Annotated in this window: 687 protein-coding genes, 7 tRNA genes, 1 other RNA gene, 3 pseudogenes and 3 riboswitches; of the genes and pseudogenes, 325 read left to right on the forward strand and 373 right to left on the reverse strand. The window is 65.6% G+C overall.

All coding sequences use genetic code 11. From position 1 onward, the window contains the following. Positions 1–42: 42 nt before the first annotated feature. Both FHW97_RS04670 and FHW97_RS04675 read right to left on the reverse strand, forming a co-directional pair. Positions 43–750, reverse strand: a complete 708-nt coding sequence (locus FHW97_RS04670; protein WP_171798231.1) for a DUF4276 family protein — start codon at positions 748–750, stop codon at positions 43–45. Further along, positions 747–2081 (reverse strand): AAA family ATPase, encoded by a 1335-nt coding sequence (locus FHW97_RS04675; protein ID WP_171798232.1) that lies wholly within the window; start codon positions 2079–2081, stop codon positions 747–749. Before FHW97_RS04675 ends, FHW97_RS04670 begins: the two co-directional genes overlap by 4 nt. A 262-nt stretch (positions 2082–2343) precedes the next feature. On the opposite strand from FHW97_RS04675, the gene FHW97_RS04680 reads away from it, so the two are divergent. Beyond that, a complete protein-coding gene (locus FHW97_RS04680; protein WP_054130459.1) occupies positions 2344–4434 on the forward strand; it encodes a bifunctional (p)ppGpp synthetase/guanosine-3',5'-bis(diphosphate) 3'-pyrophosphohydrolase in 2091 nt (696 codons plus the stop codon). Positions 4435–4441: 7 nt separating this feature from the next. Here the strand turns inward: FHW97_RS04680 and FHW97_RS04685 are convergent, their stop codons facing one another. After that, positions 4442–5383 carry a peptidylprolyl isomerase gene (locus tag FHW97_RS04685; RefSeq protein ID WP_171798233.1) on the reverse strand — a complete coding sequence of 314 codons (942 nt, stop codon included), beginning with the start codon at positions 5381–5383 and terminating at the stop codon, positions 4442–4444. A gap of 74 nt (positions 5384–5457) precedes the next feature. Here FHW97_RS04685 and FHW97_RS04690 point away from each other — a divergent pair. Together FHW97_RS04690 and FHW97_RS04695 are read left to right on the forward strand one after the other, a co-directional pair. Beyond that, positions 5458–5548: transfer RNA gene (locus FHW97_RS04690), tRNA-Ser, on the forward strand. A 207-nt stretch (positions 5549–5755) separates the two neighbouring features. After that, on the forward strand, positions 5756–6994 hold the full coding sequence (locus tag FHW97_RS04695; protein WP_256378181.1) for a site-specific integrase: 1239 nt from the start codon (positions 5756–5758) through the stop codon (positions 6992–6994). Positions 6995–7120: 126 nt separating this feature from the next. Here the strand turns inward: FHW97_RS04695 and FHW97_RS22025 are convergent. After that, positions 7121–7318, reverse strand: a pseudogene (locus FHW97_RS22025) (SDR family NAD(P)-dependent oxidoreductase); the annotation flags it as partial. Positions 7319–7457: 139 nt separating this feature from the next. On the opposite strand from FHW97_RS22025, the gene FHW97_RS04700 reads away from it, so the two are divergent. The 7 genes from FHW97_RS04700 to FHW97_RS04730 all read left to right on the forward strand — a co-directional run bounded on the left by FHW97_RS04700 (position 7458) and on the right by FHW97_RS04730 (position 17079). Continuing rightward, positions 7458–8357 (forward strand): LysR family transcriptional regulator, encoded by a 900-nt coding sequence (locus tag FHW97_RS04700; protein WP_171798235.1) that lies wholly within the window; start codon positions 7458–7460, stop codon positions 8355–8357. Positions 8358–8782: 425 nt separating this feature from the next. After that, entirely contained in the window at positions 8783–10918 is a 2136-nt protein-coding gene (locus tag FHW97_RS04705; protein ID WP_171798236.1) for a TonB-dependent receptor domain-containing protein, read from the forward strand. A gap of 17 nt (positions 10919–10935) precedes the next feature. Beyond that, complete coding sequence (locus FHW97_RS04710) at positions 10936–12468, forward strand: dienelactone hydrolase family protein (RefSeq protein ID WP_253941601.1); 1533 nt, start codon at positions 10936–10938, stop codon at positions 12466–12468. Continuing rightward, the gene (locus FHW97_RS04715; protein ID WP_171798237.1) at positions 12465–13772 is read left to right on the forward strand and encodes an alpha/beta hydrolase; all 1308 of its coding nucleotides are present in this window, start codon (positions 12465–12467) and stop codon (positions 13770–13772) included. The genes FHW97_RS04710 and FHW97_RS04715 overlap by 4 nt, the downstream gene beginning before the upstream one ends. Next, the gene (locus FHW97_RS04720) at positions 13769–14851 is read left to right on the forward strand and encodes a hypothetical protein (RefSeq protein WP_253941602.1); all 1083 of its coding nucleotides are present in this window, start codon (positions 13769–13771) and stop codon (positions 14849–14851) included. Before FHW97_RS04715 ends, FHW97_RS04720 begins: the two co-directional genes overlap by 4 nt. Before the next feature lies 1 nt (position 14852). After that, positions 14853–16034 (forward strand): cytochrome P450, encoded by a 1182-nt coding sequence (locus FHW97_RS04725; protein ID WP_062785910.1) that lies wholly within the window; start codon positions 14853–14855, stop codon positions 16032–16034. Positions 16035–16077: 43 nt separating this feature from the next. After that, entirely contained in the window at positions 16078–17079 is a 1002-nt protein-coding gene (locus tag FHW97_RS04730) for a LacI family DNA-binding transcriptional regulator (protein ID WP_168351762.1), read from the forward strand. Positions 17080–17205: 126 nt separating this feature from the next. Here the strand turns inward: FHW97_RS04730 and FHW97_RS04735 are convergent, their stop codons facing one another. Beyond that, on the reverse strand, positions 17206–18051 hold the full coding sequence (locus FHW97_RS04735; protein ID WP_171798575.1) for a PepSY-associated TM helix domain-containing protein: 846 nt from the start codon (positions 18049–18051) through the stop codon (positions 17206–17208). Positions 18052–18065: 14 nt separating this feature from the next. On the opposite strand from FHW97_RS04735, the gene FHW97_RS04740 reads away from it, so the two are divergent. Beyond that, complete coding sequence (locus FHW97_RS04740; protein ID WP_253941603.1) at positions 18066–18443, forward strand: hypothetical protein; 378 nt, start codon at positions 18066–18068, stop codon at positions 18441–18443. A 40-nt stretch (positions 18444–18483) separates the two neighbouring features. Here the strand turns inward: FHW97_RS04740 and FHW97_RS04745 are convergent, their stop codons facing one another. After that, positions 18484–19467, reverse strand: a complete 984-nt coding sequence (locus FHW97_RS04745; RefSeq protein WP_370526617.1) for a hypothetical protein — start codon at positions 19465–19467, stop codon at positions 18484–18486. A gap of 21 nt (positions 19468–19488) precedes the next feature. Next, positions 19489–19803, reverse strand: coding sequence for a hypothetical protein (locus FHW97_RS21945; RefSeq protein WP_183533770.1), 315 nt, complete (start codon positions 19801–19803; stop codon positions 19489–19491). Positions 19804–19972: 169 nt separating this feature from the next. Between FHW97_RS21945 and FHW97_RS04750 the strand changes: the two genes are divergently transcribed. Together FHW97_RS04750 and FHW97_RS04755 are read left to right on the forward strand one after the other, a co-directional pair. Then, on the forward strand, positions 19973–20794 hold the full coding sequence (locus tag FHW97_RS04750) for a FadR/GntR family transcriptional regulator (protein ID WP_253941604.1): 822 nt from the start codon (positions 19973–19975) through the stop codon (positions 20792–20794). Then, a complete protein-coding gene (locus FHW97_RS04755; protein ID WP_171798238.1) occupies positions 20784–21860 on the forward strand; it encodes a hypothetical protein in 1077 nt (358 codons plus the stop codon). Before FHW97_RS04750 ends, FHW97_RS04755 begins: the two co-directional genes overlap by 11 nt. A gap of 24 nt (positions 21861–21884) precedes the next feature. Here FHW97_RS04755 and FHW97_RS04760 read toward each other — a convergent pair whose 3' ends face one another. From FHW97_RS04760 to FHW97_RS04790, 7 genes are read right to left on the reverse strand one after another with little or no spacing between them, the layout of a single operon-like run. After that, a complete protein-coding gene (locus tag FHW97_RS04760) occupies positions 21885–23960 on the reverse strand; it encodes a beta-galactosidase (RefSeq protein WP_253941605.1) in 2076 nt (691 codons plus the stop codon). Between the two features lie 31 nt (positions 23961–23991). Next, the gene (locus tag FHW97_RS04765; protein WP_171798239.1) at positions 23992–25044 is read right to left on the reverse strand and encodes a Gfo/Idh/MocA family protein; all 1053 of its coding nucleotides are present in this window, start codon (positions 25042–25044) and stop codon (positions 23992–23994) included. After that, the gene (locus FHW97_RS04770) at positions 25041–26234 is read right to left on the reverse strand and encodes an extracellular solute-binding protein (protein ID WP_169041157.1); all 1194 of its coding nucleotides are present in this window, start codon (positions 26232–26234) and stop codon (positions 25041–25043) included. Before FHW97_RS04770 ends, FHW97_RS04765 begins: the two co-directional genes overlap by 4 nt. Further along, on the reverse strand, positions 26231–27343 hold the full coding sequence (locus FHW97_RS04775) for an ABC transporter permease (RefSeq protein WP_171798240.1): 1113 nt from the start codon (positions 27341–27343) through the stop codon (positions 26231–26233). Before FHW97_RS04775 ends, FHW97_RS04770 begins: the two co-directional genes overlap by 4 nt. Beyond that, positions 27340–28851 carry a sugar ABC transporter ATP-binding protein gene (locus tag FHW97_RS04780; RefSeq protein ID WP_171798241.1) on the reverse strand — a complete coding sequence of 504 codons (1512 nt, stop codon included), beginning with the start codon at positions 28849–28851 and terminating at the stop codon, positions 27340–27342. Before FHW97_RS04780 ends, FHW97_RS04775 begins: the two co-directional genes overlap by 4 nt. Further along, positions 28845–29858: a sugar ABC transporter substrate-binding protein gene (locus FHW97_RS04785; RefSeq protein ID WP_171798242.1), complete on the reverse strand. Its 1014-nt coding sequence runs from the start codon at positions 29856–29858 to the stop codon at positions 28845–28847. Before FHW97_RS04785 ends, FHW97_RS04780 begins: the two co-directional genes overlap by 7 nt. Before the next feature lie 4 nt (positions 29859–29862). Further along, on the reverse strand, positions 29863–30315 hold the full coding sequence (locus FHW97_RS04790; protein ID WP_022674682.1) for a MaoC/PaaZ C-terminal domain-containing protein: 453 nt from the start codon (positions 30313–30315) through the stop codon (positions 29863–29865). Positions 30316–30435: 120 nt separating this feature from the next. Here FHW97_RS04790 and FHW97_RS04795 point away from each other — a divergent pair, with 120 nt between their 5' ends. The 5 genes from FHW97_RS04795 to FHW97_RS04815 all read left to right on the forward strand — a co-directional run bounded on the left by FHW97_RS04795 (position 30436) and on the right by FHW97_RS04815 (position 42268). Further along, entirely contained in the window at positions 30436–31551 is a 1116-nt protein-coding gene (locus FHW97_RS04795) for a carbohydrate ABC transporter substrate-binding protein (RefSeq protein ID WP_171798243.1), read from the forward strand. 110 nt (positions 31552–31661) lie between these two features. After that, on the forward strand, positions 31662–33275 hold the full coding sequence (locus FHW97_RS04800; RefSeq protein ID WP_216647659.1) for an alpha-L-fucosidase: 1614 nt from the start codon (positions 31662–31664) through the stop codon (positions 33273–33275). A 57-nt stretch (positions 33276–33332) separates the two neighbouring features. Next, positions 33333–35927 carry a TonB-dependent receptor gene (locus FHW97_RS04805; RefSeq protein ID WP_171798244.1) on the forward strand — a complete coding sequence of 865 codons (2595 nt, stop codon included), beginning with the start codon at positions 33333–33335 and terminating at the stop codon, positions 35925–35927. Positions 35928–35993: 66 nt separating this feature from the next. Further along, positions 35994–39470, forward strand: a complete 3477-nt coding sequence (locus FHW97_RS04810; protein WP_171798245.1) for a glycosyl hydrolase — start codon at positions 35994–35996, stop codon at positions 39468–39470. After that, positions 39470–42268 (forward strand): alpha-L-rhamnosidase, encoded by a 2799-nt coding sequence (locus FHW97_RS04815; protein WP_171798246.1) that lies wholly within the window; start codon positions 39470–39472, stop codon positions 42266–42268. The genes FHW97_RS04810 and FHW97_RS04815 overlap by 1 nt, the downstream gene beginning before the upstream one ends. Positions 42269–42289: 21 nt before the next feature. Here the strand turns inward: FHW97_RS04815 and FHW97_RS04820 are convergent, their stop codons facing one another. Both FHW97_RS04820 and FHW97_RS04825 read right to left on the reverse strand, forming a co-directional pair. Continuing rightward, the gene (locus FHW97_RS04820; protein WP_054130435.1) at positions 42290–43507 is read right to left on the reverse strand and encodes an SGNH/GDSL hydrolase family protein; all 1218 of its coding nucleotides are present in this window, start codon (positions 43505–43507) and stop codon (positions 42290–42292) included. Positions 43508–43515: 8 nt separating this feature from the next. After that, on the reverse strand, positions 43516–44481 hold the full coding sequence (locus FHW97_RS04825; protein WP_171798247.1) for an IclR family transcriptional regulator: 966 nt from the start codon (positions 44479–44481) through the stop codon (positions 43516–43518). 213 nt (positions 44482–44694) lie between these two features. Here FHW97_RS04825 and FHW97_RS04830 point away from each other — a divergent pair, with 213 nt between their 5' ends. The 3 genes from FHW97_RS04830 to FHW97_RS04840 all read left to right on the forward strand — a co-directional run bounded on the left by FHW97_RS04830 (position 44695) and on the right by FHW97_RS04840 (position 46408). Further along, a complete protein-coding gene (locus FHW97_RS04830; RefSeq protein ID WP_253941606.1) occupies positions 44695–45894 on the forward strand; it encodes a CaiB/BaiF CoA-transferase family protein in 1200 nt (399 codons plus the stop codon). Between the two features lie 4 nt (positions 45895–45898). Beyond that, complete coding sequence (locus FHW97_RS04835; RefSeq protein WP_022678519.1) at positions 45899–46174, forward strand: hypothetical protein; 276 nt, start codon at positions 45899–45901, stop codon at positions 46172–46174. Positions 46175–46252: 78 nt separating this feature from the next. After that, entirely contained in the window at positions 46253–46408 is a 156-nt protein-coding gene (locus tag FHW97_RS04840; protein WP_156306329.1) for a hypothetical protein, read from the forward strand. Between the two features lie 476 nt (positions 46409–46884). On the opposite strand, the gene FHW97_RS04845 is transcribed toward FHW97_RS04840, so the two are convergent. Beyond that, positions 46885–47829, reverse strand: a complete 945-nt coding sequence (locus FHW97_RS04845; protein WP_253941607.1) for a LysR family transcriptional regulator — start codon at positions 47827–47829, stop codon at positions 46885–46887. A 253-nt stretch (positions 47830–48082) separates the two neighbouring features. Here FHW97_RS04845 and FHW97_RS04850 point away from each other — a divergent pair, with 253 nt between their 5' ends. Beyond that, a complete protein-coding gene (locus FHW97_RS04850) occupies positions 48083–49447 on the forward strand; it encodes an aminotransferase (protein ID WP_022678521.1) in 1365 nt (454 codons plus the stop codon). An 89-nt stretch (positions 49448–49536) separates the two neighbouring features. Further along, the gene (locus FHW97_RS04855; protein WP_168351775.1) at positions 49537–50724 is read left to right on the forward strand and encodes an MFS transporter; all 1188 of its coding nucleotides are present in this window, start codon (positions 49537–49539) and stop codon (positions 50722–50724) included. A 124-nt stretch (positions 50725–50848) separates the two neighbouring features. Here FHW97_RS04855 and FHW97_RS04860 read toward each other — a convergent pair whose 3' ends face one another. Then, on the reverse strand, positions 50849–51652 hold the full coding sequence (locus tag FHW97_RS04860; RefSeq protein ID WP_171798248.1) for an SDR family NAD(P)-dependent oxidoreductase: 804 nt from the start codon (positions 51650–51652) through the stop codon (positions 50849–50851). 34 nt (positions 51653–51686) lie between these two features. After that, positions 51687–52457 (reverse strand): 2-keto-4-pentenoate hydratase, encoded by a 771-nt coding sequence (locus FHW97_RS04865; protein ID WP_171798249.1) that lies wholly within the window; start codon positions 52455–52457, stop codon positions 51687–51689. Positions 52458–52666: 209 nt separating this feature from the next. On the opposite strand from FHW97_RS04865, the gene FHW97_RS04870 reads away from it, so the two are divergent. From FHW97_RS04870 to FHW97_RS04935, 14 genes are all read left to right on the forward strand, one after another. Continuing rightward, a complete protein-coding gene (locus FHW97_RS04870) occupies positions 52667–54193 on the forward strand; it encodes an aldehyde dehydrogenase (RefSeq protein WP_171798250.1) in 1527 nt (508 codons plus the stop codon). A gap of 62 nt (positions 54194–54255) precedes the next feature. Continuing rightward, entirely contained in the window at positions 54256–55290 is a 1035-nt protein-coding gene (locus tag FHW97_RS04875) for a glycosyl hydrolase (protein WP_171798251.1), read from the forward strand. Continuing rightward, complete coding sequence (locus FHW97_RS04880; protein ID WP_022678527.1) at positions 55277–55756, forward strand: VOC family protein; 480 nt, start codon at positions 55277–55279, stop codon at positions 55754–55756. The genes FHW97_RS04875 and FHW97_RS04880 overlap by 14 nt, the downstream gene beginning before the upstream one ends. A gap of 62 nt (positions 55757–55818) precedes the next feature. Next, the gene (locus FHW97_RS04885) at positions 55819–56424 is read left to right on the forward strand and encodes an amino acid synthesis family protein (protein WP_022678528.1); all 606 of its coding nucleotides are present in this window, start codon (positions 55819–55821) and stop codon (positions 56422–56424) included. A 2-nt stretch (positions 56425–56426) separates the two neighbouring features. Next, positions 56427–57359, forward strand: coding sequence for an alpha/beta fold hydrolase (locus FHW97_RS04890; protein ID WP_171798252.1), 933 nt, complete (start codon positions 56427–56429; stop codon positions 57357–57359). 1 nt (position 57360) lies between these two features. Continuing rightward, the gene (locus FHW97_RS04895) at positions 57361–58965 is read left to right on the forward strand and encodes an acetolactate synthase large subunit (protein ID WP_168351779.1); all 1605 of its coding nucleotides are present in this window, start codon (positions 57361–57363) and stop codon (positions 58963–58965) included. Further along, positions 58962–59750, forward strand: coding sequence for an SDR family NAD(P)-dependent oxidoreductase (locus FHW97_RS04900; protein WP_171798253.1), 789 nt, complete (start codon positions 58962–58964; stop codon positions 59748–59750). Before FHW97_RS04895 ends, FHW97_RS04900 begins: the two co-directional genes overlap by 4 nt. 26 nt (positions 59751–59776) lie before the next feature. Further along, positions 59777–60346, forward strand: a complete 570-nt coding sequence (locus tag FHW97_RS04905) for a cytochrome b (protein WP_054130425.1) — start codon at positions 59777–59779, stop codon at positions 60344–60346. Positions 60347–60372: 26 nt separating this feature from the next. After that, positions 60373–61800, forward strand: coding sequence for an NAD-dependent succinate-semialdehyde dehydrogenase (locus tag FHW97_RS04910; protein ID WP_171798254.1), 1428 nt, complete (start codon positions 60373–60375; stop codon positions 61798–61800). Between the two features lies 1 nt (position 61801). Then, positions 61802–62239 carry a carboxymuconolactone decarboxylase family protein gene (locus FHW97_RS04915; RefSeq protein ID WP_171798255.1) on the forward strand — a complete coding sequence of 146 codons (438 nt, stop codon included), beginning with the start codon at positions 61802–61804 and terminating at the stop codon, positions 62237–62239. 147 nt (positions 62240–62386) lie between these two features. Then, positions 62387–64453 carry a TonB-dependent receptor gene (locus FHW97_RS04920; protein WP_216647660.1) on the forward strand — a complete coding sequence of 689 codons (2067 nt, stop codon included), beginning with the start codon at positions 62387–62389 and terminating at the stop codon, positions 64451–64453. Between the two features lie 124 nt (positions 64454–64577). After that, positions 64578–65042 carry a DUF6644 family protein gene (locus tag FHW97_RS04925; protein ID WP_054130421.1) on the forward strand — a complete coding sequence of 155 codons (465 nt, stop codon included), beginning with the start codon at positions 64578–64580 and terminating at the stop codon, positions 65040–65042. Positions 65043–65095: 53 nt separating this feature from the next. Continuing rightward, the gene (locus FHW97_RS04930) at positions 65096–65599 is read left to right on the forward strand and encodes a DUF6644 family protein (protein WP_054130420.1); all 504 of its coding nucleotides are present in this window, start codon (positions 65096–65098) and stop codon (positions 65597–65599) included. A gap of 25 nt (positions 65600–65624) precedes the next feature. Then, positions 65625–65999 carry a DUF6152 family protein gene (locus FHW97_RS04935; RefSeq protein ID WP_133726793.1) on the forward strand — a complete coding sequence of 125 codons (375 nt, stop codon included), beginning with the start codon at positions 65625–65627 and terminating at the stop codon, positions 65997–65999. 55 nt (positions 66000–66054) lie between these two features. Here FHW97_RS04935 and FHW97_RS04940 read toward each other — a convergent pair whose 3' ends face one another. Then, on the reverse strand, positions 66055–67554 hold the full coding sequence (locus FHW97_RS04940) for an aldehyde dehydrogenase (RefSeq protein ID WP_171798256.1): 1500 nt from the start codon (positions 67552–67554) through the stop codon (positions 66055–66057). Between the two features lie 31 nt (positions 67555–67585). Continuing rightward, positions 67586–69040, reverse strand: a complete 1455-nt coding sequence (locus FHW97_RS04945) for an APC family permease (protein ID WP_171798257.1) — start codon at positions 69038–69040, stop codon at positions 67586–67588. Positions 69041–69246: 206 nt separating this feature from the next. Between FHW97_RS04945 and FHW97_RS04950 the strand changes: the two genes are divergently transcribed. Then, the gene (locus tag FHW97_RS04950) at positions 69247–69813 is read left to right on the forward strand and encodes a hypothetical protein (protein ID WP_148291880.1); all 567 of its coding nucleotides are present in this window, start codon (positions 69247–69249) and stop codon (positions 69811–69813) included. A gap of 26 nt (positions 69814–69839) precedes the next feature. On the opposite strand, the gene FHW97_RS04955 is transcribed toward FHW97_RS04950, so the two are convergent. The 7 genes from FHW97_RS04955 to FHW97_RS04985 form a co-directional block, all read right to left on the reverse strand. Further along, a complete protein-coding gene (locus FHW97_RS04955) occupies positions 69840–70622 on the reverse strand; it encodes a cyclase family protein (protein ID WP_022678542.1) in 783 nt (260 codons plus the stop codon). Further along, positions 70619–71875: an SDR family NAD(P)-dependent oxidoreductase gene (locus FHW97_RS04960; protein WP_171798258.1), complete on the reverse strand. Its 1257-nt coding sequence runs from the start codon at positions 71873–71875 to the stop codon at positions 70619–70621. Before FHW97_RS04960 ends, FHW97_RS04955 begins: the two co-directional genes overlap by 4 nt. Continuing rightward, positions 71872–73053, reverse strand: coding sequence for a thiolase family protein (locus tag FHW97_RS04965; protein WP_062785844.1), 1182 nt, complete (start codon positions 73051–73053; stop codon positions 71872–71874). The genes FHW97_RS04960 and FHW97_RS04965 overlap by 4 nt, the downstream gene beginning before the upstream one ends. Beyond that, positions 73050–74693 (reverse strand): AMP-binding protein, encoded by a 1644-nt coding sequence (locus FHW97_RS04970; protein WP_171798259.1) that lies wholly within the window; start codon positions 74691–74693, stop codon positions 73050–73052. The genes FHW97_RS04965 and FHW97_RS04970 overlap by 4 nt, the downstream gene beginning before the upstream one ends. Before the next feature lie 40 nt (positions 74694–74733). Then, entirely contained in the window at positions 74734–76005 is a 1272-nt protein-coding gene (locus FHW97_RS04975; protein ID WP_370525343.1) for an NAD(P)/FAD-dependent oxidoreductase, read from the reverse strand. A 35-nt stretch (positions 76006–76040) separates the two neighbouring features. Then, complete coding sequence (locus FHW97_RS04980; RefSeq protein WP_022678547.1) at positions 76041–76463, reverse strand: Rid family hydrolase; 423 nt, start codon at positions 76461–76463, stop codon at positions 76041–76043. 63 nt (positions 76464–76526) lie between these two features. Then, positions 76527–77714 carry a tyramine oxidase subunit B gene (locus FHW97_RS04985; RefSeq protein ID WP_370525342.1) on the reverse strand — a complete coding sequence of 396 codons (1188 nt, stop codon included), beginning with the start codon at positions 77712–77714 and terminating at the stop codon, positions 76527–76529. 123 nt (positions 77715–77837) lie between these two features. On the opposite strand from FHW97_RS04985, the gene FHW97_RS04990 reads away from it, so the two are divergent. Further along, the gene (locus tag FHW97_RS04990) at positions 77838–78959 is read left to right on the forward strand and encodes an AraC family transcriptional regulator (RefSeq protein WP_253941608.1); all 1122 of its coding nucleotides are present in this window, start codon (positions 77838–77840) and stop codon (positions 78957–78959) included. A gap of 28 nt (positions 78960–78987) precedes the next feature. On the opposite strand, the gene FHW97_RS04995 is transcribed toward FHW97_RS04990, so the two are convergent. The 6 genes from FHW97_RS04995 to FHW97_RS05020 all read right to left on the reverse strand — a co-directional run bounded on the left by FHW97_RS04995 (position 78988) and on the right by FHW97_RS05020 (position 86048). Beyond that, positions 78988–79437 carry a MarR family winged helix-turn-helix transcriptional regulator gene (locus tag FHW97_RS04995; RefSeq protein ID WP_171798262.1) on the reverse strand — a complete coding sequence of 150 codons (450 nt, stop codon included), beginning with the start codon at positions 79435–79437 and terminating at the stop codon, positions 78988–78990. Between the two features lie 116 nt (positions 79438–79553). Next, on the reverse strand, positions 79554–81125 hold the full coding sequence (locus FHW97_RS05000; RefSeq protein ID WP_216647661.1) for an indolepyruvate oxidoreductase subunit beta family protein: 1572 nt from the start codon (positions 81123–81125) through the stop codon (positions 79554–79556). Continuing rightward, complete coding sequence (locus FHW97_RS05005; RefSeq protein WP_171798263.1) at positions 81122–83296, reverse strand: indolepyruvate ferredoxin oxidoreductase subunit alpha; 2175 nt, start codon at positions 83294–83296, stop codon at positions 81122–81124. Before FHW97_RS05005 ends, FHW97_RS05000 begins: the two co-directional genes overlap by 4 nt. Positions 83297–83376: 80 nt before the next feature. Beyond that, entirely contained in the window at positions 83377–84696 is a 1320-nt protein-coding gene (locus FHW97_RS05010) for a DUF4185 domain-containing protein (RefSeq protein WP_216647662.1), read from the reverse strand. Positions 84697–84771: 75 nt separating this feature from the next. Next, positions 84772–85578, reverse strand: a complete 807-nt coding sequence (locus FHW97_RS05015) for a hypothetical protein (RefSeq protein ID WP_022678554.1) — start codon at positions 85576–85578, stop codon at positions 84772–84774. 89 nt (positions 85579–85667) lie between these two features. Further along, positions 85668–86048 carry a DUF6152 family protein gene (locus FHW97_RS05020; RefSeq protein ID WP_062785832.1) on the reverse strand — a complete coding sequence of 127 codons (381 nt, stop codon included), beginning with the start codon at positions 86046–86048 and terminating at the stop codon, positions 85668–85670. Positions 86049–86378: 330 nt separating this feature from the next. Here FHW97_RS05020 and FHW97_RS05025 point away from each other — a divergent pair, with 330 nt between their 5' ends. After that, positions 86379–87752 carry a hypothetical protein gene (locus FHW97_RS05025; RefSeq protein ID WP_171798264.1) on the forward strand — a complete coding sequence of 458 codons (1374 nt, stop codon included), beginning with the start codon at positions 86379–86381 and terminating at the stop codon, positions 87750–87752. Positions 87753–87854: 102 nt separating this feature from the next. Beyond that, positions 87855–89342 (forward strand): serine hydrolase, encoded by a 1488-nt coding sequence (locus FHW97_RS05030; protein WP_171798265.1) that lies wholly within the window; start codon positions 87855–87857, stop codon positions 89340–89342. Between the two features lie 11 nt (positions 89343–89353). On the opposite strand, the gene FHW97_RS05035 is transcribed toward FHW97_RS05030, so the two are convergent. Together FHW97_RS05035 and FHW97_RS05040 are read right to left on the reverse strand one after the other, a co-directional pair. Beyond that, a complete protein-coding gene (locus FHW97_RS05035; protein ID WP_370525341.1) occupies positions 89354–90001 on the reverse strand; it encodes a flavin reductase family protein in 648 nt (215 codons plus the stop codon). After that, positions 89998–90975 (reverse strand): carbon-nitrogen hydrolase family protein, encoded by a 978-nt coding sequence (locus FHW97_RS05040; protein ID WP_171798266.1) that lies wholly within the window; start codon positions 90973–90975, stop codon positions 89998–90000. The genes FHW97_RS05035 and FHW97_RS05040 overlap by 4 nt, the downstream gene beginning before the upstream one ends. Positions 90976–91104: 129 nt before the next feature. Between FHW97_RS05040 and FHW97_RS05045 the strand changes: the two genes are divergently transcribed. Both FHW97_RS05045 and FHW97_RS05050 read left to right on the forward strand, forming a co-directional pair. Further along, positions 91105–92232, forward strand: a complete 1128-nt coding sequence (locus FHW97_RS05045; RefSeq protein ID WP_169049057.1) for a cupin domain-containing protein — start codon at positions 91105–91107, stop codon at positions 92230–92232. 28 nt (positions 92233–92260) lie between these two features. After that, positions 92261–93181, forward strand: coding sequence for a fumarylacetoacetate hydrolase family protein (locus tag FHW97_RS05050; protein WP_107716614.1), 921 nt, complete (start codon positions 92261–92263; stop codon positions 93179–93181). 51 nt (positions 93182–93232) lie between these two features. Here FHW97_RS05050 and FHW97_RS05055 read toward each other — a convergent pair whose 3' ends face one another. From FHW97_RS05055 to FHW97_RS05065, 3 genes are all read right to left on the reverse strand, one after another. Then, positions 93233–93652 carry a thioesterase family protein gene (locus FHW97_RS05055; RefSeq protein WP_107716613.1) on the reverse strand — a complete coding sequence of 140 codons (420 nt, stop codon included), beginning with the start codon at positions 93650–93652 and terminating at the stop codon, positions 93233–93235. Further along, positions 93649–94185, reverse strand: coding sequence for a MarR family winged helix-turn-helix transcriptional regulator (locus tag FHW97_RS05060; protein WP_022678564.1), 537 nt, complete (start codon positions 94183–94185; stop codon positions 93649–93651). The genes FHW97_RS05055 and FHW97_RS05060 overlap by 4 nt, the downstream gene beginning before the upstream one ends. Positions 94186–94278: 93 nt before the next feature. Next, positions 94279–95622, reverse strand: a complete 1344-nt coding sequence (locus FHW97_RS05065; protein WP_171798268.1) for a helix-turn-helix domain-containing protein — start codon at positions 95620–95622, stop codon at positions 94279–94281. Positions 95623–96150: 528 nt separating this feature from the next. Between FHW97_RS05065 and FHW97_RS05070 the strand changes: the two genes are divergently transcribed. Further along, positions 96151–98571, forward strand: coding sequence for a TonB-dependent receptor (locus tag FHW97_RS05070; protein WP_171798269.1), 2421 nt, complete (start codon positions 96151–96153; stop codon positions 98569–98571). Beyond that, positions 98571–99350, forward strand: a complete 780-nt coding sequence (locus FHW97_RS05075; protein WP_171798270.1) for a hypothetical protein — start codon at positions 98571–98573, stop codon at positions 99348–99350. Before FHW97_RS05070 ends, FHW97_RS05075 begins: the two co-directional genes overlap by 1 nt. A 178-nt stretch (positions 99351–99528) precedes the next feature. On the opposite strand, the gene FHW97_RS05080 is transcribed toward FHW97_RS05075, so the two are convergent. After that, entirely contained in the window at positions 99529–100110 is a 582-nt protein-coding gene (locus FHW97_RS05080) for a cytochrome c (RefSeq protein WP_171798271.1), read from the reverse strand. Between the two features lie 222 nt (positions 100111–100332). Then, the gene (locus FHW97_RS05085; RefSeq protein WP_253941609.1) at positions 100333–101547 is read right to left on the reverse strand and encodes an acyl-CoA dehydrogenase family protein; all 1215 of its coding nucleotides are present in this window, start codon (positions 101545–101547) and stop codon (positions 100333–100335) included. Between the two features lie 345 nt (positions 101548–101892). Between FHW97_RS05085 and FHW97_RS05090 the strand changes: the two genes are divergently transcribed. The 3 genes from FHW97_RS05090 to FHW97_RS05100 all read left to right on the forward strand — a co-directional run bounded on the left by FHW97_RS05090 (position 101893) and on the right by FHW97_RS05100 (position 106541). Further along, positions 101893–104325 carry a TonB-dependent receptor gene (locus tag FHW97_RS05090; protein ID WP_253941610.1) on the forward strand — a complete coding sequence of 811 codons (2433 nt, stop codon included), beginning with the start codon at positions 101893–101895 and terminating at the stop codon, positions 104323–104325. After that, positions 104322–105929, forward strand: a complete 1608-nt coding sequence (locus FHW97_RS05095) for an alpha/beta hydrolase domain-containing protein (RefSeq protein WP_253941611.1) — start codon at positions 104322–104324, stop codon at positions 105927–105929. Before FHW97_RS05090 ends, FHW97_RS05095 begins: the two co-directional genes overlap by 4 nt. A gap of 426 nt (positions 105930–106355) precedes the next feature. Continuing rightward, positions 106356–106541 carry a hypothetical protein gene (locus FHW97_RS05100; protein WP_171798272.1) on the forward strand — a complete coding sequence of 62 codons (186 nt, stop codon included), beginning with the start codon at positions 106356–106358 and terminating at the stop codon, positions 106539–106541. Positions 106542–106892: 351 nt separating this feature from the next. Here FHW97_RS05100 and FHW97_RS05105 read toward each other — a convergent pair whose 3' ends face one another. The 7 genes from FHW97_RS05105 to FHW97_RS05135 all read right to left on the reverse strand — a co-directional run bounded on the left by FHW97_RS05105 (position 106893) and on the right by FHW97_RS05135 (position 111926). After that, positions 106893–107372 (reverse strand): group 1 truncated hemoglobin, encoded by a 480-nt coding sequence (locus FHW97_RS05105; protein ID WP_054130404.1) that lies wholly within the window; start codon positions 107370–107372, stop codon positions 106893–106895. Positions 107373–107400: 28 nt separating this feature from the next. Then, positions 107401–108405: a DUF3034 family protein gene (locus FHW97_RS05110; RefSeq protein WP_171798273.1), complete on the reverse strand. Its 1005-nt coding sequence runs from the start codon at positions 108403–108405 to the stop codon at positions 107401–107403. Between the two features lie 177 nt (positions 108406–108582). Beyond that, positions 108583–109143, reverse strand: a complete 561-nt coding sequence (locus FHW97_RS05115) for a fasciclin domain-containing protein (protein WP_107716606.1) — start codon at positions 109141–109143, stop codon at positions 108583–108585. 286 nt (positions 109144–109429) lie between these two features. Then, positions 109430–110140 (reverse strand): anti-sigma factor domain-containing protein, encoded by a 711-nt coding sequence (locus FHW97_RS05120; protein ID WP_062785810.1) that lies wholly within the window; start codon positions 110138–110140, stop codon positions 109430–109432. Further along, positions 110127–110660, reverse strand: a complete 534-nt coding sequence (locus tag FHW97_RS05125; RefSeq protein WP_253941612.1) for a sigma-70 family RNA polymerase sigma factor — start codon at positions 110658–110660, stop codon at positions 110127–110129. Before FHW97_RS05125 ends, FHW97_RS05120 begins: the two co-directional genes overlap by 14 nt. Before the next feature lie 165 nt (positions 110661–110825). Further along, a complete protein-coding gene (locus FHW97_RS05130) occupies positions 110826–111566 on the reverse strand; it encodes an EthD domain-containing protein (protein ID WP_171798275.1) in 741 nt (246 codons plus the stop codon). A gap of 99 nt (positions 111567–111665) precedes the next feature. Further along, positions 111666–111926, reverse strand: coding sequence for a hypothetical protein (locus tag FHW97_RS05135; protein ID WP_171798276.1), 261 nt, complete (start codon positions 111924–111926; stop codon positions 111666–111668). Between the two features lie 39 nt (positions 111927–111965). Between FHW97_RS05135 and FHW97_RS05140 the strand changes: the two genes are divergently transcribed. The 7 genes from FHW97_RS05140 (at position 111966) to FHW97_RS05170 (ending at position 121116) form a co-directional block, all read left to right on the forward strand. Further along, positions 111966–114419, forward strand: a complete 2454-nt coding sequence (locus FHW97_RS05140; RefSeq protein ID WP_171798277.1) for a TonB-dependent receptor — start codon at positions 111966–111968, stop codon at positions 114417–114419. 132 nt (positions 114420–114551) lie between these two features. Next, complete coding sequence (locus FHW97_RS05145; RefSeq protein WP_171798278.1) at positions 114552–115673, forward strand: FAD-dependent monooxygenase; 1122 nt, start codon at positions 114552–114554, stop codon at positions 115671–115673. A gap of 79 nt (positions 115674–115752) precedes the next feature. Continuing rightward, entirely contained in the window at positions 115753–116709 is a 957-nt protein-coding gene (locus FHW97_RS05150; protein WP_171798279.1) for a LysR family transcriptional regulator, read from the forward strand. Positions 116710–116862: 153 nt separating this feature from the next. After that, positions 116863–117858: an ornithine cyclodeaminase family protein gene (locus tag FHW97_RS05155; RefSeq protein WP_216647663.1), complete on the forward strand. Its 996-nt coding sequence runs from the start codon at positions 116863–116865 to the stop codon at positions 117856–117858. 4 nt (positions 117859–117862) lie between these two features. Further along, positions 117863–118873 (forward strand): dihydrodipicolinate synthase family protein, encoded by a 1011-nt coding sequence (locus FHW97_RS05160; RefSeq protein ID WP_107716600.1) that lies wholly within the window; start codon positions 117863–117865, stop codon positions 118871–118873. 11 nt (positions 118874–118884) lie between these two features. Further along, positions 118885–120354, forward strand: coding sequence for an NAD-dependent succinate-semialdehyde dehydrogenase (locus FHW97_RS05165; RefSeq protein ID WP_171798281.1), 1470 nt, complete (start codon positions 118885–118887; stop codon positions 120352–120354). Positions 120355–120459: 105 nt separating this feature from the next. Beyond that, a complete protein-coding gene (locus tag FHW97_RS05170) occupies positions 120460–121116 on the forward strand; it encodes a FadR/GntR family transcriptional regulator (protein WP_022677560.1) in 657 nt (218 codons plus the stop codon). A gap of 36 nt (positions 121117–121152) precedes the next feature. On the opposite strand, the gene FHW97_RS05175 is transcribed toward FHW97_RS05170, so the two are convergent. The 4 genes from FHW97_RS05175 to FHW97_RS05190 form a co-directional block, all read right to left on the reverse strand. Then, positions 121153–122703: an FAD-binding oxidoreductase gene (locus tag FHW97_RS05175; protein WP_171798282.1), complete on the reverse strand. Its 1551-nt coding sequence runs from the start codon at positions 122701–122703 to the stop codon at positions 121153–121155. Further along, complete coding sequence (locus tag FHW97_RS05180; RefSeq protein ID WP_171798283.1) at positions 122700–123191, reverse strand: hypothetical protein; 492 nt, start codon at positions 123189–123191, stop codon at positions 122700–122702. The genes FHW97_RS05175 and FHW97_RS05180 overlap by 4 nt, the downstream gene beginning before the upstream one ends. After that, on the reverse strand, positions 123188–123580 hold the full coding sequence (locus FHW97_RS05185) for a cytochrome c (protein WP_216647664.1): 393 nt from the start codon (positions 123578–123580) through the stop codon (positions 123188–123190). Before FHW97_RS05185 ends, FHW97_RS05180 begins: the two co-directional genes overlap by 4 nt. Before the next feature lie 157 nt (positions 123581–123737). Next, entirely contained in the window at positions 123738–124826 is a 1089-nt protein-coding gene (locus tag FHW97_RS05190; protein ID WP_171798284.1) for an aromatic ring-hydroxylating dioxygenase subunit alpha, read from the reverse strand. Between the two features lie 101 nt (positions 124827–124927). Between FHW97_RS05190 and FHW97_RS05195 the strand changes: the two genes are divergently transcribed. Beyond that, complete coding sequence (locus tag FHW97_RS05195) at positions 124928–125830, forward strand: LysR family transcriptional regulator (RefSeq protein WP_171793488.1); 903 nt, start codon at positions 124928–124930, stop codon at positions 125828–125830. A gap of 52 nt (positions 125831–125882) precedes the next feature. Here FHW97_RS05195 and FHW97_RS05200 read toward each other — a convergent pair whose 3' ends face one another. Further along, positions 125883–126902: an AraC family transcriptional regulator gene (locus tag FHW97_RS05200; protein ID WP_171798285.1), complete on the reverse strand. Its 1020-nt coding sequence runs from the start codon at positions 126900–126902 to the stop codon at positions 125883–125885. Between the two features lie 91 nt (positions 126903–126993). On the opposite strand from FHW97_RS05200, the gene FHW97_RS05205 reads away from it, so the two are divergent. After that, positions 126994–128013 (forward strand): aromatic ring-hydroxylating dioxygenase subunit alpha, encoded by a 1020-nt coding sequence (locus tag FHW97_RS05205; RefSeq protein WP_171798286.1) that lies wholly within the window; start codon positions 126994–126996, stop codon positions 128011–128013. Between the two features lie 26 nt (positions 128014–128039). Here the strand turns inward: FHW97_RS05205 and FHW97_RS05210 are convergent, their stop codons facing one another. Further along, positions 128040–128984, reverse strand: coding sequence for a LysR family transcriptional regulator (locus FHW97_RS05210; RefSeq protein ID WP_171798287.1), 945 nt, complete (start codon positions 128982–128984; stop codon positions 128040–128042). Positions 128985–129083: 99 nt separating this feature from the next. On the opposite strand from FHW97_RS05210, the gene FHW97_RS05215 reads away from it, so the two are divergent. After that, positions 129084–130133 carry an aromatic ring-hydroxylating dioxygenase subunit alpha gene (locus FHW97_RS05215; RefSeq protein ID WP_062785784.1) on the forward strand — a complete coding sequence of 350 codons (1050 nt, stop codon included), beginning with the start codon at positions 129084–129086 and terminating at the stop codon, positions 130131–130133. Positions 130134–130204: 71 nt separating this feature from the next. On the opposite strand, the gene FHW97_RS05220 is transcribed toward FHW97_RS05215, so the two are convergent. Beyond that, complete coding sequence (locus FHW97_RS05220) at positions 130205–130654, reverse strand: DoxX family membrane protein (protein WP_171798288.1); 450 nt, start codon at positions 130652–130654, stop codon at positions 130205–130207. After that, entirely contained in the window at positions 130654–132753 is a 2100-nt protein-coding gene (locus FHW97_RS05225) for a TonB-dependent receptor (protein ID WP_171798289.1), read from the reverse strand. Before FHW97_RS05225 ends, FHW97_RS05220 begins: the two co-directional genes overlap by 1 nt. A gap of 418 nt (positions 132754–133171) precedes the next feature. Here FHW97_RS05225 and FHW97_RS05230 point away from each other — a divergent pair, with 418 nt between their 5' ends. The 3 genes from FHW97_RS05230 (at position 133172) to FHW97_RS05240 (ending at position 137828) form a co-directional block, all read left to right on the forward strand. Beyond that, positions 133172–134224: an aromatic ring-hydroxylating dioxygenase subunit alpha gene (locus FHW97_RS05230; protein WP_171798290.1), complete on the forward strand. Its 1053-nt coding sequence runs from the start codon at positions 133172–133174 to the stop codon at positions 134222–134224. Continuing rightward, on the forward strand, positions 134221–135303 hold the full coding sequence (locus tag FHW97_RS05235) for an amidohydrolase family protein (RefSeq protein ID WP_171798291.1): 1083 nt from the start codon (positions 134221–134223) through the stop codon (positions 135301–135303). The genes FHW97_RS05230 and FHW97_RS05235 overlap by 4 nt, the downstream gene beginning before the upstream one ends. A 128-nt stretch (positions 135304–135431) precedes the next feature. Beyond that, positions 135432–137828, forward strand: a complete 2397-nt coding sequence (locus tag FHW97_RS05240; RefSeq protein ID WP_171798292.1) for a TonB-dependent receptor — start codon at positions 135432–135434, stop codon at positions 137826–137828. Positions 137829–137880: 52 nt separating this feature from the next. Here FHW97_RS05240 and FHW97_RS05245 read toward each other — a convergent pair whose 3' ends face one another. Further along, the gene (locus FHW97_RS05245; protein WP_171798293.1) at positions 137881–138786 is read right to left on the reverse strand and encodes a LysR family transcriptional regulator; all 906 of its coding nucleotides are present in this window, start codon (positions 138784–138786) and stop codon (positions 137881–137883) included. A 263-nt stretch (positions 138787–139049) separates the two neighbouring features. Here FHW97_RS05245 and FHW97_RS05250 point away from each other — a divergent pair, with 263 nt between their 5' ends. From FHW97_RS05250 to FHW97_RS05260, 3 genes are all read left to right on the forward strand, one after another. Further along, positions 139050–139871: a VOC family protein gene (locus FHW97_RS05250; protein ID WP_370525340.1), complete on the forward strand. Its 822-nt coding sequence runs from the start codon at positions 139050–139052 to the stop codon at positions 139869–139871. Between the two features lie 38 nt (positions 139872–139909). Then, positions 139910–140986 (forward strand): fumarylacetoacetate hydrolase family protein, encoded by a 1077-nt coding sequence (locus tag FHW97_RS05255; protein WP_168351823.1) that lies wholly within the window; start codon positions 139910–139912, stop codon positions 140984–140986. 240 nt (positions 140987–141226) lie between these two features. After that, positions 141227–141688 carry an Lrp/AsnC family transcriptional regulator gene (locus FHW97_RS05260; RefSeq protein ID WP_051146429.1) on the forward strand — a complete coding sequence of 154 codons (462 nt, stop codon included), beginning with the start codon at positions 141227–141229 and terminating at the stop codon, positions 141686–141688. Positions 141689–141722: 34 nt separating this feature from the next. On the opposite strand, the gene FHW97_RS05265 is transcribed toward FHW97_RS05260, so the two are convergent. Then, on the reverse strand, positions 141723–144062 hold the full coding sequence (locus FHW97_RS05265; protein WP_171798295.1) for a transketolase: 2340 nt from the start codon (positions 144060–144062) through the stop codon (positions 141723–141725). A gap of 342 nt (positions 144063–144404) precedes the next feature. On the opposite strand from FHW97_RS05265, the gene FHW97_RS05270 reads away from it, so the two are divergent. After that, positions 144405–144857, forward strand: a complete 453-nt coding sequence (locus tag FHW97_RS05270) for a carboxymuconolactone decarboxylase family protein (RefSeq protein ID WP_028658206.1) — start codon at positions 144405–144407, stop codon at positions 144855–144857. Then, a complete protein-coding gene (gene sigJ, locus FHW97_RS05275) occupies positions 144854–145696 on the forward strand; it encodes an RNA polymerase sigma factor SigJ (protein ID WP_084390959.1) in 843 nt (280 codons plus the stop codon). Before FHW97_RS05270 ends, sigJ begins: the two co-directional genes overlap by 4 nt. A gap of 66 nt (positions 145697–145762) precedes the next feature. Here sigJ and FHW97_RS05280 read toward each other — a convergent pair whose 3' ends face one another. After that, complete coding sequence (locus FHW97_RS05280; protein WP_171798296.1) at positions 145763–146518, reverse strand: SDR family NAD(P)-dependent oxidoreductase; 756 nt, start codon at positions 146516–146518, stop codon at positions 145763–145765. A 121-nt stretch (positions 146519–146639) separates the two neighbouring features. On the opposite strand from FHW97_RS05280, the gene FHW97_RS05285 reads away from it, so the two are divergent. The 7 genes from FHW97_RS05285 (at position 146640) to FHW97_RS05315 (ending at position 157897) form a co-directional block, all read left to right on the forward strand. After that, positions 146640–147527: a LysR family transcriptional regulator gene (locus tag FHW97_RS05285; protein ID WP_171794606.1), complete on the forward strand. Its 888-nt coding sequence runs from the start codon at positions 146640–146642 to the stop codon at positions 147525–147527. Positions 147528–147620: 93 nt separating this feature from the next. Next, positions 147621–148517 (forward strand): ABC transporter ATP-binding protein, encoded by an 897-nt coding sequence (locus tag FHW97_RS05290; RefSeq protein ID WP_022677584.1) that lies wholly within the window; start codon positions 147621–147623, stop codon positions 148515–148517. A 20-nt stretch (positions 148518–148537) separates the two neighbouring features. Further along, positions 148538–152131 (forward strand): aminopeptidase, encoded by a 3594-nt coding sequence (locus FHW97_RS05295; protein WP_171798297.1) that lies wholly within the window; start codon positions 148538–148540, stop codon positions 152129–152131. Positions 152132–152278: 147 nt separating this feature from the next. Beyond that, positions 152279–152893 carry a hypothetical protein gene (locus FHW97_RS05300; RefSeq protein ID WP_169049089.1) on the forward strand — a complete coding sequence of 205 codons (615 nt, stop codon included), beginning with the start codon at positions 152279–152281 and terminating at the stop codon, positions 152891–152893. An 87-nt stretch (positions 152894–152980) separates the two neighbouring features. Further along, entirely contained in the window at positions 152981–153193 is a 213-nt protein-coding gene (locus FHW97_RS05305; RefSeq protein WP_062785763.1) for a hypothetical protein, read from the forward strand. Positions 153194–153351: 158 nt separating this feature from the next. Continuing rightward, positions 153352–155496 carry a catalase gene (locus FHW97_RS05310; RefSeq protein ID WP_171798298.1) on the forward strand — a complete coding sequence of 715 codons (2145 nt, stop codon included), beginning with the start codon at positions 153352–153354 and terminating at the stop codon, positions 155494–155496. Between the two features lie 121 nt (positions 155497–155617). Further along, positions 155618–157897 carry an FdhF/YdeP family oxidoreductase gene (locus FHW97_RS05315; RefSeq protein ID WP_171798299.1) on the forward strand — a complete coding sequence of 760 codons (2280 nt, stop codon included), beginning with the start codon at positions 155618–155620 and terminating at the stop codon, positions 157895–157897. Positions 157898–157918: 21 nt separating this feature from the next. Here the strand turns inward: FHW97_RS05315 and FHW97_RS05320 are convergent, their stop codons facing one another. Both FHW97_RS05320 and FHW97_RS22340 read right to left on the reverse strand, forming a co-directional pair. Next, positions 157919–159016: a catalase family protein gene (locus tag FHW97_RS05320; protein ID WP_171798300.1), complete on the reverse strand. Its 1098-nt coding sequence runs from the start codon at positions 159014–159016 to the stop codon at positions 157919–157921. 14 nt (positions 159017–159030) lie between these two features. Next, on the reverse strand, positions 159031–160032 hold the full coding sequence (locus FHW97_RS22340) for a molybdopterin cofactor-binding domain-containing protein (RefSeq protein WP_370525346.1): 1002 nt from the start codon (positions 160030–160032) through the stop codon (positions 159031–159033). Here FHW97_RS22340 and FHW97_RS22345 point away from each other — a divergent pair. After that, entirely contained in the window at positions 159929–160255 is a 327-nt protein-coding gene (locus FHW97_RS22345) for a hypothetical protein (protein ID WP_370525349.1), read from the forward strand. The genes FHW97_RS22340 and FHW97_RS22345 overlap by 104 nt on opposite strands. Here FHW97_RS22345 and FHW97_RS22350 read toward each other — a convergent pair. The 3 genes and pseudogenes from FHW97_RS22350 to FHW97_RS05335 form a co-directional block, all read right to left on the reverse strand. Beyond that, positions 160163–161284, reverse strand: a pseudogene (locus FHW97_RS22350) (xanthine dehydrogenase family protein molybdopterin-binding subunit); the annotation flags it as partial. The gene FHW97_RS22345 and the pseudogene FHW97_RS22350 sit on opposite strands and share 93 nt — an antisense overlap. 5 nt (positions 161285–161289) lie before the next feature. Next, a complete protein-coding gene (locus FHW97_RS05330; protein WP_171798301.1) occupies positions 161290–162261 on the reverse strand; it encodes a xanthine dehydrogenase family protein subunit M in 972 nt (323 codons plus the stop codon). Continuing rightward, complete coding sequence (locus tag FHW97_RS05335) at positions 162258–162779, reverse strand: 2Fe-2S iron-sulfur cluster-binding protein (RefSeq protein ID WP_253941613.1); 522 nt, start codon at positions 162777–162779, stop codon at positions 162258–162260. The genes FHW97_RS05330 and FHW97_RS05335 overlap by 4 nt, the downstream gene beginning before the upstream one ends. Positions 162780–162927: 148 nt before the next feature. On the opposite strand from FHW97_RS05335, the gene FHW97_RS05340 reads away from it, so the two are divergent. Next, positions 162928–164322 (forward strand): nicotinate phosphoribosyltransferase, encoded by a 1395-nt coding sequence (locus FHW97_RS05340; RefSeq protein ID WP_171798302.1) that lies wholly within the window; start codon positions 162928–162930, stop codon positions 164320–164322. A gap of 124 nt (positions 164323–164446) precedes the next feature. Here the strand turns inward: FHW97_RS05340 and pncB are convergent, their stop codons facing one another. From pncB to tkt, 5 genes are all read right to left on the reverse strand, one after another. Next, positions 164447–165751 (reverse strand): nicotinate phosphoribosyltransferase, encoded by a 1305-nt coding sequence (gene pncB / locus FHW97_RS05345; RefSeq protein ID WP_171798303.1) that lies wholly within the window; start codon positions 165749–165751, stop codon positions 164447–164449. Positions 165752–165829: 78 nt separating this feature from the next. Further along, positions 165830–167383 carry an aldehyde dehydrogenase (NADP(+)) gene (locus FHW97_RS05350; protein ID WP_171798304.1) on the reverse strand — a complete coding sequence of 518 codons (1554 nt, stop codon included), beginning with the start codon at positions 167381–167383 and terminating at the stop codon, positions 165830–165832. Positions 167384–167468: 85 nt separating this feature from the next. Next, on the reverse strand, positions 167469–168536 hold the full coding sequence (locus FHW97_RS05355; RefSeq protein WP_216647666.1) for a PLP-dependent cysteine synthase family protein: 1068 nt from the start codon (positions 168534–168536) through the stop codon (positions 167469–167471). 183 nt (positions 168537–168719) lie between these two features. Then, on the reverse strand, positions 168720–169706 hold the full coding sequence (gnd, locus tag FHW97_RS05360) for a phosphogluconate dehydrogenase (NAD(+)-dependent, decarboxylating) (protein WP_327195994.1): 987 nt from the start codon (positions 169704–169706) through the stop codon (positions 168720–168722). A gap of 53 nt (positions 169707–169759) precedes the next feature. Beyond that, complete coding sequence (tkt, locus tag FHW97_RS05365; RefSeq protein ID WP_171798306.1) at positions 169760–171859, reverse strand: transketolase; 2100 nt, start codon at positions 171857–171859, stop codon at positions 169760–169762. A gap of 152 nt (positions 171860–172011) precedes the next feature. On the opposite strand from tkt, the gene FHW97_RS05370 reads away from it, so the two are divergent. Genes FHW97_RS05370 through FHW97_RS05385 form a run of 4 tightly spaced genes read left to right on the forward strand, consistent with a single transcriptional unit; the run spans position 172012 to position 176843 of the window. Next, a complete protein-coding gene (locus FHW97_RS05370) occupies positions 172012–173412 on the forward strand; it encodes a glycoside hydrolase family 130 protein (protein ID WP_253941614.1) in 1401 nt (466 codons plus the stop codon). Positions 173413–173457: 45 nt separating this feature from the next. Next, complete coding sequence (locus FHW97_RS05375; protein WP_253941615.1) at positions 173458–175242, forward strand: chloride channel protein; 1785 nt, start codon at positions 173458–173460, stop codon at positions 175240–175242. Positions 175243–175257: 15 nt separating this feature from the next. Continuing rightward, positions 175258–175707 carry a MarR family winged helix-turn-helix transcriptional regulator gene (locus FHW97_RS05380; RefSeq protein ID WP_171798307.1) on the forward strand — a complete coding sequence of 150 codons (450 nt, stop codon included), beginning with the start codon at positions 175258–175260 and terminating at the stop codon, positions 175705–175707. Positions 175708–175736: 29 nt separating this feature from the next. After that, positions 175737–176843 carry an HPP family protein gene (locus FHW97_RS05385; RefSeq protein ID WP_370525339.1) on the forward strand — a complete coding sequence of 369 codons (1107 nt, stop codon included), beginning with the start codon at positions 175737–175739 and terminating at the stop codon, positions 176841–176843. 149 nt (positions 176844–176992) lie between these two features. Here the strand turns inward: FHW97_RS05385 and FHW97_RS05390 are convergent, their stop codons facing one another. Further along, complete coding sequence (locus FHW97_RS05390) at positions 176993–177907, reverse strand: LysR substrate-binding domain-containing protein (protein WP_171798308.1); 915 nt, start codon at positions 177905–177907, stop codon at positions 176993–176995. 90 nt (positions 177908–177997) lie between these two features. Between FHW97_RS05390 and betC the strand changes: the two genes are divergently transcribed. The 8 genes from betC to maiA all read left to right on the forward strand — a co-directional run bounded on the left by betC (position 177998) and on the right by maiA (position 185854). Beyond that, the gene (betC, locus tag FHW97_RS05395) at positions 177998–179515 is read left to right on the forward strand and encodes a choline-sulfatase (RefSeq protein ID WP_171798309.1); all 1518 of its coding nucleotides are present in this window, start codon (positions 177998–178000) and stop codon (positions 179513–179515) included. Positions 179516–179573: 58 nt separating this feature from the next. Beyond that, positions 179574–180755: an MFS transporter gene (locus FHW97_RS05400; RefSeq protein WP_171798310.1), complete on the forward strand. Its 1182-nt coding sequence runs from the start codon at positions 179574–179576 to the stop codon at positions 180753–180755. 51 nt (positions 180756–180806) lie between these two features. Then, on the forward strand, positions 180807–181541 hold the full coding sequence (gene hutC / locus FHW97_RS05405) for a histidine utilization repressor (protein WP_022677598.1): 735 nt from the start codon (positions 180807–180809) through the stop codon (positions 181539–181541). 44 nt (positions 181542–181585) lie between these two features. Beyond that, positions 181586–182053 carry an Lrp/AsnC family transcriptional regulator gene (locus tag FHW97_RS05410; protein ID WP_054130365.1) on the forward strand — a complete coding sequence of 156 codons (468 nt, stop codon included), beginning with the start codon at positions 181586–181588 and terminating at the stop codon, positions 182051–182053. A gap of 153 nt (positions 182054–182206) precedes the next feature. Further along, positions 182207–183313 (forward strand): 4-hydroxyphenylpyruvate dioxygenase, encoded by a 1107-nt coding sequence (gene hppD, locus FHW97_RS05415; RefSeq protein ID WP_022677600.1) that lies wholly within the window; start codon positions 182207–182209, stop codon positions 183311–183313. Next, positions 183313–183912 carry a VOC family protein gene (locus FHW97_RS05420; RefSeq protein ID WP_370525337.1) on the forward strand — a complete coding sequence of 200 codons (600 nt, stop codon included), beginning with the start codon at positions 183313–183315 and terminating at the stop codon, positions 183910–183912. Before hppD ends, FHW97_RS05420 begins: the two co-directional genes overlap by 1 nt. Beyond that, entirely contained in the window at positions 183909–185210 is a 1302-nt protein-coding gene (gene fahA / locus FHW97_RS05425) for a fumarylacetoacetase (RefSeq protein ID WP_171798312.1), read from the forward strand. Before FHW97_RS05420 ends, fahA begins: the two co-directional genes overlap by 4 nt. After that, positions 185168–185854, forward strand: a complete 687-nt coding sequence (maiA, locus tag FHW97_RS05430; protein ID WP_171798313.1) for a maleylacetoacetate isomerase — start codon at positions 185168–185170, stop codon at positions 185852–185854. Before fahA ends, maiA begins: the two co-directional genes overlap by 43 nt. Here maiA and FHW97_RS05435 read toward each other — a convergent pair. Further along, positions 185845–186135, reverse strand: coding sequence for a hypothetical protein (locus tag FHW97_RS05435; protein ID WP_054130362.1), 291 nt, complete (start codon positions 186133–186135; stop codon positions 185845–185847). The genes maiA and FHW97_RS05435 overlap by 10 nt on opposite strands. Before the next feature lie 63 nt (positions 186136–186198). Next, on the reverse strand, positions 186199–186369 hold the full coding sequence (locus FHW97_RS05440; RefSeq protein ID WP_158442017.1) for a hypothetical protein: 171 nt from the start codon (positions 186367–186369) through the stop codon (positions 186199–186201). Between the two features lie 20 nt (positions 186370–186389). On the opposite strand from FHW97_RS05440, the gene FHW97_RS05445 reads away from it, so the two are divergent. Next, positions 186390–188054, forward strand: a complete 1665-nt coding sequence (locus FHW97_RS05445) for a tannase/feruloyl esterase family alpha/beta hydrolase (protein ID WP_216647667.1) — start codon at positions 186390–186392, stop codon at positions 188052–188054. Here the strand turns inward: FHW97_RS05445 and FHW97_RS05450 are convergent. From FHW97_RS05450 to FHW97_RS05470, 5 genes are all read right to left on the reverse strand, one after another. Then, a complete protein-coding gene (locus FHW97_RS05450; RefSeq protein WP_216647668.1) occupies positions 188000–189496 on the reverse strand; it encodes an efflux transporter outer membrane subunit in 1497 nt (498 codons plus the stop codon). The two genes, FHW97_RS05445 and FHW97_RS05450, sit on opposite strands and share 55 nt — an antisense overlap. After that, positions 189496–192687 (reverse strand): efflux RND transporter permease subunit, encoded by a 3192-nt coding sequence (locus FHW97_RS05455; RefSeq protein WP_171798314.1) that lies wholly within the window; start codon positions 192685–192687, stop codon positions 189496–189498. The genes FHW97_RS05450 and FHW97_RS05455 overlap by 1 nt, the downstream gene beginning before the upstream one ends. After that, complete coding sequence (locus tag FHW97_RS05460; protein WP_171798315.1) at positions 192684–195848, reverse strand: efflux RND transporter permease subunit; 3165 nt, start codon at positions 195846–195848, stop codon at positions 192684–192686. Before FHW97_RS05460 ends, FHW97_RS05455 begins: the two co-directional genes overlap by 4 nt. Beyond that, a complete protein-coding gene (locus FHW97_RS05465; protein WP_171798316.1) occupies positions 195845–197122 on the reverse strand; it encodes an efflux RND transporter periplasmic adaptor subunit in 1278 nt (425 codons plus the stop codon). The genes FHW97_RS05460 and FHW97_RS05465 overlap by 4 nt, the downstream gene beginning before the upstream one ends. 106 nt (positions 197123–197228) lie before the next feature. Next, complete coding sequence (locus FHW97_RS05470; RefSeq protein ID WP_171798317.1) at positions 197229–198032, reverse strand: Crp/Fnr family transcriptional regulator; 804 nt, start codon at positions 198030–198032, stop codon at positions 197229–197231. A gap of 158 nt (positions 198033–198190) precedes the next feature. Here FHW97_RS05470 and FHW97_RS05475 point away from each other — a divergent pair, with 158 nt between their 5' ends. Together FHW97_RS05475 and FHW97_RS05480 are read left to right on the forward strand one after the other, a co-directional pair. Beyond that, a complete protein-coding gene (locus FHW97_RS05475) occupies positions 198191–198511 on the forward strand; it encodes a hypothetical protein (RefSeq protein ID WP_171798318.1) in 321 nt (106 codons plus the stop codon). Between the two features lie 16 nt (positions 198512–198527). Further along, a complete protein-coding gene (locus FHW97_RS05480) occupies positions 198528–199106 on the forward strand; it encodes a CinA family protein (protein ID WP_370576907.1) in 579 nt (192 codons plus the stop codon). Positions 199107–199147: 41 nt separating this feature from the next. Here the strand turns inward: FHW97_RS05480 and FHW97_RS05485 are convergent, their stop codons facing one another. The 4 genes from FHW97_RS05485 to FHW97_RS05500 all read right to left on the reverse strand — a co-directional run bounded on the left by FHW97_RS05485 (position 199148) and on the right by FHW97_RS05500 (position 202647). Beyond that, positions 199148–199732 (reverse strand): DUF4142 domain-containing protein, encoded by a 585-nt coding sequence (locus tag FHW97_RS05485; protein WP_171798320.1) that lies wholly within the window; start codon positions 199730–199732, stop codon positions 199148–199150. Between the two features lie 39 nt (positions 199733–199771). Further along, positions 199772–199966, reverse strand: coding sequence for a hypothetical protein (locus tag FHW97_RS05490; RefSeq protein ID WP_171798321.1), 195 nt, complete (start codon positions 199964–199966; stop codon positions 199772–199774). Positions 199967–200069: 103 nt separating this feature from the next. Continuing rightward, positions 200070–201065, reverse strand: a complete 996-nt coding sequence (locus tag FHW97_RS22355; RefSeq protein WP_171798322.1) for an HWE histidine kinase domain-containing protein — start codon at positions 201063–201065, stop codon at positions 200070–200072. Positions 201066–201156: 91 nt separating this feature from the next. Beyond that, positions 201157–202647, reverse strand: coding sequence for a hemerythrin domain-containing protein (locus FHW97_RS05500; RefSeq protein WP_253941616.1), 1491 nt, complete (start codon positions 202645–202647; stop codon positions 201157–201159). Between the two features lie 307 nt (positions 202648–202954). On the opposite strand from FHW97_RS05500, the gene FHW97_RS05505 reads away from it, so the two are divergent. After that, positions 202955–203608 carry a Crp/Fnr family transcriptional regulator gene (locus tag FHW97_RS05505; protein WP_158441934.1) on the forward strand — a complete coding sequence of 218 codons (654 nt, stop codon included), beginning with the start codon at positions 202955–202957 and terminating at the stop codon, positions 203606–203608. Positions 203609–203676: 68 nt separating this feature from the next. On the opposite strand, the gene FHW97_RS05510 is transcribed toward FHW97_RS05505, so the two are convergent. Next, on the reverse strand, positions 203677–204597 hold the full coding sequence (locus tag FHW97_RS05510) for an SDR family oxidoreductase (protein WP_171794593.1): 921 nt from the start codon (positions 204595–204597) through the stop codon (positions 203677–203679). A 293-nt stretch (positions 204598–204890) separates the two neighbouring features. Here FHW97_RS05510 and FHW97_RS05515 point away from each other — a divergent pair, with 293 nt between their 5' ends. Further along, complete coding sequence (locus FHW97_RS05515; RefSeq protein ID WP_133726787.1) at positions 204891–205643, forward strand: Crp/Fnr family transcriptional regulator; 753 nt, start codon at positions 204891–204893, stop codon at positions 205641–205643. A 65-nt stretch (positions 205644–205708) separates the two neighbouring features. On the opposite strand, the gene FHW97_RS05520 is transcribed toward FHW97_RS05515, so the two are convergent. The 8 genes from FHW97_RS05520 to FHW97_RS05555 all read right to left on the reverse strand — a co-directional run bounded on the left by FHW97_RS05520 (position 205709) and on the right by FHW97_RS05555 (position 212986). Next, positions 205709–206077, reverse strand: coding sequence for a PRC-barrel domain-containing protein (locus tag FHW97_RS05520; RefSeq protein ID WP_171793452.1), 369 nt, complete (start codon positions 206075–206077; stop codon positions 205709–205711). Between the two features lie 214 nt (positions 206078–206291). Then, positions 206292–206654 carry a hypothetical protein gene (locus FHW97_RS05525; RefSeq protein ID WP_022675202.1) on the reverse strand — a complete coding sequence of 121 codons (363 nt, stop codon included), beginning with the start codon at positions 206652–206654 and terminating at the stop codon, positions 206292–206294. Positions 206655–206909: 255 nt separating this feature from the next. Further along, positions 206910–207893 carry a fumarylacetoacetate hydrolase family protein gene (locus FHW97_RS05530; protein WP_062785967.1) on the reverse strand — a complete coding sequence of 328 codons (984 nt, stop codon included), beginning with the start codon at positions 207891–207893 and terminating at the stop codon, positions 206910–206912. A 5-nt stretch (positions 207894–207898) separates the two neighbouring features. Continuing rightward, the gene (locus FHW97_RS05535; RefSeq protein WP_054130353.1) at positions 207899–208678 is read right to left on the reverse strand and encodes a cyclase family protein; all 780 of its coding nucleotides are present in this window, start codon (positions 208676–208678) and stop codon (positions 207899–207901) included. A gap of 83 nt (positions 208679–208761) precedes the next feature. After that, positions 208762–209919 (reverse strand): S9 family peptidase, encoded by a 1158-nt coding sequence (locus FHW97_RS05540; RefSeq protein ID WP_062785707.1) that lies wholly within the window; start codon positions 209917–209919, stop codon positions 208762–208764. Between the two features lie 5 nt (positions 209920–209924). After that, entirely contained in the window at positions 209925–210827 is a 903-nt protein-coding gene (locus FHW97_RS05545; protein WP_022675207.1) for a VOC family protein, read from the reverse strand. A 34-nt stretch (positions 210828–210861) separates the two neighbouring features. Next, positions 210862–211977: an FAD-dependent oxidoreductase gene (locus FHW97_RS05550; RefSeq protein ID WP_054130351.1), complete on the reverse strand. Its 1116-nt coding sequence runs from the start codon at positions 211975–211977 to the stop codon at positions 210862–210864. 100 nt (positions 211978–212077) lie between these two features. Then, positions 212078–212986, reverse strand: a complete 909-nt coding sequence (locus FHW97_RS05555) for a LysR family transcriptional regulator (RefSeq protein ID WP_171798323.1) — start codon at positions 212984–212986, stop codon at positions 212078–212080. A 194-nt stretch (positions 212987–213180) separates the two neighbouring features. Between FHW97_RS05555 and FHW97_RS05560 the strand changes: the two genes are divergently transcribed. The 4 genes from FHW97_RS05560 to FHW97_RS05575 are packed head-to-tail and all read left to right on the forward strand — an operon-like array spanning position 213181 to position 216840. Then, positions 213181–213546, forward strand: coding sequence for a cytochrome c (locus FHW97_RS05560; protein WP_253941617.1), 366 nt, complete (start codon positions 213181–213183; stop codon positions 213544–213546). Then, positions 213543–215168 (forward strand): FAD-binding oxidoreductase, encoded by a 1626-nt coding sequence (locus tag FHW97_RS05565; RefSeq protein WP_022675211.1) that lies wholly within the window; start codon positions 213543–213545, stop codon positions 215166–215168. The genes FHW97_RS05560 and FHW97_RS05565 overlap by 4 nt, the downstream gene beginning before the upstream one ends. Next, complete coding sequence (locus tag FHW97_RS05570; RefSeq protein WP_171798324.1) at positions 215168–215917, forward strand: SDR family NAD(P)-dependent oxidoreductase; 750 nt, start codon at positions 215168–215170, stop codon at positions 215915–215917. The genes FHW97_RS05565 and FHW97_RS05570 overlap by 1 nt, the downstream gene beginning before the upstream one ends. A gap of 32 nt (positions 215918–215949) precedes the next feature. Then, positions 215950–216840, forward strand: coding sequence for an MBL fold metallo-hydrolase (locus FHW97_RS05575; protein ID WP_171798325.1), 891 nt, complete (start codon positions 215950–215952; stop codon positions 216838–216840). A 116-nt stretch (positions 216841–216956) separates the two neighbouring features. On the opposite strand, the gene FHW97_RS05580 is transcribed toward FHW97_RS05575, so the two are convergent. The 4 genes from FHW97_RS05580 to FHW97_RS05595 form a co-directional block, all read right to left on the reverse strand. After that, positions 216957–218807 (reverse strand): DUF885 family protein, encoded by a 1851-nt coding sequence (locus tag FHW97_RS05580; RefSeq protein WP_171798326.1) that lies wholly within the window; start codon positions 218805–218807, stop codon positions 216957–216959. Positions 218808–219024: 217 nt separating this feature from the next. Then, positions 219025–220392, reverse strand: coding sequence for an amino acid permease (locus FHW97_RS05585; protein WP_171798327.1), 1368 nt, complete (start codon positions 220390–220392; stop codon positions 219025–219027). 2 nt (positions 220393–220394) lie between these two features. Beyond that, positions 220395–222599 (reverse strand): PQQ-dependent dehydrogenase, methanol/ethanol family, encoded by a 2205-nt coding sequence (locus FHW97_RS05590; protein WP_171798328.1) that lies wholly within the window; start codon positions 222597–222599, stop codon positions 220395–220397. Positions 222600–222764: 165 nt separating this feature from the next. Beyond that, a complete protein-coding gene (locus FHW97_RS05595; protein ID WP_253941618.1) occupies positions 222765–225173 on the reverse strand; it encodes a TonB-dependent receptor in 2409 nt (802 codons plus the stop codon). 550 nt (positions 225174–225723) lie between these two features. On the opposite strand from FHW97_RS05595, the gene FHW97_RS05600 reads away from it, so the two are divergent. From FHW97_RS05600 to FHW97_RS05625, 6 genes are read left to right on the forward strand one after another with little or no spacing between them, the layout of a single operon-like run. Beyond that, positions 225724–228231, forward strand: coding sequence for an FAD-dependent oxidoreductase (locus FHW97_RS05600; RefSeq protein WP_171798330.1), 2508 nt, complete (start codon positions 225724–225726; stop codon positions 228229–228231). 5 nt (positions 228232–228236) lie between these two features. Then, entirely contained in the window at positions 228237–229472 is a 1236-nt protein-coding gene (locus FHW97_RS05605) for an SRPBCC family protein (RefSeq protein ID WP_107716550.1), read from the forward strand. A gap of 1 nt (position 229473) precedes the next feature. Beyond that, positions 229474–230727: a sarcosine oxidase subunit beta family protein gene (locus tag FHW97_RS05610; protein WP_022675220.1), complete on the forward strand. Its 1254-nt coding sequence runs from the start codon at positions 229474–229476 to the stop codon at positions 230725–230727. 22 nt (positions 230728–230749) lie between these two features. Continuing rightward, positions 230750–231022 (forward strand): sarcosine oxidase subunit delta, encoded by a 273-nt coding sequence (locus FHW97_RS05615; protein WP_062785691.1) that lies wholly within the window; start codon positions 230750–230752, stop codon positions 231020–231022. Next, a complete protein-coding gene (locus FHW97_RS05620; protein ID WP_171798331.1) occupies positions 231019–233901 on the forward strand; it encodes a 2Fe-2S iron-sulfur cluster-binding protein in 2883 nt (960 codons plus the stop codon). Before FHW97_RS05615 ends, FHW97_RS05620 begins: the two co-directional genes overlap by 4 nt. Further along, positions 233894–234424 (forward strand): sarcosine oxidase subunit gamma, encoded by a 531-nt coding sequence (locus FHW97_RS05625; protein WP_171798332.1) that lies wholly within the window; start codon positions 233894–233896, stop codon positions 234422–234424. Before FHW97_RS05620 ends, FHW97_RS05625 begins: the two co-directional genes overlap by 8 nt. 18 nt (positions 234425–234442) lie before the next feature. Here the strand turns inward: FHW97_RS05625 and FHW97_RS05630 are convergent, their stop codons facing one another. Further along, positions 234443–235426: a PAS domain-containing protein gene (locus FHW97_RS05630; RefSeq protein ID WP_171793440.1), complete on the reverse strand. Its 984-nt coding sequence runs from the start codon at positions 235424–235426 to the stop codon at positions 234443–234445. A 151-nt stretch (positions 235427–235577) separates the two neighbouring features. Further along, entirely contained in the window at positions 235578–236528 is a 951-nt protein-coding gene (locus tag FHW97_RS05635) for a LysR family transcriptional regulator (protein WP_171798333.1), read from the reverse strand. Positions 236529–236703: 175 nt separating this feature from the next. Here FHW97_RS05635 and purU point away from each other — a divergent pair, with 175 nt between their 5' ends. Genes purU through FHW97_RS05660 form a run of 5 tightly spaced genes read left to right on the forward strand, consistent with a single transcriptional unit; the run spans position 236704 to position 241135 of the window. Then, a complete protein-coding gene (purU, locus tag FHW97_RS05640; RefSeq protein ID WP_216647686.1) occupies positions 236704–237555 on the forward strand; it encodes a formyltetrahydrofolate deformylase in 852 nt (283 codons plus the stop codon). After that, positions 237552–238046: a prolyl-tRNA synthetase associated domain-containing protein gene (locus FHW97_RS05645; RefSeq protein ID WP_171798334.1), complete on the forward strand. Its 495-nt coding sequence runs from the start codon at positions 237552–237554 to the stop codon at positions 238044–238046. Before purU ends, FHW97_RS05645 begins: the two co-directional genes overlap by 4 nt. Then, positions 238043–239434 carry an L-serine ammonia-lyase gene (locus tag FHW97_RS05650; protein ID WP_171798335.1) on the forward strand — a complete coding sequence of 464 codons (1392 nt, stop codon included), beginning with the start codon at positions 238043–238045 and terminating at the stop codon, positions 239432–239434. The genes FHW97_RS05645 and FHW97_RS05650 overlap by 4 nt, the downstream gene beginning before the upstream one ends. 22 nt (positions 239435–239456) lie before the next feature. After that, positions 239457–240203, forward strand: coding sequence for an electron transfer flavoprotein subunit beta/FixA family protein (locus FHW97_RS05655; RefSeq protein WP_171798336.1), 747 nt, complete (start codon positions 239457–239459; stop codon positions 240201–240203). After that, on the forward strand, positions 240203–241135 hold the full coding sequence (locus FHW97_RS05660; RefSeq protein WP_171798337.1) for an electron transfer flavoprotein subunit alpha/FixB family protein: 933 nt from the start codon (positions 240203–240205) through the stop codon (positions 241133–241135). The genes FHW97_RS05655 and FHW97_RS05660 overlap by 1 nt, the downstream gene beginning before the upstream one ends. 133 nt (positions 241136–241268) lie before the next feature. Here FHW97_RS05660 and epsC read toward each other — a convergent pair whose 3' ends face one another. Together epsC and FHW97_RS05670 are read right to left on the reverse strand one after the other, a co-directional pair. After that, positions 241269–242219 carry a serine O-acetyltransferase EpsC gene (epsC, locus tag FHW97_RS05665; protein ID WP_051146401.1) on the reverse strand — a complete coding sequence of 317 codons (951 nt, stop codon included), beginning with the start codon at positions 242217–242219 and terminating at the stop codon, positions 241269–241271. Positions 242220–242358: 139 nt separating this feature from the next. Next, positions 242359–243216, reverse strand: coding sequence for a shikimate 5-dehydrogenase (locus tag FHW97_RS05670; RefSeq protein ID WP_171798338.1), 858 nt, complete (start codon positions 243214–243216; stop codon positions 242359–242361). Positions 243217–243363: 147 nt separating this feature from the next. Here FHW97_RS05670 and FHW97_RS05675 point away from each other — a divergent pair, with 147 nt between their 5' ends. Continuing rightward, the gene (locus FHW97_RS05675) at positions 243364–244128 is read left to right on the forward strand and encodes an alpha/beta family hydrolase (protein ID WP_171798339.1); all 765 of its coding nucleotides are present in this window, start codon (positions 243364–243366) and stop codon (positions 244126–244128) included. On the opposite strand, the gene FHW97_RS05680 is transcribed toward FHW97_RS05675, so the two are convergent. Further along, complete coding sequence (locus FHW97_RS05680; protein WP_171798340.1) at positions 244111–245022, reverse strand: LysR family transcriptional regulator; 912 nt, start codon at positions 245020–245022, stop codon at positions 244111–244113. The two genes, FHW97_RS05675 and FHW97_RS05680, sit on opposite strands and share 18 nt — an antisense overlap. 132 nt (positions 245023–245154) lie before the next feature. On the opposite strand from FHW97_RS05680, the gene FHW97_RS05685 reads away from it, so the two are divergent. Further along, positions 245155–245871, forward strand: a complete 717-nt coding sequence (locus FHW97_RS05685) for an SDR family NAD(P)-dependent oxidoreductase (protein WP_171798341.1) — start codon at positions 245155–245157, stop codon at positions 245869–245871. A 12-nt stretch (positions 245872–245883) separates the two neighbouring features. Here the strand turns inward: FHW97_RS05685 and FHW97_RS05690 are convergent. After that, positions 245884–245960: transfer RNA gene (locus FHW97_RS05690), tRNA-Arg, on the reverse strand. Positions 245961–246022: 62 nt separating this feature from the next. Here FHW97_RS05690 and FHW97_RS05695 point away from each other — a divergent pair. Next, positions 246023–246826, forward strand: a complete 804-nt coding sequence (locus FHW97_RS05695; RefSeq protein ID WP_022677252.1) for a queuosine precursor transporter — start codon at positions 246023–246025, stop codon at positions 246824–246826. A 42-nt stretch (positions 246827–246868) separates the two neighbouring features. On the opposite strand, the gene FHW97_RS05700 is transcribed toward FHW97_RS05695, so the two are convergent. Both FHW97_RS05700 and FHW97_RS05705 read right to left on the reverse strand, forming a co-directional pair. Next, a complete protein-coding gene (locus FHW97_RS05700; protein WP_022677251.1) occupies positions 246869–247099 on the reverse strand; it encodes a PspC domain-containing protein in 231 nt (76 codons plus the stop codon). Then, positions 247096–247236, reverse strand: coding sequence for a hypothetical protein (locus FHW97_RS05705; protein WP_158271977.1), 141 nt, complete (start codon positions 247234–247236; stop codon positions 247096–247098). Before FHW97_RS05705 ends, FHW97_RS05700 begins: the two co-directional genes overlap by 4 nt. A 525-nt stretch (positions 247237–247761) precedes the next feature. Between FHW97_RS05705 and rimP the strand changes: the two genes are divergently transcribed. From rimP to infB, 4 genes are read left to right on the forward strand one after another with little or no spacing between them, the layout of a single operon-like run. Next, positions 247762–248364 (forward strand): ribosome maturation protein RimP, encoded by a 603-nt coding sequence (rimP, locus tag FHW97_RS05710; protein WP_107718619.1) that lies wholly within the window; start codon positions 247762–247764, stop codon positions 248362–248364. A 3-nt stretch (positions 248365–248367) separates the two neighbouring features. Beyond that, complete coding sequence (nusA, locus tag FHW97_RS05715) at positions 248368–250014, forward strand: transcription termination factor NusA (RefSeq protein WP_168350830.1); 1647 nt, start codon at positions 248368–248370, stop codon at positions 250012–250014. Beyond that, complete coding sequence (locus tag FHW97_RS05720; RefSeq protein WP_168350831.1) at positions 249995–250774, forward strand: DUF448 domain-containing protein; 780 nt, start codon at positions 249995–249997, stop codon at positions 250772–250774. The genes nusA and FHW97_RS05720 overlap by 20 nt, the downstream gene beginning before the upstream one ends. Before the next feature lie 5 nt (positions 250775–250779). Continuing rightward, complete coding sequence (gene infB, locus FHW97_RS05725; RefSeq protein ID WP_171798342.1) at positions 250780–253440, forward strand: translation initiation factor IF-2; 2661 nt, start codon at positions 250780–250782, stop codon at positions 253438–253440. A 175-nt stretch (positions 253441–253615) separates the two neighbouring features. On the opposite strand, the gene FHW97_RS05730 is transcribed toward infB, so the two are convergent. The 3 genes from FHW97_RS05730 to FHW97_RS05740 all read right to left on the reverse strand — a co-directional run bounded on the left by FHW97_RS05730 (position 253616) and on the right by FHW97_RS05740 (position 256572). Then, positions 253616–253951 carry an RcnB family protein gene (locus FHW97_RS05730; protein ID WP_054131219.1) on the reverse strand — a complete coding sequence of 112 codons (336 nt, stop codon included), beginning with the start codon at positions 253949–253951 and terminating at the stop codon, positions 253616–253618. A gap of 105 nt (positions 253952–254056) precedes the next feature. Then, positions 254057–255439, reverse strand: a complete 1383-nt coding sequence (locus tag FHW97_RS05735; RefSeq protein ID WP_171798343.1) for a cytochrome P450 — start codon at positions 255437–255439, stop codon at positions 254057–254059. Continuing rightward, positions 255436–256572, reverse strand: coding sequence for a hypothetical protein (locus tag FHW97_RS05740; protein ID WP_062788468.1), 1137 nt, complete (start codon positions 256570–256572; stop codon positions 255436–255438). Before FHW97_RS05740 ends, FHW97_RS05735 begins: the two co-directional genes overlap by 4 nt. 41 nt (positions 256573–256613) lie before the next feature. Between FHW97_RS05740 and FHW97_RS05745 the strand changes: the two genes are divergently transcribed. From FHW97_RS05745 to pnp, 9 genes are all read left to right on the forward strand, one after another. Further along, positions 256614–256916, forward strand: coding sequence for a hypothetical protein (locus FHW97_RS05745; RefSeq protein ID WP_233253927.1), 303 nt, complete (start codon positions 256614–256616; stop codon positions 256914–256916). 46 nt (positions 256917–256962) lie between these two features. After that, complete coding sequence (gene rbfA, locus FHW97_RS05750) at positions 256963–257391, forward strand: 30S ribosome-binding factor RbfA (protein ID WP_171798344.1); 429 nt, start codon at positions 256963–256965, stop codon at positions 257389–257391. A gap of 27 nt (positions 257392–257418) precedes the next feature. Then, positions 257419–258021, forward strand: coding sequence for a thymidine kinase (locus tag FHW97_RS05755; protein ID WP_022677129.1), 603 nt, complete (start codon positions 257419–257421; stop codon positions 258019–258021). Next, entirely contained in the window at positions 258018–258563 is a 546-nt protein-coding gene (locus FHW97_RS05760) for a GNAT family N-acetyltransferase (protein ID WP_171798345.1), read from the forward strand. Before FHW97_RS05755 ends, FHW97_RS05760 begins: the two co-directional genes overlap by 4 nt. After that, a complete protein-coding gene (locus tag FHW97_RS05765; protein WP_171798346.1) occupies positions 258560–259252 on the forward strand; it encodes a site-2 protease family protein in 693 nt (230 codons plus the stop codon). The genes FHW97_RS05760 and FHW97_RS05765 overlap by 4 nt, the downstream gene beginning before the upstream one ends. A gap of 117 nt (positions 259253–259369) precedes the next feature. Beyond that, entirely contained in the window at positions 259370–259750 is a 381-nt protein-coding gene (locus FHW97_RS05770) for a DUF6491 family protein (protein ID WP_171798347.1), read from the forward strand. 56 nt (positions 259751–259806) lie between these two features. Continuing rightward, on the forward strand, positions 259807–260706 hold the full coding sequence (gene truB / locus FHW97_RS05775; RefSeq protein ID WP_171798348.1) for a tRNA pseudouridine(55) synthase TruB: 900 nt from the start codon (positions 259807–259809) through the stop codon (positions 260704–260706). A 22-nt stretch (positions 260707–260728) separates the two neighbouring features. Beyond that, a complete protein-coding gene (gene rpsO / locus FHW97_RS05780; protein ID WP_022677134.1) occupies positions 260729–260998 on the forward strand; it encodes a 30S ribosomal protein S15 in 270 nt (89 codons plus the stop codon). A 299-nt stretch (positions 260999–261297) separates the two neighbouring features. Continuing rightward, positions 261298–263613, forward strand: a complete 2316-nt coding sequence (gene pnp, locus FHW97_RS05785) for a polyribonucleotide nucleotidyltransferase (protein WP_054131217.1) — start codon at positions 261298–261300, stop codon at positions 263611–263613. A gap of 61 nt (positions 263614–263674) precedes the next feature. On the opposite strand, the gene FHW97_RS05790 is transcribed toward pnp, so the two are convergent. Both FHW97_RS05790 and FHW97_RS05795 read right to left on the reverse strand, forming a co-directional pair. After that, positions 263675–264817: a GGDEF domain-containing protein gene (locus tag FHW97_RS05790; RefSeq protein ID WP_171798349.1), complete on the reverse strand. Its 1143-nt coding sequence runs from the start codon at positions 264815–264817 to the stop codon at positions 263675–263677. Positions 264818–264913: 96 nt separating this feature from the next. Next, positions 264914–265660, reverse strand: a complete 747-nt coding sequence (locus tag FHW97_RS05795) for a GcrA family cell cycle regulator (protein ID WP_054131216.1) — start codon at positions 265658–265660, stop codon at positions 264914–264916. A 91-nt stretch (positions 265661–265751) separates the two neighbouring features. Between FHW97_RS05795 and FHW97_RS05800 the strand changes: the two genes are divergently transcribed. Continuing rightward, positions 265752–266672, forward strand: coding sequence for an ABC transporter permease (locus FHW97_RS05800; RefSeq protein WP_171798350.1), 921 nt, complete (start codon positions 265752–265754; stop codon positions 266670–266672). A 70-nt stretch (positions 266673–266742) separates the two neighbouring features. Here the strand turns inward: FHW97_RS05800 and hspQ are convergent, their stop codons facing one another. Next, positions 266743–267135, reverse strand: a complete 393-nt coding sequence (gene hspQ / locus FHW97_RS05805; RefSeq protein WP_022677885.1) for a heat shock protein HspQ — start codon at positions 267133–267135, stop codon at positions 266743–266745. Between the two features lie 161 nt (positions 267136–267296). Here hspQ and FHW97_RS05810 point away from each other — a divergent pair. Both FHW97_RS05810 and FHW97_RS05815 read left to right on the forward strand, forming a co-directional pair. Continuing rightward, a tRNA-Ser gene (locus FHW97_RS05810) sits at positions 267297–267386 on the forward strand. Positions 267387–267994: 608 nt separating this feature from the next. After that, entirely contained in the window at positions 267995–270229 is a 2235-nt protein-coding gene (locus FHW97_RS05815) for a bifunctional diguanylate cyclase/phosphodiesterase (protein ID WP_171798351.1), read from the forward strand. A gap of 15 nt (positions 270230–270244) precedes the next feature. On the opposite strand, the gene FHW97_RS05820 is transcribed toward FHW97_RS05815, so the two are convergent. The 3 genes from FHW97_RS05820 to FHW97_RS05830 all read right to left on the reverse strand — a co-directional run bounded on the left by FHW97_RS05820 (position 270245) and on the right by FHW97_RS05830 (position 273693). Next, positions 270245–271138 carry a Gfo/Idh/MocA family protein gene (locus FHW97_RS05820; protein WP_171798352.1) on the reverse strand — a complete coding sequence of 298 codons (894 nt, stop codon included), beginning with the start codon at positions 271136–271138 and terminating at the stop codon, positions 270245–270247. 85 nt (positions 271139–271223) lie between these two features. Further along, a complete protein-coding gene (locus FHW97_RS05825; protein WP_171798353.1) occupies positions 271224–272432 on the reverse strand; it encodes a PAS domain-containing sensor histidine kinase in 1209 nt (402 codons plus the stop codon). Then, positions 272422–273693: a sigma-54 dependent transcriptional regulator gene (locus FHW97_RS05830; protein ID WP_171798354.1), complete on the reverse strand. Its 1272-nt coding sequence runs from the start codon at positions 273691–273693 to the stop codon at positions 272422–272424. Before FHW97_RS05830 ends, FHW97_RS05825 begins: the two co-directional genes overlap by 11 nt. A gap of 157 nt (positions 273694–273850) precedes the next feature. Here FHW97_RS05830 and FHW97_RS05835 point away from each other — a divergent pair, with 157 nt between their 5' ends. Genes FHW97_RS05835 through FHW97_RS05850 form a run of 4 tightly spaced genes read left to right on the forward strand, consistent with a single transcriptional unit; the run spans position 273851 to position 279463 of the window. Further along, complete coding sequence (locus FHW97_RS05835; protein ID WP_171798355.1) at positions 273851–275086, forward strand: efflux RND transporter periplasmic adaptor subunit; 1236 nt, start codon at positions 273851–273853, stop codon at positions 275084–275086. A 14-nt stretch (positions 275087–275100) separates the two neighbouring features. Further along, positions 275101–275781: an ABC transporter ATP-binding protein gene (locus FHW97_RS05840; protein ID WP_168350924.1), complete on the forward strand. Its 681-nt coding sequence runs from the start codon at positions 275101–275103 to the stop codon at positions 275779–275781. A gap of 12 nt (positions 275782–275793) precedes the next feature. Continuing rightward, the gene (locus tag FHW97_RS05845) at positions 275794–278211 is read left to right on the forward strand and encodes an FtsX-like permease family protein (protein WP_171798356.1); all 2418 of its coding nucleotides are present in this window, start codon (positions 275794–275796) and stop codon (positions 278209–278211) included. Next, positions 278204–279463, forward strand: coding sequence for a TolC family outer membrane protein (locus FHW97_RS05850; RefSeq protein ID WP_171798357.1), 1260 nt, complete (start codon positions 278204–278206; stop codon positions 279461–279463). The genes FHW97_RS05845 and FHW97_RS05850 overlap by 8 nt, the downstream gene beginning before the upstream one ends. Positions 279464–279540: 77 nt before the next feature. Here FHW97_RS05850 and FHW97_RS05855 read toward each other — a convergent pair whose 3' ends face one another. The 3 genes from FHW97_RS05855 to FHW97_RS05865 are packed head-to-tail and all read right to left on the reverse strand — an operon-like array spanning position 279541 to position 281712. Continuing rightward, on the reverse strand, positions 279541–280068 hold the full coding sequence (locus FHW97_RS05855; protein ID WP_171798358.1) for a carboxymuconolactone decarboxylase family protein: 528 nt from the start codon (positions 280066–280068) through the stop codon (positions 279541–279543). Positions 280069–280106: 38 nt separating this feature from the next. After that, on the reverse strand, positions 280107–280871 hold the full coding sequence (locus FHW97_RS05860) for an SDR family oxidoreductase (protein WP_022676597.1): 765 nt from the start codon (positions 280869–280871) through the stop codon (positions 280107–280109). A gap of 40 nt (positions 280872–280911) precedes the next feature. Beyond that, positions 280912–281712: an SDR family oxidoreductase gene (locus FHW97_RS05865; RefSeq protein WP_171798359.1), complete on the reverse strand. Its 801-nt coding sequence runs from the start codon at positions 281710–281712 to the stop codon at positions 280912–280914. Positions 281713–281837: 125 nt separating this feature from the next. Here FHW97_RS05865 and FHW97_RS05870 point away from each other — a divergent pair, with 125 nt between their 5' ends. Continuing rightward, positions 281838–282779, forward strand: a complete 942-nt coding sequence (locus FHW97_RS05870) for a GlxA family transcriptional regulator (protein ID WP_028657931.1) — start codon at positions 281838–281840, stop codon at positions 282777–282779. A 44-nt stretch (positions 282780–282823) separates the two neighbouring features. Here FHW97_RS05870 and ligD read toward each other — a convergent pair whose 3' ends face one another. Then, positions 282824–285337: a DNA ligase D gene (ligD, locus tag FHW97_RS05875; protein WP_171798360.1), complete on the reverse strand. Its 2514-nt coding sequence runs from the start codon at positions 285335–285337 to the stop codon at positions 282824–282826. Between the two features lie 4 nt (positions 285338–285341). Continuing rightward, positions 285342–286199 (reverse strand): Ku protein, encoded by an 858-nt coding sequence (locus FHW97_RS05880; protein ID WP_171798361.1) that lies wholly within the window; start codon positions 286197–286199, stop codon positions 285342–285344. Positions 286200–286399: 200 nt separating this feature from the next. Between FHW97_RS05880 and FHW97_RS05885 the strand changes: the two genes are divergently transcribed. The 4 genes from FHW97_RS05885 to FHW97_RS05900 all read left to right on the forward strand — a co-directional run bounded on the left by FHW97_RS05885 (position 286400) and on the right by FHW97_RS05900 (position 289927). After that, entirely contained in the window at positions 286400–287578 is a 1179-nt protein-coding gene (locus tag FHW97_RS05885) for a diguanylate cyclase (protein ID WP_171798362.1), read from the forward strand. Between the two features lie 173 nt (positions 287579–287751). Next, a complete protein-coding gene (locus tag FHW97_RS05890; RefSeq protein WP_107718392.1) occupies positions 287752–289137 on the forward strand; it encodes an MFS transporter in 1386 nt (461 codons plus the stop codon). Then, complete coding sequence (locus tag FHW97_RS05895; RefSeq protein ID WP_171798363.1) at positions 289134–289532, forward strand: nuclear transport factor 2 family protein; 399 nt, start codon at positions 289134–289136, stop codon at positions 289530–289532. Before FHW97_RS05890 ends, FHW97_RS05895 begins: the two co-directional genes overlap by 4 nt. Beyond that, complete coding sequence (locus FHW97_RS05900) at positions 289529–289927, forward strand: nuclear transport factor 2 family protein (RefSeq protein ID WP_171798364.1); 399 nt, start codon at positions 289529–289531, stop codon at positions 289925–289927. The genes FHW97_RS05895 and FHW97_RS05900 overlap by 4 nt, the downstream gene beginning before the upstream one ends. On the opposite strand, the gene FHW97_RS05905 is transcribed toward FHW97_RS05900, so the two are convergent. From FHW97_RS05905 to FHW97_RS05930, 6 genes are all read right to left on the reverse strand, one after another. After that, entirely contained in the window at positions 289909–291522 is a 1614-nt protein-coding gene (locus tag FHW97_RS05905) for a tannase/feruloyl esterase family alpha/beta hydrolase (RefSeq protein ID WP_171798365.1), read from the reverse strand. The genes FHW97_RS05900 and FHW97_RS05905 overlap by 19 nt on opposite strands. Then, positions 291519–293111, reverse strand: a complete 1593-nt coding sequence (locus FHW97_RS05910; RefSeq protein WP_171798366.1) for a carboxylesterase/lipase family protein — start codon at positions 293109–293111, stop codon at positions 291519–291521. Before FHW97_RS05910 ends, FHW97_RS05905 begins: the two co-directional genes overlap by 4 nt. 77 nt (positions 293112–293188) lie before the next feature. Next, positions 293189–296128, reverse strand: a complete 2940-nt coding sequence (locus tag FHW97_RS05915; protein WP_171798367.1) for a TonB-dependent receptor domain-containing protein — start codon at positions 296126–296128, stop codon at positions 293189–293191. A 92-nt stretch (positions 296129–296220) separates the two neighbouring features. Next, a complete protein-coding gene (locus FHW97_RS05920; RefSeq protein ID WP_171798368.1) occupies positions 296221–296715 on the reverse strand; it encodes a DUF3237 domain-containing protein in 495 nt (164 codons plus the stop codon). A gap of 3 nt (positions 296716–296718) precedes the next feature. Continuing rightward, the gene (locus tag FHW97_RS05925; RefSeq protein WP_171798369.1) at positions 296719–298392 is read right to left on the reverse strand and encodes a CocE/NonD family hydrolase; all 1674 of its coding nucleotides are present in this window, start codon (positions 298390–298392) and stop codon (positions 296719–296721) included. Then, the gene (locus FHW97_RS05930) at positions 298392–298889 is read right to left on the reverse strand and encodes a DUF3237 family protein (protein WP_054131201.1); all 498 of its coding nucleotides are present in this window, start codon (positions 298887–298889) and stop codon (positions 298392–298394) included. Before FHW97_RS05930 ends, FHW97_RS05925 begins: the two co-directional genes overlap by 1 nt. A 151-nt stretch (positions 298890–299040) precedes the next feature. Between FHW97_RS05930 and FHW97_RS05935 the strand changes: the two genes are divergently transcribed. Further along, on the forward strand, positions 299041–299610 hold the full coding sequence (locus FHW97_RS05935; protein WP_171798370.1) for a MarR family winged helix-turn-helix transcriptional regulator: 570 nt from the start codon (positions 299041–299043) through the stop codon (positions 299608–299610). Positions 299611–299748: 138 nt separating this feature from the next. Continuing rightward, a complete protein-coding gene (locus tag FHW97_RS05940) occupies positions 299749–300837 on the forward strand; it encodes an MBL fold metallo-hydrolase (protein WP_171798371.1) in 1089 nt (362 codons plus the stop codon). An 18-nt stretch (positions 300838–300855) separates the two neighbouring features. Here the strand turns inward: FHW97_RS05940 and FHW97_RS05945 are convergent, their stop codons facing one another. After that, positions 300856–301728, reverse strand: a complete 873-nt coding sequence (locus FHW97_RS05945; RefSeq protein WP_171798372.1) for an MBL fold metallo-hydrolase — start codon at positions 301726–301728, stop codon at positions 300856–300858. Between the two features lie 184 nt (positions 301729–301912). Here FHW97_RS05945 and FHW97_RS05955 point away from each other — a divergent pair, with 184 nt between their 5' ends. The 5 genes from FHW97_RS05955 to FHW97_RS05975 all read left to right on the forward strand — a co-directional run bounded on the left by FHW97_RS05955 (position 301913) and on the right by FHW97_RS05975 (position 306485). After that, positions 301913–302437: a rhodanese family protein gene (locus FHW97_RS05955; protein ID WP_171798373.1), complete on the forward strand. Its 525-nt coding sequence runs from the start codon at positions 301913–301915 to the stop codon at positions 302435–302437. Between the two features lie 2 nt (positions 302438–302439). Further along, the gene (locus FHW97_RS05960) at positions 302440–303219 is read left to right on the forward strand and encodes a sulfite exporter TauE/SafE family protein (RefSeq protein ID WP_171798374.1); all 780 of its coding nucleotides are present in this window, start codon (positions 302440–302442) and stop codon (positions 303217–303219) included. Positions 303220–303360: 141 nt separating this feature from the next. Continuing rightward, positions 303361–303558: a hypothetical protein gene (locus FHW97_RS05965; protein ID WP_171798375.1), complete on the forward strand. Its 198-nt coding sequence runs from the start codon at positions 303361–303363 to the stop codon at positions 303556–303558. A 67-nt stretch (positions 303559–303625) separates the two neighbouring features. Beyond that, complete coding sequence (locus FHW97_RS05970) at positions 303626–303895, forward strand: hypothetical protein (protein ID WP_022676576.1); 270 nt, start codon at positions 303626–303628, stop codon at positions 303893–303895. Between the two features lie 286 nt (positions 303896–304181). Continuing rightward, complete coding sequence (locus FHW97_RS05975) at positions 304182–306485, forward strand: TonB-dependent receptor (RefSeq protein ID WP_171798376.1); 2304 nt, start codon at positions 304182–304184, stop codon at positions 306483–306485. A 45-nt stretch (positions 306486–306530) separates the two neighbouring features. On the opposite strand, the gene FHW97_RS05980 is transcribed toward FHW97_RS05975, so the two are convergent. Then, a complete protein-coding gene (locus tag FHW97_RS05980) occupies positions 306531–306947 on the reverse strand; it encodes a MarR family winged helix-turn-helix transcriptional regulator (RefSeq protein ID WP_171798377.1) in 417 nt (138 codons plus the stop codon). Positions 306948–307066: 119 nt separating this feature from the next. Between FHW97_RS05980 and FHW97_RS05985 the strand changes: the two genes are divergently transcribed. Then, complete coding sequence (locus tag FHW97_RS05985) at positions 307067–308893, forward strand: tannase/feruloyl esterase family alpha/beta hydrolase (RefSeq protein ID WP_171798378.1); 1827 nt, start codon at positions 307067–307069, stop codon at positions 308891–308893. A 104-nt stretch (positions 308894–308997) separates the two neighbouring features. After that, the gene (locus FHW97_RS05990) at positions 308998–310260 is read left to right on the forward strand and encodes a glycoside hydrolase family 6 protein (RefSeq protein ID WP_253941619.1); all 1263 of its coding nucleotides are present in this window, start codon (positions 308998–309000) and stop codon (positions 310258–310260) included. Between the two features lie 22 nt (positions 310261–310282). Here the strand turns inward: FHW97_RS05990 and FHW97_RS05995 are convergent, their stop codons facing one another. Next, entirely contained in the window at positions 310283–311290 is a 1008-nt protein-coding gene (locus tag FHW97_RS05995) for a LacI family DNA-binding transcriptional regulator (protein WP_309805731.1), read from the reverse strand. Positions 311291–311517: 227 nt separating this feature from the next. Here FHW97_RS05995 and FHW97_RS06000 point away from each other — a divergent pair, with 227 nt between their 5' ends. Both FHW97_RS06000 and FHW97_RS06005 read left to right on the forward strand, forming a co-directional pair. After that, a complete protein-coding gene (locus FHW97_RS06000) occupies positions 311518–313989 on the forward strand; it encodes an exo 1,3/1,4-beta-D-glucan glucohydrolase (RefSeq protein WP_253941620.1) in 2472 nt (823 codons plus the stop codon). Between the two features lie 93 nt (positions 313990–314082). After that, the gene (locus tag FHW97_RS06005; RefSeq protein WP_168350947.1) at positions 314083–316725 is read left to right on the forward strand and encodes a TonB-dependent receptor; all 2643 of its coding nucleotides are present in this window, start codon (positions 314083–314085) and stop codon (positions 316723–316725) included. Between the two features lie 79 nt (positions 316726–316804). On the opposite strand, the gene FHW97_RS06010 is transcribed toward FHW97_RS06005, so the two are convergent. From FHW97_RS06010 to FHW97_RS06035, 6 genes are all read right to left on the reverse strand, one after another. Next, entirely contained in the window at positions 316805–318787 is a 1983-nt protein-coding gene (locus FHW97_RS06010; RefSeq protein ID WP_171798380.1) for an alpha/beta hydrolase domain-containing protein, read from the reverse strand. Then, a complete protein-coding gene (locus tag FHW97_RS06015; RefSeq protein WP_171795918.1) occupies positions 318780–319088 on the reverse strand; it encodes a hypothetical protein in 309 nt (102 codons plus the stop codon). Before FHW97_RS06015 ends, FHW97_RS06010 begins: the two co-directional genes overlap by 8 nt. Then, positions 319088–320413, reverse strand: a complete 1326-nt coding sequence (locus tag FHW97_RS06020) for an acyclic terpene utilization AtuA family protein (RefSeq protein ID WP_171798381.1) — start codon at positions 320411–320413, stop codon at positions 319088–319090. The genes FHW97_RS06015 and FHW97_RS06020 overlap by 1 nt, the downstream gene beginning before the upstream one ends. Before the next feature lie 11 nt (positions 320414–320424). Beyond that, positions 320425–321768, reverse strand: a complete 1344-nt coding sequence (locus tag FHW97_RS06025; RefSeq protein WP_171798382.1) for a CitMHS family transporter — start codon at positions 321766–321768, stop codon at positions 320425–320427. Then, positions 321768–322658 carry a LysR family transcriptional regulator gene (locus FHW97_RS06030; RefSeq protein ID WP_168350951.1) on the reverse strand — a complete coding sequence of 297 codons (891 nt, stop codon included), beginning with the start codon at positions 322656–322658 and terminating at the stop codon, positions 321768–321770. The genes FHW97_RS06025 and FHW97_RS06030 overlap by 1 nt, the downstream gene beginning before the upstream one ends. A 143-nt stretch (positions 322659–322801) precedes the next feature. Next, the gene (locus FHW97_RS06035) at positions 322802–325693 is read right to left on the reverse strand and encodes a TonB-dependent siderophore receptor (RefSeq protein WP_171798383.1); all 2892 of its coding nucleotides are present in this window, start codon (positions 325691–325693) and stop codon (positions 322802–322804) included. Between the two features lie 275 nt (positions 325694–325968). On the opposite strand from FHW97_RS06035, the gene FHW97_RS06040 reads away from it, so the two are divergent. Then, the gene (locus tag FHW97_RS06040; protein ID WP_171798384.1) at positions 325969–328179 is read left to right on the forward strand and encodes a TonB-dependent receptor; all 2211 of its coding nucleotides are present in this window, start codon (positions 325969–325971) and stop codon (positions 328177–328179) included. A gap of 73 nt (positions 328180–328252) precedes the next feature. Beyond that, positions 328253–329152, forward strand: a complete 900-nt coding sequence (locus tag FHW97_RS06045; RefSeq protein ID WP_171798385.1) for an alpha/beta hydrolase fold domain-containing protein — start codon at positions 328253–328255, stop codon at positions 329150–329152. Between the two features lie 11 nt (positions 329153–329163). Here the strand turns inward: FHW97_RS06045 and FHW97_RS22035 are convergent, their stop codons facing one another. Then, on the reverse strand, positions 329164–330363 hold the full coding sequence (locus tag FHW97_RS22035) for a hypothetical protein (protein WP_022676562.1): 1200 nt from the start codon (positions 330361–330363) through the stop codon (positions 329164–329166). A gap of 177 nt (positions 330364–330540) precedes the next feature. Next, a complete protein-coding gene (locus FHW97_RS06055; RefSeq protein WP_171798386.1) occupies positions 330541–331602 on the reverse strand; it encodes an SDR family oxidoreductase in 1062 nt (353 codons plus the stop codon). Between the two features lie 127 nt (positions 331603–331729). On the opposite strand from FHW97_RS06055, the gene FHW97_RS06060 reads away from it, so the two are divergent. Then, entirely contained in the window at positions 331730–332116 is a 387-nt protein-coding gene (locus FHW97_RS06060) for a helix-turn-helix domain-containing protein (protein WP_054131189.1), read from the forward strand. A gap of 14 nt (positions 332117–332130) precedes the next feature. Here the strand turns inward: FHW97_RS06060 and FHW97_RS06065 are convergent, their stop codons facing one another. Together FHW97_RS06065 and FHW97_RS06070 are read right to left on the reverse strand one after the other, a co-directional pair. Beyond that, positions 332131–333042 (reverse strand): ketopantoate reductase family protein, encoded by a 912-nt coding sequence (locus tag FHW97_RS06065; protein WP_171798387.1) that lies wholly within the window; start codon positions 333040–333042, stop codon positions 332131–332133. Positions 333043–333142: 100 nt separating this feature from the next. Next, on the reverse strand, positions 333143–334039 hold the full coding sequence (locus tag FHW97_RS06070; RefSeq protein ID WP_171798388.1) for a LysR family transcriptional regulator: 897 nt from the start codon (positions 334037–334039) through the stop codon (positions 333143–333145). 88 nt (positions 334040–334127) lie between these two features. On the opposite strand from FHW97_RS06070, the gene mdlC reads away from it, so the two are divergent. The 4 genes from mdlC (at position 334128) to FHW97_RS06090 (ending at position 338406) form a co-directional block, all read left to right on the forward strand. Then, positions 334128–335684 carry a benzoylformate decarboxylase gene (mdlC, locus tag FHW97_RS06075; protein ID WP_171798389.1) on the forward strand — a complete coding sequence of 519 codons (1557 nt, stop codon included), beginning with the start codon at positions 334128–334130 and terminating at the stop codon, positions 335682–335684. A 20-nt stretch (positions 335685–335704) separates the two neighbouring features. After that, entirely contained in the window at positions 335705–337051 is a 1347-nt protein-coding gene (locus tag FHW97_RS06080) for an SRPBCC family protein (protein ID WP_171798390.1), read from the forward strand. Beyond that, the gene (locus tag FHW97_RS06085) at positions 337048–337542 is read left to right on the forward strand and encodes an aromatic-ring-hydroxylating dioxygenase subunit beta (RefSeq protein WP_062784563.1); all 495 of its coding nucleotides are present in this window, start codon (positions 337048–337050) and stop codon (positions 337540–337542) included. Before FHW97_RS06080 ends, FHW97_RS06085 begins: the two co-directional genes overlap by 4 nt. 90 nt (positions 337543–337632) lie before the next feature. Next, positions 337633–338406 carry an enoyl-CoA hydratase-related protein gene (locus FHW97_RS06090; RefSeq protein WP_370526616.1) on the forward strand — a complete coding sequence of 258 codons (774 nt, stop codon included), beginning with the start codon at positions 337633–337635 and terminating at the stop codon, positions 338404–338406. Positions 338407–338418: 12 nt separating this feature from the next. Here FHW97_RS06090 and FHW97_RS06095 read toward each other — a convergent pair whose 3' ends face one another. Both FHW97_RS06095 and FHW97_RS06100 read right to left on the reverse strand, forming a co-directional pair. Then, positions 338419–339771, reverse strand: a complete 1353-nt coding sequence (locus tag FHW97_RS06095) for a HAMP domain-containing sensor histidine kinase (protein WP_253941621.1) — start codon at positions 339769–339771, stop codon at positions 338419–338421. Then, the gene (locus FHW97_RS06100) at positions 339768–340439 is read right to left on the reverse strand and encodes a response regulator transcription factor (protein WP_171798391.1); all 672 of its coding nucleotides are present in this window, start codon (positions 340437–340439) and stop codon (positions 339768–339770) included. Before FHW97_RS06100 ends, FHW97_RS06095 begins: the two co-directional genes overlap by 4 nt. A 108-nt stretch (positions 340440–340547) precedes the next feature. On the opposite strand from FHW97_RS06100, the gene FHW97_RS21950 reads away from it, so the two are divergent. Further along, entirely contained in the window at positions 340548–341186 is a 639-nt protein-coding gene (locus FHW97_RS21950) for a hypothetical protein (protein ID WP_183533767.1), read from the forward strand. A 45-nt stretch (positions 341187–341231) separates the two neighbouring features. Here FHW97_RS21950 and FHW97_RS06110 read toward each other — a convergent pair whose 3' ends face one another. Further along, entirely contained in the window at positions 341232–343343 is a 2112-nt protein-coding gene (locus tag FHW97_RS06110; protein ID WP_171798392.1) for a TonB-dependent siderophore receptor, read from the reverse strand. Between the two features lie 86 nt (positions 343344–343429). Here FHW97_RS06110 and FHW97_RS06115 point away from each other — a divergent pair, with 86 nt between their 5' ends. Then, entirely contained in the window at positions 343430–344593 is a 1164-nt protein-coding gene (locus FHW97_RS06115) for a PepSY domain-containing protein (protein ID WP_171798393.1), read from the forward strand. On the opposite strand, the gene FHW97_RS06120 is transcribed toward FHW97_RS06115, so the two are convergent. Beyond that, positions 344572–345477, reverse strand: coding sequence for a LysR family transcriptional regulator (locus tag FHW97_RS06120; RefSeq protein WP_062784553.1), 906 nt, complete (start codon positions 345475–345477; stop codon positions 344572–344574). The two genes, FHW97_RS06115 and FHW97_RS06120, sit on opposite strands and share 22 nt — an antisense overlap. Before the next feature lie 90 nt (positions 345478–345567). Between FHW97_RS06120 and FHW97_RS06125 the strand changes: the two genes are divergently transcribed. After that, positions 345568–346518, forward strand: a complete 951-nt coding sequence (locus FHW97_RS06125; RefSeq protein WP_171798394.1) for an NAD-dependent epimerase/dehydratase family protein — start codon at positions 345568–345570, stop codon at positions 346516–346518. A 48-nt stretch (positions 346519–346566) separates the two neighbouring features. Here the strand turns inward: FHW97_RS06125 and FHW97_RS06130 are convergent, their stop codons facing one another. After that, positions 346567–348765, reverse strand: coding sequence for a TonB-dependent receptor (locus tag FHW97_RS06130; RefSeq protein ID WP_171792191.1), 2199 nt, complete (start codon positions 348763–348765; stop codon positions 346567–346569). Between the two features lie 159 nt (positions 348766–348924). Here FHW97_RS06130 and FHW97_RS06135 point away from each other — a divergent pair, with 159 nt between their 5' ends. Next, positions 348925–350295, forward strand: coding sequence for a histidine kinase (locus FHW97_RS06135; protein ID WP_171798395.1), 1371 nt, complete (start codon positions 348925–348927; stop codon positions 350293–350295). After that, complete coding sequence (locus FHW97_RS06140) at positions 350295–350909, forward strand: response regulator transcription factor (protein WP_054131177.1); 615 nt, start codon at positions 350295–350297, stop codon at positions 350907–350909. The genes FHW97_RS06135 and FHW97_RS06140 overlap by 1 nt, the downstream gene beginning before the upstream one ends. A 22-nt stretch (positions 350910–350931) precedes the next feature. Here FHW97_RS06140 and FHW97_RS06145 read toward each other — a convergent pair whose 3' ends face one another. The 3 genes from FHW97_RS06145 to FHW97_RS06155 all read right to left on the reverse strand — a co-directional run bounded on the left by FHW97_RS06145 (position 350932) and on the right by FHW97_RS06155 (position 354945). Continuing rightward, entirely contained in the window at positions 350932–352662 is a 1731-nt protein-coding gene (locus FHW97_RS06145; RefSeq protein ID WP_171798396.1) for a phospholipase D-like domain-containing protein, read from the reverse strand. A 190-nt stretch (positions 352663–352852) separates the two neighbouring features. Then, on the reverse strand, positions 352853–353551 hold the full coding sequence (locus FHW97_RS06150) for a VIT family protein (RefSeq protein ID WP_168350964.1): 699 nt from the start codon (positions 353549–353551) through the stop codon (positions 352853–352855). Between the two features lie 149 nt (positions 353552–353700). Next, positions 353701–354945, reverse strand: coding sequence for a GTP-binding protein (locus FHW97_RS06155; RefSeq protein ID WP_253941622.1), 1245 nt, complete (start codon positions 354943–354945; stop codon positions 353701–353703). 139 nt (positions 354946–355084) lie between these two features. Between FHW97_RS06155 and FHW97_RS06160 the strand changes: the two genes are divergently transcribed. Next, positions 355085–355753 (forward strand): hypothetical protein, encoded by a 669-nt coding sequence (locus FHW97_RS06160; protein WP_171798397.1) that lies wholly within the window; start codon positions 355085–355087, stop codon positions 355751–355753. Between the two features lie 144 nt (positions 355754–355897). After that, positions 355898–357208: a chromate efflux transporter gene (gene chrA, locus FHW97_RS06165; protein ID WP_171798398.1), complete on the forward strand. Its 1311-nt coding sequence runs from the start codon at positions 355898–355900 to the stop codon at positions 357206–357208. Between the two features lie 17 nt (positions 357209–357225). Here chrA and FHW97_RS06170 read toward each other — a convergent pair whose 3' ends face one another. The 7 genes from FHW97_RS06170 to FHW97_RS06200 all read right to left on the reverse strand — a co-directional run bounded on the left by FHW97_RS06170 (position 357226) and on the right by FHW97_RS06200 (position 365375). Next, on the reverse strand, positions 357226–357876 hold the full coding sequence (locus tag FHW97_RS06170) for a DUF6445 family protein (RefSeq protein ID WP_370525332.1): 651 nt from the start codon (positions 357874–357876) through the stop codon (positions 357226–357228). A gap of 10 nt (positions 357877–357886) precedes the next feature. Next, complete coding sequence (locus FHW97_RS06175) at positions 357887–358603, reverse strand: SapC family protein (RefSeq protein ID WP_022675901.1); 717 nt, start codon at positions 358601–358603, stop codon at positions 357887–357889. A 21-nt stretch (positions 358604–358624) separates the two neighbouring features. Beyond that, complete coding sequence (locus FHW97_RS06180) at positions 358625–360175, reverse strand: tryptophan halogenase family protein (RefSeq protein ID WP_171798399.1); 1551 nt, start codon at positions 360173–360175, stop codon at positions 358625–358627. A 113-nt stretch (positions 360176–360288) separates the two neighbouring features. Next, positions 360289–363408 carry a TonB-dependent receptor gene (locus FHW97_RS06185; RefSeq protein ID WP_253941623.1) on the reverse strand — a complete coding sequence of 1040 codons (3120 nt, stop codon included), beginning with the start codon at positions 363406–363408 and terminating at the stop codon, positions 360289–360291. 159 nt (positions 363409–363567) lie between these two features. Next, the gene (locus FHW97_RS06190) at positions 363568–364575 is read right to left on the reverse strand and encodes a FecR domain-containing protein (protein WP_171798400.1); all 1008 of its coding nucleotides are present in this window, start codon (positions 364573–364575) and stop codon (positions 363568–363570) included. Next, positions 364572–365081 (reverse strand): RNA polymerase sigma factor, encoded by a 510-nt coding sequence (locus tag FHW97_RS06195; RefSeq protein ID WP_211183156.1) that lies wholly within the window; start codon positions 365079–365081, stop codon positions 364572–364574. The genes FHW97_RS06190 and FHW97_RS06195 overlap by 4 nt, the downstream gene beginning before the upstream one ends. Positions 365082–365183: 102 nt before the next feature. Next, on the reverse strand, positions 365184–365375 hold the full coding sequence (locus FHW97_RS06200; protein ID WP_171798401.1) for a hypothetical protein: 192 nt from the start codon (positions 365373–365375) through the stop codon (positions 365184–365186). A gap of 54 nt (positions 365376–365429) precedes the next feature. On the opposite strand from FHW97_RS06200, the gene FHW97_RS06205 reads away from it, so the two are divergent. From FHW97_RS06205 to FHW97_RS06215, 3 genes are read left to right on the forward strand one after another with little or no spacing between them, the layout of a single operon-like run. Then, positions 365430–368090, forward strand: a complete 2661-nt coding sequence (locus tag FHW97_RS06205; protein WP_171798402.1) for a TonB-dependent receptor — start codon at positions 365430–365432, stop codon at positions 368088–368090. Then, positions 368090–369217, forward strand: a complete 1128-nt coding sequence (locus FHW97_RS06210) for a Ca2+-dependent phosphoinositide-specific phospholipase C (protein WP_171798403.1) — start codon at positions 368090–368092, stop codon at positions 369215–369217. The genes FHW97_RS06205 and FHW97_RS06210 overlap by 1 nt, the downstream gene beginning before the upstream one ends. Before the next feature lie 48 nt (positions 369218–369265). Next, positions 369266–369976 carry an HAD family hydrolase gene (locus FHW97_RS06215; protein ID WP_062784528.1) on the forward strand — a complete coding sequence of 237 codons (711 nt, stop codon included), beginning with the start codon at positions 369266–369268 and terminating at the stop codon, positions 369974–369976. On the opposite strand, the gene FHW97_RS06220 is transcribed toward FHW97_RS06215, so the two are convergent. Next, positions 369973–371124, reverse strand: a complete 1152-nt coding sequence (locus FHW97_RS06220) for an MFS transporter (protein ID WP_171798404.1) — start codon at positions 371122–371124, stop codon at positions 369973–369975. The genes FHW97_RS06215 and FHW97_RS06220 overlap by 4 nt on opposite strands. Before the next feature lie 110 nt (positions 371125–371234). On the opposite strand from FHW97_RS06220, the gene FHW97_RS06225 reads away from it, so the two are divergent. Beyond that, positions 371235–372206: a LysR family transcriptional regulator gene (locus tag FHW97_RS06225; RefSeq protein ID WP_253941624.1), complete on the forward strand. Its 972-nt coding sequence runs from the start codon at positions 371235–371237 to the stop codon at positions 372204–372206. A gap of 39 nt (positions 372207–372245) precedes the next feature. On the opposite strand, the gene FHW97_RS06230 is transcribed toward FHW97_RS06225, so the two are convergent. Both FHW97_RS06230 and FHW97_RS06235 read right to left on the reverse strand, forming a co-directional pair. Next, complete coding sequence (locus FHW97_RS06230) at positions 372246–373064, reverse strand: hypothetical protein (protein WP_169047777.1); 819 nt, start codon at positions 373062–373064, stop codon at positions 372246–372248. A gap of 131 nt (positions 373065–373195) precedes the next feature. Beyond that, the gene (locus FHW97_RS06235; RefSeq protein WP_253941625.1) at positions 373196–374545 is read right to left on the reverse strand and encodes a S8 family serine peptidase; all 1350 of its coding nucleotides are present in this window, start codon (positions 374543–374545) and stop codon (positions 373196–373198) included. 17 nt (positions 374546–374562) lie between these two features. Here FHW97_RS06235 and FHW97_RS06240 point away from each other — a divergent pair, with 17 nt between their 5' ends. Further along, a complete protein-coding gene (locus FHW97_RS06240; protein ID WP_171798603.1) occupies positions 374563–375051 on the forward strand; it encodes an RNA polymerase sigma factor in 489 nt (162 codons plus the stop codon). Then, the gene (locus FHW97_RS06245) at positions 375048–375764 is read left to right on the forward strand and encodes an anti-sigma factor (RefSeq protein WP_171798405.1); all 717 of its coding nucleotides are present in this window, start codon (positions 375048–375050) and stop codon (positions 375762–375764) included. The genes FHW97_RS06240 and FHW97_RS06245 overlap by 4 nt, the downstream gene beginning before the upstream one ends. A gap of 63 nt (positions 375765–375827) precedes the next feature. Here the strand turns inward: FHW97_RS06245 and FHW97_RS06250 are convergent, their stop codons facing one another. The 4 genes from FHW97_RS06250 to FHW97_RS06265 form a co-directional block, all read right to left on the reverse strand. Then, positions 375828–378113: a TonB-dependent receptor gene (locus FHW97_RS06250; protein WP_171798406.1), complete on the reverse strand. Its 2286-nt coding sequence runs from the start codon at positions 378111–378113 to the stop codon at positions 375828–375830. 64 nt (positions 378114–378177) lie between these two features. Continuing rightward, positions 378178–379437 (reverse strand): MFS transporter, encoded by a 1260-nt coding sequence (locus tag FHW97_RS06255; RefSeq protein ID WP_171798407.1) that lies wholly within the window; start codon positions 379435–379437, stop codon positions 378178–378180. Positions 379438–379516: 79 nt separating this feature from the next. Further along, a complete protein-coding gene (locus FHW97_RS06260; RefSeq protein ID WP_370525330.1) occupies positions 379517–380578 on the reverse strand; it encodes an LLM class flavin-dependent oxidoreductase in 1062 nt (353 codons plus the stop codon). Further along, positions 380575–381483 (reverse strand): aldo/keto reductase family oxidoreductase, encoded by a 909-nt coding sequence (locus tag FHW97_RS06265; RefSeq protein ID WP_062784786.1) that lies wholly within the window; start codon positions 381481–381483, stop codon positions 380575–380577. Before FHW97_RS06265 ends, FHW97_RS06260 begins: the two co-directional genes overlap by 4 nt. Before the next feature lie 30 nt (positions 381484–381513). Between FHW97_RS06265 and FHW97_RS06270 the strand changes: the two genes are divergently transcribed. Beyond that, positions 381514–382602, forward strand: coding sequence for a Gfo/Idh/MocA family protein (locus tag FHW97_RS06270; RefSeq protein ID WP_171798409.1), 1089 nt, complete (start codon positions 381514–381516; stop codon positions 382600–382602). 80 nt (positions 382603–382682) lie between these two features. Here the strand turns inward: FHW97_RS06270 and FHW97_RS06275 are convergent, their stop codons facing one another. The 4 genes from FHW97_RS06275 to FHW97_RS06290 form a co-directional block, all read right to left on the reverse strand. Further along, positions 382683–382952, reverse strand: coding sequence for a hypothetical protein (locus FHW97_RS06275; RefSeq protein WP_054131276.1), 270 nt, complete (start codon positions 382950–382952; stop codon positions 382683–382685). Between the two features lie 80 nt (positions 382953–383032). Then, a complete protein-coding gene (locus FHW97_RS06280; RefSeq protein WP_171798410.1) occupies positions 383033–384466 on the reverse strand; it encodes an efflux transporter outer membrane subunit in 1434 nt (477 codons plus the stop codon). Positions 384467–384471: 5 nt separating this feature from the next. Then, complete coding sequence (locus tag FHW97_RS06285) at positions 384472–387642, reverse strand: efflux RND transporter permease subunit (RefSeq protein ID WP_022676747.1); 3171 nt, start codon at positions 387640–387642, stop codon at positions 384472–384474. A 6-nt stretch (positions 387643–387648) separates the two neighbouring features. Then, a complete protein-coding gene (locus FHW97_RS06290; RefSeq protein ID WP_171792208.1) occupies positions 387649–388827 on the reverse strand; it encodes an efflux RND transporter periplasmic adaptor subunit in 1179 nt (392 codons plus the stop codon). Between the two features lie 107 nt (positions 388828–388934). Here FHW97_RS06290 and FHW97_RS06295 point away from each other — a divergent pair, with 107 nt between their 5' ends. After that, positions 388935–389624, forward strand: a complete 690-nt coding sequence (locus tag FHW97_RS06295; protein WP_171795946.1) for a TetR/AcrR family transcriptional regulator — start codon at positions 388935–388937, stop codon at positions 389622–389624. 305 nt (positions 389625–389929) lie between these two features. Then, positions 389930–390304, forward strand: coding sequence for a DUF3459 domain-containing protein (locus FHW97_RS06300; protein WP_171798411.1), 375 nt, complete (start codon positions 389930–389932; stop codon positions 390302–390304). An 18-nt stretch (positions 390305–390322) separates the two neighbouring features. Here FHW97_RS06300 and FHW97_RS06305 read toward each other — a convergent pair whose 3' ends face one another. After that, positions 390323–391801 carry a sensor histidine kinase gene (locus FHW97_RS06305; RefSeq protein WP_171798412.1) on the reverse strand — a complete coding sequence of 493 codons (1479 nt, stop codon included), beginning with the start codon at positions 391799–391801 and terminating at the stop codon, positions 390323–390325. 236 nt (positions 391802–392037) lie between these two features. Between FHW97_RS06305 and FHW97_RS06310 the strand changes: the two genes are divergently transcribed. From FHW97_RS06310 to FHW97_RS06325, 4 genes are all read left to right on the forward strand, one after another. Beyond that, positions 392038–392724, forward strand: a complete 687-nt coding sequence (locus FHW97_RS06310) for a response regulator transcription factor (RefSeq protein WP_171798413.1) — start codon at positions 392038–392040, stop codon at positions 392722–392724. Further along, complete coding sequence (locus tag FHW97_RS06315) at positions 392693–394081, forward strand: FecR domain-containing protein (protein ID WP_253941626.1); 1389 nt, start codon at positions 392693–392695, stop codon at positions 394079–394081. Before FHW97_RS06310 ends, FHW97_RS06315 begins: the two co-directional genes overlap by 32 nt. Further along, on the forward strand, positions 394078–396330 hold the full coding sequence (locus FHW97_RS06320) for a CHASE2 domain-containing protein (protein ID WP_370525328.1): 2253 nt from the start codon (positions 394078–394080) through the stop codon (positions 396328–396330). Before FHW97_RS06315 ends, FHW97_RS06320 begins: the two co-directional genes overlap by 4 nt. Positions 396331–396413: 83 nt before the next feature. Continuing rightward, complete coding sequence (locus FHW97_RS06325) at positions 396414–397118, forward strand: hypothetical protein (RefSeq protein WP_171798414.1); 705 nt, start codon at positions 396414–396416, stop codon at positions 397116–397118. A gap of 799 nt (positions 397119–397917) precedes the next feature. Here FHW97_RS06325 and FHW97_RS06330 read toward each other — a convergent pair. After that, complete coding sequence (locus FHW97_RS06330) at positions 397918–398178, reverse strand: hypothetical protein (RefSeq protein WP_062784780.1); 261 nt, start codon at positions 398176–398178, stop codon at positions 397918–397920. A gap of 149 nt (positions 398179–398327) precedes the next feature. Between FHW97_RS06330 and FHW97_RS06335 the strand changes: the two genes are divergently transcribed. Next, positions 398328–399404: a putative zinc-binding metallopeptidase gene (locus FHW97_RS06335; protein ID WP_171798415.1), complete on the forward strand. Its 1077-nt coding sequence runs from the start codon at positions 398328–398330 to the stop codon at positions 399402–399404. On the opposite strand, the gene FHW97_RS06340 is transcribed toward FHW97_RS06335, so the two are convergent. The 3 genes from FHW97_RS06340 to FHW97_RS06350 are packed head-to-tail and all read right to left on the reverse strand — an operon-like array spanning position 399397 to position 405088. Continuing rightward, positions 399397–400188, reverse strand: coding sequence for a GDSL-type esterase/lipase family protein (locus tag FHW97_RS06340; RefSeq protein ID WP_370525327.1), 792 nt, complete (start codon positions 400186–400188; stop codon positions 399397–399399). The two genes, FHW97_RS06335 and FHW97_RS06340, sit on opposite strands and share 8 nt — an antisense overlap. After that, positions 400185–401657 (reverse strand): carboxylesterase/lipase family protein, encoded by a 1473-nt coding sequence (locus FHW97_RS06345; protein WP_171798417.1) that lies wholly within the window; start codon positions 401655–401657, stop codon positions 400185–400187. The genes FHW97_RS06340 and FHW97_RS06345 overlap by 4 nt, the downstream gene beginning before the upstream one ends. After that, positions 401657–405088, reverse strand: a complete 3432-nt coding sequence (locus FHW97_RS06350) for a LamG-like jellyroll fold domain-containing protein (protein ID WP_171798418.1) — start codon at positions 405086–405088, stop codon at positions 401657–401659. The genes FHW97_RS06345 and FHW97_RS06350 overlap by 1 nt, the downstream gene beginning before the upstream one ends. A 215-nt stretch (positions 405089–405303) precedes the next feature. On the opposite strand from FHW97_RS06350, the gene FHW97_RS06355 reads away from it, so the two are divergent. After that, on the forward strand, positions 405304–406593 hold the full coding sequence (locus tag FHW97_RS06355; protein WP_171798419.1) for a sugar porter family MFS transporter: 1290 nt from the start codon (positions 405304–405306) through the stop codon (positions 406591–406593). A 68-nt stretch (positions 406594–406661) separates the two neighbouring features. Here the strand turns inward: FHW97_RS06355 and FHW97_RS06360 are convergent, their stop codons facing one another. Then, a complete protein-coding gene (locus tag FHW97_RS06360) occupies positions 406662–409232 on the reverse strand; it encodes a glycoside hydrolase family 3 protein (RefSeq protein ID WP_216647670.1) in 2571 nt (856 codons plus the stop codon). A 228-nt stretch (positions 409233–409460) separates the two neighbouring features. Between FHW97_RS06360 and FHW97_RS06365 the strand changes: the two genes are divergently transcribed. Next, entirely contained in the window at positions 409461–410651 is a 1191-nt protein-coding gene (locus FHW97_RS06365) for an ROK family transcriptional regulator (RefSeq protein ID WP_107716300.1), read from the forward strand. An 81-nt stretch (positions 410652–410732) separates the two neighbouring features. On the opposite strand, the gene FHW97_RS06370 is transcribed toward FHW97_RS06365, so the two are convergent. Continuing rightward, the gene (locus FHW97_RS06370) at positions 410733–412283 is read right to left on the reverse strand and encodes a tryptophan halogenase family protein (RefSeq protein WP_253941627.1); all 1551 of its coding nucleotides are present in this window, start codon (positions 412281–412283) and stop codon (positions 410733–410735) included. A 106-nt stretch (positions 412284–412389) separates the two neighbouring features. Next, the gene (locus FHW97_RS06375; protein WP_169047793.1) at positions 412390–415407 is read right to left on the reverse strand and encodes a TonB-dependent receptor; all 3018 of its coding nucleotides are present in this window, start codon (positions 415405–415407) and stop codon (positions 412390–412392) included. 30 nt (positions 415408–415437) lie between these two features. Here FHW97_RS06375 and FHW97_RS06380 point away from each other — a divergent pair, with 30 nt between their 5' ends. Then, entirely contained in the window at positions 415438–415716 is a 279-nt protein-coding gene (locus FHW97_RS06380; RefSeq protein ID WP_171798421.1) for a hypothetical protein, read from the forward strand. Here the strand turns inward: FHW97_RS06380 and FHW97_RS06385 are convergent. Together FHW97_RS06385 and phhA are read right to left on the reverse strand one after the other, a co-directional pair. Further along, the gene (locus FHW97_RS06385; protein ID WP_171798422.1) at positions 415697–415999 is read right to left on the reverse strand and encodes a 4a-hydroxytetrahydrobiopterin dehydratase; all 303 of its coding nucleotides are present in this window, start codon (positions 415997–415999) and stop codon (positions 415697–415699) included. The two genes, FHW97_RS06380 and FHW97_RS06385, sit on opposite strands and share 20 nt — an antisense overlap. A gap of 9 nt (positions 416000–416008) precedes the next feature. After that, entirely contained in the window at positions 416009–416875 is an 867-nt protein-coding gene (gene phhA / locus FHW97_RS06390) for a phenylalanine 4-monooxygenase (protein ID WP_171798423.1), read from the reverse strand. A gap of 189 nt (positions 416876–417064) precedes the next feature. Here phhA and FHW97_RS06395 point away from each other — a divergent pair, with 189 nt between their 5' ends. Beyond that, the gene (locus FHW97_RS06395; protein ID WP_171792216.1) at positions 417065–417535 is read left to right on the forward strand and encodes an Lrp/AsnC family transcriptional regulator; all 471 of its coding nucleotides are present in this window, start codon (positions 417065–417067) and stop codon (positions 417533–417535) included. Here the strand turns inward: FHW97_RS06395 and aguB are convergent. From aguB to FHW97_RS06420, 5 genes are all read right to left on the reverse strand, one after another. Beyond that, positions 417532–418395, reverse strand: a complete 864-nt coding sequence (gene aguB / locus FHW97_RS06400) for an N-carbamoylputrescine amidase (protein ID WP_171798424.1) — start codon at positions 418393–418395, stop codon at positions 417532–417534. The two genes, FHW97_RS06395 and aguB, sit on opposite strands and share 4 nt — an antisense overlap. After that, the gene (locus FHW97_RS06405; RefSeq protein ID WP_216647671.1) at positions 418383–419444 is read right to left on the reverse strand and encodes an agmatine/peptidylarginine deiminase; all 1062 of its coding nucleotides are present in this window, start codon (positions 419442–419444) and stop codon (positions 418383–418385) included. The genes aguB and FHW97_RS06405 overlap by 13 nt, the downstream gene beginning before the upstream one ends. A 144-nt stretch (positions 419445–419588) precedes the next feature. Beyond that, on the reverse strand, positions 419589–419909 hold the full coding sequence (locus FHW97_RS06410; protein ID WP_171798425.1) for a hypothetical protein: 321 nt from the start codon (positions 419907–419909) through the stop codon (positions 419589–419591). A 43-nt stretch (positions 419910–419952) separates the two neighbouring features. After that, complete coding sequence (locus tag FHW97_RS06415; protein ID WP_022675354.1) at positions 419953–420393, reverse strand: OsmC family protein; 441 nt, start codon at positions 420391–420393, stop codon at positions 419953–419955. Between the two features lie 106 nt (positions 420394–420499). Continuing rightward, complete coding sequence (locus tag FHW97_RS06420; RefSeq protein ID WP_022675355.1) at positions 420500–421198, reverse strand: pirin family protein; 699 nt, start codon at positions 421196–421198, stop codon at positions 420500–420502. A 118-nt stretch (positions 421199–421316) separates the two neighbouring features. On the opposite strand from FHW97_RS06420, the gene FHW97_RS06425 reads away from it, so the two are divergent. Further along, the gene (locus FHW97_RS06425) at positions 421317–422261 is read left to right on the forward strand and encodes a LysR family transcriptional regulator (protein ID WP_022675356.1); all 945 of its coding nucleotides are present in this window, start codon (positions 421317–421319) and stop codon (positions 422259–422261) included. Here the strand turns inward: FHW97_RS06425 and FHW97_RS06430 are convergent. Next, positions 422225–423085, reverse strand: coding sequence for a LysR substrate-binding domain-containing protein (locus tag FHW97_RS06430; protein WP_054131159.1), 861 nt, complete (start codon positions 423083–423085; stop codon positions 422225–422227). The genes FHW97_RS06425 and FHW97_RS06430 overlap by 37 nt on opposite strands. 129 nt (positions 423086–423214) lie before the next feature. Between FHW97_RS06430 and FHW97_RS06435 the strand changes: the two genes are divergently transcribed. Further along, positions 423215–424183 carry a bile acid:sodium symporter family protein gene (locus FHW97_RS06435; RefSeq protein WP_171798608.1) on the forward strand — a complete coding sequence of 323 codons (969 nt, stop codon included), beginning with the start codon at positions 423215–423217 and terminating at the stop codon, positions 424181–424183. Here FHW97_RS06435 and FHW97_RS06440 read toward each other — a convergent pair. Next, positions 424159–424788, reverse strand: coding sequence for a DUF1826 domain-containing protein (locus FHW97_RS06440; RefSeq protein ID WP_171798426.1), 630 nt, complete (start codon positions 424786–424788; stop codon positions 424159–424161). The two genes, FHW97_RS06435 and FHW97_RS06440, sit on opposite strands and share 25 nt — an antisense overlap. Positions 424789–424953: 165 nt before the next feature. On the opposite strand from FHW97_RS06440, the gene FHW97_RS06445 reads away from it, so the two are divergent. The 9 genes from FHW97_RS06445 (at position 424954) to FHW97_RS06485 (ending at position 434947) form a co-directional block, all read left to right on the forward strand. Further along, on the forward strand, positions 424954–425232 hold the full coding sequence (locus tag FHW97_RS06445; RefSeq protein WP_171798427.1) for a hypothetical protein: 279 nt from the start codon (positions 424954–424956) through the stop codon (positions 425230–425232). Between the two features lie 123 nt (positions 425233–425355). Next, positions 425356–425445 carry a K(+)-transporting ATPase subunit F gene (kdpF, locus tag FHW97_RS06450; protein ID WP_022675158.1) on the forward strand — a complete coding sequence of 30 codons (90 nt, stop codon included), beginning with the start codon at positions 425356–425358 and terminating at the stop codon, positions 425443–425445. A gap of 13 nt (positions 425446–425458) precedes the next feature. Continuing rightward, on the forward strand, positions 425459–427174 hold the full coding sequence (gene kdpA / locus FHW97_RS06455; RefSeq protein WP_062784480.1) for a potassium-transporting ATPase subunit KdpA: 1716 nt from the start codon (positions 425459–425461) through the stop codon (positions 427172–427174). Positions 427175–427203: 29 nt separating this feature from the next. Next, positions 427204–429201: a potassium-transporting ATPase subunit KdpB gene (kdpB, locus tag FHW97_RS06460; protein ID WP_171798609.1), complete on the forward strand. Its 1998-nt coding sequence runs from the start codon at positions 427204–427206 to the stop codon at positions 429199–429201. Between the two features lie 12 nt (positions 429202–429213). After that, positions 429214–429825, forward strand: a complete 612-nt coding sequence (gene kdpC / locus FHW97_RS06465; RefSeq protein ID WP_171798428.1) for a potassium-transporting ATPase subunit KdpC — start codon at positions 429214–429216, stop codon at positions 429823–429825. Further along, a complete protein-coding gene (locus tag FHW97_RS06470; RefSeq protein ID WP_171798429.1) occupies positions 429825–432482 on the forward strand; it encodes a sensor histidine kinase KdpD in 2658 nt (885 codons plus the stop codon). The genes kdpC and FHW97_RS06470 overlap by 1 nt, the downstream gene beginning before the upstream one ends. Next, the gene (locus tag FHW97_RS06475; protein WP_171798430.1) at positions 432479–433168 is read left to right on the forward strand and encodes a response regulator; all 690 of its coding nucleotides are present in this window, start codon (positions 432479–432481) and stop codon (positions 433166–433168) included. The genes FHW97_RS06470 and FHW97_RS06475 overlap by 4 nt, the downstream gene beginning before the upstream one ends. A gap of 61 nt (positions 433169–433229) precedes the next feature. After that, positions 433230–433700 (forward strand): Lrp/AsnC family transcriptional regulator, encoded by a 471-nt coding sequence (locus FHW97_RS06480; RefSeq protein WP_171798431.1) that lies wholly within the window; start codon positions 433230–433232, stop codon positions 433698–433700. Positions 433701–433777: 77 nt separating this feature from the next. Continuing rightward, positions 433778–434947, forward strand: coding sequence for a pyridoxal phosphate-dependent aminotransferase (locus FHW97_RS06485; protein WP_171798432.1), 1170 nt, complete (start codon positions 433778–433780; stop codon positions 434945–434947). Positions 434948–435052: 105 nt separating this feature from the next. Here the strand turns inward: FHW97_RS06485 and FHW97_RS06490 are convergent, their stop codons facing one another. Further along, entirely contained in the window at positions 435053–435721 is a 669-nt protein-coding gene (locus FHW97_RS06490) for a pyridoxamine 5'-phosphate oxidase family protein (RefSeq protein ID WP_171798433.1), read from the reverse strand. A 100-nt stretch (positions 435722–435821) separates the two neighbouring features. Here FHW97_RS06490 and FHW97_RS06495 point away from each other — a divergent pair, with 100 nt between their 5' ends. Then, positions 435822–437252, forward strand: coding sequence for a PLP-dependent aminotransferase family protein (locus FHW97_RS06495; RefSeq protein WP_171798434.1), 1431 nt, complete (start codon positions 435822–435824; stop codon positions 437250–437252). A 5-nt stretch (positions 437253–437257) separates the two neighbouring features. Here the strand turns inward: FHW97_RS06495 and FHW97_RS06500 are convergent, their stop codons facing one another. Together FHW97_RS06500 and FHW97_RS06505 are read right to left on the reverse strand one after the other, a co-directional pair. Further along, entirely contained in the window at positions 437258–437419 is a 162-nt protein-coding gene (locus FHW97_RS06500; protein WP_022677979.1) for a hypothetical protein, read from the reverse strand. A gap of 142 nt (positions 437420–437561) precedes the next feature. Further along, positions 437562–437975 (reverse strand): group II truncated hemoglobin, encoded by a 414-nt coding sequence (locus tag FHW97_RS06505; RefSeq protein WP_062784462.1) that lies wholly within the window; start codon positions 437973–437975, stop codon positions 437562–437564. 65 nt (positions 437976–438040) lie between these two features. On the opposite strand from FHW97_RS06505, the gene FHW97_RS06510 reads away from it, so the two are divergent. The 10 genes from FHW97_RS06510 to FHW97_RS06555 all read left to right on the forward strand — a co-directional run bounded on the left by FHW97_RS06510 (position 438041) and on the right by FHW97_RS06555 (position 453385). Continuing rightward, positions 438041–438721, forward strand: coding sequence for a response regulator transcription factor (locus tag FHW97_RS06510; protein WP_022677977.1), 681 nt, complete (start codon positions 438041–438043; stop codon positions 438719–438721). Continuing rightward, complete coding sequence (locus FHW97_RS06515; protein WP_171792230.1) at positions 438711–440105, forward strand: HAMP domain-containing sensor histidine kinase; 1395 nt, start codon at positions 438711–438713, stop codon at positions 440103–440105. The genes FHW97_RS06510 and FHW97_RS06515 overlap by 11 nt, the downstream gene beginning before the upstream one ends. 154 nt (positions 440106–440259) lie before the next feature. After that, a complete protein-coding gene (locus tag FHW97_RS06520; RefSeq protein ID WP_171798435.1) occupies positions 440260–443514 on the forward strand; it encodes an efflux RND transporter permease subunit in 3255 nt (1084 codons plus the stop codon). Beyond that, the gene (locus FHW97_RS06525) at positions 443504–444706 is read left to right on the forward strand and encodes an efflux RND transporter periplasmic adaptor subunit (RefSeq protein ID WP_022677974.1); all 1203 of its coding nucleotides are present in this window, start codon (positions 443504–443506) and stop codon (positions 444704–444706) included. Before FHW97_RS06520 ends, FHW97_RS06525 begins: the two co-directional genes overlap by 11 nt. Continuing rightward, a complete protein-coding gene (locus FHW97_RS06530; RefSeq protein WP_171798436.1) occupies positions 444699–446159 on the forward strand; it encodes an efflux transporter outer membrane subunit in 1461 nt (486 codons plus the stop codon). Before FHW97_RS06525 ends, FHW97_RS06530 begins: the two co-directional genes overlap by 8 nt. A 69-nt stretch (positions 446160–446228) precedes the next feature. Then, complete coding sequence (locus FHW97_RS06535; protein ID WP_171798437.1) at positions 446229–447521, forward strand: sensor histidine kinase KdpD; 1293 nt, start codon at positions 446229–446231, stop codon at positions 447519–447521. Then, positions 447518–448189 carry a response regulator transcription factor gene (locus FHW97_RS06540; protein ID WP_253941628.1) on the forward strand — a complete coding sequence of 224 codons (672 nt, stop codon included), beginning with the start codon at positions 447518–447520 and terminating at the stop codon, positions 448187–448189. Before FHW97_RS06535 ends, FHW97_RS06540 begins: the two co-directional genes overlap by 4 nt. 102 nt (positions 448190–448291) lie before the next feature. Continuing rightward, positions 448292–450748 carry a TonB-dependent receptor gene (locus FHW97_RS06545; protein WP_171798438.1) on the forward strand — a complete coding sequence of 819 codons (2457 nt, stop codon included), beginning with the start codon at positions 448292–448294 and terminating at the stop codon, positions 450746–450748. A gap of 179 nt (positions 450749–450927) precedes the next feature. After that, the gene (locus FHW97_RS06550) at positions 450928–452697 is read left to right on the forward strand and encodes a diguanylate cyclase (RefSeq protein ID WP_253941629.1); all 1770 of its coding nucleotides are present in this window, start codon (positions 450928–450930) and stop codon (positions 452695–452697) included. Positions 452698–452812: 115 nt separating this feature from the next. Beyond that, a complete protein-coding gene (locus FHW97_RS06555; protein WP_216647672.1) occupies positions 452813–453385 on the forward strand; it encodes a TetR/AcrR family transcriptional regulator in 573 nt (190 codons plus the stop codon). On the opposite strand, the gene FHW97_RS06560 is transcribed toward FHW97_RS06555, so the two are convergent. Beyond that, entirely contained in the window at positions 453374–453814 is a 441-nt protein-coding gene (locus tag FHW97_RS06560; RefSeq protein ID WP_062784446.1) for a DUF2141 domain-containing protein, read from the reverse strand. The genes FHW97_RS06555 and FHW97_RS06560 overlap by 12 nt on opposite strands. Before the next feature lie 188 nt (positions 453815–454002). Here FHW97_RS06560 and FHW97_RS06565 point away from each other — a divergent pair, with 188 nt between their 5' ends. Further along, positions 454003–455190, forward strand: coding sequence for a hypothetical protein (locus FHW97_RS06565; protein ID WP_171798439.1), 1188 nt, complete (start codon positions 454003–454005; stop codon positions 455188–455190). Further along, entirely contained in the window at positions 455187–456500 is a 1314-nt protein-coding gene (locus FHW97_RS06570) for a lipopolysaccharide biosynthesis protein (protein ID WP_171798440.1), read from the forward strand. Before FHW97_RS06565 ends, FHW97_RS06570 begins: the two co-directional genes overlap by 4 nt. Here the strand turns inward: FHW97_RS06570 and FHW97_RS06575 are convergent. The 4 genes from FHW97_RS06575 to FHW97_RS06590 all read right to left on the reverse strand — a co-directional run bounded on the left by FHW97_RS06575 (position 456497) and on the right by FHW97_RS06590 (position 459889). Beyond that, positions 456497–457258, reverse strand: a complete 762-nt coding sequence (locus tag FHW97_RS06575) for an NTP transferase domain-containing protein (protein WP_171798441.1) — start codon at positions 457256–457258, stop codon at positions 456497–456499. The genes FHW97_RS06570 and FHW97_RS06575 overlap by 4 nt on opposite strands. After that, complete coding sequence (locus FHW97_RS06580) at positions 457255–458148, reverse strand: hypothetical protein (protein ID WP_171798442.1); 894 nt, start codon at positions 458146–458148, stop codon at positions 457255–457257. Before FHW97_RS06580 ends, FHW97_RS06575 begins: the two co-directional genes overlap by 4 nt. Then, positions 458145–459146 carry a diacylglycerol kinase family protein gene (locus FHW97_RS06585; protein WP_171798443.1) on the reverse strand — a complete coding sequence of 334 codons (1002 nt, stop codon included), beginning with the start codon at positions 459144–459146 and terminating at the stop codon, positions 458145–458147. Before FHW97_RS06585 ends, FHW97_RS06580 begins: the two co-directional genes overlap by 4 nt. Positions 459147–459331: 185 nt before the next feature. Then, positions 459332–459889, reverse strand: coding sequence for an SOS response-associated peptidase family protein (locus tag FHW97_RS06590; protein WP_022678514.1), 558 nt, complete (start codon positions 459887–459889; stop codon positions 459332–459334). Between the two features lie 265 nt (positions 459890–460154). Between FHW97_RS06590 and FHW97_RS06595 the strand changes: the two genes are divergently transcribed. After that, entirely contained in the window at positions 460155–460610 is a 456-nt protein-coding gene (locus tag FHW97_RS06595; RefSeq protein WP_171798444.1) for a GreA/GreB family elongation factor, read from the forward strand. A gap of 45 nt (positions 460611–460655) precedes the next feature. Here FHW97_RS06595 and FHW97_RS06600 read toward each other — a convergent pair whose 3' ends face one another. From FHW97_RS06600 to FHW97_RS06610, 3 genes and pseudogenes are all read right to left on the reverse strand, one after another. Further along, a complete protein-coding gene (locus FHW97_RS06600; RefSeq protein WP_171792241.1) occupies positions 460656–460934 on the reverse strand; it encodes a hypothetical protein in 279 nt (92 codons plus the stop codon). A 38-nt stretch (positions 460935–460972) separates the two neighbouring features. Beyond that, positions 460973–461266, reverse strand: a pseudogene (locus FHW97_RS06605) (HU family DNA-binding protein); the annotation flags it as partial. 199 nt (positions 461267–461465) lie between these two features. Further along, positions 461466–461711, reverse strand: a complete 246-nt coding sequence (locus tag FHW97_RS06610; RefSeq protein WP_171798445.1) for a hypothetical protein — start codon at positions 461709–461711, stop codon at positions 461466–461468. 265 nt (positions 461712–461976) lie between these two features. Between FHW97_RS06610 and FHW97_RS06615 the strand changes: the two genes are divergently transcribed. After that, positions 461977–462738, forward strand: a complete 762-nt coding sequence (locus FHW97_RS06615; RefSeq protein WP_022678509.1) for a GntR family transcriptional regulator — start codon at positions 461977–461979, stop codon at positions 462736–462738. Positions 462739–462745: 7 nt separating this feature from the next. Here the strand turns inward: FHW97_RS06615 and FHW97_RS06620 are convergent, their stop codons facing one another. The 15 genes from FHW97_RS06620 to FHW97_RS06690 form a co-directional block, all read right to left on the reverse strand. Then, the gene (locus tag FHW97_RS06620) at positions 462746–463888 is read right to left on the reverse strand and encodes a diguanylate cyclase domain-containing protein (protein ID WP_370525325.1); all 1143 of its coding nucleotides are present in this window, start codon (positions 463886–463888) and stop codon (positions 462746–462748) included. An 88-nt stretch (positions 463889–463976) separates the two neighbouring features. After that, a complete protein-coding gene (locus FHW97_RS06625; protein WP_253941670.1) occupies positions 463977–464426 on the reverse strand; it encodes a BLUF domain-containing protein in 450 nt (149 codons plus the stop codon). Beyond that, a complete protein-coding gene (locus FHW97_RS06630; protein ID WP_022678506.1) occupies positions 464416–465096 on the reverse strand; it encodes a response regulator transcription factor in 681 nt (226 codons plus the stop codon). The genes FHW97_RS06625 and FHW97_RS06630 overlap by 11 nt, the downstream gene beginning before the upstream one ends. Before the next feature lie 478 nt (positions 465097–465574). Further along, positions 465575–466207, reverse strand: a complete 633-nt coding sequence (locus FHW97_RS06635; protein ID WP_022678505.1) for a TetR/AcrR family transcriptional regulator — start codon at positions 466205–466207, stop codon at positions 465575–465577. A gap of 74 nt (positions 466208–466281) precedes the next feature. Further along, complete coding sequence (locus tag FHW97_RS06640) at positions 466282–468075, reverse strand: hypothetical protein (protein ID WP_171798446.1); 1794 nt, start codon at positions 468073–468075, stop codon at positions 466282–466284. A gap of 11 nt (positions 468076–468086) precedes the next feature. Beyond that, positions 468087–469196 (reverse strand): chemotaxis response regulator protein-glutamate methylesterase, encoded by a 1110-nt coding sequence (locus FHW97_RS06645; protein WP_054131145.1) that lies wholly within the window; start codon positions 469194–469196, stop codon positions 468087–468089. Between the two features lie 4 nt (positions 469197–469200). After that, the gene (locus FHW97_RS06650; protein ID WP_309804459.1) at positions 469201–470070 is read right to left on the reverse strand and encodes a protein-glutamate O-methyltransferase CheR; all 870 of its coding nucleotides are present in this window, start codon (positions 470068–470070) and stop codon (positions 469201–469203) included. A gap of 4 nt (positions 470071–470074) precedes the next feature. Continuing rightward, the gene (locus tag FHW97_RS06655) at positions 470075–470575 is read right to left on the reverse strand and encodes a chemotaxis protein CheW (RefSeq protein WP_107716196.1); all 501 of its coding nucleotides are present in this window, start codon (positions 470573–470575) and stop codon (positions 470075–470077) included. Beyond that, positions 470572–472410 carry a methyl-accepting chemotaxis protein gene (locus tag FHW97_RS06660; protein ID WP_169047824.1) on the reverse strand — a complete coding sequence of 613 codons (1839 nt, stop codon included), beginning with the start codon at positions 472408–472410 and terminating at the stop codon, positions 470572–470574. The genes FHW97_RS06655 and FHW97_RS06660 overlap by 4 nt, the downstream gene beginning before the upstream one ends. A gap of 51 nt (positions 472411–472461) precedes the next feature. Next, entirely contained in the window at positions 472462–473010 is a 549-nt protein-coding gene (locus FHW97_RS06665; RefSeq protein WP_171798447.1) for a chemotaxis protein CheW, read from the reverse strand. Continuing rightward, a complete protein-coding gene (locus FHW97_RS06670) occupies positions 473007–474944 on the reverse strand; it encodes a methyl-accepting chemotaxis protein (protein WP_171798448.1) in 1938 nt (645 codons plus the stop codon). The genes FHW97_RS06665 and FHW97_RS06670 overlap by 4 nt, the downstream gene beginning before the upstream one ends. A 107-nt stretch (positions 474945–475051) precedes the next feature. Beyond that, positions 475052–475555, reverse strand: coding sequence for a chemotaxis protein CheW (locus FHW97_RS06675; protein ID WP_022678498.1), 504 nt, complete (start codon positions 475553–475555; stop codon positions 475052–475054). Positions 475556–475559: 4 nt separating this feature from the next. Further along, positions 475560–477599 (reverse strand): chemotaxis protein CheA, encoded by a 2040-nt coding sequence (locus FHW97_RS06680; protein WP_171798449.1) that lies wholly within the window; start codon positions 477597–477599, stop codon positions 475560–475562. Further along, positions 477596–477964: a response regulator gene (locus FHW97_RS06685; protein WP_022678497.1), complete on the reverse strand. Its 369-nt coding sequence runs from the start codon at positions 477962–477964 to the stop codon at positions 477596–477598. Before FHW97_RS06685 ends, FHW97_RS06680 begins: the two co-directional genes overlap by 4 nt. Beyond that, the gene (locus FHW97_RS06690) at positions 477961–478272 is read right to left on the reverse strand and encodes an STAS domain-containing protein (RefSeq protein WP_022678496.1); all 312 of its coding nucleotides are present in this window, start codon (positions 478270–478272) and stop codon (positions 477961–477963) included. The genes FHW97_RS06685 and FHW97_RS06690 overlap by 4 nt, the downstream gene beginning before the upstream one ends. 200 nt (positions 478273–478472) lie before the next feature. On the opposite strand from FHW97_RS06690, the gene FHW97_RS06695 reads away from it, so the two are divergent. Next, the gene (locus FHW97_RS06695) at positions 478473–479411 is read left to right on the forward strand and encodes a DMT family transporter (RefSeq protein WP_028658446.1); all 939 of its coding nucleotides are present in this window, start codon (positions 478473–478475) and stop codon (positions 479409–479411) included. Here the strand turns inward: FHW97_RS06695 and FHW97_RS06700 are convergent. From FHW97_RS06700 to FHW97_RS06715, 4 genes are all read right to left on the reverse strand, one after another. After that, positions 479377–479841, reverse strand: coding sequence for a MerR family DNA-binding transcriptional regulator (locus FHW97_RS06700; RefSeq protein ID WP_022678494.1), 465 nt, complete (start codon positions 479839–479841; stop codon positions 479377–479379). The genes FHW97_RS06695 and FHW97_RS06700 overlap by 35 nt on opposite strands. 83 nt (positions 479842–479924) lie before the next feature. Continuing rightward, a complete protein-coding gene (locus FHW97_RS06705) occupies positions 479925–481547 on the reverse strand; it encodes a long-chain fatty acid--CoA ligase (RefSeq protein ID WP_171798612.1) in 1623 nt (540 codons plus the stop codon). A 153-nt stretch (positions 481548–481700) separates the two neighbouring features. Next, entirely contained in the window at positions 481701–483002 is a 1302-nt protein-coding gene (locus tag FHW97_RS06710) for an OmpP1/FadL family transporter (protein WP_054131142.1), read from the reverse strand. A gap of 85 nt (positions 483003–483087) precedes the next feature. Then, positions 483088–483513 carry a DUF2147 domain-containing protein gene (locus tag FHW97_RS06715; RefSeq protein ID WP_054131141.1) on the reverse strand — a complete coding sequence of 142 codons (426 nt, stop codon included), beginning with the start codon at positions 483511–483513 and terminating at the stop codon, positions 483088–483090. Between the two features lie 265 nt (positions 483514–483778). Here FHW97_RS06715 and FHW97_RS06720 point away from each other — a divergent pair, with 265 nt between their 5' ends. From FHW97_RS06720 to FHW97_RS06730, 3 genes are read left to right on the forward strand one after another with little or no spacing between them, the layout of a single operon-like run. Beyond that, positions 483779–484912 (forward strand): thiolase family protein, encoded by a 1134-nt coding sequence (locus FHW97_RS06720; RefSeq protein ID WP_168351026.1) that lies wholly within the window; start codon positions 483779–483781, stop codon positions 484910–484912. Further along, positions 484912–487245 (forward strand): 3-hydroxyacyl-CoA dehydrogenase/enoyl-CoA hydratase family protein, encoded by a 2334-nt coding sequence (locus tag FHW97_RS06725; protein ID WP_171798450.1) that lies wholly within the window; start codon positions 484912–484914, stop codon positions 487243–487245. The genes FHW97_RS06720 and FHW97_RS06725 overlap by 1 nt, the downstream gene beginning before the upstream one ends. A gap of 15 nt (positions 487246–487260) precedes the next feature. Further along, complete coding sequence (locus FHW97_RS06730) at positions 487261–489051, forward strand: acyl-CoA dehydrogenase C-terminal domain-containing protein (protein ID WP_022678488.1); 1791 nt, start codon at positions 487261–487263, stop codon at positions 489049–489051. A gap of 112 nt (positions 489052–489163) precedes the next feature. On the opposite strand, the gene trmFO is transcribed toward FHW97_RS06730, so the two are convergent. From trmFO to gyrA, 3 genes are read right to left on the reverse strand one after another with little or no spacing between them, the layout of a single operon-like run. Continuing rightward, the gene (gene trmFO / locus FHW97_RS06735) at positions 489164–490501 is read right to left on the reverse strand and encodes a methylenetetrahydrofolate--tRNA-(uracil(54)-C(5))-methyltransferase (FADH(2)-oxidizing) TrmFO (RefSeq protein ID WP_171798451.1); all 1338 of its coding nucleotides are present in this window, start codon (positions 490499–490501) and stop codon (positions 489164–489166) included. A 3-nt stretch (positions 490502–490504) separates the two neighbouring features. Then, a complete protein-coding gene (locus tag FHW97_RS06740; RefSeq protein WP_171798452.1) occupies positions 490505–490855 on the reverse strand; it encodes a DUF952 domain-containing protein in 351 nt (116 codons plus the stop codon). Next, positions 490852–493629 carry a DNA gyrase subunit A gene (gene gyrA / locus FHW97_RS06745; protein WP_171798453.1) on the reverse strand — a complete coding sequence of 926 codons (2778 nt, stop codon included), beginning with the start codon at positions 493627–493629 and terminating at the stop codon, positions 490852–490854. The genes FHW97_RS06740 and gyrA overlap by 4 nt, the downstream gene beginning before the upstream one ends. A gap of 308 nt (positions 493630–493937) precedes the next feature. Here gyrA and FHW97_RS06750 point away from each other — a divergent pair, with 308 nt between their 5' ends. Beyond that, positions 493938–495284 carry a lipopolysaccharide assembly protein LapB gene (locus tag FHW97_RS06750; protein ID WP_171798454.1) on the forward strand — a complete coding sequence of 449 codons (1347 nt, stop codon included), beginning with the start codon at positions 493938–493940 and terminating at the stop codon, positions 495282–495284. An 83-nt stretch (positions 495285–495367) separates the two neighbouring features. Here the strand turns inward: FHW97_RS06750 and FHW97_RS06755 are convergent, their stop codons facing one another. Then, positions 495368–496021, reverse strand: coding sequence for a carbonic anhydrase (locus FHW97_RS06755; RefSeq protein ID WP_022678483.1), 654 nt, complete (start codon positions 496019–496021; stop codon positions 495368–495370). A gap of 67 nt (positions 496022–496088) precedes the next feature. Between FHW97_RS06755 and lipA the strand changes: the two genes are divergently transcribed. Together lipA and FHW97_RS06765 are read left to right on the forward strand one after the other, a co-directional pair. Further along, positions 496089–497036 (forward strand): lipoyl synthase, encoded by a 948-nt coding sequence (gene lipA, locus FHW97_RS06760; RefSeq protein ID WP_022678482.1) that lies wholly within the window; start codon positions 496089–496091, stop codon positions 497034–497036. Between the two features lies 1 nt (position 497037). After that, positions 497038–497484 (forward strand): type II toxin-antitoxin system RatA family toxin, encoded by a 447-nt coding sequence (locus tag FHW97_RS06765; RefSeq protein ID WP_062784405.1) that lies wholly within the window; start codon positions 497038–497040, stop codon positions 497482–497484. Between the two features lie 45 nt (positions 497485–497529). Here FHW97_RS06765 and FHW97_RS06770 read toward each other — a convergent pair whose 3' ends face one another. The 3 genes from FHW97_RS06770 to FHW97_RS06780 are packed head-to-tail and all read right to left on the reverse strand — an operon-like array spanning position 497530 to position 499831. Next, the gene (locus FHW97_RS06770; RefSeq protein ID WP_171798455.1) at positions 497530–498057 is read right to left on the reverse strand and encodes a CinA family protein; all 528 of its coding nucleotides are present in this window, start codon (positions 498055–498057) and stop codon (positions 497530–497532) included. Positions 498058–498077: 20 nt separating this feature from the next. Further along, entirely contained in the window at positions 498078–498659 is a 582-nt protein-coding gene (locus FHW97_RS06775) for a hypothetical protein (protein WP_171798456.1), read from the reverse strand. Next, the gene (locus FHW97_RS06780) at positions 498656–499831 is read right to left on the reverse strand and encodes a bifunctional 2-C-methyl-D-erythritol 4-phosphate cytidylyltransferase/2-C-methyl-D-erythritol 2,4-cyclodiphosphate synthase (protein WP_171798457.1); all 1176 of its coding nucleotides are present in this window, start codon (positions 499829–499831) and stop codon (positions 498656–498658) included. The genes FHW97_RS06775 and FHW97_RS06780 overlap by 4 nt, the downstream gene beginning before the upstream one ends. A 128-nt stretch (positions 499832–499959) precedes the next feature. On the opposite strand from FHW97_RS06780, the gene dusB reads away from it, so the two are divergent. The 7 genes from dusB to hflX all read left to right on the forward strand — a co-directional run bounded on the left by dusB (position 499960) and on the right by hflX (position 509467). Then, entirely contained in the window at positions 499960–500976 is a 1017-nt protein-coding gene (gene dusB, locus FHW97_RS06785) for a tRNA dihydrouridine synthase DusB (RefSeq protein ID WP_062784399.1), read from the forward strand. Continuing rightward, entirely contained in the window at positions 500973–502091 is a 1119-nt protein-coding gene (locus FHW97_RS06790) for a nitrogen regulation protein NR(II) (protein WP_022678476.1), read from the forward strand. The genes dusB and FHW97_RS06790 overlap by 4 nt, the downstream gene beginning before the upstream one ends. A 4-nt stretch (positions 502092–502095) precedes the next feature. Beyond that, on the forward strand, positions 502096–503541 hold the full coding sequence (locus FHW97_RS06795; RefSeq protein WP_171798458.1) for a sigma-54 dependent transcriptional regulator: 1446 nt from the start codon (positions 502096–502098) through the stop codon (positions 503539–503541). A gap of 74 nt (positions 503542–503615) precedes the next feature. After that, the gene (locus tag FHW97_RS06800) at positions 503616–505883 is read left to right on the forward strand and encodes an ATP-binding protein (RefSeq protein ID WP_022678474.1); all 2268 of its coding nucleotides are present in this window, start codon (positions 503616–503618) and stop codon (positions 505881–505883) included. A 56-nt stretch (positions 505884–505939) separates the two neighbouring features. Beyond that, complete coding sequence (locus tag FHW97_RS06805) at positions 505940–507325, forward strand: sigma-54 dependent transcriptional regulator (protein ID WP_022678473.1); 1386 nt, start codon at positions 505940–505942, stop codon at positions 507323–507325. A 217-nt stretch (positions 507326–507542) separates the two neighbouring features. Further along, on the forward strand, positions 507543–508133 hold the full coding sequence (hfq, locus tag FHW97_RS06810; protein WP_022678471.1) for an RNA chaperone Hfq: 591 nt from the start codon (positions 507543–507545) through the stop codon (positions 508131–508133). Then, on the forward strand, positions 508130–509467 hold the full coding sequence (gene hflX, locus FHW97_RS06815; RefSeq protein ID WP_171798613.1) for a GTPase HflX: 1338 nt from the start codon (positions 508130–508132) through the stop codon (positions 509465–509467). The genes hfq and hflX overlap by 4 nt, the downstream gene beginning before the upstream one ends. Here hflX and mazG read toward each other — a convergent pair. Further along, positions 509429–510247: a nucleoside triphosphate pyrophosphohydrolase gene (gene mazG / locus FHW97_RS06820; RefSeq protein ID WP_171798459.1), complete on the reverse strand. Its 819-nt coding sequence runs from the start codon at positions 510245–510247 to the stop codon at positions 509429–509431. The two genes, hflX and mazG, sit on opposite strands and share 39 nt — an antisense overlap. 143 nt (positions 510248–510390) lie before the next feature. On the opposite strand from mazG, the gene FHW97_RS06825 reads away from it, so the two are divergent. Both FHW97_RS06825 and FHW97_RS06830 read left to right on the forward strand, forming a co-directional pair. Then, positions 510391–510837, forward strand: a complete 447-nt coding sequence (locus FHW97_RS06825) for a hypothetical protein (RefSeq protein WP_171798460.1) — start codon at positions 510391–510393, stop codon at positions 510835–510837. 2 nt (positions 510838–510839) lie between these two features. Then, entirely contained in the window at positions 510840–511160 is a 321-nt protein-coding gene (locus FHW97_RS06830; protein WP_107716185.1) for a transcriptional regulator, read from the forward strand. A 77-nt stretch (positions 511161–511237) separates the two neighbouring features. Here the strand turns inward: FHW97_RS06830 and FHW97_RS06835 are convergent, their stop codons facing one another. The 9 genes from FHW97_RS06835 to FHW97_RS06875 all read right to left on the reverse strand — a co-directional run bounded on the left by FHW97_RS06835 (position 511238) and on the right by FHW97_RS06875 (position 519450). Then, entirely contained in the window at positions 511238–511414 is a 177-nt protein-coding gene (locus FHW97_RS06835) for a hypothetical protein (protein WP_022678466.1), read from the reverse strand. Between the two features lie 21 nt (positions 511415–511435). Continuing rightward, entirely contained in the window at positions 511436–512203 is a 768-nt protein-coding gene (locus FHW97_RS06840; protein WP_022678465.1) for an MBL fold metallo-hydrolase, read from the reverse strand. Further along, positions 512200–512985 carry a TatD family hydrolase gene (locus FHW97_RS06845; protein WP_171798461.1) on the reverse strand — a complete coding sequence of 262 codons (786 nt, stop codon included), beginning with the start codon at positions 512983–512985 and terminating at the stop codon, positions 512200–512202. The genes FHW97_RS06840 and FHW97_RS06845 overlap by 4 nt, the downstream gene beginning before the upstream one ends. Further along, entirely contained in the window at positions 512985–514553 is a 1569-nt protein-coding gene (metG, locus tag FHW97_RS06850; RefSeq protein WP_168351037.1) for a methionine--tRNA ligase, read from the reverse strand. Before metG ends, FHW97_RS06845 begins: the two co-directional genes overlap by 1 nt. Positions 514554–514570: 17 nt before the next feature. Beyond that, positions 514571–515551, reverse strand: a complete 981-nt coding sequence (locus FHW97_RS06855) for a DNA polymerase III subunit delta' (RefSeq protein ID WP_171798462.1) — start codon at positions 515549–515551, stop codon at positions 514571–514573. Continuing rightward, positions 515530–516180, reverse strand: coding sequence for a dTMP kinase (gene tmk, locus FHW97_RS06860; RefSeq protein ID WP_022678461.1), 651 nt, complete (start codon positions 516178–516180; stop codon positions 515530–515532). The genes FHW97_RS06855 and tmk overlap by 22 nt, the downstream gene beginning before the upstream one ends. Beyond that, positions 516177–517292 carry a D-alanyl-D-alanine carboxypeptidase family protein gene (locus tag FHW97_RS06865; protein WP_171798463.1) on the reverse strand — a complete coding sequence of 372 codons (1116 nt, stop codon included), beginning with the start codon at positions 517290–517292 and terminating at the stop codon, positions 516177–516179. The genes tmk and FHW97_RS06865 overlap by 4 nt, the downstream gene beginning before the upstream one ends. Before the next feature lie 108 nt (positions 517293–517400). After that, positions 517401–518450 (reverse strand): SPOR domain-containing protein, encoded by a 1050-nt coding sequence (locus FHW97_RS22265; protein WP_305082207.1) that lies wholly within the window; start codon positions 518448–518450, stop codon positions 517401–517403. Then, on the reverse strand, positions 518434–519450 hold the full coding sequence (locus tag FHW97_RS06875; protein WP_171798615.1) for a lytic transglycosylase domain-containing protein: 1017 nt from the start codon (positions 519448–519450) through the stop codon (positions 518434–518436). Before FHW97_RS06875 ends, FHW97_RS22265 begins: the two co-directional genes overlap by 17 nt. A 417-nt stretch (positions 519451–519867) precedes the next feature. Here FHW97_RS06875 and FHW97_RS06880 point away from each other — a divergent pair. Beyond that, positions 519868–519957, forward strand: a tRNA-Ser gene (locus tag FHW97_RS06880). Positions 519958–519971: 14 nt separating this feature from the next. After that, positions 519972–520247, forward strand: coding sequence for a hypothetical protein (locus FHW97_RS06885; protein WP_171798464.1), 276 nt, complete (start codon positions 519972–519974; stop codon positions 520245–520247). A 680-nt stretch (positions 520248–520927) separates the two neighbouring features. On the opposite strand, the gene FHW97_RS06890 is transcribed toward FHW97_RS06885, so the two are convergent. The 6 genes from FHW97_RS06890 to FHW97_RS06915 all read right to left on the reverse strand — a co-directional run bounded on the left by FHW97_RS06890 (position 520928) and on the right by FHW97_RS06915 (position 530160). After that, a complete protein-coding gene (locus tag FHW97_RS06890) occupies positions 520928–522310 on the reverse strand; it encodes a uracil-xanthine permease family protein (protein ID WP_253941630.1) in 1383 nt (460 codons plus the stop codon). A gap of 15 nt (positions 522311–522325) precedes the next feature. After that, the gene (locus tag FHW97_RS06895; protein ID WP_370525324.1) at positions 522326–523693 is read right to left on the reverse strand and encodes an 8-oxoguanine deaminase; all 1368 of its coding nucleotides are present in this window, start codon (positions 523691–523693) and stop codon (positions 522326–522328) included. Next, the gene (locus tag FHW97_RS06900) at positions 523690–524829 is read right to left on the reverse strand and encodes a purine nucleoside permease (protein WP_253941631.1); all 1140 of its coding nucleotides are present in this window, start codon (positions 524827–524829) and stop codon (positions 523690–523692) included. The genes FHW97_RS06895 and FHW97_RS06900 overlap by 4 nt, the downstream gene beginning before the upstream one ends. A gap of 56 nt (positions 524830–524885) precedes the next feature. Next, positions 524886–527354, reverse strand: coding sequence for a TonB-dependent siderophore receptor (locus FHW97_RS06905; protein ID WP_107716181.1), 2469 nt, complete (start codon positions 527352–527354; stop codon positions 524886–524888). Between the two features lie 96 nt (positions 527355–527450). Further along, positions 527451–529055, reverse strand: a complete 1605-nt coding sequence (locus FHW97_RS06910) for an adenosine deaminase (RefSeq protein WP_216647674.1) — start codon at positions 529053–529055, stop codon at positions 527451–527453. Further along, positions 529039–530160 (reverse strand): purine nucleoside permease, encoded by a 1122-nt coding sequence (locus FHW97_RS06915; protein ID WP_370525323.1) that lies wholly within the window; start codon positions 530158–530160, stop codon positions 529039–529041. The genes FHW97_RS06910 and FHW97_RS06915 overlap by 17 nt, the downstream gene beginning before the upstream one ends. Before the next feature lie 167 nt (positions 530161–530327). Here FHW97_RS06915 and FHW97_RS06920 point away from each other — a divergent pair, with 167 nt between their 5' ends. Both FHW97_RS06920 and FHW97_RS06925 read left to right on the forward strand, forming a co-directional pair. Further along, positions 530328–531245 carry a LysR family transcriptional regulator gene (locus FHW97_RS06920; protein WP_022676735.1) on the forward strand — a complete coding sequence of 306 codons (918 nt, stop codon included), beginning with the start codon at positions 530328–530330 and terminating at the stop codon, positions 531243–531245. A gap of 93 nt (positions 531246–531338) precedes the next feature. Continuing rightward, complete coding sequence (locus tag FHW97_RS06925; RefSeq protein ID WP_168351044.1) at positions 531339–531860, forward strand: phosphoribosyltransferase; 522 nt, start codon at positions 531339–531341, stop codon at positions 531858–531860. Positions 531861–531875: 15 nt separating this feature from the next. Here the strand turns inward: FHW97_RS06925 and FHW97_RS06930 are convergent, their stop codons facing one another. From FHW97_RS06930 to FHW97_RS07020, 19 genes are read right to left on the reverse strand one after another with little or no spacing between them, the layout of a single operon-like run. Continuing rightward, positions 531876–532988: a nucleoside hydrolase gene (locus tag FHW97_RS06930; RefSeq protein ID WP_084390841.1), complete on the reverse strand. Its 1113-nt coding sequence runs from the start codon at positions 532986–532988 to the stop codon at positions 531876–531878. Further along, the gene (locus FHW97_RS06935) at positions 532969–533985 is read right to left on the reverse strand and encodes an adenosine deaminase (RefSeq protein ID WP_171798465.1); all 1017 of its coding nucleotides are present in this window, start codon (positions 533983–533985) and stop codon (positions 532969–532971) included. Before FHW97_RS06935 ends, FHW97_RS06930 begins: the two co-directional genes overlap by 20 nt. Further along, positions 533978–535300 carry a guanine deaminase gene (gene guaD, locus FHW97_RS06940; protein ID WP_216647676.1) on the reverse strand — a complete coding sequence of 441 codons (1323 nt, stop codon included), beginning with the start codon at positions 535298–535300 and terminating at the stop codon, positions 533978–533980. The genes FHW97_RS06935 and guaD overlap by 8 nt, the downstream gene beginning before the upstream one ends. After that, complete coding sequence (gene xdhC / locus FHW97_RS06945) at positions 535293–536246, reverse strand: xanthine dehydrogenase accessory protein XdhC (RefSeq protein ID WP_171798466.1); 954 nt, start codon at positions 536244–536246, stop codon at positions 535293–535295. Before xdhC ends, guaD begins: the two co-directional genes overlap by 8 nt. After that, the gene (gene xdhB / locus FHW97_RS06950) at positions 536243–538561 is read right to left on the reverse strand and encodes a xanthine dehydrogenase molybdopterin binding subunit (RefSeq protein WP_171798467.1); all 2319 of its coding nucleotides are present in this window, start codon (positions 538559–538561) and stop codon (positions 536243–536245) included. Before xdhB ends, xdhC begins: the two co-directional genes overlap by 4 nt. Then, positions 538554–539990, reverse strand: a complete 1437-nt coding sequence (xdhA, locus tag FHW97_RS06955) for a xanthine dehydrogenase small subunit (RefSeq protein ID WP_171798468.1) — start codon at positions 539988–539990, stop codon at positions 538554–538556. Before xdhA ends, xdhB begins: the two co-directional genes overlap by 8 nt. 1 nt (position 539991) lies before the next feature. Then, positions 539992–540318, reverse strand: coding sequence for a hydroxyisourate hydrolase (gene uraH, locus FHW97_RS06960; RefSeq protein WP_062784738.1), 327 nt, complete (start codon positions 540316–540318; stop codon positions 539992–539994). Beyond that, entirely contained in the window at positions 540315–541769 is a 1455-nt protein-coding gene (locus FHW97_RS06965; protein WP_171798469.1) for an FAD/NAD(P)-binding protein, read from the reverse strand. Before FHW97_RS06965 ends, uraH begins: the two co-directional genes overlap by 4 nt. Continuing rightward, positions 541766–542206, reverse strand: a complete 441-nt coding sequence (gene uraD / locus FHW97_RS06970; RefSeq protein WP_171798470.1) for a 2-oxo-4-hydroxy-4-carboxy-5-ureidoimidazoline decarboxylase — start codon at positions 542204–542206, stop codon at positions 541766–541768. Before uraD ends, FHW97_RS06965 begins: the two co-directional genes overlap by 4 nt. Continuing rightward, positions 542203–542583 carry an oxalurate catabolism protein HpxZ gene (gene hpxZ / locus FHW97_RS06975; RefSeq protein WP_022677848.1) on the reverse strand — a complete coding sequence of 127 codons (381 nt, stop codon included), beginning with the start codon at positions 542581–542583 and terminating at the stop codon, positions 542203–542205. Before hpxZ ends, uraD begins: the two co-directional genes overlap by 4 nt. Then, positions 542580–543476 carry an allantoinase PuuE gene (gene puuE / locus FHW97_RS06980; protein ID WP_171798471.1) on the reverse strand — a complete coding sequence of 299 codons (897 nt, stop codon included), beginning with the start codon at positions 543474–543476 and terminating at the stop codon, positions 542580–542582. The genes hpxZ and puuE overlap by 4 nt, the downstream gene beginning before the upstream one ends. Beyond that, positions 543473–544666: an alanine--glyoxylate aminotransferase family protein gene (locus FHW97_RS06985; RefSeq protein ID WP_171798622.1), complete on the reverse strand. Its 1194-nt coding sequence runs from the start codon at positions 544664–544666 to the stop codon at positions 543473–543475. Before FHW97_RS06985 ends, puuE begins: the two co-directional genes overlap by 4 nt. A 43-nt stretch (positions 544667–544709) precedes the next feature. Continuing rightward, positions 544710–545942 (reverse strand): allantoate amidohydrolase, encoded by a 1233-nt coding sequence (locus FHW97_RS06990; RefSeq protein WP_171798472.1) that lies wholly within the window; start codon positions 545940–545942, stop codon positions 544710–544712. Next, on the reverse strand, positions 545936–547525 hold the full coding sequence (locus tag FHW97_RS06995) for a gamma-glutamyltransferase family protein (protein ID WP_171798473.1): 1590 nt from the start codon (positions 547523–547525) through the stop codon (positions 545936–545938). Before FHW97_RS06995 ends, FHW97_RS06990 begins: the two co-directional genes overlap by 7 nt. A gap of 8 nt (positions 547526–547533) precedes the next feature. Further along, a complete protein-coding gene (locus FHW97_RS07000; RefSeq protein WP_171798623.1) occupies positions 547534–548469 on the reverse strand; it encodes a 5'-methylthioadenosine/S-adenosylhomocysteine nucleosidase in 936 nt (311 codons plus the stop codon). 8 nt (positions 548470–548477) lie between these two features. After that, on the reverse strand, positions 548478–549791 hold the full coding sequence (locus FHW97_RS07005) for a solute carrier family 23 protein (protein WP_022677263.1): 1314 nt from the start codon (positions 549789–549791) through the stop codon (positions 548478–548480). Positions 549792–549799: 8 nt separating this feature from the next. After that, complete coding sequence (locus FHW97_RS07010; protein ID WP_168351052.1) at positions 549800–551152, reverse strand: AtzE family amidohydrolase; 1353 nt, start codon at positions 551150–551152, stop codon at positions 549800–549802. Continuing rightward, positions 551149–551370, reverse strand: a complete 222-nt coding sequence (locus FHW97_RS07015) for a hypothetical protein (protein ID WP_062784342.1) — start codon at positions 551368–551370, stop codon at positions 551149–551151. The genes FHW97_RS07010 and FHW97_RS07015 overlap by 4 nt, the downstream gene beginning before the upstream one ends. A 46-nt stretch (positions 551371–551416) precedes the next feature. Then, the gene (locus FHW97_RS07020; RefSeq protein WP_171798474.1) at positions 551417–552658 is read right to left on the reverse strand and encodes a dipeptidase; all 1242 of its coding nucleotides are present in this window, start codon (positions 552656–552658) and stop codon (positions 551417–551419) included. A gap of 52 nt (positions 552659–552710) precedes the next feature. Here FHW97_RS07020 and FHW97_RS07025 point away from each other — a divergent pair, with 52 nt between their 5' ends. Together FHW97_RS07025 and FHW97_RS07030 are read left to right on the forward strand one after the other, a co-directional pair. Further along, positions 552711–554348, forward strand: a complete 1638-nt coding sequence (locus tag FHW97_RS07025) for an NAD(P)/FAD-dependent oxidoreductase (protein WP_169047856.1) — start codon at positions 552711–552713, stop codon at positions 554346–554348. Between the two features lie 462 nt (positions 554349–554810). Further along, the gene (locus tag FHW97_RS07030; RefSeq protein WP_022677267.1) at positions 554811–555665 is read left to right on the forward strand and encodes a bifunctional 5,10-methylenetetrahydrofolate dehydrogenase/5,10-methenyltetrahydrofolate cyclohydrolase; all 855 of its coding nucleotides are present in this window, start codon (positions 554811–554813) and stop codon (positions 555663–555665) included. A gap of 189 nt (positions 555666–555854) precedes the next feature. On the opposite strand, the gene FHW97_RS07035 is transcribed toward FHW97_RS07030, so the two are convergent. Further along, entirely contained in the window at positions 555855–557168 is a 1314-nt protein-coding gene (locus FHW97_RS07035) for an MFS transporter (protein WP_107716167.1), read from the reverse strand. Positions 557169–557336: 168 nt separating this feature from the next. Here FHW97_RS07035 and cyoA point away from each other — a divergent pair, with 168 nt between their 5' ends. The 7 genes from cyoA (at position 557337) to FHW97_RS07070 (ending at position 564293) form a co-directional block, all read left to right on the forward strand. Then, positions 557337–558539 (forward strand): ubiquinol oxidase subunit II, encoded by a 1203-nt coding sequence (cyoA, locus tag FHW97_RS07040; RefSeq protein WP_022677269.1) that lies wholly within the window; start codon positions 557337–557339, stop codon positions 558537–558539. A 71-nt stretch (positions 558540–558610) separates the two neighbouring features. Continuing rightward, on the forward strand, positions 558611–560656 hold the full coding sequence (gene cyoB, locus FHW97_RS07045; protein ID WP_054131256.1) for a cytochrome o ubiquinol oxidase subunit I: 2046 nt from the start codon (positions 558611–558613) through the stop codon (positions 560654–560656). Continuing rightward, complete coding sequence (gene cyoC, locus FHW97_RS07050; protein ID WP_062782950.1) at positions 560653–561309, forward strand: cytochrome o ubiquinol oxidase subunit III; 657 nt, start codon at positions 560653–560655, stop codon at positions 561307–561309. The genes cyoB and cyoC overlap by 4 nt, the downstream gene beginning before the upstream one ends. Further along, positions 561306–561713: a cytochrome o ubiquinol oxidase subunit IV gene (gene cyoD / locus FHW97_RS07055; protein ID WP_022677272.1), complete on the forward strand. Its 408-nt coding sequence runs from the start codon at positions 561306–561308 to the stop codon at positions 561711–561713. Before cyoC ends, cyoD begins: the two co-directional genes overlap by 4 nt. A gap of 2 nt (positions 561714–561715) precedes the next feature. Beyond that, entirely contained in the window at positions 561716–562429 is a 714-nt protein-coding gene (locus FHW97_RS07060; protein WP_171798475.1) for an SURF1 family protein, read from the forward strand. Continuing rightward, complete coding sequence (locus FHW97_RS07065) at positions 562426–563727, forward strand: ATP-binding protein (protein WP_253941632.1); 1302 nt, start codon at positions 562426–562428, stop codon at positions 563725–563727. Before FHW97_RS07060 ends, FHW97_RS07065 begins: the two co-directional genes overlap by 4 nt. 2 nt (positions 563728–563729) lie before the next feature. Next, positions 563730–564293: a response regulator transcription factor gene (locus tag FHW97_RS07070; RefSeq protein ID WP_171798476.1), complete on the forward strand. Its 564-nt coding sequence runs from the start codon at positions 563730–563732 to the stop codon at positions 564291–564293. Between the two features lie 130 nt (positions 564294–564423). Here FHW97_RS07070 and FHW97_RS07075 read toward each other — a convergent pair whose 3' ends face one another. Together FHW97_RS07075 and FHW97_RS07080 are read right to left on the reverse strand one after the other, a co-directional pair. Further along, positions 564424–566466, reverse strand: coding sequence for a M3 family metallopeptidase (locus FHW97_RS07075; RefSeq protein WP_171798477.1), 2043 nt, complete (start codon positions 566464–566466; stop codon positions 564424–564426). 72 nt (positions 566467–566538) lie between these two features. After that, positions 566539–567441, reverse strand: coding sequence for a LysR family transcriptional regulator (locus tag FHW97_RS07080; RefSeq protein ID WP_216647677.1), 903 nt, complete (start codon positions 567439–567441; stop codon positions 566539–566541). Positions 567442–567545: 104 nt separating this feature from the next. On the opposite strand from FHW97_RS07080, the gene FHW97_RS07085 reads away from it, so the two are divergent. Next, entirely contained in the window at positions 567546–569048 is a 1503-nt protein-coding gene (locus tag FHW97_RS07085; protein WP_171798478.1) for a CoA-acylating methylmalonate-semialdehyde dehydrogenase, read from the forward strand. 4 nt (positions 569049–569052) lie between these two features. Here FHW97_RS07085 and FHW97_RS07090 read toward each other — a convergent pair whose 3' ends face one another. Together FHW97_RS07090 and FHW97_RS07095 are read right to left on the reverse strand one after the other, a co-directional pair. Next, entirely contained in the window at positions 569053–569556 is a 504-nt protein-coding gene (locus tag FHW97_RS07090) for a GNAT family N-acetyltransferase (RefSeq protein ID WP_171798479.1), read from the reverse strand. Beyond that, positions 569538–569831, reverse strand: coding sequence for a DUF1778 domain-containing protein (locus FHW97_RS07095; protein WP_171798480.1), 294 nt, complete (start codon positions 569829–569831; stop codon positions 569538–569540). The genes FHW97_RS07090 and FHW97_RS07095 overlap by 19 nt, the downstream gene beginning before the upstream one ends. 111 nt (positions 569832–569942) lie before the next feature. Between FHW97_RS07095 and FHW97_RS07100 the strand changes: the two genes are divergently transcribed. From FHW97_RS07100 to FHW97_RS07110, 3 genes are read left to right on the forward strand one after another with little or no spacing between them, the layout of a single operon-like run. Beyond that, entirely contained in the window at positions 569943–570686 is a 744-nt protein-coding gene (locus tag FHW97_RS07100) for an ImuA family protein (protein ID WP_171798481.1), read from the forward strand. A gap of 31 nt (positions 570687–570717) precedes the next feature. Further along, positions 570718–572151, forward strand: coding sequence for a DNA polymerase Y family protein (locus FHW97_RS07105; protein ID WP_370525322.1), 1434 nt, complete (start codon positions 570718–570720; stop codon positions 572149–572151). Next, a complete protein-coding gene (locus FHW97_RS07110) occupies positions 572148–575324 on the forward strand; it encodes an error-prone DNA polymerase (RefSeq protein ID WP_171798483.1) in 3177 nt (1058 codons plus the stop codon). The genes FHW97_RS07105 and FHW97_RS07110 overlap by 4 nt, the downstream gene beginning before the upstream one ends. A gap of 182 nt (positions 575325–575506) precedes the next feature. Here FHW97_RS07110 and rpoH read toward each other — a convergent pair whose 3' ends face one another. After that, positions 575507–576421, reverse strand: coding sequence for an RNA polymerase sigma factor RpoH (gene rpoH, locus FHW97_RS07115; RefSeq protein ID WP_022675464.1), 915 nt, complete (start codon positions 576419–576421; stop codon positions 575507–575509). Positions 576422–576536: 115 nt separating this feature from the next. Continuing rightward, on the reverse strand, positions 576537–577481 hold the full coding sequence (locus FHW97_RS07120) for an RluA family pseudouridine synthase (RefSeq protein ID WP_171792695.1): 945 nt from the start codon (positions 577479–577481) through the stop codon (positions 576537–576539). A gap of 93 nt (positions 577482–577574) precedes the next feature. On the opposite strand from FHW97_RS07120, the gene FHW97_RS22360 reads away from it, so the two are divergent. From FHW97_RS22360 to putA, 5 genes are all read left to right on the forward strand, one after another. Then, positions 577575–578366 (forward strand): Mov34/MPN/PAD-1 family protein, encoded by a 792-nt coding sequence (locus tag FHW97_RS22360; protein ID WP_370525321.1) that lies wholly within the window; start codon positions 577575–577577, stop codon positions 578364–578366. A 77-nt stretch (positions 578367–578443) separates the two neighbouring features. Further along, positions 578444–579085: a histidine phosphotransferase family protein gene (locus FHW97_RS07135; protein WP_171798484.1), complete on the forward strand. Its 642-nt coding sequence runs from the start codon at positions 578444–578446 to the stop codon at positions 579083–579085. Positions 579086–579101: 16 nt separating this feature from the next. Further along, entirely contained in the window at positions 579102–579806 is a 705-nt protein-coding gene (locus FHW97_RS07140) for an N-acetylmuramoyl-L-alanine amidase (RefSeq protein WP_171792289.1), read from the forward strand. A gap of 10 nt (positions 579807–579816) precedes the next feature. Continuing rightward, positions 579817–580236, forward strand: an RNA gene (gene rnpB, locus FHW97_RS07145) — RNase P RNA component class A. Between the two features lie 186 nt (positions 580237–580422). After that, complete coding sequence (gene putA / locus FHW97_RS07150) at positions 580423–584067, forward strand: trifunctional transcriptional regulator/proline dehydrogenase/L-glutamate gamma-semialdehyde dehydrogenase (protein ID WP_171798485.1); 3645 nt, start codon at positions 580423–580425, stop codon at positions 584065–584067. A gap of 19 nt (positions 584068–584086) precedes the next feature. On the opposite strand, the gene FHW97_RS07155 is transcribed toward putA, so the two are convergent. Together FHW97_RS07155 and FHW97_RS07160 are read right to left on the reverse strand one after the other, a co-directional pair. Further along, on the reverse strand, positions 584087–584554 hold the full coding sequence (locus tag FHW97_RS07155) for a hypothetical protein (protein ID WP_054131119.1): 468 nt from the start codon (positions 584552–584554) through the stop codon (positions 584087–584089). A gap of 43 nt (positions 584555–584597) precedes the next feature. Next, on the reverse strand, positions 584598–585530 hold the full coding sequence (locus FHW97_RS07160; RefSeq protein WP_084390744.1) for a LysR family transcriptional regulator: 933 nt from the start codon (positions 585528–585530) through the stop codon (positions 584598–584600). Positions 585531–585639: 109 nt separating this feature from the next. Between FHW97_RS07160 and FHW97_RS07165 the strand changes: the two genes are divergently transcribed. After that, positions 585640–587967: a TonB-dependent receptor gene (locus FHW97_RS07165; RefSeq protein WP_253941633.1), complete on the forward strand. Its 2328-nt coding sequence runs from the start codon at positions 585640–585642 to the stop codon at positions 587965–587967. Positions 587968–588049: 82 nt separating this feature from the next. Here the strand turns inward: FHW97_RS07165 and FHW97_RS07170 are convergent, their stop codons facing one another. Next, the gene (locus FHW97_RS07170; RefSeq protein ID WP_054131118.1) at positions 588050–589162 is read right to left on the reverse strand and encodes an S-(hydroxymethyl)glutathione dehydrogenase/class III alcohol dehydrogenase; all 1113 of its coding nucleotides are present in this window, start codon (positions 589160–589162) and stop codon (positions 588050–588052) included. Positions 589163–589262: 100 nt separating this feature from the next. Between FHW97_RS07170 and FHW97_RS07175 the strand changes: the two genes are divergently transcribed. Beyond that, positions 589263–590180 carry a LysR family transcriptional regulator gene (locus FHW97_RS07175; protein WP_022678292.1) on the forward strand — a complete coding sequence of 306 codons (918 nt, stop codon included), beginning with the start codon at positions 589263–589265 and terminating at the stop codon, positions 590178–590180. Here the strand turns inward: FHW97_RS07175 and FHW97_RS07180 are convergent. Further along, entirely contained in the window at positions 590146–591441 is a 1296-nt protein-coding gene (locus FHW97_RS07180) for an MFS transporter (RefSeq protein ID WP_216647678.1), read from the reverse strand. The genes FHW97_RS07175 and FHW97_RS07180 overlap by 35 nt on opposite strands. A 143-nt stretch (positions 591442–591584) precedes the next feature. Between FHW97_RS07180 and FHW97_RS07185 the strand changes: the two genes are divergently transcribed. Together FHW97_RS07185 and FHW97_RS07190 are read left to right on the forward strand one after the other, a co-directional pair. After that, the gene (locus FHW97_RS07185) at positions 591585–593918 is read left to right on the forward strand and encodes an aminotransferase class III-fold pyridoxal phosphate-dependent enzyme (RefSeq protein WP_171798487.1); all 2334 of its coding nucleotides are present in this window, start codon (positions 591585–591587) and stop codon (positions 593916–593918) included. Positions 593919–593938: 20 nt separating this feature from the next. Next, complete coding sequence (locus tag FHW97_RS07190) at positions 593939–594667, forward strand: glutamine amidotransferase (RefSeq protein WP_022678289.1); 729 nt, start codon at positions 593939–593941, stop codon at positions 594665–594667. Here the strand turns inward: FHW97_RS07190 and FHW97_RS07195 are convergent. The 12 genes from FHW97_RS07195 to FHW97_RS07250 form a co-directional block, all read right to left on the reverse strand. After that, the gene (locus FHW97_RS07195; RefSeq protein WP_171792296.1) at positions 594658–595671 is read right to left on the reverse strand and encodes an alcohol dehydrogenase catalytic domain-containing protein; all 1014 of its coding nucleotides are present in this window, start codon (positions 595669–595671) and stop codon (positions 594658–594660) included. The genes FHW97_RS07190 and FHW97_RS07195 overlap by 10 nt on opposite strands. Next, positions 595671–596510: an SDR family NAD(P)-dependent oxidoreductase gene (locus FHW97_RS07200; protein WP_171798488.1), complete on the reverse strand. Its 840-nt coding sequence runs from the start codon at positions 596508–596510 to the stop codon at positions 595671–595673. The genes FHW97_RS07195 and FHW97_RS07200 overlap by 1 nt, the downstream gene beginning before the upstream one ends. A 32-nt stretch (positions 596511–596542) precedes the next feature. Further along, a complete protein-coding gene (locus FHW97_RS07205; protein WP_183537997.1) occupies positions 596543–597637 on the reverse strand; it encodes an aromatic ring-hydroxylating dioxygenase subunit alpha in 1095 nt (364 codons plus the stop codon). 16 nt (positions 597638–597653) lie between these two features. Then, positions 597654–598190: a 2,4'-dihydroxyacetophenone dioxygenase family protein gene (locus FHW97_RS07210; RefSeq protein WP_171796026.1), complete on the reverse strand. Its 537-nt coding sequence runs from the start codon at positions 598188–598190 to the stop codon at positions 597654–597656. Positions 598191–598204: 14 nt separating this feature from the next. Next, a complete protein-coding gene (locus FHW97_RS07215; protein WP_022678284.1) occupies positions 598205–598741 on the reverse strand; it encodes a 2,4'-dihydroxyacetophenone dioxygenase family protein in 537 nt (178 codons plus the stop codon). A gap of 17 nt (positions 598742–598758) precedes the next feature. Then, complete coding sequence (locus FHW97_RS07220) at positions 598759–599292, reverse strand: 2,4'-dihydroxyacetophenone dioxygenase family protein (protein ID WP_107716152.1); 534 nt, start codon at positions 599290–599292, stop codon at positions 598759–598761. Positions 599293–599353: 61 nt separating this feature from the next. Continuing rightward, positions 599354–601912 (reverse strand): TonB-dependent receptor, encoded by a 2559-nt coding sequence (locus FHW97_RS07225; protein WP_022678282.1) that lies wholly within the window; start codon positions 601910–601912, stop codon positions 599354–599356. Positions 601913–602090: 178 nt separating this feature from the next. Then, positions 602091–603020: a helix-turn-helix domain-containing protein gene (locus tag FHW97_RS07230; protein WP_062782881.1), complete on the reverse strand. Its 930-nt coding sequence runs from the start codon at positions 603018–603020 to the stop codon at positions 602091–602093. A gap of 29 nt (positions 603021–603049) precedes the next feature. Continuing rightward, complete coding sequence (locus FHW97_RS07235) at positions 603050–604324, reverse strand: MFS transporter (protein WP_171798490.1); 1275 nt, start codon at positions 604322–604324, stop codon at positions 603050–603052. Beyond that, the gene (locus FHW97_RS07240) at positions 604321–604893 is read right to left on the reverse strand and encodes a VOC family protein (RefSeq protein ID WP_022678279.1); all 573 of its coding nucleotides are present in this window, start codon (positions 604891–604893) and stop codon (positions 604321–604323) included. Before FHW97_RS07240 ends, FHW97_RS07235 begins: the two co-directional genes overlap by 4 nt. Positions 604894–605025: 132 nt before the next feature. After that, a complete protein-coding gene (locus FHW97_RS07245) occupies positions 605026–606060 on the reverse strand; it encodes an NAD(P)-dependent alcohol dehydrogenase (protein WP_253941634.1) in 1035 nt (344 codons plus the stop codon). A 70-nt stretch (positions 606061–606130) separates the two neighbouring features. Continuing rightward, a complete protein-coding gene (locus FHW97_RS07250) occupies positions 606131–607003 on the reverse strand; it encodes a helix-turn-helix domain-containing protein (RefSeq protein ID WP_370525318.1) in 873 nt (290 codons plus the stop codon). Between the two features lie 137 nt (positions 607004–607140). Between FHW97_RS07250 and FHW97_RS07255 the strand changes: the two genes are divergently transcribed. Genes FHW97_RS07255 through FHW97_RS07275 form a run of 5 tightly spaced genes read left to right on the forward strand, consistent with a single transcriptional unit; the run spans position 607141 to position 612559 of the window. Next, the gene (locus tag FHW97_RS07255; RefSeq protein WP_171798492.1) at positions 607141–608388 is read left to right on the forward strand and encodes a Tm-1-like ATP-binding domain-containing protein; all 1248 of its coding nucleotides are present in this window, start codon (positions 607141–607143) and stop codon (positions 608386–608388) included. A 19-nt stretch (positions 608389–608407) separates the two neighbouring features. After that, on the forward strand, positions 608408–608881 hold the full coding sequence (locus tag FHW97_RS07260) for an acetyl-CoA carboxylase biotin carboxyl carrier protein subunit (protein ID WP_216647679.1): 474 nt from the start codon (positions 608408–608410) through the stop codon (positions 608879–608881). A gap of 11 nt (positions 608882–608892) precedes the next feature. Beyond that, a complete protein-coding gene (locus FHW97_RS07265) occupies positions 608893–610245 on the forward strand; it encodes an acetyl/propionyl/methylcrotonyl-CoA carboxylase subunit alpha (RefSeq protein ID WP_171798494.1) in 1353 nt (450 codons plus the stop codon). Continuing rightward, positions 610242–611714 (forward strand): biotin carboxyl carrier protein, encoded by a 1473-nt coding sequence (locus FHW97_RS07270; protein ID WP_169047875.1) that lies wholly within the window; start codon positions 610242–610244, stop codon positions 611712–611714. Before FHW97_RS07265 ends, FHW97_RS07270 begins: the two co-directional genes overlap by 4 nt. Beyond that, positions 611711–612559, forward strand: a complete 849-nt coding sequence (locus tag FHW97_RS07275; RefSeq protein WP_370525317.1) for an HAD-IIA family hydrolase — start codon at positions 611711–611713, stop codon at positions 612557–612559. The genes FHW97_RS07270 and FHW97_RS07275 overlap by 4 nt, the downstream gene beginning before the upstream one ends. Here FHW97_RS07275 and FHW97_RS07280 read toward each other — a convergent pair whose 3' ends face one another. The 8 genes from FHW97_RS07280 to FHW97_RS07315 form a co-directional block, all read right to left on the reverse strand. Continuing rightward, positions 612560–613033: an EF-hand domain-containing protein gene (locus FHW97_RS07280; RefSeq protein WP_022678297.1), complete on the reverse strand. Its 474-nt coding sequence runs from the start codon at positions 613031–613033 to the stop codon at positions 612560–612562. 77 nt (positions 613034–613110) lie between these two features. Next, the gene (locus tag FHW97_RS07285; RefSeq protein ID WP_171792308.1) at positions 613111–613692 is read right to left on the reverse strand and encodes a hypothetical protein; all 582 of its coding nucleotides are present in this window, start codon (positions 613690–613692) and stop codon (positions 613111–613113) included. 34 nt (positions 613693–613726) lie between these two features. Beyond that, entirely contained in the window at positions 613727–615100 is a 1374-nt protein-coding gene (locus FHW97_RS07290) for a pyruvate dehydrogenase complex E1 component subunit beta (RefSeq protein WP_171798495.1), read from the reverse strand. Between the two features lies 1 nt (position 615101). Further along, on the reverse strand, positions 615102–616181 hold the full coding sequence (pdhA, locus tag FHW97_RS07295) for a pyruvate dehydrogenase (acetyl-transferring) E1 component subunit alpha (RefSeq protein WP_369974042.1): 1080 nt from the start codon (positions 616179–616181) through the stop codon (positions 615102–615104). Between the two features lie 502 nt (positions 616182–616683). Then, positions 616684–616760, reverse strand: a tRNA-Arg gene (locus FHW97_RS07300). Positions 616761–616817: 57 nt separating this feature from the next. Next, positions 616818–616894, reverse strand: a tRNA-Arg gene (locus FHW97_RS07305). Positions 616895–616949: 55 nt separating this feature from the next. Next, positions 616950–617026: transfer RNA gene (locus tag FHW97_RS07310), tRNA-Arg, on the reverse strand. A 50-nt stretch (positions 617027–617076) separates the two neighbouring features. Continuing rightward, positions 617077–617547 carry an NUDIX domain-containing protein gene (locus FHW97_RS07315; protein ID WP_171798497.1) on the reverse strand — a complete coding sequence of 157 codons (471 nt, stop codon included), beginning with the start codon at positions 617545–617547 and terminating at the stop codon, positions 617077–617079. Between the two features lie 112 nt (positions 617548–617659). On the opposite strand from FHW97_RS07315, the gene FHW97_RS07320 reads away from it, so the two are divergent. After that, positions 617660–617842 carry a Flp family type IVb pilin gene (locus FHW97_RS07320; RefSeq protein WP_062782854.1) on the forward strand — a complete coding sequence of 61 codons (183 nt, stop codon included), beginning with the start codon at positions 617660–617662 and terminating at the stop codon, positions 617840–617842. A 98-nt stretch (positions 617843–617940) separates the two neighbouring features. After that, positions 617941–618123: a Flp family type IVb pilin gene (locus tag FHW97_RS07325; protein ID WP_022678268.1), complete on the forward strand. Its 183-nt coding sequence runs from the start codon at positions 617941–617943 to the stop codon at positions 618121–618123. Between the two features lie 164 nt (positions 618124–618287). Here the strand turns inward: FHW97_RS07325 and FHW97_RS07330 are convergent, their stop codons facing one another. The 4 genes from FHW97_RS07330 to FHW97_RS07345 are packed head-to-tail and all read right to left on the reverse strand — an operon-like array spanning position 618288 to position 622338. Further along, on the reverse strand, positions 618288–619235 hold the full coding sequence (locus FHW97_RS07330; RefSeq protein ID WP_022678267.1) for an acetyl-CoA carboxylase carboxyltransferase subunit alpha: 948 nt from the start codon (positions 619233–619235) through the stop codon (positions 618288–618290). 49 nt (positions 619236–619284) lie between these two features. Continuing rightward, the gene (locus FHW97_RS07335; RefSeq protein WP_370525316.1) at positions 619285–620178 is read right to left on the reverse strand and encodes a tyrosine recombinase; all 894 of its coding nucleotides are present in this window, start codon (positions 620176–620178) and stop codon (positions 619285–619287) included. 10 nt (positions 620179–620188) lie between these two features. Continuing rightward, complete coding sequence (locus tag FHW97_RS07340; protein ID WP_171798498.1) at positions 620189–622081, reverse strand: hypothetical protein; 1893 nt, start codon at positions 622079–622081, stop codon at positions 620189–620191. Then, the gene (locus FHW97_RS07345) at positions 622078–622338 is read right to left on the reverse strand and encodes a hypothetical protein (RefSeq protein WP_054131104.1); all 261 of its coding nucleotides are present in this window, start codon (positions 622336–622338) and stop codon (positions 622078–622080) included. Before FHW97_RS07345 ends, FHW97_RS07340 begins: the two co-directional genes overlap by 4 nt. 59 nt (positions 622339–622397) lie before the next feature. Here FHW97_RS07345 and FHW97_RS07350 point away from each other — a divergent pair, with 59 nt between their 5' ends. Together FHW97_RS07350 and aroB are read left to right on the forward strand one after the other, a co-directional pair. After that, complete coding sequence (locus FHW97_RS07350) at positions 622398–622979, forward strand: shikimate kinase (protein ID WP_022676393.1); 582 nt, start codon at positions 622398–622400, stop codon at positions 622977–622979. Further along, positions 622970–624076 carry a 3-dehydroquinate synthase gene (gene aroB / locus FHW97_RS07355; RefSeq protein ID WP_171798499.1) on the forward strand — a complete coding sequence of 369 codons (1107 nt, stop codon included), beginning with the start codon at positions 622970–622972 and terminating at the stop codon, positions 624074–624076. Before FHW97_RS07350 ends, aroB begins: the two co-directional genes overlap by 10 nt. Positions 624077–624194: 118 nt before the next feature. Here aroB and FHW97_RS07360 read toward each other — a convergent pair whose 3' ends face one another. From FHW97_RS07360 to zwf, 6 genes are read right to left on the reverse strand one after another with little or no spacing between them, the layout of a single operon-like run. Next, the gene (locus tag FHW97_RS07360; RefSeq protein ID WP_171798500.1) at positions 624195–624644 is read right to left on the reverse strand and encodes a DUF488 family protein; all 450 of its coding nucleotides are present in this window, start codon (positions 624642–624644) and stop codon (positions 624195–624197) included. After that, complete coding sequence (locus FHW97_RS07365) at positions 624641–625012, reverse strand: tRNA-binding protein (RefSeq protein ID WP_022676390.1); 372 nt, start codon at positions 625010–625012, stop codon at positions 624641–624643. The genes FHW97_RS07360 and FHW97_RS07365 overlap by 4 nt, the downstream gene beginning before the upstream one ends. Before the next feature lie 52 nt (positions 625013–625064). Beyond that, positions 625065–626033: an ROK family protein gene (locus FHW97_RS07370; RefSeq protein ID WP_107716085.1), complete on the reverse strand. Its 969-nt coding sequence runs from the start codon at positions 626031–626033 to the stop codon at positions 625065–625067. A gap of 27 nt (positions 626034–626060) precedes the next feature. Continuing rightward, positions 626061–627884, reverse strand: coding sequence for a phosphogluconate dehydratase (gene edd / locus FHW97_RS07375; protein WP_171798501.1), 1824 nt, complete (start codon positions 627882–627884; stop codon positions 626061–626063). Next, a complete protein-coding gene (locus FHW97_RS07380; protein ID WP_062782834.1) occupies positions 627881–628510 on the reverse strand; it encodes a 6-phosphogluconolactonase in 630 nt (209 codons plus the stop codon). The genes edd and FHW97_RS07380 overlap by 4 nt, the downstream gene beginning before the upstream one ends. Beyond that, the gene (gene zwf, locus FHW97_RS07385; RefSeq protein ID WP_171798502.1) at positions 628503–629951 is read right to left on the reverse strand and encodes a glucose-6-phosphate dehydrogenase; all 1449 of its coding nucleotides are present in this window, start codon (positions 629949–629951) and stop codon (positions 628503–628505) included. Before zwf ends, FHW97_RS07380 begins: the two co-directional genes overlap by 8 nt. Before the next feature lie 309 nt (positions 629952–630260). Between zwf and FHW97_RS07390 the strand changes: the two genes are divergently transcribed. Next, on the forward strand, positions 630261–631190 hold the full coding sequence (locus FHW97_RS07390; protein ID WP_171798503.1) for an ROK family protein: 930 nt from the start codon (positions 630261–630263) through the stop codon (positions 631188–631190). A 118-nt stretch (positions 631191–631308) separates the two neighbouring features. On the opposite strand, the gene FHW97_RS07395 is transcribed toward FHW97_RS07390, so the two are convergent. Beyond that, positions 631309–633783 carry a TonB-dependent receptor domain-containing protein gene (locus tag FHW97_RS07395; protein WP_171798504.1) on the reverse strand — a complete coding sequence of 825 codons (2475 nt, stop codon included), beginning with the start codon at positions 633781–633783 and terminating at the stop codon, positions 631309–631311. A gap of 323 nt (positions 633784–634106) precedes the next feature. Between FHW97_RS07395 and FHW97_RS07400 the strand changes: the two genes are divergently transcribed. Then, complete coding sequence (locus FHW97_RS07400; RefSeq protein ID WP_253941635.1) at positions 634107–635075, forward strand: substrate-binding domain-containing protein; 969 nt, start codon at positions 634107–634109, stop codon at positions 635073–635075. 27 nt (positions 635076–635102) lie between these two features. On the opposite strand, the gene FHW97_RS07405 is transcribed toward FHW97_RS07400, so the two are convergent. The 3 genes from FHW97_RS07405 to FHW97_RS07415 form a co-directional block, all read right to left on the reverse strand. Beyond that, a complete protein-coding gene (locus FHW97_RS07405) occupies positions 635103–636263 on the reverse strand; it encodes a glycoside hydrolase family 68 protein (RefSeq protein WP_171798505.1) in 1161 nt (386 codons plus the stop codon). 68 nt (positions 636264–636331) lie between these two features. Then, a complete protein-coding gene (locus FHW97_RS07410; RefSeq protein ID WP_171798506.1) occupies positions 636332–638434 on the reverse strand; it encodes an alpha-galactosidase in 2103 nt (700 codons plus the stop codon). Next, the gene (locus FHW97_RS07415; protein ID WP_171798630.1) at positions 638431–639753 is read right to left on the reverse strand and encodes an MFS transporter; all 1323 of its coding nucleotides are present in this window, start codon (positions 639751–639753) and stop codon (positions 638431–638433) included. The genes FHW97_RS07410 and FHW97_RS07415 overlap by 4 nt, the downstream gene beginning before the upstream one ends. A gap of 373 nt (positions 639754–640126) precedes the next feature. Between FHW97_RS07415 and FHW97_RS07420 the strand changes: the two genes are divergently transcribed. From FHW97_RS07420 to FHW97_RS07430, 3 genes are all read left to right on the forward strand, one after another. Then, a complete protein-coding gene (locus FHW97_RS07420) occupies positions 640127–640903 on the forward strand; it encodes a winged helix-turn-helix domain-containing protein (RefSeq protein WP_210426742.1) in 777 nt (258 codons plus the stop codon). 211 nt (positions 640904–641114) lie between these two features. Further along, positions 641115–642686 (forward strand): hypothetical protein, encoded by a 1572-nt coding sequence (locus FHW97_RS07425; RefSeq protein ID WP_171798507.1) that lies wholly within the window; start codon positions 641115–641117, stop codon positions 642684–642686. A gap of 101 nt (positions 642687–642787) precedes the next feature. Next, on the forward strand, positions 642788–644287 hold the full coding sequence (locus FHW97_RS07430; RefSeq protein WP_028657883.1) for a CpaF family protein: 1500 nt from the start codon (positions 642788–642790) through the stop codon (positions 644285–644287). Between the two features lie 3 nt (positions 644288–644290). On the opposite strand, the gene FHW97_RS07435 is transcribed toward FHW97_RS07430, so the two are convergent. Next, positions 644291–644536: a hypothetical protein gene (locus FHW97_RS07435; RefSeq protein WP_169047892.1), complete on the reverse strand. Its 246-nt coding sequence runs from the start codon at positions 644534–644536 to the stop codon at positions 644291–644293. A 90-nt stretch (positions 644537–644626) separates the two neighbouring features. Between FHW97_RS07435 and FHW97_RS07440 the strand changes: the two genes are divergently transcribed. Next, on the forward strand, positions 644627–645538 hold the full coding sequence (locus FHW97_RS07440) for a DMT family transporter (protein ID WP_171798508.1): 912 nt from the start codon (positions 644627–644629) through the stop codon (positions 645536–645538). Between the two features lie 107 nt (positions 645539–645645). Continuing rightward, on the forward strand, positions 645646–645783 hold the full coding sequence (locus FHW97_RS07445; RefSeq protein ID WP_022676376.1) for an entericidin A/B family lipoprotein: 138 nt from the start codon (positions 645646–645648) through the stop codon (positions 645781–645783). Between the two features lie 90 nt (positions 645784–645873). On the opposite strand, the gene gcvPB is transcribed toward FHW97_RS07445, so the two are convergent. The 13 genes from gcvPB to FHW97_RS07510 all read right to left on the reverse strand — a co-directional run bounded on the left by gcvPB (position 645874) and on the right by FHW97_RS07510 (position 657175). After that, on the reverse strand, positions 645874–647427 hold the full coding sequence (gcvPB, locus tag FHW97_RS07450) for an aminomethyl-transferring glycine dehydrogenase subunit GcvPB (RefSeq protein ID WP_171798509.1): 1554 nt from the start codon (positions 647425–647427) through the stop codon (positions 645874–645876). Then, positions 647424–648782 (reverse strand): aminomethyl-transferring glycine dehydrogenase subunit GcvPA, encoded by a 1359-nt coding sequence (gene gcvPA, locus FHW97_RS07455; RefSeq protein WP_171798631.1) that lies wholly within the window; start codon positions 648780–648782, stop codon positions 647424–647426. Before gcvPA ends, gcvPB begins: the two co-directional genes overlap by 4 nt. A 4-nt stretch (positions 648783–648786) precedes the next feature. Continuing rightward, on the reverse strand, positions 648787–649158 hold the full coding sequence (gene gcvH, locus FHW97_RS07460) for a glycine cleavage system protein GcvH (RefSeq protein ID WP_022676373.1): 372 nt from the start codon (positions 649156–649158) through the stop codon (positions 648787–648789). Then, entirely contained in the window at positions 649158–650327 is a 1170-nt protein-coding gene (gene gcvT, locus FHW97_RS07465; protein ID WP_171798510.1) for a glycine cleavage system aminomethyltransferase GcvT, read from the reverse strand. Before gcvT ends, gcvH begins: the two co-directional genes overlap by 1 nt. Before the next feature lie 32 nt (positions 650328–650359). Continuing rightward, positions 650360–650485, reverse strand: a riboswitch (glycine riboswitch). Between the two features lies 1 nt (position 650486). Further along, positions 650487–650594, reverse strand: a riboswitch (glycine riboswitch). Between the two features lie 38 nt (positions 650595–650632). Beyond that, entirely contained in the window at positions 650633–651325 is a 693-nt protein-coding gene (locus FHW97_RS07470; protein WP_171798511.1) for an NAD(P)H-binding protein, read from the reverse strand. After that, positions 651318–652481: a deoxyguanosinetriphosphate triphosphohydrolase gene (locus FHW97_RS07475; RefSeq protein WP_171798512.1), complete on the reverse strand. Its 1164-nt coding sequence runs from the start codon at positions 652479–652481 to the stop codon at positions 651318–651320. The genes FHW97_RS07470 and FHW97_RS07475 overlap by 8 nt, the downstream gene beginning before the upstream one ends. A 5-nt stretch (positions 652482–652486) precedes the next feature. Continuing rightward, positions 652487–653182, reverse strand: coding sequence for an aspartate/glutamate racemase family protein (locus FHW97_RS07480; RefSeq protein WP_171798513.1), 696 nt, complete (start codon positions 653180–653182; stop codon positions 652487–652489). Between the two features lie 123 nt (positions 653183–653305). Continuing rightward, positions 653306–653629 (reverse strand): hypothetical protein, encoded by a 324-nt coding sequence (locus tag FHW97_RS07485; RefSeq protein ID WP_171798514.1) that lies wholly within the window; start codon positions 653627–653629, stop codon positions 653306–653308. 49 nt (positions 653630–653678) lie between these two features. Next, positions 653679–655091, reverse strand: coding sequence for an NAD(P)(+) transhydrogenase (Re/Si-specific) subunit beta (locus FHW97_RS07490; protein ID WP_062783051.1), 1413 nt, complete (start codon positions 655089–655091; stop codon positions 653679–653681). A gap of 56 nt (positions 655092–655147) precedes the next feature. Next, positions 655148–655432, reverse strand: coding sequence for a proton-translocating transhydrogenase family protein (locus FHW97_RS07495; RefSeq protein ID WP_022676366.1), 285 nt, complete (start codon positions 655430–655432; stop codon positions 655148–655150). Positions 655433–655435: 3 nt separating this feature from the next. After that, entirely contained in the window at positions 655436–655849 is a 414-nt protein-coding gene (locus tag FHW97_RS07500) for an endonuclease domain-containing protein (protein WP_082209119.1), read from the reverse strand. A 69-nt stretch (positions 655850–655918) separates the two neighbouring features. Further along, positions 655919–657037: an NAD(P) transhydrogenase subunit alpha gene (locus tag FHW97_RS07505; RefSeq protein WP_028657878.1), complete on the reverse strand. Its 1119-nt coding sequence runs from the start codon at positions 657035–657037 to the stop codon at positions 655919–655921. Between the two features lie 15 nt (positions 657038–657052). Further along, positions 657053–657175 (reverse strand): aa3-type cytochrome c oxidase subunit IV, encoded by a 123-nt coding sequence (locus FHW97_RS07510; RefSeq protein ID WP_022676364.1) that lies wholly within the window; start codon positions 657173–657175, stop codon positions 657053–657055. 143 nt (positions 657176–657318) lie between these two features. Here FHW97_RS07510 and FHW97_RS07515 point away from each other — a divergent pair, with 143 nt between their 5' ends. Continuing rightward, positions 657319–658737, forward strand: a complete 1419-nt coding sequence (locus FHW97_RS07515; RefSeq protein ID WP_062782799.1) for a sigma-54 dependent transcriptional regulator — start codon at positions 657319–657321, stop codon at positions 658735–658737. A gap of 103 nt (positions 658738–658840) precedes the next feature. Here the strand turns inward: FHW97_RS07515 and folP are convergent, their stop codons facing one another. From folP to FHW97_RS07530, 3 genes are all read right to left on the reverse strand, one after another. Next, a complete protein-coding gene (gene folP / locus FHW97_RS07520; protein ID WP_171798515.1) occupies positions 658841–659950 on the reverse strand; it encodes a dihydropteroate synthase in 1110 nt (369 codons plus the stop codon). A 142-nt stretch (positions 659951–660092) separates the two neighbouring features. Further along, positions 660093–661232 carry a site-specific DNA-methyltransferase gene (locus FHW97_RS07525; RefSeq protein ID WP_062782793.1) on the reverse strand — a complete coding sequence of 380 codons (1140 nt, stop codon included), beginning with the start codon at positions 661230–661232 and terminating at the stop codon, positions 660093–660095. Positions 661233–661450: 218 nt separating this feature from the next. Continuing rightward, positions 661451–662080 (reverse strand): ribonuclease HII, encoded by a 630-nt coding sequence (locus tag FHW97_RS07530; protein ID WP_171798632.1) that lies wholly within the window; start codon positions 662078–662080, stop codon positions 661451–661453. A 10-nt stretch (positions 662081–662090) separates the two neighbouring features. Between FHW97_RS07530 and FHW97_RS07535 the strand changes: the two genes are divergently transcribed. From FHW97_RS07535 to FHW97_RS07570, 8 genes are all read left to right on the forward strand, one after another. Next, positions 662091–663257, forward strand: coding sequence for a PQQ-dependent sugar dehydrogenase (locus FHW97_RS07535; protein ID WP_171798516.1), 1167 nt, complete (start codon positions 662091–662093; stop codon positions 663255–663257). An 81-nt stretch (positions 663258–663338) separates the two neighbouring features. Further along, positions 663339–664016 (forward strand): pyrimidine 5'-nucleotidase, encoded by a 678-nt coding sequence (locus FHW97_RS07540; RefSeq protein WP_022676358.1) that lies wholly within the window; start codon positions 663339–663341, stop codon positions 664014–664016. 71 nt (positions 664017–664087) lie between these two features. Then, on the forward strand, positions 664088–664924 hold the full coding sequence (gene dapD / locus FHW97_RS07545; protein WP_171798517.1) for a 2,3,4,5-tetrahydropyridine-2,6-dicarboxylate N-succinyltransferase: 837 nt from the start codon (positions 664088–664090) through the stop codon (positions 664922–664924). A gap of 90 nt (positions 664925–665014) precedes the next feature. Next, complete coding sequence (locus FHW97_RS07550) at positions 665015–665233, forward strand: hypothetical protein (RefSeq protein WP_022676356.1); 219 nt, start codon at positions 665015–665017, stop codon at positions 665231–665233. Positions 665234–665251: 18 nt separating this feature from the next. Beyond that, entirely contained in the window at positions 665252–665614 is a 363-nt protein-coding gene (locus tag FHW97_RS07555) for a hypothetical protein (protein WP_022676355.1), read from the forward strand. Positions 665615–665694: 80 nt separating this feature from the next. After that, positions 665695–665997, forward strand: coding sequence for an alkylphosphonate utilization protein (locus FHW97_RS07560; protein WP_022676354.1), 303 nt, complete (start codon positions 665695–665697; stop codon positions 665995–665997). A gap of 64 nt (positions 665998–666061) precedes the next feature. Beyond that, positions 666062–666490, forward strand: a complete 429-nt coding sequence (locus tag FHW97_RS07565; RefSeq protein ID WP_022676353.1) for an OsmC family protein — start codon at positions 666062–666064, stop codon at positions 666488–666490. A 245-nt stretch (positions 666491–666735) separates the two neighbouring features. After that, positions 666736–667029 carry a hypothetical protein gene (locus FHW97_RS07570; RefSeq protein WP_022676352.1) on the forward strand — a complete coding sequence of 98 codons (294 nt, stop codon included), beginning with the start codon at positions 666736–666738 and terminating at the stop codon, positions 667027–667029. Between the two features lie 110 nt (positions 667030–667139). On the opposite strand, the gene FHW97_RS07575 is transcribed toward FHW97_RS07570, so the two are convergent. Then, positions 667140–667643 (reverse strand): glycine zipper 2TM domain-containing protein, encoded by a 504-nt coding sequence (locus FHW97_RS07575; protein ID WP_168351106.1) that lies wholly within the window; start codon positions 667641–667643, stop codon positions 667140–667142. Positions 667644–667780: 137 nt separating this feature from the next. After that, positions 667781–669646: a phosphomethylpyrimidine synthase ThiC gene (gene thiC / locus FHW97_RS07580; RefSeq protein ID WP_171798518.1), complete on the reverse strand. Its 1866-nt coding sequence runs from the start codon at positions 669644–669646 to the stop codon at positions 667781–667783. Between the two features lie 64 nt (positions 669647–669710). After that, positions 669711–669832: riboswitch (TPP riboswitch) on the reverse strand. A gap of 171 nt (positions 669833–670003) precedes the next feature. Here thiC and FHW97_RS07585 point away from each other — a divergent pair. The 8 genes from FHW97_RS07585 (at position 670004) to FHW97_RS07620 (ending at position 679321) form a co-directional block, all read left to right on the forward strand. Further along, entirely contained in the window at positions 670004–672130 is a 2127-nt protein-coding gene (locus FHW97_RS07585) for a TonB-dependent siderophore receptor (protein WP_171798519.1), read from the forward strand. A 5-nt stretch (positions 672131–672135) separates the two neighbouring features. Continuing rightward, positions 672136–673386, forward strand: a complete 1251-nt coding sequence (locus FHW97_RS07590; RefSeq protein ID WP_171798520.1) for a PepSY domain-containing protein — start codon at positions 672136–672138, stop codon at positions 673384–673386. A gap of 93 nt (positions 673387–673479) precedes the next feature. Next, positions 673480–674676 (forward strand): lycopene beta-cyclase CrtY, encoded by a 1197-nt coding sequence (crtY, locus tag FHW97_RS07595; RefSeq protein ID WP_169047908.1) that lies wholly within the window; start codon positions 673480–673482, stop codon positions 674674–674676. Continuing rightward, positions 674677–676155 carry a phytoene desaturase gene (locus tag FHW97_RS07600; protein ID WP_054131092.1) on the forward strand — a complete coding sequence of 493 codons (1479 nt, stop codon included), beginning with the start codon at positions 674677–674679 and terminating at the stop codon, positions 676153–676155. Then, entirely contained in the window at positions 676152–676733 is a 582-nt protein-coding gene (locus FHW97_RS07605) for a TIGR00730 family Rossman fold protein (RefSeq protein ID WP_107716063.1), read from the forward strand. Before FHW97_RS07600 ends, FHW97_RS07605 begins: the two co-directional genes overlap by 4 nt. 4 nt (positions 676734–676737) lie before the next feature. Beyond that, the gene (locus FHW97_RS07610) at positions 676738–677718 is read left to right on the forward strand and encodes a phytoene/squalene synthase family protein (RefSeq protein WP_171798521.1); all 981 of its coding nucleotides are present in this window, start codon (positions 676738–676740) and stop codon (positions 677716–677718) included. A gap of 65 nt (positions 677719–677783) precedes the next feature. Next, positions 677784–678578, forward strand: coding sequence for a cytochrome b/b6 domain-containing protein (locus FHW97_RS07615; RefSeq protein ID WP_233250935.1), 795 nt, complete (start codon positions 677784–677786; stop codon positions 678576–678578). Next, positions 678575–679321 carry a molybdopterin-binding protein gene (locus tag FHW97_RS07620; RefSeq protein WP_171798522.1) on the forward strand — a complete coding sequence of 249 codons (747 nt, stop codon included), beginning with the start codon at positions 678575–678577 and terminating at the stop codon, positions 679319–679321. The genes FHW97_RS07615 and FHW97_RS07620 overlap by 4 nt, the downstream gene beginning before the upstream one ends. On the opposite strand, the gene FHW97_RS07625 is transcribed toward FHW97_RS07620, so the two are convergent. The 3 genes from FHW97_RS07625 to pgi form a co-directional block, all read right to left on the reverse strand. After that, a complete protein-coding gene (locus FHW97_RS07625; RefSeq protein WP_216643450.1) occupies positions 679318–680343 on the reverse strand; it encodes an NAD-dependent epimerase/dehydratase family protein in 1026 nt (341 codons plus the stop codon). The genes FHW97_RS07620 and FHW97_RS07625 overlap by 4 nt on opposite strands. Positions 680344–680443: 100 nt before the next feature. Next, positions 680444–681802: a glutathione-disulfide reductase gene (gene gorA, locus FHW97_RS07630; protein WP_062782751.1), complete on the reverse strand. Its 1359-nt coding sequence runs from the start codon at positions 681800–681802 to the stop codon at positions 680444–680446. Between the two features lie 120 nt (positions 681803–681922). Further along, positions 681923–683449 carry a glucose-6-phosphate isomerase gene (gene pgi / locus FHW97_RS07635; RefSeq protein ID WP_022676339.1) on the reverse strand — a complete coding sequence of 509 codons (1527 nt, stop codon included), beginning with the start codon at positions 683447–683449 and terminating at the stop codon, positions 681923–681925. 160 nt (positions 683450–683609) lie between these two features. Here pgi and lepB point away from each other — a divergent pair, with 160 nt between their 5' ends. The 6 genes from lepB (at position 683610) to FHW97_RS07665 (ending at position 689650) form a co-directional block, all read left to right on the forward strand. Then, entirely contained in the window at positions 683610–684503 is an 894-nt protein-coding gene (lepB, locus tag FHW97_RS07640; protein WP_253941637.1) for a signal peptidase I, read from the forward strand. Next, positions 684458–685177, forward strand: coding sequence for a ribonuclease III (gene rnc / locus FHW97_RS07645; protein ID WP_370525344.1), 720 nt, complete (start codon positions 684458–684460; stop codon positions 685175–685177). Before lepB ends, rnc begins: the two co-directional genes overlap by 46 nt. A gap of 109 nt (positions 685178–685286) precedes the next feature. Beyond that, complete coding sequence (gene era / locus FHW97_RS07650) at positions 685287–686231, forward strand: GTPase Era (protein ID WP_022676336.1); 945 nt, start codon at positions 685287–685289, stop codon at positions 686229–686231. 41 nt (positions 686232–686272) lie between these two features. Further along, positions 686273–686461 carry a hypothetical protein gene (locus tag FHW97_RS07655; RefSeq protein ID WP_171798523.1) on the forward strand — a complete coding sequence of 63 codons (189 nt, stop codon included), beginning with the start codon at positions 686273–686275 and terminating at the stop codon, positions 686459–686461. Positions 686462–686485: 24 nt separating this feature from the next. Continuing rightward, a complete protein-coding gene (locus tag FHW97_RS07660; RefSeq protein WP_171798524.1) occupies positions 686486–687940 on the forward strand; it encodes a glycosyltransferase family 39 protein in 1455 nt (484 codons plus the stop codon). A 300-nt stretch (positions 687941–688240) separates the two neighbouring features. Continuing rightward, positions 688241–689650 carry a glycosyltransferase family 39 protein gene (locus tag FHW97_RS07665; protein WP_253941638.1) on the forward strand — a complete coding sequence of 470 codons (1410 nt, stop codon included), beginning with the start codon at positions 688241–688243 and terminating at the stop codon, positions 689648–689650. Positions 689651–689691: 41 nt separating this feature from the next. Here FHW97_RS07665 and topA read toward each other — a convergent pair whose 3' ends face one another. From topA to plsY, 3 genes are all read right to left on the reverse strand, one after another. After that, on the reverse strand, positions 689692–692310 hold the full coding sequence (gene topA / locus FHW97_RS07670; protein ID WP_171798525.1) for a type I DNA topoisomerase: 2619 nt from the start codon (positions 692308–692310) through the stop codon (positions 689692–689694). A gap of 116 nt (positions 692311–692426) precedes the next feature. Then, entirely contained in the window at positions 692427–693563 is a 1137-nt protein-coding gene (gene dprA / locus FHW97_RS07675) for a DNA-processing protein DprA (protein WP_171798526.1), read from the reverse strand. Beyond that, a complete protein-coding gene (gene plsY / locus FHW97_RS07680; RefSeq protein ID WP_171798527.1) occupies positions 693563–694174 on the reverse strand; it encodes a glycerol-3-phosphate 1-O-acyltransferase PlsY in 612 nt (203 codons plus the stop codon). The genes dprA and plsY overlap by 1 nt, the downstream gene beginning before the upstream one ends. Positions 694175–694258: 84 nt before the next feature. Between plsY and murI the strand changes: the two genes are divergently transcribed. Continuing rightward, the gene (gene murI, locus FHW97_RS07685) at positions 694259–695089 is read left to right on the forward strand and encodes a glutamate racemase (RefSeq protein ID WP_171798528.1); all 831 of its coding nucleotides are present in this window, start codon (positions 694259–694261) and stop codon (positions 695087–695089) included. 312 nt (positions 695090–695401) lie between these two features. Continuing rightward, complete coding sequence (hemA, locus tag FHW97_RS07690; protein WP_171798529.1) at positions 695402–696628, forward strand: 5-aminolevulinate synthase; 1227 nt, start codon at positions 695402–695404, stop codon at positions 696626–696628. 141 nt (positions 696629–696769) lie between these two features. Here hemA and katG read toward each other — a convergent pair whose 3' ends face one another. Continuing rightward, complete coding sequence (katG, locus tag FHW97_RS07695) at positions 696770–699037, reverse strand: catalase/peroxidase HPI (protein WP_171798530.1); 2268 nt, start codon at positions 699035–699037, stop codon at positions 696770–696772. A 503-nt stretch (positions 699038–699540) separates the two neighbouring features. On the opposite strand from katG, the gene FHW97_RS07700 reads away from it, so the two are divergent. Both FHW97_RS07700 and FHW97_RS07705 read left to right on the forward strand, forming a co-directional pair. After that, complete coding sequence (locus FHW97_RS07700; protein WP_253941639.1) at positions 699541–702597, forward strand: TonB-dependent receptor domain-containing protein; 3057 nt, start codon at positions 699541–699543, stop codon at positions 702595–702597. Positions 702598–702610: 13 nt separating this feature from the next. Further along, positions 702611–702772 carry a hypothetical protein gene (locus FHW97_RS07705; protein WP_157088840.1) on the forward strand — a complete coding sequence of 54 codons (162 nt, stop codon included), beginning with the start codon at positions 702611–702613 and terminating at the stop codon, positions 702770–702772. Between the two features lie 33 nt (positions 702773–702805). Here FHW97_RS07705 and FHW97_RS07710 read toward each other — a convergent pair whose 3' ends face one another. From FHW97_RS07710 to FHW97_RS07720, 3 genes are all read right to left on the reverse strand, one after another. Then, complete coding sequence (locus FHW97_RS07710) at positions 702806–704011, reverse strand: type III PLP-dependent enzyme (protein WP_054131081.1); 1206 nt, start codon at positions 704009–704011, stop codon at positions 702806–702808. Between the two features lie 237 nt (positions 704012–704248). Continuing rightward, positions 704249–705445: a carboxynorspermidine decarboxylase gene (locus FHW97_RS07715; RefSeq protein WP_171798531.1), complete on the reverse strand. Its 1197-nt coding sequence runs from the start codon at positions 705443–705445 to the stop codon at positions 704249–704251. Between the two features lie 142 nt (positions 705446–705587). Next, positions 705588–706793, reverse strand: a complete 1206-nt coding sequence (locus FHW97_RS07720; protein ID WP_022678258.1) for a saccharopine dehydrogenase family protein — start codon at positions 706791–706793, stop codon at positions 705588–705590. 202 nt (positions 706794–706995) lie between these two features. Here FHW97_RS07720 and FHW97_RS07725 point away from each other — a divergent pair, with 202 nt between their 5' ends. Together FHW97_RS07725 and FHW97_RS07730 are read left to right on the forward strand one after the other, a co-directional pair. Then, positions 706996–708252 (forward strand): DUF3419 family protein, encoded by a 1257-nt coding sequence (locus FHW97_RS07725; protein WP_253941640.1) that lies wholly within the window; start codon positions 706996–706998, stop codon positions 708250–708252. Beyond that, positions 708249–708902, forward strand: coding sequence for a class I SAM-dependent methyltransferase (locus FHW97_RS07730; protein ID WP_253941641.1), 654 nt, complete (start codon positions 708249–708251; stop codon positions 708900–708902). The genes FHW97_RS07725 and FHW97_RS07730 overlap by 4 nt, the downstream gene beginning before the upstream one ends. Before the next feature lie 82 nt (positions 708903–708984). On the opposite strand, the gene FHW97_RS07735 is transcribed toward FHW97_RS07730, so the two are convergent. The 7 genes from FHW97_RS07735 to FHW97_RS07765 all read right to left on the reverse strand — a co-directional run bounded on the left by FHW97_RS07735 (position 708985) and on the right by FHW97_RS07765 (position 717139). After that, positions 708985–710193: a class I SAM-dependent RNA methyltransferase gene (locus tag FHW97_RS07735; RefSeq protein ID WP_168351122.1), complete on the reverse strand. Its 1209-nt coding sequence runs from the start codon at positions 710191–710193 to the stop codon at positions 708985–708987. Then, the gene (locus FHW97_RS07740; RefSeq protein ID WP_169048299.1) at positions 710190–711614 is read right to left on the reverse strand and encodes an NAD(P)H-hydrate dehydratase; all 1425 of its coding nucleotides are present in this window, start codon (positions 711612–711614) and stop codon (positions 710190–710192) included. Before FHW97_RS07740 ends, FHW97_RS07735 begins: the two co-directional genes overlap by 4 nt. Next, on the reverse strand, positions 711595–711990 hold the full coding sequence (locus tag FHW97_RS07745; protein WP_169047923.1) for a hypothetical protein: 396 nt from the start codon (positions 711988–711990) through the stop codon (positions 711595–711597). The genes FHW97_RS07740 and FHW97_RS07745 overlap by 20 nt, the downstream gene beginning before the upstream one ends. Further along, positions 711990–713846 (reverse strand): dihydroxy-acid dehydratase, encoded by a 1857-nt coding sequence (ilvD, locus tag FHW97_RS07750; protein WP_171798532.1) that lies wholly within the window; start codon positions 713844–713846, stop codon positions 711990–711992. Before ilvD ends, FHW97_RS07745 begins: the two co-directional genes overlap by 1 nt. Before the next feature lie 87 nt (positions 713847–713933). Then, on the reverse strand, positions 713934–714680 hold the full coding sequence (locus FHW97_RS07755) for an N-formylglutamate amidohydrolase (protein ID WP_171798533.1): 747 nt from the start codon (positions 714678–714680) through the stop codon (positions 713934–713936). Then, positions 714677–715474, reverse strand: a complete 798-nt coding sequence (locus FHW97_RS07760) for a 4-(cytidine 5'-diphospho)-2-C-methyl-D-erythritol kinase (RefSeq protein WP_171798534.1) — start codon at positions 715472–715474, stop codon at positions 714677–714679. The genes FHW97_RS07755 and FHW97_RS07760 overlap by 4 nt, the downstream gene beginning before the upstream one ends. A gap of 18 nt (positions 715475–715492) precedes the next feature. Continuing rightward, positions 715493–717139, reverse strand: a complete 1647-nt coding sequence (locus FHW97_RS07765) for an electron transfer flavoprotein-ubiquinone oxidoreductase (protein WP_022675289.1) — start codon at positions 717137–717139, stop codon at positions 715493–715495. A gap of 149 nt (positions 717140–717288) precedes the next feature. Between FHW97_RS07765 and FHW97_RS07770 the strand changes: the two genes are divergently transcribed. From FHW97_RS07770 to FHW97_RS07785, 4 genes are all read left to right on the forward strand, one after another. Further along, positions 717289–718065 (forward strand): hypothetical protein, encoded by a 777-nt coding sequence (locus FHW97_RS07770; RefSeq protein WP_171798535.1) that lies wholly within the window; start codon positions 717289–717291, stop codon positions 718063–718065. Then, positions 718065–719840, forward strand: coding sequence for a lytic transglycosylase domain-containing protein (locus tag FHW97_RS07775; protein ID WP_171798536.1), 1776 nt, complete (start codon positions 718065–718067; stop codon positions 719838–719840). The genes FHW97_RS07770 and FHW97_RS07775 overlap by 1 nt, the downstream gene beginning before the upstream one ends. Before the next feature lie 15 nt (positions 719841–719855). Further along, positions 719856–720383 carry a molybdenum cofactor biosynthesis protein B gene (gene moaB / locus FHW97_RS07780; protein ID WP_022675286.1) on the forward strand — a complete coding sequence of 176 codons (528 nt, stop codon included), beginning with the start codon at positions 719856–719858 and terminating at the stop codon, positions 720381–720383. A 65-nt stretch (positions 720384–720448) separates the two neighbouring features. After that, positions 720449–721519, forward strand: coding sequence for a PA0069 family radical SAM protein (locus tag FHW97_RS07785; RefSeq protein ID WP_171798537.1), 1071 nt, complete (start codon positions 720449–720451; stop codon positions 721517–721519). A gap of 133 nt (positions 721520–721652) precedes the next feature. Here FHW97_RS07785 and FHW97_RS07790 read toward each other — a convergent pair whose 3' ends face one another. From FHW97_RS07790 to FHW97_RS07835, 10 genes are all read right to left on the reverse strand, one after another. Next, positions 721653–721940 (reverse strand): hypothetical protein, encoded by a 288-nt coding sequence (locus FHW97_RS07790; protein ID WP_054131069.1) that lies wholly within the window; start codon positions 721938–721940, stop codon positions 721653–721655. Then, entirely contained in the window at positions 721937–722257 is a 321-nt protein-coding gene (locus FHW97_RS07795) for a YbjQ family protein (RefSeq protein ID WP_022675283.1), read from the reverse strand. Before FHW97_RS07795 ends, FHW97_RS07790 begins: the two co-directional genes overlap by 4 nt. Further along, positions 722254–723888 carry a long-chain fatty acid--CoA ligase gene (locus tag FHW97_RS07800; protein ID WP_171798538.1) on the reverse strand — a complete coding sequence of 545 codons (1635 nt, stop codon included), beginning with the start codon at positions 723886–723888 and terminating at the stop codon, positions 722254–722256. The genes FHW97_RS07795 and FHW97_RS07800 overlap by 4 nt, the downstream gene beginning before the upstream one ends. 48 nt (positions 723889–723936) lie before the next feature. Next, positions 723937–727530, reverse strand: coding sequence for a DNA polymerase III subunit alpha (gene dnaE / locus FHW97_RS07805; RefSeq protein ID WP_171798539.1), 3594 nt, complete (start codon positions 727528–727530; stop codon positions 723937–723939). Between the two features lie 66 nt (positions 727531–727596). Then, positions 727597–729456, reverse strand: a complete 1860-nt coding sequence (locus FHW97_RS07810; RefSeq protein WP_253941642.1) for a DUF885 family protein — start codon at positions 729454–729456, stop codon at positions 727597–727599. Positions 729457–729677: 221 nt separating this feature from the next. Beyond that, positions 729678–730181: a glutathione peroxidase gene (locus tag FHW97_RS07815; RefSeq protein ID WP_171798540.1), complete on the reverse strand. Its 504-nt coding sequence runs from the start codon at positions 730179–730181 to the stop codon at positions 729678–729680. A 96-nt stretch (positions 730182–730277) separates the two neighbouring features. Beyond that, the gene (locus FHW97_RS07820) at positions 730278–730544 is read right to left on the reverse strand and encodes a hypothetical protein (protein WP_022675278.1); all 267 of its coding nucleotides are present in this window, start codon (positions 730542–730544) and stop codon (positions 730278–730280) included. 86 nt (positions 730545–730630) lie between these two features. Then, complete coding sequence (locus FHW97_RS07825; RefSeq protein WP_171798541.1) at positions 730631–731305, reverse strand: ABC transporter ATP-binding protein; 675 nt, start codon at positions 731303–731305, stop codon at positions 730631–730633. Between the two features lie 7 nt (positions 731306–731312). Beyond that, complete coding sequence (locus FHW97_RS07830; protein WP_171798542.1) at positions 731313–732554, reverse strand: lipoprotein-releasing ABC transporter permease subunit; 1242 nt, start codon at positions 732552–732554, stop codon at positions 731313–731315. A 137-nt stretch (positions 732555–732691) separates the two neighbouring features. After that, on the reverse strand, positions 732692–734494 hold the full coding sequence (locus FHW97_RS07835; RefSeq protein ID WP_171798543.1) for a diguanylate cyclase: 1803 nt from the start codon (positions 734492–734494) through the stop codon (positions 732692–732694). Positions 734495–734772: 278 nt separating this feature from the next. On the opposite strand from FHW97_RS07835, the gene purF reads away from it, so the two are divergent. The 3 genes from purF (at position 734773) to FHW97_RS07850 (ending at position 737483) form a co-directional block, all read left to right on the forward strand. After that, positions 734773–736251 (forward strand): amidophosphoribosyltransferase, encoded by a 1479-nt coding sequence (purF, locus tag FHW97_RS07840; RefSeq protein WP_171798544.1) that lies wholly within the window; start codon positions 734773–734775, stop codon positions 736249–736251. Positions 736252–736253: 2 nt separating this feature from the next. After that, complete coding sequence (locus FHW97_RS07845; RefSeq protein WP_171798545.1) at positions 736254–736985, forward strand: SDR family NAD(P)-dependent oxidoreductase; 732 nt, start codon at positions 736254–736256, stop codon at positions 736983–736985. Between the two features lie 147 nt (positions 736986–737132). Then, on the forward strand, positions 737133–737483 hold the full coding sequence (locus tag FHW97_RS07850) for a PilZ domain-containing protein (RefSeq protein ID WP_171798546.1): 351 nt from the start codon (positions 737133–737135) through the stop codon (positions 737481–737483). A gap of 34 nt (positions 737484–737517) precedes the next feature. Here the strand turns inward: FHW97_RS07850 and FHW97_RS07855 are convergent, their stop codons facing one another. Further along, a complete protein-coding gene (locus FHW97_RS07855) occupies positions 737518–738885 on the reverse strand; it encodes a deoxyribodipyrimidine photo-lyase (RefSeq protein ID WP_171798547.1) in 1368 nt (455 codons plus the stop codon). A gap of 108 nt (positions 738886–738993) precedes the next feature. On the opposite strand from FHW97_RS07855, the gene FHW97_RS07860 reads away from it, so the two are divergent. Both FHW97_RS07860 and FHW97_RS07865 read left to right on the forward strand, forming a co-directional pair. Continuing rightward, a complete protein-coding gene (locus tag FHW97_RS07860) occupies positions 738994–739959 on the forward strand; it encodes an alpha/beta hydrolase (protein ID WP_233253892.1) in 966 nt (321 codons plus the stop codon). Positions 739960–739976: 17 nt separating this feature from the next. After that, positions 739977–740465 carry an RNA pyrophosphohydrolase gene (locus FHW97_RS07865; protein ID WP_062782662.1) on the forward strand — a complete coding sequence of 163 codons (489 nt, stop codon included), beginning with the start codon at positions 739977–739979 and terminating at the stop codon, positions 740463–740465. Between the two features lie 135 nt (positions 740466–740600). Here the strand turns inward: FHW97_RS07865 and FHW97_RS07870 are convergent, their stop codons facing one another. From FHW97_RS07870 to FHW97_RS07885, 4 genes are all read right to left on the reverse strand, one after another. Further along, positions 740601–741107, reverse strand: coding sequence for a tetratricopeptide repeat protein (locus FHW97_RS07870; RefSeq protein ID WP_107716256.1), 507 nt, complete (start codon positions 741105–741107; stop codon positions 740601–740603). 65 nt (positions 741108–741172) lie between these two features. Beyond that, positions 741173–742354, reverse strand: coding sequence for an RsmB/NOP family class I SAM-dependent RNA methyltransferase (locus FHW97_RS07875; protein ID WP_171798548.1), 1182 nt, complete (start codon positions 742352–742354; stop codon positions 741173–741175). Then, positions 742351–743808 carry an IMP dehydrogenase gene (gene guaB, locus FHW97_RS07880; RefSeq protein WP_028657618.1) on the reverse strand — a complete coding sequence of 486 codons (1458 nt, stop codon included), beginning with the start codon at positions 743806–743808 and terminating at the stop codon, positions 742351–742353. The genes FHW97_RS07875 and guaB overlap by 4 nt, the downstream gene beginning before the upstream one ends. Positions 743809–743874: 66 nt before the next feature. Beyond that, entirely contained in the window at positions 743875–745455 is a 1581-nt protein-coding gene (locus FHW97_RS07885; RefSeq protein ID WP_253941643.1) for a M28 family metallopeptidase, read from the reverse strand. 220 nt (positions 745456–745675) lie between these two features. Between FHW97_RS07885 and FHW97_RS07890 the strand changes: the two genes are divergently transcribed. Both FHW97_RS07890 and FHW97_RS07895 read left to right on the forward strand, forming a co-directional pair. After that, positions 745676–746584: a neutral zinc metallopeptidase gene (locus FHW97_RS07890; protein ID WP_171798550.1), complete on the forward strand. Its 909-nt coding sequence runs from the start codon at positions 745676–745678 to the stop codon at positions 746582–746584. Between the two features lie 68 nt (positions 746585–746652). Further along, complete coding sequence (locus FHW97_RS07895; RefSeq protein ID WP_171798551.1) at positions 746653–747258, forward strand: hypothetical protein; 606 nt, start codon at positions 746653–746655, stop codon at positions 747256–747258. A gap of 63 nt (positions 747259–747321) precedes the next feature. On the opposite strand, the gene FHW97_RS07900 is transcribed toward FHW97_RS07895, so the two are convergent. The 4 genes from FHW97_RS07900 to sdhC all read right to left on the reverse strand — a co-directional run bounded on the left by FHW97_RS07900 (position 747322) and on the right by sdhC (position 752251). Next, the gene (locus FHW97_RS07900) at positions 747322–749433 is read right to left on the reverse strand and encodes a calcium-binding protein (protein WP_171798552.1); all 2112 of its coding nucleotides are present in this window, start codon (positions 749431–749433) and stop codon (positions 747322–747324) included. A gap of 163 nt (positions 749434–749596) precedes the next feature. Beyond that, on the reverse strand, positions 749597–751402 hold the full coding sequence (gene sdhA / locus FHW97_RS07905) for a succinate dehydrogenase flavoprotein subunit (RefSeq protein WP_054131060.1): 1806 nt from the start codon (positions 751400–751402) through the stop codon (positions 749597–749599). Between the two features lie 3 nt (positions 751403–751405). Next, a complete protein-coding gene (gene sdhD / locus FHW97_RS07910) occupies positions 751406–751789 on the reverse strand; it encodes a succinate dehydrogenase, hydrophobic membrane anchor protein (protein WP_022675380.1) in 384 nt (127 codons plus the stop codon). 36 nt (positions 751790–751825) lie between these two features. Continuing rightward, positions 751826–752251 carry a succinate dehydrogenase, cytochrome b556 subunit gene (gene sdhC, locus FHW97_RS07915; RefSeq protein WP_022675379.1) on the reverse strand — a complete coding sequence of 142 codons (426 nt, stop codon included), beginning with the start codon at positions 752249–752251 and terminating at the stop codon, positions 751826–751828. A gap of 134 nt (positions 752252–752385) precedes the next feature. Here sdhC and bla point away from each other — a divergent pair, with 134 nt between their 5' ends. Together bla and FHW97_RS07925 are read left to right on the forward strand one after the other, a co-directional pair. Continuing rightward, the gene (bla, locus tag FHW97_RS07920; RefSeq protein ID WP_253941644.1) at positions 752386–753324 is read left to right on the forward strand and encodes a subclass B3 metallo-beta-lactamase; all 939 of its coding nucleotides are present in this window, start codon (positions 752386–752388) and stop codon (positions 753322–753324) included. After that, positions 753321–754277 carry a 50S ribosomal protein L11 methyltransferase gene (locus FHW97_RS07925; protein ID WP_171798553.1) on the forward strand — a complete coding sequence of 319 codons (957 nt, stop codon included), beginning with the start codon at positions 753321–753323 and terminating at the stop codon, positions 754275–754277. The genes bla and FHW97_RS07925 overlap by 4 nt, the downstream gene beginning before the upstream one ends. A gap of 124 nt (positions 754278–754401) precedes the next feature. On the opposite strand, the gene FHW97_RS07930 is transcribed toward FHW97_RS07925, so the two are convergent. The 3 genes from FHW97_RS07930 to recN all read right to left on the reverse strand — a co-directional run bounded on the left by FHW97_RS07930 (position 754402) and on the right by recN (position 758927). Then, positions 754402–755028: a LysE family translocator gene (locus FHW97_RS07930; protein WP_171796092.1), complete on the reverse strand. Its 627-nt coding sequence runs from the start codon at positions 755026–755028 to the stop codon at positions 754402–754404. Between the two features lie 6 nt (positions 755029–755034). Next, positions 755035–757128 (reverse strand): NAD-dependent DNA ligase LigA, encoded by a 2094-nt coding sequence (ligA, locus tag FHW97_RS07935; RefSeq protein WP_171798554.1) that lies wholly within the window; start codon positions 757126–757128, stop codon positions 755035–755037. A gap of 134 nt (positions 757129–757262) precedes the next feature. Then, the gene (gene recN / locus FHW97_RS07940) at positions 757263–758927 is read right to left on the reverse strand and encodes a DNA repair protein RecN (protein ID WP_171798555.1); all 1665 of its coding nucleotides are present in this window, start codon (positions 758925–758927) and stop codon (positions 757263–757265) included. A gap of 148 nt (positions 758928–759075) precedes the next feature. Here recN and FHW97_RS07945 point away from each other — a divergent pair, with 148 nt between their 5' ends. The 6 genes from FHW97_RS07945 to FHW97_RS07970 all read left to right on the forward strand — a co-directional run bounded on the left by FHW97_RS07945 (position 759076) and on the right by FHW97_RS07970 (position 765808). Continuing rightward, the gene (locus FHW97_RS07945; protein WP_253941645.1) at positions 759076–759981 is read left to right on the forward strand and encodes a UDP-2,3-diacylglucosamine diphosphatase; all 906 of its coding nucleotides are present in this window, start codon (positions 759076–759078) and stop codon (positions 759979–759981) included. Then, complete coding sequence (locus tag FHW97_RS07950) at positions 759981–761039, forward strand: glycosyltransferase family 1 protein (RefSeq protein WP_171798556.1); 1059 nt, start codon at positions 759981–759983, stop codon at positions 761037–761039. Before FHW97_RS07945 ends, FHW97_RS07950 begins: the two co-directional genes overlap by 1 nt. A gap of 98 nt (positions 761040–761137) precedes the next feature. Further along, positions 761138–762622 carry an alpha-amylase gene (gene amyA, locus FHW97_RS07955; RefSeq protein ID WP_171798557.1) on the forward strand — a complete coding sequence of 495 codons (1485 nt, stop codon included), beginning with the start codon at positions 761138–761140 and terminating at the stop codon, positions 762620–762622. 135 nt (positions 762623–762757) lie between these two features. Then, positions 762758–763054, forward strand: a complete 297-nt coding sequence (locus FHW97_RS07960; RefSeq protein ID WP_054131054.1) for a hypothetical protein — start codon at positions 762758–762760, stop codon at positions 763052–763054. A 34-nt stretch (positions 763055–763088) separates the two neighbouring features. Next, the gene (locus FHW97_RS07965) at positions 763089–763829 is read left to right on the forward strand and encodes a TonB family protein (RefSeq protein WP_171798558.1); all 741 of its coding nucleotides are present in this window, start codon (positions 763089–763091) and stop codon (positions 763827–763829) included. A gap of 353 nt (positions 763830–764182) precedes the next feature. Beyond that, complete coding sequence (locus FHW97_RS07970) at positions 764183–765808, forward strand: toll/interleukin-1 receptor domain-containing protein (protein ID WP_171798559.1); 1626 nt, start codon at positions 764183–764185, stop codon at positions 765806–765808. Positions 765809–766164: 356 nt separating this feature from the next. Here the strand turns inward: FHW97_RS07970 and FHW97_RS07975 are convergent, their stop codons facing one another. The 4 genes from FHW97_RS07975 to FHW97_RS07990 all read right to left on the reverse strand — a co-directional run bounded on the left by FHW97_RS07975 (position 766165) and on the right by FHW97_RS07990 (position 771506). Beyond that, positions 766165–766974 (reverse strand): outer membrane protein assembly factor BamD, encoded by an 810-nt coding sequence (locus FHW97_RS07975; protein ID WP_022677032.1) that lies wholly within the window; start codon positions 766972–766974, stop codon positions 766165–766167. Between the two features lie 201 nt (positions 766975–767175). After that, positions 767176–767616 carry an Rrf2 family transcriptional regulator gene (locus tag FHW97_RS07980; RefSeq protein WP_022677031.1) on the reverse strand — a complete coding sequence of 147 codons (441 nt, stop codon included), beginning with the start codon at positions 767614–767616 and terminating at the stop codon, positions 767176–767178. 102 nt (positions 767617–767718) lie between these two features. After that, positions 767719–769260 (reverse strand): carboxylesterase/lipase family protein, encoded by a 1542-nt coding sequence (locus FHW97_RS07985; protein ID WP_253941646.1) that lies wholly within the window; start codon positions 769258–769260, stop codon positions 767719–767721. Between the two features lie 5 nt (positions 769261–769265). Then, positions 769266–771506 (reverse strand): glycoside hydrolase family 3 C-terminal domain-containing protein, encoded by a 2241-nt coding sequence (locus tag FHW97_RS07990; RefSeq protein WP_171798560.1) that lies wholly within the window; start codon positions 771504–771506, stop codon positions 769266–769268. A 131-nt stretch (positions 771507–771637) separates the two neighbouring features. Between FHW97_RS07990 and FHW97_RS07995 the strand changes: the two genes are divergently transcribed. Further along, complete coding sequence (locus FHW97_RS07995) at positions 771638–772759, forward strand: LacI family DNA-binding transcriptional regulator (protein WP_171798561.1); 1122 nt, start codon at positions 771638–771640, stop codon at positions 772757–772759. A 22-nt stretch (positions 772760–772781) separates the two neighbouring features. On the opposite strand, the gene FHW97_RS08000 is transcribed toward FHW97_RS07995, so the two are convergent. The 3 genes from FHW97_RS08000 to FHW97_RS08010 form a co-directional block, all read right to left on the reverse strand. Further along, the gene (locus tag FHW97_RS08000; protein ID WP_253941647.1) at positions 772782–776255 is read right to left on the reverse strand and encodes a glycosyl hydrolase; all 3474 of its coding nucleotides are present in this window, start codon (positions 776253–776255) and stop codon (positions 772782–772784) included. 124 nt (positions 776256–776379) lie between these two features. Further along, positions 776380–777672 carry an L-rhamnose catabolism isomerase gene (gene rhaI, locus FHW97_RS08005; RefSeq protein ID WP_171798562.1) on the reverse strand — a complete coding sequence of 431 codons (1293 nt, stop codon included), beginning with the start codon at positions 777670–777672 and terminating at the stop codon, positions 776380–776382. Positions 777673–777694: 22 nt separating this feature from the next. Continuing rightward, positions 777695–779890, reverse strand: coding sequence for a bifunctional rhamnulose-1-phosphate aldolase/short-chain dehydrogenase (locus FHW97_RS08010; protein ID WP_253941648.1), 2196 nt, complete (start codon positions 779888–779890; stop codon positions 777695–777697). A gap of 126 nt (positions 779891–780016) precedes the next feature. Here FHW97_RS08010 and FHW97_RS08015 point away from each other — a divergent pair, with 126 nt between their 5' ends. The 3 genes from FHW97_RS08015 (at position 780017) to FHW97_RS08025 (ending at position 783422) form a co-directional block, all read left to right on the forward strand. Next, positions 780017–781444 (forward strand): FGGY-family carbohydrate kinase, encoded by a 1428-nt coding sequence (locus FHW97_RS08015; RefSeq protein WP_171798563.1) that lies wholly within the window; start codon positions 780017–780019, stop codon positions 781442–781444. A gap of 35 nt (positions 781445–781479) precedes the next feature. Beyond that, a complete protein-coding gene (gene rhaT, locus FHW97_RS08020; protein ID WP_171798564.1) occupies positions 781480–782544 on the forward strand; it encodes an L-rhamnose/proton symporter RhaT in 1065 nt (354 codons plus the stop codon). Positions 782545–782633: 89 nt separating this feature from the next. After that, positions 782634–783422, forward strand: coding sequence for a DeoR/GlpR family DNA-binding transcription regulator (locus tag FHW97_RS08025; protein WP_022677024.1), 789 nt, complete (start codon positions 782634–782636; stop codon positions 783420–783422). A 7-nt stretch (positions 783423–783429) separates the two neighbouring features. Here FHW97_RS08025 and FHW97_RS08030 read toward each other — a convergent pair whose 3' ends face one another. From FHW97_RS08030 to ahpC, 5 genes are all read right to left on the reverse strand, one after another. Further along, positions 783430–783831 (reverse strand): cytochrome c family protein, encoded by a 402-nt coding sequence (locus tag FHW97_RS08030; RefSeq protein ID WP_022677023.1) that lies wholly within the window; start codon positions 783829–783831, stop codon positions 783430–783432. A gap of 113 nt (positions 783832–783944) precedes the next feature. Continuing rightward, a complete protein-coding gene (locus FHW97_RS08035; RefSeq protein ID WP_022677022.1) occupies positions 783945–784427 on the reverse strand; it encodes a MarR family winged helix-turn-helix transcriptional regulator in 483 nt (160 codons plus the stop codon). A gap of 118 nt (positions 784428–784545) precedes the next feature. After that, a complete protein-coding gene (locus FHW97_RS08040; RefSeq protein ID WP_171798565.1) occupies positions 784546–786018 on the reverse strand; it encodes an ATP-binding protein in 1473 nt (490 codons plus the stop codon). 176 nt (positions 786019–786194) lie between these two features. Further along, positions 786195–787751 carry an alkyl hydroperoxide reductase subunit F gene (gene ahpF / locus FHW97_RS08045; RefSeq protein ID WP_168351157.1) on the reverse strand — a complete coding sequence of 519 codons (1557 nt, stop codon included), beginning with the start codon at positions 787749–787751 and terminating at the stop codon, positions 786195–786197. A gap of 199 nt (positions 787752–787950) precedes the next feature. Next, a complete protein-coding gene (gene ahpC, locus FHW97_RS08050; protein ID WP_062782590.1) occupies positions 787951–788514 on the reverse strand; it encodes an alkyl hydroperoxide reductase subunit C in 564 nt (187 codons plus the stop codon). A 493-nt stretch (positions 788515–789007) separates the two neighbouring features. Here ahpC and FHW97_RS08055 point away from each other — a divergent pair, with 493 nt between their 5' ends. From FHW97_RS08055 to FHW97_RS08075, 5 genes are all read left to right on the forward strand, one after another. Then, positions 789008–790165 carry an HlyD family secretion protein gene (locus tag FHW97_RS08055; RefSeq protein ID WP_084390734.1) on the forward strand — a complete coding sequence of 386 codons (1158 nt, stop codon included), beginning with the start codon at positions 789008–789010 and terminating at the stop codon, positions 790163–790165. After that, positions 790165–791772 carry an MDR family MFS transporter gene (locus FHW97_RS08060; protein WP_171798566.1) on the forward strand — a complete coding sequence of 536 codons (1608 nt, stop codon included), beginning with the start codon at positions 790165–790167 and terminating at the stop codon, positions 791770–791772. Before FHW97_RS08055 ends, FHW97_RS08060 begins: the two co-directional genes overlap by 1 nt. 20 nt (positions 791773–791792) lie before the next feature. Next, entirely contained in the window at positions 791793–793232 is a 1440-nt protein-coding gene (locus FHW97_RS08065) for an efflux transporter outer membrane subunit (protein WP_253941649.1), read from the forward strand. A 113-nt stretch (positions 793233–793345) separates the two neighbouring features. Beyond that, complete coding sequence (locus FHW97_RS08070) at positions 793346–793615, forward strand: hypothetical protein (protein ID WP_054131044.1); 270 nt, start codon at positions 793346–793348, stop codon at positions 793613–793615. Then, positions 793569–794288: a TetR/AcrR family transcriptional regulator gene (locus FHW97_RS08075; protein ID WP_231627559.1), complete on the forward strand. Its 720-nt coding sequence runs from the start codon at positions 793569–793571 to the stop codon at positions 794286–794288. The genes FHW97_RS08070 and FHW97_RS08075 overlap by 47 nt, the downstream gene beginning before the upstream one ends. 54 nt (positions 794289–794342) lie before the next feature. On the opposite strand, the gene FHW97_RS08080 is transcribed toward FHW97_RS08075, so the two are convergent. Beyond that, positions 794343–795638 carry a cytochrome b/b6 domain-containing protein gene (locus tag FHW97_RS08080; RefSeq protein ID WP_171798568.1) on the reverse strand — a complete coding sequence of 432 codons (1296 nt, stop codon included), beginning with the start codon at positions 795636–795638 and terminating at the stop codon, positions 794343–794345. Between the two features lie 241 nt (positions 795639–795879). Here FHW97_RS08080 and FHW97_RS08085 point away from each other — a divergent pair, with 241 nt between their 5' ends. Further along, entirely contained in the window at positions 795880–796713 is an 834-nt protein-coding gene (locus tag FHW97_RS08085; protein WP_171798569.1) for a TIGR00266 family protein, read from the forward strand. Between the two features lie 107 nt (positions 796714–796820). Here FHW97_RS08085 and FHW97_RS08090 read toward each other — a convergent pair whose 3' ends face one another. Continuing rightward, positions 796821–799289, reverse strand: a complete 2469-nt coding sequence (locus FHW97_RS08090) for a TonB-dependent receptor (RefSeq protein WP_171798570.1) — start codon at positions 799287–799289, stop codon at positions 796821–796823. A gap of 156 nt (positions 799290–799445) precedes the next feature. Beyond that, positions 799446–799637: a YezD family protein gene (locus tag FHW97_RS08095; protein WP_062782575.1), complete on the reverse strand. Its 192-nt coding sequence runs from the start codon at positions 799635–799637 to the stop codon at positions 799446–799448. Between the two features lie 578 nt (positions 799638–800215). On the opposite strand from FHW97_RS08095, the gene FHW97_RS08100 reads away from it, so the two are divergent. Together FHW97_RS08100 and FHW97_RS08105 are read left to right on the forward strand one after the other, a co-directional pair. Beyond that, complete coding sequence (locus tag FHW97_RS08100) at positions 800216–802372, forward strand: RNA degradosome polyphosphate kinase (RefSeq protein WP_171798643.1); 2157 nt, start codon at positions 800216–800218, stop codon at positions 802370–802372. 7 nt (positions 802373–802379) lie between these two features. Further along, positions 802380–803861 carry an exopolyphosphatase gene (locus FHW97_RS08105; RefSeq protein ID WP_171792381.1) on the forward strand — a complete coding sequence of 494 codons (1482 nt, stop codon included), beginning with the start codon at positions 802380–802382 and terminating at the stop codon, positions 803859–803861. Between the two features lie 3 nt (positions 803862–803864). On the opposite strand, the gene FHW97_RS08110 is transcribed toward FHW97_RS08105, so the two are convergent. The 5 genes from FHW97_RS08110 to FHW97_RS08125 all read right to left on the reverse strand — a co-directional run bounded on the left by FHW97_RS08110 (position 803865) and on the right by FHW97_RS08125 (position 806117). Then, positions 803865–804122 (reverse strand): hypothetical protein, encoded by a 258-nt coding sequence (locus tag FHW97_RS08110; protein ID WP_022677084.1) that lies wholly within the window; start codon positions 804120–804122, stop codon positions 803865–803867. A 123-nt stretch (positions 804123–804245) separates the two neighbouring features. Continuing rightward, positions 804246–804374: a hypothetical protein gene (locus FHW97_RS22205; protein WP_255352173.1), complete on the reverse strand. Its 129-nt coding sequence runs from the start codon at positions 804372–804374 to the stop codon at positions 804246–804248. Positions 804375–804407: 33 nt separating this feature from the next. Further along, entirely contained in the window at positions 804408–804617 is a 210-nt protein-coding gene (locus FHW97_RS08115) for a hypothetical protein (RefSeq protein WP_171798571.1), read from the reverse strand. An 86-nt stretch (positions 804618–804703) separates the two neighbouring features. After that, positions 804704–804910 (reverse strand): cold-shock protein, encoded by a 207-nt coding sequence (locus tag FHW97_RS08120; RefSeq protein ID WP_022677081.1) that lies wholly within the window; start codon positions 804908–804910, stop codon positions 804704–804706. 337 nt (positions 804911–805247) lie between these two features. Beyond that, positions 805248–806117, reverse strand: coding sequence for a LysR family transcriptional regulator (locus FHW97_RS08125; protein WP_171798572.1), 870 nt, complete (start codon positions 806115–806117; stop codon positions 805248–805250). Between the two features lie 104 nt (positions 806118–806221). Here FHW97_RS08125 and FHW97_RS08130 point away from each other — a divergent pair, with 104 nt between their 5' ends. The 3 genes from FHW97_RS08130 to FHW97_RS08140 all read left to right on the forward strand — a co-directional run bounded on the left by FHW97_RS08130 (position 806222) and on the right by FHW97_RS08140 (position 808001). After that, positions 806222–806932 (forward strand): CoA transferase subunit A, encoded by a 711-nt coding sequence (locus FHW97_RS08130; protein WP_022677079.1) that lies wholly within the window; start codon positions 806222–806224, stop codon positions 806930–806932. After that, positions 806932–807570: a CoA transferase subunit B gene (locus FHW97_RS08135; protein ID WP_022677078.1), complete on the forward strand. Its 639-nt coding sequence runs from the start codon at positions 806932–806934 to the stop codon at positions 807568–807570. The genes FHW97_RS08130 and FHW97_RS08135 overlap by 1 nt, the downstream gene beginning before the upstream one ends. 158 nt (positions 807571–807728) lie before the next feature. After that, positions 807729–808001 (forward strand): hypothetical protein, encoded by a 273-nt coding sequence (locus FHW97_RS08140; RefSeq protein ID WP_022677077.1) that lies wholly within the window; start codon positions 807729–807731, stop codon positions 807999–808001. Positions 808002–808096: the final 95 nt, after the last annotated feature.

Below are 808096 nucleotides of genomic sequence, written 5' to 3' on the forward strand. Positions count from 1 at the left end.
GGTCAGGACATGAAGCGGGGGCGGTGCCATGGGTAGTTTGAATCATCGCCTGCCCCCACGCGCAAGCCCTTTTTGCCAACCACCTGAGCAGTTACAATGAATGCAGCCTAGCCCTATCATCGCTCGCGCGAGTTCGTCTTCGAATTGCCTAAAGGACAGGGAAGCTCTCAACCTATCCAGTCTTTGCCGCTGAGCGATAGCGGGAATTATTTGATGCACGTTTGGCGGAGACCTCCTCCCACGCACGTCGCGGATGGCCCGGTCAAGCGTTGCTTTTGGGTCAGCAAGTCGTTCAGCCTCGCGCGCATTGGCAGGCAAACCCAGCGCACCCAAGTCACCGTTGTATCCCAATGCTGCACCGACTGCTTCCCGGTCCGCAAGCATCCATGCTTCAGTTTCATGACGCGGAGCGATGATTACGCAACGCTCTAGGGGAAACCCGCACAAAGCAAATGCGGCCTGCCGGTATGCTTCAGAACGATGCTCTATATTGGCCTCCAAAGCCCGGCCGCCGGTGTCAGCGTGTATGAAGGCGATGTGGAAAGCAGCGCGCTCGCGGCACAGTTGATCGGCGACCTCTGATACCGCTCTACCGGACTTTCCAAGGTCAATTGCTGAAGCAAGAGGCACTGTAACGTTACGAACTCCCCGCGTGCGTACAAGGTCTTCCATCAGCAGTGGAATGACAATGTCAAAGTAAGCCTTATCAGTTGCCCCCTCATGCATGGCTGCCCAACTGAGATAAGTCATGCTGCATCAACTGAGCGTTGCAGGAGTGTTTCAATCTCTGCGCGTACCAAATGGCGCTCAGGATCGTAAAGGTCTCCTGACGGTTGTACGCCTGTACGCATACGCGTTCGTACCATTCTCTTATTTGTTTTTGGTGCGACGATTGATACGACGTCAGCTGCAACAATTTCATTATCTTTTAGGTAGGTCATAACTTTTGGGGAATGAGTGGCTATCAACACCTGAAACGATGGTGTTTCAGGATTTCCTGAAACGGTCGCAGATTGCCGTAAGAACTGGACCAGCGCCGGAATGCGTCCCTCGTGGACACCATTTTCTGGCTCTTCGAAGCAAAGGGTCCCTTGTCGCTCAGGATCATTGAGGAGGGTCAGCAAAGCTAGCAAGCGAAGCGTCCCATCGGAAATAACGCGCGAACTGAATGACAAATCGTCAGTGAAGCAAATGTTGTACGCGTACTGACGCTGTGCAACGTTGCTGAGACTCTCCAGACGCGAGACCGACGGGATCAGTGAAGCCAAATCAGCAGCAATGTCGGCCAAAACTCCATCGGGACGGTCGTGACTACCGGTCTCGTCTTTTAAACGTGCAAGAACAGCCGCTAAGTTCGAAGCGTCTGGCTTAAGGCGAGGCTCATCAAACCTATCGTTGTCTAGCCTTGCGGCTTGCGGATTAATTTCCAGGAAACTGATATTGGAAAGCGCTTCGCGCACCGCATAAAGGTGCGGAAATTCTGCGGTCGTGATGGTAGAAAGTGCGGTGCGAGACGCCTCTTTCAGTGAAAGAGTGACAGGGCGGCCGTGCTTTTGCCGTCCGTCTTGCTTCACCTCAATTGCGTTCTTTTCCTCATTCATTCTAATGAATGGTGATACTCGAGTATAGTTGATCTTGATAGATCTAAGGAAAGCTCGGGCTCTATCCTCGCTCTTCGCGATTGGCCTACAAAACTCTCGAACCACCTGAACCCGCCTCGGTGTTCCGTCGCTGCCCATAAGGATACCGAGTTCAAGCTCATAACGCAGTCGTTGGGCGGGGACTTCGTATTCCGTGCCGAATGCATCTGACCCCCTTCTAGGGACAAGAACCTCGACGGCGAAGGTCATTCTGTCGGCCGCGCCTTCAGGCGTTCGCCGGAACAATTCTTCCGGCTCACCCCTCAAGCCCTGCATTGCGTGTCGGATGTCGTGCTTCGCCAGGAGAGACACGAAACGGAGGGCGTCAAACAGATTGGATTTTCCGCTCGCATTCGGCCCCACGAGCGCGGCGAAAGGCTGAAGGTCAACTTCAAAGTTTTCAAAGGTCTTGAAGCCGCTGATTTCCAGTCGAGTGATCATGCGACAATGGTAAGGTTGGGCCGCACACAACGCAATCCTAGATGTCTGCTAATGGCGAGACCCACTGTTCAACTCGTCACCCCGTAAGCGCAGCAAAATCCCAATCCATGCCGGTCAAAGCTGCGCTTGTGACGGGACGCGCATACAACCTCATAGCGCTATGGCAGGTCGCTCCCCTACACCCCCAATCACCCCAACCCCTAAAATTCCCCAGCCTTTCCCCTTGCCCTAGGCCGCATTTTTCCCCCATTTAGGGCGGGTAATGCTCCGCCAATATGAACTTGTCGAACGTGTGCTGGCCTATGCTCCCCAGGCGGACGAGGCCATGCTCAACCGTGCCTATGTCTATACCGTGCAGAAGCACGGGACGCAGAAGCGTGCCAGCGGGGATCCCTATTTCTCCCACCCGGTGGAGGTGGCGGGCCTGATGACCGAGCTCAAGCTCGATCAGGAAACCATCGTTACCGCGCTGCTCCACGATACGGTGGAGGATACGCTCGCCACGGTGGACGAGATCGAGCGGCTGTTCGGGCCCGATGTGGCGCGGCTGGTCGATGGAGTGACCAAGCTTTCCAAGATCGAGACGATGACGGAAAGCGAGCGCGCGGCCGAAAACCTGCGCAAGTTCCTCCTCGCCATGAGCGAGGATTTGCGCGTGCTGCTGGTCAAGCTGGCAGACCGGCTGCACAATATGCGCACCTTGCATTTCATCAAGAGCGAGGACAAGCGCCGCCGCATCGCGCGCGAGACGATGGAAATCTATGCCCCGCTCGCCCAGCGCGTGGGCATGTATGAATATATGCGGGAAATGCAGCTGCTGGCGTTCGAGCAGCTGGAGCCCGAGGCCTATGCCACGATCACCGGCCGCCTGGCTGCCATCCGCAGCGAGGGTGGGGGCGAGGTGGGGGACATTGCCCTGTCGATCAAGCAGGCCCTGGCCGAGGCAGGCCTGCGCGTGGAAGTGGCCGGCCGCGAAAAGCATCCCTATTCGATCTGGAAGAAGATGGCCGAGCGGCACGTGTCGTTCGAACAGATTTCCGACATCATGGCATTTCGCGTGCTGGTTGACGATGTGGGCGATTGCTACAAGGCGCTGGGTGTGCTGCACCAGACCTGGCAAATGATCCCCGGGCGGTTCAAGGACTATATCTCCACGCCCAAGATCAACGGCTATAAAAGCCTGCATACCTCGCTGATCTACAACAATGCGCGCCGGGTCGAGGTGCAGCTCAAGACGCGCGAGATGCACCACCGCAACGAATATGGTCTGGCCGCGCACTGGGCCTACAAGCAGGGTGGGGAGCCCGATGGCCAGGTCGGCTGGCTGCGCGACCTTGTCGAAATTCTTGACGCCAGCCACGATCCTGACGAGCTTCTGGAAAACACCAAGATGGCGATCTATCAGGATCGCATTTTTGCCTTCACTCCCAAGGGCGCGCTGTTCCAGCTGCCCAAGGGCGCCACGCCGATCGACTTTGCCTTTGCCGTGCACACCAACCTGGGCGGGGCGGCGGTGGGCGCCAAGATCAACGGCCGCCATGTGCCGCTGCGCACGCCGCTGGGCAATGGTGACGTGGTGGAAATCATCAAGAGCCGCAATTCCGAGCCGCAACTGTCGTGGCTGGGCTTTGCCGTGACGGGCAAGGCGCGCGCCGCCATCCGCCGCGCCGTGCGGCAAAAGGAACGCGCCGAAGTGGCCCTGATCGGCCGCAAGCTCTATGAGGAAATCACCGAGCGGCTGCCGACCCAAGTGGGCAAGAAAGCCCTGGCCGATGCGATCAAACGCCTGAAATTCAACAGTGAAGAAGACCTCATGGTGGCGATCGGTTCGGCCAAGCTGGACGATCGCCAGGTGATGGAGGCGCTGGTGCCCGGCAGCACCGCCAACCTGCCCAACCCGGAGGATTGGCCGCGCCAGCAGCGCGCCATCGCCGTGCGCGGTCTGACGCCGGGCATGGCCTTCAAGCTGGCCGAATGCTGCCACCCGGTGCCTGGCGATCGCATTGTCGGCCTGCGCCGCCCGGGCAAGGGCGTGGAAGTGCACGCGATCGATTGCGAGAAGCTGGCCGATGGTGTGGACGCCGACTGGATCGACCTGTCGTGGGACAAGCGCACCGATGGTGCGGTAGGCCGCTTGCGCGCCGAGCTGTATAACCGCCCTGGTACACTGGCCGAAATGGCGGGTATCTTTGCCAAGAACCACGCCAACGTGGTCAACCTGGAAATGACCCAGCGCGAAAACCCGTTCCACACCTATCTGGTCGATCTGGAAGTGCGCGATCTGGCGCACCTCACCCGCATCGTCAGCGCGCTACGCGCCAGCGACGCGGTGGCCCAGGCCGACCGCATCTAGGGTGCCGTCACGGCTTCTGGCGGATGGGCACCGGCACGTTGCAGATGTCCACCCCGCCGGCCGGGCGCACGTAGAACGGATCGCGCCGGTTGGCGCGGGCATCGGCATAGCGGGCAAAGCTGGCGCTGGCGGTGGACAGATACTGCCACGTCGGCAGGCCCGGCACCGCATCGCCCAATCGCACGCGCTGGATCGGCGTGCGCTCGGCAGTCTGGCGATAGAAGCCCATCTCACCTTTGCCGCGCGGCAGGCTGGATAGCCATTCCATCCCGGCAATCACCCGGCCGACCACCGCGATGTTGCGATCAAGCTGGCGCGGCGCATCGCCGATCACAGCATAAAGCTCGGCCCCGCTGCCGGCGTCGGGCGGCATGTCGCGCCCCACGCCCACCGTGCCATAGCAGTGCACCGGCCAGGTTTCTGGCGCCTCGCCCGGGCCCGTGGCGATCGGCCAGCCGTGATAGAACCGGGCCTGGGCGGCATAGATGCCATCGGCAATACGCGGCCCCTCCAGCGCCGGCGCGGCCCCGGCGGTAAGGGTATAGGCGCCCTGCGACACGCTCAGCAGCGACGGGGGCAGGGGCCGCGCCTTGGCCTTGTCCTCCGCGTCGGGATCGCCCCATTGCACGACGTAGCCATCCTGCACGCGGGTGATCGCCGTGCCATCCCACCAGTGCGCCGTGGCCAGCTTGCGGATATTACCCACCCAACCTTGCGACCAGGGCGCCGGCAGCAACTGGATCACCACCTGCCGCGCGGCGCCATCCGCCGCCGGCGCCAGGTCCATCACCAGCAGATTCTCGGGCGCGATCGCCACCCAATCGGCCGCCGGCGCCGCGCCCACGATCTCCGTCGGAGTGGGCGGAACCGGGGGCGCAGGCGGCTGCGCCTGTGCATAACTTGCAGCCGTAATGGCCAGGATCAGCGAAGCGGCGGGGCGGATCAACATTTTGCCGTTGTGATCACCAAACCGCCCTTGCGCAACCCCACACAGGCGGCTAGGGGGCGCCTTCCAGTGCATGCGGAGCGGTGGCCGAGTGGTCGAAGGCGCTCGCCTGGAAAGTGAGTATACGTCAAAAGCGTATCGAGGGTTCGAATCCCTCCCGCTCCGCCATATGCCCCCTCCGGCAGCACGCTGGGCTACCCTAAAATACGATCCAAAGTGCGGAAAAAGAAGCGTTTTTTCCGAACCCCATATTTTTGCTGGGCGATCCGTTAAAGCGCGAAGTGTGGGCTAGAGTGTGGGCTAGCGCAGGGACGGCCGGTTTGAAACCGGGCCCTCCGGTGATAGATTCCGGGCATGGGAAAGCTCACCAACTCCATGGTCAACGCGTTGACCGAACCTGGTCGCTATGCTGATGGCGAAGGGTTGTATCTGCGCATCTCGCCTGCCGGTGGCAGGAGATGGGTGCTGCGGATTCAGATCCATCACACACGCAACGACATTACCATCGGCGACGCTCGGCACATTTCACTGAAGAACGCGCGCCTCGAAGCGGCCGCTCTGCGTGCACAAGTTGCAAAGGGCGGCGATCCCGCTGAGGAGCGGCGCAAGGCCAAGAAAAAGGTCCCTCGGTTCGAGGAGGCAGCCCGGCGGGCCCATGCCGAGATGTGCAAGGGCTGGAAAAACGGCAAGCACCAGCAACAGTGGATCGAGACCTTGGAACTCTATGCCTTTCCCAAGCTGGGCAAGCGCACAGTCGACAAGATCGATGGGCCGATGATCCGCGATGTCCTGGCTGAAATCTGGCTGGATATTCCCGAAACCGCGCGCCGCGTGCGGCAGCGGATCGGTGCGGTGCTGGACTGGTGCTGTGCCAAGGGTCTGCGCGACAGCGAAGCGCCGATGCGCTCGCTCGCGCGCGGCTTGCCCCGCCAACCCAAGCGCAAGGGGCATTTTGCCGCGCTCCCCCATTTCGAGGTCCCGGCCTTTCTGGATACCCTGCGCGCCAAGCCGATGAGTGCCGGCACGCTGGCACTGGAACTGTTGATCATCACTGCGGTCCGTTCGGGCGAGGTCCGGCATGCGCTGTGGTCGGAAGTGGATGATGACCTGACGATCTGGACCATACCGGCCGAGCGCATGAAGATGGGGGTCGAGCATATCGTCCCGCTATCCCGCCAGGCAGCCGATGTGCTGCGGCGTGCCAGGCAATTGTCGATCGATGACAATCCATACATCTTTCCTGGCCCGATTTCGGGCGCGGCCCTGACGGATATGGCGTTGCTCGAACTGGTGCGCGGCATGGACGTGCCTGTGACGGTCCATGGCTTTCGCTCGAGCTTTCGCGACTGGGTCGCCGACGAAACCGACACGGCCGATGAAGTGGCCGAATCTTGCCTTGCGCATTCCGTCGGCAACAAGACCAAGGCAGCCTACCTGCGCACGGACTTCTTCCGCAAGCGGCGCGCGGTGATGCAACTCTGGGCGGACCACTGCCTGCCGCCGGCCCGTATCGTGGCCATGCCGGCGCAGCCTGTCGCGACGATCCAGCAGACGCCCGTGCCTGTCCGCAATGCGGCGACGCTCCCACCATTGCGGCGGCATGCCTATCGTTGACGCTGTGTCGGATCTGCCATCGCCGGATGCGGTCGAGAGTGGTGGTTGGTGGGCGGCGCCGTGTCTGCGGTGGTGAATTGCTGGGAGAGGGAAGGGGGATTTGGGGGGCTGAAGCCCCCCGGGAGCCAGGGCATCGCGGTCCGCGCTGTTTGCCTGGATGGCCGTGGCGCCCGTGTCTTCGGCAAGCTTGGCGGCGGCATCGCGTGATCCGGCATAGGTGAAAGCCACTGAGGCCGCACCCTCGCTGAACCGGCGGACGATGGCGGCACCGATGCCACGGCAGCCGCCAAGCACGAGAACATTCTTTCCGATAAAGTCGTTCATGTCAGTCTCCTCTGGATGGGAGCAGCGGGACCGGCCCAGAAGAGGCAGGCCGTCGCGCTGTCTGGACGGGAAGATGCCGATCAGGCAGCGTTCGCACCAGCTATCCAATTCTGGTTTTGATCGACGGGAAATCCGAACAATGATGAAGCTCGACGGCATTACAGCCTTCGTCGCCACGGTTGACCAAACCTCGATCAGTGCCGCAGCGCGACGCCTTGGACTGGCAAAATCGGTGGTCAGCGAGAGGCTGGCAGAGTTGGAGAGGGCGCTGGGGGCAACGTTGCTCCAGCGTTCCACCCGGCGCCTGACATTGACCAGCGCGGGCGAAGCGTTCTTGCCGCGTGCGCAACGCATCCTGCGCGAAATGGAGGAAGCCGCAGCAGAGATCGACGCGAGGAGCGGCAAGCTGGCTGGGCCGCTGCGCATATCGGCGCCCGTGGGCTTTGGCATTCTTCACCTGGGGCCGGCGATTGCCCGCTTCCTGCAGGAGCACCCGGGGATCGAGATGTCTCTCGACCTGGACGATCGCTTTGTCGACGCGGCGACCGGCGGGTTCGATGCCGTCCTGCGACACGGCGCCATCGGCGATGGCCGCCTGATCGCGCGACGGCTGGCGACCAGTCGACGCCTTCTGGTGGCTGCGCCTTCCTATCTTGCGGAGCATGGCAAGCCCACTTCGCTGACGGAGCTGGAAGGTCACACGGCCATTCTTTACGCCAACAGGTCAGGTGGCTGGCGCTTCGCTGCGGGGTCTGGCTGGACTGTCGTGCGGCCGCGAGCGGCGCTGCGGGTCAACAACGGGATCGTGATGCGCGATGCCGTCTTGGCCGGCCTTGGGCTTGCCATGTTGCCGACATTCTTCCTGCACCAGGAAATCAAGACCGGGGCCCTGATCGAAGTGGACATAGGCTGGCCTGCGGAAGGCGCGGAACTTTTCCTGACATATCCGCGCGATCATGGTGCCGCGAGCAAGATACGCGCGTTCGGGGACAGTCTGCGCCGTAGCTTTGGCGATCCGCCCTACTGGGAGCAGCCCTGATTGCGCATCAGTTATTCCCTTTGCGTGAGGCCCATCGGCAAGATCCGGCGTGACGGGGTCGTCCCTTCAGCCTTTCCTCATGTAAACGCTTACTCCGGAATTTGCCGAGTGCGACGTCATTCAATCCACGGACGGTGTCGGCTGGGGTTGATGTTGGTTACGTTAGCAATTTGGCTGGCGTGATACGCTGGTTGCCCCATTTCGAGCGGACATGCCGATCTTGATGGGGTCGGGTCCGAACGGTCTTCCGTCAATGAAAGCGCTTGCATAAAGAGCGGGAACGGGGCTATGCGGTGCTTCAAGGCGCGCAAGGCCTGTGCGGACCCAGATGCAAAATCAGAATGCGGGCCAGCTTCATGCGGCGGGCAGTGTCCGATATCGGGAGAGGGGTATCCAATATGAGGTATAAGCACTGGATCGCAGGCGTGTTGCTTGCTGGAACGTCGGCTCCTGCATTTGCGCAGGCCGAAGGCAGTGGTGCGGCCGCCGACGAAGGCGCGGCGGCCCCCGGCATCGTGGTGACCGCCGAGCGCCGCAGCCAGAGCGCGCTTTCCACGCCGATTTCCGTCGTGGCGCTCAATGCCGACATGCTGAAGGCCCGTGGCGTGAGCGATATCAACAGCTTGCAATCGCAGGTTCCGTCGCTGAGCTTTGCTGACTACGGCAACGTCAAGTTCGTCAACATTCGGGGTGTCGGCATTTCCGAAGGGGCGCCGAACCAGTCGGTTGGCGTGGCGATCCATTGGGATGGCACCTATGTCGCCCGCGAATTCGTCTACGGGGACTCGTTCTTCGATGTTGCCAGCGTGGAAGTGTTGCGCGGCCCGCAGGGCACTTACACGGGCCAGAATGCCAGCGGCGGCGCGATCTACATCAGTTCGGTGCGGCCCGATTTCAACGGAACCAGCGGCTTTGGTAGCGTCACGTTGGGCAATATCGGCCGCAAGCAGGTCGAGGCAGGCGTCACCACGCAGTTGAGCGACAAGCTGGCCGTCCGCCTGTCGGGCCAGGTCGAGCGGCGCGGTTCGGCGTTCACCAACCTGGGGCCGACCGGGGCGGCGCAGCCCGTGCGCTATGGCAACCAGCCGGGCAACCTCAGCCGTTTCCTGGGCCGCGCCCAACTGCTCTACAAGCCGACCGATGACCTGGACCTGCTGCTGATCCACCAATACAGCGACCGGCGGACCGATGGCCTGCCCACGCAGAGCTTTGCCCAGGCCCCGGTGGGCAATCGCACGATCGCCTATGACACCGACCAGGCGCTCAACACCATGTACAACCGCACCACGGCGGTGCTCAACTACAGCGGCATCGATGCGTTCAAGGTGCGCGTGCTGGGCACCTATCAAACGACCGACCAGCTCTCGGTGCGCGACAACGATTATTCCACCGCTGCCACCGGAACGTCGAGCAAGATCACCATTCACGATCGCTATTACACAGGCGAAATCGATCTGATCTCTCCTGACAATCGCCCGTTCACCTGGACGGCCGGCGCGACCATGCTCAATTATCGCCAGCCGGCCTTTACCGTGCCGAACATCGCCAAGGGCGCGCCATACGAGCAGAGCCTGACTATCTTCACCGATGCACGGCGGCGCAACGAGGCCGTCTTTGCCGAAGTCGGCTACAAGCTGGGCAATGGCTTGGAAATGAAGGCCGGCGGCCGCTACAGCTGGGACCACGTGGGCTTCATCGACAGCTACATTGCCCCGGCCGGCCCTTCGGGCTTCCGCATCCCCCTCAATCCCGGCATTCGCGACTTTTCCGAGTTCACCGGCCGCGTCGCGCTCAACTGGCAGATCGATCCCAGGCTGTTCATCTATGGCACGATCAGCAAGGGCTACAAGCCGGGAGGGACGACGCCGTTTGGCATCAACTACGATGCCGAGCGCGTCATCAACTATGAAACCGGCGTCAAGGGACGCCTGTTCGATGATCACCTGACCGCTTCGGTCAGCGGCTTCTACATGACATACCAGAATTTCCAGGCGACCTACGCGGCCGACATCAACAATCCCGCGACCGCGATCACCCGCAACGTCAACGGCACCAGGATCAAGGGTGTCGAAGGGCAGTTCGACCTGAAGGTGGGGGGCTTTGCGGCGGATGCGTCCTTCTCGGTGCTGGATGCAAAATATGGCCAGTTCGAGATTGTCCAGCCTGCGGGCCTGTTCGGCAATGGGCTGCCGGCACAGCCCGAACTGATCAACCTTGCCGGGCGCACCATTCCCTTTGCTGCCAAGTTTTCGGGCGCGGCGGGCGTGTCCTACGTCTTCGCCCTGGGCAAGGGCTCGCTGACCCCGTCGGCCCGCATCAGCTACCAGGGCGCACAATGGGTCAACTTCTTCCAGGCGCCCTATAACCGTCTCCCCGCCCGGACGCTGGTTGGCGCGCGCCTCACCTACAAGGCGTCCGACAACTGGTCGCTGGCAGCCTATGTCGATAACCTGCTGGACAACAATTACATTGCCAGTGTCGACCAGGTTACCGACGGCATCGGGTCCTATATCCTGGGGCAACCGCGCGAGTTTGGCGCAACACTGTCGTTCCGGTTCTGATCGTGAAAGTCCCCTCCATGAACAGCGTTTTGCGCAAACCCGGTCTGCTTCGTCTCCTCGCGGCGGGCCTGCTGCTTGCGGGAGCGAACGACGCGGTGCTGGCGCAGTCGGCGGTGCCGGGTGCGGCTGCGGCCGCCAATTCAACCGCGGTCGTGCGGCGCTTGCCGCTGTTCGTGGGGGGCACCACGCTGCAAAGTTGGATGCGGATCGATCCCGCGCTGTTCGACTTCCCCGGCCTTGGCACGGTCCTGACCGGAAAGGGCGGTCTTGCCGCAGGGGAAGCCGCCGTGCGCGCGCAGATCGAAAGCGGCCGGTACCAGGTCTTGCACCTTCAACCGGATCACCTACTGGACGGCAAGGGCCAACTGGAAGCCACGCGCAACGCCGCGGATCGGCTGGCCCGGGCGGCGCAGGGGGCGGGGCTGAAGGTGGTCCTTGCACGGCCGCTCGGCCTTGCGGCCGGCGCGTCGCGCGATGACGAGGCGTTGGCGCAGTGGATGCAGGATGCCGCCCTGGCACGCGGGTATCGCTATGCGGATTACAACCACATCGATTTCCATCCCGAGATCAAGGTGGATTCGCCGGCACGGCTCGCGCTGGTCAGCAACACCGTGCGCGGCGCGCTCGACGCGGCGTTTCGCGCGGTGCCCGGGTTGAGCGACGAGGCCGTCCTTCAGCGTGAACGCGAACACCTCAACGGCCTGCCCGACGAGCCAGGCAGCGGCCCTTATCCCGCGATCCGCGCGATCGAGCCCGCCTTGCCCGGCGCCGTGCTCTACCGCCCGGCAAATCTGGCTCTTTTCGAGCAGGCCAAGCTGCCGGTGCTGATCTTCGGCAACGGCGGCTGCATGGCCGATGCCAGCAACGCGCGCCGGCTGCTGACCGAAATTGCCTCGCACGGCTATGTCGTTATCGTGCCCGGTGCCATGCTGGAGGGCCCGGGCGGCTTGCGCAACTATCCGCAAGGCGCCGTCCTGGCGCCCGATCGCCCCGGCCAAGGCGTAAGCCCGGCAGACATGACCCGCGCCCTCGATTGGGCCAGCGCCGATGCCGCCGGCAATGGCGGCTGGGCCCGCTATATCGACAAGGCACGGATCGGGGTTGCCGGTTGGTCGTGCGGCGGCTTGCTTGCGCTGAGCCTCTCGACCGATCCGCGCATCCGCGCCACGATCGTGTTCGATTCCGGGCTTTTCCCGGCGGGTGGTGCCGGCATGCCGGGCCTGGCGGTGGACAAGAGCCTGCTCGACCGGTTGCATGCGCCGATATTGTACATGTTGGGTGGCATGACCGACGTGGCCTATACCAATGGCACCGATGATTTCGCCCGGATCCGTTCGGTTCCCGCGGTGCTGGTGAGCCGCGACGTCGGGCATTCGGGCACGTTCTTCGAACCGCGCGGCGGGCTTTGGGCCATCGTTGCCCGGCACTGGCTCGATTGGCAGCTCAAGGGCGAGCGTGCCGCCAGCGCGGCGTTTGTCGGCGCGGATTGTCGGCTGTGCCGCGATCCCGACTGGACCGTTCGCCGCAACCTCCGGGTGGTGGCGCCATGAAAGCCATCGCCACCCTTGCCATGGCCATGGTCATGGCGCCGACCTCCGGTGTCGCCCCGGCCCAACCGGTACCGTCCACCGACCCGGTTCCTGCCGACGTGCAGGTGCTTTCGGGCACGCTGCCTGGCGGCGGGCGGTGGCACGCGATGGTTTCCGGGCATTGGAACGGTACGTTGCTCGTCTGGGGGCGGGGGTACGAACCGCAGGCGGTGTTGCCGGATCCGGCGCCCGCCGGGTTGCGTGACACGCTGCTGGCGCGGGGATACGCGCTTTTGGCATCGGATTATGCGTCGGGCGGATGGTCGCTGGCGCAGGCCGTACCGGCGCAGCGCGCTGCCATTGCTGCCTTTGCCGCCCAGCATGGGGCCCCGCGTCGCACCATCGCCTGGGGGGCTTCGATGGGCAGCCTCGTCACCATTGCCTTGGCCGAGCAGACCCGCGGCGGACCCGATCGTATCGATGGCGCGGTGGCGCTGTGCCCGTCCATCGGCGGCGCTGTCGGCATGATGAACATGGCTCTGGATGGCGCCTTTGCCTTTCGCACCTTGCAGGCGCCGGGCGACGGCATCGTGTTGACGGGCGTTGCCGACGATGCGGCCAACAGCATGCGGGTGCGCGATGCGGTCAAGGCCGCCATGGCGACACCGCAGGGGCGGGCGCGGCTGGCGCTGGCCGGTGTGCTGGGCGGCATGCCCGGATGGACCGCGCCCGATCAGCCGGAACCGCGCGCCGACGATGCCGATGCCCAGGCTGCCAACATCGCGGCGACCTTTGCGATGGCGGTGTTCCCGCCGCGCCACGACCAGGAAACCCGCGCCGGTGGGGCGTTTTCCTGGAACACGCAGGTGTCCTATCCCCGTCAACTGGCGCTTTCGGGGCGCCGTGCATTCGTGGCCAAGCTCTACGCGCAGGCCGGCTTGAACCTCAATGCGGATCTGGCCCGCCTCGATGCGGTGCCGCGCATCCCGGCCAAGCCGGCAGCGGTGGCTTACATGATGCAGCACTACACACCCGACGCGCGCCCACGCGTGCCGGTCGTCTCGCTCCAGGCCGAGGGGGACGGCATCACGTCGCCGTCCTTGCAGCAGGCCTATGTCGACGCGGCCAGGCCTGCGATGGTCAAGGGCCTGTGGTATCGCGGTGCCGGCCATTGCCGGTTCCCGCCCGAGGCGCTGCTGGGCGCGCTGTCGACCTTGGAGGCGCGGCTCGACCGCGCGCGCTGGGTTGTGCCGAAAGGCCCGTTCGTTGCCCATCGCCCGGCACCGATGCTCCGCCCGTGCCTGCGAGGAAAACCCTGCCGATGACCAGGCCTGCTCAATCCGCGCCCACCTCCGCGACCGGCGGCATGCCGATGGAACTGCTGCTGCTGGGCTATCTCCTGTCCTATCTGCCCAGCATCATGCTGACGCGGTATCTCGCGACAACGTCGATCGTGGCCCTGGGACGTCCGCTCACCGGCCTCGAACTCCTGCCCGGCTCGCTGATTCTCAACCTGGTGATGACTTATGCCTTCATCTGGCTGTCTGGCTGGCATCGGCAGGCCAACCGCCTGGCAATCGGTCGTTGGAGCGTGCCGTTTCCCCGCCGTGCGACGTTCCTTTCGGGGCTGGCGACCTCGCTGGTGCTGTTTACCGTGCCGTTGTCGCTGACGTTCAAGGGCGTCAGCATCCCGTTCATCCAGCTGATCATGCGCGGTGACATTCTGATCCTGGCCCCGCTGGTCGACGTGCTGTTCGGGCGCCGCGTGCGGTGGTGGAGCTGGCTGGCCCTGGCCATGGTTGCATTCGCCCTGGTGATCACCCTGACCGATCGGGGTGGGCTGCGGCTGCCTCCTCTCGCGGTGCTGACCGTGGTGCTTTACACGCTTGGCTATTTCCTGCGCCTGGTGGTGATGACGCGGGTGGGCAAGACCGGCGATCCACAAACGGTCAGGGCCTATTTCGTCGAAGAAAAGATCATCGCGCTGCCCATGTCACTGGTGGCCCTGGCGGCCATTTCCACGCTCGGCCTGGGTGGACAGGCCGATGAACTGGCGCGTGGGTTCATCGGCATCTGGCGCCTGGGCGTGATCTGGCCGCTGGTGGGCATGGGCGTGACGCTCACCGCCGTGTCCATCCTGTCGATTCTCATCCTACTGGACCCACGCGAGAATTCCTACTGCGTCCCGCTGGAGCGGGCGGCCAGCCTGATCGCGGGTGTCGTGGCGGCGCTGCTGCTCGCCTGGATCTGGGGCATGCCGGTGCCACGCCCTGCAGAATTGGCCGGTGCGGCGATCCTGATTGCCGCGATCGCCCTGCTTTCGCTCGCCCCCCGCCTTTCCGCCCGTGCCGCGCACGGCGTCATGCCTGCGCGCGCCATGGCCAGCCCTGACAAGGACCACTGAGATGACCGCAATCCCGTCGGACTTCGATCCCGAGGCGCCCGAGGATTTCGACAGCGCCCATCGCGAATATGCCCGGCTGCGCCGGGAATGTCCGGTGGCCCATACGGACGGGCTTGGAGGTTTCTGGGCGCTCAGCCGCTATGAGGATGTGCGCCGCGTTGCCAGTGATTGGGCTTCGTTCTCCACCGAAACGCAGAACGTGATCCCGAAGGTGGCGTTCACCGGCCGGCGCCCGCCATTGCACCTCGATCCGCCCGAACACACGCCTTTCCGCCAGGCGCTCAATCCCTTGCTGTCGCAGGACAAGGTGCGTCGCCTCGAAGCCGATACCCGGCGCTTTGCACGCGAAATGCTGGCGCCGATGGTGGAGCGCGGTGGTGGCGACATCTGCACCGATTTTTCCTCGTTCTTGCCGGTGCGGGTGTTCGGCCTGTGGATGCGCATGCCGCCCCAATGGCTCGATACGCTGCATGATGACGGGCGTGCTTTCGTTCTGGCCGTACATCGCAACGAGCCGGAACTGATGAAGGCCACCAGCCTGCGCCTTTACGACATGGCGCGTGATCTGGTGCGGCTGCGGCGCGAGGCGCCCGAAGACCCTGCGATCGACCCGACGAGCGCCCTGCTTGCCGCTGTCCACGGCGGGCAATCCTTGCCAGAAGACCTGCTGATCGGGGCCGTGCGCCAGGTCTTGGTGGTCGGCATCGTAGCCCCGATGGTGCTGGTCGGAAGCATGGCGGTGCACCTGGCACGCGACCAGGAATTGCAGGCGCAGTTGCGCGCAGACCCGGCGCTGGTCCCCGCCGCCGTCGAGGAATTCCTGCGGCTCTACACACCCTATCGCGGGTTTGCCCGTACCGCCGTCAACGACACGGTGGTGGGTGCGCGCGCGATCAAGGCCAACGATGCCATCGCGCTGCTATACTGCTCCGCCAATCGCGACGAGGCGATCTTCCCCGATGGCGACCGCTTCGTGCTTGATCGCCCCAACATTGCCGAGCATCTTGCATTTGGCCGTGGACCTCACAACTGTCCGGGGCTGCACCTGGGGCGCATGGAACTGTGCGTGGCGCTGGGCGAACTGCTGGCTGCCACGCCGGGTGGTTTTACGCTCGACGGGCCGATCACGTTGAGCCGCTGGCCAGAAATCGGGCCACTGACTGTGCCGTTGCGGTTTGGATGAGAACGCTTGCATCTTTCCGGCAAATTCGGAAAGGGTGGCAACCATGGTCCGTCCTTCCACGCGCAATCCCAAACTCGATGATGTCGCCGCGCGGGCCGGAGTATCAACGGCCACGGTCAGCCGCTTCCTCAACAACCCGGACATCGTGGCCGCCGGCACTGCGGTGCGAATCCGTGCCGCGATCGAGGAAATGCAATACGTACCCAATCTTCTGGCGGGAGGATTGGCGTCGTCGCGCTCCAAGATGGTTGCGGTGCTGATCCCCCATTTGGTGGACTCGTTGTTCGACCGCACGATTGAGACCATGGTGGAGGAATTGAACGCTGGCGGCACCATGGTCATGCTAGCCTTGACCGGGACAGCGGCGGGCCGCACCGAAGCGATGATCCGGGCCGCCATGGGCCGCCAGGTGGACGCGATCGTCTCGACTGCGCCCCTCAGCGCCGAAACCACGGCGCTCATACAGCATTTTCCGGGCCTCTTTGTCCAGATCTGGGATCTTCCGGCGGAACCACCGGGCATCGCGGTCGGTTTTTCCCACGTCGAGATCGGGCATGACCTTGCGCGCTTCATCTATGAACGCGGTTATCGCCGGCCGGCGCTGGTCTCGGCAGAACTGGGCCGGGCCCGCCTGCGCCGCGATGGCTTCGTACAAGGATGGGAAGCGCACAGCGACACGCCCGTCAAGGAAATCGCGGTCGACAGTCCTTCCCGCTTTGGCCACGCCAGACGTGTCTTTGCAGAATTGCGCCGGCAGCCGGAACGCCCCGATGTGGTCGTCTGTGGCTCGGACTCGCTGGCCCAGGGCATCATCGTGGAAGCCAATGCCGCAGGCCTGAAGGTTCCTGATCAGCTTGCTGTCGTCGGTTTCGGCAATGCCAGTGTTGCCAGTGACATGCGCCCGACAATCACGACCGTCGAAATCGACGGGGCGCAGATTGCGCGCGAGGTCAATGCCGCGGTGCGGAGCCATGTCTCGGGCGTGGCGCCGAAACAGCGTTCGGTGAACGTAGGATTTCGCATCATTGCCCGCGAGAGCGCTTGATTGGATACCCGTCCTGAGGGGGCATAAGGCGGCAGGTCCTGGTTGCGGCGCCAGCGGCTAAGCCCAACCGGCCGCGGTGCCGGCCTGCCGCCGGGAACGCGCCTTGCGTTTGGCGCGTTGGCGTGCCTACCAGAACCACACGCCGGTGATCGCGAAGAAGGGCAGGCCAAGGCTGGTGACGAACAGCACGATCTGTCCCGCCCTGCCAAAAAAGGCGCCGCGATGAATCTCGAACATGCTCGCCAGGATCTGCCGGCCCGGCTTGCGCGTGGCGATGAAGTCGGTCAAAAGCACCTTGCCCGAGGCGCCGTCGATCACCACCGCATCGTCGGCCCGGTTGTGCCGGGCATCGACCGGGATGGCGCGAAAACGCAAGGCGGCGCCCTTGTCCGGCACAATCAGGGTGATCCTGCGATAGGCATGGCCGGCGGTGGTCGCCTCGAACACCTGCCAGCCCAGCGCGAAATCGACCTTGCCGCTGGCCTTGGCCATTTTCGACTGTTCCGCGTCCAGCAGTGCCTCCACGCGGCCGCGATACCATGCGAACGACCACCACAAGCCGGTCAGCGCACTCAGCAGGTAGGCCCCCATCATCAGTCCGCCCAACAGCAAGTGCAGTTCACGCCACCACCAGCGGCCCTTTCGGCCGCGCGGAATGGTCAGCCATGCTCGCCAGTTCAGGGGTTTGGAGGGCCAGCGCAAATAGAGCCCGCCCTGTGCCAGCGCGATCAGCAGTATTGCGCAGTTGCCCGTGATCAGGCGCCCGGGCCCCTTGCTGCCCCCCGGCAAAGCCAGCCAGCGGTGCAGGCGTTCGATCGTATCGAAGAACCTTGCACCGGGCACCGGGCCGATCAGATGCCCATCGCGCCGGTCATACAGCCAGGTCTCGCGCCCCTTAGCCTTCGCCCCCGGGTCGCGGAAGCCGATGCGTGCGGGGATGGCCGGGTCCGCGTCGATCTGAAAGCGGACGATGGCCTGGTCGGGCCGTGCAGTGGCGGCACGGGCGCAAGCTGGGGGCGGCGCGAAACATCGGCCTGCGGCTCAACGCCTATGGCTCGCATGTGGAAATGCCGATCAATGGCGTCAACGGCTATCGCTATCTGGCGAGCGGGGCCTTCGACTGGCAGGCCAGCGAAAAGCTCTCTTTCAAGATCGACGCTGAACATCACCGCCGTGCCACCGACGAGCCGGGCGGCATCACGCTGCCCGCCGCAATCAACGGTTTGATCACCTTGCCCGCGATTCCCGATCCGCACAATCGCTATGCCCCGGTCAATGCGCCCTACCGCACCTGGGTTACCAATGCGCTGGGCCGGGTGGATTACAGTCTGGGTGGGACATGGTCGGTGCGGGCCGAAGCATAGCGATTGCGCTCGCGATCGAGGCCGAAGCCGCCGATCAGGGTCAGGCGGTCGGCCACGCGCCAGCGCGCGTCGCCAAACAGCGCCATGGTCTCGACCCGCTCCGGCTGCGAAGCGGCATAGGCAACCGGGATGACCGGCACACCTGGGCATAGGCAGTGGCGATCGTGGCGGCGCTCGTCGCCCCCACGTAGGGCGTGAGCAGGTTGGTGATCGTGCCGGTGGGCGTGGTCACGTTGATCTGGCTGCGCGCGGTCAGCCCGCCGGTGCGGCGATAGTACCATGCGCCGAGCAGGGCGCTGAGCCGGTCGCCTTCGTAATTGATGCGAAGTTCCTGCGTCACGGTCTTGAAGCGATAGAAATTGTTGATCGTCGAGAGATTGGCCGCCGTGTTGTCGGAGTGGGCCACCGATTTCACGCGGGAGCGGTTCCACGACGTCGCGCTAGACAGCTTGAGGCCGTCGGCCAGCGGTACGCTCAGCCGGAACAGGGCGATGTCGCTGGCCACCCAGCCGCGATTGGGCTGGTCAGCGGTGGAGGTGCGGTTGTCATAGTAGTCGGGCACGTCGGTGCGGGCATAGTGGTAGAGATAGCCCCCTTCGCGACGCACGCGGTTGTAGCTGGCCACGGCCTCCACGCCGGGCATGGCGCTGGGCGTCCATTTCAGCTTGCCGCGAAGGTTGAGCGACTCCATCGCGTCGTCATAGCCGCCGCGCGTGACGTTGCGGATCACGCAGCGGTTGGCGCGGCGCTCGGCCGACAGGCGCAGGCCGAGTTCGTCGGCGATGAGTGGGCCACCGAGCGCGGCGGAAAAGGTGCGGTCGTTGCGATCGGTCCACAGCACGCGCGCGTCGCCGGTCCAGCGATCGAGCGAGGGATCGCGCGTGGTGATGACAATGCCGCCGGCCAGCGCGTTGAGGCCCTGGATGGTCGATTGCGGCCCGCGCAGCACTTCCACCTGCTGCACGTCCCACAAGTCGGTAGGGCCGCCATAGAGCGCCTGGCGCAGGATCGGCGCGCCATCGATATAGACACTGGCGGTATCCGCCTAGCCGCCGCCCACGCCCGAATTGGTGATGCCGCGAATGGTGAACCCGGCCGAACCATACGTGTCGCTCAGGTTCGCGGTGAGGGCATAGACATCCTGGATCGACAGCAGGGTTTCGCGGGTGATCTTTTCCGGCGACGTCACGGCGATGCTGGTGGGCGTGTGCTGAAGCGTGCGCGCGGCCTTTTCGCCGGTCACGACGATCTCGCCCGGCGCAATCGTCCGCGGCGACTCGGCGTCTTCGGCGTGCAGGCCAGGAGAAGCGAGGAGCGCGGCGAGGGCACTTCCGGCGAGCAAGGCGTGAAATCGGGTCAAATGCGGAGCCTCCCTGTTACGGGACGGCAACTGGCTTAAACAGTAATGAGAGGCAATCGCATTAGCAGGAGGATTGGCAATTTCGTCTGTTGGGTGAGGTTTGGCATAAAATCATATAATAATATAAAATGACTATTCAGGTTTGCGCGTTCTGCGTAAAACTATCGCCATGGCGATTCCCGGTTTCCTGTCTGCCTCGGCCCCATCCGGCCCGCTTCTGTCCGCTCATGGCCGATCCGCCATGGCCGGTGGCGTGCGGCAGCCGGGCTTGCGCAACAGCCATGATCGCGTGGTCCATGGCATCGGCAGCGCGATCGTCGCCGGCGCGTTTGCGCAAGGAGGCACGCTGCCGAGCGAAGAATTGCTGCTGGAGCGCTTCGCGGTGTCTCGCACGGTGCTGCGCGAAGCGTTCAAGACGCTGGCGGCCAAGGGCCTGGTCGTGGCGCGCACGCGCGTGGGCATGCGGGTCTGTCCGCGTCAGCAGTGGAACCTGTTCGATGCCGACGTGCTGGCCTGGCACGTGGGCGAAGGCGTTGAAAGCCGCCTGCGCGAGGAACTGGCCGATTTCCGCCTGGCGATGGAGCCGGCCGCCGCCGCCCTGGCAGCGCGCCATGCCACGCCCGCGCAGATCGCGCAGATGTGCGGGCTGATCGCCGCGATGGGTGAGCCGGGCCTGTCTCGGCTGGATTTCGCAAGGGCGGACCTCGCCCTGCATAAGCTGATCGGCCAGGCTTCGGGCAATCGCCTGATGGCCGGGACCGAAGCGGTGATCGAAACGGCGCTGTTCGCCGCGTTCACCCTGAGTTCGCCGGTAGACGATGCGGCAGAGCACCAGGCCAGCCTGCGCGGCCATGCGGCCATCGTCGAAGCGATTGCCGCGCGCGACGGCGTTGCCGCCGCAGAGGCGGTGTGTGGCGTGATCCGCCACGGCCAACAGAGAATCGACGCTGTCGAACAGCGCGAAGGGGAGATCAGGAACCATGAAGGATAGTCTTTCCCGCCGGGCCATGCTGGCGGGTTCGTCGGCTGCGGCCGGCACTTTGCTGTTGCCCGGCAACGCCCTGGCCAATGGGCATGGCGCGAGCGATCCGGTCGCGCCGTTCCGCACGCCCTACAAGCTCGGTCGGCTGATCCTCGGCGGCTCGAAGGTGGCGGGCAGTTTTGACGAAAAGGCCGTCGATTGCCCGTTCGTGTTCCGCCACGAGGGCCGCTTCTACCTGACGTACGTGGGCTTTGACGGCACCGGCTACCAGACGGGCATCGCCGTGTCCGACGATCTGGTGAACTGGCAGCGGCAGGGCGTGATCCTGGCGCGCGATCCCAGCGATCCGGTCACCCGCTTCAACGTCGCCTCGGCCTCGATCCTGCGGGAAACCGAGATGCATGCGCCCGGCGAACTGATCCGGGTGAACGGCGAATATGTCTGCGCCTGGCACGCTTATCCCAGTCCGGGATACGAGGAAGGACCGGCGGTGATCGGCCTGGCGTTCAGCCGCGATCTGCGCACCTGGCGGCGCGGGCCGCCGATCCTGCGCGCGCAAGATGGCGCGGCGTGGGAGCGGGGCGGGCTGTACAAGCCCTACCTCGTCAAGCACGGCAACCAGTTCCTGCTCTATTACAACGCCAAGACCGCCGAGAAGGACTGGCACGAGCAGACCGGCGTGGCGGTGTCCACCGATCTCAAGACCTGGCGCCGCCATCCGGGCAACCCGATCCTGCGCAACGGCGCACCGCCCGCGCCGGACTCCCGCTTTGCCAGCGATCCGGTGGTGATGACGCATCAGGGGCGCTGGGCGATGTTCTACTTCGGCCTGTCGGGCACTGACTACAAGGCGCGCGACCTGCTCGCGCTGGGCCGCGATCCGTTCACGTTCCACAAGGTGGACGAAGTGATGATCGATGTCGGCAAGCCCGGCTCGGTCGACGATGGATATGCCCACAAGCCCTCGGTGATTTTCTGGAAGGGGGACCTCTACCACTTCTACACGGCGGTCAGCGGCCCCTATCCCAATGATGTGCGGGGGATTTCGGTCTGCCGGTCGCGCCCCTGGAGCTGATCGAACGGGGTGGCGGCGCAGCCCTCAAGGCAACTCCGCCACCAGCACGCCATGCCCGCCGATCTGTCCGCCCGGTGCCGCGCCGATCAGCGGCCGGGCGCCGGCCGGCAGGGCCAGGGCGCGCGCTTCATCGCCATGGTTGATCGCGATCAGCAGGGTGCGGCCCTGGCCGCGTCGCAGCCCGATTTCCACGTCCGCCGCTGTGCCCGGCAACACCGGGGTAACCCCGGCCTGGGGCACCAGGCGCGCAGCGAGGCGTGACAGCGCCTCCGGCTCCAGCCAGGCGCCGACATAGACGATCCGCCCGCGCCCGACCTGGCGGGAGACGACCGCCGCCTTGCCATCGAGCCAGCCGCCGGGCTGGCGATAGCGCGCCAGGATCTCGGTTTCCGGTGCATCGGGCACCAGCGCCTCGGCCCAGATGGCGGCCTTGCCCTCGCCCAGCGGGCCGGTGATCGCCACGGTGCCGTCCTGCACATAGAATTGCTCGACATGCGCGCCCAGCGGCGTGCGCAGCGGCCCAGGCTGGCGCGCGGCCCACAGCGCGTTGGCATCGTCCTTCTGCCCGGTGCGCGGGCCGAGTACGAGCGTGCCGCCGTTCTGCACATAGGCGGTCAGGTGCTGCGCCTGGGCAGCGGTCAAGACGTTGAGACTGGGGGCAACCACCAGCTTGTAGCGCGCCAGGTCCGCTTCGGGCGCGACCACGGCGGCGCCTTGCGCGGCGAGGCGGAACGGGCGGTAGAAGTCGGTGAACTGGCGCACCGGGTCGAAATCCTTGTGCATCCGTTGCAGGTCGATCGCCCAGCGACTGTCGTAGGAAAACAGGAAGGCCATGTCTGCCACCGGCTCCGTGCCGGCCAGCGCGGCCGAGGCCTTGGCCAGTTCGCCGCCCAGTCCGGCAATTTCGGCAAAGATCGGCGCGGGCGCACCGTCTGCGGCCAGTAGCGTGCCATAGTTGGTTTCCTGGCCATTGGGCGCGGGGCGGAATTCCCAATAGAGAATGGCATCGGCGCCGTGCTGCACGGCCTGCCAGCCCATTTCGCGCACTTGGCCCGGGCGCATCGCGCGGTTGACCGGCGCCCAGTCGATCCGCCCGGCCTGGGTTTCCATCAGCCAGAAATTCTTCTGCTTGTAGCCGCGCACGAGATCGTGATCGGCACCATTGGCGATCCAGTCCGGCTCGGCATCCTGGATATAATTGTCCCAGGCGGCGATATCGAGCCCCTGGTGCAGCGCGAAATGATCGAACCCGTCGTTCCAGAACATCGTGTTGGTGGTGATGAACTGGTGCGGATTGGCCAACGCGCGGATCGCGTCGGCCTGGTTCATCACATAGCTGGTCCAGGTGCTGGTGAGGAAATGGCGGTAATCGAGCAGCAGGCCAGGATTCTGCTGCCCACCCAGGTGCATCGGCACCTGGTCGAAACGCTGGTAGGTCTGGCTCCAATAGGCGGTGGCCCAGCGATGGTTGAGCGTGTCGATCGTGCCATAGCGCTGCGCGAGGAACGCATGCCACAGCCGCGCGGCTTCGGCATCGAACGAGGGCAGGCCGATCTCGTTGTCGATCTGCCAGCCGATCACGGCGGGGTTGTGGCCATAGCGGCGGGCCATTTCCGTGGCGATGCGCCGGGCAAACTGGCGGTAGCGGGCGCTGGCGAACGAGAAGTGGCGGCGCCCGCCATGGCCGGCGCGGCTGCCGTCTTCGTCCACGCGCAGGATTTCGGGATAGCGCTCGCTCATCCAGATCGGCGGGGCGGCGGTGGGCGTGCCCAGCACCACGCGCATGCCGCGCCGCGCGGCAGCGGCGATCGCGCGATCGAGCCAGGCGAAATCGAACCGGCCTTCCTCCGGCTCCATCCGGCTCCAGGCGAATTCGGCGATGCGCACGGTGTTGATATGGGCCTGCTGCATCAGCGCCAGGTCGGTGTCCCAGCGCGCTTCGGGCCATTGTTCGGGATACCAGGCGGTGCCAAAGGCAATGCCCGGCGCGGCCGTCGCCTGCATCGGTGTCGGTGCCGAAGCGGCCAGGGCCGGCAGGGCCGTGGCGCTGGCCGAAAGGCAGAGGCAAAGCGCCAGGGCGCGGCGGGAAAAGCGCATCATGGAAAGTCCCCTTGCAGGCGGAAGCCGCCGATCAGTCTTGCGGGATGGGAAAGGCGCGCGCGCGCGCGGCGGCATAGCAGGCCTCGACCAGCGCCATGGTCTGCCAGGCATCGTCCACGTGCGTGGCGAGATGGGTGTCCTCGCCGCTGGCGAAGCGCTGGAGATTGCACATCGGGCCGAGGAACGCGTCGGGAAACCAGTGCCCTTGCAGCGGCACCTGCTGCCACTCGCTGCCGCGCCGCACGATCCACAGCTCGTCCGGCTCACCCACCGGATAGTCGAGCAACAGGCCAAGCTTGACCAGCGCGGCGCCTTCGGTGCCTTCTAAGCGAAAGCTGGCATCCTGGAACTGGCGCGCGAAATCGTGGTGGTGGTTGATCGACAGCGTGACGCGCAAGGGCGCCGGGTAATCGAGCAGGATCGTGGTGCGGGTATCGGCCAGCGGGCTGCCGGGATAGCCGAAGCTGCGTGCAAAGACGCCGCTCGGGTTGCCGGCCAGGGCGCGGATCGTGTCGAGATAATGGATCGAGTGGGACACGATCTCCACGCGCGGATTGGGGATCAGGTGCGGAAAGAGGTGCCAAGGCGTGGCCAGGTTGAGATGCACCTCGATCTCCAGCAGCGTGCCGAGATCGCCGCGCGCCAGGCAATCGGCCAGCGCCAGCATCATCGGCGAATAGCGCAACTGGAAATTGACCGCTGCGGTCTGTCCGCGCGCATGCACCGCGTTGCGGATGGCGCGCGCGGCATCGAGATCAAGGCCCATCGGCTTTTGCAGCAGCACGCTGGCGCCGCGTGGCAATGCTTCCAGGATGGCAAGATGCGCCACCGGCGGCGCGGCCACGTCGAACACCGCATCGGCTTTTGCCGCATCGGCCAGCGTGGGGAAGACGGTGCCAATGCCGAACGCATCGGCCAGGGCGCGGGCGCGGTCCTGATCGGGATCGTAGACGCCGTAGACCGGCAGGTCGGCCTTGCGATAGGCGGGCAGATGCGCGTCGTGGGCAATGCCGCCGGTGCCGATCAGCACGATCGGACGGGGCTGGGCGGGGTGGTCCCAGGCCTGGCGCAGCGGGGCGGTCATGCCAGTGCCTCCGCCTGGCGCTGGGCTTGCGCCAGCAGGTCCGCCGTGGTCTGCTCGCCGGTCACCGCCTGGCCCAGCACATCGTCGATGATGTGCGAAAAATCGGCCAGGCGCGTGGTGTGCGGCAGCGCGCGCGCGGACTGGTGCAGCCAGTCGAGGCGGTGGTAATAGGGGATGGCGGCATTGACCGCCGGATCCGCCCAAGTCGAGCGGCGCGTGCCGATGGCACCATGGGTGGTGGTCAGGCGGTCCATCTCGGGCCGGGTGCAATGGCGCAGGAAGTCCCAGGCGAGATCGCGGTGCCTGCTGCCACTGCCGATGCCCAGCACCCAGAACACGTTGAGCGATACCGTGCCACCGCCCTCGCCAGCGGGCAGCGGCGCCACGTCCACCAATCCGCGCACGGCGCTGTCGGGCGCGGTATCGGCATAGGCGGCAAAGCCGAACCAGTTGGCCATCATGGCCACACGTCCGGCGGCGAACAGCATGCCCGATTGCACGCTGTCGGTCTCGCGCGCGCCCGGCGCGATGGCCTGTGTGTCGCGCGCCAGCGTGCGCAGGAAATCGAGCGCCGCATGGGCCTGCGGCGAGGCGAAATCGGGCCAGCCGGCGGGCGTGAAAGGCTCTCCGCCGCGCGACCAGATGTGGATGCAGAAATCGTAGAACCCGTTGTGGCCATCGGGAAACAGCGCCAGCACCGTGCCGCTGACGCCGCTGGCCGGATCGTGCAGGCGGCGGGCGGCGGCGTGGTATTCCTCCCAGGTGCCGGGCACGGCCAGGCCGGCGGCGGCCAGCAGATCCTTGCGATAGACCAGGCATTCCGGGCCATCGTGATAGGGCAGGCCCCAGACGCCGCCGGCGAAGGCCTGCATGGTGGTCAGCGAAGGGCTCCAGCCATGGGGATAGTCGCTGGCCGGCCGCTGCGCGAGCAGAGGCGCCAGATCGGCCAGTTGCCCCATGGCCTGGGCCTGCGCCAGCCAGTCGGTGCACAGGAACGCGATGTCATAGTCGCCGCGCGCCAGGCCGCCTTGCGCAATCGCCTTGTGGTGCAGCGTGTTGAGATCGAGCACGTCCAGCTCGATCCGGGCAGAAACGCCGGTGTGCCGCACGAAATCGGCGAACTGGGCGGCAATGGCGCTTTCGAATGGTGCGAATTCGCGCACCGCGATGCGCAGGACGGTTTCGGTCATCGTGTTTCCCCGCGCTTGCGGTTGCCCAGGGTGTAGATCGCGGCGGCAACGATGATCACCGCGCCTTCGATGATGCCCTGGTAGTTGGCTCCCAGGTTCAGGATGTTGAACCCGTTGGTCAGCGTAAACAGGATCAGCGCCCCGGCAACGGTCTTGATCACGCTGCCTGCTCCGCCATAGAGCGACGTGCCGCCCAGGATCGCCGCGGCGATCACGGTCAGTTCCGCGCCCTGCATGGCCGTGGGGTTGATCGCGCCCAGGCGCGAGCCGAACAGCGCCCCGGCAAAGCCCGCCGCCAGGCTGGAGAGGATGAACGCGCCGAGCCGATAGGCGCGCACGTTGATGCCCGAAAGGCGCGCCGCCTCGGCATTGCCGCCTACCGCCTGGATACGCCGGCCGAGCACGGTCCGCTCCATCACGAACCAGGCGGCGGTCGTGAACAGCAGCAGATAGACGACAGGGGCCGCCACGGTGAAGCGCGGGCCGACCAGGCCGGCCAGCGCCAGCAGCCCCAGGCCGCCCAGCGCCGGAGCAGGCGCCCGGCGTAGCGTCGCGATCGCCAGCGCCACGGCACCGAGTGCGAAGAGCGGCCAGAACAGCGGCACCCGCGCGCTTTCGAACGCCAGCATTTGCGCCAGCACCTGCGGGTCTTCGACCATCAGCGAGCGCCCGTCGGTGACCACCAGGACCAGCCCGCGCACCGCCGTAAGCGTGCCGAGCGTGACGATGAAAGCGTTGATCCCGACGAATTCGACGATCACGCCATTGAGAATGCCGATCATCGCCGCCGTGCACAGCGCGCAGAGCAGCGCGGGAACGAAGCCGATCTGCCCGGCCAGCCCGACCAGCACTGCCGCCGCAAGGGCCGCAACCGATGCCACGCTGAGATCAAACGCGCCGGTGATCAGCATGATCGTCATCGCCACGGCCATGATCCCGACGAGCGAGGCTTGATAGGCGATGTTACCCAGGTTCGCCGGCGCCAGATAGGGCGGCAGGCCGCGGCTGGCAGCGAGCGCCGCCAGAATGCCGAGCAGCGCCAGCAGCGCATAGAATACGCCGGCCTGGCGCAGGCCCAGGCTTTGCCGCCAGGGGATTGAGGCGATCATGCAGGAACTCCATCGCAAGCCGGTGCGCTGCCGCTGGCCAAAAGGGTAAGGTCGATCTCGCTGCTGGTGGCCGGGTCCACGTCGGCCACCACGGCGCCTTCGCGCAGCACCAGGATGCGGTCGCTCAGCGCCAGCAGTTCGGCGAAATCCGAAGAGACCAGCACGATCGCCAGCCCTTCGTCGGCCAGGCGCCGCACCTGTTCGAGAATGTCGACCCGCGCGCCGATGTCGATGCCGGCGGTCGGTTCGTCCAGCAGGAGGACGCGGGTCTGGTCGGTGAGCCACTTGGCCAGCACCACTTTCTGCGCATTGCCGCCCGAAAGGGTGCCGACCGGGCGCTGCGCGTCTTCGGTCTTGATCGCCAGGGCGGCAATCGCGGCCTCGGCCTGTTGCCGTTCGGTGGCGTGATCGATCAGCCAGCCCCGGCGGGGCAGGGCGATGTTTTCGGCCACGCTGAATCCGGCCACAAAGCCCTGGCGCTTGCGATCTTCGGGCACCAGCGCCAGCCCGGCGGCGACGGCGCTGCCGGTATTGGTCACCACGCCCGGCCCCAGCACCGGCGTGCCATCGACCAGCACCGCGCCGCGCGCGCAGGGATCGGCGCCGAACAGGGCGTGCAGCAGCTCGCTGCGCCCGGCGCCGAGCATGCCCGCCAGGCCCAGGATTTCGCCGGCGCGCAGATCGAACGAGATTGGCGCCAGGCCAGCCGGGGATGCCAGATCGCGCACCGCCAGGCGGACGGTTTCGCCGATGCGGCGCGCCCGGCGGGTCAGCCGCGCCACCGCGCGTCCGCTGATCGCGGCGGCCAGAGCGGCTTCGTCGAGGTCTTCGGTGCGGCGGTGAAGCACGTCACGCCCGTCGCGCAGGATCGTCACGCGGTCGGTCAGTGCCAGGATCTCGTCGAGAAAGTGAGAGACGAACACGATCGCCTTGCCTTCCTGGTGGGCCAGGCGGCGCACCACGTCATAGACCGCCTGGCGGTCCTGCGCGGCGAGCGAGGCGGTCGGCTCGTCCATCACCAGCACTTGTGCGCCATCGAGCAGCGCCTGTGCCAGGCTGACCATCTGCCGCGCGCCGATCGGCAGGTTGGCCACCAGGGCATCGAGCGGGAAGGGATTGCCCAGTTGCGCCACGACCGCTTCGGCGCGTGCGCGCTGTTGGCCATCGCGGCGCTGCCAGCCCGGCGCGCCGAGCAGGAGGTTGTCCAGCGCCGACAGCGTCGGCACCAGCGGGATGTGCTGGTACAGCGTGGAAACCCCGCCGCGCCGTGCGTCGGCCGGCCGCCGCCAGCGCACCGGGGCGCCGCGCCACAGGATCGCGCCTTCGGTGGCCGTGGTCGCGCCCGAGAGAATGCCGATCAGGGTGGACTTGCCCGCGCCGTTGGCGCCGAGCAGGCCATGCACTTCACCGGCGCGGATTTCCAGCGAGGCGTCTACCAGCGCCTGCGTGCCGTTGGGATAGCGCTTGGCGATGTGCCGCAGCGCGAGCAGGGGCGGGACGGTCACCATTGGCCAGTGCACCGTTGCGCGCTGGCGCGCGTCACTGCCGGGATCGGGTAGGTGAGGAAGCGCGGCGTGCCCGGTGCGGGCGGATGGGCCAGCGCGCGGAAAGCCAGCGCGCCGAGCGCTTCGGGCTGGAAGCAGACGGTGCCGTCGATCGCCCCGGCCTTGAGCGAGGCCATGGCCAGGCGCGAACCGCCCACGCCGATCAGCCGGGCATGCGATCCGGCCGCGCGCACGGCGCGGGCGCAGCCGATCACCATGTCGTCCGCCTGGTTGAAGAACAGGTCGATGCGCGGGTCGGCTGCCAGCATGTTCTGGCAGGCGGCCTCGCCCCCGTCCGGTGTCCAGTTGCCGGGCTGTGCGGCCACGATGGTGTCGCGCCGGCCGCTGGCGGCAAGGCTGGCGAGAAAGCCACGCGTGCGCTGATCCACTTCGGGAAATCCGGCGGCCCCTTCGACAATTGCGATCCGCGCGGGACGGTCGGCGGGCAGCAGTTGCGCGGCGAGTGTGCCGGCGGCGCGGCCGGCGGCGACTTCGTCTTGCGAAACCAGCGCGGCCAAGCCGGGATAGACATCCTGCACCGCGCGCGTGCGCGGGTCGCCCACCAGCGCGGCCACCGCCACCACCGGCACGCCGGCGGCCTGGGCGCGCTTGACCCAGCCTTGTGCCACGATCGAATCCAGCGGCATGATCGCCACGCCGCGCGGGTGCTGCGCGATCAGGTCATCGATGTCGTTGGCCTGCTTCTGGATATTGGCCTTGCCGTCCACCACCAGGCCTTCGGCACCGGCTTCGCGCGCGGCCTGGCGAAAGCCCTTGGCGATCGCGGCGGCAAAGGGAAAGCTCAGGCCCACGGTCGATAGCGCATAGCGCGGCGCGCCGGGTGGCAGCGGGGCGCCGGCGGCGGCGGCAGCCCCATCGCTGCCGTGGCGCGCCAGCGCAACGAGCGAGAGGCTGCCCACGGCCACGACCAGGGTGGCGGCCAGCAGGGGAAGGGGGCGGATCGGGCGCATTGCGTCAGGCCGCCGCCGAACGGCGATCGACCAGGTAGAGATGCTCGCAGGCGAGCACGGTTTCCTCGCGCTGGTTGCGGATGTCCACCGTCTCGGTCACCACGCCCTGGGCGGTCCGCTTGGGATGGTCGCGCTTGTCGGCAATGCGGGTGATCGTGGTGATCGTGTCGCCGATGTGCACCGGGCGGATGAAGCGCAGGCGATCATAGCCATAGGACATGGCGCGCGGGTTGATCACCGTTGCGGTGAGGCCGATGCCGATGCTGAACACCAGCGTGCCGTGGGCGATGCGCTGGCCAATCTCCTGCGTGGCGCACCAATCCGCATCCATGTGATGCGGAAAAAAGTCTCCGGTGTGGCCTGCATGCACGACGAAATCGGTCTCGGTAATAGTTCGGCCAAAACTTCGCCGTTCCGATCCAAGAACATAGTCTTCGAAAAACTGTTCGATGATCATCGCAGATACCTCTCCGAAAAATCTGCAATAGTATTTTTATATGATTTATATTATTGCTAAGCTGTGATGATCCCGGAGTCAACCGGTGTTGTTCGCCGCGCAGGCAAGAAGGAGGATGGGATGAGCGAGACGACCTTGAAGGGCATGACGTGGGATCACCCGCGCGGTCACGAGCCGCTGGTGGCCGCTTCGCGCGAGTGGGCGCGGCTCACCGGAACGGCGATCGAGTGGGAGCGGCGCTCGCTCCAGGCGTTCGAAACCCATCCGGTGGAAGACCTTGCCCGCGCCTATGACCTGGTGGTGATCGATCATCCCCACGTTGGCATTGCCGCGCAGTCGGGTGCGCTGCTGCCGTTCGCGGGCGGCGATGCCGATGCTGCGGCCGGCAGCGTTGGCGGATCGTATGAAAGCTATGCCTGGGATGGCCGGCAATGGGCGCTGCCGATCGACGCGGCGGCACAGGTCCAGGCCTGGGTGCCTGGTCGCCTGCCCACGCCGCTGCGCGATTGGGGCAGCGTGCTGCGCCACGCGGAGGCTGGCGGCATCGGCCTGCCGCTGCGCGCGCCGCACAGCCTGATGAGCCTGATGACCCTGTGCGGCCTGATGGGCCTGGAGCTGTGCCCGGCGCCGCGCGTGCTGTTTCCCGATGCGGCGGCCGTCGCGGTGAAGCGGCTTTACGCCTTGGCCGAACGCGCTGCCCCAGGCGCGGCCGAAAGCGATCCGATCGCCGTGCTCGAAGCGATGGCCCGCGCGGATTCGCCGCTGGTCGCCGCGCCTTTGATCTATGGCTATGTCAGTTATGCGCAGGACGGGTTTCGGCCAGTGCGGCTGGCGTTCGCCGACCTGGCTCCATGGCAGGGCAGCGCTCCGCGCGGTTCGGTGCTGGGCGGCACCGGCATTGCCGTCTCGCGCCTCGGCCGCGATCCGGAGGGCGCCATGGCCTTTGCCCGCTGGCTCGCCAGTGGCCCAGTGCAGACCGGTATCGTTGCGGCAAATGGCGGGCAACCGGCCCACGCCCAGGCCTGGGCCGACATACCGACCAATGCCGCCACCGGCGACTTCTACCGCGCGACTCGTGCCACGCTGGACCACGCGTGGATTCGCCCGCGCCACGCCGGCTACATGCCGTTCCAGGACGAGGCCTCGGGCCTGATCCTGGCCGCCATTGCGCGCCAAATGCCTGCGGAATCGCTGGTTTCCACGCTCAACCGGGCCTTTGCCGCGAGCGTTCCGTAACGATTGGCAACGCACCAAAGTGTGTTTGTTAAAAAACATCTTGTTCATATACGAACAATCTGCCACATAGTCCACAGCCCTCGCAGAGGGGCGACGAAAGGATTGAGGATATGGCTGCGGCCATGAAAAGCCTGTCTTGCATCATGCTTGCCTGCGCTCTTGCCGGAGGGACAGGCCTGGCCGCACCCGCCGGTGCGCAGCCCGGCATCTCGTCCGATCCCAAGGCTGCCGCCGCGCAGATCGCCCGGATGGATCGTGAGGTCGCCGGGGGGCGGTTCAAGGCGGACTGGTCGTCTCTGGCCAACTATCGCGTGCCGGAATGGTACCGCGACGCCAAGTTCGGGATATTCGTCCATTGGGGCGTGTATGCGGTGCCGGCCTCGGGCAGCGAATGGTACTCGCGCAACATGTATGTGCCGGGCCACGCCGATTTCGTGCACCAGCGCGCGACCTATGGCGATCAATCCGTCGCCGGTTACAAGGACTTCATTCCCCAGTTCCGCGGCCAGCGCTTCGATCCGGCGGCGTGGATGGCCTTGTTCAAGCATGCCGGCGCGCGCTACGTCGTGCCGGTGGCCGAGCATTGCGACGGCTTCTCGATGTATGGCTCGGCGATCAACCGCTGGAATGCCGTGGCGATGGGGCCGCAGCGCGACGTGGTGGGCGAGATTGCCAAGGCCGCCCGCGCCGCCAACCTGCACTTTGGCCTGTCTTCACACCGCGCCGAACACTGGTGGTGGTATGGCCAGGCGCCTGCCGGCAGCGACGTGTGGAACCCGGCCTATGCCGATCTCTATGGTCCGGCCTCGCCGCGCACCCTGCCGGGCAGCGATGCCAGCGCGGAGCCCGATCCCAACCATCTCGAACAGTGGAACCCGCCGTCCAAGGCCTTTCTTGACGATTGGCTCGCGCGCACGGGTGAAGTGATCGAGAAGTACAATCCTGAATTCGTCTATCTCGACTGGTGGATCAACCAGCCCGCCTTCGCGCCTTACTTGCAGCGTCTTGCCGCCTATTACTATGACAGCGCGGCACGGCGCGGGGTCGGCCCGGTGCTGGCCTATAAGGAAGAGGCGTTTCCCGCTGGTTCGGCGCTGTTCGATATCGAGCGCGGCCGGCTCGATGCGCTGCGCCTGCTGCCCTGGCAGACCGATACCTCGGTCAGCATCAACAGTTGGGGCTATGTCGAGAACGACAAGTATCGCACCGCTGCCAGCCTGGTGGCGACGCTGGCCGATGTCGTTTCGAAGAACGGCAACCTGCTGCTCAATGTCGGGCCCAAGGCCGATGGCACGATCCCGGCCGAAGCGGCCAGGGTGCTCGACGAAATCGGCGGCTGGCTGTCGGTCAATGGCGAGGCGGTCTACGGCACGCGGCCGTGGGTGATGTTCGGGGAAGGACCCACGCGCAACGCGGTCGGCTCGCTCAAGGAAGGGGGCGATCCCACCTATACCCCGGCCGACATCCGCTTCACCACGCGTGACGGGCGGCTCTACGCGCTGGGTCTGGCCCATCCGGCCGACGGCGCGGTGCGCATCGGCGTGCTCTATGCCGGCAATCCCTATGCGCCGCCGGTCAAGGCCGTGCATCTGCTCGGCAGCACTGCGCCGCTCGCCTGGCGCCAGGAGAAGGATGGCCTGCATGTCACGCTGCCGGCCACCGGCGCCAAGGCCGACATGCCCTATGCGCTGCGCATCGAGTTTTCGCCCCCGAACAAGACGTGACGGGGCACTTGCACACCACAAGCTGACACAAGTTTGGGATAATGGGGAGGTTTAGCAATGAAGAACGTGGGAGCCTATCTCTGCACCGCCGCGCTCGGTGCCCTGGTCATGCCGGCGGGCTCCGCCCTGGCGCAGACCGCGCCGGCAGCGGCCAAGGCGACGACTGACGCCAAGGATGAAACCGTTGCCGACGCCATCGTTGTCAGCGGGGTCCGCGCCAGCTTGCGCAGCGCGCAGGATCGCAAGGCAAATGCCAGCCAGATCGTGGATTCGATCGTGGCCGAGGATATCGGCAAGCTGCCCGACCAGAACACCACCGATGCGCTGCAGCGCGTGACGGGCGTGCAGATCGAGCGCGACTATGGCGAAGGGTCGACCGTCTACGTGCGCGGCCTGGCCCAAGTGAACACCACGCTCAACGGCCGCGAGATCTTCACCGCGCAAGGCGCCCGTGGCCTCAACCTCCAGGATATTCCGGCCGAACTGCTCGCCGGGCTGGATGTCTACAAGTCGCCCTCGGCCAACCAGATCGAAGGTGGCCTGGGTGGCCTGATCGACTTGCGCACGCGCCGGCCGCTCGATTTCAAGGGCCTGACCGTGGCCGGCAACATCCGCGGCATCTATTCCGACCTGGCCAAGGAACTGACCCCGGCCGTCTCGGGCCTGATCGCCGATCGCTGGGACACCGGCGCGGGTGAGATCGGCGCGCTGGTCAGCGTGTCGTACCAGGAGCGCAAGTTCCGCTCAGACCTGATTTCCACCGGCACCCCGGCCAGCAGCACCACGATCGTGCCCGGCCAGACGGTGGTCGCTCCCAACGGCGCCTATGACGTGACGCCCTATGGCGATCGCCGCCGCCTGGGCATCAGCGGCACCTTGCAGTGGAAGCCCACGCCCAACCTCGAAATCTATTTCGAAGGCCAGTACGCGCGCTTCAACAACCTCAACGACAACTACGGCGCTTCAGTTGGCCTTGGTGGCTTGACCGCAGAGCCGGGCGCGACGGTGGCCGCCAATGGCGACGTGACCAAGGCGACCTATCTCAACGCCCCGCTCACCGTACTGTCTTATGCCTATGACACGCGCGACCGGATGACCCAGTTTGCCGGGGGCGGCAAGTGGACCAACGACAAGCTGACCGTGTCCACTGACATCAGCTATACCAAAGCCACCGGCAGCGTGGTGTTCAACAGCGGCTTCACCGGCGCCACGATCCCGCGCTTCTCGGTGGACAACACCGCGTTCGTGCCGGGTTCGAGCGCTAATGGCTATGACCTGCTGAGCCAGTCGAACACCAACTTCCAGTTCCTGCTCTACCAGGGCACGCAGAACAAGGCGGACCAGTTCGCCGGCACGCTGGATGCGTCCTATGCGGTGGACAGCGGCTTCCTCAAGTCGATCGACGTCGGCTTCCGCTACGGCAACCGCACGGCGCAATCCAACCAGACCAGCTTCTTCCTGTTCAGCGGCGCGCCCGGCACCGCTGCGCCCTCGATCCTGGCTGCCAACCCGGCCGGCGATTTCTTCAGCAAGTCTTCGCGCGGTACGCCGCTGCTGTCCAACTACCTGGTCATTCCCGTGCCGCTGCTGCGCGATCATCTGAGCGAAGTGCAGACCGCGCTGGGCTTTGACGCCACCGATCCGGTGAACGGGCCGCTGGCGTTCTATCGCGTCAGCGAAAAGACCACCGCGCTCTATGCCATGGCGCGCTTCGGCTCGCCCAGCGGGCTGGTCGATGGCAATGTCGGGTTGCGCTATGTCCATACCCAGACCGCGCTCAACGGCAACCGCACGCTGTCGGGCGGCGGCGTCGGGCCGATCCAGGTCAATTCCAGCTATGACGACTTCCTGCCTTCGGCCAACATCCGCTTCAACCTGACCGACAAGCTCAAGCTGCGTCTGGCCGCGTCCAAGGTCGTCACCCGCCCGAACTTCAGCGATCTTTCGCCGTCGCTGACGCTCAATTCGGTGCAGCAGAACGGGTCGGCCGGCAATCCCTACCTCAAGCCGCTCAAGGCCGACCAGCTCGACGCGTCGCTGGAATACTACTTCGCGCGCGGCAGCTCGATCTATGGTGCGCTGTTCTACAAGAAGGTGCGCAACTTCATCTCGGTCAATCCCTCGGTCGAGGTCTACGACGGCATCACCTATACGATCAGCCGCCCGGACAACAACCAGGGCGGGGAGATCAAGGGCGCCGAAGTGGGGTATCAGCAGTTCTTCGATTTCCTGCCCGGCGCGCTGTCGGGCCTGGGGATCCAGGCGAACTATACCTACGTGGACAGCAAGACGACCTCTTCGATCGTCGGCCAGACGACCCCGCTCCAGGGCTTGTCGAAGCACACCTACAACCTGGTGGGGATGTACGAGAAGTACGGCGTTTCGGCCCGCGTCGCCTACAACTGGCGCAGCACCTACTTCGACAGCACCTATCTGTTCAACGGGGTGGGGCAGCCGAGCTTCCGCCGCGGCTATGGCTGGCTGGCCGCTTCGCTCAGCTATGACGTGACGCCCAACGTCACGATCAGCCTGGAAGGCAACAACCTGACGCGCGTGATCCGCCGGTCCTATTACAACAACATGGATACCCGGCCGCACGAAACCCAAATCGACGATCGCCAGATCATCTTCGGGGTTCGCTTCAAGTTGTGATGCCTCCGCGCATCGGGCAGGCTGGCATCCGGCCGGCCCGATGCGCGGCCCAGACAAAGGCCTGCCATGCCGTCCAAGCGTGACTTCGATGCTGTATTTCCGGGCCTGATGGTGGATCGCCGCTCGGCCCTGCTGGGCGGATCGGCGGCACTGTTGTGCACGGGCACCGCGCCTGGCACCGGCCACGCCGCGACGGTCGATCCGCAAGCGAGCGCCTGGGGCGAGGCATTCGACCGCCCTCCGCCCGAGGCCGGACCGGGTGTCTACTGGTACTGGCTCGATGGCGCAGTCAGCGCGGCCGGGATCACGGCCGATCTTGAAGGCATGCACGCCAACGGCATCACCACGGCGATGGTCTTTGCCATTGGCGCCTCGGCCAAGCCGCCGCTGGTCGATCCGCCGGCCGATGCACTCACGCCGCAATGGTGGGGCCTGATCGATCACGCCGTGGCCGAGGCGGAGCGGCTGGGGATTACGCTGTCGCTCAACATCTGCGATGGCTGGGCTACGGCGAGCGGCCCCTGGGTCACGCCCGACCTGTCGATGCAGGTGCTGACCTGGTCCGACACGCGCGCCACGGCCGGGCAGGGCGCGATCCGCCTGGCCACCCCGCCGATGCGGCGCAACTGGTATCGCGACGTGGCGGTGCTGGCATTTCCCTGGCCGGAAGCGCTGGACGAGACGAGCGCACGGCGCCATCCGCGCGTTTCCACCACCTTGCCGCTGGCCGGGCCACCGCTCGCGCGCCTGCTCGATCCCGGCAACGACGAGGACGTGTTCGACACCACCCAGGCCGGCCAGATCGACGTGGCTTTCGACCAGCCGTTCACGCTGCGCTCGGTCACCGTGCGCACGCCGTCGCCCTGGGGCTATTCCCCCGGCGTCTATCGCGCGGCCAATGCGCTGCGCGTGGAAGCAAGCGAGGATGGCGTCACGTTCCGTCCCGTTGGCCGGCTGGAATATCCCCAGCATGGCTGGCAGACCGACCTGACCACGCTGACCCACGCCTTGCCCGAAACCACCGCGCGCGTGTTCCGCTTCGTGCACGAGCCGCAGGCGCCCGGCCCCTATTTCGAGAATTACGATTTCGGGCAGGACGTGCGCCTGCGCCTGTTCAGCCTGGAGCTTTCGTCCCGGCCGGAAATCCACCAGATCGTGGGCAAGACGGCGGCGCAATGGTCGATCAGCCGCCGCACCGATGCGCGCGACGTGCCCGATGCGGTCTGCGTCGATCCGGCCAAGGTGCTCGACCTGACCGACAGGCTGGCGGCCGATGGCACGCTCGACTGGACTCCACCGCCCGGCCGCTGGCGCATCCTGCGCCTGGGCCACACCAGCAATGGCCGCGAGAACTCCGCCGCCGGGGGTGCGCAGGGGCTGGAAGTCGATCGCTTCAACGCGGCGGCAGTGACCATGCAGTTCGATCGCTGGTTCGGCGCCGCGCTCGATCGCATCGGCCCGGCGCGCGCGGGCAAAGTGTTGAACACGGTGCATGTCGATAGCTGGGAAGCCAGCGGGCAAAACTGGACGGCGGATTTTCCTGCCCGGTTCCAGGCCTTGCGCGGCTATGCCCTGCGCGTCTGGCTGCCGGTGCTGGCCGGCGTGCCGGTCGGCAGCGCAGAGCAGAGCGAGGCGGTACTGCACGATTTCCGGCAGACCGTGGCCGATCTTACGCAAAGCGCGTTCTTCGAAACCATCGCGCGCCTGGCCCATGCACGCGGCTGCCGCTTCAGCGGGGAGCCGGCCAGCCCGACCTATGCCGTGGACGGCTTGCGCTGGGCAGAGGCGACCGATGTGCCGATGGGCGAATTCTGGCTGCGCACGCCGCGCAACGACAAGCCGACCGATGTGGCCGATGCGGTTTCGGGCGGGCGCATCTATGGCAAGCGGATCATTGCCACGGAAAGCTTCACCGAGAACGACATTCTCTGGGACGAGCACCCCGCGATGCTCAAGCCCTTGGGCGATCGGCACTATTGCCGGGGCATCAACCGCTTCATGCTGCACGTCTATACCGCGCAGCCGTTTCTCGATCGCTCGCCGGGGCTGACGCTCAACGGTATCGGCACGATGTTCAGCCGCACCCAGACCTGGTGGAGCCAGGCGCGCGGCTGGTTCGATTACCTGCGCCGCTGCCAGGCAGTGTTGCAACGCGGCCTGCCGGTAAGCGACGTGGCCGTGTTCACCGGGGAAGACATTCCCAACCGCGCGCTCTTGCCGCACCAGTTGGACGCGCCATTGCCGGCCGGCGTGGCCTATGACTCGATCAACCGCGATGCGCTGGTGCGCCTGGCGCGGGTGGAGCAGGGCGCGATCGTACTGCCCGGCGGCATGCGCTATCGCCTGCTCGTGCTGCGCGCGGGAGCGCGCTATTCCAGCGGCTTCCTCGCCGCACTCGAACGCCTGGTGCGGGCGGGCGCCACGGTGCTGGCACCGCCGCCGCTTGGTGCCGTCGGGCGAGAAGCCGATCCCGCGGCGTTCGTTGCGCAGTGCCGCCGGCTCTGGCTGGATGCCGGACGTCAGGGCGAAACCCGGCTGGGCGCTGGGCGCGTGGTCTGGGGGCAAAGCCCTGCGCATGTCCTGGCCAGCCTGGGGATCGCGGGCGATCTTCTGGCGAACGATGCGGCGGGGCTCGAATGGACTCATCGCCGCGAGGCGGGGGTCGATGTCTATTTCCTGGCCAACACCGGCGGTGCCGCGCTCGATACCGAAGTATCCTTGCGCGTGACCGCGCGCGCCGTGGCGCTGTGGGATGCGCTGGAAGGGCAGCGCCTGCCGGCACCCGCCTGGCGGAATGTCGCCGGGCGCACGGTCCTGCCGCTGCGCCTGGCGCCGGGGGAAAGCCGGTTCATCGTTCTGAGCGACGGCGGCGTGGCACCGCATCTCGCACAGGCCCATCTCGCGGCCGGGCAAAGCCTGGAATGGCGCGGTGAGCGGCTGGTCATGGCCGGGGCTGGAGAAGCTCGGCTGCTGCGCAGCGACGGGCGCCGCCTGGCACCGGTGGCGCTGGCCATGCCCCCGGCAATCGAACTCGACCAGCCCTGGACGCTCAGCTTTGCCGGTTGGCGCGCCCCGCCCGAGCGGCTGACGCTGAAGCAGCCCGCGCTGTGGAGCGACCTTGCCCCCGATCGCGTGCGCTTCCATGCCGGATCGGGCACCTATGCCACGCAGATCGACCTGCCGCGCCACCTACTGGTGCGCGATATCCGCCTGATGCTCGATCTGGGCGCAGTGCATGCCATGGTCGAAGTCACGGTCAACGGGCGCTTGGCCGGCCGGCGCTGGATCGCACCCTTCCGGCTGGACATCACCGCATTCTTGCGGCCGGGACGTAACACGATCGCCATCACCGTCACCAACACCTGGCACAACCGCCTGGTGGGCGATCGCGTCTTGCCCGAAGCGGAGCGGGTTGCCTGGGTCTATCCCAAGCTGCGCGGCACCAAGGACTGGCTGCCGGCCCGCGATGCGCCGCTGCTGCCGGCGGGCCTGGCCGGTCCGGTCCGGATCGTGGCTGAGCCACTTGTGGACATTCCGGTCTAATGAGGCTGGACCGTCGCACCGCGCTGGCCGCGATCGGCGCGACGCCGCTGGTGGCCGGCGCCGGCAGGGCGCATTCTCTGCCACCGGGTGATCTGCTGGCGCAAGACTTGCGCGTGGAAGGGGTGGCCGAGCCCGCGGGGCTCGACCTGCTGCGTCCGCGCTTTTCCTGGGGCCTTGCCGCGCGCGATCCAAGCGCGCGCGGCCTGGTGCAGCGCGGGTTCGAACTGATCGGCGGCACCGATCGCGCCCGCGTGGCTGCTGGCCAGGGCGCCCGCTGGGCCGGATCGCCCGCCGCCGGCGGGCAGACTCTGGTGGTGCCGACAGCGGACTTGGCGCTCGACAGCCACCGCCGCTATTGGTGGGCGGTCCGCGTATTCGATGCGGCGGGGCGGCCGGGCGCCTGGAGCGCGCCCGCCGCGTTCCTCACCGGGGTGCTCGAGCTGGCGCGCTGGCCCGACCGCTGGATCGCGGCGGAGCCCGACCCGGTTCTGCCGCCGCACCGCCAGGGGCAGGCGAGCCCAGCCATGGTGCCCGCCCGGCCGCTGCCGATCCTGCGTCGGCCCTTGCGCCTGGCGTCGCCGCCGCGCCGGGCCGTGTTGTCGGTCTGCGGCTTGGGCCAATATCGCCTGGCGATCAACGGGCAGGCCGTGGTGCATGCGGCGCTGACGCCGGGGTGGACCAACTACCGCCGCCGCGCGCTTTATGACACGCACGATGTCACGGCCCTGCTGCACGCTGGCGACAATGTCCTGGCGCTGATGCTGGGCAACGGCATGTACAATGTAGAGGCCAAGGAGGGCCGCTACACCAAGTTCCTCGACAGCTTCGGCCGGCCCAAGGCGATTCTGGCGATGACCATCGAGCATGCCGATGGCCGGATCGAGCACATTGCCAGCGATGGGCAATGGCGTTGGCGGGAAGGGCCGATCCGCTTTTCCTCGATCTATGGCGGCGAGGACTGGGACGCGCGCCTGGTGCCGCCCGCTTGGATGGAACCTGGCTACGACGATCGCGACTGGCAGCCGGTAGTGGCCGTGCCGGGGCCGGGCGGGATGCTCCGCGCCGGGCTGGTGCCGCCGGTGGTCGCCGCGCGCACTCTGGCGCCGGTGGCGATCACGGCCGTGGCGCCCGATGTGCTGCTGGTCGATTTCGGCGTCAACTTCGCCGGTCGGCCCCGCCTGATGATCGAGGCGCCGGCCGGTGCCACGCTGACCATCCTGCCCGGCGAGACGCTGGACGAACAGGGCCGGGTCAGCCAGCGCAGCTTCAACGCCGGGCCGGGCAACCGCGTGGCGTTCACCCATGTCAGCACCGGGCGCGGGGTCGAAGCGTTCGAGCCGCTGTTCAGCTATCACGGCTTTCGCTGGCTGGAATTGCGCGGCCTGCTGCGCGCCGCGATCCATGCGGTCGAAGGCGTGGTGCTCCACGCCGATCTTGCGCGCGTCGGCCGGTTCCAGGCCGATGATCCCTTGCTCAACGCCATCCATGGGCTGATCGACCAGGCCGTGACCAGCAACATGGTTTCGGTCCTCACCGATTGCCCGCACCGCGAAAAGCTGGGCTGGCTGGAACAGACCTATCTCAACGCGCCCACGGTGCTCTACAACCGCGATGCCGCGCCGCTTTATGACAAGCTGGTGCACGACATCGCCGAGGCGCAGCAGGCCGATGGCATGGTGCCGGGCATCGCGCCGGAATATGTCGCCTTCCAGGACGAGCAGGGGCAGGACCAGGTCTGGCGCAATTCCCCCGAATGGGGCGCGGCGGCGGTGCTGGCACCCTGGGCGGCCTATCGCTTTTGCGGCGACGCCACCGTGCTGGTGGCGGCCTGGCCGGCGGCGCAACGCTATTGCGCCTATCTCGCGCAGCGGGCGCGGGATGGCATCGTCGATTTCGGCATGGGCGATTGGTACGATGTCGGCCCCAACGATCCGGGCGAGGCGCAACTGACCTCGCGCGCGCTGGTCGGCACGGCCACTTATATTGCCTGCTTGCAGACGATGGCCAAGATCGCCGCGCGGATCGGGGCGGTTGCGGATTACGCCGCACTGGCGGTGCAGGTTACGCAGCATTTCAACGCGCGCTTTCTCGATCCCGCCACCGGCCGCTACGAACGGGGCAGCCAGACGGCGCAAGCCATGCCGCTGGCGCTCGGCCTGGTGCCCCAGGCGCAGCGTGCCGCGGCGCTCGACCGGCTGATCGCGGCGATTCGGCGCGAAGGCAATGGCGTTACCGCCGGGGACATCGGCTATCGCTACGTGCTGGAGGCGCTGGCTGCGGCCGGGCGTGACGATGTGATCCTGGCCATGCTGCGGGTGCGCGATCGCCCCGGCTATGCCCTGCAACTGGCGCGCGGGGCCACCGCGCTGACCGAGGCGTGGGACGCCAATCCCACCAAGTCGCTCAACCATTTCATGCTCGGCCATGCCGAGGACTGGTTCTATCGGCGCCTGGGCGGGCTGGACATCGATCACGCGCGAGGCGGGGACGCGGCCTTGCGCCTCGCGCCGCAGATGCCGGCCGATATCCCGGCGGCCGAGGCCAGCTATCGCCTGCGCGAGGGCGTTCTGTCCTGCGCCTGGCGACGCGAGGCAGGCCACCTCGCCGTGACCGTCTCCGTGCCGCCGGGGCGCCAGGCGCGGCTGGTCTTGCCGGGGCTGCCCGCCAGCGACTGGCGCGAACAGGGCCTGGCCCCGGCGCGCGTGCCGGGCGTGCTCGGTTTCGCGAGCGAGGAGGCCGGCCAGGCCATCACGCTCGGCTCCGGCCGCTATCGCTGGACCGCCCACGACCCTGGTTGAGTACGCGGGCGGTTCGCGGCATCAGCGACGGGGCGCTTCGAACAGGCTGGGCGAAACGGCGGCCGCCAGGGCGGCATAGCCGGCATCGTTGGGGTGGAGATGGTCGCCCGGCTCCAGACGGGGATTGATCCGCGCCGGGTCGGCGGGATCGGCCGCCGCCTTCTCGAAATCGATCACTCCATCGAACAGCCCGCCGGTGCGGATGAAGGCGTTCACCGCCTGGCGCATCGCCTCGCCCTCCGGCGTGAAATAGACCGCGCCCTTGTAGGGCAGGATCGTCGCGCCGATCACTTTCACCCCGCGCGCATGGGCGCGGGTCACGATCTGGCGATAGGCCTCGATCACCTGCGCGGCGGTCACGTCGCTGTCGGGCTTGTTCCACCATCCGATGTCGTTGATGCCTTCCAGCAGCACGATATGCGTGACCCCGCTGACCGCCAGGGCGTCGCGGTCCAGCCGCGCCAGGGCGGGCAGGCCAAAGCCTTCGTGCAACAGGCGGTTGCCACTCATCCCCGCATTGACCACGCTCCATCCGCGATAGCGCGTATCGGCGGCAAGCCGCTTGGCGAACTGTTGGGGCCAGCTCATGTCCTTGCCGGGGGTGGAGGCGGCGCCTTCGGTGATCGAATCCCCGAACGCCACGATCACCGGGCCGCGCTGGGGCCGCGCCACTTCCACTTGCGACACCACCGCCGGGCCGCGCAGCGGGCGAGCGCCGGCCATGGACGCAGCCGCCAGTTGCTCGCCGGGCGCCACCACCAGATCGCCATGATGCGCGGCGGGCATCGCGCTGTCCTTGTAATAGACCGAGATCGCCAGGTGTTGCAGCGCCTCGATTGGCAGCGGCACGGCATCGCTGAGCAGCGGCGCGCCGGTTGGAATCCAGGCTTCCGCGCCGCCGGCAAAGGTTACCGCGCGGTCGCTGCCCGGCACCAGGCGTCCGTCTGCATCGACCAGCGCCACGTGCACCCCGGCGATCCGCACCGGGGCGATGCCCAGCTCGTTGGTCAGCTTGAGGCGGATGGCATTGCCAGCGGTGTCCACGCGCAGGATCTGGCGCACCGTCTGGTTGGCAAAGATCGCCGGGGTGCCGCCCGGCTGGCCGGCAATCGGCGCGAACGGCGCGCTGAACCAGCCGGCCGCCCAGTTGCCATTCCCGTCGCCAGCCGCAGGCGGACTGGCCGCCATCAGTAGGGGTGCCCCAAGCAGGGCGAGCGCGGCGATGGGCCTGGCAATCATGATCTCTCCTATTTTGTGGTCTTGCGGGTTCTTGCCGGCTTGGCCGGGGCAGGGGTGTCCACCGCGCTACCCAGCGGCCCACTGTCCAGCCCCAGGCCGGCGGCCTGGCTGATGGCGGCGGCCGTGCGTTGCAGCGGTTCGAGCAGCGGATCGAGCCGCGCGTCGCCATTGGCGTCAATCAGCGTGGCGATGGTCAGCGCGGCGTTGAGCGGCGCGCCCGGCGTGCCCACCAGCACGCCGATATCCGCCCCGCCCAGGAAGCGTTCGCCCAGCGAGCGGGCATGGCCGCGCGCGCGCACGTCGTCGATGCGGGCGAGCAGATCCTGCCGTGCGGCCGGCGCCATCGCCTGCCATTCGCGCGAATGGCCCAGCCAGGCATCAAATGCGGCGGGCGCCAGGCCGGCGAGCAGCAGGCGCCCCGAATTGGTGCGCAGCGGCGAATGGGTGGAGCCGACTTCCACCGACAGGCGGAACGGGTTGGGGCTCTCTTCCTGGGTGAGCACGAGCACCTGGTTGCCTTGCAACACGGTCAGGTGGCAGCTTTCGCGCACGTCGTCGGACAGCGCGCGCATCAGCGGGCGCGCCGCCGCGATCAGCGTTTCATAGGGCGAGTGAATGCGAGCGAGCTGGAACAGCTTGAGCGTCAGCGCATAGCCGCCGTTGGTCGGGTCGCGCCGCACATAGCCGCGCCCTTCCAGGCAGGCGAGCATGCGGAACAGCTCGCCCGGCTGGCGGTTGAGCGCGCGCGCCAGTTGCGATTGCGTCATCGGCACGGCCTGGTCGGCCAGGTACTCGACGATATCGAGGCCCTTTTCCAGCGCCGGCACGGCATACTTCCGGCGGCGCTCGTCGCTCGACAGGATGCTTTCCGCCAGCATGCCCTCTGACCGCCCGTCGAGCGGGCCGTCGCCCAGGTCCGGCATGTCCGGCGCAGGGCTGTCTGCCTGGGTGGCTGATTCGGGGCGCGCATCCATGTTCTGTCCTTCCGCGGCTGGTCTGGCGATCGGGCGGCTTGCGTAACCCATGGCGGCGCGAAGTGCCATCATCGCCTGCCGCTTTGCCCGCCAGCACGGGCGCGCGCCGGGCTGGCCGGGGTGATAGCGGAAGAGGCGCGTGGAATTTGCATTGATTGTTTATATAGAGAATGTATGTTAGCCTGTAAACAATGAGTGATGTGGAGGACGGGATTGGAACAGCGGCTTATCCGCACGGATTCGGCAACGGACACAGCGTCGTCTGCGGCCAGTCCCGGCCCCCTGTCCGATCTGCTGGTGCTCGACATGGCCCAGTTCCTCGCCGGTCCTTCGGCCGCGCTGCAACTGGCCGATCTGGGTGCGCGCGTGATCAAGATCGAGCGGCCGCAGAGCGGTGACCTGTGCCGCGATCTTTATCTGAGCGATACCGACATCGCCGGCGATTCCACGCTGTTCCACGCGATCAACCGCAACAAGGAAAGCCTGGCGGTCGATCTCAAGGACGCGGGCCAGCTTGCGGAACTGCGCCGCCTGGTCGCGCGGGCCGACGTGATCATCCAGAACTTCCGCCCCGGCGTGATCGAGCGGCTGGGGCTGGGCTATGAAGACGTCAAGGCGATCAATCCCGGCCTGGTCTATGCCAGCGTCTCGGGCTTTGGCAGTGCCGGCCCCTGGGCCAAGCTGCCGGGCCAGGATCTGCTCGCCCAGGCGCGCTCGGGCGTGATGTGGCTGACCGGCAGTGCCGACCATGGGCCGATGCCGATCGGGCTTTCGGTGGCAGACATGCTGGCCGGCCATGTTCTGGCCAAGGGCATCCTGGCCTTGCTGGTCCGCCGCGCGCGCACCGGGCTGGGGGGGCGGGTGGAAACCAGCCTGCTCGAAGTGCTGGTCGATTTCCAGTTCGAGCTGCTGACCACTTATCTCAACGATGGCCGCCGCCCCCCGACGCGCGCCGCCGCCCATGGCGCCAATGCCTATCTTGCTGCGCCCTATGGCGTCTATCGCACAGCAGATGGGCATCTTGCCCTGGCGATGACGCCGCTGGCCCGGATCGGCGAATTGCTTGATCTGCCGGGCCTGAGCGAGAGCGGTAACGGCTTTGACGGGCGCGACGCGCTGCTTGACCGCATCGCGCAGCGCCTGGCCACGCGCACCACGCAGGAATGGCTGGCCGTGCTGGAGCCGGCCGGCATCTGGACCGCGGCCGTGCTCGATTGGGAACAATTGTTGGAGGCCGAAAGCTTCCGCGCGCTCGACATGCTGCAATCGATCGGCGGCCGGGGCCGCAGCATTCTCACCACCGCCAGCCCGATGCGAATCGATGGGCAAAGGCCGGCTTCGGCGCGCGGTGCCCCGCGCGTGGGCGAGCACAGCGCCGCCATCGCCGCCGAATTCGGCCTGGCACTGGCCTGAGGCGATGCGCGCCCGCACTTGCCTTAGCGCCTTGGCGCTGCTGCTCACCACAGCGGCCAGTGCCCAGACGATCAGGGCCCAGCCGCCCGGCCGGCAAGCGCCCGCCTTGCCACGGATCGCGGCGCCGCATGGCCGCCCGGCGCTGTTCGTCGACGGCGCGCCGTTCCTTGTGCTGGGGGCGCAGGCCAACAATTCCTCCAACCATGCCAGCGTCTTGCCGCAAGTGTGGCAGACGGTGGAGCAATTGGGCGCCAACACCCTGGAAATGCCGGTGGCCTGAGCCCGGGCCGAGCCGCGCGAGGGGCAGTTCGATTTCGCCTTTGTCGATACGCTGCTGGCCCAGGCGCGCCAGCACCGCGTGCGCCTGGTGCTGCTGTGGTTCGGCGCGTTCAAGAACGGCGGGCCGGGTTATACGCCGGTCTGGGTCAGGGCCGATCTCGCGCGGTTTCCGCGCAAGCTCGATGCGCAGGGGCGTCCGCTCGCCGCTCCGCCAGCGTTCCCTGATTTTGCTTGATACGATTCAAGCGCGGTCCTCGCTTTCCATAGCCGTCCCCGATAGCGCGCTTGCAGGAAGCCGAACGCGACGGGACAATTCGCTCGAAAGTGCTGGCCTAGTGTCGTCAGCCTTTTCTCAGCAGGTCATCCAGGACCGCGTTGTGTAACGTGGTATCAGCCAGAGGCCAGTTCAGCTTTCCGTTCTCGTCCTGCAATTGCCTAACCGACGGACATCGGAAACCTCCGTGGCGTCGCACTTTGCCTTGCGCACGAGGGACTTTTGGCGGGGCAGGTCACGGCCTTCACCAAATGGCTCCCTCGACGCAATTGCGAAACGATGATCGCTCAATGCCCTGGCGGAGCGAGGAGCTGTTGCCGCACTGAACTCCATGCGCTGGCGGAAACGCAGATACGCCAGATCAGGCCGCTTTGTCAGGTGTCGCTCGGCCTGCGATAGAGTGGTGTCTTCCTCGCGGCCGCCGATCGGCGCGGTGATCAGATCGCAGTCGCCAGCCCCAACATCGGCGCGGCGGCGCCCTCTTCCTGATCGGCCATCTCTGCGCGCACGAAATCGACGAAAGCGCGCACCTTGGACAACGCGTAGTTGCCGCGTGGGAATACCACATGCAGTGGAATCCGCTCGTTCACGAGGTCGGGCAGCAAGACCTCGAGGCGGCGGGCGGCGATGTCGTCCTCGACGAGGAAGCGCGGCAGGTAGCTGATGCCCAGGCCCTGGAGCGTGGCCTCGCGTGCCATTCGTACCGAGTTGCTGGTGAGCGGTCCGCGGTTGACGGCAACGGTGGTGTCTTCCGACAGGCGCCACTCGCCAACCTTGGAGATATGCGTTTCGACGATGCAGGTGTGCACCTTGAGGTCGTTGGCGGCCGAGGGGCGCCCGGCGCGGTCGAGGTACGAGCGCGCGGCGACGAGTGCCATAGGATAGCTGCGCAACTGCACCGATTCCAGGCTGGAATCAAAGGTGTCACCCATCCAGAACACCACGTCGAAGCGGCCCTTGAGCAGGTCCACCTTGCTGTCCGACAGGTTCACGAACAGCCGCACGTCAGGATAGGTCTGGAGGAAGCGCGGCAGGATCGTGGTGAGATCGAACAGCGAGGATACCACCGGTGCGTTGACCTTGAGCTCGCCACGCGGCTTGGAGAGCATCCCGGTCATCACCTGGTTGGCTTCGTTGACTTCCTCGACGATGCGGGCGCAGCGCGCATACATCTCGCGTCCCGCCGGTGTCAGTGTCACCGAGCGTGTGGTGCGGTCGAGCAGGCGCACGCCGATGCTCTGCTCAAGCTTGGCAATCTGGCGGCTGACTGCGGCCTTGGAATACCCCAGCATCGTGGCAGCGCTGGAAAAGCCCCCCGTGCTGACCACCGCAGCGAACGACATCATCGCCATCACGTTTCCAAGATCGGGTCTGTCGTCCATGCCTGCTCCCTCTGCCACACGCGTGCCCGGGTCAATGTATCCCGTCACCGTCACGGGCACGTTGGCCCACCATAGCGATCCCGGCGCGGCCTGTCTGCACCTGCTGCGTGCAATTGTTGTTTAAACGAAAAAGATATCTCAAATTCAGTATTACTGTTGCGTTTATGAAGCCTTTCGGCGAGGACGTGCTACGCCACATGGGCGCTTGATTCGCGGCGCGGACCGCGCAAGACGCAGACAAGGGAGAAATTCGATGGTCAGCCAGCTTTCCCAAGCGGCCCTGCGCGACCAGCGCAGCCAATTCCACCCGTTCACCGCGATCACCGATCTTATGGCCGAAGGGCCCACGGTCATGGAAAGTGGTTCCGGCATCCACGTGCGTGACGTTGATGGACGCGAATACATCGACGGGATGGCCGGCCTGTGGTGCGTCAACCTGGGCTATGGGCGCCGCGAAATCACCGAGGCGATCGCCCGGCAGAGCGAGCGCCTGTCATTCTTCCACACGTTCAACGGCATGAGCAGCGACGTCGTCGCCGAATGCGCCGAGGCCCTGCTGCAACGCGCGCCGGTGCCGATGTCGCGGGTGTTCTTCGGTGCCTCGGGCAGCGATGCCAACGAAACCCAGCTCAAGCTCGTGTGGTATTACAACAACCTGCGCGGCAAGCCCGAGAAGAAGAAGATCATCGCGCGCTGGAACGCCTACCACGGTTCCGGTGTGGCCACGGCAAGTCTCACCGGGCTGCCGGGCATGCACACGCTGTTTGACCTGCCCAAGGGCCCGATCCTGCACGTCAGCGCGCCCTACTACTATCGCAAGGCGCCCGAGGGCATGACCGAGCGCGCGTTCTCGCAGCAGCTTGCCCAGGAACTCGAGGATCTGATCGAGCGTGAAGGCGCCGACACCATTGCCGCGTTCTTTGCCGAGGCAGTGATGGGCGCTGGTGGGTTGATTCCGCCGCCCGAAGGCTATTTCGAGGCGATCTGCCCTATCCTCAAGAAGCACGACATCCTGCTCGTCGCCGACGAAGTGGTATCTGGCTTTGGTCGTCTCGGCACCTACTGGGGCAGCCAGACCTATGGCTACGAGCCCGACCTCATCACCTCGGCCAAGGGTGTGACCTCGGGCTACTTTCCGATGTCGGTCTGCTACATCTCGCCAAAGGTCTGGGACGTGATCGAGAGCGAGGCAGGCAAGGCCGGGCTTTTCGGCCACGGCTATACCTATTCGGCGCACCCGGTCGGCGCGGCCGCCGCGCTCGCCGCGCTCAAGCTGATCGATGAGCTCAAGGTGGTGGACAACGTCGCCGACGTTGGGCCCTACATGCTCCAGGCGTTGCGCGACCGGCTTGGTCAGCACGCCCATGTTGGCGATATTCGCGGCAAGGGACTGATGCTGGGAATCGAACTGGTGCACGATCGCGGCACCAAGGAAGCGCTGCCCATGGCCAACCGCACCGGTCGCCAGGTGCTCAAGGCTGCAGCCAATCGCGGGCTGATCACCCGCGCGCTGGGTGATACCCTGGTCTTTGCCCCGCCATTGGTGATCACCCGCGCCGATGCCGATGCTATCGTCGATCGCTTCGGTGCTGCGGTGGAGGACGTGTTGCCCGGCTGAACCCAAAGACCAACCCGGCGCGGGCGGTGGTGCATGGTTTGATGCATTGCCGCTCGCGGCGCAGTTCCACGTCGTCCAGGGAGGGGCAGATGGAATTCAACACCGCAATCGAGGGCATGGCGCAGGCCGAACGCGGCACGCGCCGGTTGACCCCGGCGGGGCAGATCAGCGCGGTGCTGGTCGGGCTGATCGGCGCCTTCGTGATTTTCGTGACGCCCGGCTTTCTGGCGGTAATCGCGCAAAAGACCGGGTTCGACAACGACCAGCTCGGCTATCTCGCTGCGTTCGACATCAACGCGATGGGCGTGACCATCGGCCTCAGTACGTTCCTTTTGGCGCGGGTGCCCTGGCGTCTTGCCGTGAGCATCGGCCTGGCGCTGGTGATCGCCGGCAATATCCTGACCGCGCTGGCCACGGGTTTTGCCGGGATGGCCGCAGCGCGTGTGGTGGCGGGAGCGGGCGAGGGGATTGCGGTGGGCTTTGCCTTTGCCGCGCTTGGCCGCGCCGCCAACCCGGACCGCGCATTCTCGATCTATCTCGTGGTTGGCGCGCTGTGTAGCTCGGCGCTGCTCTACAGCCTGCCCGCCCTGCAGGCGGCGGTCTCACCCGCGACGTTGTTCCTCGCCAATGCGCTGGTCGTGGTGCCAGTGGCGTTGGGCGTACGCTGGTTCCCCGAAGGCAGCATCGACGAAACCGACATCTTTGCCGGGGCCGGCCGGCTCGACATGCGGCTGGCGAGCGGGGCCCTGCTTGGGGTCTTTCTGTTCTTCTTCGCGCTGGGGGCGATGTGGAGCTATTCCGAGCGGATCGGCATGGCCCACGCCATTGCGCCTGGAGTGATCGCCACTGGTCTTTCGATCGGCACGATGGCGGGCGTTGCCGGCGCTGCACTTGCCGGCATGCTGCCGCGCCGGTGGGGCCGGGTGTGGCCGTTGCTGCTGAGTGGCGCGGCGGGTGTCATCAGCTTCCTGATGTTTGACGGGCGGGTCGAGGCGACCGGCTTCGTGGTGGCAGTCGTACTGTTGCAGTTCTGCTGGAACTTTGCGCAGCCATTGCTGTCGGGCATCTGTGCCGAGGCGTGCCTGCGCGGGCGGGTGGTATGCGCAATGGGCTCTATCCAGACATTCGGCACTGGCCTTGGCCCTGCAGCGGCCGCCGCCACGCTGGCCAGCGGCTCGTTCGCACCGATGATCTATGCCAACAGCGCGATTCTGGCGGCGAGCATTGCCGTTACCGTGCTGACCATTCGCGCTGAGCGGCGGCGGCGCCCTGCTTGATGAGCCATGGGCCTGCTGGGCAATCGGTGGCTCGGCCGCGCGGCTTTATTTCGGCGACATAATCGGGTGAAGCTGGGTGGGGGGGCGGCGACAGGCCGCACCCCGCATCCTTATCGCAGCTGCATCAGAGGAACACCGCGCGCGATAGGCCGCCGTCCACCGCGATCGATTCGCCGGTGATGCCGCTGCCCAACTGCGAGCACAGGAACACGATCGGGTCGGCCACTTCGGCAACTTCGAGCATACGCTTTACCGCGGCGGGGCCGGCGGCCTCGCGCTCGACGATGGCCTCGAACGTGGTGCCTTCCTCGGCCGCCATCTCGGCAAACCATTCCTCGATATGTTCGGTGCGGGTAACGCCCGGATGGATGATGTTGACGGTGATGCCGTCGCGTCCCACCTCGTCAGAGAGCGTCTTGGTGAAGTGGACCAGCGCCGTGTTGCGCATGCCCGACAGCGCCTCGGTGCAGCGCGCCGTCAGACCGCCGACGTTGACGATGCGGCCCCACCCGGCCTTGCGCATATGTGGCACGCAGGCTTTTGCCGCACGGAAATAGCCGAACAGCTTGGTGTTGAGATCGAGCATCAGCGCGTTCTCGTCGGCCAGCTCGATCGCGTTGCGCACCAAGCCGCCTGGTGCTGCGGCGCAGTTGACAAGGATATGCACACCGCCAAAGCGCGCCACGGCGGCCGCGACGAGGGCCTGGACCGACTCCCACGAGGTTGTGTCGGTGGGCACGGCAATGATCTCGCCGCCGGTCGATTCGCGCAGTTCGGCTGCGGCCGCTTCGAGCTTGGCTGCAGTACGCGCCGCGATCACCACTTTGGCGCCGGCCAGCGCCAGCTTTCGCGCGGTTTCCTTGCCGATACCCACGCCGCCGCCGGTGATGACGGCGACCTTGCCTGCAAGGCCCAGTTCCAGGTTCATGTTCAATCTCCTCGTGAAATGCATGATGATGGGATCAGGCGGACAAGACCACCCTGGCGATCCCGGCTTGGTCGAATGCGGCGACGATCGTGTCGCCGCGATGGATTTCCGTGACCCCGGTACAGCTACCGGCCGCCACGAGTTGCTCGGCGCGCAGCCCGCCCTCGCCATGGGCACAGAGCCAGTTGGCGAGCCAAACCAGCGCATCGAGCGGATCGCCCATGACGCGATCGGTCGATCCCGCCACCGGTGCATCCGCGTCGATCGTGAGCGTAACCGGCATGGCGGCAAAGCGCGCTTCCCAGCCCGTCGCGAGACGATCGCCCAGTACCAGGCCATAGCCCATGACGTTGTCTGCGATCAGCAGGCCGAGCGGCAGGTCACTGTGTTCGAAGCGGGTGCGCACGATCTCGATGCCGGCCCACACGCCCTTGAGCGCGGCGGCAACCTCTGCGCGCGTGTAGGCCTTTGCGCGCGGGGGCAAATCCTCGCCCAGTTCGAATACCAGCTCGGCCTCGGCGAACATCTCGTCGCCGCAAAAATCGATGGTGCCGTGGTTGCAGAAGATGTCGCTGGCGCGCAGCCGGCCCACTGCCGGTTCGTGTGCGCCATGGGCCATGCGGGCACCCTCGCTGGTCAGCCCCAGCTTCCACACCATCACCGGCAGCATCAGCGCCACATGGACGGCGCGCTGCGCGGCATAGGCCTGGGCCACCGGCACGTCATCGGCAGGCACTGCGGCAGGGCTGGTGGAGCGGCGCGCGGCAAGCAGGGCCTGCGCCAGCGAAAGGTCGCCTATCGGCATGGAGTTCTCCCGGGGCGGTCGGACTCGTTTTGCCGCCGCCGCTTCATTGTCGCGCATATGCAACAACAAACTTTGAAAATCTAGTATTGTTTACGCAATGAAGTTGGGTTAGCTCACGTCCAAGCCGGATTCGCCTGGTTGGTCACCACGCCGCTGCGGGTCTGCTGCATCACACTATCGCCGCGAGAGGCGAGACCGAGGGGAGTATCATGTCCAGCCAGCCCACCGCCCCCATCGCCGAGACCGCACGCCAGACGGCAGACCGCCTGGCCGCCGCCCTCGCGCCCGCTCCGCGCGGCCTCATCATCGATGGGCGCGCAGTGCCTGCGCTTTCCGGCAAGACCTTTGCCACCGAGAATCCCGCGACAGGCGAGACGATCTGCCAGGTTGCTGAGGGCGGGGCGGCCGACGTCGATGTCGCTGTCGCGGCTGCGCGCCGCGCGCTGGTCAATCCTGCGTGGGCGGGGATGAGCGCCTACGATCGCGGGCAGTTGCTCTATCGCCTGGCCGACCTGATCGAGCGCGAGGCCGACGAACTGGCGGTGCTGGAATGCATCGACAACGGCAAGCCCGCCTCGCTGACGCGCTGGGTCGAGATCGAGGGTTCGATCAAGACATTCCGCTATTTTGCGGGTTGGACCACCAAGTTCGGCGGAGAGACGCTGCCGGTTTCGCCGCGCAGCGGGGCGCGCATCCTCAATTACACCACGCGCGAGCCGGTCGGCGTGTGCGGTCTGATCGTGCCGTGGAACTATCCGATGTCGATGGCGGCATGGAAGGTGGCGCCCGCGCTTGCGGCGGGCTGCACAGTCATCCTCAAGCCCGCCGAGCAGACGCCACTGACCGCGTTGCGCCTGGCCGAGCTGGCGCTCGAAGCGGGCATTCCGGCGGGCGTGTTCAACGTCATCACCGGCTTTGGCGAAGCCGGTGCGGCGCTGGTCGCGCATCCCGGCGTGGACAAGGTGGCCTTCACCGGATCGACTGAGGTGGGCAAGGCGATCGTGCGCGGCGCCACCGGCAATCTCAAGAAGGTCAGCCTTGAACTGGGCGGCAAGTCGCCGCAGATCGTGTTGCCCGATGCCGATCTTGGCGCCGCCGCAGCCTCAATCGCGGCAGGCATCTTCTTCAACCAGGGCCAGACCTGTACTGCCGGCTCGCGCCTCTATGCCCACGCCGCGATCCACGACGAACTGCTCGATCGCGTCGCTGCCGAGGCCGCCAAGCTGACGATCGGCAACGGCCTTGATGCGGGCGTGAACTTCGGGCCGCTGGTCTCCCAGGAGCAGTGGGACCGCGTGGCCTCCTATGTCGAGATCGGCCAGGCAGAGGGCGCCGAGGTGATGATCGGCGGCGGCCGGCCTGCGGCCCATGGCGAGGGCTTCTTCTTCGAACCGACAATCCTGCGCGGCGCCGGGCGCGACATGCGCGTGGTCCGCGAGGAAATCTTCGGCCCGGTGCTGAGCGCGCTGTCATGGAGCGATGCCGACGACTTGGTGGCACAGGCCAACGATTCCGACTTCGGCCTTTCGGCGGGCATCTGGACCAACGACATCCGCCAGGGCCACCGCCTTGCCGCGGCCGTCAAGGCCGGCACTGTCTGGGTCAACTGCTTCAACATGGTCGATAACGCCACCCCGTTCGGCGGCTTCAAGCAGTCGGGCTGGGGCCGCGAGCACGGGCGCCAGGCCATGGAGCTCTACAGCGAGACCAAGAGCGTGTGGGTCAACCTCAGCTGAGCAGAGGTTCAGCTCCACCCGCACGCTGCGTCAATTTCACGTCTTCAATCAGGGAACCGACCATGGGCAAGACTCTCATCGTGAGCACCGACGGCCAGGCCGTCATGCGCAGCCACGACAACGGCAAGTCGTGGTATCGCATCAACATTGGCCAGGATCTGGAATACGACGATCGCGTACGCTGCCTCTTGGTCGACGCGCGCAATCCCGACGGTATTTTTGCCGGAGCGGAAAAGGGGCTGTTCTACAGCGCCGACTGCGGCGTGCACTGGAGCCGCATCGACTGCGCGCTGAACAGTCTTGCCGTGTGGAAGCTGGTGGTCAGCGAGAGCAATCCACTGGTGATGTATGCCGGCACCGGCGCCCCGTCGCTGGCGATCTTCTTCCGTTCGCGCGATGGCGGGCAGACCTGGGAGCGCACCAGCCTGGAAATGCCCGAGTTCTGCGCCGGGGTTAACCGCCCACGCATGCTGGCGCTGGCGGTCGATCCGCGCGATGCCGACGACGTCTGGGCGGGTATCGAGGAGGGTGGCCTCTATCGCAGTCGCGACGGCGGCGACAGCTGGACGCGCATTGATAGCACGTGGTCCGAATTCGGTGGCAACTCAGACCTGCACGACATCATGATCCTGCCGCAGGACGACGGCAGCACCGTCCACCTCGCGCTGACGGTCATCGCCCTCTACCGCTCGACCGACGGCGGCCAGACCTGGACGCGTCAGCCGGCCAAGGAGACCTGGGGCCTGCGCTATTCGCGTGTGCTGTTGCGCCGTCCAGGCAGCAACCGCCAACTGGCCGTGGGAATCGGCGATGGCACCCCGGGCACGACGGCGGCGATCCTGCTGTCTGACGATGCCGGCGAAACCTGGACCAGGGCCGCGCTCGATCATCCGTCGAACTCGTGCATGTGGGCGTTTGGCTCCCATCCCAGCGATCCCGATTTCCAACTCGCCGCGAGCAAGTTCGGCTATCTGTACCGCAGCGTTGACGGCGGCCGCACCTGGGCCAAGGAATGGCGCGAGTTCAACGAGATTACCGGCCTCGCCTGGCTGCCGTCCGTTCCCTCCGACCTGGGGTTGCCGCATGTCACCCATTAACGTCGCGCGGATCGCGCATATCGTTTTGTTCGTAAAGGATCCCGAGGCCTCTGCCCGCTGGTATGCCGAGATCCTCAACATGAAGATCACGGCGCGCGCCGGCGATGGGCCGTACAAGGGTGGGGTGTTCCTCAGCTTTGGCCTGAGCGATCACGACATCGCGCTGTTCCCGGCGGCGGCCGATACCGCCATCGGCAAGGAGGCCAAGGGCCGCGAGTTCGAGCACATCGGCCTGGCCATGGCCGGGTGCAACATGGAAGACCTGCGCGCCAACTACGCCTTCTTCCGCGAGCGCGGCGTCGAGATTGCCGAAATCCTCGATCATGGCGTTTCGGTGGGCATCTATTTCTATGATCCCGATGGCCACATGCTCGAGGTGTTTTGCCAGAACGTCCCGCTCGAGGGCGGCGCGTCGCAGGCCGAGCTCAACCGTAACGAAGGCCAGGCGAACCCGATCACACTGTGACCGCAGCGGCCGAGACCTGAACCGGGCGATGCCCGCAGACACAAAAATCCAGGGGAGTTGTCATGACCAGATACGCCGCCAACTTTGGCGCCTTCCACATTCGCAAGTGGTTCACCCAGGTCGAGGAAATCCTTGCAGGTGAGACTGGTGCCGCCGCCGACGGCGCGCCGCTGATCAAGTACATGATCGGTGCGTGCATCAAGAACCCCTATGCCGGCAACTATGTCGAGGATCTCTCGGCGTGGATCGAGGCTTCCCCGGTGCTCGGCGTGGAATTCGGGCGGCGTATCAATGCGCTGACCGGCGGGGCGCCAATCGAAAGCTATGGCAAGGCGATCCTCGTGGGTATCGATGGCGAATACGAGCACGGCAACGCGCTGCTCACTAATCCGGCGGCGAACCCGATCCGCGATGCGCTGGGCGGCGGGGCCTCGTGGGTGCCCTCTACCGGCAAGCGTGGGGTTCCCGGAACCATTCTTGACGTACCGTTCGGCCACAAGGACGCGCTCTATGTGCGTTCGCACTACGACACGATGAGCGTCTCGTTCGACGATGCGCCCAACCGTGACGAAGTGATCGTGTGCTGGGTCTTCGCCACGCGCGGCCGCCTCAACGCGCGGCTCGGCGGGCTGCGTGCCGAAGACGCCGAAGGCAACGGGCTGACCTGACCATGACGGCGGATCTCATCCTGGACGATGCGCCGCCCGCGCCGGTGGCGCTGCTGCCTGGCGAGCGCATGCGGCGCGTCGCGCGCGGTGGCGTGTCGCTGTGCGTGCGCGAATGGGGCGATGCCCAGGCCCCCGCGATCGTGCTGCTGCACGGTCTGCGCGGCTATTCGGGAACCTGGCGCCCGCTCGCCGCGGCGCTGGCTGACCGCTATCGCCTGATCGCTTTTGACGCGCGCGGGCGTGGTGAAAGCGACTGGGACGAGGGCCGCAACTACTACACCGATGCCTACCTCGCCGATCTCGAGGCGGTCGTGGCCGAAGCCGGTCTCGATCGTTTCGTGCTGGTCGGGCATTCGATGGGCGGCACCACCGCCTATGCCTATGCCGCGCGGCACCCGGCACGCCTTCACGCGCTGGTGGTCGAAGACATTACCGCCGGCTCGTCTGTCGGTGGTGCCGGGTTCGAGCGCATCGTCGCGGAAATGAAGGCACTGCCCGTGCGCTTTGCCGACTGGGCCGAGGCGCGCGCCTATTGGCGCCGGTTGCGGCCCAACGTGGGCGAGGCGGCGATCGAGGAACGGTTGTGGGAAAGCATGACTGCCGACCCGGCAGGCGGGGTGCGCTGGCGTTATGATGCCGAAGGCATCGCCGCCACGCGCATCGCGCCCGATCCCGCCCGCGTGATCGACCTTTGGCCGGTGATCGCCGCGATCCGCTTGCCCACGCTGGTGATCCGCGGCGGACGTTCAGACTTTTGCAGCCTTGAGGCGGTGCGCCGGCTCGAAGCGCAAAACTCGCATCTGGCCCATGCCAGCGTGGACGGTGCCTCGCACTACGTCCACGACGATGCCCCCGAGGCGTTCCGTCGTCTGGTCGAGGGTTTCCTCGCCGGCGTTACGGTGCGCGCGCACGAGGACCACGATGATGGCCAATGACATGCCTGCCGCACCTGCACCATCCGACGATGCGGTGATCCGCACGGGGGCGGATACGCTGTTCGACGCGCTCCACGCTGGCGGTGCGCGTATCTGCTTTGCCAATCCCGGCACCACCGAGATGACCATGGTCACCGCGCTGGCCCGCCATGGTGGCATCCGCCCGGTACTCAGCCTGTTCGAGGGCGTGTGCACCGGCGCGGCGGACGGCTATGCGCGCGTATCGGGGCAGGTGCCGCTAACGCTGCTGCATCTTGGCCCCGGATTTGCCAACGGCATCGCCAACCTGCACAACGCCCGGCGTGCCGGTTCGCGCATCGTCAACATCATCGGTGATCATGCCACCTGGCACCTGCCTTATGACGCGCCGCTGACCTCGGACATCACATCGCTGGCATCGCCGGTCTCGCGCCAGGTAATCCGCATGGCCGAGCCTGGTGCCATCGCGCACGATGTCGCCACTGCCTTTGCCGCGACGCGGGTGGCCGAGGGCGGTGCGGCGACGCTGATCGTGCCGACCGACGTGATCGACGCGCGCGAGGAACACCAGGATGCGCTGCCTGGCAGCGCCACGGTTGCCCCATGGCAGGGCGCGCGGGTAGATGACGCGGCGGTTGCCGCCGCCGCTGCCGCACTGGAAAGCGATCAGGGCGCCATCGTGCTGCTGGGCGGGAATGCCTTGACCGAGGCGGGCGTGCGCGCAGGTGCCGCACTCGCCGCGCGGCTTGGCGGCCGCCTGCTGATGGAACCCTATCCGGGCATCGTGACCTTGGGCGGTGATCTGCCTGCGGTAGAGCGGCAGGCCTATTTCCCCGACGACGTGATCGCGCAAATGGGCACGGCCCGCGTCGTGCTGGCCGGCGCGCGCATGCCGATCAGCTATTTCGGCTACGAGGGCTGGCCCAGCCAGCTGGTTGCAGAGGCCAGTCTGGTGCGCCTGGCTGGGCCGGAGCACGATGCGATCGACGCGCTGGTGCGCCTGGGTTCGGCGCTGGGCGTAACGGGTCCGGCTGGCGCCCAGCCGTTCACGCCGGCCACTGCCAGTGCCAATGACCCCACTGCTGCGCTGACGCCGGCGGGCGTGGTCGAGGAATTGCTGGTGCAACTGCCCGAACATGCGATCATCTCGCTCGAGGGCTCGACCTTGGGTGGGCCCTGGCTGCGCAATGCGCATCGTGCGTGCCGGCATCGTGTGATGACCAACACGGGCGGCGCGATCGGCCAGGGGCTGCCCTGTGCGGTGGGGGCGGCGCTCGCTGCGCCAGAAGCGCGCGTGGTTTCGCTCCAGTCGGACGGTAGCGCACAATATACGCTCCAGGCCCTGTGGACGATGGCGCGCGAGAAGCTGCCGGTGACGGTGATCCTCGCGGCCAACCACCGCTACGCCATTCTCCAGACCGAACTGGTGCGCGCCAACGCGCCGCTGGGCGATGCCATGATCGAGGCGCTGACGCTGCTGGACAAGCCGAAGGTGGATTGGGTTTCGCTGGCGCGTGGCTATGGCGTGGAGGCGGTGCGCGTCACCACCTGCGGCGAACTGGCCGAGGCACTGGCGCAGGGGCTCGCGCTCGACGGGCCGATGCTGATCCAGGCTGAGTTGCCATGAGCGCTGCGGCAGTGAGTTCCGGGCCGCCCGTGGCGATTGTCACCGGCGGCAGCGGCGGAATGGCACCGGGGATCGTGCGCGGCCTGCAGGGCGCCGGGTTTGCCGTGGTCATTACGGCGCGCGATGCGGGGCGGCTTGCGGCTGCGGCCGAAGCGATCGGTGGCGATTGCCTCGCACTTGCGTCGGACGCGCGCGATCCGGCCTCCATCGAAGGCCTCGCCGCCGCCGTCCTTGCACGGCATGGTCGGATCGATGTGCTGGTCAATGCCGCCGCCAGTTCCACCCCGATCGGTGGGGCGATCGAGAACGTCGATGTGGCCGCGCTGATTGCCGATCTTGACGTCAAGGTGGGCGGCTATCTCCGCTATGCTCAGGCGGTCGTGCCAGCCATGAAGCGGCAGGGGCGGGGCCATATCGTCAATATCGGCGGGCTGACCGGCCGGTCGAGCGACACCTTGAGCGGCCTGCGCAACGCGGCGGTCTCGCACCTGACCAAGGTCTTGTCCGACGAGCTTGGCCCGGGTGGTATCACCGTCAATGCGGTGCACCCCGGCATTGTCCGCACCCCGCACCTGGCCGAGCTGTTTGCCGAAATGGCCCACACCGAAAACACCACGCCCGCCGCGATCGAGGCGCGCTTCGTTGCCGAGATACCCACGCGCACGATCCTGACGCCCGACGATGTCGGCGGGCTGGTGGCGATGCTGGCGGTTGCCGCGCGGCCGACCATTACCGGCCAGTCGCTGACCATCGATGGCGGCTATTCGCGCGGTATCTTCCTGTGAGCGCGCGTGCGGGCAAGGAGAGGGCGATGCGCGATGAAACCGGCGGGGCGCGTACCCGCTATCCGCTGTCGATGCGCCTGCTGCACTGGCTGCGCGCCATATTGATCATCGGCATGATCTGGTCGGGCTGGTTCATGACCGGCCTGCCTGACGAGGCGACGGCCAAGTTCGCGGTGTTCTATCCCAATCACAAGCAGTTCGGCGTCCTGGTCTGGCTGCTCGCGCTGGTCCACCTGGGCCTGCGCTACCAGCACCGCCGCCACCTGCCGCACCCGCCGGTGGGGCTCAGGCCCTGGGAGCGGGTGCTTTCGCATCTGGTCCACCGTGCGATCATGGTGCTGACGTTGCTGACCCCGCTGCTGGGCTATGCGATGTCGGCCAGCTTTACCCAGAGTGATGGCGTGCCCTTCTTCGGGCTGGGTCAGGTACCTGAACTGTTGCCCAAGAACGACAAGGCCTTCGCGCTGTTCGACACGCTGCACGGGTGGAGTGCCTATACGCTCGCCGTGCTCGTGGTGCTTCACGTGGCTGGCGCGCTCAAGCACCGGCTGCACGATCGCGGCGGCGATACCGACGTGCTCGCACGGATGGTGTGATCGCCCCTTCAACGAAAGATCCTGCCATGACCAACCCTGTCCACCACCTGCTGCATCCCGACGCCTTCGATGCGGCGGGCCTGGCCGTGACCAATCCGGCCGATGGCAGCATCGTCGCCACGGTGCGCCGCTATGACGTGGCTGCACTCACCGCGATCGTCGAGGCCGCTGACGCCGCGCGCCATGCCTGGGCGGCGCGCACCGCCAAGGAACGCAGCGACGTGCTGCGCGCCTGGTTCAACGCGATGGTGGAAAACGCCGAGGCGCTGGCGCTGTTGATGACGCTTGAAAGCGGCAAGCCGCTCGAGGAGTCGCGTGGCGAGGTGCGCTATGGTGCGGGTTACATCGAATGGTTCTCCGAAGAGGCGCGTCGCGCCTATGGCGAGGTGATCCCCAGTTTTGCGCCGGGCAAACGCGTGCTGACGCTGCGCCAGCCGGTGGGGACGTGCGCGGCGATCACCCCGTGGAACTTCCCGCTGGCGATGATAACCCGCAAGGTCGCGCCGGCACTGGCAGCAGGCTGCTCGATCGTGGTCAAGCCGGCTGAGGCTACACCGCTGTCCGCGCTCGCGCTGGAGGCGCTGCCCCACCGCGCCGGGGTGCCGCGCGACCTGTTTCGCGTGGCCCCGGCCGTACGTTCGTCAGAGGCGGGGGACCTGTTCTGCAGCCATCCGCTGGTGCGCAAGATCAGCTTCACCGGCTCGACCGAGGTGGGCAAGGTCATCATGGCCAAGGCTGCTGCCCAGGTGAAGCGGCTCAGCCTTGAGTTGGGCGGCAATGCGCCCTTCGTGGTGTTCGACGATGCCGACATTGGGCGCGCGGTTGACGGTGCCATGGCCTCGCGCTTCCGCAACGCCGGGCAGACCTGCGTCTGTGCCAACCGCTTCCTGGTGCAGGATGGCGTGCATGATGCCTTTGTCGCTGCGCTCACCGCGCGGGTCGATGCCTTGCGCGTGGCCGATGGGCAGGCTGTGCCGGGTGCGATGGGTTCCCTGATCGATGGCAAGGCGGTCACCCGCGTAGCCGGGTTGGTCGAGGCCGCAGTGGGCGAGGGCGCGCGCGAGGTCAGCCACGGGCACGATGGCCCTGCGCGCGGTGCCTTTCATCGTCCAGTGGTGCTGGCGGGGGTGACCCCGGCCATGGCCATCGCGCACGAGGAAATATTCGGCCCGGTAGCGCCGGTCATCCGCTTCACCGACGAGGCTGACGCGCTGCGCATCGCCAACGATACGCCGTTCGGCCTTGCCGCCTATGTCTATACCGCCGATGTTGCACGCCAGTGGCGCATGATGGAGGGCCTCGAATACGGCATGGTCGGGGTGAACGACGGGTTGATCTCGAGCGAGGTGGCACCGTTCGGCGGGGTGAAGGAATCAGGCTTCGGCCGCGAAGGATCGAGCCACGGCCTCGCTGATTACATGTCCATCAAGTACTGCCTCGTCGGCGGGCTGTAACATGGAGCAGAACTCCCCCGACCCTCTGGCCGACGGCACCGACGATCCGGCCTTCGTGCGCGGTCTGGCACTGCGCAAGGAAGTGCTCGGTGCGGCCTATGTCGAGCAGGCCATGGCCGGCGCGGACGATTTCTCGCGCCCGATGCAGGCATTGTCGACGCGCTGGTGCTGGGGGGAGACCTGGTCGCGCCCAGGGCTTACCCGCCGCGAGCGCAGCCTGCTCAACCTCGGCATGATCAGCGCACTCAATCGCCCGCACGAGCTGCGGCTCCACGTCAAGGCGGCACTGCGCAACGGCCTGACGCGCGAGGAGATTCGCGAGGCCCTGCTCCAGGTGGCTGTCTATTGCGGCGTGCCCGCTGGCATCGATGCCACCCGTATCGCGCGCGAAGCCATCGCCGAATATGACGCCGAGGTCACCACCGCTGCCGCGCAATAGGGTCGGCTTTTGACCCCGGGTAACGGCACCTTGGGTAACCGTTGCGCGCAGCCGTTGCGGGGCGCTGCGCTAACCGTCGCGTAACTTGTGCGGGCCGGGCCGCTGCGCTTCCTCCTTTGTCGAAGAACAGACGAGGGAGGAAGCGCCATGCGCCGCACATCGATCATGCTTGCCGCCATCAGCGCACTGGCGCTTGCCACTGGCACGGTCCGCGCCGCCGAACCTGCCGCCGCTTCGCCCGATGCACCGCCGCAAATCGTGGTTACCGCCTCGACGCAGGACGTGCTTGGCACCGCCACCACATCGAGTGAGGGCGCGATCACCCGCCAGGAAATCCAACGCCGGCCGGCCTATCGCGTCGGGCAGTACCTGGAGGCGATCCCCGGCTTGTCGGTCACCTCGCACAGCGGCGAGGGCAAGGCCAACCAGTACCTCCTGCGCGGGTTCAACCTCGACCACGGCACTGACTTTGCCACCTTCGTCGACGGCATGCCGGTCAACCAGCGCACCCACGCGCACGGCCAGGGTTATACCGATCTCAACTTCCTCATGCCCGAACTGTTTGGCGGGATCGCCTTTACCAAGGGGCCCTATTTCGCCGCTGCCGGGGACTTTGCCGCCGTGGGCTCAGCGCGGCTGAGCCTGGTCGACAGCTTGCCGCCCACACTCTCGCTCTCCGCCGGCACGGTCGGCGATCGCCGCGTATTCGCGGGCGGATCGGTGGCCCTGCGCGGGGGCACCACACTGCTTGGGGCGGGGGAATACTTCCACCTTGATGGCCCATGGGACAACCCCGATAACCTGCGCCGCTTCAACGGGGTGGTGCGCCTCTCGCATGGCACTGCCGAGGATGGGTGGTCAGCCACGGCAATGGCCTATTCTGGACGCTGGAACGCCACCACCGACCAGCCCCTGCGCGCGGTGGAGCAGGGCTTGATTGGGCGCTTTGGTTCGCTCGATCCCAGCGATGGGGGGATATCGCAGCGCATGTCGCTGTCGCTGCGCTACGCCCGGCCCTTGTCCAGCGCCGACCAGCTCACCACGGAGATCTATGGCGTGCGCCAGCATCTGACGCTGTGGAGCAACTTCACCCATTACCTCGATGACCCGGTCAACGGAGACCAGCACGCGCAGAACGATCGTCGCTGGATCGCGGGCGGCAGCCTGGCACTGGCGCACCGCTTCGCCACCGTCGGGATCGAGCAGACCCTGACCCTCGGGATCGATGGACGCTTTGATGCGATCCGCGTCGATCTGGCGCACACCCGCCGCCGCGCGGTGCTGAGCACCGATCGCGACGACCAAGTCGAGGAGGCAAGCCTTGGCGCTTATGCGGAACACAAGGCGCAATGGCTTTCTTGGCTGCGCACCGTGCTTGGCCTGCGCGTCGATCGCTTCCACGTGGCCGACCACGACCTGGTGCGTGCTGAGCGCGGGCATGAGCATGCCGCGCTGTGGCAGCCCAAGGGCAGCGTAATCCTCGGCCCTTGGGCGCGGACCGAGTTCTACGTCTCGGCGGGGCGCGGCTTTCATTCCAACGATGGCCGCGCCGGCCTCGTCACCGCGGACGATGGCAGTACAAGCCTGGTGCGCCCACCGCTGCTGGTCGGCGCCACCAGCATGGAGGCGGGGCTGCGCAGCAATCTCATGCGCCAGCTGACGCTTGCGGCCACCGTGTTCCAGATCGATTTCGCCTCCGAACTGACCTATTCGGCCGATGCCGGGCAGACCGAGGCGGGGCGGCCCAGCCGGCGTCGCGGCCTGGAACTGAGCGCCCAGTACCGCCCGCTGCCCTGGCTCGAACTCAATTCCAACCTCGCATTCAGCCATGCGCGCTATCGCGATGGTGCCCCGGCCACCCGCTTTATCGAGGATGCGCCCGGATTCATCGGTGCCGCTGGCGTGCTGGTCGACAATCTCGGGCCTTGGTCGGGCGCGCTCACCTGGCGGCGGCTCGGCCCGCATCCGCTGACCGAGGACAACAGCCAACGCTCGCCTGGCTATGGCGAGATCAACCTTTCGGCGGGCTATCAACTGACGCCGCGCGTCAACCTGCGTGCCGATATCTATAACCTGCTCGGCAGCCGCGACGATGCGGCAGACTACTACTACGTCAGCCGGCTGCCCGGCGAGCCTGCCGCCGGCGTGGCCGGAATCAACGCCCATCCGCTGGAACCGCGTTCGCTGCGCGTGACGCTTTCGGCCACGCTGTGACGGCGTTGCGCGCGCTCTGTTCCGGTATTGCAACGGTTTCGAACGTCCCGGCGCCCAGCCTGACGGCTAGGGCGGGGGAATAAACAGACCTGAACGTCCACGCATCGAGGGGAGACCTTGCGCCATGTCCATCCAAACCTTCGGCGATTGGCTCTATGCCACGCCGATCTCGACCACGTTCCGTGACACGACGTGGATCATCCCCACGGTGCAGAGCGTGCATATCCTGGCGATCGCGGTGGTCGTGGGCTCGGCCCTGGTCTCGGAACTGCGCCTCGCCGGCGTGCTCGCTACTGACGAGAGCCCCGCGCGCGTGGTTCGGCGCTATCTGCCGTGGATATGGTCGGCGCTGGTCGTGCTGCTGGCCAGTGGCACGCTGCTGATCGTGGCCGAGCCGGCGCGTACCCTGGGCAATACGGTGTTCTGGGCCAAGATGGCGCTGGTGCTGCTGGCCTTCCTGGCCACGCTGCTGCTGCGCCGCCCGCTGTTGCGCGACGATGCGCGGCCTGCGGCCAAGACGGTGGCATGGCTGCTGCTGGTGGTGTGGAGCGCGGTCATCTTCTGTGGCCGTTTCATCGCCTACACCTGAACGGCGCCCCGTCACCGTCACGACCAAACAGCACAACCGGGGGAGCCCAACCCATGACCCTGCAAACCACGCTGCAAAGCATCTATGACCTGCCGCTTTCTAACGCCATTCGCGAGAACGCCAACGCCTTCCCGGTGCTCGAATCGCTGCATGTGCTGGCGATCACGCTCGTCTTCGGCACGATCCTGATCGTTGACCTGCGGCTCGTCGGCTATGCCGCGCACCGGCGCAGCGCCAATCGCCTGATCACTGAACTGCTGCCTTTCACATGGGGCGCGTTCGTCGTCGCGATCATCACCGGCAGCCTGCTCTTTGCCTCCAACGCGGTGGCCTATGCCGCCAATACCGAGTTCCGGCTCAAGCTGCTGGCGATCGTGGCGGCCGGCATCAACATGGCGATTTTCCACGCCACCACCCAGCGCACGATCGCGCAGTGGGACGAGACCGCCGCGCCGCCCTTTGCCGCGCGTGCCGCCGGCGTTTTGTCGCTGGTGCTGTGGACGCTGGTGATCTTCCTTGGCCGCTGGATTGGCTTCACCCTTGATGTGCTGTTCTGAAACCCACTCCCAGGAGCGTCTGCCCGTGACCCCAACTCTTCGTACGATCATGCTTGCCGCCTCGGCCGCTGTGACAGCGCTGGCTCCGGCCGGATCGGCCCTGGCCCACCATTCGTTCGCGATGTTCGACCAGACCAAGCAGGTTGAACTGCGCGGTGTCATGGTGAGCAAGTTCACCTGGACCAACCCCCATGCTTTCGTCGTCGCGCAGTCGGGCGGGACGACCTATGCACTCGAGTGCAGCAGCCCCAACCTGATGACGCATGCTGGCTGGAGCTTTTCGACGCTCAAGGCGGGTGACCAGGTTGATATCGTGTTCTACCCGCTGCGCAACGGCAAGCCGGGGGGCATGCTCAAGACCGTCAAGCTGCCGGGCGGCAAAGTGTTGAGCGGTTGGTAAGCGCAGCCCGCAACCCAGCCTGCCCTCAGGGTGGCGGGGTTGCGGGCGGGCGATTTTAGAATCCCGCCCTGGCTCGATCCAGCCGAAGGCATACCGCGCGCGGTTCGGTGAAGGCCTGCAGCGCCTCGCTGCCGAACTCGCGCCCTACGCCTGACAGCTTGCTGCCGCCGAACGGCATCGCCAGGTCGAGAACGTTGTGCGTGTTGATCCACACCGTTCCCGCGTCGATCCGCTCAGCCAGGAGGTGGGCCGTATCGATGTCCTGCGTCCACACGCTGGCGGCCAGACCATAGGGCGTGTCGTTGGCAATGCGGACGATGTCGGCGCGATCGGTGATTTTCACCGCGCACACCACTGGCCCGAAGATTTCCTCGCGCATCACGCTCATCCCGGCCTCCACCCCGGCGAGCACGGTCGGCCGATAGAACCAGCCCGGACCGCTGGGTATGGCAGCGCCTTCCAGCGGATGCGCGCCTTCGGCAAGCCCCGCTTCGACCAGCGCGGCCACGCGATCGCGCTGGCGGGCGGAAATCAGCGGTCCCATCTGCGTCTCGGCAGAAAATGGCGAGCCCAGGCGTAGGTCGCGTGCGATGCGGCAGACCCCGTCGATCACCGCGTCATGGACTGGCGCCTCGACCAGCAGGCGCGAGCCAGCGGTGCAGATCTGCCCCGAATTGGCAAAGATTGCGGCTGCCGCGCCCGGGATCGCGCGGTCGAGATCGGCATCGGCCAGCACGATCGTGGGAGACTTGCCCCCCAGTTCGAGCGTGACGCGCTTCATCGTGCGGGCCGCCTGGGTCAGGATCGCCTGCCCGGTGGCGTTTGAGCCGGTGAACGCGATCTTGCGCACCAGGGGATGCGCCACCAGCGGGACGCCGACGGCGGCGCCGGTGCCGGTGACGATGTTCACCGCCCCGGCCGGAAAGCCCGCCTCGAGAATCAGCTCACCCAGCCGCATTGCGGTGAGCGAGGTTTCCTCTGACGGCTTGAGCACCACCGTGCAGCCGAACGCGATGGCCGGCGCGATCTTCTGGATTGCCTGGCCGATCGGGAAGTTCCACGGCGTGATGCCCGCTACCACGCCGACGGGGCGGCGTTGGGTGAACGCGCGGTAGAGCGCCGCCTCCTCGACCAAGGGCGAATGCGTGACGGTCTCCCCCGCGATCTTCGAAGCCCAACCGGCGAAATAGCGCAGCCCATCGATGGTGAACTGCAGGTCGATTGCCTGCGTCACCGCGAGCAGCTTGCCGCTGTCGAGCGTTTCGAGCGCGGCGAGATCGTCCCGCTCGCGCTCGACCAGCAGGGCCAGCCGCTCGAGCAGGCGGCCGCGGTCGAGCGGGCGCATCGACTGCCAGGCTGCGCTTTCGAAGCAGCGATGCGCGGCGCCGACCGCACGATCCACGTCGGCGATGTCGCAGGCCGGTACCTGCATGATCACCCGCCCGGTGGCCGGATCGATCGCATCGAATGGGGCGAAAGTGCCGAGCGGCTCGACCAGTGCCCCGTCGATCAGCAGTCGACCGGTCGGGAGAGTGGGGGAGAAGGGTGCGGTCATCGGTGGCTCCGAACGGAGAAGAGGGGCACGGTCATTCGCCGACCGGGCCTTCGACGTGGGTGGACCCGACGCCGGCGTAAATCGCCGGGCGGCAGCGCCGGAGGTAGGTGCCATGGGCGAGGCCTGCGGCGGCGATGGCGATGAACAGCAGCGGCAGGCGGTTGATCACCGGCAACGTGGTGCCGGTCAGCGTGGCGTAGTTGGCCAGCGACAGCCACGTCGCCACCGCGATTATCACCCCGCTCAGTAGCGGCGCCAGGGTCTTGCCCGCCGAATATTCGCCGCGCCGCGCGAAGAACAGCGGGATCGCCAGCGAGGTGGCGGTGAGCAGGATCTCGAGACCCACTGCACCCATCGACGACAGGCTGGTGGCGAGCGAGAGCAGCGGATCGAGCCCGGCCAGGGCGAACAGCGCGATCACCAGCGCGAGTATCCCGGCGAGCGCGAGGCAGGCCATGTAGGGTGAGCCGTGGCGCGGGTGGACGCGGCCGAGCACGGCGGGGATCAGCCCATCGCGCGAGAGGGCGAAAAAATAGCGCGCGATGTTGTTGAAGAAGCCCAGTGCGGCGGCGAACAGGCTGGTGATCGTCAAGAGGCTGAGCGCGTCACGCCCGAATTGGCCGAGCGTGCGAAACGCGATGCCCGAGACGAGGTGGCCGGGATCGGCAGCTGCCACTGCCTTGATCTGTGCCGGGCCGACCGCCAGCACCAGGCACCACGACGACAGCACGTAGAAGGTGCCCAGTACCAGCACTGCGCCATAGGTAGCGCGCGGGATGGTCACGGCGCGGTTGCGCGCTTCTTCCTGATAGATCGCCGTTGCTTCAAAACCGATGCAGCCGTTGATGGCATAGATGACGGCGATGCCAAGGCCGGGCGCAAAGATCGTCGCGGGGGCAAAGCTGCCGAAATCGAGCCCGGCCCAGCCGCGTTGCCACAGGATCAGCGCGTCGATCACGGCGATGAGCCCTACCTCGAGCAGCAGTGCCGCGGTCAGCACCTTGGCCGCCATCGTGATCCTGTGATACCCGAGCCAGGCGATCGCTGCGATGCTGGCGGCCGCCCATAGCACCCACGAGGTGGCGATGCCGGTCAGTGTAGCGAACAGATCGGCAGCGAAATAGCTCATCGCTCCCAGCACCGACGCGGCGGCACAGGTGTAGGCGACTACGGCCGTATAGGCCGCAGCGATGCCGGCCTCCTTGTTGAGGCTGGCGGCAATATAGGCATAGAACGCGCCGGCATTGCGCACGTGCGGGATGATCCGCACATAACCCACCGCGAACAGCAGCATGACCGCGCACATCGCGAGTTGCGCGCCGGGCATCCCGGCGCCGTTGCCGAAGGCGAAGGCGAGGGGGATAATTCCGGCCAGCACACCCATCGGTGCGGCGCAGGCGAGGATCATGAAAATGATGTCGCCGGTCCCCAACATGCCGGAGAACAGGCCGGGCTCGGCGGCGGCGTCTTGGTCGGATCTATGCATGAATGCTCGATTGTGGGGGGCGGGGTGCATCGCCAGCACCCGATGATGCAACACTGGCAGGTTTGCCACCACACGGTATTGCACTTGCGCCGGGATACCTTGTATTTTCGGCCAGGCCCCCGGTGCACAGGGCCTGCCTGCTTGCCAGCAAGGCAGCATTGGGCAAGCCTGTGCCGATCACGACCATGATCAGGGAAGCCCCGCCGATGACGACCATGACGCCGACGTTCACGCGCCGGAAATCAGCCCGGGCCGCCGCGCTTGCAGCACTCGCGCTCGTGCTGGCCGCCGTGCCCGCGCAGGCAGCAGATACCACCGTTGCGGCATCACCCCCTGCCGCGGAAAAGGCGCCTGATCCGGCTGTCGCCGCCGCCGTGATGCAGACCGTGCACCACTATGTCGACAGCCTTAACCGAGGCGACAACGCCGGCGTCATCGCCAGCTGCGCACGCGAAGCCGCTATTGTCGACGAGTTTGCACCGTACGAGTGGCACGGCGCCGATACCTGCGCCCACTGGCTGGCTGCGCTCACCGCGCACAATGCCGCCATCGGGCTGACCAAGGGCGTCAACACGCTGCGCAAGCCCCGCCGTGTCGACGTGACGGGGGATCGCGCCTACGTCGTCGTCCCGGCCGACTTCCGGTATACCCTCGGCGGCCAGCAAGGTGCCGAGGTCGACGCCACGTTCACCGTGGCGCTGCACAAGGAAGCCGCTGGCTGGCGCATCACCGGCTGGGCCTGGTCTCGCCCCGAGTTCGACTTCGACTATTGAAGGCAGCGGGCGGGTTCGCCTCCCGCTCATGCCTCCGGCATCAGCGCGATGACGCGCAGCGGGCTGCCCGAGCCGCCCTTGATCTTGAGCGGGGCGGCCACGATCACGCTGCCGAAGGTCGGCAACTGGTCGAGGTTGGTCAGGCACTGTAGCCCGAAACGGCCATTGCCGTGGAGGATCGAATGGGCGGGCAGCGGTTCGGCAAAGTGGCTGGCCTGCCCGGCATCGGTGCCGACCGTCTCCACGCCCAGGCCCACGCAGTCGCGCGCGTGGACGAGGAAGCGCATCGCATCGGCATCGGGGCCAGGCGAATGCGCGCCATCATCCTGCAGGTTGAGATAGGCGAGGGTGCCCACACGCTTGGACCAGTCGCTGCGCAGCAGGATCCAATGGCGCGGCGGGATAGCGCCGTGTCGAGACTCCCAATGCTCGAGGAAGGCGCGTGTCACCACGAAGTCGGCGTCGGCGGCGGCCGCGGCGCTGATATCGATCACCACGGCGGGATAGACGAAATCGCGCGCCGCGACTGCGTCGACCGTGCCATGCGGTACGTCGCGCCCGGTGATCCAGTGCGCCGGCGCATCGAAATGCGTGCCAGTGTGCTCGTTCATGGTGATCCGGTTCCAATACCATGCGGGCCCATCGGCATCGTAGCGGGAGACGGTCTCCATCCGGAACGGTTCACATTGCCCGAACTCGGACGGCAAAACGATCACCGGGAAATCGGACGACAGGGTATTGGCCAGATCGACCACGCGGATCGCCCCGCTGGCAAGCTGTGCGACAAGATCGGTAAGCAGCGACGTCATGGTTGGGTCTCCCTGGCAAAGAGGGCCGGATCGTCGAGCCAGCGGCGCATCGCCTCGCGCGCCACCTCGCCCACGCAGGTTTGTTCGCGTCCCTGCGCCAGCGCGTCGAGCACGGCGGCGGCAAGGCGCGCGGGCGCTACCTTGGGCGGGGGCAGTGCTTGGTGGTCGGCATCGTCGGTCGGCCCGGTGAACACTTCCAGGACGCGCACGCCGGTGCTGCGCATCTCGTGGCGGAAACTTTGCAGCAGCGAGAGGCGCGCAGCCTCCGCCGCGGCAAAACCAGCATGGCCGGCATCGCCCGCCAGCGCCTTGACCGACAGCACATCGAGAAACGCGCCGCTGGGCCGGCCGGCAAGGATTGGCGCCGTCGCTTGCGCCAGGCGCGCGAGCCCCATTGCCGAAACCTCGAGCGCGCGGTGGTGGGCCAGGAGATTGCCATCGTGGCTCAACCCCCCGGCGCGCACATGGCGCGCGGTGTTGATGACGATGTCGAGCGGACCGCCGATCCGGCTTATCGTCTCGGCAACCGAGACAGGATCGGTCACATCGAGTGGAAGCGGCTGGACCCCGGGCAGGCCCAGGACGGGATCGTGCGCATCACGCATCGGCGCGGGGCCGGGCAGGCCGGCAACCACCAGGCGCGCGCCAGCGGCGGCAAGTGCGCCGACCAGCGCGCGGCCAACCGGCTGGCGGGCATCGCTGACAAGGACAGTTGCCCCTGCCACCGGCACCACGAAGGTGCGTCCCTGGGGATCGGCGGACATGCTGGTGGCTCCTTGTTCCGGCTGTGGCGGGTGTGCGGCATCGCTGGGAAGGGCGAACAGCGCAGCATTGCCGCCACGATCGAGCATCAGTCGCATCGTGACGCGCGCGCCGGGCTCCAGCCCCCGTGCAAGGTGCGCGAACACGACTGGGCCGGCATCGAGCAGGATCGAGCCCATGTGCCAAGGCAGGCGATCGCGGAAATAGGGATCGGTCGAAACGCGGATCACGGTGTTGGCAAGCACGCGTCCGCCGGTCGGCTGGTCATGCCAGGCCAGTGTGCCCCAGCACCGTGGGCAGGCGTCGCGTGGGGGATAGGTCGCTGTACCGCATACGGTGCAGGCCTGAAGCACGAAGCGGCCCTGCGCGGCCCGTGCGGCCATCGCCTGCATCGCGCGGCTGCGCGCGCCCGGCGCTACGGGATGCAATTGCGGCCGCGCCAGCGGATCGCGCGGTGCGGGCGGCGGCAGCGGATTGCGCGGCGTCGTCATAGCGCCTCGATCACGGCAGCGGCGGTGCACACGCCGCGATCATAATTGACCAGCCCAAAGCCCGATATTGCCGCACGCCGGGCACCGGGCACCTGCGCGCCGAGCGGGCAGTGCAGGATCTGGCGCAGGCCCTCGGTCAGGTTCTGGTACCCGCCCGCAGCGCCCGCCTGCCCTGCGGAAAGCTGCCCGCCGTTGGTGTTGAGTGGCAGCGTGCCGTCGATGCCGAAGTGCGTCTCGCGCAGGAAGCGCGCAATCGTGCCCGGCGGGCAGAAACCGAGGTCCTCCAGTTGCATCGCCACGATCACCGGATAGTCGTCATAAGCCTGAAGGCAGTCGATATCCCCGGGCCCGATCCCGGCCATCGCCCACAACTCGTCGACATCCATCGCCCAGCCGCCACGCCGCTGCACCAGATCGTCGGGATAGGCATTGTGGCGCTCGATCGTGGCCATGATCCGCGCCGCCGGCCAGCCGCGCGCGGCAGCGATTTCTGGGGTGGTGACGACGAAGGCTTCGGCGCCGGCGCAGGGCATCACGCAATCGAACAGGTGCACCGGATCGGCGATCGGGCGCGCGGCGAGGTAGGTTTCAAGGTCGAGCGGGTTGCGTTGCAACGCCAGTGGGTTCGAGCCGGCATTGGCGCGCTGGGCGAGGCAGATGCGGCCGAAATCGGCGCGCGTAACGCCGTGTTCGTGCATGTAGGCCTGCGTGATCAGCGCGAACGTCGCGTTCGGGCCGCCAAAGCCATAGGGATACACAGCATCCTGCGAAAAGCGCGAAAACGTGGCGAGGGTGTGGCGGAAGCTGTCGATCTGGTTGGTATCAGCCGCGACGCAGGCGACGATGGCGGCATCGCCGCACTGCACCGCGCGCGCGGCGCGGCGCAGTGCCATGACCCCGCTCGCCCCGCCGGTGGGTACATGGTCGAGCCAGCGTGGCATGAGGCCGAGATGCTGGACGAGGCCGACGGCGGTATCCGGGCCGGCCGAGAAACTCGAGAAACTGAAACCGTCGAGATCACGCGGGCCGAGCGCTGTTTCCCGCGCCAGCGCGCGCAGCGCCGCGCCGGCCCAGCCGTGAGCCGGCTCGCTCGAAAAGCGCTGATAGGGCACGGTGATGGGGGCGGCCACCACCACGCCGTCGTAGGCCATGCGCGAGCGTTTGGTGGAGCTGCTCATCCCTGCCGCCTCTTGAGCGCGCGGGTATCGAAGAACGCGCCACGCGCCATGTGCGCCCCCACTTCCTCCTTGAGGGCGGCACGCAGGATCTTTTCGGTCGGCGTGCGCGGCAGCGCATCGACGAAGCCGATCCAGCCCGGCACCTTGTAGTAGGCCATCTGACCCAGTGCCCAGGCGGCAATATCGCGTGCAAGGTGCTCGGTGGGCAGTTGCTCGGTCTTGTCTGTCCCGGCGCGGGCAGGGGCATCGAGCACGATCAGCGCGGCCACCTCGTCGCCGCGCACCGGGTCGGGCGTGGCGGCCACCGCCACCTGGCGCACGTGGGGATGGCGCGCAAGGATCGTCTCGACCTCCACCGCCGCGATGTTCTCCCCCGAGCGGCGGATCACGTTTTTCTTGCGATCGACGAAATGCAGGTCACCGTCGGCGTCGCGCGCGACGATATCGCCGGTGTGGAACCACCCCCCGGCCCAGGCCTCGGCAGTGGCCGCAGGGTTGCCGAGGTATTCGCGGAAGAACCCATAAGCGGGATCGGGCCCGGCGCGGCGCACCAGCAGTTCGCCTGGTACGTCGATATCGACATCGTCGCCGGCGTCGTCGACGATGCGGATCTCGAGGCTGGAATCGGGCCGGCCGAAGCACGCGGTGCCCACCTTGCGCGGCTCGCGGTGCGCGCTGATCACGCCGCCGCTGCCCGTCTCGGTCATCGCCCAGGCCTCGATCAGCGGGAAGCCGAAGCGCTGCTCGAACGCGCCGTGCAGGGCCGCCGGAGCTCCGGCACCGAAGCCGAAGCGCACACTGTGCTCGCGGTCGGCCGGGCTATCGGGTGCCTTCATCAGCATCGCCGGCATCACGCCCAGGTAGTGCAGGCAGGTGGCGCGGCTGCGCCGCACCGAATCCCACCAGGTCGAGGGATGGAAGCGGTCGAGCACGGTGAGGCAGCCGCCCAGCGTGATCATCGCCATCAGCGAGACGGCCAAGGCGTTCATGTGGAACATGGGCAGCGGTGTAAGCATCCGCTCTGCGCCGGCGTGCAGCGCGATGAGGCCGCCAGTGTCCCGATACCAGTCGCCCGAATGCAGGAAGTAGCTGTTGGGCAGAACGCAGCCCTTGGGTTGCCCGGTCGTGCCAGAGGTATAGAGCAGCGCCGCCTCGCGCGCGGAATCGGGATCGGCCGGCAGTTGCACCAGTGGCAGCAATGGACGGACGGGCGCGTCGGGGGTGACGGGGACCATCGCGCTGCCCACCGCCAGCGCGGCGCGCGCAACGTCGGCATGGCGGCCGGGGACGACGAACGCGGCGCTCATGCCCGAGTGTGCGATAAGATATTCGAGTTCGGCCTGGCGCAAGTCGGGGTTGATCGGCACGATCGACGCGCCAAGGCTGTTGGCTGCGAGGAACAGCTCGATAAAGTCGGGCCGGTTGTCGAGCAGCAGCCCCACGCGCGTGCTCGTGCCGAAGCCGGCGGCGGCCAGCGCGACCTGGCGGCGCAGCACGCGATCGAGCATCGTCGCGTAGGTGATCTCGCCAGCCGCGATGCCGTAGATATGCGCCGTTTCGGGCAGCACGTTGAGAAAGGGTTTGTCGAACCAGCGCGTCGCCGCGGCGGAAAAGCGCGAAAATACGGTCTCTTTGCTCACGGCGTTGTCCTGTGCGGAGTGCGGGGTTGCGGGCTGGCCATCAGAATCGCTCGAGACGGTAGGGGGTGGGATCGAGGAACGGCGTCTCGCCCATGGCGAGGTCTGCGGCGAGGCGGCCCGCCGCTGGGCCGGTGCCGAAGCCGTGCCCTGAAAAGCCGGTGGCCAGTATCAGGCCGGGCAGTTGCGCGACATTGTCGATCACCGGCAGCGAGTCCGGCGTCACATCGATCATCCCGCCCCACGCCTGCGCCACGCGTGCGTTGGCAAAGACAGGCCATGCCGCAACAAGGTTGCGCATGGCTTCTGCGTTGAGCGCCTGGTTCACCGGCGGATCGATCGTGCGCAGCCGCTCGAACGGCGAGACGGCGTCGGCGCGCCAGCGCCGGGGCAGGGCGAGATCGGCGAAGAAGTCTCGCCCGAACGATAGGCGCAGGTTTTTCCACTGCGCGATCAGCGTGGGCAGGTACTTCATGCCGATCAGCAGGTGGTCGAGCGTCAGCGGTGCGAACAGCGCGCCGCGCTGCGTGATGGTATAGCCCCCGTCGAGCCGCTTGCGGAACGAGAAGTCAGCCGCGCCGACCGCGCTGTCGGTCGGCCCGTCCATCGGCGCGGTGCGCAACACCGACGCCACCAGCGGCAAGGTCAGCAGGCGCACACCATGATTGGCGAGGAAACGGCGCGACCACACGCCGCCTGCCAGCACGACATGGTCGCAGGCAATCGCGCCACGCTCGGTCACCACGCCGCGCACCGCGCCGGCACTGGTCTCCAGCGTGCGCACGGCGCAGTTTTCCACGATCACGGCCCCGTGCGCCAGGGCTGCGCGCGCGATCGCGCTGGATGCGAGCGTCGGTTCGGCGCGGGCGTCGGACGGGGTCGCGATGCCGCCGGCCCAGCGCCCGGTACTGCCGGGGATCGCCTGCGCTACTTCGGCCCCGGTCAGCATCCGGCTGTCCAGACCCGCGCCGCGCACGGCTTTGAGCCAGCCCTCGTAGGCGGCCAATTCCGCATCGGTCCGCGCGACATAAGTGATCCCGGCCTGACGAAAGCCACAATCCTCGCCGATGCGCGCGGGCATCTGCTGCCACATCCGCTCGGCGGCGATGGCCATCGGCAGATCGGGCACCGCGCGCATGACCTTGCGCACCCAACCAAGGTTGCGCGACGACTGCTCGCCGGCGATGCTGCCCTTCTCCAGCACCACCACCGGCACGCCGCGCTCGGCCAGAGTCAGCGCGGTGGACAGGCCGACGATACCGCCGCCGATCACCACGACCGATGTGCTGCCGGGAAAGCGCTCCGAGGTCGTCACGGGGGTTATTGCGGGGCCCATCGCTGTTGGTCCGTTCAGAGACTGATCTGCAGTTCGCGCACCGCGCCCTTCGACGCGCCGCGCCAGGCGGTGACCTCGATCTCCACCTTGTATTCAGCCGCGCCAAGCGGCGGGCAGGTCATCGTCAGCGTAGGGTTGATGCCGCGCATGCGCGCGCCATAGGCGGTCATCACTGCCAGCACGTCCTTGGGAAACTGCACGAAGACCCGCGCGGCGACCACGTCCTCGAGGCAGGCATCGACCGCAGCGAGCGCGGCGGCGATGTTGTCGAGCACCTGGTTGGTCTGATCGGCCAGGTTCGCGGGGATTTCCTTGGTCTGCGGGTTGCGTCCGGCGGTGTTGGACACGAAAATCAGATCGCCTACGGCCACGAGGCGGGAATAGCTGCCATGCTCCTCGAACTTGTTGCCGGTCTTGAGCTTGATGACGTCGGGCATGGAATGTCTTTCGCGGGAGGAGGATTTCAGGGGGGGGGCGGCGGTTTTCAGCGCTGCCTGGTCTCAGCGCAGGACGGGTTCGTCCCACAGGGTCAGGCGCGTGCCGATTCCCTGGGCCAGCGCGCGGCGATAGACGTGCGTTCCCCAGGCCACGTCCTCCACCGCCATGCCGCCGATGGAGAGCATGATGATTTCGCCGGCATCGCGCCGGCCGGGCGCTGCGCCTGCTACGATCGCGCTGAGGTCTTCGAGCGACGTGGCCGCGACCCGGCCTTCATCGACGAGGTCGAACCAGCGCACGCCTACCGCCGGGATGATGCGGTGCATCGGGCGCGGCAGTTCCTCGCGATAGGCCTCGTAAAGCCCGGTGAAATCGAGCACCTTGCGGATATCGGGCGCTTCCATGCCGGCATCGATGCTGCACGGCGCGGGCATCGACAGGAACGTGCCCGGGCTGACCCATTCGCGCCGCACTGTGGGATAGCGGGCGGGATCGCCGGTCGGCACCGAGGCGCAGAACGTCGCGATGTCGGACTCTCGCACGACTTCTTCATCGGTGGCGACCACACGCACCGAAAGCTGCGGGAAGCGCGCCTCGGCCCAGGTGCGGAATGCCGCCAGATTGGCCTCGCCGCGCCCCTTGATCTTGACCGTGTCGATTGCCGGGCAGGTGGCCATGAACGCCTCGAGCGAAGTGCGTGCCATCACGCCGGGCCCGACGATGCCGACCACGCGCGAATCCGGCCGGGCGAGGTGGCGCGCGCCGACGCCGGGGATCGCACCGGTGCGGTAGGCCGAGAGCAGGTTGGCCGACATGTAGGCCAGCGGGGCGCCGGTATCGGCATCATTGAGCACGAACGTGAGGATCGAGCGCGGCAGGCCCTTGTCGCGGTTGGCGATGTTGGAGCCATACCATTTCATCCCCGCTGTGCCGAAGCGGCCGCCAAGATAGGCCGGCATCGCCATGAAGCGGCGGTCGGTGGTGGGCTTGGGCATCGCGGGAAAGGGCGAATCCTCGGGAAAGACGATCACCGCGCCGTGCTGGTTGTTGTTGCCACCGGCCATGCGATAGTCGCCATGGTGCAGCAGGTGGAACATCTCCTCCATCGCATCGACGCAGGCGGGCATGTCGGTCACCCCGGCGCGGATCATGTCGGGTTCGGACAGATAGAGGAAATCGACACGCGGCAGAGCTGGCGTGGCGGATAGGGCGGCCGCCTCGGTGAGAGTGTCGGTGGGCAGGTCAGGCACGCAGATTTCCCATCGTTTGCTTGGGTGCCGGCGTGGTGCGCCAGGATGCTGCCGGTCTGGTCGAGCGTGGGCCTTGCAACAATTGCAGGCGGGGATTGACGCATTGCAGAATCGGCCACACACATGCGCCCCGTGATGGCAGACCCCGATCTTCCCCCGTCCGGCCTTGCGGCCGATCATGCCGCTGCAGGCCTTCCGCCTGACATCGCCGGCCGCGCTGGCCAGGCCACCATCCGCCTGCTGTTCCTGACGGCGCTGTTCACCGCGCTGGAAGATGTGGGCAAGCGTATCGACCCGCTGCTGCGCGAACACGGCATGTTCCGCGCCCAGCTTGAGACACCCTACGAAACCGTGCCTTTGCACCGCTATGTTGCCCTGCTCGAGGCGGCGGCCGCGCGCTTCGATCGGCCGGCGCTGGGGCTGGCGATGGGCGCGGCCTTTGGGCTTGCCGACCTTGGCCCGTTCTACGCGCTGCTGCGCGCGGCCGGCTCGTTGCGCGGCGCGCTCGATTACCTCGTGTTGTTCCAGTCGCGCCTGCAGACGCGCACGCTGTTCGATAGCCGCCGCGACGCCGAGACCACCACCTATAGCTACCGCATCGAGGACTCGGCGATCTGGCCGCGCGTGCAGGATGCCGAGTTTGCCCTGGCAAGCTACGTGACTCTCATCCGCCAGCTCACCCACGCGCGGTGGACACCCGTTGCGGTGCACCTGGAGCACGCGGTGACAGGACGCGAGGCCGCGCTGGCGCAGGCCTTTCGCGCACCGGTGAGTGGCAACCAGGTGACCAACGCGCTGGTGCTGCGCAACGAAGACCTTGATCGCCCGCTGCCGAGCGCCGTGCCGGCCGAGGACCGCAAGCTGCGCACCATCCTCGAATGGCACTTGCTGGCTTTGATGGGCCCCGAGGCGACCCCGGCAGAAAGTTTCGTTGAGTTGACGCGCGACATCATCGGGCGCTGGCTGGGCCGAACCCACGTCGATTGCGCGTCGGTTGCGGCGGAGATGAAGCTGTCGGAACGCTCGCTGCGCCGCCGCCTGGCCGAGGAAGGCACCTCGTTCCGCGACCTGCTGCAACAAGCCCGCCAGGCCCGCGCGCAGACGATGCTGGGCAAGTCGGGTATCTCGTTGACCGTCGCGGCCGAACAGCTCGGCTACGCCGATACCGCCGCTTTCTCGCGCGCGTTCAAGGAATGGACGGGGGTTTCACCGGGTCGCTTCCTGCGCCGGGATGAAGAGGGGTAAGGGACAGGCGCGGGCGGTTGCTGGCCGCTCAGTCCTCGCTGCGCAGGTTGGCGGTCATCGCAGCGAGCACGCGGCGGCATGTTTCGAGGTCGGCCGCGGTGATGTTTCGCGCCAGGGTTGCGGCATGCTCTTCCATGCGCGGCCAAGCCGCCACGAGTGCGGCGCGGCCGGCGGGGGTAAGCACGATCTCGCGCCGGCGCTGGTCGCCCGGCGGGGTGCGCCGGTCGACCAGGCCCGCCGCTACCATCGCCTCTACGGTGCGGCTGGCGGTGGACTGGTCGGCAAAGGTGCGCGCGGCGATTTCGTTGATGGTGAGGCCGTCCTCGATGTGCAGCACCGAGAGCGTACGCACCAGCACGAGGCTGAGCCCGCTGGCAGCCAGACGCCGGGTCTGTGCGGCCTGGCCCAGGTTGGCGAGGCGGTTGATCGCATAGCCAAGATTGGCCTCGAGGTCTTCGGGGCGGGTGGGAAGGCTCATGCCAGCGCCACAGTGATCCGGCCGAGCGCTAAAGATCGGGCAGGGGGTGAATGGGCGGGCGCTTCAGTCATGGTCGCCGGTTATTATCGCGACCCGGGCGGCGCAGGCAAGCCGGCTCATGCCGCTACGGCAGCTCCCATGAACGAGGCGATCGTGCGGATCAGCCCGTCGAGATCCTTGTCCTCGCCATCGCGCACTGCGGTCTCACGCAGGCGGCGGGCCCAGTCGGCCGCGTCATCGCGCCCGGCGAGCGTCTCGATCGTGGCGATCACGCGGTCAAACTTGGACAGTCCGCGCGCGTGGGTGTCGGAATAGCCTTTTACCAGGCGGCGGCAGCGTAGCACCTCGACCCCCAGTGCATAGTCGATTGCCACCAGCCGCGTGGCCAGCGCCAGCCACGCGTCGCGGTGCGCCACTTCCTGACGGTGGCGCAGCGAGCTGCGTCGCAGCCCTCTGAGGCCGGCGACCGCATAGAGCGTAAGGAACCACCCGACCGAATAGGTGCGCACGCGCCGGCCCTTGCTGATGCGCCGGTCGATCGCGCGGAAGAGCCGGGGGCGGCGCGTCAGCCAGTCGGCCAGCGGGGCTGGCAGGATGCCGGCGACCTCTTCCAGCCGCGGGTGCATGTATTCGGTGGTGTGGAGCAGCGTGCCTGGCGCGGCATTCGCTTCGGCGGCGATGCGGGCATGGCGGCCACTGCGTGTCTTGAGATCGGCGACGCGCACGATGTCATCATAGGCCATGGCCTGGGCGAGATATTTGGCCGCCTCGCGGGTGAAGGCATGGTCGCGCTCTGCTCCTCCGGCGGCAAGGTCCACGGTGTGGAGCTGCTCGAGCAGCTCGCAATAGTCGCGTCCATAGGCAGGGTCCTGGAAGTCCACCACCTTGGCGAGGCCGGCGCGCGCCATCGCGTGAACGCCGGGAGGCAGCCGCTCGATCAGCCGTGACGCAAGCGGGCCGCAGTGCGCGTCAACGGGCGCGGGTTCGGGGCTGGCGACTGCCAAAGCTGGGGACGGTGCCTCTTCCCCGGCAGCGCGGGCAAACGCTGCATCGAACGTGCGGATCGAGGCTGCCACGCCCTTGCCATCGGCGGCAATCACCGCGTGATAGGCCTCGCGCGCGAAGGGCAGTACGCCGCTGCCTGCCAGCGCGCCGAACAGCGCGGAGGAAATGACGCTGCCGTTGGCGACGGCGAGCGCGTTCATGTCGAAGACGATGCGCGCACGCGCGGTGGCACCGATCGCCTCGTGGACCACGCCGCTGTCGGCGATGCCGTCGCCCGGCGCGCTCTTCTCGCCGATCGACAGCGCGCGGTGGTCCGAGGCGATCAGCGTGGTGCGCCCCGGCGTGACGATGCCGCGCAGGATCGAGCGGCCGGCCTCCATGAATTCCGACGCCAGCACCACGTCGACATCGCCCGGCGTGGGCATCTGCGCCAGCACCGGCTTGCGACCGCCACGCATAGGCATCATCTCGACATAATAGATCGTGGCGCCGGTGCGCTGCGCCACACCGGGCACCGAGGTGGATTGCGCCACCCAGCCCGCCGCCTCGGCCAGCGCGACAATCCAGCCTGTCAGCACACCACCGCCCTGTCCGCCCATGGCAACGATGGCGATGGAGATGGGGCGTTCGGTGGCCTCACCGGCGGGGGCAAGCGGCAGGCGCAGAATTTCGGTCGGCATCATGCGGCTCCGGCAAGGGGACGCGCACGGTCGCTGCGCGCCTGGAGGTAGGTGATAAGGCCCATGGCGACACGCGCGCGGGCGCGGTCCCACCAGGTTGGGTTGTGGATCACGTCGGCGCGATAGAACGAGGGGCACAGCACCGCCGCCTCGGACACTTCGCCGCAGTTGCCGCAGCCCACACACGTGTTATCGATCGTGACCACCGGATCATCGCGCAGCGGATCGTCCAGCTGTTTGACCGACAGCGATGGGCAGCCTGACAGGCGAATGCAGGCGTGGTCGCCGGTGCATATGTCCTCATCGACGCCGAAGCGCTCCTTGACCACACGCGTGCCGCTCCTAATCGCCTTGGCGACCTGCGGTTTCACCCGGCGCTGCTTGTTGAGCATGCATTCGGAACTGGCGATGATGACCTTGGGGCCTTCCTCTGGGGTGGTCAGCGCCTCGGTCAGTACTGCCTTCATCCGGCCGACGTCGTAGGTGCGATCGACCTCGCGTATCCACGTGGCGCCAATGCCCGCGACGGCTTTGGCGATCGGGTTGTTGGTCTTGCGGCTGGCGTTGCTGGCGCGCGACGAGAGGATGTCCTGCCCCCCGGTGGCCGAGGAATAGAAATTGTCGACGATCACGAACACGCCGTCGTGCTTGTTGAACACCGCGTTGCCGATCCCGCTGGTCAGGCCGTTGTGCCAGAAGCCACCGTCTCCCATCACCGCGATCGAACGCTTGCCCGTGGTCTTGCGTCCGAACGCTGCGGCCGAGGCGCCGCCGAGGCCGAACCCCATCGTGGTGTTGCCGATGTTGAATGGCGGCAGGATCGAGAACAGGTGGCAGCCGATGTCGGCCGAGACGTGGTGCGCGCCGCGTTCCTGGTCGACCAGCTTCATTGCGGCGAAGATGGGGCGCTCCGGGCAGCCGGTGCACAATCCTGGCGGACGCGCCGGCACCGTCTCGCGCAAGCGGGCCACGACCGGCAGGTCGAGGGCAGGGCGTGCATCGGGCAACGGCGGGCGATTGCCCAGCAGGCGTGGTGCCTCGGTTGCAAGGAATGCGTCAATGCCCGCAAGGATCGCCTGCACCGAATAGTCCCCTGCCATCGGCAGCACGTCCTTGCCGCGCACGCGGGTGGTCAGGCCTTGGCGATTGGCGATGGTGTTGACCGCCTGCTCGAGATAATCGGGCTGCCCTTCCTCGACCATCAGGATCGCCTTCTTGCCATTGGCAAAGGCAACGATCTCGCTGTCTATCAGTGGATAGGTGACGTTGAGTACGTAGAGCGGCACCCGCGTGTTGCCATAGGCATCGGAAAGCCCGAGGTACTGCAATGCGCGGATCACGTTGTTGTACATGCCACCTTGCAGCACGATCCCCACCGGCGGCGCCCCGTCTGAATCGTCCTCAGGGCCGAACCACTCGTTGAGGCGATTGTCGCGCACAAACGCGATCGCGGCTGGCAGGCGCTGCGCGATCTTCTCGTGTTCGTGGGCATAGGCCGCCGGAGGCAGCACGATCCGGTCGAGATCGCGCTGGGGATGGGCGAGCGCATCCTCGAGCGTGAAGGCGGGGGCCACGTTGTCCTTGCACACAAAGGTACCATGCATGTGGCACGTGCGCACGCGTACCTCGAGCATGACCGGGGTGTTCGACGCCTCGGACAGTTGGAAGCCCTTCTCGATCAGGTCGACGATGCAGGCATGGTCGGGGCGCGGGTCGAGCAGCCACATTTGCGATTTCATCGCGAATGCGTGGGTGCGTTCCTGCATGATCGAGGAACCTTCGCCGTAGTCCTCACCGATGATGACCATGGCTCCGCCAGTGACGCCGCCTGAGGCCAGGTTGGCGAGCGCGTCGGACGCGACGTTGGTGCCCACGGTCGATTTCCACGCCACCGCGCCGCGCAAGGGGTACATCACCGAGGCCGAGAGCATGGCCGCAGCGGTGGATTCGTTGGCCGAGCTTTGGAAGTTCACGCCTAACTCGCCAAGGATGTCCTGCGCATCGGCGAGGACGTCCATGAGGTGAGAGATCGGCGAGCCCTGATAGCCGCCAACATAGGCTACGCCCGCCTGGAGCAGGCCCTTGGTAATCGCGAGGATCGCTTCCCCACGAAATTCCTCGCCCGCCCCCAGCCGCAGATGCTCCACTTCACGTGCAAACGAACGCTCGGCCATTCCTGCTCTCCATATATATGCATGCGCATACATTTATATAGAGAGCAGGTCAATCGGTGTGATGTGTACAACCGCCGCCGTCAGGCTGGGGCGAGGCGCAGATCCACGCGTTGGGCGTTGAACGAGAAGCCTGGCATGTACTGTTGCAGGAAGCGGGTCTCGATCGTGGCGCGCTCGGCAGGTGTACTGGCCTTGGCAAGGGCGGCATCGAGCAGCGCCTCGTCATGCCCAAAGGCGCGGATGCCGCGAAGGTCTGACCAAACCAGCCAGAAAGAGCGCCCATCGGCTGCGATCCAGCCCGGCGCGATCTGCGGGGCATAGGCGCGCGCGTGCTGGTCTCCGCCTGGGCACCAGGGTGCCTCCTCGTGGATCTGGCGCCATGGTCCCCAGGGGGCGTGCGCCACCCACAGCCCGAAATAGCTGGACCTGCCGAATTCTGTTCCGTCGGCCCCCACGCCAATGCCCGCGCTCGCCATCATGTAGACCCCGAGTGGGGCGTTGTAAACTACGCTGGGCAGCCAGCTTTCGACCACGAGGTCGCCGGGGAAGAGGTTGGCATGGTTGACCCAGCCGCGCGGAAAGCGGTGCACCGGGCGGCGTGCGGCAATGTCGGCCGACCAGATTGGCTGGCCTATGGCGTCCCGACCGGCAAAGAAGCGGTAGGCCGCGCGATCGGTCACGGCATCGACCGGCGCGCGCAGCAATAGCAGATGGTTCATCCGCCCATCGGTGTTGCCATCGAGCCCATAGAGCGTGAGCCAACCACCGGGAGCGGCGGGCTGCCCGCGCATCTGCTGGAGGAAGGTCAGCAGCGAAAGCGCACCGTCGGGCTCGTCGAAAAAAGTGAAGGGCCCGCGTCGCTGCTCGGCCCAGTCCTCCCACACCACGGGGGTAGTGCCGTCACGGTTCCGCCAGGTTGTGCCGCCGTCGTCCGACAGGATCAGCTTGGCCCCACGCCAGCGCTGCGGGCGATCCTGGGCGGCATCGTGCGTGGCGACGAACTGGTAGATTCGCTGCCCGACCTGGATCACGCCGTGGCCATAATAGCGTGGCGCGTCGGGCCGGGCGTCGCGATCGAGATCGGGATAGCCCGGCATCATGGCGAAGCGCGGCGCGGGCGGGTTGCCCGTAACGGTCCACAGCCGGGTGTTGTAGAAGGTGGTGGGCGGGTTGTTCCAGCCCGGCCCATCATTGACCACGACAAGCTGCGTGCCGTCAGGACACAGCGTCATCTTGTAGCCGTCGCCCAGGCCACCGAGGCGCACGATCGTGTCCTCGCGCCGTACCGCGCCGATGACCTGGCGGTGCGCCGGGTTCGCACTGGCCGGCGTGGGCAGGCCGGCCATGCCGGTGGCCAGGCTAGCCAGCGATCCTTGCAGGAACGTGCGCCGGTCACTCATCGTTTTGGGCTCCTCCGCCATGGAAATCCGGGCCAGCCGCGCGCGACCGGCCCGGCGGTGCAGACCCGCGACGGCCTACTTGATTTCGTCGGTGTCTTTCATCTCGACCGTGCCGTCGCTGGTCACCTTGAACAGCGGGTCCTCGCGGTCGCAGAAGTATTCCTGCATTTCGTAGGTGGGGTTGCGCTTGTACCCATAGGTGAAGCGATAGGGCTCGATCAGCATCTTGGGATCATCGATGGTGATCTGGTCTTCCATGAGATTCGGACCAGTGCGACGGATGCGCTCGGTGATCGTCATCTCGGCACTGTGCGGGATTTCGAAGAACCGCACGTCCTCCTTCACCCCACGCGTGGTCACGACAAGTGTGTCACCCTCCCAGCGGCCGGTGGCAAGACCGTAGAACGAGGGATTGATGTCATCGAGCGCGGGCTGTTGGCGGCCAAGGTAGATGCGCCGGGTCTGGGTGAGAAATTCGGCGAGCACGGTGACCCGGCCCGGCGTCTGGAGAATTTCGAGCGGAAAGATCGCGCCCATGATTGCCGGCATGCCTTCGGGCAGGCACTGCGTGCTGGGATCGACCAGCGGCTTGCCCGCCTTGAGTGCGGCATCGCGCTTGGCGCGCTGGGCCTTCCATTGGCTGGCATAGGGTTCGCGCAGTTTCGGCCCGTCGCCGGGCACCGGCAATTCACGGAACGTGTTCTCGTCGCCGGCGAAGGGATCGGGATAGAGCTCCCACACGCCGCTGATGTCGGGCTGCGCGTTGGCGGCGGCAGGTTTTGCCGGAGCAGGGCGGCTTGCATGGGCCGGTGCCGCAGTGGCACTGCCGGCGATCAGCGCGGCGGCGCAGGCGGCCAATAGGATGGAGGGGCGCAGGTGCATCGTGATCTCCCTGCGCGGCGCATCACATGCGCCGCGTCGTTGGCATTTTTGGTGTGGGCGCTGTGGTCGTCTCGACAGCCGCGCCGGCCTTACCAGCCGCTCAGCGTGCGCCCGTCGGCGACCTTGATGGTCTTGAGCATACCGCCGGGCTTGCCATTGCGAAGCGGGTAGAAGGCGATGTCCACCTTGTCGCCAGTCTTGAGCGTGTTGAACTTCCAGCCGACCTTGCTCATCATGTTCACGCTGCTGCATTCGAGCGCATAGCGCGTGACGGCGCCGCCCTCGTTGACATTGACCACCACGAAGGAATGCGGGTTGGTAAAGCGAAACTCGGCAACGGTGGCGCCGCGCTTGGTATCGATCCGGGTCTGGTCGAACATCGCGAAGGAATGGTGGGCAACAGCCGGGGTGGCGAGGGCCAGGGTGACGATGCCGACGAGAGCGGCGGCCGTCTTGCTGATCCGGATCATGGGTAAGCTCCTCTTGTGTGGCGTCTGGGCGCTGGGCGGGGCGGCCGGGCGGCGGTGTGCATTCGGCTGGTTCAGTCCTTGTCCGCCCGCGTTTCGACAACCGTGCAACCGGTAATGCAACGCTGGCGGACAGTGACGGCTCGCGCGACGGGATTACTGTTGTGAAACCGTTACAAGCACTGCATTCTGGGGCTGGCGGATCGGTATGACCGGCGCGCAATGGGCTCCAGAATTTGCGCGAAGTTATTTCCAAATCGAAACAAAATGCGTATTTAAGCATGCATTGTTGCATTTTTTGAGAGGCCTGTGCCAGCGATTCCGCCCCCAGATATGCCACCCGATTCGCCCGCAGCGCTGCCCAACGGCGGGCGTGAAGATGCCGTCGGTGACGGCAGCGATACCGGCTTCGGCGTGGCGGTGGCACGGATGCGCGATGCACTCGAACGCAGCCGATCGGACAAGCTGCTTGCGCTGTTCGACCATCTGGCGGCGCGGGCACGCGATGCCGCCGCTCCGTCCGAGGCGCAGATCGCCGCGGAGGTCTTTGCCGATGGACGCAGTGCAGCGCACCGCCCCGACGCCAACGTGCGGGTCTATGTCCACCGCCTGCGTCGTCTGATCGAGACCGAGTTTGCCCACGAACCGGGCCCTAGGCTGCACCTGCCGGTAGGCACCTATCGCCTGATGTTGGTCGATGCCGCAACGCCTGCACAGCATCAAGGCGCGATCACCGCACAGCCGCCGGTTGTACCGCCCGGCACCGGCCCGACGCGACCCTGGGTGATAGCCCTCGTCGCCGTCCTGGCCGTGGTCGCTCTCGTGCTGGGCAGCGCGCTGGTGGTGCGCTGGCAGCGCGGGGCGGGTGACAGGCTCGACGGCACCGCGCCATGGTCGGCGTTGGCCGGGGCATCGCGACCGATCACCGTGGTGATGGGAGACTATTACTTCTTCGCCGAAACCCCCGCTTCGGGCATGCCGGCGCGCTTGGTTTGGGATCGCGCCGTCCCCACGCGCGAGGATCTGATCATTTTCCAAATGCTCAACCCCCAGACTGCCAGCGCCGTGACAGACCGCGATCAGCACTATGTTACCAGCGCTACGATGACGGCAGCGGCCACGATCCGTGCGGCGTTGCTGCGCGACCCGGCCTTCGCCCAGCGCCCGATCCGCCTGATCGCTGCCTCGCAGCTGACGCCCGACGTGCTCAAGGTTTCCGACGTGGTCTATGTCGGGCAGTTGAGCGGCATTGGCGCGCTGCTGCGCGATCCGCTGGCGCAGGCCTCGGGCTTTCGCCTCGATGCCGGGCTCGACAGCTTGGTCGATGCGCAGGGCGGCAAGCCCTATCACAGCGACGGATTGGAACTGCGCGACCAACGCATCGCGCGGCGCGATTATGGCTACCTTGCCTGCCTGCCCGGCCCGGCGGGTAATACCGTGCTGGTGATCGCCGCGCTGCGCGATCCAGGCCTGCGCGAGATGGCGGATCTTGCCACCGATACAGGGCGGCTACGCGGCCTGCGGCGGGGACGGATCGGGTGTGGCGGCGGGTTCGAGGCGCTGTTCCAGGTGCGCACGCTGGGCAATGCTAACCTGGGCGCGAGTCTGGTGGTCGATCGCCCCACCCGATCGCAGGGCATCTGGGACAACGCCGCCCCTGCGCCCGAGTATCACCCGATCGCGGCCACTGCGGCCCAGGTACACTGAAACGACACGGCATGGCCACCAGATCGGGCGCGGCCGCATTCGCCGCGTTCGAGGCCGATTGCGCCATTGGGCCCGCCGTGGCCCGCGGGCATCGTGGGCAGCATGAACCGGACCCTGTTTCGCGGGCAAAGGCCCGTTCGTTTCAAGACGCACTCTCCCACCGTCCCGGCGCTGCTGGTGCTGGTCGCGGCGGTTGCGGCGTTGGCGATCGTCCGGCCAAGCCGTGCCGAGACGTTCGCCACCCCTCTGGCCGCCGACGACCCGGTGGCGCGCGCGGTGGAGGCCGAACGCGCGCGTGCCGACGTGCCCGGCATCGCCATCGCCATCGTCAAGGACGGAGTGCCGCTGCGCGTCGAGGGCTTCGGTATTGCCAACCTTGAACATGGCGTGCCAGTGCATGCCGATACGCTGTTCAAGACCGGGGCGCTGGGCATGCAGTTCACCGCGGCCGGCGTGCTGCGGCTGGCCGAACAGGGCCGCCTTGATCTTGACGGATCGATCCGGGCAATCCTGCCCGAACTGCCCGCGCGCTGGCAGCCTGTCACAGTGCGGCAGATGCTGTCCCACACCTCCGGGTTCCCGGCGACGCCCAACGGTGATTTCCGCGTCGAATATACCGATGCGCAGATGCTCGACATCATCGCGCACGAAGATCTCAACTTCGCCGCCGGCACGCGCTGGCGGTTTGGCTATGTCGATTACGTGGTGCTGGGTCAGGCGATCCGGCGGATCACCGGGCGGCCCTATGCCGCCTACCTTGCCCAAGAAGTCTTTGCCCCTGCGGGCATGACGCGTGCGCGTGGGATCGACGAACTGGCGATCATCCCTGGCCGCGCCGCCGGCTACGAGCGCCGCGACGGACAGCTGCGCAACGCCGAATGGATCTCTGCCGCAGCCAATTCCACCGCCGATGGCTCGCTTTACCTTTCGGCGTTGGACTATGCCGCCTGGGCCGGGGCGATGAGTCGGGGCGCCGTGCTGTCGCCGCGGTCGTGGGCGCAAATGGGCGAGGCCGCACGCCTGCCCGGTGGCGCAACCTGTGGCTATGGCCTGGGCTGGTATGTCGATGGGCGCACCTGGTGGCATGGCGGCAGTTGGCAGGGTTTCCAGACATTTGCCATCCGCTATGGTGCGCAAGGACTGACCGTGGCGGTACTCGCCAACGGCGAGGGCGCCGACGCCGAGACGCTGGCACGCCAGATCGCCGCGCTGACCGTGCCGGCGCTGGCCCGGCCAAAGGCAGAGCCGCTGCCCGACCGGGCGACCGCGCCGGTGGCGGCGATGACCGCGCGGGTGCGCAAAGTGCTGGGCGCCATTGCGGAAAACCGCGTGGAGCCGGCTGCCTTCGCCCGCTATGCCGCGCTCGATCTCAAGGAGATGGTGGGGCAATATGCCGGGGCGGTAGCGCCGCTTGGCCGGCTGGAGGCGCTCGCGCCCTTCGCGCACACCAGTGCCTGCGGCGGTCCGGTCTGGCGCTATCGCGCGCGCTTTGCCGGCGGAATTGTCGATGTGACGCTGGCGACAACGGCGGATGATCGCATCACGGACCTGGCGATTAGGCCCGTCGCGGCGTGGGATGCGCCGCTCTGACAAATCCCGGCTCAGCCATCCGCGTGTAGTGCTCCATGCCATTCCGCCCAGGTCGGGCGTTCGAGCTGCAGCAGGTCGGTTGATCGGGCATACCAGCCGCCGCCATGCATGCGCGCGATAAGGTTCATCGCCAGTGTATTTACATGGAGTCGCGTGGGGTCAACGAGGTCGTCGCGGACGTGAAAGCGCACCACTTCGCCCAGCACGATCGTCGATGTACCCGCCTCGATCGCCTGGAACAGCCGGCATTCCATCGATACTGGTGCGCTGGCGATCCGCGGTGGGGCAATCGCGGTGCTGGCGGCGACGGCAACGCCTGCCGCGGCCAACTCGTCACAGTCGGGCGGGGCGTCGATGCAGGTGAAGTTCATTGCTGCGGCATCGTGTTCGGCCACCAGATTGACCACGAATTCGCGCGTGGTGAGGATGTTGTGTGCGCTGTCCTTGTGCGTGCCATCGGGGCGGCGCATCAGGCCGACAGCGACCAGAGGCGGTGCCGCACCCATCATGTTGAAGAAACTGTAGGGGGCGGCGTTGCGCACGCCGTGCTGCGATTGCGTGGTGAGCCAGGCGATCGGGCGCGGGGTGATCGTGGCGGCCATCAGCTTGTAGCGGGAGGGCGCGTCGAGATTGGTGAAATCGAACTGCATCGGCGTCATGCCTCTGGCAAAGTGGATGAATCGGCGCGCTCGTTGGCGGGCCCGGTATCGAAGTGGACCGGTTGCCGCGCGGTTGCATCGACATGCAGCGAGAACACGTCGGGGCGGGCGTAATGCCCGGCCACGTCGAAATCGAACTTGCCGCGGATCACCTCGTCGGGGTCGATGTCGGCATAAAGGATGGTATCGGGCGTATAGTCGGGCCCGGCGAGCACGCGGCCCAGCGGCGAGACGATCATCGAGCCGCCGCGCAACAGCACGGTTTCGGGGTCGTTGCCCAGCGTACAGTCGAAATCGGTCGGGTAGGCACCGCGCGTAATGTGCTGGCAGGCCGAGAGCACGTAAGCGCGGCCCTCCAGCGCGATGTGCTGCATCGAGGCTGGCCAGGTATCGCGGTCATCGGCCGTGGGGGCGCAGTAGAGCGTCACGCCCTGGCCGTACATCGCCATGCGCAGCATCGGCATGTAGTTTTCCCAGCAGATGACTGCGCCGATCCGGCCAAGCGGCGTGTCGATCACCGGCAGCGTCGAGCCGTCGCCAAAGCCCCAGATCAGGCGTTCGGCGCCCGTCGGCATGAGCTTGCGGTGCTTGCCCACCAAGCCGCGTTCGCCGTCGAGGAACAGCGCGGTGCAATAGACGGTGCCGCCGTCGCGCTCGATCACGCCGATCACCACGAAGGCGCCGGTCTCGCGCACTGCCTCGGCCAGGAGTGCGACCTCGGGGCCATCGAGCGCAATCACGTTGGCGTGATAGCGGCGGTAATCCTCGCGTCCCTCGGGCCGGCGCAGACCCACGGGCGCGCCGAAAGTGGCCCCTTTGGGATAGCCGCCGATGAATGCCTCGGGAAAGACGACCAGCCGTGCGCCTTGGGCGGCTGCCTGCCGCACCCGCGCGGCCGCGCGTTCGGCCGAGGCCAGCGAATCATCGGGAACGGCGGCGGCCTGGACCACGGCGGCGCGAAACGGCTTTGTCATGCGGGGCTCCTCGGCAGGTGGCATTGCGCTGCAACTGATGGCTTGCCAGCGCCGCCGAAGCAAGATATTTTAAGCCTATAATAAATTTGTGGGCGAGGCCTGGGCCTCGTTGGCGCGATGGAGAGTGCGGTGACTACCAAGGCATACGACAGCTATCGCGAGGATCGGATCGGCCGCGCCAACGTGGCAGACACCCCCGAGTTGGTGGCCTACTACCGCCGGCTCGCGACGCTGGGTACAGGCGCGCTGTGGACGGTGGCCAACAAGATCGAGCCGTGGGAGCCTGCCTCGACCTCGCAACCCATGCTGTGGCGTTACCAAGATCTGCGCGCCGACGTGCTGCGAGCGCTCGATCTCGTTACTCCTGAGCAGGCGGGGCGTCGGGTGATATATCTGGAAAATCCCGGGCGTCAGGATGTGGTCGCCGCCGTCGGTTGGCTCTATTCGGGGTTGCAGGTCATGAAGCCGGGCGAATGCGCGTCGTCGCACCGCCACAGCGCCTCGGCGCTGCGCTTCATCATGGAAGGCACTGGCGCGTTCACCAACGTTGACGGGCAGAAGATGACGCTGGGCGCAAACGACTTCGTGCTGACGCCCAACGGGACCTGGCACGAACATGGCGTGGCCGAGGATGGCAGCGTGTGTATCTGGCAGGATGGGCTCGACATCCCGCTGATGAACGCGCTCGAGGCAAACTTCTACGAGGTGCACCCCGACTTGTCCCAGGCGATGCGCTACCCGGTCGATGCCTCGGTCCATACCTGGGGCAACCCCGGGCTCAGGCCCTGGGGATCTACCTGGGAAAAACGCTATTCGCCGCTGCTCAAGTATGAATGGGCACCCACCTACGAGGCGTTGCAGCGCTATGCCGCGGTGACCGACGGTTCTCCTTTTGACGGGGTGCTGATGGAATACGTCAATCCCGACACCGGTGGTCCGGTGATGATGACCATTGGTGCGCACATGCAGATGCTGCGTCCCGGCGAGCGCACGCGCGCGCATCGCCAGACGGGCAGCTTCGTCTACCAGTGCTGCAAAGGCAGCGGCTGGTCGATCATCAACGGCCGACGGTTCGACTGGAAGGAGCGCGACATTTTCGTGGTGCCCGCCTGGATGTACCACGAACATGCCAACGCCTCTGATCGTGAGGACGCCTGCCTCTTCGCATTCCACGACCTGCCGGTGATGCGTGCTCTGGGCCTCTATCGCGAAGAGGCCTTCGGAGACAACGGCGGCCACCAACCCCTCATCGCCTGATACGAACCGAACCCTGGAAGGAATTGCAATGCGACTGGTTACCTACCGCGCTACGGCGGAAGCCGAAGCGCGCCTTGGCGTCCTGGTGGGCGCCGAAGCGACATTGGTGCTCGATCTCGCCCGCTTTGGCGCGGCGCGCGGAGTGGATCTACCCTCGCGCATGCTTGATCTGATCGACCTCGGTCCTGGCGCGATCACTACGATCACGGCGCTGATTGCCGAGCAAGGCGACCTCTTCCCGCTGGGCACCGCGCTGCCACTGGCCAATGTGCGTCTGCTCGCGCCGATCCCCCGTCCGCGCAAGAACGTGTTCGGCATCGGCCTCAACTATACCGAACACGTCGCCGAAAGCGCGCGCTCGCTTGATACCTCCGCCGACCTGCCGCGCCAGCCAGTGATCTTCTCCAAGCCGCCTACCAGCGTGATCGGGCCGGACGAGCCTATCCGCCATGACGCTGCGATCACCCGTCAACTCGACTGGGAAGTGGAACTGGCCGCGATCATTGGCACCACCGCCCGCCGCGTGCGGCGCGATGACGCGCTGGCCCACGTGTTCGGCTATACCGTGTGCATCGACATGAGCGCGCGCGACTGCCGCCGTGCCGGGCAGTGGATCTATTCCAAGGGGCAGGATACCTACTGCCCGATGGGTCCCGTGGTCGTGACCGCCGACGAGATTCCCGATCCGCAGACGCTCGACCTGTGGCTGACTGTCAACGGTGTGGAAAAGCAGCGCAGCAACACTGCCTACATGCTGTTCAAGGTAGACGAACTGGTGGCGGACATCAGCCAGGGCATCACGCTCGAGCCCGGCGATATCATCGCCACCGGAACGCCTGCGGGTGTGGGGGCGGGCCGTGATCCACAGGAATGGGTCTGGCCGGGCGACACCATCGTTGCCTGCGTCGAAGGGATCGGCACATTGCGCCACCCGGTGATAGCAGCCTGACATGGCCGCATCAGTCCGCGCCCCGCCTGTACAAAGCGGGGCGCGGACTGATCAGGCAGCAACCGGGGCTGTCCCGGTCATGCGCGCGCGGATATCGTCAGGCCACGGCGTGCTGCGCATCTCGGCAAGGTCGGTGCACACCAGCGTGACGCGGGCAATGAGGCGCGTTTCGCCGCCGCACGAGAACGTCAGCTCAAGCCGGCAGCTGCTGCGCCCGACATGGAGCGGGACCAGCGCGATATCGAGCATGTCGCCGAGCCGACTGGGGCTGTGGAATTCGGCCTCGAGACCGACGGTGGGCACGCCGATCCCGCGGATGTCGTGCAGTGCACGAAAATCGGCCCCGAGGCCCTGGGCGCACCAGTCTTCCACCGCACCGTTGAGCATCTCGAAATAGCGTGGGTAGAAGACGATCCCGGCCGCATCGACATGTGCGAAGCGGACGAGGGCAGTGGTGGTGAAACGGGTCATGTCCGCTCTTCCAGGATGGCGCGCAATTCGCCAAGGCTGCGCACGAGCTGGTCTACCCGCTCGGCCGGGACATCGCGCAGCATCGCGGCGATCCAGGCGTGGTGCGCGGTGGCGAGGGTATCGAACTGGCGCTGGCCGGCGGGCGTGAGCGAGACGATCGCCGAACGTGCGTCGTGCGGGTCGGTGCGCGAGGCGACCAAGCCCTGGGCCTGCAACTGGCGCACGATTGCGGTCACGTTGCCGTTGGAGACTAGCAGCGCGCGCGACAACGCACTCATGCTCAGGCCCTCGGGCACGCGATCGAGGGCGGCGAGCACGTCGAAGCGGGGCAGGGTGGTATCGAACTGCTCATCGAACTTGCGGCGCAACTGCTTCTCGCCAATCTTGGCGCAGGCGAGCAGGCGCACCCACATGCGAAGCGTGGCTGATCCGGCGCCGGGCAATGGGGCGCGTGTCGCGGGGCCGCCGGCGGCGGTCAGATTGTCGGTGGCGGTGACTGCGGGCGGCTCGTTGCCCGGGGCAGGGGTTGGCATCAGATCTCCTCTTTCTTTAGGCTTAAAGCATAAAGGCCAAGCCGCCAAGTGGATCATGTGTGCCAACCGGCTGGGTGTATATTGCCTGCTTGCTCAGCGCAGTGCGCGCGCCAATAGCAGGCGGCGCGAAACGGCGATGCCGTCGCGTGTGTCGATGGCAAAGACCGCCTCGAAATGGGGGCGGTTGCCGGTATGCACCGCGATCTGGCCGAGCGCCTGCGCGCTGGTGGCCAGCCCGGCCAACTGGGCCGTGGCAACATCGCCCAAACCTGCAATCACCAACAGCGCTCGCCCGCCGGGGGCGGTCAGGCTGGCAAGATAACCATAGTCGGTGGTCACGGCATCGCGCACGCGCGGGGTGTTGTCGGGCGCGGGCAGCGAGGCTTGCCAGACGCGTGCCGCAGCGGGATCGACGATCGCGCCGGGTCGGTCGAAACGCAGGCTGCTGGCGGCCGCGAGCGGCGCAGCGAGCGTGCCCATGTCGGCAAGGTGGCCAACGTAGACGATGTCAGCGCCTTGCTGGAGCGCAGGCGTCAGCGCGGAGGCAGGCACGATCGAGGCACTTCGGCGCGTTCCAGTGGACTCGTGGGGGAGCGTCGCCTCGACGTTCCAGGCGGCGAGGGCGGTCGGCACCGGCGTGAAGTGCAGGTCGAAGTCATAGAGCCGGTAGAACTGGTCGGGGTGGCTGCGGATGTGCTGTCCCAGTTCCTCGCGCGAGGCGATGCGCGGGTCGAGGATCATGCGCTGCACGTTGCGCTGGTCGCCGGTTTCGGCGGCGGCATAGGCGTCGCCGGCCACGACCAGCACGGGGACGCCTGCGCCGAGATTGCGCCACAGTGCGGTGTTGCGCAGCCGTTCATCGTCGGGCTCGCCACCTGCCCCGTGCGACCATGGCCAGGCGTAAACCGCTAAACCGGCCGCGATGGTAAGACAGCATAACGCCAGCCCTAGCAGGGCCGGAACTGCGCCGGGCGGCATCCTTCGAAACCGCACCGGCGGCGGGGCGATGGCGGGCGCGCGGAGCGATGCTGTCTTGGCCAGGTCCGGTGCTGTAAAGCCTGCATTGGCCTGCGCGGCCTCGACCTCGGCAAGCACGAGGCGATATTCGCCCTTGGGAATGACGAGACGCGCACCGGGCTGCCCGCGATAGTGGTCTTCAAGGCGCTTGCGCAGGCGGTGGACATAAACGCGCACACCGGAGTCGGCGGCTGCGTCGGTCGATTCGTCGCCGCCGAACACGGCATGCGCGATCTCGATTTCCTTGGGCGCGCGTGCATCGCCCGATCGCGCGGCAAGGTAGTCGAACAGGCGCAACTGCACGGCTGAGCGGCTGGCGGCGAGAACCGCGCGTACGCGGGCAATCTCTTCGGCAAGGCGTGCTGACGCATGGTCGCCCGTGTCACCGGCTTTTGGCGGGGGATTTGCGGGGTTCTCCACGATCCGGTCTCTCCCTCATGGCCGGGTTCATCCGCGGCGACCGACGCGACATCGCTGTTGCTTTACCTGCATCGTGATGAAAACGCCAAATTTTGATTTACTTTAAGGTTAAAACAAAGTCTATGATGCGCCCAGCCTCGCTCCTCAAGGCGATGGCGCCAGCCTCTCGCCTGGCCAGCTCGGCGGGCGGCGCGAATCAATCGCCCTCGCCGTATCCAATGCTAGGCAAACTGGTGATCATAACAAAACAAAATATCTGAAAAACTGATATTTGTATAAATTATGCAACAATTGGGTGGATTTGTTGGCGCTACCTCGGTTTTGGGCTGCGCCTGGAAACTGCAAAAAAGGGCAGTTGCCCTCATAAATCAGCAAGATCGAGCTAAACCCCTTTTGTTGCAAATAATCAACAAAACAAGCATATTGCCATATAATGTAAACTAGGTAACACTATCGGCCACTCATAAGAGCCTCACTCGCGATACTCCAACAAGGAGGCGCGTTCCGCTATCGGGGAGTAGCATTATCATGACAGATCGTTCCGTTGCCGCGCGTCGCGCGGCCCTCCTTCTTGCGTCTTCAACAATCATCGCCCCGCTGGCCGCGCTGGCACAGCAGGTCGGCGATGTTGCCACGCCGCCGGGCGCGACGGTGCCGCCTACCGACACGCCGAGCAACAGCCAGGTGGGGGAAATCATCGTTACTGCCACGCGCAAGGCACAGTCGCTGAGCCGTGTGCCTGCCAGCGTGGTCGCCAAGACCAGCGCCGAACTCGACGCGCAGGGCGTACGTTCGATTGCCGATATCGCCCAGATCACCCCGGGGGTCTCGTTCGGCCAGACCGCGGTGCTCTATGGCACCGGCCAGACCACGATTGCGATCCGTGGCGTGGATTCCTCGTCGGGCATTCCCACCACCGGCGTCTATATCGACGATACCCCGGTGCAGACCCGCGTTGGCGTGAGCCCCTCGCTAAGCAATCCCTATCCGCAGGTCTTCGATCTCGAGCGCGTGGAAGTGCTGCGTGGGCCGCAGGGCACGCTGTTCGGCAGCGGCTCGGTGGGCGGCGCGCTGCGCTTCATCATGCCCAAGCCCAGCTATGATACGGTCTCGATGTACGACCGTGCCGAAGTGGCCACGACCAAGAACGGCGCCGAAAGCTATGAAGGCGGCGTGGCGGTGGGCGCGCCGATCATTACCGACAAGATCGGCTTCCGCGCCAGCGGCTGGATGCGTCACGACGGCGGTTACATCGATCGTCTCGATCGCACCACCAAGCAGGTGACGCAGAAGGACATCAACAGTTCGAATACGGTCTCGGCACGGCTGGCGGTGGGGGCGAAACCCACCGAGACGCTGACGATCACGCCCTCGATCTTCTACCAGTACCAGGACATCGCCGACGGGTCGCGGTTCGAGGTTGCGCAGTCCGACCTCTCGCGCGGGGACCAGCGGCTGAGCCTCAACACCAAGCCCGAGAGCCATTCCGACCGTTTCTATCTGCCTGCGCTCAAGGTCGAGCTGTCGCTGGGCGGGGCGACACTGGTGTCTGATACCTCGTATTTCCACCGTACCACGCGCACCCAGAGCGACGACGCCACGCTCAGCCTCTCGCTGTTCGGCAATATCGTCGGCACTATACCGGCCGAATTTGCCAACTACGCCCCGGGTACGGCCAGCAACACCAAGCAGACCGCGTTCACCCAGGAACTGCGTCTGCAGAATGACAACGCCAACGCGCGGTTCAACTGGATCATCGGCGCCTTCTACCAGCGCTCGTTCGTGCGCGACCAGTATGCTGGCAGCGATCCGCAGCTGCTCGACGTGGTCAACTATAGTCAGCGGCAGGCTGGTGACCCGGAATATGCATCGCTCGCCGATGCTTATGGTGTCGATCTCTATCAGGGGCGCTACAGCGTGTTTCAGCGCAACACGCACCGCGATCGCCAGGCAGCGGTCTATGCCCAGGCGGACTACGAGATCGTGCCGCGGGTGAAGCTCACGCTGGGCGGTCGCTACACCATCGCCAACTACAAGTTCGAGGGCTTCACCGCAGGCCCGCTCTATACCACCGCCGGCCACACCGACAGCCTCGGCGTGACCAGCCGCACCTTCACGCCGCGCGCGGGCGTGTCGTTCCAGGCCGATCGCAACAACCTGTTCTATGTCAGTGCGGCCAAGGGCGTGCGCGGACCAGGGATCTCGCCGCCGGTCGGGTTGACCTGCGCTGCCGACGCCGCAGCGATCGGCTTTGATCCGCTGGCGTCGCAGACGCTCAAGCCCGACTCGATCTGGAGCTATGAAGCGGGGGCCAAGAACCGGCTGTTCGGCGGCAAGCTGGCGGTCGATGCCTCGGCCTATCACATCGACTGGAACAACGTGCAGACGCTGTTCTCGCTGCCGACCTGCTCGATCTATGCCGCGCTCAACCTGGGCAAGGCCAAGATCGACGGCTTCGATCTGTCGCTGGCAGCCAAGCCCATCCCGGCTCTGACGCTGGGTGCCTCGGTGGCCTATACCAATGCGCGCTATACCACCGCGATCCCGGGCCCCGGCGGCACCACGATCCGTCGCGCGGGCGAGCCTTTCGCGGTGGCCCCGTGGTCGCTGCAGCTCAATGCCGAGCTGGTCGAGCCGGTGGGATCGGTCGATGGCTACGCCCGTGCCGACTATTCCTATAGCAGCCACAACAACACGCCGATCGATACGAACTCCCCGCTGGTCGATCCCGCACTGCCGCGTCCGCCCGCCACGTCGCAGCTCGACCTGCGCGCTGGCGGCCGGTTCAAGGCGGGCAAGGCTGATATCGACCTCAGTGTCTTCGTCAACAATGTCACCGACAGCCAGCCGATCTTGGGGCTCTACCATGATTCGCCGATATCGACCTGGTACCGCGCCGGCAGCTTCCGCCCGCGCACCATCGGCCTGACGCTGACGGCACGGCAGTGATGGCCTTCACTGCGGCACAGCGGCGCATCATCGCCATACTTGCAATCGCCGGGGCGCTCGTCGCCGCCCCGGCGATTGCATCTGCACCTGCGCAAGAGCCCGATATTTCGGGGGTGTGGAACCGCTATCCGCCCTATCCCGGCACGTTCTCGGGCCAGCCTGACCCGGCCGAGTTGCAGGTCGTGCCGCCGCCGCTGCGCGCACCATACCTCGCGCAGTGGCAGGCGATGGAGCAGCGCCGCGCCGCTGCAGATGCTGCTGGCAAGCCTTTGCCCACGCCGAGTTCGCAGTGCCTGCCCGAGGGCGTGCCTGGGATCATGGGCGCGCATTATGCGCTGCAGATCCTGCAGAACCCGGCATTGCGGCAGGTGACCGTGCTGGCCGAGTTCATGTCGCAGGTCCGGCGCATCTACCTTGACGAAGCGTTGCCGCCGGTGGAGGCGATCAACCCCGGCTATTTCGGTCGGTCGGTCGGACGCTGGGAAGGCGGTGTGCTCGTGGTGGAAACCGCCGGCGTGCGTGAGGATGTCCGCTATGAGGACATCCCGCATTCGCCCGCGATGCATGTGGAGGAACGTCTGCACCTGCGGGCTGATGGCATCCTCGCCGACGATGTGACCATTACCGACCCACAGTACCTCACCGCACCCTATCGCTTCACCTTCCTCTACAAGCGCGAGCCGGCGAGCTACCGCATCGAAGAATATGTCTGTGATGGCGATCGCACGGTGGTGGGGACTGACGGCAGCCTTGAGATGAAAACCGAGCCCACGCCATGAGGGGCTACCCTGTCCACGCCGCCTAGCCTGCGCGTGCAGGCATAGCGACGCGCACGGCGAAGTTCCGTGCGCGTAGCGACGCGCACGGCGAAGTTCCGTGCGCGTCGCCTCTCTTCAGATTCTTCCCATCGGACCGCGCGACTCCCTGGGGCCGCGTGGCCAAGAGCGCTTCGCAACCTTAGGTCTTGGGGCGCGGTGAGTTCGGATACCAATAGGTCACGTGGCAGGACTCGCAGCGATCGTCGAGCGTGCCGCCCAGCTTCATCACGGCATCGACGTCGTGCCGGTCGATCGCCCGGACCATGTCGATCGCAACATCGCGCGTGGCCGTCGCGAACTGGTCGAACTGCGCCGGGTTGGCGCGAATTGCCGCCTCGATTTGTGCCGGGGCCTGCTCGCCCAGTCCGGGGCGGGTGCCGGTGGGAGCGGCATGGCGCCCATCGAGCATGACCAGGTTCATTGCCTCTGCAAGAGTCACTGCGTGGCGGCGCACCGCCTGCCATTCCTCATCGCTGCGCGGCTGGTGGTGATCGACGCCGCTGGCCGTGGTGATCGTGCCTACCGCGTCCCACACCCCGTCAGCAGCGGGATCGACGGTGGAATCCATCAGTTCCTTGATCGAAACCACCGGCTGGATCGCGGCCGTACCCAATGTCGCCGCGCCCTTTGCCGTCCCGTTCGCGGTGTGGCTTGCAGCTTGGTCATCCCGCTGCCCGCTGCAGGCACAGGCGAGCAGCGCCAGCGCCGCAACTGACAGCATTCCCTGGCCCAACCGTCCGGCCCGTTTCACCCCGTCTATCACTTTCAATTCCTTCCTGCAGCGTATTGCCTGTCACCGCGATAGGGCAGGAGTGCAGCACGGCCGCGCGTGAAACGGTTGGGTTACGGTCACAGCAACGGGGGCAGGGCGCTGTCGGCCGCGACTATCAGGCGCGATCACCGCGCAAATGGCGCGCGGCGCCCCGCTGCGCGGGCCACCTGGTTACAGGTCCATGCAATCGTTGTCGTAACCGAAGGCCATCGCGCCAACGTTGCGGGCATAGGGATAGGGATTGTTGGCAACATGTGCGCGGGCGCAATGGATGTCGAGGAACGCGCGCTGTACCTGATTGCCAGCGTAGATGGCCTTGCCGCCCGAAAACAGCATGAGCTGGTCGATCGCGGTAACGCAGCGGCTGACCATGGCGGTGGTGTGGTGGCCCAGTTCGGCGCGCCGTTCGATCGGCCAGTCGCCGCTGAGCGATCGCGCGTCAAGCTCGGCCAGGTCGCTGGCGAGGCGCAGTTCCAGGTCGTTGAGGATCAGCTTCACTTCGGCCACGGCTTGCTGGATGGTGGTATCGGCCGCCAGGCGCGCACCCGAATAGGTGGCGCGTTTCTCGCGCGTGGCCCGCACGAAGATGTCGAGCGCGCGGCGCAGCGAACCGATCGACGTGGTCGAGACGGTGCGGTTGAACACCTGCGCGAAGGGAATGCGATAGAGCGGGCCGGGGTTGGCGGCATGGCCTGGGCAGTTCATCGCAAACATGTCTCGCTCACGGATCACGCGGTGCGCGGGCACGAATGCATCTTCGATCACGATGTCGTTGCTGCCTGTGGGGCACAGGCCCATCGTGTGCCAGGTATCGACGATCTGATAATCGGTGCGCGGCACCAGAAAGTTGTAGGGCTCGGGCGTGCCGTCTCCGTCGGGGGCGACCATGTTGGCGCCCAGGATCACCCAATCGCAGTGTTGCGATCCGCTGGAGAACTGCCAGCGCCCGCTGAAGCGGTAGCCACCTTCCACCGGCACGGCCTTGCCGGTTGGCATATAGGATGAACTGATCAGTACCGAGGGGTCCTTGCCCCAGACATCGTCTGCTGCCTGCGGATCGAACAGCGCCATCTGCCAGTTGTGCACGGCCACCACGCCATAGACCCACGCACTGCCCATGCAGCCTTCGGCCAGCGTCTTGGCAATCGTGCAATAGACTGCCGGCGAGAGTTCGAAGCCGCCGTACTTGCGCGGTTGCAGCACCTTGAAGAACCCGGCATCCTTGAAATCGCGGATCGTTTCGGCCGAAACTTGGCGGGCCGCAATCGCCTCCACCTCGCGCTCGCGCAAAACCGGCACCATGTCGCGTGCGCGCTGGACCAGCATGGCGGCAAGGTCATGCGCTTCGCGGGCGGCATCCATATGGGGGGCAACTGTAACGCTCATGACCGCTCTCTCCATTGGGGCTGTCGTGGGCCAGAACCGGCCTGATTCGACTTATGAGTTACAATAATTGTCGATTCGAGGTTATTTTCTCGATTGCGCAACAATGTCGCATATCTGCGATGAAGGTCAACCTTCCCGTTCGGTCAGGGCCATAGCAGGGGCTAAATTACCGACGCTGCGGGGATTCCCATGCGTGGAGGGGGCATTATAGACTGTTCCTTGAACGCAACAATAATAGGCTATTGCCATATACTGTAAACCGTGAGACACAAAGTCGCAGCAGGAACAACATTTGCGCGCGCACTCTAAAAGGAGGCGTGGATCGCTATGGGGAGTAGCAGTACCATGATCCGCCGTGACCATGCCGCGCGTCGCGTGGCCTATCTTCTTGCGTCGACGATGGCCGCAGCACCTGCACTGGCCATTGGCCAGCAGGCCGCCGACCCAGCCGCAGGGGCCGCCGCTGCGCCGGCAGCGCAAGCCAACGCCGGGGGGCTTGCTTCTGAAATTCTCGTGACCGCCAACAAGCGCAGCGAAAGTGTGCAGAAGGTGGCGATCTCGGTCAGCGCGTTTTCCGGCGAACAGGTCAAGCGCCTCGGTATCACCGACACCACCCAGATCACCCAGCAGATCCCCGCGCTGCGTGTCAACGCCTGGTCGCCCAACCTGACGATCTTCAGTCTGCGCGGCATCTCGCAGAACAATTTCACCGACAACCTAGAGGCTCCGGTCGCGGTCTACCAGGACAACGCCTATATCGCCTCGATGAACGCCGTGGCAGGGCAACTGTTCGACATCAAACGCGTCGAAGTGCTGCGCGGCCCCCAGGGGACGCTGTTCGGGCGCAACGCCACCGGTGGCCTGATCCATTACCTCAGCGAGGATGCCAGCCAGGACGCGCTCAACGGCTACGTCCAGGGCGAATACGGCAAGTTCAACGATCGCTCGCTCGAAGGCGCCATCGGGGCGCAGATCGTGCCGGGCGTACGTTTCCGCGCGGCGGGTCGGGTCGAAAAGGCCGATGGCTACATCAAGTCGCGCAGCACGGATGCTACCGCGTTGGGTCTCGGCGTGTTGCCGGGCAGCGGGCAGGACCTCGGCGGCAAGAACGGCTGGGCCGCACGCCTCAACCTGCAGGTCGATCTTGCCCCCAAGGCCACGCTCAGCCTGTGGTACAAGCATTCCGAAGACAATCATGTCGCCACGGGCGGTTATGTCTTCGAGAACTGCGTCTATCTTGCCAACGGCTATTGCGACACCAACGCCGCTGGCCTTAGCGACAGCCGCAATGGGGTCATCAACGGCGTCACCTCGGCCCCGGCCTCGCCGTGGGAACACTTCGGCAACCGCAAGGGTGATCTCAACCGCGTAACCAACAGCTACCAGGGCCAGCTCGACTGGGACCTGGGCGGCGTCAGTCTCACCGCGATCACCAACTACCTGACGATGAACAAGGTCTATGCCGAAGACGGCGATGCCACGCCGCTCGATGTCGTCAACGTCGATACGCGCGTGCGCTTCCACCAGTTCTCGCAGGAATTGCGCTTCTCAGGCCATACCGGGCTGCTCAAGTGGCAGGCGGGCGGTTATTACCTCGACATGAAATACGACGGCGTCCACGGCGTTACAGGGGTGCCGATGATTTCACTGGCCGAGCAAGCCAACGGCGGCTTTTCGTTCCCGACGGTCGACCAGTTCTATGTGCTGCGCTCCAAGAACTGGTCGCTGTTCGCGCAGGGTGACCTGCAACTGACCGACAAGTTTTCGGTCACGATCGGCGGGCGCTATTCCAAGGACCACAAGGCGATCGACTATACCGCGGTCCTGATCGACCCGACATACGCCCCGCAGCCCGACCCGCGCGTGTTGTTCACCGATCGTGACCTGGCGGCCGTGGTGCCGGGCGTCAACCGCATCAACTATGGCGACTGGGCTGCCCGCGTCTCGCTCAATTACCAGGCCACGCCCGACACGCTGTTGTTCGCGTCGTGGAATCGCGGCATCAAGGGTGGCAACTGGTCGCTGTCCTCGACGATCACCCCGCAAGATTTCCAGCATCGTCCCGAGACGCTCAACAGCCTCGAAGCCGGCTTCAAGACCAGCCTGCTCGGCCGCACGCTGCGCGTCAACGGCACGGTCTACCACTACTTCTACGAAGACTATCAGGCCTTCTCGCTGGCTGGCGGCGTGCCCCATGTTTACAACAGCAATGCCCATGCGACCGGGGCCGAACTGGAGTCGTTCTGGTCACCCTCGCGCCATGTCGATGGCGTGTTCGGCGCTACGTGGGAAACCTCGTCGGTCGACAGCATTCCTGGCACCGGCACCCAGTTTGGCCCGGTGCTGTTCCCCGGTGCGCCGGATTCGCAGTATTGCAAGAACCTGGGCAATGTGTTCCGCTGCGATTTCCCGCAGGCCGATATCAAGAATGCCAAGCTGCCCAATGCGCCGCGCTTCAGCTTCAATTACCTGCTGCGCTACAACCACGATATCGGCAGCGGCAACCTCGCCGTGCAGATCGACGGGGTGTGGTACGACAAGCAGTTCCTCGAGGTGACCAACGGCCTTGGCTCTTTGCAGCCTTCGTACAACATCACCAATGCCTCGCTGACCTGGCGCGACACGAGCACCGGCATCTCGCTGACTGCCTGGGGGCGCAACGTGTTCAACAAGGCCTATCGTGCCTATGCGCTCAACCTTGGCATTTTGGGCGTGACATCGATCTATGGCCCGCCGGTGACTTATGGCGCCACGCTGCGGGTGCCGTTAGGCAAATGAGGCGGCGCAGCGGCGACATGCGCGGGGCTATGCTGGCACTTGGCCTGATGTGTAGCCTGGCATGCGGCGCGCTTGCGGCCCTTGCTCCCACGGCAAGGGCCGCCCCCGCCGTTGCGCCGCTGCCCACCCCCGCATCGGCCACTGCGCCAGAGGCGGCGGCGATTACCCTGCCCGAGGCCATCCCGGTGCCCGACAGCGGCGCGCTGCCACTGTCCTCGGCGCGGCGACCTGGCCCCGAGCATGCCGATCTTGCTGCAGCAGGGTATGAAGAGGCGGAATACTACCTCGTAGGCAAGGCCCCGGCGATCGACGCCGATGGCCATGTGCGCGTGGCGGCGGCGCCCTATATTACGCGCATCCTGGTGCGCCGCCCGGCTGACCCTGCGCGCTTCAACGGCACGGTGGTGATCGAGCCTTTCAGCTGGTTCGGCGCGCGTGCAGCCGGATGGATACTGACCCGCGCCTATCTCATGCGGCGCGGCTATGCCTTCGTCGCCTACACCCTCGACATCAATGCCCCGCCTGCCGATCCCAAGTTCCCGCCGGTGCCGGGCGAGGTGGGCAATTCCGATCAGGCGCAGTACGGCGGCATCGTGAACCTCGAGTTCATGCGACGCTTCGACTATGCACGCTATGCGCCGCTCGGCAGCTATTATGATCCGCAGCGGTTCCTGCGTGGTGGTGCGCCCGATCCGTTCCTGCCCCAGGCGCAGGGTATCGGTGCCGAACTGGCCCTGCTGCTGCGCACGCCGTCTGCTGCCGGGCCCATGGCGGGATTGGCGGTCCGCCGTGTCTATGTCGACAGTTGGGCGGTGCAGGCGCAGGTCTGGTTCGACTATCTCGACCAGGGGCGCCACCAGCAGTGGCGCCGACCCGATGGCGGGCCGCTGATCGATGCCTACATGACCGGGCGGTTTTCCTATGGCGAAGTGGCTGGTGCGCCGCGCCGCATCCCGCGCGGATTACCCGACGACGTTCCTTTCGTGACTGTCTACAGCCAGTCCGAGACCGTACACGATGCGATCGAGCACATTGCACTGCCGCCGGACAGCGACCGGCCGATGTTGCGCTATGTCGAGGTGATGGGGACGCCGCACCTGCGTGCCGCCGATCTCGGCACTGGCGAGGTGGAGCCGCTGCCCAACCAGCGCGGCCATGGCAACGACCCACGCTGCCAGGCGATCTATGACGAGCCGGCCGAGTTGCCGTTCTCGACGCTGCTCGATGCGATGGACCGCTGGGTGCGTACCGGCGCGCCGATGCCGCGCTATCCCCGCGTGGTGCGCACCAGTAACGGCGTGCGACGTGATCCGCGCACCCAGGCAATCGTGGGCGGCATGCGGCCGCCGTGGATCACCGTGCCGGCATTCGAATACTGGACCGACTTTGAGACTGGCTGCGGCACGGTCTACGACAGCAAGCGGGCCTTTTCTCCCGCGCTGATGCGCAAGCTCTACGGCTCCTACGCGCGCTATGCCCGCCGTTTTGCCGCCGCCACCCGCGCCGCAGCGGCCGCGGGCATCATCTTGCCGGAAGATGCCGCAGGTCTCGTTCCCCCCGCCGGGCCGGAAGCCTTCGGGCCCTCTGGCCCGTCGCCCCGTTGAGGCTCTTTCTCCTGGACCAACGCAATGGCCAGCGTGCGCCACGGGACGCGATCGCGGATATTGCAGCGTATGAGCACGCGCATCCGCGTGGCTTACCAGTTACGAAGCAGTGGCGTATCTTCGTGTCGCCGAAAAATCGCACAAGTGAACGATGGCATGGCTATTTGATATATCGTTCTCGTTCATCAGTCTTCGCCTGGCTTTCCTCAATCGGATCGACTGCCACGCCGGGAAAAGTGGGATGTATCTGCAAATCCCCAAGAGCGAATATCGCCTGCAGTTGGTCAACGCGCCAAACGACGACGAGGATGCCAAAGCGCCCTCCAGTAAGCCCAGGCAGCCGGCAACGTGGAAATTTGTCTGGATCGTTCTCTGCTTAGGCCTGGCGCTCCTTATAGCGTGATCTCGGCCATGGGGGACTCGGCTTTGTCGCAGATGATCAGGCTCGCGTCGGACGCCCGCCAACTCGATCTGCTGTCACGCGAAACACATGGCGCAAATTCGTTCGAGGCCCTCTACCAAGTGCGCACGGCGGGAGGATTGGTGTTCGACACGAACCTCGTCATCGCGCGGGCGTTGCAGCCCGCCGGAACAGCGCGGAATACGACTTGAGATCAAAAATTTACTGGTCTCGCTTTGTCTTGTCCCAGATGCGCCGAGCATCGATCGGCCGCGCGATCAGCAGGCTGCTGCTATATTCGCGATTGAACATGGTACGAACTTGGTAGAGCGATGAATCGGGCTTTATCACGCGGCAGTTTCCGGACTCTCAGTCGGGCAAACCCATCGACGATGCAGGCGGTCGGTATCGTCCGATCATGCACTCGGCTGCTTCCGGCGGTCATCATAGCCGTGTGAATAGCGCGGGCCGTAGCTGGGGTGTGGCGGCGGCCACAGGGGAGAATGCCGCCGCCACAATGGCCATGCGCGCAACCGTGATGGCTTTGCGCATGGTCATCTGCATCACTTGGTGTTGTTTATGATGTCGCGGTGCATCGGGGCGAGCGCCGCGATCAGCCGGTTCTGGGCGTTGAAGGGAATGTGGCGCTTGTTCATCGCCACCTGCAATTCCTCTACCAGCGCATAGAAGCTGCCTTCGGAAACATTCATGCCGCGATGGGCCTCGGCCATGGTCCGCCCGTCATAGGTGCAAGGGCCGTGCATGATCACGCAGAACTGCTTGACCAGCAGATCCTTGATCCGGGCCTGATCGGCATTAGCAAAGAACGGCCGCGTGCGCGGATTGGCCAGCCAACGGTTCATGGCATCATCCATCAGCGCGGTCAGGCCTTCCTTGCCGCCAAACGTTTCATAGAGGTGCTCGTTCTGGGTGATGACCGGCAGGGTCGGATAGTGCGGCTTGACCGCCGGGTCAGCCACGGGCGGTTCGGCAGCAGCAGGTTGAGCGGCCATCAGGCCGGCGGCGAGAAGCATGGTGATCATCGGGAATGTCTCCGGAAGAATGGCAGCGTCAGAAGCCGACTTGCAGCGAAAGATAGGCGGCGTGCTGGTTCTTGAGCGCAATATGGCCAAGATCGACGTACGCCGCCGTCAGCGACAGGTTGCGGCCCAGGGCATAGGCACCAAAGATGTCGTAGGCGGCGTCCTCGCGGAAGGAATCCCCGCCCAGCGCGCCTTGCAGGCGGTTTGATTTGGTGCGCACTTCGGCGCCGAAGGCCAGCTTGCGGGTAAGCAGATACGCCGCCGAGGCTTCGAAGGTCGGCTTGTAGGCCTGGTCCTTGCCGCCAAGCCCGCCGAAGCCGAGAATGCCGTACTGGTTGGCCTTGGTCAGCCGCACGGTGGTGTTGACGAGCAGGTTCTTGTCCAGGAACAGCTTGGTGGCGGCGATGTAGAAATCGGTGCTTGATCGGCGCAGGCCAAGCGCGCCGCCCACCACGGTCTTGTCGTCATTGACCTTGTGCTGCACGCCCACCGAGATTTGCGGCACCAGCGTGTTCTGATCGAGCACTGCATCGCCGATCAGGCGGACCTTGGCGCCGATGATCGTCTGGCTGATGATGAAATCGTTGCCCAACCCGAGCGCCTTGCCGACATCGCGCAAATGGAAATTCTGCCGGCCGAGCGAAATCTCCAACCGGTTCTTGATGTTGGCCGAGGCGCCGAAGGCGACCAGCGCGAAATCCTCGGATTTTACGCCGGTGACGTAGGACTGGATGCCGAACTCGTCGCGCGTGCCATAGCCACCGATCAGCGCCCAGGGCACCAGGCCGCCGCCGCCGGCACCCTCGATCGTGGAGACGCCGCCGGTCAGCAGCAGGCGCCCGCCATTGCGAAATGGCACCAGCTCGTGCGACGCGTCGCCGGGCGATTGGGTATCGCCGCCACCGCTATCGGCAGGTGCGGCGGTCTCGGCATCGCCGGGTGCTTGCTCGGCAAACGCGGGGGCGCTGAGCGCGCAGAGAGCCGCTCCCGCCAGAGCCGCCATCGCGACCCGCGGAATATCGTTGAACCTCATGTTGTTCTACTCCACTGAAAATGCAGGATCATCCGTCCCGCGTTGCATCAGATACGGCGTGTGCGTGTTTGTGTTCGGTAGGATGGGTGCGCGCGTTGTTGGCCCCGGTGTGCCGTCGGGTTTGGGGGAAACGCGCACGTTTCCCCCGCCCCGTGATGCCCGCCTGGTGTGCGACCCTCAGGGCAACAGCACGGCGTCAATGACGTGGATCACGCCATTGCTTTGGTTGACGTCGGGAATGGTGACGGTGGCCATGCCGCCCTTGCTGTCGGTGATCATCAGCTTGCGGCCCATGGCGGTCACGGTCAGATCCTCGCCCTGTACGGTCTTGAGCATCGCCTTGCCATGGCCTTGCATCACCTTCCGGCGCAGCGCCATCGCGCTGAGCTTGCCGGGCACGACATGGTAGGTCAGCACCGCGGTCAGCTGGTTCTTGTTTTCCGGCTTGAGCAACGTGGGCACGGTGTCTGCCGGCAGCTTGGCAAAGGCCGCATCGGTGGGGGCAAACACGGTGAACGGCCCAGGCCCTTGCAGCGTATCGACCAACCCGGCGGCCTTCACAGCCGCGACCAGGGTGGTGTGGTCCTTGGAATTGACCGCGTTCTGGATGATGTTCTTGGTGGGATACATCGGCGCTCCACCGACGGTGACCGGCGCGGCTGCGGCATAGAGAGCGGTCGCGCCGATGGGCAGCGTGCTGGCAGCAACAAGGGTGGTGAGGATCTTGAAAAGCTTCATGATCTTGTTCCTTTTGGGTTTCCGCACAACCACAGGCAATGCGGACGAATGCTGCATTCATTTCGGCAGGCGCAGGGATAGTGGATGGCTTCCTGCCCCCGCCGATGCCGCAGCTACGCAAGGGGCCCGACGCTTGGATGCACGCCCGGTAAAAAATTTTTTCGGGCAGGGCGGATTTTGCGCTGATGGCGCGCGCAGCGACGCTGCGAACCGGATCGCGCCCGTTTCACTCCTGTCAGGCTAGCGGGCGCGCAACTGTCGGTGCGCTCTCGCCTCTGTCATGCGCTCAGATTGTCTCGATCGTGCCGGTGGCGACGACGGGCCCGGTCGGCAGTGGACCAGGCGCGCCGCCCATCGGCTCGATGCTGATCGCCAGCGTCTGCCCCGGCGCGAGCGCGCGTTGTGGCACCGTTTCGAGTGCCTGGCCGCCCGTTCGCTGCAACACGCCGAGCGAACGCGGCGTGCCCGAAGCATCGATCACCCACGCCTGCGCGTCATGCTGGTCGGGAATGGGCAGCGCGCCGGTGACATGCAGCCGTCCGGGCTTGATCCGCGCCAGCAGCGTGGCATGCGCCGCAGGGACATCGAGCGCAGCCACCAGGACCCTATCGCCGGTTGTATTGTCGACGGTGGCGGGACGGAGCAATACCAGGGCCAGCGCAGCCGCCGCGCCAAGGCCCAGCGCGCCAAACCCGATGGCAGCCGCGCGCCAGCGCGCCACTGCCCGCTGCGACATGCTTGCCAGAGTGCCGCCGCCCTGCGCGCGAACGGCCTGCTGCACGCGGCCGGCCAAGGCGGCTGGAGGCTCCACAGCAGGTCCGCGCACGGAAACCGCGGCAAAGTGATCGCGCCACAGTTCCACTTCGCGGGCAAACGCCGGTTCGGCAATCAGCCTGCGCCGGGCGGCGGCCAAGGCATCGCCTTCCAGCACGCCGAGCGCCAGCTCGCCAGCCAGCACCACATCCTCTTCGGACAGTACGGGATCAGTCCTCGGCATGGAGGCACTCCTTCAGCCGGGCAAGACTCCGCCGGATCCAGCTTTTCATCGTGCCCAGCGGCACGGCCATGGTGGTTGCCAGTTGCGCATAAGTCAGCCCGTGGAAAAAGGCCGCGCGGATGGCGCCAGACTGCGGCTCGCCCAACCGCTCGACGCACAGGTGCAGGCGGGCATCGCCTTCCGCTTCGATCAGGGCGGCTTCTGCCAGCGTGGCACAGTCGGCCATCTCGGGGACCATGTCGATCGCGACTGGCGCAACACGGGGCTGGCGGCGCACGGCGTCGATCGCCCGGTTGCGCGCAATCGTCGCCATCCAGGTGATCGGGCTGGCCCGGCCCGGATCGAACGCGCCGGCACGGCGCCAGATGGTCAGGTAGACATCAACCAATACGTCCTCCGCGATCCCCCGATCAGGGCAGATACGCAGGACCACGCCGAATAGTTTCGCGCTGGTGCGGCGATAGAGTTCCGAGAAGCTCGGCTCGTCGCCTTCCGCCGCAGCCAGCAGAAGGGCGACCAATTCGGAACGCGGCAGAGCATCTGGTGCGGGGGAGGGCGGCATAGGACCGCTGGTCTAGCCGTTGAATGGCAGTGGACGCAACCGTGGCAAACAGGGAGGGGGCGGCGATCGCATTCGCGCGCCAAGTTCCCGCCCGCATTTGCCCGGTGGCCGATCGGATCGCGCCTATTGATCCATTCGCGGCGCCAGAATTTCCACCTCGCGGGTGAACAGGAAATAGCTGTAATCGCGGTGGAACAGCCCGCTGGCCAGCACGCTGCGTTCGTAGCGGCGGAAATTGGCCAGCGCGCCTTCCGGCGCCCAGATCGATACGAGCAGGGCCAGCGGTGGCTGATCTCCCCCGCCAAAATGGGCCGCCATCGCCGCGCCTGGCCCGCTGTCCTGCGGGTCGGAACGCGTCAGCCCACAGATCGCCGTGGCAAAGGCGGGGGCAGCAGCCAGCCCGGCTTCGTGCGCGGCCTGCCATCCTGCTTGGGCTTCGGCCGCGACCACGCCTTCGGCGCAAGTCAGCAGCATCATGATCTTCACCATGTTCGCGGCCGGGGCAGCCGGCGGCGGGACCAGTACGGTTTCGATGGTCAGCAAGGCCTGGTTGGTCGGCAATTCGGCAAAGTGCGCACCGTCCGGCGCAATCACGGTTCGGTTGTATTCGGCCGAAAAGGTTTCCGCCATGGCCTGGGGGCTGGTGAAGTAGAGTTCGGTTACGCTGTCGCGATGGAAAACGCCGACATGATCGGGCCGATCGCCTGACCCATAGGCCCCGTCGAACGCATGGTTCTGGACATAGCGGTGGAGTTGCAAGGGGTTGTCCGTTGCCAGCTTGCCGTGGACCTGCTCGATATAGGCGAGGTATTCGGCATGCGTCATGCCCGGCTTGCGCCGGACGGCGGCAACGATCTTGAGCATCCTACTCTCCCTTGAACTGGTATTTCGCCGCTTGGCGCCGGGCCCGACCTTGCCACGCCGGCCTCGGGAGTAAAGCCGCTAGCGGCGATAGGTCCATATTTATTCCATCAATGCGAAGATTGGTTCGTGTTTATACACACATTGATGGCATCGATAATGCGCTATGCGTATCTTTCGTTTTTCGCCGCCTGCGATGCTGAGTAGGTTTGCCGGCACAATGTCAGGAAAAACGCGGGTGAGCAGGAAGCCGGTCGGGCCGCTCTGGCGCAGCGGGCGCGGCGCGCCGCGTGCGACAGCATAAACGACAGGCGTTTGCAAATGGCGGAACAATGACATGCGCATCGGGGGCAGCCCGAGCACGATAAAAGCCAAAAAACAGTCACGGAGAGGGAGGAAAACATGAAGCAGGGCATTCGTTCGGGCGCTTCAGCGCTGGCGATGATGGCCATGGCCGCGATGCCGCAGGTCTCGCATGCCGATGAGGCGGGCCAGCAATCTGGCACTGTCGGGCTCGAGGAAATCGTCGTGACCGCGCAGCGCAAGGCGGAGAGCGCGCAAAAGGCCGCGATCGCGATCAGCGTGGTTACGGCAGAAGCGTTGACGAAGGCGGGCGTTAACAGCGCGGCCACTCTCAATTCCGTGGCGCCTTCGCTGACCGTTGCCCAGGGTGGCGGCGCGACCACCAGCTATTTCGTGCGCGGCGTGGGCAATTTCACGAACAATGCCTACAGCGATCCGGCTGTCGCCTTTAACTATGACGGTGTCTACATCGGCCGCCCGACGTCGACCGGCAGCGCATTTTTCGACCTTGAGCGGATCGAAGTGCTCAAGGGCCCGCAAGGCACGCTGTACGGCCGCAATGCGACTGGCGGCGCGGTCAATGTGCTTCCCGCCAAGCCGGTGATCGGCAAGCTGATGGGCGCGGCCTCGCTGGGCTATGGCAACTTCAATGCCATCGACGGCGATGCCATGATCAACGTGCCGGTGGGCGACAACACGGCGGTCCGGCTGGCGGGCAAGGTCGTTGACAGCAAGGGCTACTATTCCGACGGCACGGGCAATACCAAGTCGCAGGCCCTGCGCGCGCAAATCCTGACGCAGCCCAGCGCGGCAGTGTCTCTCAGGTTAGCGGCGGACTGGGCGCACAACGGCGGCATGGGCGTGGGGGCCACGTATGATGGCCTGCTGAATTTCACGCCGGGTGCACCGGCTTCGGCCAATGCACCGGCCAATTACACGTATGTTCCTGCAAATCTGGGGGCATGGTCGGGCCTGCTGTCTCCCAAGGCCAGCGCATTTTTTGCAAACACCGTGATCGGCGGGTCGTTCATCTCTCCTGCACCGCTCGACAAGCCGTTCATCAACGATACCAACTGGGGCGTTGAAGGCGAAGCCAACCTCGACACCAGCATCGGCAAGGTGACAACACTGCTGGCCTATCGCAAATCGACCCTGGACGACCTGTTCAACGGGGCGCCCAGTTTCCGCGGGGCACGAACCAAGGAAAACAGCCATCAGTTCAGCGCCGAAGTGCGGCTTGCGGGCAAGCCGATCGGCCCGGTCGAATGGCTGATCGGCGGATTTTTCTATGACGAAAACGTCCAGGGCAATAGCACCTACAACCAGTATCTGGTGAGTTCCATCCAGAGCTACACCATCGGCACCAAGTCCTATGCCGGGTTTGGGCGGCTGGTGTTCCACGCCACCGACCATTTCCGCCTGGTTGCCGGTGGGCGCTATACGCGTGACGAAAAGCGCATCGATGGCCTGGCCAATACCCTGCTGGACCTGTGCACCAACGCGCCGCCGCCTGCCGGGAATGGCTGCTTTGGCGGCCCATCGGTGCCGACCGGCCTGACGCTGGCAGATATCGCCGCCCAGATCCCTGCGTCGCAATTGCCGGCGGGCTTCCCCACTGCGCCGGGTGATGTGCGTCCGTTCGGCAATGCCGGCAACATCCTGACTTATGCCCCGGTTGCGGTGAACAAGCCGCTCAACAACAACCGCTTCACCTATCGCCTGGCCGCAGAATACGATGTCGGGCCGCAATCGCTGGCCTATCTCAGCTACGAGACCGGCTATCGTTCTGGCGGCTTTGCCCTGGCCAAGGGGCGTGAAACCTATGCGCCGGAATTCATCGATGCCTACACCGCTGGCATCAAGAACCGGCTCATGGGCAATCGCCTGCAAATCAACGTCGAGGCGTTCCTGTGGAAGTACCGCAACCAGCAGGTTTCACACTTCGGCTTCGGCAGCGATGGCCTGACGACCTATTTCACCACCAACGTCGGCAAGTCGACGATCAAGGGCGTGGACATCGATTTCCAGTTCAAGGCGACGCCGACCACGCTGCTTTTGGGTGACGTTCAATATGTCGACAACACACTGGACCAGTTCACCTACAACGTGCCGCGTGGCGGTACCTCGCTACCGCCGGCGGTAGGGTGCCCCTACGCCCCCGGCACCGAGGGTGGCCTGCCGGTCTACACGATTGACTGCAGCGGCAAGCCGGGGCTGAACTCGCCGCGCTGGTCGCTGAATGGCGGCATTCGCCAGGATGTCCCGCTGGGTGATTACACCCTGCAACTGTCGCTCGATGGCCGCTATCGCTCCAACCGGGTGATCGGCTTTGAATATCTCGCCCAGCACAACTCCGGCGACGATTTCACCGCTGATGCCTCGATCGCGTTCGGCCCGCAGGACCAGCGCTGGCAACTGACCGCGTGGGTCCGCAATCTGACCGACAACAACGTCCGCATACTGACGCAATACAACAACAACGTCGGCGGTGTGATCGCCACGTCCTATGCGCCGCCCCGCACCTATGGTGCGCGCGCATCGGCGAAGTTCTAAAGCTCAAAGCCGGGGAAGGGCGATCCTTTCCCGGCGCCCGGATGGCATACCACGCATGGCCAAACCATGCTTGGCAACGCCGGGCATCAAGACTTTCTGAATAGACTGCAGCCTCCCGACAAGGAACGTACTATGCCCAAGCAATTGAAAACCCTTGTCGTCGGTGGCGGCGTTGGCGGCATGGCCACCGCGATTGCCTTTGCCCAGCACGGCATCGTGGTCGATCTGGTGGATATCGATCCGCAGTGGAAGGTGCTGGGCGCCGGCATCACCATCACCGGGCCTACGCTGCGCGCGTTCAAGGCGCTCGACCTGCTGGACGAAGTGAGCACGGCTGCGGCCTTTTCCAAGAAGGTCGGGCTCTATACCCAGGCCGGTGATTTGATTGCCGAGCACGCGATGCCGCCGCTGGCCGCCGACCTTCCCGCCGCCGGTGGTATCTTGCGCCCGGTGCTGCACAACATCATGTCGAGCCGCACCCGCGCGGTGGGCACCGATGTGCGGCTGGGGGCGACGGTGGCATCGTTCACGCAGGATGCCGATGGCGTGGACGTGGTGTTCACCGATGGGGCAACCGGGCGCTATGACCTGGTGGTTGGGGCCGATGGCGCGTTTTCTGCCATGCGCGGGCTGCTGTTTCCCGATGCACCGCGCCCGCAATTCACCGGGCAGGGGTGCTGGCGCGTGCTGGCCGATCGGCCGGCGTGGCTGGACAGTGGCCGCATGTATTACGGCCCAGACCGCAAGGCCGGCGTGACGCCATGCTCGGCCGATAAGATGTACCTGTTCTGCAACACGCCGATGCCCGGCAACCCGCGGGTGGGTGCCGAGGAAGGGATCGCGATGCTGCGCGAGATTCTGGCCGGCTTTGGCGGCGTGATCGCCACCGTGCGCGACGATCTGGGGCCCGACAGCGCGTTCAACTATCGCCCGCTCGAGGCAATGCTGCTGCCGCGCCCCTGGGCTGTGGGCCGGGTGGGCCTGATCGGCGATGCTGCGCACGCGACCACGCCCCATCTAGCATCGGGCGCCGGTCTGGCGGTGGAAGACGGGTTGGTTCTGGCGTACGAAATGCTTGCGGCGGACAGCGTTGCGGCCGGGTGGCACGCATTTGCAGAGCGCCGCTGGGAACGCAGCCGGCTGGTGGTGCAAACCAGCGTGCGGCTGGGCCAGATGGAGATCGACCGCGCCCCGTCTGCAGAGCAGACGCAGGTGTTCGGGGCCGCTGTTGCCGCGCTGGCGGAGCCGATCTGAACAGGGGAGGTGGTTCGGCAAGGCGCGACGCGTTAGTAGGCTTGGCGCAAAATGATGAAAAACGACCGGGAGATGTTCTATGCGGTTCGAGCGGCTCGATCTTAACCTGCTCGTGGCGCTCGATGCCCTGCTCACTGAACGCAGCGTGACGCTGGCGGCAGAGCGCCTGTGCCTGTCCCAGTCTGCCGCCTCCAGTTCCCTGGCGCGGCTGCGCGACTATTTCGGCGACGAGCTCATGGTGGTGCGTGGCCGCCAGATGACCCTGACCGTGCGTGGCGAGGAACTGCGCGAGCCGGTCCGCGCCGTGCTTGAGCAGATCCGCAACACGATCACGGTCGCTCCTGAATTCAACCCGTTGACCTGCGACCGCCAGATAAAGGTCGTGGGCTCGGACTATGTCACGCAGGTCCTGCTGGCCGACGTGCTGTGCGATCTCGAAACATCGGCACCCAACATGCGGGTGGACATTCTCCCCCTGCATGATGCCCCGCACGAGGTGATCGAGCGGCAGCAGGCCGATCTCCTCGTCTCGCTCGACTATGCGCTGAGCCCTGATCACCCCAGTTGCCTGCTGTTCGAGGACGATCACGTGATGATTGGCTGGGACGAAAATCCCTTCATGCACAGCGAGATAACGCGCCAGTCCTACTTTGATGTGGGCCACGCCGTCGCCCGCTTCGGGCGCATGCGGGTGCCGGCTTTCGAGGACAGCTTCATGTCGCGGATGAAGCTGGCGCGCCGGGTGGAGGTGGTTGCGCCGACGTTTCTGGTGCTTCCCAAGCTGGTGGTCGGCACCAGGCGGGTGGCGACAGTGATGCGCCGGCTGGCCGAGCAGATGGCGCAGAGCGAGGCGATCGTGCTGCGTGAGTTGCCCTTCGTGATGCCGCCCATTCGCGAGATGCTGCAATGGCATGTCGCCAGCGGCAACGACCTGGCACTGAACTGGCTGGTGGAACGCATCCGGCTGATGGCATCGCGCGATCCTGCCAAGGCGCACCTTGCCGCAAGCAGCTCCGGACGCACCGCGTCGGGCTGATATCGCGAAAATTACCACATGGGAGCGGTGTGCGGCGGCGCACGACCTCGGCTTACCTATTTCGAATCAATTTATAAATTGACACGTTTCATTGACATAATTAGAGCACCCAAAAAGGCAATTCAGCCCGGTGCATCTTCGCAGGAGTCGTGTGTGAGCCTCAAAACCTTGATCCTGACCGATGCGGACGTGGGCGCCGCGTTTGACTGGGCTGCGGCCATTGCGGCGCTGCGTGACGCCTATGGCGTGGATGTGACCGATGCGCAGTTTCCCCCACGCTCGATGGCCCGTGGACAGGGCCTGTGGCTGCGCACCCTTTCTGGGGTGATGCCGGGGCAGAAGTACCTGGGGGCTAAGATGATCGCCGCCTCACCGCGCAATTCCTGTGCCTCTTACCTGATCCCGCTGTTCGACGGCGCGACGATGGCGCTTGAGGCGCTGATGGACGCTGCCTCGATCACGGGCCTGCGAACGGCGGCGACATCGGCGCTAGCCGCGCGCGAGCTACTCGATAAGCCGCAGCCCCGGGTTGCCGTGATCGGATCGGGCTTCGAAGCGCGCACCCATCTTGAAGCCCTGGCGCACTCCGGCCCGATCGGGGCAGTAGAGGTTTTCAGTCCGCGCGAAAGCAGCCGCGCTGCCTTTTGCGCGGCCCTGGGAGACAAGGGCGTTGCCGTAACAGCGGCCCACAGCGCGCAGGCGGCGGTGCAATCGGCCGACCTGGTGATCTGCGCGGCGCGTTCGCGCGATGAAAGCCCGACCTTGCGCGGCGCCTGGCTGCGTCCGGGGATGACCGTGGTGTCGATCGGATCGACCCTGCCGGAACAGCGCGAACTCGATCCCGAAGCTATCGAACGGGCCGATCTGATCGTGGCCGACATGGTCGAGGAAGTGGCGCACGACACGGGCGACATGATCGCGGCGAGCGCTGCCGGCGTTGCCTTTGCCGACAAGCTCGCCAGCCTGTCGGCCGTCGTGTCGGGCGCCCGCCCCGGGCGCACGTCACCCGATCAGATCATGCTCTACAAGTCGGTCGGCGCGGCGATCCAGGACCTGACCGTTGCCGCCATGTGCGTCGAACGCGCGCGGGCACTGGGCCTTGGCACCGAAATTCCGGCTCCTATTCAACCCGTTAACAAGGGGAAGTGAGATCATGCCCAGCTACACCAAGAGCGAAGCCCGCGCCTGGGCGCGCGAAAAGATGCTTGGCGTTGCCAACGTCACCATCCCGACGATGACCAACGACTTTGCCGGCCTGAATGAAAAGGCCGCGCGCCACGATATCGAGACGACCATTGCGCATGGCTTTGTCGGCACGCTGGCCTGTTCGGAAGTGGCCGTGACCATGGCCGAATACCAGCGCTTTGTCGAAGTGATGGTAGAGCAGTCTGCCGGGCGGATCTTCGTGGTCCACCACGCCGTGTTCAACACGCTGGAGGACAACATTGCGGCGGCAAAGCTGGCCCAGGCCGCGGGGGCGGAGCTGATCCTGCTGGGCTATCCGCCCTATTTCTTCCCCAAATCGCTCGACGATATCTATGCCTATACCAAGGCGTTCTGCGATGCGACCGATCTGGCGGTCATGCTCTTCCCGATCCCGACCTGGGGTTTTTCGCGCCTGAGCCCGACCGACATGCCGATCGAACTGCTGCGCCGCCTGGTGGACGATTGCCCCAACGTGGTATCGATCAAGGCCGAGGGTGGGGCGCCGTTCATCATGGGCGCGATCGAGGCGCAGCGCGCGTTCGGCGACGAAGTGGTGATCTCCTATCCGCTTGAGCATGAGTTCGTGCCGCTGGCCCAACTGATCGACGTGCCGTTTTGCGGCACCAACTTCTCGGCCTATTTCGGGCCCTGGCTGCCCAAGGTGTTCCAGCTTATCCGCGAAAAGCGCTTTGACGAGGCGACGGCCGAATTTCACCGTGTCGATCCTGCGCGTCGTGCGTTTGCCGGGGTTCCCCAGGCTGGGAATGGCCTGATCAACCGCATGATGTGGAAGTATGAAGCCTGGTTGCAGGGCTATAACGGTGGCCCGCTGCGCCATCCCACGGCGCGGGTTTACCAGCGCGACATGACCGCGCTGCGCCGTGGGCAGGAAGCCGCTGGCCTCAATCCGACTACCGATGCCGACGAGCTGTTCTTCATCGGCCGCAACCCCTGCTGAAAGGCGTAACCATGGAACAACCGACCCCGCTTGCGCTGAACGACCCGTCGCTACTTCGGCAGGCGATGCTGATCGATGGCGAATGGGTGCAGGCCGACGATGGCGCAACGTTCGATGTGCGCAATCCGGCGACCGACGCGCTCATCGCCCGCGTGCCCAAGGCTGGCGCGCAGGAAACGCGCCGTGCCATCGCGGCCGCTGCATCGGCCCTGCCGGCCTGGCGGGGGCTGCTGGCCAAGGAACGCGGCGCAATCCTGCGCAACCTGTTCGACCTGATGATCGAGAATATCGATGATCTTGCTCTGCTGATTACGTCCGAGCAAGGCAAACCGCTGAGCGAGGGGCGCGGCGAGGTGCTCTATGCCGCCAGCTTTATCGAGTGGTTTTCCGAAGAGGCGAAGCGCGTCAACGGCGCGATCATTCCGCAGAACATGCAGGGCCGGCGCATTCTGGTGCAAAAGGCGCCGGTGGGCGTGTTTGCCGCCATCACGCCGTGGAATTTCCCCGCGGCGATGTTGACGCGTAAGGCCGGGCCAGGCTGGGCCGCAGGCTGCACCGGGGTGATCAAGCCCGCCAGCCAGACCCCGTTGACCACGCTGGCGCTGGCCGTGCTGGCCGAGCGCGCGGGACTGCCCAAGGGTGTGTGCAACGTGGTGACCGGGTCTGCCGGGGCAATCGGGGGCGAGATCACTGCCAACCCCACCGTGCGCAAGCTGTCGTTCACCGGATCGACCGAGATCGGCGCGTTGCTGCTGCAACAATGCGCGCCGACCATCAAGCGCACCAGCATGGAACTGGGCGGGAATGCGCCGTTCATCGTGTTCGACGATGCCGACCTGGACGTGGCGGTCAAGGCGGCGCTGGTCGCCAAGTATCGCAACAGTGGCCAATCGTGCATCGGCGCGAACCGCTTTCTGGTCCAGGCCGGCGTCCACGATGCGTTCGCCCGGCGTCTGGCGGAGGAGACCACCAAGCTCAAGGTGGCGGAAGGCACCCAGCCGGATGCGGCGATCGGCCCGCTGATCGACGCGGCCGCGCTCGCCAAGGTGGAGGAGCATATCGCCGATGCGGTGGCCAAGGGCGCCAGCGTGGCGGCGGGTGGCCGGCGCCACGCGCTGGGCGGCAATTTCTTCGAGCCGACGGTCCTGGTGAATGTGCCGCACGATGCGCAGATCTTTGGTGAGGAAACCTTTGGCCCGGTAGCGCCGGTGTTCCGCTTTGAAACCGAGGAACAGGCGATTGCCCTCGCCAACGATACCCCGTTCGGTCTTGCCGCCTATGTCTGTGCGCGCGATGCCGGGCGGATCTTCCGCGTGGTCGAAGGGCTGGAATTCGGGATGGTCGGCGTCAACGAAGGCCTGATCTCTACCGAGGTGGCCCCGTTCGGCGGGGTCAAGGCATCGGGGCTCGGGCGCGAGGGCTCCCAGGTCGGTATCGAGGAATACCTCGAAACCAAGTACGTGGCCCTGGGCGGGATTTGACAGCTGCCGCCCGCGCCTTTCCCGCGCCCGTGCTATTGATCGGCACGGGCGCATACCGCATGGGAGAGGCGTGGCGAAAGCAGCGACAGCGATGGGGAGTGCAGGGTGATCAAGGACGATCTGGTCCGTCTCAGGGCCCTTCTCGACCAGACGGTGGAGCGCGGCGAAGATCGCTTGCCGCCCGAGCCGAAGCTTAGCGACGAACTCGGCATCTCGCGCGGGCGGTTGCGTACCTTGCTCAAGCGGTTGGAAAGTGAAGGCGAGATCTGGCGCCATGTTGGCAAGGGCACCTTTGTTGGCCCGCGCAAGCTGATCGACAGCAATCCCGTTGCCGTCTCGTTCAGCGTCGATGATATCCTTCAGGCACGAACCGCGCTCGAGCCGCAACTCGCCGCGCTGGCCGCCATTCACAGCACCCCGGAGGACGTGGCAGAGATGGACGCCTGCCTTGCGGAGATGAAGCTCGCCCCATCCATGCTCCACTGGAAGCGACTGGACGAGCGGTTGCACCGCGCCATCGCGCAGGCGACCCGCAACAATCTGCTGCTCACGCTGTATGACACGCTGCGCACGCAAATGAAGTTCACGCTCGATAGCCGTATCGACCAGGTGTTTGGCGCCGAGCCGGGACCCAAGGCGGATACCGACAGCGAGCACGCCCAAGTGGTCGACGCGATCCGCCGGCACGACCCCGCTGGCGCCGAGACCTTGATGCGCGAGCACCTGTTCCAGCTGCGTGGCAAGCTATTCGGTTTGCGCTGAGGGGCGATACGCCCCCCAGCGCAACGGTCGATGTGTTCAGAGATGGATACCTGACTTGCCCGGGGCGATGATGCCGTTGGGATCGAGCGCGCGCTTCAGCGTGCGGTTGACGTTCATCCGCACTGGACCCTGCAGGGCCGCTGCCGCGTCCATGAAGGCGATGTTGGTGCGATAGATGCCGTAGCCGCGCTTGCCGAACTCGCTCATCAGGCGGGCAAAGCAATCGTGGGCGCGCTTCCGTTCATCGGGCGAAGACCTGTCGAACAGCAGGTCCATCACCGCGATCATGTTGCGCTGCTGCACCATGAAGCCGCCAAGGTAATCGAAGCCGAACTCGGCAAGGATCTGTTTGCCCAGCGTGATGATCGCGGTTGCGTCGGCACCGGTGGCGCGGGCAACCGGCGCGAACCAGGCCGATCCGCCGCCGCCGCGCCAGTTGTAGAGCCCGAATTCGTCGAGATCGAGTTCGCCGGCCATCAGCCGCTTGGCATGCTGCCAGGTGGGCTCGTCGACCAGTTCGCGGTCTGTCAGCAGCATCGCGCCGCTCTTGGCATAGGCCTGCTCTATCAGCGCCCAGTCTGCAGCGACCTGCGCCGCCGAGCCATAGAGCGCGGCCTGCATCACCCAGATGCCGAGATGATGATCCCGCGTGAATTGCGTGATCCATTCGTCGGTGACTGAGCCTTCGCCGGGAAAGATGTCGGCACGCCGGGCTTTCATCGCGATCATGTAGAGCACGTGACCCACGACTGGTGTGTTGCGGATGACCCCGCGCAAGCTCAGGTCACGGGCAATCTCTACCGCGCGGGGCAGATCGCCGTGGTTGGGGAACGAGACCAGGAACGGCTTGTAAACCTCGGGCCGCGGCATCAGGCCCAGGCCCATCTTGGTAACCACGCCAAAGTTCGACTGGCTGAAAATCCCGTCGAGATAGGGACCATAGCCATAGCGGTTGGTCTGCCAGCTTTTGGCGCCCGCGATCGAGCCCATGCCGGTCCGCAGGATATCACCATTGGCAAGGACGACTTCCATGCCGCAGGCGTGGGCGAAATGATCGCCATAGGGGGTATAGCCGATGCCGCGTTCCAGGATCTGGCCCACAGGGCCAACGATCGGGCCGGGGGCGGGCACGTCGATCCAATAGGGCAGGTCTTGCGCCTTGAGATGATCGAGCAGCGCGCGATAGGTCACGCCCGGTTCGACCAAGGCGGTGCCCAGTTCGCCATCGACCTCGATGATGCGGTTCAACCGCCTGAGATCGAGCACAACCGTTCCGCGCATGGCCGGCGCGGCGGTGCCATAGCCGAAGTTCTTGCCGGTGGAGACCGGCCAGACTGGAATCCGGTGCCGGTTGCAGATCGCCAGAATGGCCTGGATTTCGGGAACCGATGCCGGCGCGCTCGCTGCCGAGGGCGCATGGTCTGCATCCTCGCCAGGGATCATGATCTTGGTGTAGGGCGCCAGGCGTTCTTCTTCGACGAACACATTGTCCTCGCCGATCGCCTTTCGGAACTCGGCGATGCCGGCCATGAAGCTGCGGCGATCGTGCCCTGGTGGAAGGACCGGCCTGGAGGAATCGACGGTCATCGCGAAATCTCCATTGCGCCTGCCAACAGCGAGCGGCCGGCGAGCGTTGCAGGTGAGGGCAGTTGCGGCGCGAAACCCAACGCCCTGTGCAGGGGAAGTGCAGCCTGGGGCGCCTGGAAGATATCGGCCGCCCGTTCCAGTTCCAGGTACTGGTGCGCCCCGGTATTGCGCAGGGCCACTTGCACCAGCAGGTGCGAGGAACTGGCGAGCAGGCTGAGAAACGCACCGTGCGGCCGCGCCAGTCGATCGGCGATCAGCGTCATCATGGTCTCGGGCTGTGTTGCCACCACGATTTCGGCCGGGCTGCCGGCCTGCTGGGCAAAGGCGCTGGCAAGCGATTGCAGCCAGGCCTGCGCCGCAGGTGCGTCGGTAAGGAGCAACAAGCCTGGTGTGGGCGGGGCGGCCATGGCCAGTGCGCTAGTGCTGGCTGCTGCCATGGCCGCGCCGGTGGTAGCGAGAAAGGCGCGGCGGCCAAGCGGAAGGGTCACTTGCTTTGCTCCAGCATGGCCGAGACGGCGGCAAGCTCTGCATCGCTGATTTCGGTGGGGCGAAATGCTGGCATGGCAAGCCCGCCATGCCGCACCATCAGGCGCACCATGGCGGGATCCAGCCCACGGTGCGTGATGGCCGGGCCAACGCCATGGTCGTGGCAATAGGCGCAGGTGCGCGCATAGACCTGCACGCCCACCGGATCGCCTGCGCGGACCAGGGCGGAAACCACCGGAACGCCGCGATCAGCGGGCGCGGGAACCTGGCTGTTGCCGGGCGCACCGAACAAGACCAGGCCAGCGGCAGCCCAGGCCGGTGTCCCGATCAGCGCCAGCGTGCGCGCCATGGGCAGCCGCTGCCGCGCAGGGCGAAGGCGGGTCTCTTTCATGCTTGGCCTCCCCCATCGGATGGTATTTTGGCTAGCGCTCCGGTGATGTAGGCGCGGCGCGATCTCGTTGTTGCGGCGTCATAACGCTGCGCCACATGCGAGGTCGAATGACTAAGCGTGAGGTCGCGCTATCGACCGCGTCGATGGCCGGCGCGCTTCAGCCTGCGCGTTCGGCATTGACCATGGCCTGCACCAGCCGGCGCCCCTGGATGGCGGCCTGATCGGCCGATACGCTGAATTCCACCGCCTGATCATGATCGATGGCGCAGCGCGCCATCTGCTGGGTCGCCTCGACCATGGCGATGTCTTCGCCAAAGACGATGTCGGCCATGCCCCGGGTCGCTTCCACGTCGAACGGCTCGCCATGATCGCGGGCCATCGCCCAGTAATAGTGCGAGCGGGCGATCGACACCGGGGTGGTAAGGTGAACCATGCGGAGCGAGAAATGCGCCAGCCCGCCGTCTTCGGGTGCGGGATCGTGGATCGCGACCTCGGCGTGGTGCGCGCCGGGTGAAAGCTGGGTGCCGCGCGTGGTGCGATTGGCCAGCTTGCCAATCGGCTTGCCTGCCGGAACGGCATAGACCGGAGCGAGCGGCTCCATGTCGTGCACCTGAACATAGCCGACGCGGCCGTCGCCCATCTCCACCTCTGGCGCGCGGTCCCACCCGCTGACCTGCAGCGAGTTTTTGTGCAGGAACGCGAAATGGGTGAGATCGAGGACGTTTTCCTTGAGCTGCATATAGTTGCCGTTAACCGACTTGTAGCCCCAGACGGTGTGCCAGGCAGGATCGGAAAGGTAGGCAAGGTCTGCCGGGATAAGGTTGGGATCGGCCTTTTCCACCTCTCCGGTCCAGATCCACACAAAGCCATAGCGCTCCACCGCCGGGAACGCGCGCACGCGAATGGCCGGTGGGGTGGTGGCCTGGCTGGGTACGCGGACGCACTGCCCGGATGGCGCGAACTGAAAGCCATGGTAGGGGCAGACAAGATCCGCGCCTTCGACATGGCCAAGATGCAGCGGTGCCCAGCGATGGGGGCAGCGGTTGTCCAGGGCCGAGACCACGCCCGCCTCGCTGCGATAGAGCGCAACCGGCATTTCGAGGATCCAGCGCAGGATCGGCTTGTCCGTCACCTCGCTGCCATGCGCGGCGACCCACCAGCTGTTGTTCGGCCAATTGCGCTCTGGTCCGGTGGTGCTGATGCCGTCACGCACGGGTTCGGGTGCGGTGGCGCTCGCATCGTCCATGATCTTCTCCCGTTTTGCTGTTGCAGACATCTTGGGTGTGCGTCATGTCTCAAGCAAATCGAAAGGTTTGAGGATAAATCCTCACCAAATCAGAGGATGGCATGCGCTTCAAAGGCCTGGATCTCAACCTGCTGGTGGCCCTCGAAGTGCTGCTGACCACACGCAGTATCACCGAGACGGCAAAGCGGATGAACTTGTCGCAACCCGCTGTCAGTGCAGCGCTTGGCCGTCTGCGGGATCATTTCGGCGATCCGTTGCTGGTGTTGAATGGCAAGCGCTTCCTGCCCACCACAACCGCCGAGACACTGCTGCCCCTGGTGCGGCAATTGCTGCGCGATGCCGAGACCATGCTGCAGGCTGGCCAGCGGTTCGAACCTGCCAGCAGCCAGCGCACCTTTCGCATCATCGCGTCCGACTACATGGCCGTGGTACTGCTCACCCGCGTGGCGGCGCGATTGGGCGAGGTGGCGCCGCATGTCTGCCTTGATATCATTCCTCCCTCGCAACAATCCGGGCTGGCGCTCGACAACGGGCAGGTGGACTTACTGATCGGGCCCGATGCCTTTGTGCTGGCGCGGTTTCCGTCAGAACTGCTGTTCGAAGAGCGGCACGTGATCGTCGGCTGCGCGAACAACCCGCTGTTCTCTGGACCGATTGCGATGGTCGACTATGCCGCTGCCGGGCATGTCGTCGCCACGTTCGGACCCAACCGCGAGGCTTCGTTTGCCGATCAGGTGATCGAGAAACTGGGGATCGAGCGTCGCATCGCGGTGACGACAAGTTCGTTCGCGTCGCTGCCGTGGTTCCTGGTCGGCACGCCGCGGCTTGCGCTCATGCATGGGCGCCTGGCCGCCTTCTTTGCGCGGATCGCCCCGCTTGCCGTGGCGGAGCCACCCTTTGCCATGCCCCTGCAGCAAGTGATGATGCAGCACCATCCGGCGCGGAGGGGCGACATGGGCCTGCAATGGTTGACGGGCTTGATCCGGGACGAGGCGGCAGTCTGAACGGAGGATGGCACGCCGGCAGGATAGCCCACCCGGCCGGGCTCGCCCCACATCACGCCCTGGCGATCGCATCATCCTTCGCCCGCTGTGCCTTGCGAAAGGCGAGTGGGCGCATGCTGTGAGCCTGGACGAACGCGTCCCGAAATGCCCGTTCCGAACGATAGCCACAGCGATCGGCCACATCGGTTATGGGCAGATCGGTATTGCGCAACAAATCGGCCGCAGCATTGATGCGACACCCGGTGAGATAGCGAAAAGGTGTCGTGCCCGTCGCGCGCGCAAACACTTCGGCAAAGGCGGTGCGAGACATACCGGCCGCCTTGGCCATGTCGGCCAGGGTCCAGGCGTTTTCGGGGTGGCGTTGCAGCCTGCGCATCAGGCTGGCGAGCGCGCGGGAGCGGCCCTTGTCGAGGATGTCGCTCAACGCCGGGGCATTGGCGGCAAGGTGGGTGCGCAGGATCTGCGCCATGAGGAACTGCGAGGTCATCGTGCTGATCGCGGCAAATCCGTCTGACGGCTTGGCGCTTTCCGCGTCGAGCATCTGCACAAGCGCCGCGGTCCAAAAACGCAGCCGCGTCTCGCTGTCGCGCGCGAGCAGCACCGCGGGGAGCGTTTTCTGCACGGGCGGTGTTCCCGCGCGGTGCGACAGGGTCATCGCGCTGCCGATGAGGACGCAGCCGACGGGGCCATCGCCCCAGGCAATATCGACCGGGCGTTCATAGCCCTCAAGCGAGGTCGGCGGTCCGGCATTGGCGTCCCAGACTTCGCCCATGTCCGCGTAGCTGGACACTCTGCCGCCAACAGCCAGTTGGGTGGGGGTGCCACCCAGTGCCATCACGGCATCGCCTGGCTCCAGCTTGATGGTTCGCCCATCGGGAAGACCGACACGGCAATGCCCTTCTGCCACGATGAACATGTAGGGCATGCCGCTCATGACAAACCCCTTTCGCGCACGCAGCGTGAACCGGGTAAGCGAGGCGCCCACCAGCCGGAAATCCGCTAGCAGGCTGCTGGTGATCGAGGGTGCTGCAAAATCCGGACGGAGCAGCCGTTTTTCCGTACGCGTAACCATCACGGCCAGCATCCGAAGGATTTAGGCTCCACGCAACGAAAATCGTCTGGCGCGCGATCACGCCGTGCCCGTACAACAAGGGAGTGGGATAATGCCGTTCATCCACGAGAGTTGGTATCCGGCAAGCTGGTCGTCGTCGCTTGGGGCAGAGCCGGTTGCCCGCACGTTCCTGGGCGAGGAGGTGGTGCTCTATCGCGATAGCCAGGGCACGGCAGTCGCCTTGTCCAATATCTGCCCCCACCGGCTTGCCGCCCTGGCCAAGGGCAAGCTGCATGGTGATGCCATTGCCTGCCCTTACCATGGCTTGCGGTTTGGCCCGGACGGTCGCTGCGTGCACAATCCACATGGACCGGCGGCGGGCGCAATCCGCGTGCGGTCATACAGCCTGGTCGAACGCCATGGCATGGTGTGGATCTGGATGGGGCAGGCGGAAAATGCCGACCCTGCGAAAATCCCCGTGCTGTCGGCGCGCGAGGACGCGCAGTTCGACTGGGTGGAGGGCTACCTTCATGTCGAAGGCAATTACCAACTCGTCATCGACAACCTGCTGGACCTGACCCATGTCGAGTTCCTGCATCCATTCCTTGCAGACCCTTCGGACACGTTCCCCACGGAAGTGACCTGTCATGAAGAGGGAGAGCAGGTGGTTTCGCAGTACAACCGCCCCCAGTGCAAGCGCACGCCGCTGGTCGCAGGCCTATGGAACGACGCGCCCGAGGTGATCAGCCTGCTGTCCGTCATGCGCTGGCAGGCACCTGCCAACCTCGTGCAACGCAATTGCTTTGACGTGGCCCAGCACGCCGACATGGCCAATGCCCATGTGCAGGTTCCGTTCTGCCACCTGCTGACGCCAGAGACGGAAACCACGACGCACTATTTCTGGGCGGGTGGCCGCAACCAGCTGCAGGGCGTGCCGGCCGTTTCCGAAGGATTCCGGCTGGGCGTCGAGGGCGCGTTCAAGAACGAGGACGAACCGATGATCGCGGATATCCAGGGGCGCATGAAGGGACGCGAACTGTTCGACATGAAGCCCCTGCTGCTGCCGATCGACAAGTCAGCCGTGCTGGCGCGCCGGCGGGTGAGCGCCCTGTTGAAGGCAGAACTGGCATAGCCCTGCGCCTGCGCGCAGCAGCGGTCTTACCGCTTGTTGCGCGCAGGTGTTGCCGGCGAAGGGTCGCGATTGAGGAACAATTCGCCGATCAGCGCTCTCAGCCACCGGTTCGACGGCTCGTCGTGGACGCGGCGGTGCCAGAATTGCTGAATGTTGATACGCGGCAGCGTGAGCGGCGGCGCGACCACCCGCAGCCGGGCCATGGTGGCGAATATCCCTGCCACTGCCGCTGGAACGGTGCTGATCAGTTCGGATTCGGCAACCAGCAGGGGCACGCTCATGAAGTGTGGCGACTGGAGTTGCACGTGCCGCTCCAGCCCCTTGCGGCGCATCTCCTGCTCCACCAGTTCCTGGCTTCGCCCCGACTGCGCCACCACGATATGGCCCAGGCTCAGGAACGTATCGAGCGTCCAGCCCGGTCTGGCATGCGGGTGGTCAGCCGCCGCGATGCAGGCAAAGTCGTGATCGAACAGCTTTTGCGTCATGAAGTTGCTGCCGTTCAGATCGGGAAAATAGCCGAGCGCGAGATCGACTTTGCCCTCGGCCATTGCGGTCTCGAGTTCGATCGGCGTCATGGAACGGGACTGTAGCGTTGCCTGCGGCGCAAGCCGCGACAGCGCCGCCATCAGCCGCGGCAGAAAGATCAGTTCGCCGATGTCGGACGTGCTGATGACGAACCGGCGCTGGCAACTGGCCGGCTCGAATTTCCGTTCCGCCAGGACGTCGGTTTGCACACCGTCAAGCACGCGCCGGAGCGGCTCTTGCAGCCGTTCGGCCAGCGGCGTCAACTGCATCGTATTGCCGCAGCGGAGTAGCAGTTGATCCTTGAACTGCACCCGCAACTTGTTGAGCGAAAAGCTCACGTTGGGCTGGCTGACGCCCAGCCGCCTTGCCGCGGCGCTGACGCTGCGCTCTTCGATCAGCGCATCGAGAACCACGAGCAGATTGAGGTCAAAATCGCGTACGCTCATGGGTTATAAGATATCTGGATATCGGAAATAACGCTATACAGTGATGTGGATTTCCTCTGCCCTTGCTAGAACCGCGCGCATGATCCGGGAGAGCGTGCTGTGAGCCAATCCACATTCCTGAAGAACGTTTGGTATGCTGCGGGATGGAGTGCAGATCTGGCGCCCGGCGCCCGGATCGCGCGCACCATTTTGAACCGGCCGGTCGTGCTGTGGCGATCGGAGGAAGGCACGGCCAGCGCGCTTGAAGATCGCTGTGTCCACCGCGCCATGGCCCTGTCGGCCGGTGTCGTCACCGGCTCGCGTCTGCGCTGTGCCTACCATGGCCTGGAATTTGCGGCGGACGGGCGCTGCGTGCGGATTCCGGCGCAGGATCGCATTCCCGAGACGGCGCGCGTGCGGCACTATCCGCTGGTCGAACGACAGGCTTTGATGTGGATCTGGATGGGCGATGCCGAACAGGCGGATCCTAGCCTGATTCCCGATTACCCTATTCACGAAGACGCCGGCTACGCCTGGCGTGGCGCGCACTTGCAGGTCAATGGCAACTGGCAGTTGCTGGTCGACAACCTGATGGACCTGTCACACTTGCCATACATTCACGCCCGCACGATCGGCGGCGATCCGGATCTCCACTTCCGCACGAAGACCAAGTCCGAGAAGCGTGGCCAGACAGTGCGGGTCACCCGGCTCATGCCCGATTCAGAGCCGCCGCCGACCTATGTCGACGCTGCCAATTTCCAGGGCAAGGTCGACCGTTGGCAGGAAGTCATCTTTGAACCCGTGTTCATTCGCATCCACACCGGCGCATGCGACGCGGGCACGGGGGCATATGACGGGCCGGATTACGGCGCCTTGGGCACGACGCGGTTTTCCATGCGCGGCTGCCACGCGATCACGCCTGAAACGGAAACGACCACGCATTACTTCTGGTCGATGGCGACCAACATTCTCGACAATGGCGTGCCGGACGAAGTGTTTGAACAGACCGCGCGCACGTTTCGCGAAGACCAGGAGGTCCTGGAACTGCAGCAGCGCCGGATGCTCGAGTGTCCCGACGAACCGCTGATTGACATCGCCAGCGACGTGGGTGGGCGCCATACGCGCCAGCTTATCGCGAACTTGCGGCGGGAAAACATCGGCATGGGGTGATAGCGCCGAAGGAGAACAGCCTGCACCAGGCGGGAGCGTCCCCCCCGGTGCAGGCATCCTGTGGAAGCCTGTCAGAGCCTCGAATTGCCGGGCCATGACCCGGCGAGCAGCAGCGCCCCGGTAATCGCCAGATCCTTGTAGAAAAAGAACATGTCCGGTCCGTGCCCATAGATCGGGTTGTGCATCAACCACGATACGGCAATGCTGTAGACCGCCAGGACCAGGGCGGGCCAGCGGCCGCCCATTCGGAACACCAGGGCAAGAGAGGCGACGACGGACACGGCCATGCCGATGGCCAGGCCAAGGGCAGGGGCGGGCACGCCCCTGGCAGTCATGTCGCTCAAGGTATCGGCATAGTGGGCGCTGGAAAGGTGATAGCGCGCCGCACCGATGAAAAACCATGCGATGATCGCCCGGCCGGCCAGGGAAATGCCATTTTCAAACCATGTTCCCTGCGGGTCGAACACCCGCGGCATCAGGGGGTGTCCGGTCGCCGGACGTGCGGTGTCAGCGTGTTGCATCAGATGTGTACTCCGAAGCGCAGACCAAAGGTGCGAGGCGGCTCGATAATGCCGGTGGTCGGCGTGGCATCGCTGGAAGGCTGCGAAATCGCGTTGTAGCGGGCAGTATTCTCGATGTTTTTGACCCATGCAGCGACGGTCCAGCGCTTGTCGGCGGTGGTATAGGTCAGCGTGGCGTTCGACCGCGTATAGGCAGGCGAAAGCGTCTGCGGGTTGTGCGTATAGACTTCCCAATAGCTGCTTGAGAAATACAGATCACCCGCCAGCGCCAGGGTTGCGCCATTGCTGAAGTCCCAGATGTGGGTGTAATCGGCGTTAAGCGTGGTGGTGGGCGCTTGGGGCAGAGCCAGGCCACTACAGGCGCAGGCATTGCCGGCGCCAACCGCCGAGGCCGGAACATCGAAGTCCAGTCCGCGCGCGGATTCGAGGCCGAGGCCCAGGCCGAGCGTGTCGTGCACGGTAGCCTTGAAGCGCACGGTCAGGTCGTTGCCCACCATCTGCGCCGACTTGGCATTGACGATGATCAGGCCGCCGATCGCCTGGTTGAACGCGCTGACCTGATAATCGGAAAAGGCGTAGTAATAGAGTTCGTCATTGATCTCGAGGCGGCCGCCCCAGAAGCGGTTTTTCGTGCCGACCGTGACCGCCTTGAGCGTTTGCGGCCGGAATGTCAGCGCCTTGCCGTTCGCGTCCACCGTGGGGACGAACCCGCCCTCGTTATAGCCGGTGGCAAAGTTGGCATAGACCATGTTGTCGCGCGAAATGTCATACTGCACGCCGACCCGGTAATCAACGTTGCTGGAGCTCAACGCGGTGGTAAACGTGGTGGGGAAACTCACGCCCGGAGCAGGCCCGAACCCGTTGACCCCGCCGCCGCTGCGCTTGTCGTATGAATAGCGAATGCCGCCGGTCAGCTTCAGGCCGTCGTGCAGCGTGTACGTCGCCTGTCCGAACCCGGCATAGCTGACCGAATGCACGTTGAATTTCTGGGTGACCTGCGGATACCGGGCGGGGATGGGCGCCAGCGTGAGGATGCTGGTGGTCAGGCCATCGTTGAGATAGGCATAGCCACCGGCAACCCAGTTCAGGTGCTCACCCTGGTGCGACAGCCGCAATTCATGGGTGTATTGCGTGGCCGAGGGATCGAGTTCCAGCGTGCCCGGCCCGTTATAGAAGTTCGAGCGGCTGCTGTAATGCAGGTAGGCCGGGATGTAGATCAGGCTGGTTCCACCGCCCAGGTCATATTCGAACTTGGCATGGACAAGATCATACCATGACTTATTGAAGAAATTGGCCGCCGTGGGGTCAACATTGAATTGCCAGGGGCTGGCATCAGACGGAAACTGCGCGCTGGGCGTGACCGGCTTGGGCGTCAAGCCCAGCCCGCCGCTGTGATAGTATTCGCCCGAAAGGGTGACGGTCAAACGCTCCGTCGGCGTCATTTTGACCTTGAGCCGGCCGGCAATGCTCTTCTGATCGTTCAAGCCATTGCTGAGGTAGCCGTCGTGATCCTGGTAATCAAAGGCAGCGCGCACCGCGACATCGTCGCCGACTGGGACATTGACGGCCCCCGTGGTGTGGATGAAATTGTAATTGCCGCCTTCGGCCATCATGTTGATGCCGAAGTTATGGGTGGGGTCTTTTGTCGAGATGTTGACCGCGCCGCCCGCGGCGTTGCGACCATAGAGCGTGCCCTGCGGGCCAGAGATCACTTCAACGTCGTTGAGGTCGAATAGTGCGCCACCGGTGATTTCGCGCGGCGCGTAGACTTCATCGATGTTCATCGCCACGGCCGGATCGGTGCTGTCCACGTCAAGGAAGGTGCCAACGCCGCGCAGGTACACCTTGGTTGCGCCGCGTTCGGCCTGGAACTGTGCCGAAGGAACCAGGCTGGCGACGCCGCGGATATCGGTGATCCCGGCGGTGGTGAGGGCATCTTGGGAAAGCGCGGTCACTGCCGCGGGCGTGCCATGAAGCGGTTGGCTCTGCTTTTGCGCCGTCACGATGATTTCCGGCGTTGCCTGGGCAATCGGGGCGGCGCTCGTGGTGGCCTGTGGCGCGGCTTGCGCGTCATCCGCCAGGGCGGGGGTCGCCAACATGCACGCCGCATGCAAGGCCGTGGTGGTCAAAAGCAGTCGCTTCATAATGCCTCCTCTCAGATCCCCTTCTTTCGGTCGGCGCACGTCACACGGGGCACCTAGGGGGGTACGGGGCGGTTGATGACGGAGGCGGTGCATTCTCGTCAAATCAATAGATGCCGCATTAGCTATCGTTAAAAATTATACATTGGTGCCGTGCAACGATGTGTGTCGGCGGTGCCAGTTCGCAGCATCCGCGCGCATTCTTGACGGTCGCTGGCGCTGCGCTGCCACCGACGAGCCGCGCCAGACAAAGGCGAACACGTCGGCGGCATATCCATCATTTTGGCTGATAGAATGTCAATATATTATCGATTATATTTCCCAAGCGCCTGCCTGTAGCGTCCCGCGCAAAGAATGCTGATGGGAGCGATCGAGGATGTATCCGTTTGGAAGTGATCGGCCTTTTGTGAAGAATCGCTGGTATATCGCCGCGTTCTCGGACGAGGTGAGCCGCCAGCCGCTCGCGCGCACGATCCTGGATATACCGCTCGCTCTTTATCGCACCACGCAGGGCAAGGTAGTGGCTATGTATGGCCTATGCCCGCATCGCTATTTCCCGCTGGCGAAAGGCAAGGTCGAAGGCGATGCACTGGTGTGCGGTTATCATGGCTTCGTGTTCGAGGCGGACGGCAAGTGCAGCGCCATCCCCTCTCAGGGCACCGGCGCCGGCTTTTGCCAACCGACCTACCGCATCGAGGAGCGCGGCCCGCTGTGCTGGATCTGGATGGGCGACGCCGCCGCGTGCGATCTGTCGCTGATCCCGCCTTACGCAGATTTCGGCCTTGGTGAGCCGAGGTGGCGCTACAGCTCGCAGAACCATTTCATCGTGAAGGCGCGCGCGCAGCTGATCATCGATAACCTGATGGATCTGACACATCTTCCCTACCTGCATTACCACGTCGCCGGTGGCGAGGCGATGAAGTCCATGCCCATGCGCGAGGAGCAGCGGGAGGAAAGCTATCGCCTGATCCGAACCGGCAAGCTGCCGTGGGGCGGCTTCCACGATCTGCTCTGGGGCGCGGAAAATCGCTATGAGGGCCTGGCCGACTGGGAATCGATCACCGATTTCTATGGGCCCGAGTTCATCCGCACCAACATGCCGCTATTCACCCGAATTCCGGGGCACGAAGAGGTGCCGGCGGCGCTTGGGCATTTGCACATCTTGCACGGAATCACCCCGGAAACAGTGAACAGCACGCACTATTTCGGCTTCGCCAACCGCAATTTCCGGCTCGATGATCCGGCGCTGGACGCGTTCCAGTTGGAGTCTGACAAAAAGATCCGGCAACAGGATATCGATGCGGTGGAAGCGATCGAGCCGCATGTCGATGCCGCCGCGCGGGTGCAGCAGGAATTGCTGGCCAAGTCCGATGCGCCGGCGGTGAAAGTGCGCCGCCAGATTGCCCTCATGATGGAGGCCGAAGCATGAGCAGCGGCACAACCCTGACGGCGTGTGGGCCGGAACGTGCCCCTATTCCTGTAGCGCAGCGCGGCCAGCATCTCGTAGTCGATCTGCATTGCCATTTGAACGTGGCGTCGGCCGAAGCGCTTGTGCGCCGCGAGGTTCCGGATCTGCCCAACCCGTTCGCCTTCATGTCGGACGCGTCGAAGGCAACCAATGCAAAGCTGTTTGGTGCGATCGGGCGCAAGCTCAACGGGATCGACGAGCGCCTTGAGGACATGGATCGTCTGGGCGTCGACGTGCAGGCGATCAGTCCATCGCCAGGGCAATATTACTATGCCGTACCGCCGGAAGTCGGCCGCGAGGCTGCGCGGCTGATCAACGACGGCATGGCGGACGCGGCGGCCAAGCATCCCGACCGGCTGGTCGGCATGGGCACCGTTCCGTTGCAGAACGTTGGCATGGCGGTGGACGAATTGCGGCGCTGCGTGGGCGAACTGGGCCTGCGCGGCGTGGAAATCGGCTCCAACGTGGCGGGCAAGGAACTGGCTGACGCAGAATTCCGGCCGTTCTTTGCCGCGGCCGAGGAACTGGACGTGCTGGTGTTCCTGCATCCGCTGGGCTTTACCCATGGTTCCCGGCTGGCCGAGCATTACCTTGACAACATCATCGGCAATCCCCTGGAATCGACGATAGCGTTAAGCCACTTGATCTTTGGCGGCGTGCTGGAAGCGCATGCCGGCCTGAAGCTGTGCGTCGCGCATGGTGGTGGGTATCTTCCTGCCTATTGGGGGCGCATGGATCACGCCTTCCGCGCCAGGGAAGACTGCCGCCAGTTCATTTCGCGAGAGCCATCGTCCTATCTGCGCAACGTCTGGCTCGACACCCTGGTGTTTGATCGCGACCAGCTCGACAGCCTGGTGCGCACCCATGGTGCCAGTCGCCTGTGCCTGGGTACCGATTATCCGTTCGATATGGGCGAGCCGGACCCGCTGAGTTTTCACGACCATTTGCCGGACGACATCAAGGCGCGCTTGCTCGGGCTGAATGCAGCAGACCTGCTCGGCTTGTCTGCGTGCTCCCACGGCTGCGCCCATCACACCTAGCACAGTTCAATAAATTTCAGTGATATTAAACCGGCTATTTATTGATTGGACGGCGTTCTGCTGACGTGAAATTCCAGATGAAATAATCGGCCCTTGCACAAAAGGGCAGCAACATCGGAGGGGAGAAGATGAAGTCGGGATATCTCATCGCGGCCAGTTGGCTTGCGCTTGCGCTTCCAAACGTGGCACTGGCTGACGAAGTACGCAGCGATGGCGCACAAACTGCTGCGCCCAGCGTCGAAGAGATCATTGTGACCGCCCAGCGGCGCAACGAAAACCTGCAGAAAGCGGCCATCGCGGTGTCGGCAGTGACGGGGGATGCACTGCGCGCGTCTGGGATCACCCAGCCAACCGGGCTGACCAGCGTGGTGCCCTCTCTGCAGGTTGCTCCCGCGGCTGGACCTTATAACCTGTTTTACTTGCGCGGGGTTGGTAATTTCAACGGCAACGCGTTTTCCGATTCCGCCATCGCGTTCAATTTCGCCGGTGTCTACATCGGGCGCCCGTCTGCCACGACCGGCTTTTTCTATGATCTTGACCGGATCGAGGTGGTCAAGGGGCCGCAAGGCACGCTCTATGGCCGCAACGCCACCGGTGGCGCGATCAACGTTTTGCCTAAGAAGCCTGAACTGGGCGTCTGGAGCGGATTTGGCGCGGTCGATGTGGGCAATTATTCGGCCGTGCGGCTCGATGCCGCACTGAATATCCCGCTGGGTGACAAGGCTGCCGCACGCTTTGCCGTCGTGCGCGTCAAGCACGATGGCTACATGAACGACGGCACTGACGATCAGGACGACGTCGGCGTGCGTGGTTCCTTGCGGTTCGAGCCGACCAGCAATCTGCATATCGGCGTGGTGGCAGACTATTTCGACCAGGGCGGGCGCGGCGTTGGCATGACCCCGCTGTTGGCGCCGCAGGGAACCCCTGCCGCCACGATGATCTCGCCCGACAGCCGCATCGGCATCTATTCACCGCAAGGCCAGGCGTTTTACACCAGCCAGTGGGCCGGCACGCTCGGGCGGCCGTTCCAGGCTTTCGCCGCGAATTTCCAGCCTTTCCTGCGCAACCACTTCGTCGGCGTGTCAGCGACGGCGGAATGGCAAAGCGATCTGGGCACGCTGACGATTGTTCCTTCCTATCGAGAGGGGCATCTCAACTTCAACAGCTTCGTGCCCGGCTTCCAGGTCTATTCGGTGGAGCGCAACGCGCAGACGAGCGTCGAAGCACGCTTTGCCACGCCCGATGCCCTGCCGCTTCGGGCGCTGTTCGGGGCGTTTTACTACCATGATCACACCGACAGCCCCTATGGCGATTACGCGTCCAACTGGAACGCCCAGTATGACAAGAACACCTTGCTCAACACCACCAGCAAGGCGCTGTTCGGCCGGCTGACGTATGCGGTCACGCCTGCGCTGCGCCTGACCGTGGGCGGGCGGCAAACCTGGGAAGACAAGGATTTCAGCGGCTCGCGCATATCGCTGACCCGCATTTGCACCGCCGCCTCGTGCCCGACGGCGCCTTCGCTGCCCTATGGCCCCACGGCGCCGGCGCTGGGCGCATTCCCCTCGGTCGTGGTGCCAGCACTGGGTGCTGCCCCTTATGGTGGCCTGCCCGATGTTATCGGCAATCCCGCCGTCATCCAGGCCGCCACGGTCTTTTCCAACAGCGAGAACAAATCGTTCAGCAAATTCACCTGGCGAGTCGGCGCTGACTGGGATCTGACGCCGCACAACCTGCTGTATGTCTCGTACGAAACCGGGTTCAAGGCCGGCGGCTTTTTCTACAGCCCGAACGGGGCCGGGGGGCAGTTCGCACCCGAGACGCTGGGCGCGCTGACGTTCGGATCGAAGAACCGTTTCTGGAACAACCGGATTCAGCTCAACCTGGAAGTGTTCCGCTGGAAATACAAAGACCAGCAGATCAGCCATCTGCTGACGATCGGCACCGTGCCCACTTTCGTGACCGAAAACGTCGGGCGGGCCACGTTCCAGGGCTTTGAAGTCGAGGGGCAATTCGCCGCGACCGCGTTCACCACGCTGCATGTTGACGCGCAATACCTTGATGCGAAATACGACCAGTTCACGTATCAGAGCCCGAACAGCAACGGCGGAGTCTTCAACGGCACATCCTGCCCGACGGCCGGATTTGCCAACAATGCCTACATCATCAACTGCAGCGGCATGCGGCCGGTTAATGCCCCGAAATGGACGCTTAACCTGGGTGTCGACCAGCGCGTTCCTGTGTCGGTCGGCGAATTCACGCTGAACGCTAAAGCGCATTACCAGACCGCGACGATGACCGGCATGGAATTCGCCCCGGTCGAACAGCAGGCGGCGTATTGGCTGGCCGATGCCCAGATCAGCTTCAGCCCCAATATCCATGGGCTGACGTTTGGCGTCTACGTCAACAATATCTTCGACAAGACCCTGAAATCGCAATCATATCCAACGCCTGGTACGGCCTTTTACGCCACCACGCTGCGCCCGCCGCGCACCTATGGTGGGCGCGTGTCCTACAGCTTCTAGAAATTCGCGACCGTCATGGCGCGAGGGTGGGGGGAGCGTCGCGCTTCCCCCGTCATTGCGTTTTTTCCGAGCAGCCGTTCTCGAGCATTTCCAGCATCCATTGCACGCCCGGATCGCTGTCGCGCACCTTGTGCCATTGCGCGATCTGGATCACGTCGGGAAACGGTGTCCAGGTCTCATGAATGGCAATGGGATAGAGCTTGGCGAAATGCTCGGCATAGCGCCGGTGCATGGTGGCCAGCCGGCGCGTTCCCACGATGCCGCGGCATAGATCGCCAAAGCTGGGCAGCAGCACTTCGACGCGGCGATCATGCGCCATTTTCGAGATATGCTGATCGGTGACGGAAGGGCGCCGGTCGGGGCCAAAAGTGGCAACCGCATGACCCGCGGCAAAGAACACCTCTTCACTGATCGTGCCATAATTTGCGTCGCGCCAACTGATGATGACGTCGGTGTCTCGCCACAACTCGCGGGTTGGATAGCGCGAGTTGGCATAGGGCTGCACGGTGATCACGAGATCGACCTCTGCACGCTCGAGCCGTTCGGTTGCGATGCCGCTGGGCGGAATGACTTCAAAAGTCACCAGGGGCGCAATGTGCGAGGCATGGGCGATGATATCGGCCAGGCTGATCGCATAGGCATAGTCCGAGGCCACGAGCAGGAAATGGCGGTTTGATGTCGCAGGATCGAAGTTACCTGCCCTGGTAATTTCGCCGCGAATTTGCAGCAACGCCCGTTTCACCGGGCCGGCAAGCGCCTCTGCCTTGGGCGTGGGGTGCATCTTGCGCCCGTGGAGCACCAGGAGATCATCCTGGAAATAGTCCCTTAGGCGGTTGAGTGCCCCGGTCACCGCAGGCTGGGTCAAATTCAGGCGCCGGGCTGCCGCCGAGACGTTCCTTTCCTCTGACAAGGCTTCAAACGCCACGAGCAGGTTGAGATCGAGACTATCAAATCGCATCCGCGAAACCTATCAGCGCAACCTATAGCTGACAACCGCGATATTCGATTGGACGGTAATTTCCCGATCGACGAAGATGCCCTGGTAAATTTCGTCACGTCTATAGCACGCCGCGAGCGTCAGAAGAAAATCCAGGGAGAACCCTAATGATGCTGCGAAAGCTGCACCATGTTACGTTTCATGTCAGTGATCTTGACGCGACAGAGCGGTTTGCAAACGACTTTGGCCTGCTGACGGTAGAAAAAGCTGGCCAACGACTTGTTATGGCCACGCAGGGCGGCGATTCCTATTCTTATGTCGCCTACCAATCTGACGAACCCAAGTTCATCGGACTTGCGTTCGAGGTTGCCGACGAGGCCGATCTTGCCCAGGCCATTGCCGATCATGGCGCCAGCGATGTGGTCGAGATGGACCTGCCCGGTGGCGGTCGGTCCGTGTCGCTGTTTGACCCCAATGGCTTCCGGGTGGAACTGGTCCACGGAATTGCCAGCAAGCCCGCGCTGCAGTCCTATCCCGAGTGGCAGATGAACTCGCCCTTGGGCTATCCGCGCGCCGGGCGTTTCGAGCCCAAGCGCCCGCTGGCCCCGGCCAAGCTGTTTCGTCTGGGTCATATTGGCCTGTTCGTGCCGAGCTACCTGGCTACCCAGGCCTGGTACAAGGACGTGCTCGGGCTGATCCCCAGCGATGTCTATCACGTTCCGGGCCAGCCCCATGTCCAGATCGTCGGGTTCCTGCGCCTCGACCATGGCGAAGACCTGGTGGATCACCACTGCGTTGCCCTGATGCAGAGCATGGATGGGCGGATCGACTGCCATCATATCAGCTTCGAAGCGCAAGACTTCGAGGCGCAGTTCATGGCGCACCGCTACCTCGAAAACCAGGGGTACGAACTGGTCTGGGGCGTGGGGCGCCACCCCCACGGCAGCCATGTGTTCGACGTGTGGCGCGACCCTGACCGCAACCGCTTCGAGACGTTCAGCGACACCGATCGGTTGAAGAAGTCTGACGGCACGCGAATTCACAATATTCACGATGTCGAGATGGACGTGTGGCGCTCGGACCCGCCCGACCGTTATTTTGCCTGATCCCCAAAATATTCAAACGAAACGTTAGCGAGAAATCCATGTCTGATCATTCCTTCTTGAAGCCGCTGCCCGCCGCACCCCAGCCCGAGGGCATCGATGATGTTACCGGCCTCGTTTCCGGTTCTTTCGGAATTGGCACGTTCCGTGATGGTGATGGCGCCGCGTTTCCCGGTGTCGTCGTGCCGGGCGGCGGCGTGTTCAGCCTTGCCGGCGAATATGCCGATACCCATGCCGTGTTCGAGGATTGGGCGCGCGCTTCCAACCTGGCCAACGATGTTGCGGCCAAGCAGGACCGCAAGGCGCACGATTATCGCGCGCTGACCATCCTGCCCGTCCTGGCCCATCCCAACATGCTGTGTGGCGGATCAAACTATCGCCAGCACGTGGCCGAGATGATGACCTTCAACAAGTTCAACCAGGACAAGCGTGGCGAAGGCGAAAGCGACGAGCAGTTCTTCCAGCGCAATCTGGCCGAAATCGATCGCCGCAGCCGCGAAGGCATGCCGTTTTTCTGGACCGGCCTGCATTCCTCGCTGTGCGGCCCGAATGACGACGTGCCACTGCCGCTGATCGGCGAAAATCCCGACTGGGAACTGGAGTTCGGCGCGATCGTCGGCAAGACTGGCCGCTATGTCCGCCCGGATGAAGCCCACGAACTGATCGCTGCCTATGTCATGGTCAACGACCTGGGCACGGTCGACGAATTCCGCCGCGTCGATGTGCGCTTCATGTACGATTGGGTCAGCAAGCATCAGCCCAACTTCAAGCCGTTCGGCCCCTTTGCCGTCCCCAAAGAGTTCGTCGATCGCTCGAAGGTGCAGATCCGCCTGAAGGTGAATGGCGAAATCCGGCAGGATTGGCCGATTTCCGACATGATTTTCCAGCCGGAACAGATCCTGTCCTATGCCTCGGAACGCATTCGTCTGGTGCCGGGCGATCTGCTCATCACCGGTTCGCCGCCGGGGAACGGCGCGATGTGGGGCAATGCCTGGCTCAAGCCCGGCGATGTGATGGAAAGCGAGATCACCTACCTGGGCCGCCAGACCAACCACATCGTCGCTGAAGAGGTGGGCGACCGCACGCCGACCTACGGGCCCTTCATCACGGCCTGGTGATACCGGGCGCCGGTGCCACCCTGGATTGCGTGGCTGGCTTTCATGCAGTGCGGGCCGCAAGGCGGCTCGGCTGGCCAGCCCGCAGTCCATCCCCGAACCGGTCGCGATCATCAGGACGCGCGGCCGGAAAGGGGGAGGGGGCCTTCCAGGTAATAGCCCAAAATCTCAAAAATGCGGCAGCATCTTGCCGTTCAGGTCTATTTTTGAAACATCCATGCTCAATCATGGGCTGAGCATGGAATGACAATCATGGACCAGATCGATCGCCGCATTCTGAACGCCCTGCAAAGCGACGGGCGGATGACCAATCAGGATCTTTCCGAACAGGTTGGCCTCTCGCCCTCTCCGTGCCTGCGCCGGCTGCGCGCCCTGGAAAGCGACGGCGTGATCTTCCGCTATGTCGCGCTGGTCGATCCGATCTCGGTTGGCCTGCCGGTCACCGCTTTCATTCGCGTGCGGCTGGACCGGCAGGACGATCGCCATCTGGCCCAGTTCGAAGCAGCGGTGGCCTCTTTTCCCGAAGTCATGGAATGCTACCTGATGTCGGGCGATTGCGATTACCAGTTGCGCGCCTTGTTCGATTCACTGGGCGCCTTCGAGGATTTCCTGCGGCAGAAGCTGACGCGCATTGAGGGGGTCTCGCAGGTCACCACCAGCTTTGCGCTGCGGCCGGTGGTCTACAAGACCGCGCTGCCAATCTAGACCCTGTGGCTAGACGGCATCCTCGCTTGCCACGTCATTGCCCCAGAAACAGTTCTGCCGCGGCATCGATGACGGCTTCGCTGTTCAGCCGGTATTCGCGGTAAAGATCGGGCAGATCGCCGGTCTGGCCAAACCGGTCGGTGCCGAGCGGGCTGACGCGCATGCCCTTTACGCCGCCAAGCCACGACAGCGCGCCGGGCGATCCGTCGATCAGCGTCACCAGGCCGGCGCCCGGCGCAAGCGGCGCCAGCAGGGTTTCGGCATGGCAGGGCGCTGGCGATCCGGTGGTCCAGCGTGTCGCGTGGCGTTCCGACCAGCCGCGATGCAACAGGTCGGGCGAAGTCACGTTGAGCAGGCCCAGGCCCGGGATATCATCGACCAGCTGTTCCCAGGCCGCGAGCGCTTCGGTGGCCACCACGCCGGTAAACACGATCGCCGCATCCGCGCCGTCGGCGGGGCGGCGCAGCCAGTAGCCGCCCTTCAAGGCGTCTTCCCGCCAGCTGTCATCTGTGCGCGTGATCTGCGGGATCGCGCGCGTGGTCAGGCGCAGATAGACCGAGCTGCCATCGACCTGCTGCATGTGATCGAACGCGAACGCCATCATCGCCGCCAGTTCATCGGCATAGGCCGGCTCGAAATAGGTCAGGTTGGGTTGCCCCATGCCGATCAGCGGGGTGTTGATCGATTGGTGCGCGCCGCCCTCTGCGGCCAGCGTCAGGCCCGATGGCGTTCCCACCAGCAGGAAGCGCGAGTCTGAATAGCAGCCATAGTTGAGCGCATCGAGGCCGCGCGCAATGAACGGATCATAGACCGTGCCAACCGGCAGCAGGCGGGTGCCGAAATGCGGTGCGGCCAGGCCCAGCGACGCGAGCATGAGGAAGAAGTTGTTTTCGGCAATGCCCAGCTCGATGTGCTGGCCAGCAGCATGCTGGGCCCACTTTTGCGCCGAAGGGATCTTGGCCTTGTGGAACACGTCCGCCAGTTCCTGCCGCCGGAACAGCCCACGCTGGTTGACGAAGGCGCCGAGGTTGGTCGTCTGGGTGACATCGGGGGCCGTGGTCACGATGCGATCGGCCAGTTCCTCGCCCGATTTCGCCAATTCGAGCAGGATGCGCCCGAACGCGGCCTGCGTCGATTGGTCGGCGCCCTCGGGCGCGGGGATTGCCGGAACGGGAACGGCAGGCGCAACCGGTTCAGCCTTGGTCCGGGCGATTGGCGAATTGGCCACGAAGGCCTTGAGATCGGTGGCGACATTGTCGCCGAGCGCGCCCCACGGCTCCCACTCGTTGCCCTCGGCAATGCCCAGGCTCAGGCGGAATTGCTCCATCTGCGCCGGGTTCATCATCCCCGAATGGTTGTCCTTGTGGCCGGCGAGCGGCAGCCCGTGGCCCTTGACCGTATAGGCGATGAACAGCGTGGGGCGATCGTCCTGCGCGGCGTCGAAGGCATCCATCAGGGTTTCGACACAATGGCCGCCCAGGTTGGTCATCAGCCGCGCCAGCTCGACATCGTCATAGCTGTCGAGCAGCGTCTTCACGTTGGGCTTGTGGCCAATGTCGGCCAGCAGCCGCTCGCGCCAGGCCGTGCCGCCCTGATAGGTCAGCGCCGCGAATTCGGCGTTGGGGCAGCTGTCGATCCACTCTTCCAGCGCCTTGCCGCCCGGCCGCGCGAAGGCGGCCAGTTGCATCTTGCCATACTTGAGCGTGATGACGCGCCAGCCGCAGGTTTCGAAGATATCGTCGAAGCGGCGGAACATGCGATCGGCCGTGGTGGCGTCAAGCGACTGGCGATTGTAGTCCACGATCCACCAGCAGTTGCGCAGGTCGTGCTTGTAGCCCTCGATCAGGCATTCGTAGATATTGCCTTCATCGAGTTCAGCATCGCCCATCAGCGCGATCATGCGCCCGGCGTCTTCCTCGCGCAGTTGCCCATGCGCGATGAGATAATCCTGCACCAGGCTGCTGAAGGCCGTCACTGCCACGCCCAGGCCGACCGAGCCGGTGGAGAAATCGACCGGAATCTTGTCCTTGGTGCGGCTGGGATAGCTCTGCACGCCGCCCAGGCCGCGAAACCGCTCCATCCGCTCGCGCGTCTGGTTGCCCAGCAGATAGTGGATGGCGTGCAGCACCGGTCCGGCGTGCGGCTTTACCGCCACTTTATCCTGCGGACGCAGCGCATGGAAATAGAGCGCCGCCATGATTGCGGTGATCGACGAACAACTGGCCTGATGGCCACCCACTTTCAGGCCATCGCGCTTGGGACGCAGATGGTTGGCATTGTGGATCATCCACGACGAAAGCCACAACAGGCGCGTGTCGAGATGCTCCAGCGCGCTGATGGTGTCCTGCCGGGAAGGGGAAATCGTCGTGTCCATGAGCGTGTCCTGATGTGGAGCGACAGGTTCTAGCGCTGCCTGGCGGGGCATGTCCTTGCGAAAGGATTGCCCTTAAATCGTCTGAAATGGCAGGTTCTGCCAATATGCATTGTGATTGATAGGAAATATTGCCGTAATTTCGCCGATGCCATCGGAATGCTTCGGTATCGCGAGCGAGTTTAAGGGTATGGCGATTCCGCTCGGAAGCAGCACCTGGTCCGTCCCGCACGAAGGCCGCCAGCCTTTGCGTGTTTGCAGGTGGAGCAGTAAAATCCAGTGTCCATGTCACAAAGCGTGGAGCGGGTTCGTCATGATGGCATCCCTATCGAAAGGATGCTGACCATGACCCCGCGCCTCAATCTCTACACCGCCGCGCCCGACATTTTCAAAGCCTGGTTTGCCTATTCGCAGAAAGTGGCGGAATGCGGCCTGGAAAAGCCACTGCTCGAACTGGTGAAAATCCGCGCCTCGCAGATCAATGGCTGTGCCAACTGCCTGAATATTCACACGTCTGATGCGCGCAAGGCTGGCGAAACCGAGCAGCGCATCCATCTGGTGGCTGCATGGCGTGATGCGCCGTGCTACACAGATCGCGAACGCGCGGCGCTGGATTGGACCGAACACATGACGCAGATCGCGACCAGTCGCGCGCCCGATGCCGTCCATGCCGCTTTGGCTGCGCAGTTCACCCCGGCCGAGCAAGTGCAACTGACGCTGGCGATCGATGTGATCAACGGATGGAACCGCCTGGCGGTCGGTTTCAATTTCTATGCGCCGGAACTGGGCTGGAAATGAGCCAGACGGCGGGCGAGATTTTTGACGCGCAGCGATCCACCCTGCTGCGTGTTGCCTATCGCATGCTGGGCACGATTGCCGATGCCGAAGACGTGGTGCAGGATGCCTACGTGCGCTGGCAGGCAGTGGATCATGCAGAGGTGGCAGTGCCGGCCGCGTTTCTGCGCCGCATCGTCACGCGGCTGTGCCTCGATCACCTTAAATCGGCGCGGGTCCAGCGCGAAATCTATGTCGGGCCGTGGCTGCCCGAACCGGCCGTGGATGACGCGCTCGATGACGATGTGACCCTGCCGCTGCTGTTGGCGCTCGAGCGGCTTTCCCCGCTCGAGCGGGCAGCCTTTCTGCTGCATGACGTGTTTGGCGAGCGGTTCGAGGATATCGCGCTGGTGCTGGATCGCGATGTGCCCGCCTGCCGCCAGCTTGCCAGCCGCGCGCGGGGGCATGTCCGCGATGCCCGGCCAAGGTTCCCGATCGATCACCAACACGGCAAGGCCATCGCCGCTGCCTTTTTCGAGGCATCGCAGAAGGGAGACATGGCGCAACTGAGCATGTTGCTGGCCCAGGACGTGCAGTTCCATGCAGATGGCGGCGGCAAGCGCCCCGCAGTGGCGCGTATCCTGCAAGGCGCCAGCGAATATCTGCGCGCCCAGGCGGCGCTGATACGGCTGCGCCGCGCCCCTTCCGAACTGGTGCGGTTCACCACGATCAACGGCCTGCCGGGTTTTATCACGAGAGAGCCCGATGGCTTGCTGCAGACCACGGCCCTGTTGGTGGAGGGCCGGCACATCCAGGCCATCTACGTCATCCGCAATCCCGACAAGCTGACGCGCGTGCATTGAGCCTTTGCCCTTTGCCTAAGCCGCGCGGGGCGCACCGCCAATTGCAGCGCGCCCCGCATTTGCGGTTCAGATCTGGGCCATGCCGCCATCGACGAACAGTTCGATGCCGTTGATGAAGCTTGCCTGGTCCGAAGCGAGGAACAAGACAGCCTTGGCGATTTCATCGGGTTGGCCAACCCGGCCGAGCGGAACTTGTCCTGCCATGAAATCGAGCAGGCACTGCTGCGATGCCGCGTCTGGTCCTGCCAGTTCGACCAGTCCCGTCGTTTCGACCGGCCCTGGGCTGACGGCGTTGACGCGGATCTTGCGGTCCTTCAGGTCGAGCATCCAGTTTCGTGCGAAACTGCGCACCGCCGCCTTGGTCGCGGAATAGACACTGAACGCTGCGGTGCCGGTGATCGCCGCGGTCGAACTGGTAAGAACGACAGAAGCGCCATCGCGCAGCAAGGGTAGCGCTTTTTGTACGGTAAACAGCACGCCCTTCACATTGGTGTCGAAGGTCTGCTGATAATGTTCCTCGCTGATTGCGCCAAGCGGGGCGAAGCTGCCGCCGCCAGCATTGGCGAAGAGCACGTCGATCTGGGCGTGCTGCTGTTGAACGGAATCGTAAAGGCGATCGATATCGGCAAGTTGCGACATATCGCCGCGAACGCCGGTAACCCGCCCGCCGATTGCCTTGACTGCCGCATCCAGCGCTTCCTGGCGGCGTCCGGTGATGAACACCGCTGCGCCAGCTGCTGCGAACGCCTGCGCCGTGGCCAATCCGATACCCGATGTGCCGCCGGTGACCACCACCACCTTGTTGTTGAAATCCTGTGCCATCTTTCATCTCCTGTTGGTTGGAGCGGCGTCATGCTGCGCCGGTGAAAAAGCACATAAGTGTGCAACGATATTGGCTGTAGTGAGCAAAATTGATACGTATCGTTGCATCAAAGGAACGCTGATGCGCGAAGACCTCAACGACTATGCCTACTTTGCCGAGGTGGTGGCGCATGGCGGCTTTGCCGCGGCGGGCCGTGCCCTGCGCGAACCCAAGTCAAAGTTGAGCCGCCGTGTCGCTGCTCTCGAAGCGCGGCTGGGCGTAAGGCTGATCGAGCGATCGAGCCGCCGCTTTCGCGTGACCGACGTCGGCCAGGCATTTTACGAACGCTGCCGTGCCATGATGACAGAGGCGCAGCAGGCCGTCGCCCTGGTGGCCGAGGCGCAGGCCGAACCGCATGGCCGCGTGCGCTTCAGTTGCCCGACCGGCCTGGTCGAGATCCTGTCGGATATTCTGCCCGGATTTCTCGCCCGCTATCCCCGCGTGCGCCTGCAGGTGATCGCCAGCGACCGCGCCGTCGACCTGATCGAAGAACGTATCGACCTTGCCTTGCGCGTCCGCGTGGCCTTGACCAGCGATGCGGCGCTGACGATGCGTTCGTTGGGCACCTCGGCACGTATCCTCGTGGCCGGCCGACAGCTGGCAGAAAGCATGTGCGCGGATCCAGCTGGGCTGGCCACGATGCCGACACTGGGCACTTCTGACGAAATTGGCGAGGTGGAATGGCAGCTGGAGCACATTGATGGCGCAACCCACCGCCTGCGGCACGAGCCCCGCATGACCTGCAGCGACTTTACCGCCGTGCGCGCCGCCGCGATCCGCAACCTGGGCGTGGCGCTGCTGCCCGATCACGTGTGTTCAGAGGCGCTGCGCCAGGGGCAATTGGTGCATGTCCTGCCGCAGTGGCGCGCGCAGATCGGCATCGTGCACCTGGTCTTCACCACGAGGCGGGGGCTGCCGCCGGCGGTGCGCGCGTTGATCGATCACCTCGCGGCGACCTTTCCCAAATGATCGGCCAAGGCGTTCGTCGAGCGGTGTTTGCCAAGCGGCGGTGCCCTGCCTAGCCTGCCGCGGTTCGATCACGGCAGCAGGGCACATCAGATCATGCTTGAACTTCAGGGGGTTTCCCACGTCTATGGCAATGGCACGCGCGCGCTCGATGCCGTCAGCCTGACCATTCCCAAGGGCATGTTCGGGCTGCTCGGGCCCAATGGCGCGGGCAAGTCCACCCTGATGCGCACCATCGCCACGCTGCAGATCCCGACCAGCGGGCGGATCATGTTCGACGGCATCGACGTGGTCGGCGATCCCCAGGCGATCCGTGGCCAGCTTGGCTATCTGCCGCAGGATTTCGGCGTCTATCCCCGCGTCAGTGCCTATGACCTGCTCGATCACATGGCCGTGCTCAAGGGTATCGCCGGGCGGGGCGAGCGGCGCGACACGGTCGAGACGCTGCTCGCCCAAGTCAACCTGTGGGACGTGCGGCGCAAGGCCGTGGCGGGGTATTCGGGCGGGATGCGGCAGCGCTTTGGCATTGCCCAGGCCCTGATCGGCAATCCCCGCCTGGTCATCGTCGACGAACCCACCGCCGGGCTCGATCCCGAAGAGCGCAACCGCTTCCTCAATCTGCTGGCCGAAATCGGCGAGAACGTGGTGGTGATCCTCTCCACTCACATCGTGGACGACGTGACCGACCTGTGCCCACGCATGGCGATTCTGGGGAAGGGGCAGATCCTGCTGGAAGGCGCGCCCACCGCCCTGATCGGCGCCCTGGCTGGCCAGGTGTGGGAGCGCGCGATCGATCGCGCCGATCTGCCCGCGATCAGCGCTGCGCACCGCGTCATCTCCACCCGCCTGCGTGGTGGCCGCACCGTGGTGCACGTGATTGCCGACACGGCGCCGGGAGAGGGCTTCACCGCCGTTCCCGGCGGGCTTGAGGATGTCTATTTCTCGACGCTGCTTGCCGCGCGCGCACCCGCGCCGGCGGCCGTCGTCGCCTGAGCGGGCAAGGGGGCACAGACATGCTTGGCCGCATCGCCGCGTTCGAAATCCGCTATCAGTTGCGCAGCCCGGTATTCTGGGTGGTGTTCGCGCTGTTCTTCCTCCTCTCGTTTGGCGCCATGGCCTCGAGCCAGATCTCGATCGGTGGCACGCCCGACAATGCCTGGCAAAACGGCACGCTGTCCCTGGCGATGACCCAGGGTGTGATGACCATCTTTGCGCTGTTTTCCACCACGGCATTCGTCGCCAACGTGATCGTGCGCGATGATGACAGCGGCTTTGGCCCGCTGGTGCGGGCAACCTCGGTGCGCAAGGGCGATTACCTGTTCGGCCGCTTTGCCGGGGCCTATCTCGTCTCGCTGCTGGTCTTTGCCGCGGTGCCGCTGGGCAGCTTCGTCGGGTCGCTGATGCCCTGGCTCGATCCCGAAACGATCGGGCCCAACCGGCTCGACGCCTATCTGCGCCCCTTCGTGCTGGTGGCGATGCCCACCTTGCTGTGGAGCGCGGCGTTTTTCTTTGCCGTGGCTACGCTTACCCGCTCGATGATGGCGACTTATGTGGCGGTGGTGGCCAGCCTGCTGATCTGGGGCGTGACGCGCGGCATCCTGGCCAGCCATCCCGATCTGCGTACGCTGGCGGCGCTCACCGATCCGTTCGGCGTTGTCGGCATCGCGCTCGAAACCCGCTATTGGACGCTGGCGGAAATCAACGCGCAGCCTTTTCCGTTTTCCGCGGTCATGCTGGAAAACCGCGCCATTTGGCTGGCCGTCACCGTTGCAGCGCTGGCGCTGGCATGGTGGCGGTTCAGCTTTGCCACCCCGGCGGCGAGCAAGCGCCAGTTGCGGCGCGAGGCACGGCGCGCGCGCAAGCTGGCTTCTGCCACGCCCAGCCGGGTCAGCCGGCTGCCCGATCCTGACCAGGCCCGCGCGCAATGGACGCGCCTGATCGCGCGCATCACGTTCGAGGCGCGGATGATCCTGCGCAGCCCGGCATTCCTGGTGCTCGTGGCCGTGGGCGCGATCAACGCGCTGGCGGCCTTGAGCTTCAGCGACAGCATGTATGGCAGCAAGAGCTATCCTGCCACGTTCCTGCAGATCATGGCGCTGCGCAGCGCGTTCACGCTGGGGCCGATCGTGATCGCCGGGTTCTATGCCGGCGAACTGGTCTGGCGCGATCGTGAGCGGCGGATCAGCGCGATCATCGATGCCAGCGCCTTGCCCAGCTGGGCCTTGTTGCTACCCAAGGTGCTGGCGCTGGTGCTGGTGCTGTTCATCACCGTGGCGCTGGGCACGCTGGTGGGCATTGGCGTGCAACTGGCCAATGGCTTTACCGCGATCGCGCTGGGGCAATATCTGTGGTGGTACTTGGTGCCGACCACGGCCGACATGGTGTTGCTGGCCGGCCTGGCCGTGTTCCTTCAGGTGGTTTCGCCCAGCAAGTATGTCGGTTGGGGCTTGCTGCTGGTGTGGTTCGTGTTCGGCATCGTCGCCTCGGCGATGCATTGGGACCACCCGCTCTACCAATATGCCTCGAGCGTGCCCAATCCGCTGACCGACATCAACGGCGCGCGGGTGGGCTGGGCCACCAACTGGTGGCTGCGGCTCTATTCGGGGCTGCTGCTGGTGGCGCTGATGGCGGCGGCGCATCTGCTGTGGCCGCGTGGCGCCAACGATGGCGTCGGTGCGCGCAGCCGCCAGGCGCTGCGCCGGCTGCGCAGCCCGGCCGGCGGCCTGATCCTGGCCGCGCTGGCCGGCATGGCGGCAACCGGCGCCTGGCTCTATTATCAGATGGACGTGCGCAACCATTACGAGAATGGCGCGCAGCAAGAGATCGACGCGGCCAACCTCGAAAAGCTCTATGCCCGCTATGAATATGCGCCCGAGCCGAGCGTCACGCATATCGCGCTCAAGGTCCGCATCGATCCGGCCACGCCGCGGATGGATGCAGAGGGCACCTATGACCTGGTCAACAGCACCGGCGCGCCGCTGTCCACCGTGCACCTGATGCTGCCGCAGCACGATCGCGATGTCCTGGCGCTGACGATCGATGGCGCGCGGGTAAGCCATGACGATGATCGGCGCCAGGTGCGCTTCTTCACGTTCGATCACCCGCTGGCGCCGGGCGCCACCACGCGGCTGCATTTCCGCGTGCGGCGCTGGCAGCAGGGTATCAACCCGCTGGGCGATGACACGCGCCTGCTGGCCAATGGCACGTTCCTCGATTCCAGCGAGATCGCGCCCACGATCGGCATCCAGCGCGCGGCCATGTTGAGCGATCCGGTCAAGCGCCGCGAACACGGGCTGCCGGCAGAGCACCGCATGCCCAAGCTGGAAGACCAGGGCGCGCGGCGGTTCAACTACATCGCCAACGCCAGCTGGGTGACGAGCGACATCACCGTGACCACCGCCGCCGACCAGGTGCCGCTGGCGCCGGGCGACAAGGTGGCCGATGCGGTGGCGGGCGGGCAGCGCACCGCGCGCTTTGTCTCGCGTGTGCCCATCCTCAACTTCTGGTCGATCCAGTCGGCCCGCTATGCGATCGATACGCGCGACGCCGATGGCGTGCAGGTCTCGATCTATTATGACCCGCACCACGCCTACAACGTCGCCCGCCTGCAGCGCGCCGCGCGCGTGGCGCTGGGCTATTATCGCCGCAATTTCGGGCCTTATCAGTTCGATTATGCCCGCATTGTTGAATTCCCCGGCTATGCCAGCTTTGCCCAGGCCTTTGCCGGCACGATGCCGTTTTCGGAATCGATCGGGTTCCTGGGTGATTTCAGCGATCCCGACAAGATCGACTACGCCACCTATGTCGCCGCGCACGAGTTGTCGCATCAGTACTGGGCCCACCAGGAAATCAGCGCGGAAATGCAGGGCGGCACGATGATGGTCGAAACGCTGGCGCAATATTCGGCGCTGATGGTGATGAAGCAGCTTTACGGGCCGGACAAGATCCGCCGCTTCCTGCGCTATGAACTCGATCGCTACCTTTCCTCGCGCGGACGGGAAGCGGTGGAGGAAGTGCCGCTGGCCCGCGTGGAAGACCAGCCCTATATCCACTATCGCAAGGGCGCGGTCGCGCTCTACCTGCTGCAGGATCGCCTCGGCGAGGCGCGGGTCAATGCCATGCTGCGCCAGATATTGGCGCGCTATCGCTTTCAGGGGCCGCCTTATTCCACCTCGATGGATCTGGTGCGCGGCTTCCACGCGCTGGCGCGGACGCCGCAGGAACATGCGCTGGTGCGTGATCTTCTGGAAACCATCACGGTGTGGGATTTCAAGGCGGACAGCGCGAAAACCCAGCGCCGCGCCGATGGCACCTGGCAGACTACGCTGACGCTCAGCGCCAGCATGGCACGCGACGATGGCAAGGGCACCAGCACCCCTGTGCCACTCGATCAGGATGTCGACATTGGCCTGTTCACCGCGCAGCCGGGCGAGGGCGCCTTTGGCAAGGCCGATGTCATCACCATGGAGCGGCATCGCCTGCACGACGGCACCAGCAGGATTGTGCTGACCAGCCGCCGCAAGCCGGCCTATGCCGGGGTTGATCCCTACAACACGTTCATCGACCGCAAGAGCGATGACAATGTCATCGCCGTCACGGGCGGCTGATGATCACCTGTCGCCCCATGCCGCGCTTGCTGGCGTGGCGTGGGGCGCCACTGCTTCACAGCCCATCGCATCGCCTTTGCTGCTTCATCGCGCGTTCAGCCCGATTGCGGAGATTTCCCGCGCAAACAAGCACAAGGAGCGATATCCATGCCAGGATTTCCCAAGTTTGTGATCGGTGCCGCAGCCTTGAGCGTAGCTGGCGCCTGCGCGGCCCAGGCTGCAACCAATGATCTGCACACGATGCTGGTGAACCTGCCCGATGGCACGGTGGCGCAGGTACAGTACCACGGCGCTGTCGCGCCGCGCATCGCGATCCAGCCGGTGGCCGCGATGGACGCTGGCGTTGATCCGGCGGCCGACGAGCAGGCCTTGATGGCGGCTGATCCCTTTGCCCACATGGCGCTGGTTTCGGCGATGCTCGATCAGCAGGCCGCCGCGATGATGCAGCAAGCCGCGCTGATGCAGCGCGCTGCCATGGCCCAGGGCACTGCCGCGCCGGCAGACGGCATGCCGGGCATGACGGTCGCGGGCATGACCAACCTGCCCAAGGGTGTGCACATGACCTATGTGTCGAGCACGACCGACGCTTCGGGCTGCACCCGCACGGTATCGTACAGCTCTGAAGGCGGCGCGCAGGCGGCCCCGCGCGTAACCCAGGCGGCGTCCGACAGCTGCAGCGCGGTCAAGCCCAATAGCCAGGCGATTCCCGCCAAGGCAGAGGCACCGGCCGTTCCCGCGCCCGGTGTCGGCCAGAAGGTCTGATCTGCTGCCAACCGGCGCACGGCGTGGAACGATGGCCGCACGCAGGCGTTAAAGCCCTTGAATTTCCCCAGATCGAAAGGGCGCCCCGTGATTGGCAAGATCGTTTCCGCCGTGGTCGGCAAGAAGATTGCAGAGCGCACCGCCGGGATGAGCGAAGGCAGCGGCGCGCTGATTGGCGTGGCTGCCGCTACCGTGCTGCGCCGCCTGGGCCCCGTGGGCTTTGTGGCGGCAGCAACCGGTGGTCTGCTGGCCAAGCGCTACATGGCCAAGCGCCAGGCGCGCCGCGCTCCCGCCGTTTAATGTGATACCCAAACAAACCCCCGTTCCGGCATCGGAACGGGGGTTTCGCTTTAATTGAACGCACCCGTTTCATTTTTGGCGTATGCTGCCGGGCGAAGCCTTTTGATGCTTTGTCCGGGCGACCGCGCGCGCCTGCCGCCGGTAAAAGGACTATGACCATGACCAAGCCCCCCAAGTCTTCGCCCGCGCAGAGCAATGCGCTGCATGATCATCAGCCCGGCGCCGGAAACGCAGGATACGAAACCCGCGCCGGCAGCGGCGGGGAAACCCATCAGGATGCAGCGACGGGTGCCCCGGCCGATGGCTATCTGACCGACAATTTCGGCCATCGCCTGGCCGACAACCAGAACAGCCTCAAGGCCGGTGCGCGCGGCCCGGCGCTGCTGGAAGACTTCATCCTGCGCGAAAAGATCTTCCACTTCGATCACGAGCGCATCCCCGAGCGGATCGTTCACGCGCGCGGCTCTGGCGCACACGGCGTGTTCGAAGTGACCCGCGCCATCCCCGAATTGACCAAGGCCGGCCTGTTCCAGGAAAAGGGCAAGACCTGCCCGGTGTTCGTGCGGTTTTCGACCGTCGCGGGCGGGGCCGGCTCGGTCGATACCCCGCGCGACGTGCGCGGCTTTGCCGTCAAGTTCTACACCGACGAAGGCAACTGGGATCTGGTTGGCAACAACATCCCGGTGTTCTTCATCCAGGATGCGATCAAGTTTCCCGACCTGATCCACTCGGTGAAGATGGAGGCCGATCGCGGCTATCCCCAGGCGGCGAGCGCGCATGACACGTTCTGGGATTTCGTCAGCCTGATGCCGGAATCCATGCACATGATCATGTGGGCGATGAGCGATCGCGCCATTCCGCGCACACTGCGCACGATGGAAGGGTTCGGCGTCCACACCTTCCGCCTGGTTGATGCCAAGGGCAAGGGCCGCTTCGTCAAGTTCCACTGGAAGCCGGTGCAGGGCCTGGAGTCGCTGATCTGGGACGAAGCCGTGAAGATCGCCGGTGCCGACCCCGATTTCCACCGCCGTGACCTCTATGAAGCGATCGACAGCGGCGCCTATCCCGCTTGGGATCTGGGCGTGCAGGTGTTCGACGAGGAATGGGCGGCCAAGCAGCCCTATGACGTGCTAGACGCGACCAAGCTGGTGCCCGAGGAAGACGTGCCGGTGGAAATCGTCGGGCGCATGACCCTGAACCGCAATGTCGACAATTTCTTTGCCGAGACTGAGCAGGTGGCCTTCCTACCCACCAACGTTTTGCCCGGCATCGATTTTTCCAACGATCCGCTGCTTCAGGGCCGCCTGTTTTCCTACCTCGACACCCAAAAATCGCGCCTGGGCACGACCAATTTCCACCAGATCCCAATCAACGCGCCCAAATGCCCGTTCCACAACATGCAGCGCGATGGCCTGATGCAGACGCTGGTGCCCACCGGCCGCGCCAATTACGAGCCGAACTCGCTGAATGAAGCGGGCGAAGCCAGCGGGCCACGCGCCGATCCCGATAGCGGGTTCACCTCGTTCCGGGAAAACGGCGAGCGCAACGATCCCACCGAAAAGCTGCGCGTGCGGCCCGAGCTTTTCGCCGATCACTATAGCCAGGCTGCGCTGTTCTTCCATTCGCAGACCGAAAGCGAGCAGGCGCATATCGCCTCTGCCCTGGTGTTCGAACTGTCGAAGGTAAGCCTGGAGCATATCCGCACGCGTGTGCTGTCGCGCCTGCGCAATGTGGACGAGGAACTGGCCAGCCGCGTGGCCGAGGGCTTGGCGATGGACCTGCCGGAAAAGGCACCCGCCGCGCGTGCGCCGACGGCGATGAAGCCGTCAGACGCGCTGTCGATCCAAAAGCAGGCGCGCAAGACCTTTGAAGGCCGCAAGGTGGGCATCCTGTTTGCGGAAGGATCGGACAAGGCGGCGATCGACACGCTCAAGAAAGACATCGAGGGTGCCGGCGGATCGGTATTCCTGGTGGCGCCGAAGGTGGGTGGCATTGCCGTCAAGGGCGGCACGCTCAAGGCCGATGGGCAGCTTGATGGTTCGCCCTCGGTCATGTTCGATGCGGTCGCCTCGGTCCTGATGCCCGAAGCGGCAGCCGAACTGGCCCGCCAAGGCGCAGCGGTGCAATGGTTCATGGACGCCTATGGCCATTGCAAGACGATTGCCCATTGCCCCGGCACCCAGGTGATCCTGGACAAGGCCGGCGTTGAAAAGGACGATGGCGTGGTGCCCAATGCCGACCTGATGTCGGTTGGCCCGGTGCGGCATTTTGCCCGCGAGCCAAAGGTCCGCGCCCTGGCGTGATCCCGTAAGCGGTAAAAGAGTGAAACGTTACCATCACCCCGGATCAAATCCGGGGTGATGGCCGTTGTGATCCATTGAATTTTCTTTGTGCCGCCGACCCTTGAGACAGGATGAGCCTATCATGACCGAGCCCCAGACCCCGGAAGCCAAGGCACAAGCGATTGAGGTGCCCGAAGCGGCCGGGGGATGGGGATCGCTGGAAGGGATTGCCGCCACCGAACTGTCGCAGCGCGCCGGCCCCGGCGCGCTGGAAACACTGGCGCATCTCAACAAGCCGGATGGCACGGCCTGCACCTCGTGCGCGTGGATCAAGCCACCGACGCCGGCCAAGTTCGAGTTCTGCGAAAACGGCGCCAAGGCGACACTGTGGGACTTGACCAGCGCGCGCTGCACGCCAGAATTCTTTGCACAGCACACCGTCCGTTCGCTGTGGGGACTGAGCGCCAATGAACTTGAACGCGAAGGCCGCCTGACCGAGCCGCTGCGCTATGACCCTGCGAGCGACCGCTACCTGCGCGCCAGTTGGGACGAGGCCTTTGCGGCTATCGGCGCGCGGCTGCGCCAGATCGATCCTGCGGCTATGACGTTCTACGCCAGCGGCAAGGCGGCGCTTGAGCCGAGCTATCTCTATGCCGCATTCGCGCGCATGCTGGGGCACAACAACCTGCCCGACAGTTCGAACATGTGCCACGAGACCACGTCGGTCGGCCTCAAGAAGGTGATTGGCTCACCGGTTGGCACCTGCCAGCTGGAAGACCTGGAGCAGTGCGACGCGATCTTTTATCTGGGCCAGAACCCGGGGACCAATTCGCCGCGCATCCTCCACCCGCTGCAACAGGCGGTGAAACGCGGCTGCAAGATCGTGACGTTCAACCCGCTCAAGGAAGCGGGGCTGGTCGAATTCGTCAATCCGCAAAGCCCGCTGGACATGCTGACGGGCAACGCGACGCGGCTGAGCCATCTTTACCTGCAGGTGCGCCCTGGCGGCGATATCGCCGCGCTGATGGGCGTGTGCAAGCATGTGCTGGCGCGTGCCGAGCGGGAAGCGGGTTTGCTCGATCAAGGGTTTATCGACGCACATTGCCATGGTTTCGAGGCTTTCCGGGCCAAGCTGGATGCTACCGGCTGGGACGCGCTGGAGGTGGCGAGCGGCGTGACCCGCGCCGAGATGGAAGCAGCTGGCGATGTCTATGCCGATGCCAAGGCGGTGATCGGCATCTATGGCATGGGGCTGACCCAGCAGGTGCACGGCAGCGAAGCGATCGGCATGCTGGTCAACCTGCTGCTGCTGCGCGGCAATATCGGCCGTCCCGGTGCCGGCTGTTCGCCCATTCGCGGCCATTCCAACGTGCAGGGCCAGCGCACCGTGGGCATTACCGAAAAGGTGGCGCTGGCGCCGGTGGAAACCTATCGCACCGTGCTGGGGCTGGAAACACCGCCAGAGGATGGGCACAACACGGCCAAGTTCCTGGAAGCGCTGCAGACCGGCAAGAACCGCGCCTATGTGGGGCTGGGCGGCAATCTGGCCATGGCCGTGCCGGACCACGGCCAGATCCACGCCGCGTGGCGCGAGATGGACCTGACGGTGCACATCGCCACCCGGCTCAACCACACGCATCTGTTGCCGGGCAAGGAAAGCTGGATCCTGCCCTGCCTGGTCCGCTCGGAAGAGGATATCCAGGACAGCGGCAACCAGTTCGTCAGCATCGAGGACAGCTTCAGCCACATCTATAGCTCGATGGGCAAACGCAAGCCGGCGAGCGAGCACCTGCTGAGCGAGACGGCGATCATCTGCGAACTGGCCAAGGCCAGCCTGCCGGAAAACCCGCGCTGGCAGTGGGACGCATGGCGCGGCGATTATGCGCGCATTCGCGATCTGATCGCGCAGACCTATCCCAAGGAGTTCTTCGACATGGACCGGCGCATGCATCAGCCCGGCGGGTTTTTCCGCGGCAACGATGCCCGCCGCCGGGTCTGGCATACCCAAAGCGGGCGGGCCGAGTTTACCGACCCCAGCGTACTCAACGCCGGCCCGCAGGATGAGGCAGACGATACGCTGCGCCTGGTCACGCTGCGGTCGAACGACCAGTTCAACACCACGGTCTATGGCATGAACGACCGGCTGCGCGGTCTTTCGGGAGAGCGCACGATCGCGTTGATGGCGCCGCAGGAAATCGCCCGGCTGGGCCTGGCAGAAGGGCAGCGCATCACCCTGGTGACGGCCGCCGATCCGGCCACGCGCCGTGCGGTGGGCGGGCTCAAGGTGGTGCCTTATGATCTGCCCGCTGGCACCGTGGCCGGCTATTTCCCCGAACTCAATGCCCTGGTGCCGCTGTCGCTGCGCGAAAAGCTGTCAGACACGCCGGCGTCCAAGGGCGTGCCGGTCAGGATCGAGGCCTGACCGGCCGCATTCCGGCCGCCGTCAGGCGGCCGGTTGCGATGCCGGCCCCTGAGCATGCGCCACGGGGCAGCCTTGCTGTGCTGCCACGCGGAAATCGGCCGAATGCCGATAGGCGCGCCGGCGGGCGCGGTTGATGCCGCCGAGCGGACGGTGCGCCTCCAACCCGTTCCACGGCGAAAAGTGCAGGGTTTCATCGATCCGCTGCACCTTGTCGGCGCTCCAGCTGTCTTGTGGCTCCACCCGCAGCGTTGCCACCTGGACGAAAGGCGAGACCTCTTCGGGCCATTCCACGCTGGCATCTTCCACCGGCTGGCGATCGAGGTCGCGCAGCAACTGCACTTCGAACGCCCATTCCCCGATCAGGTTCGCGGCGTCTTCGCGGATGGTTTCGCGCAGCCCATCGGGGCGGCCGCTGGTGTCGATCACTTTGCCGGACAGCGCAGTGAGCGCGGGCGAGAGCGGGCGCAGGCGGAACTTGGCAACATGATCGCCATAGCGGAACGGGGTGGTGGAGAAATAGGTTTCGCCCAGCGGATGAACCTGCGGCGCGCCACCCATGGCGGCAAGGGCGCTTGATTCCAGGCCAACCTTGCCCAGCGCACTGTTGATGAAGCCCAGCACCGTTGACAGCGCCACCTTGGCACCAGGCGCGCGATCAGTTGTGGCGGCCAGCAGCTTGAGCTTGCCGGCAAACTGATCGGCCCGCGCGGTCGCAAATACCGGGCTGTTGACGAACAGGAAATCCTGCGCGTCATCCTCGGCAGTGCCGAGATATTCACCCGGCGCCCCGGTAACCTTCAATGCAAGCCCACGGGGCAGCACGACATTGTCATCCAGGATATCACCCGGATTGGTGGAGATGCGCAGCGCCGCGTCATAACGGCCCGCCTGGGCAAACAGCCCCTGGGCAAGCTCGGGCGGCAGGTTGGCATCGACGGTGAACGTGCCTTCAAACAGGCCGTGCGCCTTGGCATGAACCGCGCGCACCGGCCGGCCATAGTCCTGCGCCGTGGTTTCGAGGATATGATCGAACGACTTTTCCAACGAGGCGTCGGTTTCCGCTTCGTTGTCTTCGATCTGTTCGAGGTCAGCAGAGTAGGCGATGGGGGGATTGGTCATCGACGGTATTCCTTTCAAAGCGCAGTGTCTGCGCCGGAAGCGAACGGATCGGGCAGGGCGGGCAGGATCTTGTCGAGCGTGAGCGGGAAGCTGCGCACGCGCACGCCGCAGGCGTTGTAAACCGCGTTGGCAATGGCGCCGGCTGCGCCGCAAATGCCCAATTCGCCCACGCCCTTGGCCTGGAGCGGGCTGGCTGCGGCATCGCGTTCTTCCAGCAGGATCACCTCGATCGCCGGCACGTCGGCATGCACCGGCACGTGATATTCGGCCAGGTCATGGTTGACGAGGTGCCCGTCGCGGGTATCGAACGCCAGCTCCTCTGTCAGCGCGCTGCCGATGCCCCAGACCATGCCACCCAGGCATTGCGAGCGCGCGGTCTTGGCATTGAGCACGCGGCCAAAGCCAAACGCGCCGGTCATCCGCCGCACGCGTACCTCGCCGGTGAACGCATGGACCGCCACCTCGGCAAAAAACGCGCCATAGCTGGCCTGCGAGAATGACTTGGCCGTCTTGCCCGGCTTGATCGTGCCGGTTTCCGCGATGTCTTCGCCGTTCAGCAGATCGCGCAGCGGGCGTGCCGGCGCGTTGCCGCCGCTGGCCATGCCGTCTTTCAGAACCAGTGCATCGGCGTCGCAACCCAGCGCCTTGGCCAGCTTGGCGCGGATCGCCTCGCAGGCATACATCACGGCAGATCCGGTGGAGATGGCGCCGAAGCTCCCGCCCGAACCGGCACCAGCCGGGTGGACGGTGTCGCCCAGCTTCACGTCGACACGCGCCATCGGCAGGCCCAGCATTTCGCCGGCGATCTGGCCGAGGATGGCATAGGAACCGGTGCCGATATCGGTCTGGTCGGATTCCACCACCGCGCTGCCGTCTGCCTTGAGCGTGACTTGTGCCTTGGCCGGCACCATCATGTTGACGCGCGCGGCGCTCGCCACGCCCATGCCGATCCACCAATCGCCGTCCCGCGTCTGGCAGGGACGGTCCCTGGCGCGCGCTCCACCCGAACGCTTCAGCCCCCTGTTCCAGCGCCTGTGTCAACATGCGCGACGAATAGGGCGTGCCGGCCACCGGAACTTCGGCCGGCAGATTGCGCTTGCGCAGTTCGATCGGATCGATGCCGATCTTCTCGGCCAGTTCGTCCATCGCCGCTTCGAGCACTTGCATGCCCACCGCTTCACCCGGCGCGCGCACCGATCCGGCGGTCATGCGACTGATCCGCGCCACTTCCACCTTTAGCAGGCGGTTTTCGCCGCCGTAGAGGAACTCGGTTGCCTGGGTGACCGGCTCGGCAAACTTTTCCCCGGGCAGGTTGGATACCAGTGCTTCATGCCCCAGGCCGATCAACCGGCCGGCGGGATCGGCCGCCAGGCGCACACGCTGCCGCGTTTCGGAGCGGCGCATCACGGTCTGGAACACCTGTTGCCGGCTCATCACCACGCGCACCGGGCGGCCCAATTCACGCGCGGCGATTGCAGCCGCGACCGCTTCATGGGTGATGCCCAGCTTGGAGCCGAAACCGCCACCAACATAGGGTGCGATGATCCGCACCTTGTCGGCCGAGAGGCCCAGGCAGTCGGCAATTTCCTTCACGTTGTAGGACAGCATCTGATAGCTGCCGTGCAGGATCAGGCTGTCGCCCTGCCATTGCGCGATCGTGGCGTGGGGCTCCATCGCGGCGCTGGCGTGGCCGGGGGTGTCGTATTCCACGTCGACGGAAAAGGCCGCGTCGCGCATCGCCTGGTCAAGGTCACCGCCCTCAACCGGCTTGCTGCTGGATGGCGCTTCCACCTTCACACCCGGCGCGGCCGGATCGAACGGCACGGGATCGCCGTCGGCGTCGGTATAGTCGATCGGCAGGGCCAGGGCAGCGTCGCGCGCCTGCTCAAAGGTTTGCGCCACCACCAGCGCCACGGGCTGGCCAAAATATTCCACTTTCGCCGCATCCTGCTGCGGCGCCTTGGCCGCCATGCCCTGCGCCGGGCGCCGCGTCATCGCCGGATCGGCGATTACCGCGATCACGCCGTCGCGCGACAGCACCTCGTCGCGGTCGATCTTGCTGACCTGGCCCTGGGAAATGCTGGCCAGCACCAGCACGCCTTCGACGCAGCCATCGATGCGCCATTCGGCGGCATAGGTCGCCGTGCCGCTGACCTTGAGCGGCCCTTCGGGGCGATCGAGCGGCTGGCCGATCACGCCTTGACGCATATGGTCGAGCAGGTTGCGTTCGTCGGGCTGGTTATACATGTCTGACAGGGGGAGGTGCATGGTGTTCAACCCTTCGTCGCTTGGGCCAGCGTCGCGGCCAGGGCCCGCGCGGCAAGGGGGATCTTGAAATCGTTGGCGCCAAACCCGCGCGCCTGGCGCAGCAGGATTTCGGCCGCCTGGTCGAACAGGGCGGGAGAGGGCTTTTCCCCTACCAGCGCCGCTTCCACGGCGCTGTCGCGCCACGGCACGGTTCCGAGGCTGCCAAAGGCCAGCGCACAGCGCGCGATGCGGCCTTCGTCCATGGTCACGTCGGCTGCGACGGACACCAGAGCAAACGCATAGGATGCGCGGTCGCGCACCTTGCGATAGACTTGGGTTCCGCCGGTCGGCGCGGGCAGGCGCACCGCCGTGATCAGCTCGCCGGGCTGCAAGACGTTGTCGCGCGTCGGGTCATCGCCCGGCTCGCGGTGGAACATCGCCAGCGGAATCTGGCGCGGGCCGAACGGACCTTCGGTCAGGACCACGGCATCGAGCGCGAGCAAGGCCACGGCCATGTCGCCGGGATAGGTGGCGATGCAGGCATCGCTGGTGCCGAGCACGGCATGGATGCGGTTGAACCCGTCGCGCGCGGTGCAGCCGCTGCCGGGCGCGCGCTTGTTGCAGGCCTGCGTGTTATCATAGAAATAGCCGCAGCGGGTACGCTGGCACAGGTTGCCGCCGGTGGTGGCGCGGTTGCGCAGCTGCGGGCTGGCGCCGGCCAGGATCGCCTGGGCCAGCAGTGGCCAATCCTGGCGCACGCGCATGTCTGCCGCACAATCGGCGTTGGTGACCAGCGCGCCGATGCGCAGGCCCGTGCCATCGGGCACAATGCTGTCGAGCCCGGTGCGGCGGATCGAGACGAGGCGCTCGGGCGTCGCCACCTGCAGCTTCATCAGATCAACCAGGTTGGTGCCGCCGGCAATCGCCGTCGCGCCCTGGCCCATGGCGCTGAGCGCGGCCGCTGCGTTTGCGGCATGATCGAGAGTGAAGGGCTTCATGCCAGCGCCTCCGCCCCGATGACTTCTTCCAGCGCGGCGATGATGTTGGAATAGGCACCGCAGCGGCAGAGGTTGCCGCTCATCCGCTCGCGCAGTTCTTCGGCGGTGGGCAAGGGGTGGGCGGCCACATCGGCGCTGACCGCGCTGGGCCAGCCCTGGGCCAGTTCGGCCATCAGCGCTTTGGCCGAACAGATCTGGCCGGGCGTGCAATAGCCGCACTGATAGCCATCATGCGATACGAACGCCTTCTGCAGCGGGGCAAGCGCGTCGGGCGTGCCGATGCCCTCGATCGTTTCGATGCTGTCGCCATCATGCAGCGCGGCCAGCGAGAGGCAGGAATTGATGCGCTTGCCATCGACCAGCACGGTGCAGGCGCCGCACTGGCCATGGTCGCAGCCTTTCTTGGTGCCGGTCAGGCCCAAGTCGTGGCGCAGCCAATCGAGGAGAGTGCGGCGGGGGTCTTGGGGCAGCGTCTGCGGCTGGCCGTTGACGTGCGCGGTTGGCAAAGTGGGGGCCATGGCCGGAAGCGGTCCTCGTCTTGGGGGAGAATGTGCGGTTCGAACGCGCAACAGGCGGCAACGATCCTGCACCATGCAGAAAGGGCAGCGGCCGCCGCGTGCGCAGGGCTTGCCGCGCGTGGCCTGGCGTGTGAGGGAAATACCCATCATGACCAATCCGATCCTGGCCACCGACAGCTACAAGCACAGCCACTTTCGCCAATATCCGCCCGAAGCGCGGGTGATCAGCGCTTATGTGGAGGCGCGGCCCGGCGGGGCGAGTGACGTGGTCCTGTTCCTCGGGCTGCAACCCTATCTGATCGATTACCTGGGCTGCGCGGTGACCGGGGCGGATATCGAGGAGGCCGAGGCGGTGTGCATGGCGCACGGCGTGCCATTCAACCGCGCCGGCTGGCAGGCGATCGTGGATGACCACGGCGGCCACCTGCCACTGGAAATCCGCGCCTTGCCCGAAGGCAGCGTGGTGCCAGCGGGTGTGCCGCTGGTGCAGGTGGAAAACACCGACCCGCGCATGCCGTGGCTCACCACCTTTGTCGAAACCGCGCTGTTGCGCGCGGTGTGGTATCCCAGCACGGTTGCCACAATGAGCTGGCAATGCCGCCAGGTGATCCGCGCCGGGCTGGAGCAAACGAGCGAGGACGTGGACGGGCAACTGCCGTTCAAGCTCCACGATTTTGGCGCGCGCGGGGTGAGCAGCGGGGAAAGTGCTGGGCTGGGCGGCCTCGCGCACCTCGTCAACTTCCAGGGCACCGACACGATGGAGGGGCTGCTGGCCGCGCGCCGCTATTACGGGGCAGACATGGCCGGATTTTCCATTCCGGCGGCCGAACACAGCACGATGACCAGCTGGGGCGAGGCGCGCGAGGCAGACGCCTATCGCACCATGCTCGATGCGTTCGATGGCCCTGGGCGGCTGGTTGCCGTGGTATCAGACAGCTATGACCTGGACGCGGCAGTGCAAGACATCTGGGGCAGCACGCTGCGCGACCATGTTCTGGCCCGCCAGGGTACGCTGGTAGTGCGCCCCGACAGCGGCGATCCGATCGAAACCCCGCTGCGCACGATTGCCAAGCTATGGGATGCCTTTGGCGGCACAACCAACGCCAAGGGCTTTCGCGTGCTCGACCCCCATGTGCGGGTGATCCAGGGCGACGGCATGACCGCCGAAACCATCGGCCGGTTGATCGAGCGGCTGATCGCGGCAGGCTTTGCCATCGACAATATCGCCTTTGGCATGGGCGCCGGCCTGTTGCAGAAGGTCAACCGCGATACGCTGCGCTTTGCCATGAAAGCCAATGCCATGCTTGATGCGCACGGCGTGTGGCATGACGTGTTCAAGCATCCTGCCACCGATCCGGGCAAGGCCAGCAAGGCCGGGCGCCAGGCCGTGGTGCTGCGCGATGGCGCCATGGTCGCCGCGCGGCGCGATGAGGTGGCGCCCGGTGATGACTTGATGGTGCCGGTGTGGCGCAATGGCGAAATGCTGGTGCGGCATACATTCGACGCCGTGCGCGCGCGGGCCAAGGCAGGAGTGGGTGGGTAGCCGCTGATAGAAAGCGGGACCCCGGATCAAGTCCGGGGTGACGTTGAATGCATAAATCATTGATATGGCGCGTCACCCCGGACTTGATCCGGGGTCCAGCTGTTCTGTTCGCCTATCCCGCCGCTCAGACGCTCACCGGCGCCGGCGCGAAGCCTTCGGTGCCGAAGACGCGCAGATAGCGGGCGATTTCGGCTGGATCGCCGGTGGCCTTGGCGGGGTTGTCCGATAGTTTGACCGCGGGGCGGCCATTGGCGCTGGTGACCTTGCAGACCAACGAGATTGGTTCGAGCGCGGTATCGCCATCGGGGGCGCAGCCGCGGAAATCGTTGGTGAGGTTGGTGCCCCAGCCAAAGCTCATCCGCACGCGGCCGTGGAAGTGGCGATAGGTCTGCTCGATCGTATCCACGTCCATCCCGTCGGAAAAGATCAGCAGGCGCTGGCGCGGATCGACGCCATGCGCCTGCCACCAGGCGATGATCTGCTCGCCGGCGGGAATGGGCGGCGCGCTGTCGGGGCGAAAGCCGGTCCAGCCGGCCAGCCAATCGGGCGCGTGGCGCAGGAATGCTGTGGTGCCAAAGGCGTCGGGCAGGGCGATCAGCAGGTTGCCGTTGTAATGCTGGCGCCATTCTTCAAGCACGCGATAGGGCGCGCGGGCGAGATCGGCGTCGCTTTGCGCTAATGCCGCGGCAACCATCGGCAGTTCATGCGCATTGGTGCCGATCGCTTCGAGATCGGCGTCCATGGCCAGGAGAACGTTGGACGTGCCGATGAAGCGCTCGCCCAGGCCTTCTTTCAGCGCCTCGACGCACCAGCGTTGCCACAGGAAACCATGGCGCCGCCGCGTGCCGAAATCGGAAAGGACCAGATCGGGCAGGGTGCGCAGCCGCTCCACCTTGTTCCACAGCTTGGCCTTGGCGCGGGCATAGGTCACATCGAGCGCGAACTTGCCCTTGTCGCGCAGTGCCGCGCGCGAGCGCAGTTCGTTGATGATCGCCAGCGCCGGGATTTCCCACATCGTGGTGTGGGTCCAAGGGCCGGCGAAATGCAGTTCGAACTGCCCGTCGTGCCGGCGCAATTCGTATTCCGGCAGGCGGAAATCAGCCAGCCACGCGAGGAAATCGGGGCCGAACATCTGCTGGCGGCCATAGAAGCTGTTGCCGGCCAGCCAGATCAGCTCTTTCTTGGTGAACCGCACCGTGCGCGCGTGATCGAGTTGCGCGCGCAGTTCCGCCTCGTCGATCACATCGGCCAGGCGCACGCTGGTGGTGCGGTTGATCAGCGAAAACGTTGTGGCCACGTCCGGGTGCACATGCCGGATCATCTGCAGCATCAGCAGCTTGTAGAAATCGGTATCGAGCAGGCTGCGCACGATCGGATCGAGCCGGAAATTGTGATCGTAAGTGCGCCGGGCAATGTCGGTAAACGTCATGCCCCGTCCATACGCCATTGGCGGCGCATGGGAAGATGCGCCTGCCCGCCATGCTGTGCGGGCAGGCGCGGAACGTGGTCAGCTAAAGGTCTGGCGCGGCAGGCCCAGCGGGTTGGCCGCCTGCAGCGCGGCGGGAAGCAGCGCATCGGGCAGCGCCTGGTAGCAGACGGGCCGCAGGAAGCGGTGGATCGCCATGGCGCCAACCGAGGTGGTGCGACCGTCGCTGGTGGCGGGGAATGGACCACCATGGACCATGGTCCGGCTCACTTCCACGCCGGTGGGCCAGCCATTGGCGAGGATGCGGCCAACCTTGCGTTCTAGCACCGGCACCAGCGGGGCGGCGAGGGCATAGTCTGCCTCGTCCAGGTGCAGCGTGGCGGTCAGCTGACCTTCCAGCGCTTCGAGCAGCTGGGCGATCTGATCGGTGCTCTGCGCGCGGACCACCAGCGAGGAGGGGCCGAACACTTCCTCGGTCAACACGGGATTGGCGAGCAGGTGGGCAGCATCGACGGTAAGCAGGCGCGCGGCGCCCTGTTGCGCGTCGCCATCGCTGCCGGCGGCCACCACAGTCACGCCCTCGCTGCCGGAAAGCGTGGCGATCCCCTTGGCATAGGCCGCCGCGATCGCGCCGGTCAGCATGACCTGCGGCGCAACGCCGGCCAAGGCCTGCGCGGCCGAGGCGAGGAAGCGATCCAGATCGGCGCTGTCGAGCGCGATGACCAGGCCCGGATTGGTGCAGAACTGCCCGGCAAACAGGCTGAGCGAGCCGACATAGGCCTTGCCCAGGTCTTCGGCGCGGGCGGCCAGCGCGGCGGGGAACAGCAGCACCGGATTGATCGACGACATTTCGGCATAGACCGGGATCGGCTCGGGCCGCGCCGCGGCCACGGCCATCAGCGCCAGGCCACCCCGGCGCGAACCGGTAAAGCCCACCGCCTTGATGGCCGGATCGGCCACCAGCGCGGTGCCGATGTCGTTGCCCGGCCCCTGGACCAGGCTGAACACGCCACCGGGCAGGCCGCACGCGGCGACCGCCTCGGCAATGGCTTCGCCCGCAAGGCGCGAGGTGCCGGGGTGGGCCGGGTGTGCCTTGACCACCACCGGGCAGCCGGCGGCGAGGGCAGAGGCGGTGTCGCCACCGGCAACGCTGAACGCCAGCGGGAAGTTGGATGCGCCGAACACCGCCACGGGGCCAAGCGCAATGGCGCGCGAGGCCAGCGCCGGGCGGGGCAGGGGCTGGCGATCGGGCAGGGCGGGCTCGATCATCGCGCCGGCCCAGGTGCCTTCGCGCACGACCGTGGCAAACAGGCGCAGCTGGCCCGTGGTGCGGCCCAGTTCACCCGCCAGGCGGCCCTGCGGCAGCCCGGATTCCAGCATGGCGCGGGCGATGATTGCCTCGGCGCGGGCTTCCAGCGCGGTGGCAATCGCTTCCAGGAATGCAGCGCGCGCGGCTGGCGTGGTTTCGCGATAGGCATCGAACGCCGCGCCAGCCAGCGCACAGGCCTGCGCGATGTCGGCCAGCGGCGTCACGGCAAAATCGCCGTCCAGCGACTGGCCGGTGGCGGCGGCCATGCCGGTGAAGGTTTCGCTGCTGGTGCGGTCTTCGCCGCCGATCAGATAGGCACCGTTCATGGGCGCAAGTTCCTTTGCCGTTGTGCGCAGCAGGCCGCGCGGTCTGGCCAAGGCAAATAGGGTGTTCAGTTTGGTTGCGCTACCATCAATATTGCCCGTGGGTGAGAAAGGCCGTGATCCGTGCCTCTTCATCGGCGATATCCAGGCCGCGCTGTGCCAGCCAGGCATCGTTGAAGCAGGTGGAGGCATAGCGCTCCCCGGAATCGCACAGCAGCGTGACGATCGAGCCTTGCTGGCCGGCGCGGGCCATCTCGCTTGCCAGCCGCGCGCAGGCGATCAGGTTGGTGCCGGTCGATCCGCCCACGCGGCGGCCAAGATGGCGCGACAGGGCACGCGCCGCCGCGATCGAGGCGGTGTCTTCGACCACTTCCATCCGGTCGATCACATTGGGCACGAACGAGGGTTCCACGCGCGGGCGACCAATCCCCTCGATCACGCTGCAGGCGCCATCCTTGCGCACGATCGCGCGATCGTGCCAGTGGCGGTGAAATACCGAATGGGCCGGATCGGCCACGCAGACGCGCGTGGCATGGCGGTGATAGCGCACGAAGCGACCCAATGTGGCGGAGGTGCCGCCCGTGCCCGCGCCGCAGACGATCCAGGTGGGGATCGGCGCGGGCTCGCGGCGCATCTGGGCAAAGATGCTTTCGGCGATGTTGTTGTTGCCGCGCCAGTCCGTCGCGCGTTCGGCAAAGGTGAACTGGTCCATGTAATGGCCACAGCGCTCATCGGCCAGGCGCTGCGCCTCGCCATAGACGGCGGTGGGGTCGGCCACCTTGTGGCACTGGCCGCCCAGTGCCTCGATCGCGGCGATCTTCTCGGCGGCGGTGGTGGCGGGGATCACTGCAACGAACGGCAGGCCCAGCATGCGCGCGAAATAGGCTTCGGATACGGCGGTGGAGCCGGAAGAGGCCTCCACCACGGTCGTGCCTTCGCTGATCCAGCCGCTGCACAGCGCGTGCAGGAACAGCGAGCGCGCCAGCCGGTGCTTGAGGCTGCCGGTCGGGTGGCTGCTTTCATCCTTGAGGTAGATGGCAACGCCGGGCAGCGCGGGCAGATCGAGCGGGATCAGGTGGGTATCGGCGCTGCGGGCATAGTCCGCCTCGATCCGGGCGATGGCCCAATCGGCCCAGCGGCGCGGCGCCGTGTCCATTCCGACCGATGCCATCTGCCGTGCGTGCATTGCAAAAACCCCCTGCTCTATATCCGGGCGCAGCATAGCAGCGGGAACAGGGCAGGGGGTTGCAAAGATTGCGGTGCATTGGCGTGGGTGTGCAATCCAGATGCACGATCGTTAAATTTGGCGCACCTCCCTTGCAAGGGAGGTGCTGCCCGATCATTTCGGTTCGACGTGGCCGCCAAAGCCATAACGCATGGCCGACAAGACCTTGTCGCCAAACGTGGTTTCCATGCGGCTGCGATAGCGGGCAAACAGCGCGGCCGAGAGCACGTAGGCCGGCACCGCTTCTTCCATCGCGGCTTCCACCGTCCAGCGGCCCTCGCCCGAATCCGCCACGTTGCCCGAGAACTGGTCGAGCGCATGGTCGCGCGCCAGGGCGTCTGCTGTCAGATCGAGCAGCCAGGAAGCGACCACGCTGCCGCGCCGCCAGGTTTCGGCAATGTCGGGCAGGTTGAGGTCAAAGCGTTCGTCTTCGGGCAGTTTGTCCGATGCCTTGGCCTTGAGGATGTCGAACCCTTCGGCAAAGGCGGCCATCATGCCGTATTCGATGCCGTTATGGACCATCTTGACGAAATGGCCCGCGCCCGCCGGCCCGGCGTGGAGGTAGCCCTTTTCCGGGCGCGGATCGGCATCGTCACCACGGCCGGCAGTGCGCTCGATCGCACCCATGCCCGGGGCCAGCGATTCCAGGATCGGGTCGATCACGGCGACGGCCTCTGCCGGCCCGCCAACCATCATGCTGAAGCCGCGGTCAAAGCCCCAGACGCCGCCAGACGTGCCCACGTCAACATAGGCGATGCCCTTGTCGGCCAAGGCCTTGGCGCGGCGGATATCGTCCTTGTAGAACGAATTGCCGCCGTCGATCAGGATGTCGCCAGGGGCGGCAAGATCGGCCAGTTGGGCGATGGTGGTTTCGGTGATCTCGCCAGCGGGCAGCATGACCCAGAACACCTTCTGGCCCTCGAACTTGGTGGCGGCATCCTCCAGCGAGGTAGCGGCAATCGCGCCATGCTCGGCAAGGGCAGCAACGGCCTCCTTGGCTACGTCGAACGCAACGATTTCATGGCCGGCACGCATCAGGCGGCGGGCAATCCCGGCGCCCATGCGGCCCAAGCCGATGATGGCAACACGCATGCAAGCAATCTCCTGTCGAACTTTTCAATCCGGCCGCGAGCCAGCGCCGGTTCCTGGACGGCTCAGCGGCTTTTCGCGATGGCCTCGTGCGCCAGCTTGACGACGTTGTCACGCGTGAAGCCGAACTTTTCCTGAAGTTTGGCAAGCGGGGCCGAGGCGCCGAAGGTGGACATGGTGACCATCGCACCATCCATGCCGACATAGCGATCCCACCCCAGGGAGCCGGCTTGTTCCACCACCACGCGGGCGCGAACTGCACGCGGCAGCACGCTTTCGCGCCAGGCGGCATCCTGTTTTTCAAAGCGATACCAGCTGGGCATGGAGACCACGCGGGCCCGCACGCCCTCATCGCACAGGCTGCGCCAGGCCTCTACCGCCAGCGGCAGTTCGGAACCCGTGCCGATCAGGATCACCTCGGGATCGGCGTCGCCGGCACCGGGGCAATCAGCGAGGACATAGGCGCCGCGCGCCACGCCCTCTGCGCTGGCCATCTCGCTGCGACCGAGCGTGGGGATCGCTTGGCGCGAGAGAATCAGCGCAGTGGGCGTGTGCGTGCTTTCCAGCGCCAGGCGCCAGGCCACGGCCACTTCGTTGGCATCGCCCGGGCGAATGGTATCGAGGCCGGGAATGGCGCGCAGCGTGGCCAGGTGCTCGATCGGCTGGTGCGTGGGGCCATCCTCGCCCACGCCGATGGAATCGTGCGTGAAGACAAACACCGTGGGCACTTCCATGATCGCGGCAAGGCGAATGGGTGCTCGCATATAGTCGGCAAAGACCAGGAACGTGGCGGTGTAGGGCCGCAGGTATGACAGCGCCATGCCGTTGGCGATCGCGCCCATGGCATGTTCGCGCACGCCGAAATGCAGGTTTCGCCCCGCGCGATCGTCTGGCGAGAACGACGGTGCGCCGGTGATCTCGGTCTTGGTCGATGGTGACAAATCCGCCGCGCCGCCGATCAGTGCGGGCACATGCGGCGCCAAGGCATTGAGCACTTTGCCGCCCGCCTCGCGCGAAGCCATGCCCTTGGCATCGGCGGGGAAGCTGGGCAGCGCATCCTGCCAGCCTTCGGGTAGGCGTCCGCCGCGCAGCAGGTCCAGCTCCTTGGCCAGGGCGGGATAGACCGCGCGATAGCGTTCGACCATCGCCTCCCACGCCTCGCGCAAGGGGCGGCCACGCGCGTCGATCGCGCCGGAAAACGCTTCCTTCACGCCATCGGGCACGTAGAACGCCTTGTCCTGCGGCCAGCCATAAGCGGCCTTGGTGGCGCGCACGCCGTCTTCGCCCAGCGGTTCGCCGTGGGCCTTGGCGCTGCCCGCACGGGGGCTGCCCCAACCGATCACCGAGCGGACGATGATCAGCGTCGGGCGGTCGGTGGTTTCGCGAAAACGTGCGAACGCCGCGTGTAGGGCGGGCAGATCGTTGGCATCCTCAACATGCAGCACCTGCCACCCGTAGGCGGCAAAGCGGGCGCCGACATCCTCGGTAAAGGCAATCTGCGTCGACCCTTCGATCGATATCGTGTTGCTGTCATAGATCCAGCACAGGTTTGACAGGCGCAGGTGCCCGGCGAGCGATGCGGCCTCGCCCGAGACGCCTTCCATCATGTCGCCATCGCCGCACAAGGCATAGATATCATGATCGAACAGCGGGAATTCATCGCGGTTGAAATGCGCGGCCAGGCTCTGTTCGGCCATCGCCATGCCTACAGAATTGGCCACGCCCTGGCCGAGGGGACCGGTGGTGGTCTCCACCCCGGTGGTCATGCGGTATTCCGGGTGGCCGGGAGTTTTGCTGTCCAACTGGCGGAACTGCTCGATATCGGCCAGGCTGACGGCGGGCTTGCCGGTCTTGGCGCCATCGGCGTCGATTTCTTCCACGCCGGCGAGATGCAGCACGGCATAGAGCAGCATCGAAGCATGACCGACCGACAGCACGAAGCGATCACGGTTGGGCCAATCGGGGCAGGCCGGATCGGTGCGCAGCACATCGCGCCACAGGGCATAGGCGACGGGAGCCAGCGCCATTGGCGTGCCGGGATGGCCGGAATTGGCCTTCTGCACTGCGTCCATCGCCAGGGTGCGGATCGTGTCGATCGCCAGGCGATCGTCGTGCGACTGCATCTCGGCCGCCGGGGGGTGAAAGGTTGGGGCGCTGTCTGTCATCAAGGGATTTCCCGATAGGGCGGCCTGCGGCGCGCGGGGTATGAGGCAAGCAACGACCAAGGGCGTGCCCGGTTTCGCGGGCGTGGTGGGTCAACTGCGTTTTTTGCCTTTTTGTGCAGGAGCCTGTGCCGCGCTGCGGCGTTTGTTGCGGCATGGCGCTTGCCGACAAGAAGGATGCCGTAATGCCCCCTGCCGATCGACCCAACGACAGCCTGAGCGATGAAGATGCCTTGCGCGCGCGGGTTGATGCGGCGGTGCTGCCGCCGCCGATCGTCGGGTTCTGGCAGCGTGCGCATGTGCAGCTCAAACCCGATGCCACGCGCACCGTGCTGCGCCCGTTCGATCTGGCCTATCCCGAAGGCTTTGGCAAAGAGCCGGGTGACCGCGTGCGCGCGATTGTCGATCGCGTTGCCGGGCTTGGCGATGATGCGGTGACCCAGGCGCTGGCCTATATGAAGGAGCTGCTCGACGCCCGGCATCGCGATGTCCTTGCCACGCTGGAGCGGCGGGTGAGCGAAATCACCGCCATAGCTCCGCAGACCGCGCAACTGGGCATCGGCCAGCGCCTGCTGGTGGGCGGCATGTTCCTGCAGGAATATGCGTTCGAGGCGGCGGCGCTGTTCAATCCCACGATCGTGCCAGCCCCTGATCAAAGCGACGCGCCGCCCGGCGGCATGCGCTTTATCTGCGCGCTGCGCGGCATTGGGGAGGGGCACGTATCCTCGATCACCTTCCGCACCGGCTGCTGGGATGGCGATGCCGGGGTGACCATCGATCCGCCCGCGCCATTGGCCGCCTCGCCACGCATCGACGCGCAGGACGAGGATGGCACAGCGCTGCGCCTGCATTTCGACAGCGCGCAAGACGTGTCGGAAGCCGTGCTCTTTCCGATGACGGCGGCGCAGGCGCGCGGGCTGGAAGACCTGCGCCTGGTGCAGTTCAGGCAGGACGATGGCAGCCTGTGCCATCATGGCACGTTTACCGCATTTGACGGGGTGACCGGGCACACGCAGATGCTCTCGACCAGCGATTTTCGCCGGTTCGACATCCGCACCTTGACCGGGCGCGTGGCGGTGAACAAGGGCATGGCGCTGTTCCCGCGAAAGGTGGGCGGGCACTATGCTATGATCGGGCGGCAGGACAACGAGAACATCTGGCTGATGCGATCAGACAGCCTGTGGCACTGGGACGAGGCGGAGCGGATTGTCTGCCCGCGCCATGTCTGGGAATTCGTGCAGATGGGCAATTGTGGCCCGCCGATCGAGATCGACGAGGGCTGGCTGCTGATGACTCATGGCGTGGGCCCGGTGCGCAACTATACCATCGGCGCGGTGCTGCTCGATCGTGATGATCCCTCGCGCGTGCTGGGCCGGGCGCGGCTGCCGCTGCTGCGCCCCGGCCCGGAACAGCGCGACGGCTATGTGCCCAATGTGGTCTATAGCTGCGGCAGCCTGGTGCTCGGCCGCCGCCTGCTGGTGCCTTATGGCATTGCCGACAACTTCGCGAGCTTTGTCAGTTGCGATCTCGATCCACTGCTGGCGGAGATGGATTGACCTATATCGCATTACGATATAACTGCCGGCGCCGAGGAGAACGCCATGGCAGATCACACATCATCCCGCGAATGGGCCGCGCCGCGCTGGCGCAAGGCCGATCACAGCGCCGATATGCGCATGGTGGTGCTGGCGGCGATGGCCATGGTGGTGGGCACCGGCGGCGCGCTGGGTGCCTGGGCGCTGATGCGGTTGATCGCCATCGCCACCAACCTGTTCTGGTTTGGCCGGCTGTCCACGGCGCCCGTCGTTCCCGGTGACGCCCATCTGGGCGTGTTGATCGTGGCAGTGCCGGTGGTGGGCAGCCTGATCGTGGGCGTGATGGCGCGCTATGGCTCTGACAAGATCAGGGGCCACGGCATTCCCGAGGCGATCGAGACGATCCTCTATGGCGAAAGCCGGCTCTCGCTCAAGGTCGCGTTGCTCAAGCCATTATCGTCCGCCATCTCGATCGGCAGCGGCGGCCCGTTTGGCGCCGAGGGGCCGATCATCATGACCGGCGGGGCGATCGGTTCGCTGTTTGCGCAGTGCTTTCACTTGAGCGCGGCCGAGCGCAAGACACTGCTGGTGGCGGGCGCCGCAGCCGGGATGACCGCGATCTTTGCCACTCCGCTCGCTGCCGTGCTGCTGGCGGTGGAAGTGCTGCTGTTCGAATGGAAGCCACGCAGCTTCGTGCCGGTGGTGATGGCCGCGCTGGTGGCCCATGCCTGGCGGCCGCTGCTGCTGGGCGCGGGGCCGATGTTTGCCCTGGCGGCTGGCGTGGCCCCGGTACCGGGCGTGGTGGGCCTGGCCGGTGCCCTGGCGCTGGGCGTGGTCGTCGGGCTGGAAGCGGCGGCGCTGTCGTGGCTGCTCTATCGCGTGGAAGACCTGTTCCACCGCCTGCCGCTGCACTGGATGTGGTGGCCTGCGCTGGGTGCGGTGGCCGTGGGCCTGGGTGGCCTCGCCGATGCGCGCGTGCTGGGTGCGGGCTATGGCACGATCCAGGCGCTGCTGGATGGCGCCCTGCCGGTGCGGGTGGTGCTGACGCTGCTGTTGCTCAAAGCGACGGTGTGGCTGGTGGCGCTGGGATCGGGCACGTCGGGCGGCGTTCTGGCGCCATTGCTGATCCTGGGCGGCGCGGCCGGGTTCCTGGCGGGGCAGGTGTTGCCCGGCGGGGCGGCGGCCTGGGCGCTGCTGGGCATGGCCGCGATCATGAGCGGGGCGATGCGCGCACCGCTAACCGGCGCGCTGTTTGCCGCAGAGCTTACCGGGCGGTTTGACCTGCTGCCCGCGGCGCTGCTGGCCGCAGGGGCTGCCTATGGCGCCAGCGTGCTGATCATGCGGCGTTCCATCCTGACCGAAAAGATCGCGCGGCGTGGCCGGCATATCCTGCAGGAATACACGGTCGATCCGCTCGATCTGGTTCAGGCCGGGCAGATCATGGCCCAAGGCGTCGATACCCTGCCCGGCACGATGACGATCGCGCAGGCGACGCAATTCCTTTCGGGCCCGGCGCGCTATCGCAGCTATCCCGTGGTCGATCATGGCGGGGTGCTGCTCGGCATGGTGTCACGCGCCGATCCGCTGCGCTGGCAGGGCGACCTGGCCCTGGCCGAGGTGCGCCTGGCCGATGCCGTGTCTGACGCCGGGCAGATGGTGGTGCATGCCGATACGCCGGCGGGTGCGGTGGCCGATCTGATCCTGGAAAGCGGCGAGGGCCGCCTGCCGGTGGTGGAACCGGGCAGCGGCCGCGTAATCGGGCTTGTCACGCGGCACGATCTGCTCAAGGCACGGCACCGCGCGCAGCAGGCCGAAACCGCCCGCAGCCGCTTTGCCGCCATGCCTGCCTGAAGAGACGCGCCGCCGATGACCAAGCCTGATCCTGTACCAGCGCCGCTGGGCGATGAAGACTATGCCGCGCTGGCCGATTTTCGCTTTGCCCTGCGCCAGTTCCACGCCTTTAGCGAGGCGCACGCCCAGGCCGCCGGGCTAACTCCGCAACAGCACCAGGCGCTGCTGGCCATTCGCGCCGGGCAGGCAGGCACGGTAACCGTGGGCCATGTGGCCGAGCGGCTGATCCTCAAGCCGCACAGCGCCACGGGCCTGATCGATCGCCTGGTCGCGCTGGGCCTGGTAGAGCGGCGGCCGGCTCCAAACGATCGCCGCCAGGCGCTGCTGGCATTGACGCAGCAGGCCGATGCGGCGCTGGCGGCGCTTTCGGCGGTGCACCGTGAAGAGATCAGGCGCTTGCGCCCCATGCTGACGGCGCTGTTGGCGCGCGTTGACCGCATCGGCGGCGCGGCGCAGGAGGGATAAGGGACAATGCACGGGGGAGACTACGGGGCGTGAGCACAAGCGCGCGTTGGCATGGCGCCTTTGGCTGGGCGGGGGTGCAGCCACGCCCGGCGGCCTGGCGGCTGGTTCATGCCTTTATCGGTGCCGTGTTCGGCATTTTCATCACGGGCTTTGTCATGCATCGCTGGGCAGCGGGGCAGGCGGTATCGGTGCCGCTGCTGGTGGCGCCGATGGGCGCCTCGGCCGTGCTGCTGTTCGGCGTGCCGGCCAGCCCGCTGGCGCAGCCCTGGGCGATCATCGGCGGCAACACGGTTTCGGCGCTGTGCGGCATCTTCTGGGCAGGGTCTCTGGGCGATCCGACCCTTGCCGCTGGTCTGGCGGTGGCCAGCGCCATCGTGATGATGAGCCTGCTGCGCTGCCTGCATCCGCCCGGCGGCGCGGTGGCGCTGACGGCGGTGATCGGTGGCCCGGCGATCGCGGTGGCCGGCTGGCATTTCGCGCTGATGCCAGTGGCCATCAACTGCCTGCTGCTGGTGGCGGCCGGCTGGCTCTATAACCTCGGCACCAGGGGCAATTATCCCCACCATGTTCGCGCCGTGGCAGACCCCGCCACTGCGCCGGCCGCCGGCTATACCATGGCGGACGTGGAAGCGGTGCTGGCGCAATACGATGAACTGCTCGACGTCAGCAGCGAAGACCTCGACGCGCTGTTCCGCCAGGTGGAGGGGCGCGCCTATCGCCGCCTGCACGGGGTGATCCGCTGCGAACAGATCATGCGGGCTGACGCCACCACGATCGCCCCCGACGCGCTGTTGGATGTGGCGGCGCGCACGCTGGCTGCCCATCGCGAAAGCCTGCCGGTGGTGCGGGCCGACGGCCATGTTGCCGGCCTGTTGCGCGCCGATCAACTGGCTGTGGCCGCCGCCAGCGCTGGGCAGGATGCAACGGTTGCGTCTGTGATGGACGCAGCCCCGTGCCTGGCCAGCCCGGATCGCGCGATCGATGAACTGCTGCCGATCCTGTCGGCAGGCTTGCACCGCGAAGCCGTGGTGGTGGACGGGCAAGGCCGCTTCCTCGGCCTGATTGCCCAAACCGACCTGCTTGCCGCCCTGTGGCGCGGGCACATCGCCGAGGAAATCACGCGGCATGCGGGATGAGACGTTGCAGCTATGATCCAAAAGGTTCAAGCGGACCCCGGATCAAGTCCGGGGTGACGGTAAGTTCATAGATTATCTACATTTCCTCGTCACCCCGGACTTGATCCGGCGGCCCGCTGTTTTGTCGGCGCATCCCGTCAGGCGAACCCCTACCGCGCGGCGGCCTGGCGCAGCCACGCGTTGACTCGCGCCACGTCGGCGGGAAGGGGGCGGGACAGTGGCTCTACCAGATGGTAGCCACGCGGGCTTGATAGTGGCCGCTCGGTCAGGCGCACCAGGCTGCCGGCGCGCACCAGGTCGTCGATCAGCGGGGACCAGCCCAGTGCCACGCCCTGGCCAAGCATCACGGCCTGCAGCACGATCTGATAGTTGTTGAACGCCAGTTCCTGCTTGGTGGCGGGCGGTGGCACGCCCATGCCGGCAAACCAGTCTGCCCAGTCGAACCAGCGGGTTGGCCCCGCGCCGCGCAGATGCAGCAGGCGCATGCCGGCCAGCTCTGCCGGGGGGAGCGGGGTCGTGCGCGTGCCCAGATAACTCGGCGCGCAGACCGGGAAGACCTCTTCGGCAAACAGGCGATGGGCGCGGCAGCCGGGCCATTGGCCATTGCCGAACAGCACGGCAAGGTCGAACTCCGTGCCCAGCGCGTCGCTGGTCCCCTGCCAGGTGATCAGGCGGATTTCCACCTCGGGCATCAGGTCGCTCAATTCGCCGATGCGCGGCATCAGCCACCATGCGGCAAAGCCGAAATCGGTGAGGATCGTGACAGTGCGGGCGCCCTTGTGCCGCCGCGCGCTGGCCACGCCGCTGGCCAGGGACTGCAGCCCTTCTTCCACGCGGGGCAGCAGCCGCTCTCCCGCCTGCGTCAGTTCCACGCCGCGGTGGTGCCGGGCAAACAGCGTCACGCCCAGTTCTGCCTCAAGATGGCCGATATGCTGGCTGATCGCGGCCTGGGTCATCGCCAGTTCGCGTGCCGCGCCCGAAAAGGTGCCGCGCCGGGCCGCAGCCTCGAACACCAGAAGGCCGCGCAGAGGCAGGCGTGCATAGGTTCCAGGCGCAAGCTCCACTTATGCCCCCTTAAGCAGACAACGGCTTCACCGCTGCTCTGCCTTGGTTCTAGCTTATGCCTTGCGATTTGCCAGAAGGGATTGATGGGGATGACCGAGGTGCCGAATTTTCTCTTCCTCATGGCCGACCAGATGATGGCCGATGCCTTGCCGTTCATGGGGCAATGGCCGGTCCATGCGCCACGGCTGGCGGCGCTGGCAGAACGTGGCGTGGTCTTTGCCAATGCCTATTGCCCCAGCCCGCTGTGTGCGCCCTCGCGCTTTTCGCTGATGGCCAGCCAGTTGCCCTCGCGCATCGGTGCCTATGACAATGCCGCCGAATTTGCCGCCGATACGCCCACCATGGCGCATTATCTGCGCGCTGGCGGGTGGCACACGATCCTGGCGGGCAAGATGCATTTCGTTGGCCCAGATCAGTTGCACGGGTTTGAAGAGCGGCTGACCACAGACATCTATCCCGCCGATTTCGGCTGGACGCCCGACTGGTCGCGCCCCGATGATCGGCCAACCTGGTATCACTCGATGGATTCGGTCGTCACCGCCGGGCCGACGGTGCGCACCAACCAGATCGATTTCGACGAAGAAGTGGTTTTCACCGCGCGGCGCAAGCTGTTCGACATTGCGCGTGATCCGGCGAAGCGGCCGTTTTTCCTGGTCGCCTCGCTCACCCATCCGCACGATCCCTTTGCCATCCAGCGCCGCTATTGGGATCTCTATGACGGCGTCGAAATCCCCATGCCGCGCATCGGGCGCGGCGACGTGGTTGATGATCCCCATGCGCAGCGGCTGCGCCATGTGTGCGGCATCGACCTGATGCCGGTGACCGAGGAACAGGTGCGGGCCGCGCGGCGCGCCTATTTCGGCGCGATCAGCTTTGTCGACGAACAGTTCGGCTTGATTCTCGATACGCTGGAAGAAACCGGCCTGGCTGAAAACACCGTGGTGGTGGTGAGCGGCGATCACGGCGAGATGCTGGGCGAGCGTGGGCTGTGGTACAAGATGAACTTCTTCGAAAACGCCGCGCGGGTGCCGCTGCTGGTCCATGCCCCGGCCCGCTTTGCCGCGCGGCGGGTAGAGGCGGCGGTATCCACCCTCGATATCCTGCCCACGCTGCTCGATCTGGCGGGATTGCCGCCCGCCGACGCGGCCCCGATCGACGGGCACAGCCTGGTGCCGCATCTGCGCGGCGAAGACGGGCATGACCTGGCGCTGGGCGAATACCTGGGCGAAGGGGCGATCGCGCCAGTGGTGATGATCCGGCGCGGCGACTGGAAGTTCGTGCATTGCCCCGCCGATCCTGACCAGCTTTACAACCTCGCCGACGATCCTGACGAGACCTGCAACCTGGCAGCAGAGCCGGCCCAGGCCGAGCGCGTGGCCGCGCTGCGCGCCGAAGTGGCCGAGCGCTGGAACCTGCCGCTGATCGAAACGCAGGTGCTGGCCAGCCAGAAACGCCGCCATCTGGTGGCGCTGGCCAATGCGGCCGGGGCCTTGACCCATTGGGACCACCAGGTGCCGCGCGATGCCTCGCGCGAGTATATCCGCGCGCATATGGATCTGGAGTTGCTGGAAGCGGTTGCGCGCTTCCCGCGCGTGCGCTTCGATTGATCGCCTGGCAGGCCAGCGCATCGCGCACATACGGGGGGACGCGGCAATGGGGGTAGCGATGGCAGGATCGGCCGATGCGGCCCCCGGCACTGTGGCGGCGGGATCTGGCGGCCCGCGCCCGGCGCTCTCGCTCGCGGCGATTGGTGCGGGCACGGCCGCGGCGCATATCGGCAACAATTTCACCACCTTCCTGGTGGGCGGGTTGATCGATGCCTATGGCTTTACCGCCGGGGCGATGGGCCTGTTCGCGATGCTGGAAACGCTGGCCTATGGCGCGGCGATGCTGGGCGTGGCGCGTTGGGGCAACCGGCTGGCGCCGCGTTGGTTGGCGCTGGGCAGCACGGTGCTGGTGGTGGCGGCCCAGGCGCTTTCCGGGCTGGCCGGATTGCTGCCGCTGCTGCTGGCCGGGCGGCTGGCCACCGGCTTTGGCTTTGGCGTGATGAACGGGGCGGTCAACCTTGCCGCCGGGCGCACCGCGCATCCGGCGCGGGCCATTTCGGTGGGGATCGCCTGCCAGACCGTGCTGTTTGCCCTGGTCAACATTGCCTTGCCGCAAGTGGCGGCGCGCCATGGCCTGATGGCGATGTTTGGCGCGCTGGCTGGTCTGTCCTTGCTGCTCGGCCTGGGCACGCTGGCGCTGCCGGCCACGGCCCTGCCCAAGCCTGCCGGCGCGAGGGCGCAGCGGCCGATCAGCCCGGCGGGATGGCGCCTGTTGCTGGCCATGGGCCTGTTTGCCGGGGGCAGCCTGTCGATCTGGCCGTTCATGGAACGCGCCGCCCACGCCATTGGCCTGCCCGCCACCACGTTTGGCTGGTTTCAATCGCTCGCCACGATCACCAGCGCCCTGGGCAATGCAGCGCTGGCCGTGGCGATCACCCGCCTGCCGCGCCGCGCGCTATTGGGCGGTGGGCTGATTGCCTGTGCGCTGTCGTGCGCGCTGTTGACCACGGCGGGCATTGCCTGGGTCTTTGCCGTGGCGCTGGTGGTGTTCAATGCCAGCTGGTTCATCGCCTATCCGATGTTGCTGGGCCTGGCCTATGACCAGGAACCCGATGGCCGGCTGGCGGTGATGATGACGGCCACCTGGCTGCTGGCGCAATCGGTCGGCGCGCTGGGGGCGGGCCTGCTGGCCGATGCCACGGGATCGTTTGCCGGGGTTGGGCTGGTGGGGTTTGCCGGTTGCGCGCTGGCGCTGGGCCTGGCCATGCCGCTGGCGCGCGCCCGGCCGCACTGTCCCTGAGATGGTCTGCGCCCTTGACAGTGTGGCTGGGGCGCTCTCTGTGCTGGGGGAATGACCGCCGCTGCCGATCCTTCGCCGCCCGCCCTGCCGATGCACGAGCGCATCCGCCAGGAAATCGAGGGCCGCATCCTGGCCGGTGACCTGCGCCCGGGCGAACGCATCCCCTCGGAACTGGAACTGATGGCGCACTATGGCTGCGCGCGGATGACGGTGAACAAGGCGCTGTCACGTCTGGCGGAAAGCGGGTTGCTCGATCGGCGCAAGCGTGCCGGCACATTCGTGGCGCGGCCGCGCACGGTTTCCATGGTGCTGGATATTCCCGATCTGGCGCAGGAAGTGCAGGGGCGCGGGCAGGCCTATGGCTTTCGCCTGCTGTCGCGCAGCCTGGGCGATACCGCCAGCGATGCGGAAGCGGCGGCCGAACTCGGCCCGGTCGGCCCGATCCTGCGGCTGTCGGGCCTGCACCTGGCCGATGGCGCGCCGCTGGCATTGGAAGAGCGCGTGATCAACCTGGCGCTGGTTCCCGGCATGGCCGAGGTGGATTTCACCACCGATCCCCCTGGCGGCTGGCTGTTGCGGCACATTCCCTGGACCGAGGCGGAAAACCGCATCGGCGCGGTGTCGGCCAGCCGCGACCAGGCGCGCGCCCTGGGCGTTGCTGCGGGTGCCGCCTGCCTGGTGGTGGCGCGGCACACCTGGCGCGGGGCCGATAGCGTCACGTTCGTGCGTCAGACATTCGTGGCCGGCGCCTATGAACTCGTGGCGCGGTTCGGCCCGACCCGATAAGCCGTGATCTTGCGCTGATCCTGCAGATGCTGCACGATCAGCGCATGGATAGGATCGATCACCGCATTCTTGCGCATCTTCAGGCCGATGCCTCGGCCAGCCATGCCGATCTGGCAGAGGCGGTGCACCTTTCGCCCTCGCAATGTTCGCGCCGCATCGCCCGCCTCCGCGAAACCGGGGTAATCCGGGGGCAGGTAGCCCTGCTCGACGAAGCGGCGCTGGGCCTGGGGGTCGAGGCCTATGTCACCGTGACCATGGCGTCCTATGCGCGCGAGGTGGTGGGCGGCTTTCACGAGCGAATTGCCGGCCTGCCCGCCGTGGTCGATTGCTGCGCCCTGACCGGGGACGCGGACTATCTGCTGCGCATCGTGGCGCACGATTTGGCCGCCTTCACGACCCTGCTCAACGAAGAGATCCTGGGCCATGGCGATGTGGCTAACTTGCGCTCGTCCATCGTGCTCGACCGGATCAAGCGGACCACCGCGCTGCCATTGCCTGCGCCGCATGGTTGACGCGTTCAAGGGCTCCGTTATGCGCTGATCACGCAGGCATAGGCGGTTTTACGTCCAACTTCGCGCGGACCGTGCATCGCCTTTGGGCTAGAATGTCTCCAAACACGGTGGCTGCCGCGCCGGCACGCCCCTGCTGGTGGAGAGACACGCGCCATGGCCGCATCGACCGATCTGTTTGAAAACCCCCTGGGCCTCGACGGGTTCGAATTCATCGAATTTGCCAGCGCCGATCGCGGCAGCCTGGGCCCGGTGTTCACCGCCATGGGCTTTACCCACATCGCTAACCACCGCAGCAAGGATGTGGAACTGTGGCGGCAGGGCGGGATCAACCTGATCGCCAACTATGAAAAGCGCAGCCCGGCTGCCTATTTTGCGGCCGAGCATGGCCCCTCGGCCTGCGGCATGGGCTGGCGTGTGCGCGATGCGGCTAAGGCCTATGCCGCCGCGCTGGAACGCGGGGCAGAGCCGGTCGACGTGAAGACCGGCCCGATGGAACTGCGCATTCCCGCCATTCGCGGCATCGGCGGATCGATCATCTACCTGGTCGATCGCTATCACGGCGGGCAGTTCGGTGACCTGTCGATCTATGACATCGATTTCGTCTATCTGCCGGGGGTGGATCGCCAGCCGGTGGGCGCGGGTTTCCACACGATCGATCACCTCACGCACAATGTCTATGGCGGGCGCATGGCGCACTGGGCCAGCTTCTACGAGCGCGTGTTCGGTTTCCGCGAGATCCGCTATTTCGATATCAAGGGCGAATACACCGGCCTCACCAGCCGGGCGATGACCGCGCCCGATGGCAAGATCCGCATCCCCCTCAACGAGGAATCGCAAAAGGGTGGCGGCCAGATCGAAGAGTTCCTGCGCGCCTACAATGGCGAAGGCATCCAGCACATCGCCTTTGCCTGCGACGACCTGATCGCCGGCTGGGACACGCTCAAGGCCAGCGGCACCCCTTTCATGACGCCGCCCCCCGCCACCTATTACGAGATGCTGGAAGAGCGCCTGCCCGGCCATGGTGAGCCGGTGGCCGAACTGCAGAAGCGTGGCATCCTGCTCGATGGTTCGACCGTGCAGGGCGATCCGCGCCTGCTGCTGCAGATCTTTTCGGAAACGCAGATCGGCCCGGTGTTCTTTGAATTCATCCAGCGCAAGAAGGACGAGGGCTTTGGTGAGGGCAATTTCACCGCCCTGTTCGAAAGCATGGAGCGCGACCAGCTGCGCCGAGGTGTGCTCAAGGTGGGGGAGGATGCGTGATGGACGCGATGTCAACCGCTGCGCCTGACAGCACGGCGCTGAACACGCAGCCCCCACTGCTCGGCGGGGTGCATCACGTTGCCTATCGTTGCCGCGATGCCAAGGAAACGGTGGAGTGGTACGGCCGCGTGCTCGGCATGGCCTATACCACGGCCTTTGCCGAGGATCATGTGCCATCCACCGGTGCGTTCGATCCCTACATGCACGTGTTCCTCGATGCCGGCGCGGGCAATGTGCTGGCTTTTTTCGAGTTGCCCAACCAGCCCGAGATGGGCCGCGATCCGGCCACGCCGGCCTGGGTGCAGCACCTGGCCTTCAAGGTGGCTGACGAAGCCACGCTGCTGCGCGCCAAGGCCCATATCGAGGCGCAGGGCATCGACGTGCTTGGCCCCACCTGGCACGGCCTGTTCAAGTCGATCTATTTCTTCGACCCCAATGGCCACCGCCTGGAACTGGCCTGCGATATCGGCACGGCCGAACAGGTGGACATGGCCCGCGCCGTGGCGCCTGCCATGCTGGAGGAATGGGCGCAGACCCGACGCGCCCCGCGCCACGCCGCCTGGCTGCACGCCCAGCCCGACGAGGCCAGCGAGGCATGATCGACCATACCCACGATGCCCGCGCGCAAAGCTGGGTGGACGGCGGCGCCAGCCATCCTGATTTCCCGGTGCAGAACCTGCCGCTGGGCGTGTTCTCGCACAAGCAGGGCGACACGGACCCGCGCATCGCCACCGCGATTGGTGATCATGTCGTCGACCTGGCCGGCCTTGCTGCCGATGGCGCGCTGCCGGCCGGGCTGGCTGCGGCGCTGGCACAGCCCACGCTCAACGCACTGTTCCGTCTGGCCGAGACAGACCGCGTGGCGCTGCGCCATGCGCTGTTCGCGCTGCTGTCGAGCGAGCGTTGCCGCCTGAAAGTGACGCCGCATCTCTATCCGGCGGCCGATGTCGTGCTGCATCTGCCGTTCGCGATTGGCGATTACACCGATTTCTATGTCGGCATCAATCACGCCACGGCCATCGGCAAGCTGTTCCGCCCGGACAATCCCTTGCTGCCCAACTACAAGCATGTGCCGATCGGCTATCACGGCCGGGCGTCTTCGGTGCGGGTTTCGGGCACGCCGGTGGTGCGGCCATGGGGCCAACTCAAAGCGCCCGATGCCGATGCGCCGGTCCATGCCCCGTGTCGGCGCCTGGATCACGAGCTGGAACTGGGCCTGTGGATCGCGGGCGACAATGATCTGGGCGCGCCGGTGCCGATCGGCACGGCGTGGGCGCGGATCGGCGGCGTCTGCCTGCTCAACGATTGGTCGGCGCGCGATATCCAGGCCTGGGAATACCAGCCCCTGGGGCCGTTTTTGGCCAAGAACTTTGCCACCACGGTCTCGCCCTGGGTGATCACTGCCCAGGCACTGGCCCCGTTCCGCACCACGCCACAGCCGCGGCCGGCAGGCGATCCCCAGCCCTTGCCCTATCTGCGCGAGGAGGGCGAAGGCGCCCTGGCGATCACGCTGGAAACCACGCTGCGCACCGCAGCCATGCGCGCGGCCGGGCTGCCGCCGCACCGGCTCAGCCACGGCAACAGCCACGCGGCGATGTATTGGACCCCGGCGCAGATCGTGGCGCACCATGCCTCGAACGGTTGCGATCTGCATGCCGGCGATCTGCTCGGCACGGGCACGCTGTCTGGCCCCACGCCCGAAAGCGCGGGCAGCCTGATGGAACTGAGCCAGGGCGGCAAGGCGCCGCTGCCCCTGCCGGGCGGGGAAAGTCGCACGTTCCTGGAAGACGGCGACGAACTGGCGCTCCATGCCCGGGCAGAGCGGGATGGCTTTGCCACGATCGGGTTTGGCCCATGCGAGGGGCAGATCATGCCGGCGCGCCAGCCGTGGGCCTGACGCTTCACGGCTATTGGCGTTCCGGCGCGGCCTGGCGGGCGCGCCTTGCGCTGGCGCTCAAGGGGCTGGAGCATGCCACCTGCGCGCACGACTTGCGCACCGGTGCGCAGCGGGCCGATGGCTATCGGCAGCTCAATCCGCAGGGCCTGGTGCCCGCGCTCGATTGTGGCGAGGCCGGCGTGCCGCCGCTGACGCAGTCGCTGGCGATCATCGAATGGCTGGAGGAAACCCACCCGGCGCCCGCGCTGTTGCCGGCCGATGCGCTGGGCCGCGCGCGGGTGAGGGCGATGGCCCAGATCATTGCCTGCGACGTGCACCCGCTGGGCAACTTGCGCGTGTTGCAGGCTCTCAAGGGTGATATCGGCGCTAGCGAAGGCCAGGTGCAGGCCTGGCTGGCGCGCTGGATGGGGGATGGCCTCGCCGCGCTGGAGGCCATGGTCACGCGCTGGGGCGCCGGCTTTGCCTATGGCGATGCGCCGGGTCTGGTCGAATGCTGCCTGGTGCCGCAGCTATATTCCGCCCGCCGGTTCGGCGTGTCACTCGATGCCTTTCCCCGCCTGGTGGCGATCGATGCGCGCTGTGCCGGGCTGCCCGCCTTTGCCGCGGCGCATCCTTGCGCACAGGAAGACGCCGATCAGGCGTGATCGGCGGCTGATGCGCCCGGTGCCTCGGCCACGGCCGGCGGAAACGGAAAGCGCCCGTCCTGCACCACCTGTTCCAGCGCGCTGGCGTTGAGGATCAGGCCGCTATCGGTAACGATGCGGAAGCTTTTGCGCGTGTCGATGTTCCAGCGCAGCATCAGGCGGACGATCTTGGCCAGCGGTTCGGGCCGCACACTTTCCACTTTAATGAAGGGCTTGGGCTCGGCCTCACTGTGTGTGGCAGACCATTCAAGCCAGGCACGCTGCGTCCAGTCGATGGTCATGACCGCCCCCCATTATTGCGGTGCAAATGAAACTAAATGCACAGCAAAAGTTGTGGTCCCGTGTCAAACCTTAGACATTTCGGCAGATATTGCAATCGGCCGTCCCGCAAACCCGGCTTGAATTGTAATATTGCGCTGCGCTGCAACAATAATAGCGGCGGTGCGCAAGGGCTTGAACACCTGGTCTTTCCGTGAAAAGAACAAGTTCGATGCCCTAACGATTGTGATGATCACGACGCAGGCGGGAGAGGACGATGATGGTCAAGCAGAGCAAGCGCCGCCGCGTGGTGCAGGCAGCCATTCCCGGAGCAGTGCTGGTTGGCTTGCTCGCCGTGCCCGGCCTGGCGCAGGCGCGCGGGGCGACATCGGTTCCACCGGCATCCGGGTCGGGCCTGGCGCAGCGCTGCCCGCTGATGGCGGGCATGCGCTTTGCTCCGGCCGATGGCGGGCGCCCGGTACAGATTACGGCCGCGCAGGTCGTGCCGCAAAGTCCGGCCGGGCAGGGTGCGCAGGGAGAGGCGCTGCCGGCGTTGCCTGCCTATTGCAAGGTGAGCGGAGTCATCGATCCGCGCAAAGGCGCCGATGGCCGCGCCTATGGCATCCGCTTTGAAGTGAACCTGCCGCTGGCGTGGAACGGCCGCTTTCTGTTGCAGGGCGGCGGCGGCCTCAATGGCTCGGTCCGCCCGGCCGTGGGCGGCGCTGCAGCAGGCACGGTTCCGGCCCTGGCGCGGGGCTTTGCCGTTGCCAGCCACGATAGCGGGCACCAGGGCGCGGTGTTCGACGCCTCGTTCCGCACCGACCAGCGCGCGACGCTTGATTTTGCCCAGGCGGCGGTTCCCGCCGTGGCGCAACTGGGCAAGGCGGTCGCCACGCGGTTCTATGGCCGCGCGCCGGCGCACAGCTATATGGCGGGCTGCTCCACCGGCGGGCGCGAGACGATGTTGGCGATGGAGCGCTATCCCGCGCTGTTCGATGGGCTGGTGATCGGCGCGCCGGCAATGCGCACCGGCTTTTCGAACCTGGGCACTACCTATGCCAAGGTCATGTTCAACCAGGCCGCGCCGCGCGATGGCCAAGGGCTGCCGCTGCCTGACAAGGCCTTTTCCGCCGCCGACCGTCAGACCATCCGCGCCGGTCTGCTGGCGCAGTGCGATGGCCTGGATGGCCGGGTGGATGGCATGATCATGGCCGTGGCGCAGTGCCATTTTCGCCCGGCCGCGTTGCAGTGCCACGCCGACAAGCAGGATGGCTGCCTTAGCGCGCCGCAGGTGGAGGCGCTGGACCGCGCCTTTGCCGGCCCGCGCGACGCGGCTGGCCGCGCGCTCTATGCGCCGGTGCCCTTTGACACCGGCGTGGTCGATACGTCAGGGCCGGTATCGGGCTATATCGCCGATGGCCGCACCGATATCCTCGGCCCGCCCAACCGCGATCTCACGGTAGATCTGGATGCCCGTGCCGCGGCGATCCGCGCCGATTGGATGCAGGCGCTGACCGACACCGATGGCTGGACCGATCTTAGCACTTTCCTGGGCCACCAGGGCAAAGTGCTGTTCTATCACGGAGTCAGCGATCCGTGGTTTTCGGCGCTCGACACGCTCGATTACTGGAAGCGCGCGGGCAAGACCAACGGCGCGGCCTGGGCGCAGTCCAGCCGGTTCTACATGGTGCCGGGCATGGCCCATTGCCAAGGCGGCGATGCGTTTGACCGCTTCGACCTGCTGGGCGCCGTGGTCGATTGGGTAGAGCGCGGAGAGGCGCCCGCAGCGGTGGTCGCCACGCGCAGCCAGGGCAAGGGCGCACGTCCGCTATGCCCTTGGCCGGGCTATGCCCGCTATAACGGCGGCGATCCCGATCGCGCCGAAAGCTACTCCTGCGCCGAAGCGCCCGTGGCAGGAGCAGTGGCGGCAGCGGGGGGCTGATCGCTCCACCGCCCGCCCACGGCCTGGGCCAGGGCAATGGCGGCGGTCTGGCGATCGATCACCGACTGGATTTCGGTCTGCCGCGCCGACAGCGCTGCGGTTTGCGCGGTGATGACCGAGGTGTAATCGACGATGCCGTTGCGATACTGGTTGTTGGCAATGGTTTCGGCCTGGCTCGCCGAAACGGTCGCTTCTGCCCGGCGCTGCGCTACTTGCGCCAGCACGCGTGTTCCGGCCAGGTTGTCTTCCACCTGCTGGAACGCGGCCAGCACCGTCTGGCGATAGGTTGCCACCGTCTGATCATACTGCGCGCGCGCCTGGACCACGGCGCCATGCCGCGCCCCGAAATCCAGCAGCGTCATTGCCCCGCTCAAGCCCAGCGACCACAGGCTGGTGGCGGCCTGGAACAACTGGCCGATTACGCTGCTGTTGGTGCCCACGCTGCTCGACAGCGTGACTTGCGGGAAATAGGCCGCCTTCTGGATGCCGACATTGGCATTGGCCGCGGCCACGCGGCGTTCGGCGGCGGCAATGTCGGGCCGGCGCTGCAGCAGGGCGGCCGGTACCTGGGCTGGGATTTCCGGCACCACTGGCTGCCAATCGACTGCCGAAAGGGCAAAGGTTGACGGGTTTTCGCCCACCAGCACGGCAATCGCGTGTTCCAGCACGGCGCGCTGACGATCGAGATCGGCGCGGGTGGCCTGCGCGTTGCTCAGCGTGGTCTGCGCCTCGAACACGTCGGCGTGGGAAACGGTACCGGCCTTGTACTTGTTGGTGGTGATGGCCAGGGCGCGGGTATAATCGGCCACGGTGCGATCGAGCAGCACGCGCTGCGCATCGATGCCACGCAACTGGACATAGTTGGTGGCGAGTTCCCCTTGCGCAGACAGCGTGGCATTGGCCAGATCGCCTTCGCTTGCCTGGGCGTTGGCCTTGGCCTGGTTCACCGTGTTGCCCAGCCGGCCCCACAGATCGGGCTCCCAGCTCGCACCGATCGAGAGGGAATAGCGCGAGACGGTAGCCCCGGTGGTGGTGGTCGAAACCCCAGTGCCACCAGTCACGTTCTGGCCAGCGAAATCCTGCGAGCGGGTGCCGCTGGCCGACGCGGTAAGCGAGGGGAACAGCGCCGAACGCTGCACCTGCACCAGTGCGCGCGCGGCTTGATAGGCCGCGCGATAGCTGGCCACGTTCTGGTTGGTGACCGCTACCTTCTGTTCCAGGCTATCAAGCACGGGATCGCGGAACAGATCCCACCACGCCCCGCGCGCCACCGCATCCGAGGGCGTCGCCACGGCCCAGCCGGGCTCTTCCTTGAACTGTGGCGGGATCGCCACCGTGGCGGGCGGGCGATAGGCTGGCGCCATCGAGCAGCCGGCCAGGACCAGCGGCAGCGCCATGCCGGGAATGACGAGCGCGGAAAAGCGGGAGAGGGGCGCGCGCATCAGGCGGGTACTCCTTGGATCGGGGCCGGCGGGGCCGCGCGGCGTGGACGGCGGCGGCGGAAGCGGTCGAGCGCGAGATAGACCACCGGCGTGGTCATCAAGGTCAGCACCTGGCTGGCGACCAGACCGCCGAAAATGGCGATGCCGAGCGGGCGGCGCAGTTCTGCACCATCGCCAAAGCCGATCGCCAGCGGCAACGCGCCCAGCGCGGCGGCCATCGTGGTCATCAGGATTGGGCGGAAGCGCTTGAGGCAGGCCTCGCGCACGGCCTCTACCGGGGAAAGACCTTCGTTCCGCTCTGCCTCCAGCGCGAAATCGATGATCATGATCGCGTTCTTCTTCACGATGCCGATCAGCAGGATGATGCCGATCAGGGCGATGATGTCGAACTGGCCGCCGCTGGCGATCAGGGCGATCATCGCGCCAACCCCGGCCGAGGGGATGGTGGACAGCGCGGTGAGCGGGTGGATCGCGCTCTCATAGAGGATGCCGAGCACGATATAGATCGCCACCAGCGCCGCCAGGATCAGCAGCGGCATGCTGGCGGTGGACTGGGCAAAGACCTTGGCCGTGCCACCGAATTCGCCGTGGACCGTGGCGGGCAAGGCCAGGCTCGCCTGCACCTGCGCGATGAGTTGCGAGGCCTGGCCCAGCGACACGCCCTGCGGCAGGTTGAACGAGATCGTGGCCGACGGCTCGCCATCAGAGTGGCTGACCTGCGCATCGGTCGATCCTGTGCTCCACCGCGCGATCGCCGAAAGCGGCGTCATCGTGCGGGCCGTGGTGCTGACCGCGCTGCCGCTGGCAACCAATGCGCCACCGGCCGCCGCGCCGCCCGATCCCGTCAGGTTGGCCGCAGAACTGGCTGAGCTGATCGCGCCGGCTACCGGCAGATAGATGTTGTTGAGCGCCTCGGGCGAGCCGTTGAACTGGCGATCGGCCTCCATCACCACGTGATACTGGTTGAGGCCGGAGTAGATATTGGCCACCTGGCGCTGGCCAAAGGCATCGTAGAGCGTGGCATCGACCGTCTGCATCGGGATGCCCAGCCGCGCGGCGGCATCGCGGTCGACCTCGACAAAGGCGTCGGCGCCGGCATCCTGCTGGTCGATATCGACGTCGGTGATGAGGTCGGGATGGGTCTTGAGCGCATCGACCAGCTTTTGCCCGGCGGCCTGCAACACGGCGGCGTGATCGGCCTTGAGCACGTATTGATAGGTGCTGTTGGTCTGCCGCCCGCCAGCCTGGAGATCCTGCACCGGGTTGAGGAACAGGCTGACCCCGCGCACGCGCGCCAGCTTGGGCCGCAGGCGTCCGATTACCTCGTTGACCGGCGGGCGTTGCGAGCGGTCTTTGAGCGTGGCGAACAGGAAGCCACCACCCGCGCGCGAACCGCCGGCAAACGAGACCACGGTATCGACCGCGGGATCGGATTTGACGATGCGGGTAATGCGCGTGAGCTTGTCCTGCAGGTCTGAGAACGAGATCGACTGGTCGGCGCGCACGCCGCCCATCAGGCCGCCGGTATCCTGCTGCGGGAAGAAGCCCTTGGGCGCGATGGCGATCAGCCAGACATTGAGCGCCACGGTCAGCACCAGGACCAGCATGACCAGCCCGCGATGCGCCAGCGCCCAATCCAGGTTGCGGGCATAGCGCGCTTCTGACCATTCGACGCAGCGCTTGGCCGTGCGCATCACCCGGCTGTCGCTTTCGCGGCCATCGAGCAGGCGCGCGGCCAGCATCGGCGTGGTGGTGAGCGACACGACCAGGCTGATCGCCACGGCAACCGACATGGTCAGCGCAAATTCGCGGAACAGGCGGCCGACCAGGCCACCCATGAAAATCAGCGGCACGAACACCGCCACCAGGCTGACCGAGATCGACAGCACGGTAAAGCCCACCTCGCGCGCGCCCTTGAGCGCGGCGGACAGGGGCGACATGCCGTGTTCCACATGGCGGCTGATATTCTCGACCACCACGATGGCATCGTCGACCACGAAGCCTGTCGCCACGGTCAAGGCCATGAGCGAGAGATTGTCGAGCGAAAACCCCGCCAGATACATGACGCCCAGCGTGCCGAGCAGCGAGGCCACCACCGCCGCGGCCGGGATCAGCGTGGCGCGCCACGATTGCAGGAACAGGCCGACCACCAGCACCACCAGCAGCGTGGCGATCAGCAGCGTCACTTCCACCTCGTGCAGCGAGGCGCGGATCGTGCGGGTGCGGTCCGATCCGATCGACAGGTGGATATCGGGCGGCAGGGCGGCCTGCAGCGCCGGCAGTTGCGCCTTGAGCGCATCGACCGTTTCCACGATGTTGGCGCCGGGCTGGCGGCTGATCAGGATCGGCACGGCGCGCTTGCCGTTGAACAGGCCGATGGTGCGAATGTCTTCCGGCCCATCGGTGACAGTGGCGATGTCAGACAGGCGCACGGCGGCGCCATTGCGCCAGGCGATCACGGTATCGCGGTAATCGGCGGCGTGGCGGCCGGCCTGGTTGGAATAGACCTGGAAACTGCCGTTGCCGGTATCGAGCACGCCACGCGGACGGTTGGCGCTTTCCGACTGGAGCGCGGTGCGCACGTCTTCGAGCGCGATACCGGCGCGCGACAGGGCCAGCGGGTTTACCTCGATCCGCACCGAGGGCAACGCCGCGCCGCCCAGCTCGACATTGCCGACGCCCTGCACCTGGAGCAGCTTTTGCTGCACCACGTTGGACACCGCATCATAGATTTCAGACGGGCTGCGGGTATCGGAAGTGAGCGCGAGGATCAGCACCGGCGCTTCGGCCGGGTTGGCCTTGCGATAGCTGGGATTGCTTTTGAGCGTGGCCGGCAGATCGGCGCGCGAGGCGTTGATCGCGGCCTGCACATCGCGCGCGGCGCCATCGATATTGCGCGACAGATCGAACTGCAGGGTGATCTGGGTTGACCCCACGCCCGATCGCGAGGTCATTTCGCTGACCCCGGCGATGGTCCCCAGATGCCGCTCTAACGGGGCGGCGACGCTTGCCGCCATCGTCGAAGGGCTGGCGCCGGGCAAGTTGGCCTGGACCATGATCGTGGGGAAATCCACCGCCGGCAGCGGCGCCACCGGCAGGTTGAAGAACGCGGCCACGCCCGCCAGCATCAACCCGATAGTGAGCAGGAGGGTGCCGACCGGGCGCCGGATGAAAGGCGCGGAAACGTTCATGCGCGGCCCGGTTCCTGGGCGCCGGGTTCCTGGGAGGGCGTTGCGGCCCCGCGCGCGGTTTCGCGCCGCTCGCGCCAGCGTTCAAGGCCCAGGAAAATCACCGGCGTGGTGAACAGCGTCAGCACCTGGCTGAAGATCAGACCGCCCGCGATGGCGATGCCCAGCGGCTGGCGCAATTCGTGCCCCATGCCGCCGCCAAAGATCAGCGGCAATGCGGCAAACAGCGCGGCGAACGTGGTCATCATGATCGGGCGGAAGCGCAGCAGCGCGGCCTGACGGATGGCGTGCGACGGATCGGCGCCTTCCTCGCGCATGGCCTCGAGCGCGAAGTCGATCATCATGATCGCGTTCTTCTTGACGATGCCGATCAGCAGCACGATGCCGATGATGCCGATCACGCCCAGCCCCGATCCAGTCAGCCACAGGCCGAGCAGCGCACCGATCCCGGCCGATGGCAGCGTCGAAAGGATTGTGATCGGGTGGACGAAGCTTTCATAGAGCACGCCCAGCACGATATAGACCACCACGATCGCGGCCAGGATCAGCCACAGCTCGTTCGAGAGCGACGATTTGAAGGCCGAGGCAGCGCCAGAAAAATTGGTCGAGACCGCGGCGGGCATGCCGATGGTCTGCTCGGCATGCTCGATCACCGAAACCGCCTTGCCCAGCGACACGCCCGGCGCCAGATCGAACCCGATCGTGGCCGAGGGGAACTGCGCCTCGCGCGAGACGACGAGCGCGGTGGGCCCGGTCGTGATCGTGGCAATGGTCGAAAGCGGCACGGTCGTCCCGCCCGGCAGCGGAATGCGCAGGTCACCCAGCGCCTGCGGGCTGGTGACCGAGCCAGGCTGCGCTTCCAGGATCACGCGGTTCTGGCTCGACTGGGTGTAGATGGTCGAAACGATGCGCTGGCCAAAGGCATCGTAGAGCGCGTTGTCGATCGTCAGCACCGAGAGGCCCAGACGCCCGGCGATATCGCGGTTGATATTCACCGTTACTGCCTGGCCGCCGCCCATCACGTTGGACGTGACGTTTTGCAGATGCGCATCGTCCTTGAGCGCCGCTGCCAGCTTTTCGCCCCACTGGTTGACCACCGCCTCGTCCGCGCCTTGCAGCGAGAAGCGATAGGCATTGACCCCGGTGGAGGTGTCGATGGTGAGATCCTGCACCGGGCGGAAGTAGGTCTTGATCCCCACGATCCCGCTGGTCGCCTGGGTCAGGCTGTCGATCACATGGGCAAGATTGCCGCGATCGCCCTCGCTCTTGAGGTTGACGACCATGCGCCCCTGCGAAAGCGTGGGGTTCTGCCCATCGACGCCGACCGAGGAACTGAGGCTGTCGACCGACGGATCGGCCAGCAGCGCCTGCGCCACCTGGCTTTGCAGCTGGGTCATGCGGGTATAGCCGATGTCCTGCCCGGCCACGGTCGTCACCGCGATCTGGCCGGTGTCCTGTTCGGGAAAGAGGTCCTTGGGGATGATCCAGAACAGCAGCGCCGTCACCGCAAGCGTGCCGGCAAACACCGCCATGGTCAGCCCGCTGCGCGCCATGACCCAATCTAGCGCGGTCATGTAGCGGGCGGCGAGGCGGTCGAACCAGTTGCGGGTGGCCTGCGTCACGCGATACTGGCGCTCTTCATGCTCGGGCTTGAGCCAGCGCGCCGACAGCATCGGCACGAGCGTGAGCGCCACGAGTGCCGAGATCAGGATCGTCACCGCCAGCGTCACGGCAAATTCGCGGAACAGGCGACCAACCACGTCGCCCATGAACAGCAGCGGGATCAACACGGCGATCAGCGAGACGGTCAGCGAGATGATCGTAAAGCCGATCTCGCTGGCGCCTTTGAGCGCAGCCTCGAATGGGCGCATCCCATCTTCGATATGGCGTGCGATATTTTCCAGCACGACGATGGCATCGTCGACCACGAACCCCGAGGCGATGGTCAGCGACATCAGCGTGAGGTTGTTGATCGAGAAATCGAGGAAATACATCGCCGCAAACGAGCCGACCAGCGAAAGCGGCACGGCAATGCTGGCCACCACCGTGGCGCGCAGCGAACCCAGGAACAGGAAGATCACCAGCGTGACGAGCACCACGGCCAGGACAAGTTCCGTGCGCACATCGGACACCGAGGCGCGGATGCCAGCGGTGCGGTCGGTCAGCACGGTCACGTGCACGTCGGCCGGCAACTGGGCCTCAAGCTCGGGCAGGGATGCCTTGATCGCGTCGACCGTGCCGATCACGTTGGCGCCGGGCTGGCGCTGCACATCGAGCACGACCGCCGGCTGGCCATTCATCCACGAAGCGATGCGCGTGTTTTCCGTGGCCTGGACCACTTGCGCCACATCGGACAGCCGCACCGGCGCACCATTGGCAAAGGCGACGACCAGGTTGCGATAGCTGGCGGCATCGCCCAACTGGTCGTTGGCGTCGATCGTCCAGCTCTTGGTCGGGCCGTCAAAGCTGCCCTTGGCGGCGTTGGCATTGGCATTGGCAATCGCGCTGCGGATCGATTCCAGCGACAGGCCGCGCGCGGCGAGCGCGGGCACATTGGCCTGGATGCGCACGGCGGGGCGCTGCCCGCCCGACATGGACACCAGGCCCACGCCCGAAACCTGGGCGATCTTGTTGCTGAACTGGCGCTCGACAATGCCTTGCACTTCGCCCAGCGGCCGGCTTTTCGAGGTGATGCCCAGCGTCAGGATCGGCGCATCGGCCGGGTTGACCTTGGCATAGATCGGCGGCGCGGGAAGATCGGTGGGCAGCAGCGTATTGGCTGCGTTGATCGCCGCCTGCACTTCCTGCTCGGCAATATCGAGCGACAGATCGAGGCGGAACTGCATGGTGATCACCGATGCCCCGGCCGAGGAGGCCGAGGTCATCCGCGTCAACCCCGGCATCTGCCCGAACTGGCGCTCCAGCGGTGACGTCACGGTCAGCGCCATCACATCGGGGCTGGCGCCGGGATAGAGCGTGGTGACCTGGATCGTCGGATAGTCCACCTCGGGCAGGGCCGAGAGCGGCAGCATGCGATAGGCCACCAGGCCCGCCAGCAGGATCGCCACCATCAACAGTGTGGTCGCCACCGGGCGCAGGATGAACAGCCGGGATGGCCCGCCGGGTTGGGCAGGGGCCTGCTCAGGCAGATCGGACGTGCTCATCCCGCGTTTCCGGCATTGGCGCCGCGGCGGTGATGGCCATTGCCACCTTGGCCGCCTCCGCCGCCATTACCTTGGCCACCGCCGCGCTTGCCGCCCTTGTTGATGCTGGCGCCGTCTTCCAGGCCATCGGCGCCCTCGATCACCACCTGGGTGCCGGCCGTCAGGCCCGAAAGGATCGCCAGCTTGTCACCCGAAGAGGGGCCGGTCTTGACCACGGTCAGCTTCACCGTGTTGTCGGGCTTTACCACGAAGACGAAATCGCCCTGGCTGCCGTGGCGCACCGCGCTGACCGGCACGGTCACCACGTCATGCAGCGTCTGTACCAGCATCGACACGTTGACGAAGGCGCCGGGGAACAAAACATTGCCGGCATTGGCAAAGCGGGCCTTGGCCTTGACCGTGCCGGTGGTGGCATCGACCTGGTTGTCAAACGTCAGGAAGCGGCCGGTGGCCAGGCGATTGCCGTTGTTCTGGTCGTTGGCGTCAACCGGCAGGCCGCTGCCTGCGCCGGCGGTCTGCCCGATGGCGGAAAGCTGCGCCTGGGGCAGGGCAAAGCTCACGTCGATCGGATCGACCTGGGTGATGATCACCACACCGTTGGTGTCCGACGGCGTCAGGTAGTTGCCGATATCGACCTGGCGAATGCCGACGCGGCCCGAAATCGGCGCCTTGATCGCGGTATAGTCCAGGTTGAGCGCGGCCGTGCCGATGGCGGCGCGATCGGCTGCCACGGTGCCGGCCAGCTGCCCCACCGTGGCGCGCTGGGTATCGACCTGCTGGCTGGCGATCGAATCTTGCTTGAGCAGGGTTTGATAGCGATTGAGATCGAGCCGTGCCGAGGTCAGCTGTGCCTCGTCACGCGCCAGATTGGCGCGGGCCTGTTCCAGCGCCAGGCGATAGGGGCGGGGATCAATCTGGGCGAGCACCTGGCCCTGGCGGACCATCTGCCCTTCCTGGAACATGATCTTGAACAGCACGCCTGACAGCTGCGTGCGTACCGTGGCGGTAACCAGCGGCTGCACCGTGCCCAGCGCGGCCACCGTCACCGGCATGTCTGCCTTGGTCGCCGGCGCGATGTTCACCGCCGCCGGCGGACGCCCGCCGCGCTTGTCTCCGCCGCTCTTGGCCACCCATCGAGCACCCAGGGCAACCACCACGAACACGGCAATGATCGCCAGGGCGATCAGAAGCGTGCGCTTGCGGCTGCTGCGGGGGGGATGTTCGGACGTTACGTGATCCGGAGAAACAGGTGTACTCGCTTCGTCAGCGTTCATCTAGCAAACCCTTGCATGCCCTGCGACTCGATAGTCCCGGATCGAGTTCTCGCGTTCTTCCGCCATGGCCCCGCGCGGTGCAAGCTGTCTTGTTTCCCAAGTTGTATCAGATTGCCCCGGCGATCTTACTTTCGGTTCTGGGCGGAACGCGCGGCGATTTCGCAGCCAAGTCGGGATCGCCCGCAGAGGTTCCCGGCGCAAAGCGATTCATGTGCAAATAACGCGGAGAAAAGCCGGAAAGCTGCGCCAACCGATCCGGATCGGGCAGGGTGATATGGCGCCCGTGCCAATGCAGCAGGCCGCGCCCGCGCAGATCCTGCACCACGCGGTTGACGTGAACCGATGTCATGCCGGTTGCTTCGGCCAGGGTCACCTGGGTGAGCGGAGTGGCAAAGCGCCCATCGGCTGCCAGGCCCAGGGCTGCCAGCCGATAGTGCAACTCGCATAGCAAGGCGCCGATCCGTGCCAGGGCCGGGCGCGCGGCAAGGTTGAGTGTCCATTCGCGCTGCATGCCCAGCATGGCGCAGGCATCAAACGCCATGGCCTGGCGCAGGCTGTGCGAGCGGAGGCAGGCACGATCGAACACTTCGGGCGCAATCAGCGCGCAGTGCATGTCATTGAGCGCGCCGATCGAATGGTCCATCGCCTCGGCCGCCAAGGCATCGGGATTGCACAAGTCTCCCGGCAGCAGGAACGCCACGACCTGGCGCCGGCCATCCTCCAGCAGTTTGTAGCGACAGCCCCAGCCATCGATGACCAGCTTGACGAAATGGATCGGCTCGCCTTCGCGGATAAGGTCGGCCCCCGCCGGAACCAGCCGCCCTTCGCTGCGCAACAGGCCGTCGATCTGCGTCCGGGCCTGAAGGTCCAGTTCGACGTAGCGCGCGAATTTGGCCTGAAGGGGATTCATGCTGGCCTGTTCTGCAATCGGCCGGGGAACACCTTCCCCGATGCCCATCGCAACACCCCATCGCCCCAGTGGTTCCCCATCTCATCACAGGTTGTGATCCGTGCCCTGTGGGCGTGCTGCGGGGTTTAAATGGCCTGCCAGCAAAAGGATATCTACCCATGGCCGATCGTTCTCCACCCCAGCCCGCCATCCCCCCGCGCACGGTGCGCGGCGCGCCCATTGCCCATTCCGATCAGCGTTCCGGCCAGCAATCCTCGCATGAGGAAGAACGCGACAACCCCGGTCAGCTTACCGGCGGCACCGGCGGGGTAGGCGCGCCGCCGCCGACCGAGGTGCCGATCGATGAACCGGTGCCCGATCCCATCCCGCTGCCGCCGGGCAGCCATGGCAAGGAGGGAATCGACGGGCCGGAAAGCAAGGTGGAACGCAATCCAGGGGCCGAGGCCGGCCAGAACGCCGGCCCGACGCTGCGCCGGTAGGATGAGGGCGCGCCCAGTGCCCAGCCCTGCTTCGCCCGGCCCTGCTTCGCCCAGCCATGCTTCGTCACCGGGGCGTGATGTGCAGCACGGCTGCCTTGGCGATGCCGCGCCACTGCTGGTGGCGGCACAGCGCGTGCTCGCGCTTGCGGCCGAGCACGATGCGGCAATCGCGACCGCCGAAAGCTGCACCGGTGGGCTGCTGGCTTCGCTGCTGACCGATATCGAAGGCTATGGCCGCTGGTTCGATCGTGGCTTTGTCACGTATTCGGCCCAGGCCAAGAGCGAGATGCTGGGGATCGATCTGGTGGAGCTGCGCCGTCACGATCCCGTGAGCCGCGCGATTGCCGAGGCAATGGCACGCGGGGCACTGGCTCATAGCCGGGCGGGGCTCGTTGCCGCGATTACTGGCAATGCCGGCACCGGCGGCCCGCGTGACGAGCCGGGCCTGGCCCATATCGCGGTGCTGCGGCGTGATGGCGGGCTGTTGCTGCGCGAGTGCCATTATGGCGCCCGCCCGCGCGATGCGGTGCGGCTGCACCTGGCCGGGGCAGCCCTTGCGATGATGGCCGATGCATTGAACGCGGCCCGGGGATAGGCTTCCCCAGGCCGCGTTCAACCGACGCTGATCGTTCGTGCTCAGCGCCCGCGTGAGGTGTCTGGCGCCTGGGCTTCCTGCCCGCCGATCTGGGCCAGCATGTCGGCATGGCGGGCTACCACTGGCGCGATGGCGTTGGCGGCCGCCCGCAAGGCCGGTTTGTCGCCCTTGTCGGCATAGGCGCGATGCAGCGCCAGTGCCGCCGTGTGGGCATCGCGCTGCGCAGCCACGTAAACGTTCTGCGCCGTCTCCCCCTGCGCCTGGCGCAACCCGTCTAGCGCGGCCGCCTGCGTGGAATCGAGCGCCGGTGCCGGCATGGCCAAGCCATCCTGGCGGGCCGCCTGGGTGAGCCGCGCGGTGGAGTGTGTATGGTCGGCAATCATCATCCGGGCAAAGCTTGCCACCTTGGCACTGGGGGACTTGGCCAGGATCAGGCGGGAGGATTCGATCTCGAACCGGTCGCCTGCGGCGGCCTTGGCAAGGTAGGTCGGCGCGTCAAGCGGCGCCATGGTGTCGGCAGGCGATGGGGGTGCCGTCGGCTGGGTTGGGGCCAGGCCCTGCGCCGTAGCAAGCGAGGGCAGCAGCATGGCACAGGCAGCCACCGGCGCGAATGGAAATCTGGGCATGATACTCTCTCCTTTTGGGCAGTCTCGCTGATCCGGCCGTCAATGCCGGCTGGGCGAGGGCGGCACGCGAATGGCTTGCGGGCTGACGCTGCCGGGCAAAAGGCGCGGCCGCAGATCCGGGTCGGGCAGCCGTTCATGCCAGGGATGCAGCGGCACGGGCGTGGTCGGGCGGCGCGTAGTCGGGCGGGGCAGGGCGGGCATGGCAACCGCGCAGGCGGACTGGGGCTGGGTCATCTGGGAACTCCTGGGAGGATGTACCAACAAGCCCTGACCGTAATGGTATGTTGCTCGCCCCCAACATGGGTAAGTGCAATTGCGCCGCCGCCGGCGTCGCCGATCAGCGCCCCACTGTGGCGCGGGCGCGCAGCGCGATGCGGCACGTCAGGCCGCTGGGCGCGAAATCGCGTTCCAGTGTCCAGTGCTGCTGGCGCGCGAACATCCGCGTGCCCAGGCCCTGGCGACTGGGCGGCAGCACCGGCGGCCCGCCATTCTCGCGCCACAGCAGCACGCCATCGGCGCTCCAGCCGATGCTCACCCGCCCACGCGGATCAGACAGCGCGCCGTGCTTGAGCGCATTGGTGCACAATTCATGTAGCACCAGCAGCAGATGATACGCGGGCTCGCGCTCGATCAGGAAGGGCGGGCCTTCGATGTGGAACGCATCGTCCTTGTGAAACGGGGCGATCGCGGTGCGCACCAGCTGCGCCAGGTTCAGCCCCGCGCCATCGGCAGGTTGCCGCGCCTCGGTCACGTTGCGACGCTGCGCGCCGTTGGTGTTTCCCGGTGGGTTGTCGAGCAGGCGGTTGGCATTGGCCAGCGCCTGCACCCGGGCCAAAAGATCCTGGCGGAACCGTTCGGTATCATCGCCGGCGTGCGATACGCGGATCAGCGCCTGGACCACGCCAAGCGCGTTCTGCACGCGATGATACATCTCGCGTGCGACGATATCCTGTTCGCGCGCCAGGGCATCGAGCTGGCGCACCGTGCGGCGGAGCGTGTCGCCCACGGCAATCAGCGCCAGGTTGGCCAGCGCGATCAGCAGCGCCAGCGTCAGGCGGTGGGGATCGAGCAGGGATGGGCTGCCGCCACGGAACACCCATTCCACCAGCAGCGTGGTGATGATCGCCACGACCAGCGCGGCGCGCCAGCCCATGAAGACCGCCGCCAGCAGCACGAACGGGAAGAACGGCGCAAACGGCACTGCCTCGCCTGCCTGCCCCAATGCCCAGCGCAAGGTAGCAGGCACGGCGATCGCCACGGCAATGCCTGACAGCCTTTGCCATGGGGTGAGATCGAGCAAAATGGTGCGGCGAACCGCTTCGATCCGCGTCACCGGCGCGCCTTGTCAGGAAAGCCGCGGCGCTTGGTTGACAGGCACAAGACCGGCCCCGTGAAGGGGCCGGTCCGTCTGGAAGCAAGGGGCATCAGTGGCGGCCTTCCCACCCCCTGCGCGATGCTTCCGAATGGCCGCGGGAATCGCCGAACCAGCCGCCGTGGCCGCGATCGCGGTCATCATCATCGTGGCTCATGCGGCGCGAGCGGCCCCGATCGTCGTCATGGTCGTCGCGGCCCCGGCTGCTGCGGCGCCCGTCGTCATCGTCGTGGCGGCCGCTGCGCGATGCGCTGCCGCGATCGTCCCAGCCCTTGCGCGACGCTTCGGAATGGCCACGCGGATCGCCATACCAGCCGCTGCCTTCGTGGTCGGAATTTTCCCAGCCACGGCGCGATGCTTCGGAATGGCCACGGGAATCGCCATACCAGCCGCTGCCGTCATGGTCAGACCGTTCCCAGCCCCGGCGCGAAGCCTCCGAATGGCCATGGGAGTCGCCAAACCAGCCGCCGTGTCCGCGCCCGCCCCGGTCATTGGCCCGGTCATTGCCCCGATCATCGTCGCGGTCATCGCGGCCCCGGCTGCTGGCGCCCCGGCTGCGATAGTCGCGATCGTCATCGTCATGGCCCCGGCTCGAGCGGCCGCGATCATCGCTCATAAAGCGGCCTTCGTCGTCACGCGGGCGATCCTGGCTGCCGCGTCCGCCGCGACGGTCATCTTCTTCGCTGCGGCGGCCGCCCTGACCTGCGAACCGGCCACGCTCGTCTCGGCCACTCCGACCATAATCGCCGTTGTCGCGTCCTTGATAACTTGCCATGGTTCTCTCCTGGGTATTGTGGGCATTTGCCCTGGGAAAGGCGCCGAATGAAACCGGTGCCTGGGGCGGAAGCCGATCCTCGGCCTCCAGTTCGCTGCGCAGTTCTTTCAGCTGCGCTGCAAGTTCGGGAGTATCGACGCCGGATTCGCGCGCCTGGGCGAAAATGCCGTCGTCGCCTTCCTCTTCCTTGACATGATGCCGGATCTGCTCAGCCAGCACCGTGAACTTGGCGTCGCGGAACGGATCGCCGCGGGCGCTGCGTGCCAGGTCGGCGATCAGCACCTTGGCGCTGTCGTGTTCCACCTGTGCTTCGTCGAGATCGTCGTCTTTATCGGCTGCGGCGCGGCAGGCGGGATAGAAGACTTCCTCTTCCAGCATGGTGTGCAGGGTAAGCGCCTGGCACACCTCGGTAACAATCGCGTCCTTGCGGCTGCCGCTGGCGCTCTCGAACTCCTTGAACAGATCTTCGACCTGGCGATGGTCGTTCTTGAGCATGCGGATCGCCTCGCCATCGGCCCTGCTCGAATCGGAGCCCTTGTTGGCGCTCTTGTCGGCATTGGCGGTCTTGCTGGTGGTCGCGGCGCTGCCTTGCGATGCGGCGCGCGGTCCGCGTCGTCCGCTTGCCGCCTTGCCCCCTGCCTTTGCCGTATCGGTCTGGGCACCGTGGGTCTTGTCTGCTTCGGACGATGATGCGGCAGCCTGGCCAGGGGTGGCCTGCCCGGTCTGCGCCGGCTGCGTTGCAGGGGAAGGGGTGCTGTTGCTGGCCATCGGGCCGATCTCCTTCGCGTTGGGTTGGGGCAGTGCCGAAGGGCAAGCCCGGCAGGGCGGCTGGCGCCCGTTGCGGAAGGAGAAGCGTGCGAGCGGCGCACAATGTCCGCGCGGCTATCCCATGTGTGCAATTTGCAATCTGTCTCTTGGGGCAAGATGCGGTTGGTCTGCCCGGTGCCACGGCTGGTCGACGGGAACCGCCAAAGCAAACCTATGTGAATTGTCCGAAATGGATGGAACCTAGAATTTCCCATGATTCGCCAAAGGCATCACGCCGCAAATCAGGGGAAAGGATATGACGCAGGATATGACCCGCGCGCCAAGCCAGGTGTGCACATACCGTCGCCACGAATTTCTGGCCCGCGCGGACGAACGCAAGGATTACGTGCTGCGCATCGAGGAAGGCTGGGCGGCGCAATACCGCCTGTTGCCCGATGGCCGGCGCCAGATCATCACGCTGTTTCTTCCCGGCGACTATTGCGAGCCGCAATGGCTGTTGCAAGGCCGCGCCACCTTGCCGATCGTGGCGTTGACGCGGGTGCGTGCGCGCATGCTGCCGCACAGCCGCATCCAGGCCCGCGCACCGCACGAGGAAGACAGCATGATCCGCGTGCTCGACGCGATGCTGGCCTTGCTGCGCAACCGCGAAAAGTGGATCTTTAACCTGGGCCGGATGACCGCGACCGAGCGGCTGTGCAACTTGCTGTGCGAGTTGCACAGCCGGCTGGCCGCGCGCAACCGCGTGGTGCAGGATCGCTGCGCCATGCCGCTGACCCAGTATGACTTTGCCGATATCGTCGGTATTTCCCCGGTCCACGTGAACCGCGTGTTGCAGACCCTGCGCGGCGAGGGGTTGGTCGATCTCAAGGGGCGGTGGATGCAGGTGCGCGATCTGGTTGCGCTCAAGCGGCTGGGTGAAGTGCCGCTCGACCCCGAACCGCGCGTGCCCCGCGCGGCTTGAAGCCGGATGGCCTGGCTGGCACGGGGGCGCCGTTCCAGCCAGGCCACGCACATTGCCACGCTGGCTGGTCAGCCGTTGACCACGGTGCCGCCATTGGGGTGAAGCACCTGCCCGCTCATATAGCTGCCATCGGCACAGGCCAGGAACAGGAACGCCGGCGCCACTTCGTTGGGTTCGCCCGGCCGGCCCATCGGCGTATCCTCGCCAAAGCGGCGCACCTTGTCCGGATCAGCGCCGCCCTGGGGGTTGAGCGGGGTCCAGATCGGGCCGGGTGCCACGGCATTCACGCGAATGCCCTTGTCCACCAGGTTCTGGCTGAGCGAGCGGGTAAACGCCGTGATCGCACCCTTGGTCGCGCTATAGTCCAGCAGTTGCGGCGCGCCCTTGTACATCGTCACGCTGGTGCAATTGATGATCGCACTGCCGGCGCCAAGGTGGCCCACTGCGGCCTGGACCATGTGGAACATGCCAAAGATATTGGTGCGGAACGTGGCATCGAGCTGTTCCGGGGTAATATCGCGAATGTCCGTTGCCGGGTGCTGCTCACCGGCATTGTTGACCAGCACGTCCAGCCGGCCAAAGCGATCGATGACCGCGTCCACCGCCTGCTGGCAGAATGCGGGATCGCCCACGTCGCCCTGCAGGGTGATCGCCCTTGCGCCTTCCTGGGCGACGATGGCGGCGGTGTCCTGCGCGTCCTTGCTGTCCTGGCGATAGACGATCGCCACGTTGGCCCCCTCGCGGGCAAACAGCGCGGCCACCGCTCGGCCAATGCCGCTGTCGCCACCGGTAACGATCGCCACCTTGCCAGCCAGGCGTCCCGAGCCGGGATAGACCGGCTGCCATTTCGGTTCGCGGTTCAGCGCCTGCTCCTGCCCCTGGCGATCGGGCGCGGCGGCGGTTCCGGCCTGGGCATCGGCGGCCTTGGCTTCGTGTTCGGGCGGGGTCTCGCCCAGCTTGCCCAGGCTGGCGGGGTGCGACGTGGTCATGAAAGATGGTCCTTGCAGGGGGATAAGGCGCACGCGAGGCGCACGCGGGATGCCTTCAAAACCCCGAAAACAAGAAAAGGTGGCAAGGCTTTACATATGTGAAGAAGGGCATGTGACAGTCATTTCATAAGGCTGCCGACGGCGCGGAAGGCGCGCCCCAGGTTTGAGGATGCGATGTTGCCGCGCCACTGCGATGCCCGTTCTGGCGTGTACCCCTGCTTCGCTTGCGCCATGTCTCTCGTGACTGCCGCCGTGACTGCTGCCGGAACGCGCATCACCGCCTTTGATCTGCCTTGAGCCTGCCTTCGATGCTGTTCAATGCCCTGGCCCGGCGCCTGTCATGCTGCTTTCCGCTGGACGAGAACGACGTGCGCGCGGTGGAACGGCTCTGCGCCGTCCCGCGTCGCCGCGTGGCGGCGCGCCGCGAGTTCCTGCGCGAAGGCGACCGGCCCGGCCACGTGCACGTGCTGCTGGAAGGGTGGGCGTGCCACCAGGTGATGCTGCCCGATGGCCGCCGCCAGATCACCGCATTCCATCTGCCCGGCGATATCCTGTGGCAACCGCTGGGTGAGGCGCGCATGGACTTTTCGATCCTGGCACTGACCCCGGCGATCATCGCACCAATCCCGACCAGCGCGTTGGAGGCGGTGGCCAAGGCCCACCCCGCCATTGCCACGGCGCTGGCCTTGCAAAACCGCGTGGCAGAGGCGGTTTTGCGGCGGTGGCTGGTCAACGTGGGGCAGCGCGCCGCGTTCGAGCGGATCGGCCACCTGTTCTGCGAATTGCATCACCGCCTGCATGCCATCGGTTTGGCCCAGGGCAACGGTTTTGCCTTTCCGGTCACGCAGGTGGAACTGGCCGAGGCGACCGGGTTGACCCCGGTGCACGTCAATCGCGTGTTGCGCGACATGCGGCGGCAAGGCCTGATCGATCTGGAAAACCGCGTGCTGCGCATCCTGCAATTGCGGGCCTTGGCACAGCATGCGCTGTTCGACCCTGCCTATCTTGAGCCGCACGGCCACCACAGCGCCGCGCCGAGCCCATGAAAAAGGCCGGCCTTGCCAAAGGGCAGGGCCGGCCTTCCCGCGCGAACCTGGGCGGTATGACGCGATCAGTAGGGGTAGGACACGCCGTAGTGCGAATGGACCCGGCGGCCATAGTCAATGTCATGGACCGGTTCTTCGGTGGCCTGGTAGTGCGGGGCGGATTCCAGGGTTTCGCGGCTCAGGTTGACGACATAGCCGCCCTGGCCGCTATCATAGTTCAGCGTGTTCCAGGGCAGCGGGTAATAATCGCTGCCAAAGCCAAGAATGCCGCCGAATTGCAGCACGGCATACTCGACGGTGCCGGTGCGCTTGTTGACCATGAAGTTGTGGATCGAGCCGAGACGCTCGCCATCGGGGTTATAGACGGCCGTGCCGTCCACCTTGTTTGAGGCGATCAGGCGGGCGGTTTCATCGGTGGCAATGCTGTCAGACATGGCGCTCTCCTGCGTAGAGGTTTGCGTCATCAACTGCCCGGCCGATACGATGGGGCCGGTGCCAGGGACAGGCCGTGCCCACCTTGCGCCGGGCAGAGCGGCATACTGATCCATGCAAGGATGCAGCGTCAGGCGGCGCGGAAGGCGCGCAAAAAGAAAGGGCGGCCATCACCAAGGATGCCCGCCCATTATGGTTGAAAAGGGAAGAAGGCGCTCAGACCGCGATGGCGGCCAGCAGCTTTTCGCCGTAGCGTTCGTCGGCCGGATCGAAACCGGCAAAGACCTTGGCCGGCTCGGACGTCAGGATGACATCGCGCAGGCCCGAGAGGCGGAACGTGCCGAGCTTTTCTTCGGCCGGGGCCACGCCATCGCGGTCATGCACGACAGCATCGATGTGCGGCGCGCCGTGGCGTTCGAACAGGGCATGCGGTGCCAGCGTCACGTTGCCACGGTTATAGACCGCGCGAACGCACAGCTTGTTGGCGATGGCAAAGCCCAGCATGTGCACCGACTGCTCGATATCGGGCGCGCTATCCGCCGTTTCGGGGGTTCCCGAGGAATTCTGATTCTGCTGCATCGCAACACACTAGGATAATCGCGGGTTCAGGGCAATCGTGTGAACGGTTGCGCAGGGCGCGCCACAAATTCCAAATCGAAACAGGCGCAGGGCAACGCGCATATTTTGCTCTTGCAATTGATATCCATTATCAATAAACCGATCGGGCAACGGGCATGACCCTCTGCCCGCTTGCGGATGGCTGGCTGCCGTCCTGATCTCCCTGAACTTTTGGCGGGGCGCCGCACTTCGCCCCGCCAACTTTTCAGATATCGCTCAGCTTGCGGCGGTGAGGGAGGCTTGCACCACCTGCTGGTCAATCGCGCCAAACGGGGTGCTGCCATCGGCGGCGCGCGCTTCCATCCGCACGCGATCCCCGATCGCCATGAAGGCGGTGGCTGGCTTGCCAGCGGCGATGATCTCGATCGCGCGGCGTTCGGAAATGCAGCTCGATCCCACCGTGGCATATTCCGGGTTCGATACCGTGCCCGATCCGATCACCGTGCCGGCGACCAGGTCGCGCGTCCGGGCGGCATGGGCCACCAGTTCGGCAAAGCTGAAATCCATGGCGCGGCCGTTGGCGTGGCCGAACGGCGCACCGTTCCAATCCACCACAAGGTCCAGCGCGACGCGATTGTCGTGCCAGCCTTGACCCAGCGCGGCCGGCGGCACGGCAAAGGGCGCCATGCTGCACGCCGGCTTGGCCTGGACCCAGCCAAACCCGGTCTTCATCTCGATCGGGGCCAGCGTGCGCAACGACCAGTCGTTGATCTGCACCACCAGCTTGATGTGGGCTGCGGCATCGCGTGCGCTGGTGCCCATCGGCACCGCATCGACGATCACGCCAAATTCGCCCTCGAAATCGATGCCTTGGGCAGGATCGGCAAAGGGCACCGGGTCGGTCGGGCCATAGAAACGGTCGGATAGGCCCTGGTACATCAGCGGCAGATCGGTTTCGATCGGCGGCATGTTGAAGGCCACCTGCATCAGGTCACCATGCGTGCCAAAGGCCGAACCATCGAGCCATTGCCAGCTGCGCGGCAGCGGCGCGGCGAGTTGCGCGGGATCGAGCGGCAGGCCGGCACCATCGGCCAGCTCGCTGGAAAGCGCGGCCAGCGTGGCTTCCGCGCTGCCCCAGTTCTCGATCGCGGTCAGCAGGTTGGGCAGGGCAGGGCCGGCAGGCAGATAGCGGGCGGCAGCGGCGCATACGACCACCAGCTGCCCATCGGGCGTGCCATTGCGCAAGGTTGCCAGGCGCATCGCGGTCACTCCTCGATGATCGCGACGGCGCGGGTCCATCCGGCCGATGCGCCCTGGATCTTGTGCGGGAAACAGCTGACAATGAACCCGTGCGGCGGCAGGCTTTCCAGGTTGTGCAGCTTTTCCAGGTGGCAATAGCCGATGTCGCGGCCCGCCTTGTGGCCTTCCCAGATCAGCGAGGTATCGCCGGTTTCCTTGACCTTTTCCGCCGTATAGCTGAACGGCGCGTCCCAGCTCCAGGCGTCGGTGCCGGTCACCTTCACGCCGCGCGTGGTCAGGTACATCGTCGCCTCATAGCCCATGCCGCAGCCCACGTTGACGAAATCCGGGCGCCCCAAGGCGCCACCGGCGGCCGTGTTGACCAGCACGATGTCGAGCGGCTGTAGATCGTGGCCGATGCGGGCCAGTTCGTCTTCCACGTCTTGCGCGGTGACCACATAGCCGTCGGGAAAGTGCCGGAAGTCCAGCTTCACCCCGGGCTGGAAGCACCATTCGAGCGGCACTTCATCGATGGTGATGGCGCGCTTGCCGCCGTCCATGGTGGGGTGGAAATGCCAGGGCGCATCGAGATGCGTGCCGTTGTGCGTGGTGAGCTTGACCCACTCCGCCGCGGCAAAGCCGGCGCCATCGATGGTGTCTTCCTGTGTCACGCCGGGAAAGAAATGGCCGAGTTCGCCCACGGTGTCGGGGTGGGTCTGATAGGTGATCTCGGGGCGCATGAACGGTGGGTCGCTGACCACGTCGTTGCACAGGGTGATCGACAGGTCGATGAAGCGGCGGGCCATCGGGGGGATCCTCTCTTTGCGATGCCGGCGGAGCATGCTGGTGCATGCGCCGCCGGCATCCTGGTCTTGTCAGGCGTAGTGTATCAGGCGGTATGGCCGCCCAGGGTTTCGGCAAACCAATCGGCCAGCAGATCGCGGCCATACGACATGTTGTCGGCCCCGACATGCTCCACGCCACCTTCGCGCGGGGTGAAGATCACCTTTTCGCGGCGCGGCGAATTGACCAGCTGGTCATAGAGATCATCGGCATAGGCCACGCTGATCTGGCGATCGTTGGCCCCGTGGGTGACCAGGAACGGCACCGTGATGCGATCGATGTGGCCGTTGAGGTTCATCGCTTCGGACTTGGCGAGGAAATCGTCCTGGTCCTTGGCGCCGAATGCCCAGTGCACGTGTGCCCAATAGTGCGGCACGGGGTTTTCGCCCTCGCGTGCCATGCGCTTGTCCTGCACTTCGCGCCAGTTGTGGTTGGCACCCCACACCGCGCCCGAGGCAAAGCGCGGTTCATAGGCAACCGCGCGCGGGGCAAAGTGCCCGCCCAGCGAAATGCCGGTCATGCCGATCGCCTTGGGATCGACTTCGGGCTGCTGCTCCAGCCAGTCCACTGCCCGCGAAGCCCAGCTTTCCGAATGCGGATCGACCGGCAGGTCTTGCAGGCGCAGCGTTTCGCCCGAGCCGGGCTGGTCGACGCACAGCGTGGAAATGCCGCGCCGTGCCAGTTCGGTCGGCAGATTGGTCCAGTAGAGCAGTTCCTTGCAGCTATCGAGACCGTTGCAGAACACCACCACCGGCTTTGCCCCTTCGCCCGGCGCGCGGGTGAACAGGGCCGGCATCGTGCCGTTTTTCAGCGGGATTTCCACGCGCTCGCGGTTGATCTTGCCCAGCTGGGTCGATTTGTCGAACGCCGCGCGTGCCTTGGCATAGGTTTCCTTGCGCCCCGGCGCGCCATGGCCCTGCATGCGCTCGGCGGTGAACAGATAGAGCGAGGCGCGCTCCAGCTTGTTCGAGGCCGAGAGCATGCGACCCTTGGCCTCGTCCTCGCCGGCCAGTTCCAGCAGCTTGTCGCCCATGGCGACCCAGGCCTTCATGAACTGCGGCGTGCCGGCGTCGGCACCGTTGGCCGCCGCGTCCTTGATCGGCTGGCACATGTCGACGATCTCGCCGATGCGGCCACCCGATTCCATCGCGATGGCAACCGACAGGTTCCAGATGTAGTTCGGAAAGTATTCAAACAGCGCCATGACGATCAAACCCCGGCCGGCTGGAACAGGCGCGCATCGGGCGCCGGATGCGGCATGGTCTGCGGGCCGCCCACGCCAATGCCCCACTGGTCCATGATCGAGGGCGCCGGCACATGGACCTGGGCCTCGTGCGTTTCGAAATCGACCTGGTCCAGGTCTGCGGTGTATTCCACGGCAAAGCCGGCGGGCGTGGTGAAATAGCTGAAGGTGTTGTTGCCGGCGGTGTGGCGGCCCGGGCCCCAGCGCAGATCGGTGCCGCGCTTCTTGAGGCGGCTGGCGCCGCGCATCATGTCGTCCACCGAGAGCATGTCATAGGCCACGTGGTTAAGGCAGGGCGGCCCAGGCAGGATGGCAACGCGGTGGTGGGCTTCGTTGCAGCGCAGGAAGCACATGAAATCGCCCAGCCAGTCAGAGACCTTGAAGCCCAGCACATCGGTAAAGAACTTGACCATCGCCTGGTGATCGGGCGAGTGCATGACGATGTGGCTGATCTTGACCGGCACGCCTTCCCAATGCGCGAGCGTGCGCTTGTCGCCACGGGCGACATCGGCCGAAATCTCGAACGGCAGGCCATCGGGCGAGAAGAAGCGGAAGCCATAGCCGCCACCCGGCGCATCCATCGTGGCAGGGGCATGGATCACCTTGCAGCCGGCAGCGATGATCTTGTCGTGCAGCGCGTCGACATCGGCCGGGGTGTCGGCGGCAAAGGCGATCACTTCGACGTGGTTCACCTCGGCCTTGTGCAGGCGCACGACATGGTGTTCGTCATGGCCCTGGGCCTTGAACCACACCATGTCATCGGTGGCGGCCACTTCGTCCAGGCCCCAGTCATCGGCGTAAAAGGCGCGTTCGGCGTCATAGTTTTCGACGCCATATCCGACATAGCGGATTTCGGTCACTCGGCTCATCGCTTGGCAATCCTTGGCAAGAAGGCAAAAAAGATCAGATCGGTTGGGCGACCATGGCAAACATCTCGGCCGTGGCCTTGTGATTGTCGATCGGCGGGCCCTTGCCCAACTGGCCCATGCAGATGGCGAGCGAGCTTTCGACGATATAGCGGCAGCGTTCATAGCGCCGGGCGCGATAGGCGCTGAACGCCTCTTCCACGCTGTCGGCCGCGGTCAGTTCCTCGGCCAGCACCAGGGCATCCTCGATCGCCATGCCGGCACCCTGGCCCAGGTGCGGGGTCGTGGCGTGGACGGCATCGCCCAGCAGAACCACGTGGCCCTTGTGCCAGGGGCCATGGATCATCATGCCTTCCAGCGGGCGATAGACCACGCCGTCATCATCGGTGATCTGGCTGGCCAGGGCCTGGATCTGCGGCGCGGCGCCAACCAGCTTGCCGCGCATCGCAGCGGCCAGCCCCTCGCGCGGATAGCGCGGGTTGTCCGGCTCGGGCGTGGTGACGTACATGTAGATCGTGTCGCGCGATACCGGCACCAGGCCAATGCCGATGCGGCCGTTGTAGACGTGCAGCGCATCGAGATCGGCCGGGCGGGGGAAGTTGTAGCGCCACACCGCCTGGCCCGTGAACTGCGGCTTTTCCGCATCGGGCAGGATCATCTGGCGGGTCTGCGAATAGACGCCGTCGGCGCCGATCACCACGGCATAGCGCGCGGTGCTGCCGTCGGACAGCGTCACGTCCACGCCATCATCGGCTTCGTCCAGCGCGGTGACCGTCAGGCCCAGGCGGATGTCGGCGCCCAGTTCGCGGGCGCTGTCGCCCAGCACCTTCTGCAGCGCGCGGCGGCCAATGCCCACGTTCGACGGGCGTCCTTCGACCAGCGACGGGGTGGGCACGCGCGCCACGCGGGTGCCATCGGGCACATAGATTTCCACCGCGTCAAATCCGCAGGCGGCATCGAGGAAGGCATCGAGCACGCCCAGCTGTTCCATCGCGCGCACCACGTTGGACTGCTGGATGATGCCCACGCCATAGACCGACCAGGTCGGGTCTTTTTCAATCACGGTGACACGGTGGCCGGCGCGGCGCAGCGCGATGGCGGCGGAAAGGCCGCCGATTCCGGCGCCCACCACAAGCACGGGCAAGTCTTGCACGTCAGGTCTCTCCCCAAGGGCTGGTTATGACCTGCATCCTAGGGGTGAATACGAATTTGGATACTAGATTGTTTTGATCGTCATCCATCCATAGAATGGATCAACTGCGATAGGCCACTTCGCGCAGGCGGGCCATCAGCCAGCGCAGCCCCTCGTCGCTGCTGCGCGTGCGGTGATATTGCACCATTTCGCGCATCGGCTGAAACGCGAACGGCAGCGGCGCCATCGCCAGCGGAAAGGCCGCGATCAGGCGGCGGGCCAGCCGCTCCTGAATAACCGCCATGCGCTGCGTGTCCATCAACACCCACGGGATCGTGCTGAACGAAGGCACCTCGATCTCGATCCGGCGTTCCAGTCCCATCTGGTTGAGCTGGCGATCGGCAAAGGCATGATCGCGCAAGGCGCCGATCCGCACCGAGACATGGCCGGCGGTCAGAAATGCCTCCAGGCTGGGGCCGCCATCGGCAAAGGCGGCGTTGTGGCTGGAGCCGATCACCACGTGGCGTTCCTCGCACAGCAATTCGCTGGGATGGTCCGACAGGATGAATTGCTCCGGTGCGATCAGCAGGTCGGCGCGTCCTTCGCGCAGTTCGGTATGGGCAGCGTCGCTGGGCAGCACCAGTTCGATGCGCAGGCCCGGCGCCAGGCGCGGCAAGGCCTGCAGCAGGGGGGCAAGCACGGCGGTCACGACATAGTCCGACGCCACAAGGCGGAACGTGCGCTGCGTGGTCGCCGGATCAAACCGGTTGGAGGCCGCCAGCATCGCCTCGACCGAGCGCAGGGTATCGCGCACCTGTGGCACCAGCGCCTCGGCAAAGGCGGTTGGGTACATGCGCTTGCCCTGAACCACCAGCAGCTCGTCGGCAAAGTATTCGCGCAGGCGGGTCAGCGCCGCGCTCATCGCTGGCTGGCTCAGGTTCATCTGCCGTGCGGCGGCCGAAACGCTGCGGCTTTCCAGCAGCACGTCGAAGGCGGCCAGAAGGTTGAGATCAAGACCTTTGAAACGCATCTGCCATTCGTCGATAGTTTGAGGGAAGATCGATCCATAGCGTGGATCGATCGCCCTGTCTGCGTTGTGCGCGCTGTTTTCACCGCGTGAAACGCTGGCTGCCGCTGGCCGTGGCGCGCGGGCGGGTCGGGGGATACACCCTAAAGGGCAGGGCACGCGCAGGCACAAACGCGCGGCCCGGCAGACAAGAGGGGATGATGACAAGGTCCATGCTGATCATGCTGGCGGCTGCCCTGCCGCTGCCGGCGACGCCCGCGCTTGCCCAGCAAGGAGGTGCTCCGGCTGTGGCTCTACCCGTGCGCCAGGCACTGGGTAAAGTCTTGCCCCAGCGTAGCCCGGAACAGGTCTATGCCAAGGTTTGCGGCTATTGCCATGGCCGCAACGTGGGCCCGATCATCCTGGGGCGTGGCCTGCCGGCCGAGGCTGTCCGCTATATCGTGCGCCACGGTCAAAACGCGATGCCGGCGTTCCGCCCCACCGAAATTACCCCCGCCGAACTCGATGCCCTGTCGCAATGGGTTTCGCAAAGCCCGGCCCGCAAGGAGGAGCACGGACAATGAGCCTGGATCTCGATCGCCGTGGCCTGCTGGGCGCCGGCCTGGTCGGCGCCGCCAGCATCGGCCTGGGCACCGGGGCCAGTGCCGCCAGCCCGGCACCGCTCGCCCCGGGACGCAGCATGGCGGACTTTACCGGCGCGATGAAGGCCTTTCGCGGTGTCGTCGGGGCGGAATGGGTGTTCGGCGATGAAGACGCCGTGGCCCCCTATGAAAAGGCCTATATCCCCGATCCGGCCCACCGCTACAAACCGGTGGGTGCGGTCTGCCCGCAATCGCTGGAAGAAGTGCAGGCGATCGTGCGCATCGCCAACCAGTATCGCCAGCCGCTGTGGACGGTCTCGACCGGCAAGAACATGGGCTATGGCATGACCTCGCCGGCCACCCCGGGGCAGGTGGTGCTCGATCTCAAGCGGATGAACCGCATTCTGGAGGTTGATGCCGAGCTTGGCACCTGCCTGCTGGAGCCGGGCGTCACATATCAGCAGCTCAAGGACTATCTCGACGAGAACAAGATCCCGCTGTGGATCGATGTGCCCACGGTCGGCCCGATCGCCTCGCCGGTAGGCAATACGCTCGATCGCGGGGTGGGATACACGCCCTATGGCGAACACTTCATGTTCCAGTGCGGCATGGAAGTGGTGTTGCCCAGTGGCGAGGTGATGCGCACCGGCATGGGCAGCATCAAGGGCAGCACGGCCTGGCAGGCGTTCAAGTGGGGCTATGGCCCCTATCTCGACGGGCTGTTCACCCAATCCAACTTTGGCATCGTTACCAAGATGGGCATGTGGCTGATGCCCAGGCCGCCGGTCTACAAGCCGTTCATGGTGCGCCATGGCGACATGGCCGACGTGCCCCGCATCATCGAGGCGATGCGCCCGCTGCGCGTGTCGAACCTGGTGGCCAACTGCAACCTGATGATGAGCGCAAGCTACCAGCTCGCCATGTTCAAGCGGCGCAACGAGATCGTGCCCGATGGCGCCCCGCTCGACGATGACAGCGTCAAGAAAGCGGCCAAGGCCAACGGGCTGGGCATGTGGAACACCTATTTCGCGCTCTATGGCACCGACCAGACGATTGCGGGGGTAGAGCCGATCATCCGCGCCAGCCTCACCGCCAGCGGCGGCGAAGTGCTGACCGCCGCCGAAATGGGCGACAACCCGTGGTTCCACCACCACCAGACCCTGATGCAAGGTGGCCTCAACCTCGACGAGATCGGCCTGTTGCGCTGGCGCGGATCGGGTGGGGGGCTGGCCTGGTTTGCGCCAGTGGCCGCCGCGCGCGGGGTGGAGGCTCAGCGGCAGACGGCGCTGGCGCGCGAAATCGTGTCGCGCCACGGCTTCGACTATACCGCCGCCTACGCCATCGGCTGGCGCGATCTGCACCACATCATCGCCCTGCTGTTCGACAAGGCCGATGCGGCCGAGCACCAGCGCGCCGATGACTGCTACAAGGAATTGGTGGTGCGCTTTGGCGCACAGGGCTGGGCCAGTTATCGCACCGGGGTCAATTCGATGGACCTGGTGGCGCAGCAATATGGCGAAGTGAACCGCCGCTTCAACGCAACGCTCAAGCACGCGATCGATCCCAACGGGATTCTCGCGCCTGGCAAATCGGGGATCATCTGATGCGTTTTACCGGAAAGACCGTGGTGATTACCGGCGGCACCACCGGCATCGGCGCGGCCACCGCCGCTGCCTTTGCCCGCGAAGGGGCCGCCGTGGTGATCGGCGACTGGAACGAGGATGCGGCCCGGATCGCGCAAGCCATCGTCGATGCTGGGGGCCGCGCCACCTTCCGCAAGGCCGACGTGCGCGATGCGCGTGTCCATGCCGATCTCGTGGCCTTGGCGCTCGATACCTATGGTTCGCTCGACATGGCGTTCAACAACGCAGGCGTGCTGCCGCCGCCGCTGCCGTTCCATGAAGTGCCGCCCGAAAACCTCGACCTGATCTTCGATGTCGATATCAAGGGCGTGTTCTATGCCATGCAGGCGCAGATCCGCCATTTCCTCAGCATCGGCGGCGGGGCGATCGTCAACACCGCCTCGGTCGCCGGGCTCGTCGCCGATCCCAACATGGCGCACTATGTTGCCGCCAAGCATGCGGTGGTGGGCCTGACCAAGGCGGCGGCGGTGGAATATTCGGCGCGCCATATCCGTATCAACGCCATCGCGCCCGGCTTCATCGCCACACCGATGACGCAGGCCTGGCTCGATAGCGACGATTTCAGGCAGTCGTTCTTTGCCCACAACGTGTCTGGCCGGGCCGGCGCGCCCGAGGAAGTGGCTGGCACCGTGCTGCACCTGTGTTCCGATGCCGCCAGCTTCTGCAACGGCGCGCTGTTCGTGATCGATGGCGGGCAGACGGCGCATTGAAAAACGTCCGCGCGTGGAAGGAGACCTCTATCATGAAGATGCCTATGTTCATGTTGGCCGCAGCGCTGCTGGGCGCGGCACCGGCCCTGGCCCAATCAGCGGAAAAACCGCTGCAATACGAGGTCATTCCCACCGGCCCGATCAGCATGTTTGCCAATGTCACCCTGATCAAGGGAGACAAGAACGCGGTCTTGGTCGATGTGCCGTTTGCCCGATCCGATGCCTATCGCGTCGCTGCTGCCGTGCTTGATAGCGGCAAGCATCTGCAGACCATCGTGATCACGCATGATCATCCCGATCACTTCTTCGGGCTGGATGTGCTGGCCGATGCCTTTCCCGATGCGCAGATCGTGGCCAATCCGGTGGCGGCGCGCGATATGGCGCGGTCCATCCCGATCAAGTTCAAGCGCTGGAGCGGGCAATTGGGCACCAACGCGCCCCGCCGCCCGGTGCAACCGGTGGCGATGATCGGCGACAGCATCGATCTGGACGGGCATCGCCTGCAGGTGCTGGGGCCGATGCAGGGCGATCATGTTGATTCGACCGTGGTGTGGGATGCCCAGGCGCGCACCCTGGTGGCGGGAGACGTGCTCTACAATGGCGTGCACGTGTGGCTGGGTGAACATACGCCGGCGCGCTATGCGGCCTGGCTCGCCACGCTCGACCGCCTTGATGCGCTGCATCCGGTGACGGTGATTGCCGGGCATCGCCACCCCGGCGCGGCCAACGACAATGGCGCGATCGGCTGGACGCGCGACTATATCAAGACGTTCGTGGCCGCGCGTGCCGCCAGCCATTCGTCGGCAGAGATCGCTGCGGCAATGAACAAGGCCTATCCCGACGCGACCGAGGTCTATGGCGGGTTCCTGCTCGGCACGTCGAGCAAGGTGGGCGCAGGGGAAATTCCGCCGTGGGATGAGTAATTCGTACGGGCGTGTGGGGCCCCGGATCAAGTCCGGGGCGACGTCCTCACTTCAATCATTTCTCGTCACCCCGGACTTGATCCGGGGTCCCACGCCACCCTGTCGGTTTAGCCTGATCAGGCCTGTGCGGCGGCGATATAGCCGTCGATGCACTGGTCCAGCACTGGCAGCGGCATTGCGCCGGGCAGCAGGCCGGCATCGTGGAACGTGCGGATATCGAACTTGCTGCCCAGCGCCGCGCGCGCCTTGGCACGCAGGCGCAGCCAGTCGAGCTTGCCCAGCATGTAGCTGCACGCCTGGCCCGGCCACACGCAATAGCGTTCCACTTCGGTGATCGCCATGGTTTCGGGATCGCCGATCGTGTCGGTATAGAACTTCACCGCCTGTTCGCGGCTCCAGCCCTTGGCGTGCATCCCGCTGTCCACCACCAGGCGCACGGCACGGAAGATGCTGTCGTGCAGCTGGCCGACATGGCCGAGTGGGTCGTTTTCATAGACGCCCATCTCCACCGCCAGCTGTTCGGCATAGAGCGCCCAGCCTTCGCCATAGCCGGAAAAGAACTGGATCTTGCGCAGCGTCGGCAGGCCGGCTTCCTGCGCCAGCGACAGCTGCAGATGGTGGCCCGGCACGCCTTCGTGATAGGTCAGCGTGGGCAGCGTCCAGCTCGGCACTTCGGCAGTATCGCGCAGGTTGATGTAATAGGCGCCCGGGCGCGTACCATCGAGCGAGCCGTTCTGGTAATAGCCGCCCGGCGCGCCAGCCTCGGTGGCCTTGGGCACGCGGCGGATGTCCAGCTTGGTCTTGGGCAGGGTGCCGAAATACTGCGGCAGGCGCGCTTCCATCGCCTCGACCTGGCGGTTGAGGTCGGCCAGCAGCTTGTCCTTGCCTTCGTCGGTATTGGGATAGCGGAACTTGGGATCGTCATAGAGCGCGCGCAGGCGTTGGCCCACGGTACCCTGGGTATAGCCTTGGCTCTTGAGGATGGCATCGGCCTGCGCGCTTTGCTGCGCGATCAGTTCCAGGCCGGTGCGGTGGATTTCCTCCGGCGCCATGTCGCTGGTGGTATAGCTCTGCAGCGACAGGCGATAGAGTTCCTCGCCCTTGGGCAGGCGGGCAACCCCGGCGGTGTGCACCGCCTTGGGCTGCAGGCTTTCCATCAGCGCGATCTGGCGATCGAGCGCGGGCTGCACGCGCTTGGCCACGATCGCTTCGGCGCGGGCCTGCCACTGGCCGGGGATGTGCTGCTCCGCCGTGCGGTGGACGATCGATGACACCATGTTGGACTGCGCCGCCGGCACGTCGCGCAGCGCCTTGAGCTGGGTGAGGGCCTTGGCCAGGATGAAATCGGGCGGCACCACGCCGGCGGCCACGTCGTGGCGCACGGCGGCACTGTCCTGGTCGATCGCTGTGGCAAAGGCGTCCAGCCGCGAAAGATAGGCATCGGCATCGGCCGCATTGGCGATGGTGTGCTGGCTATCGAGGAAATCGGGAATCTGCTGATAGCAGCCGGTCAACTGCGTGACGACATAGGGCGAACCGACCGTTGCAAAGGTGCGGTTCATCGTGTCGTTGAGCTGGGTGGAATAGAGGATGCTGGCATAGTTCCAGCGGTTGTTGCCGGTGAGCTTGGCGGCATCGATCTTCCGCAGGGCGGCCAGGTCGCGCGCGGTGCGGGCCTTGGCGTCTTCCCACGCGTGGAGCGAGCGATCATCCAGGCGCGCCTTGGCGCCGGCATGCGCCCCGCTGTCCACGCCCAGGCCGGTGGCCATTTCGGGCGAATGCGCCAGCTGATCGGCCAGCATGCTGTCGAACAGGGCATTGAGCCGCCGGTCTTCGCCTGAACTGGAAGCCGCATCGTTGGCAGGCATGGTGGAAGCGGTGGTTGCGGCGCGGGCAGTGCCCAGGCTCGACAGGGCGGCCAGCCCGGCGCTGGCGGCGCCGGCCTTGAGGATGTGGCGGCGGTTCATCGGCAAGTCCGTTACAAAGTGGCTGCCGCGCCCGTATTGAGGGGGGCGCCGGGCGCGGCAGCGGGGGGGAAGGGCTGCCACAGCAATGGCAACCACCTTCGCGCGATAGCGGATGGTTGCGGTTGAAAGCAAAGACGCTGGTCGATCCCAGCATGTCGTTGGCCGATCGCAAACGGGATATCGCCCTGGTTGCGATCGGCCACGATGGGTCTCGCGATCAGGCGACCTGGGCGTTGCGGGCGCGCTGCCGTCGCAGGAAATGGGCGCTGACGCAGGCGGCAAAGACCGCCAGGCTCAGCGCCACCTGCAGGCGTTGATCGGGCATCATCGCCATCATCACCAGCACGGCGATGATCCCGCCCACCGCCGTCCACGAAATCACGGGAAACGCCCAGACCTTGACCGTCAACTGCTCACCCGCAGCATCAAGCCGGCGGCGCAGGGCGATCTGGCTCAGGGAAATCAGCAGATAGACGCACAGGATCGTCGCGCCCGACGATTGCAGCAGGAAGGTGAACAGCGCATCGGGCGAAAATACCGAAGACAGCACCACAGCAAAGCCGGCCACGCCCGAAACGATGATGCCCAGCGCCGGCACGCGCCGTGCCGAAACCCGCCCGAACGCTGCCGGGGCATCGCCGCGCTGCGCCATTTCAAACAGCATGCGCGAGGTGACATAGATCGCCGAATTCAGGCACGAGACGATCGCGGTAAAGATCACCGCACCGATCACCGCTTCCGCGCCGGGCACCTTGATGATCGACAGTGCGGCCACGAACGGTGACTTGCCCGAAACCACGCTATCCCATGGCAAGATCGCCAGGATCACCGCGATCGAGCCGATGTAGAAGAACATGATGCGCAAGGTGACGGTGCGCGCCGCGCGCACGATGTTGCGCGCCGGGTCTTCGGTTTCCACGGCAGCGATGGTCGCCACTTCCGAACCCATCATCGAAAAGATCACCACCGGAATGGCGGTGAACGCCGCGCCCAGCCCCATGGGAAATGCGCCGCCATGGCTGGCAAAACCAGCGGTCAGCCGCGCCAGTCCTGGCCCGAAGCCGAAGATATAAGCAAGGCCAAGGGCCATGAACCCGATGATCGTGATCACCTTGAGCGAGGCGAACCAGAACTCGAACTCGCCATAGGTCTTGACCGAGAACAGGTTCACCAGCGTCATCGCGGCGATCAGCAGCGCGGCCAGCGCCCACATCGGCAGGGGAATGAACGGCATCAGCATGTTGGCGCCGGCGATTGCCTCCACCGCGATGGTGATCACCCAGAAATAGTAATAGAGCCAGGCCGTGGTGAACCCGGCCCAGGGGCCGAGGCCCAGCGCGGCATAGCCGGTGAACGAGCCTACGCCCGGGCGCGCCATGGCCATCTCGCCCAGCATGCGCATGATCACGAAGACCAGCATGCCACATAGCGCATAGGTCAGCAGCACGGCCGGCCCGGCAATGTGGATCGCGGCGCTCGATCCCACGAAGATCCCGGCGCCGATGATGCCCCCGATCGAAATCATGGCGACATGGCGCGGCTTCAACGAATGGGCCAGCGCTTCGCCGGGGGGAGATGCAGACATGGTCAGTGGCTCGCTTTCTTGGCAGACTGTTGCGCCTGGTAGCCCTGGCGCTGCTGGTCGATCAGATAGGCATGGATGGCCTCGACATCGGCCTTTGTCACCACATCATCGAACCGGGCCATGCCCATCGGCGCCAGCGCGCCTTTCAGGACGATATCGTTGAAGCTGGCATGCACTTCGGGCGGCAGGCGCGATAGATCGGGCGTGACACCGGGCGTGCCCAGCACGTGGCAGCGCGAACAGTTCTCGGTGAACTTGTCCTCGCCCCGGGCGATCAGCGCCGGGCTGGCCTTGAGCGGCGGCGGCGGCAGATAGGGCGGAACCTCGCGCTTGTCGGGCATCGGCACCGCGCTACCGCCCAGCTTGAACACCAGGATGCGGTTGGCATTGCGGTTGGCATAGGCCGCGCTCGATGGTGGGATCGAGAACGTGATGCCCGATCCGCCATAGCCGGCCTGGACCGCCACATATTGCACGCCGCCGATCTTGTAGGTCATTGGCGCGGCCATGATGTGGCTGCCGGTCTGGATGGTCTTGATCGGCGCGCCGGTGCGGGCGTTGTAGATCCACAAGCTGCCATCGCCGCGCCCCTGGAACACCAGGTTGCCCGCCGTGCTCAGCACCCCACCGTCATAGCCGCGCACCCCTTGCGAGGTCACGCGTTCCCACACCACCTTCTTGGCTACCGGATCCCAGGCGCGCAGCACCTCGCGCACCAGCTTCACGCCAGGGCGCTCTTTCTGCAGATCGTCCTTGGCCGGCAGCGGCCCGAACACGCGCTTGAGCGCGGCGGGGTCATAGAGATCGTCGGGGAAGATGCCGTCTGACGAGAAGAAGCCTTCGAGATGGGTGAGCGAGCCGCCGTTGGCCTTCATGTTGAGCAGCACGTTGCCGGCATCGATCGCGGGAATATAGACGAGCCCGGTCTGCGGGCTGAATGACATCGGGTTCCAGGTGTGCCCGCCGGCCCACGAAGGATAGACGTTCTTCGGGCTTTTCGAATAGTCGGCATGCTCGGTAACCAGCGGCCGGCCGGTGGCAAGGTCCACGCCCTTGGCCCAGTTCACATAGGTGAACGGATCAGCAGACAGAAGTTTGCCCGTTTTCAGGTCCAGCGTGTAGAAAAAGCCGTTCTTGCAGGCCTGCATCACCACGCGGCGGGGCTGGCCAGCGATGATCAGGTTGGCAAAGACGAACTTCTGGACCGCATCATAGTCCCATTCGTCACCCGGCGTCGTCTGGTAGTACCAGTTCATCCGCCCACTTTGCGCGCTGACCGCAATGATCGAGGCGTTGAACAGATCATCATGCCGCACCCCGTCGGCCGAACGCAGATAGGGCGAGGCGTTGCCGGTGCCGAACACGATCTGGTCGGTTTCCGGATCGTAGGACAGCCCGTCCCACACCGTGCCGCCGTTCTGGGTGCGGCCATCGCGGTTGGGCCCCCACGATTTGACCGCCATGGCCAGTTCGGGATGCTCGAACGGCTGCCCGGGTGCGGGCGGCACGGTGAAGAAGCGCCATTTGAACGCACCGGTCTTGATATCCCAGGCCGAGATATAGCCGCGCAGGTCGCCATCGCCGATATCGGCCCCGGCATTGCCGATCACCACGGCATCCTTGGTCAGGATCACCGCGCCGGTAGATGCATAGGGCTGCTTGTGGTTGATGATGGTATCGGCAATCCAGCGGGCCTTGCCGGTCTTGGCATCGATCGCGTGCAGCCGCCCGTCTTCCGACGCGACAAAGACCGTGCCATCGCGATAGGCGACCCCACGGTTGACCACGTCGCAGCAGGCATTGCGGCCCCACTGCCCATCCACTTCGGGATCGTATTGCCAGAGCAGCGCGCCAGTGGCGGCGTCGAGGGCATAAACATTGCCCCACACCCCAGAGGTATACATCACCCCGCCGACCACCAGGGGCGTGGCCTCCTGCCCGCGTTCGGTGCCCATGTCGTAAGACCAGGCATAGCCCAGCGAGGCGGCGTTGGTTTCGTTGATATCGGTAAGCGCGGAATACCAGGTGCCCGCCGTATCACCCCCGGTCAGCGGCCATTCGGCCCCGGCCATCGGCGCTGCGGCGCGGTCTGCCCCCGTATTCGGCGTATCAGCCCGGGCGCTGGTGCAGGCGTTGAGCATCAGGGTACCGCCGCCCATGGCGGCAGAGGCAAGCAGGATCAGGACAGCCTGGCGCAGGGTCTTCATGGGCCTCACTTTCCGGTGGGGCAGGGAACTTGGCAAGATAGATCACAGTCTATCCACAGCTGCAATCGCCTCGCCGCCCCACGTGGCCCGGATGCGCCATGGCCGTCATCATGTCTTGTCGGAAAACCTGGGCCGAACCCGTCACAGGTTCGGCCCGGGCATGGGTCAGTTGCCGAAGTTGATGCGGGCGGTCAGGCCCCAGGTGCGCGGCTTGCCATAGACGCTCAGCGCATCGCCCCAATAGAGCGACCCGTCGAAGGCGTAGGAGCGATAGACGCGGTTGAACAGGTTGTTGACGAAGAACGCCAGCTCCAGCTTGCCGCCCGCCGGGATCACGCCGATGCGGGCATTTTCCACGTGATAGGCGCCTTCGCGCTCGTCTGGCGCGCAGAGCACCGAGAAGCAGAACTTGCCGGTGTAGAGCGCGTCACCCTGCAGCGAGATGCGCGCGCCGCCCATGCCGAATTCATAGCGGACCAGGGCGTTGCCGGAAAAGCCCGGCGCCTGCGGCAGATCGTGGTTCACGACTGTCACGCCATCAGGCAGCAGCACGTTCTTGACCTTGCTGTCTTGCACGGCGGCCGAAGCCTGGAGCGTGAACCCTTCGATCGGGTGGGCGGTCAGTTCGGCTTCCACGCCCTTGATCGTGGCCGGCAGGTTGCGCACCAGCTGCGTATAACCGACCTGAACATAGGCCTGGTAGTTCTTGTAATCATAGTAGAATGCCGCAAGGTTGAACTGGATGTTGCGGCCGATCTTGGTCTTGAGGCCCACTTCATAGTCGTTGAGCGTCTCGGGCCGGTAGGGGATGTTGTTGAGCGTATCGATCAGGGCCTGGCCGGGGAACGGCGTGCCGGTGGAGAACGTAAACCCGCCGGACTTGGAGCCACGGTTGTAGCTGGCATAGAGCAGGGTATCGGGGCCGGGCTTGTAATCGAGTTCGGCGCGGGCAGTGACCCCGTCATAGGTGGGTGAGGCGGCCGCTGGCGTGACCGTGATGCCGCTGGCTTGGGCCGCGCCGGTGGGATCGAAGAAGTTGATGCCGCTGGGGCCCCAGTTGACGGTGAGACCCGAAATCGCCTCTGCCGCGCGGTACCAGGCCAGCTTGCTGTCGCGCCAGTAGCGGGCGCCCAGGATCAGCTTCCAGTGATCGTCGAACTTGTATTCGTCCTGCGCAAAGACCGCGAAGGACTTGGTGCGCTGGTAGAACTGCACGGTGGGATCGTACTGGTCGAACGGCGTGGCATACTTGGCGCCATAGTTGCCGGTCAGCAGCATGCCGAACGCGCCCATGGTCAGGTAGTTGTTGCCGAAATGGGTGGCCGCGCGCAGTTCCTGCGTGATCTGCTGGGTGCGGGCGCGCTGATAGAAGATCGTGCCCGAGGCATAGCAGGTGACGCTGGGCGCGCTGGCGCAGGGGCCAGTGGTGAACGGCGGCAGTGCGGCCCCTTCCACATAGGGCAGGCCCGGCACGCCATCATCGCTCTCGATATAGAACTTGGCGAGGTTCTGGTAATCGGTGATCGAGGTGACGTCGAACGCGCCCAGCTTGGCTTCCAGGCGCAGCGTGGCGGCGAACTGCTTGCGGTTCACATAGTTTTCGCCCGCGCTATAGGTCTGCCACGGGTTGCCGCCCTGGGTGGCGGTGATCGCCGGGTTGGCATAGCCATTGGCGACCGAGCCGGGCACGCCGCCGTTGTACGACGTGCCGCCATAGTTGTTCCAATAGTCGCAAACCTGGTTGGCCGCCAGGAATTCGCCCTGGAACTGGGCATTGGGGCAGGCCGGGGTCAGGGTATAGACGCCAGCCTGGCGTTCGTGATCGGCCTGGGTATAGCGCACCGTCAGACGGGCGCGGAAATCGCTGGTCGGGTCCCACTGCAGGATGCCGCGCGTGGCCCAATGGTTGTTGGCGCCCAGATTGGCTCCGCCGGGCAGCAGGTTCTTGATATAGCCGGAATCGCGATCATACACGCCCGAAACACGGGCCGAGAGCGTCTGGGTCAGCCCGCCGGTGACCGCGCCTTCGAAGATCGACTGGTTGAAGCTGCCGGTGGTGGCAGAGAGATAGCCGCCGAACTCGTGGCTGGGCTGGTTGGAAATGAACTGCACCGCGCCGCCGGTGGCATTGCGGCCAAACAGGGTGCCCTGCGGCCCGCGCAGCGCCTCGGTGCGGGCCAAGTCAAAGATCGGGAAGCCGGCCGTGGTGATCGAGGCGGCGTAGCTGTCGTCCTGATAGACGGCAACCGGCGGTTCCTGCTGGTCGCCATAGTCGTTCTGCGACACCCCGCGAATGTTGAACACCACCTGGCTCGAGCCATAGGCGTTGTATTTCAGGTTGGGGATCGCGCGCACGATATCGGTGGCGTTGTTGATGTTGAGCGCGCGCAAGTCCTTGGCGGAAATGACCGAGACGGCGATGCCCACGTCGTTGAGCTTCTGCTCGCGGCGCTGTGCCGTCACCACGATGTCGCCCGTGCCGTTATCGGTCTGTGGGGCGGCGGCGGTTTCGGCCGGTGCGGGCGCCTGGGCCTGGGCCAGGCCGGGGATCAGCGCCGTGGCGGCCAGCGCCATGATGCGGATGCCCGATCGGCCATGGCGCGCACGCGCACCAAAGTGTTGGAGAACAGATTTTTGATTCAGGACAGTGCCCGAGAATACCAGGTGACGCATGACAGCTTCCCTCCAAGCCGGCCCCTCGTTCGGGGGCACAATACCTGCACCGGGATCGTGCATCAGGAACGCAGGCGCAGCAAGCCTTCAGCAACATTGGAAAAGCTTTCTTCCGGCCTTGTGGGATTAAGGTATCATAACGGTCAAGTATATGATTTTGCCATATAAAATTAACTGCACCAGTTTCGTTTGGTAATAACACCTACTTACTACTCTCATTAACTTACCTAATGCCCTACCGTGCCGGGCGCCGTGGCGGCAGGGCCGAGTGCGCGGGTTCGAAATGGCGCGGTGGCGGGACTCGAAACGCCGCGCACCCCGACCTTGGGGCAAGCATTATTTCTAATCCCTCGCATTAGTTTCCAAAATGGTGCGGCACCGTGATTGCGCCGGTTCCCGCGCTGGAATAGCCCTTCTGCAAATAGGCAGCCAAGCAAAGCCGAGGCATGACATGAAGACTACTGCGCGCGTTGTGGTGATTGGTGGCGGCGTCGTCGGCGTCAGCACGTTGTATCACCTGGCCAAGATGGGCTGGTCCGATGTCGTGCTGATCGAACGCAAGGAACTGACCTCCGGCTCTACCTGGCATGCCGCAGGCCTGCTGCCGCTGTTCAACCTGTCCTACTCGGTCGGCAAGCTGCACCAGTATTCGGTCGATCTCTATCCCAGCCTGGAAGCGGAAACCGACCTCAACGTCGGCTTCTCGCGCGTGTCGAACATTCGCCTCGCCAACAGCCCCGATCGCATGGACGAATACCGCTATTACGCGGGCGTGGCCAAGACCATCGGGGTGGATGTGAACTTCCTCACCCCTGAGCAAGTCCATGAAATCTGGCCCTTGGCGCAGATGGACGGGGTGCTCGGCGCCATCCAGCATCCCGCCGATGGCTATATCCAGCCGGCCGACTTGACCCAGGCCCTGGCCAAGGGCGCACGCCAGCGCGGCGCCACGATCATGCGCAACACCACGGTCACGGGCATCACCCAGAAGGCCAATGGCGAATGGGTGGTGGCCACCGACCAGGGCGAGATCACCTGCGAGCATGTGGTTTCGGCCACCGGCAGCTTTGCCCGCCAGACCGGCGCGATGGTCGGCCTGGATGTGCCGGTGATCCCGGTTGAGCATCAGTACATCGTCACCGAGCAGCACCCCGCGATCATGGAGCGCCGCGCCAAGGGCCTGCCCGAAATGGGCGTGCTGCGCGAAAGCGACTCGAGCTGGTACATGCGCGAGGAAGCCGGCGGCCTGCTGCTTGGCCCGTATGAAGTCGGCGCACCGGCCTGCTATGTGAAGGGGCCGGCCGCCAACAGCGAATATGAACTGTTTCCCGATGCTCTCGAACGTTTGGAGCCCTATATCCTCTCGGCGATCGAGCGCGTGCCCGCCTTTGGTGAGCTGGGGATCAAGAAGGTTTACAACGGCGCCATTGCCTACACGCCCGACGGGTCGCCCATCGTCGGTCCTGCGCCGGGGCTGAAGAACTTCTGGCTCAATGAAGGTCACAGCTTCGGCATCACGGCAGCCGGCGGCGCGGGTTGGCAGCTGGCCCACTGGATTGTGGACGGCGAACCCACCATCGACATGATGGGGGTCGATCCGCGCCGCTTCGGCACTTATGCCGACGAAGGCTATCTCATCGAAAAGAACGAGGAAGCCTATGCCAAGGTGTTCACCGTTCACTATCCCGATGAAGAGCGCGAGGCTGCCCGCCCGCTGCGCCAGACGCCGTGCTATGACCGCATGAAGAAGCTGGGCGCGGTGTTCGGCAGCGTGTTCGGCTGGGAGCGCCCCAACTGGTTCGCGCCCGAAGGCTATGAACTGACCGACGCCGATCTCGATCGGCCCGAAACCCTCCTCAACCACAACCATCCCGATGTGCCGGGCGCGCCGATCCGCGAAAAGTGGTCGTTCCGCCGCTCCAACTACTTCGAGCATGTTGGCAATGAATGCCGCCATGTGACGGAAAAGGTTGGCATTCAGGACATGAGCGCGTTTGCCAAGTGCCGGATTTCCGGCCCTGGTGCGGAAGACTGGCTGGGCAATCTGTTGTCCAACGCGGTGCCCAAGAAGATCGGCCGCGTATCGCTGTCGTATCTGCTGACACCGGCTGGCGGCGTGCGCAGCGAGTTCACTGTCTACAAGCGCGGGCCGCAAAGCTATTACCTGGTTTCGGCCGGCGCGCTGGAGCAGCACGACCACGATTACCTGATCAAGGCGCTGCCCGCCGACGGTTCGGTCAAGTTTGAGCGGCTGACCACGGCGATGGGTGTGCTGGTCCTGGCCGGGCCGCGCGCCCGCGACGTGCTGGCCAAGGTGACCCGCACCGATCTGTCTAATGAGGCGTTCCCGTGGCTGACGGGCAAGCGCATCTCGATCGGCGCGGCGCCGTGCGATGCGCTGCGCGTGAATTTCATTGGCGAGCTGGGTTGGGAATTCCACCACCCGATCGAGATGCAGAACTACATCTTCGACAAGCTGATGGACGCCGGCGCCGAATTCGACATCAAGCCCTTTGGCATCCGGGCGATGACGTCGATGGCGCTGGAAAAGAGCTACAAGCTGATCCCGCGCGAACTTTCCGTGGAATACAACGCGCTGGAAAGCGGGCTTGAACGCTTCATATCCATGAAGAAGCCGGACTTCGTTGGCCGTGACGGGCTGCTGGCGAAGAAGGAAGCCGGTCTTTCTTCTACTCTGGTTACCCTGGAGGTGCTGGGCGTCACCGATGCCGATGCCCGCGGCTCCGAAGCGATCTATCGCGATGGACAACTGGTTGGCCGCGCCACTTCGGGCGGCTATGGTTGGCGCACGGCCAAGTCGCTGGCGCTGGCGATGATCGCACCCGAACACGCAAACCTTGGCACCGAACTCGAGATTTCCATTCTCGGAACGATGCACAAGGCCGTGGTGATCCCAGACTCGCCCTTCGACCCCGAAAACCTTGCATTGCGGAGCTAGTTCCCATGCGCAATTTCGCTTCGATTGCCGAACTGCTGAACCAGGATCGCCCCGGCTACACCTTGCCGCAGGCGCTTTACACCAGCGAGGAAGCCTTTCGCTTCGATACCGAAGTGATGCTCAAGTCGGTGTGGCTCTATGCCTGCACCGTGGCCCACGTGAAGAACCCTGGCGATTTCTACGTCTTTGAAATGGCCAACAACTCGGTGTTCATTGTGCGCGGCCGCGATGGCGAGGTGCGCGCGTTCTACAACACCTGCACCCATCGCGGATCGCGCATTTGCCAGGTTCAGGCCGGCACGATGCCGCGCATCATGTGCCCCTATCACTTCTGGACATTCGGGCTTGATGGCAAGCTGATCGCCGCGCGGGGGATGCCCGACGATTTTGACAAGGGCGCGCACAACCTGCGCCAGGTGGCGCTGGAAAACTGCGGCGGCCTGCTGTTCATCTGCCTGGCGGACAACCCGCCGCCGATCGAGCCGGCCAAGCAGGACATCGCGGCCGCGATCGGCATCTATAACATGGACAAGCTCAAGGTGGCCGCGGTCGAAGACCTGCATGACACGGCCAACTGGAAGCTGGTCATGGAAAACAACCGCGAGTGCTATCACTGCGAGGCCAACCATCCCGAGTTGCTCAATTCGCTGAGCGGATCGGGCTTTGGCCGGGGCAACCCGGAAGATGGCGACGCGGCTGATGAGGACGATGTGACCGCCCAGGTGGAGCGCTGGAAGGCCATGGGCGTGTGGCGCGACCTGGTCGAATTTCCCGATGGCGGCTGGCATCGCGTGGGTCGCCTCAGCCTGGCGCACGGGGCGCTGTCGCAGACCATGGACGGGCAGCCTGCTTCCAGGAAGCTGATCTGGCCGGTCGAGCACGCCGAGCCGACCAGCGTTTCGGTATGGACCCAGCCCAATTCCTGGCACCACTTCTGCTGCGACCATGTGGTGACGTTCAGCGTGATGCCGCAGGGACCGGATCGTTCGATCCTGCGCACCTCGTGGCTGGTGCACGAAGACGCGGTGGAAGGCGAAGACTACACGGTCGAGAACCTGACCCACGTGTGGAAGGCGACCAACCGCCAGGACCGCCACTTGGCGGAAATGAACCACGCCGGCATCGTTACCGATGGCTATCGCCCCGGGCCTTACGCGCTCGAGGAAAACCTCGTCGATGCCTTCAAGACCTTCTACGTCGAGCGCGCCAAGGCCGCGCTGGAAGCGGCAGGACAGCCATAAGATGATGCGCTTTTCCGGGCTCAATCTCATCGCGCAGGCTTTTTCGGGGCACCAGTCGTGGCCGGAACAATGGCCCGACAAGGCACCCAAGGCGGCCTATGACGTGATCATCGTGGGCGCGGGCGGGCATGGCCTGGGCGCGGCCTATTACCTGGCGGCCAAGTATGGGATCACCAATGTTGCGGTGATCGAAAAAGGCTGGCTGGGCGGTGGCAACACCGGGCGCAACACCACGATCATCCGCTCGAACTACCTCTACGATGAAAGCGCCCACCTCTATGACCATGCGGTCAAGCTGTGGGACGGGTTGAGCCAGGAGCTCAACTACAACGTGATGTATTCGAAGCGCGGCGTGCTGATGCTCGCGCACAACGTGCATGACATCCAGAGCTTCAAGCGCCATATCCACGCCAACCGCCTGAACGGCGTGGACAATGAATGGTTGAGCCCGGAAGAATGCCAGGCCTATTGCCCGCCGCTCGATATCTCGCCCAATGCGCGCCATCCGGTGCTGGGCGGGGCGTTGCAGCGGCGCGGCGGCACCGCGCGGCACGATAGCGTCGCCTGGGGCTATGCCCGCAAGGCGACGGCGCTGGGCGTGGACATCATCCAGAACTGCGCCGTCACCGGCATCCGGCGCGGGCCCGATGGTGCCGTGCTGGGGGTGGAGACCGAGCGCGGCTTCATCGGCGCGAAAAAGATCGGCGTATCGGCGGCCGGCAATACCTCGGTCGTCATGAACATGGCCGGCCTGCAATTTCCGCTGGAAAGCTATCCGCTGCAGGCCCTGGTGTCAGAGCCGGTCAAGCCGATTTTTCCCTGCGTGGTCATGTCCAACACCGTGCATGCCTATATCAGCCAGTCCGACAAGGGCGAGCTGGTGATCGGCGCGGGGACCGACCAGTACACCTCGTATTCGCAGCGCGGGGCGTTCCACATCATCGAGCATACCCTGGCGGCGATCTGCGAGATCTTCCCGATCTTTACCCGCATGCGCATGTTGCGCACCTGGGGCGGGATCGTCGACGTGACGCCCGATCGCTCGCCGATCCTGGGCAAGACCCCGGTTCAGGGCCTCTATGTCAACTGCGGTTGGGGCACGGGCGGGTTCAAGGCGACGCCGGGCGCGGCGGATCTGCTGGCGCACACCATCGCCCACGATGCCCCGCACGCGATCAACGCGCCGTTCACGCTCGACCGGTTCCGCAACGGGCGGATGATCGACGAGGCGGCCGCAGCCGCCGTGGCCCACTGAGCAAGGCGCAGGGAACCAAGCCATGCTGTTGATTCATTGCCCCTATTGCGAAGAAGACCGCCCCGAGGTGGAATTCGTCTATGGTGGCGAGGCGCATATCGCACGCCCGCTCGATCCTGCAACGCTGAGCGACGAGGAATGGGAGCACTATCTCTACATCCGCCGCAATCCGCGCGGGCGGCACCATGAACGCTGGCGGCATACCCACGGTTGCGGGCGTTTCTTCAATGCCGTGCGAGATACCGTGAGCGATCGTTTCGAACAGACCTACAAGGCCGGGGAACCGCGTAAATGAGCGGCTATCGTCTTCCTGCCGGCGGCCGCGTCAACCGCGCCGCGCCGCTGGATTTCACCTTTGACGGGCGCGCCCATCGCGGCTTTACCGGTGACAGCCTGGCCTCGGCGCTGGTGGCATCGGGGCAGATGCTATTCGGCCGCTCGTTCAAGTATCACCGCCCGCGCGGCATTCTGGGCATGGGGACGGAAGAGCCCAATGCCTTGGTGACAGTGGACCGCGGTGGGGCCGGGCCGGGTTGGGGCCGGCGCACGCCCAATCTGCGCGCGCCATCCGTACCGCTGTATCAGGGCCTTACCGCGCAAAGCCAGAACCGCTATCCCTCGCTCAAGTTCGACCTGGGCGCGGTCAACGATCGGCTTGGCGCGTTCTTTCCGGCCGGTTTCTACAACAAGACATTCATGTGGCCGCGTTCGGCCTGGGAAAAGCTCTATGAGCCGGCGATCCGGCGCATGGCCGGGCTGGGCGCCAGCCCAACGGAGCGCGATCCCGATTATTACGACGCCACTTATGCCCATTGCGAGGTGCTGGTCGTCGGCGGCGGCCTGGCCGGGATCGATGCCGCGCTGGCGGCGGCGGCCGACGGCGGCCGGGTGATCCTGATCGACGAGCAGGACGAACTAGGCGGCGGTGCCCTGTCGGACCAGACGCTGTGGGGCGAAGTGGCCGACAAGACCATGGCACTGCGCCGGCTCGGCAACGTGACTGTGCTGACCCGCACCACCGCGTTCGGCTATTACCACCAGAACTTCGTGGGCGCGGTAGAGCAGCTGACCGATCATCTGGCCCCGGCGCAGGCGAGCGGCGCGCGCGAGCGGCTGTGGCGCATCCGCGCCGGCGAGGTCATCCTGGCCCAGGGCGCGATCGAGCGCCCGCTGGTGTTCGATGGCAACGACGTGCCGGGCGTGATGCTGTCGAGCGCCGGGCGCACGCTGGCGGTGCGCTATGGCGTGGCGGTGGGCCGCGCGGTGGCCGTGATGGCGGTGCACGACAGCGGCTGGCGCGATGCGCTGGCGCTCAAGGCGGCGGGCGTCAACGTGGTGGCGGTGATCGACTTGCGGGGCGAAGTGGCGGCCGATCTGGTTGCTGCCGTGCGCGGCGCGGGGATTGCCGTGCATCTTGGCCATGCCGTCACGCAGGTGGCGGGCCGCCATGGGGTGAGCGGCGTGACCTTTGCCCCCGGTGGCACCGGGCAGGGCCAGCAACTGGCGGTCGATGCGCTGCTGATGGCCGGTGGCTGGACGCCGACGGTGCATTTGTGGAGCCACGCCAAGGGCAGCTTGCGCTGGGACGCTGCCTGGGGCGCCTATCTGCCCGACGTGGCGCAGGAAAACTGCCGTGCCGTGGGCGCCGGGGCGGGCGCCTGGGACATGGGCGCGGGCCTGGCGCTGGGCACGCTGCCTGGCCCCAAGCCGATCTGGCAGACCAAGGCTTTCGTCGATTTCCAGAACGACGTGAAGGCGCGCGATATCGATCTGGCGGTGCGCGAGGGCATGCGCTCGATCGAGCATATCAAGCGCTATACCACCAATGGCATGGCCACCGACCAGGGCAAGACCAGCAACCTCAACGGCTTGCAGATTGCCTCGGGCAGCCTGTCCAAGCCGGTGACCGATATCGGCCTCACCACGTTCCGCCCGCCCTATACGCCGCAGACGTTCGGCGCGCTGATGGGGCATCACAAGGATGCGCTGTTCCAGCCGATCCGCAAGACGGTGATCGATGGTTGGGCCGATGCGCGCGGCGCCGTGTTCGAGAACGTGGCGCAATGGCGCCGTGCGCGCTATTTCCCCCAAGGCGGCGAAGACATGCACGCCGCCGTCGCGCGCGAGTGCTTGGCGGTGCGCCAGCAGGTGGGCATGTTCGATGCATCGACCCTGGGCAAGATCGAGGTGGTCGGACCCGATGCCGCCGAATTCCTCAACCGCATGTACACCAACCCGTGGAAGGCGCTGGCACCCGGCCGCTGCCGCTATGGGCTGCTGCTGCGCGAGGATGGCTTCATCACCGACGATGGCGTTTCGGCACGCCTGGCGCCCGATCGTTTCCACCTGACCACCACCACCGGCGGCGCGGCGCGCGTTCTGGCGATGATGGAAGACTATCTCCAGACCGAATGGAGCGATCTCGACGTCTGGCTGACCAGCACGACCGAGCAGTGGGCGGTGATCGCGGTGCAGGGGCCGCTCGCCCGCGCCGTGATCGCGCCGCTGGTCGAAGGCATCGATCTGGCGCCTGGCGCCTTTCCCCACATGGCTATTCGCGAGGGCCGTATCTGCGGCGTGCCGACGCGCCTGTTCCGCGTGAGCTTTACCGGCGAGCTTGGCTATGAAGTCAACGTGCCGGCCGAGCATGGGCGCATGGTGTGGGAGGCGATCCACGCCTCTGGTCAGGCGCATGGCATTACCCCCTATGGCACCGAGACGATGCACGTGCTCCGCGCCGAAAAGGGCTATGTCATCGTCGGGCAGGATACCGACGGCACGCTGACCCCGGATGACGCCGGTATGGCCTGGGCCGTGGGCACCAAGAAGCCCGATTTCGTCGGCAAGCGCTCGCTCGTCCGGCCCGACATGAGCGCGCCGGGGCGCAAGCAACTGGTCGGGCTGCTGACCGAAGACCCGCAGGAAGTGCTGGAAGAAGGCGCGCAGATCGTCGCCGATCCCGATCAGCCGGTGCCGATGACCATGCTGGGCCACGTCACCTCGTCCTATCACAGCGCCACGCTGGGCCGCTCCATCGCCATGGCGGTGATTGCCGACGGCCGCGCGCGCGATGGCCAGGTGATCCATGTGCCGATGCCGGGCCGCACGATCCGCGCGCGGGTGAGCGCCAGCACCGTGTTCTATGATCCGCAAGGGAGCCGCCTCGATGTCTGATGTCCTTGCGATCCCCGCCCTGGCCGTGGCCGGCACCGATCTGGCGCTGGAGGCCCAGGCAGTTACCGCCTCGGGCGTGGCGCTGACGCTGGAAGCGCCGGCCAGCCGCTGGTCGCTGCGTGCCCGCACGGCGGATGCGCTTTCAGGCGTGATCGGCCGCGCGGTACCGGCGCGCATTGGCGAGACGCTGGATGGCATCGCCTGCCTCGGGCCAGACGAATGGCTGGCCGATCTGCCTGCCGGCACCGCGCTGCCCGATGGCGCCGGGCAACCGGTGAGCGTGGTGGACATTTCCGCGCGCGGCGTGGTCATCCGGGTGGAGGGGGCAGGGGCGGCCACCGTCCTGTCATCGGGATGTCCGCTCGATCTCGACCGGTTTGCCGTGGGCCGCGCCACGCGCACCGTTTTCGAAACGGTGGAAGTGATCCTGTGGCGCGAAAGCGCGACCGTGTTCCGCGTGTTCGTGTGGCGCAGCTTTGCCCCGTGGCTGTGGCACGCACTCAAGGCGGCGGAACGCGGCTAAGCAGAATTGGCCTGAAATTCAGGCCGCCACACCGCCCTTGAAGCGCAGGCGCGCGGTCAGGCCATCGGGCTGCCAGTCCAGGTCGATCGCGCCCTCGCGCAGCCGCACGATGCGGTTGATGAGGTTCAGCCCCTGGCCGCCATCGCGCGAGGTTGCCTGCACGGGGCGGTTCGAAACCTCGTGCCAGGTGATCACGATGTCGCCGTCCTGATCCTCGCTCGACAGCGTGATAGCGCCGCCATGCGCGATCGCGCCATGCTTCGAGGAATTGACCGCCAGTTCACCCACGACCAGGGCGATCGTGTCAGCCAGGGCGCGCGCAATCGGCATGTCGCGCACCTTGTCGGTCGCCACCGGGCAGAACGCACTGCCAAAGGGCAGGACCAGCGCATCGATCAGTTCGACCAGGCTGCACGGCACTTCCAGGCTGGTGAACAGGGCCTGGGCGCGGCCCATCGCAATCAGGCGTTCGGCCATCTGCCCGGCAAAGGCATCGTTGTGCGCGTCGCCACGGGCAAAGCCGCGGATCAGGCTGGAAATCATCGTATAGGTGTTGCGCAGCCGATGGTGCAACTCGCGCGTGGCGGTTTCCAGCACCTGGCGGGAGAGTTCGGCATCAGTCACGTCGCGCGACACGGCCAGATAGCTGATCAGCTTGCCGGTATCGTCGCGCAGCGCCGAAACACTCACGTCCCACCAGCGGCTGTTGCCCTTGGCCGTGGGGCAATGGGCACGAAACCGCGATACACCGCCGGCCTGGGCCGTGGCAAAGCCGCTGGCGATATGCGGCCGGCCTTCTTCGGGCCAGAGCGTGTCCCAGCGCTTGCCCAGCACGTCTGACGGCGTATCGATCTCCATGGCGCACAAGCCATTGGGATTGACGTAAGTTACCGCGCCATCAAGCCCGATAACCTTGACGCAATCCACGCTCTGGTCGAGCGCCGCAGCCAGCGAGAGTTGCGAGATTCCGGCAACCTGCCGTGAAAGTTCGTTGTTAGTCATGATTACTGCCGGAGTTCCCCAACACCCGGTCAGGCGTGCCCCACGCGCACCTTCGCGACGGGGCTCTAATCCTTAGTTAATGCAAAGGTTCCGGCAAAAATGGCGGAAAAGCGCACTTTTTGGCGTTGCCGCGATTCTCATGGCCGCTGGATCACCCAAGCAGAGGTCCGGCCCAGGGCAGGTTGGTCATCAGGGGCGGCAGGACCTGATCCAGCAGGGTCTCGCGCGCCAGGGCAGCAGTCTGACTGGGCAGATCGCCGAGTTCGCCCATCCGCGCTACCACCTGGATGCGGCGGGCAAAGCGGCCGCGCGGCAGGGGTTCGACGCGCAGCTGCGGCATCAGCTGGGGCAGGGCGGCGAGGCACAGCAGCGAGGTTATGCTCCAGCCGATGCCCATGCCCACCGTGGTCAATTGCTGGTGAATGATCTCCACCTCGATCACATTGGGCAGGCGCAGCTTCATGCGGGTCAACTGGCTTTCGATGCGCTGGCCCATGCCGGTATCGAGTGAATAGCGCACGAACGGCATGCGTTCGGCCACGTCGGCCGGATCGATGCTGCCGCTGTGGTCGGCCGGAAAGATCATCACGAAGGGATCATCGATCACGTCGTGGTGTTCGATGCCCGGGTGTTTTTCCAGGGTATTGCTGCCGGTCACCAGCATGTCGCAGCGCCGGGCCAGGAATTCCTGCTGCTGGCGCAGCGAAATGCCCGATCGCACGCGCCATGAACCCACGCGCATGCCGTGCCGGCGCAGCAGCGGCGCGGTGAGCAGGTTGGCGAGGCTCTCGCTCATGCCCACGGTCAACTGGTCGATCGGCTGCTGCGCGCCTTCGCGCACCTCGTCATAGGCAGTGCGCGCGCTGGCCAGCAGCTTGCGCGCGCGCTCGTGCAGGGCGCGGCCCGATGGCGTCAGGCCCAGTGGCCGCAGCGAGCGATCGAACAGCGGCGCGCCGATGCCCTGTTCCAGCCGGGTGATGGTTTGCGACACCGCCGACTGGGTGATCCGCAACTGCTGGGCGCAGGCGGTCATCCCGCCCAGTTCCACCGTCAGGACAAACACTTCCAAGCCGTGCAGATCGAATTCGGCGGGCAGGCGCATAGGCATGATCCTTTGGGTGCGCGCCCTCTCGCGCCCCCGTGCTGCACTCTTGTGCCATCATGATGCCTGAACTACCAGATTATATCTGCTTATTGTCTGCGCTGCCCCGTTCCTGTTGCGGGCAAGCCGTCCTACAGATGCGGGCAACCAGCGAAAGGGAGCTGACGTGGCGCTTTTGAAACCCGATTTCGTCCTGCTTGTCTCGTGTGTGGATCGCAAGGGCCTGGTAGCCGCGATCGCCACGTCGATTTCGGCGCAGGATTGCAACATCGTTGAAAGCGCGCAGTTCGATGATGCCGTCACCGGCCGCTTCTTCATGCGCGTGGCCTTCACCGCGCCCGAAGGCATGACGGTGGATCGCTTCAACGCCGCGTTCCTCTCGGTCGGCAGTGCCTATGGCATCGATTGGAAGGTCTTCGATCTGTCGGTCAAGGTGCGCGCCCTGGTCATGGTGTCAAAGGGCGGGCACTGCCTGAATGACCTGCTCTATCGCACCGCCACGCGGTATCTGCCGATGGAAGTGACCAGCGTGGTCTCGAACCATACCACCTGGCAGCGCCGGGTGGAGCACGAGGGCATCCCCTTCCACCACCTGCCGATCACGCCGGAAAACAAGGTGGAGCAGGAAGCAAGGCTGCTGGACATGATCGCGCAGCAGAACGTCGATCTGGTGATCCTGGCGCGGTATATGCAGGTGCTGTCCGACACCACCTGCCGCGCCCTGGAAGGCCGCGTGATCAACATCCACCATTCCTCGCTGCCGGCGTTCAAGGGCGCGATGCCCTATCACCGTGCCTACGAGCGCGGGGTGAAGATGGTGGGCGCCACCGCCCACTACGTAACGCCCGATCTGGATGAAGGGCCAATCATCGCGCAGGATGTCTCGATGGTGGACCACGCCGATACCGTCGATGACCTGATCGCCCAGGGCCAGGAAACCGAAAGCCGCGTGCTGACCCGCGCGGTCAAGGCCCATTGCGAGCATCGCGTCATGCTCAATGGCCACCGCACCGTGGTGTTCAAGTGAGCGAGGCCCGGCTCTACGCCGATCTGGCCGCGCTGGGCGTGGTATGGTCCAGCCTGGAACACGAGGCAGTGTTCACCGTGGAGGAAAGCGAAGCGATTCACGCCGCACTGCCCGGGGCGCACACCAAGAACCTGTTCCTCAAGAACGCCGATGGCAGTTTCTGGCTGGTAACGGTCGATCATGCCAAGCGGGTGGACCTCAAGGGGCTGGCTGGCGCGGTCGGCGCCAAGAAGTTCAGCTTTGGCAAGCCGGAAGACATGGAGCGTCTGTTGGGCGTGACGCCCGGCGCGGTGACGCCGCTCGCGGTGATCAACGATGCCGATGGCGCAGTTCGCGTGGTGATCGACGCGGATCTGGTTGACGCAGAACGGGTTCACGTTCATCCCTTGCGCAACACAGCAACGATCGGTCTTTCCGGTGGCGATTTGTTGCGCGCCCTGGAAGGGTGGAATCACTCCGCGATCGTGTCTGGCATTCCGGAGCGGCCATGACCGTCAGCACGTTTGACCTGTTCAAGATCGGCATCGGGCCATCGAGTTCGCACACCGTGGGGCCGATGGTCGCCGCGCGCCGCTTTACCGAGGCGCTGGAGGCTGCGGGCCTGCTGGCGCGCACGGCGCGGGTATCGGTCGATCTCTATGGGTCATTGGCCCTGACCGGCAAGGGCCACGCCACCGACGTGGCGATTATCCTGGGCCTGGCGGGGCAAGTGCCTGCCACGGTCGATCCCGATGCGGTGGCGGGCATCGTTGCCGCGGTGGACCAATCGGGCCGCGTCGTGCTGCTCGGGCAGCACGAGGTTGCGTTTGCCCCGGCGCAGGACATGCGCTTTCTCCAGCGCGAGCGGCAGCCCTATCACAGCAATGCCATGGCCCTGGCAGCCTGGGACAACGCAGGCGAGATGCTGACCCGGCGGCTGTTCTATTCGGTGGGCGGCGGCTTCGTGCTGGACGAGGACGAGGTGATCCGCAATGCGCCGGCGCTCGATGTGCCGGAATTGCCCTATCCCTTTGCCTCGGCCGCGCAACTGATCGAGATTGGCGAGGCCACCGGCCTTAGCTTTGCCCAGATCATGCTGGCCAACGAACTGGCGTGGCGCAGCCCGTCCGAAGTGGACGCCGGGCTCGATCTGCTGGCCGATACCATGGCCGCCTGCATCGATCGCGGCTGCGCGCAGGGCGGAATCCTGCCTGGCGGCCTGAAAGTGCGCCGCCGTGCCGCCGCGCTGGCGCAGGAATTGCAGCATCGCCAGCAGATGTCGCTGTCAGAGCCGCTCGCCGTGCTCGACTGGATCAACCTGTGGGCGATGGCGGTGAACGAGGAGAACGCCGCTGGTGGCCGCGTGGTGACGGCACCCACCAATGGCGCGGCCGGGATCATTCCGGCAGTGCTGCGCTATTACGAGCGCTGCTATCGCGGCGATCGCGCCGGGCGGCGCACGTTCCTGCTGACGGCGGCGGCGATCGGCGCGCTTTACAAGCGCAACGCTTCCATTTCCGGCGCCGAAGTGGGCTGCCAGGGCGAAGTGGGCGTGGCCTGTTCGATGGCGGCGGCGGGCCTCACGGCGGCGCTGGGTGGCAACAATGCCCAGATCGAAAACGCCGCCGAAATCGGCATGGAGCACAATCTGGGCCTGACCTGCGATCCGGTGGGCGGCCTGGTGCAGATCCCGTGTATCGAGCGCAATGCCATGGGCGCGGTCAAGGCGATCGACGCCTCGCGCCTCGCCATGCTGGGCGATGGCCAGCACATGGTGAGTCTTGACAAGGTGATCGAAACCATGCGCCAAACCGGCGCAGACATGCGTGACAAGTACAAGGAAACCTCGCAAGGCGGCCTGGCGGTGAACGTCGTGGCGGTCAACGTGGTGGAATGCTGAGCGAGTTCGAGGAGATGTATCGATGAAAGCCCTGGTCTGCGTGAAGCGGGTGATCGACTACAACGTGAAGCCGCGGGTGAAGGCGGATGGCACGGGTGTCGAGCTGGCGAACGTGAAGATGAGCATGAACCCGTTCGACGAGATCGCGGTCGAGGAAGCCATTCGCCTGAAGGAAAAGGGCGTGGTGAGCGAGATCGTGGCGGTGTCGGTGGGGCCGGCGAAGGCGAGCGACACGCTGCGCACGGCGCTGGCGATGGGTGCGGACCGCGCGATCCTGGTGCAGAGTGATGACGAGGTCGAGCCCTTGGCCGTGGCCAAGATCGTGACGGCGATCGCGGGTGAGGAACAGCCGGGCCTGATCATCACCGGCAAGCAGGCGATCGACGACGATTCCAACCAGGTGGGCCAGATGGTGGCCGCGCTGCTCGGCCGGCCGCAGGGCACCTTTGCCAATGAAGTCAGCGTCGAAGGCGATCATCTGATCGTCAAGCGCGAGATCGATGGCGGCCTGGAAACGGTCAAGCTGGCGCTGCCGGCGGTGATGACCACCGACCTGCGCTTGAACGAACCGCGCTATGCCTCGCTGCCCAATATCATGAAGGCCAAGTCCAAGCCGCTGGCCACCAAGACCCCGGCCGACCTCGGTGTCGATGTGGCGCCGCGCCTCAAGACGCTGAAAGTGGCCGAGCCGCCGGTGCGCGCGGCCGGCGTCAAGGTGGCCGATGTCGATGCGCTGGTGGCCAAGCTCAAGGAACTGGGAGTCGCGTGATGGGTAAGGTTCTTCTCTGGGTCGAGCATGACGGCGCGGCGATCAAGGACGCGACGCTGAGCGCGGTGACGGCAGCGGGCCAGCTGGGCGACGTGGTTGCGCTGGTCGCGGGCGAAGGCGTCGATGGCGTGGCCCAGGCCGCCGCGCAGATTGCCGGCGTGGCCGCCGTGCTCAAGGCCGATGACGCGGCCTACGCCCATGCGCTGGCGGAAAATGTTGCGCCGCTGATCGTCGACCTGATGGCCGACCACGATGCTTTCGTGGCGCCGGCCACGACCACCGGCAAGAACGTCGCGCCGCGCGTCGCCGCGCTGCTCGACGTGGCGCAGGTGTCGGACATTCTCTCGGTTGAAGGGCCCAAGACCTTCACCCGGCCGATCTATGCCGGCAACGCCATCGCCACGGTCGAATCGAGCGATGCCAAGCTGGTGGTGACGGTGCGCGCGACGGCCTTTGCCAAGGCCGAGGCGAGCGGCGGCAGCGCCAGCGTGGACGCGGTGAGCGGCGCGGGCGACGCTGGCCTCTCCAGCTTCGTCGGCGCGGAAATCGCCAAGAGCGAGCGGCCGGAACTGACCAGCGCCAAGATCATCGTCTCGGGCGGTCGTGCCCTGAAAGACGCGGAAACCTTTGCCGCAACGATCACCCCGCTGGCCGACAAGCTCGGCGCCGCGATCGGCGCGAGCCGCGCTGCGGTGGACGCCGGCTATGTGCCCAACGATTACCAGGTCGGCCAGACCGGCAAGATCGTGGCGCCGCAGGTCTATGTCGCGGTGGGCATTTCCGGGGCGATCCAGCACCTTGCCGGCATGAAGGACTCAAAGACCATCATCGCCATCAACAAGGACGAAGACGCCCCGATCTTCCAGGTGGCCGACGTGGGCCTGGTGGCTGATCTGTTCACCGCCGTGCCGGAACTGGTGGGCAAGCTTTGAGGGAATAAAACATGCCCTCCCCCAGCCCCTCCCGCCAGCGGGAGGGGAGTTTAGGGGCACCACTGAAAGTCCCCCTCCCGCTGGCGGGAGGGGTTAGGGGAGGGCATGTTTCGGGCCCCAAGCCCGAAAACAATCAATCGCAGGGATCGCCCGCTTCCACAGTGACGCTCGCCTGGGTTTGGCGCACGCGGCTGCCCGGGGGAACGGAGCGCGTAAGCCAGACATTGCCGCCGATCACCGAGCAACGGCCGATGGTGACGCGGCCCAGGATCGTGGCGCCGGCGTAGATCGTCACGTCATCCTCGATGATCGGGTGGCGGGCCTCGTCCTTGACCAGGCGGCCTTCCTCGTCGGTGCTGAAACTCCGCGCGCCGAGCGTTACGGCCTGATAGATCCGCACCCGCTTGCCGATGATCGCGGTCTGCCCGATCACCACGCCAGTGCCGTGATCGATGAAGAAACGCTCACCAATCGTGGCGCCAGGGTGAATATCGATGCCGGTGCGCGAATGGGCGATTTCAGCCAGGATGCGCGCCACCAGCGGGGCGCCCAGCTTGTAAAGCTCGTGCGCCACGCGGTGATGCAGCACGGCGGTGACGAACGGATAGCACAGCAGCACTTCATCGACGCAGCGCGCTGCGGGATCGCCGTCGAACGCGGCTTCGACGTCGCTGTCGAGCAGGCGGCGGATTTCCGGGAGGCGCGCGGCGAGCGCGGTGACGATGCGGTTGACCTCGGCATCGACAGTGGCGTTGCAATCCTGGGGATGGCTGTAGTGCAGTTCCATCCGCACTTGCGCGGCCAGCAGGGGCAGCGCCGATTGCAGGCTGGCGGCAACGAAGATGTCTTCGTTGGCGGCGGTCACTTCGGCCGGGCCCAGGCGCAGCGGGAACAATGCGGCGGCCAGTACATCGATGATGCGGCCCAGCGCGTGGCGCGAGGGGAAGCCGACCGCGCCGTAATCGCCGCGCTTGCTGCGTGCATCGCGCCAGCCCTCGCGCACCCGGCGCAGGTGCGCGACAACATCGTCGATGGCAAACGGCGGCTCGGGAAATTCGACCTCGGCCTTGCCCATATCCCTCATGTCCTTCCTGCGCCTTGCCGCCGGCCGATCAGGGGCCGTCGTGGCTGTGGCGCATCATATAGGATGTGCCACAGCCACGGGAAGGGGGCCTTGCGGGAATGTTGCCAGTTGTTTGCGCGGCGTTATGCCGGCGCGGCGCCTAAAGGCCGGTCGCCGCCAGGCGCGCGGCCGTGGCATCGCCGTGGGCAAAGCGTGCGGCCTCGATCACCAGGTCGGCCGACGGACGCACCCCGGTATAGAGCACGAACTGCTCCACTGCCTGAAGCACGATGACCTCAGCCCCCGAAACGACCGGCTTTCCGGCCGCCAGCGCGGCAACGATGAACGGCGTTTGCGCCGGTTGGGCCACCACGTCGAACGCCACGTCTGCGGCGGCGATCATTTCGGCCGGGAAGGCCAGCGCCTGGGCATCGGGGCCTTCCATGCCCAGCGGCGTCACGTTGACCAGCAGCGGCGCGCCGGCGGCGGGCACGTCGCTGGCCCAGGCAAAGCCATAGCGCTCGGCAAGCGCCGGGCCGGCCTCGGCATTGCGCGCCACGATCGTGCCCTGGGTAAAGCCCGCGTCGCGTAGCGCCGCAACCACGGCCTTGGCCATGCCGCCACTGCCGCGCAGGATGAACGGCTTGGCCGGATCGGCGGGGCTGGCCTCGATCAACTGGCGGCAGGCGGTGTAATCGGTGTTGTAGCCGGTGAGGTGGCCGTCGTCGTTGACGATGGTGTTGACGCTGTCGATCGCGAGTGCGGAGGGTTCGAGCGTATCGAGCAGAGGGATCACCGCTTCCTTGAACGGCATCGAGATCGCGCTGCCGCGAATGTCGAGCGCGCGGATGCCGGCAACGGCCGCCGGCAGATCGCGCGTGGAGAAAGACTTGTAGATAAAATCGAGGCCCAGTGCCTCATAAAGGTAGTTGTGCAGCCGCGATCCGGCATTGCCGGGGCGGCCCGACAGCGACATGCACAGGCGGGTATCGCGGCCGATGGGGGGCTTGTTGGGCATTGAGGCTCCTGGGGGAAGGGCTGACGGTCGGCCCAGCCATGGCATGAATTGCCGGGGCAAGGCCAGCCTGTTGAGGCAGCTTGACAGGAGGCGGGGGTTGCCGCCAGCGCTGGCGAAACCGCAACCTCTGCCACCATGGTTTCCCGCATGATGCCACCGCTTGCGATCGTTCTGGCCGGGCGCAGCAACACCGCCAAGCGATCCGATATCCTGACCCGCGTTGCCCGCAAGTTTGGCGAGCGCGGGCAACCGGTTTTCGTGTTTGAATCCCCGCGCCATGCCGCATCGGAGGGGATCAACCGCCGCCTGGAACAGGCCCTGCCAGGCATTGCGCGCAGCACGGGCCAGGCGCTGTCGTGGCCGCGCCTGGCCGCCTGGTACGCGGTCAAGACCGCGCTGGCCTGCGCCAGCCCGCACCGCCTCGACTTTCTCATGGCGGCACTGCTGCCGCCGTGGCTGATCGCCAGCTGGGAATTGCAGCGGTTCATCGAAAGCCTGCCGCACGCACGAGTCGTGGTCGTGACCCATTCGGCCGGGGGCGTGGCTGCCACGCGGATTGCCGCGCACCCCCACGTGCAGGCGATCGCCAGCTTTGGCTATCCGTTTCGCCACCCGGAACGGCGGCGCGAAGCCTATCGCACGCGGCACCTGCGCGCGGTGGTCAAGCCGATGGTGGTGATCCAGGGCCGCGGCGATGCCTATGGCGGCGATCCCGCGCAGTTCGGCCGCTTCCTTGGCCCGACATGCTCGATCGTTTCGCTCGAGTGCGACCACGAATACCATGGTCTGGACGATGGCGCGTTCGCGCGCGCCTGGGAGGCCATTGATCACGTGCATGATCTGGCCTGTCAGAAGGAATCTCAAGCGCCACGGCTGGATTGCGCCACGAGCGTGTCAGGACAGACGTGTTGAAGATCGACACTGCGCGATGACGGTCTCGCGCAGCCAGCGATGCGCAGGATCGGCGTCCATGCGCGGATGCCACAGCGCGGCAACGGCAATGTCGGGTGTTTCAACCGGCAGCGTGAAGCGCACCAGCCCATCCGAGAACCATGGGTCGGACAGACAGGATTGCGGCACCAGCGCGACCAGATCGGACTGGCGGGCAATCCGCAAGGCATCCGGGAAGCCGGGCACGACGGCGACGATCTCGCGCTGCAGCCCGAGCGCTGCCAGCATGTCATCGACGGGTCCGGTCGATTGTCCGCGCCGCGACACGACGACATGCTTGGCGGCCGCATAGCGATCTGCGGTCACCGCAGCTGACAACAGGGGATGCCCCTCTCTTGCCGCGCCGATGAAGCGGTCACGAAAAAGCAGCTGTGTTCGCACCTCGGGCGCAAAATCGCCGAGCACTCCGATTTCAAGGTCGATCGTTCCGTCCCGCAGCGGCCCAGCCTCCTTGATGGGCTTTGGGGCAAAGCGCAGGCGCGCATGCGGTGCGGCGGCGACCACGGTCTTGACCAGGGAAGCGGAGAACAGCGGGATGAAGCCTTCGTTGGCGCGGATGGTGAAAGTCCGCTTGAGCGTAGCGAGATCGAGCGGCCCTTCGTGTGGCGTGAGAACATCGCGAACATCTCGCGCCAACGCATGAACACGCTCGCGCAGCATGATGGCGCGGGGAGTTGGCACCAGCCCACGGCCTGCCCGCACCAGCAGGGGATCGCCGGTCGCCGCCCGCAACCGTGCGAGCGTGCGGCTCATGGCCGATGGGCTGAGGCTCAAGCGACGCGCCGCAGCCGTCACGCTGCCTTCCGCTAGAAGCGCGTCCAGCGCCGACAACAGGTTAAGGTCAATGGTGTCCATCGCCAAATGATAGGCGGCCTGGCAAACGTGGGATAGCGCATGATGCAACAACAGTTTGCATCCTGTGCGTCTGGTGCAGCTATCGAAAGCGGAAGATGATGGTCTTCAGCGGCAAAACCGAAAGGAATGACCATGTTTTCCCAAGCCATTGGCGACACCGCCGGCACGATTCTCATTGTCGGCGCATCGCGTGGCCTTGGCCATGCGATGGCGGCAGAATGTATCGCGCGGGGCTGGCATGTCGTCGGAACGGTGCGCGGCCCTGACCGCACTGCGTTGCACGACCTTGCCGATGCCCACCCGGGCCGCGTCGACATTGCCCAGCTCGACATGACGCAGCCAGCGCAGATTATGGCATTGCGCGAACGGCTGATGGGGAAGAAGTTCGACATCCTGTTCGTCAACGCGGGTACGGCCAACCACAACCAGGACGAAACTATCGCGGAGGTTTCGACCGAAGAGTTCATTCGCGTGATGGTCACCAACGCGCTCAGCCCGCTACGGGTGGTGGAAGGCTTGCAGGATTGCGTCGCCCCAGCGGGCCTGATCGGTGTCATGTCTTCGGGCCAGGGCAGTATCGCCAACAATGTGAATGGCGGGCACGAGGTCTACAGGGGCACGAAGGCTGCGCTGAACCAGTATATGCGCAGCTATGCGGCGCGTCATGCCGATGATGGCCGGGCCAAGGTGCTTATGGCGCCAGGCTGGATCCGCACCAGACTTGGCGGAGCCGAGGCGCCGTTCGGCATCGAGGAAACCGTGCCACAGATCGTCACCACGCTGCTCGCGCAGCGGGGAAAGCCCGGCCTGCATTATCTCGATCGGGAAGGGCGCACCGTTCGCTGGTGAGAATCGCTGGAATGGCGCGCCCTGCAGGATTCGAACCTGCGGCCACCGGCTTAGAAGGCTGGTGCTCTATCCAGCTGAGCTAAGGGCGCGCACAGCCGTGCCCATAAGACGGCTTTGCCTTTGGTGCAAATGGCGATAGCAGTTCATCCCCATGAACGATCCCGCATCCGCATCGGCGCCGCTTGAAAAGATCGGCGGCAAGCTCGGCGCACGCCGCCATTTCCGCTTTTTCGACTACATGATGGCCGCGTTCGTGGCGATCCTGCTGCTGTCGAACCTGATCGGCGCGTCAAAGCTGTCGAGCGTGGGCGGCTTCACCTTTGGCGCGGGCATCCTGTTCTTCCCGATTTCCTACATCCTGGGTGACGTGCTCACCGAGGTCTACGGCTATGCCAACGCGCGGCGCTGTGTGTGGGTGGGCTTTTTCGCGCTGCTGTTCATGGCGGTGATGAGCTTTGTGGTGGTGGCGATGCCGCCGGCGGCCGACTGGGGCTGCGCATCGAGCGGCGATCCGCAGTTTGCCGGGCTCGTGGCCAGAAGTTCCGCTGGGGCGGTTTGCCAGACCACCTATGTCTCGGTGTTCGGCAGCACCTGGCGCATCGTGCTGGCCTCGGTCACGGCATTCTGGGCCGGGGAATTCGTCAATTCCTTCGTGATGGCGCGAATGAAGGTGTGGACGGGCGGCAAGTATCTGTTCACCCGCACCTGGGGCTCGACCATCGCCGGGCAGGCGATCGACAGCCTGATCTTCTATCCCGTGGCGTTCCTGGGCACCTGGACCAATGCCGATGTGGTGCATGTGATGATCACCAACTGGGCGATGAAGGTGTTGTGGGAAGTGGTGCTCACGCCCGTTACCTATGCCGTGGTCAATTTCCTCAAGCGGCGCGAAGGTGTGGACGTCTATGACACCGACACCGATTTCTCGCCGTTTGCCCGCACCGCTTCGGTGTGAAGGGGTGCGGGTCGGTGCCAGAGGTGGTGTCGGCGGCCCGCATCAATCGGCGATCAGCGCGATGGCCAGGTAGATCAACAGCAGCGAGCCAAAGCCCAGCAGGGTGCCGGCGATCCAGGCCACGCGCACCAGCGTGACATCGAGATCGAGCGCGTCGGCCATGCCGGCGCAAACGCCGAAGATCTTGCCGTTGGCGCGGTCGCGGCGGAAAATGCTGCCACGGCGGCGGGCGGGGCGGACGGGGCTGTCGTCAAAGCGCAGGTCGGTCATCATGCGATCTCCACGGCGGAAGCGGTGCCCTGGGCAGTGGTGACCGGCGTCTGCACGGTCTGGCCGATTAGGGCGAGCGAGAGGGCGAGGGCGGCGACGGCGGCCGAGGTGCGGCCGGCGATGGAAAGCAAGGTCTGCATGGTGATTACTCCCTGAATGTGGCGCCGGATGATCGCATCCGGCCGATGTCCCTTGCTTTGCATGGGGCGTGCCAAATTCAGAAAATGGCGGTTTTCTGCGCTTTCTCTTCGCCTGTCTTGCCCGTGAACGCAGAATGAATACCAAGGATTGGGATTATTCACCGATAATTTGGATGATGGATTTCCTGGCTGACGCGATTCGCATGCCGCGCAGCTTTGTCAGGGCGGGGACCGGCCTTCTTCCCCCTTTGGAAGGCTGGCGCCGATGCAGGCCGGGCGGGCCATGCATCAGGCGTTGCCGGAGCAATCCGGCGGTTCCCGCCTCCCTTGCGATCAAAGGCCGAGTGGCGTGGCTTTGTTCTTGCAATTTTCCGCCGCCTCCCTTATCTGCACATTCATCCCGACATTGTGAAGGCAAGAGCGGGCTGGCGCCAGACGGGGCCGGCGCGAAACTTCGTTGCTGAAACGGTGTGGCCTGAATTGGTTTGACGCGCCAAGGGCGTGCTCGGGAGTATTGGAGACGGCATGACGGATATCGCGCGGATCATCGAGATTGTGGAGCCCGAGGTGAAAGCCATGGGATTCGATCTCGTGCGCGTGCGCCTTTACGGCAAGAGCGAAGTTGGCGACGAGGAGCACACGCTCCAGATCATGGCCGAGCGCCCCGAGACCGGGCAACTGGTCATCGCCGATTGCGCCGGCCTTTCGCACCGCATTTCCGACAAGATCGACGCGCTGGAAGAAGCCGGCGAAATGCTGATCGAAGAGGCCTATCGCCTTGAAGTCAGCTCTCCGGGGATCGACCGCCCGCTGACCCGCCCCAAGGACTTTGCCGCCTGGATCGGTCACGAGGCGCGGATCGAGCTGTCCGAGCTGCTCGACAATCGCAAGCGCTTTCGTGGTGATCTCAAGGGTTTCGATGCCGATACCGGCACGATCTCGATCGAGGATGACGGCGAGGTGTTTGCCGTGCCGTTTGCCCTTGTCACCAATGCCAAGCTGATCCTGACCGATCGGCTGATTGCCGCCTCGCGCCCGGTGGATAGCTCCGGCGTGGACGAGGAAGATTTCGAAGACGAAGACGCTTTGGCGCAAACCGACGCATTTCTTGAGGAACAGGAAGACTAAGCCATGGCCAGTGCGATTTCCGCCAACCGTGCCGAGCTGCTGGCGATTGCCAACGCGGTCGCTGCCGAAAAGATGATCGACAAGTCCATCGTGATCGAAGCGATGGAAGAAGCGATCCAGAAGTCGGCGCGCAACCGCTATGGCGCCGAGAACGACATTCGCGCCAAGCTCGATCCGCGCACCGGCGATCTGCGCCTGTGGCGCGTGGTCGAAGTGGTCGAGCACGTCGAAGACTACTTCAAGCAGGTTGACCTCAAGCAGGCCGAAAAGCTCCAGGCCGGCGCCAAGGTGGGTGACTTCATCGTCGATCCGCTGCCGCCGGTGGACCTCGGCCGCATCGATGCGCAGTCGGCCAAGCAGGTCATCTTCCAGAAGGTGCGCGATGCCGAGCGCGATCGCCAGTATGACGAGTTCAAGGACCGCGCGGGCGAAATCATCACCGGCGTGATCAAGTCGGTCGAATTCGGCCACGTGATCGTCAACCTGGGCCGCGCCGAAGGCGTGATCCGCCGCGACCAGCAGATCCCGCGCGAAGTACCGCGCGTGGGTGAGCGCGTGCGCGCGCTGATCCTCAAGGTGGAGCGCCAGAACCGCGGTCCGCAGATCTTCCTGAGCCGTGCGCACCCCGACTTCATGAAGAAGCTGTTCGCCCAGGAAGTGCCCGAAATCTATGACGGCATCATCGAGATCAAGGCCGCAGCCCGCGATCCGGGCAGCCGCGCCAAGATCGGCGTGATCAGCCGTGACAGCTCGATCGACCCGGTCGGCGCCTGCGTCGGCATGAAGGGCAGCCGCGTTCAGGCGGTGGTCCAGGAAATGCAGGGCGAAAAGATCGACATCATCCCCTGGAGCGAAGACACCGCGACGTTCGTGGTCAACGCGCTGCAGCCCGCGACGGTCAGCCGCGTGGTGATCGACGAGGAAGAAAGCCGCATCGAAGTGGTCGTGCCCGACGACCAGCTGAGCCTGGCGATCGGTCGCCGTGGCCAGAACGTGCGCCTGGCATCCTCGCTCACCGGCTCTGCCATCGACATCATGACCGAGGCCGAGGCGAGCGAAAAGCGCCAGAAGGAATTCTCCGAACGGTCCAAGACCTTCGAGGAAGAACTCGACGTCGATGAAACCCTGTCGCAGCTGCTGGTGGCCGAAGGCTTCAGCGAGCTGGAAGAAGTGGCCTATATCGACATCAGCGAACTCGCCGGAATCGAAGGTTTCGACGAGGAACTGGCGGCCGAACTGCAGAACCGCGCGCTTGAAGCGTTGGAACGCCGCGAGGAAGGCCAGCGTGAAGAACGCCGTGCCCTGGGTGTGGACGATGCCCTGGCCGAACTGCCTCACCTGACCGAAGCCATGCTGGTTACGCTGGGCAAGGCAGGGATCAAGACGCTGGACGACCTGGCGGACCTCGCCACCGACGAACTGATCGCCAAGAAGCGCAACAACGACCAGCGCCGCCGCAACGACCGCCGCGAACGCGATCGTTCGGAACGCAGCGAAGACAAGGGCGGCGTGCTGGGCGAATATGGCCTGACCGACGAGCAGGGTAACGAAATCATCATGGCGGCACGCGCCCACTGGTTCGACGATGAACCGATGGCCGACGAAGCCCCCGCAACCGAGGAGGCCGCCGATGCGGAATCCTCACAATGACACGCTAAGCGCCCCAGGGCCGCAAGACCGCCCGGCAAGGCCTGACAAGGCTTTGCCGGAGCGGAAATGTATCCTCACCGCCCGCCACGATGGCCGGGGCGCCTTGGTGCGCCTGGCGATTTCGCCCGATGGTCTGGTTCTGCCAGATCCGTTGGCGCGTGCCCCTGGGCGCGGCGCCTGGATCGGTGTTTCTCGCGCAGACCTTGAAATCGCGCTTGCCAATGGCAAACTTAAGGGAGCGTTGGCACGCGCATTCAAAGGCGCCCCGCTGACCATTCCCGCCGACCTGCCCGATCTGATCGAACAAGGCCTGAAACGCGCCACGCTGGACCGACTCGGTATCGAGTTGCGTGCCGGTAGCCTGGTGCTGGGAACCGAAAAAATCGCCCAGGCCGCGCGTTCCGGCGCGGTCGTGCTGCTGGCCCATGCCAGCGATGCAAAGGCCGATGGCGTGGGCAAGCTGGCCCAGGCCTGGCGCGTGGGCGAAGAGGCCGAAGGATCGGGAATGATGGGCCGCATCTTGCCGCTGGACCGGGCGGCGTTGTCTGTGGCATTGGGCCGCGACAACGTCGTTCACCTGGGCGTCACCGATGCGGGCGCGGCCGAACGGATTGACGGGCCATTGGCCCGCTTGATGCACTTTATCGGGGCTGCGGCACCGGAAGGTCCGCCTGGTGGCACGCCACCGGGCGAACCGGCCCCTGCTGCTGCACCGGCCGCGCATGCGGCGAATGACGATTTGGATACGAAGGGCGAATGAGTTCGATGAGCGATAGCGACAAGAAGCCGACACTGGGCCGCAGGCCACTGGGCCTGAAGACCGCAGTGGAGGCCGGAGAGGTCAAGCAGACCTTCAGCCATGGTCGCACCAACAAGGTGGTGGTCGAGGTAAAGCGCCGCAAGCTGGTGCCGGGCGGACAGCCCGCCGCGCCGGCCCCCGCTGCGCCTGCCGCAGCCCCGCGCCCCGCTGCGCCGGCCGCGCGTGCGCCGGTCGTGCCGCCGCCGCCGCCGCCAGTTTCCCCCACCGCCTCGCGCGAGACGCGCCAGGAACTGCAGGCCCGCCTGCTGCGCCAGGCCGAGGAAGCCCGCCTCGCTTCGCTGGAAGCGGCCAACCGCCGCGAGCAGGAAGAACGCCTGCGCGCCATCGAGGAAGAACGCCGCCGCGTTGGGGAAAAGGAAGCAGCCGCTGCTGCTGCCGCCCAGGCTGCTGCCGCGCCCGAAGCCGCCCCGGCTGAACCGGCTCCGGCTGCTGAACCCGCACCGGTGGCGCCCGCCGCTGCGGCGCAGCCTGTCGCCGAGCCGGCGCCTGCCGCCGCGCCAGTGGCGTCTGCTCCGGCTGCCGCGGCCGAAGAACCGGTCCAGGCACAAGCTCCGGCTCCTGCCGCAGCCGCTGCGCCGGCTGCCCGCCCGGCCCCGGCTGCTGCCGTGCCCGCGCCGCGCCGCTTTACCCCGGTGGTGGCGCCCAAGCGCCCCGAACCGGCCAAGAAGCCGGCGCATGCTCCGCGTGACAAGAACGCCAATGATCGCCGCCAGGCGGGCAAGCTGACCGTGACGCGCGCGCTCAACGAAGACGAGGGCGCTCGCGCCCGTTCGCTCGCCGCGCTCAAGCGCGCCCGTGAAAAGGAGCGCCGTGCGCACTTCGCCGGGCAGACCCAGGCGCGTGAAAAGCAAGTGCGCGATGTGATCGTGCCTGAAGCGATCACCGTGCAGGATCTGGCCAACCGCATGGCTGAAAAGGCCGCGGACCTGGTCAAGGCGCTGTTCAAGATGGGCATGATGGTCACCATCAACCAGGCCATCGACCAGGATACCGCCGAACTGCTGGTGACCGAATTTGGCCACAACATTCAGCGCGTGAGCGATAGCGACGTCGATATCGATACCGCTTCGGACATCGATGCCGATACCACGCTCAAGTCGCGGCCCCCGGTCGTGGCGATCATGGGCCACGTTGACCATGGCAAGACCAGCCTGCTCGACGCGCTGCGCGGCACCGACGTGGTGCGCGGCGAAGCCGGCGGCATCACGCAGCATATCGGCGCCTATCAGATCAAGACCAAGGGCGGCGATTACATCACCTTCCTGGATACGCCAGGCCACGAAGCCTTTACCGAGATGCGCATGCGCGGTGCCAATGTCACCGACATCGTCATCCTGGTGGTGGCTGCCGATGATGGCATCATGCCGCAGACGATCGAAGCCATCAATCACACCAAGGCCGCTGGCGTGCCGATGATCGTGGCGATCACCAAGTCGGACAAGCCCGAAGCGAATCCCAAGAAGATCCGCGAGCGCCTGCTCGAACATGAAGTGATCGTGGAAGAAATGTCGGGCGACGTGCAGGACGTGGAGGTCTCCTCCAAGACCGGCGCCGGGCTCGACACGCTGATCGAAAAGATCCTGCTCCAGGCCGAACTGATGGAACTGCGTTCCAACCCCGATCGCGCCGCCGAAGCGACCGTAATCGAGGCCAAGCTCGACAAGGGCAAGGGGCCGCTGGCCACGGTGCTGATCAACCGCGGCACGCTGCATGTGGGCGATATCCTGGTGGTAGGCACCCAGTCTGGCCGCGTGCGCGCCATGCTGGATGACAAGGGCCGCCAGGTGAAGTCTGCGCCGCCCTCGCTGCCGGTCGAAGTGCTCGGCATCGGCGGCGTGCCGATGGCCGGTGACACGCTCACCGTGGTCGAAAACGAAGCACGTGCCCGTGAAGTGGCGGCCTACCGTCAGGAAAAGGCCACTGCCAAGCGCACCGCCGTTGCCCCGTCGAGCCTGGAGAACATGTTCTCTGCGCTGGCGGCCAAGCAGAGCGTCATCGAGTATCCGGTGGTGATCAAGGCCGACGTGCAGGGCTCGACCGAAGCGATCGTCAATGCGCTCAACCGCTTGTCGACCGACGAGATCAAGGTGCGCGTGCTGCATTCCGGCGTGGGTGCGATCACCGAAAGCGATGTGGGCCTGGCCCAGGCTTCCGGCGCACCGATCGTGGGCTTCAACGTCCGTCCCAACGCCAAGGCGCGCGAGCTGATTGAGCGCAACAAGGTGCGGATGAAGTACTTCGACGTGATCTATCAGCTGACCGACGACATCGCCAAGGAAATGGCGGGCGAGCTGGGTCCGGAGCGCATCGAAACCGTTGTGGGCCGTGCGGAAGTCAAGGAAGTCTTCCCCGCGGGCAAGAAGGACAAGGCAGCCGGTCTGCTGGTGCTGGAAGGCTACATCCGCAAGGGCATCTATGCGCGTCTTACCCGCAACGATGTTATCGTCAGCAAGACCACGATTGCCTCGCTGCGTCGCTTCAAGGACGACGTTTCGGAAGTGCGCGCGGGCCTGGAATGCGGTGTGGTGTTGCAGGACACCAACGACATCAAGGCTGGCGACACGCTGGAAGTGTTCGAAGTGGAAGAGCGCGAACGCACGCTCTGATCTTCGGATCGGTAAACACGAAAAGACGGCCTTTCCCACGGGAAGGGCCGTCTTTTTCGTTCATGGTGCAGGCGATTGTAGCCTGTGTCGGGCGCGGGCTGTGGAGCACGACCCTGGCACGCAAAGGGGCGGCCTTTTGCAAAGCCACCCCCGACGTGATCCGGTCGCGCGCGGATCAGAACGTATTGGCGATCACCGAGGCGATCACGCCGCTGCCGATTGCCACCAGCAGGGCATCGTTGCCCGACCGCACCCAGTGATAGCCACGCGGCGGCGCCGACAGGCGACGGTACTGGTGGTAATCGACCACGCGATAGTTGGGCGCGCGGCGGTGGTCGAAGCGCTGCCCCTTGCGGAACGGATTGGGCTTCATCTTGACCGGTCCACGGCGCATGTCCTGGCGCACGTCGTGGCGTTGATCGTGGCGCGCATCATAGTGCTGGGCGAGCGCAGGGGTGGCGGCGGGCAGGGCCACCGCAAGGGCGGCAACCGTGGCGAGAAACTTGTTCATGGCGGTCCTTTCCAATGAAACTGACCCTGCCTCAACGGCTCAACGCCGTGCCGGCTCCCACGACAAATGTCTGACTTTGTATCGATTTTGTTACCTAATCGGCCGTCAGCGCAGGGTGAGCCGCAAGTGGATGCCATGGCGCGACCGCAGGGTCAGGCGGCTGATCGGTTCCGGCGCGGAGCCTGCGGCGGGCGCCAGGCGAAATTCGCGCAGCAGCGTGGCCAGCACGATCATCGCCTCTTGCATGGCAAAGCCCTGGCCGATGCACACGCGTGGGCCCTTGCCGAACGGCAGCCAAGCCTCGCGCGCGGCCCTGGCATTCTCGGCGCGGGCAAAGCGGCCCGGATCGAACGCGTGCGGGCAGGCCCAGTTGTCGGCGTTGCGCTGGATCAGCCAGGGCGACACCACCGCGAGATCGCCCGACGCCATCGCCTTGCCGCGCATGATCTGCGGCGCGACGACCTCGCGCATCAGGAAGCTGACCGGGGGATAGAGGCGCAGCGCTTCCTGAAAGAGATGGCGCAGTTCGGGCAAAGCCTTGAGATGATCGGCGGCGAGCGGGCTGCCCTCCGTGACAGCGGCGATTTGCGCGGTCAGGCGATCCTGCAGCCCCGCGTCGCCAGCCAGAAGATAACTGGCCCAGGCCAGCGCGGATGCCGAGGTTTCGTGGCCGGCGAGGAAGATCGTGCCAAGCTGATCGAGCAGGGCCTCGCGCGAAAACGGTGCGCCGCTATGCGGATGGCGTGCATCGAGTAGCGCATCGAGAATATCGGCCGGCGGCAGGGGCTGGCCCAGGCGCGCGCGCATTGCCATCCGGGCATCGACGAGCGGGGCGAACAGCGTGCGGATAGCGGCGGCGGCCTGGGACAGCCGCTGGCGCTGGCGCATGAGCGGCAGGCGGTAGAGGCGCAGCATGGCATAGCGCTGGGCATGGCGCTGATAGCGATCAAAGGCGGCAAAGACGGTTTCGGCCGCATCGGCGGGCAGGCTTTGTGAAAACAGCGTGCGATAGATCACGTCTGCCGTCACCGCCGTCATCGCCTGTTCCATATCCACCGGCCCCCGCGCCGCCGCCTGGTGCAAATGCCCGGCCATATCCTGCGCAGCGGCACGCATGGCCGGCCAGGCGCGGCCAAGGCCAGCCTGGGCGAAAGCGGGATTGATCATCGCGCGCTGCGCCTGCCACTGCGCGCCATTGGCAGAAAACACGCTTTCGCCCATCAACGGGCGCAGCAGTTCGGTCATCAAGCCGTGCTTGGGCCAGGGGCAGTGGCGTTCTTCCAGCACGTCTCGCGCCAGGGCCAGGTCGTTGATCACGAAAAAACGCAGCAGCGGAAAGCGCACCGTGCCCATTTTCATGCGATAGGATTTTTCGAACAGCGTGTGGATCCAGCTGCCCCAGCCGATCACGAAACGGCGCAGCAGGCCCGCCTTGCGCCGCAACGGCGTGGGGAAAGGCGGCACGGCCAGTGCGGGCGGCTCGGTCATGCGCGCGATACCTGGCGAAAGGCGGCGATACTGGCGATGAGTGGCTGGTCGCTGCAGGTGAGGCCGAGGTAATCGAGCGGTGACGGGCGATCGAGCCGGCGCAGATAATCGAAATGGGTGAGATACTTGTCCTTGCGCCGCGCGGCATAGGTCTGGACATCGCAAAACGCGAACCAGCGCGGGGAAAGCTGTACCAGCCCAGCGTGGCGGGCTGGCGCGCGGCCCAGCCAGGGATCGACCAGCGGGGTGGCGGCGCCATCGGTGGGCGAGCCAATGTCGAGCCAGGCAAAGCGGCCCTGTGCCAGCGTGGCCATGGTGTCGGCAAAATCGTGCGCATCGCGGCGAGAGGCGAGCATCGGCAGGCTGGCCCCCAGCGTGACCAGCGCCACGCGCGAAGGCAGCACGCCGCCGTGGCGGGCGAGCAACCTGGCAATGACGCCCGCGGCCAGAACGGCGCCGTTGGAATGGCTGACCAGCAGCACCTCGTCCCACGGCGGATCGGCGGCCAGCGCGCCGTCGATGGTATCGGCAAAGCGATCGAGCCGGGTGGCGAGTGCCGGATCGCCACGCCCGGCGGCCAGGGCATCGTTGAAGATGATGAACTGCACCAGCCAGCCGATATGGCCGCGCCCCCCGAGCATCAGCGCCAGCACGGCGGCAAGCGCCAGCCCGAACAGTGGTGCCAGCCAGGCCTGCCCGATCAGCATGGCAAACAGCGCCGCGCCAAGGCCGGCCAGCAGCGGCAGCACCAGCAGCGCCAGCGCCGGCAGGAACAGCGCCACGCGGCTGCCGTGCGGCACGCGGCGCAGGCAGGCGAGGTCGGTCTGCCACAAGAGGCGGACATAGGCGCGGGCGCTGGCCAGCAGCACGCGCAGGCCGCCCCTGATCCAGGCGCGGCGCACGATATCGTCCCACGCCAGGACATGGAAAGCGCTGGTGATCGTGGTGGCGGCATCGGCAACCGTCCAGGCAGTGTCCCCATGCCCGGCGGCGTGCCGCGCAGACAGGATCAGGGAATTGCCTGCGCAATCACGCGCATTGTGCGTGGCGATCTGTTGTGCGAGAAATCCATGATAGAAACGCGCGCCCCTCGGGTCGAAACCACCAATATAGAACACTTTGCGCTTGAACATTGCCCCATCCACGCCAAATCCATGGTCAGGTGATATCACAAGTGCAGGGGGCTGACGTGTGTGATCCAGGGCAGAGGGACTACTGTCTGTTCCTCAATGGATTTAAATACAACCGCAATGGATCATGCCGGCGCCATGACAATGCTTATGGCATTGCTGGTGGCGGCCGGGAAGCCGACCGCCGCCGCGCCGATGCCGCGTTCTTTCGCGGCCTGCGGCAAGAGGGCGATCCGATGGCCGTACCGGTGTGGCTGGCAGTGCGCACATTTGGCTGGTTCTTCTTCAATTATCATGGGTTTCCGTGGCGCGGCCAACTCGTGCGCAAGATCTTCCCCCGCTATTGACCCAAGGTTCTGGCGAAATCGCGGGCAATGCCCCATATAGGGCGCGATGAACCGCCAGAATGCCTCTCCCGAACAACGCTCGGTCCGCCTGCTCAAGGTGGGCGAGCAGGTGCGCCACGTATTGTCCGAACTGCTCACGCGCCAGTACGTCCATGATGACGTGCTCAGCGCGCATACCGTGTCGGTCACCGAAGTGCGCATGTCGCCCGATCTGCGCCACGCCACCGTCTTCATCAAGCCTTTGCTGGGCGAGGACGAGGAGATCGTGCTCAAGGCCTTGCGCACGCACACCGCCTATTTCCAGAAGGAAGTGGCCGGCCGGCTCAAGCTGAAATATGCCGCGCGGATCAAGTTTTTGCCGGACGAAAGCTTTGACGAGGCTTTTCGCATAGACGCGCTGTTGTCCGATCCGCGCGTGCGCCGCGATCTGGGTGAGGATGCTGCCGGCGATGGTGCGGGAGAAGGCGAGGGCTGAGCGCGCCCCGCCGCGCCTGCTGCCGCCATGGCCAAGCTCTATTTCTATTATGCCAGCATGAACGCTGGCAAATCGACCAACCTGCTCCAAGCCGCGTTCAACTATCACGAGCGCGGCATGGCGACGATGCTGTGGACCGCCGCGCTCGATGATCGCGCCGAACACCTTGGGCCGGGGCGGGCCATTGCCAGCCGCGTGGGCCTTTATGCCGATGCCCATCGCTTTTCCCCGCAAACCGATCTGTGGCAGGCGGTGAGCGCCGAACTGGCCACGGGGCCGCTCGCCTGCGTGCTGGTGGACGAGGCCCAGTTCCTGACCCGGGCACAGGTGTGGCAACTGGCCGACTTGGCCGATCGCGCCGGCGTTCCCGTGCTGTGCTATGGCCTGCGCACCGATTTTCGCGGCGATCTGTTCGAAGGTTCTGCCGCGCTGCTCGGGCTGGCGGACAGCCTGGTGGAACTGAAAGCAGTGTGTCACTGCGGCCGCAAGGCGACGATGAACCTGCGGGTCGATGCACAAGGGCACCCCGTGCGCGAAGGCGCGCAGACCGAAATCGGCGGCAACGAACGCTATCTTTCTCTTTGCCGCGCGCATTTCAGCGCGGCGCTTCGCCAGGACGAACACCCATGAGCGATGGCCTTTACGTTCCCCTGGCCGAGGGCAACCTGGCGTTGGAGCCGCTGGCAGAGCGGCACCGCGAAGGCCTGCGCGCCGCCTGCGCGCAGGATCAGGAGATATGGGCGGTCTATCCGCATGATTATCTGGGCGACAGTTTCGATCCGCAATTCGATCGCCTGCTCGAGGGCGGGACCGCACGGCGGATCTATGCCGTGCTGGCCGATGGGGTGGTGGCAGGCATGACCGGCTGGATCGAGCATGGCGCGCCAGGCTGGTCGATCGAGATCGGCAACAGCTTCATCGTGCCGGCGCTGCGCGGCACGGGCTTCAACGGCCGGCTCAAGCACGTGATGCTGGGCCATGCCTTTGCCTGCGGGCTTGAGCGGGTGGTGTTCAAGGTGGATCGGATCAACACCCGCAGCCAGGCCGCCGTACGCAAGCTGGGCGGTGTGGAAGAAGGCCTGATGCGCCACGAACGCCGCACCTGGACCGGCCGGGTGCGCGACACGGTGCTGTTTTCGATCCTGCGCGACGAATGGATGGCACGGCCATGAACGACACCCTGTACAGCCTCGCCACGGTGGCCATTCCGATGATCGTGGCCATCGTGTTTCACGAAGTGGCGCATGGCCGCATGGCCCGCCTGTTGGGTGATCACACCGCGCAGGACATGGGGCGGTTGAGCTTCAACCCGCTGCGCCACGTCGATCCGGTGGGCACGGTGATACTGCCCGGCATGCTCGCGCTCGCCCATGCGCCGGTGTTTGGCTGGGCCCGGCCGGTGCCGGTGGATGTGCGCGGCCTGCCGCATCCGCGCCGGGCGATGATGCTGGTGGGCGCTGCCGGGCCGGCGATGAACTTTGCCCTGGCCGTGGTGGCGGCGCTGGGCCTGGGAGTCATGGCGCGGCTGGCGCCGGGATCGGGCGCGGTGGCCCAGTTCGTGGCGGCGAACCTGGTAAATTTCCTGGCCATCAATCTGTTCCTTGCCTGTTTCAACCTGCTTCCGCTGCCGCCGTTCGATGGATCGCACATCGTCGAGGGCCTGCTGCCGCGCCCGGCGGCGCAGGCCTATGCCCGACTGCGTCCCTTGGGCTTTCCGATCATGCTGGTCCTGCTGGTGGTCCTGCCCTGGATGATGCCATCGTTCGATCCGGTGCGTGCGGTCGTGGTGCCGCCGGTGACGTGGTTGGCCGACCATTACATCGCGCTGGCCGAACTGGTAGCAGGCCGCCCGCTGGGCTGATGCCGCAGGGGGATTAACGTACTTTCAGCTTGGTCGCCAATTGTCGCGCCGGGCTTGATCGCGCGGGCGCACTGCCCATGTCGATACCATTGGTTCGACATGACAAGGAGTTGGCCCATGATCCGCATTGCTGCACTGGCCGCGCTGGCGCTGGCCGCAACCCCCGCTCTCGCTCAGGCGCCGGTAAATCCGGGCAAGCCGGTGGAAGCGTCGATCCCCTTCGTCAACCACGGCGGCATTCGCGACTGGCGTGCCCAGGGTGACAGCACGCTCTATGTCCAGGATCAAAGCGGCCAGTGGTATCGCGCCAGCCTGATGGGCCCGGCGTTCGATCTGCCATTTGCCCAGGCGATCGGTTTCGATGCGCGCGGCACCGATACTTTTGACCGTTTTGCCAGCGTGGTGGTGCGCGGGCAAAGCTACCCCGTACAAAGCCTGGTCAAGGTAGCTGGCCCGCCGATGAAGACTAAGACGGCGCAGGCAAAGCCTGCGGCCTGACGCGCCCTGCGCCAAAGGGCTGACAGAACGGCGCGCAGCCGCTAGGGCGCGCGACCATGGCAGATGGCTGGATCATTCTCGACAAGCCGCTGACCCTGGGATCGACCCAGGGCGTGGCGGCAGTAAAGCGCAACTTGCGCGCGCGCGGCCTTGGCAAGTGCAAGGTGGGCCATGGCGGCACGCTCGATCCCCTGGCCACTGGCGTGCTGCCGATCGCCGTGGGCGAGGCAACCAAGCTGTGCGGGCGCATGCTCGATGCGCATAAAACCTATGCCTTCACCATGGCCTTTGGCGCAGAGACCGATACGCTCGATCTGGAAGGGGCGGTAATCGGCCACAGCACGGTGCGGCCCACCCGCGCCGCGCTCGATGCGGCGCTGGCGGCCTTTACCGGGCCGATTGCCCAGGTGCCGCCGGCCTATTCCGCGCTCAAGGTGGATGGCGAGCGCGCCTATGACATGGCGCGCGCCGGGCACGACGTGGTCTTGGCCGCCCGCAACGTGACGATCCACGCGCTGCGCGTGCTGGAAACCCAGGGCAGCGACGCGGCGCTGGACAGCGCCACGCTGGAGGCCGATGTATCCAAGGGCACCTATATCCGCAGCCTGGCGCGCGACATCGCCCTGGCCCTTGGCACGCGCGGCCATGTTACCATGCTGCGCCGCCTCAAGGCCGGGCCGTTCACCCTGGATCAGGCGATTTCGCTGGACAAATTGAACGATTGGGGCCAAGGCGCGGCCCTTGAGAACGTAATCTTGCCTGTGGAGGCAGGGCTGGTCGACATCCCGGCTCTTGACCTCAACCCCGAACAGGCCGGGGCGGTCCGCCAGGGCCGCGTTCTTTCGGGGTTGCCCTTTCCTGACGGGCTATGGTGGGCGCGGTGCGGCGGCAAGCCGGTCGCGCTGGTCATGCTGGCAGGTGGCGCCTTGCGCGTTGAACGGGGTTTCAACCTTTGAGCATGTCGCGGAGTGAATACTTATGTCGGTGACCCCGGAAAAGAAGCAGGAAATCATCCAGGACAACGCGCGCGCCGCCGGTGATACCGGTTCGCCCGAAGTTCAGGTGGCTATCCTCACCGAGCGGATCGTCAACCTCACCGAACACTTCAAGGGCCACCACAAGGACAACCATTCGCGTCGTGGCCTTCTGCAGATGGTGAACAAGCGTCGTTCGCTGCTCGACTACCTGAAGAAGAAGGACGTCGATCGCTACAACGCGCTGATCCAGAAGCTTGGTCTGCGTAAGTAAGTTCACAGACGGCCCGCCACCCGGCGGGCCGTTTTGTTTATAGATCCGCCAGCGAGGCTGGCGGCGGCCGCCACCCGGCGGGCCGTTTTGTTTGTAGATCTGCCTATCAAGGCAGACAGGCCTGGATTGGCCACGATCCGATGCAAAAGGCATTCGGCGCTGGCGCAATCCATGGTAAGGCAAAGGCGCCTCGCGCAATTCGGCGCAGGCACCACGGGGCCAAGCCCCACACCGGACCGGGACGGCACCCCGGCAGCAAATCCCGCCGGCAATAGGGCCCGTGGGGCGAAGGAATATTCATGTTCGACGTCAAGACCGTATCGCTGGAGTGGGGCGGAAAGACCCTCACTCTGGAAACTGGCCGCATTGCGCGCCAAGCCGATGGTGCCGTGCTGGCTACCTATGGCGAAACCGTTGTGCTTTGCGCGGTGACCGCCGCCAAGTCGGTGAAGGAAGGCCAGGACTTCTTCCCGCTGACCGTGCACTATCAGGAAAAGTTTTCCGCAGCTGGCCGCATCCCCGGTGGTTTCTTCAAGCGTGAACGCGGCGCCACCGAAAAGGAAACGCTGGTCTCGCGCCTGATCGACCGTCCGGTGCGCCCGCTGTTCCCCGAAGGTTTCTACAACGAAATCAACGTCATCTGCCAGGTGATGAGCTATGACGGCGAGACCGAACCCGATATCGTCGCGCTGGTTGCCGCCTCGGCCGCGCTGACCATCTCGGGCGTGCCGTTCATGGGCCCGATCGGCGCTGCGCGCGTCGGCTTCAAGGATGGCGAATACCAGCTCAACCCGTCGCTGTCCGAAGCTGCCTCTGGCCGCCTCGACCTGGTGGTTGCCGCAACCGACGCTGCCGTGATGATGGTGGAATCGGAAGCCAAGGAACTGACCGAAGACGAAATGCTCGGCGCGGTGGTCTTTGCCCACAACGAAAGCCGCAAGGTGATCGGCGCGATCATCGAGCTGGCAGAAAAGGCCGCCAAGGATCCTTGGGAAATCGACCTGTCGGACAACACCGCCGACATCAAGGCCAAGCTCAAGAAGGGCGTTGGCGCCGATATCGCGGCGGCTTACAAGCTGACCGACAAGTCGGCCCGTTCGAACGCCCTGAACGACGTGCGCGCCAAGGCCAAGACGCTGTTTGCGGATGAAACCCCGCAGACGCAGATGGTGGCGATCAAGACGCTCAAGAAGCTGGAAGCCGAAATCGTGCGCGGCGCCATCATCAAGGATGGTCAGCGTATCGACGGCCGCACCGTCACCCAGGTTCGCCCGATCGAATCGATCGTCGGCTTCCTGCCGCGCACCCACGGTTCGTCGCTGTTCACCCGCGGCGAAACCCAGGCCATCTGCACCACCACCCTTGGCACCAAGGATGCAGAGCAGATGATCGACGGGCTCGACGGCCTGAGCTATCAGCGCTTCATGCTGCACTACAACTTCCCCCCCTATTCGGTGGGTGAAGTGGGCCGCTTTGGCGCCCCCGGTCGCCGCGAAGTGGGCCATGGCAAGCTGGCCTGGCGCGCGCTCAACCCGGTGCTGCCGACCAAGGACGAGTTCCCCTACACGATCCGCGTGCTGTCCGACATTACCGAATCCAACGGCTCTTCGTCGATGGCCACGGTGTGCGGCGGCTGCTTGTCGATGATGGACGCTGGCGTTCCCATCGCGCGCCCGGTTTCGGGCATCGCCATGGGCCTGATCCTGGAAGGCAAGGACTTTGCCGTCCTGTCCGACATCCTGGGTGATGAAGATCACCTGGGCGACATGGACTTCAAGGTGGCCGGCACCAGCGAAGGCATCACCTCGCTGCAGATGGACATCAAGATCGCCGGGATCACCGAGGAAATCATGCGCAAGGCCCTGGCCCAGGCCAAGGAAGGCCGCGCGCACATTCTGGGTGAAATGACCAAGGCGCTGGGTTCGGCTCGTAACGAGCTGTCGGCCCATGCTCCGCGCATCGAGACGCTCCAGATCGACAAGTCGAAGATCCGCGAAGTGATCGGCACCGGCGGCAAGGTCATCCGCGAAATCGTCGCGGAAACCGGCGCCAAGGTCGACATCGACGACGAAGGCCTGATCAAGATCTCGTCGTCCGATCTCTCGCAGATCGAAGCGGCCAAGAACTGGATCCTCGGCATCGTCGAAGAACCGGAAGTCGGCAAGGTCTACAACGGCAAGGTCGTCAACATCGTCGATTTCGGCGCATTCGTGAACTTCATGGGTGGCAAGGACGGTCTCGTCCACGTGTCGGAAATGAAGAACGAGCGCGTGGAAAAGCCGGGTGACGTCGTCAAGGAAGGCCAGGAAGTCAAGGTCAAGGTCCTCGAGATCGACAACCGTGGCAAGGTGCGCCTGTCGATGCGCGTAGTGGACCAGGAAACCGGCGAAGCGCTGGAAGATACCCGCCCGGCGCGCGAACCGCGTGAACCGCGCGGTGATCGTGGCGACCGTGGTGATCGCGGCGGTGACCGTCGTGGTCCGCGCAGCGATCGTGGCCCGCGCCGCGATGGCGATCGTGGTCCGCGTCGCGAAGGTGGCGATCGCCCCCGTCGTGACCGCGACGAAGGCCCGGCTCCCGATCACATGCCGGCGTTCCTCAAGTCTGACGACTGAGGCATTCCGGCCTGATGGCAACAAGGAAGGCTCGCACCACACGGTGCGGGCCTTTCTTGCGTCAGGGCCTGGCGCGTTGCTCCGCCGGCGAGGCGCGGTCGGTCAGCATCACGCGGTTACGCCCGGAATTCTTGGCAGCGTAGAGCGCGCCGTCTGCCGCGCTGAGTGCGCTTTCCAGGTCGCCACAGGCCACGGCATCGGCAATGCCGCCGGAAATCGTGACCAAGCCGAACGGAACATCGGTGCTGCGGTTGATCATGCGTCGTTCGGCAACCCGGGCCCGCGCGCCATCGAGCAGGGCCAGCGCCTGGCCGGGGTTGTGGCCGGGAAACAGCACGCCGAATTCCTCCCCGCCAATGCGGCCGACAAAGCATTCGCAATCGCGCAGCGTGGCGATGGTTTCAGCAATCACCTTGAGCACGCGATCACCGGCAGCATGGCCGTGGCGATCGTTGATGTGCTTGAAATGATCGATATCCACCACCGCCAGGCACAGCGGGGCGGCCGTCCGACGCGCCAGATCCAGCGCCTGGGCAAACTGGCGCTCGAACGCGCGGCGGTTGGCCAGCCCGGTGAGGTGGTCTTCATCGGCAACACGCTGCACCTGTTCCAGCGTGCTTTGCAATTCGGCGCTGCGCTTGCGGCTGGCGGCAAGTTCGGCATGAAGCTGGCTTGCCTGGACCAGCATGGCGCGGGCGGCATCGGCCAGCTTGCGCACCAGTGCCTCGTCGGCGCCGGCCTGTGCCATGTCGGCCAGGTGGCCTTGCAGACTGTCGGAAAAGTCGTCGCTGGCCTGCATGGCATCGTGCGTGCTGCGATCGAACGCGGTCAGGCTTTCGCGCACGTGGCACAGCAGGGTGACGAGTTGTTCGGCGGCCATGTCCTGCGCGGGATGACGCAGGGCCTGTTCCAGCCAGGCGAGGTCCATCGGCAGGCCGGCGGCGATGCGCTGTACCAGCAATTCGGCCAGGCGTGGGTTTGCGCCGGTGACGCAATCATGCGCCATCACCAGCGTGAACGGACTGATCGGCAGGTCGTGCTCCACCAGCAGCGCCGCCAGCCGTGCCAGCAAGGCCCGCCGACCGGCAAGCGCCTTGGCCGTTTCGGCAAGATCGCCGGCTGCCGCATTGTCTCCCGCCAGGCCGAGCCTGTGCCACAGGCGCTGAAATGGGCTCTCGGCCCGCCGGTGATCGTGTTTCCCCATGGCCGCCAAAACGACAAGGCCGCAACCCGGTTAAGGGTCGCGGCCTTGCGTAGAACCGTGGTAACCGGGTGTCAGGCCCGGTCAAGATAGCCTGGCTTAGCGCACGCGCGGCCCGCCAAACGGCATCGGCGGGGGCGGGCGGCGGTGGCCACGCGGCAGCTGCGCCTGATAGGCGCGACCACAGTGTTCCACGCAGTAGGGGAACCCAGGGTTCACCTTTTCACCGCAGAAATGGAAATCCGGCTCACCCGGGTGGCCCATCGGCCAGCGGCAGATGCGATCGTTGAGATCGAGCAGGCTGGTCTTGTCGGCGATTTCCGGGCTGGGCCGTGCCGGCACCAGGCGACGCGGCGGCGCAGGCGGGATCGGTGCCTGCTGATCGCCGGGGCCCTGGCGCAGGAAGCCGCCCGGGCCAACCGAAACCACACGGGGCGTCGGCGCTGCGGGCGCAGGCGCCGCGTCGCCGGCCGGAGCAGCGCTGGCGGCCGGCGGAGGGGAGGCAACGGGCGCGGCCGGCGCAGGGCGCGGCGCTGGCGCAGGGCGCGCTTCCACCGGCGCCGGTGCCGGAGCAGGCGTGGGCTTGGGCGCAGCCGGCCGCGCTTCGGCAGCCGGCGGCGCGGCTGGTGCTGCAGGCTTGGCCGGCTTGGGCGCGGCGGCGGCCGCAGGCTCGCTCTTGTCGTTGGCCTTGACCGGGGAAGGGCGCGCCTTCAGGCCCAGGCGATGGGCCTTGCCGATCACGGCGTTGCGGCTGACCCCGCCAAGCTCTTCGGCGATCTGGCTGGCGGTTGCGCCGCCTTCCCACATCTTGGTCAGTTTCTCGATCCGCTCGTCGGTCCAGCTCATCCGTTCGAAAACCCTTGCATGGGCCAAGGGGTGCGTCCCTTGCCCTTTCATCATCTTGCCATCGGCCTCCGCGCGCGATACCGCGCCCGTCATGGCCAACCAATTCCCGTCCCCCACCGGAGAAACGAAACCGCTTGAACCGGCAGATGCCTTTGCGGGCACCGCTGCCGGTCATGCCTACGGGCATCTAGCCGGTTTTCCACCGCCCGGACAGCCGATTTTCCGCAGCTTCAACAGTGTCGGGCTCTGGACCCTCTATATGAAGGAGGTGCGGCGTTTCTTCAAGGTGCAGACCCAGACGATCTGGGCACCTGCGGTCACGACGCTGCTTTATCTGATGATATTTACCCTGGCGCTGGGCGGCGGTGGCCGCGTGGTGCTGGGCGTGCCCTTTGCCAGCTTCGTGGCGCCGGGCCTCATCGCCATGGGCATGATCAACAATGCCTTTGCCAATGCCAGCTTCGGGCTGCTTGGAGGCAAGATCCAGGGCACGATCATCGATTACCTGATGCCGCCGGTTTCCGAAGGCGAACTGCTTGCCGCCCTGGTGGGCGCCGCCGTCTCGCGCGCGATCCTGGTCGGCCTGGCCGTGGCGGCCGCGATGATGTTTTGGCCGGGCGTGTCGCTGGAAGTGCGCCATCCCTGGGCCGTCATCTGGTTTGGCCTGATGGGGGCGATCCTGTTGTCGCTGATCGGCGTGGCAACTTCGCTGTGGGCGGAAAAGTTCGATCACAACGCGGCTGTAACCAATTTCATCATCACGCCCATGTCGATGCTGTCGGGCACGTTCTACGTGATTGATCGCCTGGCGCCCGCGTTCCAGACGGTCAGCCGGATGAACCCGATCTTCTACGTGATCTCGGGCTTCCGCTATGGCTTTCTGGGGCAAAGCGATATCGGCAGCAGCAACATGGCCGTGCTGCATGGCGCGATCGGTTTGGGCGTGCTCAACCTGGTACTCGGCCTTGGCCTCTATGCCCTGCTGCGCACGGGCTGGAAGCTGAAAGCCTGAAGGTTTCACATATGCTAAAAAGGCGCCGCTTCCCCGGGGAAACGGCGCCTTTTTCGTTTGTTTCGGCCTGTCAGTGCGACAGGCTGCGCCGCAGGCGATAGCGCCCGTCGGCAAACCCGTCGAACATCTCGCGCAGCGACGGATGGTCTACCGGCCCGGCTTCGGCATCGGCGGCCAGGTTCTGCTGGCTGACATAGGCGACGTAGCTGCTTTCATCGTTCTCGGCGAGGAGGTGATAGAACGGCTGCTCGCGCAGGGGGCGCATGTCTTCTGGAATGGATTCATACCATTCCTCGCTATTGGCGAAGACCGGATCGATATCGAACACCACGCCGCGAAACCCGAACAGGCGATGGCGCACCACGTCACCGATCGCAAAGAGCGCCTCGCTCACGGCCGGTACGGAAATCTGACGGCCGGCCTGGGGAGAAAAGTAGCTCGTATTTTCGACATGGATGGACATGGAGCGAATATAGGTTTGCGGCACTTGCGAAACAAGCAAGGCTTTTGGGGAATATCAGGCTGGGGATAACTCCTCTTTCCGCTTGGCAAGGCCCGAATCGTACGCTAGTGGCGCGGTCCTCGACCGGGGCGGCACACGCCGCCTGACGCACGGCACTTCATGGAGAGGTGGCAGAGTGGTCGAATGCGCCGCACTCGAAATGCGGTGTACGGGCAACCGTACCGTGGGTTCGAATCCCACCCTCTCCGCCATGTGCCCCCTCCGCCAATACGCTGCGCTACCCAAAAATACGACGCAACGTGCTGAAAAATAGGCGCTTTTTCTGAAGACGTTATTTTTGCTGGGCGAGCCGTTGAAGCGCGAAGTGTGGGCTGGAGTGTGGGCTAGCGCAGGGACGGCCGGTTTGAAACCGTGCCTTCCGGTGATAGATTCCAGGCGTGGGAAAGCTCACCAACTCCATGGTCAACGCATTGAGCGAACCTGGTCGCTATGCTGATGGCGAAGGCATTCAATCTGCCAGACAGGAACGTATGAAAGCGTTGGTATAAAACGCCGTTCCGCTATCGGATCATGGTGGCGTATCGGTCCCGTCGTCTCGCACAGAGCCAGGAAAGTCTACTCGCGGGATCACTTTTTCCCATCCAACCGCTACGCGCATCACGATCACGTCCAGGGACGTGATCATTGATACGATCGGCTGGAAGCCGCACCGCTTGTCTTCCTGCTATCAGGCAACGCGGAACAACCGCGCGCGCGACAAAGTAAAGGATGAGTTGGCGACAGTCTGGCTACATCGGCAAGTGCACGTTTTGCGGGAATAATTTACCCCTGTTTAACGTGTTTCAAGCAGTCTCTACCGATGGCAAAAGTTTTCGCCGCGTTCGGGAAGGTCTCCCGCGTTGCGCTACGCATGTCGCGCGCCGGCAGCACGTCTCACGCGGCGTTGCTGACTGTGCTGATAAGCCTTTCGGTGCTGACCTCGGTGCTTATCGTCACTTTCCTGGTGTGGAACGCCGATGCCCATGCCGACCGGCTGGCGGCCATTTCGATTTCCGGGGCGATCGATCGCGAACGGTCGCGCATCAGCAACGAAACCTACATCAATGCCCATTGGAACGATGCCTTCGCCCACGCCTATGGCACCATGGACGATCCGTGGATCGTGTCGCAATGGGGAACGCCGATCGGCCTGGGCTATGTGATCGATGCAAACGGACGGACGTTGTTTGCGCATCTCCCATCCGGACGGGCGCCCCCGCTTGCTGACCTGATCGGGCCGCCGACTCTCAAGGCCTTGCTGGCCCGGGTACCGGCGAATGAGGCCGCTGTAAGGCAGCGCGGCGATGCCATGGTCTTGCTGGGCGAGGCGGGCGACACCCCGGCGTTGATTGCATTTTCGCCGATCGTCCGGGAAAGCGGCCCGGCGACGCTCGACACGTCGACCTATCGTATTTTTGTCGATATCCGCCTTCTCGACAACAAGCTGCTTGCAGAATGGGGCAAAGGCTTTGGCTTGCAGCATCTGCGGTGGGCACAGGGCGGCCGATCCGCGGGCGACGAAGCCTCCACCTTGGTGCGCGACTGGTCGGGTGCGCCGCTCGGCACGATTGCCTGGCAACGCCTTGCTCCGGGCTCTTTGGCCGTTCGCGAGTTGTTGCCGATAATCGGCTTTTCCATCGTCCTGTTTCTGGCGGTTGCCGCCCTCATCGCGCGTCGCGTGCAAAGCCTGAACCGAGAACTGGCGATCCAGTCCCACAGCGCCATCGAGGCTGGCCGACAGGAGCGGGAGGCGCGCCTGCTGGCAGACAGCGATGAACTCACCGGGCTCTACAATCGGCGGCGTTTCTATGCCGATCTCGAGCATGCGGCGATCCCGGCCAACCTCGATGCCATGACCGTGGGTTTGATCGATCTCGATCGCTTCAAGCCGATCAACGACACGTTCGGCCACCTGGTGGGAGACGGCGTGCTGATCGAGGTTGCCCGCTTGCTGCGCGACACCGCAGGCCCCGACGCCACGCTCTATCGCCTGGGTGGCGACGAATTTGCGATGATCGTGCAGCTTGATGGCGCGGCCACCTTGCGGCTGGCGGAGACGATCTGTGCCGCGGTGGCAGCGCCGATGCGCATTGGCGACAGGCAGGTGAGCCTTGGGGTCTCGATCGGGCTTGCCCCGTTTGTCGACAGCGAACTCACCCCGGTGGACCTGGCCAAGCGTGCGGACCACGCACTTTACCACGCCAAGCGGGAGAGGCCCGGACAAGCGGTTCCCTTCAATCTCGAACTGGAACGCCGGCTGCTGGACGATCACGTCATCGAGGCGGAACTGCACGCGAGCGAATTCGAAAACGAACTGCATTTTGACGTGCAGCCGATCGTTTCCATGCAATCGGGCGCAGTGGTCGGCGGAGAACTCCTGGCGCGCTGGACGAGTGCGCGCCTGGGCGTAGTCGAGCCACAGCGCTTTGTCGAAATTGCCGAACGCAGCACCGTGATCCATGTGATTACGCGCAATGCCATGCGCCGCGCGTTGGAACTGCTGGACATGCTGCCGCCGGGCAAGACGCTCTCGGTTAACGTATCCGCCTGCGATCTGCACTGCGCCGAGACGGTGGATGCGATCCTTGACATGGTCAGCAATTCGTCTGCCGACCCACGCCGCCTGTGTATCGAGGTGACCGAGACGGCGGTGATGCGCAACCTTGACGCGGCGATCCATGCGCTTCACCGCTTCCGCGCCATTGGCATGCAGGTTGCGCTGGACGATTTCGGCACGGGCTATTCGAGCCTCAGCAATCTTCATCGCCTGCCGCTCGACAAGGTGAAGATCGACCGCAGCTTCGCCCTCAATTTCGACAACAGCTACAGCGTGTCGATCGTCGATGCGGTCGTCAATCTTTGCCGTTCGCTGGGGCTGTGCTGCATCGTCGAGGGGGTGGAGACGGCGTCACAAGCATTCAAGTTGCAGAAAATCGGTTGCGATCTCATGCAGGGCTATCTGTTCAGCTATCCGTTGAATGCCAACGTCTTCGTGACGTTTGCCGCGCAGTGGTTTGCGCCGAGAGAAGAAGGCCGGCCGCGCATCGCCGGCTGATCCGGCATTTCCGCACTATTGTTCCGCGTGGCGCACGATCGCCTCGCACAGGCGGTGCGTCGCCAGGATCGCGGCCGTATCGACCGGTCGACGCTCGCGGGCAGCGAGCAGGAAATCGTCGCACATCGCTTCAAAACCCCGTTGCCGGCCAACCGGAACCCAGTCGCCGCGGCGTTGCAGGCTCTGTCTTCCACGCGTGTCGACACGGTCAGCCAGGTTGAGGACAGTGTGGCGGGCGCCGCCGCCGATGACGTCGAGGCGTTCTTCATCCAGGCCGCTGTCACGATGCATCATGCCGATGGCGCTGAACCCGTCACCAGCCAGTGTCAGGGTAACCGCGTGCAGCAAGCCGTCGATGACGTTGGTTTCGATCGTGTGGCGAAGTACTGGCCCAGGCACCATCGATAACAGCGTATCCACGACATGGATGAAATCGTCGAAGATCACGCGGCGCGGTTGGTCCGGCTGCGCATTGCGGTGCTTTTCCATGACGATAAGGCTGGCGTTCGTGCCGCGCAGGGCGGCGTAGTCTGGCGCGAACCGCCGGTTGAAGCCCAGTTGCAGCGGCGTGGCGCGGGTCTGTGCCAGCGTGGTGAGCGCTTCAACCTCGGCAAGATTGTCGGCGAGCGGCTTGTCCACGAACGTGGCGATTTCACGTTCGAGGAGCAATTTCACCAGTTCGGCGTGTGCAGACGTGGCCGCGTGGACAAAGGCCGCGTCGAACGTGGTGGCAGACAGCGCATCGATGACGCTGTTGTGCCGATGCTGGATGCGAAACGTGCGGCCTACTTCATCGAGCACAGATCGATCACGCGTCGCAAGATGGATTTCGAGATCGGGCCGCGTGGCCAGGACCGGAAGATACGCCTTGCGGGCGATGTCGCCCAACCCGATCACAAGAACACGCATGCAGTTTTCCTGTCTTCACCGGGCCAAGACGTTCACCCGGCTGGGATATATCGGGTGCCGGGGCACCGCAACCGGCTTTCCCACGTCATTTGCCGGGGATGGGATCGGCTGCCGGCTTGGCGGTATGCATGCCATCCGCGTTCCGACCATGGCTGGGCAGCGCCAGTTCGAACACGGTGTCCCTGCCTGGTAGCAGAGACAGATCGCCGCCATGGGCACGGGCGATCTGTCGTGCCAGGCTCAGGCCGATGCCGCTGCCTTCCTTCTTGGTGGTGTAGAACGGGCGGAAGATGCGCGCGCGGCCCTCATCGGGCACGCCGGGGCCGTTGTCGGCAACCCATATCGACAGGCGGTCGTCCAGCCTGGCGGAAAGGCGAACCTGCGGGGCGTCGGTGGCGGCCACCGCGGCCTCGGCGCCATTCTGGAGCAAGGCCCACAAGGCCTGGCTGATCTGGTCGCGGTCGATGAAGACCATCCCGTCTGGCGGCCCATCCGCCACGAAAGTGACGCGGCCGCCCCAACGCGCGGCGAACATGCGGCGCAGATCGTCGAACAGCACTGCCAGCGTCGTCGGCGCCAGGACCGGCTCGGGAAGCCGGGCCAGTTGGCGATAGGCCTGGGTGAAATGGAGCAGGCCATCGGCACGACGAGACAGCGTGCCGAGCATGTCGCGCAAATGCGCGACCGGTGGCGGCGTGTCATCGAGCGTCGCCAGCGCGCTGTCAGCGAGCGAGGCGATCGGGGTCAGCGCGTTCATCACCTCGTGGCTCAACACGTCGAGCAGTTCACGCGTGGTTCGTGCTTCGGCCAGGCGTTCTTCGCTTTCGATGTCGATCAGGGCGAGGATGGTGCGTGCCGCGCCAGCGCCATGGGCTTCGATCCGATCGATGCGATAGGCTCGGCCAGCGTAGCGCAGGCGCGGCGCACTTTCCCGCAAGGCCTCGGGCACATCGATCAGCACGTCCTCGATGTCGAACAGCATGCGCGCCGCCCGATTGAGGGCGCGAACGCGGCCACTGCGCTCCACGCTCAACAGAGGGGTGGGCGCCTGGTCCAGCACGGCACGCAGCACCGCGCGATCGGTTTCGCTATCGGGCGCCGCCACCTGTCGTTCGGCGGGCAGGTGCAGCGGCATCGCGCGGGCAAGCGCGAGGCTAGCCAACCAGAAGCCGAGCAACAGCACCAGCACGAAGCAGGCATAGAACCCGCCGGTCCAGGCGGCGACCGTAGCCGCGCCGCAGCCGAACAGCAGCAGCTGTCCTGGCAGCGCCGTCCTTACGCTGCTAGAGGCCATGCTTGGCCATCCGGCGATAGAGCGCAGCCCGGCTCAGCCCCAATTCTTCGGCCGCGTGGCTGACATTGAAGCCGTGCCGCTTGAGCGCCGCCGCAACCAGCACGCGCTCGCTCTCTTCCAGGTTGAGCGTGGACGCGACCGCTGCTGGCGACGGCGCTTCGGCCGGGGAAGGGCCGAGACCCAGGTCAGCCTCGCTGATCAGCCCGCCATCGCCTAGCACCACGGCCCGCTCCACCGCTTGGGCCAGGCCGCGCACGTCGTCGCTCCAAGGCGTGACGGCAAGGGCCGTCTCGGCCTCTGGCATGAAGCCAAGCACCGGTTTGCCGTGCCGGCGTTCGGCCGCGCGGGCGAAATGGCGCGCGAGCAACAGAGCGTCGGCGCCGCGCTGGGCCAGAGGTGGCATGGCGATTTCCACCGTGCCCACCCGTGCCCGCAACGCCGGGATCAGCGGCTCGGCCGTGTCTGCCGTGGCGACAATGCGAATATCGGCCGGCAGGCGGGCGAGCAGGCGCCCCTGCGCGACCTCGGCCAACCGATCGACGTGGCGCAGCAACAGCGTGCCGCCGGACGCGCGCCCGATATCGGTCGCTGCGACATCGTCGCGCGGATCGGCCGCGGCGCGCGCGTCCAGCATCACCAGTTCGCCCGTCGCGCGCGGGGAAGCGTGATGGATCGCCCTGCTCGCCAGGGTGCGTCCTGAGCCGGCCGGGCCCAGGATCAGCACATTGGCGGTTGTCGGCCCGACCCGGCGGACAAGGTCGCGCACACGCTCCATTGCTGGGCTGGCACCGAGCAGACGCGGCGGATCGGCCGGGATGCCATCGTGCTGGCGCAGCGCCGCGATTTCCCGGCGCCTTTGGCGATGGGCCAGCGCCACGCGCACGCGCTCGAGCAGTTCGTCGTTGCGCCATGGCTTCATGACGAAATCGATCGCACCGGCCTGCATGGCGGCCACGGCGATGCGGATGCCGCTATGGCCGGTGATCACGACCACGGCCGCATCCGGATCATCGCCCAAGAGCCGGGCCAGCGCGGCGAAGCCTTCCTCGCCGTGGGTGCGGCCGCGCGTGAAATTGAGATCGAGCAGGATCGCGTCGGCTGGCGCCAGCTCCAACGCCGAGTAGGCCTCTTCGGGCTGCATCGCGCTGACCAGCTCGATCCCGGCGCGGCCGAAGAGGACGGCGACGGCCTGATGCACGTCGCGATCATCGTCGATCAGCAGGACGCGGGGCGGGCTTGACGGGGGCGTTGGACTGTCCATTTCCGGACAGTGTGTGCGATATCGCAACGAGGCTTGTCCAGCATGGTCAAATGTTGGTTGTATTATCAGTGCTTTAGGAATGTTCGCCAAGCTTTGCGATACTGTCCGCATGAGCAATGGAGCATCTTCCGAATCGCCACCTTCCCCTGGTGCTGGCATGGACCGCCGCGTCACGCGGCCTCGCGCCAGCCGTCGCTGGCGCTGGGTGGCGGGCGGCGTGGCGATCGTGCTGGCGGCAGGACTAACCTGGCAACTGCTGCCTGCGGCCGGATCGACCGATATCGCAGCAGCCACGATCGAGACCGGCACCGTCGTCCGCGCGCCGTTCGAGGACTATTTGCCGATCCGCGCCTCGGTCGCCCCCAAGGTCACCACACTCGTCGATACGCTGTCTGGCGGCCAGGTGGAGAAACTGCTGGTGCAGGACGGCGCCTGGGTCACGGCCGGCCAACCGCTGGCCACGCTGGTCAATCCCACGCTCAAGCTCGACGTGCTGACCCGCGAGGCGGAAATCGCCAGCCAGCTTGGCACCCTCACCGGCGACGAACTGTCGCTGGAGCGCAGCCGGCTCGACCGGGCCGCGCAAACCGCCTCGGCCAATTATGACCTGCTCAAGGCACGGCGTGACCTGGCGATCCGCCAACAGTTGCACGATCAGGGCTTCGTGTCTGACGAGGGTGTGAAAAGCTACCAGGAAGAGGCCGATTACCAGCGCAAGCGCCTGGGCCAGCTGCGTGCGGGGCAGGACCGTGAAGACCAGACCGCCGGGCTCCAGGCCTCACGCCTGGCCGACACGCGCGCGCGCTTGAGTGGCAACCTTGCCGCGGTGCGCGCCGGACTGGATGCGCTGGTGGTGCGCGCGCCGGTCACGGGCCGCTTGGGCAACCTGGTGATCCAGCCCGGGCAGACGCTCAAGGCGGGCGACCACGTGGCGCAGGTGGACAGCGAAGGCGCCTGGAAACTGGTGGCCGACGTGGACGAATACTATCTCGGCCGCGTTGCCGTGGGCCAGCAGGCCAAGGGCGACGCCGGCATCGGTCTGGTCGTCAGCAAAGTCCTGCCCGCCGTCGCCAATGGCCGTTTCCACATCGAACTGGGTTTTGCCGGCCCCACGCCACAAGGCCTGAACCGCGGCCAGACGATGGATATCCGCGCCACCCTGGGCGCAACCAGCAAGGCGCTGGTGGCGCCGGTGGGCGGCTGGCTCGACAGCGGCGGCGGCACGTCGGCCTTCGTGGTCGATGCAGATGGCCGCCACGCCCGGCGCCGCGCGATCAAAGTCGGCCGGCGCAACCCCGCGCAGGTGGAAATCCTGGCCGGGCTGGACGCGGGAGACCGCATCGTGACCACCAACACATCGTCCATCACGGGCGACATCATCAACCTTCGCTGACCAAAGGGCCCAGCATGATCCGCCTAGAGAATATCCAGCGCCGCTATGTTTCCGACGAGGTGGAAACGACCGCGCTTGCCGACATCAACCTGGACGTGGCAGCGGGTGAATTCGTCGCCATCATGGGGCCGTCCGGTTGCGGAAAATCCACGTTGCTCAATACGCTGGGCACGGTCGACCGCCCCACGGCCGGGCGCTATCTGTTCGGCGATCGCGATCTCGTCGCGCTCAATGAAGCAGAGCTGGCCCGCTTTCGGGCGATGACTTTGGGCTTTGTGTTCCAGAGCTTCAATCTGATCGACGAGCTGACCATCGCCGAGAACGTTGAACTGGGCCTGATCTATCGCAAGGACGCCGGTGGCGATCGCAAGGGCCGGGTCGCGGCCGCGATGGACCGGGTGGGCATATCCCACCGCGCGCGCCACTATCCGCATCAGCTTTCCGGCGGGCAGCAGCAGCGCGCCGCCATTGCCCGCGCTATCGTCGGCGAACCCAAGCTGATCCTGGCCGACGAGCCGACCGGCAATCTCGACACCGAAAACGGCCAGCAGGTGATGGATATTCTCACCAGCCTCAATGCCGATGGCGCCACGATCATCATGGTCACGCATTCGCCCAGCCATGCCGACATCGCGCGGCGGCGGATCGACATGCTCGACGGGCGCATCGTCGCCTCGCTCGCCCGCGCGATCTGAGGAGGTACGCCGATGAACCGCTTTGCCTTCCTCACTCTCTATCGTTCGCTCACACGCCACCGGCTCTACGCCGCGCTCAATATCGGCGGTCTGGCCATCGGCATCGCCGTGTTTCTGGTGCTGGGCCTCTATGTCAGGTTCGAGACGAGCTATGAGACATGGCTGCCGCGCCACGACCAAGTCTACATCGTGCAAACGGTGTGGCACATGCCCGACAGCCCGTTCAACGGTGCCTATCCCAATACGATGGGCGGTCTGCTGGAGGAAATGAAAGCCGATTTTCCCGGGCTTTCAGGCACCAGCATCAACGGCGTGGGCGCCACAGTGCTGCGCGGCGGGATCGGCACGGCCGAGGACCTTGCCTGGGTCGATCCGCAGTTTTTCGAGGTGATGGACCTGCCCATGCTGCAGGGCGAAGGCGGGCGTGCGCTCGCCGATCCGTCCAACGTGCTGATCGATGCCAACATGGCCCGCAAATACTTCGGCAGCACCGATGCGGTTGGCCAGACGCTCACGCTCAACATCGGCGCTGGCACCGCATCCTATCGCGTCGCCGGGGTGTTTGCCCCGTTGCCACGCAATACCGATCTCAAGTTCACGATGCTCGCGCGCAGCCCCAAGGGGGCGCCCAAGGGCAACGAAGACTGGTGGTATCACTGGGGCAGCACCTCGGTTAACACCTATCTGCGCTTTCCCAACCCCGCTGCGGCCAAGGCCTTTGCCGCCCGGATGCCGGCCTTCGTGGTCCGCCACGGAACGAGGGATCTGGGTGCCAATGCCGACAAGACCATGCAGCTCACGCTGCTGCCGCTCACCGATCTGCACTTGACCCCGGCGGGGCGCGAAATGGCGAGCATGCGCCAGACGATCGTGACGCTCGGCGTGGTCGGCGCGCTCACTCTGCTGATCGCGATCGTCAATTATGTGAACCTGGCCACGGCGCGCGCCGGCCTGCGCGCCCGCGAAGTGGCCATGCGCAAGGTCCTCGGCGCCAGCCGCAGCATGCTGGTGCGCCAGTTTGCCGGAGAGGCCATTCTCACCACGGCGCTTGCTGCGCTGGTCGCGCTGGCACTGGCGGAACTGGGCCTGCCGCTGGTCAATGCCGCAGCGGGCCTGGCATTGTCGATCCCCTATGCCACCGTCGTGCCGGCGTTGCTGGTGCTGTCCGTCGTGGTCGGAATTGGCGCGGGGCTCTATCCCGCCGTGCTGCTTTCCCGCTTTCCCGCTGCTGCCGTGCTGGCATCGGCGCGTTCGCCCGGGGGCGGCCGCACCGGCGCCAGGCTGCGTGAAATGCTTGTCGTGTTTCAGTTCGCACTGGCCACCGCGTTCATTACCGGCACCTTGGTGCTGGTGGCGCAGACCCGCCATCTGCGTCAGGCCGATCTCGGCTTCGCCCGCGATGGGCTGATCGTGGTCAAGAGCATGGCAGGGTTGAGCGAGGGGCAGCAAGACACCATGCGCGATGCCATCGCCAGCTTGCCCATGATCCGCGCGGTCGGGATTGCCGACAGTGCCGCCGGTGGCTTTGGCAACAACAATGCCAGCAACATCGAAATCCCGGGCCAACCTGGCTCTGGACCTTCGCTGCGCGAGATCGTGGTCGGTCGCGGCTTCTTTGCCACCTATGGCGCGCGGGTGATCGCCGGCCGCGTGTTCGACGACCAGCACGGAGCCGACGATTCCTATGGCACCAAGAGCAAGGACAACCGCGCGATCGTGATCAATCGCACGGCCGTTGCCGTGCTCGGCTTCCGCTCTGCACAGGAGGCGGTCGGCAAGACGCTGGGCAAGGGGCAGCCGCGCACGATCATCGGCGTGGTGGACGACATGCGGTTCTTTTCGCCGCACGTGCCGATGGACGCCACGTATTACACCTATTGGAGCCATTACCTTGGCGCGCCGGTGATCACCGCGCGCTATGCCGGACGCATGGATGCCGCGATGGATGCGGTGCGCGACACATGGCGCAAGATCGCCCCGGAAGTGCCGTTTGACGCGGCGCCTGCCGATCAGGACCTTGCCAAGCTGTTCGAGGCCGATGACCACGCCGCCAATCTCTTCACCATCGGCTCGGTGCTCGCTGTGCTGATCGGCTGCGTTGGCCTGTGGGGGCTTGCTTCGTTCAATACCTCGCGGCGCGTGAAAGAGATCGGCATCCGCAAGGCGCTGGGCGCCTCCTCGCGCGATGTGGTCAAGCTGCTGGTCGGCCAGTTCCTGCGTCCGGTGCTGATCGCCAACGTGATTGCCTGGCCCCTGGCATGGGTTGCGATGCGGCAATGGCTGGCCGGTTTCAGCGATCGCATTGCGCTCTCGCCGCTGTACTTCGTTGCCGCAACGCTCCTGGCGCTGGCCATTGCCGTGCTTACGGTGATCGCCCAGTCTCTGCGCGCCGCGCGGGCGACCCCGGCCTGGGCGTTGCACCATGAGTAAGCGGCTTATGGTTGCCGTAGCGCTTTCCACCGCGCTGGCATCGGCGCCCGTCCAGGCGGAAACCCTGCGCGATGCGGTGGAGGCGGCCTATCTCGGCAACCCAACATTGGCGGCGGCCCGCGCGCGGCAGGATGGGCTGGCCGAAACGCCCGAACAGGCACGCGCGGCGGGGCGGATCACGGCCGCCGCCGATGGGGCGGCCGGCTATGACCGCTTCGATTATGATCGCGGCGCAGGCGGCACCGTTTCCGCCAGCCTGCCGATCTGGACCGGCGGCCGGGTTTCCTCGCGGCTGCGCGCGGCGGAAGGAGACGTGGCAGCCGGCGAGGAAGGACTGCGCGACGCCGAGGCGGCGCTGCTCACGCAGGTGATCGGCGTCTATGCCGAACTGCTGTATGACCAGCAGGCCGTGGATATCGGCAAGGCGGATATCGCCCTGCTCGACCACCAGGTGGCCGAAGCGCAGGCGCGCTATCGCCTGGGCAAGGCCACCCGCACCGATGTCGCCCAGCTTGAGGCGCAGCGCGCCAGCGCGGGGGCGACCCTGGCGGCCGCGCAGGCCACGCTCGAGACCGCCACAGCAAACTATCGCGCGGTGGTAGGGCAGGATCCTGGACCCTTGGCGCCGCCGCCCGCGCTGGGCCCGATGCCCGCCACGCTGGAACAGGCGCGCGCCGATGCCCTAGCGGCGAATCCGCTGTATCAACAGAGCTTGCGCGCCGCCGATGCGGCCGGTGCGCGGATACAGGAAGCCCGCGCCGGCAGCGCGCCCACGGTGTCTGTGGGTGGCGGCTATGGCTATGACGTGCGCCTTGGTGGCGTTGGGGCGGGCAGTTCCCTGCGTGCCGCCAATCTCGGGCTAAGCTTGCATATTCCGATCCTCACCGGCGGTCTGGTTGCCTCGCAAGTGCGCCAGGCGCAGGCCACGCAACGCGCCACGGTGTTCGATGCCGCCGCCGCCGGCCGCGAGGCGACCCGCTCCACCGACGCCGCCTGGGCCGCCCTGGCCGGTGCACGGGCGCAGATGGCGGCCAACCAGGCGGGTGTGGACGCGGCCAATCTTGCGCTGGGCGGGGTCAGGGCCGAATACGGCTTTGACCTGCGCTCGACGCTCGACATTCTGGTGGCGGACGAAAGCCTGCGTTCCGCCCAGCTCGCGCTGGCACGCAACCGCAGCGACACGATCATCGCCCAGGCGGCCCTGCTGCGGGCCACGGGGCACCTCGATCTGGATGCGATCCCCAACGGATAGGGCCAAACGCATCGCGGCGCTGTGCAGATCTGTGTCTGCACAGCGCCGCGATTTGGGCCTATCGAGGGGCGGTGGCGTTAGATTGCGGGGAAGTCGACCGTGGTGGCGGCCACGTTGTTGATCAGGTTGGTGAAGAAGTTTTCGGCCACCACGGCAACGATCTCCACGATCTGGCCGTCGCCGAACCCGGCGGTGCGGAGGGCCGCGATGTCTTCTGCCGAAACCTTGCCCCGTGCCTCGGCCACCTTGCGGGCAAAGTGCACGGCCGCTGCAGCATGCGGATCGGCCGAGGTTCCCTGCCGCGCCAGGTCGATTTCTTCCCTGCTCAGCTTGGCGAAATTGTGGCCGGTGAAGCTGTGGGCGGCATCGCAATATTCGCAGCCGTTCACAGCCGCCACGGCAAGGGCGATGCGTTCACGGGTCTTGAGATCGAGCGCCTTGCCCAGGCCCTGGTTGAGCGCCGCGTGGGCGGTGATAACCGCCGGGCTGTTCGAGAGCACGCGGAAGAAGTTGGGCACGCGACCCAGCTTGGCGTTGATGGCACCCAACGCGGCCTGCGAACCTTCCGGGGCGGCGTCAATTTCGGGAATGGTGATGCGAGACATGACGATATCCTTTTGCCTGTGAGTTTGTCCGCTGGCGCTCATGCGCCGGTGGGAATGGGGTTTTCGACAAGGCTCTGGTTGAAGGCGTCGAACAGGGCATGCTCGCCGGCTCCGGGGTTGTCGCGCATGGCGCGGATGCCTTCGACGATCACCTCGGGCGCGTCGGTTGCCAGCGCCACCAGGGTCTGCTCGATGAAATCGGGCAGCGGCATCGCGCGGGGATCGCCGCTCTTGTAGATGAGGTCGGTATCGACCCACGGCGGGGCGATTTCCTGCACGCGCACCGATGTGTCGCGCAGCTGGAACCGCTGCGACAGCGCGTAGGAATGCAGGGCTGCCTTGGTTGCGGAATAGATCGCGTTGCTGGCGATCGGCACATAGGCCAGCACGCTGCTGGTGTAGAGCACGGTCGCTTCGGGCTTGGTCTTGAGGTGTTCGATCAGGGCCGAAGTCACGCGGATCGGTCCCAGCAGGTTGGTGGTGATCAATTCCTGCGCGAGGTCGTCGTCAACCGGGCCGGAGACGTCGTCGAATGGCATGAAGCCCGCGTTGTTGAACACGACATTGAGATCGGGGTAGCGCGCGATCACGTCCCGCGCTGCGCGCTGGATGCTATCGAGCTTGGTGACGTCGAGCTGTACCGACGCCATGCCGGGATTGGCTGCCGTCACCTCTTCCAGCAACGCGGTGCGCCGCCCCGAGATGATGACCTTGTTGCCCAGCTTGTGGAGCGCTTCGGCCAGACCACGGCCAATGCCGCTGGTGCCGCCAGTGATGAAGATGGTGTTGCCGGTGAGTTTCATGAGGGTAGTTCCGTTTCCGGGAGGGGAGGGGGAAGAGCGATCAGGCCGCGGCGTGGAAGCGCAGCGCGGAATGGGTAGCAGAGAGCTGGGGGCCGAGGGCGGCGCGGGCGGCCTCGAAGGCGTGCCACAGCGCCACGTCGCGCAGCGCAGGGATGGTGCTGGTTTCGCCCTGGTCGAGCCCGGCGAGCGCGGCGTCGACCATGTCTTGCGCGTCCATCACGATCTCGGTGGGCAGATGCTCTACCGGCAACCCGCCGAGGGCCCAGAAATCGGTGCGGGTGGCGCCAGGCAGCACGGACTGGGCGCGGATGCCCTTGTCAGCCAGTTCATGGTTCAGCGACGTGGTGAAAGCCTGCACGAACGCCTTGGTGCCGCCATAGACCCCATTGAGCAGTTCCGGGGCCACCGCGACGATCGAGGCGATGTTGATCACGGTGCCGCCGCCGCGTGCCACGAACCCTGGCACCGCCGCATAAGTCAGCCGCATCAGCGCAGTAACGTTGAGCTGGACCATGGCGGTCATCTTGTCGACGTCGCTTTCCAGCAGCGCGGTGTGCGTGCCGATCCCGGCGTTGTTGACCAGCGCCGTGACGCTGGCATCTTCACGCAGAACCTTTTCGACGCGGGCGAGGTCGGCGCTGTCGCCCAGGTCGGCGGCGAGCACTTCGACCGAGCGGCCGGTCTTGTCCGAGATCTGCGCGGCCAGTTGCTGCAGCTTGTCGCGGTTGCGGGCGACGAGGATGAGGTCATATCCCCGCGCAGCGAGACGGTCGGCATAGATCGCGCCGATACCGGTCGATGCGCCGGTGATGAGAGCGGTTCCCTTGCTGGTGGCGGTCATGGTCGTGGTCCTTGTGCTTGTCGGTGCGAGCGTCATCGCTCGTGACAAGGACCTTATGGACCAGACGGCCTATGTCTGATATGACGTAGAAACTACGTTTTTCAGACATAGCTTGTGGAGGCCACATGCCGCACGTTTCCATGGTGTTGACCCCAGGCTTCCAGTTCCTTGCGCTGGGGGTGCAGGCCGCCTTTGAATTGGCCAATGTCGTGCAGGAAGAACCGTACTATACCTTGTCGATCGCCTCGGTCGCGGGCGGGGAGGTCTTGTCGTCCAGCGGGTTTGCCGTTCCTACGGTGCCGTTGGCGCAGGTCGGGCCGGTTGATACCCTGTTGCTGCTGGCGGGGCTGGTACCACCGCCGCGCCAGGACGAGGCAACGCTGGAAACCCTGCGCACCATGGCGCGCGAGGCGCGCCGCGTGGCTGGCCTGTGCACGGGGGCGTTCCTGCTCGGGCAGATCGGCCTGCTCGACGGTCGCCGCGCCACCACCCACTGGGCCTTTGCCCGCCAGATGCGCGAAGACTTTCCCAAGGTGCGGGTCGAGGACGACCGCATCTTCATCAACGAAGGGTCGGTGTGGACCTCGGCCGGGCTTACCGCCGGCCTCGACCTGGCTATTGCCCTGATCGAAAAGGATCTGGGGCGCGATGTGGCTGGCGCGATCGCCCGCCGCCTGGTGATGCACCACCGCCGTGCCGGCGGCCAGTCGCAGCATTCCGAACTGCTCGAACTGGCGCCGAGCAGCGACCGTATCCAGAAGGCCGTGATCTTTGCGCGGGCGCACCTGGCCAATCCGCTGACCGTAGAGGAACTGGCCGAGATTGCCGCCCTCTCGCCCCGCCAGTTTGCCCGCGCCTTCCGCGCCGAAACCGGGCAGACACCGGCCAAGGCGGTCGAGCAGATCAGGCTGGAAGCCGCCCGGTTGATGATCGAGGAAACCCGCCACCCAATGGACCAGGTGGCGCGCGAATGTGGGTTCGTCGACATTCGGCGCATGCGGGAGGCGTTCATGCGGCAATATGGCCAGCCCCCGCAGACAGTGCGCCGGCTGGCCAAGGCCGCTTAACCGTTCGCGCCCGAACCCTACAGCCCGGCCGACACCAGCGGCGGTCAGATTTCGGGAAGCGCTTGCCCCGCAAAGCCCCAGCCGCGCAAGGCGGGCTGCGCGGCGCGGTCGATCAGCCTCTCGGCATCGGCGATCGAGAAGGGATGGGCATTGTCCATGCCATCCAGCTCGTCCCAGGTAATCGGCACGGCAACCGATGCCCCTTCGCGGGCGCGAGCAGAGTAAGGCAATACTGCCGTGCTGCCGCGCTGGTTGCGCAGCCAGTCGATGAAGATCCGGCCCTTGCGCTTGGCCTTGCTCATGGTGGCGGTGAAGCGCTCCGGCGCGGCCAGCGCCAAGGCCTCGGCAAAGCGGCGGGCAAAGTCCTTGTGCGTGTCCCAATCGTGGCCGGGCGTAAGCGGTACCACCACGTGTACGCCCTTGCCGCCCGACAGCATGGCAAAGCTGACCAGGCCGATGTCGGACAGATGACCGGCGATATCGTGGGCAGCGCGGCGCACTTGTGCGAAGTCGAGGCCCTCGTCGGGATCGAGATCGAAGATCATCCGGTCGGGCTGTTCCACCGCCTGCGCGCGGGCACCCCAGCCGTGAAATTCGATCGAGCCCATCTGCACGCAGGAAAGAAGTCCGGCGCTATCGGTAACGTAGAGGTAATCCTCTGTTCCACCGTCCTTTTCGGTGATGGGCACATGGTGGACATCGTCGCCGAACGAGCCGCTGTCATGCTTCTGGAAAAAGCACGCCTTGGCCCGCCCTTGCGGACAGCGCACCAGGCTGAGCGGGCGGTTGGCGGCAAAAGGCAGCATCAGCGGCGCGATGGCCTCGTAATAGTGCGCCAGATCGCCTTTGGTCTGCCCGCTTTCGGGGAACAGGACCCGATCGGGATGCGAGATCTTTACCGGGGCAGTTGGTGCGGCAAGGGGGGCAGGGCGTTCGGGCGTCACATTCTTGGCCTTTTTATCCTGCCGCAGCCCGACAAAGCTGGCATGGCGCACGCGGCCGTCGGCGGTGAACTGGGCAAACGCGATTTCGGCCACCAGCTTGGGCTTGATCCACTGCGCGCCGCGTGCCTCGGCAGCAGGGACCAGCGCCTCGGACTTGCCCTGCGCCAGCGGTGCCATCACTTCGGCCAGTGCCTGCAGCGTCTTGGCATCGAAGCCCGTGCCAACCTTGCCTTTGTAGACCAGCGCGCCGTTTTCCATCTGGCCCAGCAGCAGGGCGCCGAACGGCCGCGCCCGCGCCGGGCTTTTCGTCCAGCCCAGCACGACAAACTCCTGTCGCAGCGTGCATTTTACCTTGACCCACTGGCGGGTGCGGTCTCCGCGATAAGGCGCATCCACCCGCTTGGCGATGATGCCTTCCTGCCCGGCCTGGCACATCGCACCGAACAGTTTTTCGCCGGCGCCGATGACATGCTGGGCAACATGGAGCGGTGGCTGCGCCTGTGCCATCAGCGCTTCGAGGCGTTCCTTGCGCTCGATATTGGGCAGCGGCTTGAGATCATCGCCCGCCAGACGCAGCAGATCGAAGGCGAAATAGGCCAGCTTTGCGCTATGGCCCGACTTGAGAGCGGCCTGCAGCGTTGAGAAGCTGGGATTGCCCTGCGCGTCGAGTGCCACGGCTTCGCCATCGATCAGCGCGGGCGGAAGGTCGAGCGCGGCCAGGGCGTCGGCCAGCGGCTGAAACCGTTCGGTCCAGTCCAGCCCGGTGCGGGTCAGCAGCTTTACCTCGGCACCCTTGACCGCGGCGAGCAGGCGGTATCCGTCGAACTTGATTTCGTGCATCCAGTCGTTGCCGGTGGGCACGGCATCGACCAGCGTGGCAAGCTGCACCGGCTCGAACGCGGGCAGGCGGGCGGCAGTTTGGCGTTTTGCGCGGCGTTTGGGCTTTGCCGCGGCCGTGGCATTGTGGCGGGCCGCATGCTCCATCGCCTCGGCAAAGCGCTTGCCTTGCTTGCCGGCCAAGGACTGGCTGCCCTGCTTGTCGGCAGCGATCTGGGCCATGGAGCGGCCAGTCAGAACACTGGTCAGCCCGCGCTCCACCAGGTGTTCGCTGCTGCCGGCATGATCATCCGCCACTTTGCGCAGCAGCCAGTTCTCCCGCTTTTCCTTGCCGCGCGGCTTCATCCGCACGAGCAGCCACTCGCCGTTCATGCGCTCACCAAACAAGCGGAAATGCAGGTGGCCCTTTTCCAGGTCCTTGGCGCTCTTGCCTTCGACTGGTTCCCAGCGCCCCTGGTCCCACAGCATCACCGTGCCGCCGCCATACTCGCCCTTGGGTATGCTGCCTTCGAACCGCGCATAGGACATGGGATGGTCTTCGGTGCGCACGGCCAGGCGCTTGTCATCGGGGTTGAGGCTGGGGCCACGCGTCACCGCCCAGCTTTTCAGCACGCCATCGACTTCCAGCCGGAAATCCCAATGCAGGCGGGTGGCATCATGCTTTTGCACGACGAAGAGGTGGCCGTGCTCGCTGGGCTCTTCCACGCCCTTTGGCTCGGCCGTGCGGGTGAAATCGCGCTTGGCGTTATAGGGCGCAAGGGGATCGGCGCGGGCCACGAGACTATGCCTTCTTGCGACGGGCGGCAGGCTTGCGGGCCGGGTTTTTCGCGGTTTTTCGCGCGGGCTTGTCCTCTCCCACCGATTTCTTCAGGGCGGCCATCAGGTCGATCACATTGCTGCCATTGCCACCGGAATCGTCTTCGGCATCTTCGAGAATGCGCTTGCCCGTGCCCGCCTTGCGCTTCTTCTCGATCAGCCGGTGCAGCGCATCGACATAGCGATCGTGGAATTCGGCAGGCTTGAACGGTGCGGTCTTCTTTTCGATCAGCGTTGTGGCAAGGTTGATCAGATCCTCTGACGGTTCCGTCTCGGGGATGTCCTTGAAATAGCCCTGCGCGCGGTGAACCTCGTCGGCATAGCGGAGCACCTCCAGCACCAGCCCGCGCCCGCATGGTTTAAGCGACACCAGTTGCTCGCGCCCGCGCACCGACAACTGGCCAAGCCCTACGCGCCTGGTTTGCCGCAGGGCATCGCGCAGCACGCCATAGGCTTCTTCGGCAAGGTCGTCGGCCGGCACCACGAAATAGGGTTTTTCGTAATAGAGCACGTCGATCTCGGATGGCTCGACGAACTGTACCAGTTCTAGCGTCTTGCGGCTTTCCACCTGCGCCGCCGCGATCTCCTCGTCGTCGAGCAGAACATATTCGTCCTTGGATACCTCATAGCCGCGAATGATTTCATCGCGGTCTACCGGCCCCACCCCGGGCGCCACCTTTTCATAGCGGATGCGCTTGCCCGACGGCTCGTGGATCTGGTGAAAGCTAATCGCCGCGCCAGAGCGCGTGGCAGGATAAACCTCCACCGGAATGGAGACGAGCGCGAGCCGGATCTGTCCTTGCCAATAGGCGCGTGCGGGCATGGTGTACCTCCGCCTAGCAGAAGCGCCGGGCGTGGCAGGAGTTCCCCCGATGAACCTATGTCAAGATTGATGCCGGCATGCCGGCGAGCCACTCAAAAAGGCGCGCCACTAAATTTTCTGGGCCGCTCCAAGGTTAACGATAAATTTTTCATATCCCGTGCAGTGTCTGGCAGAGCCGACCAGGACGCCGACATCCGACGATGACGAACACGCTTTTCACGATCTATCTGTTCATCGTCGTCACGCTGGTCGCCAGCGCCGGGATGACCCTGTGGGAACGCAACGCGCAGCCTGCGCGCCGGCGGTTCCTGGGAACCTGCGCGGCCGGCTATGCCGTGCTGGCCACCGGCTGCGTGATCGCGACGACGCGCTCGCACATTCCCGGAATTACTGGCGCGGTGTTGAGCAACCTCGTCATGCTGTGCGGCTATATGGTCGTGCTTGATGCGGTGGCGGCTCTCGATGGGCGGCGGCACCGGGGCAAGTCGGCGCTGCTGCTGGGCGGTATGGCTGCGCTATGGGCCTGGGGCGGGGCGCAGTGGGCGGTGTGGACCTGGCTCTATGCCGCGGCGGTGCCGATCGCGATCGTGTGTCTTGCCACTACCTGGGAGGCATGGCGCAGCCCACCGTTGCGCACGCTGCGCTCGCGCAATGTGTTGATCGCTGTGACCGGGTTCCACGGTGTGGTTTATGCCGCGCGGGCACTCGTACTGCCGGGTGTAGTGGCGCGCTTTGGCCAGGGTGCCATCGAACTGTCGAGCACGGTGACGCTCTATACCGGCGTACTGTATTCAGTCGTGCTGCCGATGGTGATGCTGGCACTGGTGCGTGAAGAGGCCGATGCCGGCCTGGTGCGCCTGGCCACGACCGATCACCTCACCGAACTGGGCAACCGCCGCTGGTTTTTCAGCGAAGGCGCCGAGCTGATCGCGGCCGCGCCCGGCGACCTGGCGCTGCTGGCCTTCGATATCGATCATTTCAAGTCGATCAACGATCGCTTTGGCCACGCGACGGGTGACAAGGTGCTGAAATCCTTTGCCCTGATCCTGCGCGATGTGGTGGGCCCGCATGCCCTGCTGGCGCGCATCGGCGGGGAGGAATTTGCCATCATGCTGCCCGGGTACGACGGCCAGGGCGCGCGTCGCGTTGGCCAGGCGGTGATCGACCGCTTTGCCGACAGCGCCGTGCTGTGCCGCAGCGGCGTCGCTGTCAGCGCGACGGTGAGCGTGGGGCTGGCCGAACTGGGCAACACCGGCCGCGATGTGGCAACCTTGCTCGGCCTGGCCGACCGCGCGCTTTATGCCGCCAAGACTCTGGGCCGCAATCGCTTGGAACCCGCGCTGGTCGCGCTGGTGCAACCGGCCATGGCAGTGGCCTGATCCCTCGGTTCAATCGGGCTTGCAGCGTGGTTCTGGGCCGCATGCCAGACCAGCGCCAGATATGTATTGATTAATCACCAACCTTCCTCCACAACGGCGGTGAAGGCGCAAGACTGCCATGGCAGCGGCGCAGCACGAGACAAGCGCGGCGCGATGCCGGGCGGAGGAGAGCGATGCGCAACGATGAAGACGAGCGGCTGTTGTCGCCAGGATATGGCCGCACTTTCATCGCCATGAGTTTCCTGGTGGCGACGTTCAACTTCGCCGACCGTTCGGTCTTTGCTGTCACCGCGCAGGCGATCAAGAGCGACCTGGCGCTCAGCGATTTTCAGCTTGGCATTCTCCAGGGCTTGTCGTTCGCAGTGCTCTATGCGCTGCTCGGCGTGCCGATCGGCCGGCTTGCGGAACGCCGATCGCGCCTGGGCATCATCACCGCCGCCATCGTGTTCTGGTCGGGCATGACGATGGCCTGTGCCGCGGCCGGCAGCTTTGTCCAGATGATGCTGTGCCGCATTGGCGTGGGCATGGGCGAGGCAGGATCGCAGCCGGCGACCTCGTCGCTCGTTGGCGATCTCTTTCCCCGGCAGCGGCGCGCGTCGGTCATGGGGCTGATCCTCCTCGGGTCTCCGATCGGTACGTTTATCGGCGCTTCGGCGGGCGGCGCGGTGGCGGGGCTGTGGGGCTGGCGCACCGCATTCGTGGTGATGGGCCTGCCGGGGCTGCTGATAGGCCTGCTCGTCGTGCTGCTGCTGCGCGAACCGCGCCGCGGGCTGGCCGATGGCCTTGGCGCAACGCCGCGCCCGGCGCCCGATTTTCGCGCGTTCCTCAAGGTGGTGGGGCGCAAGCCGGCGCTGGTCTACGTGATCGCCGGCGGCGCGCTGGCGGGTTTTGGGATGAGTTCGATCTCGCAGTTCCTGGCCGTGTTCCTCAGCCGTGCCTATGATCTGCCGGCGCGCACGGCCGGCACGCTCTATGGCACGATTTCGGCACTGGCGCTGGGCAGCGGGCTGCTGATCGGGTCGTTCGGCACCGACTGGCTGGCGCGGCGGGGTGATGGACGCTGGCCGGCCTGGGGCGCGGCGATCGGCCTGCTCATCGCGCCGTTCTCCTATTGGATTGCGCTCAATGCCGCCTCGCCGGTTACCGGCACGGTGCTGTTGATCATCTCGGGCTGCTTCCTGCTGCTGTATTACGGCCCGACAACGGGCATGATCCAGAACCTGCTGGAGCCGCGCATGCGCGCCACCGGGGCGGCGGTGTTCGGCATGTTCTATACCCTGGTTGGCTATGGCGGTGGCCCCACGTTCGTGGGCTGGATGAGCGACTGGTTTGCCACGCGAGCCTATGGCGCGGCCGATTATCTCGCGCGGTGCCCTGCTGCGCGGCCCGGTATGGGGGCGCTTGATGCCGCGCACCAGGCCTGCGCGGTGGCCTCGGCCAGCGGGTTGCGGTCCGCACTGATGGCGTCGGTGTGCGTGTTCTTTGTCGCTGCGGCCATGTTCCTGCTGGCCGCGCGCACCCTGCGCCAGGACTATTTCGTGGCGGAGCCGGCGGCATGAGCGCGGATCTGCGTGCCTGGTTCGAGGGCTATATCGCCGCGTTCAACCGCAACGATTTTGACGGCTTCGGCGCCTATTATGCGCCGGACGTGGTCTTTGCCGGCCAGGCTGCCCAGGTGGTGGGGCGCGCGGCGGTGCTTGATTTCTATCGCACTGTGAAAGCGCACCTTGATGAAACGCTGGACCTGTTGACGTTTGTCGGCGCGCCGGACGGCAGCCGGATTGCTGCCGAACTGCGCACGAGCCTGGTAGCGCGTCGCGACTGGCCCGAGATGCCGACCGGCGCCATGCGCGCGGGCGATCGCCGGGAGAGCGTTAACTTCGTGATCTATGATATTGAAGACGGACACTTTGTCCGCGTGCGATCGGCGCGCTTTGGCAGGGGCACAGCATGACGCCCGAGGCCCGCCTTGCCGCCTATATCGATGCGTTCAACCGCAGCGATTATGATGCCTTGTGCGATTTCTATGCGCCCGATGTGCGGCTGGTGATCGGCAACGGCACCCAGTTGGTGGGCCGCGAGGCGATCGTGGCGTTCTATCGCCCGATCAAGCAGCAGACCCAGCGCACCATCACCGTGCGGCAATGCTTTCACGATGGCCAGGTGCTGGCGGCAGAGCTGGAATCCGAATTCCTGGCGCTGACCGACCTGCCGGAATTTGCTGCCGGGCCGATGCGGCGCGGTGATCGGCGCTATCTCAACAGCCTGGTATTCTATGATTTTGCCGGGCTGCATTACACCCGCATTCGCGCGGCGGTGCTCAAGCGGGCTTATCGCCCCGTGGCGTGAGCCTTGCTGCCCGGCCAGGGAAAGCCATCGGCCGGTTCGGTGCTGGGCGCGGCCGGCGCGAATGAGCCCGCACGGTTGACGTCACCTCCCAGATAGCGCGTGACTGTGGGATAGGCATAAAGCGGCCGTTCGCGCAGCGCACCATCGGCGAGGCGCGCCACCGCCGGCACTGCATCGGGCACATTCCCTTGTTCGACCCATTGCACCATCGCCCCCAGGAAATCCTGCTCATAGGGCACATAGCCGCCCTGGCAGTGATAGCCGCCGGGCACCAGGAACAGCCGGGCGAACGCGCGCGTGGTGGCAAGGCCGCCCATGGTGTCGCGCACGGCCTGATAGTAATCAAGCATGCCGCGCGCGCCGGCGGCATTGTCGGCCAGGCCCTGCCACAGGATCAGCTTGCCGCCATGGGCGCGAAAGTGGGTGAGATCAGGATCGGTGGCATCGAACGGCGCCCCGGCGGTAAGCAGCCGGGCGAGGCTGGCACGGGTGAAGCGCCAATCGCGCCAGGTGAAGTTTTCCGGCAGTGCATCTGGCAGCAGCAGCCGCGAAAGAAACGCTTCGGCGGCAAACTTGCCGGTCTGCGTGGCAGCGCCCGGACCGACCCAGCCCAGTTCGCTGCCATAAGGCGCGCCACCTGGAAACAACGCCGTACCATCGGGCGCAGTTGGCCCCTGGTAATAGGCCCGCGCGGCATCGACTTGGGCCGTGTTGAGGCAATCGCTGCCGTCCTTGTCAGGGCAATGCAGCGTAGCCGGATCGAAATGGCAGCGGCGCGGATCGTCGATCTGGCCATCGCGAATGCCGTCCAGCGCGTCACAGTCGGTGATCACCGCCTGGTGGAGCAGGGCGACTGCGGCGGGGGTGAAGACCTCATGCCCGGCCGCGTCGAGCCCGTGCTGCGCTTCCCACAGGAACAGTTGCATTGCTGCAGGCATGGAGACCGAGGAACCGGCAACAATGCCGTCGAAATCGTCGGGGTAGCGTTGCGCGTCCATCAAGGCCTCGCGTCCGCCGCCCGAGCAGCCGACGAAATAGCTGGCCGTGGGCGCGCTGCCGTAAAACCGTGTGACGATTGCCTTGGCGGCCATCGCCGTGGCGTGGGTTGCCTTGTGGGCAAACTGCATCCGCAATTCCGGATCACTGGCCCAGGTGGCATCACCGATACCGGCCCCGAAATGGCCGCCGTTGTCAAAGGCGACGGCAAAGCCACCGTCGGCGAGATGGGCGTTGCTGCATGACGGCACGATGGTGTTGCCGATCACGCCACACATGCCGCCGCATCCGCCCTGAAGATAGCGGCTGCGATAGCCCGCCAGCGGCAGGCGCAAGACGAACTGGGTTTGTGGCGCGGCATAGCCGGTGACGATGCAGGTGGCATTTTGTTCGCTGGCACTGATCACGCGATAGGCGATCGGGCCGGCTCGCGCGGTTATGGGCGTGACCAGCGCGGCGCAGGGAAGCACGGGTGCCTGCGCGGCTCTTTCCGGCAGAGCGAGCAGCGGGGCAGCGGGGGCAGCGGGGGCAGCGTTGGCCGTGGCGGTGCAGAGCATGCCCAGCAAGAGACCGAATGCGAGTGCAAGGCCGCGCATCATGCGGCGTACCGTGCGATCAGCGCCTGTTCGGCGCCCAGCGGATCGGCGCGCGCGCCCGATAATGCCGCGAAGACCATGGTTTCCCGCTGGGGCAGCCGATAGGCGGGCCAATGCGGAACACCCGCACCGTTGGGATCGCCATGGCGGGCAAAGCGCGTCCATGCCGCGCTCATGGTGTCGGCAAGCGGTTGCGCAGCGGCAAAATCGGGGCCGATCGCGCCGGGTGCGCGCGCCAGGGTATCGAACACCAGCGGCAGATCGAGGCCGTGCGGGCTGCGCATGCGGCCACCCTGCGGCTTGACCGGCCAATCGAGCAGATAGGCAAAGACCGGCGCGCGGCCGAGCGCGGCATGGCGATCGGCGGCGATGCGGGCATTGCGGCCCATGCCAAGCTCGGTCGTGATGGCGAAATAGGCGTCACTTGCGCTGGCGCCGGGATGAAGCGCGCGAAAGCCGGCGATCAGGCCTGCCGCGTCGTGGACGCTGGCGGGAAGCATGGCCGGCAAGCCCGGCCAATCGAGCGTGAAAGCGCTGGGCGGGGGAAACAACCCGGTGGTTTCCGTGGCAGTATGGCCGACAAGCAGGGGAACATCGGGCGCCACCGGCGGTGCGCCGGGGCCAAAGGGGGTGTGGGGCACGACGGTGCCATCGGCCACCACGCCCGGCCCGCGGGTGGGGTCACCGCCAGTTACCTGGGCGATGGCATCGAGCAGGCGTTTCGCCGGCACCTGGCGCAAGGCATCGAGCGCGGTTGGCGCCAGGCCGAGCGCGGCCATGATCGCACGGGTCTGGCGTTCCGCGTCATCGGGCGCGATGGTATAGGTGCCAAACCCGCTTTGCAGGATCGCGCGCTGAAACAGGCCGCGTGCCGCTGGCATCGCCAGCAGCGCCGCCACCTTTGATCCCCCGCCTGATTGCCCGAAGATCGTGACCCGGCCAGGATCGCCACCGAACGCGGCGATATTGGCGCGCACCCAGCGCAGCGCGGCGACAAGATCGAGCTGGCCGACATTCGATACCGCCGTGCCGGACTTGGCGAGATCCCCGAAATGGAGGTAGCCAAACGCATTGAGGCGGTGATTGACCGAGACCACTACCACATCGCGGCGCTGACACAGCCGCAGCCCATCGTTGACCGGCGCATCGCCGGCACCCAGTGCAAAGCCGCCGCCATGGATCCACACCATCACCGGGCGGCGCTGTCCATCGTTCACGCCCGGCGTCCAGACATTGAGGACCAGGCAGTTTTCGCTTTGCCGCGCGCCTGTTTCGGCAGGGGCGCCGGGTGGAGCAAGCTGCGGGCAGCGATCGCCGAACGCCAGCGCGTCGCGCACCCCGGACCAGCGTGGTGGCGGCACGGGCGGCAGGAACCGTCGCGCGCCACCCGTGTCGGCGCCATAGGGCAAGCTGCGAAAGACATGCACGCCCTGCTCGATCGATCCGCGCACCAGCCCGCTGGTAGTGCGCACCACGCCGCCCTCTGCAGCACGGCTGCCCGGGGCCAGGCACAGTGCGCCGCCGGCGGCAAGCGTGGCGCCCAGCACGGTCCGCCGGTTGACAGGGGTGGTTAGCGCGGCGTTGTCAGCCATGGCAGGCACTCCGTAAACAGGGCTGGTGGAAGCCCGCTCGCTGGCCGGCCTCCATTTGCCACGATCGGCAGGGTCGGTCAGAAGTTGTAGCGTACGCCCACGCGGTAGCGCCGGCCGATCACGTCGTAATAGACCGAGTTGTTGTTGCCGTTCCACAAGGGCGGCGGCATCACATCGAACAGATTGGTGACGTTGCCATAGACCTGGAGCGTGCGCGGCCCGTTTTTGATTAGATCGATACTGGCGCCGATATTGGTGTAAAACCGTGATGGCACGCGGTTGATGTTGATGCTGTTGACCAGATTGACGCTATAGCCTGGGTCTTCCGGCCCGATCAGCGACGCATCGTATTTGCCGCCCGAGATGAAATGCCCCTGCAGGTTGAGCGTCAGGCGGCGCAGCGTCAGCGAGGCGAACCCGTCAACCACCCAGGATGGCACCCCGTTGAGGCCGTTGTCGCCAGCCCGGTTGACCGGCGTGGTCGTGCCCGGCATCAGCACCGCGCTGTTGGTCAGCTTGATGGTGTGCGTGGCGAGGCCGCGCAGATCGAGCGACGAATCCGCGCCCAGGTTGGTGTGATAGCTGGCTTCGAAATCCAGTCCTTTGAGATCCTGGCGGTTGAGATTGAGATAGAGCACCGACACCGACTGGAGAATACCGCTGGAATTGCGTGTCACCAAGCCACAGATATCGGCGGCGCCAGTGGTGTTGCAGGTATTGACGATGACCTGCGCGCCCAGCGTGGCGATCGCGTCGCGGATGCTGATCTTGTAGTAATCCGCTGAAAGCCGCAGCCCGCGCAGCGCTCCGCCGGGTTGCAGCGTGATCCCGGTGGTGAAAGTGCGGGCCTTTTCCGGGCGCAGGTTGATGTTGCCGCCGGTGTAGATCGTGGCGAAAACTTGCGAGCCGGTCTTGGTATCGGACAGCGCGCCCACGCCCGTGACCGGGGTGGTGAACAGTTCGGCCGTGTTGGGCGCGCGGATATCCTGCGATTCCGTCACCCGCAGCAGCACCCCATCGATCGGCGCATAGGTGCCACCGATCTTCCACGTGGTGGCGTTGAAGCTGTTGGATACTGTCAGGTTGGCGGTGTTGTAATGCGTGCGGCGGATCGCGCCGTTCAGATCAAGGCTGCGGCCGAGCGGGCTGTCCTTGAGCAGCGGCAAGCCCGCTTCGACATAGCCCTCGATCACGTTGACGTGGCCGCGCGTGGGCGTGGCGTTGTAGACGTAAAAGCCATTGGCGGCCGAGATCGGGTCGACGGTGATCGACAGCTGATCGCGCCGCGCTTCCACCCCGGTGGCGAGCGTCATCGGCCCGGCCCAGCCTTCGAACAGCGTGCCATGCACGTTTCCGGCGCCCGCCCACTGGCTGAACCGCGTGTGCTGATAGGTCGTGCCAAAGGCATAGGCCTTGGCCTCGGGCGAGAACTGCCCCTGGCCCAGGATATCGAGCGGCCGGCACGCCGTGTTGGGATCGGTGAGGGCGACGCGGCAGATCGGCTTGCCCGTGACGGGATCGGCCACGGCATCGATCGCCTTGGCATAGTTGGCCGTGATGCGATCGTTGACCGTGGACTGGGTATAATCGGTCACGCCATACTGGACATAGCCATCCCATGCCCAGGTGCCACCGAGCTTGCCGTTGGCGCCGGTGACGATGCGGAAGGTGTCGCGCTTGGACACACTGTCCATCTGCCCGAAATCGGTGCCGAGCTTGCCGATGACGAGGCCGGTAATCCCGTTGGCCTGCATCGTCTGCTTGATCGCGTTGGGCAGGAACGGATTGTCGATCCTGATCAGGCTGCCGTTGCCAGGGAAACCGCCATCGCGCACTTCGGGCCCGCTGGTATATCCGGCGACATGGCCATAGCTCATGTCGATGAAGCCCGTGAAAGCGGGCGAGGCTTCGTATTCGAAATGGCCGAACGCGTTGTAGCGCGTGACCGGGATCGACAGCGCGGGATCGCCGAAGAAGCTGTTGAGGCCGGCACCTGTGCCGCCCTCCATGAACAAGGCCCCGGCGTTCTGGCCATAGGAGAATGGCACGGGGTTGCCATTGGCATCGAACTGCAAACCGCCGAGCGGTCCACCGCGCGCGGCCGAGCGCGTGCCGGCAGCATTGACGACGCCGGTGATCAACCCGCCCGGCGTGAGCGTGGCGGTGTGCACGTTATAGGCAATGTTGTTGGCCGGCCGCCCGTTGACACCAGCGGTCTGGGTCAGATTGCCCACCTCGTTCGAGCAGTTGGTGCGGGTGTAGCATCCGCCCACGCCCAGATCCTTGTCATATTCCGCGCCGAACACGGCGTGGCCGCGGCCGTCGGCAAAGCTGGTACCAGCGGCGATCTGGGCCACGTAGTTGTTGCCATCGCCGCGATCGGTCACACCATATTCGAAATTGCTGCGCACCCCTTCGAGATGCTTGTTGAGGATGATGTTGATCACCCCCGAAACCGCGTCGGAGCCATAGGCGGCAGAGGCGCCGCCGGTGACGATATCGGCGCGTTCGATCAGCAGCGTGGGGATCAGGTTGAGATCGACCGTGCCGGTGGACGTGCTGGGGGCAAAGCGCCGGCTGTCGACCAGCACCAGCGTGCGGCTTTGGCCAAGACCGCGCAGATCGGCGATGCGGGCGCCCGCATTGACCGGGCTGATATTGGACCCCACGGTCGAATTCGATGGCGAGGACGATGCGCGGAACGAGGGCAGCGTGGCCAGGGCTTCGCCAATGTTGGTCGAGCCCATCTTTTGCAGCCGCTCGGTGCCCAGCGTGGTAACCGGCGTGGGCGCGTTAAACGAGGAGTTGGCAAGGCGCGAACCGGTGACGATGATCGCCTGCTCTTCGGCGCGTTCGGCCCCAGCGGGCTGATCAGCGGGCAGATCGGCGGAGGGGGCCGGCGTTGCGGCGGGGGCCTCTTGCGCCGCGGCGCATGATGGGAGCGCGGCAAGGCCAAGCGCGGCACTGGCGAGCAGCCTGGCGTGGCGGGCGGAAGCGTTGGCAGTCTTACCCTTCATGATGGCGTCCTCTCTCGTTCCCCGATTGCAGGTTCGGGGTTTATGGTTCTGATGATGGAATTCGTGCGGGGGGTGGTGGCTGGGCGCCTGGATCACCGCACGAGGTAATAGCGAAACAGCGAATGGTCGGGCGGATCGCTGGGCGACACGTGCGGCCGCCGCGCGCCGACCCCAACCAGCACGCTGCGGTTGAGCCATTCGTGCGGCCCGGTCGGCGCGCGGAAATAGGGCGTGCAGCGGAAATAGCGCGGGATCGGTGGTGCATCCTCGGCCATGCCGGGAAGCCGCAGCGGTCCGTGCACATAGCCACGGTTGTGGATGTAGATATGGGCGCCGTCATCGGCCTCGATCATGTAGTGGGCGTTCAATTCAACCACGCCGTCGGCGCGCACGATCGGCCAATCGGCGCCGCTGAAATCGACCAGCCGGCCGTTGAGCCGTGGCCCCGACACGATGCAGTCTGCGCCGACCGAGGTGTAGCCGGCGCTGGCTCCGCCCGAAATCGGCCAGACCCAGCGCTTGTCGAAATTGATGCGGATATCGAAGGCGTGCTCGGCATGCAGCGCAAGATCGTCGGCGTGGTCCATGACCTAGTCCTCCCTGGCCGGAACAACCGGCAGCAGCAGGTGCGATGGGTGTGCCGCGCCCAGGTGCAGCACGTGGCGCCCGGCATTGCGGGTCTGCTCGTGCCGGGCAAAAGGCAGGCCGGGCAGGCCTTTGTCGGGAATGTCACGCCCCTGGATCACCAGGCGCAGGCTTTCCCCGGCGGCAAAGCGGGTGGACGACGGCCAGATCTCGATATCGACCGGCACGATTTCACCGGGGCACAGGCGCTGCTCGGCCGTATGCGGATGAAACGGCTGTAGCGGGGTGCTGCGCTGTGGATCGGTGGCGCGATGGCTGGCGCGCAACCAGCCCAGGGCAACCGGCCCGTCTTCGAAAAAGGCGTAGAAGGTCTGCCCCACAGGCGCGCCGGTGGCATCATGCTTTTGCAGGGCAACGAACAGGTCCATGTCGTCGGCGCCCTCGGCCTCCACCCGCAGGCGCAAGGCGGCATGGCCGGTGATCTCGGTATCCTGGGCAAAGCGGTGCTCGAACACGGCGCTGCCGGTTTGTGCGTCATAGGCCGTTTTGCCTGCCTCTTGCGGTGCGGCCAGGTGCAGTCCACCGTCGGTGCCTAGCCACAGCGGCGTCGGCTCGATGCGGGCCAGCGGCCATTCGGCCTCGTCGCGCCACTCGGCAATATCGTGGCGATCGCGCACTTCGATGCGCACGCGCGGCCAGGCCGCCAGGCTGGTTGCGCGGCCAAGCAGGAAGTGATCGAAGAACGCTTCGCGCCCGGCCTGACTCTCGGGCCGGTAATAGTTGGCCCACTTCTTTTGACCATGCACGGTCAGCCATTTTTGCGGGCTGGCCATGGCCTTGAACGCTTCGAGCGTGCCACGGGTGTGCAGCCCCTGGTCCGACCAGCTTGCCACGACCCAGGCAGGGGTGCGGATCGCGCCGAGGTCGATTTCCTTGCCCTGCCAGAACGCATCGTGGAGCGGGTGGGCCTGGGCATTGGCCCAGGTGTCTTCGGTTTGGCCCAGCGAATAGGCGATGTTGTCCGACGCGCGGGGCAGGAACCCGGTTTCGAGAATGCCGCCGTGATAGGCGAATTCGCGATACCAGTCGGTAAAGCCTTCCCACGGATTGATCGCTGCCAGCGCGGGCGGGGCCAGCGCCGCAACCCAGAACTGGATCGCGGCGAGATAGGAGACCCCGGTCATCCCGATCTTGCCGTTGGACCAGGGCTGCTCTGCCAGCCAGGCGATGGTATCGGCGCAGTCCTGCGCCTCTACCGCGCCATTGTGGTGGAAATCCCCTTCGGAAAGCCAGGCGCCCCGCGGATCGACTACTGCCACGGCATAGCCGCGTGGGCACCAGGCGAGGGGATCGGCGCCTTCGAACGGCGTCAGCGGTGAAAGCCAGGCGGGATCGACGCCGGAATGGGGCCAGAACACCCGGTTGCTGCGGGCGTGCTTGCCATAAGGGCTCCAAGACAGCAGGCAGGGCAGGTCTGCCAGGCCCGCCGTTCCTGCCGGGCGATAGATGTCTGCATAGATGCGCACGCCATCGCGCAGTGGGATCGCCACGTTGCGTTCGATCACCAGCCCGGCATCATGCTCTATCGCATGGTCGCGCGGCGGCAGGGGCGGCTTGCCCGGCGCGCTATGGGGATCCTTGCCGGGGCGCATGAGCGGGGCGAACGCGGGCGCAACCATCACAGCACCACGAAGTAGTGAATGCGGTTGGCGTTGGGGATCTTTTCCGCCACGCCGATGAACACGTGCTGGCTCATCCAGGCATGAGGCCCCTCGGGCGCTTCGAACCGGGGTGCCACGCGCATGTAGTAATCGTCGGTGCCCACGTCCTCGTTGCGAGCCATGCGCGCCGCTATTTCGGGGCTGCGCGCCCAGCGATAACCGCGGTTCTGCATATAGATCACCGCGCCATCATCGGCTTCGAGCAAGTAGCGCGCATCGAAATCGATCACGCCGTTGGGGCGCTGCAACGGGAAATCGCCACCCGACATCGGGATCACCCGGCCGTTGAGGCGTGGCCCCTCGATCGTGCCCTTGGCCGCATAGATCGCCGCGCGGGTATCGCCAATGGCGGAGGGTTCGATCCAGCGCAGACCGGCGAGATCGATCGAGATGGTAAAGGCAAATTCGCAGCGCGGCGCGAACGGATGGTCGGACGCAAGGGGGTGCGCCGACACCGGGGGGTGTGCCGGCGCAGGGGGGTGGGATTCGGCCAAGCGATCCTCTCCTGAATAGTTTTGCGAGTTGTTGATTTCTCACTATGTCAGATGTTGATACATCCACAAGTCTGGCATGACAAGGGGCATTCTTTTGGCTATGGCGATGGGCATGGACACGGACAGCGCCAGTGAAAATCCCAGCCACGCGCGCGTCGCGGATGACAGTTCCCTCGTGCCGGGCCAGAGTGACGGGCACGCGATGCTGGCCGCGTCAGAGCGGCGCTGGCAGCTGTTCGGGCTGAGCCATCTGCCCTATCGGGTCCTGCTGCTGGCCAAGATGATCGACCGCGTCACCTCGCAACACGTGCGCGACCGCGCGGCCATGTCGCTGGCGGAATGGCGCGTCATCTCCCACGTCGAACTGATGAAGCAATGCAGCGCCGCCGAAATTGCCGAGGCGGCATTTGTTGATCGTTCCGAGGTGAGCCGCGCGGTTGCCGCGCTCGAGTCGCGCAAGCTGATCCAGCGCGATCCCAACCCGCGCAACCGCAAGAGCAGCCTGATCTCGCTGACGCCGGAAGGAAAGGCGATCTACGCCATGGTGCGTGAAGAACGCACCCATATGTACGAGGAATGGCTGGAAGACCTGTCGAGCGAAGACCGCGCCCAACTCGACACCGCACTGCGCACGGTGATGCGCCGGATTGTGCTGTCAAACCCGGATGCGCTGAAGGCGTGAAGCCAGCGACATCGCGGTTTCATGCGGTCGTTTCGACCTGGCCATAGGCCTATCCAATGGCATCAGAGGTAAAATGTATTTCTGGCTGATAGCGCGCTGCCGTATCGCGGGCCGATAAGGCGGTGCAGGAGAGGATGCATGCGGGCGATTATCCGTCATTCCGGCAGGTATGAGTCCGAGCGTCGCTACGTTCTCCCAATGCTCCAATACATTCAGAACGCTGAGCTGCGGCGCGCTACGACGCGGCTTGCCAGCGCAAGGAACAGAATGATGCGCAAGGTAATTCTGGCCAAAACTCTCGCGGTCGTGGTTTGCGCGGCGATGGCGGGCAGCGCTGTTGCCTCCACCAAGCCGGCAACAGCGGCGGCGGCCAGCACCGCCCCCGCGCAAGCGCCAGATGGGCTGTTGCTGCTCGGGACGGCAGGCGGCCCCCTGGCGCGCGCGGATCGCGCTGGCATTGCCACGCTGCTGACGATTGGCAGCCGGAATTATCTCGTCGATGCGGGCGAAGGAGTGGTGCATCAACTGGGCAAGGCAGGAATGCAGGCTCCTGCAGCGCCGATCGTTTTCCTCACCCACTTGCACGATGATCACTATGCCGGGCTGCCAGGGCTGGCATCTTTCAGCTATACGCTGCGCGCGCCACGTCTTGATGTCTATGGCCCGGCTGGCACCGTCGATTTGGTCGGGGGTGTAGCCCAGGTCATGGTTCCCAACGCTCGCATCCGCATGGCTGAGCAGGGATTGAAACACACCCCCGCAGAGTTCGTGGTGGCCCATGAATATGGGGCGGGCACCATCTTCGACGATGGCAACGTGCGCGTGTCGGCCGTGGTCAACACGCACTTTGACTTTCCTGACGGAAGCCCGGCGGCGGTCAACAAGTCATATTCTTTGCGCTTTGACGCAAAGGGGCACTCGATCGTGTTCACCGGCGATACCGGTCCCTCTCAAGCAGTGGCGACGCTGGCCAAAGGCGCCGACGTTCTGGTTTCGGAAATGGCCTCGCACGCTGATCGTGCGGCGGTGCCGCCGTTTGTGCGACCGCATATGGACCGCGAACATCTCTCGCCGCTGGAAGTGGGCAAGCTGGCCGCAGCGGCAGGAGTAAAGACCCTGGTCCTCACGCATATTGGCGTCACCGATCCGTCGGACGTCGCTGAAATTCGCAGCGTTTTCAAAGGGCGGATCATCGTGGGTGCAGACCTGACCAAAGTTGCGCTTTGATCGGTTTCCACCGGCGAATTACCCACGCTTCTGCCATTTCACCGGGATGCGCAGATACGTAACGCCGTTCGCGTCGGCCGGTTGGAATTGGCCGGCCCGAATATTGACCTGAATCGAGGGGAGTAGCAGCTTGGGGACCGACAGCCCGGCGTCACGCTGCTCCCGCATGGCGACGAAATCGTCCTCGCTCACGCCGTCGTGAACGTGGATGCTGGATCGGTGCTGTTCGCCCACGGTCGTTTCCCAGCGATAGTCTTGCCGGCCGGGCGCCTTGTAATCGTGGCACAGGAACAGCCGCGTCGCATCGGGCAGGGCCAGCAGACGGCGGATTGAGCGATAGAGCGTGCGGGCGTCTCCGCCCGGGAAATCGGCGCGTGCGGTGCCATAGTCGGGCATGAACAGCGTATCGCCCACGAATGCTGCATCGCCAATGCGATAGGCCACGTCGGCCGGCGTGTGGCCGGGCACATGCAGCACCGCAACCTCCAGTTCCCCGATGGCAAAGCGGTCACCATCCGCGAACAGCCGATCGAAATCCGAACCGTCGGTCTTAAGATCGTCCATGGCGAACACGGGGCGAAAGATCGTCTGCACGTCGCGAATATGCGCCCCGATCCCGGTCCAGGCGCCGGTATGCGCCTTGATGAACGGTGCCGCCGACAGATGATCAGCGTGGGCGTGCGTTTCCAGCACCATGGCGATCCGCCAATCATGCGCCTGGGCGAAGGCCAGGATCTGCGCGGCCGAGCGCGTGTCGGCGATTCCGCCAGCCATGTCGAAGTCGAGCACGGGGTCGATCACCGCCGCTGTGCGCGTAGCCGGGTCTGCAACCAGGTAGCTGATCGTGTTGGTCGGTTCGTCGAAGAACGCCTGGATAAAGGGCTGTGCCATCATTTCCTCCGTTAGCCCTTGCTAATATATTGGGAGATGCTACTTTAGCAATATCTAATGGAACGGCGCTGATGCTCAAACCCGCAATGGATCTGGCGACGTTCGAGACCAAGGCCAGGCCAGTCGTCGATACGCTCGGGGCGCTCGGCAATGCACGCCGGCTGATGCTGCAAGGAGTGATGCGATGACGCTTGCCAACCTTTCCCCCCTAGATGCCCGCGCCGCGATCGATACTGGCGCGCGTCTGATCGATGTGCGCGGCGCCGATGAACACGCGCGCGAGCGTATTCCCGGTGCCGTCAACATCCCGCTGGACCGCATCGGCGATCTGCCGCGGGACGATCGGCCAGTCGTGTTCCACTGCAAGTCAGCAATGCGGACTGCCGCCAATGCAGCCCAGCTCGCCGCCGCAGCCGGGGGCGCGCCTGCCTTCATTCTTGGCGGCGGGATCGACGCCTGGCGGCAGGCTGGCCACCCTACGGTGATCGACCGGGCGCAGCCGCTGGAGATCATGCGCCAGGTGCAGATTACCGCGGGCGCGCTGGTGCTGGCCGGGGTGCTGCTTGGCGGGCTCGTCGCGCCGGGCTTTTTCGCGCTGTCGGCGTTCGTGGGCGCAGGGCTGATGTTTGCCGGCGTGACGGGATGGTGCGGCATGGCCCATCTGCTGCGGGTGATGCCATGGAACCGGCGGGCTGGTGTCTTGCGGTGATCATGCACTCCGCCACTGTCCTCGCAGCGCTCCTGTCGGGCGGCGTGATCGGTCTGATCCTTGGCCTGGTCGGGGGAGGGGGATCGATTCTGGCCGTGCCGCTGTTGGTCTATGTCGTGCGGATTGGTTCGCCGCACGCCGCCATCGGCACCGCCGCTGTCGCTGTCACCGTCAATGCGCTGGCCAGTTTGGTCGGTCATGCGCGCGGCGGGCGTGTGAAGTGGCGCTGTGCCAGCGTCTTTGCCCTGTCGGGCATGGCTGGCGCGGCATTGGGTGCCGAACTGGGCAAGGCTGTTGACGGCAAACGGTTGCTGGTGCTGTTCGGGCTGTTGATGATCGGCGTGGGCCTGTTGATGTTGCGCAAGCGGCGTGGGCAGGAGGCGCCCGACGTGCGGCTGACCCTCGAAAGCGCGGCAAAGCTGTTGCCGCGCCTGGTTCCGATTGGCTTTGCGGTTGGCCTGGCTGCAGGTTTTTTTGGCATTGGCGGCGGGTTTCTGATCGTGCCGGGGCTGATTCTGGCCACCGCCATGCCGCTGCCGCTTGCCATCGGCACGTCGCTCGCCGTGGTCAGCGCGCTGGGCTTCACCACTGCGGCATCCTACGCCATGTCAGGGCTGGTGGATTGGAACGTGACGGCATTGCTGATTGCCGGTGGCGTCATCGGTACGATGGCGGGCATCGCGCTCGGCAAGATCATCGGTACGCACAAGGGGCTGCTAGAGCGCGGGTTTGCCGCCGTGGTCATCGCGGTGGGCACCTATGTGACGCTGTCCTCGCTCTGACCGGCGCTGTTCCATAGCGGTTCGCACCATCGCATTTTGCCCGTCGATTTTGGGCCAAAGCGCGATGACCTTCGGCAATAGCGGTAGCAGGCGTTCTGGCTGGTCCGTACACTGGCTCGCCTGAAATCGGAGCCAACTGCCATGATCAGACGCACCGTTGCGGCCATGCTGGCATCGGGCATGGCCTTGTTCATCGTTGCGCTGGTGATGGCGGCGCACGCCCGGCCGGCTGCCGATGCGGCTATCGCCTTTGCAGGGCGCGGCAGTGCCATCTTGGTTGCTGGCGCGGCCGGACTGCTTTTCGTGCAGGCGCTCAGAACGCGCAGTCGATCGTCGTGACGCGTCTGCAGTCCCGTGTGGCCGGGGCAGGCACTGCCTGGTACACGCGCGGTGTGGAACTGGCCGCATGAGCATTCTCGAGCGCGCCGAATACCTCTTCCATGGCACGGCGGCACGGGGAAGGGCTGACGAATTTCAACCCGTGCGCTGGTGGTTGACCGAGACGGACTGGCACCGGCTGCTGGCCGAGCGGGCCAAGCTCGAGATCATGCCCGGCTATGCGCTGATGCGACGGCTGTTCGGCCTGCCAATCGCGATCGACTATTACAACCAGGGCTCGCGCCTGGTCACCCGGGACGGCACGGCAATCCTGTTCTGGCCCGTCGCCAGTTCGTGAAAGAACCGCTGGTGCCTGGGGGCAACTGCTGTAGTCCAGCTCATGTATCTGAACAGGCTGACTTTATGCGTGATGCGGCACTGCTTGGAATCGGGATCAGCCGCCGGTCGAAGGAATCGCGAAGCCTGCTCCCAGTCAATTGAGGGCTGGCTTTCGACGGTGTTGCCAAGCAGCCACAGCTGAAAATCTCTTGCGGGCGCTCCAATGAGCCTCTGGATCATCACTATAATATGTTATATAACATAACTTGATGGCGCGAAACGCGTTGCAGGTTTGGAGAGGGAAAATGACTGCATATCGAGTGAAACCTTGGCTGGCGTGCGCTTTGCTGGGCACCTCGGCCCTTTGCAAGATCCCGGCGTTCGCTGCCGACGCGCCGGAGCAGCCAGCCGCTGCGCCGGCTTCCGCTGCCCCGAGCGATCCCGACGTCAAGGACATCGTCGTCACCGCGCAGCGCCGTCGTGAAAGCGTGCAGAGCGTCAATATCGCGGTGACCGCACTTTCGGGCGACGCCCTGACCGAAAAGCGCGTGACCCGTGCGCTGGATTTGCAGACCGCCGCGCCCGGCATTACCATTTCGCGTTCCGGCATCACCGACAGCTTCAACATTCGCGGCATCGGGCTTGCTTCCGCTTCGCCGCAGGTAACCAACGGCGTCGCCACCTATATCGATGGCGTGTTCCAGACCCCGATCGTGTCAAACGGGCAGTTCTACGACATGGCTGGCGCGGAAGTGCTGCGCGGGCCGCAGGGCACGCTGTCGGGTGCCAATTCCACCGGTGGCGCCGTCTACCTCACCACGCAGCGTCCGCAGCTGGGCAAGCTGGGTGGCTATGCCAGCGCCAATTACGGCAATTACAACAATGCCGGCATCAACGGCGCGCTGAACCTGCCGGTGGGTGATAACTTCGCCATCCGTGCTTCTGGCCTGTTCAATCGCCATGATGCCTGGTTCAAGGATATCGGGCCGGCCAAGAACCAGCCAGAACGGCTCAACGAAATCGATGGCCGCGTGCAGGCGCTGTGGAAGCTTGGCGGGTTTCAGGCCAACTTGAAGGTTGAGGCGGTGCAGCGTCGCACCGGCGGTTTTGCGCTGCAGCCGATCAACACCACGCTGGCCAACAATCCCTATGTCGTGGGCCGCACCAACACGCCCTGGACGGTGAGCTATGACTCGCCGGTCGCCAACTTCGAGCGTGCCTTCACCACGATGCTGGAAGCGAAGTACCAGTTCGATGGCGGGCTGACGCTGCGCTCGGTCACGGCCTATCAGAACAAGCGCCTGGCGGCTGTGTCGGAAACCGACGCCACCTCGATCAACCCCACCAACTGGGCCAGCTATCCCGCACTGGCTGCGCTGGGCAAGGTGCAGAACCAGGTGGTTGGCGCCAACAACGTGCGCGAGCGCGTTTACAGCCAGGAAATCAACATCATCTCGCCCGACAGCGGCGCATTCAAGTATGTGCTGGGCGGCTATGCGCAGCGCAACAAGATTGATCTGCGCAACTGGAACAGCACCAATGGCGCGTTCACCACGCTGCCCCAGCCGATGACCAACAAGGTGTTGCTGGGCGTATTCGGGCAGGCCAGCTATCAGTTGGCGCCCAAGTTCTCGGTCGATGCCGGTTTGCGCTATTCGCATTTCCACGTCGATGGCTTTGGGGCGGTCTATCGCGCCGCGCCGGGCTCCACCATCACCCAGGTGATGACGGTGCCGCCGGTCGGTGCCTCGGTGCTGGTGCCGCAGACCGGCAACGAGGGCGATGGCCGCATGACCGGCAAGCTCGCGCTCAACTTCAAGCCCGATGCCGACAACCTGCTGTTCGTCTTTGCCGCGCGCGGTTACAAGAATGGCGGCATCAACCCGCCGGGCGGCAGCTTCCGCCCGGAAACGGTGTGGGACTATGAAGCGGGCTGGAAATCCAGCTTCTTCGACCGCCGGTTGAAGACGCAGATCGGCGCGTTCTACATGAAGTACAACAACTTCCAGATGGACGTGATCAATCCGCTGTCGGGCCAGAGCGGCGTGGTCAATCTCGCCAACTCCGACATCAAGGGGTTTGAGGCCAGCTTCCAGGGCAAGTTCGATGCCCTGTCGGTAGATGGCGGCCTGTCGTTCGTCGACAGTTCGCTCAGCGCGCTCTCGCTCGTCAACAAGTGGGCGATCCCGGCTGGTGTAAGCACGCCGCAATGCAATCCGGCAGGCACGCCGGGCACGGTCGGCAACGGCTGCTTCAACTATGTGATCACGAGCACGTCGGGCGGGCCGAACCTCTACAGCCCGAAGTGGACGTGGAACGTGTCAGCCGCCTATCGCATCGACCTGGGTGGTGAACGCACGCTGACCCCGCGCCTGGGCTATGCCTACATCGGGTCGCAGTGGGCCTATCCCACCTATCAGGCGGCTACCGACCTGATCGCGGCGCGCGGGTTGCTCCAGGGCAGCATCACGCTCGACATGGGTGGCTTCAAGGCCGAGGTCTATGGCACCAACTTGGCCAACAAGTTCTATGTCGCCGGGCAGAACGGCAAGAACGAACTCTATGGCGCGCCGCGCGAATATGGCGTGCGCTTCAGCAAGACGTTCTGATGGTGCGTCTCTTCCCGGCGGGGCGCTTGCCCTGCCGGGAAAGCATCATGGCGGGCACCACAATGCCCGCAGCAAAGGCACCAGTTCGGCCTTGAGATGCTCTGGCACCGCGGCATAGATGCGCGCTTCATGGGCGGAAAATTCTGCCACGATGCGTTCGGCCAGGTTTGTTCCGGCTGGGCTGAGGTGCAAAGTCTGGATGCGGCCGCGGCCCGGCCCGGTCACGACCAGTCCCCGTTCCACAAAGCGGCGGATGATCGGGTTGAGATTGGGGCGCTTGATCGACAGCAGGCGCCCGCATTCGGCTTGTGACAGTCCTGGATTGCGGCCGATCAGCACCAGGATCGAGGCTTCCGATACGCCCACGCCCATGGGTTCGAGATGCTGCGAAAGTTGGGCCAGGCGGCTGCTGGCGGCGCGGCGCAGAAGATAGCCGGGATAGGCAAGAAACGGATTGTCCATGGAAATGTCCATCTCGATCTGATGCCGCCTGGGCAAGCGGAGCGGCGGAATTTGCCCCGCACAAGGCATGTTATTTAGCATAACGCGATGGCGATCAAGCACCGAGCAAAGGAGTGGCGATGAAGCACAATCTGGCGATGGCCCCGTTGACCTTGGCAATTCTGCTCGCCGGGATCGGCCCAGCGCGTGCGGCGCAGGCCCAGTCCACGCAGGCCCAGTCCACGCAGGCTCCTTCCGCACAAGCCCCTTCCGCACAGGCCCCTTCCGTACAGGACTGTGCCGCCTTGGCCAAAGCCACGTTTCCCGATGCATCCACCACGCTGTCGCTGGCCGTCTTTCGTGCGGCTACGGCACAGGAGATGCCGGTGGCGGATGGCGCCCGCCCGGCTGCTGCGATCCCGGCAATGCCGGCGCATTGCGAAGTAATCGGCAAGCTGCAGGAACGCGCCGGTGCCAATGGGCAAATCTATGCGATCAAGTTTCACGTGCGTCTGCCCGCCGCGTGGAACGGCCGCTTTGTGTTCCAGGGCGGCGGTGGGTCTGATGGCAACCTGGGCGATGCGACGGGCGGCTTTTCCAGCCAGCCGGGCGTGACCGCATTGGCACAGGGCTATGCCGTCGTTTCGTCAGATTCCGGGCATGATAACGCGGTCAACAACGATCCGGCGCGCCAGGGTATCGTGACGTTCGGCCATGACGCGCTGGCGCGGCACAACTATGGCTTTGGCTACATCGGCCCGGTGGTACAGGCGGGCAAGGCCTTGATCCAGGCCTATTATCGCCGCGCGCCAGCGTTCACCTATTTCGTTGGCGGCTCCAAGGGCGGCCAGGAAGCGATGATGGCGGTGCAGCGTTTCCCGCAGGAATTCGATGCCGCGCTGATCGGGTATCCGGGCTTTCATCTGGCCCATGCGTCCATCGCACAACTGTGGGATGGCCAGGCATTTGCCACCGTGGCCAAGGCCATGGGGCAGGTGGGTAGCGACGGCCTGCCGCTCATCAACAAGGCGATGAGCGATCAGGACATTCTCTTGGCGCAGGGCGCTATTCTCAAGGCCTGCGATGCGCTCGACGGGCGCAGCGATGGCATGATCGAGCATTTTACCGCATGCACCACGGCGCGAGTCGTGCCCGAACTGGCCAAGATCACCTGCCCAAGCGACGATCCGGCACGCAAGACTGCCGCGTGCCTGCTGCCGATGCAGGTTGCGGCGCTGCGCAAGGTGATGGGTGGGCCGCGCACCCGTGATGGCAAGCCGATCTATTCTGAATGGGCGTGGGATGCCGGCATTGGTGCAGCTACGGCCCATGGCGTGACGCAGGGTTGGCGGATCTGGAAAATGGGGGGGTATGCCTCACCCATCAACAACGGTGCCTTGCTGCGCCTGGGCGCGCCTACCAATTCCGCAGTCTTCCGCTCGCCGCCGCTCGACGTAGCGGCCGATGTCACCTCGCTGACCCGCTATGCGCTGAGCGCAGACATTGACGAGGCCTATCGCGCAGCGCATGTCGAATGGGGTACATTGCACGAAGCGCCGGTGGATTTCATGCACGCTGACGCAACCGATCTTTCGCCGTTCTATCGGCGTGGCGGCAAGATCATCGTGTTCCACGGTGTCAGCGATCCGGTGTTTTCGGTGCTCGATACGATCCGCTGGCTGTCCGCAGTGGACAGGCATGAGCACGGCAACTCTGCACGCTTCATCCGTTTTTACGCGGTTCCGGGCATGAACCACGGGCGCGGTGGCCCGGCAACCGATCGGTTCGATATCTTCTTGTCGCTGGTCGCTTGGCGCGAAAAGGGTATTGCGCCGCAGGCGATCACCGCCACGGCCGGTGAGGACAGCCCGTGGCCAGGGCGCACCCGCCTGCTGTGCCCCTATCCGCAATGGCCGCATGCACGCGCAGGCAACAGCGAAAGCGCGGCTTCGTCAGTCTGCCGGTAACGGCGACGACCGGGGATTTGCTGCGCAACATCGAGCCCAATGTACCTGGCTAAAGTGTGACGGAAAACGTTGTCAGTCGTGCGTTAGGTTTGTATCACTCGGCCATGACCTCGTTTATCGGAGCAGACATGGGTTTCCACTCCAATGCCTCTCTTCGCCGCCGCGCCCAAAGTATCGGCGCGCGGGCGCTGCTTGCTGCCTCGCTTGCCATGGTGCTGGGTGGCAGCACCATGGCGCATGGTTCGAACCAGCCGCTCTACGTCAATCCCGACAGCACCGTTGTGCGGGCGGCCAAGGGGCTGACCGGACAGGCGGAGCAGGACGCGCGCCTGATCGCGCGCTTCCCCACTGGCACGTGGCTGACCAGCGGCACCCCCGAAGAGGTGCAGGCAGAGGCGCACAAACTGGTGAGCGACGCCGCCGCGAAGGGCGCGATACCGGTGTTGGTGGCATACAATATTCCGTTCCGGGATTGCGCGCTCTATTCCGCCGGCGGAGCGGCAGACAGCGCGGCTTATGCCGCCTGGGTTCGCGGTCTTGCCGCTGGCATCGGCAGCGGCCGTGCCATCGTCATCCTTGAGCCGGACGGCTTGGGCGTGATCCCTTGGAACACCACGTTGAATGGGCAGCCGGAAAGCTGCCGGCCGGCTGGCATGGATGCCAAGGCAACGGTCGAACGCTATCGCCAATTGCGCGATGCTTCGGCAGTGCTTTCGGCCTTGCCGGGTGTGCAGCTCTACATGGACGGTGGCGGCAGCAGCTGGCTGGCCCCCGGCGAAATTGCCGCGCGCCTCCTGATGGCCGACGCAGGCAAGGCGCGGGGGTTCTTCCTCAACGTGTCGAACTATGAGAGCGATACCCGGCTCAAGCGGTACGCCCGCTGGGTCAGCGACTGCATGGCGTTGGTCTCGCAAGGGGGCCTCAGCCCGCGCGAGTGCCCTGGCACGCCGATCACCGGCGCGCGCGACTATCCGGGCGCCTGGGCGGATGTGGACGCCGCCTATGATACCTTGTTCTGGCGCCTGCACCTGAAACGCGATCCGCAGGCGCAAAAGCATGCCGTGCTCGATACCAGCCGCAATGGCCAGGGCGGATGGGTGCCCAAGCCCGGGCGCTATCGCGATGCAGAGGTGTGGTGCAACCCGCCCGAACGCGGGCTGGGCCGCCGGCCGACCCTGGCCAGCGACGATCCGTACATCGACGCTTTCCTGTGGATCAAGATTCCCGGTGAATCCGATGGCCAGTGCTATCGTGGCACCGCCGGGCCAGGCGATCCCGAACGGGGCATGGTTGCGCCGGCAGCCGGCGCGTGGTTTGCGCAGCAGGCGCGCGAGCTGATTACGCTGGCGCGTCCCGGCGTGGAATAGGCGCGCGGGGCGTGGAAGTGGGCTAATCGTGGTGAGCAGGCGGTGGCGCGGTTGAGCCGCGCACCAGCAGCGCATGGGCATGCTCGTGGCGCTGGTCGAGGGTGGGGCCATCGGGCGTGGCATCGAGCCGGGCGATCAGCCGGTCGGCCGCATCCCAGGCCATCGCGCTGACGGGTTGATGCACCGTGGTCAATTGCGGCCAAGCGGTGCGCGACACTTCCGAATCGTCAAATCCGGCGATCGACAGGTCATCGGGCACGGCAAGCCCCAGCGCGCGCGCGGCCGCGAGCGCGGCGGCGGCCATGTCGTCGTTCTGCGCCAGAATCGCAGTCGGTGCCGGATCGCGCCGCAAGAGATCGAGCGCGGCATCATAGCCCACAGCATAGGTGAAATCGCCGGTCACGATCAGATTCTCGTCCAGGATTTTGCCGTGCTCGGCAAAGGCGCGGCGATACCCTTCCAGGCGGGCGAGGCTGGCGGCGTGCGCCGGGTCACCCAGGATGATCCCCACGCGGCTGTGGCCCATGTCCAGCACGTGTGACGCCACGGCCTGCCCGGCGGCGACTTCATCCATGGTGATGACGATCCCGCGTGCAAGATCCTTTTGCGGGGTGATCCGCGCATAGGGCAACCCTTGGCGATCGAGCAGGTCGAGCAGTTCGATTTGATCGCAGGCTGGCGGCGCCAAGAGCACGCCGTCCAAGCCCGTGCGCAGCAGCAGTTTGCCCAGTTCCTCTGGCCGTTCCGACGCGTGGTTGAACGGCAGCACCACCAGCCGGTAACGCCCGTTGTGCATCCGATCCAGCGCGCCGTTTTGAAGATCGACCACGTAGCTCGGGCTCGGCCGTTCATAGGTCAGCCCGATCAGGAAGCTACGCCGCGCGATCAGGCTCTGCGCGGTCAGATTCGGGTGATAGTCGAGCTTGGCGGCCGCATCCTTGACCAGTTGCCGAACGCGCGCGCTGACATGCGGTTCGTCATTGAGTGCGCGAGAGACCGTTTTGGGCGAAACGCCGGACATCTTGGCCACATCGATGATCGTCGTACGCCTGGAAATGTGGGCCTCCGTGCTGCTGCTGTCCAATCGGTACCTTTGGGAGCGACGGGTTTCTTAGCGGGTCTCTTGACTTCTGTCGATGTCCGACGGTAAACGTTGTCAGGAAGACGGTAAACGTTGTCAGTTCCGCGCAGCAGGGCCGGTACGACATCAGGAGGGGTTTCATGGGAGTGAGGGGACGCAAGGGCTTGGCGCTGCGGATGGCATCTGTGGCGATGGTTGCGGCACTCGTGCCGGCCGCCCATGCGCAACAGGCAGCGGCTGCCGACGGCGCCGGCGTGGCCCATCCGGAACTGTGGCCAAAGCGTGACCAGCGCATTGCGCCGGACCCGGCGATGGAAAAGCGAATCGACCAATTGCTCGCTGCCATGTCGCTGGAACAGAAAGTCGGGCAGATCGTGCAGGGCGACATTGCCAGCACCACGCCCGAGGACGTACGCCGCTATCATCTCGGTTCGGTGTTGAACGGCGGCAATTCCGATCCGGGCGGGCGCTACAACGCGCCGGCCAAGGACTGGCTGGCGCTGGCCGATGCGTTTTACGAAGCGTCGATGGTGCCCAGCGGCAACCTGCCGCGCATTCCCATCATGTGGGGCAGCGATGCCGTCCACGGCCACAACAACGTGGTCGGCGCAACGCTTTTCCCGCACAACATCGGCCTGGGCGCCGCGCGCGACCCGGAATTGCTGCGCAGCATCGGCGCGGTCACGGCCAAGGAAATGCGCGTTACCGGGCTGGACTGGACTTTCGCCCCGACGCTGGCGATCGTGCGCGATGATCGCTGGGGCCGCACCTATGAAGGCTTTGGCGAGGCGCCGGAGATCGCCGCCTCCTATGCCGCTCCGCTGATCGAAGGGCTGCAAGGCAAGATCGGTGACAAGGACTGGCTACGCGGCCCGCACATCATCGCCACAGCCAAGCATTTTCTGGGCGATGGCGGCACCTATGGCGGCAAGGACCAGGGCGATACGCGGATTTCCGAGGCTGGCCTGATCAACACCTTCAGTGCGCCTTACATTCCCGCGCTTAATGCCGGGGTGCAGTCGGTCATGGTCAGCTTTTCCAGCTGGAACGGCACCAAGATGCACGGCAACCAGTCGCTGCTGACCGGCGTGATGAAGCAGCGCTGGGGCTTTGACGGCTTTCTGGTGGGCGATTGGAACGGCCATGCCCAGGTGAGCGGCTGCACCGCCACCGATTGCGTCCAGGCCGCCAAGGCCGGCCTCGACATGTATATGGCGCCCGATAGCTGGAAAGCGCTGTGGCAAAGCACGCTGGCCCATGCGCGCGATGGCTCGCTGCCCATGGCGCGGCTCGATGATGCCGTGCGGCGCGTCCTGCGCGTCAAGCTGCGCGCCGGCCTGTTTGAGGCCGGCAAGCCGTCGAGCCGCCCCTTTGGCGGCCAGTTCGACCTGCTGGGCAGCGCGGAGCATCGCGCCGTCGCGCGCCAGGCCGTGCGGGAATCGCTGGTGCTGCTCAAGAACGCCGGGCAGTTGCTGCCCTTGAAGCCCATGTCCAATGTCCTGGTGGCGGGCGATGGCGCCGATAACCTGACCAAGCAGACCGGCGGCTGGACCTTGAGCTGGCAGGGCACCGGAACCAAGCCGGCCGATTTCCCCCATGCCCAATCGATCTGGTCTGGCATTGCCGAAGAGGTAAAGGCGGCGGGCGGTTCGGCCACGCTTTCGGCCGACGGCAGCTTTACCAAAAAGCCTGACGTGGCCATCGTGGTCTTTGGCGAAGACCCCTATGCCGAATTCCAGGGCGATCGCCCCGATGTCGGCTTTGACGATGCACGCAGCCTGGCCTTGCTGCGCCGCCTCAAGGGCGCCGGCGTGCCGACGGTGGCGGTGTTCCTGTCGGGCCGGGCGATGTGGGTAAACCCGTTCCTCAATGCCGCCGATGCCTTTGTCGCAGCATGGCTGCCGGGTTCCGAAGGCGGCGGCATTGCCGACGTATTGTTCGGCAAGGCCGATTTTCGCGGCACCTTGCCCTATAGCTGGCCGCGTTCGAGCGACCAGACCGCCGTCAACGTGGGTGACAAGGATTACAATCCGCTGTTCCCCTATGGCTTTGGCCTGAAATATGGTCAGCCCGGCGATCTGGCACCGTTGCCCGAAGCGCGCGCTACGGTCGCGGCGGCTGATCCCGGCGTCCTGTACGCCGCCGGACGTCCCGGCGCAGGGCGGCAGTTGCTACTGGGGGCGCCCGGGGCGCTGTCCACCAATCCTGGCCCGGAATTGATCGATGCGCGCCCCGCCGATCACCACGCGCAAGAGGATTCGGTGCGGCTGCACTGGACCGGCGCTGGCCCCGCCATGGCGGCGATTGCCGGGGATACGCCGGTCAATCTGACGCGCGAGAGCAATGGCGGCCTCGCTGTCGAGCTGGAATTCCGCATCGATGCGGCACCCACGGCCGATGTGAGCCTGCTGATGCAATGCAGCGGTGAAAAGTGCGGCGGCGGCTTCCCGGTCGGCAGCGTGTTCAAAGCGGTGCAGGCTGGCCAGTGGTCGCGCCTCGCCATTCCGCTGCACTGCTTTGAAAAGGCCGGCGTGGACATGAGCAAGGTGACCGTGCCGATCGCGCTGTCCACCAGTGGCGCGATGACTGTCACGCTATCGTCAGCGCGGATCGTATCGCCGGTCGGGCCGGTGCTGACCTGCAACTGACCGCGCCGCGCCAGGGAGCGGCGCGGCACCGGTCCAAGACCCATGAACCAATCGACATTTCATTCAATCGCCATCCAGTCAGGAGAGGAATACATGAACAGGGGAATCTGGAAGCGCAGCATGGTGCTGGCGCTGCTTTCGACTTGCGCGGCAGCGCCGGCCCTGGCGCAGGAAGCGCCCGCTGATCAGTCGGCCGCCAAGCCGGCAGCGGCTGCGCAGCCCAAGGATGGTCCGGGCGACATCATCGTCACCGCCAACCGCCGCGAACAGAACCTGCAGGATGTTTCCGGCGTGGTCCAGGCGCTGGGCTCGGACCAGCTGCGCAAGGACGGCATTGTCGAACTGCGCCAGTTGCAGCAGGCCGTACCGGGGCTGAGCATTGCCAACCAAGAAGGCAATGTCGAAATCTTCATCCGCGGCGTCGGCTCGGCCAACAACACCGAACTGGGCGATCCCGGCGCTGCGCCGCACCTCAACGGCACCTACATTCCGCGCCCGCGCGGCCTGGGCCTGATGTTCTATGACCTTGAACGGGTGGAAGTGAACAAGGGGCCGCAGGGCACGCTTTATGGCCGCAATGCGCTGGCCGGTACGCTCAACATCATTACCGCCAAGCCGAAGTTTGACAGCTATTCCGGCTATATCCAGGCCGAATTCGGCAACCGCAATTCCTATGCCGCCGAAGGCGCGGTCAATATTCCGATTGCGTCGAACTTCGCGATCCGCGCGGCAGGCTATTACGTTAACCGCGACTATGGTTTCCGCAATGTCTCGACCGGCGCACCGGCGATTGGCCTCAAGCCCGCTGGTCTGGAAGAGAACTATGCCGGCCGCCTGTCGATGCTGTGGGAGCCGACCAGCCGCCTGACCATTTCGGTGATCGGCGACTATGGCAAGGAAACCGGCACCGGCTATCCGGGCGCCAACATCTACAGCGCGGTTGAAGCCACTGGCCTGACAGCCAGCGACCTGGACCTGCGCCGCGTGGTCTATCGCGGGCTCCAGGGCAAGATGACCAACGAACTGTGGGGCGTGCAAGGCAAGATCGCCTATGATTTCGACAAGGTCGGCATGGAACTGACCGGCAGCTACCGCTCGGTCGATTTCAACCAGGTCAACGCGTCGAGCGATGGCATCGATTACCCCGGCCGCAACCTGGCGACCGAGCAGTACGACAATTTTTCGGGCAACTTCTGGCAAACCAAGTCGCAGAGCGAAGTGTTCGAACTGCGCGTCTTTGCCAAGAAGGGCCAGCGTTTCCGCTGGAACCTGGGCGCGTTCTATTTCAACGAAGACCAGCAGGTTGGCTATCTCGCGCTCGCCGATCGCGGCTATTGCTGCTATTCGGGCACCGAATTCACTATGCCTGACGTGCGCGGCAAGAGCCATGCGTTCTATGCCGACGGCACCTATGACGTGGCTGATCGCCTGCGCGTTCTGGGCGGCATCCGCTATACCGAGGAAAGCAAGTCGCGCTATGGCATCGGCGGCAACTGGGCGCTGACGCTGGGCGGCGCCAACTATGCCTGCTGTCTCGCCACGCGCCTTGGCACCGAAGGCTTTGTGCCGGCCCTGCTCAGCCGTCCGAACTTCGATGTGTCCAAGATCAACACCCCGCAGGGCATGGCGCAGTTCCTGATCCAGGGCATCGCCTCGCCCGGTGCGCGCGATACGCTGATCAACCAGATCGGCGCCATCGCCAATGGCACCAATCCGGCCGGCAACTGCTTTACCCGGCCTGATATTGACAACGGCTTTGTCACCTGCCCGACGAACACCAACGGCGGTTTCAGCTATGCCAACCTGACCATCCCCGGCCAGCAGGTGGGCAGCGCTGCATTCAAGTATGCCGATTGGCGCCTTGGTTTCGAGTATGACCTGAGCACCGGCCACATGGTCTATGGCAAGGTTTCAACCGGCCACAAGGCGGGCGGTTTCAACGACAGCTTCAACGGTTCGACCGTGCCGGAAACCTATCGCCCGGAAAAGCTGATCGTGTACGAAGTTGGCAGCCGCAACACGTTTGACGTGATGGGCCGCCGCGCGGTGTTCAACCTCACCGGCTTCTATTACGATTACAAGGACCAGGTCTTTCAGGACCTGACCTGCATCAACCTCGACACCACGCAGACGCCCAACGTCTGCAACGGCTATTCGCTGGTCAACCGCAACATCGGCGCCTCGCGCCTGTTCGGCGCCGAAGCCGAATTTCGCGTGGCGCTGCCCTACCACTTCTCGGTCGACGTGAATGCGGCTTACCTCGATACCCGCATCACCAATGGCGAAGTCGCGGACGTGCGCGCGCTGGACAACAGCGCGGGTGGCAAGTCGCCGCTGATCAGCCTGGTCGGCAACCAGCTGCCGCTGGCCTCCAAGGTCAACGTCAGCGCGCATATCGCGCAGTGGATCGACCTGGGTCGTGGCCGCTTCGATTGGCAGGTTCTGGCCAACTATCGCTCGGCCTATTATCTGACGCAGTTCAACAACAAGGACGTCGTGTTCCTGAACGGCACGCGCCAGACCGCGCTCCAAGCCGGCTTCCCGGACCGTCAGCCCGGCTTTGTCACGCTGAACCTGGGCGCAGGCTACCAGGTCAACAACGTGCGGATCGAGGCATGGGCCAGCAACCTGCTCAACGTTCAGGCGTCGCAAAAGGAACTGGCGGGCTCCGCGCTCAACATTCGCTTCCTCAACGACGCCCGCACCTATGGCGCGCGTCTGCGCCTGACGTTCTGATCGGGTTCTAAGCGCAGCAAGAGGCCCGGCTTGCCACACGGCAGGCCGGGCCTTTTTGCGAGCAGAATGGTGCCAGCGTTTATCGCGAGCCTGACGACAGCACCGCGCTGGCTTCTGCTTCGGCTACCAGGTGCGCGGCATCGTCGGGCAGCAGCCAGCCTTGCCGCACGCGCTGCGCCGCAACGGACCGGACCCGCGCGACAAAGCCGGCGTGGCTGCCATAGCGTTCTTCCAGCGACAGGCGCGGATCGCCCTTGGCGAGGCGTTCTGCCTTGGTTGCGGCAAAGGGAATGAACCCACCGGCAAAGCCGCAGGGACCGCCGGCGCCATATCCCTTGGCCAGCACGTTCCAGCCAAGGTAAGTGCCCAGTGGCACGAGATGCTGCACCGAGGGGACGCCGCCGCCGGTTTCGTTGCCATCGCGGTCCACGCGCGGGACAAGCGAGGGGATGGTGCGGCGAATGGCGGGTGGCTGCTGCGTGATCACGCCAGACAGATCGGGATAGTCGAACCCGGGGCCGTAATCGTAATCGAGCAGATCGTTCATCTTGCCGTCCGGCACCGGCGCGCCGGGGATGGCGGGCCAGTGCATGGCGGCGGCATGGGGCGGGACAAGATCGCCACGGGCCAGGGTGGGATACTGGCTGGGCGGCGGCGCGCGGCCAGTGCTGACCCATGCCACCAGCCGCTTCATCAGCGCGCGCATCGTCGGCAGCGATGGATTGGGATTGTTGGGCAGGGCGCAGACCGGCGCGCCGGGCCAGGGCTTGTCACCATCGAGCGAGATGCCGCCGGTGTAGGAACCGCCATGGGTCACGCCAGGGAAGTAGTAACGCCGCACATTGGCCGGGATCGGCACATCGGCGCGGGCATCAGTGCCGACCAGAGCAGGCGACAGGCGTAGGCCCCAAAGTTCGGTGGAACCGAACGTTTCCATGATCTTGGGGCAGGTTTGTGTTGCCGTGCAGCGATCGAGCAGGCTGTGCGTGCCCCGGCCGCGCACCCGATCGGCATAGCGGCTCCACCACAAGGTGCCTTCGCTGCCCGGCTCGAACAGGGTTGCGGCCCCGCCCGGCACGGCAAAGCGCAGGTTGAGCGGCACCTGGCGTGCCGCGATGTTGGGATTGGCACCGTCGAACACGCGATGGCCCACTTCATCCTGGTTGAAGCCCAGGTTGATGAAGCTCTTGACGAAATTGCCCGATTGCGAGGTGCCGCTGACCACGCTCCAGCGCACCTGGCCGGCAAGCGGATTGGGCGTGCCATGGTCGTCGGCGGCCGCATGGCGCAGGAAGCTGACCAGATCGCGCGTGGCGGCAAAGCCGATACCCAGAACCAGCGGATCGCGCGCCTGATAGACCAGCGTATAGGCAAGCGCCGGGTCAAAGCCGCCTTTGAGGCAGATGCGCGCGGGATCGGGCGTGCCGGGAAACGGCGTGGTGCGGCAATCGGCAAAGGCCCATTGGCTGGGAGCAATCGGCTCCAGCGGCGCAGCGTCGCTGGCCTGGCGATAGAGCCTCGCGTGCGCGGGATCGAGATCGACCGGAAGCGGGCGCGGTACGGGGCGGCCGATCCCGCCGGTCAGGCCCCAGGTGCTGCCGGAAAGATCGGTCACGCGGGCCAGCGCCGGCCCGGTCAGGCCCTTGGCCACGGGCACGGTGGCGGTTTGCAGGCCGGGTGCGGGCGCCAGGTCACCCTGCCAGCCGCTGATCACGCGGATGTGGCCATCTTCATCGGGGGCCACTTTGCCATTGCCGCGGTTGGGCACGTCGTAGAACAGCACGCCGCTGCCGCGCGCCAGGGGGCGGGCGATGGCAAACGTGGCGCTGTAGGCAACGCGGCCGTTGGCCTGGCGCGGGCCTTGGGCAATGTCGGTGATGATTGCATCGCGCGTTGGCGAAAGATCACCATCGAATGTCCCGGTGATGATCTCGTAGGGGCGCTCGCCCGGCTTGGTGGGCGCGGGGGTGCGCGTCTCGATATGGATGGCGGTAACCCGCGCCTGCGCGCCGGTGGCCAGGGCGAGCAGGGCAGCCCCGCCCAGCAAGCAGATCCTACGCATCGTCGATCTCCATATCCAGCAGTTGCGCGCCCAGCGTCTTGCCATGGGCATCGAGCGCGAGGGAGCGGGTGACGCCGCCCGAAAGCACGCCATGCAGCACGAAATTCACGGCCTGAAAGTTGGGCAGCACGAACCGTTCGATCCGGCGCGGGCGCAGCGCGGCAAGATGGGCGGCAACCCGCTCAGTCGTCAGCGCGCGCTCCAACTGGCTGAACTGCGCCGGGCCGCGGGCAAACACGCAGATCTGCGAGGTATCACCCTTGTCGCCCGTGCGGGCGTGGGCCAGATCACGAAGTCGCATCAACTCACTCCATGAACGATGGAGGGCGCAACCGCGCCGCGCGGAACGAGGACGGAGGCAACCGCGACCACTTCGCGCAGGGTGGTGGTCACGCCCCCGCCACCCGACGGGCCATTGAGATAGAGCGCCTCGACCTCGGCGCCGATTTCGGCGGCGGTGGCGCTGTCGGCGCAGCGGGCGGCAACGCGCGCGCGCACTTCGGCCGGTTCGGGCGCGCGGCCGGTGGCATTGACGGCATTCACGCCGATCAGGTCATAGCGGATATCATCCACCGCCAGGCGCTGCATCGCCACCCGCTCGGCCACGATATCGAGCGCCAGCTGGCCGCGCGCCACGGCGCCGGGCCCGGCGTAGCTGATCTGCCCTTCGCCAATGAAGCCGTCACGATAACCGACCGATACCTTGAGGCTTTCGGGGCGGGGGTGGCCGGTTGCGCCCGATACGGCAATGCGATCGGGGCCGGCCTCGGCCAGGTTCAGCGTGGTGAAGTCTGCCACCACATCGGCCTGAAGATAGCGGGCCGGATCGAGAATTTCGTACATCGCCTGTTCCCGCGCATTGGCGAGCGAAAGGCGCCCACCCGTGCCGGCAACCTTGGTGAGCATGGCCGTGCCATCTTCGTTCACTTCAGCCAGCGGGAAGCCCAGGCGGGCCAGGCCCGGCACATCGTTGTAGCCGGGATCGGCGAAATAGCCGCCGGTCAGCTGGCCAGCGCATTCCAGCAGATGGCCGATGGCAGTGCCGCCTGCCAGCCGCGTCCAATCGTCTTCGGCCCAGCCGAATGCATGAATCATCGGCCCGAGAAACAGCGCAGGGTCGCACACCCGCCCGGTGAAGATCACTTGCGCCCCTTCGGCCAGCGCCTGGGCAATGGGAAACGCGCCGAGATAGGCGTTGGCCGAAATCGGCTTGAGATCGGACAGCGATCCGTCGCGGTCCAGCAGGGGGAGGTCTTCGCCCGCGATGCTGGCGAGCACATCGTCACCCAGCACTGCCGCCATGCGGATGCCGGTCAGGCCCTGCTCACGCGCGACGGCGAGCGCGGCTTCCATGGCGGCGAGCGGGTTGGCCGCGCCCATGTTGGACACGATGCGCACACCGCGCGCCATGGCCGGCCCCAGCACGGCGCGCATGCGCCGCTCTAGCCGGGGATCATAGCCGGCGGCCGGGTCGCGCTGTCGCGCCAATTGCGCCAGCGCGATAGTGCGTTCGGCCAGGCATTCAAAGCACAGGAAATCGAGTTCGCCTTGTTCGACCAGTTCAACGGCCGGCTCGATCCGATCCCCGGCAAAGCCGGCACCGGCACCGATGCGTATGGTTTTCATGCGTGTCTCACTCATAGGCCGATCAGGCCGATGGCCAGCGCTGCCAGTGTCATCACCAGGGTGGCGCCCAGCAGCCAGGGAAAGGCAAAACGCTGATGCGCGCCGAGGTCGATGCGGCTCAGGCCTGCGACCAGGAATGTTGCTGGGGTCAATGGGCTGATCGGAAAGCCAACGGTATGCATGCCCAGCAGCGCCGCCTGCGCCACCTGCACGGGCGGCACGCCAAAATGGCCAGCCACTTGCGCCACCACCGGCAGAACCCCGAAGTAAAAGCTGTCAGGATCGAATACGACGCTGAGCGGCATGCTGGTGACCGCCACCAGCAGCGGCAGGCTGCGGCCCATGCCGGGCGGCACCAGGGCCACGCTGGATTGCGCCAGAGCGTGGATCAATCCCGCGCCGTTCATGATCCCGGTAAAGGCGCCAGCGGCAAACAACACGCCGGCCATCATCATTGCCGGGCGGGCATGGGCCTCGATCCGGGCGCGCTGTTCTTCGGCGTTGGGATAGTTGATCGTCAGCACCAGGGCAAAGGCGACCATGAAGATCACGGCCGGTTCGGCCACGCCGCCGACCATCAGGCCGATGACTGCCAGCGTGATGGCCAGGTTGAGCCAGAACAGGCGCGGGCGATGCAGCGGATCGGCGCCAGGGCCGCTTGCCACCGGGCCAGCCGCCACGGCGCCAGCGGGCAGGTCTTGCGCCTGAGGCATGGCAGCGAGGCGGCGTTCTTCCCGCCGGCCCATCCACCACGCCGCGCCGAATACGAACACCAGGCCAACCAGTTGAACCGGCAGCATCGGCGTGAAGATCTGCACCGTGGGAATGTGCAGCGCCGCGCTGGCGCGCAGTGTCGGCCCTGTCCAGGGCAGGAAATTGACCCCGGCGGCAAGCGAGGCGCAGCAGGCCAGCACGCGGCGGTCCATGCCCAGTTGATCGTAAAGCGGCAGCATCGCCGGCACGGTGATCAGGAAGCAGACCGCGCCAGAGCCATCGAGATGGATCAGCAAGGCCAGCAAGGCCGTGCCCATGGTGATCCGCGACGGCTTGCGCCCCACCAGGCGCAGCACGCCGCCAACCAGCGGCGCCAGCAGGCCAGCATCGCTGACCACCCCGAAGAACAGGATCGCAAACACGAACATGCCGGCAACCGGGGCAATCTTGGTGACGCCGGCCAGAATCCAGCCCGGCACGCCGGCGCCCAGGCCCAGCGCTGCCGCGCCGATCACCGGCACCAGGATCATCGCTGCGAGCGGGGATAGTCGGTTCGTCAGGATGACGGCCAGCATGACACCGATGATGGCCAGTGCGCCCAGTGCGAGGGCGGCTGGCGGCAAAGCAACAGCGGCCAGCATCAGCACGCCCCCTTGGCCGAGAGCACGCGCAGCATGTTCTGGGCCGCAGGCGAGGGGCTGCGCGCGGAAAGATGCGCAATGCCGATCACGCGATCGGCGGCGCTGTCATCCAGCAGGTGCCATTCCAGATCGTGCGCGCCAACCATCGGCCGGCAGGACAGCGGAAGCGCGCTGATGCCCAGCCCTGCGGCGATAAAGGCGCCCAGCGTGGCGGGCTGCGTGCATTCATACAGTGGCCGCGGCGCCAGTCCGGCGCGAGCAAACGCGGCATCGGTGATCTGGCGCACGCTGCTGGTGGGGGCCATCGCAATGAACGGGGCATCGGCAAAGCTGTGCCAGCCGGGATCGGCCGGTGCATGCCCGGCGCGGCAGACCAGGGCGCAAGGGTCTGTGAACAAGGGCAGAAAGGTGAAATCCTCAGCCGCGTCATCGGGTGGGGTCATCACCGCGAGATCGATCAGCCGCTCGCGCAGCTGTTGATAGATGGTCCCCGCCAGTCCTTCGCGCACGGTCACATCGACGCCCGGCCAAGCCTCACGAAAGCGGCTGAGCACGGCGGGCAGATCGCCCACGGCGTAAGATGGCAGCACGCCCAGGGCAATGCGGCCACGCTGGCCCGACAGCGTCTGGCCCAGGAGATCAAAGGCATCGTCGAAATCGGCGATCAGGCGCTGTGTCAGGCGGAGCAGGTCTTCGCCGGCCTGCGTCAGCGACACATGGCGGCGGTTGCGGTCAAACAAGCGGGCGCCAAGGTCTTCTTCCAGCAGCCGGATGGTGCGCGAGAGCGCCGGCTGCGAGACATGGGCAAGTTCGGCCGCGCGGCTGAAGTTCGCCGTCTGGGCCAGTATGCGAAACTGGCGCAGGGTGGAAAGACTGGGAGTGCGGGCCATGCGAAACCTGTGCGCCAGAGGGAGCCGCCGATAGGTCTGGGCAGCAGGCGCATGGTGGCGGGCGCCACGCCCGGCGTCCAGCCGGCAGGTGCGCTTGGCCCCTGCCGGCACTGGCGCCACGTGTGGAAACCCGCCACTCACGATCAGAAGCGCGCCGCGATGCGGGCGTAGACCTGCCGCCCGAACGGATCGGCGATCGAGGGCAGATAGCCGTTGTACTTGGCAAAGCCGGGCGCGGTGTTGAAGATGTTGATCATCCCCAGCGTCAGCGCATAGCGATAGTCGTGGCCAAAGTTCAGGCTGTATTGCGCATCGAACACCGAAAACGCGCTGACCTTGGTAGTCACGGCGGGAACGACGGCGCCGGTGCCCGAGGTGTTGAGGCTTTGCCCGTAATCATCCTTCACGCCGGCGGTATAGCGCCAGGTCAAAGACAGGGTGTGCGGGCCATAGCCGGCATCGATGCCAGCCACGCTGCGCCAGCGCGGCGCGGCCGAGGACGAGGTGGGCGACTGCACGAACGCGTTGCGATAGCCCACGCCATCATAGACCACCGAGCCGGTGATGTTGCCATTGGCATCGCGGCGCAGAATGCCGGTGTCGACATCGTAGGCCAGCAGATAGGTCAGCGTGTCGCGCAGCGTGAGATGCAGTTGGCCAGCGTCAAACGCATACTGGCCCTGAATGTCGATGCCCGATGTCTTGGTGCCGCTGGGCGCGTTGAAGCTGGTGACGACCACCGATTGCAGCGTGCCGGTCAGCGGGTCGCGCAGCACCGCGGCGCCGTTGGGCGCGGTATTGACCACCTGCTGCGGGTTCTGCGTCGAAATCTGGTTGTTGAACTGATACTTCCAGTAATCGATCGAGAACCGCGCGCCGCGCGTCGGCACGAAGGTGGCGCCCAGGTTATAGACCGTGGACGACTGCGGCTTGAGGTTGGGATTGCCGTAGGTCTGGATCGTGCGGAACGAAGTGGTGCCATCGACCGGATCGGTGACGTTGACCACGTTGGTGCCGATCAGCGAGGCGGAACCGTTGGCCAGCGAGGGCGCCTGGAACGCCTTGCTGTAGGAACCGCGCAGCGAGAACCAGTCGACCGGGTGCCAGTTGGCCGCCACCTTGGGCACGGCCTTGCTATAACCACCGGCATCTTCATAGCGGCCGGCCACGTTGAGCGTCAGGCTGTCGATCGGCTGGTAATTGGCTTCGGCGAACACGCTCTTCACCTCGCGCGAGAACGCGGTGTTGAGGTGCTTGCCGAGGAACCCGCCATAGCCCGACAGCAGCAGGTCGGAATAGTTGGTGGTCGATTTTTCGCGGCGATACTGCGCGCCGAGCGCGACGTTGATCTCGTGCCCGGCAATGCTGGCCAGCGGGCCATTCACCACCGCTTCGGCGATATAGTATTCGCGCTTGAAATCGGTGAAGACATCGCTTTGCAGATTGTAGATCAGCGACGGATCCATCTGCGACAGGTTGGCCTGGAACGGGCTGTAATAGAGGCAGCTGCCCTTGCCGGGCACAGCGCCGCTGCCACCGCCCAGGAAGTTGGTGTTGCAGTTCGGTCCGCCATAGCCGCGCAGCGCGGCCTGGAACATGTTCATATCGGTATCGCGATCGCGGGCGATCGTTTGCGAGGCGGAATAGGTGGCCGTCGCCAGGTACTTCCAGCGCCCGACCAGATTGCCGCGCGCGCCGAGCACGTGGTGCTGCTGGTTCACCGTATCGCGCATCACGCGATATTCGTATCCGCCCGGAAAGCCCTGCGCCCCGATCGCCCGGCCATAGAACAGCACATCGACGCCAAAGGGATTGTAGGGGTTGGACGCCGGCATCGTGGCGTTGCCCGCGTTCTGGGCATAGGACGGCACGCCAAACCGCTCGGAATCCTGGTGGTAATAGCTGAGTTCAGCAAACAGCGTATTGGCGTCGTTGATTTCGAACGTGGTGTCGTTGTGGATATTGACGCTGCGCGCACGCGGGCGGATCGGGTTCTTCGGCTGGAAATTGTAGAGGCAGTTGCCAAGGCCAAAGGCCGCGCCGCCAGTGGGGGAATAGACGCTGTTGGTGCCGTCGGCGCCGCAATTGGGATCAACCACCTTGAGCGTGCCCGTGGCCGACTTGTTGGCATCATAGAGCGCGGTGTAATCGTTGCCGTTGATCACCACGTGGCCGCCGGTGGCGGTGAGCGGCCGGCCGGTCAGCAGATAGCTGCCCGGATAGCCGGCCGCGGTGGGATTGAAGAAATTGGTGACGGCGCGATCGGAATTCTGGAGATTGTCCTGAAACCGATAGGACGCCGAAAGTACGGTGTGGAAGCGATCGTTGCCCACGCCCATCATCGCCTGGACGTTCCACGCCGGGGAATCGGCGATGCTGGTGAACTGGGCGCTGGTCTTGAACCCGTTGAACTTGGTGTCGGTCAACACGTTGAACACGCCCGCCACAGCATCGGCGCCATAAGTGGACGATGCGCCATCGAGCAGAACCTCGACCCGCTGGATGGCGATATCGGGCGTCAGGCTGTTGAGGTTGACATAATCGTCACCGGCCTGCGGCGTCACGCGGCGGCCGTTGAGCAGCACCAGCGTGGAGCCGGCGCCCAGGCCGCGTAGGTTGGCCGAACGGGTGTCGCGCGTATCCGCGCCGCCCTTTGACAGATCCTGCAAGCCGCCGGTGCTGCCCACGTTCTGCGGGATGAAGCGGGTGAGATCACCGATCGAGGACGACCCAGTGCGCGCGATCGCGGCATTGTCGACTGCGAGGATGGGCGAGGCGCGGTTTTCCTGGCGGATATTGCCGAGGTAGGAGCCGGTCACCACGATTTCCTGCGGCTTGGCTTCCGGCGCGGGTTGATCGGCAGGCGGCGTTGCCTGCGCGGCTGCTGCGCCGTGCCAGCCCATCACGCCCATGGCGAACGCCGTGCCGACGAGCAGATTGTGCTTTATCCCGTGATAGCCCTTCATGTGCACCTCCTGATCACCATCGCCGGGGAGGCGCAGCCAGGGATGCCGCCGCAAAACGCGGCGTGCCATCGTTGCTCTCCCCACCATGGCGGTGTTTTCTTGTGAAGGCGCAATGGCGGACGGCCACGATCAAGTGAAATACAATTGGTCTATCGTCTTATAACGTGAAGTTATAAATCTATGGGGTTGGTCGGTCGCGCTGATGGCACCGATGGCGACCCGCCAAGGGCGCGGGCGCAGCTTTCCAAAATGGGCCGCTATTTAAATCCCGCGTGGCCGGGCAGACACGGGCCCGCAACGTTTGGCCGCGTCAAGCAGGGCCGAAAAAGGGAGAGGGGAGCACCATGCTTCAGATTCACGGTAATTTCCGCGCGCATGCCGCAGCCTCGCTGGGCGCGATGGCGCTGGCGTTGGTGGGGACCAACGCTTTCGCGCAGGCCGCCACCGAGGCGGCTCCGACGCCCGCGCAGGCCAGCCCGGCACCGGGCGAGATCGTCGTTACCGCGCAGCGCCGCTCAGAAAGTTCGCAAAAGGTTGCCATCGCGCTCACCGCGGTGGGTGGAGACCAGCTCACGCAGAAAGCCGTGCTGGTGCAGCGCGATCTGCAGAACGTGGCGCCCGGCCTGACCATCACCAAGGCAGGCCTCACCGAATCCATCAATATTCGCGGCATCGGCCTGTCGAGCGGATCGCCGCAAGTCGCCAATGGCGTCGCCACTTATGTCGACGGGCTGTTCCAGCCGCCGATCGCGCAGAGCTTTGATCTCTACGATATCCAGAGCATCGAAGTGCTACGCGGGCCCCAGGGTACGCTGGTCGGCTCCAACTCCACCGGCGGGGCGATCTTCATCAATTCCAAGCGCCCCAAGCTGGGCGATCTGGGTGGTGACGTGACAGCCGAATATGGCAGCTACAACAATGTCCGCCTCAACGGCGCGATCAATGTGCCGGTGGGTGACAACCTGGCCTTGCGCTTTGCCACCAACCAGCATTGGCGCGATTCCTATTACACCGATCTTGGCCCCTACAAGAACCAGCCCGACAGCCTGAAGGAACACGATGAGCGGCTGTCTGCGCTCTACCAGTCCGGCGGCTTTACCGCCTATTGGAAGGGCGAACTGGCGCAGAAGAGCACGGGCGGCTATGCCTATCAGCCGATTGCCGGCACGCAGTTCGCCGCCGGCCGCCAGGCGGCGCCCTACGAGCTGAACTACGACACCAAGACCGCGAATTTCGAGCGCGCGTTTACCACGGCGCTGGAATTGAAGTACCAGACCCCTGGCGGTCTCGTTGTCCGGTCGGTGAGCGGATACCAGAACAAGCGCGTCTGGAACGTCTATGATCTGGATGGCACCAATCTGGCGCAGGTCGCTGGGCCGTTTGGCGCGCAGTATGAAGATCAATATGTGCGGGAAAAGGAATATTCCCAGGAAATCAATATCATTTCGCCGGATTCCAAGCCGCTGAACTTTATCCTGGGTGGCTATTACCAGCATAACGATATCGACGTGCTGCTGCACTATACCGGCACCGCGCCGTTCCCGATCGTGGTCAATCCGATGAACAGCAAGACCACGCTGGGCGCCTTTGCCCAGGTGAACTACCGCATTACCGAAAAGCTCGAAATCCAGGCCGGCGCGCGCTATTCGCACTATCATGTCGATGGCACCGGCGGCGTTTATCTTGGCGGGCCGCCGCCTTCCGCCTTCCTGACGATTCCGCAGACCGGCACTGAGGCCGATGGCCGCATGACCGGCAAGATCGCGCTTAACTACAAGCCCGATGCCGACAACATGCTCTATGTCTTTGCCGCCCGTGGCTACAAGCCGGGTGGGATCAATCCGCCTGGTGGCATGTTCAACCCGGAAACGGTGTGGGACTTTGAAGCGGGCTGGAAATCGAGCTTCCTCGATCGGCATGTGCGCACGCAGATCGGCGTATTCTATAACAAGTACAACAATTTCCAGATGGACGTGATCAGTCCGGCATCTGGTCAGAATGGCGTGGTCAACCTCGCCAATGCCACGATCAAGGGCTTTGAAGGGCAGCTTCAGGCCAAGCTGGCCGGTTTCGGCCTCGACGCCGGCGTGTCGTATGTGGATTCGCAGCTCAGCAGCGTGACGGTGATCAACAAGTGGCAGCCGGGCGCCGCCACCGCGCAGTTGCCGGCCTGCGCCACCGGGGTAACCAGCAACTGCTTCCCCTACCAGTTCATCACGTCTGATGCCGGGCCGAACCTGCTGTCGCCGAAATGGACCTGGAACGCCGGCCTGGATTATACCTATTCGCTGGGCGAGGGGCGCTCGATCGTGCCCCGCGTGAACTATTCCTATATTGGGTCGCAATGGGCCTACGTTACCTATCTGCCGCAGTTTGACCTGATTAACGCGCGCCATCTGGTCAATGCCAGCGTCGCGCTCAACTGGGACAACTTCAAGGTGGAGCTGTACGGCACCAACCTGACCAAGGAATATTTCGTGACCGGGCAATCCGGCCTCAACGAATTCCGCACCGCGCCGCGCGAGTTCGGCGTGCGTCTGGGCGCCAAGTTCTGATGGTGGCATCGCTGCCTGGCAGCATCGGTCGGGGTAACCCGGCCGATGCTGCATCGCTGATGGAGCGCCTGCCATGCCGTTGATTGCCGATACGATCGCGCGGGTAATGCAGCGGATGGTGGCGCCACGGCTGGCCCAGCCGGAAAGTGCGCTGGCGTTTCCCGAAGTTCCTCGGCGTTGCCGCACCATCACTATTCCAACCACGCAAGGCAGTGCTGCGGCCACGGTGTTCGCGCCGCAGAACACGGCGGGCCCGGTGCCGGTTCACGTCAACTTCCATGGCGGTGGCTATGTCATGGGCTACCCCGAGCAGGATGATGCGTTTTGCGCGTTCCTGGCCGAGCGGGCCGGCGTCTGTGTCATCAATGTCGATTATGCGCTGGCGCCGCAGCGGCGCTTTCCGATAGCGGTAGAGCAAGCCTGCGAGGTGATCCGCTGGGTGGCGGCGCAGGCGGGGGCGCAGGGGTGGGACGGCGATCGGCTGACCGTGGGTGGGCAAAGTGCCGGTGGCGGTTTGGCTGCTGCTGCCAGCCTGCTGCTGGCCCAGGCGGGCGGGCCGCCCATTGCCGCGCAGATCCTCCATTACCCGCCGCTCGATCTCGTCACGCCGCCTGCGCACAAGCAGGCCCGGGCGGCGCGCCCGGTCATTTCACCGGGCGTCGCGCGGCTGTTCAATGCGGTCTATGTGCCCGATCCATCGATGCGGGCAGATATGCGCGCGTCGCCGTTGGTGGGCGCGCCCGATGATTTGCTCGACAAGGTGGCGCCGGCGATCGTCATTGCCGCAGGGCTCGATCTCTTGCGGGCAGAGGCTGCCGCCTATGCCCAGCGCCTTCACGCGCGCGGCCGCTTGCTGGAATATATCGAGGTGCCCGATCAGGACCACGCCTATAACCTGCGCGGCGGCACGCGCGAGGTGGTAGAGGCAGTCTATCTGCAGATCGCGCGGCATCTTGTGCGCCTGGGGCGCTGATTGCTCGAGCCTTACCAGTAATCCTGCAGGGCCAGTTGGCAGCGCCACTGCGCTTCGTTGGGGGCATCCTGGCTGCCGCCAATCAGATGGGCATGGATCTGCCGGCTGGCCTCGAACAGTTCGCGGGCGGCGGCTTCGGGCAGGTCGGCACTGCGGGTGCGCCGAATAAGGATCGATCCCGCCATGGCGCGGGCGATGAAGTGCAGCACGCCGTTGCCCGACATATCGGCAATATCGCGGATGAAGCCATACCAGTTCTGGCCCAGCACCGTGGCATTGGGCGCCTGCTGCATTTTCTGGAACGAACGCTCGACTCGGTCGAGATAGCGGGCATCCTGTCGCGCCCGCGCCAGATCGATCATCCCGATATTGGCGCGGTTGAGCACGGCGCGGCAGCGATCGGGCGAGACCGCGTTGGCAGCGATAAAGGCGTTGATCATGTGCAGCGCCCGGCCAGCTTGCGGTTCGCAGGCAAACACGCCACCGCCGCGGCCGCGCCGCATCACCACGTGCTGGGCATCGGCCAGGATGCGCACGGCTTCCACCGCCACTTCCAGGCTGGTGTCATGGGCTTCCGCGATGCTGGCGAGCGAGCCCAGGAACGTTTCACCGGGCGGCAGCAGAGCGATCTGCTGGCGCAGTTTCGCCGCCAGGCGATGCCCGCGCGAGGCCGGCTCTTCAAGCTCGGACCAGGTTGGAAGCAACGCCTGCGTCTGGCACGGCGCACGGGTTTGCTGCACCGGTGCGTCTTGCAGCATGGCCCGCACCAAGCGCCCCAGCGGATCATCGTGCCCGGCAATTTCCGCCTGCAGCCATTGGCGCGCATCTTCCATCGCGGCCGGTGAATTGCTGGCAATGATGTCGCTGCGGATGGTATCCAGCGTCTGGTCGAGGCCGGGCAGGCACACGCGCAGCCCACCCTTGCCCTTGCCGCCGCGCCGGGGTTCCATCACACCGCGCAATTGCAGGATGCGGCTGGTCTGCCGCGCCACGCGGCGGCCAACGCCAAACGTCGCGGCAACACTGCCTTCGGTCAGCACGACGGCGGGGCTTGGCGTCAGGCAGATCGACTGCTCGATGCGGTCGGCAACGGTGGCTGGGGTCGATCCGCCCAGGTCATGGCCATTGATCACGCGCCCGAACAGGTCGCGCGCGCGCGACAGCGTGGGCGTGTCGGCGATGGGTAACGCGCTCTCCTGCAAATTGGCCACGGCCGATATCCCACCCCATGCAGCCGCCAATGCGGTCTGTTGCGGCACCGTGCCTGACAAAATCACAGCGGGCAACACCCCGGCAATGGCAAAATCGTTGCCTTTTGGGGCGGAATACCGGCGCGGTGCCGGTGAAGCGTGCCGCGCCATGACAGTGGTGGCGCGGCGCGCTGTGTTTCAGGGGATCAAGCGTTCGGCGCGCAGCTGGGCGAACAGATCGAAAAAGGCAGTGTCCGTCGCCTGATAACCGGTAAATCCCAGGCTGCGCGAGCGCGCCATGTCGGTTACTACCTCGATCGGGCGGCCCAAGTCTGCGTCAGTGTGCCAGGGCGAGGCCAGCCGGGTGAGGTCTGGTTCTGCCAGGCCTTCGCGCGCGGCGATGCTGCGCCACACCGGAGCATCGCCCGCCATCTGATCGGCCAGTGGCCGCACGCTGCCGTCAAACCCGGCCGGTTCCACGCCAAACCATTGCGCCAGGCGTGGCCACATCCAGCGCCAGCGGAAGATATCGCCATTGGCGCAATTGAACGCCTGGTTTGCTGCAGCGGGCGTGGTCGTGGCCCACAGCAGTTGCTGCGCCAATTGCCGCGCATCGGTCATGTCGGTAAGCCCATTCCACTGCGCCGCGGATCCCGGGAAGTGGAATGGGCGGCCCAGTTCACGGCACAGCGTGGCATAGACCGCCAAGGTAGTGCCCATGTTCATCGCGTTGCCCACGGCCTTGCCGATCACGGTGTGGGGGCGGTGCACGCTCCACGCAAAGCCGCTGCGTTGCGCGGCGGCGAAGAGTTCGTCTTCCTGGGCATAATAGAAATTGTCGATCGGCAGGCGGGCTTGATCCTCGCGAAACGGCGTATCGGGCAGGTTGCCCTGGCCATAGGCTTCGAACGGGCCAAGATAGTGCTTGAGGCCGGTGACCAGTGCCACATGCGCGACGCTGCCAGCCGGCTCTACCGCGCGCAGCAGGTTGCGCACCATGGCCGCGTTGACCGCGATGTTTTCTTTCTCCGTGGCGCGGCGCAGCCAGGTGGTGATGAACACGGCATCGGGGCGATACCCGGCAAGCGCGGCGGCGGTGGCATTGGCATCGGTGAGGTTTGCGGCGATCGGCTCCACCCCGGGCAGCGGCAGCGGATTGCGCGCCAGGCCCAGCACGCGCCAGCCTTGGGCATGAAGCAGCGTGGCAATGGCCTGGCCGGTGATGCCGGTGGCCCCGGCAACAAGGGCAGTCTTGGTCATCGATGGTTCCTTGTTGAGCAAAAACCGCTAATTGGGGCGCCGCTCGCCCGGCGCCAAGAAGGCACCAGATGGTAACCACTGGCGTTGGCGGCGCAGCGATATCGTTGGCAAAGCAAGGAGTGCCGCCGTGATACCGGGCAGCCCGGAAGAGGAATGGCGCGAGGATTGTGCCCCGCGCCGGATCCTGGAACTGTTTGCCACCAAGTGGACCAGCATGGTGCTGCACACCCTGCATGCGCGGCATGACGGGCGGGCCCGCAGCGCGGCGCTGCTGCGCAGCCTGCCGGGCATTTCCAAAAAGATGTTTGCCCAGACGGTCAGGGAAATGGAGGCGAGTGGCTTGCTGGCGCGCACCACGCGCGATGATGTCGCGCCGCCCGAAGTGGATTATGCGCTGACCGCGCTGGGCCGCCGCTTCGTCGTACCGGTCGAGGCGCTGTATGGCTGGGCGCGCGACAATGCCGATGCGCTCGACGCGCTGACCCCGCGCGCGCGATCGCGGCGGCGCGGCTGATCAGGCCATGGCGGTCACGCCGGCTCGCCCAAGCGTACCAGATCGGTGACCAGTTCAAGGGTGGGAGCAGCAAGGCCATGGCGGGCAGCAACGGCCAGCACCGCGCCATTGATGGACTCGACCTCGGTGCGCCGGCCGGCGAGCCGGTCTTGCAGCATCGAGGGCTTGTGCCCGGTGTGATTGGCCAGGGCAAAATCGACCTTGGCCATGGTTCGGGTGCGATCGAACGCGATGCCCTCCGCCCGGGCAATGGCGGCGATTTCGTCCATGATCGTGCCGACGATGCGGCGGATCGGTGCGCTGTCCAAGCGGCCGACGGGCACCTGGCCCAGAGTGCAGAGCGCGTTGAGCGCGCTGTTGAAGGCCACCTTGTCCCACACCATTGCCTCTACCTCTGGGGCGAAGCGGGCGTTGAGGCCGGCGCCATCGAGGATATCCGCCACGTGGCGCGCCCGCGCGTCGGCCGCCGGAATCAGTCCTGCCAGCCAGACATGGCCTTGCCCATGTGAAGAAACCGCATTGGCACCGTGCAGGTCTGCGGGAAAGTCGGTCACGCCCCAGACGATGTGCTCGCGCGGAAACACCGACGCGATCGATTCGGTATTGCCCAGCCCGTTTTGCAGGGTCAGCACGGTGCAGCCGGTATCTACCAGGTGCGCAGCAGACGCGATTGCTGCGGCACTGTGCATGCCCTTGGTGAACAGGACCAGCAGATCGACCGGCCCGTCAACCGCAGCGATCGGGCAAGCGCCGACCCGTGCGGCAAAATCGCCATCGTCCAGTGACAGCGCAATGCCTTGTGCGGCGATCGCGTCCATCCGCGCCTGGTCCACGTCGGCCATGGTCACCCGATGTCCGGCCAGGGCCAGCTTTGCCGCAAACAGGCAGCCCATTGCGCCTGCACCGATTACCACGATCCGCTGCATCCCGGAATTCTCCCACGTGTGCACACAGGCACGTGTGCCTGCACAGACACGAGTATCCGGATCCGGATTTGACAGTGTCAACCCGCCGGTCGGGCAGGGCTCATAGCGGCACGATGGGGAGATAACGGAGGAACCGCTGCGCGGCATCGGGCAGCACGCCCGCCCTGCGGCGGTAGACCCAGAATTGCCGCCAGGTTTCCAGCGCCGGCACGCTGAGCTGGCGCAGGCGCCCGCTGGCGACATAGGGTTCGAGCAGCGGGACCGGCAACCAGCACAGCAATTGGCTGGCCCCGGCAATGGCGATCATCGTTTCGACCGAACTGGTGCGCGCCACGACGCGGGCCTGGTGCCCCAATTGCGCGGCCAGGGTTTCGAACCGGATGCGCGGGGTTAGCCCCGCCTCGGGCATGACCCAGCCATGGGCAAAGACGCTGGCGAGATCGGGGCTGTCGGCGATCGGGTTGTCGGCGGCGCAGAACACAGCAAACATGTCGGCATGGTCGCAGCGGCCCAGGCACTGCGCATCGGCGGCGTCCTGCTCCACCCGGCCCGAGGTGATCGCCAGGTCGATCTGCCGCTGCTCCAGCGCGCGCACCAGGCCGCTGTCGACGTCTTCGATCGCCTCGAACGCCAGGTCGGGGTTGTCGGCCAGCATCTGCCCGGCGTGCGTGGCCACCAGGGTGCGCATCACGGCGGCGGTCGCGCCAATGCGCACCACGCCGCGCCGCAGCCCGCGAAACGCTGCCAGTTCATCGCGCAGCGTATGCATGTCGGCCAGCAGGTGGCGGGCATGGCGTTGCAGCAGCGCGCCGGGATCGGTCAGCACCATGCCGCGCGTGGTGCGATCGAACAGCGGCTGTTGCAGCCGTTCCTCCATGCGGTGGATCAGGCGGCTGAGCGCGGGCTGGGTCAGGTTGGCCTGGCGTGACGCGCGCCCCAGGCTGCCGCATTCGGCCACGGCCAGAAAGGCTTTCAACTCGCGCTCATCAAAATCCATGTGCCAACGGTATGACTTTCTCCTGGATTTGCAATTGAACTTATCGCCAAATGCGCGAGACTGCGGCAAAAGATCGGGAGATTTCAGGATGCGGACCGTCCGCGACGTGACAATCACGCTGTTGCGCGAGCTGGGCATGACCACGCTATTCGGCAATCCCGGCTCCACCGAACTGCCGCTGTTCCGCGATTTTCCCGATGATTTCCGCTATGTCATGGGGCTTCAGGAAAGCGTCGTGCTGGGCATGGCCGATGGCTTTGCCCAGGGCACCGGCCGCGCGGCGTTCGTCAACCTGCACAGTTCGGCCGGGGTGGGCCATGCTTTGGGCAACCTGTTTACGGCGTGGAAAAACCAGACTCCGCTGGTGGTTACCGCCGGGCAGCAGGCGCGCGCGATCCTGCCCTATGAACCGTTCCTGTTTGCCGAGCGTGCCGCGGAATTTCCGCGCCCATTCGTGAAGTGGGCGTGCGAGCCGGCACGCGCGCAGGATGTGCCCGCGGCAATCGAGCGGGCCTGGCTCGTGGCGATGGAACCGCCCTGCGGCCCGACGTTCGTCTCCATCCCGATCGATGATTGGGACCAGCCTTGCCCGCCGCATCAGGCCCGGCGCGTCGTTGCCGATCGCCTGCCATCGCCTGTGGCCATTGCCGAATGCGCGGCCGCACTCGATGCGGCGCGGCAGCCGGCGCTGGTCGTGGCGGCCGGCGTGGCGCGCGACGGTGCGTGGGAGCAGGTGGTTGCCCTGGCGGAACGCCAACAGGCGCGCGTCTATGTTGCGCCGATGGCGGGGCGCTGTGGGTTTCCCGAAGACCACGCGTTGTTCGGGGGCTTCCTCACTGCCAGTCGCGAGGCGATCGTGGCCACGCTTGCCAGCCACGACGTGATCCTGGGGCTGGGCGGGCCGGTCAATCTCTATCATGTCGACGGGCAGGGGCCGCACATGCCGCCCGAGGCGGACCTCTGGCTGATCGGTGACAATCACGTTCACGCCGCCTGGGCGCCAGCGGGGCGGGCAATCGTGGCGCAATGCCACCATGCGCTCGATGCCCTGCTTGCTGCCTCCCGTCCCGCGCCGCGCGCCCGCCCTGCGCCCTTGGTACGGCCGGCGCGGCTTGATGGTGCGGCCATGACCGATGGCTATGTGCTGCAACGGCTGGCCGATCTGCGCGCGCCGCAGACGATCATCGTGGAAGAGGCACCGTCGAGCCGGGGGCCGATGCACGATCATCTGCCGATCCTTTGCCCCGATACCTTTTACACCACCGCCAGTGGCGGCCTCGGCCATGGGCTGCCGGCGGCAGTCGGCATGGCGCTGGCCCGCCCGCACGGCAAGGTGATCGCGGTCTTGGGCGATGGGTCGGCGATGTACGCGATCCAGGGCCTGCATGCCGCCGCGCAGTGGAACCTGCCGATCACGTTCCTGATCCTCAAGAACGGGCGGTACGAGGCGCTGCATCACTTCGGCCGTCATTTCGGCATGCAGCATCTGGTCGGCACGCAGTTTCCCGAGCTGGATTTCGTGGCGCTGGCGGCAGGGCACGGCGTTCCGGGCCGATCGGCTAGCGACGCTGCCACGCTCGATGCCGCATTGGCCTGGTCGCTCGCGGCGGCCGGGCCGACGCTGGTGGAAGCGGTGATCGATTGAGCCGGGTGGGAGACAACGCGATGGGCACCTTTCAACTGGACGACCTGATCGACGATCGGCCGGACGAGGGCATCTTCCGCGTGAACCGCGCGATCTTCACCGATGCCGATGTCTTTGCCGCCGAACAGCGTGCGATCTTCGAGCAGGGCTGGGTGTTCCTGGGCATGGAATCACAGGCCGCCGGGCCGCACGATTTCTTCACCACCACGATCGGCCGCGCCCCCGTGCTGGTCCAGCGCGATGGCGAGGGGCAGCTGCGGGCCTTCATCAACTCGTGCCCGCACAAGGGCGCCAGGTTGGCACAGGTGCGCCAGGGCAACGCGCGCCTGCATGTCTGCCCCTATCACAGCTGGAGCTTTGACAGCGCCGGCCGCAACCGCGCGATCAAATGGAAGAACGCGGGCTGCTATACGCCAGCGTTCGACAGCGAGGACCATGGCCTGGCGCCGCTGCCCCGCTTTGGCAACTATCGCGGCTTTCTGTTCGGCAGCCTGACGCCTGGCGAACTATCGTTGACCGATTACCTGGGCGAGGCGGCCAAGCTGCTCGACCTGGTGGCGGATCAGAGCGAGGATGGACTGGAACTGGTGCCGGGGCAGGTCACCTTCACCTTTGCCGCCAACTGGAAACTCCAGCTCGAAAACTGCTCGGACGCGTATCATTTCACCTCGGCCCACCCCTCCTACATCAGCGTGCTGGAGCGGCGGCAGCAGGAAATGAGCGCCGATGTGGTCGCATCGGTCTGGGAAAACAGCGATTACTGGAAGGAAGAAGCGCAAGGCGTGGCGGGAGGCAGCTTCAGCTTTGATCACGGCCATGTGCTCAACTGGGGCATCTTCGGCATCACGCCGGCGATCCCGCTGTATGAGCAAGCCGGTGCGCTGGGCGCGCGGCTGGGCGAGGGCAAGCGCGACTGGATGTTCAACATGCGCAACTTGACGATCTTTCCCAATCTCCAGATCGCCGAAAACGCCTCGAGCCAGTTGCGCGTGATCCGCCCGATCGGCCCGGGGATGACCGAGATGCGCACCTGGTGCATCGCGCCCAAGGGCGAAAGCGCCGCAGCGCGGCGACAGCGCATTCGCCAGTACGAGGATTTCTTCAATCCCACCGGCATGGCGACGCCCGATGACACAGTGTCCTATGAAAACTGCCAGGCCGGCTTTGCCGGCACGGTGCAGCCCTGGCTGCAAGGACACGGGCGGGGGATGACCGCGACGCAGCCGGGCGGCAATCGCTTTGGCGACCGTATCGATCTCAAACCCGCGCACAATGTGCTGGCGGATTCGCGGCTGAGCGATGAAACCCTGCTGCAGAACTACTATCGCGCCTGGGCGGCACGCATGGCGCCGGAGCTGGCCGCATGAGCCAGGCGCTGACATACGAGGCCGCGCGCGACCTGCTTTACCGCGAAGCCCTGCTGATGGACTCTGGGCGCTATGCCGAATGGCTGGCGCTGTTCACGCCCGACATCGAATTCTGGATGCCCACCTGGCGTGACGAGGTGACGCTGTCCGACGATCCGGATCGCGAACTCTCGCTGATCTACTATCGCGGGCGGCGCAATCTCGAGGATCGGATCATGCGCCTGCAATCGGGGCTGTCGGTGGCATCCAGCCCGACGCCACGCGTGGTCCACCAGGTGTCGAACATCCTGGTGACCGACGCGGAGCTGGGCGCTGTCTCGGCGGCGTTCACCTGTCATCGGTTCGATGTGCGGATGGACCGGGCAGACGTGTTCTTTGGCCGCTATGAATATCGCCTGGTCCACGCCGAAGCGGGGTGGTCCATTGCGCGCAAGAAGATCATCCTGCTCAACGATACGATCCCGACGGTGGTGGATATCAACGCCATCTGATCGCCGCGCGCTTGCGCCGGGCGAAACCAGCGTCGATGATGCCTGGCTGCGCGCCGCGAACAAGGCAGCGGGTCGCCAAGAGGATGCAGGATGATGGATTTCCAGACCGTGCGCTATGCCCGCGAGGGCGACGTGGTGACGATCACGCTCGATCGCCCGGATCGGCTCAATGCCTTGAGCGAGACGATGTTCGTCGAACTTGGCCAGGCTCTTGACCTTGCCGTGGCCGATGGCGCGCGAGCGGTGGTGCTGACGGGCGAGGGGCGCTATTTCTGCTCGGGCGCCGATCTAGGCGGCAATGCAACCGATGACCTGGGTGCAACGCTCGACACCTATTACCATCCCGTGGTCAACCGGCTGGCCGCGCTGGACGTTCCGCTCGTCACCGCGCTCAATGGCCCGTGCGCCGGCGCGGGGATGAGCCTGGGGCTGGCTGGCGATCTCGTGGTGATGGGCGAGAGCGGCTACCTGCTCATGGCCTTTGCCAATATTGGCCTGGTGCCCGATGCCGGCGCTACCTGGCTGGCCGCGCGCAGCATTGGCCGCTGTCGCACCCTGGAGTTAGCCCTGCTGGGGGAGCGGCTTGGGGCCGCAGAGGCCAAGGCGGCTGGCCTGGTGACGCGGGTGGTGCCAGATGACGATGTCATGGCCGAGGCCATGGCCCTGGCGCACCGGCTTGCCGCTGGCCCCACGCTCGCGCTGGGCATGATCCGCCGGCAGGTTGCACGTGCGCTGGAATGCGATTTTTCGACGACACTGGAGATCGAGCGCGCCAACCAGTCGGCCGCTGGCCGCACTGCCGATTTTGCCGAGGCGATCGATGCCTTTGCGCACAAGCGCAAGCCGCAGTTCACCGGGCGCTGAGCGGAAGGGCCGCTATCGGGCGGCGCGCAGCGCCAGCTCAACGCGCAAGCCTCCCTGGGCACCTTCCGCCAGGTTCAGTGTGCCGCTGTGCAGCGCCACAAGGTCGCGCACGATCGCCAGGCCAAACCCGTCGCCCTGTGGTGCTTCATCGAGGCGGACGCCGGGTTGCAGCGCCAGTTCGCGCTGGTTGGCGGCAATCCCCGGGCCATCGTCTTCGATCGCCACGCGTGTGTGGTCGCCGTCTGCCCAGGCCGTGACGGCAATGGCCGAACGGGCGTGGCGGGCCGCATTGTCGAGCAGATTGCCGACGATTTCCGACAGGTCGTGCGCATCAAGCGAGACGGCCAGCGCGCTGGGCACATCGACCGACAGCGCCAGGCCGGGGTGAAGCGAGCCGATCACCTGCGCCACATCGGCCACTGCCGGGGCCAGGGGCGTGCGGGCGCGCTGCGCCACCGCTGCGGTACGGGCACGGGCGAGGTGACGGCGGATGACCTCTTCGATCCTGGCGATTTGGCTGGTCGCGCGGACGTCGCCGTCCACCGTCAGGGCCAGCGTCGCCACAGGGGTTTTGAGCGCGTGGGCAAGATTGGCGGCAGAGGCGCGGGCCGCCTGCAAGGCAGCGGCGCTTTCACGGGACAGCGCGTTGAGTTCGACCGCCAGCGGTTTCAGTTCGGCGGGCTGATCCTCGTCCACAGTGGTGCGCGTGCCGTGGCGAATCTGGCCAAGCTGATCCCGCAACGCGGCAATTGGCCTGAGCGCCAGGCGCAGCTGAAACAGCGCGGCCAGCATGAACAGCACGGCCAGTAAGGCAATGATCGACAGGAGCGGGACAAGCGCGGCGCGGATGGGCCGGGCAATCACTTGCGACGGCGCGGCGGCGATCAGGGTTACTGCGCCCCGGCTGGTGCGGATCACCGCCTGCCGGGCATGAACCCGGCCGCCGCTATCCTGGCCATCGCGTGGGGCAGGGGCGGATGGCGTGGGCACGCCCTCCGCCGCCGGAGCGGGCGCACCGGGCGGCGGCGGCAATAGCGGGAGGTGGGGTGGGACCAGAGGCGCTGGATCGAGCGTGGGAAAATCGGACGAGCCGATTTCTCCGTCTGGCCCGATGATCCGCCAGCGCCAGTCGGGGCGCAGGGTCATGACGCCGATCTGGTTGTCGATGCGGGCGCGGTCGATCGTGCCATCGTCACGCACGGCACTGGCCATCACGGCGATCTGCGCGTCGAGCCGCTGGTCCAGGCCTTCGGTCACGAAACGGGTAAGGATGCCGGCGATCGACCATGCCGCGATGACGAGCGCCGCCAGGGCGGCGATCGCCGACAGCGCCAGCATCCTGGCCCGCAAAGACTTGGGTTTCATGCCGCGCCGCCGCTCGCCGTCAGGCGATAGCCCCGCCCGCGCACGGTTTCGATCAGGCTGGCGCCGATCTTGCGCCGCAAACGCCCGATGATCACGTCGAGCGTATTGGAATCGACATCGGCATCGCCTTCATAGATGCGCTCGATCAGGTCGAGCCGCTCGACCACCGCCTCGCGCCGCATCATGAGTTGCGACAGCACGCGCCATTCGAACGCGGTGAGCTTGAGCGGCAGCCCATCTAGTTCGAACTGGCCGGTCTGGCTTTCGAACACCAGCGGGCCGCAGACCATCTGCGGGTTGGCATGCCCGGCCGCGCGCCGCACGATGGCGCGCAGGCGCATCATCAGTTCCTCGATGCGAAACGGCTTGGTGAGATAGTCGTCGGCGCCGGCCTTGTAGGCAGAGACCTTGTCGGCCCAGGCCTCGCGCGCGGTCAGGACGAGGACGGGCACGGTCTTGGCGCCCTTGCGCCATTCCGCCAGCACCGCCGCGCCGGTTTTGCCAGGCAGGCCAAGATCGAGGACCACCGCATCATAGGGTTCGGTCTCGCCCAGGTGCTGCGCGTCGATGCCGTTGTCGACCAGGTCGACTGCGCAGTTCTCGCCGCGCAGCTTGCGGGCAATCGCCTCGCCCAGGTCGGGATCGTCTTCAACAAGCAGGATGCGCATGGCCGCTCAATACCGCCGCAGGTTAAACCGAACATGAAACGCCAGCTTCAGGCTGCGTCGGAAGGGGCAGCATAGAACGGGGCCATCGACAACCCAAGGAGTTGAAAGATGGTCGATTGGAAAAATCCGGTTGGGCACATCCCACACCGTATGAAGCTGGCCAGCGGCGTGGCCGTGTTGCTGGCCCTGGGCGGCGCCGCGGGGGCGGGGGCAGTTGCCTATACCCGTCCGCCGGTGGAAATGGCGCCGACCGTGCCAACCGCGATTGCCCAGGTGCCGCAGCGCAGCGGGATCACCACGGTGAAGGGCAAGGTCGCCGAGGTCTATGGTGATCGTTTCGTTCTGCAGGATGGCACGGGCCGTTTGCTGGTCGATGTCGGCCGCGATGGGGCGGGCCAGGTCCGCTCTGGCAATGCGCTGATGGTGCAGGGCCGGTATGATAATGGCCAATTGCGTGCCTCGTACCTGGTCGATCCGCAGGGTGGCGTAACCCAAGTCGGTGCGCCGCCTCCGCCTCCGCCGCCTCCGCCGCGTGGCCCCGGCCGTGATGCGCCGCCGCCGCCCCCGCCACCGCCCACTGGCGCAGGTGCGCCGCCTCCGCCGCCACCCCCGCCGCCGGGCGATGGTTCGGCTCCCCCGCCGCCTCCTCCTCCGCCGCCTGCCGGTGCGAATGGTGCCGTCGGTCAGCCAGGGCCGGGCACGCCGCCGCCTCCGCCGCCCGTGGCGCCAGGCGCAGCGACCAAGTAACCCTGTCGCACAGCCGCGCCACTTGCTGGCGCGGCTGGAGCGCGTTCAAAAGCTTACGGCGGCAGAGAGGCGCAGTGTCCGCGCCGCGCCGACATAAAGCGTGCTGCCGCCGGTGGCCCAATAGCGCGTGTTGGTCACGTTGTCGGCATTGGCGCGCAGCGTCATCGTGCGGCCCGCCGCGAGGGCCAGCCGATAGCTGGCGCCAAGGCTGAGCGTGGCATAGGCAGGCAGCACGCCCTGGTTGAGCACGTCGGTAAAGCGCTTGCCGGTGTAGTAGACGCCCGCGTTCAGCCCCAGCGGCAGCGCACCGACGGGCTGCCAGTTGACGAAGGCCGAGCCTGACCAGCGCGGCGCGTTGTCCACCAGCTTGCCGTCTTGCGCGGCCACCCCGGTCTGCCGCTGGCGGGCGACCAGATATTGCCCGGCCAGCGCCACCGCTACGGTCGGCACGATCGTTCCCTGGACCGATGCCTCGATCCCCTGGTGCAGGGCACGACCGTTGACGACATAGGTGTTGGTGGCCAGATCGGTATAGGCAAGGCCGCGGTTGATGCGGAACCAGCCGAGCGACAGCAGCATGCCGCCCGCTTCGGCCCGCGCGCCCAGTTCCAGCTGCCGGCTGCGCACTGCGGGCAGGACGCTGCCGGCATTGGTCGTGCCATCGGGCGCGGTGCCGGCGCTTTCCAGCCCCTCGATATAGCTGAAGTACAGACTGGTCTTGGGCGTGGGGCGCAGCACCAGTGCTCCGGTGGGTGTCCAGGTGCGCAGGGCAAAATCGGTGCTGGTGGTGCGGGTGCGATAGTCCACGTGGCGCACGCCCGCGATCACCAGCAGTTTTTCACCGATATGCGCCTGGTCCATCGCATAGAGACCGGTATCGATGTTCACGCTGCCGGCGGTAAGCCGCACGGTGGTGGGGGTAAGTGCCGACAGCGGCAGGGCCAGCGGCGCATAGAGGTTTTGTTTTACCGCGGCATAGCTTTGCGGGTGCTGGTCTTCCTGCACCTGTCGGTTGCGGGCATAGCCCAGCAGCAGTTCGTGGCGGATGCCCAGGGTTTGCGCCTCGCCGGCCAGTTCCGCCCGCCAATAGAGATTGGCGTATTCCTGATCGGGGGTGTAGGTCGCCGCGATCGTGCCGGCGCCGGTCACCAGGTTGGTTTTGCCGATATTGGCGATCATGCGCTGGCGGCGGGTGTTGGCATAGCCGCCTTCGACGCGCACCGACCACGTGCCGGCCAGCCGATAATCCATGCGGCCCAGGGCGTTGGTCACCCAGGTGCGATAGGGTGCGTTGACCGGGGCATAGCGGTTATGCGGGCTGGGGATCGCGGGCAAGGTGATCACGCCGTTGACCGCGGTGGGCAGGGTAATGCCGCCCGGTTCATCGGTTGCGCGGCGATAGTGCTCGACATCGAGCTTGAACGACAGCCGATCGCTTGCCTGCCAATCAAACGCCCCGCTGGCGAGATAGCGATAGCCGTTGACCCCATCGATCGGTGTTTCGATGTGCGAGCCATAGGCGTTGATGCGGATGCCGATGGCATCACCTGCGCCCACCTTGCGGCCGATGTCGAACCCGCCGCCCACGCTGCCTTCCACATCGCCATCGACATAGAGGCTCGTCACCGGGCGATCGCCAGCGCGCTTGGTTACCACGTTGACGATGCCTGAGGGCGTGCTGAGCCCGTAATAGAGCGCGGAAACGCCCTTGAGCAGTTCGACGCGCTGCTTGTTTTCCACCGGGATCGGGCCAAGATTGATGATCTGCAACGCGCCGTTGAGGCGGTAGTTGGTGCGCGCGTTGAGCAGCACGCCGCGCGCGGCAAAGTTGTTGCTCGTGGTCGGGCTGGTCGATTGCTGGGTAATGCCCGGCGTGTTGCGCAAGGCATCGTCGAGGCCCTTGGCGCCCTGGTCATCCAGCATGGCGCGGGTGATCACCGCGACATTGGCCGGCGTATCGAGCGCGGATTGATTGCGGAACGCGCCCACCTGCACCACCTGCGCGCGATAGGGCGCTTCTTGCCGCCCGGTCACCACGATCTCTTCGTCGAGCTGGCGTTCGGCTTGGGGGGCCTCGCCATCCGGCGCAGCAGGAGCGGGAGCAGCGGTGGCGGCGGCGACGCTTGCGGCGGCCGCCGACGCGAGCAGAAACAGCATGATACAGGTCCCCTTGGCGAATCCCTCGGGTGGAATTCACAGCTGCCCTAATTGATATTGATATTGGTTTGCAATAATTGATCGCAATGAGACCGACGATTCGCCCACCCGGCACCATCGCCCTGCGCAAATGGCTGCAACGGCTGCATAGCTGGCTGGGGCTCAGCCTTGGGCTGGTCCTGGCCGTGATGGGCGCGACAGGTGCCATGCTGTCTTTCCAGGACGACATCCAGGCGCGGCTGATCGCGCCGCTGCCCCTGCGCGCGGGTGAGGCGGTGCTGGCCCCAGCGGTCTTGCTGCAACGCGCCGCACTGGCGCAGCCGGGCAAGGCGATCGCGCGGTTCGAGGTGGACAGCGATCCCACCGTGCCGGCGCGGATCAGCTATGTTGACAAGGCAGCTGGGGCCAAAGAGCGTGAAACCGTGCTGCTGGACCGCCGTGACGGGCGCATTCTGGGGCCGCTGCCCGCTGCTGCGCTGTTCGATACGGTAGAGCGGGTGCACCGTTGGCTGGCGATGCCGGGCAATGGCAAGGGTTGGGGGCGGATCGTGACCGGTAGCGCGGCGATCGCGCTGATCGTGCTGGCGCTGGGTGGGCTCTATCTGCGCTGGCCGACCAAGCCGCGTGACTGGCGCGCGTGGTTGACCATTCCGCCGGGGCGAAAGGGCCGCTGGTGGTGGCGCGAGGTACACCTGCTGCTCGGCGGGCTGATGATGGCGGTCTATCTGCTCAGCGCGCTGACCGGGCTGTGGTGGTCGTTCGATTGGTATCGTGGCGGGGTTCAGCGCCTGTTGGGCGCAGAGCAGGCCGAGAAGGCCAAGGCGCGCGGCAAACCTGATTTCGCCCTGGCTTGGCAGGGGTTGGACGCGGCAACCGCAGGTCATTCCTATCAGCGGATCATGCTGATCGTGCCGGAAAACGGTGCTGCCTTGCGCTATCGCGCGCTGCCCGTGGCGGCGCGGCACAACCGGGCGGATGATGCCGTGACGATCGACGGGGCGACCGGCAAGGTTCTGGCCACCGATTTTGCCGCGCAACGGCCAAGCGGTGCTGTCATCGTCGCCAGCATGTTCGAAATCCACCGCGGCGCGTTCTTTGGCCTGGCCGGTCGGATCGTGCTGTTCGTGACCAGCCTTAGCCTGCCCTTCTTTGCGATCAGCGGCGTGTGGTTCTACCTCGCCCGTCGCCGCATGAAGCGGAAGGGGCGGGCACGCCGCGTCGCCTCAGTTCAGCCAATCGCAACGCCCTGAGGCCCTGCTGCCGCCAGACTTTCCACCAGGGCGTCGAACACGGCGCGATGGCGGGCGCTGGATCGTAAGTCTTCGTGCATGACGACCCACAGCGGCAGATCGAACGAAAACGCATCGGGCAGTACACGGATCAACGCGGCATCGCGCGCGGCCACGGCCACCTGGCAGATGCCAATGCCAAAGCCCGCGCGGATCGCGGCGAGTTGCACCAGTGCGTTGTCGATCCGCAGCGCGAAATCGCTGTGCTCCAGACCCGGCAAGGCGTCGAGCACCGCGCGGGACAGATCGCCAATGCTGTCGACCCCGATCAGGTCATGGCGTGCCAGATCGGCAATGACCTTGGGTTGGCCATGCCGAGCGAGATAGTCGGCATGGGCATAGAGCCCGAGTTCCAGCGCGCCGAGCTTGCGCGCGAGCAGGGCCTGTTGCGTCGGGGCGACCATGCGGATGGCGATATCGGCATGGCGTTGCAGCAGGTCACCGATCGCGTCACTTGCCACCAATTCGATGCTGAGTTCCCGGTAACGTTGGCGCAGCATGGTGAGCACCGGTGGCAGATGCTCGGCCGCCACCACCTCGCTGGCGGTAATCCGGACCGTTCCGGCAATCGCGTCTGCGCCGGCGGTTGCGGTGCGCAGCAGCGCGGCCGAGGTGGCCAGCATGGCTTCCGCATAGGGTTGCAGAGCAATGGCCCGATCGGTGGGCGAAAGGCCGCGTTGCGAGCGCAGGAACAAGGTGCCACCCACCGCCTGTTCCAGTGCCTCGATATGGCGGGCGACGCTGGGCTGGGTTAGCCCCAGGGCCCGCGCCGCCGCCGAGAGCGAGCCTTCGCGAAGCACGGCGGCGAAGGTGCGGTAGATATCCCAGCTTGGCTCTCGGTTCATCTATTTCCGTATAGCCGCTTGCCGCATTCAGTCAATTTCATGGATCGTGCTCTTCCGCCAATCCTGTCGCTATCAACACAGGAGAGCGACATGGAACGGATTGCGCTGGTTTTGGGCGTGACGGGGGGCATCGGCGGCGCCGTGGCCCGGCGGCTGGTGGAACGCGGGTGGAGCGTGCGCGCACTGGTGCGGGCGCACAGCGCACACCGGGTGCCGCAGGGCGTAGCGGCGGTGATCGGCGATGCCATGGATCGGGCGGCGGTTGCGGCGGCGGCAGAGGGCGCAAGGGTTATCGTGCACGCCGTCAATCCGCCCGGCTACCGCAACTGGGACACCGTGGTCTTGCCGATGCTGGACAACACCATTGCCGCGGCGCGGGTCAACCGCGCGCAGATTTTGCTGCCGGGCACCATCTACAACTATGGCCCTGACAGCTTCCCGCTGATCGCTGAAACCGCGCCGCAGCATGCCGTCACGCGCAAGGGCGCGATCAGGGTTGAGATGGAGCGCCGGCTGCGCGCTGCGGCCGATGCTGGAGACGTTCGCGCGTTGATCGTGCGGGCCGGCGATTTCTTTGGCCCAGGCGCGGCCAACAGCTGGTTTGCCCAAGGCCTGATCACGCCGGGCGCCCGTCCGCGGATTATCCGCAATCCCGCCACGCGCGGCGTGGGGCATCTCTGGGGCTATCTTCCCGATGTGGCCGAAACCATGGTCCGCCTGGTGGAGCATGATCAGGTGCCGGCCTTTGCCAACTATCACATGGGTGGGCACTGGGACGGCACGGGCACCGCGATGGTAGAGGCCATTGCCGAGGCGCTGGGCGCGCCAAAGGTGCGGATTGCTCCGTTCCCGTGGTGGGCGCTGCGCCTGGCCGCCCCATTTGCGCAGATGCCACGCGAATTGATGGAGATGCGCTATCTTTGGCAGCAGCCGGTGCGGCTGGACAATGCCCAACTGATCGCGCTGCTGGGCGAAGAGCCGCACACGCCGCTTCCCCAAGCCGTGCGCGCCACGCTCGCCGCGCTGGGCTGCATGCCCTGATCCGCCACGGCAGCGTTGCCCCGATCAAGCGCCGGGGCAACGCCGGGATCAGAAGCTCTTGCTGATGCCTACGAAAATGCCGCGCCGCGCCCCGAATGAGGGCGCCCCGACACCCACGCCGGTCCCGTCGCGGATTTCATAGACGTGGTCGAACAGGTTCTGCACATCCACCCGCACGTCAAACCCGCTGTCGCCAAACTTGTGGCCGGCCGAAAGATTGAACGTGACATAGGATGGCAGCGAGGCGCCGTTGGGGACGGTGCTGCCATCGGCCAAGACCAGGTCGCTGCGCAGGCCAGAGCCCAGGACGGCGCTGGCGCTGACGCGCGAGCCGGCCAGGGCGCCATCGCGCCAATTGTAGGAGGCGCCGGCCGATCCCGACCAGGTCTGGTTGTGATCGAGGTAGATGTAGTGGTTGGCGATATAGGCAAGGTCGGCAGCGGCAAAGTTGTATTCGTTGGACACGATGTCGGTGCCCTGGGCCTTGGCATAGGCGATGTTGCCATAGGCGTTGAAGCCGCCGTGGCTGTAGTTCAGCGTCAGCTCCGTGCCGAAGATGCGCCCACGCGCATAGTTGAACGGGGTCAGGATGATCGGCGCGCCGAACTGGCCTTCGTCAACTAGGTGGGTGGACCGGCGCAGATAGCCATCCAGGCCCAGCGTGAAGTTGCCGATCTTCTGCTCGAAACCCGCATCCCAGTAGTTTTCGCGCTGGGCATAGGTGGTGTTGTTGGTCCGCACGTTGGGCGAGGCGGTGGTGTTGTAGACCTGTGCCAGGTTGCTGTCGGCAATGAGTTCGAATGGCGCCGGCGAAAAGTAGCGGGCATAGCCGGCATGCACTGTCAGCCCATGACCCGGCGTCCATACCATGTTTGCCCGCGGGGAAAGCTGCCGCTCGTTGCGCGGGCCGTCGTTTTCATCGAACCGTGCGCCATAGTTCAGCACGAAATGCGGCGTGATGTGCCATTCGTCCTGAAGATAGGCGCTATAGGTGCGCTGGGTAACGCCGATCGCGAACGGCAGCGAGATCGGCTGGGCGTTGGCCAGGATCGCGCCTTGCTGCCATCCCTGGTCGGGCTGGGTGGGATCGAACGTATCGCCGGTGGTCGGGAACACGTTGGTGTTGGTGCTGCTGGTCGAACGGTCGTGCTCGAACAGCAGCCCGGCGCGCAGCGTGTGCTGTTCCGACAGCTTGTAGGCGCTATCGACCTGGAACGCGAAAGTCGTGTCCTTCTTGTTGGCATACTGCGCCTCACCATTGAACAGCAGTTCGCCGGTATAGTCTGGCCGATAGGTGAGGGTCGCCACGCGGCCGATGGCCGAGGCCTGGAACGAGAACGGGCCGGCGGCATGCAGCCACGACAGCGCGCCAAACCCGAAGGTCTGCAACTGCCGTTCGTTGAGGTTTTCGCTGTTGAAGCTGGTCTGCCCGTTGACTGACACCGGATTGCCATTGCCATCGGTCTGTCCGCCCACCAGCCCGGCGGGATTGGGGATCTGATAGGCCTGGTTGGTATAGCCACCGGTCAGCGCGATGCGGTCGTTGGCGCCCAGGATATGGTCGATGTAGCCAAAGCCGTTGAACTGGTCGGTCTGGTCGTGAATGGCGCTGCGGTTGCCGTTAACGTTTTCGATGCCCAGGTCGGAATGCTTGTAGTCGCCCGAAGCGAACCAGCTGGTTGCGCCGGAACTGCCGGCGATCTGCACGCTGGGTTCGATCGTGCCCTGGCTGCCACCATAGACACTGACCGTGGTGCCGTCCTTGAGGCCAGACTTGGTAGTGATATCGATAATGCCGCCGGTGCGCAGGCCATATTGCGCGGGCAGGGTGCCGGTCACCAGGCTGATCTTGTCGACCAGGCGGGGTGAGAGCATCTGGCCGAACACCGCGATGCTTTCGGGAATGATCACGCCGTTGATGCGGTATTGCACGCCGTTGTGTTCATCGCGCACGTGGAACTGGCCGAACTGGTCCTGGCTGACACCGGGCATTTGCAGGATGATATCCTGGATCGGCTGGTTATCGGCGCCGGGCAGGTTCTGGATCGCCTTCTGGTCCAGCGTATAGGTCGATGCGCCCAGGCTGGTCTTGATGCTTTCGCGCGCATCGTTGAGCCGCTGGGCGGTCACGACGATTTCGGAAGGGGGCGCGGCGTCGCTTTCGGCAAACGCGGCCGGGGCGGCAAAGGCGGCATAGAGACCGGTAGAGGCCAGAAAGCAGGTGCGAAGGGCCTGACGCGAAAGCATGGTTTCAATATCCCTGGAAAGGTCTCGTGTTCTTGCCAGGGTGGTTAGCGGGGGCGCTGCAAGGCGAACATGGCAGCCTTTCCCGATTTTCCCGGGAAAAATTCCCGATCGCGTTTGCAGGCCTTGCCATCGCGCGGATTGTGCTAGGCGGCGTGGACCATGTCTCTGCGTCTGCGCGTCATCCTGCTTATCACCCTGGTGCTGGCTTCCAGCCTGACGCTGTGCGCGCTGCTGGTGGGCTATCAGGTTCGCCAGGAACTGGCTGCCGAACTGCGCGCGGCGATGGCGGGCGCGCGGCAAACCGCCAGCGGCACGTTCGAAGATCTGCCTCGCTCCGATCATTCGCTCCGCGATCTGCGGCAACTCGTCCACGCCTTCGATGGCAATCGGCATGTGCGCATGGCGGTGGTCGATCGGCAGGGACAGGCCCTGCTCACCTCGCGTCCCAGTGGAGAGGCGCCACCGCCAGCCTGGTTTGGCCGTCTTGTGGAAGTGGAGGCGGCTGCGGTTGTCTTGCCCATTCCCGACGCGCAGGGACAGGGTCTGGCACCAGGCCTGCGCCTGGTCCTGACGCCCACGCCGCAGTCTGATGCGCGATCGGCCTGGAACGAGGCATTCACCATGCTCAAGGTGATCGCCGGGGTTGCCCTGATCGGTGGCGTGCTGATCTGGCTGGCGGTGGGGGCGGGGCTGCGCCCGCTGGTCTTGCTGGGTGAACAGTTCGCCAAGGTGGGGCAGGGCGATTATGCCGCCGCCGTGCCAGAGGCGGGGCCACCGGAATTGCGCCTGTTGCAGCGCGGGTTCAATGCGATGACCGGGCAACTGGCAGCAACGATGCGGCGCAACCGCCAGTTGGGCGACCAGATCGTCCGCCTGCAAGAGGAAGAGCGCGCCGAAATCGCGCGGGACCTGCACGACGAGATCGGCCCGCGCCTGTTTGCCGTGGGCCTCGATGCCGCACTGCTGGCGCAGCTGTGTGAAGCGGGCAAGCCCGCAGAGGCGATCCGCCATGCCCAGGAAATCCAGCAGGCGGTGGTGCATATGCAGGGGCAGGTGCGAGACCTGCTCGGCTGGTTGCGACCGGCGCGGCTTACCGAATTTGGCCTGGCGGCGGCGATCAAGGATCTCGTGGCGTTCTGGGCAGGACGGCGCGGGGACATAGCCTTCGCGCTCGATCTGCCCGAAACCGCATTGGATGAAAGCACGGCCGAGGTCGCCTACCGCGTGGTGCAGGAGGCCTTGAGCAATGCCATGCGCCATGCCCGGCCCGCCGGCATTGCCATCACGCTCGCACACGAAGCACCGGATCGCTTGACCGTGCGGATCGAAAACGACGGCGTACCGCAGGCCGCGCCCGATGCATCGCGCAGTGGCGGGTTGGGCCTGCTGGGCATGCGCGAGCGGGTGGAAGCCCATGGGGGGCAACTGGCCTATGGACGCGAAGCCGCTGCGGCGGTGTGGCTGGTGCGTGCGCAACTGCCGTGCCAGATCCACGCAGTGCCGGCGGCAAACGGGCAGGAGCAGGCGTGATGAACATTCTGCTGGTTGATGATCACGCGATCGTGCGGGCCGGACTTGGCCGCATGCTGATGATGACGCCGGGCACACAGGTGTTCGAGGCGGCGACCGGGCGCGACGGGCTGGCAATCGCGCGGGCCAACACGCTCGACCTGGTGATCCTTGATCTCAACCTGCCGGAACTCGGCGGGATCGAACTGGTCGCTCGCCACCGCCAGATCGGCGCCACGCCGATCCTCGTGCTGTCGATGCACGCCGACCCACTTTATGTGGCGCGGGCGCTCAACGCCGGGGCGCAGGGCTATGTCAGCAAGAATGCGTCGCCCGATGAACTGCTGCTCGCCATTCGCAAGGTGGCGGCGGGGGAACGCTATGTCGAACAGGCAATCGCCCAGGAACTGGTGACCCAGGCCTATGTCCCGGCCACGACCCTGGCACAACTGGCGCCGCGCGACCTGGAAATTCTCCGCCACCTGGCCGCCGGGCGCAGCCTGAGCGAAATCGCCGATATCCTCGGGCTGGGATACAAGACGATCGCCAACAACTGCAGCCTGATCAAAAGCAAGCTGGGCGTGGTGCGCACCGCCGATCTGCTGCGCATCGCGCTGGAAGCCGGCCTGTCCTGAAGCTGCCAGAGCGTGGCACGGTTCAGCGCCCTGGCCAGTTGGGAAAGAACAGCCGCTGGCGATTGGTCTTGAGGCGCCCGGGCTGGGTATACTCGCCCAGCCAGCCGTCGCTTTCGTCCAGGAACTTGGCTTCGGTCAGCGGCTTGCCTTCGGCAGCGAGGCGGTCGATTACTTGACGGGCATAGAAGTGGCGGAAGATCCGGTCGAATTCCGTCAGGTAGACGTCGGCCACATCGGTATCACCGCGGATCAGCAGCATGTTCTCGTCGTTGGCTTCCAGCGATGATGTCGAAAAATTGGCCGATCCGGTGCAAACCAGCGGATTGTCTCCCAAGGGATTGATCAGCAGGAACTTGGTGTGGATGAAGAACACGTGTCCCTGCTTGCGGAACAACTCTTCCTTGAGGAACCACGCGTCGAGGCTTGAGGGTGGGAACACCTTCTTGCTCTTGGCATAGTCACCCAGGATGGACCCATAGGCCGCCACCACGTCACGGTCTTGCGCCATCTTGGCTTTCAGCAGCTTGTCCGGCTCATCCTCCAGCAGGATGAAGCGCACGAATGGCCGATCGATACCGAACTGCGCGGCGAGCAGCTTGTTCACGCCGAACGCGGCGGTGAACATGACCGTGCCGGTCGCGGCGGCAATCTGATCGGCATACCAGGCAAGCATCACGTCGTTCTTGCGTGGGGAGAAGAACGTGGTGATGCCAGGCGGTGCCGTCAGCGCATCGAGATCGTCCTGTGGCGTCTTGGCCTGGGTCCAGGTGGAAAGTTCCGGCGTTGTCGGATCTTTCGACAGCTCGGTCCAGTAATCGAGGTAGTCTTGCGCGACATCGCGGTTGCGCACGATATGGACCACGTTGGTCTGGCCGATGAAGCCCGAGGCGGTGAAATTTGCCGATCCGGCGAGCACTTCCACGGCTTCCCCGCCGCGCAGCCACACGATGAACTTGTTGTGCGGGATATTGCGGCGGCGCGTGCGCTTGATGAGCCGCAGGTTGGGCTGGTTGGCCAGGCCGAGCCGTTCGATCGCGTTCTTGGCGGTCGTTGTTGCGCTTGTCGGCACTTGTGTGTGGGTCTTTTCGTCAAGTTCGGTTCCCGCCTCGTGCACGATGCGCACGTTCACACCGCGCGCGGCCGCCGCGCGCAGCGCCTTGAGGATGGGGGTATAGGTGAATTCATAGGCCGCAACGCGCAGGGAATCCCCGTCTGCCGCCTTGGCGATGAAATCCAGCGCCGCCTGCAACGCCCCCCGCGAAAGCCACTGCACCTCGCGGTCGGCGGGATCGTCCTCGTCCTGCGGCTTCTGGTTGTGGAAGGTTTCGGCAAACGCCTGGGAGGCGACTGCACCAAAATTGAAATAGATGCCGTGGGCGCCGGCCGTCGGGTCAATCGTCGTTATCGTAATCTCGGCAGCATCGCCCAGTGTGACGGCCGCCACCGGTCCATACACCGGATGCACCCGATAGGTGATGTCCTGGCCGGGGGCGGCGTTGAAGTCTGACCAGATCAGGCTTTGGATCGGGTAGCGGTTGCTGGGATAGCTTTCGGCCGGATCGGGGTTTGGCTCCACGCTGGCAAAGACCTTGCGCCCTTGCAGCCAGACCGGTTCCCCGTTTTCCAGCCGGGCAATGGCAAAGCCCAGCAGTCCGTCGCGCGCCTGCTCGGCAATATCGATCGCCAGCAAGACCACGCGCGTGCCGGAAATGGCCCGCAGTCGAAGAAATCCCGTTTCCGTAGTGACCCGCATGCCCTGTCCCCCCACCCTATTCGCAGTCCACAGTAATATTCAGATCGCGAATCAGAATATCATGAATCTGGAAATATGGGGCGATAAATAGCGCCGGCGTGGAATGTATTGATCAATGCATTGATTTTGACCGGAACGACTGGTCAGGTAATCGTCACCTTTTCATCACAGCCCCGCGCTGCTGACGCGCTTAGACTACTGTGCCCACCAGCCGGCCGATACCCGCCGTAACGGCCAGCGCCAGCGCCCCCCAGAACGTGACGCGGGCCGTGGCGCGCCATACATTGGCGCCGCCGGTGACGGCACCGATTGCACCGAGCACGGCCAGGAACAGCAGCGAGCCGACGATTTCGATCGGGATCAGCCAGGCACGAGGCGCGATCGCCGCGATCAGCACCGGCATGGCGGCGCCAAAGGTGAACGTTGCTGCCGAGGTGAATGCGGCCTGGATCGGCCGGGCCGTATTGGCAACGGTGATGCCCAGTTCGTCGCGGGCATGCGCGGCGAGAGCGTCCTTGGCCATCAGTTCGCGGGCGATGATATGCGCCGTTGCGTCATCGATGCCGCGCCCGCGATAGATGCCGGCCAGTTCTTCCAGTTCGCCGGAAAAGTCTGCGGCCAGTTCGGCCCGTTCGCGCGCCAGGTCGGCCTGCTCGGTATCGTGCTGCGAACTGACCGAGACATATTCGCCCGCAGCCATCGACATCGCCCCCGCGACCAAGGCCGCCAGCGCTGCAATCAGCACGCTGGACCGCGTGCCGCCGGCCGCAGCGACGCCCAGGATCAGGCTGGACGTGGAAAGAATGCCATCGTTGGCGCCCAGCACTGCGGCGCGCAGCCATCCGATCCGGTCGACGAGATGATATTCGCGGCCGGCTTGCTTGGTCATCGCCACAGGTACGTTTCCTTTGTCAGCAAGGTTGCCCTGCGCAATGCCTGGACAGACGCGAGCGGCACACGGCAATAGGCGGGAAAACGCCCTTACCTTGTCGCCGTTCCAGGCTGCTGTCACGCCCCAATTGTGGCGCGGGGCAGGGCTTAATCGGCCATGGCCATGGTTTCCCCCCAGGCGGGAAAGGGATCGGGCAGCGTTGCCCATGCATCCGGGGTGAAGGCCTGAGCCGGGACCAGGCATGCATCAAGATCGCGGCGGATGCGGGCCTCGTCCATGCCGATGCCGATGAACACGAGTTCCTGGCGTCGATCCCCCCACTGCGCATGCCAATGCTGCGCAACAAACTGTTCGAAGCGATCGTCGGCAGGCCATTGCTGTTTGGGAATGCTGCCCCACCAGCGGCCCATCCGCGCGGTCATCGTCTGGCTGCCGGCCACGGCCAGTTCACCGACCCAATCCGGCCTGGTAGCCAGCCAGAAATGGCCTTTGGCGCGCACCACCTGATCGAGGCCGTTGGTGGTCAGAAAGGCGTGGAAGCTGGCGGGATCGAACGGTTGGCGTGCGCGATAGACGAAGCTTTCGATGCCGTATTCCTGGGTTTCGGGAACGTGGCTGGCATAGCCATAGAGTTCCTTGGCCCACAGCGGATGCTGCGCCGCCTTTTCTTCGTCGAATAGCCCCGTGGCGAGAATATCGGCAAGTTCGATCCGGCCATGATCGCACATGCGGATGCGGGCATCGGCATTGAGGCTTGCCACCAGCTTGCACACCAGTTGTAGATGATCCTGTGTCACGGCCGACGCCTTGTTGATGACCACCACGTCGGCAAATTCGATCTGCTCAACCAACAGGCCCACCAGGCTGCGGTCATCCTCGTCGCCCAGCGCCTCCCCGCGGTCGGCCAGGAAATCCTGGCTGGCGTAATCCTTGAGCAGGTTGACGGCATCGACCACCGTAACCATGGTATCGAGCCGCGCCACGTCACCCAGGCACATGCCGGCCTCGTCACGGAACGAGAAGGTAGAGGCAACCGGCAGCGGTTCGGAAATGCCCGTGCTTTCGATCACCAGGTAATCGAACCGCCCGGCTTGCGCCAGCGCCCGCACTTCGTGGAGCAGATCATCACGCAAGGTGCAGCAGATGCAGCCGTTGGTCATTTCGACCAGCGCTTCCTCGCTGCGCGACAGCGCCGCCTCACCGCCACGCACCAGGTCGGCATCAATGTTCACTTCCGACATGTCGTTGACGATGACGGCAACGCGCAGACCGGCGCGGTTGGCGAGGATGTGGTTGAGCAGCGTAGTCTTGCCCGCACCAAGGAAGCCCGACAGCACGGTGACGGGAAGGCGGGAGTCAACGACGGGCGGCATAGCGGTGGGATCGATCATCGTTCCTGTCCTGCGAATCATGATATAATGTATCATCCAGGTTATTTCGCAGGGACGCAAGCGTGGTTTGTGGCCAGGGCTCGGTGAATGGTGGCGGTGCCCACTTGCCTATCGCCGTCGCCATCGCCAAACTAACCCGATGAAACGGATGCCTTATCTTGCCGCCGCGTTGTCTCTCCTGCTTGCCGGGTTTGCGCCTGTCCCGGTGCAGGCCCAAACTGCCGATGGCGACGTTCCGCTTACCCCGCAAACCTTGGGCGATGCGCTGTCATGCCGATCGCGCGATGCGCTCGAGGCGTTTGCCGGGGCGCTGTTCCTGGCTGGAGATGCGCCGCCGTGGATGCACGAAATCAAGGATGACAAGCAGACCGAGGGCATGCTCGGCCTATACGGCTATACCCTGGCTAAGCCGGCGATGCTGCTGGGCGAGCCGGTCGACCGCGTCTATTTCCTGCAGAACTGGGTGGTAACGCTGTGGCCGCGCAAAAAGGCCGAGGCGTTTATCGCGGCACACCACCTGGAGCGTGCGCCGATCAAGGCGACCGAGCAGTATTACCATTTCATCGATCCCGAAAGCGGGCCGATGCTGGGCGCGTTCGAACCGACCGGCAATGCCATGGCGGCCATGCTGGCCAAGGCCTTTGGTGGCGACGTGCCGCAGTCGGCGCCGAGCGACAGTCTGTTCGTGGGCTGCAACTATGCCGTGGCATCGCAAGAGATGTTCCTCGATGCAGCGCGCCAGTCTGACGCGATCGTGGGCCGCAAGGCGCATGAGATTGGTGAGGCGGTGGCACCGAAAAAGCCCTGACCTTTGCAGCCCCGGTTGTCTTGGCCGAACCCATGGATTAGGCCAAGGCAACCGGGGCCGTGCGACCTCCCGGTCAGGCGCGAGCCCAAGCGTTGCCTTTCGCTCGCCTGCGGTTCCGTGGGCGCAAAAGGTGTTGGCCGGGCCATGAACGAGACGTCTTCTCCTCCTGATTTCCATGAACTGGTGCGCGTGGCGGCGCGGATCGGTTGCCTCAGCTTTGGCGGGCCGGCCGGGCAGATCGCGCTGATGCACCGTGAACTGGTCGAGCAGCGCAAGTGGATCAGCCAGGATCAGTATCTGCACGCGCTCAATTTCTGCCATCTGCTGCCCGGGCCCGAGGCGCAGCAACTGGCGATCTGGATCGGGTGGAAGCTGCACGGCATTCGCGGCGGACTGGCCGCCGGCTTGCTGTTCGTGATCCCCGGGGCGCTGGTAATCCTGGCGCTGTCCATCTTCTATGCCTCGGCCGCCGGATTGGCGTGGTTTGCGGCAGTGTTCCTGGGGATCAAGGCGGCCGTGCTGGCGATCGTGCTGCAGGCCTTGGCCCGCGTTGCCGGGCGGGCGCTCGGCACGCCGTTTCGCAAGGCGGTCGCCGCGCTGGCGTTTCTGGCGCTGTTCCTGTTCAACGCACCGTTTCCCCTTGTCGTGATCGGGTGCGGCGGCCTGGGCGCGGTGGTGGCGCGCTATCGGCCCGCCTGGCTGGGACTGGGAACGGCAGCGCCGTTGCCGCCCCATTCGCCGCGTCCCTGGGCGCATAGCCTGTGGTCGATCGCCATCGGCGCCGCCGCCTGGGCAGCGCCGATGATCGCGGTTCTCGCCCTGTTGGGGCCGCACCATGTGCTGTGGCGCATCGGCCTGTTCTTTTCCAAGCTTGCCGTCGTGACCTTTGGTGGTGCCTACGCCGTGCTGGCCTACATGGCGCAGCAGGCCGTTGGCGCGCAGCACTGGTTGAGCGCGGCCGAGATGGCCGACGGGCTGGGCCTGGCAGAAACCACCCCCGGTCCACTGATCATGGTTACCCAGTTCGTCGGCTATCTGGCGGCCTTTCGCGCGCCGGCGCCGTTCACGCCGCTGCTCGCCGGGATACTGGGCGCGGGGTTGACCACCTGGGTCACCTTTGCCCCATGCTTTCTGTGGGTCTTCGCCCTGGCGCCGTGGATAGAGCGGCTCGAACATGCGCGCTTGCTCAAGGGAGCGCTGGCGTTGATCACGTCGGCCATCGTCGGCGTGATCGCCAACCTGAGTGCGTGGTTCGCGCTGCAGGTGCTGTTTGCGGTGCTGCGCCCGGTGCGGATCGGGCCCTTGGCGCTGAACGTGCCGGTTCTGAGCAGCTTTGACGTGCGGGCCGGTTTGCTGGCGGCGGCTTCTGCCTGGCTGATTTTGAGCCGCAAATGGAACGTCGCCGCCACCCTGGGCGTCGCCGGGCTCGGCGGATGGCTGCTCTCTCTCGCCTGATTGGCCAGGGGGCCAGGCTAAACCGGATCGATCCGCAGCAGGGCAGTGATTGTCAGGCGGTCACCACCCGCCCATGATCCGGCCACGTCGCCGCAGTGCAGGCAGTTGGCAGGATAGACGATCAGCCGGTTGTGGCGCAGCGCGGCAGCGCCGATCCGTTCGAACATGGCGGTGTCGTTGGTGTGATAGGCCGCGGGCGGCAGGCCGTGCCTTGCCGCATCGGCGGCCAGCGCCTGGCGCCAGGCCGGCGCGCGTGCCTTGGTTACCCGTTCGAACCCGGTGGCGCGATGACGGTGAAAGCTGGTGCCGCCATGGGGCGGATGGCACAGATAGTGCACCACGGCCATGATCGTCTCGTCCGCATCGTCAAAGTGCGGGATGCGCTGCACCGGGGCAAGCGCCGCCGGATCGCGCGTGGCAATGGCGAAATCGGCGCGCAGCGCGCGCGCCTGCTCCAGGCCGGGCCAGGCCTGGACTGCGCGATTGAGCCAGTCTGTCCAGGCCGCCGGCGCTGGCGCGCGCACGCCGGGGTAAAGGTCGTCCGTGGTGGCGGCCAGGCTGGCTGCGGCGGCTGCAGCGTGGAGTGCCTGCGGCGCGGGATGGGCATCGTCGATGATCCACAGCGGGACAGCCTCGCGGCCCATGCGGATCGGGGGCTGGACCGGCACCGGCGGTCTCTCAGGCGCCCGGTGTGAACCAGTCGGCCTGCGCCGCCAAGCGGGCATTGCGGCGGCGGACCAGCGCGCCGACATGGTCTTGCGACAGGCACATTGCGGCCATGATCATCAGATCGGCGAAATCGGCAATGCCATCGCGGGCGCGGCCGAGCGCAACCTCGTCTATGCCGTAAAGGCCCGTCAGCAGGCTGGTACTGCCGTCGTGAAACGCCAGGTCCAGCTTGAACTCGCGCACGACCTTGTGTTCGAGCATCAGATCAACCAGCCGGCGCGTGGGCTCCTGGCCTTGCACCAGGCGGCCCAGGATCGCCTGGACCGAACGGAAATAGTCGCTTTCGCCGCCCTCGGCGGTGACGATCGGGCAGGGGCCGGCCGGATCGATCGCGGGGCTTTCGGTATCGATGCAGATCACTGCCTCGGCCCCTTCGCCACCCACGAAGAACGGCAGGCGCAGCAGGTTGAGCGGCAGGACATCGGCATCGATCGTGCTGCCGTTCCAGAACAGGTTTTCGTGCGGCTCAAGCCCCATCAGCGCGGCAGGATAGAACGCGCCGGTTTCCCCGTCCTTGGCCAGAAACACCGGGAACTGGCGCGCCACGGTGCGGATTTCGTCGGCTACCAACGGCACGAGGTGAACGGTGGCGGCGCTGGCCGCCGCGCGCGCGGGATCGATGCGGAGATCGGCGTGGTCGGTGCGGGTGAGTTGCGCAAGCTTCATCGTGGTTCGTCTCGTCTCGGCTCAGAGCGGCGGAAAGCGGTGCTGCGCCAGCTTGTCGAGCAGGGCGCGGTTGGTGGGCATCATCTGGCCAAGCTTGCGCTTCATCGCAGCGGTGCGGGCAAAGGCATCGTCGGCCATGTCACGCTGCGCCAGTTGGCCGGCGCGGGGCCGGGTGCGGAAACCCATGCCATAGAGCACGTATTGATAGCTGGCAGCGGGGAACATCTCGTGCGCACTGGCAAAGTCGTGCTCGCCAGGGGGCGTGTCGCGCCAGAGTTCGAGCTGATCCTGCAGGTCTTGCGGGATCGTGGCGGGATCGCGGTTGTCGCGCCAGAATGCCGTGTCGCTGCGTTCGGACAGCACATAGTGCAGCTTGAGGAACTCGATGATGCGATCCCAGCGATAGCGCGTCATGCTGTTGAAGCGGCGGGCGACAAAGTCCATCGCCTGGCGCGTGGCGGGCATGCTGGTGGCGATGTAATCGGCCGATAGCTCGATCAGCACCAGGGCCGATGCTTCAAGCGGTTCGAGAAAACCGGCCGCGAGGCCCACCGCGACCACGTTGTTCTTCCAGAACTGGGCGCGATGGCCCGAACGGATCGGGATTTCGCGCGGGGTCAGCCTGGCAAAACCGGGGCCGACATAGGCGGCGAGTTCTTCCTCGGCGCGATCGGCGCCAGCGTGGCGGCTGGAATAGACATAGCCGATGCCGCGCCGGGTGGGCAGGCCGATGTCCCAGATCCAGCCATGCTTTTGCGCGGTGGAAATGGTGTGCGAAGCGATCGGGCTGTCTTCCTCTACCGGCAGTTGCACGGCCAAGGCGCGATCGATGAACAGCACATCGGATCGATCGATGAACGGCACCTCCAGTGCCTCGCCCAGCAGGCGAGAAGCAAAGCCGGTGCAATCGACAAACAGGTCTGCCGCGATCGTGCCGCTGTCGCGGCCGATGACGGCAGCGATATCGCCATCGTCGCGCCGCGTGACGCCCACGATCTCGTCATCGATGTGGTTGACGCCCAGCTTGCCGGTGCAATGCGTGGCAAGAAGCTCACCCAGCTTCACCGCATCGAGATGATAGGCATAGTTGGCAATGCCGGCGTAATCGGGCGAGGTCATCAGCTTGGGCGCAAGGCCCTGTTCGCACAGGTATTCCTGAAAACAAACGGCATCGGAAAACGAAGGCCCGCCATTGCCGTTGCCCTGGGCGGCACTGTTCCAATAGGGCGCGAGGTCAAGATCGGGAAACCCTTCGGGCAAGACCAGCGGGTGATAGTAGAAATCATCCGCCGCGCCGGTGCGCCAGCGGGCGAACTTGGCGCCTTGCTTGAACGAGGCATGGCACGCGCGCATGAAATCGGTTTCGGCAATGCCGATCTTGCGCAAGGTGTTGCGCATGGTTGGCCAAGTGCCTTCGCCCACGCCGATCGTGCCGCGCGAGACGCTTTCGACCAGCGTGACCGCAAGATCGCGCCCATGGCGTGCGGCGATCAGCCCGGCGGTGAGCCAGCCGGCCGATCCGCCGCCAACGATGCAGACCGAACGGATCGCGCGGGGCGACGTGCCGGACATTGCCATGTATCTCCCGTCGTGTGTGCCCGGTTTCCCGGGCAGGAGGGGCGCGCACGGACAGTTTCCCGTGGCGCACCCCCTTTGTTCATCCCGTGATGCTACACGGGTTTGCCTTAGAAGTTGACCCGTGCCCCGAACTTGAAGCGCCGGCCCGAATCCTCTGCATAGAGGAACTGGTTGGTATAATAGGCATATTTCAGCGTGCGGGAATTGGTCAGGTTGGCGCCTTCGACAAAGACCGAAAACTCTGGCGTAACGTGATACGTGGCGCTGGCATCGATCTGTGAATAGGGGCGAACCTGGGTAACCGCCTGGCCCGCGCCATTGAGCGGCGGCGGGGCGAGGTATTGCAGGAACCGGTCGCGCCAGTTCCACGCCACGCGCGCTTCGATCCCGTTCTTGTCATAGAACAGCACCGCGTTGGCCGAGTTGGACAGGCCGGTCAGCGCGAACTTGTTGGCCAGGTTCTGGGTATCGAGCTTGCGATTGGAGCCGACCAGCGTGCCGTTGAGCTGGAAGCCGAAGCCGCTGTTGCCCAGGGTATGCTGCCAGGCCGCCTCGATACCCTTGACCGTGGCATCCTGCCCGTTGACCGGAGCGGTCACCGTGAACTGCGCCGGCAGGCCGGTCGCCGGATCGAGCAGCGGGCCGCCAGAAGCGTTGGCCACGGTGCCGGTGGTCTGGTTCAACACGATGAAGTTGTTGACGCTCTTGAGATAAGCACCAATCGAGATGTAGCTGCTCGGCGCGTAATAGTATTCGGCCGAGAAATCGAGATTGCTTGATTTGAACGGCTTGAGATCGGCGTTGCCACGGCTGGCGGCAAAGTTGCCGGGCCGCAGCGTGACCAGCGTGGTCACCGGCGAAAGCTGTTCCAGCGTCGGCCGGGTGATCGTCTGCGATGCGGCAAAGCGCAGGGTTACCGCATCGGTCAGCTGCCATTTCAGCGCGATATTGGGCAGCACGTCGAGATAATGCGCCTTGCCCACCGTGCGGGTGGTGCCAGACGATGCCGAACCGTACTGAGTCTGGTCGTTGGCCAGCTTGACCAGGCCGGTATAGGCCGTGGCCAGGCCGTTGACGCTGGTCTGGGTATCCTCGAACCGCACGCCAGCCACGATCGACAGCGGCCGACCACCGACATCGCCCTTGAACTCGGTTTCGAGATAGGCACCCAGCACGCGTTCGGTCACGATCGTGTCGTTCACCAAGGGCGGCGCAAAGGTGAAGTTCGGGTTGGTTACGCGCTGCTGCGCGGTGATCGCGTTGAACAGCGTAGGACCATCGAACGTCAGCCATTGCGTTGCCAGGCGGTTGGCGCCGCTCAGGCCCGACAGGAAACCGCTGCCGGCGTTGAACGTGGTGATCGGCACCCCGGCCGGAGCCGGCGCGTTATAGCCGCAGGTGGTGCAGCCCGTGCCGCCATCGTTGGAATAGAGCGACGTATCCTTGCGGTCACGCGAATAATAGAGGCCGAAGTTGGCGTTCACCAGGCCTTCGCTGCCATCGCCCTTGTAAGCGAAATCTGCGCGGCCCTGCGTGACCTTGTCGCGGATGCCATAGCCGCGCAGCAGCATCACGTGCTGGCACATCGGCTGTCCGGCACCCACCGGCGTGGTGCTGCCCGGCTGGCCCGAATTGGTCACTGCGCTGCCGCAGGGGCTGGCGGGATTGGCAAAGGTTGGCAGGGTTTCGGTCTGCCAGGGCAGCACCGAACCATCCGACTGATAGCGCGACGAGCCGGTGAGATACCCAAGCAGCGCCAGATAGGCTTCCTGCCCGCCGTTGGGGTCTTCCTTGGCCAGCGAATAGGTGCCGTCGAACGAGGCCGTAAGGTTGGGCGTGACCTTCCATTCCAGGTTGAGCCCGAATTCGCGGGTGTTGGTGCGCTTGTCGAACTTCTTGTAGTGGAAGTCGGTGGCGATGCCGCTGGCCTGGGTCAGGTCGGTCGCGGTGCCATTGGCATCGGTCACCACGTCGGTCAGGTTCGAGGCGGTGAACCAGTGACCGTACGAGCGCGTTTCGGTCTTGTTGGTGAACTTGGTATAGAGCGCATCGGCGGTGATCGTCACCGCGTCGCTGGGCCGGTATTGCAGGACCACCGTGCCACCAATGCGTTCGCGGTCTTCGCGCGTAACCTTGGTGTCGTAGTTCTGCGGGATGAAGATGTTGCCCTGCGGATTGTTGGCGCTGATCGTGCCTTTGCCGCCGTTCACCTCTGCCGCCGGCACCGCCGGGTTGACCAGCCAGCCGTCGGTCTGGGCCTGCGCCAGGCGGGTAAAGCGATGCTGGTAGCTGCCCGAAACGAGGAGGCCGAACTTGCCATCGGCCAGCGTGTCGGCAAACAGGAACGAGGCGTCGGGTGCAACCTTGCGCGCATTGCCGTCATAGTTGCCGTCAACTGTCGCGGAAAACTTGCGCCCCTTGTAGTCGAAAGGGCGCGCGGTCTTGATGTTCACCGTCGAACCCACCCCGCCCGACTGATAGCGCGCGGTGGACGATTTGTAGACTTCCACGCCCGAGACCAGTTCCGACGCCAACGTGTCGAACGAAAAGGCCCGACCCGAGGCCTGGCTCGGGTCGGTAGGGGTGGCCACCTGGCGACCATTTACCAGAACCGTGTTGAATTCCGGGCCAAAGCCGCGAACCGTGATGAAAGCGCCTTCGCCGCCGGAACGGTCGATCGAAACGCCGGTGATGCGTTGCAGGGATTCGGCAAGGTTGGCATCGGGCAGCTTGCCGATGTCCTTGGTGGAAATGGCATCGACGATGCCCGACGATGCGCGCTTGATGCCGCGCGCACTGTCGAGGCTGGCGCGCAGGCCGGTGACGATGATCGCCTGCGGCTCGGGCTCTGCCGCAGCGGGTGCTTCTGGGGCGGGGCGAGGCGCTGCGGCCGGCTCTGGCGCGGCGGCCTGGCTGGCCAGGGCAACGGTTTGCGTGGCAAGCGGGGCGCGGTTCGACAGCGGGCGGGCGATTACCGCAAACGTCGCGGGGCCGGTCTGGCGGGCGGCGAGGCCGGTGCCGGCGAACATGCGCTCAAGCGCGTCGGACACGGTAAGGCGGCCGCGCACTTCGTTGGTGCGCACCGCGCGGGTGACCTTGCGCGAGGCAATGATCTGCACATTGGCCTGATGGCCCAGGATACCGATGGCGGTTTCGGCCGATTGCGCCGGAATGGCGAATTGGCGAAGTTCGGTGTTGGCCTGTGCGGCAACAGGCATGGTTGCCATGCAGGCAATGCCAGTCGTCGCAAAAAGAACGCCACGCAGTGTGGTCGTTGTCATATATCCCTCCCATCAGGATTTCATTACGCATCAGATCATTTCGATCTGTGTTGGCCTAGAGACATGCTCTGGCGATTATCCTTCTTCGATTGTGAAAATTTATTTCTAGAATCCTGTTTCGGCTGCGCGTTCGATACGGATGGTGCGCGGATCGCTGACATCGATCTTCACGGCCAGCGTCGCCTTGAGTGTCTGGGCAAAGCCGTCTGGGTCACCGATGCGAAACAGCCCGTCGAACTGCTCGGCCGCCACTTCGGGATCGGCGATCACGATCTGCCGCTGGTTATAGCGGTTGAATTCGTCGGCCGCCTCACGCAGCGTGGTGCCGTTGAGATCGATCATGCCGTTGCGCCAGGCCAGCGCGCGGTCGACCGGTGCGGTTTCGCTCGCCTGGTAATGCACCAGGGCGCGGGCGTTGACCATGGCACGCTCGCCCGCCACCACGCGCAGGCGCTGGGTGGCATCGGCGGCAGACCAGGTTTCGACCACGCCCTCGGTCACCAGGATTTCCACCCCTTCCTCGCGCTTGCGCACCGAAAAGGCCGTGCCGATCGCCTGGGCGCGCACCGGGCCAGAGGCAACGACGAACGGGCGTTTGGCATCCTTGGCTACCTCAAACCAGGCTTCGCCCTGATCGAGTTCCACCTCGCGCGCGTGCTGGCCCAGATTGACCTTGAGCGCGGTATCGGAATTGATTGTCATGACCGAGCCATCGTCGAGCGGAACGCGGCGGATCTCGCCCAGGCGGGTGACGTATTGGGCGCCATTGGCAAGCACCAGGCGCGTGGCGGCCGCGCCGGCGATACCCGCTGCCACCAGGCCGCCCAGCACGCCACGCCGTGCCCAGGCGCCGCGATCGTTGGCAGGCTCGATCGCGTCATCACCTGGCGCGCTATCGACCGCTTCGGACGCGGCCGGCGGGGTGACCACGCCGGGCAGTTCCCATGCGGCCTGTACCTGCAGCAGGAGGCCATGGCGGCGCGGATCGCCTGCCAGCCAGGCTTGCAGTGCGGCTTCGTCGGCGGTGCTCCAAGCGGCAGCATCGTCCATGCGCGCCACCCAAGTGGCAGCGGCATCACGATCGGCGGGGGTAAGGGGGCTGGTTGTGGTCATGACGCCCTCCGTCCGGTGGGCAGCATTTCGGGCTCGCGTTCAAGCCGGTCCCAGCCTTCGCGGATGGCGCGCACACCCACCCACACCTGCTTTTCGACGGCCTTTTCGGTCATCCCCATATGCGCGGCGATTTCCTTTTGCGACCAGCCTTCGAACTTGCGCAGTTCGACGATGCGGCGGCAGCGTTCGGGCAATTGCGCCAACAGGCTGCGCACCCGCTCGAACGCCATGCGCGTGGCGACCTGCTCCTCGGGCGTGGGCATTCCGGTGTCGCGATAGCTTTCAATCTCGCTGATCGCCTCGAATGGGGCGATCACCTGGCGCTTGAGCCGGCGGGCCAGCAGGTTGCGGCAGATAGAAAAGAAATAGGCATGCCCGCAGTCGATATGGTCGACAGTATCGAGCATGGCGATGCGGCAATAGGCGTCCTGCATGAGTTCATCCACTACATCGGGCGCAATCCGCCGCTTCACGAACCATGCCCGCAGGCGCGGTTCGTGCGGCATGATCTCTTGCGCCACCCATCGCGCCAAGGCGCGGCGACGCTCGAGTTGCGCTCGCAGATCCGGTCCCGTCCCATCCTCCATCGGCTTTGGGTTTTCCCTCTTTCACAGGCCTAGAGACCGGCCGGCGCCATTTCCTTCCGCTTGCGGCAAAATATTTCGCGACGATAGCGCCGATCCGGCGATATCCGCAAAAAACGCTGGTGCTTGGCCCGGGCAGATCAGCCTGGAAGACGCGATGTTGCGCATATTTGCGATATTCATCAATCCGTCACGGGTCTTACCGCGAAGCGTCATGATTGCCGCCTAGGGCCGCCCCCGAAACGATAAACGTTCTTCGGGGCAATCATAATGCGCATCACCAAACTGGCACTTGTATCGTCGGCATCGCTCGTGGCGAACCTCGCCCTGGCTTTGCCAGCCATGGCGCAAGCCGCGCCGGCCACGGCACCCGCACCTGTCGCAGCCGCAGCGGATGCGGCGGCCGATGCCGGGGAAATCGTCGTGACCGGCACCTACGCCCGCAGCTTGAATGCGGCCACGCAGGTGAAGCGCACGGCGGCTTTCCAGGTCGATTCCATCGCCTCGACCGATATTGGCAAGTTCCCCACCCAGAACGTGGCCGAGGCGCTGCAACTGGTGACCGGCGTGGCGATCACCCGTCCGCGCGGCGAGGGGCTCTATGTCAGCGTGCGCGGGCTGGGGCCGCAGTTCCAGAACACGCTGCTCAACGGCAGCCCGGTGGCGGTCAACGAAGTGATCGAAAACGGTGGCGCCGCCGGGCGCCAGTTCCGCTTTGAAATGCTGCCGGCCGAGTTCACCTCGCGCATCGACGTGGTCAAGACGCCCACCGCCGACATGACCGAAGGCGCGCTGGGCGGCAACATCAATGTCAAGACGTTTGAGCCGTTCGACGTCGGCACCAAGACCACGCTCAACTTGCGCGGCACCTATACCAGCAAGACCGATCGCGTGCGCCCCAACGCCACGCTGATCACCAGCTGGGTCAACAAGGATGATACCTTTGGCGTGCTGGCCGGTGCGCAGTATTGGGCCAAGGACGTACGCAACGATCGCTTCCTGAACTTCGGCTGGTACAAGGATCGCTTCGCCTCCACCCTGGGCAGCGGCTATTACCTGCCCACGCGCACGCGCCCCACGGTGGAAACCGAAAAGCGCAAGCGCATTTCCGGCATGCTCTCGCTGCAATGGCGCCCCAGTGCCGAGGCGACCACCACGCTCAACCTGATGGCGACGCGGCTGGATGTCGCCTACGACGAGTTCGGGCTGGACATCTATCCCGACGATAGCAGCGTCGCGGGCCACAAGCCCGTGCTGGTGCCGGGCAGCGTGGTGCTGGATGGCGATACCGTGGTCAAGGCCACGATCAACGACGTGCGCTTCATGGCCTCGCGCGAATACAGCCTCAACCGCCACGACCTGTTCAACGCCAACCTGCGCCAGACGTGGGACAGCGATGGCTGGCACGTGGTGGGCCTGGCCAACTGGTCCTATGCCCACAGCTATCACCCCAGCTATGACGTGGGCACCGTGCGCAGCCGCGCAATGTTCTTCGCCCCGCTGACCTATGACGCCACGGGCGGATATAAGGCGGTGCCCACCTTCACCACCATGGTCGATCCCACCAATCCGGCCAATTACCAGCTCTATCAGTTCAACATCGCGCCCAAGAACAGCAAGGACTGGAACTTCTATGGCCGTGCCGACGTGGCGCGAGATCTGGGCGGTTTCATCTCCAAGCTGGCGGCGGGCGGCGAATACCAGTTCCGCAAGCGCGACTATTCGCGCCGCGATTTCCTGGTCAATCCGGCCGCGGGCACGCCGCTCACTAGCCTGGGCAGCGGCGCCTATCAGCAGCTGCCGTTCGACGATTACCTGCAAGGGTTGGGCGGCAATATCCCGCGCCAGTTCCTGGTGCCGGTGACCCGTGCCTATCTCAACGCGTTCTTCACGCCGGCGGTGCGCAATTCGGCGTTGACGGCTGCCGACCTTGCCGCCTCGTTCCACACCACCGAAAAGATCGCCAGCGTCTATGCCCGCGCCGATTACACCTTTGCCATCGGCGGCGTCGCGATCACCGGCAATCTGGGCGTGCGCTATGTCCACACCGATCAGGTGGCGAGCGGCAACCTGCGCAGCGGCAGCACGACCACGCCGGTCAGCTTCCCCAAGACCTTCAACAACGTTCTACCCAGCTTCAACCTGCGCGCAGAATTTTCGCGCAGCCTGATCGGTCGCCTTAGCGCCAGCCGGGTGTTGACCCGTCCCAACGTGACCGACAGTGCGCCGCGCATCACCGTGTCGACCGACGCGCCCACGGCGAGCGGCGGCAACCCGGCGCTGGTGCCGTTCCTGGCCACGCAGTTCGACGGGTCGCTGGAATGGTACTTCAATCCGGCCGGCTCGTTGACCGGCGCGGTGTTCTACAAGGCGATGGATAACTACATCACCCAGCAGAACGTGCCGATCGACATTCCCGGCCGTGGCACCGTGCAGTTGAGCACCCAGGTCAATGGCGGCAATGCCAAGGTCTATGGCCTGGAAGCGGCCTATCACCAGGTGTTCACGTTCCTGCCCGCGCCGTTTGATGGGCTGGGGCTGCAGGCCTCTTACACTCGCACCTCGGTCGAGGCGAACTACACCGCCGGCTCGCGCCCGATCGTCAACGAGCTGATCGGCTTGTCGAAGAACAGCTTCAACGTGGTGGGCTTCTATGAAAAGGGCCCGCTGTCCACGCGGCTGTCCTATGTCTGGCGCGATCGCTATCTGTCGAACACCGGCAGCACCACCCAGGCGCCGGTCTATACCGCTGCGTTCGGCTCGCTCGATGGTTCGATCGCGGTGCGCGTGACCGACAATGTCACGCTCAGCCTGGAAGCGATCAACATCGCCAAGGCGCGCCAATATACCTACAACGACCGCACCATCCGCTTTGGTGAGATCAACGATTACGGCCGCACGATCCTGTTCGGCGCGCGGGCGGAATTCTGATGCGGCGGTCTTTCGCAACAGTCGCCAGGCTGGCGCTCGGCGGGGCCTTTGCCCTGCTGGCGCCGGCGCTGGCCGGGGCAGCGGGCGCGCCGCTGCGGATGAACGACATTCAGGTCGTCGGTTCGCACAACAGCTTCAAGGCGCAGATTCCGGCGCCGATCATGGCCCAGTTGCGGGCGCGTGATGCCAAGCTGGCGCAGGCGCTGGATTACTATCACCTGCCGCTTGCCGCGCAGCTCGATGCCGGGGTGCGCCAGGTGGAGATCGATATCTTCGCCGATCCGGCCGGCGGGCGCTATGCCCACCCGGCCGGGGAAGCGCTGCTGCCGGCAGATCAGCAGGGCAAGGGGCCGGGGTTTGACCCGGCGGTGATGGCGCAGCCGGGGTTCAAGGTGCTGCACATTCCCGATATCGATTACCATGCGGTGTGTCCCACGCTGGTCAGCTGCCTGGGCGAGATCGATCGCTGGTCACGCGCCCATCCGCGCCACCTCCCGATCATGATCACGATCAACGCGGCCGACAGCGCCGGCAGCCGTCTGGCCACCCAGCCGCTGCCACTCGACAATGCCGGGTTGCTCGATCAGTTGGACGGGGAAATCCGCCAGGCCCTGCCGGGACGGCGGCTGATCACGCCTGACGAGGTGCGCGGCAGTGCCAGCACGCTGGTCGATGCGGTGCATCGCCGTGGCTGGCCCACCCTGGCGGCGGCGCGCGGGCGCATCTTCATCCTGTTCGATGTGCGGCCCGCGGTGTCTGACGCCTATCGCGCGGGGCATCCGTCGCTGCGTGGGCGGGCTATGTTTGGCTGGTATCCCGATGGCCAGCCGGAAAGCGCGATCCAGATCGTGCAAGATCCGCTGGTAGATGGCGCGCGGATCAAGGCGCTGGTCAAGGCCGGCGTGATCGTGCGCACCCGCACCGACGCCAACACGCAAGAGGCGCGTGCCCACGATCTGGCCAAGGCCCGCGCCGCGCAGGACAGCGGCGCCCAGGCGATCAGCACCGATTACTATCCCGGTGCGCCCGATCCGTTGGGCCTTGGCTTTGTGGTAACCTTGCCGGGCGGCGCGATGTCGCGGTGCAATCCGGTGCGGGTTGCCGGGCGCTGCACTCTGGCGCCCTGACGCCTCTCGGGCATGGCACTGCGCGGGCACTTGTGCCATCGCCGTGCCATGACGATACGCCTGATCTGCCTCGATGCCGATGATACCCTGTGGCACAACATGCGCCACTTCAACGGGGCCGAGGCCGCCTTTACCGCCATGCTCGAACCCTTTGCCGAAGCAGGCGTTGCCCGGCGCGCGCTGGAAGCGTGCGAGGCGCGCAATCTCAAGGTCTATGGCTATGGCGCCAAGGGTTTTACGCTGTCGCTGATCGAGACCGCGCTGGAACTGTGCGGCGCTGCGCTCACTCCGGCGATGATCGCCGACCTCTTGGCAGTGGGGCGAACCTTGTTGCAGCATCCGGTGGAACTGCTCGATGGCATTGCGCAGACCCTGCCGGCTTTGCAGGCGCGCGGGGAACTGGTGCTGGTGACCAAGGGAGACCTGCTGCACCAGGAAACCAAGCTCGCCGCCTCGGGCCTGGGCGAATGCTTTTCGGGCGTGGAAATCGTCAGCGACAAGACGGTGCAGACCTTTACTGGCCTGTTCGCCCGCCATGGCGTGGCGCCGGCTGAGGCGATCATGGCCGGGGATTCGCTGCGGTCGGATATCCTGCCGGCGCTCGGCGCCGGGGCCTGGGCGGCCTATGTGCCGCAAGACGGCGCCTGGTCTCACGAACAGGCGCCGGTGCCAGATGGGGCAGAGCGCTTTGCCACCCTCACGCGCTTGGCTGAGCTGCCCGCGCTGATCGATCGGATCAACGCGGGCACTGCTGTTTAAGCAGCCTGGCCCTTGCGGCTGGTCAGCACGATCGCGACGAGGCCGATCGCCGAGGTAGCCGCACCGGCCAGCGCGATTACCGGATAGCCCCAGCCCAACGCAATCACCCCGCCGCCTAGCGCGGCACCCAGGGCATTGCCCAGGTTGAACGCACCGATGTTGACCGATGAGGCAAGGTGCGGAGCATCAGCCGCAGCACTCATCACCCGCACCTGCAGCGGCGGCACCAGGGCAAAGCTCGCCACGCCCCACAGGAACACGATGACCGCCACGGCGCCTGCATGCGGCATCAACGCGGCAAAGGCGATCAGCACGGCGGTAAGGCTCGCCAGCGTGACGATCAGCGTGCGATCGACCGAGCGATCGGCAAACTTGCCGCCTAGCCAGTTCCCCACCGTCAGGCCCACGCCATAGGTGACCAGCATGGCGGTGATGAAGCCAAGCGAGGCGTGCGTGGCATTGCGCAGGATCGGGCTGATATAGGTGAACACCGTGAACATCGCGCTCGACCCCACCACGGTCAGCGCCAGGGCGCCCAGCACCTTGCCGCGCATCAGCACGCGCAGTTCGGCCATGGGGTTGGCGTCGCCCTCTGCCGGCAAGGGCGGCAGCGTAAACCGCAGCGCGGCCATCATCAGTACGCCCAGCGCGGCGATGGCCCAGAACGGCGTATGCCAGCCTACGTTCTCCCCGGCCCAGGTAGCGAGCGGCACACCCACGACATTGGCGATCGTCAGCCCCATGAACATCGTGGCCACGGCCCCGGCCTGCCGCTGCGGCGGCACCAGGCTGGCTGCCACCACCGAGCCCACGCCGAAGAAGGCGCGGTGGTTGAAAGAGGTTACCAGCCGGGCCAGCAGCATCATGTCATAGCTGTTCGACAGCGCGGCCATCAGGTTGCCCAAGGTGAAAATCCCTGCCAACCCCACCAGCAGCGTGCGGCGCGACACCCGCCCGGTGGTCAGCGTCATGATCGGCGCGCCCACCACCACGCCCATGGCATAGGCGCTGATCAGCAGGCCAGCGGCCGGGATCGAGACGCCCAGTCCCGTGGCGATCGCGGGCAAGAGGCCCATCGGGGCAAATTCGGTCACCCCGATGCCAAAGGCACCCAGGGCCAGGGCCATGAGCCCGGCATTCCATTTCATTGCGATGATCCTGATCTGTTTTACGGCGCCCGAGCGCCTTGCCAATGAATGCACAGATGGCGCAGACTGATCCCCGTGTTTAGAGGGTTTGAACGCGAAGGATTTTTGCAATGGGTGCAAAGATGCCAGCCAATCCGGCAGTGGGCGGCGAAGCCGCACCCGGAGTGGACCGTGCCCGCGAAATGGCGCTGTTCGCTGCCGTGCACGATTGCGGCAGCTTTTCCGGCGCCGGGCGTCTGCTGGGCCTGAGCCCTTCGGCGGTGAGCCGGGGTATCGACCGGATCGAGGCGCGGCTGGGCGTGCGGCTGTTGCTGCGATCGACCCGCGCCTTGGCAATGACCGCCGAGGGCCAGGCCTATCTGCACGCGGCACGGCGGATCCTGGCCGATCTTGACGAGGCAGAGCAGCAAATCGCCGACCGCGGCACGCCGCGTGGACGGTTGCGGGTGAGCGCGGCGCTCTCGCACGGGCGGCTGTGCATCGTGCCGCTGCTGGGCGCCTTCGTGCGCCGCTATCCCGATGTGCTGGTCGATATCGCCCTTACCGACACCTTGGTGGACGTCGCCGCTGGCGAGGCGGACGTGGCCATCCGCTTTGGCCCATTGGCCGATAGTGCGCTTACCGCGCGCAAGCTGGGCAGCAACGGCCGGGTGATCGTCGCTTCGCCAGACTATCTCGCGCGCCATGGCGTGCCGCAGGTGCCCGAAGACCTGCACGCCCACAATTGCCTCAACTTCAATTTCCGCCGGGCTGAACCGGTATGGCCGTTCCGCCGCGTCGGGGCCGACGGGACGGTCGAGGATTTTGCGCTGGAGGTGCGCGGCACGATCGTGGCTAACAACGGTGAAACCCTGGGCGATTTGGCCCAGGCCGGCATCGGCATCGCGCGGGTGGGAACATTCAGCGTGACCCAGGCTCTCGCCGATGGGCGGCTGATCCCGCTGCTCGAAGCGTTCAATCCCGCCGATGAAGAGCAGATTCATGCCGTGTTTGTCGGCGGAACGGCCACGCCGGCGCGCGTGCGGGTCTTTGTCGATCATCTGGTCGAAAGCCTGCGGCCTACAAAAAATCCCGGCGCATGAGGTCATGCGCCGGGATCGTTGTCTGCTGCAAGGCAGGGATCAGTGGCTGGCGGAAGCCGAGCCGTTAACCGAGCCGCTGGCGCTGCCGGCGACGCTGCCGGAGGCCTGCTGGGCCGCGTTGCGCGTGGCACTTGCTGCACCATTGGCCGCGCCCTGGCCGCTGGCGGCGGCATTCGCCGCATAGCCACGGGTGGTGTTGGCGGCGCTCTGCGCCTTGGCCTTGCCCGCTTCGGCGGCGTTGGTGGCAGTGCTGCGGGCCTGGGCGACGCGCTCGCTGGCGGCATCACGCGCCGTTTGGGCGGTGCTGGTGGCACGGGCGCGGGCCATGCTGGCGGTGTCCTCCACGCGGGTGGCCGCGCCGCTGGCGGTGGTGCGCGCCGTGTTGGCGGCCGAACGCGTGGTGCTGGTCAGCTGGTCGGTGCCGATGGCCTGGGCATTGGCGCTGCCACCCACGCTGCCGCTACCATTGCCAGCCAGCGAACCGGTCAGCGATCCGGCGGGAGCGGTCAGCCCCTGGCTGGCCGAACCCGAAGCGTTGCCGCTGGCGGTGCGATCGGCGTGAACCTTGCCGTTGTGGCGGTTCACGCTGGTGTTGCCGCTGGTGCTGCCCGAGCCATTTGCGGTGCCACGGGTGGTGGAGCGAACGGTGTCGAGCGTGGAGGAACCGTCAAACGCGCCGTCGAGCGTGCCGCCCACCATGCCGCCACGGCCGATGGCGCCGCCCATCACGCCGCCAAGACCACCGCCAAGACCGCCACCCATCCCGCCGCCAAGGCCACCACCGCCCAACAATTGGGCGTGGGCCGGCATGGCGATGAGAGTGCAGGCAACAAGCGAAGTGGCAAAGAGCTTACGCATGATCTGATCCTTTCCTGAACTGTGGGATCGACCTGCCATCTGTGTGGCCGATCATGATCCCGTTGTTCTGAAAACGGACCTCCGCTCGGGTTTAATCCATCCTCGCAAATTTTTTTCGCTCGACCGGAAGATCAGCGGCAAATCGTGCACAGCAGCCCGCGTCCATACTGCGGATCGGGGCCGCGCGGGCCCAGGTCGATCGCCTCGCGGTCCAGCGTCTGGAGCACGGAGGCATGCGCATCGCGCGCCGCTGCCACGCGCGATGCGACGAGCGGCGCCGCAAACGATGTGCCACGCACCGCCACCATCTGCCCCCGCGCATTGGCGGCCCGCAATCCGGCGCCGGGCGCGGCATAATCCAGGTGCAACGCGCGGCCAGCCTCGATCAGGGCGCGGTTACGGGCGTCAACTGCGGTCACGGCGAGGATGCCGGGATAGCTGGCGGGATAGGCCGGCGGCGCGGCCGGGCCATCGTTGCCCACCGCCGCCACGATCACGGCGCCGCGCTGCAGGGCCGCTGTCATCGCCCGCGCCAGCAAGGGATTGGCCGGGCCAACCAGGCTGATGGTGATGACGCGCACCTGCCGGCCAATCAGCCAGTCCACCGCGCGGGCAATGGCCAGGGCATTGCCACCGGTGGGGCCGCGCCCATAGACGTCTGCCGCCAGAATATGCCGCACGCCGGCGCCGGACAGCAGGTTGGCCACGGCGCTGCCATGGTCCGATGCTGCCGGCGCGCCGGGGGCGAACCCTTGCAGGGCATCGATCGCCTGCGCCGGGGCGCCATCGATCATGCCCACCGGCGTCTGCAAGGCAGGCATCGTACCCAGATGCATCACGCCGCCACGCGGGCTTGCAGCGCCGGCGGTAAAGTGCAGCACATCGGCGCTGATCGTGGCATCGGGCAGCGCCTTGCCCAGCGCGGCCTGCGCCTGTGCCAGGCTCATTCCCGATGGAATTGCCAGCCGCGTTACCGCTAGATCGAGCGAGGCGAGGCGTTCGTTGCCAATAACGGCAAATCCCAGGGCGCGTGCCTTGTCGAGCATCGCCGCCTCTGGCGCCATGATCAGCAGCTCACCCTTTATGGCCGGATCACCGGTCGCGTCCCGTTCGATGCTTGCGGGGTTTTGCCGTAGCAGGCGATCGATCCGGTCCACCCGCGCTTCGGCAAGCGCCCTGGCGCTTTGCACCATGGTGGTGGTGGCATTGTCGAGCGCCTGGGCCACATCGGCGGGCACGCGATCCACCACCTGGCGCGCGCGATCAATCACGGGATCGAGCCGGTTGTCGAATGGATTGCCCAGTTGCTGGCCTATTCCCTGGCCGATACCGGGCATCACGCCCTGCGCCAGGGCAGGCATGGGCAGCGTCGTGGCGCAAAGCATCGCCAGCAGGGCAGGGGTGATCGTGCGCAAGACGGTTTCCCAAGTCAGGCGGAATTGCCTATGGATGAAACGAGCGACATGGTTCGTTCTATCCATCGGAAAAGGCAAGAACGCTGACCGACCGTTTCGAAACCGCCCTGCTGGCCCTGCTGCCCCGGCTTCGCCGGTTTGCCTTGGGCTTGGCACGCGATGCGGCGCGGGCTGACGATCTTTGCCAGATGACCGTGGAACGCGCGCTGCGCAGCCGCCAGCAATGGCAAGAGGGCAGCCGCCTCGATAGCTGGATGTATCGGATCATGCGCAACCTGTGGATCGACGAGGCCCGTGCCGAAACCCGCCGTGGCCAAACCTTTGTGGACGAAGAAGCGGGCGTGACCGTGGGCGCCGATGGCGGGCAGGAGGCGCGCGCGCAGCTTTCCGACGTGGACCGCGCGATGGCCCGCCTGCCCGACGAACAGCGCGAGGCGGTCTTGCTCGTGATGGTCGAAGGCTGGTCCTACAAGGAAGCGGCCGAGATCGTCGGCTGCCCGGTGGGCACGCTCAATTCGCGCCTGGTGCGCGGGCGCGACGCCCTTCTCGCTATGCTGGGAGACGACCTGTGACGCCCTCTCCCGAAACCCTCGCCGCCTATGCCGATGGCGAACTCGATGCCGCCATGCAGGCCGAGGTCGAGCGCGCGATCGCCGCCGATCCCGCGCTGGCCCGGCAGGTTGAGCGCCACCGCGCGCTCAAGGCCAGGCTCGCTGCGCATTACGCCCCCGTGCTCGACGCGCCTTTGCCGCCCGGTCTGCTCGCCGCGGTCAGCCAGCCACAGACCGGTGCAGAGGTGATCGATTTCAGCGCCGCCCGTGCGCGCCGCCCGCGGCGCCTGGCATGGGGCGGGGGCATCGGCCTGGCGCTTGCCGCATCGCTGACGCTGGCGGTTGTGCTGCAGCATCCGGGCGGGAATGGGCCTGGGCCTGGCTATGCCGATGGCGCGCTGGCCAGCGCGCTTGATACCCAGCTGTCCGGCCAGGCGCCCGCTGGCGCTGCGGCGCGGGTGGTGATCAGCTTTGCCGATGCATCGGGCGCGCTGTGTCGCGGTTATGACAGCGGGCAGGGTGGCGGCATTGCCTGCCACGACGCGCGGGGATGGAAGCTGATCCGGCAGGTGGGCGGCGGCGCAGCGGCGGGGCCGGGCGACGATGGCGCCTATCGCCAGGCCGGCAGCCATGATGCGGCGTTGATGGCCCTGGCGCAGGACATGGCGCAAGGGCCTGCGCTCGATCCCGCCGCCGAACGCGCGGCACGCGCGGCGGGCTGGCGCAAGCCCTGATGCGTCTTGTCGGCATCGGCCGCGTGCCCCTGCCTGGGGCGAGACACGCGGCGGATCGGCCGATCAGAACGTCTTGCGCAGCGTCACGCCACCATAGCGCACGTCATCGCGCGGCACATAGCGCACGATGCCGGCCACCCCACCGTTGACCAGATAGCTGGCATAGTGGGTGTTGGTGATGTTCTTGACATAGGCACGCAGTTGCCAGCCATCGTCGTGGCCCAACAGCGCGACGCTGCCGTTCCAGATGGCATAGGCGGGCTGGATCGTGCCCGGCGTCTGCGTCAACTGGTACTGCGTCTCGCTCTTGAAGGCGATGTCGCTCTGCAGTTCCAGATCGACCGCGTCGGTCAGGGCAAAGCGATAGGCGGCATTGGCAAACAGCTTGACCTTGGGCGCGAAGGGCAGCGGCTGGCCGTTGATGTCGCAGCTGGCGGGCAGGCCGGCCGGGCAGTTGAAGTTCACCACCTTGGCATCGTCATAGGCGGCCGACAGATCGACGGTGAAGCCCTTGGTCGGCACCAGGGTGACATCGGCCTCGACTCCTTGGGTGCGGACCTTGCCGGCGTTGATCAGGCGCGTCACCGCCGTGCCGTTGACCAGATCGGCCACGTTGGCCTGATAGTTCTTGAACGTGGTCGAATAGACCGCCAGCGCATAGCGGACCGAGCGATCGGCCGTGCTGCCCTTGATGCCCACTTCGAAGGAATTGGAGGTTTCGGGCAGCAGGGCGATTTCATCGGTCGGCTGCATGTTGAAAAAGGCGTTGTAGGCCGGCCCCTTGTACCCGCGTGACCAGGTGCCATAGACCTGCGTGTGGCTGCTCACGTCCCACTGCAGGCCGGCGCGCCAGGAATCGCCACGGGTCGACGTGCTGCCGTTGCTGTTGTGATAGGCGCGGATGCCCGACACGTTGAATGCGGCACTGCCGGTGTTGGCCGGATCGGCGGTCGACGTGCGCACGTGATAATAGCTCAGCTTGTCCCAAGTGGAGCGATAGCCGGCGATGGCGCGGAAATTGCTGGTGAAGTTGATGTTGGCTTCACCAAACAGGGCATAGTTGTTGGCGCGGATGCCGTACTTGGCAACGCCGGTCGTCACGCCAGACGTGCGCGTCAGATCACGCTGATAGCGCTCGTCGGTTTCCGCGCGCAGGGCATAGGCACCGATGACATAGTCGATCAGCTTGCCCTTGGGCGAGGTGAGGCGCAGTTCCTGCGAATACTGGTTGGTGTTGACGTCACCATGGTCGTCGCTCTGCGGCTGCACGGCGGGCGAGGCCTGCGTGGCATCGAGATCCTGGTGCTGGTGGTTCTTCCAGCCGCGCCAGGCGGTGATCGAGGTGACCTTGTAATCCCCCAGCGAGAGATCGGCGGTTAGCGATGCGCCGAAGTTCTCGTCGCGCACGTTGGTATCGAACGTGGTGGCGGCGGTGCGGTTGCTGGGCCCGGCAGTAATGCCATAGCCGGCCAGGATGCCCACCAGCGTTGGCGAGGCAGTGACCGCATTGGTCGGATAGGCGATCTGGTTGGTATTGGCATAGACCCCGTTGGAGGTCGTGTCATAGCTGTGCAGCCAGTCACCCGCGAGTGTCAGCGTCAAGGCGTCGCTCGGGCGCGCCTCGATCTTGCCGCGCAGGCCATAGCGTTCGAACCCGTTGACCTTGTCCTTGGTCACCGCGTTCCACACGTTGCCCTTGTAGTTGGCGTAAACGCCGTCGATCCGCGCCGCGACGGTATCGGTCAGGCCGCCGGTGACGCCGGCCTTGACGCGGTATTCGGCGTCGGTTGTGGCGCCGCCTTCGACATAAGCATGGAAGGCCTGGGTGGGCGCGGCGGTGACGATGTTGATCACGCCGGCCGAGGCGTTCTTGCCAAACAGCGTGCCCTGCGGGCCGCGCAGCACTTCGATGCGCTCAACCTCGCCCACGTCGAGCGTGGCCTGGCCGGGGCGGTTGAGCACCACGCCATCGAGCACGGTGGAAACCGAGGATTCGACACCCGGTGACGTGGTGATCGTGCCCACGCCGCGAATGAACACGGTGCGGTCCTTGTTCGAGGCGCCGCTGCGGAAATCGACCGTGGGCACGCTGGCCGACAGGTCCTGGAGATTGTGGATGCCGCGATCGTTGAGCGACTGGCCGCTGACCGCGCTGATCGCGATCGGCACTTGCTGCAGGCTTTCGTTGCGGAAACGCGCGGTGACGACGATTTCGCCCGGTGCCGGCGCGTCTGCTTCTGCCGGGGCAGGCGCCGCGGGCGGAACATCCTGGGCGGCGGCGGCGGCGGGCACGATCAAAGCACCGGCGAGCAAGAGCGCGCTGCGCAGCGAAACGGAAAACTTCGGCATCGATTTCTCCCTTGAAGGCGGCGGCGCTATACTCAACCCTATAAGTAGAGAAGAAAGTTTTTCTTTAGTGCCCCAACGCCATGCCCATGGCGCTTCCTTCGGTCCCTTCCTCCACCGCGACGATGCGCGGCATGCCCAGCCTGATCAGCCCCAACGCCAAGAGGTAAGAGACGGCGGCAAAGGCAAAGAGCGGGCCATAGCCCAGCCCGGCCGCCAGGGTGAGGCCGGCAATCTTGGTGATCGCGGTGCCGCCCATATTCCCACAAAACGCGGAAAAACCAGTGACGCGGCCCACGCGTGCGCGCGGGGTGACATCGGCGATCAGGCCAAACAGGCTGGTGGAAAATCCCTGGTGTCCGGCCAGCGCCAGTGCCAGCACCGCCGCGGCGCTCCACGCGCTGGGGGCCAGCAAGGCCAGCGGCACCGGCGTGACCACCAGGGCAGAGGCCAGCATCACGCGCTTGCGCACGCGGTCGATCGACTGGCCGGCGCCGATCCAGCGGCTCGACAGCGTGCCGGCCAAGACCGATCCGACTGCCGCGCCCGCATAGGCGAGGGCCAGCGGCGGGCCGAGTTCGGTGCCGGCCAGCCCAAACGCGCGGTGGAAATAGTCCGGCATCCAGAACAGCATCAGGAACCAGGTGGCATCAGACAGCACCTTGGCACCGGCGATGATCCAGGTGCGCCGCTCCCGCCACACCGGCCTGGTGCCATAATGATCTTGCGCCTTGGCCATCGGCGTATCGGCAAAATCGATGCCGCGCGTGGCCAGCCACCAGGCGAGCGCCCAGACCAGGCCCAGCGCGCCGGCCATGACAAAGGCTGCGCGCCAGCCCCAGATCGCTGCAACGATCGGAATCGCCAGTGGCGCCAGGATCGCGCCGATCGAGTTGATCGCGTTGGACAGGCCGATGCCGGTCGAGCGCTGCTCGGGCGAAAAGATCGCCGCCATCGTCTTGATGCCGGCCGGGGTGCCCATCGCCTCGCTCGCGCCAAGGCTGATGCGGCAGGCTATGAAGGCGGAAAAGCTGCGTGCCCAGCCATGCGTCATCGCGGCAAGCGACCAGGCCGCCACGCCAAAGGCATTGGCCCGTCGCACGCCAAGCCGATCGACCAGCCAGCCCGCCGCAAGAAAGCCGAACGCCGCACCGGTCTGGAACAGCGCCGCCAGCGTGCCGTAATCGTCGTCGCTCCAATGCAGGTCGGCGGCGATGGTAGGCTTGAGCACCGCGATAATCTGGCGATCGACCAGATTGAGAATCCCCGCCGTCAGGGCCAGCGCAAACAGCAGCTGGCGGCGGCGGGGGCTGAGCAGGGCAGTCATCTGTGGCGGCACTCCTTTGCCATGCCTGTTACGGGGTGCGGCAAGGGAGTGCCAGAAAGTTCAACTTTTGCAGTAGAGATTAAAACGGTGCGTGGTCGATATGCGGCAAGACGTGGCGAGCAAACAGATCCGCCTCGCGCGCATGGGGATAGCCCGACAGCACGAACGCCTCGATCCCCGCCGCGCGATAAGCGTTGAGCTTGGCGAGAACCTGGTCAGGATCACCCACGATCGCCGCGCCGCAGCCTGATCGGGCGCGCCCGATACCGGTCCACAGATTGTCTTCGACATAGCCATCGCTAGCGGCTGCCTTGCGCAGGGCGGCCTGCGCCTGCACACCCACCGATTGGGAATCGAGCGACTTGGCGCGGATCGCTGCGCCTTGCGCGGCGTCCAGCTTGCTCAGCAGGCGATCGGCGGCGGCGCGGGCCTCGCTTTCCGTCTCGCGCACCACCACGTGCACCCGATAGCCGCAGCGGATGGTGCGGCCATGCCGCGCCGCGCGGGCTTTCATATCAGTGACGATGTCTTTCACAGCCTCCATGCGGTCGGGCCACATCAGATAGACATCGCAGCCCTTGGCGGCGGTTTCGCGCGCCGGTTCAGACAGGCCACCGAAATAGAGCGCCGGCACGCGCGGCGCGGCCTGCAGCATGCGTGGCGCGTCGAGCTTGAGGTTCCAGAACCGGCCTTGGTGATCGAGTGCCTGCCCGGCGAGCAGGGTGCGCAGGATGGCGATCGCCTCGTCGGTGCGTTCATAGCGCGACGCCCCGTCGAGCGTTTCGCCCGGCAGGTCGCTGGAAATGATGTTGACCGTCAGTCGCCCGCCCAGGATCTGGTCGATCGTGGCGATCTGGCGTGCCAGTTGCGCTGGCCACATTTCGCCGACCCGCACCGCCATCAGCAGCTTGATACGCCGCACCTGCGTGGCGATCGCGGCGGCAAAAGCCGTGGTATCGAGGCCCAGGGCATAACCCGAGGGCAGCAGGATATTGTCAAACCCGCCCTCTTCGGCACCCAGCACGATATTGCGGCAATGCTCCCAGCTTGATTGCAGCGCCGGGTCGCTTTGCCCAAGATATTCATAGTCGTCATCGCAAAGCGCGGAAAACCAGCTGATTTCACAGGAATTTTGGGTCACGGCATGGATTCTCCGCGCGATGCTTCCAGCACCGCGTACCATTCGCCGCGCGTCCATTCGACCTTGAATGCGTCGCGCAGCGCGGCAATGCGGGCGGGTTGCTGCGAACCGACGATGGGCACGATCCGCGCCGGATGCGCCATGATCCAGCTCAATGCCGCCGCGCTGGCGTCGGTGCCATAGGCCGCGCCCTGCTTGGCCAGCAATGCGCCCACCGGATGATTGGCATCGGTCAGCCTGCCGCCGCCCAGCGGCGACCAGGCCAGCACGGCCATCTCGCGTTCCATCGCCTGGTCCAGCGTGCCATCGTACAGCGGCGCAAACCGCGCGGCGGAATACTCCGGCTGGGTCGACACCAGCGGGAAGGGCAGGAAGGCCTGCAATGCCGCAACCTCGGCCGGGCTGTAGTTCGACACGCCCACGTGCTTGACCTTGCCTGCCTCGACCATCTCGACCAGCGCGTCGGCCACTTCGCGCGGATGGGTGAGGAAGTCGCGCCGGTGGATCTGGTAAAGGTCAACGCTGGGCAGCCCAAGCCGCGCCAGCGAGGCATCGATCGCGCTGCGCAGATAGGCGAGCGTCGAATCATAGGGCTTGCCCAGCCAGATGCCGCCCTTGGTGGCGATGACCATGCGCTCGCGCCAATGCGGATTGGCTGCCAGCGCCTTGCCGAACAGGCCTTCGGCCCCGCCAAAGCCCACCGGCGCATCGCAGCCATAGATATCGGCGGTATCGAACAGGGTTACGCCCGCATCCAGCGCGGCTTCCACGCGATCGGCAATGGCGCCCAGATCATCGTTGCCGTCGGGGCTGGCCAGCCGCCACATGCCCCAGGCAATCGGGAAAACGGCAAGTCCGCTCTTGCCGAGCGCGACGGGTTCGGTCTTTAGGCTGAGGTTCGTCATGGAGAGCGCCATGGCACAAGGAGCTTGGTGATGGTAGAGAAACTGCGTTACGGCTTGGTCGGCACCGGCATGATGGGGGTGGAGCATATCCACAATATCAAGCTGTTGCCCGATGCCGAAATCGTCGCCATCGCTGATCCCGAAGCAACCTCGATCGAATGGGCGCGGGCCGCGCTGGGCGATGCGGGCCAGGATGTGGCCGTGCATGCCGATGCCGCCAGCCTGGTGGCCGGGGGCGGAATCGATGCCGTCGTTGTGGCGTCGCCCAATTTTACCCACCGCGCCGTGTTGGAGCCGCTGCTCGCCAGCAACGTGGCGATCCTGTGCGAAAAGCCGCTGTGTACCACGATGGCCGATGCGCGCTGGGTGGTGGAGCAGGCAGCCGCGCGCGGCGCCCCGTTCTGGACCGGCATGGAATACCGCTTCATGCCGCCCGCTGCCGCGTTCATCGATGCCATCCACGCCGGCCAGGTGGGCGCGCTGCATATGCTCTCGATTCGCGAGCACCGCTTCCCGTTCCTGGTCAAGGTGCGCGACTGGAACCGCTTTTCGGCCAAGACCGGCGGCACCATGGTCGAAAAATGCTGCCACTTCTTCGATCTGATGCGGCTGATCACGCAGAGCGAGCCGGTGCGGGTCTATTGCTCGGGCGCCATGGACGTGAACCACGTGGACGAGCGCTATGACGGTGCACGGCCCGATATCATTGATAACAGCTTTACCACGGTGGACTTTGCCAATGGCACCCGCGCGATGCTGGACCTGTGCATGTTTGCCGAAGGGGCCGAACACCAGGAAGAAATGAGCGCGACGGGCGACAAGGGCCGGCTGGATGTGTTGATCCCGCCCGGAGACCTGGTGTGGTCTCCGCGCGTGCCCTGGCCGGGGCCAAAGGCGGTGGAACGCCGGCACGTGGCGGTGGATGAAACCGCACTGGCGGCCGGATCACACCACGGATCGACCTATTACCAGCACGCGGCGTTTGCGCGCGCGGTGCGGGGTGAAGGAGATGTGTTGGTGACGGCCCATGACGGGCTCATGGCCGTGGCCATCGGCACGGCGGCCGAGATCAGCGCGCGTGAGCACCGCGCGGTGGACATGGCGGAAGTGCTGGGTTGATGGGCCCAGCAGTGAGGGCGTGAAGGAAAACAACCCAGGCCGGGCGGCGGACACTCTGCCGCCCGGCACTGGTTGGTGGATCAGTTGGCGGCGCCGCGGCGCATGTGCTTGCCGCCATAGCGCTGACCAAGATAGGCAGAAAGACGGCGCAGGTAGCTGACAGCCTCAGTCGCGCTGCCATTGTTGCACGGCAAAGGATTGCGGCTGGTGCCGGTGGCACGACGCTCCACCTTTTCGCACAGCAGCTCGATATCGCTGCGGCTCAGCAGATTCTTTTCCCGCATCAGACACAGCAGCGATTCGAGGATGATCAGGCTTTCATCGCCCGCATCGGTTACGCCGTCACGCATGCCTTCGTTCATCGCCAGACCTCTTCCGCATATATGTTATGCAACAGATACTATTCTGGTCTGGCGCTTTGGCAAGCGATTCAATCGAGGCCGCCTCCCAAGGTGCGATAGAGCGTCACCAGGTTGTTGGCCCGGGCCAGGCGCGTGGTCACCAACTGCTGCTGCGCGGCATAGGCGCTACGCTGCGAATCAAGGGCGGTGAGGAACGATTCCACCCCGGCGCGGAACCGCGCGTCAGACAGCATCGCCGCCTGCTGGGCGGCCTGAACCCGGGCGGTTTGCGCCGCCATCTGTTCGTCGATCGTGCCGCGCTGGGCCAGCGCATCGGAAACCTCGCGGAATGCGGTCTGGATGGTTTTCTGATAGGTCGCCACCGCCGCATCGCGTGATGCCTTGGCATAATCGAGATTGGCCTGGTTCTGCCCGAAATTGAACAGCGGCAGGCTGGCTGAGGGCGAGACGGTGTAGGTTCCCGTTCCCGACGAGAACAGGTTGCTCAGCGTCGAACTGATCGTGCCGATCGTGGCGGTAAGCGATATGCGCGGGAAGAACGCGGCCCGCGCCGCGCCGATATTGGCGTTCTGCGCGATTAACTGGTGCTCGGCCTGGAGCACGTCGGGCCGGCGCAGCAGCACGTCGGAACCAAGATTGCCCGGAAGAGCATCGATCGTTGCCGGTTCGGTTCCCAGCCCCTGCGGTTGCAACTCGGTGGGCACAGGCGCACCGGTCAGCAGCTGCAGCGCGTTGAGATCCTGCGCCACCTGGGTTTGCAGCACGGCAATGTCATTGCGCGCCGATTGATAGCTGGTTTCCGCCTGCTGCATTTCCAGGGCAGAGGTCACGCCAATGCGGAACTGCGCCTTGGTCAGGTCCAGGCTTTGCGCGTAGGCCTTGAGCGTGCGTTCGGACGTGGCCAGCTGATCGCGATCCGCGCCCAGCGTCAGCCAGGCCGCGGCGATTTCACCGATCAGGGTGACGCGCGTGGCGCGCCGCCCTTCCTCGCTGGCCAGGTACTGCTCCTGCGCTGCCTTGGAAAGGTTGCGCAGGCGTCCGAATAGGTCGATCTCGAACGAAGACAGCCCGACGTTGCCAGTGAAATACTGGATGTCGGCCGGGCCCGCGCTGGCCGCGCCACCAGCGCTGGCGGCAAAGGACGCGGTGTTGGTGTAAGTGCCCGATCCGCTGGCGCTGATCGCCGGGAACACGTTGGCGCGTTGCGAGCGATATTGCGCGCGCGCCGCCTGCACATTGGCCACGGCCAGGCGCAGGTCCTGGTTGTTGGCCAGGCCCAGCTCGATCACCTGGCGCAGGCGATCGTCGCGAAAGAATTCGCGCCAGCCGATCCGGGCCAGGTCTTGCGTCTGGGCAGCGTCAGCCGCTGGATAGACGTCTTGGCCCTGGGGCAGGGCCGGCGGCACGGCCGGCGCCGGCCGGGCATAGCGCGGCGCCAGGTTGCAGCCCGACAAGAGCAGGGCAGGCAGCACGGCCGCGAGCACGGTTTGGGATTTGGTCACGACAGTCAGACTCCCTGGGGCGCGGACGCGCCCTCGTCGTCTTGGGTATGGGTTTGATCGGCCTGCTTGCGCCGCGTGAAGAGGTTGAAGACCACCACGAAGAACATCGGCACAAGGAAGATCGCCAGCACCGTTGCGGAGAGCATGCCGCCCACGACGGCACGACCGATGGCATTCTGGCCGCCAGCACCAGCCCCGGTCGCCACTGCCAGGGGCAGCACGCCGAAGATGAAGGCAAGGCTGGTCATCAGGATCGGTCGCAGGCGCAGCCGGGCGGCACTGATCGCCGCGTCGAACGCGCCCATGCCGTCGCGCATGCGCTCTTCGGCAAATTCCACGATCAGGATCGCGTTCTTGGCCGACACCCCGATGGTGGTGATCAGGCCCACCTGAAGGTAGATATCGTTGTTGAGCCCCGTCAGCGTGGCTGCCAGCACCGCGCCGATCACGCCCAGCGGCACAACCATGATGACGGACAGAGGAACCGACCAGCTTTCATACAGCGCGGCAAGGCACAGGAACACGATCAGCAGCGACAGGCCATAAAGCGCCGGCGCCTGCCCACCCGAAAGCCGTTCTTCATAGGAAAGGCCGGTCCATTCCAGCGCGGTGCCGGGGGGCAGCTTGGCGTGGATCGCCTCCATCGCGGCCATGGCGCTGCCGGTGGCGACGCCCGGTGCCGGTGCGCCGAGAATTTCCATCGAGGGCAGGCCGTTGTAGCGGGTGAGCTGCACCGGCCCCTTTTCCCACGAGATCGTGGAAAAGGCGCTGAAGGGCGTCATGCTGCCGTTGCTGGATCGCACGAACAGCTTGTCCATGTCTTCGGGCGCCATGCGATAGGGCGCATCGGCCTGGACATAGACCCGCTTTACACGGCCGCGATCAACGAAGTCGTTGACGTAGCTGCCGCCCCAGGCCGTGGCGATCGTGCTATTGATCGTGGACAGATCGAGGCCGAGCGCACCCGCCTTTTCCTGATCCACCGTCACCTTGAGCTGCGGCGCATCGTCGAGCGAGTTGGGGCGTACGCCGACCATGCTCTTGTCCTGCATCGCCATGCCCAACATCATGTTGCGAATTTGCAGCAACCGGGCATGCCCCAGTCCGGCCTGGTCCACCAACTGCAGGTCGAACCCGGTGGCATTGCCCAGTTCCTGCACGGCGGGCGGGGTGATCGCGAAGATCAGCCCGTCGCGATAGGCGGCAAACGCGCCCATGGCGCGCCCGGCGATCGACTGGGCCGCGTTGGCCTTGCCAGAGCGTTCGCTCCACGGCTTGAGCGGCACGAACGCCAGGCCGCTGTTCTGGCCCGATCCCGCGAAACTGAAACCGTTCACCGTGAACACGCCGGCAATGTTGGCGCTTTCCTGCTTGGTGAAGTGGTCACGGATCACGGTGAGGCCCTTTTCCGTGCGCGCGGCGGTAGAGCCGGCTGGGCCTTGGACCAGAGCGATGACCATGCCCTGGTCTTCATCGGGAAGGAACCCGCCGGGCAGCCGCACGAACAATAGCGCCAACCCGCCCACGATCAGGGCATAGACCACCATCGAACGTTTCCAGTTGCGCGCGGTGGAGCGCACGCTGCGTTCATAGCGTTCTTGGCCGGCATCGAATTTTTCGTTGAACCAGCGGAAGAAACGGGCCAGCGGCCCATTGCTTTCCTGCTCATTGGGCTTGTGCGGCTTGAGAATGGCGGCGCACAGCGCGGGCGTCAGCACCAAGGCGACGAGCACGGAAAGCGCCATGGCCGACACGATCGTGATCGAGAACTGGCGATAGATCACCCCGGTCGATCCGCCGAAGAACGCCATCGGCAGGAACACGGCCGCCAGCACCATGGCGATGCCGATCAGCGCGCCGGAAATCTCGTTCATCGATTTGCGCGCCGCGTCGATCGGACTGAGGTGCTCGGTCACGATCAGGCGCTCGACGTTTTCGACCACCACGATCGCGTCGTCGACCAAGAGGCCGATGGCCAGGACCATCCCGAACAGCGTGAGCGTGTTGATCGAATAGCCCGCTGCCGCCATGACGGCAAAGGTGCCCAGCAGAACGACAGGAACGGCGATTGTGGGGATCAGCGTGGCGCGCCAGTTCTGCAGGAACAGGAACATCACGAGGAACACCAGCACCACGGCCTCGACCAGGGTGTGCACGACCTGTTCCACCGAAAGGCGGACGAACGGCGTGGTATCGTAGGGGTAGATGACCTTGATGTCAGACGGGAACTGCGTGGAAAGCTCGTTCACGCGTGCCTTGATGGCGTCAACGGTGTCCAGCGCGTTGGCGCCAGGCGCCAGCTTGATCCCAAGACCAGCGGCAGGCTTGCCATTCCACTTGGATTCAAAGCCGTAGTTTTCCGCGCCAACCTCGACGCGGGCAACGTCGCCCAGGCGAACCACGGCGCCGTCGCTGCCGATCTTGAGGCGGATCTTGGAGAATTCCTCTGGCGTGGACAGGCGCGATTGCACCGCCACGGTCGCGTTGAGCATCTGCGTGCCCGGTGCGGGCAGGGCGCCGATCTGGCCGGCCGAAACCTGGGCGTTCTGCGCCTTGAGCGCGGCCGTGACATCGGCGACCGACAGGGCGTACTGGTTCAGCTTGAGCGGATCGAGCCAGACGCGCATCGCGTATTGCGACCCGAATATCTGCGTGTCACCCACACCCGAAACGCGCGACAGGGGATCCTGCAGCTTGGAAACGAGGGTGTCGGCCAAGTCCGCGCCGGAACGCTTGCCGCTCTCCGAATACAGGCCAACGAACATCAGGAAGTTCTGCGTCGCCTTGGCGACTTGCAGGCCCTGCTGCTGCACTTCCTGCGGCAGGAGCGGGGTGGCCGCCTGCAGCTTGTTCTGCACCTGCACCTGGGCGATATCAGGGTTGGTGCCCTGCTCGAACGTGAGGGTGATCGTCACCGTGCCCGCAGCGGAGGACGAGGACGAGAAATACCGTAGGTGATCCAGCCCCTTCATCTGCTGCTCGATGATCTGGGTGGTGGTCTTCTCCAGGGTTTCGGCGTCAGCCCCGGGATAGGTGGCGGTGATCGACACCGCCGGTGGGGCAATTGCCGGAAACTGCGAGATCGGCAGCGTGCGGATAGCCAGAACGCCGGCCAGCATCAGCACGATCGCGATGACCCATGCGAAGATGGGCCGGTCGATGAAAAAGCGTGACATGCGGGATTACTTTCCCTTTGCCTGGCTGGGTGCTGCGCCGGCCGGGGCGTTGGGGTTCCAGGGCTGCGGATTCACCGGCATCCCCGGCTGCAGCATCATGCCACCTTCCACGATCACCTTGTCACCGCTGCGCAGCCCGCCGGTAACGATCCACTTGTCACCCTGCGTGCCGCCGGTCTGCACCGGGCGCGCTTCCACCTTGTTCTGCGCGCCAACCACCATGACCACGGCATTGCCATGTTCATCGCGGGTCAACGCCTGTTGTGGCACCAGCATGGCATTCTGCACCGTGCCCTGCACCAGGCGGGCGCGAACGAACATGCCCGGCAGCAGCAGGCTGCGCGGATTGGGGAACACGGCGCGCAGCACCTGCGAACCGGTCGCCTGGTCCACGGTCACGTCGGTGAACAGGAGGTCGCCTTGCAGCGGATAGGTGCTGCCATCTTCCAGGATCAGCTGGACCTTGGCCTTGCCGTCCTTGGTCAGCTTGCCGTCCATGATCTGGCGGCGCAGCTTGAGCAGGTCGGCGCTGGATTGGGGAATATCCACATAGACCGGATCGATGCGCTGGATCGTGGTGAGCGCGGTGGCCTGTGCGGCCGAAACCAGCCCGCCCGTGGTGGTGAGCGAGCGGCCGATGCGCCCGCTGATCGGCGCGGTGATGGTCGTGCGCGCGAGGTCGATCTGCGCGGTCCGCAGGGCAGCTTCCTGTGCCGCCACATCGGCCCGGGCCTGTCCGGCGGTGCTCACCGCGTTGTCATAGTCCTGGCGGGCGATGGCGTTGATCTTGACCAGTTCGCCATAGCGGCTCGCCTGGGCCTGGGTCGAGGCGATCGCGGCGCGGGCCTTGGCCAGCGCTGCCCGCGCGCTCATCACCTGGGCCTGATAGGGCGCGGGATCGATGCGATAAAGCGGCTGGCCGGCGCGCACGAAATCACCCTCGGTGAACAGGCGCGACTGGATCAGGCCGTTGACCTGGGGCCGCACGTCCGAGGTTTCGTAGGCCACCGTCCGGCCCGGAAATTCGGCCGTGATCGGCAGGGGCTGTTCCTGCACCGCCACCACCGAAACGGCAGGCGCAGCGCCGCCGCCTGGCCCGCCGGGACCACCCGCGCCTGGGGGTTGCGATCCGCATGCCGCAAGGGCCAAAGCCAGCGCCGGGGTGACGCGTCGCAAAAATGTCATGCAAAATCCTGCCGATCAGTGTATGAGAGTGAACGATCACTCACAAATTTGCGCTACTGCGCCGGGGGGCCAGTGGTCAAGCAGGAAATTTTGGGTAGAGAGAGGCTATGACTACGGATCAGGCGCCAGTGTGCCTCAGGGCGGGGGGCAAGGCGGCACAGCGGCGGGAAAAGATTACCGCTGCTGCGCGTAAGCTATTTATAGAAAACGGTTTTCATGCAACCGGCGTGGCTCAGATTGCCAAGGAATCGGGCGTGGCCGTGGGCCAGCTCTATCGCGATTTCGCGTCCAAGGAAGCGATCATCGCCGAGATCGTGGCGTCTGACTCCGGCGAATTCTTGGAACGTGGTGATATCGTGCTGGGCGTTGCCCTCCGTGACGAATCGGCAGTGTGGCAATGGTTGCACGATTTCCTGATTCCCGATCCCGATTGCCCCAACGTGCTGATCGCGGAAATCGTGGCCGAGTCTGCCCGCAATCCCAAGGTGGCCGAAATCTTCAAGCGCTGCCACAACACCGTGCACGCCGGCCTGCTCCGCGCGATCGAAGTTCTCTTGCCTGGCGATGACGTGGCATCGGCCCGTGTCTGTATGGCCGACATGCTGCTGATGCTGTCGCTGGGTCTGATGCAGCACGATCTCATCCGGGGCGAGGCCGAGGCGCGGCGCATGGCCGAGATGGCCTTTGCCTCTTTCCGGACGCAGATCCTTGCGCTGCGCGGTGCAGACCGGGCGCCCGCTGCCGTGGCCGGCGTGGCCTGCCGGCCAAGCGCCGCACGGAATACCGAGCTCGCCTGATCGGGGAATTGCAACCGATTGCATAGCCTGCCGCGCCGTGCCACGCTGTGTTTCATGGCGAGCGCTGTGCAATCGGCAAGATCCGGCGCTGGCACGTTCCTGTCGTTGCCTTGGCGGAGACCGCGCGCATGATATCGTTGCATCACCATCTCCGGGCTCTTGCCATCACGCTGGCAGCGGGAACGGTGATTTGCACGCTGGCCTTTGTCCCTGCCGTCGCGGCGCGCCGCCTTCGGCGATGGGGTGCACGATGATGCGATCGCGCGGCTGACGGCGGCTTCACGACCGGATCGCCCTGGTTGCCCGTGGCTCGGGCTGCTGCCACCACCAACGTGGCCGCCCAGTCGGCCGATCCGCATTCGATGCTGAATTGGTACCGGCAATTGCTCACCCTGCGCAGGGATCTGCCTGCCTTGCGCGAGGGCAGCTATGTTCCGCTCGAATCCGGTAACGCCGATGTCGTCGCTTTTGCCCGGCTCGATCGATCGGGCCAGGGCGTGCTGGTCTTGCTCAACATGAGCGCTGCCCAACAGCGCCTCGCCATTTCCGGGTGGGCAGGCGGCCACGTGCCCAGCGATGGGCGCGTGCTGCTGACGACCCAGCCCGACGCCAGCGCTGATCTTGCCAATCCAGTGCTGGCGCCCTTTGCCACCCGCCTGGTGGCGTTCCGCGTCAGATAGCCGGGCGCATCCGCTGCGTCAGGCGCGCAGAGCCAGGCTGATCCGGCACTGCACGCCGGCCGGCGCAAAGTACAGGTCCACGCGGTTGCCACCGGTGCGGGGCAGGGCGCGTTCGATCAGCGTGGTGCCAAAGCCCTTGCGGTCTGGCTGGCGCACGGCTGGGCCGCCGCTTTCATGCCACAACAGTTCGACCCGGTTTTCCGCCGGGATGGTTTGCCAGGTGAGAGACAGATTGCCGCTGTCGCATGACAGCGCGCCATACTTGATCGCGTTGGTCGCCAACTCGTGCAGGATCAGGGCCAGCCCCTGTGCGGCAGCGGGCGCGATTTCGGCGCTGGGGCCCTCCATGGTGATGCGGCCGAACAGATCGACATGCAGCTTCATCACCGCCATCACCGTGAGTGCCACGTCGGCCGGCGCCAAGTGCCCTTCGATCAGTGCCGGCTGCGTTACCGACAGCACGCTCAGCCGGGCCAGGATATCACGGCGTGCAGTGACCATGTCATGCGCATCGCGCAGCGTGGCGGAAACCACCGCCTGGGCCATGGCCAGCGTGTTCTTGATGCGGTGCACGCTTTCTCGCATGATTGTGGCCATGCGCTGTTCGGCGCGCTGCTGCTCGGTCACGTCCACGCCCTGCACGAAAACCCCGTGCACCGCGCCGGCGGCATCGCGCAGCGGCTGATAGGCGAAATCGAGATAGCGCTCTTCCGGCGGCAGGCCCGGCGCCAGTTGCAGCGAGACGAGCGCGCTGCGCCCGATATAGGGCTGCCCGGTGCGGTAAACACCGTCTACCAGGTCGACAAACCCCTGTTCCACCACTTCGGGCAAGGCCTCGCGCAGCGGGAGGCCCAACAGCGGTCGATGCCCGACCAACTGGTTGTAGGCCGCGTTGGCGATTTCGAACACGTGGTCCGGCCCGCGCAGGATGGCGATGAAGCCTGGCGATTGATCGAACAGGTCGCGCATCCGCTCGATTTCGGCCTGCACCTTGTTGGCGCGCATCAGGATGCCTGCCTCGAGGATGGCGGCCCTGCCGGTATCGGCGGTTTGGGTCAGCAGCGCGGTGATGTCGGCGGTGTGCTGCAGGATATAGCGCAACCTGCCGTCCGCGCTCATGATCGGTACGTGCGTCGCGCTCCAATAGCGCATTGTCGGCACTGTCCCCGGATCGCCCACGGCATAAGGGATGAAGGCAATGTGATCGGTTTCATGGGCGCGCTGCACGCGATGGAGCGACTTGCGCAGCAGGCGGTAGCTTTCGCTGTCCGGATCGGCCGGAAAAGCCTCGAACAATGGCAGGCCGACGAAGGTTTCGCGCGGGCGCCCCACGGCCGCGACATAAGCATCGTTGCAACCCGCGATCGTCAGATCGGGTTGGAACAGCACATAGGCATTGGGTGCAGCGCCGATCAGCCCGCCCAGACGGCCGTCGACGATGGTGATCTCGTCGATCGGTTCAAAGGCTGCGTCAGTTGGCGTGTGCGGGCGATCCATGCCGTTTCCTCAACATTGTGCACGGCGGTCCCGCAGCGATGAATCTGCCGCTGTGCAGACGGTTTTGCAGATGTCGTTCCGGGTGATAAAACACCAGATCGGCTTTGTCTGCCGACTTCAGCTTTCGGGCATGCTGTAAAACATTGCAAAGGGATTTTGCGCTATCTCGCTTTGCGCGCAGGCATTGCTAAGGAGGCGGTTGGTCGCCTGGGAATTGCGGGCGCAGAAGGGCCGCCGTGCGCATAGCGATTTTGGAAGATGACGTGGCCTTGGCCGGGTTGGTGGAAATGACCCTGGCCGAGGCGGGGCACAGTTGCGAGGTGTTCGGCGACGGGCAGGTGCTGACGCGCGCCCTGCATCGGACCACCTACGATCTGCTGATTCTCGACTGGAACGTGCCCGGCATGACCGGGCTTGCCATCATCGAATGGACACGCGGCAACCTGGAAGTGCCGCCGCCCGCACTCATGCTCACCAGCCGCTCGGCCGAGGAAGACATCGTGGCCGGGCTTTCTGCCGGCGCAGACGATTATGTGATCAAGCCAGTGGCGCCGGCCGTGCTCAAGGCGCGGGTCAACGCCCTGGTGCGCCGCGCCTATCCTTCGACCAGCCCCATGGTCGAACAGTTTGGCCCCTACAAGTTCGACACGCGCGCCGATACGGTGGAGCTGGAGGGGCAGCCGGTTGCCCTCACGGCCAAGGAATTTGCGCTGGCGCTCCTGCTCTTCCGCAACATGCACCGCGCCTTGTCGCGCGCCTATATCTTCGAGGCGCTGTGGGGCCGCAATCCCGATCTGCCCACGCGCACGCTGGATGCGCATATCTCCAACATCCGCACCAAGCTCAACCTGCGGCCCGGCAATGGCTTCAAGCTGGTGCCGATCTATGCCTATGGATATCGCCTTGAAGCGCTGGCTGGCTGACGCCGTGGCCCGGCCACGCCTTGCGCTTGCGCTCGCGCTTGCGCAGTCGCTGTCGCTGGCGGCGTTCCTGGCGCCTTGCGCCACGCATGCTGCATCGGCGCCCGACAATGCGTTGTTGACGCCCGCCCCGGGTGACATGGTGCGCTACCTCGTGCGGCCCGGTGACAACCTGTTCCGCCTCGCCAGCGACTATCTGATTCGGCCCGAGACCTATCGCACGGTCCAGCAGCTCAACCACGTGGCCGATCCGCTGCGCCTGCCCATTGGCAAGACCCTGTTGATACCGCGCGTGCTGCTCAAGCAGGAAGCGGTGCGCGGCACTGTGTTGAGCTGGCGCGGCGCGGTGCGCATCGATGGCCGGCCGGCGGCCAATGGCATGCCAGTGACCGAGGGCATGCTGCTCGAAACCGGGCAGCGCTCGTTCGTCACCGTCACACTGCCCGATGATACGAGCATCGCGCTGCCATCGCAATCGGCCGTGCGGGTGCGCCGCCTGCGCAAGGTGGTGCTGGATCGGCATGTGGAGCGCCTGTTCGCGATCGAGCGGGGCCGGGCGAGCGCCGCTGTCACGCCGATGACCGATCCGGCCAGCACGTTTCAGTTCGCCACGCCCGGCGCCGTCACCTCGGTGCGCGGCACCCGTTTCCGCATGAGCTACGACGCCGATGCGCACCGTGCGACGAGCGAGGTGCTGGAAGGTAAGGTCGGGTTCGATCCCCAGGGGCGCAGCGCGCAGGTGCTGCCTGCCGGCTTTGGTTCCGCGAGCGATCTGGATGAGCCGATCGCGCTGTTGCCGCCGCCGCTGCTGGCTGATGCGGCAGCCCCGCAAACCGGAGCGGATCTGCGCTTTTCCTGGCAGGCCTTGCCGGGCGCGCGGGCCTATCACCTGCAACTGGCGGCCGATGCCCAGTTCCTCAAAGTGCTGGATGAAACCGTCGTGGCCGGATCTTCGGCGCAATTGGCGGGTCTGCCCGATGGACGCTATTTCGTCCGCGCTACCGCGATCGATGGCCATGGGCTGGAAGGCAAGCCGGCGCTCGCCGAATTCGAGCGGCGGCTGGAAAACAGCCTGCGCCTGTCGGTGGAAGAAAGCTGGAATGGCCCGGTGCGCCAGTATGTGTTCCACTGGGACCCGGCGCATGAAAGCCGCGCCACCTTCCGCTTCCAGTTGGCCAAGCCTGGCCGTGAAGACCGTCCGACGATCGACCGGCCTGGTCTATCCAGCCACGCTTTGGTCGGCCTAGCTCTGGCGCCGGGCCGCTATCGCTGGCGCGTGCTGATGGACGAGATCATCGACGGGCATACCGTGTCCCGCTGGACCGATTATCTGGACGTGCGGATCGAGGCATCCTGGTGAGCTTGGGCCATCAGCTGAAACTGCGCACGCAGTGGTGGCTGATCCTGCTGGCGGCAAGCGTGCTGGTCATCGTGCTGACTGCCGATCGCACGATGCTGCGGCTCGACAATGCATTCTATGATCGCCTGCTGCAACTGGGCGCGCCGGCGCCGGGGCAGTCGGTGCTGATGGTTGAAATCGACGATGACAGCATTGCGCGGCTGGGGCGCTGGCCCTGGAACCGGGGCATCCATGCCGCGCTGATAGACCGGATCAAGGCAGGGCAGCCGCGCGCGATTGCCTATGACGTGCTGTTTACCGAACCGGGCGATCCGGCCGTCGATGCACTGCTGGCCGGCTCGATCGCCGCAGCCCGGCCGATCTTCCTGCCGATGGTGCCGCCCGCGCCCGGTCTTTCCGGTGTGGCCGCGACGCCTGTGCTGCCGATCGCGCCCGTGCGTCAGGCCGCAAGCGGCATCGGCTATGCCACGATCGATCCTGACGCCGATGGTGTGGTGCGGTCCGCTACGGTTGCTGCCGGGCCGGCGCAGCACCTCATGGCCTTGGCCGCGTTGGCTGCCGCCAGCCCGGCAACACCCGCTGATCATCTTGCGATGCCGGTGGGCGCGCGCCTGATTCCGTTCGGCGCTGGCGGCGGGCACTGGCCGGGTGTTTCGGCCGCGGCCGTGCTGGCCGGGCAAGTACCGCCCGAACTGCTGCGGGATCGGGTGGTTCTGGTCGGCGCCACTGCCACGGGGCTCGGCAGCCGCTATCCCACACCCACCGGCAGTGTCATGTCTGGCCTGGAGATCGAAGCCAATCTGGTGAATGGCCTGATCAGCCGCACGATGATCCGCCCGGCCGGCATGCCTGCGCGGATTGGCCTGGGGCTGATGCCACTTCTGGTGCTGATGATCGGTTTGGGCCCATGGCGACGGATGCCGGCCATGGTGGTCTTTGCTCTTTGCGCTGGCGTGGTGGTCGCGATCGCGGCGCTGTGCCTCTTGGTGTGGCGCTTGTGGTTGCCGCCCGGGGCGGCGCTCGCCGGGCTTGCCGTTGCCTATCCCCTGTGGGGCTGGCGGCAGCTTGCCGTGATCGAGCAGTTCATGCGCGTCCAGTTGTTGCGGCTTGAGCAAGAGCCATCGATACTGCCCCGCGTGGCCTTGGTGGGGTCGGTCAGGCACGGTGTCGCCGGCACCATCGCGCTGTTGCATGCGGCCATCGCCCGCAACCGCGAGATGCAGCACTTCGTGGCCGATCGCCTGGACCAGTTGCCCGATGCCACATTGGTGGCCGATCTGCCCGGGCGCATCGTGATGGCCAACGCCGCCGCCCATCGCCTGTTCACCACCTTTGGGCATGCCATTATTCCCGGCGCTACCCAGGCCCAGGCCCTGCTATCGGCGGTGCGCCTGGTTGGCAGCGGCAACCCGGTGCCATTCCCGCCGGAAGCGGAAGAGCCTGCGACACACGAAGTACAGCGCGATCAGGCGCATTTCTACCTGGTGGGCATGGCCCCGCAGACGCAGGCCGATGGCCAGCGTGCCGGCTGGATCATCCGCTTTGTCGACATCAGCGAGTCCAAGGCCGCACAGCGCCAGCGTGACGACGTGGTGCAACTCCTGACGCACGACATGCGCTCGCCTCAGGCCTCCATCCTGGCGGTGCTGGAAACCGCGCCGGCCGATCGCATCGCTCCGGTAGAAGCCAGTGCCATCCGCCATTATGCCGAGCGCACACTGCGCCTGGCCGATGGTTTCGTGCAACTCGCCCGCGCGGAATACCTTGAGTACACGCTGGAAGAGGTCGATCTGGGCGACATGCTGATCGACGCGATCGATGATCTCTGGCCGCAATCGCGCGCCAAGGCGATCGAGATCGTTACCCACGGCGACGAGCAGATGCTGGTGATGGGGGAGCGATCCCTGCTGACGCGCGCGCTGGGCAACGTTATCGGCAATGCCATCAAATACAGTCCCGATGGCACCACCATCACCTGCACGCTGACACGCCAGGTCCGTGCCGACGGCAGCGCTTGGGGTCTGTGCACGATCGCCGATCAGGGCTGCGGCATGGATGAAGATCTGCGCGCACGCATGTTCGAACGATTTGCCCGTGGCCCGGTAGGGCTGGGGCCCAAGACCAGCGGCGCGGGCCTTGGCCTCAGCTTCGTACACACCGTGATGGTGCGCCACCACGGCGTGATTTCCTGCGAGACCGAGCCGGGCAAGGGCACGACGTTCACGCTGGCCCTGCCGATCAAGGATTGAGCGGCTGGACCCCGGCCCATTGCCGGTGTTAGCGTTGACCGCGGCAAGGCCTTCGGGCGAATTCGCATAGGGTGGAGGCGTTCATGCGGTTGGCGATTATGCTGGCGATAGCAATCACGGCTGCCAGCACGCCAGCCTTGGCAAAAGACCTGCCGGTGCCGTTCGTAGGCTGCCGATCAGATGGACAAACCGGACCGCTGGCTGCGCCAAGGAATGATGATGGCCATGCCCCCAAGGTCCCGGCGTCTTTGGCGCCACGGCTGGCCTGGTATGCCAGCAATACCACCGGCGGCGTTCTGGCGCCGCGTGGCTGGCGCTGTTTTGAACTCTATGGCTCCAACGGTTCCGTGCTGATGCTTTCTCCCACGGGGCTTGGCGCCGATCCATTTTCGGCCAAACTGATCGGGCCCGCGATCCAGGTCAGCATCTCGCTGGGCGATACCTCTGGCCGGTTCGAAGCGGCGCGCATTGCGGCCCGCCTGTTTCCCGATCGCAAGGCTTTCGTGGAATCCGTCATAGCGGAGGGTATCGCGCCGCGTCGCCAGTCCCCTTTCGGCCCCTATCCGCATGATCGCATCCTGCGGATAAATCGGAATTATGTGACGTTCGAAACCCCCGCCCGTCGCGAAGGCCTTGGCACCATGACGCGCCTACGTCCATCGGCGGACCCCATCAGGGGGCTGGTGTGGATGGATGCTGACAACAACGCCACCGTGCTTGCGGTGCGGCTCGCGCCGGCACAGCGGAATCTGGCAAACTATATCATCGCCGCGATGATACCGCGATAGCTGTAGGCCTGAATTTGGGACGCGGCGAAGGTAGCGTGATTTTCCCAGGCAGATGTAGTGCTACCGCATTGGGTCCAGGCTTGACACATTGCCGGTCACGGCAAGACGCTTTACGTCGAGAGCATGTTGACCTTGATGATCTGGAGCATTGCGGCTTTTGGCGCCAGTGCATACTGCTTGGCGAACGCCATCGCTGATTTGCGGGCGCGAAATTCGTCTGGGGTGCTTTGGGCTTGGTCAGCGTGGTGGTGTTCTGGGTGGCCCCGGTCCAGACACATCCGATCAATGTCACCTTGCCCGCAGACTAACCTTAGCTGTTTTCGCAACTCCGACTTGCGTCGTGGGGGGCGGCACTGGTGCAGGCGAGGTTCTTGGAATCGCCCGTCACGCAAACATCTGGCAAACCAGCGCCTTGATCCGGTGGAAAGGCAACAGGCAGTGCTTGTCGCCTTGTGTCAGCCGTGCGCCACGAGCCAGGCTGCCACGAGCATGGCGCCCCACAGCGCAGTGTTGAGCACGACAATATAGGCCAGCTTTCGGCCATTGGGTGCTTTCGCGCGCGATGCCTGGGCTTCGTCCGCGCGGGCGTGTGCCCACCCTGTGCTACGCCAATCCGTGCCGTGCCAATCTGTGCTGTGCATGCTTGTAGACACTACCGATACCCCGATCCATCCCCTCCGATTGCCATCGCACATCGGCCCGGCCCGCGCTTGTAAAGGAATGTCAATTTCGGATCATTTGGCCGCGAACATCATCCGATCAGGAGCAGTTTGGATGAGCGCTGCGCCAGCGTGGCCGTTCAGGCCGGTGTTTCCACCAGTTCGGCAATCTCGAACCTGTGGCTTTTCCAGCCGCGCATGCGTGCTGCCTCGCGCGTCGGGGCCTCCTTGCGGCGCGCCTCGGCCAAGGATCGGGTGTGGCCCCAGAATACCTCGGTCTTGCCGTTTTCCAGCTCCGCCACGATCCGCCAGTAATGGGTAAAGCTGTCGGTGGTCGGGCCGATCGTCTTGACGTAGCCATCGGGCATCGTGGCAGTGAGATAGCGGCGTTTCTTCTTCATCGCGGCGGCCTTGTGCCGAAAGCTGCGCGCCACCGCAACCGCCCGGCGCCGGCAAGATCGCCGTCGCTGTGGAACCAGGGCGGGCCGCGCGGCGTAGTGGTCGCAAAGGCAAGCCGCCTGTCACTTCCCAACACGACCGGAACCCCACGATGCGCCCGTTTGCCTGCCCTCAATGCCTGCGCCTCAACCATTTCGAAGTGCGGGTTTGCCCTGCCTGCACTGCAACGCTAGGCTATGACCCAGCGATCGATCGCTTTCGCTATCTGGCGGAAGAGGGCACCACGTGGAAGGATCGCACCGAGACTTCGGCCGATCTGGTGGTCTGCGCCAACAACAACGATTTCGGCATCTGCAACTGGCTGACCACGCGCGATGCGCCGGGCGGCATGTGCCGTGCCTGCCGGCACAACCGCACCATTCCCGATCTGGCCGATTCCGCCGTGCCGCCACTGTGGGCCAAGGTGGAAGAGGCCAAGCGCCGCCTGTTCCACACGCTGATCCGCCTTGGCCTGCCGCTGGAGACCAAGGCAGAGGAAACGCCGGAACGGCAGGGGTTGGCTTTCGATTTCCTCTATGGCGAGCTTGGCGCTGCGGGCAGTGGCCCAAAGATCATCACCGGCCACGACGAAGGCCTGATCACGTTGAACGTGGCCGAAGCCGACGATGCCCATCGCGAGCAGGTCCGCCTCGACATGGGAGAGCCCTATCGTACTTTGCTCGGCCATTTCCGGCACGAGGTGGGGCACCATTTCTGGTCACGCCTGATCGCGACCGCTCCCGCGACACTGGAAGCCTGCCGCGCCCTGTTCGGAGACGAACGCGCCGATTACGGTGCCGCGCTCGCCGCGCACTACGGCGGTGGCGCGCAGCCGTGGACCGAGGACTTCGTCAGCGCCTATGCCACCAGCCACCCGTGGGAGGATTTTGCCGAAACCTTTGCCCACTATCTGCACATCGTCGATGTGCTGGCAACGGCGCGCGGCTTTGATCTGTCGCTAACTGCGTTTGGCGGGCTTGACGGTGACGGCCAGGTGGGGGTGGAGTTCGATCCCTATCGCGCCGATGCCGCCGCGCTGGCGGCGGAAATGGCGCCGGTGTCCTTTGCCATGAACGCGGTGAACCGGGCGATGGGGCAGGCCGACCTCTATCCCTTCCACTTGTCTGACGCGATCATCGCCAAGCTGTCTTTCATCCAGCAAACCGTGGCAGCCGCGCGGGTCAGCTAAAGCCTTTCGCTGCCAGAATGGGCGAGAGCACCTGCTCCATCACGGCATAGCCGGCCTCGGTCGGGTGCACGCCGTCATAGGCGAGGCCCGGCCGCATGCCGCCCGCGCCATCCTGCATCGCGCCGTGGTAATCGACAAAGGTGTGCCCGTGCGTGGCGGCATAGCTGGCCAGCCACTGGTTGATCGCCGCAATCGGGGTCACCGTATCCAGGCCCGGGCGCCAATAATACCGTGCAGCCGGTGGCACCGAGGCCAGCAGCACGGCAATGCCGCTGGCCTTGGCGAGCATGGCCATCGCCGCGAGGTTGTCCTGCGTCTGCTGCAGGGTCATTGGGCCGGTGTTGCCGGCAATGTCGTTCGTACCGGCCATGATGTGCACCGCGCGGGGCTTGAGCGCGATGACGTCGGCCATCATGCGCAGCACCATCTGCGGCGTGGTCTGGCCGCTGATTCCCCGGCACACGCGGCCCTCTGCCGCAAAGAAGGCGGGGTGCTTGTCGGGCCAGCCCTGCGTGATGCTGTCGCCCATGAAGACCAGCTTGACCGGCTTGCCCGTGGCGATCACGCGGGCATTGTCTTGGGCATAGCGGGCGAGCCAGGGAAAATCGGTCAGCCGCCGCCGCTCGTCATCGGTCAATGCCACGGCGGCAGGGGGTGGTACAGGGGTGGGGGAAACGGGTGCCACGGCTTGCGCCGCGCGGGCGGCGGTGCTGACGCCAGCGACACCCAGCGGCGCCGTTGCGATCAAACCCAGGAAGCGGCGGCGATTGGCAGGAATGGTCACAGATAGCGGCTCCAACGGCAGGGCAGGTCGGCCAGCGCCTCGCCAGTGCTGACGCCTTGCGGGCTGATGACAAGATGGGTGCGCTTGGGCGCATAGGCTGGCCATCCCGCGAGTGGCGCGCCGTGTTGCGCCAGCGCGATCCAGTGGGCTTGCAGCGTGCTGCCATCGGCCAGCGGCGTGGCATTGTGGATATAGCCGATGTCCGCACCGTGGAAGCTGCGCGCGCCACCTGGCCCGATATCGAATTCGTACCGCCACACCGGCCAGCCATGCGCGGCCAGGAGATCGGCCATGCGCCCGGTGGGGCAGCGGAACAGAATGTCGGTAGCGATGTGCAAATCGCGGCTGCCCAGGCGTGGGTCTTCGGGCGGATCGGGTTGATCCAGCCGATAGAACGCGCGCACCTGCGCTTCATTGGTGCCAAAGGCCATGGCCACGTTGGCATCGCGATGCGGGCGGCCACCGGGCAGGCCAAATTCCGCGCGATTGGAACCCAGGATCACCGGGCGCGGTGGCGCGCTGGCCAGCAGGGCTTCGGGTACGGCAGGAAGCACGGCGCCATCCACCGTGGCGCGCAGCCACATGAAATCGTCGCTTTCCAGCGCGCTGTCGTGCAGCGCCTTGTCTGCATCGAGCAGGGCATGCGGCGATGCCGTGCGCAGCGGCGCGGCGCTGCCATCGGTGCCCAGTTGGGCGTCGAGCTGGTCACCCAGGCGCAGCGCCTCGGCCAACGGGCGCGACGGCAGGCCAAAGCCAGGGGTGCCGCTTTGCAAGGCGGCGGCCTGGAACAGACCGGGCGTTTGCGGGCTGGCAAGGAGATAGCCCACGTCTTCGGCGCCGGCGCTTTCGCCAAAGATCATGATCCGAGTGGGATCGCCGCCAAAGCGGGCAATATTGGCCTTGATCCAGCGCAGCGCGGCGATCTGGTCCATCAGGCCATAGTTGCCGGTCTTGCCATCGCGCTCTGCCGCCAGCGCGCGGTGCGGTAGAAAGCCAAAGATGCCAAGCCGGTACTGGATGGCCACCAGCACCACGCCATGGCGCGCCAGGTCGCTCAACACCGTGCCACCGGCCGATCCCGCGCGGTTGCTGCCGCCATGGATCCACACCATGACGGGGCGCTTGCCCGCCAGCGCCGGGCTGGCGATATCGAGCGTGAGGCAATCCTCGTTGCCGCGCACATAGTCGGCGTGGTTCCAGCCGTAATCGTTTTGCAGGCATGCTGCGCCTGGCGCGGTGGCGTCGCGCGGGGTCTTCCACACCGGCGCCGGCTGCGGCGGTTGCCAGCGCAGCGGGCCCAGTGGCGGCGCGGCATAGGGCACGGCGCGAAAGCGCGTCACGCCATCGGCGTCGGCCGTGCCGACCACCGGCCCACTTTGCGTCAGCGCGACAGGGTGCCCGGCGCCGGGCGTTGCCCATGCCGGGGCAGCGGCCAGCGCCAGCGCGGCCAGGCCATGCCGCAGCCGCATTACTGCGACAGACCCTGTTGCGCGGCCGGCACGTTCCACCCTTCCAGCGTCACCGCCGCCGCCGTGCCGGCGCTGGCCGGCCAACGCACAGTGATGGTGCGACTTTCGCCCGGCATGACCGCAACATAGTTGTCGCTGTAATAGGCCGGCAGGATGCGCTTGCCAGCCGCATCCACCAGCGTGGCGCGGGTGTTGAGAGCCGGCGTGCTGCTGCTGTTGGTCAGCGTGATGGCCATTTCCCGTTCGCTGCCGCTGTCCTGCGGGGCGCCGGTCTTGATCGCGAGCGGCGCGGCGCCCATGGCATTGAGCGCGCGATAGGCATCCTCGTCCTTGCCGCGCCAATAGACCGTGTCGCTGACCGCCTTGCCGGCACGATCGGTGATCTTGAGGCTGACGAGCACCATCGGCGCCGACGCAAAGATCGTGTCGAGCGGCAGGGGTTTGAGCGTGGTATCGCGGTTGGCCAGCGCGTCGGCACGGTCGCGCCGCGTGAACAGCACCTTGCCGGCCAGGTCTGTTACCGTGCTGGTCACCGTCAGGCCCCTGGCATCGTCCTGCGTGGTGTTGACCAGCACCAGCGCATTGTCGGGCAGGTTGAGCTGCGCGTGCAGCGGCCGGGCGGCACGCTGCGCGCCGTAATAGGCGGCGTGGGTGTCAAAGTCAGAGCTGTAGATTTGCCAGGCGTTCGATGGCCAGGACGGATGGGTCATCCAGAACAGGCGCCCGCTGTTCTTGGTCCAGAGATGGCCCAGGAAACCCTCGATCATGGCCTGGTGGGTTTCCAGGTTCATCATCTGCGCCTTGCGCTCGAAATCGGCAAAGCTGGTGGCCGCGCCGAACCGGCGGTTCAGGCTTTCCATGAACGTCTTGGTGTCGCCGTTGCCGGAGAAATGCCAGTCGTGATAGGCCAGCGTATCGCTCAGCGGCCAGCGATCGGCCTCGGGCACATATTGCGCGATCGCGGCTGCCGTAGCCAGCGAGGGCGTGCCGGTTTCCACCGAAAAGCCGGTGGCCAGATCGGTGAAATAGCCCTGCGGCTGGCGGTAGTTGTAGGGGCCAGAGCCCTGCAGGTTCACCGTGTTGGAACTGCCGGTGTACCAGCGGGTGCCGTCCAGCTTGAACAGCAGATCGTCCAGCCCTTCGTTCAGCGTGGGATAGGGCACCCCTTCGTTGCGGCCGAACCAGATGATGATCGAGGGGTGGTTGCGATAGCGCTTCACCACGTCTTCGGCATTGGCCAGGAACAGCTGCGGGTCTTGCGGCTCCACCTGGAAATTCTGGGTCGATTGCCAGAAATCGTTGAGCACCATCATGCCGTACTCATCGGCCAGGTCATAGAATTCCGGCTCGGTGCTGGTGCCCATCCAGTTGCGGATGATGTTGAGGTGGGCTTCCTTGTGCAGGCGGAAGGCCGGCTCCAGCCGTTCGCGCGAAACGCGCTTCATCGCATCGTCCATGCCCCAGCTGCCGCCGCGCGCGGCGATCTTCACGCCGTTGACGCGGATCGTCAGATGCGGTTCGGGCAGCGTGTCGGCCGCGCCCAGCGCTTGCACACCGGACGAGGTTTCGCCGGCCGGCGTGAGCGATTCCACCCAGCCGCGCGGGGTTTCCTTGATCGCCTCGTGGCGCACGTCGATCAGCTTGGTGCCGGCAAGGCGCCCATCGGTGGGTTGCACGTTGACCCGGCGCAGCGCGCCGGCATGATCCATCAGCGAAAGGTCATAGGAAACCTCGCGAATGCCAAAGCGCGTCTCGGCACGGTCAGACACCGCGCCATCGACCGTGGCGGTGATATGCAGCGGGTGCAAGGCCTGCTCGCCATAGCCGTTGGGCCACCACAGGCGCGGGTTCTTGATGCGCAGTTGCGGGAAATCGGCGGGGGTAAAGCGCACTTCGCCTTCACCGGGGGCAAGCGTGACGCTGCGTTCCACGCTGACATCGTCAAACGCGGCGCGCACCGTCACGGTGCGCGGTGTCGTGCCATCGTTGCGCAGGGGCACGGTAATCAGCACGTCAGCGCTGTCGGTGCGGGGCAGGGGCAGGTCGGTCACCACCTGGCTGTCGAGCAGGCGCACGTCGCCACGGGCGCGCAACTGCACGTCCTGCCACAGCCCGGTGTCACGATCGCGAATGCCCGGGATCCAGTCCCACCCTTCGGTGGCCACGAACGTGGGGCCATCGATGGCGAGTTGGCCGCCGTTTTCGCCCACCCCGGCCGCGATCGACTGCTCGTGCGGAATGCCCGGATGCGGCGGCGGCGAAACCCGCACGGCGATCACGTTTTCGCCGGCCACCGGCACCAGCGTGAATTCGCCGCGGGCAAAGGCGCCCTTGGTCTGCCCCAGCTTCTGCCCGTTGACCCAGATTTCGGCGGCATAGTTGATGCCGTTGAAACGCAGCGCCAGGCGCTTGCCCGCCGCATCCGCCGGCACGGTAAAGCTGGTGCGATACCACCAGTCCTGCCGCGCCAAGCTTTCGGGAATGCGCAGGTTGTTGAGCCCGTAATAGGGATCGGGATAGACCCCGCGATCGACCAGCGTGGTCAGCACCGTGCCTGGCACGGTCGCTGCGCGCCATTGGCCCTTGGGCGTGCCCGGGCGCGAAAGCGTGGGCCCATCGGCACTCGGCACATCGGGCGCGCCAGCCAGTTGCCAGCCGTTGATCCGCCACACGCCATCGGCCAGCGGCTGAACCACGGCGGCAGCCGGCACGGACTTGGCCACCGGTGCGGAGAAGCCGCCTTTGGCCTGGGGCAGTGTCCAGGGATCCTGCTGGCGCCAATAGCCGGTGTTGGCGGTCTTCTGGAATTCCCAACCAACCCCCACGTGCCACATCTGCACCAGATCGAAATCGGGCCGGGTGGCAACCAGCGCCTGCACGGCCGGCAGCGGCAGCGCACCATCCTCGATCCGCGCGTCGACCAGGTCGCCGCCAAAGTGCGGCGCGCCGGGCATGGCAGGGGCGACGGCCAGGCGGGGCGCCAAGGCACCGGCATCGGCCAAGCCGCCGCGCGCCACTTCCTGCCCATCGACATAGAGCGTGGCGCGTTCACCATCCCAGCTGGCGGCCACATGGGTGAACCGCCCGGCGACAATCGCACGGGGCGCCACGATCATCGCCGATCCGATGCGCAGCGCCGGCTTGCCATCGATCAGGGCCAGGCAGCGGCAGGCCGTGGCCGGATCGCCCAGCGACAGCAGCACCACAGTGCCGCTTTGTATGGCCTGCGGGCGCACCCAGGCGGCCAGGGCTGTGGGGGCATGCGGGGCCAGCACCGCAGCCGTAGTCGGCACCTCGCGGGTGATGCCGATGCCGCCTTGCATCAGGGCAGCATTCCACGGGCCGCCGTTGGTCACAGGCGCAGCACCCGCGACCGGGGCCAGCATTCCACCCAGAATCGTGGCAGCAAGCAGGCTTGTGGCAAAACGCATCGAAAATCCCTCTCCTGGTCGGCGCGTCACCCGCTTGGCCGGGTGTTGGCACCAGTGTATGAGATGGCCCGTCGTCGCGGTCGCCAGCCCATCATCGTCGGTTCCTTTCTGACGCAAACCGAATTAATAAGTCAAATTGAATTAATGATTGGGAGAGCGCGATGCATGCGAATTTCGAGGGCGGTAGCGGCCCGGGGGAAGGGGCTCTGCAACCGATGCCGAAGGCGGCCGTGAGTGCAGCCGTCGCGGCCAGCCTGGCCGGGCTGCTGTTCGGGTTCGACACGGCGGTGATTTCCGGCGTGACCGAGGCGTTGCGCCAGCATTTCGCACTTTCCGCCACGGGGCTGGGCATTGCTGTTTCCGCCGCGCTGTGGGGTACCTTGGTGGGGGCCAGTGTGGCCGGGGGGCTGGGTGATCGCCTGGGCAGCCGCCGGGTGTTGACCTGGATCGGTGTCGCTTATCTCGTTTCGGCGATCGGTTCTGCCCTGGCGGGCGGGATGGCGCTGTTTGTGGCCTTTCGTTTTCTGGGCGGCCTTGCCATCGGCGGCTCGTCGGTGCTGGCGCCGGTCTATATCTCCGAAGTCAGCGCCGCGGCCCTGCGTGGCCGGCTGGTGGCGATGTTCCAGTTCAACATCGTTGCCGGCATCCTGCTGGCCTATTGCAGCAACTGGCTGCTGGCGCTGGCGCTTCCGGCTGACATCGCCTGGCGGGCCAAGCTTGGCATCGCGGCCCTGCCGGCGCTGTTCTTTGCGGTGATGCTGCCCGGCATTCCCGAAAGCCCGCGCTGGCTGGCGAGCAAGGGGCGTGGGGCGCAGGCACGGGTGGCGGCAGACCGGCTTGGCCTCGATGCCATGGCGCTGGCCAGCACCGATCAATCCGATGCACGCCTCGATTGGCGGCGCCATCGCCGGCCGATCCTGCTGGCGATCGCGATTGCCGCGTTCAACCAGCTTTCCGGCATCAATGCCATTCTCTATTACCTCAACGACATTTTCGCTGCGGCTGGCTTCACCGGCGTGTCCGCCGATCTTCAGGCGGTCGCCATCGGATTGACCAACCTTGTTGCCACCATGGTGGCGATGACGGTGATCGATCGCGTGGGCCGTCGCCCGCTGCTGCTTACCGGCGCGATTGGGACTACGCTGGCGCTGGCGGGCGTGGCGGCGATCTATGCCTCGGGCAGCGGCGCGCAGTTCCTGTTGCCTTTGCTCGTGCTGTTCATCGCTGCCTTTGCCTTTTCCCAAGGGGCGGTGATCTGGGTCTATCTGTCGGAAATCTTTCCCACGCCGGTGCGCGCACGCGGCCAGGCGCTGGGCAGCACTACGCACTGGGTGCTCAACGCCGCGATCAGCTTTGCCTTCCCGGTGGTCGCGCAGTTCACCCAGAGCCTGCCCTTCGTGGTCTTTGCCCTGGCCATGGCGGTGCAGGCGGTGGTGGTCTGGCGCTTCTTCCCCGAAACGCGCGGCGTCGATCTCGAGGAACTGGCCGCGCGGCTTTCGCACTGACCATGCATGGGCGCGGGCCGGGGATCGTCCCGGCCCGCGTCATGCGTCAAGAGGGCTTGGCGCGGCGATCAATGCGTGGCGCAGGGCAGCCGCACTTGCGCATCCATCCCCAGCTTCACCCGGGCCAGGCTGATCGTCATCGCCCCGCCGGTTGACAGGATCAGCGGCGCGTCGACCGCATCCATCCGCGCCCCTGCCGTGCGCAGGCACTGCAGCGGAATGCCCAGCGTCGACCAGGTGCCGCGCGGCAGCATGTCGAGCTTGCCCAGCGACAGGCTGGTGGCCTTTCCGGCGCTGTCCATCGCCAGGGTGACCGGCGCGGTGGGCGCCGCATCCACGCGGATCGTGGTCACCAGCATCATCTCGCCGTTGGTCTCGCGCGAGAGGTCTGCCGGGGCGTGGGTGGTGAGCGCCAGCGCCGCGGTGCCCTTGCTGCCGGAAAAGGCAAAGGTCCGCGCCCCTTCCTGCACCTGGTAATCGCTGGCGGTGATGGCCACGCCGCTATCGGCCACCGTGGCGGGCACGCTGGTGATCCGCGTCACCCCGCCGGTGCCGGCGTTCTGGATTTCCAGCGACCAGCCTGGCGTTGGCACGCCTTTCTGGAAATACTCGGTGGTGCTGCCCGCGCTGTCGTCAACGCCCGATTGCTCGGGCAGGGCCACCCAGCGCGGCGCGGGAGTTTTAAGCGACAGCCCATGGCCCAGCGGATAGAGCGTTGCCCCGCCCGGCACGGCCGTCATCGGCCAGCGGAACGGCAAGCGCCCGGTGAAATCGTGGGCCACGCTGCCATCGCTGCCGCGCAGCAGCACATCGGCCACGCCTTCGCCTTCCGATCCCGGCAACCACGCCACGACAAAGGCATCTGCCAGGTTGAGGAACGGGTTGGCATAGAGCGGCCGCCCGGTCAGCATCAGCGCTACCACGGGAACCCCAGCGGCCTTGAGCTTGCGCATCGTTTCCAGCGGCGTGCGCAGATCGGGCTTGAGTTGCAGGCTGCGCAGATCGCCCTGGAATTCGGCATAGGGCGTCTCGCCAAAGACCACGATAGCCGCGTCGGGCTTTTGCCCGGCAAAGCTGCCATCGGGCGAAAGCGTGGCCTGCCCGCCTGCCGCGCGCACTGCTGTATCGATGCCCTGCCACAGCGTGGTGGCGCCGGGGAACAGCTTGGGATCAAGCCCGGTGCCTTGCCACGAAAGCGTCCACCCGCCCGATTGCCGGGCAATGTCGTTGGCGCCATCACCGGCCACCAGAATGCGCGCCTTGGGCGACAGCGGCAAAAGACCGCCTTCGTTCTTGAGCAGCACCAGCGATTCCTGCACGGCCTGGCGGGCAACCGCGCGGTGGGGTGCGCTGCCCAGCAGATCGAACTGCCCGGCATAGGGGCGGGAAGAGGGGCGCCCGGCGCTGAACAGACCAGCGCGCATCTTGACGCGCAGCACCGCGCCCACGGCCTCGTCCAGTCGTGCCATCGGCACGGTGCCATCCTGCACTTGCGCGATGAGGCTGTGATAGAGCGCCTTCCAGCTATCGGGCGCCATGAGCATGTCGATCCCGGCGTTGACCGCCTGCGGGCACGAGGCGTTGCTGCACCCGGCCACCTGGCCATGCGCGTTCCAGTCGCTCACCACTAGGCCGGCAAAGCCCATGCGCCTCTTGAGCACGTCGGTCAGCAGGCTCTTGTTGCCGGTCATCTTCACGCCGTGCCAACTGGAAAAGCTGGCCATGATCGACAGCACCCCGGCGTCGATCGCGCTGACATAGGGCTGTGCATGCACCTTGATCAGTGTTGCCTCGTCGATCACGGCATCACCCTGGTCGCGCCCTTCGAAGGTGCCCCCATCGGCCAGGAAGTGCTTGGCCGTGGCGATCACGTGCGGCCCCGCCAGCAGCGGGCCGGAATTGGGCTTGCCCTGCAGCCCTTCGATGAATGGCCGGGCATAGCTGGCCACCAGCGCCGGATCTTCGGAATAGCCTTCAAAGGCGCGGCCCCAGCGGGTGTCCTGCGGCACGGTGATGGTCGGGGCAAAGGTCCAGTCGATGCCGGTCACGCGCACTTCGGTGGCGGTCACCGCGGCGATGCGTTGCAGCAACGCGGGATCGTGCGTGGCGCCCAGCGCGGAATTGTGGGGAAACAGCGTGGCGCCCACGATGTTGCTGTGCCCGTGCACGGCATCGGTGCCCCACATTACCGGGATGGCCACGCCGCCATCGCGCTTGTCGACAGAGGCATCATAGAACGCGTCTGCCAGCTTGAGCCATTCGGGCGCCGGGGCATAGTCATTGCCACCAGGGCCGGCATTGCCGCCATTGAGCACCGATCCCAGGTGATAGCGGTGCACGTCGTCGGGCGTGACGGTGGAAAGATCGGCTTGAAGGATCTGGCCGACCTTCTCCTCCAGCGTCATCCGCTTGATCAGGGCGGCGATGCGCGCTTCCATCGCGGCATCCTGGCGCCAGGGCCAGCGGGCCTGGGGCCACAGCGCGGGGTGGGCCACGGCGCTGGCAGCGGCTGCGGGAAGGGCAGCCTCGCTCGGCGCAGTCTGCGCGCAGGCCGCGCCACCCCACGACAGGCCCAGGCCAAAGGCCAGTGCAGCCGCTGTCGACAGGTAAGTTGATAGGCGAAAACGATTTACAGGCATTCCGGGCATCCTTAATTAAAACAAGTTTAAATATTTTTTGGTTTTCACGAGGGGCTGTGCCAAAGTCGGGCATAACCGACAGGCTGATGCATGAAATTTGCGCGCAAATGCCCCGCTTTTCGCATTTGTTTCGCAGGCCGTGCGTGGCAATAGAAACACATGGGATCGAGGCACGATGAACAGGTTGAAACCGCCCCGGACGGCAACCCCACAGGGGCGGGCGGCATAATGGCCAGCGATCAGATCCGTCTGTCGGGCACGAACCTTGAGCGTGCGGCCGATCACAACCAGCGCGTCACGCTGCATGCCATCCGCGTCAACGGCCCGCTTACCCGCATCGATCTGGCCCGCATCACCGGGCTTACCCCGCCGGCGATCGCCAACATTACCAAGCGTCTGATGGCCGATGGCCTGATCGAGGATGCTGGCCAGCGGCGCGGCGGACGCGGCCAGCCTGCCACGCGCCTGGTGATCAACCGGTCGGCCTGCTATGCCATTGGCGTCAACATCGATCGCGATCACATCACGCTGGTCGTGGTCGATTTTGCCGGCGCGGTGGTTGCCGGCATTACTCAGGACATTGCCTTCCCGATGCCGGCCGATGTCCAGGCGCTCTATCGCGGATCGATCCGCCGCCTGCTGGACGAGGCCGGGGTCGAGCCGGCGCGGCTTGTTGGGCTGGGGGTGGCAAAGCCCGACGATTTCGGTCTGGTCGATCTGCCCGGCCGGCCTGCCGATTTCGCCTGCTGGGAAACTGCCGACATTGCCGACCTGTTCCGTGGCCCGTTCGAACTGCCGATCTTCGTTGAAAATGATGCTGCCGCAGCCGCGATGGGTGAACAGCAACTGGGCCACGGCCAGACCTGCTCCAGCTTTTTCTACATCCTGGTTTCGTCCGGACTGGGCGGTGGCCTGGTCGTGGATGGCGCCTATTTTCGCGGTGCCAATGGCCGCAGCGGCGAAATCGGCTTCATGCTGGCGCGGCGGGAAGGACAGGCCCCGCACCCGGTGCAGGATCTCGTCTCGCTTTCGGGCGTGCGCCGTGCCCTTGGTGCGGTCGGCCTGACCGAGGCTGATCTGCGCGGCAACCCGGATGATCCTCGTCTCGCCAGTGCCATGGCTGCCTGGGTGGAAGGCGCCGCCGAAGAGTTGTGCGATCCCCTCATCGCGGTGAACTGCCTGATCAACCCGGCGGCGATTTTCGTCGGCGGCCGGTTGCCGGGGCGCTGGGTCGATGCGCTGGCCGATCGGCTGAATCAGCTGTTGCAGCGGCGTGGCGCGCATGTTCCGGCGCTGTCGCTGGTCCAGCGCGCCTGGCTGGCCGAAGATGCCCCCGCTGTGGGCGCGGCGATCCTGCCCTTCAGCCATTTCCTGCTGCCCGCCGCGCGCGTGCTGTGGACGGCAGACGCCCAGGGTTGAGCCGCAGGGCGGCAAGGCTGCTGGCCGGGCGCAGGCCATCCATGGCGGCATCATCCTTGGTGCAAACGGGCGGGCGCGGGTTCAGGCGGCCAATGGGCCGGCCGGTGTGCCGCCGGCGATATGCGCAATGAAATCGCGGTGTGGCCGTGCCTCGGCCACGGCACCCGCTACGGTTTCACGCATGCGGCGCAGCGCCTCGCTGATTTCCGCATCGGTAAAGTGATCGGCCATGGGATCGTGTGCTGGGGGCAGCCAGTCGAACCCGGCGTACATCGACAGCCAGCTGGGATCGAGGAAGCTTTCCCATTCATACCGCACCAGCCGCCCGCGTGCGCGGAACAGGCGCAGCTTGTGGGCCAGCATCTCGGGCACGTCGGCCTCGCGCAGGCGGTCCCAGAACGGCTCGCCCACGCGCCGGTTGCCCAGGTAATGCAGGATCAGGAAATCGCGGATGCGGGCATATTCCAGTGTGGTGGCGCGGTTAAATTCGTCGGCCAGCGCCGGATCGAACGTGGCATCGGGAAAGAATTCCGCCAGGCGTTCGATCGCCGTCTGGATCAGGGTGATGCTGGTCGATTCCAACGGCTCCAGGAACCCTGCCGCCAAGCCCATGCCCACGCAGTTACCCGCCCAGAACCGCTGGCGATGCCCGGCTCCAAAGCGGATGAGGTTGGGCTCGGCCAGGGCTTCACCTTCCAGGCGTGACAGCAGCTTGGCCGTGGCCTCGTCATCCGATAGCATCGCGCTCGAATAGACATAGCCATTGCCCACGCGATGCTGCAGCGGGATGCGCCATTGCCAGCCGGCCTCTTGCGCGGTGCTGACGGTATAGGGCCAATCGCGCGTGGCATCGGCGGCGCAGGGAATGGCCACCGCCCGGTCGCACGGCAACAGATCGGTCCAGTCGGTCCACTCCACGCCCAGCGCCTTGCCCAGCAGCAGTGAACGAAAGCCCGTGCAGTCGATGAAAAGGTCGCCGGCAACGCTGCCGTGCTCTTTTGTTACCAGATGCGCGATATGGCCGGTCTGCGCATCCAACGCCACGTCGTTGATCACGTCGTCGAAGTGGCGCACGCCCTGCGCCAGCGCGCGATCGCGCAACATCGCGGCAAAGCGGCTGGCGTCGAAGTGTACCGCCCAGTCGAACACCGCCAGGTCATTCACCGGCTTGTCAGGCGGCAGCATGAACGCGCCGCGCTGCGCCAGCGCGCTGCACAGGCTGTAGGCCGCAAGGTCGGTCGGCTCGCCGTCATGTTGCAGCTTGAGCCAGTATTGGTGAAACGGCACCCCGCGTGAGGGCACGCCATAGAGCCCGAACGGATGGAAGAAGCGACTGCCGGGTTGGGCCCAATCGCGAAACTCGATGCCCAGTTTCACTGTGCCGCCAGTGGCACGCAGCACGTCGATATCCTCAACCCCGATCGCACGGAAATAGTCGCGGATGCCCGGCACCGTGGCTTCGCCCACGCCCACCGTGCCGATCGCGCTGGATTCCACCACGGTGATGGCCACGCCTTGCCGCGCCAGCCGGCCGGAAAAATAGCAGGCAGCCATCCAGCCCGCCGTGCCGCCGCCGGCGATCACGATCTGGCGGATGGGCTTGGCGTGCTGGGCGGCTGGCATGTCGGTCATGGCAACACTCGTGTGGTTGAAACGAAAAGACCCGCCGCCCAGGGGAGAAGTTGGACGGCGGGTCAGTCAGGAGGCTCGTGAAAAGATCCTCTTTGGTGCGATAGACTTAGAACTTGGTACGGGCGCCGATCAGGAAGCGGCGTTCGTAGATGTTGTTGAAGGCCTTCTGGTCGGGGAACGCGAGGTAATAGCGCTCATGTTCGCCGGTCAGGTTGGAGCCCTGAGCATAGATCGTCAGACGCTTGTTGATATCATACGAAACCGACGCGTCGACATAGTTGGTCGGCGCCTGCATCAGCGTGAGGCCGTCGATGCCGGCAAAGTTCGTCTGCTCCACGCGGGCCGAGCGATAGTTCCACGCCACGCGGGCCTGGAGACCATACTTTTCGAACCACAGCGCCGCGTTGACTTGGTGCTTGGAGTTATCCTGGAACGGCAGCTTGGCCCCGTTCAGGTTGGTGCCCCCGGCGTTGGAATCAGACAGCGTGTAGTTGAGATCGACGCCAAAGCCGCTGAGCACGCCCGGCAGGAAATCGAACCCAAGCTTGGCCCCGGCTTCGATGCCCTGCAGATAGCCGCCGCGACCCTGCACCTGCGAGTTGATGAACACGGTGCTGCGCACCACGCCGTCAAGATCGGGCAGGTCCGTCCGCTTGACCGAGTCCGTCTTCACAAAGCTGGCGATATCAATGCGATAAAGGCCAAAGTTGATCAGGCTGGTACGGTTCAGGTAATATTCGAACGACACTTCATAGTTGGTCGACCGCCAGGGATCGAGCATCGGGTTGCCGTTGGAATTGCCGCCCGACACGCGGAAGATCGGCGGGTTGAACGTGGTATCGATCGCATAGTTGAGATCGAGGCCACCGCCCCACTGTGCAAGATCAAGCAGCGTCATGTTCTTGGAGAACGCAGCGCGCACGCGGAACTTTTCGGTCACGTCGAGCGAGGCGTTGAGCGCCGGCAGCCAGTCGGTGAACGAACGGTGGGTATAGATATCGCCCACGTCGGCAGCCGGAAGACCATAGGGCTGGCCCGGACCCGAGATGTTCTGGCGCACGTTGAAGGTGGTGTTGATCACGCGCAGGCCGGCGTTGGCACGCAGCGCCATGCCACCGATTTCGGTGTTCCAGTTGAGCTGGCCATAGGCCGACTTCTGGTGGAGCTTGATCGAATAGGACCGGCCCGGAATGACGAATTCCTTGTTGCCGGGATAGAAGCTGTTCTGGAACGAGGCGGCATCGTCCATCGCGTGCGGATCGAGCACGTAGAACGCGCCGACGCCCCCGGCCGGCACGGTGTACTGCTTGAGGTACTTGGAGATCGTCGCGTCGTTGCCCAGGCGCGTCAGGCCCGCGGTATAGAAACCGTTGGCATCGCCCGCCGAACAGCTGCTGCTGTTCATCTGAACGTCGAACGCCTTCCACTTGACGTAGCAACCGTTGGGATCGGATGCGCCCTGACCGGCATAGAACGGCGCGGCACGATCGAAGTAATAGGCTTCTGCACCACGCTCGCCATAGCGCGCACCGAAATCGAACGACACATCGGGCGAAAATTCATAGCTGGCGTCAAAGCGCGCCACCTTGAGATCCGAATTCGACCGGTAGTTGTTTTCCGAAGACGTGGTCTTGAAGCCGTAGGCCGCCGGATTCCCCAGGTTGCTGGCCAGCGCGTTCGGCAGGGTGAAATTGGGCATTTCGCCGCGATAGTCGATCGAGGCGGGCAGGGTGTTGTAGGTGTAGCCCAGCGGGTTGAACGTGCGATCGCCGCCCAGCGCGGCCGGATAGTGGCCCACGCCATTGAACCACTGCTTGCCGTTCGACAGGCTCAGCTGGAAATAGCTGTCGTCGAAGTTCTTGTGCGCCTTGCCATAAAGCCCGCGCAGCGTCGCCTTGAACGGCCCACTGTTATAGCGCAGTTCCAGGTTGAGGTTGATCGAGTCAGACTTGGTCCGGCCGGTTTCGGAATAGCTGTCAAAGTTCTGCAGCGTGTAGTTGTACTGGTCTACGACGTTGAAGTTGTAGCCGTTGATCTTGACGCCGGTATCGCGCGAGTGGCCCGGCACGAAATCGGCCGCCTGCCAGTTCACCGCCTGGAACTGGAAACCAGCGGTGCGATCATACTGCGTCTGCTTGGTGTAGAACCCGTCGGCAACCAGGTCGAGCTTGTCGTTGAGGTGCGCCTGGAACGAGCCGTTGAGGCCGAAGCGCTCACGCGTGGTGATGCGGTTCCAGCCGGTGTGGGCCTGGGGCGAGAAATAGGTATCGTTGGCATCGCCATCGCCGTTCACGTCCACGCCGGTGAGCAGGCCGTTGTTGTAGATAGAGGTGCCGCGATTGGGATCGTCAAAGCGGAAGCCGCCGTAGCCGGTGGCGTCGCCAATCGATTCATTGGCGAGGCGGCCGCCGTAATCGCGCTGGATACCCGAATACGAGTTCGACAGATCGACCTTGGCGTAGGACGCCGAAACCAGGAAGCCGACGTCATCGTTGCGCCAGGCGAGCAGGCCATTGACCTGCGGGTTCCACTTCTTGGCCTTGTCGCCATAGGAACCTTCGACAGCCGCCGCGCCCGAAAGGCCCGACTTGAAATCGAACGGACGGCGCGTGAGCAGGTCGATCGTGCCGCTGATGCCCGAAGCGAGCAGCGTGCCGGTGGGCGACTTGATGACGTTCGCGCCCGAGAACAACTGCGAAGGAATGTCGGTGAAGTTGGGCTGGACCGACGTGATCGAGTTCGCGCCGAGATAGGCTTCGCCGTTGAGCAGCGTCTGCACCTGGGGCAGGCCGCGCACGTTCACGCTGGCACCTTCGCCGGCGTCGCGCCGGATCTGCACGCCAGGAATGCGCTGCAGCGAGTCGGAAATCGTCACGTCGGGCAGCTTGCCGATATCCTGCGCGGAAATGGCATCGACCACGCTGGCGCTGTTGCGCTTCACGTCGATCGCGCGGGCGACCGAGGCGCGAATGCCGGTAACGATAATCGCCTGTTCGGCCGTTCCGGCAGCGCTGTCAGTGGTAGGATTTTCAGCGGTCTGGGCCGTGGCAAGGACCGGGGTTGCCAGTGCGATGGCCGATACCGCGTAACGCAGCACGCGGGAACGAGACGCAAACGATCGCATCGAAATGTCCTCTCCTGAAGATTGTAGGTCTTGCCTACGATTAAACAATTTTGTTTTATCAAATTGCCCGTGAATGCTCTTTGCGTCAAACGTTTTCTGAACGTTACCAAAACGCCTTTCAAAAAATCCAATTTCGCCAGTTATTTGAAGGCGCATGGTGATGGCTTCTCGACAACGCGGTTGCAGCAATGCCGTGGCGACGAGCAGGGCGGCCAGGCCATGCCGCACACGAAAAAAACCCCGGAATCACTTCCGGGGGTGATGGGCCGTTACGCCAGCGTCGCGGAATTCAGATCAGGGCGTCGATGATTCCAGCCAGGGCCACGTCACGCGTCGAAATGCCGCCCGCGTCGTGCGTGGTCAGCCAGATGTCCACCCGGTTGTAGACATTGCTCCATTCCGGGTGATGGTCCATCCGCTCGGCGGCAAAGCCGACTTGCACCATGAATGCCATAGCCGCAGGAAAATCGGGCATGACGACCCGGCGGTACAGTGCGGCGCGCGCCCGGTCATGCTGCCAGTGCGGCAACAGCACCAGGGCTTGTACCAGTTCGGCTTCTCCAAGGGCGGCGAGGGATCTGGTTTCGTTCATGGCGTTCCTTCAGGCAGCGGGCATGCGCCGGGCATAGGCCTGCGTGCCGTGGTGCAATACCCGATCCTGCGGGATCACGGCGTCGGGGGCAAGCGTGGGCAGGTCAGCCACGGCGGCATAGAGCGGGGCGAAATCGGTATTGCGGGTCTGGTCAAGCAGGTCGGCAAAGCTGTCGATTACGAAATAGCTCTGCTGATAGGTGTCGATGCGATAGTCCGTGCGCAGCAGCCGCGACAGGTCAAAACCCAGTCGGTTGGGCGAGGGGTCATCCAGCGCGAACACGCTTTCCCCGTGCGAGGACACGATCCCCGCGCCATAGATGCGAAGCCCGTGCGGCGTGCGCAACAGCCCAAATTCCACGGTATACCAATAGAGCCGCGCCAGGTTGACGAGGGCGTCCATGCCCTGCGCTCGCAGTCCGCCTTGGCCATAGGCCTGCATGTAATCGGCAAAGACCGGATTGGCGAGCAGCGGCACGTGGCCAAAGACATCGTGGAATACGTCGGGTTCGGACAGGTAGTCCAACTGATCGGGCCGGCGGATGAAGCGCCCGGCCACGAAGCGGCGGTTGGCGAGGTGATTGAAGAACACCGCATCGGGAACCAGCCCCGGCACGGCCACCACTTCCCAGCCCGTGGCCTGATAGAGTCGCTCTGACAGTTCGGCAAAATCGGGAATGCCGGGGCGTGACAGGCGCAGGATGTCCAGCCCGGCCAGGAATTCCGGCGCCGCGCGATCGTGCAGCATTTCCACCTGGCGGCGGAACAGGGTGTCCCACGTGGCATGGTCGGCCGGCGTGTAGCTGGCCCAGTCCTGCGGCACTGTCCAATCGGCGGCAGCACCAGGGGGCGGCGTGAGGGGAAGATCGCTGGCCATCCGCGCAGTGTGTCGCAGTCGATCTGGAAAGTCGTTTCAGAATGCGAGGGCGATCGCCCGAGGGTGAATGATCTGTATCGTTTTATGCAATGATGCTGGTATGAATGCTTCACGATTTTCGCGGCAATGCACAAATTGCCTTTTGATTCGCTGCTTCCCTCTGTCGTTCGCAACCCCATGAGAGACGCCATGACCGCCCCGCTTGCCCTTGACGCTCTCGATCGCCGCCTGCTTCAGGCCGTGCAACGCCAGGCCGATCTGAGCCACGCCGCCCTGGCCGAGGCGGTGGGAACCTCGCCCGCATCGTGCTGGCGCCGGCTCAAGGCGTTGGAGGAGGCCGGGGTGCTGGGGCCGGCGGTGCGCCTGCTCGATCCTGCTGCGCTGGGCCTGGCGCTCGATGCCGTCTGCCAGGTGCGGATGAAGGCCCATGACGCACAGGCCCGTGGCAGTTTCGAGCAATTCGTGCTGGATCGCGATGAAGTGCTCGAATGCCTGTCGATGTCGGGCGAATGGGACTATCAGCTGCGCATCGTGGTGCGCGATATGGCGCAATACGAGCATTTCCTGATGCATGCCCTGCTGCGCCACCCGGCGGTGGCCACGTCCGCCTCGCACTTTGCGCTCAAGCGGATCAAGGCCACCACGCAATTGCCGGTTTAGCCGCCGTAGGTGCCGATCACGCCATAGAGTTCTGGCCGGCGATCGCGGAACAGGCCCCAGCCGGCACGCTGCGGGGCAATTTCGTCCAGGTCGAAGCTGGCGGTGATCACCGCCTCACCCTGGCGCGGGGCCTGGGCTACCACGGCGCCGAACTGGTCGGCGATGAAGGACGAGCCGTAGAAGGTGATGTCACCGTCCTGGTTCGTTTCAAAGCCAACCCGGTTTGACGCGATGACGGGCACCATGTTGGCGCCGGCATGCCCCTGCATCACGCGCTGCCAGTGTGGCTGGCTGTCATAGCCGGGAAAGGCCGGCTCGCTGCCGATCGCTGTTGGGTAAAGGATCAGTTCGGCGCCCTGCAAGGCCAGGGCGCGCGCACACTCGGGAAACCACTGGTCCCAGCAGATGCCAGCGCCGATGCGGCCGAAGGCGGTGTCCCACACCTGGAACCCGGTATCCCCCGGGGCAAAGAAGTACTTTTCGCGATAGCCTGGCCCCTGGGGAATGTGGCTCTTGCGATAAAGCCCCAGCTCGGTGCCATCGGCATCGATCATCGCCAGGGTGTTGAAGTGTGCTGCGCCCACGCTTTCGAAAAAGCTGATCGGCAGCACCACGCCCAGCTCGGCCGCCAGATCGGCAAAGCGGGCGATCACCGGGTTGCCGACCCAGGGGCGGGCCAGCGCGAAGTGATCAGGTCGTTCGTCGGCGCAGAAGTAGGGCGCTTCGAACAGTTCCTGCAGCAGGACGACCTGGGCGCCCTGCGCAGCCGCCTCGCGCACCAGCATTTCGGCGCGATCGAGATTGGCGGCAAGATCCCAGGTGCAGGCAAACTGGGTGGCGGCAACGGTCACTGGGCGCATGGCTGGGCTCCATCGGGCAGGAAATGCGGTGCGGGCTGGTGCTGGGTGATGCAGTGGATCGAGCCGCCGCCATAGGGCAGGGCCGGCAACACCAGCTGGACCACGGCGCGATCGGGAAACGCGGCGGCCACGGCAGCGCGCGCCGCATCGTCTTGCGGCACGCCATGGCCGGGCATGATCACCGCGCCATTGGTAATGTAGAAGTTGACATAGGAAGGCTGGTGCCGGGCATCGCGCGGATCGATCGTGGGCGCGGCGGGAAGATCGATGATCGCAAAGGGCCGCCCGCGCGCATCGCGCTGCTTCAGCAGAGCGGCGCGGTTGGCCGCCAGCGTCTCGGCGCGCGCACCGCTGGCCGTCGCCGGGTCTTCCATCATCACCACACCCGGCCGCACGATGGCCGCCAGGCAATCGACGTGGCCATCGGTTTCCACCTCGGCCGCATCGCCCGGCAACCACACGATCTTTTCCGCACCCAGCGCGGCGAGCAGCTCCGCCTCGACCTGGGCACGGGTGAGCCCCAGATTGCGGTTGGCGTGCAGCAGGCAGCTTTCGGTGGTGATCACCGTGCCTTCGCCATCAGACAGGATCGCGCCCCCTTCGGCTGTCAAGGGACAGGTTACCAGCGGCAGGCCAAGTTGCTCGGCCATCCGGCGCTTGAGCGCGGCATCGGCGGCATAGGGGTGGTATTTGCGCCCCCAGGCGTTGAACGCCCAGTTGACCACGGCGAGGCCGCCCTTGCTGCCACGCACGAACGTCGGCCCGGAATCGCGCATCCAGCTGTCATCGATCGGCGCGATGAATGGCGTTACGGCGTCGCCGCACTGTTCGCGCACGGCCGCAACGTCCTGCTCGCGGCACACCATGTGCACCGGTTCGAAGCGGGCGATGGCACGCGCCACCGTGGCAAAATCGGTCTGGGCGGCGGCGAGGCGATCGCCCCACAACGCGGTCCTTACCGGCCAGGCCATCCAGCACGCGCTATGCCGCTCGGTTTCCGCTGGCATGAGGAATTTTTGCGAAAGATAGGGCGACAGGTCCAGCCGCATGGGATTTGCCTTTTGCCAATGATGCATGCCCCTGCCTTAATCGGGGGGCGTGGCTGATCATGGCTTGTGGTTCCCGGCTTGCCAAACGCGACCTTTTCACGCTTTTGATGAAAAGCGTTCACCTGACCTCACGCGCCGAGCCATTCACGCAGCAAAGCGGGCGATCGCGGCCAGTTCGGCATCGTCCAGCCCGCGCTGGTGCAACTCGCCGATCAGCGTGCCATCGGGCAGCCGGCCGGCGCGGGTGGCGCAGGCAAAGCGGCGCACGGCCTCCAGGCGCGGATCGGCGAGCGGCATCGGGGCATTGTCGCCGAACAGGCGGGTCATCCAGCGTTGCAGGCGGGTTTTGGCGTGATCGGGCATGGCCGGGGCGCGGCAACCGATCGTGTCGGCATCGTGCGCACCAACGTGGGCGGCCAGCCAATCCTGGCGAGAAAGCGCGGGGGTGACAGTGACGGGAACCATGGCAAGACCTCTTGCAAAACGGGGGATGGGGAAGGGCAGCCGCTCAGGCAGCCAGGACAGTGGCTACCGTGGCACCCTGCGTCAGCGTCTTGTGCACCGGGCAGCGGTTGGCGATGCCGAGCAACTCGTCACGAACCGCTGGTTCCAGCGCGGGGTCGAGCGTGATGGCGCGGGAAAACTGGTCGGGCGGGGTCTGCCCGGCAACGCGGGCGTGGGTGACCACGGTGTGGACCGCGCCAATGTCCCAGCCCTTGCGCCCGGCATAAAAGCGCAGGGTCATCGTGGTGCAGGTGGCCAGCGCGGCGCACAGCAGGTCATAGGGTGTCGGGCCAGTGCCCAATCCGCCCAGCGCCACCGGTTCATCGGCCAGGATATCCTCCTGCCCTTCGCGCCCGCCGATCGCCAGGCGAGACTGGAACGTGCCCGCGCCGGTGCTGGTGGCGCTGGCATGGGGCACATGGGCGGGGGTATTGGCTTGGGTCATGGCCGTGAACCTTTCGATCGGCGCGCCAGATACGTTGGGGTAGGTAAGCTGGGGCGGCCGCCGCGCCTTGCGGCCGCCCCGTTGGTCAATTGCTGGCGTCAGGCCATCACAGCGTGTCGACCAGCACGATTTCGCTGTCTTCCAGCGCCGAGATGGTGATCGTGTCGACATCGGCAATGGCCAGGCCATCGCGCGCGTCGGCCGTCACGCCGTTCACCGTGATTTTGCCGGTGGCCGGCACCAGATAGCCCTTGCGCTCTGCGCCCAGGACATAGTCCACGCTCTGCCCGGCCAGCAGCGTTGCGGCGACCAGGCGCGCTTCGGTACGGATCGGCAGCGCGTCCTTGTCTTCGGCATAGCCGCTGGCGAGGACCACCAGCTCGCCTGAGCGTTCGGCCTTGGGAAACTGGCGCGCCCCCCAACTCGGCTGCTCACCCTGGCGGGTGGGCATGATCCAGATCTGGAAGATGCGGGTGGTTTCGTCTTCCAGGTTGTATTCGGCATGGGTGATCCCGGTGCCCGCGCTCATCACCTGCACGTCGCCGGCGGCGGTGCGGCCCTGGTTGCCCAGGTTGTCGCGATGGGTGATCGCGCCTTCGCGCACATAGGTGATGATTTCCATGTCGCGGTGGGGATGGGGCGGAAAGCCGCTCTTGGCCGCGATGGTGTCATCGTTCCACACGCGCAGGTTGCCCCACGCCATCCGCGTCGGTTCATAGTAGTCGGCGAAAGAGAAGTGGTGGGCAGCATCGAGCCAGCCGTGGTTGGCGCGGCCGATGCCGGAAAAGGGGCGCAGTTCGATCATGGCTTGTCTCCAGTGGCTGGCGGCGTTCGGTGCCGTTCAGCTGTTGGGGCCAATTTAGGCATTCTCACTTGCAAAGAAATGGCAATGATGGAAAAGCATCAGTGAAGGAAATTGCATAATGTCTTTGCCTGATCTCGAAGCTTGGGCGATCTTTGCCAAAGTGGTCGATACTGGTTCGTTCGCGGCAGCCGCCGATGCCCTGGGCTTGTCCAAGCCCACGGTGTCCAAGGCGGTGACCCGGCTGGAAGCGCGGCTGGGCGTGCCGCTGCTCCACCGCACCAGCCGCCGCCTGGCGCTGACCGAAAGCGGGCGCGGCGTGCTCGATCGGGCGCGGCGCATCCTGGCCGATGGCGAAGCGGCCGAGGCGCAAGCAGGTGCGGAAGGCGATGTGCCGCGCGGTCTGGTGCGCCTGGCCGTGCCCATGGGCTTTGGCCTGCGCCATGTCGCACCGCTCTTGCCGCAATTCCTGGAGGCTTACCCGCACGTGGGCCTCGATCTCGATCTGTCGGACGCGCGGGTCGATGTCGTGGGCGGCGGGCACGACGTGGTGCTGCGCATTGCCGGGCTGGATGATAGCTCGCTACGGGCGCGGCGGCTGTGTGCGGTGCGCCGGCCGCTGGTCGCGGCGCCCTCCTATCTTGCGGCACATGGGACGCCCACCCATCCGCGCGATCTGTCGCGGCATGTCGGGCTGCTCTACACCAATCTCGATGCGCCGGAATCCTGGCGCTTCCACCACGCGGTGGAGGGGGATTATGTCGTGACGGTCAAGGGCCGGCTTGGCGCCAACAATGCCGATGCGCTGGCTCCGGCGCTGCTGGCAGGCCAAGGGCTGGCGCTGCAACCCGATTTCATGGTGTGGGAAGACATGGCCGCCGGCCGCCTGGTCGAGGTAATGCCCGAATGGCGCATCCCCGATATCGCACTGCATCTCGTAACGCCGCCGGGCAGCCAGCGCCCGGCACGGGTGCGGGTGCTGATCGATTTTCTCGCCCGCCACCTGTCTCGCGCGCCATGGTCGGTCGATCAGGTAGCAACGGCGCCCGTGCCGCCCGCCCAGTGAAGAATCGCGGCGGTCAGCGCTTCTGCCGCCAGGTTGTGGCCACCGGGCGCGATTACGGCAAATTCGATTGCCGGTAGCTCGGGCAAGGTGCCGGGCGGGCGAAGCGGCGCCAGCCCTTGCGGCACCAGGCGCAACGAGTGCGGCATCACGCCAAGCCCGGCCCGCGCCGCCGCGGTCAGCCCGCTCAATGAGCCGCTGGTGAATGCGACGCGCCAGGGTGCGCGCACGCGATCCAGCGTATCGAGCGCCAGCGCGCGGGTCACGCTGGGCGGCGGATAGAGCAGCAGCGGCACGGCATCGCCCGGATCGAGCCGGAAGTCGGGCGAGGCGACCCAGCCGACCGTCTCGCGCCAGGCGGTCACCCCGCGCCGCTCGCCGGAGCGCTTCTTCACGAACATGATGTCCAGCCCGCCAGCATCGAACTGGTCATAGAGCGTTTCGCTCAGCGCCACGGTCAATGCCACGTCGACATCGGGATGGCGCCGCGAAAACTGCGCCAAGACATCGGGCAGGGCCGACAGCACGAAATCTTCGCACGCACCAAAGCGCAATTGGCCGCGAAGGCGCAGGCCGGACAGGTGGGCATCCATCCGGCCGTGGGCGTCGAGCACGCGGCGGGCATGGTCGAGAAACGCTTCCCCTTCGGCCGATAGCGCCACGCGGTGGGTGTCGCGCGCCAAAAGACGCCGCCCGGCCAGTTCCTCCAGCCGGCGGATCTGCTGGCTCACCGTGGATTGCCGCGTGCCCAGCGTCCGGGCTGCACCGGTAAAGCTGCCGCATTCGGCGACGGTGACAAACGCACGCAGCAGGTCAGGTCCGATCATCGGGCCATCATGCCACAGTATCGCCTGCTATCAAGATGATGAATGACTGTTATCGCGATGATCATGATTGTGCATGGCCACGCAGAGCCCTAGGTGCAGGCTGACATTTTTGGCAAGGACACGCCGCCGATGGGCAAGCTGCGCACTCTGATCGATCCCTATCTGCTGCTGCTGATCGGCACGATCGCGATTGCAGCGGTGTTTCCGGCGCATGGCGCCGGGGTCGCCGTGGCCGATGTGGCGGTCACCGCTGCGGTGGCGCTGCTGTTCTTTCTCTATGGCGCGCGGCTGGCGCCCCAGGCGGTGTGGCAGGGCATGGCCCATTGGCGGCTGCAGGCGCTGGTCTTCGCCAGCACCTTCGCGCTGTTTCCGCTGATCGGGCTTGGCGTCGTCCACCTCATCGGCGGGCTGGTCGCGCCCGATATTGCCGTGGGCCTGCTGTTCCTGTGCGTGCTGCCGTCGACCGTGCAATCGTCGATCGCCTTCACCTCGATCGCGCGGGGCAACGTGCCGGCGGCGCTGTGCAGTGCGTCGCTGTCCAACCTCGTCGGGGTGGCGCTCACCCCGGTGCTCACCGCGCTGCTGCTGCCGACCTCGGCCAGCGGCGGCTTTTCCGCCCATTCGCTCGAAACCATCGCCATGCAGATCCTGCTGCCCTTCGTGGCCGGGCAGGTGGCGCGGCCGTTCATCGGCGATTGGCTGGCCCGCCACAAGAAGATCGTCAGCTATGTCGATCGCGGGTCGATCCTGCTGGTGGTCTATGCCGCGTTCAGCGCGGGCATGGTGGCCGGCGTGTGGACCCGCCTGGCCCCGGTCGACCTGCTGATCGTGCTGGTGCTCGATCTGCTGATCCTGGCGCTGGTCATTGTCGCCACCACGCTCGCCAGCCGCAAGCTGGGCTTCAACACAGAAGACGAGATCACCATCGTGTTCTGCGGATCGAAGAAGAGCATGGCGAGCGGCATCCCCATGGCGACAATCCTGTTCGCCGGCCACGCCGTCAGCCTCATTGTCCTGCCGCTGATGCTGTTCCACCAGGCGCAGCTGTTCGTCTGCGCCACGCTGGCGCGGCGCTATGCCGCCCGGCCGGAAAGCTGATCATTGGCGGTCTGATCCAGCGGATCAAGCACCAGCAATAGCCGCCGCTGCCCCGTGCCGGCGATCGGCGGAGAGCGGTGAAGCACAGCCGGCTCTGCCACCGCCAGCCGCCCCTTGAACAGGCCAACGTGGCCCGGCTGCAACTGCTGCACCAGGGCGTGTGGCGGCGCATCGGTCATGACCCACTGCGTGCCTGGCCCGACCAGCGGCAGCAGCAGCCGCACGCTGACATAGTCCATGTGGAAGCGGCGGCAGGCATCGGTTTCCACCACATCGAGGCGCAGGCGCAGGCGCGGGCTGTGCGTTATCGCGGCAAAACCGCGCATCTGCCGCACGATGTCGGCGGTCAGCGCGGCCGTGGCCGGTTGCGCCGGAAATCCTGCGGCATGCAGCTGCTTGTCCACCGCATCTGCCCGAAACGGTGCATCGATCCAGCAGTCGATATCGGCAATCGCCGCAAGGTCGATCCCGTCTAGCCAGGCCAGCGCTGCCGGGCGGGGCCGCTGCCACAGGGCGAGCTGCACCGCGGGCTGATGAATCTGTGCCAGCACCGCTTCGCATGGAGCGCAGGCGATGGCGGGATGGCGGGGCAGGGAGGTGGTCATGGCATCTCTTCAATGTAATGTGATACCATTACATTGAAGCCAAAATGTGCCACGGTCAAGCCAGGCGGTCTTTACGGAATCCTTATGCCCTGCGCGCACCGCGCCGTGGAACCTTAACGGCCACAAGGCCCACATCGACGCCATCTCACAGCCAAGGAGCTGATCATGGACTATCGATCTGTGGGGCCGCGCGGACGCGATATGGGGTTGCGCCTCGCAGGGCTGGCCGCGTTGACCGCCGTCCCCTTGCTTGCCCGGGGCCTGGCCCATGTCGAATATGCCGAGCACGGCCATCCCGGCCCGCTGGCGCTGCTCGTCGCGCTGCTGATCGTGGCCGCGCTCTGGGCCGGGCTGGGCCTGGGCATCGGCGGGGCTGGCCTGTTCCGGTTGCAGCCGCGCCCGCCGCGCGCCTGGCTGCCCGTGTCGCGAAAGGATCGCGCATAATGACTGATCTAGTCTGGCTGGCCATCCTTGCCGGCCTGTTCGGTATCACGCTCGCCGCCGTTGCCCTGTGCGACAAGGCCTGAAGCTTTGGCTCCGGCACCACGGGGCCTGAGGAACACTCCGATGACCATTCCCGAAATGCTCGCTGCGCTCGTCGCGGCGGGCCTGCTTGTCTATCTCGTGGCCGTGCTTCTGCGGCCCGAACGCTTCTGATGGGGGCCGTGCAATGACATCTGCCACCCTTGCGTCGGGCTTTGGCCTGATCCTGGTATTCACCGCGCTGGTCGCCCTGATGGCCAAGCCATTCGGCCTCTGGCTGTTTGCCGTCTATGAAGGCCGCACCACGCCGCTGCACCGCGTGCTCGGCCCGGTCGAGCGCGCCTTCTACCGTGTCGCCGGCATCAACCCGAACCAGGAGCAGGACTGGCGGCAATATGCCGTGCACCTGATGCTGTTCCAGGTCGTCACGGTGATCTTTACCTACGCCGTGCTGCGGCTTCAGGGCAGCTTGCCGATGAACCCGCGCGGCCTTGCCGGCCTGTCGCCCGACGGAGCGATGAACACCGCGATTGCCTTCGTCACCAACACCAACTGGCAGTGGTATGCCGGTGAAACGGTGCTGTCGAACCTGTCGCAGATGCTCGGCCTGACCATTCACAACTTCCTTTCGGCAGCCACCGGCATTGCCGTGGCCTTTGCCCTGTTCCGTGGCTTTGCCCGCGCCGAAACCCGCCACTTGGGCAACTTCTGGGCCGATCTCACCCGCGTGACGCTCTATGTGTTGCTGCCGGCGTGCATCGTCTATGCACTCTATCTGGTGGCCAGCGGCGTGCCGCAGACCTTTGCCAGCCTGATTGATGCCAAGACGCTGGAAGGCGCGCACCAGGCCATCGTGGTCGGCCCGGTTGCCTCGCAGGAAGCGATCAAGATGCTCGGCACCAACGGTGGCGGCTTCTACAATGCCAACTCGGCCCATCCCTTCGAAAATCCCACCGCGCTGGTCGATTTCGTCCAGATGCTGTCGATCTTCGCGCTGGGGGCCGGGCTGACCTACACGTTCGGCAAGGCCGTGGGCAACACGCGCCAGGGCTGGGCGATCCTGTGGGCCATGCTGCTGCTGTTCGTGGCCGGTGCCTCGTTCGCGTGGTGGCGTGAAGCTGCCGGCAACCCGATGCTGCATCACCTGGGCGTGATGGGCGCCAATATGGAAGGCAAGGAAGTGCGCTTTGGCGCGGCGGCCAGCGCGCTGTTCGCGGCCGTGACCACGGCAGCTTCGTGCGGGGCGGTCAACGCCATGCACGACAGTTTCACTGCGCTCGGTGGCCTGGTTCCGCTGTTCAACATGCAACTGGGTGAAATCGTCATCGGTGGCGTGGGTTCGGGCATCTATGGCTTCCTGCTCTTTGCCGTGCTCGCGGTGTTCCTCGCCGGGCTCATGGTGGGCCGCACCCCGGAATACGTGGGCAAGAAGGTGGAAGCGCGCGAGGTGAAGCTGGCGGTGCTCGCCATTGTCATCCTGCCGCTGTGCATCCTGGGGCTGACTGCCGTGGCCGTGGTCCTACCGGCGGGCCTTGCCGGGCCGCTGGCCAAGGGGCCGCATGGCTTTTCCGAAATCCTTTATGCCTTCACTTCGGCCACGGCCAACAACGGTTCGGCCTTTGCCGGGCTGACTGCCGGCACCCCGTTCTACAACGGCCTGCTGGGCGTGGCGATGTGGCTTGGCCGCTTCCTGGTCGTGATCCCGGTGCTGGCGATTGCCGGCAGCCTTGCCAGCCGCAAGCACACGCCGGCCGGGCCGGGTTCGTTCCCGACCACGGGTGGCCTGTGGATTGGCCTGCTGGTCGCCACGATCCTGATCGTCGGTGGCCTTACCTTCCTGCCTTCGCTCGCGCTTGGCCCGGTGGCCGATCATCTCACCGGCGCTGCCGGCCTGCTTTACTGAGGATACCTGCCGTGTCCCAACCTACCTCGATGTTTTCGGCCGAACTGGTCGTACCGGCGCTGGGTGGCGCGCTGCGCAAGCTGCATCCCGCCCAGCTGGTGCGCAACCCCGTGCTGTTCACCACCGCCGTCGTCGCGCTGCTGCTTACCGTGCTGCTCTTCGTGGGTCACACCGGCCTGTCGCTGGGCTTTCAGATCCAGCTGATCGTCTGGCTGTGGCTGACAGTGCTGTTCGGCACCTTTGCCGAAAGCCTGGCCGAAGGGCGCGGCCGCGCCCAGGCCGCCTCGCTGCGCGCCACGCGGTCAGACCTGGTGGCCCGCCTGCCCGATGGCAGCAAGGTTTCGGCCGCCACCCTCCAAAAGGGCGCGGTCGTCATGGTCGCCGCTGGCGAGCTGATCCCCGCCGATGGTGAAGTCATCGCCGGCGTCGCCTCGGTCAACGAAGCGGCCATCACCGGCGAAAGCGCGCCGGTGATCCGCGAAGCCGGTGGCGACCGTTCGGCCGTCACCGCCGGCACCCGCGTGCTCTCTGACGAGATCACCGTGCGGGTGACGCAGGAAGCCGGGCAGGGCTTTCTCGATCGCATGATCGCCCTGGTCGAAGGCGCCCAGCGCCAGAAGACCCCGAACGAGATCGCGCTCACCATCCTGCTCGTCGGCCTCACGATCATCTTCCTGATCGCGGTCGCCACCATTCCGGCATTTGCCCGCTATGCCGGGGGCCAGATCCCCGTGGCGGTGCTGGCCGCGCTGCTGATCACCCTGATCCCGACGACGATCGCCGCACTGCTTTCGGCCATCGGCATCGCCGGGATGGACCGCCTGGTGCAGTTCAACGTGCTCGCCAAGTCGGGCCGCGCGGTGGAAGCGGCCGGCGATATCGACGTGCTGCTGCTCGACAAGACCGGCACGATCACTGTTGGCGATCGCCAGGCCAGCAACTTCCTGCCCCTGACGGGCACGGCGCCGGCCACCCTGGCGCGCGCTGCGCTTATGGCCAGCCTGGCCGATGAAACGCCCGAAGGCCGCTCGATCCTGCGCCTGGCGCAGGAGGCGCACAGCCTTGAAGTGCCGGAAGTGCCCGCCGGTGCCGAAGTCATTCCGTTTACCGCCCAGACCCGCATTTCCGGCCTTGATAACAACGGCCACGTCGTGACCAAAGGCGCAGTCGATGCAATCCTGCGCAGCGTTCCCGATGCCGCCCGTGGCACGGCGGCTGCCGAGCTGCGCCGCATTGCCGAAGACGTCGCGCGCCAGGGGCAGACCCCCCTGGCGGTTGCTGAAAACGGCACGCTGCTGGGGATCGTCGCGCTCAAGGACGTGATCAAGGCCGGCATCCGCGAACGCTTTGCCGAACTGCGCAAGATGGGCATCCGCACCGTGATGATCACGGGTGACAATCCGCTAACCGCCGCTGCCATTGCCGCTGAATCCGGCGTCGACGATTGCCTGGCCGAGGCAACGCCCGAAGACAAGCTGGCGCTGATCCGGCGCGAGCAGCAGGGCGGCCGCCTGGTGGCGATGTGCGGCGATGGCACCAACGATGCGCCCGCCCTGGCCCAGGCCGACGTGGGCGTGGCGATGAACACCGGCACCCAGGCTGCGCGCGAAGCGGGCAACATGGTTGACCTTGACAGCGATCCGACCAAGCTGATCGAGATCGTCGGGCTGGGCAAGCAGTTGCTGATGACGCGCGGCGCACTCACCACGTTCTCGGTGGCGAATGACGTGGCCAAGTACTTCGCCATTATCCCGGCGATGTTCCTGGTGCTCTATCCGCAGCTCTCGGTGCTCAACGTGATGCACCTTGCCACCCCGCAAAGCGCGATCCTGTCGGCGATCATGTTCAACGCCCTGATCATTCCCGCGCTCGTGCCGCTGGCGCTCAAGGGTGTGCGCTATCGTCCGGTCGGGGCTGGCGCGCTGCTGGCCCGCAACCTGGCGGTCTTTGGCGTCGGCGGCCTCATCGCGCCGTTCGTCGGGATCAAGGCGATCGATATGCTCGTCGCCGCTCTGCATCTTGCCTAAGGGATTTCGCTCATGTCGTCTGTAATCAATCGGGAACTCGTCGCTGCGGTGCGTCCCTCGCTGATGATGACCGGGCTGTTTGCCGGCCTGCTTGGCCTGGCATACCCCGCCGCCATCACCGCCGTGGCCCAGGCTGCCTTTCCCTGGGCCGCCAATGGCAGCCTGATCACCGACCACGGCCAGGTCATCGGTTCTGACCTGATCGGCCAGGCCTTTACCAGCGCCCGCTACTTCCACGGCCGGCCCTCGGCGGCGGGCAGCAATGGCTACGATGCCTCGGCCTCTGCCGGGTCCAACCTCGCGCCGTTCTCGCAAACCTTGCACGATCGCGTGGCCGGCGCGGTCAAGGACTTTGCCGCCTCTTCACCAGGCTCTCCCGTTCCGCCTGACCTGGTGACCACCTCTGCCTCGGGGCTTGACCCTCATATCAGCCCCGAGGCAGCCTTTTCCCAGGTAAACCGCGTGGCCGCCGCCCGCAGCCTGGCCCCGGAAAAGGTGCATGCACTGGTAGAGACGCAGGTGGAGCAGCCGCTGCTGGGCCTGCTGGGCGAACCGCGGGTCAATGTTCTGGCGCTCAACAGGGCACTGGACGAAGCCACGTCGGCGCGCGCACAAGGGCATTGATGACGCCGGCACGCCCCGATCCCGAAGCCCTGCTGCGCCTTGCCGAGCAGGAAACCTCAGGCCGCCTCAAGGTTTTCCTTGGGGCGGCTCCTGGCGTTGGCAAGACCTGCGAAATGCTTGACGACGCGCTGGGCCAGGCCCGCGCCGGGGTGGACGTGGTGGTGGGCGTGGTCGAAACCCATGGTCGGGTGGAGACCGAGGCACGGCTGCGCCCGCTCTCGGTGCTGCCGCGCCGGGAAGTGGCGCATCGCGGCCATACCCTGCTGGAAATGGACCTTGACGCCATTCTCGAGCGCAAGCCCGCGCTCGTGCTGGTGGACGAACTCGCCCATGCCAACGCGCCGGGCAGCCGGCACGACAAGCGCTGGCAGGATGTCGAGGAAATCCTCGCCGCCGGGATCGACGTGTGGTCCACGCTCAACATCCAGCATCTTGAAAGCCTCAACGATGTCGTCGCTTCGTTCACCCATGTGCGGGTGCGCGAAACCGTGCCTGATCGCCTGCTCGACCGGGCGGAGATCGAGGTGGTCGATACCCCGCCCGATGAACTGATCGAGCGCTTGCGCGCGGGCAAGGTCTATGTCCCGCACGAGGCGGCGCGCGCGCTGCATCACTTCTTTTCCCGGTCCAATCTTTCCGCCCTGCGCGAACTCGTGCTGCGCCGCGCGGCCCAGGCGGTCGATGCGCAGATGCTCGACGATGTCCGCGCCCAGGCACTGGCGGGCACCTGGGCCACCGCCGATCGCGTGCTGGTGGCGGTGGGTAGCCATGATGCCGCCAGCGACGTGGTGCGCGCCGGGCGGCGCCTGGCCGATGCCCTGCGCGCACCGTGGACGGCGGTGCACATCGAAACACCGGGCGAACGCAGCGCGCAGGCCAATGCTCGCCTGGCCGAGGCGATGCACCTGGCCACCCAGCTTGGCGGCCAGGTCCTGGCGCTGCCCGCCGCTGGCGTGGTCGATGGCCTGCAACAGGCCGCCGCCGATACCCGTGCCACCCTGCTGGTGGTTGGCGCGCCGCGCCCGCGCCGCTTTGCCTGGCAACGGCGCCTCACCGTCGATACCCTGGCGCGGCGCCTGCCTGATCTTGCCCTGCAGCAGGTGCCGGTCGCGCACGGCGCGCAGGCGCGTATCGCACTGGACCGCGCGCCGATCGCGGCCTGGGGCTGGGGACCGCTGCTGCGCGGGCTGGTGCCGGCCATGGGCGCCACGGCGCTGGTTACCGCACTGGGCCGCCTGCTGTTTGCCGCCGCGCCGATCACCAACGTGGCGCTGCTCTATTTCCTGCCGGTGATGCTCGCCGCCACGCGCTATGGCCTGGCGACCGGGGTGATCACCGGCCTGGTCGCCTCGCTCGCCTACAACTTCTTCTTCATTCCGCCGACCGGCACGTTCACGATCGCCGATCCGCAGAACATCATCACCGTGCTGGTGCTGGTGGCGGTGGCGGCGGTCAGCAGCCAGTTGGCCGCGCGCTTGCGCCAGCAGGCTTTGCTCGCGGGCGCCAGTGCCCGCACCAGCGCGGCCCTCGCTGGTTTTGCGCGGTTGCTCACCGGGGTGACCACGGCCGAGGAACTGGGCCGCGTGCTCTGTGCCGAAGCATCCCGCCTGCTCGATGCCCATGCCCTGATGCTGTTGCCCGAAGACGGCAAGCTGGCCGTAGCCGCCGCCTTTCCGCCCGAGCACCGGCTGGAAGTGCTCGATTTTGCGGCCGCGCAGTGGGCGTTCGATCGTGCGCAGCCGGCCGGGCGCGGATCGGGCACGCTCACCGCGTCAGAGTGGCTGTTTACCCCGCTTTCGGCCGGCGGGGCGCCGCTCGCGGTGCTCGGTCTGGCGCGGGGCGATGCCAGCGCCCCGGTGCGCAGCGATCGCCTCCCGCTCTTGGGCAGCCTGGCAGACCAGGCCGGCTTGGCGCTCGAACGCATCCGGCTTGAACACGACATGGCCGGCGTGCGCCAACTGGAAGAGCGCGACCGGTTGCGCGCCGCGCTGTTGTCTTCGATCAGCCACGATCTGCGCACCCCGCTCACCGCCGTGGTCGGCACGCTGCGCGAACTCACGCCCGCCAATCCCGAGCAAGTGCCGATCCTCGCCACCGCCCGGGCCGAGGCGGAACGGCTGCAACGTTTCATCGCTAATCTGCTCGACATGGTGCGGATCGAGGCCGGCGCGATTGCCCTGCGGCCCGAGGCGGTGGACCTGGCCGAGGCCGTGGCCAGCGCGGTGCACGATCTGCGCCGCACGCTCGGCACCCGCGCCGTGACGATGGATATCGCTCCCGATCTGCCGCTGGTGATGGTCGATCCGCGCCTGTTCCACCACTGCCTGATCAACCTGATCGAGAACGCGGTGCGCCATGGTGGAGAGGAAGGCGCGATCATTCTGTCGGCCCAGCGTCGCGCCGATGGGCTGGACCTGCTGGTGCTGGACGAAGGCCCCGGACTACCGCCGGGCATGTCGCTTCGCATATTCGAAGTTTTCACAAGAGTGGAAGGCTCCGATCGCAAGGGCGGCACCGGCCTTGGCCTAGCCATCGTCAGGGGCTTTGCCCGCGCCATGGGCATCGATGTCAGCGCCGCCAACCGCAGCGATCGCCCCGGCGCCCGCTTCACCCTGCATTTCTCGGAAAGCCAGTTGCGAAAGATCAGCGCCGAATGAGCAGCCTTGCCACCCGCGTCCTGGTGGTGGACGATGAACCCGCCATTCGCCGCCTGCTGCGCGGCAGTCTGGCCCGCGCCGGGCACGAGGTGATCGAGGCGGCCGATGCCCGCGCTGCCCTGGCGGCGCTGGCGATCGACAAGCCCGATCTGGTGCTGCTCGACCTGGGCCTGCCCGATCGCGACGGGCTGGAACTGATCCCGCTGGTGAAGGCAACCGGCGCGGCCCTGCTGATCGTTTCGGCGCGCGATGCCACCGATGAAAAGGTTGCAGCGCTCGATCTGGGCGCCGATGACTATGTCACCAAGCCGTTCGACACCGACGAAGTCCACGCCCGCATCCGCGTGGCCCTCCGCACCCGGCTCAACCGCGTGGCGGAAGAGCCGGTGGTCCAGGTTGGCCGGGTGACCGTGGATCTGGCGGCCCGCCGCGTGTTGCGCGATGGGGTGGAAGTGCACCTGACGCCCAAGGAATACGGCTTTCTGGCGCAGCTGTGCCGCCACCCGGGTCGCGTCGTGTCGCATGCCGCGCTGCTGCGTGCGGTGTGGGGGGCGGGGCATGAACACGATGTGGAATACCTGCGCGTCGCCGTGCGCGGGGTCCGCCGCAAGCTGGAGGACGGCGACGTTGAGACGAGCATGATCCGCAACGAGCCTGGTGTGGGTTATCGCCTGATTACCACTTAGTCTGCACATCGGTTGCGTATCGTTGTTTGATCCTGCATTTGCATGGCAGGAGGTCTTCCTTATGCTCAATTCGCGTGATCTGGCCATTCTTGACGTTCTGCAGCGTGACAGCGATACGCCCCTGGCCGATGTCGGCGCCAAGGTGCACCTTTCGCCGTCGGCCTGTTCGCGGCGCATCGCCCACTTGCGCGATTCAGGCTATATCCGCCGCAACGTGGCTGTGATCGATCGCGCCAAGGTGGGGCTGCCGACCACGGTGTTCGTCACGGTCAGCGTGCGCACGCACAGCGCGGCGTGGACCGAGCAGTTCCGCCAAGCCGTGGCCGGCATTCCCGAAATCATGGAAGTCTATCGCCTGACCGGCAACATCGATTACCTGCTGCGGATCGTCCTACCCAGCGTCGATGACTATGACCGGGTGTACAAGGCATTGGTATCGCGGATCGAAATGAACGTGGTCTGCGCCTCGATCGTGATGGAGACGGTCAAGTCTGCCGAAAGCCTGCCGCTGCATCATGCCGCCGCATCCTGAACGCAGCGGTTGACCCCGCCTTCGCGGCACTGCACCATCGTGGCAGCCTCGCCTTTCACTCAAAGGATGCCTGCGCAATGACGGACTTTTCTGCTGCCCTGCCGCTCGATCGTCGGCGCATGTTCCAGATCGCTGCCGCCCTTGGCACCAGCGCCGCGCTGGGGGAGCGGGCCTTGGCAGCGCCGGCGGGCCAGGCCGGCCCGCAGCCCAGCGCGGCTTCTGCCGCGAACGGCCTGAAAGTGGCGCCAGGCACCATCCGTTTGAATGGCAACGAGTATTGGGAAGGTCCGGTGGAAGATGGTACCGATGCCGCCCGCGCTGCCGTTGCCCGCAGCAACTATTACGACCCTGCCGGCGAGCGTGACGCCCTGATCGAAACCGTCGCGACGATGGAGCAGGTGGGCGCCGATCATGTCGTGCCTTGGGCGGGATCGGGCAGCCCGCTCGCCCGCGCCGTCGTCGGCTTTTCCAGCCCAGAGCGGGGGCTGGTCACCGCCGATCCCACCTTCGAAGTGGCCTGGATGGTGGCCGGCTATATCGGCGCGCCGGTGGCCAAGGTGCCGCTGCGCGCCAGCGACCAGGCCCACGATGTGCGTGCCATGCTGGCGGCCAATCCGCGCGCCGGGCTCTATCACATCTGCAACCCCAACAATCCCACCGGATCGCTGACTCCGATGGCCGACATCGTGTGGCTGGCCAATGCCATGCCCAAGGATGCCGTACTGCTGCTGGATGAAGCCTATCTGCACTTTTCTGGCGCCGCATCGGGCATGGATCTGGTCCGCCAGGGCCAGAACGTGGTGATCCTGCGCACCTTTTCCAAGATTTTCGGCATGGCCGGCATGCGCATGGGCCTCTCGATCGCCCGGCCTGACCTTCAGGCCAAGCTGATGCAGTACGATGGCGTAATCCAGACGCTGCAACTGCCGGTGCCGGCGCTCGCCTGCGCCAGCGCCAGCCTGCGCCGAATGGACCAGATCACCGCCCGGCGCGAACAGAACACGCAGACCCGCGAAAAGACCGCCGCTTTCCTCACGCAGCGCGGTTTCCCGGTGCTGCCCAGCGCCGCCAACATGCTGATGGTCGATTGGGGCCGGCCCGCTGCACCGATCAAGGCCGCGTTCGAGGCCAAGGGCATTGCCATCGGTCGCTCCTGGCCGATCTGGCCGACGCGATCGCGCATCACCATCGGCTCACCCCAGGAAATGGACCGTTTCTGCAACACGGTGGAGCGTGTGCTGGCGTAGGGCCGAAGTTCCGTAGGAGAATAGCGGGACCCCGGATCAAGTCCGGGGTCCCGCTACCTGCTTTTTTCATCGCTCCTGCTTGTAACGATCCCTCCCCATTTGCGCCTAAGCCGGGCGGAGCAGCCCTGACGCCACCAGTTCGGCCAGCTCGGCAGGTAGCGGCATCCCCGCTGCCATTTCCGGCGCGGGTTCGGGCGTACCGAGAGTGGTCCGCATGGGCAGGACGCCAGCCCAGACTGGTACGTCCGCCTCATCCGCGTCGCCGGGTGGGCCGACGCGGTCTTTCACGCTCGCTTCGGCGATATCCATCCACATCACCGTTGTGGCCTTGGCCTCTTGCGCGGTCATCGGGCGCAGTGTGTCCCACCGGCCGGGGAACAGGCTGTCGACCATCTGACGCAGCGCCGCGGCGCTTTCCTGCGCATCGGCGATCTTGTTGGCGCGGCCAAATACCATGGCGCTGCGATAGTTGACCGAATGGTTGTAGGCCGATCGCGCCAGGACATAGCCATCCATCAGGCTCACGGTCAGGCATACCGCTTGCCCTTCGGCCTGGCGCAGGAACCGGCTGGCCGAAGACCCGTGCCAGAACACGCGGTTGCCCTGCCGCCAGTGGAGCGTTGGCGTCACATAAGGCGCGCCGTCGATCACATAGCCAACGTGGCACATGGGCGCGGCATCCAGTACCGCATGAACATCGGCCCAGGCATGGCTGGCGCGATCGTGCATGCGGCGCACGCGACTGCGGTCTGTGACGGGAAACTGGTTTGTCATCGCTTAGGCCTCTTGCTGTGGCAAGCTGGTTTTGCCGACAAAGTGGTTTGTTGATGAGGTCCACTTGTCAAAATATGAGCAGTCCGCTTAAAGCGCCCCCATGCATGCCGAACCGCTGACCTGGCTGGTGTTGAACCGCGCTGCGGGCGATCTGGAAGGGCAGGTCTATCGCGCGTTTCGCGAACGTATCCTGGCAGGCACGCTGCCGGCCGGGGCGCCTTTGCCGTCGACGCGCGCGCTGGCTGTGGCGCTGGGCATCGCGCGCAGCACGGTGGTGGCCGGCTATGACCGGCTCGCCGCCGAAGGCTTTGTCCATGCCACCCCCGGCTCTGCCACCCGCGTCGCGCCTTTGCCGCCGCCGCCGTTGAGCGGAGGGGGCCGGCCAAAGCGGGCAGAACCTGCAGGCCTGGCTGCCGCGGCCCAGGAAGATCCCAGCCGCTTCCTGCCGCTGCGCCCGGGCCTGCCTGATCTGGCGTCGTTTCCCCATGCGGCCTGGGCGCGCTGCCTCGGCGCCCGCGCCCGGGCCTTGCGCGTCCATGACCTGGGCTATGCCAATGCCCAGGGCCTGCCGATCCTGCGTGCCGCCGTGCTCGATCACGTGCGCCGGCGCCGCGCCGTGGTGGCCGATCCGGCGCAAGTGGTGATCGTGCCGTCGACCGCGGCGGCGCTGGCGTTGCTGGCGGGGCTGGTCGTGACGCCGGGCGATACCGCCTGGGTGGAAGACCCCGGCTATGCCACGGCCCAGGCGCTGTTGCGCCGGGCGGGTGCCACGCTGGTGCCGGTGCCGGTGGATGACGAGGGGCTCGATCCGGCGCGCGCGCCGCAGGCATCGCCGCCGCGACTGATCCACGTCACTCCGTCGCATCAGTATCCGGCCGGCGCGGCGATGAGCCTGTCGCGGCGGCTGGCGCTGCTCGATCGCGCGTCCAGCCACGGCGCCCTGATCGTGGAGGACGATTACGACAGCGAGTTCCACTATGCCGGACGCCCGCTGGCCAGCCTTCAGGGATTGGATGATGCCGGCTGCGTTGCCTATCTCGGCACGTTTTCCAAGGTTCTCGCGCCGGGGTTGCGCGTCGCCTATGCGATCGTGCCACCGCGCCTGGTGGCGCCGATGCAGGCGGCGGTGCGCCTGTCGGGCGGCATGGTGCCGATACACGTGCAGGCGGCGATGGCCGATTTCCTGGCAGAGGGGCATCTCAACGTCCATGTGCGCCGCATGCGCAAGGTCTATCACCAGCGCATGCTCGACCTGGCCGGGCGATTGGCTGGCATGGCGCGGGGCCGCTGGCAGATCGGGCCGGTCGATGGCGGCCTGCAACTCGCGCTGTGGCTCGATCCCTTGGCCGGGCAAGACGATGCCGCGCTGGCGCAGGCGTTGCATGAGCATGGGTTGGGCGTGATGCCATTGTCGCAGCTATTTCTCGGCCCGCCGCGTGCCGGCCTGCTGCTTGGTGTGGCCACGGCTACGCCACAGGCGATCGACCGCCTCGCCACGGCGCTCGACCGGCTGGTGCCGCTGCCCGCCTGACGGGGTTACGGGCGCCAGTCGCGATGGCCCATGTGGCGCAGACGGCGGCCACAATGGCGGCACGGGCAATATTCCACGCCAGCCTCGTAAAAGCGTTTTCCACGGTTGGGCTGGTGGCGGCCAATGCTGCATAGCAGCACTGCCCAGATCTTGGGTGAAAGCTCCATGGTCGCGCTCCCCAATGCAAAAAGATGCGACAGTGCCGTGGTTTAGGCGAATCCAAAATCAACGTGCAATTCGTTGATTATTGCACTGCACACAGATTTTGGCGAGCGATTTTACAATTGCCCGGCATTTTCGCCAGGATGGTTAGGCGCGGTTGGCCATGTGCCAGGCCAGCCCTTCCACCCGTTCCACGATCGTGCTGGAAAGCGGGGAAGGCGGAACCTGTTCGGCCCAGGCCTGGTGGAAGCACAGCAGCCAGCCCTTTATCTCTTCCTCACCGATCGAGGCACCCATGTGGCGCATGCGCAGGCGGGGATGGCCATATTGGCTGGTATAGAGCGGCGGTCCCCCAAGCCAGCCGGTCAGATATTCATACAGCCGCTGTTCTGCGCGTTCGAGGGAGGGCGGATGCACCGCGCGGCAGGCCGCAGCGCCGGGCAGGCTGTCCATCAGGTGATAGAACCGGGCGCAGAAGGCTCGCACCATGTCTTCCCCACCCAGCAGGTCATACGGGGTGGGCGCAGTGCTGTCGCCAGGGGCATCCGGGGCTTGGGTCATGCCGCGCCATAGCCCTGGCCGTGCGTGCTGGCCAGCGCCCGCGTTCGCGGCTAAAGCACCCTGCCATGGCACGCATTCTGGTTATCGAGGACGATCCCGACACGGCCGGCGAAATCGTGGCCGAATTGCGCGGCCACGGGCACGAGGTGCGCGCGGCGAACGACGGCGACAGCGGGGTGGAACTGGCCCTGCGCGAACCGTTCGACGCAATCACGCTCGATCGCATGCTGCCCGGGCTCGATGGGCTGTCCGTTGTCGCCCGCCTGCGCGCGGCCGGGCTAACATTGCCAGTGCTGATGATCAGCGCGCTGGGCGATGTCGACGAGCGGATTGCCGGGCTGCGCGCGGGCGGCGACGATTACCTGATCAAGCCGTTTGCGCCCGACGAGATGGCGATGCGCGTGGAAGTGCTCCTGCGCCGCCAGGGCCAGATGGCCGCATCCACCGCGCTGCTGACGGCAGGGCCGGTGGAAATGGACCTGATCCGCCGCGAGGTGCGCGTGGCTGGCGAGCCGGTGCGCCTGTTGCACATGGAATTTCGCCTGCTCGAATTCCTCATGCGCAATGCTGGTGAAACCGTGGCGCGGCAGATCATCTTTGAACGGGTGTGGGGGTATTATTTCGATCCCGGCGCCAACCTGATCGCCGTGCATATCGCCCGCCTGCGCAAGAAGATCGATCTGCCGGGGCAGCCGTCGCTGATCGAAACGGTCAAGGGCGAAGGGTATCGCTTCGATGCCGGCTGAATGGCCCTGGGCTACCTGGCCGCGCTTTTCCGCCATTCGCAAGACCAGCACGTTTCGCCTGGCGGTAATGTTTGGCGCGGCATCGGTGCTGGCCGTGCTGCTGGTGTTGGCGATGGTCTATAGCCTTACGGCCGGAAACCTCGACACGCGAGTCGATCTGATCCTGCGCGCGGAAATGGCCCGCCTGGTGGCGGTGCCGCCGGCCGATCTGCCTGCCGCGATCGATGCATCCTCGCGCGCCGGGGCCAATCCGCTGGGGCATTTCGGCCTGATCTCGCCCGGCGGGCGCTGGGTGGCGGGCGATCTCGGTGCCAGCCCGCCGCTGAGGCTGGGGCACACTTATGCGCGTGAAGATGGGCCAGACGTGCGCGGGCCGCTGCATATCCTGGCTGAGCGAACCGCCGGCGGCTTCATCATCATGGTCGGCCGCGATTCCACCGTGATCACCGAACTGCGCGATCACGTGCTGGTGATCCTGCTTGCCAGCGGCCTGGTGGTCGTGCCGCTGCTGCTGGGCGCCGGCCTGGCGCTGAGCCTGGGGCCGTTGCGGCGGGTGGACCGCCTGCAACGCGTGGCCAGCACGATCGCCGGCGGGCGCCTCGATGCGCGCATGCCGATCGAGGGGCGCGGTGACGAACTCGATCTGCTGGCCGACACAGTCAACCACATGGTCGGCGAGGTCGAGCGATCGATGGCACAGGTCAAATCGGTGACCGATGCCATTGCCCACGATTTGCGCACCCCGCTCACCCGCGTGCGCAACCAGCTGTATCGCGCCGCCCGCGCGCCGAACTTGCCCGAGGCGGAAGGGCAGCGCATCAATGCCGCGATCGAGGATCTCGACACCGTGCTCGCGCGCTTTGCCGCGCTGCTGCGCATTTCCGAGATCGAGGCGGGCCACCGCCGCCAGGGCTTTGCCGCCACCCGCATCGATGAACTCGTGGCGGTGGTGATCGATCTCTATGCGCCCCTGGCCGAGGAGCGCGAGGTGGCGCTGCTGGCAGGCAGCCTCGCGCCGGTCACGCTGGTGTGTGATGCGCAACTGATGGTCGAGGCGCTGAGCAACCTGGTGGACAACGCCATCAAGTTCAGCCCGCCTGGCGGCACCGTCATGGTCACTGTCACGCGCGAGGGCGGTCAGGCCGTGATCGCCGTGGTGGACGAAGGCGAGGGGATTCCGGCCGAACAGGTCGACGCGGTGGTGCGCCGGTTCGATCGCGGCGCGGCATCGCCTGCCGTGCCAGGTTCGGGCCTGGGCCTGAGCGTGGTCGCGGCGGTTGCCCACCTGCACCAGTTTGCCCTGGAACTGGCGCCGGCGCGGGCCGATCGCGCGCGTCCGGGGCTGGCCGCGCGCATCCGCGCCGGGCATTCCCCCGCAATGTGAAATTCATTTCATTGGCATGGCGCCGCCGCTCGGTTCAATGGAGCCGGCGGTTGGCGCCGCACCATTGGCGGCGTCCCACGTTTCTGGCGCCTGCCTGCGCCTGCCTTCGCGCGTGCGAAGGCGGTGCGGGTGGGCCAAACCCATTGGGAACGCCATGCTGCAATTGGTCAAGCTTGCGCTCAGCAAGCCATATACCTTCGTCGTCCTGGCCATCCTGATCGTGCTTTCGGGTTCGATCGCCTGGCTACGCACCCCCACCGACATCTTTCCCGATATCCGCATCCCGGTGATTGCCGCGGTGTGGCAGTATCGTGGCCTGCCGCCCGAAGACATGGCCGGCCGGGTGGTCTATTATTACGAACGCTCGCTCACTTCGACGGTCAACGATATCGATCATATCGAAAGCCAGTCGATGAACGGCGTGGGTGTGGTCAAGATTTTCTTCCGCCCCGGCGTCGATATCCGCACGGCGACCGCGCAGGTCACCTCGGTGTCGCAAACCGTGCTCAAGCAGATGCCGCCAGGCATGACGCCGCCGCTGATCCTCAACTACAGCGCGGCCACGGTGCCGATCCTGCAGATGGCGCTGTCTTCGGGCAAGCTTTCCGAACAGGCGATCTACGACCTTGGGCAGAACGGCATTCGTCCGCAACTCGCCACCGTGCAGGGTGCGGCCGTGCCATCGCCCTATGGCGGGCGTGAACGCCAGATCCAGATCGATCTCGATCCCGCCGCGCTGTTGCAGCACAATCTCTCTGCCGCAGACGTCGGCGCCGCGCTCGCCGCGCAGAACCAGATCGTGCCCGCCGGCACCACCAAGATCGGCGAGTTCGAATATTCCATCCGCCTCAACAACAGCCCGCAGGTAATCGACCAACTCAACGCGCTGCCGATCCGCACGGTCGATGGCACGACAGTGACGATCGGTGACGTTGCGCATGTGCACGATGGTTCGCCGCCGCAGGTGAACGAAGTGCGAGTCGACGGCGGGCGCGCGGTCTTGATGACGATCCTCAAGTCGGGCTCTGCCTCGACCGTTGATATCGTCAACGACGTCAAGGCGCTGCTCCCCAAGCTCAAGGAAACGCTGCCCGACAGCCTCAAGATTCAGCTGCTGTCGGACCAGTCGCTGTTCGTGAAGGCGGCCGTTTCGGGCGTGGTGCGCGAAGGCGTGCTGGCGGCGGCCCTGACCAGCCTGATGATCCTACTGTTCCTGGGCTCGTGGCGGTCAACCGTGATCATCGCCACCTCGATCCCGCTGGCGATCCTGGCCGCCGTGGCGGGCCTGGCGGTGACCGGTGAAACGCTCAACATCATGACGCTGGGTGGCCTGGCGCTGGCCGTGGGCATCCTCGTGGACGATGCCACCGTCACCATCGAAAACATCAATTGGCACCTCGAACAGGGCAAGGGCGTGGCCGAGGCGATCATGGACGGGGCCGAGCAGATCGTGCGCCCGGCCTTCGTCTCGCTGCTGTGCATCTGCATCGCGTTCCTGCCGATGTTCTTCCTGCCCGGCGTGGCCGGCTTCCTGTTTGCCCCGATGGCCAAGTCGGTGGTCTTTGCGATGATCGCCAGCTTCGTGCTGTCGCGCACGCTGGTGCCGACCATGAGCAACTTCCTGCTCCGCGCGCATGGTTCGGAGCATGCCGTGGACATCATGGTCAGCCATGATGCCATGACCGGGCAGAAGCCGGGCATGCACCCGCTGCGCCGGTTCCAGCATGGCTTTGAAACGCGATTCGAGGCGATCCGCGCCTGGTACGTTGACGTGCTGCGCGCCGCGCTCGAAAGCCGCCGGCGGTTTGTGCCCGGGTTCATGATCGTGGTGCTTGCCTCGTTGGTTCTGGTGCCGTTCCTGGGGCGCAACTTCTTCCCCAGCGTCGATTCCGGTCAGATCAGCCTGCACGTGCGCGCGCCGGTCGGCACGCGCCTGGAAGAGACCGCCGCCCTGTTCGACAAGGTGGAGGACCAGATCCGCGCCACGGTGCCTCGCGATGAGCTGGTGTCGATCGTCGACAACATCGGCATGTCGTCTTCGGGCATCAACACCGCCTATGCCAACAGCGGCGGCATCGGTGCGCAGGATGGTGACATCCTGGTGACCCTGGCCGAAGATCATCACCCGACCGACGGCTATGTCCGCGCCTTGCGTGAGCATCTGCCGCATTTGTTCCCCGGCACCACGTTCTCGTTCCTGCCGGCCGACATCATCAGCCAGATCCTCAACTTCGGCGCGCCCGCCCCGATCGACGTGATGGTGACCGGGCCCGATACCAAGGCCAACGCCGATTACGCGCGGATGCTGGCCGGCCGCATCAACCGTGTGGCCGGGATTGCCGATGTGCGCATGCAGCAGGCGACCAATGCCCCGGAACTGCGCTTTGACATCGATCGTGCCCAAGCCGATCGGCTTGGCGTGACCGAAAACGACGTGACCAAGAGCCTTTCGGTCAATCTTGCCGGCAGTGCGCAGGTGGCGCCCACGTTCTGGCTCAATCCCAAAAACGGCGTGTCCTATCCGATCGTGGTGCAGACCCCGCAATACCGCACCGACAGCATCGGCGCGCTCGACAACATCCCGGTCAGTTCGGCCCGGCCCGGTTCGGTCCAGCTGCTGGGTGCCCTGGGCACCATGACGCGGGAGCCAACGGCGGCGCTGATTTCGCACTATGCGGTGCAGCCGGCGTTCGACGTCTATGCCACCACCCAAGGGCGCGATCTGGGCGCCGTGGCGGGCGACGTGCAGAAGATCCTGAACGATACGGCCGCCAGCCTGCCCAAGGGTTCGACCGTAAAGATCCGGGGCCAGGTGGAAACCATGAACGCGGCCTTCACCGGGCTGGTCCTGGGTCTGGTTGGCGCGATCGTGCTGATCTACCTGCTGATCGTGGTCAACTTCCAGAGCTGGATCGATCCGGCGGTGATCGTTTCGGCCCTGCCGGCTGCGCTTGCCGGGATTGCCTGGACGCTGTTTGCCACGCACACGCCGCTATCGGTGCCGGCCTTGACCGGGGCGATCATGTGCATGGGCGTGGCCACGGCCAACTCGGTGCTGGTGGTCAGCTTTGCCCGCGAACGCCTGGCCGTGCTGGGCAATGCCACCCTGGCCGCGATCGAAGCCGGTTCCACCCGCTTCCGCCCGGTGCTGATGACGGCGCTGGCCATGATCATCGGCATGGCGCCGATGGCGCTCGGCCTGGGCGAGGGGGGCGAACAGAACGCCCCGCTCGGCCGCGCCGTGATCGGCGGCCTGATCTGCGCCACCATTGCCACGCTGGTGTTCGTGCCCGTGGTCTTCTCCATCGTCCATCGCAAGGAACGCCGGGGCGGCGCCACGTCGCAGCCCACCCCGCCGCCGTCCGATGATCCCACTTTCATCAAGGGAGACCTTGTCCATGCAGAATGAAACCAGCCTGGTCGTGGGCCAGGAAGACGCCCCAGCGCGCGCGCCGCGCGGGCTCAAGACCGCCGGCATCGTTGCTGGCGTGGTGGCCGCCGTCATCGTGGGCGTGGGCATCTACAGCCGCCATGGCGAGGCACTAGACACCCGCAACTGGAGCGAGGCGCAGGCCATTCCCACCGTTCACCTGGTGGACGTGACGCCGGCCGCAGCCAGCGGCGCGCTCAGCCTGCCTGGCACCATGGCGGCGTGGAACACCGCGCATATCTTTGCCCGCGTGCCTGGCTACATGCAGGCCTGGACGCGCGACATCGGCGCCACCGTGGGCCAGGGCACCCCCCTGGCGCAGATCGAGACGCCCGAGCTTGACCAGCAGATCGCGGCCGCCCGCGCTGCGCTGGCCAAGGCCAAGGCCAGCGCGGGCTTGGCGCGCAGCACGGCAGCGCGCTGGAACGACCTGTTGACCGACCATTCGGTTTCGCAGCAGGAAGCCGACGAGCGCAACGGCAACCTGGCGGTTCAGGTTGCCACCGTGCGCGGGGCCGAGGCAGATCTTGCCCGGCTTCTGGCGATGAAGGGCTATGCCACGGTGCGCGCGCCCTTTGCCGGCGTGGTGACCCAACGCACTGCCGACATCGGCGATCTGGTGGGGCCTGGTGCCACCAACCAGCAGCCGATGTTTACCGTGGCCGACGTCAGCCGCATCCGCATCTACGTGGGCGTGCCGCAGACCTATGCCGCCGCGATGAAACCGGGCGTGGAAGCGACCCTGACCGTGCCCGATCTGCCGGGCCAGACGTTTGCCGCCAAGGTTGTCGGCACGTCGGATGCGATCAATCCGCAGAACGGCGCCTTGCAAGTGCAGTTGCTGGCCGACAATACCGCCCACGCGCTGCGCGCAGGCGGCTTTGCCCAGGTGGCGTTCAAGGTGCCGGGCAGCGCAGGGGCGGTCATGATCCCGTCTAGCGCGCTGCTGTTCCGCTCTGCCGGCACCCAGGTGGCCACGGTGGGCAGCGATGGCCGGGTGCGGCTGCTGTCGATCACGCTCGGCCGCGATCTGGGCAAGACGGTGGAAGTGGTCAGTGGCCTGTCCGCCGGGACCAAGATCATCGACAACCCGCCGGATTCGATCGCCAACGGCGAAGCGGTGCATGTCGCCCATGCCGGTGCAAACGGTGGGGGCGGCCAGCATGCCTGAGCGTCTTGCCAAGCTGCGGCTGGGGCTGGGCGCTGCCCTGGCCATGGCCCTGGCCGGGTGCGCCAGCGCCCCGGCCTATAAACCGCCGCAGGTCAGCCTGCCTGCCGCCTTTTCCGGCACCGGGCCGTGGGTGCCGGCCAGCGGCGATGCGGCCACGCCACCCGCCGCCTGGTGGACCGTGTTCGGCGATCCCGTGCTCAACGGGTTGGAAGATCAGCTCAACGCCGGCAATCCCTCGCTTGCCGCTGCCGTTGCCCGGCACGACAAGGCCGCGGCACTACTGCGCCAGGCGCGGGCCGATCTCTATCCCCAGCTGGGCGCCGGGGCGACGGTCACGCAGAACCGGCAATCGGCTGATCGCCCGCTGCGCGGCAGCACCCAGCCCGATTATTATGGCGCGCAAACCCTGGGCCTGACCGGCAGCTATGAAGCCGATCTGTGGGGTCGTGTGCGGGCCAATGTCGCCGCCGGGCGGGCCGATGCCGAGGCTGCTGCCGATGACGTGGCCGATACCCGGTTGCAACTTCAGGCGGAACTGGCCGAAGGCTATGCCGTGCTGCGTGGGCAGGATCGCATCATCGCGCTGCTCGACGATACCGTGGCCGCCTATGCCCGGGCCGACCACATGACGCAGCGGCGCTTTTCCGGTGGTATCGCCAATGCCATGGAAACCGGCCAATCCGCGACGCAGCTGGCAGAGGCGCAGGCCGCGCTGGCCGATGCCCGCAATGCCCGTGCCCTGGCCGAACATGCGCTGGCGACGCTGGCGGGCGTGCCGGCCACCGGCTTTGCCATCGCGCCATCCGATCGCAGCCTGGCGCTGCCGGCGGTTCCGGTGGGCGTGCCCTCCACGCTGTTGCAGCGCCGGCCCGACATCGCTGCGGCCGAGCGGCGGATGTATGCCGCCAATCGGCGCATTGGCGTTGCCCGCGCGGCCTTCTTCCCCTCGCTGTTGCTGGGCGGTCAGGTTGGCCTGCAGGATACCACGCTGGCCAATATCATCGCCGCGCCCAACACGTTCTGGTCGATTGGCCCGGCGGCGGTGATGACCCTGTTCGATGGTGGGCGTCGCCACGCCCGCGTGATGCAGGCCCGCGCCGATTGGGATGCTGCCACCGCAGACTATCGCGGCCACGTGCTTGGCGCGGTGCAGGATGTGGAAGACGGCCTCTCCCGGCTGCATCACCTGGGCGACGAAGCCAGCGCCGAGGCGCGCGCGGCCGAGCAGGCTGGCACGGTCGAGGCGCTGGCCACCCGCCGCTATGAACGCGGCGCGGTCAGCTATCTCGACGTCGTCACCGCCCAGACCACGGCGTTGCGCACCCGGCAAAAGGCGATCGAGGTGGATACCCAGCGCCTGCAGGCGGCAGTGCGCCTGCTGCGCGCCGTGGGCGGCGGCTGGCAGGGCGATACCAGCATGGCTGCGGCGCCGTCATCGGCAAAGGCTGGCTGATCAGGCCCAACGTCGTGCCGATCGTTGCGGGGGCTTGGCTTTTCCGCCAGCCCCCGCGATGATGGCGGCATGGTTCACTCTGTTGCCGCGCCCGCTGCTGGCCATGACGCGGCCGATACCCGCCTGGCCTGGCGCGCACGCGTGGCGGCATTGCTGTTTGCCCTGCTGGTAGCAGCGCTCGCCGGGCTGGTCGTGGCCTTTGCCATCAGCGCGCGCGGCGCCAACCGCCAATTCACACAGGCCAGCCTGTCGGAGCGGCAGGCGGCCGTTGTCGCGCGGATCGTCGCGCTCGCCCCAGCGGGGCAGGGCCCCGCGCTCGAACGGGCCTTGGCCGATTATCGTGCGCTGGTAGCCGAAGAAGTAGGTCTGGCGCGCGGCCCGACACTAACGCGAGAGCAGATCCGTGCCGATGCCTTGGTGCAGCTTGCCCGCACGCCCGGCGCGCAAATGCGGTTGGAAGCGCTGGCCCGCACGATCGATGGCCAGGAAAATGGCGAGCTTCAGGCCGGGCGCAGGGCGCTGGCCCGCGCCGGGCAGCGCAGCATGGTCCTGGCCGGCTTGCTCGCCGCCGTCGCCCTGGCCTGCGCGGCCTGCGGGGCCTGGCTGCTGTGGCGTAGCAACCGCGCGCTGGCGGCCATGGTCCAGGCGCGCACTGCCCGCATCGCCGCCGTCGACGCGTCACGCCGCCTGTTCTTTGCCAAGGTCAGCCACGAATTGCGCACCCCGGTGGCCGCAGTGCGCAGCGCCGCCGAAGTGGCGCTGGACCAGCCCGATGCCGATCCACACCTCTTGCGCGAAACGCTGGGGCACATCGTGGCGCAGGCCGGTTTCCTTACCCACCGCATCGACGAACTGCTTGGCCTTGCTGCCGCAGACGATGGGCGCTTGGCCCTGGCGAGCGCGCCGTTCGATCTTGGGAAGGTGGTGGCCGAGGCCGTGGCGGCGGCGCGGCCCTATGCGGCAAGCGTCGATGTGGCAATGGCGCTTGCCGCCCCGGCCTGCCCCCTGCCGATGATGGGCGATGCCCGCTGGCTGCGCCAGGCGCTGCTGGCGGTGATCGAAAACGGTATCAAGTTTTCGCCAATGGATTCGGCTCTTTGCGTCACGCTGATGCCCGCTGATGGCGTGGCTGAGGTGGTGATCCACGATCGCGGTCCAGGGGTGATGGAGGCCGAACTGCCGCGTATTTTCGATGCCTATTACCAGACCCACGAAGGCCGGCAGCGTGGAGGCAGTGGGCTGGGCCTGGCCCTGGCCCGCTGGGTGGCAGAGCGCCATGGTGGCAGCGTGCAGGCAGCAAACCAGCCCGATGGCGGGTGCGCGATCCGTTTTCGCCTGCCCTTGCAGGATGGCGCGGCATGAGCCTGGTCCTGCTGGTGGAAGACGATGCCGGCATTGGCCGGGCGATCGTCCAGGGCCTGGGCGGCCGCGGCCTTGGCGTGCGGTGGCTGCGCCAGGGGGCGGGCGTGCTCGACGCCCTGGTGCGCGAGCAGATGGCCACGGTCATTCTCGATATCGGCCTGCCCGATGCCGATGGCCTGGCGCTGTGCCGCCAGATCCGCGCCGCCGGACATGCCATGCCGATCCTTATGCTCACAGCGCGCACAGCGCTTGATGACAGGCTGGAAGGGTTTGACGCCGGCGCCGACGATTACCTGGCCAAGCCCTTTGCCTTTGCCGAACTGGCCGCCCGGGTGGGCGTGCTGGTGCGCCGCGCCGGGCAATTGCTGCCGCCGCCGATCACCTGGCAGGGCCTTTCCATCGATCGCGCCGCCGGCACAGCCGCCTGGCACGGCACCGCGCTGGCCCTGGAGCCGCGTAGCCTGGCGTTGCTGGCCGAACTGGCGCTGGCCCGGGGTGAGGTGGTGGATCGGACCGCGCTGATCGATCGGGTGTGGGGCGCCGATGCCGTGATCACCGACAACGCCGTCGATGTGGCGGTCAGTGCGCTGCGCAAGCGGCTTGGCCCCTGCGGCTTGGGCATTGCCGCCGTTCGCGGCCGGGGTTTTCGCCTGACTTTGCCGGAATAGGCGCCAGCACCGTCTCATACCTTGGGTCAGTCTGAGCGTTCGCTCAGGTTATTGGCGTTTCATCCTGTTACGGCCTTTATGTTGAAAAACAGGGAGAGCGTGATGCGGGACATGAGGGGCTGGTTCTGCGCGGGTGCATCGTGCCTGTGCCTGGCGATGCCGGCACAAGCGCAGGATACGACCGCGACGGGGCCTGACATTATCGTGCGCGCCACGCCGTTGGCGGGTGAAGCGCCGGAAGTGGGCAATGCCAGGGCACTACAGGCTACCCAGGCGGTAAGCGTGGCCGAGCATCTGGCCCGCACGGCACCCGGCGTCACGATCAACGACGTGCAGGGCAATCCGCTGCAACCCGATGTGAACTATCGCGGCCTCACTGCCTCGCCGCTGCTCGGCACGGCGCAGGGGCTTTCGGTCTATCTCGATGGGGTGCGCGTCAACCAGCCGTTCGGTGACGTGGTCAGCTGGGATCTGATTCCCACCGTGGCGGTGGCTGATATCGATCTGGTATCGGGCGCGGCCCCGCAATTCGGCCGCAATGCCCTGGGCGGTGCGCTGGTTCTGCGCACCAAGAGCGGCAAGAGCGATCCCGGCGTCACGCTGGAGGCCAGCGGCGGTGCATTCGGTCGCGTGACCGGCAGCGCCCAGGCCGGCGGCGTTCTGCCCGGTGGGCTGGACTGGTACGTCGCCGCCGACCATTTCCGCGAGGATGGGTGGCGCGATCTCTCGCGCTCGCGCGCCAGCCGGGCCCTGGCCAAATTGGGGTGGAGCGATGCGGCATCGTCGGTATCGCTGGCGGGCCACTTTGCCGATACCAACCTCAACGGCAATGGCCTTCAGGAAATGCGCCTGCTCGCTGCGGATCGGCGCAGCGTCTATACCGCGCCCGACAATACCCGCAATCGCATGGGCATGGTCGTGCTCAATGGCGAAACCCGCCTGGACAGCGGGCTGCATCTGCGCGGCAACGCTTTCTGGCGCCATCTGCGCACGCAGACGTACAATGGCGACGTCAATGATGATGCCTTGGGCGAAAACCTCTATCAGCCCAATGCGGCTGAACAGGCGGCCCTCACCAGCGCCGGCTATACCGGCTTTCCCGTTGCCGGCGAAACCCAGGCCAATACGCCGTTTCCCCAATGGCGCTGCATTGCTAACGTGCTGCTCAACACCGAGCCGAACGAGAAATGCGATGGCCTGATCAACCGCTCGCAAACCCGGCAAAGCGAATGGGGCGCAACGCTGGAGGCATCGGGCCGCTTCACTACGGGGCCGATTGCCCACGACCTGACGCTGGGTGCATCCTATATCGGCAGCACCGCGCATTTCACGCAAAGCAGCCAGTTCGGCTATATCCTGCCTGATCGCACGGTGATGCCGGTGTCTGGGCCGGGCGCCTTTGCCGATGGCACGCAGGATTCCGAAAATGCCTTTGATGCCAGGGTCGATCTGCGCAGCCGCACCACGGCGCTGTCGGCCTATGCGCTTGACCGTGTCGGGCTTGGCCAGCGGCTTACCCTCGACCTGGCCGCGCGCTATGATCGGGTGGCGGTGCGCAACCGCGATGCAATCACTCCGGGCGGCGGCACCGGCTCGCTCGACAGCAACCCGGTCTATCATCGCCTCAACCCGGCGGTTACGCTCACCGGCAAGGCGGCTGACGGCACGACGCTCGCCCTGTCGTGGAGCCAGGCCAGCCGCGCCCCTTCGGCCATCGAACTGGGTTGTTCCGACCCGGCCAGCCCATGCCGCTTGCCCAACGCTCTCGCCGGCGATCCTCCGCTGCGCCAGGTCATTGCCCGCACGATGGAAATCCGCCTCGATCGCGGCAATGCCTGGGGCCATGTCCACGCCGCGCTGTTCCGCACCGACAGCAGCGACGATATCCTGTTCGTGGCCAACGATGCCTCGGGCTATGGCTACTTCCGCAATTTCGGCAAGACGCGGCGCCAGGGCCTGGAACTGTCGGCAGATGCCCGGCTGCGCGGCTTCACCTTTTCGGCAAGCTATACGCTGCTCGATGCCACCTATCGGTCGAGCGAGGTGGTCAACGGTTCGGGCAACAGCAGCAACGATGGTGCCGGGCCGGGCTTTGACGGTACGATCGCGATCCAGCCGGGCAATCGCATTCCCCTGTTGCCACGCCACACGGTGAAAGCGGCGGTGGGTTGGGAGGCCACGCCGTGGCTCTCACTCAACCTCGACATGGTGGCCGTTTCCAGTGCCTTTGCCCGCGGCAATGAAAACAATGCCCACCAGGCGGATGGCACCTATTATCTCGGCCCCGGAGGAACAGCCCCGTATGCGCTGTTCAATCTTGGGGGAGAAGTTCGTCCCCGCACCGGGCTGACGATCTTTGCCATGGTCCGCAACCTGTTCGACAAGGATTATGCCAGCGCCGCACAACTCGGCGCCACCGCCTTCGATGCGCAGGGCAGGGTGGTGTCACGGCCCTTTGCCGGCCCAGTGATCGATGGCGAACGGCCTTTGCTGCAATCGACGTTCTTCGCGCCCGGCGCGCCCCGCTCGCTCCAGGTGGGCGCCCGCCTGCATTTCTAGGCTTTCCCGGCCCCCCGGCAACCGGCCTTCCCCCCAAAAATGGGCCAGTTGCCATCCCGCCGGCCCGGCGCGCGCCCCGCGTCGGGCCGGTTTTCAATCCGGTAATCATTTACATAGGTATTTGTGGTAAATGTCGCCGTATGAGTGGTTTGGACGCAGTGATGGATGGGGGGCGGCGCATGCTGGGGCGTGCGGTGCGGCTGATCTTGTCTTGCCTGGCTCTGGCGGTGGCACAGCCGGCCCTGGCTGGCGCGCCTGACCAATGGATTACCTTGGAAAATGCCTGCCATGCCACGGGGGCCACGCCAGCACCGGGCCACGACGCCACCCTGCCCACGAGCTTTTCCTGCCATGGCGAGCCGCGCGATTACCAACGCGCCAGCCTCTGGCTCAAGGTTAACGCGCAAACTCTGGCGCAGGCCGGGCCAACGCCGGTGCTGATGGTCCATTCCTCGCGGTTCGATGCGCTGCACGTGGGCTTTTTCTATCGCGATGGTACCGCCGATTGGCAGGAGGTGGCGCGCGGTGCCTATGGCGCGAACTGGCGCCTGGGTGGCCAGATCGCGTTCGTTCCGCCGCAGCGCGATGCCGCGCTGGTTGGCGTGGTCTTGCGATTCGACCGGGTGGCATCGGCACCGATGCTGCGCATGCGCCTGATCGATGGCGGCCAGGCGCAGATCCAGGCCACGGCCATGGCCAGCATGATCGGCGCGATGCTGATGCTGCTGGCGTTGGGAGCGGTCTACAATTTCGGGCTCGCCTTCGCGGTGCGACGGCAATTCCCGGCCTGGCAGGGCGCCTGGGCCACCTGCATGGTCGCCTGGGGGGCGATGTGGTCGCAATTTCACCTGTTCTTCTTTCCGGGGCTGGCCGGGGTCGTTTCGGCGCAGATCTGCACGGCGCTGTCGTGCCTGGCTACCCTCTTGGCCACCTACAGCCTGCTTACCGCGATCGATCCGGGGCACGTGCCGCGCTGGCTGGGCCGCACCACCCGTGTGGTCGCGCTCGCCACGGCACTGCTTGGCGTGCCGCTCAGCCTGATGCGCAGCGGCCCGCTGGAATTCTGGGCCAATGCACTGGGCTTCCTGGTCTTGCTGCTGCTGGTTCTGGCCGGATCGTGCCTGATCACCGCATGGCGGCGGGGCAGCAGCGCCGCGCGCGCGTTTGTCGGCGCATGGGCTGTGCCGATGCTGGCGCTCGGCCTGTCGTCGGTCGTGGATTTCAGTCATGCCGTATGGGGCGGGGGGTCGCAGATGCTGGTCCTGGCCGCATCGGCCTGGCAGACGGTGTGGCTGTCGGTTGCGGCCACCCGGCGCTTCATGGGCATGCGGATCGAGCGTGACCGCGCCCTCGTTGCTGAAGCAGCAGCGCAGGAGCAGGCCCGGCGCGATCCGCTGACCGGGTTGCGCAATCGCCGTGGTTTCACCGACGCGATCACCCCGCTGCTCGACCGTGTAACCCAGGCGCCAGACGCGGTGTTGGACGATAGCCAGGGTGTGGCGCTCCTGCTGCTCGATGTCGACCGCTTCAAGGCGATCAACGACGCCCATGGCCACGACGCCGGCGATGTCGTGCTGGTAACCCTGGCGCGGCGGCTCGCGCGTTGGGATGGGGCAATGTGCGTGACAGCGCGCCTGGGCGGAGAGGAGTTTGCCTTGCTCGCCACCGGCATGGGCCGCTTTGCCGCCCTGCAACTCGCCGAAAGCGTGCGCACGGGGCTGGGTGATTGCGACCATTCCCCGTTTTTCGGGCGTGGGCAGGTAACGGTGAGCGTGGGCGTGGCCATGGCACGGCCTGGAGACGATTTCGCCGCGCTCTATCGCACCGCCGATGCCGCGCTCTATGCGGCCAAGCACCAGGGCCGCAACCGCGTGGTGATCGCGCCCGACGTGATCTATCCCGAAGGCGATGACGCCGCGATGCCGATCCGCATCGGCATCAGCGACTGACGCTGTTTTTGGGCGAGGGCCTTGCCTAGCCGGCTTGGCTCCGCTTAATCCTCGGTTCCTGGCGACGTGAACCGCGCCAGACGTGGACCAAGAGGGGATAACGAGTTTGGCCCGATTGAAGCGCAGCGAAAGCCAGGCGCGTACGCGCGAACGGCTGCTGCAGGCGGCAACCGATCTGTTTCGGCGCGATGGCTATGCGATCACCTCGCTCGAACGCATTGCCGATGCGGCCGGCTTCACCAAGGGCGCGGTCTATTCCAATTTCGACAGCAAGGAAGCGATCTATCTCGAAGTGTTGAGCGCCGAAGCGCTTCGCAGCCTTGGCGATTTGCTGGCCGACCTTGACGGCGCCACCGATGCCGCCGGGGTGGTGGACGTGGTAGCCGCCTGGGCGCAGGAGCGTTCGCGCCATGGCGGATGGTCCCTGTCGGTGCTGGAACTGGCGCGCACCTCGCCGCCCGGATCGCCCTGCCTTGAGCGGCTTGAGGAAATCGTGCGACGGGGCTGGCGCGAACTTGGCGGCTATCTGCGGCAACGCTTCCCCGGTGGTCCGGCGCAGCCGGAAACCCTCGGCGCGCTCTTGTTCGAGATCGCCTATGCCCCGGCACTCACGTTTCTGGCCAGCCCCGATGCAGCCGACCTGGTGCGCCTAGTCTTGCCCGCACAATTGGCGCCGTCACCGGCCTGATGGCCCAATCATCAGCCCTTTGCGATACTGCATGATGACCGGCACGCTGATCGGCCGGTTGGTGATGGCCACGGCCGTGGCGGCAAACGCGGGCTTCAACTTGAACACCGAGAGATGCGGATTACGGGTAAAACCGCCACCATCGTTCCAATCGGATTTGCCGTTGGCGTTGGCATCGTGGCGCACCGCCACGGCATAGTCGCCCGGTTGGCTGATCGGAAAGCAAAAGCGGATCGGACCACCACCATGGCGACGCTGCTCGATCCGCATCGCCCATTGCCCCTTGTCGAGAAAGCGCGCGCCACCCGGCCCGTAAAGCTGGGCGCGCACCGTCCCCTTGTCGTTGATAAAGCCGCTGACCTCTACGGTGAGTGAGGGTTGTCCCGGAAGGCATTCCCGGTCGGGTGTGCGGCTTTGCGCTGCTGGCATTGCCGGTGGCGTGGCGGGTGTCTGCGCAAGTGCGCTCAGCGGCAAAAACGCGAGGAACACTGTGGCGCCCGCCCATACCCATGGCGTTGTTGGCACGTTCGCTTCTCCTGTCTGATGGGGGCGGTGGGCATGCTCTTGCCCGGCGGGAAAGAGTTGCAATTCGCCCGGAATTGGGTGACCGCCAGCCCATGGCGGACGACATTCTGTTTCTGTTCAACCACGATGCCCCGCACCAGGTGGCGCATATTGCCGGCATCGCGCGCGCGATGGTGAAGACGGGTGCCGATGGCCGCACCGTCACCTGCGCGGTAGCCACGCCGGCCATCCGCGCGCGCGTGGAAAGCATCCTCCGCTCGGCAGCGGGGCAGGTGGCGTGGTATGACATGGCGTTGCCGGGGTGGCTGGAAGCCGCGCTGGCACTGCCCAACAAGGTGGCGCCGGTACGGCGGCTGATGCGGCTGCGCCATCATGCCGGGCGGATCAACGCGGCGCGTGTGGTGGTCAGTGCAGAACGCACGTGTCTCTCCATCCGCGAAGGGCGGGGCAAGGCGCTGTTTGCCTATGTGCCCCACGGTGCAGGCGATCGCATGGTGTCCTATCATCCGGAAAAGGGCGGGTTCGACCTGATCCTGGTGAGTGGTCAAAAGACCGCGCGCGAGATGGTGGCGCGCGGCGTCGCCCCGGCCGAGCGACTGCGCGTGATTGGCTACCCCAAGTTCGACACGATCGATCTTGCCCAGTCCAAACACCTGTTCCCCAACGGCAATCCCGTGCTGGTCTATAACCCGCACTTCGATCCGCTGCTGTCGAGCTGGTATGATCATGGCCCGGCGCTGCTGGACTGGTTCGCCAGCCCAGCGGGGCAGGCGTACAATCTGATTTTTGCCCCGCATATCATGCTGTTTGCCAAGAAACTTCATGTATCGCTGGAATACCGCACCGCGCGCCTGCGCCCGGATATCGCCCCGCATTGGCAGAGCGCAGCCAATATCCTGATCGATACCGGCAGCGCCGCGCTGGTCGACATGACCTATACGTTGGCCGCGCATGCCTACATCGGCGACGTATCGAGCCAGGTGTACGAATTCCTGGTCCGACCCCGGCCGCTGCTGTTCCTCGATGCGTTCTCGCACGATCCACGATCGCGCGAGGGGGCCTATCCGGCCTGGCAGGCTGGCGACGTGGCGCGCGATGCGGCGGGCCTGGCAGCGCTGATCCCTGGCGCATGGCAGCGCCATGATGCCTTTCGCGCCACACAAGAGGCGATCTTTGCCGACACGGTCTCGCATCAGGCGGGCCATCCGGCCGTGCAACGCGCGGCGCAGGCCTTGCGCGACCTGGCCGCCGGGCGCGGCGCGATCGGACCCCAGGCGTGACGGCGCGATCGCGGCTGCGCGCGGTGCTGGCCAATCTGGGCTGGCTCCTGGCCAGCAACGCGCTGATGGCCGTGCTCTCGCTCGTCTATATAGGCATGGCGACGCGCACGCTGGGGCTGGCTGATTTCGGCCGCTTTGCCCTGATCACGGGCACCGCCCAGACGCTGGCCATGCTGGTCAGCTTCGAAACGTGGAAAGTGGTCGTGCAGTATGGCCTCGATCACGAGGCGGCCGGCGACAACGCAGCCACCTGGCGCCTGGAACAGGCCGCCGCGCTGATCGAAGTCTGCAGCGCCGGCCTGGGCATTGCCCTGGTGATTGCACTGTTTTCCCTCTGGCCGGCGCCGTTCGGCATGGATGCCGCTGTGGTGCCCTATGCCATCGGTTATGCTGTGGTGCAGCTGATCACCTTGCGCTCCACCCCCACGGGCATTCTGCGCATGCGTGATCGGTTCCGCCTGGCGGCCCTTGCCGATAGCGTGCAACCAATCGGCCGCCTGGTCGGGGCGACGCTGGCACAATGGCTTTGGCCGGAATTGGCCGGCTTCCTGCTGGCCTGGGCCATCGCCGAACTGTTGACCTTGGCCGCAACCTGGGCCTTGGCGGCGCAAACCGGTGACGTGCGCGGATTGCTGCGGGTGCGCCATGGCTGGCGCCAGGCGCGCGCGGAAAATCCGGGGATCGGTCGCGTGCTGATCAGCACCAACGGACAATCGACTCTGGGCCTTGCCGCCCGGCAGGCGCCGCTGCTGTTGGTCGGCGGCTTCGTCGGAGCCGAGGCGGCGGGGGCCTTTCGCCTTGCGGCGCAACTGGCCAATGCCCTGTCCAAGATTTCCATCCTGCTCACGCGGGCCGCCTTTCCCGAAATCGTCCGGTCGATCCGTACCGCGTCGCGCGCGCACTTTCGCGCCGGGGTGCTGCGCGTCGGCCTGGCTGGCTTGCTGGCGGCCGGCGCCGTGATGGCGCTGGTGGCGCTGGCGGGCCGTAATCTGTTGATGGCCGTGGGCGGGCACGCGTTCGGTGCAGGATATGTCTATCTCTTGTGGCTGGCCGGGGCCGGCGCGATCGAGCTGGCCGCCGCCGCGTTCGAGCCGATCCTGCTCTCGGTGCATCGCGCGCTGTCGGCCACTGTGGCGCGGGCTGCGGCCGTGGCGCTGCAACTTGGCCTGATGCTGGTGCTGCTGCCCCAGATCGGAGCCCTGGGCGCCAGTATCAGCGTGTTCGCCGGATCGGTGGCGGCAAGCGTGTTGTTGGGCGCGGTCTTGTGGCATTATGCCATGCATCACGGGTTGGACGAAGCAGCGGCCTAGGCTGAGCCAAGTCGGCCGGCGATCCGCCGTGCCAGCACCAGATCGGCCGGCTTGTCGACATCGACAGCCGCCAGCCCGTGGGGACTGGCGACCGCTTCCACCCTCAGTCCAGCCCGCTCGCCCAAAGTGGCCATCGCCTCGGTGAGCGACAGCTGCCCCAGCGCATAGCGCAGCAGAAGCCGGGGGCCGAGGCGCCAGACGATCCGCCACGGCCGCTTGCGGTTGCGCTCCACCGCCTGCCATAGCGCAAACGCGGCCGCGGCGCGGGGCGTGGCAAAGTGAAACAGGTTGCAGCCCGACCATTGCCCGTCGGCAAAGCGCAGCCAGGTGCGCTGGGTTTCGGGGACGGCCGCCTCCACCACGTCGCGCCGCGCCAAAAGCACCGAGACATCGGCATCGCGCGATACCGCCGCGCGAAAATCGGCAACCCATGCTGGTTGCAACAGCGCATGATCGGCCGTGGTCAACAGCATCGGCGCACCCAGCAAGGCAAAGCCGCGCGCGGCGCTTTCACTGGGGCCGTGGGCTGCCGACACCAGTTCGCAGCCCAGTTCCTGCGCCAGGGCCGCGACGGCCGGATCAGACGCAGCGACCGCCACGCGCCCGGCTCCGGCGGCGCGCACCGCCGCGATCACGCGCGCGAGCATTGGCACACCGGCCACCGGAACCAGCGCCTTGGCCGGCAGACCCTCGCTGGCGGCAACGGGGTCGTCCGGCCCGCGCGCGCCAGCCAGGATCAGGGCGGAAAATGCCGTCATGCGCGCCGCGCCTGCCATAGCCGCAACAGCACGCCCGGTGCGGCCAGGATCGGGTGGCGTTCGCGCCATGGTGTCAGCGCCAGACGCAGGCCGGAATGCCGTTCAATCTTCCACAAGGCATAGCGGGCGGCACCTTCGAACGTGAAGGCAGCCTTGACCAGGCGCAGGGCGTTGAGCGGCTTGCCCAGCGCGCGGCGCAACCGCCAGGCGCGCTGCCAGCGGCGGCGCTGTCCTTGCGGTACTTCCGGTTGCCAGGCCGCGCCGCTGCCAGACAGCAGGATGCCCTGGCTGGCCCAGGCAAGCGGCAGTATCGTGGCAAAGTGGGCTGGATCGGCCGAGAGGATGGCGTCGCTGCGAGATGGCGGTTCCACCCGCAGTTCGGCGCGATAGGTCTGGCGGAACAGCGCCCGCCACCAGGCTTGCGCCGGGCCTTGGCCTGGGCCAAGCGCCAGGGCAAAGCGAGCGGCCGTGGCAATAGCATCGGCCACCGCCTGGGTGACCGCAGCAGCCATGGCACGATCGCTGGCCACCAGCAGCCGGGCAGGCTGGCAGAACCGCGCCCATACCGTCGTATCGATGCTTTCGCCGCGCGCCGCCCGGCGAAATTGCGCCAGGGACATGACCGCGACCTTGGCCCGCACGGTGACGGCGCCAAGACCGATTTCATGATAGCCAACGTCGGGCCAGATCAGCGCCGCCAAGCCGCGCGCCGGGCGGCGATGGAGGACATAGAAATCAACCAGCCCCTCCAGATCGTCACGCCGCAGGTTCGATCCATAAAACAGCACGGCATCGCCACCGAGCCGGGCGCAGACCTGCCGGGCCGCCGCCACGATCTCTGGCTTTGCCGGTTGTGCGAGGCTGGCCGCCACCGCCTGGTTCAGGCTCATGCCGGAACCACGAACTGGATCGGCCGGCCCCGGCTGATGATCAGATTGCCGCCCGGAAACTGCTCGCCATCAAGGATGAAGCCCCGGTCGAGCGAGAGATAGACCTTGTCCGCATCGCGGCGGATATAGCCATCTGCTTCCAATGCCGGCGATTCCCGTCCCTTGATCACCGCGAGGAAATTGCGGTGCAGGGCACGGGGTGGGGCCTTGACGGTAAGGAACTTGAGCCCGTCGCGGATGCGACCGAACGGGCGCAGGCCCACCGGCATCTGCCGCAAGGTCGAGGCCAGCATGAGATAGACGCGTTCGGCAAAGATCTCCACGCCATCGCGCGACACCCGCGCCATGTCGCCACGGCGCCAGCTGTTGCGCGGCCCACCGAACAGGCTCTTCAGCAAGGCCATCAGCACGGTCATTGCCACCGCGATGGCGTTGAACATGCCCTTGCGGTGCACGCGCTGCGCCAGCAACGTTGCGCGGCTGAACACGCCCAGGCCAAAGATGAAGCCGAGCTGGTCGGGCAGGGCATTGTTGTTCCAGTGAATATGCACTGGCGCGCGGTCGGCGACCCGGTTTTCCATGTGCGCCCGGATCGCGTCGCCCAGGCTCCAGTGCGCGGGCAAGGCCAGATCGAACGCCAGCGCGTTGGTCTTGCCCGAGGGGATCACCGCCACGCGCGGCAGTGCCCCGCGATACACCATGTGCGCCACGCTCAAGACATCACGTACGGTGCCATCGCCGCCATCGATTACAATCAGTTCGACGCCTTCGTTGGCAAACTGGGTGATGATGCTGACCAGTTCGTTGCGCGATGAGGGTTCGCGCTTGAACACGACGGCCTCGGGCAGTTCGGTCGGGCGTGAGCCGCCGTTGTTGCGGTGGCTGCGCGGATTGCTCACCACGCCTACGCGGGGCACCGGGCGGCTGACTTCGGTGGGGGCAAAATCCTTGGCGCGGATGATCGCCACCCCGCCGTGTTGATTGAATTCCTGTCTCATTTCCGCTCGATAGAATGCGCACCGCGCCAGTGGCGCAGCGCTTTGACATGACGGTCCGTAAAAACTCCAATGGTGTCGCCAACGCGCAAAGCCAAGATCAGTTTCCAAAAAAAACTGTTATTCGGTGCAAAATAGGCGGGCGCGTAAGGCAGGCTTGGGTACGGTTCGTAAAAAGCAGCCGCCGCTCAATCGCCCAGTGGCATGATCCGATCGGGGTGAAGCGCCTGGACCAGCGTGTCCACCTCCTTCCAGCCTTGCGCCAGCCAGCGCGCCTGTTGCGGCGCCGTCAGCAGCAGGGGGACGGAGGCGGGGGGATTGGCTGGGCCCGATAGCGCGTCGACACCAACGGTCAGGATGGCAAAGCTGGGCACTTCGGAATCGCGCCAGATGCCGGCAAAGGCCATGATCGGCGCATCGGGCGATCGCCACCACCGCCGTGCGCCGCCTGCGCGAAAATGCGTGGCCGGCACCAGGCAGCGCATCTCGGGATGGCGCAAAGTGCCGATCCAGAACGGGCTTTCCACATTGCGCACCGTCGTCACCACGTGCTGCCCGCGAGGTGGTGGTGGCACGCCCCATTGGCGCGGCACCAGGCGCCGCCGACCATCGCGGCCACGCACCACCACCGGGGCATAGCCGCCCGGGTTCACCGCGCCACCGGTCCAGACATCGCCGTTGGCGTCGGCCGCCAGCGCCTGGGCAATAGCATGGGCCGGGGCATCGAGAACATAGGCGAGTGACATGGCTGGCAATCCTTGTGAAACAGCATTGCCATGCCGCCAAGCATTTCACGCAGAGAAATGGCTTGCTGGCCCCTCTGGCCTTTTCGGTGCGCGCAGGGCATTGTGACGCTTGCAACTCTATTTCACCCTGCTGCCGGCGGGCAAGGCTTGCTGCTTTTGCCCGCCGGCTTTTTCTGGTCTGCGCTCTTGGGGCGGTGGCCGCTCTTGCTCTGTCGCGCAAAGCGGGCAAGAGGGGAGACCCACCCCTGCTGACCAAGGACTAGGCATGAGCGTTGCGTTTCGCCGCGAAAGTGATGACGAGCATCTCGAACCCAAGTTCGAGCGGCCGATTCCGCCTGGGCCCAATCTGGTAACGGCGCGTGGCCTGGCGCAATTGAGCGCCAGAGTGGCAGAGGTGGAGGCATTGATCGCCACGCTGCAGGATGAGGAGGCGCTCAAGGCCGCGCGCCGCGATCTGCGTTATTGGAGTACGCGCCTGGCCACCGCCCAGGTAATGCCTGCGCCGGCCGGTGACGTGGTGGAGTTCGGTTCCACGGTCACGCTGGTGCACAACGGCCGAGAGCGGACGGTCACGCTCGTCGGCGACGACGAGGCCGACCCAGCGGCAGGCCTGCTGGCGTTTTCCGCGCCGCTGGCGCGCGCGATCATGGGCGCCGAAGCGGGCGAATATGTGGATTTTGGTGGCAAGGCCGAAGCCGTGGAGATCGTCAAGATCACGTGAAGCTGATCGGCGTCGCTGGGAAAGCCTGCGCGGCGCGATCGGCGCTCAACCGGGGTCGGCGGGTGCCTGCGCCTGGAGCTGGTCCAGCATATCCATGAAGTTGCGCGCAGCGTCCCGCTCGGCAGGATCGGGAAAGGCCACGTCGAGATCGGGCGCATTGCCCAGGATGTGCATCAACGCCCACATCGCAAAGCGCCGGCCGGGATCACGCTCCAGGCCAAAATCCACGGAAAGGCGTTCCATGCCCGCGGCCAGTGCCGCTGGCGCTACCGATGCAGGATCGGCAGCGCCGAAGTAGCGGCGCATCTGGTCGTCGAAATCCACGAAACGCCTTTCCGAGGGGAAAAAGCCAGCAGCGGCGATTAGCCGTTCAGCTTGTCCTTGAGAGCCTTGGCCGGCGCGAAGCTGAGCTTGCGCGAAGCCGCGATCTGGATCGGTTCGCCGGTCGAGGGATTGCGGCCTTCACGGGCCGGCACGTCCTTGACCTTGAACTTGCCGAACGCGTTCAGCGAGATTTCCTCACCCTTGGCAGCGGCTTCGGCGATGGCGGCGAAAACGGCGTCGACCGTCTTGCGGACCTCGGCCTTGGCAATGCCCTGGCTGGCGGCAACGGCATCGACAAGTTCAGTAGTGTTCATGGTAGCGTTTCTCCAAAATGCTGCGTGGGGCCTAACGCCTGATTTGCGCGCTGTAAATCGGCGGAGAGACGAAGAACCATGGGTTTGCGTTCATTCGCCGGCGCGTTTTCCACCGCTACGGCACGCTGGCGCCGGCATTGTCTGGTGCCAGGGCCAGATCATGACGCGTTGCAGCACGCAGGACGCCGGTTTCCCGGCAGCAATCCCTGCGCTGAGATTAACGATCTTTCGGCGCCTGCATGTCCGCGCGCTTGCATAAGGCTGCACAGGCCTGGCGATAGCCAGCGATATTGCCGAATATCCCGACGCGACAACGGAAATTGCCGCAAACAGGGTTGGCTGGCGCATGTGTAGGTTGCGCTGCAGGCCCGATCGTCAGGCTCCGCTCGATCAGCGGATTGGGGCACGCGATAACAACTGTAACGGTTCTGCGTATCGCCTTCATGACGGCGCGATTGCGCATATGCGATATGAGGCAAGCGCAGGCTCAGCGGCACATCCGGGGTCAGCCACGCAAACACATGAATTTTCCATATCGGACCGAAAAATGCGGCCATCACGCTGGTCCAACGACAGAATCGCGCCCCGGTATGCATTCGAACAACGTCCCGATTCTTGCCCAGCGCCTTGATCGGGTGTGAGTTCAATCCATAACCATTGCCATACAGATAAAATCCCTGTTGTTCTCGGTTCCCGGGCAGCGTAGTGCTTGGGCGTAAAGGAGAGCCATGGCCTTCGTTGATCAGATTGGTGCGCTTCGGGAAAACGAAGCCGGCCCACGCTACATGCGGCTGCAAAAGCTTATTCGTCACGCGGTAGACAGCCGTCGCCTTGCCGCCGGCGCCGCTCTGCCCAGCGAGCGGGACCTTTGCGAGGAATACGGGCTGTCGCGCGTCACCATCCGCAAGGCGATCGATGGCCTGGTGGAAGAAGGCTTGCTGGAAAGGCGCCAGGGCGCCGGCACCTTTGTCTCGGAAAACCTTCAGAAAGCCAGCAGCGGCCGCGTGGAAAAGAGCTTTTCGGCGCTGTCATCGTTTTCGGAAGACATGATGGCGCGCGGGCGCAAGCCCGGCAACAAGTGGATCGATCGTTCCGAAGGGCTCGTGACGCCCGAGGAATCGCTGTCGCTGGGCCTGTCGCCGGGTTCGAAAGTCTATCGCTTCCAGCGCATCCGTTACGCCGATGGCGTGACCATGGCGCTTGAAGGCGCCACGGTGCCGGGTTGGGGCCTGCCTTCGGTCGCGACGGTCGAGAACTCGCTCTACACGGCCTTGCAACAGGCTGGGCACAGGCCGGTGCGGGCGCTGCAGCGCGTGCGCGCGATCGGTTTTCCGGCGGAAATGGCCGATCTGCTGGGCATCGCGGCCGGCGATCCGTGCCTGTTCATCGAACGCCGGGCGTTTCTGCCCGATGGCCGGGTGATCGAAATCACCCACAGCTATTACCGTGGCGATGCCTATGACCTGGTCGCCGAATTGAGCGAGATCTGACGCAGCCTCAGGCGACGCGGCGGCGATGGGCGCCGCGCTCGCGCTTGGCCTGGTACAGCCGCGCGTCCGCCTCCTGCAGCAGCGCATCGAGCTGATCGGCGCGATTGTCGCTCACCACGCTGCCCACGCAGGTGGAGATCAGGATGACATGGTCATCCACCTCGAACGGTTCAGCGATCGTGGTGCGCAGGCGCTGCGCCAGAAGACCGGCCTCTTCGCTGCGTGACAGGCCAAATTGCACGACGGCAAATTCATCGCCGCCCAGGCGCGCAACGATATCGCCATTGCGGATCGCGCCGCGCAGCCGATTGGCCACTTGTTCCAGCAGGCGATCGCCAGTGCCGTGGCCATAGGCATCGTTGACTGGCTTGAAGCCATCGAGATCGAGATAATGTACGGCGACGAGGCCGTGCGGAGACATGACGGCAGCATTGGCCTCGAAATGCTCGCGCAGGGCGAGGCGATTGGGCAGGGCGGTCAGGTTGTCGCGCCGGGCCAGCGAGAGCGAGACCAGCCGATGGCCGATCTCTGCCTTGACCATGTCATGGCGCATGCGCAGCGACTGTCGGCCGCCGATCACGAAGGCCGTGGCGATAAACGCCAGCCCGATCGTCAAAGGGCGGCCCTCGGCCAGCGCGAGCAGCAGGGTTGGTGTCATCGCCAGGGCCATGAACAGCGAGGCAAGACGCGGCCGGGCGCCAACGCCGGTCGCCACGCCTGCACAAAACCCGACAAGCACGCAGATCGTCAGGGCGCGCGCATCGCCACGATCCAGGTGGATCACCCGCGCCCCGATCAGGCCGAGCAACCCTGCAAAGCTGCCATAGGGCACGGCGAACAGCAGTTCCAGCCGGCGCGCGGCGGGCCGGTCGAGCAGGGCGGTCAGGGCGCGGTGACGCAAGCGCACCGCCAGGATGATCCGCGTGGTCCAGGCACAAGCTGCCAAGCCACCCAGTACCATGATCACGCGATCACCGGTGTCGTGGATCATCAGGGCGAGATAGGCGGCAAAGATCACCGCCATGTAGATCGCTTGCAATGGCGTGGCATAGAGCCCGCGCACGAGTTCGGCATAGATGCGGTCGGCCAGTGCTGGCCCGCCGGCAGCGGCATCCGCGCCGGCACCGGCCGGAAACGTCGTTCGGGGCACCGGCGCTCTCTCCACATGGCACCGCCTGCGGCGCAGGCGGGCTCAATGATTACGTGCAGATTGCGATTGCGGGGTTAACAAATGTTGATCACGTCGCACGATGCTGGCCGCAGCCGGGGGTCGTCCCGGGCTGGGGCCTGGCAAACGCCTGCAACAGGCTCAGCAGCGCGGGTGCACCATGGGCCATGGCCGTGCGAACCTGGCCGGCCAGATAGACAGATGCCCCGGCATAGGCGAGTGCCCAGCCATCGAATCGGCGATGGGGCAGCGTGCCTTCGGCCAGCGTCATGATGTGGGTGTGGCGCACATCGTCACAGATTGTGCTTCGCATCTGCGCCAGTGCGGTGGCGGGGCCTTCCAGTGCCTGGATGAAATGCTGCCCGGTAAACAGCAGGGCGCCGCTGAGGCCGCATTCGGCATTGCGCAGCGCCGCGTGGGCAACCAGCGCCTCTACGGTCGGACCGGCCCAGGCGGGCGCAACGGCGCAATTGCTGGCATAGAGCCAATGCTGCACGGTGGCCCCACCCTCAGGCTGCATCAAGCCCTTGATCCAGAACGCCGGTGAACACGGCGAAACGGATCAGGGCAGCCAGATTGTCCATTTGCAGCTTTTGCATGATGTTGCCCCGGTGCATTTCCACTGTGCGTACCCCGATCCGCAGCCGTTCGGCAATGGCGCGGTTGGTCAGCCCGGCAACCACGCCCCGCAGCACTTCCTGCTCGCGCGGGGTCAGTTGTGTGGTCAAGGCCGTAGCCTGGCCCACGCGCTGCTGCTGGGCGACGCGAGCGGGCAGGATCGAAAAGCCGTGTTCGAGGACCGGGCGCAAGGCATCGGCCTGAACCGGCATTTCCAGGAAATCCACGGCGCCGGCGCGCAGGGCCTGGACCACCTGCGGGATCGTAGGGGAAACGGCCATGACGATCACGGCCATCTCTGGCCGTTGCGAAAGGACCGCGCGCACCATCGGGCCAGGGCCTTCCTCTTCGCCGGCGATGGGCGTGGCTTGGGCAGGGGGCTCAGGCGTGCGCCAGGCCAGCAGGACGCAGCCGGCGGGAAGATAGCCCAGCGCGTCTGCCAGATCGGCAGACGCGGCAAAAGGATGACAGTCCAGCCCTTGCTGACGTATCAATTGTGCCAGATCCCGACGATGCAGGGCATCGCTATCCACGATGTGAACGGTGCGTTGCGCCACGTTGATCTCGCCCATCCCGGTTCGGCAGACCGAACCTGTTCAGTTATAACCGAAATCAGCCTTAGATTGCAGGCTCGGCAACCAATACCGTAGCGATACGGGGTACGGTGATCTACGCCGAGTAATTGCAACAAACTGACATGAGTTAGGAGAAAACGACAGCTGCAATCGGTGTTGCTGTGCAAATTAGCTTGCAGGGAACCGGTTTCGTCAACGCGCAATAGCGGGCACGCACGCGCATCGACGAAACCGGGGCCAGGCCCGGCCGGGCTGCTTTACGAAAAAGCCTATTGCCCGGCCGCCCTTTGCCGACGCGCGGGGGACGCGTCGAATAAAGAAAGCCCGCGAGGGACCATGGGGATGGGGGGATGCCGGCCAATGGGGGGAGAAGCCGGCTGGCCCCGCGACTTTCAATACCAATTGGTATAGAAACCCGCAGATGCCGCGTCAACAAGTTTATATACCGCTCGGTATCGCAAACGGCGGGCGTTGCTCAACGCCCCGGCCAGAGTGCCAAGGCGGTTTCGACGATCGTATGAAGGCGCGCAAAATCAGCACCTGAACCGGCTTGGACGCTCATTCCGCTCAACAGGCACAGGCAATAGGCGCATAGCGCCTGCGCGGTGTATCCGGGAAAATCGCCCTCCGCCTCGGCCCGCTCGAACCGTGCAAGCAGCGCCTGCTCATAGGCAGCGCGGCGGGTAATCACTTCTTGCCGCATCGATTCGTCATAGGTGGAGGAAGCGACTGCGTGCATCACGCCAAAGCACGCCCGCCCACCCTCGCTGGTGGTCAACATTGCCAGGGCATCGCGTAGCATGGCCGCCGCCACGCCGCGCGCGGTCGGCGCCAAAAGCGCTTGGGTCATGAACGCCAGCTTGTCCCGCTCGTAAAGGTCCAAGGCCTTGCGAAACAAGGATTCCTTGTTACCAAAGCAGGCATAGAGGCTGGGCCGGGTAATCCCCATCGCCTCCGTCAGGTCAGATAACGAAGCGCCATCATAGCCGCGTGTCCAGAACACGTGCAGAGCGGCGAGCAAGGCTGCATCGGGATCGAACTGACGCGGTCTGCCACGGGACGGACCACCGGGTGTGGCAAGCATTGGCGGGATCGCGACTTGGTTCATATGCCGCAGACTATAGGCAGGCAGGCGCGCAGGTCCAGCACGGGTGCTGCCTGCGTCGCATTCGCCGCAGCAGATCAGAACAGCGCGTCGTCGAACAAGGCGTCGTCATCGTCGTCTTGGGCGTCACCGGGGCCAAAGCCGGACGTGGGCTGGCTGTTGGCGAGTGGAGCCATCCCATGCAGGAGAAAGCGATCGTGCACCACGCGTTCGCTTGCCATGGTATAGATCTGTCCCAGCGCGTTCATCAGCGCGGCGATCGCAGAATGGGCGGCGGGATCATCGCTGTTGCCACTGCCGGCAAGGTCGGCGGTGCGCACCGCGATCGCCTCGATCGTCTTGGCGAGGTCGAGGCTCACTTCCAGTTCGTCCCGCGTCTTGCGCAGCATGGTGGCGATGGTGTCGCTCTGCTGGCTGGCCACGGCGACGGCCTGTTCCGTGCGCTGCGCGCCTTGGCGGATCATCGCCAACGAAAGCGCCAGTTCGTCGCCAGTGCCGACCTCGCCGGAACGGTCTGTGCCGCGCATCGCGGCCGAGCATCCGTCGAGATCGCTGGCGGCAGCGTTGATATGCGTAACCGCACCGTCCAGCGTTTCGGCGTGGCTGCGGATTTCGTTGGCGATGACCGTCATCGGCCGTCCGATCGCTTCAACCCGCCGGCAGGACAGGCCGATATTGATCGCCATCAGTTGCACGTCGACGCGCAAGTGACGGATTGCGGCGGCACGGGCTATGAGGTCAGCCACGGTGGCGATGATCAGGCCCAGCGTCTGTTCGGCCTGGGCATCTGCCTCTTGCAGTTGCGCGATCATGGCGGTGGCTTCGGCAATCCCGCTTTCCAGCTCGCGCAGGAACGCCGCTTCGCCGGCATGCTGCTGCGCGGGATCGTGATCGGCCGGCGCGGCGGGGGTCTGCAACGCCAGCAGGCGGTTGGCCTCAGGCTCAAGATCGTGCAGCGATCCCACAAGCACCAGCGTCTCGCGGCGGAAATCGATGGCGGTTTCTTCAAGCTGGGCGTGCAGCAGGGCCAGCACATGGTGGCAGGCCGCATCTTCGGCGGGGGAGCCGGGCGGGCGGCCGCCCAGGTGCGCGTCGAGCATCTCGCATCCGGCCAGCACATGTTCCAGCCGCTGGCGGGCAATATCGCCGATCTGAATGGCGCCCAGCACGGTCGCGACCTTGGCCTGGATCGTCGCGGCGATCTCTCCGGTTGTGCGCGCCATCGCGGCCAGGCCATCCTGGTGACTGGCGAGCGCGCCGGCATCGCGGATCAGGCGGTCTGGCACCTGTGGCACCACGCGCGCGCATTCGTTGACCAGCCGCGAATCCGATCGCAGCATGCTGGCAAGGCCGGCTTCCAGCTCGGCCAGGCGCCCATCGAAGCCGGCGGCGTCGGCTTTGCCCATGTCCAGTTTCTGCGCCATGAGATCGGCGAAATCGACAAAGTCGCGCGCGCCACCCGCGGCAATCTTGACGTTCATGCCATAGATCTTGAGCGCATCGAGCGTGCGTTGCAGATCATGGATTTGTGCCGTGAGGCGGGCCGATACGGCGCGGATGTGGCCCACCTGGTCGGCCCGACGGGCGGCCTGATCGGCCACGCTGTAAAGCCGCTTGGCCGCGCGGGTGAGGTTTCCCACCGCGCCCGAACCATCCCCATCGCCCAAGGCGGCGCTGATCTGGCCGAGGGTGCCAACCACGGCCGAAATAGCCTCTACCGTCCGCTCCAGCGTGGTGCCGATGCGGGTGAAATGATCGTCGAGACCATGCAGGATATCCGCCAGGCGCAGGCGCAATGGCGCGGTGAGTGCAGCATCGGCCGGCGGTGGCTGGGTTTCCGCCAGCGGCGGCATCAGGGGTTCGGGTTGCATCGCGGCGTTCCTTAGCGGGCCGTAGCCTGCAACAGTTCCTGGGCGATCGCGCCAAGCGGCACGATGCGATCGGCGGCGCCGCGCGCGATCGCTTCCTTGGGCATGCCGAACACGATGGACGTGGCTTCGTCCTGGGCGACAGTGCGCGCGCCGGCCTCCTTCATTTCCAGCAGCCCCCGCGCGCCATCGTCACCCATGCCGGTCATGATGATCCCCACTGCGTTCGATCCCGCGCAGCGCGCGGCGGAGCGGAACAGCACATCGACCGAGGGACGATGCCGGCTGACCAGTGGCCCGTCGCGCACCGAGACAAGGTAGCGCGCGCCCTGGCGTTCGAGCAGCGTATGCTTGCCGCCCGGCGCGATCAGCACATGGCCGCGCATCACGGTGTCGCCGTCTTCGGCCTCCTTCACCGATACCTCGCACAGGCCATCGAGCCGGCGGGCAAAGGCGCGGGTGAAATGTTCGGGCATGTGCTGGACGATGACGATGCCGGGCGAATTGGCGGGCAGCGCTTCCAGCACTTCGCGCAAGGCTTCGGTGCCGCCGGTGGAAGCGCCTATGCACACCACCATTTCGGTGGTGCGGCTCATCGCCTTGCTGCCCGCGGCGCGTGCCGGGGGAGGCGGCAACACGGCATCGGCGGTCAGCTTGGGCTGGGGATGGAGCGAGGGCGGCGCGCTGGCTGCGGCAGAGCGGCGGCCGCCACGCACCTTGGCCCGCGCGGCTGCCTTGACCGTGTCGCGGATCATCAGCCGGCTTTCGGAAAGGTGATCGGCCACGCCCACGCGCGGTTTCAGGATCACGTCGACTGCGCCCGCATGCATGGCTTCGAGCAGCGTATCCGAGCCTTCCTCGGTCAGCGACGAGCACATCACCACCGGCACGGGGCATTGCTGCATCAGCTTGCGCAGGAACGTGATGCCATCCATGCGCGGCATTTCCACGTCGAGCGTGATCACGTCGGGCACCTGTTCCTGGATGTGGCGGGCGGCGGCAAAGGGATCGGCTGCCGTCGCCACCACTTCCAGTTCGGGATCTTCTTCCAGGATGGCTTTCATGGTCTGGCGCACGCTGGCGCTGTCATCGATGACCAGGACGCGGATCTTGGGGGCCGGCATCGGTCTATCTCCTCTGGAATATGGTATTGCCGACAGAATCGAGCGGCAGATCGAAGCCGGCGATCGATTCCGAATGGCCCACGAACAGGTATCCGCCCGGCGCCAGGCATTCGACCAAGCGCGACACCACCTTTTTCTGGGTCGGCTTGTCGAAATAGATCAGCACGTTGCGGCAAAAGATCAGGTCAACCTGATGCCCGATGGCATAGGCCGGCTCCATCAGGTTAAGCTGGGCAAAGCCGACCTTGGCGCGCAACCCAGGGTGGATGCGTGCCTCGTTCGCTCTGGCCCCCTGGCCCATCCCGACATAGCGTTGGCGCAGCAGGGCCGGCACCGGCTCCATCATCTCGCGCGGGTAGATGCCCTTCTGGGCGGTGGCGAGCACGTTGGTATCAAGATCAGTGGCGAGGATCGCGTAATCGGGCCCGCCGTTGGCTTGCGCAAAATCGTCCATGACCATGGCCAGGGTGTAGGGTTCGGCCCCGGTGGAGCAGGCCGCACTCCAGGCGCGCACCAGTTGGCGGCGCTTGGCCGCAAAACCGGGCAGGATGTTCTGCGCCAGGCGTTCGAAATGGCGCGGTTCGCGAAAGAAATCGGTCTTGTTGGTGGTGACGGCATTGATCAGATGCACCACCTCGTCGCTGCCGGCGCCTTCACCCAAGACGAAGCGGCAATATTCTTCCAGCTTTTCGAAGTGGAGCGCACGGGCGCGGCGGCGTAGCCGGCCTTCCACCATGGTCTGCTTGGCGGCCGGCATGCGGATGCCGCACTGATCATAGATGAAGGCGGACAAATGCTTGAACGTGCGCGGCGTGATGCCGTCGCCCACGATCGCGGCGTTTTGCGGGATTTGGGCAGGGGCAGGTGTGGCCACAGGTTCAAACCTCCGCCGGCAGCAGCACGGTGTCTTCGCTGCCAAAGATGCGCGCTACATCCAGGATCACCACGAACCCTTCGGCCTCGCGCACCACGCCATCGACAAATTCACCGCGCCAGGCCGTGCCGATATCGGGCGCCGGCTCGATACGCGCGCCAGACAGGGTGCTCACCGCCAGGACACGGTCGATCACCACGCCCAGCGGCAGGGTGCGATCTGGCAGCGGCACGTCGAGAATGATGATGCGCGTGGCCAGTGTCGGCTCGACCGCCGGCAGGCCCAGGCGGCGGCGAAAGTCTACCGTGGGCACGCCCTGGCCGCGCACGTCGGTCAGGCCCAGGAAATGCGCCGGTCCGCCGGGCACGTGGCTGGGCACCTGGTAGTCCAGGATTTCGCGCACGAGCACGACCGGCACGGCGAACACTTCCCGCCCCAGGCCGAACGTCACGACCTGAAGATCATCGCGGGTGGGCGCATCGGCCAAGGGGCGGGGGGCGGTCATGCGGCGGCCTGACCGAAATCGGCGTCATCGTCGTCCGCTGCGCCGGCTGACATGTCGATGGCAAAACCCTTGAGGCGAGCCTGCTGATCGCCGATCGAGCCAGGACGTGCGGCCTTGCGGGCGGGCTTGCCCGGCTTTGTCGCCGATTTGGCAGCCTTGGCCGGCTTGGCCGCGACCGGCTTGGGTCGGGCGGCAGGGGCAGTGCCCTGGCCCCCGGCGCGGGCATGGGCATCGACGCGGAAGTACGAGATGCTGGCTTGCAGCTCTTCGGCCTGGGCGGCGAGCTCTTCCGAGGTAGCGGAAATCTCTTCCGAGGCTCCGGCGTTCTGCTGGGTCACCTGGTCAAGCTGCTGGATCGCCTCGTTGATCTGCGCGGCGCCGATATCCTGTTCGCGGCAGGCGGCGCTGATCTCGCTGATCAGCTCGGCGGTGCGGCGGATATCGGGCACCAGGCGCGTGAGCATTTCACCCGCCTCCGTCGCGGCCTTGACCGTGTCGGACGAGACGGCACCGATTTCCGAAGCCGCCGTCTGGCTGCGTTCAGCCAGCTTGCGCACTTCGCTGGCCACCACGGCAAAGCCCTTGCCATGCTCGCCGGCCCGTGCGGCCTCGACCGCGGCATTCAACGCCAAGAGGTCGGTTTGCCGGGCGATTTCCTGGACGATGCCGATCTTTTCCGCGATCGTGCGCATGGCATCGACCGCGCGGTTGACGACCACGCCCGATTGTTCGGCGTCCTTGGACGATTGGCGCGCGATCTTTTCGGTCTGGGCGGCGTTGTCGGCGTTCTGCTTGATGTTGGCAGCCATCTCTTCCATCGAGGCAGAGGCCTGTTCGGCGGCGGCGGCCTGTTCGGTCGCCCCTTGCGACACCTGCTCCGAGCTGGCGGCAAGCTGCTGGCTGCCGGCAGAGACGTTTTCCGACGCGGCGCTGGCATCGGACACCACATCGCGCAGGCGGTCGACCATGGCGATCAGTGCCAGGCCCAACTTGTCGCGCTCGGACAGCGCGACATGGTTCACCGTCAGATCGCCATTGGCGATCGTGTCGGCAAGGTCGGCGGTCTTGCGCAGATTGGCAGTCATCTGGTTGACCAGTGCGATCAGGTCGGCAATCTCGTCGTCGCTGTCGGCCGTGATGCTGACGTCAAGATCGCCCACTGCCACGGCATCGACCACGCCGGTGATCTTGGCCAGCCCGCGCGACACCACGCGGCCGATCCAGTAGGCGCCCAGCAAGGCGATGATCAATGCTACAGCGCCAGAAACCAGCAGTAGGGAGCGCGCTGTTGCGTAAAGCTCGTTAGTATCGTTATCGGCCTTTTTCATCTGCGTTTGCTGGATTTCCACCAGCTGTTCCAGCGTGCCTTCCATGGTGGTCGCGGCCGAACGGGAATCCGTGATCGAGATCCGGCCAGCCTCTTCGTTGCGGTTTTCCATCGCGGCGGCGCGCATGCGGCGGTTGGCTTCCTTGAGCACTTGCCACTGCTGCGCGAGCTTGGCCCAATAGGGCTTGCCTTCTTCGCTTGCCTGCTGGCTGCCCCTGACGAGGATGTCCTCGATCTTGGTCACGTTGGCATCGGATTCGGTGTTGAACTTGGCGGTCAGATCAAGATCGCTGGTCAGCGCCATGTTCTTTTCACGGCGCAACAGGCGGTTGACCTCGATCACCAGTTCCTGCGCGGTGTTGAGGCGCACGACCGGGCCGGCGATCACATCGGAAATAGCGGAATTGAGGGTGCTGAGGCGGCTGATCGAAAGCCCGATCACGCCGGCCATGACGATGATGAGGACGGCAAACGTGGCCGCCAGCTTCAATTTGATGGTGGGACGCATGGGGATTCCCCTTCGTGCGGTGGGGCAGAATTGATGGGCGAGTGGGGCGGATCAGGCAGCGGTGGACATGGCCAGCCTCCCGCCTGCAGCGTTTTCAACGGTAGCGGTGCCTGCGGCGTGCACGGCATCGTCGCCAGCAAAGATGCGCGGCAGGTCAAGGATCACGATGAACCCATCCGCCTCGCGCACCACGCCCTGGACGAAGCCCGCGTTCCACGCGGTGCCAATGTCGGGCGCCGCTTCGATACGATCGACCGGCACCGTCACCACTGCCAGCACACGATCGATCACCACGCCCAGCGCCAGGGTGCGATCGGGCAGCGGCACATCCAGAATGATGATGCGCGTGGCCAGCGTCGGTTCTACTGATGGCAGCCCCAGGCGGCGGCGAAAGTCTATTGTGGGCACGCCCTGGCCGCGCACGTCGGTAAGACCCAGGAAATGCGCCGGGCCGCCCGGCACATGGCTGGGCACCTGATAATCCAGGATTTCGCGTACCAGCACCACCGGCACGGCGAAGACTTCCCGCCCCAGGCCGAACGTCACGACCTGAAGATCATCGCGGGCGGGTGCTTCGGCCAAGGAACGGGGGGCGGTCATGCAGCGGCCTGGCCGAAATCGGCATCGTCGGCATCGGCCGTTCCAGCCGAGAGATCGATGGCAAAGCCCTTGAGCCGCGCCTGCTGATCGCCGATCGAGCCGGGGCGCGCCGCCTTGCGGGCAGGCTTGGCTGCAGCCTTGCCAGGTTTTGTGGCGACCGCCTTGGCCCGGCCTGCGGGCGCGGCGCTGCGCGATGCGGTGCGTGCATTGGGATCGACGCGGAAGTACGAGATGCTCGCCTGCAACTCTTCGGCCTGGGCGGCGAGTTCTTCCGACGTGGCCGAAATCTCTTCCGAGGCACCGGCATTCTGCTGGGTCACCTGGTCAAGCTGCTGGATTGCTTCGTTGATCTGGGTGGCGCCGATATCCTGTTCGCGGCAGGCTGCGCTGATCTCGCTGATCAGTTCGGCGGTACGGCGGATGTCGGGCACCAGCTTGCTCAGCATGTCGCCGGCCTCGGCCGCTGCCTTTACCGTGTCGGACGATACGGCAACGATTTCCGAGGCCGCGCTCTGGCTGCGTTCTGCCAGCTTGCGCACTTCGCTTGCTACCACGGCAAAGCCCTTGCCATGCTCGCCGGCGCGGGCCGCTTCCACCGCGGCATTGAGTGCGAGCAGATCGGTCTGCCGGGCGATTTCCTGGACGATGCCGATCTTTTCGGCGATCGTGCGCATCGCATCCACCGCACGGTTGACCACCACGCCCGAATTCTCGGCATCCTTGGCCGATTGCCGGGCGATCTTTTCGGTCTGGGCCGCGTTGTCGGCGTTCTGCTTGATGTTGGCGGCCATCTGCTCCATCGAGGCCGAAGCCTGTTCCGCCGCCGCGGCCTGTTCGGTCGCGCCCTGCGAGAGCTGTTCCGAACTGGCGGCGAGTTCCTGGCTGCCGGACGAGACGTTTTCCGAAGCGCCGGTCGCTTCGCTGACCACGTTGCGCAGGCGGTCAATCATTGCCACCAGGGCCAGGCCCAACTGGTCGCGGTCAGACAGCGCAGCGTGGTTTACCGTCAGATCACCATCGGCCAGGCTGTTGGCCACTGTGGCGGCCGCCCGCATGTTGGCAATCATCGCCATCAGTGCCTTGCCCAGCCGATCGCGGTCAGACAGCAGTTCCACGTCGTTGGACAGGTCACCCAGGGCGATATTGTCGGCAAACAGGGCGGTCTTGCGCAGATTGCCGATCATGGTGTTGAGCGAGCGGACGACATCGGCGATCTCGTCATCGCCCTTCATGTCGATCATGTTGTCGAGATCGCCCTCGGCTACGGTGCCCACTGCGGTGTTGATCTGGCGCAGGCCGCGCGCCACCATCCGGCCGATCCACATGGCACCGGCCACCGCCACGATCAGTGCGAGCAGCGTGGTGACGATCAGCGTGCTGCGCACCGAACCGTAGAGATTGGCGGTTTCCGTGCCGGCGGCCTTCATCTCCTTGCCCTGGTCATCGACGATCTGGTTGAGCGTCTTTTCCAGCTCCACTGCCGCACGGCGGCCATCGGTGATCGAGATCTGACCGGCGGCATCGTTCTGGTTGCGCATGGCCAGCGCACGCATGCGGGCATTCGCGTCCTTTAGCGTAGCCCATTGTTCATCGGCGCGGTTCCACATCGGCCGCGTTTGGTCGGTGGCGGTTTGGCGGCCCTGATCGAGCATTTCGCTGACCTTGCGCACCGTGTTGTCCGACTGCGTGTTCCACTCGCGCGTCAGATCCATGTCGCTGGTCAACGCCATGTTCTTTTCGAAACGGACCAGCTGGCTCATCGTCATGGCGGTTTGCTGGGCCAGTGACAGGCGGGCTGCCGGGCCGGAAATGAGGTCGGCGATGCTGGTGTTGAGCGAACCCAGCGCATTGATGGACAGGCCGGCGATGGCCATCATCAGGATGATGAGGGCGACGAAGGTAGCTCCCAGTTTCAACTTGATCGTGGCACGCATGGTGGGAAAATCCTTGTTTCTGGCGCGTCGCTGGCGGCCAGAAAGGGGGGCCGCACCAGGCTTGGTCATCGGGTTGCGATCGTTGGCAAAGACATCGCCAGGGGCCATCAAGCCGCCAGGCTACCCCCGCCGAGCTGGCGTGGTGCCGCTTCGAAAATGGCCGAAAGGGCCGGCAGCACGATCACCCCATCGGCCTGGCGCACGAACTCGCGCACGAATTCGCGGCGCCAGCGCAGGCCAACCTGCGGCGGATCGGAACTGTCGCTGCGCGACAGCATCGCCACCTCATGAACCTTGTCGGTGCGCAGGCCGATGTGCGTCATCTCGCCATCGATCTGGGTTTCGATCACCACGATGCGGCTATCGGGCGTGGGCGGGGTGATCGCCATGCCAAAGGCCACGCGCAGATCGGCAATCGGAATGATCTTGCCACGATAGTTGACGATGCTGGCGACCAGCGGCGCGGCGCCGGGCACGCGCGTTTCGGGCAAAAGGTCAACGATTTCGCGAATGTCGGTCGCCTCGATCGCCAGGCATTCGCTGCCAACGTCGAACGTCAGCACTTCCAGGTTGCCGTGTTCGTCCCAGCGGGTCTTTTGGGTGTCGGTCATGGTGTCAGCCCACGGCGCGCAGCCGTGCCTCCCGTTGCTGGCCGGTGGCCACGAGTTGCATGATGTCGAGAATGAGGGCGACGCTGCCGTCTCCCAGGATCGTGGCGCCGGAAAAGCTGTTGACCGCGCGGTGCACGCCCGACATCGACTTGATCACCGTTTGATGGCTGCCGATGATCTGGTCGACCACCAGGCCCACGCGCTCGCCGGCGGCGGAAATGACCACGATCTTCTGGTGCTGATCGGGCTGGGCGCCGGTTTCGAACAGATCGTGCAAACGCAGGAACGGCACCAGCGCATCGCGCAGGCGGATCATGCTGCGGCCGCGCGTGCGCAGGTCTTCGTCGGCAGAAAGCTCGATGCATTCCTCGACCGCCGCCAATGGAATGACATAGCAGCCACTGGCCACGCGCACGAGCAGCCCCTCGATGATCGCCAGCGTCAGCGGGATGCGCAGGGTAAAGGTGGAGCCCTGGCCTTCCTGGCTGGCGATATCGATTGTGCCGCGCAGCCCTTCGATCGTGCGCTTGACCACGTCCATCCCCACACCGCGCCCAGACAGGTTGGTGACCTGGGCGGCCGTGGAAAAGCCGGGGTGGAAGATCATCTGCAACAATTCGTGATCGGTCACGCTCTGGCCCGGCTGGATCAGGCCATTGGCCTCCGCCTTGGCGCGCACCCGCTCGCGGTTGATGCCCCGGCCATCGTCGGTGATGGTGATCAGCACCTCACCGCCGGCATGGGCGGCGGTCAGCATGACGCGGCCAGTGGCCGGCTTTCCGGCGGCCAGGCGCTCCTCGGGTGTTTCCAGGCCATGATCGCAGGCATTGCGGATGAGGTGGACGATCGGATCGGCCAATTGCTCGGTCACGGTCTTGTCCACCTCGGTGGATTCGCCGTCGGTCAGCAGTTCGATCGCCTTGCCGGTGTCGCGCGCCAGATCGTGGATCAGGCGGCGGAAGCGGCCGAACAGGTTGGCCACTGGCACCATGCGCAAGACCATCATGGTGTCGCGCATTTCGCTGACCAGGCGCTCGATCTCTTCCGAGATGGAGCGCAGCGCCACTTCGCCCGACGCACCGATCAGCCCGCTGTTCGCCAATTGCGACAGGCGGCTTTGCACGATCACCAGCTCGCCCACGCGGTCCATCAGCACGTCGAGCCGTTCGGCCGGGACGCGCACACTTTCCCCGGCGCGCGGCGCCTGGCGGGCGGCGGCATCGGCCTGGGCCGGCACCTGGACAGCGACGCTGGCTGGCGTTCCCGTGGCAGCGGCAGCAACGGCGCCCGGAGCGGCTGCGGTCGTGGCCGCGTCCGTCTCCGCCGGCGTTGCGGCCAGCGGCGTCAGCTCCATATCCATGTCGTCCATCACGAAGATGAACACGTCCTCGATCGCGTCGCGGCTGATCTCGCCCAGCAGTGTCACGTCCCAGCCGATCAGGCATTCGGTGGGCACCAGATCGGGCAGGGCGGGCAAGGCATCGCACAGCGCCACCACCCGGCATTCGCCCAATGCTCGCAGTTCGTCGAGCAGGCTCAGCGGATTGGTGCCGTTGGCCATGGCCGAGGCGGGCAGGCGAAAACGCAGATGCCATCCACCAGTCGTCGATGTGGCTGCCGCTGGTGTTGGCGCGGCTGTTTCGCCCGCTGCCGTGGTAGGCATTGCGCCGCTTTCCGGCAGGGCGGCGTGCAGCCGCGCCAGGATCGCATCGCCTGTCGCCTCGAGCCCCGCGCCATCGCCATCGACCAGCGCGCGCATGTGGTCCATGGCCGACAGGATCACGTGGACCAGTTCTGCCGTGGCGGGAAACAAGCCCTTGCGCACGCGATCGAATGCGGTTTCGCAATGGTGGGTGAACATGGCCAGCGCATCAAAGCCGAACATCGCGCCCGACCCTTTGAGCGTGTGCAGCCCGCGGAACACCGCATCGATCAGCCCGCGATCGTCCAACTGGTTCGACAGGTCGAGCAGTGCCTGTTCGATCTGGTCGAGCAGGTCACCAGCTTCCACGCGGAACGCGGCAATGGGATCTGTTTCGCTCACCGGCCCAGCACCTTCTTGGTAATGCGCAGCAGCTGATCGGGCTGGAACGGCTTGACCAGCCAGCCCGTGGCGCCGGCGGCGCGGGCTTCCTGCTTGATGGCATCATCTGACTCGGTGGTGAGGAAGATGATCGGGGTGCCCATCTGCACGGGCAGCTTGCGGATTTCGCGGATCATGCTCAGCCCATCCATGTTGGGCATGTTGAGATCCGTGATGATCATGTCGAACTTCTGACCCTGCGCCTTGCCCAGGCCTTCCAGCCCGTCGCAGGCCTCGGTCACGCTATAGCCTGCGCCAGTCAGCGCGATCCGTGTGGCAAGGCGCAGACTGCTGGAATCGTCTACGGTGAGGATCGAGGCCGTCATTGCGGGAGTTCTCCGTGAAACCAGAAATCGAGGGTTTCGGTGCTGGGATCGGTCAGGAACCCGGCGCGGCGCAGCAGTGCCGTCACGGCCGGATTGGCCGGCGCCGACAGACGCAGCGCGCGGCTGTCCCGCAGGGCATGCTGGCGCGCCGTTTCCACCAGCTGCACCAGGGAAAGATCGACATCGACCAGATCCGACAGATCGAGCACCATCGCGGCATGCGCTTCCAGGGACTCGGTCATGTTCGACCAGGCCGTGGTGATGGTTTGCATGTTGGCCACCGGGCCAAGGCTGAGGGTAAAACTCATGGCACACTCCGCAGAACGCACCATGGATTACGGGGTGGTCGCTGAAATCGGCGTAAGGCGCCCCTGCGGCATTTCCCCTAGAGCGGGCGAAACGCGCAACGTTCTAATGGCTGGGTTCCAATGGCTGGCTCCCGGCACGATTATCGACTAAGGCGCGCGGGAATTTCTCCCCGCACCATTTCAGCCCGGACCTTTTGTTTGTGAACGATCGCAAGCCTGTCGATGCCGCTGCCGTTGCCATCATGATCGTGCTCTGCGCGATCTGGGGTTCGCAGCAGGTTGCCATCAAGCTGGTGGCGGGCGCGATGAGCCCGCTGTTGCAGATGGGGCTGCGGTCGGGCCTGGCGGGCCTTGCCACGCTGGCCATTGTGCTGTGGCGCGGGGAAGGGCGGGTGATCAACCGCCAGACCCTGGCACCGGGCCTGGCCATCGGGCTGCTGTTTGGCACCGAATTCCTGCTGGCGGGCGAAGCGCTGCGCTTCACCAGCGCCTCCCACGTCACCATCTATCTCTATACCGCGCCAATTGGCGCTGCCCTGGCGCTGGGTCTGCTGCGCCCTGACGAGCGCCTGCGCGCTGGCCAGTGGGTGGGCATCGCGCTGTCGTTTGCAGGCGTGGTGCTGGCGTTCAGCGGCGGCAAGGAAGGGGCGGGCTATCCCGACGGTCGGCTGGGCGATGCCCTGGCGCTGGGCGGCGCCTGCGGTTGGGCCTGCACCACGCTGGTGCTGCGCAATTCTTCGCTGGCCAATGCACCGGCCTCGGTCACGCTGTTCTATCAGCTGATGGGCGCTTTCGTGCTGTGCACGCTGGCCGCGCCGGTGCTGGGTGAAACGGCCGTGAGCCTGACCGCCCCGCTCCTGGCCAGCATGGCGTTCCAGGTCGTGGTCGTGGCGTTCCTCAGCTATCTCACCTGGTATGCCCTGCTGCGGCGCTACAGCGCGGCGCGGCTGGGGGTGTTGAGCTTCATGACGCCGATGTTTGGCGTGGCCGCCGGCGTGATCGTGCTGGGTGACAAGCTGGACGCCGCGTTCATCGGCGGCGCCTTGATGATCCTGGCGGGCATCATCATCGTCAGCACGGCCGATGCGCTGCCCGCGCGCCTGTTCAAGCGGCGTTTTCGTCCCGCGGTGAACTCGTAAGCTCGCCGATCTTGTCGATCGCCTCGGCCTCCATGGCCTGAAGCTCGGTCATGGTCTTGAGCAAGGCGCTGTGCTGGCTTTCCAGCTTGCGCAGCCGGCTGCGGATGTGCGCCACCAGATGCTGCAATTGCTCCAGCCGGGTGGGATCGACATCGTAGAGATCGAGGAATTCCTTGATCTCGCGGATGCTGAAACCCAGCCGCTTGCCGCGCAGGATCAACTGCATGCGTGCCACTTCGCGGTGCGAATAGATGCGCGTGTTGCCCACCCGCGCTGGCTCGATCAGGCCCTTGTCCTCGTAAAAGCGCAGGGTGCGGTGCGTCACGCCCAAGCGGCGCGCCACATCCTGGATGCCTTGCAGGCCATCCTCGGGCGCGGCGGGCGCTGGTTCCGCCGTGGGTTCGGGCGGATCGGGCAAAGTATCGATCATGGTGGCCAATTTTCCCCCCAGAATGGCGCTACCTATTGCGCCGCAAAATGTGGATTGCAACTGCCCCCAATCGCACCTTGCACTTAAACCGCGGGCGTGGCGGCCTCGGCCTTGGCACGCTCTTCGGCGACCAGTTCCTTTTTCGAAAGCTTGCCCACCATGGTCTTGGGCAGGCTTTGGCGAATTTCGACAGCGCGCGGCACCTCGATCTTGTTGAGGTGCTCGGTCAGGAACGCGAGGATCTCCTGCGGCGAGACGTCCTGGCCGTCGTGCAGCTTGATGAACAGCTTGGCGCTTTGCCCGCGATAGCGATCGGGAATGCCGATCGCGATGGCTTCCTCGATTGCCGGATGGAGATAGGCCGCTTCCTCGATGACGCGCGGATAGACGTTGTATCCGCCGCTCAGGATCACGTCCTTGAGGCGGTCCACCAGGTAGAGATAGCCATCTTCGTCGAGGTGGCCCACGTCGCCCGTGCGCAGCGCGCCATCGACAAAGACCTTGGCGGTGTCGTCGGGGCGCTGCCAATAGCCGGCCATCACCTGCGGCCCGCGCACGCAGACCTCGCCATTGGCGCCCAGCGGCAGGATCGTCTCGGGGTTTTCGGGGTCGCGGATTTCGATCTGGGTGCCCGGGAAGGCCTGACCGCAGCTGTTGGCGCGGATATCGCCATCAACCGGGTTGCAGGTGACGATGGGCGAGGCCTCGGTCAGGCCATAGCCTTCGCAGATACGCCCGCCGGTGCGCTGTTCGAACGTCTGGCGCACTTCCAGCGGCAGCGGCGCACCGCCGGAAATGCAGGCGCGCAGTGCCGACAGGTTGGGAATCTTGGCATCGTCGAGCGCGTTCATCGCGATGAACAGCGTCGGCACGCCGAAAAACAGCGTGGGCGGCTTGCGCTTGATGGTGGCCAGCATCGCGTCCATTTCGAAGCGCGGCATCAGCACCAGTTCCGACCCCACCAGGATCGAGAAATCGAGCACGGCGGTCAGCGCAAAGACGTGGAAGAACGGCAGCACGGCCAGCGTGCGCTGCGGGGCAGGCAGATCGCCATGGATATGCGCCTGTTGCTGCAGGGCATTGGCCGTGAGATTGCGATGGGTCAGCATCGCGCCCTTGGGCGTGCCGGTGGTGCCGCCGGTGTATTGCAGCACGGCCAGGTCATCGGGCACCAGTGCCACCGGCCGGGGCGGATCGCCGCGAGCGATCAGGTCGCAAAAGCGCATGTGCAGCGCATCATGGGCATAGCGGGCATGGTCGCGCCGCTTGAACAGGCGCCATCCCCACGCCTTTACCCGGGGCAGGATGCCGGCCATCGGGCAGACCAGGATGGTGGCCAACTGACATTCGTCGGCAATGGCGCGCACCTTGCCGTGGATTTCGCGCAGGTCTGGCACGGCAACAACGCGGGCGCCGCTGTCGGTCAACAGATGGCGCATCTCGCTTTGGGTGTAGAGCGGGTTGAGATTGACCACCACCGCGCCGATCTTGAGCGCGGCAAAGTAGAGCACGATGTAATAGGGCGTGTTGGGCAGGCACAGTGCCACCCGATCGCCCTTGCCCAGGCCCAGGTCCTGAAAGCCGCGCGCCGCCCGTTCGACCATCCGCCCCAGCGCCCGATAAGTCCAGGTGCGGCCCATGAAGTCCACCGCCGGGCGGTCGCCATGATCGCGCACGGCGTTGTCCATGAAGTCACCCAGCAGCATGGCCGGCGGTGACCAGTCTGGCGGCAGGCTGTCGGGTACGCGTGAAGGGGCGATGGGGGTGGCCTCGATCGGGGGGGCAGCGACCATGTCAGGTTCCGGCAAGAGGGAGGGAAATGGCGCCGAGGCCAAGATGGCCCCGGCGCCTTCGGGCGATCAGAAAGCGACCCGTCCGCCCAGCGACAGCACCACGACATGGGCCTTTTGCAGCATGCCGTTGACCAGGATCGGCGTCTGCGCCGGCGTGCCGGCATAGGCGGCGGTCAGGCGGTTGACCGGCGCATCGGCGAGGGTGAGGTAGTTGGCGGCAACGTCGATCTTGAACGCGCGGCTGAACGCATGGGTGGCGCCCAAGGCAAAGTTCCAGCGGTTGCTATCGGGCACGCGGGCATCGCGTTCGTTCGGGCGAACCGGCGAAACGTCACGCTGCACGCCGCCGCGAACGGTCCACTTGGGGCTAAGGTCAGCGTCAAAGCCGACGGCAACCGCCCAGGTGTTGCGATAGTCTTCGGGGATCGCCGTGTTGAGCGGGCTGCCCAGCTGGATGGCGTTAAACTTGGACCAGCCAAAGCGGGTTGCCTGGGCGTTGAGCGTAAAGCCCGGCGTGACCGTCCAGCGGCCACCGAACGTCAGCTGCCAAGGCGTGGTAAAGTCTGCCTCGGTGGAGATGTTGGCGTTGTTCGCCGCCAGCGGGCCGAGCAGGCCGGCAATCGTCACGTCACCCTTGAGCTTGTGCTTGATGGCCGACTTGTAGCTCAGGCCCACGGTCACGGTCTTGCCGCGGAACTGCGTACCGGCCGACCAGCCCACATCCCAGCCCTTGCCGCTAAGCGTCTGGCTGCCATCGGGCAGCACGGCCAGCAGGTTGGGCAGGGCATTGCCCAGCGTGGCATCGGCATGCTCAACGTTCACTGCGCCGCCGATGGAAATCACCGGGGTCAGTTGCACGGCCAGCGAGGGCTGGATGTCGATCGTGCGCAGGCGCGTGGTCAGCGCGGTATAGCGTGCCCAGCTGCTGTTAGAATATTCGGTGGTGAAGTTGTACGGCGCAGTCACCGCCAAGCCCACGGCGACACGGTTGCCCAGCGAATGCGCGATCGCGCCCGAGGGCACGACGCCCTTGTGGATCGGGTTGTGGGCCACGCTATCGCCGCCCACGGCCGTGGCAGGCTGGCCAGGGCGCTTGATCAAGGTGCCGTTGTTGACCACGTCGCCAGAGGGCAGGATGCCGGTGGCGCTCAGCATGGCTTCGCCGCCGGTCATGCCGCCAATGCTGGCGGGGTTCCACCACAGGCTTTCCGCGCCCGTGTCGGCCACTTCGCCCGAATAGGCGCGGCCGGTGGCCTTGGCGGACTGGTCCTGAAGATAAAAGCCGCCTGCCAGGGCAGGGCTGGCAAGTCCGGCGGTGCCGGCCAGAAGCACGGCGCAGGCCAGCGTGCGGCGGTGGTTCAGGTTCATCTCTCTCTCACTCCCATGCGAATTTTTGTGGTGTCTGTGGTTTCAACGGTGCCGGTGGTGTTTGGTCTGGCCGGCTCCGGCTGCATCAGCGCAGGCGCTTCCACGTCTGGGTCTTGCACAAGGGCCACACGATGCAGCCCTTGAGCTTGAGCGTGTCAGCATCGGCGATCGTGATCGTCGCCTTGTAGGTGCCGCCGTCTTCGGGATTGTAGATCGAGCCACCCTCCCAACCGTCGGTGCTGCGCGTAAAACCTTGCAGAATGGTCAGGCCCTTGAGCGGACGACTGCGCAGGGCCGGATTCTTGTTTTTGCCATCGGCAAAGGCCGGATTGGCGCGGATGCTGTCGGATTCGACCAGACGCCCGCAGATCGACGCTCCGCACGGGGCAATTTCAACGATGCCGTGCTTGGTGGGCGTGGCCCAGCGGCCGATGGCCTGTTCGGATGCGGATTGTCCGGCAGCGTAGGAGGCCGGAGCATAGGTGGCCGCCGCTGCCCCCATCAGGGACATTACGGTGATGGCAAATAACGGCTTACCTCTCATCGTTCTTCATCCTCGACCCAAGAACCCAAAGCGCGCTTCGTGCGTTTCGGTATCCGGTTATCACCCGGCCTTTCTTTCCTTTGCCGGTGTGCGACTCACTCTATGCCCCAAATTTTGGTTGACGTATAGGGAAAGTTGAGCACCATTACGGACGAAAGCAGCGCCAAGGGTGATTCCGTGGTATCGGAGGCACAGGCGGCAGCTGCCCCACCTGACGAGGATGCCAGAAATCATGCCGAATGCGGTCATTGCCGGATATGCCCGGTCACCGTTCCACCTTGCCGGCAAGGGCGCGCTTGCCCGTACCCGGCCCGACGATCTTGCCGCGGCCGTGGTCAAGGCGCTGGTCCAGCGCACCGGCATTGACGCCGCCGCGATCGAGGATCTGATCGTCGGCTGCGCTTTTCCCGAAGGCGAACAGGGCTTTAACGTTGCGCGCCTGATCGGCATGATTGCCGGCCTGCCGCGTTCGGTCGGCGGCATGACGGTCAACCGCTTCTGCGGTTCGTCGATGAGCGCGATCCACTATGCCGTGGGCCAGATCGCCGCCGGCGCTGGCGACGTGTTCATCGCCGCCGGGGTCGAATCGATGAGCCGGGTGCCGATGATGGGCTTCAACCCGCTGCCCAATCCGGCCCTTGCCAAGGCCAGCCAGGCCTATATCGGCATGGGTGACACCGCCGAAAACCTCGCCAGCCAGTATGGCCTGTCGCGCCAGGCACAGGAAGCCTTCGCCGTCGCCAGCCAGGACAAGGCCGCTGCCGCCATCGCCGCTGGCAAGCTCAAGGACGAGATCGTCGGCATCGAAACCAAGGCCGGCCTGGTCGATACCGATGGCTGCCCGCGCCCCGGTACCACCGCCGAAACCCTCGCCGGCCTCAAGCCCGCGTTCAGCGCCAGCGGTACGGTCACGGCCGGCACGTCCTCGCCGCTCACCGACGGCGCCAGCGCCGTGATCGTGGCGAGCGAGGATTATGCCCGCGCCCATGGCCTGCCCATTCTGGCCCGGATCAAGGCCATGGCGATTTCCGGCTGTGCGCCCGAAATCATGGGCATCGGCCCGGTCGAATCTAGCCGCAAGGCGCTGGAGCGGGCCGGCATTTCCGTGTCCGATCTCGATGTGATCGAGCTGAACGAAGCCTTTGCCAGCCAGGCGCTGGCCTGCATCGCCGATCTTGGCCTCGATCAGGCGAAGATCAACCTGGATGGCGGCGCGATCGCGCTGGGCCACCCGCTAGGCGCCACCGGCGCGCGCATCGTCGGCAAGGCAGCCAGCCTGTTGCAGCGCACGGGCGGCAAGTATGCGCTCGCCACGCAGTGCATCGGCGGCGGCCAGGGCATCGCCACGGTTCTGGAGGCGATCTGATGTCAGAGGCAAGCCCCAACGACCCAATCAGGAAGGTCTGCGTCATCGGCGCGGGCACCATGGGCGCCGGCATCGCCGCGCAGGTGGCCAACGCCGGCGTGCCGGTGCTGCTGCTCGACATCGTGCGCGATCCGGCCAACCGCAATGCGGTGGCCCAGGGCGCGCTCGATCGCCTGGCCAAGGCAGAGCCGGCGGCGTTCATGAGCAAGCGCGCCGCCAAGCTGGTCGAGGTTGGCAATATCGAAGACGATCTACCCCGCGTTGCCGAGTGCGACTGGGTGATCGAAGCGATCGTTGAACGGCTCGATCTCAAGCATGCGCTCTATGAAAAGCTGGAAGGCGTGCGCCGCCCCGGCACGGCGGTTTCGTCCAACACGTCGACGATTCCGCTCGAACAGCTGATCGCCGGGCGCGGCGCAGACTTCGCCCGCGATTTCCTGATCACCCACTTCTTCAACCCGCCGCGCTACATGCGCCTGCTTGAAGTGGTGGCGGGCTCGGCCAGCGATGCTGCCCTGGTGGCGCGCGTGAGCGATTTTGCCGATCGTGCGCTGGGCAAGACCGTGGTGCGCGCCAAGGATACCCCGGGCTTCCTGGCCAACCGTGTCGGCACATTCTGGATCCAGCAGGCGATCAATGCCGCGATCGATCTGGGGCTGAGCGTGGAAGAAGCCGATGCCGTGGTGGGCAAGCCGATGGGCGTGCCCAAGACCGGCGTGTTCGGCCTGGTTGACCTGGTCGGCATCGATCTGATGCCGCACTTGAAGGCGAGCCTTACCGCAACGCTGCCGCAGGACGATGCCTATCGCGCCATCGCGATCGATCATCCGCTGATCATGAAGATGATCGCCGATGGCTATACCGGGCGCAAGGGCAAGGGCGGTTTCTATCGCCTCAACCGCGAGGCGGGCAAGCGCAAGGAAGCGATCGATCTGGCCACCGGCGAATACCGCGCTGCCGCCAAGCCGCCATCGCTGCCCGGCGCCGTGTTCAAGGATCTCAAGGCGCTGGTTGGCCTGCCCGGCAAGCTGGGTGCCTATGCCTGGGCCGTGCTGGCGCCGACGCTGTCCTATGCCGCGTCGCTCGTCCCCAGCGCGTCTGACGATATCGTTGCCATCGATGTGGCGATGAAGCTGGGCTACAACTGGAAGTCAGGCCCGTTCGAACTGATCGACAAGCTCGGCACGGCCGCCTTTGCCGAACGCCTCAAGGCCGAAGGCAAGCCGGTTCCGGCCATCGTCGAACTCGCTGCTGGTCGCCCGTTCTATAGGGTCGAAGCGGGCAAGCGCCAGGCGCTGGGCCTTGATGGGGAATACCACGATGTGGCGCGTGCCGCGGGTGTGGTGCTGCTCGAAGACATCAAGCTGGCCGCCAAGCCCCTGCTCAAGACCGCCTCTGCCGCGCTCTGGGACGTTGGCGATGGCGTTGCCGCGCTGGAATTCACCGGCAAGATGAACGCGCTCGATGCCGAGGTGATGAAGCTGATCGGCCAGGCCATTCCGTTGGTGGCGGAAAAGTTCAAGGGCCTGGTGATCTACAACGAAGGCAGCCACTTCTCGGCGGGTGCCAACCTGGGCCTGGCGCTGTTCGCCATGAACATCGCCGCTTGGGGCGAGATCGAAAAGCTCGTTGCCGGTGGGCAGCAGGCGATGAAGGCGCTCAAGTATGCGCCGTTCCCGGTGGTCGGCGCGCCATCGGGGATGGCGCTGGGCGGCGGCTGCGAAGTCCTGCTGCATTGCGACGCCATCCAGGCGCACGCCGAAAGCTATATCGGCTTGGTCGAATGCGGTGTCGGCCTCGTGCCGGGCTGGGGCGGCAATGGCGAACTGCTCGATCGCTGGCGGCACAATCCGGCGCTGCCCAAGGGGCCGATGCCGGCCGTGGCCAAGGTGTTCGAAACGGTGTCGACCGCCACGGTGTCCAAGTCGGCCGCCCAGGCGATCGAACTCGGCTTCCTGCGCCCGACCGACCAGGTAACGATGAACCGTGATCGTCTTCTGGCCGATGCCAAGGCCCGCGTTCTGGCCCTGGCTGAAGGCTATCAGCCGCCCGAACCGCCGGTGTTCCGCCTGCCGGGTGCCGGTGGCAAGGCCGCGCTCGACATGGCGGTGCAGGGCTTCCGCGCCCGCGGCATGGCCACCTCGCATGACGAGGTGGTATCGGGTGCCCTTGCGCGCATCTTGACCGGCGGCGATGCTGACCTGATCGATACCGTGACCGAGGATGAACTGCTGGCTGCCGAACGCCGGGAATTCACCAGCCTCGTCCGTAACCCCGCGACACAGGCCCGGATTGAGCATATGCTCAAGACCGGCAAGCCGCTTCGCAACTGATTGAGGAGATTTGCCATGCAGATCTATACCGCTCCCCTGCGCGACATGCGCTTCGTGCTCAACGAATTGCACACCGACGACGGCTTTGGTGACATTCCCGCGCTTGCTGATTTCACGCCTGACCTGACTGAGGCCGTGCTGTCTGAAGCCGCCAAGCTGTGCCAGGACGTGCTGCTGCCTTTGAACCGCAGCGGCGATGAGGAAGGCTGCACCCTGGAAAACGGCGTGGTCCGCACGCCCAAGGGTTTTATCGAGGCCTACAAGGCCTTTACCGAGGGCGGTTGGAACGCTCTTGTCCTGCCGCCGGAATGGGGCGGGCAGGGCGCGCCCGAGGCCGTGGGCAAGCTAGTGGAAGAGATGATCTGCGCCACCAACGTGTCGTTCAGCCTCTATCCCGGCCTCACCAACGGCGCCATCGCCGCTCTCACCGTCTATGCCAACGACACGCTCAAGCAGGAATACCTGCCCAAGATGGTCAGCGGCGAATGGTCGGGCACGATGTGCCTGACCGAGCCGCACTGCGGCACCGACCTGGGCCTGCTGCGCACCCGCGCCGAACCGGGCGAAGATGGCAGCTACAAGCTGTCGGGCGCCAAGATCTTCATCTCGGCCGGCGAGCATGACCTGACGACCAACATCGTCCACCTCGTGCTGGCGCGCCTGCCCGATGCGCCCAAGGGCGTGAAGGGCATCAGCCTGTTCCTGGTGCCCAAGTACCTGCCCGATGCTGACGGAAACCCGTCGGTGCGCAACGGTGCGCGCTGCACCGCGATCGAGCACAAGATGGGTCTCAAGGCTTCGGCCACGTGCCAGATGCTGTTCGAAGATGCCAAGGGCTGGCTGGTGGGCGAACCGCATCGCGGCCTCGAAGCCATGTTCACGATGATGAATGCCGAGCGCGTGGGCGTGGGCATCCAGGGCCTGGGCATTGGCGAGGCTGCCTATCAGTCGGCCGTGTGGTACGCCAAGGATCGCCTCCAGGGCCGCTCGCTGTCGGGCACCAAGCATCCCGACAAGCCGGCCGATCCGATCATCGTGCATCCCGATGTGCGGCGCATGCTGCTGACCATGCGCGCGTGGAACGAAGGCTGCCGTGGCGTTTCCGCGTGGGTCGCCCGCGCGCTCGATGCCGAAAAGCATGGGGCAGAGCCGGAACAGCGCCAGCGCGCGTCGGACTTCGTTGCGCTGATGACCCCGGTGGTCAAGGCGATGTTCACCGACCTGGGCCTCGAAAGCGCGAGCCTTGCCGTGCAGTGTTATGGCGGTCATGGCTTCATTCGCGAAAGCGGGGTGGAGCAGTATATGCGCGATGCGCGCATCGCCATGCTCTATGAAGGCACCAACGGCATCCAGGCGCTTGACCTGGTGGGCCGCAAGCTGCCCGCCGAAATGGGCCGCTATCTGCGCAGCTTCTTCCATCCGGTCAGCGATTTCATCGACGCCAACCTGGAAGATCCGGCGATCGGCAAGATGGTTGCCGGCCTCAAGCGCGCCTTCGAAGCGCTGCAGGGTGCAACCGCAATCATCGCCGAACGTGGCATGAAAGACCCTGAGGAAGGCGGCGCGGCGGCAACCGACTATCTGCGCCTGATGGGCCTGGTCGCCATGGCCTATTGCTTTGCCAAGGCCACCAAGCTTGCCTCGCGCGAGCTGATGTCGGGCACTGGCGAAGCGGCGTTCTACAAGGCCAAGATCGACACCGCGCGCTTCTTCTATGAAAAGCTGCTGCCGCAGTCGGCCTCGCTGTACCTGGCGATCAAGGCCGGCAAGGGCTCGGTCATGGACTTTGCCGAGGAAGCTTTCTGAGGCTTGGGTAAGGCTTCGCACCACCCCCCGACCCCCTCCTCTGAAGAGGAGGTAAGGCATTGATCTGAAAGCCCCATCCTCTTTAGAGGAGGGGGTGGGGGTGGTGGAAGCCTTAAGCCAACGTCTCAAGCCAAGGCCCGAAATCGGCCTTGGCGCGGGTGGTGTAGGCTTCCTTGCGCACTTTCTTCTTGACCGATGGATCGACCGGCGGAAACAGCCCGAAGTTCACGTTCATCGGCTGATAGGTGTCGGCTTCGGCATCCCCGGTGATGTGGCCGAGCAGGGCGCCCAGCGCCGTGGTTACCGGCGGCGGCGTCCACGGCCGGCCGGCCAGTTCCGCCGCTGCCATCAGGCCCGCCAGCATGCCGACCGACGCACTTTCGACATAGCCCTCGCAGCCCGTAATCTGCCCCGCAAAGCGGATGCGCGGCGCCGATTTCAGCCGCAGCTGCCGGTCGAGCAGCGTGGGCGAGTGGATGAACGTATTGCGGTGCAAGCCGCCCAGGCGCGCAAATTCGGCGTTTTCCAAGCCGGGAATGGTGCGGAACAGGCGCACCTGTTCGGCATGCTTGAGCTTGGTCTGGAAGCCCACCATGTTCCACAGCGTGCCCAGCTTGTTGTCCTGGCGCAGCTGCACCACGGCATAGGGCCAGCGGCCGGTGCGCGGATCGTCCAGGCCAACCGGCTTCATCGGGCCAAAGCGGAGCGTGTCTTCGCCGCGCTCGGCCATCACCTCGATCGGCATGCAGCCGTCGAAATAGGGGGTGTTGGCCTCCCATTCCTTGAACACGGTCTTGTCACCATCGAGCAGGCCCTGGCGAAATGCCTGGTACTGCTCCTTGTTCATCGGGCAGTTGATATAGTCCTTGCCGGTGCTTTCCGGACCAGATGCCTTGTCCCAGCGGCTCGCCATCCAGCACACGTCCATGTCGATCGAATCGCGATAGACGATCGGGGCAATGGCATCGAAGAACGCCAGGCTTTCCGCGCCGGTGGCCGTGCCGATGCTGCTGGCGAGCGACGCAGCGGTCAGCGGCCCGGTGGCCACGATGGTCATGCCCTCGGCAGGCAGGGCATCGACGCGTTCGCGCACCACTTCCAGGTTGGGCAGTTCGCGCAGCGCCGCTTCGACGGCGGCCGAGAATACGTCGCGGTCCACCGCCAGGGCAGAGCCGGCGGGCACGCGCGCCTTGTCGGCGGCGGCCATGATCAGGCTGTCACAGCGGCGCATCTCGTGATGCAGCAGGCCGACCGCGTTCTTTTCGTCATCGTCCGAGCGGAACGAGTTGGAGCAGACCAATTCGGCCAGGCCATCGCCCTGGTGCGCGGCGGTGGTTTCGCCGCTGCCGCGCATTTCTGAAAGCCGCACGCGAAAGCCACGCCGGGCGAGTTGCCAGGCAGCCTCGCTGCCGGCCATTCCGCCGCCGATGATGTGAATCTGGTGCGTCATCGTTCAGCGCGCCCGGGGCAGCGCCACACTGCCATCGCTTTGCCGCGAAAGCGGCTCCATCGCCACCACCGCGGCCAGCGGCAACGGGGCATAGAGATGGGGAAACTGCGCCCCGCCGCGTGACACTTCCCATTTCAGGGATTCGCCAAAGCCCGACAGGTCGATGGCGGCCACATGCAGGTCGTCCTGCCCGGCAAAGTGCTTGTCCACTGTAACGGTCAGCTGATCGTCCGTGGACATGTGGATATAGCCATCGGCCAGATCGACCGGCGCGCCGCCGAACGAACCCTGTTCCAGTTCGGCCCGCTGCGGCGCGGTCAGCACCTTGTAGGCGATCACGGGATGCCCGCTCATTCGTCCGCACCGCCTTCTGCGCCATCGCTTTCGACAGCGTCGCCGGCGATTGCTTCGTCCACGATCGCTTCGCCTTCACCGTCTTCGGCGTCCTGCTCGGCCAGGCGCACCGCGCCCACCACGTGCTCGTCACCCGAAACGTTGAACAGGCGCACCCCGGCCGATCCGCGCCCGATCACGCGCAGCGAGGAAAGCGGCAGGCGGATCAGCTTGGCCTGGTCGGTCACCAGCATCAGCTGGTCGGCCTGCGAGGCGGGGAAGCTGGCGACGACCGGGCCATTGCGGCCGATGTTGTCAATGTTGGTAATGCCCTGGCCACCGCGGCCGGTGCGGCGATATTCATAGGCCGAAGACAGCTTGCCATAGCCGTTGGCGCAGACCGTGAGGATGAACTGCTCCTTGGCCACCAGTTCCTGGTAGCGTTCGGCGCTCATCTGCGGCTCGCCTTCCTTCTCGGCCTTCCACGGGGCAAAGCGCAGGTAATCCTCGCGCTCGTCCTGGTCCTTGACCCCGGCGCGATGCAGGATCGACAGCGAGATGACCTCGTCCCCGTCCTTGAGCGCCATGCCGCGCACCCCAGTGGAGGTGCGGCTCTGGAACTCGCGCACGTCGTCGGCCGGGAAGCGGATGGCCTTGCCGGCGCGACTGGCCAGCAGCACGTCGTCCCCTTCGGACAGCAGCGCGACACCGATCAGGCGATCGTCGGCATCTTCCTCGAACTTCATGGCATACTTGCCGTTCGACGGGATGTTGGCGAACGAATCCATCGCGTTGCGGCGGACGTTGCCCTTGGCCGTGGCGAACATGACGTTGAGCGCGCCCCATTCGGCCTCGTCTTCGGGCAAGGGCAGCACGGCGGCGATCGTTTCGCCCTGGTCAAGCGCGGGCAGCAGGTTGACGACCGGTCGGCCGCGGGTGGCCGCACCGCCTTCGGGCAGGCGCCACACCTTGAGGCGATAGACCTTGCCGGCGGTGGAGAAGAACAGCACCGGGGTGTGGGTGCTGGCCACGAACATCGTCGCGACGGCATCCTCTTCCTTGGTAGCCATGCCCGAGCGGCCCTTGCCACCGCGCGCCTGGGCGCGGAACGTGGAAAGGGGCGTGCGCTTGATATAGCCGTCGAGCGTGACGGTCACGACCATGTCTTCGCGCTCGATCAGGTCTTCATCGTCGATGCCATCGGCGGCCGGCATGATCTGCGACAGGCGCGGCGTGGCATAGGCCGCACGCACTTCCACCAGTTCCTGGCGCATCACAGCGTAAAGCTTCTGGCGGTCGGCCAGGATAGCCAGGTATTCGGCGATCGCGGCGGCCAGCTTTTCCAGTTCCTCGCCGATTTCGTCGCGGCCCAGTGCCGTCAGGCGGTGCAGGCGCAGGTCGAGGATCGCGCGGACCTGGATTTCCGAAAGGCGATAGGTGCCTTCGCCGGCAACCGCGTCGTCCTCGATCGCCTCGACCAGGCGGATATAGGGCGCGATTTCGCCCATCGGCCATTCGCGGGCGAGCAGCGCCTCGCGGGCAAGGGCCGGATTGGCGGAGCCGCGGATGATCTTGACCACTTCATCGAGGTTGGTGACCGCCACCACCAGGCCAAGCAACACGTGGGCGCGGTCGCGCGCCTTGTTCAGCTCGAACTTGGTGCGCCGCGTGATCACTTCCTCGCGGAAGCGCACGAAGCTTTCGATGATATCCTTGAGGGTCAGGATTTCCGGACGCCCGCCACGGATGGCGAGCATGTTGGCCGGGAAGTTGGATTGGGCCGGGGTATTGCGCCACAGCTGGTTGAGCACGACCTCGGGCGAGGCATCGCGCTTCAAGTCCACTACCACGCGAACGCCTTCGCGGTTGGATTCATCGCGAATGTCGGAAATGCCCTCGATCCGCTTGTCCTTGGCGGCCTCGGCAATCTTTTCGACCAGGTTGGACTTGCCGACCTGATAGGGGATCGAGGTGAGCACGATGGAGCGCCGGTTGGCGTCGCGACCGCGGCCTTCCTCCACCTCGTGCTGGCAGCGCATCACGATCGATCCACGGCCTTCGGTATAGGCCTTGCGCGCACCGGCGGCGCCCAGGATCAACGGGGCGGTGGGGAAATCGGGGCCGGGAATGATCTGGATCAGCTCGTCGATCGTGATCAACGGGTTGTCCATATAGGCCAGGCAGCCGTCGATCACTTCGCCCAGGTTGTGCGGCGGAATGTTGGTGGCCATGCCCACCGCGATGCCGCCGGCGCCATTGACCAGCAGATTGGGGAAGCGCGCCGGCAGAACCTGCGGCTCGTGCTCCGCCCCGTCATAGTTGGGCTGGAAGTCGACCGTGTCCTTGTCGATATCGGCCAGCAGCGAGTCCGACACCTTGGCCAGACGCGCTTCGGTATAGCGCATCGAGGCTGGCGGATCGGGGTCCATCGAGCCGAAGTTGCCCTGGCCGTCGATCAGCGGCAGGCGCATCGACCAGTCCTGGGTCATGCGCGCCAGCGCGTCGTAAATCGCCGCGTCGCCATGAGGGTGATACTTACCCATGGTATCGCCGACGATACGGGCAGACTTGCGATAGGGCTTGGTCGAGGTGAAGCCGTTCTCGTGGCTGGTCCACAAGATGCGGCGGTGCACCGGCTTCAACCCGTCGCGCACATCGGGAAGCGCACGCGCCACGATCACGCTCATCGCGTAATCGAGGTAGCTGGTCTTCATTTCGTCGACGATGTCGATCCGCTGGAATTCGTGGTCCGGCGTGCCGGGGGTGGGATCGAGGTTCGGGGTGTCGTCGCTCACGATGGTGGCTTTGTCATTTCGTTGTCTGGAAAGTAACCGCCCTAGGCGCCTTGCGCGCAAAAGGCCAGCAAACCATGCCGTTTCCGACCCAACTAACCATCACTTTTCCACACATGCGACAAGCTGCCTGAACAGCAGGACGAAATGCCATTCAATCCGCGTTCACCCCATGCCACCTAGCAAGCGCAGAGTTGCCAAGGGAGCCATTCCGCGCCACTAGCGCAAGGGCCGACCAGGGTAAACGGCGGGGCCACGTGAATCCGAAACATGCGACACGGGCACCGTCGGGGTCGAACAGGAGATAAGAGATGCGCGGTTCTTTGTGGAATTCGGGTAAGGGCACGGTTGCGCGCACGGCGATGGCCGTTGCGCTGGCATCGGGGCTTGGTCTTGGCGGCATGATCGCTCCTGCGATCGCCAAGGAAGCCAAGAAGGAGCAGCCTGCCGCTGGCGGCAACTCCAAGGAATTTGCGGCAGCGGCCGCGCCGTTCCAGAAATCTTTCAATGATTGGCAGGCCACCAAGGGCAAGGCCCCCGACGCAGAGTTCAAGGCTGGCGCGCAGAAGCTGGCCGGTGAAATCGGCCCGGTGGAAGCCGGCGCCAAGACCCCCCTCGATCGCCTGATCCTGGGCCAGTGGCAGCAGATCCTGGGCGGCGCGATGGGTGACGGCGCGCTGCAGCAGAAGGGCCTGCAGAACATGGCCGACAGCGGCCAGCTCAGCGCCGACAAGGTGCCGATGGTGCAGTACTTCCTGGGCGCCACTGCCTATCAGAACAAGGACTATGCCACCGCCACCAAGGCGCTGCGCGCTGCCGTCGACGCCAACTACAGCGAAGACAACGCCGCCGAACTGCTGGCCGATTCCTATGTCCAGCAGAACCAGCCGACCCAGGCGCTCGACGCGCTCAAGGCTGCCATCACCGCCCGCAAGGCCGCGAACGGCACTGTGCCGGTGAGCTGGTACAAGCGTGGCCAGGTCATTGCCTACAACGCCAAGCTGGGCCCGCAGGCGATCGAATGGGGCCTGCTGTCGGTTGCGGCTGATCCCACCCCGATCAACTGGCTCGGCGCTGGCCAGCTGACCCGCGAATTCAGCCAGTTCGGTAAGGAAGAGTCGGTCGATCTGGGCCGCCTGTTCGAACGCACCGGCGCGCTGGGCGTGGACAAGCAGTACACCGGCCGCGAATTCGTGGAATACATCCAGGCGGCCGACCCGCGTCGTCTGCCCGGTGAAGTGCAGAAGCTGGCCGAACAGGGCATTGCTTCGGGTGCGCTCAAGGCATCCGACCCGTTCGTGTCTGATGCCCTGGCCCAGGCCAAGGCCCGTATCGCCGCTGGCGACAAGGCCTCGCTCCCGGCCATGGAACGCGATGCGGCCAAGACCGCCGATGGCAAGCTCTCGGCGATTACCGCTGACGCCTACCTCTCGTATGGCGATGCGGCCAAGGCCGAAACGCTCTACAAGGCAGCGCTGAGCAAGGGCATCGCAGCCCAAGCCGACAAGGACCGCATCGAAACCCGCCTGGGCATCGCGCTGGCCGATCAGGGCAAGTACGATGAAGCCAAGGCAGCGTTTTCCACGATCACCAGCGGCGTGCGCCTGCCCCTGGCGCAGCTGTGGATCCAGTACGTGGTGACCAAGGGCGCCAAGTAAGCGCCTTTAACGCCACAAAGGATGAAGGGCGGCTCCTTGCGGGGCCGCCCTTTTCCTTTCTGGGATCTTTTTGCTAGCTGAAATCAGGCTGCTGGGGCGAACGTGCCCGTTTCCTCGTCCAGCAGGTGCAGGATGCCATCGGAAATGGCAAAGAATGCGCCGCGCAGGGTAAGGTCGCCCGCGTCTTCCTTTTCCTTCACCCACGGGAAGGTGCGCAGGTTGGCAAGGCTGGCCTTGACGCCGGCCAGTTCCATCGCGCGCTCGGCGGTGCGGCCACTGGTACCGTGCTCTTCGACCACCGGCTTGCGCGCTTCGTCGAGCAGCGAAATCCAGTCGGCCACAAAGCCACCGGCGCCGCGTGCGGCCCCGGCCATTTCCTGGGTCAGCGCGGCGCGGCAGCCGCCGCACATGCCGTGGCCCATGACCACGACTTCCTTGACCTTGAGCACCTGCACGGCGAATTCCAGCGCGGCCGAAACACCGTGATGACCGGGCGAGGTTTCGAACGGCGGCACCATGGCTGCCACATTGCGCACCACGAACATTTCGCCCGGATCGGTGTCGAACACCTGGGCCGGGTCGACGCGGCTGTCGGAACAGGCGATGATCATCACCTTGGGTTCCTGCCCTTCGCGCAAGCGCTCCCAGCGCTCACGATGCGGGGTCCAACCATGGTCACGGAAGCGGCGGTAGCCGGCGAGGAGCTGATCCAGCTCGGGGGATGTCGCGTTTGCCATGAGCAAACGCCATGCCGTGTTCGATTGGCACTTTCAAGTGCCCCAAGTTACGCCTATCTGCGCAGGCATGACCGACACTGCCTCGAACCTTGAGCCCGCCCAGCCTCAGCGCATGCGCAAGCCTGACTGGATTCGTGTAAAGGCGCCCACCAGCAAGGGCTATGGCGAGACGCGCCAATTGATGCGCGACTTGAAGCTGAATACCGTGTGCGAAGAGGCAGCCTGCCCCAACATCGGCGAATGCTGGACAAAGAAGCACGCCACCGTGATGATCCTGGGTGACGTGTGCACCCGCGCCTGCGCGTTCTGCAACGTCAAGACCGGCATGCCGCGCAAGGTCGACATTTCCGAGCCGGGCCACGTGGCCGAAGCGGCTGCCCGCATGGGGCTGGAACACATCGTCATCACCTCGGTCGATCGCGACGATCTGCCCGATGGTGGTGCCTCGCAGTTCGTCAAGGTGATCAAGGCCCTGCGCGAACAGACGCCGCAGACCACGATCGAAATCCTCACGCCCGATTTCCGCAACAAGATGGAAGGCGCGGTTGCCGCCATCGTCGAGGCGGGACCGGACGTGTACAACCACAACCTGGAAACCGTGCCCCGGCTCTATCCCACGATCCGGCCCGGCGCGCGCTATTACGCGTCGCTGCGCCTGCTCGAACAGGTCAAGCGGCTCAACCCGATGATCTTCACCAAGTCGGGCATCATGCTGGGCCTGGGCGAAGAGCGCCTGGAAGTGCACCAGGTGATGGATGACATGCGCTCGGCGCAGATCGATTTCCTCACCATGGGCCAGTATCTTCAGCCCACGCCCAAGCACACCAAGGTGATGGAGTTCGTCACGCCCAAGGCGTTCGATGCCTATGGCGCGATTGCCCGCGCCAAGGGCTTCCTGCAGGTGGCATCAAGCCCGCTGACCCGTTCGAGCTATCACGCCGGCGAAGACTTTGCCCAGATGCGCGCCACGCGCGAGGCGCAGCTGGCCAAGGCAGCGGCGCGCGCCGGGGCATAAGATGCCGCGCATCGCCGAACAGCGGCGGCTGCAATGGTCGCCGGAACAGATGTTCGACCTCGTCGCCGACGTGCGCCGCTATCCAGAGTTTCTGCCCTGGGTGGTGGCCACGCGGATCAAGGCGGACAGTGAAACCGAGATGGTCGCCGACATGCTCGTCGGCTTCAATGCGCTGCGCGAAAAGTTCACCTCGCGCGTGCGCAAGGCCAAGCCTGACCGGATCGAGGTGGAATATCTCGATGGGCCGATGAAAAGCCTGTCCAACACCTGGGCATTCCGCCCGGGTGACGACGGCACCGGCTGCGTGATCGATTTCTGCGTCGATTTCAGCTTTCGCAACGCCTTGTTCGAAAAGCTGGCGGGCCAGTACCTCGATCGCGCGTTCCGCAAGATGGTCGCCGCCTTCGAAACCCGCGCGGCCAAGCTCTATGGCCCGGTCGAGGCCTGATCACGGCTGAGCTTCGGCCCCGCTTTTGCGCGGGGCCGCGTGGCCTCAGTCCGCTTCGGGCGGCATCAGCAGTTCTAGGGCGCAAAGCGTGGCCTGGTGGCGCACGGCGCTGCGGGTCTGGCAGTCATCAAACAGCCGGGTTTCGGCCATGATGTCTTCCGGGTTCTGGCCGCGGTGCGCACGGGCAAACACCACGGTGCCCACCGGCTTCTGCTCCGAACCACCATCCGGGCCGGCAATGCCGGTGATCGCCACCGCAACATCGGCCTGCGAATGGTCGAGGGCGCCCTGCGCCATCGACCAGGCGGTGGCCACCGATACCGCGCCCACCGCGTCGATCACATCGAGCGATACACCCAGCAACTCGTGCTTGGCGTCGTTCGAATAGGTCACGAAACCGCGATCGAGCACGCTCGAACTGCCGGCGATTTCGGTCAGCGCCGCTGCCACCAGACCGCCGGTGCAGCTTTCGGCCAAAGCCACCGTGCGGCCGATGCTGCGATTGGCCTCGATCACGCGCTGGGCCAGCGCGACGATGTCGTGCGGAAGAAGGGAGTCGGTTTCGGGGGGCATGATTGGGGGGTGTTCCGTTGTCATGGGGTTTCCGGGCACAGGGGCAGCCCAGGTTTGCGGGGCACGATGCCCGGCTTGCGCGATGGCGAATCGACCATGCGGATGATGAAAGTGAACAGGCTGGCGGTGTTTTCCGGCGGCAATGGCGCCAGAAGGCGCGTCATCTGTTCCAGCGGCGCGCAGCTTTGCGGCTTGATCGATTCGGTGACTATCTGCCCCACCATGCCATCGGCAAACGGCTGCAAGGCCTTGTCGGGCAACCGGGCCATCTGCGCAATGGTCTGGTCACCGCCCTTGGCGTCGGCCTGGCCCAGCTTGAGCAGCGCTGCCTTGGCGCGCGGCCAAGCAGCCGGCTTGGCCTGGGCATAGCGCTGCACCAGCGATTGGCCCTCGCGGGCGAAATAGCCCTGCGGCGCCAGGTGCGGCGCGCAGAACGTGATCGCGCTGTCCATCGCCGATGGCAGGGCATAGGCTACCATGGCATCGACATCGGCCGGCTCCAGGCAGGCGCGGGCGTCTGCCGCAAAGGCCTGCTGCCCCGCGAGCAATCCGGCAAGGGCGAGCGTGGCGGCGCTGCGGCGCGCAAGGGTCAGGCTGATCATTGCGGCACCACGGTGGCAACGGCCTGCGCCGCAATGCCTTCACCGCGACCGGTCGTGCCCAGGCGCTCGGTGGTCGTCGCCTTCACGCTGACGCGGTCGATCGGCAGGCCCAGGATTGCGGCGAGGCGGGCGCGCATGGCCGCTTTGTGTGGGCCGATCTTGGGCGCTTCGCAGATGATCGTCACGTCGACATTGGCAATCGCATGGCCGCTCTGCGCCACCAGCGCGGCGGCATGCGCCAGGAAACGATCGGACGAGGCGCCTTTCCACTGCGCATCGGACGGCGGGAAGTGATCGCCGATGTCACCGGCTGCAATAGCGCCGAGCAGCGCATCGACCAGGGCATGGATCGCCACGTCGGCATCGCTGTGGCCCGAAAGGCCCTTGGCATGATCGATCTTGACGCCGCACAGCCACAGGTCTTGCCCCGTGACCAGGCGGTGAACGTCAAAACCCATGCCCGTGCGGGGAAGGGGGGCTGGCATCGGGGCAGTCTCCAGATCGCTGGCAAAGGTCACCTTGCGCAAGGCCTCGTCTCCGGCAACGAGCGCCACGGCCAGGCCCGCGGCATCGGCCACCTGTGCATCATCGCCCGCTTCGGCGCCGCCGTTCCAACCACGATGGGCGGCAAGGATGGCAGGATAATGAAACGCCTGGGGTGTCTGCACGCGATAGAGGCCCTCGCGCGCCACAGCCGTTTCGCGCTGGCCATCGGCGCCGCGCACCACGCTATCGACCACGGGCAGGGCCGGGATGGCGCCCGGCGCCGATGCCAGCGCCGCCAATAAGCGATCGATCACTGCGCGCGGCAGGATCGGGCGGGCAGCGTCGTGAATCAGCACATGGTCCGGGGCATCGTCGGCCAAGGCCTCGAGCGCGCACGCTACCGATTCCCGCCGCGTCTCTCCGCCATGGACGAATACAACATCGGGCAATCCCTGCAGGGCCGCGGCCGCCACCTCTTCCCAACCGCGCGGGATCGCCACCATCACCGGCGCGATACCGGCAGAAATCAGCGATTCCACGCTGTGGCGCACCAGTGGCTGGCCCTGCCACAGGGCAAACTGCTTGGGCACCGTGCCGCCGGCGCGCAGGCCCTTGCCGGCGGCGACCACGACGGCGGCCGTCCTGCTCAAGGGTTGCTGGTCTGAAGGGGGAGGGACAGGGTTCATTCCGGGTGCGCCTCTACCAGCAGGGCGCAGGGAAGCCAAGCGGCGGCTTGGCCATCCCGGACGGGCGCTTGCCCACTCGCGCGTATTCGACTAAGGGCTGCCTGTTTTTTAGGCAGTATCGTTCGGTCATGACCCAGGTTCCTACTCCCCCCGTTCTCGCCCCGCTCGACGTTGGCCCCGTGCGCATTGGCTGCCCGGTGGTGCTGGCGCCGATGACGGGCGTGTCCGATCTGCCGTTCCGCCTGATGGTGCGGCGCTTCGGTTCGGGCCTTAACGTGACGGAAATGATCGCCAGCCCCGCCGCGATCCGCGAAACCCGCCAGTCGATCCAGAAATGGGCGTGGCACCCCACCGAGGAACCGGTCTCGATGCAACTGGTCGGCTGCGATCCCGAGCAGATGGGCGAAGCGGCCAAGCTGTCGGAAGATCGCGGCGCGGCCATCATCGACATCAACATGGGCTGCCCGGTGCGCAAGGTGGTCAACGGCTATGCTGGGTCTGCGCTGATGCGCGAAGTGCCGCTGGCAGCGCGCCTGATCGAGGCGACGGTCAAGGCGGTGAAGGTTCCGGTCACGGTCAAGATGCGCATGGGCTGGTGCCATGACAGCCTCAATGCCCCGGAACTGGCACGGATCGCGCAGGATCTTGGCGCGCAGATGATCACCGTGCACGGCCGCACCCGCAACCAGATGTACAAGGGCAGCGCCGACTGGGCGTTTGTTCGCAAGGTCAAGGAAGCGGTGACCATTCCGGTGATCGTCAACGGCGATATCTGCGGGATCGAGGATGTGGCCCAGGCCGTGGCGCAAAGCGGTGCCGATGGCGTGATGATCGGGCGCGGTGCCTATGGCCGCCCGTGGCTGCTGGGGCAGGTGATGCACTGGCTGCAGACCGGGGAGGTGCGCCCCGATCCCACGATCGAGGAGCAATACCGCCTGATCGTGGAACATTACCAGTCGATGCTCGACCACTATGGCGCCGTCACCGGCGTGAACATGGCGCGCAAGCACCTGGGGTGGTACACCAAGGGCCTGCCGGGGTCGGCCGAGTTCCGCAACCGCGTCAACTTCATCGATGATGCGCAGGACGTGCTCGCCAATCTCGAAGCGTTCTACGCCCCGCTGCACCACCGCGAAGCGGCATGACGCAAGGGCTGGACCGCGCCCGCGCCGAGCATCTGGTGCGGCCCGATCCCAAGCGCATGATTGCCAGCTTTCCGCTGGCCGTATTGCTGCTGGCGCCCGACATGACGATTTCGGCGGTCAATCCGGCGGCCGAACAATTGCTGAGCCAGGGGGCGCGGCGCCTGGTCGGCAAGGCCCTGATCGACGTTCTGGCCTTTGAAGAACCGCTGATTCTGCATCGCCTTGCCGATGCCGAGACGCACCTGGTGGCGCGGCGCGTGCGCGTTGGCCTACCCGGCCGCAGCACCCGCGCGCTCGACGTGATGACCGCGCCGGTCCAGCATCATCCGGGCTGGCAAATGCTGGTCCTGCACGAAATGAGCGGGGTGGAAGGCTTAAGCGACGACGTGCCCGGTGCCGGTGCGGGCGAGACCGGCGCCCTGCGCGCGCCCGAGGTGCTGGCCCATGAAATCAAGAATCCGCTCGCCGGCATTCGCGGCGCGGCGCAATTGCTCGACCGCAAGCTGGGCGAGGCGGACCGCGCGCTGACCGGGCTGATCACCGCCGAGGTCGATCGCATCGCCAAGCTGATCGATCACATGCAGTCGCTTTCCCGCCGCATCCGCGAGCCTGCCGTGCCCTGCAACCTGCACGAAGCGGTGCGCCGCGCCCAGGCGGTGATCGCCGCCAGCGACCCGGGTGGCGTGGTGGTGCGGGAGGAATTCGATCCCTCGCTGCCCCCGGTCACGGCCAATCCCGATGCCCTGGTGCAGATCCTGCTCAATCTCATGACCAATGCGCGCGAGGCATGCGAGGGGCAGGACAACCGCCGCATCGTGGTGCGCACGCGCTTTGCCAGCGGCATCCAGGTGCATTCGCGCGCGGGTAAGCCGCTGCGCCTGCCGATCGAGGTGCGCGTCAGCGACAATGGCCCGGGCATCGATCCTGCGCTGCGCGACCATATCTTCGAGCCCTTCGTCACCGCCAAGAAAAACGGCCAGGGCCTGGGCCTCGCCCTGGTACAGAAGCTGGTGCGGGAAATGAACGGGCGCATTACCCATGATCGCGACGAGGTGGGGGGGTGGACGCATTTCCGCCTGCATCTGCCCGTTGCCGGCACTGTGCAGAATGATTGAGCGCATGAAAGAGTCGATTCTGCTGGTCGAGGATGATTCCTCCATCGCCATCGTCATCACCGCGGCGCTCGAGGCCGAGGGCCTGCACGTTGACCGCTGCGACAGCATTGCCGGGCGCGATTGCCTGTTGGCGAGCAAGCCCTATGGCCTGATGTTGACCGACGTGATGCTGACGGATGGTGACGGCATCGAAACGCTTCCCCCCGTGCGCGCGGCGTTTCCGCGCATGCAGGTGATCATCCTGTCGGCGCAGAACACGCTCGATACCGCGGTGCGGGCGAGCGATACTGGCGCGTTTGAATATTTTCCCAAGCCGTTCGACCTGGAAGAACTGGTGCGCACCGTGCGCCAGGCGCTGGGCGCGTTGGACGGCAGCGATCTGCCCGATGCTGCCGAAGACCTGGGGCAGGGCCTGCCGCTGGTCGGGCGTAGCGCGGCGATGCAGGCGGTCTATCGCATGATCACGCGCGTGTTGCGCAATGATCTGACCGTGCTGATCCTGGGCGAATCCGGCACCGGAAAGGAACTGGTGGCCGAAGCGATCCACCAGTTGGGCAACCGGCGGGACGGGCCGTTCGTGGCGGTCAACACCGCTGCCATCCCGCACGAGTTGATTGAAAGCGAGCTGTTCGGCCACGAAAAGGGCGCGTTCACCGGGGCCGTGACCCGCCAGATCGGCAAGTTCGAACAGGCCGCGCGCGGCACGCTGTTTCTCGACGAAATCGGCGACATGCCGCTGGAGGCGCAGACCCGCCTGCTGCGCGCCTTGCAATCCGGGCGCATCCGCCGCGTGGGCGGCACGGAGGAAATCGCGCTCAACTGTCGGATCATTGCGGCAACCAATCGCGATCTGGTGCCGATGATCGCCGCCGGCACGTTCCGCGAAGACCTTTACTACCGCCTCGCCGTTGTGCCGATCGAACTGCCCCCACTGCGCGAGCGGGCTGACGACGTGGAGGCGCTGTCCCGCCATTTCCTGGCGCGGGCAGCGGCCGAGGGATTGCCCCGGCGGCAGCTGTCGGCAGCAGGTGCGGCGCTGCTCGCGCGCCAGCCCTGGCGCGGCAACGTGCGCGAATTGCGCAATTTCATCTTCCGCCTGGCCCTGCTGGCGCGCGACGATGTGGTCGATGACGCCACGATCGAACCGCTGCTGGCCAGCGACAACGCGGCCCAGCGCGCAGGCGAGCCCGAAGCGGGCATCGGCAACGCCGCCCCGGCCGATTTCGCTACGGCGCTCGACGCATTCCTGATCCAGGCGCGTCCCGAGCCGGGCACGCTCTATGACAGCGCGCTGGCCGCGTTCGAGCGGCCGCTGTTCCTTCATGCCTTGGCGCAGACCGGCGGCAACCAGTTGCGAGCCGCGCAACTGCTGGGGATCAACCGCAACACGCTGCGCAAGCGCCTGGTCGATCTCGGCATTGCGCCGGAAGATGCCTTGGGTGGTCGCTGACGCGCCCCGTCCAGACGCGGTGTGTCATAAAAGCACTTGCATTTTTGCAACAGCAGCGTTGTAAAGGCGCCACGATGGTCGCAAATGCAACACGTTCGGGCAAACGACTGCCGCGCTGGTGGCGACGGCTGCTGGTGTCGCTGCGCCGCGCCAACGTGTTCCTCCTGCTGGAAATGACCGCCGGAACCGCGCTGATCACGATGCTGATGGTCTCATGGCAGACGGTCAGCGCCAACAGCGCCGCCAATCAACTGTTGCCGGCACGGCTCACCTCGGTCCTGCTCATCGGCTCGCTGGTGCCGGCCATGGCGCTGATCGTGCTGGCGGGCCGCCGCTTGGCCCTGGCGCGGGCCGCGCGCAGCGGCCTTGGCACCAGCGGGCGGCTGCACGTGCGCCTGGTCTGGCTGTTTTCGCTGATTGCGGCGATCCCCACGCTGCTGGTCGTGATCTTTGCCTCGCTGCTTTTCCAATCTGGCGTGGAATTCTGGTTTTCCAGCGATTCCCGCGGCATGCTGGAAAATGCCAACAGCCTGGCCCGCGGCTATTATGCCGACAAGTTGCGCGATGTCGGCCGCGAAAGCGTGGCCATGGCCGGCGACGTGCGCGGTTATTTCGACCAGGCCCCGATCACCAGCCAAGACTTTCTCGCCGGCTATTCCTGGCAGGTCTACAGCCGCAAGATGGACGAGAGTGCGATCATCGAGCGCGGCCGCGATGGCACCCTGCGCACCGCTGCAATCGTTGATCCCAATGCGAAGGACAACCGCGAGCGCGTTACGCCCGATGAACTGCGCAAGCTCGATGCCGGGGAGCAGGTCGTCGTCAACGCCTCAGCCGAGCGGATCGAGGCGGTCACCCCAATCGATCACCAGCGCGGCATCTATCTGTATGTGGCACGCAACTCCGACAAGCTGGCGCTGAGCCAGTTCGAGCGCGCCAACAGCGTGCTGTCCGCCTATGACATGCTCAGCCGCAGTGCGCGCGCGATCCAACTGCGTTTCAATGTCGCGCTGTTCGTGATCAGCCTGGCGCTGGTAATGCTGGCGGTGTGGGTGGCGTTGCGCTTTGCCGATCGCCAGGTTGCCCCGCTGGCCGAACTGGTCAAGGCCGCGCGCAGCGTGGGCAGCGGCAATTTTGCCATGCGCGTGGCACCGGTCAAGAACATCGACGAGGTCGGCATGCTGACCCGCGCTTTCAACCGCATGACGGCGCAACTGGAAGGGCAGACCCAGGCGCTGGTCAATGCCAACGCCCAGCTCGACGTGCGGCGCGTGTTCATCGAAACCGTGCTGGAATCGATCACGGCCGGGATCGTTTCGGTTGGGCCGGATGGCACCATCCAGCTGATGAACTCTTCGGCGCAGAAGCTCCTGCTCGAAGATCCCCGCGTCTCTGCCGATGGCCGCACGCTAACCGAAATCGCGCCACAGATCGCGCAGCTTGTTGCCAACGGCGAAAGCAGCGGCATCGTACAATATGCCCGCCAGGGTGAACTGCTCACCCTCGCGGTCAAGGCACGGGCCGATCGCCACGGCCACGTGATCACGTTCGAGGACATCACCCGCCAGCTGATCACCCAGCGCCGCGCGGCCTGGTCGGACGTCGCCCGCCGCATCGCACACGAGATCAAGAACCCGCTGACGCCGATCCAGCTGGCGACCGAGCGCCTCAAGCGCCGCTATCGCCGGCAGATCGTGACCGATCCCGAACTGTTCGAGGAACTGACTGCCACGATCATCCGGCAGGTGGGCGACTTGCGCAAAATGGTGGACGAGTTCTCCTCGTTCGCGCGCCTGCCCAAGCCGGTGTTCCGCAGTGAGGATGCCAGCGATCTGGTGCGCCAGGCGCTGTTCCTGCAGGAAGTGGCGCATGGCGAGGTCAGCTTCAGCTTTACCAGCGATGCGCCGGCCGTGCCGTTCCAGTGCGATCGTCACCAGTTCGGCCAGGTTATGACCAATGTGCTCAAGAACGCGGTAGAGGCGATCGAGCAGCAGCGCGCAAAGGTGTCTGACCTTGATTACCGCGGCCGCATCGCGGTGCAGCTGCATGCCGATGATGCGGCCGTCGTGGTCACCGTGATCGACAATGGCGTTGGCCTGCCGGTCGAGCGCGAGCGCATTCTCGAACCCTACGTCACCACGCGTGAAAAGGGCACCGGGCTGGGCCTGGCGATCGTCAACAAGATCGTCGAGGAGCATGGCGGCGACATGGCCTTTGCCAACGAGCCGGAAGGTGGCACCCGCGTGACCATGCGCTTTGCCCGCGATCCCCTGGCCCAGGCCGGGGGCGTGGCCCCTGCCAATGCACCGCCCGTCGATACGGTGGCTGCCGCGCCGCATTGATCCTTTCTGGACCGCACGATTCCATCAGGCTTTTTCCACAGGACTCAGAAATTCCCATGGCTCTCGATATCCTGATCGTCGACGATGAACGTGACATCCGCGAACTCGTGGCGGGCGTGCTCAGCGACGAAGGCTATGGCTGCCGCCTTGCCGGTGACAGCACTTCGGCCCTGGCAGCGGTGGACGAACGCCGCCCCAGCTTGGTCCTGCTCGACGTGTGGCTGCACGGCAGCCCGATGGACGGGCTTGAAGTGCTGGACGAGATTAAGAAGCGCGAGCCGGAACTGCCGGTGATCATCTTTTCCGGCCACGGCAATATCGATACCGCCGTTTCGGCCATCAGCCGCGGTGCTATGGATTTTCTCGAAAAGCCGTTCGAGGCCGAACGCCTGCTGCTGCTGGTGGAGCGGGCCACCGAAACCGAACGCCTGCGCCGGGAAAATCAGCGCCTGCGCCAGGGCTTCGTCGCCTCGGAAGAGTTCACCGGCAATTCGGCGGCAATCAACCAGGTGCGCGCCACGCTCAAGCGGGTGGCCAACACCGGCAGCCGCTTGCTGATCACCGGCCCGGCCGGGTCGGGCAAGGAAGTGGCCGCGCGCCTGCTCCACAGCTGGAGCCCGCGCGCGCAGAACGCCTTCATTACCGTCAATTCCGCGCGCATCACGCCCGAACGCTTTGAACAGGAACTGTTCGGCGAAGAAGCCGATGGCAAGCTGGTGCGCGCCGGCTTGCTGGAAATGGCCGATGGCGGCACGCTCTTCCTCGATGAAGTGGCCGACATGCCAGCCTCGAGCCAGGCGCGTATCCTACGCGTCTTGACCGAGCAGGCATTCGTGCGCGTGGGTGGCCATCGCCAGATCCGCGTGGACGTGCGGGTCGTTTCCTCCTCTTCGCGCCCGCTCGAAAAGGAAATCGCCGAGCGGCGCTTCCGCGAAGACCTGTTCTACCGCCTCAACGTGGTGCCAGTTGCGATCCCGCCGCTGACCGATCGGCGCGATGACATCCCCTCGCTGGTCGATCATTTCTTCACCCGCTATGCCAGCGAGCAGGGCGTTTCGCCGCCGGGCATCACGCCCGAGGCCATGGCCGCGTTGCAAAGCTATGACTGGCCGGGGAATGTGCGCCAGCTGCGCAATGTGGTGGAGCGCACGATCATCCTCACCCCGCGCGAGCGCCTGGCCCGGATCGAGGCCGACATGCTGCCCGCTGAAATCGTTTCCACCCGGCTTGGCGCCGATACCGGCACTTCGGCGCTGATGGGCGTGCCGCTGCGCGAGGCGCGCGAGAATTTCGAGCGTGAATACCTCAAGGTGCAGATCCGGCGCTTTTCCGGCAACATCTCCAAGACCGCCAGCTTCATCGGGATGGAACGCTCTGCCCTGCATCGCAAGCTCAAGCTGTTGGGCATGGCCGAGCGGCGCGAGGACGAGGAAGACGACTGACCGTCTGGCGGGCGTTCCACCAGGCTTTTACGCACAAGCGAACGTTTGCGACAAAAACCCGGTTTACGCAGCCGCAAAGCGGCCATAAGACAAGGTTCGAAGCCGGCCCATGGCCATTGCCGTGTCATCTTGCACCGCAATGATCGTGAGCCAGATCGCGAAGCCCCGGAATAGCGCCGAAAGGACCGGGGCCCGCCAATAGAACGGAGTCACAAGAATGACCGGAAAGACCCTGTCTGCGCGTCCCCGCGCCAAGTCCGAAGCCGCAGCCCCTGCCGAGGCCGCTGCGCCTGCGACTACGCCCGCACCTGTCGCCAGCGGCGGCGCCGTGAAGGGCCAGAACCTTCAGGACGTGTTCCTCAACCATCTGCGCAAGAACAAGATTCCCGTCACCATGTTTCTGGTGAAGGGCGTCAAGCTGCAGGGCATCGTCACCTGGTTTGACAATTTCTCGATCCTGCTGCGCCGCGACGGTCAGTCGCAGCTGGTCTACAAGCACGCGATCTCCACGATCATGCCGGGCCAGCAGCTTTCGGTTGCCCACTTCCAGAGCGGCAACGACGAAAACGGCAAGAAGCGCCTGTTGCAGGAAGTGTTCCTGTCGAGCGTGCGCGATGCCGGCGTGCAGGTTACCATGTTCCTCGTCAACGGCGTCATGCTGCAGGGCAAGGTCGCGGCCTACGACCTTTTTTGCATGCTGCTGGAACGCGAAGGCTATGTGCAGCTCGCCTATAAGCATGCCGTCTCGACGATTCAGCCGGCCGGCCATGTCGATCTGACGGGTGACTGGGAAGGCGAAGCGAACTGAGCACTTTCGAATTTGGACGCAATGCGGGTGACATCGAAGGCGAAGTCACCCGTGGCGCGCGCGCCATTGTTGTTCTGCCCGATATTCGCCAGCGCGGCGGCTTGGGCGAGGATGCCGAAGCGCGCCTCGAAGAAGGGCAGGGCTTGGCCCGCGCTATCGGCATCGAAGTGGTCGACGCGTTCATCGTGCCGATCCGCGCGGTGCGCCCCGGCACGCTGTTCGGGGAAGGGCAGGTCGAACGCCTCGCCGTCAGCGCCACGCAGAACGAGGCCGAACTGGTCATCATCGATGGGGCGCTGTCGGCAATCCAGCAGCGCAACCTGGAAGACAAGCTCAAGCGCAAGGTGATCGACCGCACCGGGTTGATCCTCGAAATCTTTGGCGAACGTGCCGCCACTGCCGAAGGGCGGCTGCAGGTGGAACTCGCCCATCTCGATTACCAGGCCGGGCGCCTGGTTCGCTCGTGGACCCACCTCGAACGCCAGCGCGGCGGCTTTGGCTTCCTGGGCGGCCCGGGTGAAACCCAGATCGAGGCGGACCGGCGGATGATCCGCAACCGCATGGGCCGCTTGCGCCGCGAACTGGAACAGGTGCGCCGCACCCGTGGCCTGCACCGCGAACGGCGCCAGCGCGCGCCATGGCCGGTGATTGCCTTGGTCGGCTATACCAACGCTGGTAAGTCCACGCTGTTCAACCGCCTGACCGGCGCTGCGGTGATGGCCGAAGACCTGCTGTTTGCCACGCTCGATCCCACCATGCGCGCCATCCGCATGCCGGGGGTTGAAAAGGCGATCCTGTCAGACACGGTCGGCTTCATTTCCGATCTGCCCACGCAGCTGGTCGCGGCGTTCCGCGCCACGCTGGAAGAGGTGACGGCGGCCGACGTGATTGTGCACGTGCGCGATATCGCCAACCCGGCGGCGACCCAGCAAAAGGCTGAAGTGGAAGAAATCCTTACGGACCTGGGTGTGATCGGGGAGGGTGGCAGCGAGATCCCGATCGTCGAGGCCTGGAACAAGTGGGATCTGCTCGCCGAAGACGAACGCGCCATGCGCGAGGCAATGATTGCTCATGGCGTGCCCGAGCAGAAGGTCGTGCCGATTTCCGCGATGACGGGGGAGGGCACCGATACCCTGCTCAGTGTTTTGAGCGACATGCTGACCGGGAATGCGCAAGTGCTGGAACTCACGGTGCCCGTCAGCGATGGCCAGCGCCTCGCCTGGCTGCACGCCCATGGTGAAGTGTTGCGCGAAGAGCCCAACGAAGACCAGACGGCGCTGCGCCTCAGCGTGCGGTTAAGCCTCGCTGATATCGGCCGCTTCACCACGCTCTGACATTTTCACCGCCTGCCACAGTGCTTCCTGTGCATCCAGGTCGAGCGTGGCAAAGCGTCCTTGCGCCAATGCCTCCATCGCGCGGAAACGCCGCTCGAACTTGGCATTGGCGTGGCGCAGCGCGTCTTCGGGGGCAATGCCATAGGCGCGCACGGCGTTGACGGCGGCAAACAGCAGGTCGCCGGCTTCATCCAGCTGTTCCGCTGTGGTTTGCGCCGCAGCCAGCTCGTCGAGTTCCTCGATCACCTTGGCAGTCGGGCCGGCCGTATCGGGCCAGTCGAACCCCACGCGCGCGGCGCGCTTCTGCAGCTTTTCCGCGCGCATCAGTGCGGGCAGGGCGAGGGCGACGCCATCCATCGCACTCTGCGCGCCCTTGGCGGCGCGTTCGGCCGCCTTGCGGTTTTCCCAGCGCTCCTCGCGCGATTGGCCGTGATCGTCCTCGCCGCCAAAGATGTGCGGATGGCGATCCTCCATCTTGTCGGCGATCGCGGCGGCAACATCGTCAAAGGCGAAATGGCCAGCCTCCTGCGCCATGCGGCTGTGAAAGACCACCTGAAGCAGCAGATCGCCCAGTTCCTCGCGCAGGGCAGCGATGTCATCCCGCGCGATGGCATCGGCCACCTCATAGGCTTCCTCGATCGTGTAGGGCGCGATCGAGGCGAAATCCTGCGCCAGATCCCATTCGCAGCCGCCGTGCGGATCACGCAGGCGGGCCATGATCGCCAAAAGGCGGATCAGCGAGGGAGACGATACGGCGGGAGCGGAAACGGAGTCAGACATGAGGCTGTTTCTAGGCGGCAAACACGCAAATGGCACCCCTCTAGCAACCCAACATGATCACTTTCCACTTTGGAAAATTATCGCTTTCCGAATCGGAAAGTCTGCACTATTGCTTTCCAACATGGAAAGTGAGGAATGACATCATGAGCGCAATTGGAAAAGATGAAGCCCGCGCCGCCTTGGGTGCCGTCGTTGGCGCCCAGCGCGAGCTGGCCACGCTCGCCTGTCCGCCGTGGCGCCACGCGGCTTTCGCCTTGTGCGAAGCGGTGCTGGTGGCAACGCCAGCGGTGGCGTTTGGCTGGCGCATCGCGCTGTTCGTGCTGGTTATGGCCGGGATCATCGCCTGCGTGATGTCCGACCGCCGCCGGCTTGGCGTGTTCATCAATGGCTATCGCCGTGGGCGCACGCGGCGTGTGGCGCTGCTGCTGGTGGTCGGTATTGCTGCGCTCTACATCGCCAGTGTCTGGGCCAGCTTTGATGCGGGCATGCCGCTGCTCAGCTTGGCGCTGGCCGTCATCACCTTTGGTATCAGCTATTGGGGCAGCGTGACGTGGCAGCGCGTGTTCGTGCGCGAAATGCAAGAGGCGTGAGCATGGCCACCGAGGCTGAAACCACGGCTGATCTCGATGGGCTGGAACCTTTGCTCCAGGCGCCAGCGCGGCTGCAAGTCATGGCAGTGTTGAGCCACGTGCAGGATGCCGAATTCGCCCGGCTGCGCGAGATTACCAAGTGCAGCGATTCCGTGCTGTCCAAGCATCTGTCGGCCTTGGCTGACGCAGACCTGATCGCACTGCGCAAGGCGCCGGTCGATGGGCGGCAGCGCACCTGGGCGCGGATCACCGCAACCGGGCGCACGCGCTTTGGCAAACACGTCGCCGCGCTCAAGCAGATCCTGGCGGGCGCGGCGGTGTGATCGGCACCGTCCTTCACGCGCGATCCGCTGTATGGATAAGATATATTATGTAAAATGCACTTGGCTTGAAGCCCGGATCAGCGGGCTTTGAGCCAGGTATATACCAAGGCCGTCAGTACGATGATAACGCCCCAGATCAGCGCCATCTGGAGCCGTGCCGGCCATTGCACGCGGCGCAGCGCGCCGTTGCGGGATACCAGCACCAGCGCCATGATCAGGCCGATCAAGGCAACGATGCGATCGGGCGTGATCATGGCGCTATCCTTTCAGTGCGCTCAAAGGCTGATTTCCAGGCCATCATAGCCTGGCTGGACGTTGTCGGGCGTTTCGCCGCACAGGGTGCGATAATCCATCGACTTGTCGAGATGCGTCAGAACCGCCTGGCCTGCCCGGCAGGTGTCGACCAGTTCCAGCGCCATCGCCAGATGGGCATGCGTGGGATGCGGCTGCCGCCGCAAGGCATCGACTACCAGCACGTCAACCCGATAGAACAGGTTGATCATCTCATCATTTATTTCAGAAAAATCCGTCGCATAGCCAATGGACTTGCCATTCTGGTCGAACCGGAACGCGGTTGATTGCGCCGGGCCATGGGCCATCTGGCAATGGCTGATGGCAATGCCGGCGACCATGCGCACGCGATCGAGATTATCGAGGTTGCAGATCGTGTGATAGCCGTGCTGCCCGGCAAAGACATAGCCAAAGCGCTGGCGCAGCCGGCGCACGGTCTCATCGGCGGCATAGCCCGGGATCGGTGCGCCGCGGCCCATGCGCAGCGGGCGCAGATCATCGATGCCGTGCGTGTGATCGGCATGGTCGTGCGTCCACACCACCCCATCGATCCGGTCGATTTCGGTGGCGAGCAACTGGTGGCGCAGATCGGTGGGCGTATCGACCAGGATGCGTGCGCCATCGGCGCCTTCCACCACGATCGCCACGCGGGTGCGGCGGTTGCGCGGCTCGGCCGGATCGCATTCCCCCCAGTCGTTGCCGATGCGCGGCACCCCGGTGGAGGTGCCCGATCCCAGCATGACCAGCTTCATGCCGCTGGCCTTTCGGCCTTGCTGAACAGGCGGAAGAAGTTGTCGGTGGTCATCGCGCCAAGTTGTTCGATCGTGACGCCACGCAGCGCGGCGACGAACGCGGCCGTATCGGCCACGAAGGCCGGTTCGCACTTCTTTCCCCGATGGGGGATCGGCGCCAGGAACGGGGCATCGGTCTCCACCAGCAGGCGATCATCGGGAGTGTCGGCAACAAAGCCTTGCAAGTCCTTGGCGTTCTTGAACGTGACGATGCCGGAAATCGAGATCGTCAAGCCCAGGTCGAGCACCGCGCGGCCAAAGCCGGCGCTGGCGGTGAAGCAATGGATCAACGCCGGGAAGGCGCCCTTCCCCATTTCTTCGGTCAGGATGCGCAGCGTATCGTCCTCGGCATCGCGCGTGTGGATGATCAACGGCAGGCCGATGTCTCGCGCCACCCCAATGTGCATGCGGAACAAGTCCTGCTGCACCTGGCGGTCGGAATGATCGTAAAAGTAATCGAGCCCGGTTTCACCGATGCCGATCACGCGCGGGTCTGCCGTGGCCGCTGCCAGCACCGCAGCGCCCAGATCAGCGTGGCTATCCGCCTCGTGCGGGTGGATGCCCACGCTTGCCCACACGTCCGGCTCGCGATGGGCCACGGCCACGACTTCTTCCCACTCCCGCTGTCGTGTCGAGATGTTGAGGAAGCCGCGCACACCGCGCGCGCGGGCTGCCGCCAGTGCCTCGGCCTGGCGATCAACCAGGCCTTCGTAAATGAGGTGGCAATGGGAGTCGATCAGCATCAGGCGCTCGCGCCTTCCTCGGCCGGCAGCTCAAGCCGTGGGAACGCGCCGACCGGCTGCGCCAGGGCTTCCCCGGTGGCCACGCGTTCCATGTACCAGCCCGCGTGGTGCAAGGCGCCATAGCCGCGCTCGCCGGCCGGAATGCCCAGCTGGTCAAGCACTTTGCCCGCTGCCGTTGGCACGATCGGGGCGATGGCAATGGTCAGGTCGCGAATGGCCATGAACAGGGTAAGCAGCACGGCGCGCATTCGTTCCGGGTCGGTCTTGCGCAGCGTCCACGGTGCCTGCTCGTCGATATAGGCGTTGCAGGCAAAGACCGCGCGCATCCACGCATCGATCCCGGCCGAGAAGTTAAGTGCGGCAAATTCGCGCGGCAGATCTTCGGCAGCGGCAGCGTGGACCGTGGCGAGCAGGACATCATCGGCATCGGTGCTCGAAAAAGTGTCGAGCTTGCCGTCCATGTTCTTGAAGATCATGGAAAGAACCCGCTGCACCAGGTTGCCATAGCTGTTGGCCAGCTCGGCATTGCAGCGCGTCACGATCGCTTCGGCCGACCACGAGCCGTCCTGGCCGAACGCCACCTCGCGCATGAAGAAATAGCGCACAGCGTCGACGCCAAAGCGTTCGGCCAGCGCGATCGGGTCGGTCACGTTGCCGAGTGACTTGGATTCCTTCTGCCCCCGGTTGAGCAGGAAGCCATGGCCGAACACCTGGTGCGGCACCGGCAGGTTGGCGCTCATCAGGAACGCGGGCCAGTAGATCGTGTGGAACCGCACGATATCCTTGCCGATGAGGTGTAGGTTTGCCGGCCAATACTTTGCAAAGGCGTCGGTTTCTTCCGGCCAGCCGAGGCCGGTAAGATAGTTGGTCAGCGCATCGACCCACACGTACATCACGTGGTTGTCGCTGCCCGGAACCTTGACCCCCCAGTCAAAGCTGGTGCGCGAGACCGAAAGGTCGCGCAGTCCCTGCGAGACAAACGCGATCATCTCGTTGCGGCGCGCCTCGGGCCGGATGAAATCGGGATTGTCGGTATAGAGCGCGAGCAGCTTGTCCTGATACTTCGACAGGCGGAAGAACCAGCTTTCCTCCACGGTCCATTCCACCGGGGTGCCCTGGGGCGAGAGCTTGCTGCCCCCTTCCCCTTCGACCAGTTCGCTTTCGTCGTAGTAGGCCTCGTCGCGCACCGAGTACCAACCTTCGTAGCGATCGAGATAGAGATCGCCGTTGGCTTCCATGCGCTTCCAGATTTCCTGGCTAGCGGTGTGGTGGCGTGGCTCGGTGGTGCGCAGGAATACGTCATAGTTGACGTTCAATGCCGCGCACATATCAATGAAATGCTGTGACATCTGGTCGCTCAGCTGCGCCGGCGTCAGATCCAGGTCGCGCGCCTTCTGCGCCATTTTCAGGCCGTGCTCGTCCGTGCCGGTCTGCAGGCGCACGTCGCGGCCCATCGCCTTGTGGAACCGCGCGATCACATCGGCGGCGATCGCTTCATAGGCGTGGCCGATATGCGGCTTGCCGTTGGGATAGGAAATGGCGGTGGTGATGTAATAGGGTTCGCCCATGGCGACAGTCGCTTCCTTCAGCGGGATGTTGCCCCCGCTCTAGTGCGCGCAGCCCGCGCCAGCAACCCGCCGATTTCCATAACCAGCAATGCCGGATCAAAGTTGTGCGTTGGCACCTCGCGTGCCAGGTCGACCAGATGCTGGTGCGCCGCAATGATTGCCAGACGGTTGTCGGCGCCGGCCTGCGTCACTTCTTCGGCCAGAACGGTGCGCGCCGCCTCGATCGTTGCCAGCAATCGCTCGCGATCGGGCCGGGCGCCCAAGGCGCTGCCCAGTTCGCCGCGCAGGCCCAGGTCGGGATCGCCGGTGCGCAGGATCTGGCGGAGCAGCGCCAGCGGGCGGCCAAGATCCTGCGTCGCAAAGGTCAGCGCCGCGCCAGGCGAGCCATGCGCCACGGCAATGGCGGCAGCGCGCGTTTCGCCATCGAGTTCGGGCGCGGATAATGAAACGGCTTCGTTCATTTCCTTGAGATCGAGCGGGCGGAAGCGCAGCACCTGGCAGCGCGAGCGCACCGTGGGCAGCAGGCGGCCAAGCTGATGCACCACGAGCAGGAAGAACGTGCCCTGGGGCGGCTCTTCCAGCCCCTTGAGGAGCGCGTTGACCGCGCCTTTTTCCAGATGATCGGCCGCGTCCACGATCACCGCGCGGCGCGCGCCCAGTGTCGGCCGGGTGTGCAGGCGATGGAGCATCGTACGGATTTGATCGACGTTGATATTGCGCTTGCGGGCATAGGGACGCCCGTCGTCACGCTTCTTCGCTTCATCATCGTTGGCGGGGAGCGGCTCGAGCACCAGGATATCGGGGTGATGCAACGCCGGTGGCTGCGGCACGCCCGGCTCGGCCACCAGCTTGGCTGCAGCTTCGAGCGCAAAGCTGGCCTTGCCCAGCCCTTCACGACCAGCCAGCAGCCAGCCGTGGTGCATGCGCTGCCCGGCCATGGCTGCGTTCCAGGTTTCCCAGGGGTGTTCGTGGCCGATCAGCATGCTGGCGGCATCCATGGCGCCAGCGCGTCAAGAATGCGTGCGCCGACTGCTTCGGGGGTGCCTAGCGCGGAAACGCGGGCAAAGCGCCCTGGCTCGGCAGCGGCGAAGCCATCGAATGCGGCGGCAACGCGCGCATGATAGGCGGCATCGCGCCCGCCGATCCGGTCTGCCTGGCCCTGGTCACGCAGTGCGCAGCGGGCGGCGGCCTCTTCGGCGGGTAGTTCCAACAGGATAGTGCAATCTGGCAGCAGCGCTTCGCTGCCAATGGCGTGCAGTGCCATGACATCGGCATCGGACAGCCCGTTGCCGCCGCCCTGATAGGCGCGGCTGCTATCGATGAAGCGGTCGCAGATCACCCAGTCGCCGCGCGCCAACGCCGGGCGGATCAACCGCTCGACATGGTCGGCCCGCGCGGCCGCAAACAGCAGTGCTTCGGCCCGTGCGCCCCAGCCTTCGCCCTGCGTGCTCAACAGCAGGTCGCGGATAGCCTCGGCCCCACGTGTCCCGCCCGGTTCGCGGGTAAGCACCGCGCCGATCCCGCGCGCGGCCAGGGCCTGGACCAGAAGGCGCGCCTGGGTCGATTTGCCGGCGCCCTCGCCGCCCTCGAACACCACGAAACGGCCGGTGGGACCAGTGCCGCTCATTGCCCGGCCATCGCGGCAAAGCCGTTGCGCAGGCGATCGAACAGCCCACCCTTGGCCACCGCCTCTGCCGCCGCCAAGGGCAGGCGTGCGTCGGGCTGGCCGGGCGCGTGAACCACCAGCGTGGCCACTTCCTGGCCCTTGGCAATCGGCGCGCGCAGCGGCCCCTTGTAACGGATCGACAACGTCGGGCGCACCGTCTGGCCGTGGCCGACGAGCATCGCCAGCGGACGCGGCGCCACCAGGCCGACGCTCGAAATCGTGCCGCCCTGCACCCGTGCGCTGCCAACATGGTCACCAGCAGCGAACAGCGGCTTTTCATCGAACGCGGCAAAGCCCCATTCAATCAGCGCGGCGCCGTCGCGGGCGCGGTCCTGCGGCCGGTCATAGCCGCCCACCACCATCATCAGGCGGCGGCCGTTGCGCTGTGCCGATCCGACCAGGCCATAGCCGGCCTCGTTGGTAAAGCCGGTCTTCACGCCATCGGCGCCGTTCACCACGCCATAGAGCGGGTTGTGGTTGCGCTGCTCGATCCCGTTCCAGATCATCGTTTCGTGGCCATAGAACCGGCGATAGAAATCGGGGTGGCGGGTGATCAGCGCCGTGCTCAGCGTGGCGAGGTCTGCCGCCGAAACATAGGTGCGGCCCTCGTCCATCCAGCCATTGGGCGTGTTGTAGTGCGTGTCACGCATGCCCAGCGCGCGGGCCTGCGCGTTCATCAGCGCGGTAAAGCCGGGCACATTGCCCGAAACGCCCTCTGCCAGCACGACGCAGGCATCGTTGGCCGAGACGGTCACGATCCCTTCAAGCAGATCGGCCACGCGGGTCTGGCTGTTGTTTTCCAGGAACATCGTGCTGCCGACGCCATGCCACTGGTGGAACGTTTCAGGCCCCATGGCAAAGCTCGCATCGAGCTTGAGCTTGCCCTGCGCGGCCAGTTCGAACGCGACATAGCTGGTCATGATCTTGGTCAGCGAAGCCGGCACGAAGCGGCGGTGGGATTGCCTCTCGAACAGCACCCGCCCGGAATTGACGTCAATCAGCAGGGCGATCGGCGCCACCACTTCGGGCGGATGAGCCGGATCGGCCGACACCTGCACGTGCGGAGATTTCATGCCCTGGGCAGGCACGGCAACGGTGGCCACAGCGGCCAGGGCAACGGCAACGGAAAGCAGACGGCGCAAGCAAAACCCCGAATTCACGATGGGACCAGCCCGCCTGCCTTATGGCGCGCGCTGGATCTGGGCATCGGCATAGCCCGCCCGCTTCGCCTTGCCCAGAGCCGCCTTGGCATCGTCTTGTGAGCCAGCCGCAATGCGCACGCGGAAGAATTTGCCGGCCGGTGCCACTGTGCCCCCCACTTCGCGCGCGGCCTTGTCAGCATTGGCACGCGTGGAGAACGCGCCCACCTGGACGACATAGGCCGTCGAATGGGCTGATGCGGTGGCCTGATGCTCGGCCTTGGGCGCCGGCTTTGGCTCTGCCTTTGCCGGCGCCTTGGGTTCGGGCCGAGGCGTGACGGGCTTGGGCGCCGGCGCCTTTGCGGCAACGGCCTTTGGCGCCGCCGAGGGGGCTGACGGCGCTGGCGGGCGCGGCGCGGGCATGGGCGTGGTGTTGCGCACGACCGGCTTGGGCGCCGGGGCTGGCGGCGTTGGTGCCGGCACGGGCGCTGGCGGCTGCTTTCCGGCCAGGGCGGCGGCGAGCAGTTCGGGCTTGGGCTCAGCGGGCGGGAGAATGCCCAGCTTGCGCTTGAGCGCGGTGAGCAGGCCGGGCGGCGTATCCATGCGGGCCGGCGCCTGTTGCCCATTGCGGAGCAGCGCGCGCTCGGCCTCTGGCGGGTTGACCCGGCGCACGCGCACCGGCGAATGCGGGCCGCTCAGCCCGAGCTGCGCGATGGCGCCGGGCGAAAGCGCCACCAGCCCATCGCCTTCCATCGGGCCGCGCCGTTCGAGCCGCACCAGGATCGTGCGCCCGCTATCGAGCGAGGTCACTTCGACATAGCTCGGCAAAGGCAGCGTGCGATGCGCGCCGCTGATCCCGCCACCGCCTTCGGCATCGGACACGGCATAGCCAACCGCATCATAGTTCATCGTGTCGGCGGGAGTATAGGTCACCCCGCCAACCGCGAACGGCGCGCCCAGCACCATGGGGTAATCGGCCGCCGGGCCGCTGACCGCTTGGGCCAGGGCCATGTGCGCTGTGCCGCAGCCCAGCATCAGGGGAATGGCCAGGGCGGCGGCGGTCAGGCGAAGGCGATCAGCGGCTGATTTCATCGGCGAGCAATCCCACGGACAGGGCGTAAAAGTTCGAGCAGTTGTAATCGAGGATGACCCGATAATTTCCGGTTAGCAAATAGGCGGTGCGCCCTGGTCCGTCCGGCTCGAAAAAGGTGGCGAGCGTATCATCGCCCGCAGGCCAGACGCCGGCCTGGGGCATGATGCCCATGGCGCGCCATTCACGCAGGGTGCGCCAGCGGCTGTGCCGGGCGAACACCAGCGGGCAGCGCGGGCTGGCCAGCGCGGTGCCCAGGCGGCTGCGATCGAGCCCGGCCGGCGCCGTCACGGCAAAGCCCCAGGGTTCGCCCGGGCGCCAGCCGGCATCGCGGAAATAGTTGGCGATCGAGGCGATGGTATCGGCGCGGCTCGCCCAGATATCAGGCAGGCCATCGCCATCGGCATCCTGGGCCACGCGCAGATAGACACTGGGCAGGAACTGCGGATTGCCAAAGGCGCCGGCCCAGCTGCCGACCAGCTTTTGCCGGGGAACGCCGCGATCGATCATCTTGAGTACGGCGACGAACTCGTCAGCGAAAAGCTCGCGCCGGCGTCCTTCAAAGGCGAGCGAGGCGAGCGAGCGCGGCAGATCGAAATCGCCGGTATAGCTGCCGAAATTGCTCTCATGCCCCCAGATCGCCAGGATCACCGGGCCGGGCACGCCATAGCGGCGGCTGACGGTCTCGATCTGCTGCATCGATTCGGCATAGATGCGCCGCCCCTTGGCAATGCGCACCGAATCCACATGGCGCCGGCGATAGGGCTCGAACGAGGGCGTGCCCCCGCCCGACTGCGCGCCGCCGGGCTGGCTGCGATCGAATGCGATCACCCGCGGGTTGAACGTGAGCCCAGGCAGCACGCTGGCAATGGTCTGCTCGCGCACCCCAGCGCCGCGCGCCTTGGCGGCCAGGAGTTGCAGGTAGCCTTGAAACCCCGCTTCTTCGCTATCTTGCGCCACGGCCGGCCCAGCCAGCGCGGCCAGTGCCAGCGCCGCACCCATGGCCAGGCGGCGCCAGGCCCGGCGTCCCCCAGCGGCGGCCGCTGCAAGGCGCGAAGAATTAACGGTTGAAACGAAACGGATCGGTTGGGCCATCATTGCAGGCTGTCTTGCATGCCTTGCCCGACAATGGAACACCCCCGCGCCCAGGTGAGGCGCCAAGCCTGCCGAAAATCGCCCTATTTGCGCATTTTGCGGTGATGGCCGTGCAAAACCTCTTTGCGCATCGCATGACAACCGCTATCGGCGGCGCGCCGGAAGGGTGGCAGAGTGGTCGATTGCAGCGGTCTTGAAAGCTTACCGGAGCTTGCGACCTAGGTTTGTAAATAAGAGTTTTGTTACAAGGGGTTAGCGTTAGTCCGATACGCCGGGCGTTTTTGCCCATAAGCATGTCGTAAGCTGCAAGCCCCTAAACGGTATGGAAGCGTGGCCGAGTGGTTGAAGGCACTAGTCTTGAAAACTAGCGACGGGGTAACTCGTTCGTGGGTTCGAATCCCACCGCTTCCGCCAAATAGAGGACCACTATGCTGAAAGCTCAGATTCACTGGAAGGGCACCGAGGGCGCCGCCGTCGAATGTGAGTTCGCCTACCCGTTGAGGGAAGGAGATGCGTTCGTCGTTCAGGAGGGAGAAGCGCGATTTCTCTGCAAGGTCGAATCGATCGTTCATTTCCCGGTAAACGCTGGCTCTGGGCACACCCCTTCAGTTGGATATTTCGTTACCCGACAATCCACGAGCGAAAGCTACTGGTCGAAGCAATTTTGGGGCGGTCTGCTCGGCAATCTTCTGAAGCTAAAGTAGCAACACCCCACGCGCGAGGGCGCAGGGTTCTGCTACTTTAGGGCGGAAGGAATGTCGCCTGCCCCCGCTGCTGCGGATGTTCGATTGACGGGGAACGCGCCGCTATTCTCCGGCGCGGGTGACGAATAACCTGCGCAACCCTTGCTGCTGCCCGCGCTCGCCGTCAGCGCCCGTGTGCTTGCCCCATGCCCCATCCGCTTCCCAGCGCCGGAGGCACGCGACGACCACAACTATGTCCTCGGCGTGCAGCGCGCCACTCTCGATGCCCGGTAGAACCTCCTGCTCAACAAGCATCGAACGAACCGAGCCAGATGGTGAAGATCGACGGTCGCGGCTTCCTAGCTTCCTCGATCCGCTTCACGCGGCGCTAGAGTGCCCGAAGACTCATGTGGTCAGCTCAGACCGAGCTTCGCGCGCCAGTCCTGAACCTCGCCAATCACGTCTGTCGATGATTCAACGGGTGCTACCGCCTCTGGCGCGGCAATCTGCGGGTGCCGTTCGCAAGTGCGCGCAATGCCTTGCTGCAATCATGCGGCAGGGCCGGTTCCAGAGGGGCGAGCGTGGCCGTGGCCATGGGCAGCATTACCTTGTCGTTTCAACGCGATGACGCCATGATGGCGGCGGGGCGCTGTTCGATCAAACGCAATGATTCTGACGCGCTGTTGCAAAAATGCGCGCGGTCAAACCTCTTTGGGCAGCACCAGGTTGAGCACCAGCGCGATCACCGCCACCGGCATGACGCCCGATGACAGCAGTATCCGGGCGGTTTCCGGCAGGTGGCCCAGCGCCTCAGGCTCAAGCTGGAGCCCGAGCGCGACCGAGAGCGCGGTGCCGGCTACCAGCATGTTGCGCTGGTTCCATGCGACGCTGGAGAGCATGGCGAGCGCGGAGGACGCGACCATGCCGAACATCACGATCACCCCGCCGCCCAGCACTTCGATCGGGACAGTGGTGATCACCGCGCCGATCTTGGGCAGCAGGCCGCACAGGATCAGAAACAATGCGCCCAGTGTCACCACGAAGCGGCTCATCAGGCCCGACATGGCGATCAGGCCCACGTTCTGGCTGAACGTGGTATTGGGCATGGCGCCAAACAGGGCCGACAAAGCGGTGCCCACGCCATCGGCGGCCACCGCGCCCATCACTTCCTGATCGGTGGCGCGCCGCCCTGCCCCGTTTTCGCAGATCGCCTCGACATCGCCGATTGATTCGATCGACGAGACGAAGCCGATCAGGCAGAAACCCAGGATCGCCGAGGGCGACAGTTCCCAGCCAAAGGCCAGGAAACGCGGCAGCATCAGCCAGTGCGCCTGCGCCACCGGGGCAAAGTCCACGCGGCCCATGGCCAGCGCCACGCCATAGCCAGCGAGCAGGCCAAGCAGCACGGCTGCGGTTGAAAACACCCCGCGCCCGAAGAACTTGAGGCCAAGCGTGGCGAACACGACAACGCCCGCCAGCAGCCAGCTCGACGCCGCGCCATAGGCGGGCAGCCCGCGCAGCGTTACCCCTCCTGCAGCATATTCGACGCCGACGCGCACCAGCGAGAGCCCGATCATCAGCACGACCAGCCCGGTAACCAGTGGCGGCAGGGCAAAGCGGATCGGGCCGACCAGGCGGCTGAGCCCGGCATGGAGCAGTCCGGCAAGAAAGGCGGCGGTGGTGAGGGCGGCCATGCCCTCCACGCCCTTGCCGGCCACGATCGGGATCATCACCGAAATGAAGGCAAAGCTGGTGCCCTGCACCAGCGGCAGGCGCGCGCCGATCGGGCCAAGCCCCACGGTCTGCAACAGCGTGGCGACCCCGGCAAATAGCATGGCCGCCTGGATCATGTAGATCAGCGCCGAAGGATCGGCCGAACCGAAGCCGAACCCGGCCGCCCCGGCCACGATGATCGGCGGCGTGATGTTCGACACGAACATCGCCAGCACGTGCTGCACGCCCAGCGCCACCGCCACGGGCAGCGGCGGCACATAGGCCGGGTCGCGCCGCTGCGCCTCGGTCGGCCCGGATGGGGGCGCGGCGCTTTCGGGTATCGCTGCTGTTGCCATGGCTGCCTCCGTCATGCCCATTGCCTGCTCCTATGCCATCAGCCGAGCGAGCGCGGCTTGCGCGCCAGCGACGACCGCTGCCTGCGATGACATCACCAGTTCGCCGCCGCGCACCACGCCGCGCCCTTCGACAAAGACATCGCGCGGCCCTGCTGGCGGGGCAAAGACCAGCGCGGCCAGCGCATCCCAGCTACCGGTTGAGGCGATCTGCGCCACGGGCCAGATGGCCAGGTCGGCGCGCTTGCCCGGTTGCAACTGGCCGCAATCGGGCCGGCCGAGAATCTCGGCGCCGCCCCGCGTCGCCATGCGCAGGGCCTCGCGCGCGGAAAGCGCACCGGCCCCGCCGGCCACGCGTTGCAGCAGCATGGCCTGGCGCGCCTCGGCCAAAAGATGCCCGCTGTCGCTCGAGGCGGAACCATCGACGCCCAGGCCTAGCGGCACACCGGCATCGAGCATGGCGCGGACCGGCGCGATGCCCGATCCCAGGCGGCAGTTCGAACAGGGGCAATGCGCCACGCCGGTGCGGGTGCGGGCGAAAAGGGCGATTTCGCCGGGATCGAGCTGCACGCAATGGGCATGCCACACATCCGGCCCGGTCCAGCCCAGGCTTTCGGCATAGTCACCCGGTCGGCAGCCGAATTTCTCAAGGCTATAGCGCACGTCGTCGGCGTCTTCGGCCAGGTGGGTGTGCATCATCACGCCCTTGTCGCGCGCCAGGATCGCGGCATCGCGCATCAGTTCGCGGCTTACCGAAAAGGGCGAGCACGGCGCTACGCCGACGCGGACCATGGCGCCCTCGCCGGCATCGTGAAACCCATCGATCACGCGGATCATGTCATCGAGGATGGCCGGCTCGGCCTCGACCAGGCTGTCTGGCGGCAGGCCGCCCAGGCTTTCGCCTACGCTCATCGCCCCGCGCGTGGGGTGAAAGCGGATGCCGATGGTCTGCGCCGCGGCGATCGTGTCTTCCAGGCGCACGCCGTTGGGAAAGAGATAGAGGTGATCCGAAGACAGGGTGCAGCCTGATAGCGCCAGTTCGGCCAGGCCCAGCCGCGTGGCGGCAAAGACATCATCGGGCGTATAGCGCGCCCAGATCGGGTACAGCGTCTTGAGCCAGCCGAACAGCGAGGCATCCTGGCAGCCCGGCACCGCGCGGGTGAGAGACTGGTAGAGGTGGTGGTGCGTGTTGACCAGGCCAGGCGTGACGACGCAGCCACGCGCGTCGATTGCCTCGATCCCGGCGAGTTGCGGCGCCAGATCGGCGGTCGGGCCGCAGGCCACGATAGCGCCGTCGCGCCAGATCAGCGCGCCATCGGCAATCTCGGTGCCGGCATCGTCCATCGTTGCCAGCACATCGGCATGGATGATCGCCCCGCTATGCAGGCCGCCGCTGCTCACTTGGGCGGCGCCTTGGCATACCGCGGCCAATCCGCCAGCAGCGTGTCCACCACTTTCGATCCGACGGTATAGAGCGCTTCGAGCGAGGCGCGCATGCCGGAATAGTTGTTGTTTTCCTTGAGCAGATAGTCGGCCGGCGCCACACCGGGCGGCGGCATGGTGAAGTTGGACGCGCCGCGCAGCACCATCACCCGGTTGCGATCGGCCCGGCCGATCCGCGCAAGATAGTCGATCGATTGGAACGCGCCGGTTTCTTCCATGGCAGAGGTGACGAACACGCCCTTGCCGCCGGTCCAGAAATCCACCCAATCGTGCGCCCACTGCGTCATCAAGCCGCCGTGCCAAAAGGTCATCGCGGCAAGATTGTCGCCGGTCATCACGCGCGGCGGAGACTGCGCCGGGGCCATGCCGGTGAACGGCGCGCGCGCGGCGGCCAGTTGCGCGCTGTCGGGCAGCGCGATGTCCTTGGTCAGGCCATAGGCCCAATCGGCCAGCGCGGGGTTGAGTGCAAACATCTCGCCCTCGTCCGCTTGCTGCGGGCGCTTGTCGCGTACTGTGTCATTGGGCCCATTGGAATGCAGCGCGAAATAGCCGCTTTTCCAATCGGCGGGGATTTCGCGGGCATCGATTTCGTGCGCCAGATCGCCATCGACCAGATAATGCGCCCACACGGCCGAGCCGATCGTCGCCTGGTGCGGATCGACCCCGGCAATGCCGGCGACCAGCCAATAGGCGTGCGACAGGTCGAACCGCTGGTCGAGCCCCAGTGCCAGCGTGGCCGTGGCCGAGCGGATCGAGCCCATGCCCGTCACAATGCCCAGTATCTGGCTGTCGGGATTGTAATAGAGATCATGGTGCGACTGCGGGAACGGAATGCGCACGTCCAGCTTGCGCCGCTCGCGCCAGAACTGGAATTCGCCCGGCGCGTCACCCGTGTCCTGCCCCACTTCGAACATGGTGACGATCACCACTTTGACTGGAATCTTGGCCGCGCAGGCTGCGCCCGGCGCACATCGCAAGGCTTTGGCCACCGCAGGCGGAACGGCCGGAGTGGTGGCGGCACGGGCGCCAGTGGCCATGCCAGCGAGCGCCAAGGCGATGGCCGCGTGGCGCAGGCCCTTCATCTGCAACATCATGAATATCCGATAGGCAATTGACAGGGCGGCAAAATATCGCCGCCCTGTACTGAGGATCAGAACTTGTACTGAATGGTCGCTTGGAAATTGCGCGGCACCTGCGGCAGGGCGATATCGGCCCCGAACAGATCCTGGCCACCGGCCCGGAAATAGCGCGCGTTGTTGAGGTTCTTGACCACGGCACGGAACATCCAGTGGCCCGTGGTGAACGAAGCACCGGCATTGACCAGCCAATAGGCCGGCAGGCGCACCGTCTGGCTATAGCTGGAGAAGACCGAGTCCACGTGGCTGACATCGGCGTTGATCGCGATGCCGTTGTCAAAGGCATAGGTGCCGGTGGCCGACACCACGTTGTGCGGAATGCCGGGACGCCGCGCCTGGGCGTTGGTCGAGGGGAACAGGTAACCGATCTGGCTGCCGCCGAGATAGAGCGACGGATCCTTGACGTTCACCATGTCACCGATGCCGAAGTAGTTGAAATAGCCGCCGCTGGTGAGCGCCGAGATATTCACCACGTCGATATAGGTGTAGTTCGCGGTGACCAGCGCGTGCTTGTCGATCGCCCAGCGCAGTTCCGCTTCCACGCCCTTGGTGCGGATCGACTGGTTGGTCAGCGGGCTGTCGGAAACGACGTCGGTGCGCTCCTGCTTGTAGACCGACAGCGCCGCATAGAGCCGCTTGTCGAGGAACTCACCCTTGATGCCGGCTTCATAGAGGCGCGAGGCCGACAGGAACGTGCCCCCAGCAATCGCGGTCGGCTGGATTTCAGCGCCTTCACCGGCCACCACCGTCGATTGGCGCGACGCGGTGACATAGGGAATGATGCCGATCGGCGTCTTGTAGGAAACGCTGGCGTTCCACGACAGGCCGCTGTTGTTGCCGGTGGCTTGGGCCACGCTGGGGTAATCGGCCGGATCATACTTGGTAAGCAGCGCGGTGGACGTGGCGTGGACATGGTCCCAGCGCAGGCCGGCAATCACGTCGAGGCCGAAATCGAAATCGGCATCGACCAGCCCGGCCAAACCAACGTCGAGATAGTGGCCCTTGAGATAGTCGGAATAGTTGCAATCGCAGTCAGTGGAAAGCTGGCGGGTGGATGCCGCAGTATAGCCTGTGGTGATATCGGGACGGTTCCACAGTTCGACGCCAAAGTCATCGGCAAAGTTGAACTTGGTGTAGCGCAGCGAGGGGGCTGCCTGGATCGAAAATTTGCCGGCAGACGTGGTGAAGCTGTCGCTGATCACCACCTTGTCTTCCAGAACGTAGGAATCGATCTTTTGCGAGAAGCCGTAGTAGTTCTCGTTGAGGTTCTTGGTGCCGTCGTAGAAGACCTGGTTCTTGATCTCCAGCTTGCCCGGCCCGGTCCAGATCAGGTCGAAGTAGAACGTCTTCTGATCGTTGTTGAGCTTGTCGTTGGGGCCAGTCAGCGTGTCGCGCTTGCTCAGCTTGGTGGTGCCTGGGTTGACCAGCGCCAGATCGGGATAGTTGGCCTTGAGGCAGGCGTCGGTCCAGCCCGAAGCGCCGATGCCGCCGCCGCAGCCAAACGAACCAAAGATGCTCAGGCCCTTGCCGCCGTTGGCCGCCCGGGCTTCGGCGCGGGAAATCTGGCCATCGCCATTGGTGTCGAGGTTGTTGGCCGCGTTACCGGTGACGTAATTGCCATTGTCGATCAAGTCTTGCGACAGGCGGTTCCAGCCGCCGTTCTGCTGGCCGCGGAACTTTTGATACATGCCGCCGAATTCGGTGCGCAGGTTGCTGGTGATGTCGGTGTCGAACGCGGCCGAGAGCACCAGGTTGCGCGGGTGGATGTTGCGGTAATAGCTGCCCGAATCCTCGGATTCGGCATAGAGGCTGTAGCCGAACTGGTGATCGCCGATCCGGCCCGGTCCAGTGATGCTGCCCTTGAGCACGCTGCGGGCCCAGCTGCCGGTGTCATAGGCAATGAAGCCATGCGGATCGGGCGCATAGGTGCCATTGGCGGCGCGCGCCGTCTTGGGCACGAAGTTCATGTAGCCGCCGGTCTTGGACGGGCCATAGATCGGCGAGGCCGGGCCGCGCACGATGTCGATGCGATCGGCGGCGGCAATCGGGGTGGGATAGTTGCCGGGATTTTCCAGGCGCAGCATGCCGCGGAAATAGACTTCGCCGGGCGTGCCGCGAATATCGAGCGCGCCGCCGGTGCCGAAGAACGAGCTGGTAAACGTGCCGGGCACCTGGCTGACCAGGTCATAGATCTGCGTGATGCCAAAGCGTTCGAGCTGTTCCGAGCTGACCGACGATGCCGCGCGCGGCGTTTCGGCCAGCGTCTTGTCGAACCCGAAAACCGAGCCGACATCCTTCAGCGGCAGCGCGCCGAGCGAGCCGGACACGACGATTTCGGGCTTTTCATCGCCGGCTTCGGGTGCCGGTGCGGCCTGGTCGGCCAGGGCCGGCCGGGCCAGCGCGGTTCCCGCCAGCAGAGCGAGAGCGACCATCGCGCGGCGCGCGGGCTTGGGCTTGTGCAGCCGTGCTTGAAACGTGCTCATTCTTCGTAACCCCCATGATCGGGCCACGCCGCTGTGGGCGTGCCGTCCGTTGCTGTTTTTCTGCCTTCACGCCCCTCCCTGGGCATGATCTTGTTTTTATGACTTTTTATTATTCATTGCGGCGGCCTTGATGGCGTCGTCCTCAAACGCGTCGAGCCGCTGTTCCAACGCCATCTGCAGGCGCGCCTTCTCGCTGGCCGCCAGAAGTGCGCGACACGGCGTGGCCGAGGCAGCCTGCCCCGTGCCACTGCACGGCGCGGCCCATTGCCCGACATGGCGATCGCGCCACAGGCTGGCGCCGCGCACGAAGCTGTATTCCAGCGAAGCGCGCGCAATGGCCTTGAGATCGCCATAGCCCAGGCCCTGCTCTTGCACGCCGCGCTGGAACTCGTTGGTGATGTCGGTGCGCAGCACGCCCTGATCATCGGTGGCAAGAACCACCGGCACGCCGTGGCGGCGATAGAGCGAGAGCGGATGCGCCGGCCCTTTCACGCCCAGGATCACGGCGTTGCTGGTGAGGTTGATCTCCACCGCCACGCCCTGGCGCGCCATCTGCGCCAGCGTCTCGCGGCCCTGGTCTTCAAACGCGATATCCACGCCGTGGCCGATGCGCCGGGCGCCGGCCGCCACCGCCTTTGCGATATGATCGCGCATGTCTGCCGGCGGCACCTGGCCGAAGGCGAGTTCGCCGGCGTGCATAGAGATGGCGACGCCCGGATGACGCTGCGCCAGAAAGCGGAACATCGCCATGTGCAGATCATAATCGGCGCGCGCCACCGGCCAGTCTTCGGGCTGGACGATATTGACGCCGACAAAGCGCGGATCGGCTTCGGCCAAGGCAAACGCCAGGATCAGCGCGCGAAACACGGCGGCTGGCGCCACGTCGCGCAGCGCCCAGGCCAGATAGTGCACCGCCACGCCGCAGCCAGGCTCGGCCTGCGGCGTGGCACAGTGCATGCCGGTGCGCGCAGCGGCTTCCTCGGCGTCGATCTGGGCGCGCAGCGCGGGCAGCTGGGCCAGCAGGCGCGGCGCTTCGGCGGTGTGGAACGCGGCAAGGCTGGCCACGTCTAGCGGCGGCAATGGCGCGGCCAAGGCGGTTTCGAGCAGGCCTGGCGGGTTGTGATCCAGCTCCAGATAGAGCAGCCCCTCCCCCGCCGCCTGCCGCCGCGCGGCGATCATCGCCTCCGCCTCTTGCCCCAGCAAGGCAGGGGTGAAGCGATCGAACGTGGCAAAGAACTGGTCGTGCCCGCTGATGGCAGCGGCGCCCACGCCGTTCTGCCAGCCGCGCGTGGAAAGGCTGTCCACCAGCCGGGCATAGCGCGCCGGCTCGGTGCGGGTCAGCGTCGCGATATCGGCATCGGGCGCGCAGGGGGGCGCGGCAAAGCCGCTGCCGTCGGCCGACAGGCACAGACCCTTGGTGCCCGCCCAGGCAATCATGTCTTCGGCATAGAGCGCGCCTGACAGGTGATTGTGCAGATCGCCGCCTTTGGGCATGCGGTGCAGGAACAGCCGCAATTCGCCCGGATCGCGCGCGGCCTTGGCCATGATCGCCGCAACCTGCGCGCTGCGCGTGGCACTGCCAGCAGGCGAACGCGCCGCGACGGGCGCCGCGCTGCCCAGGGCCAATGCCATGCCGGCCAGGGCCAGCGACACCATGGCGCGTCGGTGGGTCACCGTGTGCCGCTCATGGCTGGGCCGCATCCGGCACGCTGTCACGATAACGGACCCAGTCGGCAAGCAGACGGTGCACCACCACGGCGCCCACGCGATAGTTCGCCTCGTACGCCGCCACCTGCCCCGGCCCTTCGTCACCCACGCTGGCGAGCGGCGAATGGCCCGGCGGCGGCATCGACGGGTTGCTGGCGCTGCGCAGCACCATCACCCGCTTCATGTCCACCAGGCCAGCCTGGCTGGCGGCGAGCATGGTGCCGGCCATCAACTGGCTTTCCATGTTGGTCATCACAAAGCGGCCTTGGCCGTGGGTCCACAGCTTGACCCAGTCGCGCGCCCACTGCGTGCGCCCGGCGCCGTGCCAATAGCGCAGCGTGCCCAGCGTTTCGCCCATCAGAACGAACGGTGGACGCTGCGCCTGGGGAAAGCCTTTCCATTGCGCGCGCGCCGTCTTGAGCGCCGGTGTATCGGGGATCGGTGTGTCCTTGCTCAGCGCAAAGGCCCAGTCAGCCAAGCCATGGTTGAGCGGCACGGCCATGCCCAGTGAACCGGTATCGCTCATCCCGGCAAAGCTGTCTGCCGCCTGCGGCAATTGCCCGGGCGCCTTGGCGCCGATCGCGAACAGGCCATAAGGCCAGCCTTTGGGCACCTCGCTCTCGGCAAATTCGCGCAATGCGTCGCCGCTCACCACCCAACGCGCCCAGGCTGCGCTGCCGACCGAGGCGACCTGCGGATCGACGCCGGAAATGCCGGTAAACAGCCAATACGTGTGGGTGAAATCAAAGCGCGGATCGAGCAGCAGGGCCATCAGCTGCACCTCTGGCGTCACCACCAGCGAATGCGCGTCGCCCCAGACCATGCCGTAGAGGCCAGCCGCATTGCGGCGCAGCGGGTGCAACGCGCCACGCACCGGGATCACCTCATCGAGATGCTCCCGCTCGGCCCAGAGCTGAAACTCACCGGGGGCATCGCCGGTGTCGGCGCCCGGCTCGAAATTGGCGATGACCATGACTTTGACCGGGATCGGCTGCACCGCCGGCACGACCGGCAGTGCGGGCTCGGCGGCGCGCACGGTGGGCGCAGCGGCAAAAAGGCCCAGGGCCAGCGCCGCGCAGACCGCACGGCTTCTGGCCACAAGCCTTTTCCCGCCCCCGGCCGGCCTGCCGGAGAGTCTTGCCGTGATACGCCCCAAAACACGTTCCCTGAATGATATTTTGTGTCTGGAACTTGCTAAAGGACATAGTGTGTTGCAATCAATCACAATGAATTTGACAGAGCGTTGCAAAAATTAGAGAGCCCTAGATGCCAGCGTTTTCCCGCTTCCTGCGCTATTTCATGACCGTTGGCCGGCTCGGCTCGATCCGCAAGGCGGCCGACGAGCTCAATGTCTCGGCCTCGGCCATCGACCGCCAGATCCTCAATGCCGAGGCGGAATTGGGCATGCCGCTGTTCGAACGCCTGCCCACCGGCCTGCGCCTGACGGCAGCGGGTGAAATCGTCATGGCGGCCGGTGCCCGCTGGCAAAAGGGGCTGAGCGAAGTGCGCGCCCAGATCGAGGACCTGCGCGGGCTCAAGCGCGGGCATGTGACGCTGGCGATCATGGACGCGCTGACCAAGGGCTATATCCCCGCGCGCCTCCGCGCGATCCAGAACCGCTATCCCGGCATTTCGGTGGATGTGCGGGTCATGGCCAACGAACACATTCGCGGGGCGATCGCTAGTGGCGAGGTGGATTTCGGCATCTGCTTTGATCCGCAGACGTTTCGCGATCTCACCGTGCTGGCCTATGCCAACATTCGCCTGGGTTTCGTCGTGCCGGCCGATCATCCGTTTGCGCGGCAAGGTTCCGCCCGGTTTTCCGCCTGCGCCGGCATGCCGATGATCCTGCCCGCCCCGCCACTCGCGGTGGCCCAGCAGGTCCAGGTGCTGGCCGGAACATCGAAGATGCCGCTGGATCGCAAGTCTTCGTCGGACAATATCCAGATGATCACCTCGCTGGTGCTGGAAGGGGTCGGCATCGGCCTGTTGACCTCGCTCGACGTCGCCAACGAAGTGCGCGCTGGCCAGTTGGCGTTCGTGCCACTCACCGATCCGGTGCTAAAGCCGATGACGCTGGCGCTGTGCACCGCCACGTCGCGCGCGACGTCTTATGCCGCCGATGTCGTGCTGCAGGAAATCCAGAACAGCTTTGCCGCGCTGGACTATATGGACCCGAGTTGAGCAAGCCTGTAAGGGCGGCTTCTTCGAATCGGGGGCCACCGCATCGGCAGGCGTCCGCCACCAGACCTTCCCCTTTCCACGCGGACATGCCCCATGACCCAGCCGGTTTTCGATTATATCGCCTATGACGATTTCCTGGCGATCGTGCGCACGCTGTCGCAAACCGTGGGCACGGGTGACTGGAAGCCGGATTTCGTCGTCGGCATCGGCCGCGGCGGCCTGGTACCGGCGGTTTACATGAGCCAGATTCTCAACGTACCGATGCTGTCGATCGACCAGTCCGCCAAGGTTCCCGGCTTTGCCGACGAATTGCTGGTCAAGCTCGCCACGATGACCAAGGCCGGCCAGCGCATCCTGATCATCGATGACATCAACGATTCCGGCCGGACCATTGCCCAGGTCCGCCGCCTGCTGCGCGCGCACGACACGGTGGAAGACAATCTGCGTTTTGCCGTGATGATCAACAACGCGGTGTCGCAGGAAACGGTCGACTATGCGGTGCAGACGATCGATCGCACCACCGACAAGCGCTGGTTCGTGTTCCCGTGGGAAGCGGTCGCGACCACCGAAACCCTCACCGGCCAGGCCAACGAAGTGCCCGAGCGCCTGGCCTGACCTCGGCCGCCTGGTCTACTTGCCCACCAGGCGCGCCAGCATCGTTTCCATTTTCGGCACGTCGATCGCCAGCACCACGTCCTGCGCCTGTTCACCCAGGCCGGGATGATAGGCTTCGTCCCAACTCAACGTGTCGCCATAGCCGGCGCCTTGCTGGCTTTCGAAATCGATCCACAGCCGGCGGTGCGTGGCAACCACGGCGGGATCGAGCCAGACGGCGGCAGCGATTTCATCCCACAGCGGAAAGCCCGGCTCCAACTGCTTGATGAAGCGATCGACACCTGGGCGCGCAGCCTGGCCCAGCCTGGCGATCAGGGCCGGGCTCAATTGCGTCGCCGTCGACGGATCGACCGGCACCATGGTGATCTTGCGCCAGGGCGATCGCGCCATGATGCTGGCCGCTTCGGGATCGAAGCGGATGTTGAACTCGCGCCGCGGATTGTTGACGAACTCACGGGCGAAATCGGCCGCCGCGCGGTTGTTCAGCACCTGGCGCGGGGCAAGGCTGCCGCCCATGTAGACCAGTTCCTTGGCCAGGCCGGCAAAGGCGGGATCAAGCCGCTGCGCCAGGGCCAGGTTGGTCATCGGCCCGCAGGCAACGATCGTGATCTGGCCGGGATACTTGTGCACCATGCGGATCAGGAAATTGGCGGCGATCTCGTCGGTGGCATGGGTTTTGGGGTTGCCGCCGGGCAGGTCCACGGCATCGAACGGGCCGTGATAGGGCGGCGGCGTTTGCTGCGTATCTTCTACCCAGCGCTTCATGAACGCGCCCTTGAACACCAGCGGCCCGTGCGTCTGCTCCCATCGCTCGGTCGCTACCTCGGAATTGAGCAGCGGAAACGTGGCGCCCGCCACCACCGGCACATCGGTGCGGCCAATCCATTCCAGCCCGCGCAATGCCTGCGCCGTCACGCGGTTGGCCCAGGCATTGCCAGACACCGTGGTCAGGCCCAGCACCTCCACATCGGGCGCAGACAGCAGCATGACCTGCATCAGGCCAAAGCCATCATCGTCGATGATCACTTTGCGGCGCTCCGGCGCGGCGTGGGCGGCGCTGGCCACCAGCAGCAGCACGCTTGCTGCCAAAAGGCGCGCCGCGCCCTGCTTAATGCGCTGCAACAGCATAGGCATCGATATCCTTGATATGGCCGGCAATCACTTCTTGCGGCAGGAATGACCCAGCAAAGCTGTTGCGCGCCAGCTGCGTCAGTTGTTCATTCGACAGACCGCGCGCCCGCGCCACGGCGAGGTAGTTGTCGACCAAGTAACCGCCAAAATAGGCCGGATCATCGGAATTGACCGTGGCCGCAAGGCCCAGGGCCAGCATGCGATCGAGCGGATGATCAGCCAGGTCTTCCACGACGCACAGCTTGTGGTTCGACAGCGGGCACACCGTCAGCGTCATGCCCTGCGCGGCCAGGCGGGCGACCAGGTCTTCGTCTTCCAGCGCGCGGTTGCCGTGATCGATACGGTCGACATGCAAAAGGTCCAGCGCTTCGTGCACATAGGCCGGCGGGCCTTCTTCCCCTGCATGGGCCACGCGCTTGAGGCCCTTGGCGGCAGCGGCGGCAAAGACCTGCTCGAACTTGCGCGGGGGATGCCCCACTTCCGAGGAATCAAGCCCTACGGCCGTGATCTGGTCCAGCCAGGGTTCGGCCATGGCCAGCGTGGCAAAGGCCGCATCTTGCGAGAGATGGCGCAGGAAACTCATGATCAGCGCGCTGGTCATGCCATGGCGGGCCTGCGCCTCGGCCTTGGCCGAAAGCAGGCCTTCGATCACTTCGGCAAAGGGCACGCCGCGATCGGTATGGGTCTGCGGATCGAACATGATTTCGGCATGGCGCACGCCATCGGCGGCCGCGCGATCGAAATAGACCATGGCCAGATCGTGGAAATCCTGCCGGGTCTGCAACACGCCCGCGCCGGCGTAATAGATATCGAGGAAATCCTGGAGGTTGGAAAAGGCATAGGCCGCGCGCACTGCCTCAACACTGGGATAGGGCAGCGCGATGCCATTGCGCTTGGCCAGGGCGAACATCAGTTCCGGTTCAAGGCTGCCTTCGATGTGCAGGTGCAGTTCCGCCTTTGGCAGGCCGCGCACAAAGGCTTCAAGATCAACCACACAATGCTCCTTCCTGGCGCGCGGGGGCGGCGCGCTTGTCCCACGCGCATTCGCCCATGATCCAGGTTTGCGCAACCACCCTGTCATCCCCCAGGATCTGCATGGCAAAGAGCCGCTCAGCCAGGCTCGCCCCGGCGCAGCGCCGTGCCAGCAACGGGGTTGCTGCCGCATCCAGCACCACGAAATCTGCCTCTTGCCCCACCGCCAGGGCGCCCACCTTGTCAGCAATATGCAGCAGCCGCGCGCTGCCCGCCGTGGCAAGGTAGAACGCCCGGAACGGATCGAGCCGTTCTTCGCGCGCCAAGGCCGCCTGATAGGCCTGCCCCTGGGTGTAGAGCATGGAAAAACTGGTGCCGGCGCCAATATCGGTGCCCAGGCCCAGCTTTACCACGTGCCGGTCTGCCTGGCCAAAATGAAAGAAGCCCGATCCCAGGAACAGGTTGGACGATGGACAAACGGCAATCCCCGCCCCGCTTTGCGCCAGGCGCGTGCACATGGCGTCTGACAGGTGGATGCCGTGGGCAAACACGCTGCGTTCGCCCACCAGGCCAAAGCGATCATACACGTCGAGGTAATCGCTGGCCTGGGGAAAGCGAGCTGCCACCGCCGCGCACTCGTGGCGGTTTTCCGCCAGGTGGGTGTGCAACAGCACATCCGGGTGCGCGGCGAGGAGCGCGCCGGCCATGGCGAGTTGCGCGTCGGAGGAGGTTAACGCAAAGCGCGGGGTGATGGCATAAGACAAGCGCCCTTTGCCCGCCCAGCGCTCGATCAGCGCCTCGGTCTCGCGGCGGGCACTTTCCACGGTGTCTTTGAGGCCATCAGGCCCCAGGTCCATCAACACCTTGCCCGTCGCCACGCGCATCCTGCGGGCCAGCGCTGCTTCGAACAGCGCATCGACCGAACCTTCGTGGACGGTGGGGAACACCAGCGCCGATGTGGTGCCATGGCGCAGCAGTTCGTCGAGGAACGCCGTGGCCAGGGCATCGGCATGGGCCCGATCGGCAAAGGCCTTTTCGGCGGGAAAGATGTGCCGCTCCAGCCAATCGAGCAGCTGTTCGCCGTGCGAGGCAATGCGATCCATCTGCGGATAGTGCACATGGGCATCGATGAAGCCGGGCACGATCAGGCCTGCGATCGGCGTCACCGGCACATCGGCAAAACGCGCAGCCAACATGGCATGATCGCCGCGTGCGACGATGATCCCGTCTTCCACCACCAACAGGCCATCGGCGTGGTAGGCGACGGCATCGGGCGTGTGCAGCGGATCATCGCCCACGCTCAGGATTTCGCCACGAAAGGCGCGCAGGTTACCCAAGGATCGAAACTTTCTCTTTCTTTTCGGCCACTTCCTGCGGCAATTGAAGAAGCTGTGCCAAGACCGCAATCGCGATCACGTCCGGCTCCTTGCCGGTGATACCGCTCATGCCGATCGGGCAGGTGAGCCGGCCGGGCGTGGTTGCATCCAGGCCTTCGGCTTGGAGACGCGACACGAAGCGCGCCCGCTTGGTGGCCGAGCCGATCAGGCCGACATAGCCAAGCGCCTGGCGCTGCAGCGCGGCGCGGGTCAACTGATAGTCTAGCGCATGGTCATGCGTGAGGATCACGATCGCCGCCTCCGCCGGTGCCTCGGTCACGCAGGTGGCGATCGTGTCTTCCGGCACGATGGTGACACCGTCCAGGCTTTCGAACATCGGCCGGGTATCGAACCAACACAGCCGCAGCGGCAGGCCGGCCATGTGCCGCGCAATCGCCTGGCCGACGTGGCCCGCGCCGAACAGATAGACCGGGCGGCGCCACTGCCCCACTGCTTCAAGGATGCGAGTGCCGGCGACAGGCCGTTCGCCCCGCGCGGAAAGCGCGCTGGGCTGCCCTTCGGCGATCCAGTGCCGGTCAATCCGCGCCGCGCCGAAATGGCTGACGAGGAGCGCGCCCTCGGCCATGCCCTGCAAGGGCGCCAGGCCCTGCGCAGCAAGGTGTTCGACCAGCAGCCGCACCCGTCCGCCACAGCATTGGCCCAGCAACGGGCCGAGCGGATAGTCCTGAATGCGCCAGGCGCCGGCCGGCAGATCGAGCGCGCGGCGGGCCTGCTCCTGCGCCTGGAATTCCAGCGCGCCGCCGCCGATCGTGCCCCAGGCGCGCGTGGCGCTGACCAGCATGCGCGTGCCCGGCCCGCGCGGCGCCGATCCTTCGCACGCCAGGACGGTGATCATCGCCAGCGGCTCTTCCTGCGCCCAGCCGCGCGCCATGTCCCACCACATCATGATGCCGTGCCCCGCTGCCGCGCCAGCGCGGCCAGGATGCGTTCGGGCGTAGCGGGGGCATCGAGCGTGGGCCAGCCCGCCGCCGGGTTGCAGGCGGCAATCGCGGCCCCCAGCGCGGAGAATACGGCGTTGGCCAGCATGAACGGCGGCTCTCCCACCGCTTTGGAGCGATGGATCGTCGGCCGGTGGTTGGCGCCGTCCCACAGGGCCACGGTCAGGCGAACGGGCCGGTCGTTGGCAGTGGGGATCTTGTAGGTGGACGGCGCATGCGTCAAAAGCGCGCCCTCGTCGTTCCAGACCAGTTCCTCGCTGGTCAGCCAGCCCTGCCCCTGGATGAAGCCGCCCTCGATCTGCCCCTTGTCGATCGCCGGGTTCAGCGATCGTCCGCAATCGTGCAGGATATCGGCGGCCAGCACGCGGTGTTCGCCGGTCAGCGTATCGATCACCACTTCGACCAGCGCCGCGCCATAGGCAAAGTAATAGAACGGCTGCCCCTGGTGTGCCGCGCGGTCATAATGCAGATCGGGCGTAGCGTAAAAGCCGGTGGACGAGAGCGAGATGCGCGCCATGTGGGCGCGGCGGCACAGCACCGGCCAGGGGATCGTCTCGCCGCCGGCGCAAACCTGCCCATCGGCAAAGACCACGTCTTGCGCCGAACCGCCAAAGGTCCGCGCGCAGAATTCGGCGAGCCGCCCACGGATCGTCTGCGCCGCATCGAGCGCGGCCATACCGTTGAGATCTGCCCCCGAAGAGGCCGCCGTGGCCGACGTATTGGGCACCTTGTCAGTGCGCGTGGCGGTGATCCGCACCTGGTCCAGCCCCACACCAAAGGCCTGCGCCACCACCTGCGCCACCTTGGTATAAAGGCCCTGGCCCATCTCGGTGCCGCCATGGTTGATCTGGATCGAGCCATCGGCATAGACGTGCAGCAGCGCGCCCGCCTGGTTGAGGTGGGTGGTCGTAAAGCTGATCCCGAATTTCACCGGGGTGAGCGCGAGCCCTTTCTTGAGGATCGGGCTTGCGGCGTTGAACCGCGCAACGGCCGCCTGCCGCTCGTCATACCCTGCCTCTGCCCGCAACTGGGCGATGAGGTCTGGCGCGATGTTGTCGGCCACGACCATGCCATAGGGCGTCACGTCGCGCCCGGGGCCATAGAGATTGGCGACGCGCACCGCGAGCGGATCGCGGCCGAGGTGCCCGGCCACGGCATCCATCACCCGCTCGATCGCCAGCATGCCCTGCGGTCCGCCAAAACCGCGAAACGCCGTGGCCGAGACCATGTTGGTCTTCAGCCGTTCCGAAACGATTTCCACGTCAGGTAGGAAATAGCAGTTATCGGCATGGAACATCGCGCGGTCGTTGATCGCGGGCGAAAGATCGACCGTGGCGCCGCAGCGCGAGGCAAGGCGCAAGTGCAGGCCGGCGATCTTCCCTTCGCCATCGAAGCCGACCTCGTAATCCACCACGAAATCGTGGCGCTTGCCGGTCTGGACCATGTCATCGTCGCGATCGGCGCGAAACTTGGCCGGGCGGCCAGTGTGATGCACCACCAGCGCAGCGGCGGCGGCATAGAGCGCGGCCTGGCTTTCCTTGCCCCCAAACGCGCCGCCCATGCGCCGCACCTCTACCGTGACATCGGCCGAAGACCGACCGAGCAGGTGGGCGACAAGATGCTGCACCTCGCTGGGATGCTGGGTGGATGACAGCACGTGGACCTGGCCGTCTTCGAGTGGCCGGGCGAGAGCAATCTGCCCTTCGAGATAGAAGTGATCCTGCCCGCCCATCGCCAGTTGCCCGGCAAGGCGATGCGGCGCGGCAGCCAGCGCGGCGGCAGCATCGCCCCGCGCCATGCGCTGGGTCGGCTCGATCAGGCTGTGCTGGGTGCGGGCCTGCTCGACCGTCAGGATCGGCTCTTGCGCGGCATAGATGATCTTGCCCAAGCGGGCGGCCTGGCGCGCCGCGCGGCGGCTGGTTGCCGCGACCAGGAACACCGGCTGGCCGAGCCATACCACCTCGTCCTGCGCCAGCAGGCGATCGTCCCCGGCCACGGGCGAAACGTCGTTCGCGCCGGGAATATCGCCGGCGGTATAGACCGCGACTACGCCCGGCGCCGCGCGCACGGCGGCAAGGTCCATCGCCACGATCTGTGCGCGGGCCTTGGTCGACGTGCCGAATGCCAGGTGCAGCAGGCCGGGCAGTTCCGGCTCGTCATCGATATAGCGCGCCTGGCCCGTTACGTGCAGGTGCGCGCTATCGTGGCGCTGGCCCATGCCGACCACAGGGCCGGCGGGTGGGCGTGACAGAGTGTCAGCCATGGGCCACCTCCTGCACGCGCACCGGCAAACCCTGGGCCTGATGCCACAGGCGCCACACCAGATTGCCGGCCGCTTCCAGCCGATAGGCCGCGCTGCCGCGCACATCGCTGAGCGGCGCGAAATCGCTGCGGATCGCCTGGGCCGCAGCGGCGATGGTTTCTGCCGACAAGGGCGCGTTGGTCAGCACCGCTTCGGCTTGCGGCGCGCGGCGCGGGGTGGCTGCCATGCCGCCAAAGGCCACGCGCGCAGCGGTGATCACGCCCTGTTCCACGCGCAGGCAAAAAGCGCCGCACACGGCCGAGATGTCGCTGTCAAAGCGTTTGGAAAGCTTGGAAATATGTATGATATCCTGTGGGCCGGGGCGTGGAATGAACAGGCTTTCGACAAATTCGTCGGGGCTGCGATCCTGCTGGCCATAGGCAATGAAGAAATCATCGAGCGGCATCGTCCGCCGCCCGCGCACCGATCGCAGCCTTAGCATGGCGCCTAGCGCGATCAGCGCTGGCGGGCCATCGCCGATCGGTGAGCCATTGGCGATATTGCCGCCGATGGTGCCGGCGTTGCGCACCTGCAAACCGCCGATGCGCCTTACCAGTTCGCCCAGATCGGGACTGAGCCGGGCCAGCGCCGCGTGGGCATCGGCATAGCGCACCGCGCCGCCGATCGTCAGGCCCTGGTCGGTTTCCGCGATCGTGCCGAGTTCGGCCACATCGCCCACGAAAATCACCGTTTCGAGATCGACCAGCTTCTTGGTCACCCACAGGCCCACGTCGGTGGCACCGGCGACGATGCGCGCCTCGGGATATTGTGCCAGCAGCGTCGCAAGGGCATCGGCACTGTCGGGAATGAACCAGCGCGCCGTGCCGCCATCGGGCAGCCGCGCTTGGCCGCAAGCCGGCCCGGCTACCGCCACCTGGCGCAGCAGGGCGAGCAGCGCGGCATCGTCCTGCGCCAACTGCGCATGCTGTGCGCCAGCGTCCAGCAGCGGTCCATAGCCGGTGCAGCGGCAGAGGTTTCCGGCCAGCACGTCGCCCACCGGCAGGTCTGCCCCCACCGCGCCAATCGCGCGGCCATGGAGCGACATGACGAAGCCGGGCGTGCAGAACCCGCATTGCGATGCGCCGTTGCAGGCCATGGTCTGCTGCAACGGGTTGAGTCCGGTTCCGAGCCCGTTCACAGTCAACACCGCCTTGCCATGCAGCATTGGCAGGAACTGGATGCAGGCATTGACCACGCGCCAGATCAGCCGATCCTCGCGCGCCAGCGGCGTGCCCACCAGCACGGTGCAGGCGCCACAATCACCCTCGCCGCACCCTTCCTTGGTGCCGGTCTTGCCGGCCCGCCCGCGCAGGAAATCGAGCACGGTGTCGCCGGGCGCGACATCATCGAGCTCTACCAACTGACCATCGCAGACAAAGCGCAACGCCATGTCAGCTGCCCCGATAGGTGGAATAGGCATAGGGCGAGGCCAGCAAGGGTACATGATAATGCCCTTGCACGCTCACCCCGAAATGGATCGGCACGACATCGAGAAACGGCGGATCGGGCAGTTCTGCGCCCTGCGCGCGGAAATAGTCGGCGACGTGGAATGCCAGGGTATAGGCGCCCTGCTCCAGCGCGGGAAAATCGCGCAGGCGTCCATCAGCGTCGGTCTCGCCCTCGGCCAGCAGGCTGTCTGCCGACCACAGCATCACGCGCATCCCCTGCGCCGGGCGGCCGCTCGTGGTGTCGAGCACATGGGTGGATAGCGTCGTCATGCCGCTGCCTCCGCCACAGAGGCCGGGCGTGGCCATTGGCCCACGAACTCTTCCTCGTCATAGGCGACGAATTGCGCGAGCAGTTCCTCGCGGTCGTCCAGGAACAGCTGGTCGGCGATGCCACGCACCAGGCGGGGCAGCGCGTTCTTCATCCCCGACAGCGCCGAAGCGGACAGCCCCAGGCTGATCAGCGCCGAATAGTTGAATGCAAACAGCCCGTGCAGCAGCGGCGCATCGGCCGCGTGGCGCGGGGTAAATTCGAACGCGGGCCCCAGATAGGGATGCGCGTCGATCAGCGCGTTACGCTCGCCGTCGGGCATGGCCACGACATCGCCCCACAGCGCGATATGCGGCGCCAGTGCGGCCAGTTCAGGCCGTAGGCGGGGGTCTGAAACGAGGCCGGTCGAAAGGATCACGAAGTCGAAGGCAAAGCGATCGTGCGGCGTCGTCACGATCACCTGCCCGTCTTCATAGGCGACACTTTCCCACGGGCTGGCCAGATGCAGGGCAAAGCCCGGCCAGCTTGCCGCGCGGTTGAACGTATCGTTGGTCGGCGGCTGGTTGTGCGACAGGAATGCCGCCATCGCGCGATACTTTTCGGCGTCAGACAGCGCGGGATAGCGCGCGGTAAAGCCTACCCGCTCCATGAAGCGGATCGGGTTGATGCGCGGCAACACGCTGCGACGCATGAACACGTGCACTTCGCCCACGCCCTCGCCCAGCGCCCAGTTGGCATTGTCGAACGCGCTCGCGCCTCCGCCCAGAATGCCGATGCGCTTGCCCTTGAGCGTGGCGAAGTCGATCGGCTCGCTGGTGTGGGCATAGGCGTGGCGCGGCAGGCTCTGCCGGATCATCGCCGGGGTGTGCCATTCCCCACCGCCCTGGATGCCGGTAGCCAGCACGACCTTGCGGGCGAGCACCGTGCTTCCATCCTCCAGTTCCAAGCCATAAAGGCCGTCGCCGGCGCCAATGATGCCGCCCACTTTGGCATTATTGCGCATCGGCAGGTTCAAGACGCGGCGATACCAGCGCAGGTATTCCATCCACACTCCGCGCGGGATCTTGTCGAGCGCATCCCATGCCGCTGCGCCGAAACACGCGCTAAACCAGGCCTGCGGCGTCAGCGCCGGAATGCCATAATCGATCGGCGTCAACCCCTTGGGCGTGCGCAGCGTGATCATCCGGGCATAGGTTTCCCATGGCCCTTCAAACCCTTCCGGATTCTCGTCGAGCACCAGGATGTTGTTGATCCGCTCGCGCCGCAGCCCGAACGCGGTGGCCAGGCCGCTCTGCCCGCCGCCCACGATCACCACGTCATAGACATGGCCCTGCGGTGCCGTGCGCGGGCGGGTCCAGTCCGGGCCGAAGCAATCGACCAGTGCCAGTTGGCGTGCCAGTTCGGCTTCCAGCGCGGCAAGCGCCTGGGTATCGATCGCGTGCAGGTCGGTCATGCCATGTCCTCCAGTCGGAGCCGGGTGATCTTGCCGATTTCGGCAAGCGCCGTGGCGATTTCGGTATCGGTGTCGTGCTGCGTCCGCGCGGCCATCGCGGCCAGGATGCCGGCCTTGTCGGTTAGCCGCACGCAGATGATAAACGGCATGTCATGCGCGGCGCGATAGGCAGCGTTGAGCGTGTGGAAGCGGGCGAATTCCTCCGGGGTAAGCCGGTCGAGCCCGGCCGAGGCCTGCTCTGCCGCCGAAGCCTGCGTCAGGCTGCCATCGATGGCGGCCTTGCCGGCCAGTTCGGGATGGGCGCGGATCAGGGCAAGCTGCTCTTCACGCGTGGCGGCATATACCACCGCCATCAGATCGGTATGGCGATCGCCCGACGCTGGCGCGGCATCGGCGCGTTCCTCAACCCAGGGCGAATGCTCGAACAGGGGGGTCAATGGCTGTTCCCTTCCAGGCTGACATGGGCCGACACGACTTTCCAGCCATCGGCAAACTTGACCCAGGCCTGGCTCTGCCGGCCGCGCTGTTCAGACCCTTCGCGAAAGAATTCGGCGTCGGCCGTGGCAAACCCATCGCCATAGACGGTAATCGCCACGCGCCCCAGGCGGCGTTGCGGCGATCCGCCGCGCCCTTTGCGAAATTCGCGGATCGCGTCGATGCCATAAAGCACTTCGCCCACGCCAAAGCGGTTGGTCGTGGGGGCATCGTGAAACAGCGCGTCCATCGCCGGAATGTCATCGGCCATCAGCGCGCGCTCATAGGCGGCAAAGGCAGCCTCCACCTCGGCCAGCAGGACGGGATCGTTGATCGTCATGCTGCTTGCTCCGCACAAGGGTGGGTGGCGATCCAGTGGCGGGCGATATCGAGCCGCGTAGCCAGCCATGCCCGCCCATCGGCCATCACATGATCGACGAACCGCGCCACCGCCCGCGCCCGGCCGGGCCGCCCGGCAATGCGTCCATGCAGGCCCACGCTCATCATCCGCCCACCTTCTTCGGCAAGCTGGTCATAGGTATCGCGCAGATAGCGGAAGAACTGCTCACCCTCGGTAAAGCCATTGAGGGCAACCATCTTCATGTCGTTGGCGTCAAGGCTGTAGGGCACGATCAACTGCGGTCGACCGTGCCTGGCATCCCAATAAGGCACGTCGTCGGCGTAGCTGTCGGCATCATAGACAAACCCGCCTTCCTGCGCGACGAGACGCGCGGTATTGGGGCTGGTGCGCCCCTGATACCAGCCCAGCGGGCGGCTGCCGGTCAGCTGCGTATGGATGGCTATGGCCTCTGCGATATGCTCGGCCTCCACTTCCGCCGCCACGTCCTGATAGTCGATCCAGCGATAGCCGTGGCTGGCCACTTCCCACCCGACGCTCAGCATGGCGTCAACCGCCGCCGGGTTCATCGCCATGGCCGCTGCCACGCCAAACACCGTTACCGGCACATCGCGTTCGGCAAACAGGCGGTGCAGCCGCCAGAACCCGGCGCGGCTGCCATATTCATAGAGGCTTTCCATCGCCATGGCCCGACCGGGATGACGCGCGGCGCCGACCATGTCTGACAGGAACCCTTCCGACAGCGGATCGCCATTGAGCACGCAGTTTTCCGCGCCCTCTTCATAGTTGATGACAAAGTTCACCGCGACGCGCGCGCCGCCGGGCCAGTTGGCCGCAGGCGGCACCGGGCCGTGGCCGATCAGGTCGCGCGTCATGCCGCCATCACCGCGTCCCAGGCCGCGAGTGCCGCGGGCACCGCCGCTCCCAGCGGCAGGGCCACGCCCTGAGCGGCAAGGCAGGCTTCCAGCGCGGCGAGCGTGATCAGCACCTTGTGCTTCATGGCGTTGTAACCCATCGCGCCCAGGCGCCAGATCTTGCCGATCAGCGGGCCAAAGGCCGTGCCGATCTCGATCTCGAACTGCTCGCGCATCATCGCGCGCACCGCCTCACCATCGACGCCTTGCGGAATATAGACACCGGTCACGTTGGTCATGCGGTGCGCGTCGTCGCCAAACAGCGTCAGACCCATGGCGCGCAGGCCCGCGCTCATCGCGGCGCCGGCGGCCCGGTGGCGGCGGAACCGCGCGTCGAGCCCCTCACCCAGCGCCACCCGCGCACATTCGCGGGCGCCATAGAGCATGGTGGTCGCCTCGGTATGGTGGTTGAGGCGCTTTTCGCTCCAGTAATCCATGATCATCGCCAGGTCGAAATAGTTCGACGGGATGCGCGGCCCCGCGCCATCCACCGCATTGGCAGCGCGGATGCCCTTTTCATCGTGGCGGCGGGCAAAGATCGCCTGCGCCGCCGCATCGGACACGGTGATCGGCGCGCTGCCCGATGGGCCGCCCAGGCATTTCTGCAAGCCGCCGGTGATCACGTCGGCGCCCCAGCGATCGGCCGCGATCTCCATGCCGCCCAGCGTCGCCGTGGCATCGACATAGACCAGCGCGCCAACCTCACGCGCAATCGCGCCAATATCGTCCAGCGGCTGAGCCATGGTGGTAGAGGTATCGCCATGCACCGTGCAGATCAGGCGCGGGCGCACTCGCTTTGCCGCCGCGCGGATCGCCTCTGCCGGGACGACTTCGCCCCAGGGCGCGTCCACCGTTTCGAAGCGCGCGCCAATTCGCAGCAGGATTTCCTGCAAAAGCAGGCCAAAGCGCCCGAAATTGATTACCAAGGCGGTTTCGCCGGGCTGGATCAGGCTGACGAGCGATGCCTCGATGGCGGCACGGGCGGTCCCGTCGATCAGCATCGTCCAGCGGTTCTGCGTGCCGAAGACCGGGCGATAGAGCGCCATGACCTGGTTCATGTACCCGGTCATTTCCGGGTCGAACTGCCCCAGCAGATCGGCGCTCATCGCGCGCAACACGCGCGGGTGGGCGTTGACTGGCCCCGGCCCCATCAACAGGCGCTGCGGCGGGTCGATTTCGCCAAAAAGCAGGGGATCAAGCACAGGACGCTCCCAGATTGTCGATAAAGCCCAGCATCACCGCCAAGGCGCCTTGCGCGTCGGCCGGTTCCACATGCTCGGCAGGGTTGTGGCTGATGCCGTCGCGGCAGCGGATGAACAGCATGGCCGTGGGGGCCAGATGCGCCAGGTTCATGGCATCGTGCCCGGCACCGGAAACCAGGCGGCGCGGAGGATGGCCGGCGGCCACCAGCGCGGATTCCAACTGCTCCATCAGCGCCGGATCACAGGGCGAAGGCGGCAGATCGTGGATCAGGCGGTGGCTGACGCCCAGGCCGCGTTGCGTGGCGATCGTCGCGATCTCTGCCAGGATGGCCGCCGCCGCGCGGTCACGCCGCACGGCCTCGCCAGCGCGCACGTCGATAGTGAATCGCACCTGCCCGGCGATGACGTTGGCCGCGCCCGGCGCCGCCTCGATCCGGCCCACCGTAGCCACCAGGTCGCTGGCGTCGGCCCGGGCGATACGCTCGATCGCCAGGATCATCTCGGCGGAACCTGCCAGCGCATCGCGGCGCAGCGGCATGGCCGATGTGCCGGCATGGCCCGCCTGGCCCGTTACCGTCACCTCGTATCGCAGTTGTGCGGCAATGCCGGTTACCACGCCCAGCGCCAGCCCCTCGGCTTCCAGTACCGGCCCCTGCTCGATATGCGCCTCGAGATAGGCCAAGGCGCCAGGGTGGCGGGCGGCGAGCAGGGTTCGCGGCGAAAGACGCCACTCGCCCAGTGCCTCGGCCAGTGCAACGCCCTGGGCATCGGCCATCTCGGGCACGGCATCGAGCAGGCCGGCGAGTGCCTTGCTCGTCAACATCGCGGCGGGAAAGCGGCTGCCTTCCTCGTCGCCAAAGGCGATCACCTCGATCGCAAAGGGCATTTGGCGGTTGGCGGCATGAAGCGCGGCAACGCATTCGATGCCCAGCATCACGCCCAGCGGACCGTCATAGACGCCGCCGTCGCGCACGCTGTCGATGTGGCTGCCAATGATCAGCGGCGGCCCATTGCCGGTGCCGGGATAGCGCCCGATCAGGTTGGCCGCGCCATCCACGTGGGTGGTCATGCCGGCCTCTGCCATCCACGCGGCAACCTGCGCCACGCTGGCGCGGTGCGCGGGGGATAGCCACCCGCGGTAGAGCCCGCCGGCCATGTCAGAAAAGGGTGCCTGGCCCAGCGCCCGGCAGCGCTCCACCGCGCGCATCCCACCGCCGCTCACCATGCGGCCACGCCCCCGTCGCTGCGCGGATCGGTCGCGCCATACAACGCGCCATCGGCCTCGCGCACCACCGCGCCGGCATGGCCCATCATCGCGGTCAGCGGGCCGACGCGTTCCACCACATGGCCGGCTTGCTCCAGCGCGGCATAGACCGCCGGATCGAACCCATCCTCGATCTTGAGCGTGGTGCTGTCCTCGCCCCAGGTGCGGCCCAGCAGCCAGCGCGGCGCCGAAATCGCCTCCTGCAAATCCATGCCGTGCCAGACATGGCGCGAGAATAGCGCGGCCTGGGTCTGCGGCTGCCCTTCCCCACCCATCGTGCCATAGGCCATCACCCGCCCATCGGTCAGTTCGGCCAACGCGGGGTTGAGCGTATGAAACGGCTTGCGCCCAGGCTTGAGCGCATTCCAGCCCGTTTCGGCCAGGCGGAACGATGCGCCCCGGTTCTGCCAGGTGATGCCGGTTTGCGGCAGGACCAGGCCCGAGCCGAATTCGAAATAGGTGCTCTGGATCGCCGAGACCACCTGCCCCTGCGCATCGGCCGCGCCAAACCAGCAGGTATCGCCCCATTGCGAAGGCTGCGGCCAGGGCAGCGCGCGGGCCGGATCGATCTGCGCGGCCATCGCGGCCAGCGCTGCGGTATTGTCGAGCAGGCCTTGAGCGTCTTGCGCCATATAGGCTGGATCGCCGCAGTGGGCGTCACGCCACAGGAACGCCTGCTTGGTCGCTTCCACCAGCGTGTGGACATGGCCAAAGCTTTCGCCAGGGCCGCAGCCGGCCTGTTCCGCCAGCGCCAGGATCAGCAGCGAGGCAATGCCCTGTGTCGGCGGCGCGCTGTTGTAAAGCCGCCCAGCCCGGGTCGCGACCGAAAGCGGCGCTGGCCGCAGCGCGCAATGGGCGGCCAGGTCTACGGCGCCCACCGGGCTGCCCAGCGCGGCAAGATCGGCCGCCACCAGATCACCGAGCGCGCCGGTGTAGAAATCCTCGATCCCTGCCTCGGCCAGGCGGCGCAGCGTCTGCGCCAGGGCCGGCTGGCGCAGCACGTCTCCCTCGCGCAACGGGCGCCCTTCGGGTTCGAACGTCGCGGCATAGGCACCGGGCTGCGCGCGCAGTTCCGGCCCCTTGGCGACCGCCAGCGCGGCATGGCCAGCAGTGACGGCCACGCCGGCTTCGGCATGGGCGATCGCCGGGGCAAGCAGGCGGGCAAGCGGCAATAGCGCCGGCTCGCTTTCCAGCACGGCCTGCCATGCAGACAGCGTCCCCGCGACGGTGTTGGCCGCCAGCGGGCCGCGCCACGGCACCGTGGCATGCCCGGCATAGAGCGCCAGATCAGCAGCTTGCGCCGCGCCGCCCACGCCATGCACGCCGTGAACGCGGCCGTCGTTTTCGCGGATCAGCCAGAAGCCATCGCCACCGATCCCGGTCATGTGCGGATAGACGACAGCGAGCGTCGCGGCTACGGTGATCGTCGCCTGCGCGGCGCTGCCGCCGTCTTTCAGCACAGCGAGCCCAGCCTCTGCAGCCAGGTAATGCGGCGCAGTCACGATGCCACCACGGCCGCTAACGGTGTGAAGGGTTCGTGCCATCGCCGCGCTCAATCCGGCAGGCCAGCGACGAACGCGCGCACCACCGTGGCGGCGTTCACCGATGCCAGGTGATCGAACACATATTCCATGTTGCGATCGGCGTCCCCACCCGCCAGGTCAGACAGCGAGCGGAACACGATCGCCGGCACGCGGTTGGCATAGGCCACCTGGATCACCGCCGCGCTTTCCATGTCGAGCAGGCGGGCATGCCAGGCGCGGAACAGGTATTCGCGGAACTGGGCATTGTCGGCATAGACGCCGGCCGAAACGCCGGTGCCGCCCACCTCAACCTTGGGATCATGCGGCAGGCACAGCTTGGCCTCTGCGCTCATCCCGGCCGAAGGCGCCACGCAGCGCTTGAGCGTGAGGCCGGCCGTCACCTTGCGGGCCAGCGCGACAAGCGCGGGATCAGCGTCGAGCAGGATGTGGTTGGCGGCAGGCTGCGCCGCATTGCCCACGCGCGTGCCATTGGGAAAGATGAACTGCCAGTTTTCAGGTGCACCCGCCGGGCTCGGCGCCGGGGTTTGCCAGCCGTGGTCGGTCTGGCGGGCAAACATCACTTCCAGATACTGGCCCCAGTGTTCGGGCACGGCAACGTCCCCGATATTGAGCGCCGGGTCCACCCCGCCGGCCACGCCGGAAAAGACCACGCGCTTGACCTTGAAATGGTCGATCGCCAGCTGGGTGTTCATCGCCGCATTGACCATGCTGACGCCACTCGACATCAGGATCACCGGGCGCCCCGCCAGCGTACCCAGCACGATCTCGCGATCGTTGATCTTCACCCGGCGGCCATGGGTGATCACCGCCGCCATGGCTTCCCATTCGGGGGCATAGGCGGTGAGTACCAGCGTACGCGGCGTGGGATCGAGCACAGTGGCTGTGGCGTGGGCCGCCTGCGGCAGGGCGAGCAGCGCGGCAGCGGCTGCCAGGATCGCTTTCATCCGCCGCATCACGCTGCCCCCATCCACACGAAGCGGGCGACGAACAGCGCCGCCAGCACGAACAGGAACCAGTCGCTCTTGCGCGCCCGGCCACGCAGCAGGGTCAACACGGCATGGGCGGTAATGCCCAGCGCCAGGCCATTGGCGATCGAGAAGGTCAGCGGGATCATCGCCACGGTCAGGAATGCCGGGATCGCCGCCATCGGGTCTTCCCATTCCACCTCGGTCAACGGTAGCAGCATCAGCCCGCCCACGATGATCAGCGCCGGGGCGGTGGCCGCCAGCGGCACGAGCTGGGCATAGGGCGCTACAAACATCGTGGCAAAGAACAACACGCCGGTGACGATCGCGGTCAGGCCGGTGCGCCCGCCAGCCTGCACGCCGGCCGCGCTTTCCACGTATGACGTCACCGTGCTGGTGCCGGCCAGCGCGCCCACCATGGTGGCCACGGCATCGGTGATGAGAATGCGGTTAAGGCCGGGAATGCGCCCAGCCTTGTCCATCAGGCCGGCGCGCTTGGTCACGGCCACGAGCGTGCCGATATTGTCGAACAGATCGACGAACAGAAACACGAAGACAATCTCGACCACGCCGCCCGACAGCTTGAGCACGCCGGGCAGATCGAGCTGGAAGGCAGTCGCAGTCAGCGCATCGAGCGAGTAGGGCTGCGGCGCCACGTGAACCATGCCGGCGAACCACCCGACGAGCGTGGTGGCAACGATGCCCAGCAGCATGGCGCCGCGCACGTTCCACACCGACAGCACGCCGATGATCAGCAGCCCCAGCAGCGCCAGTGCCGGCCCCGCGCTCTTGAGATCGCCCAGCGCCACCAGCGTGGCCGGATTGCCCACGACAATGCCCGCATCCTTGAGCCCGATGAAGCCGATGAACAGGCCGATGCCCCCGGCCACGGCGGCAAACAGATAATTCGGGATAACTGCCACGATCAGCTGGCGCACCCCGGTCAGCGTCAGGATCAGGAACACCAGCCCCGAAATCATCACGCAGCCCAGGCCCACCTGCCACGGCACGTGCATCTGCCCCACCACGGTGAACGCGAAATAGGCGTTGAGGCCCATGCCCGGTGCCAGGGCCAGCGGCGTATTGGCGGCAACCCCCATCAGGATCGAGGCAAAGGCCGCGGCAAAGCAGGTGGCCGCCGCCACGGCCGCCACCGGCATTCCCGCCTGGCCCAGGATCGAAGGATTGACCAGCACGATATAGGCCATGGTCAGGAACGTGGTGGCCCCCGCCACCACTTCGGTGCGCAGGTTGGTGCCGCGCCCGGAAAAATCGAAATAGGCGCCGATCCGTTGCGCCATGCCACCTGTCATTGCCGTTCCCCTGCGAAATCTTGCGGCGCGAGTGCCCCCGGCGCGGTTGCCCCGACCACGCCCTGTTCTTCCAGCATTTGTGCACACGCGAAAAGAGCCGTTTCGCCATGGCGCCTGCCGATCAGTTGCAGCCCCAGCGGCAATTGCCCAGCGCGGGCCAGCGGCACGCACAACGCGGGCAGTCCCAGAAAGGTAATCGGCTGGGTATGAATACCCAGATCGGCCCGCGCCGGCACCATGGCGCCATCGATCAGGATGCGTGGATCGGCGATAAGCGGCGCGACGCAAGGTGCGGCGGGCGCGACCAGCACATCGACGCCCTGCGCTTCGAACAACGCGTCGATATCGGCCCGCGCCTGCGCCCGCAACGCCTGCGCCGCATCATAGAGCGCGCGGGGCAGCAGGCTTCCGGCAATCAGACGGTCGCGCACGGCGGGGTCGTATTCCAGTGCCGCGCGCGCCAGATCGGCGCGATGCAGGGTGCCGCCTTCATAGGCCGTGATCAGGAACGCCGCCGAACGATACCGCGCGAGATCGGGCAAGGTGAGGCACGGCCCCTGCCCCACGACAGCGGCAATCGCCGCTTGCTGGGCCGGGGCCAGGTTTTCGGCAAAGCGGCTGCCGAGCATGCCCACACGCGGCGGCGCCAAGGGCGCGGCGTCGGCATGGCCTGACAGGATGGCCCAGATCGCGCGCAGATCGGCCAGGTTGCCAGTAAACGGCCCGATGTCGTCAAAGCTGTGGGCAAAGGGAAAGGTGCCATCGACGGGCAGATCGGCATGCGTGGGCTTGAGCCCATACAGCCCGCACAGGCTGGCCGGCACGCGGATCGAGCCATTGGTGTCCGATCCCAGGGCAAAGGCCAGATGCCCGGCCGCCACCACCGCCGCCGATCCGCCGGATGATCCCCCCGCCAGGCGCGTGGGATCGTGCGGGTTGCGCGTTGTGCCATGGTGAGCGTTGATCGTGGCAAAGCCATAGGCGAACTCGTCCATGTTCAGCGTCGCCACCAGCACGGCCCCGGCATCGCGCAAGCGCGTGATCGCCACGGCATCGCTGGCGGCCGGCGCGGCATGGGCGCGCACCGCCGAACCGGCCGTGGTTACCTCACCCGCCACATCGAACAGATCCTTGACGCCATAGGGCACCCCGGCAAGCGGGCCAGGATCAATCCCCTGCGCCACCTGCGCGTCGATCCGCGCGGCTTCGTCCAGCGCGCGGGCGGGCAGCAGGCGGGTAACCGCAACATGACGATCGGCCGCCAGGCGCGAAAGCGCCGCCTGCGCCAGATCGACCGCGCGCACGCGCCCGGCGCGCACTGCCGCCGCCTGCTCCAATGCCGCGATCATGCGTGGTCGTCCCCGGCAAAGATCGCGGCATGGCGCGCCAGCAGCGCGAGGTTTGCCATAACGCCGGGCAGGCACGGCGCCGGAATCTGCCACCCGTCTTGCCCGGCGCGGGCTTGCGCCTCTGCCTCGGTACGGGGCAGCGCTTGGGCGTCGTGCGGCGCTGCGGCGCGGTGGTTCGGGACGGGATCGGCCATGTCGGTGGCGATGATAGCTGCCACCCCCCTATCGATCCAACGCAATGATCGGAACGGATCGTTGCAAAAATTAGCGCAGGGTAGCGCCGGCCATTGCCTGTTCGCGCGCAGCCTCCGCTTGTGCAGCGGCCAGCACGCGCAGCACGTTGCCCGACCAGATCTTGGCGACGTCTGCCTCGCTATAGCCGGCATGGAGCAGCGCTGCGGTCAACTTGGGCAGATCGGCCACATCATCCAGGCCTGCCACCCCGCCGCCGCCATCCCAATCCAGCCCGATGCCGACATGATCGACACCCGCCACTTTCAGCGCGTGCAACAGGTTGGCCATCACATCGTCAAAGCCGGCGCGCACTTCGGGCCACTGCCGGTCGATCGCGTGGCGCTGCGCCAGATAATCGGCCCGCTCTGCCGCGCTCAACACGCGGTCTTCGGGAAAGCGTTGCTCCAGCGCATCGAGCGCGGCCTTGCGTTGCGGGCTTTGCACCAGCTTTTTGACATAGACCGAGTTGATCTGGATGACGCCACCCTGTGCCGCAAGCGCGCGCAGATGCGCGTCGTCGATATTGCGCGGATGGTCATAGACCGCCTTGCAGCCCGAATGCGTCAGGATGATCGGCGTCTTTGACAGGCGCAGCGCATCGTCGAGCGCGGCATCGGAACTGTGCGAAAGATCGGGCACCACGCCCAGGCGGTTCATTTCCGCCAGCAGTTGCACCCCTGACGGGCTCAGCCCGTCCCACTTGGGCGCGTCGGTGCTGCTGTCGGCAAACTGGTTGGTCTTGAAATGGGCAAAGCCGGAAATGCGCACGCCCAGCGCGTAGAACGCCTGGAGCAGCGTGGGATCATCACCCAGCGGCCAGGCGTTCTCGATCGACAGATAGACCACGCGGCGGCCACCGGCGGCGATCTGCGCGGCGTCGGCGGCGCGGTCAGCCAAGGCAAAGGCCTGGGGATTGGCGGCGACCATCGCGTGGATCGCCACCGCACGGCGCAGCGCATAATCGCGCGCGGCGCGCGTGCTGGCGGGATCGAGCGGCCCTTGCGGCGTATAGATCGCCCAGAACCCACCATCGAGCCCGCCCGCCACCATGCGCGGCACGTCAACCTGGGTATAATCATCGGCGGCGCTGTGGCGCTGCACGATCGACCAGCCCGGCAAGACCAGCGAGGCCGGCGTATCGAGGTGGGTATCGAGCGTCAGCAGGCGTTCGTGCAGCGCGCGCTCTCCCTTGGTGGGCACAGGGGCATCGGCCATGGCCGGCAAGGCCAGCAGGGCGGCAAGCGGAGCGAACGCGAGGGAGAGGAAGCGCATGGCCCTTCATCCGGCTTTCCCTCTGGCGGCGCAAGGGGTAGAGGCGCACCCCATGTTGCGTCTTACCGAACTCAAGCTGCCGCTCGACCACGCCTCCGAAGCCATGCTGCCGGCCATCGCCGCGCGCCTTGGCGTGGGCGAAGCGCAGATTCTGCGCCATGCCGTGGCCAAGCGCGGCAACGATGCGCGCCGCAAGAATGCCATCCAGTTGGTCTATGCGGTTGACGTCACGCTCAGCCCGCAGGACGAAGCCGAAGTGCTCGCGCGCCTGGCCGGCGACACTCATGTGCGCCCCACGCCCGATACCTCCTATCGCTTTCCCGTGCGCGCGCCCGAAGGGTGGCAGGCGGGCGAAGGCGAGCGCCCAGTGGTGATCGGTGCTGGCCCGTGCGGCCTCCTGGCCGGGCTGATCCTGGCGCAGATGGGCCTGCGCCCGATCATCATCGAGCGTGGCAAGGCCGTGCGCGAACGCACCAAGGACACTTGGGCGCTGTGGCGCAAATCGGTGCTGACGCCGGAATCCAACGTGCAGTTCGGTGAAGGCGGCGCCGGCACCTTTTCCGATGGCAAGCTCTACAGCCGGATCAAGGACCCGCGCCACCTGGGCCGCAAGGTGCTGGTGGAGTTCGTGAAAGCCGGCGCGCCCGATGATATCCTGACCGAGGCGCACCCCCACATCGGCACGTTCCGCCTGGTCACGATGGTCATGTCGATGCGCGAGACGATCGAGAAACTGGGCGGCGAATACCGCTTTGGCACGCGGGTGGACGATTTTGCGGTCGAGACCGACGCCGCCGGCGAGCGCCGCCTTGCCGGCCTGCACTTGTCCAACGGTGAATACCTGCCCGCGCGCCGCGTCATCATGGCGGTCGGCCATTCGGCGCGCGATACGTTCGAAGTGCTTTACAACCGCGGCGTGCACATCGAGGCCAAGCCCTTTGCCATCGGCGTGCGGATCGAGCATCCGCAAAGCCTGATCGACCAGGCCCGCTATGGCGCCTGTGCCAAGCATCCTATCCTGGGGCCGGCGGCCTATGCCCTGGCGCACCAGGCCAGCAATGGCCGCTCGGTCTATAGCTTCTGCATGTGCCCGGGCGGGCGCGTGGTCGCTGCCGCCAGCGAGGAAGGCCGCGTGGTGACCAACGGGATGAGCCAATATTCCCGCGCTGAATTCAACGCCAATTCGGGCCTGGTGGTGGACATCACGCCCGAGCGCGATTTCCCCGGCCATCCGCTGGCCGGCATTGCGCTGCAACGCCATTGGGAAGAGCGGGCCTTCGTGGCCGGCGGATCGAACTATCAGGCGCCGGGCCAGAAGGTGGGCGATTTCCTGGCCGGCAAGCCCAGCAGCGCGTTCGGCAGCATCGTGCCATCCTATCAGCCGGGCGTGCATCTAACCGCGCTGGAAGAATGCCTGCCCGATTTCGTCACCGACGCGCTGCGCGAGGCGCTTCCCGTCTTCGGTCGGCAGATGGCGGGCTACGATCATCCCGATGTGGTGATGACGGGGGTGGAAACGCGCACGTCTTCGCCAGTGCGGATCACCCGCGGCAAGGATCTGCAAAGCCTCAACACCCGGGGGCTCTATCCGGCCGGCGAAGGCGCTGGCTATGCCGGCGGCATTCTTTCGGCGGCGGTCGACGGCATTCGCGCGGCAGAAGCGCTGGCGCAGGACCTTTTGGCCGGGTGATTCGCGGCCTTGGCGACGGTGCGCGACGGCAGGAGCCATCCTGCAAGGCCGTTGCGGCCAGTTGCGGCCACAGATGCATACCAATGCATTTTGGATTGGTATTTTTTCTGGGCTGGATCGCGGTCTGACAGCGCTGCGCTGCAAAATCATAAAATCGTTTGCATTTTCAGGGATTCTGCTTGGCTGCCGCTGTCAATCCAGCGTTTTCAAGGAAGTGAATTGCATTAAATGCATGTTGCGTTGCGTGAAACGCATTTGCCTCGCCGCGGCGATTGGGTCATCCAGATAAGGCCTTTCAGGCATCCTCTCCCAAAACTTCCCGGGCCGATCGGATTTCCGACCGGCCCTTTTTTTGTCCGTAGCCTGCGCGAGATGGCGAAATTTGTATGCAACACATACAATGTTTGCGATAGGAGCGCGTGCTGCACCAAGCCGCATTGGCAAACTGTCAAGGGAGAGAACATGGCAACGCTCATCGATGGCAAGGCAATCGCCCGCGCACTGTCGGTCACGACGGCAGAGGCGGTGGCGCAGATGGTGGCTGCAGGCCACAGCGCTCCTGGCCTGGCCGTGGTGCTGGTCGGCAATGACCCGGCCAGCGAGGTCTATGTCGGGCGCAAGATCAGCCAGTGTGCCAAGGTCGGCATCCATTCGATCGAGCATCGCCTGCCCGCCGATACCGCAGAGGAAGACCTGCTCGCCCTGATCGCCGCGCTCAATGCCGATGCCACGGTGCATGGCATCCTGGTGCAGTTGCCGCTGCCGGCGCAGATCGATGCCGGCAAGGTGCTCGACGCGATCGATCCGGCCAAGGACGTGGATGGGTTCCATCCGGTCAATGTCGGGCGCCTGTCCACCGGCACCGGCGGCCTGGTGCCCTGCACGCCGCTGGGCTGCATGATGCTGCTCGATACGGTGATCGACAATTATCGCGGGCTCGATGCCGTGGTGATCGGCAAGTCCAACATCGTCGGCAAGCCGGTGGCCATGCTGCTGCTGGAGCGCGAGTGCACCGTGACGGTCACCCACATTGCCACCCAGGGCCTGCCCGATATCGTGCGCAAGGCCGATATCGTGGTGGCCGCCGCCGGCGCGCCGGAACTGGTCAAGGGGGATTGGATCAAGCCGGGCGCGGTGGTGATTGACGTTGGCATTACCCGCGTGGCCCAAGCCGATGGTACTACTCGCCTGGTGGGCGATTGCGCCGCGCACGAAATGGCCCATGCCCGTGCCGTCACGCCGGTGCCCGGTGGCGTCGGGCCGATGACCATCGCCTGCCTGCTGAGCAACACGGTGCAGGCCGCACGGCACGCCTGATCGTAAAAAGTCCCCTCTTCTTCAGAGGAGGGGGTTGGGGGTGCGAGGCACAGCGCAAGGCTTCCACCACCCCCCCGCCCCCTCCTCTGAAGAGGAGGGGGAGAACAGCCTGATCACCGTTGGTGAACACAAAAAAGGGGCGGCTCGGATTGATCCGAACCGCCCCTTCTTGTTGCTTTGCCAGATGGCTCAGTTGGTCGCCGCGGTGCGGTTGGCCCACAGCGCCACGATCGTGCCGATCGCGCCCGACAGGAGGTAGGCACCCGAAGCCAGCAGGCCATAGTTGGCCGACAGCCACAGCGCCGCATAGGGCGCAAAGCCCGCGCCAAGCAGCCAGGCCAAGTCGCTGGTCAGCGCCGAGCCGGTGTAGCGGTGGCGGGTTTCGAAGGCATCGGCCACGGCACCCGAAGACTGCCCGAACGAGATACCCAGCAGCACGAAGCCGGTGAGCATGAACGAGACTTCGCCGGCCACGCCAATGCCCAGCAGCTGCGGGGCAAAGCCCGAGAACGCGGCAATCGCGGCGGCCGAGAAGCCCAGCAGGGTGCGGCGGCCAACGCGGTCGGCCACCACGCCCGAAACCACGATCGCGGCAACGCCCACGGCGGCGGCGATGGCTTCGATGGTGAGGAAGCGGGTCGGCTCTTCCGAGGTGAAGATGAACACCCACGACAGCGGGAACACCGTGACCATGTGGAACAGAGCAAAGCTGGCGAGCGGCGCAAAGGCGCCGATCAGGATGGTCTTCCACTGTTCGCGGATGGTGACGAGCGCGCTTTCGGCAACAAGGTCACGCGATTCGAACAGGCGCTGAAATTCCGGCGTCACCACGATGCGCAGGCGCGCAAACAGCGCCACCACGTTGATCGCAAAGGCCACGAAGAACGGGAAGCGCCAGCCCCACGACAGGAAATCGTCAGCCGGCAGCGAGGCGGTGAAGAACGCGAACAGCAGGCTGGCCACGATCAGGCCAAGCGGCGCGCCCAGCTGCGGGATCATAGCGTACCAGCCACGCTTGCCCGCCGGCGCGTTGAGCGCCAGCAGCGAGGCCAGGCCATCCCACGTGCCGCCCAGCGCAAAGCCCTGGCCCAGGCGGAACAGCGCGAGCAGCAGCACCGCGTTGTGGCCGATCTCGGCATAGCCGGGCAGGAACGCGATCGCCGCGGTCGAGCCACCCAGGCCGAACAGCGCCACCGTCAGCTTGAAGCCACGGCCGAACGCACGGTCGAGCCACATGAAGAACAGCGAGCCGACCGGGCGGGCGATGAACGCCAGCGGGAACACCGCAAACGACGCCAGCGTGGCGTTGAGCGGGTCCAGGTAAGGAAAGAAGACCTTGGGGAACACGATCACCGAGGCAATCGCATAGACGAAGAAGTCGAAGAACTCCGAGGTCCGTCCGATGATCACGCCGATGGCGATCTCGCCCGGGGAAATCGAACCGTGCCCGGCGTGGGAATCGCTCCCCAGCCCTTCGTGATTATCGACTACGGCAGCAGTCATGACTGACACAAACTCCTTGGATCCCGCGCATTTCTCGCAAACGCGCCGAATGGCCGGCCGCACGGGTGCAACCTGCCTTTGTATGCCCTATTGTCTTTGTGCAGCCGCGAAGGGGATTGGACAAAATGTCCTATCGTTTGCACGGCCCAGCGCTTCTAGGTGCGCCACATGCGTGCGAAACTCTTGAATCGGGCGCGCCTGCTGCGCTGCGCCATCGTCCCGCTCCTGGCCCTGCCGCTTGCCGGCTGCGACTGGGTCGTGCTCAACCCCGCGGGCGATGTCGCTCGCCAGCAGGGCGATCTGGTCATTGTGGCCACGTTGCTCATGCTGTTGATCGTCGTGCCCGTCATGGCCACGGTTGTCATTTTCGCGTGGCGTTACCGCGCCACCAACACCGAGGCCAAGTACGATCCGGACTGGAACCACTCCACCCAGCTGGAACTGATGATCTGGGCCGCGCCGCTGATGATCATCATCGCGCTGGGCGCGGTCACCTGGGTCGGCACTCACCTGCTCGATCCCTATCGCGCGATCTCGCGCATTGATGCGCAGACCCCGGTCGCCGCCAATGCCAAGCCGGTAGAGGTGGAAGTGGTGTCGATGGACTGGAAGTGGCTGTTCATTTATCCCGAACAGAACATCGCCACGGTCAATGAACTGGTGGTTCCCGCCGGCCGGCCGCTGCGCTTCCGCATGACCTCGTCCACCGTCATGAACACCTTCTATGTCCCCGCGCTGGCCGGCATGATCTACACCATGCCCGGCATGGAAACCAAGCTGCACGCCGTGTTTAACCAGGAAGGCGCGTTCAAGGGCATTTCCGCACACTTCAGCGGCGCGGGCTTCTCGCAGATGCACTTTGCCACGCGTGCCGTGTCCGATGCGCAGTTCGACCAGTGGGTGGCCAGCGTGAAGGCCGGCAAGAACGACGGCATGCTCAGCCGCGATGCCTATCTCCAGCTCGACAAGCCCAGCATTGCCGATCCGGTGCGTCACTATGCCGGCGTCGCTCCCGATCTGTTCAACGCCGTTGTCGATCTCTGCGTGCAGCCCGGCAAGATCTGCATGAGCCAGATGGCCATGCTCGACGCCAAGGGCGGCGTGGGCAAGGAAGCAGCGCGCCTGAACGTGGCCGCGCTGACCTATGACAAGAACGGCCGCGCCACCGAAACGGCAGTCCTGCCTGGCAGCGTCGTGGCCCAGACCGACCGCTTCGTGAAGGCCTATTGCAGCGACAACCGCCCGATGGCCGCACCCAGCGGTGACGCGCCTCTGCCCAAGACGCTCGATCGCCTGCGTGGCGCCGGAATCAACCAGGCAACTGGTCCCCGGGTCAGCCTGGCCGGCCCGCTACTGCAGCCTGCCTCTTGAGGCAGGTTGCCGATCCGATACGCCGCACCAGATTTGATCCGGCCCCATTTTTCTGACCGATGGATATTGCGATGACCGCTGTCCCCCTTCCCGCCACTGCCCCACCGCCGTGGTCTCCGCTCCTGGGACGCATTTCCCTTGAGCAGCTTCCCTTCCTCCACGAACCGATCGTGGCGGTCACCTTCGTTGGTGTGATCCTTGGCGGGATCGCGCTGGTGGGGGCCCTCACCTATTTCCGCCTCTGGGGCTATCTCTGGAAAGAATGGTTCACCAGCGTCGATCACAAGAAGATCGGGGTCATGTACATGATCCTGGGTCTGGTGATGTTCATGCGCGGCTTTGCCGACGCGCTGATGATGCGCTTGCAGCAGGCAATGGCGTTCAACGGCAGCGACGGCTATCTCAACGCGCACCACTATGATCAGGTCTTCACCGCCCACGGCGTGATCATGATCTTCTTTGCCGCGATGCCGTTCGTGACCGGGTTGATGAACTATGTTGTGCCGCTGCAGATCGGCGCGCGCGACGTGTCGTTCCCGTTCCTCAACAACTTCAGCTTCTGGATGACCACGGGCGGCGCCGTGCTGGTCATGGCCTCGCTGTTCCTGGGTGAATTTGCCCAGACCGGCTGGCTGGCCTTCCCGCCACTGTCGGGCCTGGCCTATAGCCCCGGCGTTGGCGTGGACTATTACATCTGGTCGCTGCAGGTGGCAGGTGTCGGTACCACGCTATCGGGCATCAACCTAATCGCTACGATCATCAAGATGCGTGCCCCGGGCATGACACTGATGCGCATGCCGGTGTTCACCTGGACCGCGCTGTGCACCAACGTGCTGATCGTTGCCTCCTTCCCGGTGCTGACCGCCGTTCTCGTGCTGCTCTCGCTCGACCGTTACGTGGGGACCAACTTCTTCACCAACGACTTCGGCGGCAGCCCGATGATGTACGTCAACCTCATCTGGATCTGGGGCCACCCGGAAGTTTACATCCTCATCCTGCCGATCTTCGGCGTGTTCTCGGAAGTGACCTCCACGTTTTCGGGCAAGCGCCTGTTCGGCTATACCTCGATGGTCTATGCCACCGTGGTTATCACCATCCTGTCCTACGTCGTGTGGCTGCACCACTTCTTCACGATGGGTTCGGGCGCCAGCGTCAACAGCTTCTTCGGCATCACCACCATGGTGATCTCCATCCCCACCGGGGCCAAGCTGTTCAACTGGCTGTTCACGATGTACCGTGGCCGCATCCGCTTTGACCTGCCGATGATGTGGACGGTGGCGTTCATGCTCACCTTCACCATCGGCGGTATGACCGGCGTGCTGCTCGCCGTGCCTCCGGCCGACTTCGTGCTGCACAACTCGCTGTTCCTGATCGCGCACTTCCACAACGTGATCATCGGCGGCGTGGTGTTCGGTACGTTTGCCGCGATCAACTACTGGTGGCCCAAGGCCTTTGGCTTCAAGCTCAACCAGTTCTGGGGCAAGGTCAGCTTCTGGTGCTGGGTGCCCGGCTTCTGGCTGGCGTTCACCCCGCTCTACATCATGGGCCTGATGGGCGTGACCCGCCGGACCCGCGTGTTCGACGATCCCAGCCTGCAGCCCTACTTCATCGTTGCCCTGCTGGGCGCGGTGTTGATCGCCGCCGGCATCGGCGCGATGGTCGTGCAGTATGGCGTGTCGATCTGGAAGCGCGAAGAGCTCAAGGACGAAAGCGGCGATCCGTGGAATGGTCGCACGCTCGAGTGGGCGACCAGTTCGCCCCCGCCGGCCTACAACTTTGCCTTCACCCCGATCGTGCACGATCTCGATGCCTGGGAAGACATGAAGCGCGCCGGCGTCGGCCGTCCGCTTGATGGCTACCGCCCGATCCACATGCCCAGCAACACGGGTGCAGGCGTGATCCTGGCTGGCATCAGCACGGCGCTTGGCTTTGCCCTGATCTGGCATATCTGGTGGATGGCCGGTGCCAGCTTCGTGGCACTGCTCGTGAGCGCCATCGCCCACACCTTCAACTACAAGCGCGATTACCACATCCCGGCCGAAGACGTTGCCGCCGTCGAGGCGCAGCGTACGGCCCAGCTGGAACGCGTTGCCCAGAACCAGGGAGCCGCCGCATGAGCGATGCTGTCCATAGCTCGGGCCATTCGGCTCCCCTGCCTGCCTCGCTGACCAAGCTGGGCAAGTTCTGGGACTTGAACGAGCATGACCATCCCGAAGGCCACAGCACCATGCTGGGCTTCTGGATCTACCTGATGAGCGACTGTCTCATCTTCGCCATGCTGTTCGCAGCTTTCGGCGTGCTCGGCGGCAACTATGCCGCCGGGCCCGGCCCGCGCGAGTTGTTCGAGCTGCCCCTGGTGGCGGTGAACACTTCGATGCTGCTGTTCTCGTCGATCACCTATGGCTTTGCCATGCTGGCGATGCAGCGCGGCTCGGTCAGCCAGACGCAGATGTGGCTGCTGGTCACCGCCGTGTTCGGCGCGGCGTTCCTGTCGATCGAACTCTACGAATTCTCCAACCTCATCCACGAAGGCGCCACGCCCCAGCGCAGCGCGTTCCTTTCGGCGTTCTTCACGCTGGTCGGCACCCACGGGCTGCACGTCACGTTCGGCCTGATCTGGCTGTTCACGCTGGTGGTGCAGGTTTCGCGCAAGGGCCTGATCCAGGCCAACAAGCGCCGCCTGATGTGCCTGTCGCTGTTCTGGCACTTCCTCGACGTCGTGTGGATCGGCGTCTTCACCTTCGTCTACCTGATGGGGATGCTGCGATGAGCGCGAAGAACTATACCGACCTGGCCCACCGCCACGCGCACGGGGATGCCAATCCCCACGCCATCGGCCACCATCACGATGAACCGCATGGCTCGCTGCGCGAATATGTCATCGGCTTCGTGCTGTCGGTGGTGCTCACCGCCATTCCGTTCTGGCTGGTGATGAGCGGCGCCATTGCCGACAAGAACACCACTGCCATCGTCATCGCGGCCTTTGCCGTGGTGCAGGTGGTGGTCCACATGATCTACTTCCTGCACATGAACGGCAAGGCCGAAGGGGGCTGGAACATGCTGGCCCTGATCTTCACCGCCGTGGTCGTGCTGATCGTCATCTCTGGTTCGATGTGGGTGATGTACCACATGAACCACAACATGATGCCGATGCACGCCGAGCAGATGGACTGATCATGACTTCGCAAACGGGCAGCAGGCAGCGCTTGCTGCCCGTTTCGATTCTGCTGATCCTGGCGCTGGTGTTTGCCGGCCTGGGCATCTGGCAGGTAAAGCGCCTCGCCTGGAAAGAGGCGCTGATTGCCGATGTGACGCGCGCCGTGCATGCAGCGCCTGTCTCCATCGCCGCCGTGCCCGCTGGCGCCATTGATCGGCTTGCCTATCATCGCGTCGCGATCACCGGCCAGTTCATGCCTGCCGCCACCGTTCTGGCCACAGCCACCAGCACGCTGGGCAATGGCTATTGGGTCATGGTGCCACTGGCCACGCCCGGCCAGGCCCCGGTGTGGATCAACCGTGGCTTCGTGCCGATGGGCACCCGGCTCGATACCGCCCGCCGCGCCGTTCCCGTTACCCCCGTTTCCATCATCGGCCTGATCCGCCCGAGCGAGCCCAAGGGCACGTTCCTTCGCGCCAACCGGCCCGAGGCAGAGCGCTGGTATGCGCGCGATCTGCCCGTCATGAACATGCGCCGCGGGGTCGTGGCAGAGCCGCGCTATTTCCTCGACGCGCAAGTGGAAACGCCGCGTCCCACAGCCCAGCCCGTGCCGGTGCCCGGCCTCACGGTCATCGCGTTTCCCAACAACCACCTGTCCTATGCGCTGACCTGGTTTGCCCTTTGCGCCCTCTCGCTTGGCGCGGCAATCATGGTATGGCGCAAGGCGCGATGAGCGCCACCCCACCCCTTTCCTCCACCCGTCCGATCTATCCCGCGGCCAGCGCGCGCAACATGGCGTTGCTGGTGCAACTGCGCTGGGTTGCTGCCGTGGGCCAGCTCGTGGCGATCTGGGTCAGCGTGCGGGTGCTTGGCGTCAAGCTCGATGTGGCGCCGCTGGTGGCCGTGCCGGTGCTGATGGCGGTGATCAACGGGCTGACCCTGCTGCTCGATCGCGGGCGCGAGGGATACAGCCATGTCGAACTGCTCGGCGCGCTCACGCTCGATATGCTGGCGCTGGCCTGGCAGCTCTATTTCAGCGGCGGCACGTCCAACCCCTTCACCTTCCTGTTCCTCATGCAGATCGTGATCGCCGCAATCCTGCTGCCGCCCAATTGGAGCGCGATCGTGGCGGGGATGGCCGCGCTGATCGTCACGCGCCTGGCTTTCGTCCATCGCCCGCTCGATCTGCCCACCGGTACTTTCGATGGCACGATCGAGCTATTCCAACTGGGCAATCTCGTCTGCTTTGCGCTGGTCGCCGCGCTGCTGGTGTTCTTCGTGATCCGCATGGACCGCAACCGGCGGCAGAGCGAGACGGCGCTGGCCGCCTTGCGCCAGCAGGCGACCGAGGAACAGCATATCGTGCGCCTGGGCCTGCTCGCCTCGGGCGCGGCGCACGAACTGGGCACGCCGATGGCGACAATGTCGGTCATCCTGGGCGATTGGCAGCGTCATCCCGCCATCATGGCCGACCAGGACTTGCGCGAAGAGTTGCAGGACATGGCTTCTGAACTCAAGCGCTGCAAATCGATTCTCTCAGGCATCCTGCTCAGTGCCGGGGAAGCGCGCGGCGAAAACCCGCAGATCACCACGCTGGGTGATTTTCTTGCGACCATCGCGGCCGAATGGAACGAGCGCGGCCATGGCGTGATCCGCCTGCGCAACATGGTGGAGACCGATCACCCGATCGTGGCCGATCCCGCGCTGCGCCAGATCATCGGCAATGTCATCGACAACGCCCTGGAAGTATCGCCCGATTTCGTGGAAATCCGCGCCGAGATGACCGGTGGCGACATCGTTTTGACCGTGCTCGATCTCGGCCCCGGTTTCGCGCCCGACATGCTGGAATCGATCGGCCGCCCCTACAATTCCACCAAGGGCCGTGACGGTGGCGGGCTGGGGTTGTTCCTGGTCGTCAACGTCGTGCGCAAGCTGGGCGGCCGGGTCGAAGTGAAGAACCGCACGGCGCGCGGCGCGATGGTGCGCCTGGAAATCCCGATGGCCTCGCTGGCCTATCGCACGGGGGAATGAACATGCTCGATCCCGAACTGGAACTCACCGCGCAGGACGAAGCCCTGCCCCTGGTGATCGTGGAAGACGATCCCGCCTTTGCCCGCACCCTGCGCCGCTCGTTCGAACGGCGCGGCTATGCGGTAGAGCATGCCGCCAGCCCCGATGAACTGGAAGTGCTGCTCGATGCGCACGATTTCCAGTTCGCCGTGGTGGACCTGAAGCTCGGCACTGGCTCTGGCCTCACCTGCGTGCAGATGCTGGCCGAACGCGATCCCGAAACGCGTATCGTCGTCCTTACCGGCTTCGCCTCGATCGCCACGGCGGTGGAAGCGATCAAGCTGGGTGCGGCGCACTATCTGGCCAAGCCTGCCAACACCGACGATATCGAGGAAGCCTTTGGCCGCGTCGGCGGCGATCCCACCGTGCCGCTCGATACGCGCAAGACCTCGATCAAGACGGTGGAATGGGAATATATCCACTCCACCCTGGTGGAATGCGATTTCAACATTTCCGAAGCCGCCCGGCGCCTCGGCATGCATCGCCGCACCCTGGCAAGAAAGCTGGAAAAGCGGCCGCTGCGGTAAGCGAACGGCTGCTCCGAGACCATACGTCACCCCGGGCTTGACCCGGGGTCCCGCTTCTTTGGGCGGTAGAATAGAAAACGGGACGCCGGGTCAAGCCCGGGGTGACGGTAATTACTTATAATTCAATCGCTCAAGCCGCCAAACCGCGCACCCGCAGCAGCGCGCCGGGATCGGGCGCACCACCGCGAAACGCCACGTAGTTGTCCATCGCCGGGCGGCCACCACCTTGCGACAGCACTTCGCGCCGGAATGCGGCGCCCAGTTCAGCCTGCCGCTCTGGCGCCGCAGCAAACTGTTCATAGGCGTCGGATGAGAGCAGTTCGGCCCAGAGGTAGGAATAATACCCCGCCGCATAGCCCCCGGCAAAGATATGGCTGAAGGCATGGGCAAAGCGGTTCCACGCCGGATAGCGCATCACCGCCACTTCGGCCCGCACGGCGTCGAGCAGCCCCTGCACATCGGGCGCATCGGCAGCAGCGCGGTGCAGGCGAATATCGAACAGCGCGAATTCGATCTGGCGCAGCACCGCCAGCGCGCCCATGAAACCGCGCGCGGCGTTGAGGCGCTCGATCAAGGCATCGGGCAGCGGTTCGCCCGTTTCCTCATGCGCCGATGCGGCCTTGAGCACGGCGGGATCATAGGCAAAGTTTTCCAGGAACTGGCTGGGCAGTTCCACCGCATCCCATTCCACTCCACTGATCCCGCCGATCGAGGGGATATCCCCCTCCCCCAGCAGGTGATGCAGGCAGTGGCCCATTTCGTGGAACAGGGTCACCACGTCGGCATGCTGGAGCAACGCCGGCTTGCCCGGCGCGGCCTGGGCGAAATTGGTGATAAGATAGGCAACCGGCATCTGCGCCCCATCGGCGGCCCGGCTGGGCGAGCGGCACACGTTCATCCAGGCGCCGCCGCGCTTGCCCTCGCGCGCAAAGAAATCGGCATAGAGCCGGGCAAACGGAGCATCCGCCCCGGCACGGAACAGGTCGAACTGGCGCACGTCATCATGCCATAGGCCGCTGCCCGGCACTTCCTTGAACACCACGCCGAACAGCCGCTCGACATGGCCGAACAGCGCCGGCAGCACTTTGTCGAGCGGCAGGTAGCGGCGCACTTCGGACTGATCGAGTGCATGGCGGGCAAGACGCGCGCGCTCGGTGGCAAAGCCCATGTCCCAGGGTTCGAGCGTGTCGATCCCCAGCTCGCCACGGGCAAATTCGGCCAGATCGGCCAGTTCGGCCTGGGCCAGTGGCCGGGTGCGCGCGGCAAGGTCGGTCAGGAACGCTTCCACCGCATCGGGGCTTTCGGCCATCTTGGTGGCCAGCGACAGGCTGGCGGCATCGCCCTGGCCCAGCAGCTGCGCCGCCTTGGCGCGCAAAGCCAGCAGCGCGGCCATGCGCGGCCCGTTGTCAAACTCCCCGGCGTTGGGCCCTTGGTCCGATGCGCGGGTGGCATAGGCCTGCTGTACCTCGTGGCGCAGCGCGCGATCCTGGGCATAGGTCAGCACTGCCACCACCACCGGGGCATGTAGCGTGATCAGCCAGCCCTCTTCATGCCCCTTGGCCCGCGCCGCCGCGGCCATGCCGGCAAGGTCCGCCTCGGGAATGCCAGCCAGGCGGGCGGCGTCGGTCACGTGCAGGCTCCAGGCCTCGGTCGCGTCCATCACCGCATTGGCATATTCGGTCGCCAGGCGGCCCTGCTCCACCTGGTTTTCGGCAAAGTCGCGCGCGTCATCACCATCGAGCGCCACGCCCGAAAGCTCGAAATCGCGCAGTGCCAGTTCGCGGGCGCGTGCCGCCAGCGGATCAAGCGCGGCCGGATCGATCGCGCGGATCGCCTCATAGAGCGCGCGGTCCTGGCCCACGGCGGCAAAGTGCGTGGCGATCAGCGGCTGCGCCTGTGCCTGCGCGGCCCGCAACTCCGAGGTGTTGGTCACCGCCAGGAGATGGCCGACCACGCCCCACGCCTCGCTGATGCGGCGATCTGCTTCTTCCTTGAACGCCAGCATGGCTGGATCGCCGGCCCGCGCCACGCACGCGGCCATGGCGGCCTGGTGATCGGCGATCGCGGCAGTGATGGCGGGCACGATGTCATCGGCGCGGATTTGCGCAAAGCGCGGTTGGCCATGCGTGGCCAGCAGGGGAAAGGCAGCGTCGAGCGTGGCAGTATCGGTCAAAGGTGCGCTCCGGCAAGGTGTCTTGGGGCCTAGATAGGAAGGCCATCTGCGCTTGTCTGCCCCGGCACCTGCTTATTTTGCGTTGCGCGCGGCCTCGTATCCGGCGGCATGCGCGGCTTCCTCCAGGAACTCCGCCACGGCGCGCACACGCGGCAGGCGGCGCAGTTCGGCATGCACAACCAGCCAGTAGGCGCGCGGCACGGCCACATCGGGCAAGACCCGCACCAGGCCAGGATCACCATCGGCGGCAAAAGTGTGCAGCAGGCCCACGCCTCCACCTGCCTGCACCGCCGCCAGTTGCACCGTGGCCGATGTGCAGCGGAACTGCGCCTGCATGCCCGGCGCCACTTCATCGAGATAGCGCAGTTCGGGCCAATCGATCAGATCGTCGATATAGGAAATCAGCCGATGCTGCGACAGGTCGGCCACGCTGTTCGGCACGCCATGCTGCTCCAGATAGGCCGGCGCGGCATAGAACCCCACGGTGAATGCGGCGAGTTGCCGGGCATAGAGCCGCCCGCGCGGCGGTCGCTTGAGCGTCACGGCCAGGTCCGCCTCGCGCTGGGACAGGCTGACAGCGCGGGTTTCAGGCGCCAGTTCCAGTTCGATCCGGGGATGGCGGGCCATGAACAGCGGAATGCGCGGCGCCACCAGATAAGTGCCAAAGGCGGCCGGGGTCGCCACCCGCACTGTCCCGGTCAATTCGGTATCCACCCCGCCCAGCGCGCTGTCTGCTGCATGGGTTTCCGCCTCGATCCGCTCGGCATGCAACAACAGCGCGCGGCCCGCCTCGGTCAGCCGCGCGCCGCTCGGCGAACGATCGACCAGGCGCGCGCCCAACCCGCTTTCCAGGCCGTCGAGCCGGCGCGAGACGGTGGAATGATCCAGCCCCAGCGCCCGCGCCGCGCCGGTCAGGCGGCCGTGGCGGGCCACTTCCAGAAAGATCCTCAAATCATCCCAATGTCGAATGCGCATGGTGTTCCTGTAAATTTGCACGGCCTGTTTGGCAAAATTGCCTGTATCAGGATATTCCTGCACGTTCTACAATCAGGCATCAGACTTTTTCCGGGAGTGTTGCCATGCGCCAGATCGACCATTTCCTGAACGGTGCCGCCGTTGCCGCCACCTCTGGCCGCAAGAGCGACGTTTTCGATCCCAACACCGGCGAAGTGCAGGCCCAGGTTGGCCTGGCGAGCGAAGCCGATGTGGATCAGGCCGTTGCCCTGGCCGCCTCCGTGCAGCCGGAATGGGCCGCGCTCAATCCGCAGCGCCGTGCCCGCGTGATGTTCGAATTCAAGCGCCTGATCGAGCGTGACATGAACAAGCTGGCTCATGCCCTTTCGGCCGAACATGGCAAGGTGATCGCCGACGCCAAGGGTGATGTGCAGCGCGGGCTGGAAGTGATCGAGTTCGTCTGCGCCATTCCCCACCTGCTCAAGGGTGAATATACCGAAGGCGCCGGACCGGGGATCGACGTGTTCTCGATGCGTCAGCCGCTCGGCGTGGTTGCCGGCATCACTCCGTTCAATTTCCCCGCGATGATCCCGCTGTGGATGTGCGGCCCGGCGCTCGCCACCGGCAATGCCTTCATTCTCAAGCCGTCGGAACGCGATCCCTCGGTGCCGGTAATGCTGGCCGAACTGTTCATCGAGGCCGGCGGCCCGGCCGGCCTGTTCAACGTGGTGCATGGTGACAAGGCGGCGGTCGACGCCGTGCTCGATCACCCGCGCATCAAGGCGGTCAGCTTCGTCGGCTCGTCCGACATCGCCAATTATGTCTATCAGCGCGGCGCCCAGGCGGGCAAGCGCATGCAGTGCATGGGCGGCGCCAAGAACCATGGCATCGTGCTGCCCGACGCCGATTTCGACCAGGTAGTCAGCGACATTCTCGGCGCCGCCTATGGCTCGGCAGGCGAACGCTGCATGGCTCTGCCCGTGGTGGTGCCGGTGGGTGACAAGACCGCCGACGAGTTGCGCGCCCGCCTGATCGACGGGATCGCCGGCCTCAAGGTGGGCATTTCCACCGACGAAGCCGCCCACTATGGCCCGGTCGTCACCGCTCAGCACAAGGCGCGGATCGAAAGCTATATCCAGATGGGCGTGGACGAAGGCGCCGAACTGGTCGTCGATGGCCGCGGCTTCTCGCTGCAAGGCTATGAAAACGGAAATTTCCTGGCCCCCACGCTGTTCGACCGCGTGACACCGGAAATGCGCAGCTATCAGGAGGAAATCTTCGGCCCGGTGTTGCAGATCGTGCGCGCGCACGATGTCGATGAAGCCATCGCGCTGGCCACCAACCACGCCTATGGCAATGGCGTTGCCATGTTCACCCGCAACGGCGCCGCCGCCCGCAACTTTGCCGCCAAGGTGGAAGTGGGCATGGTCGGCATCAACGTGCCGATCCCGGTGCCGGTGGCCTATCACAGCTTTGGCGGGTGGAAGCGCTCGGGCTTTGGCGATCTCAACCAATACGGCATGGACGGCGTGCGCTTCTACACCCGCACCAAGACCGTGACCCAGCGCTGGCCCAGCACCTCGGGCGATGTGGTGGACCAGAGCTTCGTGATCCCGACGATGAAGTGAAGCATCACGGTAGAGCCGCGATCAGCGTCTCTATGGGCAGGAACAGGGTTCGGCTATCGGCCGGATATTCCAGGAAGTCGGCGCATTTCAGGTAAAAGCGCCGAGCCTGCTCATTCTTGGCGTGAACCATCACCGCGCCGATGCCGATGCTTTGTGCCGCCAAGGCTATGCGGCGCAGGGCATCGGCCAGCAAATCGCTTCCCAAGCCCTGGCCGGCATGGCGCCGATTCACCGCAAGGCGCCCGATGATCGATACCGGGATCAGATCAGGCGCGTTTCGGCGCAGGCGGGATGGTGCTTCCCGCCGCTCTACTGCACCTGCCAGGATACACACATAGGCCGCCACTCTGCGATCATCGCATACCACATAGGTACGCGCGAAGCGCCCCTCGTTGCGACGCGCCCTCTGTTGCAACCAGGCATTGAGCGCCGGCTCTCCGCAATCGAACTCGTCAACCTCATGGTCATCGGCCAGAGGGACTGGCGCAGTCAGTCTTCCTGTTGCCATGTCGGCACCCGCCGCATCAGTGCCTTCAGCCTCGGGCCAGGCTCGGGCGGATTGTCCAGCGCGGCCATGAAGGCCGCATGGTCCTGGCTTTCCAGTGCGAACAATCGCTGATCGAGCAAGACGTCGATCGCTTGTTGGCGCGCGCTTTCGATCATGAATTCGGTGCGGGTCTTGCCCAGAATGGCCGCTGCTTCGTCAATAAGCTGGCGGGTGGCAGCCTCGATCCGCAGATTGATGCTGCCCTTGCTTGGGATCATTTGGGGAGACTGGTCCATGGCGTGAATATCCGCCTTTGTATGTACAATGTCAATACAATCGCAACCCTATCCCCACCTGTTCCAACGGCCAGCCTCGACAGGGAGTGAGAAATGGAACATAATAGGAACATGGAAAGTGTTTCCTCCTCGATCCTCACCACCCCGGCCTGGCGCCTGCGCCCGGCCTTGCAGCGTCCCGTGCCTGTGCTGGCGGCGGGCCAAGTGCATGAAGTGCATGGGCAAGGTGATGATCGCGCGGCCGGGCTTGCTTTTGCCTTGGGGCTGGGCGCGGCGAATCGCAGTGGCACTGTGCTGATGGTGCGTAGCGGCAGGCGCCAGTCGCTGGCGCTCTACGGTGAAGGACTGATGCTGCTGGGTATCGATCCGGCGCGGCTGCTGCTGGTGGAGGCAGGGGACGCCGCCACTCTGCTGCGCGCCGGGCTGGAGGGCGCACGCTGCCCTGGCCTGGCGCTGGTCTTGCTGGAAAGCGAAGGCCCCTTGAAGGGCTATGATCTGACGGCCAGCCGGCGCTTCGTGCTGGCTGCCGAACGCACGCAAACGCCGGTCGTGCTGTTGCGCCATGCCGCAAAGGCGCAACCCAGCGCCGCACATACCCGCTGGCAGGTTGCCAGTGCGCCATCCCAACCCCTCGCAGCGCCACCCGGTGCGCAAGTGCGTCCGCCCGGCTTGCCGGCTTTGGCGGTAGAGGCGCTGCGCTGGCGGGGTGGGCCAGCGGGGCAAACGTGGCATTTGCAATGGGATGAACAACATGGCGGTTTCCGGGACACCACCGGCACCCCCAACCGGAGCGAAAACGGAAAGGCGGCGCCATCTGGCGCTGTACTTCCCCTGGCTACCCTGCGAGCGGGTTAGGGCCACATCGGCAGAACCGCTGCCCGCAGGTGTGCCACTGGCCCTGGTGGCACGCAGTGGCCAGGCCTTGCGCCTGATGGCGGTAGAGCGCGACGCCGCTCGCCATGGCCTGGCCCCTGGCATGACCCTGGCCGATGCGCGTGCCCGCTGCCCCGATCTGCTCACCCTGCCCCATGATCCGGCCGCCGATGCCACGCTGCTGGCGCACCTGGCCACGGCGATGCACGCACTGACCCCCAGCGTCATGCCCGATCCCCCCGATGGCTTGCTGCTGGATATCAGTGGCTGCGCCCACCTCTTCGGATCGGAAGCCAGGATGGTGGAAAAGGCTTCTGAAATTACGGCACTTTCCACGATCCATGCCCTCGCCTGCAATCCGGCCGCGGCGCGTGCGCTGGCCCGCCACGGCACGCCGGCCCAACGCCGTGCGGAGGATGTGGCGGCCCTGCCGGTGGCCGCGCTGGACCTGAGCGAGGAGGCCGCCAGCGCACTGCGCCGCGCCGGGCTCAAGCGTGTGGGCGATCTGGCCACACGCCCGGCCCCGGCCCTGGCTGCGCGCTTTGGCGAAGGGGTGGTGCTGCGCCTGCGCCAGTTGACTGGAGACGTTGCCGCCCCCTTGGCCCCGCAACCCATGCAGGCCCCGATCCGGGCCGAGGCCCGCTTTGCCGAGCCCATCGCCCGCACCGACGACGTGCTCGAGGTGGCCGAAGATCTCTTGCGCCAGGTTGCCGCGCAGATGGAGCAACGGCGGTTGGGCGGGCGGCGCTTTGCCCTGACCCTGCATCGCAGCGATGGCGCGCAGCGGGTGCTGACGGTGGAGACCGGCCAACCCACGCGTGATCCGCCCGTGGTGGTGCGCCTGTTGCGCGAGCGGATCGACAGCCTGGCCGATCCGATCGATCCCGGTTTCGGGTTCGATGCCATCACCCTGGCGGTCAAGCGGGCCGATGCGCTGGCTGCGCGACAGACCGGGCTGGACCAGGCGGAGGAAAACCAGGACAATCTGCAGGCGCTGATCGATCGGCTGGGTGTGCGGTTGGGCCAGGATTCCGTGCTGCGCCTGATCCCGGCCGATCGCCATATGCCCGAGCAGGCGCAGGTTCAGGCCCCAGCCACCAAATGGAACGGAACCGTTTCGTTTTCCCTTGCCGCCATGCCCCGCCCCCTGCTGCTGTTCGATCCGCCGCAGGGGATCGAGGTGATCGCCGGAGTGCCTGATGGCCCGCCGCTGCGGCTGCGCTGGCGCGGCACGGTGCATGAAGTGGTCCACGCCGAAGGGCCCGAGCGCATCGCGCCAGAATGGTGGCGCCAGCGCGGCGGGCATATGGGCACCGGCGCAGACCGCACCACGCGCGATTATTACCGGATCGAGGATGGGCGCGGCCGCCGCCTGTGGGTGTTCCGGCGCGGCCTCTATGGCACGCAAACCACGCCGGCCTGGTATGTCCACGGGCTGTTTCCATGACCGGGGTTCCGTTCTTTGCAGAACCTGTCGCTGCCACCAATTTCAGCTTCCTGCGCGGGGCGGCCCATCCGGCGGAAATGGTGGCGCGCGCGCATGGACTGGGCCTCAAAGGCATCGGCATCGCCGATCGCAACAGCGTGGCCGGTGTGGTGCGTGCCCATGCCGCGTGGCAAGAGATTGGTGGCAAGGCTGGCGGCTTTGCCCTCAAGGTTGGCGCACGGCTGTGCTTTGTCGATGCCACGCCCGATATCGCCGCCTATCCCACCACGCGCGCGGCTTGGGGGCGGCTGACGCGCCTGCTCACCATGGGCAATCGCCGCGTGGAGAAAGGCGAGTGCCACCTCACCCTGCCCGATCTGCTTGACCATGCCGATGGCTTGGCCCTGATCGCGATGGATGGCAGCGCCGATCTGCTCGCCCGCCTGGCCGAGGCCACGCCCCACCTGTGGCTGGCCGCCATGATGCCGCGTGCCGGGGCCGATGGCCGCGATCTTGCCCGGCGGATGGCCCTGGCGCAAAGCACGGGCGTGCCGCTGATTGCCAGCAATGATCCGCGCTATGCCGTACCCGAAGACCGCCCGCTGCATGACGTGCTCACGGCCACGCGTCTTGGCACCACCGTGCACGCCGCCGGGCGCCGCCTTGCCGCCAATGGCGAGCGGCATATCAAGCCGCCAGCGGAAATGGCCCGTCTTTTCACCCTGTGCGCAGAAGCCCTGGAAGCAACGCGGGCCTGGCTGGACTGCATCGATTTCACGCTGGACCAGATCGTTTACGAATACCCCCACGAACCGGTACCCGAAGGCTGGAACCCGCAGGCTTGGCTCGAACATCTGGTGCGGGAGAATGCCACACGCCAGTTTCCCCATGGCCTGCCGCCTGGATACCAAGAGGTTCTGGATGAAGAGTTTCGCCTAATCTCTTCAAAAAATTATGCTTATTATTTTCTGACGGTGCACGATGTGGTGCGCTATGCGCGCAGCCTTTCCCCGCCGATCCTGTGCCAGGGTCGTGGATCTGCGGCCAATTCCCTCGTCTGTTATCTGCTCGGCATCACGCCGATCGATCCGGTTCAGGAAAAGCTGCTGTTTTCGCGCTTCCTTTCCGAAGAGCGCCATGAGCCGCCCGATATCGACGTGGATTTCGAGCATGAGCGGCGCGAGGAGGTCATGCAGTATATCTACCACCGCTACACCCGCGAGCGCGCCGGGATCGTGGCCACGGTGATCCGCTATCGCCAGCGCAGCGCCATTCGTGACGTGGGCAAGGCGCTGGGCCTGTCGGAAGATGTCACGGCGCGGCTTTCCGGCACGGTGTGGGGCAGTTGGGGGCGCGGCTCGCTGCCCGAAGAGCGCCTGTCGCAGGCCGGGTTCGACCCTGAAAACCGCGAGATCGCCCGCCTACGCGACATGGTCGATCGGTTGCTGACGTTCCCGCGCCACCTTTCGCAGCATGTCGGCGGCTTTGTGCTGTGCCAGAGCCGGCTGGATGAACTGGTGCCGATCCACAATGCCGCCATGCCCGATCGCACGTTCATCGAATGGGACAAGGACGACATCGACGTTCTCAAGCTGATGAAGGTGGACGTGCTGGCGCTGGGCATGCTCACCTGCATCCGCAAGAGCTTTGACCTGATGGAGCGGCTGAACCTGGGGCGCTATGCGTTGGCCACCGTGCCTCGCAACGACGTGCCGACGTTCGACATGCTGTGCCGGGGAGACAGCGTGGGCACGTTCCAGGTGGAGAGCCGCGCGCAGATGGCGATGCTGCCCCGGATGAAACCGCGCAAGCTCTATGACCTGGTGATCCAGGTGGCGATCGTGCGACCGGGGCCGATCCAGGGCGGCATGGTTCATCCCTATCTGCGCCGCCGCAATGGCGAAGAGAAGGTGGAGTACCCCGGCCCGAAAGGTGAATTGCAAGAGGTTCTGGAAAAGACCCTGGGCGTGCCACTGTTTCAGGAGCAGGCGATGAAGCTGGCCATCGTGGCCGCCGGCTTCTCCCCGCCCGAGGCCGATGGCCTGCGCCGTGCCATGGCCACGTTCCGCAACCATGGCACGGTCACCAATTACCAGGAGAAGTTCATCACCGGCATGGTTTCGCGCGGCTATCCGCCGGATTTTGCCGAGCGCTGCTTTGAACAGATCAAGGGTTTTGGCGAATACGGTTTTCCCGAAAGCCACGCCCAGGCCTTTGGCTGGCTGGCCTATGTTTCGTCATGGCTGAAATGCCACTATCCCGGGGTTTTTACCTGCGCCCTGCTCAACAGTCAGCCCATGGGGTTCTATGCCCCGGCCCAACTGGTGCGCGATGCGCGCGAACACGGCGTGGTGGTGCACGGGCCCGATGTGAACCGCAGTTGGTGGGATTGCACGCTGGACGATGCCCGCACCCTGCGCCTTGGCCTGCGGATGATCGATGGCTTCAAGGAAGAATGGGCCGCCGCGATCGTGCGCGCCCGCCTGGCTGGCGTGTTTGCCTCTCCCGAAGACTTGGCGCGCCGTGCCGAACTGCCGCCGCGCGCGCTGGCGCTTTTGGCCGATGCCGATGCCATGGTCTCTCTGGGCCGCGATCGGCGCCAGGCTGGCTGGGACATACGCCGCGTGCCGCCCAGGCAACTGCCCCTGTTTGCCGCGCTGGATGCGCCCGAACTGGCGGCTGAACCCGATGCCGCCCTGCCCGCCATGCCCCTGGCCGAAGAAGTCGTGGCCGATTACCAGACCCAGCGGCTTTCGCTCAAAGGCCATCCGATGCAGTTCTTGCGCGCCGGTTTTGTCCGGGAGGGCGTGCTATCGTGCGCGCAAGTCAATGCTGGCAAGGATGGGCAGAAAGTGCGCGTGGCCGGCGTGGTGCTGGTGCGGCAACGGCCCGGCAAGGGCAACGCCATTTTCATTACGATCGAAGATGAAACCGCCGTGGTCAATGCCCTGATGTGGGCCCGCGATTTCGAGAAGCAGCGGCGCCCTGTCATGGCGGCGCGGCTCATGGTGATCGATGGAGAGGTGCAACGCAGCAAGGAAGGCGTGGTGCACCTGATGGTGTCTTGCGTTCATGATGCCAGTGCTGCTTTGGCAGAGTTGCAAGAGGATGGTGGAGTGCCAGCGCCCGATCCCGCCTTGGCACGGCATCCGCGGCAGGTGCGGGTGTTGCCGAGATCACGGGATTTTCATTGAGGGGCAAACCTCGCGTAGGGCCCCGGATCAAGTCCGGGGCGACGATTGTTGGATTTCATTCGTCAGTTTAAAGTCTTCCGTCGCCCCGGACTTGATCCGGAGCCCTACGCAACCTCGAATGCCAACAAAAAAGCCCGGCCATCCCTTTGGATGACCGGGCTTTTCTATCATGTTTGAACCAATCAGCTGGCCGGCAGCAAGTGCCGTTCGCCGGCGATGCGCTGCATCGCCTTCTGCAGCTTTTCAAAGGCGCGCACTTCGATCTGGCGTACGCGTTCGCGGCTGACGTTATAGACCTGGCTCAGTTCTTCCAGCGTCTTGGGGTCATCTACCAGGCGGCGATCGGTCAGGATGTGACGCTCGCGATCGTTGAGGCTGCCCATCGCTTCGACCAGCATGTCGTGGCGATAGTGCGCTTCCTCGGCGTCGGCCACCGTCTCGTCCTGCAAGGGGCGATCGTCGGTCAGCCAATCCTGCCAGGTGCCTTCACCGTCTTCGCGCAGCGGCACGTTCAGGCTGGCATCGCCACCCATGATCATGCGCCGGTTCATGTTGATCACTTCCTGCTCGGGCACGCCCAAGTCGGTGGCGATCTTCTTGACGTCTTCGGGCGACAGGTCGGTGTCTTCGAACGCCTCGAGGTTCTTCTTCATGCGACGCAGGTTGAAGAACAGCTTCTTCTGCGCAGCGGTGGTGCCCATCTTGACGAGGCTCCACGAGCGCAGGATGAATTCCTGCATCGACGCCTTGATCCACCACATGGCATACGTCGCCAGACGGAAGCCGCGATCGGGCTCGAACTTCTTGACGCCCTGCATCAGGCCGATGTTCCCTTCGGAAATCAGCTCGGACACGGGCAGCCCATAGCCGCGATAGCCCATGGCGATCTTGGCCACGAGTCGCAGATGGCTCGTCACCAGCTGCGCGGCAGCTTCGGGATCGGCATGTTCCTGATAGCGCTTGGCGAGCATGTATTCCTGCTCAGCCGTAAGCACCGGAAATTTGCGAATCTCAGAGAGATAGCGGTTGAGGCTAGCTTCCCCGCCCAGGGCCGGAACGGTCGCGGGGGCTTTGGCCACTGCTGTCTTGTTGCTCACCTGAACACATCCTTTCGTCGCGTCAGTTCCCCGATGAAGAACCTCTAGCGAGCATTCCCCGGTGGGGCCACACATCCTTTTGGTACACAGTAATCGATTTATACCATGATCAAGCTCAAGAACCGCCCAGTTCGACAATCAGTTCCGTCATATCGACGGGCGTCGAGCTGGTGAAATGGAGCGCTTCACCGCTAATCGGGTGAATGAAACCCAATTCTGCCGCGTGCAGTGCCTGCCGGGCAAAGCCGATCCGGGCCAGAATGGGGCGAATTCTTGCGGGTGCGCGTCCATAGACAGGATCACCCAATAGCGAATGGCCGATTGATGCAAGGTGAACGCGGACCTGGTGGGTTCTCCCCGTTTCCAGGCGGCATTCGACCAAGGCCGCGCCATCAAGGGGCGACAGCGTCCGATAGTGCGTGACGGCATGCTTGCCACGCCCATCATCGACCAGGGCCATCTTCTTGCGATCATGCACCGAACGCGCAATCGCGCCGCGGATCGTGCCAGCAGCGGGCATGGGCCGGCCGGCGGTAACCGCCTTGTAGGCGCGCACGATCGAGTGATCGGCAAACTGGCGGGCCAGCCCCTCGTGCGCGGCATCGCTCTTTGCCACGACGAGCAAGCCCGAGGTATCCTTGTCGATCCGGTGTACGATGCCTGGCCGTGCCACACCGCCGATACCCGAAAGCTGCCCGCGGCAATGATGCAGCAGGGCATTGACCAGCGTGCCATCGGGATTGCCGGCGGCCGGGTGAACGACCAGCCCGGCCGGCTTGTCCACCACGATCAAGGCATCGTCTTCGTAGGTGACCGATAGCGGAATATCCTGCGCCACCGCCTCTGCCGGGGCCGCGGCGGGCACGCGCACGACGAATGCAGCGCCAGCGGCAACCTTGAGCGAGGCTTGGCGAACGCCCTGCCCGTCCAGCGTAATGCGCCCCTCATCGAGCAGCGCCTTGACCCGCTCGCGCGATAGGCCGCTGGCGTCGGCCAGAGCCTTGTCAAGGCGGCCGGGCGCGGCGATCGTGCCGGTCAGAATGTCGTCTAATTCCCCCATTGGATTGAGGATATGGGTATTCTTTGGCATGGGAACAAGGGGGTAGGCGATAGGGATAGACCAAGTATGGTTGGCCCCTTATCTCACAGCGCTATGGCCTTTCATGCCTACCTGCTGCTCTGCGCCGACGGATCGTTTTATGCTGGGCATACAGACGATCTGGAGGCGCGCATGGCGCAGCACCAACACGGCATAAGCGGCTATACGGCAAAGCGCCGCCCAGTCCGACTGGTCTGGCAGCAGGACTTTGCCACACGGGACGAGGCGTTGTCGGCTGAGTTGCGAATCAAAAGATGGTCTCGCGCAAAGAAACAGGCCTTGATCGACGGTGACTGGGATCGGTTGAAGATTTTGGCGCGCAATCGGCAAGGCAGTGGGGTTCAGCCAGGGGGCTTCGACAGGCTCAGCCCGAACGGAGGGGGGGATAATGAAGTTGTTGTCACCCAAACGCCGTTCGCCCTGAGCTTGTCGAAGGGCGCCAGCGCAACGCTTGATATGACCCTATCCCCCGCCGCCCTTACCGCCATGCTCGACGCAGCGGCGCGGGCGCACCCGCTTGAGGCATGCGGGCTCTTGTTCGGCCATGGAAATCATATCGCCTTGGCGCAGGAATGCACCAATGTGGCACCAGATCCGTCGCATCATTTCGAGATCGATCCGGCCGGATTGATCGCCGCGCACCGCGCCGCGCGTGCCGGTGGGCCGGCATTGATCGGCTATTTTCATTCGCATCCCAATGGTTTGGCGCGTCCTTCTGCCACTGATTCTGCCCAGGCGGCGGGCGATGGCAGGATATGGGCAATCGTGGCGCAGGGACAGGTGAGCCTGTGGCGCGATGCGCCATCTGTATTTCATGCGCTTTCCTATCACGTCGCAGACGGTTAAGGCGCATTGCTGGGGAGAGGATGCAGCAGCAGCCGATCCCGACGCATTGCATACCCCGGAAGGCTTCCCAATCTGCCATGACCATTGCCACGCTTGATCTCGCCAGCCTGCTCTGCTCGCGGCTTTGCCACGACCTGTTGAGCCCGGTGGGCGCGCTTACCAACGGGCTGGAACTGCTGGCCGAGGAACGCGACCCGGAAATGCGGCAGAAGTGCATGGAATTGCTGGAACAGAGCGCGACCAGTTCGGCCAACAAGCTGCGTTTCTTCCGCCTGGCGTTCGGTGCAGCCGGTGGCTTTGGCGATATGGTGCCCGTGGCCGAACCGCGCACGCTGGTCGATGCGCTGGTTGCAGCCAATCCGCGCATTTCAGTGGCCTGGGCCCTGGCGGACGACATGCTGCCCAAGGCGGCTGTGAAAACGCTGCTGAACCTGTCCCTGATCGGAATCGAAGCGCTGGTGCGTGGCGGCAGCCTGGACATCGCCGGCGAAGTGCGAAACGGCGCGACCGAGCTGGTGATCCGCGCCAGCGGGCCGCGCATTGCGTTCGATCCGCTGGTGGCCCAGGCCCTGGCCGGCACGCTGCCGCCGGCTGAACTGTCCAGCCGCACCGCGCCGGCTGCCATGCTCTATCAGCTGGCGCAGAGCCTGGGCGGTGGTTTCCAGACCCATGTTGCCGCCGACGCCCTGGTGCTGGGCGCCGTGCTGCCGGTTCGTTGACAGACCGCCGCGCCGCATGAACCGCTGGCTGGTCCATCGCGAGGAGCCGTCGCCCAATTTCAACGAGCGACGGCTGCCGGTAACGATGATCGTGCTGCATTATACCGGCATGCAGAGCGCGGCCGAGGCGCTGGAGCGCCTGAAAGACCCGGCTGCTGAGGTTTCGGCGCACTACCTGATCGATGAAGACGGCACGGTCATCCGCCTGGTGGACGAGGCCAAGCGTGCCTGGCACGCCGGGCGCAGTTTCTGGCGCGGGATCACCGATGTGAATTCCGCCAGCGTGGGGATCGAACTGGTCAACCCCGGGCACGAGTTTGGCTATCGCCCGTTCCCCGATGCCCAGATGGAAGCGCTGGTGCCGCTGCTGGGTGATATCGTGCGGCGGCACGACATTCCCCGCGCCAACGTGGTGGGCCATTCCGACGTGGCGCCGGCGCGCAAGACCGATCCGGGCGAACTGTTCGATTGGGACATGCTGGCCCGCTATAACCTGACCCTGCCCCGCCCCCGCCCCAAGATGCGCCTGCTGTATGATAACGAAGGCGCGTTTTTCCTGGCGCTGGAACGCTTTGGCTATGATGTGAGCGACAGGCACGCCGCCGTTGCGGCATTCCAGCGGCGGTGGCGGCCACACAAGATCGACGGCGAGGTCGATGGACAAATCGGCGCATTGCTGTTCGAACTGCTGTTGGCGCGTGACCTGGGCCATGCTAGGTGACGCCCTCGCGCCGGGGAGCCGGGCAGCCGCGTCATCACTTCGTCTGATGCCGAGGAAAGTCCGGGCTCCACGAAACAAGGGTGGCGGGTAACGCCCGCCGGCCCGGTGCAAACCGGGCAAGGGAAAGTGCCACAGAGAGCAAACCGCCGACAGGGCTTTTCAAGCCTTGGGCAAGGGTGAAAGGGTGCGGTAAGAGCGCACCGCGCGACCGGCAACGGAAGCGGCATGGCAAACCCCACTCGGAGCAAGACCGAATAGGGGCAACGCGCATCCCTCGTGGATGCAGGCGTGTTTCGCGCCAGTTGCCCGGGTTGGTTGCTAGAGCGGCCTGGCAACAGGTCGCCAAGAGGAATGGCTGCCCGTGCCGATACGGTCCACACGTGGGATACCGTCGGTGCGACAGAACCCGGCTTACAGGCTCCCCGGCGCGTATTCAGTCAGATCAGGCAAATGTTAGCTCCACTAGGCCGATGCGGCGTCTGTCAGTCGTAACAGCCTCAGCCATCTGCCGAGGCGTTGAAATCGGCCTGTTTGCAGTATCGTTTTCAGGTCATTTGGTCTGGGACGCTGGCAAAATAGGTCCAATGGCCTGTGCAGGCCGTGATACCATGGCCCTATGGATCAGCCCGCGCCCCGCCCGTTCGCCCGCTTCTTTGCCCCGCTTGCCGGGGAAACCCCGCTGCGCCAGGCGATCACCGCCGCCACGCGGCGCAACGAGCGGGCCTGCATTGCAGCGCTTGTGCCGCAGGCCACCGTGCCGGAAGACCTGCGCGCGCCGATCGCGGCCACGGCCAGCGCCCTGATCAGCCAGTTGCGCGCCGATGCCCGCCCCGGCGCGGTGCAATCGCTGGTGCAGGAATATGCGCTGAGCAGCCCGGAAGGGGTCGCGCTGATGTGCCTGGCCGAAGCGCTGCTGCGCATCCCCGACGTGGCCACGCGCGACGCGCTGATCCGTGACAAGATCGCGCCGGGTGATTGGCGCGGCCACGTGGGCAAGGATCGCCCGCTGTTCGTCAATGCCGCCTCGTGGGGCCTGCTCGTGACCGGTCGCCTGGTCCAGGCCGAGGACGAGGCCGGCCTCGGCGCCAGCCTGACTCGCCTGATCGCCCGGATGGGCGAGCCGGTGATCCGCCGCGCGGTGGACGCGGCGATGCGCATGATGGGCGAACAGTTCGTCACCGGCGAAACGATCGAGGAAGCCTTGCGCCGCGCTGCCCCGCGCGAGGCCAAGGGCTTTGCCTTTTCCTATGACATGTTGGGCGAAGCGGCGATGACCGCCGCTGACGCCGATCGCTACAATGCTTCTTACGAGCAGGCGATCACCGCGATCGGCAAGGCCAGTGCCGGGCGCGGCATCCATGGTGGCCCGGGCATCTCGATCAAGCTGTCGGCGCTGCATCCGCGCTATGCGCGGGCCAAGGCCGAGCGGGTCAAGGCCGAACTGCTGCCGCGCGTCAAGGCGCTGTGCGTGATGGCCAAGGGCCATGACATCGGCCTCAACATCGATGCCGAGGAAGCCGACCGGCTGGAGCTGTCGCTCGATCTGCTGGAAAGCCTGGCGACCGATCCTGACCTTGCCGGGTGGAATGGCCTGGGCTTCGTGGTGCAGGCCTATCAGAAGCGCTGCCCTTTCGTGATCGACTGGATCGTCGACCTGGCGCGGCGCGCGGGCCGGCGCATCATGGTGCGGCTGGTCAAGGGCGCCTATTGGGATGCCGAAATCAAGCGCGCCCAGGTCGATGGCCTCGCTGACTTTCCGGTCTACACGCAAAAGGTCCATACCGACCTTGCCTATGTCGCCTGCGCGCGCAAGCTGCTGGCCGCGCGCGACGTGGTGTTCCCGCAATTTGCCACCCACAACGCGCAATCGGTGGCGACGGTGCTGCACTTGGCTGGGCCCGATTTCACGATGGGCGACTATGAGTTCCAGTGCCTGCACGGCATGGGCGAAGGGCTGTATGACCAGGTCGTCGGCGCCGACAAGCTCAACCGCCCATGCCGCGTCTATGCCCCGGTGGGCACGCATGAAACGCTACTGGCCTATCTGGTGCGGCGCCTGCTGGAAAACGGGGCCAATTCCTCGTTCGTCAACCGCATCAACGATCCGGCTGTCTCGATCGCGGAATTGGTAGCCGATCCGGTGGCGGTGGTGACGGCACAGGCAGATCCGGGAGCGCCACATCCGGCGGTGGCCCTGCCCGCCGCGCTCTTTGCCGATCGCCGCAATTCAAGCGGGCTCGACCTGGCCGATGAAGCGATCCTGGCCGATCTTGCGCCGCGCCTGATGGCGAGCACGGAACGCGCATGGCAGGCAGGGACGCCTGGCGAACCTGGCACGGGCGAGGCGGTGCGCAATCCGGCCGATCATCGCGATATCGTGGGTGAAGTCTGGCCGCTGGACGCCGCAGGTGCGCAAGCCGCCGTGGCCCGCGCCCAGGTCGCCGCGCCGATGTGGGCAACAACCCCGGTGGCCGCGCGCGCGGCGATGCTGGAACGCGCGGCCTGCCTGCTGGAAGACGAAGGCCGCGCCTTGATGGGCCTGATCATGCGCGAGGCCGGCAAGACTGCTGCCAACGCCGTGGGCGAAGTGCGCGAGGCGGTGGATTTTCTGCGCTATTACGCGGTGCAGGCGCGCAGCACCCTGGCCCATACCAGCCCGCTGGGGCCGGTGGTGTGCATTTCGCCGTGGAACTTTCCGTTGGCGATCTTTGCCGGGCAGATCGCCGCCGCACTGGTGGCGGGCAATCCCGTTCTGGCCAAGCCGGCCGAGGAAACGCCGCTGATCGCGGCACAAATGGTGCGCCTGTTCCATGCGGCCGGCATTCCCGCCGATGTGTTGCATCTGGTGCCCGGCGATGGCGCGATCGGCGCTGCGCTGGTGGAGGCGCCAGGCGTTGCGGGGGTAATGTTTACCGGATCGACCGAAGTGGCGCGGATTATCCAGCGCACCCTGGCCACGCGCAGCGATGCGAGCGGCCGGCCGATCCCGCTGATCGCCGAAACCGGCGGGCAGAATGCGATGATCGTTGATTCCTCTGCCTTGGCCGAACAGGTCGTGGCCGATGTCATCGCCTCGGCATTTGACAGTGCGGGCCAGCGCTGTTCCGCGTTGCGCGTGCTGTGCCTGCAGGAAGACGTGGCCGATCGCACGCTGGCGATGCTGCGCGGCGCGATGGCAGAGCTGACTGTCGGCAATCCCGATGCGCTGGAAACCGATGTGGGGCCGGTGATCACCGCGCAGGCGCGCGACGGGATCGAGAGACACGTGGCAGCCATGGCCGAGCGCGGCGCGCGGGTGCACCGCCTGCCCCTGCCCGATCAGTGCGCCAACGGCACGTTCGTGGCGCCGACGCTGATCGAGATTCCTGGCCTTGCTGCCCTTGGCCGCGAAGTGTTTGGCCCCGTGCTGCATGTCGTCCGGTTTGTCGCGCGCGACATGGATCGTCTGATCACGCAGATCAACGCCACCGGTTATGGCCTCACTTTTGGCCTGCACACCCGGCTGGATGATACCGTGGCGCGGGTGACGCGGGCGGTGGAAGCAGGCAATCTCTATGTCAACCGCAACACCATCGGCGCTGTGGTGGGCGTGCAGCCGTTCGGCGGCCGGGGCCTTTCGGGCACGGGGCCCAAGGCGGGTGGCCCGCTCTATCTGGCGCGACTGGTGCGCGGCGCGACGGGCACCCCGCCCGTTCTGGCTGGCGCGCTGGCGCAACCGGGCCCTGCGGCGGCCATGCTGGCCGATTGGCTGGACCAGCATGGCGAGACCGCAACCGCCCGCGCCGTGCGCCACGATGCCGCGCGCAGCAAGCTGGGCGTCGACGTGGAACTCACCGGCCCGGTGGGGGAAAGCAACCGCTATCGCCTGGCGCCGCGCGGCCACATTGCGCTCTATGCCACGACAACCGATGGGCTGTGGCGACAGCTGGGCGCGGCGCTGGCCACGGGCAACCACGCCGTGATCATGCCCGGCGCGCCGCTTGCTGCCCTGCCCGCCGATTTTCCGGCGGCGCTGGCCGCGCGGATCGGCTTTGCCCGCAGCGAACCGGTCGATGATCTGGCAGCCGCGCTGGTCGAACATGTCGGTGCGCCGGCACGCGGAGCGGCAGAGGCGCTGGCCGCGCGCGAAGGCATGATCGTGGCCCTGCACGCCGCCGATGCGGCAGGCGCCTACCCGCTCGATCTTTTGGTCGAAGAAGTGAGCCTGTCGATCAACACCACCGCCGCCGGCGGCAATGCCAGCCTGATGGCCATGGTCTGAACCCGAGCGCCCTTGCGCGTCAGCCCAGGGCCTCGGCCAGGGTGGCGCGCAGGGCGATGGGGGTGATCACCAGGGCCAGCACGGCGCCAAAGCCAAGCTTTGCGGCGAGGGCCACGGACCACGGCAATTGCGCAAGGCCCAGCGCAAGGCACACGGCGGCGGCCCCAGCCAATGCCAGCATGGCCGAAGGCACCGCGAGGATCAGCCCGCGCAACAGCAGGTTGCCCGGCAGGCGCAGCGCGCTGGGGCGCGAGGCCACGCGGCCGGCGCGCAGGGCCTTGCGCGACAGGGCACCGGGCACCAGCGTGCTCATGAACGCCACGGCAAAGGCCTGCGGCCCGAAATCGAAGACGTAGTGGCCCATGCCCCAGATCGGCACCGGCCCGTGCAGTCCGAATACGGCAAGGAAAAATACACCGCTCAGCACGGTATTGATCACCATGCTGATCGCCGTTTCGCGGCGGATATGCAGGTCTGCATTGGTCATCTGCGCTTCTCTCCCCCAGGCACGCATTCCTATGCGGCCCGTGTTACAGCAACGCGGTGGCCGGTCCATCCCCTTCGCAGCGAACCACATCATGAAATGCATCGATCAGCCAGCGCAGGCCGGCGTCTTCGGCGCGGGCCCGGTGGAACTGTGCCATTTCCAGCATGGGCGGCATGGCAAAGGGCAGTGGTGAAACGGACACGGGCCAATGCCGGGCCGCCTTGGCCGCCAGGCGCGCATGCATCACCGCCAGGCGCGTGGTGCCCACCAGCAGTTCGGGAATGATGGTAAAGCCGGAAACCCGCACTTCCACCCGCCGCGTGATGCCCTGGGCGCGCATATAGCTTTCGGCAAAGGACACGCGGTTGAACCGCCCGATCTCCACCGCCACATGCCCGGCGGCCACGAACGCTTCCACATCGATCGGCTTGGCCATGACCGGATTGTCACGCCAGCCGACCACCACGTGGTGTTCTTCAAACAGCAGTTCGGCGGGATGTTCGTCGCTGACATAGCTTTCCGGTGTCAGCAGCAGGTCGATCTCGCCCCGATCGAGCCGCTGCGTGGCATCGTCGCTCAGCGGGATCACGTCGATCCCCACGCCCGGCGCCACCCGCGCCAGATGCGGCAGCAGCGGCGCCAGCAAAACGCTGGCTAGATAGTCTGACAGGCAGATGCGGAAATCGCGCGTGCTGGTGGCCGGATCGAAATGTGGCGAACTGCCGACCAGGCCATCGACATCGTTGAGGATGGCGCGGATGGCCGGCTGCAGGCGCAGGGCAAATGGCGTGGGCATCATGCGCTTGCCGTTCTGCACCAGCAGCGGATCGGCGAAGAACGTGCGCAGCCGGGACAGCGCCGCGCTGATCGCCGGCTGGCTGAGGCTGAGATGCTCGGCGGCGCGCGTGACGTTGCGCAGATCGAGCAGCGCATCGAGACAAACCAGCAGATTGAGATCGAGTCCCTTGAAGCGCATTGCACACCATAATTCTGACAAATCGAAACCGATAAAAACAAATCATTTCCATTATGACAAGGCGGTGGCGATGCTTGCGCCCATAAAAAGCACAAGAGGGAGAGGCATCTTGCACTTCGACATTCGCCCCGCGGTATCGATCGTGGCCCTGGCCGCAGCGCTTGCCATGCCGGCCGCTGCCCATGCCGCATCGGCCCAATCGCCAGATGGACCAGCCCAGCAGGCACCTGCTGCCGCCGCGCCGGAACAACCGCAGGCTGGCCTTGCCGAAATCGTGGTGACCGCCCAGCGCCGCACCGAAAACCTTCAGCGCGCGGCCATTCCGGTCAGCGCCGTGGCCGGTGACGTGCTGACCAAGCAGAGCGTGACGCGCGCCGATGACCTGACCCGCCTGGTCCCGGCACTGCAGGTGGCGCCGGCGGCCTCGTTCACCCAGATCTATCTGCGCGGGATCGGCACGTTCGGGGCGAATGCCTTTGCCGAGCAGGGCGTGGCGTTCAACCTCGACGGCGTCTACCTGTCGCGCCCCGCTGCCCCGGCGGCGCTGTTCTATGATCTTGAGCGGATGGAAGTGCTCAAGGGGCCACAGGGCACGCTCTATGGCCGCAATGCCACGGGCGGCGCGGTCAACCTGATCACGGTAAAGCCCAAGCTGGGCGAGGCATCCGGCTTCGTCACCGGGGAATACGGCAATTACAACGCGATCAAGGCATCGGGCGCGATCAACCTGCCGCTCGGCAGCCAGGCAGCCCTGCGCATTTCGGCCCAGCATGCCCAGCATGACGGCTATTACAGCGACGGCTATGACGACGAGGACACGACCGCCGTGCGCGGGCAACTGCGCTTTGACACCGGCGACGGCTTCAACGCCAACCTGATGGTCGATTATGGCGATGTTGGCGGCAAGGGCCTGGGCGGCACGATCATGCCGCTGCTGGCGGGCAAAGACCGCCTTGGCCCCAGCGATCCGCGTGTCCTCGCTGAATACCTGTCACGCGCGCCCACCGCGCCCGTGCCGCAGATCATCGCGCGCGGCGATGGCTATCAGAACAACAAGTATTACGGCGCGCTGGTCACGGTGAATGCCGATCTGGGCTTTGCCAAGCTCACGGTCATCCCGGCGTGGCGGCGCACTGACCTCGACTTTGTCAACTACTCGTCCAGCTTCCTGATCGACGTGACGGAAAAGTCTGACCAGCTGTCGCTCGAAGCGCGCCTGGGCAACCAGAATGCCCAACTCAAGTGGGTGCTGGGCAGCTATTATTTCACCGAAAGCGTCAAGGCGAAGCAGTTCTTCGATCAGGGCAACAACGGCACGCGGATCAATTCCAACCTGGGTACGGACAGCTATGCCGTGTTTGGCGAGGCGACCTATTCGCTGACCCCGCGTTGGCGGCTGACCGGCGGCCTGCGCTATACCCACGATACCAAGACGCAGCAGACCGAAGCGCACACCTATCCCTTCGTCGGGTTCGTGCCCCCGGCCTATCCCAACTTCACGCCGATCGTCCTCGACCTGGCGACCAACGCCACCACCGATGTGAATTTCAGCAAGGTGACGTGGAAGGCCGGCATGGAATTCGACGCCGGGCCGCATTCGCTGCTCTATGCGACCGTGTCCACCGGCTTCAAATCGGGCATCCTGTTTTCCGCGCTGGGGCAGAACTATTCGCGCCCCGAACGGCTGACGGCCTATACCATCGGCACCAAAAACCGCTTCTTTGCCAATACGCTGCAGGTCAACGTCGAAGGTTTCTACTGGGATTATCGCGACCAGCAGATTTCGCACCTTGCGCCCGTGCAGGTGGCGGCAACGCCGGCCGGCGCGATCTATGGCCCGGTATTTGCCACGGAAAACGCCGGCGCGGCCAAGCTCTATGGCGCAGAAGCCGAAGTGCTGTGGCAACCCACGCGCAACGACCTGTTTTCGCTCAACGTGCAATACCTGCACGCCACGTACGACAGCCTGCAGTACAAGGCCTATTCCACCACTGGGCCCGCGCCTGTGGTGGGCTGCGCGATCACCCCCACGGCACTGATGGGCGCGAGCGCGGCGGCGCGCATCTACAACGTCGATTGCTCGGGCAAGTCGCTGGTCAATGCGCCGCGCTGGGTGGTCAATGCGGGGTATGACCATACGTTCGACATCGGCAGCGCCGGCCGGATCATCGCGGCGGTTGACACCCGCGTGGAAAGCTCGCGCTATCTTTCGATCGACTATCTCGATCTGGGCCGCCAGGGCGCCTACATGATGTCGAACGCGCGGCTGACCTGGGAAAATGCGCCCGGTTCGCTGGCGATCACCGGCTTTGTCAACAACCTGGAAAACGCGCTGGTCTTTGCCAATTCCACGCAAAGCCCGGGCAAGCCCGGCGTGATCTACAACCAGATGCGCCCGCCGCGCACCTATGGCGTGCGCGGAACGCTCAAGTTCTAGGCTGCCGTCCACCGCGCTGCCATGAAAAAGGGGCCGTGCCCATATGGGCCGGCCCCTTTTTATTGCGGCATCAAGCCCGTGATCAGAACACGATGACGCTGCGGATCGACTTGCCGGCGTGCATCAGGTCGAACGCGGTGTTGATCTCTTCCAGGCCCATGACGTGGGTGATCATCGGATCGATCTCGATCTTGCCCTGCATGTACCAGTCAACGATCTTGGGCACGTCGGTGCGGCCCTTGGCGCCGCCGAACGCCGTGCCGCGCCAGTTGCGGCCGGTGACCAGCTGGAACGGACGGGTGGCGATTTCCTTGCCGGCTTCGGCCACGCCGATGATGATGCTGGTGCCCCAGCCACGGTGGCAGGCTTCCAGCGCGGTGCGCATCACTTCGGTGTTGCCGGTGGCGTCAAACGTGTAATCCGCGCCGCCATCGGTCATTTCCACGACCTTGGCCACGGTTTCCTCGCGGCTCAGGCCCTTGGAATTGAGGAAGTCGGTCATGCCGAAGCGGCGGCCCCATTCCTCACGCTCGGGATTGAGGTCGACGCCGATGATCTTGCCCGCGCCAGCCAGGCGCGCGCCCTGGATCACGTTGAGACCGATGCCGCCCAAGCCGAACACCACGACATTGTCACCCACCTGCACCTTGGCGGTGTTGACCACCGCGCCCACACCCGTGGTGACGCCGCAGCCGATATAGCAGCTGGTCTGGAACGGGGCGTCTTCGCGGATCTTGGCCACCGCGATTTCGGGCAGCACGGTGAAGTTGGAGAACGTGGAGCAGCCCATGTAGTGATAGATCGGCTGGCCCTTGTAGGAAAAGCGCGTGGTGCCATCAGGCATCAGGCCCTTGCCCTGCGTGGCGCGGATCGCGGTGCACAGGTTGGTCTTGCCCGAAAGGCAGCTTTTGCACTGGCGGCATTCCGGCGTGTAGAGCGGGATCACGTGATCGCCGGGCTTCACGCTGGTGACGCCGGGGCCAACCTCGCGCACGATGCCGGCGCCTTCATGGCCCAGCACCGACGGGAAGATGCCTTCGCTGTCCAACCCGTCGAGCGTGTAGGCGTCGGTGTGGCACACGCCAGTGGCCATGATTTCCACCAGCACCTCGCCCGCCTTGGGGCCTTCGAGATCGAGTTCAACGATCTCAAGCGGTTTCTTGGCCTCAAAGGCCACGGCGGCACGGGTCTTCATGAAGGTATCCTCCTTATCGATCGCAGTGGCCTACATCATTGCATGGCAGGCACAAAGAGCGCATTTGCGCAAAAGTTCGTTGCTTGCTTGGGATAATGCCATGTCGGACTGGGATGGGCTGGAAGAACTTGTCGCGATTGCCGAAAACGGCACTTTCGCGGCCGCCGCGCGCAAGCTGCGGCGTTCCACCTCGCACGTTAGCCGGGCGATTGCCCAGTTGGAACACCGCACTGGAACCACCCTGCTGCACCGCACGACGCGCCAGGTTTCGCTGACGGCGGCCGGGCGCGAACTGACCGAGCGCGCGCGGCGCATCATCGACGAGCGCGATGCAGCGCTGGCCGTGGCCAGCGGCGATACCGGTCTGCGCGGATCGTTGCGCATCACCTGCCCCACGGCACTGGGGGAATACTTCATCGCCCCGCTGGCGCTGCGCCACGCCATGGCCAACCCCTCGCTCGACGTGACGCTCGATTTCAGCAACCGCGTGGTCGATATCGTCGCCGAGGGGTTTGATGTGGCGATCCGCACCGGGCCGCAGGGCGATCTGCGCCTGGCGGCCCATCATCTGGGCGGGCGCAACCTGGTGACCTGCGCCGCGCCTGCCTATCTCGCGCAGCGCGGCCGCCCGGCCGAGATCGAAGAACTGGATCACCACGACTGCCTGGTCGGATCGGCCGATGTCTGGCATTTCCGCCGTCATCGCGCGGAAACGACCTATCAGCCGCAGGGCCGCTGGCGCTGCAACAATGGCCCGGCGGTGACGGCGGCGGCGGTGGCCGGGCTGGGCATCTGCCAGGTGCCGGATTTCTATGCGGCGGCGGCATTGACCCAAGGGCGGCTGGAGCCCGTGCTGGAGGCGTTCCGCGCCACCGAGGAAGCCGTGTGGGCCATGCACCCACGCCGCCGCCTGGTGCCGCGCAAGGTCACCGATTTCATCGCGCTTTTAGCGGCCGAACTGCCTGCCGCGATGGCGCGTGGCCTTACGCCAGCGGATCATCCCGGCGCGTGTCCTTGAGCATCAGGCCTGCGACCAAGGCAACTGCGGCCAGCACGGTAACATACCAATAGAACCCGCTTTCATGGCCGATCTGCTTGAAGCCAAGCGCCACGTTTTCCGCAGTGCCACCAAACAGTGCGTTGCCCACGCCATAGGCGAGGCCCACGCCCAGCGCGCGGACGTGCACTGGAAATAGCTCTGCCTTGAACAGCCCGCTGACCGAGGTGTAGAAACTGTTGATCACGAGGCCGGCCATGACCAGCAGCCCGGCCACCCACACGCTGCGGCTTGCCGCCAGCGCTGTGAAGATCGGTACGGTCAGCAGCATGGCGAGCGCAGCAAACAGCACGATGTTGGAGCGGCGGCCGATCCGGTCTGACAGCGCGCCCATGACGGGCTGGATCAGCATGAACGCCACCAGCACTACCGTCATCAGCAAGGTTGCGTCGGGCTTGGTCATGCCCACCGTCAGGACGAGGTATTTCTGCATATAGGTGGTGAAAGTGTAGAACGACAGGCTGCCCCCGGCCGTGAGCGCCATGACCAGCAGGAACGGGCGGGTGTGATGGGCGAACAGTTCGCGCAGGGTGCCGGCACCGTCCCGCCCTTGCGCGGCCTGCCCGGTTTCGTGCATGTGCCGCGACAGCCACAGGATCAGCGCCGCACCGCCCGCGCCGATGACAAAGCCGATGCGCCAGCCATAGGCTTTCATCGCTCCCTCGCCCAACAGGTGTTGCAAGGCCAGGATCACCAGCGTGGCCAGCAGTTGCCCGCCAATCAGCGTGACATACTGGAACGAGGCCCAGAACCCGCGCCGCCCGCGCCCGGCGATCTCGCTAAGGTAAGTAGCCGCGGTGCCATATTGCCCACCGGTGGAAAAGCCCTGGAGCATCCGTCCCAGGAGCAGCAGCGCGGGCGCGGCAATCCCCACCTGGCGATAGGTCGGCAGCGCCGCGATCAGCAGGGCGCCCAGCCCCATCATCAGCACCGAGACGACCATGGCCCGTTGCCGCCCGTGGCGATCGGCAAAGCGGCCGAAATACCAACCGCCGATCGGGCGCAGCAGAAAGCCCACGGCAAAGATGCCACTCGTCGCCATGACCTGAACCAGGGCGTTGCTTTCCGGGAAAAATTCCGCCGAAAAATAGAGCGCGGTAAAGGCGTAGATATAGAAATCGTACCATTCGATCAGATTGCCGGCCGACCCGGCCAGGATCGCGCGTAGGCGCTGCGCATCGGTGATGGCGGCAGCATTGCCCCGGTCTGCATGGCTGGCCATAGCCCACATTCTCCCGTGATACGATCAGGTTGCCATCCCGCTTTAGCTGCCTGGCCTGTCTCCGCAACCACAATGCCCTTGCGATCTCAGATGCAAAGGCCCTATGCAGGCGGCAAGGACGGAGCAGCGGCAGGGACGATACGGTGGCAGGATTGGCAGTTCATGATGCACTCGACGCCATTCCGCCAGCCTTTCCGCTGCAACAGGTGCAGGAGCGGGTTCACGCCGAGTGGGGATTGCGCGGCCAGTGGCACGCGATCAACTCGGAGCGGGACCAGACCTGGCATCTCACCGATGATGCTGGATCGGATTACGTGGTCAAGCTGTCGCACCGGATGGAGCAACCGGCCACGGTGGATTTCCAGATCGGGGCGCTCGATCACATCGCGCGGATCGACCCGCAACTGGCGGTGCCACGGATGGTGCCTACGCTTGCCGGCGCCAGGCGCACGACGATAACCGCCGATGATGGCACGGTGCACATCCTGCGCATCCTGACCTATCTCGACGGCAGGATCGCCCAGGATGCCTTTGCGGACTGCACCGATCCCGCAGCACTGCGCCGCGCCACGGGCGCCTTCGTAGCGCGGTTGAGCCTGGCGTTGCGTGGCTATTTCCATCCTCATGCAGCCAGCAACCGGCACGATTGGGATCTTTCGCGGGTGACCGCGCTGGCCCCGGCCCTGCCCCGCATTGCCGATCCGACCCTGCGCGCGCAATGCGCCCAGGTTCTGGCCGAGGCGGACAGCCGCATCTATCCAGCGCTTACCCGCACGCGCCACCAGGTGGTGCATCAGGACGCGCACATGGGCAACCTGCTGGTCGATCCGGCACAGCCCGCAAACATCGTGGGCGTGATCGATTTCGGCGACATGCTTTATGGTGCGCTGCTGGCCGATCTGGTGACGGCGGCAGACTGTTTTCCCGATGAAAGCGCCGATCCGCTGGTTATCCTGGCCGAGGTGACGCAGGGCTTTGACACGGTCTATCCGCTGGAAGAGGCGGAAATCGACCTGGTGTTCGATATGTGCTGCCTGCGCCTGGTCAACACCGTGCTGGTGGCCAATGCGCGGCGTGATCTGGCAGACGAAACGCCCGATGCGCATCTGGGCGGCGGGCGCAAGCATGGTGCGATGCTGGCCAAGTTGCTGGCAGTGGGCCGCGATGCCGCAACCCACGCGCTGCGCCGGGCCTGCGGTTTTCCGGTGCCCGCGCTGGCCCCGGATCCGGCAGCCGCGCGCACGGGCCTGATCGCGCAGCGCGACGCGGCATTTGGCAAGATCTGGCACTTCTATGAAACGCCGCTGCATCTTACCCGTGGGCAAGGTCCCTGGCTGATCGGCGCGGATGGCACGCGCTATCTCGACGCCTATAACAACGTGCCGCAGGTAGGCCATTGCCACCCGGCCGTAGTGCGCGCCATCGCGCGCCAGGCTGCCGCGCTCAACGCCAACACGCGCTATCTGGCCGATAGCCCTGGTTCCTATGCCCAGGCGCTGCTGGCCAAGGCACCGGCCGGGTTCGATGTCTGCTCGTTCGTCAATTCCGGCAGCGAGGCCAACGACGTGGCCGCGCAGATTGCCCGCTTTGCCACCGGGCGCACCGGCGCCGTGGTGATGCAAGGCGCCTATCACGGGATCACGGCCGCCACGGTGGAGCTTTCCCCGCTCACCAAGGCGCCGCCCGCGCATGTGGCCTGCCTGCCCCCGCCCGACCTCTATCGCGGCGTCGCGCCCGATCCGGCGGAAAGCTGGGCCAAGGCCGTGGCAGCGCTGGCCCAAGCCGGCCACCAGCCGGCGTTCCTGATGATTGACACCGCGCTGACCAGCAACGGCGTGCCCGGCCAGCCAGAAGGCTATATGCAAGGCCTTGCCCGTGCTGCGCGCGCATCCGGCGCGCTGGTGATTGCCGACGAGGTGCAGGCCGGGCTGGGCCGCCTGGGCAGCTTCTGGGGATTTGCCACTCAGGGCCTGGACCAGGTTGACGTGATCACGCTGGGCAAGCCGGTCGGCAATGGCCATCCACTGGGCGTGGTGTTGACGCGGCGTGACCTGTGGCAGGCGTTCTATGCCGATTGCGAGGTGTTCAGCACGTTTGGCGGCAACAGCGTGTCCTGCGCGGCGGGGCAAGCCGTGCTGGACGTGATCGAGCGGGAAGACCTGATCGCCCGCGCCAACCAGGTGGGAGACCTGCTGCGAACCGAACTGCGCGCGCTGGCGCGGCAATTCCCGCTGATCGGCGACGTGCGCGGGCGCGGCATGTTGACCGGGCTGGAATTCGTCACCGATCAGGCGGCTCGCACCGCCGCCCCGCACCAGGCGCGCCAGCTGGTGGAACGGATGCGCGAAAATGGCGTGCTGGTGGGCACGTCGGGCGAATATCGTGCCACGTTCAAGCTGCGCCCGTCGCTCACCTGGACGGAAACCGAAGTGGCGTTCTTCATCGATGCCCTGCGCAAGAGCCTCAACGCCCTCTAATGCCTGCGAAAGAACCGATCGTGCCCAAGCCACTGCTGATCATCCAGCCTGCAACCTCGTATGACGACATGCCCGCGACCTGCGCCGTGCACGGGGACGAGGTCGCCTGGTTCAGCGCCGGCTGCGGGGTGCCGCGTGACGAGATCGTGGCGATCAAGGTCTATCAGGACGAGCCGCTGCCCGATCCAGCAGAGGTGCGCGCCACGATCATCACCGGCGCGATCGACATGGTGACCGATGGCCACCCATGGATCGAGCGCACCGCCGCCTGGGCGCGTGACGCCATGGCGCAGGGCGCGCCGATCCTGGGCGTGTGCTTTGGCCACCAGTTGCTGGCCCATGCCCTGGGCGGGGTGGTGGACGACAATCCGCGCGGTGCGATGTTTGGTGGGGTGGACGTGGCCCGCACCCCAGCCGGCGCGCAGGATGCGCTGTTTGCCGCGCTGCCGCCGGTGGCGCGACAGATGGTGTTCCATTTCCAGTCGGTGCTGGCCTTGCCGAACGGGGCACAGGTCTTGGCCACCAGCGGCCACGACCCGCACCACGCCGTGCGCTATGCCCCGCGCGCCTGGGGCGTCCAGTTCCACCCCGAATTCGATGCCGCGATCATGGCCGGCAGCTATGACGTCTATGCCGATGCCATTGCCCGCGCCGGCTTTTCCGTGCCCGCCCTGCGCGCTGCCAATGCCGATACGCCCGACGGCCCGGCATTGTTGCGGGCGTTCATCGCGGCGGCCGATCAGGCCTGATCACCTGGCGCGATCAGCACCTTGCACTGATGGGTGCGCTGGCGCAGGCTTTCGAACACGTCGGGCGTCTGCGCCAAGGCGATGGTATCGGTTACCAACAGGCGCGGTTCGGCCAGGCCGCGATCGAGCGCGTCGAGCGCGGCTTCGTATTCCTGACGGGTAAAGAACGCCGAGGTGATCAGCCGCACTTCCTTGGACAGCATGGCAAAGGTGTTGAGCGTGTCGGGCCGCGTGCACAGCCCGAGCAGCACAATGGTGCCACGGTTGCGTGCGGTTTCTACCCCTTGCGCGATCAGGCCCGGCACGCCGACGCATTCGAACACCAGATCGGCAGGGCCACCCAATGCGCGCTGTGCCGCGCCCACCGGATCATCGGGCGCCACCACAAAATCGTGCGCGCCCATGGCAAGCGCACGATCCCGCTGCCACGGGGCGATATCCTGCACCACCACGCGCCCGGCCCCGTGCTGCCGCGCCCAGAACGCCACGGCAAGGCCAATCGGCCCGGCACCCAGCACCAGCACCTTGTCTCCCCGGCGCAGGCCGGATAGGCCGATGCCATGCAGCGCCACGGCCAGCGGCTCAATGATCGCGCCATCGGCCAGGCTGGCACTTTGCGGCAAGCGCACGCATTGGTTGGGCCGGGTCAGCGCATATTCGGCATAGCCGCCACCCTGGAGGCCAAAGGCGGTGCACCATTGCACCTCGCCGGCGCGGCAGGCCGGGCAATCGCCGCAGCTTTTCAATGGGCTGACCGCCACGCGATCACCCACGCGCCAACCGGAGACATCACGGCCCAGCGCGACCACTTCGCCGGCAAACTCATGCCCGAGGATGGAGCCGGCGCCTTGGCCATAGGCGGGGTCTTCGGTCATGTGCAGATCCGATCCGCAGATGCCGCAGCGCCCCACCCGCACCACCATGTCGCCCGCTTCTGGCACGGGGTCGGGCACGGTTTCCAGCGCCAGGGGCCGGTGCAGCCCCTGCATCACCACCGCGCGCATTACTGGTACTTGCCCAGCATCATGCCGCCATCGATCACCACGTGGCTGCCGGTCATATAGTCAGACGCATCAGAGGCGAGCATCAGCGCGAGCGGCTTGATCTGCTCAGTCTCGGCCAACTTGCCCAGCGGCACGATGGCATCCCAGGCGGCGCGCGCCACCGGGTCTTTCTTGAGCCAGCCCCCGCCGATGTTGGTCACGAACGGGCCAGGCGCGATGGCGTTCACGCGGATGCGGAACTCGGCCAGTTCCAGCCCCAACGCGCGGACCATGTGCAACACGCCGGCCTTGGCCGGCATATAGGGCAGGCCCACGATCGGCTCTGTCACCAGCCCGGCGTTGGATGCCGTACAGATGATCGAGCCGCCGCTGCGCCCGTTGGCGCGGCCGGGTTGCTTCATGATCCGCACGGCGTTGGAAATGGTGTAGAATACGCCGTTGAGATTGACCGCGATCGACTTGTCCCAGCGCGCCGGATCATAAGTATCGACCTGGCCTTCCGGGTTGCGATGGCCCGCCGGGTTCCAGAAGCCGGCGCCGGCATCGATCCCGGCATTGGCAAAGCAGATATCCAGCCCGCCGAACGCGCTGGCATGGTCGTCAAAGGCGGCTGCCACCGCATCGAAGCTGGATACATCGCAATGGACGGCGCGGGCCTCGTGCCCCGCCTCGCGCAGCAGGGCGGCTTCGCGCTCTGCACCGGGCAGGTCGATGTCTGCCAGGGTAACCGCCGCGCCGCCTTCGGCCATCGCCTGGGCATAGGCAAGGCCAATGCCGCTGGCAGCCCCGGTAACCAGCGCGCTGCGCCCGGTGATGCTGAAACGATCGATAATGGCCATGGTGTTCCTCTCCAATGGGGGATGCCCCGCGTTTACGCGGTGGCTTCGGTGTCTTGCGGCAGGGTGGTGCCCTGCTCGCGTGCGATCAGGCGCTGCAGCAGGCGACGGGCGCGAATGCCCCCGCCATCGCCGCCCAGAACCAGCGGCTTCAACGCCCAGAAATCAGCCCCGCGCATCAGGCGGTGGCTATCGCGGATGATCGGCATGTCTTCGCGTTCGAACGCATGTTCGAGCGCGGCCTGCATGCCTTGCGAAAACGCCGCATCGCCCAGCGCGAAATCGCGCCCCGTCGCCCAGACATAGTGCGTGGTATCGGGCGTTTCGGGAGTAAAGGCATGAAGCGAGGGTAGCAGCGTGCACTGTTCACGCGGTGTGCCGGGCGGCCCGGCGACATAGTCAAAGCGCAGGACCGCCGGCGCGTGCCAGGTCACCTCGCCATAGAAATCCTGTGCCTGGCCCACGCGGCCCAGCATGGCGCCGATGCCATCGGACAGCGTATCATTCAGGCGGACATATTCGGCATGCACCGTTTCGCCATCCTGCCAGAAGCGCCGTTCTCCTTCGGTAAAGGCGCGGGCGACCAGCGCGGGGTGGACGAAGTTGGCGTGGCTGAGATCGAGAATATTGTCGCTGTAGAGTTCGTAATGCCCTTCGGCACGGGTGGCGCCGCGCACCACCGCCCAGACGGGATCGACCAGCCAGGAAAAATCCGGGATCAGCGCGGCATCGGCGCGTTCCGCCTCACCCATCCAGATCCACAGCAGGCCATGGCGCTCGACCAGCGGATAGACCGGCAAGCGTGTGGCGGGCAACTGCCCACCGGGGTGGGGATTGTGCACGCAAGCGCCCGCGCCATCAAAGCGCAACCCGTGATAGGGGCACGCGAGCGCGCCATCGATCACCCTGCCCTGCCCCAGCGGGGCAAAGCGATGGGGGCAGCGTCCACCCACGGCATGGGCCATGCCCGCCTCGTCGCGAAACAAGGCAACCGGCTCTTCCAGGAAGACCCGATCAATCGGGTCGCTGCCCAGGTCATCGGCCCACCCGGCCACGTACCAGCAATGGCGCAGATACGTGCCGCGCGGTGGACCGGCCAGAATGGGGATGGAAAGCGCCGGCGCCGGCATCACGCTGCCCCGCTGCTCACAGATAGAGTTGCTTGTTGATGGCAATGCCGTGTTCGCGGCAGTAGCTTTCATAGTGGTTCATGAACCACCACACATCGAGCGTTTCCACGTGGTTGCCCTGGGCATCGAAGAACTCGTTGGCACCCTGCATGTGAAACAGCGCCTTCATTCCCTGGGGATCGTCGGTCACCAGGGTGTGGGCGGTACCGGGGGTTTCGGTGATGAATTCACCCGGCTTGCACACCCAATCGTATTCGAGATAGCGGAACGAGCCTTCCAGCCCGATCGCCCAGACCTTGCCCCGGTGCTTGTGCGTGCCGATCACGCCGGGGCCCTTGATCCACAGGATGTTGACATAGATGTTTTCGCGCACGTCGAACGCCAGGTGGCGGATCGCGGCGTTGTCTCCGAACGGAACCCACGGGCTTTCCGCCTCTCCCGCGCCGACATAGGTGCCTTCCACCCCGCGCGCGCGGATCAGGTCACCATAGAGTTCGGGCACCGAGACGATTTCATAGGCGGATGAGGGCGGCGCCTTCATGCTGCTGGCCATGGCGTTTGCCTTTGTCAGAGATAGAGCTTGGGATTGATCGCAAGGCCGTGCTCGCGGCAGTGCGTCTCGTAGTGGTTGATGAACCACCAGACGTCGGCGGTATCGACCAGATTGGCCTGGTCATCGTAGAAATCGATCGGTCCCTGCATCCAGCCGAACAGCTTGCAGCCCTGCGGGTGATCGGTCACCAGCGTGTGGCTTTCGCCTGGCGTTTCCAGGATCAGGCCCCCCGGCGTTGCCACCCAATCGTATTCGAGATAGCGCACCGATCCTTCCAGGCAGACCATGGTGATCGTGCCGCGATGGAAATGGGTGCCGATTACGCCCGGCCCCTTGACCCACAGGATGTTGGAAAACAGATTCTGGCGCACGTCGAACGCCAGGTGCTTGATCGCCGCGCCATCGCCGAACGGCACCCATGGGCTGTCCACGTCGGTGGCGGCGTCGATATAGCGGCCGCCGGGGCTGAGCCGTTCGACCAGGGCCTTGTGCGGGAATTTCACGTCGACGATTTCCGCCTTGTTCGACGGCGGGGCTGTCATCACGGTCATGGGGGGATCTCCGGGGTTCAGCGGATCAGGGTGTCGACGTAATCGGCGCCGATGCCGACAGCGGCATAATGCGCGCGGGCGGCGGCGATATAATCGAACACGTCATAGTGGCCGATGGTGTTGCCGGCCTCGTCGAGCCACATCAGCGGGCCCGACACGACGAAGAACACCTTCATCGGGTCTTCGTGTTCATAGCAGACCAGGGTGTGGCTCTCGCCCGGGGTTTCATAGATGAAATCGCCGGCGGTGGCCGTCCAGGAATGTTCGAGATAGGCCCACTTGCCGCTGATGGTATAGGCCCAGATCGGGTGTGGGTGATAGTGGCGGTTAACCAGGCCGGCCTGCTTGCTCATCAGCACGTCGGCCCACATGTTCTTGGATGGGCTGATCCACACCGGCTTGGAAAACACGGTTTCACTGATCGGCACCCAATAGCGTTCATCGCCTTCGGCAATCTTGGGCATGTAGACTTCGGGCAGGCCACCATCGCGGAAGACTTTCTCTACCGGCTTGATGTCTCTCCAGAATTCAGCGTGGGGGGCTTCGGGCATTATCGTTCTCCAGGGGAGGAGCCGGGCAGCGCGGGGACGCGCGCCGCCCGGCCTTGTTGCGTCAGAACTTCACGCCAACGCGCGCATACCATTCGGCCGGACGGCTATAAGTGCCGTAGATCTGGCCGCCGGCCAGCTGTGCCTGGCCGGTGGTGAGATAGCGTTCGTTGGTCAGGTTGGTGCCACCGGCGGTGAGTTCCCAGCTACCGCCCGGCGCACGATAGGTGATCGAGCCGTTGAGCACCGTGGTATGCTGCCGGTCGAGCAGGAAGGTGCCTTCGGTGTCGTTCTTCATCATGCTGGTGAAGGTGACATCGCCAAGGAACACCAGGGTGCCGTGGCTGCCCAGATCGGCCTGATAGCGGGGCGACACGTTGAACTTCCACTTGGGAGTCTTGGGCAACGTGGCCCCTGCAAAGACCCCGGCCTGGAGCGCGGAGGGTGCAACCTGCGCCGGGCCATCGACGCTGGTGTATTTGGCGTCGGTATAGCCGAGCGAGCCGGTCACGGTCAGGCCACGCACAGGGGCTGCCACCAGTTCCACTTCAAAGCCCTTGATCCGCGCGTCACCAGCATTCTGGATGGTGGGCGAAACCCCCTGCTGGAAGTTGAGCTGGATGCCGTTGTAATTGGTGAGGAACACCGCGCCGTTGATCTGCAGATGCCGATCGAGCAGCTCGGACTTGATCCCCGCTTCCCAGGTTTCGGCCTTTTCCGGGCCAAAGCCGGGCGCATAGGGCAAGGGATTGGACAGGCGCGTGGTCCAGCCGCCGGTCTTGTAGCCCTTGGACCAGCTGGCATAGACCATGATGTCCTGCGTGGGATGCAACTGCACGCCAACCTTGGGAGAGAAGTTCGAGAACGTCTTGTGCTGCACGCCGGCAACGTAATAGCGCAGCGGTTGCCCGGCGTTAGGGAAGCCATTGTCCACGCGGCACGCGTCGCTGATAGGATTGAGCGAGGCGCAGTTGGGATCGCCGAAATAGTTCGCCAGCTTGTAGTTCAAGCCGTTGGCATCGGACTGGAAGCCTTCGAACTCCTTCTTTTCGTGGGTATAGCGGCCACCCACGGTAACCGCGATCAGGTCTGACAGGGCATAGTCGACCTGGCCATAGAATGCATAGTTCTTGGTCGAGAGGTTGTTGGGCCCGTCAACCTGCAGCAGGCCTTCGGCAAAGGTCACATAGTCGTGCAGGTCACCGCTTTCGGTGAAGTAATAGGCGCCGAGCACATACTTGAGCTTCTTGTCCACAGCCGTGCCAGTGAGTTGCAGTTCCTGGCTGAACTGCTTCTGGTTCATCGAGAAGCTGGTGTGGAGGAAGTTGAGCGGCGAACCGTCAAGGTCCATGCCCACCACCCAGTGCAATTCGCGATAGGCCGTGATCGACTTGATCGAGGCCGTGTCAGACAGATCGAAATCCAGCGTCAGCGCGGCGCCGCCCTGCTTCAACTTGTTGAAGTTGTTGCCGTTGGCATAGGACGTGTCGATGTTGTTGGTGACGAACCGATTGTCATAGGGCAGCCGGTTGTTGTCAGGATTGTTGTCGGTGTTGACGCCATAGATCGCGGGCAGATCGAGGATCGAGTTGAGCCCGCCGCGGCGATAGAGATAGGCGGCCGAGGGCGGCCCGCCGATGAAGCTGTCGCACGGGCCGGTAACGCCGCCCACGGTGGTGGTGGGATTGCCGGCGATCGCGCAGTTATAGGTGCCGGCAAACACCGCCGGGAAGGTGGTGATCACCTTGTTGGCGATCTGCGAGGTATCGGTGCGGCTGTAATCCCCGGTCAGAGTCGCGCGGAACGTGGCGCCATTGTAGCGGATCTTGCCGCGCAGGTTCCAGGTATTGTCGCCCCCTTCGGTGCCGTAGCCCTGGTTGCCGTAACCGGCCGCCTTGAGCGAGGTGATCGGATCGAACGCATAGTTGTTGGCGCCCGGATAGGGAATGCGATGCAGGTAGCCATCGCGCTTGGTGATCGCAAAGCTCAAGGACGAGGACAGCTTGTCGGCCAGCGGCATGTCGACCGTGCCCTTGGCGCTGAACAGGCTGTAGCTGCCGGTCATCGCGCTGCCGACAAAGCGGAACGTATCGCCCGGATCGTGCGTCACGATCGAGATCGCGCCACCGATCGTGTTGCGGCCAAACAGCGTACCCTGCGGCCCCTTGAGCACTTCGACGCGCTCGACATCGGGCAGGTCCTGGTTCGCGCCGACCGAGCGGGCAAGATAGACGCCGTCGAGATAGATGCCCACGCCCGGATCGATGTTGAAGGCAAAATCGTTGGCGCCGATGCCGCGAATATAGGCCGCCAGCACCTGGCTCGACCCCGAAAACGGCGTGCCGGCATCAAGCGTGACGTTGGGCGCGATGTTCGAGAGCGAGGAAACGCTGGTCACCGCGCGCTCCTGCAGGGCCGCTGCGGTGAAGGCGCTGATGGCGATCGGCACATCCTGGACGTTTTCGGCGCGCTTCTGCGCGGTCACGACGATTTCCTGGATGCCCCCGTTGCCGCTCTGCGCTTCAGCCTGTGGCGCGGCCTGGCCTTGCGGCGCTTCCTGAGCCATCGCCGGGCTGGCCAGTGCAATGGCCAGTGCGCCCACCGATACCGGTGCGAACTTCATGGTCTCTCTCCCTTTTTTCGATGCGGGTTGTGCCCGGATTCCCCTGACATCCGATCCGCTGTGGACGATGGTAGGTGTTCGGGGTGATCTGCGCTTGCATTGGTGCGCAAGCCGATCAGGATTCTGGCGCAACCACCCCGAAAAATTCAGCGCGCCCGAACAATTCAGCCGGCAAGGTTCAATTGCCGGCGCGCCATTCGCGCGGCGCCACGCCAAAGCGCTGACGAAAACAGCGCGCGAAATAGGCGCTGTCGTTAAATCCCATTTCGAATGCGATCTGCGTGATGCTGGCGCCAGGGCTACCGGTAATGCGATCGGCCGCGCGCTGCAGGCGCCGCTCGAGGATATAGGCGCTGGGCGTGGTGCCCATCATGGCAAACACGTTCTGCACCGTGCGGACCGAGGTGTGGCAGGCATCAGCGAGAGTCTGCGTGCGCAGTGCCGGATCGCCCAGATGGGCATCGACCAGCGCCACCACCTTGTCGCGCAAGGCATGGTCGGTCACGCGCTCTTCAGGATGGGTGGCGCCGCGCATGGCGAGTGCGGCGAGGTCATAGAACACGGCACTCACGCCCTGCTGCCAGGCCATGTCCTGCCCGCTTTGATCGCCCTGGTGCCATAGCGAGCGCAGGAAATCGTGGAATACCCGGCCGCCCGGACTGGCCCCGCACAGGCGGCGGCTGAGCATGTCATCGAGGCCCGGCACCCGTTCGGCGAGCGGCGCGCGCGGGAACTCTACCACCAGCAGTTCATGCGCGGAAAGATCGAGCGTGTAGGACTGGTGCGGCGATCCAATCACGAAATCGCCGGCTTCGAGCAGGCTTTCGGCCTGCCCCTGGCGATGCAGGCTGCGGCCCCGGCATTGCAGGTGCAGGATCAACCGCTCGGTCGTGGCCTGATCACCCTGCCGCCCCACGAACGACGCAGTCGAGCGCGGGCGGATCATGGCGAGGTCACCCACCGTCCATGACCACATTTCGCCCACGAAATCGCGGCCCTGGGTTTTCACATAGGTGCCGGAATAGATGCGATCGACCAGATCATTCCAATACGACAGGCGCTGGTCGGGCGCGATGGCATCGGTGGCGTAGCGTTGCACGGCATTCATCGGCGTGAACTCCCCCAACGAGAACAAGATCAGGCGCTTGGCACGACCCCCGGTGTTACGGGATGGCGGCCCGATGCCGCCCGCCGCGCGAGCACGCGCGGTGCGCTTTCCTCAAGGCCGAGCGCCAGCACCCCGGCCGCCAGGCACAGCACGAGCATCAGCCACACCGGCGCAGCCAGGCCATAGGCATCGGCCAGGAAGCCGGCCAGAAACGGGCTGAGCACCCCGCCCAGCACTTCACCGATACCCATGACCACGCCGGTCAGCGTTGCGGTCAGCCGTGGGTCGACGCTTTCAGCCGGGATCGTGGCCATGAACATCGGGAACAGGCCGTTGAGCGCCCAGCCAAAGAAGAAGATGGCGCCCAGCAGCCAGGCCGAGCCGCCATAGTAGATGGCGCCCAGCGGCAGGATCGCACCCAGGAACGAAAAGGCGATCATCACCGGGCGGCGGCCAATGGCATCGGACAGCGCCGGCACGGCAAAGCTGCCGATCCCCGCCGAAATGCCCAGCGTGGCCATGAGCCAGCCCATCGTGCCCGCATCGAACCCGCGCCCCTTGGTGATAAACAGCGGCATGAACGCCCAGCACACCACCAGATAGGACACCAGCAGGATCGCGATCAACGCACACAGCACCACGTTGCGGTGGGCAAACGCGGCGCGTAGCGTCACGCGCGGCGCATCGTCATGATGCTCAACCGCAGGAGGTTCACGCAGGGTGAACCAGATCAGCGCCGCAGTAATCACGCCTGGCGCCGCCGCCAGATAGAACCCCTCACGCCATCCATAGGCGACCGCCAGTGGCACCAGCAGGATCGGCGCGAGCCCCGAGCCGAGCAGATTGGAGCCCAGGTTCTGAGCCACGCCCATCGCCATGCCCCGCCGTTCCGGCGATACCTCGCCCACGATCATGGCATGGCTGACGGGCATGACCCCGCCTTCGGCCGCGCCCATCAGCAGGCGGGCGCCAAGCAGCATGAGGAACGATGTGGCAAAGCCCGACACTACCGAGCACAGGCAAAACGCCAAGGTGGCGACCACCACCACGGCCTTTTGCGCGCCGAGCCGATCCGAAACGCGCCCCACGACAAAGCCCGACAAGGCCCAGGTCAGCGAGAGGGCCGAGGAAAACAGCCCAACCTGCGTGTTCGACAGGCCCAGATCGGGCTGCACGAACGGCATGAGAAAGTTGAGCGCGTTGCGATCAAAGAACAGGATGCCGAAATTGAGGCTGAGCAGACCAGTCACCCAGACCTGATAGCCGCTGCTGGCGCGCGCCGGCGCGTGGGCCCGCCCGCTCACAGGAACGGCCTTACCGGATCGCTGCCGTCCCACCCGCGCGATGCCTGCCACATCGCGGTGAAATGGCGGTCCATGTCGGGCGTGGCGGGGATCAGTTCGACAAAGCCCGGCGCGCCATCATGCCCCCCTTCGAGATAGGCGACAGCGCCCCCCGTGGGCACCGGCGCGCGAAAGGCCATGGTATAGCCGCGTTGCAGGTAGCCGGGCAGCGCCGCATCGACATCGCGGCAGGCAATGCCAACGTGGTGGAAGCCATGGCCGCGCGCCTCGATCGTTTCGCGATAGACCGATGGGTTATCATCGAGCGGCTGGATCAATTCGATCTGCATGTGCCCGGCAAAACCCATGGCGATCGCCACGTCGGCAGTGGACGGCGTGCCGCGATAGACCTGCCCCTCGGTCAGGAAATGGGGTAGCAGGAAAAATGGCCCTGCCCCGCAATCGCGGATGAAGTGGTCGATCGCGGCGTTGATATCGCGCACCACGAACGCAGTCTGGCAAATTCCGCCGATCGGCTGGCCATAGCCGAGCGTGGCGGCCGGTGTGACGGCAGACGTAAGCTGGTCCAACGGCGTGTCCTTTCCCCTTGCGCACGCGCCCACCGCCGGAAACCCGGCGTCGCACCATGCGCGCATCCTCTTCCCTTGGCGCGCCGGCCGCTATCGGGCCGCGTCACGCCTGCTCTGGCCCAGGGCCGGCGATCACACCGTGATCACGACCTTGCCAAACAACCCTGCCGATGCCTGATACTCCCAGGCCTCGCGCGCCTGCTCCATGGCAAAGCGGCGATCGATCACCGGCTTGATGCTGTGGGCATCGATGAACTGGTGCAGCCGGCGCGCCATGCCGGCCGAGCCGACGAAGATGCCGCGCAGGCTGGCGCCCTTGATCATCAGCCCATGCGGGCTGGTATCGCCACTGCGGGTCAAGACGCCGATCAGCGCGATCTCACCAGCAAAGCCGACCGCCTGGATGCTTTGCGCCAGGGTGCCGGCACCGCCGACTTCGACGACATGGTCCACCCCGCCGCCGGCAAGCTCTGCCGCGCGCACGCCCCAATCGGGCGTGGTGCGGTAATTGATCGTTTCGTGCACGCCCATGGCACGCACCCGCTCCAGCTTTTCATCGGATGATGACGTGGCGATCACCCGCGCCCCGGCCGCCAGCGCGATCTGCGCGGCGAGCAGCGAAACCCCGCCGGTGCCCAGCACCAGCACCGAACGCCCCGGCCCGACCGGCCTTGGCCCTTCCATCAAGGCATGCCAGGCCGTGACCCCGGCGCAGGGTAGACAGGCCGCTTCCTCGAACGACAGGCTGGCGGCGATGGGCACCACGCCGTGGGCGGGCAGCACCACCACATCCTGCAGCATGCCGGTGGCGGGCGGCGCGCCGAGCGCAGGACCGGAACCGGGATTGGGCGGTCCGTCGTCCCAGTTCTGGAAGAACAAGCCGGCGACACGGTCACACACGGCCAGGCCAGTCACCCCTTCCCCCACCGCCACGATCTCTCCCGCGCCGTCAGACAGCGGCACGGTGTCACGATCGACTGCGCCGCCGAAATAGTGGCCCAGCGGGATCAACTGATCGCGATAGTTGAGCGAGCAGGCCCGCACGCGTACCGCCACTTCGCCAGGGCCAGGCTGCGGCTCCGGCACGTTGACCAGCGCCATGTCGTCAACCGATTGCGCGCCCTTGCGGATAAGCCATTGCCGCATATAGCCGTCCATCTCCCCCATGGCATATGGTCTGCTTCTTACGCCTTGTTGCCAATCATGGCACAGGCGACGGGCAAATTAATCAGCTAGACTAACTATTTTCACCAGGTGAAACGCTTTTTGCGGTCCCTGCGGCAAACTGGGCCATGATCGCGCCGCTTGGCGCTCGCCCTTCTGCCGCCAAGGCCGCGCGTTCGATCGCCATGGCGATTTCGCGTGCCGTGTGCTTGAGCGCACCCAGATGGCGCAGCATGACCGCATCATCGGTGCCGCGCTTGGCCGGCCAGGTGATGTTGATCGAGGCTACCGGCGCACCATCCAGCAGGATCGGCACGGCCATCGATCGGCGCCCGTCGCGTAGCACCAATTGCCTCGACCGATCCGGCCATGGGTGCAGCGGCTCGCGCGCGGCATACCCTCGCACCCGTGTCTCCGCGAGGATCGCGCGCAGATCGGCCTCGCTCCCCTCCTGCGGGTTGCGCGGGCGCAGGCGGGTGATGATCGCCTCGCGCTCTTCCTCGCGGCAGGCGGCGAGATAGGCCCGCCCGGTGGCGGTGTGGATATAGGAAAGCTTGACGCCAACCGGGCCGAGCGTGGCCGAATCGAGTCGGAACAGCGGGCTGTTGGTTTCCACGATCTCCATGTGATCGAGGCGCGGCATGGCGAGCACCGATGGCCACGAGACGCGCGTCGACAGTGCCTTGAGCCAGGGCGAGGCCACCTCGGCGACATGCTCCAGCGTCAGCGCCTGCGAACGCGCCCGGGCATCGACGTGGGGCAGATAGGCGCCATCGGCAAGCCGCTGCCATATCAGCCCTTTCTGGCCCAGCGTCTGCAGCATGCGCAGCAACGTCGCCTTGGGCAGGCCCAGCGCCACGTGCATTTCATGCAGGCTGGCCGCGCGGCGGGCCTGCACCTGCAGCAAGACATCCAGGCCACGCTCCAACGCGCGGACGGTCTTCACCTTCCGATCCTGCATCCTGTCTCCCGACCGCTGCTGCGGCTCGTTATGGTTTCATCTTGTGAAACGGAAGAATGGCGCAGCCGGTGGCAAAGTCAAATCCATTGGCGCAACATCAAGGCCGAGGGAGAGAACCGACCATGACCCAGAGCCAAGGCGCCACAGCGCCCAGCGTGCTGCTTGTCATTACGCAGGATACCAAGGAGGAAGAGGCCCGCTTCACCCGTGCCGCGCTGGAAGCGGCAGGCGTACGCGTGGTGCACCTCGATCCCAGCGTCCGGCGCACCCTGGGCGGCGCGGAAATTGCGCCGGAAGACGTCGCCGCCGCAGCCGGCATGACCATTGCCGAGGTGCGCGCCCTGGGCCACGAAGGCAAATGCCAGGCGGCCATGATCAAGGGCGCGATCGCCGCCGCCCACGCCTGGGATGCGCGCGAGCCGATTTCCGGCATCCTTGCCATCGGCGGGTCGATGGGTTCGGCCCTGGCCGGCGCGCTGATGCAGACGTTTCCCTATGGCCTGCCCAAGCTGATCGTCTCGACCATGGCCTCGGGTTTCACCAAGCCCTACATGGGCATCAAGGACATCGCGATGATGAACGCGGTGACCGATATCTCTGGCCTCAACACCATCAGCCGCGATGTCTTTGGCAACGCCGCGCGCGCCGTTGCCGGCATGGCGCGCGGCTATGACCGCAACGCCCCGGCCGAAAAGCCGCTGGTGCTGATCACCACGCTGGGCACGACCGAAGCGTCTGTGCGGCGCATCCGCGAGGCGCTGGAGCGCGATGGCTGCGAGGTCATGGTGTTCCATTCCTCTGGCGCGGGCGGGCCGACGCTGGATGGCCTGGCCCAGGCCAAGGACGTGGCCCTGGTGCTCGACCTGTCACAGACCGAAATCCTCGATCACCTGATGGGGGGATTGGCCGACAGCGGCCCGGACCGCGGCAAGGCGGCCCTGGCGCGCGGCATTCCCACGATCCTGGCGCCCGGCAATGCCGATTTCATCATTGCCGGACAGATCGACGCAGCACGCGCGCAGTTTCCCGGCCGGCGCTATCACGAACACAATCCGCAGTTGACCGCCGTACGCACGACGATCGAGGACCTGCACAAGCTGGCCGATCACCTGGCCGCCAATGTACGCGATGCGCAGGGGCCGGTCCACGTGATCACGCCGCTGCACGGCTTTTCCAACCATGACAGCCCCGCCGGCCACATCATGGACCGATCGGTGCCCGGCCCCTTTGCGCAATACCTGCGCGAGGTGATGCCGCCGCATGTGCCCGTCACCGCCGTGGACGCGCATTTCAACGACGAAGCCTTTTCCGATGCCGTGATCGCCACGGCGCGGGCGCTGCTGGCCGATGCGCCGGCGTGCGTGGCCTGATCCGTCCAAAGGGACCAAGATGACACCAGACCTGCCATTGACCGCCGAGGATGTGGCCGAGATTGCCAAGATCCTGGCGCATTCGGGCTATCGCGAGCTTGACCTTTCCACCCGCCGCTTTCGCCTGCGCGTGTCACGCGGGGCAGACCAGGACAGCGGCGGCGATGGCGGCCTGACCCAGGAATGGCAATGGGCGGGCGATGGATCGGCAGATGCCGGCCCGGCCAGCGCCGAGGCAGCCGGTGAAGCGGCGGCCGATCCCGACGTGATCGCCAGCCCGCTGCCCGGCACGTTCTATCATGCGCCACAGCCCGGCGCGCCGCCATTCGTGGCCGTGGGAGACGCCATTACCGCCGATACCGTGGTGGGTATCGTCGAAACCATGAAGCTGATGAACCCGGTCCATGCCGGGCGCGCGGGAACCGTTGCGGCCGTGCTGGCCGCCAATGGCGCACTCGTGGCCAAGGGCACCCCGCTCGTGCGCCTAACCTGAAAGCATCCGTCATGACGATCAAACGCCTGTTCATCGCCAATCGCGGCGAGATCGCCTTGCGCGTGCTGCGCACGGCCCATGCCATGGGAATTGCGACCGTGCTTGGTGTCTCGGAAGCAGACCGCACCTCTCTACCGGCGCGCCTGGCTGGTACCATCGCCGTGCTGGGCCCCGGCCCTTCGCCGCAAAGTTATCTGGCGATCGACCGGGTGGTGGCAGCGGCAGTGGAGCATGGCTGCGACGCGGTGCACCCTGGCTATGGCTTCCTCTCTGAAAACGCGGCGTTTGCCCGCGCGGTGGCCGAGGCCGGGATGATCTTGGTCGGCCCGGCCGTGCAGACGCTGGAAGGCATGGGCGACAAGCTGGCTGCGCGCGCACTCGCGCTGGCAGCCGGCCTGCCCGTGCTGCCCGGCGGTCCGGCGGAGACTGCGCAAGACGTGGCCGCCCGCGCCCAGGAAACGGGCTATCCCTTGCTCCTCAAGGCCGTGGCCGGCGGCGGCGGCAAGGGCATGCGCCGGGTGGACCGCTCCGAAGACCTCGATGCCGCGCTGGCCATGGCGCGGGCCGAGGCGCAGGCATCGTTTGGCAACCCGGCGGTCTATGTCGAACGGTTCGTGGCGCGCGGACGCCATGTCGAGGTGCAGATCCTGGGCGATGGCACGCATGCCATTCACCTGGGCACCCGCGACTGTTCGATCCAGCGTCGCTTCCAGAAACTGGTGGAGGAAGCCCCTGCCCCGGCCATGCCCGCAGCCGCCCGCGCCGCCATTGAGGATGCGGCCGTGCGCCTGGCCCGTCACATCGCCTATCGCGGCGCGGGCACGGCCGAATTCCTGGTCGATGCCGACGATTTCTCGTTCTACTTCCTGGAGCTGAATGCCCGTATCCAGGTGGAGCATCCGGTAACCGAGGCGATCACCGGCGTCGATCTGGTGGAACAGCAGTTGCTGGTGGCGATGGGCCATCCTCTGCGGCTGACCCAGGCCATGGTGCGGCCCCATGGCCACGCGATCGAGGTGCGCGTCAATGCCGAAGATCCCGACGCCGATTTCCGCCCGGCGCCCGGCGTCGTGGCGCGCGCGGCCTGGCCAGCCGGGCCGGGCATCCGGGTGGACAGCCACATCGCCAACGGTGGCGAGGTTCCACCATTCTACGATTCGCTGCTGGGCAAGCTGATCGTTCATGGTCCCACGCGCGAACAGGCCGTGGCGCGCATGGCGGCAGCCCTGCAGCACCTGCGCATCGACGGGCTGCCGACCACGGCGCCGCTTCATCGCCGCATCCTGGCCGATCCGCGCTTTGTCGCCGGCGGGGTGGACACCGGCTTTCTTGCCGGCCTCAATCTTGCAGGATCCAATCCATGACCGCGATCCGCCTTGTCGATGTGACCATGCGCGACGGCAACCAAAGCCTGTGGGGCGCCACCGGCCTGCATACCGCGCACATGCTCCAGGCCGCGTCGCTTACGCAGGCCTGTGGCTTTGCCGCGGTGGATTTCACCTCATCGAGCCACATGGCGGTGGCTGTCCGCTATTTCCGCAACAATCCTTGGGAACGGCTGCGGCGCATGGCCGCCGCCATGCCGACCACGCCGTTGCAGTTCATCACCACGGGCCTGCGTTTCATCGCCTGGCAGCAGGCCGATCCCGATTTCATGGCGGTGGTCTATCGCACGCTGCAGGCCAATGGCGTGGGCCGCTTCGTGCTGCTCGATCCGATGCATGAAGTGCCCGCCGTGATCGAGGCGGCGCGGCTGGTGAAGCAGGAAGGCGGGGCGCAGGTCATGGCCGCGCTAACCTTCACGCTGTCTTCGATCCATACCGACGCGTTCTACGCCGATTTCGCCCGCGCCCTGGCGCAGTGCCCCGATATCGACCTGTTCTATATCAAGGACCCGGGCGGGCTGTTGTCAGTGGACCGGGTGCGCACGCTGGTGCCGGCGGTCAAGGCTGTGATCGGCGCCAAGCCGCTGGAAATCCATGCCCATACCACGATCGGCCAGGGCATGGTTTCCAGCCTGGAGGCAGCGCGCCTGGGCATCAGCGCCGTGCATGTGGGCGTGGGCCCGGGTGGCGATGGCTCATCGCTGCCCGAGGCGAACCGCATGCTCGCCAACCTTGAGGATGCCGGCCACAGCGTGGAGATCGACCGGGACGCGCTCACGCGCCTGACTCGCTATTGGCAGCGCGTGGCTCTGGCCGAAGGGCTGCCGCCGGGCGCGCCGCAGAATTTCGATGCCAGTTTCCTGCGCCACCAGATCGCCGGCGGGGTAATGACGACCACGGCGCGGCAACTGGCCGAACTGGGCCTGGCCGACCGGATGGAGGCCGTGATTGCCGAAACCGGGCAAGTGCGCGCCGAACTGGGCTATCCGATCATGGTCACGCCGTTTCCGCAGATGGTCATGAACCAGGCGCTGTTCAATGTGATCGGCAGCCATCGCTATGCCCAGGTTTCAGACCAGGTGATCCGCTATTGCCTGGGCAAGTTCGGCAAGCCTACCTCGCCCATCGATCCGGCGGTGCTGGCCACGATCATGGACCGGCCACGTGCGCGCGAACTGGAGCGGGAGCCGGCGTTTCCCACGCTGGCTGATCTGCGCCGCCAGTTCGGCCAGGGCCTACCCGATGAGGAATTCCTGCTGCGCGCGGTCATGCCCGCCGATCAGGTCGATGCCATGCTGGCCGCCGGCCCCTCGCGCGCCACCTACACGCCCGAGGCCGCGCCGCTGCTCAGCCTGCTGCGGCAATTGGCGGCCAAGCCCGACGCACGCAACCTGGTGGTCGAACGCCCCGGCTTTCGCCTCGCCCTTCATGCCGGAGCCAGCCTGTGACCGTCCTTTCCCCCGATCACGCGGCGCGTCTGCGCGATGCCGCCGGCTTCATCTTCGACATGGACGGCACGATTGCCCTGGGCGACGCCAAGAGCGGCGGGCACAAGGCCCTGCCCCATGCCGTGGCCCTGCTGGAGCGACTGCGCCAGCGCGGCACGCCCTATGTGATCTTCACCAATGGCACGGCGAAGGCGCCGGCCGACTATGCCGCATCGCTGCGCAATGCAGGATTTCCGGTAGACGATGCGCAGATGCTCACGCCATCGGCATCGGCCGCTGCTTGGTTTGCCGCGCAGGGGCTGCGGCGGGTGCGCGTGCTGGGCAATGCCGGCTGCGCCGCGCCGTTGCGGGCGATCGGGCTTGACGTGATCGATCCTTCGGAACCGGCGGACCGCGTTGATGCGGTCTATACCGGATGGTTCCGCGAGTTCGATTTTGCCGCGCTCGAGGCCGGCTGCGATTCGCTGTGGCACGGGGCGCGGCTGTTTACCGCCAGCAACGTGCCATTCTTTGCCACCGCCACTGGCCGCGCGATTGGATCGAGCTTTGCCATCAATGCGATGCTCACGGCCATGACCGGCAAGCGGGCGCGCATCCTGGGCAAGCCATCGCGCGTGGCCTTTGACGTGGCCCGCCAGATCATGGGCCTGCCACGCAGCGCCGCGGGGGCGATGGTGGTGGTGGGCGATGATCCCGCCCTCGAAATGCGCATGGCCAACGGCGCTGGCGCCATGGCCGTGGGCCTAACCACCGGCCTGATGAAATCGGCCAGCGACCTGCCGCAGCGCGATCGGCCTGGCGTTCTGCTCGATGGGCTGGAGCCGGTGTTACACGCGCTGGCCTGATCACTTGCAGGCGCAGGACGCCTTCTTGGTTTTCTGCTTGGTGGTGACGAATTCGGCACGGGTCAACGCGCCATCGCCGTTAGCATCGGCGCTCTTGAACTTGTTCTCGGTGCTCACCGCCCATTCGTCAAAGCTGAGCAGGTTGTTGCCGTCGACATCGAGCTTGCGGAAATCCTTGGCCCGTGGGGCCAGCAGTTCGTTGCGGGTGATGCGGCCATCGCGGTCCTTGTCGAACCGGTCGAAGCGGCGCTGCTCGCGGCTCGCCTCGCTGGCATGCGGCAGGGCTGGTCCCTGCAATCCGTCGCCATCGGCGGTGGGCAGGGTATCGTCCTCGCTCGCCTCGGCTGACGGTGCGCTGCTGGGGACGGCGGCAAGCGCGGGGTTTTTCTGCACGGCAGCGTGGCCTTGCCACCAGAAAACGCCCGCCGCCACCAACATCAGCGCGCCCAAAGCACCCACCAACGTCCTGTTCATAGCCCCCCCCCCGGTTTACGCAATTTTACGGTCCCGGGCGGACGTTCACAGGGGAAAGCAATACCGATTTGGCAGGATCAGCGGCCGATCAGACCAAGCCTCAGCGCCGCAAGGAAACGCAGCGCCGGACTGCCGCCCTCGCCGCGCAGGGCCATGCCCCGTAGCAGCGCCAGTGGCCGCATCGCGCGGGGCAGCGGCGCCGTTCCGCGCGTGGATAGCGCCAGGCCGCGCCATTGGCGGGCGGCCAGTTCCACCGGCGCCAAATCGACAATGTCAGACAGACCGGCGAGCGCCAGCATCACGCCCACGCGGGCCTCATCAAGCGCGGCAGGGCCTTCCTCGCCCACGTGCAGCGCCTCATAGCCATCGACCAGCGCCGAAAGCGCGGCGCGTGCCGGGTTCCAGGGGGAAAGCATGGCCAGCAGGGGTTCACCCTTGGGCCAGCGGGCGGCATCCTCGCCCAGGCGATCACGCCACCATGCCAGCCGCAGCTGGATCATGATGGCGTCGCGCCCATCCCGCGCGGCATCGGCCAGGCGCTGTTCGAGCGCGAAATAGCCGATCCACAGCGGGCGTGTGGCTGCCGGAGCATAGCTTGCCGCAAGCCGTTCAAGCGGCGGCAAGCCATCGATCAGATCCTGCATTGCCGGATTATGCACTGCGAGATCCTGCGCCCCGGTCAGCCACCACCGCTTACCGGTAGCAGACCTTCTTGACCGCAGCCACGATCTTGCCAGCGTCGATCAACGCGGCCTTTTCGAGGTTGGCGGCATAAGGCAGCGGCACGTCTTCGTCGCACACGCGCAGGACCGGGGCATCGAGGTGATCGAAGCCTTCTTCCATGGCGATGGCGATGATTTCCGACGCGATCGAGCAGACCGGGAAGCCTTCTTCGGCAACGACCATGCGGTTGGTCTTGGCGAGGCTGGCCAGCACGGTTTCCTTGTCGAGCGGACGCAGCGTGCGCAGGTCGATCACTTCGGCATCGATGCCTTGCTCGGCCAGCTGCTGCGCAGCCTCGAGGGCAAAGCCCACGCCGATCGAGTACGAGACGATCGTCACGTCCTTGCCTTCGCGCACCACGCGGGCCTTGCCGATCGGCAGCACGAAATCGTCAAGCTGCGGCACATCGAACGTGCGGCCATAGACGAGTTCGTTTTCCAGGAACACCACCGGATCCTGGCTGCGGATCGCGGCCTTGAGCAGGCCCTTGGCATCGGCCGCGTCATAAGGCGCGATCACCACCAGGCCGGGCACGGCAGCGTACCACGGGCCGTAGTTCTGGCTGTGCTGCGCGCCGACGCGCGCGGCGGCGCCGTTGGGACCACGGAACACGATCGGACAGCGCATCTGGCCACCGGACATGTAGTTGGTCTTGGCCGCCGAGTTGATGATGTGGTCGATCGCCTGCATGGCGAAGTTGAACGTCATGAACTCGATCACGGGCTTGAGACCACCCATGGCGGCGCCCGCACCAATGCCGGCAAAGCCATATTCGGTGATCGGGGTATCGATCACGCGCTTGTCGCCAAACTCTTCGAGCAGGCCCTGGGTCACCTTGTAGGCGCCCTGGTATTCGGCCACTTCCTCACCCATCACGAAGACGGCGGAATCGGCGCGCATTTCCTCGGCCATGGCGTCGCGCAGGGCTTCGCGCACGGTGGTGGGAACCATCGTGGTGCCGGCCGGGATTTCCGGATCAGCCGCAGGCTTGGCATCATGCTTCGGCGCGATCGCGGCGGCAGCCTGGGCCTTGGGATCGGCAGCGGGGGCCGGGGCCGCTTCGGCCGCCGGGGCGGGCGCGGCAGCGGGAGCCGCCGGCTCGTCCTCGCCCTGCAGCGTGGCGATCACGGTGCCGACCTTGACGCCTTCGGTGCCTTCGGAAACCAGCAGTTCGCCGATCGTGCCTTCGTCGATGGATTCGAATTCCATCGTCGCCTTGTCGGTTTCGATTTCGGCCAGGATGTCACCAGACTTGACCGTGTCGCCGGGCTTCACCAGCCATTTGGCCAGGGTGCCCTCTTCCATCGTGGGCGAGAGGGCGGGCATCTTGAGTTCAATTGCCATCTCAGTACTTCTCCACCAGCACGTCGGTATACAGCTCTGCCATGTCCGGCTCGGGCGAGCTTTCGGCAAAGTCGGCGGCCTGGGCCACCTGCTGGCGAATCTTCTTGTCGATGTCCTTGATCGCTTCTTCGGTCACGCCACGCTTGAGCAGTTCCTGCTTGGCGCCTTCGATCGGATCGTGCTTGTCGCGCATTTCCTGCACTTCTTCACGGCTGCGATACTTGGCCGGATCGGACATCGAGTGGCCGCGATAGCGATAGGTGTTGAGTTCCATCAGCACCGGGCCATTGCCGCCGCGCACATATTCCAGCGCCACTTCGGCAGCCTGGCGCACTTCGAGCACGTCCATGCCGTTGACCGGCATGCCGGGGATCCGGAACGCGGTGCCACGGCGATAGAAGTGGGTTTCGGCCGAACCGCGCTTGACCGCGGTGCCCATGGCATAGCCGTTGTTTTCCACCACGAACACGATCGGCAGCTTCCACAGCGCGGCCATGTTGAAGGTTTCGTAGACCTGGCCCTGGTTGGCCGCGCCATCGCCGAAATAGGCCATGCACACGCCGCCATCGTCGCGATACTTGTGGCCGAACGCCAGGCCTGCACCCAGCGAGACCTGCGCGCCGACGATGCCGTGGCCACCGAAGAACTTGTGCTCGGTCGAGAACATGTGCATCGACCCGCCCTTGCCGCGCGAGATGCCCGCGCCGCGACCGGTCAATTCGGCCATGATCACCTTGGGATCGATGCCATAGGCCAGCATGTGGCCATGGTCACGATAACCGGTGATCACGCTGTCGTGGCCCTCGTTGAGCGCCGACTGCAGACCGACCGCCACGGCTTCCTGGCCGATATAGAGGTGGCAGAAGCCGCCGATCAGGCCCAGGCCATAAAGCTGGCCCGCCTTTTCCTCGAAGCGGCGGATCAGCACCATCTGCTCATAGAACTTGAGCAGTTCGGCGTCCGACGCATCATAGCGCTTGTTGTTCGCGTGCGACTGCTGAAGGCTGCGCAGAGCGAAGGTGGCATCGTCCTCGACCGGGCTGCTCAGCGCGGCCGACACGTCGGGAACCGACGCGGCCACAGCAGCAGACTTGGGGGCGGAGGAGCGGGGATTGGCGGCACGCGGCCTGGCGGACTTGGCCAAGTCTCAATATCCTTATTCTGGCTGCCTCAAGGCTCTGCGTATTCGCAAAACCGGCTCTCCCATTGAACCATGATCGCGGCTTGCGCAACGGCCAACAGATGCCAAGATGACAAATGATACAGCGAAAATGCGGTTTTCCGGGATTTATACTAGTATAACGAAAAATCGCTGCAATGCGGCATTGCAATGCACCCTGAAACGACGCGGGAGCCGGACCATGCACGCTGCCCCTCCCGCGCGGAACAAGCCACGAAGCCAGCATGATTTGCCCGGTGCGTCAGAGCGGGGTTTGCGCAGTGACAGCCGAAGAGGATGGCGCCGCGCACAACCACAGGCCGGATCGTGGCGTTGCGGCCGCGGCTGCAAACACCAATGCGACCGGCCGCCCGAGACAGGCGCCGGCTTGGGCGGATCGTGCTGTAGCGCGATGATAAGCGAGTGGCGCACCCGGAACGATTCGAACGTCCGACCCTCAGATTCGTAGTCTGATGCTCTATCCAGCTGAGCTACGGGTGCCTGCCAATGTCGTGCCTGCCGGGATACCCATGCAGGCGCCTTTCCAATGGAAAGGTATGGCGCACCCGGAACGATTCGAACGTCCGACCCTCAGATTCGTAGTCTGATGCTCTATCCAGCTGAGCTACGGGTGCCTGCCATGTATGGCCACTGAAGGCCTTCCCCTGCCCCACGCCCCTGAAAGGAGAATGGCGCACCCGGAACGATTCGAACGTCCGACCCTCAGATTCGTAGTCTGATGCTCTATCCAGCTGAGCTACGGGTGCCGGGGAGCCGCGCCTCTATGTCACACAGCGCAGGTTGGCAAGCGCCTTGTTCAGGCACCGAGCAAATTTTGTGCAGTTATACACAGTGCAATGTCGAGCGGCGGCATGGTTTCGGGAATGGCCAAACTGCGCAGGGCTGCCCCATCTACCCATTGCAGCGCCGCCCCTTCTTCGGCGACGGGCGTACCGCGCCAGGCGTGGCAGCGATAGAGCAGCAGGACCAGATCACGCCCGCTGGCCGCTGCCTCGTGCACGGCAAAGGTCAACGGCGCCAGATCGGCAGGATCGACGGCAATTCCCAGCTCTTCCGCCAGTTCGCGCGCCAGGGCCGCTGCCGGCGTCTCACCTGGCTCCACCTTGCCGCCGGGAAACTCCCACAGCCCGCCGTGATGCTTGCCCAGCGGGCGCTGCTGCAACAACAGGCGGGCTTCGCCGCCCTCGCCCGCTACCAGCGCTGCAGCGACGACCAGCAACGGCGCGGATGCCTGGTGCGGCAGGGGCGAGGCAAGTGTAGATGACATTGGTTAATCCGATCCGGCAAAACATAAGGGCAAACCGCCAGTCATGCCGGCAACGGTTTCTTAGGCCATGTCCCGCTAAGCGGAAAGATGCACAGGTGGATGGGGCCAAGACATGAAGAACTTCTTGCGCAGGATCGCGCGCGAAAGCGAGGCGGTGACGCTGGTGGAATATGGCCTGCTGGTGGGGGCACTGGGCCTGTCGATCGTTTTCGGGCTCAACGCGTTTACCAATCAACTCTACCGTCTTTGGCACATTATCGACAATGCAGCGGTGGCTGCGGCCAATCGGCATTAAGCGCATTTTAGGTTTTACTGCCTAGAGACAGCATTGTCCGCAGCGTGACGCAAAACCGAGGCGGGCCGGGAAAAGAAGATCTCTTCAGGAGTAGAATTATGAAGCTCGTCCGCGACCTGTTCCGCAACGAAGAAGGCGCCACCGCCATTGAATACGGCCTGATCGCCGCTCTGATCGCCGTTGCTGCCATTACCGCCATGGGCGCGCTGGGCAACTCGCTCGGCAACACCTTCAACCTCGTGTCGAACGACATGAACAACGCTTCGGACGGCCACCTCTAAGAGGCGCCGTCGCCCGGCGAAACACGCCGGGTGAGCAACAGGAAGGGGCGGAAGAAGGCGGGGGCCTTTTTCCGCCCCTTTTCTGTCAGCAGCACCAGACGGCCGGCACGAAAAAGGCCGCCAGGCATCGTGCCGGCGGCCTTTTCATGTCTGGGTCGTGCGGATCAGGCGCCGATGCGCAGGAACCGTTCGGCGCGCAGGGCGCGCAGGGCATCGGCATTCTTGCCGGCCAGGTGATCGAGTTCCTCACCGATCGCGGCGGCGAGTGCGGTGCAGGTGGCGGCCGGATCGCGATGCGCGCCGCCCACCGGTTCGGGCACAATGCGATCAATCACGCCCAGCGAGAGCAGATCCTGCGCCGTCACTTTCATGGCCTCGGCCGCCTCGGGTGCCTTTTCAGCCGTGCGCCACAGGATCGAGGCGCAGCCTTCGGGCGAAATCACCGAATAGACCGCGTGTTCGAGCATCAGCACGCGCTCGGCACTGGCAAGTGCCACGGCCCCGCCCGAGCCGCCCTCGCCCACGATCGTGGCGACCATCGGCACGCCCAGCGCCAGGCAGGCTTCGGTGGAGCGGGCAATCGCCTCGGCCTGGCCGCGTTCCTCAGCCTCGACACCCGGAAACGCGCCCGAGGTATCGACCAGGGTGACCACCGGCAGGCCGAATCGGCTGGCCATTTCCATCAGGCGCACCGCCTTGCGATAGCCTTCGGGCTTGCCCATGCCGAAATTGTGGCGAATGCGGCTTTGCGTATCGTGGCCCTTTTCATGGCCGATCAGCATCACGCGGCGATTGCCCAAACGGGCAAAGCCGCCGACGATCGCCTGATCCTCGCCATAGAGGCGATCCCCACCCAGCGGCATGAACCCGGTGAACATCCGCTCGACATAGTCGCGGAAGTGCGGCCGCGCCGGATGGCGGGCCACCTGGGTCTTTTGCCAGGGCGAGAGCGCACGATAGGTGTTGGCCAGAAGCTCGGCCGACTTGGTCTCAAGACGACGGATCTCGGCGGCGATATCCAGCTCACCGCTGGCGGCAGCCGTATCGCGCAGTTCGGCGATGCGGGCTTCCAGGGCGGCGACGGGTTTTTCGAATTCGAGGTACGAAATCATGGCGCCTGCGCTAGGGACACGCGGCCGTTTGGTCAATGGTCGCGCATGGTCAAAGGTGCCTGAGCGGGTGCTTCTCGTTCACCAGCGCCACCAGGCGGGCCGAATCCACGTGGGTATAGATTTCGGTGGTGGCAATATCGGCGTGGCCCAACAGGGTCTGCAACACGCGCAGGTCTGCCCCGCCCTCCAGCAGATGGGTGGCAAAGGCATGGCGCAGCACGTGCGGGCTGACCTTTTCCGGATCGATTCCGGCGCGCAGCGCCAGATCGCGCACCAGTTGGAACAGCCGCACGCGCGTCAGGTGCCCGCCACGCGGCGAGGGAAAGAGATGACGCGAACCACCCGGCCGCACCGCCAACCAGCGCCGCAGGGCGGCCAGCGCCCGGGTGGACACGGGCACCAGGCGTTGTTGCCCACCCTTGCCGGTGATCGCCAGGAACGGCACATCGCGCGGCAGCGCGGCCAGCGGCAGCGAGACCAGCTCGGTGGCGCGCAGGCCCGAACCATAGAGCAGTTCGACCAGTGCCAGCAGCCGCACTCCCTCAGGCGTGCCGGCGGCCGCATCCGCTTCTGCCGTTTCCAGAAACCGGCCGATTTCCGCATGATCAAGCAGGCGCGGAAGCGGCCGGCGCGCGCGCGGCCGCACCAGCGCGGTGCTGGGATCATCGGCCCGCAGGCCCTCGTCCTGGGCAAAGGCCATGAACTGGCGCAGCGCCGAAATCTTGCGCGCCTGGCTGGCCGGGGCAAGTTCGGCCCAGGTTTGCGCCAGACCGGTCAGCGCCTCGACATCAGCAGTAACCAGATTGCCGACCACGCTTTCGGCGCCGGCAAGATCGCGCGCATAGGCGGCCAGGGTATTGGCCGCCGCGCCGCGTTCGGCCGCCATCATCGCCAGGAACGCCGCCACCGCCGGAGAGGCCGGGCCGGCGCCGCGCCTGTTCACAACCGCGCCTTCACACCCGCGCCACCGCTTCGGCGGCGATCATCCGCGCCTCGCCGTCCAGGCCCACACGGCGCAGCGCCGAAACGATGTGATAGAGGTGCACCGCCGTCATCTTGTCCCAGCTTTGCGCCTGCATGCCAAAGCCGGCGAGCAGCGCGACCAGCGCGGGATTGTCGGATTGGGCGGCATCATCGATGGCGCGCGTCCAGCGCGTTTGCCGGCCCATGTTGATCTTGAGCTTGCCGGCAAAGGCATTGGCCGTGGCATCGTCCACCCGGCCCAGGCCCATCAGCCCGGCCAGCAGGAACTGCGAACGCAGCGCGCCGCTGCTGTCATCGCCGCTCTGGAAGGATTCCAGCGCGGCGTTGCCGATCGCCGTGCTTTTGGCCGGGGCGGACAGGGCAATGAGGCCCCAGGGTTCACTGCCCACGGCGACGACACCGCTCCACCGCGCGGCATTGGCATCGAGGCCAGCGGTCAACATCGAGGCAATCAGGCCACCGGCATCGCCTGCCAGATCGGGGCTGGGCAGCATGCGCGCGGCGGCATAGGCCGTGAGCACCAGGCGCGAATAGGCCCGATCGGGGTTGTCGGCCGAACCCCACAGCGCCTTGATCGCGGCCAACCGGTCTGCGGCCTCAGGAGCGGTATAGGCGGTGCGCAGCTTGTCGGCCAGCGGGCCCCAGGTCTTGTCCTGGTCGGCCCCGTCCTGGGCGTTGATTTCGGCAAGCTGGCTGTAGAGGTCAACCATCGCCGCGCTCGACAGGATGCCCCGGCCCGCCGCCACATCGGCTGCGGCGCAGCGTGCCGGCAGCGGCAGCATGGGCGCACGCACGGCCAGCACCGCGTAATCGGCCCAGGCCTGCTCGCGCAGGTTCTGCGGCGGTTCGATGCCGACTGCAAAGGCCATGCCGGTGCGCCACGGGGTGAGTTGATCGACATCCTTCCATTCGATGTTGACCGCGCGGCGCGTGGCAGAGGTGGCGCCGGCCAGCTTCTGCGCCAGCAGGATATCGATCTTGTCGGCGCCGCCGCGGCGCATCAGGCGATCAAGCTGCGCCATCGCCGGCGGCCCATCGCCGGTAAAGCCAGAACAGATCGCGCGGGTCAGGTCCCACTGCATGCCCTGCCGCCCTGCGGCGGTAAGCGCAGTGATCGGGCACAGCCCGACCGGATCGGCCGTGGCCAGGAATGCCCCCATCGCGGCGTCTTCCAGGCCCGGCGTAAAAAAGCCGCTGTCGACCGACTGCACCATGGCGCGCGCGGGATCAGCCTCACCCATACGCAGCAGCAGCCCAGCGCGCAGGGCGGCCCAATCGGCGCCGTTCATGCCCACCGGGGTATCCATGCGGCTCATCAGCGCGCGGCGCACCAGGATATGCCCCCAGCGCGACACCATCGGCCCGCGCATGTGGTTGAGCAACTGCTCCACGAACGGGCCGTTGAGATAATGCGTGGACGTGGCCGGAAACCCGCCATCGACCTGGTCGATCACCCCGACCCGCGCCAGGCTGCGCTGGGTACTGGGCGGAATATCGTACTTGGGCTGGGCCTTGGCGATCAGCGCATCGAGCGTGCCGGGATCGATCGAATCGAGCGGATCGGCCGGGCCGCTACTGCCGGTCACATCGGCATTCTCATCCAGCGGAAGCGGCTGGATCACCGGTGACGCAACGGCCGCAGGCGCCGCCGGGGTCGCGGCCGGCTTGGCCGGCGCGGGAGCCGCCTTGGCGGCGGCAGGTGCTGCCGCGGGCTTGGCCTTGGCCGGCTGCGGGCGTGCGGGCTGCGCCGCCGGCTTGTCAAAACCGGGCGGCAGCAGCGATTCCTGCGCCAGCAGCGCGCCGGTCATCCCGGCAATGGCAACGCAGCCGAGCAGGGCATGGCGGAAAAGGCGCGGTTTCATGGCTTGCTTTCCGAATGGGCCGAGCTGGCATTACTGGGCACGGCAACGGGCTGTTCCACCCAAGCGGTCTGGCGTGGCCCGCCCAGCATCCAGGCCAGCATAACCAGGGCCACGATCACGGCCGCCACCAAGCCACCGCCGATCGCCAGCCAGGGCAGCCCCTGAAACGGCGCGAATCCACCAGCGGAAAGCGGCGGCCGATTTTCCGGCCCGCGCCCGTCACCCTTGCCACTTTGCATCGAACCCTGATTGTTCACGTTGCCTCGCTGCCACGGCGCTTGCGCTTGGCCCTAGCGCAAGTATAGGCGGCGCGGCAATGGACCACGAAAGCGCCCTCTTATCCATGGCGGAAATCGCCCGCATTGGCCGCCGGATCGATCGGCCGGTGGTGCTGGTGGGCATGATGGGCGTGGGCAAGACCACGGTGGGCCGCAAGCTGGCCAGTCTGCTCGACGTGCCGTTCGTTGATGCCGACGAAGAGATAGAGCGCGCGGCGCAGATGCCGATCCCCGAAATCTTTGCCACCTATGGCGAACCCTATTTCCGCAGCGGCGAGCGCCGGGTCATCGCACGCCTGCTCGACGGCGCCACGCCAACGCGGCGCAAGATCCTGGCCACCGGCGGCGGCGCCTTTGTCGATCCCGATACGCGGCGGCTGATTCTCGACAAGGCGGTATCGGTCTGGCTCGACAGCGATATCGACACGCTGGTGGAGCGCGTGGGCCGCAAGGACAATCGCCCGCTGCTGCGCGGCGGCAACCCGCGCGAGATCCTTTCCCGCCTGCGCGAGGACCGGCGCGCCGCCTATGAGCAGGCGGCAATCCATATCACCAGCGGCAACCTGCCCCACGGCGTGACGGCAAACCGCATCCTGAAAGCGATTGACGCATGGCTGTAATCCCCGTCGCCATTGCCGGCGCCCCCTATGACGTGGTGATCGAAGAAGGCGCCCTCGCCCGCGCTGGTAGGCTGTGCCGCCCGTTCGTGCGCAAGGACAGCGTCGCGGTGATCACCGACGAAAACGTCGCCGCCGCCTGGCGCGAGACGGTGACGGCCAGCTTTGCCGCGCAGGGCATCGCCAGCCAGTGGCTGGTGCTGCCGGCCGGAGAGGCGACCAAATCCTGGGACAGCCTGGTGCGCGTGGTCGATTGGCTGCTGGGCCTGGAGATCGAGCGCAAGGACAACGTGGTGGCGCTGGGCGGCGGCGTGATCGGCGATCTGACCGGCTTTGCCGCCTCGATGGTCAAGCGCGGCTGCGGCTTTATCCAGATGCCCACCACGCTGCTGGCGCAGGTCGATTCCAGCGTTGGTGGCAAGACCGCGATCAACACGGCCATGGGCAAGAACCTGGTGGGCGCGTTCCACCAGCCCAGCCTGGTGCTGGCCGATCCCCTCAGCCTCGATACCCTGCCCTTACGCGATGTGCGCGCCGGCTATGCCGAAGTGGTGAAATACGGACTGATCGACGATCTCGAATTCTTCTTCTGGTGCGAGGCCAACGCCGCCCGCCTGCTGGCCGGCGAGGCTGAGGCGCGCGAGCACGCCATCGCCCGCAGCGTGGCAGCCAAGGCGCGGATCGTGGCCGCCGACGAAAAGGAAACCACGGGCGTGCGCGCCTTGCTCAACCTGGGGCACACGTTTGGCCACGCGCTGGAGGCGCAGACCGGCTTTTCCGATCGGCTGCTGCACGGCGAAGGCGTGGCGCTGGGCATGATCCTGGCCGCGCGCTATTCGGCGCGCCTTGGCCTGATGAGCGGACAGGATGCCGAGCGCGTCGCCGCGCATATCGCTGCCGTGGGCCTGCCGGCTTCGCTCAAGGCACTCGACATGAATTGCGACGGGCAGACGCTCAAGAATCACATGCTCCACGACAAGAAGATGGACGCCGGCACCCTGCCCTTCCTGCTGATGCGTGGGCTAGGGCAGACGTTCCTAGCCAAGGACGTGGACCTGGCGGATGTGGCAGCGTTTCTGGATGCGGAACTGGCGCGCTAGGCGCCCCTCCACCGCCGCTACGCGGCGGTCCCCCTCCCCACAAGTGGGGAGGATCTACAGAGTTCCTCCCCACTTGTGGGGAGGGGGACCAGCCGCAGGCTGGTGGAGGGGCGATGCCTCAGACTGTGTCCGGCACCAAGTCCACCGCTGCAAACTCTGGCAGCATGGCTTCGCGCAGCAACGTGCGGTGGCATTCGTGCGCGGCGCGTTCATAGCATAGCAGGGCGACGCGCTTTTCCGTGGCCAGGGCGTGCAGCTGCGCCCCGGCGGCCATCGCCTCGGGCAGTTCGAGCTGGCCAGCATAGATGCGTTCGAGCGCCGCGTGATCATGCGCACGGGCAGCGGCGCGGCCATCGGCGGGCGTGCCCAGCGCCTTGAAATGAACGTATTGGATGCCAGCCTGCGCCAGCGCACCGGCCAGCGCGGTCTTGGAAAAGCCGGGCCGGCGCGACAGCGGCAGCGCGCGCACATCGGCCAGCACGTCGACGCCGGCGGATTTCAGCGTGCCGATCACGGCATCGAGCGTCGCCTGCTCATAGCCGATGGTCCAGATCGAGGGCGCGGTCATAGCAGGCGGGCGCCGTTGGGCACGGGGCGTTCGGGGCTGGCGAGTACCACGCGGCCTTCGGCATCGGCAAAGCCGAGCGTGAGCACTTCGGAAATTGCCTTGCCCACCTGGCGTGGCGGGAAGTTGACCACGGCGGCGACCTGGCGGCCGACCAGGCTGGCCGGATCATACAGCGCGGCCACTTGCGCGCAGCTTTTCTTGTGGCCCACGCCGGGGCCAAAATCGATCACCAGCTTGATCGATGGTTTGCGCGCGCCAACCAGGTCTTCAGCGGAAAGCACGGTGCCGATGCGAATGTCCACTTTCAGGAAATCGCTGAAGGCAATGGTTTCTTCGGGCTCGCTCGCGGGATCGTGAATAACATGCATGGGCCAATTGTGCCCCGGCCGCCCCGCTTGTGCAAGGCGGCCGGCGGCACGATCAGTCCTTGTTGGCCTGGGCAAAGGCGGCAGCTGCGCCAAACAGGCCCGGCTGCGGATGGGTGATCAGCTTGACCGGCATCTGCGCCATGATCTGCTCGAACCGCCCCTTGGCGCGGAACCGCTCGGCAAAGCCAGACCGCACCAGGCAATCCTTGATGCGCAGGCCCAGCCCGCCGGCCATGACCACGGCCGAGGCACCATGGGCCAGCGCCAGGTCGCCCGCCACGCTGCCCAGGCTCAGGCAGAAGCGGTCGATCGCGGCGGCGGCCAGGCTGTCTTCGCCGCTGCTGCCTAGCGTCCAAATCGCCTTGTCATCGCGCGGGATAAACGGCGCGCCCTCGATCAGCGCCAGCGTTTCATAGATATCGACAATGCCAGGCCCCGCCACCACGCGCTCTACCGAAACGCGGCGATGACGCTTGCGCAAGCGGGCGAGCACCGCGTCCTCTATCCCGTCGAGCGGGGCATAATCGATATGTCCGCCTTCGGTGGGCTGTACCTGATAGCCATGCGCATGGCGCCACAACTGGGCCACGCCCAGCCCGGTGCCCGGCCCGACGACGCTGAATACGCCATGATCGGGCAGCGACACGTCGGGGCCAGACAGGTGGATGAAGTGTTCTTCGCCGGCCTGGGCCACGGCATGGGCGACGGCGGCGAAATCGTTGACCACGACATAGCGTTCGGCGCCCAGCTTTTCCGGGATCAGCGCCGGGCGGATGATCCACGGGTTATTGGTGAACTTGATCACCTCACCACCCACCGGCCCCGCCACGGCTATGGCGCAGGCCTTGGGCACCACGCCACCGTTCTGGCGGGCGAATTCCTCCCACGCCAGCTGGAAGCTGGCATGTTCGGCGGTCTTGAGTGTGACCGCTTCGCCCAGATGCGTAACCCGGCCATCTTCCACGGTGGCCAAGGCAAAGCGCGCGTGCGTACCGCCGATGTCTACGGCTACGAGTTCCATGATATCCTCTCCCCCGAATGCCGGACGTTACAGGCCTGCAGCGGCCAACATGGCCGATCCACCGCGCTCGGCCGGATCGGAATAGTGGCGCATCAGGGCAAACAGTTCGCGGCCCACGCCCATTGCCTCGGGCGAGGCCACCACATCTTCACGCGCCGCCCATTCATCGGCATCGACCAGCGCCACCAGTTCGCCGGTCTGCGCGCAGACGCGCACGATATCGCCATCGCGCAGCTTGGCGAGCGGGCCGCCCAGCTTGGCTTCGGGCGAGACGTGGATTGCCGCTGGCACCTTGCCCGATGCGCCCGACATGCGCCCGTCGGTGACCAATGCCACGCGGAAACCGCGATCCTGCAACACGCCGAGCGGCGGCGTCAGCTTGTGCAGTTCGGGCATGCCATTGGCGGCCGGACCCTGGAAGCGCACTACCACGACGACATCGCGTTCGAGTTCGCCGGCCTTGAACGCCTTGAGCACGTCGTTCTGATCGGCAAAGACGCGCGCAGGCGCCTCGATCGTCCAGCGCGATGCATCCACCGCGCTGACCTTGATCGTGCCACGGCCCAGGTTCCCCTGCAGCAGGCGCAGGCCGCCTTCGGGCTGGAACGGCGCGGTGACGGGGCGCAGCATGCTGTCATCCCCGCTCTTCACCGGGGCGGGGTTCCACGTCAGCGTGTCGCCATCCATGACCGGTTCCTGCGCGCCATCGGCCAGCGAAGCGCCATAGACGGTGCGGATGTCGGCATGGGCTAGCCCGTTGTCGAGCAGTTCGCGGATGACATAGGGCATGCCGCCAGCGGCGTGGAAATAGTTCACGTCGCCCGCGCCATTGGGATAGACGCTGGCAATCAGCGGCACCACGCGCGACAACTCGTCCATGTCGTCCCAGTCGATCTGCACGCCTGCGGCGCGCGCCATGGCCGGAATGTGGATGACGTGGTTGGTCGAACCACCCGTGGCCAGCAGGCCGACCACGGCATTGACGATGGCCTTTTCATCCACGCAATGGCCCAGCGGGCGATAGTCATCGCCATCCCAGCTGATCTGCGCGGCGCGGTGCACGGCGGCGCGGGTCAGTTCCTGGCGCAGCTTGGTGCCGGGCAGGACGAAGCTGGAACCGGGAATGTGCAGGCCCATCATTTCCATCATCATCTGGTTGGAATTGGCCGTGCCATAGAACGTGCAGGTGCCGGCCGAGTGATAGCTTGCGCTTTCGGATTCGAGCAGTTCGTCGCGGCCAACCTTGCCTTCGGCATAGAGCTGGCGAATGCGCACCTTTTCCTTGTTGGCCAGGCCCGTAGGCATCGGGCCCGACGGGACCAGGATCGTGGGCAGATGGCCAAAGCGCAGGCCGCCGATGATCAGGCCAGGCACGATCTTGTCGCAGATGCCCAGGAACAGCGCCGCCTCGAACATGCCGTGCGACAGGCCCACCGCGGTGCTCATCGCGATGGTGTCGCGGCTGAACAGCGACAGTTCCATCGAATCCTGGCCCTGCGTCACCCCGTCGCACATCGCCGGAACGCCGCCCGCCACCTGCGCCGTAGCGCCCACTTCGCGGGCGAAAACCTTGATCTGTTCGGGATAACGACCATAGGGCTGGTGCGCCGAAAGCATATCGTTGAACGCGGTGACGATGCCGATGTTCAGCGCCTTGCCATCGCGCAGCGCCAACTTGTCATCGCCGGCAGCGGCAAAGCCGTGGGCCAGGTTGCCGCAGGTCAGCTTGGGGCGGTTGACGCCTGCCTCGCGCGCGCGATCGATGAGATCGAGATAGGCGGCGCGGGTATCGCGGCTGCGTGCCACGATACGATCGGTGACCTTGGCCACGGTAGGATGAAGGGCCATCATTCGCTCCAGTAGATGGTAACCGGCGGGCCATCGCTGCCGCGCAGGAAGTCAGAAACAGGGTAATCGGCGTTGCCGGCCAGCACGTCTTCGATCAGTGCCTTCTTCGATGCGCCGGTAACGACCAGGATCACTTCCTTGGTCGCCTTGAGCGCCCGCGCGGTCAGCGTCAGCCGATCGAACGGTGCCTCGGGCGGCAGCGGGATCGGCGTGGTGGCAATCACCGTGGCGCCGGGGCGGACCAGCGCCTGCATGGTCGGAAACAGCGAGGCGACGTGGCCATCTTCGCCCATGCCCAGCCATACCAGATCGAACGGCGCCACTGCGGCGCCCTCTTCCAGGCGTTCGAACCTGGCACCGCTGTCACCCAGCGCGCCGTAAAGCTTGCCGAAATTGCTGGCGGGATGATCGTCGGGCACGCGGCGATCGTCGGTCAGCGCCAGGGTGGCGCCAGACCAATCAAGCCCGCGATCCTTGAGCAGGGCAAAGACCTTGAGCGGGGTGGAGCCGCCGGTCATCGCCAGGCGCTTTTCGCCTGGGCGCGCCAGTTCGGTGGCGATGCGATCGGCCACGGCGGCAGCATCGCCGGGCGTGGCCCACCGCACACGCGGGTTGGCGGTCTCAGTCATTCCAGCTTCTCCCATCGCGTTCGGTCAGGGCGATGGCCGCGTTGGGGCCCCAACTGCCGGCGGCATAGGGCTTGCACTCCATCTGGCCACCTTCCCAGACCGCGCGGATCGCATCGACCCAGCGCCACTGCGCCTCCACCTCGTCACGGCGCACGAACAGCGTCTGTTCGCCCTCGATCAGGTCGAGCAGCAGGCGTTCATAGGCAATGCGACGCCGCGCCTTGGCAAAGGCCTGGGTCAGCGAGAGATCGAGGTTGACCTCGCGCAGCACCACGCCGCCGCGATCGAGGCCCGGCTCCTTGGCCATGACCTGAAGCCGCACGTATTCTTCCGGCTGAAGGCGGATGACCATACGATTGGCCTGCAACTTGCCGCCACGGCCCGAGAAGATGTTGTGCGGCACCTGCTTGAACTGCACCACGATTTCCGAGCGACGCTCAGCCAGGCGCTTGCCAGTGCGCAGGTAGAACGGCACGCCCTGCCAGCGCCAGTTGTCGACATGCGCCTTGATCGCCACGAAGGTTTCGGTGTCCGAAGGCTCGCCCAGATCTTCCTGATAGCCGGCCACCCCGCCGCCCTTCACCGCCCCGGCACGATACTGGCCGCGCACCATTTCCTCGGCCTTCACCGTGCGCAGTGCGCGCAAGACCTTGACCTTTTCATCGCGGATCGAGGTGGCATCGAAATCGCGCGGCGGCTCCATCGCGATCAGCGCGAGCAGCTGGAGCATGTGGTTCTGCACCATGTCGCGCAGGGCGCCAGTATCGTCGTAGAAACCCTTGCGCCCTTCCAGGCCCACGGTTTCGCTGACGGTAATCTGCACGTGATCGATATTGCCGGCGTTCCACTGCGGCTCGAACATCATGTTGGCAAAGCGCAGCGCCATCAGGTTCTGCACGGTTTCCTTGCCGAGATAGTGATCGATGCGGAAGATCTGGTCTTCGGCAAAGGCCCCGGCAACGGCATCGTTGATGCGGCGGCTGGAGGCCAGATCGTTGCCCAGCGGCTTTTCCAGGCCGATGCGCACGTTGTCATGCGCCAGGCCAGCGCGACGCAGGCCCTCAATCGTCGGCTCGAACAACGCGGGCGCGGTCGACAAGAAGATCGACAGGCCGCAGCTGGTGTCGCCCAGCTTGGTAGCCAGATCGGCAAAGCCATCGACGTTCGATGCGTCGAGCGTCTGGTATTCCAGGCGCGCCAGAAAACTGGCCAGCTTAGTCTCGTCCTTGCGGTCTTCCGGCAGGAATTCATCGAGCGCGGCATGGGCAAAGTCACGGAAATCAGCGTCGGTGTGTTCCGAGCGCGCGGTGCCGACAATGCGCAGGCCGGGATCGATCAACCCGTCTTCATGCAGGGCATAGAGCGAGGGCAACAGCATCCGGCGGGAAAGGTCGCCGGTTGCGCCAAAGAGCAAAAGCGCAGAACAACTGCTGTCGGCCATCGGCGGATCTCCTTATCTTTCGCAACACGAATGCCGTGCGCGCTTGCATGGCAACGTGCGACCCCTTGGGTTGGGTCCTTGTCGATGCCTGCCCTAGTCGCTCATGCGGCGCGATGCACGTCGCATAAGTATGCAAGCGGGGTGGGCACTGCCAAGCACGTTTCCATGCCTGGCCATGGTAGCGCGCGCAATTTCCTGCCGCGCGCATGATCGCGCCGTTTTCGTGATAATTCGATTGCAAAGAGGTTGACCATGCTGGCATCACGCCTTCAAGGACCGTCCGATTTGTGCGATCCAAAGGGAGAAATAATGCCTGCTGCCCCGCTCAACGGTGCCCCCCTGATCGGTGCGATCGAGGCAGGCGGAACCAAGTTCATCGCCGCACTCGCCACCCCGGAAGGCGAAATCCTGGCGCGCACGCGCATTCCCACGCAAACGCCCGAAACCTGCTTCCCCGCGCTGGCCGATTTCTTTGCCGCCGCGCAGGAAGAGCACGGCCCCGTCGCCGCCTTTGGCGTTGCCAGCTTCGGCCCGATCGACATCGATCCCACCTCGCCCACTTATGGCACGTTCACCACCACGCCCAAGCCGGGCTGGCAGGGCGCGCGTTTCCACGATGTGCTGGGCAGCTTCGGCGCGCCGATCGTGGTCGATACCGATGTGAACGGCGCATGCCTGGGCGAATGGATGAAAGGCGCGGGCCAGGGTTGCCGCACGCTGGCCTATACCACCATCGGCACCGGCGTGGGCACGGGCGTGGTCAGCCATGGCCGCTCGCTGATGGGCATTTCGCACTTTGAAAGCGGCCATATCCTGCCCCCGCACGATCGCGCGCTCGATCCGTTCGCAGGATCGTGCCCCTACCACGGTGATTGCCTGGAAGGCCTGGCATCAGGCCCGGCGATCGAAAAGCGCTGGGGCAAGAGCCTGGACCAGCTGGCCGGCGATCAAGCCGCGATCGACCTGATCGGCGGCTATATCGCGCACCTCGCGGCCAGCCTGGTGCTGCTGCACATGCCCGATCGCCTGATTTTCGGCGGCGGCGTGATGAAGGCGCCGGGCCTGGTGGAATCAGTTCGCCGCCAGACCGAAGCCAAGCTCAACGGCTATGTCAGCCACCCGCGCCTCGACGCTGGCTTGGAAACCTATATCGTCACGCCGGGCCTGGGCGACGATGCCGGCATCACCGGCGCGATCGCGCTGGGCTGCCAGGCGCTGGACGTGGCCCTGCCGGGCTGATCCAGCCTGCCGCACGGCGCATGCAAAAAGCCCGGCAAGGTCTGACCTTGCCGGGCTTTTTGCTGTTCAGCTGACATGAGAAAGGCGACCGGGAATGCCCCGGCCGCCCTCCCGTGGATCAGAACTTGTAACGAACCGAAGCGCTCATCGTCCGGCCCAGCATGGCGCTGTTGTCGAAGATCGCCTGGTTGGCAGACAGGCCGGCCGTGCCCGGACCCACCGCGATCGAACCGTTGTTTGCGCGATAGCCCAGCGTGTTGAACAGGTTGTTTACGTTGAAGCTCACTTCCAGCTTGTCGGCCGGGCGAACCTTGACGAAGCCGTTCACAAACGTGCGGCCCGGCGCGGTGTAGCCACCCGAAACCAGGAAGTTGGACTGGCCGCTGGCCGAGAAGCCGATGGCGGCAACGCCCGCGTCATAGCTGGGCGAAACCAGCCAGGTCCACTTCGGCATGGCGACCGGGGTAGTCTTGGTGCCGACGTTTTCGGCATGGGTATAGACCACATAGCCGTCGAGCGAGAAGTGACCCGCCGACACGCCGCCCGAGGCTTCCACGCCATAGGAGTGGTAGATCGCGTCGATGAACGGGCTTTCCCCGCGCGAGGGAGCGGTGAAGTCGTAATTGCTTTCCTTCACCTGCGCCCGATAGAGCGTGACTTCGGCGTGGTAGCGACCGCCACCCACATTGCCGCGCTGCTTGAGGCCCAGTTCCTGCTGGCTGACATAGTTGACCGACAGGTGATCGCCACCGGCCGTCAGCTTGCCATCGGCAGTGAAATTGGCGTTGTTGTACAGCAGGCGATCGGCGTTGAAGCGACCACCGCGGCTGACGCGGACGAACACGCTGGTATCGTTGCTCACTTCATAGAGCGCGCCGAACGACCAGCTGACATAGCTCTTGGTGTAGTTCAGCACGTTGTCCGGGGTGGACTTGGTGTTGTAGGCCGGGATCGAGGCCGAGCCGAGCGCGTCGGTAACCGTCACGTTGCCCACGGCCTGCGGTGCATAGGCCGCACCCGATGCCTTCACGCTGTCATAGCGCACGCTGCCGTCGAGGTTGAGGTGGCCAACCTGGCCTTCGAGCTGACCATACAGCGCATCGTCGGTGTAGCTGACGTCATACGAACGCCCGCCGCAGCAGCCGCCCCACTGGTTGTTGAAGCCGGTCAGACCCTGCGCGGTCAGCTGGTTGCCGGCAGCATCGAACAGGTCGAGCGGCACGGGGTTGCTCGAACCGTTGAGGGTCTGCGTGGCGTTGTTGATGCGCCAATCCATCGCCACGGTCTGGCGCATGTGGAACCAGCCAGCGTTGGCCTTGACCTTGGCGCCGTCACCCACGTCGAACTTGCCGCTGAACGTCAGGTCGTTCACCAGGCTGCCGACATCCTTCATGTCGACATAGGCCTGCGCGCTGTTGCTGACGAAACGGCCGTTATAGACCTGGCCGGCGTTGGGGCCGGCGGCATAGCGCAGCGTGCCCAGACCCGCGAGCGAGGCGGCGGTGGCTTCACCGGTCCATTGGTTGGCAAAGGTGCCGCTCATCGAGGTCCAGCGGGCCTTGTCGGTCACGGTGAACGCGGGGGTGAATTCATAGTGGAATTCGCCGCCCAGCGCGGTGGCGACCGGGTGAATGCCTTCCATCGCCACGGTGCGCACGTTGCCGTTGGCATCAAGGATCTGGAAGTTCTGGTTATAGATGCCGGTAGAGGCATACTTGCGCGCGTCAACGCCGTCGAACGTGCTGTAGCCGGTGATCTTGTTGCCCGAGAGCGTCACCAGGCTGGGCATCGAGGTAAAGGTCGGTTCCTTGTCGTCCAACCGCTTGAAATTGAAGCGGATGTAGCCCTTGCCGTCGTCAAAGTCCTTGGTGATGTTGCCCTTGATCTGATAGCCGCTCTGCGCCTTGTACGGCAGGTGCGTCGGGCCGTTGCCATCGATCGCATAGCCGCCCAGGTGGAAGCGCACGCTGTCGGACAGGTGGCCACCGTAATCGAAATCGACGCGGGTTTCGCGATAGTTGAGCGCCTGGCTCAGGCCGATTTCGCCGCCGTCATGCTCGCCGGTCTTGGACACGTAGTTGATGACCGCGCCGGGCGCCTGGCTGGAGAAGGTGGAGGCCGAACCGCCGCGCACCGCTTCCACGCGGTTCACGTTGTTGTCAAAGCGCACCCAGTAGTCGTTGTTGCCGAACTGGATATCGCCGAACAGGGTGACCGGCAGGCCATCTTCCTGAAGGCCGACATATTCCGAACCGCCGGTGGAAACCGGAATACCGCGCACGCCGATGTTGGCGTTGCCGCCCGGGCCGGCGGTGTCCTGCACGTTGAGGCCGGGGATCGTTCGCAGCACTTCGGCCTGCGAGCGCGGGGTGAAGTTGGTGACCGCTTCCTGGTTGATCTGCGACACCGAGATCGACGAAAGCTGGGCAGACTTGCCGCCGGCAGCGGCGGTCACCACGATCGGGGCGACATCGGCGGCGTCATCGGCGGGGGTCGCGGCCGGCTGGGCATCCTGCGCCAGGGCGGGCGTGGCAATCAGCGCACCGGCAACGGCGGCGAGCGACGCGCACGACAGAAAAGCGGACGGCTTCATCAGGTACTCTCCCATGAACACGTTCCCACATGCGGAGCGGGAATCGATAAATAGCCTGATACGCACCACTACAATCGTTTGCAATGCGCATTTGCACGCTATGCAATGGATTGCATCTTCAGCTATCACTTTGCCTCGGGCTGTGGCATCGCTGCATCACCCACCGCCTCGAAGCCCGGCGTTGCAGGGCTTTAAGTTGCCTGCTCCACCTTGCTTTCAGGGTTCCCCCAGCTAAAAGCGTGGCCATGACCGAAACGTCCAACGAAAAGACCGTAAGAGAGGCAAGCAAACCCAGGATCCGCAACATTGCGGAACTTGCACGCATGGCCGGTGTTTCGGCCGGCACTGTTTCGCGCGCGCTGGCCGGCAAGAGCCTGGTCAACGCCGAAACGCGCGAGCGCATCCAGGCCATCGCCCGCGAGCACGGGTTCCGGCCCAACCAGATGGCCCGCCGCCTGCGCACGCAGCGCACCGGTGTGATCGGCGTGGTCATCCCGCTCGGCCACGAGCGCCGCCAACACATTTCCGACCCGTTCTTCATGACGCTGTTCGGGCACTTGGCCGATGCGCTGACGGAAAGCGGCCATGACCTGATGCTGTCGCGCGTTATCCCGGGCGATGACGAATGGCTGGATCGCATCGTCGATTCCGGCATGCTCGATGGTGCCCTGGTGATCGGCCAGTCCAACCAGATGGAGGCGATCGAGCGGGTGGCAGAGCGCTATCTGCCGATGGTGGTGTGGGGCAGCCACCGCGATGGACAGATCCATTGCACCGTGGGCACCGACAATCGCCTGGGCGGCCGCCTAGCGGCGCAGCGCCTGCTCGACCAGGGCAAGCGCAAGCTCGTGTTCTTTGGCGATACCGGCGCGCCGGAAATCGCCGACCGCCTGGCCGGGGCGCAGGATGCCGTGGCGGCATGCGCGGGGGCCACGCCGCTCGTGGCGTGCTCGACCCATCTGTCCAACGAGGAAATCCCCGAACAGGTGGCCGGGCACCTTGAGCAGTTCGCCGGCCTGATCGACGGCATCGTCTGCGCGTCTGACGTGATCGCGATGACCACGCTGCGCCTGTTGCACGAACGCGGCGTGCGTGTGCCCCACGATGTGGCCGTGACCGGGTTTGACGATGTGCCGATCGCCACGCAAACCGTGCCGCAGCTTACCACCGTGCGCCAGGATATTGCTGGCGGGGCGCGCGCGATGGTCGACCTCTTGACCCAGCGCATCGCCGGCGTGGAAACCCCATCAACGATCATGGCCCCCGAACTGGTCGTGCGCGAAAGCGCCTGACCGGCACGGGGGGCCAAGCCGCCAGGTTCAGGCCGCGACGGTGACGCGATCCCCGTCGAACGCCAGGTGGAACACTGGCGCCGGCGTGCCACCGAACTGGGCGCGCAGAAGTTCGGGATGATCGGCCAGCTTGCGTCCGTTCATGCCCCAATAGTCGATGAAGCTCCACACCGCGCCTTCGCCCGTCACCCACCAGCTATAGGTCTGGCCGGGCTCGCCGGCTGGATTGGGGGCAACCAGGCCGCTGCCGTTGATCTGGCGCCACGGGCCGGTGAGGCTGTCGGCCACCATGCCATAAAGGCCGTTGGGCCCATCGACCGCGCCGGGGGCGAAGGTGTGCCGCTGGGTGGACCAGAACAGGTAATAACGGCCCTCGCGCCATACCACGCAGGGGCGCTCCATTTCGTTGTTGGTGCCGATCGCCTCGACCAGCGGATCTTCCAGCAGCCAGCCGGTATCGCTCAGCGTGGCCAGGCCCACCAGCCCGTTGTGCGGGTTGTCGGTCCAGGCTGCGCTGCCGGTAAAGACGATGTGACGCTGGCCAGTGGCGGGGTCACGGAACCATGCCGGATCGCGAAACGCCTTGATCGAACCAGGCGCGGGATTGGTGATTTCCTGGCGATCGGCAATATAGCGGCGGCCATCGGCGGCAACGATTTCCTGCGGAGCCTGCCACTGCCCCGGGCCATCCGCGCCCAGCGTGCCCGGCACGGCGAACAGGCGCTGCTCATAGGAAAAGGCCCCGCCCTGGCGACCGGCCACCGTGTAGAACAGCGTCACCGAAACGCCGTCATCCATCACCACGGCGCAGCCGGCCCATTCGCGGGTGCCCGGGTTGAGCCCATCGGGCAAGGCGTTGCCATGATCGCGCCAGCCATCGGCACCGTGCGACAGCAGGCGGATGCGCGCCACATCGTGCCGCTGCACCGGATCGGGGAAGCACGGCGCGCTGAGGAAGAACCACCAGGTGCGCCCGGCATGCACCGCCGTGCGCCCATCTTCGTGCGCCAGCGGCCAGCAGTCCCACAGATCGAGGCCGGGCATGATCGGCGCGACATCCGCCGCCGTCACCAGCGGAATTTCGGGCACGGCGTCGTAGCCATGCGGCTCCCAACGGCTCGGCTGCCGGGTGACCGGGTGAGCAATCGTTTGCGCATCGGGCTGGAAAGAAGGACGATCGGCGGACATGCGACCTCGTGCTGGTTGGCGCGTCAGGCGCGCGAGGAAGGGTGGAGGGTGTAAAGCGGCCAGGTCATTCACCCGGCCTCGATATGAAAGATCGCCACGGTCTGGGCATTCATCGGCGGCATCGGCAAACCGGCATGGGCCAGCCAGTTGCCCGCCAGCGTTACCGGCGCATCCACCATGGCACGATGGAGCGGCGTGGTTGGGGCGGCGTGGCCACCAGTGCCACCGGCCAGGCGCAGCAGGCGCACCTTGCATGCCCCCTGCCCGGCCAGATGCGGCAGGCGCAGCGGCTGTGGCCGCCGATCAGCGGCCGGCGCGCGGCGAATGGCAAACAGCAGTTGCGCCTGGGCGTTGCCCTGGGCCTGCCACACCAGGCCATCGGGGCCTTCGCCCAGCCACACCTGCCCGCCATGCAGAAGATCGCGCCACGTGCGGTGAAACGCGATCCAGCCGGCCAGTTCATCCCGCTGTGCCACGTCAAGCGTGCGCGGGTCCATCTCTACGCCGAAATGCCCCGGCATGGCTACGGCAGCGCGAAACGCCAGGGCCTGCGCCCGGCCCGTGGCATGGGCGGGGCTGGCACCGACGTGGCTGCCCATCATCTCGGGTGGAAGGAAAGCCAGGAACCCGCGCTGGATATCCACGCGGCTGACGGCATCGATATTGTCGCTGGTCCAATAGCGGTGGACATAGGGCGCCATACCGGCGTCGCTGCGCCCGCCACCACCTGCACAGGCCTCTATCTCGACGCCGGGATGGGCGGCGCGCAAGCGGGCCAGCAAGTCATACAGCCCGCGCACCTGTGCCGCGCCACCGGCCGGGGCCAGATCGCGATTGTGGTCCCATTTCAGATAGCTGATCGGCACCTCGCGCAGCAGATGGTCGAGGCAATCGAACAGATAGTCACGCACCGCTGCCTGCGACAGATCCAGCACCAGCTGGTTGCGGGCGGTGGGCTGCGCACGATCAGGCAAAGCCAGTGCCCAGTCGGGATGGGCGCGATAGAGATCGCTGTCGGGGTTGACCATTTCCGGCTCGACCCACAGCCCGAATTCCATGCCCGTGGCGATGATCCGGTGCGCCAGCGGCGCCAGCCCCTGCGGATACTTGGCTGGATCGGGCGTCCAGTCGCCCAGCCCGGCCGTATCGTCGTTGCGCCCCACGAACCAGCCATCGTCGAGCACGAAGCGCTCTATGCCGATCTGCGCGGCGGCTTCGGCCAGGGCGAGGATGCGTGCCTCGTCATGATCGAAATAACAGGCTTCCCACGAATTGAGATGGACCTTGCGCGGCGGCATCGCCCCGCCCGGCCAACGCACCATGGCCCGCACCGCTGCATGGAAAATCGCCGTGGCGCCGTTGCGGCCGTGGCTGGACCAGGCTGCCATCAGATCGGGCGCGCGCCAGCTGGCGCCGGGGGCCAGAACCACCTCGCCCGGTGCCAGGCGCGCGCCAGCCATGGCGATGAAGAACCCTTCGTCATCGCGCTCCACCCGGATCAGGCTGTCGCCCGACCAGCACAGTTGCAGCGCGTGAACCGGGCCGGTGGCATGCCCTGCCCCCTCGCCCAGCACGAACAGCCCGGCCGGGCCACCATGGCCGGCAATGCCGCGCCGCCCTTCGCGCTGCCAGGCATGGGCAGGCAAGGGCTCGATCCTTTCGACCAATTCGGCATTGTGCCGCCCGCGCCAGGACACCAGCTGCGCGGCATCGCCCGGCAACGGCAGCACGGCGCTGGCCAGCCAATCGAGCTGGATCGGCGCAGGGCCGGTATTGGTCAGCGTGGCACCGATGCGAAAGCCGCCATGACCATCGGCGGCGATGGTCTGCACCAGGCGCACGCCCTGAACCGTATCGTCAAGGCAGATCACCAGTCCGTCGTCGGTGCGGGTGACATCACTGTTGGTCCAGGAAACGACCATGCCGGCCCCGGTGGCATCACGCAGTTCCACCGCAGCCGGGCCGAACCAGCCCAGCCCGCCCACCGGCGCGCTATCGAGCGGCACGTCTTCGTCAAACGAAAACGATGCCGCGCCGCGCGTGTCCGCCAGCGGCGGCAGGCCAGCAACATCCACCGCCGCGCCCCAATGGCGCCACGCGGGAGCGCGGCCCTCGCGCGGCTCCAGCACGATTGCCGCATCGCCGCTATTCAAGGCAAACATGCCGCTCATGCCAGGGCTTGCGCCTGGGCCACGGCATGGGCGCGCCCTTCGCGCACCCACAGGACCGACAGCGCCGCCGCGATCAACAACGCGCCGCACAGCGACAGCATATTGCCCGGATCGCCACGCAGCACATGGGAATAGACACCCAGCCCCAGCTTGATGAAGCCCAGGTCCAACTCGCTCATCACCACCGCGAACAGCAACATGGGGATCACGATCATCATGTTGAAAATGCCCATATAGACCCCGGTGCGGGCCGGCGGGATGGAATTGGTGAGGATGGCATAGGGGTTACCCATGATGCTGCCCCAGGCAAGACCCACGCCCACCGCCGGCAAGAACAGCAGCGCCTTGTCGGTAATGTGCGGCAGCGCCAGCATGCCCACGCCACCGGCCAGCAGGCACAGCGCATGCAGCGGTCCCGGGCCGATCCGGCGCACCAGCGGCACCATGGCAAACGCGGTAACGAACGAAATGCCGTTGTAGAACGCGGCCATTTCGCCATTGGTTAGCACCGCGCTGTGGAACGCCGAGCTATGTGCATCGGCGGTGTGATAGACCGTCCGCGCAATCGAATAGGTGACATAGAGCCAATAGCCGGACATCGCCGACCACTGGAACAGGCTCATCAGCCCAAGCTTGCGCATGGCGACCGGCATCGTGCGAATGGCGTCGGCAATCTCGGCCAGTGCCGCGCCAAAGCCCTTGGGCGCGGCATCGATATGCACGCGTTCCTGCGGTGTCAGCGGCAGTTCCGGCACGCGCCACACCGACCACAGGATCGTCACCAGCGACAGGACGGCGCCCAGCGTGAACACCACCCGCACGGTATAGGGAATGCCATGGGCATCGACCCAATCCTGGTTCATGCCCAGGCCGACGAGGATCGAGGGCGTCAGAAATGCCAGCATCTGCGCCAGGCCGGTGAACGCACTTTGCGACAGGAACCCGGTCTGCCGCTGGTTGGGATTGAGCCGGTCAGAGACATAGGCCCGGTAGGGTTCCATGGTGATGTTGTTGCCAGCGTCGAGCAGCCACAGCAGCGAAGCAGCCATCAGCACCGAAGAAGACAGCGGCATGATGAACAGCCCGAGGGCGCAGAGCACGGCCCCGATCAGAAAATAGGGCGTGCGGCGGCCCCAGCGGCTGGCGGTGCGATCAGACAGCGCGCCGATCAGCGGCTGAACCAGCAACCCGGTGATCGGCCCGGCCAGGCCAAGCAGCGGAAGCTGCGCCTCGTTGGCGCCAAGATAGCTGTAGATCGGGCCCATGTTGCCCTGCTGCAAGCCGAAGCTGAATTGCAGACCCAGGAAGCCCAGGTTCATTTCCAGGATGCGCGCCAGCGACAGATGTGGCCGCGCAGATCCCGATGCCACGCAACCGCTGCCCGGCACCGTGCTGCCTGGCGGAGTTTCGGCCTGATTGCGGGCAAATTCCATGACGCTCTCCCAAGGGGCTTCACCGGCCCTTCGCGTGCACCATGGCACAGACAATGCGCCCTTACAACAATCGATTGCAAAATGGGCTCGTCGATCTTCGGCACGAAAACCGCGCGAACCGCAAGAAAAAGAAACTTGCCGCGAAGGGTTTTGCCACGCCCCTCGTTAAGCCGGTGTCCCTCATCCCTCCCCTCCCACTGATGGACCCTGACGAATGCCCCTTGCACACTCCGAACTCCGCCCAAATCCCGCCGGTGCCATGCGCTTTGCCCGCAACGACGCGATGATCACCGCACCCGCTCCGGCCAACGGTTATGAACCCGCCATGCGCCGCACCCATGATGCCCGCATCGCCCTGCTCGATGAAGATCAGCAGACCCGCGACATGCTGCGTGAATACCTGGAAGGCCAGGGCATGCACGTGGTGCCCGTCGCCAATGGCACCGAACTGCGCCATCTGGTGTCGCAGGAACCGATCGATGCGGTGATCCTCGATGTCATGGCCCGTGGCGAGGATTCGCTCGGCCTGCTGCGCGAAATGGCCGAACAGCCCGGCACGCCGCCGGTCATGCTGCTGTCGGCCGTGGCCAGCGATATCGATCGCATCGTCGGCCTGGAACTGGGCGCAGACGATTATCTCGCCAAGCCGTTCAATCCGCGCGAACTGCTTGCCCGCCTTCGCGTGGTGCTGCGCCGTGGTAACGCCGCCACCGCGCGCGCCGCTGCCACGCCGGTGCTGACCTTTGCCGGCTGGGTGCTCGATCCCACGTTCTATGTGGTGCGCGATGCCGCCGGCCGCGACGTTGACCTGACCAGCGGCGAATTCAAGCTGCTGCATGCCCTGGCAGTCCACGCCGGCCAGGTCGTCAGCCGCGAAGCGCTGCTGCGCCTGGTCCATGGCGACGAAGCCGAAGCGTTTGACCGCGCCATCGATGTCGCCGTTTCGCGCCTGCGTGCCAAGCTGGTGCGCCACGGCGGCGGCGCCCTGATCCGCACGGTCCGTGGCGAAGGCTATCTGTTCGCCGCCCGCATCTGATCGCGAACTGACGCAACGCCCCAAGACCTGGCGCCGCGTCCCTCCGCGCTGCTGCGTCTTGAAGGACTTGGAACGGGGCTGCATCGCCAGGCGGTGCAGCCCCGTTCGCGTTTGTGCATGGCGCCAGCAAGCGCGCGTTAACCATTCCTTGGCCTCCGTCCTTTTATTCCCGCCCTAGCCATAGCGACGGACAAAAAGGGGCAGACAGGGCATGACGCAGATCCACGGCGGCGACACGATCGCACCCTGGCTTTGCGCGCGGGCGCCGCTGCTCGCCCAGGCGCTGGCCTGGATCGCCCGCACGACCTTGGCGCTGGATCGCGCCGTCAACGCAGCCTTGGCCACAACCGTTGCGTGGACCGGCGCGATTTGCGCGGTTGTCGCCCTGCAAATCCTGCTGATCATCACGCACAAACCCTGGTTGGACGAATGGCAGGCCGTGTTGATCGCGGTGCAGACGCCAACTTGGCCCGATCTGCTTGCCGCGCTGCGCTATGAAGGCCATCCCCCGCTGTGGTACGCGATCCTGCGCGGTCTGGCGCACTTTCTATCTGCACCATTGCTGACCCTGCCGGTGGCAGCCGCCCTGATTGCGGTTCCGGGCCAGCTTGCCATCCTGCTAGGTGCACCCTTTGCGCGCAGCCAGCGGCTGTGCCTGGCCCTGTCGGAATTCGTGCTTTTCGAATTCCTGACCGTGTCGCGCAGCCTGACACTGGGCGCGGCCTGCGTTTTTCTTGCGTTGGCGCTGTGGCGGCGAGAGCACTGGGCCTGGCCCTTCATCGTGCTGTTGCCGCAGTGTGATTTCCTGTTCGGGGTGCTGTCGTTCGTATTCGTCGGTTGGCGCTGGGCCGAACGACGCGCGCCGCTGGGCTGGCTGGGCGGGTGGATCGCCTCGGGCCTGTTGGCAGCATGGTGGGTGCGCCCCGCGCCCGACGTGGCGCCCGCCATCACCCAGCATGGCCCGTTTGCCCGCCTGGTCGATTGGCTGGCAGGGATGAGCGCACAGGGCCTGCCGCTGCAGTGGCATGGCCTGCGCCCGGAATGGGATCAGCCACCGCCTGCGCTATTGGGTGCGCTGGCCCTGTTCGCGCTGGCCGCCATGGCCTGGACGCAACTGCGCGGCTGCTGGGCCGACCGCGTGGTACTCGCCGCTTTCGTGAGCTTTACGCTGGCGTTCAGCGTGGCGGTTTACGCCCTCTCGGTCCGCCACCTCATGCTCAGCACGCTGCTGCTGGTGGCGATGGTCTGGCGCCAGGCCCTTGCCGGGGGGGCCGGCCCTGGCGTGTGGATGCGCGCGTGGCTATGGCTGGTGGCGGGGTGTGGCGTGTTCATGGCGGTGGTCGCCCTGATCATGCCGTTCAACAACAGCGATCGCGCCTCCGCCTGGATCGCGTCTCATAACCTGAGCCAGGAACGCTGGCTGGCTTTTCCGGAAAGCGCGGGCGAGGGAATTTCGGGGCTGAGCGGCATGCCATTTCAACGCCTGGGCAAGCGCTGCACGCAAAGTTTTACCCGCTGGAACAATCCCGAACCGCAAAAGCTGGTCGATGGCGCGCAGTTCTATCGCGTACTGGCGGCCACGGCGAAACACGAAGGCGGCTTTTATCTCCTGAGTGACTTTTCCCTGCCCGACATGCCGCCGCTGATTCGGCGGATCGGAGACGTCCCGGCCGGATTGGATGGCCAAGCCTTTCATTTCTATAGAGTTGGTGAAGGATTGCCGCCGCGCGGCCAGGCAACACCGCCATGTACGGCGCCATTGCGGCCTTTTGTCCGTTTTTAGGGAATCCTGAAGGTTTCCCTCGTATTCACTACGTCTGAAAAGCCGTTCCTGACCATTGTCGGGCTACGGCCCCGGAAGAACGAGTTGACAGGAAAAGACGCATGAGCGCTTTTGGCCGGAAGACAGGTTTGGGTGGAGCCACCGCCGCGCGCCCCTCGTTCGGCGTTGCCCGGCCGATGAAAACTGGCGAAGCCGCAACGGCCGTGCCCGCTGGCTTTGTCGAAGCAAGCCCTCTGCCCGGCGCCAACGATGACATGGGCGGCAAGCATGCCGATGCGATGAGCCGCCTGGCCGAACGCATCAACGGCGTGGTGGACAACACCTACCAGGCCGAAGGCTTCGAGGCGTCGGTCCACAAAATCAAGGAACAGGTGCTGCCGCGCCTGCTCGAACGTGTCGATCCCGAAGCCGCCGCAACGCTGACCAAGGATGAACTGTCGGAAGAATTCCGCCCGATCATCATGGAAGTGCTGGCCGAACTGAAAGTGACGCTCAACCGGCGCGAGCAATTCGCGCTGGAAAAGGTGCTGATCGACGAACTGCTCGGGTTCGGGCCGCTGGAGGAACTGCTCAACGATCCCGACGTGTCCGATATCATGGTCAACGGGCCGGAACAGACCTACATCGAAAAGAAGGGCAAGCTGCAGCTCGCCCCGATCCGCTTTCGCGATGAAAGCCACCTGTTCCAGATCGCCCAGCGCATCGTCAACCAAGTCGGCCGCCGCGTCGACCAGACCACGCCGCTGGCCGACGCCCGCCTCAAGGATGGCAGCCGCGTCAACGTGATCGTGCCGCCGCTTTCATTGCGCGGTACGGCGATCTCCATTCGTAAGTTTTCCGAAAAGCCGATCACGCTCGATATGCTGCGCGATTTCGGCTCGATGAGCGACAAGATGTGCACGGCGCTGAAAATCGCCGGGGCGTGCCGCATGAATATCGTGATTTCCGGGGGCACGGGCTCGGGGAAAACCACGATGCTCAACGCGTTGTCCAAGATGATCGACCCGGGCGAACGCGTGCTGACGATCGAAGACGCGGCCGAACTGCGCCTGCAACAGCCGCACTGGCTGCCGCTGGAAACCCGCCCGCCCAACCTCGAAGGCCAGGGCGCGATCACCATCGGCGATCTGGTCAAGAACGCGCTGCGTATGCGCCCTGACCGCATCATCCTGGGCGAAATTCGCGGCGCGGAATGCTTTGACCTGCTGGCGGCGATGAACACCGGCCACGATGGCTCGATGTGTACGCTGCACGCCAACAGCCCGCGCGAATGCCTGGGCCGTATGGAAAACATGATCCTGATGGGTGATATCAAGATCCCCAAGGAAGCGATCAGCCGCCAGATTGCCGAAAGCGTCGACTTGATCGTTCAGGTCAAGCGCCTGCGCGACGGTTCCCGCCGTACGACCAACATCACCGAGGTGATCGGGATGGAAGGCGATGTGATCGTGACGCAGGAACTGTTCAAGTTCGAATATCTCGACGAAACCGAAGAGGGCAAGATCATCGGCGAGTTTCGCCCGTCGGGCCTGCGCCCCTACACGCTGGAAAAGGCACGCCAGTTCGGCTTTGACCAGGCGTTCCTGGAAGCCTGCCTCTGATCGTCAGCTTGCCAGGGCGGTGCGCAACGCGCCGCCCAGCAGCACGCAGGCCATGAAAAAACACAGGGCATAGATCATCGTCCAGGGCATGCAGCCCACGCGATCGAGATCGGCACGCTTGCTGCGCCGCCGTTCGGCCACTAGCGCCACGATCGCCACCGCCAGCAGCACGGCGCCAACGGCCGCCACGGCTTGCCACGGCCCCTGCCACACCTGCTGCCAGTCTATCGTGCGCCACCGTTCGATCATGGCGGCGCCATGGCCGCAGCGCCGGCACGATGCAACCCCGCGATCGACAAGCCTTGCACTCGCATCGCCCTGCGCCTAGGCGCGCGGGCCATGCCGTCTCGTGAAAGACCCTTTCTGGCCCTGGGCCTGCGCCTGGTGGCAATGGCCATGCTGTCGACCATGCTGGTGCTGGTCAAGCTGACCGGCGAGCGTGGCATGCCGCTGCCCGAAACCATGTTCTGGCGGCAGACGCTGCCGGCGCTCATGCTGCTCGGCTGGCTTGGTGCACGTGGGCAATTGCATCGCCTGCGCACGGCGCGGCCGTGGGTTCATTTCCGCCGCGCGATGATCGGCACGGCCGGCATGTTCCTTACGCTCGGCGTCGTGCAGATCCTGCCCCTGGCCGAGGCGACCGTGCTGGGCTTTACCGCCCCCGTCTTTGCCGTGATCCTCTCTGCGCTCCTGCTCAAGGAACGGGTAGGCCCGTGGCGCTGGACGGCGGTGGCCATGGGCCTGCTGGGCATCGTGATCATTGCCGGCCCGAACCAGACCCACCTGCCCGCGCTGGGCGTGGCGGTTGGCGTCGGCGCGGCGTTCATGGTCGCGCTGGTCTCGATCCAGTTGCGCGACCTTGGCCGCACGGAAGAGCCACTGACAGTGGTCTTCTATTTTTCCGCGATGAGCGCGCCGTTCCTGGCGCTGTTCCTGTTCCGCACCGGGGTGCACCATGATGCCCTCGGCTGGCTCATGCTCGGCGGCATTGGCCTGGCCGGCCTTGGCGCGCAATTGCTGATGACAGCCGCACTGCGGTTCGGCCCGGTGTCCAGCGTGATCGTGATGGATTACTCGCAATTTGGCTGGGCCACGCTGTGGGGCTGGCTGGTCTTTGCCCACCTGCCGCCTGCCACCACCTGGATCGGTGCGCCGATCGTGATTGCGGCAGGGCTGATCATCGCCTGGCGCGAACATGTGCGGCACCGACAGCAGCAAGCCAGCCCGGCTACCGCCTCTGCCATGGCGTAACTGCAGGGTCCTTAGGGCAAGGAACCGCATGCGAATTGGCTCGTTCTGTGCGCGTTCGGAAGGGCATGTTTCAAGCCTTTCGTCCCACAAGGAAGGGAGCCAATCTCATGATGCGCAAGATCATCGTCGCGGCCGCCATGGGCGGCCTGCTGCTGGGCACGGCTGCGTGCAACACCGTCAAGGGCGCCGGCAAGGACATCCAGTCTGCTGGCCAGGCCGGTTCGGACGCAATCAACGGCAAGTAAGTACGCCGCGATCTGAAATAATAAAGGCGCCGCAAGATCAGTATCTTGCGGCGCCTTTTTACGTTTGGCCATCAAATTCCTAGGCGCGCCTCAAGCACTCCACACCAGGCGCGGCTTGCGTGCAGCGCGGGTTTCATCCACGCGGCGGCGCGGAGCGAAGTGCGGCGCAGACTTGAGCGCGGGATCACCCGCCTTCGCGCGCGCGCCCAGGCTTTCCATCGCCATGATGAACTGATCGAGGCCGGCCTTGCTTTCCGTCTCGGTCGGCTCAACCAGCATCGCACCGTGCACGACCAGCGGGAAGTAGACCGTCATCGGGTGATAGCCCTCGTCGATCAGGCCCTTGGCGAGGTCCAGCGTGGCAAAGCCATCGGCAAAGCCATCATCGCTGAACAGCGCCTCGTGCATGCACGGGCCGGCTGCGGCAAACGGCGCATGCAGCACATGCTCCAAGCGGCGCAGCACATAGTTGGCGTTGAGCACGGCATCGCCCGATGCCTGGGCGAGGCCATCTGCACCGTGGCTCAGGATATAAGCCAGCGCACGGCTGAACATACCCATTTGGCCATGGAACGCGCACATGCGGCCAAACGCCTCAGGCGCCTCGCCGGCGCTATCGGCCTCTTCCACCAGGCGCAGCATGCCATCGCTGCCAGGCTTGACGAACGGCAGCGGCGCGAACGGAGCCAGCGCGTCCGACAGCACCACTGGCCCTGCACCCGGACCGCCCCCGCCGTGCGGCGTGGAGAAGGTCTTGTGCAGGTTGATGTGCATGGCATCCACGCCCAGATCGCCCGGGCGCACCCGGCCGACGATGGCGTTGAAGTTGGCGCCATCGCAATAGACATAGCCGCCAGCGGCATGCACCGCATCGGCAATGGTCTTGAGATCGCGCTCGAACAGGCCGCAGGTGTTGGGGTTGGTGATCATCACCCCGGCCACATGCGGGCCGAGCTTGCCGATCAGCGCGGCGGTATCGACGCGGCCATCGTCGGTGGCGGGGATCGCCTCCACCTGGAAGCCGGCAAAGGCGGCGGTGGCCGGGTTGGTGCCATGCGCGCTTTCGGGCACCAGGATCACCTCGCGCTTGTCCCCCCGCGCATCGAGCGCGGCGCGGATCGCTAGCAAGCCGCACAGTTCGCCATGCGCACCGGCCTTGGGCGTCATCGCCACGGCGGCCATCCCGGTCAGCTTGACCAGCCAGTCAGCCAGTTCGTCGATCACCTTGAGCGCGCCCTGCACCGTGCCTACCGGTTGCAGCGGGTGCACATCGGCAAAACCGGGCATCCGCGCGACCTTTTCGTCCAGGCGCGGGTTGTGCTTCATCGTGCAACTGCCGAGCGGGAACGGCCCGAGGTCGATCGCATAGTTCTGGCGCGAGAGGCGGGTGTAGTGGCGCACCGCCTCCGGCTCGCTCAGGCCCGGCAGGTCCACTGGGGCAGCGCGCAGGGCGAGGCCAGCGAGCGGCGATCCGGGTACGTCGTCGAAATCGACGCCGCAGTGGTCCATCCGCCCCACTTCGAACAGCAGCGGTTCTTCCAGGTGCAGCGCGCGGTTGCCGGTCACGGTTTCGGGCGCTTCTAGCGCGGCAGGAATGCGCTCGCCCAGTTCGGGGCGCCAGCCGGCGGGGTTCAGAACAGTCATGCCAGTACCTCCGCAAGCGCGGCGCACAGGGCCGCGATGTCTTCATCGGTCGTCAGTTCGCTGGTGGCGACGAGCAGCACATGGGTGAGATCAGCCTGCCCCGGCACCAGCCGCGACAGGGCCACGCCGCCAAGCACGCGGCGGGCCGCCAGCGCATCCACCACCTCGGCCGCCGGGCGCGGCAGCGTGATGGCAAACTCGTTGACATAGCTGGCGTTGACCAGGGCCACGCCGGGCAGCGCCGCCAGCGCAGTGGCCGCCTGGACCGCGCGCAAATGGCTGGCGCGGGCCATGCGGACCAGCCCCTCGCCACCCAACAAGCTCAGGTGAATGCTGAAAGCCAGGGCACAAAGCCCTGAATTGGTGCAGATATTGCTCGTCGCCTTTTCGCGCCGAATATGCTGTTCCCGCGTGGAAAGGGTCAGCACAAAAGCGCGCTTGCCATCGGCGTCCACCGTTTCGCCGCAGAGGCGGCCCGGCATCTGGCGCACATACTTTTCGCGGCAACCAAACAGGCCCAGGTATGGCCCGCCGAACTGCAGGCCAACGCCGAGCGACTGGCCTTCGCCCACGACGATATCAGCACCCAGCGTGCCGGGGCTTTCGATCAGGCCCAGCGCAACCGGTTCGGTCACCACCGCGATCAGCAGCGCGCCCCTGGCCTGGGCAGCCGCGGCAATGCGCTTGAGGTCGGGAATGCGGCCCAGCACATCAGGATACTGTACCAGCACGCACGATGTTTCAGCGTCGATCGCGGCGATCAGCGCTTCGTCATCGGCCTGTGCCGACACTTCGGGCTTCGCCGTTACCAGCGTATCACCGGTAAAGCGCGCCATGGTCTGCGCCGTGCCGACATAGTGCGGGTGCAGGCCGCCCGAGAGCACGGCCTTGCTGCGGCGGGTGATGCGGCCAGCCATGGCGATGGCTTCCCAGCAAGCGGTCGAGCCATCATAGAGCGAGGCATTGGCCACATCGGTGCCGAACAGGCGCGCCACCTGGGTCTGGAATTCGAACAGCACCTGCAAGGTGCCTTGCGCGATTTCCGGCTGATAGGGGGTGTAGGCGGTGAGGAACTCGCCGCGCTGGATCAGGTGATCGACCGTCGCGGGAACATGGTGGCGATAGGCCCCTGCCCCGAGGAAGAATGGCACCTGGCCGGCGGTGAGGCTTTCGGCCGAAAGCCGCGCCATGTGGCGTTCCACCGCCATTTCGCTGGCATGGCCCGGCAGGCCCGCAATCGGGCCAGAGAGCCGCGCCGCCGCCGGAACATCGGCAAACAGCGCGTCGATATCGGGCGCCCCGATCGTGGCGAGCATCTCGCCACGATCACGGTCACTCAAGGGAAGATAGCGCATCGTGTCAAAGCCCCGCGACATGGGCGGCATAGGCCGCCTCGTCCATCAGCCCATCAAGCTGGGCGGCATCGGCCAGCGTCATGCGCCACAGCCAGCCCTCGCCTTCCGGCGCGGAATTGACCAGTTCGGGGGCGTCTTCCAGGGCCGGGTTCACTTCGGTAACGGCGCCCGAAACCGGGGCATAGACATCCGAAGCGGCCTTGACCGAATCCACGACAGACGCGCTGTCGCCCTTGGCCAGGGCAGCGCCCACGGCGGGCAGTTCGACAAAGGTAATGTCGCCCAGTTGGCTCTGCGCATAGTCGGTGATGCCGACAGTTGCAGCATCGCCTTCAACCACAAGCCATTCGTGATCAGCGGTGAAATAGCGGGTCATCAGGCGGCTCCTTTGCGCACGTAACGATGGGGATGGAAGGGAAGCGAAACGACAGTGGCGGCAAGGCTCTTGCCGCGCACGGAAAGGGTCAGCGCGGTGCCGGGTGTGGCCAGCGCGGTTTCGACGAAGGCCATGGCAATCGGCCGCTCCAGGCTGGGGGCAAAGCCGCCAGAAGTGACGGTGCCAACGGTGCGGCCATCGGCCAAGACCTCGGCGCCTTCGCGTGCGGCCATGCGGCCTTCAATCAGCAGGCCCACGCGGCGCCGCGCAGTGCCTTCGGCAAAAGCCTTGGCCAGTTGTGCGGCACCGGGGAAACCGGCATCGGCCACGCGGCGGCGGGCAGGAATGGCAAAGCCAAGATCGGCCTCTACCGGATCGATATCGGGCGAAAGATCATGGCCATAGAGCGGCAGGCCGGCTTCCAGGCGCAGCGAATCCCGCGCGCCCAGGCCAATCGGCTTGACCTGCGGCTGGGCCAGCAGGGCATCGGCCAGCGCCGTTGCATGATCGGCGTGAACCGAAATCTCAAAGCCATCTTCGCCGGTATAACCCGACCGGCTGACGCCCAGCGCCACACCGTTCCACACGAACGGCGCAGCTTCCATGAACACCAGGCTGTCGAGCGTTCGGGCCGGATCGGCCGCCGGCACCAGGCCCAGCGCGCCGAGCGCCAGGGTGGCTTCCGGTCCTTGCAGCGCCAGCAGCGCGTGGTCTGCCAAGTGGTCCAGCGTCACGCCGTGCGGCAGGCGCGCGGTGATGTGGGCGATATCGGCATGCTTGGTGGCGCCGTTGACCACCACGTAGAAATCCGGGCCGCGATTGGTCACGATCAGATCGTCAAGGACGCCGCCGTCGTCCGCCAACAGCAGCGAATAGCGCTGCTTGCCGGGCTTGAGCGTGGTGAACGCGCCGGGCAGCAAGGCCTCCAGCGCCTGCCCGGCATGGTCACCGCGCAGCACCAACTGGCCCATGTGCGACACATCAAACAGCCCGGCATGGGCGCGGGTCCACTGGTGTTCGGCCAGAATGCCTTCGTACTGCACCGGCATGTGATAGCCGGCGAATTCCACCATCCGGCCGCCGCGTGCGCGGTGCCAGGCATCGAGAGGCAGGGTGAGGATAAGCGGCTTTTCGCCCGCAATCGGGGCGAGATCGTATGTGTCACTCACAAGTTTCAACTCCGCACAGAGGTGCACCCAACGGTGCCCCCTCTGTCACGGAAACCTGAGAGCTTTCCCCCGCGCCCCTAGTTGTGGCGCATCGCGGGGTTACCCCTTCGGCGGCCCCATTTCCCTGCGGAAATGCAGCACTTTCCAGAGTGTCGCTATAGACCCCGTGCGGTCCTTTAGCCTGAGAGATTCCGGGGCGGTTGCTCCTTCGGCGTCACTGCTTTTTCACATATGCGAATCAGCAGCAAACTCTCCCGCGCGGGTCAGCGACAGGCCCGCCCTTTCGCGCAGGCACCCCGTGCAAGTCAACTGCCTGGATAAGCAGTCCCGCGCGCAGCGCTGTGGATGGAGCGAAAATGGTGGACGAACCGCCCATCTGCCTGGACGCTGGCCAGGTTTATAATCGCCTGGCCCACCGTGCTGGCGGTGATCGAGCGATAGCGGGAAAGCGCGCCCCTCAGCGCCCAATCGACCAGCGGCGCCACCGCCATGCCCAAGCGCTCTGCCGGGCGGACCGCGCCTTGGCGGGCGCCGCGCAGCAGGCCGGGTCGAAATATATCGCACCGGGCGAAGCCCAGCGCTGCCACGTCCCGCTCCACCGCACCCTTGGTGGCGAGATAGAACGTGCGCGCGGCCGGATCAGCGCCGACCGACGAAACCAGGATCGCATGGCCAACGCCCGCCTGGCGCGCCGCCGTCGCACAGCGCAGCGTGAGGTCATGGTCCACCGCCCGAAACGCGGCGCGATCGCCATCCACCGCCGCGATCGTCGTGCCCAAGGCCAGCACGATCACATCGGGGCGCACCTGCGCCACGGCATCGGCCCAGTGTTCGGGCGCGATCACCAATTGCTCCATCTGCGCGCCGGCAGGCAAGGTCGCCGCACCGCGCCCCAAGGCAACCATGCGCACGCCAGGCCGGCCAGCAGCGGCATCCAGCACGGCCTGGCCGACCAGCCCCGTCGCGCCCATCAAAAGGACGCGCATCGGATCAGACATTGCTAAGTCCATCAGGTACTTGCCCGACGATCTTGGCATAACAGTCGATCGCATAGCGGTCGGTCATGCCCGCAATGAAATCGGCGATAACGCGGCTGCGCGCCGGCTCTGCCGCCGGCAAGCGCACCTGCCAGGCGGCCGGCATGTGTCCGGCATCGGCGCGATAGGCAGCAAACAGCGTTTCAACCACATGCCGCGCGCGATCGGCTGCAGCCACCTGCTCGGGGTGAAGATAGAGTCGCGCGTACATGAACTGCTTGAGTGTGCGTTCTTCCCGCCGCACCTCTTCGGAAAACCCGCAGAGCGCGCGCCCGGCAGCGCGCACAGCCGCCACGCTGTCAACGCCGCTATCATCCAGGCGCCGCCGCGTTTCGCCGATCACGTCGTTGACCATGCGGCCGATCTGCCCCCGCACCAATTCGCGCAGCAGCCGCTCGCGCGGGGCATGGGGATGGCGCGCCTCGATCGCGTACCATTGATCGGCCACGAACGGCAGTTCCAGCAGATCGTCGAGCGTCAGGAAACCGCCGCGCAGTCCATCGTCGATATCGTGGTTGTCATAGGCAATGTCGTCGGAAATCGCGGCGATCTGCGCCTCGATCGAGGCGTGACTGGCCAGGTCGAGCGGGAACGCCGCGTCGAGTTCGGCCAGCGCCCAGGTGGGCTTCTTCACCGGCCCGTTATGCTTGGCCAGGCCTTCGAGCATTTCCCAGGTCAGGTTGAGGCCATCGTGCTCAACATAGGGGCTTTCCAGGCGCATCAGCACGCGCAAGGTATTGGCGTTGTGATCAAATCCGCCGCAGCTTGCCAGCGCCGCCTCCAGCGCGTCCTCGCCGGCATGGCCGAACGGGGGATGGCCAATATCATGCGCCAAGCACAGTGCTTCGGTCAGGTCTTCGTCCGCGCCCAGGGCCCGGGCAATCACGCGCCCGATCTGCGCCACTTCCAGGCTGTGCGTCAACCGCACACGATAGTGATCGCCGTCGGGCGCGATGAACACCTGCGTCTTGTGGCGCAAGCGGCGAAACGCGATCGAATGGATGATCCGATCGCGATCGCGCTGGAACTCGCTGCGCGGGCCGCGCACCCCGCCCTGTTCTGGCGCAAACTCTCGCCCGCGCGAAGTAGCGGGATCGCAGGCCCAGGGCGCGCGCATGCCGGTCACCCCGCGTCCAGGATCCAGTCGGCGGCGGCTTCGGCATGAATGCGCGTGCCATCATAGATCGGCAGCACGTTGGCATCGACATCGATCACCATGTCGAGTTCGGTGCAGCCGAGCACCACGCCTTGCGCGCCGGCCTGGCCCATCGTGGTCAACAAGGTCTTGAACGTGCGCTCGGCCGAGCGCGTGGCGCGACCCTGCATCAGCTCTTCATAGATGATCCGGTCGATCTCATCGACATTGTCCATCACCGGCGGCAGCAGCGTCACGCCATGGGCAACCAGACGCTTGCGGTAAAAGCTTTCGACCATGACATTGCGCGAGCCGATCAGCGCCGCGGTCTTCACGCCATTGGCCTGCATCCGCGCGCCCACGGCATCGGCAATGTGGATCACCGGCACGCCCACCGACGCGGCCACCTGGTCATAGACCTTGTGCATCGAGTTAGCGCCGATCAGAAGCGCGGTGGCGCCGGCCTGTTCCAGCCGCTTGGCGCTCTGCACCAGGACAGTCGCGGCGTGGGCCCACTCATCCGCAGTCGAAAGCCGGGCCAGACCGGCGAAATCCAGGCTTTCGATCAGCAATGGCGCACTCGACAACGTGCTTGTGCGCGCCTGAACCAGCTTGTTGAGGTGCTCGTAATACGTGCGGGTCGAAACCCAGCTCATGCCGCCGATAAGGCCAATCTTGCGCAAACCACTATCTCCCACCGGCGCCCCCGCCGGTCAGTCCCGTTTCGATGGTTTTCAGCCTTAGGCAAGACCACCGCCCAGGTCCAGCGGCCCCCGGCAGCGATCCACCGTGCGCCTGCCGGCGGTTCACCGCTTTTCCGGGGCCAATCCCATGGCGCAGAGCGCAGCGGCGCTGACCGTCACTTGCACCAGTTGCGGATCATCGAGCCGGCGCACGGTCCACACGTAATCGGCCAGGCTGCGCTTGGGCGCCTGCAGTGCCTCCAACCGGCGCAACTGGCCCAGCGAGAGACGATCGGTCATGCGCTCGGCCATGCAGGCGGCATTGGCGTGGGACAGGCCGGCATCGACCAAGGCCGTGCGCACGCGGCCCTCGGCCAGTTTGGAGACGCAGCCGGTAGAAACGAGCGACAGCGCGGCGACGACGGCGACAAGAACGATGGGCTTCATGCCCGCCTTCTCGCCCCGCCGCGCCAACGCTGTCAACCAGGGGTTATCCTCAGTGCTGGAGTGCCTTGACGATCTCCTCCACCATCTTCTTGGCGTCGGCCAGCAGCATCATCGTCTGGTCCATATAGAACACATCGTTGTCGACGCCCGAATAGCCGACCCCGCCCATGGAGCGCTTGACGAAGAAGATGGTCTTGGCCTTATCCACGTCGAACACCGGCATGCCATAGATCGGGCTGGACTTGTCGGTCTTGGCCGCCGGGTTGACCACGTCATTGGCGCCGATCACGAAGGCCACGTCGGCCTGGGCGAAATCGCCCTGGATGTCTTCCAGTTCGAAGACTTCGTCATAGGGCACGTTGGCTTCGGCGAGCAGCACGTTCATGTGCCCGGGCATGCGCCCCGCCACCGGGTGAATGGCATATTTCACGTTGACGCCATTGGCCTTGAGCACGTCACCCATCTCGCGCAGCACGTGCTGTGCCTGGCTGACAGCCATGCCGTAGCCGGGGATGATGATGACGTTTTCGGCTTCCTTCATCAGGAACGCCGCGTCTTCGGCAGAACCGCGCTTCCACGGGCGCTGCTCCTTGGCCGCGCCGCCGCTGACGGCTGCTTCGGCGCCAAAGCCCCCGGCGATCACCGACAGGAACGAGCGGTTCATCGCCTTGCACATGATGTACGACAGGATCGCACCCGAAGAGCCGACCAGCGCGCCGGTGATGATCATGGCGGTGTTGTGCAGGGTGAAACCCATCGCCGCTGCCGCCCAGCCGGAATAGCTGTTGAGCATCGAGACCACCACCGGCATGTCTGCCCCGCCGATCGGGATGATCAGCAGGAAGCCGATCACGAAAGACAGCGCGGTAATCGTGGCGATGACCCAGGGGCTTTGATCCTGGGTAAACCAGCCAACCAGCCCGAGGATTGTCAGCAGCGTGCCCAGGTTGATCACATGGCGCCCGGGCAGCAGGATCGCCGCGCCGCTCATCTTGCCCGCCAGCTTGAGGAACGCGATGATCGAGCCGGAGAAGGTAATCGCGCCGATGGCAATGCCCAGGCCCATTTCCACCCGGCTTTGCGGTTCGATCAGCCCTTGCGCATCAAGAATGCCGAAAGCCTCGGGATTGGCATAGGCCGCCAGCCCCACCAGCACAGCCGCCAGGCCCACCAGCGAGTGGAACGCGGCCACCAGTTGCGGCATCGCCGTCATCTGGATGCGCCGCGCGATGATGAAGCCGATGCCGCCACCAATGGCGATGGCCACCGCGATTTCCGGCAGGCTGGCGATCGAATGGGTAACCAGCGTGGTCGCCACGGCAATCGTCATGCCGATCATGCCATAGCGGTTGCCCGCCCGGCTCGTGCCCGGCGACGAAAGCCCGCGCAGCGCCATGATGAACAGCACGCCCGAAATGAGGTATAATAGCGGAACGATACCGCTGTTTTCTGCCGCAGGCATCGGAAATGCATTGCGCGGCGCCACACTCACAGCCGCCGAGAGGAACGAGAAGTCCATCACTTCTTCTCCTTCTTCTTGTACATCGCCAGCATGCGCTGGGTAACGGCAAAACCGCCGAAGATATTGACCGACGCCAGGACCACTGCGCCGAGCCCCAGCACCTTGGCCAGTGGCGACCCCGCCGCTGCCGAGGCGACCAGGGCGCCGACGATGATGACCGACGAAATGGCATTGGTCACCGCCATCAACGGCGTATGCAAGGCCGGCGTGACCGACCAGACGACGTAGTAGCCGACAAAGCAGGCGAGCACGAAAATGCTCAGGATCGATATGAAGTCCATAGATCAGGTACCTTCAGATCCTCCCCCGGCGGGGGAGGTGGCAGCGCCTAGCGCTGACGGAGGGGGTGCTGCTTGGCACGCGGTTATAATGGCTTGGGCCGTGGCATCAGGGTCGCGGAGAACGTCGGCGGCGGGAATGCGGATCACGCGAAGCCCGTGGCGTTCCATCCACGCCGAACGCCGGGCATCAGCAAGCGGGCGAGAGCCCATGTCATGCGAAATCCCGTCGATCTCGAAGACAGTTCTAGACGCAGCGCAATAGAAATCAGCGACAAAGCCGCCCACCGGGTGCTGTCGGCGCAGCTTGATTCCCGCAGGCCGCTGCCGAAAGCGCTGCCACAGCAGAACCTCGGGCAAGCTCATGGCTTTGCGCAGCTTTCTCGCGCTTGTCAGTGCTTGCACGCTATGATCGCGCATCGCTACCCCCCCTCCACCGCCCTGTGGGCGGTTCCCCTCCCCCGCAGGGGGAGGATCACTCGTCCATACTCACCCCTTGAGCCTTTCGTGCACGACCTGCCCGCCTTGCGTCAGGCGGATGGCGTTGCCGATTTCCTCGTCCAGCACCGGGCGGCCTTGTTCCTTGTCCCAGAAGGCCGAAAGGAAATTGAACAGGTTGCGCGAAAACAGGGCCGAAGCATCGGCCGGCAAGAGCGCGGGCGTGTTGGCATAGCCGACGATCTTCACGCCGTGGCGTTCCACTACCTGGTCGGCCACGCTGCCTTCCACGTTGCCGCCTTGCGCCACGGCCAAGTCATAGATGACCGAGCCTGGCCGCATCGTCGCGATCTGGGCATCGCTGATCAGGCGCGGCGCGGCGCGGCCGGGGATCAGCGCGGTGGTGATGACGATATCCTGCTTGGCGATATGGCTCGATACCAGTTCGGCCTGGGCCTTCTGGTATTCGGGGCTCATTTCGGTGGCATAGCCGCCCGCGCCTTCGCCCTCGATCCCCGCCACGTTCTCCACGAAGATCGGCTTGGCGCCCAGCGACTGGATCTGTTCCTTGGTGGCAGAGCGCACGTCGGTGGCGGAAACCTGCGCGCCCAGGCGGCGAGCGGTGGCGATGGCCTGGAGGCCGGCGACGCCCACGCCCATGATGAAGGCCTTGGCCGCGCTCACCGTGCCGGCCGCCGTCATCATCATCGGGAAAGCCCGGCCATAGAGATTGGCCGCCACCAGCACGGCCTTGTAGCCAGCGAGATTGGCCTGTGATGACAGGATATCCATCGATTGCGCGCGGGTGATGCGCGGCATGAATTCCATCGCCAGCGCCTCGAGCCCCGCAGCGGCATAGGCATCGACCCGGGCGCGCTGGCCAAAGGGATCGAGCCCTGCCACGATCCACGCACCAGGCGCGGCGCCAGCCAACAGCGCCGGATCGGGCCCCTGCACGCCCAGCACTATCTGCGCGCCGGCGGCGGCATCGGCGCTGGCAATCGCCGCGCCGGCGGCCTGAAAATCATCGTCGGAAATATCGGCGCCCTTCCCCGCGCCGCTTTCCACCACCAGTTTGGCCCCCAAAGCCGAGAGCTTGCGCACCGTTTCCGGTGTCGCCGCCACCCGGCTCTCCCCCGTCGCGCGTTCCCGAAGAACGGCGATCGTTATGTCATGTGACATTCTTTATTGTATGATCAGGATCACGAAAGCGACGATGAGCGCGATCACCGGCACGGAGACCTTGATCATCGAGATAAAGCCTTCGTAGGTTTCGCGTGCAGCCTTCATATCATTGGCAGACGTCATGCTCACTCATCCCTCGTTATTATCCTTGGGCGCACCTTAAACCGCTGTCCCGCGTCTCTCAAGGGCGATCGAACGGCCTGATTGTTTAATCAGGTTTTTACCAGAAATGCGTAATCGGGTGTTGTTTCAACGACGGGAAAATCATGGCCGAAGCCGACGACCGCCTGCTGATGCTGATCGATGATGAGCCTGCGCAATGCCGGCTGATCACGGCACTGGCCGCACGCGAAGGGTGGCGCACGCTCGTGGCCCGCGATTCCGAAACCGCGATTGCCACGCTCGGCACGCGCCAGGGCATGCAACTGGGTGCCATCATCCTGGATCAATGGGTTCCGGGCGACGATGCCTGTGCGCTGATCGCCGAACTCAAGGCGCGGCGCCCGGCCCTGCCGATCCTGATGCTCACCACCAGTGCCTCGCCACTGCTGGCGGTGGAAGCAATGCGCGCCGGGGCCACCGATTACCTGATCAAGCCCGTGGCACCCGATCGCCTGCTCCAGGCCCTGCGCAGCGCAACCACGCGCGAGGCGCCCGCGGCAGAGCTTCAGCCGCTCACCGAAAAGATCGGCACGACGCTCGACTTTGATTCGATGATCGGCGCCGCGCCGGCATTCCGCGCCGCACTGGCCGTGGCGGCCAAGGCGGCGCGGACCCAGCAGACGGTGCTGATCGAGGGCGAAAGCGGCACCGGCAAGGAAATGCTGGTGCGCGCGATGCACGCCGCCAGCCCGCGCGCCAAGGCGCCGCTGCGCATCGTCAACGCTGGCGGCATTCCCGCCAACCAGATCGAAAGCGTGCTGTTCGGCCACGAAAAGGGCGCGTTTCCCGGGGCCTTCGATCGGCATATCGGTGCGCTGCAACACGCTGACGGCGGCACGCTGGTGATCGACGAGGTCGATCGCCTGCCCCTTCATGTGCAGGAACGGCTGACCCAGTTCGTCGAACGCGGTGATGTACAGCCGATCGGCGCGCGCCACTCGTTCCGCATCGACGTGCGCCTGTTCGCTTGCAGCAATGCGCCGTTGCGCGATCTGGCCGAGGCGGGTTTCTATCATGCGCCCCTGGTCGATGCGCTTAGCACGGTGCACGTGCATCTGCCCGCGCTGCGCCAGCGGTCGGGCGATATCGCCGCGCTGGCCCGCTATTTCCTTACGCGGATCGGGGAGCAGCCGGGCCTGCGCCCGCTTGGCATCACCGATAGCGCGCTGGCCCTGCTCAAGGCCTATGACTGGCCGGGCAACGTGCGGCAATTGCAGGCCACGCTGTTTCGCGCCGCCGTGTTCTGCGATGCGGAAACGCTGACCGCGCAAGACTTCCCCAATCTCTCGACGATGGTGGGCGAAACCCCGCGCAGCCCGGCGCCGATCAGCGACGGTGCCGGCGTGATGCTGTTCACCGCCGACGGCAATCTGCGCCCGCTGGAAGAGATCGAGGCCGATGTCATCCGCCTGGCGATCGGCCACTATCGCGGACGGATGACCGAAGTGGCGCGGCGCCTGGGGATCGGCCGCTCGACGCTCTACCGCAAGCTGTCGGAACTGGGCATCGACAACGCGGCCTGACGGGGGCGTGCGCGGCTGGGGGCTTCGACAGGCTCAGCCCGAACGGATTAAAGAGCAGTTTGTGAATACCGTTCGGGCTGAGCTTGTCGAAGCCCCAGCCGTCTCAACCTACCTGCGAAAAATCAGTCAGCGCCGCATCGCGCAGGCCGCGCCACACGCGCATGGCCTGCACCGTTTCGGCCACATCGTGCATGCGCACCATGTGGCAGCCCGCCTCCAGCGCCTTGATCGCGAGCATGACCGAGCCACCCAGGCGCTGGTCTGCCGGTGCCTCGCCGGCCAGGGCGCCGATCATGCGCTTGCGGCTGGCGGCAAACAGCACGGGTTGGCCCAGCGCGTGGAACAGCGGCAGGGCGTTGATCAGCGCCAGGTTTTCGGCCAGCGTCTTGCCAAAGCCGATGCCGGGATCGAGCATGATCTTGTCAGCGGCAATGCCAGCGGCCAGCGCGGCATCACGCCGGGCGCGCAGGTCATCGAACACATCGAGCACGACATCGCGATAATGCCCATCGGCGTGGAGGTCGTCCGCACCGCCCGGCGCATGCATCAGCACGACCGGCGCGCCGCTGGCAGCGACAATCTCCATGCTGCGCGGATCGTGGCGCAGGGCGGACACATCGTTGACAATATGCGCCCCGGCGGCAAGCGCGGCGGCGATCACGCTGGAACGCCGGCTGTCGATGGAAATGGCAGCGCCTGTCGTGGCCAGGCGCTCGATCACCGGCACCACGCGCTTGATCTCGTCCCCTTCCCACACCGCGGCGGCATTGGGCCGGGTGGATTCCCCACCCACGTCGATCACCGCCGCGCCCGCCGCCAGCATGGCCGAGGCATGGTCTAGCGCGACATCGGGCTTGTCGAGGAACTGGCCGCCATCGGAAAAGCTGTCGGGCGTGACGTTGAGAATGCCCATGACCAGCGGCTGATCGAGGCGCAGCACCCGCTCGCCACAGCCGATCGGGGCATGGCTCTTGCGCAGATTGGCCCATTGCGCGCTGGCGTCAGCGGCCAGGGCATCGGGCAAGGCAGCAATGGCAGCAGCTACGTCGCCCGCGCTGACAACCTGGCGCGAGACCACCTTGCCGTCACCCCGCACCAGCAGGGCAAAGCGGCTGGCACAGGCGAGCCCGCCGGCCAGGCGCACGGCCTGGCCATCGTCAGCCTGCGGGCTTTCGGTCAAGGCGATGGGGCGAAGGTAAACCGTCTCGTTCATGCCAAAGCCTTTGCCCTCAAACACCACAGATTCGTCACCCCGGACTTGATCCGGGGTCCAGCTTCCTTTGGACACCTTGCGCCGCTTGCAAAGAAAAGCGGGCCCCCGGGTCAAGCCCGGGGTGACGGTTGAAATACTTCCCTTAGTCTTCCACGGCCAACAGGTAGCGCTGGCGCAGCACGTCGATCGGCTTCATCTCGCCCTTGTCCATGAAGTGCCAGAACGTCCAGCCGTTGCACGAGGCGGCGTTCTGCACCTTGGAGCCCATACCATGGATCGACCCGGTATCCTCGCCCACAGCCAGGCTGCCATCGGCGCGCACCACGGCCTGCCAGCGGCGCTTCTTGTCAGCGAGCACGGTGCCCGGCGTCAGCCAGCCACTTTCCACCAGCGAGCCGAACGGCACCTTGGGCGCGGCGCGCTTGGACTGCATGGTCTTGAGCGCGCTTTCATCGAGCGGCAGGGCCAGGTCGATACGCTCCTGCGCCACTTCAATATAATCGTCCTCGCGCTCGCAGCCGATCCAGTTGCGGCCCAGGCGCTTGGCCACAGCGCCGGTGGTGCCGGTGCCGAAGAATGGATCGAGCACCACGTCACCCTTGTTGGTGGTGGCCAGGATCACCCGATAGAGCAGCGATTCCGGCTTTTGCGTGGGGTGGGCCTTGGTGCCGTTGCGCTTGAGGCGTTCCTTGCCCGAACAGATCGGCAGCACCCAGTCAGAGCGCATCTGCAACTCGTCGTTCAAGGTCTTCATCGCGCGGTAGTTGAAGGTGTACTTCGCCTTCTCGCTCTTGGCTGCCCAGATCAGGGTTTCGTGGGCATTGGTGAACCGCGTGCCTTTGAAATTGGGCATGGGGTTGGTCTTGCGCCAGATGATGTCGTTGAGGATCCAAAAGCCCATGTCCTGCAGCATGGTGCCCAGGCGGAAGATGTTGTGATAGCTGCCGATCACCCAGATCGAGCCATTGGGCTTGAGCAGGCGGTAGGCCTCGCTCAGCCATTCGCGGGTGAAGCGGTCATAGACGGCAAAGCTGTCGAACTTGTCCCAGTGATCGGTCACCGCATCGACATGGCTGCCATCGGGGCGGGCCAGGTCGCCGCCAAGCTGCAGGTTGTAGGGCGGATCGGCAAAGATCATGTCGATCGATCCAGTGGGCAGCGAGCGCATCATGTCGATGCAATCGCCCTTGAGGATGCGGTTGACGGGCAGCGCGGGCGCCTGAACCTTGGCGGCCACTTTGGCCCGCAAGGCGCGGGTGCGCGTTTTCACTGCCGTAACCATGATACTTCCTTCCACTGTCGCTTGTTGACGTGGAATCTGAATCATCGCGAGTCGCAGGTCAAGGCGCGACTCGCCGATTTGCGGCGAGTCGCAGCGCTGCAAAAGCGGAACGGAACGAGTCCGCCAACCACATCTAGAGTCTCGGTGGGGTGTGCGACTCAAGATATGGTGCGCGCAACTGTGGAAAATTTATTCGCAGGCCTTGCGCCGAGTCGCGGCTAGAGAAGCAGCAGTTGCGCCACGGGGGCAAAACTGCGCCGATGCAGCGGCGTAGGGCCATGCGTGCGCAGGGCGGCAAGGTGCTGCGCCGTGCCATAGCCGGCGTTGCGCTCCCAGCCATAGTGCGGATGGAGTTCGGCCGCCGCCCGCATCATGCGGTCACGGTGTTCCTTGGCGATGATCGAGGCCGCAGAAATGCACGGCTCGATCGCGTCGCCACCGACAATCGGCCGCGCCGGCCAGCACCAATCGGCATGGCGCCCGTGCGGCGTGAGATTGCCATCGACACGCACCTCGCATACGTCGCCCTGCAATTGCGCCACGAGTTCCTGCACGGCGAGGGTCATCGCCAGCATGGTGGCGCCAAAGATGTTGAGGCGGTCGATCTCGGCCGGGTCCACCACGCCCACGCCCCAGTGGCACGACGCCTTGATCTGCTCTTCCAGCACCGCGCGGCGCTTGGCCGAAAGTTTTTTGGAATCGGCTAGCCCTTCGGGCGGGCGCCGCCCCAGCACCACGGCAGCGGCCACCACCGGGCCTGCCAGCGGGCCGCGCCCCGCTTCGTCCACGCCGATCACATGTCCGGAAACACGGGAGATTTTGGTGGCACGAGGGCGGGTTTCAGGCATTGTAGCGGGCATGACGAAAAAGATCCTTTGCCTCCTATCGCCGCTCGCGTTCCTGGCTGCAAGCTGTGGATCGCAGGCCCAGCCCGATAATGCCGCCGCCGCGCCGGAACAGCGCAATGGGTTTGTCATCACCGATCTGGCGCGTTTCGACAGCCCCTGGGCCATGGCGTTCCTGCCTGATGATGGCCAAGGCAAGACCGCCGTGCTGGTGACCGAACGCACCGGCACGCTCAAGCTGTGGCGCGAAGGGGGCAAGGCCGTGGTCGTGTCTGGCACACCCAAGGTGGATGCCGGCGGCCAGGGGGGCCTCGGCGATATTGCCCTCGCCCCCGATTTTGCCACCAGCGGGCTGGTCTATCTCACCTGGGTGGAAGCGGGCGCGGGGGATACGCGCGGCGCCGTGCTGGGCCGCGCGCGTCTGGTGCGCGATCAGGGCTCGCCCCGCCTTGAAGGCCTCACGGTGATCTGGCGGCAGGTACCCAAGGTTTCCGGGCGCGGCCATTTCGGCCATCGCATCGCCTTTGCGCCGGATGGCAAAAGCCTGCTCCTGTCTTCGGGCGAGCGGCAGAAGTTCACCCCGGCGCAGGATATGAACACCAACCTGGGCAAGATCCTCCACCTCACGCTCGATGGCCAGCCCGCGCCGGGCAATCCCTTTGCGGCGCAAGGCGGCATTGCCGCGCAGGTGTGGACGCTGGGGCATCGCAACCCCTTGGGCCTGCAGTTCGATGCGCAAGGGCGGCTGTGGGATCTCGAACATGGCCCGGCCGGCGGGGACGAGCTCAACCTGCTTTCACCCGGCAAGAACTATGGCTGGCCGCTGGTTTCCGATGGCGACAACTATGATGGAACGCCGATCCCGCGCAACGCAACGCGGCCAGACCTGGCGGCGCCGGCGATCAGCTGGAACCCCGTGATCGCACCGGGAGACTTCGTGTTTTATTCGGGCAAGGCCTTTCCGCAGTGGCGTGGGCAGGCGCTGATCGCTGCGCTGGGCGCGGCCGGGATCGTCCGCGTGGGCCTGGAATCGGGGCCAGACGGCCACCCGGTGGGCAAGGAACTGGAGCGGATCGATCTGGGCACGCGGATACGCGAGATTCGCGAAGCACGCGATGGTACGCTATGGATTCTCGAAGACGGCGAAAACGCCCGGCTGAGGAGGCTTGCCCCGCGCTGATTTTGCGGGCAGGCGGCGGCACCATGCTCTAAAGGCAGAGCCACGCTCTTAAGGCCAGAGCCAAGCTCGCAAGGATGACGGATGCCCTTTGACCCATCGCGTGTCGATTGCTGGATCTTCGATCTGGATAACACGCTATACCCGGCCGAAACCTGCCTGTTCGACCAGATCGACGTGCGCATGGGCGCCTATATTGCCGATTTGCTGGGCTGTGACCATGCCGAGGCGCGCCGCGTGCAGAAGATGTATTTCCACGACCATGGCACCACGCTCGCTGGCCTGATGCATTTTCACGGCGTCGATCCCTATGAATTCCTTGGCTATGTTCACGATGTCGACATGGCCCCGCTGAACCGTGCGCCGCGCCTGGAAGAACGCCTGATGCGCCTGCCCGGGCGTCGCCTGGTATTTACCAATGGCGATGCCGCCTATGCCACGCGGGTGCTCGATGCCCTGGGCATCACCCACTGCTTTGAAGGCCTGTGGGACATTCACGCCATGGAATACAAGCCCAAGCCCGAGCCATCGGCCTATCGCGGCTTTGTCTCCGCCTTTGGCATCGACCCTACCCGCTCGGTGTTCTTCGAGGATTCGGCGCGCAACCTCACCCCGGCCAAGGCCATGGGTATGCAGACGGTCTGGCTCGATTTCGGCACGGATTGGGGCGCCCGCGCCCGTGACGAGACCGCGATCGATGAGACGATCGACGATCTTGCTGCCTGGCTCGACGCGCTTGCCGCCGACGGTCACCTCGGCTAGGCGCCCTGCCCAAGCAGACTGTCCAGACCCCCCAAGGCCAGACCATCTCAGTATTGCCCGGAGAAACACACATGACCGCACAGCTTGAAGCCGCCATCGAAGCCGCCTGGGACAACCGCGCGGACGTGACGCCGGCCAGCAACGATGTGCGCGTGGTGGTGGAACAGGCCCTCGCCCTGCTCGATGCTGGCGAAGCGCGCGTGGCGGAAAAGGTCGATGGCGCGTGGCGCGTGAACCAGTGGCTGAAGAAGGCCGTGCTGCTCTCGTTCCGCCTCAATGACAATGTCGTGATTGAGGGTGGCGCCGGTGGCGCCCCGGCGTTTGACAAGGTGCCGAGCAAGTTTGCCGGCTGGGACGAAGCCGCCTTTCGCGCCGCTGGGTTCCGCGTGGTGCCGGGCGCCGTGGCGCGCCGTGGCGCTCACATTGCCAAGAATGTCGTGCTGATGCCCAGCTTCGTCAACATCGGCGCGTTCGTCGATGAAGGCACCATGGTGGATACCTGGGCCACTGTGGGTTCATGCGCGCAGATCGGCAAGAACGTGCATATCTCGGGCGGCGTCGGCATCGGCGGCGTGCTCGAACCGCTGCAGGCCGGCCCGGTGATCATCGAAGACGGCGCGTTCATCGGCGCGCGTTCGGAAGTGGCCGAAGGTGTGATCGTGGGCGAAGGCGCGGTGCTGTCGATGGGCGTGTTCCTGGGCGCCAGCACCAAGATCATCGACCGCGCCACCGGCGAAGTGCATATCGGCCGCGTGCCCCCTTACGCCGTGGTCGTGCCCGGCTCGCTGCCCGGCAAGCCGCTGCCCGATGGCACGCCCGGGCCGTCGCTCTATTGCGCCGTGATCGTCAAGACCGTGGACGCGCAAACCCGCAGCAAGACCGGCATCAACGAGCTGCTGCGCGACTGACGCGGAACCACGCGGGCTCTCCGCGCGTAGAATCAGGCAAAAGGGGCGCGCCACCCGTGCGCCCCGCCGATGAAACGCAGGAGAGTCGTCATGCAGAACGACCATACCCAACGACAGGAGCCGCCGGCGCGGCTGTCCACCGACGAAGCGCGTAGCGCCGTCGGCTTGAATGTGGTGCGCTGGGTACTTCTGATCAGCCTCGTGCTGGCAATCCTGGCCTTGTCTGCCATCTGGATCACCGGTGCGCTCACGACACCGCAGGCCGATCACAACGGCGTCGTCAGTGGCCAGGCCACGCCATCTTCCTGATCTGCCGGAAACCGCGCGATGCCCAGCGGCTGGAAGCTCGAACCCGATAGCCGCGACCGCCTGATGGCGCTGTTCCCGCCACGCTATCCGCACACTGTGGCAGACCATGTGACGCGCACGGTTCATGCCGGCCCCGGTGATCCCTTGCCACCAGCGATCCGCCACGCCCGCGTTGTCGGCCATATCGATGACGGCGCGGGCGTGGAGGCGCTGGTGGTGGCGCTCGAAGGCTCCACCCGCAGGCCCGACGGTGGTATCTGGCACATCACATGGTCTCTAGCTGAAGACCGCGCGGCCCGGGAAAGCAATGTTGCCCTGGCCATGCGCGCCTGGAAACCCCGCGACGGTGGCGCAATCGTGCTCGTCCCGGCGGTGTGGTAAGACAAGTTCCCGCAAGGGCTGGCGCCCGTGCCCCCAACCTGCCATGGCCCCACCGGGACCACAGCATAAAGGGGCGGGACATGAGCGACGACGAATACGTTTACGATGATGAAAGCGGCGAATGGATGACGGCCGCGGAACTGGCCACGCGGCGCGCGGCGGCCAACGCCGTGGAAGTGCGCGACGCCGTGGGCAACGTGCTGCAGGACGGTGACCAGGTTACGCTGATCAAGGATCTTGATGTCAAAGGCGCCGGGCAGACGCTCAAGCGCGGCACGCTGATCAAGTCGATCCGCCTCACCGGCGACGCACAGGAAATCGACTGCAAGTTCGATGGGATCAAGGGCCTCGTGCTCCGCGCAGAGTTCGTGCGCAAGCGCTGAACCGGATGGAACGCACCGCTGGCCAGGGCGTTCAACGGGCAAACCCCATCAAGGAGATGCCCCAATGCCCACCAGCACCGCTTCTGCCCGTTATGAAGGGCTCGGCAAGCCCGGCAAGGGATCGATCAGCACGGCCTCGGGCGTGCTGTCGGACCAGCCCTATGGCTTTGGCTCGCGGTTCGAAGGCAAGCCGGGCACCAACCCGGAAGAGCTGATCGCCGCCGCGCATGCGGCGTGCTTCACCATGGCCACCAGCTTTGCCCTTGCCAAGGCCGGTTATGCCGATGGCACGCTCGACACGACCGCCAAGGTTACGTTGGAGGCCGATGGCGACGGCTTCAAGGTGACGCGCAGCGCACTTGCACTCAAGGCGGCAATCCCCGGTATCGCCGAATCGGATTTCGCCAAAATTGCCGATGAGGCCAAGGCCAACTGCCCGATTTCGCGCCTGCTGAACTGCGAAGTTACGCTGGAGCGTACGCTCGAAGCCTAAGCGTTCCGGCACTTTCCCGTGTTTTCGTATGCGCCCGGCCACCTCCCCCGTGGCTGGGCGCATATTGTTATGCATGAAAACAAACGCTTTTCAAAACCGAGCGCTCGCCACTTGCAAATCATGCAAGCGGGCGGGCAACCTAAGCAATTGCTCGCAAGCGCAGCATGGGTGAAACGCGCTGCAACAAGAACACAACAGACGGGTGTCCGAAGGCAATCTCGCCTTTATGATCAGGGGAAATTGCCATGCTTCGTTCTTTCATTTCGACCGCCGCCGCCGCTCTCGTGCTTGCCGCCCCCGCCGTGGCCTCGGCCGAAACCCAGCCTGACAGCTTCGCCTACAAGGGCGTGAGCTATTCCTACACCACCGAAACCAAGGGCGAAGAAAAGATCGTCCGTGGCACCGCCTATGCCGGCAAGGTGCCCTTCGAACTACACATCCGCAAGAAGTCGGTGGAAGGCACGTTCAACGATCGCCCGGTGGCCTTCACGCTCAACGACGTGAAGAAGCTCGGCATCGCGGTCGACGCTGCCAAGTAAGCCTGTTGAGGCCTGACGCGGGATTGTCCCGCGCCAGGCCGACATGAAAAAGGCCCTTTCGCCAGGCGGCGAAAGGGCCTTTTTCATGTGTGCCGATGCCCGGTTGGGGATCAGCGGCAACGCACGTTGTTGCTGTCGATCGCCGCACCGGCGGCAGCGCCACCGATAGCACCGAGGATCGCGCCAAGCGGACGGGAATCGCCCTGGGCAATCACCGAGCCGAGCAGCGCGCCCGACACACCACCGACGATCAGGCCGGTCGAGCCATCTGAACGGCGGCAATAATAGCGACCATCATTGCCGCGATAAATCCGCTCATTGGCGCTCAGGCGGTGTTCGCCGTAGCGCGGATCGTCGCGGTAATAGCGATCCGCATAATAGCTGCCGTAGCTGGGATCGGGACGGTTATAGTCATAGTTGCCATAGCGGCGATAATAGCCATCGTCGCGATAGCCCCAGCCGCCGCCGCTGGCATAGCCGCCTTCTACGCCGCCATAGCCGCCGCGATGGCGGTGATAGCCGTTGTCATAGCCGGGGCGGCCATCATAACCATCGGTACAAGCGGCGGTCAGGCCCGAGGCTGCAAGTGCCACTGCCAGCAAAGCCTTCTTCATGGCGCGATCTCCATCGTGAGAGGAGCGGAGCGCCACCCCATGGCGACGCGACCTTCCAGATGGACAGGCAATGATTGGAAACCGCACTGGTTCCTGCGCTGGTTACCGACATGGCAACCAGCGCAGGACGCGACGCCTTATTGCGCGGCTGGCAGATAGAGTTCGCTACCGGCCTCGCGATACTTGTCGCTCATCGCCTGCATCCCCGCCTCGGCCTCTTCGGCCGCGATGAAGGTATCGGCGGGCTGGTTTTGTTTCGATGCAAATTCACGCACTTCCTGTGTGATCTTCATCGAGCAGAACTTGGGCCCGCACATCGAGCAGAAGTGCGCGGTCTTGGCCCCTTCGGCCGGCAGGGTCTGGTCGTGGTATTGCTCGGCCGTTTCGGGATCGAGGCTGAGGTTGAACTGGTCGCGCCAGCGAAATTCGAAGCGGGCGCGGCTCAACGCATCGTCGCGCAGCTTGGCCGCCGGGTGTCCCTTGGCCAGATCGGCGGCATGGGCCGCGAGCTTGTAAGTGACGACGCCAACCTTGACGTCATCGCGATCGGGCAGGCCCAGATGCTCCTTGGGCGTGACATAGCACAGCATGGCGGTGCCGAACCAACCGATCATCGCCGCGCCGATGCCACTGGTGATATGGTCATAGCCCGGCGCGATATCGGTGACGAGCGGCCCGAGCGTATAGGACGGCGCCTCGCCACAGGCGGCCAGCTGCTTGTCCATGTTTTCCTTGACCTTGTGCATCGGCACATGGCCCGGCCCCTCGATCATCACCTGCACGTCCTGCGCCCAGGCACGCTTGGTCAGTTCACCCAGGGTGTAAAGCTCGGCAAACTGTGCCTCGTCATTGGCGTCGGCCACGCTACCCGGCCGCAGGCCATCGCCCAGCGAATAGGCGATGTCATAGGCCTTCATGATCTCGGTGATCTCGTCGAAATGTTCGTAGAGGAAGCTTTCGCGGTGGTGCGCCAGGCACCACTTGGCCATGATCGAGCCACCCCGGCTGACGATACCGGTCACGCGCTTGGCGGTGAGCGGAATATAGGGCAGGCGCACCCCGGCGTGGATGGTGAAATAGTCCACGCCCTGTTCGGCCTGCTCGATCAAGGTGTCGCGGAAGATGTCCCAGGTCAGGTCTTCGGCAATGCCGCCGACCTTTTCCAGCGCCTGGTAGATCGGCACGGTGCCGATCGGCACCGGGCTGTTGCGCAGGATCCATTCGCGCGTGTCGTGGATGTTGCGCCCGGTCGACAGGTCCATCACCGTGTCGGCGCCCCAGCGGATCGCCCAGACCATCTTGTCCACTTCGTTGGCCACATCAGACGCGACCGCAGAATTGCCGATGTTGGCATTGATCTTGACCAGGAAATTGCGCCCGATCGCCATCGGTTCGCTTTCCGGGTGATTGATGTTGTTGGGAATGATCGCCCGCCCGCGCGCCACTTCATCGCGCACGAATTCGGCCGTGACGTAATCGGGAATGCTGGCGCCCCAATCCTGGCCGTCGCGCACCAAGGCTTCCTTCAACTGGCGGCGGCCCAGGTTTTCACGGATCGCCACGTATTCCATCTCGGGCGTGACAATACCCTGGCGGGCATAGTGCATCTGCGTGACATTGGCGCCGGCCTTGGCCCGCAGCGGCGCCGGATTGACATTGGGGAACGCCGGCACGCCGCCCGAACGGTCCGGCCCCTTGAGGCCATTGTCCTCGGGCTTCACTTCGCGAGCGGCATAAGTTTCCACGTCGCCACGCGCCATGATCCAGTCATGCCGCAGGCGCGGCAGGCCGGCGCGAATGTCGATCGCCTGCTTGGGATCGCTATAGGGGCCTGAGGTGTCATAGACGCGCAGCGGCGGCTCGCCGCAGCCCGGCTCCAACGCGATTTCGCGCATCGCGACGGTCATGCCGGGAAAACGCGGCGATTCCACGTGAATCTTGCGGCTGCCGCGAATGGGGCCGGTGGTGACACCGATTTCCAGCGGGGAATTGAGATCGGCCATACACGAGGTTCCTTTCGTGTGGACGAACGAAAGGCTGTGGCACGCACGTGTAACGCTGGGCCGGCCCTCCCTCCGCCCGTGCTAACGGGTTCAGGTTCGACGGGTCGGGCTGCGTGACCAGCCCCTCTCAGCCTTTGCTCAACCCGGCAACGCAGGCGCGTTGCCCAGGCCACTGGCTCCCCGGGGTGCCCGCATCCTAGGGCCAAGGGCGCAACGCTGCAAGCCGGACGGACGCCATCGTCGGTCGAGTTGAGACAAGCGCTACTTTTTTGAAAATGATTATCACTCTCCTTGACTCATGATAACTATTCGCATTAGCGGGCGGTGAGAAATCATTGTTCAGGAAGGATTGAGACCATGGCCCCCACGCATTTGCGCCACGCGATGCTGGCCTGCGGCGTTTCGCTGGGTGTGCTGGCGGCGCCGCCCGCCCATGCCGACAGCACTGCGGACGCCGCGAATGCCAGCGCCAGTGATGCGGACGCTGGCCGCACCATCGTGGTCAACGGCGAAAAGGGGGAGACGGTGGCAAGCGGTGCTACCGGCCTGGCGCTATCCTTGATGGATACGCCGCAATCGGTCAGCGTGGTCGATCGCACGTTCCTGGATGACTTCGCGCTGGACGAAACCAACCAGCTGCTGCGCTACGTTACCGGCGTCAATGTCGATCAGGTGGAAACCGAGCGCACATACTACAACGCGCGCGGGTTCGACATCGTCGACGCGATGATCGACGGGATCAGCCTGCCGAATATCTGGGGACCGACGATCGGCGCTCAGGATTCGGTGATGTGGGACAGCGTGGAAGTGGTGCGCGGGGCCAACGCGCTGCTCACCGGCGCCGGCAATCCTTCAGGCACGATCAATTATCACCGCCGTCACCCAACCGGCCAGCGCCATATGTCGGCCGAGCTGTCCTATGGCTCATGGAACAAGAAGCGCGCCGAGGTGGACCTTGACCTGCCGCTGACCGCCGATGGCAAATGGGCCGTGCGCGTAACCGGCGCCGCGCAGGACGGCGATTCCTACCTGCGCAGCTATCACCACAGCCGCACCGCGATTTCCGGCGTTCTGGATGGCGAAATCACCCCCAACCTGCATCTCTCGGCCGGCTATATGCGCCAGGATGGCAAGTCCACCGGGGTGATGTGGGGCGCCCTGCCCTTGCAGGACAGCAAGGGCAACCAGCTGGAGTTTGACCGCAGCGCCTCTACCACGATGGACTGGACCTATTGGAATACGCATGACCAGACCGCCTATGGCCAGCTGACCTGGGATTTCGCCCCGGGCTGGAGCGTGCGCGCCCATGTCACGCGCAAGTACCACAACGAAGATTCGCGGTTGTTCTATGTCTATGGCACGCCAAAGCACGACAGCCAGACCGGCGCCTGGGGCGGGCTCTTTGGCAATCCCGGCGCCTATGCCCCCGTCGCCAAAGGCTGGATCTATGACGGCACGGTACAGGGCAGCTATCGCCTGTTCGGCCGCGACCAGCAGCTGACGCTGGGCGTGCAGCGCACGGTGGGAACCTATGAATACTATGGCCGCGCCGTGCCTGACAGCGATCCTGCCTGGGGTCAGATTCGCGGCCTGCCCGGCAGCTGGACCGGACAGGAAGTCGCCCTCCCCGCCTATGGCGCCAGCGTGCAGCAGGAGCATACCGAAGATCGCCAGTGGCGCCTGCGCGGGGCATCGGATGTATCGCTGACCCAAAAGCTCAGCGTGCTGCTGGGCGCCAGTTACCTTGTCGAAAAGACGCGTGGGATCAGCTTTGGCGCCAGCACCGACAAGAATGAAAAGGCGCTGAGCCCATTCGTCGGCGTGACCTACAAGGCCCTGCCCGGCGTCAATCTCTATGCCAGCTATTCCAGCATCTTTGCCCCGCAGGCCAATCTCGACATCGACCGCAGGCCCTTGGGCGCGGCCAAAGGCAAGAGCTATGAAGCCGGGCTCAAGGCGCAGACACCGGGCGGCGGGCTGTTTGGATCGGTCGCCTGGTTCCGCGCCGAACAAAGCAACCTGGCCGATGCGGGCGCTTACGACACGGCCACCGGCCAGACCCTGTACAACGGCATCCGCGCCGTCAGCCGCGGGGTAGAGGCAGAAGTGGGTGGCAAGCTGACCTCCACGCTCACGATCCAGGCCGGCGCCACCACGCTCAAGATGGACGATGGCGCGGGCAGGCAAGTGCGTACGTATGTGCCGCGCAACACCGCCAACCTGGCACTGCGCTGGAATCCCATCGCGCCGCTGCAACTGGGCGCGGCGGTCAAGTGGCAGGACACGATCTATTCCGGCACCGTGCGCCAGGGCGATTATGCCACGCTGCAATTGCAGGCCGGGTATAAATTGAACGAGAACGTTCAGTTCAATTTCAACGTCGCCAATGTGACCAACCACAAGTACCTGACCAGCCTGTATTGGACGCAGGCCTATTACGCCGCGCCGCGCAATGTCACCGGCTCTGTCCGTGTGACGTTCTGACCGTCATGGCGCTTCCCGGCCGTCCGTTCTGGGTGATCGTCCATCGCTGGGCGGGGCTGACTCTTGCCCTGTTCCTGGCGGTGGCGGGGCTCACCGGATCGCTGTTGCCGTGGTTCGAGGAACTCGACGCAGCCACGGCGCCAGCGATGCAGAACGCAGCCCCGCCCCGCCCTGGCATGGCAGCGCTTGATCCGCTGGCGGTGCGCGCCGGGCTGCTTGCGCGCCATCCCGCAGCGCGGGTCGATTTCGTCTATCTCACCCGCCTGCCCGGCCGGGCCGATCGGCTCTATGCCACCTGGCCCGACCCCAGGACCGGCCTGGAACGGCGCGATCGGCCGGATTGGGACGATGTCTTCCTCAATCCCTGGACCGGCGCCGAGCAGGGCCATCGCCGCAATGGGGACGTGCGCCAGGGCATCAAGAACCTGATGCCGTTCCTCTATCGCCTGCACTATTCCCTGGCGCTGGGCCCATGGGGCCTGTTCGCCATGGGCGTGGCAGCGCTGGTCTGGACGGTGGATTGCTTTGTCGGGTTCTATCTCACCCTGCCGCCAGGCGCGTTGGGCAAAGGCGGCCTGTGGCGTCGCTGGCGGCCCAGCTGGAAAGTGCGCCGGCCCACCAGCAGCTACAAGCTGACATTCGACCTGCACCGCGCCGGTGGGCTGTGGCTCTGGCCGATCCTGCTGGTCTTTGCGCTGTCCAGCGTCTCGTTCAACCTGCCCCAGGTCTATCGCCCGGTGCTTGGCCTGCTGGGCGGGCAGGATGACGAGGCCCTGCTGGAAGCGTCTGCCCTGCCCAGCCCGCGCTGGAACCCCGCGCTCGATTTCCCCGCCGCCGCGCGACACGGGGCGGCACTGGCGCAGCAAGAGACAGCGCGGCGCGGGCTGTCCTTGCGCCCGGATGGGCGGGCCTGGCTATGGTACATTCCGGCAACCGGGCTCTACGTCTATGGCGTCAAGTCTTCGGCCGACATCACACAGGAAGGCGGCGGCACGCGGATCGCATTTGACGGCAACAGCGGCGAACTGCGTCACGTCTCCGTGCCAACCGGAGCCCAGGGCGCGACAACGTTCACCACCTGGGTTGTCGCGCTGCACATGGCGCATGTCGGTGGGCTGGCATGGCGCATTGCCGTCAGCGTGATCGGCCTTGGCATCACGGTGCTGTCGGTCACCGGCGTGTTGATCTGGCTGCGCAAGCGATCGGCCCGCGCCGGCCGCCGCTTCAAGGCTGCGGCCCGGCCGGCTCCGGCATGACATCAACACTTCGCCGCGGAAAAGCGCCGTGCATTGCTGACAGGCCCTTAGGGGCGGTTGCATGGTCGCGCCGCCTGGCCTAACGCCATGGCAATGAGCATACGCCATGCCGACATCGCGATCCTGGGCGGGGGCCTTGCCGGGGGATTGATCGCGCTCGCCCTGCGCAAAGCCCGCCCGGATTGCACCCTGCTGCTTGTCGAACAGGACCATGTGCTGGGCGGCAACCACGTGTGGTCCTTCTTCGGATCAGACGTGGGCAAGGCCGGGCGCGAGTTGCTGGCGCCGATGGTCGATGGGGCGTGGTCGGGCTATTCCGTGCGCTTTCCGCAGTATCGTCGCGATCTCTCGACCAGCTATTATTCAATGACCTCGGCCCGCTTTGACGCGACGATCCGCGCTGCCTTGCCGGCTGACGCGATCGTCACCGGCGCACGCGTACTCGCCGCCGGCACCGGCGCGGTGACCCTGGCCGATGGCACCCGGATCGAAGCCGGCGCAGTGGTCGATGCGCGCGGCATTCGCCTGCAGGGGCAGCTTTCGGGCGGCTGGCAGAAATTCCTCGGCCAACGGGTCAAGCTGGCGCAGCCCCATGGCCTGATCAAGCCGATCGTCATGGATGCCACGGTCGAACAGGTCGATGGCTATCGCTTTGTCTATTGCCTGCCGTTTGGCGATGACGAGATCTTCATCGAAGACACCTATTACGCCGACAGCCCGGCGATCGATCACCCTGCCCTTGTCGCCCGCATCGCCGACTATGCCCGCAGCCAGGGCTGGTCGATCGTGGAGGTGTTGCACGAGGAACAGGGTGTGCTGCCCGTGGTTTCCGCTGGCGATTGGGACGCGTTCTGGCGCTCCTCTGGTGGACAGATCGCCCGCGCCGGCACGCGCGCCGGACTGTTCCATCCTGTGACCAGCTATTCCGTGCCCGAAGCGGTGCGTTTTGCCCTGGCCCTGGCGCAGCAGCCTGATCTGACGCACGAGGCCCTCGCCAGCTTCAGCGAAAGCTGGGCCAAGCGCCACTGGCAGCGCAACAGCTTTGGCCGCCTGCTGTCGGCCATGCTGTTCCAGGCGGCAGAGCCGTTGGCACGCTATCGCATGATGGAACATTTCTATCGGCTGGATACTAGGCTGATCGAACGCTTTTATGCCGGACGCAGCAGCTTGCTGGATCGCGCCCGGATTTTTGTGGGGCGGCCCCCGGTACCGATTTCGCGCGCCCTGGCGGTGCTCGCCGGATCGGGCGCCCGGCCGCGGCCTCTCACTTTGGCAGGGATGCGCAAGTAAATGAAAAGAGCATGCGTCATCGGCGCCGGTTTTGGCGGCTTGGCCCTGGCTATCCGCCTGCAGTCTGGCGGCATCCAGACCACCCTGATCGAAGCGCGCGACAAGCCCGGTGGCCGCGCCTATCACTGGCAGCGTGATGGCTTTACCTTTGATGCCGGGCCCACGGTGATCACCGATCCGGCCTGCCTGGAAGAGCTGTGGGGCCTGAGCGGGCACAAGCTGTCGGAAGATGTCGAACTGATGCCGGTGATGCCGTTCTATCGGCTGAACTGGCCCGATGGCACCAACTTCGATTATTCCAACGATGAATCCAGCCTGCGCGCCGAAATCGCCAAGATTTCCCCGCGTGACGTTGCCGGCTACGAAGAGTTCCTGGGCTATTCCGCCGGCGTCTTCGAAGAAGGCTACGTCAAGCTGGGCGCGGTGCCGTTCCTGGATTTTGCCAGCATGATCAAGGCTGCGCCGGCTCTGGCGAAGTACCAGGCCTGGCGCTCGGTCTATTCGATGGTGTCAAAGTTCATCGAAAGCGAAAAGCTCCGCGAGGCGTTCAGCTTTCACACGCTGCTGGTCGGTGGCAACCCGATGAACACCAGCGCGATCTATGCCCTGATCCACAAGCTGGAAAAGGATGGCGGCGTGTGGTGGGCCAAGGGCGGCACCAACCGCCTGATCGCCGGCATGCTCACCCATTTCCAGCGCATCGGCGGCGAAGTGCGCATGGGCGATCCGGTGGTGCGGGTCGAAACGCTGGGTAACCGCGTGACCGGCGTGCACACCGCCAGTGGCTGGCACGGCAATTTCGATGCCGTCGCCTCCAACGGCGATATCATGCACACCTATCGCGATCTGCTGGGCGACAGCGCCACGGGCAAGAAGCGGTCGCGCGCGCTCAAGCGCAAGAAGTTCTCGCCCAGCCTGTTCGTGGTGCACTTCGGCATCGAGGGCACGTGGCCGGGCATCCCGCACCACATGATCCTGTTCGGCCCGCGCTATAAGGGCCTGCTCGACGATATCTATCAGCACGGCGTGCTGCCGCAGGATTTCTCGATCTACCTGCACCATCCCACCGTGACCGACCCTTCGGTCGCGCCCGAGGGGATGAGCACGTTCTATGCCCTGGTCCCTGTCGCCAACATGGGCAAGCTGCCGGTGGACTGGGCCGAAGTTGGGCCGCTGCTGGAAAAGCGCATCCTCGATGAAGTGGGCCGCCGCCTGATCCCCGACATCCACAGCCGCATCGTCACCAAGTTCCACTATGCGCCTACCGATTTCGCGGCCGATCTTTCCGCCTATCAGGGCGCCGCGTTCAGCCTCGAGCCGTTGCTCACGCAAAGCGCGTGGTTCCGCGCGCACAACCGCGATGACGATATCGCCAATTTCTATCTGGTGGGTGCCGGCACGCATCCAGGCGCAGGCATTCCCGGCGTGGTCGGCAGCGCCAAGGCCACGGCGCGGCTGATGCTGGAGGACCTGCAGTGAAACGTATCGCCGTCTATTGTGGATCGGCCAGCCCGGCCGACCCGCGCTATGTCGCGCTGGCCGCCGATGTCGGCCGCCAACTGGCCGAACGCGGCATCGGCGTGGTCTATGGCGGTGGTCGCCTGGGCCTGATGGGCGCCGTGGCCGATGGCGCACTGGCCGCCGGTGGCGAAGTGATCGGGGTGATCCCCCAGGCGCTGGTCGGTGCCGAGGTGGCGCACCATGGGCTGACCCGGCTCGACGTGGTGCCCGGCATGCATGCGCGCAAGCAGGCTTTCGTCGATCTGGCCGATGGCTTCCTCACCCTGCCCGGCGGCGTGGGCACGATGGACGAATTGTGGGAAGCGGTCAGTTGGGCGCAGCTTGGTTATCATGCCAAGCCGGTGGGCGTGCTCAACGCGTTCGGGTTCTATGATCACCTGCTGGCGTTCAACCGCCACATGATCGAAGTGGGTTTCATCCGCCCGGTCCACGCCGGGATCATGGTGGCCGAGCACGAGCTTGACCTGCTGCTGCAGCGCATGGCCGCGCACGAGCCGCACCGCCCGATCATCGCGATGCAGGCGTCGGACCTCTGATCCCATGACTCTGGCCGTTCCCGATCGCGCCGCGCTGGTGGCTGCCGCGCGCGACACGATCCGGCGCGGCTCGAAAAGCTTTGCCGCCGCCTCCACCCTGTTTGACCGCGTCACGCGTGAGCGGGTCTGGCTGCTCTATGCCTGGTGCCGGGCCTGCGACGATATCGTCGATGCGCAGGACATGGGCGGCGCGCTGGGCGACCAATCCGGCGCGGCGGAGCGGCTGGCGCTGGTGCGTAATCTGACCGCACGGGCCATGGCGGGCGAGGCTACCGGCAATCCCGCGTTCGATGCGCTGGGCCTGGTCGCACGCGAAACCGGCCTCACCATGGCCATGGCCGAGGCGGTGATCGACGGATTCGCCCTCGATGCCGCCGATTGGCAGCCGCGCACCGAAGCAGATCTCATGCGCTATTGCTGGCACGTGGCGGGCGCGGTGGGCGTGATGATGGCGGTGGTCATGGGGGTTTCGCCCGATGACGATGATACCCTCGATCGCGCGGCGGACCTGGGTCTCGCGTTCCAGCTGGCCAATATTGCCCGCGACCTGGCCGAAGACGATGCCGCCGGTCGTTGCTATCTGCCGGCCGAATGGCTGGCCGAGGTTGACCTGCCACCGGGCGAGCAGCTCAAGCCGCAGTACCGCGCCACGCTGGCCATCCTGGCCCAGCGGATGTGCGCCATGGCCCAAGCCCACGAATGCTCTGCCCGGATCGGTGCCGGCCGGCTGCAACCGCGCCAGCGCTGGGCGATCCTGGCCGCCGCCGGCATCTATGGCGACATTGCCCGCAAGGTGGCCGCGCGTGGCGATCGCGCCTGGCACAGCCGCACCGTGGTGTCGGGCAAGGCCAAGCTGGCGTGGATTTTCCGCGCCGGATGGCAGGCGCTGCGCCCGGTGCCGCCGACATGCCGAGAGCGCGCGCTGGCCCGCCGCCACAGCCGGCAAAGCCTAATCGCGCTGGCGCAGGCCCGCCCCTGGGGTTGAAGCCTCGCGCGTCATTCATCGATCAGGGGATGACCCCGGCCGCGATTCAGGGCATGGTATCGGGCATGGAGCGATCCCCTCTTGTCCTGCGCATTCGCTGGCCCGTGCGGCTGTGGCACTGGATCAACGCGCTGACCGTGTTCATCATGCTGATGAGCGGGATGATGATCTTCAATGCCCATCCGCGGCTCTATTGGGGCAAGTTCGGCGCCAACTTCGACAAGGCCTGGCTGGAAATCGGCAACCATGGCGCGCGCGGTTTTCTCGCGCTGGGCGGCCATGAATGGCCCACCACCGGCGTGATCGGCTATGCCCAGGATACCGCGCTGGCGTTTCCGCCCCTGGTAACGCTGCCCACGCATTACAACCTGTCGCTGGCGCGCGGATGGCATTTCCTGGGCGCGTGGATGCTGGTGATCAGTCTGCTGGGCTTCCTCGCCTATGCGCTGCTTTCCGGCCATTTGCGCCGCGATCTTGGCCTTTCGCGGGAAGAGCGGCGGCCACGGGCGCTGCTGCACGACGTTACCGAGCATCTGCGCCTGCGCCTGCCGCGCGGAGAGGCGGCGCGGCATTACAACCCCTTGCAGAAGATCGCCTATCTTTCGGTGCTGCTGGGCGTCTTGCCGCTGATCATCGCCACGGGTCTGGCCATGTCGCCGACGATGAACGCTGCGTGCCCATGGCTGCTGACGCTGCTGGGTGGCCGACAGTCTGCCCGGTCGATCCATTTCCTCTGCGCGCTGGCGATGGCGCTGTTCATTGCCGTGCACCTCGCCATGGTGGTGCTGGCCGGGCCATTCAACGAGTTGCGCGCGATGATTACCGGCTGGTATCGCCTGCCACCGGAGCGCCAGCCATGAGCGGGTTTTCGCGGCGCGGCCTGCTGGTCGGATCGGGTGGGCTGCTGCTGTCGGGGTGCGATCGCATCACCACCTCGCCCACGGCCAGGTCGCTGCTGTCGCTAGGCGAAAAGGCCAGCCGCAGCGCACAGCGGCTGGTCGCCGGCAATGCCCTGGCGCCGGAGTTTTCCGCAGCCGATATCTCCCCGGTGTTTCGCGTCAACGGCAATACCCGGCCCACCGCCGCAGCCTATCTTGCGCAGGTCGAACGCGGCTTTGCCGATTGGCGACTGACGGTTGATGGCCTGGTGGCCAAGCCGATGGCGATGAGCCTGGCACAGCTGCGCGCCTTGCCGCAGCGCACCCAGATCACCCGCCACGATTGCGTAGAGGGCTGGAGCGCCATCGCGCAATGGACCGGCGTTCCGCTCGCCCTGCTGCTGCACGGTGCCGGCGCCCTGCCTCAGGCGCGCTATGTCGTGTTCCACTGTGCCGACGATTTCTCGGGCAAGCCCTATTACGAATCGATCGACCTGGCCGAGGCGCTGCATCCCCAGACGATCCTGGCCCACACCATGAACGGGCAGCCGCTCTCGGTCGGCCATGGCGCCCCCCTGCGCCTGCGGGTCGAACGCCAGCTAGGCTACAAGCAGGCCAAGTATGTGATGCGGGTGGAACTTGTCGCCAGCCTTACCGGCCTTTACGGCGGCAAGGGCGGATACTGGGAAGACCATTCCGGCTATCAGTGGTGGGCGGGAATCTAGGCCGCCACCACCCGCGTTTCGATCAGGCTTTGCGCGCAATCGGCGATCGTCTGCTCCACCGGCCGCGTGGCCCAGCCCAGGCGGCTGAGCGCGTGGCCGGCATCGGTATCGCGCACGTTGCCCAGTTCCCCGGTCACCTGGCGCACCATCGGATTGACCAGTGCCAGGGCGTGGACCATCCAGTCGGGCACATGGCGCAGCGGCACGCGCCGGGCCTGCTGGCCCAGTTGCTGGCGCAGGATGCGGGCAATGTCGATCATCTTGAGGAACGGGCCAGAGGCGATGAAGCGTTCGCCATCGATCCCCGGCTCGGTCAGCGCGCGCACATGCAGCGCTGCCACGTCGCGCACGTCGACCACGCCAAAGCCAAGATCGGCGCAGCCCGGCACCGCACCAGCCAGCAATTGCCGCACCAGCTCGATCGAGGTGGAATAGTCTTCACCCCACACCGGCCCCAGTACCACCGACGGGTTGATCGAGACGAACTCCATGCCGCGCCCCTCGCGCGCGATCCATTCGCGCGCCGCGCGTTCGGCCAGGGTCTTTGACTTGGCATAGGCATGCACGCCCGGGCCATCGGTGTCGGTCCAGTCCGCCTCGGTAAACCGGCGGATGCCCTTACCGTGGCCATAGACGATCGCCGCCACCGACGATGTCTGCACGAACCGTTCCACCCCGGCAGCACGGGCAAAGCGCAAGGCGCGCAAGGCCCCTTCGCGCGCCGGCAGAATCAGTTCATCTTCCTGGCGCGGGGCTTGTACGGTGATGGGCGAGGCGACGTGGCAAACGTGGCTGCACCCGTCCATCGCCGCGCGCCAGCCCTTGTCGTCCATCAGATCCGCTTTGAAAAACCGCAAGGTGGCATAGCTGCCGCCAAGCTGGGCACGCAGCTGCGCTTCGCGTGCAAGATCACGCACCGTCGTGTTGACGGTCCATCCCTCGTCCAGCAACGCCCGGATGATATATCCGGCGATATAGCCCGATCCGCCCGTGACCAGCACGGTGCCGCCGATCTTGTCCATTGATTCCGCCCCCAGCCCTCTCCGCCTACAGCCTATCGTACCGGCGGCGCAGTTCAACGGGCATCTTTGGTTAATGCGGAATCCCGATGCGCCAAGTGGGTCAGCGCATCAGGACAAGTTCCTCGGCCATCGACGGGTGCAGCGCCACGGTGGCATCGAAATCGGCCTTGGTCAGCCCGGCTTTCACCGCAATGGCAGCAGCTTGGAGCACTTCTGGTGCCTCCGGCCCGATCAGGTGTACGCCCAGCACCTTGTCGGTCTGCGCATCGACGACCAGCTTATACAGCCCGCGCTCGTGGCGGTGGGCGAAGATGTTCTTCATCGGGCGGAAGTCAGAGGTGAATACCTTGACGTTGCTGCCCAGCATCTCGCGGGCCTGCGCTTCGGTGAGGCCGACACTGGCGAGCGGGGGCTGCGAGAACACCGCGCTTGGGATGCAGTCATAGGCCACGCGCGTGTCCTTGCCGCCAAATACGCGATCAGCAAAGGCGTGCCCTTCGCGAATGGCGATGGGTGTCAACTGCACGCGGTTGGTCACGTCACCCACGGCAAAGATGCTGGGGCACGATGTCTGCGCGGTGTCGTCCACGCGGATTTCGCCATGTTCGCCAAGTTCGATGCCGGCGTTTTCCAGGCCCAGCCCGTCGGTCTTGGGCCGGCGTCCGGTGGCCACCAGCACCGCATCGGCGCCAAGCGGATCAGGCTGGCCCTTCATATGCACGTTGAGGCAGCCGTCCTCCAGTCGCTCGACACGCTCGATACCGCAGTTGAACTTGTATTCGATGCCGCGCGCCATGGTGATCTGCAGCAGGCGGTCGCGCAGCGCCGCGTCGTAGCCGCGCAGGATCGTCTCGCTGCGGTTGACGACCGTAACATGGCTGCCCAGCGCATTGAAGATGCCGGCAAATTCCAGCGCGATATAGCCAGCCCCGGCAATCACCACGCGGCGCGGCAGCTTTTCCAGGCTGAATACCTCGTTGGAGGTGATGCAATGCTCGGCGCCCTCGAACGGCGGCATCACCGGCCAGGCGCCCACGGCCACCAGGATATACCTGGCGCTGATCTCGCGCCCGCTCGCCAGCTTGACACTGTTGGGGCCGGTGATCGTGGCGCGTTCGAGGAAATGCTCGACCTTGTTGGAATTCAACGTGTTGGTATAGGCTGCGTTCAAGCGGTCGACATCCTTGGCCACGGCATCGCGCAGCGTCGGCCAATCGAACGTCATCTTCTCGACGGTCCAGCCATAGTTGGCCGCGTCCTGCAGTTCCTCGGCGAAGTGTGAACCGTAGACCAAAAGCTTCTTGGGCACGCAGCCGCGGATCACGCAGGTGCCGCCGACGCGGTATTCCTCGGCCACGGCCACCCGCGCGCCATAGCCAGCGGCGATGCGGCTGGCGCGCACCCCGCCCGATCCGGCCCCGATCACGAACAGATCATAGTCGTAGGCGGGTTCGGTCATGGCACGGCCTTCTTGCTGCTGAATCGGAAACTGGCGCCGGATATGGCAACGATGCCCATCCGGCGCCAGCCCTGGCGTAGCGATTATCTGCGCCGTTTATTCAATTAGGCAGGCTAACGTTCATTCCACGCCGATGCCGGCCTCGGCCAGCAGTGCTTCGGTGCTGGGATCAAAGCCTTCGCCGCCACCGGCATCAATCTTCTTGGCAATCGCCTTGCCCAGTTCCACACCGAACTGGTCGAACGGGTTGATCCCCAGCAGCATCGCCGAAACGAACACGCGGTGTTCGTGGAAGGCGATCAGCGCGCCCAACGTGGCAGCGTTGAGTTCGTCGCAAAGGATCGTTGCCGAAGGCCGGTTGCCCGGATAGGCGCGCGCGCCATCCTCGCTCGCCTGGCCCGCCATCAGCGCGGCGCCCTGGGCAAAGCAGTTGGACAGCAGGATCTTGTGATGGACCGGATCAAGATCATGGCCCGGCACCTTCACGGCCAGGAAATCCACCGGGATCAGGTGGGTGCCCTGGTGCAGCAGCTGGAACACGGCATGCTGCGCGTCGGTGCCCACGCCACCCCAGGTGATCGGCGCGCTCGGGCGGGTCAGCGGCGTGCCATCGGCCAGCACGCGCTTGCCGTTCGATTCCATTTCCAGCTGCTGGAGATAGTCGGGCAGCAGCGCCAGGCGCTCGTCATAGGCAAAGACCGCACGGGTCTGGCAGCCGCGCGCCTGGGTGTAGAACAGATCGGCAAAGGCCGCGCGCACCACCACGTTTTCACCGATCGCGGCGTCGCGGAAATGTTCGTCGATCGCCTCGGCGCCCGCGAGGAACGCGGCAAAGGCTTCGTTGCCCAGGGCCAGCGCCACCGGGAATCCGATCGAGGACCATAGCGAATAGCGCCCACCCACGGTTTCGGAGAACGGCAGGATGCGGGTTTCGTCAACGCCCCATTCCACCGCCTTTTCCGGCGCGGCGGTCAGCGCGATGACGCGGCCATAAGGATCGGCCACGCCGCCTTCGCGCAGCCATTCCAGCGCGCTGTGGGCATTGGTCATGGTTTCGGTGGTGGTGAAGGTCTTGGACGCGACAGCGATCAGCGTGGTGGCCGGATCGCACTGCTTCATCGCTGCTTCCAGCGCGCAGCCATCAATGTTGGACACCACGTGCACGGCAACCTTGGCGTCTTCGCGGGCCAGCGCGTCGATCGCCAGCGCCGGGCCCAGGGCGGAACCACCGATGCCGATGTGGATAAGGCTCTTCACCTCGCCCAGCACGCCTTCGTGGATGGCTTCGACCAGCAGTGCCATGCGCGCGTGCAGGGCCTGGGCTTCTTCCACGCTGGCTTCGGCGCCCACGCCGCGCTGTGCGGTGTGTTCGGCGGCGCGGCCTTCGGTGTTGTTGATCTTGGCGCCAGACAGCAGTTCTTCACGCTTGCCGGCAAAATCGGTGGCCTGCGCCAGCTGGGCCAGGATCGCCTCGACGTCGGCCGAAAGATGGGTCTTGGACCAGTCAAAGCGAATCGGGCCACCGGGCAGGTCGAGCGTGGTGGCATAGCGCTCAAGACGGGCCGGATCGGCAAACAGCGCGGCGAGCGTTGGCACCTCCAGCGTCTCCAGTGCGTGCCACAGCGTGGCCTGGTCCTGTGCTGCCATTGTCTAACGTCCTTTTTCGCGGTTGCGGGATGCGCCTCTCATGCCCGCTTGCGCACAATCTTCCAAGCGGTGGCGTGGCTCGACGAACGGATCGTGCAAACGTATTTGCCTCGGGCTATGGCACGTGCATTCCTGCTTGACGGATGCCTTTGCCCTCCACATGACCCAGCCGATGAACGAAACGCCCGAACCCGCCAATCCTGCGGTGGAAACGCCTGTGCCGCCCGCGACCGCGCCAACTCCCGCGGGCGCGCCTGCCGCCCCGGCGAAAAAGCAGAAGAAGGAAGACAGCTTCCCGGTGTTCCTGGTGAAGCTGGTGCTGATCGTGGCGATCTTCCGCAGCTTCTTCTTCTCGCCTTTCAACATCCCGTCGGAATCGATGCTGCCCCGGCTGGAAAACGGCGATTATCTATTGGCGGCCAAGTGGCCCTACGGATTTTCCAAGTATTCCCTGCCGTTCAGCGTGCCGTTGCTGCCCAAGCGCATTTTCGCCAGCCAGCCCAACCGGGGTGACGTGGTGATCTTCAAGGCGCCCCCGGGCAACGATGTCGATTATATCAAGCGCGTGATCGGCGTTCCGGGCGATACCGTGCAGATGATCGGCGGCGTGCTTCACCTCAACGGTAAGGCCGTGCCCAAGGTGAAGGTTGCCGATTTCGTGATCAAGGTTTCGGCCAATACCGAGTGCATCTCGCCCGATTTTGCCGTGACCGAGGCCGATGGCACGCAGACCTGCCACTATCCGCAGTTCCAGGAAACCCTGCCCGGCGGCAAGACCTACAACGTGCTCGACCTGGGCTATCGCCCGCAGGACGATACGCCGCCCGTGGTCGTGCCTGAAGGCCGCCTGTTCCTGATGGGTGACAACCGCGACAACTCGATGGACAGCCGTTTCCCCGCGATCGAAGGCGGCGGCATCGGCCTGGTGCCGCAGGACAACCTGGTTGGCCGCGCGACCATCGTGATGTGGTCCACCGACGGTTCGGCCAACTGGTTCCTGCCGTGGACCTGGTTTACCGCGCTGCGCTGGAACCGGATCGGGGGCATGTTCTGAGCACGCCCCTTTCCCCCGAAACCGCCAAATTCCTGGCGGAACTGACCCAGGCGCCGGTTGCACAACCGGCGCTTTGGCATGAAGCGCTCACCCATGGTTCGCTGGGCGAGGCGCGCGATTACCAGCGCCTGGAATTTCTGGGCGATCGCGTGCTGGGGCTGGCCGTGGCCGAATGGCTGCACGAAGCGAGCGATGCCGCCGAGGGCAAGCTGTCGCAGCGGCTCAACGCATTGGTCAGCCGCGAAACCTGCGCCGATGTGGCCCGCGCATTGGGCGTGCCGGCGCATATCCGCCTGGGCAAGCAGGCCCGCGACGATGGCGGGGCCGACAGCGACAACATCCTGGGCGACGTGATGGAAGCGCTGATCGGCGCGCTGTTCCTGGAACGCGGCTTTCCCGCCGCGCGCGATTTCGTGCGCCGCTGCTGGGACAAGCCGATGCGCACCGGCGCCGGGCAGCGCAAGCACCCCAAGGCCGCCCTGCAGGAATGGGCCGCCGGCAACCGCCGCAAGCCCCCGGTCTATAGCCTGGTCAGCCGCGATGGCCCCGATCACGCCGCGATCTTTACCGTAAGCGTAGAGGTCAAGGGCGTGGGCCTGGCGGAAGCCCGCGGATCGAGCAAGCAGGAGGCCGAAACGGCCGCTGCGCGCGATTTCCTCAAGCAGTTCGCCTGAACGCGCGCACGATCCAGCCGACATCCCCAATTCCGCCACTTTTTCCGGGCATTTTCCAGTGCCGCACCGGCCGCTTGTCGGCGGGCGCCATGAGGTTCATTCTGTTTCCATGATCGACACCACTTCCATTCCATCCGAATCCGGCCCCACTGAAACTGGCGGCGGGCAAACCTGCGGCCTGGTCGCGGTGCTCGGTGCTCCCAATGCGGGCAAGTCCACCCTGGTCAACGCGCTGGTCGGCCAGAAGGTCGCCATCGTTTCGGCCAAGGCGCAGACCACGCGCGCGCGGCTGATGGGCATTGCCCTGGAAGGTCAGGCGCAGATCATCCTCGCTGATACGCCCGGCCTGTTCGAGCCCAAGCGCCGGCTCGACCGCGCGATGGTCAACGCCGCCTGGGAAGGCGCGAGCGAGGCCGACGCCATTCTGCTGGTGGTCGATGCGCGCAAGAAGAAGCGCGAATACCTCGAACCGATCCTCGCCTCGCTCGCCGGGCGACCCGAACGCAAGTTCCTGGTGCTCAACAAGGTTGATGCCAGCCCCAAGGAACCGCTGCTGGTCATGGCCGAGGCGCTGAGCGGCGAAGGCCAGTTCGACGAGGTGTTCTTCGTTTCGGCCCTGACCGGCGACGGCGTGCCCGAATTGAAGACGCGGCTGGCTGCCCTCATGCCGCCAGGGCCGTGGCACTATCCCGAAGATCAGGTCTCCGATGCCTCGGAACGCCTGCTCGCGGCCGAAATCACGCGTGAGCAGCTCTATCGCCAGTTGCACGACGAACTGCCCTATGACAGCGCGGTGCGTCCCGAAAGCTATCAGCACCGCCGCGACGGCTCGGTGGAAATCCACCAGCAGATCGTGATCGCGCGCGACAGCCAGCGCGGCATCGTGCTGGGCAAGGGTGGCGCCAAGCTCAAGGCGATCGGCGAGGCATCCAGAAAAGAGCTGGCCAACCTGCTTGGTGCGAAGGTTCACCTCTTCCTGCACGTTAAGGTGGAAGAGAACTGGGCCGATAGCCGCGAAATCTACGAGGAAATCGGTCTCGACTGGGTGAAGTAATGGCGCTTGACCCGCCGCCAGGGCTGGCGCAGCCTGCAAGGATGTGGACGGGACCGATGACCGCCTTTGACCAGACACCGCCGTACCTGCCGGGCCTGGCCATGATGCCGGTTTTCGCCGCCGCGCCATGCGCAGACCGCGCCACCGTGCTCGATCCGGAACACCCGTGCGCGAGGGGCGTTGTCGCCGCGCCGGGTAAACTCCAGAACGCAGCTGCGGCCCTGCCCTGACCGGATCGGATCGGACTGTCGCGAATGCGCAATTTTGCCGTGTTTTTCCTGGTTGCCTTCGTGTTGCGCGCTCCGTGGCTGGGCGATCCACTGTTTCACGCAGACGAGCAGTTCTACCTGCTGATGGGCGACAGGCTGTGGCACGGGGTGATCCCCTACGTCGATCTGTGGGATCGCAAGCCGCTGGGCCTGTTCCTTATCTATGGCGCGGCGCGGGCCTTTCCCGGCAATGGAGTGCTGGCCTACCAGCTCATGGCGATCACCTCGGCCGCCGCCACGGCAGTGGTTCTGGCGCGCTGTGCCCGCCACCTGGCCGGGCCACGCGGCGCGCTGTTTGCCGGGCTTGCCTATCTCATCTACCTGATGGCGTTCAATTGCGGCATGGGCCAGGCCCCGGTCTTCTATGACCTGCCGATGATCGCGGCGGCATGGCTGGTGATCGGTGCCCTGGCCGATACGACCGCGCCCACCATCGCCGGGCAGCGTTTCGGCCTGATGGCGCGCGGCTGCATGGCGATGGCGCTGATCGGCATTGCCTTGCAGATCAAAACCAGCGTGGTGATCGAAGGCATCGGATTTGGCCTCATGCTGCTGTGGGCCGGCTGGCGGCGCGGCTGGGGTTGGCCAAGGCTGGCCGGCGCCGGCGCGGCGTGGATTGCCCTGGCACTGCTGCCCACGGCACTGGTCTTTGCCGCCTATGCGGCAGAGGGTGAAGCCCGCGCGTTCCTCATTGCCAATGTGGTGTCCATTCTTGGCCGCGGCCAGGATCTGGGTGAGGCCTCGTTCCGCCTGGCCAAGGTGGCGGCCGCGCTGATCCCGTTCTACGTGGCGCTGGCGATGGGCTGGCGGATCGCGCTGCCCCGCAGCGAAAGCGAAATCGTGCGGCGTGCGGTGCTGATGTGGCTGGGCCTGGCGATCGTCGGGTTCCTGGCGCCGGGCACCTGGTACGATCATTACGTCGCCCCTGCCCTGATGCCGCTGGCAATCCTGGCGGCCCCGGCCCTCGATGGCCGCTGCCGCCCCACCGGCTGGCTGCGCCGCGTGCTGTTCGTCGTGGGCCTTGGCGCGGGCCTGGGCGCAACGACGGTGCAGGCGCACCGCTTTGGCGACACCACCGACCTGGACGAGGCAGCCGCCGCCATTCGCCCCCATATCGACGCCAACCACTGCCTCTATGTCTACGAAGGCGACAGCGCCCTCTACAGCGCGACAAATTCGTGCCTGCCCACGCGCTTTGCTTTTCCCGCGCATCTTTCCACCCGGTTCGAGGAACATGCCCTGGGCATCGATCCCACCGCCGAAGTGGAACGCATCATGGCCAGCCGCCCGGGCGCGGTCGTGATCGACGCCGCGCCAAACCCCTATGGCGCCAACATGCAGACCCGCGCTGTCGTGCTCCAGGCGCTGGCGCAGCACTATCAGCGGATTCGCACTATCACGCTGGGCACGCGGTCATTCGCGCTGTTTGCCGCACGGTGACAGGCCAAAACAATTACGTGTCAGCATTGCGACAATAATAGCCCATCCGCATTAAACGCGACGCTGAACGTTATATTGAGATAATAACAACCGCTGCGCTTGATAGCGATTTTCCGAAGCTTTAGCCTGTATAAATACAGCTGAAAACTTCGGAAATAAATGATGATCGATATCTTTGGCCCGTCCTTGATCGCATCGCGACCAGAATATCCGGTTGGGGCGAAATCAACGCCGCCTGCCAGGATCGAATACGCTCGTCTCTTTGCCGAGTATTTTGGCTTTGCCCTCGTCTTTCGACTGATGCTGCTGGGCAATCCGCTCGTCCACGTCGATGAAGAGTTCTATCTCTTCATGGCCGATCGCTGGGCGCATGGCGCGGTGCCTTTCATCGATATCTGGGACCGCAAGCCACTGGGCCTCTTTGCGCTCTATCGGCTGTTCGTGAGCCTGCCGGGCGATCCCGTGCTGGCTTATCAGGTATGCGGCATTGCCAGCACGGCGGCCGCGGCGTTGGTCGTGCGGCGCCTGGCGCTGGAGCTGGCCTCGCCGCGTGGCGCCTGGCTGGCAGGCCTGGTCTATCTCTGCGCCATGCCCGCGTTCAATTGCGCGCTGGGCCAATCGCCCGTGTTCTACAATCCGTTGGTGGCACTGGCGGCGCTGTTGCTGTTGCGCGCCTGGCAACGCGCCGATGGCACCGATCTGCTGCGGCAAGGCGCAGTGATCATGCTGCTGATCGGGCTCGCGCTGCAGATCAAGTACGCCGCCGTGTTCGAGGGCCTGGCGATCGGCATCATGCTGCTGGCACTGGGCCGCAGGGTAGGCTGGCCCCTCCCCCGGCTGGCCGGCGCAGCACTGGTATGGTGCGCCATCGCCCTGGCGCCAACCGTGCTGGTGCTGGGCAGCTATGCCGCGATCGACCAGGCGCACGCCTTCGTCTTCGCCAATTTCACCTCGGTGCTGGAACGCCTGCCCGATGGCGCGCCCAGTTGGCGCCGGCTGCTCAAGCTGTCGGCCGGCCTGTCGCCGTTCGTGCTGTGCATCGCGTTCGATCCCCTGCGCCGCGCCGGGTGGAATGATCAACGCCGCGCGCTCGCCTATCGCCTGCTAAGCCTGTGGGCGGGAGCAGCGGTGCTGGGCTTCCTGCTGTTCGGCACCTGGTATGATCACTATGCCGGGCCGTTGGTGGCGCCGCTCGCCGTGCTGTCGGCCCCTGCCCTGGCGGCTGCGGCGCGCGCGGGGCAGCCGTGGCAGGCGCGGTGGAGTGGGCGCTTCCTGATCCTGGCGAGCGCGATCGGCGGCATCGTGGTCATGGCTGGCGCGGTCCAGAACCACGGCACGGCGCAGCAATTTCAGCGCGCCACTGCAGTGATCCGCAGCGCCGTGAACCGCGGCTGCTATTTCCAGTTCGATGGCGTGCCGGCACTCTATCGGGGCGTGGGCGCGTGCGTGCCGACGCGCTTTGCCTTCCCCAACCACCTCAACACCTGGACCGAAAGCCCGGCGATCGGCGCAGACCCGGTGGCCGAAGTGCGCCGCATCATGGCGACGCGCCCCGCCGTGGTGCAGGTGTCGGAAAGCGCGCCCGAAGACCTCTATCTGCCCAACCACACCACGCGCACGATCATGGCCCAGGCGCTGGCCCAAGGCTACATCCGCTTTGCCGAGATCACACTGGGGCAGGAACGCTACGCGCTCTATCGCCCGCGATAGCTCGCAGGGCGGGCATCGTGATGCCCGCCCCGTCGCATGGGTTATTCCGCTGCGGCTTTCTTGCGCGCCGGGGCCTTTTTGGCGGCAGGCGCCTTCTTGGCCGCCGGTTCCTTCTTCGCCGCTGGTTCCTTCTTGGCAGCCGCCTTCTTGGGCGCAGCGGTCTTCTTGGCGGGCGCCTTCTTCTTGCCCTTGGCCGGTCCCTTGGCGGCGCGCTCGTCGATCAAGGCGATCGCTTCGGCGGGCGTCAGGCTTTCGGGCTGCTTGTCGCGCGGCAGCGTGGCGTTGGTAGTGCCATCGGTGACATAGGGACCATAACGCCCGGCCATCAGCTTGATTTCACCGCCAGAGGTGGGGTGCGGCCCGAAGGTCTTGAGCGGCTCGGCTGCGGTGCGCGCGCCGCGTGCGCCCGCGCCACTGGCTGCCTCGGCCAGGCGCACCACGGCCGCGTTCATACCTGTGTCAAACACTTCGGCAGTGGATTTGAGGCGGGCATACTTGCCGTCATGCGCCAGATAGGGGCCATAGCGGCCGATCGCGGCCGTAATCGGCTTGCCGCTTTCAGGATGCACGCCCACCTCGCGCGGCAGGCTGAGCAGCTTGAGCGCCCATTCCAGATCGAGTTCGGGAATATCCTTGGGAATCGAGGCGCGCTTGGCCTCCTTGCCCTCGCCCAGCTGGATATAGGGACCGAACCGGCCGGTACGGCGCGTTACTTCAAGGCCGGTGTCGGGATCCTTGCCCAGCCCGGTTTCTTCGCCGTCGCCACCCTCGCCATTGCCGCCCGGCTGGGCAAACTTGCGGGTGAACTTGCACTCGGGATAGTTGGAGCAGGCGATGAACGCGCCGAAACGACCACCGCGCAGCGAGAGCCGCCCAGCGCCGCACTTGGGGCATTCGCGCGGATCGTGTCCATCGGCACGCGGCGGAAAGAGATAGTCTTCCAGGAATACGTCCAGCTCGGCCGTAACCTCGCTGGGCTTCTTCTCCATGACCTCGTCGGACTTGGGTTTGAAGTCGCGCCAGAATTCGGCCAGCACCTGCTTCCAGGCGGCACGACCACCAGAAACGTCGTCCAGTTCGTCTTCCATGCCGGCGGTGAATTCATAGGCGACATAGCGCTCGAAGAACCTTTCGAGGAACGCGGTAAGCATGCGCCCGCTTTCCTCGGCAAAGAACCGGTTCTTCTCGGTCCGCACATAGTTGCGGTCCTTGAGAACCTGCAGCGTGGCGGCATAGGTGGAAGGACGGCCGATACCCAGCTCTTCCAGCCGCTTGACCAGGCTGGCTTCGGAATAGCGCGGCGGCGGCTGGGTGAAGTGCTGCGTGGCGTCAACGCCGTGCTTGACCGGGCAATCGCCCTTGTTGAGCATCGGCAGCAGGTTGCCGTCCTCGTCGTCGCCGTCGGCCTTCTGGTCGCGGCCTTCTTCATAGACGGCCAGGAACCCGGGGAACTTGATCACTTGGCCGGTGGCGCGCAGCTCGTGCTTGCCAGTGCCTTCGCGCAACGTCACCGTGGTGCGCTCGATCGCCGCCGAAGCCATCTGGCTCGCCAGCGCGCGCTTCCAGATCAGGTTGTAGAGCCGCGCCTCGTCACCGCTGCCGTAGTGATCGCGGGTGAAATCGGTGGGGCGGATCGCTTCGTGCGCTTCCTGGGCGTTCTTGGCCTTGGTTTCATAGTGGCGCGGCTTTTCGGGCAGGAAGTGCCCGTTATAGCGGTCCGAGATCGCCCGGCGCGCGGCATCGATAGCGCTGGGGTCCATCTGCACGCCATCGGTACGCATATAGGTGATGGCGCCCGCCTCATACAGCGTCTGTGCCACGCGCATGGTGTGGCTGGCCGAAAAGCCCAGCTTGCGCGCCGCTTCCTGTTGCAGGGTAGAGGTGGTGAACGGCGGCGAGGGATTGCGCCGCGTGGGCCGCACGTCCACCTCTTCGACGCGGAACGTGCCCGCTTCCACCGCGGTCTTGGCCGCCAGCGCGCTGCCCTCTTCGCCCAGCGACAGGCGATCGAGCTTGTTGCCCTCGAACTTGACGAGGCGCGCCACGAACGGCGTGCCATCGTGCTCCATCCGCGCGGCGACAGACCAGTATTCCTGCGCCTTGAACGTTTCGATCTCGCGCTCGCGCTCCACGATCAGGCGCAGCGCCACCGACTGCACGCGCCCGGCCGACTTGGCGCCGGGCAGCTTGCGCCACAGCACCGGCGACAGCGTGAAGCCGAACAGGTAATCCAGCGCGCGGCGCGCCAGATAGGCATCGATCAGATCCTGGTCCAGCTCGCGCGGCGCCTTCATCGCCGAGGTTACCGCCGGCTTGGTGATGGCGTTGAACGTCACGCGCGAGACATTCTTGGGCAGCGCGCGGCGCTTGGCCAGGAGTTCGCGCACGTGCCAGGAAATGGCCTCGCCTTCGCGATCAGGGTCAGTCGCCAGGATCAGGCTATCGGCCTCCTTGGCGGCGTCGGTGATCGCCTTCACGCGCGATTGCTTGTCGCCGTACAGCTCCCAATCCATGGCAAAGTCTTCGTCCGGGCGCACGGACCCGTCCTTGACCGGCAGGTCGCGGATATGGCCGTAAGAGGCCAGGACCTTGTAGCCGGGGCCAAGGTACTTCTCGATGGTCTTGGCCTTGGCCGGGGATTCTACAATGACAAGCTGCATGGCGACTGGCAAAACGTCCTTACGCGTATACGTGCGTATGAGGGTGGGGGCGGTTGGACGGTGGCGTCAAGCCCCCGATTTTCAGCGACGGTTCAGGCGTGCGTTCAGGCAGGCGCTCAGGCAAGCGACACCCTCCCCCCGGCATGGCGCAGCAGGCGCCCGGCCAGTTCCAGTTCGATCAGCGCCAGTTGCACCGATCCGGCCGGCGCGCCGCTCAGCCGCACCAGTTCATCCACGCCAACCGGCGCGGTGCCGAGCAGCGCGGCGATCTCGGCCGGCGCATCATCTGCCGGCGTGCTGTCGAGCGCCACGGGCGCGGCTGCTTCGTGAAACGTGGAGCGCGGCGTGCCAGTAAAGCTTTCGAGCAGTTCGATCACATCGGCCGGGCTTTGCACCAGGATTGCGCCCTCGCGGATCAACTGGTTGCAGCCCTGACTGCGGCTGTCGAGCGGGGAGCCGGGAATGGCCATGATCTCCCGCCCCGCTTCTGCGGCCAGCCGCGCGGTGATCAGCGAGCCCGACTTGGGCGCGGCTTCCACCACCACCGTGCCGGCGCACAGCCCAGCGATGATGCGGTTGCGCCGGGGGAAATGGCGCGCCTGCGGTTCGGTGCCCGGCGGCATTTCTGCCAGCAGGACGCCCTGCGCCACGATCTGCGCCTGCAGCTCGCCATGTTCGGGCGGATAGATACTGTCGAGCCCACCGGCGATCACGCCAATCGTGCCGCCGCCACCTGCCGCCACATCGGGCAGCAAGGCGCCCTGGTGCGCGGCGCCATCCACGCCCCGCGCCAGGCCGGAAACCACGGCAAAGCCGGCTGCGGCCAGCGCCGCGCCAAATTCGCGCGCCAGCCGCATCGCCCCCGCTGATGCATTGCGCGCGCCCACCAGCGCCACCGCCGGCCGCGCCAGCAACGCTGCATCACCCTGCATCGTCAGGATCGGTGGCGGCGTGTCGGTCTGCGCCAGCAGCGCGGGATAGTGCGGCGAATCATGAAAGAGATAGCGTCCACCCAGGGACCGTACCCTGGCCGCCTCTGCCGCGATGCGCGCCGCATCGGCCGGGCGATAACGCGCCCCACCCCGCGCCGCCAGGCTGGGCAAAGCCTCCACCGCAGCGCCGGCGCTGCCAAAGCGGCGCAGCAACTGGTAATAGGAAACCGGCCCCACGTTGGGTGAGCGCAGCAGCCGCAGCCGGGCCAGCGCCTCGTCGGACGAAAGCGGCAGCGCCGCAGCTTCGTCCGCGCTGGCCATCAGGCAGCGTCTCCGCTGGTGTTCTTCTTGCCGCCGATCTTCGGCTCGGTTCCAGCGAGCAGACGGGCGATATTGGCGCGGTGCAGGAAGATCACCAGCGCGGCGATCACGGCCAGCACCAGCGCATAATCGCTGCGCCCGATGGCGAGCGCGGCCAGCGGCGCCACGACGACGGCCGACATGCCGCCGACAGAGGAAATGCGCACCAGCGCCAGCATGCCCAGCCAGACCACCGCATAAGCCAGCCCGATCGGCCAGCCGAGGCCAAGGGCCACACCCATCGTGGTCGCCACGCCCTTGCCGCCCTTGAACCGCAGCCACAGCGGGAAGCAGTGCCCGATCACCGCCGCCAGCGCGACCAGCGCCTCGGTGCCGGGGGCATAGGCGCGGGCGAGCCACACCGCCACGCTGCCCTTGAGCAGATCGAGCAGCAGCGTGCTGGCCGCCAGCCCCTTGCGCCCGGTGCGCAAGACGTTGGTGGCGCCGATATTGCCCGATCCAATCGCGCGCAGATCGCCCGCACCCGTCAATCGGGTGAGGATCAGGCCGAAGGGAATCGCGCCGAGCAGGTAGGCCAGGATGCAGGCCGGAAGGGCAAGGTCATGGGTCACGCCGCCGCTCTTAGCCGTGGTTGCGCACAATCGAAAGGTGCCACGCCCTCCCTTTTTACCACCGTTATCGCTACAAGCGCGGCCATGACCGCCGCTGCCCCCGCTTCCGATCCCACCATTCCGCCGGCCGACGCGCCGATCCTGATGTTCGATTCCGGCGTCGGCGGGCTTTCGGTGCTGGCCAAGCTGCGCCAGGTCCTGCCCCAGGCGCCGGTGATCTATGTGGCTGATAATGCCGGCCTGCCCTATGGCACCAAGACCGAGGCACAGATCGCTGCGCGGGTATCGGGCCTGCTCGGCCGCCTGACCGAGCGGCTGCGTCCGCGCCTGGTGTGCATTGCCTGCAACACGGCCTCGACCATTGCGCTGGCTTCAGTGCGCGAAGTGCTGGAGGTGCCGATCGTGGGCACGGTGCCGGCGATCAAGCCGGCCGCCGCGATGACCCGTACTGGCGTGATCGGCCTGCTCGGCACGCAGGCCACCATCCGCCAGGGCTATGTCGATCGGCTGGAGGCAGAATTTGCCGCCGACAAGCGCCTGCTGCGGCACGGGGCGCCCGAACTGGTTGCCGCAGCAGAGGCGCAATTGCGGGGCCATGCGGTTGATCCCGCCGTGTTTGCCGCAGCAGCCCAGGCCCTGCGCGAACAGCCGGTCGGCGCCCAGATCGATATCGTGGTGCTGGCCTGCACGCATTTTCCGTTGGTAGAGGCCGAGCTGGGCAAAGCATTCGGGCCTGGCGTACGCTTCATCGACGGGTCTGACGGCATCGCCCGGCGCATCGCGTTCCTCACCCAGGGCCAGGAATTTGCCCGCCGCGTGCCCGACCTTGCGCTGTTCACCCGCCTTGACGATGCCGTGGCCGAACTGGCGCCCACGCTGGCGGCACATGGCCTTGGCCAGGTGGGCAAGGCTTGAGCGTTGCGGCGCGCCGCCTGGGGCATTTTGCCGCATTGACCTAAAGTGCAATCGCTTCGATCACTCAAACCGCAAAAGTCACTTGGCAAGACTTTATCGCGGGGAGTAGAAGCGCCTGGCAACCCGCGACAAACGCCTTTTGGGAGAGAGGTGGCGGGCGCACAACAACGATGTGGCATTATCCAACCCGTGCATTCACCGCAGGATGGGATTTTGTTGCGATAAGACAAAGACGCGGCCGCCTGGCAATGCTTCATCGCGAGGCAATCCGGGCCCAGCCGGTCAGCTGCAGGAACGAAGGAGCAGCAAGCAGTGAACTACGACCAGATTTTTGATGCTGCCATCGATCGCCTGCACTCCGAAGGTCGTTATCGCGTTTTCATCGACATCCTGCGCAACAAGGGCGCCTATCCCAACGCGCGCTGCTTTGCCGGCCACAACGGCCCCAAGCCGATCACCGTATGGTGCTCCAACGATTACCTCGCCATGGGACAGCACCCCAAGGTGATCGCCGCCATGGAAGAAGCGCTGCACGATGTCGGTGCTGGCTCTGGCGGCACCCGCAACATCGGCGGCAACACGCACTATCACGTCGATCTCGAAAACGAGCTGGCCGATCTTCACGGCAAGCAGGGCGCGCTGCTGTTCACCTCGGGCTATGTCTCGAACGACGCAACGCTGTCCACGCTGGCCAAGGTTCTGCCGGGCTGCGTGATCTTTTCCGACGAGCTCAACCATGCCAGCATGATTGCCGGCATTCGCAATTCCGGCGCGGAAAAGCGCGTGTTCCGTCACAACGACCTGGAGCATCTGGAAGAGCTTCTGGCGGAAACCGATCCCGCCGTGCCTAAGCTGATCGCGTTTGAAAGCGTCTATTCGATGGACGGCGACGTCGCCCCGATCCACGCGATCTGCGACCTGGCGGACAAGTACAACGCCCTCACCTACATCGACGAAGTCCACGCCGTGGGCATGTATGGCCCGCGCGGCGGCGGCATTACCGACCGCGACAACGCGGCCCACCGCATCGACATCATCGAAGGCACGCTGGGCAAGGCCTTTGGCGTGATGGGCGGCTATATCGCGGCCGACAGCCGGATCATCGACGTGATCCGCTCCTACGCTCCGGGCTTCATCTTCACCACTTCACTCTCGCCGGTGCTCGTGGCCGGCGTGCTCGCCTCGGTTCGCCACCTCAAGGCATCGAGCGACGAACGCAACGCCCAGCAGGCCGCTGCCGCCACGCTCAAGCAGCTGTTCCGCGATGCCGGCCTGCCGGTGATGGACAGCACCACGCACATCGTCCCGCTGATGGTTGGCGATCCGGTGCGCGCCAAGAAGGTGTCGGACATCCTCCTCGCGGAATACGGCGTCTATGTTCAGCCGATCAATTTCCCCACCGTGCCACGCGGAACCGAGCGCCTGCGCTTCACCCCTGGCCCGGCCCACACCGAGGCAATGATGCGCGACCTGACGCAAGCCCTGGTGGAAATCTGGGAACGGCTTGAACTGGAAATGTCGCAGCGCCAGGCCGCCTGACGCTTTCATCCGCAAACACAGAAAAAGGCCCCCGGACCGCAATCCGGGGGCCTTTTTCTTTAAGCCCCATCCTCTTCAGAGAAGGGGGTTTGGGGGTGGTGGAAGCCAAGCCGAAGCCTGGCCCCCTCACCCCCGATCACATCAGAACCGATCTGCGTTCATCACCTTGGTCCAGGCCGCGCCGAAATCGCGCACGAACTGTTCCTTGGCATCGTCCATGGCATAGGCTTCGGCCACGGCGCGCAGTTCGGAATTGGAGCCAAAGATCAGGTCCACCGTCGTCGCCGTCCAGCGCGGCTTGCCGCTGGCACGGTCGCTGCCCTGATAGAGGCCCGCTGCCTTGTCAGACTTCTTCCATACCGTGCCCATGTCTAGCAGGTTGACGAAGAATTCATTGCTCAGGGTGCCAGGCTTGGCAGTGAGCACGCCGTTGGCCGAATGCCCGGTGTTGGCGTCGAGCGCGCGCATCCCGCCCAGCAGCACGGTCATTTCCGGCACGCTCAGGCCCAGCATGTCGGCCTTGTCCACCATGGCTTCGGCCGGGCCCTGCCAGTTCGACGGGGCATCGTAATAGTTGCGGAACGGATCAGCCACGGGTTCGAGCACGGCAAAGCTGGCCGGATCGGTCTGCGCCTGGGTGGCATCGACACGGCCTGGCGTGAACGGCAGCGCCAGCGTGACGCCGCCCTTGGCCGCGGCCTGTTCCACCGCCGCATTGCCGCCCAGCACGATCAGATCGGCCAGGCTCACCTTCTTGCCGCCCGGTGCGGTCTTGTTGAAGCCGGCCTGGATTGCCGCCAGCTTGGCCAACACCGCATCAAGCTCGGCCGGATCATTGACCGCCCAGGCTTTTTCGGGGTTCAGGCGAATGCGCGCACCATTGGCGCCACCGCGCATATCGGTGCTGCGGAACGTGCTGGCCGAAGCCCAGGCGGCGCGGATCAGTTCGCGCTGCCCCAGCCCGCTCGCCAGGATTTGCGCCTTGAGCTTGGCGATGTCACCGGCATCGATCATGGCGTAATCGGCCTTGGGCAGCGGATCCTGCCACAGGAACGATTGCGCTGGCACGTCAGGGCCGATGTAGCGCCCCTTGGGGCCCATGTCGCGGTGGGTCAGCTTGAACCAGGCGCGGGCAAAGGCATCGGCAAACGCCTGCGGGTCCTTGCGGAACTTGAGCGCAATCGCGCGGAAGCCAGGGTCTTCCTTCACCGCGATATCGGTGGTGAACATCATCGGCGCGTGGGTCACGCCAGCCAGGTGCGCATCGGGCACGATCTGCACGTCCTTGGCGTTCTTGGGCGTCCACTGCTTGGCACCGGCCGGGCTGGTGGTCAGCACCCAGTCAAACCCGAACAGGTTGTCGAGATACTGCGTGGTGAACGCGATCGGATTGGCCGACCACGCGCCTTCCAAGCCACTGGTCACGGTGTCTTCGGCGTTGCCCTTGCCGCACTTGTTCTTCCAGCCGAAACCCTGGTCTTGCACTGGGGCGGCAGCCGGCTGCAGGCCGGTGCACTCGTCGGGCTTGTGCGCGCCGTGCGCCTTGCCAAAGGTGTGACCACCGGCGATCAACGCCACGGTTTCCTCGTCGTTCATTGCCATGCGGCCAAAGGCGCGGCGGATATCGGCCGCCGCCGCGATCGGATCGGGATTGCCGCCCGGCCCTTCGGGATTCACATAGATCAGGCCCATCTGCACCGCAGCGAGCGGGCCCTTGAGCTGGCCATTGGCGCCGATGCGGCTGTTCGCCCCGTCGAGCCACTTCTTCTCGCTGCCCCAGAACACCATGTCCGGCTCCCACGCATCGACACGGCCACCGGCAAAGCCCAGGGTCTTGAAGCCCATCTGCTCCAGCGCGACGTTGCCGGTCAGCACCATGAGATCGCCCCACGAGATCTTGCGGCCATACTTCTGCTTGATCGGCCAGAGCAGGCGGCGCGCCTTGTCGAGGTTGGCGTTGTCAGGCCAGGAATTCTGCGGATCAAAGCGCTGTTCGCCGCCGGCCGAGCCGCCACGACCATCGACCGTGCGATAGGTGCCGGCGCTGTGCCAGGCCATGCGGATGAAGAACGGGCCGTAATTGCCATAGTCGGCCGGCCACCACGGCTGAGACGTGGTCAGCACCTTGGCGATGTCGGCCTTCACCGCCGCCAGATCTAGCGTCTTGAACGCAGCGGCATAATCGAAATCGGCGCCATAGGGATTCGATTTCACGTCATTCTGGCGCAGCGGCGACAGGTCGAGCCGAGCCGGCCACCAGTCCTTGTTGGTCGTGACCGTGTCGCTGGCAGCCATGGCCACAGGCGCAGCCCCAGCGGGAGCGGTTGCTTCGGCATGGGCCAGCGATGTGCCCCAAGGGGCAGTCATCGCCAGACACAAAGCGCCCAGCGAGCGATGAATATGACGCATTGCAACAATCTCCTGCGTTTTAATAAGACAAGCATAGGCGCTGCCGCAAACGCGATGGCGTGCGGCACGAATTGTTTCCGAATATATTCAGACCAACAGAACGAACGCGACCATCAGGCAAAATGCCTGATGACGGGTTTGAAACAGCAATTCCTTGGATTTCAGATCATGTCATCCCGGCGTTGCAAATACACTTCCCCTTCATCACGAGTTCAGGGTGTGTCTTTCCGCAATTCGTGGCTTGGCGGAAACAGATTTATCCGGTCACAAAGATTGCCGAAATCGATCATGCGAAAAAGAGCGGGAACCAAGGTGCAGCCACGTGCGTTGCAGCGCGCGAGCGATGCCGTCTGTTGCGAACGAATGCCGCAGTATTGCCCCAAAGGCCAGGGTGTAACCTGGCTGCAACACCCGGACAAGCCATTGATCGAATTGGCGCAAAACAGTTGCGTTTTGATACCCCCCACGCAAGTTTGGTCGCACTTGCAACAAACGGGGGCTTTATGGCCGCGACTACTTTTTCGCAGCGCCGCATGCGTGCCTTGGCAGCTACGGCGTCATTCCTTGTTCCTCTGACCCTGACCGGCGTGGCGCACGCACAATCCACGGACGCGGCCCCCGCCTCGGCGGAACAGGCTGCACCGGCCGACGCATCCGATGCCGAAATCGTCGTCACCGGTTCGCGTATCACCCGCGCCCCGATCACCGACCAGCCCGTGGCCACGCTCGGCAGCGACCTGATCGAGCAGCGCGGCTATACCAACGTGGGCCAGGCGCTGCAGCAGCTGCCGGGCTTCGGCGTTCCGGGCAACAGCGTCGCCGGTGACCAGGGCAGCTTCGGCGCCGGCCAGACCTTTGCCAACCTCTATAACCTGGGTTCGCAGCGCACGCTCACCCTCGTCAACGGCATGCGCTTCGTCAGCCCGGCGACCACCTCGATCTTCGGCGCCGTCGCCGGCAGCCCGGTGGACCTCGGCCAGATCGCGCCGAGCCTGGTTGACCGCATCGAAGTCGTCTCGGTCGGCGGGGCACCGATCTATGGCTCCGACGCGATCGCCGGTACCGTCAACATCCTGTTGAAGAAGAACTACGACGGCGTCGAAGCCAATGGCTCCTACGGCCTGTCGAAGTATGGCGACGGTCAGGACTACAACTTCTCGGTGCTGGCCGGGAAGAACTTTGCCGACGGCCGTGGCAACATCACTGCCAACTTCTATTACGACAACCAGAACGGCATCACCGGCGCGCAGCGTCCGACGACCTACGGCGGCTCGGCGTCGTTCTTCGGCACCTCAGTCAAGCCGGCGAGCTATGCGTACCAGCTCTATGGCGGCGGCCGTCACTACAACGTGTTCACCAACACCGGCATGCCGATGGTCGAGGATTACTACCCGATCTTGGGCACGACCCCCGTTTCGGCAATCACCAATGCAGCCGGTCAGGCGCTGGTGTTCAACCGCGCCGGGCAACTGGTGCCGTTCCAGAACGGGCAGCGTACCGGCAGCTCCATCTATCAGGCGGGTGGCGACGGCTTTGCCATCGGCGACTACAGCAACTTCCTGGTGGCCTCTGAACGCTATCAGGGCACGCTGCTGGCCCACTATGACATCAGCGACAGCATCCGCTTCAACGGTGAAGTGTGGTTCAGCCGCAACTATGCGTCGAACACCGCGGGTCAGCCGTTCTACAACTATGCCGGTTTCGGCAATGCCGGTGACACCAACGGCAACCTCATCCTGAGCACGGCCAACCCGTTCCTGAGCGCCGCCGACCGCGCGACGATCATCAACAACCTGACCGCCGCCGGGGCTGACCCGAGCCAGTTCTACATGTCGCGTGCCAATACCGACCTGTCCACCGGCTCGTTCCGCACGAGCAGCGACCTGCTGCGCTTCGTGGGCGGCGTGACGGGCGATATCGAGGCTGGCGAACGCAAGTTCACGTGGGAAATCAACGGCACCTATGGCCGGACCATTTCGCGCACGACCTCGCGCGAGATCGTCACGCAGAACTTCTTCAATGCGCTCGATGCCACCACCGATGGCAGCGGCAACATCATTTGCCGCCCGGGCTATACCAACGCCGCGATTGCTACGTTCAGCTCCACTTGTGCGCCGCTGAACGTCTTTGGCAATGGCAACGCCAGCAAGGCAGCGCTCGACTACGTCACCACGCAGGCCACCACCCGCCAGATCAACAAGCAGTCCGACATCATCGCCGACATCAAGGGCGATCTGGTCAAGCTGCCGGGCGGCTTTGCCAAGTTCGTGCTGGGTTACGAGCACCGCTATGAAAGCGCGCGTTTCGATCCGGGTGCGTTCTATTACGGCCAGGACAATGGCGATGGCACGCGCACGCAGTACGGCAACTCGATTCCGATCGATCCGGTGGCGGGCAGCTACAATACCAACGAAGCGTTCGGCGAAATCAGCCTGCCCTTTATCTCACCCGATAATGCGGTGCCGGCCGTCTATCGCCTCGAAGTCAACGGGGCGGGCCGCTATGTGAAGAACAGCATCGCCGGCGGTTTCTGGACCTATACCGGTGGCGCCACCTACGCGCCGGTCAAGGCCCTGACGCTGCGCGGCAACTACACCCGCTCGTTCCGCGCGCCGTCGATCACCGAACTGTTTGCACCGGTCGGCTCGATCTTCGACACCGGCAACGACCCTTGCGACGCGCGCTACATCAACCAGGGGCCCAACCCGACGCGCCGTGCCGCCAACTGCGCTGCCGCCGGCATTCCCGCCAACTTCACCTCCAACGTTGTGGATTACACCGCTCAGGGTACGTCGGGCGGCAACCCCGGCCTGCGCAACGAAGTGGCGAACAGCTGGACCGTGGGTGGCGTGTTCCAGCCCAGCTTCCTGCCAGGCCTGACTGTCACGTCGGACTACGTGAACATCAAGCTCAAGAACGAGATCGCCACGCTCAGCCTGACCGATCTGATGAACGCGTGCTACGATTCGGCCTCGGGTAGCAGCCCGTATTGCAGCACGTTCACGCGCAATGCTGCCGGCCAGGTCACCAGCTTTGCCGAAGGCAACTACAACATCGGTCTGGAAGTGTTCCGCGCCCTGCAGACCTCGGCCAAGTGGGACCTCCCACTTACCCGCCTCGGCCTGCCTTCGTCGGCCGGTGCACTGCTGTTCGACGTGAACTATCTGCATACCTTCCGCCACTACTACCAGATCGGTGAAGGCGATTTCACCAAGACGGTGGGCGGCGTTGCCGAACCGACCGACAACTTCACCGCAACGGCAGTCTGGGCCACCAAGTCGATCAACTGGATGTGGCAGGCCACGTATTATGGGCCGGCCAAGGTTGCGGTGAATTCGCCTGACACGGTCTATCAGTATCCGCGCGTGGGCGCCTATGTGCTGTTTAACAGCGCACTCGGCTTCAACGTCAACGACCGTTTCAGCCTGCGCTTCAACGTGAACAACGTGTTCAACCGCAGCGTGCCCTTCCCGTATGGCCTCGGAAGTTCGGTTTCCACCCGTTACTACGACGCTGTGATGGGCCGCTACATGCGCGTTACGGCTGGCATCAAGTTCTGATGACCACGGCTGCGTGGCGGTTTCGGCCGCCATGCAGCACGGGCCGCAACGCCCCATACTGCACAACAAAAAAGGCCCCGCCGATGCGATCGACGGGGCCTTTTTTCTGGATTGCGACCCGATTGGACTCGGGATGTGGACGAATTATATCGATTGCAACATGACGCAAAAATGAACCGGCGGACCGCAGTCCGCCGGTTTCATATTTTCAGCGCAGCGAAACCACGTTGTCGCCGGTGCGCAGGTGGCGACGGCTGCCGTTGTACTGGCTGGCCATCGGCTCATCCGCCACGGTATAAGTTTCCACCGCTTCAAAGCCATTGAACGCGGTCTTCATCGCCGCGCCATAGGCACCGAGCATACCGATCTCGATATAGTCGCCGGCACGGACATCGCCGGGCAGCGGGAACGGCCCTTCCATGAAGTCCATGTCGTCGCAGGTCGGGCCATAGAAGCTGAAGTCCTGCGCCTCGACGCTGCCAGCAGCATCGTTGTCGGCCTCGCGCAGCAGGCGCACCGGAAAGCGCCAGCCCACGTGTGCGGCATCAAACAGCGCGCCATAGGCGCCGTCGTTGATGAACAGTTCGTTCTCGCGGCGCTTTTCCACGCGCACGATGATCGAGTTGTATTCCGCGCACAGCGCACGGCCCGGCTCGCACCACAGTTCGGCCGAATAGGACACCGGCAGCGATTCGTAGGTACGGTCGATCAGCGCGAAGTAATCTTCGAGCGGCGGCGGCTCCATGCCCGGATAGACCGACGGGAAGCCCCCGCCAACGTCGATGATGTCCACCGTCACGGCAGCATCGACGATCGCGGCGCGGGCCTTTTCCAGCGCCAGCACATAGGCATGCGGGCTCATCGCCTGGCTGCCCACGTGGAAGCACACGCCCAGGCAATCGGCCAACTGGCGGGTCTGCTGCAGCAGTTCACGCGCATCGACCAGGTCGACGCCGAACTTCGACGCCAGGCTCAGTTCCGAATGCTCGGACGATACGCGCAAGCGCACGCAGAGCGTGAGATCGGTGGCGCCATTGGTCGCTTCCCGGATTTTTTCCAATTCGTCGAGCGAGTCGAGGCTGAACGTGCGCACGCCATGGACGTGATAGGCCTCGGCAATGGCGCGCGGCGCCTTGACCGGGTGCATGAAGCACAGCGTAGCTTGCGGCAGCGTGGCGCGCACCAGCTTGACCTCGGTGATCGAGGCTACGTCATAGTGCGTGACACCAGCGTCCCAGAGGATGCGCAGGAGGTCAGGAGAGGGGTTCGCTTTGACAGCATAGAGCGACTTGCCCGGAAACTTCTCAACAAAGAAGCGGGCTGCGCGCGCTGCTGCATGCGGGCGGTTCAAAATGGCGGGTTGGTCAGGCGCGGTGGCGCGAACTACAGCCCGTGCATCAGGATGAATGTGCAACTCAAGGGACCCCCAAACGGAACGTGGAACGAAAGCTGCCTTGCGGTTTGGAAGTCCCCATGGGGCAGCGAGGAAGCGCTAAATAAGGCTCAGGGGGGGAACTTCAAGCGAAAAAATCCCCCTTTCACAAATCTGTCACAGTGCCAGCCTCGGACTGGCGCACCCCCGCCCCGTCCGGGCGCAGATAGCACCTCGACGAGAGCGGGCAACAGACTGTTTTAAAGAGATATTTTCCGGTTAGCTCAGCCGGTCGCGGAAATCTTCATAGGCAAACCGGCGTACCAGCTTGAGCGTGTCCGCCCCGCTGTCCCACAACCAGATCGAGGGCAGCGGCACACCGTTGAACGTGGTCGTCTTGACCATCGAATAATGCGCCTGATCCAGGAACGCGAAACGCACGCCCGGCTCGGCCGGAACCGGCAGGCGATAGTCGCCGATCACGTCCCCCGCCAGGCACGATGGCCCGCCCAGCCGCACCGGAGCATCGCCGGCGCCATCCTCGTATTCGTCGATCGGCAGCTCGCCCAGCATTGCCGGACGATAGGGTGCCTCGATCACGTCGGGCATGTGGCACGTGGCCGAAATGTCGGTGATCGCAATGTCCATGCCGTTCCAATGGCGATCGAGCACGGTGCCCACCAGGATGCCGGCGTCGAGCGCCACGGCCTCACCGGGCTCGAGATAGATCTCGCACCCGGTCTGGGCCTTCACCTCGCGCAGGAAGGCCACCAGGTCATCGCGCTGGTAATCCGCGCGGGTCACATGGTGGCCGCCGCCAAAGTTCAACCACTTGAGCTGGCCCAGGAACGGCGCGATGCGCGGCAGCAGCGCTTCCCAGGTGCGGCGCAGCGGCTCGAAATCCTGCTCGCACAGCGTGTGGAAATGCAGGCCGGACACGCCCTCGAGATGCTCTGGCTGCAACTGGTCCACCGGAAAGCCCAGGCGCGAATGCGGCGCGCAGGGGTCATAGCGCGGCACTTCACCTTCCTGGTGCAGCGGATTGATCCGCAGGCCCACGTCGAACGCCTGGCCATCGGCGCGCGCCTGCGCCAGCACGGGGGCAAAGCGCGCGATCTGGAACGGCGAATTGAAAATCACGTGATCCGAAAGCGCGCAGATTTCGGCCAGGTCTTCCGCCTTGTAGGCCGCGCAATAGGTCGCGATCTCGCCCTGGTAGTGCTCGGCCGCCAGCTTGGCCTCCCACAGGCCCGAAGTGCACACGCCGTCGAGGTATTCGCCCACCACGGGCGCCACCTGCCACATCGAAAAGGCCTTGAGCGCGGCCAGAACCTTGATCCCGGCCCGATCGCGAATGTCAGCCAGGGTCGCCAGATTACGCCGCAGGGCCTGCACATCGACGACGAAGGCTGGGCTGTCGACACGCGACAGATCGAAATGGGCGAAGGCGCCCGGATCACCGGCTCTGGTTTCCATGAAGGTGCGGCCTTTCTGTGGTGTGCGGGTGGCTTCCACCACCCCCAACCCCCTCCTTTGAAGAGCAGGGGGCTATTTGGGTCTTACTCCCCCTCCTCTTGAGAGGAGGGGGTCGGGGGGTGGTGCGAGGCCTTGCGAGACCTCAGAACTGCAGCGGGCCTGCCAGTTCCTTCACCTGCCAGGGCAGGCCATGCTGGTTGAGCATGTCCATGAACGGATCGGGATCGAGCTGTTCGATGTTGAACACGCCCTCGCCCTTCCACAGGCCCTGCACCATCAGCGCCGCGCCGATCATCGCCGGAACGCCAGTGGTGTAGCTGATCGCCTGGTTGCCGGTTTCGGCAAAGGCGTCTTCATGGTCGCAGATGTTGTAGATGTAGAACGTCTTTTCAACGCCGTCCTTGGTGCCGGTGGCAATGTCACCGATATTGGTCTTGCCCTTGGTGGTGGCGCCCAGCGACGCCGGTTCGGGCAGCACGGCCTTGAGGAACTGCAAGGGAATGATTTCCTTGCCTTCATAGACCACCGGATCGATCCGCGTCATGCCCACGTTCTGCAGCACGGTGAGGTGCGTGATATAGGCGTCGCCAAACGTCATCCAGAAACGGATGCGCTCGATTTCCGGCAGGTGCGTCTTCAGGCTTTCGATTTCTTCATGATACATGAGGTACATGTTCTTGGGGCCGACCGCCTCGAAATCGAACTGCTGGCGGATGGTCAGCGCCGGGGTTTCCACCCATTCGCCGTTCAGCCAGTGCCGCGCCGGGGCCGTCACTTCGCGGATGTTGATTTCCGGGTTGAAGTTCGTGGCAAAAGCCTGGCCATGATCGCCGCCGTTGCAATCGAGAATGTCGAGCGTGCGAATCGTGTCGAGCTTGTGCTTCTTGAGCCAGCCGGCAAACACCGAGGTCACGCCCGGGTCAAAGCCCGAACCGAGCAGGGCCATCAGGCCCTTTTCCTTGAAGCGTTCCTGATAGGCCCACTGCCACTTGTATTCGAACTTGGCTTCTTCGCGCGGTTCGTAGTTGGCCGTGTCCATATAGTGCACGCCGGCCGCCAGGCACGCGTCCATGATCGTCAAATCCTGGTAGGGCAGCGCCAGGTTGACCACCAGCATGGGCTTCACCTGGTTGATCAGCGCGGTGGTAGCGGCCACATCGTCTGCGTCGATCTGATAGGTGGCCACGTCAACGCCGGTGCGTTCCTTCACCGATGCGGCAATCGCGTCGCACTTGCTCTTCGTGCGGCTGGCGAGCGCGATCCCGGTAAAGATATCGGCATTCATCGCCATCTTGTGGACCGCGACCGAGCCGACGCCACCGGCGCCAATCACAAGAACCTGAGCCATGGTCACTCCATAATTCGAGAAAACAGGGGCATTTGGCCTGCCCGGCACAGGGCAGACCCATCATGGGCAGGCCCCATAGGGCAAGCACATGACAAACCCAAGTCCTATTGCGGGCAACACAACCGGGGCGAAACCCGGTATGCCGCCGGGTTTGCCATATTACCGCAACGCCGCTGCCTTAAACCGGTGCCCATCCATACGAATGGGAAAGACACTGGCCATGGAACTGCAACGCCACCGGGGCCAACCCGGCGCCGGCAACCCGATCACCCGCTCTGTCGTGCGCAAGGGCGCCGGTGTTGCCCACCGCCTGCTCGATCATGCCTTTGCCCTGGCGTTTCGCGGGCTGGTCTATGCGCAGATCTGGGAAGACCCGGATGTCGACATGGATGCCCTGCAGATCGGGCCCGACAGCCGCGTGGTGGCGATCGCCAGCGGCGGGTGCAACGTGCTGTCCTATCTGGTGGCCGATCCCGAAAGCATCACGGCGGTCGATCTCAACACCGCGCATATCGCGCTCAACAAGCTGAAACTGGCCGCAGCACAAGGCCTGCCCGACCATGCCGCCTTCCACCGCTTTTTCGCTCAGGCGGATAGCCCGGCCAACATCGCGGCCTATCGCGCGCACCTTGCGCCCATGCTCGATGAGCCGACGCGCCGCTATTGGGAAGGACGCGACCTGATCGGCCGGCGCCGCATCGGCGGCTTTTCCAAGGGCATCTACAAGCGCGGGCTGCTGGGCAACTTCATCGGCGTGGCGCATCTGCTGGCCAAGCTTTATCGCATCGACCTGGCGCAAATCCTGGCCGCCCCCACGCAAGAGGCGCAGCGCGCGGTGTTCGAGCGCGAACTGGCCCCGGTGTTCGACAAGCGCTTCGTGCGCTGGCTGACCGACCAGCCCGCCGCGCTGTTTGGCCTGGGCATTCCCCCGGCGCAGTTCGATGCCTTGGCGGGAGACCAGCCCATGGCCCAGGTGCTGCGCCGCCGCCTGGAAAAGCTGGCCTGCGATTTCCCGGTGGAGGACAACTATTTCGCCTGGCAAGCCTTCGCCCGCGGCTATGCCCGCGATGGTGATGGGCCGCTGCCGCCCTATCTCCAAGCCGGCAACTGGGATGCGGTGCGTGCCCGCGCCGGCCGCGTGACCGTGCTTCACGCCAATTTCACCGAGCATCTCGCCACGCTGCCCGATGCCTCGCGCGATCGCTATGTCCTGCTCGATGCGCAGGACTGGATGACCGATGCCCAGCTCAACGCGCTGTGGCAGCAGATCACCCGCACCGCGCGGCCCGGCGCCCGCGTGCTGTTCCGCACCGCCGCCCAACCCACGCTGCTGCCGGGACGCGTGGCGTCTGACCTGCTCGATCGCTGGACTTATCATGCGCAGGCCAGCGCCGGCTTTACCGCGCGCGATCGCTCGTCGATCTATGGCGGCGTCCACCTTTATGAACTGCGGGCATGACGATGCTGGCCGGGCAGGCGCGCGCGCACGGTGCGCTGATGGATGCGATCTACCGCCGCCAGGTGCGCATCTATGACATCACGCGCAAATATTACCTGTTCGGCCGCGATCGCCTGATCCGCGGGCTGGACGCTGCGCCCGGCGCCCGCGTGCTGGAACTGGGCTGTGGCACCGGGCGCAACCTGGCGATGATCGCGCGGCGCTGGCCCGGCATGCGCCTGTTCGGCATCGATATCTCACGCGAGATGCTCGGGGCCGCACAGGCGCGGCTGGGTGATGGCGCGCGCCTGGCACTGGCCGATGCGGGCGCTTTTGACCCGGCTGCGCTGCTCGGCACGGCGCGGTTCGATCGCGTGGTCATTTCGTTTGCGCTCTCGATGATCCCGCCGTGGCAGCAAACCGTGGCCCATGCCGCCACCCTGCTGGCGCCGGGCGGATCGCTGCACATCGTCGATTTCCACGATGCCGCCGGCCTGCCCGGTCCGCTGCGCCGCCTGCTGCATGCCTGGCTGACGCGCTTTCATGTCACGCCGCGCACCGAACTGGCCAAGCTGGCCCAGGACATCGCCGCGCGGCAGGGCCTGTATTGCCAGACCCATACCGGCGCCTTTGGCTATTACCGCCTGATCGTGCTCACCCGGTCACGCTGAGCCCCTGTGCGCAGGCCTGTGGATAACCTGCGCACAATCCTTGGATATCGCCGGGAAAGCCTGTGCATTGCGCCGGCCCTGATCAGGCGCCTGCGCGCACGAACAGGCTCGCCAGTTCGACATGGGTGGACCAGCGGAACTGGCCCACAGCCTTGAGCCCTTCCAGGCGATAGCCAGCCGCCACCAGCGTTGCCGCATCACGGGCCCAACTGGCCGGGTTGCAACTGATATAGACCACCCGCGCCACGGTTGACTCCGCGATCTGCCCCACCTGCTCGCGCGCACCGGCGCGCGGCGGATCGAGCAGCACGGCAGCGAAGCGGTTCAGTTCTTCGGCCCGCAGCGGATTGCGGAACAGATCGCGGTGCAGCGCGTGCACCGGACGGCCCTGGCTGCGCGCCGCCGCCTGGCAGGCGAGATGCGCGTCGCGCGCGGCTTCCACCGCCAGCACCTTGGTGCCCGGCCCGGCCAGGGCAAAGGCAAACGTGCCCAACCCGGCGAAGAGATCGGCGACTGTGCTGGCGCCCGCCAGCCAACCCTGCGCGGCGGCGACAAGCGCCGCTTCGCCATCGGCTGTCGCCTGCAGGAATGCGCCCGGCGGAATGCCAACGGCGGTGCCACCCAGGGTGATCGTGGCAGGATCAGGCTCCCACGTGGTTTCCGGGCCATAGCCGGTATCGATCGTCAGCCGCGCCAGGCGGTGATCGCGGGCGAAATCCAGCAACGCCTCGGTCCGTGCCAGATTATCGGCCACCAGGCCGGAAAAGCCGACGGCCACGCCCTGATCGGCCAGCGTCAATTCCACGTCCACCGCCAACTTGCGATCCTGCCAGCTTTCCAGCAGCGTGCGCAGCGGAGCCACCAGCGCCATCAGTTCGGGCGCGATGACATGGCATTCGCGCATGTCGATGGTCTTGTGGCTGCCACCCTCGCGAAAGCCCAGCACCACGCGGCGGCCAATTGCCTGCGCATGCAGGGTGGCGCGGCGGCGGGTGCGCGGCGGCGAAAGGTGGGTCGGCGCTGGCGTGCCGGGGTCCAGTTCCTGCCCCTTGGCAGCGCCGATCACCCGGCTGCCGACGAAATCGGTCAGCGCGGCTTCGGAAAGATGCTGCAACTGGCAACCGCCACAGGCCGGGAAGTGCCGGCAGGGCGGCTCGACGTGGTTGGGCCCCCAGGTCAGCGTGCCATCGGCCTCCAGCATGTCACCGGGGGCAGAGAGCGCGACATAGCGGCCATCGGCCGTGGCGCCCTCACCCTTGGCGGCCACGCGCACGATCGGCGCCGCGCTCATGCCAGCACCTGTTGCATCGCACCGGCAATGGCATGGGCCAGATCGCCACTGGTAAAGGCCGGGTCGGCCAAGCGCGCTGCTTCGCCATGGAGCCACAGCCCTTCCTGCGCGGCGCGATGCGGATCGCGCAGCACGGCCAGGCGGCTGGCAACGGTGCCGGCCAGCACATCGCCGCTGCCCGCCACCGACAGCCACGACGACGCGCGCGGCGCCACGGTCACAGTGCCGTCGGGCGCGGCGATCACACTGTCCGGTCCCTTGAGAATCACCACGGCCTGGGCGGCTTGCGCCAGTGCCACGGCGCGGGTGCGCCGGTCGCCCGTGCCGGAAAGTCCAAAATTGCGTTCCAAAACCTGCATCTCTCCATCATGCGGGGTCAACACCAAGGGTGTTCCCCGCAGCATCGCCGGCGCCAGCAAGACCAGCGCATCGGCATCAATCACCATGGGCCGGCCTGCTCCAAGCGCTGCAGCCAGGCGTGCCCGCGCTCCGTCATCGCGGCCCAGCCCTGGCCCCACCAGCAACGCGGCAAAGCGATCATCGTCCAACGCCGTTGCCAGCGCTGCTTGCTCGGCAGTGTCACGCACCACCAGCTCGGGCGGCGGACCGGATAGCGCGCTTTCGCCCGCCAAGACCTGTACATAGCCCGCCCCACCGCGCAGCGCGGCCGTGGCCGCCAGAAGCGCAGCGCCGGGCATGGCACCGGCCACGATGCCCAGCAAGCCCCGGCGATACTTGTGCGCATCGGCCGCCGGCACTGCCAATAGCGGCCGCGCCAGCACGTGCGCCGCGCCGGGCACCGTGCCCACGCCGATATCCACCAGCCGCAGCGCGCCCATCGTGGCGCAAGCCGGCATGGCATAGTGGGCATGCTTCCATGCGCCCAGCGCCACGGTCAGATGCCAATCGGGCAGACCGGGATTAAGGCATTCGCCGCTATCGCTTGCCACGCCGCTGGGCACATCGATCGCGATGCGATAGGCGTGCCGCGCGGCCAGATCGGCCAGCATCGCCGCCGATGCATCGTCCAGTGGCCGGGTCAGCCCGCTGCCGAACAGGCAATCGACCAGCACGCCACCCAGCCCGTCAGCCGCACTTTCCACAACGGTGCCGGCATACAGCGCCCGCGCCCGCTGCGCCGCCGGGGTGGCGGGCGGCCCGGGCGCGATCACGCACACACGCAAGCCCGCCTCGGCCAGATATTGCGCGATGACATAGCCATCGCCGCCATTGTTGCCCGGCCCGCACAGCACAGTCACGCGCCGCCCGGCCGCCACGCGGCGCACCCATTCCCCGGCGCCGCGCCCGGCCCGCTGCATCAGCGCATGGACATCGGTACCAGCGGCGATCAGGCCATCTTCGGCGGCGCGCATCTGCGCCACGGTGAGGATTTGCGCAGGGTCAGGGCTTGGCGGGAACATCTGGTCCAGCCGGGGCACTGGCCGGAGCGTCGGCCTTCACTTTGGCGGGAAAGCGATAGCGGTCGCTACCCACCGTCACTTCCAGCCGCCCATCGGCGAGCCACGCCACCTGGGCAGGCACCACACCGTCTGCCACCACCACGCCGCGCCCGTCGTCCACCTTCAACAGGCGGCGGAAACCGCCAGCGGGATGATGCACGACCAACAGGTGCCGGCCCTGTTCCACCACCGGCTCCACCTTGCAATCGCGCGCAAAGGCAGTGGCGCCATCGGTGGCGCATTCGATAGTGACCATCGGCCGTTCCGGCGCAGAGCCGGCGCCCTGCCCGCAGGCAGCCAGCGCCAGCAGCGGCAGCAGGGCGGCCGCGCGCAGCATCAGCTCCGCTTCAACTGCGCCAGATCGCGCACCGCGCCGCGCGCCGCGCTCGTGGTCATCGCGGCATAGGCCTGCAACGCCACCGAAACCTTGCGCGCGCGCGGCTTGGCCGGTTGCCAGGCATCGGCGCCCTTGGCCTCCATCGCGGCGCGACGGCGGGCGAGTTCATCGGCCGACACCAGCACGTCGATCTTGCGGCCAGGAATGTCGATGGCGATCAGGTCACCGGTTTCCACTAGGCCGATCGCTCCACCCTCGGCCGCCTCGGGCGAGACGTGGCCGATCGACAGGCCCGAGCTGCCGCCCGAAAAGCGCCCGTCCGTCACCAGCGCGCAGGCCTTGCCCAGGCCCTTGGACTTCAAATAGCTGGTGGGATAGAGCATTTCCTGCATGCCGGGGCCGCCTTTGGGCCCTTCATAGCGGATCAGCACCACGTCGCCTTCCACCACCTGGCCGGTGAGGATTGCGGTCACCGCGGCGTCCTGGCTTTCATAGACCTTGGCCGGGCCGGTGAACGTGAGGATGCTTTCATCCACGCCCGCTGTTTTCACGATGCAGCCGTCGGCGGCGATGTTGCCGGCCAGCACGGCCAGCCCGCCGTCCTGGCTGAAGGCATGGGTGGCGCTGCGGATCACGCCGTTTTCGCGATCGAGGTCCAGCTCGGCCCAGCGGCGGCTCTGGCTGAATGCGGTCTGCGTGGGCACGCCGCCAGGGGCCGCGCGATAGAACTCCTGTACCGAGGGCGCATTGGTGCGCGCCACGTCCCACTGCGCCAGCGCATCGGCCATGGTGCGGGCGTGCACCGTCGGCGTATCGGTGTGCAGCAGCCCGGCGCGGTCAAGTTCGCCCAGGATCGCCATGATCCCGCCGGCGCGGTGCACGTCTTCCATGTGCACGTCGTTCTTGGCGGGCGCCACCTTGGACAGCACCGGCACCCGGCGCGACAGGCGATCAATATCGGCCATGGTGAAATCGACCCCGGCCTCGTGGGCGGCGGCCAAGAGGTGCAACACGGTGTTGGTCGAACCGCCCATGGCGATGTCGAGGCTCATCGCATTTTCGAACGCGCGGAAGTTGGCGATCGCGCGCGGCAGAGTGCTCTCGTCACCCTCTTCGTAATAGCGCTTGCACAGGTCCACAGCCAGGCGCCCTGCTTCCAGGAACAGGCGCTGGCGATCGGCGTGGGTCGCCAGGGTGGAGCCATTGCCGGGCAAGGACAGGCCGAGTGCTTCGGTCAGGCAGTTCATCGAATTGGCGGTGAACATGCCCGAGCACGAGCCGCACGTCGGGCAAGCCGAACGCTCGATATCGGCCACTTCCTCGTCAGTATAGTTGTCATCGGCGGCCACGACCATGGCATCGACCAGGTCGAGCGCGTGTTCCTTGCCACGCAGCACGACCTTGCCGGCTTCCATCGGCCCGCCCGACACGAACACCACGGGAATGTTGATGCGCATGGCCGCCATCAGCATGCCCGGCGTGATCTTGTCGCAGTTGGAGATACACACCATGGCGTCGGCGCAGTGCGCGTTGACCATGTATTCCACGCTATCGGCAATCAGATCGCGGCTCGGCAGCGAATAGAGCATGCCGTCGTGGCCCATGGCGATGCCATCATCCACGGCGATGGTATTGAATTCCTTGGCAACGCCGCCCGCGGCCTCGATCTCGCGTGCCACCATCTGGCCCAGGTCCTTGAGGTGGACGTGGCCCGGCACGAACTGCGTGAACGAGTTTACCACGGCGACGATCGGCTTGCCGAAATCGCCATCCTTCATCCCCGTGGCGCGCCACAGGCTGCGCGCGCCCGCCATGTTGCGGCCGTGGGTAGAGGTGCGGGAGCGGTAGGCGGGCATTGTTCGGAAACTCCAGGCATGCAATTTTCTCGCGCCGCGCAGGCGCAAGCACGTGCCCCTACTCCACGTGAGCCGACGCGTCCAAGGTTACATTTGCGACTTTTTGGCGAGGCCCGCAACCACCTCTGGCAACAACCGGGAGATCCGCGCGGCCCACTCCGCCTGGCCCGCCGCGTCGCCGATCAGGTCCTGACGCAGTTCCAGCCCGACATAGGCCCGCCCGTGCGCCTCGGCATGGCGGTTCATCGTGGCATTGAGCAGGCGGCCTGAATAGGGCTGCTGATCGCCCACGCACAGGCCCGGCTCTTGACCCAGCCAATCGAGCGCCAGATGTGCGGCGCGCGTATCCTCGTTGTACAACACGCCGACATGCCATGGCCGCTGCTGTTCGGGATCACTTGAAAGACGCGGCGTAAAGCTATGCAGTGAAAGGATTAGCGCCGGTTCATTCGCCGCCAGTATTCGCGCCAGCGCGGTATGATAAGGATCGAAGAACCGCGCCAGCCGCCCTGCGCGAGCAGCGGCGTCGAGCCGGTTGCCGGGGATCGCATGCCCGTCGCTCGCCTCGGGCACCACGCCCGGCGCATCGGCATCGCGGTTGAAATCGCAGACCAGCCGGCTCACCCCGCCCAGGAATGCCGCCACGCCAGGGGTTTGCGCCAGGATGGCGGCAATGCCGGCAACGCCAATGTCGATGGCCATGTGCTGGCTCAACAAGGCAGGATCGATACCCAGGTCGATATCGCCTGGCACACGCGCCGATGCGTGGTCGGAAACGATCAGCACCCCACCTGTTGTGGGTGTACCCAGCAGAGTCCAGGCCTCGGCGCTCATCGCAACGCTCCGGCCAGAGTCCACCATGCGCCGGGCATGGCCGCCTGCGCGGCATCGCGCGCGACGGTATCGTCAAACAGCGCAAAGCACGTCGCGCCAGAACCAGACATGCGCACCAGCCATGCGCCCGTGGCGCGCAACGCGGCGAGCACGTCACCGATCTGCGGCACCAGGGCCAGCGCCGGCGCTTCCAGATCGTTGCGCCCATCCAGCGCGATGGTGCGCAGGTTTCCGGTCGGCAGCGGGCCGCGATCGACGCCATCCCAGCCCTTGAACACCGGTCCGGTCGCCAGCGGAATGAGCGGATTGACCAGCAGCACCGGGCACCCTGCTAAGTCGTTGTCCACCGCTTCCAGTTCGGTGCCGGTGCCGCGCCCGATGCAGGCTTGGCTCGCCACGCAAGCGGGCACATCGGCGCCCAGCGCAGCGGCGCGCGCGTGCCAATCTGCCGGCAGGCCCTGCGCCCGCTCGACCAGGCGAAACACCGCGCCAGCATCGGCCGAGCCACCACCCAGCCCGGCGGCCACCGGCAAGCGCTTTTCCAGCGTGACCGCCCAGCCATGCTCACGCGGCAGCGTGGTCAGCGCCTTGGCCACGATATTCCCAAAAGGATCGGCCAGTTCACCGCCAAATTCACCAACCACGCGCAAGGCATCCTGCGGCGCCGGGCTTACCGCCAGTTCATCGCCCGCGTCGACAAAGGCGAACGCGGTTTCCAGCGCGTGATAGCCATCCTGGCGCCGCGCGCGAACGTGCAGCGCCAGGTTGATCTTGGCAAAGGCCGTTTCATGCATGGTCTGAACAAACGGCCCTTACATATTGGGATAATTGGGACCGCCACCACCTTCGGGCGTGACCCAGTCGATGTTCTGGGTCTTGTCCTTGATGTCGCAGGTTTTGCAGTGCACGCAGTTCTGCGCGTTGATCTGCAAACGCGGCGTGCCTTCTTCCACACCCACGAATTCATAGACGCCCGCCGGGCAGAACCGCGCTTCTGGCCCGGCATAGAGCGGGAGGTTGACGCGCGTGGGCACCTCGGGGTCTTTCAACACCAGGTGGCACGGCTGGTCTTCCTCGTGGTTGGTGTACGAGAACGACACGCTGGTCAGGCGATCGAAGCTGATTACCCCATCGGGCTTGGGATAGGCGATCGGCTTGTAGAGATCGGCGCGCTGCGTCGCTTCCGCGTCGGTGTGGTGCTTGAGGCCCTTGACCGGATTGACCTTGAGCACGCGGGCCCACATGTCTGCCCCGGCCAGGATCGTGCCCCACGAACCGCCGAACTTCGACACCAGCGGCTGGGCGTTCTGTACCAGCTTGAGTTCCTTGGCGATCCAGCTGTCGCGCACGGCGGCATCGTATTCCACCATGTCGTCATGTTCGCGCCCGGCGGCGGCTGCCGCCACGATCGCCTCGGCCGCCAGCATGCCGCTTTTCATCGCGGTGTGGCTGCCCTTGATGCGCGGCACGTTGACGAAACCGGCCGAGCAGCCGATCAGCGCCCCACCGGGGAACGAGAGGCGCGGCACCGATTGCCAGCCACCTTCGTTGATCGCGCGCGCGCCATAGGCCACGCGGCGGCCACCTTCGAGAATGGCGCGGATTTCCGGGTGCTGCTTCCAGCGCTGGAATTCCTCGTAGGGATAGACATAGGGGTTGGCGTAATCGAGCGCGGTGACAAAGCCTAGGGCCACCTGGTTGTTGGCCTGGTGATAGAGGAACCCGCCGCCCCACGAATTGCTTTCCGACAGCGGCCAGCCCTGGGTGTGCAGCACGCGGCCCGGCACGTGCTTGGCCGGGTCGATGTCCCACAATTCCTTGATGCCCAGGCCATAGACCTGCGGCTGGCAATCACGCTCAAGATCGTAATGCTGCTTGAGCCGCTTGGTCAGGCTGCCGCGCGCACCCTCGGCAAACAGGGTGTACTTGGCGTGCAGTTCCATGCCGGGCTGGTAATCGCCCTTGTGGCTGCCATCTTTGGCCACGCCCATGTCGCCCGTGGCCACGCCGATCACCGCGCCGGCCTCGTTGAACAGCACTTCGGCAGCGGGGAAGCCGGGGAAGATTTCCACGCCGAGTTCGGTCGCCTGTTCGGCCAGCCAGCGACACAGGTTGCCAAGCGAACCGGTATAGTTGCCCTCATTCGACATGAACGGCGGCATCGGCCAGTGCGGGATGGCGTACTTCTTGGTCTTGGTCAGCACCCAGTGCCAGTTGTCGGTCACCGGCACTTCGGCCATCGGGCAGCCCATGGTGCGCCATTCGGGCAGCAGTTCGTCCAGCGCCTTGGGATCGACCACCGCGCCAGACAGGATATGCGCGCCGATTTCGGAGCCCTTTTCCAGGATGCACACCGAAAGTTCGGGATTGAGCTGCTTCACCCGGATCGCGGCAGCCAGGCCTGCAGGCCCACCACCGACGATCACCACGTCATAAGGCATCGATTCCCGTTCGCTCATCGTCCCCGCTCCATCGCCCGTTCCTGCTGAGGGCTGTTAATCACGCGATTATGCAGCGCAGCCTTGAAAGCTGGGGCGCCCAAGGTCAATAGGGTGTGCATGACAAGCTGCCTCATGAGACAAAAAGGCATCGCGCCACAGGTTGCGGCATGAGCCAGCCCCCTGCCGGCACTGCCGCCGGCCATTCCCTGTCTGCCCTGGTCGACGCTGCCTTTGCCTGGTGGGAGGATGCCGGGCTCGATGGAATGTTGAGCGATACGCCGCAATCCTGGCTGGAAAGCGACCGCAAGGCTGCGGCCAAGGCCAATGCCAAGGCCGGAAATGGCGCCGCCACCTTTGCCCCGCCACCACCGCCGCCGGCGATGGGCGGCCTGGCGCGGGATTGGCCGCAAACCCTTGATGATTTCCACGCCTGGTGGCTGGAAACGCCCAGCCTGCCCTTCCCGTCAGCGCGCCGCATCGCCCCCACCGGCCCGGCCGGCGCGCCGCTGATGATCCTGCTGCCCATGCCCGAGGCGGATGACGAAGCCGGCCTGCTCAGCGGCCGAGGCGGCAAGGTAGTGGACGGGATGCTGGCCGCATTGGGCCTTGCGCGCGATCAGGTCTATTGCGCCGCCGCCCTGCCGGTGCATGTGCCGATGCCCGATTGGGGCCAGTTGCGGGCAGAAGGCCTGGGCGCACTCCTCGCCCATCACGCCGCGATGGCAGCTCCCAAACGCGCGCTGATCCTGGGCCGCAGCGGCATTTCAACGCTTCTTGGCCACAGCTTGCCGAATAATGCTGCCGATTTACGAGAGTTTAACCATGACGGTGGATGCGTACCTGCGGTTTTCGCATACGATCTTGCGGCGCTCGTGGCTCGCCCGGCGCACAAGGCGGCCTTGTGGAACCGCTTGCTTGACTGGACGGGAACAGACCTGACGTGATGATCCGGCGCTTTCACCGCGCTTGCCTGCCGGCTGCAGCCCTTGCCTGCATCGCCGGCCTGGCCGCGCCTGCACACGCCAACAGCGCGGCCGTGGAGTACTTCCGCAGCCGGGCAGACCGCACCGCGGTGCCAACCCTGCTCAGCCAGGACGACCGCACCTATTACACCCAGCTGTTCGCCGCGATCGAGCGGCAGGACTGGACCAATGTCCAGACCATGCTGGCCCAGCGCAGCGATGGCCCGCTTCAGGCCGTGGCCCGTGCGCAGTATTATCTGGCCGCCACCTCGCCCAAGGCGGATCTCGCCTCGCTCACCGATCTGATCGCCCGCGCGCCCGATCTGCCGTGGACCGACCAACTCGGCCGCCTGGCGCTCAAGCGCGGGGCCATCTCGCTGCCGATCACGCCCAGCGCGCAATCGTTCGCCACGCTGCCCAGCACGCCGCGCCGCACCCGCCCGCGCAGCATTGCCGATGGCACGATGCCCGATAGCGTGGCCCAGGCCATTCAAGAGCGGATCAAGGCTGATGACCCCACGGGCGCCCGCGTGCTGCTCGATGGGATCGACGCCAACCTTTCGTCCGACGCCCGCGCCGAATGGCGCCAGAAGGTCGGCTGGAGCTTCTACATCGAAAACGACGATCCCAATGCCCGGCTCGTCGCGCTCTCCGCCACGCAGGGCGGCTCTGGCCCATGGGTGGCCGAGGCGCTGTGGACCGCCGGGCTCGCTGCCTGGCGCATGGACGATTGCATGGCCGCGGCCGATGCGTTCCAGCAGGCAGCGACGCAGGGCGGCAACCCGGAACTGGTTTCGGCCGGCTATTACTGGGCCAGCCGCGCCATGGTGCGCTGCCGCCAGCCGGAAAAGGTGTCCGGCATGCTGCGCGCGGCTGCCCGCAACAGCGACACGCTCTATGGCATGATGGCCGCAGAGGCGCTGGGCCTGCGCAGCGCGACGCCGCCCCCAGCGCCCGATTTCTCCGCTGCCGATTGGCAATCGCTTCGCGATGTCAACAATGTGCGCCTCGCCGTCCAGCTTGCTGAAATCGGTGAGGATGGTCTGGCCGACGATGTGCTGCGCTATCAGGCGCGGATCGGTGCGCCCAGCCAGTATGCCCCGCTTTCGCGCCTGGCGCGCGACCTGGGCCTGCCATCCACCCAGCTGTGGATGGCCTATAACGCCCCGGCTGGCGCGCGCGCCGATGAAGCGGCACGCTTCCCCGCGCCCAAGTGGGTCCCGGCCAATGGCTGGAAAGTCGATCCCGCGCTGCTCTTTGCCCACTCGCTGCAGGAATCGAACTTCCGCACGGCGGTAACCAGCCCGGCCGGCGCTAAGGGCCTGATGCAGGTGCTGCCCGGCACCGCGCGCGACATGGCACGGGCCGATCCGGTCATGCAGGGCCGCGACACCCAGCTCGATCTGCCCGGGGTGAACCTGGCGTTTGGCCAGACCTACCTCACGCGGCTGCGCGACAATGGCGCCACCGGCGGGCTGCTGCCCAAGGTGATCGCCGCCTACAACGCCGGCCCGATGCCGGTGGCGCGCTGGAACACCCAGGTGAAGGACCAGGGTGATCCGCTGCTGTGGATGGAATCGATCCCCTATTGGGAAACGCGCGGCTATGTTTCGGCCGTGATGCGCAACTACTGGATGTACGAACGCCAGGCCGGTGGCCCGTCGGATAGCCGGATCGGCCTGGTCCAGGGCTTGTGGCCCAAGTTCCCGGGCCTGGCCGGCGCCGACAATGTCCGGGTTGCGATGGGCGGGAATTGAGCGCATCACGCCGCCATGGCCATAGACACGACGCGCACTTTCAAGCCGATCAACATCGCCCTGCTCACCGTTTCCGACACGCGCGGACCGGATGAGGACACCTCGGGCGACATCCTTGCCCAGCGCATTCGCGATGCCGGACACGCCCTGGTGGCGCGCGGCATCGACAAGGATGATGCTGGCGTCATCGCCACGCGACTCAACAACTGGATCGACGATCCCAAGGTCGATGCCGTGGTGATCACCGGCGGCACCGGGCTGACCGGTCGCGACGTGACGCCAGAGGCGCTCGACCGGGTAAAGACCCGCGACATTCCCGGCTTTGGCGAGCTGTTCCGCTGGCTCAGCTACAAGACCATCGGCACCAGCACGATCCAGTCCCGCGCCTGCGCCGTAGTGGCGCGCGGCACCTATATCTTTGCGCTGCCCGGCTCGAACGGCGCGGTGAAGGATGGCTGGGACGGCATCCTCGCCGAACAGCTCGACAGCCGCAATCGCCCCTGCAACTTCGTCGAACTGATGCCAAGGCTGCTCGAAAAGTAAGCTCCTCCCCGTGCCGGGGAGGAACTGGCTTCCTCTGCCCGCATGTTCATGCTATGTTCTCATGCATGCAACCGATCAAAGGCAGGGGTGCGCAATCCGGCGCGGTGCCCACGCGCTTCGGCCTTGCCCAGCGCGAGGCTGATGGCGACTGGCGCGACATGGCGCCTGATATCGACGGCGCCGCCCCGCCCCTGCGCACGACGGTGACGGAGGAATTTCCCAAGTCGGTCCTCACGTTCAACGCCTCTCCCGACATTCCGTTTGACCGCAGCGTCAATGCCTATCGCGGCTGCGAGCATGGCTGCATCTATTGCTACGCCCGACCAACCCACGCCTATCACGATCTCTCGCCGGGCCTCGATTTCGAGACGAAGCTGTTTGCCAAACCGCAGGCGGCCGCGCTTTTGCGCCAGGCCTTTGCCAAGCGCGGATATAGCCCAAGGCCACTGGCCATGGGCACCAACACCGATCCCTATCAGCCGATCGAGCGGGATTATCGCATCACGCGCCAGGTGCTGGAACTGTGCCTGGACGTGGGCCACCCCGTCACCATCACCACCAAGTCTGCGCGCGTGCTCGATGATCTCGATCTGCTACGCGCGCTGGCGGCGCGCCGGCTGGTGGCGGTCGGCATCTCGATCACCAGCCTCGATCCGCGCCTGTCCAGCCTGCTCGAACCGCGCGCGGCCAGCCCGGCCAAGCGCATGGCGGCGCTCGGTACTTTGGTGGAGGCCGGGGTTCCCGCGCATGTCGGCGTCTCGCCGATCATTCCGGCCATTACCGATCAGTTCCTCGAACAGATCCTGATGGATGCCGGCGCGCTGGGCGTGCGCTCGGCCAGTTGGATCATGCTGCGCCTGCCGCACGAGGTGGCGCCGCTGTTCCGCGAATGGCTCGACACGCATTTTCCCGATCGCGCTGCCAAGGTGATGCATACGGTGCAATCGATGCGTGGCGGCAAGGATTATGACGCCAGCTTCCACACCCGGATGAAGCCCAAGGGCGTTTGGGCCGATCTTGTCCGCACTCGCTTCCGCCTGGCGTTGCGCCGCGCCGGCATCCCGCAAGAGCGGCTCGATCTGGATTGCAGCCAGTTCCGCGCGCCTTCGCGGGATGGGCAGATGGACTTGTTTTGAGAGGTGCGGCGCATGATTTCCACCACCCCCCAACCCCCTCCTCTGAAGAGGAGGGGGCTTTTATGTCAGCTACTTAACTCCCCCTCCTCTTCAGAGGAGGGGGTCGGGGGGTGGTGGAAACCTAAGCGCCCAATTAATCCGCCACCGGCTCATACTTGCGCGCGCCGGTCAGCGGATCGTACCACACTTCCACCACCGCGCCGGTTTCGACGTCTACTTCGCACTCGCCGGTGCGCTGCCACTGCACCTGTCCTTCGGGCATCCGCGCGCGGTAACGCCCTTCGAACAACGTGCCGAGCGCGATCACCGCGCCAAGGCCGATCAGGCCCCAGCCATGACCCGTCACCAGATGCAGGGCCACTCCGCCCAGGCCGACCAGCCCCGCTGTCACCAGCGCGGCGATGCGTGCCCCGCCGGTCACGGCCTGGCCAGCTTCACGGCCGTGCCATAGGCCACCACCTCGTTCATGGTCTGGCCGATGGAGCCAGAGTCAAAGCGCATCATCACCACGGCGTCGGCACCCATCAGCCGCGCATTCATCACCAGCCGATCGATCGCGTGGCGCCGCGTATCTTCGACCAGCGCCGAATATTCCTTGATCTCGCCGCCAATGATCGTGCGCAGGCCCGCCACGATGTTGCCAGCCAGGCCGCGGCTGCGCACCACCACGCCGAACACCTGCCCTAGGCTTTCCACCACTTCATGGCCGGCGATGTTTTCGGTGGTCGTGACGATCATGGTTCTCTCCCGTTGATTGCCGCCGATGATGGCGCTTGATCCCATGAAAAGCCATGGAATTGTGCGCGCAGATCCTTCTTGGAAATCTTGCCGGTGCCGGTGTGCGGCAGGCTTTCGACAAAGACCACGGCATCGGGCAGCCACCATTTGGCAACCCGGCTGGACAGATAGTCGCGCAGGTCATCCGCCGTGGCGGTCATTCCAGGGCGCAGCACCACCACCAGCAGCGGGCGTTCGTCCCAGCGCGGATGGGGAATGCCGATCGCGGCGGCTTCGGCCACGGCCGGATGGCCAACGGCGATGTTTTCCAGATCGACCGAACTGATCCATTCCCCGCCCGACTTGATCACGTCCTTGGTCCGGTCGGTGATCTGCAACGTGCCCTCGGGGTGGAGGATCGCCACGTCGCCGGTGTCGAACCAGCCGTCGCCATCCACGGCATCGGCCTCGGCCTTGAAATAGCGCTGGATCACCCACGGCCCGCGCACCTGCAGCGCGCCTGCCGTCTTGCCATCGCGGGGCAGCACGCGCGTGGCATTTCCCAGATCGACGCAGCGCATCTCCACGCCAAACGGCGGGCGCCCCTGCATCGCCTTGAGCGAGACCTGCGCCTGGAAATCGAGCGTGTCCCAGTTCCACGGCTCACCGCCAGACGTGCCGATGGGCGAGGTTTCGGTCATGCCCCAGGCATGGCTGACGCGCAGCCCCGCCGCCATGAACCGCTCCACCAGGGTGCGCGGCAGGGCCGATCCACCGCACAGCACATCGCGCAGCGCCGGCGGAAAGGCGCCATCGGCCGTGGCATCGACATATTGCGTCAGCCCCAGCCAGACCGTGGGCACACCCGCCACGGCGGTTACCGCGTGGCGATGCAGCAGATCGCACAGCACCGCCGGCTCGGCCACGGCAGAAAACACCAGCTTGGCCCCGACGCTCGCCGCTGCCCACGGCGCGCCCCAGCAGGCCGCGTGGAACATCGGCACGACCGGCAGCATTACACTGCGGCTTTCCAGGCCAAACACCTGCCGTTGCAGCATCGAGAGCGCGTGCAGCACGGTGGACCGGTGCGAATAGAGCACGCCCTTGGGATTGCCCGTGGTGCCGCTGGTGTAGCTCAGCATGCAGGCTTCGCGCTCGTCACCCTCCACCCAATCGGCGCGGTCATCGCCGATCCAGTCGGCAAAGGCCGGCGCAGGCCCGTCGCTGTCAAAGCAGACGTAGTGCTCCACGCTGGGCCAGCGCGGTTTCATCCGTTCCACCAGCGGGGCAAACACCGCGTCGAACAGCATGACCCGGTCTTCTGCGTGGTTGACGATGAATTCGAGTTGATCGTCGAACAGGCGCGGGTTCACCGTGTGCAGCACCGCCGCGGCGCCAGGAATGCCATACCAGGCAGCCAGGTGATGGGCGTGGTTCATGGCTAGCGTCGCCACGCGATCACCGGGCTGAACACCGACGCGGCGCAGCGTCGCTGCCAGCCGCGCCGCATCGTCGCGCACCTCTCTCCAGGTGGTTTCGGTTTCGCGGCCATCCGCCCAGCGGCTGACGATGGACCGCGTGCCATGCTCTCGCGCGGCGTGATCGACCAAGCGGCCCACGCGCAGCGGCCAGTCCTGCATTCCGCCCAGCATCGCTCTGCCCTCTCTTGTTCTGCCGGGTCGTGTCGCCCGGCTGACGTGTTATTTCACCAGCCGCAGGTCAGCCTTGGCGGTCAGCGCCATGTTGGCCAGCCCTTCGATCGGCACCAATCTTTCGATCAAATCGCTGTCGAGCTTGAAATTGCGCCCCAGCCGCACGCGCGGCTCGGCCCCACTCGCGGTGCGCAGCCGGGCGATCACCTCGCCCTTGCCATCGGGCTCGCGCGGCAAGAGCAGCGCCAGTTCGCGCAGGGCATCCTCGCGTGTCACGTCCAGCGTCAGGTGCATGCGCGCCGCGCTGGTCACGCTCGACAGCGGGCGGGCGCCGCGCACGGTCACGCGTGGCGGCTCGTCAGGGTTGGGCCGATCGAGTTCGACATTGAGCAGCACGCAGGTGCCTTCGCGCGCCCAGGCGACGAAATCGTCGACCAGGGTTTCTTCAAAGCACGAGGCCGAAAACAGCCCGCTGCTGTCGGAAAAATCGGCCATGACAAAGTCCTTGCCGCGCTTGGTCTTGCGCTTCTGGACGTTTTCCACCAGCGCCGCCATGACCGCCGCCGATCGCGCGGCGCCACCGCCATCACCAGAACCCGCCATCAGGCTGCCATAGGTGCGCGCACCATTGGCGCTCGCCACGGCGCGGTATTCCTCCACCGGGTGCGCGGCGAAATAGAAGCCGAAGTTCTCGCGCTCGGCAGCCATCTGATCGGCGCGGCTCCATGGCTTGGTTTCCGCCAGCCGCGTGGCCGGCTGATCATGCCCGTCGCCGCCGAACAGGCCGCCCTGGCCAGAGGTGCGGCTGCGCACCGCTTCATCGGCCACCGCCATCAGCAGTTCGGCGTTGGCAATGATCTTGGCCCGATTAGGCTCCAGCCCATCGAGCGCGCCGGCCGCAGCCAGGGCTTCGAGCTGGCGCCGGTTCATCGAGCCAGCGGGAATGCGCTTGAACAGATCGTCGAGCGAGGCGAACGGTCCACTCGCCTCCCGCTCCGCGACGATCGCATCCATCGCCTTTTCGCCCACGTTGCGCAGGCCAGCCAGGGCATAGCGCACGGCGTGGCCGTCGGCGGTCCGCTCCACGGTGAATTCGGCTTCGGAATGGTTGATGTCAGGCCCCGCCAGTGCCACGCCGTTGCGGCGCATGTCGTCGACAAAGATGTTGAGCTTTTCCGACTGGTGCATGTCGAAGCACATCGACGCGGCATAGAATTCGTGCGGGTAATGCGCCTTGAACCACGCGGTGTGATAGGCCAGCAAGGCATAGGCGGCAGCATGGCTCTTGTTGAAGCCATAGCCGGCGAACTTGTCGATCAAGTCGAACAGTTCGTTGGCCTTGCCCGCCTCGATCTGCGAAACCTCCTTGCACCCGGCCACGAAGCGCAGGCGCTGCTGGTCCATTTCCGCCTGGATCTTCTTGCCCATGGCGCGGCGCAGCAAGTCAGCGTCACCCAGCGAATAGCCCGCCAGAATCTGCGCGGCCTGCATCACCTGTTCCTGGTAAACAAAAATGCCATAGGTTTCCGCCAGAATGACCGACAGCTTTTCATGCGGATATTCAATCGCTTCCAGCCCGTTCTTGCGGCGTCCGAACAGCGGAATGTTGTCCATCGGGCCAGGGCGATAGAGCGAGACGAGCGCGATGATGTCACCGAAATTGGTGGGCTTCACCGCCGCCAGCGTGCGCCGCATGCCTTCCGATTCCAGCTGGAACACACCGACCGTGTCACCCACCTGGAGCAGGCGATAGACCGCCGCATCATCGAGCGGCAGCAGCGACAGATCGATGGTGATGCTGCGCTTGGCCAGCAGATCCACTGCCTTGCGCAGCACCGACAAGGTCTTGAGGCCGAGGAAGTCGAACTTGACCAGCCCTGCGTCCTCGACATGCTTCATGTCGAACTGGGTCACCGGCATGTCTGACCGGGGATCGCGATAGAGCGGCACCAGTTGCGCCAGCGGCCGGTCCCCGATCACCACGCCCGCCGCGTGGGTAGAGCTGTTGCGCGGCAGGCCTTCCAACTGGCGCGCCAGGTCGATCAAGCGCTTGACCTCGGGATCGCGATCATACTCGCGCTTCAATTCCATCACGCCGTTGAGCGCGCGCTCCAGCGTCCAGGGATCGGTGGGATGGTTGGGCACCATCTTGCACAGCCGGTCGGTCTGGCCATAGCTCATCTGCAGGATGCGCCCGGTATCGCGCAGCACGGCGCGGGCTTTCAGCTTACCGAACGTGATGATCTGCGCGACGTGATCGGCGCCATACTTGGCCTGGACATAGCGGATCACTTCGCCACGCCGCGTTTCGCAAAAGTCGATATCGAAGTCGGGCATCGATACGCGTTCCGGGTTGAGGAAGCGTTCGAACAGCAGGCCCAGCTTGATCGGATCGAGATCGGTAATGGTCAGCGCCCAGGCGACCAGCGAGCCGGCGCCCGAACCACGCCCCGGCCCCACCGGAATGTCATGATCCTTGGCCCACTTGATAAAGTCGGCCACGATCAGGAAGTAGCCGCCAAAGCCCATGCGGTTGATGATCGAAACCTCGAACTCCAACCGCTTGCGGTATTCCAGCACCTCGTCCCACACGCCCGCCGCCGCGAGTTCGGGATAGTCTGCGCCGTCCGGTTCGGCTTCGGGCTCCAGGCACAGGACCTGCGCCAATTCGGCGTGGCAGTGTTCCGGGTAATAGGGCTTGAGCCGGGCAACCAGGCCAGTGCGGCTGTCGCGCGCGCAGGCCAGCGCCTCCCCTTCCTTGTCACCGGCCAGGCTAGGCAGGATCGGCTTGCGCTTGGGCGGGATGCAGGCGGTGCGTTGCGCCACCACCAGGGTATTGGCCAATGCCTCGGGCAGGTCGGCAAACAGCTCCTGCATCGCCTCGATCGGCTTGATCCACCATTGTGCCGATGATCGCGGGCGATCCGGGCTGTCGACATGGGTGGAACTGGCGATGCACAGCATGGCATCGTGCGCATCATAGAACTGCGCATCGGCAAAGCAGGCCGGATTGGTCGCCACCAACGGCAGATCGCGATCATAGGCGAGCGCGATCAGCCCCGTTTCGGCTGCTTCCTCGCTGGCCTCGTTGCGGCGTGCCACTTCGATATAGAGCCGATCGGGAAACAGCGCCTGCAACCGTGTGCAATAAGCTTCGGCTGCGGTCTGCTGTTCGCCGGCCAGCAGGCGCACCAGCGCCCCCTCGCCCGCCGCTGTCAGGCAGATCAGGCTGTCGGTATAGCCTTCCAGATCAGACAGCAGCACGTGCGGTGCATGCTCCAGCGGGCGATCGAGGTGGGCCCGGCTGACCAGGTGGCAGATATTGTCATAGCCGCGCGCATCCTGGGCATAGAGCGCCAGCCAGTCGATCGTTGGCGCCTGCGGGCCAAAGCCGGGGCTGGATGCGCCCTCGCGTTCGGGGCGGGCAACGGCCAGCATGGTGCCGATGATCGGCTGCACGCCGCCGTCCTTGCACGCCTTGGCAAAGGCAGCGCTGCCGTAAAGGCCATTGCGGTCGGTGATGGCAATAGCCGGGAAGCCGCGCTTTTCCGCCGTCTTGGCAATCGCCTTGGGGTCGATCGCCCCGTCCAGCATGGTGTACGACGAAAAGACGCGCAGCGGAACGAAGGGTGCGAAGGCCATGCCGGCAAGATAGCATGGCCTTCGCCTGATTTTGAGGGGCAGCGCGCCCTCATCAACAGATAACGATCACCCCTTGGCCCGCTGGCCGTCAATCCAGGCGTCAACCCGTCCTTCCAGCACCGACAGCGGCACCGAACCGGCGCTCACCACCAGATCGTTGAAGCCGCGCAGATCGAACTTGGTGCCCAGCGCGGCCTGCGCCTTTTCCCGCAGCGCGACGATTCGCAGCATGCCCACCTTGTAGCCAGTCGCCTGCCCCGGCACGGTGATATAGCGCCGCACTTCCGAACGGGCCTGCTGCGCCGGCAGATGCGCGGTGTCGATCAGGTATTGCACGGCCTGGTCTTCCGACCAGCCCTTGGCATGGATGCCGGTATCCACCACCAGGCGCGCGGCGCGGAACAGTTCGGCATCCAGCCGCTCCAGATCGGCGGCGGCATCGGGGAACGCCCCCATTTCGCTGCACAGCCGCTCGGCATAGAGCGCCCAGCCCTCGCTGAATGCGACGTAGGTATAGGCCTTGCGGAACTGCGGCGTGCCGGTCTGCCGCACCTGGATATCGCCCTGCATCAGGTGGCCGGGGATGCCCTCGTGGCACATCAGCGTATAGAGCGTGGCATCGGGGTCTTTCTCGCCCAGCATGTGCAGCCATACGCGGCCCGGCCGCTTGCCATCGGCGCTGGCAAAGGCAGCGTGGGCGGCCCCGCCGGCTACTTCGCTAAATGCCGGCTCGCGCACCACTTCGGTGCCATAGGCGGGCAGCATGGTGAACACCTTGGGCAACAGGGCCCGGTTGGCATTGACGATGGCGTTGGACTTGGCCAGGCGCGCGGCGCGCAATTCGTCGGTCCACGGGCGCGGCGGGTCCTTGGCGACGATATCGGCCCGCAGCGCAGCAGCATCGGCAAACCCGGCCTTGCGCGCCAGGGCATCTTCAGCGGCATTGATCCGTGTGACTTCGGCAAGGCCGGTCTGGTGGATTTGTTCGGGCGTCAGGTCGGTCGTGGTGTTGAGGCGCAGCGCCGCAGCATACCAGTCTGCCCCGCCCGGCAGCGTGCCAACGCCCACCACGCCCGAACGCGCCTTGGCCAGATTGCCCTGCGCCCAGGCGATTACCCGCTGATAGGCCGGCTGCAAGGCGCGCACCGCATCGACCGCCTGCTCGGTCAGCTGGGCGGCCTGCACCGGCGAAATCGCTTTGGCCGTCAGCAGCTTGGCGATCTTGGTTTCGGCATCGTTGAGCAAGGGCGAGGCCGGGCCGTTGTCAAACGGCGCGCCGGTGATCAGGCCCTTGCTGCCGGAAATCACGCGTTCCAGCTGAAACCGCGGCGGCAGGATGCCCATGGCGGCCGATTGCGTCGATTGGCCGATCGCGGTGTCGAGCACCGCCGGGATCGCGCGCAACCGCGTGATATAGGCCGCCATGTCTGAAGCGTCCTGCACCTGGTGCGTGTTGATCAGGAAATTGGGCAGTTCGGCGTGGACGGAATAGAGGTAGGAATAAAACGGCGGCTGATAACGGCGAAAACGGTATTGCAGTTCGGCCCGATCGAGTTCCAGCGCCCAGATATCGTAGTTGATCCGCCCTTCAGGAGAGAGCGCATCACGGGAAAACGCCGCTTTCATCCGGGAAACGCTGCCCCGCCGCCATTCCAGGCGACGCAGCATGCCGGCGTCGCTGTTGTCGTCCAGCCGGTCCATGCCTTCCTTGCGGCCCAGGCGGGTGGCAAGCTGGGGCCGCAGCGCCAGTTCGGCGGCGAATTCCTTGTCAAGAAACGCGGCAAGGCGCGCATCCTGCGCTGCGGCTGCGCTGGTCGGCGCGGTGGCGGCAGGCGCGGTGGACGTATCACGCGCCAGCGCAGCGCCGCCTGCCAGGCATGACACCATGGCTGTGGCAGCCAGCATGGCGTGAATTGGCTTGATCATGATTGCCCCCTGCGTGGATTGTGCGGTTGGCAGTTTTTGTACAAAACCTCCAACTGTTTACAACCGAAACAAGCTGGCGCAGCGTGAGGCCGGAGAAAAGCTGGACCCCGGATCAAGTCCGGGGTGACGAGCATAATGTGTGGTGATTAAACGCCACGTCACCCCGGACTTGATCCGGGGTCCAGCTTTCTAAATCGCCACGTCCAATCGGCGCATGCGCCCTAAAGCAAAGCGACAATGTCAGCCTCGATCGCCTCGGGCTTGTCGGTGGGGGCATAGCGGCGCACGACATGGCCGTTGCGATCGATCAGGAACTTGGTGAAGTTCCATTTGATCGCCTTCGTTCCCAAAACGCCGGGCGCCTGCGCCTTGAGCCAATCGAACAAGGGTTCGGCCTTGTCGCCGTTGACGTCAACTTTGGCCATCAGGGGAAAGCTCAAGCCGAAATTCACCTGGCAAAAGCTGGCGATCTCGTCAGCCGAGCCGGGCTCTTGCGCGCCGAACTGGTTGCAGGGAAACGCCAGGATTTCGAACCCGGCGTCGCGGTGATGGCGCCATAGCGTTTCCAGGCCTTCATATTGCGGGGTGAAACCGCATTTCGATGCGGTGTTCACCACCAGCACGACTTTGCCGAGCCGATCAGCCAGGCTGACCCGCTCACCATTGGGCAAGCGCGCGTCGAAATCGGCAATGGTCTTCGGCTCGCTTATGGCAGAATTATGCATGGCAGTGCGCTCCGCAGGCATCGCTCCGGGTCGGTCCCGTCCCCATGCCGTGTTGCCACGGCTTGGCCCCCGAAATCAATGCCTTGGTTCACCGCATTAAAGCGGGAAGTCAGCCCGCTTGAACAGTTCCAGCGCTTCGGCCGGGCCATAGCTGCGATCGCCGGACTTTTCGATGACGAGGTCGTTGCGATCGGCTTCGGGCATGCGGCCCATCATGCGGACCATTTCGGCAAAGCTGCCCGAATGCAGCACGGCAAAGCCATGCAGCACGCTGCCCGCGGCATCGCGCGTCACGATCGTGGCGTGATCGTTCCAGAAATCTTGGGCACCTGCGCGGCCTTCGGCACGAATTGTGGTATTCATCTGATAAAACCCTCCTTGGGTTCCCCGGCAACGCACAAAGCGTCCTCCGGTTTCCATAGCAAAGCAATACCTATGTGAACCTGGGCTTACACCAAGACGCCCTCGTTCAGGCGCATGACCCGGTCCATGCGCACAGCAAGCCGTTCGTTGTGCGTGGCGACCAGCGCCGCGCTGCCCTCGCCGCGCACCAGCTTGAGAAACTCGTCGAGCACGCGATCGGCGGTCGCCTCGTCCAGATTGCCGGTCGGCTCATCGGCCAGAACCAGCGCCGGCCGATTGGCCAGCGCGCGGGCCACGGCAACGCGCTGCTGTTCGCCGCCCGAAAGCTGGCTGGGGCGATGGTCGAGGCGGTGGCCAAGGCCCAGTGCAGTGAGCAGTTCGGTCGCCCGCTCGCGCGCCTCCTTCTCTGGCTTGCCCGAAACGAGTTGGGGCAGGATCACGTTTTCGGTGGCGTTGAAATCGGGAAGGAGGTGGTGAAACTGATAGACAAAGCCCAGGTGATCGCGGCGCAACACGGTGCGGGCATCGCCGTTGAGCTTGGCCGCATCGGTTCCGGCAATCTCGATCATGCCTTCAAAGCCGCCTTCGAGCAGGCCAACGGCCTGCAGCATGGTGGACTTGCCCGAGCCCGACGGCCCGAGCAGCGCGACGATTTCGCCGGGGCGGATATCGAGGTTCACGCCGCGCAGCACGTCGATGCGCACGCCGCCCTGCTCGAAACTGCGGCGCAGGTTGCGCAGGCGGACGACGGGTTGGTTCATGGCCGTCTCACTCATAACGAAGCACCTGCACCGGGTCGGTGCTGGCTGCCTTGAGGGCGGGATAGAGGGTGGCGAGGAAGCTCAGGACCAGCGCCATCAGCGCAATCACGATAATTTCCACCGGGTCGCTGCGGCTGGGCAGTTCGGTCAGGAAACGGATCGAAGGGTCCCACAGATTCTGGCCGGTGAGCAGTTCCACCAGATGCACGATCGGCTGGCGGAAATAGAGAAACACGAAGCCGAGCGCGAGGCCCACGATCGTCCCCAGCGCGCCGATGACAAAGCCGATGGCCATGAAGATCTTGAGCAGGCTGCGCCGCGAGGCACCCATCGTGCGCAGGATCGCGATGTCGCGCGTCTTGGCGCGAACCAGCATGATCAGCGACGAAAGGATGTTGAACACCGCGACCAGCACGATGATCGACAGCACCACGAACATCGCCACGCGTTCCACGGCCAGGGCCTCAAACAGGCTGGCGTTGATCGTCTTCCAGTCGGCGATCTGCGCGCGGCCTTCCAGCTGCTTCTTGAGCGGGCCAAGCGTGGTCATGACCGTATCAGGGTCGGTGGTCGTCACCTCGATCATGCCGATCGAATCACCGGTGAGCAAAAGGGTCTGCGCATCAGGGATGGGCATAACCACGAACGCGTTGTCGTAGTCATAGACGCCGACTTCAAAGATCGCCGCCACTTTGTAGCCCACTTGGCGCGGCACCGTGCCAAATGGGGTGGAGCGACCAGCGGGGTTGATGATCGTGATCGTGTCACCCACCTGCGCCCCCAGGCTTTCAGCCAGGCGCGACCCGATCGCAACGTTGTCGCTGCCCGGCTGCAAGGCGGCAAGATTGCCGGCCTTGAGCTTGTCAGACAGGCGGTTGATATCCTTGGGCGTGTTGCCGCGCAGCACGATGGCTTCCACCCGGCCGTTGAAGCTGGTCAGCAGAGGCTGCTCGATCAGCGGGGACGCGCGGGTGACGCCAGGCATCTTTTCCAGCTTTGCCAGGATATCCTGCCAATCTTCAAGCCGCCCGCCATAGGCCTGGATCACGGCGTGGCCGTTGAGGCCCACGATCTTGTCGAGCAGTTCGGCGCGAAAGCCGTTCATGACGCTCATCACGATCACCAGCGCGGCCACGCCCAGCATCACGGCGGCCAGGCTGATGCCGGCCACCATGGCAATAAACGCTTCTCCGCGTCCGGGTAGCATGTAACGCTTGGCGATGGTCCATTCGAAAGGCGAGAGGATCAAAGGCGGCACACTTTCGCGCTGGAACTGGACGGATTTGTCGGCCGCGGCTTTAGGACGGCGGGCACGACAGGGCAAGACGCCCCTGCCCAATCATGGAGTGCCGCGATGGTTCCCGCGTTTGGTGCTGCCAAGCCCTTTCAGGCTGCCACGCGCAGCCGGGCGCGGCCTTCGGCCTTGGCACGATAGAGCGCGCTGTCTGCCGCCGCCAGCGCAGCATCGGGATGGGTGCCCAGCGCGGCGATGCCGGCGCTGATGGTAATCTTGACCGGGCCTTGGGGCGTATCCACCGCCAGCGCGTTCACCGCCTTGGCCAGGCGCTGGCACACCTTTTCGGCGTGAACCAGTTCGGTATCGGGCAGCAGGACGGCAAATTCCTCCCCGCCGATGCGGGCCACGAAATCGGTCGAGCGCACGGCCGCCACGGCCGCCTCGGCAAAGGCGCGCAGCACGCGATCGCCCACGGCATGCCCATAGCGATCGTTGACCTGCTTGAAATAGTCGATGTCCACCACCGCCAGCGCCGAAGGCACGCCCAGCGCGCCGACGCGCTCGGCGGTTTCGAAGAAGGCACGGCGGTTGGGAATACCGGTCAACGGATCGGTCAGCGCGGCGCGCGAGAGGTCTTCCTCGATGCGCTTGCGCTGGGCAATGTCGCGCGTCACGCAGACCAGCCCATCGACATCGCCTTTTTCGTTGGTCACGGCGCGGAAATGGGTCTCGAACCAGCGCGCCGGGCCACCCAGCGGCAGGCCCAGGAACTCCACCGCCACCGGTTCACCCGGGCTGGCCAAGGCAGCATTCCAGGCAGCGGCCACGGCGGCACGGTGCTCTTCCGTCACGATCTGGCGGAAATCCACGCCGTGCAGTTGTTCGGGCACATGGCCGGTCAATTGCGTGATCGCAGGAGAGGCATAGCGGATCGTGCCGCGCTGGCTCATGTGGATGATCACGTCGCTCACATGATCGGACAGCAGGCGATAGCGCGCCTCGCTGTTCGCCAGGTCGAGCATGCGGCGGCGGCGGCGTTCCTGCTCGGCCACCACCGGCAGCACGGCCAGCACGGTAATGCCCAGATAGACCTGGAAGAACTGCAACCGCCCGGCCAGGACATGCAGATCGGTGGGTGCGAGTTGCATGTCGGCAATCGGGCCGTGGCCCAGCACGGTCATCAACCCGCCCACCGTTGCCAGAATGATCGGCAGGGTCAGGGCGACAATGGCATTGGCCCAAACCGCGCCAAACAGCACGAGCAACAGCGGAAACAGCAGCAGGGGCCGGGCGATCTGCGAAAACACCGCGATCGTCAGCACGATCATCACGCCGATCAGCAGCAGCGCGCGCAGGCCATTGCCCTTGGGCACCAGCGGCTGGCGCGTTTGCCACGCCAGGCACAACAGGCTGCCCGCCGGCAGGAAAATCAACAGGCCCAGCGAATGGCCCACTAGCCAATCCACGAAACTGGCGCGCATCGGCTGGCCCAGTGTCAGCCATACGATCACCGCTGCCAGCATGGCGCCGATCACCGGGACGAACAAGCCGATCCCCAGGCTGTAGCCCGCCATCCATTCGGCAGTGTCTTGCGGCCAGTGGTCTTTCATGAGGCGGCGCAGGATCGCCGCGGCGACCACGCCCTCGAACAGGTTGATCACCATCATCGCGGGCGCTGCCAGCCAACCAAGTCCGAACAAACCGGTGACGAGCCAACTGGCGATGCCGGTTGCGGCAATCGTTGCCGGCCATACCCGCGTCGGCAATGCATTGAGTCGCGAGGCGAGAACCGCGTTCGAAACCCAAACCATCGCCACGCCGCCGCTCAGCCGGCTGTACTCGATGGCGAGGAAAGCACTGATGAAAAAGGCGAGTGCCGTAACGAGCGCGGCACGCAGCGATGCTGCCGGGGTTATGGCCAGACGGGGCCGAGGAAGAACGGCGGTTTGCATGGCCCTTATACCTGCCACCAAATGGTTAATTCCAACCTAAGGGGCAGCGCTGAGCGCGCAATACGATGGTAAAGTTTTGGAAACCAGCCGCACCGTGATCGCCGCTCTTGAACAACTGTATGGCGCGAATTGATAATTTCTCCTGAATCGGGGCACGGCAAGTGGCTGGGCTGCGCGCACCCTTGCCTTTGGCGGCAAACGTCGCCACATGGGCGCCATTGCTCGGCCGGGGCATTTCGCACCGGTGCGAGTCTTTGGCGCGAGCGCTTGCGAGACAGATGATCACCACCAACCCCTTCGAGGACCGCGACGGCGACAAGCTGCGCGAGGAATGCGGCATTTTTGGCGTGCTGGGCGCGCGCGATGCAGCGGCGATGACAGCTTTGGGCCTTCATGCCCTGCAGCATCGCGGCCAGGAAGCGGTGGGCATCACCAGCTTCGACGGGCAGGAGTTCTTCTCCCGCCGCGGCATCGGCCATGTCGCGCAGAACTTTTCCAGCGGCCAGGCGATCGCCGAACTGCCAGGCATGATGGCCGCCGGCCACGTCCGCTATTCCACCACCGGTGGATCGGGCCTGCGCAACGTGCAGCCGCTGTTTGCCGATCTGGCCGCGGGCGGGTTTGCCATCGCGCACAACGGGAACATCTCCAACGCGATGTTCCTCAAGCGCGACCTGGTGCAAAAGGGCGCTATCTTCCAGTCGACCTCCGACACCGAGGTGATCATCCACCTCGTTGCCACCAGCCGCTATCCTACGCTGCTCGATCGCTTCGTCGATGCGCTGCGCCTGGTCGAAGGCGCCTATTCGCTGATCTGCATGACGCCCGAAGGCATGATTGCCTGTCGCGATCCGCTCGGCATTCGTCCGCTGGTGATGGGCAAGCTGGGTGACGCCGTGGTGTTCGCCAGCGAAAGCGTCGCGCTAGACGTGGTGGGCGCCGACATGGTGCGCGAAGTGGAGCCGGGCGAACTGGTCCAAGTGGCCCTCGACGGCTCGATCCAGACGCATCGCCCGTTCGGCGACACGCCGCAGCGCCCGTGCATCTTCGAGCATGTCTATTTCAGCCGCCCGGATTCGATCTTGGGTGGCCGCTCTGTCTATGAAGTGCGCAAGGCGATCGGCACGCAGCTGGCGCTGGAAAACCCGGCCGATGCCGATCTCGTGATCCCCGTGCCCGACAGCGGCGTTCCCGCCGCGCTTGGCTATGCCCAGCAATCGGGCATTCCGTTCGAGCTTGGCATCATCCGCTCGCACTATGTCGGCCGCACCTTCATCCAGCCTTCCGACGGCGCCCGCAATGCCGACGTCAAGCGCAAGCACAACGCCAACCGCGCCTTGGTGGCCGGCAAGCGCATCGTACTGATCGACGATTCGATCGTGCGTGGCACCACCAGCCTCAAGATCGTGCAGATGATGCGCGAAGCCGGCGCGCGCGAAGTGCACTTCCGCGTCGCCAGCCCGCCGACCGAACATTCGTGCTTCTATGGCGTGGACACGCCGGAACGCTCGAAGCTGCTCGCCGCGCGGATGGACATCGCCGCCATGGCCGAATTCATCCAGGCAGATAGCCTAGCCTTCGTCTCGATCGACGGCCTCTATCGCGCCGTGGGCGAGGTTCAGCGCAACAGCACCTGCCCGCAGTATTGCGACGCCTGCTTCACCGGTGACTATCCCACGCGCCTTACCGATCTGGGTGATCGCGCGCCGGGCTGTTCGCCGGTCAAGCTCAAGGCCAAGCCCGTCAAGGTCGCCTGATCGTGTCGGCCGCCAACGCGCAAACGCCGCTCGCCGGCCGTGTCGCCCTCGTGACCGGCGCCAGCCGGGGCATCGGTGCCGCCACGGCTCGGGCGCTGGCAGCCGCTGGTGCCCATGTGGTGCTGGTGGCCCGCACGGCGGCCGAACTGGAAAAGGTGGAAGACGAAATCTTCCAGGCCGGTGGCAATGCCACGATCGCGCCGGTCGACCTGGCCGAACCCGATGGCGTGGCGCGCCTGGCGTCGGCGATTTCCGAACGCTGGGTGGCGCTCGATATCCTGGTGATCAACGCCGCCGTGCTGCCGGCCCTCACCCCGGTGTGGCAGATCGAGCCGCGCGATTTCAGCCGCGCGATCACGCTCAACGTGCTGGCGACGCACTCGCTGATCAGCGCGTTCCATCCCCTGCTCAAGGGCAGCCAGGATGCGCGCGTGATCGGCCTGACCAGCAGCGTTGGCGCCGCGCCGCGCGCCTATTGGGGTGCCTATGGCGCAACCAAGGCGGCGTTCGACAATCTCCTGGCCAGCTATGCCCAGGAAGTGGCCGCGATCTCGGGCATTCGCGTGGCCATCGTCGATCCGGGTGCCACGCGCACCAAGATGCGCGCCAAGGCCTATCCCGGCGAAAATCCGGCCAGCGTCAAGCCGCCCGAAACGGTGGCTGCGCGCATCGTCGCCCTGGTCAGCGCCGATTTCACCAGCCCGCACCGCGAGCGGGTGGACGAGGCCGCCTGAGCTTTCCGCGCGGTTACATGTCACAATCGCATGAAATCTTAGGGTGTGATTGCACCTGTTAACCTGCTGGTAACGCACTTTCCTCATGCTTCCACAACGGCCGCGTGCTGCGCGGCCTGGAACCACGGCTTCAGCAGGTCAGGGCCAATGCCGACAATCAATTGGCAGCAGGATTACGAAGCAGCCGCCAGCGACGATCGCTGCGCCCCGCGCTCGCGCATGGTCATTCCGGCCAAGTTGCGCCGCAACGGGGCCCGTGCCGCGCAAACCCTGGTGCTTGATCTTTCATTGGCCGGCTTTTCGGCGCTCGCTTCGGTGCGGTCAGCCCAAGGCAGCAAGGTGTTTCTCACGCTGCCCGGCCTGGAACCGCGCGAGGCCGAGGTCGTGTGGTGGCACGCCGGCCTGGTCGGCTGTGCCTTTGCCAATCTTTTGACCCAGCGCGAGCATGACGCGCTGCTGCTGCGCTATGGCGGAGAGGCCGACGGCGACGGGCGCTGAGCCGCCCGTCCCCGCCGCTACCGACAATCTGGTCTCAAGCCTGCGCCTTCATCGCGCCATGCGCGGCGAGAGCCCGCGCCCGCGCCTGGCCATGATCGACGATCTTGGCCGGATAGCCGCGCGGCGGGCGCTGTGGATCATGAATGTCGGCATCGTCGAGATGGCGCAACTGGGGCACCCATTCGCGAATATAGGCCGCCGCATCGAACTTGGCCGATTGCGATAGCGGCGCCATGATCCGCACAAACATGTTGGCGTCCAGACCGCTACCCGCCACCCACTGCCAATTGGTGGCATTCGCGCCGTAATCGGCATCGACCAGCGTATCCCAGAACCACTGCTCGCCCGCGCGCCAGTCGATCAGCAGGTGTTTGATCAGGAAACTGGCGGCGATCATCCGCACGCGGTTGTGCATCCAGCCGGTGTGCCACAGTTGCCGCATGCCGGCATCAACGATGGGATAGCCGGTGCGCCCCTGCTGCCAGGCGGCAAGCTCTTCGGGTGCGTCACGCCACGGCAAGGCATCGAATGCCGCGCGGCCATTGCGCGTGGCGTAATCGGGGCATTGCAGGATCAGGTTCTGGGCATAGTCGCGCCAACCCAGTTCGCTCAGGAACACGTCCACGCTACCGCCGGCATCGGCCACGGCGTGCCACACCGTGGCGGGTGAGATTTCACCGAAGTGAAGATGGGGCGAAAGCATCGAGGTGCCGGGGCACGAAGGCAGGTTGCGCTGCTCGTCATAGCGACGGGCCCGGCCGATGAATGCCTCGATACGCTGCGCTGCCCCCGCCTCTCCCGGCGTCCAGGTGTCGCGCATGCCCTCCGCCCAATCCGGGGTTTTCGGCAAGAGTTGCCAGTCGGCCAGCGTATCGCTCGCCGGCCAGAATTCGGGTGCAGGCAGTGTTTCCGGCGCCGGCTGCGGCGGCGGCGGCGGCAACTGCTGCAGGCTGGCGCGCCAGAACGGGGTATAGATCTTGTAGGGCTGGCCCGCACCGGTCGTGACCGTGCCGGGTGGCAGCAGGAAATTGCCGTGATGCAGGCGCAAGTCCAGCGCCTTCCCCACCGCGCGCTCTGCCAGGCGCCACCACGGCTCGTAATGGTGCAGTGCATGAACCACGCGCGCGCCGGTCTCGCGGCGAATGGCGGCCAGCGCGGCATCGCACTTGCCGCGGCGCAAGATCAGGCGCGATCCCATGGCCTGCAACTGCGCATCGAGCCGTTCCAGGCTGTGATGCAGCCACCAGCGCGATGCGGCGCCCATACGGCGATGCTTGGGGGTCTCGTCATCCAGCACATAGACTGGGATAACCGGGCTGCCGCTGGCGGCGGCGGCAATGAAGGCGGCCTGGTCATGCAGGCGCAAATCCCGGCGCAGCCAGACAATTGTTGGGCTCGTCATGCCTTGCTATGTGCAGGGTAATGGCCCACTTGGCCATGGTTGGCCGCCTGCCCCTTGGTGCAGGTCTGCGCGCTGGGCGCATATGGCGCCGCAACTGGAGAATGGGCCTTGGCCGAACCGCTCTTTGTCCGTCCTGATGTGCAGGCGTTCCTCGATTACCTGCGCCAGGCTGCCGCCGCCGGTGCCCCCGCGATGCACCAGATGCCGGTGGACCAGGCGCGCGCCGCCTATGTTGCTATGCAGCAACTGGCCGACCTGCCGCCGCGCGACCTGCCCGTGATCCGCGACCTGCAGTGCCCGGGGCCAGCCGGCCAAATTGCCTTGCGCCTGTATGACAGCCGCGAAGCCCGCGCCCCGGGGCCAGTGCTGGTGTTCTATCACGGCGGCGGTTTTGTGCTTGGCGGGTTGGACAGCCATCACAACGTCTGCACCGAGATCGCCGCGCAGATGGACTTGCCGCTGGTCTCGGTCGATTATCGGCTCGCCCCCGAACATCCGTTTCCTGCCGCCACCGACGATGCCGAGGCGGCCACGCGCTGGATCGCGCAATCCCCAGCCGAGCTGGGCCTGGATGTCACCGGCCTGGTGCCGATCGGCGATTCGGCCGGCGGCAATCTCGCGATCGTGGTCACCCAGGCGCTGGCTGCCGATCCCGCCGCCGTGCCGGTCATCGCCCAGGTGCCAATCTACCCACTGACCGATGCGGTGGATGGCCACGCCTCTTTCCGCGAATTTGCCGAAGGCTTTCTGCTCGATGCGCAGGTGATGCGCTGGTTTGCCGATGCCTATGCCGCGCCGGCCGACAGCGTACGCACCTTTCCGCTCAACGGCGGGCATGACCGCATGCCCCCTACGGTGCTAGTGACCGCAGGCCTCGATCCGATTCGCGATAGCGGGCGGGTCTATGGCGCGGCCCTGGCACGCGCCGGATCGCCCCTCGTGTTCACCGAACGCGCGGGAACGATCCACGGCTTTATCCAGGTGCGCAAGGCCATCCCCAGCGCGCAGGCTGATCTGGAAGCAATTCTGGCGGCGCTGCGCGGTGTGCTCGATGCCGGGCGCCCTACTGTTTGAACGAGGACCACCTATCCATGAGTGCGGACCCCTTTGCCGCTCTTCCCTATCGTCCCTGCGTGGGGCTGATGATCGTCAATCCCCAAGGCCGCGTCTTCGTCGGCAAGCGTATCGACAACAAGGAAGGTGACGCCTGGCAGATGCCACAGGGCGGCATCGACGACGGCGAGGAACTGGTCCCCGCCGCGATGCGCGAACTGCACGAGGAAACCGGCCTGACGAGCGAGCATGTCACCGTGCTGGCGCAGAGCCGCGAAGAACATTTCTATGATCTTCCGCCCGAATTGCTGGGCAAGCTGTGGGGCGGCCAATATCGCGGCCAGCGCCAGGCATGGCTGCTGCTGCGCTTCAACGGCCAAGACAGCGACGTGGTGCTCGACGCCCACGATCCTGCCGAATTCTGCGAATGGAAGTGGGTCGATCCCGAGCAGTTGCCCGATCTGATCGTGCCGTTCAAGCGGCGCGTCTATCGCCAGGTCGTGGAAGAATTCCGCGCGCTGATCTGAATTTTTTCAGCGCCATGTTTCCACTACCCCCCGACCCCCTCCTCTAAATAGGATGGGGCTTAAGCCTCTGCTCCCCCTCCTCTTCAGAGGAGGGGGTCGGGGGGTGGTGCGAAGCCTAACACGTCCCCCGCAAAATCAATTCGCCTGAACCGGGTCCTTCGTCGCAACCGGCTCAGCTGCCGCCACCTGCGGCTTGGGGCCAGCGGCAAGCGCCTTGCTCACCACGGCCGTTTCCGGGCAGGCCTTGCCGCACAGGCCTTCCAGCCGGGTGAGCGTGGCCTTGGCCTTGTCGATGGCGCCCTTTTCGGCAAGCGCCGCACCCTCGCCCGCAATCGCGGCGAGATTGTTGGGCTCGCGGTCCAGCACGTCGCGGTAATAGTGGATCGCCTTGCCCTGAAGCCCCGCCTGGCGCGAGGCATCGCCCAGCGCGACCAGAATGCTGGCATTGGCCGGATCGATGGTCAGCGCGGATTCCAGGCTGTCGGTCGCGGCGTCGATGTCGCCCTTGGCCATGAGCGTGCGCCCTTCCTGAAACAGCACCTGCGCGCGCGGATCGAGAGGTTCGCTGGTGTGGGCCGAGCCCATGCTGCCGGTCACGGCCACAAGCAGGGACAGCGCAAGGGCCGCTGGCGTGTAACGCATCAAGAACTCCTTCAGCCGGGACTGCTCACCGCGGCGATAGACCACCCTCATGGCCGATGGGTCTATCACAGACGAACCAGCCGAGCGAAGAAAAACCCGTCCGTATCGTCATGATACGGAGACAAACGCCAGCCGCCACGATGCGCCCGCCCGGCCGGCATAGCCAGCTGTTCACACGTGAAATCGGGATGGCTGGCCAGGAACGCGTCCAGCCCATCGGCGCCCTCGGCATCGATCAGCGAGCAGGTGATGAACACCAGGCGCCCACCGGGCCGCACCAGCCCGGCCGCCACGTCGAGAACCTGGGCCTGCATCCGCTGATAGCGGGCGATCGCGGCCGGGCTCAGCCGCCAGCGCGCCTCAGGATTGCGGCGCCAGGTGCCCGTGCCCGAACAGGGCGCATCGACCAGAACCGCATCGGCCTGCCCGCGCCAATCGGCCAGCATCTCGGTCTCTTTGCCGGGGTTGAGCAGCCGCGTTTCGACCAGCGCGCCGGCGCGCTCGGCCCGGGGGGCCAGGCGTGACAGGCGCGGGCGATCGATATCGCACGCCAGCAACCGCCCGGTGTTGGCCATGGCGGCAGCCAGGGCCAGGGTCTTGCCCCCGGCTCCGGCGCAAAGGTCCACCACGTTTTCGCCGGGCCGCGCGCCCAGTGCCTCGCACGCAATCTGGCTGCCGGCGTCCTGCACTTCGAACAGCCCTTGGGCGAATTCGGGCCATGTTTCGGCCGGCGTACCCATTGGCAGGCGCAAGCCATGCGGCGCCACCACCGGCTCAGCCGCGACCGGCAGCCGCGCCCCCAGGCTATCGCGATCGATCTTCAGCGTATTGGTGCGCAGATCCAGCGGCGCGCGGCCCATCAACGCGGCCTGTTCCGCCTCACCCAGCCCTGACGCGGCCATGGCCTTGGCCAGCCAGCCCGGCATGGCGCCGGCCAGCGCCACGGGCTCGTCGGCGCGGATCGGCGCCGGGCCATAGGGCGAACCGTCAAAGCGTGCGGCCAGATCGGGATCATCCTGCGCCAGGCGCAGCACGGCGGCCCGCCCGCTTACCGGCACTTCGCCACAGGCGCGGATCGCGGCCCAGACCAGCTCGCGAATGGCACGGCGATCCTTTGATCCGACAAACCGCCGCTGGCGAAACCATTCCGCCGCCAGCCGATCGGCCGAAGCCCCCTGCCCGCGCGCGGCCGCGATCACGCCATCCAGAATGTCGATCGCGGCCTGGACCCGCGCGGCCGGCGTCACCGCGTGGGGTAGTTCGGCGCCTCACGCGTGATCGTCACGTCGTGGACGTGGCTTTCCTTGAGGCCCGCATTGGTGATGCGCACGAACTTGGCGTTCTTGCGCAGGTGCTCGATCGTGCCGCTACCGGTATAGCCCATGGCCGCCTTGATGCCGCCAACCAGCTGGTGCACCACGTCCTTGGCCGGGCCCTTGTACGGCACCTGGCCTTCGATGCCTTCGGGCACCAGCTTCATCGAATCCTTGATGTCCTGCTGGAAATAGCGATCGGCCGAACCGCGCGCCATGGCGCCAACCGAACCCATGCCGCGATAGGCCTTGTAGGCGCGGCCCTGGTAGATGAAGGTTTCGCCCGGCGCTTCCTCGGTGCCGGCCAGCATCGAACCGATCATGATCGAGCTGGCACCGGCGGCAAGCGCCTTGGCCGCATCGCCCGAGGTGCGCAGGCCGCCATCGCCGATCACCGGCACGCCAGACTTTTCCGCCTCGGCCGCGCATTCCATGATCGCGGTCAGCTGCGGTACGCCCACGCCGGCAACGATGCGGGTGGTGCAGATCGAGCCCGGCCCGATGCCCACCTTGATGCCATCGGCCCCGGCATCGATCAGCGCGCGGGTCGCCTCGGCCGTGGCAACGTTGCCGGCAATCACCTGCACGTCGTTCGACAGCTTCTTCACCGCTTCCACGGCACGGGCCACGTCGCGGTTGTGGCCATGGGCGGTGTCGATGATCACCACGTCGCATTCCGCTTCCACCAGGGCGGCGGTGCGGGCCATGCCCTTTTCACCCACGGTCGTGGCAGCCGCCACGCGCAGGCGGCCGGCGCTGTCCTTGGTGGCGTTGGGATAGGTCACCGACTTTTCGATGTCCTTCACGGTGATCAGGCCGATGCAGCGATAGGCATCGTCGACCACCAGCAGCTTTTCGATGCGACGGGCGTGCAGCAGGCGGCGGGCTTCGTCGCCGCTGGTGCCCAGCTTCACCGTAGCCAGGTTTTCGTGCGTCATCAACTCGCGCACCGGCTGCGCCAGATTGGCGGCAAAGCGCACGTCGCGGTTGGTGAGGATGCCGACTAGCCGGCCGCCGGCTTCCACCACCGGAATGCCGCTGATGCGGTTGGCGCTCATCAGCGCTTGGGCGTCGCCCAGCGTGGCATCCGGCGAAATGGTGATCGGGTTGACCACCATGCCGCTTTCATAGCGCTTCACTGCGCGCACGGCGGCGGCCTGTTCCTCGATCGTCAGGTTGCGGTGCAACACGCCGATCCCGCCAAGCTGGGCCATCACGATGGCCATGTCGGCCTCGGTCACGGTGTCCATGGCCGAAGACAGCACGGGGATGTTGAGAGCGATCGCCTTGGTCAGGCGGGTGCGGGTATCGGCCTGCGAAGGCAGAATGTCTGACTCGGCCGGACGCAACAGAACGTCGTCAAAGGTAAGGCCGAGGGGGATATCCATGTGCGCTGCCACTTCCTGTCCGGGTAGAATCGTGGCGGCCCATGTAATCAAGCCGGGAACAATTGGCTAGGGGGTTCGGGCGCTATTTGTCGGCCCTGGCGCGGGCGCCGTCGTCGGGGGTGTCACGCCCCCTGTGGCATAGCGGCGGGCATCGGCAAATTCGCGCACCAGCTCGGTGTTGATCTGCACGTCATCGGCCATGCCGGCATAGTTCACATGGTCCGGCGTATCGGCCGGCGTGTGATAGGCGCCGGTCATGAACCGGTCCAATCGGGCTTCGTCGGCATAGCTGGTGCTGACCATGATCGCGGGCACATCATGCTGCATCAGCACCCAGCTGTCCTGCCGGCGCACATAGGCATTGGCCGCCCGGCCATCGACCAGCTTGCGACGCGTCCGCGCCAGCACCCGCGCCACAGTATCATCCAGCGGGGTCATCCCCCGCCCCACGATCGCCACTTGTCCGCCCGCCGGCACCAGGCCGGTGCTGTCGACATTGAACGCCGCCACGATCCGCCCCAGCGGCAGCGGCGGATTTTCGGCAAAGGCCAGGGCGCCAAGCAGGCCCATTTCCTCGCCGGTGGTGGCCAGAACATAGATATCGCGATCGGGCATGCGCTGCGGCATGCCTGCCAAGATCTGCCGCGCCACTTCGGTGATCACCGCCACACCGCTGGCATTGTCCACCGCGCCCGGGCAGATCGCCCCGGCCGCCGTGCAGACCCCGAAATGGTCCCAATGCGCCACGAGCAGCACGGCGCCGGCAGCGGGATCGCGCCCGGGAATGCGGCCGATCAGGTTGTGCGTGCGCACGCGGGTTTCGGTGCTGGTCGCTTCCAGACTGGCCGTAGTACCGATCAGGCGCGGCGTGAAATCGGGCTTTTCTGCCTCGGCCTGGGCAGCGGACAGCGCCTGGCCGGGCGCCGCAGTGGTTCCGCCCAGCAGGCGATCGGCCATGTCGGGGGTGACAAACGCCTCGATCTCGTTGTCGAGCCGCTCTCCGGCCAGCATCGTGCCAGCCTTGCGCCGCCGCGCCGCCACATCATCAAGGGTGCGCGTGCCATCCAGCACCGTGATCACCGCCATGGCCCCGCCGTCCAGCAGGCGACCCACGGCCTCGCGCCCGGCCTCCACGTCGCCTTGGCGCTCGTCATGGTCACCACGCTTGCCGCCAGCGGCTGCCTTGCTTTCCAGCAAGAGCGCAACACGGCCGGCCAGTTCGGTGCGCGATGGCACCACCCCATGCCCGACAAACAGCACCGGCGCGCTTTCCACCAGGTTGCGCACGCCCGAGGTGACCACGAACACATCATGCTCGTCAGCCGCCAGGCGCCGCCGGCCACGCATGAAGGCCGCGCGAGACAGGACCGGCTCGCGCGCGACCAGTTCGACCGGCGCAAACCACGGGCTGCCCGGCAGGTTGGTGCCCGATTCCAGGCCCATTTCGAACCACTGCCGCACCAGGTAGCGCAAGGTCTGGGTTTCACCCTCGGTGCCGGGGCGGCGGCCGGCAAAGGCCGGGCTGGCCAGCGTCTCGACATGGGCACGCAGGCGCTGTTCGAGGGGCAGCGACAAGGGGGCGGTTGCGGCACGCGTAGCGCCCGCCGGCAGCAGGGCTGCCAGCGAGACCAGGGCCAGTGCCCTCAACAGCCTTGCGCCACGACTCATCTATGTCCCCAAACGCTTCAGCGCAGGCTCATTGCTGACAAAACCCGTCAAGACGCGCAAGTTCCCAAACTGTAAAGCACGGTGAATCGAGCCTGGGCGCGAAATTCCTGGCGCATGACGCGGAACATTGTCGCGCGCCACGGCTTGCCAATTACGCTATAGGCCGTGGCACGTACGGCACACAGACAACAGGCAAGCGATGCGGCTCGACGATTACGACAACAACATCGACGTGGAAGATCAGCGCGGCCGGGGCGGCGGCTTTTCTTTTGGCGGCGGCGGTGGCGGCGGTTTCCCGCTCGGCCTGATCCTTAGCCTGGTCGGCTCACGCTTTGGCATCCTCGGGGTGTTGGTCGTGGTTGGCGCGTCGCTACTGTTTGGCGGATTGCCCCGTCAGTTGGCCGGGCCAGTGGGCGAAACGCCATCGCAGCAGGTGGGCCAGCCCGGCGGGGAAACCCTCGCCCAGGCGTGTGACGTCAACGCGTTCAGCCACGAAAGCTGCAATGCGCTGTCCTCGCTCAACAAGACCTGGAAGCCTTTGCTGGCCAGCGAGAACATCGCGTTTCGCGCACCCAAGCTGGTGTTCTATTCCAGCCAGGGATCGTCGGGCTGCGGCGCGGCGCAAAGCGCCATGGGGCCGTTCTATTGCCCCAGTGACCAGGGCATCTACATCGACACCGATTTCTACACCGAGCTGGACAAGAAGCTGGGCGCAGGCGGTGATTTCGCCCGCGTCTATGTCATGGCCCACGAATATGGGCACCATATCCAAAAGCTGGGCGGCACGTCAGACAAGGTAACACAGGCGCAGCGCGCCAATCCCGATGCGGCCAACGCCCTGTCGGTGCGCCTCGAACTCCAGGCCGATTGCTACGCGGGGGTGTGGGCCGCGCAAAATCGTTCCCGGATCGAACCCGGCGATGTCGAGGAAGGCATGCGCGCCGCGCACCAGATCGGCGATGACACGCTGATGAAAGCCGCCGGCCGCACCCCGGTCGAGGCGGCGTTTACCCACGGGAGTTCAGAACAGCGCATGGCTTGGCTGCGCAAGGGCCTCGACAGCGGTAACCCTGCGCAGTGCAACACCTTTGCGCCGGGCGCAGTGTGATCGGCAGATCGTGTGGAACCTAGGCCGGTTTGCAGCGTAATGCGGGAAACCGGGGAGTTTTACCGATTATGTTCGCACACCGAAATGCCGCCCGCGCCGCCCTGCTCGGCGCGATGCTCCCGCTCGCGCTTGGCAGCCTCGCCGCCCACGCGCAGACTGCCGTGGCTCCCAAGGATGCCAAGGTCGGCGATGTCGTCGCTACGCCGCTCGAAACGGTGAACCTCAAGAAGGAGGATATCCCGCCGATCCTGCAACGCGCCCAAGACACGCCCTACACCCTGGCTGGCATCAAGGGATGCGCGGGGATCACCGCCGAAATCCGCCGGCTCGATGCCGTGCTCGGCGATGACATCGATATCGCCGATTACACCAAGGGCGGCCTCAAGGTGGGCAACACCGCCAAGTCGATCGTCGGCTCGCTGATCCCGTTCGGCGGCATCATCCGCGAAATCTCTGGCGCGAACGAAGCGCAGCGCCGCTGGCAGGTGGCCCTGTTCGCTGGCACGGCCCGCCGCTCGTTCCTCAAGGGCGTTGGCCAGTCGCGCGGCTGTCCCTATCCGGCGCGTGGCGCCACTTCGCGTGACGCCAGCGCCGTCGCGGCCAATCGCGCGCGCGAGGCCGCCGCTGCCGATGCGGCCAAGGAACAGGCCAAGCAGGAAAAGCGCAACCGCTGATCCTTCACCCTATCCCCGGCGCCCGCCCGCTGTCATGCGGTGCAGATGCCGGGGCAAGGTCGCTTAGACCAGTATGATATCCGCCAGGTGCAGATCGGGCGCGCCCATCAACACCCCGATGCGCACCGCCTTCTCCGGCCCGTTGCCGTCGACGTCGTAATAGAGGTTTCCGCTGGCCCGGTCATAGATCAGGCTTTGTTCGGCTGTGGTCGCACGCGTTCCATAGCCGAATTCGGCATCGGCAATGGCGCCAGGTGGCTGTGCATAGAAACCTGCGCCAAACGCATCGAGTGACAGGGCAATCTTGTCCTCGCCGCTCACAAAATCGCGGATCACCGTGCGCCCGACGGCCAGCGGGCTGGTGTCGAACACGAAGGTATCGTGCCCCGCCCCGCCGGTCAGGCTGTCTATGCCGCCGCCCCCACTCAACACGTTGTCGCCCTCGTTCCCCACGATCGTGTTGTTGGCGTTGTTGCCCGCACCATTGATGTTGCCCGCGCCGCTCACCAGCGTGAGCCGCTCCACGTTGGCATCGAGACGATAGCTGATGGTGGAGAAGACCTTGTCGATCCCGGCATCATCGCCGCGCTCCACCACCCTGTCGCCGGCGTCATCGACATAATAGACTTCATTGCCGGTGCCGCCCTCCATGCGGTCGGCTCCCGCCTGGCCAAACAGCGCGTCGTTGCCGGCGCCGCCGAACAGGTGGTCATCCCCCGCCCCGCCCTTCAAGCGATCATTGCCCGCGCCGCCTTCCAGGCGGTTGGCATCCTTGTTACCCAGGATCACGTCATCGAACTGCGTGCCGATAGCGTTTTCGATGCTTTTGATCTGGACCGTCCCCGCCCCGATCGTGTCGACCGGCTTGGTCGTCGCCAGCGTCAGGTAGATGCCCTGCTGCGCATCGGCAAAGCTGATCGTGTCGTTCCCCGCGCCGCCCGCAAACCTGTCGTTGCCGCCATGGCCGAGAAACAGATCGTCCTTTTCGGTGCCCACCAGTTTATCAGCCGCCGCTGTGCCTTCCACCGTTTGCCCGTGGTGATCGGTGTAGGTCTGCGAGTGCAAGGTGCCGTTGCCGTCGCGCCACAGCACGGCAAAACCACCATCGGCCAGCGCCAGCAGTTGCGCGGCATCCTGGGTTCCCGCCGTGGTTGTGTTGACGACCTGCTCCTGGCCGATTTCGCCGCCGGCATGATCATAGGTGCGCAACGCAATCTCGCTGGCGCCATTCGCGCCGCCCGCCGGGTTGGTGCTGGCCCAGGCGATCGCGAAGCCGCCATTCGCCAGGGCAACCACGTCGGTCGAGCCAACGAAGCGCGGACCATCCTCGCTGACGATCGTATCCGCCTGCACCACGGCACCGCTGCTGTCGAACACCTGCATATGCAGCGCCCCCAGCGACACGAAACCACCACTGGAATGGTTTTCGGCCCAAGTCATGGCAAAGCCACCCGTCGCAAGCGCGACTATCTGCACTTCCACCGCATTGCCATAGCGCGTCGGCAGCGCCAGCAGCGTCGCCGCCTTGATCTCGGTGCCGTCCACGGCATGGATCGCATAGGTGTAGCCGACGTTTCCGCTCGACACCCCATTGTCCAGCGCCAGCGTAAGCAGTGAACCATCGGCCAACTGCGTCACGCTGGGCGGCAAATCCCGATCCGAGGAGGAGGCCGTGAAGCGCGCAACGACGCTCATCGTTGCCAGGTCAACGATGTTGACCACCGCCCGCGCCGCACTCCCCCCGAAATCGACGTTGCTGACAACGGCCACTTTGCCCTGATCCGCGCCCGTCAACGCCAGCACCGAAGTGCCGGTGTAGGTGGCCGAGGGGGACGGCGTGGGAACCGTGATCGTCCCGCTGATCGTGCCATCGCGCGGATCGGTGTCCAACAGCGACAGCGTGACAGGGCTACCGGCGCCCTCGGCCTCCTTGACAGTGATCGCATTGCCGTCGGCGAGCGTGAAAACCTCATAGTCGCGCAGCGTGGCAGTTACCCCGCTGGCCACGCCATCGGCCGTGAACACGGAATAGATATAGTCACCCGAATTGGGATGCGCGGTGTCCTCGTTCATGACCAGGATGTTGCCGTTGGCCAGGAACGTCGCAAACGGGGTACGCCTTTGCGCCTGCGTCTGGTCCAGCGTTACTTCCGCTCCATCACGATAATAGGTCATGATATCTCCCATCTCCGCTCCGGCCAACGAGAGCGCGATGGTTCACAACCTATTGCAACGCATGGCTTCCCCCCATGGAAACAAGCCCCAGTTCGGATCAACGAAAAAGGCCGGGGTCTTGCCAACCCCGGCCTTTCCTTGGTCTCTTGCCGTCAGGCGCGGATCAATAGACGCGCGCCTTGGGCTTGATGTACTGCACATCGTCGGTGAGCGTGTATTCGTGCACCGGGCGGTAATCGAGCTTGATATCGCCGCTCTTGCCGCCCCAGCCGTCGAACCAGCCCACGGTATGCTTCATCCAGGTGGCATCGTCGCGGTTGGGGAAATCCTCGTGCGCATGGGCGCCGCGGCTTTCCTTGCGGTTGTGTGCCGAATGCATCGTCACCGAAGCCTGGCTGATCAGGTTGTCCAGCTCCAGCGTTTCCACCAGGTCCGAGTTCCAGATCAGCGAGCGGTCCGACACGCCGATATCTTGCATCGAGGCATAGATTTCGGCCAGCTTGTGCTTGCCTTCAGCCATCAGCTCGTCGGTGCGGAACACCGCCGCGTGCTGGCTCATCGCGCGCTGCATCTCGGTGCGGATCTTGGCCGTGGGCGAACCGCCCTTGGCATTGCGGAAGTGATCCAGGCGCGACAGTGCCAGGTCCGCGCTGTCCTTGGGCAGCGACTGATGCGCCGTACCCGGCTTGATCAGTTCCTTGAGGCGCAGGCCGGTGGCGCGGCCGAACACGACAAGGTCGATCAGCGAGTTGGAGCCCAGACGGTTGGCGCCGTGCACCGAAACGCAGGCCGCTTCGCCCACGGCGAACAGGCCCGGCACCACGGTTTCGGGATTGCCATCGGCGCCGATGGTCATCACTTCGCCGTGGTAGTTGGTGGGAATGCCACCCATGTTGTAGTGCACGGTCGGCACCACCGGCAGCGGCTGGCGCGTCAGGTCGACGCCGGCAAAGATCTTGCCGCTTTCGGTGATCCCGGGCAGGCGCTCGGCCAGCACCTTGGCATCAATGTGATCAAGGTGCAGGTAGATGTGGTCCTTGTGCGGGCCCACACCACGGCCTTCGCGGATTTCCAGCGCCATCGAACGCGACACCACGTCGCGGCTGGCGAGGTCCTTGGCCGAGGGGGCATAGCGTTCCATGAAACGCTCGCCTTCGGAGTTGGTGAGATAGCCACCTTCCCCGCGCGCGCCTTCGGTGATCAGCACGCCCGCACCATAGATGCCGGTGGGGTGGAACTGGACGAATTCCATGTCCTGCAGCGGCAGGCCCGCGCGCAGCACCATGCCGCCACCGTCGCCGGTGCAGGTGTGGGCCGACGTCGCGGTGAAATAGCAGCGGCCATAGCCGCCGGTGGCCAGCACCACGGCGTGGCCACGGAAGCGGTGGATCGAGCCATCGTCCATGCACAGCGCGATCACGCCACGGCATTCGCCGTTTTCCATGATCAGGTCGATGGCGAAGTATTCGATGAAGAAGTCAGCATCATACTTCAGGCTCTGCTGATAGAGCGCGTGAAGCATGGCGTGGCCGGTGCGGTCGGCGGCGGCGCAGGTGCGCTGCACCGGCGGGCCTTCGCCCATGTTCTGCATGTGGCCGCCGAACGGGCGCTGATAGATCGTGCCATCGGCGTTGCGGCTGAACGGCACGCCAGCATGCTCCAGCTCGTACACCGCAGCCGGGGCTTCACGCACCATGTATTCGATCGCGTCCTGGTCGCCCAGCCAGTCAGACCCCTTGACGGTGTCGTACATGTGCCAGGTCCAGTGATCGGGCGTGTTGTTCTGCAGCGAAGCCGCGATACCACCCTGCGCCGCCACGGTGTGCGAGCGGGTGGGGAACACCTTGGTGATGCACGCGGTGCGCAGACCGGCCTGGGCCGAACCCATCGTGGCGCGCAGGCCCGAACCGCCCGCGCCGACAACGACGGTGTCATAGGTATGATCGATGATCTTGTAGGCAGCAGACATGGCTTACGCGGCCCCCAGTGCGATGCGGATGATCGAGACGATGCCGAACACGGCAGCGGCGGCGGGCACGAAGTTGATCAGCATCCAGGATGCGACCTTGCCACCTTCTTCGTGGATGTAGTCTTCCAGCATGACCTGCACGCCCAGGCGCGCGTGGTACAGCGTGTTGAGCACCAGCAGCACCAGCATGGTGGCCGAAAGCGGCTTGGCCGCCCAGCCATGCACAGTGACATAATCGTGCGCCGGCAGCAGCGCCAGGCTGATGCCGAGGAAGGGGATGACGATCAGGTTGCCCACCGCGGTGAGGCGCTGGGCCAGCCAGTGGTGCGTGCCGGCGTGGCTGGAGCCCAGCCCGCGCACGCGACCGATCGAAGTTCCGTTACCCATGGTACCTCCGAGAAATCAGGTAAGGAGTGCCGGCGCTTAGCGCAGCAGCACGAAGCCCCAGAACAGAGCCGTAAGACCGACAGAAGCGATCATCGTGAAGACCGACCAACGGGCATTGACCGAAAGTTCGTAGCCCACGCCGATGTCGAGCACGAGGTGACGGATGCCGGTGGCGGCATGCTGGAAGAAAGCCCACGACAGGCCGACCAGCACGATCTTGCCGAGGATCGCGGTAATGGCGGAAAGGCCGCCATCGGCGCCGGTCCACACATAGGTCATGAACGTCGCATAGGCTTCAGGACCGCTGGCGATCGAACCCAGCCACCACAGCAGCAGCGACAGGCCGACAAAGGCCAGGCCATTGCCCGTAACACGGTGGAGGATCGAGACCAGCATGGCCGGACCCCAGCGCCAGATCTGGAGGTGCGGCGAAAGTGGCCGGTTGCTGTGCGCCAGCGCCATGGAACTTCCCCTTATTATCGCAAAGGCGACCGGGATGAGGTTTCCGGTCGGGACGAGTCGCTATTAGTCGAAAAGCCCCGGGGTGCAAGCCGCCGAAAGGGCCAAGCCGAATTCGTATGTTGTCATGCGGCAAGATGACGCGCAAACCACAGGCGATGCGCACCATTCCTATCTTCGCAGCCGCGCTCGCCGGGCTTGTTGCCATGGCCGCGCCAGCGCTTACCCGATCGCAGTCGCCGCACATTCCGGCGCGCCCCACCCTGGCCCAGGCCTGCCACAACCGCGATGGCTGGGCCGATCCCGCGCCGCCGCAACGCATCTTTGCCAATACCTGGTACGTCGGCACCTGCGGGATCAGCGCGGTTCTCGTCACCTCGCCGCAAGGGCATGTGCTGATCGATGCCGGCGTGGCGCAGGCCGCCGACAGCGTCGCGCGCAACATCGTTGCCGCCGGTTTTCGCCTGCATGACGTGCGCTGGATCGTCCTCAGCCACGAACACTCCGATCATGCCGGTGGCCTGGCTGCGCTCAAGCGGAGGACCGGCGCCCGCCTGGCGGCCATGCCCGCCGCCGCGCGCGTGCTCACCACCGGTCAGGTTCCGGCAGACGATCCCCAGTCCGCCTGGCTCAAGCCGTTCCCGGCCGTTGCCGTCGATCGCGTGCTGCATGATGGCGAAACGCTGGTGGCCGGGCCGCTGCGCCTTGTCGCCCATGCCACGCCAGGCCACGCCCCCGGCTCCACCAGTTGGACCTGGACAAGCTGCCAGGGCCGCGATTGCCGCACCATGGCCTATGTCGACAGCGTCACCGCGATGGCCGCGCCGGGTTGGCGCTTTGCCGATCATCCCGCCTATGTCGCGGCGTTTCGCGCCTCGCTCGATCGCATTGCCGCCCTGCCCTGCACCGTGCTGATCACGCCTCATCCCGGCGCCAGCGACCTGTTCGAGCGCCTCGCGCATGGGGCGCCCCGGCCGGTGCCGGGTGCCTGCCGCGCCTATGCCGCCAATGGCCGCGCCCGGCTTGACGAGACTCTTGCCAAGGAAGCCGCGCCGCCGCAAAGACCCGCGCCATGAGCTGGAAAATCACCATCCTTGCGCCGCGCCCCATCGTCCAGGCCGCGCTGATCGCCCACGAAGACGTGTTCGACTGGGCCGCCGACATCGTCATCGCCGGCAGCGAGATTGCCGAGGACAAGCCCGACGATTGGCAGCTGGAAGCCTGGCTGGCCGACGAACCGGGCGAAGACGAACGCGCCGCGATCGCCGCGCTGTTCGCCGATGGCGCGCCGCCGATGGTGATCGAACAACTGCCCGAGGAAGACTGGGTCACGCTCAGCCAGCACGGGGTGGAGCCGATCCACGAAGGGCCGTTCCACGTCCACACCCCCGAATATCCGGCAGTGGACACGCCCGGCATCCGCAATTTCCTGATCCCCACCAGCCAGGCCTTTGGCACCGGCCAACACGCCACCACCGCCGGGTGCCTGGCGATGCTGGCGCATATGAAGGCCAATGGCGCGGTGGTGCGCAACTTGGCCGATATCGGCACCGGCACCGGCCTGCTCGCCTTTGCCGGGCTGCATCTGTGGCCCGGCGCGCGCGCCATCGCCAGCGACATCGATGCCGTCTGCGGCCCGGTGGTCGCAACCAATGCCGATGCCAACGGCGTGCCGCTGGGCGATGGGCCTGGCAAGCTTGCCATGGTCATCGCGGCTGGCATGGATCACCCGCTGCTGCGCCTGTCGGCGCCCTATGACCTGCTGATTGCCAATATCCTGGCGGGTCCACTGATCGAACTGGCGCCGGAATTTGCCGCCGCGGTCAAGCCGGGCGGCCATATTCTCCTCGCTGGCTTGCTCGCCACGCAGGAAAAGGCCGTGCGCGCTGCCTACGCCCGCGCCGGCCTGCGCCTGGCCGCCCGCCAGGTGCGCGGCGACTGGTCGATCCTGTGGCTACGCCGCCGCGCCACCGCGCGCATCCATGCCAGCAAACCCGGTGCGCTGCCGGCGTGGTCGCAGAAATGGTAGGACAGCGCACGGCGTCCACCACCCCCAACCCCCTCCTCTAAAGAGAATGAGGCTATAAAATCAGCAGCTTATCCCCCTCTTCAGAGGAGGGGGTCGGGGGTAGTGCGAACCCAAGCGCAAACGCCTAAACCCGGCTGCCCACCATCGCCACGCCAAACGCCACGAAGATCGCGCCGGTCACCCGGTTGAACACCTTGCGCGGCGATGGCTTTTCCAGCCAGCGTGCCACCGAGCGGCCGCCCAGCGCATAGAGCAGGTACGAGGTCATCTCGATCACGCCAAAGGTTGCCACCATGACGGCAAACTGCGCCGCCTTGGGCCGGGCAGGATCGATGAACTGCGGCAGGAATGCCCCGGCAAACAGCAGCGCCTTGGGATTGCTGATACCGATCAGAAATCCCGTGCGAAACAGGCCGAGCGGCGATGGCAGAGCCACGGGCCCGTCGCCCACCATGTCCACCGGAGACTCCTTGGCGGTCCAGGATTTGTAGCCAAGATAGAGCAGATAGGCAGCGCCGACGATCTTGAGCGCGGTAAACACCTGCGGCATCGCCACCAGGACTGCCGACAGCCCCGCAGCCGAGAGGCTGAGCAACGTGAGCACGGCGAGGAAGCAGCCGCTCATCGCCAGCATCGCCCGGCCAAAGCCCAGTGTCACGCTGCGCGTCATCACGTGCAGCATGTTGGGGCCGGGCGAGATCGAGATGAAAAAGACGGTGACGACAAACAGCCACCAAGTGTGAAGGGCCATGATCGCCTATCCCGCTGCCTTGAAGATTTCCGCCCAGGCCGCTTCGTCGATGACCTCGATGCCCAGTTCGGCTGCCTTTTTCAGCTTGCTGCCCGCGCCCGGACCCGCAACGACCAGGTCGGTCTTGGGCGAAACGCTGCCAGCGGCCCGCGCGCCCAGCGCCTCGGCCTGGGCCTTGGCCTCGTCGCGGCTCATGGTTTCCAGCTTGCCGGTGAACACCACCGTCTTGCCCGCGACGGCGCTGGCCCGGGTTTCGACGATGAAATCGGGCGGGGTCACTTCACCCAGTAGATCGTCCCACACAGCGATGTTGTGCGGTTCGTGGAAGAAATCGCCCAGCGCTTCCACCACCACCGGGCCAACGCCGTCGATGCCCAGCAGATCGGCCTTGGCCTCTTCATCCCCGCCATGGGCGCGTTCAGCCACGGCGCGCAAGGCCGGCAGCGTGACGAAGCGCTTCAACAGGTCGCGCGCGGTGACCGCGCCAACGTGGCGAATGCCCAGCCCGAACAGCAGGCGCGCGGCATCGGGCTGGCGCTTGGCCTCGATCGCGGCGAGCAGATTGTCGACCGACTTGTCCTTCCAGCCTTCACGGCCGACGATGTCGTCACGCCGCTTGCGCAGGCGGAAGATATCGGCCGGGCTTTCGAGCCAGCCCAGCGCAAAGAACTCGGCGATAGTCTTTTCGCCCAGCCCCTCGATATCGAGCGCGGCGCGGCTGACAAAATGCTTGAGCCGCTCGGTCCGCTGCGCCGGGCACACCAGCCCGCCGGTGCAGCGTACGTCCACCTCGCCCTCTTCGGCCACCGCCTCGCTGCCGCATTCCGGGCAGTGATCAGGAAAGACATAGGCCGGGCGGTCTTCTTCACGCGTCAGGTTTTCAACCACTTGCGGGATGACATCGCCAGCCCGTTGCAAGACCACGCGATCGCCCACGCGCACACCCAGCCGGCCGATCTCATCACGGTTGTGAAGCGTGACGTTGGTGACGGTCACACCGCCCACCAGCACCGGGCGCAGGCGGCCCACTGGCGTCAGCTTGCCAGTACGGCCCACCTGGATATCGATCGCTTCTACCGTCGTTTCGGCGCGCTCGGCAGGAAACTTGTGCGCCATGCCCCAGCGCGGTGCCTTGGCAACAAAGCCCAACCGGCGCTGCCATTCCAGGCTATCGACCTTGTACACCACGCCATCGATATCATACGGCAAATCAGCGCGTTGCGCCTGAATTCTGCGATAATGCGCCAGCATCTGCGCGGTATCATCGCAACGCGTCAGCAGGGGAGACACTGGCACGCCCCAGGCCGCGATCTGCTGCATCATCGCCCACTGCGTTTCGGCCGGCACGGCGCTGGCCGCACCCCAGCCATGCGCCAGAAACCGCAAGGGCCGCGCGGCTGTCACGCTCGCGTCCTTCTGGCGCAGCGATCCGGCGGCAGCGTTGCGCGGGTTGGCAAAGACCTTGTCGCCCTTTTCCTCCTGCGCGGCATTGAGCGCGAGGAAATCGGCCTTGGCCATGTAGACCTCACCACGGATTTCGAACACAGCCGGCGGCTCAACACCGGAATCGCTGCGAAGTTCCTGCGGTATGTCCTTGATATAGGCTACATTGGCAGTCACATCCTCGCCCACCTGGCCATCGCCACGCGTGGCCGCGCGCACCAGCCGGCCTGCTTCATAGCGCAGCGAGCATGACAGGCCGTCGATCTTGTCTTCCGCCGTCATCACCACCGCCGCATCGGCCGGCAGCGCCAGGAAGCGGCGCACGCGCGCGACGAATTCCTCGACCTCCTCGTCGGTGAAGGCATTGTCGAGGCTCATCATGCGAACCTCGTGCGTCACCTTGCGCAGGGGAGAAGCAGAAACCTCGTGACCCACCGCGCGCGAGGGGCTGTCAGCGCGGATCAGATGCGGAAACGCCGTTTCCAGTTCGGCATTGCGCCGCACCAGGGCATCATACTCGGCATCGGAAATTTCCGGGGCGTCTTCGGCGTGATAGCGCCGGTTGTGATAGGCGATCTGGCGCGCCAGCCGCATCAGCTCGTTCGCGGCGGCTGCCTCGCCCATTGCTGCCGGATCGATGCCTGCCGGATCACTCATTATACGCCACTTTCACCAAACAATTGCGCCAGTCACCGGCGCGATACGCCATCACGGCAATTCGTAAAGCGCTATCGCCAGTCCGGGCAAGGCATAGCTGTGGAGGAACCGCCTGCCCACCCGGGCAAAAGGGTTCAAGCCTGTTCGAGCAGGCGGCTGGCCTGCGCGCGCGCCTCGGCGGTCACCTCCGCGCCAGACAGCATCCGCGCGATTTCCTCCTGGCGGCCGGCCGCGTCCAGCTTGCTCACCGAGGTGCGCGTGACTGTGCCCTCGCTCGACTTGGCGATCAGATAGTGGGCGTCACCCCGCGCCGCCACTTGCGGGCTGTGCGTCACGGCCAGCAACTGCCCACCGTGCGCCAGGCGCGCCAGGCGCTCGCCAATGGCACTGGCCACAGCGCCGCCTACGCCGCGATCGATCTCGTCGAAGATCACGGTCGCTGCCCCGCCCTGTTCGGCCAGCGCCACCTTCAGCGCCAGGATAAAGCGCGACAATTCACCGCCCGAAGCGATCTTGCCCAGCGGCGCAAAATCGCTGCCGGGGTTGGTGGAGATGAGGAACTCCACCGCGTCCATGCCCTGGCCGCTCCAGCGGTCTTCGGGCAGGCGCACCACGGCGGTGTGAAAGCGTGCCGCATCGAGCCGCAGCGGCGCCAGTTCGGCGGCCACCGCCTTGTCCAGCTTGCGCGCCGCTTCGGCCCGCTGCACCGAAAGCGCCTCCGCCTTGGCGCGATAGTCCAGGCCCGCGTCCATCGCCACGCGCGCCAGGCCGGCGATCTGCGCCTCGCCACCCTCGATCGATTGCAACGCGGCCTGCAATGCCTCGCGCCGGGCGGGCAGGTCGTCCACCGTGCAGCCGTGCTTGCGCGCGGCGGCACGCAGATCGAACAGCCGCGTTTCGATCCGGTCGAGCAGCGCGGGATCGTGCGCCAGGGCCTCGGCCGCAGCCGAGAGCTTGTCTTCCGCCTCGCCCGCCTCGATCACTGCGCGGTCCAGTGCTTCCAGCGCCTCGGCCAAGAGCGGATGCTCTGCGGCGATGCGGTCGAGCCGCCGCGCCGCGCCGCGCAACTGCACCAGGGGCGCGTCCGATCCGCTCCACAGGTGCTGCAATTCGTTGAGATCGCCCGAAAGCCGCTCCCCCTTCTGCATCTCGGCACGCTGCAGGGCGAGTTCTTCCTCCTCGCCCGCCACCGGCTTCAACGCGTCAAGTTCGGCCAGGTGCGCCTCGATCAGGTCCTGCTCGGCCGCCGCGCTCGCCACACGCGCGCGCGCCTGCGCCAGTGCCTGTTCGGCCGCGCGCCAGCTATCCCATGCGCGCGCCACCTCGGCGGCATCGGCGCGGGCATAGCGATCGAGCAATGCCCGGTGACCGCGTGCATTGACCAGCCCGCGATCGTCGTGCTGCCCATGCAGTTCCACCAGAAACCGCGCCAGTTCGCGCAGCAGCGCCACGCCCACCGGCTGGTCATTGATATAGGCACGGCTGCCGCCATCGGCGCGCAACCGGCGGCGGACCAGCAGCGGCTCGCCCGGTTCCCAATCGATCGCCGCTTCGGTCAGGATCGCTTCCACGCCATCGGGCCGCCGCGCGAATTCGAATGTGGCGGTCACGCTCGCCACGTCTTCTCCGGCACGAACCAGGCCGCTGTCGGCGCGGTCCCCCAGCACCAGGCCCAGCGAATCCAGCAGGATCGATTTGCCCGCACCGGTTTCGCCGGTCAGAACGCCCAAACCGCCCGGAAACACGAGGTCCAGCGCCTCGATCAGGACGACATTGCGGATGGAAAGCCCGGTCAGCATCGCTTTCCTTCCTAGCGGGTTGCACGTCCGGCGTCACCCTCCATTTGTTCCCCTCTTGTTTCACAACCATGACACGGTGTCGCCAGCGCGCAATGTGACGGTGCCATGAGATTCGCAAGACAACGGCAGCATATGAAGGGACTGGGTCATGGACCGCCCAAGCGACCGCAACTTTGCCCCCGTCAGCGAATGGCTCAAGGGCGCGCCCGATTGGCTCGACTTGCCCGAACCGCGCGGCTTTCGCCCCAAGCGGCGGGTACGCACGGTGTGGATTTCCGACCTTCATCTCGGCACGCGCGGCTGCAATGCCGACATGCTGCTCGATTTCCTCGCCTCGATCGAATGCGAGACGCTCTACCTGGTGGGTGACATCGTCGATGGCTGGCGCCTGTCGCGCGGGTGGTATTGGCCCGATGCGCACAACGAAGTGGTCCGCCGCGTGCTGAAGATGGCGCATCGCGGCACCCGCGTGGTGCTGATTGCCGGCAACCACGACGAGATGCTCCGCCCCTATGCCGGGATGACCTTTGGCGGCGTGGAACTGGCGCTCGACACCATTCACCGCACCGCCGATGGGCGGCGCCTGCTGATCACCCATGGCGACGGGTTCGATGGCGTGGTGCTCTATGCCCGCTGGCTCGCGTTCCTGGGCGATGCCGCCTATGCCGTGCTGCTGCGCGCCAATCGCTGGGTCAACCTGGTGCGGCGCCAGTTCAAGCTGCCCTATTGGTCGCTCTCGGCCTATATGAAAAAGCGCGTGAAGAACGCGGTGCAGTTCATCTGCGACTTTGAAGAAGCCGTGGCCCACGCCGCGCGCGACATGGGCGTGGACGGGGTCGTGTGTGGCCACATCCACTGCGCCGAAATCCGCCAGATCGGCGATGTCACCTATTACAACGATGGCGACTGGGTGGAAAGCTGCACCGCCCTGGTCGAGGATTTCACCGGCGCGATGAGCATCGTCGACTGGGTAGAGGAACAGCGCAAGCAGGCGCCCTTCACGCCCGCCGCCGTGCCCGGCCTGCCCAGCCCGGCCGAAACGGAATCCGCCTGATGCGCATTGCCCTGGCCACCGATGCCTGGACGCCGCAAGTCAACGGCGTGGTGCGTACGCTGACCACCACGGTTGCGCACCTGCGCGCGCGGGGCCACGTGGTGGAACTGCTCACCCCCCAGCAGTTCCGCACGTGTGCCCTGCCCGGCTATGGCGAGATCCGCCTGGCCATGGCGCCGCGCTTTGGCACGCGGCGCACCCTGCGCGATTTTGCGCCCGATATCGTGCATATCGCCACCGAAGGGCCGATCGGCTGGGCCGCGCGCAGCTGGTGCAAATCGGTAGGCGTGCCGTTTACCAGCGCGTTTCACACGCGCTTTCCCGATTACGCCGCGATGCGCACGGGATTGAGCCCCGATGTGTTCTGGCCGGTGATGCGCCGCTTTCACGCGCAAAGCGCGGCGGTGCTAGTGTCTACCACCAGCCTGGCGCGCGAACTGGCCGGGCACGGCATCGTGCAGACCCGGCTGTGGTCGCGCGGGATCGATGCCGGGCTGTTCCATCCTGGCCACGCACCGCTGCCCCAGCTTGCCGCGCTGCCCAGACCGGTGCTGCTTTATGTCGGCCGCGTGGCCGTGGAAAAGAACCTGGGCGCCTTCCTCGATTGCGCGGTGCCCGGCAGCAAGGTGGTGGTGGGCGACGGACCAGACCTGGCCATGCTCAAAAGCCGCTACCCCCAGGCGCATTTCACCGGCGCGCTTTCGGGCACAGCGCTGGCCCAGGCCTATCGCGCCGCCGATTGCTTCGTCTTTCCCAGCCGTACCGACACGTTTGGCCTGGTGATGATCGAGGCGATGGCCTGCGGCGTACCGGTGGCCGCCTTCCCGGTGGCCGGCCCGCGCGACGTGATCGGCGTGGATGGCCGCGGCGCGCAGGGCAACCTGCCCCACCCGGTGGGCGCCTGCCACGAAGACCTCGCCACCGCGATTGCCCAGGCACTGGCCTGCCGCCGCGCCGATGCCGCTGCCTATGGCGCCAGCTATTCCTGGGAAGCGGCCACCGACCAGTTCGAAACCGCGCTGGCCAGCGCCGTGGAGCGGATCGCCTGCGCCGCCTGAGGTACGATCATCGCCAAGTGCGACTTGCCCGATGATGCACTGCAACCAATCCCGCGCTGGGGCATTTGCCGGGAAGCTTTCTCCCATCGGAGCTTCCCATGTCGCAGCGCACCCTGATTCAGATGTTCCATTGGTACCTGCCCGAAGGCGCGCTGTGGGACGATACCGCCCGCGCCGCGCCGGGCCTGGCCGAGATGGGCGTCACCGACGTGTGGCTGCCGCCCGCCTACAAGGGCGCCAGCGGCACCAGTTCGGTAGGCTACGATACCTACGACCTGTTCGATCTGGGCGAGTTTGACCAGAAGGGCACCGTGCCCACCAAATACGGCACCCGCGCCGCGCTCGAGGCGGCCTGCGCCGCCCTGCGCGAGCATGGCCTGCGCGTGATCCACGATGTGGTGTTCGATCACAAGATGGGAGCCGACGAAACCGAACGCGTCAGCGTGCGTCGCACCAATCCCGACGATCGCACGCAGATCGAGGACGAGGCCTTCGACGCCACCACCCACACCCGCTTCACCTTTCCCGGTCGCGCCGGCGCGCACTCGCGCTTCATATGGGATCACAAGTGCTTCAGCGGAGTGGACCGCATCGAAGACCCGCAGGAAGACGGCGTGTTTCGCCTCGTCAACCAGTATGGCGATGGCGAATGGAACGAAGAGGTGGACGAGGAACTCGGCAACTTCGATTTCCTGATGGGTGCCGATGTCGAATTCCGCAATCGCGCGGTCTATGAGGAGCTCAAGTTTTGGGGGCGCTGGCTGGCAGACCAGGTGGCGGTCGATGGTTTTCGCCTGGATGCGGCCAAGCACATTCCCGCATGGTTCTTCCGCGATTGGGTGGGCCATTGCCGCGAGGCGATCAGCCCCGATCTGTTCGTGGTGGCCGAATACTGGCAACCCGATCTGGCCGCGCTGCACACCTATCTCGATCGCGTCGACCACCAGTTGCCACTGTTCGATGCCGCGCTCGTCCACCATTTCTCCGACGCATCGCACGCTGGCGCCGATTACGATCTGCGTACGATCTTTGACGGCACGCTGGTGCAAAGCCTGCCCGAACACGCCGTTACCCTGGTTGCCAACCACGATACCCAGCCGCTTCAGGCGCTCGAGGCGCCGGTGGAAGACTGGTTCAAGCCGCTGGCCTATGCCCTGATCCTGCTGCGCGAAGGCGGCGTGCCCTGCCTGTTCCACCCCGATCTCTATGGCGCCAGCTATGCCGATACCGGCGGCGACGGGGAGAACTACGACATTACCCTTGCCCCGGTTGCCTGCCTTGCCCGGTTGACCCAGGCGCGCCAGCGCTTCGCCCATGGAGCCCAGACCGACCTGTTCGACAGCCCCACCTGCATCGGCTTCATCCGCCATGGCACCGCCGATGCCCCGGGCTGCGTGGTGATCCTCAGCAATGGCGAACCCGCCACGCTCACCGCGCAGCTTGGCCCCGATCACGCCGGCGCCACGTTCGTCGATTGGCTGGGCCACGCCCAGGGCGAATGCGTGGCGGATGACCAGGGGGCGCTGGCCGTGCGGTGCGAGGGCGGTAGTGTCAGCGTATGGGTGCGCCAGGACGCTGCCTGAACCATAAATTTACACGCTATTACAACGATTTACGATCATTACAGAGATTTCATCGCCCGTGGCGTGAACCAACCGCCACTTCGGTCGTTACCCCTGGCATTATTGCTGGATTGTAACAACGGGAAGGACACAATCATGCGCTCATTCAACCGCAAGCTCGCGCTGGCCCCCGCGATTGTCGCGGCGTTCGGCCTCACCGCGATCGACGCGACGCCGGCGTTTGCCCGCCATCACTATTCGTCGCGCGCGCACTATCGCTGGTGCCGTCACTCCAGCGGCACGACCGGCCTGGTGGCCGGTGGCGCCGGTGGCGCGCTGCTCGGCCATGCCCTGATCGGCGGCCCGGTGGGCATCGTCGCGGGTGCCGTGGGCGGCGCCCTGGGTGGCCGCGCGATCGACCGCACGCTTACTGCCAAGAAGCGCTGCCGCTAACCGATCTGGGGCTGCGTGGCCTGGCGTGCCAATCATGGCCTTTTCCGCCACGCAGCCCCGATCATCCCGGCTCGTCTCTGCCGGCATCGCCGCCGGCATCGAAGTGGGCCTCGCCATTGCCCTGTGGCTCGGCCTCGCCCAGCCGGCGGGCCTGCGCCAGGCCACCCGCGACTGGCTGACGGCAGTCCGGCTCGACCCGACGCCACCGCCCGCGCAACCGCCGCCACCACCACCCAGCCATCATCATCGGCCCAGCGGCAAGTCCGCCCCCCCTGCCCTGCGCGCCAAGGCAGCGCCGGTCTATGCCCCGCTGGTCATCCACGCCCCACCGCCACCGATCCCCGTCGCCCCGCAAGTGGCGCTCGGAACGCAAAGCCACAACGGCGCCGCGCCCACGCCCGGCCCCGGCAGCGGCGCTGGCGGCAGCGGCAATGGCACCGGCTCGGGCGCCAGCGGAAACGGTGACGGCGCTGGCGGCAGCGACCCGGAATGGACCGGCGGCAAGATCAAATCGTCAGACTACCCCCTCGCGGCGCGCGAAGCGCACGCCCAGGGCACCACCTCCGTCACCATCGCGGTAACCCCGCAAGGCCGCCCCAGCGCCTGCCACATCACCCAATCGAGCCACAACGCCGCGCTCGACGCGACCACCTGCACCCTCGTCCTACAACGCTTCCGCTTCCGCCCCGCGCGCGATGCCGCCGGGCATGCCGTGGCGGGCGAGGTGGATTATGACCAGGAGTGGACGATGGGGATGATTACGGACGGTGGGTGAGTTGGTTGGGTGAGTTGGTTGATGGGGAATGTCCGTTTTTGCGGACCAACCGGTAAGTTGGCTTTGGGCTGCAGATTGGACTTGGCTGCCTTTCGTTTACACAGCTCGGAATCGTCGCTTAAACGACCACGAGGCTGCAGCTTTTTAGCCTGCGTGGGCCCTTCCATAGGGCCACGGCTGCACCGAAAAGACCCTGGGAGGCACGAGTTGGGCCTCTTACAAGGCCGAGTGACTATTCCAGGGCTTTTTGCGGGGCAAACCATCTTGGGCTGGACCAAAATCGCTATTTCCGCGTCGACTCGTCGCGCAATATTTCCGATATCACGCTTCCTCGATTCCTCGGAGTTGCGTTTTTGCCTCCAGCCGGTTGGCTGTGGAATTTCTCCGCACTGCCTAAGGTCACAAGGCGCTTTTGGAAGCGGTTATTGATTGCTTCAAGGAACAAAATAGTCGGGTTACTGTGGATAAGTCTGGCGCCTGCTGTCGCTTTTCTTGCCGATTATACCAGTGCAGCTATCATCGCCGGGATGGAAAACTCGCAAGATTCGATACCACCCAAGGTTTTCATTTCCTACAGCTGGACGGACCACGATCACCAGGCTTGGGTGGACCGGCTTGCACACGAACTTACTGCCAGTGGTGTGCATGTCGTCTATGACAAATGGGATCTTCAAGCTGGCCATGATAGCAATGCCTTCATGGAGAGTATGGTATATGATGAATCCGTAAAAAAAGTTATTATGGTCTGTGACCGTGCCTATTGTGAGAAATCAAATAGCCGAGTCGGCGGAGCGGGTATTGAAGCACAAATCATAACTCCCGAAATTTATCGGTCCGCCCAACAAAATAAGTACGTAGCCGTAATCAAAGAGCGCAATGAAAATGGAATGCCATATCTTCCAATTTACTATAGCTCAAAAATATGGATTGATCTTGAAAATTTTGAAACTTACGCGCAAGAATTTGAAAAATTGATACGATGGATTTGGGATAAGCCGCTAAATAAAAGGCCAATTATCGGCTCCCCTCCCTCGTTTTTGATTGAAAATTCGAGCGCCGTAGCATTTTCAACGACCATTCCATACAGACGAATTTTGGAATCCGCTGCGCGGGGGACCACCCCATCAATTCCGCTCTTGAAAGATTATTTTGAAAGATTTTACAGCGATCTTTCACAATTTAAAATTAAGCAAGACGACATAAAAGATAAAATTCCGGACGATGCAGTTTTCGAACGCATTGAGAGTATGCGCCCTCTAATTACAGAGCTTTCCATCGTTTTTCATAAAATATGTTTAAGCAAGATTGATGGCCAATTATCAGAATGTATACACCGCTTTCTTGAGAGGCTTTTTGAATTTTCAGAAGGCCCCCAAGAATTTCCAGCAGATGAAGTTGAATTTGATCATTTCAAATTTTTGTCATTTTCTGCATTCTACACACTAGGCTCAGTTCTCGTCAAAAGTGAAAATTTTGAAGCACTTCGCTATATTCTTGAAACAGAATATTATTTTGACAGTCGATTTACGAATAGTGCAATGAAAGACTATTCATCTTTTAATATCCACTGCACCTCACTTGAAAGACGCAACCAAAGACTTAATCTACAAAGAACATCTTTACAGGCGGATTTACTAAAAGCCCAAATTGGGGCTACTGATATAAAATTCAATTACACAATAAGCTTTGATCTTATTTGTTTTATAAGATCAATGTCTGTGGAAAACCAGAGAAACTGGTGGCCTCTCACAACGATATATGCAGGTCGCTATGGAAAAACTCTCGAGGTATTTGCAAGATGCAAATCAATCCGCTATTTTAATAAACTTCTGCCCTGTCTTGGCGTGCAAACAAAAGACGAGTTTTCGGCCATCATGAAGGTCTATCATCAAAATCCCGGCTTGATGCCGAGATTTGGAATGATGCTACTTGATTTGAATGATCTATGCGGATTAAAAACGATAGGTACCGCAGTTTGACCGGACGAAGGGCGAGGACCTACGCTGACCACTTACTCGGAAGCGGCCGAAGTTTGGTGGGAAACTGCCTCTTGGCTTCATGAAGGTCCCTGGACCATGGGACCCACCTAGAGCCATTCATACGTCAAGGAGTTTGGGGAGCCAAGGGCTATCAGATGGCGGTTTCGCCCGAATGTGGCTCCTGAAGCGTCCTGGGCTTTCCGGAGGGTCTCTCCAGCGCGCCTCCGCTGAACAAGCGGCTGCTTTCGATGAGCGCAAAGGAGCCCTCAATGTCACCTTTCGCGGCGCCACCCCACACCCCAAAAAAAGGGCGCCCCGCAGGCGCCCTTCCCGAACCTTGCAATCACCGCCCCAAATCACACCGCGCTGATATCGTCACCCTTGGCGTTCATCAGCTTGAAGGCGCGCTTGTACCATTCGCTGCCGGGGTAATTGGCGCCCAGCACGGCGGCGGTCTTCTGGGCTTCGTCGCGGATGCCCAGGGCCAGGTAGCATTCGACCAGGCGGAACAGCGCCTCAGGCGTGTGGCTGGTGGTCTGGTACTTGTCGATCACCACGCGGAAGCGCAGCGTGCCGGCCAGCCACTTGCCGCTCTTTTCGTAAAAGCGGCCCACTTCCATTTCCTTGCCGGCCAGGTGGTCGTTCACCAGGTCAAGCTTGAGGCGGGCGTCGGTGGCATAGTCGGTGTTGGGATAGCGGCGGATCACTTCGGTCAGCGCGGTCAGCGCCTGCTGGGTGATCTTCTGGTCGCGCGTGACGTCGCTGATCTGCTCGTAATAGCACAGCGCTACCAGGTAATAGGCATAGGGCGCGTCCTTGTTGCCGGGGTGGATCGACAGGAAGCGCTGCGCGGTCTGCACCGACTTGGCATAGTCGCGCGCCACATAATAGCTGAACGCGCCCATCAGCTGCGCACGGCGGGCCCAGGGCGAATAGGGGTGCTGGCGCTCCACTTCGTCGAACAGCGCGGCGGCCTGCTTGGCGTCGCCTTTGTCCAGCCGGTCCTTGGCCGTCATGTAGAGCGTATCCACGTCGCGGGCGACATAGGCCACGTCCTTCTTGGCCTTGCCCCCACCCGCACACCCAGCGGTCAGGCCCATGGCAACAGTGGCGGCGGCAAGAACGGCGATGCGCAGCGGGCTGCGGCCAGAAGCAGGAAGGGTCATGCGCCGTCCTATAGCCAGCGGCTTGGCACTCGCCAAGCGAAGGTTGCGCGACCCCCGCAAAAGTTGCGGTTGATTGCATTTTTCCGGGAATGCCCCGATCCTTCGTCATCCTGGGCGTGACCCGGAATCCCGCTTTTTCTGGACGGTGCACAAGCAGCGAGACCCCGGATCACGTCCGGGGTGACGAGAAGCGGGGAAGGATTAGACCGCGGTCTCTTCGAACGGCGGCACCAGCGTGATCGCGTCGGCCAGGGTCACCTTGTCCAGCATGTCTGCCATTTCATCGCGCAGGCGGATCATCAGCCCGCGCAGGCGGCAATCGGCTTCGGGCAGGCAGTTCGCGCAGTGTTCGTGGGCATTGCGGCTGGCGCAGGGCACCAGGGCCAGGCTGCCGCGCGTCAAGCGGATGATGTCGCCATAGCGGATGTCCACCGGGGGCAGCGCCAGCTCATAGCCGCCGTCGCGACCGCGCTGTGAAACCACCACGCCTTCGCGGGCCATTTCCGACAGGATCACGGTCAGGAACTTGCGCGGGATATTCTGCGCCTCGGCAATCGCGTCAAGCCGCACCGGGCCTTGTCCAAACGTGTCGGACAGATGCTGCAGGGCACGGATCGTATAACGCGTTTTTTGCGAGAGCATGGGAAATACAAAAAGCCGGTTGCGCGCGAATGTCAACGCCAACGCTTGAATATCCCGGTGCAACGCGGCGATTGCCCGCAGCATTGCACCGGGATCGGGGTCTTATGGCTTGATCCGCTGCTCCACGAAATCGATCCGCGCGCGATAGGGATCTTCCACCTGCGTTGCGCCCGCTGCGGTGATCAGGTGCACGGTCGTGTCGGTGGGCGTCACCTTGGGCCAGGGCGCCAGGCCAGGCAGGCCATCGGGGCGCCCGGTCTTGGCAAACGCCACCCACATCTTGTGCGTCAGATCAGCCACGGGCTGTTCGGCAGCGATGGCCTTGGGCGTGGTGCGCCCGGCCAGGCTGTCAAACACATAGGGCAGTTCCGAGGCATGCGGCGCGCCGCCCATCTTTTCGAGCGGCTCGGGATGGGCATAGGCAAAGCGATAGAGATAGACCGGCTGACGCGGAGCCAGCGTGCGCGCGATGGTGCGCGCCGGCTCGATGAACATGCGATCGGCGCTGGTCATCGTCCCCACGACCAGGCCCGTGGCCGTGCCCTGGGGATCATAAAGTGCGCGCGCCTTGTCCGCATCGCCGCCATAGGCAGCGAACAGCGTCGGCTTGTCGTTGACAAACGAAAAGCCATCGGCCGAATTGGCGCCGATCATTACCGGCACCGGCGCATCGATACCGGCGGCGGCCGCATCGTTGGACGCGCCCACGATCGTTTGCCCATCCACCATCGGCCCGGAATAGCCGGTCTGCGCCATGGTCATCATGCTGAGGTTGCCGGTCACCTTTTCCTCGGGCAGCGCGCGCAGGGCGGCGGCATCAAGGCCGGGGGCAAAATCGGCGCCGATCTTGGCCGCGCGGGCCATCGTCGGCATCGGCAAGGTGCCATCGCGCCCACCGCCGGATTCGATGATCGCGCGGGCGAACAGTCCGCGCGCCAACGGCGATTGCAGCATCATGTGCATGCTCATCCCGCCAGCACTTTCGCCGAACACGGTCACATTAGCCGGATCGCCACCGAATGCGGCGACATTGGCCTGAACCCACTTGAGCGCGGCGATCTGATCGAGGAAGCCGAAGTTGCCGCCCAGCCCCTCATCCTTGAGCGCAGGATGGGCAAAGAACCCGAACCGGCCCAGCCGATAGTTGAGGCTGACCAGGACCACGCCATCGCGGGCAAAAGCCGCGCCGGAATAGACCGCTGGCGAGGTGCCGCCGTTGACGAAGCCGCCGCCATGCACCCACACCATCACCGGCAGCCGCGCATTGGCGGCCGCGCCCGCCGGCTTCCACACGTTGAGATAGAGGCAGTCCTCGGCCGGCTGGGTGCGGATCGGCGCGGCATCGGGCGGGAACGGCGCCTGCGCGCAATCGTGGCCATAGTGCGTGGCATCGCGCGGCGCGCTCCATGCCGCAGCCGGCTGTGGCGCGCGCCAGCGCAAGTCACCGACCGGCGGCGCGGCATAGGGAATGCCCTTGAAACTGGCGACGGTGCCTTCCACCGCCCCCACCAGGGTGCCCTGGGCCACCGCCACGGTTGGCGCGGCAGGCGCCGCTGGCGCAGCCTTGGCAAGCGTAGCGCCCGGCAGCGACAGCGCGCCAGCAAGCATCAATCCTGACAGCATCAGCGTTTTGCGAAAGGTCATGATCTTCAATCCTTCCAGTTGCGCGCCGCCAGGCGCACCGTCACCACCTGCCCCAGCGTCTGCGCATCGCTGCCCAGCGCAAAGCCATAGTTGCCCGCCGGCAGCGTCCAGCCGCCACTGCCCTTGCCATCATCCCGCCAATCGGCGAGCAGGCGCTGGTCGATCGCCACGCTGACAGTCTTGCTTTCGCCCGGCTCCAGATGCACGCGGGTAAAGCCGACGAGGCGGCGCTTGGCCGTGCCGGCACGATCGACCAGATAGACCTGGCCGACATCATCGCCCGCCACCTTGCCGGTGTTGCGCAGGGTAAAGCGTGCGGTCTTGCCATCCACGCTCAACCCATCCTGGGCAAAGCTGGTGTAGCTCAGGCCATAGCCGAACGGGAACAGCGGCTTGGCCCCGGTGCGGGCAAACCAGCGATAGCCCACGTCCGAACCCTCGATATTGTAATCGGCCTTGAGCGTGGTGGTCGGCGTGGGCGGGTTGCCCATGAAATCGGGATCGAGCGTATCGCTGCCATCGAGCTTGGGCCGGGGCAGTTGCGCCACGCTGGCCGGGAAGGTAACCGGCAGACGCCCACCGGGGTTGGCCTCTCCAAACAGCACCTTGGCGATCGCCTCGCCCCCGCGCGCGCCGGGATACCACGCTTCGAGCACGGCGGCGGTCTGGTCCAGCCACGGCATCGCCACCGGGCCACCGGTTTCCAGCACCACGATCGTGCGCGGATTGGCGGCGGCCACAGCTGCGATCAGCGCATCCTGGCCATCGGGCAAGGACAGATCGGGCTGATCGAGCCCTTCGGTGCGCCATTCGGTGGCGAACACGATCGCCACGTCAGACCGGCGCGCCGCCTCTACCGCATCGGCAATATAGCGCCCGTCACGGAAATGGATGGCCGCCTGCGGCACCCGCGCCTTGATCGCATCGAGCGGGCTGGAGCGGTGGAACTGCTGCTGCATGATGCCGGCAAACATGCCGCCAGCCAGCACCGGGCGCGACACCACGGGCCCGCCATCGCCCTGCACCTGGCTCGATCCGCCGCCCGACAGCACGCCGCCATCGGCATAGCCGCCGATCACCGCCACGCTCTTGGCATCGCGCAGCAGCGGCAGGGCGTTGTTCTGGTTGCGCAGCAAGACCATGCCGGCAATCGCCGTCTGTTCGGCAACGGCCGCATGCGCCGCCGCATCCCAGTGCCCGCCCGGCGTTACCGGGTTCTTGTCGACGCCGATGGCATAGATCGCGGTCAGCACGCGGCGGTTCATGTCAGCCACGCGCGCCGCCCAAGCCTTGTCGCTCGCCGCCTTTTCCGCCAGCTTGCTGCCGAAATAGACCGCCTTGTCGAGCTGTTCGCCCGATTGCTGATCAAGCCCGGCCATCGCCGCATCGAGCCCGGGTACCGCGCCCCAGTCAGACATGACGAAGCCCTTGTAGCCCCAATCGCGCTTGAGCACGGTGTTGAGCAGCCAGCTGTTGTCGCACGCGCGATCACCGTTGACGCGGTTATAGGCGCACATGACAGAGCCGGGCTGGCCCTGTTCGATGCCGATCTGGAAAGCCAGCAGATCGCTTTCGCGCGCCGCGGCGTTGCCGATCTGGATATCCACGAACTGCCGCCCGGTTTCCTGGCCATTGAGCGCGAAGTGCTTGATCGTGGAAATGATATTGTTGGATTGGATGCCCCGGATCGCCGCGCCCACCAGCACGCCCGACAGCAGCGGGTCTTCCGAGAGATATTCGAACGTGCGCCCATTGCGCGGATCGCGCGTCAGATTGACGCCGCCCGCCAGCAGCACGTTGAAGCCGCTGGCGCGCGCTTCGGCGCCAATCATCGCACCGCCGGCCTGCATCACCGCCGGGTCCCAGCTCGCCGCTTGGGCAATGCCCGATGGCAACGCTGTCGCGCCCCGCTTGCGCGCACCCGAAACCCACGCGACACCAAGGCTTGCGTCGGTTTCCTTGAGCGCAGGCACACCCAGGCGTGGCAACCCGGCGATGTAACCGGCGCCTGGCACCGCGTCAGCCGGGATCGGCGGGGCACCGGGAAACAGCTGGATGGCCATGATGCCGTGGGTCAACGTGGTGCGCTCGTCCGGCTGCATTGCCTTGACCGTCTGATCGGCCCGTGCCTGCGCCGCGGTCATATCGACCGGCGCGCTGCTTGGCGCCTGCGCCTGGGCCGAACCCTGCGCCAGCCCTGCTCCGACCGCAGCCAGCGCCACGGCCGAAAGAAATCTCCTGCCCATCGTCATGCACCCTTCCCGTTGATGGCCACAGCGCCACCTGCTTGTTCTCCGTTATCGTGCCGCCGCTTGTCAGCGTTGTCAATTACCTGTTCAGGTTGGCTTGCCGGTCAATTGCGTTCATAGCTTGGCCCATGCCCGATCCCGCGCAAAGCCACCGCCCCTCGGCCACCTCTGCAACCGCCAGTGCCGCCGCCGCCGACAGCGATGCTGCACCCACCACAGCCGGCCGCGCGACGGGTAACATCACGATGAACGATGTGGCGCGGCATGCCGGGGTTTCGCTCAAAAGCGTGTCGCGTGTGATCAACCGCGAGCCGCATGTATCTGATACGCTGCGTATCAAGGTGGAAAAGGCGATTGCCGATCTGGACTATGTCCCCGATCTGGCGGCGCGCTCGCTGGCCGGGGCGCGCTCGTTCATCATCAGCGTGCTGTTCGACAATCCCAGCCCCAACTACACGATGAAAATCCAGGCCGGCGCCTATCAGGCCTGTGTCGACAACCAGTATCACCTGCGCATCGACCGTATCGATTCGGCCCGTCCCGATGCCGAGATCGTGGCTGATCTTGCCGCATTGCTGCGCAACGGACGCTGCGATGGCTTTGTGTTGACCCCGCCGCTGGCCGATCTGCCCGTGGTGCTCGATTTCCTGCGCGAACAGGGCGTGCGCCATGTGCGCGTCGCACCGGAAAAGCCCAGCCTGGAGGCGCCGGGCATCGGCATGGACGATACGGCCGCCGGGGCGGCCGTGGCGCAGATGCTGTGGCAAGCCGGGCATCGCCGCTTTGGCGTGCTGACCGGGCCGCCCAACCATGGCGCCGCCGCGCGCCGCCGCCTTGGCTTTCTTGCCGCCCTGGCAGACCTCGGCCACTCCGGCCCGGTGGTGGAAGCCAACGGCGGGTTTTCGTTTGAAGGCGGCATCAGCGCCGGGGCCGATCTGCTGGCACACACCCCGCGCCCCACCGCAATCTTTGCCACCAACGACGATTCGGCGGCCGGCGCGCTGGTCGCCTGTTCGCGGGCCGGCCTTGCAGTGCCGCGCGATGTGTCGATCTGCGGGTTTGACGATAGCTGGGTGGCGCGGTCGGTCTGGCCCTACCTCACCACGGTTTACCAGCCGATCCAGGAAATGAGCTATGCCGCCGCCAGCCTGCTGATGGACCGCGAGGGTGATGCGGCGCCCGCGCTGCGCCTACTGCCCTATCACCTGGTGGAGCGGGACTCGATCGCCCCGCCCCTGCCCGAGGCCTGAAACGCGGTTCAGTGCCCCTGCGTCAGTGCGTAGTGCCCAGCACCACCGGCCCCACCAGGCCCGATGGGCGCAGCGGCGCATCGGCATTGTAGGTCGGGATCGCCGTCCAGGTTACCTTCGTTGCGCCGGGCTGGGCATCGCCGATCAGGCGGTTGACCCAGCTGTTGGCGACACGCACGGCGATCGTGTTGTTGCCGCTGTGCACCGCGCCGCCCACGTCAAAGCGATAGGGCGCGTGCCATTGCGTGCCCAGCGTCTGGCCGTTGACCGTGACCTCGGCAATGTCGTGCACCTCCCCCAGATCGAGCCACAGTGCCTGGCCCTTCTTCCAGCCCTTGGGCAGGCGGAACGTGCGGGCATAGGTGGCCATGCCCGAGAAATAGCGCACCCCAGCGTCGGCATTCTGGTCGAGCCGCGCCAGCGTGGGCATGGCGAGCGTCGCCGGCGCGCCGCGCCCGGCCTGGAACGCCACGGTCCAGCCGGTGCCGGGCTTGCCGGCCAGGGGCCCGAGCGGCACATCATGGCTGGCGCGTACCTCCCCGTGGGTGGCGGTCGTCGCCTTGCGGAACACGACGAACACCGATTCCTCTGCCGCCAGGGTCAACGGCACGATGGTTTCGCCATTCTCGCTGCGCCAGGAAACCGGCTCTACCTTGCCGCTGTCGGCATGCCACAATTCAGGCTGCTTGCCGGTCACGCGGAAATGCGCCTCGAACGTTTCGTTGCGATCGAGGCGGTTGACCAGGAACCACGCGTCGCCATCGGCCAACTGGCGATGGACGAACGGCACTTGCGCGTCGCTCGCGCCGACCAGGCGGAAATCGGGCGCAACGCCCAGCCGCGCCAGGCCCGCGTCCACGTCAGCCAGCGCGATCACCCGGCCCTTGCCCACCATGGCATCGCCGCTGCCGGGCCACAGCCGCGCCACCAGCTGCTGCCACTGCGCCGCGTTGGCAGGTTGCGCATCATCGAGCGCCGGCGATCCCTGCGGCGCCAGGCCGATCACGCTGGCCCCGCCATCGACCAGTTCGGCCAGGCGGCGCAGGGTCTTGAGCGTCATCATCCGCGATGAGCCACCCAGATAGACCGCGCGATAGCGTGCTCCACCCTGGCTGACGAGTTCGTTGCCCTGGTTGAGCAGCACGCCGCCCAGCGCATCGGCGTTGACGAAGTCATAGGCGTTGGCCTTGGGCGCATCGGCCACCGGCGCCTTGCCATAAAGGCCGGTCAGCGGCGCTTCCTCGCCATAGAAATAGGCGACATCGGCCACGTTGCGCCCCTGCTGCAACAGCAGCGAATTGCGCGCCATGTAATCCACCCAGGGCCGGGCCATTTCCGCCCAGCTTTCGTGGCGGTTGAAGAACTGGCCAAAGATCATCAGCGAAAGCCCGGGCACCTTGTCATCGGTGGGCTGATGGACCGAGGTGTGTACCACCGGGCGGTTGATCCCGCTGACGAATTCCAGATCGATGATGCGGCGCAAGTCCTTGGGCGTATAGGCCCAGGGCGCCAGTGCCGAGGTCATGGATTCGGCAGCGACCAGGTTCTGGCCATAGACATGCGCGACAGAAGCCGCGCCCTTCATGTCGGCCAGATAGCTTGGGTTGGGGCCAGCCTGGCGCGAAAAGGTCCACAGCGCGGCCATCGGCACATCGGCGCGGGCGCGCATCGCCATGTCGTCGCCCAGCATCGGGCGGTTGTCTTCCAGCGCCTCGCCATAGACCTTGAGGCCGTTTTCGTGCGCCACCTGGGCGACCATGCCATAGTGTTCCGAGGCGAGCAGATCCGCCAGGGTGCGGCGCCAGTCGTAAAGAAAGCGATCAGCATCGGCACGGCTTCCGATCAATACGCCGGCCAGCGTCGGCAGCCAGGGCGTGGGATCATAGCCGCGCAGGCGCTTGAACTGGTCGATCATCTTGGGCGTCCAGTTGGCCGCCCCCACTTCGATGGAGTCGGTCAACAGCGCGGTAACCCCGCGCCGCCCGATCAGGTCTGCCCCGGCGGCATCGCGATACATGCCCAGATAATGCGTCAGATAGCGCCGCACTGCCGCGCCATCGAACTTGTCCACTTCCAGCCCGGTGGCCTCGGGCGCGGCCGGGTGGTTGGTCGTGCCCAGCAGGCTGGTGCCAAAGCGCAGAATGCGCCAGGCGCTGCCGGCCGGCGGTGTCCAATCGAGCGTGCCATCGGGGCGCAGCTTGCCGGTCAGGTTCACCACCTTGGCCGCATCGGTCCCAGTGGCGGCAGCATCGGGCGTGCCCAGCGCGTAATAGTCCTGCTCCACGGCAAAGCCGGCCTTGGCCTCGAACCGGTCAACCCGCGGCTGGGCATAGAGGCGGAAGTGGCGCAGATCGAACGGCGCGGTGGCGCCAGCGGACATCATCTTCATGAAGCCCACGTCGGTGGCGGCACCCGGCGCCGGATCGCCCAGGTTCGAGCCCTTGAACGGCAGCGGCGCCAGGACCACGCGGAACTGGCTGGCGGTAACCGGGGCAAAGCTCACCGAGGTTGGCGCATTCGACACCGGAATATCGGCCACCTTGGTCCAGGTCGTGCCGTCGCTGCTCGCTTCCAGGCGCGGCGCCACCACGGCACCAGCAAACATCGCCTTGGCCCCGGCCATGAACAGGCTGACACCCCGCACGGTCTGCGGCCGGGCAAACCGCGCCAGCAAGATCGACGGCTGCTCGGCACTGCCATGGGCGACCATCTGCCGCTTGGCAAAGCTGTGGCCGGTCAGTGCTGCGGCATCGAGCGACTTGCCATCCGGGCCAGTGATGGCCGGCACGGGCAAATCAACCTGGCCAGCATCCACCGGCACCGCCAGCACGGCCACGTCGGCATAGAATTCGTGCGCCTGTTCCGGGCCTTCCTTGGTCAGCGCCGCCAGCGGGTCATTCAGCTCCATATCCTGGAACGTGCCGGTCACGCGCGGCGGCGCTGGCAGCGGCGCGGTCAGCGCGGCGCCACCGGGCACCACGGTTTCGCTCCACACCACTTTCTTGAGCGCATCGGCCGGCTGCACCCACGGGCCGCCGGTTTCCGACCAGCCGGGCGAGGAGGCAATGGCCAGTTCAAGCCCGCGCGCGTCGGCGGTATAGGCGGCAAAGCGGAACGCGTCCTTCCATTCCGGCGACATGAACACCAGGCGATGATCGACCACCTGCGGCGTCATCAACCCGGCATCGAACGCCTGCAGGCCGCCGATACCCATGCGGCTCATCCAGTCGATGTCCTTGGCGATGCCATCCTTGGTGACATTGCCATTCATCCAGTGCCACCACACCCGCGGCCGGGCCGAGGCCGGCGGATCGCGGAACTGCAGATCGAGCGGCACGGCCGTGCCGGCATGCACCGCCGCCACGCCCGGCACCGGCGGCGCCGGATCGGGTGCCGCCATGGCCACGCTGCCGCTGCCAAGGCCAGCACCCACGCCGGCAAGTGCGCTGGCCAGCAGCAGGGCGGTGCGGATGCGGCAAAGTGCCGGCTCGATCATGCAATTCTCTCCTGGGAAATCCGTTTTCGGTTTTGGCCATTTGGCCCGTCAGGGCAAGGGGTTGGCGCGCTTCGCCCCCTGCCCCGTCACGGCCCGGCGCCATGGCCGCTGCAACGCGCTGGGCTCAAACGATGCCGGCGCCCAGTCCCACCGCCTTGCGCTCCTGCGCCTTGCGCGCGCGATACTGGCTCAGGCGATAGGCTTCCAACACGTCGATCGCCCCGCCAGCGGCCACACGCGCCTTGGCCAGGATAGGCGCCACATCGATCGAATAGGCGCGGCGCAGCGCCTGGAATGCCATCATCGTGTCGTTGCTCTCTTGCGCGGCATGCAGCGCGTCGCGGTCCACCAGCAGTGCCTTGGCAAAGCAGCCGGTGATCGCTTCGGCCGAAGACAGCATGGATTCGATCGGGTCGGTCACGTTGTGCGACTGGTCGATCATGTAGCTCGGGTTGAAACCGTCGCGCGGGTTCAGCTCGGCCTCGACCAGTTCGTTGAACACCAGGAACAGCTGGTGCGGGTTGATCGATCCGGAATCGAGATCATCGTCGCCATACTTGCTGTCGTTGAAGTGAAAGCCACCCAGCTTGCCGAAGCGGTGCAGCCGCGCCACGATCTGCTCGATGTTCACGTTGGGCGCATGGTGGCCCAGGTCGACCAGGCACTTGGCCTTGGGCCCCAGTTCCTGCGCCGCCAAGATCGAGCTGCCCCAATCGGAAATCACCGTGGAATAGAACGCCGGCTCGAACATCTTGTGTTCAAGCAGCATGCGCCAATCATCGGGCAGCGCGGCATAGACCTGGGACGCCGCATCGAGATAGCGATCCAGGCTGCGGGCAAAGTCCTGCTGGCCGGGGAAGTTCGTGCCATCGCCCACCCACACCGTCAGGTCGGTCGAGCCCAGCTGCTTGCCGATCTCGATGCATTCGATGTTGTGTTCCACCGCCTGGCGGCGCGTGGCGGCGTCCTGGGCCGACAGCGAGCCGTTGGCATACGTGTGCGCCTGGCCCGGCTGATCCTGGAACGTGTTGGAATTGACCGCGTCCCAGCCCAGGCCCAGCGCGGCGGCTTCTTCGCGCAGCGCAGCAAAGTCGCTGACCTTGTCCCACGGAAAATGCGGCGAAACGCGCGGCGTCACCCGCGAAAGCTGGTTGATGACGGCGCAATCCTCCAGCTTTTCGTGGATGTTGGTCGGCTCTCCGGGGATGGGGAACTTGGCAAAGCGCGTGCCGCCGCGGCCCGCGCCCCAGCTGGGCACCGCCACCGAAAAGCTGGCAACGCGGCCCAGCACGGCGTCGATATCGATGCCGGTGCGGGCCAGCTTGCGTCCCAGCGCGGTATAGTCTTCGTCCAGCGCATCGGCGTGGCGGGCGTTGGCTTCGGCGATCAGATCGGCCGACAGCGGCAGGTGTGTCATTGTCTTGTTCTCTCCCGAATGCTCAGCGCGTGAAAGCCTGAACGTTGCCGGCGTCCACGTTGATCATGTTGCCGGTCGACTTGGCCGATGCTTCCGAACCCAGCCAATAGGCCGCCTCGGCGATGTCTTCGGGCAGCACGTCGCGCTTGAGCATCGAGCGGTTGCGATAGTGCGCTTCCAGTTCCTCGCCAGCATCGATCTTGTTGGAGGCTGCGCGTTCCTTGCGCCAGTCGCCGTCCCAGATCTTGCTGCCCTTGATCACCGCATCAGGGTTCACGACGTTGACGCGAATGCCTTCGGGCGCGCCTTCCAGGGCCAGGCAGCGGGCCAGGTGGTTGGCCGCCGCCTTGGCGCTGGCATAGGCAGAAGCCCCGGCGGCGGCGGCCACCGCGTTCTTCGACCCGATGAACACGACCGAAGTGCCGCCCTGATCCTTCATCCGCTTGAGCAAGCCCCAGGCGTGCTTGGCGGTAAGGAAATAGCCCTGGGCAAGCACGTCAAAGTTGCGATCCCACAACTCCAGCGTGGTCTGCTCGATCGGCGCGGACGAAGCGATGCCGGCATTGGCCACGAGAATATCGAGCCCGCCAAACTCGCGCGCGGCATAGGCGAAGGCCGCCTGCACCTGCGCTTCATCGGTCACGTCGCAAGCCACGGCACGAACCACGTCTTTGCCATACTGCTTGGCAAAGCCGGCGCGCACGTCCTCGGCGGCGGAGGCATCCCGGTCGGCCAGGACAACGCAGGCGCCTTCGCGCAGGAAGCGGGCGGCGGTGGCCGCACCAATGCCACCGGCACCGCCGGTGACCAGCGCGATCTTGCCAACCATCGGCTTGGGCGCGGGCATGCGCTGCAGCTTGGCTTCTTCAAGCAGCCAGTATTCGATGTCGAACGCTTCCTGCTCGTCGAGCGCGATATATTCGCCGATCGCTTCGGCCCCGCGCATCACGTTGATGGCATTGCCATAGAATTCACCGGCCAGGCGCGCGGTGGTCTTGTCGGTGGCGAACGTGATGCGGCCGACGCCGGGCACGAGCACGACGACCGGGTTGGAATCGCGCATCGCCGGGCTGTTGGCGCGCTTGCAGCGTTCGTAATAGGCGGCATACATCGCCCGGTAATCAGCAATCTTTTCGGCCAGATAGGCGTCATCCTGAAGACGCGCCGGGTCGAGCGTCAGCGGCGCGATCTTGGTGCGCAGGAAGTGATCGGGGCACGAGGTGCCGAGTGCGGCAAGGCGTTCGAACTCAACCGACCCGGCAAATTCCAGCGCCTCGGCATCGTCAGACCAGTGACCCAGCTTGCGGCGCGCACCGGTCATGAAACCACGCAGGCGCGGCATCAGGTCGGCCGCGATGGTCGCGCGATCCGGGTTCGGCGCCACCTTCTGCCCGCCAAACGCCGGCTTGGCCGCCAGCTTGCCGTTGAGATAGTTCGCGGCATCGGCAATCAGCTGCACGGTGTGCTCGTAACAGGCCTTGGCGCTGTCGGCCCAGCAGATGATGCCATGGCCGGCCAGCATCACGCCTTCGACTTGCGGATTGGCCCGCACATAATCGCGCAACATCACGCCCAGCGTATAGCCGGGGCGCTTCCACGGCAGCCAGCCGATCTTGCCGCCCCAGATTTCCTGCGTCGCCGCTTCACCGCCCGAAGAGGCCGCCAGCGCGATGATCGCGTCGGGATGCACATGGTCGACATGGGCGAACGGCAACAGCGAGTGCAGCGGCGTATCGATGCTGGCCGCGCGCCCGTTCAGGTTGAACGTGCAATGCGGCAGATAGCCGACCATCTTGTCGTCATCGTCAGGCCCGGCATAGTGCGCTTCCAGGCCCAGCAGCTTGTCTTGGTAAAGCGTGGCAAAGCCATCGAGCTTCATCGAGCCGATGTCACCACCCGAACCCTTGACCCACAGCACCTCAACCGCAGCGCCGCTCAACGGATCGGTTTGCGTGAGCTTGGCCGAGGTGTTGCCCCCGCCAAAATTGGTCACCGTCAGATCGGAACCCAGCAGGTTGGAGCGATAGAGCAGCAGCTCTGCCGGCGACAGCGTGGCGGCATGGGCGTCGTCCCAGCGGCTGGTCGGCACGGCAAAAGGAATGGCGGCGTCTGCGGCAACAAGCGTTTCGACGGTCATGGCATCCTGCGTGGATTGGGCCATCGAGTCGCTGCCCGATTGGCCGGTGAACGTGGGGCGGCACAACCAGGATGATTGCATCGCGTCGCAGGGTTGCTAACATTTTTGGTGGAATTGATCAAGAATGATTGATATTGATCATTTCCACACAAGGCGCCGGCGGCGGAGATTCTCCCATCGGGCGCCACCAAACGGAGAGCGAGTGGCTTGGCACGGGGCAGCATCATCGTCATCGATCTGGGCAAGACACTCAGCAAGGTCAGCCTGTGGCGCCCGGATGGCACGCTGCTCGACCGCAAGGTGCGGCCCAATGCCCCGATCGAGATCGACGGGCTGCGCCGGCTCGATGCCCAAGGCATCGGCGACTGGCTGATCGGCGCCTTGCGCGAATTTGCCGCCGTCCCGCTCGATGCGCCGATTGACACGATCGTGCCAGTGGGACACGGCGCGGGCGTGGTTGGCGTGGCGCAGGGCGCGCTGGCGTTTCCCCCGCTCGACTATGAGCAACCGATCCCCGACGATGTGATGGCCGCCTATCGGGCGCAGCGCGATGCCTTTGCCATCACCGGCTCCCCCGCCCTGCCCGATGGCCTCAACCTTGGCAGCCAGTTGTTCTGGCTCGAACAGCTCTATCCCGCCGCCTTTGCTGCCGATGGCCCCACCCGCGCCACGCTAATGCCATGGGCGCAATATTGGGCCTGGTTTCTCACCGGCACGGCCACGAGCGAAGTGTCGAGCCTGGGCTGCCATTCCGATGTTTGGAGCCCCGCCCAAGGCACGTTCGCGCCCATGGCGGCGCGGCGCGGCTGGGCCGATCAGTTTGCCCCGGTGGTGCCCGCATCGGCGCAAGTCGGCTTGCTCTCTCCGCGCCTGGCACGCGCGACCGGGCTGCCTGCCACCACGCGGGTGCTTGCCGGGCTGCACGATTCCAATGCCGCGCTGATGGCCGCGCGCGGCTTTGACCAGTTGGCCGGACAGGATGCCACGATCCTGTCCACCGGCACCTGGTTCATCGCCATGCGCCTGGCGCGCGGGGCATTTGATCTTGCCGCCCTGCCCGAAGCGCGCGATTGCCTGGTCAATGTCGACGTGTTTGGCCAGCCCGTGCCGTCTGCCCGGTTCATGGGCGGACGCGAGATCGAAAGCCTGATCGAGATCGACACGCGCCGGGTCGATATCAAACCCGATCAGCCCGCGCTGCTCGCCGCCGTGCCCGATATCCTGCGCGACGGCACGATGATCCTGCCCACGCTGTGCCGTGGCTTTGGCCCGCTGCCCCATGGCACGTTTGGCTGGATCGGCCAGCCGCGCGACTGGTACGGCCGCCGCGCTGCCGCGTGCCTCTATGCTGCACTGGTTGCCGATATCTCGCTCGGCCTGATCGGCGCCAGGGGCCACCTTCTGGTCGAAGGCCGCTTTGCCGAGGCAGAGGTATTCGTCCGCGCGCTGGCGGCACTGCGCCCAGACCTGGCGGTCTATACCGCCAATGCCCACAACGACGTGTCGTTCGGCGCGCTGCGCCTGATCGATCCCACGCTCAAGCCACAGGGTGAACTGGTCCCGGTCGCGCCGCTGGAAGGCGATATCGCCGCCTATCGCGCCGCCTGGCACGCCGCCATTTCTCAACCGGCCTGACACCACGATAAAAAACACGAGAGGAAGCAACGACGATGGGCGGAAATCCGGCACTGGGCGTGCTGTTTCACTGGCTGGGGGGCTTTTCCTCGGCCAGTTTCTATGTGCCGTACAAGCGGATCAGCCGCTGGTCGTGGGAGGTGTTCTGGCTGGCGGGCGGGCTGTTCTCGTGGGCCATCGCCCCGTGGCTGTTTGCCTCGCTGCGCACGAACGACCTACTTGGCGTGCTCGCCGCCGCGCCGCGCCAGACCTTGCTGTGGTGCTGGTTCTGGGGCGCGATGTGGGGCTTTGGCGGGCTGACCTTCGGCCTGACCATGCGCTATCTCGGCCTCTCGCTGGGCATGGCCGTGGCGCTGGGCCTCACCACCGTGATCGGCACGATGGGCCCGCCGATCTTCCATGGCACGCTGGGCGATATCGCGGCCACCACCAGCGGCGAGCTGACGCTGCTGGGCATTGCCATCACGCTTGTCGGCATCATCGTCGTCGCCCGCGCGGGCAGCGCCAAGCAGCGTGACCTGGGCGGCACCGCCAGCGTGGGCGTGGCAGAGTTCAACCTCAGGAAAGGCATCCTGATCGCGATCTTTTCCGGCGTCATGTCAGGCTGCTTTGCTTGGGGCCTCGATGCCGGGCAGCCGATCCGCGATCTGACCCTGGCCGCTGGCACCGATCCGCTCAGCCAGGGGCTGCCAGTGCTGTGTGTCGTGCTTGCCGGCGGGCTAACCACCAACCTGGTCTGGTGCCTGATCCTTATCGCGCGCAACCGGAGCGCCGGGCAGTTCCTGGGCGCGGCCAGTGACGGCACCGGGCGCGCACCGCTGCTGCGCAACTATGCCCTCGCCGCGCTGGGCGGCACGCTGTGGTATGGCCAGTTCTTCTTCTACACCATGGGCGAAAGCCAGATGGGCAAGTACGGCTTTTCATCATGGACGCTGCACATGGCGTCGATCATCCTGTTTTCCACGCTGTGGGGCTTTGCCCTCAAGGAATGGCAGGGCACCAGTGCGCGCACTCGCACCATCGTGTGGAGCGGGATTGCGTTGCTGGTGGGCGCCACTGTGGTGATCGGCGCGGGCAACATGCTGCAGGCCGCTGCCTGACGCCAGACGTGCGCGAAGATGATGGCTTTTGAGCGCGCGGGCGGGCATAAGCCAGCGCTTGCCGGAATGAAAAGGGACGAGCCAGGGCCATGCATGCAGCGGAACGCGAACGGTTGATCGTCGAAGCGATCGGCCCCACGGGTTTCGTGAGCTATCGCGATCTCGAGGCGATGCTCGATGCGTCCCCCGCCACGATCCGGCGTGACCTGTCGCGCCTGGAAAGCGAGGGGCGCATCGTGCGCGTGCATGGCGGCGCAAGGCTGGCCGATGGCGCCGAAGCGCCTGCCCGCCCGGTCGGCTTTCACCTGTCGGGCACGCCGTTCGAACAGGCGATCACCGAAAACCTTGCCGCCAAGCAGGCGATCGGCCGGGCGGCCGCGGCGCTATGCCAGCCCGGCGAAGGCATCATGCTCGATGGCGGCACCACCACCTTGCAGATGTGCCCGCATCTGGCCGGGCTTGATCTCCAGGTGCTGACCAACTCGCTCTATATCGTCAACGCGCTGCTGCCGCAGCCCGGCACGCGCATCCTGGTGCCATCGGGCGCGGTGTTTCGCGAACAGAACATCATCCTGGCCGCGGCGGGCGAGGAATCGATGCCACGCTTTCATGCGCCCAAGCTGTTCATGGGCGCAGCGTCGGTGGGCGCGGCCGGCGTCATGCAGGCCGATGTCGTGCTGGTGGCGGCAGAGCGCCGCCTGATCGACCGCGCCGAACAGGTGATCCTGCTGGTCGACAGCAGCAAGTTCACCACCCGTTCGGGTACGATCGTGTGCGGGCTGGACGAGGTCGATACCCTCATCACCGATGCCGGCATCCCCGCTGCCGCCGCCGCCGCGATCCGCGACGCCGGCGTGCAACTGGTGATTGCCGAATAGACCGGTGTTACTTGGTCGCCTGTTGCAGATAGGCGATCACGTCGGCGCGGTCCTTGGCATCGGGCAGACCGGCAAAGGCCATCTTGGTGCCCTTCACATAGGTGGTCGGGCTCTTGAGATAGGTGTCGAGCGTATCGGGCGTCCACGTCACGCCGCTGCTCTTCATCGCATCGGAATAGGCATAGCCCGGCAGCGAGCCAGCCTTGCGCCCGATCACGCCCTTGAGCGAAGGGCCAAGCCGCGTCGCCCCGGTGTTGAGATCGTGGCACGCCAGGCAGCGCGCCGCCACGGTGCGGCCATGCGCGGGATCACCGCCTTCCGCCGCGGCGGCTGGTGCCACCGTTCCGGCAACCCCGATTGCCAGCCCCAAGGCGCCCAGCGCCACAACAGAAAAACGAGCAAGCTTCATCACGGTCTCCCGGGCGGGCCGCATTCCGGCCCGCGTGATTTCAGACCATGTCACACGCTGGCTGACAAGGTGCTGAACAGGCCGTGGCGCACAGGCCGCCGGCAACCCGGCCGTCACCCCTCCTTGGACGGGGCGGAAAGATAGACCTTCATCAGGATGCGGAACAGTTCGGACCGCTCGCGCACGGTCAGGCATGCGGTCAATTCGTCTTCATGCGCCACGATCACGCGCCGCGCCTCGGCCAGGGTGATCAAGCCGCTTTCGGTGACCCACAGCCCGCCAGCGCGGCGATCGAGCTTCGACGGCTCGTTGACGAGATAGCCGTTGCGCATCAACTGGCGCACGAACTGGTGCACGGTCGGGCGCTCGATCTTGAAAAAGCGCGAAAGGTCGGTCTGCTTCACGCCGGGATTGGCGTTGACCAGCCACAGGATCGCCACCTGCTTGGGCGTGACGCTGAGCGGTTCAAGCTGGCGTTCCAGCCGCGAGACGAACAGCGTATTCGTTGTGCCGATGTGCAGGCCCAGGACCGAATCCAGCCCATCCAGCGCCAGTTCGGGCGTAACTGATTGACGGGTAAGAACTTCGGACGCCAAAGCGCAACCTTTCAAGACGCACTGCGGCACAGAATGTTACCGCATCAAGTCCATTAGGCATACGAACCGTTTTTGCGCAAATGTTTTGCGGCGCAACAGCGCCGAAGCCCACCAAAGGTCAGGCTTCGACCGGTGCCGTCGTCATGCCCAGACCGGGAATACCGATGGAGCGGCGCCCGCCATAATCGGTGCGCACCACGATCAGCCCGCTCTTTTCGAGGTGATCGAGCAGGCGGCGGATGCGCCCCGGGCTGCGCGTGCCATAGATTTCGGCCATGCGCTCGTCATCCGGGCACGGCAGCCCTTCGACGGCCGCCACGGCCAGCACCAGGAACGGGGCGAGCAGATCATCCGCCACGCCTTCGGCCAGCTTGAGTGCGGCCTGCCAGCGCGGCTCACGATCATCGGGGATGCCGGCCACGGCCATGGCAAAGCGGCGGCGGAACGCGGCCAGGTCGATGCCCACTTGGCCAAGCCGCTGCATGCGGCAGCGCACGGTGAAATCCTGATAGAGCTGCGCCGCAGGCTGGAACGTGCAATCCGGCTCCGCCGCCATTTCCGCCAGTATCGCGGCAATATCGGCAGCGGTTTCCTCGGCGGCGAACAGGCTGGGCTCGGCCGGCGGTTCCACCTGCTCGGCGGCAGGCACGCTGCTTTCGATCTGCTCCAGCAGCTCGCCGCTTTCGGGTGCGGTTTCTTCCGGCTCTTGCGGCGTGGGCAGCGGATCGAACATCAGCGGCTCTGCCATCAACAGCGCCTCCATCTCCTCGCCCGCGGCATTGGGCATCGGCATCAGGCCATGCACCACGTTGCGCGCGCGCGTTTCCACGTCGGCGATCTTCACCCCCACCGGGCGGCGGCAGATCGCCGGGCCCAGCGCCAGGAAATGGCCGCGCTCCAAGTCGCGGATCTGTTCCGCCTGGCGCCGCTCCATGCCGAGAAGATCGGCGGCGCGGGCCATGTCGATGTCCAGGAAGGTGCGCCCCATCAGGAAGTTGGAAGCTTCGGCCGCGACGTTCTTGGCCAGCTTGGCTAGGCGCTGGGTGGCGATGATCCCTGCCAGCCCGCGCTTGCGGCCACGGCACATCAGGTTGGTCATCGCCGCCAGCGACAGGCGGCGCACATCATCGGCCACGTCGCCGGCGGCGGCCGGCGCAAACATCTGCGCCTCGTCCACCACCACCAGCGCGGGATACCACTGGTCGCGCGGGGCATCGAACAGAGTGTTCATGAACACGGCGGCGCAGCGCATCTGCGCTTCCAGCTCCAGCCCGTCGAGCGCCAGGATGACCGAGGCGCGATGCTGGCGGATGCGTGCGGCCAGCTTGACGATCTCGGTGCCGTCATAGGCCGATCCATCGACCACGACATGGCCAAACGGCTCGGCCAGGCTGACGAAATCGCCTTCCGGATCGATCACCACCTGCTGCACCACGCTGGCGCTCTGCTCCAGGATCCGGCGCAGCAGGTGCGACTTGCCCGAGCCACTGTTGCCCTGCACCAGAAGGCGCGTGGCCAGCAGTTCCTCAACATCGATGCGGACGGAGGCGCCCGACCGGTCGTCGGCGCCGATGACGATGGTTGCGCTCACGCCTCGCTCTTAGCGCGCAGGGCCGTGGCGGCAAGGGGATTGGGGGAAAAGGTTGTCGAAAGCGGGGTGGCAAAGGAACACGCCCTCCCCCAACCCCTCCCGCCTGCGGGAGGGGCTTCTGGGTCTCCCCCTCCCGCAAGCGGGAGGGGGTCGGGGGGAGGGAATGTTATCTGGCCTTAGTGCCGGATCAGATAATCAAACGCCGCCAGCGAGGCCTTGGCGCCCTCGCCCATGGCGATGACGATCTGCTTGAACGGCACGGTGGTGCAGTCACCCGCAGCAAACACGCCGTCGAGGCTGGTGGCATTGTGAGCGTCCACCTCGATCTCGCCACGGTTGGTCATGGCGATGCTACCGCCCAGCCATTCGGTGTTGGGCACCAGGCCGATCTGCACGAAGATGCCTTCCAGTTCGACGGTGTGTTCCTCGCCGGTCTCACGGTTCTTGTAGACCAGCGCCGTCACCTTGTGGCCATCGCCCAGCACTTGCGTGGTCATGGCCGAGGTGATGATCGTCACGTTGGGCAGGCTGCGCAGCTTGGTCTGCAACACGGCATCGGCGCGCAGCTGGCTGTCGAACTCGATCAGCGTGACATGGCGCACGATGCCGGCCAAGTCGATCGCGGCTTCCACGCCCGAATTGCCGCCGCCGATCACGGCGGTGCGCTTGCCCTTGAACAGCGGACCGTCGCAGTGCGGGCAATAAGCCACGCCCTTGTTGCGATATTCGTCCTCGCCGGGCACGCCCATCTGGCGCCAGCGGGCACCGGTCGACAGGATCACGGTCTTGGCCTTGACGCTTGCGCCGCTGGCCAGTTCGATGTGGTGCAATCCATCGCCGTTGGCCGGCTTGAGCTTGACCGCCGCCTGCACGTTCATGACGTCGACTTCATAGTCCTTCACATGCTGTTCCAGCTGGGCAACCAGCTTGGGCCCTTCGGTGTGCGGCACCGAAATGAAGTTCTCGATGCCCATGGTATCAAGCACCTGGCCACCAAAGCGTTCGGCCACCACGCCGGTGCGGATGCCCTTGCGCGCGGCATAGATCGCCGCTGCCGCGCCGGCCGGGCCACCGCCGACCACCAGCACGTCGAACGGGTCCTTGGCGGCGATCTTTTCCGCCGCGCGGGCCACCGATCCGGTGTCGAGCTTGGCCACGATCTGCGCCAGATCCATGCGGCCCTGGCCGAACTGCTCGCCATTGAGATAGACGGTCGGCACGGCCATCACCTTGCGGCGCTCCACCTCGTCCTGGAACAGCGCGCCATCGATCGCCACGTGCGTGATATCGGGGTTGAGCGCGGCCATGATGTTGAGCGCCTGCACCACGTCGGGGCAGTTCTGGCACGAGAGCGAGAAGAACGTCTCGAAATGCAGCGGCCCATCAAGGTTGCGCACCGCATCGAGCAGTTCCGCGTCTTCCTTGGGCGGGTGACCACCCACATGCAGCAGCGCCAGGATCAGCGAGGTAAATTCGTGGCCCAGCGGCAGGCCGGCAAACACCGCCTGCGCCCGCCCTTCATCCGCGCGGATGGCAAAGCTCGGGCGGCGGGCATCCTGCCCGTCGAGGCGCACCGAAACCTTGTCGCTCAGCGCGGCGATTTCTTCGACCAGGCTGCGGGTGTCGGCAGACTTGGCACTATCGTCCAGGCTCGCGACCAGTTCGATCGGGCGGCGCAGGTTGCCAAGCAGGCCCTTGAGCTGGGCAGTGGTGGGGGCGTCAAGAATAGGCATGGCGTGTTTCTCTCAGGCAGGAGGGTGCGTGCCGCGTGGGGCCATGGACGGCCTCACGCCTGGGATGGGCGGAGCGGGCAGACATTTGGGGGCTTTCCCGGCCGATGAAGGCGCCGGCGCCGCGTGGGCGCGCGCAGGGTGCCGGGATGCCCAGGTCCGGGGCAGGCGCGCTGGCCCGCCCCGGTTCAGGCAGCAAGAATCAGATCTTGCCGACGAGATCGATCGAGGGAGCAAGCGTTTCGGCGCCTTCTTCCCACTTGGCCGGGCAGACCTGGCCGGGGTTTTCGCGCCAGTACTTGGCAGCCTTGATCTTGCGCAGCAGTTCGGTGGCATTGCGGCCCACGCCTTCGGGGGTGATTTCGACCAGCTGGATCACGCCATCGGGATCGACCACGAAGGTGCCGCGGTCGGCCAGGCCAACGCCTTCGCGCAGGATGCCGAAGTTGTTGGAGATGGTGTGGTTCTGGTCGCCCAGCATGTAGTAGTTGATCTTGCCGATGGCGGGCGAGCTGTCGTGCCAGGCCTTGTGGCTGAAGTGGGTGTCGGTCGACACCGAATAGACTTCCACGCCCAGGCTCTTGAGCTCTTCATACTTGTCGGCGAGGTCTTCCAGCTCGGTCGGGCACACGAAGGTGAAGTCGGCCGGGTAGAAGAAGAACACGGCCCACTTGCCCAGGACGTCAGCATCGCTGACATCGACGAACTTGCCCTGGAGATAGGCAGTGGCCTGGAACGGCTTGAGCTTGGTTCCGACGATCGACATGGGTTCGACTTCCTTGTGGTTGGTCGTGGCTGAAATGAATGCTGGCAAGAGGGGCAAGACACGCCACAGCGCATCAGCGCCCCTCGTTGCAGGGCAGCAATTAGGCATGGGCGCCGACGATTGCCAATGATCAATTCCGCCCAGATTGATTGATCCTTTCGATAAGACGCTCCCAGCGCTGATCGCATCCATGCGTCTTGCCCCGACATGCACTTTGGACAGCGTCGGCGCAGGGAACCAATTGCGCAGCTGCGAATTGCAGCGCCTGCAAGCCTTGGTTCCCGCCGGCCTGAAAACCCACGCCTGGGCGCTGGCAGCACACGGATTGCCTTAAAAAACCTTTTACCGCCAACATGTTGATGTTTCAGGTTGCAATTTTCGCAAGCTCGCTTCGAAAACTTTCACTTGCAGCCCAAGGCACCGCTCGCCAATTGCGCCAATATTGAACTAAACTGTCTCGTTCCATTTTTGCCGATCTGACAGGAAGCCCCCGATGCCCGCCCCCGACACCGCAGCCGCAACCCCCTCCACCGAACCTGCCGAAGAGACCGCGCCCGCGACCAGCGGCCGCAAGAAGCTGATCGGCCGCATCGCACTGGGCGTGGCGGCGGTGGGCCTGGTCTATGGCATTTATGCCTTCATCGATTATCGCAACAACGGCCAGTACATCCAGTCGACCGACGATGCCTATGTGAAGGCCGATGGCGTGACCGTCAGCTCCAAGCTGGCCGGGTATGTGCGGCAGATTGGCGTCGCCGATAACCAGCAGGTTCCTGCCGGCGCTTTCCTGGTGCAGATCGATCCAACCGATTACAGCGCCAAGCTGAATCAGGCCGATGCCCAGGTCAGCGTGGCCCGCGCCGCCGAGCAGGCGACTTCTGCCGGCATCGCCGAAGCACAGGCCAGCCTCAACCAGGCCAAGGCCGCCCTCGCCGCCTCGCAGCGCGACCTGGCGTACTACAGCAGCGAAGTCGCGCGCTATGCCCCGCTCGCCGCCAGTGGCGCCGAACCGCGCACCCAGCTCGACCAGCTGACCAGCGCGCGCGACAAGGCCGCAGCCGATGTGCGCGCCAAGCAGGCCATGGTCCAGGCCGCCGCCAGCAAGATCGCTACGACCAAGGCCCAAGTGCAGCAGGCCAGCGCGCAGATCGCCTCTGCCGAAGCCAGCCGCCAGGCCGCCCGCAACGATGTCGGCACCACGCGGATCGTCGCCCCGATTGCCGGCAAGGTCGGCTCCTCGGCCGTGCGCCTTGGCCAGTTCGTACAGCCCGGCCAGCGCCTGCTGACCATCGTGCCGACCCAAGCGATCTATGTGGAAGCCAATTTCAAGGAAACCCAGATCGGGCTGATGCGCCCCGGCCAGCCGGTGACGATGCATGTCGACGCGCTGCCTGACGTCGATTTCCACGGCGTGGTGGATTCGATCACGCCGGGCACGGGGGCGAACTTCTCGCTGATCCCGCCGCAGAACGCGACCGGCAACTTCACCAAGATCGTCCAGCGCGTGCCCGTGCGCATCCGCATCAACGCGGGCGAGGAATCGCGCAAGGTGCTGGTCCCTGGCCTGTCGCTGACGGTCAAGGTTGATACCCGCGCCGCCAAGGGCGCCATCAAGGCGATCCGCGCCGAGCAGGACCAGGGAGCCAAGTAATGGCCGCCGCAACCCTTCCGGCCGAGGCCGGCAACGGGGGTGGCGCGGCAAAGCCAGCGGCTGGTTCCAGCTCTGGCAATGCCGATCTGACCGCCTGGCTGGCCGTGGTGGCCGGGGCCATCGGCGCGCTGATGGCCACGCTCGACATCTCGATCGTCAATTCGGCCCTACCCACCATCCAGGGCGAAATCGGCGCGTCTTCCACCGAAGGCACGTGGATCGCCACCAGCTATCTGGTGGCCGAGATCATCATCATCCCGCTCACCGCCTGGCTGGAACGCGTGTTCGGGCTCAAGCGGTTCCTGCTGATCGCCTCGGTGCTGTTCACCGGCTTTTCCATCGTGTGCGGCCTGTCCACCACGCTGACCATGATGATCGTGGGACGCGTCGGCCAGGGTTTCACCGGCGGGGCAATGATTCCCACCGGGATGACCATCATCGCCACGCGCCTGCCGCGCCACCAGCAACCGGTAGGCACCGCGCTGTTCGGTTCCACGCTGATCCTGGGGCCGGTCATGGGCCCACTGGCCGGCGGCTGGCTGACCGAGAATTTCTCGTGGCACTATGCCTTCTTCATCAACATTCCGATCTGCATCATCCTGATGGTGTTCCTCACGGTTGGCCTGTCCAACACCAAGATGCGCCTTGATGAGTTGCTCAACGCCGATTGGCTGGGCATTCTTGGCCTGGCACTGGGCCTGGGCGGATTGACCGTGGTGCTGGAGGAAGGCAACCGCGAACAGTGGTTTCAATCCACGCTGATCTGGCAACTGACCGGGGTGACCATCATTGGGTTCATCCTCATCTCGATCGGGCAGCTCTTTGCCAAACGGCCAGTGATCAAGCTCGCACTGTTGCGCAACCGCGCTTTTGCCGCGGTCTTCGTGCTGGGTCTGCTGATCGGTTCGGTGCTCTATGGCACGGCCTATGTCATCCCGCAGTTCCTGGCCGCGATCGCTGGCTACAATGCCTATCAATCAGGGCAGATCGTGTTCCTGTCGGGCATTCCGGCAGCCATGATGATGCCGCTGTTCCCTCTGCTCGTGAAGCGGTTTGACCTGCGCTACGTGGTCTTGACCGGGATGCTGATCATGGCCGGGTCGTGCTGGCTCGATACCACGCTGACGGTCAACTCCGATGGGTCCGACTTTGTCGTATCGCAGCTGATGCGTGGGCTCGGCCAGGCCCTGTCGATGCTGTTCCTCAACCAGGCAGCTATTGCCAGCGTCAAGCCCGACGAAGCCGGTGACGCATCGGGCCTGTTCAACGCAGCGCGCAACCTCGGTGGCTCGATCGCGCTGGCCCTGCTCGCCACCTTGCAGGAACGGCGCGAGGAATTCCACCGCTGGTCGATCCACGAAACCCTGCCGGCCAACAGCCCCAGCGTGCAGGATTGGGTATCGAGCCAGGCTGCCTCGTTTGGTGGCGGGCCCGACGGCCTTTCTGCCGCGCTGCAATCGATCGACGGCATGGTGCTCAAGCAGGCGCTGGTCATGGCCTACACCGATGAGTTCATCGCGCTGATGGTCGGCATTGCTGTCGTCCTGCCGCTCGTTTTCCTTCTCCGGCCCCTGCCCAAGGGCCACCACAACATGGCGATGCACTGATGCAACATTCTTCACGCCCCATGGCTTTCCGCCCCCTGGCCATCGCCCTGCTCGCGTCCGCCGCCCTTGCCGGGTGCACCACGGTTGGCCCAAAGTATGCCGGCGCGCCCGATGCTGCGCCGGGCGCCGCCGCCCGCAGCGCGTTCCTGCGTGGCGACGCTGCCACCACCACCGCCACGGCGCCCTCCGCGCATTGGTGGGATGCGCTCAATGACCCAGTGCTGGGCAGCCTGATCGACAAGGGCCTGGCCAATTCGCCCAATATCGCGGCGGCCAATGCCCGCATCGCCCAGGCGCGCGCTGGCCTTGCCGCCAACAAGACCGCGCTGATCCCCACGCTCAATGTTTCGGGCGCGGTGCCCTATATCAACGTGCCCTCCAACATCCTGGGTGGCAACGATACCGGCCGCACCGACACCACGATCTACAACGTGGGCTTTGACTCGAGCTGGGAACTGGATCTGTTCGGCGGCACCCGCAGCAAGATCACCGCTGCCGGCGCCCGTGCCGAAGCGGCCGAGGCCGGCGCGGATGATGCCCGCGTGACGCTGTCGGCCGAAATCGCCCGCGCCTATGTGTCGCTGCGCGCCAAGCAGGCCGTGCTGGCCCTGCTCGATCAGCAGGCGGCGATCGATGCCCAGCTGGTCAACCTGGCGCAGCAACGGCTGCAAGGCGGCACTGCGCCCGAGCAGCCGCTGGCCCAGGCCCGTGGCCAGGCTTCGCAAACCGAGGGGGACCGCGCCAAAACGCGGGCCGATATCACCGTGCTGATCGATCAGCTGGCCGTGCTGACCGGGCAGGAACCGGGCGCGCTCGATGCCACGCTGACCACGCCGGCGCCGCTGCCGTTGCCGCCGGCAAGCGTGGCCGTGGGCGATCCCGCCAGCCTGCTGCGCAATCGCCCCGATATCCGCATGGCCGAGCGCCAGCTGGCCGCCGCCAATGCCGACATCGGCGCACAGATCGCGGCTGGCCTGCCCAAGATCAGCTTCATGGGCCTGCTGGGCCTGGGTGGCACCAGCATCGGCGATGTGGTCGATCCGTCCAAGATCATCGGCCTGGCCCTGCCGCAAATCCGCTGGAGCCTGTTCGATGGTGGGCGCAACAAGGCACAGGTGGCCAGCAAGCGCCAGGCCTATGCCGAGCAAGAAGCCAATTATCGCAACACCGTGCTGACCGCGCTGCAGGATGCCGAAGGCTCCCTCACCCGCTTTGGCAGCCAGCGCCAGGTCTATGGCAAGGCGCTGGATAGCCAGGCGCAGGCCGCGCGGGCGCAAGCCCTGCAGCAACAGCGGGCCGATGCCGGCACCGTGGCCCGCAGCGACGCCTTGAGCGCGCAGCGCCAGCAGGTGCAGGCAGCCCAAGCCACCGCAGCGGCCGCAGCAGAGCTGACCACCGATTTCATCGCCGTGGAAAAGGCGCTTGGCCTGGGGTGGCAGGCACCGGCCCAGGACCGCTGAAATGAGCCAGATCCGTTCCGTTTATAGCGCTTTGCGAACGCCCGAATCTGTGTCAATTTTCCTTCACAAGACGCCGCAAAGGCGTGAGCCACTCGGACAGAGGGTTGGGAAGGATGGATTGGTTTTCGGATATCGGCCGCCGCGTCTGGCTGGCCTATCAGGAAGGGCTGGAAATGACCTGCCCCGCACATCGCGAATGCGTAAAGCGGCCGGGACAGATTGCGGCACGCGACAGTGCATCGGCCTTGCCCGGAACGGCAGCGGAATTTTCGGCGTCGTACACCTTCGTCGCGCAGATCGATGCGGCGACGGCCACGGGCAACGGGAGTGCGGCCGATGACTCTGCCGCCGCATTCCAGCACGGATCAACCGCCCGCCACTGACGCACCGGCCACCGACGGCATGGCATCGCCCGCCGCGCCGCGGCGTGGGCGCCCCTCGGTGGCAGAGGCCGAACAGCTTTACGGCAAGATTCTCGACGCCAGTTGGGAGGTTTTGCTCGACAGCGGGCTGGATACCTTCACGTTCGATCGCGTTGCGCGCCATGCCCATATCGGCAAGGCCACGATCTATTCCCGCTTTGCCGGCAAGCGCGAACTGCTGGAAGCGCTGGTGCATCACGCCGTGGCCAAGCGCCGCGATGCCATCGCCGCGCTGCAAAGCGACCGTTCACTCGCAGAAACGTTTCGCCTGCGCGCCGTGGAAACGCTGGAACTGCTCCATTCCCCCGATGGCAAGCTGATGGAACGGCTGATCGACTGGCTCGACACCGAAGCCGGCAGCCCGCAGGGCGGCTATCGCGCGATGGTCTATCGCAACGCGGTCGACAAGATTCGCAGCCTGTTCGAAATGGCGCAACAGCGGGGCGAGATCGTCATCGACGATTGCGAGAATGCCGCACGGTTCTGGCTCGAAGGCCTATTGGGCCACTACAAGATGGCCAGTTCCGAAGGCGGCCAGGATCGCGCGCAGCACATGCGCTGGGCCGATCGCTATGTCAGCTTCTTCTTTGCCGGGGTGCGCCAGCAAGGATCGCCCGGCGCGCCGCCGCGCTGACCGATCGCATCCCGCCCTCGCCCGGCATCGGCCAGGCGCGGGCGGGAACGCGGATCAGGACTGGCGCTTGGCCTTGAGCGCGAAATCGACCGTCACGCCATCGAGCAGCGTATCGGTGCCACCCCATTCACCGGTGCCGACGCCAAACGCGGTGCGTGACAGCGTGGCGGTGCCGTGCGCGGTGGCCCGATCGCCATCGATCGTCAGCACAAAGGCCAGCGGCACCGGGCGGATCTTGCCGGCCAGCGACAGCGTACCTTCGGCGACATAGTGCCCGGGCGACTGCGCGCGGAAACGCGATGCGGTGTAGATCGCTTGCGGGTGAGCGGCGGCACGGAAGAAATTGTCGCCCTTGAGCATGTCGTCGCGCTGCGCATCGCCGGTGCCGACCGAAGCCAGATCGATCGTGGCGCGCAGCGTGGAATGGGCAAGATCATCGGGCGAGAACACGATCTTGGCGTCCCAGCGACCAAAGCTGCCGTTGATCGCGTCACCCGAATAGGTGGCGTGGAAGCCAAGCTTGCCACCGGGCGCGAGTTGCCAGGCAACCGCCTTGGCAGCAGCCTCAGCGCCGGCGGATGCATCGGCCACGGGCGCCGCCGCGCTGGCCGGCGCCTGAACTGCGGCATCGCTGGCCATATCGGTGGCCGCTTCTGACTCATCGCCATCGGGATCAGCCGACGCGGCTGCAACCGGCGCCACCGCCGGGCCACCAAACGGCCAGACCTTGGCAAGCGCCATGGCCCCTGCCGAACCGATCAGCGCGACGATCACGCCGATGGTCAGGCCGCGGCGGGTATTGGCCGGGATCATCCGGCCCAGCAGATCATCGCCCATGAAGTGATGGCGCAGCGCGCCAGCGACGTGCAGCGCGAACAGACCCAGCGTCACCAGGCCAAGCGCGCCGTGAATGGTTTCGGCCGGCTCGTGCCAGGCATGACCGACCGGCAGGTTGGGCATCGGCAACGTGCCGAACACCATGGTCTGCAGGCGGATCTTGGACGTGGACACCATGATCCAGCCCGACAGCGGGCCCACGATCATCACCGCATAGAGCAGGACGTGCACGACCTTGACCAGCAGCTTTACCGCCGGCGCGCCTTCGGCCGGTGCCGGGCGCCGCGCCACCAGACGCACGCCCAGGCGCGCGAGGCTGAGCGCCAGGATCAGGAAGCCGACCGACTTGTGAAACTGGTAGCCGGCAAAGCTGGCCGTGCCCTTGGGCAGGTCTTCCAGCCGCCAGCCGAGCGACACCTGAAACAGCAGCAACGCCGCGATCGACCAGTGGAGGATGATCGCACTCAGGGCATAGCGCTTTGGCGACAGCCCCCGCGAAAACGTGTCATTCATGCCGCGAAAATCTCCTCATCCTCTTGGCCACCCGCGCTGTCTATAACAGGCGATTGTGGCTTTTGATATGCCCAGCCGATCCATGCCGGATCAGGTGCGATCCAGCCGGTGCATGTCACCGATCGAGCGCCATCGTCATCACGACGAACCAGGCTGGAGCGCGCGTTGCAGCCATGCCATGGTTCGCTGCGTCACCGCGCGTGGGCGCCCTGCCCCGCGCCATCAGGAGACCGCATTTCCCATGTGCAGCAGCCCCTGGAGCCACAGCCGCCGCGCCGGCGTCGCCGATGACGTGGACTTTGCCATTCGCGGCAATGACCTGCAGTTCGTCGAGATCGAACTCGATCCCGGCGAGAGCGCCGTGGCCGAGGCTGGCGCGTTTGTCTGGAAGGATGCCGCGATCGAGATGACCACGGTGTTTGGCGATGGCAGCGACGGCGATGGCGGCGGCTTCATGGGCAAGCTGCTGGGCGCGGGCAAGCGCCTCGTCACCGGGGCCAGCCTGTTCACCACCGTGTTCACCCACCAGGGCCACGGCAAGGCGCGCGTTGCGTTTGCAGCGCCGGTGCCGGGCACGATCCTGCCGCTCAAGCTGTCAGACCTGGGTGGCACGCTGATCTGCCAGAAAGACAGCTTTCTGGCGGCCGCGCGCGGCGTCTCGATCGGCATCGCGTTCCAGCGCCGGATCATGACCGGCCTGTTTGGCGGCGAAGGCTTTGTCATGCAGCGGCTGGATGGCGATGGCTGGGTCTTTGTCCAGATGGGCGGCACCCTGGTGGAACGCGAGCTTGGCCCGGGCGAACAGCTCCATGTCGATACCGGGTGCCTGGCCGCCTATACGCCCTCGATCGATTTCGACCTGGTGCGCGCAGGCGGCGTGCGCAGCGTGCTGTTTGGCGGCGAAGGCCTGTTCTTTGCGCGGCTGACCGGGCCGGGCAAAGTGTGGATCCAGTCCCTGCCGTTTGCCCGCCTGGCCGGTCGCGTGGTTGCCGCCGCCATACCCAGCGGGGGCAGCAACCGTGGCGAAGGCTCGGTGCTCGGCCCGCTGGGCGATTTTATCGACGGCAATCGCTAGGGTTTCGGGACAGGCCTTCGACAGGCTCAGGGCGAACGGACCTTGGGGAAATTCCCTTGGTTTCCGTTCGGGCTGAGCTTGTCGAAGCCCGCTCCCCCGCGCGCCGCTTAGAACTGCGTGCGCACGGTCAGGCCATAGGTGCGCGGATCGCCGACCTGGCCGACGATCAGGCCGGTGTTGCCCGAACCGACCGCGAGCTGCTCGAAATAGTGCGTGTCAAAGGCATTGCGCAGCCAGCCATAGATATCGAAGCGGCCCTCGCGGCGCACGCCCAGGCGGAAGTTGGTGAGCGCATAGCCTTCGATCCAGGTATAGGCCGAAGGGGTGGGGTTGGACGAAAAGCGCGAGCGATAGTTGCCATCCACGCCGAGATAGACCTGCCCTTCCCCGCCGAACGCCTGGACCGGCAGGTTGACTTCGCCGCCATAGGAGAACGACCACTTCGACACGCCGGGCAGCACTTGGCCGGAAATGTCGCACGACAGCGGGCTGATCCCCGGCGTGCCCGGCGCAGCCGGCGTGCCGATCAGGTTGCCGTTGGCATCGACATTCTGCGTGCCACCCGAAAGCTCGGGCGCGCAGGGCGCATTCTTGAAGCGCACATACTTGGCATCGGTGTAGGCGGCGTTGGAATAGAGGCTGATCCGCTCGCTCGGCCGCACTGCGAAATCGACTTCGACACCCTGGGTGCGCACCTTTTCGGCGTTGGCGAGATAGCCGCGCAGCGCGCCCACGGTGTAGTTCGTCACCTGCGCCTGATAGTCGTTGATATCGGTGCGGAACGCGGCGACGTTGAACGTGCCCTTGCGGTTCCAGAACTGCGTCTTGATGCCCAGTTCAAAGTGGTTGACGCGTTCCGGCTTGATCGTGGCAAACTGCAGCAGCGGAGTGCCATCGGTGTTGGCCGGCACGCCGTTGAGGTTGATGCCGCCCGATTTGAAGCTGCGCGCATAAGTGCCATAGACGTGGACGTCGCTGGTGGGATCCCAGGCCAGCGTCGCGTCGCCCGACAGGTTCCAGTCGCTGAAATTGGCAACGAAGTACTGCGGCGCGAGCACGGCCAGCTGGGCCTTTTGCCGCGCGGTGTTGTTGGTGGCAAACGTGACGAGTGCCCCGTTCCCATCGGTGACGGTGGAATTGTAGATGCCGTCCTTCTTGTCATAGTTGAGGCGCACACCCGGCTGGATCGACAGCGTGTCGGTCAGCTTGTAGCCGAACTTGCCATAGATTGCCGCGCTGGTGTTCTTGAGCGTGATGTCGTTCGCGGCGGTCAGGCCGTTGAGCACGCTGGGATCGTTCGACAGCGCATTGCTCGGCGCGATCAGGAACTTGCTCGCCGCCGGGCCCTGCTGCTGAATGCCGGTGGTGTGGATCTTCTGATAGAAGCCGAATGCGCCGACGGTATAGTTGAAGCGGCCGGTTTCGCCGGTCAGGCGCAGTTCCTGGGTATACTGGTCCTGGTGCGAGGGATTGTTGGACTTGGTCGTGATCGGCAGGCCGAGGTAATCGCGGTCGTTCGACGGGTCCCAATCCCAATAGCGCCACGCCGTGATCGAGGTGATCGTGCCCAGCCCGGTCTGGATCTTGGCGCGCAGCGACACGCCGCCCACCTCGTTCTTGGCGCGCAGGGCCACGTCTTCGTCGGTCACGCGATCGAACGGATTGGTGCTGGGCACGGCATAGTTCTGCGCGGCAGCGAGCGCGGCATACTGGCGGTTGAGCGGCCGCTGCGTGGCGCCGGTGCGCACATAGACCAGCGCGCAGCAATTGGGGTTCTGCTTGTTGTAATCCCCCGCCAGCGTCACTTCGACCGTGCTCGACGGGCGCCACAGGAATTGCAGGCGCGCGCCCTTGTTGTCTTGCGAATTGATCCACTGGCGCTGCTTGACGTTATAGACCGTCCCGTCGCGCTCGGTAAACGAGCCGGCCAGGCGCACCGCCAGGGTATCGCTGAGCGGGCCGGACACTGCGCCCTTGAGCTGGACGAAACCAAGGTTGCCGGCGGTCGCCTCCAGCCGGGCCTCGGGCTCGAACGTGGGAGCGCGGGTGGTGATGTTGAGCGCGCCGGCGGTGGTGTTCTTGCCAAACAGCGTGCCCTGCGGCCCGCGCAGCACTTCGATGCGGCTCACGTCGAGAAAGTCGAACGTGGAGGACGCGGCACGGGCATAGAACACGTCATCGATATAGACGCCCACGCCCTGTTCGATGCCGTCGTTGGTCAGGCCCAGCGGCGCGCCCAGGCCGCGGATATTGACCGAGGTATTGCGCGGGTTGGACGAATAGAACTGCAGCGTGGGGGTCAACTGCGTGAGGCGGCCGACGTTGAACGCACCGGCGGCATCGATGTGGGCGCCGCCCACCACGGTAACGGCCAAAGGCACGGTCTGCACGGTTTCGGCGCGGCGGCGGGCAGTGACGACGATGCTGTCATCCACCGGTGGCGCGGCAGCGGCTGGCACAGATTTGCTGGCGGCGTCTGCCGGTGCAGGCGCATCGGCGGCATGGGCCGGGGCGGCGAGCGCGAGAGCCAGGCCGGCGGAAGCCACCGACGCGGCAAGATGGGCGCGAACGAGCATGCTGATATCCCTTTCGACATGCCGGACCACGCGCGCGGAGGGGTTCCGTGGCGGGTGGCGGCATGGTCTGTTGTTGGTTTTTGCCATGGCCGGCGGCCCTCCCCAGAGCCGTGGTGCCGCCATGGATTGCTTGGCGTGATCGAAAATTCTGGCGGATCAGTGGTTGTTGAAGCGGCGCTTCTCGGTCACGTCGATCTGGACGACGCGCCCTTCATGAACGGTGAGGCCGACATGGCCATAGCGCAGCCCGGCCAGGGCCTCGCGCACGCTGTCGAGCGATTGCTCGATCAGGCGGGCCTGTTCCGGATCGCGGGCGGCCAGATCTGCATTGGCAGGTGTGATGGACATCGGCTCTCTCTTGCAAAGGCTTAGGTCTTGGCCCCGCCGCGGCGAGGTGCCTGTTGCCACCTTCTTATACTCAACTTTTGCGATAGACATTAAACGAGTTGTTGGAGGCCAGATAGCGAAACTTTCGCCACGATGAACGGCGCTACGCCTCACCCGCACACCAGCAGGCCCGGCCCACCAACGCAGACCAAGCAATTGATAATATTCATTAACAACCAGAGTCCGCAGCGGGCTTGGGCATGCGCGGCCAGCCCGCTGCGGATCGGCCGTGGTCGCGCGCCTGGGCACGCGACTCACCGGGGCCATGCTCGCAATCTAGCGTAACGACGCCCGCTGACGAGCGGGCGGGCGGCGAAGCGGGCATGATTCTCGACAAAACGAGTAGAGATTAACGCACGGTCTGTAACGTTTCCTGACAGGGCCGCTTTGCACTTGCCAAGGCGCTGCTGCCCGTTTCTAACATCGTGCTTGTCATACAAGAGTAGCAAAGCGGAACGATGGCGCGCGGGACCGCAACAACACCAAGCAGGACAGCAATCGTGGCAGAAACCAGCGCAGCGCCGGGTGGCGTACTGCCGATGCAGGCCCTATCCGCGTTGACCGAGGGTCCACCGCCGATGCGCTATTTCAACCGCGAGTTGAGCTGGCTGATGTTCAACCGCCGCGTTCTGGCCGAGGCGCAGAACACCAACTATCCCTTGCTGGAGCGGCTGCGCTTCCTGTCGATCTCGGGCAGCAACCTCGATGAGTTCATGATGGTGCGCGTGGCCGGGATCGCCGGCCAGGTGCGCCGCGGGATCGACGAGGTTTCGATCGACGGGTTCAGCCCGGTCCAGCAGTTGCAGCAGATCCACGGCGCCGTGGAAGACCTGGTCAGCGCCCAGCGCGTGGTGCTGGGCGAGCTGTCAGACCTGCTGGCCGACGCGGGCATCCATCTGGTGGGCGACAAGCCCCTGCCCCGCCACCAGGCCGATTGGCTGGCGCGCTATTTCACCGAGCATGTCATGCCGGTGCTTACCCCCCAGGCGATCGATCCGGCGCACCCGTTCCCGTTCATCGCCAACCAGGGCACGGGCATCCTGTTTTCGATGGTGCGGGTGGCCGATAATGACCCTGTGACCGAGATGATCCTCGTGCCGCCGGCGCTGCCACGCTTTGTCAAGCTGCCCGACGATGGCGGCTGGATCAGCATCGAGGAACTGGTGCGCCGCAACGCCGCCACGGTGTTTCCTGGCTTTCGCATCCAGGGTTCGGGCACGTTCCGCGTGCTGCGCGACAGCGACATGGAGATCGAGGAAGACGCCGAAGACCTGGTGCGCTATTTCCGCACGGCGATCCAGCGGCGGCGGCGCGGCAAGGTGATCATGCTGCAGTTGCAGGATGATTTCGATCCCACGGCCGAGCAATTGCTGCGCGACAAGCTGCGCCTGGACTATGCGCTGGTGGTGAAATCGCGCGGCCTGCTGGCGATGAACGGCCTGTCGCAGATCGTCGACATGCCGCGCCCGGAACTGAAGTTCGAGCCCTATAACCCGCGCTATCCCGAACGCGTGCTGGAACACGACGGCGATTGCTTTGCCGCGATCCGCGAAAAGGATCTGGTGATCCATCACCCGTTCGAAAGTTTCGACGTGGTGGTCGATTTCCTGCGCCAGGCCGCCGAAGACCCGGATGTGGTGGCGATCAAGCAGACGCTCTATCGCGCCGGCAAGCAATCGGCAGTGATCGCCGCGCTGATCGCGGCGGCCGAAGCGGGCAAGTCCGTCACGGCCGTGGTCGAACTCAAGGCGCGGTTCGATGAAGAACAGAATCTGCACTGGGCGAGCCAGTTGGAGCGCGCCGGGGTCCAGGTGATCTATGGCTTCGTCGACTGGAAGACCCACGCCAAGGTTTCGATGGTGGTGCGGCGCGAGGGCGATGGCTATCGCACCTATTGCCACTTTGGCACCGGCAACTATCACCCGGTGACCGCGCGCATCTATACCGACCTGTCGTTCTTTACCGCCGATCCCAAGGCGGGGCGCGATGCCGGGCAGCTGTTCAACTTCATCACCGGCTATGTCGAGCCCAAGAACACCGAGTTTCTTTCCATCTCGCCGATCGGGCTGCGCCGCACGCTGTATGATTGCATCGAGCGCGAGATCGCCTTTGCCCGCGCGGGCAAGCGCGCCGCGATCTGGGCCAAGCTCAACGCGCTGACCGACAGCCGCCTGATCGAGCGGCTCTATGCCGCAGCGCAGGCTGGCGTGGACATTTCGCTGGTGGTGCGCGGCATCTGCTGCCTGCGGCCCGGCGTGCCCGGGCTTTCGGAACGGATCACGGTGAAATCGATCATCGGCCGCTTTCTGGAGCACAGCCGCATCTGGGCGTTCGGCAACGGCGGCGCCCTGCCCAACCGGCGCGCGCGGGTGTTCATCTCTTCAGCCGACGGGATGAGCCGCAATCTGGATCGCCGGGTGGAAGTGCTGGTGCCGATCCGCAACCGCACGGTGCACGACCAGATCCTGGACCAGGTGATGCTGGCCAACCTGATCGATACCGAGCAAAGCTGGACTTTGCACGCCGATGGCGATTATCAGCGGGTTTCGTGTCGATCCGACGCGGACGAGAAACCGTTCAATGTGCACCGCTATTTCATGACCAATCCTTCGCTTTCGGGCCGCGGCGCGGCCCTTACCAAGGGGCGCAAAGTGCCCAAGCTGGCGCTGCGGCGCGGTGGCGCAACGGTCGATTGACGGCGCGATGGCATTTGGCCTGTCCCGTGGCAAAGAAGCGCCCAAGCGCGCCATTATCGATATCGGCTCCAACACCGTGCGCCTGGTCATCTATGGCCAGCCGCTGCGCGCGCCCAAGGTGCTGCACAACGAGAAAGTGACCGCCCGCCTGGGCAAGGGCGTGGCCGAAAGCGGTGATCTTTCGCCCAAGGCCATGGCCCTGGCGCTGGCCTCGCTCGCCCGGTTCAAGGCGATCCTGGCGCTGCAAGGGGTCAGCGAGGTGGACGTGGTGGCCACCGCCGCCAGCCGTGACGCGCGCAATGGTCCGGCCTTCCTCGACGCCATCGCCAAGCTGGGCTTTGCCCCGCGCCTGCTCTCGGGCGAGGAAGAGGCGATCACCAGCGCGCATGGCGTGCTGGGCGCCTTTCCCAAGGCCAAGGGCGTAGTCGGCGATCTGGGTGGCGGCAGCCTGGAACTGGTCGATGTGGACGGGCAGCGCTGCACCCATGGGGTCAGCCTGCCGCTGGGCACGCTGCGCCTGCCCGCGCTGCGCGCCGAAGGGCAGCGCGCGTTCGGGCAGAAGATCACCAAGGCGCTGGCCAAGGCGGAATGGAAAGCCACGCCGGGGCAGACGCTCTATCTCGTCGGCGGCTCGCTGCGCGCCTTTGCCCGCCACATGATGGTGGAAACGCGCTTTCCGATCGATGATCCGCATGGCTACGTCGCCGATCCTGCCCTGGCGCTCAAGCTGGCCAAGGCCCTGGCGCGGCGCAAGGGAGAGGCGGTGGCGCCGATTGCCGGGGTTTCCGGCGGGCGCCTTACCAGCCTGCCCGATACTGCCGCGCTGCTCGCCGTGCTGATCGCCCGGCTAAAGCCCGAAAGGCTGGTATTTTCCGCCTGGGGCCTGCGCGAAGGCGTGCTGTGGGAAGCGATGCCCGATGCCGTGCGCGGGCAGGAACCGCTGGTCGCCGGCGCCTCTGCCTTTGCCCAAGAACACGGCATTTCACCCAACACCGCCAGCATGGTGGCCGGCTGGACCGCCGGCGTGGTGCAGACCGACGGGCCCGACCGGCGCGAGCGCCTGCGCCTGGCCGCCACGATGCTGTGCATGGCCTCGGCCACGGTGGAGCCCAACCTGCGCGGCGACCTGGCGCATGAATGGGGCCTGCGCAAACGCTGGATCGGCGCGACCGCGCGCGATCGCGCGATGCTCGCCGCCGCGATGATCGCCAATACCGGCAAGCTGACGCTGCCCGAAGATCTCAACCTTCTCGCCACCCCCGCGTCCCTGCGCGAAGCCCAGGCCTGGGGCCTTGCCACCCGCCTGTGCCGCCGCTTCACAGTGGGCGCGCCTTCTGCGCTGAACGGCAGCACGTTGCGCCGCGAAGGCGAGGTGCTGGTGATGGAAGTGGAAGACCGCCATGCCGTGCTGATCAACGACAGCGTCGGCCGCGATCTCAAGGCGCTTGCCGCGCATCTGGGGCTGAAGGCGGCGATCAGGGAGCGGTAGGGCTCAACCCGGGCGGACGACCATCGCAAACAGGCGGTCGAGGTTGAGCTGAATGTCCTGGACCGATGGATTGTCTGCGTATTTGGCCATGCCAAGCGGCAAACTCATGCTCTCGTGCAAAGCAGAAGCCTCGGCGTCGGTCAGAATATTGCGGCCGCGCAGGATATTCGCCAGACTGACGATGCCGTTGATGGCCGAAATATCAGACGCTTCGTGCGCATCGAGCAACTGGGGGTCGATGAGGCTGGGACTATCCGTCATGAAACTGGCTCCACCGGTTGGCGATGCCGGCAATCTTGCTGATTTTCCGGCATGCCAACGGCGCGCCGAGCGTTGGCATCGGCGCGGCCAGAGTGGCAAAGCAGGGCAGTTGCCCGCTTGGTCTCACCGCTTGATCGTGACGATCCCGACCGGCGCTGGCTTGGTCGATGGATTGGAGGCGTTAAGCTTGGGCGGCTTGGCCGCCTTGGGCTTGCGGACTTCCTTGTTGGATTTCTTTTGACCCTTGGCCATGCCAATTCCTTTTCACGGTGCGAGCAACGCTCTTTACTTTGAAGCGTATTCGCCCGGCTGCGCACCAAAGTTGTCGCGCGCAAACGTGCGGGCGCCAGCCATGGTCTTGAACAGTTCGTCTTGCAGCTGCGCCGTGACCAACGGATACCCTTGCGAATTGTATCGGATACTGCGCACGGTCAGCCGGAAATTGCCTTCCGCATCCTTGTTGATCAGGAACGGACGATTTTTCGGATCAGACATTTTCGGCCTCCAGCAATGTCAATTCGGCATGTAGCGACAGGTGCGGTGTGGTCGCGCGGTTGGATCAACCGCGCGACCCGCATCCATCAGGCAGCCTGGAGATTCACTGCCGAAACCTTGCCGCGGCGATCGGTTTCCAGCTCGTACGAAACGCGCTGGTCCTTTTCGAGCGTGCGCATGCCGGCGCGTTCCACGGCCGAGATGTGCACGAAGGCATCGGTGCCGCCGTCATTGGGCGCAATGAAGCCATAGCCCTTGTCGACGTTGAAAAACTTTACGGTTCCGGTCGTCATATGGATAACCCTTTATCCCATGGTTTGACGGGCATGCGCCAACAGCGGCGCATCCCGGCTTCTGTAGTGCTAGAAAAGGATAAAGGGGTGGCATAAAGCTGCCGATTTATCCGTCGCATGCGACGTAAGCACAACCCTAATAACACGATGCCGAAAAATTGAAAGGCAATTCTCGGTTTTCGTGGAATCGTGGCCGGGATTGATGCGCAATACAGCGCGCCGCGCGCAATACAGCGCGCCGCGCCGGGGGAATGCGGTAGAATTGAGCTGTGGTGCTTACAGGCCCTCCCCCAGCCCCTCCCGCCAGCGGGAGGGGTTAGGGGAGGGAATGTTTGGACTAATCAATCCGCAGCCCACCAACCCGCCGGAACAGCTCCAGGATCAGCGGATCGCGCTCGGCGCTGCGGATGGCCGCTTCGAAGCGCAGTTGCCGTTTGGGCGATGGCAGGACTTGCACCAGTTCCCCGCTCGCCAGTTCGCCGCGCACCATGGTTTCGGGCAACAGCGCGGCGCCGCTGCCCAGGCGGATGATTTCGACCAAGGCGCGGACGTTGTTGCAGGTGCGGATGACTGGCGGCGTGATGCCGTGCTGCGCGAGGGATTCGCGCATGATGCCGTGGATGGGTGAGTGTTCCGGGATCGACCACACCGGCAGCGCTTGCTTGAAGCCGCCGGCCTGCGCCGTGGCCTTGCTGGCCGCCCAGACCAGCGCGACGCTGCCCAATGGCGTGGTGCGCACGCCGGGGCTGGCGACCGGGCCGGCGAGGAACACCATGTCGCTGGTGCCGGCGAGCAGTTGCTGGAGCATGCGGGCGGTTAGGTCGAGCTCGATCTCCAGCGTCACGCCGGGCAGGTTCTGCTCCACCGCCGCGACGAAGGCGGGCAGGCAACTGGCGGCGGCGATCTCGCCGGTGCCGATGCGCACGATGCCGGTGGCGCCGCCAAAGTCGCTCGCCTTGAACAGCGCGCGTTCGAAGCCGGCCCACAGCGGCTCGAAATCGGCGACCAGGGCGCGGCCGCGCGCGGTGAGCACCATGTTGCGCCCTTCGCGGCGGAACAGATCGACGCCCAATTGCTCCTCGATCTCTTTCACGCGGGCGGAAATGGCGGGCTGCGTAGTATTGAGCCGCTCTGCCGCGGCGCGGAACGTGCCCAGGCGGGCAATCCACAGCAGGGTTTCGAGGTGATAGATGGCCAGGCGCTTCATGGGCCTGCGGTATCATATCCAGGTCTTATCATAAAAGATAACAATGTATCGCTAGTTCCGATCGATTGGCTGGCGTAAGACGGGGCATCAATGGAGAGGTGCCGATGGCCAACAAGATCTATCCCTCTGCCACAGCCGCGCTGGACGGGCTGTTGCACGATGGCCTGCTGATCGCCTGCGGGGGCTTTGGCCTTTGCGGAATCCCTGAGCGGCTGCTGGATGCGGTGCGCGAGTCCGGGGTGAGCGGGCTGACCTTTGCCAGCAACAATGCCGGCATCGACAACGAAGGCATCGGCAAGCTGCTGCGCACGCGCCAGGTCAAGAAGATGATCTCGTCCTATGTGGGCGAGAACAAGGAATTCGAACGCCAGTATCTGTCGGGCGAGCTGGAGGTGGAATTCTGCCCCCAGGGCACCCTGGCCGAGCGCATGCGCGCGGGCGGCGCAGGCATTCCCGGCTTCTACACCAAGACCGGCGTGGGCACGCTGGTGGCCGAGGGCAAGGAAGTGAAGAATTTCGACGGGCAGGACTATATCCTGGAACGCGGGATCTTTGCCGACCTGTCGCTGGTCAAGGCGTGGAAGGCGGACGAGAGCGGCAACGTGGTGTTCCGCAAGACGGCGCGCAATTTCAACGTGCCGGCCGCGACCTGCGGCAAGGTCTGCGTGGTGGAAGTGGAAGAGATCGTGCCGACCGGCAGCCTCGATGCCGATGGCATCCACCTGCCGGGCGTCTATGTCCAGCGGCTAGTGCTGGGCGCGCCCTATGACAAGAAGATCGAATTCCGCACCACCCGTGCGCGGGAGAACGCCTGATGCCCTGGACTCGTGACGAAATGGCCGCGCGCGCGGCGCGCGAACTTCAAGATGGGTTCTATGTGAACCTGGGCATCGGCATCCCCACGCTGGTGGCCAACCACATTCCCGCCGGCATGGAAGTGACGCTGCAATCGGAAAACGGGATGCTGGGCATCGGCCCCTTCCCGTTCGACGACGAGGTCGACGCCGACCTGATCAACGCCGGCAAGCAGACCATCAGCGAACTGCCGCAGACCGCCTATTTCGATAGCGCGCAAAGCTTTGCCATGATCCGGGGTGGGCATATCGACCTGACCGTGCTGGGCGCGATGGAAGTGTCGCAGGGCGGCGATATCGCCAACTGGATGGTGCCCGGCAAGATGATCAAGGGCATGGGCGGCGCCATGGACCTGGTCGCGGGGGTGAAGCGCATCATCGTGGTGATGGAGCACTGCGCCAAGGACGGCAGCTCCAAGTTCATTCCTGATTGCACCCTCCCGCTGACTGGCAAGAACGTGGTCGACATGGTGATCACCGACCTCGCCGTGTTCCAGCGCCCGGATCACGACAGCCCGTTCCACCTGGTGGAGCTGGCGCCGGGCGTGACGGCCGAGGAAGTGGCGGCCAAGACCACGGCGCATTACGTGGCGGCCTGAACCATTGCTGCGCCGCCATGGCCGCAGGGCCACTGGCGGCGCAGTGCCCAGACTACCTTTTGAACCAACATGAAAATTTGGTCATTCATCCCGATGTCAGGCCCGAGCCATTAGCCCCTGCCCCGGGACCGATGGGAAAGCGCAATCGGGAATTGACCATGACCTGGAACATCAACTTCCTGCACCCCGGCAAGGCTGTGAAGTGCGTCATCACCTCGCTCGTGCTGTCGATCCCGCTGTGGACCGGATCGCTGGTGGTGGCCAAGCTGGTGATCGTGCCCGAAGTGCGAGCGATTGCCGCACAGTGGAGCGGCGACGCACGCGCGCTGGTGCCCGAAAGCGAACGCCGGGCCGAGCAGGACACCCAGCCGCTGCTGATCGCCAGCCAGCATGAAGCACATGTGATGGCCGACGCGCTGCGGCGGATCTAGCCCGTCTTATTCATGAGGTCGCTGTTCCGGTCTGATCGGTTTTGATTGTTCGCTGGCGGCATGATGCAGTCGCGCGTCATCGACGGTGTTTTCAC

This window comes from Novosphingobium sp. SG754 (assembly GCF_013149315.1).
GTDB classification, from domain to species: domain Bacteria; phylum Pseudomonadota; class Alphaproteobacteria; order Sphingomonadales; family Sphingomonadaceae; genus Novosphingobium; species Novosphingobium capsulatum.

Coding starts and splice junctions, on each gene's coding strand:
- xdhA (WP_171798468.1), bottom strand. CDS start 539,990: ATGGCGTTGCGCTTTGTCTGCGATGGTCAGTTGGTAGAGCTCGATGAT.
- FHW97_RS06780 (WP_171798457.1), bottom strand. CDS start 499,831: ATGAACCCTGTCCCTCCCCCTTCAGACCAGCAACCCTTGAGCAGGACG.
- rhaI (WP_171798562.1), bottom strand. CDS start 777,672: ATGACACACCTGCCGCTGTCGGCCGATCTGATCGCCGAAGCCAACGCC.
- FHW97_RS05300 (WP_169049089.1), top strand. CDS start 152,279: ATGCCAGGATTTCCCAAGTTTGTGATCGGTGCCGCAGCCTTGAGCGTA.
- FHW97_RS05800 (WP_171798350.1), top strand. CDS start 265,752: ATGGCCAACCAATTCCCGTCCCCCACCGGAGAAACGAAACCGCTTGAA.
- FHW97_RS06445 (WP_171798427.1), top strand. CDS start 424,954: ATGGACTATCGATCTGTGGGGCCGCGCGGACGCGATATGGGGTTGCGC.
- FHW97_RS07365 (WP_022676390.1), bottom strand. CDS start 625,012: ATGCATGTTATTCACGATCCCGCGAGCGAGCCCGAAGAAACCATTGCC.
- FHW97_RS06190 (WP_171798400.1), bottom strand. CDS start 364,575: ATGACCACAACCAGCCCCCTTACCCCCGCCGATCGTGATGCCGCTGCC.
- kdpB (WP_171798609.1), top strand. CDS start 427,204: ATGTTTTCGGCCGAACTGGTCGTACCGGCGCTGGGTGGCGCGCTGCGC.
- FHW97_RS05355 (WP_216647666.1), bottom strand. CDS start 168,536: ATGGACACGGCGCCGCGCCGCTGGGCCGATTGGGCCATCGCCCGGATC.
- FHW97_RS05500 (WP_253941616.1), bottom strand. CDS start 202,647: ATGGCCAGCAACAGCACCCCTTCCCCTGCAACGCAGCCGGCGCAGACC.
- FHW97_RS06185 (WP_253941623.1), bottom strand. CDS start 363,408: ATGGCAACCATGCCTGTTGCCGCACAGGCCAACACCGAACTTCGCCAA.
- FHW97_RS06295 (WP_171795946.1), top strand. CDS start 388,935: ATGACTACGGATCAGGCGCCAGTGTGCCTCAGGGCGGGGGGCAAGGCG.
- FHW97_RS04695 (WP_256378181.1), top strand. CDS start 5,756: ATGGTCAACGCGTTGACCGAACCTGGTCGCTATGCTGATGGCGAAGGG.
- FHW97_RS07400 (WP_253941635.1), top strand. CDS start 634,107: ATGGCCGGTGTTTCGGCCGGCACTGTTTCGCGCGCGCTGGCCGGCAAG.
- FHW97_RS05350 (WP_171798304.1), bottom strand. CDS start 167,383: ATGAACGGTGCCTATCTGATCGGCGGCGAAGACCGCACCAGCAGCGAA.
- FHW97_RS05545 (WP_022675207.1), bottom strand. CDS start 210,827: ATGAGCCGAGTGACCGAAATCCGCTATGTCGGATATGGCGTCGAAAAC.
- FHW97_RS07025 (WP_169047856.1), top strand. CDS start 552,711: ATGTTGCGTCTTACCGAACTCAAGCTGCCGCTCGACCACGCCTCCGAA.
- uraH (WP_062784738.1), bottom strand. CDS start 540,318: ATGACGACGCTATCCACCCATGTGCTCGACACCACGAGCGGCCGCCCG.
- FHW97_RS05335 (WP_253941613.1), bottom strand. CDS start 162,779: ATGGCCCCCACTTTGCCAACCGCGCACGTCAACGGCCAGCCGCAGACG.
- epsC (WP_051146401.1), bottom strand. CDS start 242,219: ATGAGGGATATGGGCAAGGCCGAGGTCGAATTTCCCGAGCCGCCGTTT.
- chrA (WP_171798398.1), top strand. CDS start 355,898: ATGAACGAGACGTCTTCTCCTCCTGATTTCCATGAACTGGTGCGCGTG.
- FHW97_RS07430 (WP_028657883.1), top strand. CDS start 642,788: ATGAGCGCTTTTGGCCGGAAGACAGGTTTGGGTGGAGCCACCGCCGCG.
- aguB (WP_171798424.1), bottom strand. CDS start 418,395: ATGCGCCCAGTGACCGTTGCCGCCACCCAGTTTGCCTGCACCTGGGAT.
- FHW97_RS06995 (WP_171798473.1), bottom strand. CDS start 547,525: ATGGCACGAACCCTTCACACCGTTAGCGGCCGTGGTGGCATCGTGACT.
- FHW97_RS04715 (WP_171798237.1), top strand. CDS start 12,465: ATGAAAGCCATCGCCACCCTTGCCATGGCCATGGTCATGGCGCCGACC.
- FHW97_RS05850 (WP_171798357.1), top strand. CDS start 278,204: ATGAGTAAGCGGCTTATGGTTGCCGTAGCGCTTTCCACCGCGCTGGCA.
- FHW97_RS07420 (WP_210426742.1), top strand. CDS start 640,127: ATGCGCTTTGCCCGCAACGACGCGATGATCACCGCACCCGCTCCGGCC.
- FHW97_RS04895 (WP_168351779.1), top strand. CDS start 57,361: ATGCCTGCCGCACCTGCACCATCCGACGATGCGGTGATCCGCACGGGG.
- FHW97_RS07210 (WP_171796026.1), bottom strand. CDS start 598,190: ATGGCCAGCAGCATGAAGGCGCCGCCCTCATCCGCCTATGAAATCGTC.
- FHW97_RS05610 (WP_022675220.1), top strand. CDS start 229,474: ATGATGCGCTTTTCCGGGCTCAATCTCATCGCGCAGGCTTTTTCGGGG.
- FHW97_RS07000 (WP_171798623.1), bottom strand. CDS start 548,469: ATGAAAGCGATCCTGGCAGCCGCTGCCGCGCTGCTCGCCCTGCCGCAG.
- FHW97_RS07770 (WP_171798535.1), top strand. CDS start 717,289: ATGAGCCAGCCCCCTGCCGGCACTGCCGCCGGCCATTCCCTGTCTGCC.
- FHW97_RS04730 (WP_168351762.1), top strand. CDS start 16,078: ATGGTCCGTCCTTCCACGCGCAATCCCAAACTCGATGATGTCGCCGCG.
- FHW97_RS05820 (WP_171798352.1), bottom strand. CDS start 271,138: ATGCGTGTTCTTGTGATCGGGTTGGGCGACATCGCCCGCAAGGCGTAT.
- pnp (WP_054131217.1), top strand. CDS start 261,298: ATGTTCGACGTCAAGACCGTATCGCTGGAGTGGGGCGGAAAGACCCTC.
- FHW97_RS07290 (WP_171798495.1), bottom strand. CDS start 615,100: ATGGCAATTGAACTCAAGATGCCCGCCCTCTCGCCCACGATGGAAGAG.
- FHW97_RS06120 (WP_062784553.1), bottom strand. CDS start 345,477: ATGAACCGAGAGCCAAGCTGGGATATCTACCGCACCTTCGCCGCCGTG.
- FHW97_RS05015 (WP_022678554.1), bottom strand. CDS start 85,578: ATGCACCTGCGCCCCTCCATCCTATTGGCCGCCTGCGCCGCCGCGCTG.
- FHW97_RS07160 (WP_084390744.1), bottom strand. CDS start 585,530: ATGCGCTTCAAGGGACTCGATCTCAATCTGCTGGTTTGTCTCGATGCG.
- FHW97_RS07515 (WP_062782799.1), top strand. CDS start 657,319: ATGGCCGAAGCCGACGACCGCCTGCTGATGCTGATCGATGATGAGCCT.
- FHW97_RS07965 (WP_171798558.1), top strand. CDS start 763,089: ATGGCCTTTTCCGCCACGCAGCCCCGATCATCCCGGCTCGTCTCTGCC.
- FHW97_RS05190 (WP_171798284.1), bottom strand. CDS start 124,826: ATGGACGATGCGAGCGCCACCGCACCCGAACCCGTGCGTGACGGCATC.
- FHW97_RS05035 (WP_370525341.1), bottom strand. CDS start 90,001: ATGACGCCGATGCAGTTCGATTTCACCAATCTCGACGCGCCCTCCCGC.
- FHW97_RS22345 (WP_370525349.1), top strand. CDS start 159,929: ATGTTGACGCGCGCGGCGCTCGCCACGCCCATGCCGATCCACCAATCG.
- FHW97_RS05485 (WP_171798320.1), bottom strand. CDS start 199,732: ATGCCCAGATTTCCATTCGCGCCGGTGGCTGCCTGTGCCATGCTGCTG.
- FHW97_RS05115 (WP_107716606.1), bottom strand. CDS start 109,143: ATGAAGCTTTTCAAGATCCTCACCACCCTTGTTGCTGCCAGCACGCTG.
- FHW97_RS07995 (WP_171798561.1), top strand. CDS start 771,638: ATGCCCGATCCCGCGCAAAGCCACCGCCCCTCGGCCACCTCTGCAACC.
- FHW97_RS07610 (WP_171798521.1), top strand. CDS start 676,738: ATGACTCTGGCCGTTCCCGATCGCGCCGCGCTGGTGGCTGCCGCGCGC.
- FHW97_RS05315 (WP_171798299.1), top strand. CDS start 155,618: ATGACCGAGCCCCAGACCCCGGAAGCCAAGGCACAAGCGATTGAGGTG.
- FHW97_RS06575 (WP_171798441.1), bottom strand. CDS start 457,258: ATGACGGCATTTTCCGCCCTGATCCTGGCTGGCGCGCGCGGGCCGGAC.
- FHW97_RS07135 (WP_171798484.1), top strand. CDS start 578,444: ATGACCATTGCCACGCTTGATCTCGCCAGCCTGCTCTGCTCGCGGCTT.
- FHW97_RS06025 (WP_171798382.1), bottom strand. CDS start 321,768: ATGCTGGCCGCTGTTGCTTTGCCGCCAGCCGCCCTCGCACTGGGCGCA.
- FHW97_RS06140 (WP_054131177.1), top strand. CDS start 350,295: ATGAACATTCTGCTGGTTGATGATCACGCGATCGTGCGGGCCGGACTT.
- FHW97_RS07180 (WP_216647678.1), bottom strand. CDS start 591,441: ATGGCCAGCCATGCAGACCGGGGCAATGCTGCCGCCATCACCGATGCG.
- FHW97_RS07720 (WP_022678258.1), bottom strand. CDS start 706,793: ATGGCTCAGGTTCTTGTGATTGGCGCCGGTGGCGTCGGCTCGGTCGCG.
- FHW97_RS06495 (WP_171798434.1), top strand. CDS start 435,822: ATGCATGCCGAACCGCTGACCTGGCTGGTGTTGAACCGCGCTGCGGGC.
- FHW97_RS07615 (WP_233250935.1), top strand. CDS start 677,784: ATGGAGCGATCCCCTCTTGTCCTGCGCATTCGCTGGCCCGTGCGGCTG.
- FHW97_RS05755 (WP_022677129.1), top strand. CDS start 257,419: ATGGCCAAGCTCTATTTCTATTATGCCAGCATGAACGCTGGCAAATCG.
- FHW97_RS07865 (WP_062782662.1), top strand. CDS start 739,977: ATGAGTGCGGACCCCTTTGCCGCTCTTCCCTATCGTCCCTGCGTGGGG.
- FHW97_RS04805 (WP_171798244.1), top strand. CDS start 33,333: ATGAAGAACGTGGGAGCCTATCTCTGCACCGCCGCGCTCGGTGCCCTG.
- FHW97_RS06275 (WP_054131276.1), bottom strand. CDS start 382,952: ATGCGTGACGGCGTAACCGATGCGGGCGATGAAAGCCTGATCATCCTC.
- gcvH (WP_022676373.1), bottom strand. CDS start 649,158: ATGACCCGCTATTTCACCGCTGATCACGAATGGCTTGTGGTTGAAGGC.
- FHW97_RS07410 (WP_171798506.1), bottom strand. CDS start 638,434: ATGAGCGGCATGTTTGCCTTGAATAGCGGCGATGCGGCAATCGTGCTG.
- FHW97_RS07370 (WP_107716085.1), bottom strand. CDS start 626,033: ATGGAACTCGTAGCCGTAGACATCGGCGGTACGCACGCGCGCTTTGCC.
- FHW97_RS06055 (WP_171798386.1), bottom strand. CDS start 331,602: ATGACCAAGACTGCCCTTGTTGCCGGGGCCACCGGCATCACCGGCCAG.
- FHW97_RS07950 (WP_171798556.1), top strand. CDS start 759,981: ATGCGCATTGCCCTGGCCACCGATGCCTGGACGCCGCAAGTCAACGGC.
- FHW97_RS05400 (WP_171798310.1), top strand. CDS start 179,574: ATGGCAGGATCGGCCGATGCGGCCCCCGGCACTGTGGCGGCGGGATCT.
- FHW97_RS07600 (WP_054131092.1), top strand. CDS start 674,677: ATGAAAAGAGCATGCGTCATCGGCGCCGGTTTTGGCGGCTTGGCCCTG.
- FHW97_RS05895 (WP_171798363.1), top strand. CDS start 289,134: ATGAGCGCGGATCTGCGTGCCTGGTTCGAGGGCTATATCGCCGCGTTC.
- FHW97_RS05320 (WP_171798300.1), bottom strand. CDS start 159,016: ATGACCAATCCCCCCATCGCCTACTCTGCTGACCTCGAACAGATCGAA.
- FHW97_RS07785 (WP_171798537.1), top strand. CDS start 720,449: ATGCAACCGATCAAAGGCAGGGGTGCGCAATCCGGCGCGGTGCCCACG.
- FHW97_RS05295 (WP_171798297.1), top strand. CDS start 148,538: ATGCTTGGCCGCATCGCCGCGTTCGAAATCCGCTATCAGTTGCGCAGC.
- FHW97_RS06325 (WP_171798414.1), top strand. CDS start 396,414: ATGCGGTTGGCGATTATGCTGGCGATAGCAATCACGGCTGCCAGCACG.
- FHW97_RS05765 (WP_171798346.1), top strand. CDS start 258,560: ATGAACGACACCCTGTACAGCCTCGCCACGGTGGCCATTCCGATGATC.
- FHW97_RS06925 (WP_168351044.1), top strand. CDS start 531,339: ATGACCCAGCCGGTTTTCGATTATATCGCCTATGACGATTTCCTGGCG.
- mdlC (WP_171798389.1), top strand. CDS start 334,128: ATGCGGACCGTCCGCGACGTGACAATCACGCTGTTGCGCGAGCTGGGC.
- FHW97_RS06180 (WP_171798399.1), bottom strand. CDS start 360,175: ATGTCCGGCACGTCGCCCCGCGCGATCCGTTCGGTCTGCATCGTTGGC.
- sdhC (WP_022675379.1), bottom strand. CDS start 752,251: ATGGCGCTGGCGCACAGCAACCGGCCACTTTCGCCGCACCTCCAGATC.
- FHW97_RS08025 (WP_022677024.1), top strand. CDS start 782,634: ATGCATGCAGCGGAACGCGAACGGTTGATCGTCGAAGCGATCGGCCCC.
- FHW97_RS06040 (WP_171798384.1), top strand. CDS start 325,969: ATGCTTCAGATTCACGGTAATTTCCGCGCGCATGCCGCAGCCTCGCTG.
- lepB (WP_253941637.1), top strand. CDS start 683,610: ATGACCCAGCCGATGAACGAAACGCCCGAACCCGCCAATCCTGCGGTG.
- FHW97_RS06500 (WP_022677979.1), bottom strand. CDS start 437,419: ATGGAGCTTTCACCCAAGATCTGGGCAGTGCTGCTATGCAGCATTGGC.
- FHW97_RS07100 (WP_171798481.1), top strand. CDS start 569,943: ATGGAAAGTGTTTCCTCCTCGATCCTCACCACCCCGGCCTGGCGCCTG.
- FHW97_RS06005 (WP_168350947.1), top strand. CDS start 314,083: ATGAACAGGGGAATCTGGAAGCGCAGCATGGTGCTGGCGCTGCTTTCG.
- FHW97_RS06425 (WP_022675356.1), top strand. CDS start 421,317: ATGTCTTTGCCTGATCTCGAAGCTTGGGCGATCTTTGCCAAAGTGGTC.
- FHW97_RS06250 (WP_171798406.1), bottom strand. CDS start 378,113: ATGCCGAAGTTTTCCGTTTCGCTGCGCAGCGCGCTCTTGCTCGCCGGT.
- FHW97_RS05470 (WP_171798317.1), bottom strand. CDS start 198,032: ATGAATCCCCTTCAGGCCAAATTCGCGCGCTACGTCGAACTGGACCTT.
- FHW97_RS06665 (WP_171798447.1), bottom strand. CDS start 473,010: ATGACCGCCCCCCGTTCCTTGGCCGAAGCACCCGCCCGCGATGATCTT.
- FHW97_RS05235 (WP_171798291.1), top strand. CDS start 134,221: ATGAGCAGCGGCACAACCCTGACGGCGTGTGGGCCGGAACGTGCCCCT.
- FHW97_RS05265 (WP_171798295.1), bottom strand. CDS start 144,062: ATGGACACGACGATTTCCCCTTCCCGGCAGGACACCATCAGCGCGCTG.
- FHW97_RS06890 (WP_253941630.1), bottom strand. CDS start 522,310: ATGACGGAGGCAGCCATGGCAACAGCAGCGATACCCGAAAGCGCCGCG.
- FHW97_RS06100 (WP_171798391.1), bottom strand. CDS start 340,439: ATGCGCATCCTGCTTGTTGAAGACGATCCCGACCTGGGCGAGGCGATT.
- FHW97_RS05445 (WP_216647667.1), top strand. CDS start 186,390: ATGATGGTCAAGCAGAGCAAGCGCCGCCGCGTGGTGCAGGCAGCCATT.
- FHW97_RS05975 (WP_171798376.1), top strand. CDS start 304,182: ATGACTGCATATCGAGTGAAACCTTGGCTGGCGTGCGCTTTGCTGGGC.
- FHW97_RS05670 (WP_171798338.1), bottom strand. CDS start 243,216: ATGCCCAACAAGCCCCCCATCGGCCGCGATACCCGCCTGTGCATGTCG.
- FHW97_RS05570 (WP_171798324.1), top strand. CDS start 215,168: ATGCGTTTTACCGGAAAGACCGTGGTGATTACCGGCGGCACCACCGGC.
- FHW97_RS05240 (WP_171798292.1), top strand. CDS start 135,432: ATGAAGTCGGGATATCTCATCGCGGCCAGTTGGCTTGCGCTTGCGCTT.
- FHW97_RS06195 (WP_211183156.1), bottom strand. CDS start 365,081: ATGCCGCACGAACCGCGCCTGCGGGCATGGTTCGTGAAGCGGCGGATT.
- FHW97_RS22265 (WP_305082207.1), bottom strand. CDS start 518,450: ATGAAATCAGCCGCTGATCGCCTTCGCCTGACCGCCGCCGCCCTGGCC.
- FHW97_RS04700 (WP_171798235.1), top strand. CDS start 7,458: ATGATGAAGCTCGACGGCATTACAGCCTTCGTCGCCACGGTTGACCAA.
- FHW97_RS06730 (WP_022678488.1), top strand. CDS start 487,261: ATGCAGATCTATACCGCTCCCCTGCGCGACATGCGCTTCGTGCTCAAC.
- FHW97_RS07175 (WP_022678292.1), top strand. CDS start 589,263: ATGTCGGACTGGGATGGGCTGGAAGAACTTGTCGCGATTGCCGAAAAC.
- FHW97_RS06285 (WP_022676747.1), bottom strand. CDS start 387,642: ATGTCACGCTTTTTCATCGACCGGCCCATCTTCGCATGGGTCATCGCG.
- FHW97_RS05255 (WP_168351823.1), top strand. CDS start 139,910: ATGTCTGATCATTCCTTCTTGAAGCCGCTGCCCGCCGCACCCCAGCCC.
- FHW97_RS06825 (WP_171798460.1), top strand. CDS start 510,391: ATGAGCGCAATTGGAAAAGATGAAGCCCGCGCCGCCTTGGGTGCCGTC.
- edd (WP_171798501.1), bottom strand. CDS start 627,884: ATGATGGCCCTTCATCCTACCGTGGCCAAGGTCACCGATCGTATCGTG.
- FHW97_RS06095 (WP_253941621.1), bottom strand. CDS start 339,771: ATGAAACCCAAGTCTTTGCGGGCCAGGATGCTGGCGCTGTCGGCGATC.
- FHW97_RS08085 (WP_171798569.1), top strand. CDS start 795,880: ATGTGCAGCAGCCCCTGGAGCCACAGCCGCCGCGCCGGCGTCGCCGAT.
- dapD (WP_171798517.1), top strand. CDS start 664,088: ATGACCGCACAGCTTGAAGCCGCCATCGAAGCCGCCTGGGACAACCGC.
- FHW97_RS06270 (WP_171798409.1), top strand. CDS start 381,514: ATGGTAGAGAAACTGCGTTACGGCTTGGTCGGCACCGGCATGATGGGG.
- FHW97_RS04950 (WP_148291880.1), top strand. CDS start 69,247: ATGACGACCATGACGCCGACGTTCACGCGCCGGAAATCAGCCCGGGCC.
- nusA (WP_168350830.1), top strand. CDS start 248,368: ATGGCCAGTGCGATTTCCGCCAACCGTGCCGAGCTGCTGGCGATTGCC.
- FHW97_RS07170 (WP_054131118.1), bottom strand. CDS start 589,162: ATGAAGACCCGTGCCGCCGTGGCCTTTGAGGCCAAGAAACCGCTTGAG.
- FHW97_RS06710 (WP_054131142.1), bottom strand. CDS start 483,002: ATGAACCTGAACCACCGCCGCACGCTGGCCTGCGCCGTGCTTCTGGCC.
- FHW97_RS07825 (WP_171798541.1), bottom strand. CDS start 731,305: ATGAACCAACCCGTCGTCCGCCTGCGCAACCTGCGCCGCAGTTTCGAG.
- FHW97_RS06985 (WP_171798622.1), bottom strand. CDS start 544,666: ATGGGGCCGGGGCCAGTCAACGCCCACCCGCGCGTGTTGCGCGCGATG.
- fahA (WP_171798312.1), top strand. CDS start 183,909: ATGATCGACCATACCCACGATGCCCGCGCGCAAAGCTGGGTGGACGGC.
- FHW97_RS05185 (WP_216647664.1), bottom strand. CDS start 123,580: ATGAAAGAGACCCGCCTTCGCCCTGCGCGGCAGCGGCTGCCCATGGCG.
- mazG (WP_171798459.1), bottom strand. CDS start 510,247: ATGTCTGACTCCGTTTCCGCTCCCGCCGTATCGTCTCCCTCGCTGATC.
- FHW97_RS08090 (WP_171798570.1), bottom strand. CDS start 799,289: ATGCTCGTTCGCGCCCATCTTGCCGCGTCGGTGGCTTCCGCCGGCCTG.
- FHW97_RS05140 (WP_171798277.1), top strand. CDS start 111,966: ATGAAGCAGGGCATTCGTTCGGGCGCTTCAGCGCTGGCGATGATGGCC.
- FHW97_RS05555 (WP_171798323.1), bottom strand. CDS start 212,986: ATGCGTTTCAAAGGTCTTGATCTCAACCTTCTGGCCGCCTTCGACGTG.
- FHW97_RS04720 (WP_253941602.1), top strand. CDS start 13,769: ATGACCAGGCCTGCTCAATCCGCGCCCACCTCCGCGACCGGCGGCATG.
- FHW97_RS05260 (WP_051146429.1), top strand. CDS start 141,227: ATGACAATCATGGACCAGATCGATCGCCGCATTCTGAACGCCCTGCAA.
- FHW97_RS06045 (WP_171798385.1), top strand. CDS start 328,253: ATGCCGTTGATTGCCGATACGATCGCGCGGGTAATGCAGCGGATGGTG.
- FHW97_RS07535 (WP_171798516.1), top strand. CDS start 662,091: ATGACGAAAAAGATCCTTTGCCTCCTATCGCCGCTCGCGTTCCTGGCT.
- FHW97_RS07665 (WP_253941638.1), top strand. CDS start 688,241: ATGCTGCTGGGCAATCCGCTCGTCCACGTCGATGAAGAGTTCTATCTC.
- FHW97_RS07225 (WP_022678282.1), bottom strand. CDS start 601,912: ATGAAGTTCGCACCGGTATCGGTGGGCGCACTGGCCATTGCACTGGCC.
- FHW97_RS05915 (WP_171798367.1), bottom strand. CDS start 296,128: ATGAAGGGTAAGACTGCCAACGCTTCCGCCCGCCACGCCAGGCTGCTC.
- FHW97_RS06535 (WP_171798437.1), top strand. CDS start 446,229: ATGGTTCACTCTGTTGCCGCGCCCGCTGCTGGCCATGACGCGGCCGAT.
- FHW97_RS05660 (WP_171798337.1), top strand. CDS start 240,203: ATGGGTAAGGTTCTTCTCTGGGTCGAGCATGACGGCGCGGCGATCAAG.
- FHW97_RS05815 (WP_171798351.1), top strand. CDS start 267,995: ATGGCAAAAGTTTTCGCCGCGTTCGGGAAGGTCTCCCGCGTTGCGCTA.
- FHW97_RS05270 (WP_028658206.1), top strand. CDS start 144,405: ATGACCCCGCGCCTCAATCTCTACACCGCCGCGCCCGACATTTTCAAA.
- FHW97_RS06080 (WP_171798390.1), top strand. CDS start 335,705: ATGGGCACCTTTCAACTGGACGACCTGATCGACGATCGGCCGGACGAG.
- FHW97_RS05370 (WP_253941614.1), top strand. CDS start 172,012: ATGGCGCTTGCCGACAAGAAGGATGCCGTAATGCCCCCTGCCGATCGA.
- FHW97_RS06520 (WP_171798435.1), top strand. CDS start 440,260: ATGCTGCAATTGGTCAAGCTTGCGCTCAGCAAGCCATATACCTTCGTC.
- FHW97_RS06755 (WP_022678483.1), bottom strand. CDS start 496,021: ATGGCAAACGCGACATCCCCCGAGCTGGATCAGCTCCTCGCCGGCTAC.
- FHW97_RS06255 (WP_171798407.1), bottom strand. CDS start 379,437: ATGACTGCCCTGCTCAGCCCCCGCCGCCGCCAGCTGCTGTTTGCGCTG.
- FHW97_RS06175 (WP_022675901.1), bottom strand. CDS start 358,603: ATGAAGCTTGCGCAACTCACCCGCACCGACCACGCCGATCTCCGCATC.
- FHW97_RS08105 (WP_171792381.1), top strand. CDS start 802,380: ATGGCATTTGGCCTGTCCCGTGGCAAAGAAGCGCCCAAGCGCGCCATT.
- FHW97_RS06470 (WP_171798429.1), top strand. CDS start 429,825: ATGACGCCGGCACGCCCCGATCCCGAAGCCCTGCTGCGCCTTGCCGAG.
- FHW97_RS05955 (WP_171798373.1), top strand. CDS start 301,913: ATGACGCTTGCCAACCTTTCCCCCCTAGATGCCCGCGCCGCGATCGAT.
- FHW97_RS06315 (WP_253941626.1), top strand. CDS start 392,693: ATGGATATCGCCTTGAAGCGCTGGCTGGCTGACGCCGTGGCCCGGCCA.
- FHW97_RS07930 (WP_171796092.1), bottom strand. CDS start 755,028: ATGGCCCTTCACACTTGGTGGCTGTTTGTCGTCACCGTCTTTTTCATC.
- FHW97_RS06085 (WP_062784563.1), top strand. CDS start 337,048: ATGAGCCAGGCGCTGACATACGAGGCCGCGCGCGACCTGCTTTACCGC.
- FHW97_RS07220 (WP_107716152.1), bottom strand. CDS start 599,292: ATGCCCGAAGCCCCCCACGCTGAATTCTGGAGAGACATCAAGCCGGTA.
- cyoA (WP_022677269.1), top strand. CDS start 557,337: ATGCGTGCGAAACTCTTGAATCGGGCGCGCCTGCTGCGCTGCGCCATC.
- FHW97_RS07265 (WP_171798494.1), top strand. CDS start 608,893: ATGACGATCAAACGCCTGTTCATCGCCAATCGCGGCGAGATCGCCTTG.
- FHW97_RS06485 (WP_171798432.1), top strand. CDS start 433,778: ATGACGGACTTTTCTGCTGCCCTGCCGCTCGATCGTCGGCGCATGTTC.
- lipA (WP_022678482.1), top strand. CDS start 496,089: ATGACCGACACTGCCTCGAACCTTGAGCCCGCCCAGCCTCAGCGCATG.
- FHW97_RS05635 (WP_171798333.1), bottom strand. CDS start 236,528: ATGCGCCTGCCCGCCGAATTCGATCTGCACGGCTTGGAAGTGTTTGTC.
- FHW97_RS07495 (WP_022676366.1), bottom strand. CDS start 655,432: ATGGACTTCATATCGATCCTGAGCATTTTCGTGCTCGCCTGCTTTGTC.
- FHW97_RS07980 (WP_022677031.1), bottom strand. CDS start 767,616: ATGCTCTCGCAAAAAACGCGTTATACGATCCGTGCCCTGCAGCATCTG.
- FHW97_RS06700 (WP_022678494.1), bottom strand. CDS start 479,841: ATGATCGATACTTTGCCCGATCCGCCCGAACCCACGGCGGAACCAGCG.
- rbfA (WP_171798344.1), top strand. CDS start 256,963: ATGAACCGCCAGAATGCCTCTCCCGAACAACGCTCGGTCCGCCTGCTC.
- recN (WP_171798555.1), bottom strand. CDS start 758,927: ATGCTGACCGGGCTTTCCATCCGCAATGTCGTCCTGATCGAGGCGCTG.
- FHW97_RS05865 (WP_171798359.1), bottom strand. CDS start 281,712: ATGACCGCCACCAGCAAGGGAACCGCTCTCATCACCGGCGCATCGACC.
- FHW97_RS07985 (WP_253941646.1), bottom strand. CDS start 769,260: ATGACCTTTCGCAAAACGCTGATGCTGTCAGGATTGATGCTTGCTGGC.
- FHW97_RS05945 (WP_171798372.1), bottom strand. CDS start 301,728: ATGGCACAGCCCTTTATCCAGGCGTTCTTCGACGAACCGACCAACACG.
- FHW97_RS04725 (WP_062785910.1), top strand. CDS start 14,853: ATGACCGCAATCCCGTCGGACTTCGATCCCGAGGCGCCCGAGGATTTC.
- FHW97_RS06415 (WP_022675354.1), bottom strand. CDS start 420,393: ATGACCCAAGCCAATACCCCCGCCCATGTGCCCCATGCCAGCGCCACC.
- FHW97_RS07120 (WP_171792695.1), bottom strand. CDS start 577,481: ATGGGGGAATTAGACGACATTCTGACCGGCACGATCGCCGCGCCCGGC.
- FHW97_RS06910 (WP_216647674.1), bottom strand. CDS start 529,055: ATGCGGCCCAGCCATGAGCGGCACACGGTGACCCACCGACGCGCCATG.
- FHW97_RS06595 (WP_171798444.1), top strand. CDS start 460,155: ATGAGCGTTGCGTTTCGCCGCGAAAGTGATGACGAGCATCTCGAACCC.
- FHW97_RS04955 (WP_022678542.1), bottom strand. CDS start 70,622: ATGACGTCGCTGCTTACCGATCTTGTCGCACAGCTTGCCAGCGGGGCG.
- FHW97_RS04755 (WP_171798238.1), top strand. CDS start 20,784: ATGAAGGATAGTCTTTCCCGCCGGGCCATGCTGGCGGGTTCGTCGGCT.
- topA (WP_171798525.1), bottom strand. CDS start 692,310: ATGCAGCTTGTCATTGTAGAATCCCCGGCCAAGGCCAAGACCATCGAG.
- FHW97_RS05940 (WP_171798371.1), top strand. CDS start 299,749: ATGCGGGCGATTATCCGTCATTCCGGCAGGTATGAGTCCGAGCGTCGC.
- FHW97_RS05700 (WP_022677251.1), bottom strand. CDS start 247,099: ATGATGACCGACCTGCGCTTTGACGACAGCCCCGTCCGCCCCGCCCGC.
- FHW97_RS07810 (WP_253941642.1), bottom strand. CDS start 729,456: ATGATCAAGCCAATTCACGCCATGCTGGCTGCCACAGCCATGGTGTCA.
- FHW97_RS06430 (WP_054131159.1), bottom strand. CDS start 423,085: ATGATCGGACCTGACCTGCTGCGTGCGTTTGTCACCGTCGCCGAATGC.
- FHW97_RS08060 (WP_171798566.1), top strand. CDS start 790,165: ATGGCCGCCGCAACCCTTCCGGCCGAGGCCGGCAACGGGGGTGGCGCG.
- FHW97_RS06210 (WP_171798403.1), top strand. CDS start 368,090: ATGCGGCGGTCTTTCGCAACAGTCGCCAGGCTGGCGCTCGGCGGGGCC.
- kdpA (WP_062784480.1), top strand. CDS start 425,459: ATGACATCTGCCACCCTTGCGTCGGGCTTTGGCCTGATCCTGGTATTC.
- FHW97_RS08115 (WP_171798571.1), bottom strand. CDS start 804,617: ATGTCTGATCCGAAAAATCGTCCGTTCCTGATCAACAAGGATGCGGAA.
- FHW97_RS05585 (WP_171798327.1), bottom strand. CDS start 220,392: ATGTCTGCATCTCCCCCCGGCGAAGCGCTGGCCCATTCGTTGAAGCCG.
- FHW97_RS07030 (WP_022677267.1), top strand. CDS start 554,811: ATGGCAACGCTCATCGATGGCAAGGCAATCGCCCGCGCACTGTCGGTC.
- FHW97_RS06020 (WP_171798381.1), bottom strand. CDS start 320,413: ATGAAAACCATACGCATCGGTGCCGGTGCCGGCTTTGCCGGGGATCGG.
- FHW97_RS04920 (WP_216647660.1), top strand. CDS start 62,387: ATGCGCCGCACATCGATCATGCTTGCCGCCATCAGCGCACTGGCGCTT.
- FHW97_RS07440 (WP_171798508.1), top strand. CDS start 644,627: ATGCCGTCTCGTGAAAGACCCTTTCTGGCCCTGGGCCTGCGCCTGGTG.
- FHW97_RS05110 (WP_171798273.1), bottom strand. CDS start 108,405: ATGAGGTTCAACGATATTCCGCGGGTCGCGATGGCGGCTCTGGCGGGA.
- FHW97_RS04685 (WP_171798233.1), bottom strand. CDS start 5,383: ATGTTGATCCGCCCCGCCGCTTCGCTGATCCTGGCCATTACGGCTGCA.
- FHW97_RS06345 (WP_171798417.1), bottom strand. CDS start 401,657: ATGCGGCTGCGGCATGGCCTGGCCGCGCTGGCGCTGGCCGCTGCCCCG.
- FHW97_RS07945 (WP_253941645.1), top strand. CDS start 759,076: ATGGACCGCCCAAGCGACCGCAACTTTGCCCCCGTCAGCGAATGGCTC.
- FHW97_RS07260 (WP_216647679.1), top strand. CDS start 608,408: ATGACACCAGACCTGCCATTGACCGCCGAGGATGTGGCCGAGATTGCC.
- FHW97_RS06675 (WP_022678498.1), bottom strand. CDS start 475,555: ATGACCGACACCCAAAAGACCCGCTGGGACGAACACGGCAACCTGGAA.
- FHW97_RS06135 (WP_171798395.1), top strand. CDS start 348,925: ATGTCTCTGCGTCTGCGCGTCATCCTGCTTATCACCCTGGTGCTGGCT.
- FHW97_RS05290 (WP_022677584.1), top strand. CDS start 147,621: ATGCTTGAACTTCAGGGGGTTTCCCACGTCTATGGCAATGGCACGCGC.
- FHW97_RS06560 (WP_062784446.1), bottom strand. CDS start 453,814: ATGCCAGCAGCGCAAAGCCGCACACCCGACCGGGAATGCCTTCCGGGA.
- FHW97_RS04790 (WP_022674682.1), bottom strand. CDS start 30,315: ATGATCATCGAACAGTTTTTCGAAGACTATGTTCTTGGATCGGAACGG.
- FHW97_RS05410 (WP_054130365.1), top strand. CDS start 181,586: ATGGATAGGATCGATCACCGCATTCTTGCGCATCTTCAGGCCGATGCC.
- FHW97_RS04670 (WP_171798231.1), bottom strand. CDS start 750: ATGACTTATCTCAGTTGGGCAGCCATGCATGAGGGGGCAACTGATAAG.
- FHW97_RS06550 (WP_253941629.1), top strand. CDS start 450,928: ATGCTGGGGCGTGCGGTGCGGCTGATCTTGTCTTGCCTGGCTCTGGCG.
- murI (WP_171798528.1), top strand. CDS start 694,259: ATGACCGCCGCTGCCCCCGCTTCCGATCCCACCATTCCGCCGGCCGAC.
- FHW97_RS06155 (WP_253941622.1), bottom strand. CDS start 354,945: ATGATCGATCCCACCGCTATGCCGCCCGTCGTTGACTCCCGCCTTCCC.
- FHW97_RS06215 (WP_062784528.1), top strand. CDS start 369,266: ATGACGATACGCCTGATCTGCCTCGATGCCGATGATACCCTGTGGCAC.
- FHW97_RS06440 (WP_171798426.1), bottom strand. CDS start 424,788: ATGACCACCTCCCTGCCCCGCCATCCCGCCATCGCCTGCGCTCCATGC.
- FHW97_RS07745 (WP_169047923.1), bottom strand. CDS start 711,990: ATGCTGCGCGCGGCCGCCCTGCTGCCGCTGCTGGCGCTGGCTGCCTGC.
- FHW97_RS04680 (WP_054130459.1), top strand. CDS start 2,344: ATGCTCCGCCAATATGAACTTGTCGAACGTGTGCTGGCCTATGCTCCC.
- FHW97_RS05055 (WP_107716613.1), bottom strand. CDS start 93,652: ATGACCCGTTTCACCACCACTGCCCTCGTCCGCTTCGCACATGTCGAT.
- FHW97_RS05825 (WP_171798353.1), bottom strand. CDS start 272,432: ATGGCCTCTAGCAGCGTAAGGACGGCGCTGCCAGGACAGCTGCTGCTG.
- FHW97_RS07085 (WP_171798478.1), top strand. CDS start 567,546: ATGCGCCAGATCGACCATTTCCTGAACGGTGCCGCCGTTGCCGCCACC.
- FHW97_RS05005 (WP_171798263.1), bottom strand. CDS start 83,296: ATGGCCGAGCGTTCGTTTGCACGTGAAGTGGAGCATCTGCGGCTGGGG.
- FHW97_RS06335 (WP_171798415.1), top strand. CDS start 398,328: ATGCGCCCGTTTGCCTGCCCTCAATGCCTGCGCCTCAACCATTTCGAA.
- FHW97_RS08135 (WP_022677078.1), top strand. CDS start 806,932: ATGCCCTGGACTCGTGACGAAATGGCCGCGCGCGCGGCGCGCGAACTT.
- FHW97_RS06590 (WP_022678514.1), bottom strand. CDS start 459,889: ATGTCACTCGCCTATGTTCTCGATGCCCCGGCCCATGCTATTGCCCAG.
- FHW97_RS07270 (WP_169047875.1), top strand. CDS start 610,242: ATGACCGCGATCCGCCTTGTCGATGTGACCATGCGCGACGGCAACCAA.
- FHW97_RS05475 (WP_171798318.1), top strand. CDS start 198,191: ATGGCCGATCGTTCTCCACCCCAGCCCGCCATCCCCCCGCGCACGGTG.
- FHW97_RS06930 (WP_084390841.1), bottom strand. CDS start 532,988: ATGCTGTTGCAGCGCATTAAGCAGGGCGCGGCGCGCCTTTTGGCAGCA.
- FHW97_RS04980 (WP_022678547.1), bottom strand. CDS start 76,463: ATGCCCGACGTCATCAAGCTCAAGACCGGCAACAAGTTCGAGGAGCAT.
- FHW97_RS07080 (WP_216647677.1), bottom strand. CDS start 567,441: ATGCGCATTCGACATTGGGATGATTTGAGGATCTTTCTGGAAGTGGCC.
- FHW97_RS08075 (WP_231627559.1), top strand. CDS start 793,569: ATGACTCTGCCGCCGCATTCCAGCACGGATCAACCGCCCGCCACTGAC.
- FHW97_RS05920 (WP_171798368.1), bottom strand. CDS start 296,715: ATGGACCACGCCGACGATCTTGCGCTGCATGCCGAGCACGCCTTCGAT.
- trmFO (WP_171798451.1), bottom strand. CDS start 490,501: ATGACGCACCAGATTCACATCATCGGCGGCGGAATGGCCGGCAGCGAG.
- FHW97_RS07715 (WP_171798531.1), bottom strand. CDS start 705,445: ATGGAAACCAGAGCCGGTGATCCGGGCGCCTTCGCCCATTTCGATCTG.
- FHW97_RS06070 (WP_171798388.1), bottom strand. CDS start 334,039: ATGGATTTTGATGAGCGCGAGTTGAAAGCCTTTCTGGCCGTGGCCGAA.
- FHW97_RS05685 (WP_171798341.1), top strand. CDS start 245,155: ATGTTTTCCCAAGCCATTGGCGACACCGCCGGCACGATTCTCATTGTC.
- FHW97_RS06585 (WP_171798443.1), bottom strand. CDS start 459,146: ATGAGACAGGAATTCAATCAACACGGCGGGGTGGCGATCATCCGCGCC.
- FHW97_RS05120 (WP_062785810.1), bottom strand. CDS start 110,140: ATGCCGAGGACTGATCCCGTACTGTCCGAAGAGGATGTGGTGCTGGCT.
- FHW97_RS07350 (WP_022676393.1), top strand. CDS start 622,398: ATGGACCACGAAAGCGCCCTCTTATCCATGGCGGAAATCGCCCGCATT.
- FHW97_RS07010 (WP_168351052.1), bottom strand. CDS start 551,152: ATGATCGCGGCATTGGAGCAGGCGGCGGCAGTGCGCGCCGGGCGCGTG.
- FHW97_RS06645 (WP_054131145.1), bottom strand. CDS start 469,196: ATGCCGGCCCCCAAGATCCGCGTCCTGGTCATCGATGACAGCGCCAGC.
- FHW97_RS07005 (WP_022677263.1), bottom strand. CDS start 549,791: ATGGCGCAACGGATCGGCGCCTATTTCGATTTTTCCGGGCGCGGCACC.
- FHW97_RS07475 (WP_171798512.1), bottom strand. CDS start 652,481: ATGCGCGCGCCCTGGGCCTGCGATCCCGCTACTTCGCGCGGGCGAGAG.
- FHW97_RS07325 (WP_022678268.1), top strand. CDS start 617,941: ATGAAGCTCGTCCGCGACCTGTTCCGCAACGAAGAAGGCGCCACCGCC.
- FHW97_RS07975 (WP_022677032.1), bottom strand. CDS start 766,974: ATGACCCTTCCTGCTTCTGGCCGCAGCCCGCTGCGCATCGCCGTTCTT.
- FHW97_RS07735 (WP_168351122.1), bottom strand. CDS start 710,193: ATGAGCGCGGCGCCGATCGTGCGCGTGGCCGCCAAGGGTGAGGGCGCC.
- FHW97_RS04925 (WP_054130421.1), top strand. CDS start 64,578: ATGTCCATCCAAACCTTCGGCGATTGGCTCTATGCCACGCCGATCTCG.
- FHW97_RS05245 (WP_171798293.1), bottom strand. CDS start 138,786: ATGCGATTTGATAGTCTCGATCTCAACCTGCTCGTGGCGTTTGAAGCC.
- FHW97_RS05465 (WP_171798316.1), bottom strand. CDS start 197,122: ATGAACGCTGACGAAGCGAGTACACCTGTTTCTCCGGATCACGTAACG.
- rpsO (WP_022677134.1), top strand. CDS start 260,729: ATGTCGGTGACCCCGGAAAAGAAGCAGGAAATCATCCAGGACAACGCG.
- FHW97_RS07925 (WP_171798553.1), top strand. CDS start 753,321: ATGAGCTGGAAAATCACCATCCTTGCGCCGCGCCCCATCGTCCAGGCC.
- FHW97_RS05935 (WP_171798370.1), top strand. CDS start 299,041: ATGGACACGGACAGCGCCAGTGAAAATCCCAGCCACGCGCGCGTCGCG.
- FHW97_RS05020 (WP_062785832.1), bottom strand. CDS start 86,048: ATGATCCGGATCAGCAAGACGGCCGCCGCTCTCGTCGGCATCGTCACC.
- FHW97_RS05025 (WP_171798264.1), top strand. CDS start 86,379: ATGCCACCCGATTCGCCCGCAGCGCTGCCCAACGGCGGGCGTGAAGAT.
- FHW97_RS07070 (WP_171798476.1), top strand. CDS start 563,730: ATGCTCGATCCCGAACTGGAACTCACCGCGCAGGACGAAGCCCTGCCC.
- FHW97_RS06420 (WP_022675355.1), bottom strand. CDS start 421,198: ATGATCGAACTGCGCCCCTTTTCCGGCATCGGCCGCGCCAACCACGGC.
- infB (WP_171798342.1), top strand. CDS start 250,780: ATGAGCGATAGCGACAAGAAGCCGACACTGGGCCGCAGGCCACTGGGC.
- FHW97_RS07425 (WP_171798507.1), top strand. CDS start 641,115: ATGACGCAGATCCACGGCGGCGACACGATCGCACCCTGGCTTTGCGCG.
- FHW97_RS06795 (WP_171798458.1), top strand. CDS start 502,096: ATGAAAGAGTCGATTCTGCTGGTCGAGGATGATTCCTCCATCGCCATC.
- FHW97_RS06770 (WP_171798455.1), bottom strand. CDS start 498,057: ATGCCCCCCGAAACCGACTCCCTTCTTCCGCACGACATCGTCGCGCTG.
- FHW97_RS06290 (WP_171792208.1), bottom strand. CDS start 388,827: ATGACATTTTTGCGACGCGTCACCCCGGCGCTGGCTTTGGCCCTTGCG.
- FHW97_RS07035 (WP_107716167.1), bottom strand. CDS start 557,168: ATGACTGCTGCCGTAGTCGATAATCACGAAGGGCTGGGGAGCGATTCC.
- FHW97_RS07140 (WP_171792289.1), top strand. CDS start 579,102: ATGAACCGCTGGCTGGTCCATCGCGAGGAGCCGTCGCCCAATTTCAAC.
- FHW97_RS06610 (WP_171798445.1), bottom strand. CDS start 461,711: ATGCGCAATCGCGCCGTCATGAAGGCGATACGCAGAACCGTTACAGTT.
- FHW97_RS05575 (WP_171798325.1), top strand. CDS start 215,950: ATGAAGATGCCTATGTTCATGTTGGCCGCAGCGCTGCTGGGCGCGGCA.
- xdhC (WP_171798466.1), bottom strand. CDS start 536,246: ATGATGTGGTGGGACATGGCGCGCGGCTGGGCGCAGGAAGAGCCGCTG.
- FHW97_RS05830 (WP_171798354.1), bottom strand. CDS start 273,693: ATGGACAGTCCAACGCCCCCGTCAAGCCCGCCCCGCGTCCTGCTGATC.
- FHW97_RS06805 (WP_022678473.1), top strand. CDS start 505,940: ATGGCTCTCGATATCCTGATCGTCGACGATGAACGTGACATCCGCGAA.
- FHW97_RS06635 (WP_022678505.1), bottom strand. CDS start 466,207: ATGAACCAAGTCGCGATCCCGCCAATGCTTGCCACACCCGGTGGTCCG.
- FHW97_RS07215 (WP_022678284.1), bottom strand. CDS start 598,741: ATGACCGTGATGACAGCCCCGCCGTCGAACAAGGCGGAAATCGTCGAC.
- gcvPA (WP_171798631.1), bottom strand. CDS start 648,782: ATGCGCTATCTTCCCTTGAGTGACCGTGATCGTGGCGAGATGCTCGCC.
- FHW97_RS07395 (WP_171798504.1), bottom strand. CDS start 633,783: ATGAAGCCGTCCGCTTTTCTGTCGTGCGCGTCGCTCGCCGCCGTTGCC.
- FHW97_RS05855 (WP_171798358.1), bottom strand. CDS start 280,068: ATGTCTCGCATCACCATTCCCGAAATTGACGCCGCCCCGGAAGGTTCG.
- FHW97_RS08110 (WP_022677084.1), bottom strand. CDS start 804,122: ATGACGGATAGTCCCAGCCTCATCGACCCCCAGTTGCTCGATGCGCAC.
- FHW97_RS07360 (WP_171798500.1), bottom strand. CDS start 624,644: ATGACCGCGCCCTCGATCTGGACCATCGGCTATGAGCAGGCGACGCTC.
- FHW97_RS04775 (WP_171798240.1), bottom strand. CDS start 27,343: ATGATCGCCTCAATCCCCTGGCGGCAAAGCCTGGGCCTGCGCCAGGCC.
- FHW97_RS07850 (WP_171798546.1), top strand. CDS start 737,133: ATGCCGACAATCAATTGGCAGCAGGATTACGAAGCAGCCGCCAGCGAC.
- FHW97_RS07195 (WP_171792296.1), bottom strand. CDS start 595,671: ATGCGCGCGGTGGTGATGCAGGGGCTGCACCGGCCCCTGGCGCTGGAA.
- FHW97_RS05520 (WP_171793452.1), bottom strand. CDS start 206,077: ATGTCTGACAGCATTGCCACCGATGAAACCGCCCGCCTGATCGCCTCA.
- FHW97_RS07320 (WP_062782854.1), top strand. CDS start 617,660: ATGAAGAACTTCTTGCGCAGGATCGCGCGCGAAAGCGAGGCGGTGACG.
- FHW97_RS06510 (WP_022677977.1), top strand. CDS start 438,041: ATGGCACGCATTCTGGTTATCGAGGACGATCCCGACACGGCCGGCGAA.
- gcvPB (WP_171798509.1), bottom strand. CDS start 647,427: ATGACTGTTCTGAACCCCGCCGGCTGGCGCCCCGAACTGGGCGAGCGC.
- FHW97_RS06640 (WP_171798446.1), bottom strand. CDS start 468,075: ATGCAACCCGAACCCCTGATGCCGCCGCTGGCGGAAACCCAGCCACCG.
- FHW97_RS04675 (WP_171798232.1), bottom strand. CDS start 2,081: ATGATCACTCGACTGGAAATCAGCGGCTTCAAGACCTTTGAAAACTTT.
- FHW97_RS05285 (WP_171794606.1), top strand. CDS start 146,640: ATGCGCGAAGACCTCAACGACTATGCCTACTTTGCCGAGGTGGTGGCG.
- sdhD (WP_022675380.1), bottom strand. CDS start 751,789: ATGGGTAACGGAACTTCGATCGGTCGCGTGCGCGGGCTGGGCTCCAGC.
- FHW97_RS06375 (WP_169047793.1), bottom strand. CDS start 415,407: ATGCGATCGTTTGCGTCTCGTTCCCGCGTGCTGCGTTACGCGGTATCG.
- FHW97_RS07315 (WP_171798497.1), bottom strand. CDS start 617,547: ATGTCATCTACACTTGCCTCGCCCCTGCCGCACCAGGCATCCGCGCCG.
- FHW97_RS04995 (WP_171798262.1), bottom strand. CDS start 79,437: ATGAGCCTTCCCACCCGCCCCGAAGACCTCGAGGCCAATCTTGGCTAT.
- FHW97_RS06370 (WP_253941627.1), bottom strand. CDS start 412,283: ATGACCGACATGCCAGCCGCCCAGCACGCCAAGCCCATCCGCCAGATC.
- FHW97_RS07540 (WP_022676358.1), top strand. CDS start 663,339: ATGCCCTTTGACCCATCGCGTGTCGATTGCTGGATCTTCGATCTGGAT.
- FHW97_RS05250 (WP_370525340.1), top strand. CDS start 139,050: ATGGCCACGCAGGGCGGCGATTCCTATTCTTATGTCGCCTACCAATCT.
- FHW97_RS04855 (WP_168351775.1), top strand. CDS start 49,537: ATGGAATTCAACACCGCAATCGAGGGCATGGCGCAGGCCGAACGCGGC.
- katG (WP_171798530.1), bottom strand. CDS start 699,037: ATGCGTCATATTCATCGCTCGCTGGGCGCTTTGTGTCTGGCGATGACT.
- FHW97_RS05565 (WP_022675211.1), top strand. CDS start 213,543: ATGAGCCTGGATCTCGATCGCCGTGGCCTGCTGGGCGCCGGCCTGGTC.
- FHW97_RS06385 (WP_171798422.1), bottom strand. CDS start 415,999: ATGAACGAAACCAGATCCCTCGCCGCCCTTGGAGAAGCCGAACTGGTA.
- FHW97_RS06835 (WP_022678466.1), bottom strand. CDS start 511,414: ATGATCACGCCCGATCGCATCGTTGCCTTGATCGGCCTGATCATGGCG.
- dusB (WP_062784399.1), top strand. CDS start 499,960: ATGACCCAGGTTCCTACTCCCCCCGTTCTCGCCCCGCTCGACGTTGGC.
- FHW97_RS05655 (WP_171798336.1), top strand. CDS start 239,457: ATGAAAGCCCTGGTCTGCGTGAAGCGGGTGATCGACTACAACGTGAAG.
- FHW97_RS08095 (WP_062782575.1), bottom strand. CDS start 799,637: ATGTCCATCACACCTGCCAATGCAGATCTGGCCGCCCGCGATCCGGAA.
- FHW97_RS06900 (WP_253941631.1), bottom strand. CDS start 524,829: ATGATGTTGCAGATGAAGGGCCTGCGCCACGCGGCCATCGCCTTGGCG.
- FHW97_RS05540 (WP_062785707.1), bottom strand. CDS start 209,919: ATGGCGCTGTTTGAATACTTTCCGAACTACATCTGGAACCTGTCGGTT.
- FHW97_RS06230 (WP_169047777.1), bottom strand. CDS start 373,064: ATGCGTAAGCTCTTTGCCACTTCGCTTGTTGCCTGCACTCTCATCGCC.
- FHW97_RS06725 (WP_171798450.1), top strand. CDS start 484,912: ATGTCAGAGGCAAGCCCCAACGACCCAATCAGGAAGGTCTGCGTCATC.
- FHW97_RS05525 (WP_022675202.1), bottom strand. CDS start 206,654: ATGCAGCAGAATCAGAATTCCTCGGGAACCCCCGAAACGGCGGATAGC.
- FHW97_RS07230 (WP_062782881.1), bottom strand. CDS start 603,020: ATGAATGCCGTGCAACGCTACGCCACCGATGCCATCGCGCCCGACCAG.
- FHW97_RS07835 (WP_171798543.1), bottom strand. CDS start 734,494: ATGCAAACCGCCGTTCTTCCTCGGCCCCGTCTGGCCATAACCCCGGCA.
- rhaT (WP_171798564.1), top strand. CDS start 781,480: ATGGGCGGAAATCCGGCACTGGGCGTGCTGTTTCACTGGCTGGGGGGC.
- FHW97_RS05985 (WP_171798378.1), top strand. CDS start 307,067: ATGAAGCACAATCTGGCGATGGCCCCGTTGACCTTGGCAATTCTGCTC.
- FHW97_RS07445 (WP_022676376.1), top strand. CDS start 645,646: ATGATGCGCAAGATCATCGTCGCGGCCGCCATGGGCGGCCTGCTGCTG.
- FHW97_RS07725 (WP_253941640.1), top strand. CDS start 706,996: ATGGGAAAGACACTGGCCATGGAACTGCAACGCCACCGGGGCCAACCC.
- FHW97_RS06505 (WP_062784462.1), bottom strand. CDS start 437,975: ATGACCCAAGCCCCGGATGCCCCTGGCGACAGCACTGCGCCCACCCCG.
- FHW97_RS06090 (WP_370526616.1), top strand. CDS start 337,633: ATGATGGATTTCCAGACCGTGCGCTATGCCCGCGAGGGCGACGTGGTG.
- FHW97_RS06065 (WP_171798387.1), bottom strand. CDS start 333,042: ATGCAGCGGATCGTGGTAATCGGTGCAGGCGCAATGGGCTGCCTGTTT.
- FHW97_RS07620 (WP_171798522.1), top strand. CDS start 678,575: ATGAGCGGGTTTTCGCGGCGCGGCCTGCTGGTCGGATCGGGTGGGCTG.
- FHW97_RS06475 (WP_171798430.1), top strand. CDS start 432,479: ATGAGCAGCCTTGCCACCCGCGTCCTGGTGGTGGACGATGAACCCGCC.
- FHW97_RS05145 (WP_171798278.1), top strand. CDS start 114,552: ATGCCCAAGCAATTGAAAACCCTTGTCGTCGGTGGCGGCGTTGGCGGC.
- FHW97_RS07405 (WP_171798505.1), bottom strand. CDS start 636,263: ATGTCCGCCGATCGTCCTTCTTTCCAGCCCGATGCGCAAACGATTGCT.
- FHW97_RS07065 (WP_253941632.1), top strand. CDS start 562,426: ATGAGCGCCACCCCACCCCTTTCCTCCACCCGTCCGATCTATCCCGCG.
- FHW97_RS05420 (WP_370525337.1), top strand. CDS start 183,313: ATGGACGCGATGTCAACCGCTGCGCCTGACAGCACGGCGCTGAACACG.
- FHW97_RS07775 (WP_171798536.1), top strand. CDS start 718,065: ATGATCCGGCGCTTTCACCGCGCTTGCCTGCCGGCTGCAGCCCTTGCC.
- FHW97_RS05860 (WP_022676597.1), bottom strand. CDS start 280,871: ATGAAACTCACCGGCAACACCATCTTCATCACTGGCGGCACCAGCGGC.
- FHW97_RS04910 (WP_171798254.1), top strand. CDS start 60,373: ATGACCAACCCTGTCCACCACCTGCTGCATCCCGACGCCTTCGATGCG.
- FHW97_RS04770 (WP_169041157.1), bottom strand. CDS start 26,234: ATGACCGAAACCGTCCTGCGCATCGCGGTGCGCGAATTCGCACCATTC.
- FHW97_RS07585 (WP_171798519.1), top strand. CDS start 670,004: ATGGCCCCCACGCATTTGCGCCACGCGATGCTGGCCTGCGGCGTTTCG.
- FHW97_RS06630 (WP_022678506.1), bottom strand. CDS start 465,096: ATGGGCGAGATCAACGTGGCGCAACGCACCGTTCACATCGTGGATAGC.
- FHW97_RS04800 (WP_216647659.1), top strand. CDS start 31,662: ATGGCTGCGGCCATGAAAAGCCTGTCTTGCATCATGCTTGCCTGCGCT.
- FHW97_RS04750 (WP_253941604.1), top strand. CDS start 19,973: ATGGCGATTCCCGGTTTCCTGTCTGCCTCGGCCCCATCCGGCCCGCTT.
- FHW97_RS05720 (WP_168350831.1), top strand. CDS start 249,995: ATGCGGAATCCTCACAATGACACGCTAAGCGCCCCAGGGCCGCAAGAC.
- FHW97_RS06395 (WP_171792216.1), top strand. CDS start 417,065: ATGACCGCCCCGCTTGCCCTTGACGCTCTCGATCGCCGCCTGCTTCAG.
- FHW97_RS06160 (WP_171798397.1), top strand. CDS start 355,085: ATGAAACGGATGCCTTATCTTGCCGCCGCGTTGTCTCTCCTGCTTGCC.
- FHW97_RS05435 (WP_054130362.1), bottom strand. CDS start 186,135: ATGACCATCGACTGGACGCAGCGTGCCTGGCTTGAATGGTCTGCCACA.
- tmk (WP_022678461.1), bottom strand. CDS start 516,180: ATGAGCGGCACTGGTCCCACCGGCCGTTTCGTGGTGTTCGAGGGCGGC.
- FHW97_RS05050 (WP_107716614.1), top strand. CDS start 92,261: ATGCGACTGGTTACCTACCGCGCTACGGCGGAAGCCGAAGCGCGCCTT.
- bla (WP_253941644.1), top strand. CDS start 752,386: ATGACGCGCAAACCACAGGCGATGCGCACCATTCCTATCTTCGCAGCC.
- FHW97_RS05200 (WP_171798285.1), bottom strand. CDS start 126,902: ATGGTTACGCGTACGGAAAAACGGCTGCTCCGTCCGGATTTTGCAGCA.
- ahpF (WP_168351157.1), bottom strand. CDS start 787,751: ATGCCTATTCTTGACGCCCCCACCACTGCCCAGCTCAAGGGCCTGCTT.
- era (WP_022676336.1), top strand. CDS start 685,287: ATGATCGACACCACTTCCATTCCATCCGAATCCGGCCCCACTGAAACT.
- FHW97_RS05970 (WP_022676576.1), top strand. CDS start 303,626: ATGAGCATTCTCGAGCGCGCCGAATACCTCTTCCATGGCACGGCGGCA.
- FHW97_RS05675 (WP_171798339.1), top strand. CDS start 243,364: ATGATGCCACCGCTTGCGATCGTTCTGGCCGGGCGCAGCAACACCGCC.
- FHW97_RS04760 (WP_253941605.1), bottom strand. CDS start 23,960: ATGATGCGCTTTTCCCGCCGCGCCCTGGCGCTTTGCCTCTGCCTTTCG.
- FHW97_RS05175 (WP_171798282.1), bottom strand. CDS start 122,703: ATGACCGTCGATTCCTCCAGGCCGGTCCTTCCACCAGGGCACGATCGC.
- FHW97_RS05310 (WP_171798298.1), top strand. CDS start 153,352: ATGACCAAGCCCCCCAAGTCTTCGCCCGCGCAGAGCAATGCGCTGCAT.
- ahpC (WP_062782590.1), bottom strand. CDS start 788,514: ATGTCGATCGTCGGAACCAAGCTCAAGCCGTTCCAGGCCACTGCCTAT.
- FHW97_RS05490 (WP_171798321.1), bottom strand. CDS start 199,966: ATGACCCAGCCCCAGTCCGCCTGCGCGGTTGCCATGCCCGCCCTGCCC.
- FHW97_RS07625 (WP_216643450.1), bottom strand. CDS start 680,343: ATGGACAAGATCGGCGGCACCGTGCTGGTCACGGGCGGATCGGGCTAT.
- FHW97_RS07990 (WP_171798560.1), bottom strand. CDS start 771,506: ATGGGCAGGAGATTTCTTTCGGCCGTGGCGCTGGCTGCGGTCGGAGCA.
- FHW97_RS06540 (WP_253941628.1), top strand. CDS start 447,518: ATGAGCCTGGTCCTGCTGGTGGAAGACGATGCCGGCATTGGCCGGGCG.
- FHW97_RS05090 (WP_253941610.1), top strand. CDS start 101,893: ATGATCCGCCGTGACCATGCCGCGCGTCGCGTGGCCTATCTTCTTGCG.
- FHW97_RS06660 (WP_169047824.1), bottom strand. CDS start 472,410: ATGCGTCCCACCATCAAATTGAAGCTGGCGGCCACGTTTGCCGTCCTC.
- FHW97_RS06655 (WP_107716196.1), bottom strand. CDS start 470,575: ATGACCGCCCCCCGCCCCTTGGCCGATGCGCCCACCCGCGATGATCTT.
- hppD (WP_022677600.1), top strand. CDS start 182,207: ATGGCCGCATCGACCGATCTGTTTGAAAACCCCCTGGGCCTCGACGGG.
- FHW97_RS06205 (WP_171798402.1), top strand. CDS start 365,430: ATGCGCATCACCAAACTGGCACTTGTATCGTCGGCATCGCTCGTGGCG.
- dnaE (WP_171798539.1), bottom strand. CDS start 727,530: ATGGCCTTCGCACCCTTCGTTCCGCTGCGCGTCTTTTCGTCGTACACC.
- FHW97_RS06965 (WP_171798469.1), bottom strand. CDS start 541,769: ATGACCGACCTGCACGCGATCGATACCCAGGCGCTTGCCGCGCTGGAA.
- FHW97_RS07575 (WP_168351106.1), bottom strand. CDS start 667,643: ATGAAGAAGGCTTTGCTGGCAGTGGCACTTGCAGCCTCGGGCCTGACC.
- FHW97_RS07765 (WP_022675289.1), bottom strand. CDS start 717,139: ATGAGCGAACGGGAATCGATGCCTTATGACGTGGTGATCGTCGGTGGT.
- FHW97_RS22205 (WP_255352173.1), bottom strand. CDS start 804,374: ATGGCCAAGGGTCAAAAGAAATCCAACAAGGAAGTCCGCAAGCCCAAG.
- FHW97_RS04825 (WP_171798247.1), bottom strand. CDS start 44,481: ATGGATGCGCGCCCCGAATCAGCCACCCAGGCAGACAGCCCTGCGCCG.
- gorA (WP_062782751.1), bottom strand. CDS start 681,802: ATGACCGAACCCGCCTACGACTATGATCTGTTCGTGATCGGGGCCGGA.
- FHW97_RS04885 (WP_022678528.1), top strand. CDS start 55,819: ATGACCAGATACGCCGCCAACTTTGGCGCCTTCCACATTCGCAAGTGG.
- FHW97_RS06235 (WP_253941625.1), bottom strand. CDS start 374,545: ATGGATAGAACGAACCATGTCGCTCGTTTCATCCATAGGCAATTCCGC.
- hspQ (WP_022677885.1), bottom strand. CDS start 267,135: ATGTCCATCCATGTCGAAAATACGAGCTACTTTTCTCCCCAGGCCGGC.
- FHW97_RS04945 (WP_171798257.1), bottom strand. CDS start 69,040: ATGCATAGATCCGACCAAGACGCCGCCGCCGAGCCCGGCCTGTTCTCC.
- FHW97_RS21950 (WP_183533767.1), top strand. CDS start 340,548: ATGGTCGATTGGAAAAATCCGGTTGGGCACATCCCACACCGTATGAAG.
- FHW97_RS07660 (WP_171798524.1), top strand. CDS start 686,486: ATGCGCAATTTTGCCGTGTTTTTCCTGGTTGCCTTCGTGTTGCGCGCT.
- FHW97_RS07870 (WP_107716256.1), bottom strand. CDS start 741,107: ATGCGTTACACGCCAGCGGCCCTTGCGCTGTCCCTGCTTGTGGCCGTG.
- FHW97_RS06885 (WP_171798464.1), top strand. CDS start 519,972: ATGCTGAAAGCTCAGATTCACTGGAAGGGCACCGAGGGCGCCGCCGTC.
- FHW97_RS07570 (WP_022676352.1), top strand. CDS start 666,736: ATGCTTCGTTCTTTCATTTCGACCGCCGCCGCCGCTCTCGTGCTTGCC.
- cyoD (WP_022677272.1), top strand. CDS start 561,306: ATGAGCGCGAAGAACTATACCGACCTGGCCCACCGCCACGCGCACGGG.
- FHW97_RS07485 (WP_171798514.1), bottom strand. CDS start 653,629: ATGAAGCCCATCGTTCTTGTCGCCGTCGTCGCCGCGCTGTCGCTCGTT.
- FHW97_RS06490 (WP_171798433.1), bottom strand. CDS start 435,721: ATGACAAACCAGTTTCCCGTCACAGACCGCAGTCGCGTGCGCCGCATG.
- FHW97_RS06225 (WP_253941624.1), top strand. CDS start 371,235: ATGGGTGCAAAGATGCCAGCCAATCCGGCAGTGGGCGGCGAAGCCGCA.
- FHW97_RS05890 (WP_107718392.1), top strand. CDS start 287,752: ATGCGCAACGATGAAGACGAGCGGCTGTTGTCGCCAGGATATGGCCGC.
- FHW97_RS05105 (WP_054130404.1), bottom strand. CDS start 107,372: ATGATCACCATGCTTCTCGCCGCCGGCCTGATGGCCGCTCAACCTGCT.
- FHW97_RS05560 (WP_253941617.1), top strand. CDS start 213,181: ATGATGACAAGGTCCATGCTGATCATGCTGGCGGCTGCCCTGCCGCTG.
- FHW97_RS04870 (WP_171798250.1), top strand. CDS start 52,667: ATGTCCAGCCAGCCCACCGCCCCCATCGCCGAGACCGCACGCCAGACG.
- hfq (WP_022678471.1), top strand. CDS start 507,543: ATGACCGGAAAGACCCTGTCTGCGCGTCCCCGCGCCAAGTCCGAAGCC.
- FHW97_RS05960 (WP_171798374.1), top strand. CDS start 302,440: ATGCACTCCGCCACTGTCCTCGCAGCGCTCCTGTCGGGCGGCGTGATC.
- FHW97_RS07340 (WP_171798498.1), bottom strand. CDS start 622,081: ATGAAACCGCGCCTTTTCCGCCATGCCCTGCTCGGCTGCGTTGCCATT.
- FHW97_RS04860 (WP_171798248.1), bottom strand. CDS start 51,652: ATGAACCTGGAACTGGGCCTTGCAGGCAAGGTCGCCGTCATCACCGGC.
- FHW97_RS04915 (WP_171798255.1), top strand. CDS start 61,802: ATGGAGCAGAACTCCCCCGACCCTCTGGCCGACGGCACCGACGATCCG.
- FHW97_RS05900 (WP_171798364.1), top strand. CDS start 289,529: ATGACGCCCGAGGCCCGCCTTGCCGCCTATATCGATGCGTTCAACCGC.
- FHW97_RS05075 (WP_171798270.1), top strand. CDS start 98,571: ATGGCCTTCACTGCGGCACAGCGGCGCATCATCGCCATACTTGCAATC.
- FHW97_RS06765 (WP_062784405.1), top strand. CDS start 497,038: ATGCCGCGCATCGCCGAACAGCGGCGGCTGCAATGGTCGCCGGAACAG.
- FHW97_RS07800 (WP_171798538.1), bottom strand. CDS start 723,888: ATGCTGGGCGGAATGCAGGACTGGCCGCTGCGCGTGGGCCGCTTGGTC.
- FHW97_RS05030 (WP_171798265.1), top strand. CDS start 87,855: ATGAACCGGACCCTGTTTCGCGGGCAAAGGCCCGTTCGTTTCAAGACG.
- FHW97_RS04930 (WP_054130420.1), top strand. CDS start 65,096: ATGACCCTGCAAACCACGCTGCAAAGCATCTATGACCTGCCGCTTTCT.
- FHW97_RS07700 (WP_253941639.1), top strand. CDS start 699,541: ATGGCCGCGACTACTTTTTCGCAGCGCCGCATGCGTGCCTTGGCAGCT.
- FHW97_RS06480 (WP_171798431.1), top strand. CDS start 433,230: ATGCTCAATTCGCGTGATCTGGCCATTCTTGACGTTCTGCAGCGTGAC.
- FHW97_RS06355 (WP_171798419.1), top strand. CDS start 405,304: ATGCCGAAGGCGGCCGTGAGTGCAGCCGTCGCGGCCAGCCTGGCCGGG.
- FHW97_RS06350 (WP_171798418.1), bottom strand. CDS start 405,088: ATGCGTTTTGCCACAAGCCTGCTTGCTGCCACGATTCTGGGTGGAATG.
- kdpF (WP_022675158.1), top strand. CDS start 425,356: ATGACCATTCCCGAAATGCTCGCTGCGCTCGTCGCGGCGGGCCTGCTT.
- ligA (WP_171798554.1), bottom strand. CDS start 757,128: ATGAGTGATCCGGCAGGCATCGATCCGGCAGCAATGGGCGAGGCAGCC.
- FHW97_RS05905 (WP_171798365.1), bottom strand. CDS start 291,522: ATGATGCGCGGCCTTGCACTCGCATTCGGTCTCTTGCTGGGCATGCTC.
- FHW97_RS08125 (WP_171798572.1), bottom strand. CDS start 806,117: ATGAAGCGCCTGGCCATCTATCACCTCGAAACCCTGCTGTGGATTGCC.
- FHW97_RS05990 (WP_253941619.1), top strand. CDS start 308,998: ATGACCTCGTTTATCGGAGCAGACATGGGTTTCCACTCCAATGCCTCT.
- guaB (WP_028657618.1), bottom strand. CDS start 743,808: ATGGATATCCCCCTCGGCCTTACCTTTGACGACGTTCTGTTGCGTCCG.
- FHW97_RS05885 (WP_171798362.1), top strand. CDS start 286,400: ATGACGAACACGCTTTTCACGATCTATCTGTTCATCGTCGTCACGCTG.
- FHW97_RS06410 (WP_171798425.1), bottom strand. CDS start 419,909: ATGGTTCCCGTCACTGTCACCCCCGCGCTTTCTCGCCAGGATTGGCTG.
- FHW97_RS07415 (WP_171798630.1), bottom strand. CDS start 639,753: ATGAACCTGGGCTTCCTGGGTCTGCAATTCAGCTTCGGCTTGCAGCAG.
- FHW97_RS05870 (WP_028657931.1), top strand. CDS start 281,838: ATGCCGCACGTTTCCATGGTGTTGACCCCAGGCTTCCAGTTCCTTGCG.
- sdhA (WP_054131060.1), bottom strand. CDS start 751,402: ATGTCTGCTGCCTACAAGATCATCGATCATACCTATGACACCGTCGTT.
- FHW97_RS07510 (WP_022676364.1), bottom strand. CDS start 657,175: ATGACGTCTGCCAATGATATGAAGGCTGCACGCGAAACCTACGAAGGC.
- FHW97_RS06545 (WP_171798438.1), top strand. CDS start 448,292: ATGCGGGACATGAGGGGCTGGTTCTGCGCGGGTGCATCGTGCCTGTGC.
- FHW97_RS07730 (WP_253941641.1), top strand. CDS start 708,249: ATGACGATGCTGGCCGGGCAGGCGCGCGCGCACGGTGCGCTGATGGAT.
- xdhB (WP_171798467.1), bottom strand. CDS start 538,561: ATGGCTGACACTCTGTCACGCCCACCCGCCGGCCCTGTGGTCGGCATG.
- FHW97_RS07255 (WP_171798492.1), top strand. CDS start 607,141: ATGACCCAGAGCCAAGGCGCCACAGCGCCCAGCGTGCTGCTTGTCATT.
- FHW97_RS05450 (WP_216647668.1), bottom strand. CDS start 189,496: ATGCGCGCGCCCCTCTCCCGCTTTTCCGCGCTCGTCATTCCCGGCATG.
- FHW97_RS05060 (WP_022678564.1), bottom strand. CDS start 94,185: ATGCCAACCCCTGCCCCGGGCAACGAGCCGCCCGCAGTCACCGCCACC.
- FHW97_RS06525 (WP_022677974.1), top strand. CDS start 443,504: ATGCAGAATGAAACCAGCCTGGTCGTGGGCCAGGAAGACGCCCCAGCG.
- FHW97_RS05040 (WP_171798266.1), bottom strand. CDS start 90,975: ATGACAAAGCCGTTTCGCGCCGCCGTGGTCCAGGCCGCCGCCGTTCCC.
- FHW97_RS06265 (WP_062784786.1), bottom strand. CDS start 381,483: ATGACGAACCTCAGCCTAAAGACCGAACCCGTCGCGCTCGGCAAGAGC.
- FHW97_RS05225 (WP_171798289.1), bottom strand. CDS start 132,753: ATGTTGGCGACCCCCGCCCTGGCGGATGACGCGCAAGCCGCGCCACAG.
- FHW97_RS04990 (WP_253941608.1), top strand. CDS start 77,838: ATGCGCCCCGTGATGGCAGACCCCGATCTTCCCCCGTCCGGCCTTGCG.
- FHW97_RS08130 (WP_022677079.1), top strand. CDS start 806,222: ATGGCCAACAAGATCTATCCCTCTGCCACAGCCGCGCTGGACGGGCTG.
- FHW97_RS04820 (WP_054130435.1), bottom strand. CDS start 43,507: ATGATTGCCAGGCCCATCGCCGCGCTCGCCCTGCTTGGGGCACCCCTA.
- FHW97_RS05375 (WP_253941615.1), top strand. CDS start 173,458: ATGGCAGATCACACATCATCCCGCGAATGGGCCGCGCCGCGCTGGCGC.
- FHW97_RS05280 (WP_171798296.1), bottom strand. CDS start 146,518: ATGGCACAGGATTTCAACAACAAGGTGGTGGTGGTCACCGGCGGCACA.
- FHW97_RS04810 (WP_171798245.1), top strand. CDS start 35,994: ATGCCGTCCAAGCGTGACTTCGATGCTGTATTTCCGGGCCTGATGGTG.
- cyoC (WP_062782950.1), top strand. CDS start 560,653: ATGAGCGATGCTGTCCATAGCTCGGGCCATTCGGCTCCCCTGCCTGCC.
- FHW97_RS05455 (WP_171798314.1), bottom strand. CDS start 192,687: ATGAACGTTTCCGCGCCTTTCATCCGGCGCCCGGTCGGCACCCTCCTG.
- FHW97_RS06990 (WP_171798472.1), bottom strand. CDS start 545,942: ATGGTGAGCGGCGGTGGGATGCGCGCGGTGGAGCGCTGCCGGGCGCTG.
- FHW97_RS06000 (WP_253941620.1), top strand. CDS start 311,518: ATGGCATCTGTGGCGATGGTTGCGGCACTCGTGCCGGCCGCCCATGCG.
- FHW97_RS07330 (WP_022678267.1), bottom strand. CDS start 619,235: ATGATTTCGTACCTCGAATTCGAAAAACCCGTCGCCGCCCTGGAAGCC.
- FHW97_RS05590 (WP_171798328.1), bottom strand. CDS start 222,599: ATGAAGACCCTGCGCCAGGCTGTCCTGATCCTGCTTGCCTCTGCCGCC.
- FHW97_RS07565 (WP_022676353.1), top strand. CDS start 666,062: ATGCCCACCAGCACCGCTTCTGCCCGTTATGAAGGGCTCGGCAAGCCC.
- FHW97_RS05380 (WP_171798307.1), top strand. CDS start 175,258: ATGACCAAGCCTGATCCTGTACCAGCGCCGCTGGGCGATGAAGACTAT.
- FHW97_RS06625 (WP_253941670.1), bottom strand. CDS start 464,426: ATGCAGCCTGAGGGTGGGGCCACCGTGCAGCATTGGCTCTATGCCAGC.
- FHW97_RS07155 (WP_054131119.1), bottom strand. CDS start 584,554: ATGACCAATGCAGACCTGCATATCCGCCGCGAAACGGCGATCAGCATG.
- FHW97_RS08070 (WP_054131044.1), top strand. CDS start 793,346: ATGGATTGGTTTTCGGATATCGGCCGCCGCGTCTGGCTGGCCTATCAG.
- FHW97_RS05835 (WP_171798355.1), top strand. CDS start 273,851: ATGGACCGCCGCGTCACGCGGCCTCGCGCCAGCCGTCGCTGGCGCTGG.
- FHW97_RS04815 (WP_171798246.1), top strand. CDS start 39,470: ATGAGGCTGGACCGTCGCACCGCGCTGGCCGCGATCGGCGCGACGCCG.
- FHW97_RS05615 (WP_062785691.1), top strand. CDS start 230,750: ATGCTGTTGATTCATTGCCCCTATTGCGAAGAAGACCGCCCCGAGGTG.
- FHW97_RS04785 (WP_171798242.1), bottom strand. CDS start 29,858: ATGCGCCCGATCCGCCCCCTTCCCCTGCTGGCCGCCACCCTGGTCGTG.
- FHW97_RS07525 (WP_062782793.1), bottom strand. CDS start 661,232: ATGGTTACGGCAGTGAAAACGCGCACCCGCGCCTTGCGGGCCAAAGTG.
- pncB (WP_171798303.1), bottom strand. CDS start 165,751: ATGACGTTTACCGACATTGCCCGGCGCACTTACGATCACAATTTCCGG.
- betC (WP_171798309.1), top strand. CDS start 177,998: ATGACCGAGGTGCCGAATTTTCTCTTCCTCATGGCCGACCAGATGATG.
- FHW97_RS08065 (WP_253941649.1), top strand. CDS start 791,793: ATGGCTTTCCGCCCCCTGGCCATCGCCCTGCTCGCGTCCGCCGCCCTT.
- FHW97_RS06715 (WP_054131141.1), bottom strand. CDS start 483,513: ATGTCCCTGATGGGGGCAGCGGCGGCCACCTATGCTCCGGCCTCCTAC.
- dprA (WP_171798526.1), bottom strand. CDS start 693,563: ATGGCCAGCGCGGACGAAGCTGCGGCGCTGCCGCTTTCGTCCGACGAG.
- FHW97_RS06220 (WP_171798404.1), bottom strand. CDS start 371,124: ATGAAATGGAATGCCGGGCTCATGGCCCTGGCCCTGGGTGCCTTTGGC.
- FHW97_RS04875 (WP_171798251.1), top strand. CDS start 54,256: ATGGGCAAGACTCTCATCGTGAGCACCGACGGCCAGGCCGTCATGCGC.
- FHW97_RS06830 (WP_107716185.1), top strand. CDS start 510,840: ATGGCCACCGAGGCTGAAACCACGGCTGATCTCGATGGGCTGGAACCT.
- hutC (WP_022677598.1), top strand. CDS start 180,807: ATGACCGCCGCTGCCGATCCTTCGCCGCCCGCCCTGCCGATGCACGAG.
- FHW97_RS07755 (WP_171798533.1), bottom strand. CDS start 714,680: ATGAGCGCCGAGGCCTGGACTCTGCTGGGTACACCCACAACAGGTGGG.
- putA (WP_171798485.1), top strand. CDS start 580,423: ATGGATCAGCCCGCGCCCCGCCCGTTCGCCCGCTTCTTTGCCCCGCTT.
- FHW97_RS06130 (WP_171792191.1), bottom strand. CDS start 348,765: ATGCTTTCGCGTCAGGCCCTTCGCACCTGCTTTCTGGCCTCTACCGGT.
- FHW97_RS04795 (WP_171798243.1), top strand. CDS start 30,436: ATGAGCGAGACGACCTTGAAGGGCATGACGTGGGATCACCCGCGCGGT.
- FHW97_RS06685 (WP_022678497.1), bottom strand. CDS start 477,964: ATGACGGCCTCGATCCTCACCGTAGACGATTCCAGCAGTCTGCGCCTT.
- FHW97_RS07280 (WP_022678297.1), bottom strand. CDS start 613,033: ATGAACAGGACGTTGGTGGGTGCTTTGGGCGCGCTGATGTTGGTGGCG.
- FHW97_RS07895 (WP_171798551.1), top strand. CDS start 746,653: ATGTTCGCACACCGAAATGCCGCCCGCGCCGCCCTGCTCGGCGCGATG.
- FHW97_RS05620 (WP_171798331.1), top strand. CDS start 231,019: ATGAGCGGCTATCGTCTTCCTGCCGGCGGCCGCGTCAACCGCGCCGCG.
- hpxZ (WP_022677848.1), bottom strand. CDS start 542,583: ATGACGATCAACGATCCCGTCCTGCTGGCCGAGGTGGAGGCTGCCTTT.
- FHW97_RS07390 (WP_171798503.1), top strand. CDS start 630,261: ATGCCTGCTGCCCCGCTCAACGGTGCCCCCCTGATCGGTGCGATCGAG.
- FHW97_RS07205 (WP_183537997.1), bottom strand. CDS start 597,637: ATGCCGGCGCCGGCGCTTTCCATCCCCATTCTGGCCGGTCCACCGCGC.
- crtY (WP_169047908.1), top strand. CDS start 673,480: ATGAGCATACGCCATGCCGACATCGCGATCCTGGGCGGGGGCCTTGCC.
- FHW97_RS05965 (WP_171798375.1), top strand. CDS start 303,361: ATGATCAGACGCACCGTTGCGGCCATGCTGGCATCGGGCATGGCCTTG.
- FHW97_RS08080 (WP_171798568.1), bottom strand. CDS start 795,638: ATGAATGACACGTTTTCGCGGGGGCTGTCGCCAAAGCGCTATGCCCTG.
- FHW97_RS06110 (WP_171798392.1), bottom strand. CDS start 343,343: ATGCTGTTTCTGCTCGCGTCGGCGGCCGCCGCAAGCGTCGCCGCCGCC.
- kdpC (WP_171798428.1), top strand. CDS start 429,214: ATGTCGTCTGTAATCAATCGGGAACTCGTCGCTGCGGTGCGTCCCTCG.
- FHW97_RS04960 (WP_171798258.1), bottom strand. CDS start 71,875: ATGACGACGCCGCGCAATCCGCTGCCGCCGCCCGCACCGCGCGATCCG.
- FHW97_RS06670 (WP_171798448.1), bottom strand. CDS start 474,944: ATGCGTGCCACGATCAAGTTGAAACTGGGAGCTACCTTCGTCGCCCTC.
- FHW97_RS07960 (WP_054131054.1), top strand. CDS start 762,758: ATGCGCTCATTCAACCGCAAGCTCGCGCTGGCCCCCGCGATTGTCGCG.
- FHW97_RS08030 (WP_022677023.1), bottom strand. CDS start 783,831: ATGAAGCTTGCTCGTTTTTCTGTTGTGGCGCTGGGCGCCTTGGGGCTG.
- FHW97_RS06565 (WP_171798439.1), top strand. CDS start 454,003: ATGGCGGACGACATTCTGTTTCTGTTCAACCACGATGCCCCGCACCAG.
- FHW97_RS05070 (WP_171798269.1), top strand. CDS start 96,151: ATGACAGATCGTTCCGTTGCCGCGCGTCGCGCGGCCCTCCTTCTTGCG.
- FHW97_RS04965 (WP_062785844.1), bottom strand. CDS start 73,053: ATGAGCAGCTCCACCAAACGCTCGCGCATGGCCTACGACGGCGTGGTG.
- FHW97_RS08140 (WP_022677077.1), top strand. CDS start 807,729: ATGACCTGGAACATCAACTTCCTGCACCCCGGCAAGGCTGTGAAGTGC.
- FHW97_RS05925 (WP_171798369.1), bottom strand. CDS start 298,392: ATGGTTGCGCCCGCGTTCGCCCCGCTCATGCGCCCCGGCAAGGATCCC.
- FHW97_RS07110 (WP_171798483.1), top strand. CDS start 572,148: ATGACCGGGGTTCCGTTCTTTGCAGAACCTGTCGCTGCCACCAATTTC.
- FHW97_RS06435 (WP_171798608.1), top strand. CDS start 423,215: ATGGGCAAGCTGCGCACTCTGATCGATCCCTATCTGCTGCTGCTGATC.
- FHW97_RS07890 (WP_171798550.1), top strand. CDS start 745,676: ATGCGGCTCGACGATTACGACAACAACATCGACGTGGAAGATCAGCGC.
- FHW97_RS06750 (WP_171798454.1), top strand. CDS start 493,938: ATGCGCGGTTCTTTGTGGAATTCGGGTAAGGGCACGGTTGCGCGCACG.
- FHW97_RS06015 (WP_171795918.1), bottom strand. CDS start 319,088: ATGCGACTTCGTGATCTGGCCCACGCCCGCACGGGCGACAAGGGTGAT.
- FHW97_RS05705 (WP_158271977.1), bottom strand. CDS start 247,236: ATGCAGACCTTGCTTTCCATCGCCGGCCGCACCTCGGCCGCCGTCGCC.
- FHW97_RS07590 (WP_171798520.1), top strand. CDS start 672,136: ATGGCGCTTCCCGGCCGTCCGTTCTGGGTGATCGTCCATCGCTGGGCG.
- FHW97_RS05600 (WP_171798330.1), top strand. CDS start 225,724: ATGAAGACTACTGCGCGCGTTGTGGTGATTGGTGGCGGCGTCGTCGGC.
- FHW97_RS05085 (WP_253941609.1), bottom strand. CDS start 101,547: ATGAGCGTTACAGTTGCCCCCCATATGGATGCCGCCCGCGAAGCGCAT.
- FHW97_RS07820 (WP_022675278.1), bottom strand. CDS start 730,544: ATGAATACCACAATTCGTGCCGAAGGCCGCGCAGGTGCCCAAGATTTC.
- FHW97_RS07530 (WP_171798632.1), bottom strand. CDS start 662,080: ATGCCTGAAACCCGCCCTCGTGCCACCAAAATCTCCCGTGTTTCCGGA.
- FHW97_RS06855 (WP_171798462.1), bottom strand. CDS start 515,551: ATGGATGCCGCCAGCATGCTGATCGGCCACGAACACCCCTGGGAAACC.
- truB (WP_171798348.1), top strand. CDS start 259,807: ATGGCAGATGGCTGGATCATTCTCGACAAGCCGCTGACCCTGGGATCG.
- FHW97_RS05150 (WP_171798279.1), top strand. CDS start 115,753: ATGCGGTTCGAGCGGCTCGATCTTAACCTGCTCGTGGCGCTCGATGCC.
- FHW97_RS07470 (WP_171798511.1), bottom strand. CDS start 651,325: ATGTCTGATCCGATGCGCGTCCTTTTGATGGGCGCGACGGGGCTGGTC.
- FHW97_RS07795 (WP_022675283.1), bottom strand. CDS start 722,257: ATGATCGTCACGACCACCGAAAACATCGCCGGCCATGAAGTGGTGGAA.
- FHW97_RS04900 (WP_171798253.1), top strand. CDS start 58,962: ATGAGCGCTGCGGCAGTGAGTTCCGGGCCGCCCGTGGCGATTGTCACC.
- FHW97_RS06035 (WP_171798383.1), bottom strand. CDS start 325,693: ATGGCACGCCGCGTTTTGCGGCGGCATCCCTGGCTGCGCCTCCCCGGC.
- FHW97_RS07245 (WP_253941634.1), bottom strand. CDS start 606,060: ATGGGGGAGATGGACGGCTATATGCGGCAATGGCTTATCCGCAAGGGC.
- FHW97_RS22360 (WP_370525321.1), top strand. CDS start 577,575: ATGGCCTTTCATGCCTACCTGCTGCTCTGCGCCGACGGATCGTTTTAT.
- FHW97_RS06365 (WP_107716300.1), top strand. CDS start 409,461: ATGGCCAGCGATCAGATCCGTCTGTCGGGCACGAACCTTGAGCGTGCG.
- FHW97_RS07655 (WP_171798523.1), top strand. CDS start 686,273: ATGTGGACGGGACCGATGACCGCCTTTGACCAGACACCGCCGTACCTG.
- FHW97_RS06030 (WP_168350951.1), bottom strand. CDS start 322,658: ATGGCCCGCACTCCCAGTCTTTCCACCCTGCGCCAGTTTCGCATACTG.
- FHW97_RS06305 (WP_171798412.1), bottom strand. CDS start 391,801: ATGGATCGCCCGCACACGCCAACTGACGCAGCCTTTGAACCGATCGAC.
- amyA (WP_171798557.1), top strand. CDS start 761,138: ATGTCGCAGCGCACCCTGATTCAGATGTTCCATTGGTACCTGCCCGAA.
- FHW97_RS05080 (WP_171798271.1), bottom strand. CDS start 100,110: ATGCTGTCAGTTGCGGCGCTGGCGCTGCTCGCCTGTGCCTGCAGCGGG.
- FHW97_RS04780 (WP_171798241.1), bottom strand. CDS start 28,851: ATGGTGACCGTCCCGCCCCTGCTCGCGCTGCGGCACATCGCCAAGCGC.
- FHW97_RS06865 (WP_171798463.1), bottom strand. CDS start 517,292: ATGAAATCTCCGCACGTGCAGGTGTCGGCCGATCCGGCTCATCCGCCC.
- FHW97_RS07740 (WP_169048299.1), bottom strand. CDS start 711,614: ATGTTCCCGCCAAGCCCTGACCCTGCGCAAATCCTCACCGTGGCGCAG.
- FHW97_RS06405 (WP_216647671.1), bottom strand. CDS start 419,444: ATGCGGCTGGACCTGTCGCCCTATCTTTCGCAAAAATTCCTCATGCCA.
- FHW97_RS06515 (WP_171792230.1), top strand. CDS start 438,711: ATGCCGGCTGAATGGCCCTGGGCTACCTGGCCGCGCTTTTCCGCCATT.
- FHW97_RS06530 (WP_171798436.1), top strand. CDS start 444,699: ATGCCTGAGCGTCTTGCCAAGCTGCGGCTGGGGCTGGGCGCTGCCCTG.
- FHW97_RS05795 (WP_054131216.1), bottom strand. CDS start 265,660: ATGAGCTGGACCGACGAGCGGATCGAGAAACTGACCAAGATGTGGGAA.
- FHW97_RS05505 (WP_158441934.1), top strand. CDS start 202,955: ATGACCCGCGCGCCAAGCCAGGTGTGCACATACCGTCGCCACGAATTT.
- FHW97_RS05330 (WP_171798301.1), bottom strand. CDS start 162,261: ATGAAGCCCTTCACTCTCGATCATGCCGCAAACGCAGCGGCCGCGCTC.
- FHW97_RS07380 (WP_062782834.1), bottom strand. CDS start 628,510: ATGACTGAGACCGCCAACCCGCGTGTGCGGTGGGCCACGCCCGGCGAT.
- FHW97_RS05770 (WP_171798347.1), top strand. CDS start 259,370: ATGATCCGCATTGCTGCACTGGCCGCGCTGGCGCTGGCCGCAACCCCC.
- FHW97_RS07560 (WP_022676354.1), top strand. CDS start 665,695: ATGAGCGACGACGAATACGTTTACGATGATGAAAGCGGCGAATGGATG.
- FHW97_RS05510 (WP_171794593.1), bottom strand. CDS start 204,597: ATGACCACGTCGCACCCCGCCAGCCTGGGCAAGCTGGGCGAGACCCCG.
- FHW97_RS05010 (WP_216647662.1), bottom strand. CDS start 84,696: ATGAGTGACCGGCGCACGTTCCTGCAAGGATCGCTGGCTAGCCTGGCC.
- FHW97_RS05530 (WP_062785967.1), bottom strand. CDS start 207,893: ATGCGCCTGGCAACCTTGCGCAATGGCACGCCCGATGGGCAGCTGGTG.
- FHW97_RS08120 (WP_022677081.1), bottom strand. CDS start 804,910: ATGACGACCGGAACCGTAAAGTTTTTCAACGTCGACAAGGGCTATGGC.
- FHW97_RS05340 (WP_171798302.1), top strand. CDS start 162,928: ATGACCAATCCGATCCTGGCCACCGACAGCTACAAGCACAGCCACTTT.
- FHW97_RS06150 (WP_168350964.1), bottom strand. CDS start 353,551: ATGACCAAGCAAGCCGGCCGCGAATATCATCTCGTCGACCGGATCGGA.
- FHW97_RS06115 (WP_171798393.1), top strand. CDS start 343,430: ATGAGACCGACGATTCGCCCACCCGGCACCATCGCCCTGCGCAAATGG.
- FHW97_RS05130 (WP_171798275.1), bottom strand. CDS start 111,566: ATGCTCAAGATCGTTGCCGCCGTCCGGCGCAAGCCGGGCATGACGCAT.
- FHW97_RS05630 (WP_171793440.1), bottom strand. CDS start 235,426: ATGACTAACAACGAACTTTCACGGCAGGTTGCCGGAATCTCGCAACTC.
- FHW97_RS05595 (WP_253941618.1), bottom strand. CDS start 225,173: ATGGCGCTGGCCGCCACGGCGCTGATCCCCGGCCTGGCCCAGGCCCAG.
- FHW97_RS05210 (WP_171798287.1), bottom strand. CDS start 128,984: ATGAGCGTACGCGATTTTGACCTCAATCTGCTCGTGGTTCTCGATGCG.
- FHW97_RS04845 (WP_253941607.1), bottom strand. CDS start 47,829: ATGGACGACAGACCCGATCTTGGAAACGTGATGGCGATGATGTCGTTC.
- FHW97_RS06145 (WP_171798396.1), bottom strand. CDS start 352,662: ATGCGGGTCACTACGGAAACGGGATTTCTTCGACTGCGGGCCATTTCC.
- FHW97_RS04850 (WP_022678521.1), top strand. CDS start 48,083: ATGGTCAGCCAGCTTTCCCAAGCGGCCCTGCGCGACCAGCGCAGCCAA.
- FHW97_RS07815 (WP_171798540.1), bottom strand. CDS start 730,181: ATGCATAATTCTGCCATAAGCGAGCCGAAGACCATTGCCGATTTCGAC.
- zwf (WP_171798502.1), bottom strand. CDS start 629,951: ATGGCCGACAGCAGTTGTTCTGCGCTTTTGCTCTTTGGCGCAACCGGC.
- FHW97_RS05220 (WP_171798288.1), bottom strand. CDS start 130,654: ATGCAACACGCTGACACCGCACGTCCGGCGACCGGACACCCCCTGATG.
- FHW97_RS06615 (WP_022678509.1), top strand. CDS start 461,977: ATGGCCTTCGTTGATCAGATTGGTGCGCTTCGGGAAAACGAAGCCGGC.
- FHW97_RS08010 (WP_253941648.1), bottom strand. CDS start 779,890: ATGCAATCATCCTGGTTGTGCCGCCCCACGTTCACCGGCCAATCGGGC.
- FHW97_RS07500 (WP_082209119.1), bottom strand. CDS start 655,849: ATGCGCGATCATAGCGTGCAAGCACTGACAAGCGCGAGAAAGCTGCGC.
- FHW97_RS05845 (WP_171798356.1), top strand. CDS start 275,794: ATGAACCGCTTTGCCTTCCTCACTCTCTATCGTTCGCTCACACGCCAC.
- FHW97_RS06690 (WP_022678496.1), bottom strand. CDS start 478,272: ATGAGTTTTACCCTCAGCCTTGGCCCGGTGGCCAACATGCAAACCATC.
- ilvD (WP_171798532.1), bottom strand. CDS start 713,846: ATGCCCGCCTACCGCTCCCGCACCTCTACCCACGGCCGCAACATGGCG.
- FHW97_RS06800 (WP_022678474.1), top strand. CDS start 503,616: ATGGTCGCAAATGCAACACGTTCGGGCAAACGACTGCCGCGCTGGTGG.
- FHW97_RS06705 (WP_171798612.1), bottom strand. CDS start 481,547: ATGCTGCTGGGTGACTTCATGGACAACGCCGTGCGCGATCATGGCGAC.
- FHW97_RS05730 (WP_054131219.1), bottom strand. CDS start 253,951: ATGAACAAGTTTCTCGCCACGGTTGCCGCCCTTGCGGTGGCCCTGCCC.
- FHW97_RS07095 (WP_171798480.1), bottom strand. CDS start 569,831: ATGGACCAGTCTCCCCAAATGATCCCAAGCAAGGGCAGCATCAATCTG.
- aroB (WP_171798499.1), top strand. CDS start 622,970: ATGGCTGTAATCCCCGTCGCCATTGCCGGCGCCCCCTATGACGTGGTG.
- FHW97_RS06740 (WP_171798452.1), bottom strand. CDS start 490,855: ATGAGCGGGCATCCCGTGATCGCCTACAAGGTGCTGACCGCGCCGCAG.
- FHW97_RS07555 (WP_022676355.1), top strand. CDS start 665,252: ATGCCCAGCGGCTGGAAGCTCGAACCCGATAGCCGCGACCGCCTGATG.
- FHW97_RS06125 (WP_171798394.1), top strand. CDS start 345,568: ATGGAACGGATTGCGCTGGTTTTGGGCGTGACGGGGGGCATCGGCGGC.
- folP (WP_171798515.1), bottom strand. CDS start 659,950: ATGAACGAGACGGTTTACCTTCGCCCCATCGCCTTGACCGAAAGCCCG.
- FHW97_RS04835 (WP_022678519.1), top strand. CDS start 45,899: ATGCGCGCCCGCACTTGCCTTAGCGCCTTGGCGCTGCTGCTCACCACA.
- FHW97_RS05735 (WP_171798343.1), bottom strand. CDS start 255,439: ATGACCGAGCCGCCCGCACTGGCCGTGCCGCCTTTCCCCACGCCGTTG.
- FHW97_RS05535 (WP_054130353.1), bottom strand. CDS start 208,678: ATGGCCCGCCGCTTCATCGACCTGTCGATCACCCTGTGCAACGACGTG.
- FHW97_RS04940 (WP_171798256.1), bottom strand. CDS start 67,554: ATGACCGCACCCTTCTCCCCCACTCTCCCGACCGGTCGACTGCTGATC.
- puuE (WP_171798471.1), bottom strand. CDS start 543,476: ATGACGCGCGACCTGATCGGCCACGGCCCGGTGCCGCCTGCGGCCAAC.
- FHW97_RS05580 (WP_171798326.1), bottom strand. CDS start 218,807: ATGAACCGCCGCCACATCCTCAAGGCCGGCGCCGCCAGCGCCGGGCTG.
- FHW97_RS07760 (WP_171798534.1), bottom strand. CDS start 715,474: ATGCATGAAACGGCCTTTGCCAAGATCAACCTGGCGCTGCACGTTCGC.
- FHW97_RS06580 (WP_171798442.1), bottom strand. CDS start 458,148: ATGAGCCTGAACCAGGCGGTGGCGGCCAGCCTCGCACAACCGGCAAAG.
- FHW97_RS05880 (WP_171798361.1), bottom strand. CDS start 286,199: ATGCCCGCACGCGCCTATTGGCAAGGACAGATCCGGCTCGCGCTCGTC.
- FHW97_RS05205 (WP_171798286.1), top strand. CDS start 126,994: ATGCCGTTCATCCACGAGAGTTGGTATCCGGCAAGCTGGTCGTCGTCG.
- FHW97_RS05695 (WP_022677252.1), top strand. CDS start 246,023: ATGAACGATCCCGCATCCGCATCGGCGCCGCTTGAAAAGATCGGCGGC.
- FHW97_RS07900 (WP_171798552.1), bottom strand. CDS start 749,433: ATGACCTATTATCGTGATGGAGCGGAAGTAACGCTGGACCAGACGCAG.
- FHW97_RS04865 (WP_171798249.1), bottom strand. CDS start 52,457: ATGCCGATAGGCGACCTTTCGCTGGCGCAGGCCCTGCTTGCCGCGCGC.
- FHW97_RS04765 (WP_171798239.1), bottom strand. CDS start 25,044: ATGACCGCCCCGCTGCGCCAGGCCTGGGACCACCCCGCCCAGCCCCGT.
- phhA (WP_171798423.1), bottom strand. CDS start 416,875: ATGGCCAGCGATCTTCCCCTCACGCCGCCCCCTGGTGCTGCCGCCGAT.
- FHW97_RS06920 (WP_022676735.1), top strand. CDS start 530,328: ATGCCAGCGTTTTCCCGCTTCCTGCGCTATTTCATGACCGTTGGCCGG.
- rimP (WP_107718619.1), top strand. CDS start 247,762: ATGACGGATATCGCGCGGATCATCGAGATTGTGGAGCCCGAGGTGAAA.
- FHW97_RS07490 (WP_062783051.1), bottom strand. CDS start 655,091: ATGCCTGCGGCAGAAAACAGCGGTATCGTTCCGCTATTATACCTCATT.
- FHW97_RS06360 (WP_216647670.1), bottom strand. CDS start 409,232: ATGCCTGTAAATCGTTTTCGCCTATCAACTTACCTGTCGACAGCGGCT.
- thiC (WP_171798518.1), bottom strand. CDS start 669,646: ATGGCCGATCTCAATTCCCCGCTGGAAATCGGTGTCACCACCGGCCCC.
- FHW97_RS07855 (WP_171798547.1), bottom strand. CDS start 738,885: ATGACGAGCCCAACAATTGTCTGGCTGCGCCGGGATTTGCGCCTGCAT.
- FHW97_RS05160 (WP_107716600.1), top strand. CDS start 117,863: ATGCCCAGCTACACCAAGAGCGAAGCCCGCGCCTGGGCGCGCGAAAAG.
- FHW97_RS06875 (WP_171798615.1), bottom strand. CDS start 519,450: ATGGGTGCGGCGCTGGCACTGGCCGCGCTGGCTGGGCCGGCCGTGGCG.
- FHW97_RS08000 (WP_253941647.1), bottom strand. CDS start 776,255: ATGATCGAGCCGGCACTTTGCCGCATCCGCACCGCCCTGCTGCTGGCC.
- pgi (WP_022676339.1), bottom strand. CDS start 683,449: ATGGCAGCACAGGACCAGGCCACGCTGTGGCACGCACTGGAGACGCTG.
- FHW97_RS05230 (WP_171798290.1), top strand. CDS start 133,172: ATGTATCCGTTTGGAAGTGATCGGCCTTTTGTGAAGAATCGCTGGTAT.
- FHW97_RS08100 (WP_171798643.1), top strand. CDS start 800,216: ATGCAGGCCCTATCCGCGTTGACCGAGGGTCCACCGCCGATGCGCTAT.
- cyoB (WP_054131256.1), top strand. CDS start 558,611: ATGACCGCTGTCCCCCTTCCCGCCACTGCCCCACCGCCGTGGTCTCCG.
- FHW97_RS05650 (WP_171798335.1), top strand. CDS start 238,043: ATGACCGTCAGCACGTTTGACCTGTTCAAGATCGGCATCGGGCCATCG.
- FHW97_RS07200 (WP_171798488.1), bottom strand. CDS start 596,510: ATGGCCATTATCGATCGTTTCAGCATCACCGGGCGCAGCGCGCTGGTT.
- FHW97_RS08055 (WP_084390734.1), top strand. CDS start 789,008: ATGCCCGCCCCCGACACCGCAGCCGCAACCCCCTCCACCGAACCTGCC.
- FHW97_RS05165 (WP_171798281.1), top strand. CDS start 118,885: ATGGAACAACCGACCCCGCTTGCGCTGAACGACCCGTCGCTACTTCGG.
- FHW97_RS06775 (WP_171798456.1), bottom strand. CDS start 498,659: ATGATCAGCCTGACCCTTGCGCGCCGCAGCGCCGCCACGCTCGCCCTT.
- FHW97_RS05910 (WP_171798366.1), bottom strand. CDS start 293,111: ATGGCTGACAACGCCGCGCTAACCACCCCTGTCAACCGGCGGACCGTG.
- FHW97_RS06010 (WP_171798380.1), bottom strand. CDS start 318,787: ATGCGTAGGATCTGCTTGCTGGGCGGGGCTGCCCTGCTCGCCCTGGCC.
- FHW97_RS05680 (WP_171798340.1), bottom strand. CDS start 245,022: ATGGACACCATTGACCTTAACCTGTTGTCGGCGCTGGACGCGCTTCTA.
- FHW97_RS05195 (WP_171793488.1), top strand. CDS start 124,928: ATGCGCTTCAAAGGCCTGGATCTCAACCTGCTGGTGGCCCTCGAAGTG.
- FHW97_RS05760 (WP_171798345.1), top strand. CDS start 258,018: ATGAGCGATGGCCTTTACGTTCCCCTGGCCGAGGGCAACCTGGCGTTG.
- FHW97_RS05625 (WP_171798332.1), top strand. CDS start 233,894: ATGTCTGATGTCCTTGCGATCCCCGCCCTGGCCGTGGCCGGCACCGAT.
- FHW97_RS05790 (WP_171798349.1), bottom strand. CDS start 264,817: ATGGGGAAACACGATCACCGGCGGGCCGAGAGCCCATTTCAGCGCCTG.
- FHW97_RS04880 (WP_022678527.1), top strand. CDS start 55,277: ATGTCACCCATTAACGTCGCGCGGATCGCGCATATCGTTTTGTTCGTA.
- tkt (WP_171798306.1), bottom strand. CDS start 171,859: ATGACAGACAGCGCCCCAACCTTTCACCCCCCGGCGGCCGAGATGCAG.
- FHW97_RS05605 (WP_107716550.1), top strand. CDS start 228,237: ATGCGCAATTTCGCTTCGATTGCCGAACTGCTGAACCAGGATCGCCCC.
- FHW97_RS07435 (WP_169047892.1), bottom strand. CDS start 644,536: ATGATCGAACGGTGGCGCACGATAGACTGGCAGCAGGTGTGGCAGGGG.
- FHW97_RS05460 (WP_171798315.1), bottom strand. CDS start 195,848: ATGAGCACGTCCGATCTGCCTGAGCAGGCCCCTGCCCAACCCGGCGGG.
- FHW97_RS06720 (WP_168351026.1), top strand. CDS start 483,779: ATGCCGAATGCGGTCATTGCCGGATATGCCCGGTCACCGTTCCACCTT.
- FHW97_RS04905 (WP_054130425.1), top strand. CDS start 59,777: ATGCGCGATGAAACCGGCGGGGCGCGTACCCGCTATCCGCTGTCGATG.
- FHW97_RS06845 (WP_171798461.1), bottom strand. CDS start 512,985: ATGCTGATCGACTCCCATTGCCACCTCATTTACGAAGGCCTGGTTGAT.
- FHW97_RS06200 (WP_171798401.1), bottom strand. CDS start 365,375: ATGACGCTTCGCGGTAAGACCCGTGACGGATTGATGAATATCGCAAAT.
- purF (WP_171798544.1), top strand. CDS start 734,773: ATGATCACCACCAACCCCTTCGAGGACCGCGACGGCGACAAGCTGCGC.
- FHW97_RS07060 (WP_171798475.1), top strand. CDS start 561,716: ATGACTTCGCAAACGGGCAGCAGGCAGCGCTTGCTGCCCGTTTCGATT.
- FHW97_RS05095 (WP_253941611.1), top strand. CDS start 104,322: ATGAGGCGGCGCAGCGGCGACATGCGCGGGGCTATGCTGGCACTTGGC.
- moaB (WP_022675286.1), top strand. CDS start 719,856: ATGGCCATAGACACGACGCGCACTTTCAAGCCGATCAACATCGCCCTG.
- FHW97_RS05840 (WP_168350924.1), top strand. CDS start 275,101: ATGATCCGCCTAGAGAATATCCAGCGCCGCTATGTTTCCGACGAGGTG.
- metG (WP_168351037.1), bottom strand. CDS start 514,553: ATGGGCGAACCCTATTACATCACCACCGCCATTTCCTATCCCAACGGC.
- FHW97_RS06840 (WP_022678465.1), bottom strand. CDS start 512,203: ATGAAGCTGGTCATGCTGGGATCGGGCACCTCCACCGGGGTGCCGCGC.
- FHW97_RS04710 (WP_253941601.1), top strand. CDS start 10,936: ATGAACAGCGTTTTGCGCAAACCCGGTCTGCTTCGTCTCCTCGCGGCG.
- FHW97_RS07550 (WP_022676356.1), top strand. CDS start 665,015: ATGCAGAACGACCATACCCAACGACAGGAGCCGCCGGCGCGGCTGTCC.
- FHW97_RS06905 (WP_107716181.1), bottom strand. CDS start 527,354: ATGAGCACGTTTCAAGCACGGCTGCACAAGCCCAAGCCCGCGCGCCGC.
- maiA (WP_171798313.1), top strand. CDS start 185,168: ATGCGAGGGGCAGATCATGCCGGCGCGCCAGCCGTGGGCCTGACGCTT.
- FHW97_RS04890 (WP_171798252.1), top strand. CDS start 56,427: ATGACGGCGGATCTCATCCTGGACGATGCGCCGCCCGCGCCGGTGGCG.
- FHW97_RS05740 (WP_062788468.1), bottom strand. CDS start 256,572: ATGTTCAAGCGCAAAGTGTTCTATATTGGTGGTTTCGACCCGAGGGGC.
- FHW97_RS06790 (WP_022678476.1), top strand. CDS start 500,973: ATGACGCAAGGGCTGGACCGCGCCCGCGCCGAGCATCTGGTGCGGCCC.
- sigJ (WP_084390959.1), top strand. CDS start 144,854: ATGAGCCAGACGGCGGGCGAGATTTTTGACGCGCAGCGATCCACCCTG.
- FHW97_RS06330 (WP_062784780.1), bottom strand. CDS start 398,178: ATGAAGAAGAAACGCCGCTATCTCACTGCCACGATGCCCGATGGCTAC.
- FHW97_RS07090 (WP_171798479.1), bottom strand. CDS start 569,556: ATGGCAACAGGAAGACTGACTGCGCCAGTCCCTCTGGCCGATGACCAT.
- FHW97_RS05000 (WP_216647661.1), bottom strand. CDS start 81,125: ATGATGCCGACCGAAATTCTGCGCCTGCCGCTTGCCCCCGCCGGTGAG.
- FHW97_RS05980 (WP_171798377.1), bottom strand. CDS start 306,947: ATGGACAATCCGTTTCTTGCCTATCCCGGCTATCTTCTGCGCCGCGCC.
- FHW97_RS07020 (WP_171798474.1), bottom strand. CDS start 552,658: ATGCGCTTCCTCTCCCTCGCGTTCGCTCCGCTTGCCGCCCTGCTGGCC.